A 900976-nucleotide genomic window follows, 5' to 3' on the forward strand; every position below is an offset into this window, starting at 1 on the left:
GGCGCGGCGCTACCCTGCACAGTGGCGCGGCCGCTGGCCAGATCGACCTGCGCGTCCTGCGTGCCAGGGACGGATTTGAGCGCCTTGGTCACGGCGGCGACGCAGTGACCACAGGTCATGCCGGTGACTTGAAGTTGCACGGTGTTCATGAGTTTTTCTCCTATTGTGGTGGCTAGAGATCAGGCGGGTTGGGCGAGGGCGTCGCGTACCTTCATCAGCTTTTCGCAGACTTCCTTGGCAATGGCGTGCACTTCGGGTTTGTCGATCAGGCCGAGCACCGAGGTGGGGTTCATGAAGTCGACCACGATCTGCTGATTGGTCACGTCTTCACGCACTACCACATTGCAGGGCAGCAGCGCGCCGATGTGCGGATCGAAGTCGAGCGCTTTCATGGCATAGCCCGGCGCACAGGCGCCGAGGATGCGATAGGGCGGCCTGTCGACGCCGAGCTTGGCCTTGAGGGTGGCCGAGACATCGATGTCGCTGATGATGCCGAAACCCTGCGCTTTTAGCGCCTCGGTGGTGCGGGTGATGGCGTCGTCGAAGGCGCAGCAGGCTTGGGCGGAAAACACGATGGAGGGCATTTCAAACATCCTTTCAGGGGGTGTGAGTCAGGGGAGAGAGTGCGGGGGATTGTGCGGCTGGCCTAGAGACTGGCGCTTGCCAGGGGGAAAGGCGTTTGAGGCGCAGGCTGTTGCCGAGCACGAAGACCGACGACAGCCCCATGGCCACTCCGGCCAGCATGGGGTGCAGGTGCACGCCCCAGGGCGCGGCGATTCCAGCGGCCAGGGGAATGAGCACGATGTTGTAGGCAAACGCCCAGAACAGATTGCCGTGGATGGTGCGCAGGGTGCTGCGGGCGGTGTCGATGGCGCTGGGCAGCGCGGCGAGATCGCCGCGAGTCAGGCTGACATCGGCGGCTTCGATGGCGACGTCGGTGCCGCTGGCCAGCGCCAGGCCCACATCGGCCTGGGCGAGTGCGGGGCCGTCGTTCAGCCCTTCGCCGACGAAGGCCACGCGCCGCCCCTGCGCCTGCAGTTCGGCGACCACGCGGGCCTTGTCTTGCGGCAAGACTTCGGCATGGACGAAGACCCCCACGCTCGCATGCGCTCGCTGCCCCCCGAGGGGGCTGCCCCCGCCTTGAGGCGGCTCGGCGGCGGGGGCGTCCTGAATGCCCAGCGCATCGGCCACGGCCTGCGCGGTGCGCCGGGCGTCGCCGGTGACCAGGGCGATGGCCAGGCCGCGCTGGCGTAGCGCCTGCACCACGGCGACGGCCTCGGGCTTGAGAGGATCGGATATGCCCAGCACGGCGATGCACTTCTGATCTTGCGCCAGAAACACCGCGGTCTGGCCTTGGGCTTCGAGCGCGTCGGCCTGCTCGCCCAGGGTATTCAGCGCGATGCCTTCGCGCTCCATCAGCCGCCGCGCGCCCAGCAGCAGGGTGTGACCGTCGAGGGTGGCACGCACGCCGTAGCCGGGAATGGCGGCGAAGTTCTGCACGGCGGGCGGGGTCAGGCCGCGTTGCGCGGCGGCGTCGCGCACGGCGCGGGCCAGGGGGTGCTCGGAGTCGGCTTCCAGCGCGGCGGCGAGTCGCAGCGCCGCGGTGTCATCCAGCGTGCTGTGCAGCGCGGTGAGCGCGGGTTTGCCCAGAGTCACGGTGCCGGTTTTGTCGAGCAGAACGGTGTCGATGCGGGACAGCGCTTCCAGCGCTTCGCCCTTGCGGAACAGCACGCCCATTTCGGCCGCGCGGCTGCTGCCCACCAGAATGGCCGCCGGGGTAGCGAGACCCATGGCGCAGGGGCAGGCCACCACCAGCACGGCGACTGCGGCCACCAGAGCCGCGCTCACGTCACCGGTGAGCGCCAGCCACGTGGCGAAGCTGGCGGCGGCGATCAGCAGCACCACGGGGGTGAACACGGCCACCACCCGGTCGGCCACGCGCTGCACCGGCAGCTTGCCGGTCTGCGCGCTTTCCACCAGCCGCACGATCTGCGACAGCACGGTGTCCTTGCCCAGCGCGGTGGCTTCGATCACCAACCGGCCTTCGGCGTTGACCGTGCCGCCCACCACCCGGTCGCCCGGCTTGCGGCGCACCGGCACGGCCTCGCCGGTGAGCATGGATTCGTCCACATGGCTGTCGCCTTCGATCACGCTGCCGTCCACCGGGATGCGCTCGCCGGGGCGAACCAGCACGCGGTCGCCGATGTGCAGCGCGGCGAGGCTGACTTGTTGCTCTGCGCCTTGTGCGTCAAGACGGGTGGCCTGCTTGGCCTGCAGCCCGAGCAGTTTGTGGATGGCGGTGGAAGCGCGGCCCTTGGCCAGTTCTTCCAGATACTTGCCCGCCAGAATCACCGCCACCACCACCGCGGCGGAATCGAAATACACATGCCGCGACTCGGCGGCAAACCATTGCGGCACCAGCAGCACCAGCGTGCTGTAAGCCCATGCCGCGCCGGTGCCGGTGGCGACCAGCGAATTCATGTCGGGCGAGAGATGGCGGTAGGCGATGGCGCCGGTGCGGAAGAACCGCCGTCCGGGGCCGAACAGCACGGCGCTGGTGAAGACGAACTGCACCCAGTCCCAAAAACGCGGAACGGGTGAGGCACGCAGCAGCGCGGCGTCGAGTGCGGGCCAGAGCATGGGCAACATCGACAGCAGCAGCACGGGCAGCGCCAGCGCGGCAGCGAGGAGCAAGCCGCGCCGCATGCGCGCCAGATTGCGGGCGTGGGCGGCCGCGCTGGCGTTTTCGGCGGCGGCATCGCCCTCTTGCACTAGACGGGCGCCGTAGCCCGCATCCACCACGGCCTGCGCCAGCGCCTGGGCGTCGAGCATGGCGGGCAGATAACGCACCTGCGCGCGGTTGACCGCCAGATTCACCGTGGCCGACAGCACGCCGGGCTGCTTGCGCAGCGCGCGCTCCACCCGGCCGACGCAGGAGGCGCAGGTCATGCCTTCCACGTCCAGCGCGGTTTCGGCGACCATCGGGGTGTAGCCCGCAGCGCTCACCGCATCGGCAATGGCTTGCGGCGTGGCGGCTTGCGGGTCGTATGTCACCTCGGCCTGCGTGGTGGCGAGGTTGACGCTGGCGGCTTGTACGCCGGGAAGCTTGCGCAGGGCGCGTTCCACCCGAGCGCTGCATGAGGCACAGGTCATGCCGCCCACATCGAGCCGCAGGGTCTGGCCCGCGGCCGGGGCCTTGCCGGATGGCTCTGGCGTCGGCGCATCGGACAGATCCACCGGGCAAGCGGCCAAGTCTGGTGCGGGGGAGGTAGGCGCTTTCATGTCGGCTCTCCATTTCGTAAGGCGCCGAGAATGGGGCACTGCGCCGTGGGGCCGTGGCCGGGGCAGGCGTCGAGCAGGGTCTGCAGACCTTTTTTCATGCGCTGCAGATCGTCCATCTTGGCGTCGATCTCGGCCACTCGTTGCGCGACGAGGGTGCGCACCGCGCCCATATCGGCCTCGGGCCGGGCGTGCAGCGCCAGAAGCTCGCCGATCTGCGCCAGCGAAAACCCCAGCGCCTGCGCCCGACGGATGAAATCGAGCCGCTCGATGGCCTGCGGCGCGTACAGCCGGTAGCCGCTGGCGGTGCGCTGCGTAGGAGCCAGCAGTCCCAGACGTTCGTAGTAACGCAGCGTTTCCGCGCCCAGTTGCGCACGCTGCGCCAACTCGCCAATGGTGAGCTGGGACGATTCAAAGCGGGCTTGGGGGATCGGCATGGTGCGGCGCGGGCGGGTACGGTGGAGAGGCAAACTTTACACCTTACTAAAGACTATAGGGTTGGAATGGGATCCGTGGTTGAAATGAAAATCAGCCGAGCAGATCAGCGGGCGCTCAAGAACCCGCCGCCATTTTCCGGCGCAGCACCCAGGCGACGAAGCGCCGCCCGTACACCGGCTGCGTTCGCACCAACCAGGCCACCACCAGGGCGTTGAACACGGCCACGGTGAGTAGCAGCATCGGCACGCCCACGCCTGCGGTGAGCAACACGGCGCAATACGCCGCGCAGGCAATCATGAACAGGGCGTTGAGCATATTGCTGGCAGCGATTACGCGAGCGCGGTGGGTTTCGGCCACGCGGTGCTGAATGAAGGCATAAAGCGGCACGCTGTAAATCCCGGCGCTGGCCGAAACCAGCAGCAGATCGACCATCAGCCGCCAGTGCTCGCCTTCGCGCAGAAACAGGGTGAGGGTTTGCAGCTGCCCGTTGTGTGGCAGATTCTGGGTGGCGAAGTAGAGATCGATGCCGAACACCGACATGCCGATGGCGCCGACCAGCACCAGGCCGATTTCCACCCGGCCATGCGCCATCCACTCGCAGGCCACCGAGCCCAGGCCGATGCCCACGGCGAAAATCACCAGCAGCAGCGACGCCACCGCTTCGCTGCCGTGCACCACCTCGCGGGTGAAGATCGGAAACTGGGTGAGGAAGGCCACGCCGTAGAACCACATCCAGGCAATGGCGATCAGCGCGACCAGTACGGGGCGGTCGGCCGCTGCGAGCCTGAGGCTGCGCGCCGTTGCGCTGAACGGATTCCAGTTGATGCGGGTGTCGCTGCACAGCGGCGGGGTGCGCGGCACAAAGCGCGCCATCGTCCAGCCGGCTAATGCGACGACAAGACAGGCCACCCCGGCAAACACCGGCCCTTGCGGATAGGTCATCAGCACCCCGCCAATCATGCTGCCCAGCAGAATGGCGACAAAGCCGCCCATTTCGGTCATGCCGTTGCCGCCGGTGAGCTCGGCCGTGTGCAGGTGGCGCGGCAGATAGGCGAACTTCACCGGCCCGAACAGGGTGGAATGCAGCCCCATGCCCAGCACGCACAGCAACAGCAGCGGCACGTTCACCGTAATGAAGCCCCACAGCGCCGCGAGCATGATGACAATCTCGAAGGTCTTGATGCGCCGCATGATGACGCCCATGTCGCACTTGTCCGCCAGTTGTCCGGCAGTGGCCGATAGCAGCACGAAGGGCAGCACATACAGCGCGGCGATCAGGTTGACCATCAGCCCTGCGGGCAGCCCGGTCTGCGCCTCGGCGCGGTAGGTCACCAGCATGGTGAAGGCGAACTTCAGCAGGTTGTCATTGCCCGCATTGGTGAACTGCGTCCAGAAAAACGGCGCGAATCGGCGCTGGCCCAGCAGCTTGAACTGGTTGACAGACAGCGGCGGATCGTGGGACGGAGGTGTGGAAGCCATGCGTGATGCGGAAAAAACTCCGGCATGTTCGCACAGTCGGTCAAACCTGTTTGATCACGCCCTTTGCCGCGCCCAGGCCAGAAAGCGCTGGCCGTACAGCGGCTGGCGCCAGATCAGCCAGAGCGCGGCCACTGCATTGAGCAGCGCCACGCTCAGCAGCAGCGCGGGCACGCTCACCCCGGCCACCAGCAGCGCCGCGCAATAACCCGAGCACACCACCATGTAAATCGCGTTGAGAATGTTGTTGGCCGCAATCACCCGCGAACGATGCGTGGCCGGGGTGTGGTGCTGGATCAGGGCGTAGAGCGGCACGCTGTAAATCCCGGCGCTGGCCGAGAGCAGAAACAGGTCGAGCATCACCCGCCAGTGTGCCGGATCGCGCACGAAGGGCAGCACGTCTTGCAGCACGGCTTCGTGCGGCAGGTGCAGCGTGGCGAAATACAGATCGATGCCGAACGCCGTCATGCCGATGGCGCCTAGCGGCACCAGGCCGATCTCCACCCGCCCGCGCGCCAGCCATTCGCAAGCCACCGAGCCCAGCGCGATGCCGATGGAAAACACCGCCAGCAACAGCGAGGCTACCGCCTCGTTGCCGCCGAGCACATCCTTGGCGAACACCGGAAACTGGGTGAGAAACGCCACGCCGTAAAACCACATCCACGAAATCGCCAGCAGCGCCTGCAGCACCGTGCGGTCGGCGGCGGCCAGCCGCAGATTGCGCGCGGTTTCGGTGAACGGGTTCCAGTTGATGCGCAACTGCGGGTCCACCGCGGCGGTGGGCGGAATGAATCGTGCCGCCGTCCAGCCCAGCAGCGCCACGGCCACGCAGGCCAGCCCGGCGATCAGCGGGCCGCGGTCAAAGGTCATCACCAGGCCACCGGCCAGATTGCCCAGCAGAATGGCCACGAAGGTGCCCATCTCGGTCATGCCATTGGCGCCGGTGAGTTCGGCGTTGTTCACATGCTGCGGCAGATAGGCGTATTTGGCCGGGCCGAACAGGGTGGAATGCAGGCCCATGCCAAAGGCGCAGGCCAGCAACGCGGGCACGTTGGCGGTGACGAAACCCCACAGCGCCAGCGCCATGATGGCGATTTCCAGCGTCTTCACGCGGCGCATCAGCACCGCTTTGTCGTACTTGTCGGCCAGTTGCCCGCTGGTGGCGGAAAACAGCACGAAGGGCAGGATGTAAAGCGCGGCGATGAGGTTGACCATCAGCCCGGTGGACAAGGCTGATGCGGCCTCGGCCCGGTAAGCCACCATCACCGTGAAGGCGAACTTGAACAGGTTGTCGTTGCCCGCACCGCCGAACTGCGTCCAGAAAAACGGCGCGAAACGGCGCTGGCCGAGCAGGGCGAATTGGTTGGGGCGGGCGGATTGGGGCATGGTCGGCGGTCGGGTTGCAGGGCGGATGATGGCACAGCCGGATAATTCCTCACCATGATGACATCACCTCCTTGCGCCACGCCCGCCGTGGTGAATATCTCCTGCTACAAGTTCGTCGGCCTCGACGACCTGCCCGCGCTGCAGGCGCGGCTGGCGGCGCAGTGCGAGGCGCTGCAGATCAAGGGCACCATCCTGCTCGCGCCCGAGGGCATCAACCTGTTTCTCGCCGGATCGCGCGGCGCCATCGACGCCATCATGGCCACCTTGCGCGCCGACGCCCGGCTGGCCGACCTCTGCCCGAAGGAATCTCTCTCTGCAACTCAGCCCTTCAAGCGCATGAAGGTGAAAATCAAGTGCGAGATCATCACCCTGAACCGCCCGCAGATCCGCCCCGAAGCCGGGCGCGCCCCCGCGGTGACGCCCGAGCGCCTGCGGGCCTGGCTCGACGCCGGATGCGATGACGAAGGCCGCCCGGTCGTGCTGCTCGACACCCGCAATGCTTTCGAGCGCGATCTCGGCAGCTTTGCCGGCTGCGTGGACTTTCGCATCGGCAAATTCAGCGAATTCGCCCCCGCCGTCGAAGACCACGCCGCCGACTTCGCCGGGCAGACCGTGGTGACCTTCTGCACTGGCGGCATCCGTTGCGAAAAGGCCGCGTTGCTGATGCAAGACTGCGGCATCGAGCACGTCTATCAGCTCGAAGGCGGCATCCTCAAATACTTCGAGCAAGTTGGCGCCGCGCACTACCAGGGCGGCTGCTTCGTGTTCGACGAACGCGAAGTGCTCGGCTCCGATCTGCTGCCCAGCGAGGGCGCCATCGCCCCGCCCGCTGCGCCGCAGCATCGTTAAAAGTTACAACCCTTACATCTCTTGCGCTGAATCAAAAAAATAAAGGGACGCCGCATTAAGCTACCTCCATAACTGCTGCATTGCACAAAATGCGGGATATATGGAGGTGGTCACATGAAAGTCACAAATAAAAAATCCGGTTTTCATTATTTATCTGGGTTTCTATTGATATTCGGCGCAGTCGGCTTGGCGCAGGCCGCTCCTCAGTTTTCACAGCAGGAAATCGAACGGGGCGCTTATGTGGCCAAGGTCGGAGACTGTATCGCCTGTCACGCGGTACAGGGCGGAAAGCCGTTTGCGGGCGGTTTTCCCATGCCGCTGCCGGTGGGCACGATTTATTCGAGCAATATCACCCCCGACCCGACTTATGGCATCGGTAAATACTCTTTAGAGGATTTTGATCGTGCAGTGCGTCATGGGGTCGCGCCCGGCGGGAAATATCTTTATCCGGCCATGCCCTATCCGTCATATGCCAAAGTCACGCCCGAAGACATGAAGGCGCTTTACGCCTATTTCATGCAGGGCGTGAAGCCTGTGGCGCAGCCCAACAAGCCGCCCACCATGATCTGGCCGTTGACCATACGCTGGCCGTTGGCGATCTGGAACTGGATGTACGTCTCTGAGGATCACGTCTATCGGCCCGACCCGAAACAAGGCGCGCAATGGAATCGCGGCGCTTATCTAACGGAGGGTCTGGGTCACTGCGGCGCCTGCCACACCCCGCGCGGCATCGGCATGCAGGAAAAGGCCTTGAGCGCCAGCGGTGCAAACGGCTCGCTATTTCTCTCGGGCGCAAAAATTGAAAGCTGGTACGCCAGGAATCTGCGCGGCAATGACGTGGGCGGTCTGGGGAACTGGAGCGTGGCCGACATCGTGCAACTGCTCAAGACCGGGCGCAACAGCAGCGGCGCGGCGGTGGGCAGCATGACCGAGGTCATCCACCACAGCTCGCAGTACTGGACCGACGCCGATCTGCAGGCAGTGGCGATTTATCTCAAATCATTGCCTGCCGACCCGAACAAGCCCAAGGCGCCGCAGCCGGTCGCACCCGTGCCGCAACCCGACCTGCATTCCGCGGGCTCTCTGGCCTATGCGCAGTATTGCGCGGTTTGCCACCAGAACGATGGAGCAGGCGCCGCAGGCGTGTTTCCGGCCATGGCGGGCAACCCTACGGTGGAGTCGCGTGATGCACTCAACTCGATCCATGTGATTCTGGCGGGGGGAAAGACCGCTGAGGTCAAAGGCGTTCATCCGTTCACCATGCCAGCCTTCGCGGGTGTGCTCAGCGACCAGCAAGTGGCCGACATCGCCACCTTCGTGCGCAGCGGCTGGGGCAATAGCGGGGCGGCGGTCAGCGCCAGCGAAGTGGCGAAAGTCCGGTCAGACATCGCCAAAACCCATTGAGGGAGACCATCATGCAAAACAGCAAAACCAAAACCCATCCACGCGCCAACCTCTCGATGCGCGGCCTGCTGGCAGCGTGCATGCTGGCGGGCCTTGCGGCCCAGCCAACAATGGCCCAAACCGCCTCCTCACCCGCTGCAGCCGCACCGGCTTTGGTCGCCAAACCCAAGCCGACGCACGAAGTGCCCTTCAAGGCGCCCGATCTCGCTTCGCTGGCGCATGAGCCCAACGGCGCGGAAATCCTCTACGGCTATCGCCTGATGACGCAGACCAAGAAGCTGCTGCCCAACAATGTCGGCGCGGCGATGAATTGCACGAGCTGCCACCTTGGCGGCGGCTTCGTGCCCCACTCCTCGGCCTTTGTGGGTCAGAACGCGCTCTACCCCATGTACAACCCTCGGGCTGCCCGGGTGGTGAGCATGGCGGACCGCATCAACGGTTGCATGATGCGGTCGATGAACGGCAAGCCCATCCCCAAAAATTCCCCAGAACTGAAGGCCATGCTCGCCTTCATGGCCTGGATGGCCAAAGACGTTCCTGCCGACGCCAAGGTCAAGGGTGCCGCCCTGTACAAAATCAGCACTTCGATCAAGCCTGACCCCGTGCGCGGCAAGGCGATCTACGCCGAGCGCTGCGCCGCCTGTCATGGCATTGACGGCGAGGGGAGCAAGAACGCCAAAGGCGAGTATGTCTTCCCGCCGCTGTGGGGGCCGGATTCGTTCAACATCGGCGCGGGCATGGCGCGTACCTACACCGCAGCCGGTTTCGTCAAAGGCGCCATGCCGGTGGCCGACAGTCTGCATCCGCCAACGGGTGTCGGTCGCATGAGCGATCAGGATGCGGTGGACGTTGCGGATTACTTCTCGCACCAGCCCCGGCCTGATTTCCCGGCCGCCATCTACGACTGGCCCAAGGGCGGCGCGCCCAAGGACGTGCGGTATTGCCTCGTGTCGTTGGGTAACTGCACACCGGCTGAAATCGCCAAAGCGCCCAAGCCGCCAGGCGGGAAATAAGGGTTTGCGAGGGGATGACGGGCGCTCACATTCCCGCTCACATTCCTTTGCGCGCCAGATAAATCCCGCTCAGCACCAGCCCCGCGCCCAGCAGTTGACCGGCGGTCAGCGCCTCGCCCAGCAGAATCCACGCATACACCACCGCCATGGCCGGTTGCACCAGCAGGCCCACGGATGAGAGCGCCGGGTTGAGTCGGCGTACCGCGTAGGCGATGACCACCTGACCGCCGATCTGCACCAGCAGCGCCAGCCCGAGCACCCACACCCAACCGATGGCTGCAGTCGGCCACATCCGCCCCTCGGCGAGGGCGAAAGGCCAGAGCACCACGGCGGCGAGCAGGGTGACGACGGCCATCAGCGGCGCGGTGGACAGACGCTGCCGCGCCTGCTGAATGCCCACCTGATATGCCGCGTAAAACACGGCGGACACCAGTCCGCTGGCATCGCCCAGCAGCGCGCGGCTGTGGCCGAAGTTGGGGCCAATCATCAGGGCCGCGCCGCCCAGTGCGGCGGCCAACCCGGCGAGAAACACCGGCTGCGGCGCGTTGCGGGTGATGATCCAGAAAGCCAGGGTGATGAGCACGGGAGCGAAGTTCGATTCCAGCGTGGCGTTGCCCACGGCAGTCCAGGTCACCGCGAGGTGGAAGAACACCAAATCGAGCGCGAACATGGCCGCGGCAAACAGCGCCAGTCCCCAGGTCGGCCAGTGCGCCAGCGGGGCGGGCGGTGCCGCGCGCTTGCTGAACCATTGCGGATTTTGCCCAGGCGCGGGGCTGGCCGAAACCGGGCGGGCCTTGCGCTGCAGTTGCCATTGCACCGCGGCCCAGGCCAGCAAAAACGGCGCGGCCACGGCCATGCGCCAGAAGGCGCTGGCAAACGGGCCGAGGCTGGCGGTGGTGTCGGCCAGACGCACGAACACGCCAGCGAGGCCGAGCACGGCGCCGCCGAGAAGGAGAACGAGGAAATCCATGAAAAGTCTGCCGGGCTTGGGACGTGAAGCGGAAAAAGAGCTGTGGGAATGTCTGGTGGCGGCGGAGTTGCGGGTTCACAGACGACGCGATGGGGCGAAAGCCGTTGCGCAGAATGCCGCGCAGCTCCCTCATCGCCCCTCATCGTCCTATTTCAGCTCGCGATCAGCACGTCCGGCGGTCGTCCGACAGCCTGTTGGCGCATTGTCGCTGGTCGATCAGGCCGTTGGTTCATGCCCGCAAACCGATCGGGGCTCACCCTGGGGAAGTTTCACGGGCCGCTTGGCGCAAGGAGATATCCTCCCTGAAACTTGCATGACATGCGTATTGAACGCACATACCATGTGATTTTCATGCCCATACAAACGGTTCGGCATCTGCCGTTTTCCGCCTGCGTCACGGGCAGGATCATGAAACGAAACGCTGACTGACATCCGTCTGTGGCTCATCCCTTGCCGCCATCCATGCCCGAATCCCAAGAGTCAACACACCACGTCAGGCCCTTTGTCTACGACACTCTGCATTCCAAGGCTTTGCACTTCTCCATTTGCGAAGTGCAAAGCAGCATGCGACTTCGAGACCCCGATGCGTTGGACTTGGAGTACACGCGCATGATGATGGGATTTTTGCTGTTCATGGCAGAACCGCAAAACATCACCATGATTGGCCTGGGCGGGGGATCGCTGGCCAAATTCTGCTATCGCCACCTGCCGCAGACCCGCATCCTGGTGGTCGAGATCAATCCGCATGTCATTGCCCTGCGCGATGAGTTTCATATCCCCTCCGACGACGATCGGTTCAGCGTCGTGCGGGCCGATGGCGCGCAATATGTGCGCACCAGCGCGTCAGCCTGCGACATCCTGATGGTCGACGGCTACGACAGCGAGGGCCTGCCGCAGAGCCTGTGTTCCCAGCGTTTTTACGATGATGGATGCGCGCTGCTGCGCCCGGGCGGCATCATGGTGGTCAATTTGCAATCCAGCCACGAGCACTACGCCATCCACTTGGACCGCATCCGGCGCAGCTTTGGCGACTCCGTGCTGGTGGTGGATGACAAAGACGGATGCAACAGCATCGTCTTTGCACGCAAGGGCCTGGGTTTTGAGCAGATACGGCAGAGTGCGTATTTCAGCCCATCGTGGACGGCATTTCAGGCTGATCGTGGACGGCATTTCAGCGGGATCGTGGACGGCGTTTCAGCCTGATCGTGGACGCTGTTTCAGCGTCATCGTGGACGATTGGGGGTGGCGGCAAGTGATTTCCTAGGCGGTCTAGGCTGGTCGATTTTTTGATCGAAGCCGATGCCCACAACCAGAATCACGATGCGCCAGATCCGAGAAGCATTGCGCCTGCACCTGCAGGTTGGGTTGACCTATAGCGAAGTGGCCCGCGCGCTCAAGCTGTCCAAGAGCGCGGTGGGCAAGTACGTGTCGCTGGCCCGGGCGGCCGGGGTGGACTGGGCGGTGGCCCAGACGCTGACCGACGTCGAGTTGCAGGGGCGGCTGTACCGCCCGCCGGTGCCGCGCGCCAGCGATCAGCTCGCCCCCGATTTCGCGGTCATTCACCAGGAGCTCAAACGCCCCGGCGTGACCCTGATGCTGCTGTGGGAGGAGTACGCCCGCGGTAACGCGCAGGCCTACAAGTACACGAGTTTTTGCATCAAGTACCGCGCGTGGGCGCAGCGCCTCAAGCGCTCCATGCGCCAGGTGCATGAGGCGGGCGAGAAGCTGTTCGTCGACTACGCCGGGCAGACCGTGCCGATCACCGACCCGACCACCGGCGAGATCAGCGCCGCGCAGATCTTCGTGGCCACGCTGGGGGCGTCGAGCTACACCTACGCCTGCGCCACGCCGCGCCAGACCACCGCCGACTGGATCGGCGCGCAGGTGCAGGCGCTGGAGTTCTTCGGCGGCGTGCCGCGGCTGATCGTGCCCGACCAGGCGCGCGCGCTGATCAAACATCCCGACACCTACGACCCGCTGCCCAACCGCACGTACGAGGAGTTCGCCCGCCATGACGGCTGTGCGCTGCTGGCCGCACGCCCGGCGCACCCGAGAGACAAACCCAAGGTCGAGGGCGCGGTGCTCCTGGTCGAGAGGTGGATTCTGGCGCGGCTGCGCAACCGCCGCTTCTTCAGCCTGGTCGAGCTCAACGCGGCGATCGCTGCGCTCATGGCCGATCTGAACCTGCGCCCGTTCCAGAAGCTGCCTGGCTGCCGCCGCGACGCCTTCCTGTTGCTCGACGCCCCGGCACTCTCGCCCCTGCCGCCCACGCGCTATGCGGTCGGGCGTTGGAAGCAAGCCAAGGTCAACGTCGACTACCACGTCGAGTTCGAAGGCCATTACTACAGTGTCCCGCACCGCCTGGTGGGCGCCACGGTGGAGATGCGCGCGGGCGCCGGGTTACTGGAGATCTTCCACGCCAACCAGCGCGTGGCCTGCCATGCCCTGAACGCCCGGCGGGGTCAGCACTCCACCACGCCCGAGCACATGCCGGCCTCGCACCGCGCGCACCTGGAGTGGACCCCGGCCAAGCTCATCGCGTGGGGCCAGCGCATCGGCGGGGCCACCGCCGGCGTGGTGGCCTGGCAACTGGAGAACCGACCACATCCCGAGCAGGGCTACCGCGCCTGCCTGGGCCTCAAGCGCCTGGCGCGCGAGTACACCCCGGCGCGCCTGGAAGCCGCCTGCGCCAGGGCGCTGGCGATCCGCTCGCCCACTTACCGCAGCGTGGCCTCGATTCTCAAGAGCGGGCTCGATCGCCAGCACGCCTATCCCCCCACGACGGCGTCCACCGCCTTGCCCGAGCACGAGAACGTGCGCGGCGCCGATTACTACCACTGAAGGAGAAGCACGATGCTCAATGAACACACCCTCAACCAACTGCGCGCGCTGCGCCTGGACGGCATGGTCCACGCCCTGACGGAGCAGGCCAGCCGCTCGACAGCCGCCGCCCTGGGCTTCGATGAGCGGCTCACGCTGCTCGTGCAAAGCGAGATCGCCTGGCGGGACGACCGCCGCCTGCAGCGCCTGCTCAAGGCCGCCCGGCTCAAAGTCTCCGCGGCCTGCGTGGAGGACATCAACTGGCGCGCCAGCCGCGGCCTCGACCGTCACCTTGTCGCCAACCTGGCCGGCGGCGNGCTTCCAGTGAAAGCTTGGCATGCCTACCTCGACGACCCCACGCTGGCTGACGCCATTCTCGACCGCATCGTGCACAGCAGCCACAAAATCGAGCTCAAAGGCCCATCGCTGCGCGAGAAGGATAAAGATCAATGACCCCCCAGAACCTCCGCCACCGCTGCGCCGAACACGCCTTATCCACCGCGGCGGCCGGTCCGTCGCAAGCGCCGTCCGCCGCCGTGGATAAGCCTGCAAAGAATCCCCTCACCAACCGCTTCGCAAGAACCGTTTCAGGCTGATCGTGGACGTTTGAGATACAGTCCAACCCATCGCTTGCGCGCACCCCACGCGCGTCCACGATCGCGCTGAAACGCCGTCCACGATCAGACTGAAACAGGCGTCCACGATCGCTGAAATGCGCAGGCAGAGTGCTATGCGCCTCCCCCAGCACCTGGACGCCGCTGCTGCCGCCGCATTGCTGCCCGCGTTGACGCAAGTCGCCGCGGCGTCGAGGCTGTTCAAGCAGCAAGGCGAGAGTGCTGGCGGTTGATCCTCCTGGTCAATCGCATCGCAGGCTGAACCCCGGCGCGTGGCCAGACGCATCAAGCTAGGTGCGTCAATCCAGCAGGCTGGTTTGCTGGAATACAGCGGGAAGTTTTTGTGGGGCATGAATGCGCAACTGCTTGTTGACATTCATGCGCCCGAACACCACTTCGATGGCCGAGGTCGGCACGCCGAACTCCTTGGCAAGGAAGCGCACCATGTGATCGGTCGCGCGGCCAGCGCGTGGCGCTGCCGTCACACTCACCTTGAGTTGCGGCCCCTTGGGCTTGCCGATGGCATCGACCCCTGCGCTGGGCTTTCCCAGAATGTTGACCACCAGCGTGTCGCCTTCCCACCAAAAGAACGACTCACCTCGATTTTGCTGAGATTTCATGCGGGAGATTGTTGCGGCGGAGCAGCGCAGCCTATTGCGGTTTTGCAGCGGCGCTTTGCATCGGCAGAGGCTCAGCGCTTGAGCGCCTCGTCGATGGATTCGCCCGGCTGCCAGGGCCGCCCGAGCTTGAACTCGATGTAGTCGCGGATCAGGCGTCGGACCACTTGCGACGGCGTCTGGTCCTCGCGCGCGCACAGGCGCTCGAACAACTCCTTCTTCTGCGGGTCGATCAAGACAGTGAGGCGGCTGGTACGTTGTTCCATTTTTATGGAAATGAGATTAGCATTTAGCACACATCTTATGTGAATCTCATTTTCACGCAACTCCCGTATGAACGCGTCCGATCTTCTTCCCATCGCCCTGGGTGTGGTGGCGGCTTGGGTGTGCATGGGGTTGGCCGGTTTCATTTCGCCGCGTTCCACGCGCTGGGTGGCGCGGGTGATTTTTCCGCTGGGCGCGTTGGGCAGTCTGGTGATGGCCGCAGTCGGGCTGCTGGCGCTGTTTGCTGCGCCGCAATCGCTGGTGTTGCCCATCGGCCTGCCGGGGCTGCCGCTGCATTTGCGGCTGGACGCGCTGTCGGGGTTCTTCCTGTTCCTGCTGGGCGCATCGACCGTCGGCATTTCCACCTTCGCCTCGGGCTATTTCCGCGAGGGCGAGGGCACGGCGCCGGGGCTGCTGGGTATGCAGTACCACGTGTTTCTGGCGGCGATGTGCATGGTGGTGCTCGCGGCCGATGCCTACAGCTTCATGCTGGCGTGGGAAGTCATGGCCATGGCGTCGTACTTCCTGGTGATTTCCCAGCACCGCATGGCGGAAATCCGTAGCGCCGGTTATGTGTATCTGCTGCTGGCGCATCTGGGGGCCATCGCCCTGCTGTTGTGCTTCGGTGTGATGATGCAGGGCGGCATTGCCAGCCTGACGTTCGAGGCGATGCGCCACGCGCACTTGAGTCCGGCCTGGGCCAGCGTGGCCTTCGGTCTGGCGGTCATCGGCTTTGGTGCCAAGGCTGGCCTGGTTCCTTTGCACATCTGGCTGCCCGAGGCGCACCCGGCTGCACCTTCGCCGGTTTCGGCCTTGATGAGCGGGGTGATGCTCAAGACCGCGCTCTACGGCCTGCTGCGGGTGAGCTTCGATCTGCTGCATGCGCCGCTGTGGTGGTGGGGCGTGCCGCTGCTGGCGCTAGGGCTGTTCGGCGCCTTGTTCGGTGTGCTGTTCGCCGCAGTGCAGACCGATATGAAGCGGCTTCTGGCCTATTCGTCCATCGAGAATATCGGCATTGCCTTCGCCGCTCTTGGCCTGGCGCTGGTGTTTCACGGGGTCGGGCTGGCGGTGTTTGCGGCGCTGGCGCTCGCCGCCATGCTGTACCACCTGCTCAACCATGCCTTTTTCAAGAGCCTGCTGTTCCTGACCACCGGCTCAGTGCTCCATGCCACCCACCAGCGCAGTCTGGGAAAACTCGGCGGCTTGTTGCGCACCATGCCCTGGGTGGGCTGGACGGCGTTGATCGGCACGCTGGCGATTGCCGGGCTGCCGCCGCTCAATGGCTTTGTCGCCGAATGGCTGTTGTTGCAGTCGTTTCTGTTCACGCCGCAGATTCCCGAACCGTTTTTCAATCTGCTCATCCCGCTGGGTGCGGCCATGCTGGTGCTGACTGCGGCGCTGGCGGCGTATGTCATGGTGAAGTTCTATGGCGTGATTTTTCTCGGCCGCGCACGCGAGCCGCAACTCGAGCAAGCGCACGATGTCGGCTGGCTGGAGCGCATCGGGCTGCTGTGGCTGGCCGCGGGCTGCGTGCTGCTGGGCCTGATTCCGACTTGGGTGCTGCAGGCGATCGACCGGGTCAACCTGATGTTGCTGGGCAAGCCGCTGGCGCAAGCGGGTGATGCGTCTATGGGCAATTGGTTCTGGCTGGTGCCGCTGTCGCCGGATCGGGCGTCGTACAGCCCTGTGGCGATTCTGCTCGTCGGTCTGCTGGTCGTCGGCTTGACGGGCTTGTTGACCCACCGCGTCTATGCGGGGCGTGTGCGCCGCGCCGCGCCGTGGGATTGCGGCGCGCCGGGCTTGACCGGGCGCATGCAAGACAGCGCCGAGGGTTTCGGCCAGCCGATCCGCCGGGTGTTCAGCCCGTTCTTCCTGATGCGGGTCGAACTGCCGCGCCCGGATGACGCCGAGCCGCGCTACCGCGTGTCGGTGGAAGACCGCTTCTGGCCGCAGTTTTACACGCCGGCGGCGCAAGCGGTGCTGTGGTTGGCGCGGCAGGTCGGGAAGATTCAGCAGGGACGGATTTCGGTCTATCTGCTCTACAGCTTCCTCACCCTGCTGGTGTTGCTGATGGTGGTGGTGCGATGAAGGATTCCGCCTTGCTGACCCCGCTGTTGACCCAGTTTCTGGCCGTGGCCGTCTCGGTGTTGCTGGCGCCGCTGCTGTCCGGCTGGGTGACGCAGTGCCGCGCCTGGCTGTCCAACCGCAGCGCGCCGCCCATCTGGCAGCCGTATGCGCGCATCGCCAAGCTGCTGCGCAAGGACGCGGTGCTGGCGCACGAGGCCACGGCGCTGTTTCGCGTCGTGCCGTATTTGCTGATGGGCATCATGGTGGTGGCTGCGGCCATCATCCCCTCGCTGTCCACCGATCTGCCGTTTGCGCAGGCGGCCGACGTCATTGCGCTGGTGGGACTGTTTGCGCTGGCGCGGGTGTTCACCGCCCTGGCCGGCATGGACATCGGCACCGCCTTCGGCAGCATGGGCGCACGGCGCGACATGATGGTGGGTTTTCTCGCCGAGCCCGCGCTGCTGATGGTGGTGTTCACCTCGTCGCTGATCTCGGGCAGCACCCTGTTGCCGACGATTGCCGAATACCTGCAATCGCAGCACCTGGCGCTGCATGCCAGTCTGGCGTTCGCCGCCGTGGCCTTCATCATGGTGCTGTTGGCGGAGAACGCGCGCATTCCGGTGGACAACCCCACCACCCACCTTGAACTCACCATGATCCACGAGGCCATGGTGCTCGAATATTCCGCGCGGCATCTGGCGCTGGTGGAGTGGGCCAGCAGTCTCAAGCTGTTCAACTATGTCTGCATCGGCTTCGCGCTGTTTCTGCCCTGGGGCATGGCGAACCACGCCGACGGCGTGATGTGGCTGCTCGCCGCGCTGCCGCCGCTGCTGCTCAAGCTGGCGGCCGCCGGTTTCGGCATCGCGCTGATCGAAACCCTCAGCGCCAAGCTGCGCATCTTCCGCGACCCCGAATTTCTCGGCACCGCATTTTTGCTCGCCGTGCTCGGCCTGCTGGTGCGGCTGATGCTTTCGCATTGAGCTTGATGCCATGACCGTTCTCGCTCCGCTCGTTTCCGCCTCCGCAGCCGCGGCCTTCTCGACCGCGTCTTCAGCGGTTTCGTCTGCGGTTTCCTCTGCGTCTTCAGCCGCTGCGTTGTCCGTTTCCGGCCTGCCCGCTCTGCCGCTGAGCACCCAGCTCATCCACCTGATCGCCGCCTTGCTGTTGCTTCTGTCTTTCGCCATGCTGGCGCAGCGCCGAGTGGTCAATCTGGTCAATCTGTTCGCGGCCCAGGGTGCTTTGCTCGTGGCCAGCACCGTCGTGGTGGCCTACTCGACGGGCGATGCCGAGCTCTATCAGTCTGCCGCGCTCACCCTGCTGCTCAAAGTCATCGTGCTGCCGTTGGTGCTGCACAAGCTGATCCGCCGCCTGCACGCCGAATGGGACACCGAAACCCTGGTGAACATTCCCACCCTGCAGCTCATCGGCATCGTGCTGGTGATTTTTTCTTTTGTTCTGGCGCAGCCCATTTCCCGCTTCGCTGGCGAGGCCATGCGCGGCACCCTGGGCATCGCGCTGGCGCTGGTGCTGCTGGCTTTCCTGATGATGATCGTGCGGCGCAAGGCCGTGGCGCAAGTGGTGGGTTTTCTGGCCATGGAAAACGGCCTGCTGTTCGCGGCCACCAGCGCCACGCAGGGCATGCCCATGGTGGTGGAGCTGGGCATCGGCCTGGACGTGCTGGTCGGCGTGTTCATCCTGGGAATTTTTTTCTTCCAGATTCGGGAACAGTTCGACAGCCTGGATCTGCAAAACATGGAATCACTCAAAGAGGACTGAATGGAACTGCTCATCGTCCTCGCGATCCCCCTGCTCGGCGCTGCGGTGCTGGCTCTCGTCGGCCAGCGCGGCTTCGCTCCGTGGATCAATCTGGCCTTCAGCGCCGCCACCTTCGTCGCCGCCTGCGTGTTGACGGCGCGGGTCATTTTTCAGGGGCCGATGCTGGTGTTTGCCGAGCAGTTTTTCATCGATCCGTTCAATGTGTTTCTGGTGACGCTCACTGCCTTTGTCGGCATGACCACGGCGGCGTTTTCCCGGCCCTATATGCGCATTGAGCAAGACCGCGGGCGACTGACTGCGGCGCGTCTGCGGCTCTATCACAGCATGTACCAGGCCTTCATGTTCACCATGCTGCTGGCGCTGACCACCAACAATCTCGGCCTGCTCTGGGTGGCGATGGAAGCAGCCACGCTGACCACCGTGCTGCTGGTTTCGCTCTACCGTACCAAGGCCAGCCTGGAGGCGGCGTGGAAATACTTCATCCTGTGCGGTGTGGGTATCGCGCTGGCGCTGTTCGGCACCGTGCTGCTGTATTTCGCGGCGGAGCGGGTGCTGGGCCACGCGGGTATGAACGCGTTGCTGTGGACGCAGCTCGATGCAGTCAAAGGCCGACTGGAGCCGGGCATCATCGGCATCGCCTTCGTCTTTTTGCTGGTGGGCTACGGCACCAAGGTCGGCTTAGCTCCTTTGCATAGCTGGCTGCCCGATGCGCACGCCGAGGGGCCCACGCCGGTGTCGGCGGTGCTGTCGGGCCTGTTGCTCAATGTGGCGCTGTATGCGGTCATGCGTAGCAAGGTGCTGGTCGAGGGCAGCTTGCACGCCGCATGGCCGGGGCAGATGCTCATGGTTTTCGGCCTGTTCTCGGTGCTGGTCGGCGCGTTCCTGCTGTGGCGGCAAAAAGACGTCAAGCGCATGTTCGCCTACTCCTCCATCGAACACATGGGCATCATCACTTTTGCTTTCGGCATGGGCGGGCCGCTGGCCAACTTCGCCGCGCTGCTGCACATGACCGGCCACGCGCTGACTAAGAGCGCCATTTTCTACACCACCGGCCACGCGTCGCAAAAAGCGCACAGCCAGCGCATCGAGGACATCCAAGGGCTGCGCGAGCAATCGCCGGCGCTGGGCTGGGGTTTGATGATCGGTGTGCTGGCGATCGCGGGCATGCCGCCGTTTTCCGTGTTCGCCAGTGAATTTCTCATTCTCACCACGGCGATGCAGCAGCAGCCCTGGGCCACGCCCATTTTGCTGCTCGGGCTGGGCGTGGCCTTCGGCGCCTTGTTTTTGCGTGGGCAGGGCATGGTGTTTGGCCGCAGCAACCTGCGTGAACTCTCGCATGCGCCCAATATGGTGCCGGTGTTCGTGCATCTGGCGCTGGTGTTGCTGCTCGGGCTGTGGATGCCGCAATTCCTGGTGTCCTGGTGGCACACCGCAGCGGCGATGATCGGGGGTTGAGCCATGCAAGCCCGCTGCGCCATTCTTCTCATCGAACATCACCGCGTGGATGCGCTGGGCTGGTCCGCCCAGATTCAGGCGGCGGCCGCGCGCGGCGCTCGGCTGCTCACCCTGTGGGGCAAGGACGCGCGCGATGCGTCGTCTGGCGGCATGTCGCTGTATGCCTGCTGGCTGGAGGAGCAGGGCTTGTCGCTGCTGCAGCTCGATCTGGCTTCGGGGGTGACGCATTACCCTGGGCTGCACGCCGAATTTCCCGTGGCCGACCGCCTGCAGCGCGCCCTGCGCGACCTGCTGGGGGTGCAGGCGCAGGGCATGGACCCGCGCCCCTGGCTGCGTCACACCGCCTGGGGCGCCGACGTCTATCCGCTGCGGCACGATGCCGCCCTGCCGCCGACGCCCTGCGGCCAGCCGCAGGCCGAACACTACGCCTTCGTCCTGGTCGATGGCGACGGCGTGCACGAAGTAGCGGTCGGGCCGGTGCACGCTGGGGTGATCGAGCCGGGGCAGTGGCGCTTTTCCATCGTCGGCGAAAAAATTCTGCGGCTGGAAGAACGCTTTGGTTTCACCCACAAGGGAGTGGAAAAGCGCTTCGAAGGCATGACGCTGCACGATGGCGTGCGACTGGCTGCGCGGCTGAGCGGCGACAGCGCCGTGGCCAATGCCTGGGCGTATTGCATGGCCTGCGAGACGCTGGCCGGGGTGCAGCCACCGCCGCGCGCGCTTCATCTGCGCGCGTTGCTGCTTGAACGCGAGCGCCTGGCCAATCATCTGGGCGACATCGGCGCTATTGCCAACGATGGCGGCTTCGGCTTTGCGCTGGCGCAGTTCGGCCGCTTGAAGGAAGACGTGTTGCGGCTCAACGTGCGGGCGTTCGGAGCACGCTATCCGATGGACGCGGTGCAGCCCGGCGGCGTGGGGCTCGATCTGGACGCCGACGCCGTGGCCATGCTGCACAACCAGGGGGTGTTGCTCGGCGGGGAAGTGCGGCGGCTCAAGGACATCCTGGATCAGCACGAAGGTCTGCAAGACCGCTTCAAGACCACGGGCCGGGTCTTGCCCGAGCTGGCGGCGCGGCTGGGCATGATCGGCTTGGCCGGGCGCGCCAGCGGGCAGGCGCTGGATTTGCGCACCGCTGCGGGCTTTGCGCCCTACGCCGCGCTGGGCGTGGAGGCGGCGCAGGCGCAGGAGGGCGACGTCGGCGCGCGCGTGGCGGTGCGATTTGCCGAAGTGTTCACCAGCCTGCGGCTGTGCGGCGACCTGCTGGCCAGCCTGCCCGGCGGCAGCGTGCGGGCAGATTGGCCGCAAACCGTGGCCCCCGGTCTGGCGCTGGGGCTGGTGGAGGGCTGGCGCGGGCCGCAGTGCATCGTGCTGGAGGCCGACTCGCAGGGGCGCATCGCCCGCTGCCACCCGCACGATCCGTCGTGGCAGAACTGGCCGGCCATCGAATGGGCGGTGATCGGCGACATCGTCCCCGACTTTCCGCTGATCAATAAATCCTTCAATCTGTCCTATTCCGGACACGATCTCTGAGGCCGCCATGTGGAAGACCCTGCGACAAATCGCCCGCGTGGGCCGCATCAGTGAGGCTCCGCAAATCTCGTCCTTGCCAGCACCGCCCGACGCCGCAGTGCAGCGCATTTCGGCTGATCTGTTGCATCTGATCGGGCGGGCGCTGGCCATCCGCGTGGTCGATGCCGGTTCGTGCAACGGCTGCGAACTGGAGATCAACGCCCTGTCCAATCCCTACTACAACATCGAAGGTCTGGGGGTGCATTTCGTCGCCAGCCCGCGCCACGCCGACCTGCTGCTCGTCACCGGCCCGGTGTCGCGCTATATGGAGCTGGCGCTGCGCCGCACCTATGACGCCATGCCCGAACCCAGGCTGGTGGTCGCCGCAGGCGATTGCGCTGCGGGCTGCGGTATTCACTGCGAGGGCTATGCGGTCTGTGGCCGGGTGGCCGAGGTGCTGCCGGTGGACGTCACCGTGCCCGGCTGTCCGCCCAGCCCGGTGGCCTTGTTGCAAGGCATCCTGCAGGCGGTGCAGCGGCGGGCCTGACCCGGCGGCGAACGCTGCGCCGCAAGACGTTTTAGGGTTTTGGCTGGCCCGATGGCTTCTCGCCCTGCATCATTCGCCGCAGTTCGGCGCAGTGGTCGATCGGCGGGGTGCCGGGGGTGAACCACACCGCGTCATAGCCCGCTGGGAGCTCGGCCTGCGTATCGGGCGCCAGGCCTTGCAGCAGCAGGCTGAACACCGCAAGCGGCTGCGCCACCCCCGGCGGGGTCTGCGCCGCATGCGCTGCCAGATGCAGCGCGATGCCGAGAGTGCGGTTGGCGTGGAAGCTGCCGGTGAGCAGCACCACGGTCTTGCCCGGCCGCGCCAGCGCCAGGCTGTGCGCGGCCATGCTGTCGTCGCGGGCGAACTGGATGCGTGCCATCGCCGGCAGCTGCGAGGCGGGCAGTAGGCCGCAGTGGCTTTCGGCCACGTCGTCGAGAATGCGTTGGCGCACCGCAGGCGGCACGCTGGCGTCCCAACGGGCCTGCTGCATGGCGGGGCGCATCGCATCTTGCGGCAGGTTGACGCCGACCACCGGCACCCCGGCGCGTACGGCGACCATCACCGGCGCGGCGTACAGCTTCCACGGCCAACCGTCTTCGTTCCAGTGCAGCCGCTCGCGCACCACGGCTTCAGGCGCGTCGCGCGGGCCGTCGAAACGCTGTCCGGCATCCGCCATTTCCAGGGCGACGGCGGCCAAATCGCCGCGCTGGGCCAGGGCGGTAATGATCCAGGCCTGCACCGCGTGATGATCGGGGTGATCGTGCTGCTCGCCCAGCATGCACAGCACGGCGTGTGCGCATTCGCTCACCAGTTGTTGCGGGGCGATGAATTGCTGGCCGCTTTGCAGAATGCGCCCGACCAGCGGTGAATGGGCCTCGACTGGCTGGGTGTAGCGCGGCAGCGGCGGCAAGGCGGCGGCCTGCGCCGCCAGACTCCCGAGCCAGAGCGGCCCGCCAGCGGCCAGGCCGAGTGCGAGGTTCAGACGCCTGCGGGTGGTATCTGGAGACGAAGACGGCGGGGTAGGGGCGTGGCGGCTTGGCATGGCAGGAGGTTCAATAGCATGTAGAAACGAAACTTAGCGCAAGCCGCTATTCCCCCATTCAGACAGGTCAAGCTCCATGATTGACAGGCCGCTCGATCCCCCGCCTGAGCCACCCGCTGCGCTGCGGCTGTTTTTCGCGCTCTGGCCGGGGCAGGCGTTGCGCCGACATATCGCCGAGCATCAGACGCTTTGGCAGTGGGCGCCGCCCGCGCGACCGGCGGCTGCGGCCAAACTGCATCTCACCGTGTTGTTCATGGATGGGGTGCCCGCAGACCGGGTGACGACACTGCTGGAGGTGGGCGAACGGGTTGCGCGCAACTGGGCCGATTTCGCGCTCACGCTCGACCGGGCAGCGGTGTGGCGCCACGGCGGCATCGCGCACCTCACGCCGTCGCAGCCCCCGGCGGAATTGCTGTCGTTGCGCGCCGCGCTGGCGGAGCAGGTCGGCCAGCGCGGTCTGCCGTTCGACGCTCGCGCCTTCGCACCGCATGTCACGCTGGCGCGGCGGGCGCAGGCTACGCAGCCGCCGATCACTTTCCCGCCGCTGCACTGGACGGTTCGCGGCTTCGCGCTGGTGCACTCCGTGCTGGGCACCGGGCGTTACGACGTCATCGGGCGCTGGCCGCTCAATCGATGACTTCAATAGCCGCCCACGCTACCCAGGGTGGAAACCCACCACGCCAGCACGCCACCGGCCGCCACGATGACCAGCGCCAGTAGGCGCAGCCCCCAGGTGTCGCGCGCGGGCGTCACGCCGGCCACGGTGTCGATATCGCCGGTGAGCATGGGGCGCACCAGGTTTTCGCGTTTGAAAATGGCGTAATAGGCAATGGCCGCGAGGTGCAGGCCGACGAGGGCGTAGATCAGCGGCTGGCCGATGGTGGTGTGATAGAAGGTGAAAATCGCGCTGGTGCGGTCGCTCACATAATTGGCCAGCGGGCCTTGGTTGAAAATTTCGTCGTTCGCAAACAGCCCGCTGATGACCTGCAGCGCGACCACGGTGAGCAGCGCCAGCACCGACAGACTGCCCAGCGGGTTGTGACCCAGGCGCAGATGTTCGGGCCGCGGATCGTCGCCGCGCACATAGCGCCAAATGGCGCGGGGGCCGTGCACGAAGTTCCAGAACCGCGCGTGACGGCTGCCCGCCACGCCCCACACCAGCCGGAACACCAGCAGCGCAATCAAGGTGTAGCCGCTCCAGTAGTGGTACTGCATGGCGTTGCCGCCGATCAACCCGGTGACGATGGAAACGGTCACGCAGGCGGCCAGCGCCCAGTGAAACAGGCGCAGCGGCAAATCCCAGACTCGGACTTTCATGGCGCGGCTCCGGGCGCTCAGCCTTGCCGCAACTTGCGCGCCGCCTCGACGGCGAAATAGGTGAGGATGCCGTCGGCCCCCGCGCGTTTGAATGCCAGCAGGCTTTCCATCATCACCGCGTCGTGATCGAGCCAGCCGTTCTGCGCGGCTGCCTTGAGCATGGCGTATTCGCCACTGACCTGATAAGCGAAGGTCGGCATGTGGAACTCGTCCTTCACCCGGCGCACGATGTCCAGATACGGCATGCCCGGCTTGACCATCACCATGTCGGCGCCTTCGGCGATGTCGAGCGCCACTTCGCGCAGCGCTTCGTCGGAGTTGCCCGGGTCCATCTGATAGACCTTTTTGTCGGCCTTGCCGAGGTTGGCGGCCGAGCCCACAGCGTCGCGGAAAGGGCCGTAGAACGCGCTGGCGTACTTGGCGCTGTAGGCCATGATTCGGGTGTGAATATGGCTGTCGGCCTCCAGCGCCTGGCGGATGGCGCCGATGCGGCCGTCCATCATGTCGCTCGGGGCGACGATGTCCACTCCGGCGGCGGCCTGCGCCAGCGCCTGCTTCACCAGCATGGCCACGGTGGGCTCGTTCATGATGTAGCCGGTGTCGTCGAGCAGACCGTCCTGGCCGTGCGAGGTGTAGGGGTCGAGCGCCACATCGGTGAGCACACCGAGCTGCGGAAACGCCGCTTTGAGCGCGCGCACTGCTCGGGGCACCAGTCCGTCGGGGTTGGTGGCCTCGATGCCGTCAGGCGTCTTGAGCTTGGGATCGATCACCGGGAACAGCGCCAGCACCGGAATGCCCAGCTTCACGCATTCCTCGGCCACCGGCAGCAGCAGATCGACACTCAAACGCTCCACGCCGGGCATCGACGCCACGCTCTGGCGCTGGTTCTCGCCATCGAGGATGAACACCGGGTAGATCAGATCGTCCGCTGCCAGTCGGTGCTCGCGCACCAGACGGCGGCTGAAGTCGTCACGGCGCAAACGCCGCATGCGGGTGCCGGGAAATCCGGGCAGGTTCACAAAGTTTTTCATCTTTGGTTTGTCATGGAGTGGAACTTGATGCGATGAATGCTATCTTTTTCAACTGGATGGTGCGTTGCAAGATGTGCCATCCCCCGCTTCTCCTCCCTGAGCGGGGCCTTGTTTCAAGGCTTGAATCCCTGGCCAGCACTGCCGGGGATTTTTTTGCCCGCAATATTCGTTTATCCCCTGGCAACAAGCTTGCGCCAAGGCTCTTTTACACTGCGACTCTGTCTGCGAAAGGGAGTTCAAGATGGCTTTTCAGTGGGTGCTGACCTGGCACATCATTTTTGTGATCGCGTGGTACGCCGGTCTGTTCTACCTGCCGCGCATTTTCGTCAACCTGGCCATGGTGCCCGCTGACAGCACCGCCGAGCGCGAGCGTCTGCTGATGATGGGCCGCAAACTCTACCGCTTCACCCACATCCTGATGTGGCCGGCCATCATTCTCGGCCTGGTGCTGTGGCTGTATTACGGCATCGGCCTGCACGGCCCGGGCAACGGCTGGATTCACACCAAGGTCACGCTGGTCGTGCTGCTGGTGATCTATATGTTCTGGTGCAAGCGCATCTTGCGCCAGTTCGAGCAGGGAACCAATACCCGCAGCCACAAGTGGTATCGCTGGTTTAACGAAATTCCCACCATCATTCTGTTCATCATCATTCCGCTGGTGGTCATCAAGCCGTTCTGAGTGCCCCCAGTGCCGGGCAATCCCCACCCCAACCCTCCCCACAAGTGGGGAGGGAGTGATCTCACCTCCCCCACGTCGTGGGGGAGGTCGGGAAGGGGACGGCCCAGCCCGCCCCCCGAGGGGGACAAGGAAACTTGGGGCGGCCCTGTGTTTCCTTGACGGTTATACGGGCGCGCCGCTTGCTGGCCCTGAAGTTGTCTCATGCCTTCGCCGCATCGTCCTGCGCACAGTGCGCGCCCGGTTTCCCGCTTCATGCGTTATGCGCTGGCGGGCTATGTGCTGCTGATCGTCTATGCCAGCCTCTATCCCTTTTCGGGATGGCGCTGGCAGGGGCTGATGCCGTTTGATTTCGTGCTCGCGCCGCTGCCGCGCTACATCACCTTCAGCGACTTGCTGATCAATGTCGGCGGCTATCTGCCGCTGGGCTATCTCATCGCCCGCAATCTGCCGGCACGTTGGCCGCGCTGGGCATCGTGGCTGGCGGCCAGCGCGTTGGCCAGCAGCGTGTCTTTCGGCATGGAAGCCTTGCAGGCTTTTCTGCCCATGCGCGTGTCGTCCAACCTCGACTGGCTGACCAATTCGCTAGGCGGTCTGCTGGGCGCCGCGATCTGCGTTTGGCTGCTGCCACGGCTGCGGCTCGCGGCGCTGCTGCGGCTGTGGCGGGAACGCTGGTTTGCGCCTCATGTGGGCTACGGCTTGCTGCTGCTGGCGCTATGGCCGCTGGCGCTGCTTTGGCCCGCCGCCGTGCTGTTCGGCACCGGGCAGATCGGGCCGACCCTGTTGCAGCCTGCGCTCGATACCGATACTTGGCGGATTCTGTCGGCTTGGTTTGTCAACAGCGGCCTGCGATTGCCGGATTTTTCGCCGATGAGCGGGCTGCGCCAGAGCAGCATCACCGCGGCCATGCTCGCCGGTTCGCTTTTGCTGCTTGCGGCGCTGCTGCGGCCAGGCGCGCCCCGGCTGCGGCTGGCGCTGGCACTGACCTTCGCCGGCCTGCTGGCCGTCAGCCTGTCGGCCGCCTTGAGTTTCGGCCCTGAACACGCCTTGGCCTGGGCGACCGTGCCCACCCTGCGCAGTGTGGCGCTGGGGTTGATGATCGGCTTGCCGCTGTCGTATCTGCCGCCGCGATGGGGCGCCGCGCTCGGCGCGCTCAGTCTGGCGCTGGCGCTGGGGTGGATCAATGGGTCGGGGCCGGGGCCGTATTACGCGCTGAATCTGCAGGCCTGGAGTCAGGGTCTGTTCATCCGGCTGTATGGTTTGCCGCAGTGGCTGAGTTGGTTATGGCCGTTCGCCGCCCTGATCTATTTGATGGCGCGAGCATTGCGGCCCGTTCGCCACGACAATCTGGGTTAATCATGAACTACTACAAACACCACATTTTTTTCTGTCTGAACCAGCGCGACGCCAGCGCCGCACGGCCGTGCTGCGCCGCCAGCGGGGCGGAGGCTGCGTTCGAGCACTGCAAATCAGCCGTCAAGACGCTGGGGCTGGCGGGTGCGGGCAAGGTGCGCGTCAACCGGGCGGGGTGCCTCGATCGCTGCGAGGAAGGGCCGGTCTGCGTGGTCTATCCCGAAGGCGTCTGGTACACCTATGTCGATCAGAGCGACATCGATGACATCGTGCAAAGTCATCTTCTGCGTGGCGAGGTGGTGGAGCGTCTGCGTCTGCCGGATCTCCCTGACGCGCCCGACGCGGATCAGTAATCCGGGCCGATGCAAATGAACGCGCAGACCCGCAAGCTGCTGGTGGAGGGCACGGCGGGGGCGATCGAAGTGGCGGTCGATGCGCCCGAGGGGCCACCCCGCGGGCTGGCGCTGGTGGCGCACCCTCATCCACTGTTCGGCGGCACGCTCGACAACAAAGTGGCGCAGACCCTGGCCCGTGCCTGGCTGCAACTCGGTTTCGTGGCGGTGCGGCCCAACTTTCGCGGCGTGGGCGCCACGGCCGGAGCGTTTGATAATGGCGTGGGCGAGACCGCCGACCTGCTGGCTGTGTTCGACGACTTCATTCCTCAGGTCGCGCAGCAAGCCGGGCTTGAGCGCGAGACCCTGCCCTTGGCGCTGGCCGGATTTTCCTTCGGCGCCGCCGTCGCCGCGCGTTGTGCGCTGGCCTTGCAGCAGCGGGGCGCCACCTTGCAGCATCTCACTTTAGTGGGCACGGCCGTCACCCGTTTCGACGTGCCGCAGATCAAGCCGGCCAACGCCGCGCCGCTCGCACAGCGCATGCTGGTGTTGCATGGTGAACTAGACGATGTGGTGCCGCTGTCCGGCGTGCTCGACTGGGCACGACCGCAGCAGTTGCCCGTGGTCGTGTTTCCGGGCGCGGGGCATTTTTTCCACGGCCTGCTGCTGCCCCTGCGCGACTGGGTCTGTCAGTGGCATGGGGCACAAAACCCCTAAGCGCCCCCAAGACCTGTCGCTGCGCGCCAGGCCCCCCGAGGGGGGTGAGAAACTCTTGGGGCGGCCCGGCGAGTTTCTCAGAGCGCCAGCAGCACGCGCGTCTGAAACGCGCCTTTGTTTTTTCGTTCTTGCGAACCTTCTCGCCGCCCCGCGCTCTGACCCTCTGCCGCGAGATCCAGCGTGCGCGGCAAAACTTCGTCACCCCTGTCACGCCCTCGGGCTGCTAGGGTGTCGGTTTTCTGTTTTGAGTCTCAGGATTCGCCTATGTCCGTTCAATCGTTTGTCGCCGCCTGCAGCGCGGCCTGTCTGCTCGCGCTGTCGCCTTTGGCGCAGGCCGCCCCCACTCCAGCGGCAGCTCCCGCCGCAACGACTCCGGCCCCGAGTGCCGCAGCCGCTCCCCTCACGCCGATGCAGGCCATGCTGGCCACCGTTCCGCCGCCCAAGCTCGATGCGCGGGCCTGGCTGGTGGTCGATCTGACCAGCGGACAGATCCTCGCCGAGCACGATGCCCACGCTCAGGAGGCACCGGCTTCGCTGACCAAGCTGATGACGGCTTACTTGACCTTCAAGGCCTTGAAGGAAGGCTCCATCAAGCTCAACCAGATGGTGACCGAATCGAAAGAGGCTTGGCAGACCGGCGGCTCGCGCATGTTCATCGACCCGCGCGTGCCGGTGTCGGTCAACGACCTGCTGTTGGGCATGATCGTGCAATCGGGCAATGACGCCGCGATGACGCTGGCGCAGACGGTGGGCGGCTCGGTGAGCGCCTTCGTCGCCATGATGAACCGCCAGGCGCAGCAGTGGGGCCTCAAAGGCACGCATTTCATGGACCCGACGGGCCTGCCCGACCCCGGCCACCACACCACGGCGTATGACCTCTCCATCATCGCCACCCATATCATCCGCGACTTTCCGGCCGATTACGCGCGCTATTTCAAGGTCAAGGAATTCACCTACAACCACATCACCCAGCCCAACCGCGTCAGTCTGCTGTTCACCGATCCTTCCGTGGACGGCATGAAAACGGGTTACACCTCCGAGGCGGGTTATTGCATGATCACCTCGGCGCTGCGCCAGTTTCCCAACGGCCCGCGCCGGCTGCTTACCGTGGTGATGGGCACACCCACCGAGCGGGCCCGCGGCGAGGAGAGCCAGGTGCTGCTCAACTGGGCTTATCAGAACTTCGACGACATCGTGCTGGCCTCGCCCGGCAAGCCGGTACTGACTGCGCCCGTCTGGAAGGGCGTAGATAACAAAGTGGAACTGGGCTCCTCGGTGCCGGTGGTCATTTCGGTGCCGCGCGGCATGGGCAAAGACCTTCAGACCAAGGTGGTGCGGCCCGACCCGCTGGTGGCGCCGCTGCAGGCCGGGCAACGCGTCGGCCAACTCGACGTCAGCATGAGCGGCAAGCCGCTGGCGGTCTATCCGCTGGAGGTCATCAAGGCCGTGCCCGAAGCGGGTCTGTTCGGCCGCGCTTGGGACAGCTTGCGGCTCATGATCAAGTAGGCCGCGTACAGGCTGAAGCGAATCAGACCGCCGCGGCCTGATCCGCTTCAGCCACGCACACTTCGCCGCGCAGCGAGTGCGGGTAGGCCGTGGTGATGCGCACCGGCACGATCTGGCCGATCAAGCGCGCGTTGGCCTTCAGGTGCACGATGCGGTTGTTTTCGGTGCGGCCCTGCAGTTCCGAGGGATCTTTCTTGCTCGGCCCTTCGATGAGCACGGCCTGCTCCGTGTCCACCATGGCGGCGCTGATGGCCGAAGCCTGAGCCTCGATCTGCGCCTGCAAGGTCTGCAGGCGCTTGAGCTTGACGTCGGCCGGGGTGTCATCCGCCAGATTGGCCGCCGGAGTGCCGGGGCGCGGGCTGAAAATGAAACTGAAGCTGGCGTCGAACTGCATGTCCTCGATCAGCTTCATCAACTGCGCGAAGTCGGCCTCGGTCTCGCCCGGAAAGCCGACGATGAAGTCGGAACCGATGCAGATATCGGGCCGCACCGCGCGCAGCCGCCGCACGATGCTCTTGAACTCCAGCGCGGTATAGCCGCGCTTCATCGCCGCCAGAATGCGGTCGCTGCCATGCTGCACCGGCAGGTGCACATGGTTGACCAGTTTGGGAATACGGCCGTAGGCATCGATCAGCCGCTGGGTGAATTCCTTCGGATGGCTGGTGGTGTAGCGGATGCGTTCGATGCCGTCGATCTCGGCCACGCATTCCAGCAGAAAGGCGAAATCTTCGCCCTCTCCCGAGCCCAGCCAGGCGTTGACGTTCTGGCCCAGCAGCGTCACTTCGCGCACGCCCAGCGAGGCCAGCTCGGCCACTTCGGTGAGCACGTCGACCAGGGGGCGCGAGACTTCCTCACCGCGGGTGTAGGGCACCACGCAATAGCTGCAATACTTGCTGCAGCCTTCCATGATGGAGACGAAGGCGCTTGGGCCCTCCACCCGTGCGGGCGGCAGGTGGTCGAATTTTTCGATTTCCGGAAAGCTGATGTCGACCTGCGCACGCCCGAGCGCCTGGCGCTGCGCAATGAGCTGCGGCAGCCGGTGCAGCGTTTGCGGGCCAAACACCAGATCGACATAAGGCGCGCGCTTGACGATGGCCTCGCCTTCCTGGCTCGCCACACAGCCGCCCACGCCGATCAGCAGATTCGGCTTGTCGGCCTTGAGCTCGCGCAGGCGTCCCAGATCGCTGAACACTTTTTCCTGCGCCTTTTCGCGAATGGAGCAGGTGTTGAGCAAAATGAGATCGGCTTCCTGCGGAGTTGCCGCAGGTTCATAACCCTCAGCCGCGCTGAGCACGTCGGCCATCTTGGCCGAGTCGTACTCGTTCATCTGGCAGCCGAACGTCTTGATAAAGACTTTTTTCGTCACGATTGAAGCGTCCGTCAATTGCTGAAAAACAGCCCGCACTGCCCCGGCGCCTTGGGCAACTCAAGCTGGCTGGCCGTGGAGTCGCTCACCAGCCACACGCGAAACACATTGCCCATCGCGTCGGTCTGAAACACCACCGGGGCCTGCAGCCCGTTGAGCTGGTCGCGGGGAATGATGCGGTTTAGCGGGCTGATCACCCGCGCGCCTGGGCCGAGGGTGTAATCGGTGCAGTTGATGCTGACGTTCGGAAACGCGCCGAACGTCGCTAGGCCCTGCAGGCTGCCCATCGGGTAGTTCATCTGCGCGTGAGCCGCGCCCAGGCTGCCCAGACACAGCGCCGCCCCAAGGGCCATCCGACGCAGCAACGGTTGAAGTTTCATGGCCGACTCCTTGGACAAACAACGGTTCAGCGGTTCGCTTGGCGCGCAAAACAAAAAAGCCCAGGCAACAACGCATGGGCTTGGATCAGCGCCCACGAATTCGGCGCGAAGGGTGCAAACGAGAAGCCTACGAAAAAAACGATGTGGGCTGGAAAACTATGGTGGCGCTTCAGGGACTCGAACCCCGGACCTGCGGATTATGATTCCGTCGCTCTAACCGACTGAGCTAAAGCGCCAACACGCAAACAAGCCGCGCAGTATAGCGCATCATTTGTTCGTGAAAAGCGGTTTTCGTTTTTCCAGGAAAGCCGCCATACCCTCCTTCTGGTCGGCCGTAGCGAACAGCGACTGAAACAGCCGACGCTCGAAACGCAACCCTTCGGACAGCGACGATTCAAACGCGCGGTTCACGCTTTCCTTGGCCATGAGCACCGAAGCCTGCGAGAAGCTGGAAATGGTTTCGGCCATCGCCACGGCCTCATCGAGTGTCTGCTGCAGCGGCACGACCCGGGCGACCAGGCCGCTGCGCTCGGCCTCGAGCGCGTCCATCATCCGGCCGGTGAGGATCAGATCCATGGCCTTGGCTTTGCCCACGGCGCGCGTCAGCCGCTGGGTGCCGCCGGCGCCGGGAATGATGCCGAGCTTGATTTCGGGCTGGCCGAACTGGGCGTTGTCGGCGGCGACGATGAGATCGCACATCATCGCCAGCTCGCAGCCCCCGCCCAGCGCGAAGCCGCGCACCGCCGCAATCACCGGCTTGCGAATCTGCATCATCGCTTCCCAGTTGCGGGTGATGAAGTCCTCCGCGTAGCTGGCGGGAAAGGTCTTTTTCGCCATGGCGGTGATGTCGGCCCCGGCGGCGAAAGCCTTGTCGCTGCCGGTGACGACCATGCAGCCGATGGCCGGATCAGCGTCAAACGCTCTGAGCGCGGCGCCCAGCGCGTCCATCAGGGCGTCGTTCAGGGCGTTGAGTTGCTTGGGTCGATTGAGGGTGATGAGGCCGACGTGGCCTCGGGTTTCGGTGAGGATGACGGCGTCGTCAGGGGTCTCCATGGGCATCTCCTAAAGGGTCATTCAAGGGCATTGTGCGTCACAGTGCGGTGCCCATCCAGGCGCTCAGACGTTGGCGCTGCGCGGGGCGCGGCTTGTCGGCTAGCCGCAGTTGCACGCGGCTGTCGGGCAGCGCAAACCAAGGCGTTTCGCTGTGCTGCTCCAGGTCTTGCCGCAGCCAGGTGAGACGCCACACATCGCCCGCTCGGGCCTGTGCATGGCGGCGCTCGATCACGGCTTTGCGCGCCCGCTCGCCGTCCAGCATGAGCAGCAGATCGCCAGCGGCCAGCCCGGCGCGTTCGGCCCAGCCGCCGTTGCGCACGCGCTGCACGGTGAGCCAGCCGCCCGCCTGTTCCTGCGCAGCCAGCCCCAGCGCGTCGAGCGGAGTGTCTTCTTGCGAGGCCCATTGAATGCCGAAATCAGCGAACTGCGTCTTGACCGGGGGCAGTTCAGTGCCGTGAACATGGCGGCGGAAGAAGGCGCGCCAGTCGAGGCCGCTCACTTCCTTGAGCAGCGCGGGCAGGGCGTCTTCGGCCACGCCTTCGGCGCGCAGCGGCGCGTCGGCGCGGCCATAGCGCGTCCACAGCAGACGCATCACGTCGTCCAGCGTGGCCGCGCTTTCGCGGCGCAGCCGCAGGTCGATGGACAAGGCGACCAGCGCGCCGAGCTGGTAGTAGCTCACCGTGGCGTTGGCGGTGTTTTCATCGGGGCGGTAATACTTGGTCCAGGCATCGAAGCTGGCCTCGGCCACGCTTTGAACCTGGCGCCCGGGTGTGCGCAGCACCGCGCCGAGGGTGCGGGCCAGACCGTCGAGGTATTGCTGCGGCGTGATCAGCTCCGCGCGCAACACCATCAGATCGTCGTAATACGCGGTGAAGCCCTCGAACAGCCAAAGCAGGGTGGTGGGGTTTTCGGCTTGAAGGTCGTAGGGGGTGAAGGCCTGCGGCTTGATGCGCTTGACGTTCCAGGCGTGGAAGTATTCGTGGCTGCACAGGCCGAGAAAGTCGCGATAGTCGTTGTGGGCGCTATGGGCGCTGTCGGTGTCTTGCAGGCGCGGGTGCGGCAGGCTGCGGCGCGCGCACATCAGAGCGGTGCTGTCGGCATGTTCCAGCCCGCCGTAGCCCTCGGCGGTCGGTGCGACCATGAACAGGTACTCGGCAAACGGTGCGCGCTTGCTGCGGGGCTCGAACAGGGCGATCTGCGCACTGCAGATGCGCTTGAGGTCGCGCGCCAGCCGCCGGGTATCCACGGTGTCGTGCAGCCGATTGCCCAGGGCGATGACCATGGCATGTGGGGCCCCGCCCGCGCTGAACTCCAGCCGCAGCAGTTCGCCCATTTCAACGGGATGGTCGATCAGCGCGTCGTAGTTTGCCGCGCGTCGGCTGCCGAAGCCGTTGGCGTCGCATTGAACCGCGGGCAAGGTGGTGGCCACCGTCCAGTGCGACGCGAAGTCGGGGCAGGCGAGGGTGACGGTGTGCGGCTGTTGCTCGCGCCCAGCGGCTGCGAGCAACAGGCTGCTGGCGTTGAAAAAGCCGCGCTGAGTATCGAGGTAGGCGGTGCGTACCGAGAGATCGAAGGCATACACCGAGTAGCGCAGCCGTAGCGGCCCGTTGCACGGAGCGGCGCGCCAGCGGTTCTTGGCGATTTTGTGTAGTGCGATGGGTTTGTCGCCGCACCAGGCCTGCAGTTGCAAGATATGGCGGGCGAATTCGCGCACCAGATAGCTGCCGGGAATCCAGACCGGGAGCCAGAACTCCTGCCCCGCTGGTTCCGGGTGGGACAGATCGAGCTCGACCAGAAACTGGTGCGCGAGCGCATCGGCAACCGATACCCGGTAGCTCGGGCCGGTTTGCGAGATGCCGGGAAGGGCTTGGACAAGGGTGGCGTTACGCGAGCGGGGTTGGCGGGAGGAGGTCATGGTGTCGTGCGCTGGCATCGATCGGGCGCGTTGTTGTCAGAGAGCACGGAATTTGTAAGTCCGGATTTGAACGTTTCAAAACCCATGCTAACCTGCCGGAAATATTCAGGCTTGGTCCTTTCAACAACACTTTTCAACAACGATTGAGCGGCACCATCATTGTGGAACGCGACGTTTTTTCTGAGATTGCCGCACATGCGGGAGCGGGGGCTCCGGCGCTGGTTTATCAACCGCAGGTGAGTTTCCCGGCGGGGCAGGTCATTGGGCTGGAGGTGTTGTTCCGCTGGCGCGCGGAAGATGCGCCGAAGCGGCATTCCCCGCTGATGTTTCTGCCGCAACTGACCCCTGCACAGACCAGCGAGCTGTTTTTCTGGGTGATGGAAGAAGCCATCTCCGAGGCGCGGGTGCTGTCCAACTGGACGGGCTGGAACGGCTACATCTCGGTCAATATCGAGGCCGATCAGATCGGCGATCCGGCACTGATCGAGCACATCAGCAGCACCCTGCAGCGCTACGCCTGGGCGCCCGAGCGCCTGATGGTCGAAGTGACCGAGCGCCGCGCCATCCCAGCGTTTCCCAGTGTGGCGCGCAATGTGCAGTCGCTGCGCAAGTCGGGCGTGCGGGTGGCGATGGACGATTTCGGCGAGGGCTACGCCTCGTTCGAATACCTCAAGATTCTCGATCCGAGCGACATCAAGATTCCGGCCAGCTTCACGGCGGATGTGACCAAGGACGTGCGCAACGCAGAAATCGTGCGCGGGCTCGTCGATATTTCCCGGCGCCTGTCGATCAACGTGGTCGCCGAGGGCGTGGAGACGCGCGAATGCGCCCAGGCGCTGCACGGCATGGGCCTGCAAAGCATGCAGGGCTATCTGTTCGGCGAGCCGCGCGAACTCGAGGAATGGGCGCAACTGCTCAAACAGCCCGGCGCCAGTGTGTTGCAGCCCAGTTGAAGCAAGGCGTCACCCCAAGTCACATTTCGACACCCCGTCTCCTGTTTTTTCCATCCATCATGGAGGAAGGATAAATACAGGAGACAAGCATGAGCACCATCCCGGCGCCCTTGGGCGCAGAGGCGTCTGAAGGCCCCCGTCCCGGCCACCACGGCGCGCCCACCATCGCGGCGCGCATCGACCGCCTCCCTCCCTCGAAGACCGTGCGCAATATGGTCATCCTGGTCTCGCTGGGCGGGCTGTTCGAGTTTTACGACCTGTTTCTGACCGCTTATATCGCGCCCGGTTTGTTCAAAAGCGGGGTGTTCACCGCGACCACCAAGGGGCTGTTCGGTTTTCAGGGGATTGCCAGCTTTGTTGCGGCCCTGTTTCTCGGTTTGTGGGTGGGCACGCTGTTCGTAAGCTGGCTGTCGGATCGGTATGGGCGGCGCGCGGTCTATACCTGGGCCTTGCTCTGGTATTGCATCGCCACTCTCATCATGGCATTTCAGCAGACCGCGATGAATATCGACATCTGGCGCTTCATCGCCTCCATCGGGATCGGCCTGGAGATGGTCAACATCGACACCTATGTCTCGGAACTGGCGCCGCAGGCCAAGCGGGGCACGTATTTCGCTATGAACCAGTTCATCACCTTCAGCGCGGTGCCGGTGGTCGCCTTCCTGGGATGGCTGCTGGTGCCGCATCAGATCGCGGGGCTCGATGGCTGGCGCTGGGTGGCCATCATCGGCGCGCTGGGCGCCATCGTCATCTGGTTCATCCGGCTGCGCCTGCCCGAGTCGCCGCGCTGGCTGGAAGACAAGGGCCGTCATCACGCGGCTGACGCGATTCTCAGCCGCATCGAAAAGCAGGTGGAACGCGAAACCGGTCAGCCCCTGCCCGAGCCGAAGGGCTTTGTGGGCGATGTCGAGCACGTCAAGGCGCGCTGGGGCGAGATGTGGGAGGGTGTTTATCGCAAACGTACGGTGATGCTCATCCTGTTCAATATTCTGCAGACGGTGGGGTATTACGGCTTTGCCAGTTGGGCGCCGACCTATCTCATCGCCAAGGGCTTGGACATTCCGAAGTCGCTGCTCTACACCTTCATCATCGCCTTCGCCTATCCGATTTCGTCCCTCATCGGCGCCTCATTCGGCGACCGTTTCGAGCGCAAATGGCTGATCGCCGTGCCCGCGCTGGCCGTGGCGTTGTTTGGCCTGCTGTTCGCCCATGCGCAAGGGGCGGCCGCGATCATTGTGTTCGGCATTGCGGTGGCGTTTTTCAACAACATCATGAGTTACGCCTTCCACGCTTATCAGAGCGAGCTCTACCCCACCCGCATCCGTGCCCGGGCAGTGGGTTTCGTCTATTCGTTCAGCCGCATCAGCGCGGTATTCACCGGCTTCGTCATCGCCGATCTGCTCAAGACCTCGGGCGACGTTGGCGTGTTCACTTTCATCGCCGCCGCGATGGTCGGCGTGGCGCTGGTGATCGTCATCATGGGGCCGCGGGTGACGCAGCGGCGGCTGGAGGATATCGCTCGGTAGGCTTTCAAATCGGCGACGGATAATGGGCCGTCTTCATTCCCCACGGCCCGCCATGACCTCCACCGATCTCATCGTTCCAGACCCCGTATTTCGACGCGTTCCCGCCGGATTCGGCCTACGCTGGTGGATGGATGGCTGGCGCAGTTTCATGCAGGCGCCGCTGCCCTGGCTGGGCCTGGCCGTGGCGCTGCTCGTGCTGCTGTGGCTATTGGGCGAGTTGCCGATGGGCGGGCTGCTTTCGCAATGGCTGAGTCTGCCGCTGCTGGCTTTCGGCGTGATTTTTGCGGCGCTGCTGCGCAAGCGGGCGGCGCAGGCGCGAACGATCACGCCACAAGGCATGCCGGTCGAACCTCAAAATGAAGGTACGCTGTCGTCGACCACGCAGCGGTGGACCGGCCGCATCGGCCCGCTGTTGCTGGTCTCCCTGCTGGTGCTCGCGCTGGGCGGGGTGATCGGCGCGGCGATCGTGATGGGGCTGGGCGCGATGTTCGGCCTGGGGCTGGCCAGTTTTGGCGCGTTTGCCAAAGTCATGACCCCGGGCGTAGGCATGGCCGCAGGTCTGGGCGCCTTGGCGGGTTCGCTCATGACCTTGCTGCTGTTGGTGCTGTTGGCGCTCTATCTGTTCAGCGTCGCGTTCTGGTTCGTCAATACGCTGGTGGCGCTCGGGGGCGTCAGTCCGTGGAACGCGGTCAAGCTGTCGGTGCGAGCCGGGTTCACCAATCTGGCGCCCATTACCTTGTTTACCGTTTTGCTGCTGCCCATTTCCATCGTGGCCATGTTGCCGTTCGGCCTCGGTCTGCTGGCGCTGTTTCCCGTGCTGTCGGGTGCGTCGTTTGCGTCGTACCACGACGTGTTTGGCGACGAGGCGGCGGCCTGAATTTTGTTTGTTGAACGGATCACCATGAACGTCATCGACTATCTGCGCCAACACATCCGCACCGTGCCTGACTGGCCGTCGCCCGGCGTGCAGTTCCGCGACATCACCCCGCTGCTGCAGAACCCGCGGGTGTTCCGCGTGCTCATCGACCAGTTCGTGCATCGCTACATGGCCCCCGATCTGCGCCCGGACGTGGTGGCGGGCATCGACGCGCGCGGCTTCATTCTCGGCGCCGTTATCGCCTACGAACTCAACATCGGCTTCGTGCCCATCCGCAAGAAGGGCAAGCTGCCTTTCGACACGGTGTCCGAGGAGTACGAGCTCGAATACGGCAGCGCTACGGTGGAGATTCACACCGACGCGGTGCGGCCGGGCGATTGCGTGCTGCTCATCGACGACCTCATCGCCACCGGCGGCACCATGATGGCCGGCAAGCGTCTGCTCGAAAAGCTAGGCGCCAGCGTGATCGAAGGCGCAGCTATCGTCGATCTGCCCGAGCTCGGCGGCTCACAGCTGCTGCGCGATGCAGGCCTGCCGCTGTTCACCCTGGTGGATTTCGCGGGGCATTGATGGTGCTACGGCTGATCAGAAACTGGCGAGGTTTGCTGCCCGCACTGATGTGGGCGGCGACCCTGTTCGCCTCGCCGCCTGCGCAGGCTCAGCAAGCCGCCGTGGCCCCGGAGGTGTCGATTCGCAGCGTGGACAGCATCGCCCTGCAAGGCACAACCGCCACCCTCGATCTCACCCTGAATATTCGCAACACCGGGGGTCTGGCCCTGCCGCTGCAGAAACTGCGGTTTCAGATCCAGTTCAACGGCCTGGACGTGGCGCAGGGCGTGAGCACCGCGCCCGTCACCATCGCAGCGCAGCAGCAGGCGCAGGTTCCGGTGCAGGTCGAGGTCAACAGCCCGACGCTACTCGGCCTCATCGCCACCCTGCCGTCGGACGGCACGGTGAGCTACGTGATTCAGGGGACGGCCGAGATCGGCCAGACGATGCTGCAGATTCCCTTCACCCACAGCGGGGCGGTGCGATTGATCCTGCAGTAGCCCTGCAGTATCGCAGTCGCTCAGACTGCTGTCGCAGGCGCTTTGTCGAGTTGGCGACGCATCATGCGGTGCGACCACAGACCGCCAAACGGAATGAGCGAGGCGAGGAAAACGCCCAAGCTGCGCAAGGGCGAGAGCTGCCCGCGCGAGAGCGTCACCACCAGTGCGATCGTGGCCCAGATGAACAGGGCGCCGTGAATCGGCCCGATGATTTTCACGCCCACAGGCCAATCGGCCGCGTACTTCAGCGGCACGGCCAGCAGCACCAGAGCGATGAGCGACGAGCCTTCGGCCAGCGCCATGACGCTGAGATGGTGAAGCGGGGACTTGAACATGCGCGAAATGCTATGTCCCGAAAAATCCCCTACGACGCAAATGCGACCAAGCGATTCCCGAGGAATTGCCCGATCGCAATTCCTGCTTGACATCCTCCCCGCCCTTGGCCTGCGGCCACCGCTTGCGCGGGAAGGGCGGCGATTCCTACGGCTCTCAGGCTCGACACCCGGCCGCTCCTGAGTCGCTTCGGTGGGTTCCTGCTGCTGGCGGCCTTGCTGCACCGCTCACTTCACAGGCGAACCGGGCGTGTCCCGCCCTTAGAACATTGATCGCGCCGACCACATCGGCGTTTTCCTCGAAGCCGCATGCGACGCAGAGGAATTGCGCTTGCGTCTGGCGGTTGTCCGCCGACACATGGCCACAACACGGGCAGGTGCGGCTCGTGTACTGCGGCGGCACGGCAACAAGCCAGCCGCCGTTCCACGCCAGCTTGTAGTCCAGTTGGCGACGGAACTCGAACCAGCCTTGGTCGAGGATAGCTTTGTTCAGGCCGGACTTAGCCCGAACATTTCGACCCGGCTTCTCAACCGTCCCCGCCGCCGACTTGGACATGTTCCTCACCTGCAAGTCCTCGATACACACCATCGCGTGGTTTTGGCTGATTGCGGTCGAGGTCTTGTGCAGGTAGTCGCGGCGGGCGTTGCCGATGCGTGCGTGAATCTTCTGGATGCGCGATTTCCCCTTCTTCCAGTTGCTGCTGAATTTCACTTTGCGGCTCATCGCCTGCTGCGCTTTGCGCAGCCTCACCTCATGCCGCTTGAAGCTGCCCAGCGGCGCGTAGAACGTGCCGTCCGAGAGCGTGGCGAACCGGGCAATGCCCATGTCGATGCCGACCGCGCCGCCCTGCGGGACGGGCTGCTCGACCTCGCGCTCGGTCTGGATCGACACAAACCATTTGCCGCCCGACTGGCTGACGGTGACATTCCTCACCGCGCCCAGCACATCCCGGCTGAAGCGAACTCGCAGCCAGCCGAGCTTGGGCAGGAACAGGCGGTTGTTGCCCTGATCGAGCTTGATCTGCTTGGGATCGGGGTAACGGAAGCTCTCGCTCTGCCCCTTCTTCTTGAAGCGCGGGAAAGCCGCCCGTTTGGCGAAGAAGTTGGTGTACGCCCGCTCCAAGTCCTTGAGCGTCTGTTGCAGCGGGTGGACCGGCGCATCGGAGAGCCAAGGCGTCTCTACGCCGTCGCGCCATTTGGTGAGCAGCTTGCACAGGCCGGCGTAGCCCAGCTTCTTCTCGCCGCGATCAAAGCGTTCCTTCTGCAATGCCAGCGCCTTGTTGAACACAAACCGGCACGAGCCCGCGAAGCGGCGCATCTGACGCTGCTGCTCGCCGGTCGGCATGAGTGCGAACTTGTANAAAGACGACGGTCCCGCAATCTGAGCCTGGGGTCAATCTGACCTTGCACAGCCCTGAAGCAAAGCGGTCGGTCGAGAGTCATCACGCCCATCGCTGCACACGAGGAGTATGACCATGTCGTTAGGCACCATTCTGCTGATCATCCTGATTCTGATGTTGATCGGCGCATTTCCAAGCTGGCCCCACAGCCGCAGCTGGGGGTACTTTCCCAGCGGCATTCTTGGCTTCATTGTGATCGTGGTGCTGATCCTCTTTCTCACAGGGCGCATGTAAGCGTTCATACGCCTGCGCCATTGCGCCATCAAACATCCACCCCTTGGCAACACGCCTTCGGGGACACTCGGTTTATTTCAAAGGAATGCATCATGCGATCCCACAAAGTGCTTTATGCCGTCATGCTGGCGGCGTCATTGGTCAGTTTTACAGGCTGTGCGGCCACAGATCGGCACGACAGCACGGGCCAGTACATTGACGACACGGCCATCACGACCAAGGTCAAGGCCGCGATTTTTGGCGACCCGCAGCTCAAGCTGTTCGAAATCAAGGTGGTGACCTTCAAGGGCGTGGTGCAACTCAGCGGCTTTGTCGGCACACGCGAAGAGGAGCTGAGAGCGGTCGCCCTTGCACGCAAAGTGGACGGCGTGAAGGCGGTTCAGGACAACATGAGCCTGAAGTAAACAGGCGAGTCGCGCCGCGAGGGGAATCGATCCTGGGCAGCGGCGTTGTAGGCCATCGCACAGGCGCCTGATCCCCCTCCAATGCGTGCGTCGCCTCACCGGGGCGACGTGCGCTGTTTTTTCCAACCCATTCAAAAGGTCGCATCATGAACATCAAACAAAGAATTCTCCCCTCGGTTGCCGCTGCCATGTTCTTGCTGGCTCTGGGCGGCTGTGCGGGGATGTCGTCGCAGGATAAAAGCACCGCGATCGGTGCGGGCGTTGGCGCAGTGGGCGGCGCCGTGCTGTCGGGCGGGAGCGGAATCGGGACGGTCGGTGGCGCCGCGGTGGGCGGCGTGATCGGGCATGAAATCGGCAAGTAAGCCATATTGTTTGACAGACCCCCACAACGAGGAAACGCCATGAACCGATCTTTCAAACGGCCCGCAACAATCGTCGCCATCAGCCTTCTGATGGTGGTGCTCTACGGCTGTCAAAAACCAGAGGGCCCGGCAGAAAAAGCTGGCAAGGCCATAGACCAGGGCGCGGCGAAGGCCGGCGAGCAAATCCAAAAAGCTGGTCAGAGCCTGCAAAACGAGGCCCAAAAAAGCCCGTAAGCGCTGGCGGTACCACGTGCTGACGGGCTGGCGGTTGGTTCAACCGTCTGTCGACAGCGCCTCGGCACAGTGGTAGGGGATGATCAGCTGGCCTTCGTTGTTGGCAATCGCCTCAATGGTGATGATGGGCGCGGAGCCGCGCACCGGGCCGAAGATGGTGGCGAACGCTACATCTGCGGCGTCTCGCCCTGAGCCAAAGCGCACAAAGCCCATGGGAATGGCGGTGCCTGAGGGGTCGAAGATGTACCAGCGTCCGCCCAGATAGACCTCCACATAGGCATGAAAGTCCGTGGGGCCGAGGATGGGGTCGGCGCCGTAATCAATGCCTGTGGTGAAGCGTGCCGGGATATTGCTGGCCCGGCACAGCGCAATCATCAGATGCGCGAAGTCGCGGCACACCCCTTCGGTCGCGACCAAGGTGTCGATGGCCGAGGTGTTGGAGTTCGAGGTGTTTTGTGCGAAGGTCGTGCGAAACTCAACCCAGTCACGAATGGCCTTGGCGCGGCGATAACCAGTGGGCAACTGGCCAAACTCCCGCATGGCCAATTTGTACAGCCGGTCGGACTGACAATAGCGACTGGGATAAAGAAAGCCAAGCACATCCGCCGGCAACTGTGCCACCGCAACTTCTTCAATCTGCGCCGGGTTGGCCACATGGTGTCGCAATTGAACCGTTGCGCCATAGCGCACCTGAAAGGCGCCAGCGCCAGCATGCAGCCGCATGATGCGGCTGCCGGTTTCACGGTTAAGTTCCACCGTGGGGGCAATGTTCTGGCTCAGGTTCAGATATTCCTCCAGAACGCACTGCTGCTCGGTATGGGCCGCATGAATATTGAAAATGAAGTCGCAACCAGGCTCGAACACCTCGTAGTTCAACTCCAATGTGAGACGCAGATGGATCATGGTGGAATGCCTTGAAAGGGATGCGTTGTACGGAGGATTGCGGTCGGTCCAGAGAGTTGGATCCGTCATGAATGCCAGCTGCGGCAATCAATCCTGGCTACGCTCAAGCAAGCACAGGGCCAGGCCAACGTGGCGACAGGCTTCTGCAGCGTCAAACACAAACGAAAAAATGCGGAAGCGCAGCGTCGGCGAACTGCTGCATGCCTGCAGGGCGCAGGGCGGCACATGTGCTCGGCTTATGCCTTCTGCACCCGCAACACGGGAATGCTGCTCAGGTGAGCGACACCATCCGTCACGCTGTCCTTGAGCAGATGATGAAGCCCGTTGTGCCCATGACTGCCGAACACGATCAGATCAGATCCCCACGACTGCGCCTCCGCCACGATGGCATGGGCGATATCCGCAACCTCGGGGCTGGTTTCAGCGATGACTGTGCTGGCGTGCAGCCCAACGTCCATGGCCTGCTGCATCCAGCCGTCAAGCATCTGCCGGACATCGTTGTTCAGTTGCGCCATGGCGTTGGGCTCAAAGGCAACGAAGCTGCCGAAGTCCACAACCGCAAGAAAGCGCAAGTCAGCGGATTGCTGCCGCGCCAGGCCGATGGCATGCGCTGCTGCGGCTTGTGCGGTCTCGCTTGCATCCAGGGGAACAAGAATTTTTGATGGCATGGCGGGCGACGCGGCGTGTTGCGGTTGATGGCTGGCGCAAAACCTACCAGCGCAAATAGTTGTTCATGCTTCCGCTCTGCACCTGGACGCTGCGGGTCTGGCCGTTATGCGTTCCGGTCACTGTGTAACGACCCCCGGGCAGTTTGACGTAGCACAGGGGGCCATCCGCGGTGAAGCTGGCCACCGTCTGGCGGCCGGACCGGATCTCGATTGGCACATCCGCCAGATAGGCTCCACTCGGCCCGCCGACCATCCAGAAACCCAGGTTGTAGTCGGTAGCCCTTGATTGCAATTGCGTCAAACTGCTATCGCCTACTCCACCGCACAGATGACTGCCGACATGCACAGGGGCCGGCGGGGTTGGCATCTGCGCCTGGGCTCCGCTGAGCATCCATGGCGCTCCGGAAAAAAGTACCGCGCATTTTTGAAGAAAAGCGCGGGTCGCTGCAGTGCGAGGTCTGGTCATGTCAATGGGCTCTTGGCTCAGGCGGCTTCCTGCGGCTTGCATCGCGGAATGATTCAGCTTCAGGAAGCATGGAAGCTACAGACTTTAGGTCTGCGTTGCGCGGATGTCTGTACGCCAGCGCACGCTGCAGTGCGTCAATGCGTCGCTCTGACCTGCCCCCTCGCGCCGTACCAACGTTAAGTCAGGAGTCCGGGTTGCAAGGTTAATTCACCTCGTTGGGGGTTGCGGGGTGAGCAGCATCGCCAGCGCGCTGGCGATGCTGCTCGGCGAATCGCGCCGGAGGTATCCGACCCAGACTGCTGTGGGGCCGCACCTCGTTGAAGTCGCGGCGCCATTCAGCAATGGTCACTCTGGCTTGGTGCAGCGTCTCGAACCATTGCTCGTTGAGGCACTCGTCGCGGAACTTGCCGTTGAAGCTCTCGATGAACCCATTCTGCGTCGGCTTGCCCGGTGCGATCAGGATGTGGCGCACGCCGCGACTCGTGGCCCAGGCCATGAATGCCTGACTGGTGAATTCCGGTCCGTTGTCGGTTCGGACGGCTGCGGGGTAGCCGCGAAATTGGGCGGCTTGATCGAGCAGGCGCGTCACGTAGGCACCGGAAATGCCGTAGTCGACCGCAATGTCCACACATTCATGGCTGAAGTCGTCGGCCACGGTCAGGCACTTCAACCGTCGGCCGCTTACCAAACTGTCGCTGACAAAATCCATGCTCCACACCTCGTTGACCGTTTTGGCCAGTTGCAGCGGCACGCGCTCGGCCGCCGCGCGCTGGACCTTCTTGCGCTTGCGCACAGCCAGGTTGGCCTGGCTGTACAGCCGATACACCCGCTTATGGTTGATGCCCGGAAATGCGGGGCGCAGCAGGTCGTGGATGCGCCGATACCCGAACCGCCGCCGGACATGCGCGATCTCAACGATCTTGCCGTGCAGTGCCGTGTTGAGCGCATCCTGCTGGGGCGCATGGCGATAGCTATCTCTGCTGAGCCCCACGAGGCAGCACGCTCGGCGCTCGGACAAATGATGCTCGCTGATCATCTTGCCAATGGCCTCGCGTTTGACCCGTGGGGCTAGATAGAGTCGTCACGAGTTGTGGCATGATGGCGCTGTTCATACCAACCGCGCTATTGAGATGCCCGAGACGCTTCATCGACACGATCTATCAGATCGGCACTGGGAATTGCTCGAACCCCACTTGCCTGGACGAGCGGGAGTTTGGGGCGGGGTTGCGCGGGACAACCGCCAATTCATCAACGCCGTGTTCTGGATTCTTCGCACCGGTGCGCCGTGGCGAGACCTGCCCGCCTCATATGGCGGCTGGAAAAACACCCATCGGCGTTTTTGCCGCTGGCGCGACAAGGGCATTTGGGAGTCGCTCCTGGAGCAGTGCATTGATGAGCCCGATTTCGAGTGGATCATGATCGATGCCAGTCACTGCAAGGTTCATCCGCACGCAGCGGGTGCGCGGGGTGGCAATCAGGCGATGAGCCGCACAAAAGGGGGCTCAACACCAAGATACATCTGGCCGTGGATGCGCATGGTCTGCCGCTCCGAGCGGTTATTACAGAAGGTACCCGAGCGGATTGTGCAGAGGCTGAGCGGTTGATGGACGGGTTCAAGATGGACTACCTGCTTGCCGACAAAGGCTACGACAGTGACGCCATCGTGGCGCATGCCCAAGCGCAAGGCGCGCAAGCCGTGATTCCGCCACGCAAGAACCGCAAGCAACCCCGCACGTATGACAAAGCACTCTACAAACTACGTCACCTGGTCGAGAACGCCTTCCTGCATCTCAAGCGGTGGCGGGGCATCGCCACGCGCTACGCGAAAAACGTCGCCTCATTCGTTGCCGCCGTGCAAATTCGCTGCCTTGCCCTCTGGCTGCAAATCTTGTGACGACACTATCTAGAGTCAAAGCGAGATTGAATTGAATGCCGCGGACTTTTCGTACATCGATGTTGTTGGCCCGAGCCAGCTTCAACGCCTCACGAAAATGCCGTTCAGCCTCCTCGAAGCGATCCAGTCTGCGATAAGCCTCGCCCAAGTTTGAGAGGGTTTCTGGTTGTTCGGGATCAATTTTTGCCGAACGCTCAAGCACCTTGACGGCAAGATCCAACTGCTTCAGATGGAGATACACAGCCCCCAAGTTGAGCATCAAAATTGCCGTATCGCTGTTCGAGTCGGGGCTTGCGCTCAACGCTTGTTCGAGATCCTGCTTGCCGAGTTCAAAGCGTCCCCGACCAATCTCAAGATAGCCACGACTCCGCAGAACCAGAGGATGGCCCGGAAAGGCATCCAGCAGCCTGTCATACAGGCTTCGAGCCTCGTCCAGTCGACCTTCCGTTTGATGTTTCACCGCAAGATTGAAGGCTTCTTCGGCTGTCATCGCGTTCTGTGGTTCACTCATTTCGATTTCGGGTGAGAAGATGAAGTGGGTTTTGTCCTTTGGAGCGTCGTCCTGGCAGCGCCATGCGGGCATGGAGGTCGGTTCCTTGCGGGCTTTGGTGCTGCGCAGTGTCGCTGAGGACGCAGCTAAATCGTACGGCAGTGCCCTGTTATAGTTGCCCGTTACCCGAAATTGATGGATTCTTCGTGAAGCAACGTCTGGGCGAAATTCTGATTGAGCAAGGCAAAGTCGATCAGTCGCAGGTCGATCGCGCCTTGCGGTTGCAACAAGACGAACGGTCTGGGCGCATAGGTGAGATCCTTCTGCGGCTAGGCCTTGTGACCGAGGTGGACCTTGTTCAGGCGCTCTCCGCACAAAGCGGCATACCTGTAGCAGAGGCTGCGGATTATCCGGAGCTGCCTCTTTTTGCCCAACAACTGTCTCACAGGTACCTTCGCGACGCCAACGCGCTGCCTTTGAGGGAAGACGGCAAACGCCTGACGGTTGCCGTCGCAGACCCATTTGACACTTTTTTGAAGGAATCCCTAGGTCTGGCCACGGGGCGCTCTGTCGATTTCGTTCTTGCTACACCGGGTGAACTGCAGGCCGCATTTGACCGGCTCTACGGTACCGGAAAGTCGTCGATGGATCAGATCGTCGGCGATATCGAAATGCTGGAAGACGATACAGGCAATGAAGACCTCCAGCAGTTGAAAGATTTGGCAAGCGAGGCGCCTGTCATTCGTCTGGTGAGTCTGATCATCAGCCGTGCGATGGAAGCGCGGGCCTCTGATATCCATGTCGAGCCTTTCGAGAACCGGCTGATCGTTCGCTATCGCATCGACGGCGTCCTTCATGAGGTCGAGTCGCCTCCCCGGAGGTTGTCCGCGGCGGTCATCTCTCGCATAAAAATCATGGCGAGCCTCGACATCGCTGAGCGCCGCTTGCCCCAGGACGGGCGCATCAAACTGCGGATTCATGGCAAAGAAGCGGATTTGCGAGTTTCGACCGTGCCGACCCTGTACGGGGAAAGTGTCGTCATGCGGATTCTGGACAAATCCTCAACGCTGCTGGATTTCGATCGTCTGGGTTTTGATGCCCAAAATTTGTCGGCATTCAAATCAGCGTTGATGCAACCACACGGCATTTTGCTCGTGACGGGCCCTACAGGTAGCGGCAAGACCACCACGCTTTATACCGCGCTGCAAACGATCAATCAGCCAGATTTAAAAATATTGACCGTCGAGGATCCGGTTGAATACCAGATGGACGGCATCAATCAAATTCAGGTCAAGCCGCAGATCGGACTGACTTTCGCCAATGCGCTGCGCTCCATCGTCCGACAAGACCCCGATGTCATCATGGTGGGGGAAATTCGTGATCTGGAAACGGCTCAGATTGCTGTTCAGTCTGCCTTGACCGGGCATATGGTGCTCTCAACCCTGCACACCAATGATGCGGCGAGCACCATCAACCGGTTGTTGGATATGGGGATGGAAGACTACCTGCTCACCTCCACGATCGTCGGGGTGCAGGCGCAGCGTTTGGTGCGCAATTTATGCATGGCCTGCCGCCAACCCTACACCCCAACACCGGAACTCCTCGAAGAAATCGGCCTGCAGCGCTACCTTCCTGAGCCTGATTCTGTGCTCTACCACTCTAAAGGCTGCGAACTTTGTGGCGGCACGGGCTTCATAGGCAGAAGCTGTATTGTCGAAGTGCTGCTGATGAACGATACGGTGCGCCAAAAGGTGATGACGCATGCCACCTCCGGGGAAATTCGTCGGGTCGCGGTGGAGCAGGGCATGGAAACGATGTATGAAAATGGTTTGCGCAAGGTTACGGCGGGTCTGACCACCCTGGAAGAAGTTTTGCGCGCCACGCGCGAGGAGTGAGATTTGCCGATCTATGCGTATAAGGCGGTGACCGGCGCGGGCGAGGTCGTCGAAGGCACGATGGACGCTCGCACAGATTCCGTTGTGATCGAGCGCTTGCAAAGCACGGGTCACTTGCCTATCCGTGTGACGGAGTCAGCCGCGGACGCCGGTGCACAAGCTGCAGCAAAGTCATCGGGCGGTTTGTTTCAGAGCAAGCGTGTTCACCGTGGCGAAGTCATGGAACTTACCCGCGAACTGGCGACTTTGCTCCACGCTGGATTGCCTTTGGACCGGTGTCTCGACATCATGGTTGGCATGGCCTCCCGGGCGCCGGTTGCCGAGCTTTTGGCCAGCATTCAGGCAGAGGTGCGCAGCGGGGCGCCTTTGTCGGTTGCCCTGGAAAAACATAAAAATGTGTTCGACCGCTTCTATCTCAACATGATCCGCGCTGGCGAGGCGGGGGGGGCGTTGGATGTGGTCTTGTTCCGTTTGACCGATTTCATGGAGCGCGCCAAGGAATTGCGTGAAACCGTCACCTCGGCCATGATCTACCCCATCATCCTCGCTTGCGTTTCGGTGCTGTCGGTTCTTCTGCTGCTCATGTTTGTAGTGCCGCAGTTCACGCAAATGTTTGATCAGGCAGGAAAATCTTTGCCGGTGCCCACGCAGGTCGTGATTGCTGCCGGTAACTTTGTGCGCAAAGACTGGTGGATGATTTTGATCGGTGTCACCGCTGTTGTCTGGCTGATGCGCGCCCAACTGAGCAACCCCGTGAGCCGTCTGCGCTGGGATCGCTGGTTTCTCGGGCTTCCCCTGTTTGGCGAGATGATTCTCAAGCTGGATGTAGCTCGACTGACCCGCACCTTGGGCACGCTCATTGAGAATGGCGTCACCCTGCTGTCGGGCTTGTCCATTGCGAAAGAAACCGTCGGCAATGCCGTTTTGCGAGAGAGTCTTGACCAAGTGACCGCCAGCTTGCGCGAAGGCAAAGGACTGGGTAAACCGCTCATGCAGACCGGCCTGTTTCCCAAACTGGCCGTGCACATGGTGATGGTGGGCGAAGAAACTGGGCGTCTCAAAGAGCTTTTGATCCAGGTCGCCAACGTCTACGACCGTGAGGCGCAGACCACGATCAAGCGCCTGCTGGCCTTGATGGAACCTATTTTGATTCTTACTTTGGGTCTGATGATCGGTGGCATCATCATGTCTATTCTGTTGGCCATTCTCAGCGTCAACAATCTTGCCTTCAGTTGAGAGATTCAGCTGAATTAATAGGAGTTTTCAATGGTTTTAGTCAAACAACGACGTGCGGCGCTCATGCGCGGTCTCACCTTGATCGAACTGCTTGTCGTCCTCGTGATTCTGGGCTTGCTGGCTGGCCTGGTTGCTCCGCGGGTCATTCATTACCTCTCCACCTCCAAAACCGAGACGGCGCATCTGCAGATCAAGCATTTTGAAGCTGCTCTCGACCTTTATCGTCTTGACGTCGGTAGTTATCCCAATACGCAACAGGGGCTGGAGGCGCTGATCAAAGACCCCTCCGGTGTGACCAACTGGCATGGCCCTTATCTCAAGAGCCCCGACGTGCCCAAGGACCCCTGGGGGCATCCTTTCGTCTACACCAGCCCAGGCAAACACGGCGCTTACGACATCGAGTCTTACGGCGCCGATGGGCAGCCGGGCGGTACCGGCGAGAACGAGGATGTAAAAAATTGGTAAACACGCAGCGCAGCAACGCCGGTTTTACTCTGCTGGAGTTGCTGGTGGTGCTGATACTGATGGCCATGATGACCGGATTGGCCATTCCGCTGATCTCCGCCGGTACGCCTGGCGCGCAGATCAAGGCTGCCACCCGGGAGTTGCTGGTCGGGCTGAGACAGGCGCGCGAGCAAGCCATCGTGACGAGACAGCCCGCCGCTCTGACCATCAATGTTGATGATCGCAGGTTTCAGATTTCTGGCGACAAGCGAGCTTTTCAATTGCCCGGCAAGTTGCAGATCGGGCTTTTTGTCGCTGCGGTAGAAGACAACGGCAAGCTCGGATCTTTCGTTTTTTACCCCGATGGAAGTTCCACGGGAGGCAGGGTGGCTGTCTCGCTCGATGGGCAGACAAACACCATCAATGTCGACTGGCTGACCGGCGTGGCCCGCCTTCTGGATCAACATGAAACCGCGCGCTGAAATGTTGCCTTCCAGAGTTTTTGCAAGGCCTTCCCTGCGGCCGGAAATGCGGCCTCGCCGAATGCCTTCGCCCCCATCCATGCGTGGATTTTCTCTGCTCGAAGTGCTCGTGGCCTTTGCCATCCTGGCCTTGACCTTGGGTGTGCTGTTGAACATTTTTTCTGGGGGCTTGCGCAACCTCGGTGATGGCCAGCACTACACCCGCGCCGTGCTCGACGCACAGTCCAAACTTGCTGAAATTGGCGTTTCGCAGCCGCTGGCGCCGGGCGAGATTTCCGGCGAAATCGACGACGTCTATCGCTGGTCGGCGCGCATCAGCCCGCTTGTCCTGTCGCCCGGGGGGCTGGCCACGCTCTACCAGGTTGACCTCACCGTCAAATGGGGCGAGGCAAACGCAGCGCGCGCCGTTCGCCTTCAGACCCTCAAGATCGGCCCGCCAACTTCATGAAGCGAAAGACCCACGTCATGCAGCGCGGCCTGACCTTGCTGGAAATGATGATCGCCCTGCTCCTGCTGAGCATGCTGCTCATGCTGTTGTTCGGCGGTTTGCGCCTGGCGTCCAGCAGCTGGGATCGGGGCAGCGCCTTTACCGACCAAGTTTCTCAGATGCAGCTGGTCGAGAACTTCATGCGCCGCGAAATTTCTCAGGCCGCAGCCTACCGCCTGCAACAAGATCCTCAAGACCCGAAAGCGGTTTTGCTGGGCTATCAGGGCAGCGCCAAGCGCCTGCGTTTTGTCGCACCCATGCCACAGGCTGCCGCCAAGGGCGGCTTATATGTCCTGACCTTCGGGCTGTCGCAGCAAGAAGGGGGCCAGCAGGCACTCACCTTGTGGCGCGAGCCGACTGACAAGGCCGGCTCCCCATCGCTGGCAAACCCGGAAAATGAAGCCGCCGATGCCCCCGTCATTTTGGCGCGTCATGTGTCGCACCTCGAGTTTTCCTACTACGGCGTACCTGCGGGTAGCACTCAGCCCGCAACCTGGCTTCCTGACTGGCCGGACAACCAAAACGCTCCTCAGCTCATCAAAATGAAAATCGCGTTTGATGGAGGCGCCAGTTGGCCAGACCTCGTCGTGGCGCCGCGCGTGGACATGGCCGCAGCGGCAAACGTGCGATGACCGACAATTCGGCTCTTTGCCCCCAAACCCGGCAGCACGGCATTGCACTGATTCTCGTGCTCTGGGTTTTGGTGTTGCTCACCATTATTGCGGGCAGCTTCGCCTACAGTGTGCACAGCAGCACTCAGATGGCCGCAAACGCCATCGAAACAGCCAAGGCGCAGTCTCTCGCCGATGGTGGAGTGTCTCGTGGCATATTCGAACTGCTGAGCGGGCAGGCCGCGCCGACAGCCTGGAAGGCCAATGGGCAGACGCACCTGATGCAGCTAGACGGCCAGGATATCGCCGTGACCCTCACCGACGAATCCGGCAAGATTGACCTCAACGGCGCACCTGCGGCCCTTCTCACCAGCATGCTGCAGTCCGTCGGCGTGGATCCCGATCATGCCGCGTTGCTTGCGCAAACATTGGTCGGCTGGCGCGCCCCGCCACCCACAGGGGCGGGCTTGCAGCCCCAGCTAGGCGCCCTCGCCGCACATGGCCCTTTTCGCAGTATCGAGGAGCTGCAACAAGTGCCTGGAGTGACGCCGCAGCTCTTCCAGCGTCTCGCCCCTTTGGTCACTGTTTACACCGGGCAGCCAGGCGTCAACACGCAAATCGCTTCTGAAGCGGTGCTGCAAGCTCTGCCAGGAGTCAGCCCCGCAATCGCCAGCGCGTATGCACAGCAGCGGGCGGCCCTGTGGCAAACCAAGCAGGCCGTCCCTTCCTTGGTGCAAGCGGGCACTTACAACGTAGCTGCCCTTTCGGGTGTCGTCAGCGTGCTTGCCCAAGCAAGCCTGGCCAACGGGGTCGGTTTTTCCCGGGAAGCCGTTGTTCGGATCACCGGCCAGCCAGCGCAGCCCTATCAGATTCTGTCTTGGCGCGAGGTTTACCCGGCACCGACCCCGGCCGACTCCCCAGGCTGAGGCGGCGCCAGATTCGCGGCCTGCAAGCCGCAAGCAAGCTCGGCGGTCAAGGACTTCTTGAGCGAATCGATCCAATACACTTCCACATTTGGCGGAAGTCTCCCGCCCGCATTCACCAACTCCCTGATGGCAACAACCTCCCCTCGTTCGGTCGATATTCGGCAAACGCTTTCCGTGCAGTGGCGCGTCTTTCTCAATTGGTGGGGCGCTGAACTAGCAGCGCTTCTGCCGACCTCATGGCGGTCCGGAGAGATCGACCCCTTCGAGGCCTGCCTGAGCAGCGTCGATGAAGGCGTTTTCTCGGTGCGTCGGCATCAGGGCGGGCGTTGGGTTGAAGTCGCTCGCAAAAGCCTGGAGGCAGGCGACTCTCGCACGCAACAGCAGGCCATCCATGCGGTGCTCAAGGCGGCCCATCTTCGGCCTGATCAGCCTTACCTGCTGGCGCTGCCGCCCCGGCAAGTGCTGCGTAAAGAAATCGCCCTGCCTCTCGCTGCAGAAGAAAACCTGCGAGCAGTCCTTCAATACGAAATCGATCGCTACACCCCGTTTCGGGCTGACCAGGTTTATGTGGATTACCGTGTGCTGCACAAAGATGCCGCCTTGGGAAAAATCACCCTGCTGGTTGGGGTGGTGCCGCGCGGGGTTGTCGATCAGGCTGTGCAAACCCTGCGCCAAGGGGGTCTCAAGCCAGCAGCGGCCGTCACGCTAGACGATCTCTCGCCAAACGTCGCACCGCTCAACTTTTTGCCAGACGCCGCGCGGCCCAAGCGCAGCCTGCGTCTGAGCAAAGCCAATATGGCGCTCCTGGCGCTGGTGGCCGTGCTCGGCGTCGCCGCCATTCTGTTTCCCATCTGGATCAAGCGCGAGGCATCTATTCAGCTGATTCCTGTCGTGGAACAGGCAGACAGGGCCACGCAGAAAGTCGAACAACTCCGCGACCGCGTTCAGGCTGTGCAACAGACCTACAACCTGCTCAGCGAAAAGAAGCGCATCCAACCATCGGCCATCCTCCTGCTCGATGAACTCACCCATCTCCTGCCCAAAGACACCTGGGTGCAGCAGCTCAATCTCAACGGCAACACCCTGCAGATACAGGGCGATACCGGATCGGCCTCCAAGCTCATCGGCTTGATCGAGAATTCCCGCGTGCTCAGCGGCGCCAGCTTCACCGCCCCACTGACCAAAGGCGCAGGCGAAAACACCGAGCATTTCCAGCTCAGCGCGCAGGTCGATACCGCCTCTCTGGTGCCAACGCAGGCCCAGGTGCTCGCTGCCGTTAAGGCAGCGCCTCCCCAGCCAGTCGCGTCGCAACCCGCCAAGCCTGCTGTGCCCGCAAGCGCTGCGGCCTCTGCCCCCGTTTCCGCCGCAAGCGCGGCAAACCCGGCAAACCCGGCAAAAGTGCCCGCCGCCAGCGCGCCTAAATCCGCCCCCTCTGCACCCAAAACCCCATGAACCTCACCCTGGCTCCCATGACGCCCAGGCAAAGCCGACTCCTGGCCCCTCTGTTGCTGCTGGCCGTGTTTGCCCTTGGCGTGGCCGCTGTGGCCATTCCCGCCCTGCAGCTCAACGCTCACTATCAATCGGCCATTGACCAACGTGTCGATCGCCTCACCCGCGAACAGCGCATCATTTCCATGGCGCCCAAGCTGCAGCAGCAAATGCTCGAACTGCAACGCCTCAACCCGGCGCGGTTCTATCTGCGTAACCCCAACCCTGTCCTTGCTGCTGCCGAAATTCAGGAGGACGCCAAGCGCCTGATCGACGCCAACGGCGGCAAGCTTCTCAGCATGAACATTCTCCCGCCCAAGGACGAAGACCAACTCACCCGCGTTGGCATCAACGTCCAGCTCACCGGCGGGCTCGATGGCGTGGAAAAGCTGCTCTACGGCCTAGAAACCGCCGTCCCCTACCTGTTTATCAACAACCTCAACATCCGCTCCATCAACGCATACATCCCGCCTAATGCGGCTGTACCCCCCTTGCAACTTCAGGTGCAGTTCGATCTCACCGGCTATGTGCGCAAGAAGGGGGCGGCATGAGTGCACTTCAGATCAATGGGCAAAAACGTCTGAGCGCACTCTTGCTGATTGGCGCGGCGGCACTCGTCGGTCTTCTGGCCTATGAGGCGCAGCAGGGCATCGCCCTGCGAGACAGTGTTTTGGCCCTCAAAACCCGCTCATCGGCCACGCCTCCCGCATTGAAGCTTGAGCCGCCGTTTCAGCTGCAAACGCTGTCAAGCTATTCGCCCATTACCGAGCAGCCCCTGTTCGTGGCCTCACGCACCCCCGCCAAACAGGAGGCAACGGCAACTGCCGCCCCGCCGCAGCAATTTGAGCTCACCGGCATAGCGCAAACCTCAAAAGAGTCAGTCGTATTGCTGCGCGATGCCAAAACCGGCAAAACCGAACGGCTGAAAACGGGCGAAAAGACCAAAGACGGCCTGGCGCTCGATTCCGCCAAACCCAACAGTGCGACGATTGATCAGAGTGGGCAGAAAGTCACGCTTGATCTTCAAGTCGTGCTCAGCGGCAATCGTCCCATGACCCCAGCACCTCCCGTGGCCGCAGCATCGGTGCCTCGTCCGGGATCAGCGCCGTCGGCGGCGCATCCCCCTCAAAAAGGCGCTAGCGCACCGGAGAATTCAAAGAGCAAAAGCGCATCGCCTGCAATAGATCCGGGTTTGCAACAGCTTAATGAACAAAGGGCCAAAATGGGCCTGCCGCCTTGCCGAAGCGACGGATTTTGTCCGAAATGAGTTTTTTGTTGAAGACAAGACAAAGGAGAACCCCATGACGCGCAGCGAACAGATCACGCAATTCATCAATAAAACTCAGTTGGGATTGGAAATTGCGCCTTGGCATAGTCCTATAACACCCAAGAAAGATGGCTGGAATTGTTTGTCTGTCGATATCTTTGACACGGATATTTTGCGCACACGTTCCCAGAATGATGAGAATCTTGATCCTAAATTGGTGGAAAATATTGAACCTGTGGATATTGTAGGTTCGGCCAGCGAGTTGGAGACTCTGATTTCAGCTCGTGGGCAAATGGGACAATTTGATTACATCATTTCAAGCCATAATTTTGAGCACTTGCCTAATCCCATCAAATTCTTGCAAGCTTGTGGAAAGGTGCTCAAAGTCGGGGGCATGCTCTCGATGGCGATCCCGGATCGGCGGGGGACTTTTGATTATTTTCGCCCTGTGTCCCAGATGGCCGATTGGTTGCGAGCTTATCATCAAAACCAGCAACAACCTGATCCGTATCAGATCTTCGCTCATCATGCGGTCAATGCACGCTATCAAGGAAATATTGTCTTCCCGCAGAATATCGATCCGCGAGGCGCGCTCGCCAATACCAAATTGCGCGCTCATTATGCGGCTTTGCAACAACAAGAAAATCAATGGAAAGATGATTATGCCGATGTGCATTGCAGTGTCTTCGTACCTGCCTCTTTTTACTTGTTGATGATCGAGCTGCAGTATCTGGGTCTGTCGCCTCTGGGGGTTATTCAGATCACGCCGACCGGGGGTGCAGAGTTTTTTGTGCACCTGAAAAATATTGGCGTTCAGTTACAGATTGACGAGGAAAAATTCCACCAGTTGCGCAACACCTTGATGCATGCGGTGATCGATGAGGTGGCCAGCAATTCCGCTTATTCCTTCAGTCTGCGCCAAGCACTTGCCCATGAACAAGCAAAAAAAACTTGAGCCATTTTTCCCCGCGCCCCCCCCGCCCGGGGCCAATTCTGTAAAGGCAAAACTCGAAGCACAACTGGCGCAGGCGCGCAGCGCGCTGCAGCAAAACCGCCCCGAGCAAGCCATTCGCTTGGGCAGGGCTTTGCTCAAGCAAGCCCCGGATGCACTGGTGGTGATGGATTTGCTCTGCCAGGCCTATACGCAAGCCCAGCGGCCTGAAGATGCTCTGCCGCTCTTGCGCACCATGTCGCGGCTCGAGCCGGACAACGCGCAGGTCTGGTTCAACCTCGGTACGCTGCAATTGCAACTGCGTCATCCATTCGATGCCAAGGCGAGTCTTCTGCGTGCGCTGCAGCTCAATCCCGCGCACCATCAGGCACGCAATAGCCTGGGGGTGCTGTTCATGAATATGGGGCAGGACGAACTGGCTGAGCGCACGTTTGGCGAAATCCTCGAGCAACAGCCGACCGATTACTACGCGCACCGCAACCTCGCCGCGCTGATGGTCAAACTCAAACGCGCGGACGAGGCAATCAACTATTACGAGCGCGCCTTGTCCATCGCCAACACGGGGCGAACGCGCTATGAACTCGCGGACGCCTTGTTCAAGCAAGACCCCAGCCGACACGGGCAGCGTATCGAAGAACTGCTGACGGCCTCGCTGCAAGCCGAGCCCCAATCAGAGGTCCTTATCGATCTGCTGGCGCGGTTTCACGCCGCAAACCAGGCGCCGGAAAAAGCCGAGGCGCTGTTTCAGCGTGGCATGCAACTGCCCGTGGTCCCCGGCGCGTTGCAACTGCGCTACGCTGATTTCCTCGCCAGCGAAAAGCGCCATCTGGAGGCCGATGCCCTCTACCGGCAGATTGCCAGGCGAGAACCGAAAAACCCCATCCCCTACAACAACGGCGCGAACAATCTCGAAAAACAAGGCGATCTGCTGGCCGCTCTGCAATTCGCCCAACTGGGCTTGAAAAAAGACGTTACCCACCCTGGGCCTTTGAGATTGACGGAGGGCAATCTCCTGCGGCGCACGGGAGACTTGTCCGCGGCTGAGGCCTGTTACCGACAGGGAATGCTGTCAGCGCCAGCTGAGCAAACGCTCTACAGCAATCTGTGGTATCTGCTGGATGGGCAATGCGCCAACCCGTCTGCTGACGAGGCTGCGCAAAACGAGCGCCTCGACTACGGCGTGATGATGAGTTGGCGCGGCCTGTTCGATCGCATCAAGCATGATCGAACCGCGCCACATGCCGGGCCCTTGCGCATCGGCCTGGTCTCGGCCGATTTGCGAGACCATGTGGTCGGCCATTTTCTGCGCGGCATCCTGCGTGCGCTGCATCAGCGGCATGGCCATCGTCTGCAGGTGCACGCATTTGCAAGCGATGAGGCCAAGGATGCCATCGCTCGGGAGATTCAAGCCCTGTGCGCTTCCTGGCACAACATCAAGGCGCTCGACGACTTGCAGGCTGCCCGCCTCATTACCGAACAACGCATCGACATCCTCATCGATCTATCAGGCCATACCGCAGGCACTCGGCTGCCGCTTTTCGCCTTCCGTCCGGCCCCGGTGCAGGTGAGTTGGTTAGGCTATTTCGCCACAACAGGATTGTTTGAGATGGACTACCTCCTCACCGATCCCTGGAGCCTGCCCGAAGACCACGCGCAATATTTCACCGAAACCCTCTGGCCCTTGCCCCGTACCCGGTTGTGCTACATCGAGCCAGACTTGCCGGTACAGAGCACCCCGCTGCCAGCGCTGACCAACGGCCACATCACCTTTGGGTGTTTCAACCAATCGGTCAAACTCACTCCAGAAACCCTCGATGCCTGGGGGCAAATCCTGCGCCAGGCGCCCGGCAGCCGCCTGTTCCTCAAAAATGCCGCCTTGATCAGCAGCGCCTACCGCCAGCAGCTCAGCGCGCATTTCGCCCGCTATGGCATCGAGGCATCACGCCTGATCTTCGAGGCGCAAAGCACCCATGAAGAGTATCTGCGCTGCTTTTCCCGTGTGGACATTGCGCTCGATCCCTTCCCCTACACCGGCGGCGGCACCACGGTGGACAACCTGCGCAGCGGCGTGCCGGTGCTCACTCGCTACGGCACCAGCCTCATCAGTCGCCAAAGCTACGGCATGCTCATGAGCGTGGGCCTGAGCGATTGGGTTGCCCCAGACTTGCCGCAGTACATCGACCACGCTGTGCAGTGGGCGAACAACCTGCCCGCCTTGGCGCAATTGCGCGCCGAGTTGCGATCTCGGACTTTGCAATCGCCTTTGTTCGATGCCGAGGGCATGGCAGACGATCTGGCTGCCGCGTTCGAGGCCATGTGGGCGCGCTGGCGCAGCGGCGAGCAGCCCGATGCGGAACAAAAATTCCGCAGCGCGTTGCGGCTGCGCTACCAGATCGGCTCACACAGTCAGGCGCCGGTTTGGATCATTGCGGCCACACAAAAAACCGAAGCGGAATTCTGGGAACACAGCGCGCTCGGCCAATCGCTGCGCTTGCTCATGCCGCTCGACCCTCGTCTGCAGCCGTGCATTACCTACGCCAACCGCCGAGGCTTGCCCGAAATCTACAACGCCGCCATCGATGCCGCGTCGGCCGATGCCGTGCTCGTCTTCATGCACGATGACGTGTACCTCGACCATCTCACCGGTCTCACCGCAGCGCTCGACCAAGGGCTCCAGCACTTCCAGGTCGTGGGCGTGGCCGGCAATCGCCGCCGCTTGACCCACCAGCCCGCCTGGGGTTTCATCAATCGCCACCTCCATCAGGATGAGGCCCGCTATCTCTCAGGCGGTATCGGGCATGGCAAGACACCAGGGCAAGCGGTCTGGGGCCATTTTGGCCCGACGCCTGCCGCCTGCGAATTGCTCGACGGCGTCTTTCTGGCGACGACCAAGGCGGCTCTGCAGAGCAAAGGCGTGCGCTTCGACCCTCGTTTCCAGTTTCATTTTTACGATCTCGATTTTTGCCGCAGCGCGCGTCAGGCGGGGCTGAGTCTGGGCACATGGCCCATCCGCCTGACCCACCAGAGCGGAGGTAACTATTTCAGTGACGACTGGCTTGCACAGTCCGCGCACTATTTTGAAAAATGGAAACACTGAAGCGCACGCCATGCGCAATCCCTGAGCCTCTGCCGACATGGCCCGCAATATCCGCTGCGCAGGCCATTATTGCCGGGCGCGCGGCAGGGTAGAGGCCGACTCGGCGCGCTGGCAGGTTTGCCCGCCGCGCGCCACAGGCTGACGCGGCCCCCATTCGCGCCCATTCCCAAACCGCGGGCTGCACAGGGGTTTAACGGATAATGAAAGGTTGATGAAACCAAACACCTGCTGGGTGATCCAGAGCCAAGTTCTGCGCCCCAACCCTCTGACCGACCCGGCTTTAGCCCTTTAGCCTTTACCCACGCACCGCCACGCCCAAGCCAACGCGGTGCGTTATCAAGCAAGGAATGCACCAAAATGAGCACTCGAAGCGATCTCAAACTTCGCCCGCTGGCCGCGCTGATCAGCGCGGCTTTTTTGTTGAGCGGATGCGCCTCGTCCCTGTCCAGTCGTCCCTTGATGCCGGATATTTCCTCACTGCCCAGCCATTTCCCCTCCAGCAGCGCAAGCGCCCCCGCCACGGCGGCATCTGGCCCGGCAGCCGCCGCCAGCAGCGCGAGCGCAGCAGGCAAGACCGGGGATGACAACAAATCCAAGTCTTACCTCTACCCAGGCACCGGGCAATTTGTCAAACAACCCACATCGGCCCCGCCCACCCACACCTCCACCGCCGAGGGCACGACCCTCAACCTCGAAGGCGCAGACATCCGCGAAGTCGCCCACGTCATTCTGGGCGACATTCTCAAGGTCAACTATGTGGTCGATCCCCGGGTGCAGGGCAACATCACCATTCGCACCAGCAGCCCCATCCCCAAAGATGCGCTCGTGGCTACGCTTGATACCGCCCTGCGCATGAACGGCGCTGCGCTGGTGCATGACCCGCGCGAAAACCTCTACAAAGTGGTGCCCCTCTCGGTGGCCATCAAAGGCTCCGTTGACCCGCAGGTGGGCGGGGCCAACATCCCGCTGCGCCCCGGTTTCAGCGTGCTGGCTGTGCCGCTGAAATACATCGGCGCGGCCGACATGGCCAAAATTCTCCAGCCTCTTACACCCGATGGGGGCATTGTGCGTATCGATCCCGTGCGCAACCTGCTCATCTTGGCCGGAGGGCAGGGCGAACTTCGCCACATGCTCGACACCATCGATATGTTCGATGTGGACTGGATGGCCGGCATGTCGGTGGGCATCTACAAACTCGCCAATATGGATGTCAAGAGCGCCGAGCCTGCGGTAGAAAAACTCTTTGGCGACAAGGCCAACAGCCCCCTCACCGGCCTGGTACGCGTCATTCCGCTGCAGCAGCTCAACGCCTTCATGGTGGTGACGTCTCAACCCGCCTACCTCGAAAAAGCCAAGCTCTGGATTCACCGCATCGACCAGGCTGGCTACGGCGGCACCCAGCTCTTTGTTTACCCCGTGAAAAACGGCAACGCCGTCAAGCTGGCTGCGGTGCTGAGCTCGCTCTATTCCTCCAAAACACCGGCGGCCTCATCCAGCTCGGCCAGCGTGGCGCCGGGCCTCACCGGCAGCAGCATTTTCTCCAACACCACAACCGGTGGCGCCACGTCTTCGCTCACCACAAGCTCAACCTCTACGTCCACCGCCACGCCCGGCCTGGGCACTGGGCTCAGCTTGCCGGGCTTGTCCAGCAGTAGTGCAGACCAGGGCAGCGCCGTCACCACCGGCGGCGACCAGAACGTCACCCTCAAGGCCGAAGGCGGCGTCAAGATCATTGCCGACAAAGACAACAACACCCTGCTCATCCTCGCCACGTCGCAAGAGTACGAAAAGATCGAGGCTGCCCTGCGCCGCCTCGACACCAGCCCCCGCCAGGTGCTCATTCAAGTCACCATCGCCCAGATCACCCTCAACAACAATATGCAGTACGGGCTGGAGTGGTTTTTCAACAGCAACAACGGCACCGTCAACGGCCAGCTCGTCAGCAACCTGTCATCGGCTGGTGGGGCCATCCCCTCCACCCCCAGCACCCTGGCCAATGGTTTCTCGGTCTATAAACTCGGCGGCGCCGGCGACATTCGCGTGCTGTTCAACGCCTTGGCTCAAGACTCCGATCTCAAAATTCTGTCCACGCCGCAGTTGATGGTCACCGACAACCAGACTGCGCAAATTCAGGTCGGCGACCAAATTCCCACTTTGGGCAACACTCAGACCACCACCACCAGCACCATCACCAGCGTCAACTACATCAACACCGGCGTGCAGCTCACCGTCACCCCGCGCATCAACGCCGGCGGGCTGGTCTCCATGGACATTTCGCAGGCCGTCAGCACCCCCGGCGCCACCACCACCTCCGCCATCAATTCACCCACCGTCAGCCAGCGCTCCATTCAAACCCATGTGGCCGTGCAGTCCGGCAAAACCCTGGTGCTCGGCGGCCTCATTCAAGATCAGGACGGCGGCGGCAACACCGGTCTGCCCTACCTCTCGCGCATTCCCGTGCTGGGCGCCTTGTTCGGCACCCAGAGCGTCACCAAGGTGCGTACCGAGCTGGTCGTGCTCATCACCCCGCGTGTCATCAACAACCCGGAAGAGGCCACAGACGTCACGCAGGAATACCGCAAGCGAGTGGACGAACTCAAGCAGCAGATCGAGGGCGCTCTGCCCAAAACCACTGCCACAGAGCCGATCAAGCCATAGCCGTCCACACAGAAACACCGTGACGTCGAAAAAAAACAACAAACACCCTCGAGAGGGCTCGAACTTGAGTCTGTCAGCCCACGAGCTGTGGCTATACTTCAACGCGTTACAAAAGTCCTGATTAAAAAAGGACGGCTGCAACGCTTGGCACACTACTTGCATCGCAAGGGTGTCAGATCTGCAAGGGGGAGGCAACAAGAGTCAGGGAGACGGCCAGGCAAACCAACGCCCGGCCTTCAGTGGGAAGCGAAAGCGCCAATAGCGCTGCGTCATTCTTCCAACAACTGAGCTCAACATGGCCAAACACTTGACGATTTGTCTTCTCCGCATGCTAGTATTGATTTCAGCGCAGTGATCGCAACAATTCAGTCATCACCGCTATCTGTGTTTTCAACCCGTTCTGAAAGGAAGTTCTCAATGAACAACATCAAATTCAAGAAAAGCCTGATGGCCGCTGCTGCTGGTGCCGTGCTGGCCACCGTTGGCATGTCTGCCGCCAACGCCAACTCCCTGCTGTTTCCGTACTGGACCACCAACAACGGTGCCCAAAGCGCGCTGAGCCTGAGTACCGACGGTTCTGTAGGCACGGCCCGCACTCTGCATTACGTTTACAACTACGGCCCCTCCTGCACCCATTACGACCTGAACGGGTCCATGACCGGCAACGATCTGCTGCAGCAATCCGTGGCTTCTCCCGCTGCCGGTGGCTTTGGTCTGGCGGTGAGCACCGACAAGTCCACCCCGGCTTATTTCCCTCTGGCCAACCAGACCGGTTTCCTGGTGGTTACCGACTTGACTTCTGCTAGCGCTGCTGCGATTTCCGGCGACATGGCGATTGTCGATCCCACGACCGGCCTGGTGGCGGCTTATGCTGCAACCAGTAACAACCTGTCAACCGGCGGCACTGCGTATGCAAGCAATGAAGGCAACTTCTCTGCCGTCACGCAAACCAGCTTCGGCTTGGCCTTCTACCCGCAGGGCCTTGTTCAGACCTCGTGGTATTCCATCATCATGGGAGATATGAATACTGCGATCAATGGTGGACGCGACTGGACAGCCACTGCGACGGTGACCAACACCACGGGCGGGGCTGGCGGTGTTTACAACAACGACGAATCGTTCTTCTCCGGCACCAACAGCAAGACTCTGACTTGCGCTGGCAGCGTTGCACCTACCGATCTGATGACCACGGCGCAAACGGCTGCAGTGGGTACGAATGGTGGCTTGATCCAGGCGGGTTGGGCGCTAGTTGCGGCATCGACTCCCACGGCTCCCACCACGACGACTTCCGGTAAACCCGTGTTGGATGCCGCGACGGGTGTGCTGATGTATAAGATGGAGTTGGTCAACGCCTCAGTTGGTGGCGTGTTCGGCGGCAAGCAGTTCCTGTTCCAACAGAACTGATTGAGTCGTTGTCATGCGAGCTTGAGGCTCGGCATACTGACAGAAGCCCCGCGCAAGCGGGGTTTTTTTATACCGCGTGCAAAGCGATGGGAACCTCCTGCCCATGGTTGTGTCTCAAAAAAGCTAATCCTTTTTAATTGTTTTATGAAAACACCTTCCCGAATTGCCGCGCTGGCCTGTCTTGCCCTACTCACCTCCTGTGCGGATTTGAAATCTCACGGCGCGGCGGAATCCATACTCCAGATTAGTGGATTGAATACAGGCTCCCCGGAAACATTTCCTGCCGTCCTGCGCCTGCCTGATGGCAAACCCGCAGTACTTTACGCCTCGCCCGACAGCCGCGTTACCTTGCAAATCAACGGCCGCACTACGCTGCTCGATGAAAAGGCCCCTGTACATAGCGGCAATCGATTCCAGTTGCATCAACAGGGCAAAAGCCTATATGCGAGTTGGTGGTCGCACGAAAATAACAAAAATCTCTATATCACCCGCAGCACCGACGAGGGTAAGTCTTGGGGGGTAGTTTCGATCATCAATGATCAACACGGGGTTTTGCCCCCATATAGCCTGAGTTTTGGCACAAATGGTGTGGTCGGCGCCACCTACTCCGACGAGCGCAGCCCAAAGTATGAGGTTTATTTCAATCGGTCCACCGATTACGGCCTGAACTGGCCGCGCCCTGATACCCGACTTGACGAGCAACCCACCAGTGCGGTGTCATTTGCAGTCGAGCCGCGCACTGTGCAGATTGGCAAGACCTGGATCACGTTCTGGAATGATGTATCCCCCATATTTGCGGGCACCAATGTCTACCAAGTGCACATGCGGCTGTCTCCTGACGAGGGTAAGACCTGGGGCAAAGTGCAAGACTTGTATAGCTCGCAACACCAAATCAGCTCGATGCAGGTGATCGCTGCAGGCGACAAAATTGCCGTTGTGTTCGATGATTATCGTCACGGTATCAAAGCGCTGGTTTCTCCAGATAAAGGCCAGACCTGGATGCCGGTAGCGACCTCTGAAGGCAGCACCCAAATGACCAACAGTGGTTTGGTTTTGGCGTCATCAGACGGTTATGTCTATGCGAGCTGGATCTCTCAGAATGACGGCAAAAAGCCCGATATTCTGTTTGATCGCCTTGGACTTGCAGATGGAAAGTGGGTTGGCGCCACTCAGCGCATCGATGTCAAGCAATATAGCAATACCACATCAATGCTACCCACCATTTATGCTTTCGATCATGGCCCGGTCGTGATGGCCTGGGTGGATTATCGGGACATCAAGCCTAATATATTTATGAGCTTATCAGCCGACCATGGAAAAACATGGAGCGCCCCGCAGCCCTTTGGTAAGCCTGGCATGGTCAACCTAGGTCTGCCTAAGTTGCTTCCCTGGGCAGATGGCCTTGCCCTTGCTTACGAGTCTTTTCCGAAGGATCAGCCAACCAATGGTGAATTCATATTGGCGAATCTAAATATCGATGCCAAGACAAAGAGTTTGCCAGTATATGCTGAATCCGAAAATTACACGCCTGAACAAAAGAAGAAGCTGCTCGTTGAGCGCGTGAATAAACTCGCGCAGCTGCGCATTGAAAAAAAATACCCGGAGCAATACGGATTTTTTGACTATGCCATGCGAGCCTTCATGCCTGAAAAGGACTTCATAGAAAAATCTGGAATTATCAATTACTATAAAATCGAACTTGTCAAGGACTCGGTTGAAGGAAACATTGCAGAAATCGAACAAAAAATGACTTACGACAGCAAGCCATTTCCCTTGCCTAATGGAAAAATGGCATCGGTTAAAAAGGTGACTGTTGACGTAAAGAGTACTTGGGTTTGGGTTGGAGACAATTGGTATCTTGTTTACGCGCCATCATTTGGCAAGCCGTTACTGAGTTATTGATATTTAATTCCTGCCTATTATTGACAGGAATTCTATTTTTGCGGGGGTGGCGATAGCCTCCGCATTTTGTTTTATAGAATCGTGATCACGTTAATAAAAAAAATAACCGGAGCCGTCCAAAGTAACCGGGAGTTGCTTGTTCTGTTGGTCCGTCGGGACATTGCGGCGCGCACTTCAGGGACTTTTCTGGGCGGACTCTGGATGTTCGTGCAACCGGCTTTGCAGGTGGCGGCCCTGTGGTTCCTGCTCGATGTGGTGTTGAAGGTGCGCTTTCCTGGTATGGAGGGCGGCTTCGTCGGTTATTATCTTGTGGGCATGTTGCCTTGGCTGATGATGAGTGAAATCATTCAGCGCAGCCTCGGTGTTATGTCAGAGTATGCCGCTCTTTATCAACGGGCGGTGTTTCCCTTGTTTATTATTCCGGTTGTTCCGCTGTTGGTCAGCGGGGGCATTTACACAGGGATATTTTTTATTGTTGCACTCCTGATTTCAGGCTGGACGGGCGGGCTAGGCGCTCTTGTCTTGATGCTGGGCTTGATGGTGTGGCTCTTGCCTTTTTGCTATTTGCTGGCGGTGATCGGGTTGTTTATTCGCGATTTACAGCAGCTGGCGCCCTTTGTTCTGACGATGTTGATGTATGTCACGCCGATTCTCTATCTGCCTTCGGCCTTTCCGGAGAGTTTGAAGTGGTGGCTTCAGGTCAACCCATTCGCGCACCTGATGGTGCTGGCCCATGCCTTGGTGCAGGGGCAGGGCTGGACTTGGACGAGCCTTGCCCTACCCGCCGCTATCTGGGTGTTGGTTTTGCTTCCTTCTCTGGCGCTGTTCCGCCGTTCACAACCGCATATGCGGGAGGCGCTGTAATGACAAGATTTGCGGGGTGTGCTCTGCGCAGCGTGGTGTCTCGATGAGTGCGGTGGATTTGATTGGGGTGAGCAAGACTTACAGCCTCTATAGACACGGGATCGATCGCTTGCTGGAAGTCGTCAGCGGGAAAAAGAGGCACACCGAATTTTTCGCCTTGCACCCGCTTGATCTGCATATCGCCGAAGGTGAAGTGCTGGGTTTGGTCGGCATGAACGGTGCCGGAAAGAGCACTTTGCTGAAGCTGCTGGCGCATACGCTGACCCCTACGACGGGAACGATTAAGGTGCAGGGACGCGTCTCCGCCTTGCTCGAGCTAGGCACCGGCTTCCACCCCGAAATGACGGGCCGCGAGAATGTCTATCTGTCAGCGGCGGTACTTGGCATTGCACGTAGCCAAATCGAAGCACTGTATGACGAGATCGTGGATTTCTCTGGCCTGCACGATTTCATGGAGCAGCCCGTCAAGACCTATTCGTCCGGCATGTTTGTGCGTCTTGCATTTGCCGTGGCAACCTGCGTCAATCCGGATGTGTTGATCGTCGACGAGGCTTTGTCGGTCGGCGACGGGGCCTTTGCGCGCAAGTCGTTCGATCGCATCATGGGCTTTAAGAAGGCGGGAAAAACCATTTTGTTCTGCTCACATTCGCTGTATCAAGTGGAAGCGATCTGTTCGAGGGTGATTTGGGTCCACCAAGGCCGCGTCATGATGGATGGCGATCCTGCGCAGGTCGTTGCTGCGTATAACGGTTTTTTGAACAGCCAGGGACGCCAGTCGGACGGATCTCAGATTGAAATGAGGCAGGTCAGCGATGCGCCCGTCCTGGTTCCCGCGGGGCATGCACGGTTGACCAAAATCACTGTTGCTGCAGATGGCCAGATTGGAAAGCAACTGCAACTGCGTTCTCTGGCGAGCGATTTGTGCCTGCAGGCTGAGTTCTCATCCGATCCGGTATTGCCGGTGCCCACCGTGGCTTTCGCCATTACGGGGCCGGATGGCCGCTGGATTTGCAGTGCTGGCAGCCTCAATGATGGTGTGGTGATCCAACGCCAGGCTGATGGCAGCGGGCAAGTTTCGCTGACGTTCTCTCGCTTGTCTTTGCTCAAGGGCGAGTATGACGTGCAGGTTTTTTTGCTGAGCGAGGACGGGGTGCACATCTATGATCAGGCCAATGATGTCGCAAGACTGCAGGTCACGCAGACGGGCCTCGAGCAGGGAATTGTGGCAATGCCTCATAGTTGGGCCACAGGCGCTGCCGAGGCGGTGAACCCGTTGTCTGTTGGTTTGAAGGAGCATGCCGAGTGAACCGCTCGGCAATGCAGACCGCACCGGTGAATTTGCGAGACAGCAGCGCAGGCGAACTGCAGGAGGTGTTGGGCGATTTGCCCTCGGCCCCTGCAGATCTCTTGTATTGGTCGCCAGCCCCAACGCATGTCGCTGCGTTGGAGGCTAAGGGATATACGGTTCAACTTGGATTGGAGACGGAACTCACCGTGGCCGGGCGCAATGCGCGTTTGGGGTGGAGACTGCCTGACAAGGATTTGGCCCCCGTGCCGGCAGTCTGGCTTGCTAACCTGACACCGGCAGTGAATATCCTGGCCTGTCTGCAAAGTGCGCTGGCCGCCCTCGCACCTGGCGGTATTGTGCTGCTGAGTTTTGCTGCAGTGGAGCGGGCGCGGCTTCCAAAGTGGAGGTCATATTGGGTCAGTATCGCCCAGCGCCTGGGTTTGCAACTGCAGCACGATGGCGGGGGGCACATTTGCTTGGTCAGAGCAGACCGCGTGCCTCGCTGGGAAATCAGGCTGGCAGACCAGCGGGACATGCCGCAGATTCAATCGCTTTTCAGTGCCGTTTTTGGTCACGAACTGAGTGAGTCGGTTTGGGCATGGAAGTATGCGCAAGGCCGGGGTCATGCCATTCTGGCTTATCAGGACGGGCACTTGGTCGCACACTACGGCGCCATCTATCGCGACATTTTCCTTGAGGGGGAGCGCAATTGGGCTCTGCAGGTCGTCGATGTGATGGTGCATCCCGGCCATCGTGCTGTGATGACCAAGCAGGGGGCGTTTTTTTTGATGACGACCACTTGGGATGAGGTGTACGGGCCCTTGGCATTCGGTTTTCCTACGGCGCGAAGTATGCAGCTCGGTCAACGTCTGGGGATCTATGCCGATGCAGGCGCCATAGTCGAAGTTCGTTGGCCGCCTGGCTCGAAGCGCCCGTTCCTGACGACACATCTTGTTCCCGTCGATCTCCGTGATTCGGTACACCGCGCAAAAGTCGATGCGCTGTGGCAGGTGATGCGCGAGGATTTATCCGGCCGCGTTGTCGGCCTGCGAGGCGCGGACTGGCTCGCCCATCGTTTTGCCGAACATCCCAGCCGACGCTACGAGATTCTTGCAGTCAGCCATCGATTGAGTGGAGCCTGGGAAGGGGTGATAGTCTGGCGCGAATGGGATGGGCGCATCGAGATACTCGATCTGGTTGCGCCGGTGCAAAAGATGCCTGTCCTGTTTGAGCAGGCGCAGCGGGTGTGCGCCTTGCGCGGCTGCCGAGAGGTCTATCTGTGGATTGCTGCGGCCAGTGCTGACATGGTTCGCACTAAGGGGGCAACCGTGCATGAGACGGATATGCGGATTCCGACGGACTGCTGGACGGGTGCGCCGGGTGCGGAACGGCTCATTGACCGGTGGTGGCTTGTCGGCGGCGATAGTGACTTCCGCTGAAAACGCGCCATGCGATTGCTGATCGTCACACGAGAACGCCCCGGCGATTCCCGCTTCGGCCTTGGCAAGGCGGTACGTCGGATTGCCGCCGAACTACTGGCTCGAGGCCATGAGGTCGAACTCATCAGCGCCGCGGACTGGACGGAGCAAGACAGTAAAAACCACGCCAAGACGAAGCGCTTTTTGCAACGTCTGGGAGCGCCAGAACCACTGGCCAGCACGCTGGCAGAGCGCTGGGTGCAAGCGCGGCGTACGCGCGTCTTGTTGCGGCGCGCAAGCTACACGCATCTCTGGTTTCAAGATCCATGGCTGTCCGCTGCTTATTTGTTGCTGCGTCCCTTTGGTCGCTCTAGCCGCGACATTCGCTGGGGAGTCTCGGAGCACGGTTTGGGGACGTTTGCCCATGCGGTTGCGCTTGACGGTCTGCACATGCCGAAACGATGGTATCGAGTCTTATTGTGGCTCGAGGCTTGGAGTTTGAGACGGGCTGATTTTGTCCTGTTGCCAAGCAAGGCGGTCGATTCTCAGTTGCGCCAGGAACTTCATTTGCCCATGGCGCCGGAGCACTGGACTGTCCTGGGCTACGGCCGCCCATCGGCTCCGACGATGTCGCGCGAGGCAGCGAGGCGTGATTTAGGCTGGGATGTCTCAGATTTTTATGTGCTTGTGCTTGGGCGTACAGCACCCGTCAAGCGAATTGACCTGATTTTGAACGCATGCTTGTTGGCGCAGTGCGCGGGGGCAAAGTTGCGTCTTGTCATCGTCGGCGGCGGTCTGTATGCCGATCTGCAGCGCCTTGCAACTGGCTTGTCTTGTCCGCCCATTTGCGTTGAGGTGGACGATCCCTCTATCTATCTGGCGGCTGCGGACCTTTATCTGAGTGCATGCGCGGTTGAATCATTCGGGCTGTCTAATTTAGAGGCGGTCACTGCTGGATTGCCCTGTGTCGTCGCGGCGGGCGGTGGTGCAACTGAAGTCCTGCAAGACGGCGCTTGGCTCATCGAGCCGACTGCTGAGAATTTTGCGGAGGCAATCTGTGTGTTGTTTAATCAGCCAAAGCTGAGGGCTCGTTGGGCAGAAGCAGCTCTTGCCCGCGCCGCATGTATTCCGACCTGGGCACAACTCGCGGTTCAATACGAAGCGCATATCGGAGGCGAGCATGCATAGATCCATGCCCCCAAAACCGTTTCCTCTGGAGGCCATTGAGCATGCCTTGGTGTTCATACCGCATCCTGACGATGAAGCGCTGGGTTGCGGTGGCCTTCTTCGTCGACTTGTTGATGCGGGGTGCAACGTCGAAATTGTGCTGGTGAGTGATGGCTGTGGAGGGCCGAATCACCCCGACAATCTTTCAGCGGAACGACTTCCTGAATTTGCACGCTCGATACGCATCCTCGGCGTAGAAAAGTATGAGGCCTGGCTCTTGCCTGATGGTTGCCTCGATCAGGTGCCGGATTTGAATGAGCGCATTAATGCGCGTATCAAAACTTCAGCACCTGATCTCATCATTGCACCATGGCCGGGAGACCTACATCCAGACCACGCGGCCATTGGCCATGCAGTCGCGTCTAGCCCTGCCGCTGACAGGTGCAGCGTGGCTTGGTTCGAAATCTGGTCGCCTTTGCCAGCCAGCCATGTTCTCGACATCACGGATCTCATGGACGTCAAGTTGCAGGCTCTCAAAGCACATGAAACTGCACTGCGTTTTGGCAATTATCTCGAAGCAATGATGGGATTGTCTGCCTATCGTGGAATCAATCTGCCCTACCGAGGCGCCGCAAACTATGCGGAGGCCTATCTGTTGAGAGCGCCCCCAGACCTGCCGCGTTCGCGTCGGGCCCCCCGAGGGGGATGAGAAAACTTGGGGCGGCCCGGCGTTTTCTCATGAGGCCCCAATTTTTCTCCTTAAGAACGCTTTGCGCGCCAGCGTGCGAGACGATCTCGGACGCGATCAAGCAGCCGCGCAGGTCTGACATTCTGATTGGCGCGGATGGCATAGGTGAAATGCCGGTCGAGCTCGTGTGCGCGCCCCCCAATAAAGGAGCAACTGCCGGGGACGGCCGTCTGCGGATACTTCTCGGCCAGATAGCGCAATCCTGCGTGGTAGCGTTCCGTGACGTTGCCATGAGAGTAGTGCTGGAACGTGAGCGGGAAAACGCGAACATCGATCTGGAAGTGTTCTCGTGCGAGGATTGCAAAGTCCTCGGCATAGAGATCGAATGTGAGGTGCTCGTCAAACCGCAGATTCGGATGTCGCGCCAGCAGCGAGCTATGCACCAACACGCTTTGACAGTCGATGGTCTGCACGGATTCTGGAGTCTTGAGCACAGTGCCCACTTCCACTGCATGGGTTCCATCCTTATTGCTGCATGTATGCCGTCCAAAAGGGACTGGTGCATTATTGATCAGTCTGATGCCGAATGTTCCATAGACGCAGTCCGGTGTCAGATTGGCGATAGCTGCGAGGCCACCTTTGATCTCGAAATCTTCATGTACAAAGAACAACCAGCAGTTCTGGTCAAGGTGCTCAGCGATGATCTGGTTGTAGCGTGCGGGCAGTCCTAGGTTGCTTTCCCGGTTGTCGATGCCAATCAGGCGGTATGGGTTAACGACCGGATTCAGCGTGAAGAAACGCTCATACATCTCCGGGCGGATGTAGACCGAAATGATCCGAAGGTCAGGTTGAGAAAATTGGTTCAGCATTTACGCACCCGTTAGAACAAATTGGTCGAATTTATTGCCGAGCGTCATGGCATGGCGCAAACGGCCTAGTTCTGTCGAATCTAGCTCGCTGGTGTGCGTGCGGAGGGTGGAAAAAAGGTGTTCAAAATCTTCCGGCTTCAAAAAGCCGAGATCGGCATCAAAATGCTGGCGAGCCAAGTCTGCGAATTCAAGGATGCCACGCTGGATCTGCTCCGAAATTTCTTGGCGCTGTGCCTCGTGCTCTGTACGTTTTGCTGGAATGGGTTCAAAAGAGCAGTCGCCGCGCTGTAGACGCATGACACCGTCTTGCGGCGAGGATGTGAGCAGTTCGATAAGGTTGAGGTAGGGTGCGAATGGCGCTGGTACGCCATCAAACAGATAACCTGATTTATGTTCTTTATATAAGGCGTCGCCATACACGCCAAGATAAATGCCATGCAGCCGCGGGGTGCTGGCAAATTCACGGGCAATGATCTTGTGCAAGGCGTTCTGTATTGATCCTGACCAGCCTACGTCGATGACCACTGCATCGGCTTCGTCGAAAAACCCGATCTCACGCAAGTAGTCGAGAAGGATGTCGCGTTCAGTGGCCGCTTTGACAAGCAGAGTGTCCCGATGTTTTTGCAGGGCTGCAAGAATGTTTGCGTCTGTCCATGGCTGGCCGCTGGATTGTTGGCGCAGGAGATCGAGTTCGAGGCCGGTCAGATCCGGGTAGCCAAGCCGCTCAAGTATGTCAGTCGCGCCAGAAACGCCGACCGAGGTTGTAAACAAGCGAAGTTGGTTCTTGTCGTCTGCTTCATCCAGACTGTAGAGTGCTGCAAAGCTCATGCAGCGTCGGGACGCGAAGGTATAAACAGGGTCTGGCTTTTCGTAGAGGACGCGATAGGCGCGCGATAGGATATCCCCGTCTCGCGCGAGGAAAAACAGCCGGGAAACATCAAGCCTCCGCTTGTCCAATTCGGCATGGATGTATCCGCAAAACGCGCTGACAAGAGCGCCGCCATAAAAAAACCCGAATTGGCGCCAGTAGGAGGGTGTTTCTCTACCAATAAAGCCCGATTTCCAAGCGCGGAAGAGTCCCAGAATGGCAGATTGACCGAGAGAACGCTTATCTCGTAGTGCGGGCCATTTGGATGTTATGAAGTCATCCATATCGAACCATTCCTCTGCCGTTGGTAGGCGATGTGTTGCAAACCCATGCGCGCGCGGCTGCGCGTGGTCGGCAATCGGGTTGTCGCCAATGTGAATGGCCTGCTGCTCGCAGCCGGGCAGTGTGACTTTGAGCCATGCAAAGCGACTGCCGTCGCCCTTGAGCAATTGATCCTCTGAGGATACGAACAGATTTTTGTAATGCTGAAAACCGCAGCGGGAAAGAATTCGCGTCACGCTGTCTTTGTCTAGATACATATCAGAGACAAAATATATTGTCTTGCTGCTTTCGACGAGGCGATCATAAAGAGGCTTGAATTCTGGATTAGCCACACAGAAGCGAAGTTCAGCGTCAATTTCTTCGCTGAGTTCATCTTTTGGCAACTTTGCATAGATTTGCTCAAGGCTCACTTCGCGCTGCGACTTGAATTCTGTGCGCGTATTTGCTTCGCGCTCAACGCGGCGCCGAGCGAAGTCGGAATCTTTTTTGTTCGCGGCAAGGTACTTGAATACGTCTGTTGGCGCGCACCAGGTGCGAATAACTGCGGTGTCAAACACATCGATAAAGAACGTTTCGTAGCGCTCTATGTCTGCCCACGAAAGCAAGTTTCTCGATGCGGCGGGTGGGGATTTGACGTTTGCAACCAAGGGTCCAGGTGCGATGGTTCGAGACTGCAGTGCGGTGGTACGTAGCTTGATGCCCGATGTCCCTTCGCGCAGTAGAGTGCGCACGGTCTTGAGTAGGAGAGTCAGTACCGATGGTGTTGCACCCTCGGTAGACATCTGCTGCGCTCTCCAGGCCGCGAGTAAGTGGCGGAATTGCGCCACAGGCCTGCCCGCTAGCCGCAATGGTGCAGTGATTCGCCAGCTGGTGGAGCTTCTTAGAGCGTCAATGATTTGCTCATTTTGGGCACTTCGCCGCTCGCTGTCTTCTAACATCCCTTCAAGGCGGGCAATATCGTGCGTTTGTCTAGCAGCGGTATTTTCGAGCTGGGAAAACTGCGTGGTCAGTGATTCGTAAGATGCACGCAATTGACCTAGCTCTGCCGCGTGCTCAGCGGCATTCTTGTTAGAAAGATCAAGCTGATGTTTAAGGTCTTCAATAGTGTCAATGAAGGTTTCGACGTCGTAGCGGGGCCACCACTTTCTCCAAATGACCTTTTTTGCTTCCAGTTGAAGAGGCAAGAATTCGGGTGCATTGGTGGCCATGCCGGACTGACTCAAAGCGATGCGGTAGGTAGCTCCTAAAGAGGGGCAATGGACGAAAGTTGACCATCGGCTTGCTTGAAGCCAGAAATCCCAATCTTCGTAACTGTCTAGTGCCTCGTCGAAGCGGCAGCCGAGCTCAACTAGCTTGCGATCAAAGAGTACGGCATGAATAGGAAGGAAATTTCCGCTCCAAAGGCGCGCGGCGAGGTAGTCTTGATTGAAGCAGCCGAGGGTGACACCTTCAGCTGACACGATACGCACATCGGCATATGCGAGCAGTGCCTCTGGATGCTCACTCAGCGTCTGAATCAGCCTCTCGATGTGCGTTGGTTCGAACAGATCGTCGTCATCGAGAAAAATGAGGTACTTGCCGCGAGCTGAATCAAGTCCAGCATTTCCTGCGGCACTGCGCAACAATGGCGTTTGTCGTGAGACCAAGCGCAACGGCACGGTGCCAATTTGCGTCGGTAGTTCCGGGTGCCCCTGGCCTTTAGCATTAACGACAATGACTTCGATCATCGAATAGCTCTGATGAACGACAGAGTGCAACGCCTCTCGCAATGAAGGGCGTCCCATGCTTCGAATGATGACACTGACTAGCGGGGTGCTGCCTTCGAAGGCGTTTGTGATCGCGCTTTCGATAGTGTTAACTTCCGTATATTGATCGGGATGCGGGATTTCTGGCGGCATTTTGCGTTTATGGCGATATTATTTTTTATAAATGTTGCATGAGATTTTGGCTTTAGCTAAGTCCGATAGAGCTAAAAATAGCTCTAGTTTCGCATAAGAAATGGGGTGGTGGCACATGAAGGATGCTTCGCTGGCGAGGGCTACGCCATTAAATTCGGTGATGGAAGGTCTGGGGACATGGCAGCCGGAATGTGTGACCGTAACGCGAGTAATCGCTGTCGCTGTAACTTATCAACCGGATCTCGTTCTATTCCGACAGGCGGTGCGAGCATGTCGGCATCAAGTCACGAAATTTTTTGTGATTGATAACGGATCGACAGAGCAATGCCTAAACGCCTTAGCGAAACTATGTGAAGATGAGGCATGCAGCCTCGCCCCTCTGGGGCATAATTATGGAATAGCTGCAGCGCAAAATCATGGAATATTGTTAGCCCGGAGAGCCGGCGCGTCACATGTTTTGCTGCTCGATCAAGATAGCGTTGCTGCTCCTGATATGGTCGCCCGTTTGCTGGATGTCCTCAATACTACGCTGCGGGCAGGTAGGCGCGTGGCGGCGGTTGGGCCGAGGCTGGTAGATCGTCGTTCCGGCAAGGGCACTCCCTTTATTCGTATCGGACTATTTGGTGTGTCTCGGCTCGTCTGTTCAGAAAAAACTGACAATGCATTTGAATCTGATTTTCTGGTCGCTTCGGGCTCAATCATTCCATTGAACGCTTTTGACGAAATAGGGATGATGGAGGAAGGATTATTTATCGATAACGTCGATTTGGAATGGTGCTTCCGTTCAAGGCATCATGGATTTGTATTGCTTGGAGCATGCAATGCGGTGCTTGAGCATAGCGTGGGTGACCAAGTATTCCACGTGGCGGGGAGGTCTCTATATCGGCACAGCCCTCTGCGCCAATACTATATTATGCGTAACCGCATATTGCTCTATCGTAGGCCTTACAGCCCACGGGCTTGGATTGTGCAAGATTTCTTACGAATGCTGGTAAAGGTGGTTTTGTTTGGAGTGGTGTATTCGCCGCGTATCAAAAATTTGCGTATGATGTGGCGCGGTATACTGGATGGGCTACATGGACGCCAAGGACCGTTTTCTGAATGACCACTATAAATGTGCCAGCAGAATTTGTTTGTGAAATGCCGGCGCAAACGCCAACCGCCGGCATTTAATGCTTTAGATTATTAGCTATCGCTAAAATAAAATATGAGCTAATTGACAGATGATTTCGCACAAAGTCTTGCATGGCTTGAACGATCTGGATAGTCTTGGTAGGCAAGTCACAGTTTCAGTGGTTTCGCATGGCCAAGAGGCGATGTTGATGCATCTTTTGGACGATCTGGCACGGCATGCTTCCAAATCTGTCCGGCGCGTTGTGGTTACCCATAATTTATCATCTGATGGGCTCCTGTGGCGCGAGGGTGCGGCTGAATATTTTTATCACCAAATATATAATAAAAATCCCAAGGGTTTTGGTGCGAACCATAATTCGGCGTTTTGTCACTGCGATACTGAGTGGTTTGCGGTTATTAATCCTGATATTCGATTTGAATCAGATGTTTTTAAGGAATTAATCGCGCAGGCAATGCCTGATGATGTCGCATTGGGGCCTGCATTGTTCGATCCAGAGCGCAATAAAGTGGCGCCTAATCGTGGTTTTTTGACTATTTTTGAGATTATTGAAAGGCGTTTTATTAAACAGGGGCCGGTCGAGAATATTGTATGGCTTCCCGGCGCTTTTTTATTGATTCGGACGGAGGCATTCCGTCGCGTGGGCGGTTTTGACGAAAGGTTTTTTTTGTACGCGGAGGACTTTGATCTCTCGGCGCGCCTGAAGCTGGCCGGAGGAGAGCTGCGTTTCGTGTCAGACGTCCAGGTGACTCATGCAGCGCAGCGCAGTAGCCACGTAAAGTGGCGTTATCTGCGGTGGCATGCGGTGAGCCTTATGCGGTTATGGGCTACACCGAGTTTCTGGAAGTACCGCGCCTTGTTGCAAACGCAAGCAGCAAGGCGCGCAGATCAGCGGCTACGTTGACCGCCACCCGAGCGGCGTTGGCCGCCGCCGAAGCTGTTGCCGTTTGCTGTGGAGGGGCGTCCAGCGCCGCCTCCGGCTCCAGCGGGCCGCCGTCCGCGGCTCTGGCCGTTGCGCATGTGCGGCGGCAGGTCGAGTTCGACCCAGGGTGTGCCTTGCCAGGCATCGGCGCGTTGCTCAGGCGGAACCTTGCTCGCGGTGCTGGCTGAAGGCTTTGCGCTGCGCCCGGATGCGCGCTGGCCTTGCGGTTTGGCGCTGGCGGGTGTCTGGGCGCGTCCCTGGCCCTGACCGGGGCCGTTGCGGCTTGCGCCGCGATTGCCCGCGCCTGCACCACTGCGGCGTTGACCTTGGCCACCGCCTGCGCCGCCCCCACCATTGCCGCCGCGACGCTCGCCGCCGTGCAGCACGGTGCGGCCCATGACGATGGGCTGCGCCTTGGCGTTGGGGTCGGGCTCGAAGCCGGGAATGACTTCTTGCGTAATGGGGTTGCGCACCAGCTTCTCGATGTCGCGCAGGAAGCCGAGTTCGTCCACGCAGACCAGCGAAATAGCTTGCCCATTGCTGCCCGCACGGCCGGTGCGGCCGATGCGGTGCACATAGTCTTCTGGGATGTTGGGTAGTTCGTAATTCACCACGACCGGAAGCTGGTCGATATCGATGCCGCGCGCGGCGATATCGGTAGCGACGAGCACCTGCAGCTTGCCACTCTTGAAGTCGGCCAGGGCGCGCAGGCGGGCGGACTGGGTTTTGTTGCCGTGAAAGCCGGTGGCGACGATGCCGTCCTTGTCGAGTTGTTCGGCCAGACGGTTGGCGCCGTGCTTGGTGCGGGTGAACACCAGAGTTTGCGGCCAGTTGCGTTCGCGGATGAGGTGGACCAGCATGTCGCGCTTGCGCTCGCGGTCGACGGGGAACACGATCTGTTCGACCAGATCGGCCGTGGCGTTCTGGCGAGCGACGGCAACCTGTTGCGGGTTGACGAGGAAGTCGCCAGACAGGCGCTTGATTTCGTCGGAAAAGGTGGCCGAGAACAGCAGGTTCTGGCGCTGTTTGGGCAGCAGGGCGACGATGCGGCGCATGTCGTGCACGAAGCCCATGTCGAGCATGCGGTCGGCTTCGTCGAGCACCAGCATCTGCACCGCGGACAGGTCGATATTGCGTTGGCTTTGATGGTCGAGCAGACGGCCGGGCGTGGCCACGACGATGTCCATGCCGCGCGCCAGGGCGTTGATCTGCGGCTGCATGCCCACGCCGCCATACATCGCCATGCTGTGCAGCTTGAGGTGACGGCCGTAGGCGGCGAGGTTTTCATGCACCTGCGCAGCCAGCTCGCGGGTGGGAGTGAGGATCAGGGCGCGGGGAATGATCTTGCCCTTGGCGTTGCGAGCGGGTTCGCCGCCGCTCAGGCGCTGCAGCATGGGCAGGGTGAAGCCGGCCGTTTTGCCGGTGCCGGTCTGCGCCGCGGCCAGCAGATCATGCCCTGCGAGCACAACCGGAATGGCCTGGAGTTGAATGGGAGTGGGTACGGTGTAGCCTTGTTCGGCAACAGCGCGCACGAGGGGCTCAATCAAGCCCAGATCTTGAAAAGACATGTGAAAAACTTTCGGGAGCGGTGTGTGAACCGATCCAGGACTCTGCCACCGCGCTTGAACAAGCGCGCCAGTCTGCAACAGATGGAGTGGGCCGAGAGGCTCGGCAGGAGTCAAAAGCGACTGCGGCTGGGAGACTGGACATGACCGCTGGGGGCTATGTTAGCCGAGTTCGCCATGTGCGTGTGTCAGAGCAATGTTTTGGGCACGTAATGCACGCCGGGCAGGCCCTGGAAGTCTGCGTCCATGGTCCAGAGATCGGCCTGAGCCTGGCGGGCCGTGGCGTAGATCAGACTATCGGCCATGGGGAGCTTGTGGCGCAGGCTGAGCTGAGCGGCAAACAGTGCGAGCGCAGCGTCTATGGCGACCGTGCGACCCTGCTGCATCACGGCAAGACAGGCGATGCCGTCGTTCTCTTGACATCCTCCCGGGCATGACTGCCGGCGATTCCTACGGCTCTCAGGCTCGACACCCGGCCGCTCCTGAGTCGCTTCGGTGGGTTCCTGCTGCTGGCGGCCTTGCTGCACCGCTCACTTCACAGGCGAACCGGGCGTGTCCCGCCCTTAGAACATTGATCGCGCCGACCACATCGGCGTTTTCCTCGAAGCCGCATGCGACGCAGAGGAATTGCGCTTGCGTCTGGCGGTTGTCCGCCGACACATGGCCACAACACGGGCAGGTGCGGCTCGTGTACTGCGGCGGCACGGCAACAAGCCAGCCGCCGTTCCACGCCAGCTTGTAGTCCAGTTGGCGACGGAACTCGAACCAGCCTTGGTCGAGGATAGCTTTGTTCAGGCCGGACTTAGCCCGAACATTTCGACCCGGCTTCTCAACCGTCCCCGCCGCCGACTTGGACATGTTCCTCACCTGCAAGTCCTCGATACACACCATCGCGTGGTTTTGGCTGATTGCGGTCGAGGTCTTGTGCAGGTAGTCGCGGCGGGCGTTGCCGATGCGTGCGTGAATCTTCTGGATGCGCGATTTCCCCTTCTTCCAGTTGCTGCTGAATTTCACTTTGCGGCTCATCGCCTGCTGCGCTTTGCGCAGCCTCACCTCATGCCGCTTGAAGCTGCCCAGCGGCGCGTAGAACGTGCCGTCCGAGAGCGTGGCGAACCGGGCAATGCCCATGTCGATGCCGACCGCGCCGCCCTGCGGGACGGGCTGCTCGACCTCGCGCTCGGTCTGGATCGACACAAACCATTTGCCGCCCGACTGGCTGACGGTGACATTCCTCACCGCGCCCAGCACATCCCGGCTGAAGCGAACTCGCAGCCAGCCGAGCTTGGGCAGGAACAGGCGGTTGTTGCCCTGATCGAGCTTGATCTGCTTGGGATCGGGGTAACGGAAGCTCTCGCTCTGCCCCTTCTTCTTGAAGCGCGGGAAAGCCGCCCGTTTGGCGAAGAAGTTGGTGTACGCCCGCTCCAAGTCCTTGAGCGTCTGTTGCAGCGGGTGGACCGGCGCATCGGAGAGCCAAGGCGTCTCTACGCCGTCGCGCCATTTGGTGAGCAGCTTGCACAGGCCGGCGTAGCCCAGCTTCTTCTCGCCGCGATCAAAGCGTTCCTTCTGCAATGCCAGCGCCTTGTTGAACACAAACCGGCACGAGCCCGCGAAGCGGCGCATCTGACGCTGCTGCTCGCCGGTCGGCATGAGTGCGAACTTGAAGGCTTGGAGGCGTTGCATGTCGTGAATTATACTCTTGGTCTATGAGCGATGACAACGACATTCGACACGGGCGGAACTGCGTTTTCAAGATGCATGTGCATTTGGTCTTTGTGGCGAAATACCGCCACAGAGTGTTCGATGGCGACGCCATCCAGCGCCTGCGCACCCTCTTTGCCAAAACCTGCGCCGATTTCGAGGCGCAACTGATCGAGATGGATGGAGAGGACGATCATGTGCATCTGCTGGTCGAGTATCCGCCCAAGGTGTCGGTATCGGCCATGGTGAATAGTCTCAAGGGCGTGTCCAGCCGCCTGCTGCGCAAGGAACGGCCCGACATCCAGAAACGCTACTGGAAAGGCGTCCTGTGGTCGCCGTCCTACTTCGCCGCATCCTGCGGCGGCGCTCCGATTTCCATCGTGCGACAGTACATCGAGCAGCAGCAGACACCGCACTGAACCCCCAGGACGGCTACGCCGTCCGCGCTATCCTTCCCCGACCTGAACGGCGGGGCTTGTCGCGCACCGGGTCACGTTGAGCGGCGATGCGCTTGAACACTTCATACAACGTGATGACCGGCACAATCAGCGCCGCTGGCTGCTCAATGATCGGAGCAAACTGGTCGGCAGCCGGGCCGTCTGCGAAGTACTCCAGCCAAGCCGAGGAATCGACCACGTGAAGTTTCACAAGCGGTCAGTCTCGCGGGGAACGGTCGTGTCGATGCCGCGCAGAAGACCGCGAAGCGCCCGAGCGCTCTGCCGTGGAACAAGCTCGATGCGCGACCCGAAGGGCACGACGTCGAGCTTTTGTCCCGGTCGCAGGCCGAGCTGCTCGCGCACGCGTTTGGGAATCACGACCTGAAACTTCGGGGAGAGGGTGACGGTGTCCATGTGAGGGGGAGTAAAGATCGATAGAGCAATCGTATTACAAAAAATAGATCGATTCTTACCGTTCGGCCGAGTGCCGTTAGGCGCGAGACTGTGTGCACGACACGCGCTGCAGCGACAATAAGGCTTTGCTCCGCGATGGGCTGAGGCCTGTCGACGCCGATATTCCGCAGTTCCCAATTTGGGCTCGCTTTGCGCGGCCTGATTATTTCGACAGAAACTATGGCTCAATACGTTTTCACCATGAACCGGGTCGGCAAGATCGTGCCGCCCAAGCGTCAGATTCTCAAGGACGTTTCGCTGAGTTTTTTCCCCGGCGCCAAGATTGGCGTGCTGGGCCTGAATGGTTCTGGCAAATCGACCCTGCTCAAGATCATGGCCGGGGTGGATACCGATATTGAAGGCGAAGCCGTGCCGATGGCGGGCTTGCGCATCGGCTACCTGCCGCAGGAGCCGCAGCTCGATCCGGCGCAGACCGTGCGCGAGGCGGTGGAAGAAGGTCTGGGCGGTGTGCTCGCCGCCAAGAAACGGCTGGAAGAGGTCTATGTGGAATACGGCGACGCCGATGCCGACTTCGACAAGCTGGCGGAAGAGCAGGCGCAGCTCGAAGCCATCATTGCCGCGGGTGAGGGCGACAACACCGATCTGCAGATGGAAGTCGCCGCCGATGCGTTGCGACTGCCCGCGTGGGACGCGATTGTCGGCCCGCTGTCGGGCGGCGAGAAACGCCGCGTGGCACTGTGTCGCCTGCTGCTCTCCAAGCCCGACATGCTGCTGCTCGATGAGCCGACCAACCACCTCGACGCCGAGAGCGTGGACTGGCTGGAGCAGTTCCTGCACCGTTTTCCCGGTACCGTGGTGGCCGTCACTCACGACCGCTATTTCCTCGACAACGCGGCCGAGTGGATTCTTGAACTCGACCGTGGCCAGGGCATTCCGTTCAAGGGCAATTACAGCAACTGGCTGGAGCAGAAGGAAGCGCGGCTGGAGCAGGAGTCGCGCAGCGAGGCGTCTCACCTCAAGACCATGAAGCAGGAATTGGAGTGGGTGCGGCAAAACCCGAAAGGGCGCCAGTCCAAGAGCAAGGCGCGCATGGCGCGGTTCGAAGAACTCTCCAGCATCGAGTACCAGAAGCGCAACGAGACCAACGAGATTTTCATTCCCGTGGCCGATCGCCTAGGCAATGAAGTCATCGAGTTCAAGAACGTGCGCAAGGCGCATGGCGAGCGGCTGTTGATCGAGAACCTGAGTTTCAAGCTGCCGCCGGGCGCCATCGTCGGCGTCATCGGCCCCAACGGCGCGGGCAAGTCCACGTTGTTCCGCATGATTGCGGGCAAGGACAAGCCCGATGCCGGCGAGATCGTCATCGGCCCCACGGTCAAGCTGGTGTACGAAGATCAGAGCCGCGAGGCCCTGCCCGACGATAAGACGGTGTGGGAGGCGATTTCCGACGGACTGGACATTCTGAACGTGGGCAAGTTCCAGGTGCCTTCGCGCGCCTACTGCGGGCGGTTCAATTTCAAGGGCGGCGATCAGCAGAAGATCGTCGGCAAGCTCTCCGGCGGGGAGCGCGGGCGGCTGCATCTGGCCAAGACCCTGATTTCCGGCGGCAATGTGCTGCTGCTCGACGAGCCTTCCAACGACCTCGATGTGGAAACCCTGCGTGCGCTCGAAGATGCGTTGCTCGAGTTCGCGGGCTGCATCATGGTGTCGAGCCACGACCGCTGGTTCCTCGACCGCATCGCCACTCACATCCTCGCGGCCGAAGGCGATTCGCAGTGGACGTTCTTTTCCGGCAACTATCAGGAATACGAGGCCGACAAAAAACGCCGTCTGGGCGAAGAAGGCGCGCGCCCCCACCGCCTGCGCTTCAAGGCGCTGCGGTAAACCGCCCGTCGGCGATGGAACCGCTGCTCGTCGCCTGCCTGTGCGCGCAGTGGTGCGGCATCTGCCGCGACTGGCGTGCAGGCTTCGACGCGCTGGCGGCGCAACTGCCCGCCGATCTCGCGGTGTGCTGGGCCTGGATCGACGTGGAAGACTGTGCCGATGCGCTGGCCGATTATGAGCCGCCCAACTTTCCGGTTCTGGCGGTTCAGCGTGGCGGCGACCTGCTCTACTGCGCGCCGCTGCCGCAGCAGCCCGCGCTCTGGCTGCGGGTGCTGACCGAGCTGGCTCGCGTGGACGGTGCGGCGGCCCAGCAACTGGCGCAGCAGGCTGCCAAGGCCGGGCTGCCCGATCTGCGGAGCCTGGTCTAGCTTTTTAGGAATTTCTCATCCAAGGATGGTCATGTCGACGCGTATTGCCGATCTCCACATTGCGCGGGAAGAGCTGTTGCCCACGCCGAACGAATTGCGGGCCGAAGTGCCCGTCAGCGAGGCCCAGGCGCAGGCCGTCGCCCGCGCGCGCCAGACGGTGCACGACATCGTGCGGGGCGATGACGACCGGCTGATGGTCGTCGTCGGACCTTGCTCCATCCATGACACCGCGGCGGCGATTGAGTACGCACGGCATCTGCGCGAGGTGGCCCCGCGTTTCGACGATGCCTTGTTTCTGGTGATGCGGGTGTATTTCGAGAAGCCGCGTACCCGTCTGGGCTGGAAGGGCATGATCTACGACCCTGATCTGGACGGCCGCGGCGACCTTCACAAGGGTTTGCTCAAGGCTAGAGGCCTGCTGGTGGAATGTGCGCAGCTGGGCGTTCCGGCCGCTTCTGAAATTCTCGATCTGGTCACGCCGCAGTACTACGCCGAGCTGCTGAGCTGGGGCGCCATCGGCGCGCGCACCACCGAAAGCCCGCTGCATCGGCAGATGGCCTCGGCGCTGTCGGCCCCGCTGGGATTCAAGAACCCGACCAGCGGCAAGCTGCAGACGCCGGTGGACGCCATCGTGGTGGCGGCGCAATCTCACCGCTTTCCTTCCATCTCGCTGGACGGCCGGGCCATGGTGATCACCACGACCGGCAATGCCGATTGCCACCTCATCCTGCGGGGCGGCGACGCGGGGCCGAATTTCGATGCCGCTAGTGTGGACGCAGCCGTGGCCGCGCTGCAGGCGGCCGATCTGCCCGGCCGGGTGATGATCGACTGCAGCCATGCCAACAGTCGCAGCGACTATCGGCGCCAACCGCAGGTGGCGGATGAGATCGGTGCGCAGATCGCCGCGGGCAGCCGCCACATTCTCGGCGTCATGCTGGAGAGCCATCTGGTCGAGGGCAAGCAGGCGCTCACGGCAGACCTGCCGGCGCTGCAGTACGGGCAGAGCATCACCGACGGCTGCATCGGCTGGGAGGCCACGGTGAGGGTGCTGGAGCAACTCGCCGATGCGGTTCGCCGCGGTCGCGGGCGGCGCATCGGCCAGAATCAACCCACCTGAAAACCTTCGGGGCAGCCTTCGGCGTCGGCTGGCTCGACCTGCACCGCGTCCACCCGCGCAGCGGGAGGCCCGATCCGCAGCCATTCGAGCAGGGCTTGCACCGCCCGCCCATCACCGCAAATCCACACTTCCACCCGGCCATCCCGCAGGTTGACGGCCTGCCCTCGCAGCCCCAGCGACAGCGCTTTGGCGCGGGTTGCGGCGCGGAACGACACACCCTGCACCCGTCTGCTCACCCAGGCGCGCCGGGCCAAATTGGCCTCGGGGTTGCTCATCAGGCTTTGGCACTCAAAGCAGGGCGTGCTCCGAAAATCGCGGAACCTACGCGCACGATGGTGGCGCCCTCCAGAATCGCGGCTTCGAGATCGGCGCTCATGCCCATGGACAGGGTGTCGAGCGTCAGGCCGTGCTCGGCGGCGATGGCGTCGCGCAGGGCCCGCAACCGGGCGAAGGGTGCGCGCTGCGCGTCCAGACCTTCGCGCGGCGCCGGGATGCACATCAGCCCGCGCAGCCGCAGATTGGGCAATGCGGCCACGGCCGCGGCCAGCGCCGAGGCGTCTTCCGGGCGCACGCCGCTTTTGGTGGTCTCGCTGTCCACATTGACCTGGATGCAGACCTGCAGCGGATCCAATTCTGCGGGCCGCTGGTCGCTCAGACGCTGGGCCAGCTTGAGGCGGTCGATGCTGTGCACCCAATCGAAATGCTCGGCGACGTCGCGGGTCTTGTTGCTTTGCAGCGGTCCGATGAAATGCCATTGCAGCGCAGGCCAGTCCGCGCGCAAGGTGGCGATCTTGTCCAGCGCCTCCTGCACATAGTTCTCGCCGAAGGCCGTCTGCCCGAGCGCCGCGAGCTGTGCCACGTCCTGCGCAGGAAAGGTCTTGGACACGGCTAGCAGGCTGACCGATTGCGGATCGCGGCCGGCAGATTGCGCGGCACATGCTAGGCGTTTATGGACGGTGTCGAGTGCTTCAACTGAGGGCATGATCGAGAAAATCTGCGAGGGCGACAACAAAATCGAGCGACATGGCGATAGCGAAGCCTTCGGGAAGGGATTTGCCGATAACATAACCTAACAGGCTAATGCCCAGAATCGACTCGCTACTGCTGGAAGCTGCAGGAAAAGTATGCTGATTGCCCACAAAATTGCGCTCGACCCTAACAACGCGCAGACCACGTATCTGCTGCGCGCTGCAGGAACGGCCCGCTTTGCATACAACTGGGCTCTGGCCGAGTGGAAGCGCCAGTATGAGGCATGGAAGACCGATAACACTTTGCAAAAGCCTTCGGAGACGGCGCTGCGCCGCCAGTTGAATGCGATCAAGCGCGATAAGTTTCCATGGATGCTCAGAGTGACGAAAAACGCGCCGCAGATGGCAATCATCCAATTGGGTCAGGCTTTCCAAAATTTCTTCGCGGGCCGAGCACGCTACCCTCAGTTTCGCAAGAAAGGCGCACACGACCGCTTTACTCTCACCAACGATCAGTTTTCCCTCGACGGCTGCCGCATTCGCATCCCCAATCTCGGGTGGGTGCGCATGCGGGAATCGTTGCGCTTCAGCGGCAAAATCGTAGCGGCCACGGTCTCCCGTGTGGCCGATCAATGGTTTGTCAGCATTGCCGTTGATACTTCGAAAGATTTGCACTTGCCGCAAGCCGAAAACCAAGGCGCGGTCGGTGTGGATTTGGGTGTCTTGGCTCTAGCCACACTCTCGACGGGAGAAACGATCCCCGGCCCGAAGCCCCACAAGGCGCTGCTGGGCCGCTTGCGCAGGCTCTCGCGCGGCTTGAGCCGCAAGCAAAAGGGGTCAGAGAATCGCCAGAAGGCCAAGGCGAGGCTGGCGAAGCTGCACGCTCGCATTGCCAACATCCGGAAGGACGCTTTGCACAAGCTATCTTCCGACCTCACGCGACGGTTTCACACCATCGTCATCGAAAACCTGAATGTGCGCGGGATGATGGCAAACCGCTGTTTGGCCCGATCCATTGCCGACATGAGCATTTTCGAGTTCCGGCGGCAGTTGGAATACAAGACGGCGATGCGTGGCGGAGCGGTGAAGGTGGCAGACCGTTTCTACGCCAGCAGCAAGATATGCTCAGGTTGCGGGAACAAACTCGACGCTTTGCCGCTTTCAGCGCGGCAGTGGACATGTCCGGTTTGCGGTACGCATCATGATCGCGACGTGAACGCTGCAATCAACCTAAAGAACTTGACCGTGAGTTCCACGGCCGCAGCCTGTGGAGAGGATGGCTCTGACCGTTATCGCAAGACGAAGGTGAAACCAGCCCCAATGAAGCAGGAAGTCAGCTTGGTTTTGCATGTGCAGAAATGTTAGTCTGACAGAACGGAGACATCGCTTGGACATTACACAACTGCTCGCATTCAGCGTCAAGAACGACGCCTCCGATCTGCACCTCTCGGCGGGTCTGCCGCCGATGATTCGCGTGCATGGCGACGTGCGGCGCATCAACGTCGAGCCACTCGACCACAAGGCGGTGCACGCCATGGTGTACGACATCATGAGCGATTCGCAGCGCAAACACTACGAAGAGTTTCTCGAGGTCGATTTTTCCTTCGAGATTCCCTCGCTGGCACGTTTTCGCGTCAATGCCTTCAACCAGGCGCGCGGCGCGGGCGCGGTTTTCCGCACCATTCCGAGCAAGGTGCTCACCCTCGACGATCTGAACGCGCCGAAAATTTTCGCCGATCTGGCGCTCAAGCCGCGCGGTCTGGTGCTGGTGACCGGGCCGACGGGTTCGGGCAAGTCCACCACCCTGGCGGCGATGATCAATCATTACAACGAGACCGAGTACGGCCACATTCTCACCATCGAAGACCCGATCGAATTCGTCCACCAATCGAAGAAGGCGCTGATCAATCAGCGCGAAGTCGGCCCGCATACCCTGAGCTTTTCCAACGCGCTGCGCTCGGCGTTGCGCGAAGACCCGGACGCGATTCTGGTGGGCGAAATGCGCGACCTCGAAACCATCCGCTTAGCGCTTACCGCTTCCGAAACCGGCCACCTGGTGTTCGCCACCCTGCACACCTCGTCGGCGCCCAAGACCATCGACCGTATCGTTGACGTGTTCCCGGCGGAAGAAAAGGAAATGGTGCGCGCCATGCTGTCGGAAGCGCTGGTGGGCGTGATTTCGCAGACGCTGTGCAAGAAAAAAGACGGCTCGGGCCGGGTGGCCGCGCACGAAATCATGATCGGCACGCCGGCCATTCGCAACCTCATTCGCGAAAACAAGATTGCGCAGATGTATTCCATGATCCAGACCAGCCAGTCTTTCGGCATGCAGACCCTCGACCAGAATCTGGCCGATCTGGTCAAGCGCAACATGATCTCCGCCACCGAAGCACGCACCAAGGCCAAACAGCCCGAAAACTTCCCCGGCGCCTGAGCCAGCCCAGACGCACCACCGGCGCAATCCGCACTCTCCCAATATTCCCACTCGCACCCAGCAGGCCATGAAACTATTCGACAAACTCCGCGCCGGTTCGCGCAAAGACGGGGTGGACGATGCGCCCGAGTCTCAGTTTTTCACCACCGGCTTCCATGACGCGGAAGTCTCCAGCCTGGAGTCTGTGGTCGATTGGTCGCAGCGCTCGGCCGAGATCGGCGTGACCAAGCTGTCGCGCAGCGCCGGCGGCCAGCGCCTGCTCGAACTCTGGCAGCAAGACAAATACATGGCAGGGCTGACCCAGTCGGACAAAGAGCGCTGCATCAAGTATTTTCATTTCTACACCGTCAAGGCGGGTGCCGACCTCATCGCGCAGGGCGAGACGGGCAGCTTCATGGTGGTGCTGCTGCGAGGCGCGGTGGCGGTCGATCGCATGCAACCCTGGGGCGACAGACTGCGCCTGACCGAGGTGCGCGCAGGCAGCATGCTGGGTGAAATGTCGCTGGTTGACGCCGCGCCGCGCTGGTCGTACTGCACCACGCTGACCGACAGCGAGATTGCGGTGCTCGAAGCTGGCGATCTCGACCGCATGATTGCGCAAGACCCGGCCGCGGCCTGCCGTCTCATCGGCTCGCTGGCGCGCCGCTTGTCGCTGCGTCTGCGCAAGCTCAGTGCGCGGGTCGCCGCGACTTCGCCCGGCGGTTGATGCGCGCGGCTTGCGGCATGAACCACCGTATTCAAAACCTGAACAAGCGCTGGGGGGCGTATGGATCGTGATCAGGCTTCCAAATTCATCAACGATCTGCTCAAGCTGATGATCAGCCGGGGCGGCTCGGACCTGTTTCTCACGGCCGATTTTCCGCCGGCCATCAAGGTCGATGGCGCAGTCTCCAAGCTGTCGTCGCAGGCGCTCACCAGCCAGCACACCCTGGCGCTGGCGCGCTCGATCATGAACGACAAACAGTCGGCCGAGTTCGAGCGCACCAAGGAATGCAATTTCGCGATTTCTCCCGCGGGCCTCACGCGCTTTCGCTGCAATGCCTTCATCCAGCAGGGCAAGGTGGGCATCGTGCTGCGGCAGATCCCGCAAGACTTGCCCTCCATCGACAGCCTGGGATTGCCGCAAGTGCTCAAGACGCTGGCGATGAACAAGCGCGGGCTCATCATTTTTGTCGGCGCCACGGGTTCGGGCAAATCGACCTCGATGGCCGCCATGCTCGATTTCCGCAACGAAAATTCGCACGGCCACATCATCACGGTGGAAGACCCCATCGAGTTCGTGCATCCGCACAAGAACTGCATCGTGACCCAGCGTGAAGTCGGGCTCGACACCGACAGCTGGGAGGCGGCGCTCAAGAACACCCTGCGTCAGGCGCCCGACGTCATTCTGATGGGCGAAATCCGCGACCGCGAGACCATGGAGCACGCGGTGGTGTTCTCCGAGACCGGCCACCTGGTGCTGGCCACGCTGCACGCCAACAATGCCAACCAGGCGCTCGACCGCATCATCAACTTCTTCCCCGAAGAACGGCGCGCGCAACTGCTGATGGACTTGTCGCTCAATCTGCGCGCGCTGGTGTCGCAGCGGCTGGTGCCGCTGCAAACCGGCAAGGGGCGCGTGGCCGCGGTGGAGGTCATGATCAACTCGCCGCTGATCGCCGATCAGATCTTCGAAGGCAAGCTCACCGAGATCAAAGACGTGATGCGGCGGTCGCGCGAGATGGGTATGCAGACCTTCGACCAGGCCTTGTTCGAGTTGTTCGATGCCGAGAAGATCAGTTACGAAGACGCGCTGCGCAACGCCGATTCGGTCAATGATCTGCGGTTGCGCATCAAGCTCGACAGCAAGCGCGCACGCAACGCCGACATCGGCAGCGATACCGGGCACCTGGCCATCGTCTGATTTTTGCGGCGCAGGGGGTTGTCGCGACTCAGGGTTGAGGCACGCTGACGATCCATCCTTCGACCGGGTCGAGGGCGTCTGGAAGTCCATAGCCTCGATGCCGCCTCAGGCAGGCCCACGCGGCCTGCATCAGGCAGAGAGCAGCGTCCAGCGTGTCGCCGCGCGCGTCGAGCTGCATGGGCTTGCGTTGCTCATCGGTGCACTGCAGACGGATGCCCAGCGGGTGACGCCCGCTTTCCATCGCCGCCAGCAGCAAGTCGCGTGCGGCTTCGCGTTCGGCGGTCTGCTTCGCGGGGTCATCACTTTTATAACTGCGCCGTCCCAGAACGGCGCGGGCGGCATGGCCCGGATAGGCTTCGAGCGCCACGCGCAGCGGATCGCCACCACGCAGACCTGGCAGCGTGACCCCCGCATCGAGCAGCAAAGGCGCTCCCGCGTGCAGCATCCAGGCGACGGGCGGATTCACCCATTTCATCGACGGCGAAGACCCCGCAGGCAGATCGCAGGCGCGGTGGGCGAATTTCGCCCCTGCCGGGCGGGCGGCACAAAAGCTGCGGAAGACTTCGCGCAGTTGCGCGCGGCTCTGGTGTCGCAGATGCGAGATCAGCCGTTCCCAAGGCAGCGGGGCTTCGTCTTGCCGATGGCCGGGCCAGCGCAGGGTGTCGATCAACTCGCGCGGCAGGCCGAAAGGCAGGTCGAAGGCGCCGATCCAGGGGCCGGGCGTCTGCAGCCACTGACCGAACGACACCAGGGTGTCGAGCCGGTTGAAGTCCTGCAGGATCACCGTGTGCGATGCGTCTTGAGCCAGCCGTCCCCGCGCGATCACGATGGGTTTGCGCCGACTGGGCGCACTGCTGAAATCGACGCCGAACAAGGTGATGTCGTCTGCTCCGTTCATTTGTGCAGCACAGCCGGGGGTGGAGCGTCAGCGGGCGGAACTTGCTGCAGCAACAGGCTGCGCACGGGCGCGGGCAGCCCCAGCCGCGCGGCCTGTTCAAGATCGAGCCATTGGCCCTGTGGCTCCGCGGCCCGGGGCTGGGCCTGGACGTCGATGAGCAAGGGGCGCACGGTCAGCTCGAAATGGGTGAACGCATGGCGAAACGGCGCCAGTTCTCGCTGGCCGATCACCGGCCCGATCTGCGCGGCGAACTGCAGCGCCTGCTCGGGCGCATCGAATTGCGGCAGGCTCCACAGCCCTGGCCAGAGGCCCAGTTGCGGGCGCTTTTCCAGCCAGCAAAGACCGTCCGGCGAGTTGCGCAACCAAAGCATGACCGTGCTGCGCTGCGGGCGGCTTTTGCGCGCCGCCTTGCGCACGGGCAGACGCTGCGGATCGCCCGCCAGATGAGCGCGGCAATCCGTGGCAAAAGGACATTCGGTGCAGGCAGGCTGGCGCGGCCTGCACACGGTGGCGCCCAGATCCATCAGCCCCTGCGTGTAGGCGGTGATGTCTTGCGCCTCGGGCAGCAGGCTGCGCGCGAGCGACCAGAGCTTGCGCGTGGTGGCTGTTGTGGGCACCGGATCGTCGATGCCGTGACTGCGGCAGAGTACGCGCTGCACATTGCCGTCGAGAATGGCGGCGCGCTCGTCGAAGCAGAACGCGGCAATCGCCGCCGCCGTGGAGGGGCCGATGCCCGGCAGCGCGGCAAGGCTTTCCGCCGTTTGCGGGAACGCGCCGCCATGCGTTTGAACCACGATCTGCGCGCACCGGTGCAGATTGCGGGCGCGCTGGTAGTAGCCCAGCCCGCTCCACGCCGCGAGCACGGCATCTTCAGCCGCCGCGGCGAGCGCCTGCACTGTGGGGAACAGGGCCGTGAAACGCGCGTAGTAATCGATGACTGTGGCGACCCGCGTCTGCTGCAGCATGATCTCCGACAGCCAGACCCGGTAGGGATCGCGCACCTGCCAGGGCAAATCGTGCCGCCCATGCTGGCGCTGCCACTGCGCCAAGCGACTGGCGAAATGCGGCAGGGTTGGCGCTGTGAAGGGGGCGGCTGGGGCTGAATCGGGCACGGTGGGCAGATCGACACTGCGGCGCAGCGGCGCTCAATCGAATTGAGCGTCGCATTGTGCCAGCCCTTTGCGGCGAGCGTTTACGCGGCGATCAAGCGACGAATCTGATCGTTCAGCCCGCGTTGCAGCGCGTCGATCTGGGCGATTTGCTTTTGCAATTCGTCAATGCGGTCGTGCAGGCTGTCTTTGGTGTCTTCGATGCGTTGCAGCGTGGCCAGGCGCCGGTTGAGTTGCTTTTTGCGCTCGCGCACCTGACTGTCGAGCTGGGCGATGGCTGAGCGGTCCCAGTTTTCGATATCGCGCAGGGCGCGCTCGAACAGATCGCGCACCCGCGATGACAGGGTGCGCAGGGTGCGCAGGGTGTAGGCGTTGTTCTGCAGTTTGAGCCAGTTCACGCCGGAGAGATGCTCGGTGTAGGCATTGACCACCCGGTCGAACTCCTGCATCAACCCGCTGAGACGCAGCACCCGCGGCGCGGTGACGGTGAAGCCGAATTCGCTATTGGCGCGGGTGAAGGCGGCGGCGAGCATCTGGCGGATTTCTTCGATCTGCGTTTCGGCGTCCACCAGCCGCTTGCGCAGATCGGCGCCGATGCGGGCGAGTTCGCCCTTTACGCCGACTTTCAGCAGCGCGCCGCCCATGCGCGACTCAAGCTGCTCCAGATCGTGCAGCACCGATTTGGCGGCGAAGCGCTCGCGCAACTGCTCGAGCATGCGGTTGTTGACGGCACGCAGCGCCAGAACCTGCGCCATGCCGGCGTCGAACTCGTTGCGCTCTGCAGCCAGGCGCTGCAGCATGAGCACCACCATATTGGCGTTCTTGCCGCGCAGTCCCTGCAGTTCGTCGAGCTGTCCCTGGGCCTCATGCAGTTGCTTGCGCAGTTGCTGCGAAAGTTCGGACTGCACTTGCCCGACCGCATCGCGCACGGCGCCGTCGAGCAGGCTGCGACGGTCGATATTGGCCGCGCGATTGAGCGCGTTTTCCAGCGCGCCCAGGCCCGATCGGGCGAGCAGCGGGCCGTCGCCCTGAATGCGCGCCAGCAGGGCTTTGTGCGCCGAGACGGGAAACACCCGTTCGGGCAGCAGACGCAGCGTTTGCGCGGTGGTCTGCACCTGATGGTCGATGCTGGCGGCGATTTGCGGCGCGGTGAGCAGCGGGTCCCACAGCGCATCGACCTTGTTGAGCGCCACCAGGGTTTGCGCGCCGCTGGTGGTCGCGATGTGGCGGTTCCAGATCTCCAGATCGCTGCGCGTCACCCCGGTGTCGGCGCCGAGCACGAAGACCACGGCGTTGGCCGAGGGGATGAGCGAGAGGGTCAACTCGGGCTCGGCGCCCACGGCGTTGAGCCCCGGGGTATCGAGAATGCTCAGGCCCTGATCGAGCAGTGGATGGGCAAAGTTGACCAGCGCATGACGCCATAGCGGAATTTCGACTTCGCCCTGGGCGTCGGTGTTGAGTTGCGCCAGATCTTCGGCATCGTGGAAGAAGCCCAAGTCTTGGGCACGCTCCAGCGGTACGCGCTGGGTGTCGGACAAATGGGTGAGCGCCTGCGCCAACCCCTGCGCATCCTGGGAGGGCAGCTCAAAATGCGTCCAGACCTGCGGGCTCGATTTCCATTGCGCCAGGGTCTGCGATTGCAAGCGGGTTTCGATGGGCAGCAGCCGCAGGCCGCGCGGCTGTGCGGGGTCGGAGAACAGTTCCATCGGGCACATGGTGGTGCGCCCGGCTCCGGCGGGCAGGATGCGCTGGCCGTGTCCGCTGAAAAAGATGGCGTTGATCAACTCGGACTTGCCGCGCGAGAACTCGGCAACGAAGGCCAGGGTCATGCGGTCGTTGTCGAGCCGGTGGATCTGCCGCTGCAGCAGCGGCCGTGCCTGTTCGAGATCGAGCCCGCTCTCTTCGAGCCAGGTCAGCAGCGCCTTGACGCGCTGTAGCGCTTCGGCGCGCCATTCGGCGTAGTCAAACAGACCGGCGGTGAGGATGGGGGCTTCGACGTGCGGATTCATCGCTTGGGGCGCGTGGATTAACTGAGTAAAAGTAAAACACAGCGCACTCTGAATTTCGATCAGCGTATCCCCGCCTTGGGCTTGGGTTTGAGAATTTTTTGGCACTTGGGGCAGAAATAGGTACTGCGCTGCCCCTGCACGATCTGCCGGATGGGCGTGGCGCAGACGCGACAAGGCTGGCCGGCTCGGCCGTAAACCAGCGCCTGCATTTGAAAGTACCCCAGTTCGCCATCGCTGTGGGCAAAGTCGCGCAGGCTGCTGCCCCCCAGCGCTACCGCCTGTTGCAAGGTTTCGCGCACCGCCGCGGCCAGGCGATCGCAATGGACGGGGCGCAGATGCGAAGCCGGAGTGCGCGGGTCGATCTGCGCACGAAACAGGGCCTCGCAGGCATAGATATTGCCAATTCCGGCGATGATGTGCTGCGACAGCAGCAACGGCTTGATCGCCGCCTTGCGTCCGGCCAGCGCGCGGCAGAGCGTGGTGCCGTCGAAGTCGGCGCCCAGCGGTTCGGGCCCGAGCACGCGCAGCAGAGGATGGCGCTGCACTTCCTCACCCGCGTGCCAGAGCACCGCGCCGAAGCGGCGCGGATCGCGCAGGCGCAGCACCCCGCGGTCGGTCAGCCATTCCACATGCTCGTGCGGCGACAGCGGGGCGGGCGCTTGCGCGGCCGGCGTCCAGCGCAAAGAGCCCGACATGCCCAGATGCACGATCAGCACGCCTGCGGAGTTCGGCGCGGCGGCGGTCTGTGACAGTCGGAGCAGCAGATATTTGCCGCGCCGCTCAAGCGCTTTGATGCGCAGCCCGACCAGCGTTTGCGGGTCGATATTCAACGGCCAGCGCAGCGGTTTGCCCAGGCGCAGGCCGGTCAGGCGGGCGCCGAGCAAGGCAGGTTCCAGACCCTGGCGGGTGACTTCGACTTCGGGCAGTTCGGGCATGTCGGCATTGTGCCGCAGGGGGAAATGGCAGACTTCTACAATCCGCACGATTCTCGGCCCTGTCTGCTGGTGCAGATACGGCGTTCTATTCAGACTTTCAGGACTCCCATGCGCGCTGCCGTTCTTGTGTCGGCCCTGTTGTTTCCGGCTCTCACCGCTGTGCCTATTGCAGCCTATGCACAGCAGTCGGCCGTTCGGGCCAGCGCGCAGGAAACCGCGCGGCAGGTCTTTGCTATTCTGGCTGGAGAGATTGCGGCCAATACCGGGCATCCCGGGGTGGCCTACACCGAGTTGCTCAAGGCGGCGAAGGAGCTGGATTCCGAGCCGCTCTACCGACGCGCCGCGGAAATCGCCCTGCGCGCAGGTGCGCCCGACAAGGCGCTCGCAGCCGCTCAGGCCTGGCGCAAAGCCATGCCCGGTTCACGAGAGGCCGGGGCCTGGGTCGTGCAACTGCTTTTGCTCATGGGGAAAACCAGCGAGGCTGGCTCGGCCATCGCCCAAGACCTGGCCAACACCCCCGAACCGCAGCGCGGGCAAGCCATTGCCGATCTGCTGCCCCTGGCCGCTCAGGCGAGCGATGCCGCCGCCACGCTGTCGATGATGCGCACCGCGCTGGCCGGGCAGCGGCAATTCGCGCAGACCGATGTAGTGCTGGGTTTGCTGCGCGCGCGCGCCGGAGACCAGAAAGGGGGCTTCGCCGATGCGCTGCACGCCCTGACGCTCAACCCAGGGCTGGCCCCGGCGGCGGCGCTGCTGATACAGCTCTACACCGTCAACCCGCAGGCGGCTGACGGCGCGATGCAGAAATTTTCCGCAGCCCAGCCCAAAGACAGCGGCCTGCGTCTGGCCTGGGCGCAGGCCGCGCTGGCGCAGCAACGCGACGGCATTGCGCTGAACGCGCTCGAAAAACTGGTGGTCGATGCGCCTGATCTCGCCCCGGCCTGGCTGATATTGGGCAGCCTGCAGACTGAATTCGGCCAGCCCGCGCGCGCGGTGGTCTCGTTGCAAACCTATCTGCGGCTGGCGCGCGCCCAGGCCGAGCCGCCCGTGCTGACCCCGGCTTACATCGCGCTGGCGGAGGCTTCGCGCAAACTGGGCGATCTGGATCAGGCCAACCGCTGGCTCGATCAGATTGAGCCGGATGCCAGCAACCACCTTGCCGTGCTCAGCAACCGCGCGGCCATTCTGGTGCAGCAGGGCAAGGTGAACGACGCCCTCAAGCTGGCGGAAACCTTGCCCGATGCGACCGAGGCGCAGCGCAAAGACCGGCTGCTGGCGCGGGCGCAAGTGTTGCGCGAGGCCGGGCGCTTCGATGCGTCTTACAAGCTGCTGCAGTCCGGTCTCAAGCAGACGCCCAACGATGTCGATCTGCTGTACGAAGCCTCGATGATGGCCGACAAAAGCGGGCACATCAAAGACATGCTGCAGATGCTGCGAAAGGCCATTGCGCTCGACCCCGAGTCCCAACCGGCCTATAACGCGCTGGGCTACACCCTCGCCGACCGTGGCGAGCAGTTGCCCGAAGCGCGCAAGCTCGTCGCCCGCGCGCTGGAACTCTCGCCCGGCAATCCCTTCGTGCTCGACAGCATGGGCTGGGTCGAACACAAAATGGGCCACAACGATCAGGCGCTCGATTTGCTGCAGCAGGCGTATGACGCGCGGCCCGATCCGGAAATCGGCGCGCATCTGGGCGAGGTGCTGTGGCAGCTCGGCCAGCGCGACCGGGCGCGCGCCATCTGGCACGAGGCCATCGAGCGCGCGCCGCACGACACTGTGGTGCAGGCGGTGCTGCGCAAATACGGTGTGACATTCTGATGCGGCGTCGCCTCTTTGCAGGGGTTGTCGCCGGGGCTGTCGTTGGGGTGATCGCGATGGCCCTTGGCGGCTGCGCCACGCCCCAACTGCCGCAGTCGTCCGAGCCCGCCAATACGCTCGCGCTGGCGGGGCGGCTGTCACTCGTCAGCGGTCAGCCCGATGCGCAAAAGGCGCTTTACGGTGGTTTTCGTCTGGTGTTGCGCGGGGCCGTTTCCGGCGAGTTCGAAGTCTTTTCCCCGCTGGGTCAAATGCTGGCCAAGGCGCAATGGAGTTCCGGTCAAGCCAGCCTGGATAACGGCCGACAGATACAGCACTACGCCTCATTCGACGACATGACCCGCGCCGCACTGGGCGTGGCCTTGCCGCAGGCTGCGTTGCAGGATTGGGTGCGGGGGAGACCGGCTTCCAGCCTGCCCTCGCAAACCCTGACAGACGGCGGTTTCGAACAACTGGGCTGGAAGGTGCAGCCCACCTGGCGTGACGGCCAGCTCGCGCTTCTCAAGGCGCAACGCCTGGCGGGCGACCCGGCGGAGCTGCGCATGGCGATCGAATCCGCAACGGCAGCGCCGCAAATCGCTCCCTGAAGCGCTGCGGCGCTTGATTCATGCGTGCCCTGTTCAATCTGCCCGCCCCGGCGAAAATCAACTGGTTTTTGCACGTCACCGGCAAGCGCCCCGACGGCTATCACACCCTGCAGACGGTCTTTCAGTTCATCGATTGGTGCGACACGCTCGATCTGATCCGGCGTGACGATGGTCTCATCCACCGCATCGGCGCTGACGAACTGCCGCGAGACGACCTTTGCGTGCGCGCCGCCCGCCTGCTCCAACAGGCGACGCAGTGCGACAGCGGGGTCGATATCCATCTGCGCAAGTGCATTCCGCAACAGGCCGGGCTCGGCGGCGGAAGTTCCGATGCTGCCACGGTACTGATCGGCCTCAACCGTCTCTGGCGCCTCGACCTGCCGCGCGCCAAATTGATGCAACTCGCCTTGCAACTCGGCGCCGACGTGCCGATTTTCATCTACGGCCGCAACGCCTGGGCCGAGGGCGTCGGCGAGCAGTTGCAGCCAATCGATCTGCCCGCGCCGAGTTTTGCTGTGGTGCATCCGGCACGCGGCCTGTCCACGCGTGCGGTGTTTTCCACCCTTGACTTGACAACCAAAAATCCCGAAGAAACAATAGCAGGCTTTGCTGAATGGCTGGGCGAATTTTTCGCACTGGATGAGCAGCAGAAAAATCGGCACCAGAAAAGTCAGAGCAAAAACTGTCAACAAGACGATCAGCAAAGCAGTCTTTGCCCTGTCTGGGGCAGAAACGATTTGCAGCCCGGCGCCGAGGTGCTGGAGCCTGAGGTGACTCAGGCACTGCAGATTTTGCGTACTGCGTTGATGGGGCCGCTGGCAGCACACTCGCCGACGTTGCGTTCTGAGTTGCTTTTCGATGCGCGAATGACGGGTTCTGGCAGCGCAGTTTTTGCTTTGATCGGTGCGTCAGATCGATCTGGTTTGCCGAGCAGGCACGGGCCGTCTGATGAGGTGTTGGGTGGTTTGCCGGACTTGTTGCCTGAGGGTTGGCAGGGCCGGTTGTGCGAGGGTTTGCGCGAGCATCCGTTGTGCGATTGGATTGACGCATAATGTTGGGCTCGCGCTGCCGTAATGCATTAGATTTTGACAGACAGTTTTTTATCATTTGCCATCGTCGATGGTGGTGAATGAAGATGGGGAGTCGCCAAGTTGGTTAAGGCACCGGATTTTGATTCCGGCATTCGAGGGTTCGAGTCCTTCCTCCCCAGCCACGATTTTTGAAAGCGTTTCGCTTGCGGCGCTGCAGACCGCGGGCTCTGCCGGAGAGAACAAAAGTTCCGGCACTTCAGGCGCACTGAATAAGCGCAACACTCCACCATGACACCGAATCCGGCGGACTTCATCTTGTTCACCGGCAATGCCAATCCGGCGCTTGCCCAGGAAGTTGCGGAACAACTCGGCATTGGCCTCGGTCAGGCCTATATCGGGCGGTTCTCCGACGGTGAAGTGACCGTCGAGATTCAGCAAAACGTGCGCGCCCGAGAGGTGTTCATCGTTCAGTCCACCTGCGCGCCGACCAATGACAACCTGATGGAACTGCTCATCATGGTCGATGCGCTCAAGCGCGCTTCGGCCGAGCGCATCACGGCGGTCATTCCCTATTTCGGCTATGCGCGGCAAGACCGGCGTCCGCGCTCAGCGCGCGTGCCCATTACCGCCAAGGTCGTGGCCAATATGCTGCAGGCCGCAGGCGTGGCGCGCGTGGTCACCATGGACCTGCATGCCGATCAGGTGCAAGGATTTTTCGACATTCCGGTCGACAACATCTACGCCTCGCCGATTCTGCTCTCCGACCTGCGCGAAAAGAATTACAGCGACCTCATCGTGGTCTCGCCCGATATCGGCGGTGTGGTGCGCGCCCGCGCGCTGGCCAAATTGATGGACTGCGATCTGGCCATCATCGACAAACGCCGTCCCAAGCCGAATGTCTCGGAAGTGATGAACGTCATCGGCGAGATCGACGGACGCAACTGCATCATCATGGACGACATGGTCGATACCGCCGGTACGCTGACCAAGGCGGCCGAGGTGCTCAAGGCGCGCGGCGCCAAGCGCGTCATGGCGTACTGCACGCACCCCGTGCTGTCGGGCCCGGCGATCCAGCGTCTTCAAAGCAGCGCAATCGACGAACTGGTCGTGACCAACACCATCCCGCTGCGCCAGGAAGCGCGCGAATGCGGCAAGGTTCGCCAGCTCTCCGCCGCCCCGCTTATCGCGCAGACGCTGCAGCGCATTGCCTACGGCGGGTCGGTGCTGCAGTTGTTCAACGAGCAGGAAACCTTGTTCTGACGCTGTTGTGATTTTGTACCTGTCGGATGTTCCGGCAGGTTGTCACGGCGCTGGTCGCAGGCGCCGTTCACCACGGGGCGAGTCCCCTTTTTTCAGGAGTCGACATGAAAGTCGTCGCATTCGAACGTAGTTTGCAGGGCACCGGTGCGAGCCGCCGCCTGCGTCGCGCCGGGAAGACCCCCGGCATTATTTACGGTGGCGAGCAAGCGCCCCAGATGATCGAACTCGATCACAACGCGCTTTATCACGCGTTGAAAAAAGAGCAGTTCCACTCCTCTGTGCTGCAGCTGGAAATTGCCGGCAAATCCAGCCAGGTGCTGCTGCGTGATTACCAGATGCACCCCTTCAAGCAACTGGTGCTGCACGTGGATTTCCAGCGTGTGGACGCCGGACACAAGATTTCCATGAAGGTGCCGTTGCACTTCACCGGCGCGGAAAATTCGCCTGCGGTCAAGCTCAGCCACGGCCTGGTCAACCATGTGATGACCGAAGTGGAAGTGTCTTGCCTGCCGTCCGAACTGCCCGAGTTCATCGAAGTCGATCTGAGCGAATTGGTTCTGCACCAGAGCGTGCACGTCAACGATCTCAAGCTGCCCAAGGGCGTGTCGGTGCTCACGCACGGGGTGGACAATCCTGCGGTCGTGACCGTCAGCCCGCCGCCGGGTGGGGTGGGTGAAGAGGGCGCAGAAGGTGCGGCTGCTGCCGAAGGCGAAAGCAAGTAAATCGGCTTTTTCCAGCCACAAGGCCGCCTGGGGGAACCTGAAGGCGGCCTTGTTGTTTTTGGAATCACGGTGAGACTTCGGGCGATTATGGTCGATCAACCGGCTGATCCACTGGCCTTGGGCGGCGGTCTTCGCCCACGGCGACATAGGTCAACAGCGCCTCGGTCACTTTGATGACCTCGACGTTCGATGGCGTGCGCTGGGCATAGACCTCTACCCGCACGGTGACCGACGTGTGGCCCACATGGTCGATTTCGGTGAAAAACGACAGCACGTCGCCCACCAGCACCGGCTGCTTGAACACAAACTCCTTGACCGCCACGGTCGCCACCCGCCCCTTGGCACGCCAGGCCGCAGCGATGCCCCCGGCGATGTCGACCTGCGCCATGATCCAGCCCCCGAAAATGTCGCCGTGCATGTTCACATCGGCAGGTCGGGCCTGGGTACGCAGCGTGGGCACGCGGTCGGGGAGTCGAGGGTCGGTGGTCATGAGGGGCTCCAAGCAGGGCGCCGTTGCGGCGCGGATAATCAGGCTGCGAAGTTTAGGGGCAGCTCACGAAGTTCGTGCCCCGCGCTGCTCTGCTCCGCCCTGATCGTTCATCGGCCCCTATTGGCCAAATCCCGTTAGTCCATGCACGCCCGATCCTCTCCTGCATTGCCCGAGCCGTCCTCCCATGCCACGGCAGCGCGTTCGCGCTGGGCGGTGGTTTCCGCGCTTTGGCCCTATCTGTGGGAATACCGCGGCCGGGTGTTGTTGGCGCTGGCGATGATGATCGCCGCCAAGGTGGCCAACGTCGGCGTGCCCATTGTGCTCAAGGACATCGTCAATGCGCTCGATCTCAAGCCGGGCGATCCGCGTGCGGTGCTGGTGGTGCCGGTGGCGCTGCTGGTGGCCTATGGCCTGCTTCGTCTGAGCGTGTCGCTGTTTACCGAGTTGCGCGAGGTGGTGTTTTCGCGCGTGACGCAAGGCGCGGTGCGCAAGATTGCGCTGCAGGTGTTCGACCATTTGTTCAGTCTGAGCATGCGCTATCACCTGGAGCGCCAGACAGGCGGCATGTCGCGCGATATGGAGCGGGGCACGCGGGCCATCTCCAGCCTGGTGTCGTTCACCCTCTACAGTATTCTGCCCACCTTGGTGGAAATGGCGCTGGTCATCGGCATTCTGCTGGTCAAGTACGACATCTGGTTCGCGGGCATCGCGCTGGTGGCGCTGGTGCTGTATGTGGCGTTCACCGTCACCGTGACCGAATGGCGCACGCAGCTACGCCGCGAAATGAACACGCAGGATTCGCGCGCCAACCAGCGCGCCATCGATGCACTGTTGAATTATGAGACGGTGAAAATGTTCGGCAACGAGGCGCTGGAGTCGACTCGCTACGACGACAACCTCAGAGCCTGGATGCGCGCGGCCATCAAGTCGCAGAACTCGCTGTCGCTGCTCAACCTTGGGCAGAGCCTGATCATCGCTGCCGCCGTCACCCTGCTGGTCTGGCGGGCGACCGTCGGTGTGGTCAGTGGCAGCATGAATCTGGGTGATCTGGTGCTGGTCAACGCCTTCATGCTGCAGCTCTACGCGCCGCTGAGTTTTCTGGGCGTGATCTACCGCGAGATCCGGCAGTCCACCACGGATCTGGAGCGCATGTTCACCATTCTGGAAGAGCACCAGGAAATCAAGGACCCGCCTCAGGCGCCAGCTTTGCAGGTCGGACGGGGCGAAGTGCGTTTCGAGAATGTGCGCTTTGGCTATGGGGCCGACCGCGTCATTCTCGATGGGCTGGACTTCACCGTGCCCGCCGGAGAAACAGTGGCCATCGTCGGCCCTTCCGGCGCGGGAAAATCCACGCTGGCGCGTCTGTTGTTTCGCTTTTACGCGCCGCAGTCCGGGCGCATTCTGATCGACGGCCAGGACATCGCCCAAGTCACGCAAGCCAGTGTGCGCCGCGCCATCGGCATCGTGCCGCAGGACACGGTGCTGTTCAACGACACCATTGGCTACAACATCGCCTACGGCAAACCCGGCGCCAGCGCGGCCGAGGTGGAGGCGGTGGCGCGCGCCGCGCATATCCACGACTTCATCGTCAGCACGCCCCAAGGCTATGAGACGCAGGTGGGCGAGCGCGGCCTGAAGTTGTCCGGCGGAGAGAAGCAGCGCGTGGCCATTGCCCGTGCCCTGCTGAAAAATCCGCCCATCCTGATTTTCGACGAAGCCACCTCGCAGCTCGACTCGCACAATGAAAAGGCGATTCAGGCGGAAATACGCGCGGCTTCGCGCGACCGCACTGCCATTGTGATCGCTCACCGCCTGTCCACCGTGGTCGATGCGCATCAGATTCTGGTGGTGGAAAGCGGGCGCGTGGTCGAACGCGGCACCCACGCGCAACTGCTGCAGGCGCGCGGCCTGTACGCCCGCATGTGGAATCTGCAGCAAGATAGGGCGGCTCACCCCGAAGCGTCTGCGGCGATGGCCTGATGCTGGAACGGAGTTTGCGTACACCTATTGCGCATTTGTGACCCACGGTTACACTTGTGCGATTCGTTCACCCCATTCCTACATTCACGGAGATTCGCATGATCAAAAAACTGTTTGGTTTGACCATCCTGGCTGCGGCCGCAATTTCTTGCGCTCAGGCAGCCGAGCTCACCGGCACGCTGAAAAAAGTGAAGGAAACCAACAGCATCACCGTCGGTTACCGCGAGTCGTCGATTCCCTTCTCCTACCTCGACAACAACGGCAAACCCATCGGCTACGCGATGGAGCTGTGCGGCAAGGTGGTCGATGCCGTCAAGGCCGACCTGAAAATGCCCGGTCTGAAAGTGAACTACACCCCGGTCACGTCGAGCAACCGCATTCCCCTGCTCGAAAACGGCACCATCGACCTGGAGTGCGGCTCCACCACCAACTCGGTCGCGCGCCAGAAACAGGTGGCTTTCGGGCCGACCTACTTCGTTATCAACGTGACGGCTGCGGTGAAAAAAGATTCGGGCATCAGCGATTTTGCGCAACTGGCGGGTAAGACCATCGTCACCACCTCGGGCACGACCGCCGTGCCGCTGCTGAAAAAGTACGAAAAAACCAAGGACATGGAATTCAAGGAAATCTACGGCAAGGATCACGCCGAGAGCTTCCTGCTGATGGCCGATGGCCGGGCTTCCGCGTTCGTGATGGACGACATTCTGCTGGCCGGGCAGATCGCCAACTCCAAGGATCCGGCGGCCTACAAAATCCTGCCCGGTTCGCTGCGACAAGAGCCTTACAGCATGATGCTGCGCAAGGATGATCCGCAGTTCAAGGCGCTGGTCGACAAGACCATCGATGGCGTGATGAAGTCGGGCGAGATCAACAAGATCTACGCCAAGTGGTTCACCAGCCCGATTCCGCCCAAGGGCATCAACCTGAACTTCCCGGAAACCCCCGCGATCAAGGAAGCCTTCGCCCACCCGAACGACAAGGGCGTCGAATAAGCAGCGCCAGGTTGGCAAGGAACCAAGCCGGCAGCTTTGCCGGCTTTTTTCCATGGTGAAATGACGCAGGCAGACGAGGGGAAGACATGCTGGGTTTAGGCATTTTTTTGGAAGACACGCCGGACGGCGACACCACCTGGGGCATGTCGCTGCTTTCCGGGCTGGAATACACCCTGTTGCTGGTGGTCTGCGCCTGGGTGATCGCCATGATGCTCGGCTCGGTGCTGGGGGTGGTGCGCACCACCAAGCATCGCTTTTGGGTGATGCTGGGCAACGGCTATGTGGAACTGTTCCGCAACATCCCCCTTCTGGTGCAGTTTTTCCTCTGGTATTTCGTGCTGCCCAGCGTGATTCCGCCGCTCAAACGATTTGCCAACGCGGTTGATCCGGGCACCTTCCAGATTCTCACGGCCGTGGTTTGCCTCGGGCTGTTCACCGCGGCGCGGATTGCCGAGCAGGTCAAGTCGGGCATTCAGTCGCTGCCGCGCGGGCAGACTTTCGCCGGGCTGGCGCTCGGGCTGACGCCCACGCAGACCTACCGCTACGTGCTGCTGCCCATGGCGTACCGCATCATCATTCCGCCGCTCACCTCCGAGTCGATGAACCTGGTGAAGAACTCCGCAGTGGCCTACTCCATCGGCCTGACTGAACTGTTTTTCCGCACCCGCGAGATGGGAGAGATGACCTTCCGCTACTTCGCGGCCTTCGGCGCGGCCACGGTGCTGTATGTCGCGGTGGCGTTTTCCATCAACCGCATCATGGCGTGGGTGGAGCGCGCCACGGCGGTGCCGGGCTATATGGGCGGGAGCAAGTGATGGGCGATTTTGACTTTGGCTCCATAGTCTCGGTGCTGCCCTTTTTGCTCAAGGGGCTGACCTACACCATCCAACTCACCGTGGTGGCGGCCATCGGCGGCACGCTGCTGGGTATTTTGCTAGCGCTGGCGCGGCTGTCGCACCTGAAGTGGCTGTCCTTGCTGGCGGCGGGCTACATCAATCTGATGCGCTCGATTCCGCTGTTGTTGGTGATTTTCTGGTTCTACTTCCTGGTGCCGGTGATGCTGCAGTCGATCACCGGATCGGACTATCCGCCCAAGATCGGTGCAGAGCGCTCGGCCTATTTCACCTTCATTTTGTTCGAGGCGGCGTATTTCGCGGAGATCGTGCGTGCGGGCATCCAGAGCATTCCCAAAGGGCAACTCGGCGCAGCCTATGCGCTGGGCCTGACCTACGCGCAGTCGATGCGGCTGATCATCCTGCCGCAGGCGCTGCGCAATATGCTGCCGGTGCTGCTCACCCAGACCATCGTGCTGTTCCAGGACGTGTCGCTGGTGGCGCTGCTCAATGTCACCGACTTTGTTGGCGCGGCGATGAAAATCGCGCAGCGCGACAGCCGCGTGGTCGAGATGTACACCTTGGTGGCCGTGGTGTATTTCGTGCTGAGTTTCCTGCTGTCGCAAGGCGTCAAGCGCCTGCATCAGCGCATCGCCATCGTGCGGTAATGCGATAAGTCATTTTCAATGGATCGTTCCATGACCCAGAATTCTGCCCAGGGCGCCAGCGCGCCGATGATCGATATTCGCCAGATCAGCAAGTGGTACGGCGACTTCCAGGTGCTCACCGACTGTTCCACGCAGATTGCGCGCGGCGAAGTGGTGGTGGTGTGCGGGCCGTCGGGCTCGGGCAAGTCCACGCTGATCAAGTGCGTCAACGCGCTCGAACCCTTTCAGAAGGGCGACGTGGTGGTGGATGGCACGTCGATTGCCGACCCCAAAACCAATCTGCCCAAGCTGCGCGCGCGCGTGGGCATGGTGTTTCAGCACTTCGAGTTGTTTCCGCACCTGACGGTGACCGACAACCTCACGCTCGCCCAGATCAAGGTGCTCGGGCGCAGCAAGGCCGAGGCGCGCGAAAAGGGCCTGCTCTACCTCGACCGCGTGGGCCTTTCGATGCACAAGGACAAATTCCCCGGACAACTCTCTGGTGGACAGCAGCAGCGCGTGGCCATCGCGCGTGCGCTGGCGATGGATCCGATTGCCATGCTGTTCGATGAACCGACCTCGGCGCTCGATCCGGAGATGGTGGGCGAAGTGCTCGACGTCATGGTCAAGCTCGCCGAAGAGGGCATGACCATGATGGTGGTCACGCACGAAATGGGCTTTGCGCGCAAGGTGTCGCACCGCGTGGTGTTCATGGATGCCGGGCGCGTGGTGGAAGATTGCCCGACGCCGCAGTTTTTCTCGACCAGCGAACAGCGCAGCGAGCGCGCCGCGCACTTCCTGGCAAAAATCCTGCAGCACTGAACGACTGCCGCTTCATTGCGCGGCAGTGCGGGGCGTAGCATGTCGGCGTTGCCGTTTTCGCCACCCGACATGACCTCGAACCCCACGCTCACCCTTACGCGCCCCGACGATTTTCACCTGCATCTGCGTGATGGCGCCGCCATGCGTGATGCGCTGCCCTGGACGGCACGGCAATTCGCTCGGGCCATCGTCATGCCCAATCTCAAGCCGCCCGTGGTGCATCTGCGGCAGGCTCTCGACTACCGCGCACGCATCGTGGCCGCCTTGCCTGAGGACAGCAATTTCACCCCGCTGATGACGCTCTATCTCACCGACGACACCACCCCGGCGATGGTGACCGAGGCGAAGAACAGCGGCGTGGTGCATGCGTTCAAGCTCTACCCGGCGGGCGCAACGACCAATTCGGACAGCGGAGTGACCGAACTCAAGCGCATCTATCCGGCGCTCGACGCCATGCAGCAGGTCGGGATGCCGCTGTTGATTCACGGCGAAGTGACCGACCCCGAGGTGGATGTGTTCGACCGCGAGGCGGTGTTCATCGAGCGGCATCTCATCGCTCTGCGCCGCGCTTTTCCCGAGCTCAAGATCGTGCTGGAGCACATCACCACGGCCCAGGCCGCCGCGTTCATTCAAGAGGCGCACGACCGGGATGCCCAGGGTGCGCCTCTTCTGGCCGCAACCCTCACGGCGCATCATCTGCTGCACAACCGCAATGCCATGTTCAAAGGCGGCATGCGGCCCCACTACTACTGCCTGCCCGTGCTCAAGCGCGAGACCCACCGCCAGGCTCTGCTCGATGTCGCCACGAGCGGAGACGACCGTTTCTTTCTCGGCACCGACTCCGCGCCGCATGCGCGCAACACCAAGGAAACGGCCTGCGGCTGCGCCGGTTGCTTCACGGCGGCCAATGCGCTGGAGTTGTACTGCGCGGCTTTCGAGCAGCGCAATGCTTTGCACCGACTCGACGATTTCGCCAGCCGTTTCGGCGCGGCGTTCTACGGTTTGCCGCGCAATACGGGCTCGATCACCCTGGAGCGCCGGAGCTGGCAGGTGCCCGACACGCTGCCCTATGCCGACGCCGACATCGTGCCTCTGCACGCGGGCGAAGCGATGGATTGGCAGGTGCAGGTCGGGGTTTGATTCCGTGGCGTTCGATATCGCGGAGTTCGATCTCGCTTTGCGCGAACTACCCGGCCAGCGGAATCGGCAGGTCGGGCACCCGGTAATTGCTCGTGGTCATCAGGTCGATGCCGCAACTCAGGCCCTCGGCCCAGTCGATGAATTGCGCCACGGCCGGTTTGCCCTTGATGGGGGAGCCATGCTGCGGCACGATCATCTCGATGTCCAGCGTGCGCACCATGCTGGCCCAATACCGCAGGATCTTGTTCGACACCATGTAGCGGCGGTGGAAGGCTTCCATATGGGGCAGGGCATCGGCCAGTTGCGCAAACGGGCGGCCCGCCTGCGCACCGCTGACGAGTGAAACCCCCAGATCGCCCGAGAACAGGATTTTGCTGATCGGGTCATAAAACTGGAAGTTGCCCTCTGCGTGCAAAAAGTGCGCCGGCAGCAGCACGATGTCGCTCTTGCCCAGGCGCAGCGTTCCTCCGGCGTCAGGCACGGCGATGATGCGTTTGTCGGTTTTGCCGAGCTTGCAGAAATGCGGAGCAAAACGCGCCCACAGACGAGAGATCACCAGATCGGCCTTGGAGGCGGTCATCCAGCGGTCTAGTGAGGCGATGATGTCCGGGTCGGCATGCGAAGCCAGCAGGTAGTGCAAGTCTTGCGGCGCCATGTATTTGCGCATGGTCAGCGTGAGTTCGTTGAACGTCATATTGCCGCCCGGATCGATGAGCGCGCCCTGGCCGTGGTCGATGAGGAGGAATTGATTGGCCTGCACGGCGTCGCCGTCGTCTTCGACCAGATCGCTGAACATGAGGCACAGATGCGTGCCGTTGTTGAATAGTTCTGTCGCCACGGAATTCGCTCTTTCGCTGAACCGCAAAAAATGTAAAGGCGAATCATCCGATCTTTTGAATACATGAAGCTTTGCGCTGCATCAAAGGCAGGGCATTCTGGGGGCTGCAACCGGGGCGGCGAGGTTTCTCCTTGACATCCTCCCCGCCCTTGGCCTGCGGCCACCGCTTGCGCGGGAAGGGCGGCGATTCCTACGGCTCTCAGGCTCGACACCCGGCCGCCCCTGAGTCGCTTCGGTGGGTTCCTGCTGCTGGCGGCCTTGCTGCACCGCTCACTTCACAGGCGAACCGGGCGTGTCCCGCCCTTAGAACATTGATCGCGCCGACCAGATCGGCGTTTTCCTCGAAGCCGCATGCGACACAGAGGAATTGCGCTTGCGTCTGGCGGTTTTCCGCCGACACATAGCCACAACACGGGCAGGTGCGGCTCGTGTACTGCGGCGGCACGACAACAAGCCAGCCGCCGTTCCACGCCAACTTGTAGTCCAGTTGGCGGCGGAACTCGAACCAACCTTGGTCAAGGATAGCTTTGTTCAGGCCGGACTTAGCCCGAACATTTCGACCCGGCTTCTCGGTGGTGCCCGCCGCCGATTTGGACATGTTCCTCACCTGCAAGTCCTCGATACACACCATCGCGTGGTTTTGGCTGATCGCGGTCGATGTCTTGTGCAGGTAGTCGCGGCGGGCGTTGCCGATGCGGGAATGGATGCGTTGGACGCGGGCTTTGGCCTTCCTCCAGTTGTTGCTGAATTTCTGCTTGCGGCTCATGGCCTGCTGCGCTTTGCGCAGCCTCACCTCATGCCGCTTGAAGCTGCCCAGTGGCGCGTAGAACGTGCCGTCCGAGAGCGCGGCGAACCGGGCAATGCCCATGTCGATGCCGATGGCGTCGCCCTGCGGAATCGGCTGCTTGACCTCACGTTCGGTCTGGATCGACACAAACCATTTGCCGCCCGACTGGCTGACGGTGACATTCCTCACCGCGCCCAGTACCTCGCGGCTGAAGCGAGCTCGCAGCCAGCCGAGCTTGGGCAGGAACAGGCGGTTGTTGCCCTGATCGAGCTTGATCTGCTTGGGATCGGGGTAACGGAAGCTATCGCTCTGCCCCTTTTTCTTGAATCGCGGGAAATCGGCGCGCTTGGCGAAGAAGTTGGTGTATGCCCGCTCCAAGTCCTTGAGCGTCTGTTGCAGCGGGTGGATCGGCGCATCGGAGAGCCAAGGCGTCTCCACGCTGTTGCGCCATTCGGTGAGCATCTTGCACAGGCCGGCGTAGCCCAGCTTCTTCTCGCCGCGATCAAAGCGTTCCTTCTGCAAGGCCAGCGCCTTGTTGAACACGAACCGGCACGAGCCCGCGAAGCGGCGCATCTGGCGCTGCTGCTCGCCGGTTGGCATGAGTGCGAACTTGAAGGCTTGGAGGCGTTGCATGACTGAGATAATATACAGCTCATTAGACTGATCAAGGCATACAAGGACGGCTACGCTGACGCCGTCCGCGCTATCCTTCCCCGCCCTGAACGGCGGGGCTTGTCGCGCACTGGGTCATAATGCAGCCTGCGAAGTGGGGTGGGCAGTCGCGGTGTGCTTCAGGCGCAACGAGGAAGGTCCGGACTCCATAGGGCGGGATGACGGCTAACGGCCGTGCATGGTGACGTGACGAACAGGGCCACAGAGACGAGTAAACGCCGGGCAACCGGCGTGGACGTGAAACGCGGCAACCTCCATCCGGAGCAACACCAAATAGGCAGACGCGCCAGCGGCAACGCTGGCACAGCGCGGCCCGCGCGAGTCTGCGGGTAGGTGGCTTGAGCCGCGCAGCAATGCGCGGCCTAGAGGAATGGCTGCCACGGTGCGGGTGCAAGCCCGCGCTGCACAGAATCCGGCTTATAGCCCCGCTTCGCACTTTTCCCCTCAGTTTTTACAACCCCGATCGGGTGCGGATGGGTGCTGCCCGTCATCCGTCAAGGTGCAGATGCGCTTCCATTTCTAGAAAGAACATTCAAGGCATACTCTAAATTGTTCATTTTTATAAGAAACATGCTCATTTACTGGTTTCATAAACAGTATCTAAGTCCTTGTTTTGTAAAAGAAATTTCAGGGTTTCAGGCTTGACCGCAGCTGTCACGATCCCCTAAAGTGGCGAATAGTGCAAAAAAGTGGGGAATAGTGCAGAGCACTGCGCCATTTCACCGGCCCCACTGCAGCACGGCAACCGCGGGCGACTTCATGTTTATTGGCATTTCGGCACTCACTCTGGACGGCAAAGGTCGTATGACCGTGCCTGCCCGGCATCGTGATCTGCTGATGGCGCGCTCGCAGGGGCGGCTCACGCTGACCAAAAGCCCCGACGGTTGTCTGCTGATGTTTTCCGACGACGAGTGGACGAGTTTTCGCGACCGGGTGATGCAGTTGCCCATGTCGGCGCAGGGCTGGAAGCGCATCTATCTCGGTCATGCCACCGAAACCGAAATGGACGGCACCGGGCGCGTGCTGATTTCGCCCGAATTACGTCAGGCCGTCGGTCTGGAGCGCGAGGTCGATCTCATCGGCATGGGGCGTCACTTCGAAATCTGGGATCGCGCCAAACATCAGGCGCAAGAGGCTGCGGTGGTCGAGGCCGGCATGCCCGACGCCGTGCGCGACATTGTGTTGTGACCGTGTATGCCCCACACCACTCCCATGCCCAGCGCCGAAACGGCGCACCGCACCGTGTTGCTGCACGAGGCCGTCGACCAACTGATCACCAACCCGGACGGGGTGTACCTCGACGCGACTTTCGGGCGTGGCGGACACAGCCGGGAAATTCTGCGGCGGCTGTCGCCCGCCGGGCGGCTGATTGCGATCGACCGCGATCCGCAGGCCATCGAAGCCGCGGCCCAGATTCACGATGCGCGTTTTGTGATCAAGCACGCGCCTTTTTCCGAGTTCACGCGGGTGCTGCACGAGCAGGGCGTGGCGCAGGCCGATGGGCTGCTGTTCGATCTGGGTGTGTCGTCGCCGCAACTCGATCAGCCCGAACGCGGCTTCAGTTTCCGCGCTGACGGGCCTTTGGATATGCGGATGGACACCAGCAGCGGGCAAACCGTCGCTGAGTATCTGGCCACGGCCAGCGTGGATGAAATTGCAACCGTGCTGAGGGACTATGGAGACGAACGGGCGGCTGTCCAGATTGCAAAGAAGATTGTGGCTCGCCGCGATGCCGGAGCGCCTCTCGCGCGCAGCGGCGAACTCGCCGCACTGGTTGCCAGTGCCGTCAAGAGCCGTGAGCCGGGCCAGGACCCGGCCACCCGCACGTTTCAAGCTCTTCGGATTCACGTCAATGCCGAGCTTGCGCAAATCGAAACGGCGTTGAGCCAGGTGCTCGACTGCCTTAGGCCGGGCGGGCGGCTGGCCGTGATCAGCTTTCATTCGCTGGAAGACGCGCTGATCAAACGCTTTATTCACCGCCATGCCCGCGCACCGGCGGTTGACCGGCGCCAGCCCTTCGTCCCCGGCGTTTCGGCCGAGTTTCAGCCGCAACTCAAGGAGGTGGTGCGGATGCGGCCTTCGGCGGCGGAAATCAGCGGCAATGCGCGGTCGCGCTCGGCCATGCTGCGCGTGGCGCAACGGGTCTGAGGAACACGCGATGACCCGAATCAACTTTCTGCTGCTGTTTGTCGTGGTGCTGTGCGCCATGTCGGTGGTGCGCGCGCAGTACCAGGGCAGGCGCACGTTTGCCGCGCTGGATGTGGCGCAGCAAAGGGCCGAGCAGTTGCAGATGGATAAGGATCGTCTGCAGGTGGAATATCGCGCGATGAGTGCGCCGGGCCGCATCGAGAGAATCGCGCGCACCCAGCTCGACATGCGCCCCATCACGGCGGCGCGCACCATCTTCGTACACGAAGGCCAGGCCACCCTGCCGCCGCTGCCCGTCATGCCGCAGTCCCAGCCGAAACCGGCTAGTCAAGGTGCGCGGCGATGAAGAATCCGGCTATGCGTGCGCCCAAGTCGGCAGCCAGCTATGGCAAGAGCCCGCTGCTGAATGTGAAGTTGCCGCCGGGTCGCGCTTGGCTGGTGAAGGGGCTGCTGTTTGCGGCGTTTGCGGCGCTGGGTCTGCGCGCCTTCTGGGTGCAGGTGTGGACGACGCAGTTCTATCAGAACCAGGGCGATCTGCGCTTTGTGCGCACCATCGAGCTGCCGGCGATGCGCGGCCGCATTCTCGACCGCAACGGCAACATTCTGGCGTCGAGCATCCCGGCCAAGACCATCTGGGCCGATCCCACGCAGGTCGAGTCGGGCAACGACAAGGTGCAGCAACTCGCCCGGCTGCTCGGCCTGAACGCCGCCGATCTGCAGCGCCGGCTCGACTCCAACAAGCAGTTCGTCTATCTCAAGCGGCAGGTGGACATCGACGTGGCCAAGGAGGTCAAGGCGCTGGGCATCAAGGGCATTTATGAATCGCCCAGCTACAAACGCTACTACCCGGAAGGCTCGGCGGCGGCGCAGCTCATCGGCTTTTCCAATATCGAAGGCCAGGGGCAGGACGGCATGGAGCTGGCGCTGCAAGCGCGGCTGGCCGGGCACCCCGGGGTGCGCAAGGTCGTGAAAGACCGGCTGGGTAATGTGATCGAGGATGTGTCGGGCGGCGTGCCCCCGGTGGACGGACAGGATGTGCGCCTGTCGATCGACAGCAAGATTCAGTATCTCACCTACCAGGCGCTCAAGCAGTCGGTCGAGGACAACAAGGCCAAGAACGGCAGTGCGGTGGTGATCGATGCGAAAACGGGCGAAATTCTGGCAATGGCCAACTACCCCAGCTTCGATCCGAATAGCCGCAAGCGCATGACCGAGGCGGACATCCGCAACTACGCGGTGACCGATGCCTTTGAACCCGGCTCAGTGCTCAAGCCTATCACCCTGAGCGCAGCCTTGCAGGCCGGCATCATCACCCCGACGACGGTGTTCCATACCGCGCCGGGCTGCCAGCAGTTTTACGGCGCCAATATCTGCGATGACAGCAACAACGGCAATATCGAGCTGCCCCAGGTCATCCAGTATTCGAGCAACGTCGCCACTTCGCAGGTGGTGAGCAAGATGCCAGCGCAAGTGCAGTGGAATATGTACACCGCGGTGGGCTTCGGCCAACGTCCGCAGATCGAGTTTCCCGGCGCGACCAGCGGGCTGATGCGGCCGATGAAACGCTGGCGCCCGATCGACCGCATCACCATGGGGTTCGGTTACGGGTTGGGTATCTCCACCCTGCAGCTGGCGCATGCCTATCTCATCTTCGCCGACCGTGGCCGCATTTTCCCGGTCACCCTGTTCAAGCACGATGAGGCGCCCGAAGGCGTGCAGGTCGTCTCTCCCACCGTGGCGCGCGAAATGCGCGGCATGCTGGCGCTGGTGACGCAGCCCGGCGGCACCGCACCGGCGGCGGCCGTGCCGGGTTACTCCACTGGCGGCAAGACCGGCACCGCTTGGATTGCCAAGGATGGCAAGTACGACAAAAAGCTGTTCCGGGCGCAATTCGTCGGGCTGGCGCCGATCCACCACCCGGTGCTGGTGATGGCGGTTTCGGTCGATCAACCGACGGGTGGCAAGCACTTCGGCGGTCAGGTGTCGGCCCCGGTGTTCGGTGCGGTGGTGCCGCAGGCGCTGCGCATTCTCGGGGTACAGCCCGACCTGCCGGTCAAGCCCGATCTCGTTCCCGCGCAAACCGCGCAAGCCCTGCAACTCCCGGCGGGCCGGGCGATGAAGGGGGGCGCATGAATCACACGCCGAAAGCGGTCGATACCGTGCTGCAAGCGTTGCGCGCCTTGGGCGTCGCGGCCGATGCGCCGTGGAGCGCCGACAGCCGCAGCCTGCAGCCCGGCGAGGTGTTCGTCGCCTGGCCGGGGGCGGCGCGCGATCCGCGTCAGTTCGTGGCGCAGGCCTTGGCCGCGGGGGCTGCGGCCGCGCTGATCGAGGCCGAGGGCGCGCAGCATTTCGGCTTCACCGATCCGCGCATTCTGACCGTTGATGGGCTCAAGGCGCTGGCCGGGCCGCTGGCGGCGGCCTGGTACGGACATCCCTCTCAAGGAAACGCAGGGCCGCCCCAAGTTTCCTTGACCCCCGCGGGCGGCGGGCTGGGCGCAGCCCGGCCCTGGGGGCGCTCTCAAGCCGTCAAGCTGCTGGCCGTGACCGGCACCAATGGCAAGACCTCCTGCGCTTTGTGGGCAGCGCAGGCCCTGAACGCGGCTGGGCAGCGCTGCGGGGTGATCGGCACGCTGGGCGCCGGATGGCCGGACGCGCTGCAGCCCACCGGCTTCACCACGCCCGACCCGGTGCGTCTGCAGACGATCCTGGCGCGGCTGCGCGAGCAAGGCGCGCTTTGGTGCGCCATCGAGGCATCAAGCATCGGCCTGGACGAACATCGCCTGGCGGGTTGCGCTATTCATGCGGCTGCATTCACCAATCTGACGCAAGACCATCTCGACTACCACGGCGACATGGCGGCCTATGCGCGCGCCAAGCGGGCGCTGTTCGTCTGGCCGGGGCTGCAGCATGCCGTACTGGATATCGACGATCCCTACGCCGCAAGCGTCTTGCTCGCCGATTGCCGCAGCCGGGGGCTGCAGGTGCAAACCACCGCGATGATCGCCAAGGCCGACTGGTGTGCGGAGGACGTGGTGCAGACTTCCACCGGCCAGCGTCTCACTCTGGTGCATCACCACCATCGCCACGCGCTGGATCTGCCCGTGCTGGGCGCTTTCAACCTGCGCAATTTGCTGGTGGTTGCCGCGCTGCTGCACACCACGGGGCTGGATGACGCCGCCATTACCGCCGCCTTGCGCACGGTGCGCGCGGTGCCGGGGCGCATGCAGATGCTGGGCGGCATCGGTGCGCCGCTAGCCGTCATCGACTACGCCCACACGCCCGACGCGCTGGACAAGGCGCTTCAAGCGCTGCGGCCTGTCACCGCCAAGCGCAAAGGCAAGTTGTGGTGCGTGTTCGGCGCCGGTGGCGACCGCGATGCGCGCAAACGCCCGCTGATGGCGCAGGCCGCCGAGGCCCACGCCGACCGCGTGGTGCTCACCAGCGACAACCCGCGCAGCGAAGCGCCGGGCGCCATTCTGCAAGATCTGCTCGCCGGTCTGCAGCAACCCGCGCAAGCCCTGCTGATCGAAGACCGCGCCGCCGCCATCGCCCAAACCCTGTCACACGCCGCTGTGCACGACGTGGTGCTCATTGCGGGCAAGGGGCACGAAAACACGCAAGAGATCGCCGGACACAAGCAAGCCTTCAGCGACGCCTTCCATGCCCGCATGGCACTGGCCGCGCGCGACGCAGGGCTTTGCAGCCTGGGCGAATTGCGCGACTGGATCGGGCCCGAGGCCCGCCTCATCGGCGAGGCCGATGTGGCGGTGAGCGCCATCGAGACCGACAGCCGCAAACTCACGCCGGGTGCGCTGTTCGTCGCCTTGCGCGGCGCCCGCTTCGATGCGCACGACTTTCTGCCGCAGGCAGCGGCCGCTGGTGCGCGCGCCCTGCTGGCCGAACAAGGCGTGGCCGCCTCCGGGCTGCCGGGCATCGAGGCGCCCGACACCCTGCGCGCATTGGGCCTGTTGGCGCGAGGCTGGCGGCGCCAGCAGACCTTGCCGCTGATCGCGGTGACCGGCAGCAATGGCAAGACCACGGTGACGCAGATGCTCGCCAGCATTCTGGCGGCGTGGCAGGGGCAAGACCGGCGTCTGGCGACGCAGGGCAACTTCAACAACGAGGTGGGTCTGCCGCTCACTTTGCTGCGCTTGCGGCCGCAACATCAGGCCGCCGTGGTGGAGCTGGGCATGAACCATCCGGGCGAGATCGCCTGGCTCGCCAGTCTGGCCGAGCCCACCGTGGCGCTGGTGAACAACGCCCAGCGCGAGCATCAGGAATTCATGCACAGCGTCGAAGCGGTCGCGCACGAAAACGGCGCGGTGCTCGCCGCATTGCCGCAGACCGGGGTGGCGGTGTTTCCCGCAGACGACGCCCAGACCGCGATCTGGGTGGCGCAAGCTGCCGGTCGGCGTGTTTTGCGCTTTGCCCTGCGCGAGGCGGCTGAGGCGGACGTGGAGGCTGAAGTCAGCGGCCATGCGTTTTATCGGCAGGGCCAGTTGCGGCTGCAATTGCATACCCCGGCGGGCCATGCCGAAGTGGGCCTGCAACTGCTGGGGCGGCACAACGCGCGCAATGCGCTGGCGGCGACCGCAGCGGCCTTGGCCGCAGGCGCGCCGCTGGATGCGATCTGCCGTGGGCTGGAGGCGTTCGCTCCGGTGGCCGGGCGTCTGGTGCCGCGGCGTCTGCGTTGCGCCGACGAGCACACGCTGCTGCTGATCGACGACAGCTACAACGCCAATCCCGACTCGGTGCGCGCCGCCATCGACGTGTTGGCCGAGCTGCCCGGGCGCAGCCTGCTGCTGCTCGGCGATATGGGCGAAGTCGGTGACAACGGCCCGGCCTTCCATGCCGAAGTGGGTGCGTATGCGGCCCAGCGCGGCGTGGCGGCGCTGTGGGCCTGCGGCGCCATGACGGCGCAGGCGGTCGCGGCCGCACAGGCGGCGGGCCTGGCGGCAGCAAAGCATCAGCCCGACTTGATGGACTTCACCCTGGATGCCGCGGCGCTGCGCGAATTCGACACCGTGCTGGTCAAAGGCTCGCGCTTTATGCGCATGGAGCGCGCGGTGCAGGCCATCGCCGCGCTGGCGGCGAATGGCAACGGCGCGTCTACGCAGGAGGTGCACCATGCTGCATAGTCTGGCCATGTGGCTGATGGAGCTCTCGCCCGATCTGCGTTTTTTTCGGGTGTTCAACTACATCACTTTCCGTGCGGTGATGAGCACGCTCACCGCGCTGTTCATCGGCCTGCTCGCGGGCCCCGCAGTCATCCGCAAACTCACCGCGATGAAGGTCGGCCAGGCCGTGCGTCAGGACGGGCCGCAAACGCATCTCATCAAGACCGGCACGCCCACCATGGGCGGGGTGCTCATCCTGCTGTCCATCGGCGTGTCCACGCTGCTGTGGATGGATCTGAGCAACCGCTTCGTCTGGCTGGTGCTGTTGGTCACGCTCGGTTTCGGCGCCATCGGCTGGGCCGACGATTACCGCAAGGTGGTGTACCGCGACCCCAACGGCATGCGCTCGCGCGACAAATACTTCTGGCAGACGCTCATCGGCGTGGCCGCCGCGTTCTATCTGGCCTTCGCCGTGTCGGGCAAAGGCAACGCCGAGGTCTGGCATCTGTTCGTGGCGTGGTTGCAAAGCGGCATGAGCATGCCCTTGCCCCCCGCTTCCGACCTCATCGTGCCGTTCTTCAAATCGGTCAGTTATCCGCTGGGCGTGACTGGCTTCATCGTGCTGAGCTATCTGGTCATCGTGGGCAGCAGCAACGCGGTCAACCTCACCGACGGCGCCGATGGCCTAGCCATCATGCCTGTGGTCATGGTCGGAAGTTCGCTGGGCGTGTTTGCCTATGTCACCGGCAATGCGGTCTATTCCAAATACCTGCTGTTCCCCTTCATTCCGGGAACAGGGGAGTTGCTGATTTTCGTGGGCGCCATGGTCGGCGCCGGGCTGGCCTTTCTGTGGTTCAACGCCTATCCAGCGCAGGTGTTCATGGGCGACGTGGGCGCGCTGGCGCTGGGCGGCGCCTTGGGCACCATCGCCGTGATCGTCCGCCAGGAAATCGTGCTGGCCATCATGGGCGGCGTGTTCGTCGCCGAAACCGTGTCGGTGATGATTCAGGTGACCTACTTCAAATACACCAAGAAGAAGTACGGCGTAGGACGGCGCATTTTCAAAATGGCGCCGCTGCACCATCACTTCGAGCAACTCGGGGTGAAAGAGTCACAGGTCGTGGTGCGGTTCTGGATCGTCACCATGATGCTCTGTTTGGTGGGCCTGGCGAGTCTGAAGCTGCGATGAACCTGAACTCACTCTCCGTTCTCGTGCTCGGTCTGGGCGAATCCGGTCTGGCGATGGCGCGCTGGTGTGCGGCGCAGGGCGCGCAGGTGCGCGTGGCCGACAGCCGCAGCGCCCCGCCTGGGTTGGCTGCGCTGCAGCGCGAAGTGCCATCGGCGCAGGTGCATTGCGGTAGCCTGAGCGCCGACCTGCTGGGCGACGCGCAACTGCTGCTGCGTAGCCCCGGCATCGCGCCGCACGCGGCCGAGTTTGCCGCGCTCACACAGGCAGCCGCCGAACGCGGCGTGCCGATGGCCGGTGAGCTGCATCTGTTCCAGTGGGCGCTCAACGCGCTGCGCGCAGAGCGAGGCTATGCGCCCAAGATCGTCGCCATCACCGGCACCAACGGCAAGACCACCGTCACACGTTTGACCGGGTTGATGCTCGCGCGCGCGGGCTGGAGCGTGGCAGTGGCGGGCAATATTTCGCCGTCCATGCTCGACGCGCTGCAGGCCCGGCTTGACGCCGACGACCTTCCTGCCGCCTGGGTGCTGGAGCTCTCCAGCTTCCAGCTTCATGGCATGGAGGGCTTCGCCGCCGACGCCGCCACGGTGCTCAACATCACCCAGGACCATCTCGACTGGCACGGCGACATGACGGCCTACGCTGCCGACAAGGCCAACATCTTCGGCAATCAGAGCGCGCAGGGCGTTATGGTGCTCAACCGCGACGATCCGCAGGTGCTGGCCATGCAGCGCCCGGGGCGCAAGCTGCGGCGCTTTGGTTTGTCCGCGCCGCAACAACCCGGAGACTGGGGCGTGGTGCGCGAAGGCGGCATCGACTGGCTGGTGCGCGCTCTCCCGGAAGAGGGCTCCCCTCGAAATCGCCGCGGTGCGGCGATCTCCCCCCAGGGGGCCGGGCAAGGCTTGGGGCGGCCCGGCGCCTTGCCCGAGGCCGGGCTCCAGATGCAGCGTTTGATGCCCGCGGAAGCCCTGCGCATTCAAGGCGCGCACAACATCGCCAATGCCCTGGCCGCGCTGGCGCTGGGCGATGCCGTGGGCGCGCCGCTCGCGCCCATGCTGCATGCCCTGCGTGAGTATCGCGGCGAGCCGCATCGCATGCAGACCGTGGCGGTGATCGACGGCGTGCGCTGGATCGACGACAGCAAGGGCACCAATGTCGGCGCCACGGTGGCGGCGCTGGCGGGCATGGAAACGCCGGTGGTTCTGATCGCCGGTGGGGACGGCAAGGGGCAGGACTTTTCGCCGCTGCGCGCGCAGGCCGCGCGGCTGCGCGCTGCGGTGCTGATCGGCCGCGATGCGCAGGCCATCGCCGCGGAGCTGCAGGGGCTGGCCCCCACCGAATTCACGCAGTCCCTGGAGCAGGCTGTGCAGCGCGCCGCCACGCTGGCGAAGACCGGCGACGCGGCGCTGTTGTCACCCGCTTGTGCCAGTCTGGACATGTTCCGCAACTACGCGCATCGTGCCGAGGTGTTTGTCGCCGCCGTGCGCGAGTTGGCCGAAGCGCGTGGACAAGTCTGGAACGAAGGGGCCGACCATGCTTGAGCGCATGTTGCCCTTCCTCGGTCGCAAGCGCGACAAGGCAGCGGCCGATCTGCCGGTGCGCGTGGGGCATAGTGCGCCGCGCAATTCGCGCATGCTGGAGTACGACCAGAACCTGGTCTGGGTCACGCTGCTGCTGCTGGCCTACGGCCTGGTGATGGTGTATTCGGCCACGATTTCCTTCCACGACTCGCCGCGCTATGCGCAGTGGTCGCCCTACCACTATTTCATCCGTGATTTGTTCTCCATCGCGGCGGCCTTGCTGGCAAGCTGGATCGTGGTGCAGATTCCGATGGCCGAGCTGCAGAAATGGTCGATGCGCTTTTTCTTCCTCTCGCTGATCGGGCTGGTGCTCGTGTTGTTGCCGCATATCGGCAAGGACGTGAACGGCTCCAAGCGCTGGGTGGTTTTCCCCGGCGGGCTGAACTTCCAGCCCTCCGAACTGGTCAAGCTCACCGCGCTCATCTATGCCGCCGATTTCATGGTGCGCAAGCAGGAGGTCAAGCAAAGCCTGCTCAAGACCTTCCTGCCGATGATGGCGGTGATGATGATCGTGGGCGTGCTGCTGCTGGCCGAGCCCGACATGGGCGCCTTCCTGGTCATTGCTTCCATCGCCTTGGCCATCCTGTTTCTCGGCGGGGCCAATGGCAAGCTGTTTTCGGTGTTCAGCGTGGCGGTGATCGGCGCCTTTGTGTTGATGATCGTGCTCTCGCCCTGGCGGCGGGACCGCATCTTCGCCTATCTCAACCCCTGGTCGGAATCGAATGCGCTGGGCAGCGCCTATCAGCTCTCGCACGCGCTGATTGCGATGGGGCGCGGCGAGTGGTTCGGCGTCGGCCTCGGCGGCAGCATCGAAAAACTGCATTACCTGCCGGAAGCGCACACCGACTTTCTGCTGGCCATCATCGGCGAGGAACTGGGTCTGGTGGGCGTCGGCGTGGTGATCTTCGCGTTCTACTGGATCGTGCGCCGCGCCTTCGACATCGGCCGTCAGGCGCTGGTGCTCGACCGCATGTACAGCGCGCTGGTGGCGCAAGGCATCGGCGTGTGGATCGGCGGGCAGGCCTTCATCAATATCGGCGTGAACCTCGGTCTGCTGCCCACCAAGGGGCTGACGCTGCCGCTGATGAGCTATGGCGGCTCGGCGCTGCTGCTCAACTGCATGGCCATTGCCGTGCTGCTGCGTGTCGATTTCGAGAACCGAGTGTTGATGCGCGGAGGGCATGTATGAAAAGCCCCCCCCGAGATCGCCGCGTTGCGGCGCTCCCCCCCCAGGGGGCGGAACAAGGCTTGGGGCGGCCCGGCGCCTTGTTCGGGGAAGTCCCCCCCCGAGAGCACCGCGTTGCGGCGCTTTCCCCCCGGGGGGCGGGGCAAGGCTTGGGGCGGCCCGGCGCCTTACCCCTGTCGCCCTCGGCTGCGCCAGTGGCCGTCATCATGGCCGGGGGCACCGGCGGCCACATCTTCCCCGGCATTGCCGTGGGCGAGGGCTTGCGCGCTGCGGGCTGGACGGTGCACTGGATGGGCGCGCCCACCGGCATGGAGGCGCAGCTCGCCCCGCGTCACGGCTTCGAGATGCTTTGGGTGCGCTTCGGTGGCCTGCGCGGCAAAGGGCTGCTGACCAAACTGCTGCTGCCGCTCAACCTGCTGCGAGCCTTCTGGCAGGCTTTACGCGGCTTGCGCCGCGTTGGCGCCGACGTGGTGGTGAGCATGGGCGGCTATATCGCCTTTCCCGGTGGCTTGATGAGCGTGTGGGCTGGGGCCAAGCTGGTGGTGCATGAGCAGAACGCCGTCGCCGGTCTGGCCAACAAGGTGCTCGCGCGCCTGGCCGACCGCAGCTACACCGCGTTTCCCGACGCGCTGCCGGGTGCGCAGTGGGTGGGCAATCCGGTGCGTGCGGAGATCTGCGCCTTGCCTTCGCCCGAGCAGCGTTACGCCGGTCGTAGCGGGCCGCTGCAGGTGCTCGTGGTCGGCGGCAGTCTCGGCGCGCAGGCGCTCAACTCGCTGGTGCCGCAGGCGCTGGCGCTTTTGCCTGCAGTCGAACGCCCGCAGGTGCGTCATCAAAGCGGGGCCAAGCATCTGCCAACCCTGCAACAGGCTTATGTCGACGCCGGGGTGCAAGCCGACTGCGTGGCCTTCATCGACGACATGGCCGCGGCTTATGCACAGGCCGATCTGGTGATCTGCCGCGCCGGTGCCTCGACCGTGACCGAAGTAGCCTGCGCCGGTGTGGCGGCGCTGTTCGTGCCGTTTCCCCATGCGGTCGATGACCACCAGACGGTGAACGCGAAATTTCTCGCAGGCCGCGATGCGGCGCTGCTGATTCAACAACGCGACCTGAGCGCGCAGGGGCTGGCCGAGCTGCTGCAAAGCCTGGACCGCACGCGCCTGCTGCAGCTGGCACAGGCCGCACGTGGCCTGGCGCGGCCGGATGCGGTGCAGGCGGTCGTGGCGGGCTGTAACGCCCTGCTGGCGGGACGCGAAACGAGCAAACAAACAGGAAGGCAAGGGCGATGAAACACGCCATTCGCAAAATTCATTTCGTCGGCATCGGCGGCGCCGGCATGAGCGGCATTGCCGAAGTGCTGCACAACCTGGGCTATGCCATCAGCGGCTCGGATCTGAGCGAGAGCGCCACCGTGCGCCGACTGCGCGAGCTGGGCCTGCGCGTGTCCATCGGGCACGACGCCGCTCAGGTGCAGGATGCCGATGCCGTGGTCGTTTCCACCGCTGTGCGTGCCGACAACCCCGAGGTGCTCGCAGCGCGTGCGCGCCATATTCCGGTAGTGCCGCGCGCGGTCATGCTGGCCGAGCTGATGCGCCTGAAGCGCGGCATTGCGATTGCGGGCACGCATGGCAAGACCACCACTACCAGTCTGGTCGCCAGTGTGCTGGCCGAGGGCGGGCTCGATCCGACCTTCGTGATCGGCGGACGGCTCAATAGCGCCGGGGTCAACGCGAAGCTCGGGCAGGGCGAATACATCGTGGTCGAGGCCGACGAATCCGACGCCTCCTTCCTCAACCTGCTGCCGGTGATGGCCGTGGTCACCAATATCGATGCCGACCACATGGATACCTACGGCCACGACCCGGCCCGACTGCGCCATGCCTTCGTCGATTTCATCGCCCGGCTGCCGTTCTACGGCGCGGCGGTACTCTGCGTGGACGACGCGGCGGTGCGCGGCATCATGCCGTTTGTTTCCAAGCCCATCACCAGCTACGGCTTTGCCGAAGACGCGCAGGTGCGCGCCATCGACGTGCGGGCCGAGGGCGCACAGATGCACTTCACCGTGCTGCGCCGCAACGGCGTGCAACTGCCGCCGCTGGCCGTCACGCTCAACCTGCCGGGGCGGCACAACGTGCAGAACGCGCTGGCCGCCATCGCCGTGGCCACCGAACTGAATGTGGACGACGCCGCCATCCAGCGCGCGCTGGCCGGGTTCACCGGCGTGGGTCGGCGCTTCCAGCGCTATGGCGAAGTGGCGGCTCACCACGGCGGGCACTTCACCCTGATCGACGATTACGGCCACCATCCAGTCGAAATGGCGGCCACGCTGGCGGCGGCCCGTGGCGCCTTTCCGGGGCGGCGCTTGGTACTTGCCTTTCAGCCGCATCGCTACACCCGCACCCGCGATCTGTTTGAAGACTTCGTGAAAGTGCTCGGCGAGGCCGACGCGGTGCTGCTGGCCGAGGTGTACTCCGCCGGTGAAGCCCCGCTGGTCGCGGCCGACGGTCGCAGCCTGGCGCGTGCGGTGCGCGTGGCCGGCAAGACCGAGCCGGTGTTCGTCGAAGCCGTAGCCGATCTGCCGCAAGCCATACTGGAGATGGCGCGCGAGGGCGACGTGCTGATCTGCATGGGGGCAGGTTCCATCGGCGCGGTGGCCGCTCAAGTGGTGGCGACGGCAAAGGAGACCGCGCAATGACCCCCTGGCCGCAAATCGATCCGCGCGGTCTGGGCCGGGTCGCGGTGCTCATGGGCGGTCTTTCCGCCGAGCGCGAGGTGTCGCTGATGTCGGGCAAGGGCGTGCTCGCCGCGCTGCAGTCGCGCGGGGTCGATGCCTTTGCTTTCGATCCGTCGGTGGACGACCTGGCGGCGCTCAAGTCGTTTGGTGCGCAGCGCGCGTTCATCAATCTGCATGGCCGCTGGGGTGAAGACGGCACGGTGCAGGGCGCGCTGGAACTGCTCGGCATTCCCTACACCGGGCCGGGCGTGCTGGCCTCGGCCCTGGCGATCGACAAGGCCATGACCAAGCGGCTGTGGCATTTCGAGAACCTGTCCACACCCAAATGGCGCGAGGTGGGCACGCTCATCGAGGCTCGCGCGGCGGCGGCCGACTTGGGCTTTCCGCTGATTTTCAAGGCCACGCATGAAGGCTCCACGCTGGGTCTGAAGCGCGCCGACAGCGAGGCCGAAGTGCAAGCCGCCTATCTCGAAGCCGCACGCTTCGACAGCCGGGTGCTGGTGGAGCAGTTCATCGAGGGCGACGAAGTGACCTGCGCGGTGATCGGCGCGGGCGATCAGGCGCGGGCGCTGCCGCTCATCCGCATCGTCGCCCCCGGCGGCAACTACGACTACGAACACAAGTATTTCAGCGACGACACCCGCTATATCTGCCCAAGCGAACTTCCGGCCGACGAAGAAGCGCGCATTCAGGATCTGGTCTTGCGCAGCTATCGCACGCTGGGCAGCCGCGGCTGGGCGCGGGCCGACGTCATGATTCGCGCGACCGACCGCCAGCCCTTTCTGCTGGAGATCAACACCTCGCCCGGCATGACCTCGCATTCACTGGTGCCCATGGCCGCGCGCGTGGCCGGGCTGGAATACGCCGATCTGTGCCTGCTCATCCTCAGCATGGCGGCGCTCGATCAACCGCATAAGGGGGTTGACCCCCAAGCTGCGGCTTCGCCTGCGCTGCCCCCCGAGGGGGCCATCCCCACTCCGGCCCTCCCCACAAGTGGAGAGGGAGCAAACACTCCTCCCCCACGCCGTGGGGGAGGTTGGGAGGGGGAAAAGCCCGCCTTGGGGCGGCCCGGCGGCGGCGGGAGGAGCGACCGATGAGCAGCTACGCCCCGCGCGAACTCCCGCTCGACATCCGCCTGATGCAAGGCACTTCGCGTGCCCTGTTCTGGCTGGTGGCGCTCGGTTGCCTGTTCGTGGCCGGGCACTGGCTGATGCAGCGCAACTGGTGGGACATCCGCGCCGTGCGGCTTCAGGGCGACCTGCAGCGCATCAGTCCGGTGACAGTACGGGCCGAGGCCCTGCCGCAGTTGCGGGGCAATTTCCTCACCATCAATCTTGCGCAGGCGCAGCGGGTGTTCGAGAGCCTGCCGTGGGTGCGTACCGCGGTGGTGCAGAGGCTGTGGCCGATGCAACTGGTCGTCACGCTGCAGGCGCAGCAGCCGGTGGCCATCTGGCGCGAGCCGGGCAGCGCGCCGCAACTGGTCAACGCGCAGGGGCAGGCGTTCACCGCCAACCTCGGCGAAGTCCAGGGGCTGGGTCTGCCGCAGCTCAGCGGCCCGGCGGGAACCAGCGCGCAGGTCTTGCAGATGAGCCAGAAGCTGCAGCCTTTGATGCAGGAATTTCATCAGACCGTCGCCACGCTGGCGCAAGGCAGCGGCGGCAACTGGAGCGTGCAGACGCGCTCGGGCCTGAGCATCGACCTGGGCAGTGCGCCCGACAGCGCGGCGACGCAGACCCGACTCAAACAGTTCATGACCCTGATGCCGCAGCTCGAAGCCCGCTACGGGCGGTCCATCGACAGCGTCGATCTGCGCTATCCCAACGGCTTCGCCGTGCATCTGCAAGGCGTGGATCTGCCGGGCATGAACAAGACAACGAACAAGACACCGCAACTCGCGGGGAGGAAAGACTGATATGGCCAAGGACTACAAGGATCTGGTGGTGGCGCTGGACATCGGCACCTCCAAAGTGCTGGTGGTGGTGGCCGAAATGCTGGCCGATCGCGACAACCCGGCGGCGGGATTCAAGATCGTCGGCATGGGCCAGGCGCCGACCGCGGGCATGCGCCGCGGGGTGGTGGTGGACATCGAGGCGACGGTGCAATCCATCCAGGCGGCCTTGAAGGAAGCCGAACTGATGGCCGATTGCAAGATCACCCATGTGATCACCGGCATCACCGGCAGCCACATCCGCGGGCAGAACTCGCACGGCATGGTGGCCATCAAGGATCGCGAAGTCACGCAGGCCGATGTCACCCGCGTGATCGAAACCGCCAAGGCGGTGAACATTCCGGCGGATCAGCGCTTGCTGCTGGTCGAGCCGCAGGAGTTCATCATCGACGGCCAGGACGTGAAAGAGCCGGTGGGCATGAGCGGCGTGCGGCTGGAGGTGAACGTGCACATCGTCACCGGGGCGCAGACTGCCGCGGAAAACGTGCTCAAGTGCGTGCGCCGCTGTGGCCTGGAGGTCGAGCAACTGGTGCTGCACCCGCTGGCGTCTAGCCACGCCGTGCTCACCGAGGACGAGAAGGAACTCGGCGTGGCGGTGGTGGACATCGGCGCCGGCGTGACCGACATCGCCATCTACACCGGGGGCGCCATCCGCCATACCGCCATCATTCCGGTGGCCGGAGAGCTGGTCACCAGCGATATCGCCATGGCCCTGCGCACGCCCACGCGCGACGCCGAAGACATCAAGATCGAGCACGGCATCGCCAAGCAGGTGCTGGCCAATCCCGAAGAGACGCTGGAGGTGCCTGGGCTGGGCGACCGTGGGCCGCGCATGCTGTCGCGGCAGGTGCTTGCGAGCGTGATCGAGCCCCGTACCGAAGAAATTTTCGCGCTGGCACAGCAGGTCATTCGCGATTCCCACTTCGAGGAAGTGCTGTCCTCCGGTGTGGTGCTCTGCGGCGGTTCGGCGCAGATGCCCGGCATGGTCGAACTGGCGGAAGACATTTTTCTCAAGCCGGTGCGCGTGGGCGCGCCCAGCTACACCGGCCCGCTGGCCGACATGGTGCGCAATCCGCGCATGGCCACGGTCATGGGACTGTTGGCCGAGGCCTTGCACCAGCGGCAGCGCGGCGCACGCCTTGCGCAAAAGAGCAGTTCAGTCAAGGGCTCGCTGGGACGTTTGCGCGAATGGTTTGCAGGGAATTTTTGAGTTCTGCGGGGCGGTGCCCGGAGGGTCCGGGTGCCGCCCCGCAGAGTGTGTTCGGCGGGCGTAGGGTGCGTCAGCCGGTTTTTAACGGAGGTGTGACATGGCTTTTGAAATGATCGAGAACGACGCCCACAGCGCGTTCAACCAAGGGACCAACATCAAGGTGATCGGTGTTGGCGGCGGCGGCGGCAACGCGGTCGAACACATGATCGCCTCGGGCGTGCGTGGCGTGGAGTTCATCTGCGCCAACACCGATGCCCAGGCGCTCAAGACCTCGGGCGCGCATCAGTTCCTGCAGCTGGGCAAGACGGGTCTGGGCGCTGGCGGCAAGCCGGTGGTCGGGCGCGAGGCGGCGGATCAGGCGCGTGGCCAGATTCGTGATGCGCTCGAAGGCGCGCACATGCTGTTCATCACGGCCGGCATGGGCGGCGGCACCGGCACGGGCGCCGCTCCGGTGATCGCCAAGATCGCCCGCGAAATGGGCATCCTGACAGTGGCAGTGGTGACCCGCCCGTTCGACTTTGAGGGCTCCAAGCGCATGTCCAACGCCGAGCAAGGCCTGGCCGAGCTGGAGGCCAATGTCGATTCGCTCATCGTCGTGCTCAACGAAAAGCTGCTAGAGGTGTATGGCGACGACATCAGCCAGAAAGAGGCCTTCGGCAAGGCCAATGACGTGCTGAAGAACGCCACCGGCGGCATTGCCGAGATCATCAATGTGCCGGGCCTGATCAACGCCGACTTCGAGGACGTGAAGAGCGTGATGGGCGAGCCGGGCAAGGCGATGATGGGCACTGCGGTGGCCAGCGGCCCCGACCGCGCCCGTCTGGCAGCCGAGCAGGCTGTGGTCTGCCCGCTGCTCGACGGCGTCGATCTCTCGGGCGCCAAGGGCGTGCTGGTGAACATCACCGCAGACGACTCGCTGCGCCTGGGCGAAACGCGCGAGGCGATGAACGCCATCCGCGCCTATGCCTCGCCGGAAGCCAACATCATTTTCGGCACGGTCAACGACCCGACCATGGGCGATTCGCTGCGCGTCACTGTGCTGGCTACCGGCTTGTGCGGCAAGGCTGAAAAGGCCGCGCCGGAACTCACCATCATCCGCACCGGCACCGACAACATGCCGCTGCGCACGCAGGGCTATGGCGGCCAGGCTGGTGCGGACCCGTATCAAAGCCCGGCGATCTGGCGCAGCGGCCGCGGCGCACCGTCGGCGCATGTGAACGCGCTGATGCAAAGCGGTATGGAGGAAATGGAAATTCCGGCTTTCCTGCGCAAGCAGGCGGACTGAACCTTTCCGCGAAAAACGCGCCCGGTGACGGGACGCGGCGATGCACTGTGGCGGCATGGGCCGTACCGCAGAGCTGGCCCGTCCCCCCGACGGAGTGACCCGACTCCGCATGGTTTGTCGCCGCCGCGCAGGAGCAAAGGCGTTGCTGCGCTCTGACAGATCACCTCCCTGTCAGGGCACGGCAACGCGGGTCAACAACGCGGGCCAGCAACGCTGGCCGAAAGCGCCTCAGTGCTGCTTCAGGGTCTTCAGCAGAATTCAGGCTTGGCACCTAGAATGCATAGCATCTGGCAATCAAATTAAGAATTCTCATAAGTTATTGACATGTTGGCGCAACGCACCATCCAATCCGTCAACCGCGCTGTCGGCGTGGGCCTGCACAGCAGTGAGCGGGTGGAACTGACCCTGCGCCCCGCCCCGCCCGATACGGGCATCGTGTTCACCCGTACCGATCTGAGCGAGCCGGTCGAAATTCCGCTAAGTCCGTTTGCCGTGGTGGATACGCGCATGGCGACCACGCTGGGGCGCGACGACGTGAAGATCTACACCGTTGAGCATTTGCTGTCGGCCTGCTCCGGTCTGGGGATCGACAATCTGTATATCGACGTCACGGCGGAAGAAATCCCCATACTCGACGGTTCAGCGTCTTCGTTCGTCTATTTGCTGCAATCGGCAGGCATCGCGCTACAAAACGCACCGAAAAGATTCATCCGCGTACGCAAGCCCGTTGAATTGCGGCTCGGGCAAGGCAGCGACCAGAAATGGGCGCGACTGGAGCCCTACGACGGCTTCAAGCTGAGTTTCGATATCGATTTCGACCACCCCGCCGTCAATCAGACCGCGCAGTCCACGGTGTTCGAGCTGGGGCGCGACTCGTACGTGAAAGACATCGCCCGCGCTCGCACCTTCGGCTTCATGCGCGATGTCGAAACCCTGCGCAGCAACGGGCTGGCGCTGGGTGGCAGCATGGAAAACGCCATCGTCATGGACGAATACCGCGTGCTCAACCAAGAGGGCCTGCGCTTCGACGATGAGTTCGTCAAGCACAAGACGCTCGACGCCATCGGCGATCTGTACGTGGCGGGCAAGGCGCTGATCGGGGCGTACAGCGCCTTTCGCAGCGGCCACATGGTCAACAACCTGCTGCTGCGAGAGCTCTTTGCCGATGAATCCAGCTACGAGATCGTCAGCTTCGAAGACGCCGCCCGCGCCCCGGCGGGTTTTCGCGCCGTTCCCACCTTCGCTTTTTGACGGCGTTAACAGGCACTAGTCGGCCTGTTCCAGCAGTTGACGCAATCTTGCCTTGACCGCATCCGGGCATGAGGGCGGCTGGGTCGCTGTCGGGGCCGTTTGCGGCCCACGCTCTGCCCGTGGCTGTACCCGGATGCGCATGTCGCGCAGGGCGAAGCCGCGGTCTTGCAAGTGCCGCAGCAGGGTCGGCTTGAACTGACTGAGCTTGGCAGCCACCGCGCTCGAACTGGCGGTCAGGCTCCACACCCCGTCCTGCCAGCGCCCCGCCTGCACGCCGTCCAGCAAAGCCGGGGGTAGCAAGGGACGGGCGGATTGCCACATCTGGTGCGAAAACGTGGCCGCATCGCGCAGCGCGGCTATGGGCGGAGAAACGCGCGCCCAGGCCGATAGCGATGCGGCGCCTTTCTGGATAAAAGGCGCAGGCGACACGGCGGCAGATGGGCGTTGGGTGGGCATGGGAAGAGGGAACAGACTGGAAATCCTAGAGTCCACCCCCATTGTGCCAGGGTGCGGACGGTCAAAACGCACGCATACAATGAAATGTTCTCGGAAAGCCGGGCGGGCGTCTGTCGCTGCGGTCTTCCCTCAAAACCATACTCAAAGACTGCGGGCCTGGAGTCCGCCTTCCCATGCCAGTCAAATTCCTCACCAGTCTGTTCGGTAGCCGCAACGAACGTTTGCTGCGCCAGTACCGGCGTGTGGTCGAGCGCATCAACGCCCTGGAACCGCAATTCGAAAAACTCAGCGACGATGAACTCAAGGCCAAGACCGCCGAGTTTCGCCAGCAAGTCGCAAATGGCCGCAGTCTCGATGATCTGCTGCCAGAGGCGTTTGCCGTGGTGCGCGAAGGGGGCAAGCGGGCGTTGAAAATGCGGCACTTCGATGTGCAGATGATCGGCGGCATGGCGCTTCACAACGGCAAGATCGCCGAAATGCGTACCGGCGAGGGCAAGACCCTGGTGGGCACGCTGCCGGTTTACCTCAACGCGCTCTCGGGCAAAGGCGTGCATGTGGTCACGGTGAACGATTATCTGGCCCGGCGCGATGCCGAGTGGATGAGCCGTCTCTACACCTTCCTCGGTTTGACCGTGGGCATCAACCTGCCCAATATGACCAAGCCAGAGAAGCAGGCGGCCTACGCTGCCGATGTGACCTACGGCACCAACAACGAGTACGGTTTCGATTACCTGCGCGACAACATGGTGTACGAGCCGGCCGAGCGGGTGCAGCGCGGGCTGAACTACGCGTTGATCGACGAGGTCGACTCCATCCTGATCGACGAGGCGCGCACGCCGCTGATCATTTCTGGTCAGGCCGACGACAACACCGATCTTTACAAGAAGATCAACGTCATCGTCCCACGGCTGGAGCGTCAGATCGGCGAGGAAGACCCGATCACCGGCAAAGGTGTGGAGAAACCCGGCGATTTCACCGTCGATGAGAAAGCGCATCAGGTGTTCCTCACCGAGTCGGGCCACGAAAAGACCGAGGCCATCCTCACCGAAATGGGGCTGATTCCCCCGGGCACCACGCTGTACGACGCGGCCAACATCGCGCTGATGCACCATGTGTATGCGGCGCTGCGCGCCAATCACCTCTACCACCGCGACCAGCATTATGTGGTGCAGAACGGCGAGGTCATCATCGTCGATGAGTTCACCGGCCGCATCATGGCGGGCCGCCGCTGGTCCGACGGGCTGCATCAGGCGGTGGAAGCCAAGGAAGGCGTGGACATCCAGAGCGAGAACCAGACGCTGGCCTCGATCACTTTCCAGAACTACTTCCGCATGTACGCCAAGCTCGGCGGCATGACGGGGACGGCCGATACTGAGGCTTTCGAGTTCCAGGAAATCTACAAGCTCGAGACCGTGGTCATCCCGACCAACAAGCCCATCCGCCGCAAGGATGCGCAGGACAAGGTGTACAAAACCGCGCACGAGCGCGATCTGGCCGTGGTCGAAGACATCCGCGACTGCCACGAGCGCGGCCAGCCGGTGCTGGTGGGCACCACCTCCATCGAGAGCAGCGAAAAACTCTCGATGCTGCTGCAGCAGAAAAAGCTGCCGCATCAGGTGCTCAACGCCAAGCAGCACGCGCGTGAAGCCGAGATCGTGGCGCAGGCCGGACGCCCTGGCATGATCACCATCGCCACCAATATGGCCGGTCGGGGCACCGACATCGTGCTCGGCGGCAATGTGGAAAAACAGTGCGAGATCATCGAGGCCGATCCCAATCTGTCGGACGAGGAAAAAGCCGCCAAGGTGCACACCCTCAAGAGCGAATGGCAATCGCTGCACGACCAGGTGATTGCCGCAGGCGGCCTGCACATCATCGGCACCGAGCGGCATGAAAGCCGCCGGATCGACAACCAGCTACGCGGTCGTTCCGGGCGGCAAGGCGACCCCGGCTCAACGCGCTTTTACCTGTCGCTCGACGACTCGCTGATGCGCATTTTTGCCGGCGACCGCGTCAAGGCCATCATGGAACGGCTGAAAATGCCCGAGGGCGAAGCCATCGAAGCCGGCATGGTGACGCGCTCGATCGAAAGCGCCCAGCGCAAGGTGGAGGCGCGCAACTTCGACATCCGCAAGCAACTGCTCGAATACGACGACGTGTCCAACGAGCAGCGCAAGATCATCTATCAGCAGCGCAATGAACTGCTCGACTCCACCGAGGTCAGCGAGCAGATCACCTCACTGCGCCAAGGCGCCTTCTCCGATCTGGTGCGCGCCTATGTGCCCGAGCAGAGCATGGAAGAGCAGTGGGATATTCCCGGCCTCGAAAAAGTGCTGCGCGATGAATGGCAGATCGAGCTGCCGCTCAAAGAATGGCTGGAGTCTGACGAAAACATGACCGATGAGGACGTGCTCGAGCGCGTGCTCGAAGCCGCCGACACCGCTTACTCCACCAAGGTCGATCTGGTCGGACGCGACAACTTCGCCCAGTTCGAGCGCGTGGTGCTGTTGCAGACCCTCGACCAGCAATGGCGCGAGCATCTGTCGTCGCTCGATCATTTGCGCCAGGGCATCCACCTGCGCGGCTATGCGCAAAAGCAGCCCAAGCAGGAATACAAGCGCGAGGCGTTCGAGCTGTTTGGCATGATGCTCGATTCGGTGAAGTCCGAAGTCACCCGCGTGCTGATGACCGTGCAGGTGCAAAGCCCGGAGCAGGCCGAACAAGCCGCCGAGAACATGGAGCAGCAGGCGCAGCGCATCCACATCAACTTCCAGCATGCCGATGCGACATCCGGCATTTCCGTGCTCGACAGCACCGAGGCGGCGCTGGCCGGCATGGCCGTCGCAGGCGGCGCCGCCGCTGCATCGCTGCCGGAAAATCCTTACCCCAAGGTCGGTCGCAACGACCCCTGCCCTTGCGGCAGCGGCAAGAAATACAAGCATTGCCACGGCAAGCTGAGTTGAACTTGGCTGCAGGGCCCGTCGGGCCTGCAGCCCATCCTGAATGGCATCACGTTGTGGAGAGTCTGTCATGGCGGTGAATCTTCAAGTCCCTGATCCAAGTCGCCTGCACGCCGTTGAGGGCGTTTTGCTGGGTGTCGCCGAGGCGCAGATCCGCAAGCCGGGGCGCAAGGATGTCACCGTCATCCAGATCGCACCCGGCGCCAGCGTGGCGGGAGTGTTCACCCAGAACCGGTTTTGCGCCGCGCCGGTGCAGGTGTGCCGCGAGCATCTGCAAAGCACGGGCGGGCAGGACGTGCGCGCCCTGGTCATCAACACCGGCTGCGCCAATGCCGGAACTGGCGCTCAGGGCCTGGCCGATGCGCGGCAGACCTGCGTGGAACTGGCGGGCCTGCTCGGCGTGCAGCCCGAGCAGGTGCTGCCGTTTTCCACCGGCGTGATTCTGGAGCCGCTGCCCATGCAGCGCCTGCTTGGCGGCCTGCCCGCCGCGATGGCCGCAGCGCGCAGCGAAGGCTGGCTCGATGCCGCTGCCGCCATCATGACCACCGACACCTTGCCCAAGGCGGCGAGCACGCAGGTGGTGATTGACGGCGTCACCGTGACGCTGAGCGGTATCAGCAAAGGCGCGGGCATGATCCGCCCGAATATGGCGACCATGCTCGGCTTCATCGCCACGGATTGCGCAGTCGCGCCCGAAGTGCTGCAGCAACTCACCCGCGCCGCGGCGGACGAGTCGTTCAACAGCATCACCATCGATGGCGACACCTCGACCAACGATTCCCTCGTCGTCGTCGCCACGGGCAAGACGGATCTGGCGAAGATCACCCGCGCCGACAGCTCGCAGGCTCAGGCCTTGCAGGCCGCGCTCACCGCGCTGGCGCAGCAACTCGCCCAGGCCATCGTGCGCGACGGCGAAGGCGCCACCAAGTTCATCAGTGTGCGGGCCGAAGGCGCACGCAGCCGCGACGAGGCGCGCTTGGTGGCCTATGCCGTGGCGCATTCCCCTTTGGTGAAAACCGCTTTCTTCGCCAGTGACCCGAATCTGGGCCGCATTCTGGCGGCAGTGGGCTACGCCGGGGTGACCGATCTCGACGTGGAGGGCGTCGATCTCTATCTCGACGATGTGCATGTCGCCACGCGCGGCGGCCGCCATCCCGCTTACCGCGAGGAAGAGGGCCAACGCGTGATGAAACGGGCCGAGATCACCGTGCGCATCGCCTTGGGCCGCGGCGCGGCGGCGGCGACGGTGTGGACCTGCGATCTGTCGCACGACTACGTGTCCATCAATGCCGATTACCGCTCCTGAGCCCATGCCGACCCAAACCGGAACCCGCCGCAAGACGGCCCGCACCCAAGCCCGCGTTGAAGTGGATGCTCCTCGTGCCGATGCGCCAGTTTGCATTGATCTGAGCGGCCAGCTTGCCGCGCTGTTTCAACGAGCCCATGGCCTGCTCGATCGGCTGGAAACGCTGCTGCCCACACCGTTGTCCGAGCCCGACTGGGCGGCGTCGGTCGCCTTTCGCTGGATCAGCAAGGGCGGGCGCAAGCAGTTGGTGCCCGTGCACAAGCTCTCGCCCATCACTTACGACGATCTGATCGGCATCGAAGATCAACGCCGCAAGGTCGAGCGCAATACCCGCCAGTTCGTGCAGGGCAAGCCGGCTAACAATGTACTCATCACCGGCTCGCGCGGCACGGGCAAATCGTCCCTGGTCAAGGCCAGTCTGAACAAATTCGCGCGCCAAGGGTTGCGTCTCATCGAGGTGGACAAGGCCGATCTGGTCGATCTGCCCGAACTCACCGACCTGCTCGCAGATCGTCCCGAGCGTTTCATCGTGTTCAGCGACGATCTGTCGTTCGAGGAAGGCGAGCCGGGCTACAAGGCGCTCAAGTCGGTGCTCGATGGCTCGGTCAGCGCCACGGCGGACAACGTGCTGATCTACGCCACCTCCAACCGGCGGCATCTCATGCCCGAGTATCTGCAAGAGAACCTGAGCTACAAGCATCTCGAGAATGGCGAGATCCACCCCGGCGAAGTGGTGGAAGAAAAAATTTCTCTGTCCGAACGCTTCGGGCTCTGGGTGAGTTTCTATCCCTACAGTCAAGACGACTATCTGCGCATCGCCGAGCATTGGTTGCTCGCGTTCGGGGTGGCCGACAAGCAGATGGACAAGGCCTTGCAGGAGTCGCTGGTCTGGGCGCTGGAACGAGGCTCCCGGTCCGGCCGCGTGGCCTGGCAGTTCGCCCGCGACTGGGCGGGGCGCGGCGGGAAGTGAATCCGTCCCCGTCTCAGCGCACGCCCGTTGCGGTGGCGGTCGGGCTGATGGTGCGCGCGGATGGTGCCTTCCTCATGGCTTCGCGCCCCGAGGGCAAGCCCTATGCGGGCTATTGGGAGTTTCCGGGGGGCAAGCTGGAAGTCGGCGAGTCGCTGCAGGACGCGCTGGCCCGGGAGTTTGAAGAAGAACTGGGGGTGCGGGTGCGGCAGGCCCAGTTCTGGCGCAGCCTGCGCATGGACTATCCTCATGCCCTGGTCGATCTGCAGTTTTGCCGCATCACCGCGTGGGACGGCGACCCGCAGGGCCGCGAAGGCCAGCAACTATCGTGGCAAACGCTGCCGGTCACGCTCAGCCCGGTGCTGCCCGGTGCGTTGCCGGTGTTGGAGTGGCTGGCGCAGGAGCGGGGCTGAACGCTGCGCACGGCTCGGTGTGTGCTCCGTTGGGCGCTCAGTAGCGTGCTCAGTGGGGCTGGCCCCGGTTCTGAAGATTGCTGCATTCGAGTTCTTGTTCGAGCGCGTCTATATCAGCGGCGTCGGGTTTGGTCGGCACGCGATAGCTCTCGCTGGCCCAGGCGCCGAAATCAATCGACTTGCAACGCTCGCTGCAAAACGGGCGCCAGGGATTGCTCAGGCTGTAAACGGTGAGTGTGCCGCATTGCGGGCATCGCACCTTGGGACGCGAGGTAGGAGAAGAATCTGAGTCCATGGCAAGTTTCAAGGCCAATCAAGGACGATCAAGGACAAAGAGTCATGTCGAAAGGCACTTCATCCGTGCTGGGCGTGATGCGCCAATCGGCGTCAGGTTGCATGAAGCGCACCGACACCATGAGCCGGTGGCCGGTGATTTCCGGGATCAGGCCCAGAGCGCCGTCGATGCGCAGTCGCAGCAGTTGATACGTCTTGCCGGAGAGTTGTTGCTGGTAGGCGCCATTGACGGCCTGGATCTTGCGCGTACTGCCGGAGTCGCGCAGCAGACGCAACAGGAGTTCGATGCTGCTGGCCAGCGGTGCAAAGGACTGCAGCCATTGCGCTAGATTGCTCTGGCGCTGTTGCTGTGGCAAATGCTGCCAGGCGTAATAGGCGGGCAGATCGAATTCACAGGTGCCGCCGGGAATGCCCGCCCGGCTGCGGATCGCCATGAGCCATTCGTTGTCCTGCAGGCTCTGGCCCACGCGGCCGTGCTGCTGACCGAGCGCCTGGTAGGCCTGATCGAGTTCGCCGAGCACGGCATCGAGCGCGGACTCGGCCACCGCCGGGTTGCCGCGATAGCCGATGAAGGTCTGCCGATGGCGTTCGAGTTCTTTGAGGATTTCAGACTTGAGATCCTGGCGGCTTGCGACATCCATGATCTCGAACAGGGTGACCAGCGCGAAATGGTGATGCTCCGGCAGGGCGCTTTGCTGCAACACATCGGCTCGGCGGAACAGGTGTTCCAGCCTGAGCAGGGTGCGCACGCGTTCGTGCAAGGGGTATTCGTACAGAATCACGGACCGATCCAGTGGGGTGCCGCAAGGGCTCAAGACCCTGTGCGAGAGATATTGGTTTTGTCGTCAGCGGGTGTTGCGGCGGCTGACCGCATTGTCCTGCAAGCCGCGACCGAACTCAATTTTTGTGCACAAGTTGCAAATACTGCGCATGCAGCAAGTCGACCTGATCGCTCAGGCTCTGCAGATCGCCGCTGTTGTCGATCACATCGTCAGCCACCGCCAGACGCTGCGCCCGCGTGGCCTGTGCCGCAAGAATGGCGTTGATGGTGGCAACATCCAGCCCCGAGCGCGCTTGCACCCGCGCGACCTGCATCTCGACGGGGCAATCGACCACGCAAAGGCGGTCGATCTGCGGCCGCCAGCGCGCCAGATTTTCAACCAGCAGGGGCACGACGAAAACGACATAAGCGCCTTTCCGTTGAAAGGCGGCCTCGCGCATGGCCGCGCCGATGCGAGGGTGCAGGATGGATTCGAGCCGCGCGCGAGCTTGTGGGTCGCCAAACACCCGTTGGCGCATGGCGGCGCGGTCGAGCGCGCCGCTGGCATCGCAGATTTGTTCGCCGAAGGCCTCGATAAGCGCTGGCATGGCCGCGCCCCCGGCGGCGGTGAGCTGGTGGGCCAGCACGTCAGCGTCGACTATGGCGGCGCCGAGGGCGGCAAGCCGATCGGCCGCTGCCGATTTCCCCGAGCCGATACCGCCCGTCAGGCCAATGCGCAGGCGGGGCGCCCGGTTCATGCCCCGGAGGCGGGAAGCAGCAGGGCCACCAGGGTGTTCGGCCCGATCAGCAGCAACAAAATGCCGGCGGCGGCGAGAAAGGGCCCGAAAGGAATCGGGCGGCCGCGCTCCGTCAGTTTGAGCAACTGCAAGGCGATGCCGATCACCGCGCCGCAAATGCTGGACAGCAAAATGATGGGCAGCAGCGCGGCAACGCCAAACCAGGCGCCGAGTGCAGCCAGCAGCTTGAAGTCGCCAAAGCCCATGCCCTCCTTGCCGGTCAACAGCTTGAAACCTTGGTAGACCGTCCAGAGCGCGAGGTAGCCGACAGCCGCACCCCACACCGCGCTGGAAAGCTGCTCCGGGTGCAGCCAGGTGTGCCACAGCAACCCGAGCCACAACAGAGGCAGGGTGATGCTGTCGGGCAGCAGCGTGGTGTCGAAATCGATCAAGGCCAGGGTGATCAGCGCCCAGAGCAGGACGATGTAGGCCAGGCTGTCCCCGCTCGCGCCCCAGCGCAAGACCACCGCCGCAGTCAGCAGTGCCGTGATCAGTTCGACCAGCGGATAGCGCGGCGAAATCGTCGTGTGACAACTCGAGCAACGCCCGCGGAGGAACAGATAGCTGAGCACCGGAATGTTCTCCCACCACAGGATCTGATGACCGCAGGACGGACAGCGCGAACGCGGTGCGATGAGATCGAAGCGCTCGGCAGCCTGGGTTTGAGCGTGCGGATGAAGCGTGGCGTGGGCATCGGCCTGCCACTGTCGCTCCATCATCACCGGCAGACGGTAGATGACCACATTCAGAAAGCTGCCCACCGCCAGACCGAACAGCCCGGCGGCCACGATCCAGAACGTCAGCGGCAGCGCGCCGAAATCGGGCATCAACCGACCACCTTGCCGAGGTTGAAAATCGGCAGGTACATCGCCACCACCAGCCCGCCGATGATCACGCCAAGGAACACGATGATGATCGGCTCCAGCAGGGCCGAGAGGTTTTTCACCAACTCGTCCACCTCGGCCTCATAGATGTCGGCCGCCTTGCTCAGCATCGAATCGAGCGAGCCCGACTCTTCACCAATAGAGGTGAGCTGAATGACCAGCGGCGGAAACACCCCCTGCGTCTGCATCGACGTCGTCAGGCTGGTGCCGGTAGAAACGTCCTGCTGGATTTTTTCCGTGGCGCGCAGATAAACGATATTGCCCGCAGCACCGCCCACCGCATCGAGCGCTTCGACCAGCGGCACTCCGGCGCCGAACATTGTGGCCAGCGTGCGCGTCCAGCGGGCCAGCGCGCCCAGACGCACCAGTTTGCCGAACACCGGCACGCGCAGCAGCAGCCGGTCCATGGTCTCCTGCATTTTGATGGACTTTTTCCACGACTGCAGAAAGAAGTAGCCGCCCAGGAAAATGGTGCCAAACAGGATGTACCAGTAGTGCACGAAGAAATTGGACATGGCCACCACCATCAGCGTGGGGGCGGGCAGGCTGGCGCCGAACTGCGAGAACACATCCGTGAACACCGGCACGACGAACAGCATGATGATGGACACCACCACGAAGGCCACGACCATCACCGCAATCGGGTAGGTGAGCGCGCTCTTGATCTTGCTGCGGATGGCCAGCGACTTTTCCTGATACGTGGCCAGGCGGTCGAGCACCAGTTCGAGCATACCGGCCGTTTCGCCCGCTTCGACCAGGTTGCAATACAGCGCGTCGAAGTATTTGGGATGTTTGCGAAAGGCGTTGGACAAACTGGTGCCGGTTTCCACATCGCCACGGATGTCCATGATCAGCCGGGCCATGTTGGGGTTGGGGTGGCCGCGACCCACGATATCGAACGATTGCAGCAGCGGCACACCGGCCTTGATCATGGTCGACATCTGGCGGGTGAACGTGGAAATGTCCTTGGCCTTGATCGCCTTGCCGCTGGTCAGGCGGCGCTTCTTCACCTTGGTGACCAGAATGCCCTGGCGCCGCAGTGACGCGGAGACGATGGCCTCGCTGCCCGCGCGCAACTCACCGCGCTGCAGCTTGCCTTGCCGGTCTTTCCCTTCCCACTCGAATAGCGCTTCCTTCGCCGTTCGCGCTGCCGCTGTAGCCATGGTGCTTCCCCCGTTTACTCGTTGGACACGGCGATGATTTCTTCCAGGGACGTGACCCCCAGTTTCACCTTGATCAGCCCGGACTCCCGCAGAGAACGCACGCCTTCCTTGCGTGCTTGCTGGGCGATGTCCATGGCTGTGCCGTGGTTAAGGATGATGCGTTGTATTTCTTCAGTAATGGGCATGACCTGATAGATGCCGACACGGCCCTTGTAGCCCGAGCCGCCGCAGGCGTTGCACTTTCCTGCCTTGTAAGGCTTCCAGCTGCCGTCCAGGTCTTCTTCGCGAAATCCGGCCTCCAGCAGCGTTTGTGCGGGCAGGTCGACCGGGGTCTTGCACTGGGTGCAAAGCTTGCGCGCCAGACGCTGCGCCGTGATGAGAATCACGCTGGACGCAATGTTGAACGCGGGCACGCCCATATTCATCAGGCGCGTCAGCGTGGTGGGGGCGTCATTGGTGTGCACCGTAGAGAGCACCATGTGGCCGGTTTGCGCGGCCTTGATCGAAATGTCGGCGGTTTCCAGATCGCGGATCTCGCCCACCATGATGATGTCGGGATCCTGGCGCAGGAAGGCGCGCAGCGCATTGGCGAAATTCAGCCCGGCTTTTTCGTTGACGTTGACCTGGTTGATGCCGGGCAAATTGATTTCAGCCGGATCTTCGGCAGTCGAGATATTGACTCCCGGCTGGTTCAGGATGTTCAGGCAGGAATAGAGCGACACGGTTTTGCCGCTGCCGGTAGGGCCTGTCACCAGAATCATGCCGTAGGGGCGATGAATCGCGCGAAGCAGCTTTTCCCGTTCTTCCGGCTCGTAGCCCAGCGCGTCGATGCCAAGCTTGGCCGAGGAAGAGTCCAGAATCCGCATCACAATTTTTTCGCCGTACAGCGTGGGCAGGGTGCTTACCCGAAAATCGATCGATTTTTCCGGGCTGATGCGCAGCTTCATGCGCCCGTCCTGCGGCACGCGGCGCTCGGCGATGTCCAGCTTGGAAATGACCTTGATGCGCGAAGCGAGCTTTTCTTTGATCGAGGCCGGGGGTTGCGCGATTTCACGCAGCTCGCCGTCCACGCGAAAGCGGATGCGATAAAAATGCTCGAAGGGCTCGAAATGCAGGTCGGAAGCGCGCATATTGATCGCGTCGATCAGCATTTTTTGCAGGAACCTGACCACCGGCGCATCATCGACTTCGGCAGTCTGCTCCTTGGTGTCGGGTGCTTCGCTGCCGTCGCTGAGATCGCCCAGATCGAAATCTTCGCCAACCAGGGCGGAGATCTGCGAACTGGCAGATTGACTGGCCTGATCGATGATGCGCGTCAGCTTGTCGTATTCGACGACGACCAGCTCGATCTGAGCCTGCGATTGAAACTTGATCTTGTCTTCCGCCTCGTGATCGGCTGGGTCGGCCGTCGCGACCACCAGACGGTTGCCGCGCTTGAGCAGAGGCAAAACCTTGTAGCTCTGAATGATCTTCGAGTCGATGGCGCCCGTCGCCAGGCGGGTCGGGTCATAGGCATCGAGGTCCAGCAGCGGCAATGAAAATGTTCTGCTGACCCAGTGCGCCAGATCGGGCGCATTCATCGACCCACTGCCGATCAGCGTGGCAATGAAGCTTGTACGCGTTTCCTGCCCACGCTGGTGGATCTGTTCGACCAGGGTGCGCGGCAACAGTTCGGCCTGCACCAAGGCGTGCGCCAGACCTGGCAAGGTCTTGGAAGGCGGCGAAGCGGATGCGGCGATCGAAGTGGCGGACATGATGCTGCAGAGAATAGGCCGCCCATAATGCGTGCGGCCGGGATGTTTTGTAAATCCTTCACGCTGCTCGCGGCATCGTGGTGGCGTGAAAAATCCACAGTTTAAAGGGGTAACGGCACGAACTTGAGGATCTTGAAGGGTGCGGGCCGGACTGGAAACGAAAACGGCGGCCAACTTGAAGGGATGGCGGTCGTCTGCGAATTTGCCCTGACCTCCAGACCGGCTCATTGCACAGGGCGGACTCAGTAGAATTGAATCCAAGCACCACTGTTCGGTTTTGTGCGCGCGGTCCCGGGAATGCTCCAAACGCCGCGCAAAAAAAACTACGAAAACAAGTCAAAGCGCGGGTTGCAGTGCGTTGTTTTCGCTTGCAAAGCCGTCTAGGCAGCGCGTGCTGCTGCTTGCCCGGATGGCGAAATTGGTAGACGCAGCGGACTTAAAATCCGCCGCTTTCCTGAAAAGGGGCGTGCGGGTTCGATCCCCGCTCCGGGCACCAACCAGCAATGACGACTTGAGTCGAAACCCTGTCGTTTTCAGGACGGCATATTCTGGTCGCAATGACCCGATAAGATGCGGCCATGCGAATTCTTCTAGCCAACGATGATGGGTATCTGGCCCCCGGCTTAGCCGCGCTCTTTGATGGGTTGCGGGCGCACTGGGATGTGACGGTTATTGCGCCCGAACAAAACGCGAGTGCTGCGTCGAACGCGCTCACGCTGAATCGGCCTCTGTCGGTCTATACCGCCAGCAATGGCTTTCGGTATGTGAACGGCACTCCGTCAGACTGTGTGCACATCGCGCTGACGGGCTTGCTCGATTTCCGCCCGGATCTGGTGGTGAGCGGGGTGAACAACGGGGCCAATCTCGGCGACGACACGATTTATTCGGGCACAGTGGCCGCTGCGACCGAGGGCTATTTGTTCGGAATTCCCGCCTTGGCCATCTCGCTTGTCGAGAAGGGCTGGGGGTATCTGGACACAGCCGTCGCTGTGGCGGTTGAGGTAGTGGCCAAGCTGATCGAAGACCTGCCGCAGCAAGCGCAATTGCTCAACCTGAACGTTCCTAACCGCCCTCTGAATGAGCTCGGCGGCGTACGCGTGACCCGTCTGGGCAAGCGGCATCCGAGTCAGCCCGTGGTGGTGCAGAAAAACCCTTATGGCGACACGATTTACTGGATCGGCGGAGCCGGTGCGGCGCTGGACCAGCAGGCGGGCACCGACTTCGATGCCATCGCTCAAGGGTGCGCCTCTCTCACGCCGCTGCAACTGGATTTGACGCACCATGCTCAGATCCAGACCTGCGCTGCCCGCTTTGAAAAGCGAGGCAGTGCGTGAGTGCGGGCAGCAAGTCGCCTCAGCGCTTTGTGCACTGGCCTGCGCGCCAAGCGGTTGATGCCGCGCTCAGCAAGACGCCCACAACGCCCCCCCCGCCGAGAGGGCAGTTGGGGGGCGCGCGAACCGTTGCGTTGCCCGTTCCACGTGAGCCGCAAACGCTCGGAGCGTCGCAAGGCCCCTCGCGCTGTCTGCCGCGTCAGGCCGGGCTTGACTCGGACGCGGTGCGTCGCGGCATGGTCGACAAATTGCGGCAGTCGGGCAGCTTTGACGAGCGGGTGCTGCAGGCCTTGCAGGATGTGCCGCGTCATCATTTCGTCGATCCTGGGTTGGCCGCCCAAGCCTATCTCGACAACGCACTGCCCATCGGTTTTGAACAAACCATCTCCAAGCCCTCGGTCGTGGCTCGCGGCCTGGATGCGGCGCTCAAGGCTCTGGCGCCTCGCGCCAATCTGGGCAAGGTGCTCGACATTGGCACCGGCTGTGGCTACGCCGCGGCCGTGACGGCCAGGGTGGCAGCAGACGTCTATAGCGTCGAGCGCATACGCGCGCTGCACGATCTGGCACGCAACAATCTGCGTGCCCTGAGGGTGCCGAACCTGCGTTTGATTCTGGGCGACGGTATGCTGGGGTGTCCGCAGGGCGCCCCGTTCGACGCGATTTTGTCGGGGGCTGCGGCGCTGACTTTGCCGCAGGTCTGGCTCGATCAGTTGGTGGTGGGTGGGGTGCTCATTGCGCCCATTGGCGATCCGCAGCAACTCTTGCTGTACCGCAAGCGCTCTGCCACCACATTCGACGTGCAGCCACTCGAAGGCGCCAAATTCGTCCCCTTAAAATCTGGTTTGACCTGAATCGACGCTGCTCATTGACATTGCCCACCATGCGGATTTCCCTGCTCGCCCTTACTCTTTCTGCCGCTGCCATGCTGGGCGCCTGTACCTCGGTGGCGCTGGCTCCCGTGCCGGTCGAGTCCAAGACCTTCCAGAAAGTGCCCCCGGTCTACGCGCCGCCCGCCACGGTGGCTGCGGCGCCTGCGGGTATCGCGACCGCCGCTTCGTCCTCTCTTGCGGGGCAGCCGGGGTATTACACCGTGCAGCCCGGTGACACCTTGCGTCGCATCGCCCTGCAATACGGGACGACCTGGCAGACCCTGGCGCAATGGAACAACCTGGGCGACCCGAACGTGATCGAGGTCGGCCAAGTGCTGCGCGTTGCTCCGCCACAAGGTGCGTCGCAAGTCGCCGGGGCAACCGCGCCCGCTACTTCTGCCCCGTCGCTGCCAGCCGGGAGCACTGCGCAGAGCTTTGCCGTCACGCCGCTGGCGCCTGTGACCCCGGTCACGGCCGCGCCGCCCGCTCCAACTCCCGTGAAGCCCTCGGTGGCCGCTGCAGCGCCGCCAGCACCTGTCACCCCCGCCAGCCCGCCGCCCACGGGGCCTGCGGTCATGGCCAGCAATCTGACCACAGCCACGCACGACGGCATCATCTGGTCATGGCCGGCCAGCGGCAAGATCATTCAGGGCTTCAATGGCACGACGAGCAAAGGCATCGATATCGCAGGCAATCTGGGCGACCCGGTGTATGCCGCGGCAGCGGGCCGGGTGGTGTATGCGGGCTCGGAATTGCGCGGCTTCGGCAAACTCATCATCGTCAAACACAACGACGATTACATCAGCGTGTATGCCCACAACAACGTCATGCTGGTGAAGGAAAACGAAACCGTGAAGCGCGGACAGAAGATCGCCGAGATGGGTTCGACCGACGCCCCACGAGTTGAACTTCACTTCGAGATCAGACTGCGCGGCAAGTCCATCGATCCCATCGGGCTCTTGCCCAAACAGCCCTGACCGCTCGCATGCCGCGCCGCCTCAAACCGGTCTCCGACCCGACCTCTGAACAAGGGGCGCCGGCCCCAGTGGCGAGCAGTACTCTTGCCAAGTCTGCCCCACAGAACGGCGCAGAAGCCTGGGAAACGATCGCGCAGAAGAGCCCTGCCGCGGCGGGTGCGCAGCCTGCTCCCGCGCCGATAGGCTTGCCCTGTCCACCGGCGTCCATTGGGGCCATCGACGATGAATCGGGCGTCAGTGCCTTGCAGGCCTATCTCAACCACATCCGCGCCAAACCGCTTTTCACGCCCGAGCAGGAATTTGAGACGGCGACCCGCGCCAAGGCGGGCGATTTCGAGGCGCGTCAGGCGATGGTGGAGCACAACCTGCGACTGGTTGTGAGCATCGCCAAAGCCTATGTCGGCCGTGGCGCGGCACTGGGCGACTTGATCGAAGAGGGCAACCTCGGCCTGATTCACGCCATCGAGAAATTCGAACCCGAACGCGGGTTTCGTTTCTCCACCTATGCAAGCTGGTGGATCCGCCAAAGCATCGAACGCGCGCTGATGCAGCAGGTGCGCACCATCCGCCTGCCGGTGCATGTCATTCGCGAACTCAACCAGGTGCTGCGGGCGCGCAAGCATCTGGAGCAGGCGGCCGACTATCGCGGCCAGACCTCGGACGAAGACGTGGCCGCGCTCCTGGGGCGCAGTACGGAAGAGGTGACGGACTTGCTCGCCCTGGCCGAGCAGCCGACTTCCCTGGATGCCCTGCGCGAAACCCAGAGCGGCGAGAGTTACGCCGATCAGTTCGCCGACCAGAACGCGCTCAGCATGGAAGAGCAGACGCAGACCCGCGAAGTCGAGGCCCTGGTCGATTCTTGGGTGGGGGCGTTGGCCGAGCGTGAGCGCGAAGTGATTGAAGCCCGTTTTGGGCTGCACGGACGCGAGCTGGAAACGCTGGAGTCGCTGGCGCAACGCCTCGGCCTCACGCGTGAGCGCGTGCGCCAGATCCAGCAAGAGTCCTTGCTCAAGCTCAAGGGACGACTGGCGCGCAATGGGGTCGACCGAGGTTCGCTGCTTTAAGGTTGGCTGGTTCTGCCTTGTTGATGTTTGCTTCCCGCCATGATTCGCACGCCCATCGTCACCTTTGATATTGAAACCATTCCCGACCCCGCCGCGTTGCGCGCCGCGGGTCTGTCCGACCCCGAGCTCGACGACGCGGCCGCCGTGCTTCAGGCGCAGGCCCGCCGTCTGGAAAAGACCGGGAGCGATTTTCTCCCGGTCCATTGTCAGCGCGTGCTGGTCATCTCGTGCACGTTTCGTAATCACGAAGGGCTGAAGGTCCACTCCTTCGTCGATCAAGGTGGGCAGGAAGGGCAGGTGGTGCAGAGCTTTTTCCGCGTCATCGAAAAGCACGCGCCTCAGCTCGTTTCCTGGAACGGGGGCGGTTTTGACCTGCCCGTGTTGCACTACCGTGGTCTGGTGCATGGGGTGATGGCGCCGAAATACTGGGATATGGGCGAAGATGACCGCGAGATGAAGTGGAATAACTACATCTCCCGCTACCACACCCGGCATCTCGACCTGATGGACCTGCTGGCGCTCTACCAGCCACGCGCCAACGCACCGATGGACGTGCTGGCCAAGCTGTGCGGCTTTCCCGGCAAGCTGGGCATGGACGGCAGCAAGGTTTTTGATGCCTGGCTTGCCGGGCAGACCGACGACATCCGCCGCTATTGCGAGACCGATGTCATGAACACCTATCTGCTGTATTGCCGCTACCAGCTCATGCGCGGGGCCTTGTCCGCGAGCGAATACGCCGACGAAATCGACCTGGTGCGACACACCCTGGGCACCCTCGCGGCGCAGGAATCGCACTGGCAGGAATATCTTGCCGCCTGGCCGGAGCCGTCCGCGCCCGCAAACACCTGAAGCGGGGTTTCGCGCCGCGTCCATCTGTTCCAATAGCCGGATGGAACAACGATTGGAATGGCTGCAGATCGACAGCCTGGATCTTGAAGCCCGTGGTGTCGGGCGCAGCGAAAACGGCAAAGTGGTGTTCGTCGCCAATGCCTTGCCCGGAGAACGGGTGCAGGCGCGCATCCACCGCAGCAAGCGCAACTGGGAGTCTGGCGAGGCCGTGGCCTGGGCCAGCACGGCGAGCAGCCGGGTGACGCCGCGATGCCCCCATTTTGGCGTTTGCGGCGGCTGCAGCATGCAGCATGTCGATCCGGCCGCGCAGTTGGCGTTCAAGCAGCGCATTCTCGAAGATGACTTTTGGCATTTGAGCCGCCTGAAGCCGCAACTCCTTCTGCGGCCCATCGCCGGACCCAACTGGGGCTATCGCACCCGCGCGCGGCTGACCGTTCGCCTGGTGGTGAAAAAGGGCGGGGTGTTGGTCGGTTTTCACGAAAAAGGCTCCAGCTACGTCGCGGATATGCGCAGCTGCGCAGTTTTGCCGAGGGCAGTGTCCGATCTGTTGCTGCCCTTGCGCGAGTTGATCGCGGGTCTGTCCCGACCTGAGCGCGCGCCGCAGATCGAACTGGCGATGGGCGATCGGGTGACCGTTCTGGTGTTGCGCCACCTCGAACCCTTGACCGACGCCGATCGGCAACGCCTGCGCGACTTTGAACAACAGCACGGCGTGCAGTGGTGGCTTCAGCCCAAAGGGCCCGATTCGGTGGCGCCGCTAGACCCCGACGTCGAACCCCTGAGCTATGCCTTGCCCGAGTTCGGCGTTGTCATGCCGTTTCGCCCGACCGATTTCACCCAGGTGAATCCGCAGATCAACCGCGTGATGGTGGCGCGGGCCTTGCGCCTGCTGGACGCCCGGCGTACCGACCGGGTGATCGACTGGTTTTGCGGTCTGGGCAATTTCACCCTGCCCATCGCCACTCAGGCGCGGCAGGTGCTGGGCGTGGAGGGCAGCGCTACGCTGGTGGCGCGGGCGCTGGACAACGCTTTGCACAACGATCTGCAGGACAGGGTCGTGTTCTCCGCCCGCAATCTGTTCGAGATGAACGCGGACGATCTGAGGGCCTACGGCGAGGCCGACCTGTGGTTGGTAGACCCGCCGCGCGATGGCGCGCTGGCACTGTGCAAGGCGCTGGCCGAGGCGGTGAACGGGCCGCTGGGAATGCCGGGCGTGGAGGAGACGCGGGCCGCAGGGGAGGCAAGCGCGATGCCCAAGCCGGTCGCCCCCCCGGTCGTCCCCCCGATCGCGCCATTCAAACCGCCGCGCCGCATCGTTTATGTGTCCTGCAATCCGGCAACCTTGGCGCGTGATGCCGGCTTGCTGGTGCATCAGGCGGGTTACACCTTGCGTGCCGCAGGGGTGATGAATATGTTTCCTCACACGGCCCATGTGGAATCGATGGCGGTGTTCGAGCGCGATTGAGCTCTTCGTTGCCCATGAAAAACGCCCGCAGTTGCGGGCGTTTTTCATGGGGCTGCTTTGCGCTTACCGGCGCCCGCCGCCACTGAAAAAGCTCAGGATGGACAGCAGGTTGACGAACACGTTGTAGATGTCGAGGTAGATCGCCAGCGTGGCGGTGATGTAGTTGGTTTCACCGCCGTTGATCACCCGCTGCACGTCGATCAGCATGAAGGCCGAGAAAATCACAATGGCCACGACCGAGAAGGTCAGCATCAGCGCAGGCAGTTGCAGCCAGATATTGGCGATGCCCGCGAGGATGAGCAGGATCACGCCGACGAACAGCATTTTCGACAGGCCGGACAAATCACGCTTGACCACATTCGCCAGCGTGGCCATGGCGCCGAAAATCACTGCCGTACCGCCGAAGGCCAGCATGATGAGCTGCGGCCCGTTGCTCATGCCCAGCACGAAGCCGAGCATTTGCGACAGCATGACGCCCATGAAGAAGGTGAACAGCAGCAGCAGCCCCACCCCGGCGCTGGAATTTTTGGTGCGCTCGATGGCGAACATCAGGCCGAAGGCGCCGACCAGAAAGACGATCATGGTCATGCCGGGGCTTTGCGCCATGGCCAGATTCAGCCCCGTGGCCATGCCGACCCACGCGCCGATCACGGTGGGGATGAGCGAAAGGGCCAGCAGCGAATACGTCTGCCGCAGCACCTTGTTGCGCACAGTCGCGGCGCCGCCGGGTTGGGCGTAGATGGTGTAATCGCGTTGTTCATTCATGGCAAAGCTCCGTTCCTGGAAGTGGACGCTACTGGTCAGACTAACACAGGCTAAATACGTTCCACGACGTGCATTTCAATCCCGCCCGCATGAATTTGCAAGCCTTGTGAGCGCGGGTTAAGCCCGGGTTCAGGCCGTCAGACCCGCTGCGGGGCGCTGCCATAGACGGTTTGCAGGCGTTCGAGCGCGCCCTGCAGGGTGATGTGGTGATTTTGCGGGCCGTGCACGGCGATTTTTTCCGCTCCGAGCACATTGCCCAGGCGGGTGCTGTCGGCCAGCGTCCAGCCTTTGGACAGCCCGAACAACAAACCGGCGCGGAAGGCGTCGCCACAACCGGTCGGGTCGAGCACCTGACTGGCGGGTACGCCGGGAATATCGGTCGCGCCGCCGCCCTCGCTCCAGATGCGGCAGCCGTGTTCGCCCCGGGTGACGATCACCCCGCGCACTTGGGAGGCGATGTGGTCGAGGCTCCAGCCGGTGCGCTCCACCAGTAGCTCGGCCTCGTAGTCGTTCACCGCAACCCAACTGGCTTTGGCGATGAAATCGCGCAGATCGGCGCCGTCGAACAGCGGCATGCCCTGACCCGGATCGAAGATGAACGGAATGCCCGCTGCGGCAAGCTGCGCCGCATGGTCGATCATGGCCGAGCGGCCGTCTGGCGCGATGATGGCGAGATCGACCCCGGCGTCCAGCGGCACGGGTAGCTCGTGCGCCCGGCCCATGGCGCCGGGGTGGAAGGAGGTGATCTGGTTGTTGTCGCGGTCGGTGATGATGTGCGCCTGCGCGGTAAAACTGTCGGCCAGTTGCCCGACGTAAGTGCGAGCAATGTGAAGCGCATCGAGCCGGTCGAGATAGCTCTGGCCGTCCGCGCCCAGGGCGCCGAGGATGAGCGGCTCGCCCCCCAGCAGCGCCAGGCTGTAGGCGATATTGCCCGCGCAACCGCCAAACTCGCGCCGCATGGTGGGCACCAGAAAGCTGATGTTCAGAATATGCACTTTGTCGGGCAGGATGTGCTCGGCAAACCGGCCGTCGAAGGTGGTGATGGTGTCGAACGCGAGCGAACCGCAGATGAGGGTGGGCATGAGGTTCAGCCTTCGAAGCGCAGGGCGGGGAAGAGAATGACGTCGCGGATGCTGGGCGCGTCGGTGAGCAGCATGACCAGCCGGTCGATGCCGATGCCGCAGCCGCCGGCGGGCGGCATGCCGTATTCCAGCGCCCGTACATAATCGGCGTCGAAATACATCGCTTCGTCGTCGCCGGCTTCCTTGGCCTGCACCTGCGACTGAAAGCGGGCGGCCTGGTCTTCGGGGTCGTTCAGCTCGGAGAAACCGTTGGCGATTTCGCGGCCGGTGATGAACAGCTCGAAGCGCTCGGTCGTATTCGCATCGGCATCGGCGGCGCGGGCCAGGGGCGACACTTCCACCGGGTAATCGACGATGAAGGTCGGCTCCCACAGCAGATGCTCGGCGACTTCTTCAAACAGCGCGAGTTGCAAGGCGCCCAGCCCCATGCCCTTGAGTTTGTGCGGCGCGTGATCGGCATCGAGCCGACGCAACTCGCCGCGCAAAAAGCCGTCATCGGCCAATTGCGCGTCGGTGTAGTCGGGAGCGTGTTTCTGGATGGCCTGCGTCAAGGTGAGCCGCGCAAACGGCGCGCTCAGGTCGAGGGTGCGCCCCTGGTGGGTGAGCACCGCGGTGCCGCAGGTGAGTTGCGCGGTGTTGCGAATGAGCGCCTCGGTGAAATCCATCTGGTCGCGGTAGGTCCACCAGGCGGCGTAGAACTCCATCATGGTGAATTCGGGGTTGTGCCGCGGGCTCAGACCTTCATTGCGGAAATTGCGGTTGATCTCGAACACCCGCTCGAAGCCGCCCACCAGCAGGCGCTTGAGGTAAAGCTCGGGTGCGATGCGCAGATACATCTGCTGATCGAGCGCGTTGTGATGTGTGGTGAACGGCTTGGCCGCAGCGCCTCCGGGAATGGGGTGCAGCATGGGCGTTTCAACCTCCATGAAGCCCGCTGCCAGCATTTCGTTGCGCAGCGCCGCGATGGCCTTGCTGCGCAGCGCGAAGCGTTCGCGCGATTCCGGTGTGACGATGAGATCGACATAACGCTGGCGGTAGCGCGTTTCCACGTCTTCGAGGCCGTGAAACTTGTCGGGCAAGGGGCGCAGCGACTTGACCAGCAATCGCACCTGCTCGGCCCGAATGGTCAACTCGCCAGTGCGCGTTTTGAACAGCACGCCCTCGCAACCGATCCAGTCGCCCAGGTCGTAGTGTTTGAAGGCGGCATGCGCCTCTTCGCCGGTGACGTCGTTGGAAACGTGGATCTGAATGCGCCCCGTACCGTCCTGCAAAGTGGCGAAACTGGCCTTGCCCATCACGCGCTTGAGCATCATGCGACCCGCCACCCGCACCCGCACGTCAGCCGCTTCGAGCGCGTCGGGCTCGTCGCCCCCATGTAGCGCCTGCAGACTCATGGCCTGATGCGCAGGCTTGAAGTCGTTGGGGAACGCCGGGCCGACCTCGCGCAACGCGGAGAGTTTGGCGCGGCGCTCCGCGATGAGGTGACTGTCGTCGGTGGCGGGCGGATGGGGGGCGTCAGTATTCATGCGGGATGGAGGGACGGTCTCTCGGAAATGTCCACGATGTCGAAGCGGTGCGGGGTGGGGCAGCTTGCGCGCGGCTCACGCGCCAAACCAACCGATTTTAGCCGCCCCTCACGCCTGAGCATTTCCCAGCCACAACCCCAGCCAGAACAAGCTGATCAGGCCGAATTGAGCGGCGAGATTGACCACGCCAAAAGTCCACTGCGCCCCGGCGAATCCGGCGACGATTTTGCTCACTGCGTTGGTCGCCAGGGCAAGGCCGATGGCCAACAAGGCCTGCCAGGACGAAAAAGCACCGTTGACCGCCATTTGCGCGGCAGAAGCGGCCGCTGCGTGCGCGTCGGCAAATCCCGCCAGCCCGGTTGCCGCCAGCGCCGCATCGCTGCCCAGCACACTGCGCGCGGCCTCGGCGGCCAGCAGCACGCCCGCAAGAAGGGCCGCAAACAACAACGCCTGCAGCGGCTGGAATGGACGCCGCGCTGCTTCATCAGGCAGCGCCGAACTCTCCAGCGCGCGCCGCGCCAGACGCCACGATGCCCCCACCGCCAGCAGCGCGCCCGCCCCGTACAGCCCCACGGCGGGCAGCAGACCAGGGAGCAAAGCCGGTTCGATCAGCGCTACGAGCACACTCAACTCCACCACGGTGGCCACATTCGACAGCAAAGCCGCCCGCAGGCAATCGCCTTGCAGGGCGACGTGCAGCCGAGCGCGCTGCGCCATGCTGGCAATGGTTGCCGTGCTCGAGACAAACCCGCCGGCTAGCCCGGAAAGCGCCAGGCCGCGCTGACTGCCAAACGCCCGCACCGCCACATGCCCCACCGACTGAATCGCCATCACCAGCACCGCCAGCAGCCACAGCGTATGCAGGTTCAGCCCCGCCAGCCAGGCGATGGGCTGATCGGGCAACAGCGGCAGCACGACCAGCGCCGCCGCTGCCAGCAACAGACCGGATTCCAGTTCCTGCGTGCTCAAAACATGGCGCACGAACCCATGCAGCGCCGTCTTGGCCGCCAAAATGCCCGCGACCACCACGCCCAGCCCCGCAGCCCAGCCGGGCGACTGCTGGGCGAGCGCGCCAATCAACACCGTGAGCAAAAGGGCGAACTCCGTCGTCAGCCCCGGGTCGGCTTGGCGCGTTTGCGCATATCCCGCAAACGTCAGTAAGGCAAAAGCCGCCAGCACCACCCCCAGCGCAACCGGCCCCAGCACGCCCGCAGTCGCACCCGCAAGCGCTGCCAGCACAAAACTGCGCAGACCCGCAGGCGATTCAGGCGGCTGTCTGCGCTCGCGCTCGATACCGATGAGCAGACCGACACCGAGAGCGGCGATCCAGGGCAGGAGCGTGGGGTCGGCCAATTTGTCGCTGCGTCCAGATTCAGGGGGCAGGGCAGGCGCCGGAAAAGTCGGATTCCTCCAGACGAATCCGACCAGATTTTGACAGCACCAGATCCCGGGCATTTTTATAAATGGGCAGCGGCGCGCAGAGACGCAGGCGCCCAGCCGCAAATGCGCCGCCCGGTTGTTCGGCAAACCCGAGGGCGGTGAAAATCACGGGTTTTCTCAGCGGTGAATTGGCCGCAACGACGAGATTCGAATGCGAGCCATGCCCTGTTTGGAGCGGTTTTTCTTCACCATCCAGAACGCCATTGCGGTTGCGGTCGTAAAACACAATCCAGCCCTTTGACCAATCCCAGGCGGCCTTGCTGTGACAGGCGCCCTCGTGACCGGCACACAAGCTGACCGCCTGATGCGATTGGATGGCAGTTTGCCGGGCGAGATGAAAAGCCGAAACCAGCGAATTGGTGGAGGTGGACAGATGTTGCTGCAAAACCCAGCCGCGCAAACTCGGCGCGGCGATGCCCATCAGGACGGCGGCTACAAGCAGCACGAGCATCGCTTCTATCAGCGTAAAGCCACCTTCGCGCAGCCGAAAGAAATCAACTGCCGACGGCCCTTGTAACCAATGTTGAACCTGCGACATGGCGAAACTCCATCACGAAACGCAATCTCGCAGTAGGGTAATGCCATGAAACAAGGGCAGGCTTTGCTTCAGTCAAGCTCCCCCGCGTTGTGGGGGGGCAAAAAACTCACCAGCAGGCAGCCCCCATCGTGCCGGTAGCTGATTTGGCGCCCGCTTGATCGATGCTGAGCGCGCCACATGCGGTGTCACGGCTGAGTTGGGCGCCCTTGGGGGTGGCGGTAACGGTGTATGTGCTCGCTGTTGGGGCAGCAACTGAAAATACATAATCAGCGCCAGAGCTTTGCGGCCCTGCGCAATCGAGGGTCAAAGTGGGTGCATTACCAACGACAGGATTTGCCCCAGCGCTGGTATCTTGATCGTAGCGAAGATTTTGCGTATAAAACCGTTCCATATAACCTGCATACTGCGAAACGCAACCCTCAGCTGCCGCACGTTTGGTTTTGACGATACTGTTGATATAAGAGGGGTAACCAATCGCCGCGATGATCGCAATGACTGCCACCACGATCATCAATTCGATCAGGGTGAAGCCCTTCGCTTTTGTATTGACATTGCCTGTCTGAATTATTCGAGTTTTCATGGGATTCAAATCCTCAAAAATTAGGTGGCATTCAGTTGCTCAATTCACGCCACGATACCCGTCCGGCCGCGCCGCCCGGCGCACTGATTGGGCCGAGGTTCACGGGTGATCCGCTCAGGTTATTGAATTGCAGCCCAATTTTTCCATTCTTGTCATAACTTCCGGTTACGCCTGCGGCTGGCCCGACTGAATACACCATGCCGTTATAGGCTACCGGTGTAGTCTTGTTCTTTATTGTGACTGATGTTGCGCCAAGCCCAATATCGCTAGTGAAATTACCGCCGGTAAACGGGTTGACCAACATCACAGCGCCCGAAGGCACTGTGTTGCAAGGATCGCTGACTTTTGGAATCATGGTCGTGACCAGAGCCAGGCCTCCAATAAACTGGGTGCGGTTGATGATGCGCTCCCCCGTTTGTGTTGCCAGATCCATATACCAACCTACTTTGCCATTCATATCATTTGTAGCGGCTGGACTGGTGGCGCGCAGCAAGTTGCCACTTGTGGCACTGTCTTCCTTCAGAATGGTGCGCTGCGCCAGGTCTGACCGGGTGCTGCTGAAAGTGACAACCGAAGGCAGTGGGGTCTTTTTAGAGTCTGTAGCAACCCTTAATCCATACCATGTTTGCACTTGCGAAGAAGTGACATCGGCATCAGAAAGGTAGCGGCCAGTTCCAAAATATGCCCAAGTGCTCAACGAGTCTGCACTGCCGTCGTAGTCGAGAGAAATGAGGGAGGTAATGGGTTGCGGTGTGCCGTCTGCGTCTTTGGCTTGAAAGATTTTGGCGCTCGTTCCCGTACTGGAGGTGAGGTCGAATTTCCAGACGTTGCCGTTCAAGTCGCCGGCGTAGGCTTGAGTTGAAATGCCTGTCTTCGAATCAGGTTGCGCAAGGCCGGGTTCAGCAAGGCCATCATTCGATGCCCCAGTGGTCGCTCTTACGTTGAGTGAGCCTGTTGCTAAATCAAACTCTAGGAGCGCAGGTTTGTTGATGGTGCTGTTATAACCATTACCTATGAAAACCACCCATTTATTGCTTGTGCCTTCCTTGATTTGCCCAATAACGGGGGCGCCTGTCATTTGACCAATATAATCACTGCACTTGTTGGTGATGGTGCCGGTGCAGGCGCCCGTATCGCCTGCCGAGCGTTCCCACAAAATGTTTTTGGCAGAGTTGGCAGCGCTTTCAAAATTTGCTGGATTGGTAATATCCATGGCGTAGATGGATTTCGCAGGGCCACGGCCCGTGGTTCCAATCAGTATGGTTTTCCAAGCGCCATTCATGTAAACATTCTGTGTGGTGATGCGCCCATCGTTGTAATACTGATGGGGCACCGCCTGCGCACCGGTGACTCCGTCCACCACGCCATACTGTGGATTGGCCAGGTTGGTGATTCCATTAACAGAGTCGGCAGGCTGTGAAAGCACCCCAGCGGGCATATAAGCAAAGATCTCCTGCCCAGCGGGTTTATGTGGGTCAAGAATTCCGCTGGTCAATCCTTGTTTTACACGGAAAGCGTGGAGCATCCCGTCGTTCGCGGCGACATAGACCAGAGGTGTGCGACTCGTTTGCGCTGCCACAAAAGCGCCATAGGTGGATGCCCCGGGAAATGTGGCATTGACAAAAAGCGTTTTGTCGGGCGTGGCAACATAAACCGGTGTGGAAGAAACCACGTCTCCCAGAACGGCCTTTCTCTGGCGTAGGCTGGTGTCGGAATTGTCGCCCCTGAGATAATTCAGCATCAAAGCTTGAGTCTTAGTCTGTTTTACTCCGCCAACATAATAATCGAGCCCCTGAAGCTGATTGGAACTTATGACAGGAAGTGTATCGCCAGTCCCGAGCTTGAACTCAACCGGACTTTGCGTACTCATCGTGTCCGCAACACCGTTGACCGTCCATATATTGCGGTTTCCGGCAGCGGGAAACACGGTATTCGCTGTCCATTGCTGCGTGTAAAGTTGGGTTGTGTCGTTCCAGGTCTCTGCTGTAATAGAGCCAGTCCATTGGCCCGTGTAGTAAGAGCCAATAAAGCGATAGACCGAATCGGCTGAGGCAGTGGTGCTGCTGGCAGATAAAGTGATTGCATTTCCAGCGCCTTTGCGGTCTTGAATTTGCGCGAGGGCGGATTTGATGCCATTCACAAAGTCAGTTGGATTCTTAGCCGAGAAAAAATCTCCGTGGCCGTTCACCGCCGCATGCAGTAGGTCGGCAATATTGTTGATGCTGTTTGCTGCCGGTTGCGGCCAGGACATGCTTGTCACCCCTGAGGGCGGTGTGCCCGTACGCGCCCAGCCAAAAATCTCTGGGTAGGTAAGGGTGCTTGGCGTGATGCCAGTGGGCGTGAAGCCAAGCCCCATCGTGAAGGTGGTCATGTGTTGCCAATAAGCGGGATCGCTCGGCGTTGCGGGTACTTCATTATTAATATCTGACCGCAGATCTGTAACCCAGTATTTCATGGCGACATCGGCTAGCGTATTGCTTTGATCATCGGCGTAAGGTGCGATGGGTTGATATTGATAATCGGATGGCGAGGTGATTTTATCTTGTTGGGTCCCATCGACATTTCCAACGCTGGGGCTATTTCCGTTCCAAAAACCATCTGTTGTCAAAATTGCATAAGAGGGGCGGCAGGTGTATTTGCTAGAATCGGTATCGCTCGTCTCCCACGGCTGAGCTGTTTTGTAGTACTCACCCACTGCCTTAAGGGCGCCGCGCAAAGGAGTGCTTCCGCTAGGGTTGATGTTGGTTATCCATTTCCAGAAATTTGTTTTTTGATCCGAGCTTTTTCCATCACCGTAAGGTTGGATTTCTGCCAATTTATTATATGTATTCGTGCTTGTTGAAAATGAGTATTGGGGCGATGGTATATCAGCCGTATTCTGTCCGTTGATTGAGGCAAAACCAAATCGGTAATTTTTGTCAAGACTGGAAAAGGCCAATATCAGTCCAGTTTGGGCCATTAAAATACGAGTGTGGTAGTAGGAAAACCAGTTGGCGATGTTCGTGCCGGCAGTGATGCCAGTAGGCGCGGCAGTGCCACTCGAATTTGTCGAGCTCACGCAATTCGCAAGTGAGCCACAGCCACTGGGTGAGACATAATAGGTAGTTGTACCCACACCGTAACGAAATACATTTCCAGTAATGCACTGACCCGCGCCCAAGGAACAAATTGCAGTGTAATAGTAGTAGTCATTGCTGTTGTCGTAGAACGCTGGCGCAGGGTTCAGGCTTCCATTGCTTGAGTAGCAATAGCCACTGTACTTGCTGCTGGCCGAGGTATTGCTTTGGCAGCTAGAAGCGCCTTTTTCAGAAGAAGTTGGGCTGTAGTAATACTTATAGCTCGTGTAGGGAGATTGATAATTGGTGATGTCTTTATATGTGGAGGTTGAGCCGGGCGAGAAACCATTTACTGGTGCATATGGGAAAGTTGCGTACGAGGGGTAGGATGTTCCGTCTGCATTAGCGGGTGGGATGTAGGTTACCGATGGGTTGTAGTACACCCCGTTAACTGAGTTCGTGACAGGACCGGCCCCGGTTGTGCTGGTCAAATAATTCCAATCCGGCATGTAATCCCATGCCATCGACCCCGAATCGTCCAGCATCAACACCAGATTGGGTGGGATAGGTTTCTGCAGAATGAGCGGGCTTTGGTCGATGGTGACTGCGGCCTGCACCAGGGGCGTGCTTGCGAGAAGGGAGCACAGGGCGACGACGGTGGTTTTGAATAGGGATGCGCGGATCGAGGTCATGACAGACTCCGGAAATGATTTGGTCAGGGGCTCGTGCTATCGGGCGGGAGATCAGGAGGTTCTGTATATGGCTTGCAGGGTGACGCTGGCGCGGTCTGCCGCCGGCGCGCCATTGCCTGGTGTGCTGCTGCGGGCGGTGATGCGGTAGCACTGACCGGCGGTTTTGAGTGAGCCACCGCCGCCCTGGTTGTTTTCGTCGTTAGTGAACTGAAAGTTTCCGCCGCCGCCCACTGTGCAGGCGCCCATGTACTGAATGATGAAGCTGGGGTTGTTGCCATAAAGGGAGACGATGTCTGCTGTGCCGCCGCTGGCATTGGTTGCGGTGGGGGGCAGTGTCCATGCCGCTGCCGGGACGTTGGGGTCGTGGACGGGGTTGTCCAGACAGGCGTTGTTGGCGCAGTTGGTGTAGGTGTTGGCTTGGTAGGTGGTCGGGTCGGGAGGGGCGGCCGGGGGCAGGATGGTGGCGGAGGCAAGCTGCAGGGTGGCTTCAGCCACCTGGAAGGCCTGAGCGCGGTCGAAGGTGTTACCGGCCATCTTTTCCTGCAGGGTTGAGGTGCGGATGGCGGCCAGGCCGATAACGGTGATGACCACAAGCAGAATCAGGGCCACGATGAGGGCGACGCCGCTTTGCTTGCGCTGCGCTGCGGCTCGCGCGCTTGTAACGCGGGAGGGGCTGGATTTTCGGGTGTGCTTCATGGCTTTATCGCACGCGGATGGTGGTGTCGAAGGTACGAACCAGGGGTTCTGGGTTCGTCGCGTTGTTGGGGTTGGTCAGGGTTTGCAAGGTGAGGGTCAGGCGCACATTCGTGACGGTGTCCCATGCCGCGCCGACAGTGCCCGCACTGACGAAATTGGTGCCATTGGTGAGGTAGGCAATTTGCATATTTTTCACACCGCGAATGATTTCATCTGACACCAGGGCGTTGCCCGCGTAATGGGCGCGATAGAGCGACAAAGTGTCTTTGGGGGCCCCGGCTCCTGCCGCGCCAAGGTACCAGGCAAAGGCTTGGTAGGGGGCGACGTAGGCGGAGCTGCTGAATGAGGCGCAGCTGAGGGCGCCGGTGTTGCCGGGGGTGCCCGTACCTGTGGCGGTGAGGGGCAGGCCGGCGTTGAACGCTGCGGCTTGGTAGATGTAGGCCTGTGTGCCGTCGCACGCCAGCACCAGGTCGTTTGCACCGATGCCGACATCGGTCGGTGCGGCGGTCATGGGGGCGCCAGCAGCACATGTAGTGCCCGGCGTAATGACATTGGCGCTGACTTGGCCCACGCCTCGGGTGACGATGGCGGGCCCAGCCGTCGGCGCAGGAGCCGTCGGGAGCGGGGCGAGGGGAGTGGCAGGGTCAGTGGCGTTATCCACACCGAACAGACCTGCCCCATTGACCCAGTGATACCAACCGGTTCCAGCGAGCACATCGCTGACATTGCTGTTGCCGCACGGGGAGCTGCCGGCCTGGCGAATATCGCGGGCCATGAGTTCGAAAGCGATGCGGGCGTTGTCTTGAACCTGGCTCAGGGCGTTGTTGGTGGTGTAGCTCTGGCGACTGGACAGCAGCACGCTGACCACCGCGCCGACCACGACCAGACCCAGCAGCATGGCGACCATCAGTTCAACCAGGGTCAGGCCGACCTGCCGAATGCGGCGGGGCGCTTGGGGTGAGAGGGAAGTCGTCGTCATAGCTGCGTCCAGTAGGTGAGGCTTTGCGCGGCTTGCCCGCCTGTGGCTTTGCTGTCGTTGAAGGTGATGGTGATGCTGCAATTGCTGGCAGTAATGCCCGCGCCTGTCGGGCTGCAGGCGATGGTGCCGGCGGTGCCGCTGCCCATGGCGGCCAGGCCGCCCAGTTCAGTGGCAGGGGGGGCGCTGGCTCCATCGAACCCTTGGCACCAATTGCGCAATTGCGTGTTGGCGAGTGTGTCGGTTTTGTTGGGGCAACTGCCTACGGTTACCGTTCCGTCGTAGGCGCCGTTCAGGGCGTTGGCCTGGTCGGATCGCATGATGTCGAACATGGAATAGGCGGCAATGCTGGCCTGGGTGCGGGTGAGGGCGCTGTTGTTGTCGGCAATGGTTTTGACCTGCAAGACCACGATGCCCAGAATGCCGATGGACAGGATGGCCGCGGCGACCAGTATCTCGAGCAAGCCAACGCCGGTCTGGCGGTTTGTGGCGCGACAGACCAGCCGAGATGCGCGCAGAGGATTATTTGCAGGTCGCATTGGGAGCACTTTGTTTGCAGGTTTGAGAGTCGGTACAGCTCGCCACGGTGGTGCCGGTGTAGAGGTAGATGCAGCGGTGGTTGTCGGAGGAGATGGCCGAGCTGCTGATGTCGCCAACCAGTCCCGAAAAGCCAGTGGTCGCGCCGGGGGCGTGAAGCAGGCCCATTGGCGAGGCGATGAGTGCAGTGACCAGCGAGCTGGCCGTGATGCCAGTGGGCACGACGACGGCCTGGGTGATGGGGGCGGAAGCCGTACCCAGGGGTAGAGCAGTGACGGCGCCATCTGAACTGACTTGCACGTCCACCCCACGTTTGACGGCCTCGGCACGCGCGTAAGCAAGCAGGTTGACTGCGTTGTTGGCCTGCGTGGTGAGACGGCTGGAGATCATCAGCCGGTTGAAGCTCGGCACGGCCACGGCGAGCAGCAGTGCGGCGATGGCGACGGTGACGATGAGCTCGATCAAGGTGAAGCCGCGAGGCGGAGACCTTCGGGCACGACGCAGAAAATCAGGTGGGACGAGGGGGTGCATGGCGAGTGGGGCGTTCGGCAATGTTTGTGAGAGGCCGATTCAAATGTATCCAGATGATGGCCACGATTTTGAGGGCGGCGAGCGACTCGTGTGCAGACTTTCCGACGAACGGTCGCCTACGGCCGACGAACGGTATTTTTTGTATCAATCTGTGCAACAACACCCCCAGCCTGAGCGCTGGAGGGGGGTGAAAGGGCCTCAGTCGCAGCGTTGGATGCTGACTTCGAGGCCTTGGCCCTGGGCGCAGAGCCAGAGGGCTTGTGTGCGGGGCTGCGCGCTGTGGGCGGCGTCGCAGTCCCAGTCGGAGAGGACTTGCCGTAGTTGGCCGCCTTGCCAGTGGTTGCGCGGGCGGTGGGTGTGGCCGTGGATCATCCAGGTGCAGGCGGCGCGGGCTAGCCAGCGGCGGGCCTCGGCGGGATCGGCGTCGGCCCAGTTTTCGGGGCGGGCTTGCGCGGCGTTGCTGGCTGCGCGCATGGCGCGGGCCTGCTGCACGCGGGCAGCGAGCGGCTGGGCCAGCACTTGCCGCTGCCACTCGGCGTTGCGGACGGTGGCGCGAAATTGTTGGTAGGCGGTGTCGGCGGTGCAGAGCTGGTCGCCGTGGGTGAGGAGGGTGCGCCCGGCCTGAAACGTGAGCACGACGGGGTCGGGCAAGATTTGCGCGCCGGTGGCTTGCTGGAACCGCTGGCCGAGCAGAAAGTCGCGGTTGCCGTGCTGCACAAACAGGGCGCAGCCCGAGTCGGTGTAGGCGCGCAGCGCGCCCACGATGTCTTGGGCGCAGGCGGCGTCTTCAGGTGCGACGGCCAGCGCGGCGGGGTCGAGCAGATCGTCGCCGATCCAGGCCTCGAACAGGTCGCCGAGGATGAACAGGGCGTCGGCAGCGCGGGCGGCGTCGGCCAGCCAGGCGATGAAGGTCTGGGCGGTGCGGGGGGCCTGCGCACCTAGATGAAGATCGGAGACGAGGGCGATGCGCCGCCAGGCGGGCAGGGCAATCAGGCTGGGGAAGGCGGGCTCGGGGCGGGGGGCGTGTGCGGCGTCCTCTGCGGACGAGGTGTTAGCCGACACGCGAACCGCCGCCCCGATCTTGCGGTGATGCCGTTGTCAAACTTCGCGCTGTCAGACTTCGACGGCTTTGAGGATGACCACGTCTTCTTGCGGTACGTCGTCGTGAAAGCCCTTGCGGCCGGTTTTCACACTCTTGATCTTGTCCACCACGTCTTGTCCTTCGACCACTTTGCCGAAAACGGCGTAGCCCCAGCCTTGCGCCGTGGGGGCGGTGTGGTTGAGGAAGGCGTTGTCGGCGACGTTGATGAAAAACTGCGCGGTGGCCGAATGCGGATCGGAGGTGCGGGCCATGGCGAGGGTGTAGCGGTCGTTTTTCAGGCCGTTGTTGGCTTCGTTCTGAATCGGGGCGAGGGTGGGCTTTTGCTTCATGCCGGGCTCGAAGCCGCCGCCCTGGATCATGAAGCCGTCGATCACGCGGTGAAAAACGGTGCCGTCGAAGTGGCCCGAGCGCACATAGGCCAGGAAGTTTTCGCTCGACTTGGGGGCGTGCTCGGTGTCGAGTTCGATGCGGATGTTGCCGTGGTTGGTTTGGAGTTCGACCATGATGGGCTTTCTGTTTTCAGCTTTAGTTGAGGAGTTTGGCGTCTTCGATGACGATGGGCTTGACGGGCACGTCCTGGAACATGCCTTCGTTCTTGGTCGGCACGGCCACGATCTTTTCGATCACGTTCATGCCTGAAATGACCTTGCCGAACACGGCGTAGCCGTAGCCGTCGGGCTTGGGATAGTCGAGGCTGGGGTTGTCGACCACGTTGACGAAGAACTGCGAGGTGGCCGAGTTGGGGTCGGAGGTGCGCGCCATGGCGATGGTGCCCTTGAGGTTGCGCAGGCCGTTCTGACTCTCCAGCGGAATGGGCGCGCGGGTGGGTTTTTTCTGCATGTCGGCGGTGAAGCCACCGCCTTGCACCATGAAGCCGGGAATCACGCGGTGAAAAATGGTGCCTTTGTAGAAGCCGCTTTTCACATAGTCGAGAAAATTGGTCACGGTTTTAGGCGCCCGGGCCGGGTCGAGCTGCACCACGAAATTGCCCATGGTGGTGACGAATTCCACCTTGGGTTGCGCGGCGGGGGCTTCGGCGGCGTGTGCTGCGGGCAGGGCCGCTGCGGACACCAAGCTCAGCGCGGCGAGTACGGGGGCGATGTGCTGCCGCATGATGCGTCGCCAATTGGGGAGTGATGAGTGGGACGGGGTGGTCAGGCTGGAATTCATTACGAAACGCTTCCTTGAAAAATGAGTTGCCACTGGTTGTTGCGCTGGGCCCAGTACTGACGATAGAGCGGGCTGGAGGGCGCACCGGCCGCACTGTACTGCACCACCCTTTGCCCCGGGTATTGCAGGACGGTGAGCGCGCCAGGGGTGATGGATGGGTTGCGCGCGGGCGCGTGCGCTGTATTCGGCGCCAAGGCGTTGGCGGTGAGCGTGTCTTGGGGGCGCGTGCCCTGCGCAGCCGCCTGCACGACGTCGGTCTGCAACTGCGCCGTGATGCGCTGGCGCTGGGCAGCCCACTGCGAGGCGCTCAGCCATTGCACATGGCGGGTGATGACCACCGGGGTGCTGCCCGCTGGAGTGTCGGCCATGAGGCTGCGCACGTCCGGGTTGGACAGCACCACACAGCCGTCAGACGCCAGGGGCACCCGGGCATAGCTGTCTGGCGGCGTGCCGTGCAGCCAGACGCCAAAGCCGGTGTGGCCTTGCTGCTTGTCCCACTCGTTGGGGTAGTTCAGCGTGAGCGCGCCGGCGCCATAGAGCGGCTTGAGGTCTTTGGCGCCGATTTTGCGGGTGATGAAGTAAATGCCCAACGGCGTTTTCATATCGCCGACCTGGGTCTTGCCCGCGCCGAGCTTGCCCTGGCTGAAGTAATAACTCGCTTCAAGCTGGGGCACGCCGTTGCGTTGCTCAAAAAGATAGAGACGCGAACGGGCGGTATCCACCACGATGGCGCGCTGCACATCGGGCGCCAGCGCCACCAGATTGGCGGCAATCGCCCCGGTCGGCGGCGGTGCGGTGTAGGCGGCGAGGCGGGTCAGAGCCTCCGCCCGAAGTTCCAGAATGCGGGCGTGTTGCTGCGCCTGTTGTTCCGAAAGCGCGGGTGGCGCGGCCGCGGCGAAGCCCGCAGGGTTTCCGGCGCTGGCTTGCATGACATCGCCCAGAAGCAATTGCGCCAGGGAGAAATGCGGGTAGTCCCGCGCCAGTTGCTCGGCCTGGGCCCGCGCCGCGTCGAGGTGGCCGGCAGCGACTTCGGCGTAGGCGTGGAGCAGGCGTCGTTCCGCGCCGTCCTGATTGGGGAGTGCGCTCAGCGAGGTGGTGAGTTTGAGCAGGGTGCGCGCCGAAACGACGGGTTGCTGTACTGAACCGGTGGACGGGCCTGCGGCGTTGCTGGCCCACTCGCCTGTCGGTTCGGCCGCCGGGTCAACCAGGAGGCGACTGCCTGGCGTCCCGCTGGGCACCGCGTTGTAGTCGGTCGCGGCGCGGGCCGCGAACACCAGCGGCACGCACAGCAGCGCCCAAGGCAACAACTTGCGTAGAGGAGGGCGGCGGAATGCGGGCTTCACGGCGGATCGATGCGAGGCGCTTGAAATCACAGCCTAAATGGCGAAACCTTCAGTGGCAATACGGGCGGCCGGTTCAGCCGACGATCTCGCGCACGATCAGCCACTTGCCGTTTTCACGCTGCATTTGCAGGGTTTTCGGGCCGTCAAAATCGAGCGAGCCGGAGGTGTAGTGCTGACGGAAGCGCGCGGTGGCTTTGTCGCCGTCGATCTGCACCTTGAGCGCGTGCACTTTCACCGTGATCTTGGCTTTGTCGGAAATGCGGGCTCGGCGCTGATCTTTCCAGGCGCTCAGGCTCATACCCTTGTCAGGCTTGAAATTGGGGGCGTAGGCGGCGAAATAGCCGGGCAGATTCTTGTTTTGCCAAGCGTCGGCCCAGCGCTCAACTGCTTCCGACACCGCGGCCTGTTCGCTGGCGTTGGTCTGCGCAGGCGCAGCGGCGGGCGCCGGTTTGTTTTCAGCGGGTGCGGGCGCGGCAGGCTTGGCGGCAACCGGGGCCGTCGGCGCGGGCTCGGGTTTGGCCGCGGGTTTTTCGGCGGCCACCACTACCGGCTTCGGCGCAGGCGCGGCCGCAGCGGGCTTGGCCTCGGCGTTGGTTTCTTTCGCGGGCTGCGCCGTGGTCACTTTCAAGGGTGCCGCAGAGGCGGTTTGAACGGCGGGATTTTTGCCCTGCTCGAACAATTCACGAATCAGATTGAGCTTGACGCGGGCGCTGGCGTTTTCATCGGGGGCGAGTTGCAGTGCCTTTTGATAGGCCTGGCTGGCGAGTTTGGCGTAAATATCGCCCAGGTTGGCCTGCGCGGTGGCGTAGCTCGGGTTGGTGCGAATGGCCATATCGAGCGCGGCGCGGGCTTTGTCGTACTGGCCTTGCTGGGCGTAGAGCACGGCCAGATTGTTGTAGGGCTCGGGCAGTTCGGGGTATTGCTCGGTGAGCGACTGAAAGATTTTGACGGCCTGGGCGTCTTTTTTCTGCTCAGTCAGAATGACGCCCTTCAAAAACTGGTACTGCGGGTCTTTGGGCTTTTGCGCCAGCAGCGTGTCCACCTGCGTCAGCGCACTGCTCAGGTCGCCTTTTTGCAGACTTTGGCTGACACTGGCCGCGTCTGCCGCCCAGACGGTTGGCGCACTCAGCGTGAGGGCAATCAGAGTGGCGAGAAGGCGATTTCGCATGATGGAGTTGGAAAAAAAGGGCTGGATGGTGCTTGATCAGTGCCTGAGGAAGGGGCGCCGTCTCAAGGCCTGAGCGCGTACGCCGTGTCAGGCCGAAGACTGACGGCTTGTGCTAAGTTTTTGATTTTATCCGGGGACTTGAGCGCACCCGCGCATCAACCAGGGTCTTCCCGCCACACTCCATGACTGCGTTGCATCTACACAATACCCTCACCCGCGGTAAAGACCGCTTTGCGCCCATCGAGCCGGGCCATGTTCGTATGTATGTCTGCGGCATGACGGTGTACGACTACTGTCATATCGGGCACGCGCGGGTGATGGTGGTGTTCGATCTGCTGCAGCGCTGGCTCAAGGCGCAGGGCTTGCGCGTCACCTATGTGCGCAACATTACTGATATTGACGACAAAATCATCCGCCGCGCGCAGGACAACGGCGAGCCCATTCGCGCGTTGACCGACCGGTTCATCGCCGCGATGCACGAAGATGCCGACGCCCTTGGCGTGGAGCGGCCTACGCATGAGCCGCGCGCCACCGACTATGTGCCGCAGATGCTCGACCTGATCGGCAAGCTCAAAACGCGCGGTCTGGCCTATCGCGACAGCGCGGGCGATGTGAACTTTCATGTGCGCGCGTTTCCCGGCTACGGCAAGTTGTCGGGCAAGTCGCTCGACGAACTGCGCGCGGGCGAGCGCGTGGAGGTCGATACCGCCAAGCAAGACCCGCTGGACTTTGTGCTTTGGAAAGCGGCCAAACCCGCCGAACCCGAAGAGGTGAAATGGCCTTCCGATGACGGCCCGGGCCGACCCGGCTGGCATATCGAATGTTCGGCCATGAGCTGCGCACTGCTGGGTGAGACTTTCGATATTCACGGCGGCGGGGCCGATCTGCAATTTCCGCATCACGAGAACGAAATCGCGCAAAGCGAGGGCGCCAGCGGCAAGCCCATGGCCAATGTCTGGCTGCACAACGGGTTTGTGCGGGTGGACGGCGAGAAAATGTCCAAATCGCTGGGCAATTTTTTCACCATCCGCGACATTCTCCAGCATGTGGACGCCGAAACCGTGCGGCTGTTCATCGTCCGCGCGCACTACCGCAGCCCGCTGAACTACAGCGACGAACACCTGCAAGACGCCCACGCTGCGCTCACCCGTCTCTACACCGCGCTCGACCCGTTCGCCGAGCTACCCGCGCGGCTCGACTGGAGCCACCCGCGCGCGCAGGCCTTTGCCGCCGCGATGAATGACGATCTCAATACGCCTGAGGCCATGGCGGTGTTGTTCGAGCTGGCGACCGAGGTCAACAAAACGGGCGATGTCGATCTGGCGGCGCTGCTGAAAGGGTTGGGCGGCGTGCTCGGTCTGCTGCAGCAGAACCCGCGCGAGTTCCTGCAAAGCAAGGCTGCCGCGGTGGATGCTGCGTGGGTGGAACAGTTGGTGCAGGCCCGCATCGCCGCCAAACAGGCGCGCAACTTTGCCGAGGCCGATCGCATCCGCGCCGAGCTCAGCGCCAAGGGCATCGTGCTCGAAGACAAGCCGGGCGGGATCACGGTATGGAGGGCGGCTTGATGGCGCGAGCACCGGCTTGGTCGGATACGGTCGTGTCCACCAAAGGCCCCATCCCGCTCGACTGGGACAAGGCCTGCGCCCACCTGCAGCGCACCGATCGCGTGATGCGCAAACTCATCAAGACGCATGCGGGCACGCGGCTGCAAAGCCGGGGAGATCCGTTTCAGACGCTGGCGCGTTCCATCATCGGCCAGCAGATTTCCGTCAAGGCGGCGCAGACGGTCTGGGATCGGCTCTGTGCCGCCGTGCCCCAAGTCGCGCCGGAACATCTGGTCGGCCTCGATGATGAGGCTCTGCGTGCTTGCGGCCTGTCGGGTCGCAAGGCGGGCTATGTGCGCGACCTCGCCGTCAAATTCCACGCCGGGGAGGTGCATCCGGACCAATGGCAAGAGATGCACGACGAGGCCATCGCCGCTGAACTGCTGACCATCCGCGGGATTGGCCGCTGGACGGCTGACATGTTTCTGATCTTTCACCTGATGCGCCCGGACGTACTGCCCTTGGGCGACCTGGGGCTGATCAAAGGCGTGAGCCAGACTTACTTCGCCGGCGAGCCCGTGACCCAGAGCGAGGTGCGCGAAGTGGCGGCCGCCTGGGCGCCGTGGCGTTCAGTGGGGACTTGGTATATTTGGCGCAGTCTGGACCCGTTGCCGGTTGCGTATTGATTTGCGCATTGTTTTGCATGTTTGCAACGCAGGAGCGGATCATTTCCCGAGGTGAATATGAGCAAAAAAGTCTTTCTCGATTTCGAGCAACCGGTTGCCGAACTCGAGAACAAAATCGACGAACTGCGCTTTGTGCAGGATGAATCGGCGGTCGATATTTCCGAAGAAATCGGGCGCTTGCAGAAAAAAAGCCAGCAGCTCACCAAAGACCTCTACGCCAAGCTCACGCCCTGGCAGACCACGCAGATTGCGCGGCACGCCCAGCGGCCTTACACCCTCGACTACGCCAACCAGATCTTCACCGACTTTCACGAGCTGCACGGCGATCGCGCCTATGCCGACGACCTGTCCATCGTGGGTGGCCTGGCGCGTCTGGGCGGGCAGGCCTGCATGGTGATCGGCCACCAGAAAGGGCGCGACACCAAAGAGCGCGCGATGCGTAACTTCGGCATGCCCAAGCCCGAGGGCTATCGCAAGGCGCTGCGGCTGATGAAACTGGCCGAAAAATTCCACCTGCCCATCTTCACCTTTGTCGATACGCCCGGCGCCTATCCCGGCATCGACGCCGAAGAACGCAGCCAGTCCGAAGCCATCGGCCGCAATATCTACGAGATGGCGCAGCTCGAAGTGCCCATCATTTCCACCATCATCGGTGAGGGCGGATCGGGCGGGGCGCTGGCCATTGCGGTGTGCGACCAGTTGCTCATGTTGCAGTATTCGATCTACTCGGTGATTTCACCCGAGGGCTGCGCCTCCATTCTCTGGAAGAGCGCGGAAAGAGCGCCGGAAGCCGCCGAGGCGCTGGGCCTCACCGCGCACCGCCTCAAGGCGCTGGGCCTGGTGGACAAGATCGTCAACGAGCCGGTGGGCGGCGCACACCGCGACCCTGCGGCGATGGCGGCTTCGCTCAAGCGCGCGCTGGGCGAATCGCTGCGGCATTTCCAGCACACTAAGCCGGCCGATCTGGTGAAGCAAAGGCTGGAGCGGCTGCAGGGCTTTGGCAAATTCGAAGACACCAAGACGGCGGGACGTTGACCACCCTCGTCGGTTCACTTGATGGGTCCACCTCGTCGGCTTCACAGTCGGCGCTGCCCTTGCTGAACAACCCCGCGCTTGCCGCGCTCAGGCGTTTCGCGTCGCAGAACCCCGGCGTCGCCCAGACCGAGCGCATCGGCATAGCTTTTAGCGGCGGGGCCGATTCCACGGCTTTGCTGCTTGCGGCCCGCACGCTCTGGGGCGGTGGGCGGCTTTGTGCCTTGCACGTCAATCATGGCTTGCAAACCTCGGCCCAGTTGTTCGCGCAACATTGCGCCCAAGCCTGCGCCGCCCTCGATGTGGCGTATGCCGAGGCCACTCTGCAGGTCGACGTGGCGCGGGGGCAGAGCTTGGAAGAAGTCGCGCGCGAGGCCCGCTATTTGGCGCTGGCCAAGCTTGCGCGCGAGCAAAACTGCGCGGTGGTTCTGCTTGCGCAGCATGGGGACGATCAGGTCGAGACGCTCTTGCTCGCCTTGTTGCGCGGGGCAGGGCCGCGCGGCTTGGCGGCGATGCCCGCGCAGATGCAGCGCCACGGCTGCAGCTTTGCGCGACCCTTGCTGGACTACTGCGGCGCGGCCGAATTGCGGAGCTGGCTTGAGTCGCAGGCGGTGAGCTTTCTGGACGATCCGATGAACGCCGACCCCGCGTTTCGTCGCAGCCGCATCCGGCATGAACTGGTGCCGGTTCTCGCCCGGCTCGAACCCGCCTATCGGCAGACGCTGGGCCGCAGCGCCGCCTTGTGCGCAGCGGCCGACGCGCAGATTCAATCGACGGCGGCGCAGCAATTGCGCCTCTGCCTGCAACCCCAGGGGTTGGATCTTGCCGCCTTGCGCGCACTGGGCGCCGTATCTGCTAGCGAGGTCTTGCGGCTTTGGCTGCGGCAAAACGGGCAGCGACTGGACCGTGCGCGGACCGACGAACTGGTGCGACAAGTCTTGCGGACCGGGCAGGGCGCGCATCGCCTCGAACTGCGTCTGCCAGGCTGCATCCTTCAGCGTCAGGGGGCTTGTCTGCGTTTGAAATGGGGCGATGCCGCAGCAGAGAAAGCCTAGAATGCGAAGCTTTGCAGCGAAACGGTCAGGTGCATCGTGCGCCGGGCAAAGAGACTTTCGCAGCTCTCGAACGCATTTCTCATGGCACTCATCGTCCAGAAATACGGCGGCACCTCGGTGGGGTCAGCCGAACGGATCAAAAACGTGGCCCGGCGCGTGGCCAAGTGGCACGAAGCCGGGCATCAGGTCGTGGTGGTGGTCTCCGCGATGTCGGGTGAAACCAATCGCCTGATCGCGCTGGCCAAAGAAATCCAACCCCAGCCCGATCCGCGCGAACTCGACGTCGTGGCTTCGACCGGCGAGCAGGTCACCATCGGCCTGCTGTCCATGGCGCTGCAGGCGCTGGGACGCAAAGCTCGAAGCTACACCGGCGCGCAGATCGCCGTGCATACCGACAGCGCCTTCACCAAGGCCCGCATCGAGTCCATCGACGCCGACAAACTCAAGGCCGATCTCGCTCAGGGCATCATCCCTGTCGTGGCCGGGTTTCAAGGCGTGGACGCGCAGGGCAACATCACCACCCTGGGCCGGGGCGGCTCAGATACCTCGGGCGTGGCGCTCGCAGCGGCCTTGCAGGCCGACGAATGCCAGATCTACACCGACGTCGACGGCGTCTACACCACTGATCCGCGCATCGTGCCCGAAGCCCGGCGGCTCGACACCATCACCTTCGAAGAAATGCTGGAAATGGCCAGCCTGGGCTCCAAGGTGCTGCAAATCCGCTCGGTGGAATTCGCGGGCAAGTACAAGGTTCGCCTGCGCGTGCTCTCCAGCCTGACCCCGTGGGACCTGCCGCTGGAGCAGGAGTCGCGCAGCGGCACACTCATCACCTTTGAGGAAGACGAAAACATGGAACAAGCCGTGGTGTCGGGTATCGCCTTTGCCCGCGACGAAGCCAAGATCATCGTGGTCGGCGTGCCCGACCGTCCCGGCATCGCCTATCAGATTCTCAGCGCCGTGGGCGAGGCCAATATCGAAGTCGACATGATTCTGCAAAACCAGAGCGTGGCCGGTTTCACCGACTTCACCTTCACCGTGGGCCGGGGCGATTACGCGCGTGCGCTCGACATTCTCAAGTCCAGCGTGCAGGCCCACATCGGCGCCAAGGAAATTCTCGGCGATCCGAAAGTGTGCAAGGTTTCCATCGTGGGCATGGGCATGCGCTCGCACGCCGGCGTGGCCAGCAAAATGTTCCGCACCCTGTCGGAAGAAGGCATCAACATCCAGATGATCTCCACCTCAGAAATCAAGGTCTCGGTGGTCATCGAAGAAAAGTACATGGAGCTTGCGGTGCGCTCTTTGCACAAGGCCTTCGACCTAGAACAAAGCGCCTGAGCCGCGACGTTTTCCGTCAAGGTGGCGATCGCAGGTGAATGCGTGTAATAATTGCCGACTTTGCTGAACGCATGAAGCCACAAGCAATTTGCCAAAAGGAAACTTGAGGCAACTGGAGACGTGACCGAGTGGCCGAAGGTGCTCCCCTGCTAAGGGAGTATGTGCCAAAAGCGCATCAAGGGTTCGAATCCCTTCGTCTCCGCCAGGATTGATCTAAAGTAGTCCCTCGAAGCCCCACGCAGTCTCTGCGGCGGGGCTTTTTCATTGGGGAGCGCGTCCATAATCGTCCCGTTGCATCCGGGGCGATACCACGCCAGCCAGCCGCCAAACGTGGTATCGTCCATGGCATCCTGAAGGGCGATACCATGAGTCTCACCGTGAAGGCTGTCGAGGCAGCCAAGCCGCAGGAGCGGCCCTACAAACTCACCGACGGCGGTGGCCTGTACCTCTTTGTGGCGCCCACCGGGCTGAAGAGCTGGCGCGCCAACTACGAGCTGAACGGCAAACAGCGCACGCGGACCTACGGCCGCTACCCGGCCATGACTTTGGCGCAGGCCCGAGCAGCGCATACGCAGGCCAAAAGCGCACCGGCCGAGGCGGCGACCGCCACGCCACTCGCGAAGGTCGCACCGACGTTCAAGGCCATCACGGAGCAGTGGTTGAAGATCAAACTTCCCTCCCTGTCCAACGGAAAGCACCAGGGGCAGGTAGCCGGGACGCTGGAGCGCTTCGCGTACCCCGCGATTGGTTCGCTCCCGATCGACCAGATCCCACGCACAAAACTCGTGGAAGTCGTGCAGGCCGTGCAGAAGGGCGGCCGCGTTGAAACGGCGCATCGGGTGGCCGGGCGCATCGCGGCGGTGTTCGATTACGCGCAGGATGTGGGCTACATCGAGAGCCACGGTGCCGGCGGCTTGGTGCGGGTGCTGCAGCCGCGCAAGGTGAAAAAGCCGATGGCCAGTATCCCGCCTAGCGAAGCTGGTGCGTTGCTTGTTGCGATCGACAGCTATGAAGAGCCGATCACCCGCCTGGGGTTGCAATTGCTGGCCTTGACCTTCGTGCGCGTTGGCGAGTTGCGCGGCATGCGGTGGGCTGAGCTGCGCGAGGACGGCACGGTCTGGGTAGTTCCCGAAGACCGCATGAAGGCGGGATTGCCGCACGTCGTACCGTTGTCCCAACAGGCGCGGGCGGTGCTTGAACAACTTCGGGTGCTCACAGGTGACCGCAATCTAGTGCTGGATTCACCGCTGCGCCCGGGGCATGCGCTGTCGGAGAACACCTTCCTGTTCGCGCTTTACCGACTGGGCTATCGCGGTCGGATGACGGCGCATGGATTTCGGGCTCTGGCGTCCACCGTGCTCAATGAGCAATCGGGCTTTGCGCACGATGTCATCGAGCGCCAGCTCGCGCACCGCGAGACGGATGCGGTTCGCGCGGCGTACAACCGGGCGCAATATCTGGACCAGCGCCGGGGGCTGATGCAGTGGTGGGCAGACTGGCTGGATCAACAGTGGCAAACCGATAAGCCAACCGAAAGCGTAATCACCAACCGCCAGCGTTTGTCATGACTCGGCCCATGTGGAATCCGGGCGGATCGTTGTCCGTCCGGCGATTCTTGAGCCGGTGAACCGTGTGATTGGAGACTGTTTCTGATGTTGCCAGAAAAAGCGCTGTTCTTCGGCCTAACCTGCCTCGGCTTCGGCTTCATTCCTGGGCCCGCGCTGCTACAGACCGTATCGTTGACGCTTCAGCACGGGCGGCGTGTCGGCTTCCTGTCCGCGCTCGGCATCCACCTCGGCGCCTTTTTCCAGATCTGCATCGTCGCGCTCGGTGCGGTCGCGGTGCTGAAGACATCACCGATGCTGTATCACGTGCTCAAGGGGGTCGGTGGAGGCTATCTGATCTGGCTCGGCATCCAGCGCATCCGTGCACCCGTAGGGCAGGACGCGGCGATCAAGGTGCCGAACAACGTTGTGTCTTCGAGCGCGTTCATCGAGGCGTCGAATCCGAAATCAGCGCTGTTCTATTTTTCGTTTCTGCTGCAATTCACGAATCCTGACGCGTCGCTCGGGCTCGGCTGGCAACTGTTCTTGCTCGGCGCTTGCGCCAATCTGCTGTTTTCCGCCGCCGACGTGTTCTGCATCCTGCTCGCCCATCCGTTGCGTGCCCGCGTGTCACCGGGCGGCCCGGCACTGCGGATCGGCCAAATTCTCGCCGGCACGCTGTTCGTCGTGCTGGGCGTGATGGCGATCATCAGCAATTAGCGCGGGTATGACCCCATGACGAACGACAGGTGTATCGACGGGGTGAGGCCAGGCTGCTCAATTGCAAGTCGCCCTCTCGATGCCGATTCCCTCCTTCGTGTCAACGCATGTCGCGCAGGACAAAAAGACCTGTTGAATGCGCTCGGCCTGATTGTGAACATGATCGTATTGCGGAACACGCGGTACATGGAAGGCGTGCTGATGCGGTTGCGCAGCGAGGGCTACCGGGTGTGGCCCAAGGAGGGGGGCGGCAGACGCTGTCGACGCAAGAACATCAAAATACTCGCGCGCCGTGTCGGCGTCCGACGCGCGTGGAGAGCTACGCCTGTTGTCCACAGGGATTGATTTATGAAATTTTGCAGATGCGTTCATGGGGTTTAACTGACTTCTCTTTCCCATTGCGGTCCAGACCCCCTATTCATTCGATTGCCGATCGCGTCGAGGACCGCGGGGACAATGACTCGATGCATTGGTTTTACCGGCAGCATATAGATGCGCCCAAGCGAGTTGTGCACATGAACCACTGTGGTGACGGTGATCAGTACCTTGGGTTCTCCAGGAAGCAAGGCGCGATGAACCGACAGAATGACGTTCAGGTGTTTGTCTTTGTCTCCGAGCAGCGCTTCGTCGAAGGTGTTCTCGAAGAGCGTGAAGATTCCGACGCGGTCGCCTAGGCGGTACTCTGAGGGCGACTTGCCGGGAATGAGAGCAGACAGGTGGCCAAGGTCCTTGAGCCCCAGCAGGGACGCCGTTCGGTTGCGCAAGGCCATGCACGCATTGACCCACTTGGGAGTATGTCCAATGGCAGCGATGAAGTGGTCAAGCGCTGGGAGTTCGACTGCGTTGGATTCAACTGACCAAGAGTCGTGGAAGTCGGAGCCGACGAGCAGACCTGCGACCAGGCTGCTTGGCGGTGCAGTAGTTTCGCGCGGACCTTCATTCATGCGGTTTGACGTGTGAACTGAGGGGTGAGCGTCGGGTTGGAGCCTCCCTTCGTGCGGGCTCGCTCTGGTGGAGGAACTTGGTGTATAGATCGCGAGGCGATGGGGGGGGGGATGGACTTGAGGACTTGACCAACATTACCCCGGTGGTAGCCACCGTGTGCGATGACGTGGAGAAGGATTTCTTCTCGGGACATGCGCCCGCTGTCCCCGTCGGTAAACTCGAAGTCGATGACTTCGGCGAGATTGGTTGCGCTCAGGCTTGCAGCGTAGTGCTCGTACCAAGCATCGGTGGCCGCCACATCGGACCGCAATTGAGCAAGGGTGGGCGTGCTCTTGGTGTTCGTGGCGTCGAAGGGCCTTGGCTCGGCGCTCAGGTGGGCCTTGAAGATGCGATCAACGACGTAGATGTGGTTCAGCGTTCGGATACATGTGTGGAGATGTTCTGCGTGCTCGGCAGGTAGCCCTGCAAGGGTGGCGAATAACTCCTGATTGGCCCAGGACTTGTACCCGAACAGCGATCGAAGTGTGGTGCTTGACATGCGCGCGATTACTCCCTGAGATGCCTAACGCAATGTACGTCGGCGCAGCGAACCATGATTATGCCGAGCCAAGTCATTGACGGCGAGGTTTTTGCAATTTCTTACTCCGCATATGCTCCGGACAAATCGGAAGGCCTTAGTATTGAACATACGATAGCTGTGGCCCTGGCGATCGTAGCCACCATCGTGCCAAGGCACTGCTGAGTTCGCATATCGGCTGTGTTGACGGCCCGTGTATGGCGCTCAGCCGCGCTCTTCGCCTTGCGCGGACTGCTCGATCTGCGTTGCGCGACAACCCACTGGACAAAGCGGCCCGTCGCAGACGCCATGGTCACAAAAGCGACAGATATGGCGCGCATCGGCTCGGTTCTCTACTGCTCCGGCGAGCAGTTTGTCGAGCAGGTTCGTGAACTCCGCTTGTTCTGACTTGGCCAGCGTGCTTAGCATCGCACTTAGGGTCGAAAGGCGCTGGGTTTGCAGGCGCATGGCTTCAACGCGGCCTGCTGCGAGGATTTCTACCAAAGTCTCGCGGGATCCGCTATGGGATTTCCGGACAAACCCAGAAGCTGCCAGGCGGTCAATTGCGCGCGAGCAAGCGGGTTGGGAAAGGCTCAGCACCTTGCCAAGTTCGCTCACGCTCATAGGTGGCCAATAGGAGAGCCAAAGCAGGATTGCCGCGCTGGATGGCGAATAGTCTTCCAACGCCCCGCTAATGGCTCGGTCAAGCACGGCCCACATGGCGCCCAGTTTATTGGCCTGCAGCGCCTGATTTCTCTCACGCTTGTTCATAGAGCCTGTCAGTTGCATGCATGCGCCGAAGCGCGGCTGCATAGCGCGGCATGACCGCGGCCATCATGGATTCCCCCTGCGGGGGACGTTCCGTGTTGAACACGTAACGCGGGAAGTCGAGCGGCTTCTGAACGGTCCAGATCCTTTCGTGATCCCCAGGAGAAAAATTTGGGCAGGTGTCCCCACAGCGACCCAGCCGATGGGGACGGTTGCGTGAGCGGCAAGCTCCGTGCGGATATGCACCACGGCGTGGATTCGCACTTCACTGCCGCGCCGGAGAATGGCGCCATTGAAAACGGCCGCACCAGTTGCTATGAACACCTCATCTTCCACTGAGCATCCGACGAGGTAGGCGTGCGGCCCCACGAGAACGCAGCTTCCAATCTGCGTTACGTGCCCCGGCACGCCGCGAATAACCGCAGTGTCCATGATTACGCAGTTGTCGCCGATGCGAATCGGTCCGCCTTCAGAGATGAGTACAGCGCCGTGGCCAATGGAGCAATTCGCTCCGATGTGCACGTCGCCTGAGATGACAGCGGTAGATGCGACCCTGGCGCTTGGGTCAACGAATGGATGATCTTGATCGTTTTGAATCCACATATGAGTCTCCATATTGCATGCAGCATGCATGAATGATAGATGGGCAAGAGCATCATTGCCAAGCGTTCGAGGCACCGAACGTCGGGGCGCGACGCCCGCAGACTATCGGTAACGGGCGCGTTGGATGGAATGCAGACGATGCCCGCTCGCTGACGTATAGCAGTCAGCGTACTGAGGATGGGCGACGGCCGCATCGGTCCAGCTACTGTCACTCACGAACTCCGTCTGTAGCTCCACTCCGGCACCGGCCGCCGGGTATTGCTACGCGGCTTGCAATCGTCGCTAGCTGCCGCCGAGTAGAGAGCGCGCAAGCTGCCATGCGTTTTCCTGGCTCTCGCCAATACGGCGCAGCGCGTAGGGCCACCAGTCGCTGCCGAATGAGACGTAGAGGCTACTGCATTGGAGTTCGGACTGAGGATTGCAAGACAAACGCGCCGAGGACGAGCTGCGACCCCGGGGCTCCTTGAGCGGTCCCGATCAACGCTCAGACATGTCTGCGGTCCAGGAGAGGGCTGGACTGGATCAGGTTCATCGTGTCTTGCCCGAGGGGCCGGGCCATTCTGGTGAGAGCAGGTAAACCCTCAAGGCTTCGCCAATGTGGCGGATCGACTCCGCGACCTCACCGGAATTCACCATGGCGTCCTCAGTCACACATGCGCCAAGCAGGGCTATGTCGCGCGATGCGCCCTCGACCATCACGGCTGACATGGTTAGAAGCGTCTCACGCAGCGCATCGTAAGCATGATGGGCCCTGGGGGAGGTGTTGACCAGGGCCACGGGTTTGCCCACGAACCCTTCGTCACTGACCAGCCAATCCAAGGCGTTTTTCATGATGCCCGATACACCATGAGCGTATTCGGGGCTGGCGATCAACAGAGCATCTGCCTGTCGAACCGACTGCCGCAGGTGTCGAACCGAGGGAGGCGGATCGATCTCTCGATCCGGGTTGAACAGGGGGAGGTCGCCCAAGCCCGGATAGACCGATATCGACAGATCGGCAGGTGCCAGGCGAGCTGCTGCGCGGCAGAACGCGGCATTGATCGAAGCCGCGCGCAGGCTTCCGGCCATGGCCAGGACGCGCATGAGATCAGGGGGCATGCCGGGATTCTACGGTGGTGTTCACCCCCACATAGCCCGTGAATTGGCGGTGAAAGTGATAGGCCGAGAAGCTGGCAACCCGACTCAACACCGCCACGGACAGATCGCCGCGGCCGCGAGCAAGGCGTGATACGAAGCGAATTCGAGCATGCGCGCCGGCACCACGCGCAACGTCTGCAGCCACTGCTCGAAACGACGGCGGTAGGCACAGCCCTGGCCATAAAACACCAGCACGGTCTTGCCGTCGAGAAGTTTGGGACTGGCCAGGGAGGGGTTGTCGCGCGCGCCGACCAGCACCAGTTCCTCGCGATACAGCGGCACGCTCGCGTAGCGTGCAGCGTCCACGGCCTCGCCGACGATGACCGCATCCAGCGCGCCGGCTTGCACGCGGGCGATCAATTCGCGCGAGGGCGCGGTCTGCAGTTCGACCATGACCTCGGGATGACGGCGATGGAACTCCGCCAGCGGCAACGGCAAGCGGCTCGCGGCCACGCTTTCCATTGCGCCCAGCCGCAGTCGTCCGCCGATGCCGTCCTGGCGCACCGCGGCACGGGCGGCCTCGGCGAGGTCGAGCAGGCGCCCGGCATAGCCCAGCAGCGCATCGCCGGCCGCAGTCAGACGCAGTACGCGCCCCTCGCGTTCGAACAGCGCCACGCCCAGCGAGGTTTCCAACTGGCGGATGCGCGCGGTGATGCTCGATTGCGCGCGGTGCAGGCGCAACGCCGCGCGGCCGATTCCGCCGGCGTCGACCACGGCTTGAAAGGCTTCCAGTTCACGCAAATCCATGATCGCTTTTTCCGATGTGTACGCTCTGAATTATTCGCTTTTATAGCTGAATTCTGGCACCTAATATGGTGTCAACCCTAAAAGACATCGGGTCAAAGAAAGGAAGCAGCCATGCCAACATCGCAGATGCTGTCGCGAACCTACGGCCGCGGCGCAGCCGACCGTCGAATCGAGGCGCGTGAGCCATCCCTTGAGGGCGCGCGTGCCGCGCTCGAATGTTTCTACTTCGCCTTCAACCAGCGCTCGCTGGACGCATTGGAGGCCGTATGGGCGCCAGGTACGCTGATCTCGCTGGACAATCCGCTGGGCGGGATCATGCGCGGGCTCGACGACATCCGCGCGCTGTACCGGCGCATCTTCAGCGGCCCCGCGCAGGTGTGGGTGGAGCTCCACGATGTCGTCGAATATGTGGGCGATGACACCGTCGTGTTCGCGGGTCGCGAGCGAGGCGAATTCACGCGTGACGGTCGCACGGTACCCCTGGCGATACGAACCAGTCGCGTGTTCCAGTATTTCGGTGGCCCACTCGGCTGGCGGCAGGTACACCATCATGGATCGATCGATGACCCCGAGGCGTTGGCGCGGTACCAGCAGGCTGTCCGGGGGGCATGATCGACGCGCGTGCACCTTGACTCCGCCCTGGCAATGAGCGGACCAACCAACGGGTTGCGGCGACGGTCCGCTGCGCGGCACGCCGCTGAACCAGAGCATTCTGCAATTCCCCTGTGGACACCTCCATGAACACCCCTCTGCGCAATGCCCTGACCGGCATGACCGTGCTCGCCATCGGCATCGGCATCGGCCGGTTTCTGCTCACGCCGCTGCTGCCGATCATGCAGGCCGATGCCGGGCTGAGTCTGGTCGGGGGCGGCTGGCTGGCCTCGGTGAACAATATCGGCTATCTGGCCGGGGCCTTGCTGTGCACCGTGGTGGCCTTGCCGCAGCGGCAGGTGCTGCGCTGGGGACTGGTGGCGATTGCGCTGTCCACCGCGGGCATGGGACTTGCCCATGGCATGGTGCCGTGGCTGGCCTGGCGCCTGCTGGCAGGCGTCGCGGCGGCGGTGCTGATGGTGCACGGCATCGCCTGGAGCATGCGTCGCGTATCCGCACCGGTGGCGCATCCTCTGCTCGAAGCACTGGTGTTCACCGGCCCCGGCGTCGGCATCGTGGCGAGCGGCGTGGTGGTGGCTGGATTGCAGCCCCTCAGGGTGGGTTCGGCGGCGAGCTGGATCGGCTTCGGTCTGGCCTGCGCCGGGGTGATGGCGCTGCTCTGGCGCACGCTGGGCCATGCGCCCGAAGCAACCTCGGCACAGGCCGACGCGGCAAGCCCGGCGCAGCCCATGGGGCCGGCCTGGGCACTGATCGCCGCCTATGGCCTGTTCGGTTTTGGCTATGTCATCCCCGCCACCTTTCTGCCGGTCATCGCCGGCGAGCATCTGCACCTGCCCGCGCTGCGCGAGTGGTTCTGGCCGCTGTACGGTGCGGCGACCGTCGTTCTGACCCTGCTGTTACCGCGCCTTCTGCGGCACATCGACAACCGCTCCGTTCTGGCGGGTGCTTTTGTTGCGATGATTGCGGGCACCACGCTGATTCTGGTCTGGCCGAGCATTCTCGGCCTTGCGCTGGCGACCGTGTTGACCGGCAGCATGCTCATGCCTATCCCCATGGTGGTGATGCGCGAGGCGCGGCTGCTGATGCCGCATGACCACACCCGCCTAGTCGCCGCGCTGACCGCCGCGTTCGGCGTCGGGCAGATCGTCGGGCCGCTGACGGCGGCATGGCTGGCTGCGCGGCAGCACAGCTTCGATGCGCCGCTGTTGCTGGCGGCGCTGGCGCTCCTCGTCGCGGCCACTCTTGCCCTGGTGCGGACGCGCGGTGCCAGGATTCCCACGGCCCGCAGTGTGGGCGAGTAACAGACTCCTGCTGCCGTCGATGCGTGAGCGCCGGCGGCGGTCAGCGCGGTGACTCGGGTCGGGCGCCCGCTCGATGCGTCGACACGGATTCGGCGTCGCCTGGCCAGGTGATTCCAAGCCAGTCGCGCAACCCGCGCCCGCCTGTTTCCGTCACGCTCACCGCGCGGCTGTCGAGGTGATGCCGCACCCAGCCGAGTTCCAGGCATCGGCGATAGATCGCCACGCCAACGGGGCCGCTCAAATGATGGCGGCGCTCGCTCCAGTCGATGCAGGTCTTGCTCACCGGCTGGTGGCGCAGGGCGCGCGTGTCGAGGCCGAAGTCTTCCAGCAAGTGGATGCCACTGGGGCTGAAGCGGGCGAGGTCGTCTTCGATGTGCAGGCCGTCACGCGCGATCAGCGCATCGCAGATCGAAACCCCCAGTCGTCCGGCGAGGTGGCTGTAGCAGGTGCGCCCGGCCTGCAGCAGCGGATCGACGCGCGAGCTTGCCGCGCGCGCCGGGTTCTGCGCCGCCACCAGCATCAACGATTCCAGCAGCGCCGCCACCTGCGCCGAGGCCAGCCGGTAGTAGCGGTGGCGGCCCTGCTGCTTCGCCTCCAGCAGACCCGCCTCGCGCAGCGCGCCGAGATGCCCGCTGGCGGTGGCCGCGCTCACCCCGGCACAGGCCGCCAATTCGCCCGCAGGCAGCGCCCGGCCATCGCCCAACGCCAGCAGCATGCTGGCGCGCGCGGGTTCGCCCACCAGCGCGGCGATGCGGGCGATGTCGATGTCGTGGGTCATGGTGAGTTTCCGGTTTTGCGGCTTGCTGGAGCGCGATTGTGAGCGCAGCACGCAGCCCATGCTTCGGTCTGCGCCGAAGCGTGACGATGCACGCACCGCGACGATGACGGCATCGCCACTCGATTCCGATGCCATGACCAACGCCCATGCTGCACCCACCGATCGCCGCGTCATCCTGCTCATTCTCTGTCTCGCGGTGCTCATCGCCCAGGTGGATACCTCGGTGGTCAACCTCGCGGTGCATGCGATTGGCGTCGGCTTACATGCGCCGCTGCCCGCGCTGCAATGGGTGTTGGACGGCTACAACCTGAGCTACGCCGCGCTGCTGATGACCGGTGGCACCCTGGCCGATCTGCTCGGGCGGCGGCGCGTGCTGATGGCCGGTGCGGCGGTGTTCGTGCTGGGTTCCTTGCTCGCCGGCCTGGCGCCCAATATCACCGCGCTGATTGCCGGACGCGTGCTGGCGGGCATCGGCGCGGCCATGCTGCTGCCCGCCAGCCTGGCGCTGATCCGCGTGATCTGGGACGACCCGCACGAGCGCGCCCATGCCATCGGCGTGTGGGCCGGGACCAATGGCGCGGCGCTGGCCATCGGCCCGACGCTGGGCGGCTGGCTGATCCAGACGGTGGGCTGGCGCAGCGTGTTTCTGCTGATCGTGCCCATCGGCCTGGCGGTGCTGCTGTGGGCGCCGCGCGCCATCCCCGAGTCGCGCGATGCGCAGGGGCGGCGCGTCGATCTGCCGGGGCAGTTGTTCGGCGGCCTCGCGCTGGCCGCGCTGGCGGTGGCCGCCATCGTGCACCGTCTGCTGCTGCCCGCCGTGGCGGTGGCACTGCTGGCTGCGCTGTTGTTCGTGCGCGCCGAACGGCGTGCGGGAACGGGCGCGATGATTCCGCTGCCGCTGTTGCGCAACGCACGGCTGGCCGCGGTGAACGGCGTGGCCGCGGCGATGACCTTCGGTATGTACGGCGTGCTGTTCCTGCTGCCGCTGAACTGGCTGCGCGCAAACGTGCTCGACGCCACCGGCGCGGGACTGGCGCTGCTGCCGATGTCGCTGGCCTTCGTTGCGCTGTCGCACCGCTCCGGGCCGTGGAGCGTGCGTTACGGCATGCGGCGGCTGATGGTGGGCGGCATGGCGCTGATCGGCGCGGGCATCGCCGTGCTGGCGTGTTCACACGCGGGACAAAACCTGTGGCTGGCCGAAACCGGCCTGTTGCTCACCGGCGTGGGCATGGCGCTGAACACCGGCCCGGTGCTGGCCAGCGCCGTGGCGGCGGTGGAGCCCGCCCGCGCCGGCACCGCCTCGGCCATGATCAACACCGCACGCATGGTCGGCGCCACGCTGGGCGTGGGCGTGCTGGGCAGCGTGTTCGCGGCGGGCGGCAGTCCGCCCGCAGGCTTCACGCTGGCGATGGGTCTCGGCGTCGTCGTGGTGTTCGCGGGCGCGGTGCTGGCGTTGCGAAAGTCAGATAGGTAAGCCCAAGTATCCGAATACCGCGCGCGCCACCCGTTCCCTCAGAGCGTCTTGATCGGTTTCACCTGCGAGACCCGCTGCGTCGATCATGCCCTTGGCCATCGCCACCACGTCGCCTGCCTCGACATCAGTTCTGCCATATCGCTTCAACAAGCCCGCTACACGCGCCACGATGCTTCTCGCCAGATCGCTGGTCTCTTGGTTCATGGGAAGGATCGTTTCGACATACTCCAACACTCTTGCCAATCGCGCGCGTTGCAACTGGTGCTCCACGGCGACACGAACGAGTGCATGCAGATCGTCCGCCAATGACGCCCCAGGGTTGGATGACAAGTGCGCGATGGCCCGCAGCAACTGCTCGCGTTCTCGGCGCAGGAGTTCCGCCAGGATGGATTCCTTCCCTGGGTAGTACTGATACAGCGAACCGATGCTGACTCCAGCTCGCATGGCCACCGCATTGGTCGTCAAGGCATCGAGTCCAGCGCTCTCCAGAATGCGAGCAGCGGCCTCCACGATGGCATCGACCATCGCCTTGGAACGATGCTGTGCCGGGCGTTTACGCGGGGTGAGTGACATGGGCAGGAAGCGAGTAGCCAATGGGAGCGTCTGATCGCATGATTTCCCCTGTCGATTCACTCAGGAGAACATCGATGACCAAACCTCAGACCTATTCTTTTTTCATGCTGCTCAAAGCCACCCGACCTTGGCTGGACAAGGCACCGCCCGAACGATTTGCCTACGTCAAGGACATTGTGAATCCGATTCTCGAGGCCCATCCCGCAGTTTCCATGCGATTCTTCGACTCGGAGTCTTACTCTGCGAAGGTGTCGGATGTGGCGCTCTGGGAGACGCCCGATCTGGTGGCGTATCAACAGGTGATCAGGAAGCTGCGCGATACCCTGTTCTGGAATTACTACTTCGAAGTACTAGACATTATTCCGGCCGTCGAGGAAGGATATGCGGCTTACTACGACATGGCGCCGTTGACGGCCCGGCAGTGAATTCAATGGCCAGCGGGCGGCATGCGTTTCGATGCCGCCTCTTGTCTGCCGTTTCTCTGTCATTTCTGTCAGCTTCACGGGCTCTCCAAACCGACCCTTGCGACCGGAAGAGGGGAGCCAACCCGGCCGTAATCGGCCATCTCGATATGTGCCTCCCCCCACGCCTTCAGCGCCGCCATCACCGGTTGCAGGCTGCGGCCGCGCGCGGTGAGGCTGTATTCGACCTTGGGCGGCACCTGCGCATACACCTTGCGCGCGATCAGGCCGTCGGTCTCCAGCTCGCGCAACTGGTTGGTCAGCATGCGCTGGGTGACGTTGGGCAGACGGCGGCGCAGCTCATTGAAGCGCAGCGTGCCGTCCAGCAAGTGGTGCAGCACCACGCCCTTCCACTTGCCGTCGATCAGGCTAAGCGTGGCTTCCACCACGCAGCCAGGGCTGCAATCCAGGCGGCGATGGCGCATGCGCGGCATACAGTATCCTTTTCAACACTATGTGCACAATATGTGCGTACTTGTTCAACAGCATGGTAAGCACTACGGTTCTCCTGCGCAATTCGCCGCATTCAAACCAGGAGAAACCCATGCGTGCCATCGGCTATCAAACCCCGCTGCCCATCGACGCTGCCACGTCGCTCGTCGACATCGAACTGCACGGCCTCCAGCCGAGCGGCCACGATGTGCTGGTGGCCGTCGAAGCCATTTCAGTGAACCCCGTCGACGTGAAAGTGCGCGCCAGCAGCGCACCACCCGCGGGCGAGTGGAAGGTGCTGGGCTGGGACGCCGCGGGCACCGTGCTGGCCACCGGCCCCGAGGCCACGCGCTTGCGCCCCGGCGACCGCGTGTACTACGCGGGCGACATCACCCGGCCCGGCACCTACGCCGCGCTGCATTGCGTGGACGAACGCCTCGTCGGCCACATGCCCGCCAGCCTCGACTTCGCCCAAGCCGCGGCGCTGCCGCTGACCGCCATCACCGCGTGGGAGGCGCTGTTCGACCGGCTGGACGTGCGTCGCCCCGTGCCCGGCGCCGCGTCCGCGCTGCTCATCATCGGCGGCGCGGGCGGGGTGGGCTCCATCGCCACGCAACTTGCGCGGCAACTGACCGGACTCACCGTCATCGCCACCGCCTCGCGTCCCGAAACGCGCGACTGGGTGCAGCGCATGGGCGCCCATCACATCCTCGATCACAGCCAGCCGCTGGCACCGCAGCTGCAGGCCCTCGGCCTGGGCGCACCCGCCTTCGTGTTCAGCACCACGCAAACCGCGCGGCACCTGGCCGACATCGCCGAACTGATCGCGCCGCAAGGCCGCTTCGCGCTGATCGACGACCCCAAGCAGCTCGACATCATGGCGTTCAAGCGCAAGAGCGTGTCCGTCCACTGGGAGTTCATGTTCACCCGCTCGATGTTCGCCACCGCGGACTTGGCTGAGCAGGGCCGCCTGCTCGACGAGGTGGCGCGGCGGGTGGATGCAGGCCAGCTCAAGACCACGCTCAACACCCGCCTCGGCCCGATCGACGCCGCCACCCTCAAGCGCGCGCACGCGCTGGTGGAGACGGGCAGCAGCATCGGCAAGGTGGTGGTGGAGGGCTGGGAGTGATCGCAACAGCGTGACGGGGCCTGGGTGAAGAGTTGCCGCAACGCAAGGCGAACGCGTTGGACGCACAGCGCGATCAGATGTCGCGAGTCGAAGACCGCCCATGGTCGTCATGCCGAAGTCGATGTGTGGCCCGCCTCGATCAACGTTGGCCCGGCTCAAGCTCGGGGCTGCTCTGAAAAGCTTCACCCAGGTAACCCATGACTGCCCGCACGGTCTCCGAACGCCTGAGATCCCGGTGAGTGACCAGCCAGATGTCGCGCGAGAAAGGAGCGCCCGATTCATCGAGTCTGACCAATTGCTTGTCGGCATCACCAAGAAAGCAAGGCAAGCCTGCGACACCAGCGCCTGCGCGAGCTGCGATGAAATGGCCACTGATGTCGCTCAGCTCGCAACTCACGGGACGTTGCCCGGCGATGTTTAGCAGCCATTTCTGCTGGGGCATGTCAGCAAATTGCTCGTCGTAGGCGATGAAGGTCCAGTGGCTGGGATCGTGCAAGGCCGGGTAATGGTGGCTGGCATACAGCGCGAACCGCATGCGGCCGATACGGCGGACGACATTACTGGATTCCTTCGGGCGTATCAGCCGCAATGCCACATCTGCTTCCCGGCGGCTCAGTGACACTTGGCGCGCTTCAGCAGTGACGGAAAGTTGGATGCCTGGATAAGTCGTCTGGAAATCCGCCATGCGGGTTGCCAGAAAATGCGTAGCCAACACGGGCGGCGCGCTGAGCGTGACCTTGCCACTCAAGGGTGCTTGAGTCGCACGGGTATGCCGTTCGATGGCGAAGGCAGTGCTTTCCATGGCCTTGGCCTGCTCAAAAACCTGAATGCCGACCGGCGTCAGGCGACAGGCACGCGGCAGACGCTCGACCAAGACGACTTGCAATTCGTCCTCCAGTGCCACCAGCCGCCGGCTGACAGTGGCGTGGTCCACCCGAAGTGACCGCGCCGCGCCAGACAGTGTTCCAGCGTTGCCCACGGCAAGGAAATGGCGCAGATTCTCCCAATCGAACATATGTGCGTTTTCTCAAGTTTGAGTTGCAATTTTAGAGAATTTACGCACAGATTGTCGAGGCCTAGCATGCCTCTTGTTCAAGGCTTCGGATGGCTAAAAATGTCTTCTTCGTCTTCCCCACGTGGCACGCTGATTGCGGCTGCGCTTGGCTTCGTCGTGGTGTTGTTGGATGTCAGCGCAGTGAATGTGGCGCTTGGTGCATTGCACCGTGATTTCGCTACCGCCGTGGCGGGGCTGCAATGGGTGGTGAATGCTTACACGTTGGTATTTGCCGCACTGTTGTTGACCAGTGGCTCGCTTGGAGATCGTTTGGGGTCGCGGAGGGTCTTCCTGTGCGGCTTCACACTGTTCACGCTGGCATCGGCTGCCTGTAGCGTCGCCATCAACTTGCCGATGCTGGTCGTTGCCCGGCTGGTCGAAGGTCTTGGAGCGTCGCTGCTGGTTCCCAATTCGCTAGCCATACTCAAGCGCGCCTTTCCGGACAAGCTGCAGCGCAGCCGCGCCGTGGGCTGGTGGGGTGCTATCGGCGGCATATCCCTGGCAGCCGGGCCGGTGCTGGGTGGCTTGCTGGTCACGCATTGGGGTTGGCGCAGCATCTTTCTCATCAATCTTCCGATCGGACTTGTGGGTGGCTACCTCACGCTTCAGTACGTCGCTGCCGACGGCTCGCGCCACCCGCGCCACCATGACGATGGCCTGGATTGGCCTGGACAGCTCGTTGCTATCCTTTCATTAGCTGCATTCACGGCTGCGCTCACGGAAGCGGGACAGCTGGGTTGGGGTAGTGTCTGGGTACAGGGCGGTTTGTTGCTCGCGGTAGTTGCTGCCGCGGGATTCATCTGGATTGAATCGCGTAGCCGTTCGCCGATGCTGCCGCTTGGGCTATTTCGTGTGTCCGCCTTCACAATCGCGACGATCTCGGGTGTCATCGTTAATTTTTCCTACTACGGGCTGATCTTCATTTTCAGCCTGTTCTTCCAGATCGAGCAACAGCTTTCACCGCAGCAGACTGGAATGGCATTTCTGCCCATGACGATTGTGCTGATGGGGGTCAACGTACTTGCCGGACGCCTCATTAGCCGGATGGGCGCGAAGCGGCTAATGGTTCTGGGCTTGCTCATTGCTGCATCGGGATACCTGTTGCTTCTACCTGTTCGCGTCGATGGAGCCTATGGTTGGCTGGTGGTGCCGATGCTCATAGCGTCCAGCGGCATTGCCTTGATGGTCCCGACTATGACCAACGTCACGCTATCTTCGGTGGATGATTCGCGAGCGGGTATCGCATCGGGTGTCCTCAATTCCGCACGCCAAGTGGGCGGACTCCTCGGTGTTGCTGTTTTTGGCTATCTGGTACGCAATACCGGACAGCGGGCTTTTATGCAGGGTATGCATTGGTCGCTCGGCATGGCAGTCATACTGCTGTTGGCGGGAAGCGCCATGTGCTGGCTAAGGTTTGGCACAGATACAGAGAAGCAATTGAGCTGAAAATGAGGCTAATCGGGCATGGAGCTTCGCCACCTCCGACAGCCCATGCACCCGCGCCGTTAACGGTTCCCACGCGCCCACTTGCGTTCGAGAAAACGCTGCACTTCCGCACGATCGGCCGGAAATTCAGCGCGATTGCGCCAGCGCGTGTCTTCCGTGTACTTGGGAGTTCATGTTCACCCGCTCGATGTTCGCCACCGCGGACTTGGCTGAGCAGGGTCGCCTGCTCGACGAGGTGGCACGGCTCGTGGATGCAGGCCAGCTCAAAACCACGCTCAACACCCGCCTCGGCCCGATCGACGCCGTCACCCTCAAGCGCGCGCACGCGCTGGTGGAGACGGGCAGCAGCATCGGCAAGGTCGTGGTGGAGGGCTGGGAGTCGATCAGATCGAAGTGATGGAATCAAACGACCTGGCGTACTCCACCACCAAACCTAGCCCCGCAAACAGGGCACCGCACAGCACCACGGCCAGCCAGCCGCCCACGTCCCAGGCCAGACTGGCGATCAACGAACCGACGGCGCCGCCACCAAAATACGCGCTCATGTACACCGCATTGATGCGGCTGCGGGCTTCACCAGGCAAGGCGTGAATCGTGGCGAGATTGGCGATGTGCGCGCCTTGGCAGCCTGCATCGATGGCGAGGCAGCCGATGATCAGCCCCCAGACACCCTGCATGGCGAACGCTGCCGCCCCCCATGAAAGCAGCATCGTCACCAGTGCCGCCAGCCGCACCCGGCGCGCACCGCCCGGGCGATCGGACCAGCGCCCCGCGAATGCGGCGGAGGACGCCCCGGCGATGCCCAGCAAACCGAACGCGCCGACTACCGCCGGGCCATAGCCATAGGCCGGGCCTTGCAATACAGGGGTCAGCCCGACCCAGAACACGCTGAAACTGCCGAAGAACAGCGCGCCCGTCAACGCCGCGAAACGCAGTTCGCGATGCCGGACGAACTGACCCAGCGTCGAGGTCATCAGCGCGACATATCCCTGCGTTTCTTCCACCTGCGCGGGCAGCCGTGGCAGCACGCGCCACAGCATCATCCACGTCGCGGCGCTTGAGGCGGCACCGAAGGCGAACGCCCACCGCCAGTTCGCCCACTGTGCAATACCGCCTGCAATCACCCGTCCACCGAGAATGCCGATCATCAGTCCGCTCATCACAATGCCAATCGCTTTGCCGCGCGAAGGAGTCGGCGTGACATGCGCCACCAACGGAATGATCTGCTGAATGATCGAGGACAACAGCCCGACGGCCAACATCGCGAAGGCCAGCCAGAGCACGGAAGGTGCGGCAGCGGCGGCCAGCAAGGCCAAAGGCAGCAGCGCGCCCAGACCCAAAATGAGACGATGCCGGGCATGCCGGTCGCCCAAGGGACCCAGGAACAGCAAACCACCGGCGTATCCGATCTGCACCGCCGACGGCACCACGCCGACCTCCGCGATGCTTGCATGAAACGTCGCCGCGAACTGCTGCAACAAGGGCTGCGCGTAGTAAAGATTGGCGACCGTGACCGCACAGGCCAGGGCCATGAACAGGGCGAAGCGCTTCGACGGCCCGCTACTGGAGTCTGGGTCAGAAGCTGAAAGAGACGTGATCGCGGCTTCCTCAAGTTGCTGCATGAAAACTGCCCGGTCAGTGTTCGACCCTGAGGACGACGTTGCCGCGCACCCGTCGGCCGAGCAGCGTCTCGATCGCCACGGGCGTTTCCCGCCAATCCACGGTGAGCCCTACCTCGATGTGGAGGCGCTGTTGCGCCACCAAGCGGACAAGGGATTCGAGATCGACTCCGACAGGGCTAGGGTCGTCGAGGTAGTAGAACTTGCGCAGCGTGGCACTCATCCCGCCCTTCCAGTTGAAGAAGTCCAGGGTCGCGGGTGAGCGGCTGGCCTGACCGAACCAGACCAGACGGCCGTCTGCCACAAGGTGTTCCCACGCGGCAGCAAGCGCAGCGCCGCCGGTGGACTCCAGCGCAATATCGAAGAGTCCAGTTACTTCTTCGATCGAGGGAATTGTCTCGACAGCGCCGAGTTCTCGCAGTCGATGTCCACGTTCATCATTCGCTGCGATGGTGGTGACACGCGCCCCCTGCGCCGCCGCCAGTTGCACGAAGGCATGGCCGACGCCACCGGAGGCCCCGGTGAGCAACACTCGGCGCGCGGCCAGTGGGCCGGTCGCGCGCGTCAGGCGAAGCGCCGTCAGGCCTGCGAGCGGAATGGCTGCGGCCGTCACATCGTCAAGTCCATCGGGCAGAGCCACCACACGATCCGCCTTGACCGCCACCCACTCCGCCCACCCTGCTTGATCGGGATGCGCCACTACGCGCTGCCCAAGCTCGAAGCCCTGTACGTCGCTGCCGACCGCAGCGACGCGACCCGACACATCCTTCCCCGGCCGCCAACTTGGTGTCGGTGCTTCGAGGAGAAACGTTTCGCCGCGGTTGACCGAGTAGGCAGCGACGCGGATCAGCACCTCATCGGCAGCGAGTTCAGGTTTTGCTACCTCCGTGAGGCGGATGTGCGCGGTGGCGCCGGGGTCTGGGACCCAGGCTTTCATCATCTCGGTCATGGGGACCTCCAAGTCAGGTAAGTGATCGCGATTCATCGGAACGGTCTGCAAACGCCGCTCAGGATTTCCCACCCAATTGGGCGCGCTCGGCCAGCACCTCCTTCAAAGCCGCCATGCCGTTGAGCGCCGCGGGAAATCCGGCATACACGGCCATCTGGATCAGCACCTCGATCACTTCCTCGCGGCTGCAGCCGACGTTGAGCGCCCCATGCAGATGCACCTTGAGTTGCGGCTGCGCGGTGCCGAGCGCGGCGACGGTGGCGATCTCGCGCTCCTTCAAGCTGAGAACGCCCCTTGCATACACATCACCGAAGCCGAACTCAATGACGTAGCGCGCCAGATCGGGCGCGACCTCCTGCAGGGAGGTGATGACGCGCTCGCCGGCTACGCCGTCGATGGTCTTGAGCAGATTCCAGCCACGCTGGTAGCGTTCAGAGAATTCAGGCATGCCATGCACTCCGTTGTGAGATGACGGTCATTGTGGCGCTGCGCGCTATGCTCGTGAAGACAAAACGACGCAAGGTGGTTTTGCAATGATGGAAAACCTGAACTGGGATGATGTGCGCCTGTTGCTGCTGGTGGCGCGCACGCGCAGCCTGTCGGCGGCGGCGGTGCAGCTCGGCGTGAGTCCCTCCACGGTGGGGCGGCGCATCGCGCTGCTGGAACGTGCGCTGAGCGTGACGCTGTTCGTGCGCCACGCCAGCGGCTACAGACTGACGGAGGACGGCACCTCACTGCTGGAAGACGCCCGGCGCGTCGAAGATGCCATGGTGCAACTGCAAGGCCGGGCGGCGGATGCAGGCAGCACTCCCCGAGGGCATGTGCGCCTGGCGACCAACGAGGCGCTGGCGAATCTGCTGATCCTGCCGCGCTGGGCGGCGCTTGCGCCACGTTATCCGGATCTCGTGTTGGAACTGGTGACCGGGGCGGCGATCCAGGATCTGTATCGGCGCGACGCCGATCTGGCGCTGAGGCTGGTGCGGCCCGAGGTCGGCGGCCTCACCGTGCGCAAGCTGGGGGTGCAGGCGTATGCGGTGTACGCCGCCAAGGGGCTGGCGCCGCAGACCCGCAAGCCCGGCAAGGCGGGGCTCGGCAAACTGCCCTGGATCGGCTGGGATGCCTCCATCCAGCACCTGGTGCAGGCGCGCTGGCAGCGCGAGCAGTTTCCCGAAGCGCGCATCGCGCTGACGGCGAACAGCCTGTTCACCCAGCTGCACGCAGCGGAACAGGGCCTGGGGCTGGCCGTGCTCCCGTGCTACATCGCGGATACCCATCCGCAGCTCAGGCGCTGCCTATCGCCAACGCAATGCGTATCGCAGGACATCTGGCTGGTGATTCAGCAAGGCCTGCGCGACGCGCCGCGAGTGCGCGTCATCGCGGACATGATGGCGGCCGTGGTCAGTGACCACCGAAAAAACCTCGAAGGCCGTCCGACGTGAGTGGCCGGAGATTCAACGATGCCGTTCGCAAGCCGTCGTTCAGTCGTGAGATTCAGGCACTCCATTCGCCCTCAGTTCAACCCCCAATAACTCCGCCAGACGATCGATCGCATGCCATGGCGTTGGCATCACGGCAAAACTGCAAGCCAACATCAGATTGACAGGCAGGCCGAAGTCCTCGACCAGACCACCATCGGTCTTGTCGCGCACCCGGCCATCGGCATCACGCCAGACTCTGCGCAGCACGGCGGATCGTTCTCGGGTGTTCCAGTGGTCACCGATCCAGGCGGCCACGGGCTTGCCGATGGCCAAGGCGAAAGCCGCATCAAACACAGACCCGCTATCCGGTTCCACACCGCGGAACGGGCTGAGATTCGCCAGCACCCCGTCGCAATCGCGCAGCAGACGCAACCAAAGGTCAGATCACGGCGCAGTTGGGGTTGTGCAGACCATGCCTAGCGCGTCGCTCCCGAGCCGGCGTAGTACGCATTGCACCAGTCAATGAAGGCTCGGAGCACCGTCGAGACATGCCTTCTGCTCGGGTAGTACAAGTGAAAGCTCGGGATGAAGGGGCACCAATCGTCCAGGGAGCGGACCAGTTGTCCGCTATCTAGAAGCGATTTGGCCGTTGATTCATGGACATAGGCGTAGCCGATGCCTCCGGCCGCCGCCTTCACCATCATGTCGTCGTCGTCGAGCACGAGCGGCCCTGCCACGCGAACTGCGATCTTCTCTCCGTCCTTTTCGAACTCCCAGGCGTAGTGCAAGCCGCTCGGGAAACGGCGCCCAATGCATGCGCGCTGTTTCAGATCTTCTGGGTGCCTAATGGGTCCTGTTTTGCTGACATAAGCGGGAGACGCCACCAGGACCAGGCGCTGAGCGGGGCCAATAGGTACTGCCACCATGTCGAGAGCGACACTCTCACCGAACCGAACACCGGCATCGAAGCCCGTTTGGACGATGTCGATGATGCCGTCGTCTGTTATGAGTTCGATTACGGTCTCGGGATGGTCTCGTAGGAAGCCGTCCATGATCGGCGCCAGGAGCACCCTTCCGGCTGGCCGGGGGACGTTAAGCCTCAAGGTGCCCTTGAGCGAGGAGCCGAAGGAATGGGCCTGATCGAGGGCTTCAGAGATTCCCGCGAGCATGGGCTCGATGCGAGACAGCAGCTGGGAGCCCGCGTCAGTGAGCACCACGCTTCTCGTTGTGCGGTTCAGCAATCGGACCCCTAAGCGCTCCTCCAAGCTGCGCATCGTGTGGCTCAGGCTGGATGCGGTCACGTTGCGTTCGTCCGCCGCCTTTCGAAAGCTACGAAGTCGGGCGATGGCGGCGAAGCAGGCAAGTTCGTTGAAGTCGGCGTGCATGGATTGATGAATCACCCTCACTGAGTCGTCAAGTGTATGCACATTGTCGCAGTGCACAAAACTGCCTAAATTGCGCTCATCGACAACAAACGGAGGTCGTCATGAATCAACGTCAGCTGGGAAACAGTGGGCTCACAGTCTCGGCGCTGGGCCTGGGCTGCATGGGCATGAGCTTCGCATACGGCGGCGCGCTGGATGATGACTCGATCCGCGCAGTTCACCGGGCTTTCGAGCTCGGCGTCACCTTCTTCGACACGGCAGAGGTCTACGGTCCATTCACGAACGAAGAGCTGCTCGGCAAGGCCATTAAAGGACTTCCTCGCGATCGCATCCAGATCGCGACCAAGTTCGGATTCAAGATCTTGCCGCATGGTAACGGGTTGGAGCGCATGGTCGGGGTCGACAGCCGGCCGAGCCACGTCCGCGAAGTGGTCGAGCAGTCCCTCAAGCGCCTGGACATCGATGCCATCGATTTGCTCTATCAGCACCGGGTAGATCCTGCGATCCCTATCGAAGACGTCGTTGGAGCCATGGCAGACCTTGTAGCCGCGGGCAAGGTACGTCATCTCGGACTGTGCGAGGTATCGACTGCCACCCTCCGCGCCGCCCATGCTGTTCATCCGATCTCGGCCGTTCAGAGCGAGTACTCCCTCTGGAGCCGGGAGCCCGAGCGCGGTGTCCTTGGGGTCTGCCGGCAGCTCGGAATCGGCTTCGTCCCGTACAGCCCGCTCGGACGAGGTTTCCTCACGGGCAAGCTGACGTCCGCTGATCAGTTGGCCGCGTCGGATTTCCGCAAGTCTCTCCCGCGGTTCCAGGCGGAGGCGCTCGCTCGGAATCTGCGTGTCTTCGAACTGTTCGGCGAGGTGGCCAGGGCTAAGGGGTGCACTCCCGCACAACTCGCGTTGGCGTGGCTCTTGGCTCAAGGCGACTTCATCGTGCCGATACCGGGCGCCAGAACGCTCGAGCACATAGAAGACAACGCGGGAGCCGCCGCTCTGCAACTGTCCGCCTCCGAGATCCGCGCGGTCGAGTCCGCACTGGATCTGCAGGCGATCAGCGGTGCTCGCTACAACGAAGGAGACCTCGCGCTGGTCGAGGGCTGAGCCCCCCCACGAACGTCCGATTCGATTTGATCCAACTTCAGGAGAGGTCGTGAGCAAAGAATCATCGAGCAAGAACAGAATGCCGATTGCCATCTGGGCCCTCGCGGCCGGCGCATTCGGCATCGGGACGACAGAGTTCGTCGTCATGGGGCTCCTCCAAGAGGTCGCGCGAGACTTTGGGATTTCCATCAGCACGGCAGGCTACACGTCGTAGATCAAACCTTGTCCCCTTGAGCTGACGACCATGAGTCCGATGTCCCTCTGCCCCACGCCTACTCCACCTCCTCACCGAGCGCCATCACCGCGCCCAGGTTCGCGACCGCCGAAATGCAGGCATCCCGATGCGGCAGATGGCCCCAGCGCAAAGAGACCAGCGCCGCACGGGCTGGGTGCAGCGCGACCGCGCTTTGGCCGTTGTTGCGCATGGCATCCTGCGCCTTGTCGAGGCAGCGGATCGCCGCCTCGATGTCAGCAGGACTAGGGTGCAGGCCGATGCGCGCGAACGCAATGAGCTGTTGCGGGCATTCAAGCCATTCCTTGAGCATGGTGTGGCCTCCTGTTCAATCTGCGACGCGCTGGTTGCGCGCGGCCCTGCGACGACGCTTGATTTCCCAGGCCAGCCGCTTGTAAACGGCCCACAAGAGCTTGGCCGTCGCCCACAGCAGAGGAGACAGAAAAAGCAGCTTGATTCCGAGCGGTGCGCGCATGAACAGGTCCGCGAACCACACGAGGGCCAAGAGGGCGACGATGAACGTCATGCCGACGTATTGCATGTCGAATACTCCTTCATCAGAAATCGCCCTGGCTGGCCTTGCACCAAGCATTTTCTGCACCGTTCTGCTTCGGATGGGCAAGCAACCAGGCCTCATCGTGGCTCCTGGCAGCGCTGGGTCCCGCGGCAGTTGAAGGGCCGGTGGATGAGGACACATCGCGGTAGCGTGTCACTGCCGTACCTCCGCGGTCGAACGCCCCGCCACTGGCAACGGCATAGCGCCCTGAGCAATCCGCTCCGCACGAGTGAGCAGGCCCTGCGCGTAACCGCGTCGGTAGGCTTCGCGCCGCCAGAGCGCCGGATTCGGGTCGCGCCCGGCGAACCCATCGCGGTCACCGACAAAGGCATCGTTCACGGGGTAGCGTTTGAACATCATGACGCGCGCCCCGACGGATCGTCCAGCACAGGCCATTCCAGCCCGCCTGTCGCAGTCGCAGCAGCAGCGGCTGCTTCGGCAGGCTTGTCCTTCTCCCGTCGGGTCAGCAACAGCAACTCATCGGCAACGACCTCGGTTGTATGCCGTTCCGTCCCATCTTTGTCGGCCCATTTGCGCGTGCGCAACTGGCCCTCGACATAAGCCTGTGTGCCTTTGGACAAAAAGTCCGCCGCAATCTCGGCCAGTCGCCCGAATAGCACGACGCGCGACCATTCGGTGTCTTCACGTCGCTCGCCGCCCTTGTCTTTCCAGGTGCGTGAGGTCGCAAGCGCGAGCGTGGCGACGGCCACGCCGTCTGCGGTATAACGCACCTCGGGGTCGCGGCCGAGGTGACCGATCAGTTGCACCTTGTTGAGAGAGGCCATGCTTCACTCCATCGAGGGGATGGAACGAATAGTACGTAATGCCTAACATCCAGTAAATAGGTATTCCCTATTGTTTTACAGATTGAACCAGGGCGCTCACTGGGCCGCCGACGCTCAGATTGGCTTGCCGAGCCATGCCCAGATCACGCGGCCGTGAACGTGCAAGCTGGACGTTTCTTCGGGAGAGATCTCCCAGCCCTTGTAGAGACCATTGTCCGAGTTGACGGACAGGGACTTCGGCATGCGCTGGATGCGTTTGATAAAGGTTTCGTCGCCGAAGGTGAAGAGGTAGACGCCGTCACGATCGATGGTTTCCACCGATCGATCAATGACGACGATGTCGCCGTCATTGATCGTGGGCTCCATCGAGTCGCCTGCGACCGTGACCAGTGCAAGCGAAGCCAGCGCCACGCCTGAGTTGCGCAGGATGCGGGCCACGATGTCTTGACAGACCTGCACAGCGCCGACGCGCAACTGGGCTTCCAGGTAGCGCCCCGGTCCCGCGGCCGCCTTCAGGTCGTACTGAGGCAGGGTGACCATCCCATCGACGATGCGCAGGGAGGGGTTGTATCCCCACTCTTCGCGCACCCCCCAGTGTTCCGGCCCGACGACGTCTGAGAAATATTGAAACAGGGCGCCGAGGCGAGACTTGGCCACGCGACCATGGTGGATCCAGTCCTGTACAGACGGCGGCTTGATCTCCATGGCGCGCGCCAGGGTGACCTTCGACACGCCCTTTTTCAGTCGCGCCGCCTCAATCGCAGCACCTAGTTCTTTGCCTGTAAGCATTGCCTTATTTGAACGCAAAGCGAAAAATAAGGCAATGCACTTTCATAAAATAATGCAATACCTTATACTGACCTGATGAGAACCAACACCCGCCTGTCCGAAGCGACCTCAGCCCATGGCGGTCTGTCCGCTTGTGCACGCATGATCGGCGTGAGGCCCCCCACCCTGCATCAATGGATCAAGGGGCTGCGTCCGGTACCCCCGCGGCGATGCTATGCAATCGAGTCCGCGCTGGCGGTTCGCCGTTGGGATCTCCGACCCAACGACTGGCATCTGATCTGGCCGGAACTGGTGCGCGCACCGGGTGCGCCGGCCGTGACCGAATCCACGCCCGGCGCCGGGCCACCGCGAGAGGACAGCCGTGAATGAACCCCTGAGACTACTCGTGACTGCGGAGGAAGCGGCCCGCATGCTTTCGATGGGCCGATCGACCTTCTGGCGTAACGTCAGCGCAGGGGTCTTGCCGCAGCCCGTGCGCATCGGCGGCCTCACCCGCTGGCGGGTCGCCGATCTGGTGCAGGTGGTGGATCCGGGGGCACAAACGATGGCGGAGCAGGGGAGGGCGGCATGACGCAGGTCTCTCCCAGCCGTGACATCAGCCCCGCCCCTCTCACCCCACCCACCTGCGACCTGCGCGCCATGCCTCACATGCCGCTGGACGTGACGCGAGTGCTCAACTCCGACTTCATCGCCCAGACCGACTGCCCCGCCTTCAAGGTCGGCATGACGCTGATGATGACGAGCTGGCAGCAGGTGCCCGCGGCCAGTCTGCCCTCGGACGACAAATCCTTGGCCTGGCTGGCCCACGTCACCCCGCAGCGCTGGCGCAAGATCAAAGAGCAGGCGCTGCGCGGATGGATGTTGTGCAGCGACGGCCGTCTGTATCACCCCGTCATCGCCGAGTTCGCACTGGACGCCTTTGACAAAGTGCGAGACCGGCTCGACGACAGCGCCCCAGCCCGGCGCATCAGCAGCAGCGCCGAGCGCATGCGCCGCCTGCGCGCCCGGCAGAAAGCCGAGCGTGACGCCGACTCAGCAGCGTCACATGTGACGCCCGAAGTGACGCCGCGTGACGTCACCAGTGACGGAAGTGACGCGTCACCTGTGACGCCCCCTCCCAACACCCCACCCCCTAAAGAAGAAGAGAAAGAGAAAGGGAGTGACGCACGTAACGCGTCACCTGTGATGCCGACCGTGACGCAGCCAGTGACGCCCATCACCGCGTCACAGCCCCAGCGTCACCTGCCCATCCTTCAATCCATGCCTGCGGCTGCAGTCGCTGACGCGCCTTCGCCGCCCCCCATCTCTCAGACACAAGACACGACCCCCAACCCGGCGCCGATGGACGGCAAGGCCAAAGGCAAACACCCGCTGCTCACCCTTGCAGAAAAACACCTCGCCGAGCAACTCTGGCAGCACTACAGCGAGGCCTTCCAGTCCCGCTACGACGCCCCGCCGCTGCGCGACGGAAAGGTGAACTACCAGCTCGCCAGCCTCACCCGCAGCCTGGGTCAGCAAGCCCCGGCCGTCGCTGCTCACTACCTCCAGAGCAACCACGACTGGTACGTCCGCAAGGGACACGACCTCGGCACCCTGCTGGCCGACGCCAGCAAGGTGAGAGCCGACTGGATGGCCGCCAGCAAACGCGCCGCCCAGCTCGACGCCGTGCGCGCCCGCAACCACCAGCCTCCGCAAACCGCCACCCCGCCCAAGGAGTCCCCACCCGCCCCGGAAACCATCCGAGCCCAGCTCGCCGCCCTGCAAGACAAATTCACCCGCCGCGCCGCCAGCGCCTGATCCTCTCAACCCTTCCCCATGATGCAAGCGACCGCCATGACCTCCACCACAGCCCTTCCCCTGGACTTCGGCACCCCCGGCGCCGACCCGCAGCAACTGCGCGCCGTTCCTCTGGACGCCGTGCAGACCGAGAGCGATTTCCCCGTGCGTCGCCTCGATGCCGACACCCTCGACGATTTGGCGAAAAGCCTGGAAATCGTCGGCCAGCTTCAACCCATCGGCGTGCGCGCCGCAGGGAAGAACTGGTCGCTGATCTACGGTGAACGACGTGTGCGCGCCGCCCGCCTGCTGGGCTGGCGCACCCTGCTGGCGCGGGTGTTCTCGCCCATCGGCGCCGCGCCCGTGGTGCTGCGCGCCACCGAGAACATGCACCGGCAGGAGTTCAGTCTGGAAGATGCCGCCGACACGGTGCTGCGTCTGGTCTCCGCCGGCATGACGCCGCCGAGTATCGCCAAGGCACTCGCCCGGCGCGAGGCCTGGGTGAGCGGCATGCTGTCCTTCGCCCGCAACCCCCTGGCGCGCGAACTGGCCAGCTTGGGGCGCTTGCAGTCGGTCTCCGCCTGGGAGTCCTTCGCCGCGCTCGACCCGACCGAGCAGGGCACCGTGCTGGACTCCAGCGACACCATCACCGTGGCCCGCTGCGACGAAGTCCGTCAGGCGTCGCGGCAGAAGGAGGCGCGCCGACAACGGCAACTGGCGCCCGCCGCATCAGAAGCTTCACCCTCAGCAGCGCACACGGAGTGTGAAGCGGCACAAGCCTGCGCGGCGGCTTCCGCGCAAGCCTGCGCATCCGCCGAACAGGACATCGATTGGCAAGAAGAAAACCCGCCGTCGGACAATGCCATCACGCTCACCCTGCGGCAGGATCAAAAGCAAGCCCTGCAGCGCATCATGGCCGACGAGAATCGCGATCTGGACGACATCCTGCAGGAAGCGGTCGATGTCTATCTCACCCATCGGCAGGGAGCAGGCCATGAATGAATCGCAGATGACGACAACACAGGCCGCCCAGGCGCTGTTCACGAGCCTGCTCGATGAACAGGTCCATCTGTTTACAGGAGTCAGCACCCTGAGCATGGACGATGTGCGCCAGAGCCTGTACCTCTTCTGTCTGGAGCACGCCGCAGGCCTGGATGCCTTCAATCCCCTGCTGGGCACCCCCAAGAACTACATCATGGGCCGCATGTGGGGCTTGGTCGAGCGCTGGCGGCCGATGTCCTCGCTCGATGACATCCTGACCGATGACCACGACCCACCCATCCGCCAGAGGCTGCCCGATGCGATGCAGGCACCGGGGGTGGAGACCGCGCTCATCGCCCGCGCGCAGCGCCAGGCCGAAGAGCAGATCCGGGATGACCTCGAACTCGCCAGCCGCAAATCCCTGCACGGCCTGCCGACCACAGTCGCGCTGGTCACTCACTGCGACCGACCCCTCAGCGAAGTCGCCCGGCGGTGCGGCAAGAACAGGTGGCGGCTGCGCAAGGTGGTGCGTCAGAACCGCAGCGGCTTGGAACAAGACTCACGCGCCGCAGGATAATGGGGCCGGAGGCATTGCAAGGGTATGGCACAGACTCGACAGAAACCCACCGAAAGCCCTGCCGCGTTCCGCAGAAAATACCCGGCGCTCGTATGGTCCAACCCGCAGGCGCCGGACGAGGTGTGGATGCGCCAGGTGCTGATTCATCCTGGATTCGACCTGTTTTTGGACGCCCTGATCGCGTTCGGACTCGATCCGTTGGAAAGGCAATGGGCCATCCTGCTGGCCGCGCAAGACCCGGGCGCGCTGCGTGCGCGCAAGATCACTAATGACCTGCTCCAAAATGCCCGAGACGCCCATGCTCACCTCCGCGCTGAGACCTGACACGGCAGCGCTTTGGCAGGCGCTGCAACACCCTGAGGTGGCGCCGTTGCTGCGAGGGTTTGTCTTGGTCGGCGGCTCTGCCCTGACGCTGCGCATCGGCCACAGAGTCAGCGAAGACCTTGATCTGGCCTACTCCGAAGGGAAACTTCCGGTGGTGCGCATCCCAAGGCTGATGGATGCACTCGCCCGCCACGGCATCGACTGCGTGCGCCAGCACGATCTTGCTGCTGAAGAAGAATTTTTCGAATCCGGCCTTGACCTTGCCGATTACCAGCAGAACTTCGTCGCGCAATGCAGCGTCAAGTTGACATTGGTCAGTCTGGATCAATCCGCCAGGACGCTGATCGGTGGGGATGCAGCGTCGCCCCTGCGGGTTGCCACCCTCGATGAGATTTTCAAGACCAAAGCGCTGGTCTGCGCAGATCGATCGAAGACGCGGGACTGGTACGACCTGCACACCCTGATGACCGAGGAAGGCTACACCATCGCCGATCTGCACAACGCCTTTGTCGAGTCTGGCCAGCCTTCGAAATACGACATCGCAAAATCGCGGATGACATCAGGGCGACCGGAGGCTTCCGATGAAGGCTATTTGCAGCTCGCAGGCCGCAGCAAGCCCACACTCGATGTCATGCGGGACTATTTCGAGGCAGGTTTTCGGGAGTTCGAGGTCGCAAGCATGTCGGGCGCGCTACGCCTGGAGCGCGAAGCCGATCAACGGTGTGTGCCAAAGCCTCGTATCGCATCCAGGCGCAAGCGCGACATCGCACGCTGACCGCGCGGGCGGCGCAGGATAATGCGGATCATGAAAACCGTCGGCCACCGGAACCCCCACCCCATCACCCTGCACGCCAGAGCCGGAGCGCTGGAGGAGTTCGGGCGTTTCAACGACGCCGTTCACAGCCTCGGCCGCACACGCATCCTTCTTCCCAAGGGAGTGTTCAGGCTGTCCCATGAGGAAGCCGACAGGCAGAAGACCGAGGGCATCGCCCGCGGCATGGCTTTGTTGGCAGCGGATCGCGATCAAGGCGCATCTGGCGCCACCCGACAAGGCCAGAAGTGATGCAGAGGATGTTGCAGACCTTGCGCTCAGAGATCGACGCCATCGACGAGCAGCTCATTGAGTTTCTCGCCAGACGCTTCACGGTCACCCGGCAGGTCGGACAACTCAAGGCGCATCATGCGCTGCCCGCGGTGGACACCGAGCGCGAATCTGCCCAGCAGTTGCGCTATGAGCAACTCGCGCGGGCAAATGGCCTCGACCCGGCTCTGGTCACGGGTCTGTTTCGTGACATCATCGCAGCAGTGGTGCGTCAGCACGGTGAAGCCATCACCCCAGAACGCCCCGGATCAAGCCAGCCGCCGCGCGGCCGGAAAGATCACGGCAACGAGCGGTGAATCACCACTTCGCGGCCAGCCCATCACCCTTGGGCGCCAGCGGGCTCGCCTGCGGCGTCCAGGTGACGACAGGCCGCACCGGCGGCAGCGCGGCGCCGACAGTGGCCCATGACGCGATCTGCCCGCCCGGAATGGCTGGCACGACGACGCCTGCTTTTCCGAAAACCTTTTCCCCATAAGCCATTCCCACTGGGCTGCTGAGCTTGCCGGTGTTGTACGCCGACAAAGTGGAGCGCAGATCGCCAGAGCGCGACCAACCTTCCAACAGAACCGTCTGCGCAGCGCTCAGATTCATGCAGGGATCGAGAATCTGATCGACGCCCAGCCCCAGACTGGGCAGATTCCTGCTGTTGATCTGCGCTAGGCCGATGTCCACCGAGTGCCCCTGGGCGATCAACTCCCTCGCCAGCCGTGCGACCTCGGCCACTGTTGCCGGCGCATAGCTCTTGCCGCTGGTGTTGTCGTGCAGGGCCAGCGGATTGCCGCCGCTTTCCTGCTGCACGATGGCGGCCAGGGTCACCGGCGCGACCTGTGGTGCGCATTGCTCCATCAAGGCGATAGCGCTCATTGGGTGGAAGGTGAAGAAACGACAGATTGCGGCGCAGGGGTGGTCGCTCGCTGATCGGGGGCCGAAGGCGAACCCGGCGTGCGAGCTTCCCCGCCGCCGCAGCCGGACAAGGCCACCGCGCAGAGGGCGAGGGTGGCCCAGTATCGGACCGCGACGGATACCCGCGACTTCATGCCAAGCCCCCTGTTTCTGAGCATTCAAAACGCACGACGTGGGAGCCCACGGGCAATAGCCGGTGCTCCACATGTGCGCGAACCGCATTGCGCAGCGCAATCGCCTCAAACTGTGCACCGTGCTGCTTGAGCGACGCCAGACGTTGGCGTCTGACCCTGACTCTGCGAGCGTGGGACAACTGCCCCATGACCCCACCGCGCAGAGTCCCCAGAGAACCACCCCTTCCTGGAGACACAGCATGCGCCTCATCATTGCCGAAAAACCCTCTGTCGCCCAAGCCATCGCCAGCGTGCTGGGCGGAGCCAGAAAAGCGGACGGCTACATCGATTGCCCAAGCCTCAAAACTCGCGTGACCTGGTGCTTCGGCCATCTGCTGGAGCAGGCCAAGCCCGAGGACTATGTGGACGGCGGCAGAGTGACGGCATCCCACCTGCCGGTCATCCCCAGCGCATGGAAGCTCTCACCTCGCGATGGCGGCGCGGGCAAGCAGATCAAGGTGATTCGGGACTTGCTCAAAGACACGACCGAAGTCGTCAACGCGGGCGACGCCGACCGTGAAGGGCAGTTGCTGGTCGATGAAGTCTTGCTGTTCCTCAACTGGAAGGGCAAGACCCTGCGCCTGTGGCTGTCCAGCCTGGATGACGAGAGCGTGCGGCGCGCGCTGGCGACCCTCAAGAACAACGACACCTTGCGCCCCCTCTACGAATCCGCTCTGGCCCGCCAGCGTGCCGACTGGCTCATGGGCATGAACGCCTCCATCGCCCTGAGCCGCAATCTGCAAGCCCGCGGGGTGCAGGGGGCCTGGAGCGTGGGCCGCGTGCAGACCCCCACCCTGGCGCTGCTCGTTGACCGCCAGCGCGAGATCGAGCACTTCAAGCCGCGCGATCACTACCAGGTGCAGGCAGCCCTTGATGGCGACATCCGCGCCCTCTGGCAGATCCCCGAAGACCTGCAGACCGACGACGGCCTGCTGCTGGACAAGTCCGCCGCCGAAGCCTGCGCTAAGACGGTGCAGGGCCAGCGTGCGACCATCGCCGCTTTCACCCGCAAGGCGGGCGAGCGTCAGGCACCGATGCCCTATGCCCTCAGCACCCTGCAGAAAACCGCCAGCAGCCGACTGGGACTCTCCGCCAAGGACACGCTGGCCGCGGCCCAGGAACTCTACGAAGCCAAGCTCGCCACCTACCCGCGCTCCGACTGTCCCTGGCTCCCCATCGAAATGCACGCCGCTGCCGCGCAGATCATTCGCGCCCTGGGCGCAGCGGACATCGCGGGCATCGACCCTGAACGCCGCCATCCCGCCTGGAATACCGCCAAGGTGGAAGCACATCATGGCATCATTCCTACAGGCCGCAGCCTCGCCGAGGTCTCGGGCCTGTCCGAGAACGCGAAAAGGGTGTACAGCCTGCTGCGCGAGTCTTACCTGCGCCTGTTCATGCCGCCGGAAACCTTCGAGACCCGCGAAGCCCTGTTCACCTTTCCCGGTGCAGAGCGCTTCAAGGCCAGCGCCCGCATCGTGCAGGAACCTGGATGGACGCAGCTCGGCCAAGCTGACAACAGCGCGGAAGGCGGCGAGCACGAACTGCCCGCCAGGCTGCCCATCCTGACCGAGGGCCAGCAACTGGCCTGCGAGTCCGCGCAAGTGCAGGCCAAGCGCACCAGTCCGCCAAAACCCTACACCGACGGCACGCTCATCGCCGCCATGACCGGCGTGCACAAGCTGGTCACCGACCCGAAGCTCAAAGCCCGTCTCAAAGAGACCTCCGGCCTAGGCACGGAGGCGACGCGCGCGTCGATGATCGAAGTGCTGATCGCCCGCGAATACGCTGAGCGCAAAAAGAAGGAGATTCACCCGACCGACCGCGGCGTGCAGTTGATCGACATGCTGCGCAAGGTCGCCCCTGAGCTGGCCGATCCCGGCACGACCGCCCTACAGGAAGATGCCCTGGCAGCAGTGGCCAGCGCCCGGGCGACGTTCAACGCCTTCATGACGGAACAGATCGACAGCGTGCGCGAGTCTACCCAAAAGCTGCTGGTCGGCCAGCTCGGCGCAGCGCCCGCCATTCTCCACGCCTGCCCCGCCTGCGGCGGCAGCCGATGCGCCAAACGCACCAGCAAGGCCGCGGCGACCTATCACCGCTGCCTGGATTGCGACGCCGCATTCGGCGACGACGGCGGCAAACCCGGCAAGCGATTCGAGGACAAGCCGCAGGGCGATGGCGCAGCAAGCAAAGCGCCCGCATCCGGCCCGAAGTGCCCGACCTGCAAGAAGTCCACCTTCAGGAATGAAACCAAGACCGGCAAGGCTTACTACCGCTGCGGCGGGTGCAAGGGGGCTTGGTGGCCGGATCGCAAGGATGAAGGCAAGCTTGGGGCGAAGTGGGAAGACAAGGCGGGAGCCCGAGCGTAAAACCTAGAATCGACCTATGTCCCAATCACTAGCCGCGCTGCTAAAGCTCATTGACACCCGCAAGGCGCTGCTCGACGCCCGTCGCCCGCTGCCGCCAGCAACGCTCGCTAGTCTGCATGACAAACTGGCGCTGGAGTGGACCTACAACTCCAACGCCATCGAGGGGAACACCCTGACGCTGCGTGAGACGCAGGTCGTGCTCGAAGGCATTACCGTGGGCGGCAAATCGCTGAGGGAGCACCTCGAAGCGATCAACCATCAGGAAGCCATCGGGGCGGTGGAATCGCTCATCCAGTCGGGCAAGCAGATGACCGAATGGGACGTGCGCGGCATCCACCAGATCGTACTCAAAGGCATAGCCCCGGAGTATGCCGGGCGCTACCGCACAGAAAACGTCGCCATCGTAGGGGCGAGTCATACGCCGCCCGCCGCAGTGCAAGTGCCCGAGCGCATGACCGAACTGATGCGGTGGCTCAACAGCACGCCATCGGGTGGCCTGCATCCCGTGGCACGCGCTGCGGAATTTCATACCCGCTTCGTCGAAATCCACCCGTTCGTTGACGGCAATGGCCGCACCGGAAGACTGCTGATGAATGCCGTGCTCATGCAGGATGGGTATCCCCCAGCGGTGATTCGCGCAGAGAACCGGCCCGCCTACTACGACGCGCTTGATCGCGCCTGCGTGACCAGAGACTATGGCGACATCACGCGCCTAGTGGCTCAAGAGACGATACGTTCCCTAGACAGCTATCTTGAAGTCATTGAAGGCAGGCAGCCAGGACGAGAACCAGAGCAGACCCAGCGGCGCGTGAAACGACCAGGGCGGACAGGTGTCGAGCGTTAACCATCATTCCGGCAGAAATGCCATGGGGAAGTGGGAGGAGCGGAAGTAAAATCAACGACATGAATGAACGTGCCCGCCACCTGGAGGGTGCACGTCAGCACATGGCCGCCAAGGCTGAAAAACTTCATCATTGGAACGTGTCATATCGGTCTGTCACACGCAGGACCTTGCCCGGATTCATGATGTTGCGGGGGTCCAGGGCCTTCTTGATCGCAACCATGGCGTGCATTGAAGGGCCACGTTCGAGTTCAAGAAAATCGAGCTTTCCGTATCCAATGCCATGCTCCCCCGTGCATGTCCCACCGAGTCTGATGGCGCGCCGCATCAAGCGGGCGTTGAGTTCCGCTGCGCGCGTCATTTCATCGGCATCGTCGGGGTTGACAACGATGCACAGGTGGAAATTGCCATCACCAACATGTCCGCACATCGGCGCAGTCAACCCCAACTCCAGAACGTCTTGCCGAGCAGCAACTGCGGCATCACCGAGCATGGAGATCGGTACGCACGCATCGGTTGGTATGCCATGACATCCTGGACGCAGCGCTAGCGCTGCCCACCACACATCGTGCCGCGCTTGCCAGAGTTGGGAGCGAGCCTCGGGCGTCGTCGCCCAAGCGTAGCCAGAGCCTCCGTTGTCGCGCGCGATGGCCTCAACCATCTCGACTTGTTCTGCGAGGCTCGCGGGGGAACCTTGAAACTCGAAAAACAACGTTGGCACCTCAGGCAGATTAAGCTTCGAATAGCGATTGCAGGCTGCAACTTGCAGTTCATCCAGAAATTCGATGCGGCCAATGGGGATACCTGTCTGGATCACCTGGATGACTGTGTCGATGGCTGTCTGCAGACTGGGGAAGCCACATCGTGCCGCACTCACGCCTTCTGGCAGTGGATGCAGTCTGAGCGTCAACTCGGTGATGATCCCCAAAGTCCCTTCAGCACCTGTAAACAGGCGGGTCAAGTCATAGCCTGCTGCAGATTTCCTGGCGCGCCCACCCGTTTCGATAATCTCTCCACTGGACATCACGACCTGAAGTGACATCACGTTGTCACGCATCGTGCCATAGCGCACCGCATTCGTTCCTGACGCGCGCGTCGACGCCATGCCGCCAAGAGAGGCATCCGCGCCCGGATCGATTGGAAAGTGAAGCCCGGTGCCATGCAATTCAGCGTTCAACTGTTTTCGCGTCACTCCGGCCTGTACTCGGCAATCGAAGTCTGCGGTGTTGACTTCGAGGATGGCATTCATCTGCGACAGATCAATGCATATGCCGCCTGAGATCGCCCCGATTCCTCCCTCACAGGATGTTCCCGTACCGAATGGAATGACAGGAACTGAAGATGCGTGGCAGATATCGACAACTGCTGCGACATCCTGCGTGGACTTCGCAAAGACGACGGCATCAGGTGGGCATGTCGGATGAAAGGAGACATCTTTTCCGTGCTGATCGCGAATGGTTTGACCCAGTGCACATCGCTCACCGAATAATTCCCTCAGTTGAGTGATGATCTGCGCCTTCTCGCTTTTCGCCACGGCAGTCATTTGACGTCCCCCTGGGGTTGGTTAATCAAGCACATTGTGGACCGGTCCATTCGTCACATTTCAGGCGCAGATCCTGGGTATTGAATTTCTTGAAGCACACATCAGCGCAGCGTCCAGGCCGCGATGAGGGCCCCGGCCAGCAAAGCCAGCGCCGCCCCTAGCAGCGCCGCACCTGTGCCCGCCATGCCTCCCGCGTGCAGATGCAGGAAACCGCCAAGCAAGGCGATGCCCAGCGCGCCCGCCGCTTGCCGTGCGGTGTTGTTCACCGCCGAGGCCATGCCGGCGCGTTCGTGCGGCACGGCGCCGATGGCGGCATGCACCACGGCCGGCATGGCCGGCACCAGGCCCAGCCCGGCCAGCAGCAGCCAGGGCGCCATCGCAAGAAATGGGGTCTGCGCCTCAACACGCACCAAGCCGAGATAGGCGACCCCCATCAGCGCCAACCCGGCGACAGATGTCCAGCGCGCGCCGAACCGCCCCACCAGCCGCCCGCCGAACGACACCAGCACCACGAAGGGCAGAAACATCACGCTCAGCCGCACCCCGGCCTGCGCCGCCGACAAGCCTTGCACGTGCTGGAAGAACAAACTCATGGCGAACAGCATGCCCATGACGCCGAAGTTCATCAAGCCCGCCGCCACATTGGCGCCGGTAAACGCAGGAAGGCGGAAGAAGGTCAGCGGAATCAGCGGCTGAATCACGCGGCCCTCCCACCAGACAAAGAGCCCGCCGCCCAACACGGTGACGCCGCCAGCCAGCAGGATGGGCGGTGCGGCCCAGCCCAGCGCATGGCCTTCGATCAGGGCGAACAGCAAGGCGGCCAAGCTCACCGTGGCCAGCACCTGCCCGACCGCGTCCAGCTTCCGCTGAGTGTCCCCGTGAGATTCGCGCACGGAGCGGGCGGTCAGCAGCAAAGCCACCAGCCCGACCGGCAGATTGATCCAGAAGATCGCCCGCCAGCCCAGCGCATCGACCAGCACCCCGCCCAAGGTCGGCCCGGCCACCAGCGCCACTCCTGAAATACCCGCCCACAGGCCGATGGCCCGCGCCCGCAGGCGCGCATCGACGAAGGCCTGTCGCAGTATGGCCAGGGAGTTGGGCAACAAAGCCGCGGCGCCCACGCCCTGCACCACGCGCGCCGCGTTCAGCCAGGCCAGAGAGGGAGACAAGGCGCACAGCAGCGAAGCCAGCACGAAGACCACCAGGCCGAGGGTGTAGACGCGCTTGCGGCCGTACAGGTCGGCCAGTTCGCCCGCGCCCAGCATCAGGCTGCTGAAGCTCAGCGCGTAGGCGTCGCTCACCCATTGCAGGCCGGACAGCGTGGTGTGCAGTTCGCGATGAATCTGCGGCAGCGCGACGTTGACCACGGTGATGTCGAGTTGCACCATGGACAGGCCGAGAGAAACGGCGAGCAGCAGACCGAGCGGAGACGGAACTGCACCGCCCGTGATTTGCGTTGAAGTCTCTGCAAGAGGTTCTGGTGGTGACATACGGGTCAGTCAATGCGTCGCCGCACGCTGCGCAACCAAGGTGGTCATCGGCCAAAGCAAGGTGCAACTACCGCCCCCATCTTGCACTGTCAGGAAGTCCTGAACTCCCTCAAGACAATCCTCGTCCGAATACTCCGGCTTGGCAGAAAACAGCAGACGTAAAAACTTGCCCAGATGCTGAGAATCGGCAAATCGCCATCGAGCGGTGTTGTCGTAGAACGCGGGGCAGCTCCAGCCCGTCAATCCACAAATTGTGGTGGCGAAATCTTGGGACAAAAATGACACCTCATGGCCGGTCACGCAGGAGCGAGCGATGAAGCTATCGAAATAGCGCGCCAATGTCGTGCCCGCAAAGATGTCGGTGATCACCAACCGACCGCCAAGTTTGGTGTGCGCGGCGAATCGCTCAAACGCCCGCATTTTGTCGCGGACATGATGGATGGCGCCGCGGCTCCAGACCGCGTCGAAACCCTTGAACGCCAGTTCCATATCCTCTGCTGCCTGGTGGTGGATACGGATATTGCGCGGCAGAATTTCGGCAAGCCCTTGCGTTTGCTCTGACGCGGGATCGACGATGTCCAGGCGGCCGTTCGCACCAAGCGTTCTGGCAATTTCGCGGCTGAAGTACCCTGTTCCGGCACCAACCTCCACAATGGATTCCCCTGGTCTTGGTTGAAGCAAGTCGTGCATTAATTTCAAATCGTGTAGCCACGCGTCGGGATACAGACGCAGGGCATCCTGATAGTTGGTCGAGCGCTCACCACTGAATTCGGCATCGGTGTCGGCATACATGGCAATGATCTCCAAAATTGACAAAAGGCTGAAAACCGCGATCAACAACCGCATCCCATTGCGGCCGTGCCCGTTTCATTGCACGCTCTCCACCGCCAGCGGAGTTTTCTTTCCCTCTTTGAACTGCGACAGGGTGATGACCGGATGCACCAATTCGCCGGTGGAGGTGAAGCGAATGTCTTTCTTGGTCACGCCCTCGTAGTCGACGTGGCGGATGAAGGGCAGGTAGACCTTGGGATCGACCGACTTGGCTTTCATCATTGCGTGGGCCAGCACCATCGTGGCGTCATAGGCATAAGACGAAAACGGCTGCAGGGCGGAGGCGCCGAATGCCTTCACGTAGCGGGCCTTCCATGTGGGCCCACCGGGCATGTCCTGCAGCGGCGTGCCGCCTTCGGCGCAAATCGTGCCGTTTACCGCAGGGCCGGCCAGTGTCGCCAGTTCGCTGGTGCAGATGCCGTCGCCGCCCATGAACTGCGCCTTGACGCCAAGCTGCGCCATCTGGCGCAGCATCGGCCCGGCCTGGGCATAGGCCCCGCCGTAGAAAATCACCGCCGGATGCGCCGCCTTGATCTGGGTGAGGATGGCGGTGAAATCGGTCGCGTGGTCATTGGTGTATTGGTGATCGACGATGCGCATGCCGTCCTTCTTCGCGTCGGCAATGAACACGGAAGCGATGCCCTGGCCATAGGCGGTGCCGTCGTCCACCACCGCGGCGGTCTTGTCGTGTAGGTGGTGCACAGCGTATTGCGCCAGTCCGGCGCCGATGGCGTCGTCGTTCGCCAGCATGCGGAAGAACGTCTTGAAGCCCTGCTGGGCAATTTTGGGATCTGTGGAAGCCGGGGTGATTTCAGGAATGCCCGCGCGGTCATAGATGCGCGAGGCTGGGTAGGTGCAGCCAGATTCGAGGTGGCCGACGACGCCGTTCACTTTTTCATCGGCGAACTTTTGCGCCACGACCGTGGCCTGCTTGGGGTCGCCCTGGTCGTCCTCCACATCCACCTTCCAGGTCACCGGCTTGCCGTCGATGCTGGCGTGCTCGGCGTTCAGGTGCTGAATCGCCATCGAGACACCGTTGGCCGCATCCTTGCCGTAGGCAGAGGCCGGGCCGGTCATCGGCCCGGCATAGCCGAGGGTGACCACGCTGGGTGCCGCAAGGACGGGTGCTGCGGAACAGGCCGCGAGCATGGCGGCTATCGCACAACGTTGCAAGGTCAACATGGTGAGACTCCTTCTCGGGAAATGCAGGCAAGGTGCGACTGACTCGGTTCTGGCTCAACTGGTACGACGAGTCAATGTCGCGCGTTGTCGCTACTGCGGTCAGGCGTAGCTGCCATCTGACGAATCGATACTATTACCAGTATGCGCTAAGATTAAAATCAAATGGTTGCAACTATGGGGTTATGCAGCAAGTATTTTTCCAATAGTGCCGTCATGTCGAAAGAAACATCCGATCTCCTGCAGGATTCCTACGTACGCCGCATGATCGACATCGTGCAGAGCGACGGGCGCATCACGGTGCAGGCGCTCGCCGACTCGATCGGACTGTCGGCGCCCCCGTGCTGGCGGAGGTTGCGGGATATGGAGGAAAGCGGCCTGATCGTCCGTTATGCCGCACTCCTTGACCGCACGAAGTTGGGCCTGGACTCGTGCATGTTTACGCAGGTGAGTCTGGAGAAGCACTCTGAGGCTGTCGTCGCCGATTTCGAGCGGGCCGTGCGCGCAGCACCGGAAATCCAGGAGTGCTGGGTCATCACCGGCGACGCGGACTACCTGTTAAAGATCTACGTGCCAGATGCGCAGGCATTCGATCGTTTCGTCTCGCGCTTCATGCTCAAGATCAAGGGCGTGCGCCAGTTGAAGACAGCGGTGGCGTTGCGCGAAGTCAAGCTGGAAACCCGGCTCCAATTGCCGAGTGGATGAATGGGACGAGGTGTGGCACTGCAGCCTCATCTGTCGATGTAGGGCGAAGGACGTGCATGGAAAGTTCTCGTTCTTCCGAAGCTCAGGGCCGCAATCTTCGTCTGCTGGAACTTCAAATCCGCCTGCATGCGGGCAATGACCGTACGCGCGTACTGCGCCGCCGGATCGTCGCCCAGGGCTTGGAGTCGGTCGGTATCCAGAGCGTCAAGCATGGGCAGATTCTCTCGCGTGCGCGCGCGAGAAGGGGGAATTGCCCGGATCGACAAACGCTTGGGCTTGGGGGTTACACCACGGCAATGGCGCTGGCGGTGGCGTGCGCGCTCATGCGCTGCCACGGCAGCCCGGCCACCAACCAGCGCCATTGCTGCTCGCTCAGGTGCAGCGCCTCACGGTCGTCCTGCGGCCAGACAAACCGGCCTTCTTGCAATCGGCGCGTGCACAGCCAGAGTCCCGCTCCATCAAACACGAGCACTTTCAGCCGGGTGGCGCGGCGGTTGGCAAACACATAGGCATGGTCGCGTTGCGCTGAGCCAAACCGGGCCACAACCTGCCCCAGCAGGCTATCCATCCCGCCGCGCAGATCACTGGCGCCCACGGCCAGCCAGATGGCCTCAATGCGCAGCATGGCTTATCCCAGCCAGGCCTGCAGCCACTGCGCGCACTCGGCTGCGTGGGCCACGGGCCAGTCGATCTGGGCGCGGCGCTGGGCCACCTCGCAGGTGATGCGGGCGTGTCCGGGATGGGGGCTTCCATCCGCAGCCGCAGCGGGGGACGGGTTGCAGTGGGCGCGCACGAAGGCGCTGCGCCGTGGCGGCAGGGCCAGCCCCGCGCGTTGCGCGCGCCAACGCGGTGCGCTCGACAGCCAGCCGCGCAGTTGCCCGTAGCCCAGCCCCTTGCTCTGCGCAAACGCTTCAGCCTTCATCCCGCTGGCTTTGAGTTCATCAAGAATCGCCAGAATCTCATCAATCCGCTCTTCACTGAGTTTGTCTGATCGCATGGAGCCTCCGAAAAAACTCAAGCTTCACTTAGCACAGACTCATTGAAAAGATGGGTTCGGCGGACGCATACCGTGCAGCTGATCGACATGCTGCGCAAGGTGGCGCCTGATCTGGCCGATCCAGGAACCACCGCATTGCAGGAGGATGCATTGGCGGACATCGCGGCAGGGCGTGCAGCGCTGGCCGCATTCATGCAGGCGCAGGTGGATGCAACGCGGGAGTTTTCGCGGACGCTGCTGGAGGGCAAGCTGACGGACGCGCAGTTGGTCCTGCATGCCTGCCCGGCCTGTGGCGGCGCACGCTGCGTGCAGCGCACCAGCAAAGCTGGGAGTATGTACCACCGTTGCCTGGACTGCGAGGCGGCATTCGGGGATGATGGTGGCAAGCCGGGGAAACGGTTCGAGGACAGGCCGGCGGGCGACGGCGGGCAGAAGATATCGAGCGCTGGCGCTGCCGGCCCGAAATGCCCGAGCTGCAAGAAGCCCACGTTCAAGAACGAAACCAAGACCGGCAAGGCGTACTACCGGTGCGGCGCGTGCAAAGGCGCCTGGTGGCCGGACCGCAAGGATGAAGGCAAGCTTGGGGGGAAGTGGGAGGGCAGGCTTGAGCTTGGTCGTAGAACCTAGAATCGACCCATGTCCCAATCCTTTGTCGATCTGCTAAAACTTATCGACACGCGCAAGGCGCAGCTCGACGCCCTGCGCCCGCTACCGCCCGCAACGGTCGCCAGTCTGCATGACAAACAAGCGCTGGAGTGGACGTACAACTCCAACGCCATTGAGGGCAACACCCTCAGTGTCACAATGTTGCTCCGACGTGAACGGAGGTCGGCTCTTTGTCCGGGCGCAGAGCGGCCACGAGATAGTCGATGAGCACGCGAGTTTTCGGCGCGGTATATCGCGACTTGGTAAACAAGAGGTAAGCCATACCCTGGTAGTTGGTATCAAAGGACCAATCCGGCAACAAGCGGACGACCCTTCCTGCTGCCAAGGCCGCGTGTGCGACGAAATCGGGCACGCAGCCAATTCCGAGTCCGGCCTCAACTGCTGCGAGACGCATTTCGCTGTGATTCAACGTGTACCGCCCAGCGACGACGACTTCTACGCTGTCCTCGGCACGCACAAAACGCCACCGACTGTCTCGTTCTTGCTCCCCAATTGCCAGGCAGCTGTGACCCATGAGGTCTTCAGGCGTTCGCACTGGCGAATGGGCAGAGATGTAGGCAGGGCTAGCCAGCAACAATTGCTTCACTGGCATCAATGCGCGCGCGATCATGCCCTGCGGAGGGTCGTCCGTCAGTCGGAGCACTAGGTCCATCCCCTCGCGCAAAGGATCGACCACGCGGTCGACTACCAACAAATGCACGTCTACAGCCGGGTGCTTCGTGAGGAAGTCCAGCAGCAACGGCTGCAGCACGTGGCGTGAGAATGCCTTGGGCGCACTGATGCGAACCAGCCCCTTTGGCGCCCCGATATGACCCTCGGCGACCTGAAGTGTTGCCTGAGCCGCAGCAACCATGGCACGGCCGTGTTCCAGAACGGCGAGCCCGGCGTCGGTCAGACGTAGCTGGCGTGTTGTCCTCTGCAAGAGGGCCACGCCCATGGCCTTCTCGAGACGTGCAACTTGTCGGCTTACAGCAGAAGGCGTCACTCCGAGCAGCCTTGCAGCGGCCGAGAAGCTGCCTGCTTCCGCGACGCGGACGAAAGCGACCATCTCCTGCATCACCTCCAAGAAATTATCTGTTCTCACCAGGCACAACTCCTTTTCTGCGATCCAGTCTAGTCAATGGAGAGCCCTCGACGAACAATCCTTCTTGCCAACAAAACGACGGAGGGATGGCATGCCGACGCGCATTATTCGAAGCTTTGCAGACCTTGATGCGATGCAAGGTCGGGTCGGCCACGTGCTCACCCTTTTTAGCGGGGGACTGGATAGCAGCTACGTCCTGAAAGAGCTGGTGCAGCGCAAACTGCGTGTCACGGCCCTGTCGGTGGACGTGGGTGAAGGTTGCCAGCTGCAGGATCTCCAAGAGATCACCGCGTTTTTTGGCGTCGATCTGAAGGTGGTTGACGCCAAGGAAGAATTTGCCGCCGAGGCGGTGGCGCCGGCCATCTGCGCCCAGGCACGGTACCTTGGAACCTACCCGGTCAGCTCTTCGCTGTCTCGACCGATTCTGGCCAAGATTGCGGTCAATGTGGCACGAGAATTGGGTTGTGACGCAATCATTCATACGGCCAATCAGTCTCAGAACAGCCTACGCAGACTGAACGGTGCCATCGAGCAGCTGGATTTCGACGGATGCTATGGGACGCCTTACGAGCGTTCTGTTCTGACTCGCGATGAAAAGATCGAGGCGCTGCGGGTACTGGGCCTGACGCGCTTTCAGGCGCGTGGCATCAGCGGCGATGCAAACCTTTGGTGCCGAGAATTCGAATCTGGATCACTCGACAACCCTGAAGGATTCTGGGCCCCGCCATCCTTGTTTGAATGGACCCGTCGCAGGGAAGGCGATGTTCCCAGTTGCGAACTGCAAATCGAGTTTCGCAAGGGGCGCCCGTCGGCGGTGAACGGCAGGCAGATGGAACTCGTCCCCCTGATTGCACACCTCAACGACGCTGTGGGCGCCTTCCAGATCGGTCGCTACAGCGGACTCGAGCACTTAGCCGGTGGCGAGAAGGTGCTGGAGATTCGAGAGGCGCCAGCGGCAACCGTGTTGATGGATGCCTACCGGCAACTGGAGACAGCTGTCCTGGACGCCGAGCTACTTCGAGAGAAGGTCTCTTTGGAGATGTTGTGGACGCGGGAAGCAGTCGAGGGACGCTGGTTCGGACCATTGCGCTTGTGCGTCGACGCGTTCATCCGACACGCGTCGGAAAAGGTCACTGGAACCGTCACGTATCAGCTCCGCCAAGGTGCGATGGACATCTGCGCCATCAAGGCACCGCATCCGCTCTATCTGACCGACCGAGACGGTTGGGAAAAGTCGTTGGTCGATGATGTGTTTCAGCCACCGAACCCGACCAACCGTCGGCACGAGGAGGCGCTGGCATGAACATGGCGGCATTGACGAACCGCCCGCTGGAGTCTGTCCTTGTCGAGGGCCTTGGTCGTCATCTCCACGAGCAGCATTTCCTGTTCCTTGGTGGTGATGCTCTAAGCGGCATCCTCGCGGTCACGCCTGATGACATTGCGGCCTTTTCCAAGCACTGGTCGAGTCTCACGCTGGATCGACACATGGGGGATGGTGGCACGTATCGATACCGTCGCTACGGCGCGTTCGACTCGCCGCAGGGGATTCGCCGTCGCCGGTTGCCTCACGGTCCCTACGAACAACCGAAGTACGTCAACGGCCTCAATGGGGGTGTCGCTCGGCTGTTCGATCCGCTGGAGAGCAGCTTCGTCTCCGACCCGCTCCTCAATCGTTTGCTGGACTGGTTGACGTTCCTCTACGACCAATGTGAGGGGGTGCCCCGGCACTGGAATATCCGACTGCACCCCTACCGAATCGTTGCGAACTCAGCGCAGGCGGGAAATCCCACGCCGGAAGGGTTGCACCGTGACGGTGTGGACTACATCGTCAGCATGCTGGTGCAGCGCAACAACGTCAAGGGCGGGGAGACCACCGTCACCGACAACCAGGGACAGGTGTTGTGGCAGCGCACGCTGCAACGGCCGCTTGACATCATGATCGGCCAGGATGCGCAAACCAAGCATTCGGTTACGCCGGTGTTACCGGCTGAGACGGGCGTCGAGGCATGGCGGGACGTGCTGGTGGTCGCCTTTTCAAAGGTTGCACCATGACAGCGTCAACACCCAATGCCAGTGCGAAGGCGGTCGGCACACGCTTCGGCTCTCGCTCGCCTTTCGGAACGATCGAGTTGCTCTTGCTCCTGGTCGCGATCGTGTGGGGGGGCAGCTACAGCGCGACCAAGGTCGCGACCGAGCAAGTGCCGGTGCTGCAATTCCTCGTGTTGCGGTTTGGTCTCACGTTCTTGTTGCTCTTGCCGGCTCTGCGCGGGCTTGCCGTCGCGTCATGGCCAGGAGCACTTGCGGGGGCCTCGCTGCTTGGCGCCAACCTCCTGGCCGTGTTCGTTTGTGAAACCTTCGGGGTGTCACTCACAACGGCTTCCAACGCCGCGTTCCTCATCAGCTTGTGCGTCGTGTTTACGCCGCTGTGCGAATGGTGGCTGCTGGGCGACCGGCCGGACGGATCTGTCTTCGCCGCTTCAGGGGTCTCACTGTTGGGCGCGGTCTTGCTTGCTTACCAGCAGCACGGCGGACACGTTTCACCGCTTGCCATTGGCGACGCGCTGATGGTGGCAGCTGCCTTTCTGCGCGGGGTCATGGTGACTCTGACCCGCCGCCATGGTCGGCGCTACCGCCTCCCGGCGCTGACCATGACTGCAATACAGATGGGCGTGATGACCCTTGGGTCGGCACTCCTGATGCTCTTGGTACCCGGTCCCGACTGGGCTCCATTTCCTTCTAGTGGATCATTTTGGGGTGCGACGGCGTTTTTGGTGATCGCGTGCACCCTTCTGGCGTTCTTTGTCCAGAACTACGCGGCCTCGCGCACTAGTCCATCTCGAGTGGCGTTGCTCATGGGGAGTGAGCCCCTTTGGGGAGCTTTGATTGCCGTGATCTGGTTGGGTGAGCGCTTAACGCTAATCGGCTGGGCGGGCGGATTGCTCATCGTGGTTTCCGCTTGGTGGGTGACGCGGCCGAAGGGTTGAAACCAAACGGTTTGTAGCTTGAGGTCCAGTTCAAGTTTGAGCCCCACAATTGGACGTAGTTCAGGATGCTCATTTATGCAGAGTGGTAGCGCTCGCCTGGCGCTGAGCGAGTATGGGGGCGGCGCGGCATCGAACGCCATCGCTATTATCAATTCACGGCCCTCACCACACTTACCCCCATCAACCGCGCCCAAGCCCGCGTGCTCGCGTCCTGAATCCCCGGCGCTGCGCTCCCAGGTGCAGCCCACCACGCATTGGACTGCGCCAGAATCACCGTTGGCCGCTGCCACAGCGCCTCAAGCCACGTCCACGGCTGTACTTGCTCCACGCAAATCGCGGTCCACACACGCTCTCCGTCAAGATCGAACACCCGCTGCCACCAGGCCGGGCGCAAGGTGCGCGGATTCCACGGCTGCCAGTCGCCGCCCAGCAGCAGGCCTGCAGCCTGTGCGATGGGAACCGGATCAGCGTATCCATGTTCGACCCGCACCAGGGCATCGCGCGCACCCATCTGCGCCCCGAGCAGCCAGATTTGCCCCGGCGGCACCGCCGCAGCGAACTGCGCCTTGGTGCCGTCGTACCAGTTCGGCAGGATGGCTTCAGGAAACACCAGCACGCGCGCACCAGCGCCCTGATCGAGCCCGGAGGCGATCACGGCTTGATTGTTGGCAATGTCGGCGAAGACATTGCCGTTGTCCGGCCTGATCTGCGTTTGTATGCCGACCCAGCCTTTTGGCGAAGCCGGAGTGAGCCCCACCCCAAGCCTGACTGCTGCGGCGGCATTCGCCAAGACCGCGCACACCAGCAGCGGAACGAGAACCCGGCGTGAACCATCCCAGTCGCGCAAAGCCAGCGGAAGGATGACCGCGAGAGCCAGCAGACATAGCACGCCGATCCATCCCATCCCCGGGAACAGCACGCCCGCTGCATTCATCGGCGAGAGCCAGCCGATCACGCCCAACGGGGGCAGGGCGGTCAGCAACAGCGCGGCCAACAAACCGCCGCGCCGAGGCGGCAGAGCCCACGGCAAAGACAACGCCACGGCCGCCCCTGCCCACGCAGCCCAGGCCATCAAGGCGTGATGTTCCCCCCAATAGCCCAACACCGCCGAAACGATAGGCCAGCAGCCCACCGCGTAATAGGCCAGCGCCACCCCGAACCGCCGCCGCACCGTGCCGCTTCCCGCCACCAGCAAGGGAAGACACAGCGACGCCAGCGGCCCAAGGAGGCCGGAACCACCCCACAGCCAGGCGCTGCCGGCAACCGCCGCGACGGGGATCGGCCATTCACTTGCCAGCACGCGGCGCATGGTCAGGGGCCGTCAGCTTCTGAATCATCTGCTGCTGCATCTGCACCGTCGGCTCCAACTGGCGCTTACCCCACCACGAACCGACAAACAGCGCGACGGCGATGACCACGCCCAGGAGCGCCATCGAGGCCAGAGAAATCGGCTCCCGCAAGGCGCTGGTCACCGCCTCTCTCACCGCCGTCCTGACCACCCCCTCATCCACCTTCGCGCTCACCGGCCGCGCCGCCACCTCCTGCAAGCCGCGCAAGCCGGCGATCACCGGCGTCAAATCCACAGGCGATGCCTCCGCCTTGCCCGACTCCAGTACCGCCGCCTTCACTGCAGCCAGCACATCCGCCCTCGGCGTACTGCGCGCCCAGCCCCAAGCAAACAGGGTGACGTGCGGTGCGTTGCTCGGGTCGTCCACCTCGAAGCCGGTGCGCTGCAGGATGCCCAGCAGCGAACGGACATCCTTCCACTCGTCCTCGGTCGGCAGCCGCCCGAGCACATCCATGAACACCTGTTCCGAATTGCTGTAGGCCATCACACCCCCTCCACATCGACGGACTCGATCGGCTCCAGCGCCGCCCCGGCCCGCTTGAGCCAGGACTGCAGGGCCAGCCGGTAGCCATACGGCAGCGGCCGACCGTCGATGCCCGACGCCAGCACCTCATGGAACGGACGCCGCCCGATCATCACCGCGAGCTGATCGTTCATCTCCGGCAATTGGGTCTCGGCCCAGGCGCCTTCCTCCACCAGGCGCTGCCGCAGCGGGTCGATCTGCCAGAGCACGAACTTGTCCGCCGAACCGAAGAACATGTTCTTCACCACGATGCCCGCCTCATAGCGCGCGGGCATAGTGCGCAGGCGGTAATCCAGCGCCCGGATGCTCTCCTGAGTGCGGCTGAGCAGCCACACCGGCACCGCATTGGCCTCGCGCAGCACCTCGCCGACGATGTGGATCGACCCGTCGAATGCACGGGTGCCGATCTGCGCCGGCATATTGATGATGATGCGGTACTCCGCCGTCTGGGCGGCAGCGCCGAGCATGGCCAGCTTCGTGCCCAGATCGATCCACCCGCTCTCTGTGGAAAGATCGAGCAGCGCCGTGCTGGCGATGCCGCCGCCAGGCCGCAGCCCGCCTTCGCCGCACACGTCCGGGTTGGAGAGATCGGCGTCATAGACCACCAGCCGGGGGCGCCGCTCCTCCTCTTGGGACAAGAAATGATGAACCAGCGCACGGGCGGCCAGGCTCTTGCCGACGCCGCCTTTGTCGCCATCGATGATGAACGTCTTGAGCATGATGGAAAACCTTTCAGTAAGGATCAAAAAAAGACCGGGCAGCGCCCCGGTGGCGCCCGACGGCAGTCGGGGAATCAGGCGTTGTGCTCGCCGATGAACTTGCGCCGCGCCTCGGGCGGCCCCTCCAGGTTCTTGCGCAGGATGTAGTCCGCCGCGGATTCCTCCGGCAGGCGGTCAGAGCCGTCCGCCCAATCCGGCAACTCCAGACCTTCCAGTCCGTGGGCAGCCGGCGGAGCGGTTGCGGCGGCTGGCGTGGCGACTGCTGCCTTGTGCGCTTGGACGGCCTTCTCACGGCCGATTTGTGCGTTGCCTGTGTCGCCCGGAGTTGACGCTGGCGTGTTGGTGCCGGAGCGCACCCGGCGTTGTCGTATCGTCTTCAAAGCCCGTCGCAGGTCCGCCAAAGGCACGCCAGGCATGTTCTCTTTCAGATACGCCAGCATCTCGGCAAGTGTCTCGCCACTGTCGAACAAGGTGAACAGCTCATCCTCGATCGCCAGCAGGCTGTTGAGCGCGAATTCGCGCGGATCGATGGACCGCTCGGCGCGTGCTCGCGCCTGTGCAGCCTGACGCTTGCGCCGCACGACCTCGCGCAATGCTGTTTCGGTCTGAAGCAGCTGCGAACGCGCCGCATCACGGTCGAATGCACCCGCGTCGTCTGGCGTGTCCGGTTTGTCCTCATCTTGCGTCATCGTGATTCCTCATGTGCGCGCCTTTCACAGCGCCCTGCCCTGACTCTGCAGGGTGGGGACAGTAGGTGTGCGCCCTGAAGTCAGATTGAATCCGCCCGCGTCGGCTGTGATGCCGCCGACATCCAAGCCGATCAACGTGTGCGACAAGGGAACCGCGGAGAACCGACGCCGGCGTCCGCACTGCGGCGGATCGTGTCCAGAGGGTGTCGGGGCGCAGCCCTGACCAAGCGTTTCGTGTGACATGGCGCCGCCAGGCGTGACACGCCGCGCACGCGGTGTGTCAAATGTCCCACGAAACATTACCTTGCAAGGTTTTTACGCATCGAAGGTTTGGACAGCTCCGACACACGCCCGGATCAAACCGCCTCACGACTGACCAGCAGCGACACACGACGCAGACAGACCGTGCCGTCCCCGTCTCGCAGAGTCACGGCATGGACCCACAAGATCGCAAACCCCACACCGTGCGCGTGCGCCTCACCACCGCCCAGCTCGCCGACCTGCGCCACCAGGCACAGGCCGCCCGCAAGAGTGTGTCGGAACTCATCCGGCTGCGCGCCACCCTTCAACCCGTGATCAGCCGCGCCGACGACACCGCCGCGCAGCGCATCGACCAGCTCGGACGCCTGCTCAAACACCTCTATCCCAAAGACAAAGGTTGGGCTACCGGAGACGATCGCCGCCGCTGGTGGCAACTGGTCGAAGAACTCCAGCGCACCGCCGCCATCCTGAGAAGGACACCCTGATGCTCGCAAAAGTCATCACCCTCAAACCCGGCGCACCCAGCAAGGGATTCGCCCACGTCATGCGCTACGTCATGCGCGCCCACGACGAACTGCCGCCCGGACAGACCCTGGACGGCGGCCACTTCAATATCGACGACGATCAGCTCTACTGGACGCTCGACGAACATCGCCTCGCCTACGCAGAAGACCTCGCCGGCGTCTGTGATGGCACAGCCCGAGACTGCGAGCGCAAGGGCCGGTTCAAGGGCAACCCCGTCTATCACGTCGCCATCACCTGGCAGGAGGGCGAACATCCCACGGTGCAGCAGGCCGAACACGCCTGCAAGCACGTCATGGACGCGCTGGGATTTGGTGAGCATCAGGCCGCCTGGGCCACCCACCGCGACACCGACAACGATCATGTGCACCTGGTCATCAACCGCGTGCACCCGGAAAAACTCATCGCTGTGCAGCCGCCGTTCAAGAAAGACTATTTCATCCTCGACCGCTGCATGCGCGAACTCGAACTCGAATTCGGCTATGCCCGCGCCAACGGCCCCTACATCACCCTGGACACCGACCAGGGGCCGACCATCGTGCGCATGAGCCGGGCGGAACGCCGGGAGCGTGGGCTGCTGAAAGAAGACGGCGCGCTGCGACTGACCCGTGGCGCAGCCGCAGCGGAATACCGGCTCGGCGCCGACTCCTTCCAGTCCTGGGTCGCCGTCCATCCCGCCCGAGACCTGCGCGCCGCACTGCAAGCCCCCAGCTCGACCTGGGCCGATGCCCATCAGGCTCTGGCGCAGCACGGCGTCACCCTTCAGGCCAAGGGCTCCGGGCTGGTGGTCACCACCCAGCTTGATAATGGCCGCATCCTGGCCGCCAAAGCCTCTCAACTGGGGCGCTGGGCCAGCAAGGCCGAACTGGAAAAACGACTCGGCCCCTTCGTCCCTGCACTGCAAACCCAGGCAGGGACACCGAAGGCCTACGCGCAGTACGTCAAGACCAGCCGCCGCCAAACCGACAAACCGGAACGCGCGCCCCAAAAAATCTCAGCCCGCGACCCCGACCTCCGCGCGCTGCGCCGACAACTGCGCGCAGATGCCCGCGCGGCCCTCGCCGCCCGCTTCGAAGCCGAACAAGCCGCAGCGCGCGCGCAGCGGCCCCAGCAGCGCGCCGAACTGCGCAGCCGCCACCAGCGCGAACGGCAGGAACTGGCCGCGCAAACCCGCCAGGAGCGCAAGACCCTGACCACCCAAGCCCGGCAGCAGGGCCAGCCGCTCGCCGTGGTGCAATCCCTGTGGGCGCTCAAGGCGGCGCAGCAGCGCGAAGCCTTGCAGAAGCGTCAGGCGGCAGAGCGCAAGGCGCTCTCGGTCAAATTGCCCAAGCAGGAAGTCTGGCGCAAGTGGGTGGAGCGCGAAGCAAGCCAAGGCGATGAAGCGGCGCAGGCCGCGTTGCGCGGCATTCGTTACCGCGAGCAGCGCAAGAAGAACCAACAGCAGGACGGCATCGAGGGCGAGGAACTCGACCCGCTGCGCAAGCTCACGCTGGCCGGACTGGAGGCGCAGATCGACCGCAAACGCCAGCTCGTGCTGTACCGCGACGCGCAGGGGCGGGACAGATTCACCGACACCGGCCCGCGTATCGTCCTGCACGACAAGGGCGCGGACAGTCTGGAAGCCGCGCTACGCATGGCCGCGCAGAAGTATGGCGGCAAGGTGGACATCACCGGCAGCAGCGAATTCCGGGAACGCGCGGCACGGCAGGCCGTGCGGCTGGGCATCGAGGTCATGGATGCCGACTTGCAGGCCGTGGTGCAGGATGAGCAGCGGCGCTTGCAGCGCCCGCCACAGTTGTCCCCAAAGACTGTGGAGAAGTCGGCCCCGACCGCCGCCAAGCCCTTGAATCCGCAGGCCGACGCTGGCCCGCCCGAAATGCGGGCAGTCGATGCGGCGCTGGCCGCATGGCAGCAGGCCCAGACCGACGCGGCGAGAACCCGTGCCGTGCAGGACTGGATGCGCGGCATGGAGCGCATCGAGCAGCAGGGCGGGGATGTGGCCGCGGCGAGCGCGCACAGCCGCAAGGCGCTGGGCGGGCGTTATGCCGGGTTCATGCGGGAGGTTAAAGAACTGGTGAACGAACGGCTGCGCTGAGTATGTCAATCCAGCCGAGGTCCACGTCAACAGCATGAAATCTGGGTGGGCTGTGATTCCAAAGTTACCCCAGTAACCTTGAGCGTTCCATCTGGAACCACATAGTCAGTTCCATCCCTGCGTCAGAAAGCTCAGCTGTATAGCTCGAGATGGGTCCATAGTGGCTGCCGTCGGCATCGAAACCTAGGGGCCGACCAAGCGCTTTCTGTCATCTAGGTGTCGTCCGTGACAAGTACCAGCGAGCGTCCGCTGGGCTAATCGTTGTGAGGCATCGTGCTACTGCTTCGGTGCTCTTTCAAACTTTGGCAATTGTGGATTCATAAAATCCCAGGTGGGCGCACTTGATGTGTAGAAATCTAGTTTCGGATGGAATGCTGAAGGATCATCGAGTGTTCCCGCCCGTAAACCGATCATGCCTGGAAGCATTTCAAGCTTGCTAAACAATTGCGATCCGCAACTTGGGCAAAATAAACGCCAAATCTTGTTTCCACTATCCGCAGTAGTTTCATATGACTTTGGATTTCCCTCAATTTTCACAGCTATTTCCGGGTAAAACATAGCTGGTGTGAACGCGCTTCCAGAAGTTCGTTGGCAGTCTCTGCAGTGGCAATTGCCAGAGAAAACTGGCTCACCTTGGCATTTATATCGAATGGCTCCACAGAGACATCCACCTGTAAGCACTTGATCCATGAGTTATTCCTTTATGTGTTTTTATGTGTCGAGCCGGAAATTGATACTTGGTGTCGCAGATCGGGGGGGCGAGAAGTGGTGCGTTCCACAAGAACCTTATTAAGTCAGCTAGAGATTTGCAAGCCGCGTGGCAGCCATAAAAGGTAAGAACTCAATAATTTCATACTCAGCAATTTGTTCTCGATGAAAAGGGTCGTTGGCCACTATGCTTTCGATTTCTGCTCTCGTTTCCGCTTTTGAAAGAATGACCCCGCCAGTACGAGGTTCCTTGCGTCCGGACAACAGGAAGTGACCGGAAGCATAATAACGTTCCAGAAATTCTTTATGCTCCCCGATAAGACGATCAACCTCAGATAATGGCTTAATGTAGCGCAGCAATATGACGAACATGCAATTGTTCTCCGAGTATTGGTTGATGCGGGGTCCAGTGCTGATTTCTTACCGTTCAACTTGACGGGCGTGGTGTCGGCTTGTCGGCGGAGCGTCCCTCTCGACGTGCAAGTTATGAGTTGCGTGCCTTACCATGATGCTGACAGCCTCGTCATTGACCACGGTTTGCACTGCTTCTTGCCACCCAAACCGTTCGTACAGTCTCTGTTGGTCCGGCGTGTAAAGATAGAGTGCCTGAACGCCGAGATCGAGACTCCTTTTGATGCACTCAGCGATCATGGAAGAGCCTATGCCCTGCCCACGAAGGCCCTTCGGAATGAACACCTCACCAAGCCAATGCTCCTTGTCGGGGTGAGCGGGAAGCTCAAAGCGTTTGATGCTCGCCGTCCCTAGAAAGTCATTCTCGGCAGAAAGCGCTACCAGCGTGAAGGGTACTTCATGCGCTTGCGATCTTGCCGCCAATCGTTCCTCAATAGCTAACAATGATGTCATTTTCAGAAGACGACAGCACGGAATATCAGAAGTCAGCCGCACGACCTTCTCCGATGCCAATTAGGCAGGCCGCTCACGAGCCCAAAATCGCAGGCCAATGTCGGCGTGCGAGACACTTCATGCTATGCGTTGCATCCCGGATGATCGCAATCTGATAAACCTTGCAAGATGCCACATGCCTCTATTCGTCGAGCGCCCGAGCATTTTTCACGCAGCGAGAGCAAGTGCCGCTTCAATTGCAACAGCGCTTCCACGCGCTCTTCGGTCTGACGAATATGGACATCCAGTAGTGCATTGACGTCGCCGCAGTCCTGAGCAGGGTTATCTCGTAGGCCCAGCAGTATCCTGATTTCGCTCAGCGTCATGTCAAGCGAACGGCAATGACGAATGAACTGCAAACGCTCGATGTGCACATCGCTGTACAACCGAAAGTTGCCACCACTTCGCGCTGGCTTCGGCAGCAGCCCTTCCTTTTCGTAGTAGCGGATGGTCACGACCTCGCACCCAGAGCGCTTGGCGAGGTCGCCAATTCTGATTTCCATGCCTCAATCTCCATTTTTCACTTGACTCTATAGCGACTATAGAGTTTTTAATGGAGGCTGAATAGACGATTTGAAGGAGTTATCCATGAGCGAATGCGCTTCAAAGGGGTGTGGCTGCTCGACTGGGCCAATCATCCAACCCACGGCACAAGCCCCGCTGGCAACCGGATCGGCTCAAGCGGTGTACCGCATCGAGAACATGGATTGCCCCACGGAAGAGGCGCTGATCCGAGGCAAGCTGGCTGGGCTGGCGGGTGTGGTTGGTCTTGAGTTCAACCTGATGCAGCGTACCTTGGCCGTGCGGCACGAATTGCCTTCGCTGTCTCCCGTTGAGCAGGCACTGAAGGCCATCGGCATGCAAGCTGTGCGCATGGATGAGGCGTCGGCCGGGCAGACGACCAAGCTGTCCATTGCCAAGATGGATTGCCCGACCGAAGAGGCGTTGATCCGCAACAAGCTCGGCACCGTGGCCGGGGTTGCCAATCTCGATTTCAACCTGATGCAGCGCACGTTGTCGGTACGCCATGCTGACGGGGTTCTGCCGGATGTGCTTGTGGCACTACAAGCACTCGGATTCGAGGCGCAGGTCGAGGACAAGGCCGTGGCCGCGTCGCCATCCGCGTCCCCTGTGACAACGCCGACCAACTGGTGGCCGCTCGGCATTTCCCTCATCGCTGCATCGGCGGCCGAAGCGGTCTACTGGTTCCACGACGGCAATCATTGGTCAGTCGTCATTCTGGCGCTTGTCGCGGTCTTGACGGGGGGGCTGTCCACCTACAAGAAGGGCTGGATCGCGCTCAAGAACCGTAACCTCAACATGAACGCCCTGATGTCGATTGCCGTCACGGGTGCTATGTTCATCGGCCACTGGCCCGAAGCTGCGATGGTAATGGTGCTCTTCGCGCTGGCCGAGGTGATCGAGGCCAAGTCATTGGATCGCGCCCGTAACGCCATCCGTGGACTGCTCGACCTGACCCCGGAGCAGGCCACGGTGCAGCAGCCTGACGGCACTTGGCGAGAGGTAAGTGCCAAGCAAATCGCCATTGGCAGCCGAGTCCGGGTCAAACCGGGTGAGCGCATCGCGCTCGATGGCGAGGTGCTAGACGGACGCTCCACGGTCAACCAAGCCCCGATCACGGGCGAAAGCCTCCCGGTCGAGAAGTCCCCCGGCGATCCGGTGTTTGCGGGCACGATCAACGAATCTGGTTCCTTCGAGTACCGCGTCTCTGCCTTGGCCAGCAACTCCACTTTGGCCCGCATCATTCACGCAGTAGAGGCTGCACAAGGTAGCCGTGCACCGACCCAGCGTTTTGTCGATCAGTTCGCCCGTTGGTACACGCCTCTCGTGTTCGCCCTAGCCATTGCCGTCGCACTGCTACCCCCGCTTCTCATGGGCGCGGCATGGATGGACTGGATTTACCGTGCACTGGTTCTGCTGGTGGTTGCCTGCCCATGCGCCCTGGTGATTTCCACGCCGGTCAGCATCGTCAGCGGCTTGGCCGCCGCTGCCCGCCACGGCATTCTTGTCAAGGGCGGTGTCTATCTGGAAGAAGGCCGCAAGCTGCGCTGGCTGGCTCTGGACAAGACCGGCACGGTCACTCACGGCAAGCCCGCACAAACCGATTTTGTCGCATGGGGCAACGCACTCGCCTCCGATAGCCGCTGTATCGCTGCCAGTTTGGCGGCCCGCTCCGATCATCCTGTATCCAAGGCGGTGGCACAGGCTGCGCAGCGGGATGGAGTTGCCTTGCTCGACGTGGCCGAGTTCAGCGCGCTGCCCGGTCGGGGTGTGCAAGGCCAAATCGACGGGGAGACCTACTATCTGGGCAACCACCGAATGCTTGAAGAGCTGGGGCAGTGCACACCAGAGCTGGAGCAGCGCATCGCGGCGCTGGAAACCGTAGGCAAGACCGTCGTGATGTTGGTAGGCGCAAAAGGGGTACATGCCTTATTCGCCGTTGCGGACACCATCAAGGACAGCAGCAGGAGAGCCATCGCCGAGCTGCATGCTCTGGGCATCAACACCGTGATGCTGACCGGCGATAACCCCCACACGGCCCAGGCCATTGCCGCACAAGCTGGCATTGACCGTGCGCAAGGCAACCAACTGCCTGACGACAAACTGCGCGAAGTGGAGCAATTGTCCAGAAATGGCAAGGTTGGCATGGTCGGTGATGGCATCAACGACGCACCGGCCTTGGCGCGTGCGGACATTGGCTTTGCAATGGGAGCGGCAGGCACAGATACCGCCATTGAAACCGCCGACGTGGCCCTGATGGACGATGACCTGCGCAAGATTCCGACCTTCGTGCGTCTGTCGCGTGCGACAGCACAGGTGCTGATGCAAAACATTGTGCTGGCCCTTGGCATCAAGGCGGTATTTCTGGTGCTCACTTTCACGGGTCACGCGACCATGTGGATGGCTGTGTTCGCCGATATGGGTGCCAGCTTGCTTGTTGTCGGCAACGGCTTGAGGCTGTTGCGTCGATGAGCTGGAAACTCTTTCTCTATGACTGGGGTGGCCTGAACATCGCGTTGTTTCAAGTCATTAACACAGGCACGCCCGCCACGCTGGAACCACTGGCATGGTTCTTTAGCCTCGTGGGAAGTTACTGGACAGCGCCGCTGATGCTGTTGGGTCTGTGGTGGTGGTCGAAATCGGCTACTAACGCGGCGCGTGGCACGGCCGTTCGGCATCGCCTTATTGGTTTTAGCGCGGCCTTCTTGCTGGCGTTATTGGTCGCCACCGTCTTGAAGCTATGGTTCGACTTTCCACGCCCGCCTGCCGTCCTTGGCGAGCTGGTGCGCGTCATCGGGGACAAAGAGCTTCACTACAGCCTGCCCAGCGGGCATGCCACCTATGCCGCGCTGGTGGTCGGTGCACTCTGGCCGTTGATGGGCCGCCATGGTCGCGTCGGCTTGGTGCTATATGCCACGTTGGTCGGCTGGTCGCGCATCGCTGCGGGAATGCACTTCCCGGCGGATGTGTTGGCGGGGTGGGCGCTGGGATGGAGCTGCACGGCACTCGCCCGGTGGCTGCTTCCGCTGGCCGCCTCTGTATGGCAATCGGCTCGTCGCACGTCGGCCTGGATCTGGTTCACCGTGGCCGCCACTATTGTCATGACAGATCAGCTTACCAAGTTCGCCATCATTCGCACGTTTGCCTACGGTGAGCAAGTCGAAATCACTCCGTTTTTCAACCTCGTTCACGTCCTGAATCCGGGTGCGGCGTTCAGCTTTTTGGCGAACGCTGGCGGCTGGCAACGTTACTTTTTCATCACGTTGGGTCTGGTTGTTTCTGCTTGGCTGGGTCGCATGCTGTGCCAGCAACGGCCACGTCTCGAAGCGATGGGCTACAGCCTGATCCTTGGTGGTGCGCTCGGCAATGTGGCGGATCGCATGTTGCGTGGACAGGTGGTTGATTTCCTCGACTTCCATTGGCGGCTCGCGCACTGGCCCGCCTTCAACCTCGCTGACGTGGCGATCACGTCGGGCGCTGCTTTGCTCATCATGCAGATGCAGACCCGGGAAAAGAGGATGGACACAGGATCAATTGCGAATTATAATCATTCTCAATGATTTAACCAGAGAATTCCCATGCCCTGCCGATTACCCTATCGCTGGCTGATGGCTTTGCTGTTGGCGATTTGCTCGTTAATCGGCGGGCCAAGCTACGCAGCCAACACCACCGAACTCAAAGCCAAACAGATTTGGCAACTTCTGGACTACGTCGCCGTCGATTACGGCGGCGCGGTAGCCAACGGTGTGGTCCTGAAATCGTCGGAGTACGCTGAAATGCAGGAATTTTCAGCGACAGCCGAACGTCAACTGGGAGAATTACCTGACCAGACCGACAAGGGTCGCTTGTTGCAACAAGCGACCGCTTTGCGTGCTGCGGTAGCTGCCAAAGCCGATCCGGCCAGCGTAGCAAAACTGGCGCACGCGCTGTCCAGTGCGGTGCAAAAGGCGTACCCGTTTCCAGTCGCACCGACTGCCATGCCGGTCTTAGCGAAGGGAGGGCAGTTGTTTCAGGCCCAGTGTGCGGCCTGTCACGGTCAGCAAGGGCGCGGTGATGGCCCCCTAGCGGCATCCCTCAACCCCAAGCCGACCGCGCTGGCCGATCACATGCGGGCGCGCGAGCGCAGCTTATTCGCGCTACACCAAATTATCAGCAACGGTGTCCAGGGCACCGCTATGCAGGGCTTTGGCGCGTTGTCGGATGAAGACCGATGGGCATTGGCGTTCTTTGTTGGCACGCTACCTTATACGCAAAGCGACAAGGACGAAGGAGCCAAGCTCTGGCAAGCCAACGCGCAGGTTCGCCAGACGCTCGTCAGTCTGGATGTGCTGACGCAAACATCTGAGCATGTCTTGGCGGACAGGCTGGATGAGCCTTCCGCCAGAGCCCTGACGGCCTATTTGCGCGCCAATCCGAGCGCGCTGAATATCAGCAGTCCGAAGGGCACCGCGATTGCCAAAGCCAAACTCAGTGAGAGCGTGACGGCATTGCTGGCTGACGACCGTGCAGGTGCGACCAAGCTAGCCTTGTCTGCTTACCTCGATGGCTTCGAGCCGGTCGAACCGGCGTTGGCCACTCGCAATCGGCCGCTGTTCGAGAAGATCGAAGCCGCGATGGTGTCCTACCGGGCATTGATAGCCAATGGTTCGCCTGCCGATGTGCAGACAGCGGAGCTGCATTTGCGCGGCTTGCTGGATGAAGCGGACAAGGTGCTTGCTCCCTCCGACGACGATGCCGTGGCGGCCTTCATCGGTGCGTTAACCATCTTGCTACGTGAAGGATTGGAAGCCCTGCTGGTGGTCGTTGCCATGCTGGCGTTTCTCAAGAAAGCCGAACGGAAAGACGTATTGATCTACGTGCATGCAGGCTGGGCATCCGCGCTGGCCGCAGGCGGCATTACATGGGCAGTGGCAACTTACTTGGTCGGCGTCAGTGGGGCAAGCCGGGAGCTAACGGAAGGCTTTTCGTCACTCTTTGCCGCCGTGGTCTTGCTGGGTGTGGGCATGTGGATGCACCAGAAGAGCGTTGCCGGTCGTTGGCAGGTCTACCTCAAGGAAAAGCTGTCGTCGGCGCTGAACAAGCGCACGGCATGGTTCTTGTTTTCGCTGGCCTTCGTCGCCGTCTACCGTGAGGTGTTCGAGACGGTGCTGTTCTACGCAGCGCTCTGGACAGAAGGAAATGGCTGGCCCCTGCTGGCGGGCTTGGGCACTGGCATGGGAATCCTGGCCCTGCTGGCAGTCATACTGCTGCGCACCAGTGCGCGCCTGCCGATTGGCCAGTTCTTCGCTGCCAGCTCACTGCTGGTGGCCATACTTGCCGTGGTCTTGGCAGGCAAGGGCATCGCAGGTCTGCAAGAAGCAGGGTTATTGCATACCAGCCCAATATCGATCCCACGCATTGATCTGCTGGGCATCTATCCGTCGTGGCAAACACTCTCAGCGCAATTCGCTGTGTTATTCATCGTTGTGGTGGCCTTTACAATCAATTTGCGGTCATCGCGTCAAATGGCAGTACAAAAAAGCTGATTTGACGGCGTGAATAGGTGAATTGATGCCGCGATGAGCGCCTTCATCCTCGAATCCGTGCTGACCATGTAGAGGCCAGTTTTTCTTTTACACCTTGGACAGCAGTCGTATTCCATCCGCGCGCAATTCCCCTTTGGGAGAAATATGCCGGTACAAGGTCTGTCGCGTGATACCGAGCTCTTGGCACAGGTCGCCGACATTGGTTTCAGTCTGCCCCATTGCCGCCATCGCCAGGCGCAGCTTGGCGGCCGTCATTTTGAAAGGCCGACCGCCTTTCCTGCCGCGCGCCCGCGCCGAGGCCAAGCCCGCTACTGTGCGCTCTGCGATCAGCTCGCGCTCGAATTCGGCCAGTGCGGCGAAGATGCCGAAAACCAGCTTGCCAGCAGCGGTCGTCGTGTCGATGGCGGCTCCGTGGCCGGTCAGAACCTTGAGGCCAACGCCGCGCCCGGTCAGATCGTGCACGGTATTGATCAGATGGCGCAGGTCGCGCCCGAGCCGGTCGAGCTTCCATACGACCAAGGTATCCCCTGAACGCAACGCCTTCAAACAGCTCGCCAAGCCGGGACGATCCTCGCGCTTGCCGGATGCCTGGTCTTCGTAAAGATGCGCCGGATCGATGGCGGCAGCGATCAGCGCGTCGCGCTGCAAGTCAGTGGCCTGGGAGCCATCCGCCTTCGATACCCGCATGTAGCCGATCAGCATGTCATACCTGTCACATATACGTTCGATTATGTGACAGTGTGCGCCGGAAAGCTCAGGCCGTCAAAAGTTGTCACTTAACCCGTCATTCTGTCTAAGACATGCAAAGGGTCCATCAGGCTCGTAATGTGACAGAAATTCCGGCGGGATGCCTTCCTTCACGAAGGTGGCTCGCAACCGTTCCAGGGAAGCTGGGTCGCGCCGACCATAGGAAGCCAACGCGAACAGCGAGCGTGCCGTCTCGGGGTTGTGCCGCGCTTCAATGATGGCTTCATCGATGGCCTGGACTGCACGTTGCCAGTGATTGACGGGTTCGGGCTTCGGCGCTTTCGCCGGCAGGCCACTGGTGAACTCGGTTTGGGGCTCGGACCAGAATAGCTTTGCATGCTCGCCAGGCGGGCTTATATCCCTCACCTCGATCAAGCTGATTGCCGTTGCCGCAGCCTCCAGCATCTGCAACCCTACTGCTAGGTTCAGGGTTTCATACGGTCGCCACAGACTTTGCCCAGCACGCAGCGGATACCCACAGCGTTCCCAGATCAGGCGGAGATACCCCGCGTAGGTTCCGCACGCCGAAAGCGGGGTGTTCAGCTCATCAAGCAGCGTGCGTAGCAGCCGAAACCACAATCCGGCGTGGATGCGTCGGCGCGGCAGCTCAACATGGCCGGTCGTCAGTGCCTGCCAGGTACGCCGGTCCATCGTCGCAATCGCGTCGCTGGCCGTGCGTGGGTCGGCGTCGGCGTTTTCCCAGCCGAGAAACCGCCCAGGCACGCCCCAATACGATTCCAGCCAGCACCCATGCAGCGGGCAGCTCAGCATCAGGGGCAGCTTCCACGCAAGCAATACGGCTTGGTTTGCCGGATTGTTCAGGCAGAGTGGACAGGCGCGATGTAATGGCTGGCTGGGCAGCCAGGCGCGCCAGCTCGTGATAGATCGCGTCCTACGGCGGAGTTTCGGCAGCAACACCGAGAGCTGGAACGTATAGGTTTCTAAAGCGTCAGGAATCTGATCATCAAGGCTGTCCAGTAACCAAGGCACCCAGCCGGCGAAACTCATGCAACGCAGCCGATCCAGCTCGATGCCGCTCCGCCGGGAGAGCATTGTCAGCAGCGACTGTGGTGGCGCGGTATCCATGTCATCAGCCTGGCCGTGACCAAGATCGTGCTCCAGCAGCTCGGACACTTCCATGTGATAGCAAAGGGCCACGCGGTTGAGCCACGAAGACAAGGCTTCGCCTTCTCTGGGAGCCGGATGCAGCGGCCAGCGCGGCGCTGGCTTCACATCAGTTCCCGCTCGAACTGTCGTCGCCGCTCGCTTGGGCCGGTGTAGTCGGCCATGCTGAGCGTGCGGTGGTTGATTGCTTCCTCACCGCTTTCCACGGCAGCGACAGCCGCCGCCATCAACAGGTGCGCCAGTTCGCCGATGGTGCCCTCGCAGCGTGTGAGCAGGTAGCGAGCCATGTCTAGCGTGGCAATCGACGAGGGGCGGCGCAGCGGGAGCGAAGCCGTGAAGCTGGCCAGCAGCGAGCAGCAATCATCGTTGGCCTCCCACACCGGCAGCATCATCGGCTCGAACCGATTTTCCAATTGGTCATCCGAGCGGATGGCCAGGTAGGCGTCGCGCGTGCCGACTCCGACCAGGGGGATGCGTAGCTCGTTGCCGAGGAAGCGCAGTAGATTGAGGAATTCCCGGCGGTTGACGCTGTTACCGGCCAAGACGTTGTGTAGTTCGTCGATCACCAACATACGCACACCGACCTTACGTAACAAGGCCAATGCCAATTGCTCCATTTCCGGCAACCGTGGGCGTGGGCGCAAGGGCGCGCCCATCGCAGCGAGCAGCGCGACGTAGAAGCGGATCACCGACGGCTCGGATGGCATCTGCACGACCAGCACCGGGATGTGCTCCTGGTCGGCGTCGGCACTGGCCGGATGCGTGCGCCGGAATTTCTCGACGATCATCGACTTGCCGTTGTTGGTCGGGCCAACCAGCAGCAGGTTGGGCATGCGTTGTTTGTTCGGCCACGCATACAAGGTTTCCAGCCGGTTCAGAGCCTCGACCGCACGGGGATAGCCGATCCAGCGGTCGGCGCGAAGGCGTTGGATGCGCTCGTCCGCCGGCAGCCGGGCCAATCCCTGCGCCGCCTGTAAGAGGTGCGACAGGTCGATGATGGGATATTCGTCCACGGCTACCACTCCTCAATCTGGTCGAAAGGTTTTGCCGGAGGCTGCTTGTCTGCCTGCGGGTCGGAAACATCAGTTTCCGGCGGCGTCGGCTTGTTCGGCGGAACCGACGCCTTGAGATGCTGGCGTCGATCCGTGTCGCGCCGCGCCTTGCGCGTGGCCTTCTGCGCGGCAGTCACGATCTCGCGCATCTGGCCGATCATGCGGAACAGCGCCGATTCATCCACTTGCTCGCGCCCTTGCTGACGCAATTTCGCCAGAGCTTGTCGTTGTTCCCACAGCGTGACCGCCGGGTGCGACAAGGTGCGGTAGGGGATTTCCAGGTAGTGCTGCCCTTCCGGTTCCAACACCCAGATACGGCTGATGTCGCGCGGGTCGCGCCGGATCAGGAACGCAGGCAGGCGGTCGCGCCGAGCTATCCACGGCTTGAGCGCATCGGCGTAGTAGTGGATGTGGTCGATGACGAAGCCGGTGCGGGTCAGCGTACGACGGAGGATGGGCAGGAAATCAACCAGGAACGCCGTGGCGCGGGTGACGACGGCCGGCACGCCGACACGCGCCACGGCCTCGGCCCACCGCGCCGCCGGTGGTTGAAGCAGGCCGTTGTGCACCGAACCGTGGTAGGTGCCTACCGCCAATGTGAGCCAGCGCTCCAGCTCGCGCAGCGTCAGGGCAGCCTTGTTTTCGGAATCGTAGTCGCCGCGCTGGTCCGGGTTGGAGAAGGTTGTTCCCGGTAGATCGTCGTGGATCATCTGCATCGCCGTGCCGATGATCCGTTCCACGATGCCGCCATAGTGCGGCTGTCCCAGCGGACGATAGTCCAGCCGGATGCCATGCTGCTCGCAACCCCGGCGCAGGGCCTCGCTCTTGAACTCGGCCGCGTTGTCCAGGTAGAGCAGCAAGGGCTTGCCGCTCATCGGCCAATCCATTTCCACCTTCAGCCCTTCCAGCCAAGGACGCTTGTCGCAGGCGACATGCACGAGGCACAGGCCAACCGAAACGGCAGACGGTGCTTCCAGCGTGACGACCATGCCGAGCACGCAGCGGGTGAACACGTCGATGGCGAGGGTCAGGTACGGGCGGCCAATCGGTTGCCGGTCGCGCTCATCGACCACGATCAGGTCGATGACCGTATGGTCGATCTGTACCTGCTCCAGCGGCGCGGTCACGGCAGGAGGCTCGCCGCCAACACCTTGTAGGTCACGAGCGGCATCCTGGCCTTCCCGCCGGCGAATGACCTTGCGCGGGTCAAGGCTAGCGATCCGTAAGGCCACGGTATTGCGCGCCGGCACTCGCAGTTTTTGAGCCTTGCACACCTGAGTGACTTCGCGGTGAAAGGCCGCCAGGCTGCGCTTCTGCTTGGTCAGGAACCGCCTTTGCAGTAGCTCGCGGATGATGCGCTCGACCGGTTCCGGCAAGCGCCCCTTGCCTTTCCCGCCACCGGACTGGCCGGGCACCAGATCCGTCACGAGGCCGCTGCCTTGCCGGGCACGCCGGATCAGAACGTACACCTGCCGCCGAGATAAGCCCAGCGCCTGAGCCGCCGTATCGGCCGCTTCGTGCCCGACCGTCTCCGACTGCGCCAACGGGCCGATGATCTCCGCACGACGGCGCGCACGCTCCCAAGCCTCATCAGGCAGAGTGGCCACGCCTTGCTCGGGAATCCGTGGGGTGTCGGTCGCCATGCTCACCTCGCTTTGGTGCACACGAGTATTGAGCATAGTCGAGATTGGTGCAGATCACTTCTGATATTGGACTGTCAGGAGCTGGCCGCACAACAGCCGCCACACCTAATTAACTGGTGCATTCGTCTTCTGAAAATGACAAATGAGGCCCACGGTGGAAAGGCACCCCACTCGTCATGCAAAAACGCGGCAATTTTTGTAATTAGGTACCGATGGTCGGCTAAGAGCTCAATACGCATAACGAGTGGGGCTAAAGGGCTGCGCGTTTTTTTTGCCCAGGCTCCTGTTGCGAGGGTTAGAGAACTGGCTCACATCGCACCTCGGTTTTCACGGAATTAGCTATAAAGCACTGTTCGTGAGCTTCATGGTGCATTTGACTGATTTGCTCCTGCGTTGGTAAACGCTCTCCCGAAAAGTGGACTTTTGGTCGAAGCGTGACCACGGTCATGGCCATTTTCTCTTCCGCGTTTTTCTCCATCACGCCAAGCGCTGCATCAAAGTATCTATCAATCCGAAACTTTTGTTTAGCTGCGATGGACAGAAACCACAGCATATGACAGCTCGAGAGTGAGGCAATAAATGCCTCTTTGGGGTCCACTGCCGATGTGTCAGACATCGGAGGGGAAACAACGTGTGGAGATGAGGAGCCCGGTACTTCCAAGCCACCGTCAAAACGAAGCACATGCTTTCTGCTGTAGCGATTGTCAAGAAAGTCCTGCCCTTGCCTTAGCCAAAGTACTTCTGCAGTATAGTGTGTCATGATCAATTCTAATGTTCGCCAGAACCAGCGTGCAAAAGCATAACGAAGCGGCGTTTTTTCATGTCCGAGTAAATGAACTGAACCGCCCCGGGTTTGAACTGACCCCCAGAAGTTGGACAAACTTCAAGGGGTTTCATGAAGAAGTACCAAACAGAGTTCAAGCTCAAGGTCGTCAAGAGTTTTTTGGCTGGCGAAGGCGGGGCGAAGCTGCTTGCGCGGCAATGGTCCGTACCCGAGGAGAAGATTCGCACCTGGGTGAGTCACTATCGGCTGCATGGCATCGATGGGTTACGCCCCAAACGCAGCGCGTACAGTGTGCAATTCAAACTGCAAGTGCTGTCTCATCAGGACCGCGAACAGCTTTCGAGCCGCCAGGTCGCGGCGATCTATGACATCCGCAACCCCAACCAAGTTGTCGTCTGGCGACGAAATCTCGATCAAGGCGGTGTGGACGCTCTCGTGTGCAAGAAACAAGGGCGTCCCAACATGAAGCCAGAACGACGCAGCCCAGCGCCGTCGAACATGGTCGTCACTGATTCGGCTCAGGCCCTGCGTGAGGAGAACGAGCGACTGCGCGCGGAGGTCGCGTACCTAAAAAAATTGCAAGCCTTGATTCGGTCGAAGAGATCAGCTGCGCCGACAAAGCGCGCCTGATTGCCGGGTTGAGGCATCACCATAAATTGACGGACCTACTCAACGCGGCGGGTCTGGCACGCAGCACGTTCTACTACCAGTGCCAAGCGGCTCAGCGTTCCGACCGGCACAGCGCCATGGAGATCAGAATCCGCACCATTTATGACGAGCACAAAGGCCGCTACGGGTACCGGCGTATCACTGCAGTTCTGTGCAGTTCAATGGCGGAACCCGTCAACCACAAGTGCGTGCAGCGCTTGATGCAAAAGATGGGGCTGCGCGCGCTGATCCGGGCGAAGAAGCGCTCCCGACATGTCCCAGGCGTGAGCGATGCGCACGTGCCGAATGTTCTGCAGCGCGACTTCCGCGCGACCGCGCCGAACCAGAAGTGGGTGACCGACATTACCGAGTTCAATGTGCACGGCCATAAGCTCTATCTGTCGGCCTGCATGGATCTCTACAACGGCGAGATCATCGCGCACCGCATGGCAAAGCGTCCCGTCTTCGAGCTGGTGTCCAGCACGCTCGGGTCGGCTCTCTCACGGACTGATAGCGGCGCCGAGCTGATCGTGCACTCGGACCAAGGTTGGCACTACAAGATGCAGCCCTATCGAACGATGCTCACGGCTCACGGCGTCACGCAAAGCATGAGCCGCAAGGGCAACTGCTTTGACAATGCTGCGATGGAAAGCTTCTTTGGCACCCTGAAGGCCGAGTATTTCCGTCTTGCAGCGCCCAACAGCCTAGATGCGCTCGAAGCGGGCGTGCATGATTACGTCAACTACTACAACCACAAACGCATCAAGCTCGGGTTGCAGGGACTCAGCCCGGTCCAATATCGGCTGAGAAGCACCGCCTAACCGGCGGGATCGTCACCGTCCAACTTCTGGGGGTCAGTTCAGTTTCGCGGAGGCCCGTTGGTTTGAGTCAGAACGAGCTGGTCTGAGGCCAAGCGGGTTTGCTTGACTATTTGGCCATTGTCTCTCTTTTTTAGCGGTGCGCAGGTGCCGCCGGAGGCAACTGGTTGAGCCATGGGTTTTCATGGTTCCCCCTTTTTTTGCCCCGCCGTCTGGGCGGGTCATGCTGCCCATTCCCATCGTCAACACGGGCACTTCAACTACGCGACGCGTAAACGGATCCACGCCAGTCTGCTGTGTGAACTTTTTCTGCCAAGCTGCGCAGACGCGAAGGACTCGCGCCCGTGGTGCCAAGCCGGGCCCAGGCATGCCGTAACTGCACGTCGGAGGTGAACCCGGCCGACGCCGCAGCGGCGGAAGTCGGGCCAATGCGCTGCAGATAGTGCAGCGGCGTGGTGCCCGCGTGCAGCGCGAACAGACGGCCCAGAAGCTGCGTCGATACGCGGCCTAGGCAGGCCATCGATTCGGCCGTCCGGTTGCTCTGCGGTTGCTGGCGGTGGCATCTTGCAGGCGGTGGAGCTGCAAGTGGAGGTGGCCGTGGTGGGCGAGAAGGGGCGAAGGCTCGGGGTCGGCCGGGCCGAGCCGCAACGAGACGCATCTTGTCAAGGTACTGGTGGTGGGTGGTTGCGTCGCGGCCGTCGAGGAGACCCGCATGCGCGGTCAGGAGCGCAGCGGATCAATTCCAGCCAACCCATATACCGAGTTTGTTGATTTCCAACACAACGTCAGGTGCTTCATCGAGACCGAAGAGATCCCGGCCTGCGTTCACCAAGTCTCTCGCAGATCAAGTGCCAACGCGATCAAGGCGTGTGCAACGTACATTTGCTGCATGCCTTGTCTGGCATTTCCTTCAGCGACTGGGCCGCTCGGTCGCGCGAACAACATCCAAAAAAGCGCTCACGGCATGCGATGCTCTTCCGACTTCGGAACAAACCAAACCGAAGTGACGATAAATCGGTGTCTGCAATGGAAGCACGCGCAGTCCCTTTTGATTCTCAGGCAGGGTCAGACTCGGCACGAGGGTGACGCCGACCCCTTCACGGACCAAGGCAAACGCACTCGCCCAGTCCTGAACCGTGACCCGCTGGTCGGCCAGCGACAAGCCTGCGGACTCCGCCAGACTTTTCCCATGAATCACGCATCCTCCTGTGGCCAGCACAAAAGGCTCCTCAACCAGTTCGCCGAGATTCACACTGCCATGAGGACTACGCAAAGCCAGAGGATGCCGCACCGGGACAACCGCCACCCATTCGTCATGCCCCAGCGGCACGGCGTTGCGTTCGGGTGAGGGATTCATGACGACGCCCAGGTCGATGGTGTTGTTGGTGAGCCAGGCCTCGACCTCGTCGTCGCTGGCTTCCAAGGCAACCACCTTGATGCCTGGGTGCAGTCGGCGGAAAGTACGCAGCAACGGCGGCAGCAGGGCGACAAACACGGACGGGAAACTCGCCAGCTTGATCCGTCCCCGATGCAAGCCCTTCGCTTCGTCGGCCAGGGCCTGGATCGCGTCGAGCTCGGCCAGCATCTTGCGTGCCCGGGCGATGACCTGTTCGCCAACGGCTGTCGGCACCGTGTGCCTGCGGTCTCGAACCAGCAGCGGCACCCCGAGCAACTCTTCCAGCCGTGCGATCGCCTGGCTCGCGCCCGATTGGGTCACACCGAAATTCGCCGCCGCCTTGGAAATGCCGCCCGACTCTGCGATCGCGATGAGCAGTCGCCAGTGCATGAGGTTCATCATGGTCAGTAGCTCAACTTATGCAATGAATCTGCAAGTCTAATTTTACTTCTGCGACATCGCTGAGCAAAATGGACTCATCGCCCCCACTTGGTGCTGGTCATGTCCATCGAAGTCAAATCCACCCTCGCTGCACCGAAGCGCATCGGTGGGATGCAGTCGCCAGCATTCGTTCTTACTGCCGTCGGCATCAGTTCGTTCATGGTGACGTTGGATGTGACGGCGGTCAACGTGGCCTTGCCGAGCATCGGGGACATGTTTGGCCTGCCCCTATCCGCGTTGCAGTGGGTCGCCAGTGCCTATACGCTGGTCTTCGCCAGCCTGCTCCTCACGGCCGGCGCCTCCAGCGACCGGTGGGGCGCGCGCCCGGTGTTCCTGGGCGCCCTGACGTTTTTCACCCTGGCGTCGGCAGCCTGCGGCCTGGCCCATAGCGTGGCCGAGCTGATCGCCGCCCGCGCGGTGCAAGGCCTTGGCGCCGCGGCGATCCTGCCCAGTTCCATGGCTTTACTGACGAATGCCTTTCCGCAGGCCAATCAGCGGGCGCGGGCGGTGGCCATTTGGAGCGGAATCTCGGCGACCGCGTTGGTGGCGGGGCCGCTGATCGGTGGGTTCCTGGTCCAGACCCTCGGCTGGCGTTCCATCTTCTTCGTGAACATTCCGGTCTGCCTGGTGGTCCTCTCCATCGCCGCCATCTCCGCCGGTAAGCCAGCGACCCATCGGCGCGCCTTTGACCCTGCTGGTCAGCTTCTTGCGGTCGTGGCTCTGTTCACCATCACCTTCTCGACCATTGAGGCCCGTCAATACGGCTGGACGTCGCCAGCCATCGTCGGCGCGCTGGCCATCGGCGTGGCCGCAAGCCTGCTGTTTATTGCGGTCGAACATCGTCGGCAGGAGCCGATGCTGCCACTCAGCCTGTTCCGGTCTCGGACCTTCTCCGCGTCGGTGGGCGCGGCGTTTCTCTACAACCTCTCGTATTACGGTGCGCTGTTCGTCCTGCCCGTGGCGCTGCAGGCGCAGGGCTACTCGCCGCTGTCGGTGGGCGTCCTGCTGATCCCGATGACTCTATCGACCGCCGTGTTCGCCACGGCCTCGGGCTGGATCGTCAACGCCATCGGTGCTCGCTTGCTAGCCGCCCTGGGGATGTTGGCCGGGGTGCTCGGCGCAGCGATCTTGGCCACCTTCGGCTTTACGTCCTCGAGCATGAGCGTCGGTGGATTGCTCATCGGCATGGGCGGCGGCACGCTACCCCTGATCGTCGCAGCAGCCCTCTCGAGCCTGCCTCCAGAACTCGTCGGCGTGGGATCCGGAGTATTGAACGCTGCACGCCAGAGCGGCGGCGCCATGGGCATCGCCGTCCTCGGCGCATTGCTGCAGGGCGCCACCCTGAAAGCCGGTCTGGCGTTGGCGATGATCGCCGCCGTCTTTCTGGCGGGCGCCGTCCTCACCTTTTTCTTTATGCGAGAGGGTACTCGCCCAAAGTGAACGGCTGATTGCCTTGCAGCTTCTGCAAGCCAAGTTCATGACGCGAAAGGCACTATCTGTCGTGATTGGTACTGTTTTACAACGATGGTCGCAGATTGCGGCGCAACCGTCAGTCCGCAGTTACCAAATGACGGCTATCCCTACAACCCGGCACTCTCGCCACGGAGTTCACTGAGTTCGACATATGTGGGTTTGGAGTGGCCCAGGAACCCGAAGACCATCGCAGCAGAAAGCAAGCTGATGGCGGCCAGCACGTAGAGCAGGAGATGAAATGCGTCTGCGTAACTGTGCATGAGCCCGATATGCGTCGCGTTTGGCAGCAACTGCAGCGCGCGGGACATGTCGCCCATCGCCAGGCGATTGGCCGCAGCGCACAAAGTGGCACTGCTCACGCTGGCAGGTTCGGTGCTTGCCAAGTTCGCTTGGACCATCCCACCGAGCAGCGCCGTCACGATGGCAAGCGCAATGCCCTCTCCGGCAACGCGCGTTGTGTTGAAGATGCCGGTCGCCATGCCCGCCCGCTCCTTGGGTACGACGCTGACTGCAAGACCGTCCATCAAGCCCCACGGCAGGCTCACGCCGATGCCAATGAGGATCATGGCCAAGATGGTCTGATCCGGCAGTTGCCCAGGAGGACACTGGGCCAGCCACACATTGCCGCAGGCGCACAGCAGAAGCCCGACGCCGGAGATGAGACCAGGCGAAAGCCACCGAGTCAGCATCCCGGCAAGGAAGGGAATGACAAGCATCGGTGCCGACAGCGCGAACATCATTTGCCCCGCTGTCATCGCGTCCAGCCCCTCAATCCCGATAAAGCGCTGAGGCAGAAGCACCAGCAGGACGACGTAGGCATACGCAGGCGCTGCCGCCAGGAACTGGACGCCGATGAAACGCGGGTAGCGAAACAGGGACAAGTCGAGCATCGGCCGTTTGGATCGCCGTTCGACAATCACGAAGGTGGCCATGATCAGACTGGATGTTGCGAGCAGGGCCAGCACGGGTGCGCTCAACCATCCGTTTTCCGGCACGAGCAGGACCGCAACGGTGAAAAACGTCAAAGCACCGGTGAATGTTGCCGCGCCCAGCCAATCGAATCCTGTCGCACCTGGGTCGCGCGTTTCGCGGATGCACCATCCACCTAACGCGAAGGCGAGCAGCGTGATCGCCGTCACACTCAGGAAGACAGAACGCCAGCCGAAATGCTCAATCAAAAATCCGGCGACGACCGGGCCGCAGGCCAGGCCGACGCCAAACGTGGTCCCCAGCAGACTGAACGCACGGGTGCGCGCGTTGCCTTCGAACTCCTGGGCCAATGCCGCGGCGCCCGACGACAGCGCCGCGGCGCTGGCGACTCCTTGCAGCGCCCGTAAAGTATCCAGCCAGAGCATGCTAGTGGCGTGCATCGCGATCAGTGACAAGATTGCGAATCCCATCGTTCCGAGCATGAACAGCCGCTTGCGTCCATAGCGATCGGCGAGAGAGCCGCCAATCATGAGACTGCTACCGAACGCTAGCATGAACGCGTTCGTCACCCAGCTAAGTTCGATGGGGGTTCCGCCCAAACCTTGCGCGATAGCAGGCAATGCAACTGCCGGGCCAGTGAAGCTGACGGGCATCGAGAGTCCGGAAAGGCAAATGGCACCCAGGACCAACAGCTTCTGCGTTCCGTTGTAAGTGCCACATTCGTCCATGCTCATACAGAAATCCTCTAGTCAAATGCTGGTGAAGGTCATGGTCCCGAATAGGCGTACCACACTTCGCATTGAGGATGATGCTAGGCAGAGGGCGTCCTGAGATAAATGGCCTTGCTATCCGAACAATGTGGATGAAAATTCCGCAATACCGGTAAGACGCGTTACGCGATTTGCACTATGGACAATTTGAGTGGGCTGGCCGCTTTCGTGCGGGCTGCCGAAACGCTGAGCTTCGTTGCCGCAGGCCGCGATCTCGGGCTTTCCGCTTCCGCTGTCGGCAAGAGCATCGCCCGCCTCGAAAAGCATTTGGGTGTCAGGCTTTTCCATCGCACCACACGTCAGATCAGCTTGACCGACGAGGGCATGACGTTTTTCGTGCGTTGCCGCAGTGCACTGCAAGAGATCGAGGACGCCGAGGCAGAGCTTTCGAAGGCAAAAGGGACACCGCGCGGCAGGCTGAAGATCAGTTTGCCCACCATTGGTTACCGCCTTCTCTTACCCGTCATCCCACAATTTCGCCATGCATACCCCGAAATTGACCTGGAATTCGATTTCAGCGACCGCCTGGTAGATGTGATCAACGAGGGCTTCGACGCTGTGATCCGCAGTGGCCCTTTGTCCGACTCCACCCTTACGGCGAAACCTCTCTGCCCCTATCGGTTCATCGTGTGCGCATCGCCCGCCTACTTTGTTCAATATGGGGCGCTTGGCAATGCCCGTGACCTCGCGAATCACGTGTGTTTGCGATTCAAGTATCCGTCGAGCGGCAAGCTCCAGGAGTGGCTAGTCAATGGCGTGTCGGTATTGCAAGGCCCGAGCGCCTCTGTTCGATCGCAGCAGCTCGTCTTTAACAATACCGAAGCCGTACTGTCGGCCGCGCTGCAAGGACTTGGTATTGCCTACGTTCCAGACTTCGTCGCGCGTGAACCGCTGGCCGAGGGGAAGTTGCTCCCTGTGCTCGAGAGTGCGAGCACCCGTCAAGGCATGTTTCAGATTCTCTGGGCGACGAATCGGCACATGGTTCCGAGGCTGCGCGTATTCATTGACTTTCTGGGGCAGCATCTACACCGCGAGTGAACAGCCGCCGGGTTTGATGGAGGTCCCACAGGACTCCGGTCAATCACGATCACATCGCCCTCGACGAAAACGGCCGTCTGCTGCGTCGGCTTTTCGGGCAGTTGCCGCGCTGGCTCGTGTCTGTGAGTATTCCAGCGCAAACCCGCCAGTCGTTCTGATCCAAAGCGGTCACAGGCGCCAGGCGGGGCAGGTCAACATGTCGGCGGCCATAGGCGACATTTCTTGGATGTGGTGCAATCCTCACGACCGCTCCTCGGCCTGAGCGGGCACTGGCCCCCGCTTGTAGCAATGGCAGCCAAGGCGTGAACAGCGGTCGCTGAGGTCGTCAGTGTCCTGCGCTGTCGGCGCGGATGCCGATTTGAGCCATGCGCCGTGTTTGCAGTGGGTCGGTTGAGGCGCGCTGAAATTCAAGGTTGACGCCACGCGCATCTCGTTTGCCATGGCTCATTCGCCGATCGGCATGTGGCTCAAATCGGCATCGGTGCCAACACGGATGTCCTCATCAGTCGCGCTAGCTGCGCTAACCTGATGGCAGGAGGGGGTTCTCGATCGAGATGCTTGGCGCCGATCGGCAGTTCGTCCCATCGCGCAGGGATTTGCGGTCCTGAATCGGAGCCAAGACGATGCAACTCAATTCAAATGGTTTGACCATCGGCACCGTCGCCAAGGCGGTCGGTGTCAACGTCGAAACCGTCCGGTTCTACCAGCGCAAGGGCTTGCTGGGCGAACCCGAGCGACCCCAGGGAAGCTTCCGCCATTACGGGCCCGGTGACGTTGCCCGCCTGCGATTCATCAAATCTGCCCAAGGGCTGGGGTTCAGCCTCGACGAGATTGCCGGCCTGCTGCAGCTCGATGACGGCATGCACTGCGATCAGGCGCGTGAGCTCGGTGAACGCAAGCTCCGTGACGTGCGCACCAAGCTCGCCAACCTCAGGCGCATTGAATCGGCGCTGGCCGAGATGATTCGCGCCTGCGCCTGCAGCGATGGCTCCATGTCCTGCCCCCTGATCGACGCACTCCACGGCGAGGTTCACGATCCCTGACCAGTCAGGTTCATGCGGCCGTACGTCGGCTGAACGGCAAAGGCCATGCCGCCTTGTCAACCAAGGCGCGACGCCGCTTGACTCCGTACTTTGGTACGGTTCTACAGTGCCGACATCGTCCATCTCATGGAGTTTCGGCATGTCGCAACCCAGACCCCCTCACTCGCCCGCCGGGCGCGGCGCGCTGTTCGCCGGCGGGCTCGCGGCCATTCTGGCCTCGACCTGCTGCCTGGGCCCGCTGATCCTGCTGTCGCTGGGCATCAGCGGCGCGTGGATCGGCAATCTGACCCTGCTCGAACCGTATCGGCCGATCTTCATCGGCGCCGCCCTCATCGCCCTGTTCTTCGCCTGGCGCCGCCTGTTCAGAGCGCCTGCGGCCTGCAAACCGGGCGAGGTCTGCGCCATTCCCCAGATCAACGCCACCTACCGGCTGCTGTTCTGGATCGTCGCCGCGCTGATTGTCGTGGCGCTGGCTTTTCCCTATGTCGCTCCCCTGTTTTATTGAATCGAAAGGAATCCTCATGAACAAGCTCCTGACTGCTATTGCCGCCGCCTGCGTTTTCAGCGCCCCTGCCTGGGCTGCCGAGCAGACCGTGACCCTCGCCGTGCCGGGCATGACCTGCGGGGTCTGCCCGATCACCGTGCACAAAGCGCTCACCGCCGTTCCTGGCGTGGAAAAAGTGAGTGTGAATGAGGTCAAGAAAGACGCCGTGGTCACCTTCGACGATGCCAAGACCACCGTCAAAACCCTGATCAAAGCCACCACCGATGCGGGCTATCCCTCGACGGTCGTGCAATAAGCCGACCGTGATGAGCCGATCGTGCTTTGCTGTGGCCGGAGCGCGCACGCGACCCAGCCGATCTGAACCAGCCCCCTCCAACCCGAAGAGAAGCCCATGGAAATCCTGAGCATCAGCGGCATGACCTGCAACGCCTGCGCCACCCACGTCAAGGACGTCCTGGAAAAGCTGCCTGGCGTGAAATCCGCGCAGGTCTCGTATCCGCAGGGGACGGCCCAGGTCGTCGCCGATGCCTGCATCTCGTTCGACGCGATGGCTGCAGCCGTGGCCAAGGCCGGCTACGCGGCGAAACAGGCGGTCTACTCTTCCACGACATCGGACGGCGCAGCCGACTCGACCCATCCTGCCCGCGGTGACGCGAGCGGTCTGCACATTGCCGTCATCGGCAGCGGCGGCGCGGCGATGGCGGCGGCGATCAAGGCGGCCGACAGCGGCGCGCAGGTCACGCTGATCGAGCGCGGGGTGATCGGCGGCACCTGCGTCAACGTCGGCTGCGTACCGTCCAAAATCATGATCCGCGCCGCGCACATCGCCCATCTGCGGCGCCACAGCCCGTTCGACGCGGGCATCCAGCCTTGCACGCCCACCATCCTGCGCGACAAGCTGCTCGCGCAGCAGCAGGCGCGCGTGGATGAGCTGCGCCACGCCAAGTATGAAAGCATTCTCGAAGGCCAGCCGGCCATCACCACCCTGCGCGGCGCGGCTCGGTTCAAAGACGCCCGAACGCTGGTCGTGACGCTGCACGACGGCAGCGAACGCAGGGTGGGCTTTGACCGCTGCCTGATCGCCACCGGCGCCAGCCCGTCCATTCCCCCCATTGCTGGTCTGAAGGCCACGCCGTACTGGACGTCGACCGAGGCGCTGGAAAGTGACACGATTCCGCCGCGCCTGGCGGTCATCGGTTCTTCTGTTGTGGCGCTGGAACTGGCCCAGGCCTACTCCCGCCTGGGCAGCCAGGTCACCCTCCTGGCGCGCAACACCCTGCTGTCGCGCGAAGACCCGGACATCGGTGAGGCCCTCACCGCCGCGCTGCGCGAAGAGGGCCTCACCGTGCTGACCCACACCCAGGTCAGCGCGGTGGCCTACGCCGACGGCTGCTTCGCGCTGACCACGAACCAGGGCGAGATTCGGGCCGAGCGCCTGCTGGTGGCCACGGGCCGCGCGCCCAACACCGCGGCGCTCGATCTGCACGCTGCCGGCGTGCAATGCGATGCGCGCGGCGCCATCGTGGTCGATGACCACTTGCGCACCACTGTGCCGCAAATTTACGCCGCAGGCGACTGCACCGATCAGCCGCAATTCGTCTATGTGGCCGCAGCCGGGGGCACGCGAGCCGCCGTCAACATGACCGGTGGCGAGGCGACGCTCGACCTCTCCGCCATGCCGGCCGTGGTGTTCACCGACCCGCAAGTGGCCACGGTGGGACTGAGCGAGGCGCAGGCGCAGCGACAAGGCATACAAACCGACAGCCGCACACTGAGCCTGGACAACGTCCCCCGCGCCCTGGCCAACTTCGACACGCGCGGCTTCATCAAGCTGGTCGCCGAAGCTGGCTCCGGACGCCTGCTCGGCGTCCAGGCGGTGGCCGCCGAGGCCGGCGAACTCATCCAGACGGCAACACTCGCCATTCGCAACCGCATGACGGTGCAGCAACTTGCCGACCAACTCTTCCCCTACCTGACCATGGTCGAAGGCCTGAAGCTGGCCGCCCAGACCTTCACCAAGGATGTGACGCAACTGTCATGCTGCGCGGGGTGAGCTGAGAAGCAGTCCCGCAAATCACCTCCTGCGCATCGGGCAGGTGCGAATCCCGAGCACCATGTAGAGTGGACAAATACCCACTGCCCCCGCGACCAAAGGCACAACGCCAATCCAGCCCCAGAGGCCAATCACATGGGTCAGCGTCAGGGCGATAAGCACCAGACCAACAATCACGCGAAGAGCGCGGTCCAAGGTTCCTTCATTGACCGTCATGAGTGTGTTTCTCCAGTTGAATTGAGCGAGTACGCCAAGCTGATCGGTTTCGACTCTAGCAGCATCCTGATACATCAGGGCCTATCGGAAGTCCGTACGCTGCGCATCCATACTGAAGCATGCTGCAGGGCATGGCCTCATCACCAGAATCTTTCCTCGTTCCACGTTTTCTCATGACGGTAGACGACCTCAAAACCCAATTTCGCCAGCAATCCCAGGCTGCACTCAGCCTGAACATCGCTTACATCGGCGTCGTCAATGGCATCTTCAGCACGCTGCATCGCCTGGGCACGGCGTCTGCCGCCACCTTGGCCGAAGCGGCTGGGCTCGATTCTGCCTATGTGCTGCGCTGGTGCGACACTGCGTATGCATTCGACTATCTGGATGCAGAGGGCGACATCTTCCGTCTTACGACGACAGGCGAGGCCATGCGCCCCGAGGCGCCGGGCACCCTCATGCCGATGGCTGTGCAATCCGTCCTGTCGGCGCATCTGGCTGAGCGCGCGGCAGGACTGATGCGCACTGGGGAGCGCCCGGGCGAGCAGGTTTTGGCCGAGCGCGACACCGTGTTGCCCTGGTTCGGGCCGATGCTCGAAGCGAATTTCGCATCAATGTTCGAGGAAACGATTTGTCCGGCAGTGCCCGCTTTTGCCGACGTGGATGCCCGCGGAGGTCTTGCCGTCGACCTGGGCTGCGGCAATGGCTGGTATTTGCGCGCACTGGCGCGGCGCTGTGGCAAGCTGCGGGGGTTGGGCATCGACGGCTTCCAGGAGAACATCTCCCAGGCCCAAGACATGGCACGGAAGCAGGGCCTGGCCGACAGGCTGCGCTTCATCCAGGGGGACATCCACGCGCTCACGCTGGAAGAACCTGCCGATCTGATAGCGATGAACCGTGCCTTGCACCATGTGTGGGAGAAAGACACCCACACGCTGTTCACGTGGCTGCGCGGCAATCTCAAGCCGGGCGGTTATGTGGTCATTTGGGAGCCGGCCTGGCCGGCAGACCGCACCGCCTTGCGCCAACCCAGCCGTAAGGGGCTGGCGTTCCAGAATCTCAGCGAGCATGTGCAAGGCAACCATCTCCTGCGGCCAGACGACATCCAGGCGGCCTTTGCCCAGGCTGGTCTGCAGTCGCAGGTACATCTTTTCGCACAGGGCAACGAGGCTGTGGTCTTGGCTCAGAGATGAAGCCATAGAGAATCTGCGCCGTTGATCCCCTTGCTTGCCAGCCCAGCCGCGAGGGCTCTTTAGTTGAACCGTGGGCGCGGACTGCGGACAGTGCCCGCTTCGGCCGAGATGAGGTTGTTGGAGCGGCGTCGGCTCGTCGGCCAGTACAGCCATTGGGTCGCTTCTTGGCAACGTCAGCCATGCGGCCGGCATCGGACGTTGACCGTGTCAGGTTACGCCGCTGCTCGTGCGTTGTTTCCGGTGGGTCATCGAATAGTCGGCGCGCTCGCTCAATCGGGCGTCGACGCCAGCTGTTCATTCTGTTTGCGCAGCGCAAGTTGCGGATGCTGGCGGCAGGCAACTTTCCCGAGCACCGCACGATTCGGGACTTCCGTGCGCTGCACCTCAAGGAGTTCTCGGACCTGTTCGTGCAGGTGGTGCGTCTGGCGCGCGAGATGGGCCTGGTCAATCTGGGCGCGGTGATCTCCCCTTGCGCCAGAGTCATGACCCGACTGGCCGCCCGATGGAAGTCTGCGTGAATGGCGCGCCATTGTTGATAGCCCTCGATCCCGGCGAACTGTTGGGCACCAACTCCATGGCCACGCTGCTCCGAGATCGGCGGTTGGGGATGGTGCGAGGATCTGGACACGCATGTCCTGAATCGCCATGCATCACGACATTGACAGGCTGATATATTTAAATAACAATGATTCGCATTGCTTGCGTGGAGGTGAAGAATGCGAATCAAGCGATGGATCCGGGCCTTGGCATGGATGGGTGGCTTGATGATCGGAGCGCAGGCGCAGGCTCAGTCATGGCCAGTGCAGCCTTGCGATGTGGACGACTACATCACCAAAGCCATCGGCATCGAGGAACCCTGGCTGGAAAACGCGGCCTATCTCTTTGCCCAGGCCAACACCAATGGCTCGCCAGGGTCGTTGACGCTTTCCCCCGAGATCGAGGGCCAGTTCAGTGAGCGGGTGGGCATGGAGCTTGACCTCCCCGCGTATACCGCCAACACGCCTCTCGGGAGTGGCCAGAGTGCCTTTGGCCCCGTCGCGGCTGGGCTGAAGTTGGCTGCTTTGCATACTTGTGATCTGACTGAAGGTCGCGCCAGCCTGCTGACGGCAGAGGTGGAAGGCCAGTATTGGGCCAACCCGCGCCCGAGCGTGCTGCCAGGCCAAGGCAATGCGGTTACTGCACAGGTGATGTGGGCGCAACTCTGGTATCCCTGGTTCACGCAGGGGGAGGCTGGATATACCCAACGCATCGGGACGGGCATCACCAGCGGCTGGTTCGTCAATACGAGCGTAGGACATGCCATAGGGGCGACCTATGCTGCGCAACTCGAGGTGGAAGTCGACGACCAGTTGATGCTGGACAACGGGCAGCGGGGATTGGAGGGGAGTGTGATGCCTCAGTTTGCCTACCACCTCACGCAACAGTGGTTGCTGGCCATCGGTGAGCAGGCGTCTTTCCAGCAAGTCACATCGCATCCGAATTGGTCAACTTGGTTGATGAGCGAACGGGATTTCTAACGCGCATTGAGCCCGCGCGACTGGCGACTGTTGACCGCTACCGCCGGACCTCATCCTCGAAAAGTTACATCGACTTTGTGAACGAATCAGTGAAGTAGGGCATTGACGTGTCGCTGCGACATAGCGGACGTAGCAATGCGCATCGTCGCCATACGGTGTAAACCCAACCTGGGAGTCGGCACTGAGAAATTGCTCAAGTTGCGCGCTCGTGCTCAGTCGCGAGTTGTCCATATTGATCGCCATCCAGAAGATGATCACGCGCTGAAAATCCAGCCCCCCAAAACACGTTCAGGCTCATTCCTCAGTGGAATGACGCGCTTCGTTCAGGCTCATTCCACGTTGGACAAGGCTCCTAATTGACAAGCTCAGAACTTTGGCTACGATCCCTGTGCACAAATCGCTGTACATCTCTTACATTCAAACTCATGCGCTCCTTTCGAACTTTCTCCCGCTATTGGGCGTTCGTCTGCGCATTGGTTCTCTTGCCCTGGATGCAAGCCACGGCAGCCCCGATACGGGTCGTGCCTGCCTCGTGCTGCGCAGGCATGGCGGCCATGCCGATGGTTGGCGCCGGCCATCAAGCGAATCTCGCTGGTCATGACGATTCGCGAGTCGAGCGTGCGTTTTGCCAAGCTGCCTGCCATGACCTGGGCGCGGCCGCCGTTTCCAGCACGTCCAACGCCGCATCATTTCCTCACGCGGCATTGATCCAACGCTTGGTGCCCGTCCACCAAGCTCAGCCTGAGCAAGCTGCCTTGCCCATCGGGCGCATCGATCCGCCGCCTCCCTCCAAGCCGCCTTTCCTCGCGGCTCGCCTCCAAGTTTGACCCCTTCGGCAGCACCCGTCCCAGTGATGCTTCACCGGGCGATGTTCGTGTTCGCCTTGCGATTAGCGCTGCGGCCTTGCAGCGTTCCATCCGCCGAAGAGGAAAGCGATGTCCCTCATCCTGCAGTGCCGCCGTGCGCAAGCCCGGCGCTTGTCATCCGTCTGGTCTGAACGCCCGGCGGCCATCCCCGCTCTCATCACGCTTCTGCTGCTCGCCAGCCTGGCCGCGCCCGCCCAAGCCGCGCCCCTGACCCTCGGTGCCGCCGAGGCGCAACTGGCGCGGAGCAATCCCAGTCTGGCCGCAGCCGCGCAGCGCATCCGCGCCATCCAGCACCAGGCCGCGGCGGCCACGCAGTTGCCCGACCCGCATGTGTCGTTCGACGCGGTCAACCTGCCCACCAACAGCTTCTCGCTGACGCAGCAGGGCATGACCATGCTCAGCGTCGGCGTCAGCCAGAGCTTTCCGCCGATCGGCAAGCTGGCCCTAGAAGGCGACAAGCTGCAGGCGCAAGCCTCGGAGCAGCACTTTAGCCGCGAAGCCAAACGCGCGCAGCTGGTTCTCGCCTTGCGACGCGCCTGGCTTGCGGCGGTGTACGCGGGCCAGGCCATGGCGACGGTGCAGCGGCAGCAGGCGCTGGCGCGTGAGAACGTCGACGCGGCCATGGCCAGCTACCGCGCGGGCAACGGACCGCAGAGCGATGTGTTGCGCGCCCGTCTCGCCGAAGACGAACTGCGCAACGACCAAAGCGCGCTCGCCGCGGATGAAGCGGCGTCCCTGGCCGACATTGCCCAGGCACTTGGCAGCAATCAAACGCCCGAGATCGATCCTGACTGGCCGAGCTTGTCGCCAGGCGCGACGGCTCCCGAGCAAGCGCCCCCGACCCAACCGCTGCTGCGCATGGCCCAGGCCAAAGTGCAGATCGCCCAGGCGGGCGTGCGGGTGGCCAAGAAGGATTTCCTGCCGGAGATCACGGTTGGAGCCTCCTACGGCAAGAGCTTTTTTCCGGGCTCTCCCAACTTTATCTCCGCCGGGGTTTCGATGAACTTGCCGATCTTCTCCAACCATCGGCTGGATCAGGAACTCGACAGCGCCCGCGCCCAGGTGATGGAAGCCCGCTACGACGAGCAGGACCAGCGGTTGGCCTTGCAGCAGCAGATCCGCACCGCCACGGCGCGCATGCGCAGCCAGCAGGAGAAGTGGCAGCGCATGCGCGCGCACATGCTGCCGCTGGCGCATGCGGCGTACGACTCCACCCTCACCGCCTATAGCAACGGCCGCGCCAGCATGAGCGACGTGCTGAAGGCGCAGCAAGCCGTTTTTGCCCTTGAACTCCAGACTCTGCAACAGCGTCGGGATCTGCTGGCGACCCTGGCCGAACTCAACTACCTGACAACGCCTTCGGAGCAGCAGCCATGAATTTGCGAACCTTCACTCTCGGCCTCGGCCTATTGCTGGTCGGCATCAGTGCGGGCCTCTGGACCAGTCGCTGGCTGCCGCACGGCGCCTCGGACCCCGCGACGCCGAACGCCGCCGCGGCCCCGGCTTCCGCAACAGCATCCGCAGCAGCGCCGGCAAGCCGCCGGGTGCTGTACTGGGCCAACCCGATGAACGCCGCCATCCACTCCGACCACCCGATGAAAGACAACATGGGGATGGACTATGTCCCGGTCTACGCCCCGGCTGCGGCGCCGCAGCGCCGGGTGCTGTACTGGGTCAGCCCGATGAATCCGGCGATCCATTCGGACCGTCCGATGAAGGACAACATGGGCATGGATTACGTGCCGGTCTACGCCCAGGCCGAAGTCGGCGCCAACGACAGCGGGCTGCGCATCGACCCGCGCCTGACGCAAAACCTGGGCGTGCGCCTGACGACCGCACAGATGCGTCCCATGGGCCAGGCGATCCAGACCGTGGGCACCGTGGCCGTGGACCAGAACCGCGTCACCACCGTCACCCCGCGCTTCTCCGGCTGGGTCGTGCATCTCAAGGTGCGTGCCGTGGGCGACCCGGTGGCGCGCGGTCAGGTGCTGGCGGAGATTTACTCGCCCGAGCTGTACAGCGCGCAGCAGGAATACAGCATTGCGCGCCAGCAGGCCGGCGCGGCCGACGGTCATGCCGACAGCCAGGGCTTGCTGGCCGCGGCCAAACAGCGCCTGCTGCTGCTGGGCCTGCCCGAGGCCGCGCTCAAGCAGTTGGAGGCCTCGGGCCAGCCGATGCGCGACGTTCCCATCCTGGCACCGGAGAGCGGGGTGGTGACGGCGCTCAATATTCGCCAGGGCAGCTATGTCTCGTCGCAAAACAGCCTGTTCGAGATCGCCAATCTGGATCGGGTCTGGGTCAATGTGGCGCTGTACGACTACCAGATGCCGTGGGTGCGCCTGGGCGACGGCGTGCAGCTCCAGCTTCCGGCCTACCCCGGCAGGAATTGGGATGGGCGCCTGAACTTTCTCTACCCCACGCTGGACCCGCAAACCCGCACCATCACCGCGCGCCTGAGCTTCGCCAACCCCGGCGGCATTCTGCGCCCCGGCATGTTTGCCAACGCCATGGTGCAGGCCCAGGCGCAAACCGCTCTGGCGCTGCCGAGCAGCGCGGTGCTGCGCACGCAAGATGGCGATTACGCCATGCTGGCGCAGACGGGCGGCCACTTCCTGCCGGTGCAAGTTGCGCTTGGGCCCGAGGCGAACGGCTGGGTGGTCATCGTCCGAGGGCTCAAGCCGGGTGACCAGGTGGTGGAAAGCGCCCAGTTCCTGCTGTACTCCGAATCGCAGTTCCAGTCGGTCAAGGCGCGCATGCTCGGTGGTCATGCCGGCACGAGCGGCGCGAGTGGCATACCCGCCACGGGAGCGATGCCAGGCATGCCGCCTGCGAGCGACCCGCAAGCCGGCGCTGCGGGGCCAACGACCCCACCGACGGTCACACCATCCGCCATGCCGGCAGCCGCGCCCCCACCCGCCGCCGGGTCGATGGCCGGGATGAACATGGCCCCTGGCCGGAGCGCCCCATGATCCGGCGGCTCATGGAGTGGTGCTTCGAGAACCGCAGCCTGACGGTGATCGGCGCGCTGATGCTGCTGGCCGCGGGCATCCTGGCGGTGCGCAACACGCCGCTGGAGGCTATCCCCGACATCTCCCCCACCCAAGTCATCATCAAGACCTCCTACCCCGGGCAGGCGCCGCAGGTGGTACAGGACCAGGTGACCTATCCGCTGGAGACCACCCTGCAGTCGGTGCCCGGCGCGCGCGCGGTGCGCGGCTATTCGATGTTCGGCGACTCCTTCGTCTACGTCATCTTCAAGGATGGCACCAACATCTACCAGGCGCGCAACCTGGTGCTGCAGTATCTCAGCCAGGTGCAATCCAGGCTGCCGCCGGGGGTGACGCCGGCGCTGGGACCTGACAGTTCGGGGGTGGACTGGGTTTACATGTACGCCCTGACCGATACCGGCGGCACGCAGGACCTGAGCCAGCTCACCACCCTGCAGAATTGGTTCCTCAAGTACCAATTGCAGGGCATTCCGGGGGTGGCCGAGGTCGCCACGGTCGGCGGCATGGTGAAGGAATACCAGGTGGTGGTGAACCCGCAGGCCCTGCTGGCCTACAACCTCACCCTGCCGCAGGTGGAAGATGCCATCCGCGCCGCCAACGGCGAGACCAGCGGCTCGGTGGTCGATCTCGGCGAAGCCAGCTATATGGTGCGCACCACCGGCTATATCCGCTCCTTGCGGGATCTGGAGAACGCGCCGCTGGCGGCGCGCGGCGGGGTGCCGCTGACGCTCAAGGATGTCGCCCGCGTCCAATTCGGCCCGGAACTGCCCAACAGCGCCGCCGACCTCAACGGCGAGGGCGCGGTGGTGGGGGGCATCGTGATGATGAACCAGGGCTCGAACGCCGATGCCATAATCCGCCGGGTCGAGGACAAGATCCGCAGCATCCAGCCCTCGCTGCCGCCCGGGGTGAAGATCGTCACCATCTACAGCCAGGCGCCGCTGATCCAGCGTGCCATCCACACCCTGACCGAGAAACTGCTGGAGGAGTCGCTGATCGTCGCCCTGGTGTCGTTCCTGTTCCTGCTGCGCGCGCGCTCGGCGCTGGTGGCCATCGTGTCGCTGCCGCTGGGCATCCTCGCCGCCTTCCTGGTGATGTGGGCGCAGGGCATTCCGGCCAACATCATGTCCCTAGGGGGCATCGCCATTGCCATCGGCGCGATGACCGACGCCGCGATCGTGATGATCGAGAACATGCACAAGCATATGGAGCAGGATCCCGGCGCCGATCCCTGGATGAAGGCGCGGATGGCGGCATCGGAAGTCGGTCCGGCGCTGTTTTTTTCGCTGCTGATCATCGCGGTGTCGTTCCTGCCGGTGTTCGCGCTCGGCGGCGAGGAGGGCAAGTTGTTTCGGCCCCTGGCCTTCACCAAGACCTATGCCATGGCCGCAGCCGCCGTCCTGTCCATCACCCTGGTGCCGCTGCTGATGGCCTGGTTCATCCGCGGGCCTATCCGCCCCGAGGGGAAGAACCCCTTGAACCGGCTGCTCACCTGGCTCTACCGGCCGCTGATCCACGGCGTGCTGCGGGCACCATGGCTAGTCATCGTGCTGGCCCTTGCCGCCGTGGCCAGCCTGTACTTTCCCTGGAAGCATCTCGGCTCGGAGTTCATGCCGCCCCTGAACGAAGGTACCCTGCTGTACATGCCGGTGTCGCAGGATCCGTCGATCTCCATCGGTCAATCGGCCGCGATCCTGCAACTGAGCGACCGCATCATCAAGACCTTCCCCGAAGTGGAGAGCGTGTTCGGCAAGGCGGGCCGGGCGCAGACCGCGACCGACCCGACGCCGATCTCGATGTTCATGACGGTCGTGAACCTGAAGGACCGCAGCACCTGGCCGGCCGGCATGACCACCGCCAAGCTGATCGAGAAGATGAATCAGGCGCTGCAGATTCCTGGCGTATCGAACACCTGGACCCAGCCGATCAAGGGCCAGGTGGACATGCTGACCACAGGCCTGCAAACGCCGCTCGGCATCAAAGTCACCGGCAGCAATCTCGACACGCTGAACCGGCTGGGGCAGGAGATCCAGGCGGCGCTGCAAACCGTTCCGGGGACCCAGAACGCCTATGCGGCGCGGGCCACCGGCGGGCGCTACATTGTGGTCGACACCAACCGGCTGGCGGCTGCGCGCTACGGCCTTTCGGTGGCGGATGTGAACCGCCTGGTCGAGACCGCTATCGGTGGACAGATGCTGTCCACCGCCGTCAACGGCCTGGAGCGCTTCCCCATCAGCCTGCGCTACCCGCGCGAACTGCGCCAGTCGCTGTCCACGCTGATGGAAAGCCGCATCGCCACGCCCGAGGGCAGCCAGATTCCGTTAGCGCAGGTGGCCACGCTGCGCATCGAGGGCGGCCCACCCATGCTCACCAGCGACAACAGCCGCCTGAATTCCTGGGTGTACATCGACCTCAAACCCGGAACCAGCATCGGCGGGTACGTGGCTGCAGCGCAAGCGGCCCTGGCACAGAAGGTTCATCTGCAGCCCGGTTTCACGCTTGACTGGGTTGGGCAGTACCAGTCGCTGGAGCAGGCCGTGCAGCGTCTGAAGGTCGTCGTGCCGGCGGTGATCGGCCTGATCGCGCTCCTGCTGTATTTCAACTTCAAGAACATCACCGAGGTCGCCATCATCCTGCTGACCTTGCCGCTGTCGCTGGTGGGCGGATTCTGGTACGTCGACTGGCTGGGCTACAAGCTCTCGGTTGCGGTGGGTGTGGGCTTCATCGCCACCGCCGGGGTGGCCTCCGAGTTCGGCGTGGTCATGCTGCTGTATCTCGACGCGGCGCTGGAGCGGCGCAAAATTCACGACCGCCTCAACACCTGGGGCGACCTCAAGCAAACGGTGGTCGAGGGCACCTTGCTGCGGCTGCGGCCCATGGCGATGACCCTCACCATGGTGGTCGGCGGCCTGCTGCCCATCATGTTCAGCGAAGGCGCGGGTGCCGACGTGATGAAGCGCATCGCCGCGCCCATGGTTGGCGGCATGCTGACGGCTGCTTTGCTGGCGCTGCTGGTGATTCCGGCGGTTTACGCCCTTTGGCAGAAGCGGCGCCTGGGGCTGGGCGAGAGTCCCAGGCTGGAGGTGGCTTCATGAGCACTATCAATCAGCCGCAATCAGGCCCTCACAAAGGCCCCAAGGACGTTCGGAAACGGCCCAGTATGTCAGTCCTTGAGCCATGTCAAATCGTGTTGCTGCAGGATTCGGCTGCTCTCAGAACCCTGTCGAGCCAACGCAAGTCTCAGTGTGCAGGGCGCACGTATTTCAGGAGCCTGTTGCGTCAAAACCGTGGGCTGGAGAAGAGGTATTTGATCAGCGCCATCACGCCGAGCGCGATTAAGGCCAGCACCAGCAGTCCGAACAACCCCATGAGGGCCATGCCACCCCCCGACATGCAGACAGAAGTCATCATGATCAGCTTCCTTTCGTCGTTTGTTCCTTGTGTGTTGTAACCAGGAGTTCATTATGCAACGTCGTTCATTTGTGACTGTCCTTGTAGGTTTTGTTGGAACCGTCGTGGGCTATTTGACCGGACACGGCGCACCCTCCGCCAAGGCCCAGGGCACGATGGGTGGAGGGATGATGGGTGGGAGCATGGGCGGCATGATGTCGCCCGAGAACATGAACGGCCCCATGCGCACCGGCATGGAGCTGTTCAAGGTTCACCAGCAGATCCAGCGCAAGGTGATCGAGCTGCCCAATGGGGTGCATGACGTGACCACCTCGGCCGACCCCACGACGGCAGCGCTCATCCAGAAACATGTGGTGGAGATGTATGCACGGCTCGATCAGAACCGCCCCTTCCCCTACCCCATGAGTAATAGCGTGCCGCAGATGTTCGCCAACCCGACCAAGTACCAGCGCAAGCTCGACATCCTGCCCGATGGCGTGGCCGTGACCGAGACCTCCTCCGACCCGGAGATGGTCGCCGTGATCAAAGCCCACGCCCGCGAACTCGACCGCTTCGCCAAGGATGGCATGCCGGCCATGATGCGCGGGATGATGTGATGCGTGATTCGCGGCGCTGTGCAGAGATGTCCGGAACGGTCTGCATGGCGATCCCGGCGAGGCGAAGTCTTCCACGTGGGGTTGCCACAGCAACCAACCCCATGTCTTGGCTGCTATGTCAGCGCTGCTGCATTCCAATCATCTGGAGAATTGCCATGAAAAAACTTTTGATCGTCATCACTGTTCGTGCCGATGCCAAATTGGCCAGGGCACCGACAAAATTTTGACCAGAAGCAATCAGCCAGTCTGCGGGCACTGGATGACATGCTCCCCCGCTCGGAGCAACCACTCCAATGAAGCCAGCGTTCTAGACATCAGGTCAGTCTACGATTACGCAGCTACGCCCGAGCGACGGTTTTGCCGCAACGCGATCAGTACCAGGGGACGTCGCTTCTGAGTCGAGACCGGCATCTGGCCAGCGCTGGAAGAGGGCGCTCAGCATGCTGACGACCTCAGCGACCGCTAAGCCCACCATGGCTGTCGTTGCCACAAGCGGGGGCCAATGGCCGCTCAGGCCGAGGACCGGTCTCCCGGTCGGGCGGATCGGCCCCAAGTCCAGCGTGCCGCGTAGGCCGATCGATACACTGGTGCCAGTGGCGGCTTTGGATCAGAACGACTGGCGGGTTTGATCAGACTACGCAGTCTGGAGGAAAAGTCTGCCTGAGCTACTCCACCCTGTCTGGGAGGCGACCTTGCAGAGACTCGCAACACGCGCGCTGATTCCCCTTCCGTCCCCACCCCGCAGAGTCAGGGCAGGGCGCCAACGTCTGGCGCCGCAACCCTGGAGCAGTCATGGCAACCCCCGGAAAACTCTACGTCGTCGGCTTTGGCGGAAAAGACTATCTCGTGCGCGCATTCACCCTGCGCGGCGCGGCCAAAGGCCTGATCCGATCCCTCACCGAGTCCACCCTTGAACACACCCGCCCGGCCAGCCAGGACGACATCCTGGAGCTGGCCGGCAACGGCGTGCGCCCCATCGACGTGACGGCTACCGAACCCGAAGATCAGCCCGGTGCCGAGGAGCAGGAGTGAGCGCGCAGCAGCTCACCCACGCCCGCCAGTCCGAAGCCCTGCGCCGGGCCATGGGCGCGGACATCCTCACCCCGCTCGAAGATCCCCAGGTCGTCGAAATCATGCTCAACCCCGACGGCACGCTCTGGGTGGATCGACTGGGAGAGGGCATGCAGCAGACCGGCCGTATCGACGCCGTGCGGGCGCTGACCATCGTGAACACGGTGGCGGCCATGCTCGATACCGTGGTGACGCCGCAGCAACCCATCCTCGAATGTGAGCTGCCGCTGGACGGCAGCCGCTTCGAAGCCCTCATCCCCCCGCTCGTCGAGCGCGCCAGCTTCGCCCTGCGCAAGAAGGCGACACTGATCTTCACCCTGTCCGACTACGTGGACAAGGGCATCATGACCTCGGCGCAGAAGCAGGCCATCGAGCAGGCCGTGGCCACCCGGCACAACCTGCTGGTGTGCGGCGGCACCGGCACCGGAAAAACGACCCTTGCCAACGCCATCCTCGATGCCGTGGCCCGGCTCGATGGTGAGCACCGCATCGTCGTCATCGAAGACACCCGCGAGCTGCAGGTCAATGCCGAGAACGTCGTGTTTCTGCGCACCAGCGATAACACCGACATGACCCGGCTGCTGCGCGCCACCATGCGCCTGCGGCCAGACCGCATCGTCGTCGGCGAAGTGCGCGACGGCAGCGCCCTGGCTTTGCTCAAAGCCTGGAACACCGGTCACCCCGGCGGCGTCGGCACGGTGCATGCGAATGACGCCAGCGCGGCGCTCATCCGCATCGGCCAGCTCATCCAGGAGGCTGGCGTTCCCCCCAACCCCGAACTCATCGCCGAAGCGGTGAATGTGGTCGTGCCCATCAAGCGCACCGCCGATGGCCGCAAAGTCGAGGAGGTTGCGGCTGTGCGCGGCTGGTCGGCCAGCGGCGGCGGGTTCCACGTCGAGCGCGTCGCCTGATGCTGCCTCACGTCAATGGTGAGCGTGGTTCGACTTGATCGGCTGCACTGCCAGGCGCAGGCCCATCGTCTTGAGAACCGCTGACAGGCTGCGCAGCTCCGGGTTGCCCTGGGCCGACAGCGTTCGATAGAGCTGATTGGCGTTTAGCTCCGTCTGCTTGGCGATGGCGCGCACGCCACCGCGCGCTTGCGCCATTTGGCGCAGCGCCACCAGCAGATCAGACGGCTCTCCATCCTGGAGAAGCTGGTTCAGATACTCGGCCGCAAAAGCCGGGTCTTCCTTGAACAGCTCGGCCATCGCTTCGTCATGGCTTCGATCCTTCATGCTGATCTCCGTTGCCAGTCTTTCCAATACCCAATGGCGCGCTCGATGTCGGCGTCCTGGGTGCCTTTGTCACCGCCGCACAGCAGCAGCACCACGACCGCCCCGGCCATCGCGTAATAGACGCGGTAGCCGGGGCCTTGGTCGATCCGCAGCTCCCACACACCTTCTCGGCAGGGTTTGTGATCGCCAAAGTTGCCCGCCTCGATCCGGCCCACGCGCTTGACCACCTGGCCTTTTGCAATCGGGTCGCGGAGCTTCTTCAACCACTCCTGAAACGGGTCGCGCTCGTCTTCGGTGAGGTAGTGCCGAACGGTGAACATGATGACATTGTCGTTTATAAACGATAAGGGCACAAGGAAGATCCTGCGCTTTGTCTTGGAGGGCATCTGTCCCCACCCTGCAGAGTCAGGGCATGGACACGACGCAACTTACCCCGTTTCTCGATTTCGCCCGCCTGCACGATGTGCACATCGACCCGCAGCGTCTGCAGGTCGATGGCCGCATCCACCGCGCCGATGTCGGCGACCGACCCAATGGCAGGAACGACGCCGCCTACCTTCTGCGGGACGACGGCACCGGCTGGGTGACGAACTTCAAGGCCGATGGCAAACCCATCGCCTTCCGCCCGGAACTGGCGCGCGAGAGCACGCCCGAAGAACAACAAAAGGCCCAGGCCGAACGCACCGCCTGGCTGCAGCAACAGGCCGAGCGCCAAAAGGCCGCCCTCACCGACAGCCTGACGCGCTGGGAAGCCAGCCACGAGCCGTGCAACTTCCCCTACCTGCAAAACCCCGCACTGCCCACGGCGGGACTGCGGCAGCACAGCGCGCAGCTGCTCGTGCCCATGCTCAAACTCACCGACGGCGAGCCCGAATGGGTCGGCATGCAGCGCATCGCCTGGGCGGCGCCGGGCCAGTCCGCCGACAAGCGCTTCGTCGCCGGCACGCCCACACAGGGCGCCTTTGCCGTCATCCCCATCGACGGCCAGGACGCTGAAGCCCCGCTTCGCGCCTTCGAGACCGCCAAAACCGCCCCCCATATCGTGATGTGCGAGGGCATCGGCACGGCGCTGGCCCTCCATCAGGCCACAGGACTGCCCGTCATCGCCGCCCTCTCGGCGCAGAACCTGCCCGAGGTGGCCCGCACCCTGCACGAGCAGGTGCAGGGCCGCGTGACCCTCTACGCCGACAACGACGGCGAGCGCGCCGCACGCAAAGGGCAAATCAATGCCCTCAAAGCCGCCCGCATCCTCGGCGGCGCGCGCACAACCATCGCCCTTCCAGAAAAACCCAACGGCGTCACGCCCCCCGGCTACGACGCGCGCGACCAACTCCGCGACAGCGGGCCGGAATCGATCCGCAACACCCTGGATCGCGCCGTCCCGCCGTGGACCTTCCAGCGCAGCCATCCCAGCCTCGCGCCACCCACTGGGCAAGGGCGACAGCCCAAGCCCCCCATTCCCCATCTCAAGCAGGAGCAATCGATGGAACCACAAGCCGAAACCGAACCGACGCCGCACATCCCCTCCGATGAACCCGTCCCCGTCCAGCAAGCCGTGACCGCGCAGCGAACGGAGTTCGCCGATCTCAACGCCGCTCTGGAGCGAGTCGAGTCCGAACAGGAGCCGAAGCCACAACCACAGCAAAAGGAGACGGAGGTCAGCGACGCACAAAAAGAAGAAGCCGCGTTGCTGAATGCCTGGCGCGAATCCGCCCAGCCCGCTCGCGAACAGCGCGCCAAGGCCTGGCAGGACTTGAACGCCCAGCAGCAAGCCGCGCGGGAGTCTCTGTTCTCCACCCTGGCCCAGCAACGCGCCGAAACCCTCAAGAGCGGCGGCGACCTCGATGTGCATGCGTTTGAATCCGCCAAGCAGATCGAGCATTTGCAAAAAACCCAGGCGGCGCAGCGCAAAACCCTGGCCAGCAGCCTGCCTCTACCGCCGACCCTGCGTGAGTTCCTGGAACCGCGCGCCGAGCACGACCCCATCGCCGCCCGTCTGCTCGAACAAGAAAAAACCCGCGACCCTTCGCAGGAAAGCATCCGCGGCCGCCGCGTGGCCGCCCTCGAGTCCGAAGTCCTCGACGGCCTGACCCACGACATCGAGGACGGCCCGCCCAAAGCTGTGCACTACGCCCGCGACGGCGAGAAGGTGATGACCGACCGGGGCGAGCGTGTCGATCTCTACCACGTCGATGACCGCGAGATCGAGTCGGCCCTGCGCCTGGCCGAGCAGAAGTACGACATGGACAAAGGCCTGCAGTTCACCGGCAGCCGCGAATTCCAGGAACGCGCCGCCGAAATCGCCGGGCGCATGGGCCTCAAAGTCCAGAACCCTGAACTGCAGCAGACCTGGCAGCTCGGTCGCTTGCAAACCCTGCAGAGCGAAGAACTGGGCGCCGACACCCGACTCACCGCCCCGGCGGTCGGGCAGGGCGCCATCGAGTCCGCCCGCCCCGAGCGCGGCGGCGATGGCCGCACCTACGCCGTGGACACAAAAGCCCTGCAGGCCGAAGCCCTGCTGGCGAAGCTCGACATCCACGGCTTCGACGCCATCGACCGCGCCTCGCGCTACCAGCCCCTCACCCCGGATCAACGCACCCGGTTGCAGGGTCACGATGAACAGACCCGTCTGATCGACGACCAGGATCGCCTCACCCCGCTGGGCCAGCAGGTGACCGAGCGCATGTGGGCCAAGATCGAAACCGAGCGCGAGCAGCTTCAGCAACAACTGCGCACCCGCAACATCGAGGAGGAACTGAAAAAACGCGAAGCGCAGGAAGAGAAGCAAGAACGCACCGAAGACAAGGCGCAGGACAAGGCCGTCGAACGCGAGATCGTCGCCCACGAGCGGGCCGAAGAGCGCGCCGAAGAACGCGAACCCGAAGCCCCGCAGCGCGCCCCCGTCAGACCACGCTCCCGGCAACCCAGCCGGGACATGGGGCTGGGCGGCTGAGCCTCCTGTCCCCACCCCGCAGAGTCAGGACAGGGCGTCGCATTGACGCCCGGCTCGATCCATCACAGGAGTTCGTCATGCAAACACCGCAAACCCCCGAAACCCCGTCCGCCGCCCCAGATGGCGACACGGCCGAATTCGAGTCCCTCTCCGTCCCCGACCGCGCCACGGCCGAAGCGCTCGGCGCCGAGTTCGAAGACGACGTGCAAACGGAGGCCGATCATGGCTGAGACCAAACCCGACCAGGCCAAGCCGCCGCGCGATCTGCGCCAGGAACTCACCAACAAACTCGTCCAAACGCTGGAGCAGGGCCAGATCCCCTGGAACAAGCCCTGGGCCGCGCTGCGAACCGGCTTGCCGCGCAATATGGAAACCGGCAGGGAGTACCGCGGCGGCAACCGCCTCATGCTGATGCTGGAGCAGGTCGACCGCGGCTACGCCGATCCGCTCTACGGCACCGTCAAGCAGATCAACGCCCTGGGCGGACGCGTCAAAAAAGGCGAACACGGCCTGCCCGTCGAACTGTGGAAAGAGCAGCCCTTCTATCAGCGCAAGGACATCAGCTTCACGCTCAACGGCATGCGCGTGAAAGTGTTCGGCGAGAAGAACGGCAGGGCAGAGGTCGGCATGCCGACCGAGAAGGAAGCCACCCTGCACGTCAAGACCGCCGATCTGCGCGTGCAGCGCCACACCGACCAAGGCCCACAACACCTGAGCTGGGACAAGGCGCGCGAGCTCGACACCTGGACCTCCCGCGTTCACACCGTGTTCAACGTCGCACAGTGCGAGGGGCTGAAGCTGGAGGCCCTGGCGCCCGCGCCCGACTTCGACCCCGTGGCGCGCGGCGAGTCCCTCAAGGCCGCCATGGCGCGCGATGGTCTCAGTTACGGCGAGCATCCCGAGCATGCCTTCTATTCGCCCAAACGCGACCAGGTGGTGCTTCCTCCGCGTGGCGCCTTCAATTCCGAGCTGGGCAACGAGCAGGGCGCGGCGCGCTACTACGGCACCTTGTTGCATGAGATCGGCCATGCCACCGGCGCCGCACACCGTCTGAATCGCGAAGGCATCACCGGCGGACACCGCTTCGGCTCCGAAGGCTACGCCAAGGAAGAACTGCGCGCCGAGATGTTCAGCCTGTTCGCCGCCGCACAGACCGGCATCCCGTATGACCCCGAACGCCACGCCGCCTACGTTCAGGATTGGGCCAAGGCGCTCAAGAACGACAAGAACGAAATCTTCCGGGCCGCAGCCGAAGCGGGCAAGGCCGTGGACTATGTGCTGGACAAGGAGCAGGCGCTGCAGATCACGCAGGAACGCCAGGCTTCGGTCGATGCGGCGATGCGCGCGGCTGAGCCGTCCGCCCTTGGAGCAGGGCTGACACTCATCAACCCCGACCAGATCAGACCGGGGATCGATCTGGTGGACATGGAGAAAAATCGCATGTCGCGTGTGCTGACCGTGGAGCGTAATCCCGCCGGGACGACGACCACCACGGAACAGAACCTGGACACGGGAACCCGCCGTCACATGACCTATTGGGAGGGTGACGAAATTGTGGCGACCGCGCTGTCACTGAAGGTCAAAGACCCGGAGCAGGCCATCAACGCCGAAGCGCAACAGGGCAAGACCGATTCCACGAAAAAGCCGCCCACGATGCACGAAGCGCTGGAATCCAGCGGCTGGAAGCAGACCCCGCATGGCTCGTATGAAAAGACCTTCCTGCTGGATAAGGACAGGAACAAGGGCGGCGAGTTCACGCGCGGACAGACCGTCGCCGAAAAAATCCTTTCCGTCAAAACCGCGCCTGATGGATTCGTGATGGCGCACGGCTGGGAAGACATTGCTGTTCCCGTCGAGGCTGGACTGCCTCCGGCGCAGGCTGTGACCGAACTCGACAATGCGGCCAAAGAGCGGCTGATGACCGAGCACGGCAAGAGTCTGGGTGTGACATCCATTCGTGGCAAGGGCGAGACGCAAGCCCTTCCAACGAAACCGCCCCACGAAATGACCTTCGCCGAGTTCGCCCAGGTTGCCACCGTGCGAAAGCTCGGCCCCAACCACGGGCGGGAATGGGAAGCGTTCAGCGACACGATGGCCAACGGCAAATCGCTGGGTTTCGCCGATGGGCCGACCGCAGGGGGTGCCCTGCGTCAGGTGCACAAGCGTGAAGTCAACAACGCGCTCTACGGCAATCAGCTGGACACCCCCGAGTTTCTGCAGAAATCCATGCCGTCCGCCCGTGTGCTCGACGAATACCCCGATCTCCAGAAGAAGTTCGCGCCGGTGATCGAGGAACACCGCCAGATGCTCGCCAAGGAAGACCGCAAGGCGACCGAGCACCAGGTGATGACTGAAAGCAGCCCCTACGAGCAGGCCGTCCAGAACTTCGTCACGAATGGCGGCAAGGAAACGGATGCGCGCCGCATCCTTGACAGCGAACTGGCGGGTGATGTGTCGGCGAAAGCGCTGGCCGACGCACTTGCCTTCCATTGCTTTGCAAACGCCGTGGAAGCCGACGATCTTGCAGTGGGCATTCTCACTGAAGAACAGAAAAAGATGCTCGCCAAGGAAGACCGCAAGTCATCTGAGTATCAGATGACAAAGCAGGCGGAGCGGGCGGCAGGCCATGACAAGCCAAACGCCGCCGACCCTGCTGCCGACAAATCCCCCGAACCGCCCGAGGCCGACAAACCCGAACGCCCGGCCCGCCCCCGCCTGCGCCAGTCCCACCGCAAGGCCGCGGCGATGGAACGCTGAACCCAGCAGCCCAGCGGCAGGTGGCGCAAAACAACCGCAGCGCGCGACCGGATTCATTCCCCCTGTTGGCGATCCTTGCCGGGGCGCGCGCCGACTGGCCCACGTCACGGGCCGCCCCCAACCCTCCAAGGCAACACGACCATGACCGCCGCATCCGAAGCCATCTACCACATCCCCAAAGCGCAGAAAGACATCACACGCTTCGTCTGGACGGGCCTGGGCCTGTTCATCATGATCGTCCTGCTGTCCACCTGGGCCGCCACCGAATACGCCGCCTGGGGTTTCGGTTTCACCCCGGCGCTGGGCGCGCCCATGATCCCGCCGTGGCTCTACGCCCCCTACGACATCCTGATCTGGACCTTCAAATACAACCGCATCGAGTACGGCCAAGCCGTGCTGGACATCCTGGAACGCGCCCACCTCATCATGGGTGTGGGCGGTTTCCTCTCCCTGGTGCTGCCCGTGGGCATTGCCTATCGGCGCTCACGCAAGGCCGACGCCGAGCGCAACGATCTGCATGGATCGGCCCATTGGGCCGCCGCCCCCGAAGTGGCTGCAGCGGCCATCCTGCCCGACGACAAAAACAAGGGCGGGGTGCTGTTTGGCGCCTGGAACGACGGCCAGCAGGTGCGCTACCTGCGGCACAAAGGGCCGGAACACATGATGGTGTTCGCGCCCACCCGATCCGGCAAGGGGGTGGGCATCGTCATCCCCACCTTGCTGAACTGGGATCAATCCGTCCTGGTGCACGACATCAAAGGTGAGAACTGGGCGCTGACCAGCGGCTTTCGCGAGAAGGTGCTGGGGCATCGCGCCATCAAGTTCGACCCGACATCCCCCGACTCCGCCCGATTCAACCCCCTGCAGGAAATCCGCATGGACGGCAACCTGGTCAAGGACGTGCAGAACATCGCCACCATGATCGTCGATCCCGACGGCAAGGGATTGAACGACCACTGGGCCAAGACCGGCTTCGATCTCATGACCGGGGTGGTGCTGTTCGTCCTGCTCTATTGGGACGGCAAAGGCCCGGACGCCCGCTTGCGCTGCCTGCACACCGTGCAGGCCATCCTCTCTGACGGCGGCCCGATCCGCGAGATCGCCAAAGAAGCAGCCGAGCGCAACCAGGCCGAAGACGCTGAGCCGATGGAAGGCTCGCAGGCCGTGATGACCTATATCCGCGATGTCGCCCTGGAAAAAGGCGCGCAGAGCGCCGACCCGCACGCCCGCACCGGCTGGGCCGCCGTGGCGCAGGCCAGCCAGTCCTTTCTGAACAAGGCGCCGAACGAAGCCTCGGGCGTGCTGTCCACCGCGCTGTCCTTTCTCTCGCTCTACCGCGATCCCATCGTCGCCGACAACACCCGCGTCTCCGACTTCACCCTGGAAAGCATCATGGGCGGCGCCGACGTGGACGGCAAGCCCGAAACCAGGAAGACGGCGCTGTATCTTGTGGTGCCCCCCAGCGACAAGGACCGCCTCAAGCCCCTGCTGCGTCTGGTCATCAATCAGGTGGTGCGGCGGCTGACCGAAGGCATGGACTTCGACGTCGGCGGGGCGAGCAAGAGCCGCTACCCGCACAAACTCCTGCTGCTGCTCGACGAATTCCCCAGCCTGGGCAAACTCGACATCTTCCAGGAGGCGCTGGCCTTCATCGCGGGCTACGGCCTCAAGGCGCTGCTCATCGTGCAGGACTTGAGCCAGCTCTTTGCCGCCTACGGCAAGGATGAGTCCATCATCAGCAACTGCCACATCCGCGTGGCCTACGCCCCGAACAAGATCGAGACGGCCGAGCTGCTCTCCAAGATGGCCGGTCAGGCTACTGTCAGTCACACCCAGCGGCAATACAGCGGCAACCGGCTGGCCGTGGTGCTGCAGAACGTCAACACCAACGAGCAGATCGTGCAGCGCCCGCTGCTCACCCCCGACGAGTGCATGCGCCTGCCGCCCGACGATGAACTGGTCTTCGTCGCAGGGCATGCCCCCGTCTACTGCCAGAAGATCAAGTATTACCAGGACGCGGCGCTGGCTGAGCGCATCAAGCTCGGGGCAGCGGCGAGCACGGGCAGGCAATGAAAGTCCAATAAAATGGACAAAATAAAAGAAATACAGCAAAATGTCCAATATGAAGGACATCAAAGACCCTATGCTTCCTGCGCTCAACGCCCAGGAGCTTGGGCATGCCCTGCGCGCAGAGCGCAAGACGCGCGGCCTGAGCCAGGCGGCGCTTGCGCAAACCATCGGCAGAAAGCGCCAGACCATCGTCGCCCTGGAGGCTGGGCGCAACGTCAGCCTCTATACGCTCTTTGCCGCACTGGCCGCCCTGGGCAAGGGGTTGCTGATCCAGGACGCCCGGCTCGACCCGGCTCGGCTGCAGGAGCTGTTCCCCGATGATGAAGATCAAGGAACTTGAAGTCTCCACCCCACAGGGGATGGCGGGGCCACTGCGCCGCGAGTCGCAGTACGTCTTCAACTACGGCCGCGGCGTCGATCCCTCCTGCGAGATTTCTCTGACCATGCCGCTGCGTGCGCAGAGCTATGCCGGGAACGTGTTGCCGCCCATTTTCACGATGAACCGGCCCGAGGGCTGGCTGGCGCAGGAACTCGTGCGCCGCATGGCCAGGCTCGGCCCGATGGACGACATGCGCCTGCTGGCCATCACCGGCGCGCATCAGATCGGCAGGCTGAATTTCAAAGAGCCCGGCCAGACTGACAGCAGGCGCCAGGCCCGGATCGGGCTGCGCGGGATTCTGTCCGCCGGATCGTCTGCGGAAGTCTTCGCCTTTCTGGTCGATCAATACATCGATTCCGGGATTTCCGGTGTCCAGCCCAAGATCATGGCTCCCGATGCCGACCGACTGCCGCTCCCGGCCGACCGAACGACCGCCAGCGTGGCCGATCTGATCGTCAAGTCAGGCGGCGCGCAATATCCCGATCTGGCCGTCAACGAATTTCTCTGCATGAGCGCTGCGCGTCACGCCGGCCTGACCGTCCCGGACTTCTGGTTGTCCAACGACCGTCAGCTCTTCGTCATGAAGCGCTTTGACATCACACCAGAGGGCAGCCGACTGGGTTTTGAGGACATGGCCGTGCTCATGGGCAAGTCAGCCGACCCCTATGGCCGCTACAAATACGAGGGCAGTTACGAGAACATCGCCCGCGCGCTGCATCTGTATTGCGCCGCCGAGACGCCCCCGTCCCTGGGTCGGCTGTTCGAGAGCGTGGCCCTGTCCATGATGGTGCGCAACGGCGATGCGCACCTCAAGAACTTCGGCGTGCTGTATGACCATCCGCACGCCCTGCAGCCGCCCCGGCTTGCGCCCGTCTACGACGTGGTGACGACCACGGCCTACAGCTACGCCGATACCCGCACTGGAAGAGAACTGACCGACCGCACCCTGGCGCTCAAACTCGCAGGGTCGAAGTCCTACCCCTCCCGCGAGGAACTGATGAATTTCGGGCGGGTGAGTTGCAACGTCAGTCGCCCTGGTGAAGTCGTCGAGCGCATCGCCGAGGGCATGACGCGGGCGCTTCAAGAGCACGGCGAGCTGCTGTCCCGCCCCATGCGGGACCTCATTCACCGGGAGTGGGATGCAGGAAGGATGAGCTACGCGCCCATCGTGTCCAGGACGGCGCAGTCCCTCTCCCCAATCGAGAGTGGAACCCAAGCAGCACCCGCCGATGACAGTGGTACGAAGGCGCAACCCGCCCACCGCCGAAGGAGCACGCGCCGCGACCTGAACCGCTGAGCTTCCCGGCCCCACCCCGCAGAGTCAGGGCAATCACCGCGCGCATCCGCGCGGCAGGAGCCCTGAATGAGCATCCCCTACGCCATCGAACAGGCGATCACCCGCCAGCGCATGCCGCGTTGGAATCGCCTGCTCATTCCCATCGCGGCGCTGGCCGCGACCGCCCTGACCATCAACGTCCTGTGGTGGTGCGGCTGGCGGGTCAACTGGACTGAGAGCGAGCCGCTTGGCCTCTACCGCCTGCTGCCCGTCACGGCAGACTCGCGCATCGTCCGCGGCGAACGCGCCGAGTTCTGTCCTCCCACCACCGTGACGCCGCAGGCCTTTCCCTTCTACATGAAGGGCGACTGTCCTGGCGGCGGCATGCCGATGTTCAAACAGATTGTCGGTCTGCCCGGCGACCGCATCACCGTCACCCCGCAAGCCGTGACCGTCAACGGCAAGGCGCTTGCCCACAGCGGCCAGCTTCCCGGCTCCCCGAGTTTTCCACGGGTGCATCTCCCGTACCAGCACGGCACATTCACCCTAGGCCCCGATCAGTTCTGGGTGTATGGCAGCGGCGCGCGCCCCGCGCTGGCCGCCCAGAGCTTCGACAGCCGCTACTGGGGGCCGATCACCCGAAATGACATTCGCCGCATCACCCGCTGATGCAGTTGTCCCCGCCCCGCAGAGTCAGGGCAGGGCGCCAACGTCTGGCGCCCTTCCTTCCCAACCTGAAAGGTCTCCTCATGAAACGTCTCAAACTGCTTTCCATCCATCACCGCCTGCGCGCCGCCGTCGTGCGCCGCCTGGTTCTGGCCTCCGCCGTATTCGCCGCCACCATGGCCGACGCTTTCGCCACCGGCGCCGGCGGCCTGCCGTGGGACAGTGCGGTCAGCACCCTGCAGAACGACCTGACCGGCCCGGTGGCCACGGCCATCAGCGTCATCGCCTTTCTGGCTGCGGGCGCCGCCCTGGTGTTCGGCGAAGAACTCGGCGGCATCGCCAAGAAAGCGCTGTATGTGGTGCTCGGCGTGGCGTTCATCGTTCTGGGCAACAAATTCCTCCAGGTGCTCGGACTGACCGGCGCCCTGGTGTTCTGAACATGATGCATCCCGCCCTCTCACAGGCCGGGCAAGGCGGGGAGGCGACTCCCCGCCCCGCGCTGCCCGAAGTCCTGATCGCCGTCGTGCAGGCCCTGGTCGAGCAGGGCTGGGAGCTGCCGCAGATTGTGGCGGCGCTGCGCCATACGGCCGACCTCACCGAATTCACTGACCGCGTGACCGGAGTTCCGCAATGAACGACACCCAAACCCCCATCCATGATTCGCTCAACCGCCCCATCCTGATGATGGGCGGCGAACGCCAACTGGTGTTGCTGCTCGCCATCGTGGCCGGCATTTTCATCTTCTCGCTGGCCAAGCTCTGGGCCGCCGTCATCGGCGTCACGCTGTGGATGGTCGGCCAATGGGCGCTGTCCCGTGCCGCAGCCTACGACCCCATCCTGTCAAAAACCGGCGGCAGGCTGCTGAAGTACCGCCGCCACTACCCCGCGCAGGCCAGCCCCTTCGCCAAGGATCGGGAGGTGCGGTCATGATGGCGCTCAAGGAGTTCCGCTCGGCCGCCTACGGCCTGCCCGACCTGCTGCCCTGGGCGGCGCTGGTGGACAACGGCATCGTGCTGACCAAGAGCGGTGGCCTGATGGCGGCCTGGGAATATCACGGCCCCGATCTGGACTCTTCCACACAGGAAGAACTCGGCGCCATGTCCGCCCGGGTCAACGCGGCCCTGAGACTGGGGGACGGCTGGGTGCTGCATTGCGACGCCGTGCGCGCGCCCGCGCCGGGCTACGCCCCGCCCGGCGCATTCCCCGACCGCACCACCCGGCTGATCGACGACGCCCGCCGCAACAGCCACGAGCACAGCTTCGTGGGCTATCGCAGTCGCTTCATCCTCACCGTCACCTGGTTCCCCATGCCCGATGCCGCGAGCAAAACGGCCGATCTGTTCGTCGAGGGCCGGGTCAAGGCCACGGCACACCGCAATCTGGAGCGCTTCAAGGAACAAATCCGGGAGATGGAATCCCGCCTCTCCACCCTGCTGACCATCCACCGTCTCAAAGACCGCATCGACCTGCGTACCGGCGCCATCGACAGCCCCCTTCTCGCGCACCTGGAACAGTGCGTCAGCCTGTTGCCGGATCATCGCCCCTTCCGTATGGCACAAGTGCCCATGTACCTGGACGCCGTGCTCGGCCAGCACGACTTCACCACCGGCTTCATCCCCCGCATCGGCCGCCGCAGCATGTCCTGCATCGCCCTGACCGGCCTGCCGCCGGAGAGCTTCCCCGGCATCCTGGACATGCTCTCGCGCCTGCCCGTGTCTTACCGCTGGAGCAGCCGCTTCATCTACCTCGATCCGGGGCAGGCCGAGAAGACGCTGAACAAATACCGCAGCAAGTGGGCGCAAAAGCGCAAGAGCATGATGAACCTGCTGCGCGAGAACGCCGGCGGCCAGGCCACCCACATCAACGCCGACGCCGACCGCATGGCGAATGACGCCGTACAGGCGCTGGCCGAGGCGTCCAGCGGCATGGTGCTGTTCGGCTACTACACCAGCGTGCTGCTGCTCTCGCACGAAGACCCGGAAATCCTGGACGAGTCCACCCGGGAGATGGTCAAGCTCATCGAGAACCGCGGCTTCGGCGCCCGTGTGGAGGACGTGAACGCGGTCGAGGCCTATCTCGGCACGCTGCCCGGCAACACCGCCGCCAATGTGCGCCGCCCCATCATCCACACGCTCAACCTGGCCCACCTGCTGCCGCTGACCGCCGTCTGGGCCGGGCCAGAGCGCAACCCCTGTCCGTTCTATCCACCGAACAGCCCGCCGCTGCTGCAGGCCAAGACCGACGGCGGCACGCCCTTCACCCTCAGCCTGCACGCGGGCGATCTGGGTCATGCCGCCATCCTTGGGCCGACCGGCGCCGGAAAGAGCACCCTGCTCGCTCTCGTGGCGGCGCAGCAGTTCCGCTATCCCGGCGCGCAGGTCTTCGCCTTCGACAAAGGCTATTCCATGCTGCCGCTGTGCTGGGCGGCCGGCGGCGAGCACTACGACATCGCGGGCGAGCAGGGCGATCTGGCGTTCTGCCCCCTTGGCCGGGTGGATGAACCGAACGAGCGCGTCTGGGCCGCCGAATGGCTGGAGCAGTTGTGCGAGCTGCAGGGCCTCAAGATGTTGCCTCACCACCGCCAGGAACTGTTCCGCGCCATCACCCAGCTCGGCGCTTCCACAGACACAATGGCGCAGCGCACCCTGACCAACTTCCTTGTGCTGCTGCAGGATCAGAGCCTGCGCGAAGCCCTGCAGGCCTACACCCTGCGCGGCATGGCCGGCCATCTGCTCGACGCCGAGACCGACAGCCTGGGGCAGGACGTGTTCCAGGTCTTCGAGATGGAGCACCTGATGAACAAGGGCGACAAGCTCGTGCGGCCGGTGCTGACCTATCTGTTCCACCGCATCGAGCAGCGCTTCAAAGGCCAGCCCACGCTGCTGATCCTTGATGAAGCCTGGATCATGCTCAGCCATCCCGCCTTCAAGGCCAAGATCCGGGAATGGCTCAAAGTCTTGCGCAAGGCCAACACGGCAGTCGTGTTCGCCACCCAGTCGCTGACCGACCTGACGCGCTCGGGCATTGCCGACGTGATCTTCGAGTCCTGCCCGACCAAGATCTTTCTGCCCAACCCCGAGGCCGAGACCGAGAACATCAAACCGCTGTATGAGGCCGTCGGTCTCAACGCCCGGCAAATCCAGATTCTGGCCTTTGCCACCCCGAAGCGCCAGTACTACGTCATGCACCCGGACGGGCGCCGCCTGTTCGACCTCGGCCTGACCGGCCCCGAACTGGCCTTCGTCGGGGCCAGCGGCAAAACCGACATCGCGCGCATCCGTGAACTGCGCGACACCCTTGGCAATGCGTGGCCCGCCCAGTGGCTGCGCGAACGCGGCCAGTTTGATGCCGCACAACTGTGGGAGAGTTACCAATGAGAGCCTTCAAACCCGTCTTCCTCGCCGCCGCGCTCGCCACGGCAGCCACCTGCCATGCGCAGACCTTCCAGGCCACTGCTCCGGCGCCCGCGCCCGATCCCTCGGCACAGCAAAGCCTGAGCGCCGCCGTGAACGCCAACGGCAACGCGACCTACGACGCTGGCATGGCGTACTACAACCAGCAGGCCTATCAGGCCGCGGCCAACACCGCACAGGACATCTCCAATCAGGACGCCTCCAACTCGGGTGGCGGGGGGCGATATGGCTACGGCGACGCCTGGCAGCAGGCCGCCGATCAGGCCCAGACCGTCGCCAACGACAACCAGACGCAGGCCGACGACCAGATCCCGATCCAGAACCAGAACGAGACGACCCAAGCAAGCAGCCTGAACACCGCCCAGAATGGCGCGCAGCCCACGGCGCAAGCCAACAGCACGGCAGCACAGTCCGCCGCGCAGCAAGGCGCAAGCCAGTCGCTCGCTGACATCGGCCAGCAAACCAGCGTGCAACAAGGCCAGCCCACGGTGACGAACCACACCGGCGAATACCTGATCGCCGGGGCCGCGACGCAGGCGGCGATGAACGGACTCTCCGTCACCGGCTTCACCGCGAACAAGACGGCTTACCAGGACGCGCAGAATGCCGCGTCCTGCGGCAATCCCTGGTGCGCTGCGGGCTGGATGGCGGCCAATGCCGTCGAACAGAACATCGCCAACGGCGCCTATGCCGCGAACGTCGCCGCCGCACCGGTGCTGGGCACGGCGCTGAATGTCGCCGCCGCTGCCTCCGCGCTGAACAGCGCCAAGGGCACGCTACAACAGATTCAGTCCATGACCGGCGTGACGCAGGGCCAGACCGCAGGATCGACGAACACCCAGCAGGCGCTTGCGCAGACCACGACGCAGACCGGCGTGCAACAAGGGCAGTCCGCAACTGCGGTCAGTGCGGACACGTCCTACACCAGCGCGGCAGACGCCCAGCAGAACGCCTTGGGCGCAGCGGCCCAGCAGAACCAGAACGCCGCCGTCACCGCGGCGCAGGCCGGGTTGGCCGGACTGAGCGCAGAGTATTCGCGCAACGCCGCCAACCAGATCGCCAGCTACGACAACGCCCAGGCGCAGTCCACAGGCGATCCCACCTGGACGCAGGCTGCGGGTATCGCGCAAAACGAGGTGGACCAGCAGCAAGGCATTTATGACTACCAGCAGAACATCCAGAACCAGGCGATTGCCACCGGGAACACGACTGCGGCACAAGAGAACGCCCTGTCGCCCAGCATCGGCGGCACGCTCAACACCGCTGCGCAGAACGCCGCAGCGAATCAGTCCAGCACCACATTGCAGAACATCGGCGCGCAAACCGGCGTGCCGCAAGGCCAGTAACCCTCACCTCGCAGGAGAACCCTCATGAACCTGAAAAAGTCCACCCTCGCCCTCGCCGCGATCGCCGCCCTCGCCAGCACGCCCGCCCATGCGACCGGCATGATTGCTGGTGCGACCTTCCCTGAACAGATCGTGCAGGAACTGACCCTGGTCGAGCAGTACGCCACGCAGGCGCAGCAGCTACAAGCGCAGTTCCAGCAGGTCTACAACCAGGCCGTGAACATGCAGAACATCCCGGCGCAGCTCTGGCCAAACATCAGTGGCCAGTTGCAGAATCTGGTCAACCTGGTCGGCAATGCCAAAGGCTTGTCGTATGCCGCGGCGAACACCGTATCGGCGGTGCAAACCCAATTCGGCCAACCCAGTGCAGTGCTGAGCAACTACAACGCCAGCCTGCAGACATGGACGGGAAACCTGGACAGCCAGATTGCCGATGTGCTCAAGCAATATGGCCTGAATGCATCGAACTTCCAGACCACGCAATCGGCGCTCGCCAGCATCCAGGCCCAGAGCCAGTCGGCAGGCGGCCGCAAAGCCGTCATGCAGGCTGGCAATCAGATTTCGGCGTTGATGGTCAACCAGATGCAAGGCTTGCAATCCGACATTCAGGCCGGCAACCAGGCCATGCTGAACTACATGGCGATGCAGGCGCATACGCAGGTGAACCAGTCCAACAGCGTGACGCCCATCCTGACCGCGCCCACCGGGCCCGGTGCATTCTGAGGAGCGATGATGCGAACCGTCACCGCCGCAACGTCGCGCCATGCCCTCATGAGAAAACGCAGGGCCGCCCCAAGTTTTCTCATCCCCCTTGGGGGGCCTGACGCGAACGCGGCAGGTCTGGGGGGCCTCTCAATCCGCGTGCAATGGGCCGCCACCGGGCTGATACTCCTGCTTGTGGTGGCGGCCACCGCCCACGCCGCCCCGGCGCCCACCCCGACGGGTGGCCCAGGGGGGCAGGGCTACCTCGACACCATCAGCTCGCAGTTTCAAGCCGCGACCACCGGCTGGATGACCACCGCACAGGGCTATGCCTTCAAGATTTTTACGGCGCTGGCCGCCATGGATCTGTCCTGGTGGGGCATCAAGCAGGTACTCAAGAAGAACGATCTGGCCGATTTCATCGCCGGGGCCACCCTGAAAATTGCCTCCATCGCCTTTTTCTACACCATCGTCAAGTACGCGCCGACATGGATGCCGCTCATCACATCGAGCTTCATGGACATGGGACAGGCCATCGGCGGTTCGAGCGCCGCAACAGCATCGCCGTCCGGTGTGATGTCGATGGCCTTCTCCGTGGTGCATCAGCTCTACGAGGTCTACGACAAGGCGCCGGGCGGTTTGTTGAACATCGGCACCAACCTGTTCCTGGCCATCATCATCGCCATCACCTCGCTGCTGGCCCTGATCGGCTTCGGCCTGGTCGCCCTGCAGCTATTGATGACGCTGATCGAGACCTATCTGGTCGGCGGCGCCGGCCTGGTGATGCTGGGCTTCACGGGCTCCAGCCTGACCAGCAGCTTCGGCGAGAAATACATCGGCTATCTGGTCAGCGTGGGCATCAAGCTGCTGATGATCTACGCCATCATCGGCCTCGGGCAGAACCTCATCAACAGCGAACTCGCCTACATCGCGCAATACACCGGAGGAAAGTCGCTGCCGCCCACCGATCTGCTGACGGTCGGCGTCAGCATGCTGATCTACGGGGTCATCGGCATGCAGGCGCCGGGCCTGGCGGGCAGCCTGATGAACGGGTCTCCGAATATGTCCCTGGGCAACGTCGCGGGCGGCGCTGCGGCGATCGCTGGCGGCATCGCCGCAGCGGGCGTGGCAGGGGCCGCAGGTTACGCCAGCGCCGCCAAAGGTCTCGACAGAATGGCAGGCCTGGTCGGGGCTGGGGCGGGTGGCGGCTCAGGCGCGGGCGGCGCGATTGCCGGCGCAGAAAAACTCGCCGCCCTCGGCCAGGCCACTGGCGCAGCGGGCAAACCCGCAGGCGACATGATGGGTTCCATCGGCGGCGGCGGGAAAGGGGGCGGTGCTTCCGCGCCCGCACCGTCCTCCGGCACACCTGCTGGATCGCTGGGCGGCGCGGGCAGCACGGGGGCCAATACCGCCCGCATGGGCCAAGCGGCTCAAGCGATGATGGAGGGCAAGGGGATCAGCGGCCCGTCGAGCACACCTCTGCGTCCCGCCGCGCCGTCCGCACCGCCGCAACCCTCGCCCGCACCGAGCGCACCGCCGAAAGGCCCCGTCGATGCACTGGGCGCACCCTCCGGCGAGAGTGGGTCTGCCGATCTGAGCAAGGCGGCGAGCAGCTCGGATCGAGAGCCGTTCGATGTGCTGAAAGACAACCTCGGCAAGCTGGCTGGCACCAAAGATGACATCGCCCGCCACGAGGGCGGTGGTGGCAGCGGCATCCAGATCCGCCTCGGCCACGTGGAGCACTGACATGGCCGACGACAAGCACCGCCTGCGCAGGCAGGTGTCCGATGAAATCGGTGCAGTTCTGTCCCGAGCGATTCAACGCGACCGCAGAAGCCTGGTGATCCTGCTGCTGCAGATCGTCAATGCCGTCTGGTTTGCCGTGCTGTGGGAACACGACTTCAAGCCGCCCGCAGCAACCGTCATTTGGTCGGTTTTCTTTGCCGCCTCGATGGCCGTGTCGATCGCGATCGAGAAACACCGGCCATAACGCGCGCCCATGGCGCGTGGTTGAGCAGGGCGCTCGCCGCGCCAATGGGTTGCGTTGGTGCAAAACACGGACGCGGGTTTCCCCTTCGGGGTCGCAATCAACAAGATGGGTAACCCGATCCTCGCGTCGCTTCGTGTGGTTGTATGACTACGCTGACAGGCAGGCCGTATCCAGCAGAATACCGTGCTTGACAAAGAAGTCGGCGGTGCGTTTGAACCAGAGTTGGTGAAACGCCCGCCGTGAGGGATCGTTGCGCAGTCGATTGCGCAGTGCAGCGGCATTCTGCATCCCGGACAGCGCGATCACTTGGGCATCTGCATACACTCGTGGGTTGTACATCTGCCCGATGAAGTAGACGAACGTCTTCTCGATCGCCTTGCGCACACGATCGACGGTTGCCTGCGAGGCATCCTGTTCAAGCACCTGTGCATAGAGCCGCTGCACGATCTCGCGCCCGAACGAGATGTGCCTTGACTCGTCCAGGTGATGCTGGTGATTGATTTCGCGCACAATGGCGGGCACATTCGGGCTCTTGCTAACTTTGTAGTTGTAGAAATCGACATATTCCTCAAAGATCAGCGTGCTTGCGAACAATAAGAGGTCTCGCTCAACCAGGTTCGCTGCAGATCCAGTCGGCAGTGCGGCGGCAGGGTAGATCTTGCCGACATAGTCCAGGCAGAACTTCGCGAAGAACCACATGTGCCCGTTCTCTTCGGCAACGAAGACATGCAGGTATTCCGAGATGTCCCGATAGCGCGGCTCGTAGAACGCCATCATCAGAAAGGCCAGTGCGCCCTTGATGCCATGGACGTTGAGACTGAAAAAGTTGATGCACTCCCAGTGGCTCAGCGAGATCAGCGCTGATTCGCCGAGCGCCTCATGGATCTGTGTGCCGAACGTGGTCAGCAGGTCCTCGTCGCACCAGGGACGGTCGTGCTCAATCTCGCTCGGCCAGACGAAGCGCGTGAACACGTCGTACTGGTTGCGCCGTGAGAGTTGCAGCAAGCGCTCAAGCAGCTTCTGCTCGGCCACGGGCCCGGTCATGACCGAAGCTCCTGCGCTTTTGAGATCGACTCAGGTGTCACCGGGTCGAATGACGATGGCGGGTCGGACCGCAGGAGATCGTTGAGCCGCCTGCGGACATCCTCGGCGTTGTCATACCGGTCGCGTAGCATCGAGATCCAACGCTCCAGCCCGAAAGCCACGCAACTCGTGTGGATCGGCTCCGCGGCGATAGAGATCCCGAACCTGCGGCCGAAGTAGTTGCGGTGGTGGTTCAGCGAAGCGACGGCGTGCCCGTCGAACACGACCTCCTGTTTGGTTGGCAGCACCTTGGACATTGTCGCGACCGAGCTCGACGTGTCAAAGAACGGATCTGATGCCGTCTCGTAGGCGAACTCGAGTTCCAGCGCGCGCATTACCTGGTCGATGACCGCGCGTCCACGGTCCACATGCTGCTTCGCATCCGCCGCAGTTCCCAGGCAGACGAACTCCTTCATAGTGAAGTTGTAGCCGCGGTAGCGGTCGAGCGGCTTGTCCTCGTGTCTAAAGCACCTGGCGATGCAGCCCACCACCTGCGGTGCGGTAAGGCTCTGCCCCTTGCGCTCCAGATAGACCTTGTAGCAGGTCGCTGGCAGCAGTGCCATGCTGGTACGCGACGGCCCATAGCGCACGTCGACGCGCCGATCGCCCGCGGCGAAAGCCGGCAGATGCTCCACGTCCAGCGCACACAGCAGACAGGTGAGATGCGGAAAGTTGCGCGCATAGCCAAGCGCATCGAACTCCTCGACACTCAGCAGGCTGTCGTACTCGACGAAGTTCTCGGGTGGCAGGCAGAACAGGTGATCAAGTGCTGCCTCGAGATCTCTGCGGACAAGATACCAGTTTGCGGTTGTCTTCATGGATGAAACGCTCCTTCTGTTCGCCGAGCAGCCCGCCGGACTGCCCTCAGTCGATGACCGCCATCACCAGCCAGCTACGCGCCACGCCGGGCACCTCGCGCGGTTGGGTTTCGTAGGGCCAGCGCCGACCGCCGGTATCCGCGGTGCCCGGCTCGCGCAGATCGAGCACCGACCATCCCTGTTGCTTCAACCATGCCTCCGGCGCATCGGTGCCGAAGCGCCAGCCGACACCGTCCTTGCGAAGTGCGGCGAGGAAAATCTGGCTGAAGGGACTGTTCAGCAGGCTCCTGCTCGCCATGTCGACGACGAGACGACTCCCCATCGCGCTCATCGCACGACAGGTGGAAAGAACTTCGCCTGCCTGCTCGTCCGTCAGAAAGAACAGGAGCCCCTCCGCCAGCCACAGTGCAGGCTTTGACGGATCGAACCCGGCACCGATCAGCGGACCGCGCCAATCTCTGGCCAAGTCCGCGGCGACGTTGAGGCGCAGCGCACGGGAAGGGCCTCCAATTTGGTGCAGCCGCGCTGTCTTTTCCGCCAATAGCTCGCCATGGTCTACCTCGTAGACTTTCGTCCCTTGCGGCCAGTCCAGCCGGTAGGCCCGGGTGTCCATGCCGGCAGCCACCATCACGATCTGCCGGATCGCAGGTTCCTCCCGCAGCGCGGCAGCACAGGCATCGTCGAAGAACCGTGTCCGGATGACGACGAATTCGCGCACGCCCCCGCCCTTGTAGCGTTGCAGCAATTCGAACCCGTCCGGCTGCGCCAACTCGCGGGCGAGATCGTCACGAAACAGCGCGTCGCTGCCCTTCTCGTTCTCCAAGGCCCGGATCGCCGCGGTCCATTGCGCGGTCAGCGATACAGTTTGCATGTGTGCGTCTCCTTGTCCCTATGCTGCGCCTGGGCCGCGTCGCGGCGCACGAAGCGGCTGTGCAGCACCAACGTCATCAACGGCCTGGCCTCGCCTTCCCGGGTCAGCCTGCCGGCGTTTTTGACGGTGATCAGGTCCTTGCGGAACGGGCTCTGAACCAGATCGAGGATCTCGACCTCGCCGACCAGAACGTCGTCCGGACGCACCGGAGCATGCCAGCGCAACTCGTCGACTCCGGGCGAGCCCTCGACCCGCGCGCCCTCCAGCATCGCGCGCACGTACAGGCTCATCCAGATGGCCGCAGTGTGCCATCCGCTTGCGACGATCCCCTAGAAGAACGACTGGCTCCCCGCCTCCTGCGACAGGTGGTATGGCTGCGGGTCGTACAGGCTTGCGAAGGCCACGATCTCCTGCGTCGTCACGCGGTGGCTGCCGAGCGAGAACTTGTCGCCATGCCGGTAGTCGTCCGCGGCTTTCATTTCGGCTCCACGAGTTCGGTGTCCGCGCCGCTGAAGTAAGCCGCGCGGATGGCGTCGATGGTGCGGAACTCGTCGATGTTCACGTTGTCCAGCTCAATCGTGCGCCCGCTGAGCTCCGCGATCAGCAGCACAAACTCGACGAACCGCAGCGAGTCGATCAGTCCGTTTTCGATGAGGTCGTCGCAGTCTGAGAAGTCGGTTCCGCCTAAGTTTTTCTCGGCGATGAAGCGCCGAACCCGGTCCATTCTGTTGCTCATACCATTACTCACTTTCCTCATTCAGGCCTTCGCCCAATCTGTGCCCTGGAACACCCTTCGAGGCCAATCCGAGCAAGGGAAGCAGTGCAGCCACTAATAACAGTGCCGCCCCAAACGATAGAGAGTCGTTCAACGTGCCCATGTCGGCAATCGCCCCTGCAGCTACCGGCCCAATGGCCTGCCCGAGTGCAAATACCACAGTGAAAAACGTAATGCCCTTGGCCCAGAGATCCGATGGCATGCGCTGACGCACCAGCACGGCGACCGATGATGGCACGATGAACATGCCAAGGCCGAACGCTGCAGCCGAGCAGAGAAGGCTGGCTCCCCCCCCATCCAGGATCGGAATCGACGCGCCGATCAGCGTGGCAAAGCAGCTGGCCGACTGAGTAAGCGCCGGTGGCCAATTGTTCAGTGCCACCCGCCATACGAAAGGCGAAACAGCGACGCCGCTTCCGAGGATGAGCCAGAAACTCAGGCCGAACAGCAGCGACCAACCTTGATTGCGCATCCAAGCCAGGATGAAAGTCATATAGACGATATAGCCTGCGGCGAACAAGAGGTAGCCCAGCAACGGTGTCCACAGGCCACTCAGTGAAAGCGCTCGGCGCGATGCCGACGGGGCGACGTCGACCGGTCTGCGGGCTTCGAGCAAGGGCCAGACCGACAGCACAGCCGCCAGTAGTCCCAGCAGCAGCCAGGCCTGCGGCCACGCAGCCACTCCCCAGAATGCCAGCAAGGGATCTACCGCGAGGCCAGACAGCGCGATGCCAATACCTGCGCCCGCGAAGTACAGTCCCATGGCCGTGCCGCTGAGATCCGGAAAGTGGCGATAGCGAACTGCCACGAGTGCGCCACCGCAGGAGAACGCCCAAGCCGCACCGATGCCTGAGAGCAGTCTGGCTGCCGTCAGCCAGACTAGGTCTGCTGACAGTGCCGTTGCTGGCAGAGACAAGACTGTGAGGTACAGGCCTACGGAGAACAACCATGTGGGTGATCGGTATCGCAGAAGCAGATAACCGCTTGCTGCGCCAGCGAGGTATCCCAGTGCGTTGGCCGTGTTTAACCAACCGGCCTGAGCGTAGTTCCATGCCATGGCCTGATGCATGGCTGGCAGGATCAACGCGTACGCGAAGCGCGCCAGACCGTTGCCAACGGCCACCGATAGCCCAAGACCGAAAGCGGGCCAGAGCGAGGCCGTGGCGAAAGTTGAGGACTTGGTGTTCATGTTGTTTTCCTGGGCCGAGGCGTTTTTCTACGTCCTCATATCGGACAACTGATGTGAGGAGCTTATGTGTTTGCACGATGTGCGACGATTGTCTAAAATGACTCCTGCAGTTCCATTTCAGACATTCAAACAATCAGGGCGATGGCAACCCAGTTCTTTATCGCAGCAATGGATGGCGCTTTAGGTGCCAGCGTGGCTGCGACACTCGATGCCCTGAGCGTGGCCAGCGGTGGAGCGGCTTCGCTTGGTCAGGCTTCGCCGAGTTGGCGAGTAGTCGGGATGTCGAATGAAGTCCGGTTGTCCAACGGGATGAGACTTGCAGCCCAGCCGATCGACGCCGCGCGCGTCCCAGCCTCCTCCGTGATCGTGTTTCCAGGCATTGGGCTGGATCATCCAGATCTCGGTTCGGAAGGCGATATCCACGGTCGCTACGACGAGCGGAAAATCCTGCACCGCATGAGCATGCCTGATGCCGAAGCCTTTGCGCGTCTGGCGCAACGGCACCATGCGCGGGGGGGCAAAGTGGCCGCCTCCTGCTCAGGTGTGCTGCTCCCCGCTATGGCCGGCCTGCTGCAGGGCGGGGCGGCGACGACCCATTGGCGCCTGAGTGGCTTCTTCCACAAACACTTCCCACAGATTCGGCTGGATACGAAGCGCATGGTGGTTGAGTCGCATGGCATCGTGAGTGCGGGCGCTGCGATGGCACAAATGGACTTGATGCTTTACCTGATCCGCAAACAGATCGGTCGCGAACTGGCAGACCTGGTCATGAGCTATTTGCTGATTGACACCCGCACCACGCAGGCCCGGTATCAGGTTTGGGAGCACTTGGACGTGCCAGACGACGAGACGGCGCGCAGCTTCGAGGCGCTTATCGAGGCCAGCCTGCCGGACATCTTGTCGGTGCGGCAGGCGGCTCGGCAACTTCACATGACCGAGAAGACCTTGGCGCGGCGCCTGTTCAAGGCATCCGGTGTGACGCCCATGACGCTGATCCATTCGGTGCGCATGCGCCACGCTCGGCGCCTATTGGAACTTGACGAACTCACGCTCGACGAGGTCGCACAGCGAGTGGGCTATGCCAACGCGACCTCCTTGCGCAAGTTGACGATGCGCATGGCGCAGGTTGCGCCTGCCGCATTCAGGTCGAGCGCGACGGGCACACGCTCGCGAGGTTGAATAGTTCGCTCACAAGAGGCTCGGCTGTGTGGTTCTGTCGCGTGTTTTTTAGAGGTGATGAACCCAAGAGGAAACAAGGCAAAAAAGGAACGGACCGATGCCAAGTGTGCCCAGTAGGTGACGAAGTTCGGGCGAAGGCGTAGCGCTTGGCATAGCTGTATTCGACAGTGGTGATGTCGTCAGCGATGTTCGTCGCTTGACAACAGAGATTACAAACCCAGCTCGCTCAGCTCCGGGTGATTGTCTGGTCGCCGTCCCAGCGGCCAGAAGAACTTGCGGTCGGCCTCCGCGATCGGCAGGTCGTTGATGCTGGCAAAGCGTCGCATCATGAACCCCTGCTCATTGAATTCCCAGTTCTCGTTGCCGTAGGAGCGGAACCAGTGGCCCGAGTCGTCGTGCCATTCGTAGGCGAAGCGTACCGCGATTCGGTTGCCGGTGAAGGCCCACAGTTCCTTGATCAGCCGGTATTCCAGTTCGCGCGTCCACTTGCGTTCGAGGAAACGCTGCACTTCGGCACGGCCGACCGGAAATTCGGCGCGGTTGCGCCAGCGGGTATCTTCCGTGTACACCAGTACCACGCGCGCGGGATCGCGCGTGTTCCAGGCGTCCTCGGCCATGCGCACTTTCTGCAGGGCGGAATCTTCGGTAAAGGGGGGCAGGGGCGGCTTGGTATCCACGATCTCTCCTTGGGTTGATGTAGACAGACTTGTCTACTCGAGTCCACTCTAGCTGATGTAGACAGACCTGTCTACAATGCCGTCATGCCGTCAGACATCCATGCCTCAGAAGCACTACCCGCGCGCGACCGCATCCTGCGGACTGCGCACGACCTCTTCTACCGCGACGGTGTGCGCGCCACCGGCGTCGACCGCATCATCGCCGAATCCGGCGTAGCCAAGCTCACGTTCTATCGGCATTTCCCCAGTAAGAACGACCTGATCAAAGCCTATCTGGAGCTTCGGCACCGGCTCTGGATGGATTGGTTGAACGGAGAACTGGAGCGCCTCCGCAGGCGCGACTGGAGCGTGGCGACGTTGCTCGTCGCCGTATTCCAGGAATGGTTCGAAAGCGAAGGTTATCGGGGCTGTGCCTTCCTGAATGCTGTTGTTGAACTGGAAGGTGTGTTGCCAGAAGTTGCAGACATCGCCAAGAGCCACAAAGACGAAATGGCTGAGACGATCTCACGCCTTCTCCCCGAATCGGAGGATCGCCGGGGACTTGCTGTGGCCATTGCTGTGGCGCTGGACGGCTCCATCCTGCGCGCCCAGATGGAGAGAGATGCAGTTTCCGCGCTCGAGGCGCTCGATAGGATTCTGAGGGCCTTGGTCAAGCAGCAGCTGTAGTCGGCCGACTACAGCTGTTCGCGTAGTAGCGAGACTGCAGACAATCGCGGTTGGTTGTCTTTGTCAATGACGAGACCTTGGTGGTGACTGGTGCGACTCTTGGCAATCCGCCCTTGGCGAGGCTGCGTGAAGAACAACCCATAGCCCTTTCATGCCGATGGCTGCCATAGCCATGAGAGCGGTATCGCCACCAACGCCGCCAGCCGGACCGTCTGCACCGGGCCAATGGGTTTGCGTCGGTGCAAAGCACGGACGCGGGTTCCCTGACAGACGCATCACCCGCTGATGCACTTGTCCCCATCCCGCAGAGTCAGGGCAGGGCGCCAATGTCTGGCGCCGTCACCCTGGAGAACGGTATGGCCGAAGCCAACCCCTACCTCAACGCCCGGCGCGAATGGGATGAGCGCTATGGCGACGCGCTCGCCCGCGCAAAGACCTGGCGGCTCGCCGCCTTCGCCAGCCTAGCCGTTGCGGCGATTGCGGTCGCCGGCATCGCCTACGTCGGCGGACAAAGCAAAATCCAGCCCTTCGTCGTCGCCCTCGACAAGATGGGCAACCCGGTGGCGATGGCGCAACCCGCGGGCGGCAACGCCGTCAGCCAGCGCATCATCGAGGCGCAGGTCGCCAACTGGGTGTGGACGGCGCGCAGCGTCATCCCCGATCCTCTTGCGCAGAAAGCGCTCATCGCCAAGGTCTACGCCATGGCAGGAAGCAACGCCGGGTCTTACCTCAACACCTACTACGCGGCCCACCCGCCCTTTGGCGACTTCACAGTCAATGTCACCATCACCAGCGTCCTGCCCGTCAGCAAGGACACCTGGCAGGTCGGCTGGGATGAGCAGCGCTACGAGGGGGGACAGCCCAAACCGGTTGAGCACTGGCGGGCCAACATCACCACCGGCCTCGACACCAAGCTGGCCGACAACCCCCAGGTCATGCTCGACAACCCGCTGGGTCTGTTCGTCAAGAACGTGACCTGGACGCAGATCGTCGGCGGCGCCAAGTGACCGCTCTGATGGAACACCAGAAAACCGCCGCCAGGTGGACGGGGCGTTACATCGTCTCAGCCTTCCTGGAGACGATTGGACAAGCCCTGGTTCTGTGTGTGCCATTCGTCCTGATCGCCATGCCCTTTGTGTTCGATTCAGCGGGCTACCGCTTCAACCCCTTCTTTTATGCCTTCTGGCTTGCGGCTGTCGGCCTGCCGACCTGGGCGCTCGGCGTCGTGGTGCGCCCGCGCATCCTGCGGCCAGATTTTGTCAATTCCATCATGCTCTATCAGGAGGATCAAACATGAATCCCACCAAATCCCTGCTCGCCCTGGCCATCCTGGCCGCAGCGGCCAGCGCCCACGCCGCGCCGTCGGCAGCGTCAGCCTCCCAACCCAAACCCGACATCCAGACCACGACATCGATCCCACTGCAAACCAGCCATCAGATCTACGACCTCAAGGCGCCGATCCCGCTGTACTGGCGGGCGACCACGGCCGCCGCGCAGACCTGGCTGAATACCGGCAGCGCGCCCAGCATGGTCGGCACCAACGGCATGGTGATGTATGCCTACGGCCAAAGCCAGCCCACCATCACCTGCGCGCCGTTGCACATCTGCGTTATCAACCTGCTGCCCGGCGAGCACATCACCAACCTGTCCATCGGCGACAGCGTGCGCTGGCTGGTGCAGACCGCCGATGCCGGCAAGACGCCGGTCGTCGTGGTCAAACCGACCGCCGCAGGCCTGACAACCAATCTGGCCGTCACCACCGACGCCGGCCGGGTGTACTACATGACCCTGGTCAGCGACAAGCACAACTATGTGCCGCAAATCGGCTTCTACGATCCGCAGCAACTGGTCATCAACATGGAGCAACAGGCCGCCCAACAACGCGCAGCCGAAGCGGCGCAGGCGGCAGCCAAGCAGCAGGCCGTCGTCGCCCCCCTGGGCCACATCGACCCCTCGACGCTGGACTTCAACTACACCTGCAAACTCGACGACGGGCACGCCGATCTTGAGAACGACGACCTGCTGCCGCTGCGCGTGTTCTCCGGCGGCGGTCATACCTATCTGCAAATGCCGGGCAAGATGCGCTACACCGATGCGCCCGCCGTGTTCAACGTCACCAGCGACACCACCGAGCTGCTCAACAGCCGCCTGGTGAACGACTATTTCGTCATCGATGGTCTGCCGCAGAAGTTCAAGCTGGTCGTTGGAGTTGGCAAAGGCTCGCGCAGCGTCACCTGCCATCACGCGCAGATGAACGCCGGCTGGTGGGCGCGTTGAAGGAGGCCATGATGACCAACCCCCAGCAACCCGACACCCCAGAAACCGACAGCCGCCTGCTCGCGCAGGACGTGGACGGCGCCACCGCCGGCAAGAAGAAAGAGAAAGGCCTGAGCATCAAGGGCACGCCGCGCGAGGGCGGCGCCCGTCTGAGCAAGAACTTCAAGAAAGTCGCCTTCGTCGCAGGGGGCGTCATCGCTGGCGGCATGATTCTCGGCATCATGACCGCCGGGAACAAGCAGGCAGCCCCCTCTGACGGCGGCGATTCCGGGGCGCAACAGGTCGGCCAGACCAGTCCCGACATCGCGGCCATGCAGCGCGCGGCCCAGGCGAATGCGACACCCGCTCCCGGCGCATCGAACCCGGCCAAACCAAAGGCTTCAGCCAGCTCGCCGGGCTCATCCCTGCAAACCCCAGCCCCAGGAACGACCCTGGCCACGACTCCCAACCCGCAGCAGCTCACCCCCGCCCAGAAGTATCACCAATGGCTGGAAGAGCAGCACTACAAAGACCTGGAGGGCGCCGTGCTGGCCGCCCAGAGCGCGCACCTGGCCAAGGTCGAGTTGGCAGCGCCCAGCGCATCAAGGTTGGGTGGAAGCGATACGGCCGACCAACTGCGCCGCCTCGCACTCGGCGCAGCGCCCAAGCCGGGCGAGCAGGAACAAGCCCTGCAGAAGGCGCTCACTGCACTCCAGGGCGCGACAGGGCAGGGCGGTGCAGGTCAGTCATCGCCCCAGCAACAGAACAAGGGCTTCCTTGACGCCGCACAGGCCCAGGGCGACAACGGCTACCTGCCCGCCGCGGTGCAGCCGCCCCTGGCCCGGCATGAGCTGTTCGCCGGCAGCGTGATCCCGGCCGTGATGCTGACCGGCATCGACAGCGATCTGCCCGGCACCATCAGCGCCCAGGTGCGGCAGACCGTGTACGACAGCTTGAATCCCAGTGTGGTGCTCATTCCCCAGGGCACGCGCCTGATCGGGCAGTACAGCAGCCAGATCGCCTACGGCCAGAGCCGCGTGCTGGTGGCCTGGAGCAGGCTGATCTTCCCGAACGGCGCCACCATCGACCTGCGCGGCATGGAGGGCACCGATGGCAAGGGGCAGGCCGGATTCCACGACCAAGTGGACAACCACTACTTCCGCGTCTTCGGCAGCGCCATCCTGATGAGTCTGCTCGGCGTCGGCGCGCAGCTCAGCCAGCCGCAGAACTCAGGCGCCCTCAACACCCCGTCCGCCAGCCAGCAGGCAGCAGCAGCCACCGCGCAGCAGCTCAACAACGTCGGCACCAACCTGCTCAATCGCAACCTGAACATCCAGCCCACACTCATCATCCGGCCGGGCTATGCGTTCAACGTGCTGGTGAATCGGACGATGATTCTGCCGGCGTATGAAGGAAGACGGTGAGGCCACCACCGTATCGATTGGCATGCGTTTCGTCTTATGGAACGGCGACCGATCAAGAACGCTGTGGACTGGCGCCGCGGGGTGTGGCGACATGAAGTCGATACTCTCCTGGCGTCATTCCGAACCAGCGCCGGCAGGCGCGATACGTTGCGCTTTCGTCGGCAAACCCCAAGGCGACGGCGAGATCATCCAACGATGCATCTGCGCGCCGGAGAAGGTTGTCCGCGAGATCCCGTCGCACGACATCCATCAGGCTTTTGAACGTGACGCCTTCACCATCGAGCCTGCGCTGCAGCGTGCGCTCACTCATGCACAACGACCGGGCGACGTCCGACTTTGATGGCACGCCGTTTCGCAACCCTTGCTCAATGAGCATCCTGACGCGGCTTGACGTCGAGGGGGGCTGAAGCGATGCAAGTTGCTCACGTGCCAAGGAATCGTGCAATTCCGACAGATGGTCGTCCCAGGTTGGCAGTGTCGCGAGGATGTCGCTGCGCGAAAGCAATACGCGATTGGCCGCGCAGCCGAAAGTCATCGAACAAGGGAACACGGCCTGATGGGGGCCAGGATTGACCGGATCTTCCGCTTGCCACTCCATGGCGAGCGGGCGGATTTCCCGCCCTGTGGCCCACTTGCAGAATGCCAGGATGGTGAGCCAATCGAACTCGATGCGCTGGCGCGGCACGTCCTGCTGCTCGGGCTGTACATCGAGCTGTAGCCAATAGCCCTCAGGCGCTTCGTGGATGGAAAATGTGGCCGCTTCACTCACCACGCCCATGTACTGGGAGAGCCGCATCAAGCCCGCTCTGAGGTTTTCGCAGGACAGCATCGAATAGCTGACGACGCCGAAGGCCGCAGGCCTGGCCAGCTCGGGAATGGTCAGAGCAATGGCGGGGTTATTGCTGCGCAGCGCCGCCAGACCCCATAGTGTGGAGACCTTGTCGCTGGCAAAGCGGCCGGGTGCTCCGTGCAGCATGTCGATGACCATGCCCGATTCCGCAAACAGTTGAGGCACGTCCAGACAATGCGCTTGCAGCAACTCGGCGATTGCGCGCAGCCAGACCGCAGAGCACGTTTTGTCGCCGTCGGCAACCATCCGTTGGCGGACCTGGTGTGAAGATACTTTCGCGAGCATCGATGACATTCTCGCCTCCAGACCATCCATCGCGCACGCATCCGTTGCGCCGATGCCAAGCCATTGGTCAAGACTGTAAATCACGAATCGGTGTGCCGCTCCCTCAGGAAGAGGTGGCGCTGAGACAGCGCCAGGCAGCCCAACACGACGACCATCCCGAGAAACTGAAGCCCCGTGAGGCCTTGCTGGAGGACGATGGCGCCGAGCAGCATGGCCACGACAGGTACCAACAATAGCAGCAACGATGTGCGCTGCGCACCCAGGCGTTCGATCCCCACAAACCATGCGGGATAGGCTGCGACCGTGGCCAGGAGCATCAGGTAGCCGAGTCCGGCGACAGATCCGGCATCGAGCGGCAGTGGCTGCCTTTCGAACACCAGAGTGAGCACACAGAGGATGATCCCGCCGGCGGTGAGCTGCCAGCTCGCGAAGACGAGCAGCCCCGATGGGCGTCCCCACCGCTTGATCAGCACCACCCCAAGCCCCATACAGACCGAAGCGCCCAGCGCCGCCAGCACGCCCAGCGGATTCATTGGGGCGTCCGAGGTGCCCACAATCAAGACCACGCCGAGCACGCCCAGGCCGATCAGTACGGCATCTGCAAGCTTGGGCCGTTGGCCCAGCAAGGGCCAGGCGAACGAGGCCGCCCAGAATGGCGACAGCGCCATGATGATGGCCAGGACGCCGCCCGGGATGCGGCTCGCGGAAATGAAGAACAGGGCGAAGACCGCGGCAATGTTGATCAGGCCCAGGATCAGGACGCGCGCATACCAGGTGCGCGGAGGCCATTCGCGCAGCAGCGCGAGCAGCAGCAGCCCACCGCCAAGGCTGCGCACCGTGGCCACCAGCAGGGGATGTCCCGGGGCGATGGTCTGCGTCGCCACGATGGGCATGGTGCCCCACAGGACAGGGGCGAATGCGCCAATGAACACCGTCTTCAGCGAGTCGACCGTGCTGCTCACTGGACGACCCTCCGCGCTGCGCGCTGCGGGATGAGCGCTTGGGAGCGGCCGTGCGGTGCGCTCATTGGACGACCCTCCTCGCCCCGCTCGACTCCCCGAGGGAGTTGAGCGCGCCTTCGGAGCGGCCGTGCGGTGCGCTCATGCTCAGGGCCCGGCAGCCGCGGCCGCCGACGGCATCTCGTACCGCTTCAGCTCGGCCCGTGTTGCGTCGGGAAGAGGGCTGGATCGCCTGGTGCTGTCGTCCATCAGCACGATGACCGTCTCCGCCGTGGCCACGCAGCGGTCGCCGACGAACAGCCCTTGCCCCAGGGTGACGGAGCTGGCGCCCACGCGCAGGACTAGCGTGCCGATGTCGATGGAGCAGCCCCAGTGAATCTCGGAGCGAAACTCCAGCAGCAATCGGGCGATCACGAAGGACGTGCCTTGCGGCGCAAGGGGCTGGGACGGGTTGTACAGAATCGACACCCGCCCGGATTCCAGGAAAGTCGCAAAGGCCGCGTTGTTCACATGTCCCTGGCGATCCGTGTCGCCATAGCGCGCCAGATCCTGAGTCCAGTGCGCGTAGCTGTCCTTGCGAGTCAGATCAAGAGAATTCGTCTCCGACATGCCAGACTCCTCACGATTCCGATGTGACCGGGGCCGATCTCCCGAGATTGGGTTTGTTCGCTGCACAAGGATAGGGAGATCCCCTTGCAAGGAGGTTGCTTCAGCGGCCAAACTGCTGGCGTTGTGAGCCATTCATTCGAACGGCTACCCTTCAAAGCGAGCCCAGCAAGTGCGTGACGGCCTTGACGCTGAGCGATACGGCAAGCAGAGCCAGCACGATGATGATGATGTGCTTGAACCGCGCAACCGAGATCCGTCTGCGCAGCGTGAAGCCCACGTTCAGAAAGATGACGGAGATCACCGTCAGGCCCAAAGTCAAAGACAACAGCTTCGGTTCAAAGATCGTCTCGCCGTAGAGAAAAAAGATGATGAGCTGGCTGATCTTGCCCAGCAGAAAACAGAGGTTGGCCGATTGGCTGATGGTGTTCTTGTCCTCGCTTGTCGACAGCAGGAACATCATCAACACGGGCGACATCGCATTGGTCGGACCACCAACCAGTCCGGCAAGCATGCCGTAGGCGAGTGTGCCGCTCCGGCTTGGAGCAGCGACCTTGACGTCGCGAAAAACTGCGGAGTAGACATAAAAGAATGTCGCCAGCGCCAACACCAGCAGCAGGTAGGACTGCTGCACCCAGAACAGCAACTGCACGCCGAGCAGACTCCCCGCGGTGCTGGACAAGGCCAACGGCGCACTGCTCCTGATCACATCGCTGGCCTTGTGGCCGCTGAGAAAGCTCAGCAAGTTGATGGCGAGTGTCGGAAACAGCGTGATCAGAATGGCCGACTTAAGCGGCATGAACATAGCCAGCGCCGCCGTGGTCAAGATCGGAAAACCGATCCCAGTGACGCCGTGCAGCACCGATGCGATGGCGAAAACCGCGATTGAGAAGATGAGGTGGGCGTGCACTGCGGAGTGGTTTTGACTTGCCAGCGACTTTGACTGAACGGATCAGGCCGCACATTCCATGTTGAACCGCACCCGCTTCAGGTGTCTTGCACGGTCCTTGATCGGCGTTCTGGCATGCAAATAGCGTTTGTTGTCGAGAATCATCATCTGATGTTCGCTCAGCCGAATGCGCCGCGACACCCTGGGGTCCGCCATCTGCGTTTCCAGCTCGGTCAGGGCCGCGCTCTGCCGGGCGTCCAATTCTTCGCGTACGATGAGATCGCGGCGATAGCGAAAGTTGTGATCTTCGTCCACCAATAACGAATGGATTCTGTCCCGCCCCTTATAAAACTCCTCCGGCACCCGAATCGGAAAAGTCGCCATGGTCAAAGTCTGGAAGGTTTCGGGAGACAAACGACTCAGGAGGACGTCGGACTTGATCAATAGGTTCACACCTCCACCGAGCCTGTCCTGCTGTACGACATACAGCGCGAAATAGCCGGGCACGTCCGCCTCGTAGCAGCAATCGGTGTGGAAGAAGAATTCACGGTCTGAGTGCGAGATCGCCAGCGCTTCCAGACCGTCGCTTCCGCCGACCCGCACATCCCAGATTTCACGGCCTTTGCCATCATGTGTGTGCGTCTGCCCGAGCGCGCTGATCAACGACAGGATCACATCGTTTTCGGCGCTCACACGGCCAAAAGTGACGAGTGCAATACCGTAGCTGCACAAGGCGCGCCTGATGACGGATATGGATAGGGGAGTGAAATCATTGAGGTCGATTGTTGTCGACTTCGGCAGCTTGATGTCTTGTACAGCTTCCCAGTGGTTTGACTCCATCATGTTGATCCCCGTTATCAGTGAGCACTCCACCCATTGCTAACTGCATCCTCACTTGAGTGAATTCAGCGAATCCAGCCGCCTGAGGATTGGCACAATTTCCAGAATCCAACTGTCGGCAGAATAGCCAGAGACAAGCCACATAAGTGTGTCAAGGTGTTCAGCCATCGGCGCCCACACTCCCCGGCTGGAGCATGCATAGAGGCAGACGGCTTGTGGTAAGCCAGTATCCCCAAGGATTTCTTTTTCACCGCGCGCAGCAGCAACATCACGTTTCTTGCTTGGATTGAATCACTCAGCAAGGGATACGTTTTTCGCGGGCAAGGTCACCGCGGAAGGTGGGGGCGTCCATCCCATTGCTTACGCTGTGTCAGCGGTTTTTGCTCGAAAATGCTCGACCCGCGCTTGATTGCCACAGGTTCGACTCGAACACCATCGCCGCCGAGCACCGCGGGAGCGGTCGATGAAGATGCCGTCACAGGTCTTGCCTTCGCATTCGTGCAGGAACGCCCGATCAGGCCCGCCTATCGTCAAGATGGCGTCCCGCGCAAGCAGTGCTAAGACCTGCGTTACCGTTGTTGGCGAGGCAGCGACCGCTGACACCGACCCGTCGCGGCGCGCAAGCTGGGGGGGCGACGGATGCGTCGCCGCTGCCACTTCATTCACGAGTCGCATGTCCTCCCGTCGCGGCGATATCCCATGCACTACATCATGCACTAGGCGGTACAGTGCCTCGCGCAGCAAAATTGCGGCGGCCAGGTCGGCCACCGTCGCCTTGGGCTCGCGGCTACCTGGGGGCAACAATCCCGCTCGTCCGATCCACTCGGAAAGGCGTGACGCCGAGTCCAAACGCTCGATAGGATGCTCGCCAAGTCGCGAGCCGACGGTCGCGATGAAGTTGAGACTCGGACTGCCGAGGTCGAAACGGAAATCCGTCAGAGCCATGACCTGGTCCCTCTGTGACTGTGGTTTCTCAGTCTATTCGGAAGGCTTGTCTGCGGCCAAGGTTGAACAAACGTGCCAACAAGTCGGCGTTATCGGGTTTAGGCAATAGCGGGATGACGATCAGGGAGCAAACTGCCGCAGCTAGCCACACGGTTGTCCACGAACTGATACTCAGTATCCAGGGTATCGCCAGGGGCGTGAAAAACAACGAAACGAAAACGCAAGTGTTGGCCATGCCCAGCGCACTGCCGGTGCGTTGCTTGCCCACGATGGTGGCAAGTTCGGTGAAGGCCACACCCTGCCAAGCCGAAACGCAGACCCCGGCTACAACGAGCAGGCCGACCAGCCAAGCTACGGCCCCGCCGCCCCCACCCGCGCGCTCTGCCCATACAACGCCCAGGGCGAGCGCAGCAAAGGCCACGACGGACAAGGCCGCGCTCAGCCTCAGGTACTCACGCCGATTCTTTTTCTGGTCCGTCCATCGACCACTCCACACGCGGCTCACCATGGCGCCAAATTGCACGGTGAACATGGTCGCCGCTATGAGTGCCACGCCTGCTTGCGCAAAGTCATGCAGGAAGATTGTGGCAAAGGTGAGTACGGCGAACTGTGGCGCACACAGCAAGCCAATGCCTGCCACGAAACGCCAGACTGCGGCATCGTGCAGGGGATGACGCCCATCTGGCAATGCATCCGTTGTCTTGACCGCTTTTGATAGGGTCAAACTGGTCAAAGTGGGTGGCTCGTGCAGCCAGCGCCAAGTGAAATACAGCGACACGGCACACAACAACGAGAGCAGTCCGAACACGACGTCAAAGCCCTGCCATGAAGCCAGGGCCGGGAGCACCAACGCGCCGAATCCTCCCCCCAAGGGCACCGCTGTTTGACGCACACTCATTGCCAAACCGCGTTCGCCTTCGGCGAACCAAGTCATCACCGCGCGTCCGCTGGCACCATTGACGCTGCCGCCAAGCAACCCTACGCCCGCCAGCCAAGCCCCCAGCCACCATGCGGCCGGCACCGTCCCGTCGTGAGGCACCGCGATCAACACCATCAAGCCCAGGGCCAGGGCTGTTCCGCCCAGTCCGGCCAACAGCACCTTGCGGTCGCCCCAACGGTCAGTTAACAAGCCCCATGGCACCTCGCTGATTGCAATGCCCAGCCCCAGCAGCCCCAGTACCAAGCCAAGCTGCTCGTTACTCAGATGGTAGTCAGACCGCATGAATACGGCAGCCATCGGAATGCCTTGGAAAACGGCGGCAAAGCTGGCATTGGCAGCAACGCCGACTCCCAGCACCTTCCAGCGGTGACCAGAAGGTTTGGCATGAGTGGCTTCGTCATTGTGCGGCATGGTGCATCTCCCGTCAGTGGTGGCGTCACAGAATTGACGTAATGAGTTTATAGCATTACGTTGCCGCCTGTGGAAGAGCTTTTGGTTGTGATCAATGGCTACACAGCCTTCTCGATTTCAGGTGTGGTGCCGGATAAGCGGCCATTGCGAAACGAGCTTCCATGCAACTTCGGAGGAATCAATCGATGCAACCTCTTTACTGCTTTTCAGATGCTGACCGCCAGACCCTGCTTTCCGTCCTGCAGCGGGTCAAGTCCAACCCCTACACCGAGTTCGTTGAATTTCAGCGTGACGTCCGGCGCGTGATAGAGGCCGGAGAGATTCCCGTTGGGTTCGCCGATACCTGCTTGCTGATCAAGCAACAGCGTGACCGGGGTGTCAGTAACGTCCACGTCTTGCGCAACTGTCCGATTGACCCTGATGTGCCTCAGCTAGATCCCGCCGATCCGGTGAAAGACAAGTACCGGAAGAAGCAGACGTTCATCGGCGAGGCACTTCTCGCGGTGTTCTCGGAGTTCACCGGTAACCCATTGCTGGCCTACGGCAGCCGCAACAACGGTGATTTCTTCACCGACGTGATCGCGATTAACCGCTATAGCGGCAAGCTCACCGGCTTCAGCGATAGCGAACTCGTCTATCACAACGACCGGACCGCCCACGAGGTCAGAGCCGATTTCATATCGCTCCTAGGCATGCGCTGCCCCGAAACGGAGTTGATCTTCACCGGGTTCGTTGATGGACGTGACCTGATGAGCCATCTGCCGGCGGACATGCAGGCCATCCTGCGCAAGCCGCACTTCGTCACACAGTTCGATGTGTACTCTCGTGACACCAACGAGCGACAGGTGGCCTCGAACCGGCATCCGATCTTGGAGTACGACCACACCTTTCGCTACCTTGACACCATGACCGGCGTCGAGGATGGTGCGCCTACGGAAGCTAAGGATGCGCTCATCGCGATGAAGAACGCGCTGACATTGGCTCCCCGGACACGCCATCGCATTCTCACTGGTGACTTACTCGCATTTGCCAATCAGGACGGCCTACACAACCGTGAAAAGGTCGAAATCCAAGATCCCGATCGCGCCCGATCGAGATGGCTGCTCAAGACCTATGCCTTCCGCGATCACGACACCGCTAACCGCCACGCGCATCGCTGGCTGGAAGGCCAATACGGCCGAGTCGCTGACTGAGCGGGAGAAGGCCGATGACTTCTTTCGCAACATCCCGGCTCACCCAGGTGGAGCTATCCCCAACCTATGCCTTGCTCGACAAGGTGCATCAATTGCGCCGGTCGGGCGTTGACGTCCTGGATCTTGGCAGCGGTGAGCCGGACTTCGATACTCCGGACCACATTAAGCAGGCTGCACACGAGGCACTCGCGGCAGGACAGACGCACTACACGCCAAGTCGCGGTGATGCGTGCCTCCTCCAGGCACTTGCCGACAAACTGCGTCGCGACAATTCAATTGATGTCGATCCACAGCAAGGCCTCATCGTCACACCGTCGGCCAAGCACGCACTATTCATCTCTTTGCTTGGCGCGCTGCGGCCAGGCGACGAGGTCATCATTCCAACGCCTTGTTGGCCAAGCTATTTGGCCATGATCCGGATCGCCGGTGGCGTCCCGGTGGCCTTGCCGCTGCAAAGCACTGACGGATGGCGGCTGACACAAGCGGCCATCGAGACTAAACGCTCTGACCGTACCCGCGCCGTCCTGATCAACACGCCCACCAATCCGACCGGGCGAGTTCTAACGCTCGACGAACTCGAAGCCGTGGCGGAGTTCGCACAGAGGCACGATCTACTCATCATTGCAGATGAGATCTACGAAAAGCTGGTCTATTGCGCTGCTCGACACATCAGCATCGCCAGCCTGCCAGCGGCGGCACAAAGAACGTTGACCGTCAACGGCTTTTCCAAGTCGTACGCGATGACCGGCTGGCGTCTGGGCTACGTGGCGGGTCCACCGTCGCTGATGGGCGATCTGCTCAAGTTGCAACAACACAGCGTCGGTTGTGCAGGATCGTTCGTGCAGGCTGGCGGTCGGGCTGCGCTGCTTGGCGACCAAGAGCCCATCGCCGAGATGTCGCGCACCTATCTCTCGCGAATGCGTCTCATCGTCGAGGGGCTCAACTCAGTTCCCGGCTTCTCTTGCCGATCGGTCGAGGGCAGCTTCTATGCGTTTGCGTCGGTCGCCGGAACTGGATTTCCCACTTCGGCCGAGCTCGCCGCGTGGCTGCTGGACGAGGCGCATGTCGCACTTACTCCAGGCTCTGCGTTCGGACCAGGCGGCGAGGGTCATGTGCGGCTTTCGTTCGCCACCTCGGCCGAAACGATCGACAAAGCGATCGATCGGATGTGCAAAGCACTGCGGCACCGCCAATCGCAACCGCGGTTGGATGGAGCGTCCGCCTGAGCGCACGTTCGTTCATTCTGACGCGACTGGCGCTAGTTGCACCGAGCCACTCCATTATTCCACGCATCGACACCGGAGGTATCGACAATTGAAGCTGGACATCTCGCAACGAGACTGCGAGGGCATCTCAGACGAAGAAGCCTTTGTGGCGCATCGCATTGCCATCGTCGGCAGCGGGCCGCGCGGTCTATCGGTACTCGAGCGCATCACGGCACGGGTACTCCTGGAAGGGCTGCAGCGCCCACTGCAGCTTTACCTTATTGATTCAGTGCAGGTGGGTTGCGGCCGCATTTGGCGTACCGATCAACCGGATTGGTTCGTAATGAACACCGTGGCCGACGAAGTGTCGGCGTTCTCCGGGCCGTGGACCGAGGGGCCGGCGCGACCGGGAGCGGGGCCGTCACTCGCCCAATGGTGGCAGGCGCGCGATCCTGCCTATCCCGGTCCCAACAGCTACGCGCCGCGCGCCTTATATGGGCACTACATGCTCTATGTTCTCGAGACCATCGAACTGAGCTTGCGCCTGCTGGGGGTACCGCTGCATAAGGTCAGCGCGCGAGTCGAAGCGCTCAGGTCGCATGCCGACGGCTGTCAACTCAGCCTGTCCACTGACGTCACGCTCGACGTGCACCGCGTGGTGCTCACCACGGGGCATTCCCAACACGATCTAGAGCCGCTCCACCAGAGTTTCTCGGAATTTGCGGACGCCACGGCCGGGATCCGTTACCTGGCCGGAGACTCCGCCGCCGATATGCCACTGGAGGAGATCGCCCCCGGCACACCGGTGGGCATCCTGGGGTTGGGTCTGTCTTTCTTCGACGTGTTGGCCTCGCTAACTCTCGGGCGCGGCGGGCGTTTCGTTAATGGCGGCAATGACGGTTTGGAGTATGTGTCGTCAGGCCGCGAGCCGGCCCTATATGCCGGTTCGCGCAGTGGCTTGTGCATACCGGCGCGTGGTAAGAATCAGAAGCACCCCAATTACCGCTTGCGGCCAGCGATTTTTACGATGGAGCGAGTTTTGGCGATGCGACAGAACTGCCACATCGATTTTCGCGAGCAGATACTGCCGCTTCTGATGGCTGAAGTGAACCTTGTCTATTGCGAGACGACTTTGCGCCGCTCAGCGGGAGATGCGGCTGCAGCAAGGTTTCGCCAACTCGCGCTGCAATTGCCCACTCCGACGTCAAAGATAATTGTCGCACTTGCGCGCACGTTGGGGGATTCGGCGATCAATGCCCTGGACCTCGATGCGTTAGCGTACCCATTTTCCGATACCCGATTCACCAGCCCTGAGCACTTCGAGTCCATTCTGTTGCGGCATCTGAGGGAGGATGTAGCGCATGCGCAGTGCGGCAACGTCGATTCGCCGCTAAAGGCTGCTCTCGACGTTATCCGTGATACTCGTGGGTTAATCCGCGCGGCCGTCGATTTCGGAGGGCTCACGCCCACTTCGCATGAGAAGGATTTCCTCAAGTGGTACGTACCACGTAGCAATATGCTGTCTGCTGGTCCGCCTCTGGTGCGGTTGCAGCAGGTGGTTGCCTTGATCCGGTCCGGCGTGCTGCGCATCGTCGGACCGGACGTGCGGGTGGTGCCATGGCCCGCAACAGGCCGATATGTAATGACATCCTCGCAGGTCGATAGTTCCGAGGTGGAGGTGGACGTTTTGATCGACGCGCGCATCCCAATCCCAAACCTCGCAACGGATCGCTCGTCCCTGGCGCAGCATCTTGTAAACCAGGGAATCTGGACTCCCTTTGTCAACCGCGGCACCAGCCATGATGAGGTCTTGGTCACCGGTGGTGTAGCAGTGACTCCGCCACCCTTTCATCCGCTGGACCGCAACCAACGGCCCAATCACAATCTGTACGTGCTGGGTATTCCGACCGAGCATACCCGTTGGTTCATGCATGCTGGTAGTAGCAGACCCGGCTTTTGGACCGATTTCGTGGTCGATGCGGATGCGATTGCGGCTGATGCACTGCGCCCCGCAAGAGCGACACTGATTCCGCATCCGCGAGACGACCAGCAGCTTCTAAATCAAGCTGTCGGTGTTTTTCTTTGATGGCAATTTCGTTGAGAGACACACCATGAACTACACCTGCACGAATCTTCCGCATCGCGCGTTGACTTTGCCATATTCCCGATGCGCAACCACACTGCCAGCGTCAAGAGATCCAAATGTTTTTGGGAGCGCACTATGAATTCCCCTGGTTTTCAGAGCGCTCTGTTGGTGCTCGATCTGATTAACGAAGTTGTTCACCCCGATGGCTGGTACGGTCGAGATGGCTATGCCGAGCAGGTACGGTCGAGACAAGTGCTACACCACGCCGCCCAGGCCCTCGGACGCGCACGTGCGCATGGTTTGCCGGTGATTCATGTAGTGGTTGGTTTCAGCGAAAGTTACGCAGAATGCCCGACAGGATCCTCCGTGCTTTCAGTGGCCCGTCAGGACCGGAGGCTGCAACTCGGTACGTGGGCAACGCAACCTCCGCCGGAACTGGCTCCTCGATCAACGGAGCCGGTTGTCGTTAAGCAGCGCGTCAGCCCCTTCTACCAGACTAATCTCGAACTGCTGCTCCGCGCGCAGCGCATCGAGAAGTTAATACTCATTGGCGTATCCACCGAGTTCGTAGTGCTCGCCACCGCCATGGATGCACACGATCGCGACTACCACGTAAGCGTGATCGAGGAAGCTACAGCCGCGCTCGACCCTGTTCGACATGACGCTGCCGTGAAGGTATTGCGTAGCACCGCCGACGTCACCACCCTAGATGGCGCTTTCGCCAACGCCAAATTTTTCAAGGAAATATAACCATGAACCTCAACCAACCCCCGCTCGTGGTAAATCTAGGCTCCGCCGCCGATCCCGACCTTTTGGAATGGACGACACACTCGAGCCTCGGGCGCCATGGCGCCCGTATTTTCAGCCTGTTCAAGTGCGAGAGTTCTGGACAACATGTTGCGCTGGTGTCGTGCGCACCTGGCGCGAGTGCAACTACTCACGTCCATCCGGGCCATGAATGCTTCCTTGTGCTGAGTGGCCGTTTCGAAGACGATCACGGTAGTTACGGTCCTGGCGATCTCGTCGTTTATCGCCCCGGCAGTCGGCATGCTTGGCGCTCACCCGAGGGGGCGTTGATCTACGTCGTGTGGGGCGCGCTGCCAATGCCGACTGATGGCGTCCGTGACGATGTAGATGAGGCTGAGCTCCCGATCTACTTGCGTGACATTCCCTACGATTTCAGGCACCTCGTCTGAGCCGCCTCACTGACAACCAGGAGCCGCCATTGGCCCCCTTCATTCTGACCGGCCGCATTCTCTTCTTAACGGTCGAACCCGCGCTCGTGGGCGCGCAGCTCGCCGGGCGCGATCTGGAGTTTGATGATGTAGGCGAGCTGCGCGACGATGTTTCCACCGACGAAATTACGCCGATCCCGGTGCTCACCTTATTCGATGAGCGACTCGGAGATTTTCCCTACGTCGGCTACGAGACTCGAGGCCAGCGCCCAGTGCCGCAAGGCGCGGTGAAGCAGGGTGGATTTCAAGTCACAGTGGCGGGGCACCGCTATGGCAAAGGCTCCTCCCGTGAACACAGCCCTCTTGCCGAGCGAAGCGCCGGCATCCGTCTCGTGATTGCCAAGAGCTTTGAGCGCATCTACAGGCAGAACGCGGACAATCTGGGGCTGATTACTTCAACCGACTTTGGGCTAGTTGAGAGACTGTGTCGAAGGGAAGCCATCACGTGGGACGAGATCATCGGCTCGCGCGATAGCTTGTCCGCGGAGATACTGAGTGCGGGGGGGTTGTTACGTTATGGTCAGCGCCGATCGTGGGACTTCAGTAGATTTTCCGGAAAGCAAGAACGCGACGCGAGGCCTAAGACCCTGGCACACAAAATTCTTGAACGGAATTTATTGACGACCCCTGGCTGCAGGGATGCTCCCGCGACTGGCCAAGGTTGCTTTGTGCGCACTGACTGGCGCTTTATTCATGAGTATTACACCGGCATGGCATCTCACCTGCTGCGCTCCGCTTTCTGGAATGATCTGGAAGTCGTGGACGCCCCTTCGCTGCTCACGTTCGAAGATCACCTGTCGTACGCACACCTGAGCGCAGCGCATCGTAGCCCTGAAGCGATGCTCGGAATCTCCACTTTGTGCAAGGCCCATCGCGACTTTGCGCGTGCCCATGGTCTGCGTGAGCACGGTCGCCAAACTGGCGGCGTCGGCTCCGAGGGCATATCACATCCGTTGATGACGGAACGGTACGCCCTGCCTGGGCAACTTGTCGTCGGCACTGATTCCCACACTCCGCACAGTGGTGCGCTTGGCTGCCTGGCATTTGGTGTGGGAACTACCGATATGGCTAACGCCATGGTCACTGGTGCCGTACGGATGATCGTGCCCGACGTGTTAAGGGTTGAGATCGACGGTCAACTTGCCGAAGGTGTGACCGCCAAAGATATCGCATTACGTCTGCTCGCTGATCCCCGCATCCGAGACGGTGCTGGAGTGGGTAAGGTTTTCGAGTTCGCTGGTTCCGTAGTGCGAGCGCTCGATGTGGATGAACGCGCCACACTTACAAATATGACGGCCGAACTGGGCGGCTTCGCCGGTATTGTCGAACCCGACGAGCAGACCTGCAGATTTCTGCGCGAACGCAGGGACATCGAGTTCACCGTCGAGCCTTGGATGAGGAGCGACGCACTGGCGCACTATGCCGACATTCTGCGATTCGATTGCTCCGATTTGTCGCCAATGGTGGCTTTGCCCGGAGACCCGGGCAATGGAATCCCGCTGAATGACCTGATTGAGCGTCCTTCTGTCGATATCGCTTACGGTGGCTCTTGCACGGCTGGCAAGCGGTCGGACTTCGACCAATACCATGATGTTTTGTCCTGGGCGGTGACGCAAGGGTTGCGAGTCGCACGCAATGTGAAGCTATATCTGCAGTTCGGTACCGAGGACGTTGCGCGGTATTGCGAACGGATGGGGTATCTCTCAGCCTTTGAGCGGGTGGGGGCTGAACTGCTCCAACCGAGTTGTGGCGCTTGCGCCAACTGCGGCCCTGGCGCATCGGAATCGGCTAACGACGTGACGGTCAGCGCGATCAACCGGAATTTCCCGGGCAGATCTGGCCCAGGCAAGGTCTGGCTCGCCAACCCATACACCGTTGCAGCCAGCGCAATCGCCGGTCGGCTGGTGTCATTCGACGAATTGAGACGACTCGGAGGCGAAGAAAATGCCGCAAAGGCAGATTGGCGTTTTCGGAACCACCAAAGTCTCTGCGTTTATTTGTACGGTAGTTCCGCGCCCTAGTCATCATGGTCGCCAGCGAATCGGCAGGAATCGACCATGACGACTGGGGAGGGTTTACACATCGCCGGCATGCCGCTTAACCTCACCCCAGCCTGAGCATCCGACAAACATCGGATGATGAAACTTTTAGTCTGACCGCAGACAAGCGGCAGAGTGCCCTAATCATTCGTGCGGCAGTTCCGCGGCGATACCCCGTAGCGCTCCTTGAACAGCCTGCTGAAATGTGCGGGATCCTTGAAGCCGCATTGATAGGCGATGGAGGCGATGGCCTGCTCCCGGTAGGCCTCGCATTGCAGCATCGCTTGCGCGGCCTCGAGACGCTTGGCCAGCACGATCCGCGAGAAGCGCAGTCCTCGCTGGGCGAACAGCCGGTGCAGATAGCGTTCTGACACGCCGATCGCTTGCGCGCAGGCCACGGCGGACAGAACGTCCGCGTCGTACAAATGCTGCTCAACGTAGTCGAGCGCCTGTTGCCAGCGCAGTTCATTTCCGGCTCGGATGGCGGGCGCTGGCGCTGAATCACCGTGATAGGCGGCTGCCAACAGCCACGGCAGCGCAAAGGACATGTAGAAATCGGCGGTACCGCAGGAGCCATCCATGGCCATGCCAGAGAGAGCCCGGCGGACTGTCTCCGCAGGCAGAGCGGCGCCGCGCGCGATCCGCGGCGCAAGGGGGCGGTACCTCGCGTGGTCCGCACGATGGAGGCGTATGGCCGTTGCCGGCAGGCGTAGGGCGTAGAAGCTGCCGGGCGTCTTGAACACGACACGCGATGGCTCGGCAAGGTTGCGGAACGAGATGTCCCCGGCGCCGAAGGACAGGCGCGTGCCGTTCTGTTCAATGAAGCCGTCGCCTTCGACAACGACGTGAGCGACGATGGATGCGCGTACCTCGGCCGATAGCGTGCCGAGATCTGGAACCGCGTGAGTGATCGACTGCGGGCGAACCGATAGCTGCGCCAACCACAGCCTGTTGAACTTCGCATGCTGCTCCAGGCGGCCGCCGGGGCCGCCGTCATCGAGGATGACCTGGCCTGGCACGAAGCGATCTGCCAGCAGCCGCTCCCATGCGTGCGCCGACGTCCCCTGCGTCTGGTTTTCCACGTGTTCATCTCCTTCCAAAAATTCGGTTCATGTGGCGGCAAGCTCGCCGACTGGTGCTTCTTAGACTGTGTGTCACCCGTTTTCATCCCAAAGGAGAGGGAAACCATGTCCGCCATCTTGACCGATTCCCATGCTTCCGTGGTTTCTGCGACTCCCGTTCAGCCTGGTGCCGGATTGGATGACTTGCTGAAATTGCGCACCGCGCTGGTCTTGGAGCATCCCCTCAATCAGGCGGTCGGGCGCGATCCCGGAAGGCTTTTCCTGATGTTCGAGTTGTACGCCGACTTCGTGTACGACTTTACCGAGTACGTCTGCCGCTTGTTCATGGCGTTGCGGGATGAGGAGATGAAATCCGTGATCTATGAGAATCTGGTCGATGAGCTTGGTCTTGGTTCGGCGAAGCCAAGCTCCTGGAAGGCGCAGCATGGGGAACTCTACCGCCAGTTCATCCACAGCCTGCGCCTGATCGAACCCTACCGGGCGACGGGCATCGAACAGCGCATTGTCACGATCGAGAGCGCGTCGAAAGCCATCTCCAGACGCTTCTACGACGCACACGCGGCGATCATCACCGACGGCGATGACCTGCAAAGCTTTGCCGCGTTCTCAACCATCGAGTGCTGGGTCTGCGACTTGTATGCCTTCTGGAAGCGCGCTCTCGTGGGCATGGGCTGCAGCGAAGAGAGCCTGGACATGCGGACCATCGATCTGCATTGCATCTGTGACGTCGAACACAGCGCTGCGCTGGATGGCCTTCTGCGGAGAAAGCTGTCGCAGGGCGCTGACGCGCTGCACCGGATGAGGAAGGGGGTCGTGCGCGGCATCGCGGCTTCCGAGCGGCTGTTCTCCGATATCCACCGGGAACTGGCATGATGGTGTCGGCCCGTTGCCAGAGCACCGGGTGGCGATGGCCACCCATGCTGCTGCTGGCGCCGTTCCAGTTCATCTTCGGGCTGATCTATTCCTGGGGCGCCATCGCGCCCGCCATCCATGCCCAAAGCGGCTGGCCTCGGGCGACTCTCGACCTGGCGTTCTCGCTGACGCCTCTCGCGTTGCTTCCGGCTGTTGTCCTGGCCGGCCATGGGCTGCGGCGGATGTCGCCCAGGGCGATGCTGGCGGTGGCGCTCGGCTGCTTCACGATCGGTGGCGCGGTCGGTTTGGTGTTCGGGGATTCGCTGCCGTTCATGCTGGGCTACAGCATCGTGGCCCTGGGGATTGGCGCCGGGTTGTCCACGGCGGCCTGCATCGCCGTCGTCGCGCGCCTGTACCCACAACGCCGGGGTGTGCTGGGCGGCGCACTGCTGGCGCTGTACGGCATGTCGTCGGTGGTAAGCGCGCCCTTGTTCGAGTCGCTCAATGGTCACTTTGGCTGGCGCGCGGCGCTGGCTTTGCTGCTCGGCCTGTATGCCGCACTGGGCTGGCTGGCCTGGGCCGGCCTCCCGGTTCTGCCTGCGCAGGACGTGCACTTGGCCCCGCGTATCGGAATGCGGACCATGCTGGGCCATCGGTCGATGCGCTGGGCACTGGGTCTGGTGTTGATCGCCGCCCCTCTGGGGTCGGCGTCATTCGCGACGGTTGGACATCTCACCCGCCAACTTGGCTTCGGCTCGAGCTTCGCCCTCGTTGCGGTCGCTGCCATGGCGATCGGCAACGGCCTGGGGCGGTTGGGCTTCGGCGCCTTGGCCGACGTCCGGGGCGGACGCTTCAGCCGCAAGGTGGTGCTGGCCGTCAACGCCCTGGCTGCGGCGATCCTGCTGGCCGTGCTGCATGGCCTGGACGCGAGGGCGTTCGCCCTGTATCCCTTGCTCATGGGCCTGGCCTTCGGCGGCATGGCAGGCAAGCTGCCGGCGCTGGCCGCACATGTCGTCAAGGATGGCCATGCCGAGACGGCGTTCGGCTTGCTGTTCGGCGCCTTCGCATTGGCCAGTTTCCTGGGGCCGCTGGCCAGCGCTGCATTCGGTACGCGCGAGGCACTGGAAGGTTTCGCCGTCTGTGCGATCGCAGGCTGGTTGTCGGCGCTCGTCGCTCCTTGAACTGGAGGTGAACGCAGTATCCAGGCCGGTGGTGCGAAGGCCAAGGCGTGCCGCATGGGGATTTAGCGACCACGCGGCTGAAGCAAATCTACGGAAATCCCGCACAATTTAGCCATGCGCACGGTCATCGAAACTCCGACGTTCCAGAAGCAGGCCAATCGCATCTGGGCCGACGAGGAGAGGCTGCAGTTCATCACCTGCATCGCTGAGCATGCTGACGCGGGCGACGTGATTCCGGGGGCGGATGGAGCCCGCAAGGTACGCTGCAAGCGCGCAGGCAGCGACAAGTCCGGCGGGGTGCGCGTGATCTACTTGAACCTGACCGACGAGGAGGCCGTGCTGCTGGTGGCGCTATGCGCAAAAACGGATCAGGACAACATGCTTCCCAAGGACATCCGAAAGGTGGTGTGACATGGACGTGTACAAGATCGCCAAGGCTATCGAGTCCGACGCGGGAGAGCCGCTGCCGGATCTGCGTCAGGCGCTGGACGAGGCGCGGGCGCGGGCGGGGCGCGTGACGACTCCCGAGCAGATTCTTGTGCGCAAGGCCCGAGAGGCGTCGGGATTGACGCAGGCAGCGTTCGCGGAACGCATCTCGACACCAGTCGCCACCTTGCGTGACTGGGAGCAGGGCCGTTTCGCTCCGCCCGGCGGCGTGCTGTGCTTGCTGCGCCTCATCGCCCGTCACCCGGACTTGACGCAAGAACTTGCCGCCTGAAGAGGCAAAGAAGGCAAAGGGGGCGCTTGAAGAATGCCTCTGAGTGCGCATCACATGGTTCTAAATTGGGTATCGACCAAGGACAACATCGCAGCCGCGAAGGTGGCGGCGACGGGATCCAGATTCGCCTCGATCATTCGGAGTAATGCATGGCGAGAAATGTGCTGCGACACGAGCTGGGGGCTGGAGAATCAGATGCCGGCCACGACTGAAGGAGATCGGAGATTTTGGCGACAAACAGAAAAGAGCCCTTGACCAAGCACGCCTGGCAGTTCGCACCGAGGTTTCGCCGTGGCGCGTTCGGCTGGCGGTCGGATCTGCCGATCCAGCGGATCAAGGAAGCGGTCTCCGAGATCAAGGCGGTGGGCCGCAAGGAGCCTGTTCTTGCCGCGGAAGGCGTCATCATCCTGCTGGAAAAACTCTCTCCCGCATTGGAGCAGGTGGACAGTTCTTCGGGGGCGATCGGATCGGCGGTGAACAAGGCTATCGACACCCTGGTGCCGATCATCGCTGCAGCAACTGTGGATGTCGGTGTGCGGCAGCGTTGGCTGCAGCGACTATGGGCCGCCGTCGAGAATGACGGCATGTCCTACATCGAAGCCCTGGGTGAACTCTGGGGTGATCTGTGCGTCACGCCCGAGATCGCGGTGGCCTGGGCGGACGAGTTCCTGCCGGGTCTGGAGTCGGCCTGGGGATCACCTCGAAGTGAGCATCGGTACTACGGCGGCACCGCCGCCTGTCTTGCCTGCCTGTACGCCGCAGGGCGCTACGAGCAACTTCTGGCGCTCCTCGAGAAAGCCCCGTTCAAGTGGTGGCGCGACCGGCGTTGGGGTGTGAAGGCATTGGTGGCCATGGGCAAGCGTGCCGAGGCCTTGCGCTATGCCGAGGCATCGCGGGGACTCAATGACCCTGTCTGGCAGATCGCCCTGGCGTGCGAAACGATCTTGCTGGAATCGGGTCTCGCGGAAGAGGCCTACAAGCGCTTTGCGATCGAGGCGAATCAAGGCACAACCTATCTGGCGACATTTCGGGCGATCGCCAGGAAGTACCCGGGAATTCCGAAGGAAACGATCCTGCGCGATCTCGTTGCCAGCACGCCGGGCAACGAGGGCAAGTGGTTCGCCGCGGCCAAAGATACGGGGCTATTCGATATGGCGGTCGAGTTGGCCAGGCACTGGTCGGCTGACCCGCGCACCCTGACGCGTGCCGCCCGTGACTATGCGGAAATGCAGCCTGGGTTCGCGCTCGCCGTCGGTCTGGCGGCATTGCACTGGATGGCGCTCGGTTATGGATACGACATCACCGGAGGTGATGTGCTTGATGCCTACACGGCGGCGTTGCGGGCTGCACCGGCAGCGGGCGTTGCGGTCGACCAAGTGCAAGCGCAGGTCCGTAATCTGATCGCGGCGGCGCATCCTGGGAGCAAGTTGTTGGAGACAATGCTCGGGCAGCGCGTGGGTAGGTAGTCTGGCATCTGAATGTCCAAATTACCCGCTGGGGGTCGAACGGAACGAGCTGCTGAGCCGCACCGCTTTGTGTGCCTCAGCATCCAGGGGAGGGAATGTGCGAGTGTTGATTGACAAAAACGCAACTACAATAGCGGCATGACAACCAACTTGCGCTTTGAGTGGGATGAGGCCAAGAACCGCGCCAATCAACGCAAGCATGGGGTGAGCTTTGAAGAGGCTGTTCACGTCTTCCACGACCCACTGCAGGTTTCCATCCAGGATCGCATTGAAGGCGGCGAGCAACGCTGGCAGACCTTCGGTCTGGTCAGTGGTGTGGTTCTGCTGATGGTGGCGCATGCCGTGCGCGAGGACGATGAAAACGGCCACGCCATCGAGGTCATCCGTATCATCTCGGCGCGTCGCGCCGACCGCATGGAAAGGCAACGCTATGAAGAGCAAAATCGTTAGGCACACTCCGGACTCGCTGCCGCCCCTGACGGCGGCACAGCAGGCCCACCTGAAGGCGCTGGCTGCGCAGCCTGACAACGCCATCGATACGAGCGACAGCCCTGCGTTGAGCGCAGCGCAATGGGATACCTCCGTGCGTGGGCGGTTCTATCGACCGATCAAGCAGCAGATCACGGCCCGCATCGATGCCGATGTGCTGGACTGGCTCAAGGGCCAGGGCAAGGGCTACCAATCGCGCATCAATGCCATCTTGCGCAAAGAAATGCTGGCACACAAGGCTTGAGCGAGCTGCGATTTCAGCACTGGTCAGGTGGGTGCGGTACTACTGGATATGGTACTAATCATGGTATCAATATACTAAGTGCATGATTTTATGAAGAAAATGAATCCCTTCGTCTCCGCCAGATTACACCAAAGCCCTGATTCGTCAGGGCTTTTTTGTTTTCTGGGGTTCAATAGCGTTCACCGTAGTTCAGCCCAGTTTCACCGCTCAGTGCACCAAATTTGCACCAAGAATTGCACCAGAAATACCGATGCATGTAATCATACAAGTTGTTGTTCTAAAAGACATTTTTTGAATTTCTTGCTTGCGTGCACTGGTTGAGTTAGGTAAGCTGTAAGCATGGACTGGGAACTCGACGCCGACACTGACTTGTTGCGTCCCCTTGATGAGGGGGCGGTGGCAGCAGTATTGGCCCTTGACGGGGGCACGCAGGAGTTCGACGACGCCTTTTGGGGGCTATTTGGGGGCTGTGATTTGCCCGGCTCCCGGCCAAATCAGTGGGTCTGGCTTGCGAATTTGCCGCAGTCCCTCGCGCTCAGGAAACTGAGGCTCATCGCGCTGCGTCGCTGGATTTCTGGCGCCTACAAGACCACGAGCTGTGCGCGCCGCCGAGCGTCGCCATTGGACGGATCGCTCGGCGGCGCGCACAGCTCGTGGCCACCTGATCCAGTTCAGTGCAAGACAAGTGGCGTTGCCGCAGTCCTGACGCCCCGCCTTGCTCGCCCCAACCCGCAGTCAGCCTGATCGGCTGGCCGCGCACGGGGCATCCTTTTTCCGTAATCGGCAGGCGCTCCTGATGAGTCAGGCAGTGCAAAGCTAGCCGCAGGTCTCCTCCCGCCCGCAGCGCCTGAACCAATAAAAGGTTCAGGAATGGATCGATACGCGCTGGTGCTCTCCAATCTGCTGGAGCGGCACTCAATCAGGCTCAGCATTGAAGAAGCCACTCGCCTGGTCCTGGGGAAGACCAAGGTCACAGGTTACAAACTTTTGCGAGAGGGGAAGTTTCCCTTGCCGGTTCATGGGGGTGGCAAGGAGGATTACTACGTCCGGCTTCAGGATGTGGCGCTGTCTCTCTGCGACGTGCAGCTGCATCAGGTTGCACAGTCTGAGACGCCCTCGACTGCGACTCGGCGCCGAGTCGGCCGCCCGACTCGGGCCGAACAGTTGGCAGAGGAACGGCGGGCTGCCCTCGCAACGCGGGGGGCAGGAGAATGAGCGCGCCCCTCGAATTTCACCCGCTCACATTGGGCGAAGCCATCCGTACCGAATGGCCCGAGCGCGAGTTCGTTTTTGGCCCGCTCCAGGCCGGCGACGTAGGGCTGATTTCAGGCGCGGATGGCGCGGGCAAGTTTTGGGTTGCTGGCGCTGCGGCTCTGACGGTCAGCTCCGGGCAAAGCGTGTGCGGCATTTTCGATGCGCCGAAGTCCAGTGGGAAGGTCCTTTACTTCGCGGGCGAAGACCGGCGCGAAGACTACGGCATCCGCCTTGCCGCTATCGCCGCACACGCCCGCCTACATGACGGCATTCTGCTTGATCGTTTCGAGTGCGACTTCGAGCTGTTGCCGATGCGAGGAACCCGGCTCCCGTTGGCCCGGAAAGCAGGTGATGGCTACCAGCTGACGGACACGGGGCGATGGTTCGCGCAGCGCTGCGAGGGCTACCTGATGGTCGTCATCGACCCGATGCGCATGTTCCACGATTTGGACGAATCCGACGGGCCGGGTATGGATTTCCTAGTGCGCTCGCTTGTGAGCATGGCGATGGTGAACAAGCAAGCCGTGCTTGTGGTGCATCACGCAAGCCAAGCATCGATTCTGAACGCACGTGACGACCATCACTCGGGCCGTGGCGCGACCGACTTCCCAGCTGGGTGCCGTGGAGTCTGGACGTTGCGAGGGGTGACAGATGATGAGGCAGAAGAACTTGGAGGGCCACGCAACGACTTTCGCACTCTCGTTAATGGAAAGGCTTCGCATATTAGGGAGGCTTGCCAAGTGTTCCTGGCCCGTGGAGCTGGCGGCGTCCTCTACCGCAGCAACCGCTCCGGCTTGACCCAAAAGGCGATCTCACCAACACCAGCAAACGCGTATCTGAAAGCCAAGGGGAAGAGGGAGGTCGAGCATGTCTCGAAACTCACATTTTGATGAGCGTGGCCTGGCTCCATCTCCCTCGCATGTGAGCCGCGTCCCAATTTTTGCGCCGACACGCAAGCCACGCCATGTGGAATCGTGGGCAGTGGCAACCTCCTGGGGCGAAGCGACCATCACAGGGAGGTTGGGACAACCACACCGCGACGTTCTCGACGCCTCGCGGATGGTCGCCGATCGCGAGGTAGAGGATGCCGAGGGGCGTCGGCATTTGCTTGTCGATTCTGCCCGCTTGCGCTCTGCCCTCGGGTGGAACGCCATCAACTACAGCCAAATTTCAGCACGGCTTGAGGATTTGCGGCTGGCCAGCGTGAGACTGACGATTCCTTCAAAAGGCATTCGCATCAACGGCGGCGTGGTGAGTGAGTACATCGATTCTTTATTAGCTCATAAGCCCCAGCGGTCCTCCAGGGTGATCCATTTACTGCGACGCCCCACAACTTCTAAAGACCAGCCACAGCAGCAGGTCACGGGTGGAGGGATGTGGAGGATCAGTTTTTCTCTGCCCTGGTCCGTGTTGCTGAAGTCAGATCTTGAGACCACGTATCCCCTGCGCCTTATCTTGGGGTTGAGGCATGGCGTGTCGCAGGCACTAGCCCGGTTCTGCTGGACGCATCGCAAAGTTAATGAGCCTCTGGCCGGTCTGCTTAGTCGCCTTGGTGCGCGCGGCCGTTTGCGCGACCGGCTGGCAGAGTTGATCGAGGATGCGCCGGGACTCGGCAAACTCAATGTTTTGATTTTGGACGGACGGTGCATCTATCCCGCGAGCAAAACCCCGTCGCAGAGGATTGAGAGCGAGGTGAGCCCCGTAGCCCGCTGCGTATTCCGGCGAACGTGACCGCTGATTCTGGCAACGTGACCGGCATTGCGGTGAACGTGACCGAGGGTCGGTATTGCGCGTTTTGAGTTTATGCCGGCTTGCATTTCCGGCTGTTTTTCCTTGTCTTTAAGGGGTTCGTTTTTAAATCAATAGGCCCCCGGCAGGCCGCCGGAGGCCCTCCTTGAACGGGCTGGATTAGCTTTCGGTGCTCTCCTCTTTTGCGGGGCGATTTTTCTTGCGCAGCGATTCCCCCGTGAGCGTGAAGCGGTGGTGGTTTTGCATCAGCCGGTCCAGCATGGCATCCGCCATGGTCGGGTCACCGATCCACTCGTGCCAGTGCTCAATCGGCAACTGGCTGGTGATGATGGTGGCACGCTGGCTGGCCCGGTCGTCAATGATCTCCAGCAGGTCCGCCCGGGTTTGGCTATCCATGCCAGCCATGCCCCAGTCGTCAAGCAGCAAGACGTCGGTGTTTTTGAGCGTATCGAGCCAACGCGTAAATGTGCCGTTGGCGTGGCGAATACGTAACTCTTCACCCAGGCGTGGAACCCTTTGGTACAGCGCGCTGTGGCCACGTCGGCAGGCATGCTGGGCCAGCGCGCACGCCAGCCACGACTTGCCCGCGCCGGTGGCTCCGGTGATCAGCACGGCGTGCCCGCACTTGACCCATTCTCCCAGTGCCAGGCTCATCACCGCGCTGCGCTCCAGGCCCCGCGTGGCGCGGCTGTCCAGGTCTTCAATGGCCGCTTGCGGGTATTTGAGCTTGGCCGACTTCAGCAAACGCGCACAGCGCCGGTCTTGCCTGCCATGCACCTCGCGGTCCACCAACAGGGCCAGCCGCTCTTCAAAGCTCATGGCGCTGATGCCGCTTTGTATGAGCTGCTGCTCCAGCGCCTGGGCCATGGTTTCCAGGCGTAGGCTGCGCAATTGGTTCAAGGTGGTGTTCATCATCATTTTGGAGTTCTCCGTACGGGGCTTGTTCACGCTAGGTTTCATTGGTAGTAGCTCGCGCCCCGCACATGGGCGTGTGCGGGAGAAGTCCACTCAGGAGTGGCGCTAGCTTGCAACAGGTCGCGCCGGTTGAGCAAGATGTCGCGGATGTGGGTGTATTTGCTGGTGCCCAGGCCCAGAGCCATGGTGCAGGCCGCCTCCAGCCGGGCCGGGCTATAGCGCTTGGAGAGCGACAGCAGGCCCAAGCAGGCGCGGTAGGCATGCTCGGGGTGGGGTTGACGCTCCAGCATCTTTTGCACCGTGGCCGCACAGGCCACGCCGATACGCTGGCCCCAGGCGATGAGCCGCTCGGGTGTCCATTGCGCCTGGTGTTGGTGGCGCTCGGGCAGGTGTTCGGTCACGGTAGTGAAGCCGCCCTTGTGCGCGCAGCGCATGTGGCTGGCCACCCGCTCTCCACGGTGCAGGGCTTCGAGCGCATGGGCCGTCACCCGCAACTCCAGCGTTCGCCCCACCAAGGCGGTGGGCACGCTGTAGCGGTGGCCTTCAAATTCGACATGGCTGTCGATGTGCACGCGCACCGTTTTGAAGACCGACCACTCCCAGGGCTGAACCGGTAAGGCCATCAGCGCCGGGGCGTCGATTTGGGCAAACACACTGGCACGGCTTCCAGGGAGCTTTTGAAAGGCACGCTGGTTAAGCCATTGCAGCAGGGGGGCAATGGCGTCGTTGACCTCCTGCACGCTGGCGAACTGGAATTTGCGCAGGCGCGCCAGGATCCAGCGCTCCACCAGCAGTACGCTCAATTCGACCTTGGGCTTGTCCTGCGGGTGGTAGGCGCGCGCGGGCAGCACTGAGCAGCCGTAGTGGCGGGCGAAGTCGCGCACCGTTTCGGTGAGCACCGGCTCGTAGCGATCGGCCTGGGTGACCAGGGCGCGCGGGTTGTCGGGGACGATGAGCTGGGGCACGCCGCCATAAAAGCGCAGTGCCTGTGCCGTCGCATCCAGCCAGTCCTTGGCCGCTTGTGCCGGCGTGGCCGTGCAGAAGCAGTAGCCCGACACCCCCAGGGCGGCCACGAAGAGATTGGCCCGCCCCACTTCCTGGCCCCCATCGATCAGGGCAATGGTGGGGCCCGCATAGTCGATGAACAGCTTCTCTCCTGCACGATGTACCTGACGCATGGAGCGCTTGAGAAGCCTGGCAAATCGGCGGTAGTTCTCGCAGAACTGCGAATAGCGCCACGGCTTGACGGGGTGGTCTGCACTGTGCTCGTCGCCAACTTGGGCGCAGTATTCCTCCCACAGCAGCGTGAGGGTGACGCCCTTGCGGGCAAGTTCCTGGTGGATGCGCCCGTAGTCGGGCTGGGCGTAGGTGTCGCTGGGGCGCGGTGAGGCCAGCAGGCGGCGCTCCAGCGTGGCCTCATCCATGGCGGCGATGGATTGCCCGTTCAATCCAGCCGCGACGGCCAGGCCCACGTACTTGGTGACCACACCTTTGGAGATGCCCAGGGCAGAAGCGATTTGCTGGTGAGACAGCCCACTTTCGAATTTGAGACGCAGGGCGTCTTTGAGTTTGCGCATATTGATCCTTAAAGCAGGCATGGGGCTCCTTGTCTAAAAAGGCAAGAAACTACCCGACCCGCGGTTGGGCTTATGCGCAACACCGCACTGGCGGCGTATACCGCCGCGCCGATTGGCGTGGCCGTTTGCAGCGGTCACGTTCGTCGGAATCACCGGTCACGTTGGGCCGGAATACTCACCCGCGACCAAAACCCCGTGAATCGCGGCTCTAGCCCCGTCGATTCGCCCTCCCTTCAGTTGGTCAGTAGACCAGTCGGCGGGCCACTGGTGGTGGCCGCCCAACCCCCATGACCGCCCGCCACCCCGCTGTCGCGGGGGCAAAGGCAAAAAAGTCAGCAAAGGGCCGTGCCCGGCCTTGCGCCTTTCGGCGCCAAGCAAAAATCATAATGAATCAATTACAGGATTTAAAAAAATGAATATCAAACTACTCCTTGAATTTTTCCTTCTTACCGCCGTCATTATCACGCCCATTCAAGCAGCAATATTCTTTGGATTTAGATACTCCATTCGTGGAATTCGCCATCTCTACAAAATGTTGAAGGCTCGCCTGGCGGCCAAGGGAGAAAAATAATGGCCTGGAACATGGATGGGCACTTTTACGTTCAAGTGGAGCGCTGGGTTTTTGATTCAATCCGCCGCGCTATTAAGCAAGATCTGGCGGAAACGGTTAATCCCGATACTGGGAAAATCATCACTCGGCCACTCACCAAAAAGGAGCAGTGCAAAATTATTGACGAATGCGAAACGCATATTTTTTGGCTTACAAGAACTTGGGGTGTGGAGCAAGTCGTCGATCAAATGCTCTCCTCAATTTCGTCTCTTCGGGGTCGGCATTTGACGTATTTCAAGGCGGGGCATTATGCAGTGCTATGGGCCTTGCTCATGGAATGCCAAACCAGTATGCAATACGTGCATTTGACCTATTACCAGGAATCAGAAGGCGTTTTTTATCAAGATTACCGTGGTGCGCAAATTATCCCCTTCATGCTGCCTACGAGGGACTGAAAATGAATAATATTGCAGAAAATAAGCGCCGAAAGGCGCAAGGGAGGGTTTCACTCTCCCCATTACTTGGCGGGTTGGTCTTTTCCCCAGCCGACAGGCTGGGACTTGATTGGATCGACCTGAAGTCCATCGCGGCCATGCTGGCTGCGACCATGCTTATCTCAGCCTCAGCGCTCCCGCCGGCACAGGCGGATCTCAACTCGGTGCTCTCTGGGATGTACACCGCCGCCGGCAGCCCCGGCGTGTACCAGACACAAAATTCCGGGGTGATCTCTGGCGGTTACGTCGCCGTGCGCACCCCCATCCAGGACGTGAACCTCGTGTCGTTTTCTCCCCCCAACATCGGCGCGGGGTGTGGCGGCATCGACCTGTTCATGGGCTCGTTCAGCTTCGTCAACGCCCAGGCCTTCGAGAACCTGCTGCGGCAGATCGGCCAGCAGGCGCTGGGCTATGCCTTCCAGCTCGCCATCAACTCGATGTGCCACTCCTGCGGCGCATTGCTCTCTTCGATCCAGAGCGCGATGCAGAAAATGAACAGCTCCCTCAAGAACACCTGCCAGCTCGCGCATGGGCTGACGATGCGAGCAAAGACTGATGGCCTAGCCTCGATCAGCAAAGATGTCGGCGATGTCATGGCGTCGGCCGTGGGCGTGCAGCAAGATATTTTCGGCGCATTCAACTCCAGGCAAAGCAGCCCAGGCTCGAATGAATCCGCCTTGGCCAGCAAGTCGGCTACCGTCCCTGGAGCGAACGGTCAACAGCAGACTTTGAATGCTCTTGACCTCAGCCCCTACGGGAATCAAACCTGGAAGGCGCTGGAAAACTCGCAGAGTGACCAGCTCATCGACCAGGACAATGTGACCAAAGAGATTCTGATGAGCATGGTTGGGTCGGAGATCGTCCGGCCAGGAATGTCAACTGCAGATCAGGCTGGCGCCTCGGCCATGGGCGCGACGCAGGGTGACACGCCGATCAACGTCCCAGCAACTTTGTCCCTGAAAGACATGGTGGACGGCACGCCCAACGCGCAGGTCAATGTGTGCCAGGCCTGGGCGTCTTCATCCTCCGTCAGCTACCCCGCCTTCCCATCGAACCCCTCCGACACGTCCGCTCTGACCTGTCTGCAGACCAGCACGCAGACGCTTTCCAGTCTGAACTACCAGGGCATCAAGGGATGGGTCCGCAACCTCATGTGGGGCGAGAGTGGCGGCGATCCCGGCATCGTGAATCAGATCATCGCGGGGCAGCCGCTAACCGCTGCAGAACAGCAGCTCATCAACATGAGCGGAATTGGCTTCATGCCATTGATGATCCAGGTGCAGCAGTACCCCGGAGCCGTGCGGTCCATCGCCTCGCAGGTCGAGCCCTACGTCGTCGCTGAGCTGGCTGTTGGATATGGGCAAGCCCTCTACCAGTCAGTCGCCTCCTCGTTCGCGGGCAATCCGCACGCCGCGAAGCCGCAGGGGTTCGACAGCAACATGCAGAACCTTCAGAACTGGATTCGGGCCTACACGCAGGAATTGGACGGCTTGTCATTCACGATGAATCAGCTCACCACGTTCGTGAACAACGTACACAAATCGATGAGCCGTCGCGGCTCGTAGGGCAGGAGAATTTTCATGTCTGTGACCATTCATGTACTTGGGAATCTGAACGCCTTTCAGCAAGGGTTGGTCGGCGTGCAGATGCTGTTCAATCCCGCCAACAACACGGCCTGGGCATCGGGCTCTAGTGTCTTTGGCGGCGGCGGTCTGATCCTGGTGGGGCTGCTGGTCAGCACACTGGTGATCCTGACCAAAGGGGTTTTCACCCAGAAGTTGGAGCTGCACCACATCTTCATGCTGGCGGTGATCTACGCGATCATGTTCGTGCCGACGACCGATGTCGTGTTGGACAACGTGATGAACGGTCAGCAAGCCGTCGTGCATGACATTCCCGTCGGCATCGCATACCCGGCCGCGATCGCCACCTCGCTGTCCTACGACGCGGGGCTGGAGATCTCGCAGGCCTACCAGTCGGTCAACAACGAGGTGCCGCCTGTGGACATCAATCAGGGATTCGCAGCACCGCTGCAGACCTTGTTCCAGATGCGCAATCTGTATAGCGCCTTCAGCAAAGTGAACCCTGATTTGTCCGCCTCGATCGCGCGTTACGCGGCCTTCTGCACCGATCCGAACTCCGTCGATACCTTCAACAACACGACGGACATGCTCGGGTCTCCAGGAGATGGGCATGGGGGGCTGTTCAGCAATCCGCCCGCCAACTCCCAGGCGATCACCTATTGGACGAACCAGCCAGTGCCGGCGGGAACCACCGTGACCTGCCAGGATGACGCACGCAACCTGTCAGCCGCGATGGCCGCATACATGAGCGACATGCCGCAGACCGGCATGACGGCGACCTGCAGCCAGACGACCGGCAGTCTGACCTCGAACCCAATCGTGCCCAGTCAGGACTGCGCGACCGCGCAAAAGAACTTGAACAACCTGCTGGTCAATGCGTCGCAGGGTGTGGGCACGATCATGACCGCCGCTGGCGATCAGGCACAGAATTTCTTGACCAACATCATCGCGGGCTGCGCGGCCACGCGGGGGTGGCAATGGGAGGCCAATCCCTACGGCGACCCCAATCAGCCGCATCCGCTGCCGAGCTACTGCGGCCTGGACACGCTGAATCTGAATTACCAGCAGATCATCAACGCGGCCAGCGCGAACAGCTTTGAGCAAAACATGCTGCCCATGATGTCGCTGTTGCAATTCATGTTTTTCGCGCTCGCGCCGCTGGTGGCTGGCGTGATGGTCATGATGGGTGCGCAGGGATTCGGGGTCGCGGTGAAATTCTTGCTCTTCGGCGCCTGGACGCAGAGTTGGTTGCCGTTCGCGGTCATCATCAGCGATTGGCAGCAAATGACCACCGGCAGTGCCTTGGGGAAGATGGCCTTGGCACTGGCCGGGCCGAGCGGCAACCCGGACACGTCAGCGTTTTTGGTCCAGGGTGCGCAGCTGTCCCGCGTGTTCGAGAAAGTTGCCATTCAACTCAGCACGTCGAACCTCTTGCTTGCGCTCACCCCCCTGTTTTCCATGGCGGTGATCTCGGGCTCGATGATGGCCCTGTCGGGACTGGCCAAGTCGATGGATGGTGGCGCGTCCACCAAGAATGATGGCCAGTTCAACGCGACCACTGATTCCACGGCGAAGGCGTATGGCGTCAGCAGCAACGCCGCCGGTGAATACTTCCAAACCAACCCCCTCGCGCAAAGCGCATCAGTGGGTATCGCAAGCGCGGCCCAGTCCTCGATTTCAGCCATGAAGAGCCAGGCAGACCAGAGCAGCATGTCGGCGATGCAGAGCGCTGGGCGGGTCGGCAGTTCTGTCTGGAGTGTCATGGATCAGGCGCAACACAACACGGCTGCTGCAAAAGACCTTTCGGCCACTGGCGGGCAGCAGTGGGCGGACACGTTCAAAAGCGTCCAAGGGTTTGCGCATGAGACTGGGCTGTCAGATAGCCAGGCCGCGAGTTTTCTGGCGCAGGTCGGCGCTGGCCTCAATTCAGGGGCGTCTATGGCCGGATTGCTTGGAAAGGCCGAACAATTTCTCGCCAACGCAGGAGTGAAAGCGAACCTCAGCGGGGAAGAGCGAGGCCAGATTCAAAATGCGCTCAAGAATTCTGATGTGCAAAAAACCGCCCGCGATCTGTCCAGTCAGCACACCGCGAGCCTGGCGCAGCAAGTCGCTCAGAAATATCACATCGGGGATCAGTCCACACAGTCCGGCGGGCTCACAAAACAGGCCCAAGAAACGGAGCAGGAAACCCAACAGGCTCAGCAGCAGTACCAGCGGGCCGAGCAGCTTCAACAGCAATTCAGCAAAACCGGCATGCTGCAGTCCGGGCTCAACCTGTCCGCCTCGACTTTGGCGGGCACGCTTCTCGCCCGCTATGGGAGCGCCCCAGCGGCGATCAGTGCGGCAAATTCGATGGCAACACGCGCAGGTGTTGGCGATGCCTACGACAAGGCGGTCACAGCCGGCAAGGCTTCGGGTATGTCGAGCGAGACGGCGGCGGCCTATGGGCTGGTCATGGCTCTCCCGCAGGCGAAGAACGCGGAAGGCTTCGAGCAGATCGCCGATTTGGCCGGAGCCCAGATGCCGGCGGGGGCTGCGGTAGCGGGGGGGCAGATCGCCGCGACGCAGAACAGCGTCAACCTGGCTGCCGGCCAGTTTCATGCACCTGACCAATCGAAGGTCAGCGACAAGGGGTTCAAATCTCTGAAGAAGCAAGAGGCGGATCGGCAAAAAGGCTACCAGCCGGTCAACCAGACTGGGATCTCGCCAAACCAAACGCCCATGGGCTTGTATGACCAGGGGCTGCAGGAGGTGAGCGCGACGCCTGTTGGCGGCATCGACCCGAAAAAGGAGGCTGCGGTTACTGGAGCGCCCATGGTCGAGGGTGCCGGATTCATGGCCGAACACCCCGTTGGCACGATGGTCGCCGGCATGGCGGCCAATGCCCTGGGCGGGCTGGCAGCTGGCAAGGCGGCCTTTGACAAGTACCAATCGTGGAAGCGCGCACAGGAAGACAGCGATCCTGGATCGCCTGCCCCTGATTTTGATTCTGGATCTGTCGAGCCTGGGGCGGCCGCCTTGCCAAACGACCCATTGAAGGTCGGTGAAACGGGAGCGGCACAGCCCGCGCTGGCAGGAGCAGATCCAAGCGTCATTGATGTCCAAGGGCGTTTTGTTCCAGATGTCGGCATGGCACCTGCAGCCGAGGCCGCGCTCGGGGCTGCCACTGGAATTGGAGAAGTCGTTGCCACCGGAATTTTGGTGTCGCAGGCTGTCGATGGGGCAGAGCGGATGGCCAACAGCACGGACCCGAAATTGGTCCAGCATCAACTGGACGCTGCGTACAAGGCGGACGGACTGCAGCCACTATCTGACCTACTGCCACCCGAGGGCTCGGCAAAGGGAGGTGACAAATGATGGCCCCCCGGAAAAAACGGATCGCCGCCGGTTTGATGAGCGTGTGGATGGCGGTTTCGCCCATCCTCAGCTCGACGACAGCCGAGCGGCTTCTGGTGATTTCCATCGGCCCCATGCTCTATTTTCTAGACCAGCAGCAGGCGGTCGCTGATGCATTCGACAACGCGGCCAACGCGGGGCAGAGCCTGGGCTCGATGTTGCTGGGTGGCGCCCAGGCGACAGCCGCCAACGGGCAGGGGTCAACAGCCGCGAGCAGCTTCCTGGCCGCACCTCCGGGCCAGCAGGCGCAGTTGCAATCGCTTTACACGCCCGGCGGGGTCGGCACCGCCGATGCCCAGGGCGTCAATGATGCCGCCGCTGCACAACGTGCAGTCATGACCGACCCACAGTGCCAGCAGCCGAACTGGAATGCGGCGTTCCCCGCGTTCACCAGCAACGTGCCGGCGGCGTTGGCCGCGATGAAGTCGGTGTGCGACGCGACGATGCAGAGTTTCCTGGGATCGACCGGCTCGCTCGGGCCAGCCTACCTGGGCTCCTCGCAGGCCGCGCAGAAGGCGGTAAGCGCCTACCGGCAGGCCGAGCAACTGGTGATTCAGTCGCAAAAGAACCTGGCCATGGAATGTCAGGTCACCCCATCATGCAATCTGGTGACGGCCGACCAGGTGTCCGCGATGAGCAGTACCTGGGTGGCGCTCGCGCAGCAGGCCGCGCAGGCCTGCACGGCGCTCTCGCCCATCGCCACGGCCGCCAACATCGGCCCGCAGACCACCACGATCAGCAACCTGGCCACGGCACTGACCAATCTGAACGCGAACGATCAGACGACCAAGCAGGTGGCCTCCTCCTGCGGCTACGGCTACGCCTACTGGGAGAACACCAACGGCGGCCAGACCACCATGGACAGCTATTCGTCGAACAACCCGACGCTGGCGTTCGAGAACAACCCGGCGAATCAGCAGCTCATCAACGCGCTGATGCCTTTCGTCACGGGGAATCCGCAGGTGTTCGCCCAGGTCTACGGCAACTGCAACAGCAGCTCGACCGCCTACGCGAACGCGAATACGACCAGCACCCTACCCGGAGCCACGACGATCACCTCGACGCCCGACCCGAACCCCGCGCCTGGCTGCGTGGAGCCGTTGAGCGCCTACCTCAGCTCGAACTGGATCACATGGTTCCCCGATCCCGGTGCGCAGTGGATCTTTGGGGATGCGGCCGGATGCGTGGCGAACGGAGGGGCGCCCACTGGGGAATCGAACACGCTGTACTACAGCTATGAGAGCCCGTATTCAACGGCCACCCCGGTGTCGCTGTATGTGGCGGCCGATGACACGGCGACGGTGCAGGTCAATGGCACCACGGTCGCAACCTATAACGATGGTGGCGCGATGGGGGCGAGCACTTATCCGAGCACCGGCGGCCTTGTTGAGACACAAGTCACCCTGCAGCCCGGCGTGAACATGATTGCCATGACGGTGACAAATATCGGAGGTCCGGCGGCCGGCATCCTCAGCCTGATGAACAACGACAGCGTGCTGCTCGACACCAACGGATCGTGGAAGTACGAGACGCAGCCGGTGGGCAGCACCTCGACGACGACACAAGCGCCATCGCAGACAGTGACGGCGGCCACTCCGAGCGCCCAGGCCACGAGCACGAACTGCAGCGCGGCCGTGCGGTGCATGGGCACGGAGTGCCACGACATCATGCAGACGCAGGACTTGTCGTTCAATCAGGCCGCGACCGCGCTGGCGGCGCTTCAGCAGATGCAGCAGAACATGAGCTGCGCGCCAGGCACCTCGGTGGCCATGGGCAACTGCCAGCCGATCATCTTCCAGGGCACATCGAACACGTGCCGGACCTTCATCGGCAGCGGGTGGCTGACGAACAACTGCTGCAACCTGCCGATGCCGACGCCGGTGCTGGCCGATGCCCTGAAAGCGGCCTACGACTCCTACTCGGTCGCCACGAACCCGATGGTGGAGGCGCACATCCTGACCATGGTGCAGGGCAGTTGGACTGAGGGGGCGTACAGCGCCCTATCGTCGGATGCAGGCGCGGCTTGGAACATCGTGGACAGCCCGTTCAAGAGCGCTGCAACGAGCGTTATGAACACGGTCGGCATCAACGGCCCCAGCTCGGCGTCGCAACTCGGCAACCTGATCGGTTCGGTGCCGAACCCCTTCACCGCTGTTCAAAACATGATGCTCGGGGCGATGGAGAAGGTCGCGGATTCGGTCATCGAGCAAATTTATGGGAAGGCCGCCGCAGGCATCGAGAAGACCATTTTTGGTGCGGCATCGTCGGGCGCGCAGCAGATGGCTGGTGGCGCGTACAGCGGGCCTGTGATCGGCTCGGGTGGAACGACCCCAACAAGCGCATTGTCCAGCGGCATCCTCGGCGACATCATGCTGGCCTATGCGATCTACCAGATCGTCGTCCTGATCGGGCACCTGCTCACGCAATGCAAGAATGAGGAGTACCAGCTCCAGAACTCGAAGAACCTGAAGGAGTGCCACGCGGTCGGCAACTACTGCTCGAACAAATTCATGGGGGTCTGCCTGGAAACGACCTATTCCTACTGCTGCTATGCGTCCCCGCTCGATCGCATCATCGCCGAGCAGATTCGCGATTCTCAACAGAACATCGCTGGGGGATTTGGTTCAAGCAAATCTCCGCAATGCAGTGGTTTCACGCCAGCGCAACTCGGGCAGGTTGATTGGAGCAAGGTGAACTTGAGCGAGTGGATGGCCTTGTTACAGCAGGGCGGGCTGATTGCGAACACAAACACCCAGGCGGCCGGGGTCTATCCGACGAATGTGATTTCACATCCGAGCGGACTGGTGGGACCGAGCGGATTCCCGACGTCGATGGACACTTTCCAGCAGCCTTGAGGCACACAAGAAAAACCCGGCCTGGGCCGGGTGAAGGAAGTTCCCGTGCGGGTTCTTCAAGGAACTGACTGGCGCGTGTAATCGCTCAAATTTTGAGGTTCACCCCCGCCGATGCGGGGAAGAGTCTTTTGATCCTATGGGGCGGCGCCGACAGGCGCAAGGCGCGGAGCGCCCCGTGCGAGCCGGTGTTGGCAGGGAGCGACAGCGACCGACTTTCTAGTCGTCCAGCATCGATCCCCACCGATCATCCGTATCGCCCCACATCCTCCCATGCATGTCCACCACGCCGGGAATGATCATGGGGGTGCCGTCCAAATTCGTCTCACGGGCCTTGCGTTTCCATTGCCCCCTGAGTTCGGACTGGCGCTTGGTCGGAGGCCGCTGGGACATCAGGATGTCCAGCCAGACCATCCAGACACCGAGCATGCCGAAAGCCGTGATGGGGAGCGTCAGAAGACCTGCGGTGCCGCCAGCGATGCAGGCATAGATGCTTACTCCAATCAGGCCAAGCCCAGCGGTAATGCCAAGCCAGTGGGAGATAGAAATTTTGAGCTTCATGTCTTCTTGTCCTTGATCGTTCTGAACAGGGGTTCAAGCCCCCGTAACGCTTCCCTGGCATCCATTGGCCCGAGTGCTTGTGACGTGTCGATGTCCTTCAGATCACCCTCGAACAGCGCGATGTGAAGCCGGTTGATTGCTATGTGCGCAGCTTTGGTTTCGCTGACCCCTAGCTTCGCGGCGATCTCGCTCAGCATTTCCCTGGTGACTTGCGTCGCCGACGCCTCGGCCGCGAAGCGCAGGAGGAGCGGTTTGCCCTTGGGCTTGTCCATGATGTCCACTTGAAAGATATCTTATGTATATCATTGTGATATCTTTTCGTGCCTTGGTCAATCTTGCCGTTGCGGCTTGAACACAGGGCCACGAGGCCCTGGAACCTGCGCTGGCCATGGGCTACAGTCCAACAGTGGGCGCAATGGACGAAGTTGCGCAACTTTTTTGAGTACCGTGATTATGAGACTTATCAAGGTACTCAACCAACGAGGAGAAGTCGATGGATGCTGTCGTGAAAGCCACCGATATCTATGGGCTTGCCCTGTTCGGGATTTGGACGGTCCTTCTGGCGGCTGTCTGGACTTACATCCTGTACGACAGGCGAAAGGGCCGAAAGGCCACGGAGTAAGACAGGAAAAAAGAGAAAAACGGGCGAACTCAGGGAGTCCGCCCGCCTTGATGCCAGCCTCTGACCCCAGGGGGATCAGAGGCCTTCCTACAGGTACTACAAGTGCGCCAAAGCGCGTGACGCGAATGCGTCGATATCTCGGCATCTTTGATCAGATGCCAATTGGCCAGCCGGTGAGGCTCGGGCGCTACCCCGTCGACCTGGCTGGTGGCCAGGTATGACCAAGCAACCCAAAAGGATTGCGGCAAGGTTAATCTCCACCACCCCAATGAGATGGCACCCTTTCGTAGCTGTCCGCCCAGTGCCACCCAGGCTGCCAACCGTACAAATAGGCCCGATTTCTCGGGTCAGGGCTCCATGCCCCAGCCACCCCTGTGCCAACAGGGGCGGGGGCCGTCCGCGTCGCCAAACGAGGCCGGCCAGTCACTACTACTCAACACCCCGCCTCCCGGCGGTTCCACATGCCGTTTCAACCGGCCCAGGCTTTCGGTACTCACAGGAACCCGCATCGGTTCAGCCCCTGCTTTCAACACCTAATCAACTTGCACATTACTGTGCAAGCCTCACCTGGTCTCCCCCGCTTCCCTCTCCCCAGTGCCACCCGGATCGGTGAGGGTTCAGCGGTTCCCAAGTTATCCAACAACGTCGGCAGCAGTACGCCAGCGGCCTCCAGTTTGCGTCTTTGTCGCGCTCGCGCGCTTTCGACGGGTCGAGATTCCAAAGCACCTCGTCTATTCCCACAAACCTTCATCAGCCTACCGATTACCAGACCCACAGTCTGGCACTGGCACTGCACCTTACCCCAGCGCGTCCATTTTTCCAGGGACGCCTCTGTTCCGTTACACCCTTGAGCTATCCAGGGACCCACCGAGCTTGCGCTCCGTGGTGCCGACCTCGCCAGATTTCTCCTTGAGGACCTGCCGCATTTCTGCGGCCTCACCAGCCCAGGTGTGGGGTTCGCGTTCGACGATTTCTCGCCGCCCGTGACCGGGATTTGCACCCGTTCGTTGTTGACAGGAACTCCTTCGTTTCACGCGGCATCGGCCGCGATCCCCTCCGGGTCCGTTTCCTTGTCGCCCAATATCGCTAACTCATAAAGATCGATTGGGTCGAAGGGCAAAAAGCCCAGCGCCCGTCATAGCATGGCGAGCCCGACTAAGGGCACCACGCTTTGCCGGTCTAACCACCATTGGCCTGGTGACTAGGGAGCATCCGCTCCGGCATGTGGGTGTCGATGGCTTGGCGGCCAGACGACACATGAAAGTGTTGAGTGGCTGGCAAGCCGAGCGACGCGACCAGTTTATAGATAATCTGCCTCGCGCGTCAACGTATATGTTGGAATCTCTTTATCTGCCGTGCGGATTCGAGTAGACTTCTATTATTCCGTTCTGCTGTTGCGATGCCGCTACAAATAATACGATGCATGTAATCACGCAAGCCTTAGTGCTTAGTGCTTAGTGCTTAGTGCTTAGTGCTTAGTGCTTAGTGCTTAGTGCTTAGTGCTTAGTGTTTTTGCATAAGCATTAAACACAAAGGTTCCCACCGCCGCCACCTTGCGCTCCACATGAAAAACCCTACTCAGTCCGCTCAGTACCGTGGCTCTCCCTCTAAAAACCCGTACATCTACACGAAAAAAACAGTCTGGATGCAGCGTATTTCTGATGCAGTTCGGGCTGGCTCTTCTCTGTATATTCAGGGCAGCACAAAGCTTGAAAAGATTGCATTTCGCACGCAAAACTTTGATGAAAGATTCGGCATCAATCGCACGAAAAAAGACGATTATTTGTGGCGAAAAAGTGGCAAGAAAATCGTTAAATGGATCGGGTATTTTGATAGGAAAGAACACGTCCATTGGGTTTTATTGTTGGAGCCAGGGAAGGAAGCGGACCCATCGCTGGAATCTGAGAAGTGGAAGTCGGTCACTGACCACCGAATCACACACGGGGGTTACGAGCTGGTGAAGTTGACCAAGCCCGGTGCCAAGGCCCCCGTGCTCACATGGCGGTATTCCCGCGAGCGATACCAGTCACTGCGAGATGAGATGCTGGCCCTGGTCCGGCTTCGGCACGATGCACTGCTGAAGCAGTGGATTTTTTCCACGGCGCGAACGCCCGGATTCTCGGGCTCACGCGAGCAGATCAAAAAGCTGTGGGCCTTGCTGCGTGCCGAGTGGAAACGCTCGCGCGGCAAGAGCGAACCGCTGCCTGACATTCCCAAGAACATCGGTTACGTCAGGCGCTTGCCAGACGTAGGTGCGGCGTGGGCAGAGCTGATGCGGCTTGGCAGCGCCGGTCCCCCTGACTTGGACGCGCCGCCCCCCATTCCGAAGCAACCCCTGTCCTCACCCCTTTATCACCCCTGAAAGTCCCAACATGAAAAAAGTCATGCCGTTTCTCCTCACCGTTTCCTTGCTCGGCGGCTGCGCAACGACCCCGCCGACTACCCCGCTTCCCCCGACAGCTCGGCTCGATGCGCAGACGTTTCTGACCGACAAAGGTTATTCCGAACCCGCATTACCCCCAGGCCAACACCTTCACCCCGTTACGCCCGCATGGATGAAGACGGCCGGCGGCGTGACCTCCTGGCCGATTCTTGGCCTGGTGTTGTCCGAGGAGTACAAGCTGCAGCCAGACCACGCCGCGGGCGGCGATGCTCGCACCGCAGCAGCGAATGCAAACTCGATGGCGACAATTTCCGCCGCAGGAATCGAATCTGCGGCTGGCGCACCGGCACTCGGGGGCGCCTCAATGGCGTTCGATGCGCTGACCCGCCTGCTTGGCGCCAACAACCGCGACGCTGTAACAGCGCAGGCCTACTTTTTTCGGCGGTTCAGCGACGTGGATGCCCATCTCCCAGTGAGCAAGATCGCTCCTGTCCTGCAGGAGCAGATGCAGATTTTGGCTGCGATGCATCAGGGCGCGTTCTACGCTCCGATGGCGTTCAAGGGGAACGTGTACCAATTCGGCCCGACGCCCGAGGTGCAACAGCTCGATTTCAATCTGAGTCACGCGGTCGCCTATGTTGGGCCTGGCTACTGGGACATTTCGTGGAAGGAATTGCGCCCGAGTCCGCTGACATACATCCCCAGCGCCTTTGGTGATGCATCCATGGGCTTGCGGGCTGCGCTGCACAACTACACCGTGACCGTGGGGAATCTCCAGGGCAACAAGATGCTGACTATCACCGAGGTCCAGAAACTGCAGCGCAAGCTGCCGTTCCTCAAGGGCTGGTACGTGGTGTTCAATACGGACGCAGGGGCGAGTGGCCACGAGTGGGTCGTTTTCAAGGATGGCAAGGTACTGGAGTCCATTCCGATCCGCGAGAGTTGAAGTGCGCGGCGGTCTTGGGGCACCTTACACAAGCCCATGTTTGAATAGGTAGAAAGGAGAACAATCATGACCCTCTTGACCGGATTGGCGTTGGGACTGCTGGTGATGGTGTGGTTCGTGGTTTCGCACCTGAAGCCGAGGGATCGTGCCAACTGTGAACGGCGCAGCAAGCATGCTCCGTAGAGGGCAGTGTCTCAGTTTGAACTTTGAGGCACTGCTCGTCGACTCAGCGGCCTGGGTACATTCTGTGCTCCGGGTCGAGCCAAACGACGTAGAACACATCGTCAATCAGGATGCCGTGCACGCGCCCTAACTCGTCGCGGGCAAGGGAGAACTGCCATGGCTGGCAGTCCTGAAGTTGCTCTGAGAGGTGGGCGTATCCGTTTGGCTCTGAAGTTTTCCCCCAGTCGTGCGGATGCGACCGGAGTGTTTTCCCTGCCTGACGGAACTCCGACATCTTCATGTTGGAGATATGCTTTAGGCGGTCAAGCAGCGTGGGGATGTACTCTGGTTTTTCGGCCAGATCGGGCAGGCAGAACTTTTCGTTCGTATGCCAGTGGCGGAACGAGAAGCGAACTAGATCGTCAGGAAGCTGCTTGGTCTTGTGTACAGACCCCGCGCTGGTTGGCAGCGAGGAGCCCTTTCGGACTCCGAGCTTCATGACCGCATGAGCGACCTAAAGAACTCCATCATCTGCTGCTGAGATATGACGGCGTTCGATTCTTGATCATTCGGAATGCCGCCGCGCGCAGCAATCCACGGAGTTTCGGTATGAGTGCGAAGCTCCAATTCGTAAGCCGAATCGGTCCCATAGACGGCTAGAACCTCGTCAACGACGGCTTTTTCATCTGGCGTTAGTTCGGCATCCGCGACATCTTCCAAGATCGGAGACCACCTGTTGTGCTTGTAGGCACCATAGGTCGCCGGCTGTACGGGCCCATGCACCCATGCTTCGAAACGATCCTGGAACAACGGGGAACCACGGACAGCCAAGTGCCAGCCCTGGCAGTAGTAGAGAAGCTTTTGCAGCTTCAGATTCGAAATGGGGTCACCGGCCTGCTGGAAGAAGCGCACGATGTACCTTGCGACAGACCCAGCGGTTTGCATGGCAGTATCCCTTCGTGGGTTAGATCGTTAATTATCCCATGTGGGGCTTGCCCAGCGCTTAGTGCTACCCCGAATGCCCATGCCCGAATGCCCATGCCCGCATGGGCTATTTCACAGACTGCCGCTTCTTGTGCGGGCCGCGCTTCTTAGCCACGGGTGCTGGGATCGGGCTTACCAGCTCTTCGATGCTCCAGAGTGACAATCACTTCCAACCGTCGCGTTCGCTGGGCAGGCGGTTTTTTCGGCCTGCGCGAAGCGCAAGCCTATGGCGTCCTGTCGCCGAATTCTCCTGACGATAGAGGACTCTGATCCGCGCAGAGCCGTGGGCGGCTTCAATTGAGCTGAAATTGGATTGCACAATCCATACGTCGCGCGTCATCCCTTACGATGACCTCGCCCAGAACACACACCAAGAAAAATGCCATTCCTCGATTGGGTCAACAGAAACCAGGCCAAGGAAACGTCACGCGACGTGCCTTATCACCTGCTCCACCAAGAACAGACCTACGGCAATGCGGCCGACAACCTGCTGATCCAGGGCGACAACCTGCTTGCGCTCAAGGCGCTGATTCCGTTCTATGCGGGCCGGGTGAAGTGCATCTTCATCGATCCGCCCTACAACACCCAGAGCGCGTTCGAGCATTACGACGACAAGCTGGAGCACAGCCAGTGGCTGTCGATGATGTACCCGCGACTGGTGCTGCTGCGCGAGTTGCTGGCGGAGGACGGCTCGATCTGGGTGACCATCGACGACAACGAAGCGCACTACCTCAAGGTGTTGATGGATGAGGTGTTTGGGCGAAACAATTTTGTTTCAAACGTCATATGGCAGAAGCGTTTCTCGCCGAACAGCACTGCCGTTCACTTGTCCGATTCGCACGACCACGTTTTGTCCTATGCCAAGGCCAAACAGTCCTGGAACAGGAATCTCTTGCGGCGCACAGCCAAGGCCGATTCAACATACAAAAATCCTGATAACGATCCCCGGGGCGTATGGACTTCAAGCGATCTTTCTGCAAGAAACTTCTATTCCCTTGGCACCTACAGCGTGACGAGCCGAACGGGAAGAGTTATCAGCGGGCCACCCCCAGGTCGCTATTGGACAATAGCAAAGGAAAAGTTTCTGGAACTCGACGCAGACAACCGCATCTGGTGGGGCAGTTCAGGGAACAACCAGCCACGCCTTAAGCGATTTTTGTCGGATGTGAGATCTGGGGTTGTTCCACAAACGATCTGGCTTCACGAAGAAGTTGGCCATACCCAGGAGGCCAAAAAGGAGGTATTGGCATTCGATTCCGAGAACGTCTTTGGCACTCCAAAGCCAGAGCGCTTAATCGAACGGATGCTGGATATAGCCACCAACCCCGGCGACCTCATCCTCGACTCCTTCCTCGGCTCCGGCACCACGGCCGCCGTGGCGCAAAAGATGGGCCGTCGCTGGATCGGCATCGAAATGGGCGAGCACGCCCGCACCCACTGCATCCCACGCCTGCAAAAGGTCATCGACGGCGAACAGGGCGGCATCAGCGAGGCGGTCGGCTGGAAGGGCGGCGGCGGTTTTCGTTTCTACACCCTGGGCGAGACGGCGTTCGACGCCCACGGCCACATCAACGCCGCCGTGCGTTTTGCCACGCTGGCCGCCTATGTCTGGCACCTCGAAGTGGGCGAGCCCGGCGCGCAGGACTTCGATTCGCCCTTGCTGGGCATGCACAACGGCACGGCCTACTACCTGCTTTACAACGGCATTCTGGGCGACCGCAGGCCCGATGGCGGCAATGTGCTCACCCATCCCGTCCTGCAGCACTTGCAGGCGCTCGCCGCGCATCCCGGCCCGAAGGTGATCTACGGCGAAAGCAGCCGTCTTGGCCCGGCGCGGCTTGCTGCCGAGGGCATCACCTTCAAGCAGATTCCCTACGACATCAAGATGCGCTGACTGTCATGCTCACCCTCAAGACCTACCAGCAGCAAACCCTTGATGCGCTCACCGCGTTTTTGCAGCGCTGCCGCAGCCAGCCCGTGGCGCAAGCCTTCGCCGCCACCCTGGCCGGGCAGGAACGGGCCGTGGCCTACCAGCCGATTTTCGGTGACACCCCCGCCGTGTGCCTGCGCATCCCCACCGGCGGCGGCAAGACACTTTTGGCCGCGCACTGCATCGCCGCCACATCGCGTACCCTGCTCGACACCGATGCCCCCGTGACGCTGTGGCTCACCCCCTCCGACACCATCCGCACCCAGACCCTCGAAGCCCTGGCCAATGTGCGCCACCCTTACCGCCAGGCGCTCGCCCACTCCTTCGGCGACCGCGTGCAGGTGTGCGACCTCGACAGCCTGCAGACCCTCAGCCCGCAGGACGTGGGCAAGACGGCCATCGTGGTGGTGGCCACCATTCAGAGCTTCAACGTCAGCAACACCGCGCAGCGCAATGTGTACGCCTTCTTCGAGGAACTGGCGCCGCACTTCGACAACCTGCCGCCGCACTTCACGCAGGGGCTGGAGAAGGTCACCGCCGCCGATCTGGAAAGTCAGCCCTACCTGACCGAGAAGGACATCGGGCGGGTGAAGTATTCCGTGGCGAACTGGCTGCACCTGCAGTGCCCGGTGGTCATCGTGGACGAGGCGCACAACAATCGGACTGAGCGCTTTTTCCAGACGCTGGGACGGGTGAATCCAAGCTGCATCATCGAACTCACCGCCACACCCGTTCCCGGCAACAACGTGCTGCACCACGTCAGCGCCCAAGAACTCAAGGCCGAGCAGATGATCAAGCTGCCCATCGTGCTGGCCGAGCATCCGCAGGGCTGGCGCGACTGTGTGGCCGACGCCATCCGTACCCGTGACCAGCTGGAGACCACGGCACAGACGGAGCCCGACTACATCCGCCCCATCGTCCTGATCCAGGCGGCCCCCAAGGGCAACGAGGCCACGGTCGATGTGGTGCGCCAATACCTGCTCGACGAGCAGCACGTCCCCGAGAACCAGATTGCCGTGGCCACCGGCGCGCAAAAGGAACTTGACGGCATCGACCTGTTCGACCGCGCTTGTCAGATCCGCTACGTCATCACCGTAGAAGCGCTCAAGGAAGGCTGGGATTGCTCCTTTGCCTATGTGCTGGCTTCCCTGCAATCGGTGAACTCGGCCAAGGACGTGGAGCAGTTGCTCGGGCGCGTGTTGCGCATGCCCTATGCCCGCTCCCGCCAGCAGGAGGCCTTGAACACCGGAGTTCGACAGTTTGAGTCAAAAATTGGCTGAAAACGCCGACCCGGCCTTGACGGAACAAAGGGTTAGCCTCGTTTTTGGAAAAGTACGTGTGGTGGCACGTTTTTCCACATTGTGAGGCTGTTGCCATTTGAAGATGGGTTGGTGTATTGTGGCGGCATGTTCATCAAGATCACCACCTCCGGCGGTCGCCGCTACGTCCAGCTCGTGGAGTCCTACCGGGATGAGAGCGGGCGGGTGAAGAAACGCACGGTGGCCACCCTGGGGCGCGCCGACCAAGCTGGCAGCCAGCTTGAGAGCGTGATCCGCGGCCTGCAGCGACTTCGCGGCGACATGCCGCCGGAGGCCGGCGCGGTGGCGACCGTGGCCGACGTGCGGTTCGAGTCCAGCCGCGCCCTGGGCGACGTATGGGCGCTGACCGAGCTGTGGGACGAATTGGGATTTGGCGAGCTGCGCCGGGTTTTTGGTCGCACGCGCAGCCGCATCGACGTCGAGGCGCTGGTGCGCCTGATGGTGCTCAACCGCCTGTGCGACCCGACGTCCAAGCTCGGCGTGCTGCGCTGGTTGCAGACGGTGGCGCTGCCGCGCTTTGCGCCCAAGGAGGTGACGCATCAGCACCTGCTGCGGGCGATGGATGCGCTGGTCGAACACCAGGACTGCGTCCAGGCGGCGTTGGCCGGGCTGCTGCGCCCGCTGATCGACCAGGATCTGTCGGTGGTGTTCTACGACATGACCACCATCGGCGTGGAGGGCCAGACCGAGTTGGCCGGCGACCTGCGCCAGTTCGGCCTGTCCAAGGACGGGGGGATGCGTCGCCAGTTCATGCTCGGCGTGGTGCAGACGGCCGAGGGACTGCCGCTGACGCATCGGGTCTGGGAAGGGAACACGGCCGAGGCACCGACGCTCAGCACCGTGGTTCAAGAGGTTCTGGCGCTGTACCCGGTCAAGCGCGTGGTGCTGGTGGCCGATCGCGGTCTGCTCAGCCTGGACAATCTGGAGTGGCTGCGCGGGCAACGCGTGGGCGGCACCGAGCAGCCCGTGGAGTTCATCCTGGCCGTGCCGGGGCGGCGCTACGCCGAGTTCGCCGAGATCCTGGAGCCGATTCACGCGCTGCGCTGCGCGGCGGCCACCCGCGAGGTCCTCGGCGAGACCCGCTGGCAGGACCTGCGCCTGGTCTGGGCCCACGATCCGCGCCGCGCCCTGGAACAAACCGCAGCGCGCCGCCAGCATATCGGAGAACTCACGCAGGAAGCCCAGCAGCGTGCTGGCAAGCTTGATGCGCAAGAAGGCGGCACCGCCTTCAGAGGCCGGCGCCTGAGCGACTCCGGTGCTAAGGCCTGGCTGTATCGCGCGGTCTCCGAGGCGCATCTGGGCTCGATCATCAAGGTCGACCTGCAATCGGATCTGTTCACCTACGTCATCGACGACAAGGCGCTGGCGCGTGCAGAACTGGGCGACGGCAAGCTGTTGTTGGTGACCAATGTGCCAGAGTTGTCGGCGCTTGAGGTTCTGCGACGCTACAAGAGCCTGGCCGACATCGAGCGCGGCTTCAAGATTCTCAAATCCGAGATCGAGATCGCCCCGGTGTTCCACCGCTTGCCCGACCGCATCCGTGCCCATGCGCTGATCTGCTTCATCGCTCTGGTGCTGTACCGCGTCATGCGCATGCGCCTCAAGGACGCCGGCTCCAAGCTGTCGCCCGAACGTGCACTCGAGCAACTGCGACGCATCCAATACCACCAGGCCCACCTCGGCGGCGAGCGCCGCGACGGCACGTCCTCGCTCAGCGACGCCGACCACGCCATCCTCCAAGGACTCAAGCTTCCGAAACCCGCCATCGACGACCAACTCGCACTCCTGTAGGGGCACGTTTCAACGCTCACCCTAACGATATCGCGTACTTACGACCGTAACTGTCGAACTCCGGTGAACAAGGCCTATGCCCACATCATTGCCGAGAACTTCGCCCAGGCGGCGTCCACGCTCAAAGACCGCATGGTGCAGAACATGGGCTTCGAGCGCTTCGAGGCCGCAGCGGCCTTGCTGCCGCAGGGCTCGCTCGATTTGCAAGGGGGACAAGGCAGGGTTCCACCAGCGATTCCTGACTTCACCCTCCAGGTCTCGCAAGCCCCGGACACCCAGCACTGGCCAGAACAGGTGCGGCAGGCCGTGGAAATCCGCCCGACCACACAGGGGGTGACCGTCATCCTGCGGGGCGATGTCAGCGCCGACACCTTGGCCCAGACGCAAGCCTTCATGGAACACACCCTGCCCACGCGGGAGCGGGAGAAGGTGCGCGACCAATTCGACGACTTCCGCGCCATGCGCCAGGCGATGCGCGCCCCTGCTCAACTGGGCGAGACTTTCATCCCCATCCCGCAGCTTTGCCTGAACCTGGACGGCCACCTGGAAACGGTGGAGCGGGAGACACTGACCGCGCTGGGTGACTGGAACCTGGCCCACCAAGCCGCGCAACTGGCCGCCTTCAACATCATCGAGACGGTAAACACTTTCCAGATTGACGTGAACGCCGCCCGCGTCGAATACCGGAAGATCGACACCGCCCAGTTGCACCTTGACGATGCGCCCAGTCATGTGTCCGAGCAGGACCTTGTGGCTTGGCTGGACCGGGAGTTACGCCAGCCCGATGTGTCTCAGCCGCAACTGCAGACCTACCTCCTACGCATGGTGCAGAACCTACTCCACGACCGGCGCATGACCCTCACCGCCCTGGTGCGGGCGCGGTTCCAGTTGGCGCAGGCGATCGAGCGCGAGATCGAGCGGCTGCGGCAGAACGCGGTGGCACAGGGGTTTCAGCTGCGGCTGCCGGAGATGACCGTGCCGCCGGCGGAACAGGCAGCTCCGCACAGCTTCCGGTTCCAGGCCGGTCAATATCCCGCAAGGAACGTCTACCGGGGCAGCTACCAATTCGAGAAGCACTTCTACCCGGTGATCCATGATCTGCGGGAGAAGACCCCGAGCGGGCGGGATTCCGAAGAGTTCCAATGCGCCAGGCTGATCGACGCGCATCCCCAGGTCAAGTTCTGGGTGCGCAACATCGAGCGCCAGCCCAGATGTTCGTTCTGGTTCCCGACCGCCACCGACTACTTCTACCCGGATTTCGTGGCCGAGTTGCAGGATGGCCGCGTGCTGATCGTCGAGTACAAGGGCGAACCCTATGAGACCAACGATGACTCACGCGAGAAGCGGCAGGCCGGTGATCAGTGGGAGCGCAGCAGCGGCGGTCGCTGCCTGTTCCTGTTCGCGGTGAAGCGTGATGAGCAGGGGCGGGATGTGGCGGGGCAGTTGAGGGCGAAGATCGGATAGGAGGGAGAACCCGATGGCAAGTTTGCGATTCGAAATGAGCGGCGAGTGGGACCTCGGCGACCTCGGCCATCTGACGGGGAGCCTTAAGCTCACCTATGCATACTTTTACTGGATCAGCGCGGCACCGGACCGGATGCCGACGCAGCTGAAGTCCTTGTTTGCTCGGTATTTTTGGTCTGGCCAGTACATCGGAGACAGATTTGCCGAGCAGCTGTACTGGGAAATTCCGAACCATGACCGTGTGCGGCTGAAGTCGATTGAGTATCACTCGCCCGGTTGGATGGAGATTGCAGGAGCTGCTGGAGCCTTGACCAGCATCGCTGTCGCTGTGCGAACTTGGGCAGATGCATTCGAAAAAGTCTTGGACCTGATGGCGAGGATCGACAAATTTTTCGATGATCGAAAACTTCGCCGCATTCCTGACAAGCTTTCCTTGGACAAGATCGGGGGACAGGCTGTTGATGATGCCCGGAGGCTATGCTTTGAAATCGGAAGCTTGCTTGGATTCGAGAAGGCAAGGATTGAAGAAATGATTGACCTGACGGGCAACCCTATCTCAACGCTACGGCTGCTTGTGTCGCTGGCAAACGAGGCACGTCGAATCGACGATCTGGCGAAGGCGAAGAAGCTCACACTGCCGCCCAAATGATGTTTCTTACGTTCCAGGATGACGGGTGCGCATTGGAATGTTCTACTCGGCGCGTATTACAGACGGGCCAGCATCCATTCGGCAATGGTCCCCATGAACTGAATTGCGGCTCTGCTTTCGGCAACTGTGACATTGGGGAGCCAAGGCCGTCCATGACCGGTGCCGGTCTTGTTTCTGAGGGCGTTGACCGAACATGCCAGTTCAAACATCGCACGCTCGATTTTCCGTTGTGGAAGTTCTCCTGGCTGCACAGTATCTTGAGGCGTTGCCAGACCCAGCGCGACGAAGGCTTGCCCCAGAAGTGCTTGGAAGTTCGCTGTCTGCGGATATGCGCCATATCGTTCGACCAGAACGTGGGCGGCAGTCGCCTCCAATAAGTCTTTTCCAGTGCCCGTCAGCAGCGCAGCGTCTTCGCCACCACGCTTTGCCCGCCTCACATAAGCCTGCAGGGCAGCCGAAAGCGCGGCGCCTGATAGGTTGTCAAGTACCGCTGGTTGTAGCTCGCCATCCCCGGTAAGAACGAAGCCCTCTCCATGGAAAGCAACGATAGCATCCGTCACAACGTGTTGGCCGACGAAATTCGGTGACGCTGGCCGAAAGCCGCCACAGCCGCGTAGGTGAGAAATGATCCCTTCAACGAGTGCTTCGCCCGCCACAGGGTTGTTTTCCAATGCCCAGCTGAGGGTTGTCCTGACGCGCTTGGCTTTTCCAACGATCTGGCCTTGTGCTCGGGGGTCACCCTTGCTTAGACCTGCCCGTTGAATCTGATACTCGATATCTGAATGGCTCGGTTCACGTGTCTCGGTCTGCGCGTCATCGACCATGCGAGATACTGCGACGATCACGGCATCCGAAAGTGGGGCTGGCATGACAGTAGTTGCTTATAGATTTGCACTGGGGGGAAGAGTGGAGCCCGATGGCGTCCTCATCGCGCGCAATGCCTCGACAAGAATTGGTAGGTCTGTGCTTGGACAAGCTGCGTCGCCCACTGTGCGCGCAGAAATCAGTTGCTGTACATGCCTCATCGCGCGATCGAGGCCAGCTTCACCCCCAATTTTCCGGAATATTTCCGGGTCCGCTTTTCTGTAATCCGGGAGATGCCCTTGCAGTGCCTGCATGACATCCGCGCAGTTGCTAAACGGTTGATCGGTATAGGCGAAATGGAGAAGAAGCCAAAACTCGATGCACGGTGAGCTGATGATCGGCTGAATACGAATTTCGGGTCGGCCCTCTCTCTGGTTTTCCCGTTGGACGGGTGTGTCGCACAGGGCTAGGGCAGAGTCCAGATTGGCCTGGTCGCCATCGATCATGACGAAAACCTTGTCAAACTCAGGTGTTTGAGCGAAACGCGTCTTTGCGCGAGTGACCACGGCCACGGGGTCAGCATCTGTCTGACCAGGAACGATGACGGCACTAGCTGTTGAAATGCCCAATAGGGCCAATAACGCCCTCAGGTAGTACGGCTCTGTGCATTTCCCTTCGCACACGATCAGCGCGGTCGCTCCCTCAGTGCGTCGAGCGTTGCGCCGCTCATGCTTATGGCGATTTTTTGCAAGCCTTCGCTGGTGCGGGTGATCCTCTCTCATGTCGCCCCTCAGAATAAAAATTCCGTGAGGAAGGGGATCGCCCCATAACGTCCCATGAGGTAACCACGTTCCAGGGCCTCGTTCTTGCGCGGGCTGTACTCAGTCAGCGAATACAACTCGGAAGTCTGTTGGGATTGCTTCTCGACGAACCAGACTTGATCGCGGCGCAGGAGGTTGGGGTCAAGCAGTGAGGTGTCGTGTGTGGTCATCCACATCTGCGCACCTTTTTTGGAGAGATTCGGGTTGTGCAAGAGTTGGATGATGTACCGGGTCAACAATGGATGCAGGCTGGTATCGAATTCATCGACAACCAGAACTTTGCCATTCTCGATGGCGTCGAGAAGTGGCGCGGAATAACCCAGCAAGCGCTGCGTGCCGTAGGACTCGAAACGTCTATCGAACCAGACGGGGCTGCCACCGTCGATTTGGTGGCAGAACTCGACATCGGGCACCTCGCCGTCAACCGTGAGCGTTTCAAGCGGTTTGCCGGGTTCGAACTTGAGCTGCAACTGCGGCCCTTTTCGCTTCTCGACTTTGATGTCGCTTACATGTATGTCCGCAGCATTCATGAGCTTCAGGACCCACTCTTTGTAGTGCGGCTCGGCAAGCCTGGCGAACGTCGGCGCCAAATTGAACTCGAAACGACCTGCTAGCACGATCAGATCACGTGCAAACCAATTGAAGATCGGGAGAAGTTGCGCGCTGTTGGATTGGCTTGCTTGTGTCAGGAACAGCGCTTTGGGCGGGGTGTTCTCCATCCAAACCTTCTTGTTCCCTTTGAAGTAGGCAGAAAAGGGTTCCCAATCCTTCTGGCCTGTCTCTGCGTTGTAGTGGTACTCGAACCAGCGCTGAGGTTTGTTGGCCTCATAGACCAGCAACCATTCACTTCGGATGCACTCGGCGTCGAAGGCAAATCCATACTGGTAGCGAACCCCTTCCAGCATGATTGTGATCTCGAACTCGGTCGGTTGATTCGCGGAATGATCATCAAGCCGGAACGGGGTGTACAGATCCCGGTACTGCGGCTCCAGCAGACGAGTCGAGGTCAGGACCATGGTCTGCATGGTGATCAAAGCAAAGATCAGGTTGCTTTTGCCACTGGCGTTGGGACCGTAGACGACAGCGGAGCGCAACAACTTCGGCACAGCCGACGATCTAGTGGCAATGCAATGCGTCTCGTCGAGTGTCTTGTCTGCGGTGGCAACGAAGCTGAGGCACTGCTCTTCACGGATCGACCGAAAATTTGTGACGCGAAATTCCACAAGCATTGGCATCCCCACATAAAATATGAATGCAATTTTTGCGAGAAAAATTCAAAACGTCAATAAATTTCAGACCATACGGTGTAAATTTGCAATGCTTTGCAAGTTGCGCCTATGCCTTCGCCCCGAGTTCGTGGGAAACATTCGAGAGGCCCAGTCACCCTCTACCCCAGCTTTGCAGCCAACTTTTTCACCTCGACGTGTGTGTAGCGCTTCAACATCTGCAGCGTCTTGTGCCCGCTGATCGCCGCCAGCTCGAAAACGCTCAGGTCGCCTCGCTCGGCCAGCCGCGACAACGACTCGTGACGCAGATCGTGAAAGCGAAGGCCGGTAATCGCAGCTCGCCCACAGGCGAGCCTGAACGCCGACTGTAGAGTCTGCTGCTTGACTGGCAGGACCGCACCGCCCTTGATGTCACGGGGCAGTCCTTGCAAGATTGCGATAGCGGCACTGGTAAGCGGGATCGTCCGTGCCTCGCCATTTTTCGTCATCGGCAGCGTTGCGATCCGACCCTGCAGATCGACATCCTGCCAGCGCAACGCGAGCAGTTCCCCCTGCCGCATGGCGGTCTCGACGGCGAGCAGCACGGTCGGACGTAGCCATGGGTTCTGGCTGGCCGCGCACTCTGCCAGCAGCCGGGTCGCCTCATCGCTGCTCAGTCGGCGTTCTCGGTGCGCGCTATCTTTTGGCTTGCGAATGAGGCGGCAGGGGTTGCCGTTCGGCAGATTGATGCCGAACTCCTTGCTGGCCACGTCCAAAACCTTGGACAACAGGTCAAGTTCGGTTTTCACCGTTGCACCGGATACCCGTGGTGCGGACGCTGCATCGGTGTAGCGCGGGTCGGGATCGACCAGGCGGGCATCACGGTATTCGGTGACAACGGTCGTGGTGATGGCGGCAATCGCGTACTTGCCGAGCCGGGCCTGCAGACGCGCCAACTTGTGTTTCCAGCCAGCGCCCCGATAGTGGATTGGGGCGTACTCTTCGGCGAACCGCTTGGCCAAGTGATTAAACGTCGTGCGCTCGGCATCTCGCCTTGGCATGAACAAGCCACGGTCCAGTTCGGCCTCGACTTGTCTCGCCCACGCTTCGGCGTCGCGGCGATTGGTAAAGGTCCTGGACTGTGTAGGGAAGCCCTGCTTGCGAATCAGTGCCCGCCATTGGTAGTCGCCTCTGCGCTCGATGTTTGCCATGGAGCTCAATGCTAAAACCAGTGCACCAAATTTGCACCAAAAACCCTATAAAATTGGCTATGTCGTTGTTTTAATTTATGACGAAACGCCCCTGCTAAGGGAGTATGTGCCAAAAGCGCATCAAGGGTTCGAATCCCTTCGTCTCCGCCAAGACATAAGCCTAAGTGATTGATTCACTTAGGCTTTTTTCTTTAGTCTGACGCTGCAGTATGCCACCGGGTATGCCATGGAAAGTTGCTTCTATTTGGCAACCATTGTTCGGCATTGACTGATTGTTCCTGTTTCGTGGCGTCGAGCGGGTAAGAATTTCGACCAGTCTGTCTTTCTCTATGCGCCTCGTTCCTGGCTTGCAGTCGAAGTGATGACAAAGCGAAGGCATCTTTCAGCCCACCACTTCAAAGCGCAAAAAGTCGGTGAGCCGCTTTGACTCAGCGATCTCATCGTGCGGGAGCAGTATGTATTGCCATGGCTTGCCGCCTACTGCAGTTGCGTATTCCGAAGCATGCTCACACCAGCGAGCGGCGGCAGCGGCTTTGGACTGAACCTCCGGGGCATTGATGTCGCTGCGCGCCTTGGTCTCTACCATCAGAATGGTTGTATCGGTTTCGGCCACGAAGTCGGGGATGTACTCTGGCTGCTCGGCGCCGAGCTTGTAATAGATCTGGAACTGCCCCTTGGCGGGCTTGAACCACTTGCTGGCGTCGCGCTCCAGAATGACTGCAAAGCGGCGCTCCGTTGACCTGCCCCCTCGCGCCGTACCAACGTTAAGTCAGGAGTCCGGGTTGCAAGGTTAATTCACCTCGTTGGGGGTTGCGGGGTGAGCAGCATCGCCAGCGCGCTGGCGATGCTGCTCGGCGAATCGCGCCGGAGGTATCCGACCCAGACTGCTGTGGGGCCGCACCTCGTTGAAGTCGCGGCGCCATTCAGCAATGGTCACTCTGGCTTGGTGCAGCGTCTCGAACCATTGCTCGTTGAGGCACTCGTCGCGGAACTTGCCGTTGAAGCTCTCGATGAACCCATTCTGCGTCGGCTTACCTGGTGCGATCAGGATGTGGCGCACGCCGCGACTCGTGGCCCAGGCCATGAATGCCTGACTGGTGAATTCCGGTCCGTTGTCGGTTCGGACGGCTGCGGGGTAGCCGCGAAATCGNGGTGCTTGGTCCAACGGCGGTGTACTGGAGCTTGCTGGTCGCGCGCTTTGGCATTCTGGCTTGGGGCCTGTGGCTGGCGCGGGTGGGTCGGGCCAAGGAGGTGCCGGATGTGCGCCGTGTGGCGACGGCGCTGCTCGGCTTCGAGCTGAGCATCATGGTGCTGTTCCTGCTGGTGGTGCTGGCCTATGGCGGCAGCGCAGACTATCACTCGATCACCGCACTGGCGCTGATTTTTGCCGGCTATGCCTATGTGCCCGTGTTGCGGCGCGAGGCGATGTGGGTGGGGGGGTCTTTACCGTATTGTTCGCGATCGTTGTCTGGACTTCGCTGCATTTTGACGCCAAATATGTCAATATCGCGCTGGTGCTGTTCGGCTTTGCCAACGTGGCCGGATGGCAGATTGCGGTCTCGCTCAGCCGGGGCATGCGGCTGGCCTGGCTAGACCGACGCCGACTCGAACAGCAGGCGCAAGCGGCCCAGCAGGCGCGCCAGCGCGCCGAGCAAAGCGAGGAAAACCTCGAACACCTGTTCGACGCCTCGCCGATGCCACTGGTGCTGGTGCGTGTGGCCGATTCTCGGGTGTTGCGTTACAACGCGGCGGCGAAGGTGCTGTTCGACCCGCATGATCTCTCGCACGGCGACGTGTTTACGACCGATTTTTACGAAAATCCGGCGCAGCGCCTGCAGTTGCTCGAGCGTCTGCAAGCCGAGGGCACGGTGCGTCAGGCTGAAGTGCGGCTGAAGACGGTTGGAGGGCAGGGTGTGGACGCGCTCTTGTCTATGCGCCCGCTGCGCTTTGCCGGGGAGGACTGCATTGTCACGGGCATGGTCGAAATTTCAGCGCAGAAGCACCTTGAACAGCAATTGCGCGCGCTGGCCCACACCGATCCGTTGACCGGGCTGCAGAACCGACGCGGATTTTTCGCCATGGTCGAGCACGCCCTGCGGACGCGGCCCGCAGGGCAGCCAGGGCCTTGCATCATGCTGATCGATCTCGACCATTTCAAGCAGATCAATGACCGCTATGGCCACCCGGTGGGTGACGAAATCCTGGTGGAGTTCGCCCAGGTGGTGCTGTCGCTTTTGCGCGAGGGCGATGTGTTCGCTCGCATGGGCGGCGAGGAGTTCTGCATTCTGCTCGCGCATACGCGCGCGTCGCAGGCCTTGGAGGTGGCGGAACGGGTGCGCGAGTTCGTCGCGGCGCACCCGTTCCAGACCTCGGCCGGAGTGGTGCGCTTGAGCCTGAGTCTGGGCATCGCGGGATGCGATGCGCCGGTGCAGAGCATCGACCGGGTGCTGTCGATGGCCGATCAGGCGATGTATCGCGCCAAACAGGGCGGGCGTAATCGCACCGAGCTGTATTGCGATTAGGGTCTGTTCACGCTATTCCCTCTGAATCATGAGGGCATTCCTACAAATAAGAATTATTCGCAATAAGATAGCCCCCATGGCGATGGCGCAGAGCGTTTCGCCTCGGTGGGTCTGATTCCGGGCCGACCTGACTTGGGAGATCGATCATGGGATATGCAGAACTTGGGCTCAGTCTGTTGGTGGTGCTGCTGCTGACGTGGGCAGCGATGGAGTGGTCACGATGAACCCGGGGCTGGCTGCGCATTTCAGCGATCGTGGACGCCTGTTTCAGTCTGATCGTGGACGGCGTTTCAGCGCGATCGTGGACGCGCGTGGGGTGCGCGCAAGCGATGGGTTGGACTGTATCTCAAACGTCCACGATCAGCCTGAAACGGTTCTTGCGAAGCGGTTGGTGAGGGGATTCTTTGCAGGCTTATCCACGGCGGCGGACGGCGCTTGCGACGGACCGGCCGCCGCGGTGGATAAGGCGTGTTCGGCGCAGCGGTGGCGGAGGTTCTGGGGGGTCATTGATCTTTATCCTTCTCGCGCAGCGATGGGCCTTTGAGCTCGATTTTGTGGCTGCTGTGCACGATGCGGTCGAGAATGGCGTCAGCCAGCGTGGGGTCGTCGAGGTAGGCATGCCAAGCTTTCACTGGAAGCTGACTGGTGATCAGCGTGGAGCGGCTGCCGACGCGGTCGTCGAGCAGTTCGAGCAAGTCATTGCGCTCGGCCGCGCCCATGGGCGCGATCGCAAAGTCGTCAATCAGCAGCAAGTCAAGCCTGGCCAGTTGGGTCATGCGTTTGGCATAGCTGCCGTCGCCGTGGGCGACCTGCAGCTCGTCGAACAGGCGTGCTGCGCGGGTGTACAGCACCGAGAAGCCCGCGCGGGCGGCCTGATGCGCCAGGGCGCAACCCAACCACGTCTTGCCGCACCCCGTGGCGCCGGTGATGAGCAAGTTCTGTGCATGGCGTAGCCAGTCGCCACCGGCCAGGTTGGCGATGAGATGACGGTCCAGGCCGCGGCTGGCACGCCAGTTGATGTCCTCCACGCAGGCAGCAGAAACCTTGAGCCTGGCCGCCTTGAGCAGGCGCTGCAGGCGGCGGCCGTCACGCCAGGCGATCTCGCTTTGCACCAGCAGCGTGAGCCGCTCGTCGAAAGCCAGGGCGGCTGCCGCCGTGCTGCTGGCCTGCTCCGTCAGGGCGTGGACCATGCCGTCCAGGCGCAGCGCGCGCAGTTGGTCGAGGGTGTGTTCATTGAGCATCGTTGTTCTCCGTCAGTGGTAGTAATCGGCACCGCGCACGTTCTCGTGCTCGGGCAAGGCGGTGGACGCCGCCGTGGGGATTGAGGCGTGCTGGCGATCAAGCCCGCTCTTGAGGATTGAGGCCACGCTGCGGTAAGTGGGCGAGCGGATCGCCAGCGCCCTGGCGCAGGCCGCTTCCAGGCGCTGGGGCGTGTACTCACGCGCCAGGCGCTTGAGGCCCAGGCAGGCGCGGTAGCCCTGCTCGGGATGCGGGCGGTTCTCCAGTTGCCAGGTCACGACGCCCGCGGCGGCCACCCCGATGCTCTGGCCCCACTTGATGAGCTTGGCCGGGGTCCACTCCAGGTGCGCACGGTGCGAGGCTGGCATATGCTCGGGCGTGGTGGAGTGCTGGCCGCGCCGGGCGTTCAGCGCATGACAGGCCACGCGCTGGTTGGCGCAGAAGATCTCCAGCAGCCCGGCGCCCGCGCGCATCTCCACCGAACTGCCCACCAGGCGGTGCGGCACGCTGTAGTAGTGCCCCTCGAACTCGACGTGATAGTCGACGTTGACCTTGGCCTGCTTCCAGTTGCCAACCACGTAGCGCGTGGCTGGCAGGGGCGAGAGCGCCGGGGCGTCGAGGGCCAGGAAGGCGTCGCGGCGGCAGCCGGGCAGCTTCTGGAACGGGCGCAGGTTCAGATCGGCAATGAGCGCGGCGATCGCCGCGTTGAGCTCGATCAGGCTGAAGAAGCGACGGTTGCGCAGCCGCGCCAGGATCCACCTTTCGATCAGCAGCACCGCGCCCTCGACCTTGGGCTTGTCTCTCGGGTGCGCCGGGCGTGCGGCCAGCAGCGCGCAGCCGTAATGGTTGGCAAATTCCTCATACGTGCGGTTGGGCAGCGGGTCGTAGTGGTCGGGGTGTTTGATCAGGGCGCGCGCCTGGTCGGGCACGATCAGCCGCGGTACGCCGCCGAAGAACTCCAGCGCCTGGACTTGCGCGCCGATCCAGTCGGCGGTGGTCTGCCGAGGCGTGGCGCAGGCGTAGGTGTAGCTCGACGCCCCCAGCGTGGCCACGAAGATCTGTGCAGCGCTGATCTCGCCGGTGGCCACGTCGGTGATCGGCACCGTCTGCCCGGCGTAATCGACAAACAGCTTCTCGCCGGCCCCATGCACCTGGCGCATGGAGCGCTTGAGGGTCTGCGCCCAGGCGCGGTACTTGACGCAGAAACTGGTGTACTTGTAGGCCAGCGCGTTGCCCTGCGCGTACTCCTCCCACAGCAGCATCAGCGTCACGCCGGGACGCTTGAGTTCCTGGTGAATGGCGGCAAAATCGGGGGCGAGATGATCGCTGGCGCGCGGCACCGGCGGGCGGTACAGCCGCCCCTCCAGCTCAACGTCGGTCAGCGTCTGGGCCACCGCCCAGTCCACCCCGGCCACGCGGGCCTGCGACACGTACTTGCCCACCGCGCTCTTGGACAGCTTGAGCGCGCGGGCCACTTCGCTATAGGTCAACCCAACCTGCAGGTGCAGGCGCAATGCTTCTCGGATCTGGCGCATCGTGATTCTGGTTGTGGGCATCGGCTTCGATCAAAAAATCGACCAGCCTAGACCGCCTAGGAAATCACTTGCCGCCACCCCCAATCGTCCACGATGACGCTGAAACAGCGTCCACGATCAGGCTGAAACGCCGTCCACGATCCCGCTGAAATGCCGTCCACGATCAGCCTGAAATGCCGTCCACGATGGGCTGAAATACGCACCGNAGTTCACAAACAAGGGTGGGTCAGATCGAGATGAAAATAGTGGGTCAGGTTTGCATGGAAATCAACACCATGAGGCGACAAGCAGGCTGTTTGAGAAAGGTCTGGGCGTCATGGAGGTGGCCAGCATGACCGGCCACAAGAGCCTGAGCATGCTCAAACGCTACACGCATATTGAAGCCGAAAAGCTGGCGAAGAAGTTGGGATAGCATCGTGACATGCCTGTCGTTTTTCGCCACCAAGGATTTCGCTTTCTGTTCTATTCGAATGAAGGCAACCCGCGTGAGCCGGTGCACATTCACGCCGTCAAGGACGGCATCGACGCCAAGTTCTGGATTCACCCGGTGCGCCTGGCCTATAACGACGGCTTTGATGCCAAAACCCTGCGTGGACTTGTCGAAGTGATCGAGATCCACGTTGAAGACATCGAAAGGGCCTGGAATGAACACTTTGGTTAGAGCGCAATCCGTCATCTTCAACGACGACAGCATGCAGGTGCAGCTCTCCGATGGCCGCGTGCTGGGTGTGCCCCTGGCCTGGTTTCCGCGCCTGCTGCACGCCACGCCCGCCCAACGCGCAGCCTACACACTCAGCACGCGCGGCTTGCATTGGGAAGAACTCGATGAAGACATCTCCATCGAGGGGCTGCTTGCCGGTGTGGGGGATCTCACCCATCATCATGCCGCGACAGCATAATGATGGTTCCTCATCATATGCCCGTGGTGATCATGGGAATGATCCGGGCCAGTGCGAGGCCAGTATGTCCAAGACCGACAAGCTCCGCAGGATGTTCGTCGTCTCCTGGCGGACGGTTGACGTACAGGAAATCGGGTACCTTGATTAGATAGCACTCCTGCGGGTTGCTGCGTGGTCACGCTATGTTGGCTGGTGCATCTGTTTTTCCATCCTGGTGGAAACTACCTGACGAAGCTGCAGAATCTTGCCAGCCAGCAGAGTGTTCCGGTTGGTCAGATCAGAAACATTGACGTAGAAGCCGTTCATCACATTCGTTTCCTTGCCTCGCAGCCGGACCTTTACAGACTGGCCTGATTTTGATGGCACATCTTCCAAGCATATTGCCCATCCGACCTTTTCTCGCCAGAGCAAATCGCCGACCCTGTGCGTGATACCGCGCTCGCCCTGCTGGCGCAGTTCCCCCTCCCAGACTTGCCTCAACTCGGAATCAATTTCCTCCAGCAGCCGCGTCACCGTTGGTGCAACCTCGGCAAGATAAGACCGCGCGTCGTCGATGCGAATTCTTCCGATGAGCGCCGCGACTTGTTCGTGCCGATGGAATTTTGACCCACCGTGCCGATTCAATTTTGACCCGGGGTCTAAGGCCGACTGCGTCGCAGTCGGGTGTGGATAAGTCTACGGTTTTTGCGTGGGGTTGGCTCCTGGTTGGTGGGTTTGGATCCTTGGGGCAAGCTGCGCCGGGCGTAGCCCAGAGCGGCTTGCCCCAAGGGCTTGTGGGGGTCAAAGCGGTGTCTCGGGCTCAGCGGGCTGGGGTGCCTGTGCTGTGCCCGAACGCCTTTGCTCCCGCGCCTTGATGCGGGTCTTGGCGGTTTCCGTGCTGTGACGGAAGCGGTAGCTCTCGTTACCGGTTTCCAGAATGTGGCAGTGGTGTGTGAGCCGGTCGAGCAAAGCCGTGGTCATCTTCGCATCGATGAACACGCTAGACCACTCGCCGAAGGCCAGATTGGTCGTGATCAGCACGCTGGTGTGTTCGTAGAGCTTGGACAGCAGATGGAACAACAAAGCCCCGCCCGCCTGACTGAAGGGGAGATACCCCAGTTCATCGAGAATGACCAAGTCCATGCGCAAGAGGCTTGCTGCAATCCGCCCGGCTTTGCCCTGCGCCTTCTCCTGCTCCAGCGCGTTGACCCGATCGACGGTGGAGTAAAACCGCACCCGCTTGCCGTGCTGCGTGATGCCCGCCACGCCGATGGCCGTTCCAAGGTGCGACTTACCCGTGCCGGGCCCGCCCACCAGCACGACGTTGTGCGCGGCTTCGGTAAAGGCCATGCTGGCGAGTTGCCCCACCAGCTTGCGATCGACCCTTGAGGCATCAAAGTCAAACCCCGCCAGATCGCGGTGCACCGGGAAGCGGGCCGAGAGGATCTGATGACGCACCGAGCGCACGGCGCGATCTTCCTGCTCAGCCTGCAGCAAATGCTCAACGAGCCACTGCGCGACATCCAGCCTGGCGTTCGTCCCCAGACCTTGCAAATCGGCCCAGGCACCGGCCATGCCGTGCAGCCGCAACGCCTTGAGTTCCGCAATGACCTCACGCATGATCACGCTCCTCGTCAGTCACGCGCAGGCGGTCATAGCGGGCCGTGTCGGCGCGGGGTGGATCGGCCATCGTCAAGACCGTGGTGACCTCCGCAGGCTGGGGGCCGGTTTGCAGCCGTCCCATGACGTTGACAACGTGTTCCACGCTGATGCGCCCGGAGGGGGCCGTCGCCTCCAACACCAGATCGGCGGCCACCAGCACCGCCTCCAGCCCGGATGCGGGCACCAGAGCCAGCACCTGGGCCATGAGCCGGTCGCCCCCGTCTTGCCGCAGCAGCGCCTGGCGCAGTTGCTGCAAGGGCTTGGGCAGATCGGCAAACGGCGCGCCGTTGCGCAACGCCCCGGGTTTGCGTTGAATCAGCGGCACATAGTGCTGCCAGTCGTAGGTGGTCAGCCCCCGGTTGGCCAGCCGGGCATGGCGGGCCACACACACGCCGTCATGCGCCACGACCACCTCGGTGGGATACACCCGGGTGCTCACCCGCCGCCCGGCGAGTTCACAGGGCACGGAGTAACGATTGCCGGCCATGGCCACCAGACAGGTGCTGCTGACCTTGACCGTGTTGTCCACATAGCCGTCGAACGCTGTAGGCATGGGCATGAGGTGGGGCTGCTCGTGCTCGAGCATCTCGGCCACGGTGAACTGGCTGAACTCGGGATGGAAGATCTCCTGCCACAAGGCCCGGCAGCGCATGGCCAGCCAGGCGTTGAGTTCGGCAAAGGAGCGCCAGGGCGTCGACAGGGCCTCAATCCACACACGTCGCCTGCTGTCCTGGACGTTCTTCTCCACCACCCCCTTCTCCCAACCGGAAGCGACGTTGCAGAAGTCGGGGTCGAACAGGTCGTGGCTGCACATCGCCGCAAAGCGCGCGTTGACGTCGCGCTTCTTGCGCGGGTGCACTTTGTCGACGGCTGTCTTCATGTTGTCATAGATGCCGCGATGCGGCACTCCGCCGAAGGCGGCAAACCCCTGGGTATGGGCGTCAAACAGCATCTCGTGACCTTGGCTGGGATAGGCCCCCAGCCAGAAGGCACGGCTGGCGCACAGCTTGACGTGGGCAACCTGCACGCGGTACGGCACGCCGCCCACCACCATGCTCTCTTCACTCCAGTCGAACTGGAAGGCTTCGCCCAGCGCAAACGTCAAGGGCACGAAGGCGTGCACAGGGCTCGTGCCATCGGCCTGTCGCCAGGCGCGCAGTAAATCGGTGACGCGGCTGTAGGCGCCGTCATAGCCTTGTCGCTTCAACTCGGCATGCAATGCCCTGGCCGTGCGCCGCTGCGCTTTAGGACGCTGCGCATCAATGGCCACGGCCTGCCGGAGCCACTCCACATAGGGCGCTAGTGTAGTGTTCCATTCTGTTTGGAACTTAAGCGTCTATTCGCGCGAATGACCTTCTGCAGGATGTCGCGAGCGCTCTTGGTCCAGATGAACGGCTTGGGGTTGACGTTGTGATGTGCGACGTATTCGTCGATGGCAGCCACGAGTTCGGGCACGCTGGTGAACACCCCGCGGCGCAGCCGCTCGGTGGTGATGTCGCGGAAGAATCTCTCGACCATGTTCAGCCACGACGCAGAGGTGGGCGTGAAGTGCATGTTGAACCTGGGGTGCTTGGCCAGCCACTCCTGCACAGCCGGGTGCTTGTGTGTGGCGTAGTTGTCGGCGATCAGATGCAGCGTCTTGTCCTTGGGCGTCTCGCGGTCGATCTGGCGCAAGAACTTCAACCATTCAACGTGGGTATGGTGCTGCTGGCACTGGCCGATGACCTGGCCGTCAAGCACGTTGAGTGCGGCAAACAGCGTGGTCGTGCCATTGCGCTTGTAGTCGTGCGTCATGGTGGCCGCACGGCCCCTCTTCATGGGCAAGCCCGGCTGCGTGCGGTCCAGCGCCTGGACCTGGCTCTTCTCGTCACAGCACAGCACCAGCGCATGCTCGGGCGGGGACATGTACAGCCCCACGATGTCTTCGAGCTTCTCGACGAATTTCGGATCGCGCGAGACCTTGAAGCCACGCACGATATGAGGCTTCAGACCGTGCGCCTGCCAATGCCGCATGACAGTGCTCGCACTGACGCCCAGAACCTCACCCATCTTGCGTGTGCTCCAGTGCGTGGCGGTCTCGGGCGTGCTTTGCGTGGTCAGCTCCACCAGCTTGGCTGCGTCCACCTTGACCGGCGGCGCGCCACGTGGCAGGTCGCGCTCGATGCCTTGCAGCCCCGCTTGCAGATAGCGCTCGCGCCAGCGCGCGACCTGCACGCGACCGATACCAAGCTGCTCGGCGATCTCCTTGTTCTGAACGCCCTTGGCGGCCAGCAGCACGATGCGCGCGCGCTGCGCCAGTCGCACGCTGGTGCGCTTGGAACGCGCCAGCCGCGTCAGCTCGCTTTCCTGCTCGGTGGTCAATTCAATCGCCGGGGCAACGCGCACTTGCTCTCTCCAATGCAAACCGTAGTAAAACATTGGAGACAAGCAACTCAATTAAGTTCACTCAAGAATCAAACACTACACTAGCAGGCCCAGCCCCGCGCCCCACGCCAGCGGCGAGCGCTCGCGCCAAGCAAGCACCTTCGCAGGAATCCAGCGCACCTGTTTGAGCAAGGCCAGATTGAACGCCGCCCCGGCCAGACCGCAGACCACCGCGGCGATGACCACCGGCAAGACGAAGGCCAGCGGAAAAATGTCCGGCGCGGTGATCTGGCCGAAATACAGATAGTTGCCCGCCAGCGCCAAAGAGACCAGGCCGGAGAACACGATGCTGGTGATGAGCACGCCGTTGGTTCGCACCTCGAAGCTGCGGGTGAGCTCCTCGATGGCAAACAAAATCCCGGCCAGCGGGGTGTTGAACGCACCCGACAGACCCGCCGCCGAGCCCGCGAGTAGCAACAGGCGCTCCATGCGCAGCGACACACGGGGATAGAACCGCCGCATCTCGTACATGATGGACGCGCCGATATGCACCGTCGGCCCCTCGCGGCCCAGCGTCAGGCCGCCCAGCATGCCCAGCAGCCCGAGACCGATCTTGCCGATCAAGATGCGCAGACCGAACAGGCGGCGGATGCGGGTGGGGTCTGGCTGGCCATGCAGCGCCGCAATCACCTGCGGAATGCCGCTGCCCTCACTGCCGCTGAACCATTTGCGGGTCATCCATACCGCGCCGCCGGTCAACGCCGGGGTGATGAGCAGGGCCAGCCACGCCCGGCCGTCGATCCAGCCGAGAAAAATCGCCAGCACATCGTTGGTCCAATTGGCGAACTGCACCGCTGCCAACCCCACCAGGATCGCCCCCACCCAGAGCACGCCGTAATTCAGCCACGATCTGCGAAGTTCTTTTCGTGTGAGTCGCCAAATCGCAGCGGGGCGGTAACGAGCATGCATAGGGAACAAGAATAGCGGGACGGCGCGCACTGGCCATGAAGAGCAAGGCCTCTGGAATACGCGTACGGATGAAGCGGCAAAGCAGACAAAGCGTAATGGCGCGCAACTCGTCACCATACTGCACGGGGTAAATCTCAATAGAAACAGAACGTTGCCTGTGTCCCTTCGTGCAACTCAGGCATTGCACTTAAGGGTTTTTACGCACTAGGATAACCCCGCATTTTTGACAAAAGTTAAAACACAGACGCGTTCACAACCGCTGACACCTTGCGAGAAAGCCTTACCTATGCGTTCCCTTCATCTGCTCACCGTGCCGGAAAAACTGCTGCATACCGGCTTCATTTTTCTGGTCTGCATCGGCTTGCTCTGTGCCGAAGCCTATCTCTACGTCACCCACGCCGGTCTGGACGGCAAGACTGGGGTGACCCTCAAGGACATCCAGATTTCGTACTACGGCAACCGCGACAGCAGCAAGCTGCAAACCGTGCTGCCCACCATGCTCACCAACGCGGGCGTGCCGAAAGAGCAGTGGCCGCAACTGCAGAAGACCATCGACACCTGGGTGGTCGGCGGGCAGACCAAGGCCGGCTACGAGACCGAGATCAAGCCCATCCTCGCGCAACACTGCCTGATGTGCCACAGCGTGGCCATGAGCAAACAACTGCACAACCCGCCGCTGGCTTCGTATGAAGACGTGAACGCGGTGGCCAAGGTCGACACCGGCATGTCGTACAACTCGATGCTGATGACCGGCATGGTGCACCTGACCATGCTGGGGCTGATTTTCTGGGTGGCCGGCTGGCTGTTTTTGCAAACAAGGGTGCACAGCCAGATCAAGGCCATTTCGGTCATCACGCCGTTCATCGCCATGCTGCTCGATTTTTCCGGCTGGTTCCTCACCAAGCAGAACCCCGACTTCGCCTGGTTCGTGCTCATCGGCGGTGCGCTCTCGTGCCCGATCGCCANGGCTGGCGTAGCCAGGTACGCACCGTGTTGCGCGACAGCCCCGTACTGCGGGCAATCTCTCGAACGGATTTGTTCTGGCGGAAATGCATCCGCCGGATCTTGCCAATCATGTCCATGGTGATCACTCCTGCCCCCCGTGCCTAAAAAAGCAGCAGGGTAGGTGGAACACCCGGGTCAATTTTGCGTCGGCATAACCTTCAAAAGTGGGTCAATTTTCATTCGGCACGAACAGGCCAGGCCATCAGTGGTGACTAGCAGCAGCAGATCGGGTATCCGCGCGTTTGCGCAGGGCTGTGGTGAGACGGTGCAGGCCGCCCGGCAGGGCTGTGGCATGGTGGCAGTGCAAGCGCTAGCCGTGAAGCCGTGGGGGAATCCTGGGGGACAGAGTACGGGACGGTTTGGGGGAATTTTGGGGGAATCTAGGGGGAATTTATTCCCCCTAAACCCCGTTTTGGAAGAAAACAATCCCACGGCGTGGGTGTGGGCTTGTTCTATAAGTTCTTGTTTTTCTTTTGTTTTATTGGTGCGCCCGGCTGGGATCGAACCAGCGACCCTTGGCTTCGGAGGCCAATACTCTATCCACTGAGCTACGGGCGCAGGCGGAAGGTGCGTTGTGACTTCCGTGCAACGCAACATCTTAACCTGATCGGGGGCTGTCGCGGCCGTAATGTCAGGAGGGCTTCTGCTTTGGCTGCCTGCAGATTTGACTTGAATTTGACTTGAGGTTCGGTCGACAGGGGGCGACGGTATGTCGCACTACAGAATGTTTCTGAATATGATGCGAATCAAATTCAGGGCCTCTGGCGGGCGGTGTTGGGGTTGACCCCGTCGAGGGATCGTGAGCAACGCATATCATGTCGTCTGCAATTTTTCAGATTTCCACTTTTTACACTCGACCGCTATGAGCGCACCGCACTCGAATTCCCATTCCGCTTCTTCCAGTTCCGACGATGTGTCTGATCTGCCTTTTGCGCCGACTCTGCGCAAGATTCTGATGGTGATGGGCGTCGGCTTCATTGTTCCTATCGTCTTGTTGCTGTTGATTGCGTTTTACATCGGCAGCAGCAGCCAGCCACCGGCGGGTTCGGAGGCGCTGGCGACGGCTGAGGTGGATGCGCGGGTTGCTCCGGTGGGCTCTGCCGCAGTCGCGGCCAGCAGTCAGGCTGCGGCACAGCAGAATGCGGCCTCGATGACCACAGCCGCTGCGGCGCCTGCGGCTTCTGCTGCAGCGACAACGCCGGCGGGCTCAAGCAGCGGTGCCGCGGTGCCGGTTGCGGCGACCAAGGTGGACGGCAAGGGCTTGTACGAATCCACCTGTATCGCCTGCCACGGTGCGGGTGTGGCGGGCGCACCCAAGGTGGGCGACAAGGCAGCCTGGGCGCCGATCATTGCACAGGGCGACGCGGTGTTGTATGACCGTGCGATTCATGGTTATACGGGCAAGCTCGGCGTGATGCCGCCCAAGGGCGGTTCTTCGGCAAGCGATGATGACGTGAAGGCCGCTGTGGACTATATGGTGGCTCAGTCGAAGTAAGTGTCGAAGGGGGGGGCTCCCCGCCTTCGTAGTGACAAAAAGCCCGCGATCTGCGGGCTTTTTTGTCGCCAACTTCAGGGGGGATCGGGCCGAAAACCGAAGAACTCAGCAGGCGACTCGGTGAAGTGGCCGATGGTCAGGGGGGCGGCGTTGGGCAGGCAGAGTTGTGTGCCCGGGGCATCGAGATGGTCGGCGAGCAGGGCCATGTCGGCGCTGTGCAGCAGGCCGGGGCCGAGGTCGGTGCGCAGCCACACCTGACCCCGATCATCCAGCCAGAGGGATTCGACCTTGCAAGCCTGGTCGGTATGCGTGCTCCAAAGTGCGCCCGCTCTGGCATTGTGATGCAGGCGGATGATCCACGGCGTGGCTTCCAGGCTGACATCGACCCGCTGCGGGCCGTTCTGGAAGTACCACGCGCCGGTGGCATCGACGGTGTAGTTGCGGCCGATGAAAGCGGCCAGGCCCGCGTGCAGGACGGGGCCGGCGTCGGTTTTGTCCAGTCGCCCCTTTGCATCGCGAGGCCAGGTGGTGGGGCCAGCGTGATTGCGCATCCACCATTGGCCGCGCTGGTCGAGGGCCAGCCAGCCGGTGCAGCGTGGCACGCTGGGCCAGCGTGACATGGCTTGGAGTACCGCGCTGTCCATGGGTTAATTTCCGTGTTGGAAAAAGTGCAGCAGACGCTGGGGCAGCCAGTCGAGATGCCCGGGCAGGCTGCCTTGAGCAAAGCCGACGTGGCCGCCGTGGGCGGGCTGCTCAAGTCGCACCCAATCTGAGACGGCGCTGGCAACGGGTAGCACGGCGGCGGGCTGGAAGGGGTCGTTGCGCGCGTTGAGAATAAGGGTGGGGACGCGAAGCTCGCGCAGATGCGGTTTGCTGGAAGCGCGCTCCCAATAATCGGCCGCATCGCGGAAGCCGTGGATGGGGGCGGTGAAGGCATCGTCGAACTCGCCTAGATTGCGCGCACGCCGCACGCGCTGCGGATCGGCCAGCCCGTGGTGACGCGCGATCATGCGCAGGGCCTTGGGCTTGAGGGTGCGCAGAAAAAGCCGGGTGTAGATCTGGTAACTCATGCCGGTGGCGATGGCGCGGCCTCCGGCGGCCAGATCGAGCGGAGCGCTGACGGCCGCCACGGCGCGTACCCGCTGGCTGGCGGCCGCGCCCTGTTCCTGCGCCCAGCGCAAGAGCGCATTGCCGCCCAGCGACACGCCTGCGGCGTACAAGGGCGCGCGCGGGCGGGCCTTGGCGAATCTCTGGAGTATCCAGTCGATCTCGGTGAAATCGCCGGAGTGATAGGCGCGTGGCGCGCAGTTGTCTTCGCCCGAGCAGCCCCGGAAGTGCGGCACGGCGCATTGCCAGCCGACCTGGGCGCAGGCGGCGAGGATCGCCTGTGCGTAGTGGCTCTGCGACGAACCTTCTAGCCCGTGGAACAGTACCAGCAGGGGGGCGGAAGGGCCGAACGGGGCGTCCAGCCAGTCCACGTCGATGAAGTCGCCGTCGGGCGCCGTCCAGCGTTCGCGGCGCAACGCGGGGCGACGCGCGCCGGGACGTGAGATCAGTGCAGGCACCACCGTCTGCAACTGCCCGCCGGGCAGCCAAAGCGGTGCGGTATAGGGAGTTGCGGCCTTGGTCGAAGACACGGTGCGGGTAAGGAGGCCGAGCGGGACGCTATTCGTCGACACCCTCTCAGTGCAGGACGTCGGTCGGCGCCATGGCGGCCAGCGGCGCCTGCGGCGCGCCGGGGCTGGCGTGGTGCAGCACGATGCGCCACCCGGCGGCGGTCTGGACGAACAGATTGGTGGCGAGCACGAAGCCCCATTGCGGCTGGCCGTCCACATCGAGCGGCACGCGTTCGACCACGCTGTGCGCGGCGCTGGTCATGCTGTGCCAACGGTGCTGTACCTCGGCATTGATCTGCAAGCCGCCGTTGACAAACAGTTGCGCGAAGCCCTCGCGTATCGCTGCCTGACCGTCCAGCCGTTGGCCGCCGGGATGAATGCAGCAGATCTCGTCTTCTTCCGACCACAGGGCCATCAGCGCGTCGAGATTGCCGCTGGAAAGGGCCTCGTAGAACGCGGCTTCGACATCATCGGGCGAGTTGGTCCAGGGGGTTTGGGGCGGGAGCTTGCGGCGCGGCATGATGGGTCTCGGTCGTTGTGTCGGGTCAGCGGAACACCACGGTTTTGTGGCCGTTGCGCAGAATGCGATGCTCCACCTGCCAGCGCACGGCGCGCGCGAGCACGACGCTCTCCACATCCTGGCCGACGGCGGTGAGGTCGGCCGCACTCATGGTGTGGTCGACGCGTTCGACGTCCTGCTCGATGATGGGGCCTTCGTCGAGATCGGCGGTGACGTAATGCGCCGTGGCGCCAATGAGCTTGACCCCGCGCGCATAGGCCTGCGCGTAGGGGCGCGCGCCCTTGAAGCTGGGCAGGAAAGAGTGGTGGATGTTGATGGCTCGGCCTTCGAGCTGGGCGCAGAACTCAGCGCTCAAAATCTGCATATAGCGCGCGAGCACCAGCAGCGCCGCGCCGCTTTGTTGCATCACGCCGAAGAGGGCCTGTTCCTGCGCCCGCTTGGTTTCGGCGGCTTCTCCGGCCTTCAGCGGAAGATGGTGAAACTCGATGCCGTAGCTGCGCGTCAGATCGGCGAAAGTGGTGTGATTGGAGACGACGGCGGCGATGTCCATCGCCAGTTGCCCGGCCTTCCAGCGGTAGAGCAGATCGTTGAGGCAATGGCCGTACTGACTGACGGCGATGACGACCTTGGGGCGAATGCGCAGATCGTGAAACTGAGCCTGCATGTCGAAGCGCTTGCGCACATCGCCGAACAACAGCGCGAGCTGGGAAGCGTCTTGTAGATGTTCCGGGGCGGAGAAGTGCACCCGCATGAAAAACAGCCCGGTGTCGGCGTCACCGTATTGCTGCGAATCCATGATGTTGCAACCCGCCTGATAGAGCAGGCCGGAGACCGAATGCACGATGCCTGGTGCGTCCGGGCACGAGAGGGTGAGAACGAATTCTGGCGGGGTGTGAGGCATACCGGGCCGTGCGGGACGGCAGCAAAGAAGGGCAAGCCCGCGATTTTAGGGGCCCGGAAGCGAAGAGAGAACTAGAGGCGGAAATAGAGGCGGCGTATTAGCGAGTGAGCTGTACCGATCCCTGCACCGTGAGCTGCAGCGGGGTACGCCCTGTGGCCAGGGGTACGGCGGGTGCTTGCTCTTCGGCCATGGGCGCGGCGGCGCGCATCATCATGGGGCGGGGCTGCGGTAGTTGTCCCTGCGTGGGTTCGATGCTCAGGGTGCGCAGGGTGTAGCTGCCGTAGCCCAGCGCACGCGCCGCCGTAGCGGCCTTGGACTTGAAGCGTGCAATGGCCGAATCGATCAGTGCGGTTTCCTCGCGGTCGCGCAGGGCCTTGGAGAGTTCGAAGCCGTTGGATTCGATCATGAAGCCCTGCTGCGCCAGTTGCCCGACCATCTTGCCCAAAGCGGCAAAGTCGTGCGACTTGAGCACCAGTCCGGCGCGCACCGTCCAGCCGTCGCGTTGCGACTGATTGTTCACCGTTTTCCAGCGTGGCTGGGTGGTGAACGCCCCACTGCTGGCCTCGATGTCGGGCACGGTGCGGGCCTGCTTCAAGGCCGCTTCGAGCGACTTGCTGACTTGCGCGGTGAGGTTGGCCGGGTCAGCCCCGTTGCGTTCCACGGCCAGAGTCATCACCGCGAGGTCGGGCACCACTTCGACCTGCGCCGTGGCCTGCAGATCGACCACCCCAGCGACCACCCCCGCGACGACTCCCGGGGTGGGCTGCGCAAGGGACTGCGCCTGCGCGGCAGAGCAGAACACGCAGAACAGAAGGCTGGCGAGCCATAGGCCGGCGACGGGTGAAACTGGACGCGAAACAGGACGTGATGACATGGTTTTTCTCGCAGACAAAGATCGGACGCGACTGGCGCAGACCCCAGACGCAAACCCTTAAGCCGAGTCTAAGGCAAGGCAGCGAACATTCCACCATCGCAACTCGTTTGAATCGTTTCGGAGGCAGTCATGCAAAGCAAAAAATCGAAGGTTTCGTCAAAACTCTGGGCCGCACTGGCGGCAGCGGGCATCATCGCCGGAGCCGGCACCATGGCCTATCAGTTCAGCTATGCCGAGACAGCGCCGCAGGTTGAAATGAACCACAAGGTCGTGCCGCTATTCAACAATCCGCCGGCCGCACCAGCGACCAATGTGGCGGTGAACGCGCCGAACTTCGCTTCCATCGTCAAGGCCTACGGTTCGGCGGTGGTGCACATCAATGTGAAGGGCGAAACCAAGGAAACGGTGCAGCAGCAACAGATTCCCAAGCAGTTCCAGAACGATCCGTTTTTCCGCTTCTTCCAGCAATTCAACAACGGTCAGCAGCAGGAAGTGCCGACCGAAGGGCTGGGCTCGGGCTTCATCATCAGCTCCGACGGGCTGATTCTGACCAACGCGCACGTCGTCAAGGGCGCCAGCTCGGTGCGTGTGACCCTCACCGACCATCGCACTTACAAGGCCAAGGTGCTGGGCTACGACACCAAGACCGACATCGCGGTGATCAAGATTCCGGCGACCAATCTGCCCACGGTGCGGCTGGGCAACCCGTCCAATCTGGAGCCGGGTGACTGGGTGCTGGCCATCGGTTCGCCCTACGGCTTCTACAACACGGTGACCGCGGGAATTGTGAGCGCCAAGAGCCGCTCGCTGCCCGACGACAGCATGGTGCCCTTCATTCAGACCGACGTGGCGGTGAACCCCGGCAACTCGGGCGGGCCGCTGTTCAACACCAAGGGTGAAGTGGTCGGCATCAACTCGCAGATCTTCACGCAGACCGGCGCGTTTGAAGGGCTGTCATTCGCCATCCCGATCAACGTGGCCGAGCGCGTGGCCAAGCAGATCATCGAGCATGGCAAGGTGCAGCACGCACGGCTGGGTATTGCGGTGCAGACCGTGTCGCAAAGTCTGGCCACTTCCTTCGGTCTGCAGACCCCTCGCGGTGCGCTGGTCGCGCAGGTCGAGAAAGACAGCCCGGCATCCAAGGCCGGTCTCCAGCCGGGCGACATCATTCTCAGCGTGAACGGCCAGCCGGTGAACGATTCGGCCGATCTGCCGATGATGATCGGCCTGTCCGAGCCCGGCAGCAAAGTGACCCTGGGCGTTTGGCACGATCACAAGCAGCAGACCATCACCGCCGTTCTGGGCAACTTCAGTGACAACGTGACCCTCGCTTCGGCCAGCCCGGGCGCGCAGGGCGATCACGGCGGGCTGGGTCTGGTGGTGCGCCCGCTCAACGCCAATGAAGAGCAGCAGGCCGGCGTGTCGCATGGTCTGTTGGTCGAGGGCGTCAGCGGCCCGGCGGAACAGGCCGGCATCCAGCCTGGCGACATTCTGATCGCGGTCGACGGCAAGTCGGTCAGCAGCATCGATCAGGTGCGTGGCATCCTGAAGAGTGCGGGCAAATCGGTGGCCTTGCTGATTCAGCGCGGCAGCAACCGCATCTTCGTGCCGGTACAGGTCGGCTGAAATCTTTCCTCAACTTCCTTTCCTCCAAGCAGTGTTTCGCGGGGCCGCTGGCCCCGCTTTTTTATGCGCGGTCGTGTCGCGAGCTGGTTCTACACTGAGCTTTTTGGATTGGAGAATTTCATGTCGATCGCACAAAACCTCAAGAATCTGGGCATCAGCCTGCCACCGGTTTCCACCCCCGCCGCTGCCTATGTGCCGTTTGTGCAGACCGGCAATCTGGTGTTTCTTTCAGGCCATATTGCGAAAAAGGAGGGCAAGGTGTGGGTCGGTCAACTGGGCACCGATATGGACACAGCCACCGCCAAGGAAGCAGCGCGGGCCATCGCCGTCGACCTGCTGGGCACGCTGCAGGCCGCAGTGGGTGATCTGGAGCGGGTCAAGCGCGTGGTGAAACTGCTGGGGCTGGTGAACTCGGCGCCCGGCTACACCGAACATCATCTGGTGATCAACGGCGCGTCGGAGCTGATCGCGCAGGTGTTCGGCGAGCGCGGCGCGCATGCCCGCAGCGCGTTTGGCGTGGCGCAGTTGCCGATGGGCGCCGCAGTGGAAATCGAATTGATCGCCGAGGTGTGAGAGGGTGTGAACAAATCCGCCACGTCCGCTCCTCGCGCCCAAACACCCCCGTTCGGCGTTGCACTCGGTGTCGTAATTGAGCGCCGTGCCGACGGGCACGGCTGTGCTTTGCGTCTTGACCGGGGGCGTTTGGACGCGCTGCTCGGTCACGCCGGATTCATTCACACCCTCTGAGGTGATACGCAAAGCCGAGCTGGGCGACGCCGAGGCGCTCGCCGCACTGTCGGGTCAACTGGGCTATCCCGCCACCGCGGCCCTCATGCGGGAGCGGCTTGCACTCATCTTGCCATCAGCCGATCACGCGGTGTTTGTGGCCGAAGTGCAAGGGCGAGTGGTGGCCTGGACGCATGTGCTCAAAGTGCTGCATCTGGAGTCCGGGCTCTGCGCCGAAATTGCCGGGCTGGTGGTGGACGAGGCGCACCGCAGCGAAGGCCTGGGAGCGGAGCTGGTGCGCCGCGCCATCGACTGGACGCGCTCGCAGGGACTGGCCGTGTTGCAAGTCCGCAGCCGCGCCGAGCGCCTGCGCACCCATCAGTTCTATTTGCGTCTGGGTTTTGCCCAGACCAAGGTGCAGCACCTGTTCGAGCTGCGCGTGCCGGACTGAGCGTCAAGGAAACTAGAATGCTGCCGGTTTGCCGTACCGGGTTGCGGCACTTTCACGGTTCAGGGAGGAATCGGCATGTTTTTTCAGGATGATGACAACTACGTTCCCATTGTCGGCGTGGTTCTGGCGACCGTGCTCGCGACGGTGGCGGTGATTGTCGGCGTGGCCATCAAAGATGGCGGCGGGGCGCAAGGGCAGGCCGCAGCCGCACCGGCCACAGCTTCCGCGCCGTCCGCCCCCATGCTGGCGACCTCGATGCCGCAACCGATGAATGCAGAGGCCGATGGCGCTCGCGTGGTGGTGGAAAACGGGGTGGTCAAGTTCTACTTCGCCAGTGGCAAGGCCGATCTGGCGGCGGGCGCTGATGCCGCGCTCAAGCAAGTTGCCGAGGCCGTGGCGCAAGGGCACTCGGTGGTGATTAGCGGCTATCACGACGCGACGGGTTCCGCGGCGCTGAATGCCGAGTTGGCGAAGAAGCGCGCTTTCGCGGTGCGCGATGCGCTGGTGGCGCAAGGCGTGCCGGTTGATCGCATCACCCTCGAAAAACCGGCGGAAACGACGGGCGGCGCCAGCGGCGTCGAAGCTCGCCGGGTAGAGGTGGTGGTGAAGTAAAACCGCCGCACGACAACGCAAAAACGCCCTGCCTTTGTGCAGGGCGTTTTTGTTGGCGTTCTGTTTTACGCGCGGCTCAAGCGGTCCGGCTTGAACGTCACCTCGAGCTTGCGACCGCGCCGGGCGCGTTTGCCGACATAAGCGGTTTGCTGTGCGGCGCTGAGTGTGGCGCTGCGTTCCGTTCCGCCACGACCCTTGCCGCTCACGAGCAGGGCGTCGCGCTCGGCGGCCAACTGCGCCACGCTTTGCAGGGTTTCCTTGGCGTCGAGCGCCATCAGGGTGATGCCCCTTCCGCCGCGGGCCAGAGTTTTGACTTCTGCGGCCGGATAGAGCAGCAGGCGGCCGTCTGCGCTGAGCGTGGCCAGACGCCCGACAGGGCTGCCGTCGGCGTCGGTGTCGAGCACCAGCGGGCGCTGCAGGGCGTCGCCGTCTTCGAGGGTGACGAAGGTCTTGCCCGCGCGTTGGCGGCTCTGGGCATCGCTGATGTGGGTGACAAAGCCGAAGCCCTGCGCCGTCCACAGCAGCAGCGCCGTGGTGCGGGCGCCCGCGAGGTAATGCAGGGCCTGGGTGCCCGGTGCGAGTTCGATGAAAGAGGTGACGGGCTGGCCGTCGCCGCGCCCGCCGGGCAGGTCGGCGACCTCGATGGAATAAACCCTGCCGTCGCTGCCGAGCACGACGAGCGGATCGACGCTGCGGCATTCGAACGTGGCGTAGAGCGCATCGCCCGGCTTGAAGGTGAGGGCGGACAGCACCAGGCCGTGGCCTTTCTGCGTGCGCAGCCAGCCTTTTTGCGACACGATGACGGTGACGGGTTCATCGACCACCTTGACCTCGGCCACGGCGCGTTGCTCGGCCTGGATGAGGGTGCGGCGGTCGTCGCCGAACTGTTTGGCGTCGGCCTCGATTTCGCTGATGATCCGCCGGGTCATGGCTTTTTCGTCGGCGAGCAGTTTTTGCAGCTCGGCGGCTTCAGTGCGCTGGGCGGCGAGTTCCTTGTCGATGCGGATGGCTTCCAGCCTTGCGAGCTGGCGCAGCCGCATGTCGAGAATGTCGTCGGCCTGCAAGTCGGTGAGATCGAAGCGCGCCATCAGCGCCGGCCTGGGGTCGTCGCTGTTGCGGATGGTGTCGATCACCTCGTCGAGATTGAGCAGCACCTGCTGCCGCCCTTCGAGGATGTGGATGCGCGCGTCCACCTGTTCCAGGCGATGCTTTGAACGACGCTGCACCGTGTCGCGGCGGTAGGCAACCCACTCGCGCAGAATGTCCATCAGCCCCTTCTGGCGCGGCTTGCCGTCGGTGCCGATCATCACCAGATTGATCGGCACGCTGGTCTCGAGGCTGGTGCGGGCGAGCAGGGTGTTGACGAATTCGGCCTGATCGATGCGCGAGCTGCGCGGCTCGAACACCAGCCGCACCGCGGCTTCGCGGCCCGACTCGTCGCGCACCGTATCGAGCAGGTTCAGCAGGGTGGCTTTCAGTGCGATCTGCTCGGGCGCCAGCGCCTTCTTGCCAGGGCGGATTTTGGGGTTGCTGAGCTCCTCGATTTCTTCGAGCACCATTTGTGTGCTGGTGCCGTGCGGCAGTTCGTTGATCACCAGTTGCCATTGGCCGCGTGCGAGTTCTTCCACCGTCCAGCGGGCGCGCACCTTCAGGCTGCCACGGCCGACGGCATAGGCGGCGGTGATGTCCTGCGGGCTGGAGATGAGCTGGCCTCCGGTGGCGAAGTCGGGTCCGGGCATCAGCGCCAGGGCGTCGGCGAGTTCGAGGCGGGGATTTTTGAGCAGGGCGACGCAGGCGCTGGCGACCTCGCGCAGGTTGTGGGCCGGAATCTCGGTGGCCATGCCCACGGCGATGCCGCTGGCACCATTGAGCAGCACGAAAGGCAGCCGCGCGGGCAGCAGCCGGGGCTCGGTGGTCGAGCCGTCGTAGTTGGGAATGAAGTCGGCGGTGCCCGCATCGATCTCGCTGAGCAGCAGCCGGGCGATGGGCGCCAGGCGCGCTTCGGTGTAGCGCATGGCGGCGGCGCCGTCGCCGTCGCGCGAGCCGAAGTTGCCCTGACCGTCGATCAGCGGATAGCGCTGCGCGAAGTTCTGCGACAGCCGCACCAGGGCGTCGTAGGCGGCCTGGTCGCCATGCGGGTGAAAGCGGCCGAGCACGTCGCCCACCACGCGCGCCGATTTGACCGGCTTGGCATCGAACGCCAGCCCCATGCGCCACATGGCGTAGAGAATGCGCCGCTGCACCGGCTTCAGACCGTCGCACACATCGGGCAGGGCGCGGCCCTTGACCACGGAAATGGCGTAGTCGAGATAGGCGCGGCGGGCATAGTCGCCCAGCGCCAGCGAGTCGGTGTCGTCCTCAGGCCGGTTGTCGAATTCGAGGGTGGCTTGTTCGCTCATATCAGATGTCCACTTCGATCTGGTCGCCGTATTCCTCCATCAGCCCGCGGCGCGCCTGGGCTTCACCTTTGCCCATGAGCTGATGGAACAGAGCTTCTGCGTCGTCGGGCCGCACGCGGTACAGACGGCGGGTGTCGGGGTTGAGGGTGGTGTCCCAGAGTTGCTCGGCGCTCATTTCGCCCAGGCCCTTGAAGCGCGAAATCTGCCAGGCGCCGTCCTTCAGGCCGTCCTTGCGCAGTTTGTCTTGTGCGGCCTGCAGTTCGGCGTCGTCGAGCACGTAGATCTTCTGCGCCGGTTTCTTGCCGCGCGCGGGCGCGTCGAGGCGGTAGAGCGGGGGGCGGGCCACGCAGACATGACCGCGCTCGATGAGCTTGGGAAAATGGCGGAAGAACAGGGTGAGCAGCAGCACCTGGATGTGCGAGCCGTCCACGTCGGCGTCGCTCAGAATGCAGATCTTGCCGTAACGCAGGTTGCACAGGTCCGGCGAGTCGTCCTTGCCGTGCGGATCGACGCCGATGGCCACGGCGATGTCGTGGATCTCGGTGTTGGCAAACAGCCGGTCGCGTTCGACCTCCCAGGAATTGAGCACTTTGCCGCGCAGCGGCAGCACGGCCTGGAACTCCTTGTCGCGGCCCATCTTTGCCGAGCCTCCGGCGGAATCGCCCTCTACCAGAAAGAGTTCGTTGCGTTCGGTATCGCGGCTTTCGCAGTCGGTCAGTTTGCCCGGCAGCACGGCCACGCCCGAGCCCTTTTTCTTCTCCACTTTCTGCGCCGCGCGCAGGCGGCTCTGCGCCTGGCGGATGACCAGTTCAGCGAGCTTCTTGCCCTGATCGACCCGCTCGTGCAACCAGAGTTCGAGCGTGGGCCGCACGGCCTGGCCGACCAGGCGCAGCGCATCGCGGCTATTGAGCTTTTCCTTGATCTGGCCCTGGAACTGCGGATCGAGCACCCGCGCGGAAAGCACGAAGGACGCCCGCGCGAACAGGTCTTCGGGCAGCAGTTTCACGCCCTTGGGCTGCAGGTTGTGTAGCTCGATGAAACCCTTCACCGCCTGGAACAGCCCCTCGCGCAAGCCGGCTTCGTGCGTGCCGCCGGCCGGGGTGGGAATGAGGTTGACGTAAGACTCGCGCAGCACCGCGCCCTCTTCGGTGAAGGCCACGCACCAGGCCGCACCTTCGCCTTCGGCGAAACTCTCCTGTTCTGAAGCGCTGGCGTAGTGCTCGCCTTCGAACAGGTCGATGTAGGGCTCGGCGGGCAGACTGCTGAGCAGATAGTCGCGTAGTCCGCGGGCATATTCCCAGTGCGTGGTGTCGCCGGTTTTCTCCTGGATCAGATCGACCTTCACCCCGGGCAGCAGCACTGCCTTACTGCGCAGCAGATGGGTGAGTTCGGCCAGCGGAAGATGCGGGCTGTCGAAGTATTTGGCATCGGGCCAGACGCGCACACGGGTGCCGCTTCTGCGCTCATCGCGTGCGGCCTTGCGCACCGTCAGCGGCTCGATGACGTCGCCACCTGAAAACACCAGATGCGCCACCTGGCCGTCGCGCCAGACGGTGACCTCCAGCCTTGCCGCCAGTGCATTCGTGACCGAAACGCCCACGCCGTGCAAGCCGCCCGAGAAGCTGTAGGCGCCGCCCTGCAGCTTGTCGAACTTGCCCCCTGCATGCAGCCGGGTGAACACCAGCTCGACCACCGGCGCGTTCTCTTCCGGGTGCAGACCGAAGGGGATGCCGCGACCGTCGTCTTCCACGCTGATGCTGCCGTCGGTGTGCAGCGTAACGGCGATGTGCTGGCAGTATCCGCCCAGGGCTTCGTCAGCGCTGTTGTCGATGACTTCCTGCACGATGTGCAGCGGGTTGTCGGTGCGGGTGTACATGCCCGGCCGCTGGCGCACGGGCTCCAGGCCCTTGAGCACGCGGATGGACGATTCGGAATAGGCGGGAGGTCGGCGACTGGCCATGGAGGATCGGAAAATTATCCACAGGGGTGCCACCGGTGCCCAGTTATCCCCAGCGGCTGGGGAAAATGTCACACCGGATGGGCGGAAAGCCCTGATTTCATGCGGGTTGATCGGGCTGCCCAAAAAAAAGGCAGGCCGTTGTGTCGGTCAGTTCTGCGCGGCGCGAGGTCGCGCAGAACTGAGTGAGGATTGTAGGCAGGGGCGCGAGTAGGGAAAACCAGGGAAGGGCAACGGGAAACGCGAGGGGACGCGCAGGCCCTTACTGCATTTCCAGATCGGGCAACACCGCGTCGAGTCCGGCCTGGGCGCATTCCTCGTCGACCTTGCCGTCCGGCGCGCCGCTCACGCCCACGGCGCCGTACATCCGGCCCCCGGCTTCGATCGGCACGGAACCCGCGGTGAAGGCCAGGCCGTCGCCCAGCAGCGCCAGGGGCGAGGCGGCTTGCGGCCCCATGGCGGTGCCTTTGATGCCGAACATGGCGGCGGTGTAGGCCTTTTGCCGACTGATGGCCAGTGAGACCGGCGGGGCCAGGGTGTCGCGCAGCGTGGCCTGCACGATGCCGTTGCGATCGACCACGGTCACGCTGACCTGCAAGCCCTTGGCGCGGCAGGTCTTGATGGCGCCCTGCGCGATGCGCTCGGCGGTCTCAAGGGTAAGTCGGTGGACCGTGACGGTGAGCGGCTCGGCCGCGAAGGCGGGTGCGGACAGCAAGGCGCACAGACCGAGCGCCGCGGGTAAACGAAGGGAAGCTTTCATGTTGTCTCCTGCAGAATTTTTTTGGGGATGGGCAGGCAGTGTGCGTGACGCAGTATGGCACAGCAAAAGCCGCTTTGCCTGCGGGCAGGAAGGCTGATTTAGCGAGCCACCAGCCCACCCCGAAACCCTTCGCTTCGCTCGGCTCTCTGTTCTGGGCACTATGGACTCTTGGGACGGTCCGGCGCGTCTGTCATGAGTTTGTCCAGCGTGGGCGCGATCGCCTGGGCGATGCGTTGCATGCCTTGCGCATCCGGGTGGAGCAGCACGGTTTGATGCGCCTCGTGCCCTTCGAGATAGAGCGCGGGATCGGGCTGGCCTTGGGCGTCGAGCAGCACATGGCCGACATTCAGGAAGGTCACAAAGGGGCTGTGGGCATAACGCTGTGCCAGCGCGGCGTTGATCTTGAGGGTTTCGGCGCTGATCCAGGCCGAGCGCTTGCTGGGCAGCACGCCGAGCAGCAGCACCGCGGTGTGCGGCAGCAACTGGTGCACCTTGTCCACCACTGCCTCGATGCCCGGCACGGTCAGGTGTGCGCCCCAGTGCGGCCGTCCCAGATTGTTGGCGCCGATCAGCAGAATGCAGACCTTCGGAGACAGCCCCTGCACCTGCCCGTGATCGAGTCGCCACAACACACTGGAGGTGGTATCGCCGATGAAGCCGAGATTGAGCGGCTGGTAGCGTCCGTATTCGCGTTGCCAGATGGGCTGGTAGTCGGCCCAGGGCTGCGGGCTGCTGCGCTCCCAGTTCTCGGTGATGGAGTCGCCCAGCCAGACGAGTTCTGGCTGGCTGCGGCGCACCTGTTGCAGCGACGCTTCAAAGCGCTTGCGCCACCACGGCAGATCCATGCGGCCGATGGGCGTCGCGGCCAGATTGACTGCGGCTCGCGCCTGGGCGGCTTTCAGCCACGGGCTGAACAAAAGCGTACCTGCCGCGGCCCTCAGCAGTAAACGACGCTGCATCGCAGGCGACGAGAAGGACGGTTCGGGGTCGGGCAGTGGAGGCATGGGAGAGGGTTCAGTAAGAGAAACAGCCAGAGAAACGCCGCGCTTACGGTGCTGACTTCGTGAAGCAGTGCGCAATTTTCAACAATTCTTAGCGCTGCGTGAGAGGCTAGGGGCCGACAACGTGACGGATTTCACGGACAGGGCGGCGCAACTTCCAGAGAATCCAGTCAAGCCAGAGCCGTTAGCGAATCTGGTGCAGGAATAATGCTTATCTTTCGTTGATTTCTCCAGTTTGTCTGGATTGTCAACAAGTTTGGTTCTTTGCTGACAATTATCGACCGATTTTTTGGGATGTTTTTCTCTTCATGAAATGTCGTTTTCTGCCCTGAAACTTTGACTCACTGACCCTGCTCTGCAACGCCCTCATGTGCTCCGTTTCCACCCGCTCCGTGATTCGCTGGCTGTTCTGGTCAGTGGGCCTCGCTGCGTGTTACATCCTGGTGGCCTGGCTGGTGCTCGGGGTGCGGTCGAGCGAGCTCATTCTGTGGCCTTCTGCCGCCGTTGCGGCCTTCGGCCTGATTGCGCGCGGGCCGTCGATGGTGCCGGCCATCGCGCTCGCGTCCTGGGTGAGCGACTACATGCTGTTGGGCTGGGGACTGCAGGCCAGTGCCTTGATCGCGGCGGGCGACGTCCTCGGGCCGCTGCTCGGTCTGTGGCTGCTGCGGCGACGCGCGCGCTGGCAGGGTTTCGAGACGACGGCCGACGGTCTCTGGTTCATCGGCGCCATGGGCGTAATCGGCGCGGGGGTCTCTGCGGCCGTGGGGGCCGCTGCCGCGGCCACCTTCGGTTTTGGCCAGACCCCCGTTTCGCCCGATCTGGGCGTGCAATGGTGGGTGACCGATATGGCCAGCATCGTGGTGCTCACCCCCGCCGCCGAACTGCTGCGCCGGGCGTCGCTGCAGACCTTGCGGGCGGCGTTCAACGGGGAAATGGTGTGGCTGCCGGCGCTCGCGGTGATCGGCACTCTGCTGGTCTATCTCATGCCAGTCGGCCAGAGCGCGCTGCCCATCGGGTTGGCGAGCTTGGTCATGTTGCCGCTGCTGTGGTCGGCGATGCGCCTGCCGCTGGCGGTTTCCGCCGCCTTGAGCGCGGTCATCAGCCTGCTGATCGTGACGGCGACCGTGCTGCAGCATGGCCCGATGTACAGCATGCTGGGCAGCGACCGCTTCATGTCCATGCAGATCATTTTGCTGGCGTTCGCCAGCGCCATGCTGCTCGCCGGATTGCTGGCCAACGAGCGCACCGCTGCGATCAAGCAGGTGCGCGACATCAATGCCACGCTGGAAAAAAAGGTCAACCGTCGCACCGCCGCGCTGCAGATCAGCCAGGCCACCACACAAGCGCAGTTGCGGTTTCAGGAATCGCTGCTCAACGCCCTGCCCAACCCGGTGGCGTTCAGCGATCCGCAGGGGCGGTTCACCCGGGTGAACGTCGCCTTCAACCTGCTCGTCGGGCTCAGCGGCCCGGAAATTCACGGCCGTACCGGAACGCAGATTCTCGGCACGACGCTGGGCCGCATTTGGGAAGACATGGACAGCGAGTTGCTCTCCGGCAGCCTGCAGGTCACGCGCGAAGCGCCTTATCTGCATCCCGATCATGAGCCCACGGTGTGGATTTTGAACAAGGCGCTGGTGCGTGACGCGGTCAGTCGCCAGATCGTGGGCGTGGTCACCAGCATGCAGGACATCACCGCCATCAAGCAGTTGCAGCAGCAACTCAGCGAAGACGAGCAGCGCTTTCGCTTCCTCGCGGAAGAGTCGCCGGTGCCGCTGGTCATCACCCGCACCAGCGACGCGGCGCTGCTGTTTTCCAACAAGGTCGCCGACAGTCTGTTCCGCGGCTCGTATGCGGAGCACGCCGGGCAGTCGATGCGGCCTCTTTGGGGCGACTCGGTCGATCGCGATCAACTGCTGGCTCGGCTGCAACGCGAAGGCGGCATCGTGCGCGGCGTGGAGGCCCAATTCCGTCGGTTCGACGGCACCGAGGTCTGGCTGCTGCTGTCGGTCACCCGAGGGCGTTACCGCGACGACGACGCGCTGATCTTCGCCTTCAAGGACATCACCGAGGCCAAGGCGCGCGAAAGCGAATTGCGCAATCTGGCCTACACCGACACGCTCACCGGCATTCCGAACCGCCGCTACTTTCTGGCCCGCGCCGCACTGGAGCTGCGCCGCGCGCAGCGTGAGGGCAGCCCGTTCGTGGTGCTGGCGCTGGACATCGACCGTTTCAAACAGATCAACGACCGCTTCGGCCATCAGGTGGGCGACGCTGTCATTCGCTGTTTTGCGCAAACCTGCATGCAGCAGTTGCGCGGGCCCGATCTGTGTGGACGGCTGGGGGGCGATGAGTTCGCCATTCTGCTGCCGCAGACCACGCGGCAGGTCGCGTTCGATGTGGCGCAGCGCCTGCGGCTGTCCATTCAGGAAGCCAGCTGCCTGCCCTCGAGCGCGCCTGATGGCTTGACGCTGACCACCAGCATCGGCATTGCCGAGTTCCTTCCCACGTCCACCCTGATGGACGCCGACGAATTGCTCGACCGCGCCGACCAGGCGCTCTACCGCGCCAAACAAGCCGGACGCAACCGGGTGGAAATCTGGACGGGTGAAGCCCCGGCGCCGGTGTAAGGCGGGGCGCTCGATCAGCCCTGCTTTTGATCGAGCAACCAGCGGTAGAGCGCATCGCGCTTCAGCCCGGTGAGGTCGGCCGCCACCGCGGCCGCGCGTGAGGCGGGCAACTCCTGTGCCAGCCGCTGCAGCAGGGCGATGGCTCGGGTGTCGAGTTCCGCTACCGCCGCGCGCGGCTGCAGCAGCAGCACGAATTCGCCCTGCGCCCGCCGGGGATCGGCATCGAGCCAGTCGAGCGCGGCTTGCGGCGTGCAGGGCAGCAGGGTTTCGAACTGTTTGCTCAACTCCTTGGCGAGGACGAGCTGCGCTTGCGCGTCCAGATCCAGCAAGGTGAGCAGGCAGTCGCGCAGCCGGTGCGGGGCTTCGAAAAACACCGTCACCCGCGAAGCCTGTAGCGCGGCTTGCAGAAAGGCGCGCAGTGCCACGGCCTTTTCGGGCGCGAAGCCCGCGAAGCAATAACCCGAGTGCAGATCGAGACCGCTGGCGCTGAGCGCCGTCGTCACCGCGCTGGCGCCCGGCAGGGGCATTACCCGCAGCCCTGCGGCATGAGCGGCGGCGGCGATGCGGCTGCCCGGATCGCTGATGCCCGGCGTGCCCGCGTCGCTGACAAAAGCCACGCGCTCGCCCGCGGCCACTGCGGCGACGATGTGCTGAGCGGCCTGCGCCTCGCGGTGCTGGTCGCAGCGCAGCGTGGGTTTGCGCAGCCCGTAGGCTTCGAGCAGACGCTGCGCCACCCGGGTGTCTTCGGCCGCGATGCGGTCGGCATGGTGCAGCGCGGCCAGGGCGCGCAGGCTGATGTCGGCCAGGTTGCCGATGGGCGCGGCCACCATGTAGAGCGCGGACGGAAAATCCTGCTGGGCGCAGAATTCCAGTGCGGTTTGGAGGGGAGTGGACATGGCGGGCATGTTGCAAATGTGGAAGCAGCGCGCGGCGCGCCGTCTGGGGCAGTCGGCAGAAGCGCAGGCCTGTGCCGAGTTGCAGGCCCGCGGCTTGCGGCTGGTCGAGCGTAATTATCGGGTGCGGGGCGGCGAGATCGACCTGATCATGCGCGCGGCCGACGGCACGCTGGTCTTTGTCGAGGTGCGCGCCCGCAGCAACGCGGCGGCGTATGGCGGGGCGGCGGGCAGTGTCGATGCGCGCAAACGCCGCCGTATTGTGCTGGCCGCGCGTCACTATCTGGCGCGTCTGGTCGAGGAGCCGACATGCCGTTTCGATGTGGTTGCGCTGGAAGCCGACAAGCTGGAGTGGCTGCCCGGCGCGTTTTCGGCAGAAGAGTGACGACGCAGTCAGGACAACACGCAGGCCGCACAGGCACTCGACCCCGACTAACATCGCCCTTTTGTCTCTCAGTCACATCATGCTAGAGCAGCGTATCCAGCAGCATTTTTTCGACAGCGCCGATCTGAAGTACCAGGCGGCCGAGGCGCTGACCGGGCCGATCGCGCGCGCCGTCGATGTGCTGGCGACGGCGGTGTCGAATGGGCACAAGATTCTGATCTGCGGCAACGGCGGATCGGCCGCCGACAGTCAGCATCTGGCCGCGGAACTGGTCGGCCGCTTCGAGCGCGAGCGCCCCGAACTGGCCGCCATCGCCCTCACCACCGACACCTCCACCCTCACCGCCGTGGCGAACGATTACGGTTTCGACCATGTGTTCGCCAAGCAGGTGCGGGCGCTGGGTCTGCCCGGCGACGTGCTGGTGGCGTTCAGCACCAGCGGCAATTCGTCGAGCATCGTCGAAGCCGTGCGGGCCGCGCAGGCCAGAGAGATGAGCGTACTGGCGCTGACCGGGCGCACCGGCGGCCGGGTGGCCGGCCTGCTGCGCGAAGCGGATGTGCATATCGCCGTGCCCAACGACCGTACCGCCCGCATCCAGGAGGTGCATCTGCTGACGTTGCATTGCCTTTGCGATGGCTTAGACTGGGTGCTGATGGGTGAACCGGAGTCTTTGGCATGACACAGATGAACGTGGATATTTGTTCCAAATCGGCTTCCGCCGCGAGCGGCGTGCGTCGTTCGCGCGGTTTGTGGCGCGCGGCCAGTCTGCTGACCGTCGTGCTCGCGGCCACGCAGTTGCAGGGCTGCTTCGTGCTGGGCTTGGGCGCGGTGGGTACCACCGCCTATGTGGCAACCGACCGTCGCACGGCGGGCTCCATCCTCGAAGACAACACCATTGAGCTCAAGGCGGACAACCGCATTTCTTCCGCCCTGGGCGCCGGTGTCAATGTGCGCGCCGTGAGCTACAACCAGCAGGTGCTGCTGGTCGGCCAGGTTCCCAACGAGGCTGACAAACAGAAGGCCGAAGAGGTCGTCAAGGGCGTGCCCAATGTCAAGGCCGTGCTCAACGAAATCGACATCGGGCCTGTGGCCGACCTCAACCGCAGCGCCACCGACACCCTCATCACCACCAAGGTGCGCGCCCGCCTGATCGACGCCCGCGATATTTTCGGCAATGCGTTCAAGGTGACTACGTCCAATAGTGTGGTCTATCTCATGGGCATCGTCACGCAGCGCGAGGCCGACCGCGCCGTGCAGATCGCACGCGACACCACGGGCGTGTCGAAGGTCGTGACCATGTTCAACATCATCACCGAGCAGCAGTTGCAGGACATGCGCAACCCGCAAAAAGAAAACGCACCGCCGCCCGAGCCACGCGGCAATAATCCTGCCTAAATTTTTTCTACCTCTCTCTCAACCCAAGGACTGATTATGAGTTTGCGCGACGTGCCTGCGGGCAAAAGCCTGCCTGACGACTTCAACGTAGTGATCGAGATTCCCGCGCACGCGCCGCCGGTGAAGTACGAGGTGGACAAGGCCAGCGGGACGCTGTTCGTCGATCGCTTCATGTCCACCGCGATGCACTACCCGTGCAACTATGGCTACATTCCGCAGACCCTGTCGGAAGACGGCGACCCGGTGGACGTGCTCGTGGTCACCACCATTCCGCTGGTGCATGGCTGCGTGGTGCGTTGCCGCCCCATCGGCATGCTGAAAATGACCGACGAAGCCGGGGTGGACGCCAAGCTCATCGCCGTGCCGGTGGAAAAACTGCTGCCGCAGTACCGCCACATCCAGAAGCCCGAAGACTTGCCGCCCGAACTGCTCAAGCAGATCGAGCATTTTTTCAACCACTACAAAGACCTCGAAGCGGGCAAGTGGGTGAAGACCGAAGGCTGGGCCGGGATTGATGCCGCGCGGGCCGAAATCACCGCCAGCGCCGCGCGCTACACGGCCAAATAATCGTCGTCAGTAAAACGACAAAGGCCACTCTCGGGTGGCCTTTGTCGTTTGTGGACGGGCGGTTTCAGTCGTTCTTGTCACGCAGCCGCTTGAGCAGCGACGAGGTGTCGAGCCGCCCGCCGCCTGCCGCCTGCACATCGGCGTAGAACTGATCGACCAGGGCTAAGACCGGCAGCCGCGCGCCGTTGTGGCGGGCCTCTTGCAGACACAGACCGAAGTCTTTGCGCATCAGATCGACGGCAAATCCGAAGTCGTAGCGGCCTTCGATCATGGTCGGGCCGCGGTTGTCCATCTGCCAACTCTGCGCCGCACCTTTGCCGATCACCTGCAGCACCGTGGACAGATCCAGCCCGGCGTGTTCGCCAAAGGCGATGGCCTCGGCCAGGCTTTGCACCACGCCGGCGATGGCGATCTGGTTGACCATCTTGCAAAGCTGCCCGGCGCCGTTGTCGCCCAGCCGGGTGACGGCGCGGGCGAACGCGGCAATCACCGGCTGCGCTCGCTCGAACGCTGGGGCCTCGCCGCCGCACATCACGGTGAGTGTGCCGTTCTGCGCACCGGCCTGCCCGCCCGAGACGGGGGCGTCGAGAAAAAACAAGTCGCGTTCGCGCGCCGCAAGGCCCAGCTCGCGGGCGACATCGGCCGAGGTCGTGGTGTGGTCGATGAACACCGCGCCGGGCTGCATGCCGGCGAAAGCGCCGTCCGGGCCGAGGGCCACGGCGCGCAGGTCGTCATCGTTGCCGACGCAGGAGAACACGAAGTCGGCCCCCGCTGCGGCCTCGCGCGGTGTCGCCGCTGAATGACCGCCGTTGCGGCGCACCCAGTCGTGCGCCTTGCTCGCGGTGCGGTTGTAAACAGTCACGCGGTGCCCGACGCGGGCCAGATGCCCGGCCATCGGGTCGCCCATGACGCCCAGGCCGAGAAAAGCGACGGTGTGAGTTGCAGAGTCAGGGAGGGTGGGAGTGTTCATAGGGTAGAAAAGCGTTTGGAAAAATGGATCACAGCAGCCAGAAGCAGCCCATCGCTACCGCGGTGGGCAGCAGGGCGGCGGCCAACAGGCCCAGCGGCTGCACCGCCCCTTCGTCAAAACAGCTGCGCAGCAGGGCGATGCCAGCCGGATTGGGGGCGTTGGCAATGACCGTAAGGCCGCCGCCGCTGACCGCCCCCGCCACCAGCGCGTATTTGAATTCGGGGCTCAGGCCCTGCACCAGCGAGCCGAGGTAGGTCAGAGCGGCGTTGTCGGTGATGGCCGTCAGCGCCGTGGCGCCGAAAAAAACCGCCGTCGCATCCATGCGGGTGAGCAGCGGTTGCAGCCACCATTGCTGCAGGCCGCCCAGCACCACCAGCCCGCCCAGAAAGAAGCCCACCAGCATGCCTTCCTTGAGCATCAGGGTGTCTTGATACCGGGCGTAGGCAGTGGCAAAACCGACGAAAAACAGCAGCAGGGGAATGAACACCGCCGGGTGGTGAGCGAACACCACGACGGCCACCAGAAACAACAGGTGGATGCCGATGACGCTCAGCGGCGCGCGTTGTTGTGTGGGGTCGGGCGTATCCACCGCAGCCGGTCGCGCCAGGCCGGCCAGTTCTCGGCGGAACATCAGGGTGGCGCCCACGGCGTTGATCACTACCGCGATGGCGGCTTTCCAGCCGAAATGGGTGAACATGAAGCCCAGATCCCACTGCCAGGTCGAGGCCACCATGAGTACCGGCGGCGCGGCGAAATGGGTGAGCGTGCCGCCAATGGATACGTTGACGAACAGCACCCCCAGGGTGAGGTATTTGAGGCGCAGCGACACTTCGGCGCGAAAAATGCGGTCGCGCAGCAACAGGGCGGCCAGGGTCATGGCTGCCGGTTCGGTGATGAACGAACCCAGCAGCGGCACGAGCACCAGCAGAAGCAGGTAAAACATGATCGCGCCCGGCAGGGGAAGGGCGCGCTCCAGCCCGTTGACGACGTCGCCCGCAGCCTGAAGAATGGGCCGGGTGCCTGCGATGACCATGATGGCGAAGACGAACAGCGGCTCGGTGAAATCGCGCGAGTCGATGTAGCCCACCGCTTCATGCTGCCCCAGCGTGGCGAACAAAAACACCATGAGCACCATGGCCCAGAAACCAAACACCACCTCGACCTCGCCGAGCAGATGCCACAGCCCGGCGTGCGCGGGCTGGCGGTGCGCCAGGCCCTCGAAGAATTTGGTGGAAAAGGTATGGATCACCGCAATGGCAAACAGGGCGGCGCCTACGTACTGAACATAAGCGGGGGTCGAGTCGGTCATGGGTTCGGGTGGATTGGCGGCAAGCGCAACAGACCCTGATGGTATCGGCCGAAGCGGCGGCGCGCCGCGGGGTGGAGTCATAATGCAGTGCATCCAATCTTTCGCGAGGTTTTGATGTCTGCCACTGCTTCGTCCGTCTGGAGGCGACTGCGCCGCGTGCTGCTCAGCCTGCCGGTGCTCATTGTGGCGGGCCTGTTCGTGTTTTACGTGGCTTTTGGCTACCTTGCGGTCGGACCGCTGGCCGAGCATTACATCCCCAAGCTGGCGCACTCGCAGCTCGGCAGCCGGGCCACGGTGGGCAAGGTGGCGTTCGACCCCCTGCACCTGAATCTCACCGTGGATCAGCTGCAACTGAGCACGCCGCAAGGGGCGCCGCTGGCGGGGTTTGGCAAGCTGTTCGTCGATTTCGCCCCGGTCAGCCTGTTTCGCTGGGCGTGGACGTTTCATCAAATCCGCGTCGATCAGCCGCAGGTGAATGTGGCCATTGCGCAAGGCGGCGCGATGAACTGGGACGCTCTGGTGCGCGCCCTGCAGCGCGGCCCCAAACCGGCCAAACCTTCCGACGCCCTCCCGCGCGTGGTGATCGAGCAGTTGCAGATCGCAGGCGGCACGCTGCGCTACGCCGATGCCAACCGCCCCCATCCCTATGCCACGCAGTTGACGCCTTTGAACGTGCAGATCAACGATCTGTCCACTCTGCCCAAGGCGCGCGGGCAATACGCCATCAGTCTGGTGCTGCCCGAGCAGAAGGCCACGCTGCGCTGGAAGGGCTATGTGGGCGTTAATCCGCTGGTGTCCGGCGGGCAGGCGGAACTCACCGGGCTCGACCTGGCGGCCGCGGCGCGGGCCGTGCCGAATCTATCGAGCACCTTGCAGATCACCTCGGGCACGGCGTCGATTCATGCGGCCTACAGCGCGGTGCAGGGGCAGCAAGGCTGGCTGTGGGCGATCAATGACCTCGGCGCGCAAATTCAGACCTTGGCCGCGCGGGCGGGCACCGCCGCCGTGCAGTGGCAAAACCTGAAACTGGATCGTGCAAAAATCGACGGCGCCAAACGCACCGTGTCGATGCAGTCTTTGTCGCTGGACGGATTGAGCGCCGCCTCAGGCCGCGATCAGCTGCAGTTCCACACCGCGCAACTGCAAGGTGCACAGCTCGACTGGGGTCGGCAGCACGCAGGTTTCGGGCCGCTGCGCGTGCAAGACATCAGCGGGCAGATCGGCCAGGCCGCACTGCAGGCGGGTAGCCTGCAGACGCAGCCGGGCACGGTCGATCTGGCCCAGCGCACCCTGCAACTGCCGCAAATCACCCTGCAGAACAGCCAGTTGCGCGCAGAGGCTGCGCAAGCGACTCCGTGGCTGTCGCTGCCCTTGCTGCAGGTCGATGCGGTGCAGGCCGATCTGGCCCAGCACCGCGTGCAACTCGGCGCCGTCCAGCTCGACGCGGCGCGTGTTCAACTCAAACGTCTGGCGAACGGGCAGATCGATTTGTTGCAGGCCTTAGGCGCCTCCAAGGCGTCGAAGCCGACCCGCCCGCCCGCTTCAGCTCCCACTTCAGTGCCTGCATTAGCAGCTCAGCCCGCTGTTCAGCCCGCCTCCGCCTGGACTCTGGAAGTGCAGCGCGTCGCCACCCGGGTGCGGGCGCTGGATTACACCGACCAGAGCTTCAAGGCGCCGCTGCAACTGCAGCTCAGCGACCTCAACATGAACTCCGCGGCCAAGGTGGTGCTGCCTGCGGGCAGCCCGGCGCAGGTTCAGGCCAAAGACCTGCAACTGCAACTCGGCGCGATGCAGCTCGACAGCGCCCGCCAAGCGCTGGCGCGGTGGAAAAGCCTGCAACTCGGCTCCAGCGAAATCAGTCTGCCCGCCTCCGGCGTGGCCCATATTCGCGCCGGAGCCCTGCAAGTGGACGGCTTCAATACCGAGGTGACTCTGGCGCAGAACGGCCTGAACTGGGCGCAGGCCTTTGTGCCCGCGTCCGCTACTCCTTCCTCCGCAGCGCCTCCACCTGCCGCACGAAACCCGGCCGCCAAGCCGCCCGATCTGCAACTCAAAAGCCTTGTTCTGCGCGACTTCTCGGCTCAGGTCGAAGATCGCCAGACTTCCGCGCCCATTCGGCTGGATGTGGTGCAGGGCCAGGCCAGCGCCCGCAACCTCAGCCTGGATTTGCGCAAACCCGTTGCGCTGCAAGTGCGCTTCGCGCTCAAGCAGGGCGGGCAGTTCAGCGCCCGCGGTCAAGTGGCCCCGCAGCCGCTGTCCGGTTCGCTGCAGGTGCAACTTCAGCAGCTTGCGCTCACCCCCTACGGCAGTCTGCTGGCGCCTTATGTGCGGCTGCTGCTCACCAGCGGAACCGCCTCGGCCGACGGCACGGTGAAGCTGGGCAAGGGCCAGGGCAGCGTGCCGGAGGTGAGCTATGACGGCCGTGCGCAGATCGACAACCTCGCGCTGGTCGAGCCCGAAGGGCGCACGCCGTTTCTAGGCTGGCGCAAGCTGGCGGCCACCGGGCTGAGCGTCGATAGCGCGCCGCTGTCGGTCAGCATCAACGCGTTGCAGGCGGTGGAGCCCTATGGTCGCATCGTCATCAACCCCGACCGCACGCTCAATGTGCAGGCCATCCTGCTCACGCGCAAACCCGCCCAGAGCCCGCCGCCTGCCGCTGTGGGCAACAGTGCGGAAAAACCCTTGCCGCTGGCGCTGCGCATCGACCGCACCGCCATCGAAAATGCCGATGTCGACTTCACCGATCAGTCCATCAAGCCCGACTTCCGGGTGCGCATGCAAAAGCTCTCCGGGGTGATCAACGGTCTGTCAGACGCGCCCGATAGCAGTGCTCAGATCGAACTCGACGGCCAGGTCAACGACTACGGTTCGGCCAAGGTGCGGGGGCAGTTGCAGCCCTTTCGCGCCACCCAGAACACCGACGTCACGCTGGATTTCCGCAACCTGAACATGGCCTCGGTTTCGCCCTACTCGGGCAAGTTTGCCGGGCGCACCATCGAATCGGGGCGGCTCGATGCCAAGCTGCAGTACAAGATCGTCAAGGCGCAGATGCAGGGCAACAACCAGTTCACCATCACCCGCCTCAAGCTGGGCCCGCATGTCGACAGTCCCGGCGCGATGAACCTGCCGCTCGATCTGGCCATCGCCGTGCTGGAAAACAGCGACGGCGTGATCGACATCGACCTGCCGGTGCATGGCGACCTGAACAACCCCAAGTTCAGCTACGGCGGCATCATCTGGCAGGCCATCGTCAACGTGCTGACCAAAATCGTCACCGCGCCGTTCCGCGCGCTGGGCTCACTGTTCGGCGGCGGGGGCGAGCAAACGTCGCAGAACGTGGCTTTCGCCCCCGGCAGCGCAGTGCTGGCGCCGCCCGAGCGTGAAAAGCTGCTGCAGATCAGCGAGGCGCTGCGCAAGCGGCCGCGGCTGGAATTGCAGGTGCCGCCCACGCTCGATGTCGCGCGCGATACCGCCGCGCTGCAGCAGGCCGCGGTGCGCCGTCAGGTGCTGCTCAAGCTGGGCGTGACCGTGCCGCCCGATGTCAGCCCGGGCCCGCTCGATCTGGGCAATGCCCGCACCCGCAATGCCATCACCGCGCTCTACCTCGACCAGCACCCGACTAGCGCGCTCGACGCGCTGAAAAAATCGCTGCCCAAAACCGATCAGCCGGAGCAGGCTTTGCTGCACGCCATCCTGGCGCAGTTGGCCAAGGCGGTAGTGATTCCCCAATCGGCTCTCGATGCGCTGGCTCAGGCACGGGCCAAGGCCGTGGTCACAGCGCTGACCACCGGCCCCAAGGCCTTGCCTGCGACGCGGGTGCAGATGGGGACTGCGATCAAGGCCGCAGAAGAGACGGCGGGCAAGACGGCAGACAAGGGTAGCGAGAAAGACCTGGAAAAGGACGTGGTGCTCACGCTCGGTTTGGCTTCGGGTCAGGCCACTGCAAGCGCACCAGCCGCTGTGCCGACCACAGCGCCGACCACAGCGCCAACAACGGCACCGCAAGCGCCCGCTGCTGCGTCTGCTGCTTCTGCCGCCGCCGCTCAGGGCAAGTAAGTCACTGGCCGCATGGCGAGAAAACGCTCCAGCGCGGGGGGGCGATAGTCGGGCAGGGTGGAGTGTCGGCTGAGGGTGGAGGTATGCACGCCCTCGTGACCGGCGGGGTTGGCCTGTCCCGGCTGGCGTTCGCGCTGGCCCAGCAGGCGGTAGAACAGCGTCAGGGTGTCGCCCATTTGCGCGGCGGGGTCGCCATGCGGGGGAAGCAGGGCCGGGTCGAGCGCCAGACCGCAGCGTTGCGCCCGGTCGGCCATCCATAGCAGCGCACCGTCAGAAAGGCCGGTGAGCGTTTGCCCTCCGCCCACATCGCCATGCACGCCCGGAAACCAGGCCTGCTCCACCACCTGATCGGTGGCGTGGCTTTGCTTCTGCCAAAGCGTCGGCACGAAAGGCTTGCGGCGCTCGTCCAGCGCCAGTGCCTGATAGCCGTAGCGCACATGGCTGCTCAGCGCCACGTCGTGAAACTCGTACAGAGGTTTAGTCCAGAAGCGCAGCGGGGTGACGGGTATGCCCAGGGCGCCCACCGTATCCCAGACGCCGATGAGTTCGATGGGCGCGTCCGGCCAGGCGTAGGCCTCGCGAAAGGAGACGGATTGCGGCGCGTTGGGGTGGCTGTCGGGCGAACGGTCGCGATAGAGCGCGTAGGCCTCGCCGACGCGGCCGACATGCTGCGGACGCAGGATGCCGCAATTGCGAATCAGCCCGCCCACGCTGCGCACCGTGTACGCGCCGCGGCTGTAACCGAATAGAAAGATCTGGTCGCCCGGGTGATAGTTCTGCACCAGAAACAGGTAAAGCTCGCGGATATTGGCCGAGATCCCCAGGCCAAACGCGCCCCCGGTGATTTTGTCCCACAGGCCGCCCTGTTCGCCCAGACCTTTTTGGTAGAACACCACCTGATCGATGCCATGACTGTCTTGCGGCGCGACGGCGACCGAGAGCTTGACCACATTGGTCGGCGTGGGCGCGTTACCGTCGTTCTGGTCGGGCTTGCTCCAGGTGCCGTCGGCGAACAGGGCGATGCGTTTCATGTGAGGAATCCGCAGAGGTGTTACGTTTTTTCACGTTTGGACTTTGCGAATGATGGGGCGCCCCGTGCGGCTTGCCCACCCCCAAACCCGGTGTCGCGCAGGGCTTCGATTCGGGGGGATAGACTGGCGCCGAATGACCGCATTCGCTTCAGCCATGACCCATCGCCTTCCCATCGCCTCGGCAGAACAAACGCCCCCCGCGCCAGAGACGCAGTCCGCAGTGGATGGCGCGATTACTTCGCGCCGTTCCATCCGCCGCTTTCTGCCCACGCCAGTGCCGCGCGAAACGCTTGAGGCCATCCTGCAAGTGGCCGCGCGCGCGCCGTCGGGCACCAACACCCAGCCCTGGCAAGTGCATGTGCTCACGGGCGCGGCGCTGGCGCGGCTGTCCGCTCGCATCCTGGCGGCGTATGACGATCCGGCACAGGCCGCGCAGCACACCGAGGAATACGCCTATTACCCGCGCGAATGGCGTTCGCCCTACATCGACCGCCGCCGCAAGGTCGGCTGGGACTTGTACGGCCTGCTGGGCATCGCCAAGGGCGACAAGCCCGCCATGCACGCCCAACATGGTCGCAACTTCCGGTTTTTCGACGCGCCGGTCGGACTGATTTTCACCATCGACCGGGTGATGGAGCAGGGCAGCTGGCTCGACTACGGCATGTTTTTGCAGAACATCATGGTGGCGGCGCGCGGTCGTGGCCTCGACACCTGCCCGCAGGCCGCGTTCACCCAGTTTCACCGCCTCATCGAAGACGAATTGAAGCTCGACGCCTCAACGCAGCAAGTCGTCTGCGGCATGTCGCTGGGCTGGGCCGATCCTGCGGCCATCGAAAACACCCTGGTCACCGAGCGCGCGCCGGTGGCTGAATTCACCCAGTTCCACGACGCATGAACGCGCTGGCCTTCATCGGCGAAACCCGCATTGCCCAAGCCGTGCAGGAGGGCAAGCTCGACAACCTGCCCGGCGCCGGACGCCCGCTCGATCTCACCGTGCGCGACGGCGCGCTCGAAGCCCAGGCACGTCCGAGCGCCCCCAGGGCCGGGCTACGCCCAGCCCGCCCCCCGTGGGGGTCAAGGAAACTTGGGGCGGCCCTGCGTTTCCTTGCTCGCCTCCAACTGCTCGACCGGGCGCGCCGCGTGCGCACCGACGCCGCGCAAGACCAGCGCGAACGCGCCGTGCTGCGCCTGCTTTGGGCCAAGGCGCTGTCACGCCAGCGCCGCAACTCGTCTAGGGCCTGTTAACGCTATTTATGCACCCGCGTTGCCCCCAGACGGGGAGGGATGCAAGGCGGAGGTGCGAGGCAAGGCTGGTCGCCTTGCTTCGCACTGACAACGCCGCAGACGCCCCGCCTGGGGGCAACCCTTCGGGCCGGGGATCTGGGCGGCGCACTGCCACGTTGCAGTCCGCTTGTGGTGCAATACACCACGGCGCGGCCTGCGCCTCGCATTGCCTCCGCCCAGACCCCCGGCGCGGGGGCATAAATAGCGTTAACAGGCCCTAACCCATGATCATCGAATCCCTGCTCGACACCGACCTCTACAAGTTCACCATGATGCAGGTGGTGCTGCATCACTTTCCCGGCGCCCAGGTGGAGTACCGCTTCAAATGCCGCACGCCCGGGGTCGATCTGGTGTCGCGGCTGGGCGAGATCAACGCCGAACTCGACGCCCTCTGCACCCTGCAATTCAAACCCGACGAACTCGACTACCTGCGCAGCCTGCGTTTCATCAAGAGCGATTTTGTCGATTTCCTTGCGCTGTTCCGCCTCAACCGCCAGCGCATCCGCGCCACACCCGCTGCCGACCCGGCTGCACGCGAACGCGGCGAGATCGACATCGCCATTCAAGGCCCCTGGCTGCACACCATTCTGTTCGAAGTGCCGGTGCTCGCCATCGTCAGCGAGGTGTACGCCCGCCACGCCCATGCCGATGCCGACCAGCACGCGGGCCTGGCGCGTCTTGCCGACAAGATTGCCTTGCTCCATACCCCGGAGCTGCAAGACTGCCGCATCGCCGACTACGGCACCCGCCGCCGCTACTCGCGGCGCTGGCAGGCCCAGGTGCTCGGGCGGCTGCATAGCGGCCTCGGCCCCCAGCTTGCAGGAACCAGCAATGTGCTGCTCGCCAAAGATATGGGCCTTACCCCGCTGGGCACCATGGCGCACGAATACCTGCAGGCCTGCCAGGCGCTGGGCCCGCGCCTGCGCGACACCCAGGTGTTCGCCTTCGAGACGTGGGCCAAGGAATACCGCGGCGACCTGGGCATCGCCCTGGCCGATGTGTATGGTCTGCAAGCCTTCCTGCGCGACTTCGATCTGTATTTCTGCAAGCTGTTCGACGGCGCCCGGCACGACTCGGGCGATCCCTTCTCCTGGGGCGAACAGATGATTGCGCACTATGCCAAGCACCGCGTCGATCCCCGCACCAAGACCCTGGTGTTCAGCGACATGCTCACCATTCCCAAGGTCATCGCGCTTTACCGGCAGTTTCACCAGCGCGTCGGCCTGGCCTTCGGCATCGGCACCAACCTCATGCACGACCTCGGCTTTGAAGCGCCGCAGATGGTGCTCAAAATGACCCGCTGCAACGGCCAGCCCGTCGCCAAGGTCAGCGACGCGCCGGGCAAGAATATGTGCGACGACCCGGCGTATCTGGCCTATCTACGTGAAGTCTTCCAGATCCCCGCCGACCAACTGGTCGAGCATGATGGGGAAGACGGGTGACTCCAGTTAAAGACTTCGCTTGGGTGCGGTGTTTTATTCGTCTGCGATAAAGCTGCCGATGGTCTGCGCAAGGTGCGGATTACTCTTGGTCAGAATCAATCCGTAGATCACCGACAGCGCCAAGACAGCGAGGGCGACGTAGGGGAAGAGGTTGAATGGTTCCGGCTGTCCGGGCTCCACCAGTCCCCACAAGGGCATCAGCATCAGCAAGGTTCCCAGAATCGGCAGAATGAGATGTTTGGTCAACTGGAATTCCGCGCGGTGGTGTTTTCGCATGTAGACCGGCAAGGCGAGGTTGGTAATCAGGTAAGTGAGGATGATGGGAATCGTCCCCAGTGTGGCGGCATAGCCGAACAGATCCACGGGTTTGATGTGCCTGCCGTTGACCGCAACAATCAACACGGCAATGGCGATGAAGGTCCACATGGCGATATGGGGCGTTTGGTGTTTTTGGTGGACGCGCCCGAAAAATTTGGGCAGCAAGCCTTCGCGCCCCGAATTGAACAGAATGCGCGCTTGAGAGTTGGTCAGCCCGATCAAAGATGAAAAGATGCTGCTGATGCCCGCGAGATAGGCCACGATGAGCAGTGCAGCGGCAGAGGCTTTGAGCGCATCGACAAAGGGGATTGATGACGCACTGATGGCTTTTACGTTGTGATGAAAGCCGATCTCGGTGGCATAGGCCAGAAATGCATAGAGTGCTCCGATGGCCAAAGTGGCAGAGCGCAATGCTCGCGGAACATTGCTCCGGGGATCTTTTGTTTCCTCGGCCAGCATGGCCGAGTTTTCCCAGCCGATGAATAGATAGATGGCCAAAGGGAAACCCAGGCTGAGGCCCTTGAAGCCGCCGGCAAGTTGCGACCATGAAAACGGCGACAGGTTGATCCACTGCGCGTTTTTAACCAGCATGATGACGGCGCCAATCAGCAGCAAGACAAGCTCGAAATAGAAGAACCCCGCCGCCCACCTCGTCGATAAACCGATACCTCTGGACACTAGGAACCCAACGATGAGCGCTGATGCGACGCTCAGAATTTGCCAGGGCACATTGATGCCGAGAAAAGTCTGCAAGGTGTCATGCGCCCAACCGCCGGAAATCACAACAACGGCAGATGCCCCGATGACATAGCCGAACACGACAAAAACCGACGCCGCAGCACCCGCAACGGGACCGAAGCCCATGCCGATAAAAGTGACAAACGACCCGGCGCTGGGCCGGTACTTCGAGAACTCGGCCAGCGTATTTGTGAGGAAGAGCACGACCACCATTGCGGCGATGATGGTTAGCGGCGCCGCCACGCCTGCACCCTGAACAATGGTGCCGAATCCGAAATAGAAACTCATGGCTGGCGCGATATTGGCCAGCGTGGATGCCACGATTTGCGGCAGACCCAGCGCATTGCGCTGTAATCGTGAGCCTTGTTGGTGTGGGGTATGCATAGTGTCTCCGAGACGATTTTTTTGTGATAGGCGACGCTGAGCATAGAAACCCGTCACATGACAGTCGGTCAGTATTGGTAACAAACTGTCTGTTGGAGTTAACGACAGGGGCAAGCGCGGGGTTGGCCTCCTAGAATCTTCCGCATGAATACCGACACCGCCCGCGCCGCGATCCTGGCGCAGATTCGTGCCCGTCAGGGGCGACCGGCCGCGCTGCATGACATCGAGGCGGCCGATGCCGAGGTCGATATCGGCCGCCATGTGCGTGGGCCGCAGCCGACGATTGCCGACCGCATAGCGGGTTTCACCACGCAGGCGCTGGCGCTGCAGACCAGCGTGGCCCGCGTGACCAGCGCGCAGGACGTGCCGCCCGCGGTGGCGGCTTATCTGCGCGAGCAGGCCATGGGTATGCAGGGCGTGGCCTGGGAAACTCTGGCCGATCTGCCCTGGGTCGACGCGGGCGTGACCCTGGAGTTCCGTCCGCCGCGCGATGAAGACAAGCTCGGCATCACCGGCTGCTTTTGCGCGGTGGCCGAGACCGGCTCGCTGGTGCTGGCGAGTTCGCCCGCCACGCCGTCGTCCACCCATCTGCTGCCGCAAACGCATATCGCCATCGTGCCGGCCAGTCGCATCGTGGCTGCGCTGGAAGATGCCTACGCGCTGCTCAGGGCCGAACTGGGCGAATTGCCGCGGGCGCTGTCCACCGTGTCCGGGCCGTCGCGCACGGGTGATATCGAGCAAACCATCGTGCTCGGTGCGCATGGGCCGTACCGCGTGCATGTGGTGATCGTCGATGCGGCGTGAGACCCGTGCTGCGGCCACGGTGCTGCTGAGCCTGCTGCCAGGTCTGGCATCGGCCGCCACCGTCCAGACCGTCCCCGACCCGGCGACGCTCAGCCTTTGGTGGGGGCTGCCCTTCGCGGCCATGTTGTTGTCCATCGCGCTCATGCCCTTGTTTGCAGCGAAGGTGTGGCATCACCATCAGGGCAAGATCGCGGCGGGCTGGGCTGCGCTGTTTCTCATCCCCTTTGCCATCAGTTTCGGCGTGCAGGCCACTTGGAGCGCTGCGCTGCACACCCTGCTGCACGAGTACCTGCCCTTCGTCATTCTGCTCACCGCGCTCTACACGGTGAGCGGCGGTATCGCGGTGCGCGGCAATCTGCACGGCAGCCCGGCGCAGAACACCCTGCTGCTGGCCATCGGCACGGTGCTGGCCAGCGTCATGGGCACCACCGGGGCGGCCATGCTGATGGTGCGTCCGGTCATCCGCGCCAACGATGGCCGTAGGCACAACGCGCATGTGCTGGTGTTTTTCATCTTTCTGGTGGCCAATGCCGGCGGTGCGCTCACCCCGCTGGGTGATCCGCCGCTGTTTCTCGGCTTTCTCAAGGGCGTGGATTTTTTCTGGACGCTCAAGCACCTGCTGGCCCCCACGGCTTTGCTCTGCGCCCTGCTGTTGGCCGTGTTTTATGCGCTCGACCGCTGGTTCTGGAGCAAGGAGGCCGAGCGTCCGGCCATCGACCCCACGCCCGACAGCCCGCTGGGCATCATTGGCGCGTGGAATGTGCTGTGGCTGGTGGTCATCGTCATCGCGGTGCTGCACAGCGGCCTTTGGAAACCGGGCATCACCGTGACGATACTCGGCCAGAGTCTCGATCTGCAGAACCTCACGCGCGACGCAGCGCTCGTCCTCGTGGCGCTGTTGTCGCTGGCCACCACGCCATGGCAGGCGCGGCATGAAAACCAGTTCACCTGGGGGCCGATGATCGAGGTGGGCAAGCTGTTTCTCGGCATTTTTCTCACCATCATTCCGGTCATCGCCATCCTGCGGGCGGGCAGCGGCGGAGCGCTGGCCGGGCTGGTCTCGCTTACTTCCGATGCGCAGGGTCAGCCCATCGCGGCCGCGTACTTCTGGCTCACCGGGGCGCTGTCGTCCTTTCTCGACAACGCGCCGACCTATCTGGTGTTTTTCAATCTGGCGGGGGGCGACGCGGCGCAGCTCATGGCCCACGCCACCACCCTCATGGCGATTTCGGCCGGGGCGGTGTTCATGGGCGCGGTCACCTATATCGGCAACGCGCCCAACTTCATGGTCAAAGCCATCGCCGAGCATCGCGGCGTGCGCATGCCCTCGTTCTTTGGCTATATAGGTTGGTCGCTGGCCGTTCTGATGCCGTGCTTTCTTCTCCTGACCGTGGTGTTTTTCCGATGAGCAATCTTGTTGCTGATGGCCCGCTGCGCGTGCTCGTGGCGCGTGCCGTGTTTCCCGACGTTATCGAACCGCTGCGCGCCGTGGCCGAGGTCGAAACCACGCCCGATGACGCCATCGCCACGCCTGAGACGCTGCGCCAGCGCCTGGCCGACAAGCACGGCGCCTTCATCACCGGCAGCGAGCGCATCGACGCCGCCTTGCTCGACGCCTGCCCGCAGCTCAAGGTCGTGAGCACCATGACCGTGGGCGTCGATCACATCGATCTGGCCGCTTGCGCCGAGCGCGGTGTGACCGTCACCCACGCGCCCGACGTGCTCACCGAAACCACCGCCGATTTCGGCTTCACCCTGCTGTTGGCTGCGGCCCGGCAGGTGGGCGACGCGGAGCGCTATCTGCGCGCGGGGCAGTGGAAAAAATGGAGTGTCGATCTGTTCGCCGGTGCGGATGTGCATGGCGCCACGCTGGGCATCGTCGGCATGGGACGCATCGGCCAGGCCATTGCGCGGCGTGCGGCGCATGGCTTCAATATGCGCGTGCTCTATCACAACCGCAAACGGCTGGCCACGCACATCGAAGACGAACTGCGCGCCAGTTATCGCGAGTTGCCCGAGTTGCTGCGCGAAAGTCGGCATGTGCTGCTGGCGCTGCCTTACAGCCCCGCCGCCTATCACCTCATCGGTGCGACCGAGCTGGCGCAGATGCAGCCCGGCGCCACGCTGGTCAACATCGCCCGCGGCGGCGTGGTGGACGAAACCGCGCTCGCCCACGCCCTGCTCAGCGGCCATCTGGGTGCCGCCGGGCTGGATGTGTTTGAGGGCGAGCCCGCCGTCAACCCCGCGCTGCTGGCCGCGCCGCGTCTGGTGCTCACGCCGCATATCGCCAGCAGCAGCATTCCCACCCGCCGCGCCATGGCGCAACTCGCGGTGGACAACCTTGTCGCGGTGCTGCAAGGCCAACCGCCCATCACGCCCGTTACGGGTTGAACTTGCATGTCTCTTGAACTGGTGTTGCTCCTCCTCGTTGCGCTGTTGTTGCTCATGCTGCTGGGCATGGCCTGGGCGCTGCTGTCGCGTCTGCGCGGTCTGGCCGAACTACGCCGCGAAATCGGCGCAGAACTGGCCCCGCAGATGGAGCGTCTGGAGCGCGAACTGCGCGGCGCGGTGCAGAACAGCAGCCAGAGCCTGCGCACCGAGCAGGCCGGGCAACTGGCGCAATTCCAGCAAATGCTGCTCAACCAGCAGGGCGAGAGCACGCGCACGCAAAACGCCCAGCTCGACGCCGTCAACCTGCAACTGCAAAGCCTGCAAAAATCGGTGGGCGACACCCTGGTGCAGCAGGTCGGCCATCTCACCCAGACCAACACTCAAAGCCTGCAATCGTTGCAGGCCCAACTCATCGAGCGCCTCGACGCCTTGCGCAAGGCCACCGACCAGCGCTTGATCGAAGCGCGCCAGAGCGCCGAGCAGGGCCAGACTGCCATGCGCGAGTCCACCGAGTTGCGCCTCACCGAGCTGCGCCAGTCCACCGACAAGAACCTGAACGAAATGCGCGGCACGGTGGAACTGCGCCTGCGCGAGCTGCAGGCCGACAACGAGAAAAAACTCGAACAGATGCGCGCCACCGTGGACGAAAAACTCCACGCCACCCTGGAGCAGCGGCTGGGCGAGAGCTTCAAGCAAGTCGCCGAGCGGCTGGAACTGGTGCACCGTGGCCTGGGCGAAATGCAGACCCTGGCGCAAGGCGTGGGCGATCTGCAGCGGGTGTTCACCAATGTGAAATCGCGCGGGGTGTTCGGCGAAATTCAACTGGCCGGCCTGATCGAGCAGGTGTTCACCCCCGAGCAATACGGCGTCAACGTGGAAACCGTACCCGGCAGCAACGCCCGGGTGGAATACGCCATTCGCCTGCCGGGCAAGGGCGAAGGCCCGGTCTGGCTGCCGATCGACGCCAAGTTTCCGCGCGAAGACTATGAGCGCCTGCTCGACGCGCAGGACCGCGCCGACAAGGCCGAGGCCGAAGCCGCTTCCAAGGCGCTGGAACTGCGGCTGCGCGACGAGGCTAAGACCATCCAGAGCAAATACATTGCTGCCCCGCACACCAGCGACTTCGGCATTCTGTTCCTGCCCACCGAGGGCCTGTATGCCGAGGCGCTGCGGCGGCCGGGTCTGGTCGAGGCGCTGCAGCGCGAGCACCGTGTGATGCTCGCCGGGCCGACCACCCTGCTGGCCCTGCTCAACAGCCTGCACATGGGTTTTCGCACCCTGGCGCTGGAGCAACGCTCCACCGAGGTGTGGAAAGTGCTTGGTGCGGTGAAAACAGAATTCACCAAATTCGGCGATGTTCTTGCAAAAACGCGCAAGAAGCTCGACGAAGCGAGCAATACCATCGGCCAGGCGGAAACCCGTACCCGCGCCATGACGCGCCAGCTCAAGCAGGTGGAAGCGCTGCCGGTCGATCAGACGCAAACCCTGCTGGGTTTGACCGAGGTCGACACCGACGATCACGAAGACGCGGTATAAACCTAGGAGTCTGTCGGACTTGAGGATCGCGGGCTGCAAAAAGGCTGTGCGGCGTCCTTCGGCGGCGGATTTGCCGCCCCATAGCTGCGGCTATGGGGCGGCAAATCCGCCGCCACAGGGCATCCCCATCGCCATTTTTCGCCATCCGCGCCCCAAGCCCGACAGACTCCCAGCATCGATTTTTCGCGCCGCAGGCATTCCGCCGTGCGGCCTTTGCGTTTTTAGGCTCCCATCATGCAAGCACAAGACATCAGTCTCGACGTTCTGGCGGAGAAATACGCCAAGGGCGATGAGCGCACCATCGCAGACATTCACACCCGCGTCGCCCGCGCCCTGGCGGTTGAAGAGGCCGACCCGGCCCGCAGCGAAGCGCTGTTCCGGCAGGCGCTGGCCGACGGCTTCGTGCCCGCCGGACGCATCATGTCGGCGGCGGGCACCGACATTCAGGCCACGCTGATCAACTGCTTCGTTCAGCCCGTGGGCGATTCGGTATCCGACGACAAGGACGGCAAGCCCAGCATCTACAAGGCGCTGGCGCAGGCGGCTGAGACCATGCGGCGCGGCGGCGGCGTGGGCTACGACTTTTCGCGCATCCGCCCGGCGGGCGCGCATGTGGGCGGCACGCACAGCCGCGCCAGCGGCCCGCTGTCGTTCATGCGGGTGTTCGACGCCTCGTGCGAAACGGTGGAATCGGCCGGCAGCCGCCGGGGGGCGCAAATGGGCGTATTGAGAGCCGACCATCCCGACATCGAAGCCTTCATCCACGCCAAGGATCAAGGGGCGTTCAAGAACTTCAATCTGTCGGTCGGCGTGAGCGCCGCGTTCATGCAGGCGGTCGAAAACGACGCGCAGATCGATCTGGTGCACAAGGCCAGGCCGGGCGACGATCAGCTCGCTGCAGGCGCGCATCAGCGCGCCGACGGCGAGTGGGTGTACCGCAGCGTGCGCGCCCGCGATCTGTGGGACCAGATCATGCAGTCCACCTACGACCACGCCGAGCCGGGCATTCTGTTTCTCGACACCGCCAACGCCGACAACAATCTGTATTACTGCGAAACCTTCGAGGCGACCAACCCTTGCGCCGAGGAGTTCCTGCCCGACTACGGCTGCTGCTGCCTGGGCTCGATCAATCTCACCCGTTTTGTGCGCGATCCGTTCACGCCGCAGGCGCGGTTCGATGCCGAGGGTTTTCAGGCCGTCACCCGCGTTGCGGTGCGCATGCTCGACAACGTGCTCGACGTGACCTATTGGCCGCTGGTCGAGCAGCACAACGAGGCGCAAAACAAACGCCGCATCGGCCTGGGCTTTCTCGGCCTGGGCGACGCCTGCGTGATGCTCGGCCTGCGCTATGACAGCGACGACGCCCGCCGCTTCGCGGCCGACATGGCCCGCACCCTGCGCGACGCGGCCTATGCCGCCTCGGTCGATCTCGCCAAGGAGAAGGGCGCCTTCCCGCTGTTCGACGCGAAAAAATACCTCGACAGCGGCTTCGCCAAGCGTCTGCCCGAAGCCCTTCGCGCCGACATCGCCGCGCATGGCATCCGCAACTCGCACCTGCTCGCGGTGGCGCCCACCGGCACCATCAGCCTGGCGTTTGCCGACAACGCCAGTAACGGCATCGAACCTGCGTTCTCGTGGGTCTATACCCGTAAGAAGCGCATGGCCGACAACACCACCCGCGAGTACGAAGTCGCCGACCACGCTTGGCGCCTGTACCGCAGCCTGGGCCACGACATGAGCGCCCTGCCTCCGGCCTTCGTCACCGCGCTGGAAATGTCCGCCACCGATCACATGAAAATGCTGCAGGTCGTGCAGCCCTTTATCGACACCAGTATCAGCAAAACCGTCAACGTCCCGGCCGACTACCCCTACGACGACTTCAAAGACCTCTACCTGCAGGCCTGGAAAGCCGGGCTCAAGGGGCTGGCCACTTACCGCCCCAACGCCGTGCTTGGCGCGGTGCTGCAGGCCACGCCCACGGCGGCCGCGCCTGCTGCCGCATCTGCCCGGACTGCCGACGACATCGATCCGCTCACCCGCCGCATCGAGGGTCGCCCCTCGGGCGACTTGCAGGCCGTCACCAGCAAGATCAGCTACATGACCTCGGAAGGACAGAAGACCGTCTATCTCTCCGTCTCCTTCGCCGAAGTGGAGGGCCGGGTGAACGGCGAGGCGGTGCGCATCGAGCGGCCCATCGAGTTCTTCATGCCTGCTGGGCAGCGCGACGAAGGCCAGCAATGGATCGCCTCCAATATGCGGCTGCTTTCCCTCGTCGCACGTTCGGGCGGCTCCATCGCCAAGAGTCTGCAGAACATGCGCGAAGTCGTGTGGGACAAAGGCCCGGTGCGCTGCGGCGAAGTCATCAAGTCAGACGGCAGCCGCGCGCCGCGTTTCCACCAGTCCGAAGTCGCCGCCATCGCCTACGCCCTGCAGGAACTGCTGCGCCGCCGCGGCTATCTCGACGCCTCCGGCCGCGAACAATCGCTGCTCTCGCTGGCGCAGCGCGCCCACGTTCCCGAAGCCCTGCGCATCGACCTCGAATCAGCCGACGCATCCCCCGAGCTGCTGCCCGGCGGACGCATCTGCCCCGAATGCGGCGGGCCGTTTCTACGGCGAGTGGACGGCTGCGACCGCTGCGAGAACTGCGGATATATAGGCAGCTGCGGTTGAGGAACGGGGCAGGACGGCTGTACCTGTATGTGCGTTCGGCACGGCGTTTTTCACCCGTGGTCGCGCAGCGCTCGGATCGGTTTTGCCAATGCCGGCAAATCGTTTTGGAGGGTCTTCCACACCAGTGAGAAGTTGATCGTCATGTATCCGTGAGAGACGCGGTTACGCATGGCAATCATGGTGCTCCAGGGGGTGCCGTGATGGTCGGCAATGAACGCCGGGGAAGCCCTCTCGATGTTACAGGCCGCTTCGCCGATGACCTCGATGTTGCGAATCACAGCATCCTGCACGAGTATGTTGCGCAGAAAGCTCTCTTCATCCATTGCTTCGGTGTATTGCGCAATGCGCCCGATGGCTTCGAGAATGTGGGCGATGTATTCGGGAATGCGCAACTCAGCGCGCTTCATATCATGCGGGCCTCTGCAAGCACCAGTGCACGGAACTTTTCCGGGAGATCACCCGGGGTGAGGACATCAACGGGCACTCCCAGCAAGCGCTCCAGTTCGACCTGGATGGCCGCAACGTCCATCAGTGACGTTTCCGCCGTGGGATCGACCAGCACATCCAGGTCGCTGCGGTCGTCATCCTCGCCCCGCACGACCGACCCGAAAACACGCGCGTTGCGGGCACGATGCGCCAGAACGATGCGGAGAATCTCGGCTCGATGGTTTTGCAGGGCTTGAGAGGGCTTCATAAGCGCGAATTATCCCTGCTTTGATCGCTCCGATGGAGTTTTGACCCGCAAGGAAAGTTTGGGGTCGTAGCACTCGGCCCCCGCTATCCGTCAACCTCGCGGCGGGATTTCAATTTTCACTTCCAGCACGTCCAGCGTGTCCTGGCGTTCCAGCTTGACCTGGATGTCGTTGCTGTCGATCTTGACGTATTTCGAGATTACGTCGACTAGTTCGCGCTGCAGTGCGGGCAGCCAGTCGGCGGGGGCGCCGTTGCCGCCGCGTTCGTGCGCGAGGATGATTTGCAGCCGTTCTTTGGCGACGGTGGCGGTTTTCTTTTTTTCGCCCAGAAAGAAAGAGAGGAATGACATGGTGCGCTCCTCCCTCAACCGCCGAACAGGCGCTTGAACAGGCCTGGTTTCTGATAGTCGGTGAAGCGCATCGGCTTGTCTTCGCCGAGAAAGCGCGCCACCACGTCCTGATAGGCCTCGGCCACGTCGCTGCCGGTGAGGTGAATGGCCGGCGTGCCCTGGTTGGAGGCCTGCAGCACCGATTCGCTCTCAGGAATCACGCCGATGAGCTGGATGCGCAGAATGTCTTGGATGTCGGTGAGCGAGAGCATCTCGCCGTCGCTGACGCGCTTGGGGTTGTAGCGGGTGATGAGCAGATGCTCGCGGATCGGCTCGCCGCCTTCGATGGCGCGCTTGGTTTTGCTCGACAGCATGCCCAAAATGCGGTCGGAGTCGCGCACCGAAGAGACTTCCGGGTTGGTGACGATGAGGGCCTCGTCGGCGAAGTGCATGGCCATGAGCGCCCCGCTTTCAATCCCGGCCGGCGAGTCGCAGACGATGTAGGTGAAGCCCATGTCGTCGAGCTCCTTGAGCACGTTCTCCACGCCCTCCATGGTGAGCGCGTCTTTGTCGCGGGTTTGCGAGGCGGGGAGGATGAACAGGTTGTCGCACTGCTTGTCCTTGATCAGCGCCTGGGTGAGCTTGGCCTCGCCCTGAATGACGTTGATGAGGTCGTACACCACGCGACGCTCGCAGCCCATGATCAGGTCGAGGTTGCGCAGGCCGACGTCGAAGTCGATGACGGCGGTTTTGTGGCCGCGCAGGGCCAGGCCGGAGGCGAAGCTGGCGCTGGTGGTGGTCTTGCCCACGCCGCCTTTGCCCGAAGTCACCACAATGATTTTCGCCATGAGTTCTGTCCTTCTGAATTATTTGAGTGCCAACGGTTCGATCAGCAATTGTTCGCCCTGCAGCCGCACGGTGGTCGGCTTGCCGCGCACTCCGGCGGGAAAGTCTTGTTCGGCGGTGCGATAGATGCCGGCAATGGCCACCAGCTCCGGCTCGAAGCTGGTGCAGAAAACCCGCGCCGCGGTGTTGCCCCGCGCCCCGGCCAGCGCCCGGCCGCGCAGCGCGCCGTAGATATGCACATGCCCTTCGGCCATGACTTCCGCACCGTGGCTGACCACGCCCTGCACGATGAGGTCGCCGGGAGAGTAGATGCGCTGACCCGAGCGCAGTGGGCGGTCGATGAGCACCGTGGGCAGCGTAGCGGGGGCGGGTTCTTGGGCGGGTGTTGCGGCAGGGACGGAAGGCTGCGCCGCGGCTTGGGTTTCGGCGCTGGACGCCGCAGCGGCTGCCGCTGCCAGTGCCGTGGCAGCTTCGGCGGCTTCGGCGCTCTCGGCCGGTTTGCGCGGGTCTCGGCCGACGTCGCGGCTGTCGAGCAGGGGCAGATCGCTGGCTCCGGCCCAGGTTTGTTGCGCGGCTTGCGCCACCACGCCGAAGGGGCGCATTTTGAAGCGGCGAAGCAGCGCGGCGAGCTCGTCCAGCGGCAGGGTGGCGTCTTCGGCCAGGCGGCGCAGATCGATGGCTACGGCCTCGCCCGAGAAAAACTCGGGTGCGGCGTCGAAGCGCTGCTGCAGCGCTTCGGCCAGAGCGGCGAAGTCGGGCGTTTTCACCACCAGATGCACGGCGTCGATGGCACCGCTGCGAAGTTCAAACAAGGTGGCTTTGGAACGGGACATGGACAAACAGGACGACTGCGGGTGTGAGGAAAAAACGAATCCGACAATCGTAGTGGATCGGTGCGGGCGGCCGCAGGTGCGAGCCCGAACTTTCTCAGGCTTCTTGCAGCGCACCGTTCACCAGCCGAAGCTGGCGCTGGCAGCGCGCGGCCACCGTGGCGTCGTGAGTGACGATGATGACGGCGTCGCCCTGCGCCAGCGCCACGTCGAGCAGCAGGTTCAGCGCCACCGCCGAGGCTTCGCTGTCGAGATTGCCCGTGGGCTCGTCGGCCAGCACGAGCTGTGGCTGCGTGACCAGCGCGCGGGCAATGGCCACGCGCTGGCGTTCGCCGCCTGAGAGCTCGCCAGGGCGGTGCTGCAGCCGCGCGCCCAGGCCCATGCTCTGCAACATCTGCGCCGCGACGGCATGCGCAGCTTCAGCCGTTGTGCGGCGAATGCGCAGCGGCATGGCCACGTTGTCGAGCGCGCTGAATTCCATCAGAAGGTGGTGAAACTGGTACACGAAGCCGACATGCTGGTTGCGCCATGCCCCCTGTGCCTTGGGGCTCATCTGCGCCCAGTCGCTCCCGCAGACCTGCACACGGCCGCCGTCGGCCCGATCGAGCCCGCCCAGCAGGTGCATGAGCGTGCTCTTGCCCGAGCCCGAGGCGCCGATGATGGCCAGCGTCTGCCCGCCGTCCAGGCGCAGGTTCACGTCCTTGAGCACATCGACGGCCTGCGGCCCTTCGGTGTAGCGCTTGCGCAGGTGTTCAGCCAGCAGGATGGGGGGGGTGGACATGGGCAACGGGGTCTAGACGTGGAGCCGTGCATTGCACCACAGGCCCGCGTGCGGTGGGTCAGCGCAGCAACAGAGTGGGTATGGTCGAGGCGCGCAGCAGGTCGGCGGTCTTGCTGCCCAGCAGCAGTTTGCGCACCGGTGAATGGGAATAGGCGCCCATGATGAGCAAATCGATATTCTGCTCTTTGAGCACGGCGGAAATCACGCTTTCGGGGTCGCCCGCCCGGGCCAGCACCTGCGCCGTCATGCCGCGCGATTGCAGGGTTTGCCGCGCCCAGTCGAGCGCTTTTTCGGTTTGCGCTGAAGGGGTGCTGGCCATGCATACGGTGATGTCCAGCCCGGCGAGCAAAGGTTGCGCTCCGACCCATTCCACCGCACGGCGGGTCATGCTGCCGCCGTCGTATGCAATGAGCACGCGCTGCGGTGGCGTGAACGCATCGGTCACGGTCAGGATGGGGATGTGCAGGGCGCGCACGATGGCTTCGACGTGACGGCCGATGTCGCGCCCCGACCGTTCTGCCGATGCGCCGCGCCGCCCCAGAACCAGCAGGCCGATGGCGGGCGCCTGCTCGACCAGCGTCTGCGTGAGCTCGCCCAGGCGCTGACGAATGTCCACCTCGGCGGCTCCCGCATCGAGCGCGCGCTGGCGCAGCCGGGCGAGCAGTGTGCGGCCGCGCTCGCGTGCGCTCAACAGCGTCTGGCGTTCACTTTCGGCCAGTTCCTGCAGCAGATCGTCCTGCGCGCCCAGGCCGATGGCGCCGCTGTGGTCGCTGCTGGAGGCTGCGGTTTCGGGATGGCGATCCAGCACATGAAGCAGGTCGAGCAGCGTGCCCATGCGTTGCGCCGCCCAGGCGCCGTAGTCGGTGACGTAGTCGGCGAAGCGGGAATGATCCACGCAGGCCGTGACTTTGTTGTGGTCTGGCATGGTCGGCTCCTCAATGGCTCATCAACAGGTCTTCGGCGCCGTCCTTATCGTGGACCGCGAACTTGTCCACCAGCGTGGCGCTGGCTTCGTTGAGCCCCGTGACCTCGACCTCGGTGGCTTCGCGACGGAATTTGAGGATCACCTTGTCCAGCGCGCTGATGGCCGTGATGTCCCAGAAATGCGCGCGGCTGACGTCGATGTGAACCTTGTCGATCACCTCCTTGAAGTCGAAGCGGGAGATGAAGGCGTCTGCCGAGGCGAAAAACACCTGCCCGGTCACGGTGTAAGTGCGGCTGCGGCCTTCGGCATCGGCCCGCGAGCTCACACGCAGGATGCTGCCGACCTTGTGGGCGAAAAAGAAGCCCGACAGCAGCACGCCGGTCAGCACGCCCAGCGCCAGATTGTCGGTGGCGACGACCACGGCCACGGTGGCCAGCATGACCACGCTCGAACTCTTGGGATGCTCGCGCAGATTGCGGATCGAGCCCCAGTTGAAGGTGCCGATGGACACCATGATCATCACCGCGACCAGCGCCGCCATGGGAATGCGCGCCACCCAATCGCCGAGGAACACCACCATGACCAGCAGCACGACGCCCGCCGTCAGCGTGGAAAGTCGCCCGCGGCCGCCCGACTTCACGTTGATGACCGACTGGCCGATCATGGCGCAGCCCGCCATGCCGCCGAGAAAGCCAGTGGCGATATTGGCCACGCCCTGGCCCACGCATTCACGGCGCTTGTTGCTGGAGGTGTCGGTGAAATCGTCGATCAGCGTGGCGGTCATCATCGATTCCAGCAGCCCGACCACGGCCATGGCCAGCGACACCGGAAAGATGATGCGCAGGGTCTCGAAATTCAGCGGCACATCGGGCAGGAGAAACATGGGCAGGCTGTCCGGGAGCTGACCCTTGTCGCCCACGGTGGGCACATGGATGCCGAAAGCCGCCGTCACGATGGTGAGCACCACGATGGCCACAAGCGGCGAAGGCACCACGCGGGTGATTCTGGGCAACAGATAGATGATGGTCAGCCCGGCCGCCACCAGAGGATAGACGGCCCAGGGCACGCGGATCAGCTCGGGCAGTTGCGCCAGAAAAATGAGAATCGCCAGCGCGTTGGCAAAACCCGTGATCACCGAACGCGAGACAAAGCGCATGAGCTTGTCAAAGCCCGCCCAGCCGATGATCATCTGCAACACGCCCGTCAGCAGCGTGGCGGCCAGCATGTATTGCAGTCCGTGTTCTTTCACCAGAGACACCATCACCAGCGCCATGGCGCCGGTAGCGGCGGAGATCATGCCGGGGCGCCCTCCGGCGAAGGCGATGACCGTGGCCATGCTGAAGGCGGCGTACAGCCCCACCTTGGGATCGACCCCGGCAATGATGGAAAAGGCGATGGCTTCGGGGATCAGCGCAAGCGCCACCACGACGCCCGAGAGCAGATCGTTGCGGATGTTGGACAGCCAGTCCTGTCGGAAGGTTTGCATCATCAGGGACACCTTTGTTGTCGTTGTGCGGCAACGGCATGGCCTGCTTGATCAAGGCGATCCTGCGTGGCACTGCAGCGAAGCAGCTAGGGAAACCACCCTGCGGAACCGCAGGGGAATCATCGCTCGACACGCCGCAGCGAGGCGGCGGATGAGGGGAGTCGTTGCGACCCTCCGAGCGAAAACCAATGCGATTGTAGGGATACTCGCGACACAGCGTGCGGCTACTGCGGGGTGTACTCCGGCACCAGCGCGTGCAGCGCGGCCTTGATCTGCGCAGGCGACTGCGCGCCGCTGGCGGCGATCCACAGCTCCAAGGCCTGCAAATCGATGGCGTCTTGCTCGGCCTGGCGGGCGACCCGCAGTTTGGGGTGGGGCGTGGGCAGGGTGGTTTCGTCGTCGGCCAGTAATTCCTCAAATAGCTTTTCGCCGGGGCGTAAGCCGGTGAAGTGAATGGGAATTTCTTCTTCGGTCTTGTTGGAGAGCCGGATCATCAGCCGCGCCAGATCGACGATTTTCACCGGCTCGCCCATGTCGAGCACGAAGATGTTGCCGCTTTCCCCCATCAGCCCCGCCTGCAGCACGAGCTGCGCGGCTTCGGGAATGGTCATGAAGTAGCGCACGATCTCCGGGTGGGTCACGGTGACTGGCCCGCCGGCGGCGATCTGCGCCGCAAAGCGCGGCACCACGCTGCCGCTCGATCCCAGCACATTGCCGAAGCGCACCGCGCAGCAATGCGTTTCGGGGTGCTGCGCCGCGTGCGCCTGCAGCGCCAGCTCGGCCAGCCGCTTGCTCGCGCCCATCACATTGGTCGGGTTCACCGCCTTGTCGGTGGAGATGAGTACGAAGCGCTGCGCGCCGCTGGCCGTGGCCGCGCGTGCCGCGCCCAGCGTGCCCAGCACATTGGTGCGCAGCGCCTCGATGGCGTTGTCGTCTTCCATCAGCGGCACATGCTTGTAGGCTGCGGCGTGCAGCACCACGGCGGGGCGGTGCCGCTTGAACAGGTCGAGCAGCCGTTCGGGTTCGCGCACATTGGCGGTGTAATAGCGCACGGCCAGCTCGGGAAAGCGCGCCTTGAACTCCTGCTCCAGCGCATAGATGGCGATTTCAGACGAGTCGATGCACACCAGTTGCCGCACGCCGAAGCGCGCGATCTGGCGGCACAGCTCCGAGCCGATGCTGCCCCCCGCGCCCGTGACCAGCGCCACCTGTCCGGCGAGCAGGCTGGAGAGGCCGCGCACGTCGAGCTGCACCGCGGCGCGCCCCAGCAGGTCGGCCAGCTCGACCTGGCGCGGCGCCTGACCACCGCCTGCGCTGCCGCCGCTTTGCAGCCAGTCGTCGGCGCGCGGCAGGGTGAGCAGGGCGAGGTGCGCATCGCTGGCCTGCAGCAGTAGCTCGCGGCGCGCTGGGCTGCCGGGCTCGCTGGCGATCAGCGCGTGGCTGGCGCCTTGCGCCTGCGCCACCCGGGCCAGATCGTCCACACTGCCGGCCACCCGCACGCCCTGCACGCTGCGGCCCACTTCGCCGCGATTCGGGCTGATGAGGGCGGCCACCTGCCAGCCTTTGCTCGATCGCAGGCTTTGCAGCGCGCGCGCGGCGTCGTCGAGCGTGCCCAGCACCAGCAGCGGCTTGCCTTGCGCGGTCGAGCGGGTCAGCCGTCCTTCGGCCAGAATGCGCGCGCCCAGCCGCAGGCCAAGCAGCGCGGCGCCCGCGAACAGCGGATGCAGCAGCACGATGGAGCGCGGGAAATTGGGCAGGCGCAACAGCAGCAGCACGGCCGCCAGCGCCAGCGCCGCCACGATCATGGCCGAAGCCAGCCGCTTGAACTCGGGCACGCTGGTGTGCCGCCACGGCGTGCGGTAAACGCCCAGCCCCGCCAGCGCCGCCACCCACACCACGGCGGCCAGCGGCGTGCTGATCCACAGAATCTGCGCCAGGTTGACCGGCGCGTCATTGCGCAGCAGGCTGAAGCGAAACAGGAAGGCGAGCAGCCAGGTGAGGGCGACGAGCAGGGCGTCGGCCGCCGCGGGCCGCCAGATCGCTCGGGTCGAAAACCTCATGCGGCGCTCCGCCAGCTCAGCTCCAGGCCGCGCGCCACCAGTTCGCACACCCGGGCGCGCTGCGCGGCGCTCATGTTCGAGCCCGAAGGCAGGCAGACGCCGCCTTCGAACAGCGCGCGGCTCACATCCTGCCCAGGTGCGTGGGGGAAGTAGCGGCAAGCGGCGTAAAGCGGCTGCAGATGCATCGGCTTCCACACCGGCCGGGCTTCGACGTTGTGGCGCTCGAGAAAGTCGAGCAGCGCATCGCGGCGGGCCTGGGGACTCTCTCCATCTCCGCCCGCCAGCACGAAGGCCGACAGCCAGCGGGTGGATTGGTGGCCGTCGGGCTCGGCCATCCAGCGCAGACCGGGCACGGCAGAGAGCGCGTCGCGATACTGCGCGAACACTTCGCGGCGGCTCTGCACCCGCTGCTCAAGCACCCGCAGCTGACCGCGACCGATGCCCGCCAGCACATTGCTCAGGCGGTAGTTGTAGCCGTCTTCAATGTGCTCGTAATGCCGCGCTGGCTCGCGCGCCTGGGTGGAGAGCTTGCGGGCGTGTTCGATCAGCGCGGCGTCGTTGCTCACCAGCATGCCGCCGCCCGAGGTGGTGATGATTTTGTTGCCGTTGAACGAAAACACCGCCAGCTTGCCGAAGCTGCCGCTGGGGCGGTCGCGGTAGGTCGCGCCGAGCGATTCGGCGGCGTCTTCAAGCATGGGCACGCCATAGCGTTCGAGCAAGGGGGCGATGTCGTCCATCTCGGCGCTCTGGCCGTAAAGGTTGACGACCACGGCGGCCTTGGGCGTGATGCCTTCTGCCTGCAACGCCGCCAGCGCAACGGCCAAAGCCTGCGGCGACAGATTCCAGCTCTGCGGCTCGGAGTCGATGAATACCGGCGTGGCGCCGAGCTGTTTGATGGGGTTGGCGCTGGCCACGAAGGTCAGGCTGGAACACAGCACCACATCGCCCGGCCCCACGCCCAGCAGGCGCAGGCCCAGATGCAGCGCCGCCGTACCCGAACTCGTGGCGGCCGCGTGTTGCACGCCCACGCGCGCCGCCAGCTCGCGCTCGAAGGCATCGACATGCGGGCCGAGCGGCGCGATCCAGTTGCTGGTGAAGGCCTCCTGCACCAGCGCCACTTCGTCTTCGCCCAGATGCGGCGACGACAGATAGACGCGCTGCGACAGCTCGCGCCGCGTCACCAGGTCGACCACGCGCCCGGCTGCGTCGACCACCGGCACATGGTCGATGCGTTGCGCGTCCATCAGCGCCAGCACGTCGCGCTGGCTGGCCTGCAGGCTGACCGTGTGCGGCGGGTGCGCAGGCAGGGCGGACAAGGGCGCCTCGTTGCTCACCCCGGCCAGCGCGGCGCGGCGCAGATCGCCGTCAGTCACGGTGCGCAGCAGACGCCCCTGCGCGTCGGTCACGAGCAGAATGCCCTGCGCCGTGGCGTCGAGCCGCGCCAGCGCCTCATGCAAGGTGGCGCCGGGGGGCAGACAAAGGGCGTTGAAGGTGTTGAGATTCATGCCGAAACTCCTTGAAGGGGGCGGGCCGGCACACCGGCCCAGGACTCGCCGTCGGGCAGGTCTTGCAGCAACACCGCGCCCGCGCCCAGCGTAGCGCCCACGCCCACGCGCAGATTGCGCAGCACCGTGCTGCCCGCGCCCACCAGGGCGGCTTCGCCCACCTGCACGGCTCCGCCGAGGCGCACTCCAGGGGCCACATGTGCCCAGGCGGCAATTCGGCAGTCGTGATCGACCACCGCGCCGTGATTGACGATGACGCCCATGCCCAGCTCGGCCATGGGCGCGACGACGCACTGCGCCGTGATCAGGCAGCCCGGCTGCACGCGCGCCGAGGCCGCCACGCTGGTGCTGGGGTGCACGATGGTGGCCAGCGGCCCGATGGACGCCAGCCGCGCCGCCTCGTCGCGCCGTATGGCGTTGTGGCCGATGGCCACATGCACCGCGCGCGGGCCGGGCAGGGTGCTGGCCTCGTCGATCGAGAGCACCGGCACGCCGGGCAGCAGTTCGCTGCCCCAGGTGGCCGCGTTACGGTCTGAGGCGACCACGCGTGCAAAGGCGCCGCTCAACAACGCCGCGTCGGCCGCCACGCGGCCGTGGCCGCCGGCGCCAAACACGATCAACACAGGTTTGTCGGAGGATGGGGACATAGTGGTTTCAATAACGATTCACCTTGTGCAGCAGATCGCCAGACAGCGGCAGGGTGGCCAGCAGATGCGCGATGCGCGCGGCGCTGTGGCCGTCACCATAGACGTTTGCTTCCGGATGCGGCCAAGGCCCAAGCGCTAGCGCCTGCCGAACGGCGGCCTCGATGGCGCTGGCCTGCAGCGGCACGTCCACCGCGTTGGCGTTGCGCTCGCGCAGGTTCTGGCGGCTGCCGACGTTGACCACCCGCGTGCCCAGACTGGCCGCCTCGATGATGCCCGACGACGAATTGCCCGCCAGCACCGCGGCGTGGCGCAGCGCGGCCAGATAGTCGGTGCGCGGCAGATGGGTGATGCGGTGAAACCCCGGCCACCGCTGCGCCCGCAGCAAGGCTTCGATGTGGCCCGAACCCGCGTCGGCATTGGGCGCCAGCCACACCACGCTGAAGGCCGACCCGGCACCCGCGGCCCGAAGACCGTCGAGCAGCGCCTGGGTCTGCGCGGCGGCGTCGTCCGCCTCTTGCACTACGGGATGGAAAAGGACGAGGGCGTAAGGGCGCTCGGCGAGGCTCCCCCTCCCGGCCTCCCCCACAAGTGGGGGAGGTGAGAACGGCGCTTCGTGTTCCCTCCGGATGCCCCTCCCGGCCTCCCCCACAAGTGGAGGAGGAGCAAACCCTCTCACTGCAACATCAGTGCCCCCTCCCCACGCGTGGGGAGGGTTGGGGAGGGGAGCCTGCCGTGCCAGCGCCGCCCGCAAGGCCCGCAGCGCGGCCTCTCGCGGAAGCTGCCGCGCATCCGACAGATCATCCAGCCCCGGCGCGCCCACTACATGCACGCGCTGCGGGTCTTCGCCCATCGTGATGAGGCGCTCGCGCGACTGCGCCGTGGCGCAGAAATGCAGCGCCGCCAGCTTGCTGATGGCATGGCGCACCGGCTCGTCCACCGTGCCCGAGCGCTCGCCACCGTGCAGGTGGATGGACGGAACGCCCAGATGCAGCGCGGCAATCGCCCCCGCGAGCATCTCGCCCCGGTCGCCCAGCAGCAGCAGTGCGTCGGGCTGCTCGGCCTGCAGCACCGGCGCCAACCCGGCGAGCGTCTGGCTGATCGCCCGCGTCATGCCCGCACCGTCGCGCGCGCCCACATCACTGGGAATGCGCGCCGCGATACGCAGCCCGCTGGCCTCGATGTCGTCCACAGTGTGGCCGTAGTCGGGGTGCAGATGCATGCCCGTGACCGCCACCGCCACCTCCAGCCCCGGATGCACCGCGGCCGCGTGCAAGGTCTGGCGCATCAGTCCGAAGTCGGCACGGGTGCCGGAGAGATAGAGAATGCGGCGGGGCATGGGGGCGAGAGGAATGGGTGGCAAGTTAGCCAAGACGAGCGGCCAACGGGAAGATTTTTGCAGAGATTGCAGTGCGGCCACCCGGCGCATGGCGGAAAGGGCGGAACCGTACGAACGGCACCTTTGCGGCGAAAGCGCGACAGCCGGGCAAATGTGGCCCTGAAATGATGTTCGTCCCGAACGAAAATTGACCCACCTTTGAAGGTTATGCCTACGCAAAATTGACCCGGGTGTTCCACCTACCCCGCTGCTTTTTCAGGCATGGGGGCAGGAGTGATCACCATGGACATGATTGGCAAGATCCGGCGGATGCATTTCCGCCAGAACAAATCCGCTCGAGTGATTGCCCGCAGTACGGGGCTGTCGCGCAACACGGTACGTACCTGGCTGCGCCAGCCAGGCGATGTTGTGCCGCGGTATGCGGTCGTGCTCGGGGCGGCGTGCGGCGGTGACACGGTAGGCGGAACGATTGGAGATATCTGATATGACGGGATTCCTGAGTCCTTAGAAATGGATGGAATCCCGTGTAAGCATCAACGGCGTTGAAACAGGCCGCCCCGCAGTCACCGCCACTTGACTTTAGGTCGCCGATTCTTCGGCGCTCCAGCGCAGTCTTAGTGAACTCTACGCAGGCATACGAAACGCGACGCAAGGTGAATTAGCGCAAAAATGGAGCAAACTGTCGCTTTTTCTCAAAAGAACGACATTTACACATTTTGCACACGCTCGGTGCGATGCCTCGACTTCCCGCCCAGGAACTGTCTAAGTTCTTGATTTCAAAAACAAAAACGGCCGCCATGTTGAAACAATGGCGGCCGTGTCAGCTTGAAAATTCTGGTCGGGGTGAGAGGATTCGAACCTCCGGCCTCTACGTCCCGAACGTAGCGCTCTACCAGGCTAAGCTACACCCCGATCTCTAGTGGTACGCGCGGTTTGCATCATCTCGCCGCTCAGGTATTGTTGCCTGTGCCGTTGTCCGAGTAATCAGACTGTGCGTCCTAAAGAATAAGCGCATAAGTCTAGCAGAGCCTGCCGGGCAGGGCTAGGTGCCAGGGGGGAAAGCGCGCGCTCGGCAACGCGGATCTCGCCCTGCGCGGCCTTGCGCACGGCCTGCATGGCGCCGCAAGCGTGCACGATGTCCATCACGTCGTCGAGTGCGCTGGTGTCGCCTTGGCGGATGGCATTTTCGATCAGAGTGCGCTGCGCGGCAGTGCCCTGTCGCATGGCGATGATCAGCGGCAGGGTGGGTTTGCCTTCGCGCAGGTCGTCGCCAATGTTCTTGCCCAGTTCTGCGGAGTTGCCGCTGTAATCGAGCAGGTCGTCAATCAACTGGAAGGCGGTGCCGAAGCTGCGTCCCGCCAGGGCCATCTCTTCCTGCGTGTTCGCATCGGCATCGGCGAGTACGGCGCCGATTCGGGCTGCGGCCTCGAAAAGTTTCGCGGTTTTGAAGCGGATGACTTGGAGATAACGTTGCTCATCGACTTCCGGGTCGTGCATGTTGAGCAATTGCAACACTTCGCCTTCGGCGATGACATTGGTGGCGTCGGCCAGGATGTCGAGAATGCGCATGCTCCCCACGGACACCATCATCTGAAATGCCCGTGAGTACAGAAAATCGCCGACCAGCACGCTGGCCGAGTTGCCGAAGAGGGCGTTGGAGGTTTCGCGCCCGCGTCGCATGGATGACTCGTCCACCACGTCGTCATGAAGGAGGGTGGCGGTATGGATCAGTTCCACCACAGCGGCCATGATGTGCTGTTTCGGCCCGCGAAACCCCAGTGCCTGGGAGACGAGCAGCAGCAAGGCGGGACGCAGTCGCTTGCCTCCGCCCGCAACGATGTAGCCGCCGATGGTGTTGATCAGCGCGACTTCGGAGGCCAGGTGGGTGTGAATGGCCCGGTCGACGCTCTCCATGTCTTCGGTGATCGGCGCAAAGACGGAATGAATCGTCGGTGCTTGCGCCATGTCTGGCGTTTGTGTTGATGAAGGCGACATGGAAGAGTCGGTTGCGAATCAGATGCGGGTAGACAATATTTGATCTTTAAGGAGAGGTTCATGAACACCTTCCTACAGGCCGCCATTCTAAGAAGGTGCGGTGGCAGGGAGGGAGGTCGAACCTGAGGACATAGTGCGTGGACGACGATGTCTGAGCATAACTGGTGAAAGACTTGAGCCGTGCTAGAATTACGAGCTTTTTCCGGGCGAACCGCCAAGCCTTCTTTTTCTGAGGAAGCTTGCGGAGTGGTCTGGTTGTCCGTGCGGGGCCGATAAAAGAGGCCGTGTGCACGATTTCCAAGAGGTGAACTTATGTATGCGGTCATAAAAACCGGCGGCAAGCAGTACCGTGTTGCAGCTGGCGAAAAAATCAAGGTAGAACAGATGCCGGCAGACGTAGGTCAGGATATTGTGTTGGAAGAGGTGCTCGCCGTGGTCAACGGTGAAGACGCCAAGTTCGGCACTCCCCTGGTCGACGGTGCAAAGGTGACGGCCAAGGTGCTGTCGCACGGGCGGCACGACAAGGTGCGCATTTTCAAGATGCGTCGCCGCAAGCACTATCAGAAGCATCAGGGGCATCGGCAGAATTACACCGAGCTTCAGATTGAAACGATCTCGGCCTAAGGAGATTCAGACATGGCACAGAAAAAAGGCGGCGGCTCAACCCGCAACGGGCGCGACTCAGAAGCCAAACGACTCGGCGTGAAGGTGTATGGCGGCCAGGGCATCTCGGCCGGCGGCATCATCGTGCGTCAGCGTGGCACCAAGTTCCACCCCGGACACAATGTCGGCATCGGCAAAGACCACACCTTGTTTGCGCTGGTCGATGGCCGCGTTGAATTTGAAGTGAAGAGCGCGTTCAATCGGCAGACCGTGACGGTTGTAGCCAACTGACGTGTGAGACTCGGCCGCTGTTAGGCCGGGTTGGGGCAATGCCCCATCAACGCCCCGGCGTGGTGACACAAGGCACACAGCGTGTGTGCCGGGTTCGCCAGCCGGGGTTTTCTGTTTTTTCAGCGAAGCGAGCCCACCGTGAAATTTGTCGATGAAGTCGTGATCGAGGCGCACGCCGGAAACGGCGGCAACGGCTGCGTGTCGTTTCGCCGTGAGAAATTCATTCCCTTTGGCGGGCCGAATGGCGGTGACGGCGGGCGCGGCGGACATGTCATCGCTCGCGCAGATGTCAATCTGAACACGCTGGTGGACTTTCGGTTTTCCAAGCTGCATCGCGGACGCAACGGCGAGCACGGGCGCGGCGCGGATCAGTACGGCGCCGGTGGCGACGACAAGGTGCTGCGCATGCCGGTTGGCACGCTGATCTTTGATGCCGAAACGGATGAGCTCATCGCCGATCTGGTGCAGGACGGCCAGGAGATCATCATCGCCCGCGGCGGGCAAGGCGGCTTGGGCAATCTGCACTTCAAATCCAGCGTGAATCGCGCACCGCGCGAATCGACCAAGGGACAAGAGGGCGAGCATCGCAAGCTGCGTCTCGAACTCAAGGTGCTGGCCGATGTGGGGCTGCTGGGCATGCCCAACGCGGGAAAGAGCACCTTGATTTCCGCCGTGTCCAATGCCCGTCCCAAGATTGCCGACTATCCGTTCACCACGCTGTATCCCAATCTCGGCGTGGTGCGTCTGGGGCCTGGCCGGAGCTTCGTCATTGCCGACATTCCCGGGCTGATCGAGGGCGCGGCGGAAGGCCAGGGGCTGGGCCATCAGTTTCTGCGGCATTTGCAGCGCACCAAACTGCTGCTGCACATCGTGGATATGGCGCCGATTGAAGAGGGCGCAGATCCCGTCAGGGATGTTCGCGCCATCGTGGCCGAGCTGAAAAAATACGACGCCGACCTAGCCGCCAAGCCCCGTTGGCTGGTACTCAACAAACTCGATCTGCTGCCCGAAGACGAGCGCGAGGCGGCGGTGAAAAACCTGCTTCGCCGTCTGCGTTACAAAGGCCCGGTGTTCCCGATCTCGGCACTGGCACGCGAGGGCCTTGACCCACTGCTGCACGCGATTGCCGAACATATCGGCCAAAGCAAACCGGTAGAAACCGTCGAACTCGATCCCCGCTTCCGTGACGATGTCAGCCCCTGAAATGCAGCCTTCCAGCTCTGTCGTGCAGTCGGCGCGGCGCGTCATCATCAAGGCCGGTTCCAGTCTGGTCACCAATGAAGGGCGTGGCGTCGATCTCGATGCCGTGTCCCGTTGGGCGGGGCAGATCGCCGGCCTACGCTCGGCAGGCAAGGACGTCATTCTGGTCTCCAGCGGCGCCATCGCCGAAGGGATGCGTCGCCTGGGCTGGTCGCAACGTCCGCGCGAAATGCACCAGTTGCAGGCGGCTGCGGCCGTCGGCCAGATGGGCTTGGCGCAAGCTTACGAAACGGCCTTCCGGGAGCGCGGCATGGTCGCCGCACAGGTTTTGTTGACCCATGCTGACCTGGCGGATCGCCAGCGCTATCTCAACGCCCGCACGACCTTATTGACCTTGTTGGAGCAGGGTGTCGTGCCGGTCATCAACGAAAACGACACCGTGGTCACCGACGAGATCAAGTTTGGTGACAACGACACCTTGGGTGCGCTGGTCACCAATCTGGTGGAAGGCGATGTGCTGATCATCCTCACTGACCAATCGGGCCTGTACAGCGCGGATCCGCGCAAACATGCCGACGCCACACTGATCGCCCAAGCCGACGCCGAGGACGACGCGCTGCAGGCCATGGCCGGCGGTGCTGGAACGGGAATCGGCACCGGCGGGATGGCGACCAAGGTCACGGCAGCGCGGCGTGCGGCGCGCAGTGGCGCGCATACCGTGATTGCCAGCGGACGCGAGCCCGATGTGCTGCTCCGGTTGGCGCGGGGCGAGATCGTTGGCACTCAGCTACTGGCTGGTCACGCCAAGCTAGCCGCGCGCAAACAGTGGATGGCCGATCATTTGCAACTGCGCGGCTGGGTCAGGGTGGACGAAGGCGCAGCCCGGCGTTTGCGCGCACAAGGGGCCAGCTTGCTGCCGGTTGGCGTGGTGGAGGTCCAGGGCGACTTCGATCGAGGTGACGTCATCGCCGTGCGCGATGCAAGCGGAGCGGAAGTGGCGCGGGGCCTGAGTAATTACGCGGCTTCACAGGCCCGGCGCATCATGCGCCACCCGTCTGCCGACATCGAGGCCATACTCGGTTTCAGCGAGGAGCCCGAGCTGATTCACCGGGACAATATGGTTTTCCTGTAGGACGTAGCGGGAGAGATGCTTCAGCGCTCATTTGTCATCAGAGAATTGTCCGAGGGGGCATGCAAGCCCATCTCGATGCGACGAGCCAAGTCAGCAGGCGTGCCGCGAACAGCCCGGTTGTGGCAAAAATCGTCGCTGTAAAGCGTGGCGTGCACCCGCGTTGCACCGTTTTCGGGAATGCGCTGCCAGTCACCCCCGCTTGCGGCCACCCATTTCTGGCTGGCGTCGTTCCACAGACCATAGAGCGCCCACTGTCGCGTGGCGCAGTTGATTCCTTCATAGGTGATGTTGCGCGGTCCGTTGGGCGTTTTTCCCACCAGGGTGTAGCGCACCGTCTGGCCCGGTTCGACTGAAATTGAGCCCCGATCGACATAAAACTGCAGCGCGCCGCTCGCGGTGATGTGCACATGCAACAGATCCGCCGGGGCGCGGGGAAAGGTGACAGGCGCTTCGGCAGTGCTCTGCTTGGCGCCGAACAAGCCGCTTTCGTCTGCAGACTGGGCGTGAGTCAAAGGGCTGGAGCCCAAGCCGAGCAAAAGGCCGGCCAGCAGCGTCGCGCGCAGGCGTGCTGAAGCAGAAAAGGTCATGCTGGATCCGGTGTGGTGAAAGGAGAAGCCGAAGCATCCGTCGTGGCGGCCTCGTCTGCAGGGGCGGCGCCCTCATGGCGGTGCCGCAGATTGGCGCGCAGGAAACGCGTGCGCGGTTCGGTTCGGGGCAGAAAACGCGCCAGCTCAGTCAGCGCCATTTGATAGACGTCGCGCTTGAACTCGATCACGCTGTCGAGCGGTATCCAGTATTCGTTCCAGCGCCAGGCGTCGAACTCAGGGTGCTCGGTGGCGCGCAGACAAACATCGCAATCGCGCCCGGTCAGGCGCAGCAAATACCAGATCTGCTTCTGGCCTTTGTAGATACCCCGACTGTCGCGGCGCACGAAGTGGCTGGGTACGTCATACCGCAGCCATTGGCGGGTGCGGGCAATGATGCGGACATGACAAGGGTTGAGGCCGACCTCTTCGTGCAACTCGCGGTACATGGCCTGCTCAGGCGTTTCGCCCGGGTTGATGCCGCCCTGCGGAAACTGCCACGAATGCGCTCGCACGCGCTTGCCCCAGAACACCTGATTTCTGGCGTTGAGCAGGATGATGCCCACGTTGGGACGGTAGCCTTCGCGATCCAACATCGCCTGATCCTCGATCTTTTAGAATTCTCCGTTTGATTATAGGCAGCGCGGCCGCTGGGAGAGGGTGTTTCCAGAGTGCGGCAGAGCCTGCAAACGCCCAATACAGCCAAGACCCCGACGATCACGCTGATCTTCGAATTTATTTTTCCTCAAATGCCGGCCACGCGCCGCTACGCATGAAAATTTCCCGCTTTTTCATTTCCACTCAGAAGGACGATCCGGCGGATGCCGATGTTCGCAGCCAGGCGCTGATGTTGCGCGCGGGCATGATCAAAAAACATGCAGCGGGGCTCTATAGCTATCTGCCGCTGGGCCTGCGCAGCATCCGCAAGGTGGAGGCCATCGTGCGCGAGGAAATGAATCGCGCGGGCGCCATCGAGTTGCTCATGCCCGTGGTGCAGCCGGCCGAGCTTTGGCAGGAGACCGGGCGGCTGGATCAATTCGGTCCCGAACTGTTGCGCATCAAAGACCGCCATGACCGCGACTTTGTGATCCAGCCCACCTCAGAGGAAGTCGTGACCGATCTGGTGCGCAGCGAGGTGCGGAGCTGGCGTCAACTGCCGCTCAATTTCTATCACATCCAGACCAAGTTTCGCGATGAGCGTCGTCCGCGATTTGGCGTGATGCGCGCGCGTGAATTCACGATGAAGGATGCGTATTCCTTCGACCGCGATTTCGAGGCGGCGCAGATCAGCTACCGCGTCATGTTCGACGCCTATGTGCGCATCTTTCAGCGTTTCGGCTTCGAGTTCCGCGCCGTGGCGGCGGATTCCGGCGCCATCGGCGGCTCGCTCAGCCACGAGTTTCACGTCATTGCCGACACCGGCGAAGATGCCATTGCTTACTGCGAGGGTTCCGACTTTGCCGCGAACATCGAGAAGGCCGAAGCTCTGCCGTTGATCGCCGCGCGCGCCGAGCCGACGCAGACGCTGCAAAAGACGCCCACGCCGGGCGCGGCCAAATGCGAAGACGTCGCCTCGCTGCTGGGCATTCCCTTACAGCAGACCCTCAAGTCGGTCGTGCTCGCAGTGGATGGCGACAAGCCCGGACAGGCCGCAACCATCGTGCTGCTGCTGGTGCGCGGCGATCATGCGGTCAACGAGGTCAAGGTGAGCAAGCTCGCCGGTTTGGCCAGCACCCGCATGGCGACCGAGGCCGAGATTGTGGCCACGTTTGGCACGCCGCCGGGCTACCTTGGGCCGATCGGTACCGTGCACCCCGTGCGCGTGATTGCCGATCGCACCGTAGCGAATATGAGCGACTTCGTCGTCGGCGCCAATGCGGTGGATTTCCACTACACCGGCGTCAACTGGGGGCGCGATCTGCCTGAGCCCGAAGTGGCCGACATCCGCAATGTGCAGGCGGGCGATCCCAGCCCGGACGGCAAGGGCGTGTTGTCGATCTGCCGCGGCATCGAGGTGGGGCATGTGTTCTATCTGGGCACCAAATATTCGGCCGCGATGGGCGCGACATTCCTCGACGACAAGGGCAAATCGCAAACGCTGGAAATGGGCTGCTACGGCATCGGCATCACCCGCATCCTCGGGGCCTGCATCGAACAGAACCATGACGCCAAGGGCATGATCTGGCCGGATGCGATCGCCCCGTTCACCGCTGTGATCTGCCCCATCGGTTATGACCGCAGCGAAGCCGTGCGCCAGGCGGCGGACGCGCTCTACGCCGAACTCATCGCCGCAGGCGTGGATGTGGCGCTGGACGACCGCGGCGAGCGTCCGGGCGTGATGCTGGGCGACTGGGAACTGATCGGCGTGCCGCACCGCATGGTGATTTCCGACCGCGGTCTTGCTGCGGGCACGGTGGAGTATCAGCACCGCCGAGAGAGTGCGCCGACGGTGTTGCCGCTGGCTGACGCCTGCGCGCAGTTGCAGGCCCGGTTGCAGCGCTGAGTCCGCAAGAGCACAGCGGCATGCCTGGCCTGTCTCGCCGTCGGTGGCTGTTGCAGGTGGCGGGAGCGGGCGCTGCGATCGGCGCGGGCTGGGGCTTGCCCACTGCGCCTGCCTGGGCTGGCGCGCAAAAGGAAGAGCAGCTCAGCGACGCGGTGCGCACCGCGCTTGCCGCGCAAATTGCCGAGGCTCCGCCGCCGCAGCCGCATTTTCGCGACGCCAATCATTTCGCCCAATACTGGGTGTGGCTGGCGACCGAGTCGGCGCGGCTGCAAAACCGCATTCCGGGCTTCTCGGTGCGGCGCGATTTTCTGCAAACCGTCTGGTACGAAGCGCACCGCGCCGGGCTGGAGCCCGCGCTGATCCTGGGCTTGATTCAGGTGGAAAGCGGCTTCAAGAAGTATGCCATTTCATCGGCCGGGGCGATGGGCTATATGCAGGTCATGCCGTTCTGGACCCAGCAGATCGGCAATGGCGACATTACGGGCCTGTTTCACATGCAGGTGAATCTGCGTTATGGCTGCGTGATTTTGCGGCACTACCTCAACATCGAAAACGGCAGCTTGTTCTACGCCTTGGGCCGCTACAACGGCTCGCGCGGCAAAGCGGCTTATCCCGACGCGGTGCTCGCCGCGCGCCAGCGCTGGCTGGTGGCGGGCGGCTCCGGCTGAAGTCGCCCGTCCCGCCGAGCGTCGAGCACTCAGCGCGGCATCATGCCGCCCATGCGCTGCATCATTTTGAACATCTTGCCGCCCTTCATTTTTTTCATCATGTCGCGCATCTGCTCGTATTGCTTGAGCAGGCGGTTGACTTCCTGCACCTGAACCCCGGCGCCTGCGGCGATGCGGCGTTTGCGGGTGGCTTTGATGACGTCGGGCTTGTGGCGCTCCTGCGGGGTCATGCTGTGGATGATGCCCTGCATGCGGCGCATGTCGCGCTCGGCGCGGGACATATCGGCCTGACCGGCCTTGGCCTGCATCTCGGCCGGCAGTTTGTCGAGCATGCCCTGCAGGCCGCCCATTTTGTTCATCTGCTGCAGCTGCATCAGAAAATCGTTGAGATCGAACTGGGCGCCCGACTTGACCTTGGCGGCCAGTTGCTGCGCAGCATCGACATCGACCTGACGCTGCGCCTGCTCCACCAGGGCGAGGATGTCGCCCATGCCCAGAATCCGGTCGGCCATGCGGCGCGGGTCGAAGGGCTCCAGGCCGTCGATCTTTTCCGACACCCCGGCGAACTTGATCGGTGCGCCCGTGACCTGCCGCACCGACAGCGCCGCGCCACCGCGGGCGTCGCCGTCGAGTTTGGTGAGCACAATGCCGGTCAGCGGCAGCGCGTCGTGGAAGGCGCGTGCGGTGTTCACCGCGTCCTGACCTTGCATGGCGTCCACCACGAACAAGGTTTCGATGGGCTTGAGCGCGGCGTGCAGCTCTTTGATTTCGCGCATCATGGCTTCGTCCACCGACAGTCGTCCGGCGGTGTCGACGAGCAGCACGTCGAAGTGGTGACTGCGGGCGAATTCGACGGCGCGGCGGGCGATGTCCAGTGGTTTGTCGTCGGGTGATGAGGGAAAGAATTCCGCCCCAGCCTGCGCCGTCACGGTCTGCAACTGCGCAATGGCCGCCGGCCGATAGACGTCGCACGACACGGTGAGCACTTTTTTCTTCTGCCGCTCGGTCAGCAGCCGCGCCAGCTTGGCGGTGGTGGTGGTCTTGCCCGCGCCCTGCAGACCGGCCATGAGCACGATGGCTGGCGGCTGGGTGGCGAGGTTGATCGGCACGGCGTCGCCGCCCATCAGATCGGCGAGTTCTCGCTGCACCACGCCGACCAGCGCTTGACCGGGGGTGAGCGAACCCACCACTTCCTGGCCCAGCGCCTTTTCTTTGACGCGGGCGGTGAATTCGCGCACGACGGGCAGCGCCACGTCGGCTTCGAGAAGCGCGAGGCGTACCTCGCGCAACATGTCCTGGATATTCGCTTCGGTGATGCGCGCTTCGCCCTTGAGGGTCTTGACCACGCGGGACAGGCGCTGGGTGAGGTTGTTGAGCATGGGGCGTGGAAGGTTGGAGCGAGGTTTGGGCGTTTGCGCAGTTTGGTCGTCGCAGAGCCTGAGGCCAGTCTGGCATTCACCGCGCGCGGCACTGAAGAACCGCAGGGGGGTCGGTTAAACTTGAAACATGTCGATTTTAGTGAATAGCCTCGCCTTCGCCTTCTATATGTTGGCTGCGGTGTTGTCGCGCCCGAAACCTGCTTTGGTGCTGGGCCAAGCGGAAGGGGCTGCCAGTGGGGCGACGCAACGTTCCGAGCGCTGGTCGACCTGGGTGATGGCGCTGGCCTGGATCGCGCAGACCATCACCTTCGCCATGGTGCTGCACGGCGAGTTGCAGCCGCATTTCGGCTTTGCCCAGGCGCTTTCGGTCACGTTCTGGCTGGTGGCGGCAGTGTATTGGGTGGAAAGTCTGTATTACCCCCTGCAGATGTTGAGAAGCTGGATCTGTCTGCTGGCGGCCCTTTCCATTTTGCTGAGCTGGGTTTTCCCCGGAGGCTTTACGCCGCCTTACGGCGCCGGGCCCACTTTCGCGCTGCATTGGGCGATGGGGATCGCCGCCTATGGTCTGTTCGGCGCGGCCGTGCTTCACGGCATTTTGCTGTGGACGGCCGAGCGTTCGCTGCATCGGCGCAAGGGCGCGGTGTCGGGCGTGTCGCGCAGCCTGCCTTTGCTCACCCTGGAAAAGCTGACCTATCGTTTGGCGGGGGTGGGTTTTGTGCTGCTGACGGCCTCGCTCATTTTTGCGGCGACGTTCAGCGAGCAATTGTTTGGCAAGCCGTTGGAGTTCAATCATCAAGCGGTTTTCGGTATCGCGGCCTGGCTGATTTTTGCCGTGCTGATGGTGGGTCGGGTGTTTCTGGGCTGGCGGGGCACGCGGGCGCTGGCTTGGCTGTTCGGCGGCACGGTGCTGCTGATGCTGACCTATGTCGGTTCGCGTTTTGTGCTGCAGGTGATTTTGCACCGATGAAGTACCTCGTTCTGTTTGTGGTGGTGATCGTCGGGCTGATGCTCATCAAAAAATCGCAGCAACCCCGCAGCGTGCGACAGCCGCCTTCGCCCAATAAACCGCCGCAGGTTCCCGAGGCGATGTTGCCGTGCGCGCATTGCGGCGTGCACTCGCCCGCCAGCCGCTGCGTCTGGCGCGATGGCAAGCCGTACTGCAGCGACGAGCATGCCCGTCTGGGGTCGTAAGCCGGGCGCTGCGGTCGCCGCTGAAAGCGCATTCGCGCGATCCATGTTCGCCCCGGCGGCGGCCTCTTCAGGTTCGGCCTTCGTGCCTTCTTCGCGTCTGGGCCGAGAACGCCTGCGAACCTACCGGGTGCTGGCTGCGGCGCGCGTGCTCATGTCGCTGATGTTGCTGGGCTGGCTGGTGCTGCTGCCCATGATGCAGGCGGCCCCCCATGCCGAAAAACCCGCCATCGCCACACTGGGTTACGGAGTGGCGCTGCTGTATGTGGCGCTGACAGTCGCGAGCCTTTGGTGGAGTTTCGTTCGCACGCAGGGCCTGGCCTGGCAGGTGCTGATCGCGATTGCCGTCGATCTGCTGGCCTTCACCACCTTGCAGTTCACTGCGGGATATCCCGCGCGCGAATTCGCCCTGATCTACGCCTTGCCCGTGTTGGCAGCGGGCATTTACGGCACGCTGTCGCTCACCTTGTTCGTGGCTGCCTTGGTGACGATGATTCTGCTGGGTAGCGCCGGGTTCGCGATGCTGGGCGGGGCGGCGGAGGCCGAGCAGCGCCTGCTCAATGCGGCCTTTGTCGGCATCGCCTATTTTGCCGTGGCGGTGCTGACCTGGCAGTTGTCGCAAAGACTGGCGCGGCAGGAGGCGCGCGCGGCGGCCAGCGAGTCCGTCGCCCGGCGGCAGATGGCCTTGAACCAGCGGGTGATCGAGGCGCAGCGCGATGGCGTCATGGTGGTCGATCGGCACATGGTGCTCGAAGCGCTCAATCCGGCCGCGCAACAGCTGCTGGATTTGCCCTGGAGCGATGCGGTCACGGCGCGCTGGCTCGGGGGGCGCAAGGCCTTGCGCGATCTGCCGGTGGCCGAGGTGGTGCGCAAAGAGGTGGAGCGCATGGCCATCGACGGCGAGGAGGCGCTGGAGGTCAAGGTGCGCACGCCCGCGGGTCGCAAGCTGCTGCTGCGTCTGTCCACGCTCGACAACCTGCCGGGCGGCGTGGGCTACCTCATCGTGCTGCAGGATCTGCGGGAGATCGATGCCCGCATTCAGCAGGAAAAGCTGGCGGCGATGGGGCGTCTGGTGGCCAGCGTGGCGCATGAGATCCGCAATCCGCTGGGGGCGATCGGGCAGGCCAACCAGCTCGCCCGCGAATTCGCGGGCGATGCGGTGCAGCTCGAACGCCTGCACCATCTCATCGGCCAGAACGTCGAACGCATCAACCGTACCGTCGAGGACGTGCTGGAGCTGGGCCGCACCGCGCCGCGTGAAATCGGCCTGATGCTTTGCGCGCCGTTGATGCGCGAGCTGCATGCCGAATTCGACCAACCGGATCAGGGACGCATCGGTCTGTTCATTCAGGACGACGCGGCGCAGATCCGCTTCGATGCCTTGCATCTGCGACGGGTGTTGGTCAATCTGCTGAGTAACGCGCGGCGCTATGCGAGCAACCAGCCACGGGCGATCGAGATGCGGCAACTCGGCGCCGGGCAGGTGCGGGAAATCCAGGTCTCCAACGATGGGCCGCTGATCGACGCCGAACTGCGCGCGCAGCTGTTCGAGCCGTTTCGCACCACGAGCAGCCGGGGCGTCGGGTTGGGCTTGTATATTTCTCACGAACTGTGTTTGCGCAACGGCGCGCGTCTGCTTTACCGCCTCAAGCGCGAGGGCACGCCGCATGAGCGCGGTTCTTTTGTCATTCAAATCGCACCGGGCCCTTAAGGCATGAATCCAGCGGATGTGCGTATTCTCATCGTCGACGACGAACCCGATCTGCGCGAGCTCTACACCCTGAGCCTGGTGCATGAAGGCTGGCAGATCGACGTGGCTGAAACCGTGGCGCAGGCGCGCGAGCAGTTGGCGCGCAGGCGCTACGCCCTCATGCTCACCGATATGCGTCTTCCTGACGGCGAGGGGCTGGAGTTGCTGCGCTGGCTGGAAGCCCAGCCCGACCGCTTTGAGAAGTCCATCGTCATTACCGCCTACGGCAGTGCGGGCAACGCGGTGGCTGCGCTCAAGGCCGGAGCGTTCGACTATTTGAGCAAGCCGGTCGATCTGGCGGCGCTGCGTCGCACCGTGCATGCGGCCCTCGCAGCGGTCGATGTGGAAGTGCAGGCGCCGACCAGCAGCGCATTGCAACGCATGGTGGGTGAGTCTGGGGTGATGCGCGCCCTTAAACAGACCTTGCAGCGCGTGGCCCGAAGCATGGCGCCCGTGCTCATCCAGGGCGAGTCGGGCACCGGCAAGGAGCTGGCCGCAAAGGCCGTGCATGAATGCAGCGCCCGCGCCAGCGGGCCGTTCGTTCCGGTGAACTGCAGCGCCATTCCCGAGCAATTGCTGGAGGCCGAGTTTTTCGGCTATCGCAAGGGCGCGTTCACCGGAGCGATGTCCGATCATGCCGGCTTCTTTGCCGCGGCGCAGGGCGGCACGCTGTTTCTCGACGAGATCGGCGAACTGCCCCTGGCGATGCAGGCCAAGCTGCTGCGCGCCGTGCAGGAGCGGCGCGTGCGCCCGGTGGGCGAGACGGCAGAAATCGCGGTTGATGTGCGCCTGGTCAGCGCCACCCACCGTCATCTGGAACGCATGGTGGAGCAGGGCCAGTTTCGGCAGGATTTGTTCTACCGCCTCAACGTCATCGCGGTCACTCTGCCGCCGCTGCGCGACCGGCTGGATGATCTGCCGGTACTCGTCGAGGCGTTGCTGGGCGACATCCGCCGCGACAATGCGCGGCCCGGTCTGCGGCTGAGCCCGGCTGCGCTTGAGCACCTGCGCCAGCATCGTTTCTCAGGCAATGTGCGCGAGCTGGAAAATCTGCTGCACCGGGCTGCGGCCCTGGCTGCACAAGATCTGATCGGCCCTGAAGACATCGAGCTGCAGGGCAGTGGCGCCCGCGCCGCCGAAGTGCTGACCTCTGCGACGGCTTTGCCGATCACCACCATCCTGCCCGACACGACGGCGCCATCCATGCCGCGACCGGCGGATCCGCCGGTCACCCCAATCGTTGCGCAGCGTGCCCCGGAGCCTCAGCCGCCTCAGTCGCCCCAGCCCCCCATGGCCCGGTTCGAAGCGCAATCGCCCCTGCCTCCCGACTTGGGGGCCTACCTCGATCAGGTTGAACGCAGCATCCTCTGCGAGGCGCTGCGGCGCACCCGCTTCAATCGCACCGCGGCCGCGCAGTTGCTGGGGCTGAATCTGCGTCAGATCCGCTACCGCATGGAGCGCCTCGACGTGCGCGACCCGGCTGAAGCGCCGCCGGACGACCCTCTCTGATCATGTCGCCCCCCATCAGCGCGGCCAGTCGGGAAGCAGGCTGGATGCCCCACGCCCGTCATGTGCCGTCCCCCAACCAGGATGAGCGGCCCGCGGGCGTGCCGATCGATTTACTGGTGATCCACTGCATCGCTCTGCCGCCGCGCCAATATGGCGGCGAGGCGATCGAGCAGTTGTTTTGCAATCGGCTCGATCCGCGAGCGCACCCGGCTTTTGCCGCGCTCGAAGGTCTGAGGGTCTCGGCGCATTTTGTGGTGCAGCGCGATGGTGTGCTCACGCAATATGTGTCCTGTGACCGGCGCGCCTGGCATGCCGGCGCATCGCGTTATGCTGGGCGCGAGCGATGCAACGATTTCAGCATCGGCATCGAACTCGAAGGGAGCGACGATGAGCCGTTCGAGCCCGAGCAGTACGACACCCTGATCGCACTGGGCTCTGAGCTGCTCGCGCGCTATCCCTTGCGCGCATGGGTCGGGCATAGCGACATCGCGCCAGGGCGCAAGACCGATCCAGGCGTCGGCTTCGACTGGCGCCAGCTCAAAAACGGCCTGGCCCTGCCGACATCGGCCTTTCCATTTCAGCGGTTTTGAGCACCCTTGCGGGTTTGCCCGAAGCCGCTCCAAGGGCAGACTTTGTGCATGAACCTGTGCATAAGCTGTGGGCTGGCTGTCAATTTGTCCCACACTACGAATAGTGGTTGAAATTCCGCCAGACGCTAGATATAGTGTCTTGCCGGTTTGAGAGAGATGCCGGATCGCGGTCTGAGACTGCGGCTTCGCAAGGCTGGAAATGCTTACGCGCTCTCTCGGTTCGTCCCCGATTTGCCCTCATTCGTCTTTATTGCTTTGTCCGTGCTGCTTTCATGCGGCGTTCATGTGCGCTCGCAGCGCCGTGAGCCAGTCAGATTTGCTGCGCGGCTCATCTGCCCCCAAGGAGTCCCGATGTCCCAGACCACCGCCGCCACCGAATCCGCTGCTGTCCCGCAACACCTCGCACACCCCGAGGTGGATACGCAACAGCAGGTCGCACTGGGTGATTTTTCAGACTACAAGATCATCCGTCGCAACGGGGCCGTGGTCGGGTTTGAGCCGAGCAAAATCGCCGTGGCGATGACCAAGGCCTTTCTGGCCGTGCAAGGCGGGCAGGGTGCGGCCTCGGCCAGCATGCGCGAAACAGTGAATGCGCTGACCGAAAACGTCGTGCGCGCCCTGCTCCGTAGCCGTCCCAGCGGCGGCACCTTTCATATTGAAGACATTCAGGACCAGGTCGAACTCTCGCTGATGCGCACTGGCCAGCACGAGGTGGCGCGCGCCTATGTGCTGTACCGCGAACGCCGCACACAAGAGCGGGCCAAGCAAAAAGCGGCTGCAGAGCAACAAGAGAGCGCTCCGGTGCTGCATGTGCTCGACGGCGGTCTGCGCAAACCGCTCGATCAGGCCGCTCTGGTGAGCCTGATCGAATCCGCCTGCGTCAATCTGAGTGCGGATGTGAAGGCGGCCCCCATCGTGGCGGAAACGCTGCGCAATCTGTACGACGGCGTGCCGATGCTCGAGGTTTACAAGGCCTCTATCCTCGCCTCGCGCACCCTGATCGAGCGCGACCCCGACTACTCCAAGGTCACCGCGCGCCTGCTGTTGCACACCATGCGCCGCGAGACGCTGAACGAGGACATTCCGCAGGAGCAGATGACCCAGCGCTACGCCGAGTATTTTCCGCGCTGCATCAAGGAGGGTGTCGAGCTCGAACTGCTCGACGAGCGGCTCGGGCAGTTCGACCTGGTCCGTCTGGGTGCCGCGCTCAAGGCCGAGCGCGACCTGCAGTTCGATTACCTGGGTCTGCAAACGCTGTACGACCGTTATTTCCTCGCCAATCGTGCCGATACGCGGGTGAACAAGGATGGCCGTCGCATCGAGCTGCCGCAGGCCTTTTTCATGCGCGTGGCCATGGGCTTGTCGCTCAACGAAATCGACCGCGAAGCGCGCGCCATCGAGTTCTACGAGCTGCTCTCCAGCTTTGACTTCATGTCGAGCACGCCCACGTTGTTCAATGCGGGCACCCGTCGTTCGCAACTCTCGAGCTGCTACCTCACCACCGTGGCGGACGATCTGGACGGCATCTACGAGGCCATCAAGGAGAACGCGCTGTTGTCCAAGTTCGCCGGCGGTCTGGGCAACGACTGGACGCGCGTGCGCGCCCTGGGCAGCCACATCAAGGGCACCAACGGCAAGAGCCAGGGCGTCGTGCCCTTCCTCAAAGTGGTCAACGACACCGCGGTGGCAGTGAACCAGGGCGGCAAGCGTAAGGGCGCGGTCTGTGCCTATCTGGAAACCTGGCACCTCGATATTGAAGAGTTCCTGGAACTGCGCAAGAACACCGGCGACGATCGCCGCCGTACGCACGACATGAACACCGCCAACTGGGTACCCGATCTATTCATGAAGCGGGTGATGGAAGGGGGCGACTGGACGCTGTTCAGCCCGGCCGACGTGCCCGATCTGCACGACAAGTTCGGCAAGGACTTCGAGCAGGTCTATACCCGCTACGAGCAAAAGGCCGCGCTGGGCGAAATCAAGCTGTTCAAGACCCTGCCTGCGGTGCAACTGTGGCGCAAGATGCTGTCCATGCTTTTCGAAACCGGCCATCCCTGGATCACCTTCAAGGATGCGTGCAATGTGCGCAGCCCGCAGCAGCATGTGGGCGTGGTGCACTCGAGCAACCTCTGCACCGAGATCACGCTCAACACCAACGAGAGCGAGATCGCGGTGTGCAATCTCGGCTCGGTCAATCTGGTTGCCCATCTGAAAGACGCGGCAGACGGCACCAAGGTCATCGACCAGGCCAAGCTCAAGCGCACCATCCAGACCGCGATGCGCATGCTCGACAACGTGATCGACATCAACTACTACGCCGTGGCCAAGGCGCGCAACGCCAATATGAAGCATCGGCCAGTGGGTCTGGGCATCATGGGCTTTCAGGACTGTCTGTATCAGCTGCGTATTCCCTATGGTTCGCAACAAGCCGTGGAATTTGCCGATCGGTCGATGGAGGCGGTTTGCTACGAGGCTTACTGGGCGTCGAGCGAACTGGCACGCGAGCGCGGCCGCTACAGCAGTTACGGCGGCTCGCTTTGGGATCAAGGCATTCTGCCCATGGACAGTCTGAAGCTGCTAGCCGAGCAGCGCGGCGGCTATGTCGAGGCCGACACCTCCAGCACTCTTGACTGGAACGCCTTGCGCGTCCAGATTGCGCAGCACGGCATGCGCAATTCCAACTGCGTGGCCATCGCGCCCACGGCCACCATCTCCAACATCGTCGGCGTCGACGCCTGCATCGAGCCGACTTTCCAGAACCTGTACGTCAAGTCGAATCTGTCGGGCGAGTTCACCGTCATCAATCAATATCTGGTGCGCGACCTCAAGGCGCGTGGCCTGTGGGACGCAGTGATGGTGGCCGACCTCAAGTACTTCGATGGCAGCACCCAGCGCATCGACCGCATTCCCGCCGATCTCAAAGCCCTGTATGCCACGGCCTTCGAGACCGATACCCAGTGGATCATCGAGGCTGCGGCGCGCCGCCAGAAATGGATCGACCAGGCGCAGTCGCTCAACATCTACATGGCTAATGCATCGGGCAAGCTGCTCGACGATACCTACAAGCTGGCTTGGCTGCGTGGCCTCAAGACCACCTACTACCTGCGCACTATCGGCGCCACGCATGCCGAGAAGTCCACGGTCAAGGCGGGTCAGCTCAACGCCGTGCCGCAGTCGCCAAGCGAGTCGGTTTCGGCTTTAGCTTCGGCTTCGGCACAGGCCGTGGTGCAGTCGGGTGACATCCGCTACTGTGCCATCGACAACCCGGAATGCGAAGCCTGTCAGTAAGCGCCGCAAACCGTTGCGGCGCATCACAAGTGATCAAGCGGCATGCCACTTGCGATGCGCCTGCACAACATGCGCCGCACAAACCACGCATCCTCATTGCATCGGTGTTGAGCCTTTGCGCTGAACACTTGATAATTCACGGAAGGTCATGAACATGCTTACTTGGGACGAACCACAACAGAACTCTGCAAGCCCCGCGCAAGGTGCGCTGGCGGAGCGTTCACTTCTATCCATGGGCGGTGCCTCGGCGTCGCTTCAATCCGCAGCCGCATCGGCGCCAGCATTGGCGGTGGCCGCAGACCTCTACAGCCAACGCGCGGCCTCCACTGCGCGGGTGCGCGCCGAAGACAAGCGCATCATCAACTGCAGTGTCGATGTCAACCAACTCGTCCCGTTCAAATACAAATGGGCCTGGGATAAATACCTCGCCTCCTGCGCGAATCACTGGATGCCGCAGGAAGTGAACATGTCGCGCGACATCGCGATGTGGAAAGACCCCAATGGCCTGACCGATGACGAGCGTCTCATCATCAAGCGCAACCTCGGCTTTTTCACCACGGCCGATTCGCTTGCCGCCAACAATATCGTGCTGGGAACCTATCGCCACATCACCAACCCCGAGTGCCGCCAGTATCTGCTGCGCCAGGCCTTCGAGGAAGCCATCCACACCCACGCCTATCAGTACATCGTCGAATCCATAGGCCTCGATGAAAGCGAGATCTTCAACTCCTATCACGAGATCACCTCCATCCGCGACAAGGACGAGTTCCTCATTCCCTTCATCGACACCCTGACCAACCCCGAGTTCCGTACTTCGGCTTTCGGGGGTTCGGAGCGCAACGATCAGGAGCTGCTGCGTTCCATCATCGTGTTCGCGTGCCTGATGGAAGGGTTGTTCTTCTATGTCGGCTTCACCCAGATCCTGTCGATGGGGCGGCAGAACAAGATGACCGGTGCGGCCGAGCAATACCAGTACATCCTGCGCGACGAGTCCATGCACACCAACTTCGGCATCGATCTGGTCAACCAGATCAAGCTGGAGAATCCGCATCTCTGGACCCCGGAATTCAAGCGCGAGCTCACCGGCCTGTTCCATCAGGCGGTCGAGCTTGAGTATCGCTATGCCGAGGACACCATGCCCCGCGGCGTGCTGGGTCTGAACGCATCGATGTTCAAAGGCTATCTGCGCTTTATCGCCAACCGCCGTGCGGTGCAGATCGGTCTCGACGCTATCTTCCCCAATGAAGAGAACCCCTTCCCCTGGATGAGTGAAATGATCGACTTGAAGAAGGAACGCAACTTCTTCGAGACCCGGGTGATCGAGTACCAATCCGGCGGCGCGCTGTCCTGGGAATGACGCCTGAATAACCTGCGAGCACGCACAACAGAGTGATTGTTGACCGAGTCCCTTCCACCCCGATACGTCCGGCCGCGCAGAGTCGGCGGGTGGAGTCTCCTCCTCTGTTTTTTGTCGCGCAACGCATGGGGGCGTCCATGGTGATGCCTGACTCCCTGCTCGATCAATTCTGGTGCGCCGGTCTGCGCCTCATGCTCTGGATGACCAGAGGTGAGCGCATGGCGCGCCGTTCCCCATTCCTTCCCGTAGCGGCTTTGATGCCGAAGGAAGTGAATCCCCTGCACGGATCAGCGCTGAGCCGATCGCAGGTGGTGCCGGCTGAACGCCGTGCCGATGTCCCGTACTGGAAACCGCCGGGAGGCGGGGCCGTGAGGCGCTCGGACGCGATTTGGCGACCGGCTCAACTTCAAAAGACTTGATCAAGGAGAATCACCATGGCAACTGCAAAAAAAGCGGCACCGGCGAAGAAAGCGACGCCCGCGAAGAAAGTAGCACCGGCGAAGAAGGCTGTACCCGCGAAAAAGGCGGCTCCGGCGAAGAAAGCCGCACCGGCGAAGAAGGCTGCTCCTGCGAAGAAGGCCGCACCGGCTAAGAAGGCTGCTCCTGCGAAGAAGGCCGGACCGGCGAAGAAGGCCGCGCCGGCGAAGAAGGTCGCGCCAGCGAAGAAGGCCGCACCGGCTAAGAAGGCTGCTCCTGCAAAGAAGGCCGCACCGGCTAAGAAAGCTGCACCGGCGAAGAAGGCTGCGCCTGCGAAAAAAGCGGCACCGGCGAAGAAGGCCGCAACTGCTCCCGCCAAAAAAGCAGCGACCGCGCAAACCAAGCTGAATCCGCAAGCGGCCTGGCCGTTTCCGACCAGCAAGCCCTGAGCATTCAGTGCAATTGAGCCCGGGCTGATCGCCCGGGTTTTTTTATTTCCGCACGCCGCATGCCTACCTCGAGCCGCTATCCCGGCTGGCTTCACTCCGACGACCTGGCGGGTGCGGTATGGTTGCGTCTATCTGCCTTATTACAGCAGCCCGGTTGAGCCAGACTGCCCCGACATCATGAGTATCAAATCAGATCAGTGGATCCGCCGCATGGCGCAAAACACGGCGATGATCGAGCCGTTCGAGCCCGCGCAGGTGCGCGAGGTCGATGGACACCGCATCATCAGCTATGGCACGTCGAGCTACGGCTACGACATCCGTTGCGCCAACGAATTCAAGATCTTCACCAACATCAACAGCACCATCGTCGATCCGAAGAATTTCGACGAAAAGTCCTTTGTCGATTTTCGTGGCGACGTGTGCATCATCCCGCCCAACAGCTTCGCGCTGGCGCGCACGATGGAGTACTTCCGCATTCCGCGCAATGTGCTCACCATCTGCCTGGGCAAGAGCACCTATGCCCGCTGCGGCATCATCGTCAACGTCACACCGTTCGAGCCCGAGTGGGAAGGTTATGTGACGCTGGAGTTCTCCAACACCACGCCGCTGCCTGCCAAGATTTACGCGGGTGAGGGCTGCGCACAGGTGCTGTTCTTCGAGAGCGATGAAGTGTGCGAAGTCAGCTACAAGGATCGCGGCGGCAAGTACCAAGGGCAGCACGGCGTGACCTTGCCGCGCGCCTGAGCGCTTCGTCTGATCGCTTCGTTTTATGCGTCGCCGAGTGCGGCTTGCCAGCGCGCCACTTGCGCGCGCACTTGGTTCGGTGCCGTGCCGCCCAGATGATCGCGCGCGGCGAGTGAGCCCTGCAGCTTGAGCGCTTCGGGCGCGTCTTCTCCGATGAGGGGCGAGAAACTGCGCAGATCGTTCAGGCTGATGTCCTCCAGGCCGATGCCGCGCTCCACTGCAAATCGCACGGCTTTAGCCACCGCCTCGTGCGCGTCGCGGAAGGGCAGCCCCTTTTTCACCAGATAGTCGGCCAGATCGGTGGCGGTGGAGTAGCCCTGCAGCGCGGTGCGCTCCATCGCCTCGGCCTTGACGCGGATGCCGCCCACCATGTCGGTGAAAATGCGCAGGGTGTCGATCACCGTGTCGGCGGTGTCGAACAGCGGTTCCTTGTCTTCCTGGTTGTCCTTGTTGTAGGCCAGTGGCTGGCCCTTCATCAGCATCAGCAGGCTCATCAAATGGCCAGTGACCCGTCCGGTCTTGCCGCGGGCGAGCTCGGGCACGTCCGGGTTTTTTTTCTGCGGCATGATGCTCGATCCGGTGCAGAAGCGGTCGGCCAGATCGATGAAGCCGAAGGCCGGGCTCATCCACAGCACCAGCTCTTCGCTGAAGCGGCTGATATGCACCATGATCAGCGCGCAGGCAGCGTTGTACTCGATGGCGAAGTCGCGGTCGCTCACGGCGTCGAGCGAGTTCTGGCACACGTCGTCAAAGCCCAGCAGCTCGGCTACGCGCGGGCGGTTGATCGGGAAAGTGGTGCCGGCCAGCGCAGCAGCGCCCAAGGGGAGGTGATTCACGCGGGCACGGCAGTCGCGCAGGCGTTCGGCGTCGCGGCCGAACATTTCCACATAAGCCAGCAGATGGTGGCCAAAACTCACCGGCTGCGCCACCTGCAGATGCGTGAAGCCCGGCATGATGGTGTCGGCGTGCTGTGCGGCCAGTTGCACCAGCGCACGCTGCAGCGCACGGAGTTGAGCGATGCTCTGGTCGATGCTGTCGCGCAGCCATAGGCGGATGTCGGTGGCCACCTGATCGTTGCGGCTGCGACCGGTGTGCAGGCGCTTTCCAGCGTCGCCCGCAAGCTGGGTCAGGCGGGCTTCGATGTTGAGATGGACGTCTTCGAGTTCGAGCTTCCACTCGAACGCGCCAGAGTCGATTTCGGTACGGATCTGCTCCATGCCGCGCTCGATGGCGGCGAGGTCGTCCGCGCTGAGAATGCCTTGTTCGGCCAGCATGGTGGCGTGCGCCAGCGATCCGTCGATGTCGAACAGCGCCAGCCGCTGGTCGAAATCCACCGAGGCGGTGTAGCGCTGCACCAGAGCACTGACCGGCTCGGAAAAACGCGCGGACCAGGCTTGCTGCTTGTGTTCGAATTGATCGTGCATGGATTGGCCTCGCAAAGCGAGCGTTGTGACGCCATGGGCGCCTGGGTCGAAACCGCCAATTTTAGAGAAGCCTTCAGGATCAAGCTGCTTGATGCCCCAGATGACTGCTGAACCGACCCCTTCCACCGAAACCGCAGTGCGCCTCGACATCTGCGGCGCTGGCAGTCTGGTGCGCGCGCTGGTGGCGCTCAATCTGCTTTTGGCGCTGCTCGTGTTGCTACAGTGGCCGCAAGGGGAAGGCCGTATCGGCGCCTTGTTGCTGCTCTCGTGGGTGGAGCCCGCCGCGCTGCTCTGGCTGGCGCTGATGTGCATGACCCAGCGGCTTTGGCGGCTGCGGGGTGCCGCCGCGGTACTGGTCGTGGCCATGGCCCTGGGCGCCTTTTCGGCGCTGGGTTTGAATCTGCTGGTGCAGCCCTTGTTCGACGCGCTTGCGCCGCGCGCTGCGCAGCAGCCCTGGCAGGCGGCGTTGGCGGGGGCGGCGCTGGCGCTGGTCTTCGTGCACTATCTGCAACTGCGCGCACGGGCCTTCACGCCGATCGACATGCAGGCGCGGTTGAGCGAACTGCAGTCGCGCATCCGCCCGCACTTTCTGTTCAACACCCTCAACGCCGCCAGCGCCCTGGTGCGCGAGCAGCCCGAGCGCGCCGAGACCGTGCTCGACGATCTGGCCGAATTGTTCCGCGCCAGCGTGGGCAAGCCGGGCACGCTGGTCACGCTGGAGCAGGAAATGGATCTGGCGCGGCGCTACCTCGACATCGAGTCGGTGCGTTTCGGCGAGCGCATGCGAGTGCAATGGCAGGTCGACGACACCCTGTTGCAAATCCGCATTCCGGCGCTGACCCTGCAGCCGCTGGTGGAGAACGCGGTGCGGCATGGCGTCGAGCGCAGCAGCCGCAGGGTGCAGATCGACATCGATGTGGCCCGGCGGCTGGGGCAGATCGAAGTCACCGTGCGCAACGACTTGCCCGCGCTGAGCGACACGCCCCCGCCGCGCCGTCATGGCACCGGCACGGCGCTGCGCAACATTCGCCAGCGCCTGCATCTGCTGTACGACATTGCGGCCGAGGTCGATCAGGGTGAAGTCGTCGAGGACGGCCTGGCCCGCTGGCGGGCGCGGTTACGCTTACCGCTATGAACGTGCTCATCGTTGACGACGAACCGCTGGCCCGCAGCCGCCTGCGCCGCCTGCTCGCCGAGCTGCCCGAAACCGCGCAAGCCATAGTGGACGAAGCGGCCGACGCGGCCGAGGCCTGGGTGCTGCTTCGTGCGCAGCGCTTTGACGTGATGCTGCTCGATATCCAGATGCCGGGGCAGACGGGCATGGAACTGGCCCGGCGGCTGACGGGCGATCCCGGCCTGCATCATCCCGCCATCGTGTTCGTGACCGCCCACGAGCAGCATGCGCTCGATGCCTTCGGCGTGTCGGCCGTTGACTACCTCACCAAGCCGGTGCGGCGCGAGCGCCTGGCTCAGGCGATGGGCAAGGCCGTGCTGTGGCTGCGTGCCCAGGGGGCGGAGCAGCAGGCGCCGGCAGCGGTGGAAACCGTGTACCTGACGGTGCAGCATCATGGCGCGCTCAAGCGCGTGCCGCTGGCCGACATTCTGTATTGCCGCGCCGAGGCTAAATACACCACCCTGCGTACCGCCGAGCAGCAGTATCTGGTGGACCTTTCATTGACCGATCTGGAGCAGCGCTACGCCGAGCATCTCGTTCGCATTCACCGCAGCGCGCTGGTTGCGGCGCCCGCGATTCGCAGCCTGGAGCGGCCGATGACTCCGCCGGAGGGCATCGCGCCAGAACCCGAGGCCGGAAGTACAGAGACCGACAACGCCACCTGGACTTTGCATCTGCACGGCGTGCCCGACACCCTGCCCGTCAGCCGACGGCGCGTGGCCGCGGTGCAAGCGCTGTTGACTGCATCCAGGCCTGCCGCAGCGCGTCAGCCCCCCAAGTAGGCGAGAAACGCGTGGGGCCGCCCGGCGGCGTGTTTGTCAGGCGAAATTTCAGGCAAAACGTAGGCTCAGCCGACAAGTAACGCCACCGCGCCCAGCAACAGGCAGTAAATGCCGAACGGGCGCAGCGCCTTCATTTCGTGGTCGGTGAACCAGCGCATCAAAAACCAGGTGGACAGCCAGGCGAACACCCCGGCCAGCACCCCGGCCGCGGCAATCGTGCCCAGCAGTTCATGCGGCACGCCGGCGTGCATCAGCTTGGGCACTTCGAGCACGCCCGCCGCGGCGATGATGGGCGTGGCGAGCAAAAACGAAAACCGCGCCGAGTCGGCATAGTTCAAGCCCAGGCCCAGACCGGCGACCAGCGTGGCCCCGGAGCGCGAAAACCCCGGAATCAGGGCCAGCGCCTGCGCCAGGCCAATGAGGAAGGCGCGCAGCCAGCCCAGTTCCGGCAGGGCGATCAGCCCGCGCCGGTGCTTGAGCGCATCGCCGCCCAGCAGCAGTAGGCCGTTGAACATCAGCGCGATCGCCGCGAAGGTGAAGCCGCCGAACAGCGCCTTGATCTTGTGCGCCAGCAGCAGGCCGAGCAGCCCGGCCGGAATGGTGCCCGCCACGATCAGCCAGAGCAGACGGGCGTCGGGGTTGGACGCCTTGCCGCCAGCGCGCAGCCAGCCACCGATCAGCCGCGCCCAATCGCGCCAGAAGTAGATCAGCAGCGCGGTGGCCGTGCCCAGATGCAGCACCACGATGAAGGGCAGAAACCAGTCTGCCGTGCGGTCGATGGGCCAATGAAACAGGGCCGGAATCAGAATGCTGTGCCCCAGGCTGGAAATGGGAAACAGCTCGGTCACGCCTTGAAGGGCGGCGATGGCCAGAAGGTAGAGGTGCATGGTGTGGTGAGGGGTTGTGGTTTTGTGGCGCAGATTCTGACAGAGGCAAACTTAGATTCGTCTGAGCGCCCCCAGGGTCGGCTCGCCGACCCGCCCCCCGCGGGGGTCAAGGAAACTTGGGGCGGCCCGGCGTTTCCTTGAGAGGCCGCTGTTTTTGTTGCGCTTTTTTACGCTTGCGGTGTCACGCCGCGGTCATTTGCAATCTTTACAGTACCCCCTCTTTTAAGGGGGTGGAATGAGCAACTTGACCTTGGCTGATGTGTTGCGAAAAACCTCGGCCGGCCGCCGCGAGCAACAGCAGCGCAGTCAGGCACTGAGTGCAAGGCAGCGGCATGTGCTGATTCTGTGCGACGGCCAGCGCGCCATCGGCGAGTTGTGCGCCTTGATGGGGCAAGAGGTACAGCAACTCGCGCGGGAACTGCTCGCCGCTGGCTATGTCGAGCGCGTGGGGCTTGCGAATGCGCCGGAGCCCGTGGAGGCGCCGCTGAAGCGGACCTCGAATGCATCCGTTCAGGCTTCTTCGGCATCCGAGCCGAGCCCATCCAGCGTGGCGGCGTCGCAACTGGCGCAAGCCGTAGCGCCGCCGCCCCGGCGCTCCATAGCCTTGTCGCGCATGTATATGTTCGACATGCTGGAGCGACTGCTCGGCGCTCAGAGCGGGCCGGCACGGGCGCACCTGCGCGCCGCCGACCAGCCGGAGGCCGTGCTGGCCGCGCTGCAGGAATGTCTCGTACTCATCGCCGAAATCGCCGGATCAGTGCAGGCGGACAAGGTTAGGCAGCAACTGTGCGACATGCTGCCCGAAGACTATCGGCAAGGCTTTGCCGGTCAGGAGCTGGTTACATCTTGATTCAAAGGCATGGAGTCTGCGTTTTGTCAATTCAGGAACGCGTTAAGTCTTGACTGCGACAAAATGACGCGATGAGGCGTGCTGCCTCCCTATAATGGGGCGCTTGTTTGATGGCTCTCAAGACTCTCGCGCCTGCAATGATGAAAAAAGTCCTCTTTCTCGCTTCCCTGATGCTTGCGGCGTCCGCCCACGCGCAGAACGTCGTTGGCAATGCCGCAGAAGGCGCCAAGCTCGTGGCCAGCTGCCAGGGCTGCCACAACATGGGGGGCGGCTATCGCTCCTCCTTTCCTGAAATTTTTGCCGTGCCCATGATCAACGGGCAAAACGCGCAATACATCGTCGATGCGCTGAAGGAATATAAAAACGGCAACCGCCGTTTCCCGACCATGCGCGCCATCGCCGCGTCGCTGACCGACCAGCAAATGGCTGACATTGCCGCCTACTACGCTACGGCCAAAGGCCAGCCCATCAAATAACAAGCGCGGAGATCCTCGATGAAAAAAATTGTTCTGCTGGCAGCGACTGCCTTGGCCCTGGCCCAAATGTTCCAACTGGCCAACGCCGCCGACATCAAAAAGGGTGAAGAACTGGTGAACAAAGGCGGCTGCATTGCCTGCCACGGCGCCGGTCTCGACAAGCCCATCGCCCCCAACTATCCCAAACTGGCGGGTCAATACCAGAGCTATCTGTTCCACGCCCTGCAGCAATACCAGGCCAAGCACCAGACCCCGCTATATGGCCGCAACAACGCCATCATGAGCGGCATGGTGGCGCAGTACAACACGCAGGATCTGCAGGATATCGCGGCCTATATCGCCAGCCTGAAGGGCGATCTCTACATTCGCGACGAAATGCACTGATCGTCTGCGAAATCATCATGGCACCCACAAAAAAGCCCGGTCTAACCGGGCTTTTTTGTTGAGCACATTGCGGTCAGGACGCCAGCTCGGCGATGATGCGGTAAAGCAGACGCACGGTAAGGATCACGTACACCGCGCCAAACAGGAAAATCAGCGAGACGATGATGCGGATGGAATCTGCGGGCAGGGTGCTGAAAAAGGGCGAGACGAGATAGCCCGCGGTAAACAGCCCGATCAACAGGGTCAGGCCCTTCCACGCTTTGCCCACCTGCCCGCCGGGAATCTTGCTGCGCAGCAGCAAAACATCCACCAGGCCGTAGATCATGATGGCAATGCCGATGGCATTGATGAAAAAAGCGGTGTCGATCTGCATGTCTCTCTCCAGGTTTGCGGGCGGTGCCGGTCATACCCCCGGTATGGCTTTGCGGTGCAAAACGCGACATTGCGCCCTTTGTTTGATTCTTTACATTGTTCTGGATTGACCTGCGGGCGCCGCTCAGGGTCAACCCCATGCGCTGTGATCGCGGCGCCAAAAAACGTGAAAAAAGTCGCAGAAATCGTGTTGTGCATGGCGCAGACAGGCCGGTCTCATTCGGACTCGGACTGAGTTTCTGCGGTTTTTGCTGCCGCGGCGTCGGCAAGATCGCGGGCGAAGCACAGGTCGCGCCAGACGCGGGCCTTGTCGGCCGGGTTGCGCAGCAGATAGGCCGGGTGGTAGCTCACGATGACGGGAATACCGGCGAACTCGTGCACCTGCCCGCGCAACTGACTGATGGGCGCTTGGCTGCCGAGCAGGCTGTGCGCCGCGAACCGGCCCAGAGCGAGAATGAGCTGCGGCTGCAGCAGAGCCACTTGGCGCTCGAGCCAGGGTGCACATTGGCCCACTTCTTCGGGCTCGGGGTTGCGGTTGCCCGGCGGACGGCACTTGAGCACATTGGCGATGTAAACCGCGCGCTCGGGGTCGTCGGCGCTGCGGTCCAGGCCGATGGCCTGCAGCATGGCGTCGAGCAATTGCCCCGCGGCGCCGACAAAGGGCTGGCCTTGGCGGTCTTCTTCGGCACCGGGCGCCTCGCCGATGATCATCCAGCGGGCTTGCGTGGAGCCGCTGCCGAACACGGCTTGGTGTCGGCTGCTGCCGAGTTTGCAGGCGCGGCAGGCCTGAGCGCCGGCTTGCAGTTCGTCCCAGTCCATGCGGGCGATGGCCTCAACCCGCGCGGCATCCGCGATGGGGATGGAGGATGCAGGTCGTGGCGGCGGGATGGGGCGGTTGGGCTTGGGCGGTTGCGCGACCGGCTTTGCAGCGGCGGGCGTTGCAATGCCTTCGGCTGCGGCTTCGACAGCGGGCTGAGCTTGCTGCTCGCGCAGAACTTCGCGCCGCACGAACAGCGGCCCCAGGCCGAGCGCCTGCGTCCACTGCAGGATTTGCGGCGTGAGGCGAGGGCTGGTCTCAGTCATGCGGACGGGGCGCGGTCAGGCTGGACGCAGGCCGCGGCGTTGCAGCAGATCGTCCACCTGCGCGGACATCACCAGGGCGTCTTCCCGGCTGGCGCGGCCTTGTGTATCGACCGAGGGGTAATAGTCGCGTCGGCGGGCGATGGGGTAGAAGCCGTAGCGCTCGTAAATGCGTACGGCGTGGGTATTGCTCGGACGCACTTCCAGCCAGAGCAGGTAGGCGCCATCGGCCCGGCTGAGCAAAACCACGGCATCGAGCATCAGCAGGCTCAAACCCTGGCCCTGCACCGCGGGATCGACCGAGATGTTGAGCAGATGCATTTCTTCCACGCCGGGCATGGCCACGAAATAGCCGCGCACGGTGTCGGTCTCGTCGGTGAGCACCTGCGCGTGATATTGCGCGGTGAGGGAGTCGGCGAAGTTGCCCCGGCTCCAGGGAAAGTCGTACACCGTGTTTTCGATCTGCGCCACGGCGTCGAGGTCGGCGGGGGTCATCGGCCGCAGGGCGTGCGCCGACTGACCAGCCGGGGCAATGGCGCCAGACGAGTCGTGCGGACGCAGCCGGGCGTTCATAAGGCAGCGCGGGCCAGTTCGCGCTCCGCCGTGGTCAAGGCCACTTTGTCGCGTACATAAATAGGTTGCGCCAGCGCCGCAGACACGGTCAGTCCGGCGGCGTGTTGCTGCAGCGACAGCCGGGCCACGGCGGCGGCCGACGGCGTGCAGGCCACGGCGCGCAGCACCGCGCGGTTCAGGGCGAACAGGCGCGGGTTGTCGCTGGCGTGCGAGGCGAAGGCGGCGGAAAGGGCGTCTGCATGCTCGCTCCAGGCGTTGCCGCAGGCCAGCAAGCGGGGCAGCACACCGGTCTCCAGATGTTCGGGTAGATCGGCCAGCACCTCGGCCCAGGCCAGCACCGCGTGCTCGGGCCGTTGCACGGTCGGCCGGTGCAGACTTTGCCAGCCCGATGTCTGGGCGCGAAACAGCTCCCAATACAACTCGCCCATGCGCGCGTCGTTCGCCACGAGCACCACCGTGCCCGGCTCGGCTTGCACCGGATCGGGCAACACCGTGCCGTCGCTGTGCAGCAGCGCAAAGGCGGTTTCCGCCTGCGCCATGAGCGTGTCGACGCGCGCCACCGGAAGGTGCAGGGCATAGGCCAGACCCTGCGCCGCCGACGCGGCCGTGCGCAGCCCGGTGAAAGCGCCCGGTCCGGCGCCCATGCCGATCAGGTCGAGATCGGCGAATTGCAGTCCGGCCGTGCGCAGCAACTCGGCGCACAAAGGCAGCAGCCGCTGCGAGGCGCGCGGGCCGCCGGCTTCGTCGAAGCTGCGGCAGTGGCCGTCCACGCTGAGCGCAACGCTCAGGGCTTCGGTGCTGGTATCGAGGGCAAGAACACGCATGGAGCAAGAATTATCGGTGAATTGCAGGCGCCGACTTGCAGGAATAATGTGCGGCATGAATGCGAACCTGACTTCTCCTGCGATGCACTCCGTTTCCCTGCCCATCACCGCCTTCATCGGCGGCGGCAATATGAGCAGCGCCCTGATCGGCGGGCTGCTGACCTCGGGGGCGCAACCCGCCAGCCTGCGCGTGGTCGAGCCCTTCGCCGAACAGCGCGCGCGGTTGCAGCAACGCTTTCCCGGTGTGCAGATTCTGGAAGCGCCCAACGCCGCGTTGCGCGAAGCGCAGGCCGTGGTCTGGGCGGTGAAGCCGCAGCAGTTCGCGCAGGCCGCGGCCGACTGCCGAGCGCATCTGGGCGACGCGCTGCATGTCAGCATCATGGCCGGGGTGCGCTGCCGTGCCATCGAGCGGCAGACCGGCGCGCAGCGCATGGTGCGCACCATGCCCAACACCCCGGCGCTCATCGGTCAGGGCATCACCGGACTGTTCGCCAGCGCGCAGGCCAGCGAGGCCGATCGCGCCCTGGCCGATGCCCTGCTGGCCCCGGCGGGTCGGCGGGTGTGGGTGCAGCGTGAAGACCTGCTCGATGCGGTCACCGCGGTGTCTGGCTCGGGCCCGGCGTATGCGTTTTACCTGGCCGAAGCCATGACGCGCGCTGGCGAAGAACTCGGTTTGAGCGGCGCGCAGGCGCGCGAGTTGGCACTGGCCACGCTGGCCGGGGCAGCCGCGTTGGCGCAGGGCAGCAGCGAGCCCTTGGCCACCTTGCGTGCCAACGTCACCAGCAAAGGCGGCACCACCGCAGCGGCGCTGGGCGTGTTCGATGCGGCCGATATGCAGACCACGATCATCCGCGCCTTGCACGCGGCCGATCAGCGCGCCAAGGAACTGGGCGACGCGCTGGAGGCGGGTTGAGCGAGATGCCAGACGGCTTCAACCCAGCCGCCTGAGTTCACTCAGGCTGCGGATGCGCGCGGCGACGAAATCCGGCCGTCCGTGCAGACCGGTGCGTTCCATGGGCAGATCGCGCCTTGCTCGCGCGGCGCGGCGGGCGTAGCGCACCATCCAAGCGCCGCGCAGGCCGATGCGGCGGGCGGCTTGCAAATGCCCGGGCGTGTCTTCGACCAGCACGCATTGCGCGGGCCTGAGTCGGTGGCGGGCGAGCACATGGCGCAGCATGCGCGCGTCCGGCTTGGGGCGCAGTTTGTGGAACATCCACATGTCTTCCACCGCGATCAGGCCGTCGACCAGCGGCCAGAGTTTGAGTGTTTTCAGCACGCGGCGGGCATAGTTGCGCGGGGCATTGGTGAGCACCAGTTTGCGACCCGGCAGACGCGCCAGCGCGGCGCGCTCGCTGCCGTCGCAGCGCAGCATGCGAGGCAGGTGGGGAAAGTCGTGCGTCTCGCGCAGAAATTGCGCGGCGTCCACGCCATGCTCGTGCATCAGGCCCAGCAGCGTGGCGCCGTAGCGTTGCCAGAAATGGGCGCGAATGCGGTTGGCTTCCGCTCGCCCCACGCCCAGATGCCGTTCGATGAAGGCCGTCATCTGCGCATTCATCAGCGGAAACACGCGCCACGAGGCGTCGTGCAGGGTGTTGTCAAGATCGAGCAGCCAGACGGTCTGTGGGCGGTTCTGCGGGGATGAAAACGGCATGAAGGTATCGGCCATAAAAAACCGCCGTAGTGGCGCGGCGGTATGCATTGGAACCGATCCGAAGGGACCGTTGGCTCCGGTCAGGCCTTGGTCCAGCCGTCGACCTGTGCCTGATGGGCGCTGATCCACTGAGCGGTTACTTCGGGTATGCTCTTGCCGTCGTCGAGTTCGGCCATCATGGCCTGTATGTCGTCCAGCGGCATCTTATAGTCGCGCAGGAACTGCACCACGCGGGGAGCTCTCTTTTCCAGCTTGGGGTTGATGACGGCGTCGATATGGCCGCTCACGCCGTAGATGTGCTTCGGGTCTTCCAGCGTCTTGAGCGGGAATTGCGCCCAGATGCCCAGCGGTTTCCAGGCGGTGACCACGATCCAGTCCTTGCGCTCCACCGCTCGCTTGAGCTGAGCCTCCATGGCCGCGGTCGAGCTGGTCAGCAGTTCCATGTGTTTGAGGTCATAGGCCTTGATTGCCTTCTGGGTGTTGATCATGATGCCCGCTCCGGCCTCGATACCTATGATGCGGTTCTTGAACTTGGCGTGATGCGCTTCGAGTTCGGCGATGGTATTGATGGGCACATACTTCGGCACGGCCAGGCCCAGCCAGGTGCCTTCGGTGATGGCGCCGAGATCGACCACGTCTTTTTTGTACTTGTCCCAATACACCTGATGGGTGGTGGGCAACCAGGCGGTGAGCATGGCGTCGGCACGGCCTGAGGCCACTGCGGCCCACATCGGCCCGGCATCGGTCGAAGTCAGATGAGTAGGGTAGCCCAGCTTTTCCTGAATGATGCGCGCCGCGATGTGGGTGTTGATGTTGCTGTCCGGCCAAGAGGCGACATAGGTCATGCTGATCGGTGCCTTGTCGGCGGCGAAAGCGGGCATGCCAGTGACGGCCGTGGCGGCCGCCACGGCGCCGAGTGAGAGGAATTGACGTCGTTGCATTAGTGTTTCTCCTTGTTGAGACGACCCAGGGACTGGGTCAGGCGATCGAGAATGATCGCCAGAATCACCACGCACAGGCCGCCGACAAAACCTTTGCCGACGTCGAGTTGCGTGATGCCTTCGAGCACCACATTGCCCAGGCCGCCCGCGCCGATCATCGCGGAGATGACCACCATCGAAAGGCCTAGCATGATGCTTTGATTGACCCCGGCCATGATGGACGGGAGAGCCGAGGGAATCTGGACCTTGGTGAGCAGTTGCCACCAGGTGGCGCCGAAAGACTGCGTGGCTTCGACCAGTTCGTGCGGAACCTGCCGGATGCCCAGCGTGGTCAGGCGGATGAGGGGCGGCAACGCGAAGATGGTGGTGGAGATCACCCCGGGCACCAGTCCCAGACCGAAGAAGATGACGGCAGGCACCAGGTATACGAAGGCCGGCATGGTCTGCATGATGTCGAGCACGGGCCGCAGCGTCTTTTCAAGCAGCCGACTTTTAGCGCTCAGAATGCCGGTGGGCACGCCGATCAGAATGACCAGCACTTCGGCGGCCAGCACCAGCGCCAGGGTCTTGATCAGATCGTCCCAGTAGCTGAGGTTCCACACCAGACCCAGACCCAGAACGCTGAAAATCGCCAGAGACCAGCCGCCCGGACGTTTCCATCCCATGGCCGCCAGAGCGAGTACGGCCACCAGCGCGATGAAGACCGGCACGGGTATCCAGGCCAGGCCGGTCTGCAGTCCGGAGATGAGAAAGTGAACGGCGTGGGTGATGGAGTCGAAGGCGGCCGCGTAACGGTCGGTCAGTTTGTTGACGCCGTTGCTGACCCAGTCGCCAATGGGAATCGGGTGTCCAAATGTCATTGAGGGTTCTCCTTGAAAGTGCCGCTCAGGGCAAAGCTGCGCCTGTGGGCTCGGCACTGATCGGTCAACAGCCACACCAGGGAAGATTGAGCCGAAGTCACTGAACCGAAGCACTGAATCGAGATCAGCCCATCAAGCTCTCGGGTTGGCGGGCCAGCCATTGCGCGGCGATCTGCTCCGCCGACTGGCCGTTGGAGAGCTGCAGCAGCATGCTGGCCAACTCGACCTGCTGCAGGCGGAAGGTACGCAACCAGTCGACGACCTGCGGCGCGCGGCGCTGCAGTTGCGGGTTGATCACCGTGTCCATATGGCCCACGCCGCCGAACACGCCCTCGGGATCGTCGAGGAAATGCAATTTGAAATCGGCCCAGATCCACAGCGGCTGCCAGCCGGTGACGACGATCCAGTCCTTGCGGGCAATGGCGCGCTTGAGCTGGACGGTCATCGCCGAAGTCGAACTGCTGACAAGTTCCATCGGCGCGAGGTGGTAAGTCTTGATGGCCTTGTTGGCCATCATGTTGACGACCGAGCCGGATTCGACGCCGTAAATCTTGTCGTGAAACTGCGCGTGATGCGACTGCAACTGCGCAATGGTCTTGACCGGCACATAGTCGGGCACGGTCAGGCCAAGACGGGTGCCTTGGTAGTAGGCGCCCAGATGCACCAGCTTGTTGCGCAGCTTGTGGTAGTACACCTCACTGGTGCCGGGCAACCAGACGGTGAGGGTGAGGTCGGTGCGCCCGCTGGCCACGGCCTCCCACATCGGCCCCGGTTCGCTGGAAACCAGCTCGACCGGAATGCCAAGGCGCTTGCGCACATAGGCGGCGACCAGATTGGAGGGGATATTGCTGCTCGGCCACGCCTTCACGTAGCCCAGGCGGATGGGGGTGGGTGCGGCCTGCGCCACGGCCCAGGGCAGCAGCAAACTGCCCGCGGCAAGCTGGGTAGCACGGCGACGTGACAGGTTGGGCTGCGGCGTGGCCGAAGTGTCAGGTTTGCGAGGCATGGTCGATCTCCTGGGTGTCGAAAGCGGATGCAACGGAACCGATGACTGGTTGCGCTGTTCCTGCGGCGGAGTCTGCTGCAGGGGCGGCGGCATTCTCCGTGTTCTGATCGCTCTGGGCCAATGCCGCGATAAGGCTGCTCTTGTCCACCACGCCGATCACGCGGTTGCGCGCATCGACAATGCACAGCGGAGAGCCTTCGGTGTTGACGCGCTGGATCAGATCGGCCAGTTTGGCGTCGGGCGTCGCAGTGGGCAGCGGGCGAACCTGCGCCAGGCTGATGCGCTCGGCGTCGCGCTGGGCGGTGACATGGGCCAGTTCGATGAAGCCCTTGAGGTTGCGCGCGCTGTCGATCACGATGAGCCCGCTGAATCCGCTGCGTTCCATTTTGCGCAACACGGTGCGCGCCGAATCGCGGATGTTCGCCGCCACGCGCAACGGCTGCATGATCTGCTCGGCGGTAAGCACCTTGGTGCGGTCGGCCCCTTCGACGAAGGCCGAAACGTAGTCGTCTGCCGGCGCAGACAGGATTTGCTGCGGCGTCCCGATCTGGATCAGGCGGCCGTCCCGAAGGATGGCAATGCGCGTGCCAATCTTGATGGCTTCGTCCAGATCGTGCGACACGAACACAATCGTCTTGCCCAGGCGCTCCTGAATTTCGAGCAAATCATCCTGAAGCTGGCTGCGGATCAAGGGATCGAGCGCGCTGAACGCCTCGTCCATCAGCAAAATCTCCGGGTCGGCCGCCAGCGCGCGCGCCAGGCCGACGCGCTGTTGCATGCCCCCGGACAACTCGGAGGCGTAACGGCTTTCGTAGTTTTTCAGGCCGACGGTCTCGATGACCTGCATGGCGCGCTCCTGGCGCTGCGTCTTGGACATGCCCTGAATTTCGAGGCCGAATTCCACATTGCCCAGCACCGTGCGGTGCGGCAGCAAGGCGAAGCTTTGGAACACCATGCCGAACTTCTGGCGCCGCAGCGCGCGCAGGGCCTTGGCGTTCATCGCGGTGGCATCTTCGCCATCGACCAAAATTCTGCCGACCGTAGGGTCTTGCAGTCGATTGATGAGCCGAAGCAGGGTGGATTTGCCGCTTCCCGATAAGCCCATTATCACAAAAATTTCACCGGGATAGATATCCAGGCTGACATCGTGAACACCCACAACCACCCCCGTTTCCGCCTGGACTTTGGATTTTCCAAGACCATTTTTTAGAAGCTCGATGGCCTTATTGGGGTGTTTGCCAAATATTTTGCTGACGGATTGAATGCTTATTTTCGGGTGGGTTTGTGGATTATCTGTCATCGTTATAATGAATTCCTATAAAAGAATCAATATTTTATATTATTATTCAGAAATAATCAATAAATCATCATCCAAATAATGGGTCATGACCAGGACAATTTACTAAAATGCCCGCGATGCCAGGAAGATGTGCCTAAAGCGATAAATTTACTCACTGTTCAGCGGCAAAAAACAAAAAAAGCCGCAAAGAATGCGGCTTTTTCGGGGCGGTGGAGATTCTCGGTAGGCTGATCCTGCGCCGGTTCTTGTCCGGCAGTCGGGGAGGAGGCAGGGTCAGTGCGAGCGGATCATGGTGCCGAAGGCCTGTTCGGTCAGCACTTCGAGCAGGATGGCGTGCGGAATGCGGCCATCGACGATGTGCACCGAGTTGACGCCGGATTTGGCGGCTTCCAGTGCGGACGAGATTTTGGGCAGCATGCCGCCGGAAATGGTGCCGTCGGCGAACATGTCGTCGATTTCATGCGCGGTGAGATCGGTGAGCAGTTCGCCCTTCTTGTTCATCACCCCGGGAATATTGGTGAGCAGCAGCAGCTTTTCGGCGCGCAGCACTTCGGCCAGCTTGCCCGCCACCACGTCGGCGTTGATGTTGAACGAGGCGTTGTCCTCGCCGAAGCCGATGGGCGAGATGACCGGAATGAACTGATCGTCCTGCAGCGCCTTGACCACCGAAGGGTCGATGGCCGCCACTTCGCCCACCTGGCCGACGTCGATCTCGGCTTCAGGATTCTCGCGGTCGCGCATGCGCAGTTTGCGCGCGCGGATCAAGCCGCCGTCTCGCCCGGTCAGTCCCACCGCCTTGCCGCCGGCGTGGTTGATCAGGCCGACGATGTCTTGCTGCACCTGGCCGGCCAGCACCCATTCCACCACTTCCATGGTTTCGTCGTCGGTCACGCGCATGCCTTGCACGAAGGTACCCTTCTTGCCCACGCGGCTCAAAGCCTCGTCGATCTGCGGGCCGCCGCCATGCACCACCACCGGGTTCATGCCCACCAGCTTGAGCAGTACCACGTCCTCGGCAAAGTCTTGCTGCAGGGCCGGGTCGGTCATGGCGTTGCCGCCGTATTTGATGACCAGAGTTTTGCCGTGAAATTTACGGATATAGGGCAGGGCCTGGGCGAGGATTTCGGCTTTTTCGCGGGGGGCGATATGCGACAGATCGGGGAAGTCGGTGGACGTGTCGGCGGTCATGGCGAACCTTGGTCGTGAAGGGAGGGGGCGGAGGCGATGTTGCGGTGCGCAATTCTAGGGATTCATCGCCGGGCATGTCGCTTTGAACTCACCCTACACTTCATGCCCCATGCGCAATCCGCTTCTCACCCTCTACCGCACACTCAGACACCGCCCGCGTTTGAGCGCAGCCATTGCGCTGGGCGTGGTGCTGTGGGCGGTGCTCAGTGCCACTTTGCCGCACACTATTGCGTTGCTCTGGGCGTTCGATGCCAGTGCGCTGCTGTTTCTTGTCAGCACCGCCTGGATGATGGCGCACGCCACGACCGAAACGCTCAAGCGCCGCACCGAGCTGGAGGCCGAAGGACGCTGGACGGTGCTGCTGTTCAGCCTGGTGCTGTCGGGCGCGGTGTTCGCTGCGCTGTCGGTGGAGTTGCATGCAGTGCGCGGTCACCCCGGCGCGCTGGCGCTGGCCGGAAGCAGCATCGTGCTGTCCTGGCTGTTTTTTTCGGTGATCTTCGCCCTGCAATACGCCCATAGCGACTACACCGCGCGCACGGCGGGCACGCCTGCGCTGATGTTCCCCAACAGTCAGGTGCCCGATTATTGGGACTATCTCTATTTTTCCGTGGTGCTGAGCATGACCTTTCAGACCTCGGACGTGAACATCGCCGGGCGGCATGTGCGCCATCTGGTGTTGCTGCACAGCGTGGCGGCGTTCTTTTTCAATGTGGTGATTCTGGCGCTGACGGTCAATGCCCTGGCCGGCGCTTTCTAAATCGTGAAGGACTTTGACATGACGACCCTTGGCACCCCGCTTTCCCCTTCGGCCACCCGCGTGATGCTGCTCGGCGCGGGCGAACTGGGCAAGGAAGTGCTCATCGCGCTGCAGCGCCTGGGCGTGGAAACCATCGCGGTGGACCGCTACGACCACGCGCCGGGGCAGCAGGTGGCGCACCATGCCCGCACGATTCAAATGACCGATCCCGAGGCCTTGCGCGCCCTCATCCTGCAGGAAAAGCCGCATCTGGTGGTGCCGGAAATCGAGGCCATCGCCACGCCAGTGCTCGAAGAGCTGGAGGCTGCCGGTGTGGTGACCGTCATTCCCACAGCCCGCGCGGCGCGGCTGACCATGAACCGCGAAGGCATCCGCCGACTGGCCGCCGAAGAGCTGGGTCTGGCTACCTCGCCCTATGCCTTCGCCGATTCGCTGGAGCAACTGCAGGCCGCGATCGATGGCGGCATCGGCTATCCCTGCGTGGTCAAGCCGGTGATGAGTTCCTCGGGCAAGGGGCAGAGCAAGCTCGACGGCCCGGCCGACGTGCGCCCCGCCTGGGAGGCGGCGATGTCGGGCGGGCGCGTGGCGCAGAGCCGTGTGATCGTCGAGGGCTTCATCGATTTCGATTATGAAATCACCCAGCTCACCGTGCGCAGCATGGGCGCCGACGGCGCCGTGCGCACCGACTTCTGCGAACCTATCGGCCATGTGCAAGTGGCTGGCGACTATGTGGAAAGCTGGCAGCCGCACCCCATGAACCCGGTGGCGCTGGAGCGCAGCCGCGACATGGCGCGGCGCATCACCGAAGCGCTGGGCGGGCGCGGCATTTTTGGCGTGGAACTGTTCGTCAAGGGCGAGCAGGTGTGGTTCAGCGAGGTCAGCCCGCGCCCGCACGACACCGGGCTGGTCACCCTCATCACCCAGTGGCAGAGCGAGTTCGAGCTGCACGCCCGGGCCATACTCGGCCTGCCGGTGGACCCGTCGCTCAAGACCGCGGGCGCCAGCGCGGTGATCTACGGGGCAGTCGAGGCGCGCGGCGTGCGCTTCGAAGGCGTGGAAGCGGCGCTGGCCATACCCGGAACGGATCTGCGACTGTTCGGCAAACCCGAGAGTTTTGTGAAACGCCGCATGGGCGTGGCGCTGGCCCGCGCCGAATCGACCGACGCCGCGCGCGCCAATGCCAAGCGCGCCGCGCAGCAGGTGCGGGTGGTGGCGTCAAGCTGAGAGCGTTATAGCGGCAAGGTGGAGTGCATCGAGCTGTCGAAACCGCCCGAGCGCGAGTCGGCGTTTCGGTCGGCATCTCGGCCCGCTTGGCGCGACGCCGATTCCGCCGCCACGGGCGGAATGTTCACCAGCACCAGATTCCAGAACTGGTGCCGCACCACGCGGCTGTGCGCCTTGAGCTGCGCGGCCTGCGCCGGCTCGATCGGCGCCCTGGTCGCCAGCTGCTCGCGTAGCCGGGTGTGAAAGATGTGCAGCTCGCGAATCAGGCGCAGGAACGCGGGCCGATCTTCATACATCGCCTGATGGGTCTGGCACCAAAGACCCAGCTCGCTTTGCAGCGCGGCGTTCGGCTTGAGAAACTGCTGACGCTCACTCTCGCTCAGGGTGTCTTGCTGCGCGCGCAGCGCCACGGCGTTGTGCCACACCAGGGCCTGAATGGCATCGGCCGAGATGGCCGGCTGGTGGCGTAGCGAGGCCGTCCAGGGGATGAGTTGGGGCCAGTTGGCCAGCCAGACTTCGAAGTTGGACAGCGACAGCGGCGGCGAAATGGCGTAGCCCTGAAAGCGCCTACAGCCCATGGACGACAGCGCCAGCGCATGCTGCGCCGAGCCCACGCCTTCGCCGATCACTTCCAGCCCCATGAGCTCGGCGATGCGCAGCAGGCCGTAGGAAATGCTCAGGCCCGCGCCGCTGGTGAACAGGTCATGGGTGAAGCTGCGGTCGATCTTGACCGAGGTGATTTCGAGTTGCTGCAGGTGGATCAGGCTGGCGCTGCCAGTGCCGAAGTCGTCGAGGATGACCTGCACGCCCAGCTGGCGGCATTGCGCGACCATGAAGCGCGCCATCGCGCCGTCGAGCTCGGAGCCGTGCTCGGTCAGTTCCAGCGCCAGCAACCCGGGCGGGCACTGCGGGTGTTGGGCCAGCACGCTGCGCAGGTCGGAAAGAAATTGCGGATCGAGAAAATGCCGCGGGCTGATGTTGACGCTGATCTGCAGCGCGCGCCCCGCACCGAACCAGGCGTCGGCCTGGCGCATGGCCGCGGCCAGCACGAAACGGCCCACCGCCACGGCCAGGGTGTCGTCGTCGAGCACGGCCTCGAACGTCGCCGCACGGTGCAAGCCCGCCGCGTCGCGCAGCCGCAGCAGGGCTTCGGCGCCGTCGATCTGCACCTGCGGTTCCGCCCCTTTGGTGGTTGATGCCGCCTGCAGAGACAGAATGGGCTGATACTGCAGTTCCAGCCGGTTGTCGCGCAGCGCCGACTGAACCCATTGCAGCTTGCGGTGCCGCTCCTGCATGGCGTCTTCCATCTGCTGATCGAAGATGCGGTATTGCTGTCGGCCGTTTTTCTTCGCCGCATACATGGCCATGTCGGCCCGCCGCACCAGGGTTTGCGCGTCGACGGGCGCGTCGGGCTGCTGTACCACCAGACCGAGCGACAGCCCGATCTGCAGGCTGTTGCCCTGAATGATGAACGGCGCTTCGATGCAGTTCACCAGCCGTTTGGCGATGTAGCTGAGCTGCTGTTCGGTGCTGTAGCCGGGCAGCAGCACCACGAATTCATCGCCGCCGAAACGGGCCAGCAGATCGCCCTCGCGCAGCACACCGCGCAGCCGTTGTCCCACGGCGACTAGCAACTGATCGCCGATGATGTGGCCCAGCCGGTCGTTGACGGATTTGAAGCGGTCGAGATCCATCAGTCCGATGGTCAGCGTCTGGTTCGGGCGGCGCTGCATCAGCTCGTTGAGGTGATCGAGAAAGATGCGGCGATTGGCCAGCCCGGTCAGCTCGTCGCGCAGGGCGAAGCGGCGCAGCGCCTTGAACGCCTTGGTCAGCCGCAGGTTGTCCTTGATGAGCGCGCGGCTGAAGCCTTCGACGGTCATCATGAGCGTGGCGCCGAAGGCGAGCACGGTCAGCACGGCAGCCCATGCCAGTGCGCGCTGCTGCCCGTCCGCCGTGGGCAACTGAATTCGGCCAGGACTGAGCCCTATCGCCACCGCGCTGAGCGCCGCAAGCAGCAGCAGGCTGGCGGTAATCTGAAGCCGACGCACATGCAGCGCGGCGATTGGAATCAGCGCAAACAGCGGCAGCACGAACAGCGCCCCCACTGACGGCAACAAGGCGAAGAACAGGAACTGCAGCCCGGCGTTGAGCAGCAGGAACAGCGTGACCGGAAAATCATCCGTGCTGTTCTGCGTCCGGGGGAAGTAGAGCAGCCAGTTGAGCAGGAGCAGATTGACCGTCACCCCGAGCAGGCCGTAGGCGACGGCAGCCAGCCAGGGCAGCAGCCCCGCCGCGGCATAGGCGAGCAACAGCACCGCGTAGAGCACATAACCTGCGAGAGTGCGGTTCAGCAGGGCGGTGGACGGTGCGGGGCGGTTGTCTGGGTTTTGATCAGGGGCGCGCTGCGTCATGTTCAGTCTGGGCCGCGGCACGCTGCAGGCGGGCACCCCGCGAGTGGCGGAGGCCGGACATGCTGCGCACGAGCGAAAGCGTCTTGTTGTGATGGAGTGTTCATGCGGCGCAGAGGCAATGCAAGCGGCAAGGCTTGCAGCGCCCGCTCATTTCACCAAAAAATACTCACAGAACGAGTTTGAGTGCTGGCGGGGTGGAGGGCGCTTCGATGGACTCGGCCGAAGCCGGCCCGAACACGCTGTTGAATTCGGTTGAGTTGGCTTCCTCTTGGTCAGATTCGACGGGCTTGTCGACGCCCAGCAGAATCAGATTCCAGAACTGGTGCCGAATGATGCGGCTTTGCTCGCCCAGGCTCTTGATCCTGGCCGACTCCGGGCTCAGCGGGGCCTCGGCCAGTTCTTCGCGCAGCCGGTTGTGAAACACATGATGTTCGCGCATCAGTCTCAGAAATCCGGGCCGGTTGCTGTAACGCGCGCCATTTTCGTGGCACCACAGGCCAAGGGCGCAGGCGTTCTGGGCATCTGGCTCGATGAGCTGCTTGCGTTCTTCCGAACTGATGGTGCCGCGCTCGGCGTGCAGCGCGGTGTTGTTGTGCTGCACCAGGGCGTGGATCGCATCGGGCGAGATTTGCGCCTGCTTGGGCAGCAAGGCCGCCCAAGGCAGTTGCGAGCGCCAGGTGGTGAGCCAGGCATCCATGGCTTCGGCGGTCATCGGCCGGGCGATGGCATAACCCTGAAAACGGCGGCACGACATGGAGGCCAGCGCCAGCGCGTGTTGCGGCGTGCTCACGCCCTCGGCCACCACGGCCAGGCCCATCAGCGCGGCGGTGCGCAGCAGCCCGTAAGTGATGCTCAGCCCGGCGCCGCTGGTGAACAGGTCGCGGGTGAAGCTGCGGTCGATCTTGACCGACGAGACCTCGAGTTGTTGCAGATGGGTGAGGCTGGCGCTGCCGGTGCCAAAGTCGTCGAGCGCGACCCGCACGCCGAGATGGCGGCACCGGCTGACGACAAAGCTGGCCATGCGGCTGTCGAGCTCGGAGCCATGCTCGGTGACTTCGAGCACGAGCCGTTCCGGCGGACATTGCGGATGGCGTTCCAGCGCGGTACGCAGGTCGGAGAGAAACTGCGGATCGAGAAAATGGCGCGGACTGATGTTGACGTTGACCTGAATCTCCCGGCCCTGCAGATGCCAGCGCTGCGCCTGATCGAGCGCGGCAGACAGTACGAAACGTCCGACCGGCACACCGATTTGCTCGTCATCGAGCACCGACTCGAAGGCGCCCGCCGTGTGCACGCCGTCGGCGTCGCGCAGGCGCAGCAGCGCTTCGGCGCTGTGGACGCCAACCACGCCCGCAGCCGTGCCGCCATCGAGTGACAGAATGGGCTGGTAGTGCAGTTCCAGCCGGTTGTGATGCAGCGCGTCGAGCACCCAGTTGAGCTTGCGATCATGCTCCTGCAGGGCGTCTTCCATATGCTGGTCGAAAAAGCGGTACTGTTGGCGGCCGCCTTCCTTGGAGGCGTACATCGCCAGATCGGCGCGGCGCATCAAGGTGAGCGCATCCACCGGCTGCGCTTGCTGCTGAATGACGATGCCCAGCGACAGCCCGATCTGCAGGGCGTGGCTCTGCACCGTGCACTCCTGCTCCATGCTTTTGACCAATCGGTCGGCCACTGCGCGCAGCTGGTCGAGCGAGGTGTACCCGGTGAACATCACCACGAACTCGTCTCCGCCCAGCCGCGCCAGCACATCGGTCTGGCGCAGCACGCTACGCAGACGCTGGCCCACGGCCACCAGTAGTTGATCTCCCACCGAATGGCCCAGACGGTCGTTGACGATCTTGAAGCGGTCGAGATCGATCATGCCCACGGCCAGAGCCTGATGCGGATGCTTGACCAGCGTGGCGCTCAATTTCTGCATGAACGCCCGGCGGTTGGCCAAGCCGGTGAGATCATCGCGATGGGCGATGGTGCGATAGGTCTTGTACTCGTCGCGGATCTGCTCGTTGTGCTGCACCAGCTTGCGGCTGAAGCGCTCTTTGAACAACTGCGTGGCGATGCTGAAAGCCAGCGCTTCGGTGAACGCAATCCACAGCAGCGTCTGCTGCGTCCAGCCGTTGGTGGGAATGCTCCAGCGGCCCGCGCTCAACAAGAGAGCGATCAGGGTCATCGCCGCGATCAGGCCGTACATGAACACGATCTGGCGACGGCGAAAGCGCAGCACTTCGATGGGCACGATGCCAATCAGGATCAGCATGGCGATGAACGCAATCTGCGGTTGCCAGATGGCAAAGCCCAGCTGCACGCCCACGTTGAGCAGCAGAAAGACGTAGGTGGGGTAGGTTTTGGTGCGAACCGCTTCGTCGCTCAGGCCCTGTATCCAGAAATACAGCCCGATGTTGCCCAGCGCCCCGGCCAGAAAGTAGGCCCAGGCCACAAAAGTGGGCAGCAGCCCGATCAGCCCGTAGCCCAGAATCGTGAGGGCGCCCGCAGCGTATCCGACCAGATTCAGCGCCAACAGGGCCCGCTGCGGACGCCGCGATCTGTTGGAAGGGTGGGATTGATCCATCGGTGCGAAAACGGATTGCAAGGGGCTGCAGTCTGGGGCGAGTCGCCCGGGGTGTCGGGGTCTCGTGTTGGAGGTCAACGGAACTGCCGTAGTTTAGATAGTGTCGTCACAATAGGGATTGACCTTGAAAGGCACTGTAAATTAAGGGCGATCATCTGACGGAAACGTACTTTTTCCACACAACTCATTACGTTTTCGCCACAAGCGGACCGAAAAGGGTCTGCTGCGCAACAGTCGAGCATTTGCTTGACCTGCATCAAAGCGGAGGTGGATGGAATCGTCATGTGTTCATGTAACTAATTAATACTCATGCTTTCTTTTTGAAAGGAAGTCCATGAAAAAAGCTCTGTTGACCGTCGCCCTCTCCGCCCTGGCCTTTTCGTCGGCCGCGTTTGCGCAAGAAGCCAAAAAGCCGCTGACCTTCAGCGAAATCCAGACCATCCGCATCATGGCCGGCGGGGTGGTGGGCAACGCCCTGGCCCAGACCATGCAGCGTCCGCATCTGGGCCTTCTGGTGAACCGTTCCGTGATCTGCAACGATCTGGCCGGCGGCATCGGCGGCACCTTGACGGTGAACAAGGCCGACTCCCAGCTGACCTTTGAGTCGGTGAAGGACAAGGCCGAGATCGCCCCCGCCGTCGCCCACCTCCTGCCCTCAGACGGCATATACCTCGCCTTTGGCGGCGAGTGGAAGAAGGAAGAAAACATGGCGCTGCTTGAAGTTGCGCTGGAACAACTGGCCGAGCACAACTACAAGGGCAGCGTGATTTTCCACGTCACGACTTGGGCGCAAAAGCAGCCGCAAGAGATCGCCGCGCGCAACCCCAAAATCGCCAAATATTTTGAAACCGCCACCCTGCGCGCCGTCACGCTGGATCTGAACAAAAAAGAGGCCATGATCAACAAGATCACTTTCGACGGCAAAGACTACAAACTCAACGTCGCCGCCACCGCCCCGATGCGCGACGATTTGGTAGAACTGTTCAAGCGCCAGTAAACCCGGCGGCCGTAAACGCCTCGTCTGCACGGCACTCCACAACACCCCGCCCCGGCGGGGTGTTGTGCTTTTCGGCGCTGAGCAAAAGCAAGTGGGGCTGCCGCAGCGGTGATTCGTGTCCTGGCGGACAATCACGCAACACCGCCAGCGCTGATCCTCCCTCGTTTTTTGTCGCCCACCCCGTTGTCTCAAATCCCCCCTTCCGCTGAACAGCCGTCGCCGAACACGGACGACTCGGCTCAGCAAGGACGCCCGCTGGTCGCCATCATCGTGGCCATCGCCTTCCTGATGGAGCAGCTCGACGCCACCATCGTCACCACTGCCATTCCCGACATGGCGCGGTCGCTGCAGGTCAGCGCGGTGCAGATGAGTCTGGCGGTGAGCGCCTATGTGTTGACCCTGGCGGTGTTCATTCCACTGAGCGGCTGGTGCGCCGACCGCTTCGGCGGCCGCCGCGTGTTCGTGGCCGCTCTGGGGCTGTTCACCACCGGCTCGGTGCTGTGCGGGCTGGCCGACAGTTTTCCCATGCTGGTGGCCATGCGGGTGTTGCAGGGTTTGGGCGGGGCGATGATGACGCCGGTCGGACGCCTCATTTTGCTGCGCAGCTTTCCGCGCTCGCAGCTGGTTCGCGCCATGACCTATGCGACGCTGCCCGCCATCATCGGGCCGGTGATCGGGCCGCTGCTCGGCGGCTATCTCACCACGGCGCTGTCGTGGCGCTGGATTTTCTATGTCAACCTGCCTTTCGGTCTGCTGGGCATGGCGCTGACCGCGCGCTTCATCCGCGACGTCGATGCCCCTGCGCCGCCAGCTTTCGATCTGTGGGGCTTCGTGTTGTTCGGCCTGGCGGTGGGCTTGGTGCAGGTCTGTCTGGAAGGCGCTGACCATCTGCCGGTCGCCTGGCTGGCTGTGCTGCTGCTGGGGGCGGTGGCGCTGCTGGGCCTGTTTTGGCGCCACAGCCGCACCCGGTCGCATCCGGCGGTCGATCTGGGCCTGCTGCGCGAACGCGCCTTCGGCATTGCCACCCTGGCGGGCGGGCTGTGCCGCATTGCGATGAACGGCCCGGTTTATCTGTTGCCGCTCATGCTGCAGCTCGGGCTGGGTATGAGCCCGGTGCAGTCGGGCGCGCTCACCTTTCTGTCGGCCGTGGCCTCGCCGGTGGTGCGGGTGTTCGTCGGTACCGCCCTGCGGCGGCTGGGCTTTCGCACCCTGCTGCTGATCAGTGCCCTGGCCTGCACCACCAGCCTTTGCACCTTCGCCCTCATCGGGCCACACACCGAAACGGCGTGGATTGCGGCGGCCATCGTGTTCTACGGCCTAGTGCGCTCCACCCAGTTCATGACCTCCAACACCCTGGCCTATGCCGACATCTCCGCGCAACGCCTGAGTCGCGCCACCAGCTTGGGCGGGCTGCTGCAACAGCTCACCGTGAGTTTCGGCGTTTCACTGGGCGCTGCGTGGCTGGGCCTGTTCACGCCCCATCACTTGATGCCCTCGCTGGCGACCTTTCATCTATCTTTTCTGCTGCTGGCCGCGCTGCCGCTGCTCGCCTTGCCCGTCTTTATCCGCCTGCAGCCGCACGACGGCGCCATCGTCAGCGGGCATGTGGCGCCGCAGAATGACGGGTGACAGTGACGCGGCAACGCACAATGCAGAGTTTCCTTCCCGAGTGATGCATGCCATGGCGCTGAAAGCAACGATTTACAAAGCCGACCTGCAGGTGGCCGACATGGACCGGCATTACTACGCCGACCATGCCCTGACCCTGGCCTGCCACCCCTCCGAGACCGAGGAGCGCATGATGGTGCGGGTGCTGCTCTACGCGCTGTACGCGCAGGAGGGCATCGCTCTGACCAAGGGCCTGTTCGACGTGGACGAGCCCGACATCTGGGTGAAAGACCTCACCGGCGCAATCAAGCTGTGGATCGACATCGGCCAGCCCGATGAGAGCCGCGTGCGCAAAGCCTGCGGGCGCGCGGATCAGGTTGTCGTGGTCTGCCATGCCAGCAGTTGCCCGGTGTGGTGGAAGCAGAACGCGGCCAAGCTCGCGCGGCTGAAAAACCTCACCGTGTTGCGTATGCCGCCTGAGGTCAGCCAGGCTCTGGGTGGCCTCACCGCGCGCACGATGCAGTTGCAATGTCTGGTGCAGGATGGCGCGGTGTCGCTCAGCAGCGCAGCGGCAACGATCGCTGTCGAACTTGAGACACTGCAAGCCGCCGCTTAAAGGGCCATCAAAGGGGCCATCAAAGTCATGTCTCAGCTCACCTACGCCGATCTCAGCCCCGAAGGCGTGCTCGATGCCATCGACAGCCTGGGCCTGCGCTGCGACGGCACGCTGCTGCAGCTCAACAGTTACGAGAACCGGGTCTTTCAGGTGGGCCTGGAAGACGGCAGCCAGCGCATCGCGAAGTTCTACCGCCCCGGCCGCTGGAGCGACGCGGCCATTCTGGAAGAACACGCCTTCACCCTGGAACTGGCCGAGCGCGAGGTGCCGGTTGTGCCGCCCCTGCTCTTGGGCGGCCGCACTCTGCATGCCGTCTCCGGGCATCGGCTGGCCCTGTTCGCGCGCCAGGGCGGGCGCACTCCAGAGATCGAACAGGACGAGACGCTGGAATGGTTGGGCCGCTCTCTCGGCAGGCTCCATGCCGTTGGCGCCGCGCGCGCCTACCAAGCCCGCCCCACGCTGGATGTGCAGACCTTCGGCGTGGCGTCGCGCGACTTGTTGCTCGACGGCGGCTGGCTGCCTGAAGACCTGCGCGCCGCTTGGCTCGCCGTCGTCGATCAGTCGCTTGACACCGTGCGCCAAGCCTATGCGCGGGCCGGGGACGTGTCGCTGATCCGGCTGCATGGCGATTGCCATCCGGGCAATCTGCTCTGGACCGACGAGGGCCCGCATTTCGTCGACTTCGACGACAGCCGCAGCGGCCCCGCGATTCAGGATTTGTGGATGCTGCTCTCGGGCGACGAAGCCGACATGCGACGTCAGTTCGCGGCGCTGCTGCGCGGCTACGAGATGTTCCGCGAGTTCGATGATCGCGAGAAACACCTTGTCGAGGCCCTGCGCACCCTGCGCCTGCTGCATCACAGCGCCTGGATCGCCAGCCGCTGGAGCGATCCCGCATTTCCCGCGGCGTTTCCCTGGTTCGGCAGCGTGCGTTACTGGCAGGATCGCATCCTGGAGTTGCGCGAGCAAGTCGCGTTGATGCAGGACCCGCCGCGGATTTAGGAGCCGCCTGGAGAGATCAATGCAACCATCGGCGGTCCATCGATGCTGTTCTTTGCATCCATGCTCGCGTTCCATCATTCCCCCCATGCCCTGCCTTTTCCCGTGAAACCGATACCGTCTCGCCGCGATGCAGCGCCCCATGCGCAGACCGAGACTGGCGACTCCCTCGAACCCGGGCAGCTCTGGGCGCTGGTCGGCGTGCTGCTCGCGACGGTGCTGGTCGTGCTCGACGGCACTATCGTCAACGTCGCCCTGCCCACGATTTCCACCGAATTGCACGTCAGCGCGTCGCAGGCGATCTGGGTGGTCACGGCCTACCAGATGGCCCTGGTCATGGCGCTGTTCCCCTGCGCGGCTATCGGCGACAAGATCGGGCATCGCACGCTCTACGTCGGCGGCGTGGCGGTGTTCACCCTGGCCTCGGCCCTGTGCGTCATGGCGCCGAGCTTCGGCTGGCTGGTGGCTGCGCGGTTCATTCAGGGTCTGGGCGGTGCGGGCATCATGGCGCTCAACGCCGCTTTGCTGCGCGCCATCGTGCCGCAGCGCATGCTGGGCCGCGCCATCGGCTGGAGCGCGCTGACCGTGGCCCTGTCCTCAGCAGCCGGGCCGACCATCGGCGCGGTGATTCTTTCGCTGGCCGACTGGCGCTGGCTGTTTGCCGTCAACCTGCCGGTTGGCTTGATCACCCTGCTGGCGCTGCGGAGGCTGCCGCAGAGCGCACCGGGTCAGCGCCCGCTCGATCTGCCCAGCATGGCCCTGAACGCGCTGGGTTTTGCCACGCTCGTGCTCGGCGTCGACCGGCTCGCGGCCTCGCCCGCGCAAGGCGCTGTGCTGATGGCAGTGGCTGTCGCGGCCTTTGCAGCGCTGATCGCACGCGAATGGCGGGTTGAAGCGCCGCTCATTCCGCTCGATCTTCTGCGCGTGTCGGCGTTCCGGCTGTCGGTGCTCGCCTCGATCTGCTGCTTCGCGGCGCAGATCGCGGGCATCGTCGCCCTGGTCTTCGACTTTCAAAACCGCCTCGGCGAAAGCGCGCTGGTCACCGGCCTGGCGTTGACCCCCTGGCCCCTGACGGTGGCCGTGGCCGCCCCACTCGCCGGACGCCTGGCCGACCGCGTATCGACCGCCGCTCTCTGCACCTTTGGCGCCGTCTGTCTGGCTGCAGGCCTGCTGCTAGTGTAGTGTTTGATTCTTGAGTGAACTTAATTGAGTTGCTTGTCTCCAATGTTTTACTACGGTTTGCATTGGAGAGAGCAAGTGCGCGTTGCCCCGGCGATTGAATTGACCACCGAGCAGGAAAGCGAGCTGACGCGGCTGGCGCGTTCCAAGCGCACCAGCGTGCGACTGGCGCAGCGCGCGCGCATCGTGCTGCTGGCCGCCAAGGGCGTTCAGAACAAGGAGATCGCCGAGCAGCTTGGTATCGGTCGCGTGCAGGTCGCGCGCTGGCGCGAGCGCTATCTGCAAGCGGGGCTGCAAGGCATCGAGCGCGACCTGCCACGTGGCGCGCCGCCGGTCAAGGTGGACGCAGCCAAGCTGGTGGAGCTGACCACGCAAAGCACGCCCGAGACCGCCACGCACTGGAGCACACGCAAGATGGGTGAGGTTCTGGGCGTCAGTGCGAGCACTGTCATGCGGCATTGGCAGGCGCACGGTCTGAAGCCTCATATCGTGCGTGGCTTCAAGGTCTCGCGCGATCCGAAATTCGTCGAGAAGCTCGAAGACATCGTGGGGCTGTACATGTCCCCGCCCGAGCATGCGCTGGTGCTGTGCTGTGACGAGAAGAGCCAGGTCCAGGCGCTGGACCGCACGCAGCCGGGCTTGCCCATGAAGAGGGGCCGTGCGGCCACCATGACGCACGACTACAAGCGCAATGGCACGACCACGCTGTTTGCCGCACTCAACGTGCTTGACGGCCAGGTCATCGGCCAGTGCCAGCAGCACCATACCCACGTTGAATGGTTGAAGTTCTTGCGCCAGATCGACCGCGAGACGCCCAAGGACAAGACGCTGCATCTGATCGCCGACAACTACGCCACACACAAGCACCCGGCTGTGCAGGAGTGGCTGGCCAAGCACCCCAGGTTCAACATGCACTTCACGCCCACCTCTGCGTCGTGGCTGAACATGGTCGAGAGATTCTTCCGCGACATCACCACCGAGCGGCTGCGCCGCGGGGTGTTCACCAGCGTGCCCGAACTCGTGGCTGCCATCGACGAATACGTCGCACATCACAACGTCAACCCCAAGCCGTTCATCTGGACCAAGAGCGCTCGCGACATCCTGCAGAAGGTCATTCGCGCGAATAGACGCTTAAGTTCCAAACAGAATGGAACACTACACTAGATTTGCGCACGGAGCCGTTCTACTGCAGCGACGTCCGCCACTGCGACTGCTACCACCTAGTGTAGTGTTTGATTCTTGAGTGAACTTAATTGAGTTGCTTGTCTCCAATGTTTTACTACGGTTTGCATTGGAGAGAGCAAGTGCGCGTTGCCCCGGCGATTGAATTGACCACCGAGCAGGAAAGCGAGCTGACGCGGCTGGCGCGTTCCAAGCGCACCAGCGTGCGACTGGCGCAGCGCGCGCGCATCGTGCTGCTGGCCGCCAAGGGCGTTCAGAACAAGGAGATCGCCGAGCAGCTTGGTATCGGTCGCGTGCAGGTCGCGCGCTGGCGCGAGCGCTATCTGCAAGCGGGGCTGCAAGGCATCGAGCGCGACCTGCCACGTGGCGCGCCGCCGGTCAAGGTGGACGCAGCCAAGCTGGTGGAGCTGACCACGCAAAGCACGCCCGAGACCGCCACGCACTGGAGCACACGCAAGATGGGTGAGGTTCTGGGCGTCAGTGCGAGCACTGTCATGCGGCATTGGCAGGCGCACGGTCTGAAGCCTCATATCGTGCGTGGCTTCAAGGTCTCGCGCGATCCGAAATTCGTCGAGAAGCTCGAAGACATCGTGGGGCTGTACATGTCCCCGCCCGAGCATGCGCTGGTGCTGTGCTGTGACGAGAAGAGCCAGGTCCAGGCGCTGGACCGCACGCAGCCGGGCTTGCCCATGAAGAGGGGCCGTGCGGCCACCATGACGCACGACTACAAGCGCAATGGCACGACCACGCTGTTTGCCGCACTCAACGTGCTTGACGGCCAGGTCATCGGCCAGTGCCAGCAGCACCATACCCACGTTGAATGGTTGAAGTTCTTGCGCCAGATCGACCGCGAGACGCCCAAGGACAAGACGCTGCATCTGATCGCCGACAACTACGCCACACACAAGCACCCGGCTGTGCAGGAGTGGCTGGCCAAGCACCCCAGGTTCAACATGCACTTCACGCCCACCTCTGCGTCGTGGCTGAACATGGTCGAGAGATTCTTCCGCGACATCACCACCGAGCGGCTGCGCCGCGGGGTGTTCACCAGCGTGCCCGAACTCGTGGCTGCCATCGACGAATACGTCGCACATCACAACGTCAACCCCAAGCCGTTCATCTGGACCAAGAGCGCTCGCGACATCCTGCAGAAGGTCATTCGCGCGAATAGACGCTTAAGTTCCAAACAGAATGGAACACTACACTAGATTTGCGCACGGAGCCGTTCTACTGCAGCGACGTCCGCCACTGCGACTGCTACCACCTAGTGTAGTGTTTGATTCTTGAGTGAACTTAATTGAGTTGCTTGTCTCCAATGTTTTACTACGGTTTGCATTGGAGAGAGCAAGTGCGCGTTGCCCCGGCGATTGAATTGACCACCGAGCAGGAAAGCGAGCTGACGCGGCTGGCGCGTTCCAAGCGCACCAGCGTGCGACTGGCGCAGCGCGCGCGCATCGTGCTGCTGGCCGCCAAGGGCGTTCAGAACAAGGAGATCGCCGAGCAGCTTGGTATCGGTCGCGTGCAGGTCGCGCGCTGGCGCGAGCGCTATCTGCAAGCGGGGCTGCAAGGCATCGAGCGCGACCTGCCACGTGGCGCGCCGCCGGTCAAGGTGGACGCAGCCAAGCTGGTGGAGCTGACCACGCAAAGCACGCCCGAGACCGCCACGCACTGGAGCACACGCAAGATGGGTGAGGTTCTGGGCGTCAGTGCGAGCACTGTCATGCGGCATTGGCAGGCGCACGGTCTGAAGCCTCATATCGTGCGTGGCTTCAAGGTCTCGCGCGATCCGAAATTCGTCGAGAAGCTCGAAGACATCGTGGGGCTGTACATGTCCCCGCCCGAGCATGCGCTGGTGCTGTGCTGTGACGAGAAGAGCCAGGTCCAGGCGCTGGACCGCACGCAGCCGGGCTTGCCCATGAAGAGGGGCCGTGCGGCCACCATGACGCACGACTACAAGCGCAATGGCACGACCACGCTGTTTGCCGCACTCAACGTGCTTGACGGCCAGGTCATCGGCCAGTGCCAGCAGCACCATACCCACGTTGAATGGTTGAAGTTCTTGCGCCAGATCGACCGCGAGACGCCCAAGGACAAGACGCTGCATCTGATCGCCGACAACTACGCCACACACAAGCACCCGGCTGTGCAGGAGTGGCTGGCCAAGCACCCCAGGTTCAACATGCACTTCACGCCCACCTCTGCGTCGTGGCTGAACATGGTCGAGAGATTCTTCCGCGACATCACCACCGAGCGGCTGCGCCGCGGGGTGTTCACCAGCGTGCCCGAACTCGTGGCTGCCATCGACGAATACGTCGCACATCACAACGTCAACCCCAAGCCGTTCATCTGGACCAAGAGCGCTCGCGACATCCTGCAGAAGGTCATTCGCGCGAATAGACGCTTAAGTTCCAAACAGAATGGAACACTACACTAGCCGCCTGGATGACGCAGGAACAGCGTCTGCTGCCCCTCGTCGCCAGTACCGTGTTGTGTGGCCTGGGTTTCGGATTCTTCCAGGTGCCGAACAACCGCAACATGCTGCTCGCCGCCCCCCGCGCACGCAGCGCTGCGGCCGGCGGCATGCAAGCCACCGCGCGGCTCTCAGGCCAGACCGCGGGCGCCGTGGCCAGCTCGCTGGTGTTTCACCTGGTGGCCGGAGCTCACGCCCCTCAGGTTGGCCTGCTGGTTGCCACCGGCCTGGCCGCGCTGGGCGCCTTGTTCAGCGTGATGCGTGTGGCGCAGGGTGCCGCATTGGGCTCAGGCGGCGAAGCGCGGTCGTGAGACGGAAAGTTGTGGCAGGCGCCCTCGGATACTTTGATCGCCGCCTTTGGAGATCATCAGCCTTCCGTTCTTTTGCGAGAAATTGAGCGCTGCGATGGCGGCCAATCTTTGGCGAGTGCAGGTTCATAACAAGCTCGGATCACTCATGGAGTGGGGGCGACCATCAACGATAGTCACGACCGCCGAAATTCCTCCGGTGCTGCCTTGGGCTTACCCCCAAGATGCGTTGAAAATGCAGCCTGAAGTTAGCAGTTGACCCAAGCCCCACCTCAGTCACGATCTGCTCCACCGAAAGTTTGGTGCTCTCGAGAAGCTCTTGTGCACGCTGTACTCGCATGCGAATGAGCCATTGGGAAGGCGACTCTCCAAACTGCTCGATGAACCGCCTGTGCAGCGTTCGCGTACTGCTGCGCGCCTGATCGGCCAAGGCTGAGATGGTGAGCGGCTGATTCAAGTTGGCCATTACCCAGTTGATCAGGGGGTGTAGGTTTCTGTCAGTAGACGCGGTTGTCGGCGGAATGAACTGGGCCTGCCCACCGTCGCGCTGGAGGGGCACCACAGACAACCGCGCGACATGGGCAGCGATTGCTGCGCCGAAGTCAGATCGGATCATGTGCAGGCAGAGATCAAGCCCCGCAGCTGCTCCGGCTGACGTGAGGATCTGACCGTTGTCGACGAAGAGCACTGCAGGGTCCAAGTCGACGGCGGGATACCGTTGAGCCAACTCAGGCGCCGCGGCCCAGTGCGTGGTTGCACGCAATCCATTCAGCAAGCCCGCTTCGGCCAACACAAATGCACCCGTGCAAATTGAGGCGATCCGCGTCCCTCGTCGAGCCGCCTTACGCAGCGCCTCTACAACGGCCGGACTCACCGACATCTGCGGCAAAAAGATGCCCGGCACGATGATGGTGTCAGCGGTTTCCAGCGGCGTCAGGTCGTGTTTGATGCGCAGGCTGAACACGCCAGCATCCAGTTCGGGCTGCTCTGCACACACAGCCACTTGGTAGCAAGCTTGACCGGCCGCGCTCGTCGCATAGCGAAAGGTCTCGCAGGCCGTTGCAAGATCAAACGACAACACGCCAGGTAGGGCAAGGCAGGCCATGCGGTGCGGTCTGAGCGCTTGGGTTCGGGTTGATTTCATGCTGAGTTGACCAATCAACTTGCTGGTTTGTAGGTTCGCTGTGGAATGGCCGAAAACAGTCGAATAATGTCAATTCAGCCACTTTTCCACTATACGCGCTTTGCGAAGAATGGCGGCATGACTCTTCAAGATCGTGAGAGCAGCGTCAGTGGCTCACCATTCACCCCCAAATCTCGCCTCTCGATACTTCGTGTGTTCTGCCTCGTCGAGGCGACCACGCTGCTCGCATTGCTATTCGTTGCCGTGCCGTTGAAGCACCTGGCGGGATACCCGCTCGCAGTTGAAGTGATGGGCCCCATCCACGGATTTGTATTTTTGGTTTTTGGATGGATGGTCGTGCAAGCTATGGCGGCAGGGAGCATCTCGGGGCGGACAGGAGCAAAGTTGCTGCTTGCTGCATTCGTGCCCTTCGGCGGCATCTACAGTTGGCGGGCCCTGCGATGACATACCTCTGGATTAAAAGCCTGCATATCGCGGCCGCACTCATCTTTACTGGCGGGCTTACGCTATTGGCAGTTGTGGCATCAGGCTGGACTTTGGGGAGCGGAGTGCTTCTACCCAACGACAAGCGTATTGCGCATGCCGCCCTGTTGTGGGATCGCCGTGTGACTACGCCGGCCTTGGGTGTCGTTTGGGCAACCGGCCTGGGCCTCGCTGTATGGGGCGGATGGTTGGGTCAGGGATGGCTGACCGCCAAAATCGTGTTGGTCGTAGCCTTGTCTGCGTTGCATGGTGTATTGACGGCCACGCTACGCAAGCGCATGGAGAATGCCCCTGCGTCCAAATCATCCTGGCTAAGGCACAGCCCTGCTGTCGCTGTCGCTTGCTTGTTGGTTATTGCGGTGCTGGTCACAGTCAAACCATAGAGCGTGCGTTTGACGCATCGTCTTCTTCTTGCACGATGTTTTGACGAGGCTCGCGCAAACCAAACGGTATGGCTCGCCTCGCCCTCATCACTCCACCGTCACACTCTTGGCCAGATTGCGGGGCTTGTCCACATCGGTGCCGCGGGCGGTTGCGGTGTGATAGGCCAGCAGTTGCAGGGGCACGACGTGGAGGATGGGGGATAGCGCGCCGTAGTGTTCGGGCAGGCGGATGAGGTGTACGCCTTCGCTGGCTTCGATCTGGCCGTCGGCGTCGGCGAAGACGTAGAGCTCGCCGCCGCGGGCGCGCACTTCCTGCAGGTTGCTCTTGAGTTTGTCGAGCAGCGCATCTCGCGGGGCGACGGCGACCACGGGCATGGCTTCGGTCACCAGCGCCAGCGGGCCGTGCTTGAGTTCGCCCGCGGGGTAGGCCTCGGCGTGGATGTAGGTGATCTCCTTGAGCTTGAGCGCGCCTTCGAGGGCGATGGGGTAGTGCATGCCGCGCCCGAGAAACAGGGCGTTTTCGCGGCGGGCGAACTGTTCGGCCCAGGCGATGATCTGCGGCTCCAGCGCCAGCACGCTTTGCACGGCGGCGGGCAGGTGGCGCAGGGAGGTGAGCATGGTGGCTTCAGCCTCGTCGCTCAGGCGGCCTTTGGCGCGGGCCAGCGCCCCGGCCAGCAGGTAGAGCGCGACAAGCTGGGTGGTGAAGGCCTTGGTCGAGGCTACGCCGATTTCGGCCCCGGCACGGGTGAAGAACTTCATGGCGGTTTCGCGTGCCATGGCGCTGGTGGCGACGTTGACCACGGCCAGGGTGTGGGTGTGGCCGAGTTGCTTGGCGTGTTTGAGCGCGGCCAGGGTGTCGGCGGTTTCGCCCGACTGGGAAATGACGACGACCAGCGCGCTCGGGTCGGGTACCGAGTCGCGGTAGCGGTATTCGCTGGCGACCTCCACCTCGACGGGCACGCGGGCGATGGACTCGATCCAGTACTTGGCGGTGAGCCCGGCGTAGAAGCTGGTGCCGCAGGCCAGAATGCGCACGCCGCTGATGGCGGGGAACACGCTCTCGGCCTGCGGGCCGAACAGTGCGGGGGTGATGGCCTGGATGCCGTCGAGCGTGTCGGCGATGGCGCGCGGCTGCTCGAAAATTTCTTTCTGCATGAAGTGGCGGTAAGGGCCAAGCTCCACGGCGGCGGTGTAGGCGGTGATGGTGCGTACTTCGCGTTCGACGGGCTTGTGGGCGCGGTCGACGATCCACACCTTGCCCAGTTGCAGGTCGGCCACATCGCCGTCTTCGAGGAAGATGAATTGGTCGGTGGTGCCGGCCAGCGCCAGCGCGTCGGAGGCGAGGAAGTTTTCGTTCTGACCCAGGCCAACGACCAGCGGCGAACCGTCGCGCGCGCCGATGATGCGGTGCGGCTCCTCGCGGCTGAATACCGCAATCGCATACGCGCCGTGCAGTTGCTGGGTAGCGGCCTGCACCGCCTCGAACAGATCGCCGGCGTAGAGGTGATCGATCAGGTGGGCGATGACTTCGGTGTCGGTCTGGCTCTCGAACTGGTAGCCGTCTGACTTCAGCATGGCGCGCAGCGCCTCGTAGTTTTCGATGATGCCGTTGTGCACCACGGCGATGTGCGCCGACTCCGCCGTCTTGTTCGGCCCGGCTGAGAAATGCGGGTGCGCGTTGCGGGTGGTGGGCGCGCCGTGGGTGGCCCAGCGGGTGTGGGCGATGCCGGTGAAGGCTTGCAGGTCGTGCGTTTGCGCGTCGAGCTCGGCCACGCGCGACACGCTGCGGGCGCGCTGCAACCGGCCGTCGGCATAGACGGCGATGCCGCAGGAGTCATAGCCGCGATATTCCAGGCGGCGCAGGCCCTCGATCAACACCGGAACGATATTGCGTTGCGCCACGGCGCCGACGATTCCACACATGAACAGACTCCCTAGGGTTGCGTTGGCTGCCATGATAGGCAGGCGCCTGTGAAATGAGTCGGCAATATTTCACGAAAAATGATTGCAGATTCCACCGTGATTAGTGCATGGAATAAAATTGCAAAAATGACTAGAAAATGGAATGAAATGGAGTCAATAGAACTCGACGAAGCCGACCGGCGCTTGCTGGATGTGCTGCAGCAGGATTGCGCGCTGAGCAACCAAGAGTTGGCGCAGCGCGCCCACCTCACCCCGCCCACCTGTCTGCGCCGGGTGCGGCGGCTGGTGGAGGCGGGGGTGATCGAGCGGCGCATCGCGGTGCTCAACCCCGAACGGGTGGGGGCGGGGCTGACCGTGATTGTCGAGATCACCCTGGCCGAGCAGGCGGCCGAGCGCATGGCGGCATTCGAGGCGCTGGTGGCCGACGTGCCCGAGGTGCAGCAGTGCTACCGCGTGTCGCCCGGGCCGGACTTCGTGCTGGTGTTGCTGGTCGTGGACATGGCGGCCTATCACGCCCTGGTGCACCGGTTGTTTACCGCAGCGAATCAGGTGCGCAATGTGCGCGCGTTTTTTTCGGTGCACCGCAGCAAGTTCGAGCCGCGCGTGCCTGGGCTTATTTCTTCTTGACCGGGCGGGTCCAGCCGTCGAGGGTGACGGCCTTGGCGCGTGCGACCGTGAGCTTGCCCGCCGGCACGTTTTTGCTCACCGTGGAACCCGCGCCCACCGTCGCGCCCGCACCGATGGTGATGGGCGCGACCAGCACCGAGTTGGAGCCGGTGTGCGCATCGTCTTCAATCACGGTGCGGTGTTTGTTGGCGCCGTCGTAGTTGGCCACGATGGTGCCCGCGCCGATATTGACCCGCGAGCCCACCGTGGCGTCACCCACATAGCTCAAGTGGTTGGCCTTGGAGCCCGGGCCCAGTGTGCCGTTTTTCACTTCGACGAAGTTGCCGATGTGCACGCCGTCGGCCAGGGCGGTCGCGGGCCGCAGCCGGGCGAAGGGGCCGATGCTCGCGCCCGCGCCGATGCTCGCGCCGTCGAGATGGCAGAAGGGATGCACCACCGTGCCCGCGCCCACGCGCACATCGCGCAGCACGGCGTAGGGCCCCACGCGGGCGCCGTCGGCCAGATGCACTTCGCCTTCGAACACGCAGCCCACGTCGATGAACACATCGCGGCCACAGTGCAGCGCGCCGCGCACGTCGATGCGGCTCGGGTCGGCCAGGGTGACGCCCGCGTCGAGCAGGCGGCTCGCAGTGCGCAGTTGCACCACGCGCTCCAGATGCGCGAGCTGGCTGCGGTCGTTCACGCCGAGCACGTCGTCCGCGTCGGCCACGGTGGAGGCGCGCACCGGCAAACTGTCGGCCACGGCCAGGGCCACCACGTCGGTGAGGTAATACTCGCCCTGCGCGTTGTCGTTGCGCAACTGGCCCAGCCAGCGGCGCAGGGCGGGCAGGGGCGCGCACAGAATGCCGGTGTTGCATTCGCGCACCGCGCGCTGCGTCGGCGTGGCGTCTTTGTGTTCGACGATACCCTGCACCGCGCCGTCGGCGTTGCGCAGAATGCGGCCATAACCAGTCGGGTCGTCCAGCTCGACGGTGAGCAGGGCGAGCGCGCCCGTCTGCGCCTGCGCCACCAGCGGCGCCAGACTGGCGGCGGGCGCCAACGGCACGTCGCCATAGAGCACCAGGCACACGCCGTCACCCGGCAGGTCCGGCAGGGCTTGCTGCACCGCATGGCCGGTGCCGAGCTGCGGCTCCTGCAGCGCAAAGCGCAGGTGCGCCTGATGGGCAAAGGCCTCTTGCACCCGCTGCGCGCCGAAACCGGTGACCACCACCACGCGCTCGGCCGACAGGTGATGCACGGTATCGAGCACATGGCCGAGCAGCGGTTTGCCCGCCAGCGGCTGCAGCACTTTGGGAGCGTCGGAGCGCATGCGCGTGCCCTTGCCTGCGGCAAGGACGACGACGGAAAGGGCGGAGGAGGGGGCTTGGGCGATCATCATGCCGCGCATTCTAAGGAGCGCCGGTGACGCTGCTGCGCCATTTGCCGCATGAAAAACCCCGCATCAGCGGGGTCGGTAAAACGTAAAAATGATCAGGCTGTGGCGGTGCGCACCACCGTCTTGGGCACTTCGGTCACGATGCGCTGCATAAGGAATTTGGGCAGGCCGATCCACATATCGAACAGGGCCACGCCCATCTCCATCATGGCGATCGGGCACGAGAGCGCACCGCCGATGAGCACGAACCAGGCGAAGTCGGGGTTCTGCTTGGTGAGGAACCAGCCGGAAAAATCGAGCAGCATGGCGATGAACGGCGTGATGACCGAAATGGCCTTGATCTGGCTGTGCACCCTTGTTTGCAAAAACAGCCAGCCGGCCACCCAGAAAATCAGCCCCAGCATGGTCAGGTGCACCATGCCGGTCATCAGCATCGAGTTGTACGACATGCCGGTGTCGACCTTGGCCACCGCGTTCACGTCTTCATACGAAGCCAGCGGCGGGTTGTGCAGTTGTTTGCTCATGGCCACGCTGTGGCACATCAGGCAGTGTTGCGCGAGGATGGGCTTGATCTCGGTCTCGTAGCCGGCCTTGGTCTGCCCGCCGACCACCCAGGTGTCGATGGTCTTCTGCAGTTGCGGCCACTGCTCTTTCGGCACGCCCGCGTTGGTGAGCATGGTGGGCAGCACGGTTTGCAGCTTGCTGCTGTCGCGGTTGCCGTAGTACGAAATCTGGATGTCCTTGAGGGTCACCCCAGTCTTGCCGTCCAGACCGGCGTGGGTGACGTAGAGATAGGCTTCGGCACAGAGCAAGCCGATGCAGACCAGAAAAATGAAGCCGGTATGCAGCAGTTTTTCCGGCACGGTGAGCAGATGAAGGGAACGCATAGGTAAGGCTTTCTCGCAAGGTGTCAGCGGTTGTGAACGCGTCTGTGTTTTAACTTTTGTCAAAAATGCGGGGTTATCCTAGTGCGTAAAAACCCTTAAGTGCAATGCCTGAGTTGCACGAAGGGACACAGGCAACGTTCTGTTTCTATTGAGATTTACCCCGTGCAGTATGGTGACGAGTTGCGCGCCATTACGCTTTGTCTGCTTTGCCGCTTCATCCGTACGCGTATTCCAGAGGCCTTGCTCTTCATGGCCAGTGCGCGCCGTCCCGCTATTCTTGTTCCCTATGCATGCTCGTTACCGCCCCGCTGCGATTTGGCGACTCACACGAAAAGAACTTCGCAGATCGTGGCTGAATTACGGCGTGCTCTGGGTGGGGGCGATCCTGGTGGGGTTGGCAGCGGTGCAGTTCGCCAATTGGACCAACGATGTGCTGGCGATTTTTCTCGGCTGGATCGACGGCCGGGCGTGGCTGGCCCTGCTCATCACCCCGGCGTTGACCGGCGGCGCGGTATGGATGACCCGCAAATGGTTCAGCGGCAGTGAGGGCAGCGGCATTCCGCAGGTGATTGCGGCGCTGCATGGCCAGCCAGACCCCACCCGCATCCGCCGCCTGTTCGGTCTGCGCATCTTGATCGGCAAGATCGGTCTCGGGCTGCTGGGCATGCTGGGCGGCCTGACGCTGGGCCGCGAGGGGCCGACGGTGCATATCGGCGCGTCCATCATGTACGAGATGCGGCGGTTCTATCCCCGTGTGTCGCTGCGCATGGAGCGCCTGTTGCTACTCGCGGGCTCGGCGGCGGGTCTGTCGGGTGCGTTCAACACCCCGCTGGCCGGGATTTTGTTTGCCATCGAGGAGCTCACCCGCAGCTTCGAGGTGCGAACCAACGGCGTGCTCATCACCAGCATCGTGTTCTCCGGCCTGGTCTCTTTGGCGCTGGCGGGCAACTATCTGTATTTCGGCCAGATCACCGCGCCGGACATTTTTCCGCTGGCCTTCGTCTTGCCGGTGGTCATCGCCGCGGTGGTCTGCGGTCTGGCCGGGGCGGCGTTCAATCTGGCCTTGCTCAAACAGGTGCGCTGGATTCCTGCGAAGGTGCTTGCTTGGCGCGAGCGCTCGCCGCTGGCGTGGGGCGCGGGGCTGGGCCTGCTAGTGTAGTGTTTGATTCTTGAGTGAACTTAATTGAGTTGCTTGTCTCCAATGTTTTACTACGGTTTGCATTGGAGAGAGCAAGTGCGCGTTGCCCCGGCGATTGAATTGACCACCGAGCAGGAAAGCGAGCTGACGCGGCTGGCGCGTTCCAAGCGCACCAGCGTGCGACTGGCGCAGCGCGCGCGCATCGTGCTGCTGGCCGCCAAGGGCGTTCAGAACAAGGAGATCGCCGAGCAGCTTGGTATCGGTCGCGTGCAGGTCGCGCGCTGGCGCGAGCGCTATCTGCAAGCGGGGCTGCAAGGCATCGAGCGCGACCTGCCACGTGGCGCGCCGCCGGTCAAGGTGGACGCAGCCAAGCTGGTGGAGCTGACCACGCAAAGCACGCCCGAGACCGCCACGCACTGGAGCACACGCAAGATGGGTGAGGTTCTGGGCGTCAGTGCGAGCACTGTCATGCGGCATTGGCAGGCGCACGGTCTGAAGCCTCATATCGTGCGTGGCTTCAAGGTCTCGCGCGATCCGAAATTCGTCGAGAAGCTCGAAGACATCGTGGGGCTGTACATGTCCCCGCCCGAGCATGCGCTGGTGCTGTGCTGTGACGAGAAGAGCCAGGTCCAGGCGCTGGACCGCACGCAGCCGGGCTTGCCCATGAAGAGGGGCCGTGCGGCCACCATGACGCACGACTACAAGCGCAATGGCACGACCACGCTGTTTGCCGCACTCAACGTGCTTGACGGCCAGGTCATCGGCCAGTGCCAGCAGCACCATACCCACGTTGAATGGTTGAAGTTCTTGCGCCAGATCGACCGCGAGACGCCCAAGGACAAGACGCTGCATCTGATCGCCGACAACTACGCCACACACAAGCACCCGGCTGTGCAGGAGTGGCTGGCCAAGCACCCCAGGTTCAACATGCACTTCACGCCCACCTCTGCGTCGTGGCTGAACATGGTCGAGAGATTCTTCCGCGACATCACCACCGAGCGGCTGCGCCGCGGGGTGTTCACCAGCGTGCCCGAACTCGTGGCTGCCATCGACGAATACGTCGCACATCACAACGTCAACCCCAAGCCGTTCATCTGGACCAAGAGCGCTCGCGACATCCTGCAGAAGGTCATTCGCGCGAATAGACGCTTAAGTTCCAAACAGAATGGAACACTACACTAGTGGCCATCATCGGCATCGCCTCGGCCGGGCAGACCTGGGGCAGCGGCTACGAGCAGGCGCGGCATTTGCTGATGAATCACGGCGAGCAGGTGAGCTGGTATTACCCGCTGGTGAAGTGGCTCACCATGGTGCTGTCCTACATCACCGGTCTGCCCGGCGGGCTGTTCTCGCCTTCGCTGTCGATCGGCGCGGGGTTCGGGCAGTGGGTCAGCCAGTGGTTCGGGCAGTATCCGCAGTCGGCCTTGGTGGCCATTTGCATGGTGGGTTATCTTGCAGCGGTGACGCAGTCGCCGCTGACTTCGTTTGTTATCGTGATGGAAATGATCAACGGCGGCGGGCTGGTGATTCCGCTCATGGCCACGGCGCTGATCAGTAGCCGGGTGGCGAATTTGTTCACCCCGCCGCTGTATGAAGCGCTGGCCGAGCAGAAGTACTTTGCGCCCTTGGGGGATGCGTCGCAGCGCAAGGCGCAGCCCGAGGCGCAAGCCGCCGAGACGGTTGCCGTGACGGTGGATGAAAAGCCGCGTTGATGACGCGCTGATCCCGGCTTTGAACCGGGTTTAATGGGTAGAGAGGAGTGCCCCCAGACCTGCCGCGAAGCGTCAGGCCCCCCGAGGGGGGATGAGAAAACTTGGGGCGGCCCGGCGTTTTCTCATGAGCCCTCATGTTTGAACTACGACGACAAGGAGACTTCCCATGGCAACACATCCTGCAACGCCCGCAGCCCCGCCAGCCGAAGCGGTCTATCGCCGCATCGGCTGGCGCATCATTCCCTTCCTGATCTTGTGCTATTTCGTCGCCTATCTCGACCGGGTGAACATTGGCTTCGCCCAGTTGCAGATGAAGGGCGACCTCGGGTTTTCCGATGCGGTGTACGGGCTCGGCGCGGGCATCTTTTTTCTCGGCTATTTTTTGTTCGAGGTGCCGAGCAACCTCATTCTTCACCGGGTTGGCGCGCGGGTGTGGATCGCCCGCATCATGATCACCTGGGGGCTGATTTCCGCGCTCACGCTGTTCGTCACCACGCCGACGCAGTTCTATGTGATGCGGTTTCTGCTCGGCGTGGCCGAGGCCGGGTTCTTTCCGGGCATCATCCTCTATCTCACTTATTGGTATCCGGCGGCGCGGCGCAGCCAGATGACCGCCTGGTTCATGAGCGCGGTGCCGCTGTCCGGCTTGATCGGCGGGCCGGTGTCGGGCTGGATCTTGCACCACTTCCACGGCCATCACGGCTGGGCCGGGTGGCAGTGGTTGTTCGTGCTCGAAGGCCTGCCGGCCGTGGTGCTGGGCATCGTCACCCTGTTCTATCTCGACAATGGCATCAAGCATGCCAAGTGGCTGAACGCGGACGAGAAAAACGCGCTGCAGTACGCGCTCGACCAGGAGGCGCAGACCAAGCCGGCGCACACGGCGCTGCAGGGCATGGCCGATCCGCGCGTGTGGCTGATGGCGCTGATCTACTTCTCCGTGGTCATCGGCCTGTACGGCCTGAGCTTCTGGCTGCCGCTGCTGATCAAGTCCACCGGCGTGACCGATCCGCTGACCATCGGCTGGCTTGTCGCGCTGCCTTACGGCGTGTCGGTGGTGGCGATGATTCTGGTGGGCCGCAGCTCGGACAAACGCCATGAGCGCCGCTGGCACGTGGCCATTCCCGCGCTGATCGGCGCCGTGGGCCTGGCGCTCTCCACGTTGTGGAGCACCGACACCACGCTGGCGATGGTGGCGCTGACGCTGGCGACCGTGGGCATCATGGTGGTGCTGCCGCTGTTCTGGGCGCTGCCCAACGCCTTCCTCGCGGGCACCGCGGCGGCGGCAGGCATTGCGCTGATCAACGCGCTGGGCAATCTGGCCGGGTTCTTCGGCCCGTCCATCATCGGTTGGGTGAAGCAGACCACGCAGAGCACCAACGGCGGCATTCTGGTGCTCGCCGCCTTCATGGTGCTGTGCGCCGTGCTGGTACTGCTCACGCCGAAACCGCAAAAATAAAAAAGCGCGCGCGAACCAGTCAGATTCGCGCGCGCCTTGCTGCAGCTCTCGGCCGCAAGACGGTCAGAGTTCGACTTGCAGCCGGGTGGTGTTCTTCACCTCGTCGATCACGGCGAACGAGCGGGTTTCACGCACGCCGGGCAGGTTGGCGATAACGTTGGCGACAAACGTCTTGTAGGCCGCCATATCGGCCACGCGCACCTTGAGCAGATAGTCGAAATTGCCGGCCACCATATGGCATTCGAGAATTTCCGGGCGCACCTTGATGGCGGACTGGAATTTCTCGAAGCTGTCGGCCACCGAGCGGTCTAGCTGCACTTCGACGAACACCATCAGCCCCGCGCCGAGCAGGTTGGGGTTGAGCCGACCTTCGTAGCCGAGAATGAAGCCGTCACGCGTGAGCCGCTTGACGCGCTCCAGCACGGCGGTGGGCGAAAGATTGACCAGTTGGGCCAGACGCAGATTGGCAATGCGGCCATCTTCCTGCAGCAGATCGAGCAGGCGACGGTCGATGCGGTCGATGCCGCCAATTTTTTCAGACATGGCGAGCCTCCGCGGTGGGGGTGGGAGACTGCAAGCAGGGCAGTAGAGAGTTCATCATGGCCTCGGTGTGAACGGTTGTATTAGTAGAGGTTTGAAATTTAGCGCATCAGTGTCATGCGAGTCGAAGTCTAGCGACAATTGCCTGACAATCAATCCGGTTTATATAGGGCAGCACCCGTAAACAGTGCTTCATTGCCGGGGAATCGGTGCCATTTCCGGATTGACGCGCAACTTGATTTTATACACCGCTAATACGAACTGTTCACTGGCCCCCGAGCCGTCAGGTTGACGGGTTTGGCCCGGGGCTCATGAGAAAACGCCGGGCCGCCCCAAGTTTTCTCATCCCCCTCGGGGGGCCTGACGCGAACGCGGCAGGTCTGGGGGCGCTCAAAACATTCACGGTTTGAGATAGTTATGCGCCACCCGTCCCAGACCCAGGGTGAGGTCGGTGATGATGTGAACACCCGAAACCACTTCGAGCACCGGCAGCGATGCCACCGGGGCCAGCGCGTGGGCGTGCAGCTCCAGCGCGGCGGGGCCTTCCCAGGCGCCTTTCACCACCATGTCCTCCAGGTCGTACCGCACCAGTTCGCAGATGCGCGGGGTGCAGTCCACATCGGGAATGATTTTGAGCAGGAAGTTGGGCTGCTGCAGCGAGGCCAGCACTTTGGCGGTGTCGAGCGCGCGGTGTTTGTAGCCCATGGTGCCAGTGGCAATGCGCACTGGGCCGTAGTCGAGCGTGCCCAGCAGGGTGTCGGCGACCACGCTGAGATGCGGCTTGGCGAGCTTTTTCGGAAAGCCCCAGATCTCGCGTCCGCCGGCAATCGGCGCTTCGTCGTCGAGATACATCGCAATCTGATAGGTGGCTGGCTTGCCCTTGTAGAGCACGGGTACGACCTGGCCGGATTCGGTGTACGCGCCAAAACCAGTGGAGTCGGGCATGTGGATGAACTCGAACTTCACCAGATCGCCCGCGGGCTCCAGCGGCTCGGGAATCATGGCGCGCAGCACCTTGGGATCGGTGCGGTAGGCCACCACGAAAAACTCGCGGTCGATGAAACGATAAGGGCCGGGCGGGTAGGCGGGGCTGGTGAGGGGCATGGAAAAGGCGGATTTGGCAACGTCGGCGGCTTTCATGAGGTGTCCTTTGGTCAGGGCTGCGGGATGTCGTTCTGAAATTGGGCGCGCCCGATCTCACCGGGCCCGTCTTACTGTCAGTGTGAAGGCGGGATCATCGGTTCCGTGCAAGGCGGTTTGCTTCAGCCTCGGTTCAGTTGCCCGCATAATGAACCTCATAAGCTGAAACCACCACCTCATGTCCAGACTCTTGATTGCATTGATCTTTGCGGCCACGGCGCTTGCCGGTTGCGGTGTCGTGGCCGCGCCCTGCCGCATCGCATCGGCGGGCCTGAAAATGGTGCCCGTGGTCGGCCATGTGGCCGCTGCGCCGACCGATGTCTGCGCCGACGTGATCGACCCCTGACGGAGGTGTCATGCCCTCATTGATTGCCGCGCTCGATCAGGGTACGTCCAGCTCGCGCACCCTCATCGTCGATCTGCAGGGCCGGGTGCTGGCCAGCGCGCAGCGCGAGTTCACCCAGCACTACCCGCAACCCGGCTGGGTGGAACATGACCCGCTCGACATCTGGGCCACGCAAAGCGCCACCCTCACCGAAGCCCTGGCCCGTGCCGGAGCGAAGCTGAGCGATCTCGCCGCCATTGGCATCACCAACCAGCGCGAAACCGTGGTGCTGTGGGAGCGCGCCACCGGCAGGCCGCTGGCGAACGCCATCGTTTGGCAAGACCGGCGCACTGCGGGCATCTGCGCCCAGCTCGCGGCTGACGGCCACGCGCCGCTGCTGCAAGAGCGCACCGGCCTGTTGCCCGACGCCTATTTCTCGGCCACCAAGCTGGCTTGGCTGCTCGATCACATTCCCGGCGCCCGCGCCCGCGCTGAACGTGGCGAGTTGGCCGCAGGCACCATCGACAGCTGGCTGGTATGGAACCTGAGCGGCGGCGCGACCCACCTCACCGATGTCAGCAATGCCAGCCGCACCCTGCTGTGCAATCTCCACACCGGCGACTGGGACGACGAGTTGCTGGCGCTGCTGCGCGTGCCCCGCGCCGTGCTGCCCGCCATCGTGCCCAACTGCGGCGCGCTGGCCATGGCACGTCTGGGCGGTTTGGACATTCCCATCACCGGCATGGCCGGCGACCAGCAGGCCGCGCTGCTCGGTCAGGCCTGCCTGCAGCCCGGCATGGCGAAAAACACCTACGGCACCGGTTGCTTCGCACTGCAGCACACCGGCACGCAGGCGGTGCGCTCGCAGCAGCGCCTGCTGACCACCATCGCCTGGAAGCTCGGCGCCGATCAGCCCTTGCATTACGCCCTGGAAGGCGGCGTGTTCATCGCCGGGGCCGCGGTGCAATGGTTGCGCGACGGCCTCGGCTTGGTGCACAGCGCGCAAGAAGCGCAGCAACTCGCCGACAGTGTGCCGGACAGCGGCGGCGTGCTGCTCGTGCCCGCCTTCACTGGCCTGGGCGCGCCGCACTGGGACGCACAGGCGCGCGGCCTGCTCATCGGCATCACCCGCGGCACCACGGCGGCGCAGGTCGCCCGCGCCACCATCGACAGCATGGCCTATCAAAGCGCCGAGCTGTTCGCCGCCATGCAGGCCGACGTCGCCGCGCAGGGCGGGCCGCCGCTGACCGAACTACGGGTGGATGGCGGCGCGGCGGTGAACGACACGCTGATGCAGTTTCAGGCCGACCTGCTGGGCGTGCCCGTGGTGCGTCCTGTGCAGGCCGAGAGCACGGCGCTGGGCGCGGCCTATCTGGCCGGGCTGGGCGCCGGGCTGTGGCCGAACGCGGCTGCGCTGCACGCGCTATGGCAGGAACAACGCCGATTCACCCCGCAGATGAGCACCGACGAGCGCGAGGCGCGCATGGCTCGCTGGCGCCGCGCCGTGGAGCGCGCCCGCGACTGGGCCGACGACTGATTTTTGCCTGCGGCGCAGATGTTGCGTTTGCTTTCACCTGAAGGGGTGAACCTGGGGAGACAATTTCACCCTAAACAGAGTCGAACCTGCCCGCCACGCGGCGGACGCACAGGAGAACCGCAATGGGTGAATTCAGTATTTGGCATTGGCTGATCGTGCTGCTGATCGTGATCATGATCTTCGGCACCAAGAAGCTCAAAAACATGGGCAGCGATTTGGGCGAGGCCGTGCGCGGCTTCAAGCAAGGCATGAAAGAGACCGACGCCCCGGCGGAAAAAACCGCCGAAACCGACGCTGCGGCAACGGCGTCCACACCGCCGCCCCAGGTCACGGCATCGGCCAAATCGCCACTGGGCACGCGCGCCGAGCAGGCCGAAGACATCGCCTTCAAGGCGAAGTAAAACGTCAGAGGGCGCAAATGAATCCGGCGTGGCTGAGCTGCGCCGAGCCTACCCCCGCGCGCTGCCCGCGACCATGTCGATGAGCATCAGGCGGCATTCGATCGTGCCGTTGAACAGCACGATGCGGCGTCGCGGTTTGAGGCGCAGCGCCTTGTCCCAATGCAGATCGGCGGCCAGTAGCGCCACATGCCAACCGGCGAAACGCTGCTTGAGGGTGCGGGCGAGTTGCGGGGCGAAGTCATCCGCGGCCTCGCCTTCTGGTGCAATGCGCTCGTTGTAAGGCGGGTTGCTGATGAGCCAGGCCGCTTGTCCGGCCGGCAGGGCGGCGGCGTCCACCGGGGGAATGGCCGCGATCGCGTCGCCCGCTTGCGCGGCAATTGCGCCGTCCACCCCGGCGCGGCGGGCGTTGTCCAGCGTCATGCGCACATTCGCCGGGTCGATGTCGGCGGCGAAAAACTGGCCCGGCGTCAGCGGGCGCACCGCTTGCCGGGCCTGCTCGCGCATCGCGTTCCAGGCGTCCATGTCGAAGCCCTGCAGCGCCTCGAAGCCGAAGCTGCGATCGAGCCCCGGCGCGCGGTGGGCCGCCATCTGCGCGGCCTCGATGACCAGCGTGCCCGAGCCGCACAGCGGGTCGAACAGCACGTCGCCCGGCGTCCAGCCCGAGAGCTTGAGCAGGCCGGCGGCCAGGTGCTCTTTCAGCGGCGCCGCGCCGTGCTCGCTGCGCCAGCCGCGCTTGAACAACGGCTCGCCGCTGGTGTCGAGGTAGAGCAGGGCGTCGGCCTCGCGCAGATGCAGGTGGATGCGCACATCCGGGTGCGCGGTGTCCACGTCCGGGCGCTCGCCCGTCAGCGCGCGAAATCGGTCGCAGATGCCGTCTTTCACCCGCAGCGCGGCGAACTTGATGCTCGCAAGCGGGCTGCGCTCGGCGGTCACGTCCACGCGCAGCGCCTGGGTCACGTCGAACCATTTTTCCCAAGCCAGATCGCGGGCCAGGTGATAGATGTCTTCGGCGTCGGCATAGCTGCAACTGCCGCCCAGCAGCAACACCCGGCTGGGCAGGCGGCAGTGCAGGTTCAGCCGCATCGCATCCGTCAGGCTGCCTTGCACGGGCAGGCCACCGGGCGTCGGCATACCCGCTCGCAGGGTGGGGCTGTGCTCGGCTAGCGCCTTCACTTCGTCGGCCAGTGCGGCCTCGACGCCGCGCGGGCAGGGCAGGAAAAAATCGAAGGCGTTGGGCGCCGCTGGCGGCTGTGCGGCCGCGCGGCGCTTTTTGTAGACGGAGGAATAGGGCGATTGCATGCCGCCATCGTATGACCGATGGCAGCAAGACTCCCCCTCCCGGCCTCCCCCACTTCGTGGAGGAGGAGAAAACGGCGCTGCGCGGCGCAAACGATGCCCCTCCCGGCCTCCCCCACTTCGTGGAGGAGGTGATTTCTGCTCCCTCCCCACTCGTGGGGAGGGTAGGGGTGGGGAGATTGCGGGCGTCGATCAAACCCGCATCAGCAGCCCCGCCCCGCCGTAAGCCAGCCCCAGCACGCCCGCCGCCAGCCAGGCCCACGCCTGCCAGCGCAGCTTGCCGCCGAGATCGTCGTGCGGTTCGGTGGTGAGCAGAAACAAGCGGCGGTCTTTCGGCTTTTTCAGTACATGCGTCTGCGGCTGCGCGGCGCGTTCGCGGCGGTCGGCTTCCACGGCTGCGGCGGCCTGCTGGCGCAGTTGCTCGAACTCGGCCATGTCCAGCTCGCCGTCTCGGTTGGCGTCGAAGGCGCGCCGCTGCTGCGGATCGGCTTTCCACGCGGCGATGCGCTCGCGTACTTCCTCGTGGGCCGAGGCCTGCAGCGGCGAGAGGCTGGAAAACCAGCCCAGGGCATAGAGCGTCTGGCCCGGCAGGATGAGATGCTCGGTGTAGCGGTGATCGCTGTCGCCCGTCATCAGCACCTCGCTCGTGCCGGGAATGAGTTGCGCGGCGGCGCCCGTCCAGGTGTTGCGCGAGCGAGCGCGCACTTCCGCGCCCTCGGGGTCAACGATGCAGCGACCTGTGTCGTCATCGAGCCAGAACTGGGTCGTGCTCTTGCCCTGCTCCTGCACCGACCAACTGTTTTTGTTGTCGTCGTCGCGTTTTTCGATTTTGTAGCGATACCAGCAGCACGGCGTGCGGGTGATGGGCGAAAACAGCGGCGCGTCGGGCGGCAGCGCCCGGCCGATCAGCTCCACATAGCCCTGCGCTGCAGAACGGATGCGGGCCGTCGGCATGTCCTCCATCACCCGGCGGCGGCGCTGCAAGCGGAAAAACTGCACCAGCCCAACCGCGCCCAAAGCCAGCGCCATGAACAGCACCTGCGGCGCCGCGCCGCTGGGCGACAAGCCGCTCAACATAGGTGCGCAGCAGCATTGCCGGGCATCAACGCGGCCAGCATCACGACGCGGCGAACAAGCCCTTCAGATCGACATCGGCCCGCTCGGCAGAGGCCACCTTGAACAACTCCGCCGGGCCGAAGGCCAGCAGCCGCGCCACGATCACGTCGGGAAACTGCTCGATGCGCACATTGTTCGCATTCACCGCCGCGTTGTAGAACTCGCGCCGGTCGGCAATGCTTTCCTCCAGCCCGCTGATGCGCGCCTGCAAATGCTGGAAAGTCTCGTTGGTTTTCAGGTCGGGGTAAGCCTCGGCCACCGCGAACAAAGCCCCCAGCCCGCTGCGCATCGCCCCTTCGGCACGGCCTAGGCCGCGCACATCCCCCGCTTCGCGCGCCTCTTGCACCTGCGAGCGGGCGCGCACCACGCGCTCCAGCGTCTCCTGCTCGAAATGCATCGACTGCTTGCAAACCTCCACCAACTTGGGCAACTCGTCGTGACGCTGTTTGAGCAGCACATCGATATTCGCCCAAGCCTGCGAGATTGCATGCTTGAGATTCACCAGATTGTTGTAAATCATCACGCCGTAAAACAGCAGCGCAACGAGCAGAACGAGGATGACGAGCGTGACGATCATGGGCGGTTCCAGTTGAAACGGGATGTTGCGCAGTTTACGTTTGGCGGGTGAAACCGCGCCGTTCCAGCGATTCAGCCGCCCGCCGCTGTGGCGCCTACGGAACAGCGGGGTGCCCCGCCCGGATCACTCCGACACCGGCTTACGCCCCGACCGCAGCCCGCGCCGCAGCGCCTTGTTGCTCTTGCGATGCGCCCCCGCCTTGCGCTGCAGCGCTGGCGCCACCAGCGGGTTGCGCGGCGTGGAGGCAGGCAGCTTGAGGGTCTGGGCGCGGGTGCGCTTGCGGGAGATTTTCCCCACGATCTGCAGCCTCCGTCCGGGCTACGCCGGTTCTCCAACGCGTCGCAACACCGTGTCGATGACCTGTGCCGAGATGCGGAAATCCGAGCGGTGCAGACGCTCGAACACCGCGCGGGCGGACGGAATCAGTTGCCGGGATTTCGCCATGCCGATGACTGCCGCGGTGCCGGCAACGGACAAGCCGTGTTCCTGGGCGATGGCGCGTCCCGCCCGTTCATCCATCAGCAACAGCGCCGGGCCGTCGTGGGCGAGCGCGAGGCGGATGCAACTGGCCTCCCCTGCGTCCAGATCGGGCAGTTCCGGCAAAGTGGGGGCTTGCGCGCTGGCGCGCAGCCATCCTCGCAGTTCGGCGTCCCGGATGGCGGCCTCTTCCGCGTAGCCCTTGTCCGCCAGCACCTCGCCCCTGACCTCCGGCGGAATCCAGACCGTGCCGAACAGGGCGCCCAGCCACGGCAAGCCGTCCACGCGCGCCAATCCGATCACCGGGCTGGCGTCGATCAGGACGATGCGGCCAGCCATGCGTCGAGCGTGTCCATGTCGCGCGCCGCCTCCTGTGCGTCGAGCCGAACGACGGCGATTCCCAGACGCGACAGATGCGCGGCGAACGCGCTCACCGGCATGCCCGCCAACGCCGCCGCGCGCGGCAGCGACAAGGCGCCGTCGCGGAACAGAGCGGTCGCCAGCGCGGGTTTCACGCCCGCGAACGACAGCGCCCCCACTGATTCAATGCCCACCATCAACGCGTCGGGACGGTCGCGGTTCATCACCACCACCACGTCGCCATGCGCCTTGCGCAAGGCTTCGCTGGGATTGTTCTTCAGACTGCTGACATTCACCGTTTCCATGCCTATCCTCCATGGGAAGATGAGATGGGAATCATCCTAGCATTTCCGCTTGAAGAAGATGAGTAGGGCCAGGTGACCCCGAGCGGGCTGTTTGACATGGTGCTGGGAATGGATGGGGTCAGGTCTAGCTGTGTAGCATTTGCATCAAGGCTAGACCTGACCCCGAGCAAGCTATTGACCCCGAGCAAGCTCTTTCCTGAGCCTGCGAGCCACGTCTCCGGGTTGAACTTGAAACAGCGCAGCTTCCCATAAACTACAGAAATCTGTACGAACTTACGAACACCGATGAAAACCACGCTCAACTTGAATGATGCCTTGCTGACTCAGGCCAGGGCGCTGGCGGCGCAGCAGCGCACCAGCCTGACGCGCCTGATCGAGGAGGGGTTGCAATGGCGCGTGCGCCAGCTTGACGCGCCAGTCATGGCCGTTCGCATTCCGGTGTATCGTGGCAAAGGCGGGTTGGCGCCTGGGCTCGATGGATTGAGCAACAAGGCCATGCTGGAAGCCGCAGGGCATGACGCCTGACGTCAACGTGCTGGTCGCTGCCTCGCGTAGCGACCATCCGCACCACGGCGAGGCGCGGGGCTGGCTGGAACAGGCCGTCAGCAATGCCGCGCGTGGCACGATGCTGACCTTGCAACCCATGGTCATTGCCAGTTTTCTGCGGCTGGTGACGCACCCGAGAGTGTTCGTCCAGCCCACGCCGATGCCTGATGCCTTGCGCTTCATCGATGCACTGCTCGCCGCCCCTGGCGTCCAGCAGCCCAGCCTGGGCGGTGAATGGCCTACGCTGCGCAAATTGTGTGCAGACATGGCGCTGAGCGCCCACGCCGTGCCCGATGCCTGGCTAGCCGCCGCCGTCATCCATCAGGGCGAGCATCTGGTCAGTTTCGATGCTGGCTTCAAACACTTGCTGCCGCGCAGCCAGTTCACTCGGCTGCCACTGCGTGAACTGATTTGATGCCACAACAAATAACCAAGCTTTGAAGGTCGTTTACATCGTTGCTTATCGCGCACCCGACTACATCCGAAGTCAGGGGCTTGTTCGTGCGATGGGCGAGTGTGGAGATATTGAGTTATTCGTGGCGCGCAATCGCAGCACCGGTTTGAGGCGCTATCTGGAGACGTGGGCGACATTGCTGCGCCTCAAGAGGGAACATAAGCCAGATCTCTATGTGATCGGTTTTCGTGGGCATGAGATGTTCTGGCCAGTGCGCTGGCTGTCGCTGGGGAGGCCGCTTGTTTTCGATGCCCTGATGTCTCCGTCAGCGGCTCTGGGAGAGGAAAAGAAGGCGGGCATGCTCGGCCAATTGTTCGCTCCTGTGATGCGTTGGCTGGAACTCGGCATTTTGCGAAATGCCGACTTGGTGTTAACGGATACCCAACAGCATGTCGACTTTTATGTTCAGCAATTCGGACTGCCGCGCTCCAAATTACTTGCAGTGCCCGTCGGAGCGGCAGAACAGCCCATTGGCGCCGATAAGCAGGAGCAGCATTCTGGCGACGACGGGTTTTCAATCCTTTTTTATGGCTCGATGTTGCCGCTTCATGGTGTTGATGTGATTGTGGCTGCCGCAGGACTGTTGAAGAATTTGCCGATCCGCTTCGACTTCATCGGCGGCAACGCCAAGCAGGCGCGGCATCTGCGCCAGCTATGTGCACGGCATGACATCACGCAATACACCCACCGCAGCTGGGTGCCGTTGGATGCATTGGTGAGCAAGGAGATTCCTCATGCTGACCTTTGCCTTGGCGGCCCGTTCGGCGGCACGCCTCAGGCGCGGCGTGTCATCACCAGCAAGACTTCGCAAGCGCTCGCACTGGGTAAGGCCACAGTGATCGGTGCGATTGACGAAGACTTCGGATTGCGCGACAAAGACAACTGCCTGTTGGTTCCGCAGGCGAACCCGCAAGCCCTTGCCGCTGCGCTGCGCTGGGCATTTGAAAAGCGCAGCGCGCTTCCTGAAATCGGAATGCGTGGCCAAGTGCTGTATCGCGACAGACTCTCCGTCCTCACCATCGTGCAGCGGCTCTGCCCGGCATTGCGAGCGCTGCATCAGCGATACAAGGCAGAACCGTGACCCAAGTACGCGACATTTCGCCGGAGATCAGCGTCTGCATCGCCAACTACAACGGCGAAGGCATGTTGCGCGACTGCCTCAATTCGGTCTATGCGCAACGCACTGATTTCCAGATCGAAGTGCTCCTGCATGATGACGCCTCGACCGACGGCTCGGTGGCATTGATTCGAAACGAATTCCCAGATGTCCGCGTGATTCAGGGCCGCGACAACGTGGGTTTTTGCATCAGCAATAACCGCATGGCGGAAGCCGCACGCGGGCACTAACTGCTGCTGCTCAACAACGATGCCGTGCTGCGCCCGGGCAGCCTCGATGCCCTGTTGCGTGAGGCGTGCTACACCACAATCCCAGCGGTGCTCGGGTTGCCGCAATACACCCTGCACGACGGGAGTCTGGTCGATCGCGGCTACGAGTTCGACCTGTTCATGAACCCGATCCCCGTATTCACCACCGGCGTGCACGAAGTGGCCACCGCGACAGGCGCCTGCCTCTGGATTCCGCGCGAGGTCTGGAGTGCCGTCGGCGGGTTTCCGCCCTGGTTCGAGTCCATTGCCGAGGACATTTATCTTTGTCAGGCCGCACGACTGCTCGGCTACCCCACGCGCGTGCTGGACGCGCCCGGCTTCGATCAATGGATCGGCAAGAACCTGGGCGGCGGCAAAGTGATGGATGACAAGCTCAAAACCACCGCGCGCCGCCGCGCCCTGAGCGAGCGCAACAAGACAGCCGTGATGCTGCTCTGCTATCCCGCCTGGGCGCTGCTGGTTCTGCTGCCCATCCACGCGCTGCTGCTGGGTATCGAGGCGCTGTTCCTATGGATTTCTGGTTCGGGACGCGGCAAGGTCGCGCGCATTTATGGCGCGATTCTTCCCGTCCTGTGGCGGGAACGTGAAGCCATCAGCGCGCTGCGACATCAGTTGCAAACCCACAAAAAACAATCCGGCTGGCGCTTCATGCGCCGCTTTCACTGGCTGCCGCACAAACTGCGCATGCTGCTGCGCCACGGTGCGCCGGAAATTCGCTGATGCCGCCTCACTCGCCCACGGTTTGCAAAAAAGCGGCGGGCGTCAAAATGGGCAAGCCGTGCCAGGGGTGCAAGACGAGCAGATCGGCGTCGCTGGTGACCAGGGCCACCGCATGACACGCCAAGGCAAGTGCCAGAAACTTGGCATCGTTCGCGTCTCGGCACGCGCCAGAAGCAGCCTGCTCGCTCGCTGCATCAACCTCCACAAGTTGCGCGTGCCTGGAGACCAAGCCCAAGAAATCAAGCCGCGCTTGCAGAGGCAGATAGCGGTCGAATTTGGGACGCTGCAAAACCTCGCGCAACTCATCCAAAGTGGCAACACAAGTCGCAAGCTCGCAGGTGCGCAGCGCATTCAACAGCGCCTGTCGCGGCACTGAATCCGGGCGCAACATGGCGCCGATCAGCGTGTTGGTATCGATGACAACCCGCTGTCGGCCGCTCACCGCGATTCTTTGACCAGACGCAGCACATCTTCATCCGTCAACGTCCGCGCGGCGGGTGTGAGCTGGACGTCGCTCTTGGCCAATGCGGCCTCGAACTCCGCCACCGCCGTGTTGCGTTTGCGCCGTGCAGCCTGCAGCGCCTGCAAATCCTGCATGTCTTGCGGCGAGACGATGAACGCCGCTGCGCGCCCATGCCGGGTGACGACCACCGGCTCGCGCTGCACGGTATCCAGCAACTGCCCAAAGCGGTTCTGGGCTTCGACCGAGGTGACGGTGATCATGGAAGACTCCTGCGTGAACTGTCTATTCTAGCCATTATAGCTAGAATAGACAGGTTTGGCTTGGCCACGGCCTGCCTTGACAGATCGAGCGTCCATTGCGGCCGATTGCCATGACCAAGCTGCAGCATCACCCCCGCCACGGCCCCATGCGCCCGCGCAGGCCGTCCCACAGGCCGCGCGCGGCCATGCGCAAGGCCACGAGGCGTTGCTGGCCGAACACGGTTTGGGTGTAGACAAAACCCAGTAGGTAATAGCACTTGCGCAGCTTCCAATCCCAGGGAATGATCGGCTGGCGGCACAGCGCCACGAAGTTGCGGATGCGGTAGTACACCCGCACCGGGCTGTAGGCGCTTGTCTGCCGCCAGCCAAAAATCCAAATTTGCAGCGTCTGATCACCCATGCGGTGGAACATCGCCGCTGCGCCTACACCGAACAGCAAATAACCCGCCGCGCGCGCACGATGGTTCCATTCATTGTCTACGTAATCAATGAAAAAATCCTCGCGCATCGGCCCCACTTCGCGCAGCACAGCGGCGGGAACCAAGGTGCCGGAGGTGATCAGCGTCAGTGCCTCCACCGTGGGATGCGCGGCATCCGGCCTGCGATGGCCATAGAAAAACCTGCCCGGGATGTGCGCCTGAAAGGGAAAGGTGATGCCGGTATGGCGGTCGGTGTAAGTGGGGCCGACGGCCCCGACGCGCCGCCCGGCGCGCTGCAAATCGTCCATGGCGGCCAGCAGCGCCGCCACCATGTCGGGCGCGGGCAGACTGTCCTGATCGCTCAGCAGCACCTGCGTGGCGCCTGCGGCAAGCGCGGCGTCGATGCCGATGTTCAAAGCGCGCGCGATGCCGAAGTTGTCGCCCAGGCGGATCAGGTGCAGTGGGGGTTGCGGCAATGCGGCGCACAGCGCTTCCACGCGCCGGTCTGCTGCGGGCGTGTTGTCCACCACGAACACGCCCGCGGTTTGCGCGAGCAGCGCATCGAGCAGCGCGCGCAGCACAGCGACATCGGGCAGATAAGCCACGACGACAGCAAACACCTTGCTGCTTGCAGATGGTTGCATGGGGCCTATTTGCGCGCGGAAAAGGTGAGAAATTCTCGCCGAGAGGGTTGCATCATTTCCCGCACTTCATCGATGATGGCTGCGATCGAAGGAATAATCTGGCGGCTAGCCTCTTGAGTGTCTTGCCGATGTGCAAGTGCTCCGCTTTCGGAGTACATCGAGAGCGCAGCCATGCCATGCCAATGTTGTTCGATTTGCTTGAAACCTGCATTCATCAAAGAGGTTTGCAAGGAACTAGGGCTGAACAGCACCAGATGCCGGGGTACTTCCAAACCACGCCAGTATTTCTTGAACCGGACAGCGCCCAGACTGTTGATATTGGGTGTTTCCAGCCACAGGCGCCCACCCGGCTTGAGTAGTCGGTAAAGGTCATGCAGCAGGGCGATGGGGTCATGCACATGTTCGATGACATGGCTCAGCGTAATGACGTCGTAGCTTTCGTTGCAGGGGCGGGCCGCTAACTCGCTAACAGACGTACAAGAAACATTCAAATCTCGCGCCCGCGCGACTTCGACGGCCTTTGCGTCGAAGTCAATACCTTCTGCACGCCAACCCATTTCACTCGCAATCTTGAGAAAGCTGCCGTTACCAAAACCGACGTCCAGCAGCCGTCCGCCTCCGGGCAGTGGAGGCGTGAGATGACGCATCTTGGCGCGAGATTTTGCAAAAAAGAAGGGCACCAGCGGAATTAGCCAGCGACCACCCCATGAAGCGGGTGTGCGGGTCAATCCATACCGTGCATTGAAGTGATCATTCACCCAGCCATGTAGAAGTCTGACCAGAGGGCTTTTAGGGCGGCCTTCCGGTGAATCTTCTGTCGTATGGGTGTAGTAATGCGCATAGGCAAGCCCGATGCTGCTGGGGGTTGGGCGCGGATCGAGATAAGCCGCTTCGCATTGGATGCAGCGATAGAGCGTCCATCTGCCAGGAGCCGTGCCAAATACGATGTCCGTCAGTTCCTCGTACAGCAGTGCGCGAGAAGTACTGCCGCAAACCGGGCATGCTGGTACGGATTCCAGGCCGTCTGTCGGCCAGTCTTGTCGTTGGTTCATCATGGCTGTAAACGCAGAGGCTGGCTTATGCGCCATTGCCGCAACAGGCCGAGAGCCACGATGCCGCACGCAACGCAGATACACAATGCCAGAATGCCGAGTGCCAGAGAATTTGTCGTTATCAAGGGGATGCAGAGCACCGCTGCAGCGGTGAGTACCAGTAAAACGCTGCGGTGCAGTACGGTGCGAAGCGGAAGAGCCAGACGCGATGCCGCCATGTAGAGCAAGCCGGTATCCATTGCTACACGCAGTGTCCAGGCCAGCGCCGCACCTTCGATGCCCCACCGCGCGACACCCCATACCAAAACAGCGGCAAATATCGGCAACTCCAAGATATGCATTTTGGCTGTGAGATCGGAGCGCCCATGCGCCTGCAGCAGCGCATAGGGCAGGTGTGCGTTGCCATTGAGAAATACCCCGAGCGCCAGCCACTGAAAAACGCGTGTGGATTCCTGCGCGAACGCTGCACCCAACCAGAAAGTGAGCAGAGGCAACGCAAATGTGGCCGCGAGGAGCAGCGGTGGCAGCATCAGCGCAACCAGGGCATGGTTGGAAAACCGCAGCAATGGAACGGCGCGCGTCGGCTCAGTTTGCGATTCGGCAAATGCCGGAAACACGGCTCCCATCGCCATGGAAGCTAAATTACCCATGCGTGAAACGCCGTCCAACGGCACGGTGTAATACGCCACCGTCGCCGGCGGAAACAGGCTGGCGAGATAAAAGCGGTCGGCATAGACCATCAGCGGGCCGATGAGGTTGCTCACCGACAGCCAGCCGCCAAAGTGCAGGGCGTGGCGCAAGTCGTCACGGCTGGCGCGGATGCCGGGCTCGCGCGGCAGCAGGCGCTGCAACTGCGTGAGCCACAGCGCCATCCACGCCACGCGGGTGGCGGCCAGCGCGGCGATCACCCAGCCGATGTCGGGGCGGATCAACGCCACGATCACCGGCAGGCCGAATTGCAGCAGGCTCATGGGCATGCGCCACAGGCTGAGCAGGCGGAACTGTTGCAGACCTTCCAGCGTGCCCATCGCCCCGGTGGCGGCCAGTGCGAAGGGGATGGACAGCGCGAGCGCACGCAGGCCGAAAAGGGTTTCGCGCGCCATCTCGCCGCTGAGCGAAAACAGCCGCTCCACCAGAAACGGCGCGGCCCACCACAGCGCCACCAGCCACAGCACGCCAAAGCCCGCGAGCAGGCCGATGACGCGCCACACCAGCGCCGCCACCTGCGCACGGGAGCGCCCCAGCCCCAGGCTGCTGGAGACGGTTTGCGTGAGCGCGCGGCTGAGGCCGAGATCGAACAGCCCGGAAAACCCGATCAATCCCAGCGCCAGGGTGAACACGCCCAGCCGCGCCGCGCCCAGCGCATGCAGCAGGATGGGCAGCGCCACCAGCCCCACGCCCAGCGTCACCAACTGTCCGCCGACATTCCACAGGGCGTTGTGCGCGACCTTGCGGCTCATGTTCAGCGCGCCACGCCCACGCCTGCAGCCATTGCGGCCTGCATCAAAGCAGCGTCTTGCGTGGCGATGGGTAACTGCAGGCGCAGGGCGAGTTCCAAGTAGGCGGCGTCATCGCTGGTGAGCGCCCCCGGGGCTGGGCTGCGCCCAGCCCGCCCCCCGCGGGGGTCAAGGAAACTTGGGGCGGCCCTGCGTTTTCTTGAGAGATCGAAACGCAGGGCGAGGGCGTGGAGTGCCGCGGGCGACTGCGGCTCCGCGTCAATCGTGATGGGCAGGGCGCAAATTTCCGCGCTGATTTCCTGCGCTCGCTGCGCCACGAGCGCGCCGCGCTTGCATGCCGTGCGCAGCACATTGGCGAGTTCCAGCGGCCATAGTCCGGGCGCAATGGCGGTGCCGTCCAGCAGGCGTTGCGCAATGGCCTCGGTGTAGGGCGTGGCCTGGTTGGAGAGAAACCACCCGCAGACCACCGAGTTGTCGATGACGAAGGGCATCAGCGCGCGCCTTCGCGGGAGAGCGCCTTGATGTCGCCTTCGAGTTGCACCTCGTCGCGCCAGGTGCGCAAGCGAGAAAAGCTGGCGGCGATGCGGCGCCTGGCCTCCGCCTTGCCTGATTTGGCGGCGGGTTCGGCGATCAGCCGCGCGACGGGCGTTCCGCGTCGCGTGATGGAAACAACCTCTCCCTGCTCCGCGGCTACCAGCAGTTCGGAGAAGCGGTTTTTGGCTTCATAGACGGGGACGGTTTTCATGGTGCGCTCACTCTGTGAAATGGCCAGCTCGATCTTAGGCCTTCACCCATCGCGCTTGTACGTCATCGTGGGAGAGATCAGGCAATGACCTCGATGCCAAATTCGGGCATGACGGGATCGACGCTGACGAGGGGAACGCGCTCAACGCTGGCCTGTGCGGCGAGCAGGCGGTCAAACGGGTCTCGGTGCGGGCTGCTCCAGCTTGCAGCCTTGAGTGCATGGGCTGTGGTGATGGCGAGTTCGCAGGCGCCGAGTTCGCCCAGTGCGTAGGCGTACTGATCGAGCAACTGCGCCGCGCCAGGAAGTTTTCCCAGGCGGTGCTTGGTGGCGATTTCAAAAGCCGAGACCGAACTGGCGAGCAGCGTGTTGTCGGGGTCTTCAAGCAGCGCCCGCAAAGGGGCGCGCAGCCTTTCGGGCTCCAGCACGGCCCAGAGCAGAATGTGCGTGTCGAGCAGCAGCCTCATGGTTCCCAGGCCTTGAGTTCCTGTTCCGGCAAGGGGTCAAAAAAACTGTCGTCCACATGGCCGGGAAGAATGCCAAGACGGCGTTTGACGGGCGTGGCTAGCGGCATGAGCCGCGCATATGGCTTGCCCGCTTTGGCGAGGATGATTTCTTCGCCCGCGTGCGCCTGGTCGATCAGGCGCGACAGATGGGTTTTGGCATCGTGGACGTTGACGATCTGGGGCATGGTGTGAGGTTGGCTAAGGTTGTTAGTCCATATTAACCCGCAGGCCAGCCGCTGTCACCCATCGCGCTTGTACGTCAGGTTGGTGATCTGCTCCGAGATCAGCCCGATGAGGAACACGATGACCGCTGCGCTCATGAGCAGCGCGCTCATATTGGTGAAGCGATGGCCAATGGTGAAGGTGTAGGCATAGTTGCCCAGGCCCAGCAGGAAGAAGCCCGCAGCCACCGGCGCGAACAGCTTGAGCGGCGAATACAGCGTGGCGATCTTGAAAATGATGAGCAAAAAGCGCACGCCGTCACGTAGCGGGCGGATGTGGCTCTTGCCGATGCGCCTTGCCGCCACGATGGGCACATAGGCCACCGGGTAGGCGCTGCGGAAAAACGCCATGGTGCTGGTGGTGGGGTAAGAGAACCCGTTGGGCAGCAAATGAATGAATTCGCGGAACTTGTCGGCCCGCGCTGCGCGAAAGCCGCTGGTGAGGTCGAGCACGGGGTGGTTGGTCATCCAGCTCGCCAAGCGGTTGTACAGGCCGTTGGCCAGGCCACGGCCCACACTGGCCTGCGAGCCGTCGCCTCGCGCGCCCACGGCCATGTCGTAGCCTTCACCCAGCTTGGCGAGCAGGCGGGGAATGTCGGCCGGGTCGTGCTGCCCGTCGGCGTCCATGAACACCAGCGCCTCGCCAAGCGCGGCGCGCGCGCCGGTTTTGATGGCGGCGCCGTTGCCCATGCCATAAGGCTTGCTGATGACCCGCGCGCCCGCCTGCTCGGCCACAGCGGCGGTGGCGTCGGTGGAGCCGTCGTTCACTACGATGACTTCGGCTTCTGGGTAGAGCGCGCGGATGCGAGCGACCGTCTGCCCCACAGCGCCGACTTCGTTGCGGGCGGGGAGAATGACGGACAAAGAAGTCTTTGGGGTCAGCTCCGGCTTTGTGGCAAATGCATCAAGGCCAGACCTGACTCCCTGCAGATCAGTCGTCATTTCTTCTCCCCGATTTCTTCGGCTAGCACCTTGCGCAGATGCGCCTCGCTGTCCTGATAAAAGCCCACATGCCGCAGCCAGCGCTGGTGCAGGGCGGCCATGCTCCAGCCATGAATGTGCGCCAGCGGCGACGGCACGGCGTTGAGCAGGTCGAGCGCCTTTTGCTGATGCCCGGCGCTAGCGAGTTCCACGGCAAAGCGCAAGCGTGCGCCCACCGGCAGACCGGGCAGCCGCAAGGCTTGCAGGTCGAGCGCATAGGCCGCTTGCGCATGCCCCGCGGCGAGGGCCGAGAGGGCTTCACGGTGCAGCAAATCGCGCTGCACCGTGGTCTGCCTCGCATGCGGATTGGCCAGCGCCGCAGCAATCAGGTCTTGGCTGAAGTCAGCGCCTAGCGCGGTGCAGGTGCCCAGGCCATCGAGCAATTTGCCGAACTGGTATTGGGTCACGTTGTCGGCCAGATCGGCGGTGCGGGCAGCCTGCAGCAGGCTGGTGCGCAAGCCCTCGGGCGCCTGGCCTTGCGCGCAGGCCACGCCAGCGCGGTTGATCAGCAGAATGAGGCTGTGCGGATGTTCGCGCAATGCGGCATCGAGCAGGCGCGCGGCCTCGGGGGTGTTGCCGACATTGCTCCAGAAATTGGCCAGATAGCCTTGCGCCCGTGGCGAATCCGGGTGTTCGCGTGCCCAGACCAGCGCTTGCTGGAAGGGCTTGCCCCAGACATCGGCCCGGCGCGCGGTCTGCAGCGCAAACAAGGCCAGCAGCGCCACGGCGAACCAGATGGGCCAGCGCCTGCGCGGCGCGGCTTGCGCCTCGCTGCCTTGCGCGGCGCGCACCAGCCAGATGGCCAGCGGCAGAAACATCAGCGCAGCCGGCAGGTAGTTGCGATGTTCGAAGGCGAGTTCGAGCTGCAGCCAGGTGCTTTCCATCACCTGTCCGGCGAGATAGAAGCCCACGGCGACACCCGCCGCAGCCACTACGGGGCTGCGCGCCCAGCGCGACAGCGCGGCAAAGACGATGAGCGCCAGGATGCCGAGCACGGCCAGCAGCGTGGACGGCGGCTGCAGCAGCCCGGTGGAGAGCACGATGTCGTCGTGGAACAAGCCGCCGTCATGGGTGCGCGCCAGCCAGATGTCGCCCAGATACGTCCACACAATGCGGCTTTCGGTCAGCAGACGCTGCAGCGGCGTGAAGTCGCGCCCGGCCATCGCGCCCGTCCACAAGCCCGGCAGAAAGGTGGCGAGATAGCCCAGCACCGCCAGCGCGGGCAGACGGATGAACACCCAGCGCCAGACGAGAAACGTGCGCCCGCCTTGCGCGACGGCCGTGTGCTGGCGGTCGAACACCAGCGCCTCCAGCACCCAGGCCAATACCGGCAACAACGCGCCGTTCTCTTTGGAAAGCACCGCCAGCAGTGTGCCCAGCGCCAGCGAGAGGCTCATCCACACATAAGCCGTGCGCCTGCGCCCCTGCGCCAGCAACGACCGGCCATGCGCGTAGCCCCAAAGCCCGGCGAATACAAAGGTGGCGGCGAGCATGGCCATGCGCTGCACCACATACAGCGTGGTGCTCACCCAGAACGGGTCGAGCAGCCACAGCCCTGCGCTCAGCACGCCCACCCAGGCGGCGGGCTGCCGCGCCAGACCGAGCGCCCGCGCCAGCGCCGCACTCAGACCCGCGAGCAGTACGCCGTTGAGCAGGTGAAACGCCACGTTGGTGAGCTTGAACGCCTCGGGCGCTGCGGGCCAGTTGCGGGCATCGAGCAGAAAGGTGGCGAGCGACAGCGGCCGTCCCGTCGGCCCGGCAAAACCCGAGGTGAGAAAGGCCACCGCTTTCCACCATGTGTCGATTTGCCCATAGTCGCCCAGCGGGGCGAGGTTGGAAAAATCGTCGAACAGAAAAGGCCCGGTGCGCCCGGGCCAGTAAGCCAGCCAGGCCAGCGCCAGCAACACCGCCAGCGCAGCGAGCGGCAGCATGCGGCGATGGGCCGGCGCGGTGCTGGAAGACGGTTCGTTGTTGTGCATGGTTAGCGACTTTCCGTTTCAGCCTGCCCGCTGGTCTTCATCTTCTGCGCCAACTCCTGCGTCAGCTCCCTGATTTCCGCATCGTGAATGCCAAAGCGATTGAGCTCGCGCATGCGTTCCAGAACGTTGCCCGCATCGCCGTAAAGCCCCGCGGCCGTCTGCATGACGAACAGGTTTTTCCAGTAGTCGTATTTGCCGGGGTCGAGCGCCACGGCGCGCAGCATGAGCTGGTAGGCCAGCGGGTTGTCGTGTGCGAGGTTGGCGGCCCAGTTGGCTTGCAGGGTGACCAGATCGGCGCGGCTGGGGTTGCGCTGCACCGCGAAGGCGATCAACTGGCCGAGTTGCTGCACATCGCCCGGGGTGTAGTGGCACACGCCGTTGATGCTGCACTGAATCAGGCTGTAGAGCGCGCCGACGTCTTCCGCGCTCATCGGCGAGGTGGCGATGGTGTGGTGCATCTCGGCCCACCATTGCGGCTGAATCGGCAGATCGTTCTTCGCCGACATGAACACCAGCGCCTGCAAGGGTTGCAGATCAGCGCCGGGCAACAGCGCGCCCTGTTCCATCTGCCGCATGCCCATCTGGAACTGCGGGCTGCCCACGCCCTGCGCCGTGATGAGCATCATGCGGCCCAGGTCGTAACTGGCGCGGGGAGACTGCGGATGCGTGGTCGCCTCGAAGTACGCCAGCCGGTACGGGTTGCCCCAGGTCTGCGCGCGAATCGCGGTAAACAGGCCGTAAAGCGCGATTAAGGCTGACACACCGCCCACGGTGAGCAGGCGCAACGTGGCGCGGCGCTCGGCGTCCGGCGCGCGCCCCCTCCCGGCCTCCCCCTCTGCGTGCAGGAGGGGTGTTTGCCCCCTCTCCACTTGTGGGGAGGGTTGGGGAGGGGGTTGTGCGGTGCTTGGGCTCCAAGTGAACAACAGCGCGAACAGCGCCAGAAAAATGCCCCAGTCCGGCAGATAGTTGCGGTGCTCATACACCAGTTCCAGCGGTACGAAGGTGGACAGCAGCGACTGCCCGGCAAACCACCACAGCACGCCGAATGCAAACAGCGGCAGCCGCTTGCGCAGCCACAGCGCCGCGCCCAGCAGCGCCGCCAAAAACGCCCAACTCGCCGCCGTCGTCCACGGCGACAGCCAGCCGGTGGATAGCGCAATGTCATCGTGATAAAGCGAAAGCGCATCGGGCGAAGGCAGCACGATCCAGCGCAGATAGTCCACCAGCACCCGCCCTTCGGTGAGCAAGCGCTCGCTCAAGGTGAACGGGCGCGCGGCGTAGGCCGAGCCGTTCAGCGCGCCAGGCAGCAACCAAGCCAGGCCGAGTACGCCGGGAACCAGCAGCAGCACCACGAACACCGTAACCAGCGGGTTGAGACCGCGCGACAGTGCGTTGGCCCCCTCCCAACCTCCCCCACTGCGTGGAGGAGGGTTGTTTGCCCCCTCTCCACTTGTGGGGAGGGCCGGGGAGGGGAGGTTTTGCGTCGCAAGCACCCCCCGCAGCACCACCCATTCCAGCACGAAGGCGTAGGCCGGCAGCATCACCCCGGTTTCCTTCGCCAGCGCGGCCACCGCCGTGCCGATGGCCAGGCTGCCCCAGATCCACGCCATCGCCCCGTGTCTGCCTGCGATCAGCCGCATGCGCCCGTGCCAATACCCCAGCAGCCCCAGCAGCACAAACGCCGAGGCCAGGGCCTCCTCGCGCTGAATCACATACAGCACCGCCGTGAGCTGAATCGGCGCCAGCACCCAGGCGGCAGTGGCCAGCATCGCCAGCGTGGGCGCGCCCACCAGCCAAGGGCGCGGCGCCCGCCGCTCCAGCCAGCCCAGCACCCGCACCGACAGCAGCCAGATCAGCCAGCCGTTGAACAGATGCAGCAGCACATTGGCCAGTTTCAGCGGCCAGGGGTTCATGCCGGTGAACACCATCTGCGCGGCAAAGCTGAACATCGACAACGGCCGATCCAGCGGCCCCGCGTGCGCGCTCCAGATCGCGTGCCAGAAGTGCGACTGCAACGCGCTTTGCGCAAACGCCGCGTTGTCCACCAGATTGCCGAAGTCGTCGAACACATACCCGCCCGACAGGCCCGGCCAGTACACCAGCAGGCCGAGAGCGAGAATGCCGAGCAACACGAACGGGGCGGCCCGCAGCTTGGCAGATTTCATGGGGCTGCGCCTGCCCAGACGCCCACGCCGCTGGCCTCGGCTGCGCGCCGCAACGCGGCATCCTGTGTGGCCAATGGCAAGCCCTCGTGCAAGGCCAGGGCGAGGGTGCTGGCGTCGTAGGCGCTCAATTCATATTGCCGGGACAAGGCCAGCAACTCCCCAGGCGCGCTATCTGCGGGCTGAGACAAGGGCTGAATGGGCAAAGCGGCCAGCAGCGCCAGAAAGCGATGGCTACGCGCCTCATTGCAGCGACCACGCCGTTCTGCAACCCGCAGCACGTTGGCAATTTCCAGCGTCCAGAGCAACGGAACGCAGGCGGCATGATGGCGCAAGCTCTCCAGCGTTGCGGACGCATAGGCGCTGGCCTCATCCTCAAAAAACCAGGCCAGCGTGACCGAAGCATCCAGAACGAACCGGCTCACCGTCTGCCGTCCTCGATGAGCGCGCGAACCGAGCCCTCGCCGGTGGTGCACCCACGGGAAAAACCACGAAGTTCCTCGATGGCAGCCAGCGGGTCGGGCGTGGCCGTTTGCACCGGAGCGAGCTGCGCCACCGGCTGCCCATGCCGAGTGATGGTGATGCGCTCCCCCGCCGCCACCCGCTTGAGCAAGGCGGGCAAATGCGTCTTTGCCTCAAAGGCCCCTACATCCATGACAGTGCTCCTGCAGACTGGTCTGATCTGGTTGATTGTTGTTGAATCCGCTAAGACTGGCAACCGGGAAAAGATAGGGAGCGAAACCCGGCCCCCCGGAGTTCGACAGTTACGGTCGTAAGTACGCGATATCGTTAGGGTGAGCGTTGAAACGTGCCCCTACAGGAGTGCGAGTTGGTCGTCGATGGCGGGTTTCGGAAGCTTGAGTCCTTGGAGGATGGCGTGGTCGGCGTCGCTGAGCGAGGACGTGCCGTCGCGGCGCTCGCCGCCGAGGTGGGCCTGGTGGTATTGGATGCGTCGCAGTTGCTCGAGTGCACGTTCGGGCGACAGCTTGGAGCCGGCGTCCTTGAGGCGCATGCGCATGACGCGGTACAGCACCAGAGCGATGAAGCAGATCAGCGCATGGGCACGGATGCGGTCGGGCAAGCGGTGGAACACCGGGGCGATCTCGATCTCGGATTTGAGAATCTTGAAGCCGCGCTCGATGTCGGCCAGGCTCTTGTAGCGTCGCAGAACCTCAAGCGCCGACAACTCTGGCACATTGGTCACCAACAACAGCTTGCCGTCGCCCAGTTCTGCACGCGCCAGCGCCTTGTCGTCGATGACGTAGGTGAACAGATCCGATTGCAGGTCGACCTTGATGATCGAGCCCAGATGCGCCTCGGAGACCGCGCGATACAGCCAGGCCTTAGCACCGGAGTCGCTCAGGCGCCGGCCTCTGAAGGCGGTGCCGCCTTCTTGCGCATCAAGCTTGCCAGCACGCTGCTGGGCTTCCTGCGTGAGTTCTCCGATATGCTGGCGGCGCGCTGCGGTTTGTTCCAGGGCGCGGCGCGGATCGTGGGCCCAGACCAGGCGCAGGTCCTGCCAGCGGGTCTCGCCGAGGACCTCGCGGGTGGCCGCCGCGCAGCGCAGCGCGTGAATCGGCTCCAGGATCTCGGCGAACTCGGCGTAGCGCCGCCCCGGCACGGCCAGGATGAACTCCACGGGCTGCTCGGTGCCGCCCACGCGTTGCCCGCGCAGCCACTCCAGATTGTCCAGGCTGAGCAGACCGCGATCGGCCACCAGCACCACGCGCTTGACCGGGTACAGCGCCAGAACCTCTTGAACCACGGTGCTGAGCGTCGGTGCCTCGGCCGTGTTCCCTTCCCAGACCCGATGCGTCAGCGGCAGTCCCTCGGCCGTCTGCACCACGCCGAGCATGAACTGGCGACGCATCCCCCCGTCCTTGGACAGGCCGAACTGGCGCAGGTCGCCGGCCAACTCGGTCTGGCCCTCCACGCCGATGGTGGTCATGTCGTAGAACACCACCGACAGATCCTGGTCGATCAGCGGGCGCAGCAGCCCGGCCAACGCCGCCTGGACGCAGTCCTGGTGTTCGACCAGCGCATCCATCGCCCGCAGCAGGTGCTGATGCGTCACCTCCTTGGGCGCAAAGCGCGGCAGCGCCACCGTCTGCAACCAGCGCAGCACGCCGAGCTTGGACGTCGGGTCGCACAGGCGGTTGAGCACCATCAGGCGCACCAGCGCCTCGACGTCGATGCGGCTGCGCGTGCGACCAAAAACCCGGCGCAGCTCGCCAAATCCCAATTCGTCCCACAGCTCGGTCAGCGCCCATACGTCGCCCAGGGCGCGGCTGGACTCGAACCGCACGTCGGCCACGGTCGCCACCGCGCCGGCCTCCGGCGGCATGTCGCCGCGAAGTCGCTGCAGGCCGCGGATCACGCTCTCAAGCTGGCTGCCAGCTTGGTCGGCGCGCCCCAGGGTGGCCACCGTGCGTTTCTTCACCCGCCCGCTCTCATCCCGGTAGGACTCCACGAGCTGGACGTAGCGGCGACCGCCGGAGGTGGTGATCTTGATGAACATGCCGCCACAATACACCAACCCATCTTCAAATGGCAACAGCCTCACAATGTGGAAAAACGTGCCACCACACGTACTTTTCCAAAAACGAGGCTAACCCTTTGTTCCGTCAAGGCCGGGTCGGCGTTTTCAGCCAATTTTTGACTCAAACTGTCGAACTCCGGGGCCCCGGGATCTCTCACTGATGCGTCAAGGCATTTGCGTCGCCATGAAAAAACCCGCCTCGCGGCGGGTTTCGGGGTGAAGAAAGATGGGGGGTATGAGCTAGACCCCGTTCTTTCCTTAGGTGCCCTTGCACGAAGTAGGCAGGTATTTTTGTGGCAAAGATGTAATGCCCTTGCAGGTCCACTGAATTGAACCAGCGCTTGTCGTGGCTGAAAGAGCCAGAACAGAGTCTTTAATTGCAGCGTTGGCTTTATTACCATAGGTAATTTGAATTTGACCAACAGTTTTCGAAACATCAAGGCCTGTAACGTAATTACCGGTAATGCTGGCGGGTGCAGCCAAACCAGCAGATTTGTTGTTCGGCGGGAAAGCGCCCGTGTTTGTATAGTATTCAGCCAGTGCGGTTTTCGCCCCGTCCGCCAGAGACAACCCTTCGCTCACCTGCGCCCGAATCGTGTAATCCTGATACGCCGGAATCGCGATGGCCGCCAAAATACCAATAATCGCCACGACGATCATCAATTCGATCAGCGTGAAGCCTTGTTGCAGTTGTTTTTTCATCTGAAACTCCTGAGAGTGGAAAGTCAAAAAATCAATCACGGTTGGGCAAAAAACTCACCGCAGCCCGGGGCGGAACAAAGTCTGGAGATGCTGCGGCCCCAGACTGCGGTGGACTGACATCACCCCCCGATGGGCAGGAGAGATAGAGCACATGCCGTGCCAGCCAATTTGTGTCTTGCTCGCCCCAACTTTTCGTGAACTGCTTCACGAAATCCGGCGAATCGGCCCTCTCAGCCGCCGACAATCTTTGCTGGGCCTGCCAATTTTTGTCAGGTGAGGCGAAAATTGGCGATGCGCGCAAGCGCCCAAGCCGCCGCGAGGGGCGATTTGGCGCAGGTCAGCTTGCTGACGCGGCTGGAAACCAAGTGGGTGTTGCGCGGCGGGGACAAGGTGGGCTGGCCGGAGGGGATCGGGCTGTTCAAAAACTGCTGGAGTGCGCCGACCTGCTGATTAAAAACGAGGAGTGGTTATCGCGGTGGGCGCAACCCCCTCCCAGCCTCCCCCACTGCGTGGAGGAGGAGCAAACACGCCCTCTCCACTTGTGGGGAGGGTTGAGGAGGGGAAGGTTTTTGCGCGGAGACCAAGACACTCTGAACTCTCAAACTCGCGCCTGCCAGCATCCGCCCCGAGGCGAAGTCTCACCTCATGGACAGTCTGGGTTCAACTGCATGAAGTCGGCAGATAGGCGCGGGGGACGCCGTTGGCGTCTGCATGAGTGGTGCAGGTCCATTGCAGGGCACCTGCCGAACTGGTTGCCGAGAGGTAAAGCACTTTGGTAGAAAGATTGGAATTGGCCTTGTTGCCATAAGTCATCTTGATCAGCCCCGACGTGACCGTAACGCTGCTCACATAGTTGCCGCTGATCGACCCCGCAGAAACCAACCCGGCCGACTGGTTGGAATTGGGGAAGACGCCATGCTGCGAGTAGTAGTCCCAAATCGCATTTTTCGCCCCGCCCGCCAGACTCAGCCCCTCGGCCACCTGCGCGCGGATGGTGTAGTTTTGATAAGCGGGTATGGCAATGGCCGCCAGAATACCGATGATGGCGACCACGATCATCAGCTCGATGAGGGTGAAGCCACGCTCAAGGTGGCGCAACGAAGGAAGGGCAGGCGCGCGCATAGTCTGTGCTCGATGGGGCATGGCCGGTGGATTTGTAAACAATCGTGATTCTGGCTCTGCAATTTGAAGGCCATCGACGCCGGTCGCAACAAGGGCCGCATTGTGTGAAAAGATTCACAGTTTTTCGCACCAGAGGGCTGGCGCGGTGACGGTTTACGGCGCAGATGAGCCGGATTTGTCAGCCTGCGGCGGGTGAATGACAATTTCTGGAAGGTCGTTGCAAGCCTGACTAGACCAGACTAGGCTTGTATTTCTCTGCCGCGTCAAGCGGCTTTATTTCCGGGAAGACGACATGAGCACGGTCAATATGCTGGATGCGAAGACCCATTTGTCGCGGCTGATTCAATCTCTGGATCAGGGGCGTGAGCGCGAAATCGTGATTGCCCGAAATGGCCAGCCCGTGGCCCGGCTGCTGCCGGTGGAGAAGACGGGCGCGGGCAAGCGCCTGGGGGTGGCGAAAGGGCGTATTGTCGTGCCGCAAAGCATCGACACCCACGCCGACGAAGCCGCGGCGCTGTTTCTCGGTGGCGCGGCACCATGAACGTGCTGCTCGACACCCATATCGCGCTCTGGGCCATTACCGATGATGATCGCCTGAGCGCCAGGGCGCGTGAGATGATTCTGTCCGAGCGCACCACGGTGTGGGTCAGCGCGGTGTCGGTGTGGGAAATTGCGATCAAACACGGTCTGGACCGAGGGGATATGCCGGTTTCTGGGCAGGGGATGTTTGATGGATCTGAAATGGTGAAGGATGAAGGGTTCATGGGCAAGGCTGTGCAGGGGATCCCCCTCCCAACCTCCCCCAGCAAGTGGGGGAGGGGTGTTTTCTCCCTCTCCACTCGTGGGGAGGGTTGGGGTGGGGATGCTTTCAGACTGACGATAGGACACCGCTATGCAACTCATCGACTCCATCGTGACCGAGGCCGCCGCGCTCACCGCGCTGCGGCGTGATCTGCACGCGCACCCCGAGCTGTGCTTCGAGGAGCAGCGCACTTCCGACGTGGTGGCGGCGCGGCTGGCCGCCTGGGGGGTGGAAGTACACCGCGGTCTGGGCAAGACCGGGGTGGTGGGGGTGATTCATGGCCGCGACGGGGGGCGGGGTAGCGACGGAAGTGGCCGGATGATCGGCCTGCGCGCCGACTTCGACGCCCTGCCGGTGACGGAATTCAACACCTTCGCCCACGCCAGCCAACACCCCGGCAAGATGCACGCCTGCGGCCACGATGGCCACACCGCCATGCTGCTGGCAGCGGCGCAGCATCTGGCGAAGTCGCGCGACTTCGAGGGCACGGTGGTGTGCATCTTCCAGCCGGCCGAAGAGGGCGGCGGCGGGGCGCGCGAGATGATCGCGGACGGCTTGTTCGAGCGTTTTCCGGTGCAGGCGGTGTTTGGCATGCACAACTGGCCGGGCCTTCCCGCAGGGCATTTCGCGGTGAAAGCCGGGCCGGTGATGGCCTCAAGCAATGAGTTTCACATCAAGCTCACCGGCAAGGGCGCGCACGCGGCCATGCCGCATCTGGGCATCGACCCGGTGCCTGCGGCCTGCCAGATGGTGCAGGCGTTTCAGACCATCGTCACCCGCAACCGCGCCCCGCTCGACCCGGCGGTAATCTCGGTCACCATGATTCATACCGGCGAGGCGACCAATGTGATTCCCGAATATGCCGAGATTCAGGGCACGGCGCGCACCTTCAGCACCGAGACGCTGGATCTGATCGAAGCCCGCATGCGCGACATCGCCACCCACTCCGCGGCGGCCTTCGGCGTGGGCTGCGAGTTTGCGTTCAAGCGCAACTATCCGCCCACCGTCAACCACGCGGCCGAGGCCGAGTTCGCCCGGCGGGTAATGGTGGAGATGGTGGGTGCGGAGGCGGTGCACGAGTTCGTGCCGTCGATGGGGGCGGAAGATTTTTCTTTCATGCTGCAGCACAAGCCCGGCGCCTACCTCATCATCGGCAACGGCGACGGCGACCACCGCATGCCCGGCCACGGCGAAGGGCCATGCACCCTGCACAACCCGAACTACGACTTCAACGACGACCTCATTCCGCTGGGCGGCAGTTTCTGGGTAAGGTTGGCGCAGGCGTGGTTGGCGCGGGGGTGACCCCCTCCCAACCTCCCCCGCAAGCGGAGGAGGAGTGTTTGCTCCCTCTCCACTTGTGGGGAGGGTCGGGGAGGGGAGGGGAGGGGAGGGTTGTGATGGAACGCATGAGCGTGCAGGAGTATCTGGACACCGAGCCTTTGTCGGAGGTGAAGCGCGAATACCTCGACGGCATGGTGGTGGCGATGGCCGGGGCGAGCGACCGGCATGGGTTGATTTGCACGGCCTTGGCCATCGCGCTGGGACCGCTGGCGCGAAAGTCGGGTTGCCAGCTGTTCATCGCCGACATGAAGGTGCGGGTGCAGGCGCTTCGCGGCACCTACTTTTATTACCCGGACTTGGTGCTGAGTTGTGACGCGCAAGACCGCGAGTCGCCGTATTACCGCAGGCGACCCTGCCTGGTGGTGGAGGTGACGTCGCCCAGCACCGAGCGTATCGACCGGCGCGAAAAACTGTTCGCCTACCAGCAGGCGCCGGGTCTGCGGGAATACCTGATCGTGGACAGTGCGAGCGCGACAGTCGATCGCTACCACCGCGCCCAAGGCGAGCCGGGCGAAGAGTGGGATTTCACCCGCTGCACTGCAGGCTCGCTGCGGTTGGACTGCCTGAATGCCGATCTGGCGCTGGCGGAGGTTTACGCCGATGTGCCAGAACTGGCGGCAGCCGTCTCGGCAGTCGCTTCGGCGGCCGCGGCGGCAAAATCGACCCCGGCATAGAGATCGGCCAGCGAGAAAATGAACGAACGCTCGGCGGCGATGCAGGTGAGTTGGGCGTCGAGCCCGCTGGCTTCATGCAGCGTCCACGAGCCGTCGGCGTTGCGGCTGAAGGCCTCGACGTGAGGCTGATTCTGCGCGTCGAAAAGCACGGTCTGCAAACTGGGCAATAGGCGGTAGGCGGCGAATTTATCGCCGCGGTCGTGGCCTTCGGTCGAGGGCGAAAGCACCTCGACGATGAGTAGCGCGTCTTGTTGCACGGTACGCCGCTCGGCGTCTGCTGCCGAGCAGGTGACGAACACATCGGGATAGAAGCTGGCGTCTGCGGCTTCGACTTGCAGCTTGACGTCGGCCATATACACCCGGCAAGGCGTGCCGCGGGTTTGGCTGCGCAGGGCGATGGCGGCATTCAGACAGTGCGTGTTGTGCACGGTGCTGCCACCGGCCATGGCGAAGACTTCGCCGCCGATGTATTCGTGGCGCTCGGTCTGGGTTTCTTCCCAGGCGAGATAGTCTTCAAAGGTGAAATGAGCTCGGGACAGCACGGCGGACATGGCGTCTCCTTGGTGAGCGTGACCAGTGTGAGCGTGACAAGTTTACGGCGCAGGCGCCGCGGTCGCGCAGGTCTTGACGATCTGCCCACCCAGTTGGCCTGACACTTTTTCCAGCGCACCGAGTTGCTCGGGCGTGAGCGCGGGCAGGCGCAGTACGGTGCGGCTCAGTCCGGCATTGCGCTGCACTACCTTGGCGCCCTGTACGCCTTGCTTGCGCACGATCTGCAACTGCTGCTGCGCCGCGGCTTCGTTGGCAAACACGCCCAGCGAAATGCCGGGCTCGTAGCGCGGGCGGTCGGTCACCGGGGCGAACACCTTGACCTTGCCTTGCTGCGTGATTTCGTCGAGCGCGGCGCGCATGGCGGTTTGGCTGGGATAGGGGCCGAGCAGCACCATCCATTGCGCGGGCACAGGCGCGTTGAGGACTGTGGGCTTGAGCCCGGCCTGCGCCAGTGCGGACTGCGCCTGCGCGAGCGCCTCGGCTTCGAGCGCGCCGTAGGGGCCGATCTGCCGGCAGACGGCATCGGCGGTACGGGCGGGCTCGGCGCTGGCCGGGGCGGACGCGTCAATCGGGGCGGACGGCAGGCTGGCCGGAATGGCAGGCGCGGAAGGCGTGGGCTGCGGCGGGATGGCGGGCGTGGCGGAGGCGCTGGCCAACGGGGTGATCTGCACCTGCTCGGGGTGGATTTGCAGCGCCAGGCGTTGCGGCTCGCGCTGAGTCACTGGCCCGAGCCCGACCCCCGCCATCCAGCCCTGCGACCAGGCGAAAAACACGAGGTTGACGAGCAGCAGGGCAAGGAGCAGGGTGCGCATGGGTCAGTGGTATTGAGGGCATTCGGGAGGGCGTTCGGCCCCTTCATTTTGCCGCGTCCGCCATACCTGCGGCGCGCAGGCGCAGCGACACGTCGGCGCTGAGCACGCGGCGTTCGCCCTCGGGCGTGCTCACGCGCAGCGCGCCATCGGCGGCTATGCCCAGCGCGACGCCGGAAAACAGCGTTTGCCCATGATCGAGCACCGCAACCGTCTGGCCGCCCCAGGCGTGCAGCGCGTTCCAATGGGTGAGCGCCTCGCTCACGCCACGCGGGCCTTGCTGCAGGCCGTCGAGCAGCGCGGGGGCGAGGGCGGCGAGCACCTGCTCCCGCGAGAGATCGAGCCCGGCGACGTTCAGTCCGGTCGCCTGCGGCTGATCGGCCGGGGCGCGCAGGTTGAGCCCGAAGCCGATGACGGCCCAGCGCGCCTGCGGCGTGTCGGCCATTTCCACCAGAATGCCGCCGAGCTTGCGCCAGCCGTTGGGGGCGCCCGCCGCGGGCAGGAGCAGATCGTTGGGCCACTTCAGGCGCACTTGCGCAGCGCCGAGCGCGCGAAGCGCCTGCGCCAGCCAGACGCCCACGGCCAGACTCAGCGGGCCCGGTTCACGCTTGCGCGGATCGGGCCAGGCCAGCGAGCACAGCACGCTGCTTTGCGCATCGTCGGCCCAGGGGCGGCCCTGGCGCCCGCGGCCCGCGGTCTGCCGGCCGGTGGCGAGCAGCGTCGGCCCGTCGAGCCGCCCGGCTCGGGCATCGGCCAGCAGATCGGCATTGGTCGAGCCGGTGCGGGGGGTCCAGCGCACGGTGCAGGCGGGGTGGCTGACGGCAAGCTGGGCGCGCAGCGGGGTAAGGGGGTCGGAGGTGGCCGCTCTCCCCTCCCCAACCCTCCCCACAAGTGGAGAGGGAGTGAACGCGCATTTCTCCTCCCCCACTTGCTGCGGGAGGTTGGGAGGGGGAGATTGGCCTGCGCGTTGTTCAACCGCAGATTGAATCGTCAGCAACACGCCCGCGATATTGGCCAGCACATCGTTATTCCAGAAGCGCAAAACCTCATAGCCTCTTTGCCGAAAAAACGCATCGCGTAGCGCATCGTGGGGGCATTCGTTGTGCTGTCCGCCGTCGAGTTCCACAACCAGGCGTGCAGCAGCGCAGGTGAAGTCGGCGATGTAGGGGCCAATGGGCACTTGGCGGCGAAATTTGCTGCCCAATTGCCCGTTGCGCACACGGCTCCAAAGCAGGCGTTCCGCGTCGGTCATGTCGCGCCGTAATTGGCGTCCGCGGAGGGTGAGGGGATGGATCACAACCAGCACCCCTCCCCAACCCTCCCCACAAGTGGAGAGGGAGCAAACACCCCTCCTCCACGCAGCGGGGGAGGTTGGGAGGGGCCTCCGAAGTAGGCGCGAAGCGCTGTTCTCACCTCCTCCACTTGTGGGGGAGGTCGGGAGGGGCGGCCTACAGCCCGCGCAGCGCAGTTCTCACCTCCCCCACAGCGTGGGGGAGGCCGGGAGGGGGATGGGTCTTTGCTCATTTGCCTTTGCGCGTCTTGGGCGCGAGCAGGGTGCCGCGGCAGTTGGGGGCGCCGCAGCGGCAGGCGTAGTCGCGCTTGAGTTTGGCGGTGTAGCGGGCGTCGAGTTCGAGGGCGTAGTCGAAGAACAATTCTTCGCCGGGGGCGATGTCGCGCAGGGCGTCGATGAACACACGGCTGCCGACTTGCTGCGCTTCGCAGTTGGGCGCGCAGGAGTGGTTGATCCAGCGAGCGCTGTTGCCTTGCACGCCGCCGTCGATCACGGTGTCGTCGCCCAGCGAGAAGTAGAAGGTGTGATTGGGCTGGGCCGGGTCGCGCGGGTGGCGGCGCAGGGCTTCGGGCCAGTCGATGCGCTCGCCCTTGTATTCCAGCAGGCGCTGCCCGGCGTGGATGGGGCGGCGGGCGAACACCCCGCGGCCGTGGATGGGAGAATCTTGCACCTGGGTGTAGGGGCCGCCGGAGGGAGCAACGGCGGGGGCGGGGCGGCTTTTGGGCATCGGTGGTCAGGGCGAGACGGGTGGGAATGCGCGGCGGCGAAGAAACTCGGTAAAGTAAAAAAAGAGAACGCGAGAGGTGGAGGAGACAAACCGCCCGTGATCGTTCTCGTTATGGTCGAAATCGAGGCATTCTAGGGAGCCGTCATCATGGATCAATCTCGTCGTACTCAGTTGAAATGGTTTGGCGCCGCGCTCGGCGCTGTGGCCGTGCCCGTCTGGGCGCAAAACGTGGCCGAACAGGCCGGCGCGCTGGAGAAAAAAGACAAGAAGGCCGTGCCCTTGCCGAAGGAGGGCAGCGAGTTTGCGTTGCCGCCCACGGTGGAGTTGCTGGGCGGCAAGACGCTGCACACCAAGGACTGGGCGGGCAAGGTGATCGTGCTGGAATACTGGGCTACCTGGTGCCCGTTCTGCGCGCGGCAGATGCCGCATGTCGAGACGCTTTACAAGAAGGAGCACCACCGAGGGCTGGAAGTGCTGGCCCTGTCTATCGATAAGAAGGCGGCCGATATTGCGCCGTTTCTCAAGAGCAAGAACTACACCTTTCCGGTGGCGTGGCTGTCGCCCGCGCTGGCCAAGGTGCTTCCCAAACCCGCGGGTCTGCCGGTCACCATTGTCATTGGCCGCGACGGCCGGGTGAAGATGGCCGATTCGGGCGAGTTGTTCGCCGAAGACATCGCGGGCATCGCCAAATTTCTTTGATCGCATCCATTCCGTCCTATGAGTAAAACCCTGGTCATCGCCGAAAAGCCCAGCGTGGCACAAGACATCGTGCGCGCGCTGACGCCGCAGTCGGGCAAGTTCGACAAACATGATGAGTATTTCGAGAACGAGCAGTATGTCGTGACGTCGGCGGTCGGCCATCTGGTGGAAATCAAGGCGCCGGACGACTTCGAGGTCAAACGCGGCAAATGGAGCTTCGCCCATCTGCCGGTCATTCCGCCGCACTTCGATCTGAACCCGATCGAGAAGACCAAGAGCCGTCTGGCGGCGGTGGTCAAACAACTCAAGCGCAAGGATGTGACCGCGCTGGTGAACGCCTGCGACGCGGGGCGCGAGGGCGAACTGATTTTCCGCCTCATCCTGCAATACGCCGAGGGCAAGAAGGCGCTGGACAAGCCGGTGAAGCGGCTGTGGCTGCAGTCGATGACGCCGCAGGCCATCCGCGAAGGGTTCGAGCGTCTGCGCGGCGATGCCGACATGCGCCCGCTGGCCGATGCCGCGCGCAGTCGCAGCGAGGCCGACTGGCTGGTGGGCATCAACGGCACGCGAGCGATGACCGCGTTCAACTCGAAGGACGGCGGCTTTTTCCTCACCCCGGTGGGCCGGGTGCAGACGCCCACGCTGTCCATCGTGGTGACACGCGAAGAGCAGATCCGCAAGCACATTGCCCGCGAATACTTCGAGGTGCACGCGCAGTTTGGCGCGCCCGCCGGGGCGTATGCGGGCAAGTGGTTCGATCCGGCGTTCAAGCGAGGGGAAGATGCAGACGCCCGCGCCGACCGGCTGTGGGACAAGGCGCGCGCTGAGGCCATCGTCGCCGCCTGCAACGGACAGCCCGCCACGGTGCGCGACGAATCCAAGCCGTCCACCCAGCTCTCGCCCGCGCTGTTCGACCTCACCTCTTTGCAGCGCGAGGCCAACGGGCGCTTTGGCTTTTCCGCCAAGACCACGCTCGGCTTGGCGCAGGCGCTATACGAAAAGCACAAGGCGCTGACCTATCCGCGAACCGACTCGCGCCATCTGCCCGAAGACTATCTCGCCGTGGCGCGGCAGACCGCGCAGGCGCTGGCCGAGGCGGGCGGGGCTATCGCGCCGCACGCACGCCGCGCGCTGGAGGCCGACTACATCCGTCCGAGCAAGCGCGTGTTCGACAACACCAAGGTGTCGGATCACTTCGCCATCATCCCCACCACGCAGACGCCCGGCGCACTCACCGAGGCCGAGGCCAAGATTTACGACCTGGTGGCGCGGCGCTTTCTCGCGGTGTTCTTCCCGGCGGCGGAATCTCTGGTGACCACGCGCATCAGCACCGTGGGCGCGCATCAGTTCAAGACCGAGGGCAAGATTCTGGTCAAACCCGGCTGGCTGGAAATCTACGGCAAGGAAGAGCAGGGCGCAGATGACAACCTGCCCGCCGTGAAAGAGGGCGACGCGGTGCAGGCCGAGACCGTGGAACTCAAAACCCTCAAGACCCGCCCGCCCGCGCGCTACTCCGAAGCGACCTTGCTGGGCGCGATGGAAAACGCGGGCAAGATGGTGGAAGACGAAGAACTCGCCGAGGCGATGTCGGGCAAAGGGCTGGGCACGCCGGCCACGCGCGCGGCCACCATCGAAGGCTTGCTGGCCGAGGCGTATATGGTGCGCGAGGGCCGTGAGCTGATCCCCACCGCCAAGGCCTTCCAGCTCATGACCCTGCTGCGCGGCTTGCAGGTGGAAGAACTCACCAAGCCCGAGCTCACCGGCGGCTGGGAGCACAAGCTGGCGCAAATGGAGCGCGGCCAGCTCTCGCGCGAGGCCTTCATGCGCGACATTGCCGGCATGACCGAAACCATCGTGCGCCGCGCCAAGGAATTCGACCGCGACACCGTGCCCGGCGACTACGCCACACTGCAAACCCCCTGCCCGAACTGCGGCGGCGTGGTCAAGGAGAACTACCACCGCTACGCCTGCACGCAGTGCGATTTTTCCATCGGCAAACATCCGGGCGGACGCAGCTTCGAGCTGGCCGAAGTGGAGCAACTGCTGCGCGACAAACACCTCGGGCCGCTTACCGGTTTTCGCAGCAAGATGGGCCGCCCGTTCGCCGCCGAACTCAAGCTGGCGCAGGAAGACGGCAAAGGGCAGTGGAAACTCGAATTCGACTTCGGTGACAGCGCGCCCGGCAGCGACGGGGGCGAAGCGCCCGACTTCAGTTCGCAACAGCCGCTGGGCGCCTGCCCCAAATGCGGCAGCGCGGTGTATGAAGCGGGCAGCAGCTATGTCTGCGAAAAGAGCGTCGGCCCGGCGCCGAGCTGCGACTTCCGCAGCGGCAAGATCATTTTGCAGCAGCCCATCGAGCCCGAGCAGATGCGCAAACTGCTGGAGACCGGCCGCACCGATCTGCTCGACGGCTTCGTCTCGGCGCGCACCAAACGCAAGTTCAAGGCGTTTCTGGTGAAACAAACGGGCGGCAAAATCGGCTTCGAATTCGAGCCGCGCCCGGCCAAGGCGCCAGCGAAAAAAGCGGCCGCCAAAAAGGCAACGGCGTGACAACAGGGCGTCATGCTGCAAGCGCAAGATGCACGGGATGATCAACGCCGCTCACCATCATGACGACTCGAATTCCATTTGATCTGCGCTGGTTCGCGCACCGCGGCGGGGGCGATGCCGCGCCCGAGAACACGCTGGCCGCGTTTGAAGTCGGCTTCAAGGCGGGGTTTCGCGCGTTTGAATGCGATGTGAAACTCAGTGCCGACGGCGTGCTGTGGCTGCTGCACGACGACACGCTCGACCGCACCACCGATGCGCGCGGCTCGGCGGCGCCCTGGCGCTGGGAAAACCTGCAACTGGTGGATGCCGGAAGCTGGCACAGCGCGGCGTTCAAGGGCGAGCCTCCGGCCTCGCTCGATCAGGTGCTCGACTTCGCCGCGCGCCATGCGGTCTGGCTGAACCTGGAAATCAAGCCCAACCCGGGGCAGGATGCGCAAACCGGCGAGGCCGTGGCGCGCCGCGTGGTGCAGTGGCTGGCCGATCAGCCATCAGCTCCGCGACCCTTGCTGTCGTCGTTTTCGCTCGCCGCGCTGCAGGCCGCCCGCGCAGCGCTCGACGCCCTGCAGGCCGATGTGCCGCTGGCCTATTTGGTCGAAACCTACGACGATCAGGCGCTGGAGCAGGCCGTGGCGCTGGGCGCCGAGGGGCTGCATACCGATTGGCAACAGGTGACGCCTGCAGTCGTGGCGGCGGTGCATGCGCGCGGGCTGAAGCTGCGCGCCTATACGGTGAATGACGCCAATCAGGCGAGAGCGCTGCTGGCTGACGGGCTGGAGGGTCTGTTTACCGACCGCCTGGATCTCCCTTCTCGTTTGTAAGTCCGGCCTGCCACAGCTCGGACAGCAACGCCCGGCTGTACTGGCTGGCCACGGCGTGGATGAAGCGGCCGAAGTCGATGTGGGCGGTGTCGTCGGCGCGGTCGGAAATGGTGCGCACCAGAGCGAAAGGCACGTCGTAATCGCGGCAGACCTGCGCCACTGCGGCGCCCTCCATCTCTACCGCGAGCGCGTCGGGCAGCGCCCGGCGCAGCGCATCGCTGTCGGCGCGGGTTGAGATAAAGCGGTCACCGCTGACAATCAGCCCGCGATGCACGCGTGGGGTGTACAGCCCGAAAGTCTGGCGGGTTTCGGCATCAATCAAGGGCTCGGCCTGCGGTGACAAAAGCCGCTGCGCCGCGGAGTGCAGGCGGTCGGTGAGCGTGCGGTTCGCGGCAAAGTGCGTCAACCCCGTGTCGGGCACTTCGTATTGTGGATAGAGCGGTCGGGCATCGAGGTCGTGCTGCAGCAGCGTGTCGGCAATCACCAGGTCGCCCACTGCCACGCCGTCTCCCAGGCCGCCAGCCACGCCGGTGAACAGCAGCGCGTCGCAGCCGAATTCGACAATCAGGCTGGTGGTCGTGGCGGCCGCCGCCACTTTGCCGATGCCGCACAGCACCAGCACGACGTCGCTGCCCCACAGCGTGCCCAGGGTGTAGTCGCGGCTGCCGTGACGCACGCAGCGCGTCTGCTGCAAACATTCCAGCAAACCCTGCTGCTCCTGCGCAATGGCGCTGACGATGCCGAAACGCGCCGCGTTCATCGCTTGCGCCCGTTGCGGCTTAGCCGGGTCAGGCCGAACGCTGTTTGCTCTGTGTCAAACCGTAAACTGTGTACGGATTTATTCTCACGCATCGTCAACAACAGGGAGGAAGACATCATGGGATCTGCTTGGCAAGGATTGCTTGGCACCGATTATGGTCTGTTCAGCTTGATTGGCAGCATTTTCATGCTGGGCATCGGCGTATTTTTTATCTGGTTTTTCAGCCGCAAAATTCAGCAGAGCGCCGACGAGCATGCGCGCGAACTGCGCAAAGGCGCAAACAAGCCGCCAGTCAACAACGGCCGCGGCTAAGAGCGTCTGGTTTTGGCTGACGCTGCCTATTCGGCGACCCCTTCTGCGAACCCTTCGGCAACCCCTTCGGCTGGCTGATCCCCCGGGCTAACCCTGCGCGCTTCAGCCGCGGGTTGACGTATGCTTTCGTCGGTTACAAAAAAAGACAAGTCATTTCACAACACAACAAATCAACGGAGATCGCCATGCAGCGTCGTCAAGCAGTCATTGGTCTGGGGTTGGCCGCAGCCGGTTTGGGTCTGAGCCCCCTGGTGCGGGCGCAACAGCCCATCGTCATCAAGTTCAGCCATGTGGTCGCGCCCAACACCCCCAAAGGGCAGGCCGCCGAATACTTCAAAAAATTGGCGGAAGAGCGCACCAAGGGCCGGGTGAAGGTGGAGGTCTATCCCAACAGCCAGCTCTATAAAGACAAGGAGGAAATGGAGGCGCTGCAGCTCGGTTCTGTGCAGATGCTTGCACCTTCGCTGGCCAAGTTCGGACCGCTGGGGGCCAAGGAATTCGAATTGTTCGACCTGCCCTACGTCTTCGACGACTACACCGCCCTGCACAAGATCACGCAAGGCCCCATTGGCGCCGGGCTGCTGAAAAAGCTCGAATCCAAGGGCATTCTCGGTTTGGCCTATTGGGACAACGGCTTCAAGGACATGAGCGCCAATAAGCCGCTGCGCAATCCCGCAGACGCCAAGGGCCTGAAGATGCGCATCCAGTCGAGCAAGATTCTTGAGATGGAAATGCGCGCCATCGGCGCCATTCCACAAGTGCTGGCGTTCTCCGAGGTTTATCAGGCGCTGCAGACCGGGGTGGTGGACGGCACCGAGAATCCGCCGTCCAACTTCTACACCCAGAAATTCTATGAAGTGCAGAAGGCCATGACGCAGACCCAGCACGGATATTTGGGTTACGCAGTCATCGTCAACCAGAAGTTCTGGGATGGCTTGCCGGCCGACATTCGCAAAACACTCGATCAGGCCATGGTCGAAGCCACCGATTTCGCCAACAAGGTGGCGAAGAAGGACAACGACGATGCCACCGAAGCGGTGCGCAAGTCGGGCAAGTGCGAGGTCATCGCCCTCACTCCGGCCGAGCGTCTGGCTTGGAAAAAGGCGATGGTGCCGGTTTACAAACAGGCCGAGTCGCGCGTGCCCAAGGCGCTGATGGACTCTGTGTTCAAGGCGACCGGTTTCGATCCCGCCAAGCTCTGAGTCGTTCAGAATCGATGTGCGAAGCCCGTGCCCAGTCGGCATGGGCTTTTGTCGTTCTGGCCCGTCAACCCCTTCCTGATCGGACCTTCCCATGTCTGCTCTTGCCTTGTTCAACCGCGTGCTCGACCGGTTGGAAGAAACGCTGATCGCCATTCTGATGGCGGCGGCGACCTTGCTCATTTTTGTTGCCGTCGTGTATCGCTATATGGCGGGCTTTGCCATTCCGGGCTGCGCATTTCAGCGATCGTGGACGCCTGTTTCAGTCTGATCGTGGACGGCGTTTCAGCGCGATCGTGGACGCGCGTGGGGTGCGCGCAAGCGATGGGTTGGACTGTATCTCAAACGTCCACGATCAGCCTGAAACGGTTCTTGCGAAGCGGTTGGTGAGGGGATTCTTTGCAGGCTTATCCACGGCGGCGGACGGCGCTTGCGACGGACCGGCCGCCGCGGTGGATAAGGCGTGTTCGGCGCAGCGGTGGCGGAGGTTCTGGGGGGTCATTGATCTTTATCCTTCTCGCGCAGCGATGGGCCTTTGAGCTCGATTTTGTGGCTGCTGTGCACGATGCGGTCGAGAATGGCGTCAGCCAGCGTGGGGTCGTCGAGGTAGGCATGCCAAGCTTTCACTGGAAGCTGACTGGTGATCAGCGTGGAGCGGCTGCCGACGCGGTCGTCGAGCAGTTCGAGCAAGTCATTGCGCTCGGCCGCGCCCATGGGCGCGATCGCAAAGTCGTCAATCAGCAGCAAGTCAAGCCTGGCCAGTTGGGTCATGCGTTTGGCATAGCTGCCGTCGCCGTGGGCGACCTGCAGCTCGTCGAACAGGCGTGCTGCGCGGGTGTACAGCACCGAGAAGCCCGCGCGGGCGGCCTGATGCGCCAGGGCGCAACCCAACCACGTCTTGCCGCACCCCGTGGCGCCGGTGATGAGCAAGTTCTGTGCATGGCGTAGCCAGTCGCCACCGGCCAGGTTGGCGATGAGATGACGGTCCAGGCCGCGGCTGGCACGCCAGTTGATGTCCTCCACGCAGGCAGCAGAAACCTTGAGCCTGGCCGCCTTGAGCAGGCGCTGCAGGCGGCGGCCGTCACGCCAGGCGATCTCGCTTTGCACCAGCAGCGTGAGCCGCTCGTCGAAAGCCAGGGCGGCTGCCGCCGTGCTGCTGGCCTGCTCCGTCAGGGCGTGGACCATGCCGTCCAGGCGCAGCGCGCGCAGTTGGTCGAGGGTGTGTTCATTGAGCATCGTTGTTCTCCGTCAGTGGTAGTAATCGGCACCGCGCACGTTCTCGTGCTCGGGCAAGGCGGTGGACGCCGCCGTGGGGATTGAGGCGTGCTGGCGATCAAGCCCGCTCTTGAGGATTGAGGCCACGCTGCGGTAAGTGGGCGAGCGGATCGCCAGCGCCCTGGCGCAGGCCGCTTCCAGGCGCTGGGGCGTGTACTCACGCGCCAGGCGCTTGAGGCCCAGGCAGGCGCGGTAGCCCTGCTCGGGATGCGGGCGGTTCTCCAGTTGCCAGGTCACGACGCCCGCGGCGGCCACCCCGATGCTCTGGCCCCACTTGATGAGCTTGGCCGGGGTCCACTCCAGGTGCGCACGGTGCGAGGCTGGCATATGCTCGGGCGTGGTGGAGTGCTGGCCGCGCCGGGCGTTCAGCGCATGACAGGCCACGCGCTGGTTGGCGCAGAAGATCTCCAGCAGCCCGGCGCCCGCGCGCATCTCCACCGAACTGCCCACCAGGCGGTGCGGCACGCTGTAGTAGTGCCCCTCGAACTCGACGTGATAGTCGACGTTGACCTTGGCCTGCTTCCAGTTGCCAACCACGTAGCGCGTGGCTGGCAGGGGCGAGAGCGCCGGGGCGTCGAGGGCCAGGAAGGCGTCGCGGCGGCAGCCGGGCAGCTTCTGGAACGGGCGCAGGTTCAGATCGGCAATGAGCGCGGCGATCGCCGCGTTGAGCTCGATCAGGCTGAAGAAGCGACGGTTGCGCAGCCGCGCCAGGATCCACCTTTCGATCAGCAGCACCGCGCCCTCGACCTTGGGCTTGTCTCTCGGGTGCGCCGGGCGTGCGGCCAGCAGCGCGCAGCCGTAATGGTTGGCAAATTCCTCATACGTGCGGTTGGGCAGCGGGTCGTAGTGGTCGGGGTGTTTGATCAGGGCGCGCGCCTGGTCGGGCACGATCAGCCGCGGTACGCCGCCGAAGAACTCCAGCGCCTGGACTTGCGCGCCGATCCAGTCGGCGGTGGTCTGCCGAGGCGTGGCGCAGGCGTAGGTGTAGCTCGACGCCCCCAGCGTGGCCACGAAGATCTGTGCAGCGCTGATCTCGCCGGTGGCCACGTCGGTGATCGGCACCGTCTGCCCGGCGTAATCGACAAACAGCTTCTCGCCGGCCCCATGCACCTGGCGCATGGAGCGCTTGAGGGTCTGCGCCCAGGCGCGGTACTTGACGCAGAAACTGGTGTACTTGTAGGCCAGCGCGTTGCCCTGCGCGTACTCCTCCCACAGCAGCATCAGCGTCACGCCGGGACGCTTGAGTTCCTGGTGAATGGCGGCAAAATCGGGGGCGAGATGATCGCTGGCGCGCGGCACCGGCGGGCGGTACAGCCGCCCCTCCAGCTCAACGTCGGTCAGCGTCTGGGCCACCGCCCAGTCCACCCCGGCCACGCGGGCCTGCGACACGTACTTGCCCACCGCGCTCTTGGACAGCTTGAGCGCGCGGGCCACTTCGCTATAGGTCAACCCAACCTGCAGGTGCAGGCGCAATGCTTCTCGGATCTGGCGCATCGTGATTCTGGTTGTGGGCATCGGCTTCGATCAAAAAATCGACCAGCCTAGACCGCCTAGGAAATCACTTGCCGCCACCCCCAATCGTCCACGATGACGCTGAAACAGCGTCCACGATCAGGCTGAAACGCCGTCCACGATCCCGCTGAAATGCCGTCCACGATCAGCCTGAAATGCCGTCCACGATGGGCTGAAATACGCACCGGGCTTGCAGGACTGGCTGTTGTCGCTCAACTTGAGCTGGGCGCAGGAACTCTGCATCTATATGTTCGTGTGGATGGCCAAGTTCGGCGCGGCGTATGGCGTGCGCACCGGCATCCATGTGGGCGTGGACGTGTTGGTCAACCGCCTTGCGCCGGAAAAACAAAAACCCGTCATTCTGTTCGGTCTGCTGGCCGGAGCGCTGTTCACCGGCACGGTTGCGGTCATGGGCGCGAACTTTGTCTGGCATGTCGGCCATACCGTCCAGACTTCGCCCGATCTCGAAGTGCCCATGTGGTGGGTATACATGGCGATTCCGCTGGGATCGTCGTTGATGTGCTACCGCTTTTTGCAGGTCGCTTGGCGCTTCAACCGCGACGGGGAATTGCCGCACCACGATCCGGGCGCGGTGGAAGGGCTGGATGAGCCGATGGAGATCGCGCCCGGCGCGGACAACATTCATCCGGTGCCGCAGATGGGAGGTGCGAAATGAGCGCGCTGATCATTTTCGCCCTGCTGCTCGCCCTGATGCTCACGGGCATGCCCATTTCCATCGCCCTCGGGCTGACGGTGCTCACCTTCTTGTTCACCATGACCGATGTGCCGATCCAGGCCGTGGCGCTCAAGCTGTTCACCGGGATCGAGAACTTCGAGATCATGGCGATTCCGTTCTTCATTCTGGCCGGTAACTTTCTGACCCACGGCGGCGTGGCGCGCCGCATGATCACCTTCGCCAGCAGCCTCATCGGTCATTGGGCTGGCGGGCTGGGGCTGGCCGGGGTGCTGGCTTGCGCGCTGTTCGCCGCGGTGTCGGGGTCCAGCCCGGCCACTGTGGTGGCCATCGGCTCCATATTGATGCCGGCCATGGTCAAGGCCGGGTTTCCGCCGCGCTTCGGAGCCGGGGTCATCACCACCTCGGGCGCGCTGGGCATTCTCATTCCGCCGTCGATCGTGATGGTGCTGTATTCAGTTTCCACCAATTCGTCGGTGGGCGCGCTATTCATGGCCGGGGTGGTACCCGGCATCATGCTGGCCACCATGCTGGGCGTGACCACCTGGTGGCGCGCCTGGCGAGGCAAGTACCCGCGCCAGCCTCGGGCGACTTGGGCGCAGCGCGGCAAGGCGCTGCGCGAGAGTTTCTGGGGGCTGATGCTCATCCTCATCGTGCTGGGCGGCATTTACAGCGGCATGTTCACCCCCACCGAGGCGGCGGCGATGAGCGCGGTGTACGCCTTCATCATCGCCGTGTTCGTCTACAAGGATCTCAAGCTCAGCGATGTGCCGCGGGTGCTGCTGGCTTCGGCCAATATGAGCGCCATGCTGCTTTACATCATCACCAACGCGGTGCTGTTCTCGTTCCTGATGACCTCGGAGCACATTCCGCAAAACATGGCGCAGTGGCTGCTGGGCGCGGGCCTGGGGCCGATTGCCTTCCTGCTGCTGGTGAATGTGCTGCTGCTGGTGGCCGGCAATGTGATGGAGCCTTCGAGTATCGTGCTGATTCTCGCGCCCATTCTGTTTCCGGTGGCCATGCAACTGGGCATCGACCCGATCCACTTCGGCATCATCATGGTGGTGAATATGGAAGTGGGCATGTGCCACCCGCCGGTGGGCCTCAACCTTTATGTCGCCAGCGGCATCGCCAAGATGGGCATCACCGAACTCACCATCGCGGTGTGGCCTTGGCTGCTGACCATGCTGGTGTTTCTGGGTCTGGTGACCTACATCCCGGCAATCAGCCTGGCGTTTCCCCGCTGGCTGGGCATGGTGCAGTGAACCTCAGCGCGGCTCAGGCCGCCTGCGCTTCGTCGGGCTGACTGCAGGTCCATTTCTCGCCCATGTCGGACGAGAGGTAGCCGACCAGGCGGAAGTTGTCTTGCGTGGCGATATTTGGCTCGGTGCGGTAAATGGCCACGCCATAAGCCCCTCGCAGCCGGGCGTGCTCCGCCTTGGCCAGCGCCTCGACGACTGCGTGGTCGCCGACGGCCACGACATAACTGTGCTGCTCGGCCTCGCCGTGGTGGAAGGCTTGGGCGAAATAGATGAATGTGTTGGCGTTTGTCATGGAAAACCTCCTTGTGTAAGCCGAATAATCGATGCGAAAAGCATAGGACGTTCTGCGCTGGATCAGATGATGAAATCGTGACAAGCGATAACGAGGTGGGGCCGTCGAGCGGCCCGGCTGCGATCAAACTGAGATGCGCCCCGCTACTCGCGGAGCGCATCGGCTTTGCGCCTGGTCACTTCGCCGATCAGATCGCCGTCCACAGATAGAGATAGAGGGTATTCATAGCGCTTGCGTTGGTGCCGGCGCCATCAAAATTGGTTTTGGCCCCGAGATATTTGTTGTACAGCGTGTACTGCAAACCGATCCGCAGATTTTTCTCGGGGTTGACCCAGCTCTTGCCAAACGGATTCCAGTCGATTTCAAAAATGGCGCCGTTGGTATTCGGGCTGTTGGTGCGCGAGTTGGCATAAACCACGGCATCGGAGGAGCCAGTGGTTTGAAACAGCCCGAGCGTTGCCCCGTAAGTATTGTCACGCCAGTAGGCCACGTTCAGATTGGCCGAGTTCAGCGTGTTGCTGCCGTTACTCGCGTTGCCTTGCAACAGCGCTTGGTTCAGGTTCTGGCGTTCGTGCATATAAATGGCGTTTGCGGTGATGATGTTCGGGCCGCCATTGAGGAATTGATAGGTCGCATCCAGGCCGATGTCGTGATAGTCGTCTGTGGGCAGTCCGGGCAGACCGCTGGTGTTGATGCGGGCGTCAAATCCCAGCAGGCCGGCCTCGAATACATGGGGGCCGACGGTTTTGGAGTACCACAGCCGCCAGTAGGGCGCTTCGCCTTGCAGGGAGGCGTTGCCTGCATGCAGTGCGTTGGCCCAGTAAGTCGAAAGGTTGTGATAGGCCCCAGCCTCCGCGTACCAGCTGTTGTCAATCATCGTGTACGCCGTGGCGCCCACGACACTTTGCCCCAGGTTGTAAATGACGGGGGATACCGGCGGACCGCTGTTGCCGAATGGCGGCGCCATATAGCTGTATTGCCAAGCGGGCGTGGTGTTCCACACGTCCGACAGAGTGGGGTTGTTGTTCAGACTCATGCCGAACAGGCCGCTGGCGGAGCCGAGTGTGTAGGCGTGGGCGTAACGCAGCTCGGTGTTGTCCCAGGCCAGGTTTTGCGAACCTGGGTCGGAATAGGTGGCCTGCCCCAGCATGCCCACGTGGTCGGTAATGCGACCCGCCAGAAAAATGGAGGCCTGCTGCAGCGCGGTGAAGTTGTCGTTGGCGCTGAATCCTGCGGGCGGCGGGCCCATGTAGTTGTTGTTGCCATAGCTCTGCGCCTGGTGGGTGTAAGAAGCCACCAGCATGGCCGACAGCGGAATGTGTTTTTTTCCGTCGCTCAGGGTGTAGCCATCGAGCTTGAACGCCCGGCCGAAAGGCGTGAGCTGCGGGCCGAAGCCGCCGACGTGACAGGCGATGCAGTCCTGCCCGGTCTGGCGGGCAAAGGCGGGCACTGCTTGCGCGTTGGGCGCCCACGCCAGGCAGCCGATCAAACCGGTCAACGCTGCGAGGCTGTATTTCAATCGGCGCGCAGACTCACGCTGCCGGGTGAAGAACTGGCGGAAAAAAACGTTTTGTGAACAAAGGATGAGAGACATGACGACCTCCATGTTTTTCCTTGCGGCGACTGCGACAAATTGGCGCACAACGCTGAAGGGGTTTTGTCATGTCTGCATTCTGGGCGCCCTGTGTTCCGCGAGCTTGATTCAAGTCAACGACATCTAAATACTTGAATGTAATCAGATGCAACACCTGAGCGCCTCAGAAGGGTCAGCGCAGCCCGGCCCTGGGAGCTCAGGTGGACAGGGCGTTGATCTGATCGATATAAGCCTGCATGGCCTCGGCGCGGGGCATGCCTTTGCGTGCGGCCCAGGCATCCCATTTGGCGCGGGTGACGAAATCGGTCAAACTGGGGCGCTCGCCCGAAACGTCGCCCGCACTGCCTTGTTTGTACAGGCCGTAGAGTTGCAGCAGGGTTTGGTTGTCGGGGCGGGTGGTGAGGGTTTTGGAATGGGCGACGGCAGCGCCGAAGGCGGTCTGAAGCTCGGCGGAAAGGGTGGTGTCGGTCATGAGAAAAAGCACGGTCGTTCGAGAGTGCGCATCATACGGCCCGGGTGGGCGGCGGTCTTAAGCCGATCCTCAGACGGCGTCGTTAGGCTGCGACAGCTGAGGGCATGTCCGTACTGTGACAACGGCCGCGCCCTCACAGGCACAATGCCGCAGTTTTCGCGTTTTCGGGAGCCGTTTGCCTCATGCCACCTCAAGCCTCTCCACAGTCGTATCGCTTCGCCCTCAGACATTTCTATTCGCTCGCCAAACCGTACTTGGTTTCGGAAGAGAAGAAAAAGGGCTGGGGTCTGCTTTTGCTGGTACTGGCGATGAATCTGGCGCTGGTTTGGGTGAATGTGAAGCTCACGCAGTGGAACGGTGATTTTTTCAATGCGCTGCAGGCGAAGAATTTCGGCGCGTTCAAGCAACTGCTGCTGTACTTCACTGGCTACGCCTTTCTCTACATCGCCCTGGCGGTGTATTCGCAGTACTTTTTGCAGATGCTGCAGATCAACTGGCGGCGCTGGATGACCGAGGTGTTTCTCAAGGACTGGCTGGCCGGCGGCACGCATTACCGCATGTCGCTGCGGCAGGGCAACACCGACAACCCGGACCAGCGGATCGCCGACGACATCGGCGGTTTCATCAACGGCAGCCTGAATCTGTTTTTCGGCTTCGTTTCCTCGCTGGTCACGCTGTTTTCTTTTCTGGTCATGTTGTGGATGCTGTCGGGCGCGGTCACCCTGTTCGGCATCACCATTCCCGGCTACATGGTGTGGGTCGCCATTCTGTATGCCGGTGTGGGCAGCGTGCTGGCGCATTGGGTGGGCAAGCCGCTGATTCGGCTCAACTTCTACCAGCAGCGCTACGAGGCGGATTTTCGCTTCGGCCTGGCGCGCACCCGCGAGCACGACGAAGGCATTGCGCTCTACAACGGCGAGCAGCGCGAATTGGCCGGGCACCGCGACCGGTTCGCCAATGTGTGGAGCAACTGGTGGGGCATCATGAAGCGGCAGAAGCTGTTCACCTGGTACAGCGCGTTTTACGGCCAGCTCGCCATCATCTTCCCCATCCTGGTGGCCGCGCCGCGTTACTTTGCCGGGCAGATTCAACTCGGCGGCCTGACGCAGACGGCGCAGGCCTTCGGTCAGGTGCAGGGCGCGCTGTCCTGGTTCATCGGCGCGTACACCAGCATTGCCGACTGGCGCGCCACCGTCGAGCGTCTGCAGACCTTTGTTGAGGCCATGCAAAACGCGCAGAGTCATCCGCCTACGCCCACGGCGCCCGCTTCCGCAGGTCTGTCCTCAGACCGGTCATCAAGCGCTGCGATCGCTTCGGCCGGTGTGGTGCCGCTGCGCAGCGCGCGCGAGTCGGTGGCGCTGGGCGATCTGCTGCTGCTCTCTCCCGACGGACGGCCGCTGCTGCAATGCGCGGGCGAGCACATCAGCCGCGGCCAGCACACCCTGTTCACCGGGCCGTCGGGCAGCGGCAAGAGCACGCTGGTGCGCTGGCTTGCCGGTATCTGGCCCTACGCGCTCAACACCGCGCACGCGCACGCGCCATCGGGCCGCACGCTGTTCCTGCCGCAAAAGCCGTATCTGCCGCTGGGCACGCTCAAGCAGGCGCTCACCTATCCGCAAAGCCCGGAAGACTTCAGTGCCGCGCAAATCAGCGAGGCACTGCAACTCGCCCGTGTGCCTTATCTGGAAGCCGCGCTGGGGCAGACGGATACCTGGATGCAACGCCTCTCGCCCGGCGAGCAGCAGCGCCTGGCGGTGGCCCGCGCCCTACTCATCGCCCCGGACTGGCTGTTCATGGACGAGGCCACCAGCGCGCTCGATGCACCGACCGAACGCGCCATGTACGCGCTTTTGCAGCAGCGTCTGCCCGACGCCACGCTGGTCAGTGTGGCGCACCGTGTGGGCGTGATCGGATTTCATGCGCAGATTTACGCGGTCGTGGCCGACCCCTCGGGCGAAGGCCCGGCGCGCATGGAAAAACGCGATGCCGAGCGGGCGCAAAAGGCAGCGCTGGGCGACGAGGGTGCACCGGGGGCGCCAGCCTTCGCATCGTGATGCGGCGGTGATGCTGCTTTCTGACGATCTGTCCGCCGCCGGGTTTGACCAGCCCTTCGAGCTGCTGCGCGGCTGCCATGCCCGCATCACCCGCATGGACGCTCTGCTGCTGCGGCTGATCGATCATGTGGCGCTCAAGGAAACGCAGGGCCGCCCCAAGTTTCCTTGTTCCCCACGGGGGGCGGGGCGGCGTGCCGACCCTGGGGGCGCACAAGAAGGTACGGACGCACAGGCGCAGCAGGCGGCCGACAAAGTGCTGCACTACTTCGATGTAGCCGCGCCGCTGCACCATGAAGACGAGGAACTGCATGTGTTTCCGCTGCTGCGCGCTTCGGCGGCAGGGTGGGACGGTGACGACGCGGTGCTGGAAACGCTTGAAAGCGATCACCGCGTGTTGGCCGTGCTCTGGGCCGAGTTGCGCAACTGGCTGCTGCAAGTGAAAGCCGCGAAGGCCCTGCCCGCTTCGGCGCCCATCACCGATGCGGCGCAACGCTTCAGCGCCCTGCACGCCGCGCATATTGCCATCGAAAACACGCAGATTTTTACGGCCGCGCAAGCGCGCATGAATGCCGCCCAAATCACGGCGATGGGCCAGGACATGGCTGCTCGCCGTGGAGTGCGCTGGCCGCCGGATTAAGGTCTGTTCACGCTATTGGTGTGAGAAAGGCGTGATCGTCTGTCGCGGTTTCGCAGCGCTGCGCGTTACTTCAGAACCTGCTCCCACGACACACGAGGTCATCGCCATGTCTCAACCGCTCATTCCCGCTGCACTCAACACCCCGAAGCGTCGCCTCGCGGCTCTGATCTTGCCTGCTGTTGCCGCGCTGGGGCTGGGCGGTTGCGTGGTGGCGCCCGTGCCGCCTCAATATGGCTACGGCGCGCCTGCGTATGACGTGGTCAATGTGCCGCCTCCCGCCCCGCAGTACGAGGCGGTTAGCGTGGCGCCTTACCCCGGAGCGGTGTGGATCACCGGCTATTGGGGCTGGGCAAACGGTCGCTACATATGGAACCGGGGCTACTGGCACGCGCCACGGCCTGGCTACCGTTGGGTGCCGCATCGCTGGGTGCAGCAAGGCGGCGGTTGGCATGGCCAGGGCGGCCGCTGGGAACGGCGCTGATCCTCCAAGGGATGCGCACCCGTGATGCGGCGCGGGGTTGATGCGTCACCCCAGCCCGCGCACCACGTCCAGCGCTTCTTCGATGCGCGACACCGGGTGCAACTCCAGCCCTTCGAACTGTTTTCCCGCACCCTTGGGGGCATTGGCAGCCGGAATGATGGCAGCGGAGAAGCCGAGCTTGGCGGCTTCGCGCAGGCGCTCTTGCCCGCGCGGGGCGGGGCGGATTTCACCCGCCAGGCCGACTTCGCCGAAGGCCAGCAGACCGCGCGGTAGCGGGCGGTTGCGCAGCGAACTTTGAATGGCCAGCAGCACCGCCAGATCGGCCGCGGGCTCGGTGATGCGCACGCCGCCCACGGCGTTGACGAACACGTCTTGATCGCCGCTGGCTACGCCGGCATGGCGATGCAGCACGGCCAGCAACATGGCCAGCCGCGCTGCGTCCAGGCCCACGGACAGACGGCGCGGGCTGGGCGCGGCGGCGTTGTCCACCAACGCCTGCACTTCCACCAACAGCGGTCGCGTGCCCTCCAGAGTGGCCAGCACGCAGGTGCCCGGAACCGGCTCGGCGTGGGTGGAGAGGAAGATGGCCGAGGGGTTGGACACGCCTTTGAGGCCATGCTCGGTCATGGCGAACACGCCCAGTTCATTCACCGCGCCGAAGCGGTTTTTGATGGCGCGAATCAGCCGGAAGCGCGACTGCGTGTCGCCCTCGAAATACAGCACGGTATCGACCATGTGCTCTAGCACGCGCGGCCCGGCGAGCGCGCCTTCCTTGGTGACATGGCCGACGAGCACCAGGGTGATGCCGCTGGCCTTGGCCGCGCGGGTGAGTTGCGCCGCGCATTCGCGCACCTGCGACACCGACCCCGGCGCCGAGGACAGCGCCTCGGTGTAAGCCGTCTGGATGGAGTCGATCACTGCGATGGAATAGGCCCCCACGTTCGCATTCGCTCGCTGCCCCCCGAGGGGGGCATCCCCACCCCGACCCTCCCCACCCGTGGGGAGGGAGTGATTGCTCCTCCCCCGCTCGGTGGGGGAGGTTGGGAGGGGGAAACGCCCGCCTTGGGACGGCCCTGCGCCGGGGCCGCGTGCTAACTCGTCGAGCATGACCTCCAGCTGCGTCTCGGCCATCAGCCGCACCGGCGCGTCTTTCAGCCCCAGGCGCTGGGCGCGCAGCGCCACCTGCGCGGCGGATTCTTCGCCGCTGATATAGAGCACCGGCAGTTCGGCGGACAGGCTGGCAAGCACCTGCAGCAGCAGGGTGGACTTGCCGATGCCCGGATCGCCGCCGAGCAGCAGGACGCCGCCGGGCACCAGGCCGCCGCCGAGCACCCGGTCGAGTTCGTCGATGCCGCTGCTTCGGTGCGCGTGGCGCTCGGCCTGCACCTCGGTGAGCAGCACCGGGCCGCTCGCTGCGGTGAGGCCGCCGCGCCCGGCGAACTGCGCTGCCGCGGCGCCGTGCCGTGCGCCGGGGCGGGCGGCATCGACGTTGCGCTCTGCCGTTTCCACCAAGGTGTTCCAGGCCTGGCAGTGCGGGCACTGGCCCTGCCACTTGGCGGATTTGCCGCCGCACTCGGAGCAGACGTAAACGGTTTGGGGTTTGGCCATATTGCTTGGGTGAGCTCAGAAACTCGCCGGGCCGTCCCAAGAGTTTCTGGCCCCTTGAGGGGAGAACCGAACGTAGCGAAGGTTTTCGGGGTGGGCTATTCCCTACTCCACTCGCACCGGCACGCGGGCAGCCAGTGCGCACATCAGCTCGTAGCCGAGCGTGCCCGCGGCTGCCGCAACCTCGTCGATCGAGAGCTCGGCCTGCGCGTCCTGCCCCCACAGCAGCACGGGGCTGCCGATCATGGGCTGGTTGCCTGCGGCAAACACCGGCTCGAGATCGACGGTGATCATGTCCATCGACACCCGGCCGACCAACTGCGTGCGCACGCCGTCCACCACGATGGGCGTGCCGTTGGGGGCGACGCGCGGGTAGCCATCGGCATAGCCGCAGGCGACCACGCCGATGCGCATGGGGCGCGGCGCGGTGAAGCGCGCGCCGTAGCCCACACACTCGCCCGCAGCGATGTGCTGAATGTCGATGAGCTCGCTGCGCAGACTCATGGCGGGGTGCAGCTTCCAGTGCGCCGCGTCTAGCGCCAGCCCGGTGGGCGAGCTGCCATAGAGCGCAATGCCGGGCCGCACCCAGTCGGTCGCAACGCGCGGGTCGGCGCCGTGCACCAGCACCGCGGCGGAATTGGCCAGGGTGCGTTCGCCGCTCAGATGGCCCACGCCGCGGGCGAATCGTGCCAGCGCTTCGTCGATTCCGCTGGCTTCGTCGGCGCAGGCGAAGTGGGTCATGTGGGTGATTTCGCCCACCTGTGGCAGCGCGTTCAGCCGCTCCCAGGCGGCGGCGTAGGCCTCGGGCGAAAAGCCCACGCGGTTCATGCCGGTGTTCATTTTGAGGAACACGCGGTGCGTGCGGTTGCCGCGGTGCACCGCCAGCCAGTCGATCTGTTCGCGGCAATGCACTACATGCCAGAGGTTGAGGCGTTCGCAAAGCGCGAGGTCTTCCGGGGCGAAACAGCCTTCGAGCAGCAGAATGGGGCCGACCCAGCCGAGCGCGCGCAGCTTCTCGGCCTCGGTCAGATCGAGCAGCGCGAAACCGTCGGCCGTGCGCAGCGCGCCATACGCACGGGCGATGCCGTGACCGTAGGCATTGGCTTTGACCACGGCCCAGACCTTGCTCGTAGGCGTGGCCTGACGGACTCGTAGGAGGTTGTGGGAGAGCGCGGCCGTGTGGATCACGGCGGAAATCGGGCGGGGCATGGCAGCTCGGGCAGAGGGTTGAGGCCAGCATTGTCGCAAATGCCCTGTGCTATAAACCTCGGCAGCCTGCGGGTCTGTTCCTGCAAGCCGCCAGCCATGCCGCACGCGCCAGCCCGCCTCATTCATCGCAATCCCTGATCTTGTTCTCACCCAACGATACGACACAGCCTGCCGCAGCATCGCGGGCAGCCAAGCGATGAAAAAAGGCTTTTACTGGATCATGGCGGCGCAGTTTTTTTCTTCGCTGGCCGACAACGCGCTGCTTATCGCCGCCATCGCCCTGCTGGTGCAGATGCAGTCGCCCGACTGGATGACGCCGCTGCTCAAGTTCTTTTTTACCATCTCCTATGTGGTGCTCGCCCCCTTCGTGGGGGCGTTTGCCGATGCCATTCTGAAATGGAAGGTGATGTTCATCACCAATCTGGTGAAAGTGGCCGGGCTGGTGCTCATGCTGTTTTCGGTGCACCCGCTGCTGGCTTACGGCGTGGTGGGCCTGGGCGCAGCGGCCTATTCGCCGGCCAAGTACGGCATCCTCACCGAATTGCTGCCGCCGCAGCAACTGGTCGCGGCCAATGGCTGGATCGAGGGCACCACGGTCAGCTCCATCATTCTGGGCACGGTGCTGGGCGGGTTTTTGGTGAGTCAGGCGGCTTCGGGTTTTTTGCTGGGGCTGCCCGGGCTGGCTGCGGTTGGTATCAACACCACGCCCGAGGCGGCCATTCTGGTCATCACCCTGGTGTATCTGCTGGCGGCCTTATGCAATCTGCGCATTCCCGATACCGGGGCGCGTTACGAAAAACAGAAAACCCGGCTGGTGGCGCTGCTGGTGGATTTTGCGCATTGCACCAAGGTGCTTTGGACCGACAAGCTGGGGCAGATTTCGCTGGCGGTCACCACCCTGTTCTGGGGCGCGGGGGCGACGTTGCAGTTCATCGTGCTGAAGTGGGCGGAACATGCACTGGGGCTGGATCTCACCATGGCGTCGGTGATGCAGGCGGCTGTGGCGCTGGGCGTGGCCGCAGGGGCTATCAGCGCCGCCGTGCGCGTGCCGCTGAAAAAGAGCCTGAGCGTGCTGCCGCTGGGCGTGGGCATGGGGCTGACCACCGTGGCGCTGGCGTTTTTCAACCGCGAGCTGCTGCCCGACGTGCAGCTGCATTTCTGGGTGGTGCAACTGCCGCTTTACATGCTGTTCGCCTACGGCTTCATGGTATTCATCGGCGCATTGGCCGGGTATTTTGTGGTGCCGATGAACGCGCTGCTGCAGCACCGGGGCTATGTGCTCCTGTCGGCGGGGCATTCGATCGCGGTGCAGAATTTCAACGAGAACGTCAGCGTGCTGCTCATGCTGCTGTTCTACGCCCTGCTCATCCGCCTGAACCTGCCGGTGCCGTGGGTGATTGCGCTGTTTGGCACCTTTGTCTCCGTCAGCATGTTTCTGGTCATCCTCTGGTATCGCCGCAACCAGCGTGAACGAGACTGGACGCAACTGATCGGCGAGCCGCGTCACGACGAGCATCATTCTTAACATTCTGCCGCTTCGCCCTGTCTTCAAACCGTCGCAAAATCGGTCTAACCCCCGATGTCCTTTCCAGGAGCGCCACCATGAATGACGTGCAGCACTACAGCAATCTCCTTTTGCAATACGCCACCGAGGCGGGAATGAAAATTCTCGCGGCCATCGCGCTGTGGATTCTGGGCCGCTGGCTCATCCGCATTGCCGACAAACTGCTGCGCGGCGTGCTGGACAGGCAGCATTTCGACCCCATGCTCACGCGCTACATGCTCAGCTTCATGAACATCGCGTTGAACATCGTGCTGGTTGTGGCCATTCTGGGCTATTTCGGGGTGCAGACCACCACCTTCGCCGCCTTGGTGGCAGGAGCTGGCGTGGCTATCGGCGCGGCGTGGAGCGGCCTGCTGGGCAACTTCGCGGCGGGCGCCTTTCTGCTGGTGCTCAAGCCCTTCAAGGTGGGCGATTTCGTCAAGGCGGGTGATGTGACCGGCACGGTGAAGGAGGTCGGGCTGTTCGTCACCTCCATCGTCACACTCGACAACGTGCTCACCTTTGTCGGCAATGGCAAGATTCTGGGCAACAACATCGAAAACTATTCGACCAACGACTACCGCCGCGTCGAACTCAAATGCCAGCTTTCCAGCGACGCCGATCATGTCGCCGCCATGGAACTGCTGCGCAAACAGGTGCAGGCCATTCCCAATGTGTTGACCGATCCGGCACCGGTGATTGAAATTCTGGAGTTCAACAGCGTCGGGCCGGTGCTCACGGTTTTTCCCTTCTGCAACAACGCCCACTATTGGCAGGTGTATTTCGACACCAACCGCACCATCCGCGAAACGCTGACGCAGGCCGGTTTCGCCTACGCCCTGCCCAAGCAAGTCTGGGTGGGCAAGGCGGCGTAACGATGCGGAACGCTTGGCCGTCGATGTTCGTGCCCGGCCTCGGCCGGCAGGGTTGAGTATGGACGCCTTGCGCCTCGGCCCCATCGTCTTGCCCTGGGTGCCGCTGTTGCTGGTGCTGGGTTATGCCGTGGCGGTTTGGGTGGCGGGCGTGGCGCAGAAGGCGGGGCGCGGCAATGCCGAGCCCGCGCTGCTGCCGCTGCTGATTGGGGCGCTGGTCGTGGCGCGCGCCGTGTTCGTTGCACGGCACAGCGCAGACTATTCCAGCGTGCTGGCGATGATCGACATCCGCGATCGCGGCTTCGATCCCTGGGCGGGCTGGGCCGCGGCGGCAGCCGGTGTGGCGTTCTGGGTCTGGCGGCGCCCGGCCTTGCGAATGAGCCTGCCGCTGAGCGCCAGCGCCGGAGCCGCCATTGTGCTGGCGGGCATGGGAGCGCTGACCTTGTTGCAACCGGCGCGCCCGCCTCTGCCTGATCTCACCCTGCAAACGCTGCAGGGCCGCCCGGTGGCGCTGGCTAGCCTGCGCGGTCAGCCGCTGGTGGTCAATCTCTGGGCCACCTGGTGCCCACCTTGCCGCCGCGAATTGCCGCTGCTGATCCAGGCCGCGCAGCAGCAGACCGGGGCGCGCATCGTGCTGGTCAACGAAGGCGAGGCGCTGCCGCGCGTGGCGGCGTATTTGCAGCGCGAGAAACTCACCGATCCGGGGGTGCTGCTCGATCCGGGCAACCGGCTGCTGTCGCTCTATCAGTCTCCCGGGCTGCCCACCACCTTGTTCATCCGCGCCGATGGCACGGTGCAGCGGGTGCACATCGGCGAGTTGTCGACGGCGACGTTGCAGCAGGGCATCGCCGCGCTGCGCAAGTAACGGCGAGTGGGCGCAATCCCGGTGCGTCAGGCGTCGGTGTGCAGCGCTTTGCGCCGCGCGGCGTGCAGCAGGCGGCGGGCCGAGGCGTCGGCAAGCAGGCGGCCGTGCTGCGCCATCCAGTCTTGCGCCAGACGGCCCAGCGGCGTGGCGGGTTGGCGCGGATCGACCGGGCAGCGGAAGTTGCGTACCCAGTCGGCCACATCGGCAGCGGGCATGGGCCGCGCCAGCGCGTAGCCCTGGCCGGCGTCGGCTCCCAGCAGGGTGGCGGCTTCGACCAGGTCGGGCGTTTCCAGCCCTTCGACGACCACCCACAGGCCCAGGCTTTGCGCCAGCTGCACCAGCGCGCCGATGAAGCCGATGGCCTGCTCGGGGTCGCGTCCGGCTTCGCGCACCAGGCCCTGATCGATTTTGACGGTATGAAACGGCAGGGTGCGCAGGCGCAGCAGGCTGGAGTAGCCACTGCCCAGATCGTCCATCACCAGCCGCACCCCGGTTGCGGCCAGATCGCGCACCGCATCGTCGCGGCGCTGCGGATTGTCGAATTCGGCGTTTTCCAGCATTTCGAGCGACAAGCGGTCGGGCGCGACACCAGCCTCGCGCAGCGCCGATTCGACGCGGCCTCGGCAGTCTTGCTGCAGCAGCACGTCCAGCGGCAGGTTCAGCCCCAGGCTCAGGCGCAGACCCTCGGCATCCCAGCGGGCGATGTGCGCCAGCGCCTGCGCCAGCCCGCCGCGAAACAGGCGAGAGAGTTCGGCCTGGCCGAACCACGGCAGAAACTGCCCCGGCATGACGAGGCTGCCGTCGTCCATGCGCAGGCGGGCGAGGGCTTCGACGCCGTAAGGCTTGCCGGTCTGCAGATCGACCAAGGGTTGCAGATGCATCTCCAGCCCATGATCGAACAGACTGCTGCGCCAGCGCTGGCGCAGCACCACGGGCACGGGCTGCTGGCGGCCGTGAGCGTGCAGGCGCTGCCAGGCGCGGCTGAGCGTCTGCCCGAGGTTGTCGAGAAAGCTGCGCGCCGCGCCGCGCTCGAACATAGCCGGGTAGCCGCCGTACAGGCTGAGGATGACGACCACGCGGCCATTGCGGTCGGTCAGCGGAACCGAGGCGGCGCTGCGAATACCGGCGTCGCGCGCCGCCTCGCGCCAGGGGGCGCCGGGGGTGTCGTGCGCGTAGCTCGCCAGGGTGCTGATTTTCTCGGTCTGCCAGGCCGTGGCCGTGGGGCCGAGGCTCTCGGCGTGCGCACCTTGCAGCTTGGGTACTTTGATGCCGCCGTAGTGCTTGTGCATGGCGCGGGCGTAGGGTTCGAGCCCGGAAGACAGCTCGACGACGAACTCGCCGTTGGCATCGGGCGCGCCCAAAGCGGCCGCTTTGACCCCGGGCAGGGCGGCCAGCCGGTCGAGCGCCATTTGCATGAATTCGCTCCACGCGGCGCCGTCCTGCAGCGCGTGTTCCAGCGCGATGACGCTTTGCTGGAACTGCTCGCGGATCGTCTGCGCCGCTTCCACCTCGGTCTGCAGCTCGGTTTGCAGCCGCGCGGTGAACAACTGGACGATGCGCCGACGGTCGCGCGGACGGGCGCTCAAGCCCTGACTGCGATCGATCAGCGCCTGCAGATAAAGCCCCGCAGACTGCACCAGCAGCCGCGTGGGCACACCCACCAGGGCGTGGATCTGGCCGACGCGCGTGGCTTCGCGCACATGCGTGTCTTCCAGCAGATCCGGGCTGAGCAGCAGCCGGAAATGATCGGCCTGCCGCGCCTTGAGATGATCGAATTCCTCTGGGGTGAGGTGGCTGAGGAGTTGGCGCGATTCGGCGTCGTGTTCGAGCAGGCGGCAAAACTGCGCGATGAATTCCGTTGCCGCGGCGACGAAAGACGGGGCGGCGATGCGCAACAGCTCCTGCGCTTGCGCTCCATAGGGCTGCGGCACCCAGTGCTCGGGGCCGTCGCCGAGAAAGTCGGCTTCGATCTCCTGCCCCCAGTGCAGCCACCAATGGCGACGCGTGTGCTTGTGCAGCTTGACGGTGTGCAGCGCGACGTCGGCGTGGCGCAGCAGGGTGTCGGGATCAGGGCCGTCCTGCGGGAACAGCGCCAGCCCCATGCTGAGCCGCAGGGGATGGGTTTTGCCACCGGGCAGCGGCACACTCAGCGGCAGCAAGGCGCCCAGCGCCTCGATACGGCGGGCGATGGCTTGCGCCCCGCCTGCGCTGTGGAGCACGAGCACGAACTCATCGCCGCCGATGCGCGCGAGCAGGTCGTCGGGTTCGAGCCGGGCGCCGAGCTGGCGGGCGACCTGCACCAGCACCTCGTCGCCGACGGCGTGGCCCCAGTCGTCGTTGATCGCCTTGAAGTCGTCCAGGTCGAGCAGACCCAGCGCCACGGTGGCGCCTTGCGCCTGCGCAGCTTGCAGCCGCTGCGGCAGCCATTCGTCGAGGGCGTAGCGGTTGGGCAGGCTGGTGAGGGCGTCGTGCCGCGCCTGCCAGCGCAGGCGTTCCTGCGCGGCGCGGCGTTCGCTGATGTCTTGCCCGACCCAGACCGAATCGACTCCGGGCTGGCCCGTGACGGCCTGGCCGGTGAGTTCGCACCAGAACAGGCTGCCGTCGCGCCGCCGCATGTGCACCTCGCGCGTGACCGACTCGCCGCGCGCCATGGCCGCGTAGATATCGGCGCCGATAGCCTGGAACTCGGCGTCGTCGGCATAGATTTCGCGTGCCGGCACGCCCTGCAGAGACTGCAGATCGGGGTAGCCGAACATCTCGACCATGCGCGCATTGCCACTGCGGATGACGCGCTCTCCCACCAGCGCGATGCCCACCAGCGCGTTGTCGAGCATGGCCTGGCGCAGCCGCGCCTCGGTCTCGCGCTCGCGCTGCAGCGCGTCCATGCGCAGCAGCGCGCCGGCCATGGAGGCGACGAATTCGAGCAGCTGGGTTTGCGCCGCATCGGGCAGGCCGGGTACGGTGCTGGTCAGGGCAAAACTGCCGATCACCTGGGCGCCGTCGCGCACCGGCCACGACCAGCAGGAGCGCAGGTTGCATTGCTCGGCTGCGGCGCGCAGGTCGTCCCAGCGATCATCCGTGGGGATGTCTGCAATGAATGTGGGTGCGTTGTGCAGCACCGCATTGCCGCAGGAACCGGCATGCGGCCCGGGCGTGAGCCCGTCGAAGGCGCTCAACAATTCCGGCGGGCCACTGGGCAGCGCCAGCGGGTGCAGATCGCCGTCCGGCCCCAGCCGCAAGAGGCTGGCGAGGCGTCCCGGCACCGCCTGCTCGGCCATGCGGCACAGCAGCGCCGCCAGCTCGGTTACCGGGCGCCCGGCCGCCAGCCCCCGCAGGATTTCGCTGGGCAATTCGAGCAGTCCGAGGGACGCGTTCTGATCGGGCATGATGAAGGATGCAATGGAGATCGGGCGGCAGTCTTTCGCCAGCGCCCAGTAAAACGCGACTTTACGATGCCGCGCCGCGCCGCGGGCGTGAATTTTTCTCGAAAACGCCCAGCCAAAGCGAGACTCGGCGCCGCCCGCGCGCAAACCCGCTATCTTGCGCAGCTTTGATCCGCACCCTGCGGCCTGACGATTTTTCTATGCCGAACTCCTCTGCAATCACCTTGGCCGCCATCGGCGGTCTGATGCTCAATGCCTTCGTCTGGGGCGTGTCGTGGTGGCCGTTCCGCCATTTCAATGGTCTGGGCCTCAATCCGCTGTGGGCCACCGCGGCGATGTACGCGGTGAGCACGCTCATCATCGTGGCGGCGCGGCCATCGGCGGTGCGGGCGCTTTGGCGGCATCCGCCGCTGTGGGGCATTCTCATCGCCTCGGGAGCGACGAACGCGGCGTTCAACTGGGGCGTGACCGAGGGCGACGTGGTGCGGGTGGTGCTGCTGTTCTACCTCATGCCGGTCTGGGCCACACTGCTGGCGCGCTGGCTACTGAACGAAAAACTCACAAGGCGGGTCGGCCTGCGCCTGACGCTGGCCCTGGCCGGGGCGATGGTGGTGTTGTGGCCGCAGGGGGGCGGTCTGCCACTGCCGCAACATCCGGCAGACTGGCTGGGCGTGATCGGCGGCATGTTTTTCGCGCTCAACAATGTGCTGTTGCGCAAGTATGCGCACACGCCGCCCGAGGCGCGCGGCCTAGCGATGTTCGCCGGCGGGGTGATCGTGGCGGGCGGCGTCGCGGCCCTGCTGACCGCCAGCGGCGCCGTTGCGCCCATGCCTGCACCGGCGCCGGGGTGGCTGATGGGCGTGGTGTTGATGGCACTGGCTTTTCTGGCGGCGAATCTGGGGCTGCAGTATGGCGCAGAGCGGCTGCCGTCCACCTTGACGGCGGTGGTGATGACGGTGGAAATCGTGTTCGCCAGCGGCAGCGCCGTGTTGCTCGGCGTGGAGCGTCTGAGCGCGCAGGCGCTGTGGGGCGGTTGCCTGATTCTGCTGGCGATCTTGCTGGCCGCCTGGCCTGCGCGAAAGCAGGCCGAGGCCGATACGGTGCTGGAGGTCAGTGGCGGAAACCGCCGCTGGCCGTGATGCTGGTGGTGTCCACGTAGTCGGAGCCGGAGTGGTTGTCGGGCGAGAAGTGCACGGTGAAGCCGCCGAGGTTCTCGTTGCCCATGCTGTTGAGGGCGTCCATCAGGCTGGCGCGGGTGAGCGTCTTGCCGGCTTTGCGCAGGGCCTGCACCAGCACCTTGGCGTCGATATAGCCTTCTAGTGTAGTGTTCCATTCTGTTTGGAACTTAAGCGTCTATTCGCGCGAATGACCTTCTGCAGGATGTCGCGAGCGCTCTTGGTCCAGATGAACGGCTTGGGGTTGACGTTGTGATGTGCGACGTATTCGTCGATGGCAGCCACGAGTTCGGGCACGCTGGTGAACACCCCGCGGCGCAGCCGCTCGGTGGTGATGTCGCGGAAGAATCTCTCGACCATGTTCAGCCACGACGCAGAGGTGGGCGTGAAGTGCATGTTGAACCTGGGGTGCTTGGCCAGCCACTCCTGCACAGCCGGGTGCTTGTGTGTGGCGTAGTTGTCGGCGATCAGATGCAGCGTCTTGTCCTTGGGCGTCTCGCGGTCGATCTGGCGCAAGAACTTCAACCATTCAACGTGGGTATGGTGCTGCTGGCACTGGCCGATGACCTGGCCGTCAAGCACGTTGAGTGCGGCAAACAGCGTGGTCGTGCCATTGCGCTTGTAGTCGTGCGTCATGGTGGCCGCACGGCCCCTCTTCATGGGCAAGCCCGGCTGCGTGCGGTCCAGCGCCTGGACCTGGCTCTTCTCGTCACAGCACAGCACCAGCGCATGCTCGGGCGGGGACATGTACAGCCCCACGATGTCTTCGAGCTTCTCGACGAATTTCGGATCGCGCGAGACCTTGAAGCCACGCACGATATGAGGCTTCAGACCGTGCGCCTGCCAATGCCGCATGACAGTGCTCGCACTGACGCCCAGAACCTCACCCATCTTGCGTGTGCTCCAGTGCGTGGCGGTCTCGGGCGTGCTTTGCGTGGTCAGCTCCACCAGCTTGGCTGCGTCCACCTTGACCGGCGGCGCGCCACGTGGCAGGTCGCGCTCGATGCCTTGCAGCCCCGCTTGCAGATAGCGCTCGCGCCAGCGCGCGACCTGCACGCGACCGATACCAAGCTGCTCGGCGATCTCCTTGTTCTGAACGCCCTTGGCGGCCAGCAGCACGATGCGCGCGCGCTGCGCCAGTCGCACGCTGGTGCGCTTGGAACGCGCCAGCCGCGTCAGCTCGCTTTCCTGCTCGGTGGTCAATTCAATCGCCGGGGCAACGCGCACTTGCTCTCTCCAATGCAAACCGTAGTAAAACATTGGAGACAAGCAACTCAATTAAGTTCACTCAAGAATCAAACACTACACTAGGCTGGTGAAGTCGTAATCGCCCTTATGCCCGGCGCTGTTCATCGCGGCCTGGTACTCGCGCACCAGCGGGGTGACGGTGGAGAAGGGGAAGGGCACGACCTGGGTGATGATCACGCCGTTGCCCTCGTGGCCGAGCGCTTTGGCCAGCGCTTCAGAGCCGACGAAGCTCACATTGGCAAACTGGCCGCCGTAGCCCTTGGCAATGGCCTGCTGATTGAATGCCGCCACTTCGGTGTAGGTGCCGACTTCCACGATGAGGTCGGGCTTGGAAGGCAGGATGGAGGCCAGCGCCCCGGCCACATCCACCGTATTGCGTTTGACCGTGCCGGTGGCCACGGGCTTGAGATTGTGCGCGGCCAGGGCTTTTTGCACGCCCGTCAGTCCGGCCATGCCGTAGGCGTCGTCCTGGTAGAACACGGCGATCTTTTTCAGGCCGAGGAAGAGGAACTGATCGACGATCTTGCGGGTTTCGTCGTTGTAGCTGGCGCGGATGTTGAAAATGTAGGGATCGACGGGAGAGCGCAGCCCCATCGCGCCGGTGAACGGGCCGATGAGGGGAATGCCGGCCTGATCGATCAGGGGTTTGGCCGCCAGGGTGGTGGGCGTGCCGACATAGCCCAGCAGGGCGAACACATCACCGCCGTTGATGAAGGTCTTGGTATTGGCCACGGCGCGGGCCGGCTCGTAGCCGTCATCGAGGCTGACCAGCTTGAGGCTGCGCCCGGCCACGCCGCCGTCGGCATTGACCTGCTTGAAATACGCCTCGATGCCCATGCGCAGCCGGATGCCGAGCTGCGCCGCCGGCCCGGTGAGCGGGGCCGACTGGCCGATGACGATTTGCGTGTCAGTCACGCCCGGCGTGGCCGCAAATGCGGACGTGGCCGCCATCAGACTCAGGCCAGCAAACAGGGTGGCAAAAAATTTCATCGTGGTCTCGGAAAAAATGCGTCGGCAAGGATCCCGCAGTTCAGCCAACCGGCCTGCGCTGCGAGCGTAAGGGACATCAGGGGAGGGGACGACCGGGTCGCGGAACAAGCCAGCTTCCGCGCATGAAGCGAGCAGGGCCCCCCGACCCCGGTTTTTGTAAATTTTTGCATTGTCCACAACCCGGCCGCGGCTGACAACCGCATCCGCTGCGCTCAGAGGCGGAAATCCAACAGCGTTCAGGGTTTGCCGTGCAGCGCTTCGTCGAGCAGTTCCACCCAGTGCTGCACCAGAATGGTGGTGCCGGACTGCAGATGCTGGATGCAGCCGATATTGCTGCTGACAATGCGCTGCGGCGCGGTTTCGGCCAGATGCTGCAGCTTGCGGTTGCGCAGCTCTTTCGACAGCTCGGGCTGCAGCACCGAGTAGGTGCCGGCCGAGCCGCAACACAAATGGCTTTCCAGCGGCAGCTTGACCTCGAAGCCCAGCTCGCGCAGCAGGGCCTCGGCCCCGCCGCGCACCTGCTGCGCATGCTGCAGGGTGCAGGGCGGGTGGTAGGCGAGATGGTCGACCGGCTTGTTTTTCAGCAAGGTTTTGAGGGATGCGGCGAACTGCGGCAGGTACTCGCTGATGTCTTGGCACAGCGCGCTGATGCGCTGAGCGCGTTCGGCATAGGCGGGGTCGTGCAGCAGATGGTGGCCATATTCCTTGACCATGGCGCCGCAGCCCGAGGCGTCCATGACGATGGCTTCGACCGTGCCGCTTTCCACCAGCGGCCACCAGGCATCGACATTGCGCTTCATGTCGGCCAGCGCGCCGTCGTGGTCGGAGAGATGTTGGCGAATGGCGCCGCAGCAACCGGCGCCGTCGGCCAGCAGTGGCTGCACGCCAACGGCATCGAGCACGCGGGCGGTGGCCGCGCCGATATTGGGCATGAGCGTGGGCTGCACGCAGCCGCCCAGCATCAGCACCTTGCGGGCGTGGTCGCGCTGTGGTCGTTTGCCTGCACGCTGCCGGGGAGGCACCTTGTCGCGCAGCGCGGCGGGTACCAGCGGGCGCAGCGCCTGGCCGAGCTTGATGGCCGGGGCGAACAGGCTGGAGGTCATGCCTTCGCGCAGCGCCCAGCGGGCGAGTTTTTCTCCGGCGGGACGTTCCACCTTGGCATCGACCACGGCGCGGCCGATGTCCACCAGACGGCCGTATTCCACCCCGGACGGGCAGGTGGTCTCGCAGTTGCGGCAGGTCAGGCAGCGGTCGAGGTGCAGCTGGGTGGTGCGGGTGGGCGCCTCGCCTTCGAGCACCTGTTTGATCTGGTAGATGCGGCCGCGCGGGCCGTCGAGCTCATCGCCCAGCAGTTGATAGGTGGGGCAGGTGGCGGTGCAAAAACCGCAGTGCACGCAGTTGCGCAGAATGGCTTCGGCCTGCTGGCCTTCGGGCGTGCTGGCGAATTCGGGGCTGAGATGGGTTTCCATCGGGATCAGAAAAGAGTGGGGAACACGCCGTGCGGATCGAAGGCGGCCTTGACGTTGCGCTGAATGCGCAGCAGCGTGGCCTGCGCGGTGTCGAACACGGGCGCGCTGGCGTCGCCGCCGCGAAAGCGCGTGGCATGGCCACCGGTCTGCCGGGCGGCTTCATGAATGATGGACGCCGGCGCGGCGCTGATAAGCCAGCGCAGGCCGCCGAACCATTCCACCAACTGCGTGCCGGAAAGATCGAGCGCGGGTGCGGTGGAGGGCAGCGACAGTCGCCACAGCGCGGCCTGCGAATCGCCCGGCCAGGTGGGGGCGAACCAGGGCAGGGTCTGCTCGCGCAGCCCGGTCCAGAAAGCGGCGGCTTCCGTCTCGGCCATGCGCTCGCCGCCCAGACGGGTCTGCGCGGCCTGCACGGCCGCCTGCGCGCCGCGCAGCCGCAGGGTGAGCACGCCTTTGCCGGTGCCCGCGCTGCGGTCGGGCAGCCAGGCGCTGGCGTTGAGCGGCAGGGGTTGCGCGGCCCAGGTGTTGCAGCGGGTGATGGCTTCGTCCTGCGTCATGGAGAAGCGCAGGGTGGTATCCGCCGGGGCCACGGGCATGATTTTGAGCGACACGTCGAGAATGACCCCGAGCGAGCCGAGCGAGCCGCACAGCAGCCGCGACACATCGAACCCGGCGACGTTTTTCATCACCTCGCCGCCGAAGCGCAGCACCTCGCCCTTGCCGCTGAGCAGCGTGGCGCCGAGCACATAGTCGCGCACCCCGCCGGCGCTGATGCGCGCCGGGCCGCTCAGGGCGCTGGCCACCATGCCGCCCAGCGTGGCGCGGCCGGTGCGGGCGAAGTGCGGCGGCTCGAAGGGCAGGAACTGGTGATGCTCGGCCAGCGCCGCCTCAATCTCGGCCAGCGGCGTGCCCGCCCGCGCGGTGATGACCAGCTCGGTCGGCTCGAAATGGGTGATGCCCGACAGCTGCGTGGCGTCGAGCGTGTGTTCGGCGGCATCCACCCCGCTGTGCTGCGCGGCGGCCCACCAAGGCGCCTTGCTGCCGCCGCCGTGAATGCGAATGCGTTCGCCGCGCGAGGCGGCTTCTCGCACCAGGTCTTGCCAAAGAGGAATCAGATCGTCTGCTTGCATGTACGGGACGCTGCGGCGCGGGGTCGCAGCCAAGATCGGAATGCGACGCGGTTAAAACCGGGGAAGGTTGGGAAACGGCAGCAGGCCGCCGCGCACATGCATCTTGCCGTACTCGGCGCAGCGGGCGTGGGTGGGAATCTGCTTGCCGGGGTTGAGCGTTTCGCCCGGATCGAAGGCGCGGCGGAAGGCGAAAAACTGCTCGCGCTCTTCAGGGCTGAACTGCACGCACATGGCGTTGATCTTCTCGAAGCCCACGCCGTGCTCGCCAGTGACCGTGCCGCCCATGGCCACGCTGGTCTCCAGAATCTCGGCGCCAAATTCTTCGGCGCGGTGCAGCTCGCCGGGCTGGTTGGCATCGAACAGGATGAGCGGGTGCAGATTGCCGTCGCCCGCATGGAACACGTTCACGCAGCGCAGCCCGTACTTGGTCTCCATGCCCTGAATGGCTTCGAGCATGTCGGCCACGCGCTTGCGCGGAATGGTGCCGTCCATGCAGTAATAGTCGGGCGAGATGCGGCCGGTGGCGGGAAAGGCGTTTTTGCGCCCGCTCCAGAAGCGCAGACGCTCGGCCTCGCTTTCGCTGCATTTCAGCTTGGTTGCGCCGCAACGCGACAGCACTTCGGTCATGCGGCCGATTTCTTCTTCGACCTCTTCTGGCGTGCCGTCGCTCTCGCACAGCAGTATGGCCTTGGCTTCCAGGTCGTAGCCCGCGTGCACGAAGGCCTCTGCGGCCACCGTCATGGGCTGATCCATCATTTCCAGCCCGGCCGGAATGATGCCCGCGGCGATGATGGCCGCCACCGCATCACCCGCCTTGCGCAGGTCGTCGAAGCTGGCCATGATGCAGCGCGCCAGAACGGGTTTGGGCAGCAGCTTCACCGTCACTTCGGTGACGACCATGAGCATGCCTTCGCTGCCGATCACGGCGGCCAGCAGATCGGGGCCGGGACAGTCGCAGGCCAGCCCGCCGAGGGTCAGCGGCTCGCCCTCCACCGTGTAACCGCGCACCTGCAGCACGTTGTGCACGGTGAGGCCGTATTTGAGGCAATGCACGCCGCCCGAGTTTTCGGCGATGTTGCCGCCGATGGTGCAGGCGATCTGGCTGCTCGGGTCGGGCGCGTAGAACAGGCCGTGCGGCGCTGCGGCCTCCGAAATCGCCAGGTTGCGCACCCCGCATTCCACCGTGGCGGTGCGCGCGATGGGGTCGATGCGCTTGATGCGGTTGAACCGCGCCAGCGCCAACAGCACCCCGTCTTCATTGGGTAGCGCCCCCCCCGAAAGGCCGGTTCCCGCGCCGCGCGCCACCACCGGCACGTTCAGCTTGTGGCAGGCCTTGAGCACCGCCGCCACCTGTGCCTCGGTTTCCGGCAGCACGACGACCAGCGGTTTGCGCCGATAGGCCGAAAGGCCGTCGCACTCGTAGGGCGTGACCTCCTCTGGCTGCCAGAGCAGGATGTGCGGCGGCGCCACCGCACCAAGCGTGGCGACCACTTCGGCCTGCCGCGCCGCGCGCGCGGCCAGGTCAGGTTGGAGGGGGGCATTCATAGCGAGTCTTCCGGAAAAATATATTGGTTTTACTGGCAGATTATCCCGTTTGCTGCGCTGCAGCGGGGCAGGAGTAACCCGGCTTTTTGCGATTTGTCGAAGGCAAAGCTGTGTTGCGCAAAAGTCAGGGCGCGGCGTACAACTGCGAGGCAGACTGATGTCCGTTTTCGGCCAGACTTCGTTGCGCTGTGCGACCAGGGCCTGTTAACGCTATTTATGCCCCCGCGTTGCCCCCAGACGGGGAGGGATGCAAGGCGGAGGTGCGAGGCAAGGCTGGTCGCCTTGCCTCGCACCGACAACGCCGCAGACGCCCCGCCTGGGGGCAACCCTTCGGGCCGGGGGTCTGGGCGGCGCACTGCCACGTTGCAGTCCGCTTGTGGTGCAAAACACCACGGCGCAGCCTGCGCCTCGCATTGCCTCCGCCCAGACCCCCGGCGCGGGGGCATCAATAGCGTTAACAGGCCCTAGAGTGAGGGCATGCAACTCGATCCCGACACCTGCTACAGCGCGCTGCTCACCCGCGACCGCCGCTTCGATGGCTGGTTTTACGTCGGCGTGTCGTCCACCGGGGTGTATTGTCGGCCGGTGTGTGCGGTGCGCACGCCGCTCAAACGCAACTGCAGCTTCTATCCCAGCGCGGCGGCGGCGGAGCAGGCGGGTTATCGGCCCTGCCTGCGCTGCCGTCCCGAGCTGGCGCCGGGGCACGGCGTGCTCGATCTCTCGGGCCAGCTTGCCCGCGCTGCTGCCGCGCTGATCGACCAGGGGCTGACCGATCCCGCCGGATTGAGCGCCGTGGCCCGGCGCGTGGGCATCACGCCGCGGCATTTGCGGCGCATCTTCGAGGCGGAATTCGGCGTCGCGCCCGTGGCGTATGCGCAGACCCAGCGGCTGCTGCTGGCCAAGGGTCTGCTCACCGACACGGCGCTGCCGATGGCGGCGGTGGCCGGCGCGGCGGGCTTTGGCAGCGTGCGGCGGTTCAATCATCTGTTTCGCACCCGCTATGGGTTGACGCCGCTGAGCCTCCGGCGGACGGGCGGGGCCTGCGGGCAGGAAGACCTGCTCAGCGTGTCGCTCGCCTACCGGCCCCCCTACGCCTGGAGCCAGATGATCGACTTTCTGGCGCGCCGCGCGGTGGACGGTGTGGAGCGCGTCACCGCCGATCGCTACAGCCGCGCTGTCGCGCTCAACAGCGAGCCGGGCTCGGCGCCGGTCACGGGCTGGATCGCGGTGACCCACGAACCCCAGCGCCACAGCCTGCGTCTCAGCCTGCCGCCGCGTCTGTCGCCGCACATCGGTCGCATTCTGGCCGGCGTGCGGCGGCTGTTCGACCTCAGCGCGCGCCCGGATCTGATCGACGCCCATCTGCCCGAGTTTGCCGCCGAAGTGCCCGGCCTGCGCGTGCCCGGCGCGCTCAATGGCTTCGAGATCGCCATGCGCGCCGTGGTCGGCCAGCAGATCGGCCTGCCGCAGGCGCGCCTCATTCTTGGCCGCTTGGCGCAGGGTTATGGCACCTCCGTGCCCGATGCGCCCGACGGTCTGTGCCGCACCTTGCCCGACGCACCCACGCTCGCCGCCTGCACCCCCGAGGCGCTGCGCGCCTGCGGTCTGACCGGCGCCCGCGCCCTCAGCCTGCACGCGCTGGCGCTGGCCGCGGCCGAGGGACGCGTGGCGCTGCAGCCGCTCGCCCCGGTCGAGCCCACGCTTGCGGCGCTGCAGGCCTTGCCCGGCATCGGCGACTGGACGGCGCAGGTCATTGCGCTGCGCGGTCTGGGCTGGCCGAATGCCTTTCCCGCCGGCGATTTGGTGTTGCGCAAACAACTTGGCCTGACCCGTCCGGCCGACGTGCTGGCCCATGCCGCGCGCTGGGCGCCGTGGCGGGGCTATGCCGCGGTGCATCTGTGGCGCCGCGCGACTGAAGGAGAAACATCGTGAAAGCCGTCTTGGTCATGGACAGCCCGCTGGGCGTGCTGCAACTCATCGCCGAGGCAGACGGGCTCACTGCCCTGAGTTTTCTCGACGACGCATCAGCTTCAACCGCAATCGCCGCCGCCACCGACACACCTCTGCTGCAGCGTGCCCGCGCGCAGCTGCAGGCCTATTTCAGCGGCGACGCCATCGTCTTCGATCTGCCCTTGCGGCCCCAGGGCACGCCGTTCCAGCAAGCGGTCTGGCGGGCGCTGCAGACCGTGCCCTATGGACAGACGATCAGCTATGCGCTGCTCGCGCAGCGGCTGGGCCTGCCCGCCGGCCATGCGCGCGCCGTGGGTGCGGCGGTGGGGCGCAACCCCCTGCTCATCATCGTGCCCTGCCACCGCATCGTCGGCCATGACGGCCGCTTGACCGGCTACGCTGCCGGCCTGCCGCGCAAGCAGGCGCTGCTCGATCTCGAACGCGCTGCCCCGATTTCAACGCGAACTCCCACGCAAACCCCTACGCCCCGTCGCCCGCGCGTGGCCTGAGCGCTACGGCCAGCGCTGCGCATCAGCCGGATCACGCCCATGCCTTTCATCGAACTGTTTCTGCTCGCCGCCATCTGGGGCGCTTCTTTCCTCTTTCTGCGCATCGCCGTGCCCGAGTTCGGACCGCTGCCGCTCATCGCGCTGCGCGTGGGCATTGCCTCGCTGGTGCTGCTGCCGGTGCTGCGAACCGCCGCAGCGCGCGCCCAGTTCCGCCGCAAACTCGGGCCGCTGCTGGTCGTCGGGGTGACCAACTCCGCGTTGCCGTTCACCTTGTTCGCGGTCGGCGCGCTGCACCTGGGCGCGGGCTTCGAGGCCATTCTGAATGCCACCACCCCGCTGTGGGCGGCGGTGCTGGGGGCGACGCTGTTCGGCGCGCCGATCGGCCGGGCGCAGGTCGTGGGACTGGGCGTCGGTCTGCTCGGCGTGGTCGTGCTGGTGGGCGATCAGCCCGGCCTCTCGCAGGGCGCTGCGCCGTGGGCGGTTGCTGCGGTACTGCTGGCGCCTGTGTCCTATGGCTTTGCCGTGCATTACGTCCGCCGCCATCTGGCCGGGGTCGATCCGGCGCTCACCGCGTTCGGCAGCCAGTTCACGGCCACGGTGCTGCTCGCGCTGCCCGCAGCGTTCACCTGGCCCACGCACGCGGTGCAGGGCGACATCTGGGCCGCCGTGGTGGCGCTGGGCGTACTGTGCACCGGGCTGGCCTATGTGGTGTATTTCCGCCTCGTGGCGCAGGTCGGCGCGGCTTACGCCGCCTCGGTCACCTTCCTCATTCCGGCGTTCGGCATGCTCTGGGGCGCGCTGTTTCTGCAGGAAGCCGTCACCGGCGCCATGCTGGCGGGCTGCGCGATCATCCTGGCGGGCACCGCGCTGGCGAGCGGACAGTGGAAGCGGTTGGTGGGCCTGCGGGCGTAGGCCGATCCATCCCCGGCGGTTTGAGGCCGTACAGGCGCTTTGAACGGCGGCCTGTGCGGGCGACCTTCAGCTTCGCTTCAGGAACTCCGATCGCTGGAAAAGAACGAAAAAATCGCCGCGGCGGCATCCACGCGCTGCGGCGTTGGGTTCAGTTTGAGAAAGGAGTTCGATCATGAAGATTCAATCCAAAATCCTGGTTGCAGCGCTGGCGATGACGCTGCCCGCGCTGGCCTTGGAGGCGCAGCCGCTTGCGGTGCGTTACGACGGGCATGACATGCCCATGCACCAGACGGTGGAGGTCATGCACACGGCCGCAGGCCCGGTGCAGGTCAAGACCTGGACTTGGCAAAGCCCGCAGGGCCATGCGCGGGTGGTGATCGAGCAAAGCTCGGGTGCGGCCGCCCCTGCCTGGGCGCTGCGGCAGATGCACGCGCAGTTTGCGCCGATGCAGCGGCTGATCGAGCGGGTGGACGCGCAGATGAATGCGCAGATGAGGGCGGTGTTCGGGCCGATGTCCACCCTGCGTGTGCTGTTGCCGCAGTCGCCGTGGCCGATGCCGCCGGTGCTGCCCACGATGGTGCTGTTGACGCCGCTGCAAACCCCGCAAGCGCAACCGCCACAGCAGCACCCGGCGGCTCCGGCCGCGCATCCGGCGCAGCGCTGGCAGGCGTAAAACCCCCGCGCGGCAGCGCCACTTGCAGCGGGCCACTTGCCAGCGTCATGGCAGCATGAAATACTGTGCGTAAAAACAGTATTCCGGTGCGCCGTGCAAGCGGCGCGGGCTGCCATGACACTGCGTTGCCTGCTGGTCGATTTCAATTCCTACTTCGCCTCGGTGGAGCAGCAGCTTTGCCCTGAGTTGCGCGGGCGGCCGGTGGGTGTGGTGCCGATGCTGGCCGACACGACCTGCTGCATCGCTGCCAGCTATGAGGCCAAGGCGTTTGGTGTGAAGACGGGGACGCAGGTGGCCGAGGCGCGCCGGCTGTGTCCGGGCATCGTGTTCGTGGTGGCGCGGCATGCCGAGTATGTGCAGATTCACCACCGCGCCGTGGCGGTGGTGGACACCATCGCGCCGGTGGAGCAGGTGCTGTCCATCGACGAAATGGCCTGCAGCCTGCCCATGGGCTGGACCAGCCGCGAGCGCGCCACGCAACTGGCGCTGCGCCTCAAGGCCGCGCTGCGCGAGGCGCTGGGCGAGTGCCTGCGTGTCTCGGTGGGCATCGCGCCCAATGTGTTTCTCGCCAAGCAGGCGTCCAATCTACAAAAGCCCGACGGTCTGGTGGTGCTCGACTCCACCGACCTGCCCGGCCCGCTGCTGCGCATGCAGCTCACCGATCTCACCGGCATCAATGTGCGTATGCTCGCGCGGCTGCAGGCGCAGGGCATCCACAGCGTGGAGCAGCTCTGGCGGGCGCGGCGCGAGCAACTGCGCGTGGTGTGGGGCGGCATGGCGGGCGAGGCGTTTTACGACCGGCTGCACGGGCTGGCGTCTGGTGTGCAGGCCGCCAATCCGCGGCGTTCGCTCGGCCATTCGCATGTGCTGCCGCCGGAGATGCGCAGCGCCGAGGGCGCGCTGGCCGTGCTCGATCGCCTCACGCAGAAAGCCGCGATGCGCCTGCGCCGCGAGCACCTGCTGGCCGGCGCCATGACCGTGATGCTCAAGCTCACCTGTCGGCACGGCGAGCGCCTGCGTCCCGAGCGCGGCGCTCGCTTCGCGCCGACGGCCGACACCCGCGCCCTGCTACACACCCTGCGCGAGCTGTGGCCCGGCCTAGTTCCTGCGGGCTGGGCGCCGATGAAAGTGGCCATGCTGCTGCACGATCTGCGCCAGCCCGGGCAGACCAGCGCCAGCCTGTTTGAGGGCGATGTGCCCGGCTCTGATGCGGAGCAGGCCGCGCTGTGGAGCGCGGTCGATGCCCTCAACGTGCGCTACGGCCGCCACACCATCTATTGCGGCAGCGGCCACCAGGGGCGGGAGGAAGCCCCCATGCGCATCGCGTTCAACCACATCCCCGATCTCGAAACGGAGGGGTAAATCGTGATCAGACCGCTTGCTGTGTTCGTGCCGATGGAATTTTGACCCACCGGGGGCGCGGCAGAAAACTTGGACTGGTTAAGCAGCTATTCCCAGATTTCTGCGGTACTCGACTGGGCTGCGGCAGCCCAGAGGCATCTTGATCCTTGATTCGTTGTACCAGCGGATGTACGAGTCCAAGGCCGAGCCGAACTCGTCGATGGTCGTGTTCAGCCAGTTGCGAGGGTAGAACAGTTCGTTCTTCAGGCGACCGAAGAAGCCTTCGCACGCCGCGTTGTCCGGCGAGCATGCCTTGCGTGACATCGAGCGGACGAGCTTCGCCTCGGCGATCCGTGACAGCCAACCAGGCCAGCGGTAGTGGCCGCCGCGATCGGAATGCACCACGGGCCGTCGGCTGCTGGCGGCAACCGTCTCGATGGCTGCGTCCAACATCGTGTTGACCAGCTCAGCGTCCGGGCGCGTGCCGATCGACCAGCTCACGACCATGCCATCGAAGCAATCGATCATCGGGGAAAGGTATACCTTGCCAGCAGGAATCTGGAACTCCGTGATGTCGGTGAGCCACTTCTCGTTCGGCGCGGCCGCGCTGAAATCTCGGTTCAGGAGGTTGTCCGGTGCCGGGCTGATCTCTCCCATGTACGAGCCGTATCGACGGCGCTTGGCTACGACCGGGACCAGACTCTCCTGCTTCATCAGTCGCCGAACAACCTTCTCGGAGATGTTCACGGACTGCTCGATGAGCGAGGCATGCATCCGGCGGTAGCCATAGCAGCGGTAGTTGCACTCGAAGATCTCGGCCATGGCGCGGCGCACCTCGACATACTTGTCGCCAGCCCCGAGCCGAGCCCGATGGTAGAAGTAGGAACTACGCGCCAGGCCAACGGCTCGCAGCAGATCCGGCAGCGCATAGGTCGGTCTCAGGGCATCAACTAGCTGTGTCTTCTCCCGATTCGTCAGGAGGTGCTGGTCGATGCCCAGGTCTTTTTTTAAGAGTTCATTCGCCTTCTTCAGCAGGTCATGCTCGAGTTGCAGGCGCTGGACGTCTCGGCGAAGCTCTTCGAGTTTTTGTTCCAGTTCGTCTCGCTGCTGGCTTGGCGAGGAATCGCGTTGGCGCTTCATGGATGCGGATACGTCGTGGCCGAGAAGCTGATTCTTCCAGATGTACAGCGATGGCCGTGACACGCCCAACTCTTGAGCCACCGCCTGGGCGCTTCCCTGTCGCGTGCACAGTGCGATGACCGCGGACTTTTTCATCGCGAGCGACAGCTCCTGGGCTCGGCCAACGATCCGCGCGCGAGACTCTGGGTGCTGCTCTTTGATCCAAGCGGAAAGCAGGTCCCTTGAGGGATAGCCCAATGTCTCGATCGTCATCGCGATGCAGCGGCCGTTCGCAAGGTAGTGCCCGACCGCCTGGTCCTTCTGCGCCTGCGTGTAATTCGGCGGGCGCACGTAGCCAGCGGGCAACTCGAGGCTCTGGACGTACTGCCGATGCCAGCTTCTGAGCGCGTTCTTCGTCGGATAGCCGAGCTGGCGGATGGTCAAGCCAACACGCTTGCCCAGCCTGATGTAGAGCTGCACGGCTCGCAGTCGATCCTCGTATGAATACATGAACTACCTCCAGAGTAGTCCAAGAATTCGTCCGCACCTCCACCGTGCCGATTCAATTTTGACCCGGGGTCTAAGGCCGACTGCGTCGCAGTCGGGTGTGGATAAGTCTACGGTTTTTGCGTGGGGTTGGCTCCTGGTTGGTGGGTTTGGATCCTTGGGGCAAGCTGCGCCGGGCGTAGCCCAGAGCGGCTTGCCCCAAGGGCTTGTGGGGGTCAAAGCGGTGTCTCGGGCTCAGCGGGCTGGGGTGCCTGTGCTGTGCCCGAACGCCTTTGCTCCCGCGCCTTGATGCGGGTCTTGGCGGTTTCCGTGCTGTGACGGAAGCGGTAGCTCTCGTTACCGGTTTCCAGAATGTGGCAGTGGTGTGTGAGCCGGTCGAGCAAAGCCGTGGTCATCTTCGCATCGATGAACACGCTAGACCACTCGCCGAAGGCCAGATTGGTCGTGATCAGCACGCTGGTGTGTTCGTAGAGCTTGGACAGCAGATGGAACAACAAAGCCCCGCCCGCCTGACTGAAGGGGAGATACCCCAGTTCATCGAGAATGACCAAGTCCATGCGCAAGAGGCTTGCTGCAATCCGCCCGGCTTTGCCCTGCGCCTTCTCCTGCTCCAGCGCGTTGACCCGATCGACGGTGGAGTAAAACCGCACCCGCTTGCCGTGCTGCGTGATGCCCGCCACGCCGATGGCCGTTCCAAGGTGCGACTTACCCGTGCCGGGCCCGCCCACCAGCACGACGTTGTGCGCGGCTTCGGTAAAGGCCATGCTGGCGAGTTGCCCCACCAGCTTGCGATCGACCCTTGAGGCATCAAAGTCAAACCCCGCCAGATCGCGGTGCACCGGGAAGCGGGCCGAGAGGATCTGATGACGCACCGAGCGCACGGCGCGATCTTCCTGCTCAGCCTGCAGCAAATGCTCAACGAGCCACTGCGCGACATCCAGCCTGGCGTTCGTCCCCAGACCTTGCAAATCGGCCCAGGCACCGGCCATGCCGTGCAGCCGCAACGCCTTGAGTTCCGCAATGACCTCACGCATGATCACGCTCCTCGTCAGTCACGCGCAGGCGGTCATAGCGGGCCGTGTCGGCGCGGGGTGGATCGGCCATCGTCAAGACCGTGGTGACCTCCGCAGGCTGGGGGCCGGTTTGCAGCCGTCCCATGACGTTGACAACGTGTTCCACGCTGATGCGCCCGGAGGGGGCCGTCGCCTCCAACACCAGATCGGCGGCCACCAGCACCGCCTCCAGCCCGGATGCGGGCACCAGAGCCAGCACCTGGGCCATGAGCCGGTCGCCCCCGTCTTGCCGCAGCAGCGCCTGGCGCAGTTGCTGCAAGGGCTTGGGCAGATCGGCAAACGGCGCGCCGTTGCGCAACGCCCCGGGTTTGCGTTGAATCAGCGGCACATAGTGCTGCCAGTCGTAGGTGGTCAGCCCCCGGTTGGCCAGCCGGGCATGGCGGGCCACACACACGCCGTCATGCGCCACGACCACCTCGGTGGGATACACCCGGGTGCTCACCCGCCGCCCGGCGAGTTCACAGGGCACGGAGTAACGATTGCCGGCCATGGCCACCAGACAGGTGCTGCTGACCTTGACCGTGTTGTCCACATAGCCGTCGAACGCTGTAGGCATGGGCATGAGGTGGGGCTGCTCGTGCTCGAGCATCTCGGCCACGGTGAACTGGCTGAACTCGGGATGGAAGATCTCCTGCCACAAGGCCCGGCAGCGCATGGCCAGCCAGGCGTTGAGTTCGGCAAAGGAGCGCCAGGGCGTCGACAGGGCCTCAATCCACACACGTCGCCTGCTGTCCTGGACGTTCTTCTCCACCACCCCCTTCTCCCAACCGGAAGCGACGTTGCAGAAGTCGGGGTCGAACAGGTCGTGGCTGCACATCGCCGCAAAGCGCGCGTTGACGTCGCGCTTCTTGCGCGGGTGCACTTTGTCGACGGCTGTCTTCATGTTGTCATAGATGCCGCGATGCGGCACTCCGCCGAAGGCGGCAAACCCCTGGGTATGGGCGTCAAACAGCATCTCGTGACCTTGGCTGGGATAGGCCCCCAGCCAGAAGGCACGGCTGGCGCACAGCTTGACGTGGGCAACCTGCACGCGGTACGGCACGCCGCCCACCACCATGCTCTCTTCACTCCAGTCGAACTGGAAGGCTTCGCCCAGCGCAAACGTCAAGGGCACGAAGGCGTGCACAGGGCTCGTGCCATCGGCCTGTCGCCAGGCGCGCAGTAAATCGGTGACGCGGCTGTAGGCGCCGTCATAGCCTTGTCGCTTCAACTCGGCATGCAATGCCCTGGCCGTGCGCCGCTGCGCTTTAGGACGCTGCGCATCAATGGCCACGGCCTGCCGGAGCCACTCCACATAGGGCGCGAGCTTGCGCGAGGGTTGTGTTCGCCGCGCCGCGTACCGCGGTACGACATCGCCCGGCTGGCGTAGCCAGGTACGCACCGTGTTGCGCGACAGCCCCGTACTGCGGGCAATCTCTCGAACGGATTTGTTCTGGCGGAAATGCATCCGCCGGATCTTGCCAATCATGTCCATGGTGATCACTCCTGCCCCCCGTGCCTAAAAAAGCAGCAGGGTAGGTGGAACACCCGGGTCAATTTTGCGTCGGCATAACCTTCAAAAGTGGGTCAATTTTCATTCGGCACGAACAATGCATCATGTCCGATCCTTTATGTATAGCTTTTTATCTATGGTTTTTATTCTAATTATTCATTATTAATTTTGTCAGGTACTCCATAGACTGAGTTCCGCTGCACCACTGATCTGCCGGAACAACCTCTAGGAGATATGCCATGTCGCCCTCATGGAATTCGCTCGGTCCACTGCTCGCCCTGTGCGTGCCCCTTGCCTTATTGGTCGTCGGCTGCGTTCCGACTGCGTGGGCCAACGCACGGCCTCGATTGATTGCACGGTTGAATGAAGCCATGGCCTGGCTGGCCTTCGTGCTGGCTATCACTGCTGGATTGCTCGGCACGCTGCAGGGCGCCACGCACACTTTCACCGTGGCATCCGCTGCGCTCCCTGCGGAACTGGGGCATCTGACCCTCTCGATTTATCTGAACGCGCTGACGATCATGATGCTGCTGCTGGTGTCCTTTGTGGGCGTGGTCGTATCGCGTTATTCCAAAAACTATCTTGCGGGCGACGCGCAACAGGGCCGGTTTCATAAGTGGCTCGCTTTGACCCTGGCCAGCATTCTCAGCTTGATCGTGTCGGGCAATCTTTTGATGTTCGCCTTGGCATGGATCGCCACCAGTCTGAGCTTGCATCAGCTTTTGATGTTTTACAGAAAGCGGCCGATTGCCGTGCTGTCTGCACACAAAAAATTCGTCGCCAGCCGCATCAGTGATGCCAGCCTTCTGCTCGCTATCGTTTTGATCGGCTCGACACTCCACACGCTGGAGTTCGAGCGCCTGTTTCAACTGATGGCGGCGTTCAGAGGCGAGATGCCGATGAAACTGCAGATCGCGAGTTACCTCATTGTTTTGAGCGCGGCATTGAAATCGGCGCAGTTTCCTCTGCATGGCTGGCTGCTGCAGGTCATGGAAGCACCGACACCGGTGTCGGCGCTTCTCCATGCGGGCATCGTGAATGCCGGAGCTTTTTTGGTGATTCGCATGAGCCCCATCCTGTCGCATTCCACAGGAGCGCTCGTCGCGCTGACCCTCATCGGGCTGGTCACCCTGGTGCTTGCTTCCCTGGTGATGTTGACGCAAACCAGCGTCAAGGTCTCTCTTGCCTGGTCAACCACTGCACAGATGGGATTCATGCTGCTCGAATGCGGCCTCGGGCTGTATAGCCTCGCCATGCTGCATCTCGTTGCACACTCGCTTTATAAAGCCCATGCTTTTCTGGCATCGGGCAGTGCAGTCGATGCCTTTCGGGCGCCCGCCCTGCAAGCGTCCCCCAAAGGCTTTGATCTTGTGCGGCTGATTGCCGCCCTCGCGCTCGGCGTGACCGCGTCACTCGGTATCGGCTCGCTACTGGGTGTCTATTGGCACGGGCAGGACACCTTGCTTGTTGTGGGCGTCATTCTGGCGGTGTCCATGAGTCAACTCGTGTTGCAGGCAGCCACGGCGCTGGGGCTGGTGCCTGCCTTGGTCATGGCGGGGGGGATGAGCGCGCTTCTATGCACGACCTACTTTGTGTTGCACGCATTGTTCGATCGCTTGCTGCTGAACAGTGTTTTGCCGGTGTCGGGGCTTGCTCACACGGCTTACAGCGTGCTCGTGCCCGTCGTGAGCGTGACATTCGTCGCGCTGTTGATGATGCAGCAATTCCTGCAGGCGAGTGCTTCTCCGGCGCGTTTCAGGCTGTATGTGCACCTCTACAACGGGCTGTATGTCGATGTCTATGTCACCCGTCTGCTGCAAAAGTTGTGGCCTGTTCCCCAAACCAATGACATTCAACTTCAAGGAGCTTGAGATGAACCTCGCCGACATGCCCACGCTGATGGAGCCAACCTTGTCGATTGATCCTCAGATCGACGCCGCCTGCGGCCGAATCGCGCCGCTCTGGCCGCTGAAGAATTTTGTGGCCGTCAATCCATTTTTTGGGCTGCGGGATCACGACTTTCAGAGCGCCTCTGATCTACTGGCTCGTGTCATGGGCACGAGCCTCTACATGCCGCGCACCTATTTCCAGGAGCAGGTGGCTCAAGGCCGGATCGGCAGCAAGGACATTCGCCAAGCGATCAGGCTCTGCGGCAGCACGCTCAGCCTGGAGGACGTTCAGGAAGCTCTGGCCACAGACCGCCCTCAGCCCCGCATGGGCATGGCGACCGTGAGTGATCTGCTCGACAAAGTCGAGGGAGGTCTGTGGACGCGATTTGTCGTTGAACGCATCAGCATGCACTGCGCCGCGTACTTCGACATCGGCCAGGCCGTCATTCCCATGCCCTATCGTGACCAATCGTTGTTTGCCGCCTGGCGGGAGACCGCCACCATTGACCAGAGCCCGGCGTTGATGGGGTTGCGTGGCCTGCGCGCTGCCATCGCCGAGGTTCCGCATGCCCCACGGGATGCGATTGCATGGGCCGTCGAGAAGCTCGACATTCCTGCAGAGGCCACCGAGCGCTATCTTCACGCCGCTTTGCTGAGCGTGGGGGGATGGGCCGCCTGGACGCGATACCTGAAGTGGCAAGCGGAGCTCTCAGGCCAGACCGATGCGTCGATCGTCGATCTTCTGGCGATTCGTCTGGTCTGGGATGTCTTGCTGTTTCAGGAGAAGGGCAGTGCTGCACTTCAGGCCCGCTGGCGGGAGATGCTCGCAGCCAGCATGCGTGCGCCATCGGCCAGACGCCGTGCGGCTGCGGAGGTCGACAGAATCTTGCTCAGTGCCATGGAAATCGGGTTTCAGAACTCGGTGCTCGCAGCGCTGAAAGAAGCACAGCGTCCGCAGCCGCTGCCGACGCCCCCCGCTGTGCAGGCTGCTTTTTGTATTGATGTCCGCTCAGAGATATTCCGCCGCTCGCTGGAAATCGTGGCGCCCTCGATACAGACCATCGGCTTTGCCGGGTTCTTCGGAATTTTCATTGAGGTCGTTCCGCTGGGCGCCGATTGCGGGCACTCTCATGTGCCGATTCTGTTCACCCCCAGCTATTGTTTGCAGGAGCAGGGTGGAGACGAAACGGATCAACTGCGTCAACAGCGCCGAGCTCGGTTGAAATGGGCGAAGGTGTGGAAGGGTTTTAAATTTTCGGCGTCCTCCTGTTTTTCTTTTGTGGAGTCTGCCGGGCTGACCTACGCGCCCAAACTTCTGTCGGACAGCATGGGCTGGTCTCGACCCGTTCCTGACCCTAAAACGCAGGGCATCGGCCGGAAAAGGGCGCTGGCTCTCTCGCCGAGTTTGTTGCCCAAGACAAGTGATGCGTGCTGCTCGCATCACGGCGCAACAGGAATTCCGCAGGACCAACGGGTTGAGAACGCGGAAAGAATCTTGCGTGCCATGGGCCTGACCGAGCCATTTGCGCGCCTTGTCTTGCTCGTTGGGCATGGCAGCAGTTCTGTGAACAATCCGCATGCCACGAGTCTGGACTGCGGCGCGTGTGCCGGACAAACAGGCGAGGCGAGTGCGAAAGTGGTTGCAGCGCTATTCAACGACAAGCAGGTTCGGGTGGAACTGGCACGCCGTGGCATTCTCATTCCAGAAGACACCTGGTTCCTGGCGGCCTTGCATGACACGACGACGGACATCGTCCAGGTGTTCGATGCGCATGCCGTACCGCATGACCTGGCGCCTGATCTCGCCAACCTTGAACGCGCACTCGAACAGGCTGGCGACTTGACCCGCATGCAGCGTGCTTCGTCGATGGGCATCGATGCAATGACAGATCGCGATGTCGCCCAGCATGTGCAGGCGCGCAGCCGGGATTGGTCGCAAGTGCGCCCTGAATGGGCGCTGGCCAATAACGCCGCCTTCATTGCTGCCCCCAGGTTCCGTACACGTGGCGCCGACCTTGGCGGGCGCGCCTTCTTGCATGACTATGTTTGGAAAAACGATGCCGACTTCAAGGTGCTCGAGCTCATCATGACCGCCCCGATGGTCGTCGCCAACTGGATCAACATGCAGTATTACGGCTCGGTTGTCGACAATTCACGCTTCGGAAGCGGCAACAAGGTGCTTCACAACGTGGTGGGTGGCGCCATCGGCGTTCTGGAAGGCAATGGAGGTGATCTGCGGGTGGGCCTGCCCCTGCAGTCTTTACATGACGGTAGCCGTTGGATGCATGAGCCTTTGCGGCTCAGTGTCTATCTGGAGGCGCCTGCTGAAGCGATCGACAACATCATTGCTCGCCATGAAATGATCCGCCAATTGGTGGACAACAAATGGCTTCACATTTTTCGCATTGACGAGAGCGCAGAGGTGATCCGGCGTTTGGTAACGGAGGACGGATGCTGCTGGCAACCAGTCAGCCTTGAAAGCGAAAAAGCGATGACGGCACAGAGTTCATTCCAGACGGCACTACGCCCCTGAGTGCGCCCGACATCACACTGTGTTCACGAGACACGCAGGAGAACCCAATGCCCACAAGAATTCTGCTCGTCCGTCATGGCGAGACCCGTCTGACGCTGGAAGACCGCTTTGCCGGATCGAACGATATATCGTTGTCGAACGAGGGTCGAGAGCAGGCTGCGAGCCTGGGAATCAGGTTGTCCAGCGTGTCCATCGCTGCGGTCTATGCCAGCCCGATGGCGCGAACCCTGGAAACCGCCCGGATCATCGCAGGCCCGCACAATCTGCCCGTGCAAATCGTTGATGCGCTGCGCGAGATCGACTACGGCAACTGGGAAGGCCTGACCCGGGACGAAGTCACCTGCCGATTTCCGCAGGCCTACAGCCTGTGGGAGGAAGACCCGCTACTGGTGGCGCCCGAAGGCGGGGAGTCGGGACTGAGCGTCATCCACCGGGCGTTGCCGATCATGCGCGAGATCATCGAGCGGCACCGGCATCAGACCGTGCTGGTCGTCTCGCACAAAGGCACCAATCGCCTGCTTGTCAGCAGCCTGCTGGGCCTGGATGCGCGCGGCTACCGCGAGCGCCTCGATCAAAGCCCCGCGGCGCTGACCATTCTCGATTTCATGAACGAGGTTCGCCCGCGCCTCAAGCTGTTCAACGACGTATCGCATTACCAGTCATATCCCGAGCGCGAGATTGCCGAACGCACCTCGAAATGGTGGCGTCCGACGGTGGAGGGCTGAGGGTGTTACGGCCGGGGCCGCGTACAGGCGCTCCTTCGGCGTTCAATGTTTCTGCGCTTCGGGCAAAGTCGTGAAGTGCTCGACCACCGGGGGCTGCGCGAAGTAGGGTCCGACAATCGCCCGCCACTGCGAGAATGCCTCGGACTGGCGAAAGCCCACGGTGTGGTCTTCCAGGGTGGCCCAGCGAATCATCAGCAGATAGCGTTCGGGCGCTTCAATCCCTTTGCGGATCTCGTAGCCCTCGAACCCTTTGGCATGCGCGATGACGGTGTTCACGCCATGGACGATGGCGGCTTCGAATTCGGCCTGACTGCCGGGCCGGATCTGAATATCAGCGAGTTCATGAATCATGTTGGGGAGTCTCCAGAGTTGGGTTCAACGTTCTTGATCGGTGGGGCGCATCAGGATTTCATTGATGTTCACATGCGCGGGCTGGCCGGCACAGAACACAATGGCGCGGGCGATGTCTGCGCTTTGCAACTGGCGCATGCTGTCGGCCCAGTTGTTGAGCGCCGTCTGCGTGGGCGCGTGGGCGATATGGTCGCGCAGCTCGGTCTGCGCCACGCCAGGCTCGATCACGGTGACGCGGATATTGTCTTTGAAGACCTCGCGCCGCAGCGATTCGCTAAAACCCACCACGCCCCATTTCGAGGCCGAATAGCCCCCGCCGTTGGGGTTGGCTTGCCGCCCGGCGGTGGAGGCCATGTTGAAAATGTGCCCGTCCTTCCTGGCGCGCATACCGGGCAGGGCGGCCTGGCAACTGGCCATGAGCGCGAGCAGGTTCAGCTGGATCATGTGCTGCCAGCGGGTCATGTCCGCACTGTCGATGGGCTCCAGGTACATGACCCCGGCGTTGTTGACCAGGATGTCGAGGCGGCCGAAATGCGCTTCGGTATCTTGCACGATGGCTTGCGCGGCTTTGACTTCGGCCAGGTCGGCAGGAAGAACAAGCACCTCGGCGCCCAGTGCGCGCAGGCGTGCGGCCAGAGCGTCCAGCCGGTCGCCGCGGCGTGCGCTCAGGGCCAGGCGCGCGCCAGCCTGCGCGAACAGTTCGGCGGTCGCTTCGCCGAAGCCGGATGAAGCGCCGGTGATGAGGACGACGCGATCTTTGAGCGATGCAGGAGCGAGATTCAGGGACATGTTTTTTCTCCTTGGGCAAAGCCAAAGACTGTACGCGCGTGGCGTGTTTTCTGCAGGCGCGCGAACGGCGAAACTCTGGTGCCCGATGTCGTCCTACGCAGCGCCATCCGGCACGGTCTTGGGCGCTTCGGTGCTGCCTTCCGCAGCCGTGGTCAGGTGCAGTTGGGCGTCGCCCTGGAGAATGTCTTCCAGCTCGGCGCGGGCGTTTTTCGACAGGGCGATGAGTGCGGCCCTGTCGTGAAACACGGCCTGCTGACGGTCGAGCACTCGCAGGTCGTGGGCGGTGAACAGCGCGACCACGCGGTCGGCATCGACCTCGGGCTGCACGGTCTGCAGTGCCCGCCGTCCCAGCTCCACGCTCGTGCCCCAGGTTTCGCGCAGCACTTCTTTCACGCCAAGCTCGCGCAGGCGCATGAGATGGGTGCGGTTGCGCGCCCGCGCCAGCAGCGGCACGTCGGGGAAGTGGGTGCGCAGCAGCTCGGCGATCTTCAGACTGGCCTCGACGTCATCGACGGCGAGGACGAACAGCCGGGCGTCCTGCACATGGGCGGCGCGCAGCAGCGACAGGCGGGTGGCGTCGCCGTAGTAGATCTTGTTGCCGAACTGGCGCACGAAATCCACCTGTTCGGCGCTGGCGTCCAGCGCGGTGAACGCCACGCCTTGCGCGTTGAGCAGCCTTCCGACGATTTGGCCGACGCGCCCGTAGCCCGCAATGACGACGGGCTGGCCGGGCTCGTCGATAGTGCTGAAGGGCGGCGCCTGACGGTTGCGCGCCCACGGCTGGATCAGCCGGTCGTTGAGGATGAGCAGAAACGGCGCCAGGGCCATGGAGACGGCCACCGCTACGGTCAGCAGCTCGGCGGTGGGGCCGTCGAGCAGACCGCCACTGCGCGCGCTGGTGAACAGCACGAAGGCGAATTCGCCGCCGCAGGCCAGCAAAATGGCCAGCGGACGGCTGAGCGCGTCGTCGCCGCCGATGAGCCGCCTCCCCGCATAGAGCGTGAGGGCCTTGAGCAGCAGAATGCCTGCCCCCAGGCCGAGCACTTGCAAGGGCTCGGCCATCACCAGCGGCAGCGCAATGCCCATGCCCACCGCGATGAAAAACAGGCCGAGCAGCAGGCTCTCGAAGGGCTCGATGGCCGCCTCCAACTCATGGCGGAATTCCGAATCGGCCAGCAGCACCCCGGCGAGAAACGCGCCCAGCGAGGCCGACAGCCCCACGCTGCTCAGCCCCACGCCGATGCCCACCGCGCCGAGCAGCGCGGCGGCGGCGAACAGTTCGCGGTTGCCGCCACCGAACCGCGCCACATAGCGGAACATGGTGGCCAACACCGGCCGTCCGGCCAGGGCCACGATCAGCAAAGCCGCCAGGGCGGGCCAACCCGGCGCCTGTCCGCCGGCGCCGGTGAGGGCGAGCAGCGCCAGGATGGGAATCACGCTCACATCCTGGAACAGCAGGATGGCGAAGGTCTCCCGGCCGAAGCGCGTGGTCAGCTCCCGGCGCTCGGCCAGCAGCGGCAGGATGTAGGCGGTGGACGACATCGCCAGCGCCACGCCCACCAGCGCGGCGCCCGTCCACCCCAGGCCCAGCGCCGCGGCGATGGCGGCAACCGGCAGCGCCACCCCGGCCATTTGCAGCGCGCCCAGGCCGAACACCTGCCGCCGCAGCGCCCACAGGCGGCTGGGCTGCAGTTCGAGACCAATGAGGAACATCAGCAGCGTGACGCCCAGCTCGGCAGTGTGCAGCACCGACTCCGGCCGGCTCACCACGCCCAGACCGTAAGGCCCGACGGCGATGCCCGCCACGAGATAGCCGAGCACCGAGCCCAGGCCGAAGCGTTTGAACAGTGGAACCAGCAGGACGCTGGCGGCCAGCAGGGTGAGCAGGGCGGTGGCGGACATGGGGCGATGGTACGAACAGCCGCCGTCTGCCGCTGCCGTCCGCGTGCGCCTATCGCGCTCCGACCGAAGCCGCTGGCAAGGGGCCGATGGCCGGCGTGTCGCCCGCGCCCCAGCCGCCGCCCAGCGCTTGAATCAGGGACACGCTGGCGGCGTAGCGGCGGTTCAGCAGGGTGAGCTGCGCATTGCGCGCGCTGGTGGCCGTGGTCTGCGCGGTGATCACGTTGAGGTAGGGCGCGGTGCCCGCCTTGTACTGGTTTTCGGCCAGACGCAGCGAGACCTCGGCGGCCTGCACCACCTCGGCCTGTTGCTGCGCCTCTTGTGCCAGGATGCGCTGTGCGGCGAGGTTGTCTTCCACCTGTTGCAGCGCGGTCAGCACGCTCTGGCGGTAGTTGGCCACCGTCTGGCGGTAGGCCGCCTGACTGCTTTGCACCTGTGCACGGCGCAGTCCGCCGTCGAACAATGTGGCCGCAAGTTGCGGGCCGATAGACCAGAACAGCGAGGGCGCGGAAAACAGCTCGGCAATACGCGCGGCCTGGCTGCCGCCTTGCGCGGAGAGCGTGAGGTTGGGGAACCAGGCGGTCTGCGCCACGCCGATCTGCGCGTTGGCCGCTTGCACCTGGGCTTGGGCCGCGGCCAGATCGGGGCGGCGCTGCAGCAACTGCGCGGGGATGCCCGCAGGAATTGCGGGCACTTCGGGCAGGGTGTCGCTGGCCGACAGGGAGAACTCCGCCGGGGGCTTGCCCACCAGCACAGCGATGGCGTTCTGCAACTGCACGCGGGTCACGCCCAGATCGGTCAGGCTGGTCTGCGCCTGCAATAACTGGGTGCGCGCCGAGGCCACGTCGGCGGCGGTGCCCACCCCGGCCTTGTAGCGGTTGTCGGTGATCTGCAGAGCGCGCTGGTAGGCGGCCACGGTGTTTTGGGCCAGCACGATCTGCGCGTCCACGGTGCGTAGTTGCAAATAGCTGGTGGCCAGGGTGGATTGCAGGCTGAGCTGGGTGTTGGCCAGGGTGGCGGCGCTGGCGGCAGCGGTGGCCTGCCCGGCTTGCACCTGCAGTCGCACTTTGCCCCACAGGTCGGGCTCCCAACTGGCGCCGAGCGAGGCGCTCAGGCTGTTGCCCACGGCGCCGTTGCCTGCGGTTCTGGCGCGGTTGGCCGAAGCCCCGGCAGTCACTGCAGGGTAGTAGGCGGCCTGGGCTTGTGCCACCGCAGCTTGCGCCTGTTCGTATGCGGCGAGCTGGGCGGCGAGGCTCTGGTTGTGCTGCGCGACCTGGGTTTCAAGGCTGGCGAGCACCGGGTCGTCAAACACGCTCCACCACGCGCCGCGCGGCGCCGCGGCCATCGCCTGCGCGGGTTCCCAGCCACTCCGGGCTTGGGCATAGCTGGCAGGCAGGGCGATTTTCACCGGGGCGTCAGGCGGCGTGGCGGCGCAGGCAGCCAGCATCAAGACCAAGGGTACGGCGAGCGACAGGCGGGGCGGGACGATGGTTTTCATGAGGTTCAGGCCGTGGAATCGAGAGCCGCCGAGTGGTCGCTGCGGCCGAATTTGCGCAGCGTCCAGCGGCGCAGGCGGTCGAGTTCGAGGTAGATCACCGGGGTGGTGTAGAGCGTGAGCGCCTGGCTGACGATCAGTCCTCCGGCGATGGAGATGCCCAGAGGCTGGCGCAACTCGGCGCCGTTGCCGGTGATGAAGGCCAGCGGCAAAGCCGTGCCCAGCGCGGCCAGCGTGGTCATGAGGATGGGGCGCAGCCGCAGCGTGGCGGCCTGATAGATGGCGTCGCGCGGGCTGGCGCCATGTTCGCGTTCCGCGGTGAGGGCGAAATCGACCATGAGAATGGCGTTTTTTTTCACAATGCCGATCAGCAGGAACACACCGATGAGCGCAATGATGGAAAACTCGGTGTGCGTGAGCTGCAAGGCCAGCAGCGCGCCCAACCCGGCCGGGGGCAGGGTGGACAGAATGGTGAGCGGGTGGAGGGTGCTTTCATACAACATGCCCAGCACGATGTAGATGGCGAAGATGGCGGCCATGATGAACAGCGGCTCGTTTTTCAGCGTGTCCGAGAACAGTTGCGCCGTGCCCTGGAAGCCGCCGTGAATCTCGGACGGCAGGCCGATGGCGGCGGTGGCGTCGTCGATCTTGGTCTGGATGCTGCCGAGCGATACGCCCTTGTCGAGGTTGAACGAAAGGGTGGACGAGACGAACAGGCCCTGATGGTTGACCGCCAGCGGGGTGTTGGTCAGTTCCTGATGCGCTAGCGCCGAGAGCGGTACGCGCTGGCCGCTGCTGCCCACCAGAAAAACATCGTTCAGCGCCTGGGCGTTGTTCTGATATTGCTGCGCGGCTTCCATCACCACGCGGTACTGGTTGAGCGGCTTGTAGATGGTGGACACCAGGCGCTGGCCGAAGGCGTCGTTGAGGGTCTGATCGATGGTGGACACGGCAATGCCATAGCGGGCCGCGGCCGCGCGGTCGATCACCAGTGAGAGCTGCAAGCCGTTGGCCTGCTGGTCGCTGTTGACGTCGTTCAGGCCCGGAATGCGCTTGAACGCGGCCAGCACCTTCGGCTCCCATTCGCGCAGGGTGTTCAGGTCGGAGGCTTGCAGGGTGTACTCATACAGCGCCGCCGAAGGCCGCCCGCCGGCGCGGATGTCTTGCACCGGGAACATGAAGGTCTGCGTCCCGGGTACGCGCGACAACGCCCGGCGCAGCTCGACGATGATGCTCTGCACGCCTTTGCGCTGATCGATCGGCTTGAGCTGCATGAACATGAAAGCGCTGTTGGTCGTGCCGCCGCCGGTGAACGCCACCACGTTTTCCATACCCGGGTTCTTGCGCACGATGGCAACGATCTGCTGCAACTTCTTGCTCATGTCCTGGAACGAGATCGACTGATCGGCCTGCACCGAGCCGATCAGCAGCCCGGTGTCCTGCGTGGGGAAGAAGCCTTTGGGCACGACCTTGAACAGATACACCGTCAAACCGATGGTGGAGAAAAACAGCACCAGCATCAGCACCGGATGCAGCAGCGCCCGGCGCAGGCTGCGTGCGTAGCCGTGATGGACATGATTCCAGCCCCGTTCCAGCCAGGAGCTTGGTTTGGGCGCGCCGTGAGCCGGACGCGCTTGCGGCCGCAGCCAGCGCGAGGCCAGCATGGGCGTGACGGTGAGCGACACCAGCAACGAGATGCCGATGGCCACCGACAGCGTGACGGCGAACTCGTGAAACAGCCGCCCGACAATGCCGCCCATGAACAGCACCGGGATGAACACCGCCACCAACGAAATGCTCATCGACAGCACGGTGAAGCCCACTTCTCGCGCGCCCTTGAAGGCGGCAGCTAGCGGCGACAAGCCTTCCTCCACATGGCGCATGATGTTTTCGAGCACCACGATGGCGTCGTCCACCACAAAGCCGGTGGCCACGATCAGCGCCATCAGCGAGAGGTTGTCGAGCGAATAGTCGAGCAGCCACATGGCGGCGAAAGTGCCCACCAGCGACAGCGGCACGGCAATAGCGGGAATGAGCGTGGCGCGCCAGTCGCGCAGGAACAGCCAGACCACGGCTATCACCAGCAGCACCGCGAGGATGAGGGTTTTTTCCACCTCGTCCAGCGACGCCCGGATGGTGGTGGTGCGGTCGGACATGAGGGTGATGTCGATGGCCGCCGGGATCGAGGCTTTGAGCTGCGGCAGCGCCGCCTTCACCCCTTCGACCGCATCGATGATGTTCGCCCCCGGCTGGCGGTAAATGATGAGCTGCACCGAGGGCTGGCCGTTGGCCAGGCCCATATTGCGGTCGTTCTGCAGACCTTCATACACCTGCGCAATCTGGTCGAGGCGGATCGGCGCGCCGTTGCGGTAGCCCACCACGATGTGCTGGTACTGCTGCGGGGTGGAGAGCTGGTCATTCGCGCCCACCTGCCAGCGATGCGTGGCGCTGTCGATGGCACCCTTGGGTGTATCCACATTGGCGCTGGCGATAGCCTGGCGCACCTGCTCCAGCCCCAGCCCCATGCCGTTGACGCGGGGCAGGTCGAGCTCCACCCGCACCGCAGGCAGCGCGGCGCCGCCCACGGTGACCGAGCCGATGCCCGCGATCTGCGAAATTTTCTGCGCCAGAATGGTGGAGCCCGCATCGAACATCTGCCCGCGCGACAGGCTCTTGGAGGTGAGCGACAGAATCATGATCGGCGCGTCCGCCGGGTTCATCTTTTTGTAAGTCGGCCGCCCGGTCAGGCCGGAAGGCAACAGCGGAATGGCCGCATTGATCGCCGCCTGCACTTCTCGTGCGGCATCGTTGATGTTTTTCGACAGACTGAACTGCAGAATGACGCGGGTCGAACCCAGCGAACTGCTGGAGGTCATCTGCGAAATCCCGGCAATCGTGCCCAGGCTGCGCTCCAGCGGCGTGGCCACCGTGGCGGCCATGACCTCCGGGCTGGCCCCGGCCATGCTGGCGTTGACCACGATGGTGGGGAAATCCACCTGCGGTAGCGGCGACACCGGCAGCAGCCGAAAGGCGATCAGCCCCGCCAGCAGCACCGCAAGCGCCAGCAGGCTGGTGGCGATGGGGCGGCGGATGAACAGGGCGGACGGGTTCACTGCGCGTCCTCGTCGGACAGCGCAGCAGCCGGTTGCGCCGATCCGAAGGTGCGCGCACGCCAGGCCGCCGTGCGGGTGGCGAGCCGGTCGAACGCCAGATAGATCACCGGCGTGGTGAACAGGGTGAGCACCTGCGACACCAGCAGGCCGCCGACGATGGCGATGCCCAGCGGCTGGCGCAGCTCCGAGCCCATGCCTGTGCCCAGCGCCAGCGGCACCGCGCCGAACAGCGCGGCAAAGGTGGTCATCAGAATGGGCCGCAGCCGCAGGTGCGCCGCCTGCAGCATGGCCTCATCGGGCGGCAGGCCCTGGTTGCGCTGCGCGTCCAGCGCGAAGTCCACCATCAGAATGGCGTTTTTCTGCACGATGCCGATGAGCAGAATGATGCCGATGATGGCGATCACCGTGAGGTCATGCCCGGTGGCCATCAACGCCAGCAGCGCGCCGATGCCGGCCGAGGGCAGGGTGGACAGAATGGTGATCGGGTGGATGTAGCTCTCATACAGCACGCCCAGCACGATATACATGGTGGCCACAGCGGCGAGCAGCAGCCAGAGCTGGTTGGACAGCGCCGACTGAAAGGCGCTGGCCGAGCCCTGGAAGGCGATGGTCACCGAGGCGGGCAGCGCAGCCTGCTTGGCCGCCTGCTTGATCGCGTCGACCGCTTCGCCCAGCGACACGCCGGACGCGAGCTGGAAGGAAATGAGCGCCGCCGGAAACTGGCCCAGATGGTCGATGGCCAGCGGCGTGGCGCGCGGCTCGATGGTGGCGATGGTGGACAGCGGCACCGCCTGCCCGTTGCTTCCGGTGAGATACACGCTGTTGAACGCGGCCAGCCCCTGGTCGGGCTGTTTTTCCACCCCGAGCACCACGCGGTACTGCGCCGATTGGGTGAAGATGGTCGACACCAGCCGCTGGCCGAAGGCGTTGTACAGCGCGCTGTCGATCGCGCTCATGCTGATGCCCAGGCGCGAGGCCGCGCTGCGGTCCACGTCCACATAAGCCTGCAGGCCCTGGTCTTGCAGATCGCTGGTCACGCCGGAGAGTTGCGGTAGCGCCTTGAGCCGGTCCATCAGCGCGGTGTTGGCGCGGGAGAGCTGCGCGGCGCTGGTGGCCGATAGGCTGAACTGATAGGGGTAGCGGCTGGCGATGTCGTTGATGGTCAGGTCTTGCACCGGCTGCAGATAGGTAGCTATGCCTTCGACTTTGGCGGCGCGCGAGTCGAGCCGACTGATGAGGGCTTGCACCCGCGGGCGTTGTTCCAGCGGCTTGAGGTAGATGAGCAGCCGCCCGGTGTTCATGGTGGTGTTCACCCCGTCGATGCCGACCACCGATGACACCGATTCCACCGCCGGATCTTTGAGCAGCGCATCGACCAGCGCCTGCTGGCGCGCGTTCATCGACTGGAACGACACGTCCTGTGGCGCCACTGTCGTGGCCTGGATCATGCCGGTGTCCTGCACCGGGAAGAAGCCTTTGGGAATGAGCACATACAGCACCACCGTGAGCACCAGCGTGCCCGCCGCGAACAGCAGCACCAGCGGCTGATGCCGCAGCACCCAGCGCAGCGCGCGGGTGTAGCGGGCCGAAAGTCGGTCGAAAAACGCGCCGGTGGAACGGAACAAATGACTCTGTTTTTCCTCCGGCGTATGCCGCAGCAGGCGGGCCGACAGCATGGGCGTGAAGGTCAGCGACACGATGGCCGAAATGACAATGGCCACCGCCAGGGTGATGGCGAATTCGCGGAACAGCCGCCCCACCACATCGCCCATGAACAGCAGCGGAATGAGCACGGCGATGAGCGAGAAGGTGAGGGTGATGATGGTGAAGCCGATCTGCCCCGCGCCCTTGAGCGCGGCGGCGAGCGGCCGCTCGCCGGCTTCGATGTAGCGCGAGATGTTTTCGATCATCACGATGGCGTCGTCCACCACGAAGCCGGTGGCGATGGTCAGCGCCATGAGGGTGAGGGTGTTGATCGAAAAGCCGAACAGATACATCGCGCCGAAAGTGCCCACCAGCGCCAGCGGCACTGCGGTAGCCGGAATGAAGGTGGCGCGCACGCTGCGCAGGAACACGAAGATCACCAGCACCACCAGCAGCACGGCCAGCAGCAGCTCGAACTGCACGTCGGCAATGGCCGCGCGGATGGTCACGGTGCGGTCGGACAACACCGAGAGCTGCGCGGCGGCGGGAAGCTGCGTCTGCAGGCTGGGCAGCAGCTTGTGAATCGCATCGACCACGGCGATGACATTGGCGCCCGGCTGGCGCTGCACGTTGATCACAATGCCGGGCTTGCCGTTGACCAGCGCGGCCTGCCAGGCGTTTTCGGCGCCCGTGCTGATGGTGGCCACGTCGCCCAGCCGCACCGGCGCGCCGCCGGAGTAGGCGATGATCATGTCGCGGTATTGCTGCGGCGACTGCAACTGGTCGTTGGCGTCGATGCTGAACGACTGCTGGCTGCCGCTGATGCTGCCCTTGGGGCTGTTGACGTTCGCCCCGGAAATCGCGGTGCGAATGCTGTCGAGCGTCAGCCCCAGCGCGGCCAGCGCCGGGCCGTTGACCGTCACGCGAATGGCGGGTTTATGTCCGCCCGAGAGCGTGACCAGGCCCACGCCCGACACCTGCGAGAGCTTCTGGCTCAGGCGCGTATCGGCCAGGTCGTACAGGGTGGTGAGCGGCAGCGTGGCTGAGGTCAGGCCGAGGGTGATGACGGGGGCGTCGGCCGGGTTGACCTTGGCGTAGATCGGCGGCTGCGGCAGGTCGGAAGGCAGCAGATTGCTCGCGCCGTTGATGGCGGCCTGCACTTCCTGCTCGGCTACGGAAAGCGACAGCGACAGATCGAAGCGCAGGGTGATGACCGACGCGCCGCCGGAACTCACCGACCACATCTGCGCCAGCCCCGGCATCTGGCCGAACTGTTGTTCCAGCGGGCCGGTGACCGAAGATGCCATCACGTCCGGGCTGGCGCCGGGGTAAAGCGTGGTGACCTGGATGGTGGGGTAATCCACCTCGGGCAGCGCGGCTTGCGGCAGCAGCTTGTAGCCCACGAACCCGGCTACCAGCACCGCAATCATCAGCAGCGTGGTGGCGATGGGGCGCAGGATGAACAGCCGTGAGGGGCTCGGCCGGTCTTCGAGCGGCTCCCCCTCCCAACCTCCCCCACGAGTGGGGGAGTAGAGGTCGGCGCTGCGCGCTTCCTTCGGATGCCCCTCCCAACCTCCCCCACGAGTGGGGGAGGAGAGGTCTGCGCTGCGCGTTTCCTTCGGATGCCCCTCCCAACCTTCTCCACCTGCGGGTGAGGGGTTTGCTCCCTCTCCGCTTTGCGGGGAGGGCTGGGGAGGGGAGGCTTTGTCGTCGTGTGGCGCACTCATGCTCAGCGTGCTCCGCTGGCGGCGGGCTTGGCGTGGGCGTCAGGCCGGGCACGCTCCTTCCCGGCGCCGCCTGCGGACTGCACCACTGCCTGCACCACTTTCACTTCGCGGCCGTCGCGCAGGCGGTCGAGGCCGTCGGTGACGACGCGCTCGCCCGGCCTCAGGCCGCTGACGATCTGCGTGAGGTTGTCAAACGCCACCCCGGTTTTCACCACCCGCATCTTCACCTTGTTGTCCGGCCCGATGACATACACATAAGTGCCGGGCGCGCCAACCGCCACGGCGGTGGTGGGCACGACGATCGCGTCAGGGATGGTGCGCACCAGCAGCCGCACGTTGACAAACTGGTTGGGGAACAGGGTCAGCTTCGGGTTGGCGAACTCGGCGCGCAAATTGAGCGTGCCCGTCGTGCTGTTGATCTGGTTGTCGGCCGCGACCAGCTTGCCGGTTTCGAGCAACTGGGTGTTGCGGGCATCCCAGGACTGCGTTTGCAACTGCTTGCCCGCCATGAGCTGGCTCACCACCTCGCCGATCTGCTGCTGCGGCAGAGCGAAGGTCACGTCCACCGGCTGCACCTGCGCGATGGTGGCAACCGGCGAGGCCGAATTGGTGCTGCTGCTGGTGTTGCTGCCCACAGCGCCCGAAGTCGTCACCATATTGCCGGCGTCCACCGGGCGCAGGCCGGTGAGGCCGCTGACCGGGGCGGTGATGCGCGTCCAGCTCAGTTGCAGTTTGGCGTTGTCGAGCGCGGCCTTGTTGGCGTCGAGCGTGGCTTTGAGCTGGGCCACGGTGGCGCGCTGGTCGCTGACCTGTTGCGCCGAAATCGAATCTTGCTTGAGCAGGGTTTCATAGCGCAGCAAATCGCTTTGCGCACCGGCGAGCTGCGCCTGCGTCTGCTCCAGTTGCGCCTGCGCCTGCTCCACCGCGATGCGGAAGGGCCGCGGGTCGATCTGCGCGAGCAACTGCCCGGCCTTGACCGTCTGCCCCTGCTTGTAGTCCACACTTTGCAGCAGTCCGGCCACCCGCGGCATCACGTTTACATAGCTGCGCGGCGTAACCGTGCCCAGCGCGGTGAGCCAGACCGGCACGTCCTGCGTTCTGGCGACCGATGCGGTGACCGGCTGCGGCGGCATCTGCCCTTTTCCCATTCCGCCCGGGCCGCGCATCTGCGCCTGCGCCGGGTGCTCGCTGCCCAGCAGGGTCAGACCGCCCGCGGCGAGCAGGGCCACGCCCAGCCCGCCCCAAAGCCAGCGGCGCGCGGTGAAAGGACGGCGATGTTGTTCGGGGGAGGGAGGGGTCGCAGTCATGGGCGGCGTGTCACGGTGGAAAAACAGATCGATTGGCAGTCTTCACATCCTGCCAGCGCGACGTGAAAGTCGTGTGCAGGCAGTGTGAAGAAGTATGTCGCTTTGAGTCTGCCGCTGGGGCGTCAAGCCTTGGGCTGACGCTGATGATTCCAATACACCTCGGTGCTGGCGGCGTCGCCCGCGCGGTTGAGCGTGCGCGCCAGCACGAACAGCAGATCGGACAGGCGGTTGAGGTACTGCAGCAGCTCGGCGCGCAGCAGCGTGGGCGCCTGCTCCTCGCCGGCCTGCGCCACTTCGCAGGACACCGCCACCACCGCCCGCTCGGCGCGGCGCGCCACGGTGCGGCACACATGCGCCTGCGAGGCCGTTTGCGTGCCGCCGGGCAAAATGAACTCGGCCAGCGGCGGCAGTTTGGCGTTGTAGTCTTTCAGCGCGTCATCAAGCGCGGCCACCTGCTCGGGTTTGAGCAGCGTCATGCCGGGCACCGAAAGCTCGCCGCCGAGATCGAACAGATCGTGCTGCACCTGCGAGAGCAAGGCGTCGATGGCAGGCGGCAGCCCCATGCTGCGCAACAGCCCGAGATGCGAATTCAGCTCATCGACCTCGCCCAGCGCCTGAATGCGCGCGGCCGATTTCAGACAGCGCGAGCCGTCCCCCAGCCCGGTGGTGCCCGCGTCGCCAGTGCGGGTGGATATGGCGGTGAGGCGCAGCCCCATGATCAGGCCGCCTCAGCAGAAGCCGCAGGAGCCGAAGAAGCCGAAGAAGCCGAAGAAGCTGCACTAGGCCCGATGCGCCGAGTATGTTCGGCAAGCTCCGACAGGATGTTTTCTGCCGCTTTTGCGCTGAGATCGAGCGGCGAAAATCGCGCTTCGAGCGAATAGGCCAGAAATAGACTGCGATTTTTTTCCGTGCTCAAGACATAACCCATCGACCAATCACCAAACAGCCGTTTATCAATCTCTTGATAACTCAGGATGGCCGACTGGTTGTGCCGCGAGTCACGCAGAATTTTGGCGTAAAGGGTGTTGATTTTCGAGCGAGCGCCTTCCAGAGCCTGGAGAAAAAATCCGTCAGCAAACACCAGCATGCCGGTCAAACCGAGAGGCTGGTTGTTGCGCCGAGAGGTGTTGAGAATGTCATGCACATCCGCCGGGCCAAAATTGGGAGAAATGCGGCTGGCGTAAATCATGCGAATCATGGGGTCCATACAGGCTCCGAAGTAGAGTAAAAACTAGCGCAGTGCATTGTGCCCGATGCGAAGATGCCTTACAGCGCGCGATCCTCAAGCCCGACTCCTAGCCCCGCTGCGCCCTCGCAGGCGAGCGTCTATCCTTCTAGCCGGAAACACTGACCGAGGACATCCCATGAACGTCCCCCTCACCCCGAAAATTCTCACCCGCCCCACGCCGCCCGCCCTGCTCGACGCCTTGGCCAGCCGCTTCGGCGCGCAGCTTTCCACCGCGCAGGCGGTGCGCGAGCAGCATGGGCGCGATGAATCGCCCTTCGACGTGCCGCCGCCTTCCGCCGTGGTGTTCTGCGAAAGTACGCAAGACGTGGCCGACGCGGTGAAACTGGCCGCCGCGCAAGACGTGCCGGTCATCGCCTTTGGCGCCGGATCGTCGCTCGAAGGCCAGTTGCTCGCGGTGCAGGGCGGCATCAGCCTCGATCTCACCCGCATGAACCGCATCCTCGACGTGGCCGCCGCCGACATGCTCGTCACCGTGCAGGCCGGGGTCACGCGGCTGCAGTTGAACGACGAACTGCGCCACACCGGCCTGTTCTTCCCCATCGACCCCGGCGCCGACGCCACTCTCGGTGGCATGGCCGCCACCCGCGCCTCGGGCACCAACGCCGTGCGTTACGGCACCATGCGCGAAAACGTGCTGGCGCTCACCGTGGTGCTGGCCGATGGCCGCATCATTCGCACCGGCACGCAGGCGCGCAAAAGCAGCGCGGGCTACGACCTCACCCGCCTCATGGTGGGCAGCGAGGGCACGCTGGGCATCATCACCGAGGTCATCCTGCGCCTGTACCCGCAGCCCGAGGCGGTGGCCGCGGCGGTGTGCTCTTTCCCCGACGTGGCGCACGCGGTGGACTGCACCATCGCCCTCATCCAGGCCGGCATCCCGATCGCTCGCGTGGAACTGATGGACCCCGGCGCTGTGCGCGCGGTCAACGCCCACGACCATCTCGGCCTGCCCGAGCAGCCCCTGTTGCTGATGGAATTCCACGGCTCGCCCGCCGGGGTGCGCGAGCAGGCCGAAACCGTGCAGGCCCTCGCCGCAGACCATGCCGGCTCCGACTTCGCCTGGGCCGACACGCCGGAAGAGCGCAGCAAGCTATGGAAGGCGCGGCACCACGCCTACCTCTCAGCGCTGCAAATGAAACCCGGCTGCCGCTGCGTCACCACCGACACCTGCGTGCCCATTTCGCGCCTGGCCGAAAGCATCAACGACACCATCACCGAGGCCGACGCCGCCGGGCTGCCCTACTTTGTCGTCGGCCATGTGGGCGACGGCAACTACCACATCGGCTACCTCATCGACCCCGCCAAACCCGAAGAGCGCGAACTGGCCGAACGCCTCAACGCCCAACTCGTGCGCCGCGCCCTCAAACTCGGCGGCACCTGCAGCGGCGAACACGGCATCGGTCTGCACAAGCAGGGCTTCCTGCGCGAGGAAGCCGGCGACGACGCGCTCGGCGTGATGCGCGCCATCAAGCAGGCGCTCGATCCGAGGGGCATCCTCAATCCGGGAAAGATTTTTGCGTGAAAGCGGGACCAGTAAGGCCATGTTCACCTACCTCATGCTCGGCAGCAACGATCTCGTTCGCGCGGCCGCGTTTTACGACCCGGTGCTGGCCGCGCTTGGGCACGCGCGTTGCGTGACCGAAGACGACGATCCCGCCCATGAAATCGGCTGGGGCTGCTACGCCGACGAGGGGCGGGTGGAACTGGCGCTGTGGCTATGCAAGCCCTTCGACGGTCAGCCCGCCACAGTGGGGAATGGATCCATGATCGCGCTGGCCGCCCGCAGCCGGGCGCAGGTCGATACCTTTCATGCCGCCGCAATGGCGCATGGCGGCCGCAGCGAAGGCGCGCCAGGTCTGCGCCCGCACTACGGCCCGGATTTCTACGCCGCTTACGTGCGCGACCCCGATGGCAACAAACTCGCCGCCGTCTGTCGTGCAGCGGCGTAGGGGTGCAATCACCCAGCGGGCGTCGGTTCCAGCCCGCTGAACACTTCCGTCAGGGCGATGCGCAGTTGCACGCTGGCGAGTTCCATCTCCGCCAGCCCGGTGAAATCGTGCAGCTCGAACAAGCCGCGTTCATTGCGCCGGAACACCTCCACGCTGCGGCTGTCCGGGTCGATCAGTACATATTCGCGCAACTCGGCGATGCGCCGGTACATGGCAAACTTCAGGCTGCGCTCAATGCCCTGCGTGCTGTCAGACAACACCTCGACGATCAGCACCGGATGACGAAACACCATCTCGGTGCGCAGGTCGTCGGCATGGCAGGTGACGAACACATCCGGGTAAAACACCGCCTCATCGGCCACCTGCACCTTCAGGCTTTCGGTGAACACCTCGCAGGGGCCGTCTCGCAGCGCAGATTTGAGGGCTGCAAACAGGTTGCCCGACACCATGCCATGCACCCGGCGCACCCCCACCATGGCGAAGGCTTCGCCGCGATAAAACTCGTGCCGCTCGGGCTGCGCGTTTTCCCAGACGAGGTAATCGCCCAAATTCAGTTTGTGTTGTGCCAAGGCCTTGTGGTCATCCTAGTCGTGTCCAAGCGGCGAAAGTGCAGTGTATTCTCGCCGCATTGGCTAGGTTGCGGTGTCTACATGGCGCCAGCCCTGCCTGCTTACTGCGCATACAGATTGAAGAAAGTGCGCGCCGCCACGGTGCAGAACGGGCGCTCGTCGGTGTGGTAGCTCTCCATCGCGTAGGCAGCGGCCTGCTGCGCCGTGTAGCCCTGCGCTTCAGCCGCTTGCACCACACCTTGTTGATACGCGATGAAACCACCTTGCACCGTGCTCGCCACGGTCTGCATGATCTGTTGCTGTACGGTGTTCAGGCCGTAGCTGGTCAGGCCGTTGCTGTAGGTGCCGGGGCTGCCCTGGTTGTCGAGGTCGAGGGTGGCAAAGCGCAGGCCGGGGTTGGTGGTCTGGGCCTTGTTCATCAGGGTGGCGGTCATGGCGGCGGCGTCCTGGTTCCAGAACACTTCGGGGTCGTGGTCGCCACCGCACATCAGCAGCGGCATGCTCGGGGTGTAGCCGCGCAGATCGTTGGCCAGGAGAATCTGCCGCAGGGGATCTTGCGGGTTGCTCGCAGGCGTTGGCGCAGTGGTGGTGAAATTGGGTGCGGAGCCATCAACGGGCGCGGCGCCGTCGGGGTGGGCGAGCACGTCGGCCACATATTGCGCGCGGTAGGCGGTGCTGATGAGGTAGTTGGTCGGATCGAAGCCCAGCGGGCCGAGCGGCCAGCCTTCGCTCAGGCTATCCAGCGCAGCGTTGCCGGTGGGCGGAGATTGAAAGATGGCGGTGTACGGAATCTTTCCGGCCTGCACCAGTTGGCCAAAGCCCGCAAAGCCCACGGGGCCGGGGAACAGGGTCGGCGCGTCCGCATAAAGCGGGTTGAACATGGCGGCAAGATCGATTTGCGGCGACCCCGCGGGCAGATGGGCGTAAGAGTTGGCGACCAGCGGCAGGTAGGCGGTGCCGCCAACGTTGGGATGTCCGAGCATGATTTCATCGCTGATGGCGAGCATGCCGTAAGGCCCGGACATCGGCGCGCCCGCCGTGGCCGGGCGGCCCTGCGCATCGAGCTTGGCCAGTGTGGCCATCGACACGAAGCCGCCTTGCGAATAGCCGGTGACGAACAGCTTGCCGTTGTCGCTCACGGGCAGGTTCAGTTGCATCAATGCTTGCCGCGCGGCCGTGAGGCTGTCGATCATGTCCTGCGACTGCTGCTGTTTATTGAGATAAGGCGCGTAGGGCAGGGGCGAGGTGTCGTAACCGGCGTAGTTGGGCGCAACGACGATGTCGCCCTGCGCGGCGAAGATCATGGCCACGCGTGAGGCGGTGCCGAAGGCGGGGTTGCTCGGGTCGCCGAGTGCGGCCAGGTCACGGTTCTTGCTCAGCGCGGTGCCGTGGGCGTAGAGCACGATGGGCTTTGCGCCCTGACATTGCGCGGTGCTGCCGGAGGGAATCATCAGCGCGCCGGTGGCGGTGGTGGGTTCGTTCTCGCCGCCCACGGTGGCGTAGGTGTACTTGTAGACCGTCACGCCGCAAACCGGGGCGCCAATGAGCTGCTGCACCCCGCTGGGGTAGCGGCCCATCCAGTGGCTCGACGTGGCGATGGTGTTGGTCGAGATCGCCGCAGTGGGCGTGGCGCTGGCTGAAACCAGGGTGTCAGCCGTGCCGGTGGTGGGAGTGGGCGTGCCGCCACCGCCACCGCAGGCCGCAAGCAGCAGGGCGCTGGAACTGACGGCCAGGGCCGTCTTCAGCGAGAAGGTGTGCATGGGTTGTCTCCGTCGTCTGGCCGTGTCGCGGCCTTAGATTTATCTGAAAATCGAACGCTCGTTCTTTTCTGATAATTCTCCGCTTCTCCAGAGCACGTCAACGGTATTTACAAAGCGTTTCAGAAGCGGTGGGGCAGCCCGGGCAGCAGACCCTTTGGCTCTGACAATTCACAAGCCCGAGCGGCCATGCCGGGCCTATGCTTCGCACTTGTCGTATTCGCAGAGCCCCTTCATCATGTCTGACCATTTTGTTGTACTCGGCGCGGGCTTTGCCGCCCTCACCGCGGCGCGCACCTTGCGCTCCAAGGCACCGCAGGCGCGTATCACTCTGGTGGCGCCCAAGGCCGAGTTCGTCTATCTGCCCAGCCTGATCTGGGTGCCCACGGGGGTGCGCAAGAGCAGCGATCTGGTCATCGACCTGGCGCCGTTTTTGCACAAGCACCGCATCGACTTTCTCGCCGCCGAAGTGACCGGGCTGCAAGACGGCGGGCGCACGGTGCTGACGACCGGCGGGCCGGTGGAGAACGACGGCCTGATCATCGCCACGGGCGGGCGCTTCATCAAAAAGCTGCCGGGTATCGAACATGCCATCGCGCTGTGCGAGGGCGTGGCGGCGGCGGAAAAAATCCGCGAGCGGCTGCTGGCGATGGACAGCGGGCGCATCGCCTGCGGCTTTGGCGGCAACCCGCAGGAGCCCACGGCGGCGCGCGGCGGGCCGATGTTCGAACTGCTGTTCGGCATCGACACCTGGCTGCGCCGCCAGCGCAAACGCGACAAGGTGGAGCTGGTGTTTTTCAACGCCTCGGAAAAACCCGGCCAACGCCTGGGCGAGCGCGCCGTCACCGGGCTGCTGTCGCACATGGCCAAGCGCCGCATCGATACCCATCTGGGCCACAAGCCGCTGCGCATGTCGCCCGAAGGGGTGGAGACCGAGGGCGGCCTGGTCAAGGCCGATCTCATCCTGTTCATGCCCGGCATGACAGGGCCGGGCTGGACGCACAACTCCGAGCTGCCGCGCTCGCCCGGCGGCTTCATTCAGGCGGACGCGCATTGCGCCGTGCCCGGTTTCGAGCGGGTGTTCGTCGCTGGAGACGCCGGCAGCTATCCCGGCCCGGACTGGCTGCCCAAGCAGGCGCACATGGCCGATCTGCAGGCCAAGGCCGCTGCCGAGAATCTGCTGCTGGTGATGCAAGGCCAGCCTGCGCAGCATGTGCCCAAGGCCGAGTTGGTGTGCATCGTCGATACCGTGGACAGCGGCATTTTGGTGTTCCGCGACGAGAATAAAACCATTGTACTGCCGCCTTCTCGCGCCTTCACCTGGGCCAAGCGCTGGTTCGAGGGAAAATACCTCAAGGACTACCGCTCGGCTTGAGTGGCTCTGCCGAAGCAGCCTTACCTCAGCCCAACCCTCCCCGTGCCATGGGGGAGGGATTACTCCTCATCCACTCGTGGGGGAGGCTGGGAGGGGGAGAGGTTTTATAAGCCGCTCACTGCGTCTTCTGGTCGATCAGCACATTGCCCAGTGCATCCTTGAGCTGCACTTCATCCACACGCAGCAGCAACCCTTGCGTCTTGGCGTCGCCGCCGAGCACGGTGGCGAAAATGGTCATGTGAAAGTGCTGGTAGTTGGCGATGGCGTCGTCGAGGGTTTTCATCACGGCGGCATCGGCGCAGGCTAAATGGCGAAATGCTTCGGGGTGATCGTAGGTGTAGTGATACGGCGAGTTGTCGAAGTAATACCCGGCGCTGTGGATGAACAGGCGGTTGTCGATGGGGTAGTACTTGCCCTGCGGCACATAGGCGTCGAGCGCGATGTCATCGACGTCGATGCGCAGCTTGGGGTGAGCTTTGTCGAAAGCGATCATGGCGTCGACCTGCTGCTTTTCCTTCGCGCTGGCCTGCACCGGCGCGGGCGGTTCGATCATTTCGGTATTCGGCGTGAGGATGCCGGTGTAGTTCACCGCCTGCTTGGAAAACGCATAGACATAGGTCTTGAGCAGCACGGCGTTGTCCAGTTCGACAAACCCGTCGCGCTGCTTGATGGCGTGTACGCCCAGGCTTTGATCGATGCGCACACGCGAGGGCGAGCCGGGCAAATCGGTGAGCGAGGCGCTTTCCAGATTGATTTGCGTCGCCGGGGCCGAGGCGGGCTTGGCCGCAGGTTCGGCAGCCTGCGCCAGGGTATCGATGCTTAGAACGGCGCTTAGGCTCAGGGCCGAGAGTGCGGCGCCCAGCACGGTTAACTGCAACAGATGGCCGGTGCGGGAGAGTCGGGTATCAGCCATGGTGAGGCTCCGGTTGTGCGACGCTGGAGGAAGAGGGCGCGGCCGGCTCGTCTTCATCTTCCCAGCCGGTGATCATGGCCTTGATGTAGGCGGTTGGCGGGTGCGCCGTGGTGCCCAGATAGACGTGCAGGATGAAGAACAGCAGCATCATGTAGGCGGCAGCGGTGTGGGTGAGCGCCACCCAGTCGAGCTGCAGCCCCAGGGGCGAGAGCCGAATCCAGCCATAGCTGAAAAACAGCAACAGCAGGCCGCTGGCCCAGATGAGCGGATTGATCATCAGCTTGAGCCACAGATACGCCAGCCGCTGCAGCGGGTTGTGTTTGCGAAACGGCTCCTTGTGATACGGGTGATGTTCACCGATGAACATGCCATAGGCGTAATAGCGCGCCACCGTCCACAGGCTTTTCGGGCGCAGGTCGGGGATGTAGTTTTTCCATGCGCCGGTGGTGAAGTGCCAGAAAATGGCGAAAGTCCATAGGGTCATCAGCAGCCAGGCGGCGTATTCGTGGATGAGCAGTGCGTGCTCGAAATTGAAGCCGCCCAGATAGCCGTGAATCTCGAAGCCGGTGAACAGCATGGTGATGATGAGCGCGGCCTGGCTCCAGTGCCAGAAGCGCTCGAAGCGGGTGAACCTGTAAACGCGTTGTGTCGTCATGATGATGTCCTTTCAATGACCGCGGCGACGCAGCCACAGACCGAAGCGGATGAGGCCGTGCAGCAGCACCCCAGCCAAGGCGAGCGCGGCGACGGTCAGGCCGATGCGTTCCAGCCAGGTGTTGTGGTCTTTCGGGCGATGCGGCATGTACACGCCGTTGATGTTTTGCAGCCGACCGTCGCTGGCGTGGCACTGCATGCAAGACAGCGCCTGCGTCTTGGGCGCCACCATGTGCTCGATCGGCCAGTACATATCGGTCTTGACAAAGCCGTAGTGCCCTGAATACGGCAGGTGCGCGGCCTTCATGCCAGCCTCGATCGAGGTCTGCCAGTCGTAACTCATGGTGTAGGAGTCTTTGTCGAAACCGAAGGAATGAAACACCGCGAGGATGCCCGTCTGGGTGTCATACGGCTGGTTGTTGCGCATGATCTTGAACGGGAAGATCTTGGACTTGCCGTCGGTCGGGCTGCCCTCGATGGCGTTGAGCTGCACCACGCCGTTGGTGTCTTTGAAGTCCTGCACCTTGTCGCCGACATTCATCCAGCGCTCCACGCCGTTGAACCAGCGGTACTTCGGCACCACGTTTTCCGCCCACTTGAAGCTGCCTTTGACGCCCCAGTAGGTGTTCCAGCCGTGGCTGTCGTTGATGACCAGCGGCGAGCCGTTGGGCGCGAGCTTGCCCGCGGTGGCGTAATTCCACTCCATCTTGGTGGGCAGGCCGCCGCGCGCGAACTCAGGGATGTGGCAGGTTTCGCAGGCGATGTCGCGGGTGTGCATGTTCAGCGTCGCGGCCTGAATCTGGCTGTTGAGGTCGTTGCCCTTGTGCGGCGTCTGTCCGTGGCACGACACGCAACTCGCCGCCTGGGTGTTGTGCGGGTTGCCGCGCATGAACTGCTTGTCGCCGAACATCATGTCGGTGACGTAGCGCGAACCGCTGACATTGTGGTTCTCGGTCTTATGGCACTCCTGGCAAGAGAAGTTCAGGCCATTGGTCGCCATGTGCACGTCTTCAGCGCGCGCGGGGTTGACCAGCGAGCTGTCCATGTCGCCGTGCTTGACGCCGTCGCCGCCGCCGCCGTAGAAGTGGCACTGGCCGCAGGTGTAGCGCGTGGGCGAGCCCACATGCTGCGCAATGTTGGCGAGGTTCTCCGGTTCGACGAAAGGCTTGTCGGTGCCATAGACCTCGCCGCAGCCGGGACGCACCGCGATTTTTTCCATCGCCGGATTGCCGCCGATGAACGGAATCTTGTGATAAGTCTTGGTCTGGTCGTGGCACACCAGGCAGTCCACATGATCTTGGCTGCGGTGGTCGAACGGCACGAACTTGTTCGGGTCGGTGCTGCCATAGCCCACATGGCACACGGTGCAGAACTGTTCGTTGCTGATCGGGCTGACGCAGAAGTTGTTGTAGACGTGGTTCTTGCCCACCAGTGTCTTGGTCTTGGGGTCGTAGGCCTTCCAGGTCCAGTGAATGGTGGACATGACCTGCTTGGCCGCGTCGGTGTGGCAGCTCAGGCAGGCTTTGGTGACCTGCTCGGGCGAGGTGAACGGCCCCTTGAGCTGCGGAAACTGGCTGTGATCCTGCGGCATTTCCTTGCCCACATTGCCCTTCTGCACCGTGGGCACGACACTGGGCACCACATGCCAACTATCCTGCGCCGCGTCGGCGGGTTGAACTTTTACTCCGTTCTGTGCCACGAAGGTTGCGGCATCCTGCGCCCGCGCCAAGGGGCTGAGCGCCAGTAGCCCGGCGGCTAAGAGAACGGCCTGCGCAGATCGCGCCGCGCGCGCGTTCCGGCTGTCTGCGGTTTGTCGATGGAAATCCATGGCCCACACTCGTCTCGTTGGAAGAATGGGCGAGATGCTGCACCTGCTGTTGTTTGAAAAGATTGACCGTTCGCAATCGATTTCTGGCGCCGTGTTTCGGTGAAGCCATCTCTTGATCTGGCCACACAAAAGAAAAATAAAGATACAGCGCGACACAACGGATTACATTCAGACCAAGCGTGGTGCTCACCCGGCCGCTGGGCCAAGACGGCGCCGATGCGGCTGGCCTGTATCTGAAGCGCATCAAGCGCGTCTACCTCAGCGACTACCTCGTCATCTTCTGGCTGCAAAAACTGTTTGCACAGGGGCAGAGTGCGGTGTTCGATCTGGGCGGGCATATCGGCATCGGCTACTACGGCTATCAGCGTTACCTCGACTATCCGCCGGGTCTGCGCTGGACGGTGAGCGCAGCGCCTGGCCACGCTGGAGCGTCCTCCGCGTCACACCATCCTCAACCTCACACCGCTGCATGTGCTGGACAACGGCGGGCAAGATTACTTCACCCTGCAGAGCATCGGCACCGCTTTCTGCCCGTACCGCATCGCCGCCTACGCGCCGTTTCTGGAGGGTTTCACTCGGCTGGGCTACCAGATCGTCGACCGCTGGCAAAACCCCGACAAACATTGCCACATCGCCTTCGAGCCCGAGCATTCAGTCGATGTGTATCACGGGTTTTATCTGCGACGGGGGTGAGTGTCAGGCTGCGGGCGCGCCGTGGCGCAAGCCGGGAAGTTGCAGAAACTTCGAGGGCTCGACTGGGCGTGAATACAGATAGCCCTGCAACTCGTGACAGCCCAGTTCGCGCAGCATGCGTGCCTGCGTCTCGGTTTCCACGCCTTCGGCCACGAGGTGCAGTTGCGAGGCCTGCGCCAGCGCCACGATGGCGCGTACCGCGGGCAGGGCGCTGGCGTCGGTTTCCAGATCGATGACGAAGGAGCGGTCGATTTTCATCACGTCGATCGGCAGCTTGCGCAGCGCCGCCATGGATGAATAGCCGGTGCCGAAGTCGTCGAGCGCAAGAGTCACGCCCATGTCGCGCAGTGCGGTGAGCTGGGCGAACAGGGCGTCGTTTTCGTCCACCAGCAGGCTTTCGGTGATTTCGAGTTCGAGCGTGGCGGGCGGGACGGCGTGGCGTTCCAGCGCGTTTTGCACCTGCCCGACGAGTTCGCCCGATTCAAACTGAACGGCAGAGACATTCACCGAAACCCGCGCGATATCGATGCCTTCGCGCCGCCACTGGGCCATTTGCTGGCAGGCGGCGTCAAGTATCCAGCGGCCGATGGGCGCAATCAGCCCATACGACTCGGCTACGGCAATGAATGCATCGGGGAACAGCAGCCCGCGCTGCGGGTGATGCCAGCGGATCAGCGCTTCGGCAGAGGTGATGCGGCCATCGGCGGTGTTGACACGCGGTTGATAGAAAGCGACAAATTCACCGCGCACCAGCGCCTGCCGCAGGTCGGCCAGCAGCTGGGCCAGGGTGCGGGCTTCGGCGTCGAGCGTGGGGTTGAACAGTTGGGCGCGGCCACGGCCATAGGCCTTGGCGGCGTACAGCGCAATGTCGGCGCAGCGCAGTAGTTCGTTGCGCTCGCAGGCATGCTGCGGGCACAGGGCAATGCCCACGCTGGCGCCCACTTGAACCGGGCCGCCCGCCAGCTCGAACGGCTCGCGCAGGGCGCGAATCATGGCGTCCGCCGTGGCCTGCGCCGTGGCCGCGTCGGCCAAGGGCAATACCAGGGTGAACTCATCTCCGCCCTGGCGCGCCACGATGCCGTTGGCCTGCAGGCGGGTGCGCAGCCGCTCGCTGGCCTGGCACAGCAGCGCGTCGCCCGCTGCATGGCCGCGGCTGTCGTTGACATCCTTGAAGTTGTCGAGGTCGATGTAGAGCAAGGCCAGAGAGGCAACGGTTTGACCGGGCGCCAGCAGGGCGTCGAGCTTTTCGTGCAGGCCGTGGCGGTTGAGCAGGCCGGTGAGGCTGTCGTGCGTGGCTTGATGCACCAGCGCCCGCTCGCGGTCTTGCGCGGCCAGACCCACGGCCAGGCGATCACGCACTTCGGCGGCGGGTTGCAACTCGCTCGCGGCAGGCTCAGCGGGCAGGCCGAGGGCGATGAGGGCTTGTACCGCTTCGCCCTGCCGCAGCGGCAGCAGCGCCACCCAGCCGTCCGCAGGGGGCATGAGGCTGCGCAGGCAGGGGGCGTCGCGCAGGGCGTCTTCGTCCGCATGGTTGATCTGAAACTGCCGGTCGCCTTGCAGCCCTGACCACTGGGCCTGGGCGGCCGCATCGCAGGTCACGTCGCGCACGTCGAACACGGTTTTGTTCGTCTTGCCGTCGTGCCACAGCACGGCGCGGCGGAAATTCCGCGGCTCTTTCTGCCAGATCACCGCAGCACTGGCTTCGGGGTAGAGCCCTTCGAGTTGATCGAGCACGCGCCGGGCCAGGCTGTCCACCGAAGCGCCCGACAGAATGTCGCGGTCCATCGCGGCCAGCCCTTCGAGTGCATGAAACTGCGCGCCGATCTTGGCCGCCATGTCGTTGAACGCGTTGGCCAGCACGCCGAACTCGTCTTGGCTGTGCACTTGCACGCGCGCGCTGTTGTCGCCAGCGGCCAGGCGGCGTGTGCCCGCGGTGAGTTGTTCCAACGGCACCAGGGTGCGGCGAATTTGCCGCTGCGCGAGCAGGGCGATCAGCAGCAGCGTGGCCGCCGCCACGAGGCCCAGCCACACCGCCAGCGGCCAGCCCAGCCAGCTCACGCGGAGCGGCGGCGCTTGTTGAATGAACAGCCAGTCTGGCGCGCCAAACTCGCCGCCGAGAAAAAGCTGAAAGCGAAACACCGAGTCGGCCGCCGTGCCGCGCTGGGCGGCGGGTGCCGTGACGTTGGCAACGGGGTAAAGCAAGGCGCCTTCGGCATTGCGCACGCTCCACACGCCGCCGTCCATCGCATCATGCACCGGGCCCCAGAGGAATTGCGGGTTGAGTTCTGCAATCCACCGGGGCTGCCCATTTTGCAAGGCGGCGAGGTAGACCCTGGTCGGTTCACCCTTGGCGCGATGCGTGCGCAACAACACCTGCGTCAAACCGGCGCTGTTATCCATGAGGGGTTGAACCGGCGGGATGGCGGGGAAGGCGCGCTGCCAGTTGCGCCACAGATTGGCGGCGTTTGCGGAGGCCCATTCCGGCTTACCCTGCGGCGTTTGCAGCAGCAGCGCATCAAACGCCCGCCCCAAACCCGGGAGCTGCGCGTCAGCTTGCGGCGCGGAGGACGGCAAGGCGAGCAGCAGGGTTTTGGCCGTGAGCAAGCGGTCGAACACCTGACGGCTGACCTGCCGGGTCATGCGCTGCTGGCTCTGCATATCGAGCTGCCGCGCCACCTGATTGACTGCTGTGCTCGACAACCAGTCCGACAGCGCCAGCGGCACCAGTGCCGCAACGACGAACAAGGCAAACAACTGGCGCCCCAGGCGGCTGCCGGAAAACCAGGTGGACAGGCGCGGCGAGCGCATCGCTGCTCAACGACAACGCGGCGTAGCGCCGCAGGGGAAGTAAGAGGCGCAGGCCACGGGCTCAGTAATTGGCGGCCAGGCCGATATACGCGCCGTTGTTGGCGCGGATGATGTCATCAAGGCTGACCTTGTTGCTGATCTGCGATTTGGTCTGCCCGTTCGCCCCCATGCTGTAGAGATCGAAGTCGGTGTTGATGGGGTTGAGCGCCTTGTCCTTGCGCGCGCCGCCTTTGCCGTTTTCCTCGATGTTGTAGTAAACATAGGGGTGGCCCCAGGGATCGAGCTTGCCCGCCATGCCGATGTCGGCCAGCGAATTGGGCAACGTGCGGTTGTAAACCCAATAGTTCTGGATGGCCGCAGAGATGGACACCACGTCTTGCTGCGCCTGGGCATTTTCAACCTTGAGCCGGTAGCCGCTGTAAATCGGCAGGGCGATGGCCGTGAGCACGCCCACCAGGGCAATGGCCATCATCAACTCCAGCAGGGTGAAGCCGCGCGAGCGCTTGCCGGGCGTGCAGGAGCAGGAGATGGACAGATTCATGCTCGCTTTGTAGCGCCGCCACGCAGCCCGCAACAGGGGCCGTGCTTCAGCGAATGGCTGGTTTTGTGAAATGCTGCACAAACCGGCGGCGCGCTGTGGAGGAAAACCCACAAGGCGCCGCCGGGTTGCCAATCCCGCTCAATATTGGCGCCAGAGGATCGGTCTGTTCAAGTTTTGAAACAACTGGGTGATCGGGGTCGGCGGCGTATTCAGGTTTGTCAGTTGGGTTGTCGCCAAAATAATTGCACCGGTCGTTGTGTTGCTGCCCGTTGGACTAAGTGCGGGGCCTTTGCCGAGGTAGATATATCCACCGGTGACCACTTGCCCTTTGTAGGTGATCGGGGTGGTTGGCTCTAATCCATTGACAAAATTGAAGTAATTCAACCCCCCTGATCCAACGCCGCAAACATTCGTGCCCGTAGGGGGCTGATAGACAGGGACCCAAAACACGCCATTTTTTAAGTAGGGCACCGCAGAAACCTGCCCCATCAAAGCATTCACCCCAGACGCCTGTTGCAGAGTGCCAGAGGCGTCTGGCTCGTATCCTCCGGAACTACTGCTGGCCCAGACGATATAGCCAGAGCCGCCGCTTACCTGCTCAAACACAGTTACCTCGTTTTGTGTGGCTGCCCAGAAATATGGCATGCCGCCCTGTTCTGTGTAGCCCACATAATTGATCGGCTGAGCCGGATTGGTTGCGCCTGCAAGTTGCAGGCCGGCAGCGTCAGCAGTGGCTGTTCCGGTGAGGTACACATTCCATACTTGGCCTTGGCTGTCACCGAACCAGAGCGTGCCCGAACTGGAGTCATAGTTCAGCGCGCTGGTCACATAGTTTCCTGTGCCGAGCCCTAAGCTGGCAGACTGCGCCGAGCCGCTGGCGGGCTGACCTGTCGCCACATTCACTTCGTACAACGTGCTGGTCGTCACTTGTGTGCTGCCAGAGCCAGTCTTGGTGTTCACCACAAAGATCGCATATTGCGCACCATTGACCGTGGCGATGATGGGCGCCTGCATTTGTGGAGAGCTTCCGCCTGGCGTGGAAATTCCCCAAGTCTGCTTGGTGGGTGTTGGGCTGGGCGGGCTGGTGGACGGGTCGTCCGCCAGTTTGATGGCGTAGTGATACGCCCCTGCGCTAGCCGTACCCACCACATAGCTCGCCCAGTTCGACGCTGTAGGGTTAGTCGTCGTATCGACGGCATCCGTGGTGGTGAAACCCCCGTCAAACAGCTGGAGGCGCTGGAAATTTTGATAGTTTTGTAGCTGGCCGACAAATTCACGCGGCATCCAACCCCACGCGAGTTTGCCCGTCTGGGAATCGACCGCATACAGAAAACCGTCGTTGCTGGTGAACAACACCAGCTTCTGGCGCCCGCTCTCATTCCGCGCGAAATTCACATACCCGCCAAGCCCCCCTAAGTACTGGTCTGATGGTGGGGCCAAATACTGCAACTGATCATTCGGGCTGAAGCTCCCGAGCATCCAGTTGAGCTGTCGCCCCGCAAGATAGGAATATCCGCTTGGCCCGGCAGGGTAGGCCGGGGAGGTGGTGTCTCCTGTCGTGTTGTAGGAGGGATCCCAGGTGTAATAAAGAATGGTCTGAATATTCGGTATCGCTGGGCTGGCCGCGGTGAATCCGAAAGCCGCTTGGTCAGAGTAGGTGCCTGAAGCTGCGCCCATTTGTGCAAGAGTCGCAACAGAGCGTGCCGTTCCACTATTTGCCGACACGGTGGAATACAGATTGGCCTGCCGATTCGCCGCCGTCATGAGTCCGTATTGCGGATCGCCCACGTCCCAAAGCGCAGGGCCGCTTGCCGTGCCGATGGGGGCACTGGCGCCTGTGGTCGGTGCAGCAACGGTGCGGAAAGCCTGAACATGCCCGGCTAACTCACCTGAGTTGTTGTTGGAGGTCGCGGTATAAATCAGCCCACCAGCTGGCAGGCGTGACGGCGCCACTGGTGCGGATACGTTGATAGTGCCGAAAATCTGTGCGGCGATGCTTCCCAGAGCTGCGTTGAATGCGCTCACATTATTTGCCGGGTATTCCGTCCCCGTGCCACCGGCAATGGCCATGGCGTTGAGGGCGTAATTGGCTGCGGGATTCGCGTTGGCGTCCACACCCGCGCCAAGGCCGACGACATAGGTCTTGATGCCCTTTTTGTTCAGCGCCTGAATGGCGGTGATGGTGTCGATCAGCGCTTGGTCATTGGTCTTGCTGCTGTCCAAGCCACCCTGGGTCTGACCGCTGGGAACGTTGCCGCTATCGTCGTTGATACCGTGGTTGGAGTCGCCTGCAATGCCATAGAACGCGGCATTGACCCCATAACCCTGTCCCGCAGCGCTGCCCAGCGGCGGCCAGTTATTGCCGTTCAAGTCCATCGTTGGCAGGCCATCCGTCACCAAAATGACGTATTGACCTGCGCAAGAAGCGGTGAGATTACTCAACACATTGCCCGCGCCCTGCACCAGCCCCGCCGTCGGAGACTGATAGGCCAGCGCCTTGATCTCGCTGGACGATGAATTGTTGGTCTCTGGCTTTAACGCTGTGGTGAAAGGCGTCAGTGCCGTGTTGACTGCAGATGTGCTGGGATTTGTGCCCAGATTGGTCATGGAAACGACCTGGTTGCCGCCGGTCGCGTTGAGGCTTTGCACGTAGTAGCCAAAGCCGCGCTGGGCATAGACCACCTGAGGCGAGTACGGCACATAGCCAGCATTTGTCGGACTGGTGCCAAAGTTGCCATATGTGCCTTGTTTGGGGGAAGTGCTAGCGTAGGAAACGTAAATCGAGCCGTTTTCGTAGTCGTTAAGGCTGAAATTTGGTGGATAGGGTGACGCCGGATTGGGCCCGTTGTATGACACGAATAGTCCTGAGTTCCCATTCGAATAGAGCACGTCGTTCACGTTCGGGTCGTCGCTAGAGGCGCCGATCTGCATGTATTGATTGCCTGACAGCGTGCTGGCAGCGGAACTCGCGCTGCTGCCATACAAGCCGGATTTCGACAAACTAGTGCAGTAACTCTTGACCGAAGACGAGGCGCTGCCGTATTTGTAACAGGGGTTATTGACCCAGCGCGTGGGTGGGGGGGAGGCATTCGGATTTGCTGCATTAAAGCTCTGGTAAGCCGCGTAGCTGGTGAAACCGTTGGTCGGCAGACTGTTGGCGAAAGTGAAACCGCCGCTCGGTGACATGTAATACACCCAAGTGGTGTAAAGGCTCGTCCCCGAGGTTGAATAGTCTTCCAGCGCAAAGTCCATGCTGGGGAGATACTGGCTGAGCACCGAGGATAGACCGGCCTTGGCCACATTCAGTCGGCTGGCGCCGTTGTCCACCAGGGTGCCGTTGTTGTTGTAGGTATAGGGCGCCGAGGCGGTCTGGCTCGGGGTCATCGGCGGTGTGAAGCCGGAGGGCACTGAGTAGTTGACCGGCGAACTGCTGTTGTACAGGCTGGTCAGGCCGCTGGAGAGATTGCCCGATCCGGTCATGATGGCGCCGCTGAGGTCGCCGTCCATCGACTGCGAGTTGCCGATGGCGATGACGATTTGCGGGCGGTCAGGCGTACCGGTCGTTTGGGCCTCGCTAGGTGCTGTGGCAAAGGGCGAGAGCATCAGTGCCAAAGAGACCGAGAGAGAGACTGCTGAACGGATATGGGATTTCATGATGCTCACGAGCAAAGTTTGAACAGGGCTTCGGTGTTGGCTGCGGTGACGTTGTTCGCTTCTATCGTGTGAATGAAGATGTCGTAGAAGGAGCAGCCTGCGGAGTCTGGGGGTAGATTGGCAGACACGACAAGAGCCCAGGCATGAGCAGACGTTCCTGCCGGGAGGGGCACCGAATAGGCGGTTCCAGCGTTGATCGCTTGCGTCCAGTAGGTCGCACTGGGGGTTGGCCACCAAGCTGCAGTGCTGTTTGAGGGTGAGGAAAACCAGGCGGGCTGCGGTGAGATGTATTCGAGAGCCACACCGCCCGCGTTGTTCGAGGCGTTGGTTAGCGTTTGCTGAATCACCCGCAGGGCAATGTCGCTGGCCTGTACGTCCTTTTGCCGTTGCACGGTATTGCCAGTCATCACGGTTTGCAGCGCCGCGCCGCGCATGGTGAACAACACGCCGAATAAGAGCACGAGCAGGGTGATGAGGGTGAGCAGCAGCACATAGCCTTGCTGCTCAGGGGACCGCTGGGGTTTGCGCTGCAAGGGCGCTTTCAGCGCGGCCATATTTGATTCCTCACGGCAACTTCCGACTGCAGCACGGAAAATCGATCATTTGCGTATGCGCTGGGCACGTTATAAGGCTTGAAACTGTCAGAGGCCACGGGCCCGGTGCTTGGCAAAGTTGCTGTTGTCGGCATGATGTTGATTGCGCTGGGGGCGTTGTACTTGGGGTCGCTGTGCAATGTTTTGGAAATGATTCCAAACAGCACGCTACGCACGCTGCCCGTGAAGTGATTGCTCACCACGTCACTCCAGTTCAGGTAATTGGTAATTGCGCCTGAGTTGGTTTCATCCACGCCAAACAAGATCTGCAGGCTCACCACACCTGCGGCGACGGGAGTTGGGGGTGTGATGATTTGGTCATTAAGCGCGTTGATTTCGCTTCGCATGAGCATGGGATAGTTGCCCGCAGTTCCCGGCGCAGCGCCTGGATTGGACAGGGCGATGTAATACACCACCAAGATCCGATCTTTGTTGGCCGGGTCATGAAAGGGGAGATAAAACCGTGTCGGCGCCGGAAAGTAGGCGTTGGAAAGATCGACGCCATTGGCCAAGAATTTCTCTGATTGCAGTGCGGAATTGAATCCGCTGTAACCGTTGCTTGGAAACAGGGTTGGGTCAAGGCTGTTAATCGGATTTGGTGTCTGAGTGTTCGCAGCGCCCACGATCGGCACGCGGATGCAGACCCATTGAGGGGCCTGTTGGCCGTTTCTCAGAAAAAAGCGCAAGTAACCCACCATGCCGCCATTGATTCCGGTGACGCTGTTCAGCGGTAGTTGTGTCGTGACGACAGGTCCACTGTTAGTTGATCCCTTATTTGGGGCGGCATTCACCAGGGTGCTATTGATTAAGGTCATCGCCGCGCCGGCTGGCTGCGGAGCCACGCCGCTTTTTGCCACGTAAATGCTGAGCATGTCTGTGGGTGTGGCGGTGTAGGAGGTGGGTGCCAGCGCGGGCTGCGCGCTGGCCGTGGGCAGCGCCGGGGATGTGGTTTGCGATACGGCCGACACGGGGTACTGGTTGAACACACCGGGCATGGCCCCTGCGTTGTCGTAGGCCAGTGTGGCACTGCATGCGGGCTGTACGCCGCCCAGCATGAAGCCAGCATTGCTGAGGTCGCGGGTGACGAGGTTGAGCGCGGCGCGGGCCTGATCGTCACGCTGCGAGACGTCCGACATCTGGACGTTCTGCTTGGTCAGCGATGATTGCACCACCAGGATGGCGATGGAAAAAATCAGCCCGATCACCAGGGCGATCATCAATTCGACAAGGCTCAGGCCGCGCTGATGTGTGGCCGTAGAACGCTGGCAGAGGTGTCGCATGTCAAAACCCCAGCTGGAAGTTGTAGTTCTGTGTGCGCAAGGCGTTGCCGCTATTGGCGCCCCCGACGTTGCTCCACTGGATTTGCAAACCGAGGCCGCAGGAAGCGGCACTGCAGGCGTTGCCTTGCGCATCGGGGCCGGGGGTGATGGTGACCTTGGCATTGGGCAGCATGGTTGCGGGATTGCTGAATACATTGGCGAGAAAGGGCTGTAACGCTGGCGGGGCAGAGCCCGACGTGCTCGATGTGTAGGTAGAAGTGCCTGCCGCCAATTGACCGACTACCGCTGGGTTGGCTTGCACCAATGCCCAGAATTGGTTGCCGAAGGCAGCGGTGTCGGTGGCGTATTGGTTGCTGGTGACGGCAGGTACGGCCAGGCTGTAAAGCGAGGCGATGCTGAGCATGCCTAAACTGAAAACGACGATGGCGACCAGCACGCTGATGAGCGACATCCCGGCCTGATGCATTGCGGCGCGGGCAGGGGAGGTGAATAGGCGCGTCATGATGCGGTGTTGGCGTTGAGAATCACACTGCCCGAGGCGAGTACCTGCAGCGTCCAGGTCTGGCCTTGCGCAGCAGTCACGGTGATGGTGGGCGCGGTGTTGATGAAGCCTTGGCTATCGAAAGTGAGCGTCTGCGTGTTGCCGCCGGTGATGTTGCAGGTAATGCCCGGGTAGCTGTTGGCGATTTGGGTTGGTGACATTGAGTGCTCCGCAATCACCGTTCCGCCCACACTAGTGCTCCAGGTGCAGGTGTTGTTTGCCCCAAGGGTGATGGTGACCGGCTGCTGCGTGGTCACCGCCTGATTGCGCGCCCAGGCCACGTCTTGTGGAAACTTGTTGACCAGCACCGAGGTTTTGCCGGAATCGACCATGCTCACCAGATTGGGCACGACCATCAGGCCGAGGAGGGCGGCGATGGCGATGGTCACCATCATTTCGATGAGGGTGAAGCCCGTCTGACGTGACTTGATGAGGGACATGTCAGGTGTTTCCGGATTGATCGCGCGCCCAGCCATTCGATGTGGTTCCAGCGGGCAATGGCGGGGAACTGGTTCCGGGTGGCATGACCCAGCCTGAGGCGGGCACGCTGGTGGTGTATTTATTGCCGTCCTGGTCGATGGCGTAGCTGGGTGCGACGAGGCCGCCCGTCGGCGTAGCGGTGAGGGTGAAAGTCGTCGCCGTCAGGGTGGGGCAACTGAACTGGTAATCCTTTCCGGCGGGCGGTGTCGCGCAGATGGGAGCGCCAACATAGGTCCGGTTGTCCTGGTAGTACTGCTGCAGGGCCACGCTCATGCTGGAGAGGTTCGAGAACGCTTCGGTCAGCTTGCTGCGAGTGACGTAGCTGGTGTAGGCCGGAATGGCGATGGCCGACAGAATGGCGACGACCGCCACGACGATCATCAGTTCAATCAGGGTGAAACCGCGGTTGCGCTGCATGGATGAACTCTCCTTGCGCGCATTGTGGAATTGCTTTGCACAAACTGCCGCAGCGAGCCGACGAACGGTGTGAATCTGGCGACGAACGGTCGATTCTTTCCAATATTTACCGTATGTACATTTGGTGACGCGGTTGGCTGGGCACTGAGGCGGCGGGCGACCTCTCGGCGGACTTCTTGGCGATCACCTCCGCTCGCGGGGTTTGTGCGCTGGCTCTTGAAACCCGAAAGGCCGTCCCTATAATTAGCACTCGTTGAAGGTGAGTGCTAACAACGGCTTCATCGCACTGTCATGTACGCGCCTTCAAAATGGGTTTCTGGCCGTCGGTTCCGGGCATCGTCCGGGAGGCGGTTTGTCATTGGGCTCCGAGCAGGCGCCCGGTTTTCCACAAACTTCAGGAGATTTGCATGAAATTGCGCCCTCTGCATGACCGTGTCGTGGTCAAGCGTATCGAACAAGAAACCACTACCGCCTCGGGCATCGTGATCCCGGGCAGCGCGGCGGAAAAGCCCGATCAAGGCGAAGTGCTGGCCGTAGGGCCGGGCAAGCATGACGACCAGGGCAAGCTGGTGGCCATGGCAGTGAAGGTGGGCGACCGCGTGCTGTTCGGCAAATACGCCGGTCAGACCGTCAAGGTCGACGGCGACGAACTGATGGTGATGCGCGAAGACGACCTGATGGCCGTCATCGAGAAGTAATTCACGTCATTCGCGTGATCTGATTCCTGCTTCAACTGCAAATTTACGGAGAATTTCAATGGCTGCAAAAGACGTGATTTTTGGTGCGGACGCCCGCGCCCGCATGGTGGAAGGCGTGAACATTCTCGCCAACGCTGTCAAGACGACCCTGGGCCCCAAGGGCCGCAATGTGGTGCTCGAGCGCTCGTTCGGCGCCCCCACCGTGACCAAGGACGGTGTGTCCGTGGCCAAGGAAATCGAGCTGAAGGACAAGTTGCAGAACATGGGCGCGCAGATGGTCAAGGAAGTCGCTTCCAAGACCTCCGACAACGCCGGTGACGGCACCACCACCGCCACCGTGCTGGCCCAGGCCATCGTGCGCGAAGGCATGAAGTATGTGGCCGCCGGAATGAACCCGATGGACCTCAAGCGCGGCATCGACAAAGCGGTCACCTCGCTGGTCGAAGAGTTGAAGAAGGCCTCCAAGCCTTGCTCCAACACCAAGGAAATCGCGCAGGTCGGCTCCATCTCGGCCAACAGCGACGCGAATGTCGGCCAGATCATCGCTGAGGCGATGGACAAGGTGGGCAAGGAAGGCGTGATCACCGTCGAAGACGGCAAGAGCCTGGAAAACGAACTCGACATCGTCGAAGGCATGCAGTTCGACCGTGGCTATCTGTCGCCCTACTTCATCAACAACCAGGACAAACAGGTTGCCGTGCTCGACAACCCGTTCGTGCTGCTGCATGACAAGAAAATCTCCAACATCCGCGACCTGCTGCCCGCGCTGGAGCAAGTGGCCAAGTCCAGCCGTCCGCTGCTGATCATCGCTGAAGACGTGGACGGCGAAGCGCTGGCCACCCTGGTGGTCAACAGCATCCGCGGCATCCTCAAGACCGTGGCCGTCAAGGCGCCGGGCTTCGGTGACCGTCGCAAGGCCATGCTGGAAGACATCGCCATCCTCACCGGCGGCAAGGTCATCGCCGAAGAAGTCGGCCTGACGCTGGAGAAGGTGACGCTGGCCGATCTGGGCCAGGCCAAGCGCATCGAAGTCGGCAAGGAAAACACCATCGTCATCGACGGCGCTGGTGTGGCCGCGGACATCGAAGCTCGCGTCAAGCAGATCCGCATCCAGATCGAAGAAGCCACCTCTGATTACGACCGCGAAAAGCTGCAAGAGCGCGTTGCCAAGCTGGCCGGTGGTGTGGCCGTCATCAAGGTCGGCGCCGCCACCGAGATGGAAATGAAAGAGAAGAAGGCTCGTGTCGAAGACGCCCTGCACGCGACCCGCGCTGCGGTGGAAGAAGGCATTGTGGCTGGCGGCGGCGTGGCCCTGCTGCGTGCCCGTCAGGCCGCGGGCGAGATCAAGGGCGACAACCACGACCAGGAAGCTGGCATCAAGATCGTGCTGCGTGCCATTGAACAGCCGCTGCGCGAAATCGTTGCCAACGCCGGTGGCGAGCCCAGCGTGGTGATCAACAAGGTGCTTGAAGGCAAGGGCAATTTTGGCTTCAACGCCGCCAATGACACCTACGGCGATATGCTGGATATGGGCATTCTCGACCCGACCAAGGTCACCCGCACCGCGCTGCAGAACGCCGCCTCCGTGGCGGCTCTGATGCTGACCACCGAGTGCATGGTGGCCGAGGCGCCGAAGGACGATAGCGCACCCGCCATGCCCGGCGGCGGTATGGGCGGCATGGGCGACATGGGCATGTAATTCCAGGTCTCGTCCAGCAGCCTGCTGCAACGCAAGCCCGCCATCCGCAAGGATGGCGGGCTTTTTTGTCATGGAAAACGCATGAAGCTGTCAACGCTCTCGCTAAGATCGTTGCCATTTCGATCTGGGGGCCAACATGCCACGTTTTTGTACCCAATGCGGCACGCAGAATCAAGAAGACGCCAAGTTTTGCCGACAGTGCGGCGCGTTGTTGCCGACTCAGGTCAAGCCGATGCAGCCCCCAGAGGCCGCTGCCCCCCATCCCCAGAATGAGGCGAGCCAGCAAGCCGAGCAGGCGGAGCAACTTCAGGCGGCGCAACTTCAGGCGCAGCGCGATGCACAGGCCTTGAGAGACGAAGAGGCGCGCCGGGCTGAAGAGGCGAGACGGGCCGAAGCCGAGGCCGAGCAGTCCCGGCGGCAAGCCGAGCGACAGGCTCAGGAGGCCGCTGATCGGCAAGCGCAGGCACAGGCGCAACTGCAGCGCGCGAAGCAGCAGCAGGCGGAGAAAGAAGCAGAAGCCGCCGCGGCTGCGGCTGCGCGAGAAGCCGAACAGACCGCGCAGCGTGAGCGCGCGCAGCGCGAGGCCGAGCGCCTTGCCGCCACGGCCCGGTTGGAAGCGGAAATACGCGAGCGTGCACAGGCGGCCCGCGCCGCGCCGCCGCCCCGCAGCAGTGCCTCGCCCGATCAATCGCCTCGATCCGGGCGCGGCCAAGGCGCCCAGCAGCCGGTGAAGGGCAGCAACGCGTTTCTCATCGGCGGTATCGCCACGGGCGTGATTGCGCTGCTGCTCATAGGCGGGGGAGGGCTGTGGTGGTCGATGCAACCTCCGCAGCAAGACAAGACGGGCGCTTCCGTAGGTGCGAGCGAGGCGGCGTTTGCGGCGTCGGCCCCGGTTCAGTCAACGGCGGCGAGTGCATCCCGCACCGCTGCGGCCGCGCCTGCCCCAGCGTCGCAGGCCGTGCCGACCACACCGGCGGCGTCGCCGCCGCCGCCTGCGGTCGCACCCAAGCCTGAGCCTGTCGTGCGCAAGCCCAGCACGGCCACGCCTGCTCCGGCGGTGCCGCAGCGTCAGGCCCAGCCGGAGACCTTTGCGCCCGTTGCTGCGCCTGCGCGCCCTGCGGCGCCAGCGCCTCAGCCGACGCAGGCCCCCGCGTCCGTCGCAGAGCCCGTGCCTCACGCCGCACCACCCAAGCCGACGGGACGGGTCGAAGCCCTGCGCGCCGCGCTTGCGGCCTGTCAGACCAAGGGTAATTTTTTCACCCAGCAACTCTGCATTCAGGAAACGCGCTGGAAGTATTGCGGCGCGCCGCTGTCGCCCGATCCGCTGTGGGGCAAGATTCCCGAATGCCCCAATTCGTCGGAACAAAACAATCCGTAAGAGCGTGTACCGGGTTTGACCCGACCAAACTTCACCACCGTCCAGGGAGGACATCATGACCGTGAAAACCACCAACAACCTCGGCGTGCTGCTGCGCAGCTACGAGGCGCTGCACAACTGGCGCGCGCTGGCCATGCTGGCGGGCAGCTTCGTGCTCGGCGGGCTGGCGATCAGCGGGGGCGCGGCGGCGGGCATGAGCTCGGGCAGTTACGCGGTGACGATGCTGATGAGTCTGCTCGGCACGATCATCATCGTTGTGGGCATGAATGCCAGCGGGCTGATGCTGGTCGATCAGGCGTATGACCAGCCGATCCGCGGTTTCGCCCCGGCGTTTCTGGGCGGGGTGCAGGCGGCGCTCTATGTCATCGGGCTGCTGATTCTGCTCGGCCTGGGGTTTGCCGTGATTCTGCTGGCGGCTTATCTGCTGTCGCTGTTCGGCCGCATTCCGGGCATTGGCGGGTTTCTCGGCTTTCTCCTCGGCGGGCCTTTGGTCGTGGTGGTGGCGCTGGCTTACGCCGTGCTGCTGCTCGCCGGGCCGCTGATGATTGCGGCGGTCTGGCATGGCGAGGGCTTCATCGCCAGCCTGTCGCGCGCCGTGGGCATCGTCACCCAGCGGCCGCTGGAAGTGTTCATGCACTTTCTGGTACTGGGGCTGCTGGTGTTCCCGGCTGTGGCGTTCATCTTTGCCGTGGTGTTCGTGGGCAGCATGTTCGTCGGCGGATTTTTTGCCGCGGGCAGTTTCGGCGGCATGGGCATGGGGGGCTTCGGCGGTATGGGCGGTATGGGGGGCTTCGGTGGCTTCGGTGGCATGCGCGGCATGGAAGGAGTGGCGCTGGGCGGCGCGGGCATGGGCGGCGCGGGCCTGTCGATCGGCCTGGTGTGGTTTCTCGCCTGGTCGGTGGTGAGCCTGATCTATGTGCTGGGCATGATCTTCGTGTACCGGGCGGTGAGTGAAGGCGTGGAGTCGGATGGGTCTGAGCAGATTGGGCAGAAGCTGGCCCAGTTCAAACAGAAGCTCGACGACTACAAGCCACGCCCCGCACCTGTCGCGCCGCCGCCCCCGGCTCCGTCGGCTCCTCCGGCCGAACCTCCCGCTCCATCACCGGAGCCGACTTCCCCCGCCCAGTCGGCCGACACCACACATTGCCCGGCCTGCGGCGCCGCCGTGCAGCCGGACGATGTGTTTTGCGGTAGCTGCGGTTATCGGCTCAAGTAAACACGGTCCCTGAAGCCAGGGAAGCCAGAAAATCGCCTGCCAACACCCATCCAACCCATCATTATGAGTTACGAATTCTCCGACCGAAGTCAAGCGCTGAACCTGCCCAATCCCTACCGCATCGAAAATCTGTTTCTCTATTTTGCCGCAGCGGCGTTGCTAGTGGCGGGGTTGGTGGTGCTGTTTCAGGTGCGCGGTCATTTGCAGGCGGGAATCGATGCGCGTGGCGCTTCGGCGCTGGTGCTCGCCGTGCTGTTGCTGTCGGGTGGCATCGCCTGGATGTGGCGGGCGTTCAGCCAACTCAACTATTTTGTCGGGCGCGGTTTGCCGCGCGGCCTGGCCCCCGAAATCCCGGAAGGTCAGGACGGCTCCAGCACGGCCGGGCAGGAGGTGCGCGAGTTGCTGCGCAACGGGGCGGTGTTTTTTGAAGACCCGGGCAGCAACCCGCTGTATCGCTTCATGCCCAACCTGATTTTCGCGCCCTATGCGGTGCGCGCCGCAGCGCACCGGCTGGCGCAGAACGGGGTGGCGCTGGCGGCCTATATCGTCAGCATGGCGCTGGCGCTGCTGGTGTTTTCGAATGCGCTGACCGCAAGTTGGCTGGGCCTGTTTTATCTGGTGCTCGGCTATCTGGTGATTTTCCAGCCCATGATCCGCGGCAATCTCACCGCCCAGTCGAACACGGTGCAGAACGCCAAGCTGAGCATCGGTCTGCTGGTGTTGCTGGTGGTGGCGGCGGTGATCGGCCCGGTGCTGCTGGCCTTGTTCAGCGCGCAGTTGCCAGCATTGCCAGAATTGCAGATCAACAGCGCGCTGTTTTTCAGCGCCATTGCCGCTTTCGTGGCGACGGCGCTGGGGCTGGCGACCTTGAAGGAGCAGATGGGGCCGCCGCCGCAGTCCGTCGGGTCGGCGCAGACCACCGAGGTGTGCACCATGAACTCGCACCCGGCGAAGCTGATGGAACAGGTCGACCGCATGCTGATGGAGCGTTGGAAAGAGGCCATTCCCAACCGGCACTATCTGCGGCAATCGCCCGAGGTCAAGGGCCGTCAGGGCCAGTTCCGGCTGGAGTTGGTGGAAGAAACCCAGCCGATGCCGCGCGAGCGTGCCACGCCCTCGGGTCTGAGTCATGCGATGGCGCTGCCGCAGTTCCGCTGGCTGGTGTTGCTCTCGGCCTGGTTTGCGCTGCTGATGGTGATCGTTGCGGTGGGCGCTTATGGCCTAGCCCACGCCTTGTTGCAGGGCGGCGATCTGTCTTTCTGGGTCATGCTGACCCTGGGGCTGAGTGTGGCGGCGGTGTATGCGCTGCGCAGTGCGCATGCCCTGTGGGGGCGCTACGACTTTCGTTCCACCGTGATCTGGGTCGATATTCAGGGCAGCTATGAATCGGCGCGCATGGAAATGGGCAATGTGCTGGCCGATCGGCTCAAGACGGAAAAAGACGTCATCAACATCGAGGCCATGACCTTGCGGGTCTGGGCGTCAGAGATCGACACCGTGCTGTTCGAGCGCACCGGCCCGAGACAGGTGCTGGCCATGCGCGGGCTGCCCGACGTGGCGCGGGGCATGGCGGTCGAATTGCGCGGCTTTGGCCAGGAGCGCCCCACTTTGATCGCGCCGCAGTCCAGCCTCGATGCGGAGCGCGCGGCGCATATCGGGAAGTTCAATCAGTTGCTCGGCGGCGGCGCGGAGTCGGCCGCGGTGCTGCCCGCGGCGACCGCCCAGGCCCTGGGGCTGATGCCCGCCGCGCCGGCGGCCGAATCTGCCTCGACGACGCCTTCTCTGAAAGAGCGGTTCTGTTCGCAATGTGGCGCGCAGACGGCTCCGGAAGATCGGTTTTGCGGCTCTTGCGGAAACGCTTTGGCCTGAGTGCCAGGTAAGGGCCGAGAAAGTTCGCATGCGGCAATTTCCAGGCTACAGGCGGATTCGGGGCGCGGCGGCTGCGTGCCTGATCGGGGTGCTGGTCGTCGGCGGCTTGTCGCTGCTGCCTGCCGCCGCTCAAACACCTTCCGCGCCCGCGCTTGCACCCACCGTCGTGCCCGGCAAGACCTGTCTCGTGCTCTCGGGCGGCGGGGCGCGGGGGCTGGCGCACATTGGCGCGCTACAGGCTTTGCAGCAACTGCGCGTGCCGATCGACTGCATCGCCGGCACCAGCATGGGCGCCATCATCGGCGGGCTGTATGCCGAGGGCGTGTCGGTGGATGTGCTGCGCAGTCAGGTTTCGGGCATGGACTGGGCCAGCGTGCTTTCCAGTCGCCCGGCGCGCGAAGGGCTCGCCTTCCGCCGCAAACGGGCCGACGAGCAAATGCCCGGCGGCATCGAGTTCGGGTTGAGCGATCACGGACAGGTGCAGTTTCCCAACGCGGCGGTCAACACCACCCAGCTTGAGCAGGTGCTGACCAATCTCACCCTGCCCGCGCTGACCGTGCGCGATTTCAACGATCTGCCGATCCCCTTCCGCGCCGTGGCGACCAATATGGTGACGGGCAAGAAGGTCATCCTGCAGCAGGGCGTGCTGGCCACGGCGCTGCGCGCGAGCATGTCGGTGCCGGGGGTGTTTCCGCCCACCGAGTTTGGCGGTGCCTTGCTGGGCGATGGCGGACTGGTGGACAACTTGCCGGTGGATGTGGCGCGCGACATGGGGGCGCAGCATGTGGTGGCGATCAATATCGGCACGCCGCTGGCGTCGCGCGAATCGCTCGACAACATTGTCGGGCTGACCTCGCAGATGATCAATATTCTGATCGAGCAGAACATCCGCGCACAGATCGCCACGCTCAAGCCGGGCGACGTGCTCATCTCGCCCGACCTCGGCGACCTGTCCTCGCTCGATTTTCAGGCCGGCGACCGCGCCATCAAAATCGGCTATGACGCGGTGATGGCCGCCCGCGCGCAGCTCGAACCGCTGGCCTTGCCGCCCGCGCAGTACGCGCAGTGGCGCGACGCCTTCGCCCGCCGGGCGCAGTCGCTGGTGGCGCAGTTGCAGTTCAACGCGCCGCTGGCCGGGGTGGAAGTGCGCGGGCTGTCTGCGGGCATCGATCAAACCTTGAAAGCCCGGCTGGAGCAAAAGCCCGGCGAGCCGCTGCAGTTCGACAAAGTGCGCACCGATGTCGATCGTCTCTTCGGCAGCGGCGATTTTTCGCGGGTGGATTACCGCCTGGTCTCCGGTCGGCGCGGACAGGTGCTCGAATATCGCCTGCAGGACAAGCCCTGGGGCCCCAACTATCTGCGCTTCGGGCTCGGGCTCTATACCGATCTGCGCAACCAGTCGCGGTTTTCGCTGCAGCTCTCGCAGCGGCGGCCCTGGCTCAACAGTCTGGGCGGCGAGTGGCGTAACGATCTGCAGATCGGCTGGCGCAACCGCTGGATGTCCGAGCTGTACCAGCCCATCACGCGCGGTGGCTGGCTGTTCGTCTCACCTTATCTCGATCTGGACGCGCGGCCCGTCGATGTGTATTCCGGCAACAACCCCGTGCTGCGCTACCGCCTCACCACGCAGCGCGTGGGCCTGGATCTGGGCGTGCCCCTGGGCGACTATGGCGAATTGCGCGCCGGTCTGAGTCGGGCGAACATCTACGGCACCTATCTGCTTGGGACGCCGCCGCTGAACAACAGCAGCGCCCTGCTGCGCGAAGGCGGCATGCGGCTGCTGGTGTTGGCCGACCGGCTCGATCATGCCTACTTTCCCCGCAAAGGCTGGAGCGGGCGGGGCGAGCTGTTTTTCGCCCGCACCGCGCTGGGCAGCGATGCCAATTACGACCGCATCGACCTTTCCGGGCAGGACGTCGCCAGCTTCGGGCGACACACCGTGGAGGTGGCGGCCCGGGTGGCCAGCTTCCGCGACCGCGCCGGGCTGCTCAATCTCGACTACCTCTCGCTCGGCGGCTTCGACGCGCTGGGCGGCTATCGCGAGGGCCAGCTCATCGGCAACTATCTGATCTATGGCCGCATCGGCTATCGCTACGAACTGGTCACGCCCGGACTGTTTGGCGGCGCCGCCTATCTTGGTCTGGCCTACGAGCGCGGCAACACCTGGGCGCAGCGCGCGCAGGTCAGCCTGAGCGATCTGCGTTCGAGCACCAGTGTGTATCTCGGCACCGATACGCCGCTGGGCCCGGTGTATTTCGGCCTCGGCAAGGCGCCAGGGCAGAAAGTCAACTTCTATCTCACTCTGGGTCGGCCGTGAGGCCGCTCGCCGCGCCGGACTGCCGGTCGGATTCGGAACCTTCTGTCGGCCGCGCAGCCTCCTCAAGCCAGCTTTCAATGAGTTGCGACGCCGATTCAACGCCCGACAGCTTGGTAGCTGAAAACAGTTGCAGCGAAATCGGCGCCGTCATGCCCACCGCCTGCGCGTGCTGCGCGAGTTGATCGCGTGCCGCCTGCGCGGCGCGCTGTCCCTCCTGGCGGTTGAGCTTGTCGGCCTTGGTCAGCAGCACATGCAGCGGCACGCTGGCCGGGGCCATGAAAGCCAGCAGGCTCAGATCGGTTTCGGTCAGCCCCAGGCGCGAATCGGCCAGCAGAATCAGCCCGACCAGCGGCCCGCGCTCGGCCAGATACTGGGCGAGAAACAACTGCCAGCGCTTTTTGTCGGTTTTGGCCACCGCCGCATAGCCGTAGCCCGGCAGATCGACCAGCAATCCGCTGGGTGAGTCTTTAGGGCCGACGGCGAAAAAATTGATGTGCTGGGTACGGCCGGGCGTTTTGGAGGCGAACGCCAGTTGCCGCTGCTGGCACAGGGTGTTGATCGCCGTGGATTTGCCCGCGTTGGAGCGGCCGACAAAAGCGATTTCGGGCAGCCCGGTAACGGGCAGGTTCTCCATCGAAGAACTCGTCACCATAAAGCGCGCACTGTGGAGCAAGGGGCTGAAACGCACCTGCGGGGGGGTTGACCTGCTGGAATTCCCTATATTCGCCATAACTTATGTATCGGTAGGATGCGCCATCTTGTGCAAACAGGCTGGCCGGGTGCAGCAAAGGGCTGCGCTCTCGCCGGTGTCCGAGCCGCGCGGCGCAGTGCATTGTCGCTGTTTGTCACTGTTAGTCCGGCGCGGGCGAATTTCTGATGGATCGCTTTCATGCCTACCCCTTCGGTTGCAGTGCGCGTTGTCTTGACTCTTGCCGGCCTGTCGCTGGTGTCTGCTCCATCGTGGGGCGCAGACGCCCCGGCGGCTACGGCGTCCAGCGTCAGCGAAACTTCCTTTCCCGCGCCCACGCCGGCGCAGCTTCAGGCGGGCGCCAAGGTGGCGCAGACCTGCGCTGCCTGCCACGGCATCGACGGGAACGCCACTTCGACCGAATTTCCCAAACTGGCCGGCCAGCATGCCGACTATCTTGTCAAGCAGTTGCACGACTATCGCATCGCCAAGGGCGCCAAACACCCGGCGCGGGTCAACGCCATCATGAATGGCATGGCGGCAACGCTGACCGACGCGCAAATCCGAGATGTCGCGCTGTATTACAGCCGCCAGACCTTCAAGCCCGGGGTGGCCTTTGCCGACAAAAAAGAGTTGAAACTCGGCCAGGCGATCTGGATGGCGGGCATTCCCGACCGGGCCGTACCGGCGTGCGTATCGTGCCATGGACCAGGCGGCGCGGGCATGCCTTCGCGCTATCCGCGTATCGGCGGGCAGTGGCAGGGCTACCTGGAAATGGAACTGCAGATGTTCCGCAACGACCGCCGCACCAATAGCCCGGAAATGCACGACATCGCCTCGCGCATGACCGACAAGCAGATCACCGCCGTGGCCGAGTATGCGGCTGGCTTGCGCGCTCCGTCCGAGTTGCCGCGCTGAATCGGGCCGCGCTCCAGCCGAAAGGCGACCGATACGCTCTGTTACCGGAACTTTCGCCCGCCGGGCATGCTCTGTCCTACGGCGAGACCAAGGGTGAGAGTCAGGGTTAGATGGCTTGGGTTTGGCTTGAAATGACCCGGCACGAACGGCCGCTCGCTCCGCGGAAAATCACGCTGCCCCAGCTTGGCGCATGACACCTCTGGCCTGTGGGATATCAAATTTGAGGTTTTTCTGTTTTGTTATATTAATTCGTTGATTTTTTCAAGCTATTGCATTTGTCATACCTGTCTTCGATGCTGTCCACCTACCCTTTTGCGGGGCGCCGCTGGGTGGTCTGATTCATCAAAGTCCGGCCTACCGATTTCCCATCGATCGCTCATCGTTCGCTGCGCCTAGTTTCCCACCGTATGTCTGCCACCCCATCGCCAGTTCCCAACACCACTCTGAGTACCTCCGGCTGGGAGCTGCAGCACGGCTCACGCGCCTGGCGCGCTTTTGTCGAACTGCTTTCGTCGATGCGTTTTGCCATTGCGCTGCTGGTGATCGTCGCCGTCGCCAGCATCATCGGCACGGTGCTCACCCAGGGACAGCCCTACAACAATTACATCAACCAGTTCGGGCCGTTCTGGGCGGAAGTGTTCCGCAAGTTCGAGCTGTATAACGTCTATTCCTCCTGGTGGTTCCTGCTGATCCTGACCTTTCTGGTGGTGTCCACCAGCCTGTGCCTGATCCGCAATACGCCCAAGATCATCACCGATCTGAAGACCTATAAAGAGGGGATGCGCGAGCAGAGCATGCGCCACTTCCACGAGCGCGGCGAAACCACGTTCACCGATGGCCGCGCGGCCACCGTGGCGCATTTGACGGGCGTCATGAAGAGCCACGGCTACAAGTTCAAGGTGCAGGAGCGTCCTGCGGCGCAGGAGGGCGGTGCGGGCGCCACCATGATCGCTGCGAAGACCGGAGGCATCAACCGCATTGGTTATGTGCTGGCGCATGCCGCATTCGTGCTGATCTGCGTAGGTGCGCTGTTCGATGGCGACATGATGATCAAGGCGCAGATGTGGATGTTCGGCAAAGAGCCGCTCAAGGCCAATATGCTGTTGTCGCAGGTGCCCGAGATCAACAAGCTGTCGGTGCACAACCCGACCTTTCGCGGCAATCTGCAAATTCCCGATGGCGGCGAATCGAATATGGCGGTGCTCAGCATGGGCGACGGCGTGTTGCTGCAGCCGCTGCCGTTCAACATCCATTTGAAAAAATTCAACATCGACTTCTATTCCACCGGCATGCCGCGCTTGTTCGCCAGTGATGTGGTGATCACCGATCCCCGCACGGGCAAGAGCTTTCCGGCGAAGATCGAGGTCAACCATCCGTTGACGTATGACGGCGTCACCATTTTCCAGTCGGGCTTCGCCGATGGCGGATCTGAACTGTTCCTCAAGGCCTGGCCGATGCACGGCCCCAGCGATAAGACCTTCGATCTGACCGGCACCGTGGGCTCGGATCGCCAGCTCAGCAATGGGGCGCAGAGCATGCAGGTCGAGTTCACCGAACTGCGAATCTTCAACGTGCAGGACATGAGCCCGGCGCAGATGACCGGCGTCAAACCCAAGGAGCAATCCTTCATGTCCGGCTTCGATCGGCACCTGGGCGCACCTGTGGCTGCGCCGGGTGAGCGGCATCTGCAGAACATCGGCCCCGCAGTGATCTACAAGATTCGCGATGCTTCGGGTCAGGCGCACGAGTATTTCAACTACATGTTGCCGGTTGAGCTCAATGGCGAAAAGGTGTTCCTCGCCGGGGAGCGCGGTTCGCTCGACGCGGGTTACAAATATCTGCGCATACCGGCCGACAGCAATGATTCCATCGACGGCTGGATGCGGTTCCGCGCTGCCTTGTTCAACTCGAAAGATCGTCAGGAGGCCGCAGCCCAGTACGTCGCCGCGTCTTTGCCGCCAGACGCGACTGCCGAGCTGAAAAATCAACTCCTGGTAACCGCCTCGCGCACGCTGGATATTTTTGCGGGTGAAATTCCCAACGATCCCAAAACCGGCAAGCCGGTGGTTCAGGCGCCCGGCGGCCTGCCCGCGCTCGCGCAGTATCTCGAAGCCGCCGTGCCGCAAGACAAGCAGCAGCAGGCGTCCGACGTGTTCGTGCGCATTCTGAACGGCACGCTGTGGCAGCTCTGGCAGATCAGCCGCGAAAATCATGGAGAAAAGCCGGTCACTCAAGACCCGGCGCATGAAAAATTCTTCGACTCGGCCGTACTCGCCCTGTCCGACACCTTTTTCTATCCGTCGCCGCTCTATCTGCAGATGACCAATTACAAGCAGATCCAGGCCAGCATCTTCCAGGTGGCGCGCGCCCCTGGCAAGGTTGTGGTCTATACCGGCGCGGTCTTGCTCATTCTTGGCGTATTTGCCATGCTTTACATCCGTGAACGCCGCGTCTGGTTTTTGGTGAAAGACCGGGAAGACGGTGGCAGCGATACCCTCATGGCCATGAGCACCAACCGTCGCACCATGGAATACAAGAAGGAATTTGAAACACTGCGCACAGCCAGTCTGGGCGTAGCATCACCCGACCCGGCGAAAGCACAATCGCCGGACACTGCCTCGACCTGAATAGGGACCCGCCATGGAACTTGCCAGCAAATCCCATAGCTTGCCACTGAACTCCAAGAGTTCGGAACCTCCGCGCCAGAACGGCATCGGTGCTTACTTGCGCCGACGCACCATGTATGACTGGATTTTTCTACTGCTCATCGCCGGTGGTGATGCGTATGTGCTGAGCCAGTACGGCCAGAACATGAACTATTACGTCAAGCTCATTTTCCTGGGAGCGACGACGACGTTGATGTTCCTCGGATGGGGGTGGACGGCCATCAAGAACCTGGCGCTTGTCGTCACGGGCCTGTCGCTCTTCGGCATCTGGCTGTATCAGGGGCCGGATGGGCACGCCGTGCTGGCGCGCAGTGAACAGGTGTTTTTCCTCAAGTACTTCCTCGCCAGCCAGTCTGCGATTCTGTGGATGGCGTTCCTGATGTTCCTGAGCACCGCAGCCTACTGGTTCGGCATGTTCACCGGCCCGGCGCAGAATACCGCAGCAGGCATGGCGCTGGCCGGCGGAGGCGGGGCGATGGTTGGCGGCGGCGACGGCATGGTGCGCGACGCCAAGGGCTGGCAGTCCAATTTCTCGCAGTACTTCGGTTCGCGTCTGGCCTGGGTGGGCATCACCATGGCGCTGGTCGGCACCATGATGCGCTGGTATGAGAGCTATCAGATCGGGCCGGATATCGGCCACATTCCGCTGTCGAACCTGTACGAAGTGTTCGTGCTGTTCTCCTGGCTGACCACCATTCTGTATCTGTATTTCGAACAGAAATACAAGACCCGCAGCATGGGCGCCTTCGCCATGCTGGTGGTCAGCGCGGCGGTGGGCTTCCTGCTGTGGTACAGCATGGTGCAGAACGCCTATGAAATTCAGCCGCTGGTGCCTGCGTTGCAAAGCTGGTGGATGAAGTTGCACGTCCCGGCGAACTTCATCGGCTACGGCACCTTCGCCATCGCGGCCATGGTCGGCTTCGCTTACCTCATCAAGACCCATGCCAACGAGACTTCCTTGTGGAAGCTCACGCCGCTGTGGCTGATCGGCTTTGTCATGTTCTTCGAGCCGCTGGTGTTCCGTCAGGGCGGCATCTCCGAGTACTGGGGCGTGTTCGCCGGTGTCTCGGCGTTGATCGTGGCCGGTATTTTGTATGGCCGCCGTCGCATCGCCTCGCATCTGCCCTCGCTGGAAGTGATGGATGATGTGATGTATAAGTCCATCGCCATCGGCTTCACCTTCTTCACCATCGCCACCATTCTGGGTGCGCTGTGGGCCGCCGAGGCCTGGGGCGGCTACTGGAGCTGGGACCCGAAGGAAACCTGGGCGCTGATCGTCTGGCTGAACTACGCCGCATGGCTGCACATGCGTCTCATCAAGGGTCTGCGCGGTCAGGTTGCCGCGTGGTGGGCGCTGACCGGCCTGCTGGTCACCACCTTCGCCTTCCTCGGCGTGAACATGTTCCTCTCGGGCCTGCATTCCTACGGCAAGCTGTGAGATGAACTAGCGACGTAAAAAAGGCCCTTCGGGGCCTTTTTTATTGGAAGTAGCCATGAAGAAAAACCTCCTTCACACCCCAATCCCCTCAGAGCAGGCGGGGATGGCGTTGCACTGTAAGGTTCGGCGTGTTGCAGCGACTACCCGCTGTCGCGATGGAATAAGGTCGCCCGATCTGCCGTCTATCGACCGGCATACCAGCCCGCCGCACAGGAGCACATCATGAGCAAGCGTCAAGACCAAGGTTTTGAACACCCGCATTCTTCGGAAATCACTCCGAAAGAAGTCTATAAAGATCGTCGGCACTTTCTCGCGGCAGCCGGAGTCGGCGCCGCGGCAGGCGTGGCGGCGCTCACTGCACATCGTGCGCAGGCGACCGCAACACCTGTGCACGGCGGCCTGCCCGCACCGGGCAAGTTGGCTGCGCTGGCCGCGCAAAAGAACACCGCCCTGTCCACCACGCAGGCGACGACGCCATACAAGGACGTCACGACCTACAACAATTTCTACGAATTCGGTACGAGCAAGAGCGATCCGTCCCAGAATGCCGGCAGTCTGAAGACCCGGCCGTGGACCGTGGTGGTGGAGGGTGAGGTGCACAAGCCGCGCACCTTCGGCATAGACGATCTGCTCAAACTCGCGCCGATGGAAGAGCGCATCTACCGCCATCGTTGCGTCGAGGGTTGGGCGATGGTGGTGCCCTGGCTGGGCTATTCGCTCTCCAACCTGCTCAAGGCTGTCGAGCCCACGGGCAACGCCAAGTATGTGGAATACATCACCTTGCTCGACCCGGCGGAGATGCCGGGACAGAACGACCCCATTCTGCAATGGCCGTATCTCGAAGGGCTGCGCATGGACGAGGCCATGCACCCGCTCACCCTGCTCACGTTTGGCCTTTATGGCGAAGTGCTGCCCAATCAGGACGGCGCGCCGATGCGCATGGTCATTCCCTGGAAATACGGGTTCAAGGGCGGCAAGTCCATCGTCAAGATTCGGCTGGTGGAAAAACAGCCCGTCACTTCATGGATGCGAGCCGTGCCGCAGTGGTACGGGTTTTACTCCAACGTCAACCCCGACGTGAGCCCGCAGAACTGGAGCCAGGCCAATGAACGCATGATCGGACAGGGCGGCGCCTTCGGCGGCCTGTTCGCGCCGCGCATTCCCACGCAACTGTTCAACGGCTATGGCGCGCAGGTCGCCAGCCTGTATCAGGGCATGAATCTGAAAAAGTTTTTCTGAGCGCCATGACTGCCGCGTCGTCGCTCTCTCTGCCGCGTCGGGTCTTGCGCAGCCGGGCGGTCAAGCCGCTGTTGTTCGTGCTGTGCCTGCTGCCTTTCGCCGGTTTGTTCTGGCGCGGCTGGACCAACGATCTGGGGCCCAACCCGGAACAGACCGTGATCTGGACCACCGGTCTATGGGCGTTGCGGCTGCTGCTGATCACCCTGTCGGTCACGCCCTTGCGCAAGCTCACCGGATGGGCCGAGCTGGCGCGCTTTCGGCGGATGTTCGGCTTGTTCGTGTTTTTCTACGCGCTGCTGCACTTCACCGCGTGGCTGGGTCTGGTCAACGGTTTCAGCGTTGACATGGCCTTGCGCGATGTGGTCAAACATCCCTTTGTGCTCGCCGGAATGACCGCCTTATTGCTGATGACCCCGCTGGCGCTGACCTCCACCAACGGCATGATCCGCCGTCTCGGCGCCCGCCGCTGGCAGGCCTTGCACCGCCTGGTTTACGTGATCGGTGTGGTGGCGGTGCTCCACTTCTGGTGGGGCAAGCTGGCGAAGAACAATACCGCCAGCCCCACGGTCTATGCGCTGATTCTCGCGCTACTGCTGGGGCTGCGGCTGTGGTGGGCCTGGCGGGCGGCGCAGGCTCGCCACGCCCAACTGCACCGTGCAAGAGCTAGCGACGATCAGAGCAACGATCCGACCGGAAAACAGGTCGGCAAGCAGGTCACCAATCAGGGCAAGAGCCGTTCGCTGGCGTAGAGTTGTTCGGGCGTTTCGCGCGGGCGAATCAGCGTGGCGGTGGCGCCGTCGATCATGACTTCGGCGGGTCGGCCGCGGCTGTTGTAGTTGGACGCCATCACCATGCCGTAGGCGCCGCTCGACAAAATGGCCAGCAGATCGCCTTCCTCCAGCACCAGCGCGCGGTCGCGGGCCAGCCAGTCGGCCGATTCGCACACCGGGCCGACTATGTCGTATTTCAAGGCGCTGCCTTCCCGTTGCTCGGCGGGGACGACGGCCTGCTCGGCCGAGTAAAGCGCGGGGCGGATCAGATCGTTCATGCCGGCATCGACCACGGCAAAGTGCTTGACCGGGGTGGATTTGAGAAACAGGGTGCGCGTGAGCAGCACGCCGGCATTGCCGACGATGGAACGACCGGGCTCGATCACGACGGTGCGATGACCGAAACCGCGCGCGGAGATGCGCGCCAGCAGCGGGCTCAGCCATTCCTGCGGCGTCGGCGGGGTTTCGTCGGTGTAGCGGATGCCCAAACCGCCGCCGAGATCGATGTGCTCGATTTTCGCGCCTTTGCGCTCCATCTGCTCCACCAGATCGAGCACCTTGTCCAGCGCGTCCAGATAGGGTTCGACGGTCGTGATCTGCGAGCCGATGTGGCAGGCGATGCCTACCAGTTGCACTTGCTCGAACTGCGCAGTCTGCAGCGCAAGTTGCGCAGCCTGATCTTGCGAGATACCGAATTTGTTGGTTTTCAGGCCCGTGGAAATATAGGGATGCGTACCGGCGTCGACGTCCGGGTTGACGCGCAGCGCCACACGCGCGACTTTGCCCGCGGCCTGTGCGACCCGGTTGAGCGCGGCCAACTCGCTGGGCGACTCGACGTTGAAGCACTCCACGCCGACATCGAGCGCAAAGCGCATATCGTCGGCCGACTTGCCCACGCCGGAAAACACCACCTTGCCCGCTTCGCCCCCTGCAGCCAATACCCGTTTGAGTTCGCCCGCCGAAACGATGTCGAAGCCCCAGCCCAGGCGCGCGAGCAGCTGCAGCACCGCCAGGTTGGAGTTCGCCTTCACCGCGTAACGCAGGGCGACGTGCACCGAGCTGGCCTGCGCCGCTTGGCTATAGCGTTGCGCCGCCTTTTCGATCGAGGCGCGCGAATAGACATAGGTCGGGGTGCCGAATTCAGCCGCCACGGCAGAGGCGGTGACTTGCTCGATCTTCAAGGTCGAGTCGGCATAGGCGATGTGGGGATGCCCAGGCAGGGCAGGGAGGAGCAAGGTCTTCATCAAGGCGTCCGAAAAAGGGCGGCAAACAAACGTGGCAAGTAATTGCAGCAAACCGAGGCAGCCAACCCTCAGCGCGGCGCGGCAGAGGCTGAATGCGCTGGGGCGGGTGTGGGCAGGTACAAGGGGCCTGTCTGACCGCAGCCGCCCAGCAAAACAACCACCCCGAGCGCGGCCATCAGGCGTAGCAGTGGGCGCAGGTGTTGCGGTCGATTAAGCTGTGTGTCCATTGAAAATCAGTGTATCAGCCGCCCCATGTCCGACACGCTCGACGACACCCGTTATCTGCAGATTGCCGAACAGGCCCTGGCCGCCATCGAAGCGGCCGCCGACGCCGCCGACCTCGATTCCAAACGCGACGGCTCCGTGCTGCGGCTGGAACTCGACAGCGGAGATCAGGTCATCATCAACCTGCAGCAGCCCACGCATCAGGTCTGGCTCGCCTCGCGCGCCGGAGCGCATCACTTTGTGTGGAGCGGCAGCTATTGGTGCGACACCCGCACCGGCGAAACGCTCGGCGCGGCGCTGCACCGGGTCATGCAGACGCTGGACGCGCCGCCTCTCGACTTACCCACGCTGTAAGCCAGTTCGGCGTTAATTGCCTTTGAACAGATCGAGGATGGAGTCGCGCTCTTGCCGCGTGACCTCGGGAGGCGGCACGGGCGCGTCCAGTCCGAGGCTGGCAACCCCGCCGCCATTGGCGAAGTTGCTGTACACCGGCTCGCCGTTTTCCACCACGATGCCCGGCGGTTGCGCATAGCTGGCAACCGGCACGTTCTGCAAAGCCGTCTGCATGTAGCGAATCCAGATCGGCAGGGCCAGCGCACCGCCGGTCTCCTTGTTGCCCAGTTTCTTCGGCGTGTCGTAGCCTACCCAGGCCACCCCCACCAAGCTGGGCTGGAAGCCGCAGAACCAGGCGTCGAGAAAGTCGTTGGTCGTGCCCGTCTTGCCGTAAAGGTCGGGGCGCTTGAGCGTCGCCTGCGCCCGCGCCGCGGTGCCCGAGCGCGTGACCTCCTGCAGCAGACTGTCCATGACATAGGCGTTGCGCGGCGAAATCACCCGCAGTTTTTCGTCGCCCGCTTGCTGCGGCCGGTCCTGAAACAGCACCTGCCCTTGGGAGTCGGTGATCTTGCTGATCAAAAAGGGTTTGAGCAGATAGCCGCCGTTGGCAAACACGCTATACGCTCGCGCCATCTGCAAGGGCGTGACCGTGCCCGCGCCCAGCGCCAAGGTGAGGTAAGGCGGCTGGCGGCTGGCCTCGAAGCCAAAACGGGTGCTCCAGGTTTGCGCGAACTTCGGGCCGATGTCGTCGAGCACGCGGATGGCCACCATATTCTTCGACTGCGCCACGGCACGCCGCAGGCTGATCGGCCCCTCGTATTTGCCGTCATAATTTTTCGGCTCCCACGATTCGCCGCCTGTCTGCGCCGCGGAGAAAAATATCGGCGCGTCGTTGACCACGGTGAGCGGGGTGATGCCTTTTTCCAGCGCGGCCGAGTAGATGAAGGGCTTGAAACTCGATCCCGGTTGGCGCCAGGCCTGGGTGGCGTGATTGAACTTGTTGCGCGCGAAGTCCAGGCCGCCCACCATCGAAACGATGGCGCCATTATTCGGGTTCATCGACACGAAGGCCGACTGCACCTGCGGCAGTTGGGTAATGACCCATTGCCCTGGCCCATCCTCCGCCAGCCACACCACCGCGCCGGCGCGCAGCTTGATGGCGGGCTGCGCCTTGTCCGACAGCCCGAGTGCGCGCACCTGCCGCAACCCCGCGCCTGAGACGGTCACGATCTGTCCCGCCTCGGTCATCACTTTTACTTCGGCGGGCTTTGCGCTGAGCACCACGCTGCACACCATGTCGTCGGCTGCGAGTCGGTCGGCGCAGGCCTGTTCGATCGCTCCGGGAATCGCGTCCACCGCATTGGGTAGATCGATGAAGGCGTCAGGTCCGCGATACGGCTGGCGCAACTCATAAGACAGTACGCCGCTCTGCACCGAGCGCCAGGCCGCCAGTTGATCGCGCAAGCGTATGGTCGTGTAAACATTCAATCCTCGCGTGTAGGCGGCTTCGTGGTAGCGGTCGAACACCATCTGACGCACCGTCTCCGTGATGTAGCCCGCATGCACGTTGTCCTCCGTCTGCGCGGTGCGCAGCGCCAGCGGTTCGTCCCGGGCCTGTTGCGCCTGCGTCGGGGTGATCCAGCGCAGTTGCTGCAAGCGCGCGATCACATGCAACTGGCGCTGCCGCGCCCGCTGCGGGTTGCTGATGGGGTTGTAAGCCGAGGGCGCTTTGGGCAGACCTGCCAGCATCGCCATCTGCGCCAGGGAGAGCTGGTCGAGCGGTTTGGCGAAGTAAGCCTGTGCGGCCGCGGCAAAACCGTAGGCCTTGCGGCCGAGGAAAATCTGATTCATGTAAAGCTGCAGAATCTGGTCCTTGCTCATCTGCTGCTCGATCTTCAGCGCCAGCAGCACCTCGAACAACTTGCGGGTGAAGGTCTTGTCGCGCGACAGATAAAAATTGCGTGCCACCTGCATGGTGATGGTCGAGGCGCCCTGACTGCGCGAGCGCTCCAGATTCGCCAGCAGCGCGCGAGCCACCCCGGGCCAATCGATGCCGCCGTGCTGATAGAAGCGGTCGTCTTCGGTGGCCAGCACCGCTTTTTTCATCAGATCGGGAATCTGTCCAATGGGCATGAACACCCGGCGCTCCTCGCCAAACTCGCCCAGCAGCGCGTTGTCCGCCGAATACACCCGCAGCGGCAACTGGGGTTGATAGTTCTGCAATTCCGAGATGTCGGGCAGTCGCGGCCAGCTGAGCGCCAGCACCAGCCCCACAACCAGCGCGGCCGCGATCAGCAGCCCCACGACCGTGACCACCAGGCCGATCAGGGCGCGCAGCCACCAGGGAGAGCGAGCGCGCGGGCGCGGCGTCGGGGAGGGCGAAGCGGTAGAGGAAGAACTCATCGAGGCGGGCGGACGCGAAGTTCCGCAGGAGGCTTACGCGGCTTGCGCGCAGTGGAGAAGGAGGCAGCCGCACGACCCACGAGCAAACGCTTGGAGAGGGCGGAAAGAAAATTTTGTTGCAAATTATAAAAATCCCCGCCGTTGTGCCGTAACAAATCACAAATGCTCACCCGCCTAGCCGTCGTGGGAGTTTTGCAACGTTTTTCGGATGGGCCGGGGTTTACACGTTAGTACATCAAGGACTTGTTGGTAGGATCGAAGAAAAAATCTGAGTTCGTAGCGCAAACAAACCGGGGTGCAGGTTGATGCACCAACAGGGGCTGGCACGCATTTCGGTGCACCAAAAGCTGGTCTACGAGCTTGCGCACAATGTTGCAAATCAATCGGGGGGTCTTCAGTGGCCACATTTGGCAGTCTGTTTCGCAAGCGCTATGCGCCAATGATCGGGCTGGATATCAGCAGTTCCAGCGTCAAGCTCGTCGAGCTCGATATGGATGACCGCGGCCAGTACACCTTGCTGCGCGCCGCCATGGAGCCTCTCGAAAAGGGTTCCGTGGTCGATGGCAACATCGAGAAGCTCGACGATGTGGTCGAGGCCGTGCGCAAGGTCGTCCGCAAGAGCGGCACCAAGGCCAAGCAAGTCGCTATGGCCCTGCCGCCGTCGGCCGTCATCACTAAAAAGATTGTTCTTCCGGGCGAGTTGCGCGAAGAAGAAATCGAAGTGCAGGTCGAAAGCGAAGCCAATCAGTACATTCCGTTCGCTATCGATGAGGTGGCGCTCGATTTCAGCATCCTCGGCCCCAGCAGCACCTCGCCTGGCGACCAGGAGGTGCTCATCGCCGCCTCACGGCGCGAAAAGGTGGATGATCGCCGCGGTATTGCCGAGGCGGCCGGTCTCAAGCCCGTGGTGATGGATATCGAAGCCTTCGCCTCGCGTCTTGCCGCTCAACGTCTGATTGAGCGTCTGCCCCGCGCCGGGCTCGACTTGCTCGTGGCGCTGTTCGAGGTGGGTGCAAGTTCCACCAGTCTGCAGATTCTGCGCAACGGTGAAACCCTCTACGACCGCGATCAGGCCTTCGGTGGCGCACAGCTCACCCAGATGATCGCCCGCACCTACGGTTTTTCGCTCGAGGAGGCCGAGGCCAAGAAACGCGCCGCCGACCTTCCAGACGACTACGCCACGCAGGTGCTGGCGCCCTATATGGACAGTCTCACGCAGGAAATCGCGCGGGCGCTGCAGTTCTTCTATCGCGCCACGCCGTTTGGCCGGGTCGACTACATCCTGCTGGCCGGCGGCTCGTCGGCGTTGCCCGGTCTGGCGGAAAAAATTACCGCAACGGCTTCGGTGGCCTGCATGGTCATCAACCCGTTCGAGGGCATGGCGGTTGCCGAATCCGTGCGCGAAAAGAAGCTGCGCAGTCAGGCGCCGTCCTATCTGACCTGCTGCGGCTTGGCGATGCGGCGTTTCCTGCAATGACGCAGCAACGGGATCTGTCATGAATATCGTGTTGATCAATCTGCTTCCCCACCGGGATGCCAAGCGCAAAAAACGGCGCGAGGCCTTCTATGCGGGAGTTTTTGCCTCCATTCTGGTGGGCGGGCTGGTGCTGGCGCTCGGCTATACCGTGCTGAGTGAAATGATCACCCAGCAACAAAGCCGCAACGACTTCCTGAAGGCGGAAAACGCCAAACTCGACAGCCAGATCAAGGACATCGCCTCGCTCAAGGCCGAGATCGAAGCGCTGCGGGCGCGTCAAGATGCGGTTGAGGGTCTGCAGGCCGACCGCAACCTGCCGGTGCACCTGTTCGACGATCTGACCAAAGACACGCCGACCGGGGTTCAGCTCTCGCAGATTCGCCAGGACGGGGCGACTGTGCTCATTCAGGGCGTCGCGCTCAGCCAGGAGCGCGTGGCCGACTTTCTGCGCAATCTGAGCCGCCCCGATGGTTGGCTCGAAAAGCCTGAACTGATCGAGATCCGCTCGCAGATAGCTCCTGCTGCGGCGGGCAATGCGGCGCGCGTCGTGGCGCAGTTCCAGTTGCGTGCCACCCTCAAGCGGCCCACGCCGGCGGGCGCCGCCTCGGGTGCCACTTCAGGTGCGGCGCCAATGGCCAAGAATCCTTCGTGAGGCGACACTGATGGCGACCTCCAAACTCTCAAAAATCGACCTGAACGGTGCGTTTCAGGACATTTCGGCACAGTTCCGCGGGCTCAACCCCAACGATCCGGGCGCTTGGCCGGCCTGGCCGCGCAACACCGTCTATGTCGCTGCCTTTTTGCTGACTCTGGGGCTGGGCTGGTATGCCTGGCTGTCGGGCACCCGTGACGAACTCACCTCGGCCCAGCAGCAGGAAGTCACCCTGCGTCAGGAATACAAGAACAAACTCGAACAGGCCGTCAGCCTCGATCTGCTCAAGGCGCAGAAAGCCCAGGTGCAGCAATACGTGGCCCTGCTGGAAAAACAACTGCCGAGCAAGGCCGAAATGGACGCCCTGCTCTCCGACATCAACCAGGCGGGCATTGGTCGCGGTTTGCAATTCCAGCTGTTCAAACCGGGTCAGGTGGATGTGAAACCCTACTACGCCGAACTGCCGATTTCGATCAAGCTCGACGGCGGCTATACCGATCTGGCGGGCTTCGCCACCGATATCGCCAAGCTCTCGCGCATCGTGACCCTCAACAACATCAGCCTGACGGCCAATACGGGCAAGACCGGCGCCCCGATGGTCATGGACGCCACGGCCAAGACCTTCCGCTATCTGGACGCCGATGAAATCGCCGCCCAGGCCAAGCAGGCGAAAAAACCGGGAGGGGCGAAATGAGTTTGCACCGCGTTAGCCCATATCAGCACTTTCAGCGCTTTCGTTTGCCGCTGATTTCTGCGGCCCTGTTGTCAGCGGTACTCCTGTCGGGCTGCGGCCAGCAGCATGAAGATCTGCGCGAGTGGATGGCGCAACAGCGCGCCAGCATGCACCCGCGCATCAAGCCCATCGAGCCACCCAAGCCTTTCATTCCTGCCGTTTACGACCCGACGATCGGCACCGATCCGTTCTCCACGACCAAACTCGAAGTGGGCGTGCGGCAGGAGGTGCAGCAGCTCAACCCGCTGCTGCAGGCCGAGCTGGCCCGTCCCAAGCAGCCGCTTGAGGCGTATTCACTCGACCAGATTCAAATGGTGGGCAGCGTGAAGATCAAAGGGCAGCAATACGCCCTGCTCAAGGCGGGCAACCTGTTGTACCGGGCGCATGTCGGCGAGTATGCCGGCCAGCACTTCGGAAAGATCATCAAAATCACTGATAGCGAAGTCGATTTGAGGGAACTGGTGCAAGACGCCACAGGCGATTGGGTCGAGCACCCGGCAACCCTTCAATTGCAGGAGAGCACACAATGAAGACGCCTTTCAAACGGCCGCTTTTTAACGGATTTCTGGGGACGGCACTGTTGACCGTTGCGGTCGTATTGGGGCTTGGGGCCGTTCCGGCTTACGCCGCCAGCAACGCGATCCAGAACGTCACCGCCAGTCGGCAGGGCACGGAAACCGTGGTGCAGGTCAATCTGGCGCAGCCTCTGAGCGCCGCGCCCAATGGCTTCGTGATCGACCAGCCGGCTCGCATCGTGCTCGATTTCCCCGGTGTTGATTCGGCGCTCGATCGCCAGACGGTCAACTTCGAGCAGGGCAATCTGCGTTCGGTCAACGTGGTGCAGGCCCAGGGCCGCACCCGCATGGTGCTCAACCTGCGCCAGTCTGCTACCTACAAAACTCAGTTGGATGGCAATCGCCTGCTCGTGCTGCTCAATACCACGCATGAACAAGCGGCCGCGACTTCTGCCGCCACGGGGGCTCCGCAAGCCCAGACCGTGCACTTCGCCGACAACCTCAACACCCATCAAGTTGCGCTTCGGGCCATCAACTTCAAGCGCAGCACCGACGGCGCGGGCCGCGTGATCGTTAACTTGCCCAACAATCAGGTCGGCGTAGACATTCACCAACAGGGCCAGAATATCGTTGTCGATTTTCTCAAAACCTCGCTGCCCGCCGACCTGCGCCGTCGTCTCGACGTCACCGACTTCGCCACCCCTGTCACCTCCATCACCACCTTCCAGATGGGCGACAACGTGCGCATGGTCATTCAGCCCAATGGCGACTACGAGCAAAGCGCCTACCAAGCTGACGACCAGTTCGTCGTCGAATTGCGTCGCACGCAACCCAACCCGAACGCCTTGGTGCAAGGCAACGGCCCCGGCTTCCACGGCCAAAAGCTCTCTCTCAATTTCCAGAACATCGACGTGCGCTCGCTGCTGCAAGTGTTCGCCGACTTCACGCATCTGAACGTGGTGGTCAGTGATTCCGTCACCGGCAACCTCACCCTGCGACTGAAAGACGTGCCATGGGATCAGGCGCTGCAAGTCATCCTCCGCGCCAAGGGCTTGGGCGAACGCAAGGAAGGCAATGTGCTGTGGATCGCACCGCGAGACGAAATCCTCGCCCGTGAAAAGGCCGATCTCGAGGCGAAAAAATCGCTCAGCGCCCTGGAGCCGGTGAAGTCAGAGACCTTCCAACTCAACTACCAGAAAGCCGCTACCGTGGTCGCCATGCTGACGGGCGCCGCTGGGGGCGCGCAGTCTGGCGCGACGGCAACGCCTTCTCCGGTTCTGTTGCCCGGCCTGTCCAGTTCCGCAGCGCCCACCTCGCGCATCCTCTCCCCGCGCGGTACCGTGCTGGCTGACCCCCGCACCAACCAGATTTTTGTCACCGACATTCCCTCCAAGCTCGAAGAAGTCGCCCAACTCATCGCCAAGATTGACAAACCCGTGCGCCAGGTCATGATCGAAGCGCGGATTGTGGAAGCCAGCGATCAGTTTGGACGCAGCCTTGGGGTGAAGCTGGGTTTCCTGGACGCTCGTGGATTGCAGGGTGGGGTACCGGGCTTTGGTTCTGGGAATAACCGTGTGGCAGTCACCGGCAATTATCTAGGTGTCGGAGAGCAAACCAATCAGGCGGCAATAACTAGCGGCTCATATATTCCCGACACACAGTTTGTCAACCTTCCTGCCTTTGGCCTAGCGGGAAGCCTGTTGGCAGGCGCAACACCAAGTTCGTTGGGCATCAGCCTTTTCAACGCAGCAGCCAACCGCTTCATCAATCTGGAACTGTCTGCGATGGAGGCAGACGGCAAGGGAAAAATTATTTCTTCCCCGCGTGTCATTACGGCCGATTTGAGCAAGGCCACCATTGAGCAAGGAACTGAGATTCCCTACCAGCAGGCTACTTCCAGCGGCGCTACTGCGGTGACTTTCAAGAAGGCTGTTTTGAGTCTGGACGTCACCCCGCAAATCACGCCCGATGGGAATGTGATTATGAACGTGGAAATTCACAAGGACAGCCCGGGCGCCTCAACGGCTGGTGTACCCTCCATCAATACCAATACCGTGACGACACAAGTGCAAGTGGAGAATGGCGGTACTGTGGTTCTGGGCGGTATTTACACCTCGCAAGAACAGAATCAGACCGACAAGGTGCCGCTGCTCGGCGATATTCCGGTATTGGGTAATCTGTTCAAAAATAATAGCAAGATGTATAACAAAAACGAATTGATGGTTTTCTTGACTCCGAAAATCGTTACTAACGCAGATCTAACGCATTAAGTGAGGCGTACGTTGAGGGATAAACGATGCAGAACTTAGCTATGCGGAAGATGGGTTTGCCAATGCGGTATTTTGCTGCAACGTTTCTGGTTGCGATTCTGTCCGCCTGTGGCGGAGGCAATGGCACGGTTGCGACTGCGCCGCCGCCCACTCCGAATCAAGTGCCCATATCCGTTGAAATGTTCAATTTGAACAACCCATTTCCTAATCGGCCCTATGTCACCGTGAAGGTTTGTGACGCGCAAAACAATTGCCAAGATATAGACCATGTACTGCTCGACACCGGGTCGACAGGTTTACGCATCATGCCAGGTGTGTTGAATATAACGTTGCCCGCGCAGACCTATACCAATGGTGACCCGGTAGCTGAATGCATGCAATATGGTGCCGGGTACTTCTGGGGGGCTCAACGGATTGCGACTCTCAAGATGGCGGGAGAGGTCGCGGCTAACATCCCGGTAACTGTGGCGGGCGATTCGAGCATCCCTGTCAGCGCGCCACCAGGATGCGCAGCGACGGGTCCCAACGCCATCGCTGGGTTGCCCGAGTTCAAAGGAATTCTGGGTATTGGACCGCAAAAAACCGACTGTGGCAGCAGTTGTGAACAGTCGAACACAGCACAAATGTATTTTTCTTGCCAGGGAGGATCCTCGGGCAGTTGCAAAGCGGTGACCATGCCCGTAGCAATGCAAACCCCAAACCCGGTAAGTCAATTTGCTACTGATAACAATGGAACCGTGATCACCTTTCCTGCCGCGAATGGAAACCAGAGTCAGATGACTGGCACACTACTCTTCGGTATCGGAACACAACCCAACAATAGCTTGAGCGGAGTGCAGGTTTATCACTCCAGTGTCCCAGGGGTTAAATTTCCTCTGCTTGCTGCGAATATTGCTGGCGATGCAAGTTTTGCATTTTTAGATACAGGAACGAACGCCTACGTTTTGGCGCAGACGGGAAGCGCGGTTATCAATAGCCGTCCTCCATTCATGCAGGCTATATCAGGTCTAGCAGTCTGCGGTCAATCAGGAGGGCCATATTGCCCGCCTATCCCGGCTACGGTGCAAATCCGTTTGAATGGCAGCAACGGTAATCCTACTAGCTGGCAAACAATTACCCTTGCAGATCCAACTACGGCATTTCAGAAAAATTTACCAGTGATTCCGACGCTTGCATTTCAAAATTCAGATTTCCCAGGCTATTCTACTCTGGGACTTCCTTTTTATTTTGGTAGAACGGTTGCGACGGCGATTTCCGGTGCCAAAACTAGCTATGGAATAGGGCCATACTGGGCATTTTAGAAAATATTTTTAATTGAATAAGGCTTTATTATTTATCTGCTTTTTGGCTAATAACAGGCTACGATTTGGGGGTTCTATGAGCATTTTTCTTAAACAATCCGCGTATGTCATCGGTGGTTTGGCGATTGCAGCAATTCTTGCTTCCTGTGGTGGTGGAGGTACTGGTAGTGCTGGTACGCCGCTGCTTGGTAGTAAAAACACCAATACTGCGACTTTGCAATGGTTGGCGCAAGGAAAGCTCAATCCTTCCCTGGTTCCTATGAATGTCCCTGTGACAGTCGTTTACCAACAACTCGATCCTTATCAACATCCTGTACCTGGGCAGGTCGTTACGTTCTACGCTAGTAACCCCTCGCTAGTGCAGTGTTTTTCACAAACTACGCCCCCAACCTACAACCCTTCCTGCACAGCTTCGACGGATTCAAACGGGATGGCACAAATGATTATCCAAGCGGCGCCACTTAATGCTGCCGCCACGATATATCCCAGTGTAAGTTTTTCGATTCAGGTTGTGACTTCGCAAGTCCCGGTAACGGTTAGTCCCTCTGCTAGTGCGCCTTTCCAATTTGCAAGTGCAGTCCAGTATTCCAAACAGACTACCTTGATTGGCTCGCCAATAGGCTGGACCTTCGTACCTTTGCAATAAATTGAAAGTAATCATCCAAAATTGAGGTGACCGCCATGAAAATGAACCATAAAAACGTGCTGCTCTCGGGTGCGTGCGCTGTACTGATGTCTGGGTGCGGAGGCGGTGGAGGTACGCCGACGCCTTCCTATAATTCAACTATCGCTCAACCTAGTTTGCCAGGTACTGTCGTGCAAGTTCTTCAGGGTAACACCGGTGGAGTTTCCGCAATTCCTGCCAACAGTGATGGTAGTTACAATATTTCAGATACCACGCCTGTGATCGTACAAACACAAACTACACAGGGATTGACTCAATCGGTTTCCTGGGGGTTTTCGGCAATTGACGCGTCTGCGCTTAATTATGTTCCTTTGTCAGCGGGCGGATATCAAATAGCCGGCTCTACCGATCCGATTTTGCAGCAAATTGGATTTTCCGGTTTGGCTACCGTTCCTAGTGTTGTCTCAAATCCAACGGGCGGTTCGCCCCTTGAATTTAAGTCTCTTATTGCGCCAGGGGGAACACTTATTCTTGGCCTTGGGCAAAACCTCACTCTTGCATCTGCTCCGTTCCAGACGAACGCTGTTTTCCGTGTGGTGAGTGCTTACGCAGGGAATTGGGCTGTTTCTTATATGTCGGCTGGTGCTACCCCTGCCTATTCGGGTACGTGTCAAGTCAATGTATCGGCTTCCGGAGTCGTATCGGGATCTTGCAATGACGCGACCTTGGGCACGTTCCCTGTAACAGGACGAGATTATGGTTCTGGCAATGCGATGGGGTTACAGTTCCAAGACGTCAAGGGCGTTGTCAATTTTTTCTCTGGAGTGTCTCCTGTTTCGTCAAATGCACTTCAAGGTAAGACTAATATCTTTGTGAACTCGAGTAGTACCACAACAGGTGGCACAGCAGGCTCCAGTTCTAATACGGTAACAAGCATCTATGCAGAAGATCCCTTCGCTTGCCAGCTTATTCCTGGGAACACTTTTATTCAAATTGCAAACCCGGCGACTTGCGCCTCGAGTTATACCGTTTTGTTTGGATCGACAACAGGTTCTTCGTCAACGCCAGCCAGCACATCCACGGGCGCAACAAACTCAAATACCAGCGGCACATCGGGCACTGGCGTGCCTGTGACTTGGACTGCAAGTAAAACATCCTGATTTGAGGTGTCTCGCATCTACCTCGTAGGCCTCATGGGCGCCGGCAAGACCACCGTCGGTCGCACGCTCGCGCAACGAGTCGGCCTTCGGTTCATCGACAGCGACCATGAGATCGAGCGCGAGCAGGGTTGCACGATTTCCACGCTGTTTTCTCGGCTGGGCGAGGCGGGGTTTCGCGACATCGAGGCGCGTGCCATTGACGCGCTGACGCAGCTTGAGGGCATCGTGCTCGCTACCGGGGGCGGTGCGGTGCTGCGGCCGGAAAACCGCAAGGCGCTGCACGAACGGGGTACGGTGGTCTATCTGCGCGCCAGCCCGGACGATCTTGCGCATCGCTTGCGCAACGACCGCAATCGGCCTTTGCTGCAACAAGGCGATGCGCGGGCCAAGCTGCATGAATTGTTTCGTGTGCGCGATCCTCTGTATCGGGAGACGGCGCATTTCGTGATGGACACGGGGCGGCCTTCTCCGGCCCTGCTGACCAATATGGTGCAGATGCAGCTTGAACTCGCCGGGGTGTTGTCGGCGGCAGATCGGCGAGATTGAGTGCACGGGCGCGAGGACGCTGGCCCGGCAGGGAGAGTCCTTGGCGCTTGGCCGCACTTCGATGCGTCCTTGACGCGGCTTTCTACAATCGGGTCCTGCTTCAGAACAGGATGCTCACATGACCACGGTTCGCATCGCGCTCGACACCCGCGCGTATGACATTCGCATCGCCAGCGGCTTGCTGGGTGCGCCCGACACTTTCGCTGCGGTTGCCTCGCCCAAGGGCACGGCGCTGATTGTGACCAACACCACGGTGGCCCCGCTTTATGCAGCGCGGCTGGAGCAAAGTCTGCAACCGCATTTCGCGCGGGTGCTGCGCTGCACTCTGCCTGATGGCGAGGAATACAAAAATTGGGAGACGCTTGACCAGATCTTCACCGATCTGCTGCGCCACCAGTGCGACCGCAAGACCACGCTGTTCGCGCTGGGTGGCGGGGTGATTGGTGACATGACGGGCTTTGCCGCCGCCAGTTATATGCGGGGCGTGCCTTTCGTGCAGGTGCCCACCACGCTGCTGGCGCAGGTGGATTCTTCGGTGGGCGGGAAGACCGCGATCAACCATCCGCTGGGCAAGAACATGATCGGGGCCTTCTATCAACCCCGGCTGGTGGTGGCCGATCTGTCCACCTTGCACACCCTGCCGCCGCGCGAACTGTCGGCCGGTTTGGCTGAGGTCATCAAGCACGCGGCGATTGCCGATGTCGATTTCCTCGCCTGGCTCGAAGCGCATATCGACGCGCTCAGGGCGCAGGACGCCGCCGCCCTGGCCGAGGCCGTGGCGCGCTGCTGCCGCATCAAGGCGCAGGTGGTGGCGCAGGACGAAACCGAGACCGGGCTGCGCGCCATCCTCAACTTCGGCCACACCTTTGGTCACGCCATCGAGGCCGGTATGGGCTATGGCAACTGGCTGCACGGCGAAGCGGTGGGCGCGGGCATGGTGCTGGCGGCCGACCTGTCGGTGCGTCTGGGCCTGCTCGCCCCTGCGGATGCCGAGCGGCTGGCGCGGCTGATCGCCCGCGCCGGTCTGCCCGTGCGCGCCCCTGACCTGGGCGCCGAGCGCTGGGCCGAGTGGATGCAGGTGGACAAAAAGACCGAGGGCGGCGAAGTGCGTTTTGTGCTGCTCAACGGGCTGGGACGCCCTGTGCTGCGCGCCGCGCCCATGACGGAAGCGCAGGCCAGCATAGCCGCGCATCTGCAGCCGTCGCAGCCCCAAGCCGTGCCCTCGGCATGACGCTTGCCACCTACGCCTGTGTTGAGGCCACCTCTCGCGGGCGTGAACATGCCGAACCGCCGCCGCTGGATCGCACCGGCTACCAGCGCGACCGCGACCGCATCATCCACAGCTCGGCCTTTCGGCGGCTGGAATATAAAACCCAGGTGTTTCTCAACCACGAGGGAGATCTGTTCCGCACCCGCCTGACGCATAGTCTGGAAGTCGCGCAAATCGCCCGCGCGCTCGCCCGGGCGCTGCGCTTGAACGAAGATCTCACCGAGGCTTTGGCTCTGGCGCACGATCTGGGACACACGCCTTTCGGCCATGCCGGGCAGGATGCGTTGGGCGCCTGCATGCGAAAACATGCCCCCCAGGGCGGCGGTTTCGAGCACAACCTGCAATCGCTGCGCGTGGTCACCACACTGGAAGAGCGCTACGCCGCCTTCAACGGCCTGAACCTCAGCTTCGAGACCCGTGAGGGTGTGCTCAAACATTGCTCGCGGCGCAACGCCGAACATCTGGGCGAAATCGGCGCGCGCTTTCTGCAGGGCGGCCAACCCAGTCTGGAAGCGCAGATCACCAATCTGGCCGACGCCATCGCCTACAACAATCACGACATCGACGACGGCCTGCGCGCTGGGCTGATCGACCTGGAGGAGCTGCAGACGGTGCCGTTCTTCGCCGGGCACCTCGACGCCGTGCAACGCGCCTACCCGGCCGTGCAGGGGCGGCGGCGGGTGGCCGAAACCATCCGCCGCATGATCTCGGCGCTCATTGCCGACCTGGTGGCCGAAACGGCGCAGCGCATCCGTCAGTCGGGCGTCGATTCGCCCGACGCCGTGCGTGCCGCGCCGCCACTGGCGGCCTTCAGCGCGCCGGTGCAAGAGCAGTTGCAGCAGCTCCAGCAGCTTCTGCTGCATCGCCTCTACCGACATCCCGACGTGCTGCGCAACACTACCAAGGCGCAGCGATTGCTCACCGAATTATTTGAGGCCTATCACGCCGATACGCGCCTGCTGCCGCGCGCCTATCAGCGGGAGGACGCTGTCCGCCAGCCCCGCGCCATCGCCGACTATCTGGCCGGCATGACCGACCGCTACGCCATCCGCGAGCACCAGCGCCTGTTTTCCATGCGCGACTGGCCGGTGTATTGAACCCAGACAGCCCATCAGGGGGGCTCTGTCCTCGCAGGTTCGACGGCGGGCGGTTAGGGGCAAATGCATTGCCTACGGCGTCAGCTCGTAAAGCAAGCCGGTTTGCAGCTTGAGTTGAGCGCTGGAGGTCGCCGCGTCGAAACGCGATTGCAGCACGAGCCGCGTGGACTCCAGCGCACTGCGCCGGGCGAGCAGCCAGTCCGACAGACCAGCTTCGCCCAACTGATAGGCGCGCAACATGCGATTGCTGGCCTGGGTCTGCACCTGCGCGGCCTGTTCGGTGGCTTTGACCGCAGCCCCCTGCGCCTGTGCATCGGCGTAAAGCCGCTGGAAGTCCGCTTCGGCCTGCGCTTGCAGATCGCGCAGACGCCACTGCGCGGCATCCGCTTCTGCCAGCGCGGCCCGCTCTTGCGACACGCGCGCCGAGCCGCCAAACGGCATGGCGAACTGCAGGCCGACGATGCGCTCGCTGCCCCCGCGGTCCGACCCGATGTAGGCGCCCACCGTCGGTTGCGGCGTGCGCGCGGCGTGGGCTTGCGCTGCCATCGCCTGCGCCTTTTGCAGCATGGCGCGCTGTTGGATCAGCAACGGGCTGGCTTGCACCGCCCGCGCGCTCAGTTGCTCGGCGTTCAGGGTAGGCAGTGCGAGCGCGCCGGGATCGTTCTGACCTTGCAGACTGCCGCCGCGCGACAGCGCCGGATAGCGCGAAAACAAGGCGGCGCGGCTGCTGGCCGCCATGCCCTGCGCGAGCAGCAGGGTCGATTGCGCCCGGGCCTGTTCGGCCTGCATCTGCTCCAGCTCCAGCACGCTGGCGTCCCCCAGAGACTGGCGACGTTGCAGCGCCTTGACCTGGGCATTGATCAAGTCGAGATCCTGCTGCGCCAGCACGGCCTCGGCCTGCGCGCGCTGGGCCGCGAACCAGGCGGTCAGCAAGGCGCCGAGAAACTGCTGGCGCGTCGCGACCAGTGCGGCCTGCGCCGAAGTCTGCAAGGCCTCGGCCATGCGGCCATCGGCCTGCGCCTGCGACGGCAGACGCAACTGGCGGTTGATGAGCAACTGCCATTCGTTGTAGCGCCCGCTGTCGGGCAGTGACTCGATGCGGCGCTGCTGTACCTGCGCCTGACCGGTGAACTCGTTGGTTCCGGCGCGCAGCACGGCGCCGTTTTGCGCGGCAGCCTGTTGCAGGGCTTGCGCCTCTTGCAGCGCGGGTGTTTCGGTCAGGATCTGGTCCACCGCGGCGATTTGCGGCAGAGTCGGGCTGGGCAGTTCGCTCAAGGCGGGCAGGGCGGCTTGCAGCGAAGGCGTATCCGCCGACTTGGCCCATGCCTTCTCGGCGCCCCAGGAGGGAGCTGCGGTCAGCGTAAGGGCAAGCGCGGCACTCAATGCACTCAAGGTAAAGGGTTTGGATAGCGGTTTCATCAGACGTTCTCCGTCTTTTGGGTTGCGGCTTCGGTCTCGCGCGCAATGCGCGGCAGACCGAAGCGGGCAAACATCAGGGGCAGCAGCACCAGGGTCAGGGCGGTGGAAGTGATCAATCCGCCGATGACCACGATGGCCAGCGGCTTTTGGATTTCCGAGCCCGGCCCGGTGGCCGAGAGCAGGGGGATGAGGCTGAACGCGGTGATGGTGGCGGTCATCATCACCGGCCGCAGTCGGCGCATGGCGCCATCGCGCACGGCCTGCGCCAACGGAAGCCCGCGCTGCAGCAGCTCGTTGAAATGGCTGACCAGCACCACGCCGTTGAGCACGGCAATGCCCAGCAACGCGATGAAGCCCACCGAGGCAGGCACCGACATGTATTGGCCGCTGGCCCACAGTGCAATCACCCCGCCGACGAGAGCGAAGGGAATGTTGGCGAACACCAGCACCGATTGCCGTACGGAGCCGAACGTGGTCATCAGCAGCACAAAAATCAGCGCCAACGCCACTGGCACCACCAGCCCCAGGCGCGCAGCGGCGCGTTGCTGGTTCTCGAACTGGCCTCCCCACTCCAGCCGTGTTCCTTCCGGCAGCTTCACCTTGGTGGCCACGGCCTGCTTGGCATCGGCCACATAGCTCACCAGATCGCGCCCGCTGACATTGGCCTGCACCGCGGCAAAACGGCTGCCGTCTTCATGCGCCACCAGCACCGGGCCTTGCGTGGGGGTGAGGCGGGCGAGTTGCGACAGCGGGTAGGCGGTGCCATCCGGCGCGGTGATCGATACCTGGGCAAACGCCTGCGGATTGCTGCGCAGATCGGCGCCCCCGCGCAGCAGCAGCGGGGTGCGGCGCACGCCTTCGAGCACCATGCCCTGCGGCTGGCCTTCGACCAGGGCGCGCAGGTCTTGCTGCAGGCTGTCCACATCGAACCCGGCGCGGCCCGCGGCAAGACGATCGACCTGCACGGTGAGGTATTGCACGCCTTCCGGTCGGGCGGCGAGCACTTCCTGCGCGCCGGGCACGGCTTTGAGCGTCTCGGCCACCTGTTGCGACAGATCGCCCAGCTGGGCGATGTCGGGGCCGAAGATTTTCACCACCAGATCGCCGCGGCTACCCGTGAGCATTTCGGACACGCGCATCTCGATCGGCTGGGTGAAGCCGAAGTCCACGCCGGGGAAGCGTTCCAGCACCTTGCGCATGGCCTCGATCACCTCGTCTTTGCTGCCGCGCCACTGCGACATGGGTTTGAGCACCAGGAAAGTGTCGGTTTCGTTCAGCCCCATGGGGTCGAGGCCCAGATCGTCCGAGCCGCTGCGGGCGACGATGGACTTGATCTCGGGTACCTCTTTGAGCAGCGCCTGCTGCACCCGCAGATCGAGCGCGGCGGTAGCGCCCAGGCTGACCGAGGGCAGCTTTTGCAGTTGCACGATCACATCGCCTTCATCGAGCGTGGGCATGAAAGTCTTGCCCACCCGGGTGTAGGCCCAGCCTGCGGCCACGAGCGACAGCAGCGCCACGGTCACGACGACACGGGTGTGATTGAAGCTCCAGTCCAGCACGCGCCGATAACCAGCAGAGAGCTTGCGCACCAGCCAGGGGTCGGTGTGCGACGCGGTCTTGAGCAGTAAAGAGGCCATCACCGGAACGATGGTCAGCGCAATGAGCAGCGACGCGCCCAGCGCGAACACGATGGTCAGCGCCACGGGGCGGAACAGCTTGCCCTCCAGCCCTTCGAGGGTGAGCAGCGGTAAAAAGACGATGGCGATGATGGCCACGCCCGACAGCACCGGCCCCGACACTTCCGACACCCCGCGCAGGATGCGTCCCAGCCGGTCGGTGGTGGCGCCGCCCGGGTTGCGATCCGGCGCGTGTTGCGGGTCGTGGCTCATGTGGTTCACCAGGTTTTCCACCACCACCACGGCGGCATCGACCAGCATGCCCAGCGCAATGGCCAGACCGCCCAGGCTCATGAGGTTGGCGCTCAGTCCAAACCAGCGCATGAGGATAAAAGTCGCCAACGCCGATAGCGGCAGGGTGATGGCCACGACGAGGGCTGCGCGCCAGTTGCCGAGGAACAGCAGCAGCATGACGATCACCAGCACTACGGCCTCTCCCAGAGCTTCGAGCACGGTACCCACGGCGCGCTCGACCAGCTGGCTGCGGTCGTAGAACACCTTGATGGTCATGCCTTGGGGCAGACGCGGCTCCAGCTCGGCCAGGCGTGCTTTCACCCCGTGGATCACCTGCTGCGCATTGGCACCGCGCAGGCCGAGCACAATGCCCTCGACCGCCTCGCCCTTGCCGTTTGCGGTGACGATGCCGTAGCGCGTGCTGCTGTCCACACTGACCTGCGCCACATCGCTGATGCGCACCGGCGTGCCACGCACATTGGCGACGACGGTGTTGCGAATGTCGTCGGCATTGGCGAATGCGCCCTGCACCCGCACGATGCGGGTTTCTTCGCCTTCGTCCAGGCGGCCGGCGCCGTCATTGCTGTTGTTGACCTGCAGCGCGGTGCGCAACTGATTGAGCGACAGTCCCCAGGCCGCCAGCCGCGCCGGATCGGGCTGCACCGCGAAGGCGCGTACATCGCCACCGAGCATGTTCACATCGGCCACGCCGGGCACGGTGCGCAGCACCGGGCGGATGAGCCATTGCAGCGCGCTGCGCTTCTCTTCCAGGCTGGCCGGTCCCTCGATGGTGAACATGTACAGGTCGGACAAAGGCGTGGTGATGGGGGCGAGCCCGCCCATCGCCGATGTTGGCAGGTCGCCGCGCACATTCGCCAGAGCCTCTCCCACCTGTTGACGCGCCCAATACACATCGGTGCCCTCGACGAAATCCACCGTGATGTCGGCAATGCCGTACTTCGACACCGAACGCACGATGCGCTTGTTGGCAATGCCCAGCACCTCTTGCTCGATGGGCAGGACAACCCGCGTCTCCACCTCTTCCGGGGTCATGCCCGGCACTTTCATGATGACTTTCACCTGCGGCGAAGACACGTCGGGAAAGGCGTCGATGGGCAGCGCGCGCCAGGCAAAAATGCCGCCCGCCACCAGCGCTAGCATCGCGCCGAGGGTCAGCAGGCGTTGGCGCAGCGCGCCATGCGTGAGAAACATCAAATTCATGGCGCCACCTCGCCAGCGGCCGCCTTGATCGCCACGACGCCAGTGGCGGCCACCTTGTCGCCAGCCTTCAGCGGGCCGCTGACCATCACCGCGTCATTCAGACGACCGGCCACGGTAACCGGCACGATGCGAAAGCCCTGTTTCGTCACCGTGAGCACGACATCGCGGCCATTGATCTGCGTCACCGCGGCGGGCGGCACACGCCACACCCCGGCTTGCGTCGGCAGGTTCAAGCGCGCCTGCACCACGGCGCCCGCTTGCAGACCGCCGGATTGGTTGACGCGCACGCGAATCAGCACGCTCTGCCCCGCGTTCAGCGCGGTGGACTTGGCCTGCACCACCCCTCGCGCCTGCAGTGCGGGCACCTCCACTTCGGCGCCCACCTGAATGCCGCTCGCCTGCTGTGGGCTGGCTTCCATTTCCAGCCACAACTGGCCTTGCTGCGCAATGCGGAACAGCGGCGCGGCCATATCGACCCGCTGGCCTGGCAAGGCGGTGGTTTCGGTGATGACCCCGGCGATGGGGGCGCGCAAGAGGGCCAAGCCGTTGAGCGCAGCGCCGCCTGCGGCCAGCTTGAGCGCCAGATTGCGCTCGGCCAGCATGGCTTGCGCCTCGCGGCTTTGCGCGCGTGCAGCCTCGAGCCGGGCGCCGGGCACGATGCCCTCGTTCACCAGCGTGGTGTCGCGCTGCAACTGGCGCTGCGCCAGGTCGTATCGGCTTTGCGCCTCGCTGCGCTCGCGCTGCAACTGGGCGATTTGCGGGCTGCTGAGCTCGGCCAGCGGCTGGCCACTTTTCACCGTATCGCCCGGGTTGACCAGCAGGCGGGTGATCATTCCGGCGGCAGGAGCAGAAACAACAGCCTGCTGCGACAGCGGCACGGCCACGCGGGCGGGCAGGTCGATCTGCGCGGCCGCGGCGGCCTGCACCGTGGCAAGCCGCACGCCGAGCGCGGTCTGCTGGTCGGCCGTCATGGCGATAACGCCGGGCGAGGCGGGTTGTGCGGCAGCAGGCAGGGAAACGAGCGCCAGGCTCAACAGGCTGGCGGACACGGCGCACGCCAACGGGCTGCGCGACAAAAAGAATTGGGGCATCTTGCATCCCGGCCATGCGCCGGGCTCCATCTGGGGCTGAGTGGCATCGTCCGCGTGACAGGTTGCACCTGTGTTTCACGCGTGTTGCGGCAGAAAAAATCAGACCAGAGTGGAGGGCGGAGCCTGACCGGGGGGCGGCAGGCCGTGGTGGACGCGCGGAAGCGCGTCGTTAGAGAGTTGCGGCCAAGAAATGAGCGCGGTGACGGCCAAGGAGTGCTGTGACGCGAAAGCAAACGTCGGCAGCACGACTTCGGTGTCGATCAATACGCTGGCCAGGCGGATCTGGGAGAGCCGGGATTGGGCGATGCCCGAGGCCAGTTCCACATCGCTGGGCTCGGGGGTCTGCAGCGCAAAGCCCGACTGCTGCGCCGTGTGCTGAGGGTGGCTGGCAAGGCAGGCCAGGCCGTCGGGACTTGATTGCAAACTGAATTGCGGACTGGCCTGCACTTCCGCCGCGGCCGTCAGCGCATGAATGTGCCAGCCGCTTTGCACCGGCTGGCCCAGATGCCCATGAATGAATGGCGCCAAACCAAGCAGCAGCACCAGCATGGAGAACCAGGCTGTGCGCAGAGTGGAGAGGGCTTTGGACATGGGCAAAATACGTAAATTTGTAACAACTATAACGAGACCCACAAAAACCCGTGGGGATGGGGGGATTATTGGGGGCTCGGCATCCAGCGGGTGCGCAATGCCGGGCTCAGGCGCAGACAACGTCCCTGTCATTTTTAGAATGCTTCGATGACCGCCGCGCGCAAGCCCTCTCAGCAAGACCCTACTGCCGATCCGCCGCAGCGGGCAAGCGCGCCTCGCAAAGACCCGGCGGGCAAGGCCAAACCGGCACGGCCCACGCCGCTCGCCCGGCTGGGTCTGCACACCGACTGGGACCTTGCGCTGCATCTGCCGCTGCGCTATGAGGATGAAACGCGGCTCACGCCGCTGGATGCGCTGCGCGACGGTGAGCTTGTCACTACGGATGCCGTGGTGACCCAGGCGCAGGTGCAGGGCCGCGCGCCGCGTCGGCAGTTGCTGGTGCGGTTGCAAGACCCGGAAGCGGGCGACGCCATCCTCACCCTGCGGCTGTTCCACTTCTACCCCAATCAGCTCAAAACCTTGCAGCCCGGGGTGCGACTGCGGGTGCATGGGCCGGTGCGGCAGGGCTTGTTTGGCTGGGAGATGGTGCACCCGACCTGGAAGTTGGTGGACGCCAACGCGCCCCTGCCGAGCACGCTCACGCCGGTCTATCCCACCACGGCCGGCGTGCCGCAAAGTTATTTGCGCAAGGCCGTGGCTGGAGCGCTCGAGCGGCTGGTCTGGCACGACACCGTGCCGCAGGAGGAGCTGACACGCCATCATCTGCCCGATCTGCCTTCGAGCCTGCGCATCCTGCATGCCCCGCCAGCCGCGGCCTTGCCCGCGCTGGAAGCGGGCGCGCATCCGGCGCAACGGCGTTTGAAGTTCGACGAATTGCTGGCCCAGCAACTGGCCCAGCAGCAGGCCCGCGCGCAGCGACAGCGGTGGAAGGCGCCGGCACTGCCCGCCGCGGCCGAGGCGCACAGACTCCCGGCGCTGCTGCGGGCGGCCATCCCCTTCACCCTCACGGCGGCTCAGGAGCGCTGCGTGGCCGAAATCGCCGCCGACCTGGCGCAGTCCGCGCCGATGCATCGGCTGCTGCAGGGCGACGTGGGCAGCGGCAAGACCGTCGTGGCCGCGCTCGCGGCGGCGCAGGCTGTGGCGGCCGGCTGGCAGTGCGCGCTCATGGCGCCCACCGAAATTCTCGCGGCGCAACATGCGCGCAAGCTCGCCGACTGGCTGGAGCCGCTGGGCGTGGGTGTCGCCTGGCTTTCGGGCAGCCAGACGAAAAAAGAGCGCGAGGCGGCGCTGCAGCGCGTGGCCAGCGGGGAGGCGCAGCTCGTGCTGGGCACCCACGCCGTCATTCAGGCGCAGGTGCGTTTTGCCCGGCTGGGGCTGGCGATCGTGGACGAGCAGCATCGCTTCGGCGTGGCGCAGCGCTTGGCCTTGCGCGACAGCCTGCGCGCGGGCACGCAGGACAGCGGCCTGCAGCCGCATCTGCTGATGATGAGCGCCACGCCCATTCCGCGCACCCTGGCCATGGCGCTGTTTGGCGATCTGGACGTGTCCACCATCGATGTCTTGCCGCCGGGCAGAACGCCGGTGCGCACCAGCGTGGTCAGCGCGGACCGGCGCGACGAACTCATCGCCCGGGTCGGCGCGTTGACCGCGCAGGGGCGGCAGGCCTATTGGGTTTGCCCGCTCGTTGAGGAAAGCGAGACGCTCGATCTGCAAAACGCCGTGGCCACCCACGCCGAACTCAGCGCCGCGCTGGCGACGAGGCCCGGTCAGGGGGCGCTGCAAGTCGGCCTGCTGCACGGGCGCATGAAGGCGCAGGAAAAGCGCGCCACCATGCAGGCGTTCAGCGCGGGCGAAATCGGCCTGCTCGTCGCCACCACCGTCATCGAGGTGGGAGTGGACGTGCCCAACGCCAGCCTGATGGTGATCGAACATGCCGAGCGCTTCGGGCTGTCGCAGTTGCACCAGCTGCGCGGGCGGGTGGGGCGGGGTGCGGCGCAGTCGGATTGCGTGCTGCTGTTCACCTCGCCGCTGTCACCCACGGCGCGCCAGCGCCTGGGGGCGATGCGCGAACTCACCGACGGCTTCGCCCTGGCGCAGAAAGACCTGGAACTGCGCGGGCCGGGCGAACTGCTGGGCCTGCGGCAGTCGGGCGTGCCCGGCCTGCGCTACGCCGATCTGGCGCAAGACATCGATCTGCTCGAAGCCGCCCGCGACACCGCGCAACGTCTGCTGGTCGCCGCGCCCGAAGCCGCCCGGCAACACGCCGCGCGCTGGCTGGGCGAAGGGTTCGACTGGTTGAGCGCCTGAGGTGTAATTGCATTGATTAACACAATCTGACCGCGTTTCTGTTTTAATTCTTTCTATGACTCTGACAGAATTACGCTATATCGTCGCCGTCGCTCGCGAGCGGCATTTTGGCCGGGCTGCCGAGGCCTGTTTCGTCAGCCAGCCCACCTTGTCGGTCGCCATCAAAAAGCTCGAGGAAGAACTTGATGTGCGTCTGTTCGAGCGCGGCGGCAATGAGGTGAGCATCACGCCCATCGGCGCGGAAATCGTCGAGCAGGCGCAGCGCGTCATCGAGCAGGCGGCGGCGATCAAAGAGATCGCCAAGCGCGGCAAAGATCCGCTGGCCGGGCCGCTGCGGCTGGGGGTGATCTACACCATTGCGCCCTATCTGCTGCCCGAGCTGGTGCGCAACGTCATCAAGCGCAGCCCGCAGATGCCGCTGATGCTGCAGGAAAACTTCACCACCCGCCTACTGGAAATGTTGCGCACCGGCGAGCTTGACGCGGCCATTCTGGCCGAGCCGTTCCCCGATCAGGGGCTGGCGGTTACGCCGCTGTATGACGAGCCCTTCCTCGTGGCCGTGCCGCGCACCCATGCGATGGCGACCTGCAAGGAGCTGAGCGCCGAGGCGATCAAGGACGAGACCATGCTGTTGCTCGGCACCGGCCACTGCTTTCGCGACCATGTGCTCGAAGTCTGCCCGGAATTCGCCCGGTTTTCGCCCAGCTCGGAAGGCATCCGCAAGAGTTTCGAGGGCTCGTCGCTGGAGACCATCAAGCAGATGGTGGCCTCGGGCATGGGCATCACCGTGGTGCCCAAGCTGTCGGTGCCGCGGCAGGACGTGCCGCATGCGGCCGATCCGAGCACCGATCACGTTTGTTATGTGCCGTTTTCCGATCCGCCGCCCACGCGCCGCGTGGTGCTGGTGTGGCGCAAGAGCTTCACCCGGCATGAAGCCATTGCCGCGCTGCGGCAGGCCGTCATGGCCTGCGATCTGCAGGGCGTCACTTTGCTGATGCCCTGAAGGAGCAACGACTCAGGCCTGCGTGTGCACGTCGTGGGTGACGAAGCCCTGCTCGGCGCTGGGCAGAGCGAACCAGTCCGGGTGGTCGAGGGTGCGGTGCATGTCGTCGAGACCGCTTTGCCAGTGCGAGCGCATTTCGGCGCGGCCGAAGGCGTAGTCCTTGCCCTGACCGTCGAAGGCTTTGTCGCGGTAGATCAGGTGGATGACGTTGTAGCGTTTGTCCTGCGCCATTTCCTGCACCTGCTCGCACAACGCGTCGCGTTTGTCGAGCGGAATGCGCTGCAGCAAATCGCGCAGAATGCGACGCTGCTGCTGCGCCCGCTGAAGGGTGGAGGTGATGATGCGCGTGCGGCTGGAAAACTGGATGTCTTTTTGCCGCTCGGCCACGTCGAGCAGGGTTTTGGGCACCTCGCCCGCCGCGCTCCATAGATCGACCTGGAACACCAGGGTGTGGTGGCTGGGATGGCCGCCCAGCACCTGCGACAAGGGCGTGTTCGACACCAGCCCGCCGTCCCAGTAGAACTCGCCGTCGATCTCCACCGCCGGAAAACCCGGCGGCAGCGCGCCCGAGGCCATGATGTGCTCGGGACCGAGCCGCATCTCGGCGCTGTCGAACACCACCTGGTTGCCGTTGCGCACATTCACCGCGCCCACGCTGATGCGGGTTTCGCCGCTGTTGAGCCGGTCGAAATCGACCAGCTTTTCCAGTGTGTCGCGCAGCGGCGCGGTGTCGTAAAAACTGGCCTTCGCCGGGTTGTTGCCGCCCAGCGGCCAGCGCGGCAGAAAAAAGCCCCGCTGACCTTCGAGTATGGCGCGAAGTCCCTGCATGACCGCAAGCTGGGGTTGCAGGGGTTCGGGAATCCAGGCCAGCGCGGCGCCGTGTTCCCAGGGCAGGGTGGGCAGCAGCGGCTGCTGCGTGACAGTTTCCCAGAACGTGCGCAAGGCGGCAGCGCGTTGGCCCGGCGGGTTGCCCGCAATCAGCGCCGCGTTGATGGAGCCGATGGAAATACCGGCCACCCAGTGCGGATGCACGCCGCAGTCTTCCAGCGCCTCCACCACGCCGCATTGGTAGGCGCCCAGCGCCCCGCCGCCTTGAAGCACCAAGGCGATGCGGTCGTAATGCCGCACCTGCGCCAGCACGGCATCCGCGCGGCAGGACGGCGCGGGTTCGGCGGGCTTTGCCTGAGTTTGGGTGCGCTGCGCGCGGCGGCTGGTGGCGGTCGTCATGACTTGCGCCTTTTAGTTCATGCACCAGCCGTGGCTGGCGACGATGGACTGGCCGGTGAGTGCGGCCGTGGGGAAGGCGGCCAGGAACAGCGCGAGATTGGCGATGTCGGCGGTGGTGGTGAACTCGCCATCCACCGTGTCTTTGAGCATCACGTTTTTAATCACCTCGTCTTCGGTGATGTTCAACTCTTTGGCCTGCTCGGGAATCTGCTTTTCCACCAGCGGGGTACGCACGAAGCCCGGGCAGATGACGTGCGAGCGCACGCCCTTGGGCCCGCCTTCCTTGGCCAGCACCCGTGCCAGCCCCAGCAGGCCGTGCTTGGCGGTGACGTAGGCGCTCTTGAGCTTGCTGGCCTCGTGCGAATGCACCGAGCCCATGTAAATCACCACGCCGCCTTTCTTGGCATACATGCCCGGCAGCACCGCCTTGGTGGTGAGAAAGGCGCCGTCGAGGTGGATGGCGAGCAGCTTTTTCCAATCGGCGAAGGCGAAGTCTTCGATGGGATTGACGATCTGGATGCCGGCGTTCGACACCAGAATGTCCACCGGGCCGAAGGCCTTGGCGACCGCCGCGCAGCCGGCGTTCACTTGCGCTTCGTCGGTCACGTTCATCGCCACGCCCATGGCCTTGCCGCCGGCCTTATTGATGGCTTCGGCGGTGGCGTTGGCGGCGTCGAGGTTCAGGTCGGCAATGGCGACTTTGGCGCCCGCCTTGGCATAGGTTTCGGCAATCTCCTTGCCGATGCCGCTGGCGGCGCCGGTGATGATGGCGGTTTTGTCCTTGAGGCTGAGTTGCATGGTCATGGGGGTCTCCTGAGTGGAAAGTAGCTAGGCAAGCGGGTCAGCGAGCCGATTGAAACGCAATTGCTGCAACGCGGCAAGCGCGGCGGCGTCTTGTTTAAAGACTCGGTGATGGGCCTTAACCTGGACTGAAGCCCGCCAAGCGACGTTTTTTCAGCGCGGGAGCGTGGGCCCTGCGGGCGCAAAAATTACCCGCACCCGCAGCCCGCCCAGTGGGGAGGTGTCGAGTTCGATGCGGGCGTCGCAGCGTTCGGCCACGCTGCGCACGATGGCCAGACCCAGGCCGCTGCCGCCGGGGGGGGCGTTTTCGCGGCGATAGAAGCGGTCGAACACGCGATCGCGGTCTTCGGGCGGAATGCCGGGGCCGGAGTCGTCCACTTCGAGCACGGCCATGCGTCGGGGTGCGGCTGTGCCGTCGGTTGCTTGCGCGGCGGGTGGCGCGGGCTGCATTTCGCAGCGCACCCGCACGTCCACCCGGCCGCCCGTGGGGGTGTAGCGCAGGGCGTTGTCCACCAGGTTGCGCACCAGAATGCGCAGGCCGCTGGCCGGGGCGAGCACGGTGCAGTCTTCGGCGTCTTCCATCCCGGCGTCCACGCCGCGGGTCTGGGCGAGTTCGGCGGTGTCGGACAGGGCCAGGCGCGCGGTGTCGAGCAGGCTCACAGCGGTGAGCGCCTCTTCGGCGCCCGACTCGTTGCGCGCCAGCAGCAGCAGTTGTTCGACCAGATGGCTGGCGCGGTCGATGCCGCTTTCCAGCCGGGCCAGCGCCACGCCGCGCTGGGCGTCGTCGTGCGCGCGGCCGAGCATTTGCACCTGCACCTTGAGCGCGGCCAGCGGCGAGCGCAGTTCATGCGCGGCGTCGGCCACAAACATGCGCTGGGTATCGAAGGCCTGCCGAGTGCGCGAGAACAGGCCGTTCATCGCGCGCACCACGGGCTGCATTTCGCTGATCACGGGGTGCGGGTCGAGCGGGTCGAAGCTGGTGGCGGCGCGGTTCTCCAGCTCGCGCGACAGATCGCTCAGCGGTCGCAGCGAGCGTCGCACCACCCACGCAACGGCCAGCAGCAGCAGCGGCGCGATGACGGCCATCGGCCAGATGGAACGCAGCGCGAAGCCCAGCGCCAACGCCTGCCGCGTGGCGGTGCTCTGGCCGACCTGAATGGTGCGCCCCCCGGCCTGCATGGAATAGACGCGCCACTGCTCGCCGCCAACCTGCACATTGGTGTAGCCCAGCACGGCCTGGCTGGGCAGATCGCTGCGTGGGCGCGAGACGTAAATGCGTTTGCCATCGGGCGCCCAGACCTGAACGACATAGTCCACATCGTTGCCCGCGCTGACATTGGGGCCGAAACCGGGCAGGCCCATATCGCCGCTGGCGAGGCTGAGCGCGAGTTGCTGCAGGTGATAGTCGAACACCGCGTCGGCCTCGTTCATGGCGTTGCGGAACACGGCCACCGCCTGCACCAGAGCGGCCAGGGTGACGGCCACTGAGAGCAGCAGCAGCAGGCGGGCGCGCAGGGATTTCAATCGCCGCCCCCATCGCCGCCACCATCTCCGCCATCTCCGCCATCGTCAACGCTATCGGCTTCTGGCGTGTGGCTGCCGTTACCGCCGCCATCACGGCTCGGGCTTGCAGGCGCGGGCTCCTTGGCGATCATGTAGCCCATGCCGCGGATGTTGCGGATGAGGTCTGCGCCGAGCTTTTTGCGCAGGCTGTGAACGTACACCTCCACCGCGTTGCTCGAAATCTCGTCCTTCCAGCTATAGAGTTTTTCTTCGAGCTGGGCGCGCGACAGAATCATGCCGGGGCGGGCGATCAGCGCTTCGAGCACGGCCCACTCTCGCTGCGACAGGGCGACTGGCTCGCCGTCGAGCAGGGCTTCGTGGGTGGCCGGGTTCAGGCTGATGCGGCCGTAGCTGAACACCGGCTCGGCCCGCCCCGCCGCCCGGCGCAGCAGCGCGCGGATGCGGGCGGAGAGTTCGTCGAGGTCGTAGGGTTTGAGCACATAGTCGTCGGCTCCGGCGTCGAGCCCGGCGATGCGCGCCGAGACGGCGTCGCGCGCGGTGGCGATGAGCACCGGGGTGGTTTCGCGCCGGGTGCGCAGCGCCTTGAGTACGGCGATGCCGTCCATCTTGGGCAGGCCCAGATCGAGCAGCACCAGGTCGTACTGCTCGGTGCGCAGCGCCGAGTCGGCCACGGCGCCGTCGCGCACCCAGTCCACCGCGTAGCCCTCGCCGCGCAAGGCGTCGAGCACGCTTTCGCCGATCATCACATCATCTTCAACTAGGAGCAGGCGCATGGGGCTGGATTGCAAATGGATACAGACCAGACTTTAGCGGCAGGCGCTTAGACTGCGCTTAACGCCCGGCACAGGGCCACTCACCACAAATTCCGCATGCAACTCCCTTCTGATCCAACAAGCAGCCGCTTGCCCCGCACCGTGTGGATGCTGGGTTTGGTCAGCCTGTTCATGGACATGTCGTCCGAACTCATCCACGCCCTGCTGCCGGTTTACATGACCACGGTGCTGGGGCTGAGCGTGCTCAGTGTCGGGGTGGTCGAGGGCATCGCCGAGGCCACGGCGTCGATGCTCAAGGTGGTGTCTGGGGTGTGGTCGGACAAGATCGGTTCGCGCAAATGGCTGGCGGTGGCGGGCTATGGCCTGTCGGCGCTGACCAAGCCGCTGTTTCCGCTGGCTTCGGGCGCGGGCGAGGTGATCGCGGCGCGCTTCATCGACCGTATCGGCAAGGGCATCCGCGGCGCGCCGCGCGACGCGCTGGTGGCCGACGCCACGCCGCCCGCGCTGCGCAATGCCGCCTACGGCCTGCGGCAAAGTCTCGATACCGTGGGCGCGGTGCTTGGGCCGCTGGCGGCCATCGGCTTGCTGGCGGTGTATGCCGACAACCTGCGGCTGGTGCTTTGGTTCGGGGTGATTCCGGCAGTCATCGCGGTGGCGATTCTGGCTTTGGGCGTGCGTGAACCGCGCCGGGTTCAGGCTGGCGTGGCGGCGGCCAAGGCGGGTAAGAAGGGCATGGACTGGCGCGCGGCGCGCGAGCTGCCGCCAGCATTCTGGCAGGTCGTCAGCCTGGCCGCGCTGTTCACCCTGGCGCGGCTGACCGAGGCGTTTCTGGTGCTGCGCGGCGACCAGATCGGCGTGTCGGTGGTGTGGATCGCGCTGGTCACGCTGGTGCTGTCGCTGGCCTACGCGCTTTCGGCCTACCCGGTGGGTCTGCTGGCGGCGCGCTGGGGGCGCAAGCGGCTGTTCGGCCTGGGGCTGGCGGTGCTGGCGGCTGCCATGTTGTTGCTCGGCGGCGTGCTGCCGCTGGGAATGCCCGGGTTCTGGCTGGGGGTTGCGCTGTGGGGGCTGCACATGGGGCTCACGCAGGGATTACTCTCCGCAGCCGTGGCCGAAGCCGCGCCGCCGCAACTGCGCGGCACCGCGTTCGGTCTGTATCACCTGACCATCGGGCTGATGCAATTGCTCGCGGCCATCGGCGCCGGCTGGCTGTGGCAGACCATCGGCGCGGCGGCCCTGTTCACCTTGGCCGCGGCATTGGCCTTGCTGTGCCTGCCCGCACTGTGGCTGTGGCTGCACGAACAACCCACGACAAAGGAAGAGACATGACGACGACCCACGCGATCCGGTTCGATCAACACGGCGGCCCCGAAGTGCTGCAATGGCGCGAGCAAGAACTGGCCGATCCCGGCCCGGGGCAGGTGCTGCTGCGCCAGGAAGCCATCGGGCTGAATTTCATCGACGTGTATCACCGCACCGGCCTGTATCCGCAGCCGCTGCCGGGCAGTCTGGGTGGCGAGGCCGCCGGGGTGATCGAGGCGGTGGGGCCGGGGGTGGAGGGCTTTGCGGTGGGCGACCGCGTGGGCTATTGCACCGGCGCGCCCGGCGCGTATGCGCAGCGCCGCATCGTGCCTGCGGCGCCGCTGATCAAACTGCCCGACGACATCGCTTTCGAGGTGGCTGCAGCCAGCCTGCTCAAAGGGCTGACGGCGTATTACCTGCTGCACCGCACGCGCGCGCTCAAGGCCGGGGATGTGGCGCTGTTTCACGCCGCCGCCGGCGGGGTCGGGCTGATTGCGGGGCAGATGGCACGGGCGCTGGGCGCCACGCTCATCGGCACGGCGGGCTCAGTGGCGAAATGCGCGCTGGCGCTGGAAAACGGCTACGCCCACGCCATCGACTATGTGCAGGACGATTTCGTCGCCCGGGTCAAAGACCTCACCGCAGGACGCGGCGTGCCGGTGGTCTATGACTCAATTGGCCGCGACACCTGGGAGCGTTCGCTCGCCTGCCTGCAGCCCTTCGGCCTGATGTTGAGCTTCGGCAATGCCTCGGGAGCCGTGCCGCCGATCAAGCTCACCGACCTGGCAGCAGCCGGTTCGCTCTATGTCACCCGCCCCACGCTGGGCACGCATATGGCCGATCCGGTGGTGAAGCAGCAAATGGCCGATGCGCTGTTCGCCCTGATTCGCAGCGGGCAGGTGAAGATTCACATCAACCAGCGCTACCCGCTGGCCGAGGCGGCGCAGGCCCATCGCGATCTCGAAGCCCGCAAGACCATCGGCTCGACGGTGCTGCTGCCGTAACAGGCTCGGGTTCTCCCTGCGGCAGTGCGTCGCAGGGAGAACCGCGTACTGGCGTGCCGCAAGGGCTTCCTAAAATGGCGACATGCCGCTGTCCTCCCGTATTCCGCGTTTGCCCCTTGCCGATCAGGGAGCGCAAGCTTCTTTGTCGGCTTCGCCACATCTGCCTGCTGTCACCCTGACCCGACTGCTCGCGGCGCGCGTGGCCATGCTGATGGCCGAGTTGGCGGTGCTGCCCTGGGCGCATCACTTCCTCGACATCACCTGGCCGGTCTACAAAGTGCTGGGGCTGATCGGCCTTCAGGCGGCCCTCGGCGTCTTGCTGTGGTGGCAGATTCGCAGCCGCCGCGGCTTGGGCGCCTTCGGCGGTTTCGTCCACCTGCTGGCCGATGCCCTCATTCTTGCCCTGCTGGTGTATTGGAGCGGCGGCGAGGTCAACCCCATCATCTCCCTGCTGCTGATACCGCTCGTCCTGAGTGCGGTGGCTTTGCCCTGGTTCTATGTCTGGGCCATGACGGCGGTGGTCATCACGCTTTACTCGTTGGTGTCATTCTTCCCCACCCCGTTGACCGAGGCCTGCGGGGTCGCGACCGGCATGCTCGGCGAGCATCTGACGGGCATGTGGGGCAACTTTCTCATCACGGCGCTGCTGGTGGCGGCGGTGGTGGCGCGTCTGGCTTCAGCCTTGCGTGAGCGCGAAATCGAACTGGCCCGCAGCCGTGAAGTCGGTCTGCGCGACCAGCATCTGTTCGCGCTAGGCATGCAGGCCGCCGCCGCTGCGCATGAACTCGCCACGCCCGTGTCCACCCTGGCGATGACGGTGGACGATCTGCAGGCCGACTACGCGGGCGACGATGAACTCGGGCCCCAACTGCAGCGCATGCAGGCGCAGGTGGCGCAGATCCGCACCGTGCTTGGTCACATCACCGCGGCAGCCGGCGCCGCGCGCAGCCGCAGCGACCAGACCGAAACGCTGGCGCACTGGCTGGAGCAAACGCTGGAGCACTGGCACCTCATGCGACCGCAGTCGCAGGCGGGGCTCGCACTGCGCAGCGCAGGCTCACCCCCGGTGCTGCGGGTGGATGCGGGTCTGAACGCCGCACTGGTGAGTCTGCTCAACAACGCCGCCGACGCCAGCCCCGACGCGGTGGAAGTCGAGGCCGACTGGGACGCGACCAGTCTGCGCGTGCATGTGCTCGACCGCGGCCCCGGTCTGTCGGATGATCGGCTGGCGCGGGCAGGCTACGATTTCGTCAGTACCAAGGGCGAGACGCGCGGCCTCGGGCTGGCCTTGGCCCGCGCCGGGATCGAGCGCCTCGGTGGCACGCTCACCGTGGCACGACGCGCGGGCGGCGGGCTGAGCGCCACGCTGCAATGGCCGCGCCTCGATCCAACTCAATGAATGGCAAACCGATGAATCTGTTGCTGGTCGAAGATGACGCCGCGCTGGCTGCCGCCACGCGCAATTCCATGGAACGGCGCGGTATTTCCGTGTGGCATGCCGATTCTGCGCCCGCCGCGCGCGCGCTCATCGGTACGGCGGCGTTCGACGCAGCGGTGCTCGATCTGCGCCTGCCCGGCGATAGCGGTCTGACGCTGATTGCGCCGCTGCGCGAGGCCTATCCCGACCTGCGCATCCTGCTGCTGACCGGCTACGCCAGCATCGCCACCGCGGTCGATGCCATCAAGCTCGGTGCGACCAACTATCTGCCCAAGCCGGCGACGGTGAGCGACATCCTCGCCGCGCTGGAACAAGACGAACCCGAGGCCGACCGGGCCGTGGCCGCCCAGCCGCTGCCGGTCGATCGGCTGGAGTGGGAGCACATCCAGAAAGTGCTGGCCGAGCACGACGGCAATATCTCCGCCACCGCCCGCGCGCTGCAGATGCACCGCCGCACCCTGCAGCGCAAGCTGCTCAAGCATCCGGTGCGCGAAGCGCCGGGCGACGCAGAGCCGCGTTGACGCGGTGGGGGCATCCGGGCGAACCGCGTCACCGCTGCAGCCAGTGCAGCGCAACATCCGTATCGGCGGCGAGCCAGTGTTTCTGCGGCGTCCACCCCGCCGATTGCGCCAGGCGCTGAAACATCGCCACAGGATATTTGTAGGAATTTTCGGTGTGCAGAGTCTCGCCTTCTGCAAAGGTGAAGCTCTGCCCGAGCAGGCGCACGGTCTGCGGCCGGGGGCTGAGCAGATGCATCTCGATGCGGCTGTGCGCGGGGTCGAAGCGGGCCACATGCCGGAACGCCTGCGCATTGAAATCAGCGCCGAGTTCGCGGTTGATGCGGGTGAGCAGATTGCGGTTGAACGCCGCCGTTACGCCGCGGGCGTCGTCATACGCGGGAATGAGTTTGGCCTTGTCCTGCGTGCCGTCCACGCCGACGAGCAAATGCGCGCCGGGGCCGAGAAATTGCGCCGCGCCATGCAGAAAGCGCACCGCCTGCTCCGGGGTGAAGTTGCCGATGGTCGAGCCGGGAAAAAAGCCGATGCGCGGCTGCTGCCGCACGTCGGCCTCCAGCGCGGCGGGCCAGTGCAGCGGGGCGGTGAAATCGGCTTCCAGCGCATGCACATCCAGCTGGGGAAAACGCAGTTGCAGCCCGCGCACCGACTGGCGCAGAAAGTCGCCGCTGATGTCGATGGCGGTGTAGCTCGCGGGGGCGTTCAGGGCGCCCAGCAGCAAGGGGGTTTTACGGCTGGAGCCACTGCCGAATTCGATGACGGCCGCGCCAGCGGGTAGTTGGGCAAACTCGTCGTGCAGGTTGCGCAGCAGCGCGGTTTCGCTGCGGGTGAGGTAGTACTCGTTCAGCTCGGTGATCTGCTCGAACAGCTCCGAGCCGCGGTGGTCGTAGAACCAGGTGGAGGGAATGCGTTTGGGATGCGCGCTCAGGCCTTCGAGCACTTGCGTGGCGAACTCGGGGTTGAGGTCGGGCAAGTCGGGCGGGTGCAGGACGGTGGCGGTCTGCGCAGGCATCGGCGATCCTTTCTGTATCAGGCCCGCGCCAGCCGCAGCCCGGTGAATTGCCAGCGCTGGTGGGGGTAAAAAAAGTTGCGATAGGTCGGGCGGATATGGCCTGGCGGCGTGGCGCAGGAGCCGCCGCGCAGCACCATCTGGCCGCTCATGAATTTGCCGTTGTATTCGCCCACGGCGCCGGGCGCCGGGTGAAAGCCGGGGTAGGGCAGGTAGGCGCTGGCCGTCCATTCCCACACGCCGCCCCAGAGGGTCTGCAGGCCGTCGGTGGCTAGGTCATCAGCGGGCAGGGGAAGTCGCCACGGGTGATCGGCGAATTGCGCGGGCGTCGCGCTCGACAGGGGCTGGCGGCGCGCGGCGGCTTCCCACTCGAACTCGGTCGGCAAACGCGCGCCGGCCCAGCGGGCGTAGGCATCGGCTTCGTAAAAACTGAGGTGAGTCACGGGCGCCTGCGGCAGCAGGGGCTGCAGGCCGTGCAGGGTCATGGCCTGGGTGTGAAAGCCATCGCCGTGCGTCTGCCAGTAGGCGGGCGCGCGAATGTTCTGTTCTTGCACCCAGCGCCAGCCGTCGGCCAGCCAGAGAGCGGGTGTGGCGTAGCCGTCGTCGGCGATGAAGTCGAGCCAGTCGGCGTTGCACACCGGGCGGTGCGCCAGGGCGTAGTCGTCCAGCCAGACGCGGTGGCGCGGGCCTTCGTTGTCGAAGGCGAAGCGTTCGTCGGCATGGCCGATGTCGGTCAGACCGCCGGTAAAACTCACCCAGCGCGCCGGTGCCGGGTTCTGCGCTGCGGGCATGGGGCCGGGAGCGGCGCGATACGTGGGGTGCAGCGGGTTTTGCGCAAACAGATGCAGCAGATCGGTGAGCAGCAGTTCCTGATGCTGCTGCTCGTGGTGCAGCCCAAGCTCGAGCAAAGAGGCCGGGGCGGCCTCGCGCGTCAGACGTTGCAGCGCCGCATCGACATGGGCGCGAAAGGCCAGAATCTGTTCGAGCGGCGGCCGGGTGAGCAGGCCGCGCTGCGGGCGCGGGTGGCGTGGCCCAACGGTGTCGTAATACGAGTTGAAGAGATAGCGGAAGGCCGGATCGAACACGCGGTAACCCGGCAGATGCGGCGCGAGGATGAACTCCTCGAAAAACCAGGTGGTGTGCGCCAGATGCCATTTGGCCGGGCTGGCGTCGGGCATGGACTGCACGGTGCAGTCGGCATCGCTCAGCCCCTGCACCAGCGCCACGCTGCGCGCGCGGGTGTGCAGCACCGCTTGCAAAAGATGGTCATGCGGGTGCTCATGCGAATGGTCATGCGCGTGCAGCGGCAAGGCCAGATCGAGTGTCGGCATGGCAACGCCCTCCAGGGTGAAGCTCAAGAATAGCCGCAGGGGATGAACTTCGCCGCGCAGGTCTCTGCGCAGGTCACCACGCAGGCTGCGGTGCCGGTCACAGCGGACGCCGCGGAGCAGGGCGGATCTCCTGCCGCTGCGTGCCGAGTTGTGGGCTGCCGAGCGTGACCACATCGCCGGGCTGCAGATAACGCGGCGGCTTGCGGCCCATGCCCACGCCGGGCGGCGTGCCGGTGGCGATGAGGTCGCCGGGCAGCAGGGTCATGTAGCGGCTGAGATAGGCGACGAGGTAGGCCACGCCGAAAATCATGTCGCGCGTGTTGCCGGTCTGCATGCGCTCACCGTTCACGTCGAGCCAGAGGTCGATGTTCTGCGGATCGGCGATCTCGTCGCGGCTGACCAGCCAGGGGCCTATCGGGCCGAAGGTGTCGCAGCCTTTGCCCAGATTCCACTGGCTGCCCTGTTCGAGCTGATAGGCGCGCTCGGACACGTCGTTGACCAGGCAATACCCGGCCACGTGTTTGAGCGCATCGGCCTCGCGCACAAAGCGCGTCTCGCGCCCGATGACCACGCCGAGTTCGACTTCCCAATCGAGCTTGTGCGCCCCGGGCGGGCGCAGCACCGCATCGTTCGGGCCGCTGACGCAGGTCGTCCACTTGTTGAACACAATGGGCGAGGTCGGGATGGCCATGCGCGCCTCGTTGGCATGGTCGCGGTAGTTCAGACCGATGGCGATGAACTTGCTGATGCCGACGAAGGGCACGCCCAGCCGGGGCTTGCCGCCCACCAGCGGCAGGCTTTCAGCGTCGATGCCGCGCAGCGCCCGGGGTCGGCCGAAGACGCTGGCGTCGATCTCGTCGACGATGCCGCCGAGGCTGCGCAGGCGGCCCTGCGCGTCGATCAGGCCGGGCTGCTCTTGGCCGTTGCGGCCGTAGCGGACGAACTTCATGACGAGCTCCTTCAGCGGCGCTGGTATTGGGTGCTGCCGAACAACTGTTCGCGCGCGGTGGCGTCCATCTCGGCCGGGCGCACGTCGGTCAGCACTAGCACCCCGCGCTGCACCGCGGGCCGCGCGGCGATGGCGTCGAACCAGCGCTTGGCATGCGCAAACTCGGCCCAGTCTATGCCCTGATTGGCGGCGCTGCGACACCACGGAAAGGTGGCGATGTCGGCGATGGTGTAGTCGTCACCGGCCAGATAAGGCTGCGACGCCAGCCGCCGGTCGAGCACGCCGTAGAGCCGGTGCGCCTCGTTGGTATAGCGGGCGATGGCGTAGTCGATTTTCTCGGGGGCGTACTGGCGGAAGTGGTGCGCCTGGCCGAGCATGGGGCCGATGCTGCCCATCTGCCACATCAACCATTCGAGCGTGGCGATGCGCGCCCGCGGCCCTGTGCCCAGAAAGCGGCCGGTCTTCTCGGCCAGATAAAGGAGGATGGCGCCCGACTCGAACACGCTGATGGGCTGGCCATCCGGGCCGTCGCTATCGATCAGGGCGGGAATCTTGTTGTTCGGGCTGATGGCGAGAAAGTCGGGCGCAAACTGTTCGCCGCGGCCGATGTTCACGCCGTGCACCCGGTAGGGCAGGCCGAGTTCTTCGAGCAGGATGTGGATTTTGTGGCCGTTGGGGGTGGCCCAGGAGTAGAGGTCGATCATGGCGGGAGGCGCCGTCTGTGCGGCGAGGTGAACCGGTGCGCCTCATTGTGCGACGTTTGCCGCCTTGCTGCAGGCGCTCGTTCAGCGCAGCAGTTCGCCCTGGGCGATCTGGGCGTGGAGCACCTCGATGGGCGGGGTGAGTTGCTGCATCAGCCGCAGTTGCGCGGACAGACCGGCCAGGGGCAGGCTGTCGTCGAGCGCGTCGGCCTCGTGCGCGAGGATGCTCCATTGCACCGCATCCACCGCCAGCGGCAGGGACAGGCTTTGCAGCATGGCGAGTTCCTGCGGGGGCAGGTGGCTGTCGTTCTGGTCCATCTGCCAGGCGCTGCGCCGCGCCAGCATGCGGGTGGTGTCCAGCCCGGTGCGGGTGCGGGCGATGCGCTGCTGCCAGACCGGGTGATGCACCGCGAGCTGTTCGCCGATGCGTCGGGTTTGCAGCCGGGCGATCAGCAGATCGAGTGCGCGCTCCGCCGCGCCCAGACACCACAGCGCATCGTGCAGGCCGACGATGCGCTGGCGGACCTGCAGAATCTCCAGTCCCTGTCCCGGCTGGCCCAACACATGATGGATGGGCACGCGCGCGTTTTCGAATGACACTTCGGCCAAGGCCTTCTGCGCCGTACCCCAGCCCTGCAAGTGCCGACCGAGCTGCACGCCATCGGTCTTGAGCGGCACGAGCAGCACGCTGAACTGGCGATGCAGGGCCGCCTGCGCATCGGTGCGGCACAGCACCAGCAGGCTGGCGGTGCGCGGGTCCAGCAGGCCTTGCACCCAGGTTTTTTGACCGCTCAGGCGCCAGGAATTGCCGTCTTGCGTGGCGTGGCACTGCAGCGAGTCCGGGCTGTGCAGCTCGGCGTCGGGCTCGGCGGCGGCCCAGGCGCTGCGGGTCTCGGCGCGCAGCAGCGGGTCGAGCCAGGCATCTTTCAGCGCTTCGCTGCCGTAGCTGTCGAGCAACTGCATGTTTCCCGCGTCGGGCTGGGCGCTGTTGAACACCTCGGCTGCCCAGGGGATGTGGCCCATGGCTTCGAACATCGGCGCGTATTCCCAATGGCTCAACCCCTGGCTGGCGCGGGGGGAGATGGGCAGAAACAGATTCCACAGCCCCGCCAGTTGGGCCTTCTGGCGGAGGGGGGCGAGTAGCGGGCCGACAGCGTCCTGCGGCCCGGTCGCGCTCAGGCGCAGGGCGGCGTTGATGGCGCCTTCCTGCGGCAGCACCACGGTGTGCATGAATCGGTGCAGCCGGGTTTGCAGGGTGCTGACGCGCGGCGAAGGCGCGGTTTCGACCGATCTGGGCGGCATGGGAGCGTTCACACCCTCTCAGTCGAGCGGCGGCAGGATCTGGCTGGCCAGATGAACGTGCAGGGCGCTGGCGTAGCTCGGCGCATTGGGCAGCACTTTGCGCGGCCCGCCCGAAGCGCCGGGAATGGCTTCGACCAGTTGCAGTGCGGTCTGCAGCGCATCGGTAGGTCGGCACAGGCGGTTGACCACGCCGAGCTGGTGCAGCCGAGCCGCGCCGAGCCCCAGACCGGGCAGCGCGGCCTCGTTGCACGCGGGCCGCGGCAGCAGTTGGGCGGCCAGCCATTGCGCGCCGCCCACGTCGCTCTCGGGTAGCAGGGGGTCGATCAGCTGGAACTGGGCGTTGTCGGCCGCGACGAGCAGATCGCAGGCCAGCGCCAGCGCGGCTCCGGCGCCACGCGCCTGGCCTTCGACCGCTGCGACCACCAGCGGTTCGCAATCGCGCAGGGCGAGGATGCAATCGTGCAAGGCGTCAAGTGCGCTGGTGTCGTGCAGGCCGCTGCAGAAGTGATGTTCGCTTCCGGTGAGCACCACGGCGCGGATCTCGCCATCACGTTGCGCCGTGGTGAGCGCCTCCAGCGCGGCCGAGCAGAGCGCGGCGCTCAGGGCGTTGCGGCTTTCGGGGTGGTGCAGGCGCAGCACGAGGCTGTCGCCCTGTCGTTCGGCTCGGAGTTCGGCGCTCATGCGGAGAGGGTGGGGCCAGATATGCAAGCATCATATTCAGCTCGCCATGCGCGGCCGGGGACTGTGGGGTGTTTCCCACAGAAAATCAGGCGATTGTTAATTTTTTCACACCCTTTTCATCTGGATTTTGTTGGCGCCAATTGGAATGAAAGCTGCGTGATACATTGCTTTCGAATTATTCGACACATTTTGATGTCGGCCCTTATTTGCGCTGCAATGCCCTCAGTTTTCCGCCGTTTCGCCTCTTTTTTCACGACTTGCAATGGCCTGCGCTTGTGCTTGCGGCCCTGGATGGTTGCGGTCGGGCTCGCGGCGCAGTTCGTGACTCCAGCGCAGGCGCTGATGATCGGCGCCCCGCAAACGCGCGCCGAACTCGGCCGTACCCTGCAGATGACGATTCCGGTGCATCTCGATGCGCAGGAGTCCTTGCCGCTGTCGTGCGTGCAGGCCCAGGCGCAATCGGGCGAGTTTGGCGGCGGGGTGGGGGCGCTGGCGATCACTTCGAAGCCGTCGGCTGACGGTCTGACTTTGTTACTGCGCAGCCAGCAAGCGCTGCGCGAGCCGATTCTGATCGTGCGTCTGCACCTGGCCTGCCAGTACCAACGCACCCAGGTTTATACCTTGCTGGTCGATCCGCCGACGCCCGAATTGCCGATGGTCGCAGGCAGTGCGGTTGGCAATTCTTCTGCGGGGCAGACGCCGTCCAGCGAGGTTGCGGCGCCAGCGCAAACGCCGGGGTCACGTCAGTCGCCGTCTGAGGCGCCAGTCGTGAAAAAGGCCGCGCCGAAAGCTGAACGCCCGAAGGCGCCCGTGTCAGCGCGGCAAGAGCTTGCGCGCCACGAAGGGCATGAACCCGCCAAAGCGAAGGTGGAGCGCCGCCGGGCTGAGCCCCTCAAGGCGCCGCCCGCGCCGGTTCATGCAGGCAACCGACTCGAACTCGATGATTTCAACGCGGCCGACTTCGCCGCTGTGCCGCAACTGCGTCTAGCGACCGCGCTTCCCGCGACTGTGCCCGCCCTCAGCGCCGAGCAGCGCAGCCAGCTCAATCAACTGCGCCAGCTCATCATGGACGCGACCGCTGCCCCGGGCGAGGCCCAGCCGACCCTGCAGCAGATCAACGCTCTGCAGGACCGGGCGAATGTGCTGCAACGGCAGTTCGAGCAAGCCTCACAGCAGTTGCAGCAGTCGCAGACCGAGCTGGCCCAGACGAGGGCGCAGCGCTATTCCGCCAGCCTGGTGTACGCCCTGGTCGCGGCGCTGATCGCGCTCGCGCTGCTGAGTTTCTGGCTGTGGCGGCGCGGTGCCGATCCGGGTCTGTCGCGCAGCCCCTTCGAGTCAGCCCCTGTGAGCCACCGGGTTGCGGCGGAACCCGAGCGGGCCGCCTCTGCTCAGGCGCCCACCGTGGCCATGACCTCGATGTCGGTGCAGGCCAGCACCATCGCGCCAGCCGTTCTGCCTTTTGGTCTGGCCCCGCTGGTGGACGGCCGACCTTTGCAGCCCGAAATCGACGCGCCCTCTCTCCAATCCGCCAAAGCGGGCCAATGGGGAGACTCGGGAGACTCCGGAATCGACTGGGATTCGCGCTTCATGCAGCCCATGAGCCAGGACAAGCAGGTGCATGTCGATGAGATGATGGACGCCGGGCATCTGGCCGAATACTTCATCGAAACCGGCGACGAAGACCGCGCCATGGCCCTGCTCGAAGAATCGCTCGACGACAGTGCCAGCGACAGCTTCGCGCTGCCCTATCTGCTGCTGTTCGATCTGTACCGCAAGCATGGGCGCAAGGCCGAATTCGAGTCGCTCTACAGCCGCTTTCAGCGTCGCTTCAACGTGGCCGTGCCGCCTTGGGAGGCGGATGCCGATGCCTTGCGGCAATCGCAGGGCCGCGATCTGATGGATTACGACCGTGCGATGAAACTCATCACCATGACCTGGGGCGAACCGCAGATCGTGAACGCGCTCGAGCGCATGTTGCTCGACGACCCGCATCAACACCGCATGGGTTTCGAGCTGGCGGCCTACCGCGATCTGCTGATGTTGTACGCAGTCGCGCGTGACCGCTTTCCTGAAGGCATGCCCGCCACCGAGGTGGAGCATGTGGAACTGGCGACTCTCTCAGAACCGCCACATCTCGATCTGGACTTCGAGTTGCCGCTGGAGCCGCAGACTTCAAAGGCTGAGCCTGTCGAACCCGACTCGTCGCAATTCAAGCTTCTTCCCCGCGAGGGCGGCGAGCAGAAAGAGGCTTGACCTTCTTCGCTTAGCCGAATCGGCTTATTTCGGATCGCTTCCGCCCAGCAGGGCGGCGATTTTGCGTCGCGGGCGGATGTTTGAGGACGTCGAGCGCACGCCGCTTGCGGATGAGGCCGATGCGGCCTCCCAAACCGGCTGGGCATTCGGGTCGGCCTCATAGGGTTTGTCAAACCAGGGGTCCTGCCGCGAAGATCGTGAAACGCGTGCAGGCACCGGCGCCGAGGAGCCGATTTCGCCCGGCAGTGCACGAGGCGCACGCGCGCTGCGGTGTTCCCGCGTCTCGTCCGCATCGCGGCGCGGCCGAGGCGCGCGCTCAAGCGATACGGTCTGCTTTTCAAACTGACGTTTGATCAGCTTCTCAATATCGGCCAGAGAGCGCGCGTCGCGCGCCGTTGCCAGGGTAATGGCCAGGCCGGAGGCGCCGGCGCGACCCGTGCGGCCGATGCGGTGCACATAGTCTTCGGCGCTGAAGGGCACGTCGTAATTCACCACACCGGGTAGTTCGGCAATGTCGAGTCCGCGCGCGGCCACGTCGGTGGCGACCAGCGCCTGGATCTCGCCGCGCTTGAAGGCCTCCAGCGTGGTGAGGCGTTCGGCCTGCGATTTATCGCCGTGCATGGCTGCGGCCTTGATGCCGTCGCGCTCCAGCAAGCGGGTCAGTCGGCCGGCGCCGAGGCGGCTGTTGACGAACACGATCACCTGCGGCAGCGGGTTGTCGCGCAGCAGTTGCACCAGGGTGGCGCGCTTGTCGTCTTCTTCCACCTGATAGACGCGCTGCTCCACATTGGTCGCGGTCGCGTTGGGGCGGGCCACTTCGACCAGCAGCGGGTTTTGCAAATAGCTCTGCGCCAGTCGCTTGATCTCTGTGGAGAACGTGGCCGAGAACAGCAGGGTGGTGCGCTGTTTGGGCAAAAAGCCGAGGATGCGCTGCAGGTCGGGCAGGAAGCCGATGTCGAGCATGCGGTCGGCCTCGTCGAGCACCACGAATTGCACCTGGCCCAGGTTGACGGTCTTGGCTTCGAGGTGGTCGAGCAGGCGCCCGGGCGTGGCTACCAACAGATCGACCCCGGTGCGCAGCTCGGCCTTCTGCGGCGCCATATCCATGCCGCCGAACACGCAGGCGCAACGCAGCGGCGTGTGCTTGGCATAGGCCTTGAGATTGGTGTAGACCTGATCGGCCAGCTCGCGCGTGGGTGCCAGCATCAGCGCGCGCACCGGGTGGCGCGCCGGCGACACGCTGGTCGACGCCAGCGGCAGGAGCTGCTGCAGGATGGGCAGGGAGAACGCGGCGGTCTTGCCGGTACCGGTCTGCGCGGCGCCCATGATGTCGCGCCCATCCAGCAACAGCGGAATGGCCTTGGCCTGGATGGGTGTGAGTTTTTCGTAGCCCATATCGCTGACGGCGCGCAGAATGCGCGCGTCCAGCGCCAGGTCGGAAAAGCGTTCAGGCTGAGGAGTGTCTTCGGTCGGGGTTGTCGTGGTGTTCATCCGTGCGGTGTGTGATGGCGGCGATGGAAAATTGAGCAGCCGGACATCAGTTGAAACCGGCTCGGGCGTTGACGGCGTCAACGGGCGGGCACCCTGACCCGCGCAGAGTTCCGCCTGGGGATTTGCAGGACAAAGCCTGCCGCAGCGGATTCACTCTCTTCCATTCTAGGCGAGCAAGACGGTCGTGGTTGCGAGGCACCGATGCGGTGGAAAATAGCGCTCAGCGTTTTGCAAATTCAGATTCCGTCCCCACTTCATCACAAAATTCATTTTCCGCACAGGAACGCACGATGGACTACAAGGATTACTACAAGGTCATGGGCGTGGAGCGCAGCGCGACGCAAGACGAAATCAAGCGCGCCTACCGCAAGCTCGCTCGCAAATACCACCCGGACGTGAACAAGGAAGCCGGTTCCGAGGCCAAGTTCAAGGAATTGGGCGAGGCCTACGAGGTGCTCAAAGACCCGGAAAAGCGCGCGGCCTACGATCAGCTCGGCAGCAACTGGCGCGCCGGTCAAGACTTTCAGCCGCCGCCAGACTGGGGCGCGGGCTTCGAGCAGCGCGGCGGCATGCCGGGCAACGAGGCCGATTTCAGCGACTTTTTCGAGGCCCTGTTCGCGCGCAGCGCAGGCGGCGCGCGGCGCGCGGGGGCGGGCCAGGGCGGGCCGGGAGCCCAAGGCATGCACCTGCGTGGGCAGGATCACCATGCGCAAATCCTCATCGATCTGGAAGACGCCTACCGGGGCGCGACCCGAACGCTCAACCTTCGCATGCCCGAAGTCGATGCGCAGGGCCATGTGGTGACGCGCGAGCGCACTCTGCGGGTGCAGATTCCCAAAGGGGTGCGCGCCGGTCAGCACATCCGTCTGGTGGGGCAGGGCGCGCCGGGTGAGGGTGGCGCGGGCGATCTTTATCTGGAAATCGGCTTCAACCCCCACGGGCTCTACCGCGTGGAAGGGCGCGACGTGTTCATCGACCTGCCGCTGGCGCCGTGGGAAGCGGCGCTGGGCGCTGAAGTCAATGTGCCCACGCCTGACGGCAAGGTCGCGCTCAAAATTCCCCCGGCCACCGGCAGCGGGCGTCGCTTGCGGCTCAAGGGCCGCGGCATCCCCGGGGCTACGCCGGGTGATCTGTATGTGGTCGCGCAAGTGGCGCTGCCCCCGGCGGATACCGAGGCCGCACGCTCGGCTTACCGTCGTCAGCAGGAAGATTTTCCCGCTTTCAACCCGCGCGCCGCGCTGTACCAAGGAGCTCAATCATGAACGCCCCCTCGAACGCGAATGCCGCGCCCTTGGTCGGCGTGGTGCTGGAAGAACAGATCGACATCACGGTCGACCAGGTCTGTGCCCTTTGCCGGGTGGAGCGTACGCAGATCGTGCATCTGGTCGAAGAGGGCGTGATCGATCCGATGCAGCCCGCAAGCGCCGTGGCGCAATGGCGCTTCAGTGGCGAGGCGCTGGCACGGGCTCGCCGCGCGGTGCGGCTGCAGCGCGAGCTGGAACTCAATCCCGCCGCCGCTGCCCTGGTGCTCGATTTGCTCGACGAAATCGCTGCCTTGCGCGAGGCGCTGCGCCGCTGATGGCGCGGCAAGCTCGCTTTTGCCGCCCCGGACGGGCGCATCTGGTGCGATTGCAGGCCGCGCCCGGCGCTTCGCCTCTGGCGACGTCGGCCCAGCGCGATCTGTTTGTGTTGTGGATGGCGCAGGGGCTGAGTCTGGCTTCGGTGCGGCTGCATGGCTATGCCGTGTTGCCCGAAGCGGTGCTGTTGCTGCTCTCGCCGCAGAGCGCTGCCGACCTTTCGCACTATGTCCAGGGGCTGGCGCGGCGTGCGAGTCGCGCGCGGGCCACGGCGTCGGCGGAATCGGCCGGGGCGTCGCCGCCCATTCGGCGCGCACCGGCCTGGGCCGGACGGTTTCAGAGCGCGCTGGTGCAACCCGGCGTTTGGGAGCTGGCCGCGATGGTGTGGATCGACCGCGCGGCAGACCGCGCCGACTTGGCCGGTGCCGCCGCCTGGCCCTGGAGCAGTCTGGCGGCGCATTGCGGCGAGGTGCCATCAGGCGGTGCACGACCTCCGCTGCTTTCGGCGCCAGACGCTTACTGGCAACTGGGCAACACGCCCTTTGCCCGCGAGGCTACCTACCGCGAGCGCTTGGCGCACGGCGTCGCGCCGCCGCAATGCCAGGCGCTGGAGACCGCGTTGCGCAGCGGCCTCGCAGTGGGTGATGCGGCGTTTCTGACGGAGTTGGAGTCTGAGAGTGGGCGACGGCTGGCTCCTGCCCGTCGGGGGCGTCCGCGCATGAAAGTTGCTCGTGATTAGCCCGCCTCAGTGAGAATAATCTGTCCCTTTTTATTTTTATCGATTTCAAGTTCTCCTATTTAATAGGGACAGAATATTGAATTTTTGTTGCGTCGCGTGCTGCGATGCAGTAAATTCGCAGACTCTTGTTGACTCACTGCGGAGCCTGCCATGTCCACGCCCCTAAATTCCGCCCCTGGCGCCGAAATCGCCGCCCTGTCCCGCGACGGGCTTTATTGCCCGCAAAATGAGCACGACGCCTGCGGCGTGGGTTTCGTGGCGCACATTAAAGGGGTGAAGTCGCACGACATCGTGCAAAACGGTCTGCTCATTCTCAAGAACCTCGACCATCGCGGCGCGGTGGGGGCCGACAAGCTCATGGGCGACGGCGCGGGCATCCTGATCCAGCTTCCAGACGCTTTTTTCCGCGAAGAAATGGCGGCGCAGGGCGTGGAACTGCCGCCGCCGGGCGAGTATGGCGTGGGCATGATCTTCCTGCCGCGCGAGCAGGCTTCGCGTCTGGCCTGCGAGCAGGAAATCGAGCGCGCCATCCGCGCCGAAGGCCAGGTACTTCTCGGCTGGCGTGATGTGGCCGTCGATGCCGAAATGCCGATGTCGCCCACGGTGCGGGCCAAGGAGCCGGTGATCCGCCAGGTGTTCATTGGCCGCGGCCCGGATGTGATGGTGACCGACGCGCTGGAGCGCAAGCTGTTCGTCATCCGCAAGACCGCCAGCCACGCCATCCAGAAGCTCGATCTGCGTCACGGCAAAGAGTATTTCGTGCCGTCGATGTCGGCGCGCACCATTGTGTACAAGGGCCTGCTGCTGGCCGATCAGGTGGGCGAGTATTACAAAGACCTCAAAGACCCGCGCGTGGTGTCGGCGCTGGCGCTGGTGCACCAGCGGTTTTCCACCAACACCTTCCCCGAGTGGCCGCTGGCGCATCCCTACCGGCTGGTGGCGCACAACGGCGAGATCAACACCGTCAAGGGCAACTACAACTGGATGCGCGCGCGCGAGGGCGCCGTGTCCTCGCCGGTGCTCGGCGCCGATCTGCAAAAGCTCTGGCCGCTGATCTACCCTGGCCAGAGCGATACCGCCAGCTTCGACAACTGCCTTGAGCTGCTGCTGATGGCGGGCTATCCGCTGTCGCACGCCATGATGATGATGATTCCCGAGGCCTGGGAGCAGCACACGCTCATGGACCCGCGCCGCCGCGCCTTCTACGAGTATCACGCCGCGATGATGGAGCCGTGGGACGGCCCCGCCGCGATCGCCTTTACCGATGGACGCCAGATCGGCGCCACGCTCGACCGCAACGGCCTGCGCCCGGCGCGTTACATCGTGACCGACGACGATCTGGTCATCATGGCGTCCGAGTCGGGCGTGCTGCCCATTTCCGAGAGCCATATCGTCAAGAAGTGGCGCCTGCAGCCGGGCAAGATGTTCCTCATCGACATGGAGGCTGGCCGCATCATCGACGACAAGGAAATCAAGAGCCAGCTCGCCAGTGCGCGTCCCTACGGTCAGTGGATCGAAAACCTGCGCATCCGCATTGACGACCTCGATCATCTGGGCCACGCCGAGCCCTCGCCCATCCCCCTGCTCGACCGCCAGCAGGCCTTCGGCTACACCCAGGAAGACCTCAAGTTCCTGATGGCGCCGATGGCCGAAAAGGGCGACGAGGCGGTGGGTTCGATGGGCAACGACGCCGCGCTGGCGGTGCTGTCCAACCGCGCCAAGCCGCTTTACAACTACTTCAAGCAGCTATTCGCGCAGGTGACCAACCCGCCGATCGACTCAATCCGCGAGAACATGGTGATGTCGCTGGTGTCGTTCATCGGCCCGCGGCCCAATCTACTCGACATCAATCAGGTCAATCCGCCCATGCGGCTGGAAGTCAGCCAGCCCGTGCTCGACTACGACGACATGGCGCGGCTGCGCTCCATCGCCCAGCACACCGGCGGCAAGTTCCGCAGTTTCGAGCTCGACATCTGCTATCCGGTGGCTTGGGGGCATGAAGGCATCGAGGCGCGCATTGCGTCCATTTGCGCCGAAGCGGTGGATGCGCTCAAGAGCGGTCACAATATTCTCATCATCACCGACCGCCACATGAGCGCGCAGCAGGTGGCCATTCCCGCGCTGCTTGCCTTGAGCGCGGTGCATCAGCACCTCACCGCCCACGGCCTGCGCACCCAGACCGGGCTGGTGGTGGAAACCGGTAGCGCGCGCGAAACGCATCATTTCGCCGTGCTCGCGGGCTATGGCGCCGAAGCGGTGCACCCGTATCTGGCGCTCGACACCATTGCGGCAATGGCCAAAGACCTGCCGGGCGATCTCAGCGCCGAGAAGGCCATCGCCAACTACGTCAAGGCCATCGGCAAGGGCCTGCAGAAGGTGATGTCCAAAATGGGCATTTCCACCTATATGAGCTACTGCGGCGCGCAGATCTTCGAGGCTGTGGGCCTGTCGCGCGCGCTGGTGGACAAATACTTCACCGGCACTTCCACGCAGGTCGAAGGCATCGGCGTGTTCGAGGTGGGCGAAGAAGCGCTGCGCATGCACCGCGAAGCCTTCGGCGATTCGCCCGTGCTCGCCAATATGCTCGATGCTGGCGGCGACTACGCCTGGCGCACCCGCGGCGAAGAACATATGTGGACGCCCGACGCCATCGCCAAGCTGCAGCATTCCACCCGCGCCGGCAACTACAACACCTACAAGGAATACGCGCAGATCATCAACGACCAGTCGCGCCGCATGCTCACCCTGCGCGGCCTGTTCGAGTTCAAGATCGACCCCAGCAAGGCCATTGCCATCGATGAGGTGGAACCGGCCGCAGAGATCGTCAAGCGCTTTGCTACTGGCGCCATGTCGCTGGGCTCCATTTCCACGGAAGCGCACTCGACCCTGGCGGTGGCGATGAACCGCATCGGCGGCAAGAGCAATACCGGCGAGGGCGGCGAAGACCCGCTGCGCTACCGGCCTGAAATGCGCACGGGTTCAAGCGGCATCCAGGACGGCGACACCCTCGGCAGCGTGCTCGGCGCCGAGCGCGTCGTCAGCGACATTCCGCTGAAAAAAGGCGATTCGCTGCGTTCCAAGATCAAGCAGGTCGCTTCCGGCCGCTTCGGCGTCACCGCCGAATACCTGGCCAGCGCCGACCAGATCCAGATCAAGATGGCGCAGGGCGCCAAGCCCGGCGAGGGCGGGCAGTTGCCCGGCGGCAAGGTGTCCGAGTACATCGGCATGCTGCGCTACTCAGTGCCGGGCGTGGGCCTTATTTCGCCGCCGCCGCACCACGACATCTATTCCATCGAAGACCTGGCCCAGCTCATCCACGATCTGAAAAACGCCAATTCCCGCGCGTCCATCAGTGTCAAGCTGGTGGCCGAAAGCGGCGTGGGCACGGTGGCCGCCGGGGTGGCCAAGGCCAAGGCCGATCATGTGGTCATCGCCGGGCATGACGGCGGCACGGGCGCCTCGCCGCTGTCCTCCATCAAGCATGCCGGGTCCTCGTGGGAAATCGGCCTGGCCGAAACCCAGCAGACCCTGGTACTCAACCGCTTGCGCAGCCGCATCCGCGTGCAGGTGGATGGCCAGATCAAGACCGGCCGCGACGTGGTCATCGGCGCGCTGCTCGGTGCCGACGAATTCGGCTTCGCCACCGCGCCGCTGGTGGTCGAGGGCTGCATCATGATGCGCAAGTGCCACCTCAACACCTGCCCGGTGGGCGTGGCCACGCAAGACCCGGCGCTGCGCAAAAAGTTTTCGGGCAAGCCCGAGCATGTGGTGAATTTCTTTTTCTTCATCGCCGAGGAAGTGCGCGCCATCATGGCCCAGCTCGGCGTGCGCAAGTTCGACGATCTGGTCGGCCGCACCGAGCTGCTCGACGCGCGCAAGGGCGTCGAGCACTGGAAGGCGCGCGGGCTCGATTTCAGCCGCGTGTTCCATCAGCCCGATGTGCCTGCCGACGTGCCGCGCCGTCAGACCGAGGAGCAGGATCATGGCCTCGCCAAGGCGCTCGATCATGTGCTGATTGAACGCGCCCGTCCCGCGCTCGAACGCGGCGAGAAAGTGCAGTTCATCCAGAACGCGCGCAACGTCAACCGCACCGTGGGCGCCATGCTTTCCGGCGAAGTGGCGCGGCGCTATGGCCATGACGGCCTGCCCGACGACACCATCCACATCCAGATGGAAGGCACGGGCGGCCAGAGCTTCGGCGCTTTCCTCGCCCGCGGCATCACGCTCTACCTCATCGGTGAAGCCAACGACTACACCGGCAAGGGGCTGTCGGGCGGCCGCGTGGTGGTGCGCCCCAGCCTCGATTTCCGTGGCGACGCGCCGAGCAACATCATCGTCGGCAACACCGTGCTCTACGGCGCGATCGAAGGCGAAGCCTTCTTCCGCGGCGTGGCCGGCGAGCGCTTCGCGGTGCGCAATTCCGGCGCGACCACCGTGGTCGAAGGCACGGGCGACCACGGCTGCGAATACATGACCGGCGGCACGGTGCTGGTGCTGGGCGAAACCGGCCGCAACTTCGCTGCCGGCATGAGCGGCGGCATGGCTTACGTCTACGACGTGGACGGCCAGTTCGCCAAGCGCTGCAATACCTCCATGGTGGCTCTCGACAAGGTGCTTGCGGCGGCCGAGCAGAAAGCGCAGCAGGCCGAAGCGCTATGGCACCGCGGCCAGACCGACGAAGCCCAGTTGCGCAAGCTGCTGCAAGACCATCTGCGCTGGACCGGCTCGCAGCGCGCGCGTGAACTGCTCGACACCTGGGAAGAGGCGCGCGGCCGCTTTGTCAAAGTATTCCCGCACGAGTACAAGCGGGCGCTGGGTGAAATGGCTGCCAAGCGCGAGGCGCAGGCCGCCACGGATAAAGCCAAAGCGCCCGTCGGCCACGCCAGCGTGCCGAATAACTGAAGTGCATCGTTCAAGCACCACGAACAAGGATCGATCATGGGAAAAATCACCGGATTCATGGAATTCGAGCGGCAGGAAGAACAGTACGAAGCCCCCGCCGTGCGGCTCAAGCACTGGAAGGAATTCGTCCACGAACTGCCGGAAGACAAGGCCAAGACGCAGGCTGGGCGCTGCATGGACTGCGGCATTCCGTTCTGCAACAACGGTTGCCCGGTCAACAACATCATTCCCGACTTCAACGACCTCGTGTGGCAGGGCGATTGGAAGCGCGCGCTCGACGTGCTGCACTCGACCAACAACTTCCCCGAGTTCACCGGCCGCATCTGTCCCGCGCCGTGCGAGGCGGCCTGCACCCTGGGCATCAATGAAGCGCCGGTGGGCATCAAGTCCATCGAGCACGCCATCATCGACCGGGGCTGGAACGAAGGCTGGGTGACGCCGCAGCAGCCTGCGCACAAAACCGGCAAAACCGTGGCCGTGGTCGGCTCCGGCCCGGCTGGGCTGGCGGCGGCGCAGCAACTCGCCCGTGCGGGGCACGCTGTCACCGTGTTCGAGAAGAACGACCGCGCTGGCGGCCTGCTGCGCTACGGCATTCCCGATTTCAAAATGGAAAAGAGCCATATCGACCGTCGCATCGCGCAGATGCAGGCCGAGGGCGTGACCTTCCGCACCGGCGTGCTGGTGGCCGAACTGCCCAAGGACGGCCCCGGCGCCACTGTGGCCAACTGGGCCAAGGAGACCCTCACTCCCGCTCAGTTGCAGGCCGACTTCGACGCGGTGCTGCTGACCGGCGGCGCCGAGTTTCCCCGCGATCTGCCGGTGCCGGGGCGCGAACTCGATGGCATTCACTTCGCCATGGAGTTTCTGCCGCTGCAGAACAAGGTCAACGCCGGAGACAAGCTGAAAAACCAGATCACGGCCACGGGCAAGCATGTGGTGGTGATCGGCGGCGGCGATACCGGCTCGGACTGCGTGGGCACCAGCAACCGCCACGGCGCGGCCAGCGTTACCCAGTTCGAGGTTATGCCGCAGCCGCCTGAGGCAGAGAACAAGCCGCTGGTCTGGCCGTACTGGCCGATCAAGCTGCGCACCTCCAGCAGCCACGAAGAAGGCTGCTCGCGCGACTGGGCCGTGGCCACCAAAGAGTTCATCCCCGGAACCGGCAAAGACAAGAACAAGGTCAAGCAGCTCAAGGCCTGCCGCGTCGAATGGAAAGACGGCCGCATGCAGGAAGTGCCCGGCAGCGAGTTCACCCTGCCTGCCGATCTGGTGCTGCTGGCCATGGGCTTCGTGCATCCGGTGGGCAGTGTGCTCGACGCCTTCGGCATCGACAAGGACGCGCGCGGCAATGCCAAGGCGGGCACCGAAGACGAAACTGGCTATGCCACCAATGTGCCCAAGGTGTTCGCCGCGGGCGATATGCGCCGTGGTCAGAGCCTGGTGGTGTGGGCGATCCGCGAAGGCCGCCAGGCCGCGCGCGAGATCGACCGGTTTTTGATGGGCAGCACCGTGTTGCCACGTTGATGCAGCGTCCGACCATGACAGGTCGCCCGTTTGCTGATCTGTTTGCTGATCTATATAGGGTCGGTGCAGCCGGGTTTCTCGGACAATGCCGGGATGATGCGCGAAGCCGATGACGATCACGGCCTGCCCCAGTTTCCGGGGCGGGATCCGCAAGACATGCTGGAGGCCACGCTGGCCAGCCGCCCTGATGGCGACCTCTGGGTGTTCGGCTACGGCTCGCTGATCTGGAACCCGGAAGTCGTGCATGACGAAGTGCGTCCGGCGCGGGTGTGGGGTTGGCGGCGCACGCTGCGCATGTGGTCGCGCATCAACCGGGGCACGGAAGAAGCGCCCGGCCTGGTGTTCGCGCTGATGTCCGGCGGTTCCTGCAGCGGCATTGCCCTGCGCGTGCCCCAAAGTCGGGCCGAGCGCGAACTGCGCCAGTTGTGGAAGCGCGAAATGCCTCGCGCCGTCTATGACCCGCGCTGGATTGCCTGCCGCACTCCGCAGGGCGTGGTGCAGGCGCTCGCGTTTACCCTGCGGCCCAGCAGCCCGAGCTATACCGGTGAACTAGACGACGCGCAGTTGCTCGACATTCTGCGCACTTGCCGTGGCCGCTACGGCACCACATTCGATTACGTCGCGCGCACTGCGCAGGCGCTGCGCGACATCGGCATTCGTGATGTCGAGTTGGAGCGCATCATGGAACTGGCCGCGCAGCACCGACTCGACGCGAAAAATGCTTGATGCGGCGAGTCCGGGCCGCGACCTTCGATAGCATGTGGCATTCCCGCTTCGCGCCCCAAAGTCTTTAGTGGCTGCAAGGCCTCTTTCACCACTCACCAGGACACCCCATTGGTCAAGCCAAATTACTCCTACGAAAAGCGTCAGAAAGAACTCGCCAAAGAGCGCAAAAAGCAGGAGAAACTGCAGCGCAAGGCCAATAAACCCGACAGTACCGATGCGCCGGGCGAAGATCACGGTAGCGCTGCGCCGCCGAACTCCGTCCCCTCCGGCAGCGCCAAGCCAAGCACCGAGAGCTAACCACAGCGCACAGCGGGGCGGCGGGCGCAGGCTCTATGCTGAGCGCCCTTCTCCACCGGCCCCGCCCATGACCTCCCCCGAACATTTCATTCCCGGCAAGGACGCTTCGCTCGAACAGTCCATCGCCACGCTGCGCAGCAAGCTGAGCGCGCTGGGCTTTCACCTCGAAGAGCGCTCCTGGCTCAATCCGGTGGAAGGTGTGTGGTCGGTGCATGTGCGCGATCACGATTGCGCACTGCTGTTCTCCAACGGCAAGGGCGCCTCCGAGCTGGCGGCGCGGGCCAGCGCGCTGGGCGAGTTTGCCGAGCGCCTGTCCACCCATTATTTCTGGACGCATTTCTACCTGGGCGAGGCAATAGCCCACCGTGCGCATGTGCATGCGCCGGGTGAGCGCTGGTTCCCGCTGAACGGCGACGCCTGGCCCGAGGGGCTGCTCAACCCGGAATTGCGCGCCTTCTACAACCCGGACGAAGCGGTGCCTGCCGCGCAGCTCGTCGACCTCAACTCCGGCAACGTGGCGCGCGGCATTTGCGCGCTGCTCTATCAGCGCCTGTCCGACGGCGCGACCGCCTACTTTCCGGTCAACCTCATCGGCAATCTGTATGTGAGCAACGGCATGTCGGCCGGTAACACGCTGATGGAAGCGCGCACCCAGGCGTTGTCGGAAATTTTCGAGCGTCATGTGAAGTTCCGCATCATCCGCGAAGCGCTATGTCTGCCGGACGTGCCCGAGGACGTGATCGCGCGCTACCCGCACATTGCCGCCGGTATCCGCGGCCTGCGCGAGGCGGGCTTCGGCATCGTGGTGAAAGACGCTTCACTCGGCGGGCGTTACCCGGTGATGAACGTCACCCTGCTGCACCCCGGCGACCAGGGTTGCTTCGCTAGCTTTGGCGCGCACCCGCATTTCGAGATCGCGCTGGAGCGCGCTCTCACCGAACTGCTGCAGGGCCGCGCGCTCGACGCGCTGGCCGGATTTCCCGCGCCCGGCTTCGATCTCGCCGAAATTGCCGATCCGCAGAACCTGGAAATCCACTTCGTCGATTCCAGCGGCGTGCTGTCGTGGGAGTTTTTGCGCAGTACGCCCGACTTCGACTTTGCCGACTGGAACTTCGGCGCCTCCACCGAACAGGATTACCACTGGTCGGTGGCCGCGCTGCACGCCGAGGGCCATCAGATCTATGTCGCCGACTTCACCCAGCTCGGTGTTTACGCCTGCCGCATCCTCGTGCCCGGGGTGAGCGAAATCTACCCGGTGGATGAACTCGAATACGAGAACAACAGCGTAGGCATTGCGCTGCGCGCCGACATCGCCCGCTTGCCGGAATTGTCCGGGGACGAATGCGTTGCGCTCTACGACCAAATCGTCGAACTGGAACTGGCCGACGAGCGCCCGGTGAGCGTGCTCATTGGTCTCGCACCCGACCCCGACACCGCTTGGGCCGGGCTCAAGATCGGCGAACTCAAGCTGCTGCTGGCGCTGGCCAGCGGCGATGACGATGCCATTCTCGAAGGCTGCGCCTGGATCGCGCAGTATGGCCAGCGCAGCCCGGAACGGCTCAAAGTCTTCCGCTGCATCGCCGATCTGCTCAAGCTGCAAGACGCCTCACCCTACGCCGCCGCGCTGCGCCTGCTTTATGGCAGCGACACCCTCGACCTAGCCCTTGCGCTGCTCAACCAGGAACAACGCTTCTGGGGCCTGGGCGCCCTAGGCCCCAACTTTGAAGCCAGCGTCAACCACAGCGCCTTGCTGGGGGCGTATCGCAAAGTGAGTGGCTGATCAGGATGACTTCCTGAGTTGCGAAAGGCGATGCCATGGTCCGATCACGTTTTTGTTCTCGACTTCTTTGCCTCGGCGGTGCCGCTTTTTGTCTGGGCGCTCTACCCGTTCAGGCCCAGCAGCAGGCGGCTTCGCCCGCGGTGCAGACCGGGGTTGCGCCCGACATCCGGGCCGCGGCGCAGGTGCTCGCGCAGTTGCACAAGACCACGCGCATTCGTGAAGGGGAGGGCCCGCGCGTGCTTACCGTGTTCTTCGACCCCAATTGCCCCTATTGCCGACAGCTTTACAGCGCGCTGCGCCCCTACGTTGGCAAAGACGGTTTGCAGGTCGATTGGGTGCCCGTGGCCATTCTTGCGCCGAGCAGCGCGGCCAAGGCGGCCGCCATCCTGCAGGCCAAAGACCGGCTGCAGGCGTTTCGCGCGACCGAAGAACATGGGCTCGACCCCAACCGCCCTGCGCCGGTGCTACCGGGCGCGGGGCAAATCACGGCAGCCACTGGCCGCATCCTCGCGGCCAATGTCGGCGTGCTCAAACAGGCCGGGGTGTATGAAAGCGTGCCGCTGGCGGTCTATCGCGACCGCAGCGGACTAGCGCAACTCGCGATGGGCGCCCCGCGCGATCAGGCTGCCCTACGGGCCTGGCTGCAGTCGATCGGGCCCTGAGGTTGCTCGTCCCCCTCGGGGGGTCTGACGCGAACGCGGCAGGTCTGGGGGCGCTCTCAGGCGCCATTCCTGGCTTCGCTTTGGCGAGTCTTAAGGCACCGCACTTTTCTGGACGCTGCCGATCCAACATTCATCGCCCATGATTGAGCGTGAAGCGAAACCCGCGGCGCCAGCAGGGCGAACGCGGCTTGGCAGGAGCCGGACATGGAATCTGCGCGCAGTGAGAATGACCAGGGGCCGCCGCCGAACAGCGCCGGGGCACACGCGGCAACGGTGGAGCTCGAGCCGACGCAAACGCTGCCGCGCGACGGCTGGCTCGACAGCGGCGACCGGGCCTACCGCGTCGAGGGCGAGACCTACATCACCAGCCGGGTGAAAAACCTCATCATTCGCGGCGGGCGAAATATTTATCCGCGCCAAGTCGAACTCGCCGTGAGCGAACTGGCCGGGGTGCACAAAGACTGTGTGGTGATGTTCGGCGCGCCCGACCAGGGGGTGCTGGCCCCGCTGCACACGGTGCGCAAGACCTCCAGCGGCAAGCTGCGCCGCGACCCCGGTCTGCTCGGCTTTCACCTCGGCCCGTCTGAGGTGGCGCTGCGGGCCGACATGCCGGTGGTTCCGGTGATTTTGCGCGGCACCCGCGCGCCGCGGCTGGCCTCGATGTTCCCTCACCACGCTCCCTACCCATGAACGACACTCTGAATCCCACCGATCCCGGCGCGGACGACGCCAACCAGATCGATCTGCAAGCCGCCTGGATCCGCCGCTCCAGCGCCGACATCCAGGCCTTTGTCGAGGGTCTGGCTGCGCGCCTCGAAGGCGATCTGCCGGGCCAGGTGGATGTGGTGCGCAAGCGCGACGGCCTGTTCGCCAAGACCAGCCATGTGCAGAGCATCACCGTGCGCACCGAGGAGTTTCATTACCTGCTCGAACGCCATCCTTCCGGGGTGCACACCCAGCGCGCCCGGGTGGTGGGCGGGGTCATCCTCAAGCGCGACGAACTGAGTCTGGCCGGGTGGATGCAGAGCCTGCTGGCAGCGCTGTTTTCGCAGTCTGGCGAACTGCAGCGCGCCAGCCAGTCGCTGCATGATTTTCTGATGCATTGAGAGGCTTTGTTTACACCCTCTAAGGAGCACAGCATGTCACTCTGGAACACTTTGAAGCAGCGCGCCGAGAGCGTCGCGCAAGACGCGCGCCATGCGGTGGACGGGCTCACCGCGTCCGCCCACACCCTGGCCGCGCCGCGTGCGCTCAGCGCCGATGAACTGGCGCGGCAGCAGGCTTGGGCCGAGGCGCTGCCTGGCAATGACCTGCCCGATTTCGTCAAGGCGCGCCTGGCCGCCACGGCGCGGCGCGAGCTGCCTTGGGTGAGTACCGCCACCCCGGCGGAAATGCTGGCGCAGCGCATTCACGGCATCGAGCCGCTCGGCATGGTCAACGGCAATTGCTGGTACCACTTCGACTACTCCTGGTCGGACGGGCACTACGACGGCTGGCATCACGCCCTCGACCGCCTGCGGCTGGAGGCCGCGCTGCTGGGCGCCAACGCAGTGGTCGACGTGACCTTGCAGGCGCATGCCGGGCAGGGGCCGAACGATGTGGATTTCGCGCTCACCGGCACCGCGGTGCGCATTCGCGGTCTGCCGCCCTCCACCGACCCGGCGGTGGCCACGGTGTCGGCGCTGCACTTCGTGCGTCTGCTCGATGATGGGGCGGTGCCCGTGGGCATTGCCATCGGCGCGCATTTCGACTGGTATCTGCCGCGTGCTTCGGCCTACGGCGCGGGGTTCGGGATGATGGGCGGCGCGCCCTTCGGCGCTTCGGCGCAGACGGCGTATCAGGCCGGTGCGCTGTGGAGCAATGCTGAACTGAGCGAACTCTCGGCCTTTCAGCAGCATGTGCGCCTGAGCGCCATTGAACATCTGCGCAGCGACGGCCAAAGGCTGAACGCCTCGGTGCTGGCGCATACCGAATACAGCGAACTCGCGCGCGAAGAGGGCGATGGCGGCGAGCCGCCGCGCTTTCAGTGCCGCTATATCGCCATCGGCACCGCCGTGGCCTACGAGCCCAACCGTCCGCTGCGCTCCCGTGTCTGCCCCACATTCAGCCTGGCGGACCGTCAGCTCGAAGCTCCTCGCTCCCAACCCTAGGAAACCATCATGAACGATAGAACCGCATTGCCTCAGACCGAAACTCCCGCAGCTTCCGCCGCCGAGCAACTCGCGCCCCACGCGGTGGAGCGGCTCAAGGGCCTGCGCGCCCAGGGTAGCCACGAGGGCATCTTCACCTCCGACCTGTCGGTGAATGAATTCGTCATGGTGCGCCAGGCCGGGTTCGAGCCGCTGGGCCTGGTGGTCGGCTCCTGCGTCTACCACCTCGGCATTCAGTACGGCCAGTGGTCCACCAGCATGGAGATGGACGTGCTGTCGCAAGCCATGTATCAGGCGCGCGAACTCGCCATGAGCCGCATGGAGCAGGAGGCCATTCTGCTGCGCGCCGACGGCGTGGTCGGCCTGCGGCTGGAGGTCAAGCGCATGGAATGGGACAAGGACATTCTGGAGTTCATGGCCATCGGCACCGCCATTGCCCACCGCACCGGCGACCCCGGTTTCAAAGGCGTGGGCGGCAAGCCCTTCACCTCCGACCTGTCGGGGCAGGATTTCTGGATGCTGCTCAAGTCGGGCTACCGGCCGATGGAAATGGTCATGGGCTCGTGCGTCTATCACGTCGCCCACCAGGGTGCGCTGCGCTCGCTCGGCAATCTGGGCAACAACGTGGAGCTGGCGCAGTTCACCCAGGCCATGTACGACGCCCGCGAACTGGCAATGGAGCGCATGCAGCACGAAGCCGCCGCCGCGCAGGCCGACGGCATCACCGGCGTGCAGTTGCACGAAGGCTCGCACAACTGGCAGCCGCATGTCATCGAGTTCTTCGCCGTGGGTACCGCGGTGAAGGCGATGGAGCAGGCCGACGCGCTGGTGGATGCGCTCAACCCGCAACTCGTCATTCCAGTGAACGACTGAACCATCTTTGACCTGAAGGAGAACTCTCATGACCCTGTTCAAACACGCCGCTGAAATTCTCGAAGCCCGCGTCAACACCTTTCTCAACCACGCCGACGACCCGGCGCAGACGCTGGATCTGTCTTACGAAAAAATGATCACCACGCTGCAGGACACCAAGCGGCACCTGGCCGATGTGATCACCGAACGCATCTCGCTGGAAAACCAGATGACCGCTGCCAAGCACGATGCCGACAAGGCCGAAGCCGACGCCCGCATGGCGCTGCAGGCGCAGCGCGAAGACCTGGCACGCGCCGCTCTGGGCGAAAAGCAGGCCGCGCAGCAAAAGATCGATTCGCTGCAACAGGCGCACGACAGCGTGGCCGCGCAGGCCGAGAAGCTCACCGCCTACGAGAGCAAGCTGCAGGATCGCATCGAACAGTTCCGCACGCAGAAAGAGGTGATGAAAACCCAGATGGCAGCCGCCAGCGCCGAGGTCGGCGTGTCCGAGTCGCTCACCGGTTTGGGCACGGGACTGGCCGATGTCGGTGACGCCATGCGCCGCGTGCAGGACAAGACGTCTCAGATGCAGGCCAAGGCCGAAGCCCTGGAAGGCATGACCGAGGCCGGCATCCTCAGCGATCCGCTGGACCAGCGCGACAGCACCGAGAAAGCGCTCGATAAGCTGCGCACCTCCACCGGGGTGGACGCCGATCTGGCCCGGCTCAAAGCGGAGATGGCGTCGGCCAAGTAAGCGTTGGAGCTCGGCCTCAGGTCTTCTGCGCGCGCGCTGTGTTTGCGGCATACTGCGCCGACAAACACCCAACAAGACGAGGAGACTCCGCATGATTTTCAATCGCCGCGCTGCGTTGCGCACCGCCTTTGCCGCCGTCGTCGCGGCCAGCGTCATGGGTCTGGCGCCTTTTGCCAGCGCCCAGCAGACCCAGAACCCCGACGCCGTCAAAGTGCTCGGCGAGATGGGCAAGGCCACGATCATCACCGAAGGCCGTGGGCCGCGCGTGATCTACATCTTTTTCGACGCCAATTGCCCCTACTGTCACGAGCTCTACACCAACCTGCGCCCGAAAGTGGGCAAGGACGGACTGGAGATTCGCTGGGTGCCCGTCGCTGTGCTCACCCCTACCAGCGTGACCAAAGGCGCCGCCATTCTTCAGGCGCCAGACCGTCTCAAAGCGTTTCACGAAAACGAGAACACCTACGGCAAAGGGCCGACAGGGCAGGGCGGCGGCATCACCCCGGCCAGCAAGGTACTGCCCGCCACAAGCGCCATGCTCAACGCCAACAACGCCTTGCTCGAAGCCACCAAATCTCCGGGCGTGCCCACCCTGCTCTACCGCGACAAACAGGGCGACGCCATGCTCGTCGTCGGCCCGCCTGATGCGCAGCAGCTCAAGGACATCCTCGCGAGCGTGAAGTAGCTCAGGACCGCGCGTCAACTGGCGCTGCGCAGCACGGTCACGATGGCATCTTCCGGCAGCAGGCCGACGATCAGGTGGGCGCGGCCGTTGGCGGTGCGATAGAGCATGACCGGAAAGGTGTGCAAATTGGCCTGACGCATGAGCGCGGCGTTGGTCTGAAGCTGATGCAGCACCCGGGCGCTGGGGTGGGCCAGGGGGCGGATGCCGCCTGCCGGGCTGTCGCCGAAGTTCCAGTCGTCCTCGTTTTTGTGGAAAGCTTTGAGCGGATCGTGCGCGGCGAGAATGGCCGCAGCCTTGCCCGGGCTGCTGGCTTCGAGTTGCCCCACCGGAATCCACCGCAACTGCAATCCGCCTTTGCCGACCTCCGCCCGTGTGGCCAGGTAGAGCTTGTGCGAAAACGGGCAATTCGGATCGAAAAAGATGTAAACGATGCGCGGCCCGGCGCCCTCCTGTATCCAATACGCCGAGCCGATCTCCTTGAGCAGCTTGGCCGCCCGGGCCGCCTCGGGGTCGGCCGACCATTCCGCGCTGGAATTCGCCGCCGCAGCCGCGGGGGACTGCCAAAACAGTGGCAGGGTCGCGGCAGGCCACGCTAGGGCCAGCCGCAATAGACGCCGCCTTGACGGCGAGGACGGCCGTGCACAAGGCGCATGAGGAACGACGGCGTTCTGTTCGGACACGGCGGCCTCCTTGGGGCGGCGGCTTCAAAGTCACGGCTTCACATTAAGCAGCGTCACGCCGCCTGTAAAGCACAGTTACCCTGAGTCGCGCCCCAGCAAGTCCGCCCTCATTCCGGGATGAACACCTTGCCGTCCCCGATGGCCTTGAGGGTGAGCACCACGAGCAGGGCGATGAGCGCGGAGGTCAGCGCCAGCAGCGCTCCGCCCAGGCCCATGAGAAAGCCGCTGCCGATCTTGCTGCCCATGGTCAGCGAGGCGATTGTGATGGCGGCCAGCGGGAAGGAATAGGCCCACCACGACATGAAGAACGGCACCTTGCGGAACTGCGGGATTTGATAGAACAGCAGCAGGGTGGTGAACAGCGCCACATAGAACAGCACGCGGGAGAAGTTGTCGACCACGCCACCATCCAGCGCCAGATACGACAGGAAGCCGACCGCCGGAGGCGCGATGAGGATGAACAGCGTGGGCAGCAGCTTGGCGGGCACCGGCGGGTGGAAGAAGAAGCGGTTCATCATCACCGTGAGCAGCACGATCCAGAACACCAGCCCGACGCTGAAAAAGAACCAAGAAATTTCGAGCGAGCCGTGCGTCATGCCGGCAATGGGCACCAGAATGTTGCCCACCACCGGAATGAACCAGGCCGGCGTGGAGTGCTGAATCTGGTAGTGCGAGTGGTGAATCCACGACGACATGATGACCACGGTAAACACCAGATGCAGCGTAATGCCGCCCCACCACATGGCCTGCGACCAGACGGGCTGCACATGCAAAAAGGCGATGGACAGCAGCAGCGCGCTGATGGAGATGGCCGGGAAGAAGCTGATGCGCACCGGGTGGTTGAACTCGGCCCTGAGTTCGCCGGGGTAGCGCAGGGCCTTAGCGCCATAGCCCAGCAGCAGCAAGACAAACAGCGCCAGCGCGACATAGCTCAGGCCGATGCCCACGCCGTGCGGCATGGCGAGCACCTGCGCCGACTTGTGCCAGGCGATGGCCAGGCCGGTCGTGCCCATGACGGTGGCGAACAGGGTGATGGGGAAGTGGGCCAGCCAACTGCTGGCGTGCGCCGGTTCGGCGGATTGCGGTGCGGAAGTCGTGGACATGGTGTGGGTAATAGTTGAGAAAAATGGTACGGAATTGTGGGCGCGCGGTCGCTGATTGATATTGATTGAACGCAATATTGAAAAATTTTGATACATGATTGTGACTTCAGTCACATCCTCCGCAAGGAGCCTGCCGGGCTCCATTTCTATACTCCCTGCATGAAATCACTTTCCGATTTGCGCAAAGACTACAGCCGGGCCGAACTGGACGAGGCCCACGCCGAGGCCGATCCGCTCAAACAGTTCGAGCACTGGCTGCAGCAGGCCATGGACGCGCAGGTGCCCGAGCCCAATGCCATGACCCTGGCCACCGTGGGCGAAAACGGCCGCCCCTCCACCCGCGTGGTGCTGATCAAACACGTCGATGCGCGCGGCATTGTCTGGTACACCAACTATCACAGCCGCAAGGGCCGTGAGCTGGCGGCGCACGCCTTTGCCGCGCTGCAGTTCCACTGGGTAGAGCTCGAGCGCGTGGTGCGCATCGAGGGGCGGGTGGAGCAGGTCAGTGCCGAAGAGTCGGACGCTTATTTCGCCAGCCGACCGCTGACCTCGCGCATCGGCGCCTGGGCCTCGCCGCAGAGCGAGCCCATCGACGGGCGCGCCGTCCTGCTCAAACGCGCCGCGGAATTCGGTCTGCGCTACGGCATCTGCCCGCCGCGTCCGCCGCACTGGGGCGGCTATCGTCTGATTCCCGATGCCTGGGAGTTCTGGCAGGGGCGGCCCTCCCGTCTGCACGACCGACTGGCGTATGCGCTACAGGCCGATGGCCGTTGGAAGCGCCAACGCCTGGCGCCTTGAATCTTGAACAGTTGCGTCAGTCGTCGAGCAGTTCCAGCGTGGCCGCGCTGTCGGTGCGGCGGATGGCGACGCGCAGTTCCACATACTCGGGCAGCTCGCTCATCGGCGTCGGGTCGGCTTCGCAGGCGCAGCCCGGAATGATGCTGAAGTAGCTCAGCCCCGCCTTCACCCGCAGATCGTCGTCGCCTTCACTGCGCTGCAGCACCATCAGGCTGACGTCGTCGGTCAGGGCGTGGCTGCCGCGGCGTATGCCTTGCTGCAACGGGTCGATCAGCGCCCCGGTCTGTTGCAACTCGGCCAGCAATACAGCGCCGAAATTGGGCTGGGTCCAGGCGCTATGAGCGGCGGGTAGGGTGAGCATCATGGTGGACAGTGTGCTGAGGGTGAGATTCTGCGGCATTATTGACGCTGTTGATCCATCCATACAACAGGGAGACCCACATGCCTTCGCCTCAATTCATTCATCGCCGTCATTTGTTGCGGGCTTTGGCGGCCGCCCCGTTGATGGCCGCTTGGCCCGCCGCCTGGGCGCAAAGCGCCCGGCAGGCCGAGGGCATTCTGGCGAATATCAGCAAGGCCACGTTCATCGCCGAGGGGACGGGGCAGCGCGCGCTCTACATTTTTTTCGACCCGAACTGCCCATTTTGCCATGAGCTGTTCAAGAAGCTGCGTGCCTTCGTGGGCAAGGACGGGGTGCAGTTCCGCTGGATTCCGCTGGGCATGCTCACCCCCAGCAGCCTGCCCAAGGCGGCGGCCATTCTGCAGTCGCCCGATCCGCTGGCGGCCTTTCACAAAAACGAGAACGACTACGACTTTGCCGCCAACGGCCAACCCGGTGGCGGCATCGAGCCGGCGGAGTCCATCACCCCCAAGGTGCGCGCCGAACTGGCGGCCAATCTCGCGCTTTACAACAGCGAAAAGCTGTTTGGCGTGCCGGTGGTGATCTGGCGCAAGGCCGATGGTCGCGCCGACATGATGATCGGCGTGCCCTCGGATGCGCAGATTCAGATCATGCTCCAGCAGGCGCGCTGAAGCAGCGCTCACAGACTGATCTGCACCCCGGCGGCGATGCCACGTCCGGGCAGCGGCGCGAGTTGGCGCAGGGTGTCGATCGCGCTGGCGCTGTAAGCCGTCTGATCGAGGAGGTTGCTCAGTTTGACGAACCACAGCCCGGTGCGGCCACTTGCCGTGAAGCGCTGCGTCAGGCTGGCGTTGACGCGCACAGACCCAGGAGTCGGGCCGAGCAGATCGCTGCTGGGTACGCGGTTTTGCCGTGCGGCCATTAGCGCTTCGACGCGCGCGCTCCAGTTGCCGCGGGTGTAGTTCAGCGCCGGAGTGAAGTGCAGCGGGGCGATGCGCGGCAGCGGCTGGCCGTTGGTCAGGTCGTCGGCGCGCACCCAGTCGAGCCGCGCGGCGAGATCCAGGCGCTGCCCGCCCTGGTCGAGCAGGGGTTGCAACAGGCTGGCTTCGATGCCGGAAAAGCGCGCCTGCACGCCGACGTAAAGAAATTCCGGCAGCGAATCTGGCGTGTCCGGCGGCACCGGATTTCCATCGCCATCAACGGTTTGGCCCCCGCGAACCAGCCCGATGTAATTGCTGTAGCGGGTGAGAAAGGCGGTGGCTGAATAGCGCGCTCTGGCGTTTTCCACCTTCACGCCCAGCTCCACGCTGTGGCTGCGCTCCTTGCGCAGCGCGGGGTTGCCCCGCTCGTAGGCGCCGGTGGCGTCGTGCGGGCCGTTGGCGTAGAGCTCGTCGTAGCTGGGCGCGCGCTCGTTGTGCGCAAGCGTGCTGGTGAGCGCCACCTGCGGCGTGAGCGCGTATTGCGCCTGCACCGCCACGCTCATCGGCGTGAAGCGCTGCGCGCTGGCGGCGCCAAAGCGGGCGATTCCCGTGGCGCCTTCACCGTCTGAACTCACCCGCGCGCTTTCCAGCCGCGTCCCGGCCGACCAGGCCCAGCGCCCGCTGGCGCCGCTGGCCAGGCCGAAAACCGCGGTATTGCGGGTGTGGGTCTGCGGCAGGAAGGCCTCGTCCCCCAGCGCGGAAAAGGCCAAACGCAGCGCCTGCAAACCCAGTTGCAAGTCGATGCCGGCCAAGCGGCGGCGCAGGGACAGCCGCAGCGTGTCGCCCTGGTTGACGAACCGGGTCGCGGGCTGGCCGGAGTCGAGTTCGGTATGGCGGTAATGGGTATGGGTGTAAGCCAGGGCGAGCGCATCGGCGCCGAGCACATGCCGCAGTTCCCCGCGCAAGCTGGTGCGTTCGGAGCGCATGTCGATTTCCACGTTGGGATCGACGATGGTGCCATAGCGGTTGGTATCGCTGCGCACCGAAAGGCCGACGAATCCCCAGCGGCCGGTCACCCCGCCGCCCAGACCGCCGCCGTAGCCGTCGGCTGCGGAGTTGCGCACCCGGCCATCGACGATCGACTCTGCCTGCGCACCGTTTGGGGCGACATAGTCGCTGGCTCGACGCTTGTAGCCGTCGGCGTGCAGGCCGAGCGCGCCGTTGCCGCCGTCGAGCGAAAACGCCGCCGATCCGCCAGGAAACGCGCTGTCGCCGCGAAGCTGGGCGATGCCTTCGACGCCGCGCAGCGGCGCGGTGGGAATGGCGTCGTCGATCACGTCCACCACTCCGCCGACCGCGCCGCCGCTGTAGGGCAGGGCTTGCGGACCGCGCAACAGCTCGATGGCGCGTGCCGCCAGCGGGCTGAGCGGGGCGTTGTGGTCATAGCTCGCGGCGGAGGCGTCGAGCAGCGGCGAACCGTTGGACAGGATGTCCACCCGGTTGCCATCGAGCCCGCGCACGACGGGTCGGTCGGCGTTCGGCCCGTACCAGGTCGAGGTCAGTCCCGGCAGACCGGAAAGCGCGGCGCCGAGGGTGCTCGACTCGCCCTGGCGCAGCAGGAGCTGCGGCCCGGTCAGATCGACCGTCGGCGCGCCTGGTGCGCCGATGACAGGGGCAGCGACGACATCAATCGCAGGCAAGGAGGGGGTCTCGCCAGCGGCCTGCGCCTGCGCGGGCATGGTCTGCGCGAGCAATAACGCCAGCGCCAGAGGCCGCAATTGCGGCAAGGGGTTGAGGGTTTTCGGCATGGAGGACAGGGCAGAAGAAACGTCTGTGAATGGTTCGAGTGTTACGTTATCTTATAACGTAACACTGCGATGTGAAGGGGCTGTGTCGCGTCCATGCCTTATGAGAAACCCCAGGTCTGCCTCAAGTTTTCTTGTCCACCTCGCGGCTTGCAAGCTGCTCGGATTCGGCTCCGCCCAGGCTGCCGCAGAGTGGATTGGGGCGTGGGCCTCATCCACCTCGCGGCTTGCAAGCCGCTCGGATTCGGCTCCGTCCAAGCTGCCGCAGGGCAGCTTGGAGCCGCGGGCCTCATCCCCTTGCGGTCTGACGTCAACGGGGGCGGACTGGGGCGGTTTTACCCTGTGGTGTCCGGGTGTGCTTGCTGCGCGGGCCGGTGCAGGGCGCGCATGACGTCGCTTTGCGTGATCATGCCAACCAAGCGTGCGGCGTCATCGACCACCGGAATGTGATGGTGGCCGCTGCCCGCGAAGAGCGGAATCAGCTCCGACAGATGCCGTGCTGCAGACACCACCTGCACCCGCCGCGTCATGCGCGCGGCAACGGGTGTGGCCGACTCACGCATGGCGCTGGGCGCTGCATCCGGGTCGGTGCGCAGATCGGCCGCGGTGACGATGCCGATGACCTGCCGCTGTGCGTCGATCACGGGAAGCGCCTTGATGCCATGCTCTTCCAGGCGATGCAGGGCGTCGGCCACGCTGTCATCGGGGCGGGCGGTCTGTACGTCACGCTGCATGATGTCGCTGCAGCGCACGCTGTCCAGCCGCTGTTGGTAGGCCTGCGTCTGGGCGTCTTCGAGCAGGCCACGCAGGGTGGCGCGGTCGATGTCGAGCACTTCGCCGTAGCGGGCCACCGCGGCGTCGATGGCGCTGGAGAGTTCGTCCGCATTGGGCAACACGGCATCAGCCGCGGGCTGCGGGGCGGGGTGCGGTCTGCGCGTGGCCGCATGCCACAACAGGGCACAGAGCACGAGCAGCGCGGAGTTCAAGGCAACTGGCATGAAGGCAAAACGCCAGTCCGTGGTGTGGGTCAACACCGCCAGCAAGGCCGCCGCGCCGCCTGGCGGGTGCAGGCATCGAGCCTGAAGCATCAGCGCAATCGCACCGCCGACGGCCATGCCGGCTGCCAGCCAAGGCGGGCCGATCCAGAGGGCGCAGGTAATCCCCGCTAGCGTGCCGAGGGTGTTGCCGCCAATCACCGACCAGGGCCGTCCCAGCGGGCTGCTGGGCAGCGCAAACACTATGACGGCGCTGGCGCCGATGGGGGCGACCAACCACACCAGCTGCGTCCAGCCGCTTGCGCCTTCGACCCACTGGCTGATCGCGCCCACGGCGGCCACGCCCAGCACTGCGCCCAGCGAAACACGAAACCATTCGGCGATGCCTACGCGCGGGCTGCCCGCGACCTGTACCGCGCTCATGCATCCTTACGCAGCAAGGCGGCGTATTGGCGGCGCAGCTTATCGACCTTCGGCGCAATCACCGCGGCGCAGTAGCCCTGATAGGGATGGTGCGTGAAATAGTCTTGATGTTCGGACTCGGCGGGGCTGTAGTTCGCTTCCGGCGCGATCTCGGTCACGATGGGATCGGTGAAAAGCGCTTGATCGCGCAGGCCTTGCACATAGGCGCGCACGGCGGCGAACTGGGCTGCGTCATGGGTGTAGATGCCCGAGCGGTATTGCGTGCCGACATCGTTGCCCTGCCGGTTCAAAATGGTGGGGTCGTGCATGGCGAAAAATACCTCGAGCACCGTGTCCAGACTCAGCACATCGGGGTCGAAATCCAGCCGGATCACTTCGGCATGGCCGGTCTGCCCCGTGCAGACCTCACGGTAACTGGGGCGCAGCGCCGTGCCATTGCTGTAGCCGCACTCCACGCGCAGCACACCGCGCAGCGGGCGGTAGGCGGCGTCGAGGCACCAAAAACAACCGCCAGCGAGGGTGATGCGCTGGGGCAATGCGGGCAAATTGAAGTCGGACATGGGGCGAGAGTCGTGAGTGCGGCAATTTGCCGCGGTCTGGGGATTGTCGAAGGCTGACAAAATGCACGCCTTTTCTATGGCAATTTTCGCTGACTATCCGCGGAGACGTTGTGCGGTTGTAAATATGAGGAGTTAATTGATGAAGCGTCTCAATTTGAGCCGTCGCCAGGCACTGGTGATGACTTCTGCCCTGCTGATGTGGGCCGCCGCCCCGGCCGCACTGGCGCAACGCACAGGGGATATCGAAGTGACACGGGCGCAGGCGCTGCCGTCGATTCCCGGTGCGCGCAATGGCGGCGGATTTCTGACTCTCGTCAACCACGGTCAGCAAGACGACAAGATCGTGGCCGCCGCCTCACCCGTCTGCGGCCATGTCGAGCTGCACACCATGAGCATGGAAGACAACATCATGCGTATGCGCGAGGTCGGCGACATTCCGGTGCCCGCAGGCAAGACCCTGCGCATGCAGCCGGGTAGTGGCTATCACCTGATGTTCATGGACTTGAAAGCCCCTCTGAAAGAGGGCGAGAGGGTGCCGGTGACGGTGAAATTCGCCCACGGCGGGCAGATGGAGCTGCAACTCAAGGTCGAGCCGCGCGACAAGATTGCGGGCGATGCGCCCATGCCGGGCAAGGCAATGCACGGCGGCATGCACTGAGAAGCCCGCAGACCCCTGAAATTGAGACGGGCCGCAAACCTAGAGGTATGCGGCCCGGGGGGTCCGACAGTCGGGTTTGCTGCCGCCTGTCAAGCTCATGCAGGGATGCATGATGGGGGTCTAACAACAGTCCGGGTTCCACCCGATCTGTTCGCCGTAGCAGCTGCACTGCAACGACGAAGCAAAGGTACGCCTCCTGCGTTGTCTGCGTCAAGATGAAACATGACTGCGGGCAAGGGGTATGGCTGAATCGCCCGAACAGCCTCTGCGCAATGCCTTGAATTCATTTCGTTTTATGTCGTAGTCGGGCGCGCCAGCAGGGCGTCGATCAAGCCTTGCATGCGCGTCTGCGCCTGGGCATCCGGCACGATGGCGCGGCCCCATTCGCGCTGAGTCTCGCCCGGCCACTTGTGGGTGGCGTCCAGCCCCATTTTTCCGCCCAGGCCCGACTGCGGCGAGGCGAAGTCCAGATAGTCGATCGGCGTGTTGTCCACCAGCAGCGTGTCGCGCACCGGGTCCATGCGGGTGGTGATGGCCCAGATCACGTCGTTCCAGTCGCGGATGTTCACATCGTCGTCAGTGACGATGATGAATTTGGTGTACAGAAACTGCCGCAGAAAACCCCAGATGCCGAACATCACCCGTTTGGCGTGACCGGCGTAGGCCTTGCGGATGGACACCACGGCGAGCCGGTAGCTGCAGCCCTCGGGCGGCAGATAGAAGTCCACGATCTCGGGGTATTGCTTCTGCAGGATGGGCACGAACACCTCGTTGAGCGCCACGCCCAGCACGGCGGGCTCGTCCGGCGGCTTGCCGGTGTAGGTGGAGTGGTAGATCGGCTGCTCGCGATGGGTGATGCGCTCGACCTCGAATACCGGAAACCAGTCTTGTTCGTTGTAATAGCCGGTGTGATCGCCGAACGGGCCTTCGAGCGCGTGGAGATAGCCGTTTTTTTCCATCAGCGGCACGCCGGTTTCGCTCTCGCCCTTCCACCCGGCTGGTGCGGGTGGCAGATGGCCTTCGAGCACGATTTCCGCCGAGGCGGGAACCTGTAGATCGAGCCCCACGCAGCGAGCCACTTCGGTGCGCGCCCCGCGCAGCAGGCCTGCGAACTGGTATTCGCTCAAGGTGTCGGGTACGGGCGTGACCGCGCCCAGCGTGGTGGCCGGATCGGCGCCCAGCGCAACGGCCACAGGGAAGGGTCGCCCAGGATTGGCCAGGGCGAATTCCCTGAAATCGAGGGCGCCGCCCCGGTGGGCGAGCCAGCGCATGATGAGCTGGCGGCGGCCGATGCGCTGCTGGCGGTAGATGCCCAGATTTTGCCGCTTGCGGGGTTGCGGCACGTTTTGCGGGCCTCGCGTGATGACCAGTCCCCAAGTGAGCAGCGGCGCCACGTCGCCCGGCCAGCAGGTCTGCATCGGCAGGCGGTTCAGGTCGACGTCGCCGCCCTCCAGCACGACCTGCTGGCAGGCGGGGCGCGAAACGGTACTCGGGCGCATGTCCCACACCGCTTTGACCAGATGCATCAACTCGCCCGCATCTTTCAAGCCTTTCGGCGGTTCAGGCTCCTTCAGGCGGGCGAGCACTTCGCCGATGCGGCGCAGCTCGCTCACGTCTTGCGCCCCCATCCCCAGCGCCACGCGCTGCGGCGTGCCGAACAGATTACCCAGAACCGGCATGGTGTAGCCCGCCGGCTTTTCAAACAACACCGCTGGCCCACCCCCGCGAAGCAGGGCATCGCAGACCACCGTCATGTCGAGATGCGGCGATACGGGCTCGGCCGTGCGCCGCAGCAGGGAAAGAGTCTCCAGTTGGGAGAGAAAGTCGCGCAGATCCCGATATTTCATATAACCAATAGAAGTGAAAGATAAGACCTTGTGCGTTGACTGGGAATAACGAGGTTCCTAAAATTCGATCCGTGTTTGCCCTAGGTGCCTGAACTCAGGCGGGCAACACACTCGCCCCGAAGCACGCCTTGCCGCGAACGACACAAAGATCGAACGCTGCAATCGATGCAGGCCTTTCTCGAAGGCCGCATCTTAGGCTGCCGGGCTCCCTTGGTGAGCCTGTGCTGTCGGATCTGTGCCCTTGGGAACTGGCGCTGGCTGTCTTGCGACACCGCGGCAATTCCATTCAGACACAGGAGTGTTCCATGTTGAACGCCATGCAATCTTCCCTGCCGCGCGCACGTCGGCTGGCAGGTGGATTTTGGGAATTGACCCACCAAACTTTGATGATGGTGGGCTTGTTTGTGGTGGCCGGAGGTGCGTATCTGTACTTCCAGCCTCAAGCGATGACGACCCTGGACCGCGGCCTCACGCAGTGGGTCATGGCGCGCAAGACAGCGGCTGACGAACTTCAGGCGTTGGCGCAAAAGCCGGCCGATGCCCTGCTGCCCATGGTGCAGGCGGAGCCCGCGCCGGGCAATGGCATGCCGGTGCTCACGCCGCAACAGCGCACGGTCTCCAACTGGCTGGCGCGGCGCTACAGCATTGCGCCCAATGCCATGGCGCAGCTCGTCAGCGCCGCCTGGACGGTCGGTCGCCAGCAAAAACTCGATCCTCTGCTCATTCTGGCGGTGATGGCGGTCGAGTCTTCGTTCAATCCTTATGCAGCCAGCGGTGTGGGCGCCACCGGCCTCATGCAAGTGATGGCCAATGTGCACCGCGACAAGTTCGCTCCCTTTGGCGGGCCGCAAGCCAGTATCGATCCGCTGGCCAATATGCGCGTGGGCGCGCTGGTGCTCAAGGATGCCATCCAGCGCGGCGGTTCGGTGCGCGCGGGCTTGCGCTACTACGTCGGCGCCACGAATGACGCGAGCGAGGGCGGTTATGCCGACAAAGTGCTGGCCGAACAGGCGCAGCTCGAACGTGTGGCTGGCGTAGCGCCCAAGCCGGTCGCAACGCCGATGACGGCCAGCACGGCGGGCCACATCGTCGCGCCGCATGCGGCGCCTGCCACGGCCAAATCGACGGTGGCCGCAGAGCCTGAACAAAAACACGCCTCACTCACCTGACGCCACGCGACGCGTTAACATCTTCATCTGCACGACTGGCGATAGAAACCGGCAACATCCGCGGTTTCGAGGTGGGACGAACCACCGGGGAGTGCTGGACTTTAAGCCGTTCGCCTGGGCCAGCGCCATCGCTGTCAATGATCTTCATCAGCCCAGGCTTGCGCACTTCCACACCTTGAAGGAAGCTGGCGCGGGCCGTTCAGACGGAAATTCGCCATGTTCGACCGCCGCATCACCATCGCCCAGACCGACCCCGAGCTCTGGGCCGCCATCCAGTCCGAGAACCAGCGCCAGCAAGACCACATCGAGCTGATCGCCTCGGAAAACTACACCTCGCCCGCCGTCATGCAGGCGCAGGGCTCGCAACTCACCAACAAGTACGCCGAGGGCTATCCCGGCAAGCGTTATTACGGCGGTTGCGAGTTCGTCGACATCGCCGAGCAACTGGCGATCGACCGCGTCAAGCAGCTCTTCGGGGCCGAGGCGGCCAATGTGCAGCCCAACTCGGGCTCGCAGGCTAATCAGGGCGTGTTCTTCGCCTTGCTGCAACCTGGCGACACCATCATGGGCATGAGCCTGGCCGAAGGCGGCCACCTGACCCACGGCATGCCGCTGAACATGAGCGGCAAGTGGTTCAAGGTCGTGAGCTACGGCCTGAACGCGCAGGAAGAGATCGATTACGACGCCATGGAGCGTCTGGCGCACGAGCACAAACCCAAGCTGATCATCGCCGGGGCCAGCGCCTACAGCCTGCGCATCGATTTCGAGCGTTTCGCCAAGGTGGCCAAGGCCGTGGGCGCCTACTTCATGGTGGACATGGCGCATTACGCCGGGCTGATTGCCGCTGGCGTCTATCCCAACCCCGTGCCCCACGCCGACGTGGTGACCACCACCACGCACAAGAGCCTGCGCGGACCGCGCGGCGGCGTGATTCTGATGAAAGAGCAGCACGCCAAGGCCATCAACAGCGCGATCTTCCCCGGCATTCAGGGCGGCCCGCTGATGCATGTGATCGCGGGCAAGGCGGTGGCATTCAAGGAGGCGCTCGCACCTGACTTCAAGGTCTATCAGCTGCAGGTGTTGACCAATGCCCGCGTACTGGCCGAAACGCTGACGCGGCGCGGCCTGCGCATCGTCAGCGGGCGCACCGAATCGCACGTCATGCTGGTGGATCTGCGTTCCAAGAGCATTACCGGCAAAGAAGCCGAGAAGGTGCTGGGCGAGGCGCATCTCACGGTCAACAAAAACGCCATCCCCAACGATCCCGAAAAGCCCTTTGTCACCTCGGGCATCCGCGTGGGCTCGCCAGCCATGACCACGCGCGGCTTCAAGGAGGCCGAGGCCGAGAAGACCGGCAACCTCATTGCCGACGTGCTCGACAACCCGCACGACGCGGCCACGCTGGAGCGGGTGCGCGCCGAGGTGAAGAAGCTGACCGACGCATTCCCGGTTTATTCCGCCTGATCGTCGGCTGTGCCCCTCAGGGCGGCGGCGGTGAGTGCCGAGAGGCGCTCGCGCTGTCGCCCTTTTTCATCGAAGTTTTCTGCGGCCAGCCAGCGCGTGAAAGCGGCGCGCAGTGCGGGCCATTCCCCGTCGATGATGCTGAACCAGGCGGTGTCGCGGTTGCGGCCTTTGACCACGGCGGCCTGGCGGAATACCCCCTCGAAGCTGAATCCGAGCCGCCGTGCCGCCTCACGCGAGGCGGCGTTGAGCGCATCGCATTTCCATTCCAGTCGGCGGTAGCCCAGTGCAAAAGCCTGGTCCATCAGCAGGTACAGGGCTTCGGTCGCCGCGCGCCGACGTTGCAGCAAGGGCGAGAAGTAGAGGTGGCCGATCTCGATGCTGCCAGCCGCCGGGGTGATGCGCAAATAGCTGGCTAGCCCGGTGGCGCCGCCAGTGCCTGAATCGACGATGGCAAAGAACAGCGGATCCTGGCCCAGGCAAGTGGCCTGCATCCAGGCCTGGTAGTCGAGTGCCGAGGCGAACGGACCGTAGGGCAGATAGTTCCAGCCGTCGCCGCGGGCGTCCAGGACCTGCGCGGCGTAGAGTTCGGCGGCGTGGCGCTGCGGGTCGGCGGGTTCCAACGTGCAGGTCGCGCCGATCAACGCGGTTCTCGCGGGTGGAGGAGGGGCGATAAATCCGGGGACGGGCTGGCCGAGCGCGGCGGTGGATTGCGGGTCGGTTGGCATGGTGGCTTTTGGCGGCATGTGAGACGAGTCAGCCCAGGGTCATGAGTTGCGCGTTGCCGCCCGCTGCAGCGGTGTTGACGCTCAGGCTTTGTTCATGCACCAGGGCGGTGAGATCCATCATCGCACCGTCTGCAAGCTGGGCTGGGCGCAGGCTTTCGATGCGCAGAATCAGGCCGTCGCGCTGCGCCAGCTGGTCTTGCAAGCGGGCCAGGGCGTCGGCGTCGCCCTCAAACAAGACCACGCTCAGTTCGGGCAGGGTGTCGCGCTGAGTTGGAGGGCAGGAGCGCACATATGCCTTCACCGCGGGTGGCAGCGCGTCCAAAAAGGTGGCGAGCGGGCTGTCGGGGCTAGGCGCTTCGATGAGGGCGAGGTTGCCCGTGGCGAGCGTGGCGGCGATGTGATGCACCAGGCCCAGCACCGTTTGCGGTATGCACCACACGCCGCCACTGCGGGGCAGAAGCCGGTAGCGGTTGGATTCTCCCGTCGGCCCAGGCAGGGTGTAAACCGAGCTGATCGGGCTGTGGGCGAGATAGTGTTCGCACGCAGCCTGCGCGCGCGTCATGTCCTCGTCATCCAGATTCATGGTGTGATTCTGCACGGCGGCCAGCAGATCGCGCAGCGCGGCGAGGCTTGCAGGTTCTGGGGTGATCTTGCTGCACTCGGCGGCTGCGGCCGCGAGGTTGGCGGGCAGCGCGCTGTTGGCCTGCGGCAGAGGCTGCACCAGCCGGTGCAGATAGAGCGGGCCGCCGGCCTTGGGGCCGGTGCCCGAGCGGCCCATGCCGCCGAAGGGTTGCACGCCGACTACGGCGCCGATGAGGTTGCGGTTGACGTACACATTGCCGGCGTGAATGCGCTCGCTCAGCTCGGCAATGGTTTCGTCGATACGACTGTGCACGCCGAAGGTCAGGCCGTAGCCGGTGGCGTTGATGGCGTCGAGCACCGCGCCGAGTTGCTCGCGCCGGTAGCGCAGCACATGCAGCACCGGGCCGAACACCTCGCGTTGCAGGCGGTCGATGGTGTCGAGCTCGATCAGCGTGGGGCGAACAAAGGTGCCCAGCCCGCCGCTTTCATCGCGCCCCAGCCGGGTGACGGAAAGGCCCGCGGCCTGCATGCGGGCGATATGGGCTTCGAGGTTGTCGCGGGCCTCGGCATCGATGACGGGGCCGAGGTCGGTGTGCATGCGGTCGGGGTTGCCCAGGCTCCAGTCGTCCATCGCGTCTCGGATCATGCCGATCACCCGGTCGGCCACATCTTCCTGAATGCACAGCAGGCGCAGGGCCGAGCAGCGCTGACCGGCCGAATCGAAGGCCGAGGTCAGCACGTCGGCGACCAACTGCTCGGCCAGTGCGGACGAGTCGGCAATGAGCGCGTTCTGCCCGCCGGTCTCCGCGATTAGCACAATGCTGCGGCCCTGCGGGCTGAGCCGCTTCGACACGGTGCGCGAAATCAGTTGCGCCACTTCGGTGGAGCCGGTGAACATCACCCCGGCCACCGCCGGATGCGCCACCAGCGCCGCGCCCACCGTGCCGCCGTCTCCGGGAACGAGCTGCACCGCATCGGTCGGCACGCCGGCCGCGTGCAGCGCGCGCACCAAAGCGGCGGCGATGAGCGCGGTCTGTTCGGCGGGCTTGGCCAGCACCGCATTGCCTGCCGCCAGCGCGGCAGCCACCTGACCGCAGAAGATGGACAGCGGAAAATTCCAGGGACTGATGCACAGCACCACGCCCAGCGGACGATGGATTGCGTTGTCAAACTGCGCCGCCGTCTGCGCGGCGTAGTAGCGCAGGAAGTCCACCGCTTCGCGCACCTCGCCGATGGCGTTGGGCAGGGTTTTTCCGGCTTCGCGCACGATCAGCCCGAGCAAGTTCTGCATCTGCTGTTCGAGCGCGTCAGCCGCGCGCTGCAGGCAGGCGGCGCGCTCGCCGGGCGGGGTGACTTGCCAGATCGGCGCAGCGCTCTGGGCGCGGCGCACGGCTTCGTCCACTTCGGTTCGGGTCGTCTGGCGCACCCAGCCCACCTGATCGCGCGGATCGGCGGGGTTGAGCACGGGCGTCCAACCTTCGGCTGCGGCCTGCGCGTTATCGGCGGGCGGGGGTTGATCTGCGACGGTAGGCGACGCGTAGGCCATGTGCTGCGCACTGCGCAGCAGCGCGGCGCTGAGCGAGGCCAGCTGTTGCTCGTTCGCCAGATTCAGCCCGGCGGAATTCAGACGCGCTTGCGCGCCCAGCCCGGAAAACAGTTGCCGCGGCAGGGGAATACGCGGATGCGGCGCGCCGAGCACGCCGGTCTCGACGGCAATCGCACGGGCCTCGTCCACGGGGTCGGTCACCAGCTCGGACACGGGAACGGCGTCGTCGCCGATGCGGTTGACGAACGAGGTATTGGCGCCGTTTTCAAGCAGGCGTCGCACCAGATAGGCCAGCAGGGTGTCGTGCGTTCCTACCGGGGCGTAGATGCGGCAGGGGCGGGCCAGCTTGCCCGCGCTGACCGGGCCGACGACCTGGTCGTACAGCGGCTCGCCCATGCCGTGCAGACACTGAAACTCGTATTGCCCGGCGTAGTAATTCTCCCCGGCCATCTGCATGATGGACGCCAGCGTCTGCGCGTTGTGCGTGGCGAATTGCGGATAGACCGCGTCTGGCGCGGCCAGCAGTTTGCGGGCGCAGGCCAGGTAAGACACATCGGTATGTACCTTGCGGGTGTAGACCGGATAGCCGTCGAGCCCGTCGATCTGCGCACGCTTGATCTCGCTATCCCAATACGCGCCCTTCACCAGCCGCACCATCAGCCGGTGCCCGCTGCGCCGGGCGAGATCGACGAGATAGTCGATGACGAACGGACAGCGCTTCTGGTAAGCCTGCACCACGAAGCCGATGCCGTTCCAGCCCTTGAGAGCCGGGTTGAAGCACAGGGCTTCGAGCAGGTCGAGCGAGAGCTCCAGCCGGTCGGCTTCTTCAGCGTCGATATTGATGCCCACGTCGTAGCGCCGCGCCAATTCGACCAGGGCGGTCAGGCGGGGCAGCAGTTCATCCATCACCCGCGCGTACTGAGCCCGGGTGTAGCGGGGATGCAGCGCGGAGAGTTTGACCGAAAGCCCTGGCCCCTCGAAGATGCCGCGGCCGTGCGAGGCCTTGCCGATGGCATGCAGGGCCTGTTCATAAGCGGTGAAGTAACGCTGCGCGTCGGCCTCGGTGATCGCCGCCTCGCCCAGCATGTCGTAGGAGTAGCGAAAGCCCTTTTTCTCCTGCGGACGGCTGTTGGCCAGCGCTTCCGCAATGGTCTGCCCGGTGACGAACTGCTCGCCCATCAACCGCATGGCGCGCTGCACGCCTTGGCGGATCAGCGGTTCGCCCCCCTTGCCGATGAGCCGCGACAGCGCGCTGGCCAGCCCTTTTTCACTGGCGGTTGCCGTCAGTCTGCCGGTCAACATCAGCCCCCAAACGGCCGCGTTGACGAATACCGACGGCGAGTGACCGAGATGCGCCTGCCAGTCGCCCCGACTGATCTTGTCGCGTATCAAGGCATCGCGGGTGGCGTTGTCGGGGATGCGCAGCAGCGCCTCGGCCAGACACATCAGCGCCACGCCTTCCTGGCTGGAGAGCGAAAACTCCTGCACCAAGGCCTCCACGCCGCCCATTTCGCGCCTCGCCCGCACGCCTTCGACCAGCCGCTCGGCCATTTGCCGGACGGCCGCGCGCTGGGTGGCGTCTGGAATCTGCGCCAGTTCGATCAGCATGGGTAGACATTCCGGCTCCGGCCGATGCCAGGCTGCGGTGATGGCCGCGCGCAGATCGGTCTGCGGCAGCACGTTCTGCGCCCAGTCGAGAAAGGGAGTGGGAAAGGGGGTGGGCAAGGGGGTGGGCAAGGTTGCACCTTCCGGCTCGTCGTGCGGTGTGCCGGGTTGCGACGGCTTTTCGGTCGAGCTCAAGGTGCCAAGAGAAAACTCGCCACGTTCGATGCGCTCCACCATGTTCAGCGTGGCCTGCTTGATCAGCCAGTGCGGTGTACGTCCCAGCCGATCTGCGGCGAGCCGCACCCGTTGGCGCAGGGCTTCGTCCATTTTGATACCGGTGGTGGTTGCGCCCATTTTTGGTCCCCTCATCGTGATGAGGTTGCAATTATTGATCGACGGTGCAACCAACGTATCAGGGATAACGCTTATTTCGATACCTTGAGGTGAGTCAACACGCCTTCTTGAGGAAAGCATGCAATGGTCAAGTTGACGCAACCTTAGGAGTCCTGCGATGCCATCCGCCTCTACCCTGCGCGATCTACAGACCCGCACCATTTTGTCGGCCCTGCGGCCTGAACAACTGGAACGACTGCTCTCCCATGCCACCGAAGAGCACATCGCGGCAGAGGGTGTGATCTTTCTGCAAGACAAAGAGGCCGACGCCTTCTACATCGTGCGCGAGGGCAAGGTGCAGATTCAGGTGCCGGCCATCAACGGCCCGGGCGTTGAAGTACAGGCGCTGGGCGAATGGGATGTGATCGGCTGGTCCTGGCTCATCCCCCCTTATCGCTGGGCGTTTGAAGCTAAGGCGCTCACGCCGGTCACTCTGCTGCGCTTTGATGGCAAGGCTATTCTGCAGGCATGCGAGAGCGACTCCGCCCTCGGTTATGCCCTGATGAAAATTTTCGCCGGACTCATGTCCGAGCGCCTGCGCGCCGCCCGGCTGCGCATGATGGAAAGCTGGGCGCCGCCTGGCTGGGCTTGATGAGGGTCAGGTCGGCTGGCGCGCCCGCCTTGAAAACACAAAAAATCTGGAATTGCGGCACCGGCTTAGGCCCCTCGCCAAGCAAAGCCGTTAAATTGTGAACTATTCGGCAGGCGAAAAAGCCTAGATAGTGTCGTCACAAGATTTGCAGCCAGAGGGCAAGGCAGCGAATTTGCACGGCGGCAACGAATGAGGCGACGTTTTTCGCGTAGCGCGTGGCGATGCCCCGCCACCGCTTGAGATGCAGGAAGGCGTTCTCGACCAGGTGACGTAGTTTGTAGAGTGCTTTGTCATACGTGCGGGGTTGCTTGCGGTTCTTGCGTGGCGGAATCACGGCTTGCGCGCCTTGCGCTTGGGCATGCGCCACGATGGCGTCACTGTCGTAGCCTTTGTCGGCAAGCAGGTAGTCCATCTTGAACCCGTCCATCAACCGCTCAGCCTCTGCACAATCCGCTCGGGTACCTTCTGTAATAACCGCTCGGAGCGGCAGACCATGCGCATCCACGGCCAGATGTATCTTGGTGTTGAGCCCCCTTTTGTGCGGCTCATCGCCTGATTGCCACCCCGCGCACCCGCTGCGTGCGGATGAACCTTGCAGTGACTGGCATCGATCATGATCCACTCGAAATCGGGCTCATCAATGCACTGCTCCAGGAGCGACTCCCAAATGCCCTTGTCGCGCCAGCGGCAAAAACGCCGATGGGTGTTTTTCCAGCCGCCATATGAGGCGGGCAGGTCTCGCCACGGCGCACCGGTGCGAAGAATCCAGAACACGGCGTTGATGAATTGGCGGTTGTCCCGCGCAACCCCGCCCCAAACTCCCGCTCGTCCAGGCAAGTGGGGTTCGAGCAATTCCCAGTGCCGATCTGATAGATCGTGTCGATGAAGCGTCTCGGGCATCTCAATAGCGCGGTTGGTATGAACAGCGCCATCATGCCACAACTCGTGACGACTCTATCTAGACGATAAACAATCAAACAAGTTCCAGTATGTGGCGAGCCTGCTCGACAGCACCCTTCCATTTGCATTGACCCCTCGATTTCATGCCCCTGCCTCAATCTGATTTCACCGCGTCTTCCATTACGTTTCGAGGGTTTGGCCAGGCCATTGCCCAGCAAAACCTGCCGGCCTTCGGCCAGACTATGCAGGAGGTTTTCGCCGCCACTGAGAACGACAGCCTTTCGGGTCAGCAGATCGCAGAAATCATTCTGCGCGACCCAGCCTTGACCTCCAGCCTGTTGCGCGTCGCAAATTCTGCGGGCATGGGCTATGCCGGTCAAAACAAGGTGCTCACCGTCAGTCGCGCCGTGGTCGTCATGGGCCACAACGCCATTCGCTCGCTCTGTATTTCGGCCCTCGCAGTCGAGAGCATGCCGGAGAACGGCCCTTTTCGCGCTCGCCTTCTGGCCGCTTTGGGCACGGCCTTGCATGCGGCGGTGCAGGCCAAAGACCTCGGTTTGCGCAAGGGGTTACGGCGCGACGAGGCCGAGCGGCTGTTTCTTGAGGCGCTGATGGGGCGCATCGGAGAGCTGGCGTTTTGGTGCTATGGCGGCGAATTCGCGGAACGCGTGGATGAATTGCTTAAATCCGGAGTGAGTCCGGAGCTGGCTGAGCAATCGATATTGGGCATGTCGCTGCTGCAGTTCAGCCATGATCTGCTGCGCGCCTGGAATCTCGATGCGGTGATCAGAGACAGTGCGGAAGTCGCCCTTGCCGTGCAACTGGGTCGAGCCGCGCAGCTGGGCTGGGCGAACCCCGAGGCGCGTCAAGCCGTCCTGCATGTCGCGGCCCTGTTCCGGCAATCCGAAGCCCAGACGCTGAAACGACTGCAAAGCAATGCCGAACAAGCCAGTCAGCTGGCGGTAGTTCTCGGCGCAGGAGCCGCTACGAGGTGGATTCCGGCAACTCCGGCATCAACCGACGAAGAGTCCGCAGCCCAACCGACGGAGCCGCTCGAGATGCGGCCCGCCGAACCGACGGCCGACATGGCCCTGCAACTGCGCATGCTGACCGAGATGAACGCCGTTGCCGTCAGCCGCAAAGAATTGCCCATGCTGTTCGAGGCCTGTCTTGAAGGGCTGCATCGCGCTGTCGGCCTCGACCGTTGTGTGCTTTGTCTGATGACGCCCACCAGAGATCGTTTGCTCGCGCGTCTGGGGGCTGGCTCCGGTGTGGCCGATTTGCGCGCGCGCCTCCAACTGCCCTGGTCGGCCACGCTGGAAACCCAGCTTCAGGCGGGAAGCGTGCGCAGATTCTCGGCCGAGCAGCCGCCGCCCGATTTTTTGCTCCAGGCCACGGCTGTGCACGACTGTTTGATGGCCACGCTGACCGTGGATCAAAAAATCATCGGCCTGTTTTATGCCGATCAACAAACGACGCAGCGGCCTTTGACGGCTGAAATCTTCGACGGCTTCAGGCGATTTGTCACCCAGACGGAGCTCATCGTGCGCGGTTTGCCGCGCTGAAGCGCGCTCAAACTCTCTGCAGACGCAGCAGACTCAGACCGAACGCACAGAACACCGAGCCCGACACCCGCTGCGGCCAACCCGAAGCGAACCAGATGCTCAACCGTTTGCGTGCCAGTACGGCCAGCCCCGCATAGGTGCTCAGCGCCAACAGCGAAATCGCCATGAACGTCAGCGTGAGCGCCAGATATTGCGGACCGAGCGGGCGCGAAGCGGTGAGAAACTGGGGAAACAGGGCCGCGATGAACACGATCGCTTTCGGGTTGCTCAACGCCACCATCAAACCCTTGACGTACAACTTATGCGGTTTGTGCGCAACGTCAGCAGTCTGAACCGTCTTCGCTTGCGCCCCATCGGGGCGCCGAGCCGCATGACGCCACTGCTGCACGCCCAGCCAGATCAGATAGGCGGCGCCTGCGAACTTCACCACGGTGAAAGCCAGTTCGGAGGTCTGGAGTATGGCGTTGAGCCCCAAGGCGCTGAGTGTCGCCAGCACCAGCAACCCGGTGATATTGCCCAGCGAAGACAAAATGGCGTGCCTCCAACCGTGGTGCATGGCGTTATGGATGGACAGCATGACCGCAGGCCCCGGCGTGAACGAGGCGGCCAGCGCAAAGCTGATGAACAGCAGGTAAGTCGTCCAGCTTGGCATCGCGAGGGTGGAGCGCAATCGGCTGCGTCTGAGTGAAGATTGGTAGGCCGTGCTGGGCTCGAACCAGCGACCAAAGGATTATGAGTCCTTCTAAAGAGACGTTGTGAGCAGATAAAGTATCAATAAGTCGTTGAAAAATAATACATCAACGTCCTTTTGTTGGGCTAAAAATCTGCTCACGTTTGCTCACGCCGCACCAAGAAGTGTTTTGCTCGACGTGTCTCAGAAACAACGTCAGGGAAGTCGACCGGACGCATCAAATAGAGCGAAGCAAGTCGAAATGACAGACCTCGAACGCCTGTTGTTCATTCTGCTGACGACTTGCTCAGTCATCCTGACGGAGCGCCGTTGCGCTCCAGTCAACCGCTGGAATGTGTCTTTGCCACGGAAACATCGTCCTCAGAGAGCGGCCCGGCCCGCTGCCTTGGAAATCGACGGATTTGTGCGTGACCATGGTGAAGTCTTCGGGGACCACGTAGTCGATGAGCTTCCAGTCCTTAGCACCCGCCAATCCGCGGTCTCGCACGCAGGTGGACGTGTCATGACCGGAGTCCCGACCATGACTTCCAAGTCGTTCGTCACACGCGCCGCCAAGTGGTCAACTTCCTTGGCACGAAGGTACGCAGCGGACGAGCGGTGTCTCGAAAAAACAGAGCCCCTCACCGTCGCAACGCTAGGCGCTGGCTTAAAGTGTTGATGCCTACTACGGAGACGCCTGATTTGCCCTCTGAGACTTCGCGTTTCAGGGGGCAGTTTTCTGCCGGAGATTTTTTCGGCAGGATTCGAGACGGCCAGGCCCACTGACCGCTCTTTCTGCTGGCGGGCGGAATGAGGCTGCGCACGCGACCGGGGTGGACGTCAATAGCCGGTCCGATTGGCCGATTTATTGTTCCAGAAAGGTTGCCACCGTATCCCAGTTGTCGTTCTCAAAAGCAGGCGTGACCTTTTCGATTTCATCGTCACTCATCCCCACGGCCGGGGACCGGGCGATTCGTTTCCAGTCGGTCAGGGCAGCCGCCATCCGGGTCAGTATTGCATGGGCGTCGTCATCGGACACGCCAAAGTATGCCGCTGCCTCCAGCGCCTCCTGAATATCTCCGGTTTCACCGGACGCTTCGGTCACGGCGGTTTTCAGGATGGGTTCCTTGTCGGGAAACGGGTTCACGTCAAACAGCGGGGCGAGCCGCCACTGCCCCCCGCCGCTGTGCAGGAAGCCGTGGTTGTGCATGTGGTCATCCACGTTGGTGATGAGCATGTTGAAGCAGATGCGCGCCCAAAGCTCCTGCTTGTCTTCGAGGGGTCTCGGGGAGAACCGGTCAATGGCCTCCGCAATTTGCGTGTATGCGCCATCTTCCCTGGAATCCAGCTGCAGCAGCGAGGCCGCAGATAGGTAAGGGATGCGGCCACCAGCCCGAGGTCGGTCAAACCGCACGATAAGCGCGACAGCCTGGGTGCCAGCCATGACGACTTCGGCCTCGGACGCATTCAGGCCCGCCTCTTTCGCGAGCAACAGAGCCAGCACCTCACCGCGCGCCATGTCACGCGTATCGTTCACGCTCGGAAACTTGGCGATGGCTAGGGTGCCGTCGGGCTTCAGGACCGTTGCTTTGGGTCGCATGCCGCCGAGCGAGGTGCCGCGCCCTTTCAGATACGCGAGGTCCGTCGCCGTTTCCTTGCCGGATTCGACCGCTTTCGACGCCTGAATCAAGGTCTGCAGCGGGACCTCGTGAGTTCCTTCAGGCAAGTTGTCGTCATGCGGCACATCGAGGAAGGGGCTGTTGGCATTGTCCCTGAAGCGCAGTGCGCCAATGCGGCTGGAATCCAGCACCCCCAGCAAATAGTCCAGGTCTGACAGCTGTGCAGAACCAGCGTCTCGACCGGCGTCTTTTTCAGCCTTGCGCCGTTTGGCGTGGGCGCGGTTGATAACACGCCGTCCCCAGCCATCCGGCTCAGTATCGGCAATGGCACCTGCAAAGGTAGAAGTCTCCTTGCTTCCCGTACGGTATTGAAAGTCGGCGCTCAGGGGAAGGTCCGGAGACAGTGCGAAGCAATCTGGATTACTGAGCCAAGCAGGGGAGTACCGGAATGCCGAGACCTCCTTTTGCCCCTGTCTGGAAAATTGCAGTTCGCCCACTTCCAGTCCCGTGTCGCCCAGATAGACGAGCAGCGTCCGCGTTGTGCTGGTTTTTGCTTTTTTTGTCGTTGCCATTACAGGGCTCCACTGTCCGGGTTGGTTTTGCGTACCCGGATGCGTTTGGCTACCGCCTTGTTCATGAGCGCTAGACCGAGCGCATCATTGGTGGTGTTCAGGGCCTTGTTGAGTTCGGGTAGAAGGTTCAGGATGTTCAGGACCCGAACCACAGCGCCCCACGACACCCCGGGGTCGCCCTTTTCCAGCCGGTAGAGAGTCTTTTTTGAGATGCCCGCCCGCTCCGCCATGGACGACGTAGAAAGCCCTCGGCGTCGGCGGGCCAGCGCAAGGTCCTCTCCGGCAGCAACCAGCGCACGCTCGACCGGCAAGGGCATCGGACTTTCGGGGATGCGGCCGGAAATCGTGGGTGTCGCCGCCGTTTTCATTTTATCAGTCATGTCTGAACCCTTAAAAAGTTAAAAGGCCATATCTGACCATTATACTGCATCCCTCAGATGAACGTCATCGCTTTGTTAAAAACGGTCAGATAAGGGTTGTTATTTATATACGAGGTCATAACTGACTCTTTATTGCCACGCCCTCTAGCTCAAAGCTCCCAGATGCTCGGACCAGTTGTCCTCTTCGGCTTGCTCCCGCTTAACCGCAGGCAGGGCTCTTGACCTAGGTAATGCCTGCTCTTCCTGGTCGAAAGAGCGACCTGCACCGTGTTGACTCCGCCGAAGATTTCTTCGGCAAAAAAGGGCTCTATCACCAAACTGTGTTGGTCCCCTCGGAGGGTGAGGGCTGTGGCCGCTCGGCCAAAACTTCTTGCGTAGTGGCCTCTTAGGGCCACTTGTTCCAACGGCACCAACACAAGACTGTGACAGAGCCAAAAAAAAGACCACAGCAGCTTGCGCTACCGTGGTCTTGAATGAAAGCTTCAACACTTTAAGCCAACGCCTAGCGTCGCAACGGGAGGGGCTCAAATCAACCAGCCTGAGTGCTTTGATGCGTATTTCAGCCCATCGTGGACGGCATTTCAGGCTGATCGTGGACGGGATTTCAGCGTGATCGTGGACGGCGTTTCAGGCTGAACGTGGACGCTGTTTCAGCGTGAACGTGGACGCCGGGAGGCGCGCAAGTGATCCCCTGAGCGGGTCTAGGCTGGTCGATTTTTTGATCGAAGCCGATGCCCACAACCAGAATCATGATGCGCCAGATCCGAGAAGCATTACGCCTGCACCTGCAGGTTGGGTTGACCTATAGCGAAGTGGCCCGCGCGCTCAAGCTGTCCAAGAGCGCGGTGGGCAAGTACGTGTCGCTGGCCCGGGCGGCCGGGGTGGACTGGGCGGTGGCCCAGACGCTGACCGACGTCGAGTTGCAGGGGCGGCTGTACCGCCCGCCGGTGCCGCGCGCCAGCGATCAGCTCGCCCCCGATTTCGCGGTCATTCACCAGGAGCTCAAACGCCCCGGCGTGACCCTGATGCTGCTGTGGGAGGAGTACGCCCGCGGTAACGCGCAGGCCTACAAGTACACGAGTTTTTGCATCAAGTACCGCGCGTGGGCGCAGCGCCTCAAGCGCTCCATGCGCCAGGTGCATGAGGCGGGCGAGAAGCTGTTTGTCGACTACGCCGGGCAGACCGTGCCGATCACCGATCCGACCACCGGTGAGATCAGCGCCGCGCAGATCTTCGTGGCCACGCTGGGGGCGTCGAGCTACACGTACGCCTGTGCCACACCGCGCCAGACCACCGCCGACTGGATCGGCGCGCAAGTGCAGGCGCTGGAATTCTTCGGCGGCGTGCCGCGGCTGATCGTGCCCGACCAGGCGCGCGCGCTGATCAAACATCCCGACACCTACGACCCGCTGCCCAACCGCACGTACGAGGAGTTCGCCCGCCATGACGGCTGTGNGCGTATTCCAGAGGCCTTGCTCTTCATGGCCAGTGCGCGCCGTCCCGCTATTCTTGTTCCCTATGCATGCTCGTTACCGCCCCGCTGCGATTTGGCGACTCACACGAAAAGAACTTCGCAGATCGTGGCTGAATTACGGCGTGCTCTGGGTGGGGGCGATCCTGGTGGGGTTGGCAGCGGTGCAGTTCGCCAATTGGACCAACGATGTGCTGGCGATTTTTCTCGGCTGGATCGACGGCCGGGCGTGGCTGGCCCTGCTCATCACCCCGGCGTTGACCGGCGGCGCGGTATGGATGACCCGCAAATGGTTCAGCGGCAGTGAGGGCAGCGGCATTCCGCAGGTGATTGCGGCGCTGCATGGCCAGCCAGACCCCACCCGCATCCGCCGCCTGTTCGGTCTGCGCATCTTGATCGGCAAGATCGGTCTCGGGCTGCTGGGCATGCTGGGCGGCCTGACGCTGGGCCGCGAGGGGCCGACGGTGCATATCGGCGCGTCCATCATGTACGAGATGCGGCGGTTCTATCCCCGTGTGTCGCTGCGCATGGAGCGCCTGTTGCTACTCGCGGGCTCGGCGGCGGGTCTGTCGGGTGCGTTCAACACCCCGCTGGCCGGGATTTTGTTTGCCATCGAGGAGCTCACCCGCAGCTTCGAGGTGCGAACCAACGGCGTGCTCATCACCAGCATCGTGTTCTCCGGCCTGGTCTCTTTGGCGCTGGCGGGCAACTATCTGTATTTCGGCCAGATCACCGCGCCGGACATTTTTCCGCTGGCCTTCGTCTTGCCGGTGGTCATCGCCGCGGTGGTCTGCGGTCTGGCCGGGGCGGCGTTCAATCTGGCCTTGCTCAAACAGGTGCGCTGGATTCCTGCGAAGGTGCTTGCTTGGCGCGAGCGCTCGCCGCTGGCGTGGGGCGCGGGGCTGGGCCTGCTAGTGTAGTGTTTGATTCTTGAGTGAACTTAATTGAGTTGCTTGTCTCCAATGTTTTACTACGGTTTGCATTGGAGAGAGCAAGTGCGCGTTGCCCCGGCGATTGAATTGACCACCGAGCAGGAAAGCGAGCTGACGCGGCTGGCGCGTTCCAAGCGCACCAGCGTGCGACTGGCGCAGCGCGCGCGCATCGTGCTGCTGGCCGCCAAGGGCGTTCAGAACAAGGAGATCGCCGAGCAGCTTGGTATCGGTCGCGTGCAGGTCGCGCGCTGGCGCGAGCGCTATCTGCAAGCGGGGCTGCAAGGCATCGAGCGCGACCTGCCACGTGGCGCGCCGCCGGTCAAGGTGGACGCAGCCAAGCTGGTGGAGCTGACCACGCAAAGCACGCCCGAGACCGCCACGCACTGGAGCACACGCAAGATGGGTGAGGTTCTGGGCGTCAGTGCGAGCACTGTCATGCGGCATTGGCAGGCGCACGGTCTGAAGCCTCATATCGTGCGTGGCTTCAAGGTCTCGCGCGATCCGAAATTCGTCGAGAAGCTCGAAGACATCGTGGGGCTGTACATGTCCCCGCCCGAGCATGCGCTGGTGCTGTGCTGTGACGAGAAGAGCCAGGTCCAGGCGCTGGACCGCACGCAGCCGGGCTTGCCCATGAAGAGGGGCCGTGCGGCCACCATGACGCACGACTACAAGCGCAATGGCACGACCACGCTGTTTGCCGCACTCAACGTGCTTGACGGCCAGGTCATCGGCCAGTGCCAGCAGCACCATACCCACGTTGAATGGTTGAAGTTCTTGCGCCAGATCGACCGCGAGACGCCCAAGGACAAGACGCTGCATCTGATCGCCGACAACTACGCCACACACAAGCACCCGGCTGTGCAGGAGTGGCTGGCCAAGCACCCCAGGTTCAACATGCACTTCACGCCCACCTCTGCGTCGTGGCTGAACATGGTCGAGAGATTCTTCCGCGACATCACCACCGAGCGGCTGCGCCGCGGGGTGTTCACCAGCGTGCCCGAACTCGTGGCTGCCATCGACGAATACGTCGCACATCACAACGTCAACCCCAAGCCGTTCATCTGGACCAAGAGCGCTCGCGACATCCTGCAGAAGGTCATTCGCGCGAATAGACGCTTAAGTTCCAAACAGAATGGAACACTACACTAGCGCCCTATGTGGAGTGGCTCCGGCAGGCCGTGGCCATTGATGCGCAGCGTCCTAAAGCGCAGCGGCGCACGGCCAGGGCATTGCATGCCGAGTTGAAGCGACAAGGCTATGACGGCGCCTACAGCCGCGTCACCGATTTACTGCGCGCCTGGCGACAGGCCGATGGCACGAGCCCTGTGCACGCCTTCGTGCCCTTGACGTTTGCGCTGGGCGAAGCCTTCCAGTTCGACTGGAGTGAAGAGAGCATGGTGGTGGGCGGCGTGCCGTACCGCGTGCAGGTTGCCCACGTCAAGCTGTGCGCCAGCCGTGCCTTCTGGCTGGGGGCCTATCCCAGCCAAGGTCACGAGATGCTGTTTGACGCCCATACCCAGGGGTTTGCCGCCTTCGGCGGAGTGCCGCATCGCGGCATCTATGACAACATGAAGACAGCCGTCGACAAAGTGCACCCGCGCAAGAAGCGCGACGTCAACGCGCGCTTTGCGGCGATGTGCAGCCACGACCTGTTCGACCCCGACTTCTGCAACGTCGCTTCCGGTTGGGAGAAGGGGGTGGTGGAGAAGAACGTCCAGGACAGCAGGCGACGTGTGTGGATTGAGGCCCTGTCGACGCCCTGGCGCTCCTTTGCCGAACTCAACGCCTGGCTGGCCATGCGCTGCCGGGCCTTGTGGCAGGAGATCTTCCATCCCGAGTTCAGCCAGTTCACCGTGGCCGAGATGCTCGAGCACGAGCAGCCCCACCTCATGCCCATGCCTACAGCGTTCGACGGCTATGTGGACAACACGGTCAAGGTCAGCAGCACCTGTCTGGTGGCCATGGCCGGCAATCGTTACTCCGTGCCCTGTGAACTCGCCGGGCGGCGGGTGAGCACCCGGGTGTATCCCACCGAGGTGGTCGTGGCGCATGACGGCGTGTGTGTGGCCCGCCATGCCCGGCTGGCCAACCGGGGGCTGACCACCTACGACTGGCAGCACTATGTGCCGCTGATTCAACGCAAACCCGGGGCGTTGCGCAACGGCGCGCCGTTTGCCGATCTGCCCAAGCCCTTGCAGCAACTGCGCCAGGCGCTGCTGCGGCAAGACGGGGGCGACCGGCTCATGGCCCAGGTGCTGGCTCTGGTGCCCGCATCCGGGCTGGAGGCGGTGCTGGTGGCCGCCGATCTGGTGTTGGAGGCGACGGCCCCCTCCGGGCGCATCAGCGTGGAACACGTTGTCAACGTCATGGGACGGCTGCAAACCGGCCCCCAGCCTGCGGAGGTCACCACGGTCTTGACGATGGCCGATCCACCCCGCGCCGACACGGCCCGCTATGACCGCCTGCGCGTGACTGACGAGGAGCGTGATCATGCGTGAGGTCATTGCGGAACTCAAGGCGTTGCGGCTGCACGGCATGGCCGGTGCCTGGGCCGATTTGCAAGGTCTGGGGACGAACGCCAGGCTGGATGTCGCGCAGTGGCTCGTTGAGCATTTGCTGCAGGCTGAGCAGGAAGATCGCGCCGTGCGCTCGGTGCGTCATCAGATCCTCTCGGCCCGCTTCCCGGTGCACCGCGATCTGGCGGGGTTTGACTTTGATGCCTCAAGGGTCGATCGCAAGCTGGTGGGGCAACTCGCCAGCATGGCCTTTACCGAAGCCGCGCACAACGTCGTGCTGGTGGGCGGGCCCGGCACGGGTAAGTCGCACCTTGGAACGGCCATCGGCGTGGCGGGCATCACGCAGCACGGCAAGCGGGTGCGGTTTTACTCCACCGTCGATCGGGTCAACGCGCTGGAGCAGGAGAAGGCGCAGGGCAAAGCCGGGCGGATTGCAGCAAGCCTCTTGCGCATGGACTTGGTCATTCTCGATGAACTGGGGTATCTCCCCTTCAGTCAGGCGGGCGGGGCTTTGTTGTTCCATCTGCTGTCCAAGCTCTACGAACACACCAGCGTGCTGATCACGACCAATCTGGCCTTCGGCGAGTGGTCTAGCGTGTTCATCGATGCGAAGATGACCACGGCTTTGCTCGACCGGCTCACACACCACTGCCACATTCTGGAAACCGGTAACGAGAGCTACCGCTTCCGTCACAGCACGGAAACCGCCAAGACCCGCATCAAGGCGCGGGAGCAAAGGCGTTCGGGCACAGCACAGGCACCCCAGCCCGCTGAGCCCGAGACACCGCTTTGACCCCCACAAGCCCTTGGGGCAAGCCGCTCTGGGCTACGCCCGGCGCAGCTTGCCCCAAGGATCCAAACCCACCAACCAGGAGCCAACCCCACGCAAAAACCGTAGACTTATCCACACCCGACTGCGACGCAGTCGGCCTTAGACCCCGGGTCAAAATTGAATCGGCACGGTGGGGGTGCGGACGAATTCTTGGACTACTCTGGAGGTAGTTCATGTATTCATACGAGGATCGACTGCGNTGCGTATTCCGGCGAACGTGACCGCTGATTCTGGCAACGTGACCGGCATTGCGGTGAACGTGACCGAGGGTCGGTATTGCGCGTTTTGAGTTTATGCCGGCTTGCATTTCCGGCTGTTTTTCCTTGTCTTTAAGGGGTTCGTTTTTAAATCAATAGGCCCCCGGCAGGCCGCCGGAGGCCCTCCTTGAACGGGCTGGATTAGCTTTCGGTGCTCTCCTCTTTTGCGGGGCGATTTTTCTTGCGCAGCGATTCCCCCGTGAGCGTGAAGCGGTGGTGGTTTTGCATCAGCCGGTCCAGCATGGCATCCGCCATGGTCGGGTCACCGATCCACTCGTGCCAGTGCTCAATCGGCAACTGGCTGGTGATGATGGTGGCACGCTGGCTGGCCCGGTCGTCAATGATCTCCAGCAGGTCCGCCCGGGTTTGGCTATCCATGCCAGCCATGCCCCAGTCGTCAAGCAGCAAGACGTCGGTGTTTTTGAGCGTATCGAGCCAACGCGTAAATGTGCCGTTGGCGTGGCGAATACGTAACTCTTCACCCAGGCGTGGAACCCTTTGGTACAGCGCGCTGTGGCCACGTCGGCAGGCATGCTGGGCCAGCGCGCACGCCAGCCACGACTTGCCCGCGCCGGTGGCTCCGGTGATCAGCACGGCGTGCCCGCACTTGACCCATTCTCCCAGTGCCAGGCTCATCACCGCGCTGCGCTCCAGGCCCCGCGTGGCGCGGCTGTCCAGGTCTTCAATGGCCGCTTGCGGGTATTTGAGCTTGGCCGACTTCAGCAAACGCGCACAGCGCCGGTCTTGCCTGCCATGCACCTCGCGGTCCACCAACAGGGCCAGCCGCTCTTCAAAGCTCATGGCGCTGATGCCGCTTTGTATGAGCTGCTGCTCCAGCGCCTGGGCCATGGTTTCCAGGCGTAGGCTGCGCAATTGGTTCAAGGTGGTGTTCATCATCATTTTGGAGTTCTCCGTACGGGGCTTGTTCACGCTAGGTTTCATTGGTAGTAGCTCGCGCCCCGCACATGGGCGTGTGCGGGAGAAGTCCACTCAGGAGTGGCGCTAGCTTGCAACAGGTCGCGCCGGTTGAGCAAGATGTCGCGGATGTGGGTGTATTTGCTGGTGCCCAGGCCCAGAGCCATGGTGCAGGCCGCCTCCAGCCGGGCCGGGCTATAGCGCTTGGAGAGCGACAGCAGGCCCAAGCAGGCGCGGTAGGCATGCTCGGGGTGGGGTTGACGCTCCAGCATCTTTTGCACCGTGGCCGCACAGGCCACGCCGATACGCTGGCCCCAGGCGATGAGCCGCTCGGGTGTCCATTGCGCCTGGTGTTGGTGGCGCTCGGGCAGGTGTTCGGTCACGGTAGTGAAGCCGCCCTTGTGCGCGCAGCGCATGTGGCTGGCCACCCGCTCTCCACGGTGCAGGGCTTCGAGCGCATGGGCCGTCACCCGCAACTCCAGCGTTCGCCCCACCAAGGCGGTGGGCACGCTGTAGCGGTGGCCTTCAAATTCGACATGGCTGTCGATGTGCACGCGCACCGTTTTGAAGACCGACCACTCCCAGGGCTGAACCGGTAAGGCCATCAGCGCCGGGGCGTCGATTTGGGCAAACACACTGGCACGGCTTCCAGGGAGCTTTTGAAAGGCACGCTGGTTAAGCCATTGCAGCAGGGGGGCAATGGCGTCGTTGACCTCCTGCACGCTGGCGAACTGGAATTTGCGCAGGCGCGCCAGGATCCAGCGCTCCACCAGCAGTACGCTCAATTCGACCTTGGGCTTGTCCTGCGGGTGGTAGGCGCGCGCGGGCAGCACTGAGCAGCCGTAGTGGCGGGCGAAGTCGCGCACCGTTTCGGTGAGCACCGGCTCGTAGCGATCGGCCTGGGTGACCAGGGCGCGCGGGTTGTCGGGGACGATGAGCTGGGGCACGCCGCCATAAAAGCGCAGTGCCTGTGCCGTCGCATCCAGCCAGTCCTTGGCCGCTTGTGCCGGCGTGGCCGTGCAGAAGCAGTAGCCCGACACCCCCAGGGCGGCCACGAAGAGATTGGCCCGCCCCACTTCCTGGCCCCCATCGATCAGGGCAATGGTGGGGCCCGCATAGTCGATGAACAGCTTCTCTCCTGCACGATGTACCTGACGCATGGAGCGCTTGAGAAGCCTGGCAAATCGGCGGTAGTTCTCGCAGAACTGCGAATAGCGCCACGGCTTGACGGGGTGGTCTGCACTGTGCTCGTCGCCAACTTGGGCGCAGTATTCCTCCCACAGCAGCGTGAGGGTGACGCCCTTGCGGGCAAGTTCCTGGTGGATGCGCCCGTAGTCGGGCTGGGCGTAGGTGTCGCTGGGGCGCGGTGAGGCCAGCAGGCGGCGCTCCAGCGTGGCCTCATCCATGGCGGCGATGGATTGCCCGTTCAATCCAGCCGCGACGGCCAGGCCCACGTACTTGGTGACCACACCTTTGGAGATGCCCAGGGCAGAAGCGATTTGCTGGTGAGACAGCCCACTTTCGAATTTGAGACGCAGGGCGTCTTTGAGTTTGCGCATATTGATCCTTAAAGCAGGCATGGGGCTCCTTGTCTAAAAAGGCAAGAAACTACCCGACCCGCGGTTGGGCTTATGCGCAACACCGCACTGGCGGCGTATACCGCCGCGCCGATTGGCGTGGCCGTTTGCAGCGGTCACGTTCGTCGGAATCACCGGTCACGTTGGGCCGGAATACTCAGGTCCGTCGCAAGCGCCGTCCGCCGCCGTGGATAAGGCTGCGCAGCAGCCCCTCACCGACCGCTTCGCGACAACCGTTTCAGACGGATCGTGGACGATTGAGATACATTGAAACCCATCGCTTGCGCGCACCCCGGCGCGTCCACGATCACGCTGAAACGCCGTCCACGATCAGACTGAAACAGGCGTCCACGATCACTGAAATGCGCACTTTGAAACTCTGGAACAGGACAGCTAGCGAACTCCGGAGGAGTTGGCGCCTGGACTCCCACGCGACCTGTCTTTCAACGCAGGGACTGCGTTGCAGGGCCTCCTAGAAAACGTAGCCGTAGTCTTCAGGGTTTTCAGGCGCGATTGCGGCTTGTTTGCCCTCGTCCGGCCAGCAGACAAACACCCGTCGTTCAAATTTCTTGACCCCAGGGACGAGGTTCGGTGCCACTTCTTCGATGCTCTTCATCAAATCGTCGAGCATCTCCAGCTCTTCACCGGCACCGACCTGCATCGACCCCGACAGCAGCTGGTCCTTGAAGTTCTGCCAGGCAGCACCTCGGGTGTCTGTGACGGGGAGGCGGCATGTTGATACGGAAAACAGCGGCCTGTCGCTGTGCTGCAATACGAGTCTCATCAACCCATACCGCTCCACACCGTCAATAAGCCATGCCCGTGCAGCAGTGGTCACCATCGGGACAGCGCAGACGATTTGAAGTGGCCCAGTTTGCAGCACCAAAACCGCAATGCGAAACGTGCTGTCATCATGTCCACTCGTCAGTTTCAACGCTGCACTCAGGGTGGCATTCTGCAGACGCATGAGGTGATGCCCAGGCAGGGGCACTAACAGCGCTGCTCCAGCGAGCGGTGTGCCTTCCGCTTTAAATGCCGCCATCGCACAGGGCTCAAGAAACGTGCCCTCGTCAAAATATGTTTTAACCAACGCCATGTTGTCCTCCTTGGTTGAATGGCCTATGCCGTATAGACATCAACTTCTCAACTGGGGATGACCGGACTTGCCTTCGTCGCCGAGGTGCTCGGGGCCCACACTGCTCAACCTGCACACGCCGCTTCCCGGACTCTCCATTGAGGGTGCCCCACGCGCGTCAGTCCCTGTGATGCTGCAAAGCAACAATTTCAGGTCTTGCGCTATTGCAGGGAAGGGAATCGGCCTAACATAAGGGTTATCCCTAATCACAATGAGAGGCTCCCCACAAGGGAGGTCAATCATGAGCACCTTCAAACATTTCCTTGAAAAGCTTTTTTCACCCCTTGATGCACAGCAGCAGGCTGAACAGGCTTACCTCGCCAAGTCCGTTGATGCTTGCGACCTGGAGCGCCGGATGCATGACCTCGAGTACAGCGACGGGGCAATGCTGGATTTTCCAGTGCACGCGGCTCACGCGGGAACGCACGCTTGGCGTTCGCCGTGGTGACATGCACCGCCGCGGCTTCACCCATTGCGGAGAAGCCAGCGTCGATTGAAGCGGGGGTGGCTTCGGCAGTCTCAGTTGCGAAGCTTGCCCTGCAATGGCCGTTCGACACCATGCGTGACCAGTACGCGAACGCTGTGCGCGCTGGGCTGGTTGAACGCTCGCTGATTGCATCAGCACGGTTCGAGCGCAAGCTCGCCGCGCTGGAGCAATCGGTATTGGGCGCCTGCGCCCGCCGCGTCTGACCGCGGTTTTTGTCCTCTGCTATTCAACGGGTTGCCGCAGGACGCGGCTGCCCGCATATTGGAACGCCGCGGAGCGTATCGCCTTCAGCTGGGTAAGTTGTCCAGTTCGGGGCCCCAGCCCTTGAGCCGATGACGCTGGTGTGCAGCGATTGCTTCGGCAGCCGGAAGGTCGGGGCGGGGATTCTTTCTGCGTTCAAGACCGAGATAGGCGATAACTTTCATCGGGCGTGGCCTGTGTCGGCCGGTCAGGTCATGCGTCGCGTTACGTACGGCCTCCGTACCGGCGGTCTGCACAAGCCACCGCGCCTGCTCCAAGTCCGCCGAGTTGGTGATACGCAGGCCGAGAGTGGTCATGCCTTCGTCACAAATCGCGGTATTCATCACACCTCCCACTGTCAAGACTGCGGCTGCGCGGTCTAATGTAAGACCATGTTATAGCGAGGCTGAGCGCCATCTCGTCCCGGGCGGGGCGGACCGCAATTGGACGATGCGTCCAAATTTTTCGGTGGTCGCCCTTGCAAAAAAAAGGCGCCGAACCCGGAAAGGATTCGGCGCTGAATTGCGACGCGTGACTGTTCGGCAAGCCGGTCGAGAAACGCGTTCTTGTTGTTGCCTTCTAAAGTCCGCGGGGTGCTGTCAATGGACCATTGCCGACATCGCATCTTCGGCGACCGATAAATCGGTCCGCCCAGGTGGCACATACAGCGGGTCTGGGATGCAAACCACGACGTGGAGTGTCTCGACTGCGAAACTGCTGATGACCGCCCGCGGCGCCGCTTCTATTGACCCGGCATTGAAGCATTGAACTCAAGCCGCATACCGAACCGGAGCATGCTGGAAGTAGCTCTTGATCCGCTCGGGCTGCCGCTGGACGCTGCTGAGGNTAGTTTGAGCAGTAGGTCATAAAGGTCCAAGCCGAGGGCCTCCTGTTCTAGGTCATAGCGCGACTGCATGACCCGTTGTTTGGCGGCATGCCACTGCTCTCCGTTGATGTTGTCGACGAGCCGGGCCGAGCTCAGCAGTGCGACTTGCCGGGTTTCTGGCACAGACACTGCGAGCGTCACACTGTTATGGACCTCGACGGCTTCGATAAACCAGTCACGCGCGACCTGGTCGACCATGGGCACGATGTACATCACTTGCGTCGATGCAGCTTGAATGTGAACCGCCACGCAGAGCATGCCCTGTCGCGATTTGGCGATGCCCATCGCGATGCCGTGCGGGATGGTTGGGTTTTCTAGGAGCCGGACGACGGCGTCAGGTAGCTCACATAGCAATGCGTGCCCGTCGTGACGTGGTTTCTGTTTAAGCGTTGTGAGCTCTTCTGCAAGCTGAACAGGGTCGAGCACGATGCCCGCAGCGCGGGTGGTCTTGATGGTCATAGTCAATGTTCCTTTGAGGTAGTAGGTGGCCTACACGTTGTGTAGCCACCGACCCCTTGGAGGAACAGTTTCAGTGCAGCAGCTGGCTCTGCACGGTCTCGGCGACAGACGCCTCGTCCATGTCGCTATCTGCGTGAGCACCGGGGGGCCAATCAGCCGGTTGGACGACTACGACGTGCCGCTCGCGCGTGATGACATCGTTAATCAATGACGCGTCATAGCCCTCCATCCCCGCGATGCTGACGACCGCGCGCAATTCCGCTCGGTGCAGCTGACCGGAGTGTTGAACCTCAGCGTCCGGCGCGACCTCAAGGGATGCCGGCAGTGACGCGGCGTCCGGCCTTTCGCCGAGGTAAGGCACGTCCATCACGGCGACGTACTCTGAATCAGATGCTGACAGCAGAAATCGGAACCGCCCATCGGGCTCCAGCGCCTGGAGCAACCACTTCATGGCTAGAGTGCTCTCAAGTGGCGTGACGACCGCCAGCTGCGTGTCGCCAACTTGCATCGTGAGGACCGCGTAACGTGCTCCAGTTCGGTCACCTCGCAACTCGACAAGGAGGCAGGTTTTATCCCCGGTAATGTCGGCAAGCAGATGCAGAAGCATGTGCGGCACCTCGAGGACCACGGTGTGATGCTGAAAGTCCGGGAGGTTCTTCATGTCGGGAAATGCCTGCTGTAGCTCATCAGGCGTCCAGATGACAGCTGATAACTGATAAATCGAGGGGTTTGGGCTCAATTGGTTTCTCCTTGGGTTGTTGGCCTTCTCCGTGTAGTCACGGCGAATCCAACAGCCCGCAGTGGCGAACCTGAATCCCGGCGTCACCTACCTCTTCGCTTCACGTACCCACACTCCTGCAGCGCGCGTAACAAGCTGCCATCGTTTTCGCCTTGCACCGCATCAAGCAACTGCGACCAAGTTTTGTAGGTCCTTGTTGTGCGGACGCCTTCTGCCGGCGCTTTGCCGTAACGCCCTGATGTAACGGCCTGGGCGGCGGCACGAATGGCCGTGAGCGCGTCGGTCAGCGGGTCGGTGGATTTGGTGGTTACCGCGGTTACGACCGAGCTCTTCGCATGCAGCCTGCTGACCGCCTGTTGCACACGTTCCAAGGTGGCCGCAGCGACGGGTCGCCCAGCACTTCGGTCGGCTGCCTCACCCAACAGCCGCACTGCCTCCTCGACACGCCACCCTGGGTCGTTCTCTCGCTGTTCGGTCGCACGTTGTTGCTCCGCTGCACGCTGTCTGGCTGGTGTGCAGACCTTGGATTCAACGAATGACAGCTCGTCGGAGCTCAGCCTGGATTGCAGGGGGGCTGGGATTGAGGTAGCCGTGAGGAGGATGCTGCCCACGTACCGCTGTTGCGTGTAGCCGTGAGTGTTGTCCGCGGAGCCTTTGGGAACCCAGTTTGAGCGGTAAAGGAGGGCATAGTTGCGCCGGATTTTGATGTGCATGTTGACGGGGCATGAGACAGGTGATGTCAGGTCTAGTAACCAGGTTTTATCCATCGGATATGCCTTGCCGATGCCTTGAAGCGACCTGCGGTGCCGGCTGCGTGGCGCAGGTATAAAAACGGTGTCTACACGTCGTCCCACTTCAACAAAGGACGACCCCATGACCCTGCCCATCGCCGTTAGCGGCAATGCCCCAACCGTGACTCGCAACGAGTACGGCGGACTCCAAATCCACACCTGTCTAGCCGCCGACCAGAACGGGGCTGTCCGGTCACTGCTGTCCCGAGCGGTTCACGCGGACCTGATTCCAGCGACGTACATCGAGCGCTCGAAGCGAGAGTTCGAGAGCCTGAACCATCACATCTACGACGTCCTTGTCGCAGAGGAGGCCGTTCACGCCGTTGTCGTTCTGGCACTCTCCTATTGGAAGGACCTGCGCAAGGAACGGACTCGAATCAGAAAAACTTATTTTTTGGTTCAAGATGCGCTTGACCGGAGCGTCAAGGTTGTTCGTGCCGAATGAAAATTGACCCACTTTTGAAGGTTATGCCGACGCAAAATTGACCCGGGTGTTCCACCTACCCTGCTGCTTTTTTAGGCACGGGGGGCAGGAGTGATCACCATGGACATGATTGGCAAGATCCGGCGGATGCATTTCCGCCAGAACAAATCCGTTCGAGAGATTGCCCGCAGTACGGGGCTGTCGCGCAACACGGTGCGTACCTGGCTACGCCAGCCGGGCGATGTCGTACCGCGGTACGCGGCGCGGCGAACACAACCCTCGCGCAAGCTCGCGCCCTATGTGGAGTGGCTCCGGCAGGCCGTGGCCATTGATGCGCAGCGTCCTAAAGCGCAGCGGCGCACGGCCAGGGCATTGCATGCCGAGTTGAAGCGACAAGGCTATGACGGCGCCTACAGCCGCGTCACCGATTTACTGCGCGCCTGGCGACAGGCCGATGGCACGAGCCCTGTGCACGCCTTCGTGCCCTTGACGTTTGCGCTGGGCGAAGCCTTCCAGTTCGACTGGAGTGAAGAGAGCATGGTGGTGGGCGGCGTGCCGTACCGCGTGCAGGTTGCCCACGTCAAGCTGTGCGCCAGCCGTGCCTTCTGGCTGGGGGCCTATCCCAGCCAAGGTCACGAGATGCTGTTTGACGCCCATACCCAGGGGTTTGCCGCCTTCGGCGGAGTGCCGCATCGCGGCATCTATGACAACATGAAGACAGCCGTCGACAAAGTGCACCCGCGCAAGAAGCGCGACGTCAACGCGCGCTTTGCGGCGATGTGCAGCCACGACCTGTTCGACCCCGACTTCTGCAACGTCGCTTCCGGTTGGGAGAAGGGGGTGGTGGAGAAGAACGTCCAGGACAGCAGGCGACGTGTGTGGATTGAGGCCCTGTCGACGCCCTGGCGCTCCTTTGCCGAACTCAACGCCTGGCTGGCCATGCGCTGCCGGGCCTTGTGGCAGGAGATCTTCCATCCCGAGTTCAGCCAGTTCACCGTGGCCGAGATGCTCGAGCACGAGCAGCCCCACCTCATGCCCATGCCTACAGCGTTCGACGGCTATGTGGACAACACGGTCAAGGTCAGCAGCACCTGTCTGGTGGCCATGGCCGGCAATCGTTACTCCGTGCCCTGTGAACTCGCCGGGCGGCGGGTGAGCACCCGGGTGTATCCCACCGAGGTGGTCGTGGCGCATGACGGCGTGTGTGTGGCCCGCCATGCCCGGCTGGCCAACCGGGGGCTGACCACCTACGACTGGCAGCACTATGTGCCGCTGATTCAACGCAAACCCGGGGCGTTGCGCAACGGCGCGCCGTTTGCCGATCTGCCCAAGCCCTTGCAGCAACTGCGCCAGGCGCTGCTGCGGCAAGACGGGGGCGACCGGCTCATGGCCCAGGTGCTGGCTCTGGTGCCCGCATCCGGGCTGGAGGCGGTGCTGGTGGCCGCCGATCTGGTGTTGGAGGCGACGGCCCCCTCCGGGCGCATCAGCGTGGAACACGTTGTCAACGTCATGGGACGGCTGCAAACCGGCCCCCAGCCTGCGGAGGTCACCACGGTCTTGACGATGGCCGATCCACCCCGCGCCGACACGGCCCGCTATGACCGCCTGCGCGTGACTGACGAGGAGCGTGATCATGCGTGAGGTCATTGCGGAACTCAAGGCGTTGCGGCTGCACGGCATGGCCGGTGCCTGGGCCGATTTGCAAGGTCTGGGGACGAACGCCAGGCTGGATGTCGCGCAGTGGCTCGTTGAGCATTTGCTGCAGGCTGAGCAGGAAGATCGCGCCGTGCGCTCGGTGCGTCATCAGATCCTCTCGGCCCGCTTCCCGGTGCACCGCGATCTGGCGGGGTTTGACTTTGATGCCTCAAGGGTCGATCGCAAGCTGGTGGGGCAACTCGCCAGCATGGCCTTTACCGAAGCCGCGCACAACGTCGTGCTGGTGGGCGGGCCCGGCACGGGTAAGTCGCACCTTGGAACGGCCATCGGCGTGGCGGGCATCACGCAGCACGGCAAGCGGGTGCGGTTTTACTCCACCGTCGATCGGGTCAACGCGCTGGAGCAGGAGAAGGCGCAGGGCAAAGCCGGGCGGATTGCAGCAAGCCTCTTGCGCATGGACTTGGTCATTCTCGATGAACTGGGGTATCTCCCCTTCAGTCAGGCGGGCGGGGCTTTGTTGTTCCATCTGCTGTCCAAGCTCTACGAACACACCAGCGTGCTGATCACGACCAATCTGGCCTTCGGCGAGTGGTCTAGCGTGTTCATCGATGCGAAGATGACCACGGCTTTGCTCGACCGGCTCACACACCACTGCCACATTCTGGAAACCGGTAACGAGAGCTACCGCTTCCGTCACAGCACGGAAACCGCCAAGACCCGCATCAAGGCGCGGGAGCAAAGGCGTTCGGGCACAGCACAGGCACCCCAGCCCGCTGAGCCCGAGACACCGCTTTGACCCCCACAAGCCCTTGGGGCAAGCCGCTCTGGGCTACGCCCGGCGCAGCTTGCCCCAAGGATCCAAACCCACCAACCAGGAGCCAACCCCACGCAAAAACCGTAGACTTATCCACACCCGACTGCGACGCAGTCGGCCTTAGACCCCGGGTCAAAATTGAATCGGCACGGTGGAGGTGCGGACGAATTCTTGGACTACTCTGGAGGTAGTTCATGTATTCATACGAGGATCGACTGCGAGCCGTGCAGCTCTACATCAGGCTGGGCAAGCGTGTTGGCTTGACCATCCGCCAGCTCGGCTATCCGACGAAGAACGCGCTCAGAAGCTGGCATCGGCAGTACGTCCAGAGCCTCGAGTTGCCCGCTGGCTACGTGCGCCCGCCGAATTACACGCAGGCGCAGAAGGACCAGGCGGTCGGGCACTACCTTGCGAACGGCCGCTGCATCGCGATGACGATCGAGACATTGGGCTATCCCTCAAGGGACCTGCTTTCCGCTTGGATCAAAGAGCAGCACCCAGAGTCTCGCGCGCGGATCGTTGGCCGAGCCCAGGAGCTGTCGCTCGCGATGAAAAAGTCCGCGGTCATCGCACTGTGCACGCGACAGGGAAGCGCCCAGGCGGTGGCTCAAGAGTTGGGCGTGTCACGGCCATCGCTGTACATCTGGAAGAATCAGCTTCTCGGCCACGACGTATCCGCATCCATGAAGCGCCAACGCGATTCCTCGCCAAGCCAGCAGCGAGACGAACTGGAACAAAAACTCGAAGAGCTTCGCCGAGACGTCCAGCGCCTGCAACTCGAGCATGACCTGCTGAAGAAGGCGAATGAACTCTTAAAAAAAGACCTGGGCATCGACCAGCACCTCCTGACGAATCGGGAGAAGACACAGCTAGTTGATGCCCTGAGACCGACCTATGCGCTGCCGGATCTGCTGCGAGCCGTTGGCCTGGCGCGTAGTTCCTACTTCTACCATCGGGCTCGGCTCGGGGCTGGCGACAAGTATGTCGAGGTGCGCCGCGCCATGGCCGAGATCTTCGAGTGCAACTACCGCTGCTATGGCTACCGCCGGATGCATGCCTCGCTCATCGAGCAGTCCGTGAACATCTCCGAGAAGGTTGTTCGGCGACTGATGAAGCAGGAGAGTCTGGTCCCGGTCGTAGCCAAGCGCCGTCGATACGGCTCGTACATGGGAGAGATCAGCCCGGCACCGGACAACCTCCTGAACCGAGATTTCAGCGCGGCCGCGCCGAACGAGAAGTGGCTCACCGACATCACGGAGTTCCAGATTCCTGCTGGCAAGGTATACCTTTCCCCGATGATCGATTGCTTCGATGGCATGGTCGTGAGCTGGTCGATCGGCACGCGCCCGGACGCTGAGCTGGTCAACACGATGTTGGACGCAGCCATCGAGACGGTTGCCGCCAGCAGCCGACGGCCCGTGGTGCATTCCGATCGCGGCGGCCACTACCGCTGGCCTGGTTGGCTGTCACGGATCGCCGAGGCGAAGCTCGTCCGCTCGATGTCACGCAAGGCATGCTCGCCGGACAACGCGGCGTGCGAAGGCTTCTTCGGTCGCCTGAAGAACGAACTGTTCTACCCTCGCAACTGGCTGAACACGACCATCGACGAGTTCGGCTCGGCCTTGGACTCGTACATCCGCTGGTACAACGAATCAAGGATCAAGATGCCTCTGGGCTGCCGCAGCCCAGTCGAGTACCGCAGAAATCTGGGAATAGCTGCTTAACCAGTCCAAGTTTTCTGCCGCGCCCCCGGTGGGTCAAAATTCCATCGGCACGAACAAGCTTGAGGCCCGCCGGTTCATAGCTTCGCAGGGTGATGAGCATGGAGTGGTTTTGATAAGCCAGGCATCCGAAGATTGTCTGGCGCCAGAAGGACCCGAGAGCGTTGCGGTCCATGCCGTTCTTCTCGCCAAAAGTGTGCGATTGGTAAGCCCATCTGCGTATAGTCCAGTTTCGATTCGCGACTCGGAGGCGGCATGGACAAAATTTCTCGAGCGTCGGTATATTTATTGCCGAGGCCTTGAAAATAAAATTCGGTAGCTGTATAATTCATGTATTCGCATTGCTTGAGAAGATTCTCGAACAATACGACGATTCACCCGCGTCAGCGGGTAAGGTAGGAGCAAGTTGGTCGCCGTATAGGCGGATTGGTAATGCCGCTCCTACCTCGCGATGGGGTTCCCGTCGCGGTTGGCCGCCGTATAGGCGGAGAGAGGCCCGGTCATTTTGACCGGGCCTCTCCTTTTCAGGAGGCGGTTGATTTGACGCATGCGTCTGTCGCCGTGGCGAATGAAGCCGCACCGCAGGGTTGTAGCGCGGAGGGGACAAGGAAACGAGAGCCGTCTGGCCTTGTCCGCGAAGCCATCAGGACTGGACCAACGTCAGCTTGTGAAGAGTTCCCACCTCGCCGCCATGATGCGCAACGTTTCATCTGGCACGCCGTGTTCATTAGGCCAGGAACCATGCGCTTCGATGATGCGCACATTGCGACTCATTGCCAGGTAAGGCTCAATTTCGCGCCGTTGCGTGAACGTGTTGCTTACGACAGTGCGCTGTCCAGCCCTGAGTGCCTCTCTGGTCATTCTTTGGCACCAGGCATGCGCATCGCGAATACGGGTTCGGTCGTAGCAGTAGGCGCCGTCCTGCATGAAAAACATGTCGGCCTCGAAATGCGCGTAGCCAACCAGAGCAAGCACCTTCGCCATGGTCGATTTTCCAGAGCCTGGCAGGCCTCGAATCAGGACGAGCTCGGTATCAGCAGAAGCTAGCGGGGTAATTTGCCGATGCGGGTTGACCGGCACCTGCTTGCGGTTGGCGCGAAGGGTCGTGGGGTTGACGCTTTTGGTTGCTTCCATCTTGGTATCTCCAAAAAGTGGGTGGAGACACGTGAAGCGACCGGTTAACCTTAAATTTTTCCCCCATCGACCTTAAATTCCTGTCGCTTTTATCAACTGAAAAGCAGAACTGCTTGCTGTCGAAGCGTCTGGGTTGCGCACGCACTGCACATTCGCTCCTCTGTGCAACAGCCATGACTTCAACGACGTTCTGCGTCTGCTCGATGACTTGCAACGCATAGGGAAGCTTGGCGTCGCCTCCCGGTGAACTGGCACGGGGGAAACGTCGCGTTCTGCCCACCTCCCCATCAGCGACGCCCGCGCGATGACGAAATTGCCTCGCGAATGAAAGGCGAACAAGCGCAATGTGCGCGTCATGTTGCAGCCGAGGTATCCAGGCTGGGAATGCCCGACAAGGCCACGGCCGTTCGAGGCGGCACCTAGAATTTGGGCACCCCGGCGGTTTCCGTTTCCTTCGTCACGACCATGCCCACTTGGACCACCTACCTCATCTTCGTCAGCTTTGCCCTGGCCGCGTCCTTCACACCCGGGCCGGCGGTCATGCTGTCGATACACAACGCCATGCACTTCGGCTGGCGGCGTGCGCTGTGGTCGTCGCTCGGGAACGTCTCAGGTTTGCTCACTTTGGCCACTCTGAGCGCATTGGGACTCAACGCCGTGCTGCAAACGTCCGCACTCGCTTTCAACCTGGTCAAGGTTGCCGGTGCCACATACCTCATCTGGTTGGGCATTCAGCAGTGGCGCAAGGCGGGGCAGGCTTCGTCGCAAGCACTGGCCACCGTGTCCGGCGAGCAGCGGGTCGACCACCATCCGCGCAAGCTCTACGTCAAGGGTGTTGCGGTGGCCCTGACCAACCCCAAAGCGATTGCCTTCATTGCGGCCCTGTTCCCGCAATTTCTCAGTGCGTCGCAGCCTATGGGGCCTCAGTACGCTGTGCTGACGGCCACGTTCATGACCATCTCGTTGCTTGTCCTGAGTCTCTACGCAGGGCTTGCCGTGCTGACGCGCAGGCGCCTGAACACGTGGTTCGCCTCGGGTTGGCCGCAGCGCGTTTCCGGAACGGTCTTTTGTGCCTTCGGCGTCGGTCTGCTGCGCCTGCACCGGGCGTGAGGCAAGAACCAGAGCTGTATCGGGTGCAATCGCAGCCTGCAAAGCAGGCAGCGCGTACTGGTGGTGTATCGGCGTAACGGTCCGCCTGTGGCCGGGGGCTGGTTACCGCGTTACGCGGTTACTCCGCTGCGCATAGACGAGAACATCAACAACCAGGCAGGTGCTTGGTGCGGCAGCCCGGCGCGGGGTTGTCTCCCTTGTTCTTTTCGTCACCCTCCAGCGCAACTGGCTAGCGCCGTAAGCTACGTCTACGCCGACGACAAGGCATACACACTACGGCTGTTCAGCCGGAGTGTGTTTCAAAACCAGGGGAACTGATGAGCTACATCGACCGCAATCTGCTAACCAACGAGCAAGTCTTGTATAGGGCACATCTCAGCTGGATTGTGTTCATCTCACCATCCTTGCTCATCCTCCTCGGGCTCGCAATTCTTGCCATCGATGGCAATATTGCAGCCATCGGTGCCATCCTCCTGCTCGCAGGATTGGCTGGCTTTCTCGGCGCCTTCATTCGGTACAAGACCTCCGAGTTCGCGGTAACGAACAAGCGGGTCATCATGAAAGTGGGGCTTGTCCGCAGAACGTCTGTAGAACTTGTGCTCAACAAGATTGAGAGCATTACTGTTGTCCAGGGGATTACAGGAAGGGTTTTCAACTTTGGCTCGGTTGCTATTGTCGGCACAGGCGGAACCCATGACCCATTCCATCGCATTGCGGCGCCGATGCAGTTTCGGCGGGCGGTGCAGGAACAGTTGGCGGGGTAAACAGCAGGGGTGCAAAGGTTGGGGGGGCAAACGGCCACCTCAGATGGCGAACAGGGTCGACGCCCGCGGCAGAAGACCAAGTGCTTGGCATGGAGGAAGCGCCCATCCCATCCTGATAGAAAGACAAAGACAGCAATCAGGCGTGTCCATGTCAGAACGAAAGCGCCCTGAGTCGCCTGCTACACCGTCAAGCTCGGGCAAGAGGTCACACACGTCGCACGGAACGCCGCGCCCGCTAATCGGCAAGGTGTCGACCATCACCATGTTCTGGTTGCGACAGAGTGGCTTGCCGAGGCCAGGTTCCAGTTCGAGAGTTCGGCGGTAAGCTTAGGCCAAACGACTCGGAGACCGCATGCGCTTTATCCACGCCGCTGACATTCATCTTGACAGCCCGCTCACTGGCTTAAGTGCTTACCAGGACGCACCTGCGGAACTGCTTCGAACGGCAACACGCGATGCGTTCGAAAATCTTGTCAGCGTTGCCCTTGAAGAGCAGGTCGATTTTATGGTCATCGCTGGGGACCTTTACGACGGCACCTGGCGGGATTTCAACACCGGCATCTTTTTCTCTGGCCAAATGGGGCGCCTGCGGAAAGTCGGCATTCCGGTCTATCTTCTCTATGGCAATCACGACGCCGAAAGTGAGATGACGAAACGGCTTACCCTACCCGACAACGTGCACGCCTTCTCGTCGAGTAAGGCGGAGACGTTCAGACATGCGGACCTTCAAGTGGCCCTGCACGGGCGCAGTTTCAAGGTTGCCGCAACAACAGAGAACCTCGTCCACACCTATCCCGACCCCGTCCCAGGGTGGCTCAACATTGGCGTTTTGCACACCGCGCTCGAGGGCAACACAGCGCACGCCAATTACGCGCCGTGTTCGGTGGCGGAATTGCATGCCAAGGGCTACGGTTACTGGGCGCTGGGTCATGTGCACGACCACCGGCAATGGGGTGGCGCATCGACAATTGCGTACCCAGGGAACCTCCAGGGTCGCCATATCCGGGAGACGGGGCCGAAGGGCGCGTTGCTGGTGACGGCCCAAGGTCAGGACATCCAGTCGGTCGAGCGTCTCGTCGTAGACGTGCTTCGCTGGGCCGTGCTGGATGTGGACGTCTCACACGCCAATACGCTCGCCGAGGTTGTGCAGTCCATACGTTTGGGTCTCGAAGCGCTGGTCTCTGGCGCAGAGGGCTCGCTGACCTTGGCGGTGCGGGTGAGGGTGGCGGGTAACTCACCTGCCCACGGCCACCTTTTTGGGCTTGAAAATCAGTTGCGCGCCGAAGTGTTGAACCAAGCTGCCGCCATCGCGCCAGGGCGTCTATGGATTGAGAAAGTCAAGCTGGAGACGCAACCCGTTGAGCAGTCCGTCCATGTCGCTGCGCGCGCCGACGCCATCGCTGACCTGCAGTCCATTCTGTCCACTGCGGAAGATGACACCGAGTTCCTGCAGTCCCTCCGCGAGGATTTGATGCAAATGGTCGGCAAGCTGCCGTCGGATGTCCTGCATGCCGTGCCGCAATTGGAGGTGATTCGAAACGGCGATGTACGGGACCTCGTGCGCAGTGTCGTGCCATCCCTCGTAGCCCACGTTGCGAAGGCGGAGTGAGTGGTATGCGAATCCAGCGAATCGACCTCATCCGCTATGGAAAATTCACAGGTAGCAGCGTCGAGTTGCCACAGCGCCGTCACGACATTCATGTCATCGTCGGCCCCAATGAAGCGGGTAAATCCACCGTGCGTTCGGCCATCGTGGACATGCTCTATGGATTTCCGATGCGCTCCGCCCATGCTTTCCTGCATCCTTTGCCAGAACTGCGGCTGGGCGGCCTGCTTGAACAGGACAACAGTCACCTGGAGTTTCACCGCATCAAGGCCAATAGACAAACGCTTCGTACGCCCCAGGACGCGCCGCTGACAGACGGCACCTTGGGTGGATATCTCGGAAGCACGGACCGGGAATTCTTTTTGCAGATGTTCAGCTTGGACCATGAACGGCTTGTCAAAGGTGGCGCGGCAATTCTGTCGGCTTCGAGCGACCTCGGCCAGATTCTGTTTCAGTCCGCTGCGGGAGTCGCGTCTCTCGGGGACATCCGCGAAGCGCTCCAGACGGAAGCCAACAAACTCTGGGGTCCTCGCAAAGCAGGAGACCGCGCCTATTACCAGGCACTCGAGGCCTTCGAGGCAGCCACCAAGACGCTCAAGGACGCCACGGTTCGCGCCAAAGACTGGTCCGATGCCCAGAGCAAGCTTGCCGAACTCGACAGCGAACTTGTGGACGCCAGGCAGCGCCACACCGCGCTCAAGCAACGGCACCGGCAGTTGAATCGGGTCCTCGCCGTCAAGCCGTTTTTACTGGAGCTCGACCAGCTTCGCCTTCAGCTCGATGCCCACGCGCATACCCCGTCTCTGCCGGAGAGCAGCGCGACGACGCTGGCCGATGCGGAACAGAAGGCGGCCGTTGCCGCGAGCGAAGTCAAGCACCACGCCGAGGCGGAGGGGGCAGCCCAGACGGAGCTTGCGGCGCTGCATGTCGAACGCAATCTTCTGGAACACGGCGCAGAAATCGTTGAGCTGAACAATCAGCGCCTGCAGTACCGGGCCCATCCGAACGATATTGCGCGGCGGCAAGCCGAGGTGGACGCGCAGTGGCAGGTGGTGGCGGCACTGGTGCGGGAGATGGGATGGGCTGACATGGATGAGCAAGCCCTTCGAGCATGCATGCCCACCGCCATGACGCGTTCGAGCCTGGCGCATCTCATCACACGGCATGGCGTCCTCCATGAAAAGCGACAAGCCTCCCAAAAAGCACTCAAGGCCAAGGCCAGGGAGCTCGAAAAGGCGCAGGCGGAACTGGACGGGCTGCCGGCGGGGCAAGCACCAGTCGACCTGGTCGTGGCCTTGACGGCTGCCCAAAGTCTTGGCGATTTCGAGGGCAGCTTGCGTGAGCGGGAGACTCTCGTTGCGCAGCGCAAGTCGGAAGCCGAGTCGGCCCAGCTCGCACTCCACCCCTGGCAAGGACAGCCGGAGACCTTGCGGTCCATGGCGCCGCCCTCCAGGGAGACCATCCAAGCCCTGGTCCTGGCCCAAAACCAGGATGAAGCCGAGACCAGGGCCGCAGCCAAGCGCGTCGCCGAGCTTGAAGCCGAGGCGGATACGCTGAAGCTCGATATCAAGCAGTTTCTCGACACACGCCATCCGGTCACGCGCGAAGAGGTCATGCATGCGCGCCAAACCCGGGACAACACCTGGGCTAGCCTGAAATTGCAGCCCGGGCGTATCGTCGATGCCGCGCCCCAGTTCGAGCGTGAAATCGCCGAGGCTGACGCGCTGGCCGATAGCCGGCATGACACGATTCAGGACGCAAGTACCCTCCACGCCAAGCGAGCCCAACTTGAACGAACCGCGCTCGCCATGGACAGCGCACAGGCGACCTTGAAGGTGCTGCGCGGTGGCGCGCAGGAGCGCCAGACCCAATGGGAGTTGCAAGCGCAGTGCTGCGGGCTCCCGCCGCTGTCCTTTCAGTCGATGGGCGGTTGGCTCGATGCTCGAAGCCGAGCGTTGGAGTTAATGGACGCGCTGACGGCCGCCACGCAGTCGCATGTGGCTCAGCAACAGGCCATCGAGCATGCGAGAGCCGAGTTATCGCTGGCCGTGCAGTCCCTGGGCATGCCAGTTCACAAGGACTCACTCCGCGCACTCATGGTGCAGGCTGAGACCCATTTGAATGCCGTCACGCAAGCTCTTGGGCAGTGCCAAACGGTCATGCGGCAAATTGGTGATGCCACCCGAGACCTTGAGTCCCTTCGTCTGGAGCAAGACAGCAACCAAACGGCCCTCGATGCATGGACGCTGCAATGGACAGCGGCCTTAGAGAAGGCTGGATTTGCGCAGTCGGACGTGACGGCCACCGTTGAGAGCTCGCTTCAAATCCTTCAGAAAATTGACTCAGGCCTGGACCTGATGCGCAAAACCCGGGTGGAGCGCATCGAGACGATGCGAGCCGACCTTGCAGCCTTTGAGCAGGCCGCCAAGGCACTAGCGGCACAGGCTGGTGCCGACCTTGCTGCCCACTCTCCCGAGGAAATCGCTCAGGCGCTCGACCGCAGGCTGCGCACGGCCCAGGAAGCCGAGAAGGAACATCGCCGACTGCGCGCCGCTTTGGAGGTTGCCAAGCAAAGCAAAGCTGGCGCTCAGGCGCGTGTCGAGCAGGCGAACGCTGCCATCCAGCCGATGTTCGAGCGCACAGGAGCTGCTACTCACGAGGAACTTCGCGCTGCCATTTCTGCATCGGACGAATACAGGCAGCTCTTGGCGCGGCATACCAAGGCAGAGGACTCGGTACGAAAGCTCGGCGAAGGCATGAGTCTGGACGCCCTGAGAACGGAGTCCGACTCCAGTGACGCGACCGCCGCCGCTGCAGAGCTCGGCGAACTGGACCAACAGGAAGAAGAACTATTGAGTCAAGACCGCGAGCTGTCTGCTGCCAGGCAGGACGCCAAGACGCGGCTATCAACCATGGCGGGTAGCACTGGAGGCGCGATAGCTGAAGCGAAGAGGCAGGAGGCGCTGGCGGGGATGGTGGATGCGGTCGAGCAGTATGTGAGACTCCACACCGCAGGCCGCCTTCTGCGCTGGTCTATCGAACAATACCGCGAACTCAAGCAGGGCCCTATGCTTGAGACAGCCAGCCGAATTTTTGCGCGACTGACGCTGGGCTCGTTCGAGCGGCTGTCTGTCGATTTTGAGAGTGAACCGCCCAAGCTTCAGGGACGCAGGCAGAGCGGCGAGTCAGTGGGCGTCGATGGCCTGAGCGACGGCACGCGCGACCAGCTCTATCTAGCCCTACGCCTGGCGGCGCTGGACATGCATCTCGCGCAATCGCACGCGATGCCATTCATTGCCGATGACCTCTTCATCAATTACGACGATGCCAGGTCCAAGGCGGGGCTGGAAGCGTTGGGGGAGCTTTCGATGAAGACGCAAGTCGTTGTGCTGACGCACCATGACCATCTGCTACCAGCGTTCCGCGATATCTTTGGACGCGATGTGAACGTAGTTGAGCTTTGAATCTTCGAGGACAACGCCTTGGGGCCTGGGAGGTCCCCAGGACATCAGTCTTTGTTCGGGCCTTCGACGCTGTTCTCCAAGACCGCACCTGTCTTGGCATCCACGCCGATTTCGCGCTCGGTTTGGCCGACTTTGACATCAAACGAATAGCGCAGACCGCTACCACCCTTTTCCTGCTCCAGTTCCTCGGCCGTGATGGCAGCGCCCGGAATGGCTTTCAGGGCGATGGCTCTGGCTTGCTCCAGGGTAATTTTGGCGTCCTTGGTGTATTGCTGACCATCGAAGGCATGGGCGGTGACTGCAGTGCCCAATCCGAGCGCAATCGCGCTGGCAGCAAGGAATGACTTGTTCAGTTTCATGGTGGTACTCCATCAAGTGTTGACCGGTGCCCCTGGGAAAAGACCGAGAGGCGGCGCAATTCATTTGCGTTGATGGAAGTGTCGCGGACAGAACTTAGTGGGTACATAGCGGAGTATTAGGCGAGACTTAGCGCTCCGAATTCTCACGCCTTTCGTGGCGAGTACGCTTGGTCACATTTTCGGCAGTTACATCTCAACCGCTGCCCGTAAACTCGGCTTGGAATGAGGCGTTGAGCCAAGCTGCTGCTGCAGAAGAGCGGGCAAGGTGAGGCGCCTTTAGTTTCCTTGCCCCCAACAAAAACGCCTCAGCCCATGTCTCAATCCTTCTCCGAACTCGCCAACTTCATCTGGTCCGTCGCAGACATTCTGCGTGGCGACTACAAGCAGGCCGATTACGGAAAAATTATCCTGCCCTTCACCTTGCTGCGCCGCCTGGACTGCGTGCTCGAGAGCACCAAGCAGGACGTGCTGGAAGAGCACAAGAAGCGCCAGGCAGAAGGCGGGATGGCTCAGGACGTCTACCTCACCCGCAAGAGCAAGCAGACCTTCTACAACACCAGCCCGTTTACCGTGCCGGGCCTTCTGGCCGACCCCCAGCACATTCGCCTGAACCTCATCACCTATATCGGCGACTTCTCGTCGGAGGCGATGGACGTATTCGCCCAGTTCAAATTTCTCGACCGAGTGGGCGAGCTGGACGACAAAAACCTGCTGTTTCAAATCGTCCAGAAATTTGCCGGCATCGACTTGCATCCAAATGCGGTGCCCAACGAAACCATGGGTCTGGTGTTCGAGGAACTCATCCGCAAGTTTGCAGAAGCCTCGAATGAGACCGCCGGGGAGCACTTCACCCCGCGTGAGGTCATCTCTCTTATCGTCCACTGCCTGTTTGCAGGAGACGATGAGGCATTGGCCAAGCCTGGCGTCATCCGCTCCCTCTACGACCCGACAGCCGGCACCGGAGGCATCTTGTCAGTCGGCGAAGCGGTCGCCAAAAGTATCAATCCCTCCGCCGTCATTCGCCTTTTTGGCCAGGAGCTCAACGACGAGTCTTACGCCATCTGCAAGGCCGACATGCTCATCAAGGGCCAGGACCCCAAGAACATCGTCCGTGGCAACACCCTTTCGGCCGATGGCTTCGTCGTCGAGACCTTCGACTACGGTGCCGCGAATCCCCCCTTTGGCGTCGACTGGAAAAAGGTGCAGGACGTGGTCAAGGCCGAGCACGAGCGCCGGGGTTACGCCGGGCGCTTTGGTCCAGGCCTGCCGCGCGTGTCGGACGGCTCCCTGCTGTTTCTGATGCACCTCATTTCCAAGATGCGCCCGGCAGCCGAAGGCGGGGGCCGCATTGGCATCGTGCTCAACGGCTCGCCCCTGTTCACCGGGGATGCTGGTTCCGGCGAATCCGAAATCCGCCGATGGATTCTGGAGAACGACCTGCTGGACGCCATCATCGCGCTGCCCAACGACCTCTTCTACAACACAGGCATCGCCACCTACATCTGGATTCTGGGCAACCACAAGCGCCCTGACCGCAAGGGCAAGGTCCAGCTCATCGACGCCACACGCATGTACGCCAAGATGAAAAAAAGTCTGGGCAATAAGCGGGTCTTCCTGACCGACGGGCAAATCGTCGAAATTGTTGAGACGTATTCCGGCAACCTCGATGGCGCCACCTTTGGGCTTGAGTACAAGGAGCCGGTCAAAGGTAACGGCCAAGGAGCCACAAACGGCCAGACCGAGGACGAACCGCCTCGCGTGGTGTCCAAAATCTTCCCCACCACCTTCTTCGGCTACCGGAAGGTGACGGTAGACAGGCCCCCGCAGCCAGGTAAAGAGGTGAAAGTCAAGTTCAAGAAAGGACAGAAGCCGTATGACCCGGACCTGCGTGACACCGAGAGCATCCCCTTGGGCGAGGACATCGCGGCCTACATGGCGCACGAGGTACTGCCTCACGTGCCGGACGCTTATGTCAACCAGGACATCAAGGACGAGAAAGACGGCCAGGTTGGCAAGGTGGGCTATGAAATCAACTTCAACCGCTACTTCTATCTCTACAAGCCGCCGCGCAAGCCTGAGGTGATTGCCGAGGAGATTCGGGCGATGGAGACAAGGTTCCTGGAGTTGATGAAGGGGGTGGTGGCGTGAGTCGTTTCGATACGGTAGCGGATGCGTTCGCCAAGGCTTCGAACTTTCCACTTTCTCCCGCAAAATTTCTTTTTTCTCAGCGGAAAGAAATCAATCATGGCATGCGCTGTAAAAATGACCTGCCCCCCGTCAGCCGTACCACGGTGAAGTTCGTGGAGTCCATCACGATGGAGAATGATGGACATGAAGACGAGTCGATTCAGCGAAGAGCAGATCATTGGGTTTCTCCGGCAGGCCGAGGCTGGCGTTTCGGTCAAGGAGGTGTGCCGCACCGGCGGCTTCAGCGACGCGACGTTCTACAAGTGGCGCGCCAAGTTCGGCGGCATGGAGGCATCCGAAGCGACGCGGCTGCGTGCACTGGAGTCGGAGAACGCCAAGCTGAAGAAGCTGCTGGCCGAGGCGCACCTGGACATGCACGCGCTCAAGAGCGTTCTCGGGGTAAAACGCTAGCCCCACGGGTCAAACGCGAGGCCATTGGCAAGATGATCAGCGAGCATCATTTGTCCGAGCGCCGAGCGTGCTGCCTCGTGGGGCTCAGCAGAGATAGCTATCGCCATGCGCCCCAGCAGGATGCGCTCAACACGGCACTGCACGGCAAGATCGTTGAGATCGCGCATGTCCGGCGGCGGTTCGGGTATCGGCGCATCCACGACCTGCTGCGCCCCGCATTTCCGGGCATCAACCATAAGCGGGTGTATCGGCTGTACAGCCAGGCCAACCTGGCTGTGCGCAAGCGCAAGAAGGTCCAGCGCGCGGCGGCCGAGCGCGTGCCGCTGCAACTGGCCAAAACGGTCAACGAGGTGTGGAGCATGGATTTTGTCAGCGACAGTTTGGTAAGCGGCCGACGGTTGAAGTGCCTGACCGTGGCCGACGACTTCAGCCATGAATGTGTGGACATTGCGGTCGACTACGGCATTTCCGGTGCCTACGTGACGCGCCTGCTCGATCAAGCCGCCCAATTTCGCGGCTACCCCGCAGCCGTCCGAACCGACAACGGACCGGAATTCACCAGTCAGGCATTCATGGCCTGGGCCACGAGTCGCGGCGTGCGCCACATCCTGATCGCACCGGGCAAGCCGACGCAGAATGGGTTCATCGAGAGCTTCAACGGCAAGTTCCGCGACGAGTGCCTCAACGAGCAATGGTTCGAGACGCTGCACCAAGCCAGAGTGACCATTGCTGAATGGCGCCGCGACTTCAACGAGGTGCGGCCCCACAGCAGTCTGGGTCGGATACCTCCGGCGCGATTCGCCGAGCAGCATCGCCAGCGCGCTGGCGATGCTGCTCACCCCGCAACCCCCAACGAGGTGAATTAACCTTGCAACCCGGACTCCTGACTTAACGTTGGTACGGCGCGAGGGGGCAGGTCAGAGCGACGCATTGACGCACTGCAGCGTGCGCTGGCGTACAGACATCCGCGCAACGCAGACCTAAAGTCTGTAGCTTCCATGCTTCCTGAAGCTGAATCATTCCGCGATGCAAGCCGCAGGAAGCCGCCTGAGCCAAGAGCCCATTGACATGACCAGACCTCGCACTGCAGCGACCCGCGCTTTTCTTCAAAAATGCGCGGTACTTTTTTCCGGAGCGCCATGGATGCTCAGCGGAGCCCAGGCGCAGATGCCAACCCCGCCGGCCCCTGTGCATGTCGGCAGTCATCTGTGCGGTGGAGTAGGCGATAGCAGTTTGACGCAATTGCAATCAAGGGCTACCGACTACAACCTGGGTTTCTGGATGGTCGGCGGGCCGAGTGGAGCCTATCTGGCGGATGTGCCAATCGAGATCCGGTCCGGCCGCCAGACGGTGGCCAGCTTCACCGCGGATGGCCCCCTGTGCTACGTCAAACTGCCCGGGGGTCGTTACACAGTGACCGGAACGCATAACGGCCAGACCCGCAGCGTCCAGGTGCAGAGCGGAAGCATGAACAACTATTTGCGCTGGTAGGTTTTGCGCCAGCCATCAACCGCAACACGCCGCGTCGCCCGCCATGCCATCAAAAATTCTTGTTCCCCTGGATGCAAGCGAGACCGCACAAGCCGCAGCAGCGCATGCCATCGGCCTGGCGCGGCAGCAATCCGCTGACTTGCGCTTTCTTGCGGTTGTGGACTTCGGCAGCTTCGTTGCCTTTGAGCCCAACGCCATGGCGCAACTGAACAACGATGTCCGGCAGATGCTTGACGGCTGGATGCAGCAGGCCATGGACGTTGGGCTGCACGCCAGCACAGTCATCGCTGAAACCAGCCCCGAGGTTGCGGATATCGCCCATGCCATCGTGGCGGAGGCGCAGTCGTGGGGATCTGATCTGATCGTGTTCGGCAGTCATGGGCACAACGGGCTTCATCATCTGCTCAAGGACAGCGTGACGGATGGTGTCGCTCACCTGAGCAGCATTCCCGTGTTGCGGGTGCAGAAGGCATAAGCCGAGCACATGTGCCGCCCTGCGCCCTGCAGGCATGCAGCAGTTCGCCGACGCTGCGCTTCCGCATTTTTTCGTTTGTGTTTGACGCTGCAGAAGCCTGTCGCCACGTTGGCCTGGCCCTGTGCTTGCTTGAGCGTAGCCAGGATTGATTGCCGCAGCTGGCATTCATGACGGATCCAACTCTCTGGACCGACCGCAATCCTCCGTACAACGCATCCCTTTCAAGGCATTCCACCATGATCCATCTGCGTCTCACATTGGAGTTGAACTACGAGGTGTTCGAGCCTGGTTGCGACTTCATTTTCAATATTCATGCGGCCCATACCGAGCAGCAGTGCGTTCTGGAGGAATATCTGAACCTGAGCCAGAACATTGCCCCCACGGTGGAACTTAACCGTGAAACCGGCAGCCGCATCATGCGGCTGCATGCTGGCGCTGGCGCCTTTCAGGTGCGCTATGGCGCAACGGTTCAATTGCGACACCATGTGGCCAACCCGGCGCAGATTGAAGAAGTTGCGGTGGCACAGTTGCCGGCGGATGTGCTTGGCTTTCTTTATCCCAGTCGCTATTGTCAGTCCGACCGGCTGTACAAATTGGCCATGCGGGAGTTTGGCCAGTTGCCCACTGGTTATCGCCGCGCCAAGGCCATTCGTGACTGGGTTGAGTTTCGCACGACCTTCGCACAAAACACCTCGAACTCCAACACCTCGGCCATCGACACCTTGGTCGCGACCGAAGGGGTGTGCCGCGACTTCGCGCATCTGATGATTGCGCTGTGCCGGGCCAGCAATATCCCGGCACGCTTCACCACAGGCATTGATTACGGCGCCGACCCCATCCTCGGCCCCACGGACTTTCATGCCTATGTGGAGGTCTATCTGGGCGGACGCTGGTACATCTTCGACCCCTCAGGCACCGCCATTCCCATGGGCTTTGTGCGCTTTGGCTCAGGGCGAGACGCCGCAGATGTAGCGTTCGCCACCATCTTCGGCCCGGTGCGCGGCTCCGCGCCCATCATCACCATTGAGGCGATTGCCAACAACGAAGGCCAGCTGATCATCCCCTACCACTGTGCCGAGGCGCTGTCGACAGACGGTTGAACCAACCGCCAGCCCGTCAGCACGTGGTACCGCCAGCGCTTACGGGCTTTTTTGGGCCTCGTTTTGCAGGCTCTGACCAGCTTTTTGGATTTGCTCGCCGGCCTTCGCCGCGCCCTGGTCTATGGCCTTGCCAGCTTTTTCTGCCGGGCCCTCTGGTTTTTGACAGCCGTAGAGCACCACCATCAGAAGGCTGATGGCGACGATTGTTGCGGGCCGTTTGAAAGATCGGTTCATGGCGTTTCCTCGTTGTGGGGGTCTGTCAAACAATATGGCTTACTTGCCGATTTCATGCCCGATCACGCCGCCCACCGCGGCGCCACCGACCGTCCCGATTCCGCTCCCGCCCGACAGCACGGCGCCGCCCACTGCGCCAACGCCCGCACCGATCGCGGTGCTTTTATCCTGCGACGACATCCCCGCACAGCCGCCCAGAGCCAGCAAGAACATGGCAGCGGCAACCGAGGGGAGAATTCTTTGTTTGATGTTCATGATGCGACCTTTTGAATGGGTTGGAAAAAACAGCGCACGTCGCCCCGGTGAGGCGACGCACGCATTGGAGGGGGATCAGGCGCCTGTGCGATGGCCTACAACGCCGCTGCCCAGGATCGATTCCCCTCGCGGCGCGACTCGCCTGTTTACTTCAGGCTCATGTTGTCCTGAACCGCCTTCACGCCGTCCACTTTGCGTGCAAGGGCGACCGCTCTCAGCTCCTCTTCGCGTGTGCCGACAAAGCCGCTGAGTTGCACCACGCCCTTGAAGGTCACCACCTTGATTTCGAACAGCTTGAGCTGCGGGTCGCCAAAAATCGCGGCCTTGACCTTGGTCGTGATGGCCGTGTCGTCAATGTACTGGCCCGTGCTGTCGTGCCGATCTGTGGCCGCACAGCCTGTAAAACTGACCAATGACGCCGCCAGCATGACGGCATAAAGCACTTTGTGGGATCGCATGATGCATTCCTTTGAAATAAACCGAGTGTCCCCGAAGGCGTGTTGCCAAGGGGTGGATGTTTGATGGCGCAATGGCGCAGGCGTATGAACGCTTACATGCGCCCTGTGAGAAAGAGGATCAGCACCACGATCACAATGAAGCCAAGAATGCCGCTGGGAAAGTACCCCCAGCTGCGGCTGTGGGGCCAGCTTGGAAATGCGCCGATCAACATCAGAATCAGGATGATCAGCAGAATGGTGCCTAACGACATGGTCATACTCCTCGTGTGCAGCGATGGGCGTGATGACTCTCGACCGACCGCTTTGCTTCAGGGCTGTGCAAGGTCAGATTGACCCCAGGCTCAGATTGCGGGACCGTCGTCTTTGCAGTGCTTCTGCCAGGCGGCGAGCTGCTGCTCCGCTTCGTCCTTGGTGATGCCATAGGACTCCTGGATCTTTCCGGCGAGTTGCTCGCGTTTGCCGTCGATCTCGGTCAGCTGATCGTCAGTGAGCTTGCCCCATTGCGCTTTGGCCTGACCCTTGATCTGCTTCCAGTTGCCTTCGATACGTTCCCAGTTCATGTTCAATCCTTCAAGTGATGGGGCCGTTGCCCCGGTTCATGTCGCTTCGGCATCGCGTTGCATTTCTGCGATGTCGTGGCATGCACTGAAGGTATCGAACTGCAAGCAAGGTGTCTGTGCGCTAACGAACATGCAAGACCGTTTTTTCACGCGAAGTCGGGTTCTGCGCGCTCCGGGGCCTTGTCTTGCATTGAAGCGTCGTAAATCCGCTGATCCAGCGCATAGCAGCTGCATGCCCTGGATTGCAGGGCGATGCGATTCACCACCCGGAGATCACCGCGGTGGTACGCAATCAAGCCGCTGCGCTGCAACTCTCCCGCCGCCACCGTCACGCCAACACGCCGAACGCCCANGTCGTCACGAGTTGTGGCATGATGGCGCTGTTCATACCAACCGCGCTATTGAGATGCCCGAGACGCTTCATCGACACGATCTATCAGATCGGCACTGGGAATTGCTCGAACCCCACTTGCCTGGACGAGCGGGAGTTTGGGGCGGGGTTGCGCGGGACAACCGCCAATTCATCAACGCCGTGTTCTGGATTCTTCGCACCGGTGCGCCGTGGCGAGACCTGCCCGCCTCATATGGCGGCTGGAAAAACACCCATCGGCGTTTTTGCCGCTGGCGCGACAAGGGCATTTGGGAGTCGCTCCTGGAGCAGTGCATTGATGAGCCCGATTTCGAGTGGATCATGATCGATGCCAGTCACTGCAAGGTTCATCCGCACGCAGCGGGTGCGCGGGGTGGCAATCAGGCGATGAGCCGCACAAAAGGGGGCTCAACACCAAGATACATCTGGCCGTGGATGCGCATGGTCTGCCGCTCCGAGCGGTTATTACAGAAGGTACCCGAGCGGATTGTGCAGAGGCTGAGCGGTTGATGGACGGGTTCAAGATGGACTACCTGCTTGCCGACAAAGGCTACGACAGTGACGCCATCGTGGCGCATGCCCAAGCGCAAGGCGCGCAAGCCGTGATTCCGCCACGCAAGAACCGCAAGCAACCCCGCACGTATGACAAAGCACTCTACAAACTACGTCACCTGGTCGAGAACGCCTTCCTGCATCTCAAGCGGTGGCGGGGCATCGCCACGCGCTACGCGAAAAACGTCGCCTCATTCGTTGCCGCCGTGCAAATTCGCTGCCTTGCCCTCTGGCTGCAAATCTTGTGACGACACTATCTAGGGCAATGGGGGCCGAGTTTTCCCGACTCAAATTCGGCTCGACGCATTCGACGATTTATATGCCCGATGTTGCCAAATTCGCAATGCCACTGCCACCAGTGGAAGAGCAGCGGGAAATTGTTGACACTGCGCGTGCTCGTAAGGAGAAGATGGAAGCATTAGGAGAGCTTGCGCGTCAGGAGGCGGAGCGCCTTCGCGAATACCGCTCCTCATTGATTTCAGCTGCCGTCACGGGCCAGCTGAACATCGATGACTTTCAGGCTCGGCGGTTGGAGGCGGCCTAGTGGCTGGTAGGAAACAGCACTACGTTCCCCGCTTCCTCCAAGCGGGGTTCCGCAATCGCCCGCAGACTGCGGATGGTGCTCCTCGTACGTGGCTCTATCTGCCAGGTGCCAAGCCTGTTGAAGCGGCCCTGTCGGATGTTGGGCACGATGCTTGGTTCTATACGTTCCGGCGTAACGGCGTGACTATTGAATGTGCGGATGGCGCTATTTCAGAAGCAGAGCGCACCTGGATGAGCAGTCTCGTCCGGAGCCTGCGCGAAGACGCGGCCTTCGACTTGGAGGGGCGTCACGCCGAAATTTCCCATCTGCTGTCTCATCTGGTCTTGCGCAACAGAGCAGTATGGAAGCTCATCGAGGCTCCGGCTGCCCCGCTGTTCGACAAATTGCGAGACGCCGCACAGGACCCGGTCTGGCTCGCAGGCTCCGTCAAGCAGTTGTTGGAGGCAAATCGTCCCTTCTTCGAGGAAGCCCTTTCGGCGATGTACCCGGGAGCTGACATCCGGGCATTGCTGGACCAAGCCGAGAGCGCATTTGCGGCCGGCAACGTGTCACCCGCATCTGAAGGTGCGATGTCAATGTTGAAGTTCATGCGGGACAGCCTCCTGCCTCGTGTACTCAACGTCCTTCGCGTGCGGGTCATGGGAGATGCACTTAGAGACCCCAGTCAATTCAAGTTGTTCAGGGACTGCTCCTTCGAGGTTGTTCGATGCGAAGATAGGCGCCTCATTCAGGGAGATACGCCCGTGGTCTTTCACAAAGCGAATGGCACTGGCTTTACGCCTGTCTCGACAGAGGGAGAAGATTTTGACTACGCCTTCATGCCGTTAGCACCCTCGGTCTTTCTTCTCGCTGCCAAGGGGGGCAGACCATCGTCTCTGGATGACCTCCGGGACGCAAGCGCTGCTTGTTCCCATACCTACTTCATCGCGGCAGAGCAAGCCGATGCACTCACCCAGCTCGCGCAGACGATTGGCAAGAGCTTTCCAGTGCCGACGCAACAGCAAATCAATGGCATGTTTGCCGAGTCGTTGAGCGAGGTCGGCTCCTTCGACACGGAAGACACCGAGCTGACCGCAGTTTTCGACACGCTGTTCGCCGACTTCCTTGGCCCGACTCCACCGATGTTGACCAACGCATAAGCACGTCGGCTACACAACTGCTCCGACATCGACAAGCACATTCGACATGCCCAAGCTCTCCAACGTCCACACCGAACGCATCTTCGAGAACGAGCTCTGCGACCATCTGGCCACCCACGGCTGGACCGTGCGCACCCATCTGCAGAACGCCACCGGCTACAGCCGAGAACTGGCCCTGTTCCCAGATGACCTACTGGCGTTCGTGAAGGAGACACAGGCGGACGAATGGGCCAAGTTCAAGACATGGCACAACGGAAAGTCGGACGACGTGTTCGTCAAGCGCGTGGCCGAGCAACTGGACAAGCACGGCACCCTGCACCTGCTGCGTCACGGTTTCAAGGACCGGAACGCCCGCTTCACCCTGTGCCAGTTTCGCCCGGCACACAAGAAGAGCCCTGGGCTCTGGGCCTGGTATGACCAGAACCGTCTGACCGTCATTCGTCAGCTGCACTACAGCCTGCATAACGAAAACAGCATCGACCTCGTACTGTTCGTCAACGGCCTGCCGGTGGCCACCGCTGAGCTCAAGACCGACCTGACCCAGAACATCACTGACGCCATCCAGCAGTACAAGAAGGACCGGCACCCGAAGGACCCCAAGAGCCGCGAGCCCGAAGCCCTGCTTCAATTCAAGACCCGGGCGCTGGTGCACTTCGCCGTGTCCACCGACGAAGTGTTCATGGCCACCAAGCTCGATGGCGACAAGACCTTCTTCCTGCCGTTCAACCTAGGGCGCCCCGATGGCTACGGCGGTGCGAGCGCTGGCAACCCCGCGGCCCCACCCGACTACGGCTACCCAACCTACTACCTTTGGCACGAGGTCTGGTCCAAGGACGTCTGGCTGGACATTCTGGGCAACTTCCTGCACCTGGAGGTCAAGACCGAGGTCGACGCCAACACGGGCACCAAGACCACCAAGGAAACACTCATCTTTCCGCGCTTCCACCAGCTCGACGCTGTGCAGCGCCTCGTCAACGCCGCAGGCGACGAAGGGGCAGGGCAGGCTTACCTGGTGCAGCACTCGGCGGGTTCGGGTAAATCCAACACCATCGCCTGGAGTGCACACCGGCTGGCCAATCTGCACAACGCCCAGGACGACAAGGTCTTCGACTCGGTTATCGTCATCACCGACCGGCGCGTGTTGGACCGTCAGCTGCAGGAGACCATCAGTCAGTTCGAGCACAAAGCCGGGGTGGTGCAGAAGATTGACGAAAACAGCGCCCAGCTCGCCGAGGCGCTGAACAGCGGCACGCAAGTCATCATCACCACGCTGCAGAAGTTTCCCTTCATCATCGACAAGGTCGGCGCGCTCAAGGGCAAGCGCTTCGCCCTCATCATTGACGAAGCCCACTCCAGCCAATCCGGCAGCGCCGCACAAAAGCTGCGGTCCGCGCTCACCAAGGACGACAAGCCCAAGACCGTCATGCAGGTCGACGTCGACGGCAAGACAGTCGAGGTCAGCGTTGACGTCGACATCGACCCCGAGGAATTGACCCATGAGGACGTTATCAACAGCGTGCTCGAAAGCCGCAAGCGCCCCGAGAACGTCAGCTATTTCGCCTTTACGGCCACCCCGAAGTCCAAGACCCTGGAGTTGTTTGGCCGCACGGGACCCGACGGCGTGCCGGTGCCGTTCCACGTGTATTCCATGCGCCAAGCCATCGAGGAAGGTTTCATCCTCGACGTGCTGCAGAACTACGTCTCCTACAAGACCTATTACAAGCTGGGGTCGGTAGTCGACGACAAGCTGGTGCCGCAGAAGAAGGCCAAGAAGGCCCTGGCCCGCTACGCCGTCCTGCACCCCTACAACATCGCCCAGAAGGTGGTGGTCATCGTTGAGCACTTCCACGAACATGTGGCCAAGAAGATAGGTGGCAAGGCCAAGGCCATGGTGGTGACAGACAGCCGCAAGGCGGCGGTGCGTTACAAGCTCGCGGTGGACAAATACCTCAAGGAGCGCGGCTACGACAAAGACATGCGCGCCCTGGTGGCTTTTTCCGGCAACGTCGACGACCTGGACTCCGGACCCGACCCGTTCAACGAGTCCAACATGAACCCCGACATCCGTGGCAAGGACCCGGCCGAGGCGTTCAAGGAGAACATCTATCGGGTGCTACTGGTAGCCAACAAATACCAAACGGGCTTTGACCAGCCGCTGCTGTATGCCATGTATGTCGACAAGCGCTTGTCTGGCGTGCTGGCGGTCCAGACACTCTCACGACTGAACCGCACCTACCCCGGCAAGGATGAGACCTTCGTGCTGGACTTCGTCAATAAGCCCGAGGAAATCCTGGCCTCATTCCAGCCCTACTACCGCTCGGCCCAGTTGGAAGAGGTGACCAACCCCAATATCGTCCACGAGTTACAAATCAAGCTGGACAAGGCCGGGGTCTACCTACCAAGCGAGGTGGAGTCCTTCGCCAAGGCGTTTTTCGACCCCAAGCGCAAGCAAGCCGGGTTACACGCCTACCTGAAACCTGCTGCCGACCGGTTCACCGCGCTGGCCGAGACAGCGCCCGAGGATGCCGACCAGTTCCGCAAGGACCTGGGCACGTTTCTGCGCATGTATGACTTCCTTACCCAACTGGTGGCGTACGACGACCCCGACCTGGAAATGCTCTATGCGTATGGCAAGAACCTGATGCCGCGCATCATCGAGCGCACGTCATCAAGCATCCTGGAGTTGGACGCCGACGTGCGTCTGACGCACTACCGGCTGCAGAAGATTGGCGAGCAAAAGCTTGACCTCGCCTCTGGAGATGTCATCAAGCTCAAGCCGGTGTCCGAGGCAGGCACGGGGGCGGCAGATGAGGATGAGAAAAAACAGCTCGCCGAAATCGTGGGCGTGATGAATGACCTCTTCTCGGGCAATCTGACCGAGGGCGACATGGTCGGCTACGTGACCACCATCACCGAAAAGCTCATGGAGAGCGAAGCCCTCGCCGAGCAGGCCAGGAACAACAGCGAGCAGCAGTTCGCCATGGGCGATTTCAAGGACATCATGACCGATGCCATCATTGACAGCCAAGACGGCCACAACTCGATTGCCGGCCAGTTACTCAAGGATGAGCGGGTGTTCACGGCGATGATGGGGATGCTGGCGAAGCAGGTTTATCGGGCGTTTGAGAAGCGTAGTGGAGCGAGCTAGCTCGCTTTAAAGATGTAACGTCGCGTAACTACTTGACAACAACCTGAGCTATGACCCCCATATTTGTCAACCGAAGTGTAAACTTGAGAGCCTGAACACAGGAGAACATCAATGGGACGCCTCAAGAACCCGCCCGTCTACTTTACGTTGGCGCAGGTGAGGTTCAATCCAATTCTTACGCTCGCAGACTATCTCCCCCAAATCCAAGAGAGGATGCGTAAGGAGGGTTACCCGACGTATGCCAAGGAAACTGTAATTGCGCTCAAGGTGGAGGCCAAGGAGGGGCAGTCTCTAGGGCCAAGCCCCGTGCCGGTCGAGCGCTATAAGTTCGGTAACGTCGAAAACACTCACAGCTTTCTTCTGGATGTGAGCACGCTCACGCTGCAATCGACCCATTACGGCACATTCGAGACGTTCTCCGGTGCGTTCATGAAGGCCCTAACGATTCTTCACGATGCCGTGTCGCTTGATTACACAGAAAGGGTTGGGCTTCGATACTTGGACAGGGTGAGCCCATTCGGCGACGACACGCTTGAGCAATATCTTGCCCCTGAGGTCCTTGGACTTGGCGCCAAGCTTGGAGGCACCCCGGAATACTCATATTGTGAAACGCTGAGCACGTTCAATGACTGCAGGCTGATGTCTCGGGTTGTCACGCAAGTTGGTGGTCCTGGGCTTCCGCCTGGCTTATTGTTAGGCGAGTTGGTCATCGAGCCTCGCTTTTTCGAATACACAGGACGGCACGCTATTCTTGACAATGACGGCTTTACCGAAAAACGGGAGACTTTTTCCATGCAAGGAATTCAAGGTCAACTTGACTCGATTCATGCAATTATCAGAACTGCATTTGAAGCAACGGCTACCCATTATGCATTTCGAGTTTGGAATGGAGACGTGTGATGGTTGCGCTTGCCTCGTTGCAAATCCAGACCGGTACCCCGACTGTTCCCTGGCGTGAGGTCCCGGCAATCATCTGTCCATACGTGCCTGTCACCGGAAGCAACGCTGCCTTCGTACGGGTGGGCAGCGCCGGAACGGGCGGCATTGAAGACCTTGCGTACAAAACGTCTCGACACGGCTATCAAGAATTTGAAATCGTCGTCGAGTCGACAACCGTCTCTGACGCTCCTGCTCTTATTGCTCCTTTCGTAAGCCGCATGGCGCAAGTTAAAAGTGGGTTCGGAAGGACGATGACCCACCTTCCCCTAGTCTTTGGCGTATCACGCCAAGCCTTGTACAACTGGGCGAATGGCGAGATGCCAAAACCTCAGCACCATGACCGAATTGAACAACTCGCAGCAGCAGCGCAAGTCTTTATGGCCGCAGGCTTCAGGCCAACTGCGCTGGACCTCGGCCGTGTTGTCACCAAGGGTAAGTCCTTTCTGCAACTTGTCGGGGAGGGAGCGGACGGCGCTGCGACAGCCGAGAAGCTAATCCGTATTGTGACCCGAGGGAATGCGGCGAAGGCGCAGCTTGCAGAGATTCTTGGTGACCGGGAACCGGCCAAGCTCGAATCCTTCGACTTGGGTGCGCCTGCTCTTGATGAGGATGCATGAGCGACCAATCCCTCTCGGACAAAAGTGGATGGACAAGGGACACGCCCTGGAGACAGGGCCACATTCTGCCTGCCGCTGCCGTCAGTGAACTTGGGCTCGGTGGGATGGCGGACACTTGTGTCGTGGTCATCAGTCATGACTGTGACATTGCCAATGATGACCTCACCGTTGAGCCTAACGTCGAAGTCATTGTCGGTCGCATCGGAGTCCGCAGAGAGGGAAATTTCGAATGGGCGAAGGCTCCACGCACCTTGCACATGGCGTTACCCTGCTGTGATGGGACGCCAGTCATTGAACTGAGCGCCACGAGGAAAGTAATTGTTCCGAAGAGCACTCTTGCAAGGTTCGAGCCTGACCACTCGTTTTGCATGCCTCCAAAACAGTTGGCAACGCTCAGACAGTGGCTTGCTGTCCGGTACAACAGAAGCGCCTTTCCTGACGCTTTCGACAGGTTCATCAGAGCTGAGAAACTGGACGAGAAGTTTAGAACCATTCTTGGCAAGCATGGCGACATCATCACGGCTATCTACTTCGACGTCGACAAGGGTAGGCAACGAGCAGCCGACGACTCTGGCCTGTTCACGCTCAGTGTTGTGCTTGCCTACGAATCTGGTGATGAGCCGCTCGAAAACGCAGAGATTGCGGACAAAGCGGCCGAGAGCCTCGTAAACGAATTTGCGAATAAGTTCTACGATGAAAAATGTTCAACGTGGTCGAGAGTCCATCTGCTTTCATGCATTGCTATGTCGGAAGCGGACCTTCCTGTCAGTCGAGCCAAGTTACTGCAGCAATGGCGACTTGAACACGTGAGCCTGCGAAGCGACGCGGACCCCGCATTCCCGTTCAACCCCGGGAGCTAAGAAATTTGGACGACGTCGGCCTGGCAAAGTGTTGAGGATGAACAACTCTACGCCGTGGTCATCCGCGGCACCGTTGACGCACCCAGCAGCATTCTGGACGACGTTCTCGCCACCTCAATGAGCGCCAATAGCGCGCTGCATGGAGCGCGGCCGCAAAAAATCCAATGCGTCGCGTGTAGTCATCACCCAGCGCTACGAGTTCTGCGAAGACCTAGTGTCCTGTCCCGGTAATACGCGAACAAAGTCGATGCAGCTTTTCGAGGATCGAGTCGGCCGTGGCCGTCCACTTGAACGGCCGACAGTTCGTGTTGTAGGCGGCGACGAAGTGGTCGATGCGCTGCACGAGTTGCTTGACGCTGGTGAACGACCCACGGCGGATGGCCTTGTCGGTGATCAGGCCGAAAAATCGTTCGACTTGATTGAGTGAGTATTCCGGCCCAACGTGACCGGTGATTCCGACGAACGTGACCGCTGCAAACGGCCACGCCAATCGGCGCGGCGGTATACGCCGCCAGTGCGGTGTTGCGCATAAGCCCAACCGCGGGTCGGGTAGTTTCTTGCCTTTTTAGACAAGGAGCCCCATGCCTGCTTTAAGGATCAATATGCGCAAACTCAAAGACGCCCTGCGTCTCAAATTCGAAAGTGGGCTGTCTCACCAGCAAATCGCTTCTGCCCTGGGCATCTCCAAAGGTGTGGTCACCAAGTACGTGGGCCTGGCCGTCGCGGCTGGATTGAACGGGCAATCCATCGCCGCCATGGATGAGGCCACGCTGGAGCGCCGCCTGCTGGCCTCACCGCGCCCCAGCGACACCTACGCCCAGCCCGACTACGGGCGCATCCACCAGGAACTTGCCCGCAAGGGCGTCACCCTCACGCTGCTGTGGGAGGAATACTGCGCCCAAGTTGGCGACGAGCACAGTGCAGACCACCCCGTCAAGCCGTGGCGCTATTCGCAGTTCTGCGAGAACTACCGCCGATTTGCCAGGCTTCTCAAGCGCTCCATGCGTCAGGTACATCGTGCAGGAGAGAAGCTGTTCATCGACTATGCGGGCCCCACCATTGCCCTGATCGATGGGGGCCAGGAAGTGGGGCGGGCCAATCTCTTCGTGGCCGCCCTGGGGGTGTCGGGCTACTGCTTCTGCACGGCCACGCCGGCACAAGCGGCCAAGGACTGGCTGGATGCGACGGCACAGGCACTGCGCTTTTATGGCGGCGTGCCCCAGCTCATCGTCCCCGACAACCCGCGCGCCCTGGTCACCCAGGCCGATCGCTACGAGCCGGTGCTCACCGAAACGGTGCGCGACTTCGCCCGCCACTACGGCTGCTCAGTGCTGCCCGCGCGCGCCTACCACCCGCAGGACAAGCCCAAGGTCGAATTGAGCGTACTGCTGGTGGAGCGCTGGATCCTGGCGCGCCTGCGCAAATTCCAGTTCGCCAGCGTGCAGGAGGTCAACGACGCCATTGCCCCCCTGCTGCAATGGCTTAACCAGCGTGCCTTTCAAAAGCTCCCTGGAAGCCGTGCCAGTGTGTTTGCCCAAATCGACGCCCCGGCGCTGATGGCCTTACCGGTTCAGCCCTGGGAGTGGTCGGTCTTCAAAACGGTGCGCGTGCACATCGACAGCCATGTCGAATTTGAAGGCCACCGCTACAGCGTGCCCACCGCCTTGGTGGGGCGAACGCTGGAGTTGCGGGTGACGGCCCATGCGCTCGAAGCCCTGCACCGTGGAGAGCGGGTGGCCAGCCACATGCGCTGCGCGCACAAGGGCGGCTTCACTACCGTGACCGAACACCTGCCCGAGCGCCACCAACACCAGGCGCAATGGACACCCGAGCGGCTCATCGCCTGGGGCCAGCGTATCGGCGTGGCCTGTGCGGCCACGGTGCAAAAGATGCTGGAGCGTCAACCCCACCCCGAGCATGCCTACCGCGCCTGCTTGGGCCTGCTGTCGCTCTCCAAGCGCTATAGCCCGGCCCGGCTGGAGGCGGCCTGCACCATGGCTCTGGGCCTGGGCACCAGCAAATACACCCACATCCGCGACATCTTGCTCAACCGGCGCGACCTGTTGCAAGCTAGCGCCACTCCTGAGTGGACTTCTCCCGCACACGCCCATGTGCGGGGCGCGAGCTACTACCAATGAAACCTAGCGTGAACAAGCCCCGTACGGAGAACTCCAAAATGATGATGAACACCACCTTGAACCAATTGCGCAGCCTACGCCTGGAAACCATGGCCCAGGCGCTGGAGCAGCAGCTCATACAAAGCGGCATCAGCGCCATGAGCTTTGAAGAGCGGCTGGCCCTGTTGGTGGACCGCGAGGTGCATGGCAGGCAAGACCGGCGCTGTGCGCGTTTGCTGAAGTCGGCCAAGCTCAAATACCCGCAAGCGGCCATTGAAGACCTGGACAGCCGCGCCACGCGGGGCCTGGAGCGCAGCGCGGTGATGAGCCTGGCACTGGGAGAATGGGTCAAGTGCGGGCACGCCGTGCTGATCACCGGAGCCACCGGCGCGGGCAAGTCGTGGCTGGCGTGCGCGCTGGCCCAGCATGCCTGCCGACGTGGCCACAGCGCGCTGTACCAAAGGGTTCCACGCCTGGGTGAAGAGTTACGTATTCGCCACGCCAACGGCACATTTACGCGTTGGCTCGATACGCTCAAAAACACCGACGTCTTGCTGCTTGACGACTGGGGCATGGCTGGCATGGATAGCCAAACCCGGGCGGACCTGCTGGAGATCATTGACGACCGGGCCAGCCAGCGTGCCACCATCATCACCAGCCAGTTGCCGATTGAGCACTGGCACGAGTGGATCGGTGACCCGACCATGGCGGATGCCATGCTGGACCGGCTGATGCAAAACCACCACCGCTTCACGCTCACGGGGGAATCGCTGCGCAAGAAAAATCGCCCCGCAAAAGAGGAGAGCACCGAAAGCTAATCCAGCCCGTTCAAGGAGGGCCTCCGGCGGCCTGCCGGGGGCCTATTGATTTAAAAACGAACCCCTTAAAGACAAGGAAAAACAGCCGGAAATGCAAGCCGGCATAAACTCAAAACGCGCAATACCGACCCTCGGTCACGTTCACCGCAATGCCGGTCACGTTGCCAGAATCAGCGGTCACGTTCGCCGGAATACGCAGTGGACATCGAGACGATGCTGGTGGTCACCGCACACGTCACGCAGGCCTGCAATGACAAGCGCGAAGTGGTGCCCACGCTCGAGCAGATTGCGGCGTTGCCGCAGGAGTTGGGCGCTGTGCGCACAGTCATCGCCGACAACGGCTTCTTCAGCCACGCCAATGTGGTCGCCTGCGTGCAGGCGGGAATCGAGCCGCTGCTGGCGATGAAGCGCGAGTCGCATCACGTGCCGCTGGCCGAACGGTTTGGGCCCGACCCCGACGCGCCGCGCACTGCGGAGCCGGTCGCCAACATGGCCCACCGCCTGTGCACACAGGCAGGCCGGGCGCTGTACAAACTGCGCAAGCAGACCGTCGAGCCCGTGTTCGGCATCATCAAGCACGTCATGGGCTGGCGTCAGATGAGCATGCGCGGGCTGCACAAGGCGCAAGGCGAGTGGAACCTTGTGACCATGGCCTGGAACATCAAGCGCATGCATGTGCTGCGTGGCGGGTGAGGCGCCAGGGGGAAAGTGCGCCCAGATCGCGCCCCGCACGACCTGCTCTGCGCCCCAAAGGGGCGCCCAGGAGCCTGTGCAAGTGATGAAGACGCTGGCGGCGTGCCGGGCCGCGCAAAAACCGCGCGGCTCGCCGCCGCCACCCGCCCCGCGGGCTCAAGTCCGACGGTCTCCTAGGTTGAACGTCTGCAATCAGCCTGGAGCAGTCCCTGCCTAGGACAGACCCAGTGGCGGCAAAGGCCGATGATCAGTCATGCTTCGCGCGCCGTCCACGGCCCCTCGTCGTTGGTCACCTCATGACTCGCTGGTGGGCTTGACCGCAATCCGCAGTGGCAACTCAACCGTCAAACTTCGGCGATTTGTGAATCGACCTCCGGAGCAGATGTTTGGCGGATGAGTTGCTCGACGGGTGCCACAGTCTTCTCAACCTGACGGTTGGGTCGCACGTTCCCGGTTTTGGCCGACACTCGCAATTGCGCAGCAGATGCCATCGGCGCCATCAATCCGGATGCAAGACACGATCGAGCGCCTGCTGCAGATCCGCATAACGCCAGACGCTCACGCGGCCCAGTTTTAGCGGCTTGGGAATCAGGTTCTGCTTGATCATGTCGTAGAACTTGGTTCGCCCGATGTTGAGCAAGCCGGGCCGGTCTCTCGTGCCCAGGATTTGGGAAAGGCGAAGGAGTGAATGGGGGTGCGGGAGTTCGTGGTGTGGCATGGTCTTTCCTCTGACGCGCTCATTGCGCGGTTAAAGGAGAGGCTATGGTTGAAGTGCTTAAGACGCAAACAATTCGCCACAGATGGCAACCCATGCCGTAACGGCGGCGTGCAGCACTGCCAAATTTGCTTTGTCAGTCCTGGAAACTTTGCGATTGGCGAAAAAACAACTTATCAGGCGCCGCGACTGCCGGCCGACGGAATGAAATCAGCCTGTCGTTTGGGCCAACGTGAAGGGCCATTTCGCTGCGGACCTCGTTTCCTCGCGAAGAGCTTGGAAGCGAGGCCAACATCTTCGAAAAAGTGGAAACAAAGTGGAAATGGCTCTTTGTAAGCACTCGCACATTGCGTGCAAGTGTTTGATTTTATTGGTGGGTTGTGACAGGCTCGAACTGTCGACCTACGGATTAAGAGTCCGCTGCTCTACCAACTGAGCTAACAACCCGTTTGATTTGGTTTCAACGGTGCGTCTTGGTGGGTCTGGTGGGTCGTGCGTGACTCGAACACGCGACCAACGGATTAAAAGTCCGCTGCTCTACCGACTGAGCTAACGACCCCACAGAAATCAAGCCCGAAATCATAGCACGGCATCCAGGGCGCGGGAGACGAGCATCATGCCCATGGCGGCGGTCACCATCACGCTGGAGCCAAAACCGGCGCAGTTCAGGCTGTTGTCGGGCGGTGTCGCCTCTTCGGCCAGCGGGTCGCAAGTGCTTGTTTCGGGGCGAATGATGGCTTCCTTGCTGAACGCGCAGAGCACGCCGATGCGGCCATTGCGAGGAGCGCCATGTTGGCGGCGTAGCTGGTAGCGCACGTTGGAGAGCAGCGGGTCGTGCGTGACTTCCGACAGATCGGCGCATTGCAGGGCGTCGGCATGGCGCTTGCCGCCCGCAGCGCCGGCCATGAATAGGGCCTGGCGGCGTTGCAGGCAGAGCGCGGCGAGCGCGGCCTTGGCTCGCACCTGATCGCAGCAGTCGATCACCACCTGGGCGTTAGCTGGAATGAGTGCCTCGGCGTTTTCGGCATCGACGAACTCTTCCACTCCATTGACGCGGCACTCTGGGTTGATCTGCGCAAATCGCGCTTGCAGCGCCCCCACTTTGGACATGCCTAAGGTGCAGTCCAGCGCCTGAATCTGCCGGTTGATGTTGGATTCGGCAACGTGGTCGAGGTCGATCAGTGTGAGCTGCCCCAGGCCACTGCGGACCAGGGCTTCGGCGGCCCACGATCCCACGCCGCCCACGCCGACGACGACCGCATGCGCCTGGGCGATGCGCTGGGCACCGACCGTGCCATACAGCCGTGATAGCCCGCCGAAACGCCGGTCCAGGTCGGGCGTGTCGGCGGGGGGGATGGCGACGAAAGGGGAGGCGTGCATGGCCGAGCGCGTCAGGCGGTGCGCTCGACGCGCCAGGCCTGATACTTCACCCCGAGCACAGCGCCGCCCACGATGGACAGAAACGCGATCCAGCTGGTGATGGACAGGGTGGACACCCCGCTCATGCCCTGGCCGATGGTGCAGCCCAGCGCGGTCACGCCGCCAATGCCCATCAGCGCGCCGCCGACCATGTGATTGGCCGTATCTTCCGCGCCGCGAAAACCTTCCCAGCGGAACTGGCGCGTGATGAGCGCCATACCGGCAGAACCCGCGATCACGCCGAACACCGACACAATGCCCAGCGTCAGCACATTGCTCGCGTCGCTGTACATCATGAACCAGAACAGGGTGTAGGCCAGCGGCGCGACAAAGCTCAGCGATTCCATCTTGTTGTTCTGCGAGCCGATGTACGCGGCCTGCAGCGTTTGCGGGTCTTCCGCCAGAAAGCCCAGCTTGCCCGAAACGAACCAGACCGCCACGATGACGGCGCCCAGGCCGAAACCCGCGAGCAGGTTGTTGGCGGTACGAAACTCGCGTGCGCTCAAGGCCCAGACGCCCAGCAGCAGACCGACGCCCAGGCCTAGCACCAGTTGCAGATCGGGCAGCGGCAGCCCGGTGGCGTGGGCGAAGATCGCAGGCAAATCCTGCGGGCCCGAGAGATTGAACGCCACTTTGTCGAACACCCGCACCCGCACCTCGGCCGTGATGCCGCGCAGGGTGATGTAGGCAAATATCGCGATCATCACAAAAACGACCACGGCTTTGAGATTGCCCTCGCCAATGCGCACCAGAGTTTTGCTGCCGCAGCCCGAGGCCAGCACCATGCCGAAGCCGAACAACACGCCGCCCACCAGGGCCGACAGCCAGAGCACCCTGGACGTGGTGTAGATCGTCTGCGCCGAGTCGATCTGCCCAGTGGCGGCCAGCAGATTGAAGCCGATGGTCGCCGTGGCAATGGCCAGCACCCACATGCGCATGCGCATCCACGAGCCCATGTTGACAATGTCGCTCACCGAGCCCATGGTGCAAAACCGCGTGCGCTGCATGATGGCGCCAAACACCAGGCTCAGGGCGAAGCCCGCCCAGAGGACGGTGGCGTTGATGACTGGAACGGAAGCGGACGACATGGAAGAGAAGGCACCTGGATGACGAGAACGGATGGGTCTCGCCGCAATGCGTTATTGTTCCATGACGATGCCAGCCGTGTTGCCGGGACGGGGTTCGGCAATCCGGCTCGCAGTTTGCGGGAACTACGCAGCCGATCACTCTGTCACGGCCGCTGCAGCGGCCGTGACGGTCACCGCAGCTTGGCCAGCCGGTCGCGCCCGGCCTGCGCCGCTTCAGACTGCGGGTAGGTCTTCACCAGTTCGTTCAGCGTTTTGCGCGCTGCGACGATTTGCCGCACTTCGATCTGGCAGTTCGCCAGCCCCAGCATGGCTTCGGGCAAGCGCGGGTTGTTCGGGCTGCTCTGAATCAGGCCCTGAAACGAGGCGATGGCATCCTTGTACTGCTTTTGCGCGTATTGCGCGTTGGCCAGCCAATACTGGGCATCGGCGTCATACGGGCTGGATGGATACTGCGCCAAAAACGCCTTCAACTGCGTGGCGCTGCCCGCAAAATCGCCATTGCGGAAGGTGGCCAGCGCCTGCTCGAAAGCGGCTTTTTCTGCGGGCTGCACCGTATAAGTCTGACCGTTGATCTGCACCTGCACCGGCTCCAGCGGTTTGAGGCGCTGGGTGAGCTGCTGCTGGCTGGTCTGCAGCTTGCCCAGCGCATCGTTGAGCTGCTGCGTGGCGGCGTCTTGCTTGCCGCGCACCTGGGCGATTTCTCCGCGCATCTGCTCGATCTGGTTCGATAGATCGAGCAATGAGTTGCGGATCTGCTGGATCTGCTGCGCCTGCTGCGCGAGCTGGTTCTGCGTGGCCTGCTGGTTCTGCGTCACCTGGTTGCGCAGATCGAGAATGGCGCGCCGCGCCTCGTTGTCCGGGAACATGTCGGCATGGGCTGGCGCGGCCAGACCCATGCCCAGCCCCGCGGCCAGCAAAGCCGCAGGCAGCACCTGCTGCGCAAGGCGCAGCGGGTGGACGGCTTGCGAAAAAGTGAAGCGGCTCATCGTTGATAGACGATGTCAACGCGACGGTTTTCGGCGTAGTCAGCCTCGGTGTTGCCCAAGGCCTTAGGCTTTTCCTTGCCGTAGCTGATGGCTTCCATCTGCGCGGGTTTCACACCGAGCAGCTCCATGCCCTTCATCACCGCATCTGCACGCTTCTGGCCCAGCGCCAGGTTGTATTCGCGGCTGCCACGGGCATCGGTATTGCCTTGCAGTTGCACATGAGCCTGCGGGTGTTGCGTGAGGTAGGTGGCGTTGGCGTTGAGCACCGGGGTGTATTGGCTTTCCACCGTGTAGCTGTTGAACGCGAAATACACGCTCTTGGGCACGTTGGGGCCGGGGCCGGCGTTGGTCTCAGCCGGGGCTTGTACCGCGGCGACCTGGTTCTGACCAGCGCCGTTGGCATTGGCGCCTGCGGTGCCGCCTTCCACAGCGGTGGGTGCCTTGGACTCGACTGGCGCTTGTTTGACAGGCACGGGTGACGCGCAGCCACCAAGGGCCAGGGCGGCAGCGAGTGCGGTAAATACCAGGGTAGTGCGCATGTTCACGAGTTTCTCCGATCAGATCAGGGTGGGTAAAAAGGGGTGGGTGCAACGAAGAACAGATAAAACGAGAAAAAAGGAAAGCGGAATAAGAAATTATCAGTGGAAAGCAGCCTCAGCGATCCGGCGTCCAGGGTCCCCAACTGGGTTCGCGCACCTGCACGCCGGCCTGCGACAAGGTCGAGCGCACACGACCGTCAATCGACACCGTCTTGAGCACTTCACCGCCACGCCCCCCCGCAGAATAAAGCACGATCTGGCCGTTCGGGGCAAAACTCGGGTGACCGCAATCGCTGCCATCATCGAGCAACTGGGTGGCGTTGGTGGCGAAATTGATCGACCAGAGCTGGTAGCTGTTGCCCTGTTGTGAAATGTAGGCCAGCGTCTTGCCGTCCGGGCTGATGGCCGGGCTGACGTTATAGCCGCCGCTGTAGGTGATGCGCTGTACGCTGCCGCCATTGAGCCCGACCTTGTAAACCTGCGGGCCGCCATCGCGGTCGCTGACGAAATACAGGCTCTGGCCGTCGGGCGAAAAAGTCGGCTCGGTGTCGATCGAATACGAGCGCATCAACTGCCGCGGCGTGCCGCCTTTGCTGGGCATGAGATAAATCTGCGAGCGCCCGGTGAGGGTGAGCACCACGGCCAGCGTGCCGCCATCCGGCGAGAAGGCCGGTGCGCTGTTCGAGCCCTTGAAATTGGCCACTGCGCGCCGTGCGCCGCTGCGCACATCCTGCATGAAGACGACGGGCTTGCCGGTCTCGAATGAGACATAGGCCAGTTCCTGCCCGTTGGGCGACCACACTGGCGAGAGCAGCGGCTCGCGACTGCGCAGCGCAAACTGCGGATTGGCGCCATCGCTGTCGGCGATGTTGAGCGAGAAATTGTGCTGTCCCGCCTTGGTGATGTAGGTAATGCGCGTGGCAAACACCCCGCGCTGTCCGGTGAGCTTCTGGTAAATGTAATCGCTGATCTTGTGCGCCGCCAGTCGCAGGTCGCCTGGCATGACCGTCAGCGCCAGACCACCGAGATCGGCCTGCTTCACCGCGTCCCACAGGCGGAACTGAACTTGCCAACGCCCGCCCGCCACCTGCGCCACGCTGCCCCCCGCCACCGCTTCGAGATTTTGCGAACGCCAGGCGGCGTAATTCGGCGGACCTTGCTCGGTGAGTGTCTCCCCTCCCAGATTGCTCACGGCGAACAGCCCGCTGCGCGTGAGATCGGCCCGCACGATGTCGGCAATCGGCTGCGGGCAATGGTTCGGGTCGCGAAAAGCGCCGATGCCTACTGGAATCTGCGTGGCGCCGATGCCCGAAACATCCACCTTGAACTGCGCCTGCGCCGAGTTGGCCAGCGCGGCGAGCCCAACAAAAGAAGCCGCCCCGCGAACAAGCGGAGCAGAGAGAGAACCTAAAACAAAGTGGCGTCGCTGCATGGGGATGTCGGTGAAAGAGCTGGGTTGCTTCAGCCAAACCGAAGCCAACACAGCAATGGAATTCTAAGAAGGACGAGAGCCCTGCCGGAGTAAAAATTCGCAAGTCTTGCTGCGATGCGCAATTGAATCAGAGCATGACGACAACAAGACTGAGTTGGGAAAAGGGGATTGGTTCCGGCGCCTAGGCAGGCCGCGCTCGATCAAGGGGACAACTTTTTATCGGAGACGGGGCGCTGCGCCAGCCACAGCTTCAGGTAGCGATACCAGGTTTCATGGGCGATGCCGCACGCCAGCACAAAACCTAAGCGCCCATCGAGAAAACCCCGCCGTATCAAATAAGTGCGTATGAACGCCCATAGACTTTTACCCAGCGCGGTAGCCAAGCTGGCTCGGCGCCCTCGCGTGGCCAGCTTCTCTGCCCCAGCGCTGGAGTAACGGTTCATCTTTTCCAGCACATCGTCGAGCGAGCGATAGCTGATGTGGATTAAATCGTTGTGCAACTGGCCGACGCGGCCTTGAACCTGCAAAGATTCATGAACGATGTCATCCGAAAACCGAGCCTGACCCCGTCGGAATAGTCGCACCACCCGGTCTGGATACCACCCGCCATGTCGCATGTACTGCCCGCAATAACTCGACAGGCGTGGGATAGAGAATGCGTCCGGCGCATCGGCACGTTGCACCGCAGATTGAATCTCTTCTGCCAACGCGGGTGTTACGCGTTCATCAGCATCAATCGAAAAAACCCAGTCGCCCTGGGCTAAATCGAGAGCGCGGTTTTTCTGTGGGCCGAAGCCGACCCAATCCGGTCGAGACTCTACACGAGCTCCCAGATGCCGTGCCAGCGCTACCGAGCCGTCAGTGCTGCCACTATCCACCACAATGATCTCGATGCACCAAGAGAGCCCATCAAGGCAAGCGGGTAGGTTTTGTATTTCATTCTTGGTGATCAGTATGGCGGAAACACTGGCCATTAGCGTCAATCCTTGGGAACGACTTCAATATTCTTTCGGGGTTCGGAAAAAAGGACTCCTGGCTTTGCATTCCATGCTGAAATGTCTCCCAATGGGATATTCGATAGCAGACCATGAACTGCTCGCTTAAATCTTCCACTTATAGTCGGTTTCGGGATGCAGTTCGTTAAAGATTCATCAGTTGTGCCGTTGCCTTTCAACAGGTAGTTTCGCATAAATTCGCCTTGTGTAATTCCCCATTTCAATGCGAATTCACGTGAGCCTCTATTTTTTCGGACACGCCCTGTGCTACTGCAGGAAAAATGATAGAGGCGACTACTTGAGATGATTTCGAAATGTCGAAAGCCGACAATCCAGAGTTTGATGAGTAAATCGTCGTCCGAGCTCATCCCAGGACTGAATTCCAAACTATAACCACCGACCATGAACCACCAGCGCTTAGCGATTAATGTGGGTTGTGAGGCGCGGCCTATCATGTTTGTACGATGAACATCCATAAAATGCTGTAATAATCCAAATTCATCGAAATCGTCGGGCGTTCGACCGTGATCTTGCACTATGACGCGATCGTTTCTGGTCAATATGGGTTCCAGCAAAATAGAGGATAAAAATAACCGATCGTTCGGAGCTGAACTAATGCGCTTGATCAGAGCAGCATCCCACCCAGGGCAGCACACCATATCGTCGTTCATGTAAAGCAACCAATCGTGCGTCGCCATTGCCGCTAAATGATTGACCGCCAAACAAATTCCGATATTACCGCCGGAGTAACTGTGACGGATACCTTGCTCCTGTAACCAGCGCAAAGTGCCATCCGACCCTTCATTCACATGCACCAGAATCTCATGATCAACGCATGAATGTTTGCGAATGCTGTCAATACACAATTTAAGGTACGGCAGATTGTTCCAGGTGGGAATCAGGATACTAAACATGATTGGCGATCTATCCTCAAATTTTTCGGGTAAGCAGCCGCGAGCAACACGGCCGTAGTCAGAGCGTAAAAGGCGGCAGTCATGGTGAGGTCAAAGGTTTCGACCGTTAGTCCATAGACAAAGAATCCGCAGACCAAAACCAGCCCCATGCGCGCCGAAGCCCGTGAAGCTGGGTCTGACGCGCGTAGCCGCTGCCAGAATAGCCATCCCGGTACAAAATAAACGGCTATGATCGCAGCGAACCCAACAATGCCAAGTTGCGATAGGCGGGATAACAATTCGCTGTGCACCTCTTGACGACCAAAATCTGCTGCCAACGGTGTGAGCTGGCCAGACAGCTCCATGGGCCCCATCAGCGCTTTGAAGCCTCCCATCCCAACACCGAATAGTGGATGCTCAAAAAAAATTAAAAAAGCGGCCTTCCATAGCTGGAATCGAATGCCAATTGACGTGTTTTCATTGCCTTGATAAAAAGCATGAAAATTTTGGGGAATCATGTCAATACGGTGATGAATTTCTGGAATAAATGCATAAATAAAAATTGCCGATACGATCATGAAAAGCATGCCAAAATTTAATGTAATAAGAGATATTTTTTTATAGTTAATGCTGTATGCCAGTAGAACAAAAACAGGCACCGCGATCCAGCCACCGCGGGAGCCAGACAATATGGATGCATAGGCCCCAGCGAGCAAAGCTAGCGTAGCAACTAAATTGTATAATGCCTCACCAGGCGGTCGAACGATGCCGCGGCAGCCTATCCCAAACACAGAAATGGCACCTAAGGTCAGTGCAATATCTCCAAAATGGATCGGATTGACAAAAGAGGATCCGACCCGTGCCAAATTGTCCCCTCCTCCCCAGTTATGCGGAAACCAGACTGCTAAACCGCATGCCACGAGTGCGCCTACAATAAATCCCGGCCAAATGGTCATCAGTGTTTTTGCGGGGATTTTACGTAGAGCGAAAAAAATTGGTATGGATAGAAAAAAACGAGAAACGGCATCGTAATAATTCCACCCCCAGCGGTGATTGGCCCATTGGCTTATAAACACCGCAATCGGCAGGGCGGCCATGGACAGGAAGTAAAGCCAAGCTGCGCGTTCCGAGAGCGGGTCGGTGCTGCAGTCTTCGGTGGTCGGTGTGGCGGTGCCAGGCCAGACGTCGAACAGCAATACAACTACGCTGATCAAAAACAATAGGAAAAAAATACTGTTGACAGCACCGGCTACGGTCAATGTCAGGATTGGATAAGCAAATAAAAGAAACGTGATTGCAATCTCCACATAGCGGGGCACGCCGACGCGCTGGGTCTTGTCAGACACTAGCATTGAGCCTCGCCAAGTGGGCTTGGGGTTGATGGATGCTGAATGAAGTAGCGCTTGCGCTCAGATCTAGTGATTTCCTGATCGATGATCGGGCCACCCGCGTTGCCAACGAGTATTCGCTTAACCGCCGAACAGACCTGTAAGAATTGCATGATGAATAGTCTCGATTTGATGAGTGCCAAATGCTAGCGGGGCGCGATCGCCAAGGATTGCGTCTGCTGCGGCAACTTTTCAACGCCAACCCCCGCAACCGCTCCGCCGCCTTGCTCATCGTGCTCTTCGCCGCGATTGTGGCGGCGACCGAGCCGGTGCTTCCAGCTCTGATGAAGCATGTGCTCGACGTGGGCTTCACGGCGAAGCGGGACTTTCCCTTGTGGGCTGTGCCTGCGGTGCTCATGGGCTTGTTCACGGTGCGGGGTTTGGCGTGGCTGGCTTCGCAGTTTCTCACTCAGTGGTTGACGCAGAACGTGCTCGCGCGGGTGCGGGAACTGGTTTACGGGCAGATTGTGCACGCGCAGCTGGCGCAACTCCAGCGCGAGAGCGCCAGCAGCCTGATCGGGGCGTCGGTGTATGAGGCGCAGTTGGCGCTTGGCATGATCTTTCCGGGCTTGCTCACGCTGGTGCGCGATAGCTTCACCTTGATCGCCTTGTTCGGCTATCTGCTGTGGGTCAACTGGAGTCTGACGCTGTTGACCCTGGGCATTTTGCTGCCGCTGATTTTCACCATGCGCATCATCAGCCGCCGCGCCAAGCGCTTGAATGCGCAAATGCAGAAGGCGGCGGAAGAAACCTCCTACGCGCTGGAGGAGGGCATGCTGGCCGCGCCGGTGATTCGTGTGCACAACGCGCAGAGCGGTTTTGCCGCTCGGTTCGATCGCATCAACCAATTTTTGCGCCGCACCACGGTGAAAACGCTGGTGTCGGGCTCCACGACCACGCCGGTGTCGCAATGGCTGTCGGCGCTGGCGGTTTCGGTGGTCATCGTGTTTGCCATGTGGCAAAGCGATGTGTCGGGGCAGCACAGTGTGGGCGGGTTTGTGGCGTTTATTACCGCGATGATGATGACGCTCTCGCCGCTGCGTCGCGTGGCCGACATCGTGCAACCGATGATGCGCGCGCTCAGCTCCCTAGACCGTCTGCGCAGCATTGTGGATGCGCCGCGAGAGCAAGACACTGGCACGCACACCACTGAGCGCGTGCGCGGCGACCTTGAGTTTGACGATGTGGGCGTCACCCTCAGCGCCATGGACCGCCCGGTGCTCGACGGCATTCGGCTGCGCGTGCAGGCGGGCGAAAGCCTTGCGCTCGTCGGCCCGTCCGGCGCGGGCAAGACCACGCTCATGCGCCTAGTTCCGCGCCTGCTCGAACCCACTCGGGGCCGACTGCTGCTCGACGGCGTGCCGCTGCGCGCCTGGAATCTGCACAGCTTGCGCGAGCAGATCGCCTATGTCGGCCAAGACGTGGTGCTGCTCAACGACAGCATTGGCGCCAACGTCAGCTTTGGCTCCGAGGTGGACGAAGACCGCGCCTGGGCCGCGCTCAACGCCGCCGCATTGGGTGATTTCGTGCGCGGCTTGCCCGGCGGTTTGCAGGCCCCGGTCGGCCACAACGGCTCGCAGCTCTCAGGCGGGCAGCGCCAGCGGCTATCCATTGCCCGTGCGCTGTACCGCAACGCCCCGCTGCTCATCCTCGACGAAGCCACCAGCGCGCTCGACGCGGAAAGCGAGCGCCTTGTGCAGCAAGCCATCAACCGCCTCATGGAAGGCCGCACCACCATCGTGATCGCCCACCGGCTTGCAACAATAGCCCACTGCCACCGCATCGCCGTGCTCGACGAGGGCCGTCTGATCGAACTCGGCACGCAGGCCGAGTTGCTGCAAAAAGACGGCCTCTATGCCCAGCTACACCGCATGCAGTTTCATGTTTCGGCGGCGCCGAACCTGGCAGAGCGCGAGGAAAGCGCGAAATAGCCCGGGCTGTTCCCAGAGTTTGTCTGGCAGGCCGCAAAAAAGCCCAAAAGTTGCCGCACATGCGTCTGCACGCTCGGGTCATAGAGCAAGGCTTTGGCAGGATCGGCGATGCGGTGCTCACCTCGCAGGGCTCGCGCGCAGGCTGCGGCGATCGCCTGGGCCAGATCCGTAGCATCGGTGGGCGCGACGACGATTTTCGCGCTGGAATCGATGACTTCGGCGCTGCCGACCTGTTGCCCGATTACGACCGGCGTGCCGCACAGAATCGATTCGACCCCGACCAGACCAAAAGGCTCGTAGTGCGAAGCGATCACGGTGTAGTCCGCTGCGGCAAAAACGGCCTCGATATCGGTACGGTAGCCGAGCTCAATGATGTTTGGCGCTCGTTGCGGCACCGGTCTGCCTGCCACGGCCAAGCAGATCGGCAGCGACGTTTGGGCGAACAGGGCGTGCAGTTCGGCAAAACCTTTGCGTGCATGGCCGGTCGATGCGAGCAGGAAGACGACGCGGTCGGCAGGCAGTCCCAGGCGCTGCCGCACGCTACGCCTGTGTTGTTCATCAAGGGGCTTGAACCGGGCCGTGTCCACCGGTGGGTGGAGCACGTCGATCTTGCTGGCAGGCACGCCGTAGAAATCCTGCAACTCGTCGCGCATTCTGTGCGAGTGCGCGACGATGCGTTTGGCCTGGGCAAAACACCGGCGCTCATGTTCGATCTGACGGCGGTCGATCCAGCCGGGTTTTTTTCCCATCGCGCGCAAAAAGCCCGGATGCGTCCCACCGCAGACGACGATGTGTGCATGCAGGCTTTGATTGACGCCGAAGACGCAGTCGATGCCCTCGTGCACGATGATGCGACGCACGGCGCGGTCGAACACCGCGTTGCGCCACGGGCGCGGTACCCCTTGAGTGTTTGCCACGAGGCAACGCGTGCGCTGCGCTTGCGGGAGACTGCGATCGATCTTGCGGGCAATGACCAGCGGGGAAATACCCAAATCCAGCAGTCCGGACAGGACGTCGCGCGCGTAGCGCTCGGCGCCGCCGCCGTGGTTCAACGCTTGTGCCGTAATGGCCAGATGCAATCGGTTGTGATCAAAGGGCTGGGTCATTTGGGCGGACGGCCGGCAGCGTCCGCGCCGCGGCGAATGCGCAAGCGGTGCTTGAGCCGGATGAAAAAATCATACATCCAGGGCAGGCGGGTATAGCCGAACAGACGCAGACGATACCCTAGTGGCACCCCGCGCGCATCAACCACGGCGCGCAGCGCTGGGTTGGCGCTGGAGTTGCAGAGCATGGTCGCGGTGTAGCGCGCGCGGCAGAGCGAGGTGGTGAGCGCCGCCTGTACCGGGGCAGCGCGCTCAGCCCGCACAGCGTCGGCGACATGCTGCTGCAAGGCGACAAGCGCGGCCTGGTTGCCCCGACACATTCTCGCGATGTGCGCGGCCAGATTTGCCGGGCGCTGTTTGCTCGACAGGCCGCCGCGACGCCAGCGCACCAGCGGCTCATGCAAGGTGCTGGCGTGGCCGATCAGGATGGCGCGCAGCAGCATGATCTGATCCTCGGCGTGAGCGCCGGCCTGCATTGGCCCAAAGTGCTCGAACAGCGTCTTGGCCCACACATGCGAGGCGCCGACCAGCCAGGGTCTGGCGCGGCACCATTGATCGAGGTCGAAGCCGTCGAGCGGGATGTGCGCGATCACCCCGTGAATTTCACCGTGTTCGTCCAAATCGTATAGGTCGGTGGCGATCAGCAGCGGTTGACGGTGTTGCGCCAGCCAATGCGCAACCACGCGCTCGCAGCGCTGCGGCTCGCTGACATCATCGCCTGCGGCGACGAATAGCAGCTCGCCCTGCGCCAGCGTCACCAGGCGGGAAAAGTGCGCGCTGATGCCTTCGTTTTGCGCATTGCGCCGCATCAGGACGCGATGCGGGCCGCGATAGTCGCGCACCGCATGCTCGATGCGCGCAAAGGTGTCGTCGCTGGAGGCGTCGTCGGAAATCAGGATTTCCAGGGGCGAGTAGGTTTGGGCCAGGGCGGCCTGCACTGCACGCTCCACAACGTCCTGCTGCTCATAGCAGGCGAGCAACAGGCTGACCAGCGGTTGGTCCGATTGCTCAGGTGGAGTTGTGGCGTTCATTGGTGTGCACCATCCACCGCCCCGCCTGCTGCCGCACCACTTCAGGCAGGTGATGCTCGCGTGAGAACACCTCGCGGATCCATTCGGCATCGTTGCCGCGGGCGCTGACGTCGGCCAGTAACTCGCGCAGGGCGGCGTCGGATTTGCAGTCTGCGGCGTGGCCTTCGAGTTTGACGAGGGTGCGGATGAGGTCTTCGCGCAGGGTGCGGTGTTCGCGGGTGGCGGGGTCGACGAAGGTGCCGTCGAAGCCGAAGCGGCAGGCCTGAAAGCGGTTGAAGGTATAGACGAGGTAGTCGTCTTCCTGCGGCTGGAAGGGCCGCTCGCGCTGAATGTAGGCGCCCAGGGTCTGGATGTAAGCGGCGATGCGCGCGGCCTTGGTGATGGTGAGCGGGGTGTCCATCACCCGCACTTCAATGGTGCCGTACTCGGGCTTGGGGCGGATGTCCCAATAGAAGTCTTTCATGCTCTTGACCACGCCGGTAGCGGTCATTTTGTCGAAGTAGCGCTCGAAGTCTTCCCAAGTCAGGGCAAAGGGCGCGCGGCCCGAGAGCGGGAAGGCGAACACCGAGTTCAGCCGCGCGGAGTGAAAACCGGTGTCTTCACCCTGCACATAGGGCGACGAGGCGGAGAGGGCGATGAAGTGCGGAATGAAGCGGGAGATGCAGTGCAGGGTGTAGAGCGCGGTATCGGCGTCGGGGCAGCCCAGGTGCACATGCTGGCCGAACACGGTGAACTGCTTGCTCAGGTAGCCGTACAGCTCGGAGAGCTGGAGAAAGCGCGGTTTGTCGAAAATGCGCTGCTGCGCCCAGTGCTGGAAGGGGTGAGTGCCGCCACCGGCCAGGCCCACGTCGAGCTTGTTGGCGGCTTCCACCAGCGCGCCCTGAATCTCGGTGAGCTGGGCGATGGCGTCGTCATAACCGGTGCAGATGCCGGTGGCGAGCTCAATCATGCTCTCGGTCATTTCCGGCGTGACCACGCCGGGCAGCTTGTGGCCTTGCAGCAGACGCAGCAGGTCGGGCGCGCAGGGCATGAGGTCGTAGTTGTGCCGGTTGACGATCTGCAACTCCAGCTCGATGCCGATGCTCAAGGCGCCTGATTTGGTGAAGGGCCCCAGACTCATGCGCTTCCTCCCGTGGTGCGGCTGACCGGGCCGGGGGCGATGTCGCCGCTATAGCCCAGCGCCCAGCGGGTGAGCAGCGGGGCGAGCAGTTCGAGCAGGGCGATGGCGCTGAACGCGACGGCCAGCATGGGGTGCAGCGCCGCCCCGGCCGAGCTGCCGAGAAAGCTCAGCGCAAGTACGAAGCTCACGCCCGCGGCCGGGTTGAGCGACAGGCCCAGCGCGACAGACTGCCGCCAGCTCGCGCCGCTAACGCGGCCGAACGCCAGCGCCCCGGCGAGCTTGGCCACCAGCCGCACGACGATGACCAACGCCGCCGCCAGCCCGCCCGCCAGCAGAATGCGGGCGTTGAGGCTCAGGCCCAGAATGAGAAAGAGCAGCACCATGAGCACACCGCCTGCGGTGCCGAAATGGCGCGGCCACAGCCGGGGCCTGGGGCTGCGCCAGCGCAGCAGTGCGCCGGCCAGCAGGGGCGTGAGCAGAGCCGACCAGTTGAGCATGCGGGTGAGCGAGAGGGTGAGCACAATGAGGCCGACGAGCATCAGCGCGCCGCCCTCGTCGCGGAAGTCGAAATGCCGCTCCACCCAGTTCACCGCCCAGGCCAGCAGCGCCGCCGCCAGCACCGAGCCGCCGAGCAGGTACAGCAGATGCAGCGCCGAGGCGGCCGCGCCCTGCGGGCCGTCGGCGTCCATCATGCCCAGCAGCAGGCTGCAGACCAGCAGGGCGTAAAACGTGTTGAGCGCCGAGAGCAGCAGCAGGCGCTCGGTCACCTGCCCGTTGGTGCGAAACTCGCTGCTGATGCGCAGCACTACTGCGGGCGAGGTGGCCATGAGCAGCCCAGCCACGATGGCCGACTGCAGCGCGGCGAAGCCGAGGAACACCAGAGTGATCCACACCGCGCCAAAGCCCAACGCCGATTCAAGCAGGCTCATGCCCAGCAGGGCTGGGTTGGCGCGAAGCCAGCGCAGATTCACCCGGTGGCCGATCTCGAAGAGCAGCACGGCCAGGGCCGTATCGACAATGGCGCGGGCGCTGTTCTGCAGCTCATACACATTGAGCCCGGCTCCGCCTGCGGCCAGAATCATGCCCGCTGCGGCATAGCCCACCAGCCGCGGCCACTTGAGAAAGCGAAACACCGATTCCCCCGTGAGCGTGGCCAACACCAGCGCGGCACCCACCCAGAACACCCCGTCAGGATGCAAGGGCCATGCGGGCAGGTAGCTGTTGATCATCGTGCGGGGTCTCCGGTGTGTGAAATGGGCCGTCGTCGCTGCCTTGGTTGACACCATAGCAGAGCGGGAATTTGCATGGACGTTGGACGGAAAAGAGCGAAAATAGAAGCAGTAAATGTTGAAATAACGCGATCTCGAAAATTTTGAGACCCGCGTTATGATGGTTCGCAAACTTTCATGGAGTCGGCCGGATGAAATCTTCTGAGGCTTTATACGCGCACCGTGTTGCCATTCGCAGCATCGTGGAGGCGCGCCATGCAAGAAATCCGCGTGTGTTTGGCTCTGTTTTGCGCGGCGACGATACGGAAGGCAGTGACCTTGATTTGCTGGTCGATCCCCTGCCTGAAACCTCACTGTTCAATCTGAACGCCATTAGCAATGCTTTGGAGCGCCTGCTTGGCGTGCCTGTGGACGTTTTGACGCCGAATGCCTTGCCGCCCAAGTTCCGGGACCAGGTGCTCACCGAAGCGAAGCCGGTGTAAGTCTCTTCACAGGAGAACTTCACAGTGGGTGTCCCGTTGAACCGGAATGCGCTGCGGCTGGCAGACTATCTCGCCCATATCCGGATTTTTTGCAGCGGCATCCCGAGACCGCACTGGCCGACGCCTATCGTTTGCGCAATGCGGTGGCTCACGGCTACTTCACCGTGGACCTTGGCATTGTGTGGCAGACCACGCTGGTGGAACTGCCTCGCATGAAGTCGTTGGTGCTGGCCGAGGTGCAGAAATTGGCGGCTCATTGAGTGTGCGCCAGGGATCGGCGCCTCCCTAAAATACCCCGATGCCCTACGTCCATCTTCGCACCCACACTGAATATTCCATCGTTGACGGCGCCTTGCGCGTGGACGACATGGTGCCCGCGGCTGCCCGCGACGGGCAGGGGGCGTTGGCGATCACCGATTTCAACAACCTGTTTGCCACCGTGCGGTTCTACAAAGCCGCGCTGGACGCCGGGGTCAAGCCGATCATCGGCTGTGATGTGCTGCTGGGCAGCGCCCGCCATCCGGGGCAGTTCACGCGGCTGCTGCTGCTGGTGCAGAACCGCACCGGGTATCTCAACCTCTGCGATCTGCTCAGTCGGGCCTGGCTGGACAACCAGCAGCGCGGCCGTGCCGTGGTGCAGTGGGAATGGCTGGAGGGCGGGCTGGCCGAAGGTCTGATCGCGCTCTCGGGTGCGCATGAAGGTGCCATTGGGCAGGCGCTGCTGCAGGGCGACACGGCCACCGCACGTGACTTGGCGCGGCAGCACGCGGCCGTTTTCGAGGGGCGCTTCTACATCGAGTTGCAGCGCGGCGGTCATGCCGCTTGCGAGCCGCATGTGCAGGCGGCGGTGCCCTTGGCGGCCGAACTGGGCCTGCCTGTGGTGGTAACGCACCCGGTGCAATTCCTCAAGGCCGACGACTTCGATGCCCACGAAGCGCGGGTGTGCATCGCCGAGGGCGAAACCCTGGGCAACCCGCGCCGCCAGCGCAAGTTCACCGCCCAGCAATATTTCAAGTCGCAGGCCGAGATGGAGGCGCTGTTTGCCGATGTGCCCTCGGCGCTGGCCAACACCGTGGCGATTGCCCAGCGCTGCAATCTGGTGCTTGATCTGGGCAAACCGCAATTGCCGCTGTTCCCCACGCCCGAGGGACTGACCCCCGCCGAGTTCTTCCGCCAGCAGGCGCAGGACGGGCTGGAGCAGCGGCTGGCCGTGCTCTATCCGCAGGCCGACGAGCGCGAAGCGGCCCGCCCGCGCTATCAGCAGCGGCTGGAGTACGAGCTGGGCATCATCGCCAAGATGGGCTTCGAGGGCTACTTCCTCATCGTGGCCGACTTCATCAACTGGGCGAAGAACCACGGCTGCCCGGTGGGGCCGGGGCGCGGTTCGGGCGCGGGCTCGCTGGTGGCGTACAGCCTGCGCATCACCGACCTCGATCCGCTGGAGTACGCGCTGCTGTTCGAGCGCTTTCTCAACCCGGAGCGGGTGTCCATGCCTGACTTCGACATCGACTTCTGCCAGGAAAACCGCGACCGCGTCATCGATTATGTGAAAGAGAAATACGGCGTCGAAGCCGTGTCGCAGATCGCGACCTTCGGCACCATGGCCGCGCGCGCCGCGGTGCGCGACGTCGGGCGGGTGCTCGATCTGAGCTACACCTTCTGCGACGGCATCGCCAAGCTCATTCCCGCCAAGCCAGGCCAGCACATCACGATTGCCGACGCGCTCAAGCAGGAGCCCCTGCTGGCGCAGCGCTACGAGGAGGAAGAGGAGGTTAGGCAACTGCTCGATCTCGCCCAGCAGCTCGAAGGCCTGCCGCGCAACATCGGCATGCACGCGGGCGGCGTGCTCATCGCGCCGGGCAAACTCACCGACTTCTGCCCGCTGTATGCGCAGCCGGGCAGCACCGACGCCGTGTCGCAATTCGACAAAGACGACGTCGAAGCCGCCGGGCTGGTGAAGTTCGACTTTCTCGGCCTGGCCACGCTGACCATCCTGGAGCTGGGGGCGCAACTCATCCGTCGCAACCACCCCGACCGCGCCGACTTCAAACTCGAAGACATTCCGCTGGACGACCCCAAGAGCTACAAACTCATGGCCAAGGGCGACACCGTCGCCGTGTTCCAGCTCGAATCGCGCGGTATGCAAGGCATGCTGCGCGACGCCAAGCCCGACCGTTTCGAAGACATCATCGCCCTGGTGGCGCTGTACCGCCCCGGCCCGATGGACCTCATTCCCACCTACTGCGCGCGCAAAGCGGGCAAGGAAGACGTGGCCTATCCCGACCCGCGCATGGCCTCGGTGCTGGAGGAAACCTACGGCATCATGGTCTATCAGGAGCAGGTGATGCAGGTGGCGCAGGTCATCGGCGGCTACTCGCTCGGCGGCGCCGACCTGCTGCGCCGCGCCATGGGCAAGAAAAAGCCCGAGGAGATGGCGCAGCACCGCGGCATCTTCGCCGAAGGCGCGGCCAAGAATGGCATCAAGCCGGAGAAGGCCAACGAAATCTTCGACCTGATGGAGAAGTTCGCGGGCTACGGCTTCAACAAATCGCACGCCGCCGCCTACGCGCTGCTCGCCGTGCAGACAGCCTGGATGAAGGCGCATTACCCCGCCGAATTTCTCGCGGCCAACATGAGCATCGCCCTCGACGACACCGACAAACTCAAGATTCTGGTGGAAGACGCGCAGGCGCGCGGCATCAACGTGCTGCCGCCCGATGTGAACGCCTCGCAGTGGCGCTTCGATCCGGTGGACAGCAAGACCATCCGCTACGCCCTGGGGGCCATCAAGGGCAACGGACAGGCTGCGGTGGAGGCCATGATCGCCGCGCGGCAAGAGCGGCCTTTCACTTCGCTGTTCGACTTTGCCGAACGGGTGGATCGCACCCGCCTCAACAAACGTGTGCTCGAAGCTCTGGCCAAGGCCGGCGCGTTCGACAGCCTGCACCCCGAGCGTGCCGCGGTGATGGCCGCGGTGGAAACCGCGATGGACTACGCCACGCAGCGCGAGGCCGCAAGGCAGCAGGCCGGGCTGTTCGACCTGTTCGCCGCCGACGCCGCCGATGGCGGCCACAACCCGGCGCACGAGCCACGGCTGCCCGAGGTCGAGCCCTGGGATCTGCGCACCAAGCTCTCCTTTGAGAAAACCGCCATCGGCTACTACCTCAGCGGTCATCTGTTCGACGCCAGCGCCGAAGAAGTGCGGCGCTTTGCACCGACCGCGCTGATGGATCTGGTCGATTCGCGCGACCCGGTGCTTATCGCGGGCATCGCGGCCGGGGTGCGTCTGGTGCAGTCGCAGCGCGGGCGCATCGCCATACTCGCGCTGGAAGATCGATCGGGCGCGATGGAAATCGTCATCGGTGAAAGCCTGCTCGACACCGTGCGCGACCGCCTGCGCGACGACGCCCTGCTGGTGTTGCGCGGCAAGGCGCAGATCGACCGCTTCAACGGCGGGCTGCGTTTCAACGCCGACTCGGTGTGGACGCTCGAAGAAGCCCGCGCCCGCTTGGGAAAAAGTATCCGTCTCAAACTCAACGGCGCCAGCTCGGCCGAGCCACTGGTAGGGCTGGCCCGCCAGCACGCCAGCGAAGATGGCTTGCCGCTGCTGCTCGACGTCGAGCGCGCCGGGGCGCAAGTGCGCCTGAGTGTGCCGGCCTGCCGCCTGCCGCCCACCGATCCGATCCTGAGCGCGCTAGCCCAGCTCTCGAAAGACGGCCGGGCAGAGATCGACTACTGATCAGCTTGGGTCGCGCGGCCCGGCTTTGACCAACATCGGCGTCCAGTACTTACCGTTGCTGTCGGGCGGGAACCGGTGCACCCGCTCGATGGCGCGTAGCACCGCCTGATCCCAACTCGGCACTCCACTGGAATGTTCAATCTTGGCACTTAGAACCGTACCTGAGAACTGATCCAAAACAACTGAAATGATCACCCGCGGATCGCCGGTGATCTGGTTGATCTCGGGGTAGGTCACGTTCTCCCGCACCAGACTGGCGATGCGCGCCGCATACGTGCCCGACGGACCGGAGGTGCGCGCCGCAGTACCGGTGCTGTTCGCCGCGCCGGTGCCCGCCTGCTGCATCAACTGCTTCATGTAATCGTCGCGTGACGAGGCGGCCATCTGCGCCTGCTGCTGCTCCAGCTTTTTCTGCTTCAGCTCGGCCAGCCGCTTTTGTTCAGCCAGCTTTTTCTGCTCGGCCAGTTTTTCCTGGCGCAGTTTTTCTTCCTGCTGCTGTTTGCGCTGTTCGGCCAACTGTTGTTGTTTGAGTTGCTGTTGCTGCTGTTGCTGCTTTTGCTCGGCAAGGCGCTGCTTTTCTTCGGCGAGTTTTTTCTGTTCTTCCTTGAGGCGCTTTTCGATCAGCGCCTGTTGCTCGGCCTGCTGTTTTTTGAGCGCGGCTTCGCGCTCCTGCTTCAGCACGATGTCGGCCTGTTGCACCTGCGGCTCGGGTTTGGGGGCGGCCACGGGTTTGGGCGGCGGCGGTGGCGGAGGGGCGGGCTGCGGCTGGGGTTGGGGTTGCGGCTGCTTGCGTTCCATCGGCGCGGTGGGCCGGGGCGCGGCGCGCTGCACCGTGGGCGACCACAACTCGGCCTCCACCGCTTCGGGCGGGTGACTCTTCCAGTGCACGCCGAAGGCGATGAGGGCGATGAGCAGCAGGTGGAACAGGGCGGCCAGGCCGAAGGCGCGCAGCGTGCCGCGCTCGTGCGGGGGCCGCAGCGCGGAGGGGTCGCCTGGGGATAAGCGCGCGGTGTTCATGGGAGAAGGGGCAACGATCGGGGCGAAAACCGGGGTAAAAAACGCATCAGGATGGGTTGGACTGGACGGCCAGGCCCACGCGCTCCACACCGTGTTGTTTGAGCAGATTGAGCGCGCGCATCACCGCGTCGTACTTCACGTTTTTGTCGGCGGCGATCAGCACCGGCATGGCATCGAGGCTGAGGCCAGCCTGCGCGGCCAGTTGCTGCACGGTCTGCGGCAAGTCCTTGAGGCTGACGGGCTGCGGCGCGGCGTTGGCGGCCTTGCTCTTGGGGTCGCGTAGCGAGACTTCGAGCATGTCGTCCTTCTGGATGGTGACCTGCACCAAGACACTGGGCGCCTGCGGCGCATTGCCCACGGTGGGCAGCTTGACCATGGTCGGCGTGATGAGTGGCGCGGTGACCATGAAAATGATCAGCAACACCAGCATGACGTCGATATAGGGCACGACATTGATGTCGGCCAGAGCGCGCCGCGAGCGATGCCCACGACTGCTGGATTGGAGGGCGGGCATGTCAGAAGTTCCCAGGGATCAGCGAACGAAGTGAGCGCGGGAGCGTCATCTCAGCGCCCTCCGCCAAAGCCGGTGACCGGCCCGGCTCGCCCGGCGCTTGCTGCCGCGGCCGACTGCGCGGCGCTCGGCGCGGGCGTGCTCTGGCGCTGCAGGATGTTGGAAAACTCTTCGGTGAACGACTCGTAGCGATTGGCCAGGCGATCGATGTCGCGGGCGAAGAAGTTGTAGGCGATCACCGCGGGGATGGCGGCGAACAGGCCGATGGCCGTGGCCACCAGCGCCTCGGCAATGCCGGGCGCCACGGTGGCCAGCGTGACCTGCTGCAGATTGGACAGGCCGACGAAGGCGTGCATGATGCCCCACACCGTGCCGAACAGGCCGACATAGGGCGACACCGAGCCGACCGAGGCGAGAAAGGACAAGTTGGCTTCGAGCGCATCCATCTCGCGCTGGAAGGCGGCGCGCATGGCGCGGCGGGCGCCGTCCACCAGCGTGGAGCCGTCGAGCACATGGCGCTCGCGCAGCTTGAGGTATTCGCGCATGCCCGAGGCGAAGATGCGCTGCAGCGGGCTGCCGTGGCGGCCGTTGCTCAGCGCCGATTGGTACAAATCGTTGAGCCCCGTGCCCGACCAGAATTCCTGCTCGAAGTCTTCAGACTTCACCCGCGCCGACTTGATGGCGAAATATTTGCGGAAGATGACGGTCCAGCTCGCCAGCGATACGGAGAGCAGAAGGGCGAGCACCAGCTGCACCACGATGCTGGCGCCGAGCACCATGGACACGATGGAGAAGTTTTGATCCATAGGGAGGTCTGGCTGTAGATAGTGGGAGAGTGAGCGCGCGGCTCAGGAGTGACAGCCTGCATTACAACAAATCCCCAACGGGCGCAGCCGCTGCGGAGAAGACAGGATTGAGGAAAAAAGGTTCACGAAAGGAAGGGTTGCAACTCAGGGTGCGGGTGGAACAGGCGCTGCCCAGCGGGTGACGCGATCGAAGACTTCCCGCGGAATGCGCGATGGCCGCAGAGTGGCCGCCGCCACGCAACCCACGCGAACCGTGGCCTCGCACAGCAGCGCGGCGGGCGCACCGCTGGTGTCGCAGCGCCAGGCCTGTTGTGCGACGGTGAGGCTGGCGCTGCCGATGTCCTGCAAGCGAAGCTGGATCTGCAGCGCGTCGTCGAGTTTGGCGGGGGCGGCGTAGCGCAGGTGCACGTCGGCCACGACGAATACCAGGCCCGATTGCGCCGCCAGCTCCGACTGCGCCAGCCCCAGGCTGCGCAGCCATTCCGTGCGCGAGCGCTCGAAAAACTTGAGATAGTTGGCGTAATAGACGATGCCCCCGGCGTCGGTGTCTTCCCAGTACACCCGCACGGGCCAGTGGAAAGCTTGGGTGCCGTCTTTCATGCCGCCTTGCGTTCCAGATAGCCGCATAGCCGGGCCAGCGCTTCCTGCAGGTTGGCGATGCTGTTGGCGTAGCTCAGGCGGAAGTAGCGCTGGGGCTCGGCGGTGCCGAAGTCTTTGCCAGGTACGAGCACCACGCCGGTATCGCGCATGACCTCGAAGCAGAAGTCCCAGCTGTCTGCACTATAGGCAGAGCAGTCGGCGTACACATAAAACGCGCCGTCCGGCCGCACGGGCACGCGCAGGCCCAAGGCTTCGAGGCCGGGCACGATCAGGTCGCGGCGGCGTTGGAACTCGGCGCGGCGGCGTTCGTATTCGGTCAGGGTGTCGGGTTCGAAGCAGGCCAGCGCGGCCTGTTGCGCCACGCTGCTGGCGCAGATGAACAAATTGCCGGCCATGCGTTCCAGCGGAGCGACGAGCGAGGGCGGCACGACCAGCCAGCCCAGCCGCCATCCGGTCATCTGGAAGTATTTGGAGAAGCTATTGACGGTGATGATGTCGTCGCCCGCGGCCAGCGCGGTGTGGCCGTAGCCGACTTCATAGCTGAGGCCCAGATAGATTTCGTCGACGATGCTCACCCCGCCGCGCGCGCGCACCACGTCGGCGATGCGGCGCAGCTCATCTGGCGCGATGGAGGTGCCGGTGGGGTTGGAGGGCGAGGCCAGCAGCACCCCGGCAGTCTGCGGCGTCCACGCGGCCTCGACTTCGCTGGCGCTGAGCTGAAAGCGCTGCGCGGCGGGGGCGGGCAGCATGCGCGCCCGGGCTCCCGCAGCGGCCACGAAGTTCTTGTTGCACGGATAGCTCGGATCGGGCATGAGCACTTCATCGCCCGGATTGAACAGCAGCAGGCTGGCCAGGGTGAGGGCGCCCGAGGCGCCCGCGGTGATAAACACGCGCGCCGGGTCGAGCGTCACGCCGTGCACCTGGGCGTAGTGCTGCGCGATGCGTTCGCGTAGCGCAGGCAGGCCGGGCGCCAGGGTGTAGCCGGTGCGGCCGTCGCGGAGCGCGCAGGTGGCGGCTTCGACCACGGGTTCGGGCGCGGTGAAATCGGGCTCGCCCACGCTGAGATGGATCATGCGCCTGCCCTGCGCTTCCCAGGCCGTTTGTTGTTCGGCCGCGGCGCGCACCACGTCCATGACGTAGAAGGGTTCGATGAACTGGTTGCGTTGGGCTAAGCGCATGGCGGCTATCAGAGGGAGATCAGAGGGTGTGAATGAATCCGGCGTGGCTGAGCAGCGTGCCCAAACGCTTCCGATCAAGGCGCAAAGCACAGCCGTGCCCATCGGCACGGCGCGCGCTTACAACACCGAACGCAACGCCGAGCGGGGGTGTTTGGGCGCGAGGAGCGGGCATGGCGGATTTGTTCACACCCTCTCAGTCTTTGCGCGGCGGGCGCGGGCTGGCGCTGGCGCGCCGGGGGAAAGAGGCGGCCGCGCGTCGCGGCGGGGTTTTGGCCTTGTGGCTGACGGGCACGTTCGCGTAGGGGTTGGGCGGCGGGCTGAAGTCGGTGGTCGTGGGCTGCGCTTGCGGGTGCGACTGGTTGGCGGCTTCGACCTCGGTCTTGCGCAATTGCGCGGCGATGCGGTCGAGCACGCCGTTGACGTATTTGTAGCCGTCGGTGCCGCCGTACACCTTGCCGAGTTCGACCGCTTCGTTGATGACCACTCGGTAAGGCACGTCGAGATGACGCTGCAGCTCGAAGGCGCCCATCAGCAGCAGGGCGTGCTCTACCGGGGATAGCTCGCTGGTCTGGCGGTCGATGTGCGGCTGAATGAGGGCGTCCAGCGGCCCGGCCTCGGCCAGCGCGCCATGCAGCAGCGACTGAAAGTGATCGTCGTCGAGCTTGATGGTGGGGTAGCGCTCGTGCAGAAAGGCTTCGATCGCGCCGGTATCGCTGCCGGCGAGCAGCCATTCGTAAATGCCCTGGAACGCGAGTTCGCGCGACTTGCGCCGCGCGCTTTTGGGGGCGGTGGTTGCGGTCATGCGGCCTCGTCGTCGTTGTCGCTGATGTCGATGAACAGGTTGGCCATTTCCACCGCGACGCGGGCGCATTCGGCCCCTTTGTCGATGCGGGCTTCGGCCTGCGCTTCGTTTTCCACGGTGAGCACGCCGTTGGCCACCGGCATGTTGTAGTCGAGCGCCACCTGAGCGATGCCGGCCGCGCTGGTATTGCAGACGACCTCGAAGTGATAGGTGTCGCCGCGAATCACGCAGCCGATGGCAATCAGCGCATCGAAGGCCTCGCTCTCGGCCAGCGCCTGCAGCATCAGCGGCAGTTCGAGCGCGCCGGGGACGGTGTAGAGCCCGATGTCGTCTTCGTTCACGCCCAGGCGCTGGAGTTCGTCGAGGCAGGACTGGGTGATGCGGTCGGTAATGGCGGTGTTGAAGCGGGCCTGCACCACGGCGACGCGTAGCTCACGGCCATCGAGTTGTTCGGAAAGAATGCGGTTCTGGACGTTTTGCATGGCGTTGGAGTGCAGAGGAGTGGCGCGCCGCGGGGCGCAGAAGGGCAACAGCTTACGCGCCGGGCGCAAGGACGGGGGCGCTGTCCTGTGCGGACTCGAAGCCGACGATCTCCAGCCCGTAGCCTGCCATGCTGGGCATTTTGCGCGGCTGGCCGAGAAGGCGCATCTGCCGCACGCCGAGATCGCGCAGGATTTGCGCGCCAATGCCGTAGTCGCGCAAGGCGGTGACGCCCGATTTGGGCGGCGTGGCCGCCGGCTGCAACAAGCGCTCAAACTGGCTTTTCAATTGCGCGGCCGATTCACCGCAGTTGAGCAGCACGGCCACGCCCACGCCTTCGCGCACGATGCGGCCAAGCGCCTGCGGTAGATTCCAGGAATGGCGCTGGCAGGCGGCATCGAGCAGGTCGAGGACGGACAGGGGCTCGTGCACCCGCACCAGCGGCGCGGCCTGCGCGGCCAGGTCGCCATGCACCAGCGCCAGATGCAGGCCATGACCGGCGCGATCGGTATAGGCCACGCAGCGCATCGGGCCGAACGGTGTCTGCATGGGGTGTTCGCCTACGCGCTGCACCAGCGATTCGGTGCGGCTGCGGTATTCGATGAGATCGGCGATGGCGCCGATTTTCAGCTCGTGCTGCGCGGCAAATTGTTCGAGATCGGGCAGGCGGGCCATGGTGCCGTCGGCGTTCATCACCTCGCAGATCACGGCGGCGGGTTCCAGCCCGGCCAGAGCGGCGAGGTCGCAGCCGGCCTCGGTGTGCCCGGCGCGCATCAGCACGCCGCCTTCAGCGGCCATCAGCGGGAAGATGTGACCCGGTTGCACGATGTCGCTGGCCTGTGCGTTGCGCGCCACGGCGGCCTGCACGGTGCGCGCACGGTCGGCCGCCGAAATGCCCGTGGTGACGCCTTCGGCAGCTTCGATGGACGCGGTGAAGGCGGTGCCGTGCGAAGAGCCGTTGTGCTCGACCATATGCCGCAGGCCAAGCTGCGCGCACCGCTGGGCGGTGAGGGTCAGGCAGATCAGACCGCGCGCATGCGTGGCCATGAAATTGATGGACTGCGGGGTGATGTGCTCGGCGGCAATGACCAGATCGCCCTCGTTTTCGCGATCTTCCTCATCGACCAGAATGACCATGCGCCCGGCCTTGAGCTCGGCAATGATGTCGGGAACGGGGGACAGGGGCATGATGGGGACGGGCGCTGCTGAAAAGCCCATCATTCTAAAACCGCCTCACCCGGCGCGCTTGCGCCGCTTGCCTTGTCAGAATTCGTAGCGTCCGAAGAAAAACGCGACGTTGCCGTTGTTGAGCTTGTTATTCACCTTCGGGATGAAGGTGCCATAAATCGACAGCCTGCCGAAACGGATCGAGGCGATGGGCAGCGCGATGGGGAAGGGGATGTTGTGGAAGATGTCGGCGCGCGAGGTCACCGCCAGGGTGTAGCCCAGACCGAAGCCCACCGGCGCGTCGTTGTTGAACATCCACTGATGGGCGTAGCCGACCACGGGCTCGGCGTTCCAGTGCGAGTCGGAGAAGATCATGGCGTACACCATGTCTTCGTTGCCGTCGGCATTGATGTGATGGCGGCCCCAGCCTATGCCCCAGGCGTGTTTGTTGAGCGTGGCGCGCTTGGCGGCGGTGTAGGTGCCGGGGTCGTGCCAGGTGTAACCGCTGAAGTACAGATCGTCCTGTCCGGTCTGGGTGGTGCTGACCGCGGCATTCCAGGTGGACTGAGCCCAGTCGGATACGCCGCCCAGCCCCAGCGCCCAACTCGCGCGGGGAACCAGGGCCAGCCAGAGGAGGGCGAAAGTGGATAGAAGGCGGGCTGGAAAATGTTTCATGGGCTCTTGGCGGGCGTCTCAGGGAAGTCGGGCCAGACTTTATCAGCGCAAAAGGTTGAGCCTGTGTCCGTTTGCAACGGGCGGCATGTGTGTGGCCGACTCAAGCGCTGTTCAGAGCCGGGTTGGGGCGCTGATCGGGGCAATGATCAAGCACCGAGGCGCGCGATCAATCGGCCCTGCTGCACGACGAGCAGCGTATTTTCGGGCAGGGGTTCCCAGTCTTCCGGGGTGAGGGGCACGCTGGCGAGCATCACGGCGGGTGCGGGTTTGTCGTCGCGGCCCTGAACGTGCAGCCCAGAAGCGCGCATCTGATGCTCGCTGGCGGCTTCGCGCATGAGCAGGTGCAAACCGGGCACCCAGGTGTTGCCCGGATGACTGCGGCGGCGATGCGCATGAGCGAACAGCAGGTCGCCATCGGTGAACAGGAAGTTCGCCGCGCCAAGGGCGCGCAATCTGGCCGCGAAGTCGGAGACCACTTCGATGCGGCGTTTGAGGTCGCCGCTCTCACCCGCCGCATCGAGCACTTGCAGTGATTGCATGAGCACGTAGAACGCATGTTCGGAATCGGTCTGGCCCATCGGGCGGTGCGCCGCATGCGCCAGAGGAAGCGCCTGCTCGATGTCCGGCAGATCGCCGTTGTGGGCAAAGATGTGGCGCTTGCCGAACAGCTCGCGGGCGAACGGCTGGGTGTTGACCAGCGTCACCGGGCCGCGCGAGGCGCGGCGGATATGTGCGATGACTAGCGGGCTGTGAAAGTCGTGCTTTTCGAGCACCGGAACGAAGGCGCTGGCCAGCGCGGGTTGCGCTTCGCGCAGCACATGCGCGTCGCTGCCTTCGTAATACGCCGCGCCCCAGCCGTCGGGGTTGGCGGCGTGCGGCCCGCCGTGGCGCGCGAATTCACGAAAGGCGAACCGCACCCGCGCGGGCACACGGCTGGAGTAGGCGAACAACTCACACATCTTTCCGACCCTCCGGTGCGCCCAGCATGCGCTCGACATAGCGGGCGATGAGGTCGATTTCGAGATTCACCGCGCTGCCCTCGCTCAATTGATGCAGATTGGTGTGCTGCAGGGTGTGCGGAATGAGGTTGATACTCACGCGGCAATGCTGTGGCAGATCTTCGACGCGGTTGACCGTCAGACTCACGCCGTTGATCACGATGGAGCCCTTGTACGCAAAAAACTTGCCTAAAGCGGCGGGCGTGTCCACCTCCAGCAGCCAGGATTCGCCGATGGGCTCGAACCGGGCCACCTGACCGACGCCGTCCACATGCCCAGTCACCAGATGGCCGCCCAGCTTGGTGGACAGCGCGACCGACTGCTCCAGATTGACCCGGGCGCCCGGCACGTCCAGCCCCGTGGTGCGCGCCAGGCTTTCGGCCGAAATGTCGAAGGCAAAGCCACCGGGCTGAAGATCCACCACCGTCATGCAGGCGCCGCTGACGGCGATGCTCTCGCCGAGCTCTACGCCCTGCAGCCAGGCCGGATCGACCTGCAGGCGCACGCGTTTGCCGTGACTGGCCTGGGAACCGAGGGGGGTGACTTCGGCGATGCGGCCGACGCTGGTGATGAGTCCGGTGAACATAAGGGTTCAAAGAGAAAAGGAATGAGGGAGACGTGCAAGGATGCGCAGATCGGCGCCGATCCGCTGCACATCATGCCATCGCAGCGCGAGTCCTTCGCTGATCTGCTGGTAGGGCCCCAGCGCCGCCAATCCGGCGCCCTCGCCCAGCAACTGGGGCGCAAGATACAGGAGCAGTTCATCGACCACGCCGGCACGCAGCAGCGAGCCGTTGAGCTTTTCGCCGGCCTCGCAGTGCAGCTCGTTGATGCCCCGCTGGCCGAGCACCTGCATCAGCGCGCGCAAATCGGTCTTGCCCGGTTTGCCGGGATCGGCGGGCAGGGCGATGTCTTGCAGATCGAGCGAGGTGGTGGCCGCGCTGCGCAGTGCCGCCAGACGCGGCGCGGCCCGCTCCGGCGACAGGGCGTGAACGATCCACAGCGGCGAGTCGGCGCTCTGCAACAGGCGCGCGGTGGGCGGGCATTCCAGGCGGCTGTCGATGACGATGCGAATGGGCTGGCGCGGCGTCTGCACCGCCCGCACATTGAGCTGCGGGTCGTCCGCCCGCACCGTCCCCAGGCCAGTGAGCACGGCGCAGGCGCGCGCGCGCCAGTGATGGCCGTCGGCGCGGGCCGCTTCGCTGGTGATCCACTGGCTTGCGCCGTTAGGCAGGGCGGTAACGCCGTCGAGCGAGGCGGCCACCTTCAGCCGCACCCAGGGCGTGCCGCGCACCATGCGGGAGATGAAGCCAAGGTTGATCTCGCGCGCTTCATCGGCGAACAGCCCGACATCGACTTGGATGCCGGCATCGCGCAAACGCTGCAATCCCTGGCCTGCCACCAGCGGGTTGGGATCGACCAGCGCAGCAACCACGCGCGCGACGCCTTGCGTGGCCAGCAGGTCGGCGCAGGGCGGCGTGCGGCCGTGGTGCGCGCAGGGCTCCAGCGTGACGTAGGCGGTGGCGCCCCGCACCTCGTGGCCGCGCTCCCAGGCTTGCTTCACCGCCTGGACTTCGGCGTGATCTTGCCCCGCAGCCAGCGTGGCGCCTTCGCCCAGCACCTGGCCGTCTCGCACCAGCACGCAGCCCACCCGCGGATTGGGGCTGGTGCGGTACATCGCGCTGTGCGCCAGATCGAGCGCCCGGCGCATGAAGCGCTGATCTTGTTCGCTGAATGAAACGTCGTCCGGGTTCATGTCGGAGTTTTGCCGCGCCGGGGTTTGGCGGCGGGCGAGGGCGGCTGCATTTCCTGCAGCACATCGAGAAACTGGCTCAAATCCTTGAAGCTGTGATAGACGGAGGCAAAGCGCACATAGGCAATGCCGTCGAGCGTGCGCAATTCCTCCATCACCCAGGCGCCGATTTGGGTGGAGGGCAGCTCGCGCGCGCCGCTTTGCAGCAGCATTTGCTCCACGCGCCCGATGGCGGTATCCACCGCGTCGGCACTGACTGGCCGCTTGCGCAAGGCCAGCAGGAAAGAGGCGCGCAGTTTGTCGCGGTCGTATTCGGTGCGGCGGCCATCTTTTTTCACCACCACCGGAAAGCTGACCTCCGCGCGTTCATAGGTGGTGAAGCGCTTGTCGCATTGGCCGCAACGCCGCCGCCGCCGCAGCGCGGTGCCATCTTCCACATCGCGGGTTTCAATCACCTGCGTGTCGGGGCTTTGGCAAAAGGGGCATTTCATGGCGGCGTGGCAACATTAAACCCGTCATTATTCACGCTGCGGTCTGTTTTCGCGGTAGCGCGCGCAAACACGGCGCATATCAAACACCTGACGCGGCGGCTACACTGCCCGCCGATGAAAAATCTGGTTCTCCTCATTTCCGGGCGCGGCAGCAATCTGCAGTCCATTCTTCAGGCCGAGCGTGAACAGGGCTGGGGCGTTTGCGTGCGTGGAGTACTCAGTAACCGGGCTGATGCCGCAGGGCTGGACGCTGCGCGTGCCTTCGGTGTGCCCACGCAGGTGATCGCGCATGCCGACTTTCCCAACCGTGAGGCGTTCGACGGTGCTTTGGGCGACGCGATTGCTGCGCTGGAGCCCGACGTCGTCGCGCTGTGCGGCTTCATGCGGGTGCTGGGTGCGGCCTTCGTGGATCGCTTTGCGGGCCGTCTGGTGAATATCCATCCGTCTTTGCTGCCAGCTTTCACCGGTTTGCGCACCCATGCCCGCGCCCTTGAGGAAGGGGTGAAGTGGCACGGTGCTACCGTGCATCTGGTGAGCAGTGCGCTCGATCACGGGCCGATTCTGGCGCAGGCCGCCGTGCCGGTGCTCGATGGTGATACGGTCGAGTTGCTGGCCGCGCGGGTCTTGCTTGAAGAGCACCGAATTTATCCCCCCGCCGTGCGGGCTTTGCTGGAAGGACGGGTGCAGATCGACGGCTTGCGCACCCGCATCCGTCCGTCCTCCGATTCTTCCCTTTGAAAGAGCGCCATGAAACCGCGTGACCTGCTTTACACCGCGCGCGACGTGCTGCGCGATATGTTGCGTTTCGACGCCGCGGCCGATGCCGTGCTGTCGCGGCTGTTCCGTACCAAGCCGCAACTGGGCAAGACCGACCGACAGATCCTGGCCGACACGGTCTATCAGGTGCTGCGGCATCTGCGCTTGTTTCAGACGCTGGCCGCGACCGACGAAAGCATCGGCGGGGCTATGGAACTGCGTCTGGCCATTCTGGGCTGGTCGGGAAACGCGCAGTCGCTGCATGCCGCGCTTTCTCCCGAGCAACTCGAGTGGCGCAAACGCTTGCTGGCACAAGACGCGATGGCCCTGCCGGAAGCGGTGCGTTGGAGTCTGCCGGAATGGCTGGCGGCCGCTTTGCAGGCGAACTATGGCGCGGAATATCCTGCGCTGGCGCAGGCGATGTTGCGCCCGGCCCCGCTGGATTTGCGGGTGAATGTGCAGAAAGCGCGGCGCGAAGCCGTGCTCGACGTGTTCGCCCGCCTCAATCTGCCCGCGCAGCCAACGCCCTATTCGCCGTGGGGCGTACGCCTGGAAGGCAAACCCGCTTTGCAGGATCTCACCGTCTTTCGCGAAGGCTGGGTGGAGGTGCAGGACGAAGGCAGTCAGCTGCTCGCCGTACTGCTGGCCCCGCGCCGCGGCGAAATGGTGGTCGACTTCTGCGCCGGAGCCGGCGGCAAAACCCTGGCGCTGGGCGCCATGATGCGCAGCACGGGTCGGCTTTATGCGTTCGACGTGGCCGACTACCGCCTGGCCAAGCTCAAACCCCGGCTGTTGCGCAGTGGGCTATCCAATGTGTACCCGGTCGCCATCGCACATGAACGCGATGAACGGGTCAAACGTCTGGCTGGCAAGGTCGACCGGGTGCTGGTGGACGCGCCGTGCTCCGGCCTGGGTACCTTGCGCCGTAACCCTGATATGAAATGGCGACAGAAGCCTGAAGATATTGCCGAGTTGACGACAAAACAAGCCAATATTCTGCAATCGGCGGCAACGCTGCTGAAACCGGGCGGGCGCTTGGTTTACGCCACCTGTAGCGTCTTGCCGGAAGAAAACAGCGGCATCGTCAATGCCTTTCTGGCCGCGCACCCCGATTTCGAACGTGTTCCCGCCGATGCGGTGCTACGTCAGCAAGGAGTGGACGGCGAGGGCCTGGTGACCCAAGGGGACTTGCAGTTGTTGCCCAATCGCCACGCCACTGACGGCTTTTACGCCGCCGTGCTGCAGCGGCGCCCGACCTCATCTGGTCGTGGCGAAGCCGATGCCACGTTAGCGGACTGACAAGGGCTTCTCGTTTGCACTGAGTGCTGTCGTCAGTGCAAGACCGATAATGATTGCAACTTTCGCCAACGGCGAAGTTCCAACTGTGTTGTATCGATCTGAAAGTTTCTGATGTTTGATGTGTTTTTGAATTGTGCTGGGCACGGCCTTTTGCGTGCATCATGGTTGCAAATCGTCTTATTTGCGCTCATCACCACGCATATCACCATTGCGTCCGTCACTATTTTTCTGCACCGCGCTCAGGCTCACCGAGCGCTGGAGTTGCACCCGATCGCCTCGCACTTTTTCCGCTTCTGGCTGTGGTTCACCACGGGCATGGTCACCAAGGAATGGGTGGCGATTCATCGCAAGCATCACGCCAAGTGCGAGACGGTCGACGACCCGCACAGTCCGGTGACGCGCGGCATCGATACGGTGCTGTTGCGCGGCGCCGAGTTGTACCGAACCGAATCGAGAAACGCCGAAACCCTGAGCAAGTTCGGTCACGGCACTCCTGACGACTGGTTGGAGCGCAATATTTATTCCCGATTTATCTGGCAGGGCGTCGGGCTGTTGCTCATTCTCGATGTGCTGATGTTCGGCGCGATCGGCGCGACGGTGTGGGCCGTGCAGATGTTGTGGATTCCGATCTGGGCAGCCGGGGTGATCAACGGGCTGGGTCATTGGTGGGGCTATCGCAATTTTTCGGCGCGAGACAGCAGCCACAACATTTCGCCCTGGGGGTTGCTGATCGGCGGCGAAGAATTGCACAACAACCACCACACCTATCCCACGTCGGCCAAACTCTCGGTCAAATGGTGGGAGTTCGATATCGGCTGGGCGTATATCCGCGCTTTGTCCTGGGTGGGTTTGGCCAAACCACGCAAACTGCCGCCGCAGTTCCGGCTGGGCGAGGTGCGCGCCGAGGTCGATCAACTCACTTTACAAGCTGTCATCGCCAACCGTTATGAATTGATGGCGCGCTATGCCGCGGGGTTGAAGTCCACCCTCAAGGCCGAGCTGGCCCGGGCTGCAGAACAGGGCGCGGTGAGCCATCTGCCGACTTTGCGCGCAGCCAAACGCTGGATCGGCATCGAGCGCGAGATTCTGTGCGAGCGTTCGCGAGCCTTGGTGGACGCCGCGGCGAGCGCCAGCCCTAACCTGAGCAAGCTGCTGCACATGCGCGAAGAACTCAAATCGGTGTGGGAGCAGACCAATCTGAACGCCGACCAGCTTCGCTTGAAGCTCCAGGACTGGTGCCGCCGTGCCGAAGACAGTGGCTTGGCCCCGCTTCGGGAGTTGTCGCTGAGGCTGCGACGTTATACGCCGACGGCCTGAATTCTGATGTTTACGACGCCTGGGCATTCATGCCGGATGCCCAGGCTAAACATTGATGGAGCGCCGAAGGAGGCGCCCATGAAAAAGAGGCGCCCACAAAAAATCCGCTAGTCAGGCCGCAGTGAATTTGAACACTGTGGCCGATCCAGCGGATCGTTCTTTGGTAGACAGATCAGATTACTTGATCTTGCCTTCCTTGTAATTCACATGCTTGCGCGCGACCGGATCGAATTTCATGATTTCGATCTTTTCAGGCGTGGTGCGCTTGTTTTTGGTGGTGGTGTAGAAATGGCCGGTGCCCGCAGAGGATTCCAGCTTGATTTTTTCGCGTCCGCCTTTGGTTGCCATGATGGGTTCCGTGCAGTTCTAGGAAGGAATGGAGAGGGCGATCAGATCTCGCCGCGCGAGCGCAGCTCGGCCAGCACGACGTCGATGCCTTTTTTGTCAATGGTGCGCAGCCCAGAGCTCGTTACGCGCAAACGCACGAAACGGTTCTCGCTTTCAACCCAGAAACGACGATATTGCAGATTGGGCAGGAAGCGACGCTTGGTCTTGTTGTTCGCATGGGACACATTGTTCCCGACCATCGGCCCTTTACCTGTCACTTGACACACTCGTGCCATGGCACACCTCGAAATTGTGTAGAACAAAGGCTAAAGATTATAGCCGGAAAGATTTGCTTGTCCACCGCTATCGGTGTCAAGACTCCGCATTCTCCAGATAGCGCTGTGCGTCCAGAGCGGCCATACAGCCGGTACCTGCGCTGGTGATCGCCTGGCGATAAACGTGGTCTTGCACGTCACCCGCGGCGAATACGCCGGGCACGCTGGTGGCGGTCGCCATCCCTTCGTTGCCGCTGCGGGTGATGATGTAGCCGTCCTTCATGTCCAACTGGCCTTTGAAAATTTCGGTGTTGGGCTGATGGCCGATGGCGATGAAACAGCCATTCAGTGCGATGTCTTCGTCGGCGCCGGTCTGGCTGTTGTGGATGCGCACGCCAGTCACGCCACTGGCGTCGCCCAGCACTTCTTTCAATTCGCTCCAGAGCTTGAGTTCGACTTTGCCCTCGGCCGCGCGGGCCATGAGTTTGTCGACCAGAATGGGCTCGGCACGGAATTTGTCGCGGCGGTGAATGACGGTCACCTTGCTGGCGATATTGGCCAGATACAGCGCTTCTTCGACGGCCGTGTTGCCGCCGCCCACCACGCACACCGGCTGGTTGCGATAGAAAAAGCCGTCGCAAGTCGCGCAGCCCGAGACGCCCTTGCCCATGAAGGCCTCTTCGGTGGGCAGTCCCAGATATTTGGCCGAGGCGCCAGTGGCGATGATCAGGGTGTCGCAGGTATAAACGCCGCTGTCGCCTTCGAGGCGGATGGGTTTTTCGCGCAGATGCGCGGTGTGGATGTGATCGAACACGATCTCGGTGTTGAAACGCTCGGCATGCGCCTGAAAGCGCGCCATCAAGTCGGGCCCTTGCACGCCATCGACGTCGGCGGGCCAGTTGTCGACTTCGGTCGTGGTCATGAGTTGACCGCCTTGAGCCAGACCGGTGATGAGCAGAGGGTTCAGATTGGCGCGGGCCGCATAGACGGCGGCGCTGTAACCGGCCGGGCCGGAGCCCAGAATGAGCACTTTGGCGTGTTTGGATGTCATGATGTGTGAGAAACTTCGGGCTGAGAGGATGGGGGAGAGGGTTGCGCTGCAACCGCTGCTGACGGACTGTCCTCGAAAATAGATCAAGGGCAAGCCGCCGCACAATAGATAAGATTTTAGGGGTGCGGCATATCGGGCGTGCGGCATGCGGCTATTTTCTGGCTTCTCCGCCTGCCTTCGAAATTGCCCCGCCTCCCCATAAACTGGAGAAACTGATGTCGCAAATCACCGATATTGACCTCGTTCGGCGCGTGCCGCTGTTTGCCGTGCTCACCGAATCGCAGGCCTGGTCGATTTCGCAATCCATCGTCAAGCGGCGCTACAAGCGCGGCGAAAACATCGTCGAGCAGGGCAGCAAGTCGAATGCCCTGTTCATTCTGCTTTCCGGCCGGGCGCGGGTGATCAGCATGGACGCCAAAGGCCGCGAAGTCATCATCGCCGTGCTGCATGCGGGCGATTACATCGGGGAAATGAGCCTGATCGATGGCGAACCGCACAGCGCCACGGTGCAGGCCGAGGTGCAGACCGATGTGATGATGCTCGGCCGTGTGGCGTTTCTGCAATGCCTGCCTGAAAACACCAGCATGTCTTTTGCGATCATGCGCGGGCTGGCGCTGCGTCTGCGTCGCGCCGACCGAAAAATTGAATCTCTGGCGCTGATGGATGTCTATGGACGTGTGGCGCGCGCGTTGATGGAACTCACGGACGAGATGCAGAACGAGCACGTCATCCGCAACAAGCTTTCACGCCAGGATCTGGCCAAGATGGTCGGCGCTTCGCGCGAAATGGTCAGCCGGGTGATGAAGGACTTTGAACAGCAGGGTTTTGTGGTCGAGCGCGAAGACGGCACCCTGTTGATCCGAGAGCATCTCTCGACCCTGATTTGATGCGAGCGGGGTGTGCACGGCCCCTCGTCCTCGCTCCTGATCCGTCGTCCTTTATCCGTCGCCCCTATCCGCCTGCGATTCTGAGCCTGGGCGATCTGCCGCGTTGGCTTGTTTGCCCATGACCGCCGCGAAGGCGGCAAAATCCGCCCTGAAGCCCAGTTTGATGGCGGGCGCGATGCATCACCCTGGATTTTGAACACCCCTCCCATGCCGAAAATCGATACCCGACGTCGCCCTTCCCAGGCGGCGCTCCGTTCTGAGCCGCGCAGCCGCCTGCAGCGTTTTGCGAGCGAGGTACGCCTGACGGCCGCCTTCATCGGTTGGATTTTGCTTTGCCTGAGCCTGCTGAGCTTTCACAAGTCCGATCCGTCCTGGTCGAGTTCGGGCACCGATGGTCATGTGGCCAACTGGGTCGGCGTGGTTGGGGCCTGGTTTTCCGATGTGGCCTATTTTCTGCTGGGCTTCTCGGCCCTGTGGCTGATTCCGCTGGGCCTGTACGGCCTGCTGCGCATGTGGCGCAACACCCAGGCGCAAACACCCGCCGCCGAGGAGCAAACGCCTGTGAGCCGGTGGCGCAAGCTGCAGCCGCTGGCCGCCGCGGCGGGCCTGCTGCTGTTGCCGCTTTCCAGCGCGGCGCTGGAGTCGACGCGGCTGTGGAGTCTGGCTTCCGCCCTGCCGGGCGAGGCCGGCGGCTTGCTTGGGCATGGCCTGGGTATCGCCGTTGATACCTTGCTGGGCGACACCGGCGGCACCTTGGTGCTGCTGGCGGTCTTTCTGTTTTCGCTGAGCTGGGTTGGTCATTTTTCATGGGCCGACGCGGCCGAGCGCCTTGGCGGCTGGATCGAGCGGCTGTGGACCTGGCAGCGCGAACGCCGCGGACGCGAAGACGATGTGCTGGCCGGGCAGCAAGCCAAGCAGGAGCGCGAAAAGGAAGTCGAGTTGCAGCGGCCTTTGGTGGAAGAGCGCGAGGTGCTCGCTCCCGTGCTGATCGAGCCTTCGGTGGCTTATGTGCCGCAGTCTCCACGCGTGCTCAAGGAAAAGCAGAAACCGCTGTTCAATGAACTGCCCGACTCTTCCCTGCCGGCCTTGGGCCTGCTGGATGCTGCGCCCTCCGTGCAGGCGGAAACCGTCAGCCACGAAACGCTGGAGTTCACTTCGCGCCTGATCGAGAAAAAGCTCAAGGATTTCGGCGTGGAGGTGCGCGTAGTGGCGGCCTATCCCGGCCCGGTCATCACGCGCTACGAAGTGGAGCCGGCCACTGGCGTGAAGGGTGCGCAGATCGTCAATCTGTCGCGCGATCTGGCGCGGGCCTTGTCGCTGGTGAGCATCCGGGTGGTCGAAACCATTCCGGGCAAGAACACCATGGCGCTGGAGCTGCCCAATGCCAAGCGGCACACCATCAAGCTGTCGGAGATTCTGGGTTCCAACAACTATCACGAAGCCGCCTCGATGCTGACCCTGGGCCTGGGCAAAGACATCGTGGGCAACCCGGTGGTGGCCGATCTGGCCAAGATGCCGCACCTGCTGGTGGCCGGCACCACCGGCTCGGGCAAGTCGGTGGGTGTCAACGCCATGATTCTGAGCCTGCTGTACAAGGCCGAACCCAGCGATGTGCGGCTGATTCTGATCGACCCGAAAATGCTCGAGCTCAGCGTGTACGACGGCATTCCGCATCTGCTCGCGCCCGTGGTGATCGACATGAAACAGGCGGCGCAGGCGCTGAACTGGTGCGTGGGCGAAATGGAGCGCCGCTACAAGCTGATGAGCAAGCTCGGCGTGCGCAATCTCGCGGGCTACAACACCAAGGTGCAGGAGGCCCGTGCGCGCGGCGAGCCGCTGACCAACCCGTTCAGCCTCACGCCAGAGTCGCCCGAACCGCTGGAGAAGTTGCCGCACATCGTGGTCGTCATCGACGAACTGGCCGATCTGATGATGGTGGTGGGCAAAAAGATCGAGGAACTCATCGCCCGCCTGGCGCAAAAGGCGCGGGCGTCGGGCATTCACCTCATCCTGGCTACCCAGCGCCCCAGCGTGGATGTGATCACCGGGTTGATCAAGGCCAATATTCCCACCCGCATGGCCTTTCAGGTGTCGAGCAAGATCGATTCGCGCACCATCCTCGACCAGATGGGCGCAGAAAGTTTGCTGGGCATGGGCGACATGCTGTACCTGCCGCCCGGCTCGGGCATGCCGCAGCGGGTGCATGGCGCGTTTGTGAGTGATGCCGAAGTGCACCGCGTGGTCGAAGACATCAAGAGCCGAGGCGGGCCGAACTATCTCGAAGGCATCCTCACCGGTGAGGAAGATGTGGATGGGGCGGGCGCTGTGGGTGGCGCGGGCGGCTCAGACGGTGAGAGCGACCCGCTCTACGATCAGGCGGTGCAGATCGTCCTGCAGCACCGCAAGGCGTCGATTTCTCTGGTGCAGCGTCATCTGCGCATCGGATACAACCGTTCAGCCAGACTACTGGAGCAGATGGAACAATCCGGCCTGGTGTCGGCCCTGACCGCCAACGGCAACCGCGACATCCTGGTGCCGGTGCGGTCGGAGTGAACTTGCGCCCGCATCACGCACCCTGATTTGAATTTTTGAAAGACCGAATGATGATGTTTATGAACACGCGCTGGCGCACCACGCTGATGCGGCTTTTTCTCGCGGGCGGTCTGCTCGGCGCCAGTCTGCCTGCGGCCTTCGCGGCGAATTCGGTGCAACTGCTCGAACAGTGGCTGCAGCAAACCCGGGGCGGCAGCGCCCAGTTCACTCAGACTGTGAGCAACCCCAAGGGCCCGGCGCAGGCGCCGGCTACCGGCCAGTTTGCCTTCGAGCGGCCCGACCGTTTCCGCTGGGACTACACCAAGCCCTATGCCCAGGTCATCGTCAGCGACGGCAAGCAGCTCTGGACCTATGACCACGACCTCGATCAGGTGACCATCACCCCGGTCACGCAGGCGTTCAAGGGCACGCCTGCCGCGATCTTCGCCGGAACCGACCTGACCCGGCTGTTCACCCTGCAGGCCCAGGCCGATGCCGGCGGTCTGCAGTGGGTGCAGGCCACGCCCAAGGCCAAGGACAGCAACTTCGACTGGATACGCATCGGTCTGCGCAGCACGGCGCAAGGCCCGGAAGTGGCTGAGCTTCAGTTGCGCGATGCTTTCGGGCAAATTTCCACCATGCGCTTCACCGCCATCAAACACAACCCGACCTTCGGCCCGGACAGCTTCCGTTTCACTCCGCCCAAAGGGGCTTCGGTCATCAGCCAGCCATGACCAGCGGCCCGGGCCTGTTCGACGACGCGGACTTGCCCGCGCCCGCCCGCCCGCTGTCTGCGTTTAAACCTGCGCCTGGGGCCAACGCTCCGCTGGCCGAGCGTTTGCGCCCGCATCATCTCAGTGAAGTGGTGGGCCAACGCCACCTGCTCGGGCCCGGCAAGCCGCTGCGCGTGGCGTTTGAAACCCGGCGGCTGCACTCCATGCTGTTTTGGGGGCCGCCCGGTGTGGGCAAAACCACCCTGGCGCGGCTGATGGCCGATGCTTTCGATGCCGACTTTCTGCCGTTGTCGGCAGTGCTTGCCGGGGTGAAAGACATCCGCGATGCCGTCGCCCAGGCCCAGTCCGCGCAGCAACGGGGGCGGGCGACCATTGTGTTCGTCGATGAAGTGCATCGCTTCAACAAAAGCCAGCAGGATGCGTTTTTGCCGCATGTCGAATCCGGCTTGTTCACCTTTATCGGCGCGACCACGGAAAACCCGTCATTCGAGGTCAACAGCGCCTTGCTGTCGCGCGCCGTGGTGTACGTGCTCGAACCGCTGGACGCCGACGATCTTGGCTTGCTGATGCAGCGCGTGCTGGCGGGCAGCGGCGTCGAGGCCATCGAGCCCGCGGCGCAAGAACGGCTCATTCGCCATGCCGATGGCGATGCCCGCCGCCTGCTGGGCGCGCTCGAACTGGCGCTGCAGGCCGCTGTGCGAGCCGCTCAAACCACGCTCACAGCCGACCTGCTCGAACAAACCCTGGGCGCGACCCTGCTGCGTTTCGACAAAGGCGGCGAGCAGACCTACGACCTGATCTCGGCGTTGCACAAATCGGTGCGGGGCTCGGATGTGGACGCCTCGCTCTACTGGTTTGCGCGCATGCTCGAAGGCGGCGCCGATCCCCGCTATCTCGCGCGGCGGCTGATCCGCATGGCAGTGGAAGACATCGGCCTGGCCGACCCCAAGGCGCTGACCCTTGCACTTGAAGCCGCGCAAACCTACGAGCGCCTGGGCAGCCCCGAAGGCGAGCTGGCGCTGGCCGAGGCGGTGGTTTATCTGGCCGTCACGCCCAAGTCGAACGCGGTTTACAAGGCCTTCAACGCCGCGCGCGCGTTTGCCCGGGAGCAGGGCACCCAGCCCGTGCCCTTGCACCTGCGCAATGCGCCCACCAAACTGATGAAAAACCTGGGCTATGGCAGGGATTACCGCTACGCCCACGATGAGGCCGACGCTTTTGCCGCCGGAGAAACCTATTTTCCAGACGGCATGACGCCGCCCCGCTTCTATCAGCCCACATCGCGCGGGGTGGAGGAGCGCATCGCCCGCCGCCTGCAAGACTTGGCTGAGCGCAATACCCGGGGCAGTGTGGTGTCATCCTTCGGGCCGGAAAGTGACAGTGCCGCAGCTGAACCATCCAGCGACTGAGCGGCCTCAAACTGCGGGTTGACCCGGTGCCGGGTGACCCAAGGCAGGCGGTTATCATCGCGCCAGCCAAAAAAAACAGGGGTCAGGACAGCCCGGCCCCCAGACAAAACCATGAAGCCTGTTCACCCTCGCCCGGCAGCATCGTTGCCGGGTGCCGCCGCGTACCAGACGCGGCATGCATCGTGCGCGCTCGCAGGCGCTCCACTTTCACACACGATGTCCTGGAGGCATGCACTCAACCGGTGCGGGGGTCCCGGCACGCGCTTTGCTTTCATCCCCGGTTTACTCGTTTCACCCCGGCCGCTCCAAAAGAGTCGGGCCGTCACTCACTAGCCATCCGCTCGTCAGGAGATTCAAGGTATGGATATTTTTCTTCAGCAGATCGTCAACGGTCTGGTTCTGGGCAGCATGTATGCCCTGATCGCTCTCGGCTACACCATGGTGTACGGCATCGTCAACCTCATCAATTTTGCGCATGGGGACGTGATGATGGTGGGGGCGCTCACGGCCTACACCGTGTTCAAGGTGCTCGATCATGTGGCCCCGCATCTTCCAGGTTGGTTGGTCGTGGTCATCGCCCTGATCATCGCCATGCTGGCCACGGGAGTGCTCAACTACTTCATCGAGCGCATCGCCTACCGGCCCTTGCGCAATGCGCCCAAGCTGGCGCCGCTGATCACGGCCATCGGCATGTCCATCCTGCTCGAAACGCTGGCGATGATCATCTGGGGGCGCGACTACAAGGTGTTCCCGTCCGGGTTGCTGCCGAGCAATGTCATCAATGTCGGCGGTATTGTCATCACGCCGGTACAGATCATGATTCTGATAGTTACGGCCGTGCTGCTGGCGGGGCTGACCTGGCTGATCAACCACACCAAGCTGGGGCGGGCGATGCGGGCCACGGCGGAGAATCCGCGCGTGGCGTCGCTGATGGGGGTGAATCCCAACTTCGTCATCTCCTCGGCGTTCGTGATCGGCGCCATGCTCGCGGCGATTGCTGGGGTGATGTGGTTTGCCAACTTCGCCACGGCGAACTTCTATATGGGCTTCACGCCGGGTTTGAAGGCCTTTACCGCGGCGGTGCTGGGCGGCATTGGCAATCTTTCGGGGGCCATGCTGGGCGGCATTCTGCTGGGGCTGATCGAGGTGCTGGGCGCTGGCTATATCGGCACGCTCACCGGTGGGGTGTTCGGCAGTAATTACCAGGACATCTTCGCCTTCATCGTGCTGATTCTGGTGCTGACCCTGCGCCCGCAAGGCCTGCTGGGTGAGCGCGTGGCCGATCGCGCCTGAGGAGACTGAACATGAACCAACAAAAGAACTGGGTCTGGATTGTGGCGGGCGCCGCTGCGCTCATCGCGCTGCCCATGGTGCTGCAGATCGCAGGAGATGCCTGGGTGCGGATCGCGGCCTTTGCCATGCTCTACATCATGCTGGCGCTGGGGTTGAATATCGTGGTCGGCCTGGCCGGGCTGCTCGATCTGGGCTATATCGCCTTCTATGCGGTGGGGGCGTATCTGTATGCGCTGTTGTCGTCGAACCAGCTCACGAGCAATTTCGATGCGCTGGGGGCGATGTTTCCCAATGGCTTCGATGTGTCGATCTGGCTGGTCGTTCCCATGGCGGCGGCGCTGGCGGCCAGTGCGGGCATCATGCTGGGCACGCCCGTGCTCAAGCTGCGCGGCGACTATCTGGCCATCGTGACGCTGGGCTTTGGCGAGATCATCCGCATTTTCATGAACAACCTGAACGCACCGGTGAACATCACCAACGGCCCACAAGGCATTTCGGGCATTCACGGCATTCATCTGTTCGGCTGGGATCTGAACCAGAACATCGACATCGGCAGTTTCACCATACCCTCGGTGGCGCAGTATTACTACCTGTTCCTGGTACTGGTGGTGTTCGTGGTGATACTGAGCTACCGCCTGCAGGACTCGCGCATCGGCCGCGCCTGGATGGCGATGCGCGAAGATGAAATCGCCGCTAAGGCCATGGGCATCAATACCCGCAATATGAAGTTGCTGGCGTTTTCGATGGGGGCGACTTTCGGTGGCGTGGCCGGGGTGATGTTCTCGGCCTTCCAGGGCTTCGTCTCGCCCGAGTCGTTCTCGCTGCTGGAGTCGATCATCGTGCTGGCCATGGTGGTGATCGGCGGCATGGGGCATATTCCCGGCGTCATTCTTGGCGCGGTGTTGTTGTCGGTGCTGCCCGAAGCGCTGCGCTATATGGGCTTCATCTCCGACTGGCAGCAGCACGCATTTGGTCATGTGTACATCGACAGCGGCATCCTGCGTCAGCTCATCTATGCCCTGGCCATGATCATCATCATGATCCTGCGGCCCAAAGGGCTGTGGCCTGCACCGGAGCACGGCAAGAGCTTCACCAAACTGCCCACTCCGCTGCAGGAAGGAGGCAAGGCATGAGCGCCACTGTTCTGCGCGTGAGTGGCGCATCCAAACGCTTTGGCGGCTTGCAGGCTCTGAACGATGTTGGCATCCAGATCGACCGGGGCCAGATCTATGGCCTGATCGGTCCCAACGGGGCGGGTAAAACCACGTTTTTCAACGTTATCACCGGGCTGTATCCGCCCGATTCGGGCGACTTCATTTTGGCCGGCAAGGCTTACAAGCCGGCCGCGGTGCATCAGGTGGCGCGTGAGGGTATTGCCCGCACGTTCCAGAACATCCGCCTGTTTCCGGACATGACGGCGCTTGAAAACGTGATGGTGGGTCGGCATGTGCGCACCAACAGCGCGCTGATTGGCGCGGTGTTCCGCACCCGGCATTTCAAGACCGAGGAAAAAGCCATCCGCGAACGTGCGCGTGAACTGCTGGCCTATGTGGGCATCGAGCGGTATGCCGATTTCCGCGCGCGCACCCTGTCGTATGGCGACCAGCGCCGCCTGGAAATCGCCCGCGCTCTGGCTACCGATCCGCAACTGCTGGCGCTCGACGAGCCCGCGGCCGGCATGAACGCCACGGAAAAACTGCAGCTGCGCGAGTTGCTCACCGCGATCCAGAAAGACGGCCGCACCATTCTCATCATCGAACACGATGTGAAACTGGTCATGGGCCTGTGCGACCGGGTGACCGTGCTCGATTACGGCAAGATCATTGCCGAAGGGGTGCCCGCCGACGTGCAGAAAAATCCGAAAGTCATCGAAGCCTATCTGGGCGCAGGGGAGCACTGAGCATGTCCGAAACCGTCCTCAAAATCACGGGCCTGCGAGTCTCTTATGGCGGCATTCAGGCGGTCAAAGGCGTCGATCTGGAGGTGCGCAAGGGCGAGCTGGTCAGCCTGATCGGCGCCAATGGCGCGGGCAAGACCACCACGACCAAGGCCATCACCGGGCTACAGCCCATCACTGACGGCGAAGTGCACTACGCCGGGCGCACCATCAATGGCCAGGGTGCCTACGATCTGGTGCGACAGGGTTTGTGCATGGTGCCGGAAGGGCGTGGGGTGTTCACCCGCATGACCATCGCAGAAAATCTGCAGATGGGCGCCTATACCCGCAAGGACAAAGAGATCGACAGCGATATCGACAAGGTCTATGGCATTTTCCCGCGCCTGAAGGAACGCCGCGACCAGCTCGCCGGCACCATGTCGGGCGGTGAGCAGCAGATGCTGGCCATGGGCCGGGCGCTGATGAGTCGTCCGCAAGTGCTGCTGCTCGACGAGCCGTCGATGGGACTGTCGCCCATCATGGTCGACAAAATTTTCGAAGTGGTCGAAGACATTTCCAAGCAGGGCGTGACCATTCTGCTGGTCGAGCAGAACGCCAAGCGCGCGCTGGGTCTGGCCGATCGCGGCTACGTCATGGACTCGGGGCAGGTCACCATGACCGGTCCGGCCGAGGAGTTGCTGCACGACCCGAGAGTACGCGCGGCGTATCTCGGGGAATAAGCGCTTCGCTGAGAAAAATGGCCTGCTGCTTTATGGCCTAGCCCTCGCAGGCCATTTTTTTGATCGCGAGACCCGGTCTCAGGCCTTCGCCCCAGCCTTGTCGGCTTCGGTGGTGAAGGCGTCGGCGAAGAAGGCGTCTTCGGGGAGCTTGCACTGCTGGGTGAAATCGCGCTGCGCGGCTTCAACCATGACGGGGGCGCCGCAGGCGTAAACCGCATGGCCGGAAAGGTCGGGCACATCGGCCATCACGGCCTGATGGACGAAACCCGTGCGCCCGCTCCAGTCGGCGTCAGCCTCGGAGAGCACGGGAATGAAGTGCAGATGCGGCATGGCGGCGCATTGCTGTACTGCCCAGTCGTGCAGGTAGAGGTCTTGCTGCTTGCGCCCGCCCCAATACAGCGTGATTTCGCGCGGGTCGGCGTTGGCGCGCATCTGCTCGAGTATGGCCTTGATCGGCGCGAAACCTGTGCCGGAAGCCAAGAAGATCAAGGGCTTGTTTTCGGGGTCGTCGCGCAGGAAAAAACTGCCGAACGGGCCTTCGATCCGCTGGATCTCTTTCTCTTTCATCGCGGTGAACACATGATCGGTGAACTTGCCGCCCGGCATGTGGCGCAGATGCAGTTCGACCTGCGGGGATTCGCTGGGCGCGCTGGCCATGGAGTAGCTGCGCCGTGCGCCATCACGCAGCAGAAACTGGATGTACTGCCCGGCGCGATAGCGCAGCGGATCGGCCGCAGGCAGTTGCAGCATGACCCGCACCACATCGGGGGCGAGGTGCTCGATGTTGCTGACCCGGGCCGGCATTTTTTTCACCGGAAATTCGCCCGCGCCAACCACTTCATGGCTTTCGATCACCACATCGGTGAGCGCCTTGGCGCGGCAGGCGAGAATGAAGCCCTGCGCCCGTTCGGCCTCGCTCAGCGCTTTGAGCTGGTGAACGCCCAGCTCGATCTCGCCTTGGAGCAGCTTGCATTTGCAAGAGCCGCAGGCGCCGTCCTGGCAGCCGTAGGGCAGGCCGACCGATTGGCGGATGGCGGCTGCGAGCAGGGTTTCATCGGCCTCGGCGGCGTATTGGTGGCCGCTGGGCTGAACGGTGACTTGATGACTCATGTGAACAATGATTAGGTGTGAACTGTGAACGATCAATCTGGACGCGGCCGACCCCGGCTGCTCATCGTGGGCTGTGGTGACATCGGCATGCGGGTGGCGGCCTTGGCGCGCGGGCGCTACCGGCTGCTGGCGCTGACTTCCTCGCCCCAGCGGCTGGAGAGCTTGCGCTCCGCTGGCATCGTGCCCATCGTCGGCAATCTCGATCAGCCGCAAACCCTGTGGCGGCTGGCCCAGCTTGCGCCCCAACGGGTGCTGATGCTGGCCCCGCCGGGCGATACGTCCGGCCCGCGCGATCTGCGCAGTCGCCACCTGATTTCCAGACTGAAACAGTCGGGCATCTTATCTGGCTCCGGGAAAAATACCTTGCGCGTGGTCTATGCCAGCACCTCGGGGGTGTACGGCGATTGCCAGGGCGAACTCGCGCCCGAGACGCGCCCGTGCCTACCGGAAACCGAACGCGCGCAACGCCGCTGCGATGCCGAGCGTCTCTGGCGCCGTGCCGGTGTGCAGCATCGCTGGCGCGTGGGCTTGCTGCGCATCCCGGGCATTTACGACGGCGGGTCGCGTTCGCCCAAGGGCCGAATGGAGCGCGGCCTACCGGTGCTGACGTCCGCTGATGACGTTTACACCAACCACATTCACGCCGACGATCTGGCGCGGCTGTGTTTGCTGGCGCTCGAGCGCGCCGCGCCGGGGCGGGTCTATAACGTCTGCGACGACAGCACGCTGCGTATGGGCGATTACTTTGATCTCGCCGCCGATCTCTATGGTCTGCCTCGGCCTGTGCGTGTAGCGCGTGACCAGGCACTGGCATCGGGCCTGAGCCCGATGATGCTCAGTTTCATGCGCGAGTCGAGAAGACTGGACAACACGCGCATGAAAGCCGAACTCGGCGCTCGCCTGCGCTACCCCGAGGTGTTGCTGGGGTTGCGTTCAGGCGAGGTTCGATAAGCCGACCAATTTCGCCGACCGATCCCGCCGACCGATCCCGCCGACCGATCCCGCCGATCAATGCGCCGGCGGATTGTTTTCCGGCAGTTGCAGCGTAGGCAGCGGGCGAGCGGTTTCCACCAGAATCAGCGGGCCATCGTCGAGCTTGGGCGCGGGCTTGCGTTCGCGCGGCACATGAATGGGCGCGGGTTGCGCGGCCAGTTCTTCCTGCACGCGGCGGATGGCGTCGGCATTGGACTGCACCCATTGCAGCCCGGCGGCTTGCGCCGTTGCCTGCAGAGCATCGACCGGCAGCACATAGGCGGCAGCGGCAGCGGGCTCGGCTGCGGACGTCGTTACCGCCGTGGTGTTTTCAACCGCTTTGACGATCAGGGAGGACGACTCTGCTGCGGCGGGCGCAGCTTCGGGCGCGGCGAGCGGCGCTTCTTCGGCAGACCGGGCAAAGGGCTGAGGGGCAGGCTGAGCAGCCTCCACGGCCAGGTCGGCCGGCGCGTCGATCCTGAGGATCAGCGGCGTCTGATCTTCCAGCGCGGGCGCGGCGGGGGCTTCGACGGCGCCCAAAGCCAGCGGCGCGGCCAGGGAGCCGAAGCTGCGACCCGCTGTTTCGTCCGCATCGGCATCGGTAACGGCTTCGTTCGCTGCGGCGCTCAAATTGCCGTTTTCGTCAGCGGCGGCGCCTTCGCGGCGTCCACCACGGCGGCCACGACCGCGGCGATTGCGCGATTTGCGCTCGGTCTGCGCTTCGTCGCCCGCTCCGACGGTCAGAGCTGGGGTGGCCTCGGTATCGCCCTCGGCTTGGGTTTCAAGCGCCTGCGCATTGATCAGTTCGGATTCGGGAGTTGCTTCAACGGGCTCACGACGCGGGCGGCGATTGCCGCCGCGCCCGCTTCCGGATGCGCGTTCGGCCGTGTCCGTGGCCGATTCTTCGCCGGGTGCGCGGGTTTGCTCAGGTGCGGCTTGCGCGCGCTCCTTGCGAGCTGCGGCTTCTTCCGGGTTGCGCTCGCGCTTGGGGCGCTCGCTGCGTTCGGCCTGGCCCTGTTGACCACGGGGTGGCCGGTTGCGGGGGTTGGTGGTTTCTCCTGCTGCGGTTTCGGCGGCTTCGGCGGCTTCGGCACCAGCGGCCGGGTTGCCGCGCTGACGGTTTTCGCCCTGGCCTTCGCGCTGGCGGTCACGGCCGCCGCGACGGCGGTTGCCGTTTTGGCCGGAAGCCGTGCGTGCGCCGCGGCCGCCTTGCCCATCCGCCTTGGTCAGGGCCGGGGTGGCAGGCTGCGCGGCAACCGGCGGCTCTTGCACGGCAGCGGAGGGTTGTGGTTCGGCGGAGAACAGACGCTTGACCCAGCCAAATAAACCGCCGCCAGCCGTTGCGGCAGCAGCAGGCGCGGCGGCGGGGGTTGCAACCGCTGGGGCCGGTGCGGGGGCGGGAGCCTTGTCGGCAGCCGGGGCGGGCATGACCGGGGCCGGGCCTTCCGGGGTGATGCCGCGCACCAGGGCTTCCTGACGCGGGCGCTGTTCTTTTTCGCGACGGGTGATGGCGGTGTCTTCTTCGGCCTCGTCAGCCATTTTGTAGCTGGTGGGCAGATTGTCCAGGCGCGGATCGTCGTGCTTGAGGCGTTCGAGTTTATAGTTGGGCGTGTCGAGGTGCTTGTTGGGGATCAGCAGCACCGACAGACGCTGGCGCAATTCGATTTTGGTGATCTCGGCGCGCTTTTCGTTGAGCAGGAAGGAGGCGACTTCCACCGGCACTTGCACATGAACCGCGGCCGTGCCTTCCTTCATGGCCTCTTCCTGGATGATGCGCAGGATTTGCAGGGCGCTCGATTCGGTGTCGCGGATGTGGCCGGTGCCATTGCAGCGCGGGCAGGTCACGTAAGCGCCTTCCGACAGGGCCGGGCGCAGGCGTTGGCGCGAGAGTTCGAGCAGGCCGAACTTGGAAATCTTGCTCACCTGCACGCGGGCGCGGTCTTGGCGCATGGCGTCGCGCAGGCGGTCTTCGACGGCGCGCTGGTTGCGCGGCTCTTCCATGTCGATGAAGTCGACCACGATCAGGCCGCCAAGGTCGCGCAGCCGCATCTGGCGGGCGACTTCGTCGGCGGCTTCAAGGTTCGTGCGCAGAGCGGTGTCTTCGATGGCATTGCCGCGCGTGGAGCGTGCGGAGTTGACGTCCACTGCGACCAGCGCTTCGGTGTGGTCGATGACGATGGCGCCGCCGGCCGGCAGGTTGACCGTGCGCGAATAGGCGGTTTCGATCTGCTGCTCGATCTGAAAGCGCGAGAACAGCGGCAGGTCGTCGCGGTAGCGTTTGACGCGCTCGACCGTGTCGGGCATGACGTGCAGCATGAACTGCCGTGCTTGCTCGAACACGTCTTCGGTGTCGATCAGAATTTCGCCGATGTCACTGGTGAAGTAGTCGCGGATGGCGCGGATGACCAGCGAAGATTCCTGATAGATCAGGAAGGCGCCCTTTTGCGTCTCCGAAGCGTCGCGCACGGCGCTCCAGAGCTTGAGCAGGTAATTCAAGTCCCATTGCAATTCTTCCGCGCTGCGGCCGATGCCCGCGGTGCGGGCGATCAGGCTCATGCCTTCGGGATGCTGGAGCTGGTCCATCGTCTCGCGCAGTTCCTGGCGGTCTTCACCCTCGATGCGACGGCTCACCCCGCCGCCGCGCGGATTGTTGGGCATGAGTACCAGATAGCGCCCGGCCAGCGAGACGATGGTGGTCAGCGCCGCGCCCTTGTTGCCGCGCTCTTCTTTTTCCACCTGCACCAGCAGTTGCTGGCCTTCGGTGATCACGTCCTGAATGCGCGCCTGCGACGGAGACACGCCTTCCTTGAAGTACTGGCGCGAAATTTCCTTGAACGGCAAAAAACCGTGGCGCTCTTCGCCGTAGTCGACGAAACAGGCTTCGAGCGAGGGCTCGACGCGGGTGACGACGGCCTTGTAGATATTGCCCTTGCGCTGCTCGCGCCCGGCCTGTTCGATATCGATGTCGAGAAGTTTCTGTCCATCGACGATGGCCACGCGCAATTCTTCCGACTGCGTGGCGTTGAACAACATGCGTTTCATTTCAAGCTCCTGGCCGCTTCATGCGGCCGATACAAAGCGGGCGCCAGGGCGCCCCCATGCGTTGATCTCCGGAGCTAAAACCAGGCCGGGTTCGCCGCTGATGTGCGGCACGCCCGGCGGGCAGAATCAGACAGGACTCATGCAAAAACCTCCACCAATCGGTCTGCCTCGGAGCGCGTGGTCTTCGCGATGCCGGGCGTTTGGCCCAGGCGTGGCGATGCGCAGGCTGTTGCAGCGATCAGGCGCAACAGCGGGGAAGCAGAGGGTTCGCGGCAGGTGAGCACAAGCAGATTTCGCCAACAACAAAAGCACGCAGCGCAGAATCAGTGCTGAGGGGCGGTCGAGGGCGAAGAGTCGATTCAAGGTTTCAGATCCAGGATGGCAAAGCCGGGCGGTCGTCGCAGGCGTCAAACGCATTTGCGCGACGGCATCACTCGGGCTTTGGGCCAACGCTCATTTCGGTGAAGTCTGTCCGATCTGCCCCGACCGGAATCGGTGGTGTGGCAAAACGAGCAGTGTGAAGCTGAACCTAGAATGCCTTTCCTGTCACGGCAGATTCGCCGGTTTCGCATGCACTCGTATCGGGTGATATCAGCAACCCGGTCGCATGCAGTACCCGCACGAAAACCTGTCAGGAGGCAGTCTTTCCGCTTTTGGCACGTCGCGCAGCGGCATCATGTAAAACTGCACGCAACTCCGCGGAAATATTGCCAAAATTCGGTCTTCCAACTTCACAACTTCACGCTCGATTATATGCACACCGCGCCATCTCCCCAGGTTCGTCTCCTTCAGGTCGGCGATGCGGGCGAGGGGCAGCGGCTGGATAACTTTCTGGCGCGCCACCTCAAGGGCGTGCCGCGCAGCCATCTTCATCGCATCGTGCGATCGGGCGAAGTGCGGGTCAATGGCGGTCGGGCCCGCGCAGATCAGAAACTGCAGTCGAGCGATCAGGTACGGATTCCGCCGGTGCGGGTGGCGCAGCCCGACGCGCCGCGCGCGGCGCCTGCGCTGCAGTTTCCGATCGTGTTTGAAGACGATTTTTTGCTGGCGATCAACAAACCCGAAGGCGTGGCGGTGCATGGCGGATCGGGGGTGAGCTTCGGCGTGATCGAGGCTTTACGCGCGGCGCTGCCCACGGCGAAATTTCTCGAACTGGTGCACCGGCTCGACCGTGACACCTCGGGTCTGCTGCTCATCGCCAAGAAGCGCAGCGCGTTGACCACGCTGCACGCGGCGCTGCGCGAACGTCACGCCGACAAACGCTACCTCGCGCTGGTTGCCGGGCTCTGGACGCGTGGGGCGGTGATGATCGAGGCGCCGCTGCATAAATACCTGCTCGCCAATGGCGAACGGCGCGTGCGGGTGGACGCGCAGCAGGGGCAAGAGTCGCGTACTCAGTTTCGTTCCCAAGAGCAATTTGCGCTGCCGGGCCTGGGGCCTTGGGGCGGCTTGAGCCTGATGCAGGCGCGGTTGCTGACGGGGCGCACCCATCAGATCCGGGTGCATCTGGCGCACTGCGGCCATCCCATCGTCGGCGACGATAAATATGGGGATGACAGCCTCAACGCCCTGCTGGCGCGGGGTCAGGCGGGCGTGCCGCCCTTCCGACGCATGTTTTTGCACGCCGAGTCGCTGGCGATTGCGCACCCGGCAAGCGGCGAGCGGCTGGAACTGCGCGCGCCCTTGCCCGAAAACTGCGCGCAGTGGCTTCATCATTTGCGGGCACAATGCGCGCAGTCCTGACTTCCTGAACCCTTGCCCGCACCATGCACCGACAGAACTATGACCTGATTGTGTTCGACTGGGACGGCACGCTGATGGATTCCACCGCGGCCATCACCGGGGCGATCCAGCAGGCTTGCAAGGATCTGGGGCTGACGGTTCCCAGTCGCGAGGCGGCGTCGTATGTCATCGGCCTCGGGCTGGAGGATGCCCTGCGGCACGCCGCACCCGAGTTGCCGCATGCCGACTATCCCAAACTGGCTGCGGCCTATCGCAAACATTACTTCGCGCTCGATGGCGAACTGGTGCTGTTCGACGGGGTGCTGGATTTGCTGCATGAACTCAAATCGGCCGGCTACAACCTTGCGGTGGCGACCGGAAAGTCTCGCATCGGCCTGACGCGGGCGATGGACCGGCCCGAACTGCGAGGTTTGTTCGACGCCACCCGCACCGCTGATGAAACCTTCTCCAAGCCGCACCCGGCGATGCTGCACGAAATCATGGCCGAACTGGCCAGCCCGCCGCAGCGCACCGTGATGGTGGGCGACACCACGCACGATCTGCAAATGGCGCTCAACGCCGAATGCGATGCCATCGGCGTGAGCTACGGCGCGCACGATGTGGCGCGTCTGGAGTCGCTGTCCCCCGCTGGGCTGGTGCATTCCGTCGCGGAACTGCAGGAATTTCTCGCCCAGCACGGGTAAGCGCGGCAGTCAGCCACTCGCTGACTGCCGCCGCGTCTTACATCTGCGGACGCATCACGTTCGGGATGTTGATGGCCGGGGAGTTCACTACCGGCACATTGACCGTGGGAGTCTGCACCACCGGAACATTCACACTCGGAGTTGTCACCACCGGCACGTTGACCGAGGGCGTTGCCACCGCGGGGATGTTGATTTGCGGCGTTGTCACCGCGGGCACGTTGATCGACGGCGTGTTGACCGAAGGCACATTGACCGCTGGGCTATTGATCACGGGAATGGTGACCGCAGGCGAGGCAACGGCAGGCGCATTGGGGGTTTGCACTGAAGGAGTTTGCACCGAGGGTGCCAGCGTGGTGACTTGCGCCCCTGCGCGCGCGCCTAGCCCTTGGCCAACGCCCGCGTCCCCTGTGCGCAGCGTGGGGGCTGCTGCTCCGGCGGCGCCCTGCTGACCTTGCGTGGCGGAACGTGTTTGCACCGTATTGCGATGCTGCGCTTCGGTGCGATTTTGCGCCCCGGTTTGGCCGGATGTATTGCGCACCGATTCGCCGGTTGATGTGCGGGTGTGGTTCTGGGTCGTGTTGCGGGTTTCAGCACGGGTGTTTGCCGAAGTGGCGGTCTCGGAGCGAGTGGCGGGCTTGGCCTGTTGATCGGCCGTGCGCGTCGAGGTCGTCGCCGAGAGTTGACCGCCCTGAACGGCATTCACGGCGGTTTGGGCATAAGCGAGACCGATGGAGAGCGAAGCGGCTGCAACAGCGGCGGACAGAACGGCGAGGGTACGGGTCTTGGACATGATGTTCTCCTGAAAGAAGGAAGGATGATTCACGCAGTGTGGTAAACATTCCCACTGAAGCGCTTGTGTTTATAATAGTGGAAAAATTTCCCACGTCAAGCCGAATCGCTTCGTCTATCCTTTCACCATGTCCGCCGCTCTCAAATCTGCCGCCCTGTCCATCTTGCGGCCCTTCGTGCGCTATCTCATTACGCAGGGCTGGACTTATGGCGCTCTGGCCGAGCTGCTCAAATTTGTCTATGTGGGCGAAGTCATCGCGCTCGATCAGCGCGACGGCAAACCCGTACCGACCGACAGCCGTGTGAGTCTGCTCAGCGGCATCCACCGCAAGGAAGTCCGGCGTCTGCGCGAAGAATTGCAGAGCGGATCGGGTGAGATTGCCCTGCGGCATGGCGCCAATATGTCGGCGCAGGTGGTGGCGGCCTGGGTGGCTTGCGAGGCGTATCGCGACCCGCAAGGTGAACCGCTTGCCCTGCCGCTGCGCGCTGCGGGCGCCGCGGCCAGTTTTGAAAATCTGGTGCGGCTGGTGAAGGCCGACATGCGGCCGCGTACCGTGCTGGATGAACTGCTGCGCGCTGGCGTGGTGGAGCAGCAGGATGACTTGGTGAAGTTGGCTCGCGGCGGCTATGTCTCCGATCTGCCCGAGGACAGGCTGGCTTTCATGGGGGCGCATATCGGCGACCATCTGCGAGCCACGGTGCATAACCTGGAAGGTCGCGCGCCGACTTATCTGGAGCAATCGGTCTATTTCGACGATCTGCCGCCCATCGTGCCGGGCGAGGTGCGCGACGATCTGCGTCAGCTCGGTGAACAGGTTTTGCAGGAGGCCTACCAGCGCATCACGCGTGCGGAAAAGATGGCTCAATCCGCGCAAGCTGACGATCTCGGTGCGCCGCAAACCAGCAAGAAGCGCCTGCGCCTCGGTGTCTATTACTACGAAGACGATATGCCCGCTTCGAACTCAGCCGGGGGGCAGCCGTGAAAGCCGCATTGAAAGCCGTCGTTCGTGCCTGGCTCCCGGGGCTGCGCTTCGTGGGCGTGGCCTGCTTAGGGTTGATGCTGAGTCTGGCGGGCTCGATTGCGGCCACGCCAGGCGGGATCGGCGGTACGGGTATCGACCCCGGCGGCATCGGTGGCACCGGCATCAGTCCCGGTGGAATCGGCGGGACGGGAATCGTGGCCATCGGCCCGGTTCAGCGCTTCGGCAGCATTTTCGTCAACGGCGGCGAATATGAACTGCCCGCGCAGACACGCTATCGCGTGGACGGTCAGCCCGCATCCGAGAACAGCCTGCATTTGGGCGATCTGGTGCGCGTCCATGCTGTAGAGCAGGGCGGGCGGCTGGATGCGCTGGCGGTGGACATCAGCCATGCGGTGATCGGTCGCGTGTCGCAGATCGATCAATCTCAGGGGCGACTGGTGGTGCTGGGCCAGACCGTGCAAATCCTGCCCGGCACTTTGTTGCGCACCGCTGAAGATCAGCCTTTTCCGCTATCGCGCCTGAAGGTGGGCGACGAGGTGCGCATCAGCGCGCTCGATCAAGGCGCGGGGCATTGGCAGGCGATGCGGCTGACTCAGCTCTCGGCTCCGCCTGCGGGACGCGGTTCGCCGTTCTTGCTGCGCGGCAAAATCGAGGCGACCAGCGCTCAACCGCAGCGGGTCAAGATCAATGGCGTCTGGCTGTCTGTGCGCAGCGGGGCGGCGCAAACTGGGCTGGCGGTCGGCGCCGAGGTCGTGGCGCGCGGCAGTCAGCAGAGCCAGGGAAATGTGATTGATTCTCTTCAGGCGATAGCGCCCTTGGCAGCACCCATCGGCACGCGTGTGGCGATGGTGGGTTTTTTGCAGGCCGGGTCGCAGGGCAGGCCAGGTTGGGAATTGCAAGGCTTTCAGATCAGGGGCGCCGACGCGCTGCTGCAGGCGCAATTGCAGTCCGCCGCCCGGTCGCAGGCCGCGCCGGTGTTCATCGTCGGCACCTTGACAGCAGCGCAGACGGTGGCGGTCGAGCGCGTGATCCCGAACGTGAACGCCCTGCAATTTGCGCTGCCGCCCCTGGCGGGTGGGCAGACGCCTCCTGCAAAAGCGGGCGATAAGGGCTCGGTGACCGGCGCGACACCCCAGTTCATATCGAACGGTGCGGGGCTGAACCTGTCGAGCCCGGCCTTCGTTGCGCCGACGGTGCCTACGGTGATCCAGCCGGGGTTCACCGCACCCTCGATTCCCGCGGCGCCCGCCGTGCCGCAGGTGCCGCAAATGCCCGCCGTCAACATGCCCTCCGTGGCGCCCCCCGTGGTCGCACCGCCGCAAGTGCCCGTCGTCGTGCCGCCGACAGTGGCCCCGCCGGTTGTGAACACACCCAGCGTGACGACGCCCGCCTTGCCCAGCGGACTGCAGATTCCCACTGTGCCGCGTCCATGAAAAAGGCCAGCTTGCGCTGGCCTTTTTTATCAGAGGGCGAGGTGAGAACGGAGGTTAGAACACGATCTGGCCGCCTATGCCGACGCCAAAATTGGCGCTGCCGTTGCTCAGGCCCTTGTCCACATAGACCTGGAACCCGCTGCCATTTGGGGTGAGGTTGTAATTCCACGCCGCAATCAGATCTGAGGGGGCGGACGCCCCGGCCACCATCGACTGCTGACCGGCATACATCAAGGTGAAAATATGCTGCTGGCTGGCCGCATAGCTGGCGCCAAACTGATAGATGGCGATGTTGCGCAGATTCTGTCCGGCCGGGTTGCCCACGAAACGGTAGCCCAGATTGGCAAACGGAAACCAGCTTTTGCCCACGATCTGCTGCAGGCCCACCCCAAGCTCGTAGTCGTTCTTGCCCGTGCCCAGACCGTTATCGGACGAAGCGGTGCCGAATTTGACTTTGGCGTAGGGCGTGATGGAGGGCGTGAGACCGCCGCCCTGGAAAATTTTGTAATGCCCAGCCAGCCACACGTCGCCCAGACCGCTGGCGGAACGGGTTTGCGTGGAACCGGAGCCGCCTACAACCGTGTTGCCGACAATGGTGGAGCCGACGGGCAGGCCGCTTTCAGAAACGTAGGGCACCGTGAGTTTGACGCGCCAGTTGCTGTCGCCGTATTGAATGTCGGTGGCGTCGTAGCGGATGTTGATGTTGTTGTTGGTGCCGAATTTGCCCTGGAAAAAGGACAGCGTGTTGCCGACCGTGAGTGCGGGTTCGGCTTGTGCGGTGCAAACACCCCCCAGAGCAAGCAGGGTGGCGATGAGGGTGGGACGAAGGGCCATATGGGATCTCGCGCGAGGTGGACTGAGGGAAATGGAACAGCCAGGAAAGGCCGATATGTTGAGACGTGGGAAAGTGTCACACAAAACTCAAACTTGATCCTTGTCGAATCGCAAAACGGCGTGCCGAGACCCGTCCGGCCCGTCGGCGCGAGACGTGCCTGCGCGTCAATGAAGCGCTGGTATTCTGGCGACCCGTCCCGTTTTTCATTCTCCGAGCCAGAAACATGAGCGCATCCCCCCCAGATCTTCCCCCGCAACGTTCTGAGTCGTCCGCTCAACCCGGTGCGTGGGAGCGGCAGGTGTTGGAAAAACTGGTGCTCGAGGTCGTGAACGAAAAACGACGGGCGCGGCGCTGGTCGATTTTTTTCCGCTTCGTCCTGCTCGGCATCGTGGCGCTGATCTTTTTCGGCGGCATGATCGCCGAGTTCGGTAGTAGCACCGCCACCGGGCCGCATACGGCGCTGATCGAGCTCAACGGCGAGATCTCCATCGGCTCGCAGGCCAGTGCCGACAATATCAATGCGGCCTTGCAGGATGCGTTTTCCAGCCCGGACACGCGCGGCGTCATCCTGCGCATCAACAGCCCGGGCGGCAGCCCGGTGCAGGCGAGCCAGATTTTTGCCGAGATCGAGCGGCTGCGCGCCAAATACAACAAGCCGGTGTACGCCGTATGCGAAGAGGTGTGCGCCTCCGGCGCGTACTACGTGGCGGCGGCGGCGAATGACATCTATGTGAATCCGGCCAGTCTGGTGGGCTCCATCGGCGTGTTGATGGACGGCTTCGGCTTTTCCGGCCTGATGGACAAGCTCGGCGTAACCCGTCGCTTGCTCACCGCGGGCGCCAACAAGGGGTTCATGGATCCCTTCACACCCATGCCCGAGGACCAGAAAACCTACGCCCTGGGCATGCTGGAGCAGATTCACAAACAGTTCATCGCGGCGGTGGAAAAAGGTCGCGGCGCCCGACTGAAAGTGAATGACGAGACCTTCTCCGGCCTGGTGTGGACGGGCGAGTCGGCCGTGAAACAAGGACTGGCCGACGGCTACGGCGATGTCGACCAGATCGCGCGCGACAAGATCAAAGCGCCGGAAATTGTCGATTACACCGTGCAGGAAAACGTGGCCGAGCGTCTGGCCAAGCGTTTTGGCGCCTCGCTGGGCATGGGCGCGGTGCGCGAACTCTCAAACCTGGGCTGGTCGCTGCGCTGATCTGGAATTCAGCGCTCGCGCCAGCACGTCGAAACCGCTCAGGCGCAGCATGTTGCACAGGTCGATCAGGGGCAGGCCGATCAAGGCGGTCGGATCGTCGCTGCGCATGTGCTTGAGCAGCGCAGGGCCGAGCGATTCCGAGCGGGCGCTGCCCGCGCAGTCGTAGGGTGCGTCCAGCGTCAGATAGGTTTCGATTTCCGTCGGACTCAGCGTGCGGAATCGCACTTCGGTGGGGCAGTTGCGCACTTGTACGCCGCCCTCTGGGTCGATGACGCAAACCGCGGTGTGGAACACGGCGTCACGCCCGCTGAGTCGCTGCAACTGAGCGACCGCAGCCGCATGGGAGCCGGGTTTGCCGAGCGCCTCTTCCCCCAACATGCACACCTGATCGGAGCCGATCACCCAGCAGCCTGGCGCAGTACGCGCCACCGCGGCGGCCTTTTCAGCCGCCAGGCGCAGCGCCAGATCGAGAGCAGACTCATCAACTCTGCGGGTTTCGTCCACCTCGGGTGCGCGGCTAGAAAAAGGCACGCGCAGGCGTTGGAGCAGCTCAGCGCGATAGCGCGAGGTCGACGCGAGAACCAGAACGGGATCAGCCGGCCCCGTCATCAATGCTTGCCGAAAAACCGGCCATGCAGCCATGCGCCAATGAGTATGCCCGCGATGCTCAGCAGCAACGGCCAGTTGCCCACCCCCAGACCAGCAATGGCCGGGCCCGGACACACGCCGCTCAGCCCCCAGCCCACGCCAAAAATCGCGGCGCCAATCAGGGTGCGCGCGTCCAGATGCGAGGGGTGTTTGCCGAATACCACGCCAAAGACCGGCCGCTTCATCAGTCGGGGCAGCAGGTGGTAGGCGATGAAGGTCACGCCGGCAGCGCCTCCCATCACCAGCAGCAGGCCGAGATTCTTGAGCAGCAGAAACTGCAGAATGGCCTCGGGCTTGACCATGGTGGACAGCGCCAGACCGAAGCCGAACAAGGCCCCGGCGAACAAGGCCGAAAGCATCACCGCGAAAGGAGGAACACGTTGCATTTCAGAACCCTCCCAAGGCGCGGACCACATGGGCTGTGATGACGGCGGTACACAGGAAAATGATCACCGCGAGAATGGAAGGCAACTGCCCAGACCCGACGCCGCAGATGCCGTGCCCCGAGGTGCAGCCCCCCCCCATGCGGGCGCCAAACCCGCCGACGATGCCGCCGAGGAACAACTGCCACAGCGGCACTCGCGTCACGAAGCCTTCGCTATGCCCGAGGGTGTAGGTGAACACCACTGCACCGACGATCAGACCCAGGCCGTACATCAAGCGCCAGTTACGGGTCGAAATGAATTTTTCGTGTTGAAAAAACGGATGACGCGACACCAGCGACCAAACTGCGGTGTAAGCGGTACTGACGCCGCCGATCAGGCCAGTCAGCCAGAACAGCACGCTGACGCCCAGTCCGATGAAAATGCCGCCATAAAGAAAAGGCTCCCAACCCAGGGGGAACCACTGCGCAATACTGTTCATCAGTCTCATCCTATTTTGGTGGGTCGAAGTGATATGGATCACTTTTTTTTGCATACTCCGTAGTGTAGGAGAGGGACTGCGCCCTGTCTCGGCGAGATGTTGCAGCCGGTAAACTTAGGTGATGTCCCAACACCACTCCACAACCCCTGCTGACTCCGGGTCGATGCCGCCCCGTGCGCTGACCTTGTTCGACTTCGCCCGTTCCGGCGGAGAACTGCACGGCCGGGTGTCGTTGCCTGAACTGCCCCGCCTGAGCGAATTGTTGTCGAGCACGCAAGGGCCTCCCGTGCAATGGGCGCTACAGGGTTTTCAGCGCGAACGGATCGGCATGCGCCCGCAGGCCATGGTGACTTTGCAAGTGCGTGGGGCGCTTCCGCTGATCTGCCAGCGCTGTCTGCAGGCCATGCAATATGCGGTTGACGAAACCGTCGATTTTCGATTGGTGGCCGAAGAGCCGGAACTGACTCAGGCCGAAATCGAGGCCGAAGACGAGGCGCTGCCTGCGGTCCATCCCGTGGACGTTCTGACCCTCATCGAGGACCAACTCATCCTCGCCCTGCCCATCGTGCCCATGCACGAGGTCTGCCCGCAGCGTGATGCGCCCGAGCCGACGTCTTCATGCACCGATGAGGCGCCTGCCGAGGACCGCCAGCACCCCTTCGCTAATCTGCGCGATCTGCTGGGCGACGCAAGAAAGAAACGCTAGTGCGCTATGTCACGGGGCAACGCTATCGCATATAATGATCAGCTTTTTCACAGGGGATTGCCATGGCCGTCCAGCAAAACAAGAAATCACCTTCGAAGCGTGGCATGCACCGTGCCCACCAGTTTTTGAGCGCGCCGCCGCTGGCGGTTGAGCCGACCACGGGCGAAACGCATCTGCGCCACCACATCAGCCCGAACGGTTTTTACCGTGGGCGCAAAGTGGTCAAGACCAAATCTGACGAGTAAACGCTTGCCTTTGCGCACCCTGCGTCGCCCGCAAATGTGGGGCGACAGTTTGTCATGCGTGCCTGCGAAGGGGCCTTCGATGTTGGCGCCCGCTGTGTCATGAGTTCCACTCTGGCCGTCGATTTGATGGGCGGAGACCATGGTCCGAGAGTGACCCTGCCAGCCTGCGTGCAATTTTTGCAGGCGCATCCGGACAGTCGGCTGATTCTGGTCGGCCAGGCTGAGGCCGTCATGCCGCTGCTGGAGTCGTTGCGCCTGAAAAACGATGCGCGGATCGAATTCGTTGCGGCGAGTGAGGTGGTGACTTCCGACGATCCGGTCGAGGTTGCGTTGCGCCGCAAGCGCGATTCGTCCATGCGCCGCGCCATCGAGCAGGTGCGGGACGGTCGTGCGCAGGCCTGCGTATCAGCTGGCAATACCGGCGCCTTGATGGCGCTAGCGCGCTATTTGCTCAAGACTCTGCTCGACATTGAACGACCGGCCATCGCGACCTACTTGCCCAACCAGAAGGGTGAGGGCACGCTGATGCTCGATCTGGGCGCCAACGTCGATTGCGAGCCGTTGCACCTGCTGCAGTTCGCCGTCATGGGCACGGCGTATGCGGAGGCCGGTGGGCATGCGCAGCCGACGGTTGGGCTGCTCAATATCGGCGAAGAGGTGATCAAAGGCAACGACACCATCAAGCGGGCGGCCGAATTGCTGCGCGAAGCCGACGCGCTCGGGCGTCTGCGGTTTTACGGCAACGTCGAGGGCAACGATATCTTCAAGGGCACGACTGATATCGTCGTGTGCGACGGTTTTGTCGGCAATGTTGCACTCAAGACCTCCGAAGGTCTGGCGCAAATGCTCTCTGGCATGATCCGCGAAGAGTTCACCCGCACGCCGCTGAGCAAGTTGATGGCGCTGTTCGCCATGCCAGTGCTCAAACGCTTCCGCAAGCGCGTCGATCACCGCCGTTACAACGGTGCGGCCCTGCTGGGTTTGCGCGGTCTGGTCGTCAAGAGCCACGGTTCGGCGGATGCCTTTGGCTTCGAGCAGGCGCTGCGGCGCGCGCATGAAGCGGTGCAGGGCGACGTGGTGCGCCATACCGAACGAATTCTCGAAGTGATGCACGAGTCATCACCCACCGGGGCCGCGCTCGCTCCGGCGAGTTGAGTCGCCCCGCTGCACCTCTCTGAACGATCTGTTCCATGTCCTCCTATTCCCGTATTTCCGGCACCGGCAGCGCACTGCCCCCCCGCAAAGTCAGCAACGATGAACTGGCGGCCGATCTGGCCCAGCGCGGCGTCGAAACCAGCGATGCGTGGATCGTGGCGCGCACCGGCATCCGTTTTCGTCACTTCGCTGAAGAAGGCACGACCAGTGTCGATCTGGGCGAACAAGCTGCCCGTCGCGCCCTCGAATCGGCCGGACTGCAGGCCCATGACATTGGCCTGATCATTGTGGCCACGTCCACGCCGGACATGATTTTTCCTTCCAACGCGGCCCTCATCCAGGGCCGTCTTGGTGCCGCCGGAGGCGCGGCCTTCGACGTGCAGGCGGTATGCGCCGGATTCGTCTACGCCCTGACCGTGGCCGATCAGTTTGTGCGCAGCGGTATGACGCGGCATGCCCTAGTCATCGGCGCCGAGGTGTTTTCGCAGATTCTCGACTTCAATGACCGCACCACCTGCGTGCTGTTTGGCGATGGCGCTGGCGCTGTGGTGCTCAGTGCCAGTGAAACCCCGGGTGTGCTGGCCAGCGCGCTGCATGCGGACGGCCGGCAATCGTCCATCCTGTGCACTCCGGGGCGCGTGTCGAGCGGCCAGGTTGCGGGCAGTCCTTTCCTGAAAATGGACGGACAGGCGGTGTTCAAGCAAGCCGTCCACGTGCTCGAAGACGTGGCCCGCGAGGCGCTGGCCAAGGCCGACCGCTTGCCCGCCGATGTGGATTGGATGGTGCCGCATCAGGCCAATATCCGCATCATGACGCACACCGCCAAGAAACTCGGCATTCCGCTCGACAAAATCGTCGTGACGGTCGATCAGCACGGCAACACTTCGGCCGCCTCGATTCCGCTGGCGCTCGATGTCGCTGTGCGCAGCGGGCAGATTCAGCGCGGTGATACCTTGCTGTTCGAAGCCGTCGGCGGCGGCTTGACTTGGGGCGCTGCGGTCGTCGATTACTGAGTCTTGCAGACGTTCAACTCCTGTACCACCATGACATTTGCGTTCGTTTTCCCCGGACAAGGTTCACAGTCCGTCGGCATGCTCGATAAAGTGGCCGATCACCCTGCCGTGCGCGCCACCCTGCAGGAGGCCAGCGCGGCCCTGTCACAGGATGTGGGTGCTCTAATCGCGCAGGGCCCGGCCGAGCATCTCAATCTGACGACCAACACCCAGCCCGTCATGCTCACTGCGGGCGTGGCGCTTTATCGTCTTTGGCTGGCCGAGGGCGGGCGCAAACCCGACTTTGTCGCCGGACACAGTCTGGGCGAATACACCGCGCTGGTCGCGGCCGAAAGCCTCACGCTGACCGACGCCTTGCCCTTGGTGCGATTTCGCGCCCAGGCCATGCAGGACGCGGTTCCCGTCGGCGCCGGTGGCATGGCGGCCGTGCTGGGTCTGGACGATGCCGCCGTGCGTGCCGGGTGTGCCGAGGCGGCGCAGGAGACCGGCGAAGCGGTGGAAGCGGTCAACTTCAATTCTCCGGGTCAGGTGGTGATCGCCGGGACGCAAGCCGCCGTGGCGCGCGCGTGCGAAGTGTTGAAAGCGGCGGGGGCTAAGCGCGCTTTGCCGCTGGCGGTTTCGGCGCCGTTTCACAGCAGTCTGCTGCGGGGCGCGGCCGACCAGTTGCGCGCCTATCTGCAAGGGGTGCCGATCAAGCCGCCGCAGATCACGCTGATCAATAATGTGGACGTGGCGCATCCAACCGATCCCGATCAAATCCGCGACGCGCTGGCGCGTCAGGCTTGCCATGCCGTGCGCTGGGTCGAGTGCGTGCAGGCCATCGCGAAGGCGGGCTGCACGACGCTGGTCGAATGTGGCCCGGGTAAAGTGCTGCATGGCCTGACCCGACGGATCGATCCCGCCCTGCAGTCTTTTGCCCTAGACGATCTGTCCGCGATTCCTTCCCTTCAAACCGCCCTGGCATGAGCAATTCCTCCCCCGACACTTCCACCGCCCAAGCACTTGCCGGTCAGATCGCCCTGGTCACGGGTGCATCGCGCGGCATCGGCGCGGCCATAGCGGCAGATCTGGCTGCTGCGGGCGCTCGCGTCATCGGCACGGCGACCTCGGAGTCCGGCGCAAACGCCATTACCGAGGCCCTGCGGGCCTTCGGCGGGCGAGGGGCTGTGCTTAATGTGAACGACGCAGTGGCGGGCGCTCGTCTGGTCGACGAGATCGTCAAAGACGAAGGCGGGCTGCAGATTCTGGTGAACAATGCCGGCATCACTCGCGATATGCTGGCCATGCGCATGAGCGACGCCGACTGGGACGCCGTGATTTCGACCAATCTGAGCAGTGTGTTCCGCATGTCGCGCGCTGTGATGCGCACCATGATGAAGCAGCGTTACGGCCGCATCGTCAACATCACCTCGGTCGTCGGCGCGTCGGGCAATCCGGGGCAGGCCAATTACGCCGCGGCCAAGGCCGGCGTGGCGGGCATGACCCGAGCGCTGGCGCAAGAGCTAGGCAGCCGCAACATCACGGTCAATTGCGTGGCGCCGGGGTTCATCGATACCGACATGACCCGGGCGCTAACCGAGGCGCAGACCCAGCCGATGCTGGCGCGCATTCCCCTGGGTCGTCTGGGCAAGCCTGAAGAGATCGCGCATGCGGTGTCTTTCCTGGCCTCGCCCTTGGCGGCCTATATCACCGGAGCCGTTCTGCATGTGAACGGCGGCATGTACATGCAATAACACCTGCCGAAACGCGCGACGTTGTCGCCGGGCGGGGTTATGCTCTCGGCCTGTCGCCAAGTCAGCTTCGGCGCTTGCTAAAATTTTTCATATTTCCACTGGAGGTTTCAATGAGTGACATCGAACAGCGCGTCAAGAAAATCATCGCCGAGCAACTGGGCGTTGCCGAAGACCAGGTGACCAACGAAAAATCCTTCGTGGATGATCTGGGCGCCGATTCTCTGGACACGGTCGAACTGGTCATGGCGCTGGAAGACGAATTCCACATCGAGATTCCCGACGAAGACGCCGAGAAGATCACCACCGTGCAATTGGCGGTTGACTACGCCAAGGCGCACTACAAGGCCTGATGACGGGTTCAATTGCAGCGCCGATTTGTTTGATCGGCCATGCACCTTGAGCGACCTTGTTTTGAATCCCTTTTTGTTCTGGCTCACTTTTGCTCGCGTCCATGCTTCTGCGCGGGCGCGGCTTACCTGATTTCACATGACTCTTCGTCGACGAATTGCGATTACTGGCCTGGGCGCGGTTTCCCCGCTGGGCAACACGCTGAATGACAACTGGGCAAACCTGCTCGCTGGCAAATCGGGCATCGGACGCATCACCAAGTTCGATGCCTCGGCCTATTCCGTGCAAATCGCAGGCGAAGTCCGTGATTTCGATGTGACGCAGTACATCGCCGCCAAGGAAGCGCGGCACATGGATACCTTCATCCACTACGGCATCGCCGCGTCGATGCAGGCTGTGCGTGACAGCGGCATCGACCAGGCCGGGCTCGACCCTGAGCGGGTCGGCGTGTTAGTGGGGTCAGGCATCGGCGGTCTGCCGCTGATCGAAAACACCTACAAGGAACTGCTCGAGCGCGGCCCGCGCCGCGTCACACCGTTTTTTGTGCCGGCATCGATCATCAATATGGTGTCCGGGCATGTGTCTATCGAATACGGTTTTCAGGGCCCCAACCTCTCTGTCGTTACGGCCTGCACCACCGGTCTGCACGCCATCGGCTTGGCTGCGCGCCTCATCGAAGCCGGAGATGCTGACGTCATGGTTGCAGGCGGAGCCGAGGCCACGGTATCGCCCTTGGGCATCGGTGGTTTTGCATCGGCGCGCGCCCTGTCCACCCGCAATGACGACCCGGCCACCGCGAGTCGTCCGTGGGACAAGGACCGCGATGGTTTTGTTCTGGGTGAAGGCGCTGGCGTCATGGTGCTGGAAGACTACGACCTCGCAGTCAAACGCGGGGCGAAGATTTACGCCGAGCTCGTCGGCTTCGGCATGAGCGGTGACGCCGGGCATATCACAGCGCCCAACACCGACGGCCCCCGCCGCAGCATGTTGCTGGCGCTGAAAAACGCCGGCGTGACCGCCGACCAGATTCAAATGATCAACGCCCACGGCACCTCCACCCCGCTGGGCGACAAGAACGAGTCCGACGCCATCAAGCTCGCTTTTGGCGACCATGCCTACAAGCTGGTGGTCAATTCCACCAAGTCGATGACCGGCCACCTGCTCGGTGGCGCCGGAGGGGTCGAGTCGGTCTATACCGTGTTGTCATTGCATCATCAAGTGTGCCCGCCGACCATCAATCTGCAGACACCCGATCCGGAATGCGATCTGGACTACTGCGCCAACACCGCGCGAGACATGCGCATCGACTACGCGCTGAAAAACAATTTCGGTTTTGGCGGCACCAACGGGTCGCTACTGTTCAAGCGCGTCTGAGGGACAATTTAGCTGTCTTTTGCATCCTCCCTTTGCATTCCCCCTCTGCATTCTCCTTTTGCATTCCCCATCCTCAATAGAGCAGCATGAAGACCCTTGCACCCCTGCAGATCCGGGTCGAACATTTCGGCCGCTGGCATCTGCTGCTCGGGCTGTTCAGTGCGGCCTCCCTGCTCGCCGCCGGGTGGACGGTCTGGGTCTGGCGCGATACTGATTCGCTCAGCCTGATGGCGGCATTTGCGGCTGCCATATTCCTGGCCATTCTGTCGGCGCAGTACCCGTACTGGACCATCCGCCCATTCACGCTGTTTCACGGCGAGCGCGGGTGGAAGCTGCAGCGCGGCGACGGTCTGGAAGATGTGCTTCAGGTGCGAGGCATGGTGCTGCCAGGGCTGCTGCTGGTACTGGGCCTGACGGCTAAAGGGCGCGTGGTTCTGCCCGTGCCCAGCGATATCCAACCCGGCATTTTTCGCGAACTGCGACTGCGCTTGGGTGCACTGCCGCACTGAGTTCTGGTGGAGCAAGACACCCAGAGTGATGCCGTGCTGGTCCAGCAGGTCCAGGCGGGGCAGCAGAAGGCCTTCGATCTGCTCGTGGCCAAATACCAGCGCCGCATTTATCGCTTGGTGCTGCGCTTCATTCGCGATCCGGCCCTGGCGGAAGACGTGGCGCAAGAGACTTTTTTGCGCGCTTACCGGGCCATCGGGCAGTTTCGCGGTGAAAGTCAGTTCTATACCTGGCTCTATCGCATCGCGGTCAATACGGCCAAAAAAGCCATTTCCGACGATATTCGCGATCCGACGGTGTCCGAAGGCGATGCGTTGGGCCATGATGAAGAAACTTTTAGCCCGACCGAGCTACTAACCAACCACGAAACGCCAGAATCCATTCTGGTTTCGAAAGAAATCGTGCAAACGGTGAATGCCGCGATGGAGTCTTTGCCAGAAGATTTGCGCATGGCGATCACTCTGCGCGAGATTGAAGGTTTGAGTTACGAAGATATTGCCGAAGCCATGCAATGCCCGATCGGCACGGTGCGTTCGCGAATTTTTCGTGCCCGCGAGGCGATCGCAGAGCGTCTGCGGCCGGTGATCGAGCACAAGGGTGGCAAGCGTTGGTGAGCCTACGGTTGAGCTTTGTTGGAGACAGGAAATGAGTCAAGACATGTCGCGCGAGCAACTCTCCGCCTTGATGGATGCGGAAGGGGAGTACCGTGGGCAATCCGCGCGGACGGAGGCTACGGCAGCTTTTATCCGCCATGTGGCTTCGGACGAGGCCGCGCGACGAGACTGGCTGATTTACGCGCAGATCGGCGATGTGCTGCGTTCTGCCGATCTCACGCCCATGCCCGGCGAGGCTGACTTTTTGCAGCGCGTCAGCGCGGCCATTGCGCGCGAACCCATCGTGCTGCAGCCGCAGGCCGTGACGCAAACGGCTGCGGCGGTTGATCGATCTTCGGCATCGGCACATCGCTCTGCCGCGCATCGCCGCCCGCACTGGAGCACGCGCATGGCCGCTGGTATGGCGGCTGTGGCCGGGGTGGCGGTGATGGCCTGGGTGGCGCTGCCAGGATTGCAGAACGCCGATTCGTCAGGTGCGGCGCCGACGGTGGCGTCAGCCGGAGTTCTGGGTTCGAAGCGGCAGATACCTGTAGCCGATACCCAGATTGCTGCGCCTCTCAACCCAGTGGCCCGGGCGGGTTTGATCCAGGCCGATCTGTCGGCGCAGAGTCCACAGCGGGGCGAGGGCGGTCAAGGGGCCACCCAGATCGTTCCCGTGTCGGAGCAAATGCCCATGGTCGAATACCTCCTGGCGCATCAGCAGATGGCTGGGGGCATGATGCCCGCCGTGCCGGCCACGCTGCAATGGGTTCGAAATCTGCCTGTCGAGCCCAGCGTCCCTGAGCCTGGTCTCCCTGAGCGGGGTCTCCATCAGACCGCGCCCGCAGCGCAATCGCACTGATGGCGGGCTTGCAGGTATTCAGCGCGCGTCGCTGGCGTCGGGCAATCTGGCTGGGGAGCCTTGTCGGATTGTCGGGTGCACTTTGGGCCGCGACCGCCCTCGCCGCGCAGGAGGGCCAAGCGCCAGCCGCGGCGGGCCCCTCGGCCGCGGCGCAATCAGCGGATGCGCCTGCGCAGCGCAAGGGTCTGGAGCAATGGTTGCAGACCGTCAGCGCGGCCGCCCGGTCGCTGAATTACAGCGGCGTGTTCATCACCCAGCGTGGCGATGAGATCAGCACCTCCAGCCTGGTGCACTATGTTTTGCCGCAGGGGCATTTCGAGCGCATCGAGACGCTCGATGGGCAGCGCCGCATCATGGTTTCGCTCAATGATGAGGTTCGCACGAGTTGGCCCGACTATCGCCTCACGCTGATCGACAATCAGGCTGGGCAGGCCAGCTTTCCCCGTTTGCTCAAAACCACCGATGGCGAGGTCGACCGCAATTACCGCCTGGAGCGGGGCGGGCTGCAGCGTTGCGCGGGTTTCGAGTGCCGCGTCTCCACCTTGTTGCCCCGCGACGATTTGCGCTGGGGATACCGCCTGTGGTCGCTGCGCGATTCGCAGCTGCTGGTTAAGGCGCAAACGCTGGACGCGGCGGGTCATGTGATCAATCAGGTGGCGTTTACCGAACTCAAGATCAATGTGGCGCCGCGCCAGTCTTTGGTGCGCGACAGTCTGCATCAACCCCCAGGGTATGCGGTGGAGCAGATGAAGGTCGTGCCGGTGAGTCTGCAGTCGCAGGGATGGGCGCTGTCTTCCCAGGTGCCAGGTTTCAAGACGGTCGGGGTATTTCGCCGCAGTATGTCGGTGGGCAGCAAACCCTCTGAGGTATTGCAGTGGCTGCTCAGTGATGGCCTGGCTTCGGTATCCATTTTTGTGCAGTCCGCTGCCGATCTGAGCGAGCCGGTCGCGCCTGAACAGCGCGTCGGCGGCACACTGGCGCTGTCTCGGCGCATCGGCGACTCCTGGCTGACGGTGATGGGCGCCGTGCCCGAGCGCACACTGCGTCGCATCAGCGAGGCCATCGTTCGCGTGCAATAAGCGGCTTGAGGGTTCTGCGCCTGGCCGCAGCGCGGTTGCGACGTTTTCCGTATGCTGCCCGCGAGCGGATGAAATGATGGAATCAATTGCAGTGCCATGCCTGATCTCAGGCGCAATGTATCAGGGAGAAATCGGTGAAAAAAGTTTTGTTGAGCTGTTTGAGTGCGGGTCTGCTGGCCTTTTCGGGTATCGCGGTTTCTGCGCAGGCGGCCGGTTCGGCGCCGCAGCAGTCTTGCGTGGCCTGCGGCCTGCCGGATTTCACCGGGCTGGTGGAGAAGGCCGGTCCGTCCGTGGTGAATATCCGCACCTACAAGAAGGTGCCCGTGGGCAGCGGCGATCAGATGGACGAGCAGACCCGCGAGCTGCTTCGGCGGTTTTTTGGGGTGCCCATTCCCGCGCCCGATAGCCCGAAGGGGGGCAAGAACGGCCCGCAGAATGAAGAGGAAGAGCGTCCCACGGGTGTGGGCTCGGGCTTCATCGTCAGCCCGGACGGCTACATCATGACCAATGCCCATGTCGTGGACGGGGCGGACGAGATCATGGTCACGTTGACCGACAAACGCGAGTTCAAGGCCAAGCTCATCGGCGCTGACAAACGCACCGACGTGGCGCTGGTGAAGATCGATGCCAAGCAAGCGCTGCCCGCCGTGCACATCGGCGATTCCTCCAAAGTCAAGGTGGGTGAGTGGGTGGTGGCCATCGGCTCGCCGTTCGGGCTCGAGAACACGGTGACGGCGGGCATCGTCAGCGCCAAGGGGCGCGATACCGGCGACTACACCCCGTTCATTCAGACCGACGTAGCGGTCAATCCGGGCAACTCCGGCGGCCCGCTGATCGATATGCGCGGCAACGTCATCGGCATCAATTCGCAGATCTACAGCCGGACCGGCGGCTTCATGGGCATCTCCTTTGCCATCCCCATCGACGAAGCCATGCGCGTGGTCGAGCAGCTCAAGAAGCAGGGCTATGTGGTGCGCGGCAAGATCGGGGTGCAGATCGACAGCGTGAGCCGCGATCTGGCCGAGTCCCTCGGACTCGGGCAGGCGCGGGGTGCTTTGGTGCGCGTGGTCGAGAAGGACGGCGCGGCGGACAAGGCTGGTGTGCAGGTGGGCGACATTGTCACCAGCTTCAACGGCAAACCGGTGGAGCGGGCCAACGATCTGCCGCGTCTGGTGGGCGAAACCAAGCCTGACTCCACCGTGCCCATGCAGGTGCTGCGTATGGGCAAGACCCTGACGCTCAACGTCAAGGTGGGCGAATGGGTGATGGACAAGAAGCCCGGCGCCAAGCCAGCCGAGGAGCAAAAGCCCGAAGCCGTGAGCAAGGCCAATGCGTTGGGGGTGAAAGTCATCGATCTCAATGATGCCCAAAAGCGTCAGCTCGGCGTGAGCGGCGGCGTGCTGGTCGAGGCTGTGCGCGAGGGCGCGGCACGCGACGGTCTGCGTGTGGGGGATGTGGTGCTGGCGGTGGGCAACACCGCGGTCAGCAGTGCCACCCAGTTCAATGCCATCAGCGCGCAACTGCCCGTTGGCAAGCAGGTGGCGGTGCTGGCGCGGCGCGGCGAATCGGGTTTGTACGTCCTGATCCGGCCGCAGAACTGAGGCGATCAACAGGGCGGAACGCGGCATCAGGCCGGGTTTCGCCCCCGGGTTAGAATGACCGCCCAACAAGCATCAGCAGTTGCCAAATCGATTTGTTGGAAGGCGCGTCACGCTTGTCGCGCCTTTTTTCTTGTTCATCCCCGTGTTTCCGTCTGATCCGCAGGGCGCGAAGCGGTCGCCCCAGTGGACTATTGCATGAATCATATTCGTAATTTTTCAATCATTGCCCATATTGATCACGGCAAATCTACGCTTGCTGACCGTATTATTCAGCGGTGTGGGGGCTTGTCCGACCGGGAAATGGAAGCGCAGGTGCTCGATTCGATGGACATCGAGCGCGAGCGCGGCATCACCATCAAGGCGCAGACCGCGGCGCTGCAATACGTCGCGCGGGACGGGAAAACCTACAACCTCAATTTGATCGATACGCCGGGGCATGTCGACTTCAGTTATGAAGTCAGCCGTTCGCTCTCGGCCTGCGAAGGCGCGCTCTTGGTGGTCGATGCCAGTCAGGGGGTCGAGGCGCAGACCGTGGCGAATTGTTATACCGCGCTCGACCTGGGCGTGGAAGTGGTGCCGGTGCTTAACAAAATGGATCTGCCGCAGGCTGACCCCGAGCAGGCCAAGGCAGAAATCGAGGAAGTCATCGGCATCGACGCGGCCGATGCCATTCCCTGCAGCGCTAAAACCGGCATGGGTATCGACGACGTTCTCGAGGCCGTGATTACGCGCATGCCGCCGCCCAAGGGCGTGGTGGACGCGCCGCTGCGCGCCATGATCATCGACTCGTGGTTCGATACCTACGTCGGTGTGGTCATGCTGGTGCGGGTGGTCGATGGCAGCCTGAAAAAGGGCGAGCGTTTCAAGATGATGGCCACGCACGCGGTCTACAACGCCGAACAACTCGGGGTGTTCACGCCGAAATCGGTGTCGCGCGAGGCCTTGAACACGGGCGAGGTGGGCTTCATCATCGCGGGCATCAAGGAGTTGCAGGCCGCCAAGGTCGGCGACACCATCACCCTCGAAAAAAAGCTGCCCAACAATCTCGGTCCGGCAGCCGAGGCGCTGCCCGGCTTCAAGGAAATTCAGCCGCAGGTGTTTGCCGGTCTCTACCCCACCGAGGCGAGCGAATACGACCAACTGCGCGACGCGCTGGAAAAGCTCAAGCTCAACGATGCCGCCCTGCGTTACGAGCCCGAAGTGAGCCAGGCGCTGGGTTTCGGCTTTCGCTGCGGCTTTCTGGGCCTGCTGCACATGGAGATCGTGCAGGAGCGACTGGAGCGCGAGTTCGACCAAGACCTCATCACCACCGCACCCTCGGTGGTCTATCAGGTCATGCTGGCCAATGGCGAGGTGATCGAGGTAGAAAATCCGTCGAAAATGCCCGATCAGGGGCGAATTGCCGAAATCCGCGAGCCCATCGTCACGGTGCATCTCTACATGCCGCAAGATTATGTGGGCCCGGTGATGACTCTGGCAAACCAGAAGCGGGGCATGCAGCTCAATATGGCCTATCACGGTCGCCAGGTGATGCTGACCTACGACATGCCACTGGCCGAGATCGTGCTCGACTTTTTCGACAAGCTCAAAAGCGTGTCGCGGGGCTATGCCTCGATGGACTATGAGTTCAAGGAGTACCGCGCCGCCGATGTGGTGAAGGTCGATATGCTGATCAACGGCGACCGGGTGGACGCGCTGTCCATCATCGTGCACCGCGCTCAGAGCCAGTACCGCGGCCGTCAGGTGGCGGCCAAGATGCGCGAGATCATTCCGCGCCAGATGTACGACGTCGCCATCCAGGCGGCCATCGGGGCCAACATCATCGCGCGTGAGACAATCAAGGCCCTGCGCAAGAACGTGCTGGCCAAGTGCTACGGGGGGGACATTTCCCGCAAACGCAAACTGCTGGAAAAGCAGAAGGCGGGTAAAAAACGCATGAAGCAGATCGGCTCGGTCGAAGTGCCACAAGAAGCCTTTCTCGCAATTCTGCAAGTCGAAGACTGATCCACTCCCCAAGAATATCCCGTATGGAAACTGCGCCCAGCGTTAACTTCACCCTATTGCTTTTCATCCTTCTGGTCATCACCGGCGTGTTCTGGTTTGCCGAGCGCTGGTATTTCGCGCCGCAACGCAGGCGCGCGGCGAAGTCGGCCGTGGCGCAGTTAGAAGAGCGTCGCAGTGCTCTGCAAAAACAGGGACTGGCCGCAGACGGCGCCGTGGCCAGCGATGCTGACATCGAAGCGGCGCGCGAACGGGTGCAGCGCCAGCCCTGGTGGCTGGAGTGGACCGCCGGGCTGTTCCCGGTCATTTTGGTGGTGTTTTTGCTGCGCTCCTTTGTGGCCGAACCCTTCAAGATTCCTTCGGGCTCCATGGAGCCGACGCTGGTGCCGGGCGACCTCATTCTGGTGAACAAATTCGAGTACGGTCTGCGCCTGCCGCTGCTCGATACCCGCCTCACTCCGGGCGCGCTGCCCCAGCGCGGCGATGTGATCGTGTTCCGTTTGCCCAAAGATCCGAAAATCGATTACATCAAGCGCATCGTCGGGCTGCCGGGCGATACGGTGTCGTACGAAAACAAGCACCTGGTGATCAACGGCAAGCCGGTACAGGAAACGCCCTTGCCCGATTATTTCGATCCCAACACCATGACGTACTACAAGCAGTACATGGAAAAGCTGGGCACGCACGAGCACCGCATCATGATCAATCCGATGGCGCCGCCCTATGTCATCGGTGGGCCTGAAAGTTTTCCGCACCGCGATATGTGTCACTACAACGCCGAAGGCTTTGTCTGCAAGGTGCCGGCCGGCAACTATTTCGTCATGGGCGACAACCGCGACAACTCGCTGGATTCACGTTATTGGGGTTTTGTGCCCGAGCGCAATATCATCGGCAAAGCCTTTGTGGTGTGGATGAATTTCAGCGCACCGAAAAACATTGGGCTGATTCATTGATCGTCATTGCCGGATGGAGAAATCGGGGCCAATATGAAGCAGCATGACAAGCAGCGTGGCATCACCCTGATCGGGTTGATTTTCTGGGGCGCCATCCTCGCGTTCATCGTGGTCATTGGCGCGCAGGCGGTACCCACCGCCACGGAATATTTCGCCATTCAGAAGGCGGTCGATCAGGCGGCCAAGGCCGGGCCGACCGTGGCCGATATTCGTTCGGCTTATTCCAAAATGGCCGATGTCGATTACATCTCCTCCGTCACGGCGCAGGATCTCGACATCACCAAGGTGAATGACAAAGTGGTGATCTCCTTTGCCTACAACAAGGAAATTCACATTGCCGGGCCGGTGTACTTGCTGATCAAGTACGCCGGCCATTCCCACTGATTCCCGGGTGAGCACGGCACTAGAAACGCGGCTGGGCTACGTCTTCCGCGATCGCAAACTGTTCGAGCGGGCGCTCACGCATCGCAGCTTTGGTGCGGATCACAACGAGCGCCTGGAATTCCTGGGTGATTCGGTGCTCAACCTCTCGGCCGCCGCCTGGCTGTACCACCAGGCAGCGCGGCAAGACGAGGGGCAACTCTCCCGTCTGCGCGCGGCGCTGGTGCGGGCCGAAGCGCTGGCGGAAGTGGCCCGCGCGATCGACCTGGGGCCGTTTCTCAGGCTGGGTGAGGGCGAACTGCAGAGCGGGGGCGCCCAGCGTGAATCTATTTTGGCGGATACGGTAGAGGCGCTACTTGGCGCGATCTACCTCGAAGCCGGTTTCGACACGGCGCAAGAGGTGATGCGCCGCTTGTTCGCCCCGCTCATGGATACGCTGGACGCCGACGTCGTCCGCAAGGATGCGAAAACGCAGTTGCAGGAGTTTCTGCAAGGCCAGCGTCTGCCTTTACCCAGCTATGCCGTGCTCGACGTGCGCGGCGCGGCGCACCAGCAGCAATTCAAGGTGGAGTGCGCCGTCGAGGCACTCGGACTGAAAGTGGAGGGCGAGGGCGATAGCCGCCGCCGCGCCGAACAAGACGCTGCCACGCGCATGATCGAGCGCATTGGCCGAGGCGGCACAAAACCCGTGCGCCGCGGTAACCGGCCTGTGTTGGTGGATGACCGCGGGCAAGCCGTTCAGCCCAGCCACGCGCCCGATGCGGCGCAGCCCGCGCTGGCGCACAATCAGCAGCGTCGCTCGCCGGTGCGACGACCGCCTAAAACTCTCAAATCGCCATGACCTCATCGCCCCCGGATTCGCCGCGTCGCTTCGGCACTGTGGCCATTGTCGGCCGTCCCAATGTGGGCAAATCCACCCTGCTCAATGCGCTGGTGGGCGCCAAGGTGAGCATCACCTCGCACAAGGCGCAGACCACGCGGCACCGCATCCTCGGGGTGACCACGCACGGAGCTTCGCAATTCGCGTTTGTCGATACGCCAGGCTTCCAGACCCAGCATATGCACGCCCTCAACCGGGCGATGAACCGCACTGTCACCGGCGCTTTGAGCGAGGTCGATCTGGTGCTCTGGGTACTTGAGGCGGGCAAGATTCTGCCGCAGGATCGCACCGTGCTTGAGGTCTTGCCCGACGATCGGCCGGTGATCGCCGTGGTCAACAAGCTCGACCGCATCACCCCGCGCGAAAAGCTGCTGCCCTGGCTGGCTGAACTGGGGCAGCTGCGCAAGTTTGCCGAGATCGTGCCGATGTCGGCGCAAAAAAAAGCCGATGCGCCCCGGCTGCTGTCCATCATGGAGCCTTACCTGCATGAAGGTGAGTGGGGCTATGAAGAAGACGCCCTCACCGACCGCAGCGAACGCTTCCTGGCGGCGGAGATTCTGCGGGAGAAGTTGTTCCGTCTGACCGGCGACGAATTGCCCTACACCAGCACCGTGGTCATCGAGCAGTTCGCTCAGGAAGGCGATCTGCGCCGCATTTCCGCGGCCATCATCGTCGATCGGGACGGACACAAGGCCATGGTGATCGGCGCTGGGGGCGAGCGCCTCAAGCGCATCTCCACCGAAGCGCGGCAGGACATGCAGGTCTTGTTCGACGGACCGGTTTTTCTGGAGGTCTGGGTCAAGACCCGTTCGGGCTGGGCCGACGACCAGGCCGCCGTGCGGGCCTTCGGCTATGAGGACTGAGCTGGGCGTCGAACCGGCTGCCGTGCGCCCCGTGCCGCGCGCTCCCAGGCGCGGCGTCTCGGTGGAGCGTGTGCAGGAAGAGCCCATCTACGTCCTGCACAGTTACCCGTGGAAGGAAACCAGCCTGCTGCTCGACGTGTTCAGCCGCCGCCATGGCCGCTTGGCGCTGGTGGCCAAGGGCGCCAAGCGGCCGACTTCCGCGCTGCGTGCCGTGCTGCTGGGTTTTCAGCCCTGCCACGCCAGTTGGAGCGGCCGCGGCGAGGTGCGCACCCTGACCCGTGCCGAGTGGGCGGGCGGGCTGGCGCCGCTGTCGGGCCTGCCCCTGCTTTGCGGTTTTTATTTCAACGAACTGCTCGTGCGTCTGCTGGCTCGCGAAGACGCTCACGAAGGTCTGTTCGACGCCTATCACGCCGGCATTGCTGCGCTGGCGCAACGCCCCCATGCGACGGCGGGCGAATTGGAGCCGGTGCTGCGCAGCTTTGAGTTTTCGCTGTTGCGCGAGCTAGGTTTTTTGCCCGACCTGCACCTCGAAGGGGCGACCTCCGAGCCGGTGCTGCCCGATGCGTTTTACCGGGTCGACCCGGATCATGGCGTGTCGGCCTGCTCCGCTTCCGATGCCCTGGCGGTGCGCGGCGAGGTGTTGCTGGCGCTGCGCGAAGGCCCGCCGGCAGAAGGCGATGTTGCACTGGCGCGGGCCGCGAAGACGTTGATGCGCAGCCTGCTTCACTATCATCTTTCGGGACAGATGCTGCGCACCCGCCAGCTGCTTATTGATCTCCACAAGTTATGAACCCAATGGCTTGCCCCTCCGATGCTGCGCCGCTGCTCGGGGTGAATATCGACCATGTCGCCACGCTGCGCAACGCGCGCGGAGGCAGCTTTCCCGATCCTGTGCTGGCGGCGCAGCAGGCGGTCGAAGCCGGGGCGGACATCATCACCTTCCACCTGCGCGAAGACCGTCGCCACATCCGCGATGCCGATGTCGAGCGGCTCAAAGCCACCCTTTCGGCGCCGCTGAATTTCGAGTCTGCGCTCGCCCCGGAGATGCTCGACATCATCTGCCGGGTGCGCCCGCAGATGGTCTGCTTGGTGCCCGAGCGTCGGCAGGAAGTGACTACCGAGGGCGGGCTGGATGTGGCGGGGCAGTTCGACCGCGTGCGCGAGGCCTGCGCTCGTCTGGCCGATTTCGGCTGCCGCGTTTCCCTGTTCATCGAACCCAGCATCCGGCAAATCGAGGCCAGCGCTCAGGCTGGTGCGCCCTGCATCGAGCTGCACACCGGCGCTTACGCCAACGCCTTCGATGCCGCAGACGAAGCCGCGCGGCAACGCGAGTTCGATCGCATCGTCGCGGGCCTGAAGCTGGGGCGCAGCCTGGGCCTGCAGACCAACGCGGGCCACGGCCTGAGTCTGCAGAGCACGCCCGCCATTGCCGTACTGCCTGAAGTGAGCGAGCTGCACATCGGCCATGCGCTCATCGGTCATGCGGTGTTCGTCGGGCTGAAGCAATCGGTGCGTGACTTTCAGGCGGTGATCGCGCGCGTGGTGGCAACGCATTCATGATCTACGGCATCGGCACCGATGTCTGCTCCATCGCGCGCATGGACGCCGCGGTGCAGCGCAACGGCGACCGTTTCGCGCAACGGGTGCTCGGCGCCGTCGAGCTGGCCGAGTATGAGCGCCGCATGGCCAAGGTGCGCCAGCGCGGCATCAACTACCTGGCCACGCGGTTTGCCGCCAAGGAAGCGTTCTCCAAATCCATCGGCCTGGGCATTCATAGCCCCATGCGCTGGCGCGATTGCGAAATTCTCAAACTTCCCAGCGGGCAGCCGATCATCGTGCTGCATGACGCGCTCAAAGACTGGTGCGCGGCCCGTTCGCTGCGGTTTCTGGTCTCGGTGTCCGATGAGGCCGATACCGCGCTGGCCATGGTTGTAGCCGAAGTGACTCGGCCTGACTGAGGCGAAAGACATGCAACTGCTGATGCACTCACCGTTGATCCTCGATGTGGCCGGGCTGCAACTCGGCGCCGCCGACTGCAAGCGCCTGCGCAATCCGCTGGTGGGCGGGGTGGTGCTGTTTGCGCGCAACTGGGAGAGCCGCGGGCAGCTCTTGTCGCTGTGCGCGCAGATCAAGGCGGTACGCCCTGATCTGCTGATCGCGGTCGATCACGAGGGCGGGCGGGTGCAGCGCTTTCGCACCGATGGCTTCACGGCACTTCCGGCGATGCGCGAGCTTGGGGCGCATTGGATGGTCGATGCCCCAGGCGCCATGCGGCGCGCAGCGGCGTGCGGTTTCGTGCTGGCCTCGGAGCTGCGGGCTTGCGGGGTGGATTTCAGCTTCACGCCTGTGCTCGATCTCGATTGGGGCGGCTCCAGCGTGATCGGTGATCGCGCGTTTCACGCCGATGCGCGGGTGGTGACGGTGCTGGCGCAAAGCCTGATGCTGGGTTTGGCGCGCGCTGGCATGGCGCATTGCGCCAAGCACTTCCCCGGCCACGGCTATGTGCGTGCCGACACGCATCTGGCCGTGGCGCACGACGCGCGCACCCTCGACGCCATTCTGAGCGCCGATGCTGCACCTTATCAATGGCTGGCGCCCGGGCTGCGCGCGGTCATGCCGGCGCATGTGATCTATCCCGAGGTGGATGCGCTGCCCGCAGGTTTCAGCCCCGTCTGGCTGCGGGACGTGCTGCGCGAGCGCATCGGTTTTACCGGCGCGATACTCAGCGACGACCTCGGCATGGCCGCGGCGCGGGCCGAGGGTCAAAGTCTCAGCCAGGCCGCACTGCAGGGTTTGCAGGCCGGATGCGACGCCATGCTGGTGTGCAACCAGAGCGTGGTCGATAACGGCCGACCGCTCGATGTGCTGCTGCGCGAGCTTGATCAGGCACTGGAGCGCGGGCAGTGGACGCCCGATGCCCGCAGCGCCCAGCGCCGCCTCGATCTGCTGCCCACCCAGCCGCCTTTGGAATGGGACGAGCTCATGGTGAGCGACAGCTACCGGGCCGCGCTCGACGACGTTTTCAACCTGCCAAGCCCGGCGGGCCGGAAATAACCGTCAGGGGTAGAACAACACCAGCTTGTAACCCGCCGGGGCGGCGCCTTTGACCTCGAGGTGCAACAGCAATTGCACTTGCTGACCGGCGGCCAGGCCCTCTGTCAGGGTGCGATGGGTGGCCTGCACTTCGGGGAGGTATTGCGCGGCTTGCACCACTTTGCGTTGCAGAGTCATGTCCTGCGCATTGGTCAGGGTCAGCTCCAGCGCAGGCCAGGCCACGGCGCGGTCGGATCGGTTGCGCAGCAGCACGCTGAGTTGCAAGCCGCTGTCGGCCGGGCTGAGCGTGGAGGAGTCGATGACCAAGGCATCGAGGTTGCGCGGAGCGGCCAGCTCGCAGCCGCTGGTCATCTGGCAGAGCTGTTGCAGCCAAGGGCGGCTGATCGGGTATTGCTGCGCCAGGGTGTCGCGCCAAGTCAGCGCGGCCTGAGCGGCGAGTACCAGAAGCAGCAGGAGGCTGATGACGGCCAGCGCCGCGCGGGCAGGCGTGCTGCTCCAGAAGGCCTGGCGGCGGGCTTTGCGGATAAATTCGGGCTCCGCTTCCACCGGTTTTGCGGCGAGCGCGGGCGGGTTTTGCGAGAGGTCTTCGCTCTCGAATTGATAGTTGAGCGCGTCGTTCAGGTTGAACTCGGACAGCGGTGCGGCGTCGGGATCGTGAGCAGATTGGGAGGGCGGGATCTCGTCCGCCACAAGATCATCCTCGGGCAAAAGGTCATCGGGCGATTCGGCGGGTGCCAACGCCTGGTCAGGCTCGGCCTCTTCGTCGCGCCCAGGCGCTTGTTTCGCGGGAGTCCGGGGCGCCGGGCTGTAGGCCTGCGCCGTCAGCGGCAGAAAACCTTGATAAGTCGGCTGATCGAGTGGAATGTTGTTCCAGCGCAGACCCGCCGTCACGGGCACGGTGCTTGCCAGCGGTTCGGGCAGCGCTTCGGGTGGCGGGGTCGGTTGTGCTGGGGCCTGGGGCTCGGCGGCGGCGGGCGGCGCCGGGGTGAGATCGATCAGGTGATCGAGGGCGTTGAACGGTTCGCCGCAATGGCCGCAGCGCACCCAGCCTTCGCGCAGCAAGAGCTGGTCGCGCACCACCTTGAAGGCGGTCTGGCAGTGGGGGCAGCGGGTGGCCTGTGCCATGCGCTGTTCAGGGGTGGGCGCGGCCCGCGAGGCAGACCCAGCCATCGAGCGTCTTGTCGATCTGCAGCGCGCAATAGGGCGCGTAGGCGGCGATGAGTTCTTCGGCCTGCCGGTCGAGTACGCCGCTGAGCACGAGCCAGCCACCGGGTTTCACATGTGCGGCAATCGCGGGCGCCAGCAGTTTGAGCGGCGCAGACAGAATGTTGGCGACGACGATGTCGAATTGCGCATCAGCCACCTTGTCGGGTAGGCCGGCCTGCACGGTGACGTCGTTGGCCGCGGCGTTGGCTTCGGTGGCCAGCACCGCGTCGGGATCGATGTCCACGCCGACCACGGGGCCGGCGCCGAACTTGGCTGCGGCGATGGCCAGAATGCCCGAACCACAACCGTAATCGAGCACGCTGAGTTGGCTTGGCGTTTGGCGCGCCAGCCACTCCAGACAAAGCCGCGTGGTGGGGTGGGTGCCGGTGCCGAAGGCTAGCCCGGGGTCGAGGCGGATGATGGGCGCCGCAACCTCGGGCGGCTCATGCCAGCTCGGCACGATCCACAGCGCGTCGGCAATCGATACCGGCTGGAACTGAGACTGCGTCAGCCGCACCCAGTCCTGATCTTCCACCGTGGACTGTTGCACCTCTTGCAGATCGGGCAGGATGTCTTCGGCCAGCAGGGCGGCCAGCGCAGCGTCGGCCTGGGCCTCGTCGGCGAACAGCACGCGAAGCAGCGATTGCGCCCAGGCGCCCTTGGGCGGCGGCATGCCTGGCTCGCCGTACAAGGCCTGCTCCTGCGCCGTGTCGCTGAAACGGTCTTCGACGCTCACGCTCAAAGCGCCGAGCTCCATCAGCGCATCGGAGAGGAGGTCGGCCTGCTCTTCGCTGACAGGGAGGGTGACTTCGCGGTAGGTCATGGCGGATTTGTTCAAACCCTATCAGGCGGTATGCCGCGCGGCGAGGTATTCCTCGAGGTAGTGGATGCTGGTGCCGCCTTCGATGAAGCGCGCATCCACCATGAGTTCGCGGTGCAGCGGGATATTGGTCTGGATGCCGTCCACCACCATTTCCGACAGGGCAATGCGCATGCGCGCGATCGCCTGCTCGCGCGTGGCGCCATGCACGATGATTTTGCCGATCATCGAGTCATAGTTGGGCGGCACGAAGTAGTTGGCATAGGCGTGCGAATCGACCCGCACGCCCGGGCCGCCTGGGGTGTGCCACATGGTGATTCGCCCGGGCGACGGGGTGAACTTGTAGGGGTCTTCGGCGTTGATGCGGCACTCGATGGCATGGCCGTTGAGGTGCACACCGCGCTGGCGCACGGTCAGCTTCTCGCCCGCGGCAATGCGGATCTGCTCGACCACGATGTCGATGCCGGTGATGAGTTCGGTAACGGGGTGCTCGACCTGCACGCGGGTATTCATCTCGATGAAGTAGAACTCGCCGTTTTCATACAGAAACTCGAAGGTGCCCGCGCCGCGATAGCCGATTTTTTTGCAGGCATCCGCGCAGCGGGCGCCGATACGCTCGATCAGCCGCCGCGGAATGCCGGGAGCGGGGGCTTCTTCGAGAATCTTCTGGTGGCGGCGCTGCATCGAGCAATCGCGCTCGCCCAACCACAGCGCGTTGCCGTGGGTGTCAGCCAGCACTTGAATTTCAATATGCCGCGGCTGGAGCAGAAACTTCTCCATATAGACCGCCGGGTTGCCGAAAGCCGCGCCCGCTTCGCTGCGGGTCATGGTCACGGCGTTGAGCAGCGCGGCTTCGGTGTGCACCACGCGCATGCCGCGGCCGCCGCCGCCGCCTGCGGCCTTGATGATGACGGGATAGCCGATCGAGCGGGCGATGCGGGTGATTTCGCGCGGATCGTCAGGCAGCGCCCCCTCCGAGCCTGGCACGCAGGGCACGCCCGAGCGGATCATGGCCTGCTTGGCGCTGACCTTGTCGCCCATCAAACGAATGGAATCGGGACGCGGGCCGATGAAGGCGAAGCCGGATTTCTCCACCCGCTCGGCGAAATCCGCGTTTTCCGACAGAAAGCCGTAACCGGGGTGAATCGCCTCGGCATCGGTCACTTCGGCAGCAGAAATAATGGCCGGCATGTGCAGATAACTCTGCGCCGAGGGCGCCGGGCCGATGCACACAGCCTCGTCGGCCAGCCGTACATACTTCGCTTCGCGATCCGCTTCTGAATAGACCACCACGGTCTGGATGCCGAGTTCGCGGCAGGCACGCTGCACCCGGAGGGCGATTTCGCCACGGTTGGCGATAAGGATTTTTTTGAACATGCGCGTTGTCCGTTCAATGACAGGGAAGGGCGGAAGCGCCCGTTGAGCGCAGGAGCCGTGGTCAGGAGCGGGCGCTCATGTGTGCCTCGGTACTGCCTGGGTTTGCTCCCCTGGGGGAGTCAAGAAACCGGAGGCGGCCCTGCGCTTTCCTGAAAAAGCCATTACTCGATCACGAACAACGGCTGGCCGAATTCAACGGCCTGACCGTTTTCGCCCAGCACGGCCTTGATCACGCCGTCTTTGTCGCATTCGATTTCGTTGAGAATTTTCATCGCCTCGATGATGCACAGCGTCTGGCCGACCTTGACCGTGTCGCCCACCTCAACGAACGGCGCCGCCCCCGGAGAAGAAGAGCGGTAGAACGTGCCGACCATCGGCGACTTCAGCACATGCCCTTGCGCCTCCGGGGCGGGAGCTGCTTCAGCGGCGGGTGCCTGAGCTTGAGCGGGCGAGGCCTGGGGCGCGGCGTATTGCATCGGGGCCTGAGACGCAAACTGCGATCCCAACTGAGCGGGCATCTGCGCGTATTGAATGATGGGCTGCGGCTGCGCCTTGACGATTCTGACCGTGCCTTCGGCTTCCGTGATCTCCAGCTCGGAGACGTTGGAATCGGAGACCAGGTCGATCAAAGTCTTGAGTTTGCGTAAATCCATGATCTGTCGTTAAGTCGCTGATAAGTGTCGCATTAGACCATCAATTTTTACGATTCCCAAGATCGACCACGGCATGGCGCAAGGCCAGGGTGTAGCCGTGAGCGCCACAACCGCTGATGACGGCGGTGGCCAGATCGGAAAAGTAGGAGTGATGGCGGAATGGTTCGCGGCGGTACACATTGCTCAGATGCACTTCGATGAAGGGCAGATCGGTGGCCGCGATGGCGTCACGTAGGGCAACGCTGGTGTGGGTGTAGGCCGCAGGGTTGATGATGATGTAGCGCGTGCCGTCCAGGCGCGCTGCATGTAACCGATCAATCAGGTCGCCTTCGTGATTGCTCTGGAAACTCTGCACCTCCACCCCCAGTTCGGCGGCAAGGGTTTGCAGCGACTGATTGATATCGTCCAGCGTGGTCGCGCCATAGATGTGTGGCTCACGCTGCCCCAGCAGGTTGAGATTGGGGCCGTGGAGAACAAGGATGCGGGTCATGGAAGGGCGATTGAACAGGGTGGGATGAACGATGGTTGAACGCAACTCTGATGCGCGGGCTCAATGACCGGAGGGTACCGCTTCTTTCAGTTCGTCGAGAGAGGTTTTTCCCAGCTTTTGAAACACCACGTCGCCCTTGCCATCGAGCACCACGGTGAATGGCAGGCCCCCCTGCTTATTGCCCAGGCTGGTGCTCAGGGCGATGCCATTCATGCCGCCCAGCAGAATGGGGTAGCTCACCGGATGCTCTTTCAGGAAATTGCGCACCGCAGTGGGGTTGTCGAGCGCAATGCCCACCATCTCGATGCCTTTGTCTTTGTTCTGCTGATAAAACTTCGAAAAATCTGGCATTTCAGCGATGCAAGGCGGGCACCAGCTCGCCCAGAAATTGATCACCAGCGGTTTTCCGCGGTATTGCGACAGATCGATGGATTTTCCCTGCAGATCGTCGAGTTTGTCAGCGAAAAAAGACTTGACCGCATTGTTTTCAACCGCAATGGGTACGCTGCGTTCACGCTGAAACCAGGCATTGCCGAGCACCGCAGCGATGAGAAGGATGATGGCGGCAGAAATCCAGATATTGACTTTGTTCATGGGGTGGTGGTGTAGCAGTCAGACTGCTCGCATTGTGCATGGCCGGGGAAAAGCTTCAGAGTCTCGGGTTTTCCCCATCGCTGGCGGGGGCGCTCAGGAGTTGCCTGAGCGCACGCAGCGTGCCTCTGGGCGTGCGCCCTTGCGCATCAGGCAGCAGGGCGCCGCGCACGTCTTTTTCCGGGTACAGGCTCAGATGGGCGAGCACGGCTTGACGGTCATGCGGGGGCCAGTGCAGGGTGAGTTGTTCGACACGGCCGCGCCCGGCGTAGTGCGGGGCTTCACTGACCTGAAAAGCGAAGCCGTGATCGATGCAGAGAATCTCCACGCCCTTGCTGTCGTCGGTGAACAGCAGCACATGCAGATCGGTGTGTTCGTTGGCGGTGCCGTGCCAGACAGCCCCGGCCAGATGCGGATTGAACGCCGCAAACGCTTCCATCAGCGTCAGCGCGGCGCGGCGCAACTGCAGCAATTGCGCGGGTTGGGTGTCAGCATGAAACAGGGCGAGTTCTTCGCGTACCTGCTGCTCGATTTCATCGTTGCTGGGCAGCAGATCGTGCGCCACGCGTTCGCCCAGCAGGCGCTTGGCGGCCTTGCGCTTGGCCGTGCCGTAGTCCAGACCGTCTTCGACGATCAGCCGCGCGGCCAGCACGGCGAGTTCAGCGCGCAGGGAGTCCATCAAAGTATGGTAGCGGCGACCGACTGGCACAATGAGCGTCTTTCCTCAACAAACGCTACGCATGGCCGTCCTCTCCGTTTCAGATTTGTCGCTCGCTTTCGGCCATGTGGCCTTGCTCGATCATGCCGCCATGTCGCTGGAGGTGGGCGAGCGGGTGGGCCTGATCGGTCGCAACGGCACCGGAAAGTCATCCCTGCTGCGTATTCTGGCCGGGCTGGAGCCGCCCGATGATGGCCTGGTGCAGGTGCAGCAGGGTCTGAGCCGGGTGTATGTGCCGCAGGAGGCGGATTTTTCTGCCCAGGCCAGCGTGTTCGATGTGGTGAGCGAAGGCGTGGCCGAAGCCCGCGCCCTGCGCGACCGTTTCGAGCGGCACGCGCCCGAAGACGACCTCGACGCCCTGCAGACCCGCATTGAATTGCTCGACGGCTGGAATTGGGAGACGCGCGTCGATCAAACACTGCAGCGTCTGCAACTCGACGGCACGACGCTCGTGGGCAGTCTTTCCGGCGGGATGCAAAAGCGCGTGGCCCTGGCGCAGGCGCTGGTGGCGGCGCCCGACGTGCTGCTGCTCGACGAGCCGACCAATCACCTCGATCTCGATGCCATCGCCTGGCTGGAAGAACTGCTCACCGGCTTTCGCGGCAGCCTGATTCTCATCACCCACGACCGGGCGTTTCTCGACGATGTGGCGACCCGCATTGTCGAACTCGATCGCGGCACGTTGCGCAGTTATCCCGGAAATTTCGCCGCTTATGAGGCGCGTAAGGAGCAGGAACTGGCCGATGAGTCGGTGATGAACGCCCGCGCCGACAAGCTTCTGGCGCAGGAAGAGGTGTGGATACGCAAGGGCGTAGAAGCGCGACGGACCCGCAGCGTGAGCCGCATCAACCGCCTGGAGGCGCTGCGCAGCCAACGCGCGGCGCGGCGCGATTCGCTCGGGCGCGTCAAACTTGAGGTGGATGGCGGTCAGTCTAGTGGCAAGATCGTGGCCGAGCTGCAAGGCGTCAACAAGGCCTATGGCGACCGAGTGCTGGTGCGCGATTTCTCCGCCACGATTCTGCGTGGCGACAAGGTCGGCCTCATTGGGCCCAACGGCGCGGGCAAAACCACGCTGCTCAAGCTCATTCTGGGCGAGATCGAACCCGATAGTGGCACCGTGCGGCAGGGAACGCGCTTGCAGATCGCCTATTTCGACCAGATGCGCGCCGTGCTCAACCTTGACGCCACCCTGGCCGACACCATCAGCCCGGGCAGCGAATGGGTTGAGGTGGCCGGGCAGCGCAAGCATGTGATGAGTTATCTGGGCGATTTTTTGTTCTCGCCCGCGCGGGCCAACTCGCCGGTCAAGTCGCTTTCAGGGGGGGAGCGCAACCGTTTGCTGCTGGCTAGGTTGTTCGCCCGCCCGGCCAATGTGCTGGTGCTCGACGAGCCGACCAACGACCTCGACATCGACACGCTGGAACTGCTGGAGCAGTTGCTGCAAGACTTTCCCGGTACCGTGTTTCTGGTCAGCCACGACCGTCGCTTTCTCGACAATGTGGTCACCAGCACGATAGTGAGCGAGGCCACGCCGGAAGACCCTGGCCGTTGGCGCGAATACGAAGGCGGCGTCTCCGACTGGCTCACCCAATCGCAGCGTGCCCGTGCGTTGCAGGCGCAGCTGAATAAATCGGCCGCAGGCGGGGCGGACAAGCGCGGCGCGGCGCCAACCAAATCGGCTCAGGCACAGCCGTCCATTCCCCACGTACCGGCCAAGCGCAAGCTGAGCTACAAGGAACAGCGCGAGCTGCAGGAACTGCCCGGCCGCATAGCCGCCCTGGAGGCGGAGCAGAAATCGCTTTCCGATCAACTGGCCGACCCGGCGAGTTATACCTCTTCCACGATGCGTATCAGCGAGATGCAGGAACGTTACGCGCAGATCGACGAAGAACTGCTCCACGCCCTGGAACGCTGGGAAGTGCTCGATGGCAAGTGAGAGATTGTGAACAAATCCGCCATGACCGAAAACGAACCCAGCGCGCCGTTGTTGCAAAACGTCGATTTGCGCACCGACCCGCAGGCAGCCGCTTACATCAAGCATGAGACCGTGCAGGTGCAATTCGCCGTCGATTCCGGCGAATTGATCAGCCGCGAAGGCCCCAATCGTTACGCAGCGGGCGATGCCATCATCACCGGCGCCACCGGCGACCGCTGGAGCGTGTCGCGCGCCCGTTTCGAAGCGCGCTACCAAGCCCTCGCGCCGACGTTCATGGGGCAGAATGGCGCTTACATCAACCAGCCCATTCCCGTTCTGGCGCGGCAGATGCCCACACCGTTTCGCATGACCCGCAGCGCTGGCGGCGATCTGCTGCGCGGCAACCCCGGTGATTGGCTGCTGCAATACGCGCCAGGCGATTACGGCGTGGTTGAGCAGGGACGGTTTGCGCAGGTTTACCGGAAAGTCGCGCCTCCTTGAGCGCCCCCAGGGCTGGGCTGTGCCCAGCCCGCCCCCCGTGGGGGTCAAGGAAACTTGGGGCGGCCCGGCGTTTCCTTGAGAAGGCCGACTGAGCTGAATCAGGGTTTCGCTGCGCCGCCCGGCCCCATGCCGCCGCCAGGGCCCATGCCTCCGCCGCCAGTACCCATGGCGCCACCTGAGCCCATCCCTTGATGCATGCCTTGCGCCGGGGGCGCATCAGGCAGCTTGACGCCGCGCTCCTTCGCACGTTCCTGCATCAGCTTGTGATGTTCTGCCCGGATCTGTTCCCGCTGCTCTGTGGTTTTCGCCTCGCGCATTTTGAGTCGGTATTCACGACGCTCCTTCTGCGTCATCAACTGGCTACCGTAAATGGTTTCCTGCTTTTGGGTTTGAGCGTAGGCAGAAGTTGCGGTCAGCCCTCCACCTGCGAGCAGGATGCTGAGAGACAAGGCAGTCAAAAATGGCTTGGTGGCAATCATGGCACTCTCCTGAAAAAGTTTTGAGTCAAGGTTGACTCGCAGTCAGGCTAGGCGTTTGCGGAACACGCGGATTGATGCACGTCAATAATTTGAGGCGTGCAACTTCAGGGCCGATCAAGCGATTGCGCGAGCACGGAGCGCCGCCGCTGCGTTCGTTTCGGTACCCAGCGCGGCGGGCTTACTGATCATGAGGTTTCGTGAGAAATGGTCCGCCCTTCGCATAGGCTTCACGCTCGAATCGGTTGGCGAGGTAGGCATCGCGCCCGCGCAGGGTTTGCCACAGGCTCTCCAGCAAATAGGCGGGCCCGAAAAATGGGCCCCAAAGCTCGTATTGCCGCACATGCACGCGTTCGTGAGCGCGCAAGCGCTGCATGGCGGGGGCGTCGACCGCGAGGATGACATGCCCCAGAGTGAGGGCGACGAGGCGATGGCGGTTGGGCAGGCGCTGCATCCAGCGGCCCAGTTGGCCTCCCGTGCATTCCAGGGTGTGGCCGCTGCGGCGCAGCCGGGCGCCCAGCGCACAGGCGGGTAGGGCGGCGAGCAGGCCGAGCACCGAATAGGGCGCGGCCCAGAGCAGGCGTGCGGCCAAGGTCAGGCGGCGAGTGCGGATCGGGCGCATGGGTGGACACGGGTCAGGGGCATAGCTTAGCCGTGCTCCGGAGCTGTCGCGGTGCGGCTCGCAGGCGTCATCCTGCCTACAATCGACGCCGTGTCGCAATCCTGCGGCGCAACGCTGGGGGTGCGGGGCTGCGGCAGTAGGTAGCTTCGCTGAGAGAGTCCCTTTGAACCTGATTGAGGTCATCCTCGCGCAGGGAAGCAAGGTGGGCAGCGCGCGCTATGGCGCGCATGGCCCGGCCGGGTTTCTGCGCGAGCACGCAGAAATGGGCCATGGCAACACACACAACTTCAAGTGACGCGGCGCACGCGTCCAATGCCTCGGTTCCCGCGGCGGAACGCATTTTCACCTTCACCGATGCCGCCGCGCTGTGGTTCAGTCTGGGGGTGGGGCTGCTGGTCATGCAGGTGGGCGCGTATCTGCGTCCGGGCTTGAGCCTGCCGCAGGCGGCCGGGGCGATTGCGCTGGGGTCCTTGCTGGGCGCGGGTTTGCTGGCCTGGGTGGCGGGGATCGGCAGCCGGCACGGTCTGTCGAGTTCGGCGCTGATCGGGCGCACGCTGGGGCAGCGCTTCGCCATGCTGCCGGTGGCGCTCAATGTGGTGCAACTGCTGGGCTGGACGGCGTTCGAGCTGGTGATCATGCGCGACGGTACCCGCACCATCGTCGAGCAGGTGTTCGGTACGCGCGGGGCCTGGGTGCCCGTGGTGGCGACGCTGGCCTGGGGCTCGCTGCTGCTGGTGCTGGCCAGTGGGCGGATGATCGGGCTGGTGCGGCGCTTCGTCAGCCGCGCGGCAATGCCGCTGATCGTCGCTTCGCTGCTCTGGCTGAGCTATCAGTTCGGACTCAAGGCCTGGCAGCACGGCTTTGCCGCGCTGTGGGCGCAGCCGGGCGACGGTTCGATGAGCTCGCTAGCGGCGGTGGATCTGGTGATCGCCATGCCGGTGTCCTGGCTGCCGCTGGTGGCCGACTATGCCCGCTACGGACGCCACGCTGGCGCCACGGCGCGCGGCACCTGGCTCGGCTACGCCGCGGCGAACATCTGGTGCTACGCCCTGGGCGTGCTGGTCATCAGCGTGTCGCCTGCCGATATCGACATGCTCAGCACCTTACTGCTGGCTCAGGGCGGGCTGATTGCGCTGGGTTTCATTTTGGTGGATGAGGTGGACAACGCCTATGGCGACGTGCATTCGGGCGCGGTATCGACCAACTTCCTCAACGGCCGCTGGAGCATTCGTCGTATTGGCATGACCTTGGTGCTGCTGGCCACCGCGGCGGCGCTTGCGCTGCCGATGCACGCACTTGAGCCCTTTCTGCTCACCCTGAGTTCAATTTTCGTGCCGCTGTTCGGCGTGGTGATCGCGCAGCTGGCACCGGGTTTGCCGCCGCAGAGCAACTGGCGCTGGGGGCCGATGAGCGTGTGGTTGCTGGGCATCGGCGTGTTTCAGTTTGGCACGGTGTGGTGGCCGAATTGGGGCTCGGCCTTGCCGAGCCTGGCCTTCACATTGCTGGCGGCAGGTGCGCTGCGCTGGCGCGAGGCGCGGGCGCCCGCGGCGGCTTAGAGCGGCAGGCGCTTCGTCGCTAAAGGTGCGTGACCGTGGTTGAGCGGGCCGTGGCCTTGGCCGAGTTGCATGTCGGCTCCGGCGAGCAGCGCTTGTCGCACATAGTCCCGACCATGCGCCACGGCATCGGCCAGCGTTTCGCCCAGGGCGAGATAACACGCGATGGCCGATGACAGGCTGCAGCCCGTGCCGTGGGTGTTGCGCGTGGGGATGCGCGGCGCTTCCCAGCGCCGCACTTCTCCATCGGGCAGACGCAGCAAGTCGGTGAGCTGCGGGCCGGGCAAGTGGCCGCCCTTGAGCAGCACCGCGCGAGCGCCCAGCACGTGCAGCAGATTGGCCGTGTCTTCCAGCGCGTCGGCGTTTATGGTGCCCAGCCGCAGTAGCCAGGCGGCTTCGTCGAGGTTGGGGGTGATCAGCGTGGCGAGGGGAAAGAGCTCATCAACGAGCCGGTCCACGGTGGATTCGGTGATCAGCTTGTCGCCGCTGGTGGCGACCATCACCGGGTCGAGCACCACATGAGTGAAGCGATGGCGGCGAATGGCCTCGGCCACCACCCGCACCACGCCCACATCGTGCAGCATGCCGATTTTCACCGCATCCACACCGATGTCTTCGACCACGGCGTCGATCTGTTGCGCGAGCAATTCGGGCGGCAGCGCCTGAATGGCGCGCACGCCTTGCGTGTTCTGCGCCGTGATGGCGGTGATGGCCGTCATGCCATAGCAGCCCAGCGCCGCCATGGTTTTGAGGTCGGCCTGGATGCCGGCGCCGCCGCCGCTGTCGGAGCCAGCGATGCTCAGCACGCGGGCATAGCGCGCGACGGCAGGGGTGTCTTGCAGGGGTTCGGTCGCGTTCATGGATGGACGAAGGTGAGCGAGTCGGTGAGCTGGCGCAAGGCTTGCGCGGCGGCAGCGGGGTCGGGTGCGGCGCACAGCGCCCGCACCACGGCCAGGCCGTCGGCGCCTGCGGCCAGCACTTGCGCGGCATTGTTCAGATCGATGCCGCCTATGGCGATCAAAGGCAGATCGGTGAGGGCACGCATCGCCCGCAGCCCTTCGAGGCCGAGTGCGGGGGCGGTGTCTTGTTTGCTCGGGGTGGAAAACACCGGGCTGACGCCGAGGTAATCCACCGGCATGTCGGCCGCCGCGCGCACCTGCTCGGGGTTTTCGACCGACAGGCCGATGAGGGCGTGCGGCATCAACCGTCGCACGTCCTCGGGCGGCAGATCGCTCTGGCCGACATGCACGCCGTCTGCGCCCGCGGCCAGCGCCACATCGGGCCGGTCGTTGATGATCAGCGGCACCCCCAGCGGTGCGAGCAGGGCCTTGAGCGCGCGGGCGCGTTCGACGAAAGGCCGGGTGTCGAGCTGCTTTTCGCGCAACTGCACGCAGGTGGCCCCGCCCCTCACCGCTGCGGCGACCACGGCCTCAACGCCACGCGGGCCGCACAGGGCGGCGTCGGTGACCAGGTGCAGCCGCAGCACGGCCAGGGGCCAGCGACGGGCGGATTCAGTCATCGGTTTGCAGGCGCAGCAGGGCGTGGAAGGTTTCTGCGTCCAGAAGTTGCAGGCCGTCGAGCAGGGCGATTTGCAGCTGGCCGACGCCGCGGCCCTGCGCTTGCACTTGCGCGGCGGCGACTTCGCCGACCACACCGAGATAGGCCATCGCGGCGACGGTGGCGTGAAACGCGTCGGGCTGCGCGGCGCAGAAAGCACCGATCAGCGCCGTGGCTGAGCAGCCCACGCCCGTGACTCGGGTCATCCACACATGCCCGTTGGATAGGCGCACATGACGGCCATCGGGCGCGAGGATGTGGTCGGTCGCGCCACTCACGCAGACCACAGCGCCCAGGCGGGCGGCGAGCGTGCGGGCGGTCTGCACCGCGTCGTCCGACGCGGCGGCGCTGTCCACGCCGCGGGTGGCCGCCTCCACCCCGGCGACACTGAGAATCTCCGAGGCGTTGCCTCGCAACACCGTGGGGCTGCCTGCGGCGAGCAATTCGGCAACGGCGCGGTTGCGGTAAGGCGTAGCCCCGGCGCCCACCGGGTCGAGTACCACCGGAATGCCGCGTCCGCGCGCCGTCTGCAACGCCATGACCATGGCCTCGATCCACTCTGGCGACAAAGTGCCGATATTAAGCACCAGCGCCTGAGCGATGCCGGCCATGTCGCGAACCTCTTCGCGGGCGTGCGCCATCACCGGCGCAGCGCCCAGCGCCAGCAGGGCATTGGCGTTGTAATTCATCACCACGAAATTGGTGATGTTGTGCACCAGCGGTTGTTGCTGGCGCACGGCGAGCACATCGGCCCAGAGAGAGTCGGCATTAGGGGATGGCATGATTTTGAGCAGCGAAGTCGAGCCCCGATTATCGCCGTGCGCGGCGCGGCGGCAGGCCGTCAGGCGCGGTGATAGGGATGGCCGCTGAGCAGGCTGTGGGCGCGGTAAAGCTGTTCGGCCAGCAGCACCCGCACGAGGCCGTGGGGCAGGGTGAGGTCGGAGAGCCGCAGCAAGGTGTCGGCCTTCTGTTTAAGGCGCGGGGCCAGGCCATCCGCGCCACCGATGACCAGCGCGACGTCGCGGCCCTCCTGGCGCCAGTGCTGCAAGGCTTCAGCCAGCGCGGCGGTGGTGAGTCGCTGGCCGCGTTCATCGAGGGTGACGAGGCGCGCGCCCGCTGGCACGGCGGCCTCGATGCGCTGCGCCTCGCGTTCCATCACCGCTTCGGCACTGATGCTGGAGCTGCGCGCCTCTGCCTTGATCTCCTTGAGAAGCAGGGGCGTTTCGGGCGGCAGGCGCTTGGCGTAGTCGGCATAGGCTTCGTCCACCCAGCGCGGCATGCGCTGGCCCACGGCGAGCAGCCAGAGTTTCATGCGGAGCCCGACGGCGGGTCAGCCAGCCGCGAGGCGGTCAGGACGCCCGCTTTTTGGCCGCAACGCGCTTGGTCGGCGTTGGGGACGCGGCTTTCTTGGCCGCGGGGCGCTTGCCCGCAGCGGCGGTGGATTTGCGCGCGGCGGGTCGTTTGGCGGCAACCGGTGCCTCGGCGGGCTGCGCCCGCTTGCGGGCCGGAGCCACCGGGGCGGAGCGAGCGCCCGCAGCCGTGCCGACCACGCGGGTCACGCGTTTTTTCTCGGTGCCGGTTTCGCCATACGGCGAGGTGCGCGCGGGGGCGGTTTTCGCCGCGGCCTTCTTGGCGGCTGGACGCTTGCGGACGACGGTTTTGCTGGCCGCGCTCTTGCGGGCCGCGGTTTTCCGAGCCGGCGCCTTGGTGTCGTCTTCGGGCTTGTCGGGGCGGCTGTCCGGACCCTTGGCGGCCACTTTCGCGCCGACCCGTTTGGCGCCGCCGAGCTTGAGGTGAACCGGCTTGGCGCCCCACAGTTCTTCGAGCTTGTAATACGCACGGATCGCGGGCTGCATGATGTGCACCACCGCGCCGCCGCAGTCCACCAGCACCCACTCGCCGGTTTCTTCGCCTTCGGGATTGCGCACCGCGAATCCGGCGGCTTTCACGCTGTCGCGCACACTGCTGGCCAGCGCGCGCGTCTGGCGGTTGGACGTGCCGCTGGCGACGATGACCCGGTCGAACAGGCTGGTGAGTTCTTCGGTGTTGAACACCTCGATGTCCTGGGCCTTGACGTCTTCCAGAGCGTCGACGATGGTGCGTTGCAGTTTGCGGATATCCATGCTGATGAGTGCGTTATGAGTGCGTGTAAAGGCGATGTTGATCAATGTAGTGTGCCACAGCGGCAGGCGCCAGCCCGGCGAGCGATTCGCCTTGGGCGAGATGGCGGCGGATGCGCGTGGCCGAGAGATCAATCTCGGGCATGGACAGGCGGTGCAGGAGATGCCCGCTGGCGGCCAGGGCTTCAAGGAGTTGAGGCGGCGCCTTGTCGTCGTAGCCCGGTCGCCGCGCGGCGGCCAGATCGACCTCGGCCACGATGTCTTCCCAGCCATTCCAGGTCGGGAGGTTGCGCAACTGATCGGCGCCCAGAATGAAGGTGAACGCCGCGTCTGGATGCGCGGCGCGCAACTCGCGCACGGTGTCGATGGTGTAGCTCGGCCCCTGACGCTTGAGCTCGATGTCGCAGGCGCGCAGGCCGGTGCGTCCGGCGATGGCGAGATTCACCATGTCCCAACGCTGTTGCGGGCTCGCCGCCAGCGGGTCGCGCTGCCAAGGCTGCCCGGCGGGGATGAACCAGACAGCGTCGAGCGCCAACTCGCTGCAGGCGCTCTGCGCGAGCTGCAGGTGTGCGTTGTGAATCGGGTCGAAACTGCCGCCGAGCAAACCGATGCGCCGGGGCTTTGCCGAGGCGACGCCATTCATGCAGCGGCCCAATCCCGCGGCTTGAGAAAGGTGTCGTACAGCTGCGCCTCGGGCGAGCCCGCCTCGGGGTGCCAGTCATAGCGCCACTTCACAATAGGCGGCATCGACATGAGGATGGATTCGGTGCGCCCGCCCGACTGCAGACCGAAGTGCGTGCCGCGGTCCCACACCAGATTGAACTCGACATAGCGCCCGCGGCGGTAGGCCTGGAAGTCGCGCTCGCGTTCGCCGTAGGGCAGCGCGCGACGCCGCTCGACGATGGGCACATAGGCCGGCAGGAAGGCATCGCCCACGGCGCGCATCAGGGCGAAACTCTGCTCGAAGCCGCCCTCGTTGTAATCGTCAAAAAACACGCCGCCGATGCCGCGCGGCTCGTTGCGATGTTTGAGAAAGAAGTATTCGTCGCACCACGCCTTGAAGCGCGGATAGTGGTCTTCGCCGAATGGCGCAAGCGCGGTTTGGCAGGTGCGGTGAAAGTGGCGGGCGTCGTCTTCGAAGCCGTAATAAGGCGTGAGATCCATGCCGCCGCCGAACCACGCCACCGGCGCCTGGCCTTCGGGCTCGGCCATGAGCATGCGCACATTCATATGCACCGTCGGCACATACGGGTTGGTCGGGTGGAACACCAGCGAAATGCCCAGCGCCTCAAACGGCGCTCCCGCCAGCTCGGGCCGGTGCTGCGTGGCCGAAGGTGGCAGCTTGGGGCCGCGCACATGCGAAAAGTTGCAGCCGCCGCGCTCCAGCAGACCGCCAAACTCAATCAGACTGCTGATGCCCTCGCCCTGCAGCGGCGAGTCGGCGGGGCGCGTCCACGTATCGCGGCGAAAGGGCTGACCGTCCGCGGCTTGAAGCGCTCCGAGGATGCGGGCCTGGAGATCGAGAAGGTAAGAGCGGACCTGTTCGGTTTGCATAGCGGCGGTTTGCATGACGGTAAAGCCCGCGCCATGCGCCGGGCTCATTTCAGAAGGTCACAATTCTTTCACGATTACCGAGCGCCCGACGCGCAAAACAAAAGCCCAGGCGCTGGCCTGGGCTTGGGTGTTTGGTGGACCGAAGGAGGATCGAACTCCCGACCTCTGCATTGCGAACGCAGCGCTCTCCCAGCTGAGCTATCGGCCCGAAAAGCAAAATCATAACCGACGCCGGGAAGCGGGATCGATTGCCGGGGGTGGGGTGATTGGTAACGAACGGTATCTCAGGTGGTGAGGTGCGACTTCCCGGCCTACCATCAAGCCGTCATAAATCCGTATTCGAACCCGGTGGGGTGGGATGATGCGTTACGACGCTGCGGTGCTCGACCGCCAATTCAACAATCGTGAGCTGGTGCCCGACTGGGCCGATTATCTCGCGCGCTGGAAGCGCGACTCGCAGGAGGCGCGGTTGAACTGGCCCTGCCTGCTCGATCTGCCGTATGGCGATTCGATTGCGCAGACGCTGGACTGGTTCGCCCCGGCCGCGACGGGGTTGGCGCCCTGTCTGGTGTTTATCCACGGGGGCTGGTGGCGTTCGCTGGACAAGGCTGATCACAGTTTCATCGCGCCGCCGTTCGTAGCGCGCGGGGTGCATGTGGTGGTGGTGAATTACGCGCTTGCCCCCGGGGCGCCGTTGCAGCAGATCGTGGGCGATGTGGTGCAGGCGCTGGCGTGGGTCTGGCGACGGGCGGAAGACTTTGGCGTGGATCGTTCGCGCATCGTTCTGGCGGGGCATTCTGCGGGCGCGCATCTGGCGGCCATGATGCTGGCCTGCCGCTTCGATTGGTACGGCGACGATCTGCCGGCCCAGATTCCAGCGGGGGCTCTCGCGTTGTCGGGGGTGTACGACCTGGAGGCGGTGCGCAAGACGGCGTTTTTGCAGCGCGATCTGAAGCTCACGCAACATTCGGCGCGGGCGATGTCGCCGGCGTGGTTGCCTCCCGCCGGGCCGGCTGCGCTGGCCTTGGCGGTGGGCGCTGACGAGTCTGAGGCTTTTCACGCGCAGGCCCGGTTGATGCACCGCCACTGGCCCGGATCGGGCAAGACGCTGGTCGTTCCGGGCGCGCATCATTTTTCGGCGCTGGACGCGCTGGCGCAGCCGGGGTCTGTGTTGCACAGCCGTCTGTGGGATCTGATCGGGACGCGAGAGCGCGAGCGCGTGAGTGAAACTGCCGACGCTGCCAACACAGCGCAAGACCTCACTCCGGCCGATTGAGCCCGTCCTGTTGCGACTCCAGCACCCGCAACAGGCTGGAGGTGTCGTCCCGTCCCCAGCCGGATTGCATCAGCGCATCGAGCTGGCGCTGTACCTGTTCCAGTGCGGGCAGATGCAGCCCGGCGGCCTTGGCCGATGCGGCGATCAGGCCGAAATCCTTGGCGTGCAGCCGGGCTTCGATACCCGCGGCGAAATCGCGCTGCGCCATTTTCGGGCCCATCAGATCCAGCATGCGGCTGCCGGCAAAACCTGTGGAAATGGCGCCAAGCACCGCGTGGGCGTCCACGCCTTGCCGCGTGGCATAAAGCAAAGCCTCGGCGATGGCTTCGATGGTGACGACCTGAATGAGTTGATTGCAGGTCTTGGCCACCTGGCCGCTGCCGCTGGGCCCGACGTGGCGCACGTTTTGGCCGAGGGCGCGCAGCAAGGGAAGGGCGCGGGCGAAAACCTCGGCATCGCCGCCGACCATGATGCTCAGGCTGGCTTGCTTCGCGCCGTTCACGCCGCCCGACACGGGGGCGTCGAGAAAATGCAGCCCGGCGGCCTGCAGGGCCTGCCCGATTTCACGCGCGCCTTCCGGTGAGATGGTGCTGTGGTCGACGCACACCGCGCCGGGCCGTGCGCCGTGCAAAGCACCCTCCGGGCCGCAGAGCACGTTGCGCACGTCTTCGGTCGAGGTGACGTTGGTGAAAATGAACTCGGCGCCGCGCGCGGCCTCTGCCGGGCTGGTGCAGAGGTGAACGCCCAGCTCGGCCGCGGCAGCACGGCTGCTGTCGCTGCGGGCATAGGCTTTGGCGCTGCAGCCCAGTTGCAGCAAATGGCCCAGCATGGGCGCACCCATGGCACCCAGGCCGATGAAAGCAATTGAAGTCGTCATGTCGGACCAGTTAGAGTTTGATTTGCCTTTTGCTTCGCGGCCGCAAAATATCGGCAAAGGTGGACGAAAGGGCGAGCGGCATAAGCAAGGATAAGGAAGGCATAGGGGCCTTCTATAGCCTGAATTGAAAGTGTCCATTGGACGTTCAGGGACGCGTTCTCTACAGTGTGCACTGCAACATAAATGAAGGTAAAACCTTCTTTACAAGCTCGGCAACAGCCGAACGTCAACAGCAACCTCAAGGAGTTTCACATGTCTTTGATCAACACTGAAGTCAAACCTTTCAAGGCCACCGCTTTTCAGAATGGCAAGTTTTTCGACGTGACCGAGGCCAGCCTGAAGGGTAAATGGTCGGTCGTGGTGTTCTACCCCGCCGACTTCACCTTTGTCTGCCCGACCGAGCTTGAAGACCTGGCCGACAACTACGACACTTTCAAGGCTCTTGGGGTGGAAATTTACAGCGTTTCGACGGATACGCATTTCGCCCACAAAGCTTGGCACGACACCTCCGAAGCGATCAAGAAGGTGAACTATCCGATGATCGGCGACCCGACCGGCGCGCTGACCCGCAATTTCGGTGTGATGATCGAAGAAGAGGGCCTGGCGCTGCGCGGCACCTTCCTGATCAACCCGGAAGGCGTGATCAAGCTGTGCGAAATTCATGACAACGGCATTGGCCGTGACGCCAAGGAACTGCTGCGTAAGGTGCAGGCCGCGCAGTATGTGGCCTCGCATCCGGGCGAAGTCTGCCCGGCCAAGTGGAAGGAAGGCGCGGCCACGCTGAAGCCTTCGCTGGATCTGGTCGGCAAGATCTGATCTTCGGCCCCTCGCTGCGCCTGACCCGGCAGTCGTTGGGTCAGGCAGCCGCCTTTTGAATCGGCGCACTGCGCACGGCGATCTGCCGGGCGAAGCAGTGGCTTTTTCCTGCCCGAACTCCACCTGCACCCCGAAGGAGCACGCCATGCTCGACGACACCCTGCTTTCCCAACTCAAGGCTTACCTGGAGCGCGTCTCTCAACCATTCACCCTTGTCGCCTCGCTGGACGATAGCGAGAACGCGGCGCAGATGCGCACCCTGCTGGAGCAGATCGCGAGCCTGTCCGACAAGATTTCGGTGCGGTTCGACGGCACCGACGCGCGGCGCCCGTCCTTCGCTCTGGAGCGTGTCTCGGGCCCGGCGCAGCATCTGCGGTTTGCCGCGATTCCTCTGGGCCATGAGTTCACCTCGCTGGTGCTGGCGTTGTTGTGGACTGGCGGGCATCCGCCCAAGGTCGAGGCGGAGACCCTCGAGGCGATTCGCCAGCTCGACGGCGACTATCGCTTCGAGGTGTATATGTCGCTGAGCTGCCATAACTGTCCGGACGTGGTGCAGGCGCTCTCGCTGATGGCCGTGCTCAACCCCCGGGTACAGACCGTGGTGATCGACGGCGGGCTGTATCAGGGCGAGGTCGAGTCACGGCAGATCATGGCGGTGCCCACGGTGTATCTCAATGGCGAGCTGTTCGGCAGCGGGCGCATGGATGTGGCCGAGATCGTCGCCAAGCTCGACACCGGCTCTGCGCAGCGCGACGCGGCCAAGCTCAACGCCAAAGCGCCTTACGACGTGCTGATTGTGGGCGGTGGTCCCGCTGGCGCGGCTGCCGCGGTTTACGCCGCGCGCAAGGGCATTCGCGTGGGCGTCGCGGCGGAGCGTTTCGGCGGGCAGGTCAACGACACCCTCGCCATTGAAAACTACATCTCGGTGCTGGAAACCGATGGCCCGAAATTCGGCATGGCGCTCGAAGCGCATGTGCGGCAATACGGCGTGGAGATTCTCAATCAACAGCGCGCCGAAAAGCTCATTCCCGCGGAGCAGGAAGGTGGGTTGATCGGTGTGCAGTTTGCCCACGGCGGCCGCCTTCAGGCGCGCAGCGTCATCCTCTCTACCGGCGCGCGCTGGCGCAATGTGAACGTGCCGGGCGAAGCCGAGTACCGCAACAAGGGCGTGGCGTACTGCCCGCATTGCGACGGCCCGCTGTTCAAGGGCAAGCGGGTGAGCGTGATCGGCGGGGGCAACTCGGGCGTGGAAGCCGCCATCGATCTGGCGGGTCTGGTGGCGCATGTCACTCTGCTGGAATTCGCGCCCGAGCTACGCGCTGACGCGGTGCTGGTGAGCAAGCTGCGCAGCCTGCCCAATGTCACCATTCACACCAACGCGCAAACCACCGAAATCACCGGCGACGGCAGCAAGGTCAACGGCCTCACCTACACCGACCGCGCCAGCGGCGCCAGCCATCATCTGGAGTTGGAGGGCGTGTTCGTGCAGATCGGCCTGGTGCCCAACACCGAGTGGCTCAAGGGCGTGGTCGAACTCAGCCGATTCGGCGAAATTGTGGTGGATGCCAAAGGCCAGACCTCGGTCCCCGGCGTCATGGCGGCAGGCGACGTGACGACCGTGCCCTACAAGCAGATCGTCATCGCCGCGGGTGATGGCGCCAAGGCCGCGCTCAGCGCCTTTGACTATCTCATCCGCACCCCGGCGCCGCAGATGGCCGAAGCCGTGGCCGCCTGATGGGATAACTGCGCGGGGCAGGCCGTCGATACACTTGTGCAGCACTCTGACTTTGTGAGAACCGACATGCTGTTGATGGTCCTGTCCCCCGCCAAATCACTCGACTACACCACCCCGCCCACGACGTCCATCGCCACCCAGCCGCAGTTCACCCTGCAGGCCAAGGTGCTGGTGGACGGGCTGCGCAAGCAAAGCCCGCAGCAGCTCAGCGCGCTCATGGGCATTTCCGACAAACTCGCCGCGCTCAATGCCGCGCGCTTTGCCGAATGGCAGCCCAGCTTTACCCCGCAAGACAGCAAGCAGGCGGTGTTGGCATTCAACGGCGATGTGTACGAAGGGCTTGATGCCCGCAGTCTGAGCGAAGGCGATCTGCAATGGGCACAGCAGCATCTGCGCGTGCTCAGCGGGCTTTACGGCGTGCTGCGCCCGCTCGATCTCATGCGGCCCTACCGCCTGGAGATGGGCACGGCCTGGCCCAATACCAAGGGCAAGGATTTGTACGCCTACTGGGGGACGCAGATCGCCGAAAACCTCAACGCCGAATTGGCTGGCGGCAAGGGCGAGCCGGTGCTGGTGAATCTGGCTTCCGACGAATACTTCCGTAGCGTGGATCGCAAAGCGCTCAAGGCGCGCGTGGTGCAGCCGGTGTTTCAGGACGGCACGCCCCAGACCGGCTACAAAATCGTGAGCTTTTACGCCAAGCGTGCGCGCGGGCTGATGGCGCGCTATGTCATTGAGCATCGCTTGACTCAGGTGGATGCGCTCAAGGCGTTCGACAGCGACGGCTACCGCTTCGTGCCCGAGGCCTCCAAGATTGATCAGTGGGCTTTCCGCCGCGACAAGGTTTCTGCATGAACGCATCGCCGGTTTTAACGGTTTACGGTTTGACCCAGTGCGACACCGTCAAGCGGGCGCGGCAGTGGCTGCAGGCGCAGGGCGTGGATTTTCAGTTTGTCGATTTCAAGAAAACCCCGCCCAGTGCCGCGCAGATTTCAGCCTGGGCCGAGGCCGTCGGCTGGGAGGCGCTGCTGAACAAGCGCGGCACCACCTGGCGCAAGCTTGATGCGGCTACGCAGGCCCGCGTGGTCGATGCGCCCAGCGCGGTGGCGGTTCTGGCGCAGCATCCCAGCGCCATCAAACGGCCCGTGGTCGAGACGGGCGGGCAGCTTTTGGTGGGGTTTGACGAAGCAGATTGGCGCGCCGCGCTATCCCCGTTCTTGCCGCCGTTCTCATGACAAGCGCCGGGCAAGTTCACTGCCCAGCGCCAGCAGGGTGAGGGTGGGCGGCAGGCCCCAGGGCTCGGGAATGACCGAGGCGTCGCATACATGCAGATTCGGGCTATGGCAGCTCAGGTTTTCGTCGAGCATTTCGCCCAGACGCACGCTGCCGCCGGGGTGCGCCGCCACCCAGGGCGACACATAAGGTTTGCCCGAACCGGCGGCCTTCAGCACCGCGCGCGCCTGCTCCACGCCCGCGCGCATTTTCAGCCGGTCGCCCGGCCCGAAGCGCCGCCAGGGGCGCCCGTGCGGGTCGATGCGGCCTTCGATGTCGTCGCGGATTTTCACCATGATCATCGCCGTGTGGCCGTAGCTGAGCAACTGATCGGGCCGACCGGCCGCCCAGGTGAAGGCGCGGAAAAAATTGGCCGGAATGGTGATGTCCGACAGCATGTAGCCCGCGTCAGCGTTGAAATAACCCGCCGACATGGAGATGTCGTGCGCGCGCCTCATGGCCGGCACATGGCCCATGACAATGCGCAGTGGGTCGCAGAAAAAACCGTCACCCGCCTGCTCCACGCCGCTGTGCTGCAGGATGGCCGGGCTGGCAATGCCGCCCGCACTCAGAATCACCCGTCCCGCGCGGAAGATTTGCGCCGCGCCGCCCTGGTGTTGCGCTTCCACCCCGATGGCCCGGCCCTGGTCGAACAGCACGCGCGTGACCCGAACGCCGGTCTGCAGATCCGCGCCGTGGCGGATCGCCTGCTGCAACAGCGTCTGCGCCGACCAGAAGGCCTCCGGCGGGCAGATGCCCTGCGCGCAGCGCGATTGGTCGATCATCTTGGGCAACGGCTGCCAGGGCAGACCCAGAGACTCTCCGGCCTGCATCAGCAGAGAGGGAATCGGGGTGAGCAGATCGTCGCGCAAAGGGGCATGCGGCAGTTCGGACTGCACCCGTTCGAGCGCGGCGGCAAGGTCGATGCCGTGACGGGCAAACATCGCCAGCGGCGGAGGCGTGGCGGTGTGATAGAAGGTGACCGATCCGCCGCCCACCCGCAGGCTGCGCAGCAGCACCACACCGGGCGCGATGTGCATCGCCTCTTTGCGGCGCAGGAGTTTGAGCAGATTGGTGCCGGGAGGCGGCCCCGAGCCCTGTTCCAGAATGCGCACCCGCGCACCAGCGCGGGCCAGATCGCGCGCCACCATGGCGCCCGCCGGGCCCGATCCGACCACGAGAACGTCGGGGATCGGCGCGGCGTCAGTCATGCGGGTGCGCTGTGGCGAGAGCGCTCAGAGGGTGTGAATGAATCCGGCGTGGCCGAGCAACGTGCCCAAACGCCTCCGATCAAGGCGCAAAGCGCAGCCGTGCCCGTCGGCACGGCGCTCAATTACGACACCGAGTGCAACGCCGAGCGGGGGTGTTTTGGCGCAAGGAGTGGGCATGGCGGATTGGTTCACACCCTCTCAAGCCGCCAGCAACTGCCGCAGCACGAAGGGCAGGATGCCGCCGTTGCGGTAGTAATCGACCTCGATCGGCGTGTCGATGCGCAGCTTGAGCTTGACCTGCTGCTTGCTGCCGTCCGCCCGGGTGATGGTCAGCAGCGCGTCTTGTTGCGGCCTCAGGGTATCGCCCAGATCGATGGCGAAGGTCTCGTCGCCCTTGATGCCCAACGACTCCCACGAATCATTGCCGAGGAACTGCAGCGGCAACACGCCCATGCCCACCAGATTGGAGCGGTGGATGCGCTCGAAACTGCGCGCCACCACGGCCTTCACGCCCAGAAGCTGCGTGCCCTTGGCCGCCCAGTCGCGGCTGGAACCCGTGCCGTATTCCTCGCCAGCGAAGATGACCGTGGGCGTGTCTTCGGCGATGTACTGCATCGCGGCATCAAAGATGAACATCTTCTTGCCAGACGGCTGGAACAGGGTCACGCCGCCTTCTTCACGCGAGCCGTCGGCCCCGGCCGGAATCATCAGATTCTTGATGCGCACATTGGCGAAGGTGCCGCGCATCATCACCTCGTGGTTGCCGCGGCGCGAGCCGTAGGAGTTGAAGTCGGCCTTGAGCACCCCGTTGGCCTGCAGCCATTGCCCGGCGGGCGAGGTTTCCTTGATCGGGCCTGCGGGCGAAATGTGATCGGTGGTCACCGAGTCGCCGAACAGCGCCAGGGCGCGCGCGCCCTGCACCTGCAGCGACGTGGCCGCAGGCTGCATGCCGAACCCGGCGAAGAACGGCGGCTCGGCGATATAGGTGCTCTTGGGCCAGTCGTACACCTGTCCCTTGACGCCTTCGATCTTCTTCCACAGCTTGCCCGGCTGCGTGGCGACCTGCGCGTAGTTCTCGCGGAACACCTTGGGGTTCATGGCGAACTTCATCAGCTTGTCGATTTCTTCGCTGCTCGGCCAGATGTCGCCCAGATAGACCGGCTTGCCGCCCTTGCCATAGCCCACGGGTTCGGTCATCAGGTCGCGGCGCACCGTGCCGGCAATGGCATAGGCCACCACCAGCGGCGGGCTGGCGAGGAAGTTGCCCTTGATATTGGGATGGATGCGCGCTTCGAAGTTGCGGTTGCCCGACAGCACGGCGGTACACACCAGATTATTGGCGGTGATGGTGGTCTCGATGTCGGGCGCCAGCGGCCCGGCATTGCCGATGCAGGTGGTGCAGCCGTAGCCGGCAAGGTAGAAGCCCAGCTTTTCGAGGTAGGGCAGCAGGCCGGCCTTTTCCAGATATTCCGTCACCACACGCGAGCCAGGGGCCAGCGAGGTTTTGACGTGTTTTTTCACCTTCAACCCGGCTTCGACGGCCTTTTTGGCGAGCAGCCCGGCGGCCAGCAGCACGCTGGGGTTGGAGGTGTTGGTGCAGGAGGTGATGGCGGCGATGAGCACGTCGCCATCGGCGATTTCGATGCCTTCACTGGTTTTGAAGGTGCGGCTCAGGCGGTCTGCAGGCTGGTTGAAGCCGTTGTCGGCCACCGGTGCCGAAAACAGTTTGTCGAACTGATGGCTGACTTCGCTCAGCGCAATGCGGTCTTGCGGCCGTTTGGGGCCGGCCAGCGAGGGCTCGACCGTGCCGAGATCGAGGGTGAGGGTCTGCGAGTAATCGATCTGCCCGGCCTTGGGCACGCCGAACAGCTTTTGCGCCTTGAAATAGGCCTCGAACAGCTCGATTTCGCTTTTGGTTCGGCCGGTGCCCTTGAAGTAGTCGAGGGTCTTGTCGTCCACCGGGAAAAAGCCCATGGTCGCGCCATATTCCGGCGCCATATTGCCAATGGTGGCGCGATCGGTGACCGACAGGCTGGCCGTGCCTTCGCCGAAGAACTCGACGAACTTGCCGACCACCTTGGCCTTGCGCAGCATTTCGGTGAGGGTGAGCACCAGATCCGTGGCGGTGACGCCGCCGCGCAGCTGGCCCTTGAGTTCCACGCCTACCACGTCGGGGGTGAGGAAGTAAACCGGCTGACCGAGCATGGCGGCTTCAGCCTCGATGCCACCCACGCCCCAGGCCACCACGCCGATGCCGTTGATCATGGTGGTGTGGCTGTCGGTGCCCACCAGGGTGTCGGGATAGGCGACGCCGTCCTTGGTTTTATGCACACCGCGGGCGAGGTATTCGAGGTTGACCTGGTGCACGATGCCGAAGCCCGGAGGCACGACGCCAAAGGTGTCGAAGGCCTGCATGCCCCACTTCATGAACTGGTAGCGCTCGCGGTTGCGCTGGAACTCGATCTGCATGTTCAGGTCGAGCGCCTTTTTGGTGCCGTAGTTGTCGACCATGACCGAGTGATCGACCACCAGATCGACTGGCACCAGCGGTTCGATGGACTTGGGGTTTTTGTGTTGTTGCGCGGCGGCGTTGCGCATCGCGGCCAGATCGACCAGCAGCGGCACGCCGGTGAAGTCTTGCAGCACCACGCGGGCGACGACGAAAGGAATTTCATCGGTGCGGGCGGCGTTGGGCTTCCAGTTTGCGACCTGTTTCACATGCTCGGCGCTGACTTTCTTGCCGTCGCAGTTGCGCAGCACCGACTCCAGCACGATGCGGATGGACACCGGCAGGCGAGACAGATCCGTGCCCAGTTCTTTGGCGAGTTGCGGCAGGGAATAGAACGATGCGGACTTGCCCGAAGCGGTCTTGAAGGTTTTGCTGGTTTTGGCGTAGGCGTGGGCGGGCGCGGCGCTGGCGGGTTTGGTGGGCATGGAGGTCTCCGAGGTCAGATGACGTACAGATCAACGTAGTCGTGCACAGGCATGGATTCGAGCAAGTTCTGATCCAGCGACACGTCGAGAATGGTTTTTTGTTGTTTGCCCGGAAAGCGCCGTGCCAGGTTGGTGCGGAACTTGGCTTCGAGCAAAGGGATGCCGTCGGCGCGTCGGCGCTTGTGGCCGATGGGATATTCCACGGCCACCTCGGGCAGCACCGAGCCGTCTTTGAGGGTCACGGTCAGGGCATTGGCGATGGAGCGCTTTTCCGGGTCGTGGTAGTCGCGGGTGTATTGCGGGTCTTCGACGCAGACGATTTTTTCGCGCAGGGCATCGATGCGCGGGTCGGCGGCGACCGTGTCTTCGTAATCGCCCGCAGTGAGGCGGCCGAACAGCAGCGGCACCGCCACCATGTATTGAATGCAATGGTCGCGGTCGGCCGGGTTGTTCAGCGGGCCCTTCTTGTCGATGATGCGGATACAGGCCTCATGCGTGCGGATGACGATGCTGGCGATGTCTTCCGGGCTCTTGCCCGCAGCGCGAAGTTGCTGGTGCAGCGTCATGGCCGCCTCCACCGCGGTCTGGCTGTGGAACTCGGCCGGGAAGCTGATCTTGAACAGCACGTTCTCCATCACATAGCTGCCATAGGGGCGCTGGAACTTGAACGGCTGGCCGCCGAAGCTCACGTCGTAAAAGCCCCAGGTCTTGGCGGTGAGCACGCTGGGGTAGCCCATTTCGCCGGTCTTGGCGATGAGCGCCAGACGCACGCCGCGGCTGGTGGCGTCGCCGGCGGCCCAGCTCTTGCGGCTGCCGGTGTTGGGCGCGTGGCGGTAGGTGCGCAGGCTTTGCCCGTCCACCCAGGCCAGTGACACGGCGTTGATGATTTCGTCACGCGACAGACCCAGCATGCGCGCAACCACGGCGGTGGTGGCGACCTTGACCAGCACCACATGATCGAGGCCGACCTTGTTGAAGCTGTTTTCCAGCGCGATCACGCCCTGGATTTCATGCGCCTGGATCATGGCGGTGAGCACGTCGCGCATGGTCAGCGGCGGCTTGCCCGCGGCTACGGCGTTGCGGCTGAGCCAGTCGGCCACCGCCAGGATGCCGCCCAGATTGTCGGACGGGTGGCCCCATTCTGCCGCCAGCCAGGTGTCGTTGAAGTCCAGCCAGCGGATCATCGCGCCGATATTGAACGCGGCCTGAACCGGGTCGAGCTGGAACTGGGTGCCGGGCACCTTGGCGCCATGCGGCACCACGGTACCGGGCACGATGGGGCCGAGCAGCTTGGTGCAGGCCGGGTACTCCAGCGCTTCCAGTCCGCAGCCCAGGGTGTCGATCAGACAGTTTCGCGCCGTGGAATAAGCCAGTGCGCTTTGCAGATCGGTTTTGAGGACGTAGTCGGCTATGTCAGCCAGAACTTGATCGGGGGCGGGGCGGACGTTGGAAATCGCTGAGGACATGGATCGTGGGTAAGGGAGAGCCCGTCAGGGCGAGGGAACGCAGTCGTCGGCCAGTCGCGTCATGTTCTTTTTGTCGAACAGCATGCTCTTGGTCGGGATCTGAATGAGGACGAAGCCAGCCTTGGCATCGTCGAAGTGGTAAGCGCCGGTGGAGGTGGGCTTGCGCTTGAGGATGTAGCTTTTCCGATTCCAGGTCAGCAGCACGGCCTGGTCGTTGGCGCCTTCGATCTTGACGTCCATCGGCAGGCGGCGGCTGCCGCACACCATGCGTCCGGCCTTGAGCGCAAACACCGGGTTCACATCGGGAAAGCCGTTTTCCGTGCCGGGCACGCGGGCGCCGGGGGCATTGCTGATCAGCAGGGCCGGGGTTGCGATATCGGCGGTTGCCACGACCGTCGGCTCGGCCTTGGTGGTGCCGTGAGTCGCGGCGGTTGCGGCATCCACTGTTTTTTCCTTGCTGGCCTGCGCTTGCGCATGAGCAGGCAGGGCAAGCGCGCAGGACAGACCGACCACTCCGGACAGGAAAAAGAACTGACGTTTCATCTTGAACACTCCACGAACTGGAACACGGAAAAAAACCGCTCCGGGACGAGGCGAGTGACAAGCCGGGCGCGTGGGCATGGCGAGAAGTGCGCGGGACGAGTCAAGGACGCTGTGCGAGCGGCACGAACTGCAAATTTTCCGGGCCAGTGTAATTCGCGCTGGGTCGAATGATCTTGTTGTCCTGTCGCTGTTCCACCACATGCGCGCTCCATCCGCTGGTGCGCGAAATCACGAACAGCGGGGTGAACATGGCGGTGGGCACACCCATGAGGCTGTAGCTCACGGCGCTGAACCAGTCGAGATTGGGGAACATTTTTTTCACGTCCCACATCACCGTCTCCAGACGCTCGGCCACGTTGAACAGGTGCATGTTTTTCTGATCGGCTGAAAGCCGGCGGGCGACTTCCTTGATGACCTTGTTGCGCGGATCGGCGATGGTGTAGACCGGATGGCCGAAGCCGATGACCACTTCCTTGTTGGCGACCCTGCTGCGGATGTCGGCCTCGGCTTCATCGGGGCTGGCGTAGCGCCGCTGAATGTCGAGCGCCGCTTCGTTGGCGCCGCCATGCTTGGGGCCGCGCAGGGCGCCGATGGCCCCGGCGACGGCGCTGAACAGGTCGCTGCCGGTTCCGGCGATGACGCGGGCGGTGAAGGTGGAGGCGTTGAACTCATGCTCGGCGTAGAGGATGAGCGAGGTGTGCATCGCCCGTTCCCACAAGGCGCTGGGCTTGTGGCCGTGCAGCAGATGCAGGAAGTGGCCTCCGATGGAGTCGTCATCGGTCTCGACTTCGATGCGGCGGCCGTTGGCAGCGTAATGCCACCAATACAACAGCATCGAACCCTGGCAGGCCATGAGCTTGTCGGCAATGTCGCGGGCGCCGGCGACGTTGTGATCGTCTTTCTCGGGCATGACGCAGCCCAGCACGGAGACGCCGGTGCGCAGCACGTCCATCGGGTGGGCCGAAGGCGGCAGTTGCTCCAGCGCGGCTTTCACCGCGGCGGGCAGGCCGCGCAGACGGCGCAGCTTGGTCTTGTAGGCCGCGAGTTCGGCGGTGTTGGGCAGTTTGCCGTGTACCAGCAGGTGGGCGATCTCTTCGAATTCGCAAGCCTCGGCCAGATCGAGAATGTCGTAGCCGCGGTAGTGCAGATCGTTGCCGGTGCGTCCGACGGTGCACAGGGCCGTGTTGCCTGCGGTCACCCCGGAAAGCGCGACCGATTTTTTCGGCTTGAAGGTCATGCCAGCGGGGGCTGCGTCATCGCTCATGGGTTTGTCTCCTCGGTATTCAATTCAGTTAGCAGCTTGCGAATCGGTTCACGCCTGCTTCAGGATTGGGGTCTGCCGGAAAAAATGGCGTCCAGCCGCTGCTCGTAGGCGTGGTAGCCGATGCTCTCGTACAACTCGGCGCGGGTCTGCATCAGCGGCAACACCGCCTTTTGCGTGCCGTCGCGCCGCAGGGTTTCGTACACCGTCTGCGCGGCCTTGTTCATAGCGCGAAACGCCGAGAGCGGGTAGAGCGCCATGGACACACCGGCGCTGCGCAACTCTTCCACGGTGAACAGCGGCGTGGCGCCGAATTCGGTGATATTGGCCAGCAAGGGCACGCCCACGGCGGCGCCGAACTTGCGGTAGGTGTCGAGATCGAGCGCGGCTTCGGCGAAGATGGCGTCGGCCCCGGCTTCGGCGCAGGCGCGGGCACGGGCTATGGCCGCGTCGAGCCCCTCGACCGCGATGGCGTCGGTGCGGGCGATGAGGTAGAAGGCGGGATCGGTGCGGGCGTCCACCGCGGCCTTGATGCGATCGACCATTTCGCCGCTACTGACGATTTCTTTACCGGGCCGGTGGCCGCAACGCTTGGCGCCCACCTGGTCTTCGATGTGCAGCGCTGCGGCGCCGAATTTGATGAGGCTTTTGACGGTGCGCGCAATGTTGAAGGCGCTAGGGCCGAAGCCGGTGTCCACGTCCACCAGCAGGGGCAGGTCGCAGACATCGGTGATGCGGCGCACGTCGGTGAGCACGTCGTCCAGCGTGTTGATGCCCAGATCGGGCATGCCCAACGAGCCGGCCGCCACGCCGCCGCCCGAGAGGTAGATGGCCTTGAAGCCCGCCCGCTGGGCCAGCAAGGCGTGGTTGGCGTTGATCGCGCCCACGATCTGCAGCGGGCTTTCCTGTTGGAGTGCGAGACGGAAGCGCTCGCCTGCAGTTTGGGTCGTCATGGCCGTTCAGAGCAGATGCTGCACGCCAGCCTTCTCTTCTTCGAGCTCGGCCAGGGTTTTGTTGATGCGCTCCTGCGAGAACGCGTCGATGGGCAGATCGCGCACCAGTTGGTATTCGCCGCCCGCGCAAGTGACCGGGAAGCCGAACACGGTCTGCTCGGGAATGCCGTAAGACCCGTCCGATGGAATGCCCATGCTCACCCACTTGCCGTTGGTGCCCAGCGCCCAGTCGTGCATGTGGTCGATGGCGGCGTTGGCGGCGGACGCGGCGGAGCTCAGGCCGCGCGCTTCGATGATGGCCGCGCCGCGCTTGCCGACGGTGGGCAGGAAGACGTCGCGGTTCCAGGCGTCGTCATGGATCATGTCTTTCACCGACTGGCCGCCGACGGTGGCGAAGCGGTAATCGGCGTACATGGTCGGGGAGTGATTGCCCCAGACGCAGACTTTTTCGATTTCTCCCACTGCTTTGCCGGTTTTGGCGGCGAGTTGGCTTAGTGCGCGGTTGTGATCCAGGCGCAGCATGGCGGTGAAATTTTTTGCCGGCAGATCAGGCGCGGATTTCATCGCGATATAGGCATTGGTGTTGGCCGGATTACCGACCACCAGCGTCTTGACCGTGCGCTTGGCCACGGCGTTGAGCGCCTTGCCCTGCGCCGTGAAAATCTGCGCATTGGCCGACAGCAGGTCGCGCCGCTCCATGCCGGGGCCGCGCGGGCGGGCGCCCACCAGCAGGGCATAGTCCACATCCTTGAAGGCGGTCATGGGGTCGCCATGCGCGCTCATGCCCGCCAGCAGCGGAAAGGCGCAATCTTCAAGCTCCATCATCACCCCGCCCAGCGCCTTCTGGGCCTTTTCGTCGGGAATCTCCAGGAGTTGCAGAATCACCGGCTGGTCGGCGCCCAGCATTTGGCCAGAGGCGATGCGAAACAGCAGGGCATAGCCGATCTGGCCAGCGGCTCCGCTGACAGTCACGCGTACGGGGGCTTTGGACATGGGGAAACTCCTGGTCGGTAGGGGTTGATGGAGCAGGCGCCCTGCGTGAATAGAACTCAGCAGAACAACACAGCGGGACAGCTCAGGGTAGTGACTCTTTGCGGCTCTTTGTGCGCCGCAGTATGCGAAAGAAGTGTAGGCCGAGGTCGTTCGGGCGTCAATCACTCTTCTATCTTATATAAGATGTTTTTTATCAAAAGCTGGACAAGGCGGGGCAGCCTATGCTGCAATGCACGACATGATGGCTTCCCGCCCCGCCCCCACTCCAGCGACCGAGTTGCAGGCCGCCCATGTGTCCGAATCGGCATCCAAATTGGCGTCCAACCCGAGTTTCAGCCCTTTGTATCGGCAGATCAAGGGTCTGATTACGCGCAGCCTGCAACAGGGGGACTGGAAGCCGGGAGAACTCATTCCCAGCGAAGCCGATCTGGCGCGGCGCTTCGGCGTCAGCCAGGGCACTGTGCGCAAGGCGGTGGATGAACTCGCGGCCGAAGGTCTGCTGCTGCGACGCCAAGGGCGCGGCACCTTTGTCTCCACGCACCATGAAGAGCGGGTGAAATTCCGCTTCCTGCGCATCGTGCCCGATGCCGCAGCTGATGGCGCGCGCCCTGTGCCGCAGCCCATGGAGCGGCAATTTTTGGAATGCAAGCGCTCCCGCGCCTCACAAGAGGTGGCGCGCACCCTGGGCATCAAAGTCGGCGAGAGCGTGACGCAGATTCGCCGCTTGCTGCTGCTGGCGGGCGAGCCTGTGGTGTACGAAGATATTTACCTGCCCGGCCCGGCGTTTCGCGGACTGACCGCGGAGCGGCTGGAAAGTTACCGCGGCCCGCTTTACGCTTTGTTCGAGTCCGAGTTTTCCACCCGCATGGTGCGGGCGGAAGAAAAGTTGCGTGCGGTCAATGCCAGCGCGCAGGAGGCGCAGCTTCTGCGGGTGCGCGAGGCCGAAGCCCTGCTACTCGTCGAACGGCTGTCATTCAGTTATGGTGAACTGCCTGCGGAATACCGCCGCGGGCTGTACAACACGAGGCATCATCACTATCGCAATGAGTTGAATTAGTGACCCCGAAAGCATCGCAGTTGCCAGCCCAGCCGTCCGGCTGTTTTGCTGCGATGCAATAGACTTCAAAACAAAAAGCAGCATTCGTTCGTGCATCTACCTCTTGCCGGGTTGATGTGCCGATCCGAAAACCTGCGATAACAACCGATCACAACGAGGACAGTGTCATGACAAAACCTGCTTCGCCACCGGCCCGGCCGGTTTACCGCAACATCCACATCAGCCAGATCGTGGGCTACCGCCTGCCGCTGGCGGGCCTGGTGTCCATCTTGCACCGTATCAGCGGCGCGGTGATGTTCCTGGCGCTGCCGCTGGTGCTCTGGGCTTTCGACGACAGTCTGCGCAGCGCCGACAGTCATGCGGCCATCACGCAATTTCTTTCGCACTGGTTCGTCAAGCTCATTCTGCTCGGATTGTTCTGGGCGCTAATGCATCACCTCGTGGCAGGGGTGCGGCATTTGTGGATGGATGCGTTTCATGCCGTGAGCAAGGCGCAGGGCCTGCAACTGGCCCTCATCACTTTTGCGGTGTCGCTCGGTCTCACCGCGCTGTTCGGCCTCAAGCTGCTGGGGGTGTACTGACATGGCTGCCGACAAGATTGGAAACAAGCGCCTGGTCGTCGGCGCGCACTACGGCCTGCGCGACTGGATGGCGCAGCGCGTCACCGCCGCCGTGATCGCGGTGTTCACCCTAGTGTTGCTGGTGTATTTCCTCGCGCCCGGCCCGCTGAGCTTTGAGCGCTGGCACGATTTGTTCGCCCAGCAGTGGATGAAGCTGCTGACCTTCGTGACGGTGCTGGCGCTCATCTACCACGTCTGGGTGGGCATGCGCGACATCTGGATGGATTACGTCAAACCGGTCGGCGTGCGACTGCTGCTGCAGATCGGCACCATTTTGTGGCTATTGGCTTGCGCGGGCTGGGCCCTGCAAGTGTTGTGGAGAGCGTAAATGCAGGTCAGTAACCGAAAATTCGATGTGGTGGTGGTGGGTGCGGGCGGCTCCGGGTTGCGCTGCGCGCTGCAGCTCACGCGTGCCGGGCTGGACGTGGCGGTGCTCTCCAAGGTGTTTCCCACCCGCTCGCACACGGTGGCGGCGCAAGGTGGGGTCTCCGCTGCGCTGGGCAATATGAGTGAAGACGACTGGTACTGGCATATGTTCGATACCGTCAAAGGGTCGGACTATCTGGGTGACCAGGACGCCATCGAGTTCATGTGCCGCGAGGCCAACAGCGCGGTGTACGAACTCGAACATTTCGGCATGCCGTTCGACCGCAACCCCGACGGCACCATTTACCAGCGGCCGTTCGGCGGCCACACCGCTAACTTCGGCGAAAAAGCGGTACAGCGCGCCTGCGCTGCGGCGGACCGAACCGGCCATGCCATGTTGCATACGCTCTATCAGCAAAACGTAGAGGCCCGCACCCATTTCTTCGTGGAGTGGATGGCGCTCGATCTGATTCGCGATGCCGAAGGCGACGTGCTCGGCGTGGTCGCGCTGGAGATGGAAACCGGCGACGTGACGGTTTTCGAGGGCAAGGCCACGGTGCTGGCCACCGGCGGGGCAGGGCGCATCTTCGCCGCTTCGACCAACGCCTTCATCAACACGGGCGATGGCCTGGGCATGGCCGCGCGTGCCGGGCTGCCGCTGCAGGACATGGAGTTCTGGCAGTTCCACCCCACCGGCGTGGCGGGTGCGGGCGTGCTGATCACCGAGGGCGTGCGCGGCGAGGGCGGCATTCTGCTCAACGCCAACGGCGAGCGCTTCATGGAGCGTTACGCCCCGACCTACAAAGACCTGGCGCCGCGCGACTTTGTCTCGCGCTCGATGGACCAGGAGATCAAGGAAGGTCGTGGCGCCGGGCCGCGCAAGGATCATGTGCTGCTCAAGCTCGATCACCTGGGCGCCGAAACCATCATGAAGCGGCTGCCCTCCATCCGCGAAATCGCCATCCGCTTTGCCAACGTCGATCCGATCAAAGAGCCCATTCCGGTGGTGCCGACCATTCACTATCAGATGGGCGGCATTCCGGCGAACATCCACAGCCAAGTGGTCGTGCCGCAGGGCGACGATCCTGCGGCCGTGGTGGGCGGGCTCTACGCCATCGGCGAATGCTCTTGCGTGAGCGTGCACGGCGCCAACCGCCTGGGCACCAACTCGCTGCTCGACCTGCTGGTATTCGGCCGCTCGGCGGGCAACCATATCGTGAACAGCGGCATTCATCAGCGCAGCCACAAACCCCTGCCCAAGGACGCCGCCGACCGCTCATTGGCGCGCCTGGCCCAGCTTGACGCCTCCAAGAGCGGGGACGGCAGCCATGTGGTGGCCGACGCCATCCGCGCGGCGATGCAGACGCATTGCGGCGTGTTCCGCAACGCAAAGCTCATGGCCGAGGGCGTGCAGGCGATTGCCGATATCGCGGGGCAGGTTGACCGCATCCACCTCAAAGACAAATCCAAGGTATTCAACACCGCGCGCATCGAGGCGCTGGAGGTCGACAACCTGATCGAAGTCGCCAAGGCCACCATGGTCTCGGCCGAAGCCCGCCAGGAAAGCCGCGGCGCGCACTATCACAACGATCACACTGAACGCGATGACCAGGACTGGCTCAAGCACACCCTGTGGTGGCGCGAGGGCAGCCGCCTGAGCTACAAGCCGGTGAAGCTCAAGCCGCTGACCGTCGAGTCCTTCAAGCCCAAGGCACGCACTTTCTGATGGATCAACAGCCTGCGCACGGCAGGCATGAGGAGCGCATATGAACGACACGCGCAAGATGAAGTTTTCGATCTACCGCTACGACCCGGATAAAGACGCCAAGCCCTACATGCAGGACTATGAGGTGACGTTGCAGCACACCGACAAGATGCTGCTCGACGCCATCCAGCGCATCAAGTGGGAACTCGACGATTCGCTGTCTATCCGCCGTTCCTGCCGCGAAGGGGTGTGCGGGTCGGATGCGATGAACATCAACGGCAAAAACGGCCTGGCCTGCATCACCAATCTGCTCACCCTCAAGGAGCCGGTGGTGCTCAAGCCCTTGCCGGGCCTGCCTGTCATCCGCGACCTGATCGTGGACATGACCCAGTTCTTCAACCAGTACCACTCGATCAAGCCCTATCTGGTCAACAACACGCCGCCGCCGGAAAAAGAGCGTCTGCAAAGCCCCGCCGAACGCGAAGAGCTCAACGGTCTTTACGAGTGCATTTTGTGCGCGAGTTGCAGCACCAGTTGCCCGAGTTTCTGGTGGAACCCCGACAAATTCGTCGGCCCCGCAGGGCTTTTGCAGGCCTATCGATTCATCGCCGACAGCCGCGACGAAGCCACTGGCGAGCGCCTCGACAATCTCGAAGACCCTTACCGCCTGTTCCGCTGCCACACCATCATGAACTGCGTGGACGTGTGCCCGAAAGAGCTCAATCCCACGCTGGCCATCAGCAAGATCAAGGAAATGATGGTGCGCCGCGCCGTCTGAGCCTGCCATGCTGCACGCGAACGCCCCTGCCGACGCCGCCGACCTGTCCCGGCTGCGCTGGCGCGCGCGGCGCGGCATGCTGGAGAACGATCTGATTCTGCAGCGCTACTTTGCCCAACGCGAAATGCCGCTCAGCAGCGAAGAGGTGGCGGCGCTGGGCGCCCTGCTCGCACTGGACGACAACACGCTTTTAGATCTTTTCATGCGTAAAACCCCGCTCCCGGAAGAACTGGATACACCGCAGATCCGGGGCTTGCTTGACACTTTGCAGCGCTTGTGAGCCCGCAAGTACGGGCTTGCGTCATTCCGTCCCCGGGGTCTGCCTCCGGGAGCCTCATTACACAGTCCCCGGAGATTTCAAAATGACCCCTTCAAGCGATAAAGCCACGCTCTCGTTCAGCGACGGAGCACCGAGCGTCGACCTGCCGATTTACAAAGGCACCATCGGCCCGGACGTGATCGACATCCGCAAGCTCTACGGCCAGACCGGCAAATTCACCTATGACCCGGGCTTTCTGTCCACCGCCTCTTGCAGCTCGGCCATCACCTATATCGACGGCGACAAGGGCGAGCTGCTCTACCGCGGCTATCCCATCGACCAGATCGCGGTGCAGTGCGATTACATGGAGACCTGCTACCTCATCCTCTACGGGGAGCTGCCCAACGCCGAACAGAAAAAGGCCTTCTCCGATCGCGTGACCCAGCACACCATGGTGCACGAGCAGATGCAGTTCTTTCTGCGCGGATTCCGCCGTGACGCCCATCCGATGGCGGTGCTCACCGGGCTGGTGGGGGCGATGTCGGCGTTCTATCCCGATTCGATCAACGTCAACGATCCCGAGCAGCGCGACATTTCGGCCATCCGCCTCATCGCCAAAATGCCCACGCTGGTGGCCATGGCCTACAAGTACAACCAAGGCCAGCCCTATATGTACCCGCGCAACGACCTGAGCTATGCGGCCAACTTCATGCGCATGATGTGGGCAACGCCCTGCGAGGATTACGTGCCCAACCCGGTGATCGAGCGCGCGCTCGACCGCATTTTCATCCTCCATGCTGACCACGAACAGAACGCGTCCACCTCGACGGTACGGCTGTGCGCCTCCAGCGGTACCAACCCCTTCGCGGCCATCGCGGCCGGCGTGGCCTGCCTGTGGGGGCCGGCGCATGGCGGCGCCAACGAAGCCTGTCTGAACATGCTCGACGACATCCAGGCCAAGGGCGGCGTGGCGAAGATCGGCGAGTTCATCAACGAAGTCAAAGACAAGAACTCCTCGGTGCGGCTGATGGGCTTCGGCCACCGCGTTTACAAGAACTACGACCCGCGCGCCAAGCTCATGCGCGAGACCTGCCACGAAGTGCTCGACGCCCTGGGCCTGCACAACGACCCGCTGTTCAAGCTGGCGATGACGCTGGAAAAAATCGCGCTGGAAGACGACTACTTTATCCAGCGCAAGCTCTATCCCAACGTCGATTTTTATTCGGGCATCGTGCAGAAGGCCATCGGCGTGCCGGTGTCGCTGTTTACCGCCAACTTCGCGCTGGCGCGCACCGTGGGCTGGATCGCGCAGCTCAACGAAATGCTCACCGATCCCGAGTACAAGATCGGTCGTCCGCGCCAACTGTTCACCGGGTCGGTGCGCCGCGATGTCAAGCCCATCGCGGAGCGCGGCTGATCGGTCGGCATTCATCCATTGCCTGTAAAGACCGCGCTGGGCGCGGTCTTTTTTCGCTCGAAGATTTGTTTATTACGGTGTCGCGACCGGGAGCAGCATCACCAGTTTGTACTCCGGGTGCAGCGCCGCCCGCAGGGTGAGTTGTTCATACACCAGGCGGCCGTGCCGGGGATGGGCAAAGCCCCTTTCGCCGCCTTCGCGCTCCTGCACATCATTGAGTTTCCAGAACGCGTCAAACTCGGGGCTGAGCGCGCTTAGTTCATCGATCAAGGCGCGCAAGGGCGAGGTGTGCAGGCGCCCGCCGCAGTCCGCCCGGAATTCCGCTACAAGCCGCTGCGAACGTAGCGGCCAATTTTCGATCAGCCCGCGCGCCTGCGGGTTGAAAAACAGAAAGCGCAACAGGTTGGGCGGCTCCTCAGTGGCTGGTTCGGTGTGTGGTGTGGCGGGGGAGGTCTGCCAGCCGAGAAACAGATCCTGCGCCTGAGCGTTGCCCGCCACCACGTCCCATCGCTGGTTGAGCACATAGGCGGGATGGACTATGGCATGCACGCTGCGCAGAACGGCATCGACCGCTTTTGTCGGTGTCGCGGGTTCGCTCGGGTCGCGCCGCTGCGCCAGCTCGAACAGATACGCGCGCTCCGCAGGGGTCAGTTGCAGCGCGTGCGCCACACGCTCCAGCGTCTTGGGTGAAGGCGCGACCGGCCGCCCCTGTTCCAGCCAGGTGATCCAGGTGGCGCTGACGCCGCAGAGCGAGGCGAGCTCTTCGCGGCGCAGTCCGGGCGCTCGTCGCCGCCCCGTCGCAGGCAAGCCCGCTGCGGCAGGCGACAGACGGTTGCGGTGCAGACGGATGAAATCGCCCAGAAGGCGGCTGCCCTGGTGCGGATCGGAGGGCATGGAGGATGACGGCAGCGACATGGTCTTTCAAGAAGATGAAGGCGAAGCTGAGGACGACGGTAGGTTCCCAGGCTGATAGGTTTTTATACCAGGATGTTTTGTCATCTTGTACCAGGAAAAATGCTGGGCTATCTTTTGCTCCGTCGTCTTTGCATCGTCTTGGAGCACCCTCTTGAAACAGCCCGCTTTGGCCGCGCATCAGTTCGGTGTTAGCGCTGCCGCCTACCTCACCAGCGCCGTTCATGCGCAGGGGCGCGATCTGCAGCGTCTAGCTGCGATGGTGCAAAAAGAGCACCCCTGCCGGGCGCTCGATGTCGGTTGCGGGGCCGGACACGCCAGCTTCGCCCTGGCGGCCGCGGGCGCGCAGGTCACCGCCTTGGACCTGTCGCCCGCGATGCTCGCCATCGTGGCGCAAGAGGCGGCAACTCGCGGCCTGCACGATCTGCAGACTTGCCAGGGTCCGGCCGACAAACTGCCCTTCGCCGATGCCAGCTTCGATCTGGTGGTCACCCGCTTTTCAGCGCATCACTGGCCCGATGTGCCTGCCGCATTGCGCGAAATGCGCCGGGCTATCAAGCCGCAGGGCACGCTGATCATCATCGATGTCGTGGCCCTGGAGTCGCCGCTGTGCGACACCCTGCTGCAGACGGTGGAGATCTTGCGCGACGCTTCGCATGTGCGCGATTACCGTGTTTCCGAATGGAGCGCCCTGCTGCAGCGGGCGGGCTTTGCCGCGCCGAGTATGGAGGGCTGGAGTCTGACCATGGAATTCGCCTCGTGGGTGGCGCGCATGCGCACCCCAGAGCTGCGCGTGCAGGCCATTCGCGACGTGTGGGCGCAGGCGCCTCAGGAGGCGCGCGAGGCGATGTGCGTTCAGCCCGATGGATCGTTCGATCTGTCCGTGGCATGGCTGCAAACTCAGCCGAGCACGGCGTGAAGCGCGCCAACTAAAATCAACCTTTCATGACAAGTCTTGCGCACACCGCGAACAAGACGCAGGAGATGCCGATGGGCCGAACGCTGTACGACAAATTGTGGGACGAGCATGTGGTGCGCACCGAAGAAGATGGCACCGCGCTGCTTTACATCGACCGCCATCTGGTGCATGAAGTCACCAGCCCGCAGGCCTTTGAAGGGCTGCAACTCGCGGGCCGCAAGGTCTGGCGGGTGAGCGCGAATCTGGCAGTGGCCGATCACAACGTGCCCACGACCGACCGCGCTGAAGGCATCGCCGATCCGATATCAAAGCTGCAGGTTGATACGCTCGACGCCAACTGCGCCGCCAATGGCATCACCGAGTTCCGCATGAACGACCGCCGCCAGGGCATCGTGCATGTCATCGGCCCGGAGCAGGGCGCCACCCTGCCCGGCATGACCGTGGTTTGCGGCGATTCGCACACCAGCACCCACGGCGCGTTCGGCGCGCTGGCCTTTGGTATCGGCACCAGTGAAGTCGAGCATGTGCTGGCTACGCAAACCCTGCTGGCGCCCAAGATGAAGAACATGCTGGTGCGCGTGGATGGGCCGCTGCCCGTGGGCTGCCGCGCCAAAGACATCGCGCTGGCCGTCATCGGCAAGATCGGCACTGCCGGGGGCACCGGCTACACCATCGAGTTCGGCGGCAGCACCATCGCTGCGCTCAGCATGGAAGGCCGCATGACGCTGTGCAATATGGCCATCGAAGCCGGCGCCCGCGCCGGGCTGGTGGCCGTGGACGACACGACCATCAACTATGTGCGCGGCCGTCCCTTCGCGCCCACCGGCGTGGCCTGGGACATGGCAGTGCAGTATTGGCGCAGCCTGCACTCCGACGCCGACGCGAAGTTCGACCGCGTGGTCACGCTCGACGCCCGCGAACTCGTGCCGCAAGTCACCTGGGGCACTTCGCCCGAAATGGTGCTGCCGATCGACGCCCGCGTGCCCGATCCCGACAAAGAAAAAGATGCCAACAAGCGCTCGGCGATGGAACGCGCACTGACCTATATGGGCCTCGAGCCGAACAAGGCCATTGCCGATATCCGCATCGACAAGGTGTTCATCGGCTCCTGCACCAATTCGCGCATCGAAGACCTGCGCGATGCGGCGCAGGTGCTGGCCGGGCGGCATATCGCCGCGAATGTTCGGCAGGCGCTCGTGGTGCCGGGCTCGGGGTTGGTGAAGGCGCAGGCCGAAGCCGAAGGGCTGGACAAGATTTTCAGGGCCGCCGGTTTTGAATGGCGCGAGCCCGGCTGCTCCATGTGTCTGGCGATGAACGCCGACCGCCTGGAGCCGGGCGAGCGCTGCGCCTCCACCTCCAATCGCAATTTCGAAGGTCGGCAGGGGGCGGGCGGTCGAACCCATCTGGTCAGTCCGGCGATGGCCGCGGCCGCGGCAGTTGCCGGTCATTTTGTCGATGTGCGCAAGCTGTCATGATTTGCGCTACTTTTTCAGGAGATTGAAATGAAACCTCTGCTGTCCATTCTTTTGCTTGCCGCCACGCTGCTATCCCTGACCGCTTGCAATACCGTGGCTGGCGTGGGCCAGGACCTCAAGGCAGGTGGTCAGGCCATCACCAACGCGGCTGATAAGTCGAAATAACACCCGAACGCCGCGGCAACGCGGAAAGACACCATGGAAAAATTCGTCGTCCACAAGGGACTGGTCGCGCCAATGGATCGCGACAACGTCGATACCGACGCCATCATTCCCAAGCAGTTCCTGAAGTCGATCCGTCGCAGCGGCTTCGGCCCGAATCTGTTTGACGAGTGGCGTTATCTCGATCACGGCGAACCGGGGCAAGACCCTGCCACGCGCAAACCCAACCCCGACTTCGCGCTCAACCAGCCGCGCTATGCGGGGGCGAGCATTCTGCTCACGCGCGACAACTTCGGTTGCGGTTCGTCCCGCGAACATGCGCCCTGGGCATTGCAGCAATACGGCTTTCGCGCCCTGATCGCCAGCAGCTACGCCGACATTTTCTACAACAACTGCTTCAAGAACGGCGTGCTGCCGATTGTGTTGTCGAAAGCGCAGGTGGCCCGGCTGTTCGACGAACTCTATGGTTTCGTCGGCTACACGCTCACCATCGATCTGCCGCGGCAAGTGGTGGTCAAGCCCGATGGCAGCGAGCTGGCTTTCGAGGTGGGTGACTTCCGCAAGCACTGCCTGATCAACGGGCTCGACGACATCGGCCTCACCCTCGGCCATGCGCAAGAGATCCGCGCCTATGAGGCCGAGCGCCTGGCGCGCATGCCCTGGCTCGACAACCGCATCCTGTAACGCAACCCCCACGCAACTCCCACACATGAAAATTGCCGTATTGCCCGGAGACGGAATCGGGCCCGAAATCATTGCCGAAGCCGTCAAGGTGCTCCAGCGCATTGCGCAAGACGGATTCGACTTCACCTTCGAATTTGCCGACGTGGGCGGCGCGGCCTATGCCGCCAGCGGCCATCCGCTGCCCGAGGCCACCCTGAGCCTGGCCAAGTCGGCCGACGCGGTGCTGTTCGGCGCGGTGGGCGACTGGAAGTACGACACCCTGGAGCGGCACCTGCGCCCCGAGCAGGCCATTCTGGGTTTGCGCAAAAACCTCGGCCTGTTCGCCAATCTGCGGCCAGCCATTCTGTACGCCGAGCTGGCCGATGCCTCCAGCCTGAAGCCCGAAGTGGTGTCGGGCCTGGACATTCTCATCGTGCGCGAACTGACCGGCGACATCTACTTCGGCCAGCCGCGCGGGCGCCGCACCGCGCCCGACGGCGCCTTCGCCGGCCAGCCCGAAGCCTTCGACACCATGCGCTACAGCCGCCCGGAAATCGAGCGCATTGCGCATGTGGCGTTCAAGGCGGCGCAGGGCCGCAACAAGCGCCTGACCAGCGTGGACAAGGCCAATGTGCTGGAGACCTTCCAGTTCTGGAAAGACATCGTCACCGAAGTCGGCCAGCAGTACCCGGACGTGCAGCTCGACCATATGTATGTGGACAATGCCGCGATGCAGCTCGTCAAGGCGCCGAAAAAATTCGACGTCATCGTCACCGGCAATATGTTCGGCGACATTCTCAGCGACGAGGCGTCGATGCTCACCGGCTCCATCGGCATGCTGCCGTCGGCGTCGCTGAACGAAAAGGGACAGGGCTTGTATGAGCCGAGCCACGGCAGCGCACCCGACATCGCCGGGCAGGGCATCGCCAATCCGCTGGCGACCATTCTCAGTGCGGCCATGATGCTGCGCCATTCGCTCGGATTGCCGGAGCAGGCCGACCGCATCGAGGCCGCCGTGCAGAAGGCGCTCGCGCAGGGCTTGCGCACACCCGACATTCACGCGCCGGGCACGCAAAAAGTCAGCACCGCGCAAATGGGCGACGCGGTAGTCGCCGCGCTGGGTTGAGCGCAGCATTGGAAAGACAACACATAACGGAACGGATGATGGCAACGACTTTGGTGGGTTTGGTGGGATGGCGCGGCATGGTGGGTTCCGTGCTGATGCAACGCATGCGCGAAGAGGGCGATTTCGACCTGATCGAACCGCTGTTTTTCAGCACCAGCAACGCGGGCGGCAAAGCCCCGGCGGAAACGAAAAATGAAACCACCCTGCAGGACGCGCATGACTTGGAGCAACTGCGCCGCTGCGACATCATCCTCACCGCGCAGGGCGGTGACTACACCACGGCGGTGTTCGACAAGCTGCGCTCTTCCGGCTGGAGGGGGCACTGGATCGACGCCGCCTCCACCCTGCGCATGCGCGACGACTGCGTCATCATTCTCGACCCGGTCAACCGCCCCGTCATCGATGCGGCGATGAGCAAGGGCGGCAACAACTGGATTGGCGGCAACTGCACCGTGAGCTGCATGCTCATGGGCGTGGGCGCGCTTTACAAGGCCGGACTGGTGGAGTGGATGACCAGCATGACCTATCAGGCAGCCTCGGGCGGCGGCGCGCAGCACATGCGCGAATTGCTCACGCAGTTCGGCACGCTCAACGCATCGGTGCGGGCGCTGCTGGACGACCCGGCTTCGGCCATTCTGGCCATCGACCGCGATGTGCTGGCCCAGCAAAAGGCGCTCGACGCCGCGCAGACCCAGCACTTCGGCGTGCCCTTGGCCGGCAGCCTGATTCCCTGGATCGACAAGGATCTGGGCAATGGCGTGTCGCGCGAAGAGTGGAAGGGCGGGGCGGAGACCAACAAGATCCTCGGGCAGGGCGCCGGGTTCGGCTCGCCTGCAGTGCCGGTCGATGGTTTTTGCGTGCGCGTCGGCGCCATGCGCTGCCACAGTCAGGCGCTGACCTTCAAGCTCAAGAAAGACGTTCCGCTCGACGAGATCGAAGACATGATCGCGGCCGATAACGGCTGGGTTCGGGTCGTCCCCAACGAGCGCGAAGCGACCATGCAGCAACTCACGCCCGTTGCGGTGACCGGCACGATGCAGATCCCGGTGGGGCGGCTACGCAAGCTGGCCATGGGGCCAGACTATCTGGGCGCGTTCACCGTGGGCGACCAATTGTTGTGGGGCGCGGCCGAACCGCTGCGTCGCATGCTGCGCGTTCTGCTTGAGCGTCGTTGACTGCCGGGTTTGCACGGCAAGTCAGCCGAAATCGCCGGAATGCCACAGTCGCCGGGCTTGCACCGGCCTGTCTTGGCGCATCAACTTGTCAGCCTAATTTGTTGATGATATGGTGAAATTTGACGCAATTTAGTTCTGCAGCCGCAGAGAAATTCGCGCATTCGACATGATCAAAAATTGGGGGGCAGCCGACATGCTGCGACAGAACACTCGACGTCTGGCCCTGGCAATTGCCTTGGGCGCAACTGCTGGTCAGGCTTATGCATTCGGCCTCGGGGGCATCAAGGTGCAGTCCGCCTTGGGCCAGCCCCTGAGGGCGGAAATCGACATTACCCAGATCAGCGCTGACGAGGCGTCTTCACTGCAGGTGGGTGTTGCGCCGCCCGATGCGTTTCAGGCGGCCAAGCTGCATTACAGCAGTGCGCTGTCGGGCGTGCGGATCAAGCTTGAGCGCAGCCCGGAAGGTCGCGCCTATCTGCGCGTCACGTCCAACAGCCCGATCAACGAACCCTTTCTCGATCTGTTGATCCGTGCGCAGTGGGCCAATGGTCAGTTGAGCCGCGACTACACCCTGTTGCTCGATCCGCCCAATTTCCAGAGCGCTCCCACACCGACTCAGGTGCCGGTGCAGACCGCCGCACCGTCGCCCGCGCCCGCCATGCCGGTGGCGCCCTCGGTGTCGAATGCCGCTAATGCGGCCAACACCCCGACCCCGGCGATGCCGGTTGCGCCCGCGCTGCAAACGCCGCAGCCTTCGGTGAATGCGAAAAAATCGTCCGCCAAGTCCGCTGCGGCTCCCGGCCAGTATGTGGTCAAGCGGGGCGACACCCTGAGCAAAATCGCCAACGCATCGGGTGTGCAGTCCGTCTCGCTCGACCAGATGCTCACGGCCATTTACCGCGCCAACCAGTCGGCCTTCATCGACGGAAACATCAATCTGGTGAAGACGGGCAGCGTGCTGCAAATGCCCACCGCTGAACAGGCGCAGGCCGTTTCGCAGCCCGAAGCGCGCCGTTTCGTTCTGGCTCAGAGCGAGAGTTTCAACGCCTACCGCCGTCGTCTGGCGGAAATGGGCGGGCAGGCCAAGCCGCAGTCGCAACGCGAGGTGACGGGCAAAGTCCAAGCCCAGGTTCAGGAGCCTGCTGCCACAGGCGCGCAGGCTGAAAGCAAGCTCAAATTGAGCAAGGCCGAGGTGGCTGGCACGCAGAAGGCCCAGCAGATCGCCGACAAGAAGCAGGAAGCGCTCGACGAACAGAAGATCAAGCAGTTGCAGAAAAATGTCGACGAGCTTAGCGCGCTGTCCAAGCAGGCGCAGACCGTCGCAGCGGCCAAACCGCAAGCCGCCGCACCCGCGGCAACCGTGGCCCCCGTGGCAAGTAAGGCTGCCGCGGCGCTGACCGTACCGGTGAAGAGCCCCGTGCCCGCGCCAGTGGTTGCTGCCTCGGCATCTGCGAAACCGGCCGAGGCACCCAGCGCGGCGGCGGCCGTCGCAACCGCTTCGGCGGCGCATGCCGCATCGGCTGCCAAGTCGGCGTCGGCGCCTGTGGCCGCTTCGGCTCCCGCATCCGCCCCTGCGCCCGCGCCAGTGGCGAAGCCTGTGCCCCCGAAGGTCGTCAAGCCCGCCCCTGTCGAGCAGGAGAGTTTCTTTAGCAGTCTGCTTTCAAACCCCTTGCTGTTGCCTGTGGGCGGCGCTTTGGTGATTCTGCTGCTGTTGCTCGCCTGGCTGGCGCAGCGCAAGAAGGCGGCAAAGTCGCAGCGCGACGTGTCGGTCTTCGATAGTCGCATGAGTGTGGCCGACAGCTTTTTTGGCGGCACGGGTGGCGAGCGCGTCGATACGCGCAATGGCAATATGAGCTCCACCTTCTCCTCCAGCCAGCTCGACACCAATGATGTCGATCCGGTGGCCGAGGCCGATGTGTATCTGGCCTACGGCCGCGATCTGCAGGCCGAAGAAATCCTCAAGGAGGCCGTCAAGACCAACCCCGACCGTCTGGCAGCGCGGCTCAAACTGCTGGAAATCTATGCCAAACGCAAGGATTCCCGCTCCTTCGAAGTGGGCGCCGCAGAACTCTTTGCGTTGACGCAGGGTGTGGGCGAAGACTGGAAACGCGCTCAAGATCTCGGTCGCAGTCTCGACCCGGTCAACCCGCTGTATCACAACACCGTGCTCCCCAGCACGCTGGGCGCGCCGTCGACCATGCCGCAGACAGAGTTCCCGGTGGCCACCCCCACCGCTTTGGCTGCGCTGACTCCGCAAACCTTGCCCAGCACCGAAATGCTTTCGGGCGTGGAAACGGCCGCGGCCAAGACGCCGATGCCCGAGCATCTGGACCTGGATCTGAGCTTGCCGATGGGCGAACCGGCTCCAGCAGCGGCGACTGCGTCACCCGCCGTTCCCTCTCTGCCCGAAATCGAGGTGCCCTCGGCATTCCCCAGCGTGCAGCCGACGCCCGAAAAAGAACCCGGCAAAGCTGCGGATGCTGATTTCTTATTGCCGGGCGGCCTAGACTTCAATATGCCGTCCGATTTTGGCGCGCCCGCCTCGACGCTCGGTGCCGCTGAGACTGCCGCTGAGACCACGAAAGCTGCCGTACATGACAACGCACTTGAGTTCGATCTGAGCAGCATTTCCCTGCAGGACAACGAAGTCAAATCGCTCGAGGAATCGCATACCGAACCGCCCAAGCTGGAGCCGCAGTTCAGCGAGTCCAGGCCCTCGCTCGATCTTCGTCTGGAACTCGCGGCAGAAAGCATGGCCATCGGCGATAACGAATCGGCGCGCAACCTGCTGGGTGAGGTGATTGCCGAAGGCGACCCGCTACTCAAAAAACGCGCGCAGGACATGCTGGACAAGATTGGCCGCTGATTCTTCAGACTCATCCGGCCCGCAAGTCGGGCGTCCTCTGCTCCGAGTCGCGTTGGGCCTGAGTTACGGAGGTACCTCGTACTGCGGCTGGCAGAGTCAGCCGGGCGGCTGCGGGGTGCAGGACTTTCTGGAGCGGGCGCTCGCGCAGTTTCTGGGCTTTCCGACTCGCACTGTCTGCGCCGGACGCACCGACGCTGGGGTGCATGCCCTCGGCCAGGTGGTGCACCTCGATACGCCTTTGCAGCGTGAGCCGTCCTCCTGGGTGCGCGGGGTCAATGCCTTTCTGCCACGCGACATGGCGGTGCAATGGGCACGAACCGATCTGCCACAGACTTTTGACGCCCGCCGCAGTGCCTATCAGCGCCGATATCGCTATGTGCTGCGCAACCATCCCGTGCGCCCGGCGCTCGATCACGCGCGGGTGGGCTGGACGCATCGCCCGCTCGATCTCGACCTTTTGCGCGTTGCTGCGCAGTGCCTGCTCGGTGAGCATGATTTCAGCGCATTTCGCTCCAGCGAATGCCAGGCGCTGAGCCCGGTCAAGACGCTGCATGCGATTGAGATTGCGCGTCATGGTCACACCCTGGTGTTCGACCTGCGTGCCAACGCCTTCTTGCACCACATGGTGCGCAATATCGTGGGTAGTCTGCTGGCCGTGGGCAATGGCTCCGAGCCGGTGAGTTGGCTCGCCGAAGTTCTGGCCAGCCGCGACCGCCGCCTGGCGGCGCCGACCTTCATGCCCGACGGGCTTTATTTCCTCGGCCCGGATTACCCGGCAGAATTCAACCTTCCCTCGCCACCCACCCGGATCGGCCTGACGATCTGATCTCCGATGTCCGAAATGCCGCCCCCCCTGCCGCTCTCGCCCGCCCCGCACCACCGAACCCGCATCAAAATCTGCGGCATTACCCGGGTGGAAGACGCGCAGGCGGCGGCTCACAACGGCGCAGATGCCATCGGCCTGGTGTTTTATCCGCCCAGCCCGCGCAACGTGAGCGTCGCGCAGGCGCGCGACATCGCGTTCAGCCTGCCGCCTTTTGTCTCGGTCGTCTCCCTGTTTGTGAATGCCGCGCCAGATCTTGTCGAAGAGGTGATCGACCAGATTCGTCCCGCGCTGTTGCAGTTCCACGGCGATGAAACCCCGCAAGACTGTGCCCGCTATCACCACCCCTACATTCGCGCGGCGCGCATGCGAGAAGGGCTGGATTTGTTAGACTTCGCTTCTCGTTTTTCCACATCACACGCCCTCGTTCTGGACACGGATCAGCCCGGATACGGCGGGGGCGGCGAGGTTTTCGATTGGTCACGCATTCCCGCAAACGTCGCGCTTCCCCTCGTTTTGTCTGGTGGGTTGCATGCTGCAAATGTGACGCATGCCATCCGGCAGGTGCGCCCGTGGGCGGTTGACGTCAGTTCCGGCGTCGAAGCGTCCAAGGGTATCAAGAGCGCGCAGCGCATCGCCGAGTTCATCGCCGCGGTTCGCGCTGCAGACCTGTAGATCGCGCGCGGGCCCAGCTTCCGCCCGGCGCCAGACGAGACCCCACCATGTTTGACTATGCCTATCCCGACGCCAGCGGCCATTTCGGCCCCTACGGCGGCAGCTTCATTGCCGAAACCCTGAGCCACGCGCTGGAAGAGCTTCAGGCGGCTTACGACCATTACAAAAACGACCCGCAGTTCCTGGCCGAATACCGCTACGAACTCAAGCATTTCGTCGGCCGTCCCAGCCCGGTGTATCACGCCGCTCGCCTGAGCGACAAACTCGGCGGCGCGCGCATCTACCTCAAACGCGAAGACCTCAATCACACCGGCGCTCACAAAATCAACAACACCATCGGCCAGGCCATGCTGGCCCGTCGCATGGGCAAACCGCGCGTCATCGCCGAAACCGGCGCGGGACAGCACGGCGTGGCTACGGCCACTATTGCCGCACGTTATGGCATGGAATGCGTGGTGTATATGGGCAGCGAAGACGTCAAGCGCCAATCGCCCAATGTTTATCGCATGAATCTGCTGGGCGCGCGTGTGGTGCCGGTCGAGTCGGGCAGCAAAACGCTCAAGGATGCGCTTAACGAAGCGCTGCGCGACTGGGTGACGAATGTCGAAGACACCTTCTACATCATCGGCACCGTCGCGGGGCCGCATCCCTACCCGCAGATGGTGCGCGATTTCCAGCGGGTCATCGGCGACGAATGCCTGGAGCAGATGCCCGAGATGACCGGCCGCCAGCCCGATGCGGTGATCGCCGCCGTGGGCGGGGGCAGCAACGCCATGGGCATTTTCTATCCCTACATTCCCCATGAATCGGTGCGGCTGATCGGGGTTGAAGCCGCCGGTCTGGGGCTGGACACGGGTAAGCACGCGGCCTCGCTGTCCGCAGGCACGCCTGGCGTGCTGCACGGCAACCGCACCTATTTGCTGCAGGACGCCAACGGTCAGATCATCGAAACGCATTCCGTGTCCGCTGGGCTCGACTATCCCGGTGTCGGCCCCGAGCATGCCTGGCTCAAAGATCTCGGGCGAGCCGAGTACGTCGGCATTACCGACGACGAGGCTCTGGCGGCCTTCCACGAACTGTGCCGCATCGAGGGCATCATCCCAGCGCTGGAATCCAGCCACGCTCTGGCGCATGCCATCAAGCTGGCGCCGCAAATGCGTCCCGACCAGAACATTCTGGTCAATCTCTCGGGGCGCGGCGACAAAGACATCAACACCGTGGCCGAGCGCGAAGGCGTGAGCTTCGACACCCTGTTCGCCCGCCAGTCCGGAGTCACAAAATGAAACAGCCCCCTGATTCGCTGCGCTCATCTCCCCCCGAGGGGGTGTCGGTTCCTTCGGGGCGGCCGCGCGGAACCGACATGAACCGCATCGACCAACGCTTCGCCCAGCTTCGCGCCCAGAATCGCAAGGCGCTCATTCCCTACATCGCTGCAGGCGATCCCGCGCCTTCAGTCACCGTTGAGGTGATGCACGCCCTGGTGCAGGGCGGGGCCGATGTGATCGAGCTCGGCGTGCCGTTTTCCGATCCCATGGCCGACGGCCCGGTGATACAGCGCGCCACCGAGCGGGCCATTGCAAAAGGCATCGGGCTGCCCCAGGTGCTCGATTTCGTGCGCGATTTCCGCCAGACCGATGCCGTCACCCCCGTGGTGCTGATGGGTTACGCCAACCCGGTGGAGCGCTACGGCGTGGAGGCCTTTGTGGCTGCGGCCAAGGCTGCGGGCGTGGATGGCGTGCTCATCGTCGATTACCCGCCCGCGGAAAGCGAGGCTTTTGCCGCGGCGCTCAAGGCCGCAGACATCGCCCCGATCTTTCTGCTCGCCCCCACCAGCACGGACGCGCGTATGGCCGATGTGGGCCGTATCGCCAGCGGCTATGTGTATTACGTCTCGCTCAAGGGCGTGACCGGCGCGGGCCATCTCGACACCTCAGCCGTGGCGGCCATGCTGCCTCGCATACGCGCTCATGTGCAGGTGCCCGTGGGAGTAGGATTCGGCATTCGCGATGCGCAGACTGCGCGCGCGATCGGCCAGCTGGCCGATGCCGTGGTCATTGGTTCGCGACTGATCGAATTGATGGAGGCGCAGACCGCAGAACAGGCGGCGGACGTTGCGCGCGGCTTCATCCAAGACATTCGCCAGGCGCTCGACGCTTAAGGAGACCCTATGAGTTGGTTGGAAAAGCTCCTCCCTCCCAAAATTCAACAGACCAGCCCGCAGGATCGGCGCCAGGTGCCCGAAGGCCTGTGGATCAAGTGCCCGTCTTGCGAAACCGTGCTCTACAAATCGGATCTGGAGCTCAACCAGAACGTCTGTCCCAAGTGCGGCCACCACCTGCGCATCGGTGCACGGGCTCGGCTCGACGCGTTGCTCGACCCTGAAGGCCGGTACGAGATCGGTCAGGAAGTGTTGCCCATCGATCCGCTGAAATTCAAGGACAGCCGCAAATATCCCGATCGCCTCAAGGAGGCGCTGGAAAACACCCAGGAGACCGACGCGCTGATCGTCATGGGTGGCGCCATCCAGACCCTGCCGGTGGTGGTGGCCTGTTTCGAGTTCGAGTTCATGGGCGGCTCCATGGGCTCCGTGGTCGGCGAGCGTTTCGTGCGCGGGGTGCAGGCGGCCATCGAGCAGAAGGTGCCTTTCATTTGCTTTACCGCCACGGGCGGCGCACGCATGCAGGAAGGCTTGCTCAGCCTGATGCAGATGGCCAAGACCAATGCCGCGCTCACCCGCCTGTCCGCCGCCGGGCTGCCGTTCATCAGCGTACTCACCGACCCGACCATGGGCGGGGTGTCGGCCAGTTTTGCCTTCATCGGCGATGTGGTGCTGGCCGAACCCAAGGCGCTGATCGGTTTTGCCGGCCCGCGGGTGATCGAAAACACCGTGCGCGAAAAGCTGCCTGAGGGTTTCCAGCGCGCTGAGTTTCTGCTGCAAAAGGGCGCGGTGGACCGTATCGTTGACCGCCGTGAACTGCGCGGCGAACTCGCGCAAATGCTGGCCATGCTGCTGCGTCAGCCTGCCGACGCGATCGCTTCCTGATTTCCTCAGACTCTCCCTTCGTTCGCAGCAGCGGGCGACGGGCTTTGCGTATGTCTCCCACACCCCACACTCTGGACGGCTGGCTAGCGCACGCCGAGTCGCTGCATGCCCGCGTGATCGACATGGGGCTTGAGCGCGTGCAGGCGGTGCGCGCGGCCATGCAGTTGCAATTCACCTGCCCGGTCATCACTGTGGCGGGCACCAATGGCAAGGGCTCGACCTGCGCCATGCTCGAAGCCATTCTCATGGCGGCGGGCTACCGCGTGGGCGTCTACAACTCGCCGCATCTGGTGCATTTCGAGGAACGCTGCCGCATCGCAGGGCAGACGGTGAATGCGCAGGACTTGCTGCCGCATTTCGCCGCTGTCGAGCAGGCCCGGCTGACCGCAGGCGAGGGCGGCGCGGCGGTGAGTTTGAGCTATTTCGAGTTCACCACCCTGGCCATTCTGTCGCTGCTCGCCAGCCAGCGGCTCGACGCCGTCATTCTCGAAGTCGGGCTGGGCGGGCGGCTCGATGCGGTGAACGTCATCGACACCGACTGCGCCATCATCACCAGCATCGACCTCGATCACATGGAGTTTCTCGGCCCGGACCGGGAGTCCATCGGCCGCGAGAAGGCGGGCATCATGCGGGCCGCGAAGCCCGCCATCGTCAGCGACCCGCAGGCGCCGCAGTCGGTGCGGGCTCACGCCGAGGACATCGGCGCCGATCTCTGGCTGGCCGGACGCGACTTTCACTACACCCACCTGCCGCAGCAATGGGGCTGGCAGGGGCGCGCGCAGCGTCGGCACAGCCTGGCGTTTCCGGCGCTGCGCGGCGCCAATCAACTCCTCAACGCCAGCGGCGTGCTCGCCGCGCTAGAGGCCTTGAAGGCCGCCCTGCCGGTTGCGGCGCAGGCGGTGCGCGAAGGCTTTGCGCGAGCGGAGCTGCCCGGGCGCTTTCAGGTGCTGGCGGGGCAGCCCACGCTGGTGCTCGATGTGGGCCACAACCCGCACGCCATCGCCGTGCTGGCGGAAAACCTCGACAGCATGGGCTACTTTCCCGTCACCCACGCGGTGTTTGGCGCCATGGCCGACAAAGACATCCCCGGCATGTTGCGCCGCATGTTGCCGCTGATCGACGTCTGGCATCTTTGCGACTTGCCGACGCCGCGAGCCGCGTCGGCAAAAGAGCTGGCGGCTCACCTGCTCGCCTTGAAGCCAGACGCCCGCATCGCCCAGCACCCCGACCCCTTGCAGGCGCTGCGCGCAGCGGCGGCTGCCGTGGAGCTGGTCGATAGAATCGTGGTGTTCGGCTCCTTCTACACCGTGGGCGGTGTGATGCAGGAGGGGCTGCCCCGACTTCACGGCAAGCATCTCGTTTCCTCCCCGCAATGACCTTTGGCGCTCCCCGTAATTCCGCCCGTCGCTCCTCCAGAGGCGATGACTCCGATTCGCAAAGCCAGGACAGTCTGCGAGCGCGCGCGCGTCGGCGGCTGATCGGCGCAGTGGCGCTGGTGCTGCTCGGGGTGATCGTGTTTCCGCTGGTGTTCGACTCCAAGCCCAAACCGGTGCCGTCGAACATCGCGCTCGATATTCCCTCGCAGAGCAAGGCGCCGGGCCTGGCGGTGCCCGCTTCCGCGCCCATGCTGCCTGCGGCGTCCAGCGTGGCCGTGCCCTCGGGCGAACGCGCGGCCGTGGCGCATGCGGCGAGCGCGGTGGCCGCGGCCCCCGCGCCAGTTCCGCCCGAGCCGGTGGTGGCCTCGAAACCGGCGCCTCAGCCAATACCCGCAGCACCCAAACCCAGTCCGGTACAGCAGGCGGAGCCGGTTGTCCCCCCGCCAGCACCCAAGCCACCCGCCCCGACACCCGAGCAGGCACGGCAACTGGCCAGTGCGCGCCAGGCCCTTGCAGCGCTCGAAGGCAAATCGCCCGACCAGATTTCCACCGCGCAGGCCGAGGCAGCGCTGGCGAATAAAAAGCACGCGGTGCAGGAAGACGCCGCCCCCTCGAAGGCGCGATTTGTGGTGCAGGCAGGCGCGTTTGCCGACGCGCATGCCGCCCAGTCCGTGCGGGCCAAAATTGAAAAAGCCGGATTCAAGACCTATACCCAGGTGGTCGATACTGCGCAGGGCAAGCGGGTTCGGGTGCGCATCGGCCCCTTTGCCACGCGCGATGAAGCCGAGCGGGCCTTGCACAAATTGCAGGCGCTGGGCCTCAGCGGTGCGGTGCTGACGCTGTGAGTCCGCTGGACTGGTTCCTGCTCGTCGTCATGGGTTTGAGCGTGCTGATCAGCTTGTTGCGCGGCGCCGTGTATGAAATCGTCACCTTGCTGGGTTGGATCGGGGGCGTCTGGTTTGCGGCGCACTTCGCGCCCAGCCTGGGTGCAAGGTATTTGCAGGCCATCGACAATATCGATATGCGCCTGTTGGCGGCCTATGCGATGTGTTTCATCGTGGTGGTGCTGAGCGCGGGCATACTCGCCTCGGTGCTGCGTTTGCTGTTGCGTGCAAGCGGACTGGGTATTTTTGACCGCAGCATGGGCGCGCTGATCGGTCTGGTGAAGGGCGTGGCGTTGTCGTTGTTGCTCGTCGCCCTTGGCGCGCAGACGGCGCTGGCGCAGAGCGCGATGTGGAAAACGGCGGTGCTCATTCCGCCGGCGCAGTCTTTGTTGCTGGCCATTCGCCCTTGGCTGCCCGCCGCTTTCGTCACCCATTTGCCGCAAGGCTGAAGTGTTTGGCTCTCCCCTCGTTTCCTGAAAGACCACTCCCATGTGCGGCATCGTCGGCGTCATTTCGCAGCAACCCGTGAACCAGCTTCTGTACGACGCGCTGCTGCTGTTGCAGCATCGGGGTCAGGACGCTGCGGGCATCGTCACCGGCTCGGGTTCCAAGCTCTATATGCACAAGGCGCGTGGCATGGTGCGCGATGTGTTTCGTACTCGCAATATGCGCGCGCTGCCGGGCGATTACGGTATCGGCCAGGTGCGCTATCCAACCGCGGGCAACGCCGAAAGCGAGGAAGAGGCGCAGCCGTTCTACGTCAACGCGCCGTTTGGTCTGGTGCTGGCGCACAACGGTAATCTGATCAACGCGGTGGCGCTCAAGCGCGAGCTGTTCAATAACGATCACCGCCACATCAACACCGAGTCGGACACCGAGGTGCTGATCAACGTGCTGGCGCACGAGATCGAGCGCCGCACCCACGGGTTGCCGCTCTCGAGTGACGATATTTTCGCCGCGGTGCGCGCGGTGCACCTGCGCTTGCGCGGTTCGTACGCCGTGGTGGCGCTGATTGCCGGGCACGGCTTGCTGGCTTTTCGCGATCCCTTCGGCATTCGCCCCCTGTGCTTCGGTACCGCGGGCGAGAGCGGCGAGGTGATGGTGGCGAGCGAGTCGGTCGCGCTGGAAGGCACCGGCTACAAGTTCGAGCGCGACATCGCGCCGGGCGAGGCGATTTTCGTCGATCTGCAAGGCCGATTGCACAGCCAGCAGTGCGCGGCCGAGCCGCAGCGCAATCCTTGCATCTTCGAGTACGTTTATCTGGCCCGACCAGACTCTGCGCTCGACGGCGTTTCGGTCTACCGCGCCCGTTTGCGCATGGGCGAAACGCTGGCGCAGCGGGTGATCTCGGTGCTGCCACCCAGCGAGATCGATGTGGTCATTCCTATTCCTGAATCCAGTCGGCCGTCGGCCATGCAACTCGCGCACAGGCTGGGTCGGCCGTACCGCGAGGGCTTCGTCAAGAACCGTTATGTGGGGCGAACCTTCATCATGCCCGGACAGGCGGTACGCAAGAAGTCGGTGCGGCAAAAGCTCAACGCCATCGGCCAGGAATTCGCCGGGCGCAACGTGCTGCTGGTGGATGACTCCATTGTGCGCGGCACCACTTCGCGCGAAATCGTGCAGATGGCGCGTGAGGCCGGGGCGCGCAAGGTGTATCTGGCGTCTGCCGCACCGCCGGTGCGCTATCCCAATATCTACGGCATCGACATGCCTACGGCCTCGGAGCTGGTGGCGCACAACCGCAGTGTCGAGGAAATCCGCCAGATCATCGGCGCCGATGTGCTGATCTACCAGGATCTCGACGCCATGAAGCGGGTGATCCGCGAGATCAACCCCGAGATCGTCGAGTTTGAGGCGTCGTGTTTCGACGGCTGCTACATCGCCGGCACCTTGCCGCCCGATGAAGGCAAGAACCGGGGCGAAGGCGTGGCACCTAACACCGGCCGACTCAGCCTGCAAGGGGCCGAGGAGCAGGGGCAGCTGTCATGACAGCACAAGACCGAAGCGCCCCTGCGCTCGCGCTCGATACGCTGGCCGTGCGCGAGGCCTTGCCGCGTTCGCAATACGGCGAGAACAGCGAGGCGCTGTTCCTGACCAGCAGCTTCGTGCATCCCGATGCGGCGACCGCGGCCGCCCGTTTCGCCGGGGAGCAGGACGGTTTTGTCTATTCGCGTTTTTCCAATCCCACTGTCTCCAGCTACGAGCAGCGGCTTGCCGCGCTCGAAGGGGCGGAAGGCTGCATGGCCACGGGAAGTGGCATGGCCGCCATTCTGCTGCTGGCGATGGCGCTGCTCAAGGCCGGCGATCATGTGATCTGCTCGCAAGGGGTGTTCGGCTCCACGATCAATCTGTTCGGCCGCGAACTGGCCCGCTTCGGCGTGGAGACCACGTTTGTTTCGCAAACCGACGTGACGCAATGGGCGGCGGCCCTGCGGCCCAATACCCGGCTGCTGTTTGCCGAAACGCCGTCCAACCCGCTGACCGAGGTCTGCGACATCGCCGCGCTGGCCGATCTGGCGCACGACGCTGGCGCCCAACTGGTGGTGGACAACTGCTTTTGTTCACCGGCCTTGCAGCGTCCCCTCGATTTCGGCGCCGACTGGGTGATTCATTCCGGCACCAAATACCTCGATGGACAGGGGCGGGTGATCGCAGGCGCGGTGTGCGGCAAAGCCGCGCCGATCCACGACAAGCTGCTGCCCGTGCAGCGCACCATCGGCCTGTCGCTCTCGCCCTTCAATGCCTGGGTGGTGCTCAAGGGCATGGAAACCCTGGGTGTGCGCATGATGGCGCACAGCTCTGCTGCAATCGCCATGGCGCAATGGCTGCAGGCCCAGCCTGCTATCGGCCGGGTGTTCTATCCCGGCCTCGATACCCATCCGCAGCATGCGTTGGCCATGCGTCAGCAAAAGACCGGGGGTGCCGTGCTGTCGTTCGAGCTCAAGGCCGACGATGCGCAGCAGGCCAAAGCGCGGGCGTTTCACCTCATCGACCACACCCGCATCTGCTCCATCACCGCCAATCTGGGCGACACCAAGACCACCATCACCCACCCCGCGACGACCACGCATGGCCGCCTGAGCGAAGCGCAGCGGCAGGCCGCAGGCATCGGCGAGGGGCTGATCCGCCTGGCCGTGGGGTTGGAAGATGTGGGTGATCTTCAGCGCGATCTCAGCCGGGGTCTGCAGACCCTGAGCTGAGCGCGTCTTCTTGTCCTTTTTTTCACTTTCCGAATTCGACGATGACCACCCAGCCGCACCGCGTTCGTACCCGCTTCGCTCCCAGCCCGACCGGATTCATCCATCTGGGCAATATCCGATCAGCGCTCTATCCGTGGGCATACGCGCGGCACCACGGCGGCGACTTCATTCTGCGCATTGAAGACACGGATACCGAACGTTCGTCCGAAGAAGCCGTGCAAGTCATCCTGCAGGCAATGGACTGGCTCGGGCTCGATTATGACGAAGGCCCGTTCTATCAAATGCAGCGCATGCCGCGTTACCGCGAGGTGCTCGACCAATTGCGGCAGTCTGGCATGGTGTATCCCTGCTATATGTCCACCGCCGAGCTCGATGCCCTGCGCGAGCAGCAACTCGCCGCCAAGCAAAAGCCCCGCTACGACGGCACCTGGCGGCCGGAGCCCGGCAAGGTGCTGCCGCCGATTCCCGAAGGCGTGCAGCCGGTGTGGCGCTTCAAGACGCCGACCACTGGCGTCGTGGCCTGGCATGATTTTGTCAAAGGCCGGGTCGAGATTCGCAACGAAGAACTCGACGATCTCGTCGTTGCCCGCCCCGACGGCACACCGACCTACAACTTCTGCGTGGTGGTGGACGACATCGACATGCAGATTACCGATGTGATCCGCGGCGACGATCACGTCAACAACACGCCTCGGCAACTGCACATCTTCCAGGCCTTGGGCGCCAAGCCCCCGCGCTATGCCCACCTGCCCACCGTGCTCAACGAGCAGGGCGAGAAACTTTCCAAACGCAATGGCGCCAAGAGCGTGCTGCAGTACCGCGACGAAGGCTATCTGCCCGATGCGGTGGTGAACTATCTGGCGCGGCTGGGTTGGTCGCATGGCGATGCGGAGATTTTTTCGCGCGCCCAGTTTCTGGAGTGGTTCGATCTCGACCACCTGGGCAGCTCGCCAGCGCAGTTCGATGAGGCCAAACTGCGCTGGGTGAACGCGCATTACATCAAGCACACCCCGGCGGAGGAACTGGCCGCACTCGTGCGTCCCTTGCTGGACAAGGACGGCATTGCCCACCAAACGCCTGATCTCGCGGCGGTTTGCGCCCTGCTGCACGACCGCGCCCAGACGCTACCCGAACTGGCCCAGCAAACCCTGTTGTTCTATCGCCCCACCGCGCCCGACGCCGCTGCGCTTGAGCAGCATCTCGGTGCGCAGGGAAAGGCGGCCGCGGCGGATTTTCTGGCCCAGCTCACCGCCCTTCACGACTGGTCGCGCGAAGCGATCAGTGCAGCCCTCAAAAGCGTGCTCAAACAGCATGGCCTGAAAATGCCGCAACTGGCCATGCCCGTGCGCTTGATGGTCACCGGCCGACAGCAGACCCCCGCTGTTGACGCGGTGCTGGCCTTGCTCGGACGGGACACCGTCGTGCAGCGCCTCGAAAAATATCTCGGCTGATTCAATCCGGTTGCCGGGTCAAAGTAGGCGCTGAAGCTTACTTCCGGTTATAATTGTTGGGTGTTTAACGGGGCAATTTTTCTGTTGCATGTGGTATGCGGCAGACAGTGTTGTCCCACAGTTCCATCAGAGGGGTAAACGTGGCAAAAGCGACGACCACAGGCAAAACCAACGGTGTTGAACTCGAAGAGTCAAACTCCTCCACCACCACAAAATCGGCAGATCCCTGGGATTTGATGATGCAGAACGCCGAGGAAGTGGCCTCCACATTCCGCAAGCGGCCTCAAGTGAAAGTGTCTTCACCCTGGCGTGAAGGGTTTGGCAGACCGCTCTCCCAGCGGTCGCGCGAAATCTATGAGCACATCACTGCCAACAAAACCCGCCTGAAGCAAAAATAAGCGCTTTTTCAACGCTTTTTTATTTTTGGCGCTTTTTTCGCGCCAAACTTTTCCAATAAAAGCGCCTGCAATCGACTTTGCAGGCGCTTTTATTTTGGCCGTCTTCTCGGGGCCAGGGGTTCAGGCTTACTCCCCTCGGCTGGCTTCAAGCGCGAGCGCCTTGGCGCACTCGCCCACCAGTTCCGGGCCGCGGTAGATCAAGCCGGTGTAGAGCTGAACCAGATCGGCGCCCGCGCGCAGTTTTTCGACCGCGTCGGCCCCGCTCATAATGCCGCCGACACCGATGATCGGCACGTTGTGGCCCAGACGCTGGCGCAGCCGCGCAATCACCCGGGTCGAGGCGGCGCGTACCGGCGCCCCGCTCAGTCCACCCGCTTCATGCGCATGGGCCAGCCCGGCCACGGCGTCGCGCGCCAGCGTGGTGTTGGTGGCGATGACGCCATCGAGGCCATGCGTCAGCAACTGATCGGCGATGACGTCGATGTCGGCGTCTTCAAGGTCGGGGGCGATTTTCAGCAGCATGGGCACATGGCGGCCATGCTGTTGCCGCAGGCGCTCGCGCGTGGCGGCGAGGCCTTGCAGCAGGCCCTGCAGGGCGGCGTCGGTTTGCAACTGGCGAAGGTTGCGGGTGTTGGGCGACGAAATATTGATGCTGACATAGTCGGCCTGGGTGTACACCCCTTCCAGGCCCAGCCGGTAGTCGTCGAGCGCGTGCTCGACCGGGGTGCTGGCGTTCTTGCCGATGTTCAGGCCGATGGGCACGGGGCGATGGCTGCGGCGCACATGACGCAAAAAAGCCTCCAGCCCGGCATTGTTGAACCCCATGCGATTGATCAGCGCCTGCGCCTGCGGCAGCCGGAACATGCGCGGCTTGGGGTTGCCGGGCTGGGCGCGGGGAGTGACCGTGCCGACCTCGACAAAACCAAAACCCATCGCCGCGAGAGCGTCGATCGCCTCGCCATTTTTGTCGAGCCCGGCGGCCAGACCGACGCGATTGGCAAAGCGCAAGCCCAGCAGTTCCACCGGATCGTGTACCGGCGCATGGGCGTACAGAATCGACAGACCGGCAGAATGCGCCATGCGGATGCCGCTCAGCGTGAGGTGATGCGACCATTCTGGATTGAGGCGGAACAAAATAGGGCGAATCAGCGGATAGGAGAGCGGCATGGAGAGCAGACGAGGTCGCTGAGCACAGGGCGGCGCAGCGATAATGAAGACTGACATTTTTCGTGAAGACCCGACATGACGCAAGACGAACTCAAACAGCAGGTCGCCGCGGCCGCGCTCACTCAGGTGCCGCAGGGCGAAATCATCGGAGTTGGCACGGGCTCGACAGTGAATTTTTTCATCGACGCCCTGGCTGGCATCAAGCACCAGATCAAAGGCGCGGTGTCGAGCTCCGAGCGTTCCACCGAGCGCCTGCGCGCGCATGGCATCACGGTGTATGACCTCAACGAGGTGGCGCAGCTTTCGGTCTATGTCGATGGCGCCGACGAAATCGACGCCTCGGGCGCGATGATCAAAGGCGGCGGCGGCGCGCTGACGCGCGAAAAAATCATCGCCGAGGCCGCAGAGCGCTTCATCTGCATCGTCGATCAAAGCAAGCTGGTGCCGGTGCTGGGTAAATTTCCTTTGCCGGTCGAAGTCGTGCCGATGGCGCGGGAACTGGTGGCGCGCCGGTTGCGTGCCCTGGGGGGCGATCCGCGCGAGCGTTCAGGCTACGTGACCGATAACGGCAATCTGATTCTGGACGTTCACGGCCTGGAGATTGCGCAGCCGCGCGAATTTGAAACCCGTGTGAACCAGATTCCGGGTGTGGTGACCGTGGGCCTGTTCGCACTGCGCGCCGCCAACGTCGCCCTGATCGGCACTGCCGAGGGTGTGCAGCGGCGCGATTTTGTCTGACTAATTCTCTGACTAAAACTGAAAGCCCTTGGGGGCGTTCGGGTTTGGCGGTGGCAGCACGGAAGGTTCGGTCGGCACGCGCTTTTGTCCGGGGGCCGAAGCTTTCTGGGCTGTGGGAGGCACCAGCGCCACGGGCTGCGGACGCACGTAGTCGCGCGGCAGTTCGCTCTTCTTCGGATAGCCTGCAGCATCGAGCGCGACGTCCCAATTGCTGGAACTGAAACCGGTGCTCAGTTTGGTGCTGCCGATGATCACCAGCGGGAGCTGGTCGCTGCCGTTCGACAAAGCCTTGTAGGCCTTGATGTCGGCATTGGTCGTGATGGTTTTTTCGGCGAAGGGAATGCCGCGCTGTTGCAGGTAGTCGCGTGCGGCATCGCAGGCCTCGCATTGCGGCGCGGTGTAGAGCGTGACGGGGTATTTGCGCGCCGCTTCACGCAACGCGACGGGAAAGCCGACAAAGCTGCTGGGCGTCGCATTGCCGTTGGCCGACAACGACTGCACAGCCTTGCCCTGCGTGCTGCTGGGCGGTACATCGCTGAAGGTAACCGAGCCGTCCGGGCCGACGATCTTGTAAATCGCCCAGGCGGGCGTGCCCGCGGTCAGGCCGAGCGCCAATGCGGCGGAAAACACGAGGGCGTGGCGCGAAGTTCGTTTCGTCAGTCGTTTCATCGTTCTGTGCAGCAAGGGCCAAGACAAGCTGCAAGTGTGCCACGGCTGCGCCCAGGCTGGGCTGCGAGCGCGGTGTTTTCGCCACAGGCGGCGGGACGGGTTCGGGGCCATCGCGTGCGCTCAGGCGACTTCAGCCGCTTCAGCCGTCATACCGCTGTGGCGGAGCAGGGCATCGATGCGCGGCTCGCGGCCACGGAAGGCTTTGAACGAGTCGATGGCATCGCGGCTTCCGCCCACGGCGAGAATGGCTTGCTGATAGCTCTTGCCCACTTGCGGACTGAGCGGACCTTCTTGTTCGAAGCGCTCAAAGGCGTCGGCCGACAGCACTTCAGCCCATTTGTAGCTGTAGTAGCCCGCTGCGTAGCCCCCGGCGAAGATGTGGGAGAAGCTGTTGACGAAGCGGTTGAACGACGGCGGCTTCAGCACGGCGACTTCGTCGCGGTTCTCGGCCACCAGCGCTTCAATCGCTTCGGGGGTATAGGTGCGCAAATCGTGGTGCAGGCGCATATCGAGCAGCGAAAACTCGACCTGACGCAGGGTCTGCATGCCCGACTGGAAGTTTTTCGCGGCCAGCATTTTGTCGAACAAGGCGCGCGGCATGGCTTGGCCGGTTTCCACATGATGGGTGAGAAAACGCAGCACTTCCCATTCCCAGCAGAAGTTTTCCATCAGTTGGCTGGGCAGCTCCACCGCGTCCCATTCGACGCCAGAGATGCCCGACACGGCGATGTCGTCGACCTGGGTGAGCATGTGGTGCAGCCCGTGGCCAAATTCGTGGAACAGGGTCTGCACGTCGTCGTGGCTCAGCAGGGCGGGCTTGCCGCCCACGGGCGAGGGAAAGTTGCAGGTGAGGGTGGCGACCGGGGTTTGCAGCGTGCCATCTGCGTGCAGCCAGCGCGAACGCACATGATCCATCCACGCGCCCGAGCGTTTGCCGTCGCGGGCGTAAAGATCGAGGTAGAAAAGGCCGACGCTGCGACCCTCGGTGTTTTCGATGCGATACAGCTCGGCGTCAGGATGCCAAGCGTGAATGTCGCCCTCCACCCGCTGCAGCTTCACGCCGAACAGGGTTTCGATCACGCGGAACAGCCCGGCGATGACGGTGGGCAGGGTGAAATATTGCCGCACTTCCTGTTCCGACAGGGCGTAATGCGACTGCCGCAGTTTCTCGGAGGCCCAGGCGATGTCCCAGGCTTCGAGCGAGGCTAGGCCAAGCGCTGTTTGCGCAAAGGTGCGCAGGGTGTCGAGGTCGCGCTGGGCGAAGGGACGGGCGCGGGCGGCGAGGTCGCGCAGAAAGTGCAGCACCTGCTCCGGGGTGTCGGCCATTTTGGGCACCAGCGAGACTTCGGCGTAGTTGGCGTAGCCGAGCAGACGGGCTTCTTCGTCGCGCAGGGCGAGAATTTCAGCCATGACGGCAGAGTTGTCGAACTTTTCATCGCCCAGCTCGCTGGCACGGGTGACATAGGCGCGGTACAGGCGTTCGCGCAGCGGGCGGTGTTCGCCGTGCTGCAGCACGGGCATGTACGACGGATAGTGCAGGGTAAATTTGTAGCCGGGTTTGCCGTCGCGCTCGGCGGCTTCGCGCGCGGCCTGCAGGGCGTCGGCAGGAATGCCAGCGGTTTGTTCTTCGCCAACGTATTCGGCATAGGCCGCTGTGGCATCAAGCACGTGTTCGGAGAAGGTTTGGCTGAGTGCGGCCAGGCGCTCCTGAATTTCGGCGTAGCGGCTGCGGGCGGGGCCTTCGAGCAGCGCACCGCTCAAGCGGAAGTCACGCAAAGCGTGCTCGATGATGCGCTGGCGCGTCGGGCTGAGGCGGGAAAATTCGGCGCTGTCGTGCAGCGCCCGATATTGCCGCAGCAGCCCCTCGTTCTGGCCCAGCCGGGTCCAGAACTCGGTGACCTTGGGCAGCATGGCGTTGTAGGCGGCGCGCAGGGCGGGGGTGTCGGCCACGGCGTTGAGGTGACCGACGACACCCCAGGCGCGGCCCAGATGTTCGGTGGCGCGCTCCAGCGGCTCCACCACGGCGGCCCAGGTGGGAGCAGTGGCGGGTGCGGTGACCTGATCCAGCGTTTGCTCCGCTGCCTGAATCAGCGCGTCGAGCGCCGGCTCGATGTGCTCGGGTTTTACTGCGGCGTAGTCGGGAAGATCGCGAAAATCACACAGCGGGTTGTTGGCGGGCAGAGCAAGCGTCATGGCGTCGGTCGGTGCATCAAGTCGGGTCGGGGACGAGGCTGAAATTATGGGCGGGCGTGGGCTCGCTCGCACGACTCCAGGGTATTGACCAGCAGCATCGCAATGGTCATGGGCCCGACGCCGCCGGGCACCGGGGTGATCCAGCCGGCGACTTCGCTGACACCGTCGAAATCCACATCGCCGCAGAGCTTGCCCGTTGCGTTGCGGTTCATGCCCACGTCGATCACCACGGCGCCGGGCTTGACCATGTCGGCGGTGATCAGGTTTTCACGCCCGACGGCGGCCACCAGAATATCGGCCTGGCGGCACACCGCAGCCAGATCGGCCGTGCCGCTGTGCGCGATGGTGACCGTCGCATTGGCCGCCAGCAGCATCAAGGCCATCGGCTTGCCGACAATGTTCGAGCGGCCCACCACCACCGCCGACTTGCCGCGCAGATCGCGCAGGCCGATGGATTCGAGCATTTTCATGCAGCCATAGGGCGTGCAGGGCTTGAAGCCGGGCTGTCCCACCATCAACGCACCTGCGCTGGCGACGTGGAAGCCGTCCACGTCCTTGGTCGGTGCAATGGCTTCGATCACCTTGTTGGCGTCGATGTGGCGGGGCAGGGGCAATTGCACCAGGATGCCGTGGATCGCCGGATCGGCGTTGAGCGCGGCGATGCGCTCCAGCAGCGCGGCCTCTTGCAGGTCGGCGGCGTATTGCTCCAGCACCGAGTGGATGCCGGTCTGCTCGCAGGCCTTGATTTTGTTGCGCACATAGACCTGGCTGGCCGGGCTGTCGCCCACCAGAATGACGGCGAGGCCGGGGCGATGTCCCGCAGCGGTGCAGGTCTGCGCGCGCTGCGCGACCTGCTGGCGGATTTGGGCGGAGAGGGCGAGACCGTCGATGCGTTGGGCTGTCATGGGAATGGGCTTGGAAAAATGCACCACGCCCGCGTGGTGCGGGCGTGGTGCATGGGGAGGGGATGGATTTATTTCGGTGCGCCGAGCGCAATCTTGAGCAGATCGGCCACGGTGCTGACGTTGAGCTTTTCCATGATGTTGGCACGGTGCGCTTCAACGGTCTTGATGCTGATGTTGAGATCGTCGGCGATTTGCTTGTTCAGCCGCCCGGCCACGATGCGTTCGAGCACCTGCGACTCGCGCGCAGTGAGTCGGCCCAGCAGGGCGCCGCGGCTGGCTTCGGCCTGCTGCTGATCGGCGGTCAGACGCGCTTTCTGCAGCATGCGATCGACGAGGTCGCGCAGCACGACTTCGTTGAACGGTTTTTCGATGAAGTCGATTGCGCCCTTTTTCATGGTGTCCACCGCCATCGGCACATCGCCATGACCGGTGATGAACACCAGCGGCATGCTGCAGCCACGATGCAGCAATTCATCTTGCAGCTCCAGGCCGTTCATGCCGGGCATGCGCACGTCGACGATGAGGCAGGCGACTTCGCGCGGGTCGAAACGGGTGAGGAAACTTTCGGCGGATTCGAAGCAGCGCACGCGGTAGTCGTTGCCTTCGAGCAGCCACTGCAGCGAATCGCGCACGGCCTCGTCGTCATCCACCACATACACGGTACCTTTGTTGGCTGTTTTCATGAGCAATCGAGAAGGATGGGGAAGTGATGAGAAGTGGGGCTTCAGTGGCCGGGGATCACAAGCGGGACGGAAGGAAGTCGGGATGCGCGGAATCGCCGGAGGGACCCGGTGGCCGAGGCCGCTCTTTGGGGGCTCCGAGCGGCAGGGTGAAGCTGAAGAGGCATCCGGCAATCACCGACTGATTGTAATAATTCTCGGCCCAGAGACGGCCCTGGTGATACTCGATGATCGAGCGGCAGATGTTCAGGCCGATGCCCAGGCCTTCGGCCTTGGTGGTGTAGAAGGCTTCGAACAGTCGCTCCATCACGGCTTCATCGATGCCGGTGCCGTGATCTTTGACGGTGAAAGTCACCCGCTCGGCATCCGACATGATCTTGAGCTCGATGCTGCGCAGATTGCCTTGCCGCCCGGCCTTGTCCACCGATTCGGCCGCATTGCGCAGCAGGTTGAGCAGCACCTGCTCGATCAGAATCGGATCGGCGTACAGCGTGGGAATGCCGGGAGCGACGAAGTTAAGCAGCCGCACATTGCGCCGGGTGAGCTCGATTTCGGCCAGTTCCAGGGTGTTGCGCACAATGTCCTGTACGCGGCATGACACCCGCGCGGGCTCGCTCTTTTTCACAAAATCGCGCACCCGTTTGATGACCCCGGCGGCCCGCTGCGCCTGCCGCCCGGTTTTTTCCAGCGCATCGATCAATTCCTGCTGGGTCATGCCGTGGGTCTTGACGCGGGCGATCATGCCCGAGGAATAGTTGCTGATGGCGGTGAGCGGCTGGTTGAGCTCGTGCGCCAGCGACGAGGCCATCTCGCCCATGGTGATCAGTCGGCTGGTGATCTGGGCCTTTTCTTCCTGCTTGCGCGCGGTTTCCTCGGCGCGCTTGCGGGGGGTGATATCGGTGGCGATCAGCAACTGGGCCACCCGGCCGTCCACCCATTGCATATAGCGCTGGCGCACGTCGAACCAGCGGTCGAGCGCTTCGACGTGGGTTTCATGCGCGTTGGAGTGGCCGTCGAGGATTTCGTCGGCGGGCAGGCCGGCAAACGAGTCGACGGTGTCGACATGATCGTCGTCGGCCACCGAGGTCATCTGCCCGCCATTGAGCATGAGGTGGCCATGCACCGACGCGCCGAACCACTGGCGGTAGAGCTTGTTGGCGAACAGCGGTTCTTCGGTGCCCAGCGAGATCACCGACACCGCGGCGTCCAGCCCTTCGAGCACGGCGACGAAACGCTCGTGCGAGGCGGCGAGTTCCTGGCGGATGCGGGTGGGCTCGGTGATGTCGGTGACCGACATGATCCAGCCCGTCTGCTTTTCGCGCACGTCGATCAGCGGCGAGACATAGACCCGCGCGTCGAACTCGCTGCCGTTCTTGCGGCGGATTTTCAGCGCGAATCCCGAGGGTGGCGCCAGGCCATCGAGGCTTTGCTGAATGGCCAGGGCCATTTCAGCGCCTTGTTGCGCGGGCCAGTAGGGGTAGGGCGGCTGGCTGCCGATCAGGTCGCTGTCTTCAAAGCCGGTCATGCGGCAGAACGACAGGTTGACATATTGAATGCGGCCCTGCATGTCCACCGCCTGCATGCCGGTGGAGAGCGAGTTTTCGATGGCGCGGCGAAAGGCGGTTTCGCGGGTGAGCGCCTCTTGTGCGCTTAGGCGTTGGCGCAGCTGGTTCCAGCTCGTCAATAGCGTCCACAGGGTGAGCGCCGACAGCAGGAACACGCTCCAGTACAGGCCCTTGGTCGTCCAGCTCGGGCTGCTGCGATAGCTGCTGACCTGCAGCACCAGCCCGGGCTCGAACGGGGGCAGGGGCGCGCGGTACTGCAGCGCCTTGTCGCGTATGGGCTGGCTTGAAGCGCTGTCGAGCAACTGGTTGTCGGGGCCGAGGAGCGAAACGGCATAGCTGGCATTGAGGTCTTCCGGCACCGAGTTGCGCAAGATGCCATCGACGGAGTACACCACGCCCACCACGCCGGCGAGCTGGTCGTTGCGCACCACCGGCGTGGCGGTTTCGAGCAGCCAGCCGTTGTCGGCGCCCTTGAAGGGTGTTGAGTACGCGGTGCGCTGACTGACCAGCGCCTGCTGCATGAGTTGCAGGCTGTTGGCGCGCTTGAGGGTCTTGCCCACCAAGGTGGCGATCTGCTCGATGGCGAGGTTGGGGTTGCCTTTTTTGAACACCACGGCGCCATCGGGATGTGCGTAGTACACCAAAAGCAACTGCGGATAGCGTCGCAGCAAGCGCAGCGCCTGCACGTCGAACGGCCCGGGTCGGTCTTCATGCAAGGAGAGGTTGTTGGCGATGGCCTGCACTTGGTCCTGCGCGAGGGTGAGGTCGAGGCTGATGCGTTGCTGCGCCCATTCGCTATCGCGCTGCAAATTGTCTTTGTCGCGTTGCAGGTCGGCCTGCTGCGAATAGCTCACCAGCGCGGCCATGGCCGCCAGAAACAGAATGAAGACGACAAGAGGCAGCACTAGCAGCACACGGTCGGACTGCATGCGCCGCAGCAGCGCGCGCGCGCAACAGCCCGAAGCGCTGCGGCCAACTGCGGCGGCGGAAAGTGGAAACGTGCTTTGAAGGATTCACAGGAGCAGTCTAGAGTGTCTGGAACACAGAGCCCTCAAATGTCGGCCCTGCGTTTTGTCGAGAACCGCCCGGTCGTTGAGTTGACCAGCAGATTTTGCGTTGACGCAGTTCGATCTTCAAACGAGGCAGATGGGTGAAAGAAATCGGGCAAAACCGCGCCGTTAATTTCACGATGCGAAATCAAATCTTGTGATTTGAAAAATTGTTTGCGATACTGCGCCACAAATTCATGAGGAGAACATGATGGCTGCCTTACCCGAGATGCAACCCAGCTCACTTTCCGCCGCCGCGGGAGATGCCGATCCCCAGGAAACCCGAGAGTGGCTGGATGCGCTGGACGCGCTGATCGCTGCCGAAGGCCCGCAGCGGGCGCATTTCGTCCTCGAATCGCTGATCGCCGAAGCGCGGCAGAACGGCGTGGACGTGCCCTTCTCGGCCAACACCGCCTACGTCAACACCATTGCCACCGACGACGAGGTGCGCAGCCCGGGCAATGTCGAGATCGAGGAGCGGCTGCGCGCCTACATGCGCTGGAACGCCATGGCGATGGTGGTTCATGCCAACCGTCTGCACCCGGCCGATGGAGGCGATCTGGGCGGGCATATGGCCTCGTTCGCATCGCTGGCCACCATGTATGGCACCGGCTTCAACCATTTCTGGCACGCGCCCACAGCCGAGCACGGCGGTGATCTGATTTACTTTCAGGGCCATAGCGCGCCGGGCATCTACGCCCGTGCCTATATGGAAGGGCGGTTGACGGAAGAGCAGCTCCTGCATTTCCGCCAAGAAGTCGGCGGCAAAGGGCTGTCGAGCTACCCCCACCCCAAGTTGATGCCGAACTTCTGGCAATTCTCAACAGTGAGCATGGGGCTGGGGCCGATCATGGCGATCTACCAGGCGCGCTATCTCAAGTATCTGCACGCCCGCGGCATTGCCGATACCTCCAAGCGCAAGGTCTGGGCTTTCTGCGGCGACGGTGAAATGGACGAGCCCGAGGCGCTCGGCGCCGTGGGGCTGGCGGCGCGCGAAAAACTCGACAACCTGGTGTTCGTCATCAACTGCAATCTACAGCGCCTCGACGGCCCGGTGCGCGGCAACGGCAAGATCATCCAGGAACTCGAAGGCGAGTTCCGCGGCTCGGGCTGGAACGTCATCAAACTCATCTGGGGCTCTTACTGGGACCCGCTGCTGGCGCGCGACAAAGACGGCATCCTGCGTCAGGTGATGATGGATGTGCTCGACGGCGACTATCAGGCGATGAAGGCCAATGACGGCGCCTTCGTGCGCAAGCATTTTTTCGGCCGCGACCCGCGCCTGCTCAAGATGGTCGAGCACATGAGCGACGAAGACATCTGGCGCCTGAACCGCGGCGGCCACGATCCGCAAAAAGTCTATGCCGCCTTCCACGCTGCGGCCAACCATCAGGGCGGCCCCACGGTGCTGCTGGTCAAGACCATCAAGGGCTATGGCATGGGCCGCGCGGCCGAGGCGCGCAATGTGGCGCACCAGGTCAAAAAGCTCACCGATGAAGACATTCGCGAATTCCGCGACCGTTTCAACATCCCGGTGCCCGACAGCGAACTGCCCAAGCTGCCGTTCTTCAAGCCGGCCGACGACACGCCGGAAATGAAGTACCTGATGGAGCGTCGCAAGGCCCTGGGCGGCCCGCTGCCGCAGCGCCGCGAAAAGGCCGACGAACATCTGCCCGTGCCCGATCTGAAAGAGATTTTCCAGCCCATGCTCGAAGCCACGGCCGAGGGCCGCGAAATCTCCACCACCCAGGCTTATGTGCGCTGCCTCAACCAACTGCTGCGCGACAAGACGCTGGGCCCGCGCGTCGTGCCCATTCTGGTGGACGAAACCCGTACCTTCGGCATGGAAGGGCTGTACCGGCAGATCGGCATCTACGCGCCGGAAGGACAGAAATACACCCCGGTCGATCGTGGCGAGGTGATGTATTACCGCGAAGACAAACAGGGCCAGATCCTGCAGGAAGGCATCAACGAAGCGGGCGGCATGTGCTCGTGGATCGCCTCGGCCACCAGCTACTCGCACAGCAACCGCATCACCATTCCGTTCTACATCTTCTATTCGATGTTCGGCTTCCAGCGCATCGGCGACCTGATCTGGGCCGCGGGCGACATGTTGGCGCGCGGCTTCCTGCTGGGCGGCACCTCCGGGCGCACCACGCTCAACGGCGAAGGGCTGCAGCACGAAGACGGCCACAGCCAGGTCATGGCCGCCAACGTGCCCAACTGCATCAGCTACGACCCGACCTTCGCCCACGAGGTGGCCGTCATCCTGCATGCGGGTCTCAAGCGCATGGTCGAGAATCAGGAGAACGTGTTCTATTACCTGACCCTGCTCAACGAAAACTACGCCCAACCCGGGCTGCAGCCGGGCACCGAAGAGCAGATTCTCAAGGGCATGTACCTGTGCAAGCCGGGCAAGGCCGAGGTCAAGCAGCGCGTGCAGTTGCTCGGCTCCGGTTCCATCCTGCGCGAAAGTCTGGCGGCGCAGGAACTGCTGGAAAGCGACTGGGGCGTCGCCGCCGACGTGTGGAGCTGCCCGAGCTTCAACGAACTGGCGCGTGATGGCAAGGCCGCCGAGCGCTGGAACCTGCTGCACCCGACCGACAAGCCGCGCGTGCCCTTCGTCACCCAGCAGCTCGACAAGCACGCAGGCCCGGTGGTGGCCAGCACCGACTATGTGCGCCTGTTCGCTGAACAAATCCGTCCCTTCCTGCCCAAGGGACGCAACTACCGGGTGCTGGGCACCGACGGCTTCGGCCGCTCGGATACCCGCACCGAGCTGCGTCGCCACTTCGAGGTCGATCGCCACTACATCGTGCTGGCTGCGCTGCGCGGTCTGGTCGATGAGGGCGCGCTGCCTGCGGCCAAGCTCACCGAGGCCATTGCCAAGTACGGCATCGACACGGAGAAGGTGTTCTCGCTCTACGCCTGAACGACCGCCGAACGCACACACAACAGGAGACACCCAACATGGCCGTCGTCGAGGTCAAGGTTCCCGATATCGGGGACTTCAAGGATGTGGAAGTGATCGAGGTTCTGGTCAAGGCCGGAGATAAGATCGCGGTTGATCAATCGCTGGTCACGGTGGAGAGTGACAAGGCCAGCATGGAGATCCCCAGCAGCGCAGCCGGCGTGGTGAAGGCGCTGCGGGTGAAGCTGGGCGACAAGGTGAACGAAGGCACGGTTTTGCTCGAACTCGACGCCGCAGGCGCCGCCGACGCACCGCCCGCCGCAGAAGCTCCGTCCGCTCCGGTCGTTCCGGCAGCAGCCGAGCCTGCGCAGCCCGAGGCATCGCCGCTGGTCGCGCTGCCTCCTGCGGCGGTTGGCGTGGGTTTCGCCTCTGAGCCGCGTCACCACACCCCGCCTACCGCCGCGCTACCGGTGCACGAGCCTGCAGCAACCACTGCGCTGTTGCCGCACGCTTCGCCGAGTGTGCGCAAGCTGGCGCGTGAACTCGGCGTGCCGCTGGCGGAAGTCAAGGGCAGCGGCAGCAAGGGCCGCATCACCGCGGAGGATGTGCAAGCCTTCGTCAAGGCGGTGATGTCAGGCCAGACCGTGACTCAGGCCGCGGCTGTGGCGGGAGTCGGTGCGGGCAAGGGCGCGGCCAGCCTGGGCGGGCTCACGCTCCTGCCCTGGCCCAAGGTGGATTTTGCCAAGTTCGGCCCGGTCAGCAGCCAGCCGCTGTCGCGCATCAAAAAGCTCTCGGGCCCCAATCTGGCGCGCAACTGGGCGATGATTCCGCATGTCACCCAGTTCGACGAGGCCGACATCACCGAGCTGGAGGAATTCCGCAAGAGCAGCAACGAACGCATGGCTAAGCAAGGCGTGAAGCTCACCATGCTCGCCTTTGTGATGAAAGCCTGCGTGACGGTGCTCAAGCAAATGCCCGCATTCAATAGTTCGCTCGATGAAAGCGGCGAGAACCTCATTCTGAAGGACTACATCCACCTGGGTTTCGCGGCCGATACGCCGCAAGGCCTGGTCGTGCCGGTGCTCAAGGATGTGGACAAGAAGGGCCTGGCGCAAATCGCCAAGGAAATGGGCGAGCTGGCCGCGACGGCGCGCGAAGGCAAGCTCAAGCCTTCAGACATGCAGGGTGCGACCTTCACCATTTCCAGCCTGGGCGGTGTGGGCGGAACGGCCTTCACGCCCATCATCAATGCGCCGGAAGTGGCCATATTGGGGCTGTCCAAATCGCAGATCAAACCGGTCTGGGACGGCGCCGCGTTCCAGCCACGGCTGATGCTGCCGCTTTCGCTGTCGTACGACCACCGCGTCATCGACGGGGCGATGGCCGCGCGCTTCACCACCGTGCTCGGCGAGTTGCTCGCCGATTTGCGGCGTGTGCTGATCTGACCGGGAGCACGATATGGCCATCATCGAAGTCAAGGTTCCCGATATCGGGGACTTCAAGGATGTGGAAGTGATCGAGGTTCTGGTGAAGGCCGGAGACCAGATTGCGGTCGATCAATCGCTGGTCACGGTGGAGAGTGACAAGGCCAGCATGGAGATCCCCAGCAGCGCCGCCGGCGTGGTGAAGGCGCTGCGGGTGAAACTGGGCGACAAGGTAAACGAAGGCACGGTTTTGCTGGAGCTGGACGCTGCGGGTGCGCAGGCAATCGACGAGACTACGCCCGCGCCGCCCGCGCCTGCCGCCTCGCCGACAAACACGGCGCCACAAACCTCACCCGCGCCGCAGGCTGCCGCCGCGTTCTCTGGCAAGGTCGATGTGGAGTGCGACGTGCTGGTGCTCGGCGCTGGCCCCGGGGGATATTCCGCCGCATTTCGCGCCGCCGACCTGGGCCTGAAGGTGGTGCTGGTCGAGCGTTACGCCGCTTTGGGGGGCGTGTGCCTCAACGTCGGCTGCATACCCAGCAAGGCGCTGCTGCATGTGGCCGCAGTCATGGACGAAGCGGCGCATTTCGCCGACCTCGGGGTGGAATTCGGCGCGCCCAAGGTCGATCTCGCCAAGCTGGCGGCGCACAAAGGCAAGGTGGTGGGCAAGCTCACCGGCGGTCTGGCGGCCATGGCGAAAATGCGCAAGGTCACCGTCGTGCGCGGCTATGGGGCGTTCATCGACGCGCACCATGTGCAGGTCGAACTCACCGAGGGCGAGGGTCAAAACAAGACCGGCGCCACGCAGACGGTGGGCTTTCAGCGCGCCATCATCGCCGCAGGTTCGCAGGCGGTGCGCCTGCCCTTCTTGCCCGATGACCCGCGCATCGTCGATTCAACCGGCGCGCTCACCCTGGAGCAGGCGCCGAAGAATATGCTCATCGTCGGCGGCGGCATCATCGGGCTGGAGATGGGCACGGTGTATTCCACGCTGGGCGCGCGCTTGGATGTGGTGGAAATGCTCGATGGTCTGATGCCCGGCGCCGACCGCGATCTGGTGAAGGTCTGGCAGAAGCTCAACGCCAAGCGCTTCGACCGCATGATGCTCAAGACCAAGACGGTGGCCGCCCAAGCCAAGCCCGACGGCATCTGGGTGACGTTTGAGGGCGAAGGTGCTCCTACCGAGCCGCAGCGCTACGACCTGGTGCTGCAAGCCGTGGGCCGCGCGCCCAATGGCCGCAAAATCGCGGCCGACAAGGCCGGCGTGGCGGTGAACGAGCGCGGATTCATTCCGGTGGATGCGCAGTTGCGCACCAACGTGCCGCACATCCATGCCATTGGTGACATCGTCGGCCAGCCCATGCTGGCGCACAAGGCGGTGCACGAGGGCCATGTCGCCGCCGAGGTGTGCGCGGGCGAACTCAAAGGCGACGACGCGCTGGCGAAGTCGGCCTTCGACGCGCGGGTGATTCCCAGCGTGGCCTATACCGATCCGGAGATCGCCTGGGTCGGCCTGACCGAAGACGCAGCCAAAGCGCAAGGCATCGCCGTGACCAAGGGGCTGTTTCCGTGGACGGCATCGGGTCGGGCTATCGCCAACGGGCGTGACGAGGGTTTCACCAAGCTGTTGTTCGATAAGGCGACGCACCGCATCGTCGGCGGCGGTATTGTCGGCACCCACGCGGGCGACCTCATCAGCGAAATCGCCCTGGCGATCGAGATGGGGGCGGACGCGGTGGACATCGGCCGCACCATCCATCCGCATCCCACACTGGGCGAATCCGTGGGTCTGGCGGCTGAGGCAGCAGAGTGCAGCTGTACCGATCTGCCGCCGCCACGGCGATAAAAAAACGGGCCTCGGCCCGTTTTTTTGTAAGCAGCTTGGCAATGAACGCCGGATTCGCTTATTGCCCCGCCTGTGCCGCCGCATCGCTCGTGCTGCTGCCAGGGTCGTCTTGCGCGACTTCGGTCTGCGGGCTCGTCATGATGCGGCGCGCGCCGTCGAAGCGTTTGGCCCAGTAAGGCGAATCGAGATTTTCGACGCGCACAGTCTGGCCTGGTCGGGGAGAGTGAATGAACTGACCATCGCCGATGTAAATGCCCACATGCGAGAAGGCTCGGCGCAGCGTGTTGAAAAACACCAGATCGCCCGGTTTGAGCTGGCTTTCTGGAATCTTTTCTCCTTCGTGCGCCTGCTCCGCGGCGTTGTGCGGCAGCACCGTGCCCAGCGTTTCCTGATAGACGTAGCGCACAAAACCCGAGCAATCGAAGCCGCTGCGCGCAGAGTCGCCGCCGTAGCGATATTTCACGCCCAGAAAGCTCAGTGCATTGACCACCAAGTCGGAAGCCCGGGTGGAGACCTGATGCACAAAGCCGTTTTGCGTCAACCATTGGCGCAGTGAGGCGTCGTCGCGCTGGGCGTTTTGCACGTCTTGCACCGCTTTTTCAGAGGGCTGCGCCGGGTCGATCTGGGGCAGCACACGCGGGCCGGCCCAGACTGAGGTGATGCCGCACGGTCCTAACAGGCAACAGGTCAAGGCAATCTGGGCGAACAAGGGGTTGACACGCATAATCGCGTGAATTTAGATAGAACGCTTGAATGTGTCAATCATTGTGCAGTGCAAGAAGCATTGCCGCCTCAACGGGAAAACACGATGTTCACTGCCTGGAAACTCAATCAGACCGATCAAGGCTTCAGTGCCACCCTGGCGGCATGGCCAGACGAAGAACTCCCTGCGGGAGACGTGACCGTCGCGGTGGAATATTCCACCCTGAACTACAAAGACGCGCTGGCGCTGACCAACCGCGGCCCGGTCGTGCGGCGCTGGCCCATGGTGCCGGGCATCGACGGCGCAGGCACGGTGCTTGAAAGCACGCATGCCGACTGGCAGCCTGGCGACCGCTGGGTGCTCAACGGCTGGGGCGTGGGCGAAACGCATTGGGGCTGCCTGAGCCAGCGAGCGCGGCTCAATGGAGACTGGTTGATCCGGCTGCCCAAGGCCTTCACCGCGCGACAGGCTATGGCGTTGGGTACTGCCGGTTATACCGCGGCGCTGTGCGTGCTGGCGATCGAGCGGCATGGCGCGCTTCCCGCGCAGGGCAGCGTGCTGGTGACGGGGGCAAGCGGTGGCGTGGGCAGCGTGGCCGTGGCGCTGCTGGCCAAAATGGGATGGACGGTCGTGGCGTCAACTGGCAAGTTGCAGGAGCAAGCCTATTTGCGCGCGCTCGGGGCCGCTGAGGTGATCGACCGCAACACGCTTTCGTCGCCCGGCAAACCGTTGCAGAAAGAGCGCTGGGCGGCGGTGGTGGATACGGTGGGCAGCCACACCCTGGCCAACGCCTGCGCACAAACCCGCTGGGGCGGCGTGGTGGCCGCGTGCGGACTGGCGGGAGGCATGGATTTCCCAACCACGGTGGCGCCCTTCATTCTGCGGGGCGTGACACTGGCGGGAATCGACAGCGTGATGCAGCCGCAGTCGGCTCGGTGCAAAGCCTGGCAGAAGCTGGCCGATCTGATCGATGCGCCGATGCTCGATCAGATCGCTCACGACATCCCGCTCGATCAGGCTCAAACCGCTGCGCAAGAATTGCTCGACGGCAAAGTGCGGGGTCGGCTTGTGGTGAAGATTTGATCGCGGCTCCCCTCAGCTCATCGATGAGTCAGTTCGGCGTCAGCGCCCATTCCTAGGCTGGGCCGCATTCATACAAAACAGGAGACAGTGCGATGATTGATGCGTCTTACGCCGATTTTTACCGCCGCAGCGTCGATTCACCCGAAGCTTTCTGGGCCGAGCAGGCGCAGGCCATCGATTGGAAAAAGCCGTGGAACAGTGTGCTCGACCGCAGCAAACCGCCATTCTCCGCCTGGTTTTCGGGGGGCTTGACCAACCTCTGTCACAACGCGGTCGACCGCCATCTGCCGGAGCGCGCCGGGCAAGCCGCGCTGGTGTATGTGTCCACCGAAACGGGCCAGGAGGTGAGCTATAGCTACGCCGAGCTGCACCGTGAGGTGCAGATCATGGCGGCCAGTTTGCAGAGCCTGGGCGTCACCCAGGGCGACCGGGTGCTGATCTATATGCCGATGATTCCCGAGGCGGTGTTCGCCATGCTGGCCTGCGTGCGTCTGGGCGCGGTGCATTCGGTGGTGTTCGGCGGGTTCGCGTCGGTGAGCCTTGCGGCGCGTATCGATGACGCGCAACCCAAAGTCATCGTCAGCGCCGACGCTGGATCGCGCGCGGGCAAGGTCGTGTCGTACAAACCCTTGCTCGACGAAGCGCTGCGTCTGTCGCAGCATCCGCCCGAGCAGGTCATCGTGGTCGATCGCGGGCTGGCGGATTGGGCCCGGCAGCAGCCGCGCGATGTTTCCTACGCCGATTTGCGTACCCGGCACGCCCGGGCGGAAGTGCCCTGCGTCTGGGTCGATTCCACCCATCCGAGCTACATCCTCTATACCTCGGGCACGACGGGCAAACCCAAGGGCGTGCAGCGCGATACCGGGGGCTATGCCGTGGCGCTGCAACTGTCCATGCGCGTGATTTTCGGCGGCCAGCCCGGGGAGACGTTTTTCTGTACGAGCGACATCGGCTGGGTTGTGGGGCATAGCTACATCGTGTATGCGCCCTTGCTCTCCGGCATGACCACCATTCTGTACGAGGGCACCCCCATCCGCCCGGATGCCGCTGTGTTCTGGCGCATCGTCGAGCAGTATCGCGTCAATCAGATGTTCTCCGCCCCAACCGCCATGCGCGTGCTCAAGCGCCATGACCCCGCGCTGTTGCAGCGGCACGACCTGTCGAGTCTGCGTGCCATTTTTCTCGCGGGCGAGCCGCTGGACGAACCCACTGGCCGCTGGGCCGCCGAATCGCTGAACAAGCCGGTGATCGACAACTATTGGCAAACCGAAACTGGCTGGCCCATTCTGGCAACCCCGCTGGGATTTCCCGACGTGGCTTCTCGCATGGGCTCCCCCGGCGTTTCCATGCCGGGTTACAAAGTCTGCCTGCGCAACGAGACAGACGGCGAGCCGGTCGCTCCCGGCGAAAAAGGCGTGGTGGCGATCGACTGGCCGCTGCCGCCCGGTTGTCTGCAAACCATCTGGGGCGACGACGCCCGTTTTGTGGATACCTACTGGAGTACATACCCGAACCGGCAGGTGTATTCCACCTTCGACTGGGGCCGTCAGGACGCCGACGGCTATCTCTACATCCTCGGTCGCACCGACGATGTCATCAATGTGGCCGGACACAGGCTCGGCACGCGCGAAATCGAAGAGAGCATCAGCGCGCATCCCGCAGTGGCCGAGGTGGCCGTCGTGGGCGTGCAGGATGCACTCAAAGGACAAGCCGCCTGGGCCTTCGTGGTTCTGCGTCCGGGGCAGGATAATGTGACTGCGCAGGCCAGTCAGGCCTCCATCGCCGCCCACGTCGACGCCCAACTCGGCGCCGTCGCCAGACCCCAGCGCATCTGCCTGGTGACGGCACTGCCCAAGACCCGCTCAGGAAAAATGTTGCGTCGCGCGATCCAGGCGATTTGCGAAGGCCGTGACCCCGGCGACCTCACTACACTGGAAGACCCGCTTGCCCTTCAGCAAATTCCTGATGCAATTGCGCGTCCCTGACTAGGGAAACTCCTAGCCGCCAAGGGTGGACAAGCCCCGTCAGGGTTTGAAAAATATCAGTGCTTGCTTATAAGCAAATTCATATGCCACAAACTGACACGCTCCCGGAACTGGTGACGTCGCCCGCAGATGATCTCTCGGTCGACGCGGATCGGGTGTTCGATTCCGCCGCCGAGCTCTTCGGCGTCCTCGCCACCCCCCTGCGCTTGCGCATCCTCAATTCCATCTGTACAGGCGAAAAAAGCGTGACAGAAATCATGGACTCGGTCGATTCGACCCAGCCCAACGTGTCCCAGCATCTCAAGGTGTTGTATCAAGCCGGTGTGGTCGCCAAGCGCCGCGTCGGTAATCTGGTTTATTACCGTGTGCAGAGCGAGAAGGCAGTGCAGTTGTGCCGGACCGTGTGTACTCAAATTGCCATCGAGCTCGACGATCCTGAATCGGTTTCGCAGACGGATCGCCTGGCCCGACGTGCCTACTAAGCGAGAAAGAGGATGAGTGACTACACAAAAAAGCTAGGCCGGCTGCGTAAAGCACCGGAAAACTTCCTGAGCGCTGAGCAGATCGCCCAGGTTCAGGGAGGTCGCCGCGACTTTTTGCGTAAAGCGTTTCTGACGGCCAGCGCCACCATGGCCGCTGGCGGTGCAGCGAACGTCTACGCAGCCGATCGCAAAGACTGGGAGGGTGACAAGGGCAGCAAGTTCATCCTGAAAGAGCAGGAGTGGCGCACCACTCTGGGCGCTCCGGTGAACGAGCCGCCTTACGGCATGCCGTCCAAGTACGAAAAGGACTTGGTGCGCCGCATCAGTCCGGGTCTGGCTGCGGTGAATCAGGCCAACGTGGCCTTTGCGCCGCTGCAAGGCATGTTCGGTATCGTCACGCCGGCGGGTCTGCACTTCAACCGCTCGCACCAGGGCTGGTACGACATCAATCCGGAAGACTTCCGCTTCATGGTGATGGGTGAGAAGAATCTCATCAAGAAGCCCAAGGTCTATACCGTGGGCGACATCATGCGCATGCAGCCGGTGTCGCGCTTCCACTTCATCGAATGCGGCGCTAACTCCGCGATGGAATGGGGCAACGTGGCACTGCCGACCGTGCAATATACGCACGGCATGGTGTCCTGCTCCGAGTTCACCGGTGTGCCGCTCATCGACATTCTCGAAGACTGCGGCGCCGACCTCAAGGGTGTTCGCTTCATCATGGCGGAAGGCGCTGACGGCTCGACCGAAAACCGCACCATCCCGATGTCGCTCGTGCTGTCGGGTGAGGTGCTGGTGGCCTACGGCCAGAACGGTGAAATGCTCCGCCCGGAAAACGGCTACCCGCTGCGTTTGGTGGTGCCGGGGGTCGAAGGCGTTTCCAACATCAAGTACCTGCGCCGCATCAAGCTCGGTACCCAGCCTTTCGCCACCAAGGACGAAACCGTGGGCTACGTCGATCTGATGCCCGATGGCCGTCTGCGTCAATACACCTCGGTCATGGAAGTCAAGTCGGTGATCACCTCGCCGTCCGGTGGTCAGGTGTTGTTGGACAAAGGGCTCTACAACGTCTCGGGTCTGGCTTGGTCGGGCCGCGGCAAAATCAAGCGTGTCGATGTCTCGTTCGACGGCGGCGTGAACTGGCAGCCCGCGCGTCTTGAAGGGCCGATCCAGAGCAAGGCATTCACTCGGTTCAATGTGCCTTGGGTTTGGAAGGGGCAGGTCGCCTTCCTGCAAAGTCGCGCGATTGACGAAACCGGCATGGTGCAGCCCACCTATGAAGAACTGCGCAAAGTGCGCGGTACTCGGTCCGTCTATCACAACAACGCAATCCAAACTTGGCAAGTTGAAGAAAATGGAGATGTTCGCAATGTCCAACTCGCGAATTCGTAAAGCCGCGCTGGCGGTCATTCTGGGAGGAATGTTTGTCGGCGGCGCCACGGTGGCCTCGGCGGCGGGCATGCCCGTCCATCCCCAAGTCCCCGCAAAGGACCTGAAGCTCGATGCCACCCTGGGTCGTACGGCAACGCCCGATGAAATCAAGGCCTGGAACATCGACGTTCGCCCTGATTTCGCCGGCCTGCCGGTCGGTCAAGGCAGCGTGGCAACCGGCACCAAGCTGTGGGAGGCCAAGTGCGCTTCGTGCCACGGTGACTTTGCCGATTCCAACGCGGTGTTCCCGCCTCTGGTCGGTGCCTACCAGGCCACCAAGCAGGACATCAAGACGGGTCGTGTCGCCAAGTTGGCGAACACCAATGATGGCGCAACCACCATTGAAAAGCTGTCCACGGTGTCCACGCTGTTCGACTACATCCACCGCGCCATGCCTTGGAACGAGCCGGGCTCGCTGACCTGGGACGACACTTATGCGCTGGTGGCCTACCTGTTGAACCTGGCCAACGTGGTGCCCGGCAACTTCGTACTGACCCGTGACAACGTGCAACAAGTTCAGGACATGCTGCCTAACCGCAATGGCATGATCTGGAACCACGGCATGTGGCCAGGCAAAGAGATCGGGAATGGGGGTATCCCGGATACCCACAACACGGATTGCATGAAAAACTGCGCACCAGCTCCCAAAATCACCAGCTTCATTCCTGAGTTTGCGCTGAACAATAACGGCAATCTGGCAGATCAGTACCGCACCTGGGGTCCGATCCGCGGCATGATGACCGAATCTGCGGCAGAGCAGGAAAAGAAAGCCAAGGAAAAAGCCGCGGCGGACAGCAATCCTGACGCCAAGGTGGTTGCTCTTTTGAAAGACAAGTCCTGCCTGGCCTGCCATAGCTTGGGTGACAACAAGCTGGTCGGCCCAGGTTACAAGGAAGTCGCTGGCAAGTATGGCGGCAAAAAAGATATGGTCGCCGAGTTGACCACACGCATCATCAAGGGCGGTTCAGGTGTGTGGGGCTCTATCCCCATGCCGCCGCAAACCATCAGCGAAGGCGATGCCAAGATGATTGCGCAGTGGATTGTCGACGGCGCGAAGCAGTAATACGTTATCAAGATACAGGTACTGTCCTGTTCACTTTAAGGAGAAGACTGATGAATCAAACTCGTCGCCAGGTCATGCAGATTGGTGCAGGCGCAGCCGCCCTGGGCGTTGCTGCAACCGCTGGTCTCATGCCCAATATTGCCCTGGCTGCTGACGCTCCGGGTTGGAATGCGCCCCTGTTCGAAGCCAAGTCGTTTGCCGACGCGGCCAAGATCTGGGGTGGAACGCCTACCGAAAGCACCGATGTCAGCATCATCGGTCCGGACATCGCCGAAAACGGCGCTGTTGTGCCCGTGGGTGTGAAAAGCAATGCAGCCGGTACCACCGCGCTGGGTATCGTGATCGAAAAGAACCCGACGGTCCTCGCCGGCATGTTCAACATGACCGACGCTTCGGTGCCCAACGTGGCCACCCGCGTCAAAATGGCGCAGACCTCCAACGTCTATGCCGTGGCCAAGGTTGGCGACAAGCTGCTGTTCAGCAAAAAAGAGATCAAGGTCACGCTGGGTGGTTGCGGCGGCTGATTAGCCTGCGGCAACCCGATCCCACGCGATCCAGCAACCCGATCTATTGATACCGTTTTGAATTTTGCTGATTCCAGCAACACACCTATTTAAGGAGTAACACGATGGCATTTCCGATGCGTATGCGGGCGAACGTCGAAGGCGACGCTGTGGTCGTTCGCGTTCTGATGACCCACCCCGAAGAGACCGGCCTGCTGAAAGACAAAGCTGGCCAAATCATTCCCGCCCACTTCATTCAGTCCGTCACCTGCAAAAATGGGGACAAGACCGTGATGACCTGCGACTGGGGCACGGCCATCTCCAAAAACCCGTTCCTGGAGTTCCGTTTCAAGGGCGGTAAAGCCGGTGACAAAGTGACTGTGTCCTGGATCGATAACAAGGGCGATACGTCCACTGCAGACACCACGGTGTCTTGATGCATCTCATGCGCGAAGCCGAACGGCTTTGCGCATTCTGGTTTATTCACCGCTGCGAGGAGACTATGAGAAACCGTACAAAAAAGACGGCCATCTTGGCCGGGGTTGCGCTACCCGCCATGCTGTGGGTCGGAGGATTTGCCGTACAGGCAAATGCGGCTTCACTGACCAATGAGGGCAATCAATATCTAGCCCTGATGAACGAAATGGGCGGTAACCCCGCTGATTTCAATATCGATGACGGCAAAAAACTTTGGACCGAAAAACGCGGCCCAAAAAATGCCTCGATGGAACAATGCAATCTGGGCCTTGGTCCCGGGGTGCTGAAGGGTGCGTATGCCCAGCTTCCGCGTTACTTTGCTGACACCGGCAAGGTGCAAGATCTGGAGTCCCGCCTGATTACCTGCATGGAAACCCTGCAAGGCTTTACTGAGCAGCAAGCTGAGCATGATGCTTTCGCCAAAGAAAGCGGCAATGCGACACCGCTGGTCAACATGGCGATGTATGTTGCCCATGAATCTGACAATATGAAAATCGCCATTCCGCAAAACACGCCGGAAGAAAAATTGGCGTATGAGAATGGTAAAAAGCTGTTCTTCTATCGTGGCGGGCCCTTCAGTTTTTCTTGCGCCACCTGTCACTCCGAGAAGGATAAGCGGATCAAAATCTCCGCATTGCCTGATCTCGTTGACACTGGGCCCAAGGGCGCTGCAGTGTCTTACGCGACATGGCCAGCTTACCCCAACTCGCAAGGTGTAGCTCGTACGCTTGAATGGCGCATGCTGGCTTGCTTCCGTCAACAACGCTTCCCCATGCCCAAGATGACTTCGAATGCGGTCATCGACCTGATTACCTACATGGGTGTGAATTCGAATGGCGCTACCCTGCACACGCCTTCGTTCAAGCGCTGAGACCTGAGGAGACAACATGAAAAGAACCACTTTGTTCGTACTCATGACGGCAGCGGCCGGAGTTCTTGGCGGCTGCGCAGGCATGAATCAATCCGCCTCTGAGGGGGGCAACCCGTTTGCGACAGCCTCCTTTCAGAGCATTCTGAAAAATGACTTTGCCCCGAAGGGACAAGCTAAACTAGATCGCCTGGTTCAGACCAAGCAGCAGTATGAGTGCTCTAAATATGAGTATCTCGGAAAACCCATGCCTGCCGAAATGAGCAAAAAACTCGAATCTGAGGCTATGGCGGGTATCGCCTATCCCAAGGATGGTAAATTCCTGGGAGACTGGAAGGCGGGCCTGAAGATTGCACAGGACGGCAAGGGCAAGCAATGGAGTGACAATCCTGACAAGCCTAGCGGCGGAAATTGTCTGGCCTGCCATGAAATGGTCAAGAATGATCCTTCGCAAGGCAATATCGGCCCTTCACTGGTGGACTACGGAAAACTTCGCGGCAATAGCGAGGCCATCCTGAAGTACACCTGGGGTCGGATTTATGATTCTTCAGCTTACAACGCATGCAGCTGGATGCCTTCATTTGGTGCGCACCACATTCTGACTGAGCAGCAGATGAAGGACGTGATGGCGCTTCTGATGGATCCGAAGTCTCCCGTTAACGCCAACTAATAATAAGAAACTTAATTTGAGTGGCGCCCGCCTGATCGCTATTGATTTGGCGGGCTTTTTATTTTTTTGATGAGGATATTTGAATGAGCCTGACCCGTCGTGAATTTATGGGTGTATTGGCAGCTGCTGCGGCCACCGGTTTTCCCATGACCCGCGAGGCAACCGCCGCGGAAGTCAAAAGCCTGTACAACCCGCCCAAGAGCGGCAATGTGCATTTTCTGCACATGACGGATAGTCACGCGCATTTGCGTCCCGTGTATTTCCGTGAGCCGAATGTGAATATCGGTATTGCCGGAATGGAAGGGCACCTGCCCCACCTTGTGGGCACGAATTATTTGAAGCGGGTCGGCTTCAAGCCGAATACCCGTGAGTCTTATGGTTTCACCTATCTCGATTTTGTGCGCGCGGCCAAGCAGTACGGCAAGATGGGTGGTTATGCCCATATCGCGACCCTGGTCAAGCAATTGAAGGCTTCGCGGCCGGGCGCCTTGTTGCTCGACGGCGGCGATACCTGGCAAGGCACAGCCCTATCGCTGTGGACCAAGGGACAGGACATGGTCGACGCTCAGTTGAAACTGGGTGTGGACGTGATGACGGCGCACTGGGAATTCACCTACGGCCAAGACCGCGTGAAAGAGATCGTCGATAAGGATTTCAAGGGCAAGATCGATTTTGTCGCGCAGAACGTGAAAACGGCGGACTTCGGTGATCCAGTTTTCCCGAACTATGTGATGAAGCAGATGAATGGCGTGCAGGTCGCCATCATCGGGCAGGCTTTCCCCTACACGCCAATCGCCAATCCGGGTTATCTGATCCCCGACTGGACTTTCGGTATTGATACCGACCACATGCAAAAGGTGGTCAAGGAAGTGAAGCAGAAGGGCGCCCAACTGGTTGTGGTGATCTCTCACAACGGTATGGACGTCGACCGCAAGATGGCCAGTCTGGTGGAGGGCATCGACTGCATTTTCGGTGGACACACCCATGATGGCGAGGCCGTGGCTGTGGAAATCCGCCGTCCTTCTGGCGGTATGACCCTGGTGACCAACGCCGGCTCTCACGGCAAGTTCATGGGCGTGATGGACTTCGATGTTCGCGGTGGCAAGATGGTGGGCTACAAGTACAAGCTCCTGCCGGTGTTCTCCGAGTTGTTGCCAGCCGACCCTGAAATGGAGGCCTTGATCACCAAGGTGCGCGCGCCGTACGAAAGCAAACTGACCGAAGTGCTGGCGCACACCGAAGGTTTGCTGTATCGCCGTGGCAATTTCAACGGTACGTGGGACCAACTGGTGGTCGATGCGATGCTGGCCGTTCGTGGCGGCGATCTCGCGTTCTCGCCGGGTTTCCGCTGGGGCGGCAGCCTGCTTCCTGGTGCGCCCATCACCCGCGAAGACATGATGACGCAGTTGGCCATCACCTACCCGTACTGCACCCTGTCCGAGATGACGGGCGAGACGGTCAAGAACGTGATGGAAGACGTCTGCGACAACCTGTTCAATCCGGATCCCTACTACCAGCAGGGTGGTGACATGGTGCGGCTGGGTGCGCTGGAGTACAGCTGTGCCCCGAAAGAAAAAATGGGCAATCGCATCCAGGACATGCGTCTGGGCGGCAAGCCGCTCGATCCCAAGAAGACCTACAAGGTCGCGGGATGGGCGCCGGTTCAGCAGGCCAGCGCAACACCCGACAACCCGCCGATCTGGGATATTGTCGAGGAGTATCTCAAGCACCAGAAGGTCATCAAGCCCTTGAAGGTGAATGAGCCCAAGCTCATCGGCGTGAAGGGCAATCCGGGTCTGGCGAACTACAACAAGATGTTCTGAACTCGCTGATTGCAGCGCATAAAAGCGGCCCGCTCAACGCAGCGGGCCGTTTGCTTTGGCTGCGAACGTGCTGCGTTTACCCGCCACTTGAGAAACACAAGCCAAGTTTTTGATCTTGCTTGTTATTGCAGCCTTTGATAGGCTGGTCACATTATTTTCATCTTGCCTTGCGGTCATCATGCAGTCTTCCTTTTTTTACTCTCCTGAGAAACACGATGGGCCTTCCCAAGGGTTTCTCACCTTTTTGGGAAGATGGACGCCGAAGGGGAGACTCGGTGGCGCTCTGTTGTACTGGCCGGGCGTTCTGGTGGCGGCGTTGTTCGCCCTGTCCTTGATCGCGACGCCCGCTTTCGCAGCGATCAGCAAAGAAACGACCGAACGGCCGACTGCTCAGAAGCAGGTCGCCAAGAAACCAGCGACACGATCAACTCATCAAGTGCGATCAGCTGGTCTTTCAAAGAAACGCGGCAAAGCCGAGGCGAAGACTGAGCCGGTCAGGAAAGTCACAGCGAAAGAGCGAGAGGCTCGGCAGGTTGCGGTGGATAAGCGCGCGCATCCCAGTGCCCGACCGATCGTGGCCAAGATGCGTCAGGGCGCGGCTTCCAGGCGTATCGCTGTGACTGTGCGCAACAAGAAGGCGCGCACAGGTCAATTGCCCGCTACGCGGATTGCCGTTGAGAAACGCCGTCCGGATCCGCTCGTTCTGAAAGCAGCCCTGATGACCGGGGCGGCCTCATCCGTGGTGCGCGCGACGGATGAATTGCAGATCTCACCGAGGTCCACGGCAGCGAACGACGACCCGCTGAGTTTGCGTTCGGGTTCCGCTTTGGTCGTTGACGAGGGTACGGATCGCGTGCTTTTGAGCAAGAACGCCGATACTGCGCGCCCGATTGCCTCACTCACCAAGCTGATGACCGCCGCGGTGATTCTCGATGCGCAGCAGCCGATGGATCAGGTCATCGAAATCACCGATGCCGATATCGACACCCTGAAGTGGAGCTCCTCGCGCTTGCGCCCCGGCACGAAACTCACGCGGGAAGAACTGCTCAAGCTGGCCCTGATGTCCTCTGAAAACAGGGCGGCGCATGCTTTGGCGCGCAACTATCCCGGGGGCTTGGCGGCCTTCATACCTGCGATGAATGCCAAGGCGCGTTCTTTGGGCATGAATACCACGCGTTACGTGGAGCCGACCGGCCTGTCGCCGCAGAACGAATCGACCGCACATGATCTCGCGCTGCTGGTCAAGGCGGCGTATCACTATCCCCTGATCCGCGAGTTTTCCACCCATCCCGAGAGCGAGGTGGAGGTCGGCCCGCGCACACTGCAATTCCGAAATACCGATCATTTGGTGTTTAACCGCGGTTGGGACATCCTGCTGCAGAAAACCGGTTACATCAACGAAGCGGGGCATTGCCTGGTGCTGCAGACCAAGTTTGAAGGGCGCCGGGTGATTGTGGTGCTGCTCGATGCGTGGGGTAAGTACTCGCATTTTGGCGATGCCCAGCGCATCCGCACTTGGCTGGAAGCCAAGGGCTTCGACGCCCTGCATGATCCGGTAGCCCGTACAGAGGCGTTGCCTGCCCGAGGGCCGGAAAACGCCGCGGCCTTGGTGCGGACCGCCTTTGTGGAAAAGCCGTCATCCGCCGACCTTGGCGAGTGAGTTCAACACCGCGCGTTTTGGGGCGCGGTCGCCGAATCAGCGCCGCGGGCCTTTGTAGCCGAGCGCGGCCGAAATGCGCTGCGCCGTCAGCTGCACCTTTTCCAGCCAGTCTTCCATCAGCCGGTCGGCTGGCGCAGAGAGCGACAGACCGGCCACCAGAGCGCCGCTGTCGTCGTAAATGCCGGCCGCCATGCAGCGCACTCCGAGTTCGAGTTCTTCGTTGTCACGCGCATAACCGTCATGGCGCACTTTGGTCAATTCGCGCTCGAGCAATTGGGGGTTGGTGATGCTGTTGCGCGTCTGCCCGGCTAGGCCGGTACGCAGGGTGTAGGCCTTGACGCGGGCCACCTCGTCGGCTGCCAGAAAGAGTTTGCCGACCGAGGTCAGATGCAGGGGCGCCCGCCCGCCCACGGATCGAATGACCTGCATGCCGGAATGTTCACTGTAGGTGCGTTCGATATAGACGATTTCGTCGCCTTGCCGCACGCTCAGATTGACCGGTTGATGGGTCAGTCGGTGAAGTTCGCGCATGGGGCCGAGCGCCGCGTCGCGCACGCTCAGACGCGCCTTGACCAGATTGCCATATTCGAGCAGCCGCATGCCTAGGCGGTAGGTGCCGGCTTCAACTCGCTCGACCATGTGACCAACGACCAGATCGTTGAGGATGCGGTGAGCCGTGGATGGGTGCAGGCCGGTTGCGGCGCCGATGTCTTTGAGTTGCATCGGATCGGGGTTTTGCGCCAGAACGTCCAGCAGCGCAAAGACTCGCCCGAGCACCTGGATGGTGGGTTCGGCGGGTGCTGCGAGCGGTTCGGATTTGCGGGAAACAGAAGAATGCTGCATTGCAAAAATTTTATATGCTGGAACAGTCTTTTGTATATCGGAAAAACGCGAGGCCTTGCAGTTCGTTTCGTAGTTCAGCCAGCGTGGTTCGTCAGCCAGTCACCAGCCAGCCGACTGATAATGCGGGAATGAAAAAACGCGTAGGTCTCTTCATTACCTGTCTGGCCGATGTCATGCGGCCGAGCATTCCGATGGCGGCCGTCGAGTTGCTGGAATCGGCGCATTTCGAGGTGCATGTGCCCATGGCGCAGACCTGTTGCGGGCAACCCGCCTACAACTCGGGCGACCACCGAACGACTCTGGCGCTGGCGGAAAAGTTTCTCGACGAATTCGAGTCGTTCGACTATGTGGTCGCCCCGTCCGGCTCCTGCATGGGCACGATAAAGACACACTATCCGGATGTGCTCAAAGACCAGCCGGATTTGCTGCGTCGTTTCGCCGCTATACAGTCGCGTCTGTTTGAACTCACCGACTTTCTGGTGCGTGTGGCCCATCTGACCGAGGTGCCCGGCGCGTTCGAGGGGGAGGTGACGTATCACGATTCCTGCTCGGGTTTGCGCGAATTGGGCATCAAGCAACAGCCCCGCCAACTGCTGTCGCTCGTGCCCGGACTCAGTCTGTGTGAAATGGAGCAATGCGAGCAGTGCTGCGGCTTTGGGGGTACCTTCGCGGTGAAGTACGGCAATATTTCTGCCGCCATTGCCGATGACAAGTGCGCCAACATCCAGGCGACCAAGGCGCGTGCCGTGGTGCTGGGCGATCTGGGCTGCATGATGCAAATCGAAGGGCGGCTGCGGCGGCAGGGAGACAACACAACTCAGGTGCTTCATATCGCTGAAGTGCTGAGTGGAAAGCGCTGATCATGGAATCACAGACTCTGCATTTCAAGGCGCGCGTCGGCCAGAAGCTGGCTGATCAGCGTTTGCAGCAAAACCTCAAGAAACTCTCGACCAAGTTTGTGACCGGCCGGGCAGCGGCCATCGCTGCGCTGGACGGGTTCGAGCAGATTCGAGATGCTGCGGTGAATCGTCGCAACGTGGCGCTGAAGACGCTCGATGTCTGGCTGGAGCGATTCGAAGCCGAAGCGCTGCGCCGCGGCACCACGGTGCTCTGGGCGCAAACCCCGCAGGAAGCCGCCGATCTGGTGGTGCAGATCGCCCGAAAGCACGATTGCAAGCAGGCCATCAAGTCGAAGTCGATGGTGTCGGAGGAGATGGGCTTGAACGCGGCGCTGGAAGCCGCAGCCGTGCAGGTGACGGAGACCGATCTGGGCGAGTACATCCTGCAGATCAATGGTAACGAGCCCCCTTCGCACATCATTGCGCCCGTGGTGCACAAAGACAAAGAGGAGATTGCCGATCTGTTCGCGCGCACGCACCACACGCCGCGCAAGACCGACATCCCCGAGATGACCCGTGAGGCCCGCGAGGTGCTGCGGGCGAAGTTTCTGTCGGCCGATATGGGCATTACCGGGGGCAATTTCGTGGTGGCTGAAACCGGCTCCGTCGCCCTGGTCACCAATGAGGGCAACGAGGGCATGTGCACCATCCTGCCGCGGGTGCATGTCGCGGTGACCGGGGTGGAGAAGGTGCTGCCCACGCTCGAAGACCTGGCGGCGGTGATGCGCCTGCTGCCCCGTTCGGCGACGGGGCAGACCATCAGCAACTACTTCTCCGTGCTCACCGGCCCGAAGCGCGAGGGCGACCGCGACGGCCCGGAGCATATGTATGTGGTGCTGCTCGATGGCGGACGCACCAGTCTGGTGGGCGGTGCGTTTGCCGAGATGCTGCGCTGCATACGCTGCGGCGCCTGTATGAACCATTGCCCCGTCTATCAGAAAATCGGCGGGCACGCCTACGGCTGGGTGTATCCGGGGCCGATGGGGTCGGTGCTGACGCCGAGTTATCAGGGGCTTGAAAGCACGCAGGATTTGCCGCAGGCCGCCACGTTGTGCGGGCAATGTCAGGTCGTATGCCCGATGAAAATCCCGCTGCCCGATCTGCTGCGCAAAATGCGCGAACAGCAATTCGAGCGCGAAATGCGGCCGGGCATGGAGCGCTGGGCCTTGAGGCTGTGGAGCTATGCCGCGCGGCATCCCTGGCTGTATCGGCCGGGGGCGCGGCTGGCGTCGAGGGTTTTTCGGATGATGGGGGGCGAGCGCAGGCGGGTGCAAAACTTGCCAGGCGCCTCGGGGTGGACGGCTTACCGCGATCTGCCTGTGCCGTCGCAGGCAACCTTCAAACAGCAGTTCGCACAGCGCGCCAAGGGCAAGGCGGCAGGGTGACCGCGGAGGTCAAACGCTTGCGGGCAGCGGGTTGAACCAGCCGCCGTCTCGGTAGATTTCAAACGGCGTGAAATTGGATTTGTAGGCCATCTTGCGGCTGTGCGCGATCCAGTAGCCCAGATACACATGCGGCAACTGCATGGAGCGCGCCTGCTCGATCTGCCAGAGGATGTTGTAGGTGCCGTAGCTGGTGCCGGCGTCCGCCGTTTCAAAGAAGGTGTACACCGCAGAAAGGCCGTCGGACAGCACGTCGACCACCGAGACCATCTTGAGGGCGCCAAGCTCTGCGCCAGCCTGCGCGGGGGCTCGAAACTCGACCAGCCGGGTGTTCACCCGGCTTTGCAGCAGAAATTGGGCGTACTGGTCGATGCTGTCGTGATCCATGCCGCCGCCGGTGTGGCGCGCGGCCTGATAGCGCAGATAAAGCTGATAGTGCTCGGGGATGAAGCCGAGCTTGAGCACGCGCACCGAGAGATCGCCATGTCGCTTCCAGGCTCTTTGCTGCGTGCGGTTGGGCGAAAACTGCGCCGCCAGCACGCGGATGGGCAGGCAGGCCTGGCAGTCGTCGCACTGCGGACGGTAGGTGAACAGACCGCTGCGACGAAAGCCGGCGCGCACCAGATCGGAGTACACATCGGCATTGATCAGATGGCTGGGCGTGGCCACCTGCGAGCGCGCCATGCGGCCCGGCAGGTAGCTGCACGGGTAACTTGCCGTGGCGTAGAACTGCAGGGTCGTGAGTGGAAGTTCTTTGGGATGGGTCACAGCCAGCGCGCGCAGTCGGTGAGAAAGGTTGAATCATCATACTGCCAGCCCGGTACGGCCGATTGCCTTGTGGCTTGCGCCACATGGTGCAAAAACGCATCGCGCGCGATCGGCGCAGCGCCCATCTGCGCCAGATAGTCGGTCTGCTGCTGGCAATCGATCAGGTCGATGCGCTGGCGCAGGCAAAACCCGCACAGCGCCATCAGCAAGGTTTTCGAGCCATCGCTCACCTCGGTGAACATGGATTCGCCGTAGAACATGCGGCCGATACACACGCCGTACAGACCGGCGCGTAGCGCATCGCCCTCCCACAGCTCGAAGCTGTGGGCCAGGCCGCGCGCGTGCAGGGTGGTGTAGGCCTGAAGCATGTCGGGGGTGATCCAGGTGCCGGTGTCGGCGCGCTGCGCGCCGCACTGCTGCATCACGCGGGGGAAGGCGGTGTCGATCCGAAGATGCCAATCGGCGCTGCGACCGAACCGACGCGCCGATTTTTTCAGCGAGCGCGTCACATGCAACTGCTCGGGCCGCAGCACCATGCGCGGATCGGTACTCCACCACAGCAGCGGCTCGCCCGGGCTGAACCAGGGGAAAATACCCTGCCGGTAGGCCCGCTCCAGGGTGTCGGCATCGAGTTGCCCGCCCACGGCAAGCAAGCCGGGGAACGGCGACAATGCGGGGAGCGCCTGCGATGCGGGCGGAAAGTCATCGCCCGGTTCAAGCCGGGGGATTTGCCAGTTCATGGCCTGATTTTTCTGGAGTGATCCATCATGCCAATTTACCAATTCGCCAGCTGGCGCCCCGAGATCGCCGCCGATGCCTATGTGGCGCCAGGCGCGCAGGTCATGGGCAAAGTGCGGCTGCTGCCGCGTTCCAGCGTGTGGTTTTCTGCCGTGCTGCGCGGTGACAACGAACTCATCGAGATCGGAGAGGATTCGAATGTGCAGGATGGTTCGGTGCTTCACACCGACCCCGGCTATCCGCTCACGGTAGGGCCGCGCGTCACCATCGGCCATCAGGCCATGCTGCATGGCTGCACCATCGGCGAGGGCAGCCTGATCGGCATTGGCGCGGTGGTCTTGAATGGCGCGCAGATTGGCCGCAATAGCCTGGTGGGTGCCGGCGCCTTGGTCACCGAGGGAAAAGTGTTTCCCGATGGGGTGCTGATTTTGGGTGCGCCCGCACGCGTGGCGCGCGAACTCACGCCCGAGGCCATTGCCGCGCTGAAAGGCAGTGCCGAACACTACGTTGAGCGCGCCCAGCGCTTTGCCCAAGAACTTCAACTAATGCATTCATGAGCGATCAACTCGTCAAATTCATGCTGGGCACGGGCCATGTGCGCGGCGTCCTCGTCCGTCTGGAGTCCACCTGGGCCGAGTTGCAGAGGCGCCGCACCTATCCGCAGGAGGTCGCCGCACTGGTGGGGCAGATGGCGGCAGCCAGCGCCTTGCTCGCGGGCAGCCTGAAATTCGATGGCGCCTTGATTTTGCAGATTCAGGGCGACGGGCCGCTTAAGCTCGCTGTCGCCGAGTGTCAGCCCGACTTCGGGTTGCGGGCAACGGCCAAGATGGCCGACGATTTGCAGGAGGCTGTGGCCTTGCCCCAAGACCTGGCGTCGCTGGTCAATCCAGATGGCAAAGGACGCTGCGCCATCACCCTCGATCCGCGCAATCCCGAATCCGGCCTGCAGCCCTACCAAGGCATCGTGGCGCTGACCGATGAGCACGGCCAGACGCTGCCGTCACTCGCTGCCATGCTGGAACAGTATCTGGCGCAATCGGAGCAGATCGACTCGCTGCTTCTGCTGGCCAGCAACGACGAGTCTGTGTGCGGTCTGCTGCTGCAACGCATGCCCGGTGAGAAACAGACCGCCGAGGGCGCGGAACAACCCGAAGAAGACTTTCAGCGTGCCCGCCATCTGGCGGCAACCTTGACTTCCGATGAATTGCTGCAGCTCGCGCCTGAGGAAGTGCTCAGGCGCCTGTTCTGGGAAGAGGATGCCCGGGTTTTCGAGCCGAAGACCCCGCGTTTTCACTGCACCTGTTCGCGTGATCGCGTTGTGGGCATGTTGCGCATGCTGGGGCGCGAGGAGGTGGAGTCGATTATCGCGGAGCGCGGCGAGGTGGATGTGCGCTGCGAATTCTGCGGTCAGGGCTATGCCTTTGATGCCATCGATGCGGCTCAAGTGTTTGTCAACACCCTGGTTCAACCGCCGGTGGCATCAGTACGTCATTGATACGTCACTGAGAAGGCTGCGCCGGGCCCCTTTTTATCGGGCGCTGGCGCTGGCCGCCCGCGCGGGCGGCACGATCTGCACAAAAATCTCGTCGGGCTTGACCATGCCCATTTCGCGACGGGCCTGGTCTTGAACACCGCCAAGACCGGCTTTCAGGTCGTGGACCTCGGCGGCCAGGCGGTCGTTGTCCTGCTGGGCCAGCGCGTTGGCCTGCTCTTGCTGGCTGAGCTGATTTTCCAGCCGTTGCACCGCGAACCAGCCCCGCTCGCCGAACCACAGCGGCCACTGCAGCAACAGCAGCAAACTCACGAGCAGAACGGTGACCCAGCGCATGACGATCGGCCGCGTGCGATGAAATCAGCGCAGGTTGTAGAACACGTCGCGGCCGAGGAAGCGGGCGGTCTCGCCCAGGTTTTCTTCGATGCGCAGCAACTGGTTGTACTTGGCGATACGGTCGCTGCGCGAGAGCGAGCCGGTCTTGATCTGCCCGGCATTGGTGGCTACG

The 900976-nt window shown here is 63.2% G+C and carries 851 protein-coding genes, 10 tRNA genes, 1 other RNA gene, 17 pseudogenes and 2 riboswitches (2 of these 881 running past the window's edge); of the genes and pseudogenes, 485 read left to right on the plus strand and 394 right to left on the minus strand.

Annotated features, from left to right (window positions below; translation table 11 throughout):
• The 6 genes from BIO17B3_RS10925 to BIO17B3_RS10950 form a co-directional block, all read right to left on the minus strand.
• Positions 1-149, minus strand: partial view of a heavy-metal-associated domain-containing protein gene (locus BIO17B3_RS10925; protein WP_156054083.1) — the 5' portion only. It extends 58 nt beyond the left edge of the window; the window shows 149 of its 207 coding nt (coding positions 1-149); the start codon lies at positions 147-149; the stop codon falls past the left edge of the window.
• Positions 150-179: 30 nt separating this feature from the next.
• A complete protein-coding gene (locus tag BIO17B3_RS10930; RefSeq protein ID WP_156054084.1) occupies positions 180-584 on the minus strand; it encodes a DUF302 domain-containing protein in 405 nt (134 codons plus the stop codon).
• A 13-nt stretch (positions 585-597) separates the two neighbouring features.
• Positions 598-3282, minus strand: coding sequence for a heavy metal translocating P-type ATPase (locus tag BIO17B3_RS10935; protein WP_156054085.1), 2685 nt, complete (start codon positions 3280-3282; stop codon positions 598-600).
• A complete protein-coding gene (locus BIO17B3_RS10940; protein ID WP_156054086.1) occupies positions 3279-3716 on the minus strand; it encodes a heavy metal-responsive transcriptional regulator in 438 nt (145 codons plus the stop codon). The genes BIO17B3_RS10935 and BIO17B3_RS10940 overlap by 4 nt, the downstream gene beginning before the upstream one ends.
• A 115-nt stretch (positions 3717-3831) precedes the next feature.
• A complete protein-coding gene (locus tag BIO17B3_RS10945; protein WP_156054087.1) occupies positions 3832-5196 on the minus strand; it encodes an MFS transporter in 1365 nt (454 codons plus the stop codon).
• Positions 5197-5250: 54 nt separating this feature from the next.
• Positions 5251-6579: an MFS transporter gene (locus BIO17B3_RS10950; protein WP_156054088.1), complete on the minus strand. Its 1329-nt coding sequence runs from the start codon at positions 6577-6579 to the stop codon at positions 5251-5253.
• A 57-nt stretch (positions 6580-6636) separates the two neighbouring features.
• On the opposite strand from BIO17B3_RS10950, the gene BIO17B3_RS10955 reads away from it, so the two are divergent.
• From BIO17B3_RS10955 to BIO17B3_RS10965, 3 genes are all read left to right on the plus strand, one after another.
• A complete protein-coding gene (locus BIO17B3_RS10955) occupies positions 6637-7428 on the plus strand; it encodes a sulfurtransferase (RefSeq protein WP_156055279.1) in 792 nt (263 codons plus the stop codon).
• A gap of 114 nt (positions 7429-7542) precedes the next feature.
• Positions 7543-8832 carry a cytochrome c gene (locus BIO17B3_RS10960; RefSeq protein WP_156054089.1) on the plus strand — a complete coding sequence of 430 codons (1290 nt, stop codon included), beginning with the start codon at positions 7543-7545 and terminating at the stop codon, positions 8830-8832.
• An 11-nt stretch (positions 8833-8843) separates the two neighbouring features.
• On the plus strand, positions 8844-9845 hold the full coding sequence (locus tag BIO17B3_RS10965; RefSeq protein WP_156054090.1) for a c-type cytochrome: 1002 nt from the start codon (positions 8844-8846) through the stop codon (positions 9843-9845).
• Between the two features lie 37 nt (positions 9846-9882).
• Here the strand turns inward: BIO17B3_RS10965 and BIO17B3_RS10970 are convergent, their stop codons facing one another.
• A complete protein-coding gene (locus tag BIO17B3_RS10970) occupies positions 9883-10815 on the minus strand; it encodes a DMT family transporter (protein WP_156054091.1) in 933 nt (310 codons plus the stop codon).
• A gap of 462 nt (positions 10816-11277) precedes the next feature.
• Here BIO17B3_RS10970 and BIO17B3_RS10975 point away from each other — a divergent pair, with 462 nt between their 5' ends.
• The 3 genes from BIO17B3_RS10975 (at position 11278) to BIO17B3_RS10985 (ending at position 14088) form a co-directional block, all read left to right on the plus strand.
• Positions 11278-12018, plus strand: a complete 741-nt coding sequence (locus BIO17B3_RS10975) for a transferase (RefSeq protein WP_232054263.1) — start codon at positions 11278-11280, stop codon at positions 12016-12018.
• 96 nt (positions 12019-12114) lie between these two features.
• Positions 12115-13656, plus strand: a complete 1542-nt coding sequence (gene istA / locus BIO17B3_RS10980) for an IS21 family transposase (RefSeq protein ID WP_156053353.1) — start codon at positions 12115-12117, stop codon at positions 13654-13656.
• Between the two features lie 12 nt (positions 13657-13668).
• Positions 13669-14088 (plus strand): ATP-binding protein, encoded by a 420-nt coding sequence (locus BIO17B3_RS10985; RefSeq protein WP_156054092.1) that lies wholly within the window; start codon positions 13669-13671, stop codon positions 14086-14088.
• A 460-nt stretch (positions 14089-14548) separates the two neighbouring features.
• On the opposite strand, the gene BIO17B3_RS10995 is transcribed toward BIO17B3_RS10985, so the two are convergent.
• Complete coding sequence (locus tag BIO17B3_RS10995; RefSeq protein ID WP_013104453.1) at positions 14549-14869, minus strand: DUF167 family protein; 321 nt, start codon at positions 14867-14869, stop codon at positions 14549-14551.
• A 71-nt stretch (positions 14870-14940) separates the two neighbouring features.
• Positions 14941-15132, minus strand: coding sequence for a ribbon-helix-helix protein, CopG family (locus BIO17B3_RS11000; RefSeq protein WP_013104454.1), 192 nt, complete (start codon positions 15130-15132; stop codon positions 14941-14943).
• 67 nt (positions 15133-15199) lie between these two features.
• On the opposite strand from BIO17B3_RS11000, the gene hyfB reads away from it, so the two are divergent.
• Genes hyfB through BIO17B3_RS11030 form a run of 6 tightly spaced genes read left to right on the plus strand, consistent with a single transcriptional unit; the run spans position 15200 to position 22484 of the window.
• Complete coding sequence (gene hyfB / locus BIO17B3_RS11005) at positions 15200-17218, plus strand: hydrogenase 4 subunit B (RefSeq protein WP_156054093.1); 2019 nt, start codon at positions 15200-15202, stop codon at positions 17216-17218.
• The gene (locus tag BIO17B3_RS11010; protein WP_156054094.1) at positions 17215-18177 is read left to right on the plus strand and encodes a respiratory chain complex I subunit 1 family protein; all 963 of its coding nucleotides are present in this window, start codon (positions 17215-17217) and stop codon (positions 18175-18177) included. Before hyfB ends, BIO17B3_RS11010 begins: the two co-directional genes overlap by 4 nt.
• A gap of 10 nt (positions 18178-18187) precedes the next feature.
• Positions 18188-18973, plus strand: a complete 786-nt coding sequence (locus BIO17B3_RS11015; protein WP_156054095.1) for a formate hydrogenlyase — start codon at positions 18188-18190, stop codon at positions 18971-18973.
• Positions 18974-20428, plus strand: a complete 1455-nt coding sequence (locus BIO17B3_RS11020) for a hydrogenase 4 subunit F (RefSeq protein WP_156054096.1) — start codon at positions 18974-18976, stop codon at positions 20426-20428.
• A gap of 3 nt (positions 20429-20431) precedes the next feature.
• Positions 20432-21958, plus strand: coding sequence for an NADH-quinone oxidoreductase subunit C (locus BIO17B3_RS11025; RefSeq protein ID WP_156054097.1), 1527 nt, complete (start codon positions 20432-20434; stop codon positions 21956-21958).
• Between the two features lie 7 nt (positions 21959-21965).
• Positions 21966-22484 (plus strand): NADH-quinone oxidoreductase subunit B family protein, encoded by a 519-nt coding sequence (locus BIO17B3_RS11030; RefSeq protein WP_156054098.1) that lies wholly within the window; start codon positions 21966-21968, stop codon positions 22482-22484.
• 31 nt (positions 22485-22515) lie between these two features.
• Here BIO17B3_RS11030 and BIO17B3_RS11035 read toward each other — a convergent pair whose 3' ends face one another.
• A complete protein-coding gene (locus BIO17B3_RS11035) occupies positions 22516-23526 on the minus strand; it encodes a ChaN family lipoprotein (RefSeq protein WP_156054099.1) in 1011 nt (336 codons plus the stop codon).
• A gap of 76 nt (positions 23527-23602) precedes the next feature.
• Here BIO17B3_RS11035 and thpR point away from each other — a divergent pair, with 76 nt between their 5' ends.
• On the plus strand, positions 23603-24163 hold the full coding sequence (thpR, locus tag BIO17B3_RS11040) for an RNA 2',3'-cyclic phosphodiesterase (RefSeq protein ID WP_156054100.1): 561 nt from the start codon (positions 23603-23605) through the stop codon (positions 24161-24163).
• A gap of 2 nt (positions 24164-24165) precedes the next feature.
• Here thpR and BIO17B3_RS11045 read toward each other — a convergent pair whose 3' ends face one another.
• Positions 24166-24843, minus strand: coding sequence for a cytochrome b/b6 domain-containing protein (locus BIO17B3_RS11045; protein ID WP_156054101.1), 678 nt, complete (start codon positions 24841-24843; stop codon positions 24166-24168).
• Between the two features lie 17 nt (positions 24844-24860).
• The gene (gene hemB / locus BIO17B3_RS11050; RefSeq protein ID WP_156054102.1) at positions 24861-25874 is read right to left on the minus strand and encodes a porphobilinogen synthase; all 1014 of its coding nucleotides are present in this window, start codon (positions 25872-25874) and stop codon (positions 24861-24863) included.
• A gap of 241 nt (positions 25875-26115) precedes the next feature.
• Between hemB and BIO17B3_RS11055 the strand changes: the two genes are divergently transcribed.
• The 5 genes from BIO17B3_RS11055 to BIO17B3_RS11075 all read left to right on the plus strand — a co-directional run bounded on the left by BIO17B3_RS11055 (position 26116) and on the right by BIO17B3_RS11075 (position 30458).
• Positions 26116-26553, plus strand: coding sequence for a CopD family protein (locus BIO17B3_RS11055; protein ID WP_156054103.1), 438 nt, complete (start codon positions 26116-26118; stop codon positions 26551-26553).
• 201 nt (positions 26554-26754) lie between these two features.
• Positions 26755-27906: a VanZ family protein gene (locus tag BIO17B3_RS11060; protein WP_156054104.1), complete on the plus strand. Its 1152-nt coding sequence runs from the start codon at positions 26755-26757 to the stop codon at positions 27904-27906.
• Between the two features lie 2 nt (positions 27907-27908).
• The gene (locus tag BIO17B3_RS11065; protein WP_013122081.1) at positions 27909-28256 is read left to right on the plus strand and encodes a ferredoxin; all 348 of its coding nucleotides are present in this window, start codon (positions 27909-27911) and stop codon (positions 28254-28256) included.
• A 15-nt stretch (positions 28257-28271) separates the two neighbouring features.
• The gene (locus tag BIO17B3_RS11070; RefSeq protein WP_172979039.1) at positions 28272-28952 is read left to right on the plus strand and encodes an alpha/beta hydrolase; all 681 of its coding nucleotides are present in this window, start codon (positions 28272-28274) and stop codon (positions 28950-28952) included.
• A gap of 264 nt (positions 28953-29216) precedes the next feature.
• On the plus strand, positions 29217-30458 hold the full coding sequence (locus BIO17B3_RS11075; protein WP_156054106.1) for a D-alanyl-D-alanine carboxypeptidase family protein: 1242 nt from the start codon (positions 29217-29219) through the stop codon (positions 30456-30458).
• 22 nt (positions 30459-30480) lie between these two features.
• Here the strand turns inward: BIO17B3_RS11075 and miaB are convergent, their stop codons facing one another.
• The 5 genes from miaB to BIO17B3_RS11100 all read right to left on the minus strand — a co-directional run bounded on the left by miaB (position 30481) and on the right by BIO17B3_RS11100 (position 35172).
• Positions 30481-31824, minus strand: a complete 1344-nt coding sequence (gene miaB, locus BIO17B3_RS11080; RefSeq protein ID WP_156054107.1) for a tRNA (N6-isopentenyl adenosine(37)-C2)-methylthiotransferase MiaB — start codon at positions 31822-31824, stop codon at positions 30481-30483.
• 14 nt (positions 31825-31838) lie between these two features.
• A complete protein-coding gene (locus tag BIO17B3_RS11085; RefSeq protein WP_013122087.1) occupies positions 31839-32204 on the minus strand; it encodes a hypothetical protein in 366 nt (121 codons plus the stop codon).
• Between the two features lie 159 nt (positions 32205-32363).
• Positions 32364-32440, minus strand: a tRNA-Met gene (locus tag BIO17B3_RS11090).
• 31 nt (positions 32441-32471) lie between these two features.
• Positions 32472-33257, minus strand: a complete 786-nt coding sequence (locus tag BIO17B3_RS11095) for an enoyl-CoA hydratase (RefSeq protein ID WP_156054108.1) — start codon at positions 33255-33257, stop codon at positions 32472-32474.
• A 37-nt stretch (positions 33258-33294) separates the two neighbouring features.
• A complete protein-coding gene (locus BIO17B3_RS11100) occupies positions 33295-35172 on the minus strand; it encodes a M61 family metallopeptidase (RefSeq protein WP_232054264.1) in 1878 nt (625 codons plus the stop codon).
• 161 nt (positions 35173-35333) lie between these two features.
• Between BIO17B3_RS11100 and BIO17B3_RS11105 the strand changes: the two genes are divergently transcribed.
• The 5 genes from BIO17B3_RS11105 (at position 35334) to BIO17B3_RS11125 (ending at position 39577) form a co-directional block, all read left to right on the plus strand.
• Entirely contained in the window at positions 35334-36125 is a 792-nt protein-coding gene (locus tag BIO17B3_RS11105) for an EAL domain-containing protein (RefSeq protein ID WP_013104474.1), read from the plus strand.
• Positions 36126-36214: 89 nt separating this feature from the next.
• Complete coding sequence (locus BIO17B3_RS11110; RefSeq protein ID WP_232054265.1) at positions 36215-37651, plus strand: MFS transporter; 1437 nt, start codon at positions 36215-36217, stop codon at positions 37649-37651.
• Between the two features lie 52 nt (positions 37652-37703).
• Positions 37704-38528: a hypothetical protein gene (locus BIO17B3_RS11115; protein ID WP_156054110.1), complete on the plus strand. Its 825-nt coding sequence runs from the start codon at positions 37704-37706 to the stop codon at positions 38526-38528.
• Positions 38529-38552: 24 nt separating this feature from the next.
• On the plus strand, positions 38553-39098 hold the full coding sequence (locus BIO17B3_RS11120; RefSeq protein WP_156054111.1) for an adenine phosphoribosyltransferase: 546 nt from the start codon (positions 38553-38555) through the stop codon (positions 39096-39098).
• 32 nt (positions 39099-39130) lie between these two features.
• Positions 39131-39577, plus strand: coding sequence for an LEA type 2 family protein (locus tag BIO17B3_RS11125; RefSeq protein ID WP_172979038.1), 447 nt, complete (start codon positions 39131-39133; stop codon positions 39575-39577).
• 20 nt (positions 39578-39597) lie between these two features.
• On the opposite strand, the gene BIO17B3_RS11130 is transcribed toward BIO17B3_RS11125, so the two are convergent.
• A complete protein-coding gene (locus BIO17B3_RS11130) occupies positions 39598-39912 on the minus strand; it encodes a DUF3817 domain-containing protein (RefSeq protein WP_156054113.1) in 315 nt (104 codons plus the stop codon).
• Between the two features lie 154 nt (positions 39913-40066).
• Positions 40067-41254, minus strand: coding sequence for an RNA-guided endonuclease TnpB family protein (locus BIO17B3_RS11135; RefSeq protein ID WP_156054114.1), 1188 nt, complete (start codon positions 41252-41254; stop codon positions 40067-40069).
• Between the two features lie 130 nt (positions 41255-41384).
• Between BIO17B3_RS11135 and BIO17B3_RS11140 the strand changes: the two genes are divergently transcribed.
• From BIO17B3_RS11140 to BIO17B3_RS11155, 4 genes are all read left to right on the plus strand, one after another.
• On the plus strand, positions 41385-41543 hold the full coding sequence (locus BIO17B3_RS11140) for a DUF3309 domain-containing protein (RefSeq protein WP_013104359.1): 159 nt from the start codon (positions 41385-41387) through the stop codon (positions 41541-41543).
• Positions 41544-41635: 92 nt separating this feature from the next.
• Entirely contained in the window at positions 41636-41947 is a 312-nt protein-coding gene (locus BIO17B3_RS11145) for a BON domain-containing protein (protein WP_156053998.1), read from the plus strand.
• A 146-nt stretch (positions 41948-42093) separates the two neighbouring features.
• Positions 42094-42309: a glycine zipper 2TM domain-containing protein gene (locus BIO17B3_RS11150; RefSeq protein WP_156053997.1), complete on the plus strand. Its 216-nt coding sequence runs from the start codon at positions 42094-42096 to the stop codon at positions 42307-42309.
• Positions 42310-42348: 39 nt separating this feature from the next.
• On the plus strand, positions 42349-42543 hold the full coding sequence (locus BIO17B3_RS11155; RefSeq protein ID WP_156053996.1) for a hypothetical protein: 195 nt from the start codon (positions 42349-42351) through the stop codon (positions 42541-42543).
• 39 nt (positions 42544-42582) lie between these two features.
• Here BIO17B3_RS11155 and BIO17B3_RS11160 read toward each other — a convergent pair whose 3' ends face one another.
• The 4 genes and pseudogenes from BIO17B3_RS11160 to BIO17B3_RS11175 form a co-directional block, all read right to left on the minus strand.
• On the minus strand, positions 42583-43446 hold the full coding sequence (locus BIO17B3_RS11160; protein WP_156053995.1) for a transglutaminase family protein: 864 nt from the start codon (positions 43444-43446) through the stop codon (positions 42583-42585).
• Positions 43447-43682: 236 nt separating this feature from the next.
• Entirely contained in the window at positions 43683-44114 is a 432-nt protein-coding gene (locus BIO17B3_RS11165) for a universal stress protein (RefSeq protein WP_156053994.1), read from the minus strand.
• A gap of 43 nt (positions 44115-44157) precedes the next feature.
• Positions 44158-44505 carry a hypothetical protein gene (locus BIO17B3_RS11170; RefSeq protein ID WP_156053993.1) on the minus strand — a complete coding sequence of 116 codons (348 nt, stop codon included), beginning with the start codon at positions 44503-44505 and terminating at the stop codon, positions 44158-44160.
• Between the two features lie 277 nt (positions 44506-44782).
• Positions 44783-45652: pseudogene (locus BIO17B3_RS11175) on the minus strand (IS3 family transposase); the annotation flags it as partial.
• Positions 45653-45710: 58 nt separating this feature from the next.
• Between BIO17B3_RS11175 and BIO17B3_RS11180 the strand changes: the two are divergent.
• Positions 45711-46474 (plus strand): IS5 family transposase gene (locus BIO17B3_RS11180; RefSeq protein ID WP_156052812.1). Its coding sequence is split into 2 segments (ribosomal slippage): positions 45711-46083 and positions 46083-46474, totalling 765 coding nucleotides; the frame shifts between segments, so codons are not numbered across the junction.
• Here the strand turns inward: BIO17B3_RS11180 and BIO17B3_RS11185 are convergent.
• On the minus strand, positions 46371-47057 hold the full coding sequence (locus tag BIO17B3_RS11185) for a tetratricopeptide repeat protein (protein ID WP_156054115.1): 687 nt from the start codon (positions 47055-47057) through the stop codon (positions 46371-46373). The genes BIO17B3_RS11180 and BIO17B3_RS11185 overlap by 104 nt on opposite strands.
• 113 nt (positions 47058-47170) lie before the next feature.
• On the opposite strand from BIO17B3_RS11185, the gene gspE reads away from it, so the two are divergent.
• From gspE to BIO17B3_RS11285, 20 genes are all read left to right on the plus strand, one after another.
• Complete coding sequence (gene gspE, locus BIO17B3_RS11190) at positions 47171-48859, plus strand: type II secretion system ATPase GspE (protein ID WP_232054266.1); 1689 nt, start codon at positions 47171-47173, stop codon at positions 48857-48859.
• A 3-nt stretch (positions 48860-48862) separates the two neighbouring features.
• Positions 48863-50095, plus strand: a complete 1233-nt coding sequence (locus BIO17B3_RS11195) for a type II secretion system F family protein (protein ID WP_156054116.1) — start codon at positions 48863-48865, stop codon at positions 50093-50095.
• 30 nt (positions 50096-50125) lie between these two features.
• Entirely contained in the window at positions 50126-50560 is a 435-nt protein-coding gene (gene gspG, locus BIO17B3_RS11200; protein WP_156054117.1) for a type II secretion system major pseudopilin GspG, read from the plus strand.
• Complete coding sequence (locus BIO17B3_RS11205) at positions 50554-51021, plus strand: GspH/FimT family pseudopilin (RefSeq protein ID WP_172979037.1); 468 nt, start codon at positions 50554-50556, stop codon at positions 51019-51021. Before gspG ends, BIO17B3_RS11205 begins: the two co-directional genes overlap by 7 nt.
• Positions 51022-51100: 79 nt before the next feature.
• Complete coding sequence (locus tag BIO17B3_RS11210; protein ID WP_172979036.1) at positions 51101-51469, plus strand: prepilin-type N-terminal cleavage/methylation domain-containing protein; 369 nt, start codon at positions 51101-51103, stop codon at positions 51467-51469.
• Positions 51466-52140 (plus strand): prepilin-type N-terminal cleavage/methylation domain-containing protein, encoded by a 675-nt coding sequence (locus BIO17B3_RS11215; protein ID WP_172979035.1) that lies wholly within the window; start codon positions 51466-51468, stop codon positions 52138-52140. The genes BIO17B3_RS11210 and BIO17B3_RS11215 overlap by 4 nt, the downstream gene beginning before the upstream one ends.
• Positions 52137-53045 carry a general secretion pathway protein GspK gene (locus BIO17B3_RS11220; RefSeq protein ID WP_156054121.1) on the plus strand — a complete coding sequence of 303 codons (909 nt, stop codon included), beginning with the start codon at positions 52137-52139 and terminating at the stop codon, positions 53043-53045. The genes BIO17B3_RS11215 and BIO17B3_RS11220 overlap by 4 nt, the downstream gene beginning before the upstream one ends.
• 126 nt (positions 53046-53171) lie before the next feature.
• Positions 53172-54497 (plus strand): PilN domain-containing protein, encoded by a 1326-nt coding sequence (locus BIO17B3_RS11225; RefSeq protein WP_156054122.1) that lies wholly within the window; start codon positions 53172-53174, stop codon positions 54495-54497.
• Complete coding sequence (gspM, locus tag BIO17B3_RS11230) at positions 54494-55084, plus strand: type II secretion system protein GspM (protein WP_156054123.1); 591 nt, start codon at positions 54494-54496, stop codon at positions 55082-55084. The genes BIO17B3_RS11225 and gspM overlap by 4 nt, the downstream gene beginning before the upstream one ends.
• Positions 55081-55800 carry a hypothetical protein gene (locus tag BIO17B3_RS11235; protein ID WP_156054124.1) on the plus strand — a complete coding sequence of 240 codons (720 nt, stop codon included), beginning with the start codon at positions 55081-55083 and terminating at the stop codon, positions 55798-55800. Before gspM ends, BIO17B3_RS11235 begins: the two co-directional genes overlap by 4 nt.
• Positions 55801-55834: 34 nt before the next feature.
• Positions 55835-56755 carry a class I SAM-dependent methyltransferase gene (locus BIO17B3_RS11240; protein WP_172979034.1) on the plus strand — a complete coding sequence of 307 codons (921 nt, stop codon included), beginning with the start codon at positions 55835-55837 and terminating at the stop codon, positions 56753-56755.
• Entirely contained in the window at positions 56733-59849 is a 3117-nt protein-coding gene (locus tag BIO17B3_RS11245; protein WP_172979033.1) for a tetratricopeptide repeat protein, read from the plus strand. Before BIO17B3_RS11240 ends, BIO17B3_RS11245 begins: the two co-directional genes overlap by 23 nt.
• A gap of 357 nt (positions 59850-60206) precedes the next feature.
• Complete coding sequence (gene gspD, locus BIO17B3_RS11250; protein ID WP_156054127.1) at positions 60207-62507, plus strand: type II secretion system secretin GspD; 2301 nt, start codon at positions 60207-60209, stop codon at positions 62505-62507.
• A gap of 417 nt (positions 62508-62924) precedes the next feature.
• Positions 62925-63911 carry a hypothetical protein gene (locus tag BIO17B3_RS11255; protein ID WP_156054128.1) on the plus strand — a complete coding sequence of 329 codons (987 nt, stop codon included), beginning with the start codon at positions 62925-62927 and terminating at the stop codon, positions 63909-63911.
• Positions 63912-64055: 144 nt separating this feature from the next.
• Positions 64056-65813: a sialidase family protein gene (locus BIO17B3_RS11260; protein WP_156054129.1), complete on the plus strand. Its 1758-nt coding sequence runs from the start codon at positions 64056-64058 to the stop codon at positions 65811-65813.
• Between the two features lie 81 nt (positions 65814-65894).
• The gene (locus BIO17B3_RS11265; RefSeq protein WP_172981002.1) at positions 65895-66677 is read left to right on the plus strand and encodes an ABC transporter permease; all 783 of its coding nucleotides are present in this window, start codon (positions 65895-65897) and stop codon (positions 66675-66677) included.
• Between the two features lie 43 nt (positions 66678-66720).
• Positions 66721-67983 carry an ABC transporter ATP-binding protein gene (locus BIO17B3_RS11270; protein ID WP_156054131.1) on the plus strand — a complete coding sequence of 421 codons (1263 nt, stop codon included), beginning with the start codon at positions 66721-66723 and terminating at the stop codon, positions 67981-67983.
• Positions 67980-69404 (plus strand): GNAT family N-acetyltransferase, encoded by a 1425-nt coding sequence (locus BIO17B3_RS11275; protein ID WP_156054132.1) that lies wholly within the window; start codon positions 67980-67982, stop codon positions 69402-69404. The genes BIO17B3_RS11270 and BIO17B3_RS11275 overlap by 4 nt, the downstream gene beginning before the upstream one ends.
• A gap of 9 nt (positions 69405-69413) precedes the next feature.
• Positions 69414-70571, plus strand: coding sequence for a glycosyltransferase family 4 protein (locus BIO17B3_RS11280; protein WP_156054133.1), 1158 nt, complete (start codon positions 69414-69416; stop codon positions 70569-70571).
• A 4-nt stretch (positions 70572-70575) separates the two neighbouring features.
• Positions 70576-71259: a PIG-L deacetylase family protein gene (locus BIO17B3_RS11285; RefSeq protein ID WP_172979031.1), complete on the plus strand. Its 684-nt coding sequence runs from the start codon at positions 70576-70578 to the stop codon at positions 71257-71259.
• Positions 71260-71309: 50 nt separating this feature from the next.
• Here BIO17B3_RS11285 and BIO17B3_RS11290 read toward each other — a convergent pair whose 3' ends face one another.
• Both BIO17B3_RS11290 and BIO17B3_RS11295 read right to left on the minus strand, forming a co-directional pair.
• Positions 71310-72107, minus strand: a complete 798-nt coding sequence (locus tag BIO17B3_RS11290; RefSeq protein ID WP_156054135.1) for a hypothetical protein — start codon at positions 72105-72107, stop codon at positions 71310-71312.
• Positions 72108-75155, minus strand: coding sequence for a glycosyltransferase (locus tag BIO17B3_RS11295; protein WP_156054136.1), 3048 nt, complete (start codon positions 75153-75155; stop codon positions 72108-72110).
• 115 nt (positions 75156-75270) lie between these two features.
• On the opposite strand from BIO17B3_RS11295, the gene BIO17B3_RS11300 reads away from it, so the two are divergent.
• Both BIO17B3_RS11300 and BIO17B3_RS11305 read left to right on the plus strand, forming a co-directional pair.
• A complete protein-coding gene (locus BIO17B3_RS11300; RefSeq protein ID WP_172979030.1) occupies positions 75271-76260 on the plus strand; it encodes a glycosyltransferase family 2 protein in 990 nt (329 codons plus the stop codon).
• 118 nt (positions 76261-76378) lie between these two features.
• Positions 76379-77191 carry a glycosyltransferase family 2 protein gene (locus BIO17B3_RS11305; RefSeq protein WP_156054138.1) on the plus strand — a complete coding sequence of 271 codons (813 nt, stop codon included), beginning with the start codon at positions 76379-76381 and terminating at the stop codon, positions 77189-77191.
• On the opposite strand, the gene BIO17B3_RS11310 is transcribed toward BIO17B3_RS11305, so the two are convergent.
• The 3 genes from BIO17B3_RS11310 to BIO17B3_RS11320 form a co-directional block, all read right to left on the minus strand.
• Positions 77176-78777, minus strand: coding sequence for a DEAD/DEAH box helicase (locus BIO17B3_RS11310; RefSeq protein ID WP_156054139.1), 1602 nt, complete (start codon positions 78775-78777; stop codon positions 77176-77178). The two genes, BIO17B3_RS11305 and BIO17B3_RS11310, sit on opposite strands and share 16 nt — an antisense overlap.
• A gap of 185 nt (positions 78778-78962) precedes the next feature.
• A complete protein-coding gene (locus tag BIO17B3_RS11315; protein WP_232054363.1) occupies positions 78963-79160 on the minus strand; it encodes a PIN domain-containing protein in 198 nt (65 codons plus the stop codon).
• A gap of 73 nt (positions 79161-79233) precedes the next feature.
• The gene (locus tag BIO17B3_RS11320) at positions 79234-80454 is read right to left on the minus strand and encodes an RNA-guided endonuclease TnpB family protein (RefSeq protein WP_156054140.1); all 1221 of its coding nucleotides are present in this window, start codon (positions 80452-80454) and stop codon (positions 79234-79236) included.
• Between the two features lie 23 nt (positions 80455-80477).
• Between BIO17B3_RS11320 and tnpA the strand changes: the two genes are divergently transcribed.
• Entirely contained in the window at positions 80478-80891 is a 414-nt protein-coding gene (gene tnpA, locus BIO17B3_RS11325; protein WP_156054141.1) for an IS200/IS605 family transposase, read from the plus strand.
• A 13-nt stretch (positions 80892-80904) separates the two neighbouring features.
• Here tnpA and BIO17B3_RS11330 read toward each other — a convergent pair whose 3' ends face one another.
• The gene (locus BIO17B3_RS11330; RefSeq protein WP_232054267.1) at positions 80905-81120 is read right to left on the minus strand and encodes a PIN domain-containing protein; all 216 of its coding nucleotides are present in this window, start codon (positions 81118-81120) and stop codon (positions 80905-80907) included.
• Positions 81117-81323, minus strand: coding sequence for an AbrB/MazE/SpoVT family DNA-binding domain-containing protein (locus BIO17B3_RS11335; protein WP_013104498.1), 207 nt, complete (start codon positions 81321-81323; stop codon positions 81117-81119). The genes BIO17B3_RS11330 and BIO17B3_RS11335 overlap by 4 nt, the downstream gene beginning before the upstream one ends.
• Positions 81324-81542: 219 nt before the next feature.
• Here BIO17B3_RS11335 and ettA point away from each other — a divergent pair, with 219 nt between their 5' ends.
• From ettA to BIO17B3_RS11350, 3 genes are read left to right on the plus strand one after another with little or no spacing between them, the layout of a single operon-like run.
• Complete coding sequence (ettA, locus tag BIO17B3_RS11340) at positions 81543-83207, plus strand: energy-dependent translational throttle protein EttA (RefSeq protein WP_156054142.1); 1665 nt, start codon at positions 81543-81545, stop codon at positions 83205-83207.
• A gap of 14 nt (positions 83208-83221) precedes the next feature.
• Positions 83222-83575, plus strand: coding sequence for a thioredoxin domain-containing protein (locus tag BIO17B3_RS11345; RefSeq protein WP_156054143.1), 354 nt, complete (start codon positions 83222-83224; stop codon positions 83573-83575).
• A gap of 31 nt (positions 83576-83606) precedes the next feature.
• On the plus strand, positions 83607-84692 hold the full coding sequence (locus BIO17B3_RS11350; protein ID WP_156054144.1) for a 3-deoxy-7-phosphoheptulonate synthase: 1086 nt from the start codon (positions 83607-83609) through the stop codon (positions 84690-84692).
• On the opposite strand, the gene BIO17B3_RS11355 is transcribed toward BIO17B3_RS11350, so the two are convergent.
• Both BIO17B3_RS11355 and BIO17B3_RS11360 read right to left on the minus strand, forming a co-directional pair.
• Complete coding sequence (locus BIO17B3_RS11355) at positions 84680-84967, minus strand: acylphosphatase (RefSeq protein ID WP_156054145.1); 288 nt, start codon at positions 84965-84967, stop codon at positions 84680-84682. The two genes, BIO17B3_RS11350 and BIO17B3_RS11355, sit on opposite strands and share 13 nt — an antisense overlap.
• Positions 84967-85674, minus strand: a complete 708-nt coding sequence (locus tag BIO17B3_RS11360; RefSeq protein ID WP_156054146.1) for a YggS family pyridoxal phosphate-dependent enzyme — start codon at positions 85672-85674, stop codon at positions 84967-84969. Before BIO17B3_RS11360 ends, BIO17B3_RS11355 begins: the two co-directional genes overlap by 1 nt.
• Positions 85675-85816: 142 nt before the next feature.
• On the opposite strand from BIO17B3_RS11360, the gene BIO17B3_RS11365 reads away from it, so the two are divergent.
• The 4 genes from BIO17B3_RS11365 (at position 85817) to BIO17B3_RS11380 (ending at position 89997) form a co-directional block, all read left to right on the plus strand.
• Positions 85817-87025 (plus strand): RNA-guided endonuclease TnpB family protein, encoded by a 1209-nt coding sequence (locus tag BIO17B3_RS11365; RefSeq protein ID WP_156054147.1) that lies wholly within the window; start codon positions 85817-85819, stop codon positions 87023-87025.
• A gap of 22 nt (positions 87026-87047) precedes the next feature.
• Positions 87048-88094 (plus strand): type IV pilus twitching motility protein PilT, encoded by a 1047-nt coding sequence (locus BIO17B3_RS11370; protein ID WP_156054148.1) that lies wholly within the window; start codon positions 87048-87050, stop codon positions 88092-88094.
• Positions 88095-88161: 67 nt separating this feature from the next.
• Complete coding sequence (locus BIO17B3_RS11375) at positions 88162-88800, plus strand: Crp/Fnr family transcriptional regulator (protein WP_013104505.1); 639 nt, start codon at positions 88162-88164, stop codon at positions 88798-88800.
• Positions 88801-88860: 60 nt separating this feature from the next.
• Entirely contained in the window at positions 88861-89997 is a 1137-nt protein-coding gene (locus tag BIO17B3_RS11380; protein WP_156054149.1) for a PilT/PilU family type 4a pilus ATPase, read from the plus strand.
• Positions 89998-90025: 28 nt separating this feature from the next.
• On the opposite strand, the gene BIO17B3_RS11385 is transcribed toward BIO17B3_RS11380, so the two are convergent.
• From BIO17B3_RS11385 to mutM, 4 genes are all read right to left on the minus strand, one after another.
• A complete protein-coding gene (locus tag BIO17B3_RS11385) occupies positions 90026-90895 on the minus strand; it encodes a DUF429 domain-containing protein (RefSeq protein ID WP_156054150.1) in 870 nt (289 codons plus the stop codon).
• Positions 90892-92007, minus strand: coding sequence for an A/G-specific adenine glycosylase (mutY, locus tag BIO17B3_RS11390; RefSeq protein ID WP_156054151.1), 1116 nt, complete (start codon positions 92005-92007; stop codon positions 90892-90894). The genes BIO17B3_RS11385 and mutY overlap by 4 nt, the downstream gene beginning before the upstream one ends.
• An 80-nt stretch (positions 92008-92087) precedes the next feature.
• Positions 92088-94013, minus strand: a complete 1926-nt coding sequence (locus BIO17B3_RS11395) for a dynamin family protein (protein WP_156054152.1) — start codon at positions 94011-94013, stop codon at positions 92088-92090.
• 59 nt (positions 94014-94072) lie between these two features.
• Entirely contained in the window at positions 94073-94948 is an 876-nt protein-coding gene (mutM, locus tag BIO17B3_RS11400; protein WP_156054153.1) for a bifunctional DNA-formamidopyrimidine glycosylase/DNA-(apurinic or apyrimidinic site) lyase, read from the minus strand.
• Between the two features lie 108 nt (positions 94949-95056).
• Here mutM and BIO17B3_RS11405 point away from each other — a divergent pair, with 108 nt between their 5' ends.
• The 6 genes from BIO17B3_RS11405 to BIO17B3_RS11430 all read left to right on the plus strand — a co-directional run bounded on the left by BIO17B3_RS11405 (position 95057) and on the right by BIO17B3_RS11430 (position 100360).
• Positions 95057-96763, plus strand: a complete 1707-nt coding sequence (locus BIO17B3_RS11405) for a tetratricopeptide repeat protein (RefSeq protein ID WP_232054268.1) — start codon at positions 95057-95059, stop codon at positions 96761-96763.
• Positions 96763-97347 (plus strand): lipoprotein insertase outer membrane protein LolB, encoded by a 585-nt coding sequence (locus BIO17B3_RS11410; protein WP_156054155.1) that lies wholly within the window; start codon positions 96763-96765, stop codon positions 97345-97347. The genes BIO17B3_RS11405 and BIO17B3_RS11410 overlap by 1 nt, the downstream gene beginning before the upstream one ends.
• Positions 97348-97367: 20 nt before the next feature.
• Positions 97368-98399 (plus strand): 4-(cytidine 5'-diphospho)-2-C-methyl-D-erythritol kinase, encoded by a 1032-nt coding sequence (gene ispE, locus BIO17B3_RS11415; RefSeq protein WP_156054156.1) that lies wholly within the window; start codon positions 97368-97370, stop codon positions 98397-98399.
• Between the two features lie 84 nt (positions 98400-98483).
• Positions 98484-98560, plus strand: a tRNA-Gln gene (locus tag BIO17B3_RS11420).
• Between the two features lie 106 nt (positions 98561-98666).
• Entirely contained in the window at positions 98667-99638 is a 972-nt protein-coding gene (locus BIO17B3_RS11425) for a ribose-phosphate pyrophosphokinase (RefSeq protein ID WP_013104515.1), read from the plus strand.
• Between the two features lie 104 nt (positions 99639-99742).
• Positions 99743-100360 (plus strand): 50S ribosomal protein L25/general stress protein Ctc, encoded by a 618-nt coding sequence (locus tag BIO17B3_RS11430; RefSeq protein WP_013104516.1) that lies wholly within the window; start codon positions 99743-99745, stop codon positions 100358-100360.
• A gap of 85 nt (positions 100361-100445) precedes the next feature.
• Here the strand turns inward: BIO17B3_RS11430 and BIO17B3_RS11435 are convergent, their stop codons facing one another.
• Positions 100446-100850, minus strand: a complete 405-nt coding sequence (locus BIO17B3_RS11435) for an acyl-CoA thioesterase (RefSeq protein WP_156054157.1) — start codon at positions 100848-100850, stop codon at positions 100446-100448.
• A gap of 141 nt (positions 100851-100991) precedes the next feature.
• Here BIO17B3_RS11435 and BIO17B3_RS11440 point away from each other — a divergent pair, with 141 nt between their 5' ends.
• The 6 genes from BIO17B3_RS11440 to pyrC all read left to right on the plus strand — a co-directional run bounded on the left by BIO17B3_RS11440 (position 100992) and on the right by pyrC (position 107264).
• Positions 100992-102830 carry an ABC transporter ATP-binding protein/permease gene (locus tag BIO17B3_RS11440; RefSeq protein WP_156054158.1) on the plus strand — a complete coding sequence of 613 codons (1839 nt, stop codon included), beginning with the start codon at positions 100992-100994 and terminating at the stop codon, positions 102828-102830.
• A 98-nt stretch (positions 102831-102928) separates the two neighbouring features.
• Positions 102929-103822: a transporter substrate-binding domain-containing protein gene (locus BIO17B3_RS11445; RefSeq protein WP_156054159.1), complete on the plus strand. Its 894-nt coding sequence runs from the start codon at positions 102929-102931 to the stop codon at positions 103820-103822.
• 86 nt (positions 103823-103908) lie between these two features.
• Positions 103909-104637, plus strand: coding sequence for an amino acid ABC transporter permease (locus tag BIO17B3_RS11450; RefSeq protein WP_156054160.1), 729 nt, complete (start codon positions 103909-103911; stop codon positions 104635-104637).
• Entirely contained in the window at positions 104637-105323 is a 687-nt protein-coding gene (locus BIO17B3_RS11455) for an amino acid ABC transporter permease (RefSeq protein WP_013122133.1), read from the plus strand. The genes BIO17B3_RS11450 and BIO17B3_RS11455 overlap by 1 nt, the downstream gene beginning before the upstream one ends.
• A 66-nt stretch (positions 105324-105389) precedes the next feature.
• Complete coding sequence (locus BIO17B3_RS11460) at positions 105390-106124, plus strand: amino acid ABC transporter ATP-binding protein (RefSeq protein WP_156055283.1); 735 nt, start codon at positions 105390-105392, stop codon at positions 106122-106124.
• Between the two features lie 69 nt (positions 106125-106193).
• The gene (gene pyrC, locus BIO17B3_RS11465; RefSeq protein WP_156054161.1) at positions 106194-107264 is read left to right on the plus strand and encodes a dihydroorotase; all 1071 of its coding nucleotides are present in this window, start codon (positions 106194-106196) and stop codon (positions 107262-107264) included.
• Positions 107265-107310: 46 nt separating this feature from the next.
• Here pyrC and BIO17B3_RS11470 read toward each other — a convergent pair whose 3' ends face one another.
• Together BIO17B3_RS11470 and BIO17B3_RS11475 are read right to left on the minus strand one after the other, a co-directional pair.
• Positions 107311-108102 (minus strand): MBL fold metallo-hydrolase, encoded by a 792-nt coding sequence (locus BIO17B3_RS11470; RefSeq protein WP_013104524.1) that lies wholly within the window; start codon positions 108100-108102, stop codon positions 107311-107313.
• 199 nt (positions 108103-108301) lie between these two features.
• Positions 108302-109522: an RNA-guided endonuclease TnpB family protein gene (locus BIO17B3_RS11475; protein ID WP_156054162.1), complete on the minus strand. Its 1221-nt coding sequence runs from the start codon at positions 109520-109522 to the stop codon at positions 108302-108304.
• A gap of 130 nt (positions 109523-109652) precedes the next feature.
• On the opposite strand from BIO17B3_RS11475, the gene rnpB reads away from it, so the two are divergent.
• The 16 genes from rnpB (at position 109653) to lpxC (ending at position 129206) form a co-directional block, all read left to right on the plus strand.
• An RNA gene (rnpB, locus tag BIO17B3_RS11480) (RNase P RNA component class A) lies at positions 109653-109997 on the plus strand.
• Between the two features lie 323 nt (positions 109998-110320).
• The gene (gene mraZ, locus BIO17B3_RS11485) at positions 110321-110749 is read left to right on the plus strand and encodes a division/cell wall cluster transcriptional repressor MraZ (RefSeq protein ID WP_013104526.1); all 429 of its coding nucleotides are present in this window, start codon (positions 110321-110323) and stop codon (positions 110747-110749) included.
• 24 nt (positions 110750-110773) lie between these two features.
• The gene (rsmH, locus tag BIO17B3_RS11490; protein ID WP_156054163.1) at positions 110774-111709 is read left to right on the plus strand and encodes a 16S rRNA (cytosine(1402)-N(4))-methyltransferase RsmH; all 936 of its coding nucleotides are present in this window, start codon (positions 110774-110776) and stop codon (positions 111707-111709) included.
• 10 nt (positions 111710-111719) lie between these two features.
• Complete coding sequence (ftsL, locus tag BIO17B3_RS11495; protein ID WP_013122138.1) at positions 111720-112055, plus strand: cell division protein FtsL; 336 nt, start codon at positions 111720-111722, stop codon at positions 112053-112055.
• Positions 112052-113842 carry a penicillin-binding protein 2 gene (locus BIO17B3_RS11500; protein ID WP_156054164.1) on the plus strand — a complete coding sequence of 597 codons (1791 nt, stop codon included), beginning with the start codon at positions 112052-112054 and terminating at the stop codon, positions 113840-113842. Before ftsL ends, BIO17B3_RS11500 begins: the two co-directional genes overlap by 4 nt.
• Positions 113839-116847 (plus strand): bifunctional UDP-N-acetylmuramoyl-L-alanyl-D-glutamate--2,6-diaminopimelate ligase MurE/UDP-N-acetylmuramoyl-tripeptide--D-alanyl-D-alanine ligase MurF, encoded by a 3009-nt coding sequence (murF, locus tag BIO17B3_RS11505; protein ID WP_156054165.1) that lies wholly within the window; start codon positions 113839-113841, stop codon positions 116845-116847. The genes BIO17B3_RS11500 and murF overlap by 4 nt, the downstream gene beginning before the upstream one ends.
• The gene (gene mraY, locus BIO17B3_RS11510) at positions 116837-118015 is read left to right on the plus strand and encodes a phospho-N-acetylmuramoyl-pentapeptide-transferase (protein WP_013104531.1); all 1179 of its coding nucleotides are present in this window, start codon (positions 116837-116839) and stop codon (positions 118013-118015) included. The genes murF and mraY overlap by 11 nt, the downstream gene beginning before the upstream one ends.
• Entirely contained in the window at positions 118012-119556 is a 1545-nt protein-coding gene (gene murD / locus BIO17B3_RS11515) for a UDP-N-acetylmuramoyl-L-alanine--D-glutamate ligase (RefSeq protein ID WP_156054166.1), read from the plus strand. The genes mraY and murD overlap by 4 nt, the downstream gene beginning before the upstream one ends.
• The gene (ftsW, locus tag BIO17B3_RS11520) at positions 119549-120784 is read left to right on the plus strand and encodes a putative lipid II flippase FtsW (RefSeq protein ID WP_156054167.1); all 1236 of its coding nucleotides are present in this window, start codon (positions 119549-119551) and stop codon (positions 120782-120784) included. The genes murD and ftsW overlap by 8 nt, the downstream gene beginning before the upstream one ends.
• A 203-nt stretch (positions 120785-120987) precedes the next feature.
• Entirely contained in the window at positions 120988-122067 is a 1080-nt protein-coding gene (murG, locus tag BIO17B3_RS11525) for an undecaprenyldiphospho-muramoylpentapeptide beta-N-acetylglucosaminyltransferase (RefSeq protein WP_156054168.1), read from the plus strand.
• On the plus strand, positions 122064-123473 hold the full coding sequence (murC, locus tag BIO17B3_RS11530; RefSeq protein ID WP_156054169.1) for a UDP-N-acetylmuramate--L-alanine ligase: 1410 nt from the start codon (positions 122064-122066) through the stop codon (positions 123471-123473). The genes murG and murC overlap by 4 nt, the downstream gene beginning before the upstream one ends.
• Complete coding sequence (locus tag BIO17B3_RS11535) at positions 123470-124609, plus strand: D-alanine--D-alanine ligase (RefSeq protein ID WP_156054170.1); 1140 nt, start codon at positions 123470-123472, stop codon at positions 124607-124609. Before murC ends, BIO17B3_RS11535 begins: the two co-directional genes overlap by 4 nt.
• Positions 124606-125424 carry a cell division protein FtsQ/DivIB gene (locus BIO17B3_RS11540; RefSeq protein ID WP_156054171.1) on the plus strand — a complete coding sequence of 273 codons (819 nt, stop codon included), beginning with the start codon at positions 124606-124608 and terminating at the stop codon, positions 125422-125424. The genes BIO17B3_RS11535 and BIO17B3_RS11540 overlap by 4 nt, the downstream gene beginning before the upstream one ends.
• A gap of 1 nt (position 125425) precedes the next feature.
• Entirely contained in the window at positions 125426-126670 is a 1245-nt protein-coding gene (gene ftsA, locus BIO17B3_RS11545; RefSeq protein WP_156054172.1) for a cell division protein FtsA, read from the plus strand.
• A gap of 97 nt (positions 126671-126767) precedes the next feature.
• Positions 126768-127955, plus strand: coding sequence for a cell division protein FtsZ (ftsZ, locus tag BIO17B3_RS11550; protein ID WP_156054173.1), 1188 nt, complete (start codon positions 126768-126770; stop codon positions 127953-127955).
• Positions 127956-128279: 324 nt separating this feature from the next.
• On the plus strand, positions 128280-129206 hold the full coding sequence (gene lpxC, locus BIO17B3_RS11555) for a UDP-3-O-acyl-N-acetylglucosamine deacetylase (RefSeq protein WP_156054174.1): 927 nt from the start codon (positions 128280-128282) through the stop codon (positions 129204-129206).
• Positions 129207-129221: 15 nt separating this feature from the next.
• Here the strand turns inward: lpxC and BIO17B3_RS11560 are convergent, their stop codons facing one another.
• Entirely contained in the window at positions 129222-129662 is a 441-nt protein-coding gene (locus BIO17B3_RS11560; RefSeq protein ID WP_232054270.1) for a DciA family protein, read from the minus strand.
• A gap of 173 nt (positions 129663-129835) precedes the next feature.
• Between BIO17B3_RS11560 and secA the strand changes: the two genes are divergently transcribed.
• The 4 genes from secA to BIO17B3_RS11580 all read left to right on the plus strand — a co-directional run bounded on the left by secA (position 129836) and on the right by BIO17B3_RS11580 (position 135308).
• Complete coding sequence (gene secA / locus BIO17B3_RS11565; RefSeq protein WP_156054176.1) at positions 129836-132625, plus strand: preprotein translocase subunit SecA; 2790 nt, start codon at positions 129836-129838, stop codon at positions 132623-132625.
• 67 nt (positions 132626-132692) lie between these two features.
• Positions 132693-133928: a bifunctional glutamate N-acetyltransferase/amino-acid acetyltransferase ArgJ gene (gene argJ, locus BIO17B3_RS11570; RefSeq protein WP_156054177.1), complete on the plus strand. Its 1236-nt coding sequence runs from the start codon at positions 132693-132695 to the stop codon at positions 133926-133928.
• A 4-nt stretch (positions 133929-133932) separates the two neighbouring features.
• Entirely contained in the window at positions 133933-134898 is a 966-nt protein-coding gene (locus tag BIO17B3_RS11575) for an ATP-binding protein (protein WP_232054271.1), read from the plus strand.
• Positions 134895-135308: an NUDIX domain-containing protein gene (locus BIO17B3_RS11580; RefSeq protein ID WP_156054178.1), complete on the plus strand. Its 414-nt coding sequence runs from the start codon at positions 134895-134897 to the stop codon at positions 135306-135308. The genes BIO17B3_RS11575 and BIO17B3_RS11580 overlap by 4 nt, the downstream gene beginning before the upstream one ends.
• A 49-nt stretch (positions 135309-135357) precedes the next feature.
• Here BIO17B3_RS11580 and BIO17B3_RS11585 read toward each other — a convergent pair whose 3' ends face one another.
• The 6 genes from BIO17B3_RS11585 to pilB all read right to left on the minus strand — a co-directional run bounded on the left by BIO17B3_RS11585 (position 135358) and on the right by pilB (position 140960).
• Complete coding sequence (locus tag BIO17B3_RS11585) at positions 135358-135603, minus strand: DNA gyrase inhibitor YacG (RefSeq protein WP_156054179.1); 246 nt, start codon at positions 135601-135603, stop codon at positions 135358-135360.
• 28 nt (positions 135604-135631) lie between these two features.
• Positions 135632-136384: a cell division protein ZapD gene (zapD, locus tag BIO17B3_RS11590; protein ID WP_013104547.1), complete on the minus strand. Its 753-nt coding sequence runs from the start codon at positions 136382-136384 to the stop codon at positions 135632-135634.
• A gap of 115 nt (positions 136385-136499) precedes the next feature.
• Positions 136500-137120, minus strand: a complete 621-nt coding sequence (gene coaE / locus BIO17B3_RS11595) for a dephospho-CoA kinase (RefSeq protein ID WP_013104548.1) — start codon at positions 137118-137120, stop codon at positions 136500-136502.
• Positions 137117-137986: an A24 family peptidase gene (locus tag BIO17B3_RS11600; protein ID WP_172979029.1), complete on the minus strand. Its 870-nt coding sequence runs from the start codon at positions 137984-137986 to the stop codon at positions 137117-137119. Before BIO17B3_RS11600 ends, coaE begins: the two co-directional genes overlap by 4 nt.
• A complete protein-coding gene (locus BIO17B3_RS11605) occupies positions 137986-139206 on the minus strand; it encodes a type II secretion system F family protein (RefSeq protein ID WP_013122156.1) in 1221 nt (406 codons plus the stop codon). The genes BIO17B3_RS11600 and BIO17B3_RS11605 overlap by 1 nt, the downstream gene beginning before the upstream one ends.
• Before the next feature lie 14 nt (positions 139207-139220).
• The gene (gene pilB, locus BIO17B3_RS11610; protein ID WP_156054180.1) at positions 139221-140960 is read right to left on the minus strand and encodes a type IV-A pilus assembly ATPase PilB; all 1740 of its coding nucleotides are present in this window, start codon (positions 140958-140960) and stop codon (positions 139221-139223) included.
• 403 nt (positions 140961-141363) lie between these two features.
• On the opposite strand from pilB, the gene BIO17B3_RS11615 reads away from it, so the two are divergent.
• The 7 genes from BIO17B3_RS11615 (at position 141364) to rlmD (ending at position 147515) form a co-directional block, all read left to right on the plus strand.
• Positions 141364-141456, plus strand: a tRNA-Leu gene (locus tag BIO17B3_RS11615).
• Between the two features lie 82 nt (positions 141457-141538).
• The gene (surE, locus tag BIO17B3_RS11620; protein WP_156054181.1) at positions 141539-142294 is read left to right on the plus strand and encodes a 5'/3'-nucleotidase SurE; all 756 of its coding nucleotides are present in this window, start codon (positions 141539-141541) and stop codon (positions 142292-142294) included.
• A gap of 131 nt (positions 142295-142425) precedes the next feature.
• Entirely contained in the window at positions 142426-143142 is a 717-nt protein-coding gene (locus tag BIO17B3_RS11625; protein WP_232054272.1) for a protein-L-isoaspartate(D-aspartate) O-methyltransferase, read from the plus strand.
• 29 nt (positions 143143-143171) lie between these two features.
• Positions 143172-144137, plus strand: coding sequence for a peptidoglycan DD-metalloendopeptidase family protein (locus BIO17B3_RS11630; protein WP_156054183.1), 966 nt, complete (start codon positions 143172-143174; stop codon positions 144135-144137).
• Between the two features lie 8 nt (positions 144138-144145).
• Positions 144146-145201 carry an RNA polymerase sigma factor RpoS gene (gene rpoS / locus BIO17B3_RS11635; protein WP_156054184.1) on the plus strand — a complete coding sequence of 352 codons (1056 nt, stop codon included), beginning with the start codon at positions 144146-144148 and terminating at the stop codon, positions 145199-145201.
• Between the two features lie 39 nt (positions 145202-145240).
• The gene (locus BIO17B3_RS11640) at positions 145241-146050 is read left to right on the plus strand and encodes a 3'-5' exonuclease (RefSeq protein WP_156054185.1); all 810 of its coding nucleotides are present in this window, start codon (positions 145241-145243) and stop codon (positions 146048-146050) included.
• A gap of 40 nt (positions 146051-146090) precedes the next feature.
• Positions 146091-147515, plus strand: coding sequence for a 23S rRNA (uracil(1939)-C(5))-methyltransferase RlmD (rlmD, locus tag BIO17B3_RS11645; RefSeq protein ID WP_156054186.1), 1425 nt, complete (start codon positions 146091-146093; stop codon positions 147513-147515).
• A gap of 63 nt (positions 147516-147578) precedes the next feature.
• Here rlmD and BIO17B3_RS11650 read toward each other — a convergent pair whose 3' ends face one another.
• The 16 genes from BIO17B3_RS11650 to BIO17B3_RS11725 form a co-directional block, all read right to left on the minus strand.
• Entirely contained in the window at positions 147579-148280 is a 702-nt protein-coding gene (locus BIO17B3_RS11650) for a Bax inhibitor-1/YccA family protein (RefSeq protein WP_013104558.1), read from the minus strand.
• Between the two features lie 137 nt (positions 148281-148417).
• Complete coding sequence (locus tag BIO17B3_RS11655) at positions 148418-149362, minus strand: carbohydrate kinase family protein (protein ID WP_156054187.1); 945 nt, start codon at positions 149360-149362, stop codon at positions 148418-148420.
• Positions 149363-149367: 5 nt separating this feature from the next.
• Positions 149368-150888 (minus strand): lysine--tRNA ligase, encoded by a 1521-nt coding sequence (gene lysS / locus BIO17B3_RS11660; RefSeq protein ID WP_156054188.1) that lies wholly within the window; start codon positions 150886-150888, stop codon positions 149368-149370.
• 108 nt (positions 150889-150996) lie between these two features.
• On the minus strand, positions 150997-152241 hold the full coding sequence (locus BIO17B3_RS11665) for a DUF4010 domain-containing protein (RefSeq protein WP_156054189.1): 1245 nt from the start codon (positions 152239-152241) through the stop codon (positions 150997-150999).
• 19 nt (positions 152242-152260) lie between these two features.
• Positions 152261-152866 (minus strand): GspH/FimT family pseudopilin, encoded by a 606-nt coding sequence (locus BIO17B3_RS11670; RefSeq protein ID WP_156054190.1) that lies wholly within the window; start codon positions 152864-152866, stop codon positions 152261-152263.
• A gap of 106 nt (positions 152867-152972) precedes the next feature.
• On the minus strand, positions 152973-153446 hold the full coding sequence (locus BIO17B3_RS11675) for a type IV pilin protein (RefSeq protein ID WP_156054191.1): 474 nt from the start codon (positions 153444-153446) through the stop codon (positions 152973-152975).
• A 31-nt stretch (positions 153447-153477) separates the two neighbouring features.
• Positions 153478-157194, minus strand: a complete 3717-nt coding sequence (locus BIO17B3_RS11680; RefSeq protein ID WP_156054192.1) for a pilus assembly protein — start codon at positions 157192-157194, stop codon at positions 153478-153480.
• 51 nt (positions 157195-157245) lie between these two features.
• Complete coding sequence (locus tag BIO17B3_RS11685) at positions 157246-157890, minus strand: PilX N-terminal domain-containing pilus assembly protein (protein WP_156054193.1); 645 nt, start codon at positions 157888-157890, stop codon at positions 157246-157248.
• A 4-nt stretch (positions 157891-157894) separates the two neighbouring features.
• Positions 157895-158869 carry a PilW family protein gene (locus BIO17B3_RS11690; RefSeq protein WP_156054194.1) on the minus strand — a complete coding sequence of 325 codons (975 nt, stop codon included), beginning with the start codon at positions 158867-158869 and terminating at the stop codon, positions 157895-157897.
• Positions 158866-159405 carry a type IV pilus modification protein PilV gene (gene pilV / locus BIO17B3_RS11695; RefSeq protein ID WP_255421400.1) on the minus strand — a complete coding sequence of 180 codons (540 nt, stop codon included), beginning with the start codon at positions 159403-159405 and terminating at the stop codon, positions 158866-158868. Before pilV ends, BIO17B3_RS11690 begins: the two co-directional genes overlap by 4 nt.
• Positions 159389-159934 (minus strand): Tfp pilus assembly protein FimT/FimU, encoded by a 546-nt coding sequence (locus BIO17B3_RS11700; RefSeq protein ID WP_156054195.1) that lies wholly within the window; start codon positions 159932-159934, stop codon positions 159389-159391. Before BIO17B3_RS11700 ends, pilV begins: the two co-directional genes overlap by 17 nt.
• Before the next feature lie 198 nt (positions 159935-160132).
• A complete protein-coding gene (locus tag BIO17B3_RS11705) occupies positions 160133-160996 on the minus strand; it encodes a UDP-2,3-diacylglucosamine diphosphatase (RefSeq protein WP_156054196.1) in 864 nt (287 codons plus the stop codon).
• Between the two features lie 51 nt (positions 160997-161047).
• Positions 161048-161539, minus strand: coding sequence for a peptidylprolyl isomerase (locus BIO17B3_RS11710; RefSeq protein ID WP_013104570.1), 492 nt, complete (start codon positions 161537-161539; stop codon positions 161048-161050).
• Between the two features lie 22 nt (positions 161540-161561).
• Positions 161562-162149, minus strand: a complete 588-nt coding sequence (locus BIO17B3_RS11715; RefSeq protein ID WP_156054197.1) for a peptidylprolyl isomerase — start codon at positions 162147-162149, stop codon at positions 161562-161564.
• 56 nt (positions 162150-162205) lie between these two features.
• Positions 162206-163549 (minus strand): murein L,D-transpeptidase family protein, encoded by a 1344-nt coding sequence (locus BIO17B3_RS11720; RefSeq protein WP_156054198.1) that lies wholly within the window; start codon positions 163547-163549, stop codon positions 162206-162208.
• 73 nt (positions 163550-163622) lie between these two features.
• On the minus strand, positions 163623-164717 hold the full coding sequence (locus tag BIO17B3_RS11725) for a tetratricopeptide repeat protein (protein WP_156054199.1): 1095 nt from the start codon (positions 164715-164717) through the stop codon (positions 163623-163625).
• Positions 164718-164899: 182 nt separating this feature from the next.
• Between BIO17B3_RS11725 and cysS the strand changes: the two genes are divergently transcribed.
• The 9 genes and pseudogenes from cysS to BIO17B3_RS19470 all read left to right on the plus strand — a co-directional run.
• On the plus strand, positions 164900-166282 hold the full coding sequence (gene cysS / locus BIO17B3_RS11730; RefSeq protein WP_156054200.1) for a cysteine--tRNA ligase: 1383 nt from the start codon (positions 164900-164902) through the stop codon (positions 166280-166282).
• 32 nt (positions 166283-166314) lie between these two features.
• A complete protein-coding gene (locus BIO17B3_RS11735) occupies positions 166315-166947 on the plus strand; it encodes a DNA-3-methyladenine glycosylase (protein WP_324343497.1) in 633 nt (210 codons plus the stop codon).
• Positions 166948-167004: 57 nt separating this feature from the next.
• Positions 167005-167982, plus strand: coding sequence for an acetyl-CoA carboxylase carboxyltransferase subunit alpha (locus BIO17B3_RS11740; RefSeq protein ID WP_156054202.1), 978 nt, complete (start codon positions 167005-167007; stop codon positions 167980-167982).
• Positions 167979-169034 carry a tRNA lysidine(34) synthetase TilS gene (gene tilS, locus BIO17B3_RS11745; RefSeq protein ID WP_156054203.1) on the plus strand — a complete coding sequence of 352 codons (1056 nt, stop codon included), beginning with the start codon at positions 167979-167981 and terminating at the stop codon, positions 169032-169034. Before BIO17B3_RS11740 ends, tilS begins: the two co-directional genes overlap by 4 nt.
• An 81-nt stretch (positions 169035-169115) precedes the next feature.
• Positions 169116-170369, plus strand: coding sequence for an aspartate kinase (locus BIO17B3_RS11750; RefSeq protein WP_156054204.1), 1254 nt, complete (start codon positions 169116-169118; stop codon positions 170367-170369).
• 114 nt (positions 170370-170483) lie between these two features.
• Positions 170484-170574 (plus strand) — tRNA-Ser (locus BIO17B3_RS11755).
• A gap of 160 nt (positions 170575-170734) precedes the next feature.
• Positions 170735-171937, plus strand: coding sequence for an integrase arm-type DNA-binding domain-containing protein (locus BIO17B3_RS11760; protein WP_156054205.1), 1203 nt, complete (start codon positions 170735-170737; stop codon positions 171935-171937).
• Between the two features lie 84 nt (positions 171938-172021).
• A complete protein-coding gene (locus tag BIO17B3_RS11765; RefSeq protein ID WP_112487929.1) occupies positions 172022-172633 on the plus strand; it encodes a LysE family translocator in 612 nt (203 codons plus the stop codon).
• Between the two features lie 111 nt (positions 172634-172744).
• Positions 172745-172871 (plus strand): annotated as a pseudogene (locus tag BIO17B3_RS19470) (Tn3 family transposase); the annotation flags it as partial.
• A 139-nt stretch (positions 172872-173010) separates the two neighbouring features.
• On the opposite strand, the gene BIO17B3_RS11775 reads toward BIO17B3_RS19470, so the two are convergent.
• From BIO17B3_RS11775 to BIO17B3_RS11785, 3 genes are all read right to left on the minus strand, one after another.
• Positions 173011-173577, minus strand: coding sequence for a DUF2867 domain-containing protein (locus BIO17B3_RS11775; RefSeq protein ID WP_112487931.1), 567 nt, complete (start codon positions 173575-173577; stop codon positions 173011-173013).
• On the minus strand, positions 173574-174116 hold the full coding sequence (locus BIO17B3_RS11780) for a DinB family protein (protein ID WP_232054273.1): 543 nt from the start codon (positions 174114-174116) through the stop codon (positions 173574-173576). The genes BIO17B3_RS11775 and BIO17B3_RS11780 overlap by 4 nt, the downstream gene beginning before the upstream one ends.
• A 243-nt stretch (positions 174117-174359) precedes the next feature.
• Entirely contained in the window at positions 174360-174923 is a 564-nt protein-coding gene (locus BIO17B3_RS11785) for a MarR family winged helix-turn-helix transcriptional regulator (RefSeq protein WP_172981003.1), read from the minus strand.
• Between the two features lie 195 nt (positions 174924-175118).
• Here BIO17B3_RS11785 and BIO17B3_RS19360 point away from each other — a divergent pair, with 195 nt between their 5' ends.
• The gene (locus BIO17B3_RS19360; RefSeq protein WP_255421401.1) at positions 175119-175241 is read left to right on the plus strand and encodes a hypothetical protein; all 123 of its coding nucleotides are present in this window, start codon (positions 175119-175121) and stop codon (positions 175239-175241) included.
• 126 nt (positions 175242-175367) lie between these two features.
• Here BIO17B3_RS19360 and BIO17B3_RS19475 read toward each other — a convergent pair.
• From BIO17B3_RS19475 to BIO17B3_RS11800, 3 genes and pseudogenes are all read right to left on the minus strand, one after another.
• Positions 175368-175535: pseudogene (locus tag BIO17B3_RS19475) on the minus strand (hypothetical protein); the annotation flags it as partial.
• Positions 175536-176033: 498 nt separating this feature from the next.
• Positions 176034-176603, minus strand: a complete 570-nt coding sequence (locus BIO17B3_RS11795) for an NADPH-dependent FMN reductase (protein ID WP_112487934.1) — start codon at positions 176601-176603, stop codon at positions 176034-176036.
• Between the two features lie 84 nt (positions 176604-176687).
• Complete coding sequence (locus tag BIO17B3_RS11800) at positions 176688-177389, minus strand: LysR family transcriptional regulator (RefSeq protein WP_156054208.1); 702 nt, start codon at positions 177387-177389, stop codon at positions 176688-176690.
• Positions 177390-177500: 111 nt separating this feature from the next.
• Here BIO17B3_RS11800 and BIO17B3_RS11805 point away from each other — a divergent pair, with 111 nt between their 5' ends.
• Entirely contained in the window at positions 177501-178001 is a 501-nt protein-coding gene (locus BIO17B3_RS11805) for a nuclear transport factor 2 family protein (RefSeq protein ID WP_013123621.1), read from the plus strand.
• Between the two features lie 125 nt (positions 178002-178126).
• Complete coding sequence (locus BIO17B3_RS11810; RefSeq protein ID WP_013123620.1) at positions 178127-179302, plus strand: YbfB/YjiJ family MFS transporter; 1176 nt, start codon at positions 178127-178129, stop codon at positions 179300-179302.
• Positions 179303-179342: 40 nt separating this feature from the next.
• On the opposite strand, the gene BIO17B3_RS11815 is transcribed toward BIO17B3_RS11810, so the two are convergent.
• A complete protein-coding gene (locus tag BIO17B3_RS11815; RefSeq protein WP_232054274.1) occupies positions 179343-180215 on the minus strand; it encodes a helix-turn-helix transcriptional regulator in 873 nt (290 codons plus the stop codon).
• Here BIO17B3_RS11815 and BIO17B3_RS11820 point away from each other — a divergent pair.
• A complete protein-coding gene (locus BIO17B3_RS11820) occupies positions 180214-181554 on the plus strand; it encodes an MFS transporter (RefSeq protein ID WP_156054209.1) in 1341 nt (446 codons plus the stop codon). The genes BIO17B3_RS11815 and BIO17B3_RS11820 overlap by 2 nt on opposite strands.
• On the opposite strand, the gene BIO17B3_RS11825 is transcribed toward BIO17B3_RS11820, so the two are convergent.
• Positions 181543-182127, minus strand: coding sequence for a TetR/AcrR family transcriptional regulator (locus BIO17B3_RS11825; protein ID WP_156054210.1), 585 nt, complete (start codon positions 182125-182127; stop codon positions 181543-181545). The two genes, BIO17B3_RS11820 and BIO17B3_RS11825, sit on opposite strands and share 12 nt — an antisense overlap.
• 74 nt (positions 182128-182201) lie before the next feature.
• On the opposite strand from BIO17B3_RS11825, the gene BIO17B3_RS11830 reads away from it, so the two are divergent.
• A complete protein-coding gene (locus BIO17B3_RS11830; protein WP_156054211.1) occupies positions 182202-182552 on the plus strand; it encodes a darcynin family protein in 351 nt (116 codons plus the stop codon).
• Between the two features lie 74 nt (positions 182553-182626).
• Here BIO17B3_RS11830 and BIO17B3_RS11835 read toward each other — a convergent pair whose 3' ends face one another.
• The gene (locus BIO17B3_RS11835; protein ID WP_276730634.1) at positions 182627-183013 is read right to left on the minus strand and encodes a helix-turn-helix domain-containing protein; all 387 of its coding nucleotides are present in this window, start codon (positions 183011-183013) and stop codon (positions 182627-182629) included.
• Between the two features lie 119 nt (positions 183014-183132).
• Here BIO17B3_RS11835 and BIO17B3_RS11840 point away from each other — a divergent pair, with 119 nt between their 5' ends.
• Entirely contained in the window at positions 183133-184149 is a 1017-nt protein-coding gene (locus tag BIO17B3_RS11840; protein ID WP_156054213.1) for a zinc-binding alcohol dehydrogenase family protein, read from the plus strand.
• A 139-nt stretch (positions 184150-184288) separates the two neighbouring features.
• Here the strand turns inward: BIO17B3_RS11840 and BIO17B3_RS11845 are convergent, their stop codons facing one another.
• Positions 184289-185164, minus strand: a complete 876-nt coding sequence (locus tag BIO17B3_RS11845; RefSeq protein WP_013123615.1) for a LysR family transcriptional regulator — start codon at positions 185162-185164, stop codon at positions 184289-184291.
• Positions 185165-185230: 66 nt separating this feature from the next.
• Here BIO17B3_RS11845 and BIO17B3_RS11850 point away from each other — a divergent pair, with 66 nt between their 5' ends.
• Positions 185231-186649: an MFS transporter gene (locus tag BIO17B3_RS11850; protein ID WP_013123614.1), complete on the plus strand. Its 1419-nt coding sequence runs from the start codon at positions 185231-185233 to the stop codon at positions 186647-186649.
• 71 nt (positions 186650-186720) lie between these two features.
• On the opposite strand, the pseudogene BIO17B3_RS11855 reads toward BIO17B3_RS11850, so the two are convergent.
• A pseudogene (locus BIO17B3_RS11855) lies at positions 186721-186810 on the minus strand (DUF1348 family protein); the annotation flags it as partial.
• Between the two features lie 2 nt (positions 186811-186812).
• Between BIO17B3_RS11855 and BIO17B3_RS11860 the strand changes: the two are divergent.
• Positions 186813-187046, plus strand: a pseudogene (locus tag BIO17B3_RS11860) (zinc-binding dehydrogenase); the annotation flags it as partial.
• Here BIO17B3_RS11860 and BIO17B3_RS11865 read toward each other — a convergent pair.
• From BIO17B3_RS11865 to BIO17B3_RS11875, 3 genes are read right to left on the minus strand one after another with little or no spacing between them, the layout of a single operon-like run.
• Positions 187033-188271 carry an MFS transporter gene (locus BIO17B3_RS11865; RefSeq protein WP_156054214.1) on the minus strand — a complete coding sequence of 413 codons (1239 nt, stop codon included), beginning with the start codon at positions 188269-188271 and terminating at the stop codon, positions 187033-187035. The pseudogene BIO17B3_RS11860 and the gene BIO17B3_RS11865 sit on opposite strands and share 14 nt — an antisense overlap.
• Positions 188272-188284: 13 nt before the next feature.
• Entirely contained in the window at positions 188285-189217 is a 933-nt protein-coding gene (locus tag BIO17B3_RS11870) for a zinc-binding dehydrogenase (protein WP_197737996.1), read from the minus strand.
• A 58-nt stretch (positions 189218-189275) separates the two neighbouring features.
• Entirely contained in the window at positions 189276-189665 is a 390-nt protein-coding gene (locus tag BIO17B3_RS11875; protein WP_156054216.1) for a carboxymuconolactone decarboxylase family protein, read from the minus strand.
• Between the two features lie 85 nt (positions 189666-189750).
• Here BIO17B3_RS11875 and BIO17B3_RS11880 point away from each other — a divergent pair, with 85 nt between their 5' ends.
• A complete protein-coding gene (locus BIO17B3_RS11880) occupies positions 189751-190656 on the plus strand; it encodes a LysR family transcriptional regulator (protein WP_156054217.1) in 906 nt (301 codons plus the stop codon).
• A 39-nt stretch (positions 190657-190695) separates the two neighbouring features.
• Here the strand turns inward: BIO17B3_RS11880 and BIO17B3_RS11885 are convergent, their stop codons facing one another.
• Complete coding sequence (locus BIO17B3_RS11885; RefSeq protein ID WP_156054218.1) at positions 190696-191067, minus strand: nucleoside 2-deoxyribosyltransferase; 372 nt, start codon at positions 191065-191067, stop codon at positions 190696-190698.
• Between the two features lie 44 nt (positions 191068-191111).
• Positions 191112-192020 (minus strand): LysR family transcriptional regulator, encoded by a 909-nt coding sequence (locus tag BIO17B3_RS11890; RefSeq protein ID WP_156054219.1) that lies wholly within the window; start codon positions 192018-192020, stop codon positions 191112-191114.
• Between the two features lie 101 nt (positions 192021-192121).
• Between BIO17B3_RS11890 and BIO17B3_RS11895 the strand changes: the two genes are divergently transcribed.
• The gene (locus BIO17B3_RS11895) at positions 192122-193123 is read left to right on the plus strand and encodes an aldo/keto reductase (RefSeq protein WP_112487947.1); all 1002 of its coding nucleotides are present in this window, start codon (positions 192122-192124) and stop codon (positions 193121-193123) included.
• 79 nt (positions 193124-193202) lie between these two features.
• Positions 193203-193325, plus strand: a pseudogene (locus BIO17B3_RS11900) (MFS transporter); the annotation flags it as partial.
• Between the two features lie 70 nt (positions 193326-193395).
• Here the strand turns inward: BIO17B3_RS11900 and BIO17B3_RS11905 are convergent.
• The 5 genes from BIO17B3_RS11905 to BIO17B3_RS11925 form a co-directional block, all read right to left on the minus strand.
• Positions 193396-193668 carry a hypothetical protein gene (locus tag BIO17B3_RS11905; RefSeq protein ID WP_156054220.1) on the minus strand — a complete coding sequence of 91 codons (273 nt, stop codon included), beginning with the start codon at positions 193666-193668 and terminating at the stop codon, positions 193396-193398.
• 15 nt (positions 193669-193683) lie between these two features.
• Positions 193684-193896, minus strand: coding sequence for a hypothetical protein (locus BIO17B3_RS11910; RefSeq protein WP_094159779.1), 213 nt, complete (start codon positions 193894-193896; stop codon positions 193684-193686).
• 168 nt (positions 193897-194064) lie between these two features.
• A complete protein-coding gene (locus BIO17B3_RS11915) occupies positions 194065-194271 on the minus strand; it encodes a hypothetical protein (RefSeq protein WP_156054221.1) in 207 nt (68 codons plus the stop codon).
• On the minus strand, positions 194268-194696 hold the full coding sequence (locus BIO17B3_RS11920) for a single-stranded DNA-binding protein (protein ID WP_112487951.1): 429 nt from the start codon (positions 194694-194696) through the stop codon (positions 194268-194270). Before BIO17B3_RS11920 ends, BIO17B3_RS11915 begins: the two co-directional genes overlap by 4 nt.
• Positions 194697-194810: 114 nt before the next feature.
• Positions 194811-195485: a S24 family peptidase gene (locus BIO17B3_RS11925; protein WP_112487952.1), complete on the minus strand. Its 675-nt coding sequence runs from the start codon at positions 195483-195485 to the stop codon at positions 194811-194813.
• A gap of 75 nt (positions 195486-195560) precedes the next feature.
• Between BIO17B3_RS11925 and BIO17B3_RS11930 the strand changes: the two genes are divergently transcribed.
• The 9 genes from BIO17B3_RS11930 to BIO17B3_RS11970 all read left to right on the plus strand — a co-directional run bounded on the left by BIO17B3_RS11930 (position 195561) and on the right by BIO17B3_RS11970 (position 200541).
• Positions 195561-195854: a YdaS family helix-turn-helix protein gene (locus tag BIO17B3_RS11930; protein WP_112487953.1), complete on the plus strand. Its 294-nt coding sequence runs from the start codon at positions 195561-195563 to the stop codon at positions 195852-195854.
• On the plus strand, positions 195847-196056 hold the full coding sequence (locus tag BIO17B3_RS11935) for an AlpA family transcriptional regulator (protein ID WP_112487954.1): 210 nt from the start codon (positions 195847-195849) through the stop codon (positions 196054-196056). Before BIO17B3_RS11930 ends, BIO17B3_RS11935 begins: the two co-directional genes overlap by 8 nt.
• Positions 196053-197282: a DUF1376 domain-containing protein gene (locus tag BIO17B3_RS11940; RefSeq protein ID WP_112487955.1), complete on the plus strand. Its 1230-nt coding sequence runs from the start codon at positions 196053-196055 to the stop codon at positions 197280-197282. Before BIO17B3_RS11935 ends, BIO17B3_RS11940 begins: the two co-directional genes overlap by 4 nt.
• Positions 197283-197300: 18 nt before the next feature.
• Entirely contained in the window at positions 197301-198263 is a 963-nt protein-coding gene (locus BIO17B3_RS11945; RefSeq protein WP_112487956.1) for a ParB N-terminal domain-containing protein, read from the plus strand.
• Positions 198256-198819, plus strand: coding sequence for a hypothetical protein (locus BIO17B3_RS11950; RefSeq protein WP_146748662.1), 564 nt, complete (start codon positions 198256-198258; stop codon positions 198817-198819). Before BIO17B3_RS11945 ends, BIO17B3_RS11950 begins: the two co-directional genes overlap by 8 nt.
• Before the next feature lie 126 nt (positions 198820-198945).
• Positions 198946-199143 carry a hypothetical protein gene (locus BIO17B3_RS11955; RefSeq protein ID WP_156054222.1) on the plus strand — a complete coding sequence of 66 codons (198 nt, stop codon included), beginning with the start codon at positions 198946-198948 and terminating at the stop codon, positions 199141-199143.
• Complete coding sequence (locus BIO17B3_RS11960) at positions 199118-199918, plus strand: nucleotidyl transferase AbiEii/AbiGii toxin family protein (protein ID WP_158540986.1); 801 nt, start codon at positions 199118-199120, stop codon at positions 199916-199918. Before BIO17B3_RS11955 ends, BIO17B3_RS11960 begins: the two co-directional genes overlap by 26 nt.
• 30 nt (positions 199919-199948) lie before the next feature.
• On the plus strand, positions 199949-200206 hold the full coding sequence (locus BIO17B3_RS11965) for a hypothetical protein (RefSeq protein WP_146748663.1): 258 nt from the start codon (positions 199949-199951) through the stop codon (positions 200204-200206).
• Positions 200207-200214: 8 nt separating this feature from the next.
• Positions 200215-200541, plus strand: coding sequence for a chorismate mutase (locus BIO17B3_RS11970; RefSeq protein ID WP_232054275.1), 327 nt, complete (start codon positions 200215-200217; stop codon positions 200539-200541).
• 1 nt (position 200542) lies between these two features.
• Here BIO17B3_RS11970 and BIO17B3_RS11975 read toward each other — a convergent pair whose 3' ends face one another.
• Positions 200543-201109 carry a lytic transglycosylase domain-containing protein gene (locus BIO17B3_RS11975; RefSeq protein ID WP_112487962.1) on the minus strand — a complete coding sequence of 189 codons (567 nt, stop codon included), beginning with the start codon at positions 201107-201109 and terminating at the stop codon, positions 200543-200545.
• Between the two features lie 412 nt (positions 201110-201521).
• On the opposite strand from BIO17B3_RS11975, the gene BIO17B3_RS11980 reads away from it, so the two are divergent.
• Both BIO17B3_RS11980 and BIO17B3_RS11985 read left to right on the plus strand, forming a co-directional pair.
• The gene (locus BIO17B3_RS11980; RefSeq protein ID WP_156054223.1) at positions 201522-203693 is read left to right on the plus strand and encodes a DNA topoisomerase 3; all 2172 of its coding nucleotides are present in this window, start codon (positions 201522-201524) and stop codon (positions 203691-203693) included.
• Positions 203694-203709: 16 nt separating this feature from the next.
• Positions 203710-204537 carry a Fic family protein gene (locus BIO17B3_RS11985; protein WP_112487964.1) on the plus strand — a complete coding sequence of 276 codons (828 nt, stop codon included), beginning with the start codon at positions 203710-203712 and terminating at the stop codon, positions 204535-204537.
• Between the two features lie 127 nt (positions 204538-204664).
• Here BIO17B3_RS11985 and BIO17B3_RS11990 read toward each other — a convergent pair whose 3' ends face one another.
• The 4 genes from BIO17B3_RS11990 to BIO17B3_RS12005 form a co-directional block, all read right to left on the minus strand.
• Positions 204665-206077 (minus strand): FAD-binding oxidoreductase, encoded by a 1413-nt coding sequence (locus BIO17B3_RS11990; protein WP_112487965.1) that lies wholly within the window; start codon positions 206075-206077, stop codon positions 204665-204667.
• A gap of 101 nt (positions 206078-206178) precedes the next feature.
• On the minus strand, positions 206179-207567 hold the full coding sequence (locus tag BIO17B3_RS11995) for an MFS transporter (RefSeq protein ID WP_112487966.1): 1389 nt from the start codon (positions 207565-207567) through the stop codon (positions 206179-206181).
• A 9-nt stretch (positions 207568-207576) separates the two neighbouring features.
• Complete coding sequence (locus BIO17B3_RS12000) at positions 207577-208359, minus strand: class I SAM-dependent methyltransferase (protein ID WP_112488564.1); 783 nt, start codon at positions 208357-208359, stop codon at positions 207577-207579.
• A 75-nt stretch (positions 208360-208434) separates the two neighbouring features.
• Positions 208435-209580 carry a branched-chain amino acid ABC transporter substrate-binding protein gene (locus BIO17B3_RS12005; RefSeq protein WP_338123583.1) on the minus strand — a complete coding sequence of 382 codons (1146 nt, stop codon included), beginning with the start codon at positions 209578-209580 and terminating at the stop codon, positions 208435-208437.
• A gap of 213 nt (positions 209581-209793) precedes the next feature.
• On the opposite strand from BIO17B3_RS12005, the gene BIO17B3_RS12010 reads away from it, so the two are divergent.
• Positions 209794-210282, plus strand: coding sequence for an Lrp/AsnC family transcriptional regulator (locus BIO17B3_RS12010; protein WP_232054276.1), 489 nt, complete (start codon positions 209794-209796; stop codon positions 210280-210282).
• 26 nt (positions 210283-210308) lie between these two features.
• Here BIO17B3_RS12010 and BIO17B3_RS12015 read toward each other — a convergent pair whose 3' ends face one another.
• The 3 genes from BIO17B3_RS12015 to BIO17B3_RS12025 form a co-directional block, all read right to left on the minus strand.
• Positions 210309-210494: a hypothetical protein gene (locus BIO17B3_RS12015; protein ID WP_112487968.1), complete on the minus strand. Its 186-nt coding sequence runs from the start codon at positions 210492-210494 to the stop codon at positions 210309-210311.
• 71 nt (positions 210495-210565) lie between these two features.
• Positions 210566-210907 carry an IS66 family insertion sequence element accessory protein TnpB gene (gene tnpB / locus BIO17B3_RS12020; protein ID WP_112487969.1) on the minus strand — a complete coding sequence of 114 codons (342 nt, stop codon included), beginning with the start codon at positions 210905-210907 and terminating at the stop codon, positions 210566-210568.
• 3 nt (positions 210908-210910) lie between these two features.
• Complete coding sequence (locus BIO17B3_RS12025; protein WP_112488565.1) at positions 210911-211279, minus strand: hypothetical protein; 369 nt, start codon at positions 211277-211279, stop codon at positions 210911-210913.
• A gap of 72 nt (positions 211280-211351) precedes the next feature.
• On the opposite strand from BIO17B3_RS12025, the gene BIO17B3_RS12030 reads away from it, so the two are divergent.
• Positions 211352-211906 carry a hypothetical protein gene (locus BIO17B3_RS12030; RefSeq protein WP_232054277.1) on the plus strand — a complete coding sequence of 185 codons (555 nt, stop codon included), beginning with the start codon at positions 211352-211354 and terminating at the stop codon, positions 211904-211906.
• 172 nt (positions 211907-212078) lie between these two features.
• On the opposite strand, the gene BIO17B3_RS12035 is transcribed toward BIO17B3_RS12030, so the two are convergent.
• Positions 212079-213029, minus strand: coding sequence for a LysR family transcriptional regulator (locus BIO17B3_RS12035; RefSeq protein WP_172979024.1), 951 nt, complete (start codon positions 213027-213029; stop codon positions 212079-212081).
• 91 nt (positions 213030-213120) lie between these two features.
• Here BIO17B3_RS12035 and BIO17B3_RS12040 point away from each other — a divergent pair, with 91 nt between their 5' ends.
• Genes BIO17B3_RS12040 through BIO17B3_RS12050 form a run of 3 tightly spaced genes read left to right on the plus strand, consistent with a single transcriptional unit; the run spans position 213121 to position 216013 of the window.
• Entirely contained in the window at positions 213121-214332 is a 1212-nt protein-coding gene (locus BIO17B3_RS12040; protein ID WP_156054224.1) for an argininosuccinate synthase-related protein, read from the plus strand.
• Positions 214329-215081 (plus strand): 2OG-Fe dioxygenase family protein, encoded by a 753-nt coding sequence (locus BIO17B3_RS12045; protein WP_112487972.1) that lies wholly within the window; start codon positions 214329-214331, stop codon positions 215079-215081. Before BIO17B3_RS12040 ends, BIO17B3_RS12045 begins: the two co-directional genes overlap by 4 nt.
• The gene (locus BIO17B3_RS12050) at positions 215078-216013 is read left to right on the plus strand and encodes a DMT family transporter (protein ID WP_112487973.1); all 936 of its coding nucleotides are present in this window, start codon (positions 215078-215080) and stop codon (positions 216011-216013) included. Before BIO17B3_RS12045 ends, BIO17B3_RS12050 begins: the two co-directional genes overlap by 4 nt.
• Before the next feature lie 148 nt (positions 216014-216161).
• Here the strand turns inward: BIO17B3_RS12050 and BIO17B3_RS12055 are convergent, their stop codons facing one another.
• The 4 genes from BIO17B3_RS12055 to BIO17B3_RS12070 all read right to left on the minus strand — a co-directional run bounded on the left by BIO17B3_RS12055 (position 216162) and on the right by BIO17B3_RS12070 (position 219292).
• Positions 216162-217322: a conjugal transfer protein TraB gene (locus BIO17B3_RS12055; RefSeq protein ID WP_112487974.1), complete on the minus strand. Its 1161-nt coding sequence runs from the start codon at positions 217320-217322 to the stop codon at positions 216162-216164.
• Positions 217300-217845: a hypothetical protein gene (locus tag BIO17B3_RS12060; protein WP_112487975.1), complete on the minus strand. Its 546-nt coding sequence runs from the start codon at positions 217843-217845 to the stop codon at positions 217300-217302. Before BIO17B3_RS12060 ends, BIO17B3_RS12055 begins: the two co-directional genes overlap by 23 nt.
• On the minus strand, positions 217845-218603 hold the full coding sequence (locus BIO17B3_RS12065; protein WP_156054225.1) for a hypothetical protein: 759 nt from the start codon (positions 218601-218603) through the stop codon (positions 217845-217847). Before BIO17B3_RS12065 ends, BIO17B3_RS12060 begins: the two co-directional genes overlap by 1 nt.
• 74 nt (positions 218604-218677) lie before the next feature.
• A complete protein-coding gene (locus tag BIO17B3_RS12070) occupies positions 218678-219292 on the minus strand; it encodes a hypothetical protein (RefSeq protein WP_112487977.1) in 615 nt (204 codons plus the stop codon).
• Between the two features lie 434 nt (positions 219293-219726).
• Between BIO17B3_RS12070 and BIO17B3_RS12075 the strand changes: the two genes are divergently transcribed.
• Positions 219727-220038 (plus strand): Mobilization protein mobB, encoded by a 312-nt coding sequence (locus BIO17B3_RS12075; RefSeq protein WP_094159790.1) that lies wholly within the window; start codon positions 219727-219729, stop codon positions 220036-220038.
• Positions 220038-222170 carry a TraI/MobA(P) family conjugative relaxase gene (traI, locus tag BIO17B3_RS12080; RefSeq protein ID WP_094159791.1) on the plus strand — a complete coding sequence of 711 codons (2133 nt, stop codon included), beginning with the start codon at positions 220038-220040 and terminating at the stop codon, positions 222168-222170. Before BIO17B3_RS12075 ends, traI begins: the two co-directional genes overlap by 1 nt.
• Positions 222171-222446: 276 nt before the next feature.
• Here the strand turns inward: traI and BIO17B3_RS12085 are convergent, their stop codons facing one another.
• The 4 genes from BIO17B3_RS12085 to cadR form a co-directional block, all read right to left on the minus strand.
• The gene (locus tag BIO17B3_RS12085; protein WP_013123587.1) at positions 222447-222860 is read right to left on the minus strand and encodes a GFA family protein; all 414 of its coding nucleotides are present in this window, start codon (positions 222858-222860) and stop codon (positions 222447-222449) included.
• 108 nt (positions 222861-222968) lie between these two features.
• Entirely contained in the window at positions 222969-223250 is a 282-nt protein-coding gene (locus BIO17B3_RS12090) for a YciI family protein (protein WP_013123586.1), read from the minus strand.
• Between the two features lie 48 nt (positions 223251-223298).
• Positions 223299-223784 carry a GNAT family N-acetyltransferase gene (locus tag BIO17B3_RS12095; RefSeq protein ID WP_156054226.1) on the minus strand — a complete coding sequence of 162 codons (486 nt, stop codon included), beginning with the start codon at positions 223782-223784 and terminating at the stop codon, positions 223299-223301.
• Positions 223785-223864: 80 nt separating this feature from the next.
• Complete coding sequence (cadR, locus tag BIO17B3_RS12100) at positions 223865-224284, minus strand: Cd(II)/Pb(II)-responsive transcriptional regulator (RefSeq protein ID WP_013124607.1); 420 nt, start codon at positions 224282-224284, stop codon at positions 223865-223867.
• Between the two features lie 85 nt (positions 224285-224369).
• On the opposite strand from cadR, the gene BIO17B3_RS12105 reads away from it, so the two are divergent.
• From BIO17B3_RS12105 to BIO17B3_RS12115, 3 genes are read left to right on the plus strand one after another with little or no spacing between them, the layout of a single operon-like run.
• A complete protein-coding gene (locus tag BIO17B3_RS12105; protein WP_062791214.1) occupies positions 224370-226775 on the plus strand; it encodes a heavy metal translocating P-type ATPase in 2406 nt (801 codons plus the stop codon).
• Entirely contained in the window at positions 226772-227863 is a 1092-nt protein-coding gene (lspA, locus tag BIO17B3_RS12110) for a signal peptidase II (RefSeq protein WP_013124605.1), read from the plus strand. Before BIO17B3_RS12105 ends, lspA begins: the two co-directional genes overlap by 4 nt.
• A gap of 48 nt (positions 227864-227911) precedes the next feature.
• Entirely contained in the window at positions 227912-229828 is a 1917-nt protein-coding gene (locus tag BIO17B3_RS12115; protein WP_049774732.1) for a cytochrome c/FTR1 family iron permease, read from the plus strand.
• 87 nt (positions 229829-229915) lie between these two features.
• Here BIO17B3_RS12115 and BIO17B3_RS12120 read toward each other — a convergent pair whose 3' ends face one another.
• The 5 genes from BIO17B3_RS12120 to BIO17B3_RS12140 form a co-directional block, all read right to left on the minus strand.
• Positions 229916-230530, minus strand: a complete 615-nt coding sequence (locus BIO17B3_RS12120) for a recombinase family protein (protein ID WP_013124603.1) — start codon at positions 230528-230530, stop codon at positions 229916-229918.
• Between the two features lie 60 nt (positions 230531-230590).
• The gene (locus tag BIO17B3_RS12125) at positions 230591-231808 is read right to left on the minus strand and encodes a TniQ family protein (protein WP_041109345.1); all 1218 of its coding nucleotides are present in this window, start codon (positions 231806-231808) and stop codon (positions 230591-230593) included.
• Complete coding sequence (locus BIO17B3_RS12130) at positions 231805-232713, minus strand: TniB family NTP-binding protein (RefSeq protein WP_013124601.1); 909 nt, start codon at positions 232711-232713, stop codon at positions 231805-231807. Before BIO17B3_RS12130 ends, BIO17B3_RS12125 begins: the two co-directional genes overlap by 4 nt.
• A gap of 2 nt (positions 232714-232715) precedes the next feature.
• The gene (locus tag BIO17B3_RS12135; protein ID WP_013124600.1) at positions 232716-234395 is read right to left on the minus strand and encodes a DDE-type integrase/transposase/recombinase; all 1680 of its coding nucleotides are present in this window, start codon (positions 234393-234395) and stop codon (positions 232716-232718) included.
• 295 nt (positions 234396-234690) lie between these two features.
• A complete protein-coding gene (locus tag BIO17B3_RS12140) occupies positions 234691-235155 on the minus strand; it encodes an OsmC family protein (protein WP_156055288.1) in 465 nt (154 codons plus the stop codon).
• Positions 235156-235290: 135 nt separating this feature from the next.
• Between BIO17B3_RS12140 and BIO17B3_RS12145 the strand changes: the two genes are divergently transcribed.
• A protein-coding gene (locus BIO17B3_RS12145; RefSeq protein ID WP_232054278.1) for an IS3 family transposase occupies positions 235291-236648 on the plus strand; the annotation gives its coding sequence in 2 pieces (ribosomal slippage) (positions 235291-235768 and positions 235768-236648; 1359 coding nt in all).
• 253 nt (positions 236649-236901) lie between these two features.
• On the opposite strand, the gene BIO17B3_RS12150 is transcribed toward BIO17B3_RS12145, so the two are convergent.
• Together BIO17B3_RS12150 and BIO17B3_RS12155 are read right to left on the minus strand one after the other, a co-directional pair.
• The gene (locus BIO17B3_RS12150) at positions 236902-237165 is read right to left on the minus strand and encodes a hypothetical protein (protein WP_041608434.1); all 264 of its coding nucleotides are present in this window, start codon (positions 237163-237165) and stop codon (positions 236902-236904) included.
• A 390-nt stretch (positions 237166-237555) separates the two neighbouring features.
• Positions 237556-238443, minus strand: a complete 888-nt coding sequence (locus BIO17B3_RS12155; protein WP_094159818.1) for a LysR family transcriptional regulator — start codon at positions 238441-238443, stop codon at positions 237556-237558.
• Positions 238444-238542: 99 nt separating this feature from the next.
• Between BIO17B3_RS12155 and BIO17B3_RS12160 the strand changes: the two genes are divergently transcribed.
• Positions 238543-239922, plus strand: a complete 1380-nt coding sequence (locus tag BIO17B3_RS12160) for a DHA2 family efflux MFS transporter permease subunit (protein ID WP_141202340.1) — start codon at positions 238543-238545, stop codon at positions 239920-239922.
• Between the two features lie 140 nt (positions 239923-240062).
• Here BIO17B3_RS12160 and BIO17B3_RS12165 read toward each other — a convergent pair whose 3' ends face one another.
• Entirely contained in the window at positions 240063-241619 is a 1557-nt protein-coding gene (locus BIO17B3_RS12165; RefSeq protein ID WP_013123581.1) for an MFS transporter, read from the minus strand.
• 174 nt (positions 241620-241793) lie between these two features.
• Between BIO17B3_RS12165 and BIO17B3_RS12170 the strand changes: the two genes are divergently transcribed.
• The 5 genes from BIO17B3_RS12170 (at position 241794) to merA (ending at position 246294) form a co-directional block, all read left to right on the plus strand.
• Complete coding sequence (locus BIO17B3_RS12170) at positions 241794-242693, plus strand: LysR family transcriptional regulator (RefSeq protein ID WP_156054227.1); 900 nt, start codon at positions 241794-241796, stop codon at positions 242691-242693.
• A gap of 623 nt (positions 242694-243316) precedes the next feature.
• Complete coding sequence (gene merR / locus BIO17B3_RS12175; protein ID WP_156054228.1) at positions 243317-243736, plus strand: Hg(II)-responsive transcriptional regulator; 420 nt, start codon at positions 243317-243319, stop codon at positions 243734-243736.
• 139 nt (positions 243737-243875) lie between these two features.
• Positions 243876-244241 carry a mercuric ion transporter MerT gene (gene merT, locus BIO17B3_RS12180; protein ID WP_156054229.1) on the plus strand — a complete coding sequence of 122 codons (366 nt, stop codon included), beginning with the start codon at positions 243876-243878 and terminating at the stop codon, positions 244239-244241.
• A gap of 16 nt (positions 244242-244257) precedes the next feature.
• Complete coding sequence (gene merP, locus BIO17B3_RS12185; RefSeq protein ID WP_156054230.1) at positions 244258-244536, plus strand: mercury resistance system periplasmic binding protein MerP; 279 nt, start codon at positions 244258-244260, stop codon at positions 244534-244536.
• A 120-nt stretch (positions 244537-244656) separates the two neighbouring features.
• Positions 244657-246294: a mercury(II) reductase gene (merA, locus tag BIO17B3_RS12190; protein ID WP_370512647.1), complete on the plus strand. Its 1638-nt coding sequence runs from the start codon at positions 244657-244659 to the stop codon at positions 246292-246294.
• Positions 246295-246315: 21 nt separating this feature from the next.
• On the opposite strand, the gene BIO17B3_RS12195 is transcribed toward merA, so the two are convergent.
• The gene (locus tag BIO17B3_RS12195; RefSeq protein WP_156054232.1) at positions 246316-246510 is read right to left on the minus strand and encodes a DUF2892 domain-containing protein; all 195 of its coding nucleotides are present in this window, start codon (positions 246508-246510) and stop codon (positions 246316-246318) included.
• 173 nt (positions 246511-246683) lie between these two features.
• On the opposite strand from BIO17B3_RS12195, the gene BIO17B3_RS12200 reads away from it, so the two are divergent.
• The 6 genes and pseudogenes from BIO17B3_RS12200 (at position 246684) to BIO17B3_RS12225 (ending at position 256186) form a co-directional block, all read left to right on the plus strand.
• Entirely contained in the window at positions 246684-247700 is a 1017-nt protein-coding gene (locus BIO17B3_RS12200; protein WP_156054233.1) for a trans-aconitate 2-methyltransferase, read from the plus strand.
• 317 nt (positions 247701-248017) lie between these two features.
• A pseudogene (locus tag BIO17B3_RS12205) lies at positions 248018-248161 on the plus strand (IS5/IS1182 family transposase); the annotation flags it as partial.
• Positions 248162-248416: 255 nt separating this feature from the next.
• Complete coding sequence (locus BIO17B3_RS12210) at positions 248417-249217, plus strand: hypothetical protein (RefSeq protein ID WP_156054234.1); 801 nt, start codon at positions 248417-248419, stop codon at positions 249215-249217.
• A 935-nt stretch (positions 249218-250152) separates the two neighbouring features.
• On the plus strand, positions 250153-251460 hold the full coding sequence (locus tag BIO17B3_RS12215) for a TolC family protein (protein WP_156054235.1): 1308 nt from the start codon (positions 250153-250155) through the stop codon (positions 251458-251460).
• Positions 251457-253052, plus strand: a complete 1596-nt coding sequence (locus BIO17B3_RS12220; RefSeq protein WP_156054236.1) for an efflux RND transporter periplasmic adaptor subunit — start codon at positions 251457-251459, stop codon at positions 253050-253052. Before BIO17B3_RS12215 ends, BIO17B3_RS12220 begins: the two co-directional genes overlap by 4 nt.
• A complete protein-coding gene (locus tag BIO17B3_RS12225) occupies positions 253049-256186 on the plus strand; it encodes an efflux RND transporter permease subunit (protein WP_156054237.1) in 3138 nt (1045 codons plus the stop codon). Before BIO17B3_RS12220 ends, BIO17B3_RS12225 begins: the two co-directional genes overlap by 4 nt.
• Positions 256187-256370: 184 nt before the next feature.
• Here the strand turns inward: BIO17B3_RS12225 and BIO17B3_RS19365 are convergent, their stop codons facing one another.
• On the minus strand, positions 256371-256502 hold the full coding sequence (locus BIO17B3_RS19365; protein ID WP_255421402.1) for a hypothetical protein: 132 nt from the start codon (positions 256500-256502) through the stop codon (positions 256371-256373).
• Between the two features lie 53 nt (positions 256503-256555).
• Between BIO17B3_RS19365 and BIO17B3_RS12230 the strand changes: the two genes are divergently transcribed.
• On the plus strand, positions 256556-257098 hold the full coding sequence (locus BIO17B3_RS12230) for a hypothetical protein (protein ID WP_156054238.1): 543 nt from the start codon (positions 256556-256558) through the stop codon (positions 257096-257098).
• 118 nt (positions 257099-257216) lie between these two features.
• On the opposite strand, the gene BIO17B3_RS12235 is transcribed toward BIO17B3_RS12230, so the two are convergent.
• A complete protein-coding gene (locus BIO17B3_RS12235) occupies positions 257217-257354 on the minus strand; it encodes a hypothetical protein (RefSeq protein WP_156054239.1) in 138 nt (45 codons plus the stop codon).
• Positions 257355-257890: 536 nt separating this feature from the next.
• On the opposite strand from BIO17B3_RS12235, the gene BIO17B3_RS12240 reads away from it, so the two are divergent.
• On the plus strand, positions 257891-258130 hold the full coding sequence (locus tag BIO17B3_RS12240; RefSeq protein WP_156054240.1) for a hypothetical protein: 240 nt from the start codon (positions 257891-257893) through the stop codon (positions 258128-258130).
• Positions 258127-259080, plus strand: coding sequence for a P-type conjugative transfer ATPase TrbB (gene trbB, locus BIO17B3_RS12245; protein ID WP_156054241.1), 954 nt, complete (start codon positions 258127-258129; stop codon positions 259078-259080). Before BIO17B3_RS12240 ends, trbB begins: the two co-directional genes overlap by 4 nt.
• A 12-nt stretch (positions 259081-259092) precedes the next feature.
• On the opposite strand, the gene BIO17B3_RS12250 is transcribed toward trbB, so the two are convergent.
• Both BIO17B3_RS12250 and BIO17B3_RS12255 read right to left on the minus strand, forming a co-directional pair.
• On the minus strand, positions 259093-259404 hold the full coding sequence (locus tag BIO17B3_RS12250; protein ID WP_156054242.1) for an addiction module antidote protein: 312 nt from the start codon (positions 259402-259404) through the stop codon (positions 259093-259095).
• Positions 259401-259724, minus strand: coding sequence for a type II toxin-antitoxin system RelE/ParE family toxin (locus BIO17B3_RS12255; RefSeq protein ID WP_156054243.1), 324 nt, complete (start codon positions 259722-259724; stop codon positions 259401-259403). Before BIO17B3_RS12255 ends, BIO17B3_RS12250 begins: the two co-directional genes overlap by 4 nt.
• Positions 259725-259816: 92 nt before the next feature.
• On the opposite strand from BIO17B3_RS12255, the gene BIO17B3_RS12260 reads away from it, so the two are divergent.
• The 15 genes from BIO17B3_RS12260 to BIO17B3_RS12330 all read left to right on the plus strand — a co-directional run bounded on the left by BIO17B3_RS12260 (position 259817) and on the right by BIO17B3_RS12330 (position 276956).
• The gene (locus BIO17B3_RS12260; RefSeq protein WP_156054244.1) at positions 259817-262357 is read left to right on the plus strand and encodes an LPD7 domain-containing protein; all 2541 of its coding nucleotides are present in this window, start codon (positions 259817-259819) and stop codon (positions 262355-262357) included.
• Positions 262358-262434: 77 nt separating this feature from the next.
• Positions 262435-262587, plus strand: a complete 153-nt coding sequence (locus BIO17B3_RS12265; RefSeq protein WP_156054245.1) for a hypothetical protein — start codon at positions 262435-262437, stop codon at positions 262585-262587.
• Entirely contained in the window at positions 262580-265114 is a 2535-nt protein-coding gene (locus BIO17B3_RS12270; RefSeq protein WP_156054246.1) for an ArdC family protein, read from the plus strand. Before BIO17B3_RS12265 ends, BIO17B3_RS12270 begins: the two co-directional genes overlap by 8 nt.
• A 141-nt stretch (positions 265115-265255) precedes the next feature.
• Positions 265256-267187 carry a type IV secretory system conjugative DNA transfer family protein gene (locus BIO17B3_RS12275; protein WP_156054247.1) on the plus strand — a complete coding sequence of 644 codons (1932 nt, stop codon included), beginning with the start codon at positions 265256-265258 and terminating at the stop codon, positions 267185-267187.
• 49 nt (positions 267188-267236) lie between these two features.
• Positions 267237-267524 (plus strand): helix-turn-helix transcriptional regulator, encoded by a 288-nt coding sequence (locus BIO17B3_RS12280; protein WP_232054279.1) that lies wholly within the window; start codon positions 267237-267239, stop codon positions 267522-267524.
• The gene (locus BIO17B3_RS12285; protein ID WP_156054248.1) at positions 267502-268860 is read left to right on the plus strand and encodes a type II toxin-antitoxin system HipA family toxin; all 1359 of its coding nucleotides are present in this window, start codon (positions 267502-267504) and stop codon (positions 268858-268860) included. The genes BIO17B3_RS12280 and BIO17B3_RS12285 overlap by 23 nt, the downstream gene beginning before the upstream one ends.
• 66 nt (positions 268861-268926) lie before the next feature.
• Positions 268927-269508, plus strand: a complete 582-nt coding sequence (locus BIO17B3_RS12290; protein WP_156054249.1) for a S26 family signal peptidase — start codon at positions 268927-268929, stop codon at positions 269506-269508.
• Between the two features lie 80 nt (positions 269509-269588).
• Positions 269589-269942 (plus strand): TrbC/VirB2 family protein, encoded by a 354-nt coding sequence (locus BIO17B3_RS12295; RefSeq protein ID WP_013123559.1) that lies wholly within the window; start codon positions 269589-269591, stop codon positions 269940-269942.
• A gap of 2 nt (positions 269943-269944) precedes the next feature.
• A complete protein-coding gene (locus BIO17B3_RS12300) occupies positions 269945-270139 on the plus strand; it encodes a hypothetical protein (protein ID WP_112487999.1) in 195 nt (64 codons plus the stop codon).
• Positions 270136-270435 (plus strand): conjugal transfer protein TrbD, encoded by a 300-nt coding sequence (gene trbD / locus BIO17B3_RS12305; protein ID WP_156054250.1) that lies wholly within the window; start codon positions 270136-270138, stop codon positions 270433-270435. The genes BIO17B3_RS12300 and trbD overlap by 4 nt, the downstream gene beginning before the upstream one ends.
• A complete protein-coding gene (locus BIO17B3_RS12310) occupies positions 270432-272882 on the plus strand; it encodes a transporter (protein ID WP_156054251.1) in 2451 nt (816 codons plus the stop codon). Before trbD ends, BIO17B3_RS12310 begins: the two co-directional genes overlap by 4 nt.
• Positions 272879-274264: a hypothetical protein gene (locus BIO17B3_RS12315; protein WP_156054252.1), complete on the plus strand. Its 1386-nt coding sequence runs from the start codon at positions 272879-272881 to the stop codon at positions 274262-274264. Before BIO17B3_RS12310 ends, BIO17B3_RS12315 begins: the two co-directional genes overlap by 4 nt.
• Positions 274265-274288: 24 nt before the next feature.
• Positions 274289-274987, plus strand: a complete 699-nt coding sequence (gene trbJ / locus BIO17B3_RS12320) for a P-type conjugative transfer protein TrbJ (protein ID WP_112488003.1) — start codon at positions 274289-274291, stop codon at positions 274985-274987.
• Between the two features lie 9 nt (positions 274988-274996).
• A complete protein-coding gene (trbL, locus tag BIO17B3_RS12325; protein ID WP_172979023.1) occupies positions 274997-276712 on the plus strand; it encodes a P-type conjugative transfer protein TrbL in 1716 nt (571 codons plus the stop codon).
• A gap of 1 nt (position 276713) precedes the next feature.
• A complete protein-coding gene (locus BIO17B3_RS12330) occupies positions 276714-276956 on the plus strand; it encodes a hypothetical protein (protein ID WP_112488005.1) in 243 nt (80 codons plus the stop codon).
• 147 nt (positions 276957-277103) lie between these two features.
• Here BIO17B3_RS12330 and BIO17B3_RS12335 read toward each other — a convergent pair whose 3' ends face one another.
• Genes BIO17B3_RS12335 through BIO17B3_RS12365 form a run of 7 tightly spaced genes read right to left on the minus strand, consistent with a single transcriptional unit; the run spans position 277104 to position 281692 of the window.
• Positions 277104-278000 (minus strand): diiron oxygenase, encoded by an 897-nt coding sequence (locus BIO17B3_RS12335; RefSeq protein ID WP_112488006.1) that lies wholly within the window; start codon positions 277998-278000, stop codon positions 277104-277106.
• On the minus strand, positions 277997-278857 hold the full coding sequence (locus BIO17B3_RS12340) for an aminoacyl--tRNA ligase-related protein (protein WP_112488007.1): 861 nt from the start codon (positions 278855-278857) through the stop codon (positions 277997-277999). The genes BIO17B3_RS12335 and BIO17B3_RS12340 overlap by 4 nt, the downstream gene beginning before the upstream one ends.
• Before the next feature lie 46 nt (positions 278858-278903).
• Positions 278904-279728 carry an SAM-dependent methyltransferase gene (locus BIO17B3_RS12345; protein ID WP_112488008.1) on the minus strand — a complete coding sequence of 275 codons (825 nt, stop codon included), beginning with the start codon at positions 279726-279728 and terminating at the stop codon, positions 278904-278906.
• Positions 279710-280018, minus strand: coding sequence for a hypothetical protein (locus BIO17B3_RS12350; protein WP_156054254.1), 309 nt, complete (start codon positions 280016-280018; stop codon positions 279710-279712). Before BIO17B3_RS12350 ends, BIO17B3_RS12345 begins: the two co-directional genes overlap by 19 nt.
• Positions 280019-280057: 39 nt before the next feature.
• Positions 280058-280207 (minus strand): hypothetical protein, encoded by a 150-nt coding sequence (locus tag BIO17B3_RS12355; RefSeq protein ID WP_156054255.1) that lies wholly within the window; start codon positions 280205-280207, stop codon positions 280058-280060.
• Entirely contained in the window at positions 280204-280464 is a 261-nt protein-coding gene (locus tag BIO17B3_RS12360) for a hypothetical protein (RefSeq protein WP_197737903.1), read from the minus strand. The genes BIO17B3_RS12355 and BIO17B3_RS12360 overlap by 4 nt, the downstream gene beginning before the upstream one ends.
• Before the next feature lie 4 nt (positions 280465-280468).
• Positions 280469-281692, minus strand: coding sequence for a YbfB/YjiJ family MFS transporter (locus BIO17B3_RS12365; protein ID WP_156054256.1), 1224 nt, complete (start codon positions 281690-281692; stop codon positions 280469-280471).
• Positions 281693-281911: 219 nt separating this feature from the next.
• Between BIO17B3_RS12365 and BIO17B3_RS12370 the strand changes: the two genes are divergently transcribed.
• Positions 281912-282871 carry a GlxA family transcriptional regulator gene (locus tag BIO17B3_RS12370; RefSeq protein ID WP_172979022.1) on the plus strand — a complete coding sequence of 320 codons (960 nt, stop codon included), beginning with the start codon at positions 281912-281914 and terminating at the stop codon, positions 282869-282871.
• A 209-nt stretch (positions 282872-283080) separates the two neighbouring features.
• On the opposite strand, the gene BIO17B3_RS12375 is transcribed toward BIO17B3_RS12370, so the two are convergent.
• Complete coding sequence (locus tag BIO17B3_RS12375; RefSeq protein WP_112488013.1) at positions 283081-283548, minus strand: nuclear transport factor 2 family protein; 468 nt, start codon at positions 283546-283548, stop codon at positions 283081-283083.
• A gap of 84 nt (positions 283549-283632) precedes the next feature.
• On the opposite strand from BIO17B3_RS12375, the gene BIO17B3_RS12380 reads away from it, so the two are divergent.
• From BIO17B3_RS12380 to BIO17B3_RS12400, 5 genes are all read left to right on the plus strand, one after another.
• Positions 283633-284214: a TetR/AcrR family transcriptional regulator gene (locus BIO17B3_RS12380; RefSeq protein WP_112488014.1), complete on the plus strand. Its 582-nt coding sequence runs from the start codon at positions 283633-283635 to the stop codon at positions 284212-284214.
• A 326-nt stretch (positions 284215-284540) separates the two neighbouring features.
• Positions 284541-285221 (plus strand): VirB8/TrbF family protein, encoded by a 681-nt coding sequence (locus tag BIO17B3_RS12385; protein ID WP_232054280.1) that lies wholly within the window; start codon positions 284541-284543, stop codon positions 285219-285221.
• A complete protein-coding gene (locus BIO17B3_RS12390) occupies positions 285218-285511 on the plus strand; it encodes a hypothetical protein (RefSeq protein ID WP_146748665.1) in 294 nt (97 codons plus the stop codon). The genes BIO17B3_RS12385 and BIO17B3_RS12390 overlap by 4 nt, the downstream gene beginning before the upstream one ends.
• Complete coding sequence (locus tag BIO17B3_RS12395; protein ID WP_156054257.1) at positions 285508-286491, plus strand: TrbG/VirB9 family P-type conjugative transfer protein; 984 nt, start codon at positions 285508-285510, stop codon at positions 286489-286491. The genes BIO17B3_RS12390 and BIO17B3_RS12395 overlap by 4 nt, the downstream gene beginning before the upstream one ends.
• Before the next feature lie 8 nt (positions 286492-286499).
• Positions 286500-287894, plus strand: a complete 1395-nt coding sequence (locus BIO17B3_RS12400; protein WP_232054281.1) for a TrbI/VirB10 family protein — start codon at positions 286500-286502, stop codon at positions 287892-287894.
• Positions 287895-287946: 52 nt separating this feature from the next.
• Here BIO17B3_RS12400 and BIO17B3_RS12405 read toward each other — a convergent pair whose 3' ends face one another.
• From BIO17B3_RS12405 to BIO17B3_RS12435, 7 genes are all read right to left on the minus strand, one after another.
• Complete coding sequence (locus BIO17B3_RS12405) at positions 287947-289113, minus strand: AraC family transcriptional regulator (protein WP_156054259.1); 1167 nt, start codon at positions 289111-289113, stop codon at positions 287947-287949.
• Positions 289110-289991: a DMT family transporter gene (locus BIO17B3_RS12410; protein WP_156054260.1), complete on the minus strand. Its 882-nt coding sequence runs from the start codon at positions 289989-289991 to the stop codon at positions 289110-289112. Before BIO17B3_RS12410 ends, BIO17B3_RS12405 begins: the two co-directional genes overlap by 4 nt.
• Positions 289992-290135: 144 nt before the next feature.
• Positions 290136-290597 (minus strand): thioesterase family protein, encoded by a 462-nt coding sequence (locus tag BIO17B3_RS12415; protein WP_156054261.1) that lies wholly within the window; start codon positions 290595-290597, stop codon positions 290136-290138.
• A 151-nt stretch (positions 290598-290748) separates the two neighbouring features.
• The gene (locus tag BIO17B3_RS12420; protein ID WP_172981004.1) at positions 290749-291504 is read right to left on the minus strand and encodes a sulfite exporter TauE/SafE family protein; all 756 of its coding nucleotides are present in this window, start codon (positions 291502-291504) and stop codon (positions 290749-290751) included.
• Between the two features lie 42 nt (positions 291505-291546).
• Positions 291547-292326 (minus strand): TauD/TfdA family dioxygenase, encoded by a 780-nt coding sequence (locus tag BIO17B3_RS12425; RefSeq protein WP_156054263.1) that lies wholly within the window; start codon positions 292324-292326, stop codon positions 291547-291549.
• Between the two features lie 357 nt (positions 292327-292683).
• Positions 292684-293268 carry an ABATE domain-containing protein gene (locus BIO17B3_RS12430; protein WP_156054264.1) on the minus strand — a complete coding sequence of 195 codons (585 nt, stop codon included), beginning with the start codon at positions 293266-293268 and terminating at the stop codon, positions 292684-292686.
• Positions 293269-293296: 28 nt separating this feature from the next.
• A complete protein-coding gene (locus tag BIO17B3_RS12435) occupies positions 293297-294619 on the minus strand; it encodes an MFS transporter (protein ID WP_156054265.1) in 1323 nt (440 codons plus the stop codon).
• Between the two features lie 185 nt (positions 294620-294804).
• On the opposite strand from BIO17B3_RS12435, the gene BIO17B3_RS12440 reads away from it, so the two are divergent.
• From BIO17B3_RS12440 to BIO17B3_RS12465, 6 genes are all read left to right on the plus strand, one after another.
• Positions 294805-295812, plus strand: a complete 1008-nt coding sequence (locus tag BIO17B3_RS12440) for a TauD/TfdA family dioxygenase (RefSeq protein WP_156054266.1) — start codon at positions 294805-294807, stop codon at positions 295810-295812.
• A gap of 14 nt (positions 295813-295826) precedes the next feature.
• The gene (locus BIO17B3_RS12445) at positions 295827-297038 is read left to right on the plus strand and encodes a pyridoxal phosphate-dependent aminotransferase (RefSeq protein ID WP_156054267.1); all 1212 of its coding nucleotides are present in this window, start codon (positions 295827-295829) and stop codon (positions 297036-297038) included.
• An 88-nt stretch (positions 297039-297126) separates the two neighbouring features.
• Complete coding sequence (locus BIO17B3_RS12450) at positions 297127-299103, plus strand: FAD/NAD(P)-binding protein (protein ID WP_172979019.1); 1977 nt, start codon at positions 297127-297129, stop codon at positions 299101-299103.
• Positions 299104-299238: 135 nt separating this feature from the next.
• The gene (locus BIO17B3_RS12455; protein ID WP_172979018.1) at positions 299239-299853 is read left to right on the plus strand and encodes a cysteine hydrolase family protein; all 615 of its coding nucleotides are present in this window, start codon (positions 299239-299241) and stop codon (positions 299851-299853) included.
• A gap of 2 nt (positions 299854-299855) precedes the next feature.
• On the plus strand, positions 299856-300299 hold the full coding sequence (locus BIO17B3_RS12460) for a cupin domain-containing protein (protein ID WP_156054270.1): 444 nt from the start codon (positions 299856-299858) through the stop codon (positions 300297-300299).
• Between the two features lie 29 nt (positions 300300-300328).
• On the plus strand, positions 300329-302359 hold the full coding sequence (locus BIO17B3_RS12465; RefSeq protein ID WP_156054271.1) for an aconitase family protein: 2031 nt from the start codon (positions 300329-300331) through the stop codon (positions 302357-302359).
• Positions 302360-302517: 158 nt separating this feature from the next.
• Here the strand turns inward: BIO17B3_RS12465 and BIO17B3_RS12470 are convergent, their stop codons facing one another.
• Positions 302518-303459: an AraC family transcriptional regulator gene (locus tag BIO17B3_RS12470; protein WP_094159852.1), complete on the minus strand. Its 942-nt coding sequence runs from the start codon at positions 303457-303459 to the stop codon at positions 302518-302520.
• A 105-nt stretch (positions 303460-303564) separates the two neighbouring features.
• Here BIO17B3_RS12470 and BIO17B3_RS12475 point away from each other — a divergent pair, with 105 nt between their 5' ends.
• The 9 genes from BIO17B3_RS12475 to BIO17B3_RS12515 all read left to right on the plus strand — a co-directional run bounded on the left by BIO17B3_RS12475 (position 303565) and on the right by BIO17B3_RS12515 (position 311394).
• The gene (locus tag BIO17B3_RS12475) at positions 303565-304332 is read left to right on the plus strand and encodes an iron-containing redox enzyme family protein (RefSeq protein ID WP_013123539.1); all 768 of its coding nucleotides are present in this window, start codon (positions 303565-303567) and stop codon (positions 304330-304332) included.
• Positions 304333-304376: 44 nt separating this feature from the next.
• The gene (locus BIO17B3_RS12480) at positions 304377-305492 is read left to right on the plus strand and encodes an MFS transporter (protein WP_013123538.1); all 1116 of its coding nucleotides are present in this window, start codon (positions 304377-304379) and stop codon (positions 305490-305492) included.
• Positions 305493-305606: 114 nt separating this feature from the next.
• Complete coding sequence (locus BIO17B3_RS12485; protein ID WP_013123537.1) at positions 305607-305903, plus strand: hypothetical protein; 297 nt, start codon at positions 305607-305609, stop codon at positions 305901-305903.
• Between the two features lies 1 nt (position 305904).
• On the plus strand, positions 305905-306210 hold the full coding sequence (locus tag BIO17B3_RS12490) for a DNA-binding transcriptional regulator (RefSeq protein ID WP_013123536.1): 306 nt from the start codon (positions 305905-305907) through the stop codon (positions 306208-306210).
• Between the two features lie 251 nt (positions 306211-306461).
• Positions 306462-307676: a hypothetical protein gene (locus tag BIO17B3_RS12495; RefSeq protein WP_156054272.1), complete on the plus strand. Its 1215-nt coding sequence runs from the start codon at positions 306462-306464 to the stop codon at positions 307674-307676.
• Between the two features lie 138 nt (positions 307677-307814).
• Entirely contained in the window at positions 307815-308126 is a 312-nt protein-coding gene (locus tag BIO17B3_RS12500) for a BrnT family toxin (RefSeq protein ID WP_156054273.1), read from the plus strand.
• Positions 308107-308409, plus strand: coding sequence for a BrnA antitoxin family protein (locus BIO17B3_RS12505; protein WP_156054274.1), 303 nt, complete (start codon positions 308107-308109; stop codon positions 308407-308409). Before BIO17B3_RS12500 ends, BIO17B3_RS12505 begins: the two co-directional genes overlap by 20 nt.
• Before the next feature lie 1211 nt (positions 308410-309620).
• Positions 309621-310553, plus strand: a complete 933-nt coding sequence (locus tag BIO17B3_RS12510) for an AAA family ATPase (RefSeq protein ID WP_156054275.1) — start codon at positions 309621-309623, stop codon at positions 310551-310553.
• A complete protein-coding gene (locus tag BIO17B3_RS12515; RefSeq protein ID WP_156054276.1) occupies positions 310531-311394 on the plus strand; it encodes a hypothetical protein in 864 nt (287 codons plus the stop codon). Before BIO17B3_RS12510 ends, BIO17B3_RS12515 begins: the two co-directional genes overlap by 23 nt.
• 177 nt (positions 311395-311571) lie before the next feature.
• On the opposite strand, the gene istB (BIO17B3_RS12520) is transcribed toward BIO17B3_RS12515, so the two are convergent.
• Positions 311572-312330, minus strand: a complete 759-nt coding sequence (gene istB / locus BIO17B3_RS12520; protein WP_156053304.1) for an IS21-like element helper ATPase IstB — start codon at positions 312328-312330, stop codon at positions 311572-311574.
• A 38-nt stretch (positions 312331-312368) separates the two neighbouring features.
• Positions 312369-313925 carry an IS21 family transposase gene (gene istA, locus BIO17B3_RS12525; RefSeq protein WP_156053305.1) on the minus strand — a complete coding sequence of 519 codons (1557 nt, stop codon included), beginning with the start codon at positions 313923-313925 and terminating at the stop codon, positions 312369-312371.
• 391 nt (positions 313926-314316) lie between these two features.
• Here istA (BIO17B3_RS12525) and BIO17B3_RS12530 point away from each other — a divergent pair, with 391 nt between their 5' ends.
• The 5 genes from BIO17B3_RS12530 to traN are packed head-to-tail and all read left to right on the plus strand — an operon-like array spanning position 314317 to position 322782.
• Complete coding sequence (locus BIO17B3_RS12530) at positions 314317-314475, plus strand: hypothetical protein (RefSeq protein ID WP_156054277.1); 159 nt, start codon at positions 314317-314319, stop codon at positions 314473-314475.
• Positions 314475-314909 (plus strand): hypothetical protein, encoded by a 435-nt coding sequence (locus BIO17B3_RS12535; RefSeq protein WP_172979017.1) that lies wholly within the window; start codon positions 314475-314477, stop codon positions 314907-314909. Before BIO17B3_RS12530 ends, BIO17B3_RS12535 begins: the two co-directional genes overlap by 1 nt.
• A 2-nt stretch (positions 314910-314911) precedes the next feature.
• On the plus strand, positions 314912-316513 hold the full coding sequence (locus BIO17B3_RS12540) for a conjugal transfer protein TraH (protein ID WP_172979016.1): 1602 nt from the start codon (positions 314912-314914) through the stop codon (positions 316511-316513).
• Between the two features lie 15 nt (positions 316514-316528).
• Complete coding sequence (locus BIO17B3_RS12545) at positions 316529-319888, plus strand: conjugal transfer protein TraG N-terminal domain-containing protein (RefSeq protein ID WP_156054279.1); 3360 nt, start codon at positions 316529-316531, stop codon at positions 319886-319888.
• Complete coding sequence (gene traN / locus BIO17B3_RS12550; RefSeq protein ID WP_156054280.1) at positions 319885-322782, plus strand: conjugal transfer protein TraN; 2898 nt, start codon at positions 319885-319887, stop codon at positions 322780-322782. Before BIO17B3_RS12545 ends, traN begins: the two co-directional genes overlap by 4 nt.
• 216 nt (positions 322783-322998) lie before the next feature.
• Here the strand turns inward: traN and BIO17B3_RS12555 are convergent, their stop codons facing one another.
• The gene (locus tag BIO17B3_RS12555) at positions 322999-323340 is read right to left on the minus strand and encodes a hypothetical protein (RefSeq protein ID WP_156054281.1); all 342 of its coding nucleotides are present in this window, start codon (positions 323338-323340) and stop codon (positions 322999-323001) included.
• Positions 323337-323612 (minus strand): hypothetical protein, encoded by a 276-nt coding sequence (locus BIO17B3_RS12560; RefSeq protein ID WP_156054282.1) that lies wholly within the window; start codon positions 323610-323612, stop codon positions 323337-323339. The genes BIO17B3_RS12555 and BIO17B3_RS12560 overlap by 4 nt, the downstream gene beginning before the upstream one ends.
• A 221-nt stretch (positions 323613-323833) precedes the next feature.
• On the opposite strand from BIO17B3_RS12560, the gene BIO17B3_RS19370 reads away from it, so the two are divergent.
• From BIO17B3_RS19370 to BIO17B3_RS12570, 3 genes are all read left to right on the plus strand, one after another.
• Positions 323834-323962, plus strand: coding sequence for a hypothetical protein (locus BIO17B3_RS19370; RefSeq protein ID WP_255421403.1), 129 nt, complete (start codon positions 323834-323836; stop codon positions 323960-323962).
• A gap of 1564 nt (positions 323963-325526) precedes the next feature.
• Positions 325527-326324 (plus strand): hypothetical protein, encoded by a 798-nt coding sequence (locus BIO17B3_RS12565; protein ID WP_156054283.1) that lies wholly within the window; start codon positions 325527-325529, stop codon positions 326322-326324.
• Positions 326325-326334: 10 nt separating this feature from the next.
• Positions 326335-327291 carry a hypothetical protein gene (locus BIO17B3_RS12570; protein WP_156054284.1) on the plus strand — a complete coding sequence of 319 codons (957 nt, stop codon included), beginning with the start codon at positions 326335-326337 and terminating at the stop codon, positions 327289-327291.
• 226 nt (positions 327292-327517) lie between these two features.
• Here the strand turns inward: BIO17B3_RS12570 and BIO17B3_RS12575 are convergent, their stop codons facing one another.
• Positions 327518-327952, minus strand: coding sequence for a hypothetical protein (locus BIO17B3_RS12575; protein ID WP_197737904.1), 435 nt, complete (start codon positions 327950-327952; stop codon positions 327518-327520).
• A complete protein-coding gene (locus BIO17B3_RS12580; protein ID WP_156054285.1) occupies positions 327949-328398 on the minus strand; it encodes a Panacea domain-containing protein in 450 nt (149 codons plus the stop codon). The genes BIO17B3_RS12575 and BIO17B3_RS12580 overlap by 4 nt, the downstream gene beginning before the upstream one ends.
• 418 nt (positions 328399-328816) lie before the next feature.
• Between BIO17B3_RS12580 and BIO17B3_RS12585 the strand changes: the two genes are divergently transcribed.
• From BIO17B3_RS12585 to BIO17B3_RS12605, 5 genes are all read left to right on the plus strand, one after another.
• Positions 328817-330331, plus strand: coding sequence for a site-specific DNA-methyltransferase (locus BIO17B3_RS12585; protein WP_156054286.1), 1515 nt, complete (start codon positions 328817-328819; stop codon positions 330329-330331).
• 5 nt (positions 330332-330336) lie between these two features.
• Positions 330337-331647: a DEAD/DEAH box helicase gene (locus BIO17B3_RS12590; RefSeq protein WP_232054282.1), complete on the plus strand. Its 1311-nt coding sequence runs from the start codon at positions 330337-330339 to the stop codon at positions 331645-331647.
• Positions 331648-331773: 126 nt separating this feature from the next.
• A complete protein-coding gene (locus BIO17B3_RS12595) occupies positions 331774-333477 on the plus strand; it encodes an IS1634-like element ISThsp8 family transposase (RefSeq protein ID WP_156052541.1) in 1704 nt (567 codons plus the stop codon).
• 63 nt (positions 333478-333540) lie between these two features.
• Complete coding sequence (locus BIO17B3_RS12600) at positions 333541-334941, plus strand: hypothetical protein (protein ID WP_232054283.1); 1401 nt, start codon at positions 333541-333543, stop codon at positions 334939-334941.
• A 13-nt stretch (positions 334942-334954) separates the two neighbouring features.
• Positions 334955-335590 carry a hypothetical protein gene (locus BIO17B3_RS12605; RefSeq protein WP_156054287.1) on the plus strand — a complete coding sequence of 212 codons (636 nt, stop codon included), beginning with the start codon at positions 334955-334957 and terminating at the stop codon, positions 335588-335590.
• Positions 335591-335646: 56 nt separating this feature from the next.
• On the opposite strand, the gene BIO17B3_RS12610 is transcribed toward BIO17B3_RS12605, so the two are convergent.
• The 6 genes and pseudogenes from BIO17B3_RS12610 to BIO17B3_RS12635 form a co-directional block, all read right to left on the minus strand.
• Entirely contained in the window at positions 335647-336459 is an 813-nt protein-coding gene (locus BIO17B3_RS12610) for an abortive infection family protein (protein WP_156054288.1), read from the minus strand.
• Between the two features lie 12 nt (positions 336460-336471).
• The gene (locus BIO17B3_RS12615) at positions 336472-337176 is read right to left on the minus strand and encodes an RloB family protein (RefSeq protein WP_156054289.1); all 705 of its coding nucleotides are present in this window, start codon (positions 337174-337176) and stop codon (positions 336472-336474) included.
• A gap of 8 nt (positions 337177-337184) precedes the next feature.
• Positions 337185-338444 carry an ATP/GTP-binding protein gene (locus BIO17B3_RS12620; RefSeq protein ID WP_156055290.1) on the minus strand — a complete coding sequence of 420 codons (1260 nt, stop codon included), beginning with the start codon at positions 338442-338444 and terminating at the stop codon, positions 337185-337187.
• Between the two features lie 158 nt (positions 338445-338602).
• A complete protein-coding gene (locus tag BIO17B3_RS12625; protein ID WP_156054290.1) occupies positions 338603-339631 on the minus strand; it encodes a site-specific integrase in 1029 nt (342 codons plus the stop codon).
• A gap of 382 nt (positions 339632-340013) precedes the next feature.
• Positions 340014-340367, minus strand: a pseudogene (locus tag BIO17B3_RS12630) (type III restriction endonuclease subunit R); the annotation flags it as partial.
• 54 nt (positions 340368-340421) lie between these two features.
• Positions 340422-340796 (minus strand): annotated as a pseudogene (locus tag BIO17B3_RS12635) (integrase core domain-containing protein); the annotation flags it as partial.
• Here BIO17B3_RS12635 and BIO17B3_RS19240 point away from each other — a divergent pair.
• Both BIO17B3_RS19240 and BIO17B3_RS12640 read left to right on the plus strand, forming a co-directional pair.
• Positions 340784-341224 carry a hypothetical protein gene (locus BIO17B3_RS19240; protein WP_232054284.1) on the plus strand — a complete coding sequence of 147 codons (441 nt, stop codon included), beginning with the start codon at positions 340784-340786 and terminating at the stop codon, positions 341222-341224. The pseudogene BIO17B3_RS12635 and the gene BIO17B3_RS19240 overlap by 13 nt on opposite strands.
• Positions 341167-342153, plus strand: a complete 987-nt coding sequence (locus tag BIO17B3_RS12640; protein ID WP_232054238.1) for a GGDEF domain-containing protein — start codon at positions 341167-341169, stop codon at positions 342151-342153. Before BIO17B3_RS19240 ends, BIO17B3_RS12640 begins: the two co-directional genes overlap by 58 nt.
• A gap of 503 nt (positions 342154-342656) precedes the next feature.
• Here BIO17B3_RS12640 and istB (BIO17B3_RS12645) read toward each other — a convergent pair.
• Positions 342657-343394: an IS21-like element helper ATPase IstB gene (istB, locus tag BIO17B3_RS12645; RefSeq protein ID WP_156053821.1), complete on the minus strand. Its 738-nt coding sequence runs from the start codon at positions 343392-343394 to the stop codon at positions 342657-342659.
• A 12-nt stretch (positions 343395-343406) separates the two neighbouring features.
• Complete coding sequence (istA, locus tag BIO17B3_RS12650) at positions 343407-344948, minus strand: IS21 family transposase (protein ID WP_156053820.1); 1542 nt, start codon at positions 344946-344948, stop codon at positions 343407-343409.
• 253 nt (positions 344949-345201) lie between these two features.
• Between istA (BIO17B3_RS12650) and BIO17B3_RS12655 the strand changes: the two are divergent.
• The 3 genes and pseudogenes from BIO17B3_RS12655 to BIO17B3_RS12665 all read left to right on the plus strand — a co-directional run.
• A pseudogene (locus BIO17B3_RS12655) lies at positions 345202-345339 on the plus strand (tyrosine-type recombinase/integrase); the annotation flags it as partial.
• 9 nt (positions 345340-345348) lie between these two features.
• On the plus strand, positions 345349-345588 hold the full coding sequence (locus tag BIO17B3_RS12660) for a DUF4160 domain-containing protein (protein WP_156054292.1): 240 nt from the start codon (positions 345349-345351) through the stop codon (positions 345586-345588).
• Positions 345572-345826 (plus strand): DUF2442 domain-containing protein, encoded by a 255-nt coding sequence (locus BIO17B3_RS12665; protein ID WP_156054293.1) that lies wholly within the window; start codon positions 345572-345574, stop codon positions 345824-345826. The genes BIO17B3_RS12660 and BIO17B3_RS12665 overlap by 17 nt, the downstream gene beginning before the upstream one ends.
• Positions 345827-346006: 180 nt before the next feature.
• Here the strand turns inward: BIO17B3_RS12665 and BIO17B3_RS12670 are convergent, their stop codons facing one another.
• From BIO17B3_RS12670 to BIO17B3_RS12705, 7 genes and pseudogenes are all read right to left on the minus strand, one after another.
• A complete protein-coding gene (locus tag BIO17B3_RS12670; RefSeq protein WP_156054294.1) occupies positions 346007-346450 on the minus strand; it encodes a hypothetical protein in 444 nt (147 codons plus the stop codon).
• Between the two features lie 156 nt (positions 346451-346606).
• Positions 346607-347425 (minus strand): IS21-like element ISThsp2 family helper ATPase IstB, encoded by an 819-nt coding sequence (istB, locus tag BIO17B3_RS12675; RefSeq protein WP_156054295.1) that lies wholly within the window; start codon positions 347423-347425, stop codon positions 346607-346609.
• Positions 347418-348770, minus strand: a pseudogene (gene istA / locus BIO17B3_RS12680) (IS21 family transposase); the annotation flags it as partial. The gene istB (BIO17B3_RS12675) and the pseudogene istA (BIO17B3_RS12680), both read right to left, overlap by 8 nt.
• Positions 348767-349852: an IS630 family transposase gene (locus BIO17B3_RS12685; protein ID WP_370512643.1), complete on the minus strand. Its 1086-nt coding sequence runs from the start codon at positions 349850-349852 to the stop codon at positions 348767-348769. The gene BIO17B3_RS12685 and the pseudogene istA (BIO17B3_RS12680), both read right to left, overlap by 4 nt.
• 75 nt (positions 349853-349927) lie before the next feature.
• Positions 349928-350800: a chloride channel protein gene (locus BIO17B3_RS12690; RefSeq protein ID WP_232054226.1), complete on the minus strand. Its 873-nt coding sequence runs from the start codon at positions 350798-350800 to the stop codon at positions 349928-349930.
• A gap of 971 nt (positions 350801-351771) precedes the next feature.
• Positions 351772-351882, minus strand: a pseudogene (locus BIO17B3_RS12700) (sigma factor-like helix-turn-helix DNA-binding protein); the annotation flags it as partial.
• Positions 351883-352287: 405 nt separating this feature from the next.
• Positions 352288-352363 (minus strand) — tRNA-Arg (locus BIO17B3_RS12705).
• Positions 352364-352667: 304 nt separating this feature from the next.
• On the opposite strand from BIO17B3_RS12705, the gene BIO17B3_RS12710 reads away from it, so the two are divergent.
• Complete coding sequence (locus BIO17B3_RS12710) at positions 352668-353300, plus strand: cytochrome c5 family protein (protein WP_156054296.1); 633 nt, start codon at positions 352668-352670, stop codon at positions 353298-353300.
• A gap of 74 nt (positions 353301-353374) precedes the next feature.
• Here the strand turns inward: BIO17B3_RS12710 and BIO17B3_RS12715 are convergent, their stop codons facing one another.
• The 5 genes from BIO17B3_RS12715 to BIO17B3_RS12735 all read right to left on the minus strand — a co-directional run bounded on the left by BIO17B3_RS12715 (position 353375) and on the right by BIO17B3_RS12735 (position 357211).
• On the minus strand, positions 353375-353944 hold the full coding sequence (locus BIO17B3_RS12715; protein WP_156054297.1) for a DUF2946 family protein: 570 nt from the start codon (positions 353942-353944) through the stop codon (positions 353375-353377).
• 3 nt (positions 353945-353947) lie between these two features.
• Positions 353948-354979 (minus strand): YheT family hydrolase, encoded by a 1032-nt coding sequence (locus BIO17B3_RS12720; RefSeq protein WP_156054298.1) that lies wholly within the window; start codon positions 354977-354979, stop codon positions 353948-353950.
• 4 nt (positions 354980-354983) lie between these two features.
• Positions 354984-355436, minus strand: coding sequence for a nuclear transport factor 2 family protein (locus BIO17B3_RS12725; protein WP_013122223.1), 453 nt, complete (start codon positions 355434-355436; stop codon positions 354984-354986).
• Positions 355437-355461: 25 nt separating this feature from the next.
• A complete protein-coding gene (purU, locus tag BIO17B3_RS12730) occupies positions 355462-356337 on the minus strand; it encodes a formyltetrahydrofolate deformylase (RefSeq protein WP_156054299.1) in 876 nt (291 codons plus the stop codon).
• Positions 356338-356434: 97 nt separating this feature from the next.
• Complete coding sequence (locus BIO17B3_RS12735; RefSeq protein ID WP_156054300.1) at positions 356435-357211, minus strand: SIMPL domain-containing protein; 777 nt, start codon at positions 357209-357211, stop codon at positions 356435-356437.
• Positions 357212-357340: 129 nt separating this feature from the next.
• Between BIO17B3_RS12735 and BIO17B3_RS12740 the strand changes: the two genes are divergently transcribed.
• From BIO17B3_RS12740 to BIO17B3_RS12755, 4 genes are all read left to right on the plus strand, one after another.
• Positions 357341-358837 carry a Do family serine endopeptidase gene (locus BIO17B3_RS12740; protein WP_156054301.1) on the plus strand — a complete coding sequence of 499 codons (1497 nt, stop codon included), beginning with the start codon at positions 357341-357343 and terminating at the stop codon, positions 358835-358837.
• A gap of 120 nt (positions 358838-358957) precedes the next feature.
• On the plus strand, positions 358958-359410 hold the full coding sequence (locus tag BIO17B3_RS12745) for a RidA family protein (protein ID WP_156054302.1): 453 nt from the start codon (positions 358958-358960) through the stop codon (positions 359408-359410).
• Positions 359411-359585: 175 nt separating this feature from the next.
• Positions 359586-360014, plus strand: coding sequence for a GNAT family N-acetyltransferase (locus tag BIO17B3_RS12750; RefSeq protein WP_156054303.1), 429 nt, complete (start codon positions 359586-359588; stop codon positions 360012-360014).
• Between the two features lie 75 nt (positions 360015-360089).
• A complete protein-coding gene (locus tag BIO17B3_RS12755; RefSeq protein ID WP_232054285.1) occupies positions 360090-360626 on the plus strand; it encodes an OmpA family protein in 537 nt (178 codons plus the stop codon).
• Between the two features lie 65 nt (positions 360627-360691).
• Here BIO17B3_RS12755 and parC read toward each other — a convergent pair whose 3' ends face one another.
• The 4 genes from parC to BIO17B3_RS12775 all read right to left on the minus strand — a co-directional run bounded on the left by parC (position 360692) and on the right by BIO17B3_RS12775 (position 366746).
• The gene (gene parC, locus BIO17B3_RS12760) at positions 360692-363025 is read right to left on the minus strand and encodes a DNA topoisomerase IV subunit A (protein WP_156054304.1); all 2334 of its coding nucleotides are present in this window, start codon (positions 363023-363025) and stop codon (positions 360692-360694) included.
• A 1-nt stretch (position 363026) separates the two neighbouring features.
• Positions 363027-364985, minus strand: a complete 1959-nt coding sequence (locus BIO17B3_RS12765; protein WP_156054305.1) for a DNA topoisomerase IV subunit B — start codon at positions 364983-364985, stop codon at positions 363027-363029.
• A 259-nt stretch (positions 364986-365244) separates the two neighbouring features.
• Positions 365245-365742 (minus strand): heme-binding protein, encoded by a 498-nt coding sequence (locus BIO17B3_RS12770; protein WP_013122231.1) that lies wholly within the window; start codon positions 365740-365742, stop codon positions 365245-365247.
• Between the two features lie 158 nt (positions 365743-365900).
• Entirely contained in the window at positions 365901-366746 is an 846-nt protein-coding gene (locus BIO17B3_RS12775) for a GDSL-type esterase/lipase family protein (protein WP_197737905.1), read from the minus strand.
• 365 nt (positions 366747-367111) lie between these two features.
• Here BIO17B3_RS12775 and BIO17B3_RS12780 point away from each other — a divergent pair, with 365 nt between their 5' ends.
• A complete protein-coding gene (locus tag BIO17B3_RS12780; protein ID WP_156054306.1) occupies positions 367112-369370 on the plus strand; it encodes a diguanylate cyclase in 2259 nt (752 codons plus the stop codon).
• A 14-nt stretch (positions 369371-369384) separates the two neighbouring features.
• On the opposite strand, the gene rsmI is transcribed toward BIO17B3_RS12780, so the two are convergent.
• Positions 369385-370266 carry a 16S rRNA (cytidine(1402)-2'-O)-methyltransferase gene (gene rsmI / locus BIO17B3_RS12785; protein WP_172979013.1) on the minus strand — a complete coding sequence of 294 codons (882 nt, stop codon included), beginning with the start codon at positions 370264-370266 and terminating at the stop codon, positions 369385-369387.
• 7 nt (positions 370267-370273) lie between these two features.
• Here rsmI and BIO17B3_RS12790 point away from each other — a divergent pair, with 7 nt between their 5' ends.
• The 4 genes from BIO17B3_RS12790 (at position 370274) to ppa (ending at position 372610) form a co-directional block, all read left to right on the plus strand.
• A complete protein-coding gene (locus tag BIO17B3_RS12790) occupies positions 370274-370648 on the plus strand; it encodes a YraN family protein (protein ID WP_156054308.1) in 375 nt (124 codons plus the stop codon).
• 79 nt (positions 370649-370727) lie between these two features.
• A complete protein-coding gene (locus BIO17B3_RS12795) occupies positions 370728-371327 on the plus strand; it encodes a phosphoheptose isomerase (protein ID WP_013104663.1) in 600 nt (199 codons plus the stop codon).
• Positions 371324-372043 carry a BON domain-containing protein gene (locus BIO17B3_RS12800; RefSeq protein WP_156054309.1) on the plus strand — a complete coding sequence of 240 codons (720 nt, stop codon included), beginning with the start codon at positions 371324-371326 and terminating at the stop codon, positions 372041-372043. The genes BIO17B3_RS12795 and BIO17B3_RS12800 overlap by 4 nt, the downstream gene beginning before the upstream one ends.
• Positions 372044-372079: 36 nt before the next feature.
• Complete coding sequence (ppa, locus tag BIO17B3_RS12805; protein ID WP_013104665.1) at positions 372080-372610, plus strand: inorganic diphosphatase; 531 nt, start codon at positions 372080-372082, stop codon at positions 372608-372610.
• 64 nt (positions 372611-372674) lie between these two features.
• On the opposite strand, the gene BIO17B3_RS12810 is transcribed toward ppa, so the two are convergent.
• On the minus strand, positions 372675-373580 hold the full coding sequence (locus tag BIO17B3_RS12810) for an NAD(P)-dependent oxidoreductase (protein WP_156054310.1): 906 nt from the start codon (positions 373578-373580) through the stop codon (positions 372675-372677).
• Between the two features lie 28 nt (positions 373581-373608).
• The gene (locus BIO17B3_RS12815; RefSeq protein ID WP_156054311.1) at positions 373609-374889 is read right to left on the minus strand and encodes a putative Na+/H+ antiporter; all 1281 of its coding nucleotides are present in this window, start codon (positions 374887-374889) and stop codon (positions 373609-373611) included.
• A gap of 114 nt (positions 374890-375003) precedes the next feature.
• On the opposite strand from BIO17B3_RS12815, the gene BIO17B3_RS12820 reads away from it, so the two are divergent.
• Entirely contained in the window at positions 375004-378945 is a 3942-nt protein-coding gene (locus BIO17B3_RS12820; protein ID WP_156054312.1) for a DUF748 domain-containing protein, read from the plus strand.
• Here BIO17B3_RS12820 and BIO17B3_RS12825 read toward each other — a convergent pair.
• Positions 378933-379976, minus strand: coding sequence for a DUF2235 domain-containing protein (locus tag BIO17B3_RS12825; RefSeq protein ID WP_156054313.1), 1044 nt, complete (start codon positions 379974-379976; stop codon positions 378933-378935). The two genes, BIO17B3_RS12820 and BIO17B3_RS12825, sit on opposite strands and share 13 nt — an antisense overlap.
• A gap of 154 nt (positions 379977-380130) precedes the next feature.
• Here BIO17B3_RS12825 and BIO17B3_RS12830 point away from each other — a divergent pair, with 154 nt between their 5' ends.
• The 3 genes from BIO17B3_RS12830 to pncB all read left to right on the plus strand — a co-directional run bounded on the left by BIO17B3_RS12830 (position 380131) and on the right by pncB (position 382702).
• The gene (locus BIO17B3_RS12830) at positions 380131-380871 is read left to right on the plus strand and encodes a nitroreductase (RefSeq protein WP_156054314.1); all 741 of its coding nucleotides are present in this window, start codon (positions 380131-380133) and stop codon (positions 380869-380871) included.
• On the plus strand, positions 380868-381221 hold the full coding sequence (locus BIO17B3_RS12835) for a DnaJ family domain-containing protein (RefSeq protein WP_156054315.1): 354 nt from the start codon (positions 380868-380870) through the stop codon (positions 381219-381221). The genes BIO17B3_RS12830 and BIO17B3_RS12835 overlap by 4 nt, the downstream gene beginning before the upstream one ends.
• A 263-nt stretch (positions 381222-381484) precedes the next feature.
• A complete protein-coding gene (gene pncB / locus BIO17B3_RS12840) occupies positions 381485-382702 on the plus strand; it encodes a nicotinate phosphoribosyltransferase (protein WP_156054316.1) in 1218 nt (405 codons plus the stop codon).
• A 33-nt stretch (positions 382703-382735) separates the two neighbouring features.
• Here pncB and BIO17B3_RS12845 read toward each other — a convergent pair whose 3' ends face one another.
• A complete protein-coding gene (locus BIO17B3_RS12845; protein ID WP_156054317.1) occupies positions 382736-384142 on the minus strand; it encodes an APC family permease in 1407 nt (468 codons plus the stop codon).
• A gap of 144 nt (positions 384143-384286) precedes the next feature.
• Here BIO17B3_RS12845 and BIO17B3_RS12850 point away from each other — a divergent pair, with 144 nt between their 5' ends.
• The 5 genes from BIO17B3_RS12850 (at position 384287) to BIO17B3_RS12870 (ending at position 391543) form a co-directional block, all read left to right on the plus strand.
• The gene (locus tag BIO17B3_RS12850; protein WP_156054318.1) at positions 384287-384946 is read left to right on the plus strand and encodes a lactate utilization protein C; all 660 of its coding nucleotides are present in this window, start codon (positions 384287-384289) and stop codon (positions 384944-384946) included.
• Positions 384936-386354: a sodium:proton antiporter gene (locus BIO17B3_RS12855; protein WP_156054319.1), complete on the plus strand. Its 1419-nt coding sequence runs from the start codon at positions 384936-384938 to the stop codon at positions 386352-386354. The genes BIO17B3_RS12850 and BIO17B3_RS12855 overlap by 11 nt, the downstream gene beginning before the upstream one ends.
• The gene (locus BIO17B3_RS12860) at positions 386351-387337 is read left to right on the plus strand and encodes a D-glycerate dehydrogenase (RefSeq protein ID WP_156054320.1); all 987 of its coding nucleotides are present in this window, start codon (positions 386351-386353) and stop codon (positions 387335-387337) included. The genes BIO17B3_RS12855 and BIO17B3_RS12860 overlap by 4 nt, the downstream gene beginning before the upstream one ends.
• A gap of 6 nt (positions 387338-387343) precedes the next feature.
• Positions 387344-388873: a DNA recombination protein RmuC gene (gene rmuC, locus BIO17B3_RS12865; protein ID WP_156054321.1), complete on the plus strand. Its 1530-nt coding sequence runs from the start codon at positions 387344-387346 to the stop codon at positions 388871-388873.
• A 234-nt stretch (positions 388874-389107) separates the two neighbouring features.
• Positions 389108-391543, plus strand: a complete 2436-nt coding sequence (locus BIO17B3_RS12870) for an adenosylcobalamin-dependent ribonucleoside-diphosphate reductase (RefSeq protein WP_156054322.1) — start codon at positions 389108-389110, stop codon at positions 391541-391543.
• A 50-nt stretch (positions 391544-391593) separates the two neighbouring features.
• On the opposite strand, the gene BIO17B3_RS12875 is transcribed toward BIO17B3_RS12870, so the two are convergent.
• The 12 genes from BIO17B3_RS12875 to BIO17B3_RS12930 all read right to left on the minus strand — a co-directional run bounded on the left by BIO17B3_RS12875 (position 391594) and on the right by BIO17B3_RS12930 (position 402980).
• Entirely contained in the window at positions 391594-391950 is a 357-nt protein-coding gene (locus BIO17B3_RS12875) for a DUF86 domain-containing protein (protein WP_156054323.1), read from the minus strand.
• Positions 391947-392237, minus strand: coding sequence for a nucleotidyltransferase family protein (locus tag BIO17B3_RS12880; RefSeq protein WP_156054324.1), 291 nt, complete (start codon positions 392235-392237; stop codon positions 391947-391949). Before BIO17B3_RS12880 ends, BIO17B3_RS12875 begins: the two co-directional genes overlap by 4 nt.
• Positions 392238-392327: 90 nt before the next feature.
• On the minus strand, positions 392328-392585 hold the full coding sequence (gene minE / locus BIO17B3_RS12885) for a cell division topological specificity factor MinE (protein ID WP_013104679.1): 258 nt from the start codon (positions 392583-392585) through the stop codon (positions 392328-392330).
• Between the two features lie 14 nt (positions 392586-392599).
• Positions 392600-393412 carry a septum site-determining protein MinD gene (gene minD, locus BIO17B3_RS12890; protein WP_013122249.1) on the minus strand — a complete coding sequence of 271 codons (813 nt, stop codon included), beginning with the start codon at positions 393410-393412 and terminating at the stop codon, positions 392600-392602.
• Between the two features lie 18 nt (positions 393413-393430).
• On the minus strand, positions 393431-394243 hold the full coding sequence (gene minC, locus BIO17B3_RS12895) for a septum site-determining protein MinC (protein ID WP_156054325.1): 813 nt from the start codon (positions 394241-394243) through the stop codon (positions 393431-393433).
• A 94-nt stretch (positions 394244-394337) separates the two neighbouring features.
• Positions 394338-395021: an ABC transporter ATP-binding protein gene (locus BIO17B3_RS12900; RefSeq protein ID WP_156054326.1), complete on the minus strand. Its 684-nt coding sequence runs from the start codon at positions 395019-395021 to the stop codon at positions 394338-394340.
• Between the two features lie 58 nt (positions 395022-395079).
• A complete protein-coding gene (locus tag BIO17B3_RS12905; RefSeq protein ID WP_156054327.1) occupies positions 395080-395946 on the minus strand; it encodes a universal stress protein in 867 nt (288 codons plus the stop codon).
• 10 nt (positions 395947-395956) lie between these two features.
• Positions 395957-397435, minus strand: coding sequence for a SulP family inorganic anion transporter (locus BIO17B3_RS12910; protein WP_156054328.1), 1479 nt, complete (start codon positions 397433-397435; stop codon positions 395957-395959).
• A 221-nt stretch (positions 397436-397656) separates the two neighbouring features.
• Positions 397657-399492, minus strand: coding sequence for a nucleoside-diphosphate sugar epimerase/dehydratase (locus BIO17B3_RS12915; protein WP_156054329.1), 1836 nt, complete (start codon positions 399490-399492; stop codon positions 397657-397659).
• Positions 399489-400997, minus strand: a complete 1509-nt coding sequence (locus BIO17B3_RS12920) for an aminotransferase class I/II-fold pyridoxal phosphate-dependent enzyme (protein WP_156054330.1) — start codon at positions 400995-400997, stop codon at positions 399489-399491. Before BIO17B3_RS12920 ends, BIO17B3_RS12915 begins: the two co-directional genes overlap by 4 nt.
• Positions 400994-401644 carry an acetyltransferase gene (locus BIO17B3_RS12925; RefSeq protein WP_156054331.1) on the minus strand — a complete coding sequence of 217 codons (651 nt, stop codon included), beginning with the start codon at positions 401642-401644 and terminating at the stop codon, positions 400994-400996. The genes BIO17B3_RS12920 and BIO17B3_RS12925 overlap by 4 nt, the downstream gene beginning before the upstream one ends.
• Positions 401645-401651: 7 nt before the next feature.
• Complete coding sequence (locus BIO17B3_RS12930) at positions 401652-402980, minus strand: UDP-N-acetylglucosamine 2-epimerase (protein ID WP_156054332.1); 1329 nt, start codon at positions 402978-402980, stop codon at positions 401652-401654.
• Between the two features lie 282 nt (positions 402981-403262).
• On the opposite strand from BIO17B3_RS12930, the gene BIO17B3_RS12935 reads away from it, so the two are divergent.
• The gene (locus tag BIO17B3_RS12935) at positions 403263-403463 is read left to right on the plus strand and encodes a hypothetical protein (protein ID WP_156054333.1); all 201 of its coding nucleotides are present in this window, start codon (positions 403263-403265) and stop codon (positions 403461-403463) included.
• A 352-nt stretch (positions 403464-403815) separates the two neighbouring features.
• Here BIO17B3_RS12935 and BIO17B3_RS12940 read toward each other — a convergent pair.
• Positions 403816-403892: transfer RNA gene (locus BIO17B3_RS12940), tRNA-Pro, on the minus strand.
• A 72-nt stretch (positions 403893-403964) separates the two neighbouring features.
• Positions 403965-404975 (minus strand): polyprenyl synthetase family protein, encoded by a 1011-nt coding sequence (locus BIO17B3_RS12945; RefSeq protein WP_156054334.1) that lies wholly within the window; start codon positions 404973-404975, stop codon positions 403965-403967.
• A gap of 312 nt (positions 404976-405287) precedes the next feature.
• Between BIO17B3_RS12945 and rplU the strand changes: the two genes are divergently transcribed.
• The 4 genes from rplU (at position 405288) to proB (ending at position 408201) form a co-directional block, all read left to right on the plus strand.
• A complete protein-coding gene (gene rplU / locus BIO17B3_RS12950; RefSeq protein WP_013104730.1) occupies positions 405288-405599 on the plus strand; it encodes a 50S ribosomal protein L21 in 312 nt (103 codons plus the stop codon).
• Positions 405600-405611: 12 nt separating this feature from the next.
• The gene (gene rpmA / locus BIO17B3_RS12955) at positions 405612-405869 is read left to right on the plus strand and encodes a 50S ribosomal protein L27 (RefSeq protein ID WP_013104731.1); all 258 of its coding nucleotides are present in this window, start codon (positions 405612-405614) and stop codon (positions 405867-405869) included.
• A 138-nt stretch (positions 405870-406007) separates the two neighbouring features.
• Positions 406008-407072, plus strand: a complete 1065-nt coding sequence (gene cgtA / locus BIO17B3_RS12960; RefSeq protein ID WP_156054335.1) for an Obg family GTPase CgtA — start codon at positions 406008-406010, stop codon at positions 407070-407072.
• Position 407073: 1 nt separating this feature from the next.
• Positions 407074-408201, plus strand: a complete 1128-nt coding sequence (proB, locus tag BIO17B3_RS12965) for a glutamate 5-kinase (RefSeq protein WP_156055293.1) — start codon at positions 407074-407076, stop codon at positions 408199-408201.
• A gap of 20 nt (positions 408202-408221) precedes the next feature.
• Here proB and BIO17B3_RS12970 read toward each other — a convergent pair whose 3' ends face one another.
• Positions 408222-408788: a CNP1-like family protein gene (locus BIO17B3_RS12970; RefSeq protein WP_156054336.1), complete on the minus strand. Its 567-nt coding sequence runs from the start codon at positions 408786-408788 to the stop codon at positions 408222-408224.
• On the minus strand, positions 408785-409381 hold the full coding sequence (locus BIO17B3_RS12975; protein WP_156054337.1) for an RNA pyrophosphohydrolase: 597 nt from the start codon (positions 409379-409381) through the stop codon (positions 408785-408787). The genes BIO17B3_RS12970 and BIO17B3_RS12975 overlap by 4 nt, the downstream gene beginning before the upstream one ends.
• 176 nt (positions 409382-409557) lie before the next feature.
• Here BIO17B3_RS12975 and BIO17B3_RS12980 point away from each other — a divergent pair, with 176 nt between their 5' ends.
• Positions 409558-411288, plus strand: coding sequence for a proline--tRNA ligase (locus BIO17B3_RS12980; protein ID WP_013122271.1), 1731 nt, complete (start codon positions 409558-409560; stop codon positions 411286-411288).
• 20 nt (positions 411289-411308) lie between these two features.
• Positions 411309-411956 (plus strand): lytic transglycosylase domain-containing protein, encoded by a 648-nt coding sequence (locus tag BIO17B3_RS12985; protein ID WP_156054338.1) that lies wholly within the window; start codon positions 411309-411311, stop codon positions 411954-411956.
• A 29-nt stretch (positions 411957-411985) separates the two neighbouring features.
• Here the strand turns inward: BIO17B3_RS12985 and ffh are convergent, their stop codons facing one another.
• Positions 411986-413335, minus strand: a complete 1350-nt coding sequence (gene ffh, locus BIO17B3_RS12990; RefSeq protein WP_156054339.1) for a signal recognition particle protein — start codon at positions 413333-413335, stop codon at positions 411986-411988.
• Between the two features lie 127 nt (positions 413336-413462).
• Here ffh and BIO17B3_RS12995 point away from each other — a divergent pair, with 127 nt between their 5' ends.
• The 9 genes and pseudogenes from BIO17B3_RS12995 (at position 413463) to dcd (ending at position 424627) form a co-directional block, all read left to right on the plus strand.
• The gene (locus BIO17B3_RS12995; protein WP_156054340.1) at positions 413463-414302 is read left to right on the plus strand and encodes an inner membrane protein YpjD; all 840 of its coding nucleotides are present in this window, start codon (positions 413463-413465) and stop codon (positions 414300-414302) included.
• Positions 414299-414526 (plus strand): PP0621 family protein, encoded by a 228-nt coding sequence (locus tag BIO17B3_RS13000; RefSeq protein WP_013104740.1) that lies wholly within the window; start codon positions 414299-414301, stop codon positions 414524-414526. Before BIO17B3_RS12995 ends, BIO17B3_RS13000 begins: the two co-directional genes overlap by 4 nt.
• A complete protein-coding gene (locus BIO17B3_RS13005) occupies positions 414507-416234 on the plus strand; it encodes a PAS domain-containing sensor histidine kinase (protein WP_232054286.1) in 1728 nt (575 codons plus the stop codon). Before BIO17B3_RS13000 ends, BIO17B3_RS13005 begins: the two co-directional genes overlap by 20 nt.
• Before the next feature lie 3 nt (positions 416235-416237).
• Positions 416238-417782 (plus strand): sigma-54 dependent transcriptional regulator, encoded by a 1545-nt coding sequence (locus BIO17B3_RS13010; protein ID WP_156054342.1) that lies wholly within the window; start codon positions 416238-416240, stop codon positions 417780-417782.
• 2 nt (positions 417783-417784) lie between these two features.
• Positions 417785-418372 carry a 1,6-anhydro-N-acetylmuramyl-L-alanine amidase AmpD gene (ampD, locus tag BIO17B3_RS13015; RefSeq protein ID WP_156054343.1) on the plus strand — a complete coding sequence of 196 codons (588 nt, stop codon included), beginning with the start codon at positions 417785-417787 and terminating at the stop codon, positions 418370-418372.
• Positions 418373-418723: 351 nt separating this feature from the next.
• Positions 418724-421660: a ribonucleoside-diphosphate reductase subunit alpha gene (locus BIO17B3_RS13020; RefSeq protein WP_156054344.1), complete on the plus strand. Its 2937-nt coding sequence runs from the start codon at positions 418724-418726 to the stop codon at positions 421658-421660.
• Between the two features lie 154 nt (positions 421661-421814).
• Complete coding sequence (locus BIO17B3_RS13025; protein WP_156055294.1) at positions 421815-423017, plus strand: ribonucleotide-diphosphate reductase subunit beta; 1203 nt, start codon at positions 421815-421817, stop codon at positions 423015-423017.
• 428 nt (positions 423018-423445) lie between these two features.
• Positions 423446-423883, plus strand: a pseudogene (locus BIO17B3_RS13030) (histone); the annotation flags it as partial.
• Positions 423884-424060: 177 nt separating this feature from the next.
• Entirely contained in the window at positions 424061-424627 is a 567-nt protein-coding gene (gene dcd, locus BIO17B3_RS13035) for a dCTP deaminase (protein ID WP_013122281.1), read from the plus strand.
• A gap of 23 nt (positions 424628-424650) precedes the next feature.
• On the opposite strand, the gene argH is transcribed toward dcd, so the two are convergent.
• Positions 424651-426051 carry an argininosuccinate lyase gene (gene argH / locus BIO17B3_RS13040; RefSeq protein WP_156054346.1) on the minus strand — a complete coding sequence of 467 codons (1401 nt, stop codon included), beginning with the start codon at positions 426049-426051 and terminating at the stop codon, positions 424651-424653.
• A 100-nt stretch (positions 426052-426151) separates the two neighbouring features.
• Between argH and BIO17B3_RS13045 the strand changes: the two genes are divergently transcribed.
• Positions 426152-427186: a sensor histidine kinase gene (locus BIO17B3_RS13045; protein WP_232054287.1), complete on the plus strand. Its 1035-nt coding sequence runs from the start codon at positions 426152-426154 to the stop codon at positions 427184-427186.
• On the plus strand, positions 427183-428007 hold the full coding sequence (locus BIO17B3_RS13050) for a LytTR family DNA-binding domain-containing protein (protein WP_156054347.1): 825 nt from the start codon (positions 427183-427185) through the stop codon (positions 428005-428007). Before BIO17B3_RS13045 ends, BIO17B3_RS13050 begins: the two co-directional genes overlap by 4 nt.
• Positions 428008-428072: 65 nt before the next feature.
• Here BIO17B3_RS13050 and BIO17B3_RS13055 read toward each other — a convergent pair whose 3' ends face one another.
• Positions 428073-428894 (minus strand): undecaprenyl-diphosphate phosphatase, encoded by an 822-nt coding sequence (locus tag BIO17B3_RS13055; RefSeq protein ID WP_156054348.1) that lies wholly within the window; start codon positions 428892-428894, stop codon positions 428073-428075.
• A 235-nt stretch (positions 428895-429129) separates the two neighbouring features.
• Between BIO17B3_RS13055 and BIO17B3_RS13060 the strand changes: the two genes are divergently transcribed.
• The 3 genes from BIO17B3_RS13060 (at position 429130) to BIO17B3_RS13070 (ending at position 430604) form a co-directional block, all read left to right on the plus strand.
• The gene (locus tag BIO17B3_RS13060; protein WP_156054349.1) at positions 429130-429744 is read left to right on the plus strand and encodes a hypothetical protein; all 615 of its coding nucleotides are present in this window, start codon (positions 429130-429132) and stop codon (positions 429742-429744) included.
• A 110-nt stretch (positions 429745-429854) separates the two neighbouring features.
• Complete coding sequence (locus BIO17B3_RS13065) at positions 429855-430220, plus strand: c-type cytochrome (RefSeq protein ID WP_013122287.1); 366 nt, start codon at positions 429855-429857, stop codon at positions 430218-430220.
• Positions 430221-430238: 18 nt separating this feature from the next.
• Positions 430239-430604, plus strand: a complete 366-nt coding sequence (locus tag BIO17B3_RS13070) for a c-type cytochrome (protein WP_156054350.1) — start codon at positions 430239-430241, stop codon at positions 430602-430604.
• Between the two features lie 73 nt (positions 430605-430677).
• Here BIO17B3_RS13070 and BIO17B3_RS13075 read toward each other — a convergent pair whose 3' ends face one another.
• From BIO17B3_RS13075 to tsaB, 4 genes are all read right to left on the minus strand, one after another.
• Positions 430678-430977, minus strand: coding sequence for a hypothetical protein (locus BIO17B3_RS13075; RefSeq protein WP_013122289.1), 300 nt, complete (start codon positions 430975-430977; stop codon positions 430678-430680).
• Positions 430978-431192: 215 nt separating this feature from the next.
• Complete coding sequence (locus BIO17B3_RS13080) at positions 431193-432059, minus strand: uracil-DNA glycosylase (RefSeq protein ID WP_156054351.1); 867 nt, start codon at positions 432057-432059, stop codon at positions 431193-431195.
• Positions 432060-432074: 15 nt separating this feature from the next.
• Entirely contained in the window at positions 432075-432629 is a 555-nt protein-coding gene (rimI, locus tag BIO17B3_RS13085) for a ribosomal protein S18-alanine N-acetyltransferase (protein ID WP_156054352.1), read from the minus strand.
• Positions 432626-433453 carry a tRNA (adenosine(37)-N6)-threonylcarbamoyltransferase complex dimerization subunit type 1 TsaB gene (gene tsaB, locus BIO17B3_RS13090; RefSeq protein WP_156054353.1) on the minus strand — a complete coding sequence of 276 codons (828 nt, stop codon included), beginning with the start codon at positions 433451-433453 and terminating at the stop codon, positions 432626-432628. Before tsaB ends, rimI begins: the two co-directional genes overlap by 4 nt.
• 55 nt (positions 433454-433508) lie before the next feature.
• Here tsaB and proC point away from each other — a divergent pair, with 55 nt between their 5' ends.
• A complete protein-coding gene (gene proC / locus BIO17B3_RS13095) occupies positions 433509-434366 on the plus strand; it encodes a pyrroline-5-carboxylate reductase (protein ID WP_156054354.1) in 858 nt (285 codons plus the stop codon).
• A gap of 18 nt (positions 434367-434384) precedes the next feature.
• Here proC and BIO17B3_RS13100 read toward each other — a convergent pair whose 3' ends face one another.
• The 6 genes from BIO17B3_RS13100 to argB form a co-directional block, all read right to left on the minus strand.
• Positions 434385-435104 carry an HAD-IA family hydrolase gene (locus BIO17B3_RS13100; RefSeq protein WP_232054288.1) on the minus strand — a complete coding sequence of 240 codons (720 nt, stop codon included), beginning with the start codon at positions 435102-435104 and terminating at the stop codon, positions 434385-434387.
• Between the two features lie 80 nt (positions 435105-435184).
• A complete protein-coding gene (locus BIO17B3_RS13105) occupies positions 435185-436045 on the minus strand; it encodes a glycine betaine ABC transporter substrate-binding protein (protein WP_156054356.1) in 861 nt (286 codons plus the stop codon).
• Entirely contained in the window at positions 436045-436905 is an 861-nt protein-coding gene (locus BIO17B3_RS13110) for a proline/glycine betaine ABC transporter permease (RefSeq protein WP_156054357.1), read from the minus strand. Before BIO17B3_RS13110 ends, BIO17B3_RS13105 begins: the two co-directional genes overlap by 1 nt.
• Before the next feature lie 124 nt (positions 436906-437029).
• Entirely contained in the window at positions 437030-437911 is an 882-nt protein-coding gene (locus tag BIO17B3_RS13115) for a glycine betaine ABC transporter substrate-binding protein (protein ID WP_156054358.1), read from the minus strand.
• A complete protein-coding gene (locus tag BIO17B3_RS13120; RefSeq protein ID WP_156054359.1) occupies positions 437895-439211 on the minus strand; it encodes a glycine betaine/L-proline ABC transporter ATP-binding protein in 1317 nt (438 codons plus the stop codon). The genes BIO17B3_RS13115 and BIO17B3_RS13120 overlap by 17 nt, the downstream gene beginning before the upstream one ends.
• A 273-nt stretch (positions 439212-439484) precedes the next feature.
• Positions 439485-440399, minus strand: a complete 915-nt coding sequence (gene argB, locus BIO17B3_RS13125; protein ID WP_013122296.1) for an acetylglutamate kinase — start codon at positions 440397-440399, stop codon at positions 439485-439487.
• Positions 440400-440508: 109 nt separating this feature from the next.
• On the opposite strand from argB, the gene BIO17B3_RS13130 reads away from it, so the two are divergent.
• Entirely contained in the window at positions 440509-441156 is a 648-nt protein-coding gene (locus BIO17B3_RS13130; protein ID WP_156054360.1) for a DUF1345 domain-containing protein, read from the plus strand.
• Positions 441157-441174: 18 nt separating this feature from the next.
• Entirely contained in the window at positions 441175-442380 is a 1206-nt protein-coding gene (purT, locus tag BIO17B3_RS13135) for a formate-dependent phosphoribosylglycinamide formyltransferase (RefSeq protein WP_156054361.1), read from the plus strand.
• Between the two features lie 5 nt (positions 442381-442385).
• On the opposite strand, the gene BIO17B3_RS13140 is transcribed toward purT, so the two are convergent.
• Together BIO17B3_RS13140 and BIO17B3_RS13145 are read right to left on the minus strand one after the other, a co-directional pair.
• Entirely contained in the window at positions 442386-444791 is a 2406-nt protein-coding gene (locus tag BIO17B3_RS13140) for a bifunctional diguanylate cyclase/phosphodiesterase (RefSeq protein WP_156054362.1), read from the minus strand.
• A gap of 166 nt (positions 444792-444957) precedes the next feature.
• Entirely contained in the window at positions 444958-447357 is a 2400-nt protein-coding gene (locus tag BIO17B3_RS13145; protein WP_156054363.1) for a bifunctional diguanylate cyclase/phosphodiesterase, read from the minus strand.
• Between the two features lie 334 nt (positions 447358-447691).
• Here BIO17B3_RS13145 and BIO17B3_RS13150 point away from each other — a divergent pair, with 334 nt between their 5' ends.
• The 9 genes from BIO17B3_RS13150 to BIO17B3_RS13190 all read left to right on the plus strand — a co-directional run bounded on the left by BIO17B3_RS13150 (position 447692) and on the right by BIO17B3_RS13190 (position 456719).
• The gene (locus tag BIO17B3_RS13150; protein ID WP_156054364.1) at positions 447692-448354 is read left to right on the plus strand and encodes a hypothetical protein; all 663 of its coding nucleotides are present in this window, start codon (positions 447692-447694) and stop codon (positions 448352-448354) included.
• Positions 448355-448537: 183 nt separating this feature from the next.
• On the plus strand, positions 448538-449983 hold the full coding sequence (locus BIO17B3_RS13155; protein WP_156054365.1) for an MDR family MFS transporter: 1446 nt from the start codon (positions 448538-448540) through the stop codon (positions 449981-449983).
• A gap of 52 nt (positions 449984-450035) precedes the next feature.
• Positions 450036-450578 (plus strand): YaeQ family protein, encoded by a 543-nt coding sequence (locus BIO17B3_RS13160; protein ID WP_156054366.1) that lies wholly within the window; start codon positions 450036-450038, stop codon positions 450576-450578.
• A gap of 27 nt (positions 450579-450605) precedes the next feature.
• Complete coding sequence (locus BIO17B3_RS13165; RefSeq protein ID WP_156054367.1) at positions 450606-451580, plus strand: serine/threonine protein kinase; 975 nt, start codon at positions 450606-450608, stop codon at positions 451578-451580.
• A gap of 102 nt (positions 451581-451682) precedes the next feature.
• Positions 451683-452759, plus strand: a complete 1077-nt coding sequence (locus tag BIO17B3_RS13170; protein ID WP_232054289.1) for an MFS transporter — start codon at positions 451683-451685, stop codon at positions 452757-452759.
• A gap of 75 nt (positions 452760-452834) precedes the next feature.
• Positions 452835-453920 (plus strand): IS630 family transposase, encoded by a 1086-nt coding sequence (locus BIO17B3_RS13175; protein WP_370512643.1) that lies wholly within the window; start codon positions 452835-452837, stop codon positions 453918-453920.
• Between the two features lie 140 nt (positions 453921-454060).
• The gene (locus BIO17B3_RS13180; RefSeq protein ID WP_370512643.1) at positions 454061-455146 is read left to right on the plus strand and encodes an IS630 family transposase; all 1086 of its coding nucleotides are present in this window, start codon (positions 454061-454063) and stop codon (positions 455144-455146) included.
• A gap of 140 nt (positions 455147-455286) precedes the next feature.
• Positions 455287-456372 carry an IS630 family transposase gene (locus BIO17B3_RS13185; protein WP_370512643.1) on the plus strand — a complete coding sequence of 362 codons (1086 nt, stop codon included), beginning with the start codon at positions 455287-455289 and terminating at the stop codon, positions 456370-456372.
• A gap of 8 nt (positions 456373-456380) precedes the next feature.
• Positions 456381-456719, plus strand: coding sequence for a hypothetical protein (locus BIO17B3_RS13190; protein ID WP_232054290.1), 339 nt, complete (start codon positions 456381-456383; stop codon positions 456717-456719).
• A gap of 163 nt (positions 456720-456882) precedes the next feature.
• On the opposite strand, the gene BIO17B3_RS13195 is transcribed toward BIO17B3_RS13190, so the two are convergent.
• Complete coding sequence (locus BIO17B3_RS13195; RefSeq protein ID WP_156054368.1) at positions 456883-457860, minus strand: GlxA family transcriptional regulator; 978 nt, start codon at positions 457858-457860, stop codon at positions 456883-456885.
• A gap of 117 nt (positions 457861-457977) precedes the next feature.
• Here BIO17B3_RS13195 and BIO17B3_RS13200 point away from each other — a divergent pair, with 117 nt between their 5' ends.
• A complete protein-coding gene (locus BIO17B3_RS13200) occupies positions 457978-458304 on the plus strand; it encodes a DUF3817 domain-containing protein (protein WP_156054369.1) in 327 nt (108 codons plus the stop codon).
• Positions 458301-458726, plus strand: coding sequence for a CopD family protein (locus tag BIO17B3_RS19480; protein ID WP_172979012.1), 426 nt, complete (start codon positions 458301-458303; stop codon positions 458724-458726). The genes BIO17B3_RS13200 and BIO17B3_RS19480 overlap by 4 nt, the downstream gene beginning before the upstream one ends.
• 87 nt (positions 458727-458813) lie before the next feature.
• Here the strand turns inward: BIO17B3_RS19480 and glmS are convergent, their stop codons facing one another.
• Positions 458814-460649 carry a glutamine--fructose-6-phosphate transaminase (isomerizing) gene (gene glmS / locus BIO17B3_RS13210; RefSeq protein WP_156054371.1) on the minus strand — a complete coding sequence of 612 codons (1836 nt, stop codon included), beginning with the start codon at positions 460647-460649 and terminating at the stop codon, positions 458814-458816.
• A gap of 147 nt (positions 460650-460796) precedes the next feature.
• Between glmS and BIO17B3_RS13215 the strand changes: the two genes are divergently transcribed.
• Positions 460797-461276, plus strand: a complete 480-nt coding sequence (locus tag BIO17B3_RS13215; RefSeq protein ID WP_156054372.1) for an Lrp/AsnC family transcriptional regulator — start codon at positions 460797-460799, stop codon at positions 461274-461276.
• Here BIO17B3_RS13215 and glmU read toward each other — a convergent pair.
• Both glmU and BIO17B3_RS13225 read right to left on the minus strand, forming a co-directional pair.
• A complete protein-coding gene (gene glmU, locus BIO17B3_RS13220) occupies positions 461263-462654 on the minus strand; it encodes a bifunctional UDP-N-acetylglucosamine diphosphorylase/glucosamine-1-phosphate N-acetyltransferase GlmU (protein ID WP_232054291.1) in 1392 nt (463 codons plus the stop codon). The genes BIO17B3_RS13215 and glmU overlap by 14 nt on opposite strands.
• A gap of 92 nt (positions 462655-462746) precedes the next feature.
• Entirely contained in the window at positions 462747-463538 is a 792-nt protein-coding gene (locus tag BIO17B3_RS13225; protein ID WP_156053740.1) for a hypothetical protein, read from the minus strand.
• Between the two features lie 286 nt (positions 463539-463824).
• Here BIO17B3_RS13225 and BIO17B3_RS13230 point away from each other — a divergent pair, with 286 nt between their 5' ends.
• The 4 genes from BIO17B3_RS13230 to BIO17B3_RS13245 all read left to right on the plus strand — a co-directional run bounded on the left by BIO17B3_RS13230 (position 463825) and on the right by BIO17B3_RS13245 (position 467844).
• Positions 463825-464697: a chloride channel protein gene (locus tag BIO17B3_RS13230; protein WP_232054226.1), complete on the plus strand. Its 873-nt coding sequence runs from the start codon at positions 463825-463827 to the stop codon at positions 464695-464697.
• Positions 464698-464772: 75 nt separating this feature from the next.
• Positions 464773-465858 carry an IS630 family transposase gene (locus BIO17B3_RS13235; RefSeq protein WP_370512643.1) on the plus strand — a complete coding sequence of 362 codons (1086 nt, stop codon included), beginning with the start codon at positions 464773-464775 and terminating at the stop codon, positions 465856-465858.
• Positions 465858-466388, plus strand: a complete 531-nt coding sequence (locus BIO17B3_RS13240; protein WP_370512638.1) for a chloride channel protein — start codon at positions 465858-465860, stop codon at positions 466386-466388. The genes BIO17B3_RS13235 and BIO17B3_RS13240 overlap by 1 nt, the downstream gene beginning before the upstream one ends.
• A gap of 166 nt (positions 466389-466554) precedes the next feature.
• Complete coding sequence (locus BIO17B3_RS13245; RefSeq protein ID WP_156054374.1) at positions 466555-467844, plus strand: MFS transporter; 1290 nt, start codon at positions 466555-466557, stop codon at positions 467842-467844.
• A 63-nt stretch (positions 467845-467907) separates the two neighbouring features.
• Here the strand turns inward: BIO17B3_RS13245 and BIO17B3_RS13250 are convergent, their stop codons facing one another.
• On the minus strand, positions 467908-468387 hold the full coding sequence (locus tag BIO17B3_RS13250) for an Lrp/AsnC ligand binding domain-containing protein (RefSeq protein ID WP_156054375.1): 480 nt from the start codon (positions 468385-468387) through the stop codon (positions 467908-467910).
• 396 nt (positions 468388-468783) lie between these two features.
• Positions 468784-469524: an acetoacetate decarboxylase gene (locus tag BIO17B3_RS13255; RefSeq protein WP_156054376.1), complete on the minus strand. Its 741-nt coding sequence runs from the start codon at positions 469522-469524 to the stop codon at positions 468784-468786.
• A 178-nt stretch (positions 469525-469702) separates the two neighbouring features.
• Here BIO17B3_RS13255 and BIO17B3_RS13260 point away from each other — a divergent pair, with 178 nt between their 5' ends.
• The 3 genes from BIO17B3_RS13260 to tatA all read left to right on the plus strand — a co-directional run bounded on the left by BIO17B3_RS13260 (position 469703) and on the right by tatA (position 471787).
• Entirely contained in the window at positions 469703-469870 is a 168-nt protein-coding gene (locus BIO17B3_RS13260) for a DUF6726 family protein (RefSeq protein ID WP_172979011.1), read from the plus strand.
• A gap of 10 nt (positions 469871-469880) precedes the next feature.
• On the plus strand, positions 469881-471386 hold the full coding sequence (glpK, locus tag BIO17B3_RS13265) for a glycerol kinase GlpK (protein WP_156054377.1): 1506 nt from the start codon (positions 469881-469883) through the stop codon (positions 471384-471386).
• 122 nt (positions 471387-471508) lie between these two features.
• Positions 471509-471787: a Sec-independent protein translocase subunit TatA gene (gene tatA / locus BIO17B3_RS13270; protein WP_156054378.1), complete on the plus strand. Its 279-nt coding sequence runs from the start codon at positions 471509-471511 to the stop codon at positions 471785-471787.
• A gap of 48 nt (positions 471788-471835) precedes the next feature.
• On the opposite strand, the gene BIO17B3_RS13275 is transcribed toward tatA, so the two are convergent.
• From BIO17B3_RS13275 to BIO17B3_RS13300, 6 genes are all read right to left on the minus strand, one after another.
• Positions 471836-473086 carry a class I SAM-dependent RNA methyltransferase gene (locus BIO17B3_RS13275; protein WP_156054379.1) on the minus strand — a complete coding sequence of 417 codons (1251 nt, stop codon included), beginning with the start codon at positions 473084-473086 and terminating at the stop codon, positions 471836-471838.
• Between the two features lie 189 nt (positions 473087-473275).
• Positions 473276-474160: a GIDE domain-containing protein gene (locus BIO17B3_RS13280; RefSeq protein ID WP_156054380.1), complete on the minus strand. Its 885-nt coding sequence runs from the start codon at positions 474158-474160 to the stop codon at positions 473276-473278.
• Between the two features lie 40 nt (positions 474161-474200).
• Positions 474201-474776, minus strand: coding sequence for a LemA family protein (locus BIO17B3_RS13285; protein WP_156054381.1), 576 nt, complete (start codon positions 474774-474776; stop codon positions 474201-474203).
• A 123-nt stretch (positions 474777-474899) separates the two neighbouring features.
• Entirely contained in the window at positions 474900-475073 is a 174-nt protein-coding gene (locus BIO17B3_RS13290) for a hypothetical protein (RefSeq protein ID WP_156054382.1), read from the minus strand.
• Positions 475074-475094: 21 nt separating this feature from the next.
• Positions 475095-475592, minus strand: coding sequence for a DUF3368 domain-containing protein (locus BIO17B3_RS13295; protein WP_156054383.1), 498 nt, complete (start codon positions 475590-475592; stop codon positions 475095-475097).
• Positions 475571-475918 (minus strand): UPF0175 family protein, encoded by a 348-nt coding sequence (locus tag BIO17B3_RS13300; protein ID WP_156054384.1) that lies wholly within the window; start codon positions 475916-475918, stop codon positions 475571-475573. The genes BIO17B3_RS13295 and BIO17B3_RS13300 overlap by 22 nt, the downstream gene beginning before the upstream one ends.
• A 285-nt stretch (positions 475919-476203) precedes the next feature.
• On the opposite strand from BIO17B3_RS13300, the gene BIO17B3_RS13305 reads away from it, so the two are divergent.
• From BIO17B3_RS13305 to BIO17B3_RS13325, 5 genes are read left to right on the plus strand one after another with little or no spacing between them, the layout of a single operon-like run.
• Entirely contained in the window at positions 476204-476443 is a 240-nt protein-coding gene (locus tag BIO17B3_RS13305; protein WP_156054385.1) for a DUF2191 domain-containing protein, read from the plus strand.
• The gene (locus BIO17B3_RS13310) at positions 476433-476879 is read left to right on the plus strand and encodes a TA system VapC family ribonuclease toxin (protein ID WP_156054386.1); all 447 of its coding nucleotides are present in this window, start codon (positions 476433-476435) and stop codon (positions 476877-476879) included. Before BIO17B3_RS13305 ends, BIO17B3_RS13310 begins: the two co-directional genes overlap by 11 nt.
• A 22-nt stretch (positions 476880-476901) precedes the next feature.
• The gene (locus tag BIO17B3_RS13315; RefSeq protein ID WP_156054387.1) at positions 476902-477999 is read left to right on the plus strand and encodes a glycosyltransferase; all 1098 of its coding nucleotides are present in this window, start codon (positions 476902-476904) and stop codon (positions 477997-477999) included.
• Complete coding sequence (locus tag BIO17B3_RS13320; RefSeq protein WP_156054388.1) at positions 477996-478265, plus strand: glycosyltransferase family 2 protein; 270 nt, start codon at positions 477996-477998, stop codon at positions 478263-478265. The genes BIO17B3_RS13315 and BIO17B3_RS13320 overlap by 4 nt, the downstream gene beginning before the upstream one ends.
• A 6-nt stretch (positions 478266-478271) precedes the next feature.
• A complete protein-coding gene (locus BIO17B3_RS13325; protein WP_255421411.1) occupies positions 478272-479024 on the plus strand; it encodes a glycosyltransferase family 2 protein in 753 nt (250 codons plus the stop codon).
• A gap of 7 nt (positions 479025-479031) precedes the next feature.
• On the opposite strand, the gene BIO17B3_RS13330 is transcribed toward BIO17B3_RS13325, so the two are convergent.
• The 16 genes from BIO17B3_RS13330 to BIO17B3_RS13405 form a co-directional block, all read right to left on the minus strand.
• Entirely contained in the window at positions 479032-479466 is a 435-nt protein-coding gene (locus BIO17B3_RS13330; RefSeq protein ID WP_156054390.1) for a putative toxin-antitoxin system toxin component, PIN family, read from the minus strand.
• Positions 479463-479747 (minus strand): type II toxin-antitoxin system Phd/YefM family antitoxin, encoded by a 285-nt coding sequence (locus BIO17B3_RS13335; protein ID WP_156054391.1) that lies wholly within the window; start codon positions 479745-479747, stop codon positions 479463-479465. Before BIO17B3_RS13335 ends, BIO17B3_RS13330 begins: the two co-directional genes overlap by 4 nt.
• Positions 479748-479874: 127 nt before the next feature.
• A complete protein-coding gene (locus BIO17B3_RS13340; RefSeq protein WP_156054392.1) occupies positions 479875-480810 on the minus strand; it encodes a glycosyltransferase family 2 protein in 936 nt (311 codons plus the stop codon).
• Positions 480811-480815: 5 nt separating this feature from the next.
• On the minus strand, positions 480816-481862 hold the full coding sequence (locus BIO17B3_RS13345; RefSeq protein WP_172979009.1) for a bifunctional 2-polyprenyl-6-hydroxyphenol methylase/3-demethylubiquinol 3-O-methyltransferase UbiG: 1047 nt from the start codon (positions 481860-481862) through the stop codon (positions 480816-480818).
• On the minus strand, positions 481862-483322 hold the full coding sequence (locus tag BIO17B3_RS13350) for an oligosaccharide flippase family protein (RefSeq protein WP_156054394.1): 1461 nt from the start codon (positions 483320-483322) through the stop codon (positions 481862-481864). The genes BIO17B3_RS13345 and BIO17B3_RS13350 overlap by 1 nt, the downstream gene beginning before the upstream one ends.
• Positions 483323-483324: 2 nt before the next feature.
• The gene (locus BIO17B3_RS13355; protein WP_156054395.1) at positions 483325-483810 is read right to left on the minus strand and encodes a type II toxin-antitoxin system VapC family toxin; all 486 of its coding nucleotides are present in this window, start codon (positions 483808-483810) and stop codon (positions 483325-483327) included.
• On the minus strand, positions 483810-484064 hold the full coding sequence (locus BIO17B3_RS13360) for a type II toxin-antitoxin system Phd/YefM family antitoxin (protein WP_156054396.1): 255 nt from the start codon (positions 484062-484064) through the stop codon (positions 483810-483812). Before BIO17B3_RS13360 ends, BIO17B3_RS13355 begins: the two co-directional genes overlap by 1 nt.
• A gap of 77 nt (positions 484065-484141) precedes the next feature.
• The gene (locus tag BIO17B3_RS13365) at positions 484142-484528 is read right to left on the minus strand and encodes a type II toxin-antitoxin system VapC family toxin (RefSeq protein ID WP_156054397.1); all 387 of its coding nucleotides are present in this window, start codon (positions 484526-484528) and stop codon (positions 484142-484144) included.
• Complete coding sequence (locus BIO17B3_RS13370; protein ID WP_156054398.1) at positions 484525-484752, minus strand: type II toxin-antitoxin system Phd/YefM family antitoxin; 228 nt, start codon at positions 484750-484752, stop codon at positions 484525-484527. The genes BIO17B3_RS13365 and BIO17B3_RS13370 overlap by 4 nt, the downstream gene beginning before the upstream one ends.
• Positions 484753-484806: 54 nt before the next feature.
• Positions 484807-485652: a glycosyltransferase family 2 protein gene (locus BIO17B3_RS13375; RefSeq protein WP_232054292.1), complete on the minus strand. Its 846-nt coding sequence runs from the start codon at positions 485650-485652 to the stop codon at positions 484807-484809.
• A 74-nt stretch (positions 485653-485726) separates the two neighbouring features.
• A complete protein-coding gene (locus BIO17B3_RS13380) occupies positions 485727-487748 on the minus strand; it encodes a hypothetical protein (protein WP_156054400.1) in 2022 nt (673 codons plus the stop codon).
• A 2-nt stretch (positions 487749-487750) separates the two neighbouring features.
• Entirely contained in the window at positions 487751-489913 is a 2163-nt protein-coding gene (locus BIO17B3_RS13385) for a hypothetical protein (protein ID WP_156054401.1), read from the minus strand.
• Positions 489910-490335: a type II toxin-antitoxin system VapC family toxin gene (locus tag BIO17B3_RS13390; protein ID WP_156054402.1), complete on the minus strand. Its 426-nt coding sequence runs from the start codon at positions 490333-490335 to the stop codon at positions 489910-489912. The genes BIO17B3_RS13385 and BIO17B3_RS13390 overlap by 4 nt, the downstream gene beginning before the upstream one ends.
• Positions 490332-490565, minus strand: a complete 234-nt coding sequence (locus tag BIO17B3_RS13395) for a type II toxin-antitoxin system Phd/YefM family antitoxin (protein ID WP_156054403.1) — start codon at positions 490563-490565, stop codon at positions 490332-490334. Before BIO17B3_RS13395 ends, BIO17B3_RS13390 begins: the two co-directional genes overlap by 4 nt.
• Positions 490566-490724: 159 nt before the next feature.
• Positions 490725-492428 carry an IS1634-like element ISThsp8 family transposase gene (locus BIO17B3_RS13400; protein ID WP_156052541.1) on the minus strand — a complete coding sequence of 568 codons (1704 nt, stop codon included), beginning with the start codon at positions 492426-492428 and terminating at the stop codon, positions 490725-490727.
• Positions 492429-492707: 279 nt separating this feature from the next.
• The gene (locus BIO17B3_RS13405) at positions 492708-493151 is read right to left on the minus strand and encodes a pilin (RefSeq protein ID WP_156054404.1); all 444 of its coding nucleotides are present in this window, start codon (positions 493149-493151) and stop codon (positions 492708-492710) included.
• Between the two features lie 291 nt (positions 493152-493442).
• Here BIO17B3_RS13405 and BIO17B3_RS13410 point away from each other — a divergent pair, with 291 nt between their 5' ends.
• Positions 493443-493601, plus strand: coding sequence for a hypothetical protein (locus tag BIO17B3_RS13410; RefSeq protein WP_156054405.1), 159 nt, complete (start codon positions 493443-493445; stop codon positions 493599-493601).
• Positions 493602-493811: 210 nt separating this feature from the next.
• On the opposite strand, the gene BIO17B3_RS13415 is transcribed toward BIO17B3_RS13410, so the two are convergent.
• Positions 493812-494273 (minus strand): pilin, encoded by a 462-nt coding sequence (locus tag BIO17B3_RS13415; protein WP_156054406.1) that lies wholly within the window; start codon positions 494271-494273, stop codon positions 493812-493814.
• 292 nt (positions 494274-494565) lie between these two features.
• Between BIO17B3_RS13415 and BIO17B3_RS13420 the strand changes: the two genes are divergently transcribed.
• The 4 genes from BIO17B3_RS13420 to BIO17B3_RS13435 all read left to right on the plus strand — a co-directional run bounded on the left by BIO17B3_RS13420 (position 494566) and on the right by BIO17B3_RS13435 (position 497090).
• On the plus strand, positions 494566-494814 hold the full coding sequence (locus BIO17B3_RS13420) for a type II toxin-antitoxin system Phd/YefM family antitoxin (protein ID WP_156054407.1): 249 nt from the start codon (positions 494566-494568) through the stop codon (positions 494812-494814).
• The gene (locus BIO17B3_RS13425) at positions 494811-495224 is read left to right on the plus strand and encodes a type II toxin-antitoxin system VapC family toxin (RefSeq protein WP_197737906.1); all 414 of its coding nucleotides are present in this window, start codon (positions 494811-494813) and stop codon (positions 495222-495224) included. Before BIO17B3_RS13420 ends, BIO17B3_RS13425 begins: the two co-directional genes overlap by 4 nt.
• Positions 495166-496377 carry a M20 aminoacylase family protein gene (locus BIO17B3_RS13430; RefSeq protein WP_156054408.1) on the plus strand — a complete coding sequence of 404 codons (1212 nt, stop codon included), beginning with the start codon at positions 495166-495168 and terminating at the stop codon, positions 496375-496377. The genes BIO17B3_RS13425 and BIO17B3_RS13430 overlap by 59 nt, the downstream gene beginning before the upstream one ends.
• 95 nt (positions 496378-496472) lie before the next feature.
• Positions 496473-497090, plus strand: coding sequence for a Uma2 family endonuclease (locus BIO17B3_RS13435; protein WP_156054409.1), 618 nt, complete (start codon positions 496473-496475; stop codon positions 497088-497090).
• On the opposite strand, the gene BIO17B3_RS13440 is transcribed toward BIO17B3_RS13435, so the two are convergent.
• The 4 genes from BIO17B3_RS13440 to BIO17B3_RS13455 form a co-directional block, all read right to left on the minus strand.
• A complete protein-coding gene (locus tag BIO17B3_RS13440; protein WP_156054410.1) occupies positions 497009-497641 on the minus strand; it encodes a Uma2 family endonuclease in 633 nt (210 codons plus the stop codon). The two genes, BIO17B3_RS13435 and BIO17B3_RS13440, sit on opposite strands and share 82 nt — an antisense overlap.
• A gap of 42 nt (positions 497642-497683) precedes the next feature.
• The gene (locus BIO17B3_RS13445; protein WP_156054411.1) at positions 497684-498454 is read right to left on the minus strand and encodes a sporulation protein; all 771 of its coding nucleotides are present in this window, start codon (positions 498452-498454) and stop codon (positions 497684-497686) included.
• Between the two features lie 43 nt (positions 498455-498497).
• Positions 498498-499757, minus strand: coding sequence for a biotin--[acetyl-CoA-carboxylase] ligase (locus BIO17B3_RS13450; protein WP_156054412.1), 1260 nt, complete (start codon positions 499755-499757; stop codon positions 498498-498500).
• Positions 499758-499971: 214 nt separating this feature from the next.
• Positions 499972-500469 (minus strand): SET domain-containing protein, encoded by a 498-nt coding sequence (locus tag BIO17B3_RS13455; protein ID WP_156054413.1) that lies wholly within the window; start codon positions 500467-500469, stop codon positions 499972-499974.
• Between the two features lie 147 nt (positions 500470-500616).
• Between BIO17B3_RS13455 and BIO17B3_RS13460 the strand changes: the two genes are divergently transcribed.
• From BIO17B3_RS13460 to BIO17B3_RS13470, 3 genes are read left to right on the plus strand one after another with little or no spacing between them, the layout of a single operon-like run.
• A complete protein-coding gene (locus BIO17B3_RS13460) occupies positions 500617-501168 on the plus strand; it encodes a TlpA disulfide reductase family protein (RefSeq protein WP_156054414.1) in 552 nt (183 codons plus the stop codon).
• An 18-nt stretch (positions 501169-501186) separates the two neighbouring features.
• Positions 501187-503718, plus strand: coding sequence for a DNA topoisomerase III (locus tag BIO17B3_RS13465; protein WP_156054415.1), 2532 nt, complete (start codon positions 501187-501189; stop codon positions 503716-503718).
• A 59-nt stretch (positions 503719-503777) separates the two neighbouring features.
• Positions 503778-504536, plus strand: a complete 759-nt coding sequence (locus BIO17B3_RS13470; protein WP_156054416.1) for a glycerophosphodiester phosphodiesterase family protein — start codon at positions 503778-503780, stop codon at positions 504534-504536.
• On the opposite strand, the gene BIO17B3_RS13475 is transcribed toward BIO17B3_RS13470, so the two are convergent.
• Positions 504502-505296 carry a 5'-methylthioadenosine/adenosylhomocysteine nucleosidase gene (locus tag BIO17B3_RS13475; RefSeq protein WP_156054417.1) on the minus strand — a complete coding sequence of 265 codons (795 nt, stop codon included), beginning with the start codon at positions 505294-505296 and terminating at the stop codon, positions 504502-504504. The two genes, BIO17B3_RS13470 and BIO17B3_RS13475, sit on opposite strands and share 35 nt — an antisense overlap.
• A gap of 51 nt (positions 505297-505347) precedes the next feature.
• Between BIO17B3_RS13475 and BIO17B3_RS13480 the strand changes: the two genes are divergently transcribed.
• The 3 genes from BIO17B3_RS13480 (at position 505348) to BIO17B3_RS13490 (ending at position 507078) form a co-directional block, all read left to right on the plus strand.
• Positions 505348-505608, plus strand: coding sequence for a DUF3149 domain-containing protein (locus tag BIO17B3_RS13480; protein ID WP_232054294.1), 261 nt, complete (start codon positions 505348-505350; stop codon positions 505606-505608).
• A gap of 185 nt (positions 505609-505793) precedes the next feature.
• On the plus strand, positions 505794-506810 hold the full coding sequence (locus tag BIO17B3_RS13485; protein WP_156054418.1) for a TRAP transporter substrate-binding protein: 1017 nt from the start codon (positions 505794-505796) through the stop codon (positions 506808-506810).
• Positions 506811-506901: 91 nt separating this feature from the next.
• Positions 506902-507078 (plus strand): hypothetical protein, encoded by a 177-nt coding sequence (locus BIO17B3_RS13490; RefSeq protein ID WP_370512639.1) that lies wholly within the window; start codon positions 506902-506904, stop codon positions 507076-507078.
• 227 nt (positions 507079-507305) lie between these two features.
• Here BIO17B3_RS13490 and istB (BIO17B3_RS13495) read toward each other — a convergent pair whose 3' ends face one another.
• Both istB (BIO17B3_RS13495) and istA (BIO17B3_RS13500) read right to left on the minus strand, forming a co-directional pair.
• The gene (gene istB, locus BIO17B3_RS13495) at positions 507306-508043 is read right to left on the minus strand and encodes an IS21-like element helper ATPase IstB (protein ID WP_156053821.1); all 738 of its coding nucleotides are present in this window, start codon (positions 508041-508043) and stop codon (positions 507306-507308) included.
• Positions 508044-508055: 12 nt separating this feature from the next.
• Entirely contained in the window at positions 508056-509597 is a 1542-nt protein-coding gene (istA, locus tag BIO17B3_RS13500) for an IS21 family transposase (protein WP_156053820.1), read from the minus strand.
• A 181-nt stretch (positions 509598-509778) separates the two neighbouring features.
• Between istA (BIO17B3_RS13500) and BIO17B3_RS13505 the strand changes: the two are divergent.
• Both BIO17B3_RS13505 and BIO17B3_RS13510 read left to right on the plus strand, forming a co-directional pair.
• Positions 509779-510270: pseudogene (locus BIO17B3_RS13505) on the plus strand (TRAP transporter small permease); the annotation flags it as partial.
• The gene (locus BIO17B3_RS13510; protein WP_156054419.1) at positions 510267-511553 is read left to right on the plus strand and encodes a TRAP transporter large permease; all 1287 of its coding nucleotides are present in this window, start codon (positions 510267-510269) and stop codon (positions 511551-511553) included. The pseudogene BIO17B3_RS13505 and the gene BIO17B3_RS13510, both read left to right, overlap by 4 nt.
• Positions 511554-511566: 13 nt before the next feature.
• On the opposite strand, the gene BIO17B3_RS13515 is transcribed toward BIO17B3_RS13510, so the two are convergent.
• From BIO17B3_RS13515 to BIO17B3_RS13525, 3 genes are all read right to left on the minus strand, one after another.
• Positions 511567-511842 carry a hypothetical protein gene (locus tag BIO17B3_RS13515; protein WP_156054420.1) on the minus strand — a complete coding sequence of 92 codons (276 nt, stop codon included), beginning with the start codon at positions 511840-511842 and terminating at the stop codon, positions 511567-511569.
• Positions 511843-512029: 187 nt separating this feature from the next.
• Positions 512030-513436, minus strand: a complete 1407-nt coding sequence (locus tag BIO17B3_RS13520) for a cytochrome c1 protein (RefSeq protein WP_156054421.1) — start codon at positions 513434-513436, stop codon at positions 512030-512032.
• A 196-nt stretch (positions 513437-513632) separates the two neighbouring features.
• Entirely contained in the window at positions 513633-513908 is a 276-nt protein-coding gene (locus BIO17B3_RS13525; protein WP_156054422.1) for an acyl-CoA-binding protein, read from the minus strand.
• 182 nt (positions 513909-514090) lie between these two features.
• Between BIO17B3_RS13525 and BIO17B3_RS13530 the strand changes: the two genes are divergently transcribed.
• The 3 genes from BIO17B3_RS13530 (at position 514091) to BIO17B3_RS13540 (ending at position 517080) form a co-directional block, all read left to right on the plus strand.
• A complete protein-coding gene (locus BIO17B3_RS13530) occupies positions 514091-515962 on the plus strand; it encodes an ABC transporter ATP-binding protein/permease (RefSeq protein WP_156054423.1) in 1872 nt (623 codons plus the stop codon).
• Between the two features lie 10 nt (positions 515963-515972).
• Positions 515973-516599, plus strand: coding sequence for a hemerythrin domain-containing protein (locus BIO17B3_RS13535; RefSeq protein WP_156054424.1), 627 nt, complete (start codon positions 515973-515975; stop codon positions 516597-516599).
• A gap of 106 nt (positions 516600-516705) precedes the next feature.
• Positions 516706-517080 carry a hypothetical protein gene (locus BIO17B3_RS13540; protein ID WP_156054425.1) on the plus strand — a complete coding sequence of 125 codons (375 nt, stop codon included), beginning with the start codon at positions 516706-516708 and terminating at the stop codon, positions 517078-517080.
• Positions 517081-517125: 45 nt separating this feature from the next.
• On the opposite strand, the gene radA is transcribed toward BIO17B3_RS13540, so the two are convergent.
• Positions 517126-518688, minus strand: coding sequence for a DNA repair protein RadA (gene radA, locus BIO17B3_RS13545; protein ID WP_156054426.1), 1563 nt, complete (start codon positions 518686-518688; stop codon positions 517126-517128).
• Positions 518689-518790: 102 nt separating this feature from the next.
• Complete coding sequence (alr, locus tag BIO17B3_RS13550; protein ID WP_156054427.1) at positions 518791-519894, minus strand: alanine racemase; 1104 nt, start codon at positions 519892-519894, stop codon at positions 518791-518793.
• Positions 519895-520090: 196 nt separating this feature from the next.
• On the opposite strand from alr, the gene lplT reads away from it, so the two are divergent.
• The 3 genes from lplT (at position 520091) to BIO17B3_RS13565 (ending at position 523174) form a co-directional block, all read left to right on the plus strand.
• A complete protein-coding gene (gene lplT, locus BIO17B3_RS13555) occupies positions 520091-521419 on the plus strand; it encodes a lysophospholipid transporter LplT (protein ID WP_156054428.1) in 1329 nt (442 codons plus the stop codon).
• A gap of 77 nt (positions 521420-521496) precedes the next feature.
• Positions 521497-522312 (plus strand): mechanosensitive ion channel family protein, encoded by an 816-nt coding sequence (locus tag BIO17B3_RS13560; protein WP_013104846.1) that lies wholly within the window; start codon positions 521497-521499, stop codon positions 522310-522312.
• Between the two features lie 58 nt (positions 522313-522370).
• The gene (locus tag BIO17B3_RS13565) at positions 522371-523174 is read left to right on the plus strand and encodes a TlpA disulfide reductase family protein (RefSeq protein ID WP_156054429.1); all 804 of its coding nucleotides are present in this window, start codon (positions 522371-522373) and stop codon (positions 523172-523174) included.
• A gap of 26 nt (positions 523175-523200) precedes the next feature.
• Here the strand turns inward: BIO17B3_RS13565 and BIO17B3_RS13570 are convergent, their stop codons facing one another.
• Positions 523201-526560, minus strand: coding sequence for an EAL domain-containing protein (locus tag BIO17B3_RS13570; protein ID WP_156054430.1), 3360 nt, complete (start codon positions 526558-526560; stop codon positions 523201-523203).
• Positions 526561-526757: 197 nt separating this feature from the next.
• Here BIO17B3_RS13570 and BIO17B3_RS13575 point away from each other — a divergent pair, with 197 nt between their 5' ends.
• Entirely contained in the window at positions 526758-527696 is a 939-nt protein-coding gene (locus BIO17B3_RS13575; RefSeq protein ID WP_156054431.1) for a DMT family transporter, read from the plus strand.
• Here the strand turns inward: BIO17B3_RS13575 and BIO17B3_RS13580 are convergent.
• The 6 genes from BIO17B3_RS13580 to BIO17B3_RS13605 all read right to left on the minus strand — a co-directional run bounded on the left by BIO17B3_RS13580 (position 527668) and on the right by BIO17B3_RS13605 (position 534114).
• On the minus strand, positions 527668-527853 hold the full coding sequence (locus BIO17B3_RS13580) for a hypothetical protein (protein ID WP_232054295.1): 186 nt from the start codon (positions 527851-527853) through the stop codon (positions 527668-527670). The two genes, BIO17B3_RS13575 and BIO17B3_RS13580, sit on opposite strands and share 29 nt — an antisense overlap.
• A gap of 20 nt (positions 527854-527873) precedes the next feature.
• On the minus strand, positions 527874-528959 hold the full coding sequence (locus BIO17B3_RS13585; protein ID WP_370512643.1) for an IS630 family transposase: 1086 nt from the start codon (positions 528957-528959) through the stop codon (positions 527874-527876).
• 75 nt (positions 528960-529034) lie between these two features.
• A complete protein-coding gene (locus BIO17B3_RS13590; RefSeq protein ID WP_232054296.1) occupies positions 529035-529970 on the minus strand; it encodes an ABC transporter substrate-binding protein in 936 nt (311 codons plus the stop codon).
• Positions 529971-530206: 236 nt separating this feature from the next.
• Positions 530207-531439, minus strand: coding sequence for a glycolate oxidase subunit GlcF (glcF, locus tag BIO17B3_RS13595; RefSeq protein ID WP_156054432.1), 1233 nt, complete (start codon positions 531437-531439; stop codon positions 530207-530209).
• 5 nt (positions 531440-531444) lie between these two features.
• Positions 531445-532569 carry a glycolate oxidase subunit GlcE gene (gene glcE / locus BIO17B3_RS13600; protein WP_156054433.1) on the minus strand — a complete coding sequence of 375 codons (1125 nt, stop codon included), beginning with the start codon at positions 532567-532569 and terminating at the stop codon, positions 531445-531447.
• A gap of 51 nt (positions 532570-532620) precedes the next feature.
• The gene (locus BIO17B3_RS13605) at positions 532621-534114 is read right to left on the minus strand and encodes an FAD-linked oxidase C-terminal domain-containing protein (protein WP_156054434.1); all 1494 of its coding nucleotides are present in this window, start codon (positions 534112-534114) and stop codon (positions 532621-532623) included.
• Positions 534115-534591: 477 nt separating this feature from the next.
• Here BIO17B3_RS13605 and BIO17B3_RS13610 point away from each other — a divergent pair, with 477 nt between their 5' ends.
• From BIO17B3_RS13610 to BIO17B3_RS13630, 5 genes are all read left to right on the plus strand, one after another.
• The gene (locus BIO17B3_RS13610) at positions 534592-536046 is read left to right on the plus strand and encodes a DNA-3-methyladenine glycosylase 2 family protein (RefSeq protein ID WP_156054435.1); all 1455 of its coding nucleotides are present in this window, start codon (positions 534592-534594) and stop codon (positions 536044-536046) included.
• A complete protein-coding gene (locus tag BIO17B3_RS13615; protein ID WP_156054436.1) occupies positions 536043-536573 on the plus strand; it encodes a methylated-DNA--[protein]-cysteine S-methyltransferase in 531 nt (176 codons plus the stop codon). The genes BIO17B3_RS13610 and BIO17B3_RS13615 overlap by 4 nt, the downstream gene beginning before the upstream one ends.
• Before the next feature lie 39 nt (positions 536574-536612).
• Positions 536613-537485 carry a DMT family transporter gene (locus BIO17B3_RS13620; RefSeq protein WP_156054437.1) on the plus strand — a complete coding sequence of 291 codons (873 nt, stop codon included), beginning with the start codon at positions 536613-536615 and terminating at the stop codon, positions 537483-537485.
• Positions 537486-537657: 172 nt separating this feature from the next.
• The gene (locus tag BIO17B3_RS13625; protein WP_156054438.1) at positions 537658-538158 is read left to right on the plus strand and encodes a hypothetical protein; all 501 of its coding nucleotides are present in this window, start codon (positions 537658-537660) and stop codon (positions 538156-538158) included.
• Positions 538159-538272: 114 nt separating this feature from the next.
• Positions 538273-539520, plus strand: a complete 1248-nt coding sequence (locus BIO17B3_RS13630; RefSeq protein WP_156054439.1) for a DNA-directed DNA polymerase — start codon at positions 538273-538275, stop codon at positions 539518-539520.
• A 78-nt stretch (positions 539521-539598) separates the two neighbouring features.
• Here the strand turns inward: BIO17B3_RS13630 and BIO17B3_RS13635 are convergent, their stop codons facing one another.
• From BIO17B3_RS13635 to istA (BIO17B3_RS13645), 3 genes are all read right to left on the minus strand, one after another.
• Positions 539599-541128, minus strand: a complete 1530-nt coding sequence (locus tag BIO17B3_RS13635; RefSeq protein ID WP_156054440.1) for an IS3 family transposase — start codon at positions 541126-541128, stop codon at positions 539599-539601.
• Between the two features lie 212 nt (positions 541129-541340).
• The gene (gene istB / locus BIO17B3_RS13640) at positions 541341-542159 is read right to left on the minus strand and encodes an IS21-like element ISThsp2 family helper ATPase IstB (RefSeq protein WP_156054295.1); all 819 of its coding nucleotides are present in this window, start codon (positions 542157-542159) and stop codon (positions 541341-541343) included.
• Positions 542152-543672 (minus strand): IS21-like element ISThsp2 family transposase, encoded by a 1521-nt coding sequence (istA, locus tag BIO17B3_RS13645; RefSeq protein WP_156054441.1) that lies wholly within the window; start codon positions 543670-543672, stop codon positions 542152-542154. Before istA (BIO17B3_RS13645) ends, istB (BIO17B3_RS13640) begins: the two co-directional genes overlap by 8 nt.
• 257 nt (positions 543673-543929) lie before the next feature.
• On the opposite strand from istA (BIO17B3_RS13645), the gene BIO17B3_RS13650 reads away from it, so the two are divergent.
• The 3 genes from BIO17B3_RS13650 to BIO17B3_RS13660 are packed head-to-tail and all read left to right on the plus strand — an operon-like array spanning position 543930 to position 548837.
• Positions 543930-545561: an NADH-quinone oxidoreductase subunit L gene (locus BIO17B3_RS13650; protein ID WP_156054442.1), complete on the plus strand. Its 1632-nt coding sequence runs from the start codon at positions 543930-543932 to the stop codon at positions 545559-545561.
• A gap of 1 nt (position 545562) precedes the next feature.
• Entirely contained in the window at positions 545563-548112 is a 2550-nt protein-coding gene (locus BIO17B3_RS13655; protein WP_156054443.1) for a YbcC family protein, read from the plus strand.
• Positions 548113-548159: 47 nt separating this feature from the next.
• Entirely contained in the window at positions 548160-548837 is a 678-nt protein-coding gene (locus tag BIO17B3_RS13660) for a histidine phosphatase family protein (protein ID WP_013122367.1), read from the plus strand.
• Positions 548838-548879: 42 nt separating this feature from the next.
• Here BIO17B3_RS13660 and BIO17B3_RS13665 read toward each other — a convergent pair whose 3' ends face one another.
• The 9 genes from BIO17B3_RS13665 to BIO17B3_RS13705 all read right to left on the minus strand — a co-directional run bounded on the left by BIO17B3_RS13665 (position 548880) and on the right by BIO17B3_RS13705 (position 562369).
• On the minus strand, positions 548880-549188 hold the full coding sequence (locus BIO17B3_RS13665) for an antibiotic biosynthesis monooxygenase (RefSeq protein WP_156054444.1): 309 nt from the start codon (positions 549186-549188) through the stop codon (positions 548880-548882).
• A 24-nt stretch (positions 549189-549212) separates the two neighbouring features.
• Positions 549213-549977 (minus strand): SDR family oxidoreductase, encoded by a 765-nt coding sequence (locus BIO17B3_RS13670; RefSeq protein ID WP_156054445.1) that lies wholly within the window; start codon positions 549975-549977, stop codon positions 549213-549215.
• A 93-nt stretch (positions 549978-550070) separates the two neighbouring features.
• Positions 550071-551879 carry a cation:proton antiporter gene (locus BIO17B3_RS13675; protein WP_156054446.1) on the minus strand — a complete coding sequence of 603 codons (1809 nt, stop codon included), beginning with the start codon at positions 551877-551879 and terminating at the stop codon, positions 550071-550073.
• 49 nt (positions 551880-551928) lie between these two features.
• The gene (locus tag BIO17B3_RS13680; protein ID WP_156054447.1) at positions 551929-553374 is read right to left on the minus strand and encodes an efflux transporter outer membrane subunit; all 1446 of its coding nucleotides are present in this window, start codon (positions 553372-553374) and stop codon (positions 551929-551931) included.
• 5 nt (positions 553375-553379) lie between these two features.
• On the minus strand, positions 553380-556484 hold the full coding sequence (locus tag BIO17B3_RS13685) for an efflux RND transporter permease subunit (protein ID WP_156054448.1): 3105 nt from the start codon (positions 556482-556484) through the stop codon (positions 553380-553382).
• Positions 556481-559855 carry an MdtB/MuxB family multidrug efflux RND transporter permease subunit gene (locus BIO17B3_RS13690; protein ID WP_255421404.1) on the minus strand — a complete coding sequence of 1125 codons (3375 nt, stop codon included), beginning with the start codon at positions 559853-559855 and terminating at the stop codon, positions 556481-556483. The genes BIO17B3_RS13685 and BIO17B3_RS13690 overlap by 4 nt, the downstream gene beginning before the upstream one ends.
• Before the next feature lie 2 nt (positions 559856-559857).
• Positions 559858-561162: an efflux RND transporter periplasmic adaptor subunit gene (locus BIO17B3_RS13695; RefSeq protein ID WP_156054449.1), complete on the minus strand. Its 1305-nt coding sequence runs from the start codon at positions 561160-561162 to the stop codon at positions 559858-559860.
• Positions 561163-561284: 122 nt separating this feature from the next.
• Positions 561285-561878: a cob(I)yrinic acid a,c-diamide adenosyltransferase gene (locus BIO17B3_RS13700; RefSeq protein WP_156054450.1), complete on the minus strand. Its 594-nt coding sequence runs from the start codon at positions 561876-561878 to the stop codon at positions 561285-561287.
• Positions 561879-561880: 2 nt separating this feature from the next.
• Positions 561881-562369 carry a BLUF domain-containing protein gene (locus BIO17B3_RS13705; protein ID WP_156054451.1) on the minus strand — a complete coding sequence of 163 codons (489 nt, stop codon included), beginning with the start codon at positions 562367-562369 and terminating at the stop codon, positions 561881-561883.
• 157 nt (positions 562370-562526) lie between these two features.
• Here BIO17B3_RS13705 and BIO17B3_RS13710 point away from each other — a divergent pair, with 157 nt between their 5' ends.
• Both BIO17B3_RS13710 and BIO17B3_RS13715 read left to right on the plus strand, forming a co-directional pair.
• On the plus strand, positions 562527-563933 hold the full coding sequence (locus tag BIO17B3_RS13710; RefSeq protein ID WP_156054452.1) for an FAD-binding oxidoreductase: 1407 nt from the start codon (positions 562527-562529) through the stop codon (positions 563931-563933).
• A 19-nt stretch (positions 563934-563952) separates the two neighbouring features.
• Complete coding sequence (locus BIO17B3_RS13715; protein ID WP_156054453.1) at positions 563953-564360, plus strand: VOC family protein; 408 nt, start codon at positions 563953-563955, stop codon at positions 564358-564360.
• 8 nt (positions 564361-564368) lie between these two features.
• Here the strand turns inward: BIO17B3_RS13715 and BIO17B3_RS13720 are convergent, their stop codons facing one another.
• Complete coding sequence (locus BIO17B3_RS13720) at positions 564369-564929, minus strand: Uma2 family endonuclease (RefSeq protein WP_156054454.1); 561 nt, start codon at positions 564927-564929, stop codon at positions 564369-564371.
• A 101-nt stretch (positions 564930-565030) separates the two neighbouring features.
• Positions 565031-566689, minus strand: coding sequence for a S9 family peptidase (locus BIO17B3_RS13725; protein WP_156054455.1), 1659 nt, complete (start codon positions 566687-566689; stop codon positions 565031-565033).
• Between the two features lie 235 nt (positions 566690-566924).
• On the opposite strand from BIO17B3_RS13725, the gene BIO17B3_RS13730 reads away from it, so the two are divergent.
• Complete coding sequence (locus BIO17B3_RS13730; RefSeq protein ID WP_156054456.1) at positions 566925-568061, plus strand: NAD(P)/FAD-dependent oxidoreductase; 1137 nt, start codon at positions 566925-566927, stop codon at positions 568059-568061.
• A gap of 115 nt (positions 568062-568176) precedes the next feature.
• On the opposite strand, the gene BIO17B3_RS13735 is transcribed toward BIO17B3_RS13730, so the two are convergent.
• The 3 genes from BIO17B3_RS13735 to BIO17B3_RS13745 are packed head-to-tail and all read right to left on the minus strand — an operon-like array spanning position 568177 to position 571456.
• Positions 568177-568974: a hypothetical protein gene (locus BIO17B3_RS13735; protein WP_156054457.1), complete on the minus strand. Its 798-nt coding sequence runs from the start codon at positions 568972-568974 to the stop codon at positions 568177-568179.
• Positions 568967-569629, minus strand: a complete 663-nt coding sequence (locus BIO17B3_RS13740; protein ID WP_156054458.1) for a cytochrome b/b6 domain-containing protein — start codon at positions 569627-569629, stop codon at positions 568967-568969. Before BIO17B3_RS13740 ends, BIO17B3_RS13735 begins: the two co-directional genes overlap by 8 nt.
• Positions 569630-569641: 12 nt before the next feature.
• Positions 569642-571456, minus strand: coding sequence for a tetrathionate reductase family octaheme c-type cytochrome (locus BIO17B3_RS13745; protein WP_156054459.1), 1815 nt, complete (start codon positions 571454-571456; stop codon positions 569642-569644).
• 471 nt (positions 571457-571927) lie between these two features.
• Between BIO17B3_RS13745 and BIO17B3_RS19250 the strand changes: the two genes are divergently transcribed.
• Complete coding sequence (locus tag BIO17B3_RS19250; protein WP_232054297.1) at positions 571928-572149, plus strand: hypothetical protein; 222 nt, start codon at positions 571928-571930, stop codon at positions 572147-572149.
• A gap of 3 nt (positions 572150-572152) precedes the next feature.
• Here the strand turns inward: BIO17B3_RS19250 and BIO17B3_RS13755 are convergent, their stop codons facing one another.
• From BIO17B3_RS13755 to BIO17B3_RS13790, 8 genes are all read right to left on the minus strand, one after another.
• On the minus strand, positions 572153-574957 hold the full coding sequence (locus BIO17B3_RS13755) for a bifunctional diguanylate cyclase/phosphodiesterase (RefSeq protein WP_156054460.1): 2805 nt from the start codon (positions 574955-574957) through the stop codon (positions 572153-572155).
• Between the two features lie 61 nt (positions 574958-575018).
• Positions 575019-575498 carry a type IV pilin protein gene (locus tag BIO17B3_RS13760; protein WP_156054461.1) on the minus strand — a complete coding sequence of 160 codons (480 nt, stop codon included), beginning with the start codon at positions 575496-575498 and terminating at the stop codon, positions 575019-575021.
• Between the two features lie 138 nt (positions 575499-575636).
• The gene (locus BIO17B3_RS13765) at positions 575637-579152 is read right to left on the minus strand and encodes a hypothetical protein (RefSeq protein WP_156054462.1); all 3516 of its coding nucleotides are present in this window, start codon (positions 579150-579152) and stop codon (positions 575637-575639) included.
• Positions 579153-579157: 5 nt separating this feature from the next.
• Positions 579158-579706: a hypothetical protein gene (locus BIO17B3_RS13770; protein ID WP_156054463.1), complete on the minus strand. Its 549-nt coding sequence runs from the start codon at positions 579704-579706 to the stop codon at positions 579158-579160.
• Complete coding sequence (locus tag BIO17B3_RS13775) at positions 579694-581025, minus strand: PilW family protein (protein ID WP_156054464.1); 1332 nt, start codon at positions 581023-581025, stop codon at positions 579694-579696. The genes BIO17B3_RS13770 and BIO17B3_RS13775 overlap by 13 nt, the downstream gene beginning before the upstream one ends.
• A gap of 1 nt (position 581026) precedes the next feature.
• Entirely contained in the window at positions 581027-581527 is a 501-nt protein-coding gene (locus tag BIO17B3_RS13780; protein WP_156054465.1) for a prepilin-type N-terminal cleavage/methylation domain-containing protein, read from the minus strand.
• Positions 581524-582006, minus strand: coding sequence for a GspH/FimT family pseudopilin (locus tag BIO17B3_RS13785; RefSeq protein WP_156054466.1), 483 nt, complete (start codon positions 582004-582006; stop codon positions 581524-581526). The genes BIO17B3_RS13780 and BIO17B3_RS13785 overlap by 4 nt, the downstream gene beginning before the upstream one ends.
• Before the next feature lies 1 nt (position 582007).
• On the minus strand, positions 582008-582463 hold the full coding sequence (locus tag BIO17B3_RS13790; protein WP_156054467.1) for a type IV pilin protein: 456 nt from the start codon (positions 582461-582463) through the stop codon (positions 582008-582010).
• 407 nt (positions 582464-582870) lie between these two features.
• Between BIO17B3_RS13790 and groES the strand changes: the two genes are divergently transcribed.
• The 6 genes from groES (at position 582871) to BIO17B3_RS13820 (ending at position 591640) form a co-directional block, all read left to right on the plus strand.
• Positions 582871-583161, plus strand: a complete 291-nt coding sequence (gene groES / locus BIO17B3_RS13795; RefSeq protein ID WP_013104897.1) for a co-chaperone GroES — start codon at positions 582871-582873, stop codon at positions 583159-583161.
• A gap of 58 nt (positions 583162-583219) precedes the next feature.
• The gene (gene groL / locus BIO17B3_RS13800) at positions 583220-584860 is read left to right on the plus strand and encodes a chaperonin GroEL (RefSeq protein WP_156054468.1); all 1641 of its coding nucleotides are present in this window, start codon (positions 583220-583222) and stop codon (positions 584858-584860) included.
• Between the two features lie 136 nt (positions 584861-584996).
• Positions 584997-586238: a zinc ribbon domain-containing protein gene (locus BIO17B3_RS13805; RefSeq protein ID WP_156054469.1), complete on the plus strand. Its 1242-nt coding sequence runs from the start codon at positions 584997-584999 to the stop codon at positions 586236-586238.
• Between the two features lie 55 nt (positions 586239-586293).
• Positions 586294-587454 (plus strand): zinc ribbon domain-containing protein, encoded by a 1161-nt coding sequence (locus BIO17B3_RS13810; protein WP_156054470.1) that lies wholly within the window; start codon positions 586294-586296, stop codon positions 587452-587454.
• 63 nt (positions 587455-587517) lie between these two features.
• Positions 587518-589323: a zinc ribbon domain-containing protein gene (locus BIO17B3_RS19255; protein WP_232054298.1), complete on the plus strand. Its 1806-nt coding sequence runs from the start codon at positions 587518-587520 to the stop codon at positions 589321-589323.
• Between the two features lie 28 nt (positions 589324-589351).
• Positions 589352-591640: a patatin-like phospholipase family protein gene (locus BIO17B3_RS13820; RefSeq protein WP_156054471.1), complete on the plus strand. Its 2289-nt coding sequence runs from the start codon at positions 589352-589354 to the stop codon at positions 591638-591640.
• Here BIO17B3_RS13820 and yihA read toward each other — a convergent pair.
• Complete coding sequence (gene yihA, locus BIO17B3_RS13825) at positions 591621-592313, minus strand: ribosome biogenesis GTP-binding protein YihA/YsxC (protein ID WP_156055296.1); 693 nt, start codon at positions 592311-592313, stop codon at positions 591621-591623. The genes BIO17B3_RS13820 and yihA overlap by 20 nt on opposite strands.
• A 216-nt stretch (positions 592314-592529) precedes the next feature.
• Here yihA and BIO17B3_RS13830 point away from each other — a divergent pair, with 216 nt between their 5' ends.
• From BIO17B3_RS13830 to BIO17B3_RS13850, 5 genes are all read left to right on the plus strand, one after another.
• Complete coding sequence (locus BIO17B3_RS13830; RefSeq protein WP_156054472.1) at positions 592530-593246, plus strand: cytochrome c; 717 nt, start codon at positions 592530-592532, stop codon at positions 593244-593246.
• Between the two features lie 407 nt (positions 593247-593653).
• A complete protein-coding gene (locus BIO17B3_RS13835) occupies positions 593654-595873 on the plus strand; it encodes a cytochrome c biogenesis protein ResB (RefSeq protein ID WP_013104905.1) in 2220 nt (739 codons plus the stop codon).
• Positions 595874-595985: 112 nt separating this feature from the next.
• Positions 595986-597350 carry a c-type cytochrome biogenesis protein CcsB gene (gene ccsB / locus BIO17B3_RS13840; RefSeq protein WP_049774714.1) on the plus strand — a complete coding sequence of 455 codons (1365 nt, stop codon included), beginning with the start codon at positions 595986-595988 and terminating at the stop codon, positions 597348-597350.
• 222 nt (positions 597351-597572) lie between these two features.
• The gene (gene msrP, locus BIO17B3_RS13845) at positions 597573-598589 is read left to right on the plus strand and encodes a protein-methionine-sulfoxide reductase catalytic subunit MsrP (protein WP_156054473.1); all 1017 of its coding nucleotides are present in this window, start codon (positions 597573-597575) and stop codon (positions 598587-598589) included.
• 5 nt (positions 598590-598594) lie between these two features.
• The gene (locus tag BIO17B3_RS13850; RefSeq protein WP_156054474.1) at positions 598595-599338 is read left to right on the plus strand and encodes a sulfite oxidase heme-binding subunit YedZ; all 744 of its coding nucleotides are present in this window, start codon (positions 598595-598597) and stop codon (positions 599336-599338) included.
• Here BIO17B3_RS13850 and lysA read toward each other — a convergent pair.
• A complete protein-coding gene (gene lysA, locus BIO17B3_RS13855; protein WP_156054475.1) occupies positions 599311-600603 on the minus strand; it encodes a diaminopimelate decarboxylase in 1293 nt (430 codons plus the stop codon). The two genes, BIO17B3_RS13850 and lysA, sit on opposite strands and share 28 nt — an antisense overlap.
• A 68-nt stretch (positions 600604-600671) precedes the next feature.
• Positions 600672-600830: a lipoprotein gene (locus tag BIO17B3_RS19485; RefSeq protein ID WP_156054476.1), complete on the minus strand. Its 159-nt coding sequence runs from the start codon at positions 600828-600830 to the stop codon at positions 600672-600674.
• Positions 600831-600855: 25 nt separating this feature from the next.
• Between BIO17B3_RS19485 and cyaY the strand changes: the two genes are divergently transcribed.
• Positions 600856-601182 carry an iron donor protein CyaY gene (cyaY, locus tag BIO17B3_RS13865; RefSeq protein WP_156054477.1) on the plus strand — a complete coding sequence of 109 codons (327 nt, stop codon included), beginning with the start codon at positions 600856-600858 and terminating at the stop codon, positions 601180-601182.
• A 12-nt stretch (positions 601183-601194) separates the two neighbouring features.
• On the opposite strand, the gene BIO17B3_RS13870 is transcribed toward cyaY, so the two are convergent.
• Positions 601195-603564 carry a penicillin-binding protein 1A gene (locus BIO17B3_RS13870; RefSeq protein WP_156054478.1) on the minus strand — a complete coding sequence of 790 codons (2370 nt, stop codon included), beginning with the start codon at positions 603562-603564 and terminating at the stop codon, positions 601195-601197.
• A 397-nt stretch (positions 603565-603961) separates the two neighbouring features.
• Between BIO17B3_RS13870 and BIO17B3_RS13875 the strand changes: the two genes are divergently transcribed.
• The 11 genes from BIO17B3_RS13875 (at position 603962) to BIO17B3_RS13925 (ending at position 615210) form a co-directional block, all read left to right on the plus strand.
• Positions 603962-605041, plus strand: a complete 1080-nt coding sequence (locus BIO17B3_RS13875) for a pilus assembly protein PilM (RefSeq protein ID WP_156054479.1) — start codon at positions 603962-603964, stop codon at positions 605039-605041.
• Positions 605042-605060: 19 nt separating this feature from the next.
• Positions 605061-605693 (plus strand): PilN domain-containing protein, encoded by a 633-nt coding sequence (locus BIO17B3_RS13880; protein ID WP_156054480.1) that lies wholly within the window; start codon positions 605061-605063, stop codon positions 605691-605693.
• Positions 605694-605703: 10 nt separating this feature from the next.
• On the plus strand, positions 605704-606387 hold the full coding sequence (locus BIO17B3_RS13885) for a type 4a pilus biogenesis protein PilO (protein ID WP_013104915.1): 684 nt from the start codon (positions 605704-605706) through the stop codon (positions 606385-606387).
• Positions 606384-606956 (plus strand): pilus assembly protein PilP, encoded by a 573-nt coding sequence (locus tag BIO17B3_RS13890; protein WP_156054481.1) that lies wholly within the window; start codon positions 606384-606386, stop codon positions 606954-606956. Before BIO17B3_RS13885 ends, BIO17B3_RS13890 begins: the two co-directional genes overlap by 4 nt.
• Positions 606953-609211 carry a type IV pilus secretin PilQ gene (gene pilQ, locus BIO17B3_RS13895; RefSeq protein ID WP_156054482.1) on the plus strand — a complete coding sequence of 753 codons (2259 nt, stop codon included), beginning with the start codon at positions 606953-606955 and terminating at the stop codon, positions 609209-609211. The genes BIO17B3_RS13890 and pilQ overlap by 4 nt, the downstream gene beginning before the upstream one ends.
• Before the next feature lie 26 nt (positions 609212-609237).
• A complete protein-coding gene (locus tag BIO17B3_RS13900) occupies positions 609238-610512 on the plus strand; it encodes a DUF3443 family protein (RefSeq protein WP_156054483.1) in 1275 nt (424 codons plus the stop codon).
• Positions 610513-610588: 76 nt separating this feature from the next.
• The gene (locus BIO17B3_RS13905) at positions 610589-611158 is read left to right on the plus strand and encodes a hypothetical protein (RefSeq protein WP_156054484.1); all 570 of its coding nucleotides are present in this window, start codon (positions 610589-610591) and stop codon (positions 611156-611158) included.
• Between the two features lie 35 nt (positions 611159-611193).
• A complete protein-coding gene (locus BIO17B3_RS13910; RefSeq protein ID WP_156054485.1) occupies positions 611194-612297 on the plus strand; it encodes a hypothetical protein in 1104 nt (367 codons plus the stop codon).
• Between the two features lie 33 nt (positions 612298-612330).
• Complete coding sequence (locus BIO17B3_RS13915; RefSeq protein WP_156055297.1) at positions 612331-612843, plus strand: shikimate kinase; 513 nt, start codon at positions 612331-612333, stop codon at positions 612841-612843.
• Between the two features lie 118 nt (positions 612844-612961).
• Positions 612962-614074 carry a 3-dehydroquinate synthase gene (aroB, locus tag BIO17B3_RS13920; protein ID WP_156054486.1) on the plus strand — a complete coding sequence of 371 codons (1113 nt, stop codon included), beginning with the start codon at positions 612962-612964 and terminating at the stop codon, positions 614072-614074.
• Positions 614071-615210 (plus strand): deoxyguanosinetriphosphate triphosphohydrolase, encoded by a 1140-nt coding sequence (locus tag BIO17B3_RS13925; protein ID WP_156054487.1) that lies wholly within the window; start codon positions 614071-614073, stop codon positions 615208-615210. Before aroB ends, BIO17B3_RS13925 begins: the two co-directional genes overlap by 4 nt.
• 72 nt (positions 615211-615282) lie before the next feature.
• On the opposite strand, the gene BIO17B3_RS13930 is transcribed toward BIO17B3_RS13925, so the two are convergent.
• The 4 genes from BIO17B3_RS13930 to BIO17B3_RS13945 all read right to left on the minus strand — a co-directional run bounded on the left by BIO17B3_RS13930 (position 615283) and on the right by BIO17B3_RS13945 (position 621442).
• Positions 615283-616629, minus strand: a complete 1347-nt coding sequence (locus tag BIO17B3_RS13930; RefSeq protein ID WP_156054488.1) for a TolC family protein — start codon at positions 616627-616629, stop codon at positions 615283-615285.
• Complete coding sequence (locus BIO17B3_RS13935) at positions 616629-619760, minus strand: efflux RND transporter permease subunit (protein ID WP_156054489.1); 3132 nt, start codon at positions 619758-619760, stop codon at positions 616629-616631. The genes BIO17B3_RS13930 and BIO17B3_RS13935 overlap by 1 nt, the downstream gene beginning before the upstream one ends.
• Positions 619757-620851: an efflux RND transporter periplasmic adaptor subunit gene (locus tag BIO17B3_RS13940; protein WP_232054299.1), complete on the minus strand. Its 1095-nt coding sequence runs from the start codon at positions 620849-620851 to the stop codon at positions 619757-619759. The genes BIO17B3_RS13935 and BIO17B3_RS13940 overlap by 4 nt, the downstream gene beginning before the upstream one ends.
• Before the next feature lie 99 nt (positions 620852-620950).
• Positions 620951-621442, minus strand: coding sequence for a hypothetical protein (locus tag BIO17B3_RS13945; protein WP_156054491.1), 492 nt, complete (start codon positions 621440-621442; stop codon positions 620951-620953).
• A 147-nt stretch (positions 621443-621589) separates the two neighbouring features.
• On the opposite strand from BIO17B3_RS13945, the gene recG reads away from it, so the two are divergent.
• The gene (gene recG, locus BIO17B3_RS13950) at positions 621590-623749 is read left to right on the plus strand and encodes an ATP-dependent DNA helicase RecG (RefSeq protein ID WP_156054492.1); all 2160 of its coding nucleotides are present in this window, start codon (positions 621590-621592) and stop codon (positions 623747-623749) included.
• 55 nt (positions 623750-623804) lie between these two features.
• On the plus strand, positions 623805-624752 hold the full coding sequence (locus BIO17B3_RS13955) for a hydrogen peroxide-inducible genes activator (RefSeq protein ID WP_156054493.1): 948 nt from the start codon (positions 623805-623807) through the stop codon (positions 624750-624752).
• 12 nt (positions 624753-624764) lie between these two features.
• Here the strand turns inward: BIO17B3_RS13955 and BIO17B3_RS13960 are convergent, their stop codons facing one another.
• The 4 genes from BIO17B3_RS13960 to BIO17B3_RS13975 all read right to left on the minus strand — a co-directional run bounded on the left by BIO17B3_RS13960 (position 624765) and on the right by BIO17B3_RS13975 (position 629077).
• Positions 624765-625979, minus strand: coding sequence for a patatin-like phospholipase family protein (locus tag BIO17B3_RS13960; protein WP_156054494.1), 1215 nt, complete (start codon positions 625977-625979; stop codon positions 624765-624767).
• 12 nt (positions 625980-625991) lie between these two features.
• Positions 625992-626783, minus strand: coding sequence for a 3-hydroxybutyrate dehydrogenase (locus tag BIO17B3_RS13965; protein WP_156054495.1), 792 nt, complete (start codon positions 626781-626783; stop codon positions 625992-625994).
• A gap of 150 nt (positions 626784-626933) precedes the next feature.
• Positions 626934-628304, minus strand: a complete 1371-nt coding sequence (locus BIO17B3_RS13970; RefSeq protein ID WP_156054496.1) for an ATP-binding protein — start codon at positions 628302-628304, stop codon at positions 626934-626936.
• Entirely contained in the window at positions 628301-629077 is a 777-nt protein-coding gene (locus tag BIO17B3_RS13975) for a response regulator (protein ID WP_156054497.1), read from the minus strand. The genes BIO17B3_RS13970 and BIO17B3_RS13975 overlap by 4 nt, the downstream gene beginning before the upstream one ends.
• Before the next feature lie 96 nt (positions 629078-629173).
• Here BIO17B3_RS13975 and BIO17B3_RS13980 point away from each other — a divergent pair, with 96 nt between their 5' ends.
• From BIO17B3_RS13980 to BIO17B3_RS13995, 4 genes are all read left to right on the plus strand, one after another.
• Positions 629174-630403, plus strand: a complete 1230-nt coding sequence (locus BIO17B3_RS13980) for an MFS transporter (RefSeq protein ID WP_156054498.1) — start codon at positions 629174-629176, stop codon at positions 630401-630403.
• Positions 630400-631380: a quinone oxidoreductase gene (locus BIO17B3_RS13985; RefSeq protein ID WP_156054499.1), complete on the plus strand. Its 981-nt coding sequence runs from the start codon at positions 630400-630402 to the stop codon at positions 631378-631380. The genes BIO17B3_RS13980 and BIO17B3_RS13985 overlap by 4 nt, the downstream gene beginning before the upstream one ends.
• An 82-nt stretch (positions 631381-631462) precedes the next feature.
• A complete protein-coding gene (locus BIO17B3_RS13990; protein WP_156054500.1) occupies positions 631463-632779 on the plus strand; it encodes an ATP-binding protein in 1317 nt (438 codons plus the stop codon).
• Positions 632776-633339: a response regulator transcription factor gene (locus BIO17B3_RS13995; RefSeq protein WP_156054501.1), complete on the plus strand. Its 564-nt coding sequence runs from the start codon at positions 632776-632778 to the stop codon at positions 633337-633339. Before BIO17B3_RS13990 ends, BIO17B3_RS13995 begins: the two co-directional genes overlap by 4 nt.
• A 28-nt stretch (positions 633340-633367) precedes the next feature.
• Here BIO17B3_RS13995 and egtD read toward each other — a convergent pair whose 3' ends face one another.
• The 6 genes from egtD to BIO17B3_RS14025 form a co-directional block, all read right to left on the minus strand.
• On the minus strand, positions 633368-634345 hold the full coding sequence (gene egtD / locus BIO17B3_RS14000; RefSeq protein ID WP_156054502.1) for an L-histidine N(alpha)-methyltransferase: 978 nt from the start codon (positions 634343-634345) through the stop codon (positions 633368-633370).
• A 17-nt stretch (positions 634346-634362) separates the two neighbouring features.
• A complete protein-coding gene (gene egtB / locus BIO17B3_RS14005; protein WP_156054503.1) occupies positions 634363-635673 on the minus strand; it encodes an ergothioneine biosynthesis protein EgtB in 1311 nt (436 codons plus the stop codon).
• Positions 635674-635770: 97 nt separating this feature from the next.
• Positions 635771-636622, minus strand: a complete 852-nt coding sequence (locus BIO17B3_RS14010) for a fumarylacetoacetate hydrolase family protein (RefSeq protein ID WP_156054504.1) — start codon at positions 636620-636622, stop codon at positions 635771-635773.
• Positions 636623-636633: 11 nt separating this feature from the next.
• Positions 636634-637326, minus strand: coding sequence for a glutathione S-transferase N-terminal domain-containing protein (locus BIO17B3_RS14015; protein ID WP_156054505.1), 693 nt, complete (start codon positions 637324-637326; stop codon positions 636634-636636).
• 81 nt (positions 637327-637407) lie between these two features.
• A complete protein-coding gene (locus BIO17B3_RS14020; protein WP_156054506.1) occupies positions 637408-638625 on the minus strand; it encodes an acyl-CoA dehydrogenase family protein in 1218 nt (405 codons plus the stop codon).
• Positions 638626-638643: 18 nt separating this feature from the next.
• Entirely contained in the window at positions 638644-639306 is a 663-nt protein-coding gene (locus tag BIO17B3_RS14025; RefSeq protein ID WP_013122435.1) for an enoyl-CoA hydratase-related protein, read from the minus strand.
• Between the two features lie 321 nt (positions 639307-639627).
• On the opposite strand from BIO17B3_RS14025, the gene BIO17B3_RS14030 reads away from it, so the two are divergent.
• A complete protein-coding gene (locus tag BIO17B3_RS14030) occupies positions 639628-641559 on the plus strand; it encodes a hypothetical protein (RefSeq protein WP_232054300.1) in 1932 nt (643 codons plus the stop codon).
• A gap of 24 nt (positions 641560-641583) precedes the next feature.
• On the opposite strand, the gene BIO17B3_RS14035 is transcribed toward BIO17B3_RS14030, so the two are convergent.
• On the minus strand, positions 641584-643050 hold the full coding sequence (locus tag BIO17B3_RS14035; RefSeq protein WP_156054508.1) for a DEAD/DEAH box helicase: 1467 nt from the start codon (positions 643048-643050) through the stop codon (positions 641584-641586).
• A 290-nt stretch (positions 643051-643340) separates the two neighbouring features.
• On the opposite strand from BIO17B3_RS14035, the gene BIO17B3_RS14040 reads away from it, so the two are divergent.
• The 15 genes from BIO17B3_RS14040 (at position 643341) to BIO17B3_RS14110 (ending at position 659698) form a co-directional block, all read left to right on the plus strand.
• On the plus strand, positions 643341-644312 hold the full coding sequence (locus tag BIO17B3_RS14040; protein ID WP_156054509.1) for a DnaJ C-terminal domain-containing protein: 972 nt from the start codon (positions 643341-643343) through the stop codon (positions 644310-644312).
• Positions 644309-644629 carry a chaperone modulator CbpM gene (locus tag BIO17B3_RS14045; RefSeq protein ID WP_013104944.1) on the plus strand — a complete coding sequence of 107 codons (321 nt, stop codon included), beginning with the start codon at positions 644309-644311 and terminating at the stop codon, positions 644627-644629. The genes BIO17B3_RS14040 and BIO17B3_RS14045 overlap by 4 nt, the downstream gene beginning before the upstream one ends.
• Positions 644629-645366, plus strand: a complete 738-nt coding sequence (locus BIO17B3_RS14050) for a hypothetical protein (RefSeq protein WP_156054510.1) — start codon at positions 644629-644631, stop codon at positions 645364-645366. The genes BIO17B3_RS14045 and BIO17B3_RS14050 overlap by 1 nt, the downstream gene beginning before the upstream one ends.
• Before the next feature lie 150 nt (positions 645367-645516).
• Positions 645517-650268 carry a glutamate synthase-related protein gene (locus tag BIO17B3_RS14055; RefSeq protein WP_156054511.1) on the plus strand — a complete coding sequence of 1584 codons (4752 nt, stop codon included), beginning with the start codon at positions 645517-645519 and terminating at the stop codon, positions 650266-650268.
• Between the two features lie 36 nt (positions 650269-650304).
• Positions 650305-651792 carry a glutamate synthase subunit beta gene (locus BIO17B3_RS14060; protein ID WP_156054512.1) on the plus strand — a complete coding sequence of 496 codons (1488 nt, stop codon included), beginning with the start codon at positions 650305-650307 and terminating at the stop codon, positions 651790-651792.
• 93 nt (positions 651793-651885) lie between these two features.
• Positions 651886-652518, plus strand: a complete 633-nt coding sequence (locus BIO17B3_RS14065; protein WP_156054513.1) for a gamma-glutamylcyclotransferase — start codon at positions 651886-651888, stop codon at positions 652516-652518.
• Positions 652519-652626: 108 nt separating this feature from the next.
• Positions 652627-652815: a hypothetical protein gene (locus BIO17B3_RS14070; RefSeq protein WP_156054514.1), complete on the plus strand. Its 189-nt coding sequence runs from the start codon at positions 652627-652629 to the stop codon at positions 652813-652815.
• A 67-nt stretch (positions 652816-652882) separates the two neighbouring features.
• Positions 652883-654595 carry a 30S ribosomal protein S12 methylthiotransferase accessory factor YcaO gene (ycaO, locus tag BIO17B3_RS14075; RefSeq protein ID WP_156054515.1) on the plus strand — a complete coding sequence of 571 codons (1713 nt, stop codon included), beginning with the start codon at positions 652883-652885 and terminating at the stop codon, positions 654593-654595.
• A 35-nt stretch (positions 654596-654630) separates the two neighbouring features.
• On the plus strand, positions 654631-655257 hold the full coding sequence (locus BIO17B3_RS14080) for a thioredoxin fold domain-containing protein (protein ID WP_156054516.1): 627 nt from the start codon (positions 654631-654633) through the stop codon (positions 655255-655257).
• 204 nt (positions 655258-655461) lie between these two features.
• Complete coding sequence (locus BIO17B3_RS14085; RefSeq protein ID WP_156054517.1) at positions 655462-655947, plus strand: hypothetical protein; 486 nt, start codon at positions 655462-655464, stop codon at positions 655945-655947.
• Positions 655944-656363, plus strand: coding sequence for a hypothetical protein (locus BIO17B3_RS14090; RefSeq protein WP_156054518.1), 420 nt, complete (start codon positions 655944-655946; stop codon positions 656361-656363). The genes BIO17B3_RS14085 and BIO17B3_RS14090 overlap by 4 nt, the downstream gene beginning before the upstream one ends.
• A 33-nt stretch (positions 656364-656396) precedes the next feature.
• Positions 656397-657407: a hypothetical protein gene (locus BIO17B3_RS14095; protein ID WP_156054519.1), complete on the plus strand. Its 1011-nt coding sequence runs from the start codon at positions 656397-656399 to the stop codon at positions 657405-657407.
• Positions 657408-657416: 9 nt separating this feature from the next.
• Positions 657417-658280: a heavy metal-binding domain-containing protein gene (locus tag BIO17B3_RS14100; RefSeq protein WP_013104955.1), complete on the plus strand. Its 864-nt coding sequence runs from the start codon at positions 657417-657419 to the stop codon at positions 658278-658280.
• Positions 658281-658308: 28 nt separating this feature from the next.
• Entirely contained in the window at positions 658309-659013 is a 705-nt protein-coding gene (locus tag BIO17B3_RS14105; RefSeq protein ID WP_156054520.1) for a PspA/IM30 family protein, read from the plus strand.
• A 91-nt stretch (positions 659014-659104) separates the two neighbouring features.
• Complete coding sequence (locus BIO17B3_RS14110; protein WP_156054521.1) at positions 659105-659698, plus strand: thioredoxin fold domain-containing protein; 594 nt, start codon at positions 659105-659107, stop codon at positions 659696-659698.
• Between the two features lie 14 nt (positions 659699-659712).
• On the opposite strand, the gene BIO17B3_RS14115 is transcribed toward BIO17B3_RS14110, so the two are convergent.
• The gene (locus tag BIO17B3_RS14115; protein WP_156054522.1) at positions 659713-660378 is read right to left on the minus strand and encodes a thioredoxin fold domain-containing protein; all 666 of its coding nucleotides are present in this window, start codon (positions 660376-660378) and stop codon (positions 659713-659715) included.
• Between the two features lie 107 nt (positions 660379-660485).
• Entirely contained in the window at positions 660486-661481 is a 996-nt protein-coding gene (locus BIO17B3_RS14120; RefSeq protein ID WP_232054301.1) for an SLAC1 anion channel family protein, read from the minus strand.
• Positions 661482-661640: 159 nt separating this feature from the next.
• On the opposite strand from BIO17B3_RS14120, the gene pdxH reads away from it, so the two are divergent.
• Positions 661641-662279: a pyridoxamine 5'-phosphate oxidase gene (gene pdxH / locus BIO17B3_RS14125; protein WP_156054524.1), complete on the plus strand. Its 639-nt coding sequence runs from the start codon at positions 661641-661643 to the stop codon at positions 662277-662279.
• 16 nt (positions 662280-662295) lie between these two features.
• Here pdxH and BIO17B3_RS14130 read toward each other — a convergent pair whose 3' ends face one another.
• Complete coding sequence (locus BIO17B3_RS14130) at positions 662296-662679, minus strand: hypothetical protein (RefSeq protein WP_156054525.1); 384 nt, start codon at positions 662677-662679, stop codon at positions 662296-662298.
• Between the two features lie 41 nt (positions 662680-662720).
• Here BIO17B3_RS14130 and BIO17B3_RS14135 point away from each other — a divergent pair, with 41 nt between their 5' ends.
• Positions 662721-663311 carry a thioredoxin fold domain-containing protein gene (locus BIO17B3_RS14135; RefSeq protein WP_156054526.1) on the plus strand — a complete coding sequence of 197 codons (591 nt, stop codon included), beginning with the start codon at positions 662721-662723 and terminating at the stop codon, positions 663309-663311.
• An 8-nt stretch (positions 663312-663319) separates the two neighbouring features.
• Here the strand turns inward: BIO17B3_RS14135 and BIO17B3_RS14140 are convergent, their stop codons facing one another.
• From BIO17B3_RS14140 to msrA, 3 genes are all read right to left on the minus strand, one after another.
• The gene (locus BIO17B3_RS14140) at positions 663320-665368 is read right to left on the minus strand and encodes a TonB-dependent receptor (RefSeq protein ID WP_156054527.1); all 2049 of its coding nucleotides are present in this window, start codon (positions 665366-665368) and stop codon (positions 663320-663322) included.
• Between the two features lie 332 nt (positions 665369-665700).
• On the minus strand, positions 665701-666783 hold the full coding sequence (locus BIO17B3_RS14145; RefSeq protein ID WP_156054528.1) for an HPP family protein: 1083 nt from the start codon (positions 666781-666783) through the stop codon (positions 665701-665703).
• Complete coding sequence (gene msrA / locus BIO17B3_RS14150) at positions 666780-667343, minus strand: peptide-methionine (S)-S-oxide reductase MsrA (RefSeq protein ID WP_156054529.1); 564 nt, start codon at positions 667341-667343, stop codon at positions 666780-666782. Before msrA ends, BIO17B3_RS14145 begins: the two co-directional genes overlap by 4 nt.
• Before the next feature lie 139 nt (positions 667344-667482).
• Here msrA and BIO17B3_RS14155 point away from each other — a divergent pair, with 139 nt between their 5' ends.
• On the plus strand, positions 667483-668001 hold the full coding sequence (locus BIO17B3_RS14155; protein ID WP_156054530.1) for a copper chaperone PCu(A)C: 519 nt from the start codon (positions 667483-667485) through the stop codon (positions 667999-668001).
• A 293-nt stretch (positions 668002-668294) separates the two neighbouring features.
• On the opposite strand, the gene ubiD is transcribed toward BIO17B3_RS14155, so the two are convergent.
• Entirely contained in the window at positions 668295-669848 is a 1554-nt protein-coding gene (gene ubiD / locus BIO17B3_RS14160; protein WP_156054531.1) for a 4-hydroxy-3-polyprenylbenzoate decarboxylase, read from the minus strand.
• Between the two features lie 317 nt (positions 669849-670165).
• On the opposite strand from ubiD, the gene BIO17B3_RS14165 reads away from it, so the two are divergent.
• Positions 670166-671017: a lytic transglycosylase domain-containing protein gene (locus tag BIO17B3_RS14165; protein WP_232054302.1), complete on the plus strand. Its 852-nt coding sequence runs from the start codon at positions 670166-670168 to the stop codon at positions 671015-671017.
• Positions 671018-671038: 21 nt separating this feature from the next.
• Positions 671039-671144, plus strand: a riboswitch (ZMP/ZTP riboswitch).
• Positions 671145-671233: 89 nt separating this feature from the next.
• Positions 671234-672481 carry a serine hydroxymethyltransferase gene (gene glyA / locus BIO17B3_RS14170; RefSeq protein ID WP_156054533.1) on the plus strand — a complete coding sequence of 416 codons (1248 nt, stop codon included), beginning with the start codon at positions 671234-671236 and terminating at the stop codon, positions 672479-672481.
• Here the strand turns inward: glyA and BIO17B3_RS14175 are convergent.
• The gene (locus BIO17B3_RS14175) at positions 672469-673206 is read right to left on the minus strand and encodes a GNAT family N-acetyltransferase (RefSeq protein WP_197737907.1); all 738 of its coding nucleotides are present in this window, start codon (positions 673204-673206) and stop codon (positions 672469-672471) included. The genes glyA and BIO17B3_RS14175 overlap by 13 nt on opposite strands.
• Before the next feature lie 28 nt (positions 673207-673234).
• Positions 673235-677293, minus strand: coding sequence for a trifunctional transcriptional regulator/proline dehydrogenase/L-glutamate gamma-semialdehyde dehydrogenase (gene putA / locus BIO17B3_RS14180; RefSeq protein ID WP_156054535.1), 4059 nt, complete (start codon positions 677291-677293; stop codon positions 673235-673237).
• A gap of 157 nt (positions 677294-677450) precedes the next feature.
• Here putA and BIO17B3_RS14185 point away from each other — a divergent pair, with 157 nt between their 5' ends.
• The gene (locus BIO17B3_RS14185; protein WP_156054536.1) at positions 677451-677924 is read left to right on the plus strand and encodes a cyclic nucleotide-binding domain-containing protein; all 474 of its coding nucleotides are present in this window, start codon (positions 677451-677453) and stop codon (positions 677922-677924) included.
• A gap of 136 nt (positions 677925-678060) precedes the next feature.
• Here the strand turns inward: BIO17B3_RS14185 and BIO17B3_RS14190 are convergent.
• Positions 678061-678824 (minus strand): IS5 family transposase gene (locus BIO17B3_RS14190; RefSeq protein WP_156052812.1). Its coding sequence is split into 2 segments (ribosomal slippage): positions 678061-678452 and positions 678452-678824, totalling 765 coding nucleotides; the frame shifts between segments, so codons are not numbered across the junction.
• A gap of 143 nt (positions 678825-678967) precedes the next feature.
• Between BIO17B3_RS14190 and BIO17B3_RS14195 the strand changes: the two genes are divergently transcribed.
• Positions 678968-680389 (plus strand): HDOD domain-containing protein, encoded by a 1422-nt coding sequence (locus tag BIO17B3_RS14195; RefSeq protein WP_156054537.1) that lies wholly within the window; start codon positions 678968-678970, stop codon positions 680387-680389.
• A 7-nt stretch (positions 680390-680396) separates the two neighbouring features.
• Here the strand turns inward: BIO17B3_RS14195 and BIO17B3_RS14200 are convergent, their stop codons facing one another.
• The 4 genes from BIO17B3_RS14200 to BIO17B3_RS14215 form a co-directional block, all read right to left on the minus strand.
• Entirely contained in the window at positions 680397-681059 is a 663-nt protein-coding gene (locus tag BIO17B3_RS14200; protein WP_232054303.1) for a LysE family translocator, read from the minus strand.
• A gap of 22 nt (positions 681060-681081) precedes the next feature.
• Positions 681082-681196: transfer RNA gene (locus BIO17B3_RS14205), tRNA-Ser, on the minus strand.
• A 728-nt stretch (positions 681197-681924) separates the two neighbouring features.
• On the minus strand, positions 681925-683250 hold the full coding sequence (locus tag BIO17B3_RS14210) for a type II toxin-antitoxin system HipA family toxin (RefSeq protein ID WP_112484364.1): 1326 nt from the start codon (positions 683248-683250) through the stop codon (positions 681925-681927).
• Positions 683250-683630, minus strand: coding sequence for a helix-turn-helix transcriptional regulator (locus BIO17B3_RS14215; protein WP_013123489.1), 381 nt, complete (start codon positions 683628-683630; stop codon positions 683250-683252). The genes BIO17B3_RS14210 and BIO17B3_RS14215 overlap by 1 nt, the downstream gene beginning before the upstream one ends.
• A gap of 752 nt (positions 683631-684382) precedes the next feature.
• Between BIO17B3_RS14215 and istA (BIO17B3_RS14220) the strand changes: the two genes are divergently transcribed.
• The 5 genes and pseudogenes from istA (BIO17B3_RS14220) (at position 684383) to istB (BIO17B3_RS14240) (ending at position 689342) form a co-directional block, all read left to right on the plus strand.
• Complete coding sequence (gene istA / locus BIO17B3_RS14220; protein WP_232054304.1) at positions 684383-685408, plus strand: IS21 family transposase; 1026 nt, start codon at positions 684383-684385, stop codon at positions 685406-685408.
• Positions 685380-686021 carry a chloride channel protein gene (locus BIO17B3_RS14225; RefSeq protein ID WP_232054305.1) on the plus strand — a complete coding sequence of 214 codons (642 nt, stop codon included), beginning with the start codon at positions 685380-685382 and terminating at the stop codon, positions 686019-686021. Before istA (BIO17B3_RS14220) ends, BIO17B3_RS14225 begins: the two co-directional genes overlap by 29 nt.
• A 75-nt stretch (positions 686022-686096) precedes the next feature.
• Positions 686097-687182: an IS630 family transposase gene (locus BIO17B3_RS14230; RefSeq protein WP_370512643.1), complete on the plus strand. Its 1086-nt coding sequence runs from the start codon at positions 686097-686099 to the stop codon at positions 687180-687182.
• Positions 687179-688531: pseudogene (gene istA / locus BIO17B3_RS14235) on the plus strand (IS21 family transposase); the annotation flags it as partial. The gene BIO17B3_RS14230 and the pseudogene istA (BIO17B3_RS14235), both read left to right, overlap by 4 nt.
• Positions 688524-689342 (plus strand): IS21-like element ISThsp2 family helper ATPase IstB, encoded by an 819-nt coding sequence (gene istB, locus BIO17B3_RS14240; RefSeq protein ID WP_156054295.1) that lies wholly within the window; start codon positions 688524-688526, stop codon positions 689340-689342. The pseudogene istA (BIO17B3_RS14235) and the gene istB (BIO17B3_RS14240), both read left to right, overlap by 8 nt.
• Positions 689343-689779: 437 nt before the next feature.
• Here the strand turns inward: istB (BIO17B3_RS14240) and istB (BIO17B3_RS14245) are convergent, their stop codons facing one another.
• The 3 genes from istB (BIO17B3_RS14245) to BIO17B3_RS14255 all read right to left on the minus strand — a co-directional run bounded on the left by istB (BIO17B3_RS14245) (position 689780) and on the right by BIO17B3_RS14255 (position 693226).
• Positions 689780-690538, minus strand: a complete 759-nt coding sequence (istB, locus tag BIO17B3_RS14245) for an IS21-like element helper ATPase IstB (protein WP_156053304.1) — start codon at positions 690536-690538, stop codon at positions 689780-689782.
• A 38-nt stretch (positions 690539-690576) separates the two neighbouring features.
• Positions 690577-692133, minus strand: coding sequence for an IS21 family transposase (gene istA / locus BIO17B3_RS14250; RefSeq protein WP_156053305.1), 1557 nt, complete (start codon positions 692131-692133; stop codon positions 690577-690579).
• Positions 692134-692602: 469 nt separating this feature from the next.
• Entirely contained in the window at positions 692603-693226 is a 624-nt protein-coding gene (locus tag BIO17B3_RS14255) for a hypothetical protein (protein WP_156054539.1), read from the minus strand.
• Positions 693227-693506: 280 nt separating this feature from the next.
• Between BIO17B3_RS14255 and BIO17B3_RS14260 the strand changes: the two genes are divergently transcribed.
• Positions 693507-693713, plus strand: a complete 207-nt coding sequence (locus BIO17B3_RS14260) for a DUF3563 family protein (protein ID WP_156054540.1) — start codon at positions 693507-693509, stop codon at positions 693711-693713.
• Complete coding sequence (locus BIO17B3_RS14265; protein WP_156054541.1) at positions 693695-693955, plus strand: hypothetical protein; 261 nt, start codon at positions 693695-693697, stop codon at positions 693953-693955. Before BIO17B3_RS14260 ends, BIO17B3_RS14265 begins: the two co-directional genes overlap by 19 nt.
• A gap of 84 nt (positions 693956-694039) precedes the next feature.
• On the opposite strand, the gene BIO17B3_RS14270 is transcribed toward BIO17B3_RS14265, so the two are convergent.
• From BIO17B3_RS14270 to BIO17B3_RS14285, 4 genes are all read right to left on the minus strand, one after another.
• Entirely contained in the window at positions 694040-694336 is a 297-nt protein-coding gene (locus BIO17B3_RS14270; protein WP_156054542.1) for a hypothetical protein, read from the minus strand.
• A gap of 398 nt (positions 694337-694734) precedes the next feature.
• Positions 694735-695337, minus strand: a complete 603-nt coding sequence (locus BIO17B3_RS14275; RefSeq protein WP_197737908.1) for a hypothetical protein — start codon at positions 695335-695337, stop codon at positions 694735-694737.
• A 70-nt stretch (positions 695338-695407) separates the two neighbouring features.
• A complete protein-coding gene (locus tag BIO17B3_RS14280) occupies positions 695408-696076 on the minus strand; it encodes a hypothetical protein (RefSeq protein ID WP_156054543.1) in 669 nt (222 codons plus the stop codon).
• Positions 696077-696159: 83 nt separating this feature from the next.
• Positions 696160-696843: a hypothetical protein gene (locus BIO17B3_RS14285; protein WP_232054306.1), complete on the minus strand. Its 684-nt coding sequence runs from the start codon at positions 696841-696843 to the stop codon at positions 696160-696162.
• A 106-nt stretch (positions 696844-696949) separates the two neighbouring features.
• Here BIO17B3_RS14285 and BIO17B3_RS14290 point away from each other — a divergent pair, with 106 nt between their 5' ends.
• From BIO17B3_RS14290 to BIO17B3_RS14305, 4 genes are all read left to right on the plus strand, one after another.
• Positions 696950-697312: a hypothetical protein gene (locus BIO17B3_RS14290; RefSeq protein WP_156054544.1), complete on the plus strand. Its 363-nt coding sequence runs from the start codon at positions 696950-696952 to the stop codon at positions 697310-697312.
• 99 nt (positions 697313-697411) lie between these two features.
• Complete coding sequence (gene istA, locus BIO17B3_RS14295; protein ID WP_156054441.1) at positions 697412-698932, plus strand: IS21-like element ISThsp2 family transposase; 1521 nt, start codon at positions 697412-697414, stop codon at positions 698930-698932.
• Positions 698925-699743, plus strand: a complete 819-nt coding sequence (istB, locus tag BIO17B3_RS14300) for an IS21-like element ISThsp2 family helper ATPase IstB (protein WP_156054295.1) — start codon at positions 698925-698927, stop codon at positions 699741-699743. The genes istA (BIO17B3_RS14295) and istB (BIO17B3_RS14300) overlap by 8 nt, the downstream gene beginning before the upstream one ends.
• 212 nt (positions 699744-699955) lie before the next feature.
• Positions 699956-701485, plus strand: coding sequence for an IS3 family transposase (locus BIO17B3_RS14305; protein WP_156054440.1), 1530 nt, complete (start codon positions 699956-699958; stop codon positions 701483-701485).
• A 657-nt stretch (positions 701486-702142) separates the two neighbouring features.
• Here the strand turns inward: BIO17B3_RS14305 and BIO17B3_RS14310 are convergent.
• A complete protein-coding gene (locus BIO17B3_RS14310; RefSeq protein ID WP_156054545.1) occupies positions 702143-702616 on the minus strand; it encodes an AAA family ATPase in 474 nt (157 codons plus the stop codon).
• Between the two features lie 465 nt (positions 702617-703081).
• Here BIO17B3_RS14310 and BIO17B3_RS14315 point away from each other — a divergent pair, with 465 nt between their 5' ends.
• The 4 genes from BIO17B3_RS14315 (at position 703082) to BIO17B3_RS14330 (ending at position 709560) form a co-directional block, all read left to right on the plus strand.
• Positions 703082-703726, plus strand: a complete 645-nt coding sequence (locus BIO17B3_RS14315) for a LysE family translocator (RefSeq protein ID WP_156054546.1) — start codon at positions 703082-703084, stop codon at positions 703724-703726.
• Between the two features lie 317 nt (positions 703727-704043).
• Positions 704044-704490 carry a PH domain-containing protein gene (locus BIO17B3_RS14320; RefSeq protein WP_156054547.1) on the plus strand — a complete coding sequence of 149 codons (447 nt, stop codon included), beginning with the start codon at positions 704044-704046 and terminating at the stop codon, positions 704488-704490.
• A gap of 352 nt (positions 704491-704842) precedes the next feature.
• Entirely contained in the window at positions 704843-706099 is a 1257-nt protein-coding gene (locus tag BIO17B3_RS14325) for a DNA repair exonuclease (protein WP_156054548.1), read from the plus strand.
• 5 nt (positions 706100-706104) lie between these two features.
• Positions 706105-709560 (plus strand): YhaN family protein, encoded by a 3456-nt coding sequence (locus BIO17B3_RS14330; RefSeq protein WP_156054549.1) that lies wholly within the window; start codon positions 706105-706107, stop codon positions 709558-709560.
• 44 nt (positions 709561-709604) lie between these two features.
• On the opposite strand, the gene BIO17B3_RS14335 is transcribed toward BIO17B3_RS14330, so the two are convergent.
• Entirely contained in the window at positions 709605-709919 is a 315-nt protein-coding gene (locus BIO17B3_RS14335) for a PepSY domain-containing protein (RefSeq protein WP_156054550.1), read from the minus strand.
• Between the two features lie 312 nt (positions 709920-710231).
• On the opposite strand from BIO17B3_RS14335, the gene BIO17B3_RS14340 reads away from it, so the two are divergent.
• From BIO17B3_RS14340 to BIO17B3_RS14360, 5 genes are all read left to right on the plus strand, one after another.
• On the plus strand, positions 710232-712067 hold the full coding sequence (locus BIO17B3_RS14340) for a class I SAM-dependent DNA methyltransferase (RefSeq protein WP_156054551.1): 1836 nt from the start codon (positions 710232-710234) through the stop codon (positions 712065-712067).
• Between the two features lie 183 nt (positions 712068-712250).
• Positions 712251-713383 (plus strand): IS3 family transposase gene (locus BIO17B3_RS14345; protein WP_156054552.1). Its coding sequence is split into 2 segments (ribosomal slippage): positions 712251-712506 and positions 712506-713383, totalling 1134 coding nucleotides; the frame shifts between segments, so codons are not numbered across the junction.
• Positions 713384-713660: 277 nt separating this feature from the next.
• Positions 713661-714008, plus strand: coding sequence for a hypothetical protein (locus BIO17B3_RS14350; protein WP_156053993.1), 348 nt, complete (start codon positions 713661-713663; stop codon positions 714006-714008).
• A gap of 43 nt (positions 714009-714051) precedes the next feature.
• Complete coding sequence (locus BIO17B3_RS14355; protein ID WP_156053994.1) at positions 714052-714483, plus strand: universal stress protein; 432 nt, start codon at positions 714052-714054, stop codon at positions 714481-714483.
• A 236-nt stretch (positions 714484-714719) separates the two neighbouring features.
• Entirely contained in the window at positions 714720-715583 is an 864-nt protein-coding gene (locus tag BIO17B3_RS14360; RefSeq protein ID WP_156053995.1) for a transglutaminase family protein, read from the plus strand.
• Positions 715584-715622: 39 nt separating this feature from the next.
• Here the strand turns inward: BIO17B3_RS14360 and BIO17B3_RS14365 are convergent, their stop codons facing one another.
• The 5 genes from BIO17B3_RS14365 to BIO17B3_RS14385 all read right to left on the minus strand — a co-directional run bounded on the left by BIO17B3_RS14365 (position 715623) and on the right by BIO17B3_RS14385 (position 717090).
• The gene (locus BIO17B3_RS14365; RefSeq protein WP_156053996.1) at positions 715623-715817 is read right to left on the minus strand and encodes a hypothetical protein; all 195 of its coding nucleotides are present in this window, start codon (positions 715815-715817) and stop codon (positions 715623-715625) included.
• Positions 715818-715856: 39 nt separating this feature from the next.
• Positions 715857-716072: a glycine zipper 2TM domain-containing protein gene (locus BIO17B3_RS14370; RefSeq protein WP_156053997.1), complete on the minus strand. Its 216-nt coding sequence runs from the start codon at positions 716070-716072 to the stop codon at positions 715857-715859.
• Positions 716073-716218: 146 nt separating this feature from the next.
• Complete coding sequence (locus BIO17B3_RS14375) at positions 716219-716530, minus strand: BON domain-containing protein (RefSeq protein ID WP_156053998.1); 312 nt, start codon at positions 716528-716530, stop codon at positions 716219-716221.
• Between the two features lie 92 nt (positions 716531-716622).
• Entirely contained in the window at positions 716623-716781 is a 159-nt protein-coding gene (locus BIO17B3_RS14380) for a DUF3309 domain-containing protein (RefSeq protein WP_013104359.1), read from the minus strand.
• Positions 716782-716871: 90 nt separating this feature from the next.
• Complete coding sequence (locus tag BIO17B3_RS14385) at positions 716872-717090, minus strand: CsbD family protein (RefSeq protein ID WP_156053999.1); 219 nt, start codon at positions 717088-717090, stop codon at positions 716872-716874.
• A gap of 406 nt (positions 717091-717496) precedes the next feature.
• Here BIO17B3_RS14385 and BIO17B3_RS14390 point away from each other — a divergent pair.
• From BIO17B3_RS14390 to BIO17B3_RS14420, 7 genes are all read left to right on the plus strand, one after another.
• Positions 717497-718260 (plus strand): IS5 family transposase gene (locus BIO17B3_RS14390; protein ID WP_156052812.1). Its coding sequence is split into 2 segments (ribosomal slippage): positions 717497-717869 and positions 717869-718260, totalling 765 coding nucleotides; the frame shifts between segments, so codons are not numbered across the junction.
• On the plus strand, positions 718257-718556 hold the full coding sequence (locus BIO17B3_RS14395) for a restriction endonuclease subunit S (protein ID WP_156054553.1): 300 nt from the start codon (positions 718257-718259) through the stop codon (positions 718554-718556). The genes BIO17B3_RS14390 and BIO17B3_RS14395 overlap by 4 nt, the downstream gene beginning before the upstream one ends.
• Positions 718557-718786: 230 nt before the next feature.
• Positions 718787-719695 (plus strand): hypothetical protein, encoded by a 909-nt coding sequence (locus tag BIO17B3_RS14400; protein ID WP_156054554.1) that lies wholly within the window; start codon positions 718787-718789, stop codon positions 719693-719695.
• Between the two features lie 46 nt (positions 719696-719741).
• On the plus strand, positions 719742-722843 hold the full coding sequence (locus BIO17B3_RS14405; RefSeq protein WP_156054555.1) for a type I restriction endonuclease subunit R: 3102 nt from the start codon (positions 719742-719744) through the stop codon (positions 722841-722843).
• 111 nt (positions 722844-722954) lie between these two features.
• Positions 722955-723743 (plus strand): TIGR04255 family protein, encoded by a 789-nt coding sequence (locus BIO17B3_RS14410; protein ID WP_156054556.1) that lies wholly within the window; start codon positions 722955-722957, stop codon positions 723741-723743.
• Complete coding sequence (locus BIO17B3_RS14415; RefSeq protein ID WP_156054557.1) at positions 723743-724399, plus strand: hypothetical protein; 657 nt, start codon at positions 723743-723745, stop codon at positions 724397-724399. The genes BIO17B3_RS14410 and BIO17B3_RS14415 overlap by 1 nt, the downstream gene beginning before the upstream one ends.
• A complete protein-coding gene (locus BIO17B3_RS14420) occupies positions 724396-725259 on the plus strand; it encodes a hypothetical protein (protein ID WP_156054558.1) in 864 nt (287 codons plus the stop codon). Before BIO17B3_RS14415 ends, BIO17B3_RS14420 begins: the two co-directional genes overlap by 4 nt.
• Before the next feature lie 211 nt (positions 725260-725470).
• On the opposite strand, the pseudogene BIO17B3_RS14425 reads toward BIO17B3_RS14420, so the two are convergent.
• Positions 725471-725704: pseudogene (locus tag BIO17B3_RS14425) on the minus strand (IS630 family transposase); the annotation flags it as partial.
• A 136-nt stretch (positions 725705-725840) separates the two neighbouring features.
• On the opposite strand from BIO17B3_RS14425, the gene istA (BIO17B3_RS14430) reads away from it, so the two are divergent.
• The 3 genes and pseudogenes from istA (BIO17B3_RS14430) to BIO17B3_RS14440 all read left to right on the plus strand — a co-directional run.
• On the plus strand, positions 725841-727397 hold the full coding sequence (istA, locus tag BIO17B3_RS14430) for an IS21 family transposase (RefSeq protein WP_156053305.1): 1557 nt from the start codon (positions 725841-725843) through the stop codon (positions 727395-727397).
• Positions 727398-727435: 38 nt separating this feature from the next.
• Positions 727436-728194, plus strand: coding sequence for an IS21-like element helper ATPase IstB (gene istB / locus BIO17B3_RS14435; protein ID WP_156053304.1), 759 nt, complete (start codon positions 727436-727438; stop codon positions 728192-728194).
• 165 nt (positions 728195-728359) lie between these two features.
• Positions 728360-728887 (plus strand): annotated as a pseudogene (locus BIO17B3_RS14440) (transposase); the annotation flags it as partial.
• 499 nt (positions 728888-729386) lie between these two features.
• Here the strand turns inward: BIO17B3_RS14440 and BIO17B3_RS14445 are convergent.
• The 11 genes from BIO17B3_RS14445 to BIO17B3_RS14495 all read right to left on the minus strand — a co-directional run bounded on the left by BIO17B3_RS14445 (position 729387) and on the right by BIO17B3_RS14495 (position 738300).
• Positions 729387-729605 (minus strand): AlpA family transcriptional regulator, encoded by a 219-nt coding sequence (locus BIO17B3_RS14445; protein WP_156054559.1) that lies wholly within the window; start codon positions 729603-729605, stop codon positions 729387-729389.
• Positions 729606-729973: 368 nt separating this feature from the next.
• A tRNA-Lys gene (locus BIO17B3_RS14450) sits at positions 729974-730049 on the minus strand.
• A 36-nt stretch (positions 730050-730085) separates the two neighbouring features.
• Positions 730086-730161: transfer RNA gene (locus BIO17B3_RS14455), tRNA-Lys, on the minus strand.
• Positions 730162-730181: 20 nt separating this feature from the next.
• Positions 730182-730982, minus strand: a complete 801-nt coding sequence (locus BIO17B3_RS14460) for a ThiF family adenylyltransferase (RefSeq protein WP_156054560.1) — start codon at positions 730980-730982, stop codon at positions 730182-730184.
• Between the two features lie 11 nt (positions 730983-730993).
• Positions 730994-732109 carry a YeeE/YedE family protein gene (locus BIO17B3_RS14465; RefSeq protein WP_156054561.1) on the minus strand — a complete coding sequence of 372 codons (1116 nt, stop codon included), beginning with the start codon at positions 732107-732109 and terminating at the stop codon, positions 730994-730996.
• Positions 732110-732279: 170 nt separating this feature from the next.
• Positions 732280-733095, minus strand: a complete 816-nt coding sequence (ybgF, locus tag BIO17B3_RS14470) for a tol-pal system protein YbgF (RefSeq protein ID WP_156054562.1) — start codon at positions 733093-733095, stop codon at positions 732280-732282.
• Entirely contained in the window at positions 733092-733634 is a 543-nt protein-coding gene (pal, locus tag BIO17B3_RS14475) for a peptidoglycan-associated lipoprotein Pal (RefSeq protein WP_156055300.1), read from the minus strand. Before pal ends, ybgF begins: the two co-directional genes overlap by 4 nt.
• A gap of 115 nt (positions 733635-733749) precedes the next feature.
• Positions 733750-735066 carry a Tol-Pal system beta propeller repeat protein TolB gene (gene tolB / locus BIO17B3_RS14480; RefSeq protein ID WP_156054563.1) on the minus strand — a complete coding sequence of 439 codons (1317 nt, stop codon included), beginning with the start codon at positions 735064-735066 and terminating at the stop codon, positions 733750-733752.
• A gap of 200 nt (positions 735067-735266) precedes the next feature.
• On the minus strand, positions 735267-736040 hold the full coding sequence (locus BIO17B3_RS14485) for a glycosyltransferase family 2 protein (protein WP_156054564.1): 774 nt from the start codon (positions 736038-736040) through the stop codon (positions 735267-735269).
• Positions 736041-736045: 5 nt separating this feature from the next.
• Entirely contained in the window at positions 736046-736975 is a 930-nt protein-coding gene (locus BIO17B3_RS14490) for a glycosyltransferase family 2 protein (RefSeq protein WP_156054565.1), read from the minus strand.
• Positions 736960-738300, minus strand: a complete 1341-nt coding sequence (locus BIO17B3_RS14495; RefSeq protein WP_172979008.1) for an O-antigen ligase — start codon at positions 738298-738300, stop codon at positions 736960-736962. Before BIO17B3_RS14495 ends, BIO17B3_RS14490 begins: the two co-directional genes overlap by 16 nt.
• Before the next feature lie 185 nt (positions 738301-738485).
• On the opposite strand from BIO17B3_RS14495, the gene BIO17B3_RS14500 reads away from it, so the two are divergent.
• Entirely contained in the window at positions 738486-740273 is a 1788-nt protein-coding gene (locus BIO17B3_RS14500) for an ATP-binding cassette domain-containing protein (RefSeq protein WP_156054567.1), read from the plus strand.
• Here BIO17B3_RS14500 and BIO17B3_RS14505 read toward each other — a convergent pair.
• From BIO17B3_RS14505 to BIO17B3_RS14520, 4 genes are read right to left on the minus strand one after another with little or no spacing between them, the layout of a single operon-like run.
• Positions 740222-741379, minus strand: a complete 1158-nt coding sequence (locus tag BIO17B3_RS14505) for a glycosyltransferase family 4 protein (protein WP_156054568.1) — start codon at positions 741377-741379, stop codon at positions 740222-740224. The genes BIO17B3_RS14500 and BIO17B3_RS14505 overlap by 52 nt on opposite strands.
• A complete protein-coding gene (locus BIO17B3_RS14510; protein WP_156054569.1) occupies positions 741376-742407 on the minus strand; it encodes a glycosyltransferase in 1032 nt (343 codons plus the stop codon). The genes BIO17B3_RS14505 and BIO17B3_RS14510 overlap by 4 nt, the downstream gene beginning before the upstream one ends.
• A complete protein-coding gene (locus BIO17B3_RS14515) occupies positions 742385-743527 on the minus strand; it encodes a YbdK family carboxylate-amine ligase (protein WP_156054570.1) in 1143 nt (380 codons plus the stop codon). The genes BIO17B3_RS14510 and BIO17B3_RS14515 overlap by 23 nt, the downstream gene beginning before the upstream one ends.
• The gene (locus tag BIO17B3_RS14520; RefSeq protein WP_013106727.1) at positions 743524-744756 is read right to left on the minus strand and encodes a cation:proton antiporter; all 1233 of its coding nucleotides are present in this window, start codon (positions 744754-744756) and stop codon (positions 743524-743526) included. The genes BIO17B3_RS14515 and BIO17B3_RS14520 overlap by 4 nt, the downstream gene beginning before the upstream one ends.
• A gap of 191 nt (positions 744757-744947) precedes the next feature.
• Here BIO17B3_RS14520 and BIO17B3_RS14525 point away from each other — a divergent pair, with 191 nt between their 5' ends.
• The 3 genes from BIO17B3_RS14525 to dnaE all read left to right on the plus strand — a co-directional run bounded on the left by BIO17B3_RS14525 (position 744948) and on the right by dnaE (position 748977).
• Entirely contained in the window at positions 744948-745238 is a 291-nt protein-coding gene (locus tag BIO17B3_RS14525) for a nucleotidyltransferase family protein (RefSeq protein WP_156054571.1), read from the plus strand.
• Positions 745239-745327: 89 nt separating this feature from the next.
• The gene (locus BIO17B3_RS14530) at positions 745328-745498 is read left to right on the plus strand and encodes a DUF86 domain-containing protein (protein ID WP_156054572.1); all 171 of its coding nucleotides are present in this window, start codon (positions 745328-745330) and stop codon (positions 745496-745498) included.
• Positions 745499-745536: 38 nt separating this feature from the next.
• Positions 745537-748977, plus strand: coding sequence for a DNA polymerase III subunit alpha (gene dnaE / locus BIO17B3_RS14535; RefSeq protein ID WP_156054573.1), 3441 nt, complete (start codon positions 745537-745539; stop codon positions 748975-748977).
• Here dnaE and tolA read toward each other — a convergent pair whose 3' ends face one another.
• From tolA to nrdR, 13 genes are all read right to left on the minus strand, one after another.
• Positions 748978-749994, minus strand: coding sequence for a cell envelope integrity protein TolA (gene tolA / locus BIO17B3_RS14540; protein ID WP_156054574.1), 1017 nt, complete (start codon positions 749992-749994; stop codon positions 748978-748980).
• A gap of 46 nt (positions 749995-750040) precedes the next feature.
• Entirely contained in the window at positions 750041-750508 is a 468-nt protein-coding gene (locus tag BIO17B3_RS14545; RefSeq protein ID WP_156054575.1) for a biopolymer transporter ExbD, read from the minus strand.
• Between the two features lie 50 nt (positions 750509-750558).
• On the minus strand, positions 750559-751311 hold the full coding sequence (tolQ, locus tag BIO17B3_RS14550; RefSeq protein ID WP_013106721.1) for a protein TolQ: 753 nt from the start codon (positions 751309-751311) through the stop codon (positions 750559-750561).
• 144 nt (positions 751312-751455) lie between these two features.
• Positions 751456-751911, minus strand: a complete 456-nt coding sequence (ybgC, locus tag BIO17B3_RS14555) for a tol-pal system-associated acyl-CoA thioesterase (RefSeq protein WP_172979007.1) — start codon at positions 751909-751911, stop codon at positions 751456-751458.
• The gene (locus tag BIO17B3_RS14560) at positions 751908-753089 is read right to left on the minus strand and encodes a pyridoxal phosphate-dependent aminotransferase (protein ID WP_156054577.1); all 1182 of its coding nucleotides are present in this window, start codon (positions 753087-753089) and stop codon (positions 751908-751910) included. Before BIO17B3_RS14560 ends, ybgC begins: the two co-directional genes overlap by 4 nt.
• Before the next feature lie 193 nt (positions 753090-753282).
• Positions 753283-753891: a transcription antitermination factor NusB gene (gene nusB, locus BIO17B3_RS14565; protein WP_156054578.1), complete on the minus strand. Its 609-nt coding sequence runs from the start codon at positions 753889-753891 to the stop codon at positions 753283-753285.
• The gene (gene ribH / locus BIO17B3_RS14570; protein WP_013123949.1) at positions 753888-754373 is read right to left on the minus strand and encodes a 6,7-dimethyl-8-ribityllumazine synthase; all 486 of its coding nucleotides are present in this window, start codon (positions 754371-754373) and stop codon (positions 753888-753890) included. The genes nusB and ribH overlap by 4 nt, the downstream gene beginning before the upstream one ends.
• 52 nt (positions 754374-754425) lie before the next feature.
• Positions 754426-755592: a bifunctional 3,4-dihydroxy-2-butanone-4-phosphate synthase/GTP cyclohydrolase II gene (ribBA, locus tag BIO17B3_RS14575; protein ID WP_156054579.1), complete on the minus strand. Its 1167-nt coding sequence runs from the start codon at positions 755590-755592 to the stop codon at positions 754426-754428.
• Between the two features lie 42 nt (positions 755593-755634).
• Positions 755635-756213 (minus strand): Antimicrobial peptide resistance and lipid A acylation PagP, encoded by a 579-nt coding sequence (locus BIO17B3_RS14580; protein ID WP_013106713.1) that lies wholly within the window; start codon positions 756211-756213, stop codon positions 755635-755637.
• Positions 756214-756359: 146 nt separating this feature from the next.
• Entirely contained in the window at positions 756360-757172 is an 813-nt protein-coding gene (locus BIO17B3_RS14585; protein ID WP_156054580.1) for a class II glutamine amidotransferase, read from the minus strand.
• Positions 757165-757797, minus strand: coding sequence for a riboflavin synthase (locus tag BIO17B3_RS14590; RefSeq protein ID WP_156054581.1), 633 nt, complete (start codon positions 757795-757797; stop codon positions 757165-757167). Before BIO17B3_RS14590 ends, BIO17B3_RS14585 begins: the two co-directional genes overlap by 8 nt.
• Before the next feature lie 6 nt (positions 757798-757803).
• Positions 757804-758967, minus strand: coding sequence for a bifunctional diaminohydroxyphosphoribosylaminopyrimidine deaminase/5-amino-6-(5-phosphoribosylamino)uracil reductase RibD (ribD, locus tag BIO17B3_RS14595; protein WP_156054582.1), 1164 nt, complete (start codon positions 758965-758967; stop codon positions 757804-757806).
• Positions 758964-759455 carry a transcriptional regulator NrdR gene (nrdR, locus tag BIO17B3_RS14600; protein ID WP_013123944.1) on the minus strand — a complete coding sequence of 164 codons (492 nt, stop codon included), beginning with the start codon at positions 759453-759455 and terminating at the stop codon, positions 758964-758966. Before nrdR ends, ribD begins: the two co-directional genes overlap by 4 nt.
• A 114-nt stretch (positions 759456-759569) precedes the next feature.
• Here nrdR and purN point away from each other — a divergent pair, with 114 nt between their 5' ends.
• The 3 genes from purN (at position 759570) to BIO17B3_RS14615 (ending at position 762827) form a co-directional block, all read left to right on the plus strand.
• On the plus strand, positions 759570-760193 hold the full coding sequence (gene purN / locus BIO17B3_RS14605; protein ID WP_156054583.1) for a phosphoribosylglycinamide formyltransferase: 624 nt from the start codon (positions 759570-759572) through the stop codon (positions 760191-760193).
• Between the two features lie 9 nt (positions 760194-760202).
• Complete coding sequence (locus tag BIO17B3_RS14610; protein ID WP_156054584.1) at positions 760203-761510, plus strand: RsmB/NOP family class I SAM-dependent RNA methyltransferase; 1308 nt, start codon at positions 760203-760205, stop codon at positions 761508-761510.
• Positions 761511-761621: 111 nt separating this feature from the next.
• On the plus strand, positions 761622-762827 hold the full coding sequence (locus tag BIO17B3_RS14615) for an acyl-CoA desaturase (RefSeq protein ID WP_156054585.1): 1206 nt from the start codon (positions 761622-761624) through the stop codon (positions 762825-762827).
• 177 nt (positions 762828-763004) lie between these two features.
• Here BIO17B3_RS14615 and rpmG read toward each other — a convergent pair whose 3' ends face one another.
• The 3 genes from rpmG to trxB form a co-directional block, all read right to left on the minus strand.
• The gene (gene rpmG / locus BIO17B3_RS14620) at positions 763005-763175 is read right to left on the minus strand and encodes a 50S ribosomal protein L33 (RefSeq protein ID WP_013106705.1); all 171 of its coding nucleotides are present in this window, start codon (positions 763173-763175) and stop codon (positions 763005-763007) included.
• A gap of 41 nt (positions 763176-763216) precedes the next feature.
• A complete protein-coding gene (gene rpmB / locus BIO17B3_RS14625; protein WP_013106704.1) occupies positions 763217-763450 on the minus strand; it encodes a 50S ribosomal protein L28 in 234 nt (77 codons plus the stop codon).
• Positions 763451-763526: 76 nt separating this feature from the next.
• Entirely contained in the window at positions 763527-764483 is a 957-nt protein-coding gene (gene trxB, locus BIO17B3_RS14630; RefSeq protein WP_196794234.1) for a thioredoxin-disulfide reductase, read from the minus strand.
• A 212-nt stretch (positions 764484-764695) separates the two neighbouring features.
• Between trxB and BIO17B3_RS14635 the strand changes: the two genes are divergently transcribed.
• The 8 genes from BIO17B3_RS14635 to BIO17B3_RS14670 all read left to right on the plus strand — a co-directional run bounded on the left by BIO17B3_RS14635 (position 764696) and on the right by BIO17B3_RS14670 (position 773951).
• On the plus strand, positions 764696-765367 hold the full coding sequence (locus BIO17B3_RS14635) for a Crp/Fnr family transcriptional regulator (RefSeq protein ID WP_013106702.1): 672 nt from the start codon (positions 764696-764698) through the stop codon (positions 765365-765367).
• Positions 765368-765574: 207 nt separating this feature from the next.
• Positions 765575-767920: a DNA translocase FtsK gene (locus BIO17B3_RS14640; protein ID WP_156054586.1), complete on the plus strand. Its 2346-nt coding sequence runs from the start codon at positions 765575-765577 to the stop codon at positions 767918-767920.
• 59 nt (positions 767921-767979) lie between these two features.
• Positions 767980-768633, plus strand: coding sequence for an outer membrane lipoprotein chaperone LolA (gene lolA, locus BIO17B3_RS14645; RefSeq protein WP_232054307.1), 654 nt, complete (start codon positions 767980-767982; stop codon positions 768631-768633).
• Positions 768630-770042 carry a replication-associated recombination protein A gene (locus BIO17B3_RS14650; RefSeq protein ID WP_156054588.1) on the plus strand — a complete coding sequence of 471 codons (1413 nt, stop codon included), beginning with the start codon at positions 768630-768632 and terminating at the stop codon, positions 770040-770042. Before lolA ends, BIO17B3_RS14650 begins: the two co-directional genes overlap by 4 nt.
• Positions 770043-770402: 360 nt before the next feature.
• On the plus strand, positions 770403-771335 hold the full coding sequence (locus BIO17B3_RS14655) for a branched-chain amino acid ABC transporter permease (protein WP_013123937.1): 933 nt from the start codon (positions 770403-770405) through the stop codon (positions 771333-771335).
• 11 nt (positions 771336-771346) lie between these two features.
• Positions 771347-772468, plus strand: coding sequence for an ABC transporter ATP-binding protein (locus BIO17B3_RS14660; protein WP_156054589.1), 1122 nt, complete (start codon positions 771347-771349; stop codon positions 772466-772468).
• Entirely contained in the window at positions 772465-773235 is a 771-nt protein-coding gene (locus tag BIO17B3_RS14665; RefSeq protein ID WP_156054590.1) for an ABC transporter ATP-binding protein, read from the plus strand. The genes BIO17B3_RS14660 and BIO17B3_RS14665 overlap by 4 nt, the downstream gene beginning before the upstream one ends.
• A gap of 2 nt (positions 773236-773237) precedes the next feature.
• Entirely contained in the window at positions 773238-773951 is a 714-nt protein-coding gene (locus tag BIO17B3_RS14670) for an ABC transporter ATP-binding protein (protein ID WP_156054591.1), read from the plus strand.
• A 78-nt stretch (positions 773952-774029) separates the two neighbouring features.
• On the opposite strand, the gene BIO17B3_RS14675 is transcribed toward BIO17B3_RS14670, so the two are convergent.
• Entirely contained in the window at positions 774030-775061 is a 1032-nt protein-coding gene (locus BIO17B3_RS14675; protein ID WP_156054592.1) for a CDP-6-deoxy-delta-3,4-glucoseen reductase, read from the minus strand.
• Positions 775062-775085: 24 nt separating this feature from the next.
• Between BIO17B3_RS14675 and BIO17B3_RS14680 the strand changes: the two genes are divergently transcribed.
• Positions 775086-776012, plus strand: coding sequence for an NAD-dependent epimerase/dehydratase family protein (locus BIO17B3_RS14680; protein WP_156054593.1), 927 nt, complete (start codon positions 775086-775088; stop codon positions 776010-776012).
• 57 nt (positions 776013-776069) lie between these two features.
• Here the strand turns inward: BIO17B3_RS14680 and BIO17B3_RS14685 are convergent, their stop codons facing one another.
• Entirely contained in the window at positions 776070-779075 is a 3006-nt protein-coding gene (locus BIO17B3_RS14685; protein WP_156054594.1) for an Rne/Rng family ribonuclease, read from the minus strand.
• Between the two features lie 753 nt (positions 779076-779828).
• Here BIO17B3_RS14685 and BIO17B3_RS14690 point away from each other — a divergent pair.
• A complete protein-coding gene (locus BIO17B3_RS14690; RefSeq protein ID WP_156054595.1) occupies positions 779829-780818 on the plus strand; it encodes an RluA family pseudouridine synthase in 990 nt (329 codons plus the stop codon).
• A gap of 23 nt (positions 780819-780841) precedes the next feature.
• Positions 780842-781501: an HAD-IA family hydrolase gene (locus tag BIO17B3_RS14695; protein ID WP_013106690.1), complete on the plus strand. Its 660-nt coding sequence runs from the start codon at positions 780842-780844 to the stop codon at positions 781499-781501.
• 37 nt (positions 781502-781538) lie between these two features.
• Here the strand turns inward: BIO17B3_RS14695 and BIO17B3_RS14700 are convergent, their stop codons facing one another.
• Positions 781539-782291, minus strand: a complete 753-nt coding sequence (locus tag BIO17B3_RS14700) for a hypothetical protein (protein ID WP_156054596.1) — start codon at positions 782289-782291, stop codon at positions 781539-781541.
• Between the two features lie 127 nt (positions 782292-782418).
• On the opposite strand from BIO17B3_RS14700, the gene BIO17B3_RS14705 reads away from it, so the two are divergent.
• Positions 782419-783273, plus strand: a complete 855-nt coding sequence (locus BIO17B3_RS14705; protein ID WP_156054597.1) for a DUF6502 family protein — start codon at positions 782419-782421, stop codon at positions 783271-783273.
• Positions 783270-784706 (plus strand): DUF5666 domain-containing protein, encoded by a 1437-nt coding sequence (locus tag BIO17B3_RS14710; protein WP_156054598.1) that lies wholly within the window; start codon positions 783270-783272, stop codon positions 784704-784706. Before BIO17B3_RS14705 ends, BIO17B3_RS14710 begins: the two co-directional genes overlap by 4 nt.
• 54 nt (positions 784707-784760) lie before the next feature.
• On the opposite strand, the gene BIO17B3_RS14715 is transcribed toward BIO17B3_RS14710, so the two are convergent.
• Positions 784761-785540, minus strand: a complete 780-nt coding sequence (locus tag BIO17B3_RS14715; RefSeq protein WP_156054599.1) for a hypothetical protein — start codon at positions 785538-785540, stop codon at positions 784761-784763.
• 224 nt (positions 785541-785764) lie between these two features.
• Between BIO17B3_RS14715 and BIO17B3_RS14720 the strand changes: the two genes are divergently transcribed.
• The gene (locus tag BIO17B3_RS14720; protein WP_156054600.1) at positions 785765-786748 is read left to right on the plus strand and encodes a S49 family peptidase; all 984 of its coding nucleotides are present in this window, start codon (positions 785765-785767) and stop codon (positions 786746-786748) included.
• On the opposite strand, the gene BIO17B3_RS14725 is transcribed toward BIO17B3_RS14720, so the two are convergent.
• From BIO17B3_RS14725 to BIO17B3_RS14735, 3 genes are read right to left on the minus strand one after another with little or no spacing between them, the layout of a single operon-like run.
• On the minus strand, positions 786722-787357 hold the full coding sequence (locus BIO17B3_RS14725) for a Maf family nucleotide pyrophosphatase (RefSeq protein WP_156054601.1): 636 nt from the start codon (positions 787355-787357) through the stop codon (positions 786722-786724). The genes BIO17B3_RS14720 and BIO17B3_RS14725 overlap by 27 nt on opposite strands.
• Complete coding sequence (locus BIO17B3_RS14730) at positions 787357-787782, minus strand: DUF6691 family protein (RefSeq protein WP_041609016.1); 426 nt, start codon at positions 787780-787782, stop codon at positions 787357-787359. The genes BIO17B3_RS14725 and BIO17B3_RS14730 overlap by 1 nt, the downstream gene beginning before the upstream one ends.
• Position 787783: 1 nt before the next feature.
• Positions 787784-788260, minus strand: a complete 477-nt coding sequence (locus BIO17B3_RS14735) for a YeeE/YedE family protein (protein ID WP_156054602.1) — start codon at positions 788258-788260, stop codon at positions 787784-787786.
• Positions 788261-788423: 163 nt separating this feature from the next.
• Between BIO17B3_RS14735 and BIO17B3_RS14740 the strand changes: the two genes are divergently transcribed.
• From BIO17B3_RS14740 to nagZ, 22 genes are all read left to right on the plus strand, one after another.
• On the plus strand, positions 788424-788966 hold the full coding sequence (locus BIO17B3_RS14740; protein WP_156054603.1) for a DUF177 domain-containing protein: 543 nt from the start codon (positions 788424-788426) through the stop codon (positions 788964-788966).
• Between the two features lie 62 nt (positions 788967-789028).
• Positions 789029-789211 carry a 50S ribosomal protein L32 gene (gene rpmF / locus BIO17B3_RS14745; protein ID WP_013106680.1) on the plus strand — a complete coding sequence of 61 codons (183 nt, stop codon included), beginning with the start codon at positions 789029-789031 and terminating at the stop codon, positions 789209-789211.
• A 99-nt stretch (positions 789212-789310) separates the two neighbouring features.
• Positions 789311-790366: a phosphate acyltransferase PlsX gene (gene plsX, locus BIO17B3_RS14750; protein ID WP_156054604.1), complete on the plus strand. Its 1056-nt coding sequence runs from the start codon at positions 789311-789313 to the stop codon at positions 790364-790366.
• 35 nt (positions 790367-790401) lie between these two features.
• Complete coding sequence (locus BIO17B3_RS14755) at positions 790402-791379, plus strand: beta-ketoacyl-ACP synthase III (protein ID WP_156054605.1); 978 nt, start codon at positions 790402-790404, stop codon at positions 791377-791379.
• Positions 791380-791409: 30 nt separating this feature from the next.
• Positions 791410-792345, plus strand: coding sequence for an ACP S-malonyltransferase (gene fabD, locus BIO17B3_RS14760; RefSeq protein ID WP_156054606.1), 936 nt, complete (start codon positions 791410-791412; stop codon positions 792343-792345).
• Positions 792342-793112, plus strand: a complete 771-nt coding sequence (gene fabG, locus BIO17B3_RS14765) for a 3-oxoacyl-ACP reductase FabG (protein WP_156054607.1) — start codon at positions 792342-792344, stop codon at positions 793110-793112. The genes fabD and fabG overlap by 4 nt, the downstream gene beginning before the upstream one ends.
• 110 nt (positions 793113-793222) lie before the next feature.
• Entirely contained in the window at positions 793223-793462 is a 240-nt protein-coding gene (gene acpP, locus BIO17B3_RS14770) for an acyl carrier protein (protein WP_013106675.1), read from the plus strand.
• A gap of 136 nt (positions 793463-793598) precedes the next feature.
• Positions 793599-794834, plus strand: a complete 1236-nt coding sequence (fabF, locus tag BIO17B3_RS14775) for a beta-ketoacyl-ACP synthase II (protein WP_156054608.1) — start codon at positions 793599-793601, stop codon at positions 794832-794834.
• Between the two features lie 86 nt (positions 794835-794920).
• Positions 794921-795343, plus strand: coding sequence for a hypothetical protein (locus BIO17B3_RS14780; protein WP_013106673.1), 423 nt, complete (start codon positions 794921-794923; stop codon positions 795341-795343).
• A gap of 6 nt (positions 795344-795349) precedes the next feature.
• Positions 795350-795955: an RNA polymerase sigma factor RpoE gene (rpoE, locus tag BIO17B3_RS14785; RefSeq protein ID WP_013106672.1), complete on the plus strand. Its 606-nt coding sequence runs from the start codon at positions 795350-795352 to the stop codon at positions 795953-795955.
• A gap of 31 nt (positions 795956-795986) precedes the next feature.
• Positions 795987-796796 (plus strand): sigma-E factor negative regulatory protein, encoded by an 810-nt coding sequence (locus BIO17B3_RS14790; protein ID WP_156054609.1) that lies wholly within the window; start codon positions 795987-795989, stop codon positions 796794-796796.
• Positions 796797-796864: 68 nt separating this feature from the next.
• Entirely contained in the window at positions 796865-797875 is a 1011-nt protein-coding gene (locus BIO17B3_RS14795; protein WP_232054308.1) for a MucB/RseB C-terminal domain-containing protein, read from the plus strand.
• Positions 797876-798009: 134 nt separating this feature from the next.
• Positions 798010-799476, plus strand: a complete 1467-nt coding sequence (locus BIO17B3_RS14800) for a DegQ family serine endoprotease (protein WP_156054611.1) — start codon at positions 798010-798012, stop codon at positions 799474-799476.
• A 195-nt stretch (positions 799477-799671) separates the two neighbouring features.
• Positions 799672-801480 (plus strand): translation elongation factor 4, encoded by a 1809-nt coding sequence (gene lepA, locus BIO17B3_RS14805; protein ID WP_156054612.1) that lies wholly within the window; start codon positions 799672-799674, stop codon positions 801478-801480.
• Between the two features lie 23 nt (positions 801481-801503).
• Entirely contained in the window at positions 801504-802430 is a 927-nt protein-coding gene (gene lepB, locus BIO17B3_RS14810; protein WP_013106667.1) for a signal peptidase I, read from the plus strand.
• 33 nt (positions 802431-802463) lie between these two features.
• On the plus strand, positions 802464-802814 hold the full coding sequence (locus tag BIO17B3_RS14815; protein ID WP_013106666.1) for a DUF4845 domain-containing protein: 351 nt from the start codon (positions 802464-802466) through the stop codon (positions 802812-802814).
• Between the two features lie 7 nt (positions 802815-802821).
• On the plus strand, positions 802822-803652 hold the full coding sequence (gene rnc / locus BIO17B3_RS14820) for a ribonuclease III (protein ID WP_156054613.1): 831 nt from the start codon (positions 802822-802824) through the stop codon (positions 803650-803652).
• A complete protein-coding gene (gene era / locus BIO17B3_RS14825; protein WP_013123909.1) occupies positions 803649-804554 on the plus strand; it encodes a GTPase Era in 906 nt (301 codons plus the stop codon). The genes rnc and era overlap by 4 nt, the downstream gene beginning before the upstream one ends.
• Complete coding sequence (gene recO / locus BIO17B3_RS14830) at positions 804544-805344, plus strand: DNA repair protein RecO (protein ID WP_156054614.1); 801 nt, start codon at positions 804544-804546, stop codon at positions 805342-805344. The genes era and recO overlap by 11 nt, the downstream gene beginning before the upstream one ends.
• A 5-nt stretch (positions 805345-805349) precedes the next feature.
• Positions 805350-806114 (plus strand): pyridoxine 5'-phosphate synthase, encoded by a 765-nt coding sequence (locus tag BIO17B3_RS14835; protein ID WP_172979006.1) that lies wholly within the window; start codon positions 805350-805352, stop codon positions 806112-806114.
• Positions 806111-806512: a holo-ACP synthase gene (gene acpS / locus BIO17B3_RS14840; protein WP_013123907.1), complete on the plus strand. Its 402-nt coding sequence runs from the start codon at positions 806111-806113 to the stop codon at positions 806510-806512. Before BIO17B3_RS14835 ends, acpS begins: the two co-directional genes overlap by 4 nt.
• 10 nt (positions 806513-806522) lie before the next feature.
• On the plus strand, positions 806523-807608 hold the full coding sequence (nagZ, locus tag BIO17B3_RS14845) for a beta-N-acetylhexosaminidase (protein WP_172979005.1): 1086 nt from the start codon (positions 806523-806525) through the stop codon (positions 807606-807608).
• A gap of 3 nt (positions 807609-807611) precedes the next feature.
• On the opposite strand, the gene BIO17B3_RS14850 is transcribed toward nagZ, so the two are convergent.
• From BIO17B3_RS14850 to BIO17B3_RS14880, 7 genes are all read right to left on the minus strand, one after another.
• The gene (locus BIO17B3_RS14850) at positions 807612-808733 is read right to left on the minus strand and encodes a zinc-ribbon and DUF3426 domain-containing protein (protein WP_156055302.1); all 1122 of its coding nucleotides are present in this window, start codon (positions 808731-808733) and stop codon (positions 807612-807614) included.
• A gap of 7 nt (positions 808734-808740) precedes the next feature.
• Positions 808741-809637, minus strand: coding sequence for a 50S ribosomal protein L11 methyltransferase (gene prmA / locus BIO17B3_RS14855; protein WP_156055303.1), 897 nt, complete (start codon positions 809635-809637; stop codon positions 808741-808743).
• Positions 809638-809658: 21 nt separating this feature from the next.
• Positions 809659-811011, minus strand: a complete 1353-nt coding sequence (accC, locus tag BIO17B3_RS14860) for an acetyl-CoA carboxylase biotin carboxylase subunit (RefSeq protein ID WP_013106657.1) — start codon at positions 811009-811011, stop codon at positions 809659-809661.
• Positions 811012-811172: 161 nt separating this feature from the next.
• Entirely contained in the window at positions 811173-811664 is a 492-nt protein-coding gene (gene accB / locus BIO17B3_RS14865; RefSeq protein ID WP_156054616.1) for an acetyl-CoA carboxylase biotin carboxyl carrier protein, read from the minus strand.
• 40 nt (positions 811665-811704) lie between these two features.
• Positions 811705-812154: a type II 3-dehydroquinate dehydratase gene (aroQ, locus tag BIO17B3_RS14870; RefSeq protein ID WP_156054617.1), complete on the minus strand. Its 450-nt coding sequence runs from the start codon at positions 812152-812154 to the stop codon at positions 811705-811707.
• A 60-nt stretch (positions 812155-812214) separates the two neighbouring features.
• On the minus strand, positions 812215-812748 hold the full coding sequence (locus tag BIO17B3_RS14875) for a TlpA disulfide reductase family protein (protein ID WP_013123901.1): 534 nt from the start codon (positions 812746-812748) through the stop codon (positions 812215-812217).
• Between the two features lie 55 nt (positions 812749-812803).
• On the minus strand, positions 812804-813424 hold the full coding sequence (locus BIO17B3_RS14880) for a hypothetical protein (RefSeq protein ID WP_156054618.1): 621 nt from the start codon (positions 813422-813424) through the stop codon (positions 812804-812806).
• A gap of 61 nt (positions 813425-813485) precedes the next feature.
• Here BIO17B3_RS14880 and BIO17B3_RS14885 point away from each other — a divergent pair, with 61 nt between their 5' ends.
• Together BIO17B3_RS14885 and BIO17B3_RS14890 are read left to right on the plus strand one after the other, a co-directional pair.
• Positions 813486-815399, plus strand: coding sequence for an ATP-binding cassette domain-containing protein (locus BIO17B3_RS14885; protein WP_156054619.1), 1914 nt, complete (start codon positions 813486-813488; stop codon positions 815397-815399).
• A gap of 21 nt (positions 815400-815420) precedes the next feature.
• Positions 815421-815879 carry a PGDYG domain-containing protein gene (locus BIO17B3_RS14890; protein WP_156054620.1) on the plus strand — a complete coding sequence of 153 codons (459 nt, stop codon included), beginning with the start codon at positions 815421-815423 and terminating at the stop codon, positions 815877-815879.
• Positions 815880-815977: 98 nt separating this feature from the next.
• Here BIO17B3_RS14890 and BIO17B3_RS14895 read toward each other — a convergent pair whose 3' ends face one another.
• Both BIO17B3_RS14895 and BIO17B3_RS14900 read right to left on the minus strand, forming a co-directional pair.
• Positions 815978-816358, minus strand: a complete 381-nt coding sequence (locus BIO17B3_RS14895) for a hypothetical protein (RefSeq protein WP_156054621.1) — start codon at positions 816356-816358, stop codon at positions 815978-815980.
• A gap of 178 nt (positions 816359-816536) precedes the next feature.
• A complete protein-coding gene (locus tag BIO17B3_RS14900; protein WP_156054622.1) occupies positions 816537-816977 on the minus strand; it encodes a signal peptide prediction in 441 nt (146 codons plus the stop codon).
• A gap of 106 nt (positions 816978-817083) precedes the next feature.
• Positions 817084-817190: riboswitch (TPP riboswitch) on the plus strand.
• A gap of 56 nt (positions 817191-817246) precedes the next feature.
• Here BIO17B3_RS14900 and BIO17B3_RS14905 point away from each other — a divergent pair.
• Positions 817247-818533 (plus strand): cytosine permease, encoded by a 1287-nt coding sequence (locus BIO17B3_RS14905; protein ID WP_156054623.1) that lies wholly within the window; start codon positions 817247-817249, stop codon positions 818531-818533.
• Here BIO17B3_RS14905 and thiD read toward each other — a convergent pair.
• The 8 genes from thiD to BIO17B3_RS14945 all read right to left on the minus strand — a co-directional run bounded on the left by thiD (position 818530) and on the right by BIO17B3_RS14945 (position 823969).
• Entirely contained in the window at positions 818530-819390 is an 861-nt protein-coding gene (thiD, locus tag BIO17B3_RS14910; RefSeq protein ID WP_156054624.1) for a bifunctional hydroxymethylpyrimidine kinase/phosphomethylpyrimidine kinase, read from the minus strand. The genes BIO17B3_RS14905 and thiD overlap by 4 nt on opposite strands.
• The gene (gene thiE / locus BIO17B3_RS14915; RefSeq protein ID WP_156054625.1) at positions 819387-820049 is read right to left on the minus strand and encodes a thiamine phosphate synthase; all 663 of its coding nucleotides are present in this window, start codon (positions 820047-820049) and stop codon (positions 819387-819389) included. Before thiE ends, thiD begins: the two co-directional genes overlap by 4 nt.
• The gene (thiM, locus tag BIO17B3_RS14920) at positions 820042-820869 is read right to left on the minus strand and encodes a hydroxyethylthiazole kinase (protein WP_156054626.1); all 828 of its coding nucleotides are present in this window, start codon (positions 820867-820869) and stop codon (positions 820042-820044) included. The genes thiE and thiM overlap by 8 nt, the downstream gene beginning before the upstream one ends.
• A 59-nt stretch (positions 820870-820928) precedes the next feature.
• On the minus strand, positions 820929-821399 hold the full coding sequence (gene rlmH, locus BIO17B3_RS14925; RefSeq protein ID WP_013106644.1) for a 23S rRNA (pseudouridine(1915)-N(3))-methyltransferase RlmH: 471 nt from the start codon (positions 821397-821399) through the stop codon (positions 820929-820931).
• 37 nt (positions 821400-821436) lie between these two features.
• Positions 821437-822210 (minus strand): ribosome silencing factor, encoded by a 774-nt coding sequence (gene rsfS, locus BIO17B3_RS14930; RefSeq protein WP_156054627.1) that lies wholly within the window; start codon positions 822208-822210, stop codon positions 821437-821439.
• A 13-nt stretch (positions 822211-822223) separates the two neighbouring features.
• Complete coding sequence (gene nadD, locus BIO17B3_RS14935) at positions 822224-822850, minus strand: nicotinate-nucleotide adenylyltransferase (RefSeq protein ID WP_156054628.1); 627 nt, start codon at positions 822848-822850, stop codon at positions 822224-822226.
• Positions 822847-823776 carry an oxygen-dependent coproporphyrinogen oxidase gene (hemF, locus tag BIO17B3_RS14940; RefSeq protein WP_156055304.1) on the minus strand — a complete coding sequence of 310 codons (930 nt, stop codon included), beginning with the start codon at positions 823774-823776 and terminating at the stop codon, positions 822847-822849. Before hemF ends, nadD begins: the two co-directional genes overlap by 4 nt.
• 117 nt (positions 823777-823893) lie before the next feature.
• A tRNA-Ala gene (locus tag BIO17B3_RS14945) sits at positions 823894-823969 on the minus strand.
• A 150-nt stretch (positions 823970-824119) separates the two neighbouring features.
• Here BIO17B3_RS14945 and BIO17B3_RS14950 point away from each other — a divergent pair.
• Positions 824120-825037, plus strand: coding sequence for an alpha/beta hydrolase (locus tag BIO17B3_RS14950; protein WP_156054629.1), 918 nt, complete (start codon positions 824120-824122; stop codon positions 825035-825037).
• On the opposite strand, the gene BIO17B3_RS14955 is transcribed toward BIO17B3_RS14950, so the two are convergent.
• Complete coding sequence (locus BIO17B3_RS14955) at positions 825021-825914, minus strand: NAD(P)-dependent oxidoreductase (RefSeq protein ID WP_156054630.1); 894 nt, start codon at positions 825912-825914, stop codon at positions 825021-825023. The two genes, BIO17B3_RS14950 and BIO17B3_RS14955, sit on opposite strands and share 17 nt — an antisense overlap.
• A 252-nt stretch (positions 825915-826166) precedes the next feature.
• On the opposite strand from BIO17B3_RS14955, the gene ahpC reads away from it, so the two are divergent.
• The 4 genes from ahpC (at position 826167) to BIO17B3_RS14975 (ending at position 829700) form a co-directional block, all read left to right on the plus strand.
• The gene (gene ahpC / locus BIO17B3_RS14960; protein WP_156054631.1) at positions 826167-826730 is read left to right on the plus strand and encodes an alkyl hydroperoxide reductase subunit C; all 564 of its coding nucleotides are present in this window, start codon (positions 826167-826169) and stop codon (positions 826728-826730) included.
• 145 nt (positions 826731-826875) lie between these two features.
• The gene (ahpF, locus tag BIO17B3_RS14965) at positions 826876-828465 is read left to right on the plus strand and encodes an alkyl hydroperoxide reductase subunit F (RefSeq protein ID WP_156054632.1); all 1590 of its coding nucleotides are present in this window, start codon (positions 826876-826878) and stop codon (positions 828463-828465) included.
• A gap of 69 nt (positions 828466-828534) precedes the next feature.
• A complete protein-coding gene (gene yaaA, locus BIO17B3_RS14970) occupies positions 828535-829320 on the plus strand; it encodes a peroxide stress protein YaaA (RefSeq protein ID WP_197737929.1) in 786 nt (261 codons plus the stop codon).
• Complete coding sequence (locus BIO17B3_RS14975) at positions 829317-829700, plus strand: arsenate reductase (protein WP_156054634.1); 384 nt, start codon at positions 829317-829319, stop codon at positions 829698-829700. The genes yaaA and BIO17B3_RS14975 overlap by 4 nt, the downstream gene beginning before the upstream one ends.
• Here the strand turns inward: BIO17B3_RS14975 and BIO17B3_RS14980 are convergent.
• The 7 genes from BIO17B3_RS14980 to BIO17B3_RS15010 all read right to left on the minus strand — a co-directional run bounded on the left by BIO17B3_RS14980 (position 829695) and on the right by BIO17B3_RS15010 (position 839098).
• Positions 829695-830948 (minus strand): GMC family oxidoreductase N-terminal domain-containing protein, encoded by a 1254-nt coding sequence (locus BIO17B3_RS14980; RefSeq protein WP_156054635.1) that lies wholly within the window; start codon positions 830946-830948, stop codon positions 829695-829697. The two genes, BIO17B3_RS14975 and BIO17B3_RS14980, sit on opposite strands and share 6 nt — an antisense overlap.
• A 198-nt stretch (positions 830949-831146) precedes the next feature.
• Positions 831147-833882 carry an aconitate hydratase AcnA gene (gene acnA / locus BIO17B3_RS14985; RefSeq protein WP_156054636.1) on the minus strand — a complete coding sequence of 912 codons (2736 nt, stop codon included), beginning with the start codon at positions 833880-833882 and terminating at the stop codon, positions 831147-831149.
• A 14-nt stretch (positions 833883-833896) separates the two neighbouring features.
• The gene (locus BIO17B3_RS14990) at positions 833897-835348 is read right to left on the minus strand and encodes a bifunctional 2-methylcitrate dehydratase/aconitate hydratase (protein ID WP_156054637.1); all 1452 of its coding nucleotides are present in this window, start codon (positions 835346-835348) and stop codon (positions 833897-833899) included.
• Between the two features lie 24 nt (positions 835349-835372).
• Positions 835373-835891, minus strand: a complete 519-nt coding sequence (locus tag BIO17B3_RS14995; RefSeq protein ID WP_156054638.1) for a hypothetical protein — start codon at positions 835889-835891, stop codon at positions 835373-835375.
• 100 nt (positions 835892-835991) lie between these two features.
• Complete coding sequence (gene prpC, locus BIO17B3_RS15000; protein ID WP_156054639.1) at positions 835992-837155, minus strand: 2-methylcitrate synthase; 1164 nt, start codon at positions 837153-837155, stop codon at positions 835992-835994.
• Between the two features lie 59 nt (positions 837156-837214).
• Positions 837215-838105: a methylisocitrate lyase gene (gene prpB / locus BIO17B3_RS15005; RefSeq protein WP_156054640.1), complete on the minus strand. Its 891-nt coding sequence runs from the start codon at positions 838103-838105 to the stop codon at positions 837215-837217.
• 6 nt (positions 838106-838111) lie between these two features.
• Positions 838112-839098 (minus strand): malate dehydrogenase, encoded by a 987-nt coding sequence (locus BIO17B3_RS15010; RefSeq protein WP_156054641.1) that lies wholly within the window; start codon positions 839096-839098, stop codon positions 838112-838114.
• A gap of 229 nt (positions 839099-839327) precedes the next feature.
• Here BIO17B3_RS15010 and BIO17B3_RS15015 point away from each other — a divergent pair, with 229 nt between their 5' ends.
• The 7 genes from BIO17B3_RS15015 (at position 839328) to gltA (ending at position 845300) form a co-directional block, all read left to right on the plus strand.
• Complete coding sequence (locus tag BIO17B3_RS15015; protein WP_156054642.1) at positions 839328-840155, plus strand: GntR family transcriptional regulator; 828 nt, start codon at positions 839328-839330, stop codon at positions 840153-840155.
• Between the two features lie 167 nt (positions 840156-840322).
• Positions 840323-840736 (plus strand): succinate dehydrogenase, cytochrome b556 subunit, encoded by a 414-nt coding sequence (gene sdhC / locus BIO17B3_RS15020; RefSeq protein WP_013106613.1) that lies wholly within the window; start codon positions 840323-840325, stop codon positions 840734-840736.
• A gap of 1 nt (position 840737) precedes the next feature.
• Positions 840738-841103 carry a succinate dehydrogenase, hydrophobic membrane anchor protein gene (gene sdhD, locus BIO17B3_RS15025; RefSeq protein ID WP_013106612.1) on the plus strand — a complete coding sequence of 122 codons (366 nt, stop codon included), beginning with the start codon at positions 840738-840740 and terminating at the stop codon, positions 841101-841103.
• Positions 841104-842867, plus strand: coding sequence for a succinate dehydrogenase flavoprotein subunit (gene sdhA / locus BIO17B3_RS15030; RefSeq protein WP_156054643.1), 1764 nt, complete (start codon positions 841104-841106; stop codon positions 842865-842867). It begins immediately after the preceding gene.
• Positions 842868-842907: 40 nt separating this feature from the next.
• The gene (locus tag BIO17B3_RS15035) at positions 842908-843624 is read left to right on the plus strand and encodes a succinate dehydrogenase iron-sulfur subunit (RefSeq protein ID WP_013106610.1); all 717 of its coding nucleotides are present in this window, start codon (positions 842908-842910) and stop codon (positions 843622-843624) included.
• Positions 843625-843631: 7 nt separating this feature from the next.
• The gene (locus BIO17B3_RS15040) at positions 843632-843904 is read left to right on the plus strand and encodes a succinate dehydrogenase assembly factor 2 (RefSeq protein ID WP_156054644.1); all 273 of its coding nucleotides are present in this window, start codon (positions 843632-843634) and stop codon (positions 843902-843904) included.
• 82 nt (positions 843905-843986) lie between these two features.
• Complete coding sequence (gene gltA, locus BIO17B3_RS15045; protein ID WP_156054645.1) at positions 843987-845300, plus strand: citrate synthase; 1314 nt, start codon at positions 843987-843989, stop codon at positions 845298-845300.
• Positions 845301-845372: 72 nt separating this feature from the next.
• Here the strand turns inward: gltA and BIO17B3_RS15050 are convergent, their stop codons facing one another.
• A complete protein-coding gene (locus tag BIO17B3_RS15050) occupies positions 845373-846215 on the minus strand; it encodes a helix-turn-helix transcriptional regulator (protein WP_156054646.1) in 843 nt (280 codons plus the stop codon).
• A 151-nt stretch (positions 846216-846366) separates the two neighbouring features.
• Here BIO17B3_RS15050 and BIO17B3_RS15055 point away from each other — a divergent pair, with 151 nt between their 5' ends.
• The 19 genes from BIO17B3_RS15055 (at position 846367) to BIO17B3_RS15145 (ending at position 866451) form a co-directional block, all read left to right on the plus strand.
• Positions 846367-847131: a class I SAM-dependent methyltransferase gene (locus tag BIO17B3_RS15055; RefSeq protein WP_156054647.1), complete on the plus strand. Its 765-nt coding sequence runs from the start codon at positions 846367-846369 to the stop codon at positions 847129-847131.
• A 71-nt stretch (positions 847132-847202) separates the two neighbouring features.
• The gene (gene leuC / locus BIO17B3_RS15060) at positions 847203-848606 is read left to right on the plus strand and encodes a 3-isopropylmalate dehydratase large subunit (RefSeq protein ID WP_156055305.1); all 1404 of its coding nucleotides are present in this window, start codon (positions 847203-847205) and stop codon (positions 848604-848606) included.
• A 27-nt stretch (positions 848607-848633) separates the two neighbouring features.
• On the plus strand, positions 848634-848771 hold the full coding sequence (locus BIO17B3_RS15065) for an entericidin A/B family lipoprotein (protein ID WP_013106604.1): 138 nt from the start codon (positions 848634-848636) through the stop codon (positions 848769-848771).
• A 33-nt stretch (positions 848772-848804) separates the two neighbouring features.
• Positions 848805-849452 (plus strand): 3-isopropylmalate dehydratase small subunit, encoded by a 648-nt coding sequence (leuD, locus tag BIO17B3_RS15070; protein WP_013123866.1) that lies wholly within the window; start codon positions 848805-848807, stop codon positions 849450-849452.
• Positions 849453-849477: 25 nt separating this feature from the next.
• On the plus strand, positions 849478-850557 hold the full coding sequence (leuB, locus tag BIO17B3_RS15075) for a 3-isopropylmalate dehydrogenase (RefSeq protein WP_156054648.1): 1080 nt from the start codon (positions 849478-849480) through the stop codon (positions 850555-850557).
• A 38-nt stretch (positions 850558-850595) separates the two neighbouring features.
• Positions 850596-851732: an aspartate-semialdehyde dehydrogenase gene (gene asd, locus BIO17B3_RS15080; protein WP_156054649.1), complete on the plus strand. Its 1137-nt coding sequence runs from the start codon at positions 850596-850598 to the stop codon at positions 851730-851732.
• Between the two features lie 166 nt (positions 851733-851898).
• A complete protein-coding gene (locus tag BIO17B3_RS15085; RefSeq protein WP_156054650.1) occupies positions 851899-854598 on the plus strand; it encodes a FimV/HubP family polar landmark protein in 2700 nt (899 codons plus the stop codon).
• A gap of 52 nt (positions 854599-854650) precedes the next feature.
• The gene (gene truA / locus BIO17B3_RS15090; RefSeq protein ID WP_156054651.1) at positions 854651-855424 is read left to right on the plus strand and encodes a tRNA pseudouridine(38-40) synthase TruA; all 774 of its coding nucleotides are present in this window, start codon (positions 854651-854653) and stop codon (positions 855422-855424) included.
• Between the two features lie 6 nt (positions 855425-855430).
• The gene (locus BIO17B3_RS15095) at positions 855431-856096 is read left to right on the plus strand and encodes a phosphoribosylanthranilate isomerase (RefSeq protein ID WP_156054652.1); all 666 of its coding nucleotides are present in this window, start codon (positions 855431-855433) and stop codon (positions 856094-856096) included.
• 47 nt (positions 856097-856143) lie between these two features.
• A complete protein-coding gene (gene trpB / locus BIO17B3_RS15100; protein ID WP_156054653.1) occupies positions 856144-857379 on the plus strand; it encodes a tryptophan synthase subunit beta in 1236 nt (411 codons plus the stop codon).
• A gap of 77 nt (positions 857380-857456) precedes the next feature.
• A complete protein-coding gene (gene trpA, locus BIO17B3_RS15105; RefSeq protein ID WP_156055306.1) occupies positions 857457-858254 on the plus strand; it encodes a tryptophan synthase subunit alpha in 798 nt (265 codons plus the stop codon).
• A 9-nt stretch (positions 858255-858263) separates the two neighbouring features.
• A complete protein-coding gene (accD, locus tag BIO17B3_RS15110; protein ID WP_013106595.1) occupies positions 858264-859139 on the plus strand; it encodes an acetyl-CoA carboxylase, carboxyltransferase subunit beta in 876 nt (291 codons plus the stop codon).
• Positions 859140-859189: 50 nt separating this feature from the next.
• Complete coding sequence (gene folC, locus BIO17B3_RS15115) at positions 859190-860515, plus strand: bifunctional tetrahydrofolate synthase/dihydrofolate synthase (protein WP_156054654.1); 1326 nt, start codon at positions 859190-859192, stop codon at positions 860513-860515.
• On the plus strand, positions 860512-861360 hold the full coding sequence (locus tag BIO17B3_RS15120; protein ID WP_156054655.1) for an SPOR domain-containing protein: 849 nt from the start codon (positions 860512-860514) through the stop codon (positions 861358-861360). Before folC ends, BIO17B3_RS15120 begins: the two co-directional genes overlap by 4 nt.
• The gene (locus BIO17B3_RS15125) at positions 861357-861848 is read left to right on the plus strand and encodes a CvpA family protein (protein ID WP_013123855.1); all 492 of its coding nucleotides are present in this window, start codon (positions 861357-861359) and stop codon (positions 861846-861848) included. The genes BIO17B3_RS15120 and BIO17B3_RS15125 overlap by 4 nt, the downstream gene beginning before the upstream one ends.
• Before the next feature lie 40 nt (positions 861849-861888).
• Positions 861889-863391, plus strand: a complete 1503-nt coding sequence (gene purF / locus BIO17B3_RS15130) for an amidophosphoribosyltransferase (RefSeq protein WP_156054656.1) — start codon at positions 861889-861891, stop codon at positions 863389-863391.
• Positions 863388-864602 carry an O-succinylhomoserine sulfhydrylase gene (locus tag BIO17B3_RS15135; RefSeq protein WP_156054657.1) on the plus strand — a complete coding sequence of 405 codons (1215 nt, stop codon included), beginning with the start codon at positions 863388-863390 and terminating at the stop codon, positions 864600-864602. The genes purF and BIO17B3_RS15135 overlap by 4 nt, the downstream gene beginning before the upstream one ends.
• A 41-nt stretch (positions 864603-864643) precedes the next feature.
• Positions 864644-866053: a glutamate--tRNA ligase gene (gene gltX / locus BIO17B3_RS15140; protein WP_156054658.1), complete on the plus strand. Its 1410-nt coding sequence runs from the start codon at positions 864644-864646 to the stop codon at positions 866051-866053.
• A gap of 140 nt (positions 866054-866193) precedes the next feature.
• Complete coding sequence (locus tag BIO17B3_RS15145; protein ID WP_013123851.1) at positions 866194-866451, plus strand: hypothetical protein; 258 nt, start codon at positions 866194-866196, stop codon at positions 866449-866451.
• 126 nt (positions 866452-866577) lie between these two features.
• On the opposite strand, the gene BIO17B3_RS15150 is transcribed toward BIO17B3_RS15145, so the two are convergent.
• Positions 866578-867618, minus strand: a complete 1041-nt coding sequence (locus BIO17B3_RS15150) for a quinone-dependent dihydroorotate dehydrogenase (protein ID WP_156054659.1) — start codon at positions 867616-867618, stop codon at positions 866578-866580.
• Positions 867619-867693: 75 nt separating this feature from the next.
• Here BIO17B3_RS15150 and rpiA point away from each other — a divergent pair, with 75 nt between their 5' ends.
• Positions 867694-868356 (plus strand): ribose-5-phosphate isomerase RpiA, encoded by a 663-nt coding sequence (gene rpiA / locus BIO17B3_RS15155; protein WP_156054660.1) that lies wholly within the window; start codon positions 867694-867696, stop codon positions 868354-868356.
• 12 nt (positions 868357-868368) lie between these two features.
• Here the strand turns inward: rpiA and BIO17B3_RS15160 are convergent, their stop codons facing one another.
• The 5 genes from BIO17B3_RS15160 to BIO17B3_RS15180 all read right to left on the minus strand — a co-directional run bounded on the left by BIO17B3_RS15160 (position 868369) and on the right by BIO17B3_RS15180 (position 875297).
• On the minus strand, positions 868369-869025 hold the full coding sequence (locus BIO17B3_RS15160) for a glutaredoxin family protein (protein ID WP_156054661.1): 657 nt from the start codon (positions 869023-869025) through the stop codon (positions 868369-868371).
• A 120-nt stretch (positions 869026-869145) separates the two neighbouring features.
• Entirely contained in the window at positions 869146-871218 is a 2073-nt protein-coding gene (locus BIO17B3_RS15165; RefSeq protein ID WP_156054662.1) for a M3 family metallopeptidase, read from the minus strand.
• Positions 871219-871262: 44 nt separating this feature from the next.
• Positions 871263-872123, minus strand: a complete 861-nt coding sequence (folD, locus tag BIO17B3_RS15170) for a bifunctional methylenetetrahydrofolate dehydrogenase/methenyltetrahydrofolate cyclohydrolase FolD (RefSeq protein ID WP_156054663.1) — start codon at positions 872121-872123, stop codon at positions 871263-871265.
• 68 nt (positions 872124-872191) lie between these two features.
• A complete protein-coding gene (locus tag BIO17B3_RS15175; RefSeq protein WP_013106583.1) occupies positions 872192-872806 on the minus strand; it encodes a response regulator transcription factor in 615 nt (204 codons plus the stop codon).
• A 55-nt stretch (positions 872807-872861) separates the two neighbouring features.
• Positions 872862-875297 (minus strand): PAS domain S-box protein, encoded by a 2436-nt coding sequence (locus tag BIO17B3_RS15180; RefSeq protein WP_156054664.1) that lies wholly within the window; start codon positions 875295-875297, stop codon positions 872862-872864.
• Positions 875298-875628: 331 nt separating this feature from the next.
• On the opposite strand from BIO17B3_RS15180, the gene aceE reads away from it, so the two are divergent.
• The 3 genes from aceE to lpdA are packed head-to-tail and all read left to right on the plus strand — an operon-like array spanning position 875629 to position 881598.
• Positions 875629-878349, plus strand: coding sequence for a pyruvate dehydrogenase (acetyl-transferring), homodimeric type (aceE, locus tag BIO17B3_RS15185; protein WP_156054665.1), 2721 nt, complete (start codon positions 875629-875631; stop codon positions 878347-878349).
• Between the two features lie 38 nt (positions 878350-878387).
• On the plus strand, positions 878388-879773 hold the full coding sequence (gene aceF, locus BIO17B3_RS15190; RefSeq protein WP_156054666.1) for a dihydrolipoyllysine-residue acetyltransferase: 1386 nt from the start codon (positions 878388-878390) through the stop codon (positions 879771-879773).
• Between the two features lie 13 nt (positions 879774-879786).
• Positions 879787-881598, plus strand: a complete 1812-nt coding sequence (lpdA, locus tag BIO17B3_RS15195; protein ID WP_156054667.1) for a dihydrolipoyl dehydrogenase — start codon at positions 879787-879789, stop codon at positions 881596-881598.
• A gap of 58 nt (positions 881599-881656) precedes the next feature.
• Here lpdA and BIO17B3_RS15200 read toward each other — a convergent pair whose 3' ends face one another.
• On the minus strand, positions 881657-882322 hold the full coding sequence (locus BIO17B3_RS15200) for a C40 family peptidase (protein WP_156054668.1): 666 nt from the start codon (positions 882320-882322) through the stop codon (positions 881657-881659).
• An 84-nt stretch (positions 882323-882406) separates the two neighbouring features.
• Between BIO17B3_RS15200 and BIO17B3_RS15205 the strand changes: the two genes are divergently transcribed.
• The 10 genes from BIO17B3_RS15205 (at position 882407) to soxB (ending at position 892686) form a co-directional block, all read left to right on the plus strand.
• Positions 882407-883384 carry an MDR family oxidoreductase gene (locus tag BIO17B3_RS15205; RefSeq protein ID WP_156054669.1) on the plus strand — a complete coding sequence of 326 codons (978 nt, stop codon included), beginning with the start codon at positions 882407-882409 and terminating at the stop codon, positions 883382-883384.
• A 92-nt stretch (positions 883385-883476) separates the two neighbouring features.
• A complete protein-coding gene (locus BIO17B3_RS15210; protein WP_156054670.1) occupies positions 883477-885369 on the plus strand; it encodes a propionate--CoA ligase in 1893 nt (630 codons plus the stop codon).
• Positions 885370-885452: 83 nt separating this feature from the next.
• The gene (locus tag BIO17B3_RS15215) at positions 885453-885851 is read left to right on the plus strand and encodes a helix-turn-helix transcriptional regulator (protein WP_013106575.1); all 399 of its coding nucleotides are present in this window, start codon (positions 885453-885455) and stop codon (positions 885849-885851) included.
• A 12-nt stretch (positions 885852-885863) separates the two neighbouring features.
• Entirely contained in the window at positions 885864-887243 is a 1380-nt protein-coding gene (gene soxC, locus BIO17B3_RS15220) for a sulfite dehydrogenase (protein WP_156054671.1), read from the plus strand.
• A complete protein-coding gene (locus BIO17B3_RS15225; RefSeq protein ID WP_156054672.1) occupies positions 887221-888345 on the plus strand; it encodes a c-type cytochrome in 1125 nt (374 codons plus the stop codon). Before soxC ends, BIO17B3_RS15225 begins: the two co-directional genes overlap by 23 nt.
• Before the next feature lie 50 nt (positions 888346-888395).
• Positions 888396-888869: a thiosulfate oxidation carrier protein SoxY gene (gene soxY, locus BIO17B3_RS15230; RefSeq protein ID WP_013124560.1), complete on the plus strand. Its 474-nt coding sequence runs from the start codon at positions 888396-888398 to the stop codon at positions 888867-888869.
• Positions 888870-888973: 104 nt separating this feature from the next.
• Positions 888974-889285: a thiosulfate oxidation carrier complex protein SoxZ gene (gene soxZ, locus BIO17B3_RS15235; protein ID WP_013106571.1), complete on the plus strand. Its 312-nt coding sequence runs from the start codon at positions 888974-888976 to the stop codon at positions 889283-889285.
• Positions 889286-889293: 8 nt separating this feature from the next.
• Positions 889294-890196 (plus strand): sulfur oxidation c-type cytochrome SoxA, encoded by a 903-nt coding sequence (gene soxA, locus BIO17B3_RS15240; RefSeq protein WP_232054309.1) that lies wholly within the window; start codon positions 889294-889296, stop codon positions 890194-890196.
• 16 nt (positions 890197-890212) lie between these two features.
• Positions 890213-890863, plus strand: a complete 651-nt coding sequence (gene soxX / locus BIO17B3_RS15245; protein ID WP_156054673.1) for a sulfur oxidation c-type cytochrome SoxX — start codon at positions 890213-890215, stop codon at positions 890861-890863.
• Positions 890864-890946: 83 nt separating this feature from the next.
• Entirely contained in the window at positions 890947-892686 is a 1740-nt protein-coding gene (gene soxB / locus BIO17B3_RS15250) for a thiosulfohydrolase SoxB (RefSeq protein ID WP_013123833.1), read from the plus strand.
• A 33-nt stretch (positions 892687-892719) separates the two neighbouring features.
• On the opposite strand, the gene BIO17B3_RS15255 is transcribed toward soxB, so the two are convergent.
• Positions 892720-892866: a hypothetical protein gene (locus BIO17B3_RS15255; RefSeq protein ID WP_156054674.1), complete on the minus strand. Its 147-nt coding sequence runs from the start codon at positions 892864-892866 to the stop codon at positions 892720-892722.
• Here BIO17B3_RS15255 and pbpG point away from each other — a divergent pair.
• Entirely contained in the window at positions 892865-894346 is a 1482-nt protein-coding gene (gene pbpG / locus BIO17B3_RS15260) for a D-alanyl-D-alanine endopeptidase (RefSeq protein ID WP_232054310.1), read from the plus strand. The genes BIO17B3_RS15255 and pbpG overlap by 2 nt on opposite strands.
• A 36-nt stretch (positions 894347-894382) precedes the next feature.
• Here the strand turns inward: pbpG and BIO17B3_RS15265 are convergent, their stop codons facing one another.
• The gene (locus tag BIO17B3_RS15265) at positions 894383-895189 is read right to left on the minus strand and encodes an IclR family transcriptional regulator (RefSeq protein WP_156054675.1); all 807 of its coding nucleotides are present in this window, start codon (positions 895187-895189) and stop codon (positions 894383-894385) included.
• 128 nt (positions 895190-895317) lie between these two features.
• Here BIO17B3_RS15265 and BIO17B3_RS15270 point away from each other — a divergent pair, with 128 nt between their 5' ends.
• Both BIO17B3_RS15270 and BIO17B3_RS15275 read left to right on the plus strand, forming a co-directional pair.
• The gene (locus BIO17B3_RS15270) at positions 895318-896049 is read left to right on the plus strand and encodes a (Fe-S)-binding protein (RefSeq protein WP_156054676.1); all 732 of its coding nucleotides are present in this window, start codon (positions 895318-895320) and stop codon (positions 896047-896049) included.
• A gap of 2 nt (positions 896050-896051) precedes the next feature.
• A complete protein-coding gene (locus tag BIO17B3_RS15275; RefSeq protein ID WP_156054677.1) occupies positions 896052-897473 on the plus strand; it encodes a LutB/LldF family L-lactate oxidation iron-sulfur protein in 1422 nt (473 codons plus the stop codon).
• A gap of 9 nt (positions 897474-897482) precedes the next feature.
• Here the strand turns inward: BIO17B3_RS15275 and BIO17B3_RS15280 are convergent, their stop codons facing one another.
• On the minus strand, positions 897483-898238 hold the full coding sequence (locus tag BIO17B3_RS15280) for an arginyltransferase (RefSeq protein ID WP_156054678.1): 756 nt from the start codon (positions 898236-898238) through the stop codon (positions 897483-897485).
• Complete coding sequence (aat, locus tag BIO17B3_RS15285; RefSeq protein ID WP_156054679.1) at positions 898235-898978, minus strand: leucyl/phenylalanyl-tRNA--protein transferase; 744 nt, start codon at positions 898976-898978, stop codon at positions 898235-898237. The genes BIO17B3_RS15280 and aat overlap by 4 nt, the downstream gene beginning before the upstream one ends.
• Positions 898979-899005: 27 nt before the next feature.
• Here aat and BIO17B3_RS15290 point away from each other — a divergent pair, with 27 nt between their 5' ends.
• Positions 899006-899533: a gamma carbonic anhydrase family protein gene (locus BIO17B3_RS15290; protein ID WP_013106561.1), complete on the plus strand. Its 528-nt coding sequence runs from the start codon at positions 899006-899008 to the stop codon at positions 899531-899533.
• Entirely contained in the window at positions 899530-900471 is a 942-nt protein-coding gene (locus BIO17B3_RS15295) for an Hsp33 family molecular chaperone HslO (RefSeq protein ID WP_156054680.1), read from the plus strand. The genes BIO17B3_RS15290 and BIO17B3_RS15295 overlap by 4 nt, the downstream gene beginning before the upstream one ends.
• A 33-nt stretch (positions 900472-900504) precedes the next feature.
• Here BIO17B3_RS15295 and ftsB read toward each other — a convergent pair whose 3' ends face one another.
• Positions 900505-900804 carry a cell division protein FtsB gene (ftsB, locus tag BIO17B3_RS15300; protein WP_013106559.1) on the minus strand — a complete coding sequence of 100 codons (300 nt, stop codon included), beginning with the start codon at positions 900802-900804 and terminating at the stop codon, positions 900505-900507.
• Positions 900805-900828: 24 nt separating this feature from the next.
• Positions 900829-900976: the final stretch of a phosphopyruvate hydratase gene (eno, locus tag BIO17B3_RS15305; RefSeq protein ID WP_156054681.1), read on the minus strand. Its footprint extends 1136 nt past the window's final position; the window shows 148 of its 1284 coding nt (coding positions 1137-1284); the start codon falls outside the window, past its right edge; it ends in the stop codon at positions 900829-900831.

The organism is Thiomonas sp. OC7, assembly GCF_900634595.1.
Classification (GTDB): Bacteria; Pseudomonadota; Gammaproteobacteria; order Burkholderiales; family Burkholderiaceae_C; genus Thiomonas; species Thiomonas arsenitoxydans.

Coding starts and splice junctions, on each gene's coding strand:
- merT (WP_156054229.1), top strand. CDS start 243,876: ATGTCGCAACCCAGACCCCCTCACTCGCCCGCCGGGCGCGGCGCGCTG.
- BIO17B3_RS13885 (WP_013104915.1), top strand. CDS start 605,704: ATGGCGACCTCCAAACTCTCAAAAATCGACCTGAACGGTGCGTTTCAG.
- BIO17B3_RS10975 (WP_232054263.1), top strand. CDS start 11,278: ATGCCCGAATCCCAAGAGTCAACACACCACGTCAGGCCCTTTGTCTAC.
- merA (WP_370512647.1), top strand. CDS start 244,657: ATGACCTGCAACGCCTGCGCCACCCACGTCAAGGACGTCCTGGAAAAG.
- gspM (WP_156054123.1), top strand. CDS start 54,494: ATGAACCTCACCCTGGCTCCCATGACGCCCAGGCAAAGCCGACTCCTG.
- sdhC (WP_013106613.1), top strand. CDS start 840,323: ATGACAAAACCTGCTTCGCCACCGGCCCGGCCGGTTTACCGCAACATC.
- BIO17B3_RS13990 (WP_156054500.1), top strand. CDS start 631,463: ATGCCGCTGTCCTCCCGTATTCCGCGTTTGCCCCTTGCCGATCAGGGA.
- BIO17B3_RS13080 (WP_156054351.1), bottom strand. CDS start 432,059: ATGACTGAGACCAGCCCTCGCCTCACGCCGCAAATCCTGCAGTGGACG.
- BIO17B3_RS13140 (WP_156054362.1), bottom strand. CDS start 444,791: ATGACGCAGCGCGCCCCTGATCAAAACCCAGACAACCGCCCCGCACCG.
- BIO17B3_RS13565 (WP_156054429.1), top strand. CDS start 522,371: ATGGACGCCTTGCGCCTCGGCCCCATCGTCTTGCCCTGGGTGCCGCTG.
- BIO17B3_RS12060 (WP_112487975.1), bottom strand. CDS start 217,845: ATGGCCTACAGCAATTCGGAACAGGTGTTCATGGATGTGCTCGGGCGG.
- BIO17B3_RS14875 (WP_013123901.1), bottom strand. CDS start 812,748: ATGAACAAAGTCAATATCTGGATTTCTGCCGCCATCATCCTTCTCATC.
- BIO17B3_RS13260 (WP_172979011.1), top strand. CDS start 469,703: ATGTCCAGACTCTTGATTGCATTGATCTTTGCGGCCACGGCGCTTGCC.
- BIO17B3_RS13540 (WP_156054425.1), top strand. CDS start 516,706: ATGTCTCAACCGCTCATTCCCGCTGCACTCAACACCCCGAAGCGTCGC.
- BIO17B3_RS12790 (WP_156054308.1), top strand. CDS start 370,274: ATGTTGCAAATGTGGAAGCAGCGCGCGGCGCGCCGTCTGGGGCAGTCG.
- BIO17B3_RS14290 (WP_156054544.1), top strand. CDS start 696,950: ATGACCCTGCCCATCGCCGTTAGCGGCAATGCCCCAACCGTGACTCGC.
- BIO17B3_RS14695 (WP_013106690.1), top strand. CDS start 780,842: ATGCACCGACAGAACTATGACCTGATTGTGTTCGACTGGGACGGCACG.
- BIO17B3_RS15215 (WP_013106575.1), top strand. CDS start 885,453: ATGCCACAAACTGACACGCTCCCGGAACTGGTGACGTCGCCCGCAGAT.
- rpmB (WP_013106704.1), bottom strand. CDS start 763,450: ATGGCACGAGTGTGTCAAGTGACAGGTAAAGGGCCGATGGTCGGGAAC.
- BIO17B3_RS12725 (WP_013122223.1), bottom strand. CDS start 355,436: ATGCCGCGCCGCAAGCTCCCGCCCCAAACCCCCTGGACCAACTCGCCC.
- BIO17B3_RS13435 (WP_156054409.1), top strand. CDS start 496,473: ATGGAACGCATGAGCGTGCAGGAGTATCTGGACACCGAGCCTTTGTCG.
- BIO17B3_RS10935 (WP_156054085.1), bottom strand. CDS start 3,282: ATGAAAGCGCCTACCTCCCCCGCACCAGACTTGGCCGCTTGCCCGGTG.
- BIO17B3_RS13020 (WP_156054344.1), top strand. CDS start 418,724: ATGTCCCAGACCACCGCCGCCACCGAATCCGCTGCTGTCCCGCAACAC.
- BIO17B3_RS10945 (WP_156054087.1), bottom strand. CDS start 5,196: ATGGCTTCCACACCTCCGTCCCACGATCCGCCGCTGTCTGTCAACCAG.
- BIO17B3_RS12165 (WP_013123581.1), bottom strand. CDS start 241,619: ATGAGCATGGACGAATGTGGCACTTACAACGGAACGCAGAAGCTGTTG.
- radA (WP_156054426.1), bottom strand. CDS start 518,688: ATGGCCAAACCCCAAACCGTTTACGTCTGCTCCGAGTGCGGCGGCAAA.
- BIO17B3_RS14020 (WP_156054506.1), bottom strand. CDS start 638,625: ATGCCGCCCAGATCGGTCGAAACCGCGCCTTCGCCGCGCGTCAGCACC.
- BIO17B3_RS12780 (WP_156054306.1), top strand. CDS start 367,112: ATGTGCTCCGTTTCCACCCGCTCCGTGATTCGCTGGCTGTTCTGGTCA.
- rpmG (WP_013106705.1), bottom strand. CDS start 763,175: ATGGCAACCAAAGGCGGACGCGAAAAAATCAAGCTGGAATCCTCTGCG.
- BIO17B3_RS13165 (WP_156054367.1), top strand. CDS start 450,606: ATGTCTCAGCTCACCTACGCCGATCTCAGCCCCGAAGGCGTGCTCGAT.
- BIO17B3_RS10970 (WP_156054091.1), bottom strand. CDS start 10,815: ATGGATTTCCTCGTTCTCCTTCTCGGCGGCGCCGTGCTCGGCCTCGCT.
- prpB (WP_156054640.1), bottom strand. CDS start 838,105: ATGACGACCCAAACTGCAGGCGAGCGCTTCCGTCTCGCACTCCAACAG.
- ahpC (WP_156054631.1), top strand. CDS start 826,167: ATGTCTTTGATCAACACTGAAGTCAAACCTTTCAAGGCCACCGCTTTT.
- tatA (WP_156054378.1), top strand. CDS start 471,509: ATGGGTGAATTCAGTATTTGGCATTGGCTGATCGTGCTGCTGATCGTG.
- BIO17B3_RS14740 (WP_156054603.1), top strand. CDS start 788,424: ATGCCGCCCCGTGCGCTGACCTTGTTCGACTTCGCCCGTTCCGGCGGA.
- BIO17B3_RS14400 (WP_156054554.1), top strand. CDS start 718,787: ATGAGCAGTCTCGTCCGGAGCCTGCGCGAAGACGCGGCCTTCGACTTG.
- BIO17B3_RS12625 (WP_156054290.1), bottom strand. CDS start 339,631: ATGGCAAACATCGAGCGCAGAGGCGACTACCAATGGCGGGCACTGATT.
- ribD (WP_156054582.1), bottom strand. CDS start 758,967: ATGAACCCGGACGACGTTTCATTCAGCGAACAAGATCAGCGCTTCATG.
- BIO17B3_RS13000 (WP_013104740.1), top strand. CDS start 414,299: ATGAAGTACCTCGTTCTGTTTGTGGTGGTGATCGTCGGGCTGATGCTC.
- BIO17B3_RS13245 (WP_156054374.1), top strand. CDS start 466,555: ATGGCAACACATCCTGCAACGCCCGCAGCCCCGCCAGCCGAAGCGGTC.
- BIO17B3_RS13725 (WP_156054455.1), bottom strand. CDS start 566,689: ATGCACACCTTCTCGCTGAAGACGGCCCTGGCCGTCAGTTCCAGCGCC.
- groL (WP_156054468.1), top strand. CDS start 583,220: ATGGCTGCAAAAGACGTGATTTTTGGTGCGGACGCCCGCGCCCGCATG.
- ftsB (WP_013106559.1), bottom strand. CDS start 900,804: ATGCGCTGGGTCACCGTTCTGCTCGTGAGTTTGCTGCTGTTGCTGCAG.
- BIO17B3_RS11160 (WP_156053995.1), bottom strand. CDS start 43,446: ATGATCCATCTGCGTCTCACATTGGAGTTGAACTACGAGGTGTTCGAG.
- BIO17B3_RS14950 (WP_156054629.1), top strand. CDS start 824,120: ATGATGCGTTACGACGCTGCGGTGCTCGACCGCCAATTCAACAATCGT.
- trbJ (WP_112488003.1), top strand. CDS start 274,289: ATGAACCTGAAAAAGTCCACCCTCGCCCTCGCCGCGATCGCCGCCCTC.
- BIO17B3_RS13630 (WP_156054439.1), top strand. CDS start 538,273: ATGACACTGCGTTGCCTGCTGGTCGATTTCAATTCCTACTTCGCCTCG.
- gspD (WP_156054127.1), top strand. CDS start 60,207: ATGAGCACTCGAAGCGATCTCAAACTTCGCCCGCTGGCCGCGCTGATC.
- lepA (WP_156054612.1), top strand. CDS start 799,672: ATGAATCATATTCGTAATTTTTCAATCATTGCCCATATTGATCACGGC.
- BIO17B3_RS14015 (WP_156054505.1), bottom strand. CDS start 637,326: ATGATCGACCTCTACTCCTGGGCCACCCCCAACGGCCACAAAATCCAC.
- ftsW (WP_156054167.1), top strand. CDS start 119,549: ATGCTTGAGCGCATGTTGCCCTTCCTCGGTCGCAAGCGCGACAAGGCA.
- gltX (WP_156054658.1), top strand. CDS start 864,644: ATGACCACCCAGCCGCACCGCGTTCGTACCCGCTTCGCTCCCAGCCCG.
- BIO17B3_RS12005 (WP_338123583.1), bottom strand. CDS start 209,580: ATGTTGACCTTGCAACGTTGTGCGATAGCCGCCATGCTCGCGGCCTGT.
- BIO17B3_RS13915 (WP_156055297.1), top strand. CDS start 612,331: ATGGGCGCCGGCAAGACCACCGTCGGTCGCACGCTCGCGCAACGAGTC.
- BIO17B3_RS13910 (WP_156054485.1), top strand. CDS start 611,194: ATGAAAATGAACCATAAAAACGTGCTGCTCTCGGGTGCGTGCGCTGTA.
- BIO17B3_RS12115 (WP_049774732.1), top strand. CDS start 227,912: ATGGCTTTGCTGTTGGCGATTTGCTCGTTAATCGGCGGGCCAAGCTAC.
- nrdR (WP_013123944.1), bottom strand. CDS start 759,455: ATGAAATGCCCCTTTTGCCAAAGCCCCGACACGCAGGTGATTGAAACC.
- BIO17B3_RS14355 (WP_156053994.1), top strand. CDS start 714,052: ATGCCATCAAAAATTCTTGTTCCCCTGGATGCAAGCGAGACCGCACAA.
- BIO17B3_RS13100 (WP_232054288.1), bottom strand. CDS start 435,104: ATGCCGTTTTCATCCCCGCAGAACCGCCCACAGACCGTCTGGCTGCTC.
- BIO17B3_RS13420 (WP_156054407.1), top strand. CDS start 494,566: ATGAGCACGGTCAATATGCTGGATGCGAAGACCCATTTGTCGCGGCTG.
- BIO17B3_RS14725 (WP_156054601.1), bottom strand. CDS start 787,357: ATGACGGGGCCGGCTGATCCCGTTCTGGTTCTCGCGTCGACCTCGCGC.
- ybgF (WP_156054562.1), bottom strand. CDS start 733,095: ATGAGCCGCTTCACTTTTTCGCAAGCCGTCCACCCGCTGCGCCTTGCG.
- BIO17B3_RS12120 (WP_013124603.1), bottom strand. CDS start 230,530: ATGCTGATCGGCTACATGCGGGTATCGAAGGCGGATGGCTCCCAGGCC.
- BIO17B3_RS12215 (WP_156054235.1), top strand. CDS start 250,153: ATGTCCCTCATCCTGCAGTGCCGCCGTGCGCAAGCCCGGCGCTTGTCA.
- BIO17B3_RS12485 (WP_013123537.1), top strand. CDS start 305,607: ATGCGCACGGTCATCGAAACTCCGACGTTCCAGAAGCAGGCCAATCGC.
- BIO17B3_RS11450 (WP_156054160.1), top strand. CDS start 103,909: ATGCTGGGTTTAGGCATTTTTTTGGAAGACACGCCGGACGGCGACACC.
- BIO17B3_RS14990 (WP_156054637.1), bottom strand. CDS start 835,348: ATGTCCTCAGCGATTTCCAACGTCCGCCCCGCCCCCGATCAAGTTCTG.
- accB (WP_156054616.1), bottom strand. CDS start 811,664: ATGGATTTACGCAAACTCAAGACTTTGATCGACCTGGTCTCCGATTCC.
- BIO17B3_RS10995 (WP_013104453.1), bottom strand. CDS start 14,869: ATGAAATCTCAGCAAAATCGAGGTGAGTCGTTCTTTTGGTGGGAAGGC.
- folC (WP_156054654.1), top strand. CDS start 859,190: ATGTCTCCCACACCCCACACTCTGGACGGCTGGCTAGCGCACGCCGAG.
- BIO17B3_RS13745 (WP_156054459.1), bottom strand. CDS start 571,456: ATGGATTTCCATCGACAAACCGCAGACAGCCGGAACGCGCGCGCGGCG.
- BIO17B3_RS14225 (WP_232054305.1), top strand. CDS start 685,380: ATGACCCGCAAATGGTTCAGCGGCAGTGAGGGCAGCGGCATTCCGCAG.
- thiM (WP_156054626.1), bottom strand. CDS start 820,869: ATGCCATCCCCTAATGCCGACTCTCTCTGGGCCGATGTGCTCGCCGTG.
- BIO17B3_RS11425 (WP_013104515.1), top strand. CDS start 98,667: ATGACACCGAATCCGGCGGACTTCATCTTGTTCACCGGCAATGCCAAT.
- BIO17B3_RS11930 (WP_112487953.1), top strand. CDS start 195,561: ATGAGAACCAACACCCGCCTGTCCGAAGCGACCTCAGCCCATGGCGGT.
- BIO17B3_RS15040 (WP_156054644.1), top strand. CDS start 843,632: ATGCTGCACGCGAACGCCCCTGCCGACGCCGCCGACCTGTCCCGGCTG.
- BIO17B3_RS15255 (WP_156054674.1), bottom strand. CDS start 892,866: ATGATGACCGCAAGGCAAGATGAAAATAATGTGACCAGCCTATCAAAG.
- BIO17B3_RS12555 (WP_156054281.1), bottom strand. CDS start 323,340: ATGAAGCTCAAAATTTCTATCTCCCACTGGCTTGGCATTACCGCTGGG.
- istB (WP_156053304.1), bottom strand. CDS start 690,538: ATGATGATGAACACCACCTTGAACCAATTGCGCAGCCTACGCCTGGAA.
- BIO17B3_RS12850 (WP_156054318.1), top strand. CDS start 384,287: ATGAATACCGACACCGCCCGCGCCGCGATCCTGGCGCAGATTCGTGCC.
- BIO17B3_RS12575 (WP_197737904.1), bottom strand. CDS start 327,952: ATGAAGCTCGGAGTCCGAAAGGGCTCCTCGCTGCCAACCAGCGCGGGG.
- BIO17B3_RS12615 (WP_156054289.1), bottom strand. CDS start 337,176: ATGAGAGAGGATCACCCGCACCAGCGAAGGCTTGCAAAAAATCGCCAT.
- BIO17B3_RS11170 (WP_156053993.1), bottom strand. CDS start 44,505: ATGCTCAGCGGAGCCCAGGCGCAGATGCCAACCCCGCCGGCCCCTGTG.
- BIO17B3_RS11945 (WP_112487956.1), top strand. CDS start 197,301: ATGATGCAAGCGACCGCCATGACCTCCACCACAGCCCTTCCCCTGGAC.
- ampD (WP_156054343.1), top strand. CDS start 417,785: ATGTCGCCCCCCATCAGCGCGGCCAGTCGGGAAGCAGGCTGGATGCCC.
- BIO17B3_RS12295 (WP_013123559.1), top strand. CDS start 269,589: ATGAAACGTCTCAAACTGCTTTCCATCCATCACCGCCTGCGCGCCGCC.
- BIO17B3_RS11980 (WP_156054223.1), top strand. CDS start 201,522: ATGCGCCTCATCATTGCCGAAAAACCCTCTGTCGCCCAAGCCATCGCC.
- BIO17B3_RS11760 (WP_156054205.1), top strand. CDS start 170,735: ATGAGTCTCACCGTGAAGGCTGTCGAGGCAGCCAAGCCGCAGGAGCGG.
- BIO17B3_RS12830 (WP_156054314.1), top strand. CDS start 380,131: ATGACCCATCGCCTTCCCATCGCCTCGGCAGAACAAACGCCCCCCGCG.
- BIO17B3_RS12530 (WP_156054277.1), top strand. CDS start 314,317: ATGAATATCAAACTACTCCTTGAATTTTTCCTTCTTACCGCCGTCATT.
- BIO17B3_RS13935 (WP_156054489.1), bottom strand. CDS start 619,760: ATGAATTTGATGTTTCTCACGCATGGCGCGCTGCGCCAACGCCTGCTG.
- BIO17B3_RS13690 (WP_255421404.1), bottom strand. CDS start 559,855: ATGAGTGCGCCACACGACGACAAAGCCTCCCCTCCCCAGCCCTCCCCG.
- BIO17B3_RS11015 (WP_156054095.1), top strand. CDS start 18,188: ATGACCGTTCTCGCTCCGCTCGTTTCCGCCTCCGCAGCCGCGGCCTTC.
- BIO17B3_RS11320 (WP_156054140.1), bottom strand. CDS start 80,454: ATGCAACGCCTCCAAGCCTTCAAGTTCGCACTCATGCCGACCGGCGAG.
- rsmH (WP_156054163.1), top strand. CDS start 110,774: ATGCCCAGCGCCGAAACGGCGCACCGCACCGTGTTGCTGCACGAGGCC.
- BIO17B3_RS12280 (WP_232054279.1), top strand. CDS start 267,237: ATGAAGGACATCAAAGACCCTATGCTTCCTGCGCTCAACGCCCAGGAG.
- purN (WP_156054583.1), top strand. CDS start 759,570: ATGAAAAATCTGGTTCTCCTCATTTCCGGGCGCGGCAGCAATCTGCAG.
- BIO17B3_RS13410 (WP_156054405.1), top strand. CDS start 493,443: ATGCGCGCAAGCGCCCAAGCCGCCGCGAGGGGCGATTTGGCGCAGGTC.
- BIO17B3_RS13660 (WP_013122367.1), top strand. CDS start 548,160: ATGCCCACAAGAATTCTGCTCGTCCGTCATGGCGAGACCCGTCTGACG.
- surE (WP_156054181.1), top strand. CDS start 141,539: ATGCGAATTCTTCTAGCCAACGATGATGGGTATCTGGCCCCCGGCTTA.
- trpB (WP_156054653.1), top strand. CDS start 856,144: ATGTTTGACTATGCCTATCCCGACGCCAGCGGCCATTTCGGCCCCTAC.
- BIO17B3_RS12920 (WP_156054330.1), bottom strand. CDS start 400,997: ATGAATCTCAACACCTTCAACGCCCTTTGTCTGCCCCCCGGCGCCACC.
- lspA (WP_013124605.1), top strand. CDS start 226,772: ATGAGCTGGAAACTCTTTCTCTATGACTGGGGTGGCCTGAACATCGCG.
- BIO17B3_RS13560 (WP_013104846.1), top strand. CDS start 521,497: ATGAATGACGTGCAGCACTACAGCAATCTCCTTTTGCAATACGCCACC.
- BIO17B3_RS12210 (WP_156054234.1), top strand. CDS start 248,417: ATGCGAATCAAGCGATGGATCCGGGCCTTGGCATGGATGGGTGGCTTG.
- ribH (WP_013123949.1), bottom strand. CDS start 754,373: ATGCAAAACGTCCAGAACCGCATTCTTTCCGAACAACTCGATGGCCGT.
- BIO17B3_RS14995 (WP_156054638.1), bottom strand. CDS start 835,891: ATGAAACGTCAGTTCTTTTTCCTGTCCGGAGTGGTCGGTCTGTCCTGC.
- BIO17B3_RS11385 (WP_156054150.1), bottom strand. CDS start 90,895: ATGAACGGAGCAGACGACATCACCTTGTTCGGCGTCGATTTCAGCAGT.
- BIO17B3_RS12585 (WP_156054286.1), top strand. CDS start 328,817: ATGCCATTCCTCGATTGGGTCAACAGAAACCAGGCCAAGGAAACGTCA.
- BIO17B3_RS12560 (WP_156054282.1), bottom strand. CDS start 323,612: ATGGACAAGCCCAAGGGCAAACCGCTCCTCCTGCGCTTCGCGGCCGAG.
- BIO17B3_RS13940 (WP_232054299.1), bottom strand. CDS start 620,851: ATGCCCCAATTCTTTTTGTCGCGCAGCCCGTTGGCGTGCGCCGTGTCC.
- BIO17B3_RS14060 (WP_156054512.1), top strand. CDS start 650,305: ATGGGAAAAATCACCGGATTCATGGAATTCGAGCGGCAGGAAGAACAG.
- BIO17B3_RS11600 (WP_172979029.1), bottom strand. CDS start 137,986: ATGCCCGATTTCGGCGCGCTGCCGCTGACGTTCTGGATCGTGGCCGCC.
- glcF (WP_156054432.1), bottom strand. CDS start 531,439: ATGGAAACCCATCTCAGCCCCGAATTCGCCAGCACGCCCGAAGGCCAG.
- BIO17B3_RS13785 (WP_156054466.1), bottom strand. CDS start 582,006: ATGTCCCTCATCAAGTCACGTCAGACGGGCTTCACCCTCATCGAAATG.
- BIO17B3_RS12740 (WP_156054301.1), top strand. CDS start 357,341: ATGCAAAGCAAAAAATCGAAGGTTTCGTCAAAACTCTGGGCCGCACTG.
- BIO17B3_RS14880 (WP_156054618.1), bottom strand. CDS start 813,424: ATGGACTCCCTGCGCGCTGAACTCGCCGTGCTGGCCGCGCGGCTGATC.
- BIO17B3_RS11785 (WP_172981003.1), bottom strand. CDS start 174,923: ATGCAACTGACAGGCTCTATGAACAAGCGTGAGAGAAATCAGGCGCTG.
- tolQ (WP_013106721.1), bottom strand. CDS start 751,311: ATGGATCAAAACTTCTCCATCGTGTCCATGGTGCTCGGCGCCAGCATC.
- BIO17B3_RS11535 (WP_156054170.1), top strand. CDS start 123,470: ATGACCCCCTGGCCGCAAATCGATCCGCGCGGTCTGGGCCGGGTCGCG.
- BIO17B3_RS10940 (WP_156054086.1), bottom strand. CDS start 3,716: ATGCCGATCCCCCAAGCCCGCTTTGAATCGTCCCAGCTCACCATTGGC.
- BIO17B3_RS14025 (WP_013122435.1), bottom strand. CDS start 639,306: ATGAGCGCCGAACTCCGAGCCGAACGACAGGGCGACAGCCTCGTGCTG.
- BIO17B3_RS11670 (WP_156054190.1), bottom strand. CDS start 152,866: ATGTCGCAGGTTCAACATTGGTTACAAGGGCCGTCGGCAGTTGATTTC.
- thiD (WP_156054624.1), bottom strand. CDS start 819,390: ATGAACGCGACCGAACCCCTGCAAGACACCCCTGCCGTCGCGCGCTAT.
- egtD (WP_156054502.1), bottom strand. CDS start 634,345: ATGCCTGCGCAGACCGCCACCGTCCTGCACCCGCCCGACTTGCCCGAC.
- BIO17B3_RS11375 (WP_013104505.1), top strand. CDS start 88,162: ATGAAACTATTCGACAAACTCCGCGCCGGTTCGCGCAAAGACGGGGTG.
- glyA (WP_156054533.1), top strand. CDS start 671,234: ATGTTCGACCGCCGCATCACCATCGCCCAGACCGACCCCGAGCTCTGG.
- hyfB (WP_156054093.1), top strand. CDS start 15,200: ATGAACGCGTCCGATCTTCTTCCCATCGCCCTGGGTGTGGTGGCGGCT.
- BIO17B3_RS13980 (WP_156054498.1), top strand. CDS start 629,174: ATGCAACTCCCTTCTGATCCAACAAGCAGCCGCTTGCCCCGCACCGTG.
- BIO17B3_RS13520 (WP_156054421.1), bottom strand. CDS start 513,436: ATGTCTCTCATCCTTTGTTCACAAAACGTTTTTTTCCGCCAGTTCTTC.
- hemF (WP_156055304.1), bottom strand. CDS start 823,776: ATGCAAACCGCCGCTATGCAAACCGAACAGGTCCGCTCTTACCTTCTC.
- ybgC (WP_172979007.1), bottom strand. CDS start 751,911: ATGAAAGACGGCACCCAAGCTTTCCACTGGCCCGTGCGGGTGTACTGG.
- istB (WP_156053304.1), top strand. CDS start 727,436: ATGATGATGAACACCACCTTGAACCAATTGCGCAGCCTACGCCTGGAA.
- BIO17B3_RS19255 (WP_232054298.1), top strand. CDS start 587,518: ATGAGTTACGAATTCTCCGACCGAAGTCAAGCGCTGAACCTGCCCAAT.
- BIO17B3_RS12040 (WP_156054224.1), top strand. CDS start 213,121: ATGCCGACGCGCATTATTCGAAGCTTTGCAGACCTTGATGCGATGCAA.
- BIO17B3_RS13045 (WP_232054287.1), top strand. CDS start 426,152: ATGACTGCTGAACCGACCCCTTCCACCGAAACCGCAGTGCGCCTCGAC.
- BIO17B3_RS11605 (WP_013122156.1), bottom strand. CDS start 139,206: ATGGCTACAGCGGCAGCGCGAACGGCGAAGGAAGCGCTATTCGAGTGG.
- BIO17B3_RS10930 (WP_156054084.1), bottom strand. CDS start 584: ATGCCCTCCATCGTGTTTTCCGCCCAAGCCTGCTGCGCCTTCGACGAC.
- BIO17B3_RS12510 (WP_156054275.1), top strand. CDS start 309,621: ATGAGCGCGCCCCTCGAATTTCACCCGCTCACATTGGGCGAAGCCATC.
- fabF (WP_156054608.1), top strand. CDS start 793,599: ATGACTCTTCGTCGACGAATTGCGATTACTGGCCTGGGCGCGGTTTCC.
- BIO17B3_RS11120 (WP_156054111.1), top strand. CDS start 38,553: ATGAACGTCATCGACTATCTGCGCCAACACATCCGCACCGTGCCTGAC.
- BIO17B3_RS12540 (WP_172979016.1), top strand. CDS start 314,912: ATGAATAATATTGCAGAAAATAAGCGCCGAAAGGCGCAAGGGAGGGTT.
- BIO17B3_RS11585 (WP_156054179.1), bottom strand. CDS start 135,603: ATGGACTCAGATTCTTCTCCTACCTCGCGTCCCAAGGTGCGATGCCCG.
- BIO17B3_RS11825 (WP_156054210.1), bottom strand. CDS start 182,127: ATGTCACTCACCCCGCGTAAACGCCCGGCACAGCATCGTTCCAAGGCG.
- BIO17B3_RS14305 (WP_156054440.1), top strand. CDS start 699,956: ATGTATTCATACGAGGATCGACTGCGAGCCGTGCAGCTCTACATCAGG.
- BIO17B3_RS11140 (WP_013104359.1), top strand. CDS start 41,385: ATGTCGTTAGGCACCATTCTGCTGATCATCCTGATTCTGATGTTGATC.
- istA (WP_156054441.1), top strand. CDS start 697,412: ATGGACATGATTGGCAAGATCCGGCGGATGCATTTCCGCCAGAACAAA.
- istB (WP_156053821.1), bottom strand. CDS start 508,043: ATGCTCAATGAACACACCCTCGACCAACTGCGCGCGCTGCGCCTGGAC.
- secA (WP_156054176.1), top strand. CDS start 129,836: ATGCCAGTCAAATTCCTCACCAGTCTGTTCGGTAGCCGCAACGAACGT.
- rsmI (WP_172979013.1), bottom strand. CDS start 370,266: ATGTCCACTCCCCTCCAAACCGCACTGGAATTCTGCGCCCAGCAGGAT.
- BIO17B3_RS12795 (WP_013104663.1), top strand. CDS start 370,728: ATGCTAGAGCAGCGTATCCAGCAGCATTTTTTCGACAGCGCCGATCTG.
- BIO17B3_RS11700 (WP_156054195.1), bottom strand. CDS start 159,934: ATGCACCCCCTCGTCCCACCTGATTTTCTGCGTCGTGCCCGAAGGTCT.
- BIO17B3_RS11380 (WP_156054149.1), top strand. CDS start 88,861: ATGGATCGTGATCAGGCTTCCAAATTCATCAACGATCTGCTCAAGCTG.
- BIO17B3_RS12665 (WP_156054293.1), top strand. CDS start 345,572: ATGAACACTTTGGTTAGAGCGCAATCCGTCATCTTCAACGACGACAGC.
- BIO17B3_RS13535 (WP_156054424.1), top strand. CDS start 515,973: ATGCTGCTTTCTGACGATCTGTCCGCCGCCGGGTTTGACCAGCCCTTC.
- BIO17B3_RS12265 (WP_156054245.1), top strand. CDS start 262,435: ATGCAAACACCGCAAACCCCCGAAACCCCGTCCGCCGCCCCAGATGGC.
- BIO17B3_RS13455 (WP_156054413.1), bottom strand. CDS start 500,469: ATGCCCAAAAGCCGCCCCGCCCCCGCCGTTGCTCCCTCCGGCGGCCCC.
- BIO17B3_RS11940 (WP_112487955.1), top strand. CDS start 196,053: ATGACGCAGGTCTCTCCCAGCCGTGACATCAGCCCCGCCCCTCTCACC.
- BIO17B3_RS12225 (WP_156054237.1), top strand. CDS start 253,049: ATGATCCGGCGGCTCATGGAGTGGTGCTTCGAGAACCGCAGCCTGACG.
- BIO17B3_RS14665 (WP_156054590.1), top strand. CDS start 772,465: ATGAGCGCCACTGTTCTGCGCGTGAGTGGCGCATCCAAACGCTTTGGC.
- BIO17B3_RS13060 (WP_156054349.1), top strand. CDS start 429,130: ATGAGCAACTTGACCTTGGCTGATGTGTTGCGAAAAACCTCGGCCGGC.
- BIO17B3_RS12260 (WP_156054244.1), top strand. CDS start 259,817: ATGGACACGACGCAACTTACCCCGTTTCTCGATTTCGCCCGCCTGCAC.
- BIO17B3_RS15095 (WP_156054652.1), top strand. CDS start 855,431: ATGTCCGAAATGCCGCCCCCCCTGCCGCTCTCGCCCGCCCCGCACCAC.
- BIO17B3_RS14210 (WP_112484364.1), bottom strand. CDS start 683,250: ATGGCAACGACAAAAAAAGCAAAAACCAGCACAACGCGGACGCTGCTC.
- proC (WP_156054354.1), top strand. CDS start 433,509: ATGAATGCGAACCTGACTTCTCCTGCGATGCACTCCGTTTCCCTGCCC.
- BIO17B3_RS12395 (WP_156054257.1), top strand. CDS start 285,508: ATGAATCCCACCAAATCCCTGCTCGCCCTGGCCATCCTGGCCGCAGCG.
- BIO17B3_RS12860 (WP_156054320.1), top strand. CDS start 386,351: ATGAGCAATCTTGTTGCTGATGGCCCGCTGCGCGTGCTCGTGGCGCGT.
- soxA (WP_232054309.1), top strand. CDS start 889,294: ATGCGCGAAGCCGAACGGCTTTGCGCATTCTGGTTTATTCACCGCTGC.
- BIO17B3_RS13405 (WP_156054404.1), bottom strand. CDS start 493,151: ATGAAAAAACAACTGCAACAAGGCTTCACGCTGATCGAATTGATGATC.
- pdxH (WP_156054524.1), top strand. CDS start 661,641: ATGAAATCACTTTCCGATTTGCGCAAAGACTACAGCCGGGCCGAACTG.
- prpC (WP_156054639.1), bottom strand. CDS start 837,155: ATGAGCGATGACGCAGCCCCCGCTGGCATGACCTTCAAGCCGAAAAAA.
- BIO17B3_RS11985 (WP_112487964.1), top strand. CDS start 203,710: ATGTCCCAATCACTAGCCGCGCTGCTAAAGCTCATTGACACCCGCAAG.
- BIO17B3_RS14195 (WP_156054537.1), top strand. CDS start 678,968: ATGCCCCTGCCTCAATCTGATTTCACCGCGTCTTCCATTACGTTTCGA.
- merR (WP_156054228.1), top strand. CDS start 243,317: ATGCAACTCAATTCAAATGGTTTGACCATCGGCACCGTCGCCAAGGCG.
- BIO17B3_RS12380 (WP_112488014.1), top strand. CDS start 283,633: ATGCCGTCAGACATCCATGCCTCAGAAGCACTACCCGCGCGCGACCGC.
- BIO17B3_RS14615 (WP_156054585.1), top strand. CDS start 761,622: ATGTTTGATGTGTTTTTGAATTGTGCTGGGCACGGCCTTTTGCGTGCA.
- BIO17B3_RS14885 (WP_156054619.1), top strand. CDS start 813,486: ATGGCCGTCCTCTCCGTTTCAGATTTGTCGCTCGCTTTCGGCCATGTG.
- BIO17B3_RS11030 (WP_156054098.1), top strand. CDS start 21,966: ATGTGGAAGACCCTGCGACAAATCGCCCGCGTGGGCCGCATCAGTGAG.
- BIO17B3_RS11315 (WP_232054363.1), bottom strand. CDS start 79,160: ATGCAGCAGGGTCGCACGGTCGCCATAGACGCTGCGCTCGCACTGTTT.
- BIO17B3_RS12195 (WP_156054232.1), bottom strand. CDS start 246,510: ATGACGGTCAATGAAGGAACCTTGGACCGCGCTCTTCGCGTGATTGTT.
- BIO17B3_RS10965 (WP_156054090.1), top strand. CDS start 8,844: ATGCAAAACAGCAAAACCAAAACCCATCCACGCGCCAACCTCTCGATG.
- BIO17B3_RS14445 (WP_156054559.1), bottom strand. CDS start 729,605: ATGCCACACCACGAACTCCCGCACCCCCATTCACTCCTTCGCCTTTCC.
- BIO17B3_RS11845 (WP_013123615.1), bottom strand. CDS start 185,164: ATGTTCGATTGGGAGAATCTGCGCCATTTCCTTGCCGTGGGCAACGCT.
- BIO17B3_RS14040 (WP_156054509.1), top strand. CDS start 643,341: ATGGACTACAAGGATTACTACAAGGTCATGGGCGTGGAGCGCAGCGCG.
- BIO17B3_RS12980 (WP_013122271.1), top strand. CDS start 409,558: ATGAAAATTTCCCGCTTTTTCATTTCCACTCAGAAGGACGATCCGGCG.
- BIO17B3_RS14610 (WP_156054584.1), top strand. CDS start 760,203: ATGAAACCGCGTGACCTGCTTTACACCGCGCGCGACGTGCTGCGCGAT.
- BIO17B3_RS11560 (WP_232054270.1), bottom strand. CDS start 129,662: ATGCCCACCCAACGCCCATCTGCCGCCGTGTCGCCTGCGCCTTTTATC.
- BIO17B3_RS12160 (WP_141202340.1), top strand. CDS start 238,543: ATGTCCATCGAAGTCAAATCCACCCTCGCTGCACCGAAGCGCATCGGT.
- BIO17B3_RS14340 (WP_156054551.1), top strand. CDS start 710,232: ATGTCTCAATCCTTCTCCGAACTCGCCAACTTCATCTGGTCCGTCGCA.
- rlmD (WP_156054186.1), top strand. CDS start 146,091: ATGGAACAACGATTGGAATGGCTGCAGATCGACAGCCTGGATCTTGAA.
- BIO17B3_RS11310 (WP_156054139.1), bottom strand. CDS start 78,777: ATGTCTTTTCAAGATCTGGGCTTGATTGAGCCCCTCGTGCGCGCTGTT.
- soxZ (WP_013106571.1), top strand. CDS start 888,974: ATGGCATTTCCGATGCGTATGCGGGCGAACGTCGAAGGCGACGCTGTG.
- BIO17B3_RS14490 (WP_156054565.1), bottom strand. CDS start 736,975: ATGTTTAGTATCCTGATTCCCACCTGGAACAATCTGCCGTACCTTAAA.
- BIO17B3_RS15210 (WP_156054670.1), top strand. CDS start 883,477: ATGATTGATGCGTCTTACGCCGATTTTTACCGCCGCAGCGTCGATTCA.
- BIO17B3_RS13740 (WP_156054458.1), bottom strand. CDS start 569,629: ATGACGACACAACGCGTTTACAGGTTCACCCGCTTCGAGCGCTTCTGG.
- BIO17B3_RS14580 (WP_013106713.1), bottom strand. CDS start 756,213: ATGAAACATTTTCCAGCCCGCCTTCTATCCACTTTCGCCCTCCTCTGG.
- prmA (WP_156055303.1), bottom strand. CDS start 809,637: ATGACCTACCGCGAAGTCACCCTCCCTGTCAGCGAAGAGCAGGCCGAC.
- BIO17B3_RS13530 (WP_156054423.1), top strand. CDS start 514,091: ATGCCACCTCAAGCCTCTCCACAGTCGTATCGCTTCGCCCTCAGACAT.
- BIO17B3_RS15200 (WP_156054668.1), bottom strand. CDS start 882,322: ATGCGTGTCAACCCCTTGTTCGCCCAGATTGCCTTGACCTGTTGCCTG.
- acpP (WP_013106675.1), top strand. CDS start 793,223: ATGAGTGACATCGAACAGCGCGTCAAGAAAATCATCGCCGAGCAACTG.
- BIO17B3_RS13070 (WP_156054350.1), top strand. CDS start 430,239: ATGAAAAAAATTGTTCTGCTGGCAGCGACTGCCTTGGCCCTGGCCCAA.
- BIO17B3_RS11410 (WP_156054155.1), top strand. CDS start 96,763: ATGCGGCGTCGCCTCTTTGCAGGGGTTGTCGCCGGGGCTGTCGTTGGG.
- BIO17B3_RS13710 (WP_156054452.1), top strand. CDS start 562,527: ATGAACGTCCCCCTCACCCCGAAAATTCTCACCCGCCCCACGCCGCCC.
- BIO17B3_RS13755 (WP_156054460.1), bottom strand. CDS start 574,957: ATGCGCTCGCCGCGCCTGTCCACCTGGTTTTCCGGCAGCCGCCTGGGG.
- aceF (WP_156054666.1), top strand. CDS start 878,388: ATGGCCGTCGTCGAGGTCAAGGTTCCCGATATCGGGGACTTCAAGGAT.
- BIO17B3_RS15265 (WP_156054675.1), bottom strand. CDS start 895,189: ATGCAGCATTCTTCTGTTTCCCGCAAATCCGAACCGCTCGCAGCACCC.
- BIO17B3_RS14410 (WP_156054556.1), top strand. CDS start 722,955: ATGGGACGCCTCAAGAACCCGCCCGTCTACTTTACGTTGGCGCAGGTG.
- BIO17B3_RS13025 (WP_156055294.1), top strand. CDS start 421,815: ATGCTTACTTGGGACGAACCACAACAGAACTCTGCAAGCCCCGCGCAA.
- BIO17B3_RS15175 (WP_013106583.1), bottom strand. CDS start 872,806: ATGAAAACAGCCAACAAAGGTACCGTGTATGTGGTGGATGACGACGAG.
- BIO17B3_RS19370 (WP_255421403.1), top strand. CDS start 323,834: ATGGATGCTGTCGTGAAAGCCACCGATATCTATGGGCTTGCCCTGTTC.
- BIO17B3_RS11815 (WP_232054274.1), bottom strand. CDS start 180,215: ATGGCATCGGAATCGAGTGGCGATGCCGTCATCGTCGCGGTGCGTGCA.
- BIO17B3_RS11540 (WP_156054171.1), top strand. CDS start 124,606: ATGAGCAGCTACGCCCCGCGCGAACTCCCGCTCGACATCCGCCTGATG.
- murG (WP_156054168.1), top strand. CDS start 120,988: ATGGCCGGGGGCACCGGCGGCCACATCTTCCCCGGCATTGCCGTGGGC.
- BIO17B3_RS15050 (WP_156054646.1), bottom strand. CDS start 846,215: ATGTCGCTGCCGTCATCCTCCATGCCCTCCGATCCGCACCAGGGCAGC.
- BIO17B3_RS12045 (WP_112487972.1), top strand. CDS start 214,329: ATGAACATGGCGGCATTGACGAACCGCCCGCTGGAGTCTGTCCTTGTC.
- BIO17B3_RS12075 (WP_094159790.1), top strand. CDS start 219,727: ATGGACCCACAAGATCGCAAACCCCACACCGTGCGCGTGCGCCTCACC.
- BIO17B3_RS11765 (WP_112487929.1), top strand. CDS start 172,022: ATGTTGCCAGAAAAAGCGCTGTTCTTCGGCCTAACCTGCCTCGGCTTC.
- BIO17B3_RS14715 (WP_156054599.1), bottom strand. CDS start 785,540: ATGGCCCTTCGTCCCACCCTCATCGCCACCCTGCTTGCTCTGGGGGGT.
- BIO17B3_RS12490 (WP_013123536.1), top strand. CDS start 305,905: ATGGACGTGTACAAGATCGCCAAGGCTATCGAGTCCGACGCGGGAGAG.
- BIO17B3_RS13655 (WP_156054443.1), top strand. CDS start 545,563: ATGAACCTCGCCGACATGCCCACGCTGATGGAGCCAACCTTGTCGATT.
- BIO17B3_RS11405 (WP_232054268.1), top strand. CDS start 95,057: ATGCGCGCTGCCGTTCTTGTGTCGGCCCTGTTGTTTCCGGCTCTCACC.
- ahpF (WP_156054632.1), top strand. CDS start 826,876: ATGCTCGACGACACCCTGCTTTCCCAACTCAAGGCTTACCTGGAGCGC.
- tnpA (WP_156054141.1), top strand. CDS start 80,478: ATGAGCGATGACAACGACATTCGACACGGGCGGAACTGCGTTTTCAAG.
- BIO17B3_RS13275 (WP_156054379.1), bottom strand. CDS start 473,086: ATGCAATCGCCCTATTCCTCCGTCTACAAAAAGCGCCGCGCGGCCGCA.
- istA (WP_156054441.1), bottom strand. CDS start 543,672: ATGGACATGATTGGCAAGATCCGGCGGATGCATTTCCGCCAGAACAAA.
- purT (WP_156054361.1), top strand. CDS start 441,175: ATGACGACCCTTGGCACCCCGCTTTCCCCTTCGGCCACCCGCGTGATG.
- msrA (WP_156054529.1), bottom strand. CDS start 667,343: ATGTCCGACTTCAATTTGCCCGCATTGCCCCAGCGCATCACCCTCGCT.
- BIO17B3_RS11835 (WP_276730634.1), bottom strand. CDS start 183,013: ATGCGCCATCGCCGCCTGGATTGCAGCCCTGGCTGCGTGGTGGAAGCC.
- BIO17B3_RS12050 (WP_112487973.1), top strand. CDS start 215,078: ATGACAGCGTCAACACCCAATGCCAGTGCGAAGGCGGTCGGCACACGC.
- BIO17B3_RS11655 (WP_156054187.1), bottom strand. CDS start 149,362: ATGCCCACCCTCATCTGCGGTTCGCTCGCGTTCGACACCATCACCACC.
- BIO17B3_RS12595 (WP_156052541.1), top strand. CDS start 331,774: ATGTTCATCAAGATCACCACCTCCGGCGGTCGCCGCTACGTCCAGCTC.
- BIO17B3_RS11070 (WP_172979039.1), top strand. CDS start 28,272: ATGAACGCGCAGACCCGCAAGCTGCTGGTGGAGGGCACGGCGGGGGCG.
- BIO17B3_RS12085 (WP_013123587.1), bottom strand. CDS start 222,860: ATGGATCAAGTGCTTACAGGTGGATGTCTCTGTGGAGCCATTCGATAT.
- trpA (WP_156055306.1), top strand. CDS start 857,457: ATGAACCGCATCGACCAACGCTTCGCCCAGCTTCGCGCCCAGAATCGC.
- BIO17B3_RS14690 (WP_156054595.1), top strand. CDS start 779,829: ATGCACACCGCGCCATCTCCCCAGGTTCGTCTCCTTCAGGTCGGCGAT.
- pilQ (WP_156054482.1), top strand. CDS start 606,953: ATGAAGACGCCTTTCAAACGGCCGCTTTTTAACGGATTTCTGGGGACG.
- BIO17B3_RS12515 (WP_156054276.1), top strand. CDS start 310,531: ATGTCTCGAAACTCACATTTTGATGAGCGTGGCCTGGCTCCATCTCCC.
- BIO17B3_RS12275 (WP_156054247.1), top strand. CDS start 265,256: ATGACCGCCGCATCCGAAGCCATCTACCACATCCCCAAAGCGCAGAAA.
- BIO17B3_RS13445 (WP_156054411.1), bottom strand. CDS start 498,454: ATGCGCACCCTGCTCCTTGCCCTGCTGCTCGTCAACCTCGTGTTTTTC.
- BIO17B3_RS12590 (WP_232054282.1), top strand. CDS start 330,337: ATGCTCACCCTCAAGACCTACCAGCAGCAAACCCTTGATGCGCTCACC.
- BIO17B3_RS14520 (WP_013106727.1), bottom strand. CDS start 744,756: ATGATCAACAGCTACCTGCCCGCATGGCCCTTGCATCCTGACGGGGTG.
- istA (WP_156053820.1), bottom strand. CDS start 509,597: ATGCCCACAACCAGAATCACGATGCGCCAGATCCGAGAAGCATTGCGC.
- soxB (WP_013123833.1), top strand. CDS start 890,947: ATGAGCCTGACCCGTCGTGAATTTATGGGTGTATTGGCAGCTGCTGCG.
- BIO17B3_RS11875 (WP_156054216.1), bottom strand. CDS start 189,665: ATGCCTGAATTCTCTGAACGCTACCAGCGTGGCTGGAATCTGCTCAAG.
- BIO17B3_RS12300 (WP_112487999.1), top strand. CDS start 269,945: ATGATGCATCCCGCCCTCTCACAGGCCGGGCAAGGCGGGGAGGCGACT.
- BIO17B3_RS12155 (WP_094159818.1), bottom strand. CDS start 238,443: ATGATGAACCTCATGCACTGGCGACTGCTCATCGCGATCGCAGAGTCG.
- glpK (WP_156054377.1), top strand. CDS start 469,881: ATGCCCTCATTGATTGCCGCGCTCGATCAGGGTACGTCCAGCTCGCGC.
- BIO17B3_RS13225 (WP_156053740.1), bottom strand. CDS start 463,538: ATGCGTTCCCTTCATCTGCTCACCGTGCCGGAAAAACTGCTGCATACC.
- BIO17B3_RS12010 (WP_232054276.1), top strand. CDS start 209,794: ATGTCGAAAGAAACATCCGATCTCCTGCAGGATTCCTACGTACGCCGC.
- BIO17B3_RS12340 (WP_112488007.1), bottom strand. CDS start 278,857: ATGAAGACAACCGCAAACTGGTATCTTGTCCGCAGAGATCTCGAGGCA.
- BIO17B3_RS14500 (WP_156054567.1), top strand. CDS start 738,486: ATGCTAGCGGGGCGCGATCGCCAAGGATTGCGTCTGCTGCGGCAACTT.
- BIO17B3_RS14045 (WP_013104944.1), top strand. CDS start 644,309: ATGAACGCCCCCTCGAACGCGAATGCCGCGCCCTTGGTCGGCGTGGTG.
- lpdA (WP_156054667.1), top strand. CDS start 879,787: ATGGCCATCATCGAAGTCAAGGTTCCCGATATCGGGGACTTCAAGGAT.
- pal (WP_156055300.1), bottom strand. CDS start 733,634: ATGCGCACTACCCTGGTATTTACCGCACTCGCTGCCGCCCTGGCCCTT.
- BIO17B3_RS13590 (WP_232054296.1), bottom strand. CDS start 529,970: ATGAAATTTTTTGCCACCCTGTTTGCTGGCCTGAGTCTGATGGCGGCC.
- BIO17B3_RS15085 (WP_156054650.1), top strand. CDS start 851,899: ATGATCAAAAATTGGGGGGCAGCCGACATGCTGCGACAGAACACTCGA.
- BIO17B3_RS11210 (WP_172979036.1), top strand. CDS start 51,101: ATGCGTGGATTTTCTCTGCTCGAAGTGCTCGTGGCCTTTGCCATCCTG.
- aceE (WP_156054665.1), top strand. CDS start 875,629: ATGGCTGCCTTACCCGAGATGCAACCCAGCTCACTTTCCGCCGCCGCG.
- BIO17B3_RS12385 (WP_232054280.1), top strand. CDS start 284,541: ATGTCTGGCGCCGTCACCCTGGAGAACGGTATGGCCGAAGCCAACCCC.
- BIO17B3_RS12200 (WP_156054233.1), top strand. CDS start 246,684: ATGACGGTAGACGACCTCAAAACCCAATTTCGCCAGCAATCCCAGGCT.
- BIO17B3_RS11065 (WP_013122081.1), top strand. CDS start 27,909: ATGAACTACTACAAACACCACATTTTTTTCTGTCTGAACCAGCGCGAC.
- BIO17B3_RS12220 (WP_156054236.1), top strand. CDS start 251,457: ATGAATTTGCGAACCTTCACTCTCGGCCTCGGCCTATTGCTGGTCGGC.
- BIO17B3_RS14175 (WP_197737907.1), bottom strand. CDS start 673,206: ATGCCAACCGACCCGCAATCCACCGCCGCGCTCGGCCAGCCCGTCCCC.
- BIO17B3_RS13005 (WP_232054286.1), top strand. CDS start 414,507: ATGCCCGTCTGGGGTCGTAAGCCGGGCGCTGCGGTCGCCGCTGAAAGC.
- BIO17B3_RS14590 (WP_156054581.1), bottom strand. CDS start 757,797: ATGTTCACCGGACTCATCACCAGCGTCGGCCGCATCGCCGAAGTCACC.
- BIO17B3_RS12505 (WP_156054274.1), top strand. CDS start 308,107: ATGAAGAGCAAAATCGTTAGGCACACTCCGGACTCGCTGCCGCCCCTG.
- recG (WP_156054492.1), top strand. CDS start 621,590: ATGACCGCCGCGCGCAAGCCCTCTCAGCAAGACCCTACTGCCGATCCG.
- leuD (WP_013123866.1), top strand. CDS start 848,805: ATGGAAAAATTCGTCGTCCACAAGGGACTGGTCGCGCCAATGGATCGC.
- BIO17B3_RS12170 (WP_156054227.1), top strand. CDS start 241,794: ATGGACAATTTGAGTGGGCTGGCCGCTTTCGTGCGGGCTGCCGAAACG.
- BIO17B3_RS14955 (WP_156054630.1), bottom strand. CDS start 825,914: ATGACGACTTCAATTGCTTTCATCGGCCTGGGTGCCATGGGTGCGCCC.
- BIO17B3_RS13680 (WP_156054447.1), bottom strand. CDS start 553,374: ATGAAAACCATCGTCCCGCCCCGCCTGTCGCTCGCCGTACCCTTGGTC.
- BIO17B3_RS11185 (WP_156054115.1), bottom strand. CDS start 47,057: ATGCCCGCATGGCGCTGCCAGGACGACGCTCCAAAGGACAAAACCCAC.
- BIO17B3_RS11130 (WP_156054113.1), bottom strand. CDS start 39,912: ATGTTCAAGTCCCCGCTTCACCATCTCAGCGTCATGGCGCTGGCCGAA.
- BIO17B3_RS13830 (WP_156054472.1), top strand. CDS start 592,530: ATGCCTACCCCTTCGGTTGCAGTGCGCGTTGTCTTGACTCTTGCCGGC.
- BIO17B3_RS12435 (WP_156054265.1), bottom strand. CDS start 294,619: ATGCCGCACAATGACGAAGCCACTCATGCCAAACCTTCTGGTCACCGC.
- BIO17B3_RS11955 (WP_156054222.1), top strand. CDS start 198,946: ATGCGCCAGGTGCTGATTCATCCTGGATTCGACCTGTTTTTGGACGCC.
- BIO17B3_RS19365 (WP_255421402.1), bottom strand. CDS start 256,502: ATGATGACTTCTGTCTGCATGTCGGGGGGTGGCATGGCCCTCATGGGG.
- ftsA (WP_156054172.1), top strand. CDS start 125,426: ATGGCCAAGGACTACAAGGATCTGGTGGTGGCGCTGGACATCGGCACC.
- BIO17B3_RS14890 (WP_156054620.1), top strand. CDS start 815,421: ATGACCGAAAACGAACCCAGCGCGCCGTTGTTGCAAAACGTCGATTTG.
- pyrC (WP_156054161.1), top strand. CDS start 106,194: ATGACCTCGAACCCCACGCTCACCCTTACGCGCCCCGACGATTTTCAC.
- glmS (WP_156054371.1), bottom strand. CDS start 460,649: ATGTGTGGAATCGTCGGCGCCGTGGCGCAACGCAATATCGTTCCGGTG.
- traN (WP_156054280.1), top strand. CDS start 319,885: ATGATGGCCCCCCGGAAAAAACGGATCGCCGCCGGTTTGATGAGCGTG.
- BIO17B3_RS11235 (WP_156054124.1), top strand. CDS start 55,081: ATGAGTGCACTTCAGATCAATGGGCAAAAACGTCTGAGCGCACTCTTG.
- BIO17B3_RS13760 (WP_156054461.1), bottom strand. CDS start 575,498: ATGAATCTGTCCATCTCCTGCTCCTGCACGCCCGGCAAGCGCTCGCGC.
- BIO17B3_RS11740 (WP_156054202.1), top strand. CDS start 167,005: ATGAGCAAAAAAGTCTTTCTCGATTTCGAGCAACCGGTTGCCGAACTC.
- BIO17B3_RS13395 (WP_156054403.1), bottom strand. CDS start 490,565: ATGGATGTAGGGGCCTTTGAGGCAAAGACGCATTTGCCCGCCTTGCTC.
- BIO17B3_RS14405 (WP_156054555.1), top strand. CDS start 719,742: ATGCCCAAGCTCTCCAACGTCCACACCGAACGCATCTTCGAGAACGAG.
- BIO17B3_RS13730 (WP_156054456.1), top strand. CDS start 566,925: ATGTCTGACCATTTTGTTGTACTCGGCGCGGGCTTTGCCGCCCTCACC.
- BIO17B3_RS11680 (WP_156054192.1), bottom strand. CDS start 157,194: ATGACCTCGATCCGCGCATCCCTATTCAAAACCACCGTCGTCGCCCTG.
- BIO17B3_RS12900 (WP_156054326.1), bottom strand. CDS start 395,021: ATGTCCACCCCCCCCATCCTGCTGGCTGAACACCTGCGCAAGCGCTAC.
- BIO17B3_RS13515 (WP_156054420.1), bottom strand. CDS start 511,842: ATGACAAACGCCAACACATTCATCTATTTCGCCCAAGCCTTCCACCAC.
- alr (WP_156054427.1), bottom strand. CDS start 519,894: ATGCCCCGCCCGATTTCCGCCGTGATCCACACGGCCGCGCTCTCCCAC.
- tnpB (WP_112487969.1), bottom strand. CDS start 210,907: ATGCTGCGCATTGAGGCCATCTGGCTGGCCGTGGGCGCCAGTGATCTG.
- BIO17B3_RS14315 (WP_156054546.1), top strand. CDS start 703,082: ATGCCCACTTGGACCACCTACCTCATCTTCGTCAGCTTTGCCCTGGCC.
- BIO17B3_RS13780 (WP_156054465.1), bottom strand. CDS start 581,527: ATGACGCGCCTATTCACCTCCCCTGCCCGCGCCGCAATGCATCAGGCC.
- murF (WP_156054165.1), top strand. CDS start 113,839: ATGAATCACACGCCGAAAGCGGTCGATACCGTGCTGCAAGCGTTGCGC.
- BIO17B3_RS11990 (WP_112487965.1), bottom strand. CDS start 206,077: ATGACTGCCGTGGCGAAAAGCGAGAAGGCGCAGATCATCACTCAACTG.
- BIO17B3_RS12360 (WP_197737903.1), bottom strand. CDS start 280,464: ATGAGCAACAGAATGGACCGGGTTCGGCGCTTCATCGCCGAGAAAAAC.
- plsX (WP_156054604.1), top strand. CDS start 789,311: ATGAGTTCCACTCTGGCCGTCGATTTGATGGGCGGAGACCATGGTCCG.
- BIO17B3_RS12230 (WP_156054238.1), top strand. CDS start 256,556: ATGCAACGTCGTTCATTTGTGACTGTCCTTGTAGGTTTTGTTGGAACC.
- BIO17B3_RS12240 (WP_156054240.1), top strand. CDS start 257,891: ATGGCAACCCCCGGAAAACTCTACGTCGTCGGCTTTGGCGGAAAAGAC.
- BIO17B3_RS11150 (WP_156053997.1), top strand. CDS start 42,094: ATGAACATCAAACAAAGAATTCTCCCCTCGGTTGCCGCTGCCATGTTC.
- BIO17B3_RS13300 (WP_156054384.1), bottom strand. CDS start 475,918: ATGGAAACGGTGAATGTCAGCAGTCTGAAGAACAATCCCAGCGAAGCC.
- rsfS (WP_156054627.1), bottom strand. CDS start 822,210: ATGGATATCCGCAAACTGCAACGCACCATCGTCGACGCTCTGGAAGAC.
- BIO17B3_RS14310 (WP_156054545.1), bottom strand. CDS start 702,616: ATGGAAGCAACCAAAAGCGTCAACCCCACGACCCTTCGCGCCAACCGC.
- BIO17B3_RS13145 (WP_156054363.1), bottom strand. CDS start 447,357: ATGGATCAATCCCACCCTTCCAACAGATCGCGGCGTCCGCAGCGGGCC.
- BIO17B3_RS11225 (WP_156054122.1), top strand. CDS start 53,172: ATGGCAACAACCTCCCCTCGTTCGGTCGATATTCGGCAAACGCTTTCC.
- lysA (WP_156054475.1), bottom strand. CDS start 600,603: ATGAAGACCTTGCTCCTCCCTGCCCTGCCTGGGCATCCCCACATCGCC.
- BIO17B3_RS12270 (WP_156054246.1), top strand. CDS start 262,580: ATGGCTGAGACCAAACCCGACCAGGCCAAGCCGCCGCGCGATCTGCGC.
- BIO17B3_RS12620 (WP_156055290.1), bottom strand. CDS start 338,444: ATGCTTGTGGAATTTCGCGTCACAAATTTTCGGTCGATCCGTGAAGAG.
- BIO17B3_RS12975 (WP_156054337.1), bottom strand. CDS start 409,381: ATGTTGGATCGCGAAGGCTACCGTCCCAACGTGGGCATCATCCTGCTC.
- BIO17B3_RS11500 (WP_156054164.1), top strand. CDS start 112,052: ATGAAGAATCCGGCTATGCGTGCGCCCAAGTCGGCAGCCAGCTATGGC.
- BIO17B3_RS13050 (WP_156054347.1), top strand. CDS start 427,183: ATGAACGTGCTCATCGTTGACGACGAACCGCTGGCCCGCAGCCGCCTG.
- BIO17B3_RS11915 (WP_156054221.1), bottom strand. CDS start 194,271: ATGATGTTCAAACGCTACCCCGTGAACGATGCCTTTGTCGGTGACCGC.
- BIO17B3_RS13130 (WP_156054360.1), top strand. CDS start 440,509: ATGCGCAATCCGCTTCTCACCCTCTACCGCACACTCAGACACCGCCCG.
- sdhD (WP_013106612.1), top strand. CDS start 840,738: ATGGCTGCCGACAAGATTGGAAACAAGCGCCTGGTCGTCGGCGCGCAC.
- BIO17B3_RS14850 (WP_156055302.1), bottom strand. CDS start 808,733: ATGGCACAGGCCACCCGCTGCCCCCACTGCCAGACCGCCTTCAAGGTG.
- lolA (WP_232054307.1), top strand. CDS start 767,980: ATGAACACGCGCTGGCGCACCACGCTGATGCGGCTTTTTCTCGCGGGC.
- BIO17B3_RS13255 (WP_156054376.1), bottom strand. CDS start 469,524: ATGAAAGCCGCCGACGTTGCCAAATCCGCCTTTTCCATGCCCCTCACC.
- BIO17B3_RS14165 (WP_232054302.1), top strand. CDS start 670,166: ATGCAATCTTCCCTGCCGCGCGCACGTCGGCTGGCAGGTGGATTTTGG.
- BIO17B3_RS11430 (WP_013104516.1), top strand. CDS start 99,743: ATGAAAGTCGTCGCATTCGAACGTAGTTTGCAGGGCACCGGTGCGAGC.
- rpmA (WP_013104731.1), top strand. CDS start 405,612: ATGGCACAGAAAAAAGGCGGCGGCTCAACCCGCAACGGGCGCGACTCA.
- BIO17B3_RS11085 (WP_013122087.1), bottom strand. CDS start 32,204: ATGAAACTTCAACCGTTGCTGCGTCGGATGGCCCTTGGGGCGGCGCTG.
- BIO17B3_RS14090 (WP_156054518.1), top strand. CDS start 655,944: ATGAACGACACTCTGAATCCCACCGATCCCGGCGCGGACGACGCCAAC.
- BIO17B3_RS12605 (WP_156054287.1), top strand. CDS start 334,955: ATGGCAAGTTTGCGATTCGAAATGAGCGGCGAGTGGGACCTCGGCGAC.
- BIO17B3_RS11865 (WP_156054214.1), bottom strand. CDS start 188,271: ATGCAGCAACTTGAGGAAGCCGCGATCACGTCTCTTTCAGCTTCTGAC.
- BIO17B3_RS13570 (WP_156054430.1), bottom strand. CDS start 526,560: ATGCCCGATCAGAACGCGTCCCTCGGACTGCTCGAATTGCCCAGCGAA.
- BIO17B3_RS12610 (WP_156054288.1), bottom strand. CDS start 336,459: ATGCCAGCCCCACTTTCGGATGCCGTGATCGTCGCAGTATCTCGCATG.
- BIO17B3_RS13790 (WP_156054467.1), bottom strand. CDS start 582,463: ATGCAGCGCAACCGCGGTTTCACCCTGATTGAACTGATGATCGTCGTG.
- BIO17B3_RS14035 (WP_156054508.1), bottom strand. CDS start 643,050: ATGAACACCACGACAACCCCGACCGAAGACACTCCTCAGCCTGAACGC.
- ycaO (WP_156054515.1), top strand. CDS start 652,883: ATGACCTCCCCCGAACATTTCATTCCCGGCAAGGACGCTTCGCTCGAA.
- BIO17B3_RS11245 (WP_172979033.1), top strand. CDS start 56,733: ATGAACAAGCAAAAAAAACTTGAGCCATTTTTCCCCGCGCCCCCCCCG.
- BIO17B3_RS11925 (WP_112487952.1), bottom strand. CDS start 195,485: ATGCTTACAGGCAAAGAACTAGGTGCTGCGATTGAGGCGGCGCGACTG.
- BIO17B3_RS13945 (WP_156054491.1), bottom strand. CDS start 621,442: ATGTCCAAAGCCCTCTCCACTCTGCGCACAGCCTGGTTCTCCATGCTG.
- BIO17B3_RS13105 (WP_156054356.1), bottom strand. CDS start 436,045: ATGCAACGACGTCAATTCCTCTCACTCGGCGCCGTGGCGGCCGCCACG.
- BIO17B3_RS14975 (WP_156054634.1), top strand. CDS start 829,317: ATGAACGCATCGCCGGTTTTAACGGTTTACGGTTTGACCCAGTGCGAC.
- BIO17B3_RS13765 (WP_156054462.1), bottom strand. CDS start 579,152: ATGAAATCCCATATCCGTTCAGCAGTCTCTCTCTCGGTCTCTTTGGCA.
- lpxC (WP_156054174.1), top strand. CDS start 128,280: ATGTTGGCGCAACGCACCATCCAATCCGTCAACCGCGCTGTCGGCGTG.
- BIO17B3_RS11725 (WP_156054199.1), bottom strand. CDS start 164,717: ATGCGAAATCGCCTTCTCGCCACTCTGATTGCCCTCACGCTGAGTGCG.
- BIO17B3_RS11135 (WP_156054114.1), bottom strand. CDS start 41,254: ATGCCGACCGGCGAGCAGCAGCGTCAGATGCGCCGCTTCGCGGGCTCG.
- BIO17B3_RS11255 (WP_156054128.1), top strand. CDS start 62,925: ATGAACAACATCAAATTCAAGAAAAGCCTGATGGCCGCTGCTGCTGGT.
- BIO17B3_RS12870 (WP_156054322.1), top strand. CDS start 389,108: ATGCAAGCACAAGACATCAGTCTCGACGTTCTGGCGGAGAAATACGCC.
- BIO17B3_RS14895 (WP_156054621.1), bottom strand. CDS start 816,358: ATGATTGCCACCAAGCCATTTTTGACTGCCTTGTCTCTCAGCATCCTG.
- BIO17B3_RS19480 (WP_172979012.1), top strand. CDS start 458,301: ATGACATACCTCTGGATTAAAAGCCTGCATATCGCGGCCGCACTCATC.
- BIO17B3_RS12150 (WP_041608434.1), bottom strand. CDS start 237,165: ATGGCCTGCCTAGGCCGCGTATCGACGCAGCTTCTGGGCCGTCTGTTC.
- istA (WP_156053305.1), bottom strand. CDS start 692,133: ATGCCTGCTTTAAGGATCAATATGCGCAAACTCAAAGACGCCCTGCGT.
- BIO17B3_RS15270 (WP_156054676.1), top strand. CDS start 895,318: ATGAAAAAACGCGTAGGTCTCTTCATTACCTGTCTGGCCGATGTCATG.
- BIO17B3_RS11805 (WP_013123621.1), top strand. CDS start 177,501: ATGCCAACATCGCAGATGCTGTCGCGAACCTACGGCCGCGGCGCAGCC.
- accD (WP_013106595.1), top strand. CDS start 858,264: ATGAGTTGGTTGGAAAAGCTCCTCCCTCCCAAAATTCAACAGACCAGC.
- BIO17B3_RS11970 (WP_232054275.1), top strand. CDS start 200,215: ATGTTGCAGACCTTGCGCTCAGAGATCGACGCCATCGACGAGCAGCTC.
- BIO17B3_RS12430 (WP_156054264.1), bottom strand. CDS start 293,268: ATGGCTCTGACGGATTTCCGTTTCGACCTCGGCAGTCCGAGTCTCAAC.
- BIO17B3_RS11840 (WP_156054213.1), top strand. CDS start 183,133: ATGCGTGCCATCGGCTATCAAACCCCGCTGCCCATCGACGCTGCCACG.
- murC (WP_156054169.1), top strand. CDS start 122,064: ATGAAACACGCCATTCGCAAAATTCATTTCGTCGGCATCGGCGGCGCC.
- BIO17B3_RS12475 (WP_013123539.1), top strand. CDS start 303,565: ATGTCCGCCATCTTGACCGATTCCCATGCTTCCGTGGTTTCTGCGACT.
- BIO17B3_RS13465 (WP_156054415.1), top strand. CDS start 501,187: ATGAGTAAAACCCTGGTCATCGCCGAAAAGCCCAGCGTGGCACAAGAC.
- BIO17B3_RS13770 (WP_156054463.1), bottom strand. CDS start 579,706: ATGGCCGCGCTGAAAGCGCCCTTGCAGCGCAAACCCCAGCGGTCCCCT.
- lysS (WP_156054188.1), bottom strand. CDS start 150,888: ATGAATACTGACGCCCCCCATCCGCCCGCCACCGACGACAGTCACCTC.
- BIO17B3_RS14330 (WP_156054549.1), top strand. CDS start 706,105: ATGCGAATCCAGCGAATCGACCTCATCCGCTATGGAAAATTCACAGGT.
- BIO17B3_RS14380 (WP_013104359.1), bottom strand. CDS start 716,781: ATGTCGTTAGGCACCATTCTGCTGATCATCCTGATTCTGATGTTGATC.
- BIO17B3_RS13350 (WP_156054394.1), bottom strand. CDS start 483,322: ATGAGCCGCAAGGTCGCGCACAACGCCCTGTGGAATGTCGGCGGACAG.
- BIO17B3_RS10960 (WP_156054089.1), top strand. CDS start 7,543: ATGAAAGTCACAAATAAAAAATCCGGTTTTCATTATTTATCTGGGTTT.
- leuC (WP_156055305.1), top strand. CDS start 847,203: ATGGGCCGAACGCTGTACGACAAATTGTGGGACGAGCATGTGGTGCGC.
- BIO17B3_RS11290 (WP_156054135.1), bottom strand. CDS start 72,107: ATGCTGAACCAATTTTCTCAACCTGACCTTCGGATCATTTCGGTCTAC.
- trbD (WP_156054250.1), top strand. CDS start 270,136: ATGAACGACACCCAAACCCCCATCCATGATTCGCTCAACCGCCCCATC.
- BIO17B3_RS13065 (WP_013122287.1), top strand. CDS start 429,855: ATGGCTCTCAAGACTCTCGCGCCTGCAATGATGAAAAAAGTCCTCTTT.
- BIO17B3_RS14360 (WP_156053995.1), top strand. CDS start 714,720: ATGATCCATCTGCGTCTCACATTGGAGTTGAACTACGAGGTGTTCGAG.
- BIO17B3_RS14545 (WP_156054575.1), bottom strand. CDS start 750,508: ATGCCCGCCCTCCAATCCAGCAGTCGTGGGCATCGCTCGCGGCGCGCT.
- BIO17B3_RS14185 (WP_156054536.1), top strand. CDS start 677,451: ATGCCATCCGCCTCTACCCTGCGCGATCTACAGACCCGCACCATTTTG.
- BIO17B3_RS12335 (WP_112488006.1), bottom strand. CDS start 278,000: ATGACCGGGCCCGTGGCCGAGCAGAAGCTGCTTGAGCGCTTGCTGCAA.
- BIO17B3_RS14560 (WP_156054577.1), bottom strand. CDS start 753,089: ATGCGCTTAGCCCAACGCAACCAGTTCATCGAACCCTTCTACGTCATG.
- BIO17B3_RS13380 (WP_156054400.1), bottom strand. CDS start 487,748: ATGCACAACAACGAACCGTCTTCCAGCACCGCGCCGGCCCATCGCCGC.
- BIO17B3_RS14335 (WP_156054550.1), bottom strand. CDS start 709,919: ATGAAACTGAACAAGTCATTCCTTGCTGCCAGCGCGATTGCGCTCGGA.
- BIO17B3_RS15010 (WP_156054641.1), bottom strand. CDS start 839,098: ATGTCCAAAGCCCCCGTACGCGTGACTGTCAGCGGAGCCGCTGGCCAG.
- BIO17B3_RS14270 (WP_156054542.1), bottom strand. CDS start 694,336: ATGAATACCGCGATTTGTGACGAAGGCATGACCACTCTCGGCCTGCGT.
- BIO17B3_RS12345 (WP_112488008.1), bottom strand. CDS start 279,728: ATGCAAACTGTATCGCTGACCGCGCAATGGACCGCGGCGATCCGGGCC.
- BIO17B3_RS13200 (WP_156054369.1), top strand. CDS start 457,978: ATGACTCTTCAAGATCGTGAGAGCAGCGTCAGTGGCTCACCATTCACC.
- BIO17B3_RS14365 (WP_156053996.1), bottom strand. CDS start 715,817: ATGAACCGATCTTTCAAACGGCCCGCAACAATCGTCGCCATCAGCCTT.
- BIO17B3_RS12825 (WP_156054313.1), bottom strand. CDS start 379,976: ATGAAACGCATCGCCCTGTTCGCCGACGGCACCTGGAGCAAGCCCGAC.
- nagZ (WP_172979005.1), top strand. CDS start 806,523: ATGCAACTGCTGATGCACTCACCGTTGATCCTCGATGTGGCCGGGCTG.
- BIO17B3_RS11010 (WP_156054094.1), top strand. CDS start 17,215: ATGAAGGATTCCGCCTTGCTGACCCCGCTGTTGACCCAGTTTCTGGCC.
- rplU (WP_013104730.1), top strand. CDS start 405,288: ATGTATGCGGTCATAAAAACCGGCGGCAAGCAGTACCGTGTTGCAGCT.
- BIO17B3_RS14685 (WP_156054594.1), bottom strand. CDS start 779,075: ATGAAACGCATGTTGTTCAACGCCACGCAGTCGGAAGAATTGCGCGTG.
- BIO17B3_RS11035 (WP_156054099.1), bottom strand. CDS start 23,526: ATGCCAAGCCGCCACGCCCCTACCCCGCCGTCTTCGTCTCCAGATACC.
- BIO17B3_RS15120 (WP_156054655.1), top strand. CDS start 860,512: ATGACCTTTGGCGCTCCCCGTAATTCCGCCCGTCGCTCCTCCAGAGGC.
- BIO17B3_RS13120 (WP_156054359.1), bottom strand. CDS start 439,211: ATGACAGATAATCCACAAACCCACCCGAAAATAAGCATTCAATCCGTC.
- tolA (WP_156054574.1), bottom strand. CDS start 749,994: ATGAACACCGCGCGCTTATCCCCAGGCGACCCCTCCGCGCTGCGGCCC.
- BIO17B3_RS15150 (WP_156054659.1), bottom strand. CDS start 867,618: ATGCCGCTCTCCTATCCGCTGATTCGCCCTATTTTGTTCCGCCTCAAT.
- BIO17B3_RS12570 (WP_156054284.1), top strand. CDS start 326,335: ATGAAAAAAGTCATGCCGTTTCTCCTCACCGTTTCCTTGCTCGGCGGC.
- cysS (WP_156054200.1), top strand. CDS start 164,900: ATGACTGCGTTGCATCTACACAATACCCTCACCCGCGGTAAAGACCGC.
- argJ (WP_156054177.1), top strand. CDS start 132,693: ATGGCGGTGAATCTTCAAGTCCCTGATCCAAGTCGCCTGCACGCCGTT.
- BIO17B3_RS12535 (WP_172979017.1), top strand. CDS start 314,475: ATGGCCTGGAACATGGATGGGCACTTTTACGTTCAAGTGGAGCGCTGG.
- BIO17B3_RS13440 (WP_156054410.1), bottom strand. CDS start 497,641: ATGTCCGCCGTGCTGTCCCGAGCTCATTTCACCTTTGAAGACTATCTC.
- minC (WP_156054325.1), bottom strand. CDS start 394,243: ATGTCCCGTTCCAAAGCCACCTTGTTTGAACTTCGCAGCGGTGCCATC.
- BIO17B3_RS13230 (WP_232054226.1), top strand. CDS start 463,825: ATGCATGCTCGTTACCGCCCCGCTGCGATTTGGCGACTCACACGAAAA.
- BIO17B3_RS13805 (WP_156054469.1), top strand. CDS start 584,997: ATGCCACGTTTTTGTACCCAATGCGGCACGCAGAATCAAGAAGACGCC.
- BIO17B3_RS14660 (WP_156054589.1), top strand. CDS start 771,347: ATGAACCAACAAAAGAACTGGGTCTGGATTGTGGCGGGCGCCGCTGCG.
- BIO17B3_RS11965 (WP_146748663.1), top strand. CDS start 199,949: ATGAAAACCGTCGGCCACCGGAACCCCCACCCCATCACCCTGCACGCC.
- gltA (WP_156054645.1), top strand. CDS start 843,987: ATGACCCCTTCAAGCGATAAAGCCACGCTCTCGTTCAGCGACGGAGCA.
- BIO17B3_RS11910 (WP_094159779.1), bottom strand. CDS start 193,896: ATGCAATACGTCGGCATGACGTTCATCGTCGCCCTCTTGGCCCTCGTG.
- lepB (WP_013106667.1), top strand. CDS start 801,504: ATGGAAACTGCGCCCAGCGTTAACTTCACCCTATTGCTTTTCATCCTT.
- BIO17B3_RS15165 (WP_156054662.1), bottom strand. CDS start 871,218: ATGACGCTTGCTCTGCCCGCCAACAACCCGCTGTGTGATTTTCGCGAT.
- parC (WP_156054304.1), bottom strand. CDS start 363,025: ATGAGCGAACAAGCCACCCTCGAATTCGACAACCGGCCTGAGGACGAC.
- BIO17B3_RS13610 (WP_156054435.1), top strand. CDS start 534,592: ATGCAACTCGATCCCGACACCTGCTACAGCGCGCTGCTCACCCGCGAC.
- BIO17B3_RS13925 (WP_156054487.1), top strand. CDS start 614,071: ATGACGCTTGCCACCTACGCCTGTGTTGAGGCCACCTCTCGCGGGCGT.
- BIO17B3_RS12855 (WP_156054319.1), top strand. CDS start 384,936: ATGCGGCGTGAGACCCGTGCTGCGGCCACGGTGCTGCTGAGCCTGCTG.
- BIO17B3_RS11440 (WP_156054158.1), top strand. CDS start 100,992: ATGCACGCCCGATCCTCTCCTGCATTGCCCGAGCCGTCCTCCCATGCC.
- BIO17B3_RS14120 (WP_232054301.1), bottom strand. CDS start 661,481: ATGTCCACGACTTCCGCACCGCAATCCGCCGAACCGGCGCACGCCAGC.
- BIO17B3_RS13670 (WP_156054445.1), bottom strand. CDS start 549,977: ATGTCCCTGAATCTCGCTCCTGCATCGCTCAAAGATCGCGTCGTCCTC.
- BIO17B3_RS13635 (WP_156054440.1), bottom strand. CDS start 541,128: ATGTATTCATACGAGGATCGACTGCGAGCCGTGCAGCTCTACATCAGG.
- groES (WP_013104897.1), top strand. CDS start 582,871: ATGAAATTGCGCCCTCTGCATGACCGTGTCGTGGTCAAGCGTATCGAA.
- BIO17B3_RS13620 (WP_156054437.1), top strand. CDS start 536,613: ATGCCTTTCATCGAACTGTTTCTGCTCGCCGCCATCTGGGGCGCTTCT.
- nusB (WP_156054578.1), bottom strand. CDS start 753,891: ATGACCGCAACCACCGCCCCCAAAAGCGCGCGGCGCAAGTCGCGCGAA.
- BIO17B3_RS12440 (WP_156054266.1), top strand. CDS start 294,805: ATGCAACCTCTTTACTGCTTTTCAGATGCTGACCGCCAGACCCTGCTT.
- BIO17B3_RS11025 (WP_156054097.1), top strand. CDS start 20,432: ATGCAAGCCCGCTGCGCCATTCTTCTCATCGAACATCACCGCGTGGAT.
- BIO17B3_RS13575 (WP_156054431.1), top strand. CDS start 526,758: ATGCCGAACTCCTCTGCAATCACCTTGGCCGCCATCGGCGGTCTGATG.
- BIO17B3_RS14050 (WP_156054510.1), top strand. CDS start 644,629: ATGGCGCGGCAAGCTCGCTTTTGCCGCCCCGGACGGGCGCATCTGGTG.
- BIO17B3_RS11000 (WP_013104454.1), bottom strand. CDS start 15,132: ATGGAACAACGTACCAGCCGCCTCACTGTCTTGATCGACCCGCAGAAG.
- glmU (WP_232054291.1), bottom strand. CDS start 462,654: ATGATGATCGCCCAAGCCCCCTCCTCCGCCCTTTCCGTCGTCGTCCTT.
- BIO17B3_RS13115 (WP_156054358.1), bottom strand. CDS start 437,911: ATGCCTCGCAAACCTGACACTTCGGCCACGCCGCAGCCCAACCTGTCA.
- thpR (WP_156054100.1), top strand. CDS start 23,603: ATGATTGACAGGCCGCTCGATCCCCCGCCTGAGCCACCCGCTGCGCTG.
- BIO17B3_RS11360 (WP_156054146.1), bottom strand. CDS start 85,674: ATGCCCTCAGTTGAAGCACTCGACACCGTCCATAAACGCCTAGCATGT.
- BIO17B3_RS11100 (WP_232054264.1), bottom strand. CDS start 35,172: ATGACCTCCTCCCGCCAACCCCGCTCGCGTAACGCCACCCTTGTCCAA.
- BIO17B3_RS13965 (WP_156054495.1), bottom strand. CDS start 626,783: ATGACCATGCAACTCAGCCTCAAGGACAAAACCGCCATCATCACCGGC.
- BIO17B3_RS15205 (WP_156054669.1), top strand. CDS start 882,407: ATGTTCACTGCCTGGAAACTCAATCAGACCGATCAAGGCTTCAGTGCC.
- BIO17B3_RS13160 (WP_156054366.1), top strand. CDS start 450,036: ATGGCGCTGAAAGCAACGATTTACAAAGCCGACCTGCAGGTGGCCGAC.
- tsaB (WP_156054353.1), bottom strand. CDS start 433,453: ATGCGTGTTCTTGCCCTCGATACCAGCACCGAAGCCCTGAGCGTTGCG.
- istB (WP_156053304.1), bottom strand. CDS start 312,330: ATGATGATGAACACCACCTTGAACCAATTGCGCAGCCTACGCCTGGAA.
- BIO17B3_RS12140 (WP_156055288.1), bottom strand. CDS start 235,155: ATGACACACTATACTGCAGAAGTACTTTGGCTAAGGCAAGGGCAGGAC.
- ccsB (WP_049774714.1), top strand. CDS start 595,986: ATGTATGACTGGATTTTTCTACTGCTCATCGCCGGTGGTGATGCGTAT.
- BIO17B3_RS13470 (WP_156054416.1), top strand. CDS start 503,778: ATGACGACTCGAATTCCATTTGATCTGCGCTGGTTCGCGCACCGCGGC.
- BIO17B3_RS14720 (WP_156054600.1), top strand. CDS start 785,765: ATGAGCGCATCCCCCCCAGATCTTCCCCCGCAACGTTCTGAGTCGTCC.
- BIO17B3_RS11155 (WP_156053996.1), top strand. CDS start 42,349: ATGAACCGATCTTTCAAACGGCCCGCAACAATCGTCGCCATCAGCCTT.
- BIO17B3_RS14635 (WP_013106702.1), top strand. CDS start 764,696: ATGTCGCAAATCACCGATATTGACCTCGTTCGGCGCGTGCCGCTGTTT.
- BIO17B3_RS12845 (WP_156054317.1), bottom strand. CDS start 384,142: ATGCATACCCCACACCAACAAGGCTCACGATTACAGCGCAATGCGCTG.
- istA (WP_156053353.1), top strand. CDS start 12,115: ATGCCCACAACCAGAATCACGATGCGCCAGATCCGAGAAGCATTGCGC.
- BIO17B3_RS13195 (WP_156054368.1), bottom strand. CDS start 457,860: ATGAAATCAACCCGAACCCAAGCGCTCAGACCGCACCGCATGGCCTGC.
- coaE (WP_013104548.1), bottom strand. CDS start 137,120: ATGAACCGGGCGCCCCGCCTGCGCATTGGCCTGACGGGCGGTATCGGC.
- BIO17B3_RS11460 (WP_156055283.1), top strand. CDS start 105,390: ATGATCGATATTCGCCAGATCAGCAAGTGGTACGGCGACTTCCAGGTG.
- BIO17B3_RS12090 (WP_013123586.1), bottom strand. CDS start 223,250: ATGTTCGTCATATTGCTGCGCTACATTAAGCCATTATCTGAGGTTGAT.
- BIO17B3_RS11075 (WP_156054106.1), top strand. CDS start 29,217: ATGTCCGTTCAATCGTTTGTCGCCGCCTGCAGCGCGGCCTGTCTGCTC.
- BIO17B3_RS13705 (WP_156054451.1), bottom strand. CDS start 562,369: ATGGACCCCATGATTCGCATGATTTACGCCAGCCGCATTTCTCCCAAT.
- BIO17B3_RS14735 (WP_156054602.1), bottom strand. CDS start 788,260: ATGAACAGTATTGCGCAGTGGTTCCCCCTGGGTTGGGAGCCTTTTCTT.
- BIO17B3_RS14325 (WP_156054548.1), top strand. CDS start 704,843: ATGCGCTTTATCCACGCCGCTGACATTCATCTTGACAGCCCGCTCACT.
- BIO17B3_RS13345 (WP_172979009.1), bottom strand. CDS start 481,862: ATGAACCAACGACAAGACTGGCCGACAGACGGCCTGGAATCCGTACCA.
- BIO17B3_RS14140 (WP_156054527.1), bottom strand. CDS start 665,368: ATGCCGAAAACCCTCAACCCCTTGCCGCAATTGCGGCCTCTGGCGCTG.
- BIO17B3_RS14255 (WP_156054539.1), bottom strand. CDS start 693,226: ATGGCGTTGGTTAAAACATATTTTGACGAGGGCACGTTTCTTGAGCCC.
- BIO17B3_RS11145 (WP_156053998.1), top strand. CDS start 41,636: ATGCGATCCCACAAAGTGCTTTATGCCGTCATGCTGGCGGCGTCATTG.
- BIO17B3_RS13430 (WP_156054408.1), top strand. CDS start 495,166: ATGCAACTCATCGACTCCATCGTGACCGAGGCCGCCGCGCTCACCGCG.
- BIO17B3_RS13360 (WP_156054396.1), bottom strand. CDS start 484,064: ATGAAAACCGTCCCCGTCTATGAAGCCAAAAACCGCTTCTCCGAACTG.
- istB (WP_156054295.1), top strand. CDS start 688,524: ATGCGTGAGGTCATTGCGGAACTCAAGGCGTTGCGGCTGCACGGCATG.
- BIO17B3_RS15035 (WP_013106610.1), top strand. CDS start 842,908: ATGAACGACACGCGCAAGATGAAGTTTTCGATCTACCGCTACGACCCG.
- BIO17B3_RS12400 (WP_232054281.1), top strand. CDS start 286,500: ATGATGACCAACCCCCAGCAACCCGACACCCCAGAAACCGACAGCCGC.
- BIO17B3_RS12415 (WP_156054261.1), bottom strand. CDS start 290,597: ATGTCGGAGACGAATTCTCTTGATCTGACTCGCAAGGACAGCTACGCG.
- BIO17B3_RS11995 (WP_112487966.1), bottom strand. CDS start 207,567: ATGTCACCACCAGAACCTCTTGCAGAGACTTCAACGCAAATCACGGGC.
- BIO17B3_RS12930 (WP_156054332.1), bottom strand. CDS start 402,980: ATGCCCCGCCGCATTCTCTATCTCTCCGGCACCCGTGCCGACTTCGGA.
- BIO17B3_RS14010 (WP_156054504.1), bottom strand. CDS start 636,622: ATGAAGTTCGTCCGCTACGGCCGCAACGGCCAAGAGCAGCCCGGCCTG.
- BIO17B3_RS11920 (WP_112487951.1), bottom strand. CDS start 194,696: ATGGCCTCTCTCAACAAGGTGCAACTGATCGGTCACCTCGGCCGCGAC.
- BIO17B3_RS12285 (WP_156054248.1), top strand. CDS start 267,502: ATGATGAAGATCAAGGAACTTGAAGTCTCCACCCCACAGGGGATGGCG.
- BIO17B3_RS13285 (WP_156054381.1), bottom strand. CDS start 474,776: ATGATCGTCACGCTCGTCATCCTCGTTCTGCTCGTTGCGCTGCTGTTT.
- BIO17B3_RS14700 (WP_156054596.1), bottom strand. CDS start 782,291: ATGTCCAAGACCCGTACCCTCGCCGTTCTGTCCGCCGCTGTTGCAGCC.
- BIO17B3_RS13250 (WP_156054375.1), bottom strand. CDS start 468,387: ATGTCTGAAAAAATTGGCGGCATCGACCGCATCGACCGTCGCCTGCTC.
- BIO17B3_RS12025 (WP_112488565.1), bottom strand. CDS start 211,279: ATGCGATCAGACAAACTCAGTGAAGAGCGGATTGATGAGATTCTGGCG.
- BIO17B3_RS14100 (WP_013104955.1), top strand. CDS start 657,417: ATGAACGATAGAACCGCATTGCCTCAGACCGAAACTCCCGCAGCTTCC.
- acnA (WP_156054636.1), bottom strand. CDS start 833,882: ATGCCCACCAAACCCGCCAGCGCCGCGCCCGCCCACGCCTACGCCAAA.
- BIO17B3_RS11395 (WP_156054152.1), bottom strand. CDS start 94,013: ATGAATCCGCACGTCGAAGCCCCCATCCTCACCGCCGGTCTGTTTGAC.
- lplT (WP_156054428.1), top strand. CDS start 520,091: ATGAAAAAAGGCTTTTACTGGATCATGGCGGCGCAGTTTTTTTCTTCG.
- BIO17B3_RS13485 (WP_156054418.1), top strand. CDS start 505,794: ATGCAGCGTCGTCAAGCAGTCATTGGTCTGGGGTTGGCCGCAGCCGGT.
- glcE (WP_156054433.1), bottom strand. CDS start 532,569: ATGCAAGCAGACGATCTGATTCCTCTTTGGCAAGACCTGGTGCGAGAA.
- BIO17B3_RS14730 (WP_041609016.1), bottom strand. CDS start 787,782: ATGCAACGTGTTCCTCCTTTCGCGGTGATGCTTTCGGCCTTGTTCGCC.
- BIO17B3_RS14670 (WP_156054591.1), top strand. CDS start 773,238: ATGTCCGAAACCGTCCTCAAAATCACGGGCCTGCGAGTCTCTTATGGC.
- BIO17B3_RS11095 (WP_156054108.1), bottom strand. CDS start 33,257: ATGGAGACCCCTGACGACGCCGTCATCCTCACCGAAACCCGAGGCCAC.
- BIO17B3_RS15290 (WP_013106561.1), top strand. CDS start 899,006: ATGCCAATTTACCAATTCGCCAGCTGGCGCCCCGAGATCGCCGCCGAT.
- aat (WP_156054679.1), bottom strand. CDS start 898,978: ATGAACTGGCAAATCCCCCGGCTTGAACCGGGCGATGACTTTCCGCCC.
- BIO17B3_RS14110 (WP_156054521.1), top strand. CDS start 659,105: ATGATTTTCAATCGCCGCGCTGCGTTGCGCACCGCCTTTGCCGCCGTC.
- BIO17B3_RS13810 (WP_156054470.1), top strand. CDS start 586,294: ATGACCGTGAAAACCACCAACAACCTCGGCGTGCTGCTGCGCAGCTAC.
- tolB (WP_156054563.1), bottom strand. CDS start 735,066: ATGCAGCGACGCCACTTTGTTTTAGGTTCTCTCTCTGCTCCGCTTGTT.
- BIO17B3_RS12065 (WP_156054225.1), bottom strand. CDS start 218,603: ATGCTCAAGACGTTCATCATCGATGGCGACAAAGGCGGCGTCGGCAAG.
- BIO17B3_RS12770 (WP_013122231.1), bottom strand. CDS start 365,742: ATGAAAGCTTCCCTTCGTTTACCCGCGGCGCTCGGTCTGTGCGCCTTG.
- BIO17B3_RS11715 (WP_156054197.1), bottom strand. CDS start 162,149: ATGCGGCAGCACATCGCCCCCGTACTCGCCGCGCTGAGCTTGGTGTCC.
- fabD (WP_156054606.1), top strand. CDS start 791,410: ATGACATTTGCGTTCGTTTTCCCCGGACAAGGTTCACAGTCCGTCGGC.
- BIO17B3_RS14085 (WP_156054517.1), top strand. CDS start 655,462: ATGGAATCTGCGCGCAGTGAGAATGACCAGGGGCCGCCGCCGAACAGC.
- BIO17B3_RS19485 (WP_156054476.1), bottom strand. CDS start 600,830: ATGGACACACAGCTTAATCGACCGCAACACCTGCGCCCACTGCTACGC.
- BIO17B3_RS13365 (WP_156054397.1), bottom strand. CDS start 484,528: ATGAGGCTGCTGCTCGACACGCACATTCTGCTCTGGGCCGTGCTGGAG.
- BIO17B3_RS11355 (WP_156054145.1), bottom strand. CDS start 84,967: ATGAGCAACCCCGAGGCCAATTTGGCCCGGCGCGCCTGGGTGAGCAGA.
- BIO17B3_RS13510 (WP_156054419.1), top strand. CDS start 510,267: ATGAGCGCGCTGATCATTTTCGCCCTGCTGCTCGCCCTGATGCTCACG.
- argB (WP_013122296.1), bottom strand. CDS start 440,399: ATGACCGCCGACACGTCCACCGACTTCCCCGATCTGTCGCATATCGCC.
- BIO17B3_RS13475 (WP_156054417.1), bottom strand. CDS start 505,296: ATGAACGCGGCGCGTTTCGGCATCGTCAGCGCCATTGCGCAGGAGCAG.
- purU (WP_156054299.1), bottom strand. CDS start 356,337: ATGCCTCACACCCCGCCAGAATTCGTTCTCACCCTCTCGTGCCCGGAC.
- BIO17B3_RS11260 (WP_156054129.1), top strand. CDS start 64,056: ATGAAAACACCTTCCCGAATTGCCGCGCTGGCCTGTCTTGCCCTACTC.
- BIO17B3_RS14145 (WP_156054528.1), bottom strand. CDS start 666,783: ATGAGCGCGGTACAGGTCGCGGGCAGCCCGCGCGTAGGCATCGCCGAA.
- BIO17B3_RS14055 (WP_156054511.1), top strand. CDS start 645,517: ATGTCCACGCCCCTAAATTCCGCCCCTGGCGCCGAAATCGCCGCCCTG.
- BIO17B3_RS12660 (WP_156054292.1), top strand. CDS start 345,349: ATGCCTGTCGTTTTTCGCCACCAAGGATTTCGCTTTCTGTTCTATTCG.
- rpiA (WP_156054660.1), top strand. CDS start 867,694: ATGACGCAAGACGAACTCAAACAGCAGGTCGCCGCGGCCGCGCTCACT.
- BIO17B3_RS14135 (WP_156054526.1), top strand. CDS start 662,721: ATGCCTTCGCCTCAATTCATTCATCGCCGTCATTTGTTGCGGGCTTTG.
- BIO17B3_RS14415 (WP_156054557.1), top strand. CDS start 723,743: ATGGTTGCGCTTGCCTCGTTGCAAATCCAGACCGGTACCCCGACTGTT.
- traI (WP_094159791.1), top strand. CDS start 220,038: ATGCTCGCAAAAGTCATCACCCTCAAACCCGGCGCACCCAGCAAGGGA.
- BIO17B3_RS12970 (WP_156054336.1), bottom strand. CDS start 408,788: ATGACCTTTTCTGCTTCAGCACGCCTGCGCGCGACGCTGCTGGCCGGC.
- BIO17B3_RS14375 (WP_156053998.1), bottom strand. CDS start 716,530: ATGCGATCCCACAAAGTGCTTTATGCCGTCATGCTGGCGGCGTCATTG.
- BIO17B3_RS12710 (WP_156054296.1), top strand. CDS start 352,668: ATGAGCGCACCGCACTCGAATTCCCATTCCGCTTCTTCCAGTTCCGAC.
- BIO17B3_RS14515 (WP_156054570.1), bottom strand. CDS start 743,527: ATGAGTCTGGGGCCCTTCACCAAATCAGGCGCCTTGAGCATCGGCATC.
- BIO17B3_RS11435 (WP_156054157.1), bottom strand. CDS start 100,850: ATGACCACCGACCCTCGACTCCCCGACCGCGTGCCCACGCTGCGTACC.
- BIO17B3_RS13340 (WP_156054392.1), bottom strand. CDS start 480,810: ATGCAACCATCTGCAAGCAGCAAGGTGTTTGCTGTCGTCGTGGCTTAT.
- soxC (WP_156054671.1), top strand. CDS start 885,864: ATGAGTGACTACACAAAAAAGCTAGGCCGGCTGCGTAAAGCACCGGAA.
- accC (WP_013106657.1), bottom strand. CDS start 811,011: ATGTTCAAAAAAATCCTTATCGCCAACCGTGGCGAAATCGCCCTCCGG.
- BIO17B3_RS12815 (WP_156054311.1), bottom strand. CDS start 374,889: ATGACCGACTCGACCCCCGCTTATGTTCAGTACGTAGGCGCCGCCCTG.
- BIO17B3_RS13955 (WP_156054493.1), top strand. CDS start 623,805: ATGACTCTGACAGAATTACGCTATATCGTCGCCGTCGCTCGCGAGCGG.
- BIO17B3_RS13675 (WP_156054446.1), bottom strand. CDS start 551,879: ATGTCCGCCACCGCCCTGCTCACCCTGCTGGCCGCCAGCGTCCTGCTG.
- BIO17B3_RS12915 (WP_156054329.1), bottom strand. CDS start 399,492: ATGAGGTTTTCGACCCGAGCGATCTGGCGGCCCGCGGCGGCCGACGCC.
- BIO17B3_RS14485 (WP_156054564.1), bottom strand. CDS start 736,040: ATGGCCAGTGTTTCCGCCATACTGATCACCAAGAATGAAATACAAAAC.
- BIO17B3_RS13075 (WP_013122289.1), bottom strand. CDS start 430,977: ATGCAGATCGACACCGCTTTTTTCATCAATGCCATCGGCATTGCCATC.
- minE (WP_013104679.1), bottom strand. CDS start 392,585: ATGTCATTCCTCTCTTTCTTTCTGGGCGAAAAAAAGAAAACCGCCACC.
- BIO17B3_RS14705 (WP_156054597.1), top strand. CDS start 782,419: ATGTCCGCCGCTCTCAAATCTGCCGCCCTGTCCATCTTGCGGCCCTTC.
- cyaY (WP_156054477.1), top strand. CDS start 600,856: ATGTCCGACACGCTCGACGACACCCGTTATCTGCAGATTGCCGAACAG.
- BIO17B3_RS11305 (WP_156054138.1), top strand. CDS start 76,379: ATGATTTCGCACAAAGTCTTGCATGGCTTGAACGATCTGGATAGTCTT.
- BIO17B3_RS12355 (WP_156054255.1), bottom strand. CDS start 280,207: ATGAAAGCCGCGGACGACTACCGGCATGGCGACAAGTTCTCGCTCGGC.
- BIO17B3_RS13900 (WP_156054483.1), top strand. CDS start 609,238: ATGCAGAACTTAGCTATGCGGAAGATGGGTTTGCCAATGCGGTATTTT.
- BIO17B3_RS13650 (WP_156054442.1), top strand. CDS start 543,930: ATGTCGCCCTCATGGAATTCGCTCGGTCCACTGCTCGCCCTGTGCGTG.
- BIO17B3_RS12310 (WP_156054251.1), top strand. CDS start 270,432: ATGATGGCGCTCAAGGAGTTCCGCTCGGCCGCCTACGGCCTGCCCGAC.
- purF (WP_156054656.1), top strand. CDS start 861,889: ATGTGCGGCATCGTCGGCGTCATTTCGCAGCAACCCGTGAACCAGCTT.
- BIO17B3_RS13695 (WP_156054449.1), bottom strand. CDS start 561,162: ATGACTGCGACCCCTCCCTCCCCCGAACAACATCGCCGTCCTTTCACC.
- BIO17B3_RS14675 (WP_156054592.1), bottom strand. CDS start 775,061: ATGAGTCATCAAGTCACCGTTCAGCCCAGCGGCCACCAATACGCCGCC.
- BIO17B3_RS14095 (WP_156054519.1), top strand. CDS start 656,397: ATGTCACTCTGGAACACTTTGAAGCAGCGCGCCGAGAGCGTCGCGCAA.
- BIO17B3_RS11870 (WP_197737996.1), bottom strand. CDS start 189,217: ATGACCGAGATGATGAAAGCCTGGGTCCCAGACCCCGGCGCCACCGCG.
- BIO17B3_RS14065 (WP_156054513.1), top strand. CDS start 651,886: ATGATGCGCGAAGCCGATGACGATCACGGCCTGCCCCAGTTTCCGGGG.
- BIO17B3_RS14465 (WP_156054561.1), bottom strand. CDS start 732,109: ATGTCGTCCGCTTCCGTTCCAGTCATCAACGCCACCGTCCTCTGGGCG.
- BIO17B3_RS14905 (WP_156054623.1), top strand. CDS start 817,247: ATGGCAACACACACAACTTCAAGTGACGCGGCGCACGCGTCCAATGCC.
- BIO17B3_RS14155 (WP_156054530.1), top strand. CDS start 667,483: ATGAAGCGTCTCAATTTGAGCCGTCGCCAGGCACTGGTGATGACTTCT.
- BIO17B3_RS12765 (WP_156054305.1), bottom strand. CDS start 364,985: ATGGCCAGTCGCCGACCTCCCGCCTATTCCGAATCGTCCATCCGCGTG.
- BIO17B3_RS14460 (WP_156054560.1), bottom strand. CDS start 730,982: ATGCACGCCTCCCCTTTCGTCGCCATCCCCCCCGCCGACACGCCCGAC.
- BIO17B3_RS14525 (WP_156054571.1), top strand. CDS start 744,948: ATGAAATCTTCTGAGGCTTTATACGCGCACCGTGTTGCCATTCGCAGC.
- BIO17B3_RS14815 (WP_013106666.1), top strand. CDS start 802,464: ATGAAGCAGCATGACAAGCAGCGTGGCATCACCCTGATCGGGTTGATT.
- minD (WP_013122249.1), bottom strand. CDS start 393,412: ATGGCGAAAATCATTGTGGTGACTTCGGGCAAAGGCGGCGTGGGCAAG.
- BIO17B3_RS15065 (WP_013106604.1), top strand. CDS start 848,634: ATGAAACCTCTGCTGTCCATTCTTTTGCTTGCCGCCACGCTGCTATCC.
- BIO17B3_RS13305 (WP_156054385.1), top strand. CDS start 476,204: ATGAAAACCACGCTCAACTTGAATGATGCCTTGCTGACTCAGGCCAGG.
- BIO17B3_RS11830 (WP_156054211.1), top strand. CDS start 182,202: ATGACCAAACCTCAGACCTATTCTTTTTTCATGCTGCTCAAAGCCACC.
- BIO17B3_RS14320 (WP_156054547.1), top strand. CDS start 704,044: ATGAGCTACATCGACCGCAATCTGCTAACCAACGAGCAAGTCTTGTAT.
- BIO17B3_RS14755 (WP_156054605.1), top strand. CDS start 790,402: ATGTCCTCCTATTCCCGTATTTCCGGCACCGGCAGCGCACTGCCCCCC.
- BIO17B3_RS13700 (WP_156054450.1), bottom strand. CDS start 561,878: ATGGGGCTGCGCCTCACCGCCATATCCACCCGCACTGGCGACGCGGGC.
- folD (WP_156054663.1), bottom strand. CDS start 872,123: ATGACAGCCCAACGCATCGACGGTCTCGCCCTCTCCGCCCAAATCCGC.
- istA (WP_156053305.1), bottom strand. CDS start 313,925: ATGCCTGCTTTAAGGATCAATATGCGCAAACTCAAAGACGCCCTGCGT.
- BIO17B3_RS11630 (WP_156054183.1), top strand. CDS start 143,172: ATGCGGATTTCCCTGCTCGCCCTTACTCTTTCTGCCGCTGCCATGCTG.
- BIO17B3_RS13930 (WP_156054488.1), bottom strand. CDS start 616,629: ATGAAACCGCTATCCAAACCCTTTACCTTGAGTGCATTGAGTGCCGCG.
- BIO17B3_RS12945 (WP_156054334.1), bottom strand. CDS start 404,975: ATGTCGCCTTCATCAACACAAACGCCAGACATGGCGCAAGCACCGACG.
- BIO17B3_RS14350 (WP_156053993.1), top strand. CDS start 713,661: ATGCTCAGCGGAGCCCAGGCGCAGATGCCAACCCCGCCGGCCCCTGTG.
- BIO17B3_RS13995 (WP_156054501.1), top strand. CDS start 632,776: ATGAATGGCAAACCGATGAATCTGTTGCTGGTCGAAGATGACGCCGCG.
- BIO17B3_RS13150 (WP_156054364.1), top strand. CDS start 447,692: ATGAAAAAAGCTCTGTTGACCGTCGCCCTCTCCGCCCTGGCCTTTTCG.
- sdhA (WP_156054643.1), top strand. CDS start 841,104: ATGCAGGTCAGTAACCGAAAATTCGATGTGGTGGTGGTGGGTGCGGGC.
- BIO17B3_RS11800 (WP_156054208.1), bottom strand. CDS start 177,389: ATGGATTTGCGTGAACTGGAAGCCTTTCAAGCCGTGGTCGACGCCGGC.
- BIO17B3_RS12460 (WP_156054270.1), top strand. CDS start 299,856: ATGAACCTCAACCAACCCCCGCTCGTGGTAAATCTAGGCTCCGCCGCC.
- BIO17B3_RS11020 (WP_156054096.1), top strand. CDS start 18,974: ATGGAACTGCTCATCGTCCTCGCGATCCCCCTGCTCGGCGCTGCGGTG.
- BIO17B3_RS11285 (WP_172979031.1), top strand. CDS start 70,576: ATGCCCCCAAAACCGTTTCCTCTGGAGGCCATTGAGCATGCCTTGGTG.
- leuB (WP_156054648.1), top strand. CDS start 849,478: ATGAAAATTGCCGTATTGCCCGGAGACGGAATCGGGCCCGAAATCATT.
- BIO17B3_RS13985 (WP_156054499.1), top strand. CDS start 630,400: ATGACGACGACCCACGCGATCCGGTTCGATCAACACGGCGGCCCCGAA.
- BIO17B3_RS14900 (WP_156054622.1), bottom strand. CDS start 816,977: ATGCGCCCGATCCGCACTCGCCGCCTGACCTTGGCCGCACGCCTGCTC.
- rpoS (WP_156054184.1), top strand. CDS start 144,146: ATGCCGCGCCGCCTCAAACCGGTCTCCGACCCGACCTCTGAACAAGGG.
- BIO17B3_RS13835 (WP_013104905.1), top strand. CDS start 593,654: ATGTCTGCCACCCCATCGCCAGTTCCCAACACCACTCTGAGTACCTCC.
- BIO17B3_RS11280 (WP_156054133.1), top strand. CDS start 69,414: ATGCGATTGCTGATCGTCACACGAGAACGCCCCGGCGATTCCCGCTTC.
- ppa (WP_013104665.1), top strand. CDS start 372,080: ATGAGTTTGCGCGACGTGCCTGCGGGCAAAAGCCTGCCTGACGACTTC.
- BIO17B3_RS13975 (WP_156054497.1), bottom strand. CDS start 629,077: ATGCGCCTGCTCCTAGTTGAAGATGATGTGATGATCGGCGAAAGCGTG.
- mraY (WP_013104531.1), top strand. CDS start 116,837: ATGCTGCATAGTCTGGCCATGTGGCTGATGGAGCTCTCGCCCGATCTG.
- BIO17B3_RS11640 (WP_156054185.1), top strand. CDS start 145,241: ATGATTCGCACGCCCATCGTCACCTTTGATATTGAAACCATTCCCGAC.
- BIO17B3_RS12250 (WP_156054242.1), bottom strand. CDS start 259,404: ATGAAGGATCGAAGCCATGACGAAGCGATGGCCGAGCTGTTCAAGGAA.
- BIO17B3_RS12905 (WP_156054327.1), bottom strand. CDS start 395,946: ATGCCAGACCACAACAAAGTCACGGCCTGCGTGGATCATTCCCGCTTC.
- BIO17B3_RS12500 (WP_156054273.1), top strand. CDS start 307,815: ATGACAACCAACTTGCGCTTTGAGTGGGATGAGGCCAAGAACCGCGCC.
- BIO17B3_RS11895 (WP_112487947.1), top strand. CDS start 192,122: ATGAATCAACGTCAGCTGGGAAACAGTGGGCTCACAGTCTCGGCGCTG.
- rimI (WP_156054352.1), bottom strand. CDS start 432,629: ATGAACGCCCGGCTGCGTCCGCACGACTCGTCTGGCGCCATTGCCCCG.
- BIO17B3_RS13490 (WP_370512639.1), top strand. CDS start 506,902: ATGTCTGCTCTTGCCTTGTTCAACCGCGTGCTCGACCGGTTGGAAGAA.
- BIO17B3_RS12455 (WP_172979018.1), top strand. CDS start 299,239: ATGAATTCCCCTGGTTTTCAGAGCGCTCTGTTGGTGCTCGATCTGATT.
- ffh (WP_156054339.1), bottom strand. CDS start 413,335: ATGCTCAACAACCTCACCCAGCGCCTGTCCCGCGTGGTCAAGACCCTC.
- BIO17B3_RS11300 (WP_172979030.1), top strand. CDS start 75,271: ATGAAGGATGCTTCGCTGGCGAGGGCTACGCCATTAAATTCGGTGATG.
- nadD (WP_156054628.1), bottom strand. CDS start 822,850: ATGAATGGCGTCGCCTCGGCAAAGCCCCGGCGCATCGGTTTGCTCGGC.
- BIO17B3_RS11220 (WP_156054121.1), top strand. CDS start 52,137: ATGACCGACAATTCGGCTCTTTGCCCCCAAACCCGGCAGCACGGCATT.
- proB (WP_156055293.1), top strand. CDS start 407,074: ATGCAGCCTTCCAGCTCTGTCGTGCAGTCGGCGCGGCGCGTCATCATC.
- BIO17B3_RS11975 (WP_112487962.1), bottom strand. CDS start 201,109: ATGAGCGCTATCGCCTTGATGGAGCAATGCGCACCACAGGTCGCGCCG.
- BIO17B3_RS13355 (WP_156054395.1), bottom strand. CDS start 483,810: ATGCCCTTCGTCATCGACAACTCGGTGGTCTGCGGGTGGTTTCTCTCC.
- BIO17B3_RS12715 (WP_156054297.1), bottom strand. CDS start 353,944: ATGGACAGCGCGGTACTCCAAGCCATGTCACGCTGGCCCAGCGTGCCA.
- BIO17B3_RS12925 (WP_156054331.1), bottom strand. CDS start 401,644: ATGTCCCCATCCTCCGACAAACCTGTGTTGATCGTGTTTGGCGCCGGC.
- BIO17B3_RS13010 (WP_156054342.1), top strand. CDS start 416,238: ATGAATCCAGCGGATGTGCGTATTCTCATCGTCGACGACGAACCCGAT.
- BIO17B3_RS12755 (WP_232054285.1), top strand. CDS start 360,090: ATGTTTTTTCAGGATGATGACAACTACGTTCCCATTGTCGGCGTGGTT.
- dcd (WP_013122281.1), top strand. CDS start 424,061: ATGAGTATCAAATCAGATCAGTGGATCCGCCGCATGGCGCAAAACACG.
- BIO17B3_RS13665 (WP_156054444.1), bottom strand. CDS start 549,188: ATGATTCATGAACTCGCTGATATTCAGATCCGGCCCGGCAGTCAGGCC.
- BIO17B3_RS12565 (WP_156054283.1), top strand. CDS start 325,527: ATGAAAAACCCTACTCAGTCCGCTCAGTACCGTGGCTCTCCCTCTAAA.
- BIO17B3_RS12545 (WP_156054279.1), top strand. CDS start 316,529: ATGTCTGTGACCATTCATGTACTTGGGAATCTGAACGCCTTTCAGCAA.
- ftsZ (WP_156054173.1), top strand. CDS start 126,768: ATGGCTTTTGAAATGATCGAGAACGACGCCCACAGCGCGTTCAACCAA.
- BIO17B3_RS13385 (WP_156054401.1), bottom strand. CDS start 489,913: ATGAAATCTGCCAAGCTGCGGGCCGCCCCGTTCGTGTTGCTCGGCATT.
- ftsL (WP_013122138.1), top strand. CDS start 111,720: ATGACCCGAATCAACTTTCTGCTGCTGTTTGTCGTGGTGCTGTGCGCC.
- BIO17B3_RS12070 (WP_112487977.1), bottom strand. CDS start 219,292: ATGACGCAAGATGAGGACAAACCGGACACGCCAGACGACGCGGGTGCA.
- BIO17B3_RS14370 (WP_156053997.1), bottom strand. CDS start 716,072: ATGAACATCAAACAAAGAATTCTCCCCTCGGTTGCCGCTGCCATGTTC.
- mutM (WP_156054153.1), bottom strand. CDS start 94,948: ATGCCCGAACTGCCCGAAGTCGAAGTCACCCGCCAGGGTCTGGAACCT.
- gspG (WP_156054117.1), top strand. CDS start 50,126: ATGGTTTTAGTCAAACAACGACGTGCGGCGCTCATGCGCGGTCTCACC.
- BIO17B3_RS11240 (WP_172979034.1), top strand. CDS start 55,835: ATGACGCGCAGCGAACAGATCACGCAATTCATCAATAAAACTCAGTTG.
- istB (WP_156053821.1), bottom strand. CDS start 343,394: ATGCTCAATGAACACACCCTCGACCAACTGCGCGCGCTGCGCCTGGAC.
- ispE (WP_156054156.1), top strand. CDS start 97,368: ATGCGTGCCCTGTTCAATCTGCCCGCCCCGGCGAAAATCAACTGGTTT.
- BIO17B3_RS14260 (WP_156054540.1), top strand. CDS start 693,507: ATGAGCACCTTCAAACATTTCCTTGAAAAGCTTTTTTCACCCCTTGAT.
- BIO17B3_RS10950 (WP_156054088.1), bottom strand. CDS start 6,579: ATGCCCCAATCCGCCCGCCCCAACCAATTCGCCCTGCTCGGCCAGCGC.
- BIO17B3_RS13905 (WP_156054484.1), top strand. CDS start 610,589: ATGAGCATTTTTCTTAAACAATCCGCGTATGTCATCGGTGGTTTGGCG.
- asd (WP_156054649.1), top strand. CDS start 850,596: ATGGCAACGACTTTGGTGGGTTTGGTGGGATGGCGCGGCATGGTGGGT.
- rlmH (WP_013106644.1), bottom strand. CDS start 821,399: ATGAAACTCTGGCTGCTCGCCGTGGGCCAGCGCATGCCGCGCTGGGTG.
- BIO17B3_RS11365 (WP_156054147.1), top strand. CDS start 85,817: ATGCTGATTGCCCACAAAATTGCGCTCGACCCTAACAACGCGCAGACC.
- putA (WP_156054535.1), bottom strand. CDS start 677,293: ATGGGCGCAACCACCACCGGTATCAAAATGGACGAAGCCCTGCGCCAA.
- BIO17B3_RS12480 (WP_013123538.1), top strand. CDS start 304,377: ATGCTGCTGCTGGCGCCGTTCCAGTTCATCTTCGGGCTGATCTATTCC.
- hemB (WP_156054102.1), bottom strand. CDS start 25,874: ATGAAAAACTTTGTGAACCTGCCCGGATTTCCCGGCACCCGCATGCGG.
- BIO17B3_RS14835 (WP_172979006.1), top strand. CDS start 805,350: ATGGCTTGCCCCTCCGATGCTGCGCCGCTGCTCGGGGTGAATATCGAC.
- BIO17B3_RS14980 (WP_156054635.1), bottom strand. CDS start 830,948: ATGACTGACGCCGCGCCGATCCCCGACGTTCTCGTGGTCGGATCGGGC.
- BIO17B3_RS13215 (WP_156054372.1), top strand. CDS start 460,797: ATGGAGTCAATAGAACTCGACGAAGCCGACCGGCGCTTGCTGGATGTG.
- BIO17B3_RS13335 (WP_156054391.1), bottom strand. CDS start 479,747: ATGATCACCGTCACCTCGGTCGAAGCCCAGAACCGCTTTGGGCAGTTG.
- BIO17B3_RS11880 (WP_156054217.1), top strand. CDS start 189,751: ATGATGGAAAACCTGAACTGGGATGATGTGCGCCTGTTGCTGCTGGTG.
- BIO17B3_RS14585 (WP_156054580.1), bottom strand. CDS start 757,172: ATGTGTGAGTTGTTCGCCTACTCCAGCCGTGTGCCCGCGCGGGTGCGG.
- rpmF (WP_013106680.1), top strand. CDS start 789,029: ATGGCCGTCCAGCAAAACAAGAAATCACCTTCGAAGCGTGGCATGCAC.
- soxX (WP_156054673.1), top strand. CDS start 890,213: ATGAAAAGAACCACTTTGTTCGTACTCATGACGGCAGCGGCCGGAGTT.
- dnaE (WP_156054573.1), top strand. CDS start 745,537: ATGCCCTACGTCCATCTTCGCACCCACACTGAATATTCCATCGTTGAC.
- BIO17B3_RS12055 (WP_112487974.1), bottom strand. CDS start 217,322: ATGCGCCGCGTGCTGGCAAGTGAATGGCCGATCCCCGTCGCGGCGGTT.
- BIO17B3_RS11335 (WP_013104498.1), bottom strand. CDS start 81,323: ATGGACACCGTCACCCTCTCCCCGAAGTTTCAGGTCGTGATTCCCAAA.
- BIO17B3_RS11775 (WP_112487931.1), bottom strand. CDS start 173,577: ATGAATGAAGGTCCGCGCGAAACTACTGCACCGCCAAGCAGCCTGGTC.
- BIO17B3_RS11270 (WP_156054131.1), top strand. CDS start 66,721: ATGAGTGCGGTGGATTTGATTGGGGTGAGCAAGACTTACAGCCTCTAT.
- BIO17B3_RS13890 (WP_156054481.1), top strand. CDS start 606,384: ATGAGTTTGCACCGCGTTAGCCCATATCAGCACTTTCAGCGCTTTCGT.
- BIO17B3_RS14105 (WP_156054520.1), top strand. CDS start 658,309: ATGACCCTGTTCAAACACGCCGCTGAAATTCTCGAAGCCCGCGTCAAC.
- BIO17B3_RS13625 (WP_156054438.1), top strand. CDS start 537,658: ATGAAGATTCAATCCAAAATCCTGGTTGCAGCGCTGGCGATGACGCTG.
- cadR (WP_013124607.1), bottom strand. CDS start 224,284: ATGGAAATCAGAATTGGCGACCTCGCCAAGCGCTCTGGGTGCGAGGTC.
- BIO17B3_RS12000 (WP_112488564.1), bottom strand. CDS start 208,359: ATGTATGCCGACACCGATGCCGAATTCAGTGGTGAGCGCTCGACCAAC.
- BIO17B3_RS13775 (WP_156054464.1), bottom strand. CDS start 581,025: ATGCGACACCTCTGCCAGCGTTCTACGGCCACACATCAGCGCGGCCTG.
- BIO17B3_RS11650 (WP_013104558.1), bottom strand. CDS start 148,280: ATGAATGAACAACGCGATTACACCATCTACGCCCAACCCGGCGGCGCC.
- BIO17B3_RS12810 (WP_156054310.1), bottom strand. CDS start 373,580: ATGAACACTCCCACCCTCCCTGACTCTGCAACTCACACCGTCGCTTTT.
- BIO17B3_RS11960 (WP_158540986.1), top strand. CDS start 199,118: ATGCTCACCTCCGCGCTGAGACCTGACACGGCAGCGCTTTGGCAGGCG.
- BIO17B3_RS12580 (WP_156054285.1), bottom strand. CDS start 328,398: ATGCAAACCGCTGGGTCTGTCGCAAGGTACATCGTGCGCTTCTTCCAG.
- BIO17B3_RS11055 (WP_156054103.1), top strand. CDS start 26,116: ATGGCTTTTCAGTGGGTGCTGACCTGGCACATCATTTTTGTGATCGCG.
- BIO17B3_RS14790 (WP_156054609.1), top strand. CDS start 795,987: ATGAGTCAAGACATGTCGCGCGAGCAACTCTCCGCCTTGATGGATGCG.
- BIO17B3_RS11445 (WP_156054159.1), top strand. CDS start 102,929: ATGATCAAAAAACTGTTTGGTTTGACCATCCTGGCTGCGGCCGCAATT.
- istA (WP_156053820.1), bottom strand. CDS start 344,948: ATGCCCACAACCAGAATCACGATGCGCCAGATCCGAGAAGCATTGCGC.
- BIO17B3_RS12910 (WP_156054328.1), bottom strand. CDS start 397,435: ATGATGCAAACCTTCCGACAGGACTGGCTGTCCAACATCCGCAACGAT.
- BIO17B3_RS13735 (WP_156054457.1), bottom strand. CDS start 568,974: ATGGCTGATACCCGACTCTCCCGCACCGGCCATCTGTTGCAGTTAACC.
- BIO17B3_RS14780 (WP_013106673.1), top strand. CDS start 794,921: ATGAAGACCCTTGCACCCCTGCAGATCCGGGTCGAACATTTCGGCCGC.
- BIO17B3_RS13280 (WP_156054380.1), bottom strand. CDS start 474,160: ATGTTGAGCGGCTTGTCGCCCAGCGGCGCGGCGCCGCAGGTGCTGTTC.
- ettA (WP_156054142.1), top strand. CDS start 81,543: ATGGCTCAATACGTTTTCACCATGAACCGGGTCGGCAAGATCGTGCCG.
- pncB (WP_156054316.1), top strand. CDS start 381,485: ATGATCATCGAATCCCTGCTCGACACCGACCTCTACAAGTTCACCATG.
- BIO17B3_RS13310 (WP_156054386.1), top strand. CDS start 476,433: ATGACGCCTGACGTCAACGTGCTGGTCGCTGCCTCGCGTAGCGACCAT.
- argH (WP_156054346.1), bottom strand. CDS start 426,051: ATGCACGATCAATTCGAACACAAGCAGCAAGCCTGGTCCGCGCGTTTT.
- BIO17B3_RS13850 (WP_156054474.1), top strand. CDS start 598,595: ATGACTGCCGCGTCGTCGCTCTCTCTGCCGCGTCGGGTCTTGCGCAGC.
- BIO17B3_RS12365 (WP_156054256.1), bottom strand. CDS start 281,692: ATGAACACCAAGTCCTCAACTTTCGCCACGGCCTCGCTCTGGCCCGCT.
- BIO17B3_RS12255 (WP_156054243.1), bottom strand. CDS start 259,724: ATGTTCACCGTTCGGCACTACCTCACCGAAGACGAGCGCGACCCGTTT.
- BIO17B3_RS11165 (WP_156053994.1), bottom strand. CDS start 44,114: ATGCCATCAAAAATTCTTGTTCCCCTGGATGCAAGCGAGACCGCACAA.
- BIO17B3_RS14640 (WP_156054586.1), top strand. CDS start 765,575: ATGCCGAAAATCGATACCCGACGTCGCCCTTCCCAGGCGGCGCTCCGT.
- BIO17B3_RS12935 (WP_156054333.1), top strand. CDS start 403,263: ATGGACATGATTGGCAAGATCCGGCGGATGCATTTCCGCCAGAACAAA.
- acpS (WP_013123907.1), top strand. CDS start 806,111: ATGATCTACGGCATCGGCACCGATGTCTGCTCCATCGCGCGCATGGAC.
- BIO17B3_RS15160 (WP_156054661.1), bottom strand. CDS start 869,025: ATGAAACGACTGACGAAACGAACTTCGCGCCACGCCCTCGTGTTTTCC.
- BIO17B3_RS11045 (WP_156054101.1), bottom strand. CDS start 24,843: ATGAAAGTCCGAGTCTGGGATTTGCCGCTGCGCCTGTTTCACTGGGCG.
- BIO17B3_RS15295 (WP_156054680.1), top strand. CDS start 899,530: ATGAGCGATCAACTCGTCAAATTCATGCTGGGCACGGGCCATGTGCGC.
- BIO17B3_RS12995 (WP_156054340.1), top strand. CDS start 413,463: ATGTCGATTTTAGTGAATAGCCTCGCCTTCGCCTTCTATATGTTGGCT.
- BIO17B3_RS11850 (WP_013123614.1), top strand. CDS start 185,231: ATGCCTCTTGTTCAAGGCTTCGGATGGCTAAAAATGTCTTCTTCGTCT.
- BIO17B3_RS13295 (WP_156054383.1), bottom strand. CDS start 475,592: ATGGCTGGCCGCATCGTCCTGATCGACGCCAGCCCGGTGATCGGATTG.
- BIO17B3_RS15225 (WP_156054672.1), top strand. CDS start 887,221: ATGTCCAACTCGCGAATTCGTAAAGCCGCGCTGGCGGTCATTCTGGGA.
- BIO17B3_RS14385 (WP_156053999.1), bottom strand. CDS start 717,090: ATGAACTGGGAACGTATCGAAGGCAACTGGAAGCAGATCAAGGGTCAG.
- BIO17B3_RS11060 (WP_156054104.1), top strand. CDS start 26,755: ATGCCTTCGCCGCATCGTCCTGCGCACAGTGCGCGCCCGGTTTCCCGC.
- istA (WP_156053305.1), top strand. CDS start 725,841: ATGCCTGCTTTAAGGATCAATATGCGCAAACTCAAAGACGCCCTGCGT.
- BIO17B3_RS11295 (WP_156054136.1), bottom strand. CDS start 75,155: ATGCCGCCAGAAATCCCGCATCCCGATCAATATACGGAAGTTAACACT.
- pbpG (WP_232054310.1), top strand. CDS start 892,865: ATGCAGTCTTCCTTTTTTTACTCTCCTGAGAAACACGATGGGCCTTCC.
- ribBA (WP_156054579.1), bottom strand. CDS start 755,592: ATGATGGGCTTTTCAGCAGCGCCCGTCCCCATCATGCCCCTGTCCCCC.
- BIO17B3_RS11905 (WP_156054220.1), bottom strand. CDS start 193,668: ATGCTCAAGGAATGGCTTGAATGCCCGCAACAGCTCATTGCGTTCGCG.
- BIO17B3_RS13415 (WP_156054406.1), bottom strand. CDS start 494,273: ATGCGCGCGCCTGCCCTTCCTTCGTTGCGCCACCTTGAGCGTGGCTTC.
- BIO17B3_RS15135 (WP_156054657.1), top strand. CDS start 863,388: ATGACAGCACAAGACCGAAGCGCCCCTGCGCTCGCGCTCGATACGCTG.
- merP (WP_156054230.1), top strand. CDS start 244,258: ATGAACAAGCTCCTGACTGCTATTGCCGCCGCCTGCGTTTTCAGCGCC.
- BIO17B3_RS12690 (WP_232054226.1), bottom strand. CDS start 350,800: ATGCATGCTCGTTACCGCCCCGCTGCGATTTGGCGACTCACACGAAAA.
- BIO17B3_RS11215 (WP_172979035.1), top strand. CDS start 51,466: ATGAAGCGAAAGACCCACGTCATGCAGCGCGGCCTGACCTTGCTGGAA.
- BIO17B3_RS11890 (WP_156054219.1), bottom strand. CDS start 192,020: ATGCACGCCGACTTCAACGAACTTGCCTGCTTCGCCGCCATCGCCCGA.
- BIO17B3_RS14505 (WP_156054568.1), bottom strand. CDS start 741,379: ATGACCCAGCCCTTTGATCACAACCGATTGCATCTGGCCATTACGGCA.
- BIO17B3_RS12135 (WP_013124600.1), bottom strand. CDS start 234,395: ATGGCGACCGACACCCCACGGATTCCCGAGCAAGGCGTGGCCACTCTG.
- BIO17B3_RS11345 (WP_156054143.1), top strand. CDS start 83,222: ATGGAACCGCTGCTCGTCGCCTGCCTGTGCGCGCAGTGGTGCGGCATC.
- BIO17B3_RS12735 (WP_156054300.1), bottom strand. CDS start 357,211: ATGTCATCACGTCCTGTTTCGCGTCCAGTTTCACCCGTCGCCGGCCTA.
- BIO17B3_RS13190 (WP_232054290.1), top strand. CDS start 456,381: ATGACGCAGGAACAGCGTCTGCTGCCCCTCGTCGCCAGTACCGTGTTG.
- BIO17B3_RS11455 (WP_013122133.1), top strand. CDS start 104,637: ATGGGCGATTTTGACTTTGGCTCCATAGTCTCGGTGCTGCCCTTTTTG.
- pilB (WP_156054180.1), bottom strand. CDS start 140,960: ATGTCCGCCACTTCGATCGCCGCATCCGCTTCGCCGCCTTCCAAGACC.
- BIO17B3_RS11475 (WP_156054162.1), bottom strand. CDS start 109,522: ATGCAACGCCTCCAAGCCTTCAAGTTCGCACTCATGCCAACCGGCGAG.
- mraZ (WP_013104526.1), top strand. CDS start 110,321: ATGTTTATTGGCATTTCGGCACTCACTCTGGACGGCAAAGGTCGTATG.
- BIO17B3_RS12835 (WP_156054315.1), top strand. CDS start 380,868: ATGAACGCGCTGGCCTTCATCGGCGAAACCCGCATTGCCCAAGCCGTG.
- soxY (WP_013124560.1), top strand. CDS start 888,396: ATGAATCAAACTCGTCGCCAGGTCATGCAGATTGGTGCAGGCGCAGCC.
- BIO17B3_RS11710 (WP_013104570.1), bottom strand. CDS start 161,539: ATGGTCGAACTCCAAACCAACCACGGCAACATCCGCATCGAACTCGAC.
- BIO17B3_RS11685 (WP_156054193.1), bottom strand. CDS start 157,890: ATGAAGCACACCCGAAAATCCAGCCCCTCCCGCGTTACAAGCGCGCGA.
- BIO17B3_RS11795 (WP_112487934.1), bottom strand. CDS start 176,603: ATGCCCCCTGATCTCATGCGCGTCCTGGCCATGGCCGGAAGCCTGCGC.
- BIO17B3_RS11110 (WP_232054265.1), top strand. CDS start 36,215: ATGAGCACCATCCCGGCGCCCTTGGGCGCAGAGGCGTCTGAAGGCCCC.
- BIO17B3_RS12985 (WP_156054338.1), top strand. CDS start 411,309: ATGCCTGGCCTGTCTCGCCGTCGGTGGCTGTTGCAGGTGGCGGGAGCG.
- BIO17B3_RS10955 (WP_156055279.1), top strand. CDS start 6,637: ATGACATCACCTCCTTGCGCCACGCCCGCCGTGGTGAATATCTCCTGC.
- istB (WP_156054295.1), top strand. CDS start 698,925: ATGCGTGAGGTCATTGCGGAACTCAAGGCGTTGCGGCTGCACGGCATG.
- BIO17B3_RS11810 (WP_013123620.1), top strand. CDS start 178,127: ATGAACACCCCTCTGCGCAATGCCCTGACCGGCATGACCGTGCTCGCC.
- BIO17B3_RS12820 (WP_156054312.1), top strand. CDS start 375,004: ATGTCTGCCACTGCTTCGTCCGTCTGGAGGCGACTGCGCCGCGTGCTG.
- BIO17B3_RS11675 (WP_156054191.1), bottom strand. CDS start 153,446: ATGAAAACTCGAATAATTCAGACAGGCAATGTCAATACAAAAGCGAAG.
- BIO17B3_RS15015 (WP_156054642.1), top strand. CDS start 839,328: ATGCACGACATGATGGCTTCCCGCCCCGCCCCCACTCCAGCGACCGAG.
- BIO17B3_RS11575 (WP_232054271.1), top strand. CDS start 133,933: ATGCCGACCCAAACCGGAACCCGCCGCAAGACGGCCCGCACCCAAGCC.
- pilV (WP_255421400.1), bottom strand. CDS start 159,405: ATGCGACCTGCAAATAATCCTCTGCGCGCATCTCGGCTGGTCTGTCGC.
- rmuC (WP_156054321.1), top strand. CDS start 387,344: ATGTCTCTTGAACTGGTGTTGCTCCTCCTCGTTGCGCTGTTGTTGCTC.
- BIO17B3_RS12105 (WP_062791214.1), top strand. CDS start 224,370: ATGAGCGAATGCGCTTCAAAGGGGTGTGGCTGCTCGACTGGGCCAATC.
- BIO17B3_RS12800 (WP_156054309.1), top strand. CDS start 371,324: ATGACACAGATGAACGTGGATATTTGTTCCAAATCGGCTTCCGCCGCG.
- BIO17B3_RS12745 (WP_156054302.1), top strand. CDS start 358,958: ATGTCGATCGCACAAAACCTCAAGAATCTGGGCATCAGCCTGCCACCG.
- BIO17B3_RS12425 (WP_156054263.1), bottom strand. CDS start 292,326: ATGATGGAGTCAAACCACTGGGAAGCTGTACAAGACATCAAGCTGCCG.
- BIO17B3_RS13960 (WP_156054494.1), bottom strand. CDS start 625,979: ATGACGACCGCCACCAGCCGCCGCGCGCAGCGCACCCAAACTCAGGCA.
- BIO17B3_RS12445 (WP_156054267.1), top strand. CDS start 295,827: ATGACTTCTTTCGCAACATCCCGGCTCACCCAGGTGGAGCTATCCCCA.
- istB (WP_156054295.1), bottom strand. CDS start 347,425: ATGCGTGAGGTCATTGCGGAACTCAAGGCGTTGCGGCTGCACGGCATG.
- BIO17B3_RS12350 (WP_156054254.1), bottom strand. CDS start 280,018: ATGAGCCTGTACGTGCGCGCGATGCTGGAGGGCGCGCGGGTCGAGGGC.
- BIO17B3_RS13425 (WP_197737906.1), top strand. CDS start 494,811: ATGAACGTGCTGCTCGACACCCATATCGCGCTCTGGGCCATTACCGAT.
- fabG (WP_156054607.1), top strand. CDS start 792,342: ATGAGCAATTCCTCCCCCGACACTTCCACCGCCCAAGCACTTGCCGGT.
- BIO17B3_RS12330 (WP_112488005.1), top strand. CDS start 276,714: ATGGCCGACGACAAGCACCGCCTGCGCAGGCAGGTGTCCGATGAAATC.
- BIO17B3_RS14655 (WP_013123937.1), top strand. CDS start 770,403: ATGGATATTTTTCTTCAGCAGATCGTCAACGGTCTGGTTCTGGGCAGC.
- BIO17B3_RS13715 (WP_156054453.1), top strand. CDS start 563,953: ATGTTCACCTACCTCATGCTCGGCAGCAACGATCTCGTTCGCGCGGCC.
- BIO17B3_RS15180 (WP_156054664.1), bottom strand. CDS start 875,297: ATGCAGTCCGACCGTGTGCTGCTAGTGCTGCCTCTTGTCGTCTTCATT.
- BIO17B3_RS13400 (WP_156052541.1), bottom strand. CDS start 492,428: ATGTTCATCAAGATCACCACCTCCGGCGGTCGCCGCTACGTCCAGCTC.
- BIO17B3_RS12290 (WP_156054249.1), top strand. CDS start 268,927: ATGAGCATCCCCTACGCCATCGAACAGGCGATCACCCGCCAGCGCATG.
- BIO17B3_RS13055 (WP_156054348.1), bottom strand. CDS start 428,894: ATGCACCTCTACCTTCTGGCCATCGCCGCCCTTCAAGGCGTGACCGAG.
- BIO17B3_RS11820 (WP_156054209.1), top strand. CDS start 180,214: ATGACCAACGCCCATGCTGCACCCACCGATCGCCGCGTCATCCTGCTC.
- BIO17B3_RS12880 (WP_156054324.1), bottom strand. CDS start 392,237: ATGAAGCCCTCTCAAGCCCTGCAAAACCATCGAGCCGAGATTCTCCGC.
- BIO17B3_RS12015 (WP_112487968.1), bottom strand. CDS start 210,494: ATGCTTGACGCTCTGGATACCGACCGACTCCAAGCCCTGGGCGACGAT.
- BIO17B3_RS13525 (WP_156054422.1), bottom strand. CDS start 513,908: ATGACCGACACCACCCTTTCCGCCGAGCTTCAGACCGCCTTCGGCGCT.
- BIO17B3_RS13880 (WP_156054480.1), top strand. CDS start 605,061: ATGAATATCGTGTTGATCAATCTGCTTCCCCACCGGGATGCCAAGCGC.
- BIO17B3_RS13110 (WP_156054357.1), bottom strand. CDS start 436,905: ATGACATTTGGACACCCGATTCCCATTGGCGACTGGGTCAGCAACGGC.
- BIO17B3_RS14080 (WP_156054516.1), top strand. CDS start 654,631: ATGGTCCGATCACGTTTTTGTTCTCGACTTCTTTGCCTCGGCGGTGCC.
- BIO17B3_RS13460 (WP_156054414.1), top strand. CDS start 500,617: ATGGATCAATCTCGTCGTACTCAGTTGAAATGGTTTGGCGCCGCGCTC.
- ubiD (WP_156054531.1), bottom strand. CDS start 669,848: ATGAAATATCGGGATCTGCGCGACTTTCTCTCCCAACTGGAGACTCTT.
- BIO17B3_RS12875 (WP_156054323.1), bottom strand. CDS start 391,950: ATGAAGCGCGCTGAGTTGCGCATTCCCGAATACATCGCCCACATTCTC.
- BIO17B3_RS14510 (WP_156054569.1), bottom strand. CDS start 742,407: ATGAACGCCACAACTCCACCTGAGCAATCGGACCAACCGCTGGTCAGC.
- aroB (WP_156054486.1), top strand. CDS start 612,962: ATGACCACGGTTCGCATCGCGCTCGACACCCGCGCGTATGACATTCGC.
- BIO17B3_RS15275 (WP_156054677.1), top strand. CDS start 896,052: ATGGAATCACAGACTCTGCATTTCAAGGCGCGCGTCGGCCAGAAGCTG.
- BIO17B3_RS11750 (WP_156054204.1), top strand. CDS start 169,116: ATGGCACTCATCGTCCAGAAATACGGCGGCACCTCGGTGGGGTCAGCC.
- BIO17B3_RS11950 (WP_146748662.1), top strand. CDS start 198,256: ATGAATGAATCGCAGATGACGACAACACAGGCCGCCCAGGCGCTGTTC.
- BIO17B3_RS14285 (WP_232054306.1), bottom strand. CDS start 696,843: ATGGATAAAACCTGGTTACTAGACCTGACATCACCTGTCTCATGCCCC.
- BIO17B3_RS12775 (WP_197737905.1), bottom strand. CDS start 366,746: ATGCCTCCACTGCCCGACCCCGAACCGTCCTTCTCGTCGCCTGCGATG.
- BIO17B3_RS13370 (WP_156054398.1), bottom strand. CDS start 484,752: ATGCCCCAGATCGTCAACGTCCACGATGCCAAAACCCATCTGTCGCGC.
- BIO17B3_RS13605 (WP_156054434.1), bottom strand. CDS start 534,114: ATGAATGCCCCCCTCCAACCTGACCTGGCCGCGCGCGCGGCGCGGCAG.
- BIO17B3_RS14215 (WP_013123489.1), bottom strand. CDS start 683,630: ATGACTGATAAAATGAAAACGGCGGCGACACCCACGATTTCCGGCCGC.
- BIO17B3_RS11350 (WP_156054144.1), top strand. CDS start 83,607: ATGTCGACGCGTATTGCCGATCTCCACATTGCGCGGGAAGAGCTGTTG.
- BIO17B3_RS13870 (WP_156054478.1), bottom strand. CDS start 603,564: ATGAGTTCTTCCTCTACCGCTTCGCCCTCCCCGACGCCGCGCCCGCGC.
- BIO17B3_RS13820 (WP_156054471.1), top strand. CDS start 589,352: ATGCGGCAATTTCCAGGCTACAGGCGGATTCGGGGCGCGGCGGCTGCG.
- BIO17B3_RS14130 (WP_156054525.1), bottom strand. CDS start 662,679: ATGCCGCAGAATCTCACCCTCAGCACACTGTCCACCATGATGCTCACC.
- BIO17B3_RS11690 (WP_156054194.1), bottom strand. CDS start 158,869: ATGACGACGACTTCCCTCTCACCCCAAGCGCCCCGCCGCATTCGGCAG.
- murD (WP_156054166.1), top strand. CDS start 118,012: ATGAACCTGAACTCACTCTCCGTTCTCGTGCTCGGTCTGGGCGAATCC.
- msrP (WP_156054473.1), top strand. CDS start 597,573: ATGAGCAAGCGTCAAGACCAAGGTTTTGAACACCCGCATTCTTCGGAA.
- aroQ (WP_156054617.1), bottom strand. CDS start 812,154: ATGACCCGCATCCTTGTTCTCCACGGCCCCAATCTCAACCTGCTGGGG.
- thiE (WP_156054625.1), bottom strand. CDS start 820,049: ATGACTGAATCCGCCCGTCGCTGGCCCCTGGCCGTGCTGCGGCTGCAC.
- BIO17B3_RS11115 (WP_156054110.1), top strand. CDS start 37,704: ATGACCTCCACCGATCTCATCGTTCCAGACCCCGTATTTCGACGCGTT.
- BIO17B3_RS14650 (WP_156054588.1), top strand. CDS start 768,630: ATGACCAGCGGCCCGGGCCTGTTCGACGACGCGGACTTGCCCGCGCCC.
- BIO17B3_RS14420 (WP_156054558.1), top strand. CDS start 724,396: ATGAGCGACCAATCCCTCTCGGACAAAAGTGGATGGACAAGGGACACG.
- trbL (WP_172979023.1), top strand. CDS start 274,997: ATGCGAACCGTCACCGCCGCAACGTCGCGCCATGCCCTCATGAGAAAA.
- istB (WP_156054295.1), bottom strand. CDS start 542,159: ATGCGTGAGGTCATTGCGGAACTCAAGGCGTTGCGGCTGCACGGCATG.
- era (WP_013123909.1), top strand. CDS start 803,649: ATGACCTCATCGCCCCCGGATTCGCCGCGTCGCTTCGGCACTGTGGCC.
- BIO17B3_RS12315 (WP_156054252.1), top strand. CDS start 272,879: ATGAGAGCCTTCAAACCCGTCTTCCTCGCCGCCGCGCTCGCCACGGCA.
- recO (WP_156054614.1), top strand. CDS start 804,544: ATGAGGACTGAGCTGGGCGTCGAACCGGCTGCCGTGCGCCCCGTGCCG.
- BIO17B3_RS11780 (WP_232054273.1), bottom strand. CDS start 174,116: ATGTCAAGCACCACACTTCGATCGCTGTTCGGGTACAAGTCCTGGGCC.
- egtB (WP_156054503.1), bottom strand. CDS start 635,673: ATGCCGACACTCGATCTGGCCTTGCCGCTGCACGCGCATGACCATTCG.